Below are 922746 nucleotides of genomic sequence, written 5' to 3' on the forward strand. Positions count from 1 at the left end.
AAAGTTCACAAGGTCGGTGCTCCTGGTGATCGGATGCGTTTGACGATTTCGCCGACGCTACCGCGACTGGCTTTTTCGCCAATTTTCTTATGAATTTGCCGCACGCTGAGACTGGTAGAGGCGGCAAGCGTTTCGATCTCGACAATCAGCCGAGGCGCAAGCGGTGGTCGGCCGAGATGCTTGCCGCGCGCGGCGGCTGCCTTCATGCCGGCGGTAACGCGCTCGCTGATCAAAGAGGATTCCAGCTCAGCCATGGCTCCAATGATTGTGAACATGGCGCGCCCCATAGGACTTGCGGTGTCGATCTGATCCTGGACGCTGATGAAGCGCACGCCGAGGTGGTCGAATTCCTCGAGTGCGGTCAAAAGGTGGCGGGTGGAACGGGCGAAACGGTCGAATTTCCAGACCAGGACGCAGTCAACCTCACGGTTGCGAACACTCGCCATCAAGGCGTTGAGCCGGGGCGTCCCTCGCGGCGGCCTGACACCGCGACGTCACAGTAGTCTCCGACGATCTCCAGCCCGGCGCGCGCGGCGTAGCCGTGCAGGCCGTCATATTGGAGATCCGGCTTCTGGTCCGGCGTGGAGACGCGCAGATAGAGCGCCGTGCGGTTTTTTGGCCGGATGTGATGGCGGTTCCGTCCTAGAATGTCTTCCTTTTCGGACAAGGAATCGCTATGTCCTAACGCCTTCAATTCACGCATGTTTCGCCACGCCTCCGGCGGACCCTTTTCCGGACACCTCATGACCGCGATTGACCGCACCGCTTACCCGCGTCCAGGCGACCCTCTGACGGCTGAGGAATTGGACGCCCGCTACCACCTGAATGAAGCCGACCTTTTCTTTATTCGTGACAAGGCGCCCGGCGATATCGGCCGCCTGACACTGGCGACACTGCTGAAGGGCCGGCAGGACCTTGGCTACTTTCCAGCGCCGTCCGACGTTCACATCGATACGGTGGCCCATCTGGGGGCGCAACTGGACCTGGCCGCCGCATCTCCGCTGCTCGACGAGACCCGTCAAAAGACGATGCTCCACCGTTATCGGACGGCGGTACGCATTCATCTCGGCGTGTCGCCTTATTCTGAAGCGGCCGAGCAGCTGGTTTCGGCCGCCGTGCTTGCGGCGGCCGAAATGATGAGCGATCCGGCGGACCTGATCAATCGAGCCATTGAAGTCCTGGGTAAGGCCTCGATCGATTTGCCGGCCTTCAGCACACTGGATCGGCTGGTCAACCATCTGCGGGCCCAGGTCCACACACGCATGTATGACCAGGTCGCGGGGCGGCTGACGCCGGATGTTACCGCGGGCCTGGATGGGCTGCTGACGGTTCCGCCGGATGCCGCGACAACGGCCTTCAACCGCCTCAAGCAGACGCCGGGACCGGCGCGCCCCGAGACGATCAAACTGTGGACAGAGCGCCTCGACTGGCTGACCCGATTGATCGATCCCGATCCGCTCCTGGACGGCATTACCCATACCAAGCTCCGCCAATTCGCCGCCGAAGCCCGGGCTTTGGAGGTGAGCGAGGTTCTCGCCATTGCCCGGCCAGGACGGCGCCACATCCTGATACTGAGCTTGCTTCGACAGGTCCGAGCACAATGTCGTGACGAGCTGATCGAAATGTTGTTGCGCCGCATTCGAAAGACCCAGGCGGCCGCCAAGGAAGCGCTTAAGACGCTTCAGGAGCAGCACCGGGAGATGGAGGAGAAACTGATCGGGGTCCTGGGACAGGTGCTGGAAACCGCAAAGGACGGCGAGAGCGACACTGACACGGGACACCGCATCCGCGCCCTCCTGGCCGAGCAGGGCGGCGTCGAGGCGCTCTCGGAACAATGCGAAACGGTCAGCGCCTGGCATCGTAACAACGATCTGCCGCTGCTGTGGCCAATCCACGCCAAAACCCGCAGCCTTTTGTTCCGGCTGCTGGAACTGATGGAGATTCGCCCGGCGACACAGGACCGCAGCCTGCTCGATGCGCTGACGGTCGTCATCGAGCACCGTACCGCGCGCCGTGACGAACTGGCCGGGCAGCTTGACCTGAGATTCGCCTCGCAGCGATGGCAAAGCTTCGTGATGAAGCGCCGCAAGGGCCGTGTCGTGCTGGACCGGCGGGCGCTCGAAGTCTGCGTCTTCGTTCATCTGGCGGACGCGCTGCAGGCCGGCGACCTCTTCGTCGTCGGCGCCGAAACCTTCGATGACTACAGGACCCAACTCCTGCCTTGGTCGGACTGCGAGGCGCGGCTGGCGAATTATTGCGGTGCCCTCGGCCTTCCCGGTAGCGGCGAACAGCTTGTCGGCCAGTTGCGGCAGGAACTGACGGCTACGGCGGGGGCGGTCGATGCGGGCTTCCCCTCCAACGTCGAATTGACGATTGACGCAGACGGCGTACCCCACCTGAAGCAGCTCAAGGCCAAATGCCAGCCCGAGGGATTGTTGGCCTTCGAAACGGAAATCCATGCCCGCATGCGCGAGCGTCACCTGCTCGACATTCTCAGGGACGGCACCTTCTGGACCAACTTCACGCGCCACTTCGGCCCGCCGTCGGGGGCTGACCCGAAGCTCGGCAGAGCGGAGCAGCGCTATGTCTTCACCACTTTCGGCTACGGCTGCAATCTTGGCCCGGTCCAAGCCGCTCGGCACGCACCCGGCATCGCCAGCGCCAATACGTTGCGCCGGCTCAATGCCCAGCATATCGATACGCCCAAGCTCGAAGCCGCGATGACCGATCTGATCAACGCCTACAATCGCTTTGCCTTGCCAAAACTCTGGGGCGCGGGACGCGCCGCGATCGCCGATGGCACCCACGTCCCGCTTCGCGAAAACAACCTGCTGGGCGCCCAACACATCCGTTACGGCGCCTATGGCGGCATCGCCTACCATCATATCGCCGACAACTATATCGCGCTGTTCACGACCTTCATCCCCTGCGGCGTCTGGGAGGCCGTCCATATCCTGGATGGGCTTATGAAGAACCGATCCACGGTCCAACCGGATACCCTCCATGCCGACACCCAAGGCCAGAGCGAGCCTGTCTTTGGTCTTTCGCGCCTTCTCGGCATCATGCTGATGCCGCGCATGCGCAACTGGGGCGACGTCGCCTTTTACCGTCCCGACCAATCGGTGCGCTACCAGCATATCGACAGGCTCTTCACCCGCGAAATTGATTGGCGCCTGATCGCAACCCATTGGCAGGACATGATGCAGGTGATCCTCTCCATCCAGGCCGGTTTGGTCCTGCCCTCCATGTTGCTGCGCAAACTCGGCTCGCACAACCGCAAAAGCCGACTGTACCAAGCATTCCGCGAACTCGGTCGGGTCGAGCGCACGCTGTTCCTGCTGCGCTACATCGCCAATCCCGAGATTCGGCGCACAATCCGCGCCGAGACCACGAAAATCGAATCCTTCAACGATTTCCTCGACTGGATTACCTTCGGCGGTCCAATCATCAAGAGCGGCGATCCGGTCGAACAGGAAAAGCAGCTCAAATATGCCAGCCTGGTCGCCAACGCGATCATGCTCTCCAATGTCTCCGATTTGACGGACGTACTCTCGTCAATGACCGCAGACGGGCATCGTGTCACGCCGGAGTTCGCCGCAGCCCTCAGCCCTTACGCCCGCAAGCATATCCGCCGGTTCGGCAAATACGAGCTCGACATGGACGAGCGGCCAGCCCCGCTCATCCCGAAGCCCTTGCCGTTCGACCTGCCCTTGTGAACTTTTTACACGTACTTTCAATCTACCCGTTCAAGGCGTCGACCGGCATGGCACCGCACCAGTGGCAGACCAATGCGCGGGTTGAGAGAGCCAAGCAACTGTTGCTGAAGAACGAGGCGTCGCTGACGACGGTTGCGGCCGAGACCGGCTTCTCCGACCAGGCGCACTTCACCCGGGTCTTCCGCAAGGTCGTGGGCGCGACGCCTGCGTCTTGGAAACGCAGCCGATTGAGCTGAGCAAGTTCCATCTTGAAGGGCGGTTGTTCGCATCAAATAGCCCAGAAACGTTCAATTTCCGCTGATCGCGACAAGAGCCACCGGAATAGTTGATATAAACACTCACCTTATTAGAGGGTGTAAGCCGCGCCGCCTGTAAGGCACTGCGGTGGTTCGGGTGAGATGGCAGACAGATGATGGTAAGAGGTAAGGCAGTACGGCTGACGGAGTGGCTGGCAAGCGGGGTCGCCGCCATTGCGGTTCTGGCCACCGGCGCGGCAATGGCGCAGGATGCGCCGGCGACAAGGCTGGAAACGATCGAGGCGACCGGCGCGAGGACGGAGAACGACGCCACAGGTCCGGTCGACGGCTATGTCGCCAAGGCGACGACGACCGGCTCGAAATCCGCAACTCCGATCGCTGAGATCCCGCAGAGCGTTTCCGTCGTCGGACGCGAGGAGCTTGACGACCGCGGCGTCGTCAACAAGGTCGACGAAGCGCTGCGCTACACGCCGGGCGTGATGGCCGAGCCCTTCGGCGTCGATCCGGATACCGACTGGTTCTACATCCGCGGCTTCGACGCGACGCAGACCGGCGTGTTCCTCGACGGCCTCAACCTCTTTTCCTACGGCTTTGGCGGGTTCCAGATCGATCCCTTCATGCTGGAACGTGTCGAGGTGCTGAAAGGTCCGGCTTCGGTGCTTTATGGCGGCGCCAATCCGGGCGGGATCGTCAGCCTCATCAGCAAGCGGCCGACGGGGGAAAACTCCGCCTATGTCGAGACCGGCATCAACAACAACGGCAATGCCTTCCTCGGGATTGACGTGAACCGGCAGCTGGACGACGCAATCAACTATCGCGTCACCGGCAAGATCTCAGGTGGCGACAACTATGTGGACCATTCGGAGGATCTGCGCGGCTTCATCCTGCCGCAGATCACCTATCAGCCCGACGACGCGACCAGCTTGACCGTCTACGGCCTGCTGCAGGGCCTCGACCAGGTTCATACCGGTGGCGGCTTCCTGCCCTATGTCGGCTCGGTCGTCGATGCGCCCTTCGGCAAGATCGACCGCAAGGCCTTCTTTGGCGAGCCGGACATCGATACCGGAACTTATGTGCAGCAGATGCTCGGCTACGAATTCAAGCACGAGTTCGACAGCGGCTGGCAGTTCAGTCAGAACCTTCGCTACGGTCATCTCTACAAGCACGAGAACGGGCCTTACAGCTACGGCTACTACGATCCGAGCCTTCCTTTTCCGGTTTCGAACACGCCGGCGACCCCGGACAATCTGCTTTATCGCCTCGGCTTCGAGGCGACGTCGAAGGTCGATACGTTCGCCGTCGACAACCGGCTCGAAGGCGAGTTCGAGACGGGAGCGCTCGAGCATACGCTGCTCGTCGGCCTCGACTACAAGTTCTTCCGGCTGGACCACGTCCAGGCGTCGTCGGCGGGAACGCCGATCAGCGCTACTGATCCGGTCTATGGCGCGCCGCAACCCGCGAACGCCATCTACATCAACCAGGTGATCACACAGCAGCAGATCGGCGTCTACGCGCAGGACCAGATCCGCTTTGGCGACGGCTGGCTCGTCACGCTCAACGGCCGTTACGACTATGTCGACACCAAGACCGACAACGAGCCGACCTTCTGGGCGCCGACCCAGAATTCGAGTTTCGACTACAGCGAAGGCGCGCTTAGCGGCCGCGCCGGCCTTGCCTATGAATTCGACAACGGCCTCACCCCTTACGTCAGCGCCGCGACCTTCTTCAATCCGGTCGTGGCGGTAACGGCGACCGGCAACACGAAGCCCGAGGAGGGCGAGCAGTTCGAGGCCGGGATCAAGTACGAACCGACCTTTTTTGATGGCGTGCTGACGGCGTCCATCTATCAGCTGACCAAGCGCAACGCTCTTGTCACCGATCCGCTGACCAGCATCTCGACCCAGACCGGCGAAGTGCGTTCCCGCGGCATCGAGTTCGAGGGCAAGGTCAATCTTGACGAAAGCTGGAAGCTGATCGCGGGCCTCGATTTCATGGATATCGAGGTGACCGAGGACGCAAACCGTGCGCTGATCGGCAAATCGCCCTATCTCGTCCCCGATACGCAGGCTTCGCTGTGGCTCGACTACACGGTGCAGCAGGGCGCGCTGGAAGGCCTCAGCCTCGGCGCCGGCGTGCGCTATCGCGGCGAGAGCTGGGCGGACAAGGAAAATACCGCGAAGGTGCCGGCGTCGACCGTCGTCGACGCAGCCTTGCGCTACGAAAAGGACGGCTGGGGCGCTGCCCTCAACGTCACCAACCTGTTCGACAAGAACTATGTCAGCGGCTGCAATGGCCTGCTTGTCTGCGGATATGGCGATGCACGCACCGTCACGTTGAAGCTCAGCAAGACCTGGTGAGATCGTCCGGCTGATTGATGACCTGCTAAAGCAAACAGGGCGCTCGACCCGTGCCGGGGAGCGCCCTGTTTTTAACCCGGAGTGCCGCTATCGCACGCTAAAGGCGCCGACGGCTGAGAGCTCTCGAAACGGGTAGTGGCCTTTAAATGGAGAGGCCCGCCGCCTTTTCAAGGGCGAGAGCCCCCTCGGAGCGAATTACTTCGCGCCGATTGCAGCAAGGCCTGCTGTCGCGCAGTTTGCGTCAACGTCGCCCGACGGCGCACCGCCGACACCGATGCCGCCGACGAGCGCCTTGCCGAACTTGATCGGCACGCCGCCGGCCTGGATGACCATGCGTGCGTCCATGTCGCGGAGACCTTCATTGGCGGGCTTGGAAGCGATGAATTCGCCGAGGCCAGCCGTGTCGCGCCCCATGGCCGCCGAGGTGAAGGCCTTGCCCTGGGCGCTGTTTCCGGTGTGCGGACCGGCATTGTCGGCCTTCAGCAGCACCTTGGTCGAACCGTCCCGTGCAACGACCGCGACGCTGACATTGTGGCCTTCGGCGGCGCATGCCTTCAGCGCTGCGCCGGCCGCCTTGACGGCCATGTCGAGCGGCAGGTAGGCGGCGGTCGGAAGCTCCTGGGCGGTGGCGGCAACGGGAGCGAGAAGAGCTGCTGCAAGCACGATATTGCGGATCATCAATGGGTTCCTTTCCTGTTGATATGGAAAGGTTATTGCGGGACGCCGCCCATCGATATTCGTAGCTCTTCCATCACCATCCGTAGTTCTACGGAGTTTGCGTCCCTTCGAGCCAGATGCGGGTCAACTCCGCCTGCGAGGTGCTGCCGAGCTTGGCGCTGATCGCCGCGCGATGGCTTTCCACCGTTCGCGGCGAGAGGCCGAGCCCCTCGGCGATCTGGCGGGTGGTGAAACCTGCAGCGATGCGATCGAGAACCTCGCGCTCACGCTGCGTGAGCGCTGCCAACAGAGCAAGAGTTTCCGCCTTTTCCGCCCGTGCCTGCATCGTACGCACCAGTATTTCCTGCCCCTTGTGGATCGCGTCGATCAGGTCCTCTTCGTCTATGGGCTTGGAGAGAAAGTCGATGGCGCCGTTGCGGAAGGCGCGCCGGCAAGCTTCGATATCGCCATGGCCGGAAATGACGATTGTCGGCCAGTCCACGCCATTTTCGCGGAGCTTTTCCTGCAGCTTCAGCCCGGAGATCGCCGGCATGCGGATGTCGAGGATCAGGCAACCCGGCTCAAGGCGCGACAATTGCCCGAGAAAAGCCTGCGGATCGGCGAAGGGGATGACCTTGATGCCGACCGTCGAGAGCAGCAGGCCGAGCGCGCGGCGGACCGCATCGTCGTCGTCGACGAGATAGACGGGAACGGTCATTGTGTCTCTTCCAGACGGGCTCGCGCCTTGGGCAGTGTCACCCGGAAGGTGGCGCCCTCGTCGCCGGCCACCAATGTAATCTCGCCGCCGACGCGTTCCACCAAGCGTTGGCTGAGGGCGAGGCCAAGTCCCGTGCCGCCCGCCCGCGTCGTCATGAACGGGGTGAAAAGGCGCGGGCGCAAGGCTTCGGGAATACCTGGGCCATTGTCGACGACATCGAAAACCACCATGGAGTCTTCTTGCCTCAAGGTCACGACCACGCCGGGCTCTTCGCCTGCGTGACCGTCAAGTGCTTCCATCGCATTACGCACCAGATTGAAGGCTACCTGCTCGATTTCGACCGGGTCGCCTGTCACGATCACCGGCGTTTCCGGCAGGCGGAACTCTAGCAGGATGCTGCGGGACCGGGCGTCCTGCTCCAGCAGCGCCTCGACATTGCCGAGCGCTCGGCGCAGGTCGAATGCACTCACAGGTACCGCATTCGGCTGCGACCAGTTGCGGAACCGCTCCAGAATACCGGAAGCCCGGCGCGCCTGGCTGATGGTATCGTCGAGCACGGAGGCGAGGGCAGCGTGGTTCCCCTGGTTGAGGAGGCGACGCCCGGCTTGAGCCTGCGCGAGGATTGCGGTCAAGGGTTGGTTCAACTCGTGGGCCATGCCGCTTGCCATCTCTCCAAGCGCATTGACCCGTGAGGCATGGCTAAGCCGCGAATCGAGCGCGCTCAGCCGTGCCTGCTGTTCCGCCGCGCGGGTTCGCGCCCGTTGGCGCAAGGCCGCCAAGCCTGCGAGATAGGCGAGCGTCAGGGCGACGAACGTCAGGCCAGTCTGTAGGGGCGGAAACATATCGGAGAGACCGATATCCATACCGGTTTCGAGCAAGAGCGGTTGTGACGCGCTGCTGAGCGGCCTGGAGAAGCGGATGGCATTGGGCAGCGTGGCCGGCTGAAGCAGATTGTGCCCGTCCGGCAGCGAAAGCCGGACGGCCGTGCTCGATCGGGACCAGAAAGGCCCGCCATCGCCGATCAGCTTGCCGGCATCGATGGCGAGCATCAACCCGTAGCGCGCCTCGTTCGTGTTGGGGCTGCGCTTGACCATCATGTAATGATCGGGGCGCTGCGGATGCGGCAGAAGTGCAATCCGGCCGTCGGAAGCTTTGGCCGCCGCACGAATGCGCTTGGCCGTCGCCGCATCCAGCGGACCGGTCCCGATCGTCTCTGTCTCCGGATCAAGCGAGACAAGCTGGACTTCATCAATGCGCGGATAGAAGCGGGTAATCGTACGCGCGACATCCAGGAAGAGATCGTGCCGGCGCCCTTCGGACGCAACCGCCACGGCCGAAAGCGCCGTCAAATGGGCATCGTGCTGATCGGCGCGCTGGGAGGCCAGCCCATGGAGCACGGTACTTTCCTGCTCCAGTTCGGCAACGAGGGACTGTCGCTCACGAGCGCCGAGAGCCACGGCCCCGACAAGCAGGAGGAGACACCAAAGGGCAGCAAGAAAAAAGGGCCGCTCAAGAAACGGACGGTTGTTCGGTAACATTGATCATTCTTGTCATTTGCAGGCTTTCTTGCACAGCCTTCCATTGCTGCTGTCCGGCTGCGCGGGGCGCCTGCCGGGGAAAATACGGTCCCGACGACGCGTCGCGCGGCGCTACCCCGAACGATCGCCAAGCACGGCCGGCCGTTTCAGCCCGGCTTGCGCGCGATCACGAGCTTCGCCTTGAGGATCTGCACGACCTCGTTGCGCTGGTTGATCGTCTGGCTGACGACGACGGCGATGCCGCGGTCCGGTTTCGAGCGCGAGGGAATGATCTCGACCACCTCGCTTTCGACACGCAGGGTATCGCCGGGCCGCGTCGGGGCCGGCCAAGTGATGTCTCCGCCCGCGCCGATGAGGCCACCGGCGAAAGGCAGGCCGGTCTCCACGTTCAGCCGCATCGTGATCGCCGCCGTGTGCCACCCGCTTGCGGCCAGGCCCTTGAAGAGCGTGTCACTGGCGGCCGCCTCGTCCAGATGAAACGGCTGCGGGTCGAACTGTGCGGCAAAAGTCTTGATCTGCGCCTCGTCGACCGTATGCGTCGCGCTGGTAAAGCGTTGTCCGACGTGAAGATCCTCCAGATAGAGACGATCCGGTCTGGAACCTTGCATGGGCCTTCCTCCTTCCATCGTATCTTCGAATTAGTGTGCGCCACCCGCGCCGGCGCCGCCGAGTTGGATCTTGCGGGTGAAGAGCAGCGCGATGGCTGCAAGCGCCAGCACGATCCCGATCACCGCGAAGGTATCACTGAAACCGAGGATCAGCGCCTGCCGGCGAACCGTAGCACCGATCACGGCGATCGCCTTGTGCTGTGCGACGGCGGCATCGGTGACGCCATGGGCCATGAAATGCCGCGTCAGATCGCCGATCCGGTCGCGGACTTCGTCGCGATAGACAGTCACCGACTGGCCGATGATGTTTGAGTGAAACTGCTCACGCTTGGTCAGCACCGTCGCAAGGGTGGCCGTGCCGACGGCGCCGCCGAGATTGCGCAGCATGTTCGACAGGCCCGAGGCGGCTGCCGCGTCGTTCGGGGCGATACGGGCGGTGGTGATCACCGTGATCGGCGTCAGCACCAGCGCCTGACCGATGGCGCGTACGATATTCGGGACGAAGAACTGGTCGCCGGCACTGTCGAGCGACAGCGTCGTGTTCATGAAACAGCTGGCCGCGAAGATGCTGATGCCGACGAAACCGATGTAGCGCACGTCGAACCGCTTCATCAGCGCCGGCACGAGCGGGATGATGAGAAGCTGCGGCAGCCCGGTCCAGGCAAGCACGAGGCCAATCTGCTCGGCATTGTAGCGCTGCACCTGGCCGAGATACTGCGGCAGGATGTAGACCGTGCCGAACAGGGCGACGCCGACAAGCACGTTGACGAGAACGCCGACCCCGAAATTGCGCTGCTTGAGCAGGCGCAATTGCACCAGCGGCTTTTCGACCTTGAGCTCTATGATGATGAAGGCGATCAGGAACACGGCCGCCGTCAAAGCGAGCTTGACGATGAACGGCGATTGGAACCAGTCGTCCTTGTTGCCTTCCTCCAAAACCGTCTGTAGCGCCGAAAGGCCGATGGCCATGGTAATAATGCCGGCCCAATCGCCCTCCTTGAGCAGGGACAATTGCATCGGCTTCTTCTCAAGGGTGAAGTAGAGCGCAATTACCATCACCAGGCTCGGCGGGGCGTTGACGAAGAAGATCGACTGCCAGCCATAATTCTCGGTGAGATAGCCGCCGATCGTCGGGCCAATCGCCGGGGCGAAGGTGACCGAGAGCGCAAACAGCGCCAGGCCGAGCGGCTGCTGCGCTTTGGGCAGGCGGGTCAACACCATGGTGAAGGCCATCGGAATGAGCACGCCGCCGGCAAAACCCTGCAGACCGCGCAGCGCAATCATCGAGCCTAGATCATGGGCAAACGCACAGGCCGCCGAAAACAGCGGAAACAGGATGGCGTTCGTCAGCATATAGCGCCGGAACGAGAAGACGCGGCTCAAATAGTCGGTGAGCGGGATCACGACGATTTCGCCGATGAGATACGAGGTCGATATCCAGGCGCCGTTGTCGACGCCGGTACCGATGCCGCCTTCGATATCGAGCAGCGAGGCGTTGGTAATCTGGATGTTGAGGATCGCCATGAAGGCGCCGATCAGGCCGGCAAGAACGGAAATCCAGGCCGTCGTACTTGCCTTGTCGGGCGACGTTGCTGCGGGCTCACGCACGCCGGGCGAAACCATGGGCATCGTGGTGGTGGACATTGCATCCTCCTGCCAGCCCTTAAAGCTGGGAACGGCGCCTGAGCGTCCTTCAGTTTATGCTTGCCGACACGGCGGCCACCGCCGTTCCTGCGGTTCGGGTGTCGATCGTCGGGTAGACGGACATGCCGGGCCGCAGCACCACGTCGTGCGGACTGTCGCGATTGATCACGATCTTGACGGGGATGCGCTGCACCACCTTGGTGAAGTTTCCCGTCGCATTGTCGGGCGGCAGCAGCGCAAATTCCTGGCCGCTTGCCGGCGAGATGCTGTCGACGTGGCCCTCGAAGACCTGGCCCGGGAAGGTGTCCACCTCTATCGCCACGGTCTGGCCGGGAACGACATCGGCAAGCTGTGTTTCCTTGTAGTTGGCAACGATGTAGGCCGCGTGCGTGGGCACGACTGCCATCAGCTGTGTCCCGGCCTGCACATATTGACCGACGCGCAAGGTGCGGTTGCCGATCACGCCATCGATCGGCGCCGCGAGCGCGGTGTAGGAGAGGTTGAGCTCGGCCTGATGATCGGCCGCCTTCGCGCTGTCTAGCGCGGCCTTTGCTTGTGCGACTTCGGCTTTGATCACGTCGAGCTGCTTGACCGCGCTTGCGAGCGCTGCCGTGTCGCGCGTCACCGCGGCCCTTGCGGCGGCAATGCGTGAGGCGGCCTGTTGCGCGTTCTGTAGGGTACCGAAGCCTTGCCTTGCGAGCTCCGAATAGCGCCTGTCGTCCTGCTCGGCGAAGGTTTGGTCGGCCTTGTCGGCCTCGACCGTCGCCTTGGCCGAATCGATCACGGATTGCTGTGCGATGAGAGCCGATTGCTTGTTTGCGATATTGGCCTCGGCGGCTTCGACGCCGGCCCTGGTCTGTTCGAGGCTGACTGTGAAGTCCCGATCGTCGATGCGGGCGAGAACCTGCCCGGCCTTGACCTGCTGGTTGTCGGTGACCAGCACCTCGGCGATATGGCCCGAGACCTTTGGGGCAATGGTCGTGCTATCGGCCTTCACATAGGCGTCGTCGGTCGACACCTCGAAGCGACCCGTCGTCCAGTAGGCCCAACCGAAATCGATCGCACCGGCGACGGCGGCGATTGCAACGGATGCGAAAAGCACATTGCGAAGCCAGCGCCTGCGGGTTCCGATAGCGTTCGTGGCGATCACAGTCGGGATGACAGGCAGCGTCCGCTGTGCCTCCACGCCGGGCACGGCCTCCGTCGTTTTCATAGGCTGGGCATTTTCGATGCTGAATGACTGCTGGCTCATTTCCGGTTCCTTTCACCGGTGCGGCGCGCGTCGAAATGAACGGTTGGCCAAATAAGGAAACTTTATGCTTTCCAAAATATTCGCGCCGCCGATTGCTGTCAAACGAATTTGGAAAGTTTGGCCGTTCCATAATCTGAGCTGTCACCCAGGTAACATGATTACGAGGCGTTCGCGATCGACGGCGCCCGCGCCATCTTCAGTTGGCCGAACATGACCGCTATCTCAATGCGGCTACCGGGGCGCATATTCCGCGTGAACCTCACGACTCGGTTCTGAGGTATTTGTCACGCCGAGCCCTTAAAGCCCGGCCTGTCGCATCTCGCTTGCCAGAAACTCGGTGAAGGCCTTCACCTTCGGCAGCAACAGCCGATTGGTAGGATAGACCGCGTAGATGCCGCGTTCGGCGAGCTTGTGACCAGGCAGCACCTGGCAGAGCTTGCCCTCGGCAAGCAACGGCGTGGCGATGAAGGAGGGCAACACGCCAATGCCGATGCCCGCCTGAATCATTTCGCTGAGCATCAGGCTGTTGTCGGCGACGAAACGTGCCGGCAGGTCGATCATGACGGCGCCGTCAGGCCCTTCCAGCCTCCAGCTGCCGGGCTGGTCGGCCAGGCGATAGGTGAGGCAATGGTGGCTCTTGAGATCGGCAACGGTCGCGGGCGTGCCATTGTCTGCGAGATAGGTCGGGGCGGCGCAGATGACTTGGCCAATGTCGCCGAGCCGCCGGGCGATCAGCGATGAATCCGTCAGAGCCGCGCGCACCCGGATGGAAACGTCAAAGCCTTCTGAAACGATGTCGAGCACGTGGTCGTCGAGCGTCATGTCGACCTTCAATTGCGGATGAAGTGTCATGAAGCGCGCGAGCATCGGCGCAAGCACGGTCAATCCGAAGGAGAGGGGCGCATTGAGCCGGAGCCGGCCGTTGATTTCGCCGGCCTCGCCGGAGGTGGTGCGCTCCAGATGATCGAGCTCGTCGAGAAGCCGGCAGCATTCGGAAAAATAGGCGCGTCCGTTTTCCGACAGGCTCATGCGCCGGGTCGTGCGCACGATAAGCACGGCCCCGAGCCGTTCCTCCAGTTGCCGGACCTGCTTGCTGATCGACGCGTTCGACTGTCCGAGCTCCTCCGCCGCCTTGTTGAAGCTCTGAAGCTCGATGACGCGGCGGAACGAACGCATGGCGGCCAGCAGATCCATATTTTCTCCAGAGTAAATTATGTTTTCCGTTCATCGCTGATTATTCGCATCAACGCTAGCAATATCGTGAGCCCAGCTTCCTGATGTCGATGGAAGACCAGAAGAAGGAGTTCATCATGTTCAACACCGCAGTCCTGGAGCGTGTCTTGGTCGCTTCTCTCGTCGCCAGCCTCTTCGGCGGCACGGCCTTCGCTCAGGAGGTCGGCAAGAGCCCGTGGGGACCGAAGGACGAGATCGGGCGCCTCAACCTCATCACGCCGGATTCCCGCGCCGCCATTTTGTCGCGGATAGAGGGCAGCAAGTCCTACGACCTCGCGGTCGAGTATTTCATCGGCATGCCCAGCTGGGAGGCGGCCGGGGACCCGCCCTACCAGATGTGGATGACGCACACGCCGAATGGCACTCTGGTCTCCGATCCGATGAAGGTCGGCAAGGAGATGAACGCCCATGTCAGCTACACCGGCTCGGCGGTTTCTATGTATGCCCACATGGGCACCCACATTGACGCGCTCAATCACTTCGGCCTGAACGGCAAGATCTGGAATGGCTATGCCGCCGCCGATCACCTCGGGGACCAGGGTTGGACCATCACCGGCGCCGAAAAACTGCCGGCGATCGTTGCGCGCGGCGTGATGATCGACGTCGCGGCAGCCAAAGGCATGCAGATGCTGCCCGACAACTACCGGATCACGCGCAAGGATCTCGAAGACGCGCTGAAAAGCCAGGGCGTGACGCTAGCGGAGGGCGATGTCGCCTTGATCCGCACGGGTCGCATGCAGAACTACGAAGACAAGTCCGCCTATATGAGCAATCCCCCCGGCCTCAGCATCGACGCGGCAAAGTTCCTCGTCGAGGACGGCGGCGCCATGGTGGTGGGCGCCGATAACCTGAGCTTCGAAGCCTTCCCGGCCGATACGGAAAACAACTACATTCCCGTTCATACCTACCTGCTCGCGCAGCAAGGCGCTCCGATCATCGAGCTCATCAATCTCGAACAACTGTCCAAGGACAGGGTCTACGAGTTCGCCTTCGTTGGTGCGTCGTTGAAGTTCCGCGGCGCCGACGCAGCTCCGATCCGGCCGGTCGCCTTCCCGTTGCGATAGGCAGATGCCGTTAGGCCATAATCGGCTGACCCGTGTGCCGCGGGATTGCCCCCGCGGCACTCGCCGTTTCCGCAACAAACACCGCCCGATATCCCTGCCGCATGGCGACGTCCGTACACGAAAAATCTTGACATTGCACGAAAATGCACAAAATTGCCGGACCGCATCACAGCCATTATCAATGGAGGGCGCATGAGCATTGCACACCGAATTCAAGTGGAAGACGTCACTATTCTCTCGGATGATTGGTACGTCCTGAAGAAAACCACCTTTTCCTTTTTGCGCGGCGACGGAAGCTGGCAGCGGCAATCACGGGAAACCTACGATCGCGGCAACGGCGCGACGATCCTGCTCTACGATCCGGTCCGCCGCACCGTGATCCTGACCCGACAGTTTCGCTACCCAGCCTTTGTTAACGGCCATGACGATCTGCTCGTCGAGGCCCCGGCGGGACTGCTCGACAACGCCGAACCGGAAGCGCGCATCCGCGCGGAAACGGAGGAGGAGACGGGCTTTCGCGTGCGCGACGTGCGACAGGTGTTCGACGCCTTCATGAGCCCAGGCTCGGTGACCGAGCGCCTGCATTTCTTCGTTGGCGAGTACCAGCCCGACGACCGCACATCCCAGGGCGGCGGTAACGCAGACGAAGGCGAGGATATCGCAGTTCTCGAACTTGGCATAGACGAGGCGCTTGCCATGATCCGCTCTGGCGCCATCCGCGATGGCAAGACGATCATGCTTCTGCAGTACGCCGCCTTGAACCTGTTCTCCAGCTCAATGCCCATTGGGGTCCCGGCAGGCTGAAGCGATGGCGGTCGCCCGAACCGGCGGTCGGGACACCTCCCAGTAACCGACTACCTTGCCCTTGCCCTTGCCCTTGCCCTTGCACCAGCGTCTGCGGATATCCATGCCGCTCCTGTCTGACGGTGGTGGAAACCATTGGAAAACGGCCTGTTTGGGTAAACGCCGCCAAGATCCGCCTGTGCTTCACGTGGTGAGCATCGCCCGGCGATGACATCGTCGAAGATGCGGGCCACGGCCGCCATGTCGCAATCCTGCGGCGACAGCCGAACGCGGGAAACGCCGGCGGCGGCAAGCTCTGGCAGTTCCTGGATCAGCGCCTGGCAGGTGTGCGACATGGTCTGTACGCCGTTCAGCGCCAGAAAAGGCTGGCTGTCGAGGGTCTCGACGGTCAGGCCGTCAGGGTCTTCGCCGCAGATGAACTGGCAATTGTCCTTGATCAGCCCCTTGGAGCGGGCATGGGCGCAACGCGCCGAAATCGCCAGCGGTACGCGGCCGAACGCGAAGACCTCGAAGTCGACCCCCGGACTTTCCTCGATAATGCCGCGCACCGACGTCATCGGCAGTTCTGGCGGCAGACAGATGCTCGTCGCGCCCCTCGACCCCAAGAGCCGGGCGGTCGCGCCGTTATAGACGTTGACCAGCGGCCCGATCGAATGCGGCTTGCCGGCAAGCAGGTGGAGCGCGGATAGGTCATTGACCTCGATCGGATGGGCGCTGTCACGCACAAGCCCGCGCACCAACTGGCTTTCACGTTCCAGCGTCACCAGCGCGAGCGAGGCGAGGCTTACTTGCTTGCCGGCATTCTCCAGCCGTTCGATGACCTCGCCGACAAAGGGCTCGATGAAATGCAGCCGCTTCGAGCAGACGGCCTCGCCGATCGTGACGTGGGCGATCGGCGCTTCGTCGGCAATGCGGAAATAAAAATCGCGCCATTTGGGGCCATCCCAGAGATAGTAGACCGGGCCGAGGCTCAGGACGGGCTTGGATGGGCTTGTCGATATGGTCATGGGCCGATTACCTCCAGCGCTTTTCGTAGGCGCCTGTTGTCGTCTTCTGGCCTTCGCTGAGCGCCTTCAGCCGCGACACCAATGCGGGCCGCTCGGTGGCGCTGGCGGTCAGTGCCCGCCGCATCACTGACACGACCTCGGCGACATAGGCCTTGCCGCGCTGCCGGCCCTCGATCTTCAGCGCGCTGACGCCGGCGCTGCGCAGGGCATCGATATGGTCCATGACGTCGAGTGAAACCGGGTCCTCGAAGGCGTAGCCGCGGTCCTCCGCAATGTCGAAGCGCCCCTTGCAGAGCGTCGGATAGCCAGCGGCTTCGCCCGCCGGGAAGCGGTTGATAGTGTAATCGCCGAGCTCGGACACCAGCTCGCGTCCGTCCTGGCGATAGCGCACGTGGCTTGCGGGCGAGCAGACACCGTTCATGTTGGGCGACTTGCCCGTGGCGTAGGAAGAGAGCGAACAGCGCCCCTCGGCCATGACACAGAGGCCGCCGAAGGCAAAGACCTCGATCTCGCAATCGATCTGTTTGGCAAGGCGAGCGATGTCGGCGATCGTCAGGGTGCGCGGCAACACAACGCGTTTTGCCGCGAAGGTCTCGACGAGGAAGCGCACGGCGTCGGCATTCGAGGCCGAGGCCTGGACGGAAACGTGCAGCCGCTGCTGCGGATGGCGTTCCACCGTATAAGCCATCAGGCCGAAATCCGCGAGGATGACGGCATCGGCACCAAGTGCCACGGCGTCATCCACCGCCTGATGCCAGAGCGTCTCCTGGCCGGCGCGCATGAAGGTGTTGATCGCAACAAAGGTCATCACCCTGCGCTGCTTGGCATAGGCAATTGCCGTTCGGAGTTCGTCGCGCGAGAAGTTCAAGCCCGGAAAATTGCGGGCGTTCGTCTCATCGCGAAAGCCGCAATAGACCGCGTCGGCACCGGCATCGACGGCTTCGCGGAAGGCAGCTGGCGTGCCGGCGGGGCAGATCAGTTCCATTGGGGAGCCTCCTCCTTGAGAACGCGGCCAAGCGCACGTTCGCGGATCTTTTCTCCCGCGCGGCGCACGAGCGGGGCCAGCGGTCCGGCCATGTCAGCGAGATCGCTTGGAAGGTCGATCTCGCAGTCGTCGAGTGCGTTGCGCAGCGCCAGCATCGCCTCCATGTCGCCGCTGACGGCAAGATCGCGCGAAAAGAACACGGCGTCGCCGTCGATGCGGCCCTCGAGCAGCGCCAAGAGCAGTACGAGCTCGCCTTCCATGCAGGCATCGGAAACCGGCGTGCGCTCCTTGCGATGTACGGAGATGCGCGGCACGGCCGGTTCGACAAGGAAGCCGATCGGCAGGTCAGACGGCTGGAAGGCGTAGCGCTTGGCTGCATGATCCGCGAGACGGTCGAAGAGGCCCGGATGGCTCGCGATCACATGGGCAAAGACGCGCTGCACCACGCTTTCGATGGCGACGATGGGAACGAAGCTAAGGGGGGCGGTGATCGCGAGCGGAAGTGTCATTTGCTACCTGTGGAGCGTCGGAATCGAACGATGCGGCGCATGCTAGTCGCCTGCTGCCGGTCGTTGTTTGCGCCACGTCAAAGACAAGGGCCATTCGCCGCCACAAACAGGCTCCATGAACAGGACCTTTCGCCCGTCAAAGGGCTTTGCAACGCTTCAGGATTTTATCGACGCGCTCGAGCGCGACGGCGATTTGAAGCGGATTTCGCGACCGGTTTCGCTGGTGCATGAGGTGACCGAAATCCACCGCCGCGTGCTTGCCGCCGACGGGCCGGCGCTTCTCTTCGAGCGGCCGGTCGATGCGACAGGCGCCGCACAACCGATCCCGCTTCTGACCAATCTCTTCGGGTCGGAACGCCGGATCGAGCGTGGTTTCGGCCTGGCGCCGGGCGGGCTCGATGCGCTTGCGGGTGAACTTGCGGAGCTGCGCGATCCGAGAGCGCCGCAGTCGCTGCGCGACGCCTGGGATCGGCTGCCTCTGCTCCGATCGGCGATGTATATGCGGCCACGAAAGGTAACGCGTCCGCTGTGTCAGGAGGTCGTCTGGCGCGATCAGGAAATCGACCTTGGGCGCCTGCCGGTTCAATGGTGCTGGCCGGGAGAGCCGGCGCCGCTGATTACCTGGCCACTGGTGATCACGCGCGCGCCGGATGATCCGTTCGATGTCAATGTCGGGATCTATCGCATGCAGGTGCTAGGGCCCGATCGCGCCATCGTGCGCTGGCTCGCCCACCGCGGCGGCGCCCGCCACCATCGTCTCTGGCAACGCCTGGGTCAGGACATGCCGATCGCGGTCGTCATCGGTGCCGACCCAGCGACGATCCTTTCTGCGGTCATGCCGCTGCCGGACGGACTGAGCGAGCTGAATTTCTCAGGCCTGCTTCGGCGCGGCAGGACGCAACTCGTAAAAGCGAAGACCGTGCCACTTTCAGTGCCGGCCAATGCGGAGATCGTGATCGAAGGTACGGTGTCGGCGAGCGAGACCGCGGAGGAGGGCCCCTATGGCGACCATACCGGCTATTACAATTCGGTGGAGCCGTTCCCGATCATGCGTCTGTCGGCGATCACCATGCGTCGGAATCCGCTCTATCTTTCCACCTATACCGGCCGACCGCCGGACGAGCCTTCGCGGCTCGGAGAGGCGATGAACAGGCTGTTCGTGCCACTGGTTCGCAAGCAGTTTCCGGAGATATCCGATCTCTGGTTGCCGCCGGAGGCCTGCTCCTACAGAGCCATGGTCGTCGCGATCGACAAGCGTTATCCCGGTCAGGCCAAGCGCGTGATGATGGGGCTTTGGTCTGTCTTGCCGCAGTTCAGCTACACCAAGCTGATCATCGCCGTCGACCCGGATATCGACGTGCGCAACTGGTCCGACGTAATGTGGGCTCTTGCGACCCGCTTCGATGCCAGCCGCGACGTGACCGTGATCGAGGGCACGCCGATCGACTATCTCGACTTCGCGTCGCCACGCTCCGGCCTCGGTGGCAAGCTCGGGCTCGACGCCACCAACAAGATTGGCGCCGAGACCGACCGTGAATGGGGGCGGGTGCTCGAAATGTCGCCGGAGGTCGTGGGTCAGGTCGATGCGATCTGGGCCGGTCTCGGGCTAGGAGGGCTGACCCGATGAACCGGTTGAAGATCGTCCTCGGTGTCACCGGGGCTTCGGGTGCTGCGATTGCGGTGCGCATCGCGGAGCGGCTCAGCGAAATCGAAAGCGTCGAGCTGCATCTGGTTCTGTCGCCGGCGGCGCACCGCACGCTCGCGCATGAGGTCGGCGCAGGCGCTCTTCCATCCCTGCTGCGTCTGGCCGCGCGGACCTATGACCACGCCGATATCGGCGCGGCGATTGCGAGCGGATCGTTTTCGACGGCCGGCATGATCGTCGCGCCGTGCTCCATGCGCTCACTTGCGGCGATCTCTGCCGGCATGGCCGATAACCTCGTGGTACGGGCAGCCGACGTGCATCTGAAGGAGCGGCGCAGGCTGGTGCTGATGGCACGCGAGACACCGCTGCATCTCGGTCACCTGCGCAATATGTGCGCCGTCACGGAAATGGGGGCGATTATCATGCCGCCGGTGCCGGCCTTCTATCATCGGCCTGAGAGCGTCTCGGCCATCGTCGACCATCTGGCGGCCCGAGCGATCGACCTGCTGGCACTGCCGATCACCCCGCAGGCTATGGCCTGGCAGGGTGAGGACCAAAAATCATCGTGATCTAGGAGACGGTGGCCTGAAGCAGCGGATCGGCGCCGAACAGGACCTCGTGACCGCCAAGCAGCAGCCACACGGCAATCGCGACGGTGGCAAAGGCGGCGATGATCATCACGGGATCGGCGCGCAAACGGGTTTCGCCTCGAATGATGGCCGCAAAGGGCCAGACTGACGTGCCCTTCGAGGCCGCTTGCCAGTTGTCACCCAAATGCCGGCGGGCACGCTTTTCAAGCATGAAGAAGCCACCGGCGGAAAACAGTGCGAAACCGCCGAAAAGAACCAGCGCGCGCAAGTCGCCATTGGGCACGATGTGACCGGCGGCCCAGAGCAGGAAGCCCCAGAGCACCGGGTGACGGGTGATCGTTACGATGGCGCCGGGCCGCTCGTTTCCCTGATAGATGGAGATCGACAGCGCGTTTTCGCTGAAGAGGCCAGCCAGCACGAGAAAGATGCCGAGTGGCGCCAGCACGAAGGTTACCCAGGCCTGCCAGGCCGCCGGTTCCCAGAGCGGGATGAAATCGAGCTGAAGGGCCGCGTGAAAGACGAAGCCGAGAGCAAGCACGGAAAGAAGCGAATACACCGCGAAATAGGTCGAGCGACCGAGCCGGTCGATCAGGCCCTGGCGTAACGCCGGCCAGGCCGGCACCAGATGGAGCAGCAGGAAGACGGCGAAGGCGAGGAGAAAATAGGTCATATCGGTTGTCTCACGCATGGCGCCAGAGAAGCAGGCGCTCCGTTGCGACATGGCGGCGAACCGTTTCGAAGAAGCCCCGCAGCATGTAGCCGATCGCATCCCAGCTGAGCGATGGCCTGTTGTCGAGAACCGCCTTCAGCACACGTACCAGCTCGACGGCTGCCCGATCGTCCTGGTCATGCTCGGCGCGCAGCCGTGCGATCAAGGCGTAACGGCCGTCGTCTGCCCGCTGAATTTCGACTGCTGGAAACAAGATCATTTCCTCCAGCGCGTGGACGCGCCTGAGCTTTTCCGGCAGCTCCGTCAGGATCACGCGGCAGCTCGTCAGGTCGATGCGGCGCGGGATGGAATCGGCCAGCGTCTCGAGGCGATCACACAGGGATAAAAGCTCGCGGTAAGCCTGCCCCAGCTCGTGATGTTCTGAAAATTGCTGCTGCATCGATCTGCTCCGTTGAGTGTTGGTTCGAACTACACCCGACGGCAATGATCCTCTTTGACATTTCTCAAAGTCTGCAGATCAGCGATCGAGAAACAGAACGATGGCGATCGCAACGGAGGAGAGGATCGCCGACAGCGTCGCGCCGCGCTGAAGCACGCCCATGCGATAGAGCACGAGGGCGAAGACGATGATGATGGGGGTGGCGACGGAAAGGCCGATCTGTGCGTCTGTCATCGGAAGGCTCCTTTGTTGTCAGCCAATAGCCCCGCCCCCTGCCGGCTTCTTTGCTCAATCGCAAAGACAGGGTGCGCGCTCGCGCCTAGCTCGAACGATGTTTTTTGAACGGAGGCGCTGACATGGATGCCCGCAGTCATCCGATTGCCGCAACGGTGGAAGAGGATACGACGGACGCCTTGCTGCTCTGGGTGCTCGTCTGGAGTGAACTTGCCGCGTTCGGTATTCTGCTTGTCGGCTTCCTGATTGTGGGTCTTCTCCAGCCGGACGCGTTTGCCGCCGCCCGCTCGCATCTCGATCCGCTGCTTGCCGGTATCAACACGCTTGTTCTTTTGACAAGCGGCTGGCAGGCGGCCTTGGCGACGAGGCCGAGTGCATCGCTTAAGCAGCGTCGGCGGGCGCTGGTGAATGCAGCACTTTTCGGCTTCGCCTTCGTGGGGATCAAGCTCTTCGAATATAGCGCCGAGGCCGGCGTTGCCGGCGATCCTCAGTTCGGCTCCTTCTTCGAGCTCTATTTTCTCGTCACGGGCTTCCATCTGCTGCACGTCGTCTTCGGTGCCTTCGTGCTCATCATCGTTGCCTGGCGACCGAAACCCGGCAATGTCGAGCTGATCACCACGCTCTGGCACGTGATCGATCTGGTCTGGATCGTGATGTTCCCGCTCGTCTATCTCGTGTGAGTGCCATGACCGATCGCAATCCCAGACAATTGTTCAAGACCTGGCTGCTGCTTGCCGTAGCCGTGATGTCGGGCATGGCGCTGATGGCGGTCGCCGGGCCGGCCACCCTCGTCATCGTCGTGTTGCTCGGGCTCGCCATCGTCAAAAGCCGGTTCGTCGCGCTCGATTTCATGGGGCTCCGGCAGGCGCCGTCGGCCCTTCGTCTTGGCCTTTTGATCTGGCCCGCAGCACTCGTCCTCGTCGCTGCAGCGAAGCTGGTCCTGAGCACTGCTTTCATCAGCTGAGGCTAGCCGCGGACTTGTTTGCCGAAACGCAAAGAAGCCGCCGCCGATTTCCCTAGACATGAGGTCGCCCCGATTGTTGCCGGCTGCGCCGCACGGGGAGGGGATCAGATCAGCCGGCCGCACTCTCAGCGGCCAACTGAAATCGAAAGGACCACGTGATGGCAGAACGCCTCACCAAAACCGGGGCCCGTAACGTCTTTTACGGCGGGTCCTTCTTTTTCTTCGCAATCTTCGTCGGGCTGACCGCCCACAGCCACTACTACATGCGGACGACTTCGACGGATGAGTCGACGCTGACCGATGCGGTCGCCCGCGGCAAACACGTCTGGGAAAAGAACTCCTGTATCAACTGCCACACGCTTCTCGGCGAGGGCGCCTATTTCGCGCCCGAGCTCGGCAACGTCTGGAAGCGATTCGGCGGCGAGGCCGATCCGGATGGCGCCCGCGATACGCTTAAGGCCTGGATGGCTGCCCAGCCGACCGGCATCGAGGGACGGCGGCAGATGCCGCAGTTCAATCTCACCGAACAGGAACTCAACGACCTCGCCGACTTCCTCGAATGGACGAGCCGCATCAAGACCCAGAACTGGCCGCCGAACGAGGCAGGTTAAGCGAACCGAGTGGAGTGTGACACCATGAAATACCAAACCCAAAAGGTCGCGATGCTCTATTTCTACGGAGCGCTTGGCCTGTTTCTCGCCCAGGTGCTGTTCGGCGTGCTTGCCGGCACCATCTACGTCCTGCCCAACACGCTCTCCGAGCTCCTGCCCTTCAACATCGTGCGCATGGTCCACACCAACGCGCTGATCGTCTGGCTGCTCATGGGCTTCATGGGCGCGACCTACTACCTGCTGCCGGAAGAGGCAGAAACCGAGCTCTACAGCACGAAGATCGCCATCGCGCAGTTCTGGATCTTCCTGATCGCCGCTGCCATTGCCGTCGTCGGCTACCTCATGCACATCCACGAGGGGCGTGAGTTCCTCGAGCAGCCCTTCGCGATCAAGGTCGGTATCGTCATCGTCGCGCTGATGTTCCTCTACAACATCACGCTGACGGTGTTGAAAGGCCGCAAGACGACCGTCACCAACATCCTGATCTTCGGGCTTTGGGGTGTCGCGATCTTCTTCCTCTTCGCTTTCTACAATCCGATCAACCTGGCGCTCGACAAGATGTACTGGTGGTACGTAGTCCATCTCTGGGTCGAAGGCGTCTGGGAACTGATCATGGCATCGGTGCTCGCCTTCCTGATGATCAAGCTCAACGGCATCGACCGTGAGGTCGTCGAAAAATGGCTCTATGTCATCGTCGGCCTGGCGCTCTTCTCCGGCATCCTCGGCACGGGCCACCACTACTACTGGATCGGCGCGCCGGGCTACTGGCAGTGGATCGGTTCGCTGTTCTCGACGCTGGAAGTGGCCCCCTTCTTCACCATGGTGGTCTTCACCTTCGTGATGACCTGGAAGGCCGGCCGCAAGCATCCGAACCGCGCAGCCCTCCTCTGGTCGATCGGCTGCTCGGTCATGGCCTTCTTCGGCGCTGGCGTCTGGGGCTTCCTGCACACGCTGTCTTCGGTGAACTACTATACCCACGGCACCCAGGTGACCGCGGCCCATGGACACCTCGCCTTCTTCGGCGCCTACGTGATGCTGAACCTCGCGGTCATGGCCTATGCCATCCCGGAGATCCGCGGCCGTGCGCCGTATAACCAGTGGCTGTCGATGGTGAGCTTCTGGATCATGTGCACCGCCATGTCGGTCATGACCTTCGCGCTGACCTTTGCCGGTGTTCTCCAGGCGCATCTGCAGCGCGTGCTCGGCGAAAGCTACATGGACGTCCAGGACCAGCTGGCGCTGTTCTACTGGATCCGCCTCGGTTCCGGTGCCGTCGTCCTGATCTCGGCGCTGATGTTCATCTGGGCCGTTCTGGTGCCCGGACGCGAGCGCAGCGAGAAGCTCGCCGGTGTCGTCCAACCCGCTGAATAACCGACCAGCCGGCGCGGCTCGCCGCGCCGGCATCTCCCCAAGAATTCCCAGCATGGAGACTTGCCATGAGCCCTGTCCAATCTGCCGTCAGTCGCGCGTCGCTCGATATCCCCGCCTATAGCCCCTCCGGCAATGAATGCGCGTTGTTCGAAAGCGCCTGGGTGCGCCAGCTGCCGCTGCTCTTGAAGGGACCAACAGGATGCGGCAAGACCCGCTTCGTCAGCCACATGGCAGCGAAGCTCGGCCTGCCGCTTTCGACCGTTTCCTGCCATGACGATCTGGCCGCCGCCGACCTTACCGGTCGCTATCTGCTCAAGGGTGGCGACACCGTCTGGGTCGACGGCCCCCTGACCCGGGCCGTGCGCAACGGCGGCGTCTGCTATCTCGACGAGATCGTGGAAGCCCGGAAGGACGTGGCCGTCGTCCTGCATCCACTGACCGACGACCGCCGCATGTTACCGCTTGAACGGACCGGCGAACTGCTCGAAGCACCGTCGAGCTTCATGCTGATCGTGTCCTACAATCCCGGCTACCAGAACCTTTTGAAGAGCCTGAAGCCGAGCACCCGTCAGCGCTTCGTGGCGATCGAGTTCGATTTCCTGCCGCGCAACGCGGAGATTTCAGTCGTTTCGCAAGAGAGCGGACTGCTGGAGAGCCAGGTGGCGCCGCTCGTCAACCTCGCGCAGCGCCTGCGCGCTCTGAAAGGGCATGATCTCGAAGAAGGCGTGTCGACCCGGCTGCTCGTCTATTGCGCCTCGCTGATTGATGCCGGAATGCCGGTGAAGGATGCGGTGCGGGCCGCGATGATCGAGCCTCTGACCGACGAACCGGATGTGCGCTCAGCACTTCTCGAAGTGGCCGGTTCTCTGATCGCCTGAGGTGAGCCATGCTTGATTTCCTCGAGCTCGAAGAAACCGTCGGACGAGCCTGGCACCGTTTCGTCGGCAACACCAGAACATGGCGGCGTTATCCGGAGGAGGCGGTGAAGCTCGCCGACATGCTGCCGGTGCTCGGCGTTTGCTTTCGCGGACATGGCGGCGAGCCAGCGGTGCAGATCGTGCCCGCCCGCGGGCGCACGTCGACCCATCGCTTGCGGTGGCGGCAGCGCATGGGACTTGGCGAAGAGAAGCTCGTCCAGCCGGCGCGTGACCACGCGTCCTTGATGCTGCCGGGCGAGATCGACATTTTTCCGACGAAAGACCTGAACCAGGATCTCTATCACTGGCTCGTCGCCTATATGGCGACGATGCCGGTCGACCCCGTCAGCGAGACCGATCCGCTCCGTCGTGACCTGGCGCTGATATCGCGCGCGCTGGAAACGGTCGAGGACGTCTTCCAGCGGTTCCCAGGCCTTAGGCGGCGCTATCGGCGTCTGGCCGAGGCTACCCTTGCCGAGCGGAAGCGGGGCGCTCTGCCGTCGATCGAGCAGCATCTTGAAAACCGCATCCTGCGGCTGTTGCGCAGGGCCACAGGCGAGGCAGATACGACGCTGCCGGTGATCTTCCCGCATCGTGCGCCGCCCGGCTACCTGCCGATGCTGCCGATGCCGCTATGGCCGGACACGCTGTTGCGGGCCGAAACCACGACCGTGCGCGACGAAGATGTGGCCGCGACAGCGGGCACGCAGAGTGAGGGTGTCGAGGTTGAGCGCCACGTGGCGGTGCGCGAAAACCCGGAGAACCGCAAGGGCGAACGCAGCCCGTTCATCCTCAATCGCTTCGAGAAGATCCTGGCCATGGCCGAGATGGTCAACGTCGACCGTCCCGGCGACGACAGCGACGACCACGACAGCAAGGCTGCCGAGGAACTGGACGACATGACGCTCGGCGAGCGCAAGGGACGGCCCTCGGCGCGATTCCGCTTCGATCTCGATCTGCCGCCGGAAGCCGTCGATCCGACGCCGCTGACGGCCGAGCTGACCTATCCCGAATGGAACTACCGGACCGGGCAGTACCTCAAGGACCATTGCCGCGTGCTGGCAATGCCGGCTTCCGCCCAGGAAGAGCGGAGCGAACTGACCGAGGAAAGCCGGAGCTTGATCCGCCGGGTGCGGCGCCAGTTCGAAGTGCTGCGCCCGCGGCACGAGATGCTGCGTGCACAACTTGACGGCGCCGATCTCGATCTCGACGCGGTCGTGCGTGCCCGCACCGATCTCGCCGCCGGCGGCCAGGGCAGCGACCGCATCCATCTGATGAGTCGGCCGCAGGTGCATGACCTGGCGGTGACGATCCTCGTCGACGTGTCGCTGTCGACCGATTCCTGGTCAGACAACCGGCGGGTGCTCGACGTGGAAAAAGAAGCTTTGCTCATCCTTGCGCACGGGCTGTCGGCCTGCGGCGACAACCACTCGATCCTTACCTTCACCTCAAGGCGGCGTGACTGGGTGCGGGTGGAAACCGTGAAGGCCTTCAACGAGGCTATGGGGCCGCTGGTCGAAGCGCGCATTGCCGCACTGAAACCCGGCTACTATACCCGCATCGGTGCTGCGATCCGGCATGCCTCGGCCGAGCTTCGTCGGCAGCCGAACCGCAAGAAGCTCTTGCTTGTTCTGACCGATGGCAAGCCCAACGATATCGATCACTACGAGGGGCGTTTTGCGCTCGAGGATAGCCGTCGCGCGGTCACGGAGGCACGGCGCAGCGGCATAAACACCTTCGCTGTCACGGTCGACCGGGAGGCGAAGTCCTACGTGCCCGCCATGTTCGGCCAGAACGGCTATTCCGTAGTCGGCAACATCTCGCGGCTGCCGGCGGCACTGCCGGCGATCTACCGCAATCTGGTGGGGTAGGGCGGTCCCCAAGTCGAGAGAGAAGCAAGAGGCCCTGCAACCGCCGGGCCTCTTTGATTCAACGGAAGCCGTATGCCCGCCGCGCGTACGCCGTTTCGCGGCCATTCGGGACGGATTTGCCGATCCGCTCGCGGCTATTCTCGGGGGGAGGAGGCTGGGTCTCGATGCTCGGGAAAAGCCGGGCATGACGTGTTGGATGGGCAGTTTTGCCAAAGTGTATCGCTGAGCTGCCAGCGATAAGCTTGGAAACGGCTCGTTTTCAGGGAGCGCAGTTGCCCCAAACTTCGTCATCGTCGCCCTTGAGGCGAGGATCCAAGGCGCATCCGAACGTATTTCGTGGCACAAAATAACGAAGTGCTCGGGTCGTGCCCGAGCATGACGGAAGAGACGGATGACGCTTTGCCGGCGTGATTGCGCCGGGAAGGCTCGCAATATCAAACCTTCCCGGCGATCAGCGCACTCAAGCCGCCTTGCTGTGCACCCTCTGGGGCTCGTCGATATAGGCATCGAAGGCCGCCGCCACCGCGCGGATGACGAAGCGGTGCTCGGGATGCACAGTGATGACGCCATCAGCGATATCGATCACGCTATCCTTTCGCAGTTCGGCCAGTTTGCTATTGCTGTCGACGAACGATTGCCAGTCCCGGCCATGCGCTGCGGCGATTGCGGACATATCCGCGCTGAAATCGCACATCAGCCGCTCGATGATCGCGGCGCGCAAACGGTCCTCGTCGGTCAGTCGGTAGCCCTTGGTGGTTGCGAGCCGTCCCGATGCGATGCGGCTTGCATAGACGCCGGGGGGCACCTCGTTCTGGACATAACCGTCGCGCGAGCGGCCGATTGCCGAGGCGCCGAAACCGATCAGCGTTTCGCAAGTGTCGGTCGTATAGCCCTGGAAGTTGCGGCGGAGCTGCCCAGCCTCCTGGGCGGTGACGAGATCGTCGTCAGGAAGCGCAAAATGATCGAGGCCGATCTGGCGGTAGCCGGCTTTGACCAACGCTTCGCTGATCGCCATCGCCTGTTCGGCGCGGGCGGCACTGTCGGGCAGCGCGTTCTCGTCGATCATGCGCTGGTGCTTCTTGAAGCTCGGCACATGGGCGTAACCGAAAACCGCGAACCGTTCCGGTCGCATCGCCGCGGCCGCTTCGACCGTCTCGACGCAGGAGCGCACCGTCTGATGCGGCAGGCCGTAGATCAGGTCGAAATTGATGCCACCGATGCCCGCGCCGCGCAGATGGTCGACGGCTTCGGCCGTCTGCTTCTCGCTCTGGATGCGGTTGATCGCCTTCTGCACGACGGGATCGAAGCTCTGCACGCCGAGGCTGGCACGCCTAACGCCGCCTTCGCCGAGTGCCTCGGCCATCGCGAGCGTCAGCCGGCGCGGATCGATCTCGACGGCGACATTGGCCGATGGTGACAGCGCGAAGCGCTCGCCCATCAACGTCATCAGCGCAAGGAATTCACGTGGCTCGATGATCGTCGGCGTGCCGCCGCCAAAATGTACCTCCGAGACCGGAAGCGGCTGGCCAATGGTATCGGCGACCATGCGGATCTCGTCTCGGAGTACATCGAGATAGTCGAGGATCGGGTCGTCCTTCTTGGTGATCGTCGTGTGGCAGCCACAGTACCAGCACATGGAACGACAGAAGGGGATGTGCAGGTAGAGCGACACGTTCTGCCCCTCGGGGATCGCCTTCAGCCAGTCGCCGTAGGTGTGATCGTCGACATCAGCGGCAAAGCGCGGTGCGGTCGGGTAACTCGTGTAGCGCGGCAGGCGCATTTCACCGTATTTCAGGAGCGCGGAAGCTAACATTTCGTCCTCATCTGGGTGGCGATGGATACAGCTTTTGTAGGCCGCGCCGGCAGGCACCTCTTTGCGAAAAGTCAAGGATGGGGTTGGTCGAGGCCAAAGCGAGATTTGTTTGCGCTTCGACAAAATGTCGCGGCGGCGCTGTCGCTAGGTTGCGGAAATCCGGGGCGTGTGCGCCGGCGCTTCCCGGATCATCATCAAACCACGGCGCTCAGAAGCGGACAACCATGACCATTGCAGAGACCGACAAGCCCTTTATCGATGTGCGGACGATCCCGCCGGTAGAACGCCATCCGAAAATCTTCGGCATGTTGAACGCGCTTGCCGAGGGTGGCGCCTTCATCATCGTTAACGACCACGATCCGCGTCCACTGCACTACCAGCTGGAAACCCGCTATCCGGGCGAATTCACCTGGGAATACCTCGAGCAGGGGCCGGAGGTATGGCGAGTCGAGATCGGTCGGCAACAGTCCTCCGGCTGTGACTGCTGCTGCGGCGGGCACTGAGCCCCTGGTGTCCTTCAAGAGCGGGGTGAGAAAAAGCGTGCGTCATTTTCCGCTCTCATCCCGCTCCCACTTACGAGAATCGATCACGCTTGTTCGGCTCGACCAGAGCCATCGTGATCCAAGGGTTGAACCACCATGTTCGCAGCCACGCTATCCCGCTGGACCATGTCCTATTTCGCGGCCGCGCTGATTTTCCTCGTCCTTGGCGAGACCATGATGGTTCTCGGCTTTGGTTATCCGGTCTTAGCCCTTGAGGCGCCTGAAACGCTGGCGCTCGTCCATATTGTCGCTCTCGGTTGGCTAAGCCTGCTGATGACCGGCGCATTGCTGCAATTCGTGCCTGTTCTCGTCGGCCAGCCGCTGTCCTTGCCGAGCGTCGCCCTGCCGGCGCTCCTGTTTCTTATCGTCGGCATCGCCACCCTGACCCTCGGCTTCGTCGGTCTTTCCGGTGCGATCGATGTTCCCGTGACGCTGCTTCCTCTTGGCGCCGCTTTCTCGATTGTTGGCTTTTCGGTGCTGGGCTTTTCCTTCGCGGTCACGCTTTGGCATGCACGCCCCCTGCCACTACCGGCCCGCTTCGTCGCGGTCGGCCTTGCCGCTCTCTTCGGCACGATGCTGCTCGGCGGCGTCTATGCTGGCGTGCTCTCGGGCCTGATCGACGCGGCGGGCGCGATCGACCTCACCGTCGATGGTCTCTCGCTTCATGCCTCCCTCGGCCTCTGCGGCTGGTTGAGCTTCACCACCATGGGCGTCAGCTATCGACTTTTGACCATGTTCATGCTGTCGCCAGACAAAGAGCGGACAAGCAGCCGTGTTGTCTTCATGCTTGGTGCCTTTTGCCTCAGCGTTCTGGCGGCCGCAGTGCCCGTCATTCTCGTGGGCACCGTTGGTCGCTCGCCGCTTTTCCTCCTTGCCGTCGGTTCCGGCGCGGCCGTGGTCGCGATCTATGTCGGCGATATCCTGCGTATCTATCGGGAGCGCCGGCGCAAGGCGATCGAACTCAACAGCCGCGCCAGCATCGGCGCCTTCGTGTCACTGGTCGCCGCGGCTATACTCTTCGTCGCGCTGCTCTCGGCCGGCCGCCTTGATGAGGCTATCGGCACCGTTATTTATCTCGCCACCTTTGGATGGCTGACGGGCATGGGGCTCGCCCAGCTCTACAAGATCGTGCCGTTCATGACCTGGCTCGAATGTTACGGGCCGGCGCTGGGGCGCATGCCGACCCCGAGGGTCCAGGACCTCGTCAGCGAAACGTCCGCCCTTCGCTGGTTCCGGCTCTTTTATCTGACGGTCGCGGTTGGCTCGCTCGCCCTCCTGATCGGCAGCGCGCCTATTTTTCGTTTTGCAAGCCTCGGCCAGTTGATTGCCGTCAATGCGCTCATCCTGGAGTTCGTGCGAACACGGCGACTGATCAACGTTCCGGCCGAACTTCGATTGCCTGATGGACTTGTTCGACCAGGCCTGTTTCTGCCATCTTTTCCTCACGGAGGTTCCCATGAGCCAAGATCCTTATGAACTCGACGTCCGACCGCACTTGCGCGGCGGCAGCGACCCGTTCCAGGCCATCATGAATGCAGTCGACAGCCTGGCGCCGGGGCAGGCGCTGAAGCTGATCGCGACCTTCCGGCCCGTTCCGCTCTTCAGCGTCATGGCGGGTCGCGGCTTCACCCATCAGGACCGCCCGCTCGACAATGGCGACTGGGAGGTTCTGTTTACGCCCGAAGGCGAGGTCGAGGGGATCAGGCTTTCGGTCAGCGAAACGGATCTCGACGCCTGGCCCGACCCGAGCCGCCAGCTCGACCTGACGGAGCTCGATCCGCCGGAGCCTATGGTGCGCATTCTGGCAGCGGCCGAGAAGATGGCCGAAGGCGAGGTTCTGTTCGCCTTGCTCGCGCGCGAACCGCTGTTCCTTTATCCGGAGCTCGCCAAGCGCGGCCACAAATGGGCCGGCAATTTCGATGCGACCGGCGAGACCTACCGGATCCTCATCCGCATCGGTGGGGAGGCGCTCCCATGTCGGCGCCTGAAACCCTGGACCTCGAGGCGAGGATCCGGGATGCCTTGCGCATCATCATCGACCCCGAAATGGGTAAGAACGTCGTCGATCTCGGCCTGATCTATGACATCGACGTTCAGGAGGGCGGCATTGCCCGTGTCACCATGACGACGACGATCAAGGGCTGCCCGGCGACCGCCTTCCTCAAGGAAGCGGTGCAGAACTGCGTCTGGTATGTGCCGGGTGTCGAATATGCCGAGGTCCGGCTGACGTACGAGCCGCCGTGGACGCCTGACATGATCGCCGACGGCGCGTTGGAACTTGGCCACGGCAGCATCTTCTAGGACCAGCCTTCTAGAAAAGAAAAGGCGCCGCATCTGCGGCGCCTTTTGCGTTGGGTATCGACGTCCGGTCAGGGTGAGGCGCGCGGCGCGCGGCGCTCGCGCACCAGCATCGGTCCGTATTCGAGCGTGAACAGCACAAAGGCCGCGCTCCACAATGCACCCGAGAGCGCGATCAGGTGATGATAATGCTCCGGCAGCACCTCGGCCAGCGGTCGGATTAGCGCGGCGCCCGCGATCGCGACATAGGAGGCGCTGGTGAGTGCCGATCCCACCAGCGGCCGCCCGGTATGGCCGCGAGTGGCGCGCGTCATCACGGCGAGCATCATGAAGGCGATCACGCCGACGGTCAGCACATGCATGACCGGGTAGTCGCTGAGGAGCTCGATCGCGCCGGCCGATATGGCCAGGAAGCCGAGCGGCACGAAGGCGTAAGCCGCGTGCAGAACGAAGAGCAGCTTCTCCGGCCAGGTCGGTGATCCGTGCCAGCGCAGCAACCGTACCGTATGAAAGGCGCACGCGATCACCGCAATCGCTGCGGTGACGATGTGAACGGGCGCGAAGGTCCAGGCGGCGAGCGCTGCAACGCCAATCAGGATCGCCGCGGTGTCGAACCTGTTGTAGGGCACGGGGAAATCGGTGCGGCCAACCTTGTTCAGCCAGTTGCGCGTGAAGCTCGGCACGATGCGTCCGCCGACGATCATGATCAGCATGGTGTAGGCCCCGATCGCCAGCCGCGCCGCGGCGTCGACATCGAGATTGCCGAGGACCGAGAGGTGGAACCAGATATTGGCGGCCGACAAAATTATGAGCCCGCCGATCACCTTGAGGTCCTTCCACTTGCGACCGACGATCACCTCGCGCGCGCAGATCAGCAACAGCACCGGCAGAAACAGCGCCTCGACAGCGGCTGCGACGGGTAAGCCGATGATACCACTCGACAGGAGAGCAACCCGACCAATGACCCAGAGCCCGAAGAGGGCAGCGAGCGGTCGGCCGGAAACCGGCAGCCTTCCCGTCCAGTTCGGGATCGCCGTCAACAGAAAGCCGCCGAGAACGGCGGAGGAAAAGCCAAACAGCATCTCATGCGCGTGCCAATGGGCGGCACCGTAGTCGCCGGCTAGGTCTAGTCTGAGAATCAGTGCGGCGATCCACAGCGCCATGGCGCCGATCGCCCAGAGGGCGGCTGCGAGGAAGAACGGCCGAAAGCCATAGGAGAAGAGCACCGGGCCGGTGGTCGAGAGTCCGCGCGGAATGCCGCCGCTCGGTTTCGGTCTTATCAATCTGTCCAACATGGTCGTGGTCCTCGTCGTGCGTCCTTGCGGACTTGCGGATGAGGCTTGATCTATCAATGGGTTCGAAGGCCCTCTTTGCGAAAACGCAAGTATCGCTGCCCGGTCGGACCGCCGACGTCGCAAGGCGTAAAGAAAAGCGATCTCCTCGCAACGATTTGTTCCAAGACAAAGACGAGATTCGTCTGTGGTTCTACTTCTCTAGTGGCTGCTGGGGGACCGGTGGTCGAGACCGGAGGTGAGGCCGCCCAAGTCGGTGCCGCCCACCCTAACTCGTTGAATACAGGCGCGTTTCGCAGAAGGCCAATCCCGGCCGCTGGAACGCGCCGAAGGAGAGCAAGATGACTGAACAACTTCAGATGACCCGCCGGACGATGCTTGCCGGCGCTGCCCTGGCGGGCGCGGTTGCGCCGCTTCTCCACACCGCTCAGGCGCATGCCGCTGGCGCTGCCGCGGCAGCCGGTGCTGCCCCCGTCGATATCTCGACCCTGCCTCGCGTGAAGGTCGACCTCGTCAAGCCGCCTTTCGTGCACGCCCATGACCAGGTCGCCAAGACCGGACCGCGCGTCGTCGAGTTCACCATGACGATCGAGGAAAAGAAGCTGGTGATCGACCGCGAGGGCACCGAGATCCACGCGATGACCTTCAACGGTTCGGTGCCTGGTCCGCTGATGGTGGTGCATGAGAACGACTATGTCGAACTGCGGCTGATCAACCCTGACACCAACACGTTGCTGCACAACATCGACTTCCACGCCGCAACCGGTGCGCTCGGCGGCGGGGCGCTGACCCAGGTGAACCCGGGCGAGGAAACCACGCTTCGTTTCAAGGCGACCAAGCCCGGCGTCTTCGTCTACCATTGCGCGCCGGAGGGCATGGTGCCCTGGCACGTCACCTCGGGCATGAACGGCGCCATCATGGTGCTGCCGCGCGACGGACTGAAGGACGAGAAGGGCCAGCCGCTGACGTACGACAAGATCTACTATGTCGGCGAGCAGGACTTCTACGTGCCGAAGGACGAGGCCGGGAACTACAAGAAGTACGAAACCCCCGGCGAAGCCTATGAAGATGCTGTCAAGGCGATGCGCACGCTGACCCCGACCCACATCGTCTTCAACGGTGCGGTCGGCGCGCTGACCGGCGACCATGCTTTGACTGCGGCCGTGGGCGAGCGTGTGCTCGTCGTCCATTCGCAGGCCAACCGCGATACGCGGCCGCATCTGATCGGCGGGCATGGTGACTATGTCTGGGCGACCGGCAAGTTCCGCAACCCGCCGGATCTCGACCAGGAAACCTGGCTCATTCCGGGCGGAACCGCCGGCGCTGCCTTCTACACCTTCCGCCAGCCGGGTGTGTACGCCTACGTCAACCACAACCTGATCGAGGCGTTCGAGCTGGGTGCCGCCGGCCACTTCAAGGTGACCGGCGAATGGAACGACGACCTGATGACATCGGTCGTCAAGCCGGCGTCGATGTAGCCGAGTGACAGCGGATGATCGTGGGGCCGCGCTCACAGCGACCCCACGCGCGAACAAAGGCACGCGCTTGCCGGCGCGTGCCACTTCCCCCGGAGACCTTCCATGCCCACCACCAAGAAAACTGCGGTTTCGCTCCTCTCGCTAGCAGCACCGGTCGTCCTTTTGGCGGCAATCGGCGGCGTACTTTCGGCGAAGGTGGGGCTGTTCGACGATCTCAAGGACGGCATCGATCCGTCGATCAGGCCGCCGGTGACCGTGACGATCGCGCCGCGACAGATGAGCTATCGGGCGGAGGGACACTTCCTGAAGAACGGTTTTGCCGTCGACGCGCCGATCGTGGTGGCAGCCATCAACCAGCCGCTCGAGATCATGAAGTATCAGGTGACGCGCGACGACTACGAGCGCTGCGTCGCCGATGGTGGCTGCCAGCAGCCGGAGGGCGGCCATGGCGCCGGCCTGTCGGGTGTGCCGATGACCGGGGTCAACTACACGGACGCGACCGACTATGCGGCATGGCTGACCAAGAAGACCGGCGAGGTCTGGCGCCTTCCGACCGACCAGCAATGGGCGTTTGCCGCCGGGTCCAAATTCCCCGACGATGCGCTGGGGATCGACGGCACCAAGGACAATCCGGCGCTGCGCTGGCTTGCGGACTACGAGCGCGAATCCAGCCGCCAGAGGGCGAAGAACCCGATGCCTCTGCCCACGGGCGCCTTCGGTGAGAACGAGTATGGGGTTGCCGATCTCGACGGCAATGTCTGGGAATGGACCGAGACCTGCCACCGCCGCGTCACGATCGGCGACGACGGCGAGGTGCTGAAGGAGGCTCCCGCTTGCGGCATCTTCGTCGTCAACGGCAAGCACCGGGCGTCGATGAGCTTCTTCATCCGGGATCCGAAAAGCGGCGGCTGCGCCGTCGGCGTGCCGCCCGACAATCTCGGTTTCCGGCTCGTGCGCGACGGCCGCTGGTATTCGGGCTACCTCTATGCCTTTGAACGGCGGCTCCACGGTGCGGGCTGAGATGAGACGGCCGATGAAATTGCTGGGAAAACCGTCGCTCGGGCATAAATGCCGGGTCCTTTTGCAGGACCCGGCACTATGCTAGAGCAAAGGCAATTTCAAATCGGCAGGATATAGGGCCAACGTGGCTGCACTCGATCGCACACTCGTCAAATCGCTTCCCCTGTTTCAGAAGATGAGCGACCCGGAACTCGACACGCTGCTGACGCGCGCCACGGTGCGGCGCGTGCCGCAGAACGAAGCCGTGTTCGAACAGGGGGCGACGGCCGATTTCTTCTTCCTGCTGCTGAATGGCCGGCTGAAGGTGACCCAGGTCACCAAGGACGGGCAGCAGATCATCGTGCGGGTCGTCAATCCCGGCGATCTCTTCGGTTTTGCCCGAGCGCTCCAGCGCAGCGACTATCCGGGCACCGCAACGGCGGCGACCGAAAGCCTGGTTCTCGCCTGGCCGACGGAGCTCTGGAACATCTTCGTCGAGAAAAATCCTCACCTTGCTGTGAATGCCCTCCACACCATCGGCCAGCGGCTCGACGAGGCGCATACCCGTATCCGCGAGATGTCGACCGAAGAGGTCGAGCGCCGCGTCGCGCACACGGTGCTCCGGCTCGCCGAACAGGCTGGTAAACCCGAAAGCGGCGGCATCCGCATCGACTTTCCGATCTCACGCCAGGATATCGCCGAGATGACCGGGACAACGCTGCACACGGTTTCGCGCATCCTCAGCGCCTGGGAGGGGCAGGGTCTGGTCGTCGGCGGACGGCAGAAGCTGACGCTGAAGGACATTCCCGGGCTGCGGCGCCTGGCGGAGCGCGCCGACAACTAGCCCGACCCTTGATTGCCTCTACATGGGGCGAGGCCGTCCGTCCCAAGAACGACAGATCACCAGCCCCTCAACGACCGGTCGTTTCTCGAACCCTGGTGATGCAGGTCCATGAATGGTTGAATCGGCTCGCGTAATTCACCAGTATCGGCAATTGCATGACAATGGCCATGACACGGGGGATGGTGTGGTTCGACTTAGCATGCGTGCCGGCCGCCGGCGGTGGACGATCGGGCGCGCACTTTTATCGGTGGGGATGCTGACGGCCGCGGGGTGTGCCCGGGATCCGCTTGCCCCTTCGATCGTGGTGTTTGGGTCCTACTTTCCAGCCTGGCTGCTTTGTGCCGGGCTTGGTATCGTCACCACGGTTGTCGCAAGGCTGATCCTCGTCCACGCCGGTATCGACGAACACCTGCCCGTGCCGCTTCTCGTCTACCTTTCGCTCGCGCTCACCACCAGCATCGTCTGCTGGTTTCTGGCCTTTGGCGGAGCGCCGCATTGAGTGCCGGTGACGTCTTCCGGCGTGCAGTTGCACGCACTCTCGGCCCGCTCATCATCGCCAGTGCGGCCGTTGCGGTCTATTTCGCTTTCTGGCAGGTCGATCGCAGCCCGCGCACGGACGTCGCTGAAATCGATGCGCCGACGGTTGCGATCGCCGCGAGCGTCCCGGGCCGGATAATCTCCGTCGAGGTGCGTAACAATGCGAGCGTGAAGAAGGGCGACGTGCTCTTCCGCCTCGATCCGGAACCCTATCGCCTGCGTCTCGAACAGGCGCAGGCCGAACTGAAGGCGACGCAGTCGGAAGTGGCGCAGGGAGAGCGCAATCTCGATCTCGAGCGCGCCAATGCCGACGTTGCGGACCGGCAGATCGCCCGTGCTCAGAACAATGTCTTGCTTGCGCGCCAGACACAGGAACGGCTGGAGCCGCTCTTGCCGAAGCGCTTCGTGACGGCGCAGCAAGTTGACGAGGCGCGAACCGCCGTCAAAGACGCCGAAGTCAGCCTTGCTCAGGCGTTGCAGTCGGCCCACGGAGCCAACCGGGTGATCGGTACCCTCGACACCCGTAAAGCCCAGGCGGATGTCGCACGCGCGACGGTAGCACTTGCCGAGCGGGACCTGGAGAACACCGTCGTGCGGGCGCCCTTCGACGGCAAGATCGTCGGCTTGCGCACGACGGTCGGCAAGGTCGTGGTTCCCGCCGAAACGCTGTTCACTCTGATCAATACCGCCGAATGGGAAACCGTCGCTTTCTTCCGCGAAACAGATCTCAAGGCGATCGCCATCGGCAGCCGCGCCGATGTCTTCGTGATGGCGGATCCGGAGCGCCGTATTTCCGGCACGGTCGAGGGTGTCGGCTGGGGCGTGCGTTCGGAAGACTCCGCCACGATCCTCGGCATACCGATCGTTTCCAACTCGCTGAATTGGGTGAGGGTCGCCAAGCGCTTTCCCGTGCATGTGCGGCTTGAAAATCCGCCGGAGGACCTGATGCGCGTCGGCGCCTCCGCCGTCGTCGTCATCGGGCCCGCGCATAACGACGCCGATGCTGTTCCAGCCGCGAAGTAGCGTCCGCTACACGTCGATCCTCTGGGACGAGTTGCAACCCTATCCGGGCCGGCTGGATCTTTCCCTGCGCATGGCGCTGGTCACCACGCTGGTTGCTGTAACGGCGATGGCGCTGCAGGTCCCCGAAGCGGCGATCTCCTGTTATCTCGTCTTCTTCGCGTTCAGAGCCGATGCCGGATCCGGCATCCTGATCGCCATCGGCTTGCTTGTCGGGGCGACGATCGGAATTCTGCTGGCCATCGTCTGCCTGATGGTGGTGGCGGACGAACCGGCACTGCGCCTGGCACTTGTCGCCTTTTTTACCTTCGGCGGCATGTACCTGACGCAGGCAAGCCGTGCCGGGCCGCCGATCGGTACGGTCGCCATGGTCTTTGCCTTCGTCATGACGCTCTACGATATCGTGCCGATCCCGGAACTGCTGATCCGAGGGCTCGCTTGGATGTGGGTGGTCGTGTTCTTCCCGGTGGTCTACCTGATCGCGATCCATCTCATCACCGGCCACAGCCCGGCGCGACGGCTACGCTCGGCGATCGCCGAGCGGTTGGAGGTGGCGGGCCAGCTCCTGTCCAGTGGAGACCACGCGGCGAAACGCGTGGCTGCGACGTTGCTGGCCGAAGGCAATGGCGAGCTCAAGAAATATGCCGGGTTCTCAAAGCTTCTGGCGTTGATGGACAAGCACGACGTGCCGCGCATGCAGGCGGCGACGGACGCGTCCTATGATTTGCTGACGCTGGCACTCGCCCTATCGCTTGATGAACGAAGGCCGCGGGAAAACGCTGCGGCGCCGGAGGTTCTTCGCCGCATTGCCGAAGCGATCCGCAGGCGGAAGCCGCCGGAACAGACGCTGCTAAGCTCACCCGATTTTCGCGCCTTTGAAGCCGGTGATGCGCTCCCGGCGCATCAGGTCGAAAGGATCGTCGATATCCTATCGGAAGCAGACCCGCCCGGGCCGGTGTCAGATGCGCATAAGGAAGGGTTCTTCCTGCCGGATGCTTTCAGCAATCCGCTCTACACGCAGTTCGCGCTGAAGGCTCTGCTTGCGGTGATGATCACCTACATCACCTATACGGCCCTCGATTGGTTTGCGATCCACACCGCCCTGATCACCTGTTTCATGGTAGCGCTTGGAACGACGGGCGAGACCATGCACAAGCTGGCACTGCGGCTGACGGGCTGCCTCCTTGGCGGCGCCGTGGCGATTGGCTCGACGATCTGGCTCGTGCCGCACATGACGGATATCGGCCAGCTCGCCTTTCTTGTCGGTGCGGTCAGCCTCATTGCGGCATGGATCTCCGTCGGCTCGGAGCGCATTTCCTATATCGGCTGGCAGATGGCGCTCTGCTTTTTTCTCGTCGTGCTGCACGGCTTCGGCCCGAGTCTGGATCTCAACGAGGCGCGGGATCGCATCATCGGCATCGTCTTCGGCAACATCGTCGTTTCGGTCGTTTTCTCGACGATCTGGCCGGTCAGCATCGGGCAGGGAATACGCAAGAGCCTTGCTACGAGCGGTGCCACGCTTGCCAATCTGTTAGCGCGCCGCGGCGGCCCCACCGGCGACTATGCCGACCTGATCAGCGGTGTCGCTGGCGCATTGCGCCAGAGTGAACTGCTGCGTTTCGAGCCTGCAAACGTGCGGCGGGGAGACATCGATGCCCGGACGACGGAGCGCATTGCCCTCAGCCTGCAGGAACTGGCCGCCCCGATCGTCGAATTGCGCGAACACGACCGGGCCTTCGGTCCGTTGCGGGGCGCGCCGACGCCGCTGAAGCGCGCGGTTCTCGGCTATGAACACGCGGTGGCGCAATGGCTGAACGATCAGGCCGAGGGATTAGAGGCATGGCACCGGCCGAAGCCCAGTGCGGATCTGGCCCTGGCGCTTCGGCGGCTGAAAGCGCGTCTCGCCCGCGCCCGGAAGGCAAGCATACATGCCGGAGGTTTTCCCCGGCGAATTCGCGACGAGCTCGCCTGGAGGCTTGCACTCTACGAGAAGATCGAGACTGTGGTTCGGCGGCTGGCAGCGGGGGATGCCTTGGAATGATGGTTTCTGCGGGGGCGAGGTGGGTTTCGGTAGGGGTGATCGCCCTTTGCCGAAGCATGTGCCGTGCTGCCCGAGGCTTTCTTCTCCTTGGCGCATTGTCGATCCCGGCAGCCTGCACGTCCGCTGCACTCGATGATCTGGCGCCACCGAGCGCCGACCGGCCGGCCGTTTCGGGAACGGGCACCAAGGACGCCTCGAAGGTGAGTGCCGGCGCGCCGGATTTCTCTCTCGCGCCGAACCCTGAGATCCCGATTACGATCGCGACGCCGTCGATCGATCCGAAACACGATTACAGCTTGCCGGAACTGGTCGATATCGCCCAGCGAACCAATCCGATCACCCGTGCCGCCTGGCAGCGCGCCCGGCAGGCGGCGATTGCCGTCGGCATCACCGAAGCGGTGTACCTGCCTCTCCTGACGGCCGATGTACTCGCCGGTCTGGAGCAGACGTCGGCGACTGCGCCCGGCATCGGCGGTCCCATACCGATCGCCCCCGGCACGCTGACGACAACTGGCGCGCAGTTCATTCCATCCCTTACGGTCAAGTGGCTGCTTCTCGATTTCGGCGGGCGGGATGCGGGGAGAGAGGCGGCAACGCAATTGGCGTTTGCCGCAAACGTGACCTTCAACGGTACGCACCAGAAGCTGATCTTCGATGTTTCCAACGCCTATTTCGTCCTGACGGCGGCGCGTGTTCAGCTGAAGATCGCCCGCCAGACGGTGCAGAATGCCGAGCTTGTCCAGGCAGCCGCCAAGGCGCGCATGGGTCGCGGCATCGCCACATCGATCGAAGTCGCGCAGGCAAACCAGCAAGTGGCGCAGGCGCGCTTCAACCTGACCCAATCGCAAGGGCACGAGCGCAATGCCTATATGACGCTTCTCGAAGCGGTCGGGGTCTCGCCAACGCTCGAGATCCGCATCGCCGACGGCAGCAATCGTGCTCTGCCGAAGGCTGTGCCCGAGGACCTCAACCGGCTGATTGGGACATCGCTCCAGCGTCGCCCGGATGTGCAGGCGGCTTTTGCCCGCCTGCAGGCCGACAAGAACGGTATTGCGGCCGCCCGCGCGGAGTTCATGCCGAAGGTCGCGCTGGTGGGCAACGTGAACCGCAATATCGGCTCGCTCAGCGTCGAAGACACCCGCTTCGACCAGCGCTCGACGATCCGCGTCAACCAGCCGAACGCCAACCTGATGATCGGCCTGAGCTTCCCGATTTACGATGGCGGGCTGCGCGACGCGCGGTTGCAGTCGGCGATGGCGCAGGTCGGCGCTGCCGAGCAGGAGATGGCGCAGTTGCAAAACACTGCGGCGCGGGAAGTCGTCGTCGCCTATGATCTGCTGCGCACCAGCCTGGCCGGCTATGCGGCCGCAAGCGAGCTGACGACGGCCGCTCAGACGACCTACGATGCTGCGGTCGACTACTACAAGCAGGGCCTGGGCACGATAACCGATGTCAGCATCGCGCAGACGGCGTTGCTCCAGGCGAAAGTCGCAAAGGCGACCGCCTACAGCGACACGCTTGTCGCCGCGGCAAGCCTTGCTTTTGCAACGGGAACGTTGACGAACCGCAATGCGGTCAATCGCTTCTGACGGCCTGAGGCGACGGGTCGCCCAGTGCCGAACTCACCAGAGGTTCGACGACGCCTCGATCAACAGTCCATCGAATCCGCCGGCAAGAATGCCTGCAACGGCCGTCGTCCCGGCGTACGCGGCAAGAACGAGCAATCCCAGCATCGAGATAGCCGATCCGATCCGGATTGCCGAAGCGCTTTCGCTTTCAACGGTCAGTGAAATGGCTACCGGCGCGAACGATATCGGCCGTGGCGCACCTCGGAGGTTCTGGTTGGCAGCACGCAGGAGGCGGGGTGGCCGCGGATACTTCAGGCGGCTTTTTTCGCATATTCCGGGATAGGTTTCGCAAACTGAGCTTGGCATCTGACGTGTCCCTGATCAACTGGATTTAAAGCGATCTTAAGCGCTCCGTCCGCATTGGCCGTTCCCGGGGGAACTTCTAAGTGGAGGGCTTGTTGCCTTCGAGGAGCGGCCGATGTTTCGCGAGCGCCTCGCCAACAAACTCGGTGAAGGCGCTGACGCGGGCCGTGCGCCGCAGATCCTCGTGTGTGAGAAGCCAAAGCTCTCTCGTCATATCGGCAACCGGTGCGCCGATGCGGATGAGACCGGGCGTCGTGTCTCCGAGATAACAGGGCAGGGCCGCAAGACCGATGCCGGCCTTTGCCGCCTCGCGGGCCGTGACCAGCGAATCGCAACGCAAGACCGCGGGTGCCACGAGCGTCGCGCGCATCCATCGTGCCACGCTCGTGGACGCAAGCGCGTCGCCAAGCCCGATCCAGTGCTCCCCTGCAATGTCCAGCGTGTCGGCTGTCAGCTCCCGCACATCGAGATAGGACGGCGCCGCATAGACGGCGAAAGCGACCTTCGCGATCCGGCGACCGACCAATGCATCCGGTGAATCGACCGCGGGGCGGATGGCAACGTCCGCGTCGCGATGCGAGAGGTTTGCGAGCGCATTCGAGGTGCTGACCTCGAGCAGGACGCCGGGATGGCGTTGACGGAAATCCGCCAGGATCGACGGCAGGATGGACGCCATCAGCGTATCCGTGGTGGTAATCCGCAGGCTACCCTCGAGCCGCAGATCCTGACCCGTCAAGCGGCGCTCGAGCTCCGTGACCGTTTCAGCCATCTGCCGGGCCACGGCCAGCAGCTCCTCGCCGCCGGCGGTGAGCATGTAGCCGGACGGGAGGCGGTCAAACAGCCGGACCCCGAGCTTCTGTTCGAACGACCCGACACGCCTTAACACTGTTGTGTGATTGACGCCAAGCGCCCGGGCGGCAGCAGCAAGGGAGTTCGCCTCTGCGACTGCCAGAACGAAGCGGAGGTCTTCCCAGTCGATACGGTGATGGCTGTGCATGATTGGGCAAACCTAGGCCAGGTTGTTCATCGGATGAGCGAATTTGCACCGCTATCACCGCGTATTGTCAATCGCTTTGCGCAATCGAGCGCCACCGTCAAACGCCTTATTCGCTGTGGACCGTCATTGAAGCGGCTGTGCAAATATGCAGAGACAGTAGGCGAAACGACAGATCGTTCTGCAACGGAGCACCGTTTAAAGATGGTGTCACGATCGGATGGGCCGATCGGTGGAGCGACGCAAGATGATCCCATTCTTCAGCGATCTGGTGCCTGAGACGAGTGATCACTCGACCGTCCCGCACCTTCCTCAGGTCCGGGCGCACCAGAGCGGGTCCACCTGACCAACCCTTCCTCCATTTTCAACTCATTCTCGTCAAGGAGGTCCCTTCATGGAGACCCTGTTCGTCCCATTGGCCTTGTTTGCGGGTGGTCTGCTCGCTGTCCAGGCGGGTGCCAACGCACAACTTTCCAAAGCTGTCGGATCGCCTTTTGCGGCGACCACACTTCAGCTCGCGATTGGTACCGGTCTGCTGCTTCTTGTCACCCTCCTGACGGGAACAATCGCCGCGCTTGGTGCAATTCCCGCGGTCAAGTGGTGGCATCTCGTCGGAGGCACCGCCTCAGCCGTCTATGTCGTCTCGACCATCGTTCTCTTCCCCCGCCTTGGCGCCGTCGTTTCCGTCGGATTGTTCATCGCCGGACAGATGCTCGCCTCCCTGACGCTCGATAGTTTCGGCTTGCTGGGCGTTCCGCCGACGGGACTGCGGGTCGGGGCCGTCGTTGGCACGCTCGTCGTGCTCCTCGGGGTTGCCATGGTGGTGTTCGGGCAAGGCGGAAAAGACAATGTTAAAGCCGACCGGCTTGGCTGGATTGCCCTTGCGCTGATGGCAGGGGCCGTGCTCCCGGTCCAGGGCGCCGTCAATGCGCTCCTGCGCCATGATCTCGGGGGTGCGCCGTTCGCGGTGGGTGCGATCTCGTTTCTCGTCGCCACGCTCGCCATGGCCGCGGTGATGCTTCTGGTGCTCGCCGGGCAAAAGACATCCCGTCCCAACATCACCGGCGTGCAGACGATGCCCTGGTGGGGTTGGCTCGGTGGTTTCGCCGGAGCGACCTATGTCACCACGGTCTTTACCGCAATCCCAGCGATTGGTGCGGCCGCGGCGGTTGGTCTCACCGTGGCCGGCCAGCAGGTCGCAAGCGTCTTCGTCGATCGCTATGGCTGGTTCCGTCTGCCGCAGAGGTCCGTGTCGGGGCTACGCCTGGGCGGCGTGGTGCTGCTGTTGGCCGGTGTCGCCGTTATTAAACTCGTCTGAAGCCGCAACCGATCGCGATCTGCCGAACGCCGGAGAATTGCCATGTCATCCACATCGCTTGCCTGGATCTACCTCGTTCTATCCGGCGTTGCAGACGTCGCCTGGGCCGTCAGCACCAAGTTCTCGAACGGTTACAGCCGCCTGTCCTGGACGCTGGTCTCGATCGTTGCCTTGGTGATCTTTCTGTCCCTGCTCACTCAGGCGCTCAAGACCTTGCCGCTCGGAACAGCCTACGCGGTCTGGACCGGCATCGGCGCCGTCGGTTCCGTGCTCTGCGGTGTGCTGCTCTTCGGAGAAACCATCACAGTCTCGCGGGCAATCGCAATGCTGGTGATCGCCGGCGGCGTCATCGCGCTGAAGGTCGTGCCGGCCTGAATTCCGGACCGGTGTCGGCATTAAAACATAGTTTCTTCAATATATTGATCGATGTTCCTTAACAAAGTTCTTGAGAACGTCAGCCGGCCGACCGGCATCGTGTATGGTACGGCGCCAGCATCTCGTCACGACAGTTCGCCGCCCCACTAGATAGGCAATCGCCTTTACAGAAGCGGCCGCGCAAGGATTTCGGCGCCGAGGACGAGCAGACTGATGAGGAACCAGCGCCGGAATACGGGCGGGTCGACACGGTTGCGAACGACTTGCCCCGCCCACATGCCAGCGAGCGACGGCGCAATCGCGAGGCCGGAGAAGAGCAGATTGTCGGCCTCGAAAGCGCCCCGCCAGACGAGCCCGGCGGTGAGGGCGACTGTGGAGACGGTGAAGGAGAGGCCGAGCGCCTGCACCAGTTCGTCCCGTTCAAGACCTAGCGCCTGCAGATAGGGCACGGCCGGGATGACGAAGACGCCGGTTGCGCCCGTGACGATCCCGGTTGCCGCGCCGACCACAGGAGACAGCCACGGCTCCCACTTCGCCGGAACGCGAAGCTGGCGCGCAAAGAGCGTGAAGGCGGCGTAGAGAAGGAGGGCCGCACCAAGTGCGCCCGTCGTGAGCGCGGTGCTGCCACCGGCAAGCACCGAAGAACCGCTGAGCGTGCCAAGAACGACCGCCAGCATCATCGGCCAAAGCCGGAGCGCAAGCGCGCCGAAGCTCGGGCCCGCGAGAAGCTGCCAGACATTTGTCACGAAGGACGGGGCAATCAACAGGCTGGCGGCCGCAAGTGGAGAGATGAGCGTACCGAGCACGCCCATCGCCAGGGTCGGCAACCCCATGCCGGTGACGCCCTTGAGGATGCCGGCGGCGAAGAAAGTTGCGGCAATCGCAACGACGAGGGACGGAGCAAGATCGAGCATGCCATCGGCATAGCGTATACCCGCATGGGCACAATGCGGATCATCCGCAGTCAGACTTCGGCTGGTCCGAAGGCTGTTTTTCCGTTAGCCTCCTTTGCATGCGTTTCGATCTTATCGACCTTCGTCTGTTTCTTGCCGTGGTGGATGCCGGCAGCATGACCCATGGTGCTGCGGATGCCGGGCTTTCGTTGCCGGCGGCAAGTGAACGTCTGCGCGACCTGGAGATGATCGGCAAAGTCAAACTGCTCGAACGTGGTCGCCGCGGGGTGCGGCCGACACCGGCCGGAGAAGCGCTCGCGCATCACGCCCGGCTGATCCTGCGCCAGATGGCGCGGATGCGCGGCGAGCTTGGTGAACACGCCGATGGCCTTCGAGCAACAATCCGGCTTGCGGTGAACACGGCCGCACTCACAGAGTTTCTGCCACAGCGGCTCGGCGCCTGGATGACGGCGCATCCGCGGATCGACGTCGATCTGAAGGAACGGCAAAGCATCGAGATTGCGAGAGCCGTCGCCGCCGACCTCGTGGAGATAGGCATTCTTTCGGACGCGGTCGATACTGGCGGCCTGCAACTGCGTCCCTTTGCCGTCGACCGGCTCGTCGTCGTCATCCCACGCGATCACGTATTCGCGGCACGCAGGCGAGCACTCTTCGCCGACATTGCGGACCAGCCTTTCGTCGGCCTGTCCGATGGCGCATTGCAGAGCCATATCGATGCACAAGCTCGGAGATTGGGGCTGACGCTGAAGATGCGCTCGCGCATGCGTAGCTTCGAAGGCATGTGTCACATGGTTTCGGCGGGTGTCGGCCTTGCCATCATGCCGGAGACGGCGGCACGGCGCGGCGGCAGATCTGCCAAGACCGCGTTCGTGCGCCTTGCTGATGACTGGGCGACGCGGCGGCTGTCCGTCTGCGTGCGCGCGGAAGAGGAACTGTCCCCGCCGGCGCGAGACCTGTTCGAGCATCTGGGCTCGAGCGGTTCGCATTGACCTTAGAAACGCGCCGGTAGTCTCACGCGCTCCCTTCCATGCGTTTGGCGTCGTCGCGCGAAGGCGGCCTTTGATCGCAAAAATTGATTTTCCCTTGGAACTCTTCGCGCCTTTGGCGGTTGGGCTCCCATAGGGATATCCTTCGGCCCGATCCTTTCCGGGCCTATAGCGTGAGAAGGAGATGGAGCATGATACTTTTCCGAACAGGACAGGACACGCCCCGGACTCCCACCTTCTCTCAGACGGACCGCCCGTGCGTTCCCACGCACGAGACACCATGCCGGACCTCTTCTGCAGGCAGCGGGGCATCATCAGGATCGGAAAATCGATGCCGGCCTATGTGATCGATCTCGCCTTTGTCGAACGGATGCTAGAGATGGCGGAACGGCGTATCGCCGAGCCCACGTCGAGCGAAGCTCTCTACCGAGAGATCGCCGACGAACTTGAGCGAACCGAAGGAGATCCGAAGATGGCGCGCATCCTGCTCGTCACCTTTACCAATTCCTACGCCGCGCACGTCACAGGCGGCGATCGCCTCCGAAAGCTGAGAATTGAAGCCGAATGGGGATCTTTCTTGCGCCGCAGGTGGCTTTGAGGCCGCGAACAGAGCGCGTCCACGACAGGCGTCCTGAAACGCGGCAGTCGAGCTTAGCAGAGCAACAGGAATACGGGCATCAGCGCGACCAGATAGGCGAGACCGTCGGCCGCCAGGCGATCGCGGAGGTTATGCGCAGCGAAGGAGTTGCCCGATAGGCGTCCATTATAGTTCATTTTTATTCTTCCTGGGTCGTTGTTGTCGAGCCCGCCGGGAGGAGAGGCCGGGCTCGTCGCATATGGGAGAGAGGTCGGTCGGGATCAACGAAGAGCGCCAGGCAAAGCAGCGCCCCACTCGAAATTCCGACGTCGACCGCTTGCTGATCTTCCAACGCGGTGCTTGAGGAGCCGGGTGTTACCAGGGTTTCGACCCGATGCAATCCTTTGCCGGTCACGTCCTTGCACGTTTGCGTGAGCCCTGCGGTTTGCGTCTGGCAACCAGGTGCGCCCTAGCCGGCAAACCTGACGATTATTTGCACTTGCGCTCAGTTTGCCAGGCCGATCGGATTTGCCTTCGGACGGGAGGCATCGCACGTGGCCATCTGGCTTCCCGACATGACCGCGTGCGATGGTTATGGTTGGTTTAGGCTCGCTGTGCCAGCGACGCCCCTTCAGGGATTCGGCCTTTTTCCCGCCGGATCGCCAACTTCCGCACCAGGACATAGAACACCGGTGTCAATACGAGGCCGAACAAGGTAACGCCGAGCATGCCGGCAAAGACGGCGATGCCCATGACGTGGCGCATCTCTGCGCCAGCGCCTTTAGCAATTACCAGCGGAACGACGCCTGCGATAAAGGCAAGCGACGTCATCAGGATCGGTCTGAGCCGAAGGCGGGCCGCCTCGAGCACGGCGGACAGAGGATCGGCACCTTCATCCTCTTTCGCTCGCGCGAACTCGACGATCAGGATCGCGTTCTTGGCCGCGAGCCCCACGAGAACGACAAAGCCGATCTGCGTGAAGATGTTGTTGTCGCCGCCCGTAAACCAGACGCCTGCGATTGCGGAAAGCAGCGCCATCGGTGCGATCAGCAACACGGCGAACGGCAAAGACCAGCTGTTGTACTGGGCGGCGAGAATGAGAAACGCCAGCAGGACAGACAGAGGGAAAATGTACATCGCCGTGTTTCCGGCCTGCTTTTCCTGATAGGCGAGCTCCGTCCATTCGAAGGTCATGCCGGGTGGCAGCGTCTCTGCCGCGATCCGTTCTATGGCCGCGGTTGCTTGGCCGAACGAATAGCCGGGCGCCGGACCGCCGCTGATATCGGCCGACGGGAAGCTGTTGTAATGCATGACGCGATCCGGTCCCGAACTGTGCTTGACCGTCAACAGCGCCGACAAAGGTATCATCGCGCCCGCCGCGTTGCGCGCCTTCAGCCGGCCAATGTCTTCCGGCTGCATGCGGAATGGCGCGTCTGCCTGGACCACCACGCGATAGGTCCGGCCGAAGCGGTTGAAATCGTTGGCGTAGAGAGAACCGAGGTTGACCTGCAGCGTTTCGAAGATGGTGTTGAGCGGCACCCCTTGAGACTTGGCTTTCACCCGGTCGATGTCCACCTGCACCTGCGGCGCATTCACCTGAAAGCTTGCAAGCATTCCGGCAAGCTCCGGCGTCTGCATCGCCTTGCCCATGATCGCGCCTTGCGCTTCGGCGAGCGCCGCAAAGCCGAGACCGGCCCTGTCCTCGACCTGGAACTTGAAACCGCCGGTCGTACCGAGACCCGGGACGGGCGGCGGCGGGAAGATGCCGGCAAAACCGTCGGGTATCTGGCTGAACTTACCCATCAGGCGACCTGCGATCGCGAATGCGGACAAGGAGGGATCCTTCCGTTCGTCGAAGGGCTTCAACATCGTGAAGATGACAGCGGCATTGGGAATATTGACCATGCCGTTGACCGAAAGCCCCGGAAAAGCGACGACGCTTTCGACGCCCGGTTCCGCGAGGGCTATCTCCGACATCTTCTTGACGACCGCCTCGGTCCGGTCAAGCGAGGCTCCCGTCGGCAATTGGGCGATGCCGACCAGGTAGTATTTGTCCTGCGCCGGGACAAAGCCGTTCGGCACGGTCTGGAAGCCCAGCCATGTCGTGGCGACCAGGCCGGCGTAAACGAGAAGGACGAGTGCGCTGAACCTGACGGCGCGGCGCACGGACCAGACATAGGCGTTCGAAGCGCGCTCGAAGAACCGGTTGAAGAGCCGGAAGAACCAGCCGAACAGGCCGTCTATCACGCGCGTCAGGAGATCGCGCTTCACTTCGCCGTGGTGTGGCTTCAGAAGCACGCCTGCAAGTGCCGGGGAAAGGGTGAGGGAGTTGACCGCGGACAGGATCGTCGAGATTGCGATCGTCAAGGCGAACTGACGATAGAACTCGCCTTGCAGGCCGGATAGGAACGCTGACGGAATGAACACGGCCGAGAGCACGGACGTGATCGCTATGATCGGCCCGGTCACTTCGTCCATGGCCTTGCGCGCCGCTTCCTTCGGCGTTTCGCCAAGCGCGATGTGACGCTCGACGTTTTCTACGACGACGATCGCGTCGTCGACCACGATCCCGATCGAGAGCACCAGGCCGAACAGCGACAGCGTGTTGAGCGAAAAGCCGAACATGTACATCAGCGCGAATGTGCCGACCAAGGAGATCGGCACGGCAACCAGCGGGATGATCGACGCGCGCCAGGTCTGAAGAAAAAGCACGACCACGATGACGACCAGCACGATCGCTTCAAGTAGCGTCATCACCACGGCCTCCAGCGAGGCCTTCACGAAGACGGTGGGATCGTAGGCGATGCGATACTCTATGCCCTCAGGAAAGCCTTTCTGCAGGTCTTCCATCGTGGCGCGAATGGAGCTCGCCACGTCGAGCGCGTTGGCGCCGGGGCTTTGGATGATCTGCAGCGCCAGCGCCGGCTTGCCGTCAAGAAGACTGCGCAGCGCATAGGAGTCGGCGCCCAACTCGATGCGGGCAATGTCGCGCAGCCGGGTGACCTGGCCATCGGCGCCGGTCTTGACGACGATGGCGCCGAACTGCTCTTCGTTGGATAGCCTGCCGAGCGTGTTGACCGTGACCTGCAGCGCTGCCGAGGCATCCGGTTGCTGGCCGACGGAGCCGGCGGCCACCTGAGCGTTCTGCTCCTGGATTGCAGCAACCACGTCGGAAGCGGTCAATCCGCGCGCCGCGACCTTGGCCGGATCGAGCCAGACCCGCATGGAGTATTCGCCGGCTCCCCAGACGAGCACGTCACCCACACCCGACAGGCGCGCGAGCTGGTCGCGGACCTGCAGCGTCGCGAAGTTCGATAGGTGGAGAGGATCGTAGCGGTCATCGGGCGAAACCAGATGCACGACCATCAGGATGTCGGGCGAGGTCTTCTGCGTCACGACACCGATGCGCTGAACTTCCTGCGGCAGACGCGGAAGCGCGCGCGAAACCCGGTTCTGAACCTGGATCTGCGCCATGTCGGGATCGGTGCCCTGCTGAAAGGTCACCGTCAGCGTCATGCGCCCGTCGGTTGCGGCCTGCGAGCTCATGTAGAGCATGTTCTCGACGCCGTTGATCACCTGCTCCAGCGGAGCCGCCACCGTTTCGGCGATCACTTCGGGGCTGGCACCCGGATAGCTTGCGGTCACCTGCACGGTCGGCGGCGTCACCTGGGGATATTCGCTGAGCGGCAGCTTTAGGAGGGTCAGGCCACCGCCGATCAGCATCAATACGGAGAGAACGACCGCAAAGATGGGGCGGTCGACAAAAAAGCGTGGAATGTTCATCGACGCGCCTCCTGCGAAGCGGCGGCCGCTAAGTCACCTTCGGCCGCCTCGCCCGACACCATCGAAACCATCTGCGGGTCAACCTCCATACCAGGGCGCACGAGGCCCTTGAGAATGATCTTCTCACCCGACCTGAGACCGCTTGCGACGACACGCAAGCCGTCGATCATCGGACCGAGTTCGATCGGCCGGTACTCGGCCTTGTTCCCCGAGCTCAGCGTCAACACATAGCGGCGACCCTGGTCGGTACCGATCGCCTGATCGTCGATCAGAACGGTGCGGGCTGGCTGGGCCGTCACAAGGTTCACCCGAGCAAAGAGACCCGGGGCCAGCAGTCCATCCGGATTCCGGACGATCGCGCGGGCCCGGATCGTGCCGGTGCTGCGTTCGACCTGGTTGCTGATGAAGTCGAGCACGCCGGCATGGGGGAAACCGGCATCCGTCATGAGGCCAATCCCGACCGGCAGCTTCTCGGTTCCGCCTTCTCCCTTGTCAAGACGCGCTCGCCCGCCAAAATCGAGAAACGTCGCTTCGTCGATGTCGAAGTAGACGTAGAGCGGGTCCGTGGAGACGATGGTGGTGAGGAGCGTGGCGGCACCCGCATTGCCGCCTGAAACAAGGTTGCCCTCGGTCACCCGGACACGATCGACCCGCCCGCCAATCGGGGCTGCGACGCGCGTGAAGGAGAGATCAAGCTCTGCCGCAGCCACTGCCGCCTTGGCGATTTCGACCTCGGCCTGCCGTTGGCGCCGCACTGCCTCGGCATCGTCATAGGTCTTGCGCGACACGGTCCCGTTCGGAGCCAGGGATTTGGCGCGGCGGAACGCGATGTCGGCGTGATCGAGAAGAACGATCGCCTGTTTCAACCGCGCCTTGGCGGCGTCCAGGGCGACTTGGAACGGTCGCGGATCGATCTGGAACAGGACCTGTTCCGGTTTGACGAGAGCGCCTTCGGGAACACTCACCCTGTCGATGGCGCCGCCGACACGCGGACGCAGTTCAACGGATTTTGCCGCCTCGAAGTGGCCGGTGAACTCTACGGCTGGCGCGACCTCTCGCGTGATGACCTCGGCGACCGGAACCTTGGGCATGGGCGCACCCGTGGTTCCGGTCGCCGCGACTGCCTCCGACGCACTGGTCGAGGAGGCAAGCCCAAGAAGCCGACTGGCGAAGGTTCCCATTCCATCGCCGTCGGCAAGCGCAAGCCCTCCAACGGTTGCGATACCGGCTAGGAACAGGGCGGCGGCCTTTTTACTCATTCTCGTTCACCTTCATTTTGTTCACGCTTGCGGCCGGAGCGGCCACGGCAGCGATCAGTTCTTCGCGAAGGTGCGGTTTCCAACGATGGAAAGGTCAAGACCTCCTGAAACTTCTTTCGCTCACCCTGATACGAATGGTCAGGTTCTGCCGATAAGAGATTGGAAAATCTGGATTTTCGTCTTGTGTATTCCCCGCGGCTGGCACTCCGGCGGGGGGCGCCGACCACGACTGAGCTGTGTTCTTTGCTGGGGCGCCACGCCACCGTCATTCGTGTGGTCGCGCCGAGAGTCCCACTAGGCGATCGGTCCAGGTTCGCCGTCGCATTCCAATCTCCGAAACTGAGAACGTCGGCGGTGATCCGATACCCCTTGACCTTACCAGCGCTGGAAGCCGCAGCCTGAGGGCATTTTCGCTTGCCGCCGTCAGGAACCGGCCCGCGAGAGAATTCGAACTCTGTGAGGAAACATTTGATATGACCGTCAAACGCATAGACATACGATCGGCACGAACAAACCTCGAAGTGCACGCCGACCAGACCATTCTCGACGCTGCGCTCGCCGCCAAGCTTCCTTACCCCCATGGCTGCAGATCCGGGCGGTGCGGCGCTTGCAAGTCTCGGCTGATCGAAGGCGAGGTGGAGCTTCTCCAGCATTCGCCCTTCGCCCTCACCGACGAGGAGAAAGCCGGCGGTCTCATCCTTGCCTGCCGGGCGCTTCCGGTAACGGACACCGCCGTGGCATGGCTTGGAGGCGGCGAAGAAGATGCCGTCCAAACGCCCCAACGGCTAAGCGGCATCGTTACGCATCTGGAGGACCTCACGCACGACATCAAGCTGGTGCGCATCGATGCGGAAGATGGGGGCAGCTCTCGTTTCGTCGCTGGACAATATGCGCAGGTGAGTTTCGACGGGGTCCCCGCCCGCAGCTATTCCATGGCCAACCGGCATGGCGACGGCCGGGTGGAGTTCCACATTCGCCACGTGGTCGGCGGAGCGACCTCGCAATATGTGCACGGCGCTCTGAAGGCCGGGGACAAGGTGACGCTCGAATACCCGATGGGATCCTCCTATCTGCGGGAGAACCACTCCGGCCCGATCCTGTGCATCGCCGGCGGCTCCGGCCTCGCCCCCATCAAATCGATCGTCGAAACCGCCCTTGCCCACGGCCTGAAGCAGCCGATCCATCTCTACTTCGGCGCACGCAGCGAGCGTGATCTCTACCTCGTCGATCATTTTCGCGCGCTCGCCGAGTGGCACGCCAATCTCGTCTTCCAGGCCGTGTTGTCGGAGGCGGATTCGGCAGGATACCGCCGTGGATTCGTGACGGAGGCAGTGGCCGAGGATCTGTCTGACCTCGACGGATGGAAAGCCTATGTCGCCGGCCCGCCGCCGATGGTGGATGCGGCAATGGAGGTTGCGTTTGCGCGCGGCCTGAACCGCTCAGACATGCATGCCGACGTGTTTTTCACGCCCGAGCCGGCGGAATAGCCGCTCTCGGGCGCAAAATCGGCGGTGCAACTGCTTCATCTCAGCCTGGCGGAAGCTCAGCGAAACTGGGCGCCCGTCAGTTCCTCCATCTGCGGCCTTCGGATCCTGACCTTGTCGACGTTGCGGCCATCCAAGGCGACGACTTCATAGGTCAGGCCACCAAAGCTGACGCTTTCGCCCTGGTTCGGCAGGTGTCCGAGGCGCCAAAGAACGAGGCCCGCCAGCGTGGAGTAGCGGTCGGCCTGATCCACGAGATCGACCTCCAGCAGTTTTGAGACATGCCGGATATCGATCCACCCGTCGACGAGGAGCGCTCCGTCTTCCTCGCGCTCGACCGTCAACTGATCATCATCATCGTCGGCAAAGTCGCCGGCGATGGCTTCGAGCAGGTCTGTTGGTGTCACCAGGCCTTCCATCGAGCCATATTCGTCAAGGACGATCGCGACCTGAAGGGGAGACTGGCGCAACTGCTCAAGCAGGCGCAGCGCGCTGACGGTTTCATGCACGACCAGGGGCTGGCGAAGGGATCGGCTGAAGTCGATCTTGCCGGTCTCGAGCAGGTCTCTCAACAGGTCTTTCGCCAGCGCGACGCCCAGGAACTCATCGAGATTGCCGCGTCCGATCGGGAAGCGCGAATGACCTGTTTCGATGATTTTGCGGCGCAACTCGTCGTCACTCTCCTCGATATCCAGCCACTCGACATCAAGCCTCGGGGTCATGACCGATTTTGCCGGGCGCTCTGCAAGTGTCAGTACGCCTTCGATCATCTCGTGCTCCACCGGCGTGAACAGTTCGTCCTCCGTCGCCCGCTCCGCGATGACATCGGCCGTTTCGCCGAGCGACGTCTCGCTCTTGCGTCGACCGAGGAGGGAGAGAACGGCATTTGCCGTACGCTCGCGCAAGTCACCCGTCGTCATGAAGCGTTCGCGGTTGCGGCGTCCGATCTGGTTGAAGGCCTCGATCAGCACCGAAAAGCCGATTGCCGCATAGAGGTAGCCCTTGGGGATATGGAAACCGAACCCTTCGACGATCAAGGAGAAGCCGATCATCATCAGGAAGCCGAGGCAGAGGATGACGACGGTCGGGTGTTTCGACACGAAGGCCATCAGTGGTTTGGACGCAAGCAGCATCACGCCGACGGCGACAATGACCGCGATCATCATCACGGAGAGATGCTGAACCATCCCGACGGCGGTGATGACGCTGTCCAGCGAGAAGACGGCATCGAGGACGACGATCTGCACGAGGACCTGCCAGAAGACCGCATGCTCCACCTTGCCTTCCTTGTGACCGGCATGGCCCTCGAGGCGCTCGTGCAGCTCCATCGTCCCCTTGAACAGAAGGAACAGGCCGCCGAACAGAAGGATCAGGTCGCGGCCGGAGATCTCAGCGCCGAGCACTGTGAACAACGGAGTGGTCAGCGTCACGATCCAGGCGATCGAGGCAAGCAGGACGAGACGCATGCCCAGCGCCAGTCCGAGGCCGATCAGTCGGGCTCTTTCCCGTTGATGCTCTGGAAGCTTGTCCGCGAGGATGGCGATGAAGACGAGGTTGTCGATACCGAGCACGATCTCGAGAACGATGAGGGTGGCGAGACCCGCCCAGGCGGCCGGATCAGACATCCATTCGAACATCATTGGGTTTAAAGGCCAGCCCTCAAGGCAAGGCCAATCCTTCTATTGTTGATGGGAAAAGAAAAAACGTCGCCCGCCCGTCTGGTCGACGGTTGCGGGCGCAAAGTAGGTGACCGCGAAACCGCTTCAGCGGAGCCGCGCTTGTGGGGTCTGATGAACGTTGGTCAGGGTCGGCGTCGTCAGGCATGCCGCGTGGTCCGCCTTGTCGGATAGGCCATGGAGCGGGCGGCAAACAGCAAGCCGAACTCCGCCCATCCTGCGCGACCGACAAGGTGGCGGGTCGTCGTGACCGGATGGGGGACAGGCGGTGGGCTTGGTGCAGCTGGGATCATGAGAAAGGGTTGGCTCTGAGGGAAGGCTGGCTTCCGGGGGAGGGGGACGGTCCCCGGAAGCCAAAAGCGGCGTCAAATATCTTCGTCGCCGCCGAAATCCATGTCGTCAACGGGCGCTTCCGGCTCCGGGGCAGGGGCGGCTGGTTGAGCGGCCTGGGCCTCGTTACCACCCAACATGCCGGCAATCGCATTGCCGAGCAGGACGCCACCGGCGACGCCCATTGCGGTCTGCGCGGCGCCCGCGAGGAAGCCGCCGCCGGTGCGCTGTTGCATCGGCTGGCCGTAAGCCTGGCTCTGGTTGCCCCATGGCGAGCTCGGGGCCGCACGGCCATACCCGGCCTGTTGTGGCGCGGGGCGCTGAGGGGCAGCGTTGCTGCCGAACATCGAGGAGAAGAAGCCGCCGCGCTGCTGGCTTTGTGCGGTGTGCGCTTCCAGTTCTTCGATACGGCGTTGAGCCGCCTCCAGTGCCTGTTCCTGTACGACGATCGTCTGCGCCATGTAATAGGGCGCGCCCGGCTGCTGGCCGATCCGCTCTTGAATGAAGCGGTCGGCTTCCGCGTCGCGCGGAGCGGATTGGCGCTCCGCCTGGGCGAGCTTGGAGAACAGGCCGTCTATGGCCTGTTGATCATTGCGATCCATAAGATATGTCCTTGATATCGGCGACTGTTACTCTTCGCGCTGGCCGGTGAAATTCAGCAGCAGCTGGAAGATGTTGACGAAGTTCAGGTAGAGCGAGAGAGCGCCGAAGACCGCCAGCTTCTGCTGGGATTCCTGGTCGAAGTTGTCGGCATACTGCTCCTTGATGTTCTGCGTGTCCCAGGCGGTCAGACCGACGAAGACGACGATGCCGATCACCGAGACGGCAAACTGAAGGGCGCTGGAACCGAGGAAGATGTTGACGATCGAGGCTATCATCACGCCGATCAGACCCATGATCATGAACGAACCGAACTTCGCGAGGTCCCGTTTCGTCACATAGCCGTAGAGGCTCGTCGCTCCGAACATGGTGGCGGCGATGAAGAAGGTGCGGGCGATGCTGGCGCCGGTGAAGACCAGGAAGACGGAAGCGAGCGACAGGCCCATAACGGCGCAGAAGGCCCAGAAGGTCATCTGTGCCGAGGATGCCGACATCGAATGCATCTTAAAGGAAAAGAAGAAGACGAAGGCGAGCGGCGCCAGCATCACCACCCATTTCAGCGGCGTGGAGAAGATCGGCACGTAAAGCGCCGGCGTGGTGCCGACGATGAAGGCGACAAGGCCCGTCACGACGAGGCCGAGGCCCATATAGTTGAAGACGCGCAGCATGTGCTGGCGAAGGCCCTCGTCGAGGGCGGCGGCCGAAGCCTGACTCATGCCGCCGAAGCGGTTCTGGTTCTGATACATGAAGGTTTCCTCAGTAAAGTGAGTTCTTGAGAAGCTCGGCCTCGTCGCTGAGGCCGATGCCCGGCTTGCTTGAAACGACGGCATAGGCAACCTCGCCGACCTGCCACCAGGCAGCCTCGGCATTGGAAAGGTTGAGATCCTTCACGGGTTCGACCGCGAAACGACCGGGCCTGCCGGCGAAAAGTGAAATGACCGTGCCCGCATCGGTCTTGACGCTCATCTCGACGCTGGGTCCGAATTCCGAGGGGAACACCTGGACATCGATGACGTTCCAGCCCTTCGGGAGCTCCGGCATGACGATGGCGGTCGCGGCACGAATGTCGTCCCGGTCATAGGTCTGAACCTCAGGCTGCGACGGCATTCCAGCCCTGACGACCGAGGTCTGATGGGCGCGGATGGCGTGCTCCACGAAAGCCGGCGGATGGGCCGAGGCATTGACTTCGCTCGGGCCGACCGCCGAATGGGCAATCCACCCGACTGACACCATCAAGCCGACCGCCGCAACCTTTTGCAGCGCGTTCCAAACGCGCGCATTCGCAAGCCCAGAAGAAAGGCGCCGGGCCGCCTCGCGCGTCTCTGGACGACCGGCAACGACATCCGACGTCATCGCCAGTTTGAGCGTGGTGCGCATGCCGAGGTCGGCCATGACGCGCGCCGCCGCATCCGGATTCCTGGCAAGCCAGGTCTCGACCCGCAGCCGACCGGTTGCGTCGAGCTGATTGTCGATGTAGGCGTCGAGATCGCCATCGGTAATCGTATCGACGTCAGTCATTGTCGCCTCCGACAAGCTTCAGATGGTTAGGCTTCCTCCGTCCGCTTTCGAAATCTCTGAGCGCTGCTCGTGCACGGGAGACACGCGACATCAAGGTCCCGACGGGGATGTCGAGTATGTCGGCGGCCTCCTGGTAGGAGAGATCTTCGACAGCAACCAGATGTAGGGCTTCGCGCTGCTCCTCCGGCAGCAGCATGAACGCCTCGCGAACCTGAGCGAGCCGGACGCTGTGTTCCTGGTGGGCCGGGTAGGATGACACGGCTTCCTGCGCCGTCTGGCTGTCACGCTGGCCGCGCGACATCGCCGATCGTACGCGGTCGATATGGGCGTTGCGAACGATGGCGAAAAGCCAGTTTCGAAGGTTCGCTCCCGACCGGAACGTCGAGCGCCGCTCGTAGGCTCTCACCAAGGCATCATGAACGAGATCTTCTGCGTCAGGCGAATTGCGCGCAAGCGAACGCGCATAGCGCCGCAGCGCGGCCAGCTGCCCAATAACGTCGAAAGCGCCTTTTTTCGATTCCATACCCGCATATACGGAGCCGATGCGATTTCTCATCCATCGTCGACGAAAAAAATATCATTCAGCCGGATGCAGCAGTTTAGGAGCGCATGCTTCGCTGGCATCACCGAAGCGCGCCTGCGCTGGCTATAGGGGCGGCGAGCCGCACCCGCGCCGCGCTCTTTGCGCTCGCAGCAAACGCTTCGAGGGTCGCGGCAAGCAGCATACGGGCACCTTCGATGGAATGCGCGGGCTCGACATATTCCGCTTCGTTGTGGCTAAGCCCGTCGCGGCAAGGCACGAAGATCATGGCTGCCGGCGCGACACGACTGACGAACAAGGCATCGTGGAAGGCGCCGGAGAGCATACGCTTGGTCTTCAGTCCGAGCGATGCGGCAGCGCGATCGAGGCAGGCGAGCAGGTCGTCTGAAAAGAGGGCGGGCGGCATGTCGAAGATTTGCCGCGTTGCGCTCTGGCAACCGTTGGCTTTAGAGGCGTTGTCACATGCCTGCCGGACCCGCTCTTCCAGGTAGTCGATGGCGTTGGTCTCCGGGTGGCGCAGATCGACGGTGAACGTGACCGACCCCGGAATCGAGTTCACCGAACCTGGTTCGACTGCGAAGCGGCCGACGGTAAAGCGTGCGCGCGGGTCGCCCGGCATGGCGCTCCTATACAGTGGTTCAAGCGCGGCAACGGCCGCGGCCATCGGGTCGCGCCGGAATTCGAGCGCCGTCGTGCCCGCATGCGCTGCCTGCCCATCGATCCTGACCTCCAGCCACCGCGTGCCCTGGATGCCATAGACGATGCCAACCGGTATGTTCTCCCGTTCGAGCGACGGGCCCTGTTCGATATGAAGCTCAAGGTAGCCGGTGATTGGGAAGCCGAGCGGGCGCATTTCGGCTTCCGGCAGGGCTTTCAGTGTTGCCTCCAACTCATCGACGAACAACGCTCCGTCGCGGCCGCGAAGATCGGACCAGGCCTCGGGGATGGCACCGGCGGCAAACGCCATCGATCCCATCGTGCCGGGGGCAAAGCGGCTTCCTTCCTCGTTCGTCCAGGCAACGACCTCAAGCGGAAAATCAGTCTCAATGCCAGCATCTTCGAGACTTTCCATCACCTCAAAGGCCGCCAGGGTGCCGAGCGCTCCGTCAAAGCGCCCACCGGTCGGCTGGCTGTCGAGGTGGCTGCCGATCACGAACGGCGGCCTTTGAGGAAAAAGGCCCTCCCGCCGGATGAACAGGTTTGCCATCGGATCCTGGAAGACGCGGAAACCGCGCGCAAGCGCGAGTTCCGCTAGCAGCCGGCGGGAGCCCCGATCTTCCACCGACAAAGCCTGCCGGTTGACGCCCCCGGCCGGCGTCCCGCCGATTTTTGCGAAGTCATCAAGACGCTTGAGCAGGCGCTTGCCGTCCACTGTGGTGCGAGAGGTCATAGTCGTTCCCAAATGTCGCCTTGATCAGACGTAGGCTGCGTCATGAAAGGCGATTTCCAGTTGCTGCGCTCGCCCGAAGATAGCGCTCAGGCGTTTGCGCTCGGAAGCCTCGAGCGCGTCGCCGGCAACGTCGAGTTCTTGCTTCAGCCACTTCGCCTGAGCCGCAAACTCATCATCGGCGTGCATTTCGACCCATTCCTTCAAATGTGGATCGGCAAACGATGAACGGGCGGCCCTTTCCGACCAGGTCCAGTACATCCACTCGGCCGCAAACATGGCAGCGACGGTATCGAGGAAACCGCCGTTGCGGGCGATGTCCAGCATACCCGTTCGGAAAGCCTCGACCTCGGCAACATTGAGATCATAGGTGCCGGGATCGATATTGCGTTCGGCAAAAATCCGTTCGAAGTAAGCGATCTGCTGGTTGGCGAGCGCATCCAGAACGGCAATCAACCAGCGCTTCTGTTCGATCGTCTCGGCCTTCGCCGCCGCAAAGGCGAAGATCGAGATCGCGGTTTCGACGAAGGCCCCCTCATAGACGAGATAGCGTTCGAAAACCTGCGGGGACAGGCGCTCCATCACGATGTCCTCGACGAAGCGATGGTTCACCATGGCTTCGAAGACGGTGGCGTTTTCCCGCAGGATCTGTTCCGAAAGCGTTTCAGCCGCCATCGTCACGCCTCCAGCGCGGGTTCGGCAGCGGCGCGGAAAGCCTTAACCCGCTCGATATCGACCGGGTTCCACCAGACCCCGCCCTGCTTCAGAGACGAGGCGACGATCACGCCGTTGGTGCGCTTGAGGATTTCGACGATGTTGTCCTTGGTCACGCCCGAGCCGACCAGAAGCGGTAGGTGCGTCGCCGAGCCGATCTCCTCGATCTCCTCGATGGTTGCCGTATTGCCGGTGCGCTGACCGGTGGCGATCACACCGTCGGCGTCGAAGAAGGCGAGGTCGCGCGTCAACTCCTGGATCGATCGGTCGGCCACGATGGCGTGGGCGCCGTGCTTCACATGGCTGTCGGCAAAGACCTTGATGTGCTCGGCACGCAGCAGCGAACGGTAGCGCATCGCTTCTGCGGCCCGACCCTCCATGAAGCCTTCGTTGGCGACATAGGCATTGGCCCACTGGTTGACGCGAATGAACTTGGCGCCGCCCGCCATGGCGATGGCAAAGGCCGGGATCGGCGCATTGGCAAGGACGTTGATGCCGAGCGGCACACCTGTCGCCCGCGCGATCCGGTCGGTGACGACCGACATGAAGGCTGCCGTTTCGTGGCCGATATCTTCCGGCTTGGAGAACGGCACGTCGCCATGATTTTCGATCATCAGGCCATGCAGGCCACCCTCGACCAACGCCTCGGCGTCACGCATGCAGGCATCGTAGATAACAGACATATCGGCACCCCGATAGCGCGGCGCACCGGGGAAGGCCGGGCAATGGATCATGCCTATCAGAACCTTGTCAGTCCCAAATATTTCCCTTATGGCGCTTGTGGACTTGTCAGATATTTCCTGCATTTCTCTCCCTTTCGAAGGTATGTTCATGCACGCTTACGTAATCGGTAATGTGACGGTGGACGAGACTATCGCCGTGTCGGAAATGCCGGCCGCGGGCGCATCGATCCACGGTAGCCAGCGGTCCCGGGACCTCGGTGGCAAGGGCGCGAACCAGGCTGTTGTCATGGCCCGCACCGGCCTGCCGACGAGCCTTGTCGCAGCCTTCGGCGACGGTTTTCGCGCCGACATGATCCGCCAGCATCTGGCAAGCGAACCGGTGGTCAGCAGACTTGTGCCGGTCCTCGGCAAGTCCACCGACTTCTCGATCGTGCTGACCACGCCGGATGGAGAAAACGTCAACATCACGACCACCGACTCTGCCCAGAACCTCACGCTTGCCGACGCCGTCGCGGCGCTGGCCGACGCGGTTCCCGGCGACCTTGCTGTGCTCCAGGGAAACCTGTCGGACGAAACGACGCGCGGTGTCCTTGAAGCTGCGCGCGCCCACCACATGATCACCGCCTTCAATCCGTCTCCCTTGCGTCCCTATTTCAGCACCCTGTGGCCCTTGGTTGACATTGCTTTCCTCAACCAGGGTGAGGCGCAGGCAATGACCGGTACCAGCGGCGAAGAGGCTGCCCGCAAGCTGCTTGCGGCCGGCGTTCGCGAAGTCGTCCTGACCTTCGGCGGCGACGGAGCCATGCTCGTCACCGCCGAAAGCAGTGTCCGGATCGGCGCCGTCGAATGCGACGTCGTCGACACGACAGGCGCCGGCGACACGTTCATGGCGGTGGCGCTCGCATCCGCCGCACTTCGTGGCACTCGCCTCGATCGCACCGCGATCGAACATGCAACGCGCGCCGCCGCCATCACTGTAAGCCGTCCCGGAACCCGTTCGGCGTTTCCGTCGATCGAGCAGTTGCAAGCGATCCTGGCCGCGCGCTGAGGCTCTCCTCAGCGCGCGCTCCTCGCTGCGGTTAGCGCGCCGTTTCTGTCATCCACCCAAGGATGTTCTTCCAGAGGCGGCCGTAGCCCTCCCACTCGCAGAATGCCGGCGACAGCCAGTGGGGGCCGATATCGGACGTCCAGGCGGCGGTGCGCCCCTTGCCGAAACCGCCAAGGACGAGCAGCGGGTGTCCGCCCTGATCTTCGGGAAGCCGGGCGACGACCTCGGCTCCATCGCGAACCTCCACTTCATTGACGCCGAGAAGCAACGGCCAACTGCCCGAAAGCCCCGCCATGGTCGGATGGTCCGGCTTGACGACGTCGGCAACCGCGCCCTCGGGAATCTCGACGCGGTCGTCATAGGGAAGGCACGTCACCGGAAGCGTGTCTTCGACAGCCGTGCGGCGCCAGCGCGCCTTACCGTCGATACCCTGGAAGGAGAAGTAGCCGCCGACCATCAACAGCGCTCCGCCCTTTTCGACCCAAGCCTTGATGAGCTTCAACCGGTTCGGAACGGTGCGCGAGTGCAGCCATACGGCCGGCGGCAGCAACAGCGAGTTGGCGCCGATATCCGACAGGATGATCGCATCGTACTGGTCGAGGCCTGCCATTTCATAGGGGAACTGGTCCACGGCGTCGTGTGCGGTCATGTAGGTCAGCTCGAACTCGCTGTCCTTGAGCACCTTGACGAGCGGTTCCGCGCCCAGATGGAAGGTCACGCTGCCGAACTGGTCGAAACCCTTGTAGTGGGTGGCGGAGCTTACCCAGCTCTCGCCGACGAGAAGCACTTTCTTTGTCATGGTCTATCCGTCTGTCTTGAATAGCGTTGGGAGCCGATATCAGGCCCCGGTTTGGAATACCGAGCGGGGGTTGTCCCGCATCATTCTGTCGAGCGCGCCGTCCTCCACCCCGTGTCGTTTGAGACGCGGCAGGAAGTGGCGCAGGACGTAGGCATAGCCGTTGCCTCCGTAGTGGCTGAGCATCATCTTCAGGAACACATCGTGCGAGAGCAGGATGCGGTCCATGTGGCCGGCGTCCACCAGCCTGGCGATCGCTCGTGCTGCCTCTTCGTCGCTCGGGCACTGTACCTGTTGATCGGCATAGAAGAAGTCCATGCCGATCATGTCGTATTCGATGAACGCACCGCGTTCGGCGAGCTCGCTTTGATAGGCGAAATCGTCGTGGGACGGGTTCATGTGACAAAGCACGGTGTGGCGCAGATCCGCCCCTTCCTCGGCGACGACATCGAGCACCCGATGGCCGAGCCGGAACCAGCCCGGCAGATGCACCATCAGCGGCAAACCGGTCCGGACCTGCGCCCGGGCGGCCCCACGCAGGGACTTCTCCTCGGCCGGAGTGAAATCGGAGGAGACGCCGATCTCGCCGATCAGTCCGATTTTCACGCCCGTGCCGTCGACACCGTCGATGGCCTCGCGGACGATGCCGTCGGCGATCTGGTCGACGCTCATGTCCGCGACCTCGGCCGGATGCGAGGAGGCAAGATAATATCCGGCCCCCATCACGATATTGAGACCCGTCGCCTTGGAGATGCGCCGTAAGGCGAGCGGGTTTCGACCGATGCCATTGCAGGTAGGTTCGACGACTGTACGGCCGCCTGCGGTCGCGAAAGCCTGCAATTCGGCGATAGCCAAGGGTTCGTCGTCGAGCGTAATGTTGTGCTTGTTAACGAAGGGGTCCTGGCGCAGTTCGCCGAGGATCTCCATGCAGACGAAGCCTTCGGCGAGATACTGACGCTCCTTCGTTTGCGGTGCGTTCCACCAGCAGCGGCAATCGTTGAGGATATGCTCGTGCATCAGTGTGATGCCGAGTTGATCCGCGTTGATCGCGCCGTTCACCGTCATCACCTTGCCGGACCGCACATGTCCTTCTGACAGCTCCTTGCTCATGACGGTCATCTCTTGCCGCCGAAGCGAAAGTTGGCGGTGAAGATCCGGGTGTTGAGCCAGATCGCAACGAGAATGATCGCACCGGTAACAATCTGCGTGAAGAACGGCGAGATATGCATGAGGATCAGGCCGTTGCCGATGACCGCAATCGTCATCGTGCCGAGCACGGTCCCGAGGATCGTGCCGCGCCCCCCCATCAGCGATGTCCCGCCCAGCACTACGGCGGCGATAACCTGAAGCTCGAAGCCGACGGCCGCATTCGAAGAGCCGGAGCCGAGGCGCGCTGCGATCAATAGGCCAGCAAGGGCGCAGGCAACGCCGGCGATCATATAGACCGAGGCGATCACCCATTTCGCCGGCATGCCGACGCGGCGAGCCGCTTCCATGTTGGACCCGACGGCGACGACCTGGCGGCCGTATTTGGTCGAGGATATGACGACATAACCGGCGACCGCGACCGCAACCGCGATAAGCGCAGGCATCGGAATGCCCAGCAATTCGCCGCGGCCGAGCATGAAGAAGCCGGGAGCGTCCTTGATCGGGATCGAGTACCCTTGCGTCAGATAGAGCGCCAAGCCGCGCAGGATCGACAGGCCGGCAAGCGTGACGATGAAGGCCGGAATACCCTGATAGGCGGTGAACCATCCCTGCACGAAGCCGAGAAAGGCGCCGAAGAAGAGCATCGCGACGACGACGAGAGGCCAGGGATAGCCCATCGCCAAGACAATGGCCGCCACCGCATTGACCAGGGCGACCTGCGAACCGACAGAGAGGTCGATGCCGCCGGTTATGATTACCAGCGTCATGGCGACCGCGACGATGAGAATCGGCGCTGCCTGGCGGATGACGTTCAGAATGTTGCCGAGCGTCATGAAGGTATCGGTCGTGGCCGCGAAAAAGATGACGCAGGCCAGGAAGAAGAAGGCGATCGACAGAACCTGGGCGTTTTCCGAAAGGAAGTCTGCCGCCGGCGAGCCTTTCGCACGTTCGGTATAGGCCGTCATTGCTTGGCTCCTTCCCCGACGATCAGCTTCACGAGGTCTTCCAGGTTGGTCTTGCCGATTTCGCGCTCGGCGACCTTGGTGCCTTCGTACATCACGGCAATGCGGTCGCAGACACGGAACAGGTCCTGGAGACGGTGGGTGATCAGGATGACCGAGACGCCCTTTGCCTTGACGCGGTTGATCAGCGCGAGCACGGCTTCGACCTCCGCCACGGCGAGCGCCGAGGTGGGCTCGTCCATGATCAGGACTTTCGGATTGAACGAAGCGGCGCGCGCGATCGCGATCGCCTGACGCTGTCCGCCCGAGAGCTGAGCGACCTTGCCGGTCAGACGCGGAATGCGGATTTCCAGCGCATCGAGCATCTTGCGTGCTTCCTCGAGCATGGTCCTCGTATCGAGGAATGGCCCTTTGCTGATTTCTCGACCGAGGAAAAGATTGCCGACCACATCGATGTGGTCGCAAAGGCTCAGGTCCTGAAAGACCATTTCGATATTGCGGTTACGGGCGTCCGCAGGTCCTGAGAACCGAACCTCTTCGCCTTCCAGCGTAATGGTCCCGCCATCGGGAATGTAGGTGCCCGAGATGACCTTGGTCAGCGTCGATTTGCCGGCGGCGTTGTCGCCGACGAGGCCAAGGCACTCGCCGGGATAGATGTCGAGGTCGACGCCACGCAGCGCCTGGTGCGATCCGAACGTCTTGACGATCCCTTTGAGGGACACGCGGGGGCTGACACCGGTGCGGGAGGGCAAAGCCCCCCCGACACCAGCGACAGCGGGAGGATGCTGTCTTTCAGTCGTCATCATTTGAAGATCGCCCGATATCGCTCGACGTTGTCCTTGGTGACGATCGTTACCGGCACGGCGATGGTCTTTTCGACGCTGCCGCCGTCGGAGACCTTCTTCAAGGCGTCGACGGCAGCGGCACCCATGGCAGCCGGATCCTGCTGGATCACGGCGGTGACGTAGCCGGCGTCGATGCCGGCGATCGCCTGGGCCGTCAGGTCCCAACCGAAGACCTTCACGCTATCCTGCTTGCTCTGGCTTTCGACCGCGGCGATGGCACCCATTAGGGCCGGCTCGCCGGTCGCGTAGATTGCGGTCAGGTCGGGATTGCCGGTAATCAGGTTCTCGGCGGCAGCGAGCGCGTTGTCCTGCACGTTCTGTCCATCGACGACGCCGGCCGAGCTGATACCGTCGACATCCTTGATGGTCTTTTCAAATCCCTCCTGGCGAACGTTCTGAATGAAGGAGTTCAGCGCGCCGACGACACCGATCTTGGCTTTGCCATCGGCGTTGGCCTTGATGTAGTCGAGGAAGAACTTGCCCATGTCGGCGCCGGCCGTGGCGTTGTCGACGCCGATCTGCGCCTTCTGCGGGCCTTCCGGAAGGATCGCATCGATGGCAACGACGGGGATCCCGGCTTCGGCTGCCTGGTTGACCGCCGGCATGATGCCGTTGACGTCGATTGCGACGACGGCGATGCCATCGACCTTCTGCTGAATGTAGGTTTCGATCGCACTGTTTTGCGCGGCCGGGTCGTTGTTGGCATTGAAGATGACGAGCTTCGCGCCGGCAGCGTCAGCCGCCTTCTGCGCGCCTTCGTTCATCTGATTGAAGAAAAGCGCCTGCTGGTTGATTTGCACGAGCGCAAAGGTCTTTTCGGCGGCAAGGGCCGGCGAGAGAGCAGCGCCGAGGGTCGTCAATGCCGTGAAACCAAGCGTGGCGACTAAAGTCCTGCGTTTCAAATTCCAGTTCATGTTCTCATCCTCTGTTGGTTCTCCATTGCGTGATTTATCGTTTCGCAGGCGGAGCAACGGATTTCCGCACGACGATTTCGACTGGCAGGAGCTCTTCGACGAGAGCCTGTTTGCCCTGCCAGTTTGTTTCGAGAAGAAGGGAGAGGGCACGCCCGCCGATCGCGCGGACCGGCTGGCGAATGGCGGTCATAGGCGGACCGAAAAGATGGAGCGGGCCGACGTCGTCAAAGCCGATAACCGAAACATCGTCCGGGACCGAAACCCCCTGGTCCCGGAAGACCTCGATCATGCCGATGGCGATTTCGTCCGAGCTGGCGAAGATCGCCGTTGCCGGGCGACCTTCCTCGATGAAGCGCTTCGCCGCCTGCCGACCGAAGGCCACGGTGTAGTCACCGGCGTATTTTGAAAGACGGATATCCTCGCCGAACGCATCGCGCAGCGTCCGCTCAAGACCGTTGGAGCGCCGACGCGAACTGATCATCGCTTGCGGGCCGCCGACGAACAGCACATCCCTGTGCCCGAATTCCGCCAGATGCCGGCCTGCGAGCGCTCCGCCCAGCTCGTTATCGCAGAAGAGCTTGGGCGCCTGCGCGCCGGGAACGTCTTCGTCGGCGATCACGACTTTGCCGGTGCGGTTTATCAACGTGGCGAGTTGACCGTCGTCCGGGTGGTTGGTGACGAAGATCAGGCCATCGACGTGATTGCGTTCGATCAGCTGGAGATAGGCGACCTCGCGACCGGCCCGGTTCAGGGTGGCGTAAAGCGAGACGGCAAGCCCGCGGGTATCCGCCTCTTCTTCGACAGCTGCCACGAGCGTCGCGAAGAAGGGGTTGGCGATATCGGGAACGACAAGACCGATCGTATCGGAACGACCGCGGCTGAGCCGGCGGGCATGCGGGTTGGGCTGGTAATTGAGGTCGCGGATCGCATCCGAGATCCGCTTCTTCGTTTCGAAAGGCAGGTCGAGCGATCCGTTCAGCAGGCGCGAGACCGTTGTCACGGAAACACCGGCAGCTCGGGCTACATCCTTCAGACCTGTGACGCGTCGTGTGGTCACCTTGGCTCCATCCCCTGCCGTTGTAAACCGATTTACTAAAACGCTTTACAATAAGATTTCGACTTTCGTGTTCTGTCAAGAGACTTTCTCTGACACGAGGTCGGTGCGCCTATGGGGCCACGGATCGAGGCTCGGCCTGGGGCCGATTGGCGGCGGCGAAAAAGCCGCAAGGTCAATGCCGTTTGCACCTGAGAAAGCAGCATCTTGGCGCCGCGAGGCGGGAACAAATCAGGGGCTGATCGATTGAGAGATCATGAAAAACAAGGTTCCATTGGCGGCGCTGATGCTGCTATCCCCCGCCGCGCTGGCCAATGCCCAGACGCTTCAGCCAGACGCCATCGACGGTGCATCGATTACACCCACATTGTTGGAACGGACGACCGAGACCTCGGACAAGCCAGACCCCGCCATCGTCCGGCTCCAGGTGCTTCTCGATCGGGCGGGGGCGTCGCCCGGTGTAATCGACGGTTTCGCCGGTGAGAATGTCGCCAAGGCGATCGCCGCCTTCGAGACCATGCAAGGCCTGTCCGCTGACGGAACATTGCACGCCGACGTCATCGGGCGACTGCCGGAGCAGACGACGGTGGTCGAGCCCTACGTCATCTCCGAAGACGATGCTCAAGGATTGGTCGCTGAGATCCCCGAAGACTACTCCGAGCAGGCGAAGATGGCTCAGCTCGGATACACGAGCGTCGCCGAGAAGCTGGCGGAGCGCTTCCACATGGATATCGATCTTCTCAAGGCGCTCAATCAGACTTCGGCGTTCTCGGTCGGTGACACGGTTTCCGTTGTGAACCCAGGTCCTTCGACGCAGGGAACGGTCAAGCGCATTGAAGCGCACCGGCGCACCGGTCAAATCGTGGCACTTGGCGCCGACGATACGCTGATCGCAGCCTATCCGGCAACGATCGGCAGCCGGGAGACGCCATCTCCTTCGGGAACGCACAAGGTCAAAGGCGTCGCCCGAATGCCGCCCTATGTCTACAATCCCAAGATCAACTTCAAGCAGGGCGACAACCGAAAGATCTTGACCTTGCCGGGCGGTCCGAACGGTCCGGTCGGCACGGTCTGGATCGATCTCTCGAAGCCCACCTACGGAATTCACGGCACGCCGGAGCCGTCGATGATCGACAAGTCGGGATCGCACGGATGCGTTCGCCTGACCAACTGGGATGCGGAGGAGTTGGCGGGGATGGTCAAGCCTGGCGTGATTGTCGAGTTCGTCGACTAAGGTAGCGAAGACGTTTAGGAATTTCTGAACGGGCAAGAAGTCGAAACCGGCCACCGATCACGCGGTGACCGCTCGCGCAATTCCCATGTCGAAGCTTCAGCGGATACGCGTCTGAACGCGCACGATGTTCATCTGGAGCTCGTGGCTGGTTGCCTGTCTACCGAGCATCTTGATCAGGCGCTGCTCTTCGGTTTTGTGAATACCGGTCCGCCGGCAATAATCCGCGACGTCCCAGATATGTCTGATCTGGGCGTTGGCGACTGTTCGAACATCCGCGTGTTTCATTCCGTGCCTCCCCTAACCCAATACAACGTTTGGAGGCTGGTTTGGTTCCGCCAGGATGCGTTCCTGGCGGCTGTGGGTGCGTTCGTACCGATCCGTCGTGTATGGGCGCCAGCTACAAGGTGCAAAGCGATCGCGACGTCGGGGTCAGCCGAGAAACCTCGATCCTTCGCCAGCACTGGCTATCCATTCGAGGAAAGACCTCACTGGTCCATCTGACGTCCTTGTTCAGTTGCTCCCGATGCCGTGAAAGGCCGTCGTCGTCCTCATGCATTTCAAACCAGATAAACACCGTTTCGCCCTCACGGACGGGGAGCCTCGGGAAGGCGTTTGCGCTGCGTTCGGTAACGAACACCGCGTCGATGCGAGCACCGGCGTCTTCGAGGATCGGCAGTGCCTCGGCGATGAAGAATGCAGCGAAACGGTCCTCCGTGCCGGGCGCCAGCGAGCAGAGGTTCACGGTGACGACACCTCTGGTCGATTGTGCCTCTTGCTCCCTTGCAAGGTTGTGAGGAAACGGCTGCGTGCCAGCGACAGGCTTGACCAGCAACACATTGTCCGAGTTGAGCATCGTCTCGTTGGCGCGAGACCCATGGCCCTTCCAAACCGGGCCCGAATAAAAGGCCGCCAACGCCTCCGTTCGCGTTTGCATATCGGCAAAGGAACGTACCCAGACGAAGGCGTCGGGATCGTCGCAGTCGCGGAATTCGCCTTCAAGACGCATTCCGAGCGCTTCCTGCGGTTCAACGAATTCGCGGTCAAACAAGTCGATCAGGCGATCCCTTCCGCCGGGATGAAGTCGGTAGCGGCGAAGTTCGTAGACGGCGTGCGGTTCCATGAATCCTCCAAAACAGGTCAATTGTCCTGTTTCTAATAACAGGTTGATCGACCTGTTTTGTCAAGGCACTATGGCGAACGATTTTTCAGGCGGCGGTCATGAGCGAACACAAAAGAACCAACGATCCTCAAGCGGTGCGCCGCAGGATCGTCGATGCGGCCTACCAGGCCTTTGTCACCCAAGGATATCTCGCGACGGGAATGCAGGAATTGCGCGCGAAGGCATCCGTCTCAGGAGGCGCTATGGCCCATCACTTTCCGGCCAAACGGGAACTTGGATTGGCGGTTATCCGCGACCGCGTCGCCGAAGCGGTGCGGCAAACGTGGATCGACCCGCTGCGTATCTCGAGCGATACGCCCACAGCGATCGATCAGATCTTCACCGAGATCATCAGCGAGCTCTCCGAAAACGGCTCCGTCTCCGGCTGCCCACTGAACAATATGGCGATCGAAGTCTCCAGGCATGATGACGAGATGCAGCAGGCGCTGGGTGCAATTTTTGAGGCTTGGGAAGAAGCGCTCGCAGCGCGATTCCAGGAAGACATCCGCCTGAAGCGCGTCGCAGGCATTCAACCCGACAGCCTCGCCACCCTGATCATCGCCGCCTATTCCGGCGCGATGGCGATGGCAAAAGCCAATCAGCACACACGTCCCCTCGTGAACTGTCAGGCGGAGATCGCAGCACTTCTCGCGTCGAAATACCTCTAGGCTGGGTCCGCTCGGCTCCCTCGTGGGGAGGCCGCTGCCTCCGGATTATCCGCAAATGTTGGGGGTGTGGGCGACAGCTTGAGATGCTAGAGGTGCTCATCGGGAAGGGGCACTCCAATAAACAGGAGACTTCTCGATGAGCAGAACTGCCATGAACGCCCTCGGACAACCGCTCCATTATAGCGGAAGTTCGACCGCATGGTTTTCCGCAACCGGATCCGGGTCCACGCTCTACGGAACTCCCGGCAACGATTCGATCTGGGGCGACGGTTCCGTCGATGTGACCGTGTTCGGCGGCACGGGCGACGACGTCTACTATCTCTATTCATCGACGAACCGGGCCGAAGAGGCACCCGGCGAAGGGATAGACACGATCGATACCTGGATGAGCTACAGCTTACCGGAGAACTTCGAAAACCTGACCGTCACCGGTGACGGTCGACACGCCTTCGGCAACAGCGCCGACAACATCATCACCGGTGGCTCCGGCAGCCAGACCATCGACGGACGCGCAGGCAATGACGTGCTGGTCGGTTCCGGAGGCGCTGATACCTTCGTGTTCGAGCACGGCAACGGCAGCGACCTTGTCACCGACTTCAGCTCCAACGATACCATTCGTCTCGACGGATACGGGATTACCTCGTTCGAAGAGGTGCTGGCGAATGCAGGCCAGCAGGGAGACGATCTCCGCCTCCATCTCGGCGATGGAGAAAGCCTGGTCCTGGCCGATACGACAGCCGACCAACTGCAGGAGGGCCAATTCCAGTTGAGCCTGGACCGATCCGCCCTGACGCAGACCTTCTCAGACGATTTCGACACGCTTCAGCTCACCGACTGCACGGGCGGCATCTGGGATGCCAAATACTGGTGGGCGCCGGAAGAGGGGGCGACGCTCTCGGAAAACGGTGAGCTGCAATGGTACGTCAATCCGAGTTACGGGCCGACCGCATCGGCTAACCCGTTTTCGGTCGAGGATGGTGTACTGACGATCACCGCAGAGCGTGCACCGGACGCAATCCAGTCCGAGATCGGCGGCTATGACTACACGTCCGGGATGTTGACGACCTATTCGTCCTTTGCGCAGACCTACGGCTACTTCGAGATGCGGGCCGACATGCCGGACGATCAAGGTGCCTGGCCCGCTTTCTGGCTGCTGCCCGCCGACGGCTCCTGGCCGCCGGAGCTCGACGTCGTCGAAATGCGCGGGCAGGACACCAACACCGTCATTACCACCGCCCATTCCAACGAAAGCGGCGAGCACACGATCGTCAGAGACGGCGCGCAAGTCGCCGATACCGACGGGTTCCACGATTACGGCGTGCTTTGGACGGAAGACGAGATCGTCTGGTACTTCGACGATACCGAGATCGCCCGCGCCGATACCCCCGCGGACATGCACGAGCCGATGTACATGCTCGTCAATCTCGCGGTCGGCGGAATGGCCGGCACACCCGATGGCGATTTTGACGACGGGTCGCAAATGAAGATCGATTCCATCGAGGCCTATGCGCTGGACGCCGACTGGCTGATCTAGGCGGAGAAGCACGAAGGGGGCCGGCAGCGTCCGGGCTGCCGGTCCCGGCCTGTCGAAGCTGGAACGTTCGCCGTTCCAGCTCCGCAACAGGGCTAGTCCGCGATATGCGTGAGCCAATGGCGCGGCTTGTTGTCGGCGAGCTGAGCGACCTTATCGATCTTGTTGCTCATCACCCAAGCCATTGGCTGTTGGTGCAGCGGCAGCATGATGATCTCGTCCTTGACCATCTGCAGTGCCTTGGTCTGCAGATCGAGCCGCTTGGTCCGATCCATTTCGGTCGATGCCTGGATGATCAGCTTGTCGATATCAGGATAGCTCCAGCCGCCCCAGTTGAAGACGCCCGCCTTGTCGCTCCTCGTCTCGATCATCTGAAGCAGGATCGAGTAGCTGTCGAGCATCGGCTCGTTTGCCCAGCCGATGATGTAGACATCCGACAGACCGCCCGTGCGTTTGGGCGCCTGTGCCGCCGTCGGGCCGATGTCGAGTTGCGGCTTGAAGCCGGCGCGGCTCAGCATGTTGACGATGCTCTGGCAAAGCTCCTCTTCGTTGACATAGGCCTCGTTCGTGCAGACGAGCGTGAAGGGGAGATCGCTTGCGCCGGCCTCGGCGAGCAGCTTTTTCGACAGTTCGGGATCGTACGGCACGACCTTGTCCAGTGCTTCGACATATCCCGGGATTTCCGGCGCAACGATCGCACCCGCTGTCCTCGACTTGCCGCGCATGACCCGCTTCTGGATGAGTTCTGTGTCGAGCGCATGGGCGACGGCCTGGCGGACACGCAGGTCGTTGAACTTGTTGTCGACGCCGTCGGCCAGTTTCGGTTTGCGGTTGAAGCCCATCATGATGGTGCGAAGGTCGGTGCGCTCCATCACCTTCAGGTCCGGCTGCGCGACAAGGCGCGGAAGATCCTGCGCCGGCGCATTCTCAGTGAAGTCGATCTCGCCTGACAACAGTGCCGCCACGCGTGTCGCGGCTGAGACAATCGGCGTAAACTCGATGCGATCGATGTTGGACTTCGCCGGGTCCCACCACTCGCCGTTCTTGACCAGAACGGTCTTGCTGTCGGGCGTGCGGCTCTCGAGCTTGAACGGACCCGTGCCGTTGGTGTGGTAGGTAGCGTAGCCTTCTATCTTCTTGCCGACATCCGTCGGCTTCAGCGAATTGTTGTCGGCGAGCCACGTGGCGTCGAAAATGTGGATGTTCGTCAGGTCGTTCAAGAGCAGCGGATAGGGGCCGGTCAGTTCGATATCGACAGTGCGGTCGTCGACCTTCTTCGCCGACTTGTATGCCGGTAGGTTGCCCCGCAGCGGAGATGCCGGATCGCTGACCCGCGTTAGCGAGGCGATCACGTCATCGGCCGTGAAATCAGCGCCATTGTGGAACTTGACGTCCTCGCGCAGATGGAACCGCCAGACCGTGTCCGATACCGTTTCCCAGGAGGTCGCCAGTGCCGGTTCGATCTTCAGGTCGGCGTCAAAGCGCACGAGCCCTTCATAGACGTGATTGAGGAAAGACAGCGTGTAGCTGTCGCCATAGGAATAAGGGTCGAGCGAGTAGATATCGCGCGAAGAGCCCCATTTGAGCGTCTCCGCGTGAGCAGCCGCGGAAAGCGCCGTCGACATGGCGGCTGCGAGGATCAGTTTCTTGAGCATTCTGCTGTTCTCCTTTGTTGAGGTCACCGGCCCCCTTGAACGGGGAGCTTCTATTTAAGAGGCAAGGACGGCTCACAGGCCGTCCATCTCGCCGCCCGACAGGGGCGGCCAGTGGCGTGATCTGCTGTTGCGCGGCATGACCTTCTCGGTCGTGTCGATCACCGCAAAGACCTTCGGCGGCCTATGCGGGAATCTTGATCAACTGGCGTTCCTGGACGGCGATGCACCCAAGCGAAAGCCTCCTGGCGAGGCTTGAAGCACCAAGTCCCGTTGTCGATCGGCGGTCATTCGATGGCCAACACCAAGCATCAACTCGAACAGGGGCATATCTCTGCGCCGCTTCATGGAGGCGGTTCAGAAACCCGAGGCCAGTGTTGGACGCCGCAATGGCGATCGAACGAGGAGATGTCAGGCGAGCCGGCCCGGCGGTGCGGGCTCGTGCGTGCGGCATTGCAATACATCGTGCGAGTGCGCGGTCTTCTGGAGCCCTTGCATCAACCTGCTCCTCCCTAGCTCGTTGCTGCTAAGCGGCACCATCGCACGCCAAAAGTATTTGTCAACGTCTTTGTCGACAATCTTGAATACGATTATGGCGACAATCCAAGTGACCAATTTATCGGCCCAGGCGCGAGCAACATTGTGGGCAATGGAGAGGCCGCCTTAGGCCAAGGTACGCAACGGCCAGCTCGATAGGGAAAGCCACAAGCAGTCAACCTGTCACTTCGCCACGGAGGCCTGCTCGCTGCCGCCGCAAAGACTGTCGATGCGGGCGCGAACCCGGGCGACGCCCTCGGCAATGCTTGTGCTTGGAATGGACGAATATCCCATGCGGAAGTAGCGGCAGGGCTGGTCGCTTCTGGGGAAGAAGGGCGAGCCGGATTCGACCAGCACGCCGTCCTGCCGCAATTCGCTGACCAGCCGGTCGGCATCGAGCCCTTCCGGTCCCTCCATCCAGAAGGACGTGCCGCCGAAGGTCGAGGAGCCTGCGACTTTCAGGTTCGCCCTACGCAGTGACTCGGCCATGATCACGTGGCGCTTGTGATATTCGGTCCGCATCCGGTGGAGCACGGCGTCATAATGGCCGAGCGCCAGGAAATAGGCTGCGGTGCGCTGAAGGTGTCCGGGCGGGTGGCGCAACATCAGCGAGCGAAGCGCACGCGCCTCGCGAATGAAGGGGGCTGGCGCCACGAGGTAGCCGAGCCGAAGCCCGGGAAAAAGCGATTTCGAGAAGCTGCCGATGTAGAGCACCCGGCCTGACGGATCGAGCGCCTTCAGCGCCGGGGAAGGCGGAGCGAGGTAGCTGATCTCGAACTCGTAATCGTCCTCGACGATGACGAAATCTCTTTCTTCCGCAGCCTGCAGCAGTTGCGTTCGCCGATCCACCGGCATAGTCGCGCCGGTCGGCGAGTGGTGGCTCGGGGTCACGAAGACGGCATCGACGTTTTCCGGCAGGGCATCCGGTGACAGGCCCCCGACATCGACATCGACGGTGGTGACGTCGGCGCCGCTCAACAGCAGCGAGGCGCTGATATCGGGATGGCATGGGTTTTCGCAGACGGCGGCGGAGCCCTTCTCCAGGATCAAACGGGTCACGATCCAAAGCGCATTCTGCGCGCCGACGGTGACGAGGATTTCGTCCGGCGTGGCGTGGATGCCCCGGCGCGGCAGCGTGCGCGAGCAGATGTAGTTGACCAGCCGCACATCGTCGGCCGCGGCAAAGTCGCTCGCCATCAGCACGAAATCCTCTCGCGCCAGAGCCCGGCGGGCACAGTCGCGCCAGGCATTGAGATCGAACAGTGTCGGGTCCATCTGGCCATAGAGGAAGGGGAATGGATAGCGCCGCCAGTCCAGCGGCTTGGCGACCTGGCGCACGACGCCAAAGCTCATCTTGATCTTGCGGCTCCAGTCGATCGGATTGGAGCCGGCGGATCGGCGCTCCCCTTCCACATCCATGCCCGGCGGATTGCCGGAGATGCGATAGGAGCTGCGGTTGACCGCCTCGACATAGCCCTGGTTGATCAGTTCCTGATAGGCGAGTGTCACCGTGATGCGCGATATTCGCAGATAGTCGGCGAGCTTGCGGCTGGATGGCAGATGCGCGCGCGGCTGCACCCTTCCGGCGAGCACGGCCGAAACGACCGTCTCGCGCAACTGCGCCTGCAGGCCGATCCCACTGTCGCGATCGATGAAAAAAATGGTTTCGGAAACGTTCATCTGCACGACGCCTGCTCCCCCGACGGCGTTAAACTGGATCTATTCAACTTCCAGACTGGATATAACGCAAGCCGGATCTCGGCCTTATCGTCATCAGCAAGACCGGAGAAACGGTCAGCGAATAAACAAAGAGGAGGAAGACAAATGCTACATGGACATTTCAGACGACTGGCCGCAGCCGCCAGCATTGTCGCGAGCCTGGCCGCATCCGGCGTCGCTTATGCCGAAACGAAACTCGTCGTCGGCTATCAGCAGATCGTTGGCCCGTTCGTGGCTGCGATCGCCGATGGCCGCTTCGACGCAGCCGCCAAGGAGGCCGGCTATTCGATCGACTGGCGCCAATTCAGCTCGGCCGGCGACATCACTACGGCGCTTGCCTCCGGTGACGTGCCGATCGGCGTTCTCGGTTCGACCGGTACTGCGGCTGCCGCGACGCGCGGCGTCGAACTGCAGCTCTTCTGGATCCTCGACAATATCGGTCAGTCGGAAGCGCTGGTCGCCCGCGAGGGCTCGGGCATCGAGACGCCGGCCGATCTCAAGGGCAAGAAGGTCGCCGTGCCTTTCGTCTCGACGTCGCATTTTCACTTGCTGGTCGGTATGAACAAGGTCTGGAACGTCGATCCGCGCGAGGTGGAAATCCTCAACCTGAAGCCGCCGCAGATCGTTGCCGCCTGGCAGCGTGGCGATATCGACGCCGCCTATGTCTGGCCGCCGGCGCTCTCGGAAATCCAGAAGACCGGCAAGACGATCTCGGATTCCGAGGTGATTGGCGCGGCTAGCGTGCCGACCTTCGACGGGCTGGTGGTCGACAAGGCCTGGGCCTCGGAGAACCCGAAGTTGATGGAAGCCTTCACCAAGGTTCTGGCGGACGCTTATGCCGACTACAACGCCAACAAGGCGGCGTGGACGGAGGAGTCGCCGCAAGTGGAAGGCATCGTCAAGCTGATCGGCGGCGATGGCCCGAGCACCGTCGAAGCCTTGCGCCTGCTTTCGTTCCCGAATGCGGATGAGCAGGCCTCCGAGGTCTGGCTCGGCGGCGGCGCCACGCGTGCACTGACCGAAAGCGCCAAGTTCCTCGTCGAGCAGAAGCAGATCAGCCAGTCGCTCGACGACTACGCGCCTTATGTGAACGCCGACTTTGCCAAGGCGGCCGCACAATAGGCTAATCTGTCGATTGCCCCGGCCGTTGAGGAGCGGCCGGCGCACCACCATAGACCGTGACCGAGGTGCAGGGAGGCATTTCTCATGGAAACATTGAGCGTCAGAAACATCAGTCTGACCTACCCGGGCCTCTATTCGGACCAGGCAATCATCGCCTTGAAAGGCGTCAACCTTACCATCAACAGCGGAGACTTCGTCGTTGCGCTGGGCGCATCGGGCTGCGGAAAAACGACGCTGCTCAACCTGATGGCGGGCTTCATGGCCCCATCGGAAGGCGACATCACCCTTGGCAACCATCAGGTCAACGGACCTGGCGCCGAGCGCGGCGTCGTCTTCCAGAAGCACGCGCTTCTGCCGTGGCTGAACGTCATCGAGAACACCGAGTTCGGCCTCAAGCTGCGCGGCGTCGACAAGGCGACCCGGCGGGATCTTGCCACCAAGAACCTAGCTCTGGTCGGCCTTCAGGATTTCCACCGCCACATGATCTACCACCTCTCAGGCGGCATGCAGCAACGTGTTGGCATCGCAAGGGCGCTGACCTGCGATCCCGCGATGCTCCTGATGGACGAACCGATGGCAGCACTCGACGCGCTGACACGCGAGACCATCCAGGAGCTGTTGCTCAAGGTCTGGCAACTCACCAACAAGATGTTCTTCTTCATCACCCACAGTGTGGAAGAAGCGTTGTTCCTCGGCTCGCGGCTGATCGTCATGTCGCCGCGCCCGGGCCGCATCACCCACACCTACGAGCTCAGCTTCAACAAGCGGTTCCTCGCCGAGGGCAATGCGCGCGCAATCAAATCCAGCCCGGAATTCATCCGCATGCGCGAAGAAGTGCTCGGCATCATTTATGGCGACGAACGTGCGTCCGGCAACCCGGAGGTGGCCCATGCTTGACAGAGTGACACGCGCCAAGCCCGTAAAGGCCGGCAAGATCTTCGGCGCGCCCGGTGAAGGCAGCAGCGGCCTCATCAGCTTTTCGACGACGGTCGTCATCGTCGCTCTCTGGTTCCTCGTGACCGAAGGCGGCTGGGTCAAGCCGCTGTTCCTGCCGTCGCCGCTGGCGGTCTGGGACAAGTTCATGCTGGCGATGACCGACGGTGTTTCGAACTCGACGCTGATGCAGCACACGCTTGCCAGTATCGGCCGCGTGTTCGGCGCTTTCCTGCTGGCGCTGCTGACCGCCGTGCCGATTGGCGTGCTCATGGGCGTCAATCGCTTCGTGCGCGGCCTGTTCGATCCGATCATCGAATTCTACCGGCCGTTGCCGCCGCTCGCCTACCTGCCGCTCGTCATCATCTGGCTCGGCATCGGTGAGTTCCCGAAGGTGTTCCTGATCTATCTGGCGATCTTTGCGCCGATGGCAATTGCCGCAAGGGCAGGGGTGCGTTCGGTCTCGACGGAACAGATCCACGCTGCCTATGCGATGGGCGCCACCCGCGGGCAGGTCATCAGTCAGGTGATCATGAAGGCCGCCTTGCCGGAGATCTTCACCGGCATGCGCATCGGCATCGGCGTCGGCTGGACCACCCTGGTGGCGGCGGAAATGGTGGCGGCCAACCGAGGCCTCGGCTTCATGGTTTTGAATGCCGCCGAAAACCTCGAAAGCGACACGGTGATCATGGGCATCTTCATCATCGGCATCTTCGCCTTCGCCTTCGATCTTCTGATCCGCTACCTCGAAAAGGCGCTGATCCCCTGGAAGGGCCGCCTCTAACCGGCGGCTACCTCCGACACTTCAACTGAATACGGCCTGGCGGCCTTTTGAAGACGGCCTTTCCCGTCTCCGGCGAAGCCATGCCTTATGACCAAGCCAAAGGACTGGACCATGACACTGACGGCAACCGATCTCAAAACCTTGTTCGATGCCTTCAACCGGCATGACATCGACGGGGTCATGCACTTCTTCGCCGAAGATTGCGTATTCAACGCCGTCGGCGGCCCGGAGGTCTACGGCAACCGTTTCATCGGTACCGGTCCGATCGCAGATGCCTTCAGCGGCGTCTGGAAATCGATGCCGGACGCCGAATGGGGCAACCACAGCCACTTCGTCGAAGGCAATCGCGGCGTGTCCGAGTGGACCTTCTCAGGCACCGCTGCCGACGGCAGCCGCATCGAGGCAGAAGGCTGCGACCTCTTCACCTTCCGCAACGGCAAGATCGTGCGCAAGCAGGCGTTCCGCAAGAACCGCCCGGTCCTGCAACCCCGCTACTGATGGCCTGGAGCTAGAGCCATGCAACTGCGCGCCACACCCTTGAAGCCTGAAAGAGAGCCGTTTGACCCGGCCTATGACCCCAACCATGCCCGCAGCCCCGGCACGGGCAAGGACTATGCGCCGACCTACTGGATCGGCACTGCCGGTCCCGAACCGGAGGACGACGGTCCGATCACGGGCGATATCGATGTCGATGTTGCGATCATCGGGTCCGGCTATACCGGCCTCTCCTGCGCCATTCATCTGGCGCGCGAGCACGGCATCAAGGCAACGGTGCTGGAGGCCAATGGCGTCGCCTGGGGCTGCAGCACCCGCAACGGCGGGCAGGCACAGATTTCTGCCGGCCGCCTGAAGCGCTCGCAATGGATCGCCCGCTGGGGCGTGGACGTTGCCCGCAAGATGCATGCGGAGATTACCGAGGGATTCGACCTCTTTCGCTCTCTCGTCCGCGAGCCCGAAATCGACTGCGATCCGCAGGATGGCGGCCATCTCTATATCGCCCACCGCGACAAGATGCTGCCGGCGTTGCAAAGCGAGGTCCGTGTTCTCAACGATACGTTCGGCTATCGCGCCCGCATGGTCTCGCGCGACGAGATCCACCGCGATTTCGTTCGCGAAGAGGAAGCACGCGGGGCGATGTATGAGCCCGATGGCATGGGCATCCATGCCGCCAAGCTCGCCTTCGGTTACCTCAGGCTTGCCCGCAAGCTGGGGGCAAAGGTGCATACGTCGAGCCCGGTACTTGATTGCACCGCCAAGGGCGGCATGCATTACCTGACGACGCCTGGCGGAACGGTGCGGGCGCGTGCCGTCTGCATCGCGACGGCCGGCTACACGTCACCCGGCATGAACGCGCTCACCCGCCACCGACTGATGCCGATCCTGTCGAACTCGATCGTCACCAGGCCGCTGACGGAAAGCGAGCAGAAGGCGCTGAACTTCAGGGCGCGCATCCCGCTCACTGATACCCGGACGCTGCGTCACTACTATCGCATGCTGCCGGATGGCCGGGTGCAGATCGGCAGCCGCAGCGCCATCACCGGACGCGACGCGAGCAATCCGAAGCATCTCGAGCTTCTGCTTGCCGGTCTCTACCGCAAGTTCCCGGCACTCCGCGGCATCGACATCGACTACTCCTGGTGGGGGTGGGTGGATGTCAGCCACGACATGATGCCGCGCATCTTCCAGCCGGACCCGAGCCAGAGGCTGTTCTACGCCATGGGCTATGGCGGCAACGGCGTGATGTATTCCGCCCAGGCCGGCCGTCGCATGGCCCAGATGGTCGCCGGCAAAGGCGGCGGCCTCGACCTTCCCATCTTCACTTCGCCTCTGCCGGGCCACGGGCTTCTGACGCCGTTCCGACGGCTCGGCCAATGGGGAATGTACCGCTGGTACTACCTCCGTGACGAGATCCTCTAACTCTCTGAAATAATACCAGGAAAGGAACCACCCCATGAAAATGACCACCGAGGAAGCCTTCGTCAAAGTTCTTCAGATGCATGGCCTCGAACATGCCTTCGGCATCATCGGCTCGGCCATGATGCCGGTGTCGGACCTGTTCCCGAAGGCCGGCATCAAATTCTGGGACTGCGCCCATGAGACCAATGCCGGCATGATGGCCGACGGCTTCAGCCGCGCCACGGGCACGATGTCGGTTGCCATCGGCCAGAACGGCCCCGGCGTCACCGGCTTCATCACCGCGATCAAGACCGCCTACTGGAACCACACGCCGCTTCTGATGGTCACGCCGCAGGCGGCCAACAAGACGATCGGGCAGGGCGGTTTCCAGGAAGTGGACCAGATGGCGATGTTCGAGGAGATGGTCTGCTACCAGGAAGAAGTGCGCGATCCCTCGCGTATCCCCGAGGTGCTCAACCGCGTCATCGAAAAGGCCTGGCGCGGCTGTGCCCCAGCACAGATCAACATCCCGCGCGACTACTGGACCCAGGTGATCGACGTCGACCTGCCGGCGATCGTTCGCTTCGAGCGCCCGGCTGGTGGCCCGCAGGCGATTGCCGAAGCCGCCAAGCTTTTGTCCGAGGCAAAATTCCCGGTCATTCTCAACGGCGCCGGCGTCGTCATCGGCAATGCCATCTCCGATTCCATGAAGCTCGCCGAGCGTCTCGACGCGCCAGTCTGCTGCGGCTACCAGCACAATGACGCCTTCCCGGGGAGCCATCGCCTGTCGGTCGGCCCCCTCGGCTACAACGGCTCAAAGGCTGCGATGGAGCTGATCTCCAAGGCCGATGTTGTCTTGGCGCTCGGCACGAGGCTCAATCCGTTCTCGACGCTTCCGGGCTACGGCATCGACTACTGGCCGAAGAACGCCTCGATCATCCAGGTCGACATCAACGCCGACCGGATCGGGCTGACCAAGAAGGTGTCGGTCGGCATCTGCGGCGATGCCAAGCAGGTCGCCCGCCAGATCCTGGAGCTGCTCTCGCCGTCTGCCGGCGATGCCGGCCGCGAGGAGCGCAAGGCCACGATCTACCAGACCCGCTCGGCCTGGCAACAGCAACTCTCCTCGATGGATCACGAGGACGATGATCCGGGCACGGAATGGAACGAAAGCGCACGCTCGCGCGAGCCGAACCGCATGTCACCGCGCCAGGCCTGGCGTGCGATCCAGGCGGCCCTGCCGAAGGAAGCGATCATCTCCACCGACATTGGCAACAACTGCGCGATCGGCAATGCCTATCCGACCTTCGAAGCGGGCCGCAAATATCTGGCGCCGGGCATGTTCGGCCCCTGCGGCTACGGTTTCCCGTCGATCGTCGGCGCCAAGATCGGTTGCCCTGATGTACCAGTGGTCGGTTTTGCCGGTGACGGTGCCTTCGGCATCTCGATGAACGAGATGGGCTCGATCGGCCGCGAGGGATGGCCGGCGATAACGATGGTGATCTTCCGCAACTACCAATGGGGTGCCGAAAAGCGCAACACGACGCTCTGGTACGCCAACAACTTCGTCGGCACGGAGCTCAACCCCAACCTCTCCTACGCCAAGGTGGCGGAAGGCTGCGGCCTGAAGGGCGTGGCGGTCAACACGACCGCAGCTCTCACCGAAGCCCTGTCCACTGCGATCGCCGACCAGAAGAAGGGCGTGACAACCTTCATCGAAGTCATCCTCAACCAGGAGCTCGGCGAACCCTTCCGCCGAGACGCGATGAAGAAGCCGGTGCCCGTTGCCGGTATCGATCGCGCCGACATGCGTCCCCAGAAGCGGGCCTGATCCTCGATTACGTCAAGCCCCGCCCGGTACCCGGGCGGGGCGAAGCCTCCCGCAGATGACCGGAACAGAACCATGACCTTCGTCGCCTCCGTCCACGAACGCTTCCGAAGCGTGCCCTCCGGCTTTGCGGCCTACTGGCCTGGCTTTGCCGTTACCGCGGCGGTGGCCGTCGCTGCCCAATTCCTTTCCGACCACTACGGCGCGCCGGCCATGCTCATGGCGCTTCTGCTCGGCATCGCCTTTCACTTTCTGTCCGAGGAAGGGCGTTGCGTCGCCGGCATCGATTTCTGTGCCAAGAAGGTGCTGCGCATCGGCGTGGCGCTGCTCGGCATGCGCATCAGCGTCGACCTCCTCATCGGGCTTGGCGCAAGCACGATCCTGCTCCTCATCTCAGCCATCGCCGCGACCATCGGCTTCGGCCTGCTTGCCGCAAAGCTTCTCGGGCGTGGCTGGCGGCTGGCGCTTATCACCAGCGGTTCGGTCGCAATCTGCGGAGCGTCTGCAGCGATGGCGATCGCAGCCGTTCTTCCCAAGAACGAGTTCTCCGAGCGCAACCTGATCTTCACCGTGCTTTCGGTCACCGTGCTCTCGACACTTGCGATGATTGCCTATCCGATCCTCGCCCAGACCATGGGGCTCGACGCGCGCGCCACGGGCATCTTCTTCGGTGGCACCATCCATGACGTCGCGCAGGTCGTCGGCGCAGGCTTCTCGGTCTCGCCGGAGGCGGGCGAAACGGCTACGCTCGTCAAGCTGATCCGCGTCACCATGCTGGCGCCGGTCGTGCTCATCTTTTCGCTGTCACTGCGCAAAGTACCGCAGCCTGAGGGCGAGACCGGTAAGCGCCCGCCGCTCTTGCCCGGCTTCGTCGTCGCCTTCCTGATCTTTGCAGCGCTGAATTCCTTCGGTTTCGTGCCGGAACTGGTGGCCAAGGCCGGCATGGAAACGTCGCGCTGGGCGCTGCTTGCCGGCATCGTCGCCGTCGGCATGCGCACGTCGCTTCGCCGCGTGCTCGATGTCGGTGGCGACGCCGTCGCGCTGATCGTCGCCGAAACCGTCTTCATCGCTCTCTTCATCCTCGTCGGCATTCACTATCTGGGGCACGCCTGATGAAACCGCTCGATCGCATTATCGAGGCCGCTAAAGCCGCCCCGCGCCATATCGTGCTCGCCGAGGGCGAAGACCCACGCATCGTCGAAGGCGCCTTGCGCGCCGTGCGCGCCGGTATCGCCAAGATCACGCTCGTCGGCGACAGGAAAATCGTCGCGGAGGAGTTGCACGCCGCCGGCGGCGCACCAGACGAAATCCGCATCGAGGATCCGACTTCGTCTGCGCTGACTGAGCACCTTGCCGTTGCCTACCACGATCTCCGTCGTAGCAAGGGTGTCGACGAAGCGGCCGCGGCAGCAGCCGTACGCTCGCCTCTTGTCTTTGCGGCCATGATGGTCCGCGAGGATCAGGCAGACGGAACGGTCGGGGGCGCTGTCGCCACCACCGCCGATACCGTGCGCGCCGCACTCCAGACCATTGGCCGGGCACCGGATGTCGGACTGGTGTCGAGCTTCTTCCTGATGATGCTCTGCGCGCCGCACCACGAAAAGAAGGGCGCCTTCGTTTTCGCCGATTGCGGGTTGGTTGTGGATCCTGACGCCACCGGCCTTGCCGATATCGCCGTGACCTCGGCACGCTCCTACGAGGCGCTCTCCGGCAAACCGGCGAAGGTGGCGATGCTCTCGTTTTCGACGGCCGGCAGTGCCGCGCATGAGCGCGTTTCGAAGGTGGTGGAGGCGACGCGCCTGGCCCATGCCTCAGCGCCGGGATTGGTGATCGACGGGGAATTGCAATTCGACACCGCTTTTGTCGAGGCCGTCAGCGCGGCAAAGGCGCCGCAATCGGCGCTGCATGGCGAGGCCAATGTCTTTGTCTTCCCCAACCTCGACGCAGCAAACATCGGCTACAAGATCGCCCAGCGCATCGGCGGCGCCACCGCCATCGGCCCGATCCTGCAGGGGCTTGCGAAGCCTGCCAACGATCTCTCGCGCGGCTGCAACGCCGACGACGTCTTCCATATGATCGCCGTCACCGTCGTTCAGGCGTCGGGCGGGCAGTCGACCGGCTAAGTCGCGCAAGTGACAGCGAACCGCCTTGCCGGTTGAGCCTGGCAAAGCTATCACCTTTGGGTCGAATTGGACCATCGGCGGTCTATCGACTGCCGATCTAAAGGAGAGACCGAACAATGACTTGGGCGTCAAGGATCATCTTCTTTCTTACCATGGCCTTCGTATCGTCGGGTATGGCAACAGCAGAGGAGGCCGCGTCTACTGACGATGATCTCACGATCCTATTGAGGGCGGATAAGGGCGCGCTCACGCTCGAATACCGCAAGCCAGGCCAACGTCTCGAAGATGATCCCTCCGTCCAATGCGCCGTTGGCGCTCGGTTCACGCTTCCCGCCGGCGCGGTGGTGAACCTCGAACTCGTCTCGACGGACATCGTCTATAGCTTCGAAGTGCCGGGCTATGTCGAGCAGGTGGATCTCGTGCCCGGCCTCGTGAATTATCGGCAGATCGAGACCCCTGCCGAAACCGGCCAGGCCGACGGCGTGCTTCAAGTGCACCCGGATGGTTTGAAGAAGGCCATCGCAGTGCGCTTCAACAAAGAGCAAAGCGCTTTCGACGCCCGAATGCTGTGCGCCAACTAGGCGCACGATCTTCTCGCAGCGAATCCTTCGTGTTCGCGGCGGAGCAAAGCTCGGTTGCCGCGCAGGCTGTCGGTCACGACGTCATGATGAATGGCCGGCATGTCTCCGGCGGCAGACCATCAAGTACAAGTTTTCGGAACGCAGCGTCGACTTCCCGGGGAGCCATTTCCGGTCGCTCCTCCAGCCACCAGCGCAGAACGGCGTTGAACGTGGAGACCATGTGACGGATCACGAGGTCACGCGGAAGAGCGGCATGCATCGTTGCGGGGAGCGACTGGCGAAGGACCTCCGCAAGCACCTCGTCAACCGCATCGCGAACGATGCCACCTCCGCGTCCGCCGGCAAGTGCGACCTGGATGTCCGCGTGTTCGGCGACATGCTCGAACAAGGCGCGGCTGGGATCCCACGCCTCTTCTCGCTCCCGCTCGCGTGGCGATGAGATCGTCTTGTCTTTTGCAGTCACCAGCAGATCGCGCAGACGCTCCAGACTGCGTTTCAGAAGGTCGTCTTTCGACGTGAAGTGCGCATAGAACGTCGACCGCCCGATATTCGCCTCGGTCAGGATGTCTTCGACGGTGATCAGTTCGTAGTGCTTGCGGCGTATCAAGGCGAGAAGTGCTTCATAGAGCGCCGTGCGCGTTCGGGCCACGCGTCGATCGATCGGCAAGTTTGTTCTCCTTTTTCCGAACGAGCGCGCGTTGCAGTCCCATTCGGTACACGAGGCGCCCTTCTGTTTCGCAACTTCCGAACACCGTGTTCCGGATCGTGCTAGCCGAATGTCGTCTAGTCAACATCGAGGAACAGCCATGGTTGCGCTTTCTGCAACGTCCCCTCTCTCTTCCCCATTTCGAAAAGCGGGTGCCTGCGCGCTTTTCCTGCTCACCCTGACGAGCCTGCATCACGCCTATGGCGCCTACATCTATGAAACACCGTGGCGTCTCCATATCGTCCAGTTGGCCGTGCCGGCGGCAATAGTCATTGTGGCCGCCCTGTTCGTTGGCCGGTCGAGGAGCGGGACCACAGCTGGACGTGTCGCGACCTGGCTGGCCGCCCTTGTCGTGCTCGCCTTTCCGGTCGCAATGATCGGCATCTACGAGGGAGGCTGGAACCATGTGGTCAAGAACGCCGCCTATTTCGGCTTCGGAACAGATGCAGCACGGTCCCTGTTTCCCGAGCCCGTGTACCGGTTGCCGGATAATTTGCTCTTTGAATTGACGGGGATCGCCCAGTTCCCGCTCGCCATCATCACGGCGCTGAATACGATCGCTCTGTTGCGGCCGCCCGCCCGGTGATCGGATTTAGGTGCCGGCGGCCGCCCCTTCGTGCCGGCCGCCTGCAGGCCGTTCTACTCGCTCTTCGTCTTCTGTTCTTCAACACGCTTCTTCAGCCGGAGAAGACAAAGAGCTGGGTGGCGACGGCAGCCATCAAGAGGCCCGATCGAACAGGTCCCGGCGCTCTTCGAGAAACGCCGCGAAGGCCGCCTGAAACCGCGACTGGTCGGCCTTCCTGCCCTGCCGAGCGGCGTCGCCCTGGTTGGCCCGTTTCAGTTCCTGCTGGCGATACGCAACCGCTGGCCGAAGGCCCATCGCCACCTGGGCAGGCTGTATCTGCTTTGCGTCCTCGCCGGGAGTTGTGCCGCCATCTCGGCAACAGTGATGAGGGCGGCCGGCGTTCATGCCCAGGTGGGCTTCGGTCTGCTTGTCGTCTGCTGGCTTCTCTTGGGCTGGCAGTCCTACCGCGCCGCGCGACAACGCCGCTTTCGCGATCACCGCATCCGGTGATACGCAATTACGCCCTGACCTTCGCCGCCGTCCTGTTGAGGGTCTACCTGCTAGCAGGCATCAGGCTCACGCAATTCGTGCACTCCATCTCCTTCGGCGAACTCTACGCGGCCACCATCTGGGGCTCGATCGCCGCCTCAGTGCTGGTCGCGGCCTGGTTTATCGTCACAGGTACCGAACGAAAGATTTGATGAGCGCTCCTTGAGCCGATTCGTCTCAGTTTGACGGTCGATCCGGCTGCGCCTTCACATAGGTTCCGATGAGGTCGACGACATGCTGTCTTCGTTCGGTAACGATCGCCTCGGATGAAAGGTCGACTCCGAAGGTGACGGAAAGCGTGTAGCGACTGGAGATGTGAATGAAGCTCAGCGCCACAATCGAAATGTAGAGCTGCATGGCATTGATGCCCGGCTGGATCACGCCGGCGGCTTCGCCGCGATCTAGAAGCGTCTGGATGGTCTCGATCAAGGGCCTCGAGGACCGCGGGATGCTCTCGATCGCCCGGATAAACTCTCCCTGCAGCAGGTTTTCCGCCAGCACCATTTTGATGAATGTTGGCGTCGCCGCCATGTAGTCGTAGGTAAAGGCGGTGAGCGCCTCGATCGCTTCGACCGGCGGACGGTCCAATATGTTCAGCCCGGCTTCCTGGCTGCGCAGGTCGTTGTAAACCTCCTGCAGCGCGGCCTTGTAGAGCAGCTCCTTGCTCTGGAAGTAATGGTAGAGCATCCGGATGTTGCACCCGGCGCGCTCGACGATACGCGCCGTGCTCGCACCACTCAGTCCATGCTCACAAAACTCCGCAATCCCCGCATCGAGGATGGATTTGCGCGTCGCCTGCGCATTCCGCGAGCGGGGGCCACCTGTTTCGCCGGGCTGGTGATCACTGTTGTCTGCGTCACGCATTCTGCATCCACCTTTTGTCGTGCCAACCGCGGCAGGATCTTTCTATCGCAAATGGCCATCGAGACAATTGACAACCAAGTAAGTAATAGCATACTTACCGAAATAGAGGAGACGCTTTTTGCATGGCAGAAAGCAAAAAATGAAGACCGCCGATCGCTAAGGGGGCGGAGAACGGGAGGGAACTGTGTTCAAGGCAATCAAGAGAATCCTGCTGTTGAGCGGCGCAGCTGCCGTCATGGCCGGAGGAGTGGCGCAACAGGTGCAGGCGCAACAGGCGGATCAGATCACCGTTGCGATCACCGAGGGAATTACCGGCAACAATCCATACGCAGACTCAGTGGTCCTCATCGGCTCGATCTGGTGCCAGGTTTATGGCTGCCTCACGACCTGGGATTTCAAGGCTGGAAAGTTCGTTCCGTTCCTCGCCGAGAGCCTGGAGCCCGAGGACGATCTCAACTGGATCCTGACGCTGCGCTCCGATTGGAAGCGCCACAACGGCGATCCAGTGGTGGCTGCGGACGTGATCCATTCGATCGAACGGTCGCGCAACGATCCTGAGAGCATGTCGCAAGCGTCCGTCCAGTACATCGCTTCGGCCGAGGCGCTTGACGAACGCCGCCTGCGCATCAAGACGACCCAGAAGATGGCGACGCTGCCGAACTATCTGGCGACGATGCAGATCACATCCAAAAAGATCTACGACCAGTTCGGCGCCAAGGCGGCCGACCGCGAGCATCCTGTTGGCGCAGGCCCCTACAAGCTCGTCGAGGTCGGCATCGGCAGCCACATTGTCATCGAACGGGTGGATGGCCACCCGATGATCCAGCCAACCAATCCGAAGCGCATCATCTACCGCATGATGGTCGAGCCCGAGCAGCGCGTGACCGCACTCGCAAACGGCGAAGTGCAGATCGCCCAGGGCATCCCGCCGCAACTCGTCAGCCGTGTACAGCAACTGCCGAACGCGACCGCCGAGATGGTCGATTCCGCCGAAGCGATGTTCATCGCGATGAGCCCGAAGACCGCCCCCTGGGACAATCCGAAGGTGCGCCAGGCGGTTTGCCACGCGATCAACCGCGAGGGCATCGCTCGCGCCATCCTCGGCAACCAGGTGACGCTGCTGAACGGTCCGGTCGGCGATGGCCAGCTCGGCTTCGATCCTGATTACGCGTCGCCGATGAACTTCGACCCGGAAAAGGCAAAAAAGCTGCTCGAGGAGGCCGGTGCGGTCGGCGCCGCCATTGATCTCTACACGCCGGTCGGACGCTACACCGCCGATCGCCAAATCACCGAAGCGATCGTTCCGATGCTCGAACAGGTGGGCTTCAAGGCAACGCTGCAGACACCCGAATGGGCAACGCTTTGGACCAATGTCCAGCGCGGCGAAACGCCATTCTACTACATGGGCCGAGGCAACATGCTCGATCCGTCGCCGGCACTCGCGCAGTATTTCGAGACCGACGCCTCGCCGCGGTTGAAGTACTCCAACGCCGAGGTCGATGCTCTCCTCCAGGCCGAGCGCCAGGAGTTCGATCCGACCAAGCGCGTGGCTATGCTCTCCAAGGCCATGGCGGCCATCACCGAGGACGCGCCGGCCTGCTTCCTGTGGCTGCACAAGCTCGCCTGGGGTGTCGCCAAGGGCGTCGACTACAAGCCGAGCAAGGCTGACCGGGTCAACGGCTGGGAAATCCACCTGCGATAGCCGCCGCCATCCCTTCACGCCGGGGACGCTCGCAGCATCGCCCCGGCGCCCATTCCCTCAAGAGTTCCAAGGGTTTCCCATGCTTGGCTACACGCTGAGACGCGTGGCCGGCACCGTTCCGGTGCTGTTCATGGTCTCGCTTCTGATTTTCGCATTGGTCCAACTCGCGCCCGGCGATCCGGTCGACATGCTGGTAAGCGACGAGGCGACCGAGGAGGTTAGGCTGGCGATCCGCTCGGCCTGGGGTCTCGATCAGCCGATCTACGTGCAATACCTGACCTTCGTGAAGAACGCTGTCATGGGAGACTTCGGACAATCCTTCCGCTACCGCGAACCGGTTATGGACCTGATCCTGGCACGCCTGCCGGCAAGCCTGGAACTCGCCATTTATTCGACAATGGTTGCGGTCGCCATCGGTCTCCCGCTCGGTGTCTGGGCGGCCAGCCGACCCAACTCGCTCGTCGACACGGTCGGCTCGATCGGCGGATTCTTCGGCATTAGCCTGCCGAACTTCTGGCTTGGCATCCTGTTGATCCTACTTTTCGCAGGAACCTTCAACCTGCTGCCATCAGGCGGCCGCGAGACCTGGGGCCTGAACGTCGAACGGGTCACTGGATTCTTGACGATCGACGCCATCATCGCCGGCCGCTGGGACGCGCTCTGGGACGCGCTTCGCCACCTAACCCTCCCGGTCATCGTGCTCGGCACCAACATGACCGGCATCATCATGCAGATCACCCGCGCCTCGGTGCTGGAGAACCTGCAGGAAGACTATGTGATGACGGCCCGCGCCAAGGGCATGAGCGGACGCGTCGTCCTCTGGCGTCATGCCTTCCGCAATGCACTTATCGCCGTCATCACCATCATCGGCCTCGAATTCGGCACGCTGATCAGCGGCGCCATCATCGTGGAAACCGTCTTTGCCTGGCCCGGCATCGGCTACCTGCTGCTGCAGGGGATCTCGTTCCGCGACTTCCCGCTGATCACCGGCCTGGTGCTCGTCTACACGACGCTGTTCGTAATCATCAACCTCGCGATCGACATGATCTACACCGTCGTCGATCCGCGCATCCGTCTGGGGTGACTAGGATGGCTCGCTCCTCTAAAACTCGACAGCTCCTGCAGGCGTTGAAATCGCCAAAAGGCGCCTTCAGCCTGGTCGTCATCGCCCTCCTATTGCTGGCTGCTGCCTTCGCGCCACTGCTTGCGCCGTTCGACCCGAACCGCCAGGACCTGATGCTCGCGATGACGCCGCCGCAACTGACCGGTCCCCATTTCCTGGGCACCGATCATGTTGGACGCGACATGATGAGCCGCATCATTTATGGCTCGCGCGTCTCGTTGCTGATTGCCGTTGCCGTGGTTCTCTTCTCGGGCGTCGTCGGCGTAACGCTCGGTGTCGTCTCCGGCTATTACGGCGGACGGGTGGACTCGCTCATCCAGAAATTTCTGGAAGTCGTCTGGGCATTTCCGCCGCTGCTGCTTGCGATTTCGATCGTCGCCTTTCTCGGCCAGGGCCTTGGCATTCTCATCGTTGCGCTCGCGTCGCAACGCTGGATCCCCTATTGCCGCCTTGCCCGCGCAGAAGCACTAACTCTGCGCGAACGGGAATTCGTCTCCGCCGCGCGATCGCTCGGCGCCAGCGACAGTCGCATCCTGCGCACCCATATCCTGCCCAACCTAATCCAGTCGGCCTTGATCGTCGCGACCTTTGCCATGGCCACCGCGATTATCGCGGAATCGAGCCTCAGCTTCCTCGGCCTCGGTGTGCCGGCGTCGACCCCGACCTGGGGCGGCATGCTGTCGGATGCGCGAGCCTACATCAGCACCTCCTGGTGGATGGCTCTGTTTCCGGGGCTCTGCATCTTCGTCACCGTTCTCGCCATCAACCTCTTAGGTGATGTGCTCAGAACCCATCTCGATCCCCGCCTGAACCGCGCTTGACGGTTCGGAACACTAAGAAAAGAAGGATTATTCCATTGGTTGAACGTATCGAAACCTCGATGGCGGACGGCGCGCTCAAAAGCATGGCCGTCGTTCACAACGACATGGTCTTCCTGTCGGGCGTGCATGCCACCGACACCAGCGGTGACATCAAGGAGCAGACGCGCGAAGTCCTGCGCAGCGTCGATCGGCTGTTGGAAGCGGCCGGATCGAACCACAAGTCGATCTTCGTCGTGCACATCTGGCTGAAGGACATGCGCTACTTCGGCGCCATGAACTCCGTCTGGAACGAATGGGCCGATCCCGCTCACCCACCGGCACGCACCTGCGTCAGCGGCGAGCTTTACCGTTCGGACGTTCTCGTCGAGGCGGTCGTCATCGCCTATCGCGCCTGATGGTTGCGAAGGAGAACCCCATGGAACTCAGAGAACTCGGCAAGAAGGATGGCGCGGGCCATCAGCCACGCATCTGCCTCGGCAAGGCGTCGGACACGCTCGCCTCCGTATGCCTCACCGCACCGGACAAGACCGGCGACCTCAGGGATCAGTCGCTGCAGATCCTCAACGCCATCGAAGAGTATTTCCGAAGCGTCGGCTCGTCGCGTAAGCAGATCCTGATGGTGCAGGTCTGGTTGTTCGACATCAGCGAGTACCCGGCTTTTTGCGAACTTTGGAACGAGTGGATCGATCCGGAAGGCGTTCCGGCACTTTCCGTCGTGACCGGACATGCAGCGCGTCGCGACTGCGCGGTGGAAATCCGCGCCTACGCTGCGTGCTGACCTGCAAATAAAGCGTCGATCTGGAGGCGAACGTGACTGAAGACCTGCTCAGGATTTCCGATCTCGCGGTGAAGTTCCGCGGAACGCCCGACGGCGCGCTTGCCGTCAAGGGCATCGATCTCGCCATCGGCCGCGGCGAGGTCGTCGCGATCGTCGGTGAGTCCGGATCGGGAAAATCGGTCACGGCCAAGTCAATCATGCGGCTGGTCGAGTACATGGGTGCGGAAATCGTCGGCGGACGCGCGGTTCTCAGCGAGAAAACGGGCGGTTCGACCGATCTCCTCACCCTCGACGAGACCCGCATGCAGGGCTTGAGGGGCGACCGGATCGCGATGATCTTCCAGGAGCCGATGACCTCGCTCAATCCGGTGCTGACCATCGGCCAGCAATTGTGCGAGGTCGTCGTCAAGCATCGCAAGATCGGTCGGGCGGAGGCCGACGGGATAGCGCTGAATGCCTTGCAGCAGGTGCGTATCCCCGAGCCGGAACGCCGACTGAAACAGTATCCGCACGAACTGTCGGGCGGAATGCGCCAGAGAGTCATGATCGCCATGGCCATCCTCTGCAAGCCGGACCTGTTGATCGCGGACGAGCCGACAACGGCGTTGGACGTCACGGTGCAGGCCGAGATTCTCGAGCTGCTGAAGGTCATTCAACGCGAGACCGGCATGGCCATCCTGCTGATCACCCATGACATGGGCGTCGTGGCCGAGATCGCCGACAAGGTGGTCGTCATGTTGCGGGGCGAGGTGGTCGAGAGCGGCGAAATCCATCAGATCTTCAATGCGCCGAAGCACGAATACACCCGCCGTCTGCTCGATGCCGCGCCAAAACTCCAGTCCCGACACGAGGGCTTACCCCAAACGAAACACTTTCCCTGCACGCAGGCAAGGCAGGATAAGGCCGATCCGAATGTCGTGCTCAGTGTCCGCAACCTCGTCACGCGTTTTGCCGTGCGCCAAGGCATGTTCGAGCGCGTCGTTGCAAATGTCCATGCGGTCGAGGGCGTGTCCTTCGATCTGCGCGAGAAGGAGACGCTGTCGCTGGTGGGCGAGAGCGGTTGTGGCAAATCGACGACCGGCAAGAGCATCATGCGGCTCATTCGACCGAATGGCGGCGAAGTCTTGCTTCAGGGCCGTAACCTTGAGGGCGTCAGCGCATCCGAAATGATCGAGATGCGCAAGCGCATCCAGATGGTGTTCCAGGATCCCTACGCGTCGCTCAACCCCCGCATGTCGGTGGAGCAGATCGTGGCCGAGCCGCTGCGCATCCATCGCGTCGGCAGCCCGTCGCAGATCCGGGACAGGGTCTATAGCCTGCTCGAACGTGTCGGGCTCACCCGGGCACAGGCGAGCCTTTATCCGCATCAGTTTTCCGGCGGCCAGCGGCAACGCATCTGCATTGCCCGCGCTCTGGCGCTCAATCCCAAGGTGATCATCGCCGACGAGCCGGTTTCGGCGCTCGACGTCTCAATCCAGGGGCAGATCCTTGATCTGCTCGCGGAGATCCAGGAGGAGTTCGAGATTTCCGTCCTGTTCATTTCGCACGATATGGCCGTGGTCGAGCGCGTCAGTGACCGAATCGCGGTCATGTATCTCGGAGAAATCATCGAGATCGGACCACGCGACGCCGTGCTGGGTTCGCCGGCTCATCCCTATACCCAGCAACTGTTGTCTGCCGTGCCGATCGTGCACCCCGATCAACGTCGCAGCCGAACCCTTGGAGCGCGGGAATTGCGCAGTCCGATCCGTCCGCCCGGCTACGTCCACCAGACGCCGGCCTTGAAGGCGGTGGGTTTCGAGCACTATGCGCGGATAGCCTAAGCGGGCACTCAGCCTCGAATATCGGGCGATCCTTCCGGCCGCCCGCAAAACACGGCTTCGTACGGGATTTCCCGTTCGGGCAACAATTCGACGACAGGAAATCATATGCAGAACCAGGGCGGGTTGCGTTGGGTCTTTTTGGTCGCCGTGGCGGCCGTCGGTCTCAATCTTCGCCCGTTTATTGCAAGTATCGGGCCTTTAGCCGAGAGTATTCACGCCGGTACCGGCCTCGGATCCTATGGGCTGGCAATGCTGACATTCGTGCCGATGGTACTGATGGGTTGCGTTGCTTTCCTTGGCCCTGGTCTGCAGCGGATCGCCGGCGCACGCCCGGTGATCCTGTCTGCGCTCGCCACCATCAGCCTCGGGACGATATTGCGTCTCTTCGTTTCCAGCGGCTGGATGATGATCGCAACGGCTGCGGTGATCGGGGCAGGTGTCGCTGTCGTTCAGGCTGTCTTCCCCGGCATCATCAAACGGCAGTTTCCGGATCAGGCGGGCCCGATCGCCGGGCTCTACTCGGCGATGCTGCTGGGCGGCGGCGCCTTGGGAGCGCAGGCTTCTCCTGTCATCGCGGATTTGACCGGCAGCTGGCGCATCGGACTGGCCTCGCTGGCCGCGCTCGGCCTTGTCGCCGTCGCTGTTGCCTGGATCGCGCTTGCCAGCGACGGCCCCCGGAATCAGGAAGGCAACCTCGTCCGAAATTTGCTCGCGAAGCCTCGAGCCTGGCTGCTCATGGTATTCTTCGGTCTGGTCAATGGCGGCTATACTTCCGTGGTGGTGTGGCTCGCTCCGCACTACCAGCAGCTTGGCTGGGGCGCTTCCGCGAGCGGCAGCCTGCTCGCGATCATGGCGGTTTTCCAGGCGGCGGCAGCGCTTATCCTGCCGGTTTTGGCCTGCCGCAACGGGATGGACCGACGGCCGTGGCTATGGTTCACGCTTGGGTGCCAGTTCGCAGGCTTTGTGGGCTTTGCCTTCGCGCCGCATGCCGCACCGTTCGCTTTCGTCGCGCTGACCGGCGCCGGGCTCGGTGGCTGCTTCGCCCTGTCGATGGTGGTCGCACTCGATCATCTGGCCGACCCCGCACAGGCAACCGCGTTATCGGCCGTCATGCAAGGCGGTGGTTTCCTCCTGGCCGCGACACCGCCGATGATCGTGTCCGCACTTCACGACCTCACCGGAAGCTTTGCCGCCGGCTGGAAGTGGCACCTCGGTTCTATTCTTATCGCGGCCGCGCTCACCGCGCGCCTCGCACCGCGAGGCTATGCAGCCGCCATGCCGCTGGCAGCGGCGGCGACCAACGCCGACCGGTCGTTCGGATAAGGCAACGCTGCGAACAAGCGCCGTCAGGCGATTGTTCGTGCGCTATCCGTCATCAGCTTCAGCCCGAGTGCGCCCACCACGGCGCCGGCGGCGCGGTCGATCCAGGTCTTGGAGCGCAGGTAGACGACCCGCGGGCCGTGGGAGGAAAAGCCGAGGGCCACGATTGCGTACCACGCGAACTCGTTGATGAAGAGCAGCGGGGGCAGGGCGAGAAGCATCCAGGTAGGCGCCGGCGACGGCAACAGCGCGGCGAACATCGAGGCGTAGAAGATCGCCGTCTTCGGGTTGGAGATCTGAACGAAGAGCCCCCGCAGCAGGGATTTCCAGAGCGTGCTCGGCTGGTCGGCGGGTGTCTCGGCAATCACTATCTTCTGCGGTGCGGCCCGCCAGATGCTTATGCCGATCCAGACGAGATAGGCGCCACCGGCGAGCCTCAGGAGGATGTTGAGCCATTCAACCTGAAGAAGGATCGCCGTCAGGCCGGCGACCGCAATACAGGCGAAGAAAAAGCCGCCAATGCCCATGCCGACCGCTGCCATCAATCCATCGGCGCGGGACCGTGCGATCGCGATCCGCGACACCACGATGAAGCTCGGCCCGGGGCTCATGGCTCCAAGCAGGAAGACGCCCAGGATGGAGGCAAGAATTGCAAGTTCATGCATGTCACTACCCTCTCTTTAGAACGCTGCTGCCGCCGACGCAGGGCGAGTATGAAACGCGTTGCGTCATCCCACAATCGGGCATGTCCTCTCCCGCCCTCTCCGTCGAGAGAGCGGGAGACGTTCGTCAAGAATGACCTTCCTCGATCTTCGGGAGGAACCACGCGAGAAGCCCCGCGAGCGGAAGGAACGAGCAGATATAATAGACCGTTTCGACGCCGTAACTATCGGCCAGTATCCCGAGAATCGCTGCCGCGATGCCGCCGAGACCGAAGTTCAAGCCGTAGAACAACCCGCCGATAAGCCCGATGCGGTTCGGCAACAGCTCGATGGCGTAGATCAGGATCGATGCGAAGGCGCTTGCCATGATCAGGTTGATCATCACCGTCAGCACGCCGGTCCAGAACAGATCGGCATGTGGCAGGATCAGCGTCAGGGGAAGCGGCCCCAGAACCGAGATCCAGATGATCCGGTAGCGTCCGATGCGATCGCCGACAATCCCTCCGATCAGTGCGCCTGCGGCCGAGGCGAGCAGGAAGATGAACAACATCATCTGTGCGGAAGGGATGGAGAGGCCGAACTTCTCCATGAGGTAGAAGGTGTAGAACGAGCGGAAACTTTCGCCATAGGCGTTCTTGGTGAACATCAGCAGCGTCAGGACCACCAGAGCGGCGCCAATCGTCGCCGGCGCGTGGCGGATGCTGCCCGCCCTCTTGCTGTCCGCCCGCAGCGCCATGAATGCGGCGCTGATCTCCCGCTGCTTGCCGCCGATCCACGCGAGAAGCACCATTGCCAGCAACGCCAGGGCGGCGAACCAGGCGAGGCTCGGCTGCCCCCAGGGAACGATGATCACCGCGGCAAAAACCGGACCGAGTGCGCCGCCTGCCTGGCCGCCGACCTGAAACAGTCCCTGCGCCAATCCCTGCCGGCCGCCGGCGGCATAGCGCGCCATGCGCGTGGCTTCCGGGTGGAAAATGGACGACCCGATACCGATCAGCGCGACAGAGACAAGGATCATGGCATAGCTATCGGCAAGGGCGAGGCTGACCAGGCCCGAGAGCGTGAACATCATTCCGACGACTGGCGAATAGGGGGCGGGGTGTTTGTCCGTGACCATGCCGATCGCCGGCTGCAGCAGAGACCCGGCAATCTGGAAGGTCATGGTGATCATGCCGATCTGCACGAAGTCGAGCGCATAGGCGTCCTTCAGGATCGGATAGGCGGCCGGGATCAGCGACTGCATGAGGTCGTTGAGGAGATGGGTGACCCCGAGAACGACCAGGACGGCCAGATGCGTCTTCGGGCGTGTCACGGCAGGGATGGCGACTGTCATGGTTGATTTCTTGACTCCAGGATGCCGTGAAACGGCCTGCGGCGATGCCGCGCGGCGGGGAGCTTATGCATCCTCCGATAGGCGGGCAACCACCGGATGACGCTGCGCGCGAAAAAATGAGCTGTCGGGGCGGGAGGTTAGGCTCGCACGGGCACTTTCTTGGCCAGCATTCCTCTGAGGACGCCCCGGAGCTTGCCGGCAAGGCGCGGTTCTTGCCCCGCCGCCTCGTTCGCCCCGACTCAGGCCTTCCCCCGCGAGACAGGTCTCACGGCGCTGTCGGCTTTCGGGTGGCAAGGTCCGCGATCGCGAGGAAAACACCGATCGCGAGGAATACGGCAAGGACCAGCGCCGCTCCAGTTGCACCAGTCGCGTCGAGCTGCATCGCAGCAAGCGGCAGCACGGCCAGGATCGTCAGATTGTTGAGGCTTTCCGAAAGCGAAAGCACCTGACCTTTTTCCTCTCCCGCGAGGCTCGCAAGAATGGCGGTGCTCGTCGGTGCGGCGAGCCCCAAGGCAAAGCCCCATGCCGTCAGGAAAACGAGGTCCCCCGTGAACGACAGGGGGTTGAGCATGAAGCCGCCGACCGCCGCACTCAGGAGGAACAGCGCAACGATCAGCGTGCGATCGTCACCGCGAAACAGCCGTGCGGCTCGGGCGACGCCGAGGTTGCCAAGCAAGAGTCCCAGACCGAAAGCCGAGATGGAGACGCCGGTGGCCCCAACGCCGAAGTCATAACGAAGCCGCAGGACCTCGCCGGCAAGAAGGAAACCGGCGACAGCCGTTCCGTTCCAAAGGCCTTTCGCGGCCAGGGGGCGGATCAAATTGCCACGGCCGAGCCAAACAGGACGCCCCATCTTCGGCACTGGGGGATTTCCCGCCCGGGCGGGAATCGCACTCCGGGCTATGGCAACTGTCGTGAGGCAGCCGGCGGCAGTCACCAGGAAAGGCGCACGCCAATCGAATGCCTCCGTCAGGACGCCGGCGATGACCGGCCCCGAGACGATGCCTGATGTCATGCCGATCATCACCGCTCCCATCGCGGCGGATTGTCGGTGCGCGGGGATGATGTCTGCCACCAGGGCAAAGGCCGTCGGAATCAGAGCCGCCGACGCCAGGCCGCCGAAGACCCGCAGGACGATCGCTGCCCCGAAGCTCGGCGCGATCGTCAGCGCGAGGCCGTCAATCGAGAACAGAACCAGCGACACGAGCAGAAGTCGGCGACGGTCTATGCGATCGGAAAGGTAGCCGAAGATCGGCGCGGCCACGGCATAGGAAAGCGCGTAGCTGCTGACGAGCCATGCGGCGTGCGCCGGCGTCGTCTCGAAGGCCACGGCCAGGGGCGAAAGCACCGCCGACAGCATGAACTCGGTCGCGCCGACAAAGAAAACGGCAAGCGCGAGGGTGGGCAAAATGAAGCGTGAGGGCACGGATTATCGTCCTTGAGCTTGAGAAGCAGGAGAGAACCGGCGCGCGAAGACGTCTAGCCCGTTCGTGGCGCCGGAAGGATCGAAGCGTTTTTTTTTGGGGGGGGGGGAGAGTGTCGGCGCTGCGGACCCCGATGGTTCGGGTCATGGCGATGCGAATGAATGCTCGCCTAAGCTGAATACGACAAGGAACCTCTAGCAAAGAGGTTTAGGGAACACAACAGTTCTTCCCGATCGGTATCCGAAACGAACCGCTGGGTGGCCAGCCGCGCTATCGCGCGACCGGCCCATTCAGGCGCTCGTGGTCAAGGCAGACCCTGGCCTCACATGATCTGCGGTGGAACGCTCAGACCTGCCGGTCAATCGGCCGGTCCAGCGCCCAGCGTCCGATCCCATGGGCGCTGAGATAGGCAAAGACGCCGATCCATACCGTCGAAAGCTGAAAGCCGTGCCGCGCGGGATCATCACCACAACCAGAATGACGATCATCTGGATGAAGAGGATGAAGGCGAGGGGGCGGGTCAGAAGCCCGAGCGCAATTGCGATACCGCCGAGAAGCTCCAAGGCGATAGTCAGATAGGCGAGCGGCCGGCTCGAGGCCCCGACTCTGGAAAAGCTCGATGTCACAGGGCATGTCGCCGTTGAAGAGCTTTTCCCAGCCGAACCAGCTCATGACTTCACCCGTCGTGATCCTCAGCATCAAGTAATGCGACAAAGGCCGCGGCGAGGTTGAAGATCAGGTAATGTCCGGTGCTGCTCCCAGATCCGGCAGAACCATGGCATTCGCATGCGTGGTAGCCTGTGTCACGGGAAGTTCCTTCCATGAATGAGCATTCGTTGTGAGGAGATGCGTGCGGCTCAGCACATGCCACCGTTTGCCCGGATGACCTGGCCATTGATCCACGCGCCTTCCGGTCCGGCGAGGAACGAGACGACACGGGCGATATCCTCGGGTTCAGCGAGCCGTTCGAGGGGGTTCATCTTTGCCATGCGGTCCAGCAGTTCAGGGCTCTTTCCGCTCAGGAACAGCTCCGTCGCGACAGGCCCGGGGGCGATCGCGTTCACGCGAATTCCGCGGCCACGCATCTCTTGCGCCAGCACCTGGGTCAGTCCTTCGACCGCCGCCTTGGTGGCAATGTAGATGCCATAGGTCGGCAGGCGCATTCCAATCACGCTCGACGAGACGTTGATGATCCGACCGTCGTTGCGCAGTCGTTTCGCCGCCTCGCGGCAGACGTTGAACGTGCCCTTCAGGTTTATCGCGATGGTGTCGTCGACGACGTCGTCGGTGACGTCGGCAATCGGTGCAAGCTTCATGATGCCGGCGCTGTTGACGACGACGTCCACCCCGCCGAAGGCTTGCGTGGCCGTGTCGAACATCGCAGCAACCGCGCCGGCGTCGCTGACATCCGCTTGAATGACGCGTGCGTCGCCACCGCCGCCGATGATTTCGTCCGCGACCGCCTTGGCCGCCTCAGTGCGTCCCGCACAGTTCACGACAATCTTGAAGCCGTCACCGGCGAGGCGCCTGGCGATTTCCGCCCCAATGCCCCGCGACGCTCCGGTAACCAGCGCGACCTTGTTGCTGTTGCTCATGTGCCAAGCCTTTCAGGTGTTCCGTCTATTGATCGCGAGGAGGATACGCCTGGCATGAGAGAAGAAAAAATGCATAATTTGCAGGAGATAAATTACTAAAAGTATGAGTTGTCATGACGTTTGATGCGCGCTTGCTCAGCGGGATCGGAGTGCTTTCAGCAGTCGTCGAGGCCGGCAGCTTTGCCCGGGCCGGTGAAGCAATGGGGTTGACTCAGCCTGCGGTCAGCCGCGCAGTGGCCCGATTGGAGGAGCGCGTCGGCATACGTATTTTCAATCGAAGCGCCCGGGCAATCTCGCTGACGGACGAGGGGCGGCGCTTTTATGAACTCGTCGCGCCACTTCTTTCGGCAATCGAGGAGGCCGCGATCATGGCCGGCGGCACCAAAACGCACGTGCGTGGCAAGCTGCGGATCAATGTCGATGGGACCTTCGGGCACTTCGTGCTCGCCCCGAGGATCAATGACTTTCTCGAACGCTATCCGGAACTGTCGGTCGAGATCTTCGTGCGTGACTCGATCGGCGATTTTGTCGGCGAGGGGACGGACGTTGCCGTACGCTTCGGCGAGCCTGGCGCCCATTCGATGCATACGGAACTGCTGCTGGAAACGCGTGTGTTCACCTGTGCGTCGGCGCAATACCTAAAGAAATATGGCAGGCCGCAAGTGCCAGCCGATCTTTCGCACGGGCACCAATGCGTCCTCATCCGCGACCCGGCGACCGGGCGCCCCTTCGCCTGGGAGTTTCAGAGCCGTGGCGAAGCCATACCGTTCGCGGCGACCGGCCGGGTCATGGTCAATGACACGGGCTCGCTGATTGCCGCCTGCCGCAGCGGCGCGGGGATCGCGCAATTGCTCGAGATCTATGTCAGGGACGAATTGTCGGACGGCGATCTGATCCAGATCCTGCCGGACTGGTCAGAAGAAACCTTTCCGCTCCATGCCTATTATCGCCGCTCGGACCTGATGCCTGCAAAACTCCGCGCCTTTCTCGACTTCGTACGCGAGATCGTCGCTTAGCCGCTTCGGATCGCTCTATCCCGCGTTGGGCCGCCACCGCACATGCTCGATGAGCGCGCGCAGCTTCGGCGCAAGGTTCCGTCGATTGGGAAAGTAGAGATAAAAGCCCGCGAACGGCGGGAAATAGTCCTCGAGAAGCGGCACCAGATGTCCCGCAGAAACATAGGGTCTGAAGGTTTCCTCCATGCCGAAGGTGATGCCGCCTCCGGCGCAGGCGGTCCGGATCATCAGCGACATGTCGTTGGTGGTGATCTGCGGGTTCACCGCCACGTCGAACTCGCGCCCATCCTTGCCGAACTCCCAGCGATAAGGTGCAGTTTGAGGCGCCGGACGCCAGCCGATGCATCGGTGCTGGGCGAGGTCCGACGGTTGCATGGGCTTGCCGAAGCGTTCGATATAGGATGGCGCCGCGACAGCGGTCTGGCGTTGCTCGGCCGATACCGGGACTGCGATCATGTCCTGCTCGATGACTTCGCCGAGCCGCACCCCGGCATCATAGCCTTGGGCCACGATGTCGAACTCCTCGTCCGTGACGGTCACATCGATCTGGATCGTGGGGTAGGCCTCGGCAAAGCTTGCGAGCAGCGCCCCTGATATGAACCTTTCGGCGATCGAGGACACCGCCAGCCGCAACAGCCCGGTTGGGGCCATGTCCCGGTCGGCTGTGGCGTCCAGGGCCAGGCCGACCTCCGCGAGGGCCGGGGCAACACGCAGGTAAAGTTGCGCGCCAGCCTCCGTGAGGCTGACGCTGCGTGTCGTCCGCTGCACGAGTGCAACGCCGAGCCGATCTTCCAGCCGCCGCAGAGACTGGCTTACGGCCGATCGGGTAACGCCCAGATGCTCGGCAGCCGCGCGAAAACTCCGCGCCTCGGCGACGGCCATGAAGACGGAGATGGCATTAAGATCGACGGCCATTGGACGGCTCAACTTACCAGTGTCGGTGTGATTGGGCAGAGTGGTGATGCAATCTTGGCCCGCCGATCGACAAGCTTCAAGGCATCAAAGAATGTCACCGCGAGTTCTACCGCGCCTGTGATCGCCTCCAGAAGGCTTGCCGCGATCGCAAGAGCCCGGCAGAGCCTTCACTTCTTCCCCACCTCCCGCGCGAGAAACGGCGCAATGGACATGCGGCCGCAGAGGCGGGGCGGGAGACACGCGGCAACCATCATTGGCACCAAAGGATCGGGGCGATCCCGGTAACGACGGTCTTCACGTGCTCCCCTTCCGCAATCACCTTTCGCGGTAAAACACCATGCCGCCATGGTGCAGCACGTCATCGATGAACTCGCCATCGGCCGTGAAGCCGGTGTCATCCCAGTAGTCGATCTGGTTGCCGGTCACTTCGTAGCGCCCCTGATAGGCGCTCTTTCGGTTTCCGCGCGCCTCGTCATAACGGCCGTTCGGCAACAGTTCCTGGCGGATCCGCCCGTCCTCGGTCACCCACATGCCGACATAGGGATGATCTGCTTGCTTGCTTTGAGCCTCGCTGCTCATGACGTCCTCCGCGACGGCTTGACGGGAGATCGGCGCGTCGGCAGATGCCAGACCGGCAACAAGGGTGGCGGCGGCAAGCTTGGGGAGATTGTTCATGGCTGCTCTCCCGCAGACTTGTCCTTGCCCGCTTCGGCCCGTTCGGCAAAGAGCTGCGACAAGGATTGCGAGGCAGCAATGGCGCGGGGAAATCCGGCCGGAACGGTTACCATGTAGATGATTTCCTTGAGCTCATCCTCGGAAACACCGATGTTGAGCGCGTATCCGGCATGGACATTCATCAGCTCCGTCAGGCCCATCGCAGCGAAGGCGGCGACCGCTGCCAGTTGCCGCGTCCGGTTGTCGAGACCCGGGCGAGCCCAGACGTCGCCAAGGGCATAGGCCTCGGTCGCATCGGCAAGGAAGGGAAACTCCTGCCGCATCCGTTCCAGATTGGGCTGCGTCACGCCATTGTTGAGGGTCCGGATGACGGCGGCGCCGCGTTCGCGACGCTCCTCCAGGGATTGGGCGAAGGCGACCTCCGGCGAAAGGCCCAGGAAAACCGCCGCACCTGCTGCTGCGAATTGCGATTGAATGCGATCAAGCACGTTTCTCTCCTCGATAGATTGTCTGTTGGGACGTCAGCCGATCGCGAACGTCGCCATCCTCCGGCTGTTCGATGCCGGGGAGGGCGCGACAAGCGCGCGTCCTATCCGCGTCAGCTGAATTTGGGGGAGGCGCTGTCATTCGGAGCGTCGAAAGTCAGCGGGCCCTGTCCAGTTCCTCCTCCGTCTTGCGTTGCTGTGTCGACGCAAAAGGTAGGCGGGGAAGATTGGAACGATAAGACGCCGATTTCGATCCATACTGGTAAATCTGACTAACCAGTCGGAATATTGTTCAGTGGCACGCTCATCGCGACCATGTCAGTTATGACAGGCGAATTTGTTCTCTCGGGTACGGGCCCTTGGCGTGATTGCGGCGGCACCACCGTTTGACTTCGAAATCACTTACAAAAACGCGCCAGCCTCGCGGCTCAGCGTGTCGATCAGCAGGCAGACACCGGGCAGCATGCCGCGGCTCGCAGGATGTATCAGCGAAATATCCAGTCCGGGGCCGGCCCAGCCAGGCAATATCTGTATGGCGGTTCCCTCGGCGACCATCCTGCGGCCGATGACGGTTGGCAGGCGGCCGATGCCGATCCCGGCCTCGATAGCCTCCGAGATGCCGCGGACGCTATTGGCACACATGCGCGGCTTGAACTCAACCTTCACCGGGTCTTGCGCCGCATGGTGGAGTGTCCAGGTCTGGCTTTCGCCCGGTGCGATCTGCTCGTCGATCAACTGATAGGTTGTTAGGTCGGAAGGCAGCAGTGACATGCCCTGTGCCGCGAACAGCGCCGGTGCTGCAAAGATAGACGCTTCGGTGCGTCCGATCTTGCGGGCGTCAGGGACGAATCCTCGAGATTGCCGACCCTCGGGAACATTCCGTCGACCTCGGCATGGACAATCTCCAGATGATCCGCAACGCCCAATTCCCGCCGGCGCTATCGCCGCCGGCCGTGCAGCCACAGGAACGCTTCATCGCGGGCGGCGAGGGAAATCCGAAGCTGCGGGTCGTCGTCCTGGATCCGGCGCCGGAGCGCCCGAACAAGCCGGCAATCCAGCATCTTCACGGTGGTGGACTGGTCGTTGGCAAGCCCGAAGTCGCCGTTCCCGAACTGCAGCAATTGTCCGCGGAACTGGGCGCGCTTATCGTTTCGGTCGACTACCGCCTTGCACCCGAGCATCCGTTCCCGGCTGGGCTCGACGACGCATACGCGGCGCTCGGCTGGTTGCATCAGGCTGCGGTCGAGCTTGGCGTTGATAGGAAGCGGATCGCCGTGATGGGCGAGAGTGCCGGCGCCGGGCTTGCCGCTGCCGTCTCGCTCCGGGCACGTGACCGCGGCGAGTGGCCGATCCGCTTCCAGTTGTTGCGTTATCCAATGCTCGACGACCGCACTGTGTTGCGCTTGCCACCGGCTCACGTCGGAACCTTCATCTGGAACGCGCAGTCGAATGCTTTTGGCTGGACTTCCCTGCTCGGTCGCAAGCCGCTGATGGCGGAACCACCGGCGGAGGCGGTTCCGGCACGTGCCGTCGATCTTGCCGGCCTGCCATCCACCTGGATCGGCGTTGGCACACTCGACCTGTTCGCACAGGAATCGATACATTTCGCATCCCGTCTCGTCGTGGCCGGCGTGCCGGTCGAAATGTCCGTGGTTCCCGGCGCCTATCACGGCTTCGACACGATGGTACCGCAGGCGCGCATCTCGGCGGATTTCATCGCCGGCTGGAAATCGGCGCTGAGCCGATCTTTGGAAGTCGACTAAGGGGCAGGCGCACTGCACGGTTCGCGCCGCATGACTGCCAGGGCGCAAGAGGCTTTCCGCCCGAAGGCGGCATCTCGCTTGACGACCGCCGCCATTTCTTCCGATAGGGTCAATCTACGAGCAGGTGTGCGGGGAGGTGGCGACTGTGGCAATGCTCTTTGTTCCGGGCTTCATGCTCGACGCCGATCTCTGGCGCGATGTGGTTCCCGCACTCGGCGACGGTCCCGCGACCTATGCCGACCTGTCGCAAGACGGCTCGATCGAAGCCATGGCCCGTCGCACGCTGATGGATGCCCCGGATCGCTTCATACTCACCGGTTTCTCCATGGGAGGCTACGTCGCCCGGGAAATCGTCCGGCAGGCGCCCGACCGGGTGACCGCACTGATCCTCATTGCCACGTCCGCGCGCGGCGACAGCGACGTCGAGCGCCAGCGAAAGGCTGTCGTCGCCGGGCAGGCCGCTGGCACGGCATTCAAGGGGCTCAGCCGATCGGCTATCCTCTCGTCCCTGCACCCCGACAATGCGGGGCGGACCGATATCCTCGATCGCATCCAGGCGGCAGGCCATCGAATGGGAGGCGACGCCTTTCGCCGACAATCTCTCATCGAGCGGAGGGACGAACGGGACGCTCTGGCGTCGATCCAGTGCCCAAGCCTGGTCATTGCCGGCGAAGAGGATCGGTTGAGGTCGCGCGCCGAAACGCTGGAGCTTCACAATGGGCTCGTCGGCTCAAGCTTCGAAGTCGTCGCCGACACTGGCCACATGGTCCCGATGGAAGCGCCGCAACGCCTCGCCACCATCATTCGGGAATGGCTCGCTCAACAGAAGGCCGAAGCGTAACGCGCCCGAGCCAAACTCCACCGTTCGCCTCCCGTTGTCACCCAATTCTTGCCGTTTGCAGCCCTGGCCGTTCCAAATCCGGCGGGTGTCACGCTTGGGCTGAGGACGCTTTGGCAGTCTCGCCAAGCAGGACGTTCCACGGAGGAGAAGGATAGCAACCCGGCATTTCCGCTCACCCTCCACTTCGGTTACAGGACAGCTAGAAGAACGCTGTTGACAAAACACACCGATGACTGGCAAATGTCAGAAATGTACAGAGGACGCGGGTTGTCGGTTGGTTTCAGGGGAGACAGGAGCCTGGAGCCGAAGAACCGGGAAGCATTTCCGTCTGCACAGATGCCAGCATGGGAGGGGACATCGTGGCTTTTCAGATGGATCGGCAGCTCGGCTTTCTCGCCACTGTGAACGTTGCCGCCATTGTCGCCGGTGCGATACTCGTCGGCGCGAGTTTCGTCGAGCTCTATAACTTCCAGTCCATGGCGTCGCAGGTCCCCGAACTGGGGTTCCTCGCCCTTGGCGTCATGCTGGCCATGATGTCCGGCAACGGCGGCATCGACCTTTCCGGCATCGCGCTTGCCAATCTCTCGGGCGTTGCCGCCTACTTCTTTCTGCGCGACGTGATTTCCGCCGACGAGGCTCCGCTTCTCTTCACCTGGAGCCTGATCGGCGTAGCGCTTGGCATCGGCCTTGTCGGCGGCATGCTGAACGGTTTCCTGATCGCGAAGGTTGGATTGACGCCGATCATCGCCACGCTCGGCACGCAATTGCTCTTTACCGGCCTGGCGATCGTTCTCACCAATGGTTCGGCGCTCAGCATCGGCTATATCGAGCCGCTCGACGATTTCGGTAATGCCACGATCCTGAGCGTGCCCCAATGCTTCGCTCTGTTCCTGGTCGTCGCGCTCGCGATCGGCGCCATCCTGCGTTTCACGCCCTTCGGCCAACGTCTGCTTCTGCTCGGCAACAATGCCAAGGCCGCGCGCTACGCGGGCATCCCGGAAAAGCGCATCCTGTTCCTGACCTATACGGTTTGCGGGCTATTGGCGTCGGTTGCCGGCATCGTCATTGCCGCGCGCACCTCGAGCGTGAAGTGGGACTACGGCACCTCCTATGTCCTCATCGCTATCCTGATCGCCGTCATGGCCGGGGTTCGCCCCGAGGGCGGCTATGGGCGAGTCATCTGCGTCGTGCTTTCGGCAACGTCGCTGCAGATGCTCTCCAGCCTCTTCAACTTCATGAACATCTCGAACTTCTTCCGAGACCTCGCCTGGGGCGTTCTTCTGCTCGTTTTCATCGCCACCTCCGGCTTCGACTTCAAAGCCTGGTTCAGGGCGGCCCGCAGCTAACCCCGTTTCCGCCAGGGCCGGGCGCGAGCCTTCGCGCGCCACAGCTCTTTCCTTTCGAAGGCGCAATGGGAGGAACTATGCCTGATTTTCGTAGAATTGCCGCCTGCACCGTGGCTCTCAGCACCATCTGGAGTGCCGCGGCTGCCATGGCCGAGGAGAAGCCGAGCATCGTGACCGTCGTCAAGGTCACCGGCGAGAATTGGTTCACCCGCATGGCCGAGGGCGTCGCCGCCTATGGCAACGACAACGATACGGTTGCCACGAGCCAGATCGGCCCGGGCAAGGCGGATGCCGCCCAGCAGGCACGCCTGATTGAGGACCTTGTCGCCAAGAAGGTCAGCGCGATTGCCGTCGTGCCGATGGATGCGGCGTCGCTCGAAGGCGTGCTGAAGCGCGCCGCCCAGCGCGGCATCAAGGTGGTGACCCACGAGGCCGACAGCATGAAGAACACGCTCGTCGACATCGAAGCCTTCGAGAACAAGGCCTTCGGCGCCCGCTTCAACGAGAAGATCGCCGAGTGCATGGGCAAATCAGGAAAATGGACGTCCTTCGTCGGTTCGCTCGGCAGCCTGACGCATGTCCAGTGGGCTGACGGCGGCGCTGAGAACGCCAAGAAGTTCCCAGAAATGGAGTTGGTCTCGGAGAAGAACGAATCCTTCAACGACGCCAACCGCGCCTATGAGAAGGCCCGCGAGATCCTGCGCAAGTACCCCGACATCAAGGGCTTCCAGGGCGGCTCCGCCATCGACGTCATCGGCATCGGCCGCGCCGTCGAAGAGGCCGGCCTGCAGGACAAGACCTGCGTTTTCGGCATCGGCCTGCCGAAGGATACCGGATCCTATCTTGAATCCGGCGCCGTCGATGGCATCAGCTTCTGGGATCCGAAGGATGCCGGCTACGTCATGAACAAGGTGGCAGACATGGTCATCAAGGGCGAAGAGATCAAGGACGGCATGGATCTCGGCGTGCCCGGCTACGAAAAGGTGACGGTCAAGAAGGGTGCCGGTGACGGTATCATCGTCGTCGGCGAAGCCTGGGTCGACGTCGACAAGTCGAACTACGGCAAATACCCGTTCTGATCGGTTCTGCCGATTAATGCCGTCGCGCCATAACCCGGCGCGGCGGCGTGTCCCTCGAACGCCCTCATGCACCATCAGGACAAAGCCATGCAGCCCCAGCCCACTGGCGGTGAACCGCATCTCAAGCCCGCGACCCCTTTTCTGGAGGTGCGCAACATCGAGAAGCACTTCGGTGGCGTGCGCGCGCTCAAGGGCGTGAGCCTTTCGATCGAGGCCGGCAACATCTATCACCTGATGGGTGAGAATGGCTGCGGCAAGAGCACGCTCATCAAGATCATTTCCGGGGCTCAAGGGGCTGATGCAGGCGAACTCTTGATCGACGGCAAGACGGTCACCGGACTGACGCCGGTTGCAGCCCTCGCTGCCGGCATCGAAACGGTCTATCAGGATTTCTCGCTGCTCCCCAATCTCTCCGTCGCCGAGAACATCGGCCTGACCCAGCAGTTGGTGTCATCGTCGGGCAAGCTTGCGCGGCGGCTCGACATACCGAAGATGCGGGCGACGGCCGAGCGCGCCCTTGCGGCCGTCGGCCTGCCGGCGAGCAGGGCCTTTCTTTCAACGCGGACGGACGAGTTGCCGATGGCGACGCGGCAGCTGATCGCCATTGCCCGCGCAATCGCCTCCGACGCCCGCCTCGTCATCATGGACGAGCCGACGACCGCGCTGACCAAACACGAGGTCGACAATCTCATCGGCGTCGTCGATCGCCTGCGCGCCAAGGGCGTGGCCGTGTTGTTCGTCACCCACAAGCTCGACGAGTGCAAGTCGCTCGGCGGGCGGGCGATCATCATGCGCGATGGCCAGAAAGTCGCCGAATGCGACGTCGAGGGCCATTCGAAGACCGATTTGGCCTTCTGGATGACGGGCAAGGTGCTGGACGACACCCGCCAGCGGTCCGCCATCACGCTCGGCGAGAAGCTGCTCAATGTCGAAAAGCTCTCACGAACCGGATTTTTTGCAGACGTGTCCTTGTCGCTGCACAAGGGCGAGATCATCGGCATTACCGGCCTGCTCGATTCCGGGCGCAACGAACTGGCGCTTGCGCTCGCCGGCGTTTCGCCGGCCGACGGCGGCGGCATTTTTCTCGAAGGCAACGAGATCCGCCTTGCCAAACCCGCCGATGCGATCGCTTCCGGGATTGGCTACGTTCCCGAGGACCGGCTCTCAGAGGGATTGTTCCTTTCGCAATCGATCAAGGACAATATCGTGGTTCCGGTCCTCGACCGGCTGCGCAATGCCTTCGGCATCGTCGACGGGCGCCGCAGCCGAGCGCTCGCCGAGCGCACGGTCGACGACCTTCAGGTCGTCTCGGCCGGCGTCGACAAGCCGGTGCAGTCGTTGTCCGGCGGCAACCAGCAGCGCGTGCTCATCGGGCGCTGGCTGACGATCGAACCAAAACTGCTCATCCTGCACGGCCCGACCGTCGGCGTCGACGTCGGCTCCAAGGACACGATCTATCGGATCATCCAGCGGCTCGCCGGCGACGGCATGGGCGTCATCATCATCAGCGACGACCTGCCCGAACTGCTGCAGAACTGCGACCGCATCATGGTCATGCGCAAGGGTCGTGTCGTCAAAACCTTTGCCGCCGAGGGGCTGGCGGAAGACGTTCTCTCCCGCGCGCTGACCGACGATACCATTGCGAGGCTTCAATGAGCGAAACCACCTTCTCCCCGGCAGAACCCCGGTCTGAAAGCGCGGGCGCTGTTGCCGGCATCTGGACGTGGCTCATGCGCCACCCACCGGCCTTCACGCTGATCCTGATCGTCGCGGTTTCGCTCGTCGTCGGTGCGATCAACACGGACTTCTGGCAGGTGTCGAACCTTTTCGACATCCTGCGTGCGTCCGTCGTCCGCGGCCTCTTCGCGCTCGGCGTGCTCGTCGTCCTTGCCTCCGGTGGCATCGACGTCTCGTTCACGGCGATTGCCGCATTCGTCATGTACGCCGTCACCATGCTGGTCGTGAATGTCGTGCCCGACATGCCGATCGTCGCGATCCTCGCGCTCGGCGCAATCGGCGGCGCCTGTTTCGGCGCGCTCAACGGCGTTCTGGTTCATGCCCTGAAAGCGCCATCGCTGATCGTGACGATCGGCACGCAATATGTCATCCGCAGCTTCCTGCTCACCTTTGTCGGCACGGCGCTGTTCATGAACATTCCTGCGGCAATGGACGCGTTCGGAAAGCTTGCGCTCTTAACCCATCACAGCGCCAATGGCTCGACCTCGACGTTGCCGGCCTTCGTGCTCATCCTCGCCGTCGCCGCTGTCGTCACCTGGTGGATCCTTGAGCGAACCCTCATCGGCCGTGCAGTCTACGCCGTCGGCGGAAACGCCGGTGTGGCCGAGCGGCTCGGCTACAACCTGCGCACGGTCCGTATCTTTGTCTTTGCCTATGCGGGGCTTCTCGCCGGCGTCGCCGGGATCATTCACGTCTCCAGCAACCGGCTGGCGAACCCGTTCGATCTCGCCGGCGCCGAGCTCGAAATCATCGCCGCGGTGGTCCTCGGCGGCGCGCGTATCACCGGCGGCTCCGGCAGCGTCATCGGCACGCTTCTGGGCGTCGTGCTGATCACGCTCGTCAGTAACGTCCTCATTCTCGTCGGCATTCCGAGCACCTGGCAGCTCGTCATCGTCGGTATTTTTATCATTCTCGCCGGCGCGATCTTCTCGATCCGCGGCAGACAATCCTGACGGCTGGCCCCGGGGCCGCCAAGCGCGGTCAGGGCCGGCGTCATTCGACAACCCTGTTTCCTTGAGAAAGGTTTGAGTGCATGGCGCACGATGTTTCGGTCATCGGACTTTACATTCTCGACATCCTCGGTCGCCCGGTCGATCGCATTCCCGAGGGCGGCAATGTCGAGTTTATCGACGAGATCCGCTTGACGGTTGCCGGTACCGCCGGGGGCACCGTGGTCGACCTTGCAAAGCTCGGTCTCAACTGCCTCGCGGTTGGCGCCGTCGGTGACGACGAGAAGGCCGATTTCGTGCTTTCGACCTTGCAGCGCTTCGGCGTCGATACGGCCGAGATGCAGCGGATCCCCGGCGTTCCGACGTCTGCCACGATCCTCAACATCCGCCGCAACGGCGAAAGGCCTGCTCTTCACGTCCGCGGCGCGTCCGGTCATTTCGAGATCGCAGCCGAAGCGCTCGATCGCGTGACGGCGGCGCCGATTGTCCACCTTGGCGGCACGGGCCTGCTCGACCGCCTCGACGGTGAGCCGAGCCGCGTGCTTCTCGAAGCGGCCAAGGCCAAGGACCGGATCGTCACCTTCGATCTGCTCGGCGCCAGTGAGAAGACGCTTTCCCTCATCCGCCCGCTCTTCCCCTATATCGACTACTTCATGCCGTCGGTGGAGGAGGCCATGCTGATTTCCGGGCGGAAAACCGCCGAGGATGCGGCGCTCTTCTTCTGCGATCTCGGTGTGAAGCATTGCGTTTTCACACTCGGCGGCGACGGCGTCTATTTCATGGATCCGGACCGAAAGACCGTGAAACTGCCGGCCTTCGAGATCGACGTCGTCGATACGACCGGCTGCGGCGACGCCTTCAATGCCGGTTTCATCACCGGCCTGCACCACAAGATGGACACGGAGACATCACTGAAGTTCGCGCAGGCCTCGGCCGCGCTGGTGGCGACCGGTCTCGGTTCTGATGCCGGCATCACCTCCTTCGAGGGGACGCAGGCATTCATGCGCACCGCGCGCGTCAAGGCAAACTGACGGGCTGGCAGGGCGCTCCTGACGGAGCGCCTCAGACCCCTTCGGCCAGCAGCATCTCGGCGGTTTCGATGTCGGTGACAAGGTGAGTGGCGTAGCCGCCATTCATCGTCGCGCGGATTGCCGTTACCTTGTTCGCGCCGCCGGCGACACAGACGCGGCTCGGGATGCGCACGAGTTCGTCGAGCTCGATGCCCACCATGCGATCGTCGAGTTCGCCGCTCACCTGTCGGCCCGCCTCGTCGATGAACCGGCAGATCAGCACCGCGACTGCGCCGTGCGCCTGGTAGGAGTCGAAGTCCTCCTGGCTTGCGACATTGGCCGACCGGATCAGCGTGTCAGGACCGATATCGCCGACGCCGAAAACCAGGATGTTGGTCGAATGGATAAGCTCGAACTGCTTGACGAGCACCGGTTCGGAGAGAAGCCAGCGTTTCAGTTCCGGCGTCGACAGCAGCGCCGGCGCCAAAAGGTTGACGCAGCGCGCGTGAATGCGCTGGGACATCAGCGAGGTACAGAACTCCGGCGAGAATTCGGGATTGGCGATGGAACTACCCGAGACCTGGACGACAGTCAGCCCATCGAGTGCTTCGGCCAGCGAGATCTGATCGGCGACTGCAAGTACGGTCCGTCCCCAGGCCACACCGATCGTGTCGCCTTGCTTGATCATGTCGGCAAGCAGGCGGGCGCCCGCCTCACCGAGCCGCGTCACCAGCGACGCAGGCTCTCCCGCGGGAATGACCAGCGCTCCTTCGAGCCCGAACTTCTCCTTGAGCTTGCGAGCCACGGCGACGCGTCCGCCGACATCGGTGTTGACGCGGATGGTGACGAGGCCGCGCTCGCGGGCCTCCTGAAGGTAGTTGACGATGGTCGCGCGCGACATGCCGAGGATCTTGGCGATGTCGCTCTGGGTCAGTTGATCGACGTAGTAGAGCCAGGCGGCCCAAACGACCCCGTCATCGAACTCGGGCGGCAACGACTTGCCTTCGCCGATCATCCAACTTGCCCGCGCGCTCTCCGTCATCCGTCACTCCGCTTGATACCGTTTGCGCCACCTCAAACCGGAAAAGCGGCTGCCGTCAAACAAATTCGAACGCTCAATTGACATTTGACACACTATGTTGTCATTTGTTTATGTTCCGTTGTGACGGACGATCGAGAACGGAATCGCGCTTGAGCACGCGGTACCGCGAATGTGGCCGCATGGGCAGGCGAGACCGCGGCAGACAGGATCGGACCCGCGCCTCTTCGACGCGGCCCGCGCCAGACGCCGATCCCAAATTTCCCAAGCGGCCTTTCCCGTCAGCCTCCCGTGGCTCGGTGGGCATGGTCCCGCCATGTCATTTTTGTCCGGAGCCGTCGCAGGTGATGTCTGCCGGAAGCTGAGGAGCCTTTGCATGAAATCGAGATGGTCTGAAACCGAATATGCCAGTGTCGTCGACGCCTACGTCCGCAACGGCGTCAACCGCGACCTGGCGATCCGCACCTACACCACGCGCCTGCTCGGATCGGATCCGGAACTGGTGCTGCACGGCGGCGGAAACACGTCGGTGAAGACCACCTTTACCGATCTCGACGGTTCGGAAATTCCGGTTCTTTGCGTCAAGGGAAGCGGCTGGGACATGGGCACGATCGAACCGGCAGGACTGCCGGCCGTCCGCCTGCAGCCCCTGCAGGCGATGGTCGGTTTCCAGACGCTTAGCGACGACGACATGGTCATGCTGCAGCGCCGGTTGCTGCTCGATCCAGCGGCGCCCAATCCTTCTGTCGAAGCGATCCTGCACGCCAACCTGCCGTTCAAGCACATCGACCACACCCATGCCAACGCGATCGTATCGCTGACCAACCAGCCGCACGGGGAAGATATCGTTCGCGAACTCTTCCCCAAGGCGATCATCGTTCCCTATGTCATGCCCGGCTTCGATCTCGCAAAAGCCTGCGACGAGGCCTTCCGCGCCGATCCGACCGCCGACGGCATGATCCTCTTGAAGCACGGCATCTTCACCTGGTCGGAGGATCCGCGCGAAGCCTATGAAAAGATGATCGTGGCGATCGACATGGCCGAGCGCCGCATCGCCAAAGGCAATCCGCGCCCGTTCGTTCAGGCAAAGCAACCGGCAGCGATTGCGTCGGCCGCCGAAATCGCCCCGATCCTGCGGGGCGCCGTCGCCATCGACACCGGTGTCGAAGGCTCTCCGAAGCGCTTCGTGCTCGAACACCGCGCGAGCGAGACCGTGCTCGAGTTCTGCAACGCAGAAAACGCTGCCGATCTCGCGCGCCGCGGCAATGCGACGCCGGAACATGTCATCCACATCAAGCGCTTCGGACTGGCCCTGCCGGCGCCGGTTACCGGAGAAATGGCCACCTGGGCAGAGACGGTGCGCACGGCGGTGGCGGATTACATCGCCGAATACCGCGCCTACTTCGAGCGCAACAACGCGCGTGTTGGCGGCAACAAGAAGATGCTCGACCCGATGCCCCGCGTCTTCTACGTCGCCGGCGTCGGCCTCTTCGCAGCAGGTCCCAGCAAGAAGGCGGCACGCGTCGGCGCCGATGTCGCGGAAGCCACGATCAACGTCATCCGCAACGCCGAGGGCATCGAGAGCTTCGAGGCGCTGTCGGAACAGGATCTCTTCGACATCGAATACTGGTCGCTTGAGCAGGTGAAACTGGCGAAGCAGGTGGAAAAGCCGCTCAGCCGACAGGTCGCGGTGGTGACCGGTGGCGCCGGCGGCCTTGGCCTTGCGATTGCCGAGGCGCTGCGTGCGGAAGGCGCCGAAGTCGCCCTCGTCGATCTTGCCGAAGCGGCGGTCAAGAAGGAGGCCGCCCGGCTTGGCGGCCTTGGCGTCGCCTGCGACGTGACCAACCCCAAGGCCGTTGAAGCCGCTCTCGCCGGCGTTACCGAACATTTCGGCGGTATCGACATCGTCATTTCGAACGCCGGCGCTGCCTTCCAGGGCGCCATGATCGAGGTCTCCGACGAACTCTTCGAGAAAGCCTTCGCGCTCAATTTCTGGGGGCATCACTACATTGCCCGGACTGCGACCAGGATTATGAAGGCGCAACGCACCGGCGGCGCGCTGGTGTTCAACGTCTCCAAGCAGGCGGTCAATCCCGGCCCCAACTTCGGTCCCTATGGCACCTCGAAGGCGGCGCTGATGGCGCTGATGCGGCAATACGCCGTCGAGCATGGCGCGGACGGCATCACTTCGAACGCCGTCAACGCCGATCGCATCCGCACCGGTCTCATGACCGACCAGATGGTCGAGGAGCGCAGCCGCGCCCGCGGCATCACACCGGAAGCCTACATGCGCGGCAATCTCGTTCATCGCGAAGTCGCAGCCAAGGATGTGGCCGAAGCCTTCGTGCATCTTGCCAAGGCACGCACGAGCACAGGCGCGGTCATCACCGTCGACGGCGGCAATGTCGCGGCAATGATGCGATAGGTGGATTATGCGCGGCCGCGGTGAGCACCACCGCGGCCGTGCCCTGCGATATGAAGAACATCGGCTCGACTGCCGATTGTGTCGCCGTGGCGAAGAAAGTTCGACAACGCGACGGCCTAAGCCAACGGACAGCGAAGGGCTACCTGACGAACTGGCGCGTGGGCTCCTAGATCCCGGAGCCGTCCAATTCCTGTTCGTCCTCGCCTTCCCAGGGCAGGGGCATCGCGGCGCGATCGAGATTGGCCATGGGCATCGGCATCCAACACTTCAGCTCAGGTTCGGCATACTCGATGATGCGACCGGGCGAGGAATCGGAGGCGCGCCAGCCTTCGGACCCAAACTGATCACCCTTCGACCAATAGGCGAGATCGACTTCCGCAGCGCCCTGTTCGGACGGGCGGATCGTGACGAGGATCCGGCTCCCGTTTTTCGGCGCGCTTGCCATATGACGCCAGTGGTCCGCCTCAGCCATCATTTACCTCCTGCCTTGCTGCACCTCACAAGTGTCGCCTCGGCGCTTAAAACGGTCAACTCATTGTTTGCGTGGGCGAGGGGAGGAGGCAAGGCCAAGCGACAGACCTAGGCAAGCGCAGAACCGGGCTGGGCAATAGATGAGCGGGATGATCAGGTCTTCCTCGTCGTCCAAATGGCGAATCAGAACTCGGACGCGGAAACCTGGCCGGCGAGGCTGTCGACCGCCGGCCGGCTTCGCCCGCAGTTCCCGAAAGAGCGTCGGCGCCAGCAAACTTTACGGGATGGCGATGACCGCTTCGATCTCCACCTTCGCGCCCTTCGGCAGAGCGCTGACCTCGTAGCAGGCGCGTGCCGGGAACGGCTTGGCGAAGAAGCCCGCATAAACCTTGTTGATCTCCGCGAACTGTCCGAGGTCGGTGAGCAGAACCGTGGTCTTGACGGTGTTGGAAAGGGTCGTGCCCGCTGCGGTCGCAATAGCCCCAAGGTTCTTGAGGCACTGCTCGGCCTGCGCGATCGCGTCGTCCGAGTTGAACTCTCCGGTGGCCGGATCGATCGGAAGCTGACCGGAGACGAACAGGAGGTTGCCGACCTTGATTGCCTGTGAGAACGGACCGACGGCACCCGGCGCGTCGGTGGTGTGGATTTCCTGGATCATGATCTTCTCCGAGATTGGTGGTTGATTGGAACACGCTTATGCGTAGCGGGCGATCGCGAGATCGGTGGCGTCGATTTCCGGCTGGCGTCCGCTGACGAGATCAGCGATGACGCGGGCCGAACCGGAACTCATCGTCCAGCCGAGCGTACCGTGACCGGTGTTGAGATAGAGGCCGGCGACCTTCGTCGGGCCGATCACAGGCGTGCCATCCGGCGTCATTGGGCGAAGCCCCGACCAGAAGCTTGCCTTCGACACGTCGCCACCCGGGAAGAGATCGGTGACGGAGTGCTGGAGCGTCAGGCGGCGAGGCTCGCCGAGATCGTTGGTATAACCCGAGATTTCCGCCATGCCGCCGACGCGGATGCGATCGCCAAGCCTGGTGATGGCGATCTTGAAGGTTTCGTCCATAACGGTCGATTCCGGCGCGCGCGAAGCGTCGGTGATCGGGATCGTCAATGAGTAGCCCTTGACCGGATAGACCGGCAGACGGATGTCATGCGGCCTGACGAGGAGAGGGGAGAAGCTGCCGAGCGCCACGACGACGGCGTCGGCCTTGAGCGTGCCATGCGCCGTGACGACGCCCTTGATCCGGCCGCCTTCCACGTCGAGGCTGCGGATGATGCTGCCGTAGTTGAAGCGCACGCCGAGCGCTTCCGCCTTTTTCGCAAGTTCGTTGCTGAACTTGAAGCAGTCGCCGGTCTCGTCCTTCGGCGTCAGCAGGCCGCCGACGATCTTTTCGCGCACATGTTTTAGCGCCGGCTCGACGCGAATGCAGCCGTCGCGGTCCAGAACTTCGTAGGGAACACCGTCGGCGGCGAGCGCCTTGACGTCTTTGCCGGAGGCGTCGAGCTGGGCTTGGGTGCGGAAGAGCTGCAGCGTTCCCTGCATGCGCTCGTCATAGGCGATGCCGGTTTCGGCGCGCAGCGCAGCGAGCGAGATGCGGCTGTAGTCGGCAAGCCTGAGCATGCGGCTCTTGTTGATCGCGTAGCGCCCGGACGTGCAGTTCGAGAGCATCTTGATCATCCAGGAGATCATGGCGGCATCGACCTTCGGTCGAAGGATGAGCGGCGCGTGCTCCATGAACAGCCATTTCATCGCCTTCATCGGAATCCCGGGTGCTGCCCAGGGCGAGCAGTAGCCGAAGGAAACCTCGCCGGCATTGGCAAAGCTCGTCTCCAGCGCCGGTCCGGGCTGGCGATCGATGACGGTGACCTCATGTCCGCTCTTGGCAAGCTGGTAGGCCGAGGTGACGCCGACGATGCCGGCGCCGAGAACGATAACTTTCATGATGTCCTCAAAAGGGAAGGAAGCTCAGCGATACTGCCGTTCGTAGCGATGCCCGAGACCGGTCAGGATTTCGTAGGAGATGGTGCCGGCATCGCGTGCGATGTCTTCGAGTGTCTGGTTGGGCCCGAGGACCTCCACCAGGCTGCCGAGTTGCAGGCGCCCCTCCGGCAAGGCGGAGATGTCGATGGTGATGCTGTCCATCGACACCCGGCCGACGATCGGCAAGCGAACACCATCGCAATAGACCGCACCCCGATCGCTCAGGCTGCGCGGCAGGCCGTCGGCATAGCCGGCAGCAATGGTGGCAAGCCGGGTCGGGCTTGCGGCGACATGGCTGCCGCCATAACCGACGCGCGCTCCGGTCGGCACTTCACGCGTCTGTACCACCGCAACATCGAGCTTGATGACCGGCTCCATCGGGTTTGGATGACCATCCGTCGGAGCACCGCCATAGAGTGCAATCCCTGGCCGAACGAGCACGCCGTGATAGGCTTCGCCGAGGAAAATGCCGCCCGAGTTGGCGAAGCACAGTTCGTATTCCGGAAACTCCGTGGCGATGCGTCGGAGTTCGGCAAGCTGGTTGCCGTTCTGCTCGCTCAAGACATCGTCGGCAGAGGCCAGGTGGCTCATGACAAACTGGATGTCGATCATGCCGCAGGTCCGCAGCATCGATGCGATCGCCGGTCGTTCCTGCGGCGGGACACCGAGCCGCGACATGCCTGTGTCGAACTGCAGCGCCGCGGGAAGGCGACGGTTGAGGTTTACAGCCGCACCGGCCCATTGCCGCAATTGTTCGAGGGAATTGATGACTGGAACGATGCCATCGTCGGCGCAGGCGAGCTCATTGCCCGGCTGCAGGCCATTCAGAACGAAGATCATCGCATCGCGGGCAAGCTGAGGTCGCAGGCGCCGAGCTTCCACGAACTGGGCCACGAAGAAATGCCGGCAGCCATGGTCATAGAGGCGCGCCGCGACCCGGTCCGCGCCAAGCCCATAGGCATCCGCCTTGACGACTGCTGCGGCCCGCGCCGGCGCAATTTCAGACACAAGCCGGTCGTAGTTGCGAACCAGCGCCGCAAGATCGATCGTGAGGTAGCCTGAGGCGCCGCCCTTGATCGCTTTCTGCTGCGTATTTTCCCTGACTGCGCCGTCCATGGCCGAGCCTCCCAACTTGTCCGGAGGGTAGTGAAACGATCGCAGAATTGTCGACGAATTGTCGATTGATCGTTGCGCGGATTCGTGATCATTGAATGAAACAGCGAAGAATTGGAATAATCTGCAATGCCCGCGCTCGACACCATAGACCGCAATATCCTTCGGCTGCTGCGCCTGGACGCGCGCCGGAGCAATGCCAGCCTCGCGACCGAGGTCGGGCTCTCGCCATCCGCTTGTCTAAGGCGGATAAAATTGATGGAACAGTCCGGCGTCATCCGCGGCTATACCGCCCTGGTGGACACCTCGAACGTCGAGGCCAGCATTGCCGTTATCATCAACATCACGCTGGACCGCCAGACGGAGGACTATCTCGACCGGTTCGAGGCGGCTGTACGAAGACATCCCGAGTTGCGGGAGTGTTTTTTGATGACCGGTGGATCGGACTATCTCCTGCGCGTCGAAGTCGCCAATGCCGGCGAGTTCGAACGCATCCACAAGGAGATTCTCTCGGCTTTACCGGGGGTCTCCCGGATCCATTCGAGCTTTGCGATCCGCAACGTGCTCGCGACACGTCCCAAGGCACGTCGATAGGCTGCAGTGTCAGAACCCCGGCGGCCGCCCCTAGCAGAGCAGGAGGGCGACAGGCATCAAGGCGAGGAGGCGGGCAAGTCCATCGGCCGCAAGTCGGTCGCGCAGGCTGTGAGTGGTTGGCGATTTGTATCTCGCCCGGGGACAATTCTGCCTCCAGCGTTCATATATGAAACAGAACGAATATTCCGAAGGCGGAAATTTGCGAATTCTGCATTCTATTTTCTCTTGCAGGTTCGTTATCGTTCGTTTTTAATCAGCGCACTTTCGCTGCGAAAGTCAGGCGCGACTGATTGAGGAGGATCAACGCGACTGAGCACCGAGACTTGTCGTCTCAATATTGGGAGGAACCGCCATGAGAGTTTTGAAATGGACGCTTGCGGCCACATCTGCAATCTCGATCTTCGCCGCTTCGAACGCCTTCGCGGCAACGGAGCTTGCCTGGTGGCACGCGATGACGGGCGCCAACAACGAAACCGTTGAAAGGCTTGCCAAGGAATTCAATGAAAGCCAGTCGGAGTACAAGATTGTCCCCGTGTTCAAGGGCACCTATGGCGAGACCCTGAACGCGGGTATCGCTGCGTTCCGCTCCAAGCAGGCTCCCGCCATCCTGCAGGTGTTCGACGCCGGCAGTGGCGTGATGCTGGGCGCGGAAGGTGCCGTGGTCCCCGTGGCGGAGGTGCTTAAGAAGGGCGGCTACGAGTTCAACAAGGACCAGTATCTGCCGGGCATCGTCGCCTACTATTCCAAGGCTGACGGGACCATGTTGTCCTTCCCCTTCAACTCGTCGTCCCCGATTCTCTATTTCAACAAGGACGCCTTTACGAAGGCCGGTATCGATACGGCCAAGCCGCCGGCCACCTGGCCCGAGGTCTTCGAAGCGGCAAAGAAGATCAAGGCGAGCGGGGCGGCAAATTGCGGCTTCACCTCGACCTGGCTGACCTGGATCCAGACCGAAAACTTCTCGGCCTGGAACAATGTGCCCTACGGCACGAACGAAAACGGGCTTGCCGGGCTCGAAGTGGAACTGAAGATCGACGCGCCGCTCTTCGTCGACCACTTCCAGTCGATCGCCGACCTCGCCAAGGACGGCACCTTCCGTTACGGCGGTCGCACCTCGGAAGCCAAGCAGCTGTTCATGTCGGGCGAGTGCGCGATCCTGACGGAATCCTCCGGTGGTCTCGGCGACATCGTCAAGTCGGGCATCAACTATGGTGTCGGCGAGCTTCCCTACTATGAGGGCCATGGCCCGCAGAACACCATCCCGGGTGGCGCAAGCCTCTGGGTCTTCGCCGGCAAGAGCGATGGCGAATACAAGGGCGTGGCCGAGTTCTTCCATTTCCTCTCGAAAACGGAAACTCAGGCCCAACTTCACCAGGTCTCGGGCTACCTGCCGGTGACGCTTGCAGCCTATGAGGAAACCAAGAAGTCCGGCTTCTATGAAAAGAACCCGGGCCGCGAGACGCCGATCAAGCAGATGATGGGCAAGGCGCCGACCGAAAACTCCAAGGGCGTCCGCCTGGTCAACCTTCCGCAGGTTCGCGACATCCTCAACGAAGAGTTCGAAGCGATGCTTGCCGGCCAGAAGGATGCCAAGACGGCCCTCAGCGAAGGTGTCGTGAAGGCAAACGCAGCGATCAAGACTGCTGTCGGAAACTGACCTCCAAAACGAAATGTCCGCATCGCCGAAAGGCGGTGCGGACTGGTCTTTGATGGGGAGGGGAGTCCATGCAGTCCGTCGTGTTTCCAAACAAGGTGCTGCCGTATCTTCTGCTGGCACCTCAGATCGTCTTGACGGTCATCTTCTTTTTTTGGCCCGCCAGCCAGGCGCTCTACCAGTCGGTGCTGCGCGAAGATCCGTTCGGCCTTAAATCCGGCTTCGTCGGTCTCGCCAACTTCCGGGCAATCCTTGCAAACCCGGACTATCTGCATTCTCTAAAGGTCACCGTGGCCTTCAGCCTTGCGACTGCGCTGTTGTCGATGGCGCTCGCGCTGCTGCTCGCCACGGCGGCCGACCGGGTGGTGCGCGGGCGCAACGTCTATCGCACGCTGCTAATCTGGCCCTATGCGGTTGCCCCGGCTGTTGCCGGCATGCTGTGGCTGTTCATGTTCAACCCGGCAATGGGCACCTTCTCTTACATTCTGCGCCGCAATGGCTTCACTTGGGATCCGCTGCTCAACGGCAACCAGGCGATGTTTCTGGTGATCGTGGCGGCAGCCTGGAAGCAGATCAGCTACAACTTCCTCTTCTTCGTCGCCGGCCTGCAGGCGATCCCGAAGTCGCTGATCGAAGCGGCAGCCATCGATGGTGCCCGCGGCACCAAACGGTTCTGGACCATCGTCTTCCCGTTACTTGCGCCGACGACGTTCTTCCTGCTCGTCGTCAACACCGTCTACGCCTTCTTCGACACCTTCGGCATCATTCACGCGGTCACAGGCGGAGGCCCCGCCAAGGCCACGGAGACGCTCGTTTACAAGGTCTATAACGACGGCTTCGTCAATCTCGACCTCGGCAGTTCGGCAGCCCAGTCGGTGATCCTGATGATCATCGTCATTGCGCTGACGGCGTTCCAGTTCCGCTTCGTCGAGAAGCGGGTCCACTATTCGTGAGGCGCAGATGATCGAGAACCGTCCCATATCAACTGCGATCAGCCACTTGATACTCGTCATCGGGATCATCATCGTCGCGCTGCCGATCTACTATACCTTCGTCGCCTCGAGCCACAGTTCGATCGAAATCGTGCGGCCACCCATGTCGCTGGTGGTCGGAGATCACCTTGTCGAGAACTATCGGGAGGCGATCGGCGGCGGCGTCGAGCGTGTCGTCGGCGTCAGCCTTGAGCGGCTGTTGTTCAATTCGACGGTCGTGGCGATCGCGATCGCCGTCGGCAAGATCGTCATCTCCTTCCTGTCGGCCTTTGCGATCGTCTTCTTCCGCTTCCCGCTGAAGATGCTGTTCTTCTGGATGATCTTCATCACCCTTATGCTGCCGGTCGAGGTGCGCATCCTGCCGACCTACAAGGTGATCGTCGATCTCGGCTTGATCGACACCTATGCGGGGCTGACGCTGCCGCTGATGGCGTCGGCAACGGCGACGTTCCTCTTTCGCCAGTTCTTCCTGACGATACCAGGGGAGCTGGTGGAGGCCGCGCGCATCGACAATGCCGGCCCGTTTCGCTTCATGAAGGATATCCTGCTGCCACTCTCGGCAACGAACATCGCGGCGCTCTTCGTTATCCTCTTCATCTATGGCTGGACCCAGTATCTCTGGCCGCTGCTCGTCACCAATGACGCGAAGATGAACACGATCATCATCGGGCTCCGGCGGATGATCGATTTTACCGACGCCTCGACGCCTTGGAACTATGTGATGGTGACGGCGATCCTTGCAATCATCCCGCCGATCCTCGTGGTCGTGCTGATGCAGCGCTGGTTTGTCAAAGGTCTTGTGGAGACAGAAAAGTAATGGCTGAAATTACCCTGAATGACGTCCGCAAGACCTATGGCACGGTGGAAGCGATCAAGGGCGTTTCGCTCGAGATCAAGGACGGAGAGTTTGTCGTTCTTGTCGGGCCGTCCGGCTGCGGCAAGTCCACGCTGTTGCGCATGATCGCCGGGCTCGAGAACATCAGCGGCGGAGATATCCTGATTGGCGGGCGTCGGGTCAACGACGTCGAGCCGGCGGAGCGCGACATTGCGATGGTCTTCCAGAACTACGCGCTTTATCCGCACATGACGGTGCGCCAGAATCTTGCCTATGGGCTCAAGAACCGAAAGACACCGCCGGCCGAGATCGACCAGCGCATTGCCACGGCCGCAAGGACGCTTGAGATCGAGCCCTATCTCGACCGCAAACCACGGCAGCTTTCGGGCGGCCAGCGCCAGCGCGTTGCCATGGGGCGGGCAATCGTTCGCCAACCCGCCGCGTTTCTGTTCGACGAACCGCTCTCGAACCTCGATGCCAAGCTGCGCGGGCAGATGCGCATCGAAATCAAGCGGTTGCAGCGCTCGCTCGCAACGACGAGCGTCTATGTCACGCATGATCAGATGGAAGCGATGACGCTTGCCGACCGGCTTGTCGTCGTCAGCGCCGGCCGCATAGAGCAGGTCGGCACGCCACTGGAGCTTTACGAGAAGCCCGCGACCACCTTCGTCGCCACCTTTATCGGCTCGCCCTCGATGAACCTGCTGCACGGCAAGGACATGTCGGCGGGCTGGTCGCTTGCCGCGGATGTGACGAGGCCGACTGGCGATTACACGCTAGGCGTCCGTCCGGAAGATATTTCGCCGATGTCAGCCGATGCTCCAGCGCGAGCCTTCGAAGCGACGGTGCGCATCGACGGCATCGAGTTGGTCGGCGCCGAAAGCCTCATACACGGTCGCCTCCAAAACGGCGACGAGTTGGTCTTTCGCGTTTCCGGGCGCGCGCGCAACGAGATCGGTGACGAGGTGAAGGTCGGGGCGAGCACCGAAGCGCTCCACATGTTTGATGGCAGTGGGAACCGGCATGGATGATAGCCGGAAGGTCAGGGGAAGGGTTCCGGCGGAACTTCCTGCCCACCCTTAAAGTTCGGCGAGAGCTATCCGGCGCTGAGTAGCGGGAGCCCGATTTGCGCCAGCCTGGTCGATAGCCAGTCTTCCAGAATACGATCAACGTGATCGGCGCCGGGCCTTCGGAGTTTGATCGCAGCAGATTTAGTTTGCCGCGCCTCGGATCAAGAAGCCGAAGGTGTCATGTGAGCGGCCTCGAGTTGCCAAGCGCGGCAAGACGAGTGTGCGCCAACAGTCGGCATGTTTTCTTCGGCGAAACGGTGTTGCGGGTTTTCAAGGTCGAAGCCCCGATGCTCCAGCCCAAGAATGCAGCAGTCACCGTCCGGCTGGATTGTCCAGTGCAGCTCGAAATCAGCAAACGTGTAGACCAGCGTCTTGCCGGGATCGACCTCGATGACACGGCACGGAACCGCTAAAGCGGCCCGAATGGGTGTTTGCAAGTTAGTTCCATAATGTATGTTATGCGATTCAGAACTGTAGTGGCTATTTAGTAATGCGACAGTTGGGCCAGTTAGAGATGCGACAGTCTCGCCTCTCGACGCACTGGTCAAAGCCAACGTTGGGAGCAAGGATGACGACCTTCAGCCTGGTCGAGACCATGAGCGGTCGGAGTCGTCATGTCCTGTTTGATCACCATGTCGCAGAAAGAGTTGCATCGCCTCGAAGTCATCCAGAAGATCCGTGACGAGCGCCTGAGCGTTGTCCAGGCTGCCGAACTGCTCAACCTCAGTCGAAGTCAGATCCACAGACTGCTGCAGGCTTATGATCAAGATGGTCCGGCCGGTCTTGTTTCGAAGAAGCGATCCCAGCCGAGCAATCGGCGCCACAGCGAGGATTTCCGCAATGCGGCGCTGGATCTGATCCGCGAACGCTATCTGGATTTCGGTCCGACGCTGGCGCGCGAGAAGCTCATCGAGCTGCACCGGATTTCTGTTGCCAAGGAAACGCTGCGGCAATGGATGACCGAGGCTGGCATCTGGATCTCGCGTCGGGAACGCAAGAAACGGGTTTTCCAGCCACGTGGCCGGCGCGACTGCTTTGGCGAACTGGTGCAGATCGATGGATCGCATCACTGGTGGTTCGAGAACCGCGGCCCCAAATGCGCCCTGCTCGTCTATATTGATGACGCCACCGGCAAGCTTTTACATCTTCGCTTTGCTGGATCGGAGAATACATTCGATTATCTGCACGCGACGAAGGCCTATTTGCAGCAATGGGGCAAGCCGCTGGCCTTCTACAGCGACAAGCACGGCGTTTTCCGCTCGCTCCATGCGTCGAAGAAAGACCGGACAAGCGGCCTGACGCAGTTCGGACGGGCGCTCTATGAACTCAATATCGACATCATCTGTGCCAACACCCCGCAGGCCAAGGGTCGAGTGGAGCGTGCCAACCAGACATTGCAGGATCGGCTGGTCAAGGAGATGCGACTTCGCGGCATCGATACGATCGAAGCTGCCAATGTCTATGCGCCTGAGTTCATTGCAGATTTCAACACTCGTTTTGGCAAGCAACCACGCAATCCGAAGGACATGCACCAGCCGCTGTCCGACCATGAGAACCTCGATGGTGCCATGTGCCGCAAGGAAGTGCGCACGCTGTCGCAATCCCTGACGCTGCGTTACGACAAGGTGCTGTTCATTCTCGATCCGACCGAGATTTCCAGGCCATTGGCGGGCCAGAAGGTGATTGTCTGCGATTATCCGGACGGTCGGCTTGAGATCATGCACGAGAGCTTTGCCCTGCCCTACAGGACCTTCGATACGTTGCGCTCGGTGCATCGTGCCGAGGTCGTCGACAACAAGCGGCTGGACGACATGCTGTCAATTGTCGCCGAGATGCAGGCCGGACGCCAACAGCAGCGCAGCAAGAGTGGTCCGAGCCGAACGGGCCAAACGGATCATATGTTCGGCATTCGAGACGGTAGCACAGCCAACGGCTACCAGAAGCGTGGTCCCAAGCCTGGCCGGCGGACGGATTTCATGAACGATCCGGCGGTGATTGCGCGACGAGAGAAAGCGTTGATGAGGCGGCCAGCGGCGGAATAAAGAGCGTCAATGCACGCCGATGTCGCTCTGCGTATCCGATTCCAACTGCAGGCAAGCTGGCCAAAGTGGCGTCTTGTGGAAGGCTCCATGCTGGAGGAGCGTGAGCCCCTCTCGTGCCTCATAGAGCACACCGAGCCAGCACAAGCGCCGAAAGACGCCATATTGGAGATCGGATTTCAACTTCCAGGCTTCTATGGTCATTTCGGTGTCCGACAGAGGCGCCAAGTCTGGATAGAGGATCTTCACAACGTCTATTGGCGTGCACCCTTCCCTGGCTTTGATATTGAGAAGATTGAGGAACATGCGCCACCAGCGTAACCGCGCTCGGACCTCCTCTTCCCGCTCGGTGGTATGGACATACGAATAGAGATAATCCGTGGCGATCAGATCGAAGAAGGCTTGCGGGTTCACCAGGAACTCCCGGCCGCGTCTGGTTGGCAGCAGCACATCTTTTTTCCGACGAAGAAGCTTCAGATGACGGGTCATGTCGCGCACCACCCAAAGCGGCGGCATGTCGCTTTCATTGAGCACCTTGTTCATGCTGTAGAGGTCTTCGGCTGTGAAGCCTGGCCAAAGGAAGTGCACAGCGGCCCAATGCACGAACTTGCGGTTCATGGCGCCGGTCGCCGTCAATCCTATGCCGCCCTCACCGTCAGCATAGGCAACCGAAAGAAGCATACCGCGAAGAAGTGGGGACAGTGCGGCGACATCGACGTCACCATGCAGCTTGATTTCCGGAAGCATCGTGCGGCTGTGATCCCTACCTCGCCCTATGCAGGTGCAAGCGAGTATCAACCGGCGACAAAACAATTGCTACTGAGAAAGCTAAAGCCGAAGGGGAGTGTCATCACCCGCCCCCGCTCCGCCCTTTCAACCCGGACCAGCCGGTCGGATCGGGGGCTGACTGGCAGAGCAAGCCGGCGGGCAGTGTCGCATTTCTAAATGGCTGGCGACGTCGCAGCCCTATTCAGCTTTGACAAGAACTGTAGCCGGGTACATTCTATTTCCAAGTGCGACATGCCAATAATTTCAATGGGTTCCCCTTGGAGATTTTGGGATGTTTCGACGTTATTCGCAGCTGAATCTGGCCGATCGACGCCGCCTTCACCACTTTGTCGAACGCAAACTGCCGATCAACGAAATGGCGCGTCAACTTGGCCGTCATCGATCGACAATCTATCGCGAGATCAGACGCAACACATTCCACGATCGCGAACTCCCCGAATACAGCGGTTACTTCTCGACGGTTGCCGATGATATCAGCAAGGAGCGTCGGCGGCGCCTGAGGAAGCTCAGGCGCCATCCACAATTGCGCGAACTCGTGATCGATCGATTGAAGGCCTACTGGTCGCCTGAGCAGATAGCCGGCCGACTGTGGGCGGATGGACTTAGCCTCGTTCGGATCTGCGCCGAGACGATTTATCGCTTCGTATATGGCAAGGAAGACTACGGTCTCGGCCTCTTTCGTTACTTACCGGAGGCACGCCGCAAACGTCGCCGTCGCGGTTCCAAGAGACCGCGCGATGGCGTCTTCCCTGCAGCCTGCAGAATATCGCAACGCCCTGATTTTATTGATGATCGCTCGCAGTTCGGTCATTGGGAGGGCGACCTTCTGATCTTCCAGCGTGATCTGGGCAACGCCAACGTGACTTCATTGATCGAACGCAAAAGCCGCTACACGGTAATGATCAAAAACAACAGCCGGCACTCACGACCGATCATGGACAAGATCGTCGATACCTTTGCGCCCTTGCCGGCTTTTGCCCGACAGAGCTTCACGTTTGATCGCGGCACGGAGTTTACCGCTTTTAGGGCTTTGGAAGATGGTATCGGCGCACGCAGCTGGTTCTGCGACCCCAGTGCGCCCTGGCAGAAAGGTGCAGTCGAAAACGTGAACAAGCGTATTCGCCGCTTTATGCCCGGCGATACGGATCTTGCAGCCGTATCGCAGCGCAATCTGATCCAACTCGCGCGCCATCTCAATGACCAGCCGAGAAAGTGCCTCGACTACAGGACACCGACAGAAGTGTTCATGGCACATTTGCAAGAAGGAGGCTGAACCCCTACCCTCAAAACAGGCATGATGCACTTCGGTTAGGTTCTCCAAGCCGCAAAGTTAAAGTGTCCTGATCCTGCAAAGTTGGAATGTCACTCTCCCCGGGTTTTGATGACCTGGGAGATTGCGGATGGGATTGATTGCGATGAGCGAGCGCGATCTGCAGCGGATTGAGGTTTTGTCGAAGGTGATCGCCGGACGCATGACGTTGGCGTCGGCGGAGCACGTGCTTGAGCTAAGCACCCGCCAGGTTCGCCGGTTGCTGGAGCGGATCGACACCGGCGGTACGGCGTCGACCCGGCCCCACGCTATGACCGTGCGCACCGTATGTTCGGCATCTTCCTAAGACATGTAGTCTTCGAGCTCCCCTGAAAATCGGGTAAAGGGCGCGTGGTGGCTCGGTCGGTCGTCGAGCGCGCGCCGGAGCGGGACGTAAGCTAAAAGATGGCCCGCAAACAGGCGCTTACGATTGTCAACATCAGCTGCGCAACGGAGGCCGACGTCTCTCAAAAGGTGACCCGAAGCCTCTGATAAGGCGAGCCAATTGCAAAGCGGCATCGACTGCGGATTGACAGTCGACGGAAATGGGCGGATAGCCCGGATGCCATTTTAAGGCTTCAAAGCACCCTGCTCCCGGTTCTAGGGCTTTGGCAGTGATGCCGTTGACGGTTAGATGGGGTTGCCAAGCCGACCCCGGGCTCTCGGCCGCCCGGCAAAGCCACAAGAATTCTTCCACACGGACAATCAGAGGAAATCATGGAAACGGTAGAAATCAGCGATCGTAACGACTTTGCCCTTTGGGCCATTCAGCGCGCTCAGGAAATCGTGACGGGAGAAGGCGCAGCCTTCGCAATCGCAGCCCAGGGCGCAGACGAGGAAGCCCTGTCGCAAACCGCGGCCGCCCTCGGCCAGGCAATCAGCGATGCCATGCTCGAGGTTTTCGACGGTCTCGTCGCCTCATAAATTCTATCTGCGCCGATTGGCTCTTGCTACCGTCTCGCAGCCCGGACCAGCCAGCAGCATGGTACGGCCTCCCCATAGGATCGCGCGCCATGCTCGCGAAACTAGCCGTGACCGGTGGTACTACAGTCTCAGCGTCCTCAAGAGCTTCGACGAATTACTGAAGGAAGCCAGCGCCAGCCGGCTCCCTCCAGCAGAAGCATTAGATGACGCCGAGCGCGTCCATCGCTTCGGCGACCCTCACAAAGCCGGCGATGTTGGCCCCGAGCACATAGTCGCCGGGGTTCCCGTATTCCTCGGCGGTCTCGGCGCAACGGTCGTGGATCGACTGCATGATAATGGCAAGCCGTGTTTCGGTTTGCTCGAACGTCCAGCTGTCGCGAGAGGCATTCTGCTGCATCTCGAGAGCCGATGTCGCAACACCGCCCGCATTGGCGGCCTTGCCCGGGGCAAACATGACCCCTGCATCCTGAAAGATGCGAACCGCTTCCGGGGTCGACGGCATGTTTGCCCCCTCGCCTACTGCGATGACGCCATTCTTCACCAGAGTGCGGGCATCCTTGCCCGTGAGCTCGTTCTGGGTCGCCGAGGGCATCGCGACATCGCAAGGAACGTCCCAGACGGAGCCGCCCTCGAAATAGTGTGCCTTGGAACCTTTCAGCCTGGCATACTCGGATATCCGCTCACGGCGAACCTCCTTGATCTGCTTGACCAATTCGAGATCGATCCCGTCCTCATCGACGACATAACCGTTGGAATCGGAGCATGCGACGATCTTGCCACCGAACTCCGCGACCTTTTCCATGGTGTAGATAGCGACGTTTCCGGATCCCGATACGGTCACGCGCCTGCCTTCGAAATCGAGGCCCTTGGTGCTGAGCATCCGCTGGACGAAGTAGGTCGCACCGAAGCCCGTTGCCTCCTTGCGTGCGCGCGAACCGCCGTAAATCAGCGCCTTGCCCGTCAGCACCCCGGCCTCATACCGGTTGGTGAGCCGCTTGTACTGGCCGAACATATAGCCGATCTCCCGGCCTCCGACGCCGATATCGCCGGCAGGAACGTCCGTGTATTCGCCCAGGTGTCGGTGGAGCTCGGTCATAAACGACTGGCAAAATCGCATGATTTCCCCATCCGTTCGCCCTCTCGGGTTGAAGTCGGAGCCGCCCTTGCCGCCGCCGATCGGCATGCCTGTCAGGGCGTTCTTGAAGGTTTGCTCGAAGCCGAGGAACTTGATGATCCCGACGTTGACGGAAGGATGAAAGCGTATCCCGCCTTTATAGGGCCCAAGTGCGGAGTTGAACTGCACGCGGAAGCCGCGGTTGATCTGTACCTGCCCAGCGTCGTCGACCCAAGGCACCCTGAAGATGATCTGCCGCTCGGGTTCGCATATCCGTTCTATAAGGGCCTGTTCCGCATAGCGCGGATGCTTGGCAATGACACGCCCCAGACTTTCAAGCACTTCCCGTACGGCCTGGTGAAATTCCAGCTCGCCGGCGTTGCGCCTCAGCACTTCCGTTAGAATTGGTTCCAGCTTCTCATCGACATTCAAGATGGTTCTCCTCATGCGCGCAGCTTCTTAGGCGCAAACCCCTCGCGCATTATCGGAAGCTAGGCGGCAAGTGAAGATTTATTTCCCGCGGCCATGCAATTCTTGATTGCTTACTTGGGCGCCGTTTCGGGAAAACAGGTTACCGCGCACCTGGAATGCCGATGGCGAGCTGAAGGGCTGCAGCCCGTGGAAGCGAGGCAGCCGCCCGATAGAATGGATTGCTCGCCCCGACAGCAAACTAGCGCGCGCATCGTCACCGTTGCGGTTGCATAGGAAGGAGAGCTAACTCGCCCTTCCCGCGATCCTGACGGGCCGCGTGCGCTTGCGCGTCCAACTCGACACGTGCCGAGCCAAAACGCGGATTTGGAACCGCCCTCCTGATCTTGGCAGCAGGAGTTCCTATATTACAGTCCATCTCCCGCGCTGGCCCGCAGCCAGTGGGAGACAAAGCGAAGACGCGCTCACGAACCAGGTGGAGGATATCTGAATGACCGAGAGAGCTGTTCTGGCCGGCGGTTGCTTCTGGGGAATGCAGGATCTGATCCGCAGGCTCCCCGGCGTCACCGGCACCCGTGTGGGCTATACCGGCGGCGACGTGCCCAATGCGACCTATCGCAACCACGGAACCCATGCCGAGGGCATCGAGATATTCTACGATCCGGCGAAGACCTCCTATCGGCGGATTCTGGAGCTGTTTTTCCAGATCCACGACCCCACCACGAAAAACCGTCAGGGCAACGACATCGGCACCTCCTATCGTTCGGCGATCTACTACGTCGATGACGAACAGAAGCGCATTGCCGAGGACACCATTGCCGATGTGGAAGCCTCTGGCCTGTGGCCGGGCAAGGTGGTGACGGAACTGGAACCCGTCGGCGACTTCTGGCAGGCGGAGCCGGAGCACCAGGATTACCTGGAGCGCTATCCGAACGGCTATACCTGCCACTTCCCGCGTCCGAACTGGGTGCTGCCGCGACGGTCCGCCGCGGAGTAACAAACGCCCCGGCGAGCGTCTGGCGAACCGTGTCCGCATGCAGCCGCCAGGTTCGGCGGACATGGATGCCGGCCGCATCAATCGAATTCAGGACAGTCGTTGCGACCTTGGGATGATTGTTCTCCTTCCTGGAGCATCACATGAACTTCAATAGTCAACGACTTGAATTTACCGGCCATTCCGGCGCCACTCTTGGCGCCAGACTCGACCTTCCAAACGGCCCGGTGCGGGCCTATGCGATTTTCGCCCACTGCTTCACCTGCTCCAAGGATCTGGCGGCGGCGCGTCAGATCTCGGCCGAACTCGCGCGCGAAGGGATCGCGGTCCTGCGCTTCGATTTCACCGGCCTCGGATCAAGCGAGGGCGAGTTCGCCTCGACCAACTTTTCGTCCAACATCGCGGATCTTCGTTCGGCCGCCGACTATCTGCGGCTACACTTCGAGGCGCCGTCGCTCCTGATTGGCCATTCGCTTGGCGGTGCAGCCGTCTTTGCGGTTGCCAACGAAATTCCGGAAGTTCGCGCCGTGGCCACGATCGGCGCACCCGCGGACGTCGGCCATGTGCTCAAGAACTTCGGAGCGAGCCTCAAGGAAATAGAGGAAAGTGGTGCCGCCGAAGTCGATCTTGCCGGTCGCAAATTCCTGATCAAGAAACAGTTCGTCGACGACGCTTGCGCCCAGCGCCTTCATGAGGCTGTGGCCACGCTCAGGAAACCCGTTCTCATTCTCCACGCGCCGCTGGATCAAACGGTCGGCATCGAAAACGCCAGCGACCTCTTCCATGTGGCCAAACATCCGAAGAGCTTCGTTTCGCTGGACAAGGCCGACCATCTGCTCACCGATCCTGCCGATGCCGCCTACGCCGCCCGGGTGATTGCGGAGTGGCTGAGCCGCTATCTCGTGGCCGACAGTCCGCAGGGCACGGAGCCGGTGGAACAGGTCCAGGTGACGGAAACGGGCGAAGGCAAATTTCAGAATTCGGTTCATGCCGGCAGGCATCGCCTCTTTGCCGACGAGCCGCAAAGCGTCGGCGGGTTCGATTCCGGGCCATCGCCCTATGACTACCTGTCGATCGGGCTTGCTGCCTGTACCTCCATGACGCTGCGCCTCTACGCCGACCACAAGAAGCTGCCGCTCGGGCGCATCAAGGTGGAGGTCTCGCATTCCAAGATCCATGCGCGGGATTGCGCAGACTGCGCTGCAACGGAGCGCGCCGACAGCGGGAAGATCGACCGGTTCGAGCGGGTCATAGCGATCGAGGGCGAGGTCGCAGACGAGCTTCGCTCCAAGATCGCCGAGATTGCCGACAAGTGCCCGGTCCATCGCACTCTGGAAGGGATCGCCAAGATAACGACGGCCGTGAAATAGTCCGCGGCCCTGCCCGGAATTTTCCTTTGTAGTATTCCGCTAGTACCCGTTGCCTCAGCCGGATTGCTAAGCTCCGCCCATTGGTTTTTGGGAGGAAACAAATGGCAAACTCGAAAATTCTGATGATCACCGGTGATTTCACCGAAGACTATGAAACGATGGTTCCGTTTCAGACCTTGCTCGCCTGCGGCCACACGGTGCATGCCGTCTGCCCCGGCAAGAATGCCGGCGAGACGGTTGCGACCGCGATCCATGATTTCGAAGGCGACCAGACCTATTCCGAAAAGCGCGGCCATAATTTTGCGCTCAACGCCACCTTCTCCGCCATCCGCGCTGAAGATTACGACGCGCTGGTCATACCCGGCGGTCGCGCGCCCGAATATCTGCGTCTCAACCCGGATGTCATCAAGGCTGTCCAGCATTTCTTCGCGGCGGGAAAACCGGTGGCGGCCATCTGCCACGGCGCACAATTGCTGGCGGCGGCTGGCGTGTTGAAGGGCCGCACCTGTTCGGCCTACCCGGCGTGCCGTCCGGAGGTCGAACTTGCCGGCGGCATTTATGCGGATATCGCGATCAGCGACGCGGTCGCCGACGGCAACCTCGTGACCGCGCCGGCGTGGCCCGCCCATCCGTCGTGGCTGCGCCAGTTCATGGCTGTGCTCGACGCCTCGGCCCTGCTACAAACAGACGCCGCCTGAGAAGGCAGCCACGGGAGGGGCGAGATGTGCGAGTTGTTCATAAAGGCGGATGCGCGGCTCTGGGAGAGCACCACCCGGTCGCTGCGCATCGATGGCATGGTGACGAGCGTCCGGCTGGAGAACTTCTTCTGGTCGAAGCTTGAGGAGATCGCGCGGCGCGATCGTATGAACGTCACGCAGCTGATCACCAAGCTACACCACGAGTCCATCGATGCCGGGCATGATCTCGGGAACTTCACATCATTCCTGAGGGTCTGCTGCGCGCGCTATCTCGACCTGCAGCTGTCAGGTGACATTCCGACGGATGTCAACCAACCGATCGCCGGGCTGAACGCTCCGGCGATCCTCACGCGCGAGCAGGAAAAATATCATTGAGCTGAGGCAGGCTGCCCCTTCGCGGGGGCAGTCCCGGCTCGACGCGCCCCTCGCCTGCTGCCGCGGATCCAGGATCATCAAACCAAAGTCGTTTGGTTCAAGCCCCGGCGACAAGACTATGCTATTCAGGGGGCCAGCGATTCTGAGTTTGTAGTGCAATGAGCCCCAAGACCCGCGGTTATCTGTTTGCCTTCCTTGCCATTTGCATCTTTGCTGGCCAGGACGCCATCACCAAGTATCTTGGCGACCGCTACCCCGCTTTGTTCATCACGATGATCCGATTCTGGGCGTTTGCGCTCTTCGTGTTCGCTTTCGCCGCCTCGTCATCGGGTGGACTTCGCAAGACCGCTCAGACGCGCCACCCCTGGCTGCAAGTCGTGCGGGGCCTGCTGCTCGTCGCCGAAATCGTCGTCATCGTCATTTCCTACGTTCACGCCGGGCTCGCCATGAGCCAGTCGATCTTTCAGGCGACACCACTGATCATCACCATCCTCTCGATCCCTCTTCTCGGGGAGACCGTGGGATGGCGGCGCGGTGCGGCCGTTCTGATCGGTCTGATCGGCGTTCTGGTGATCATCAATCCCGTCAACGTGCACTTCGACATGTCGCTGCTTCTGCCGCTCGCAGCATCCGTGCTTTTCGCGCTTTACAGCATTGCCACCCGCGCCGTCAGTCGCGAGGATTCGGCCGTCACGAGCCTCTTTTATGCCGGCGTTGTCGGCGCCGTGGCGATCTCGCTGGTCGGCCCGTTCTACTGGACAGAGGTGGTGCCGTCCGATTGGTTTGCCCTTGCCGCGCTTTGCGTCTGTGGCACCCTCAGTCACTTTTTCCTCATCAAAGCCTACGGACTGCTGCCGGCAGCCGAAGTCCAGCCCGTTACCTATTTCCAGCTGGTCCTCAACGTGATCTTCGCCGTCATGCTCTTCGGCGAGACGATCACTCACAACATGATCGTCGGCGCGCTCATCGTCGTCGGCGCCGGTCTCTTCACGATCTGGCGCGAGCATCAGCTGGCGAGACGGTCGTCGGTATCGCGCGCCTAGTCCTGCCCGCTGACCGGCCGCTCAGGCGCCGCCAGCGATATGAGAGCAGCCAGCGTCTTTCGAAGGCCGAGATCAAGCCGCTTGTCCTGCCGGACGATCATGCAGAGCCGCCGGCTCAGTTTTGGCGAAAGGGCCTGACCACAAGCTCGCTCGATCCTGCCGCTTCGCCGGCTCATCGCCCACATGCGTGGCGCCTTCAGGCTTGATGATCCAGGTGCGTGGCCCGCTGAGACCCCGCAGCATCCTTCATCGCACGCTCCGCAATCGTTGAAAGCCTGAGTTCGGCAAACTCCTGCAGCAGGGTCCGCTCCGCTTTTTCGAAGGCGTCCACCAGCGCCGCATTCGCTGCGCGCTCCACCGGGCAGGTCGGATGGTCCTCGGACACGCCTGCCGCCAGAACCTGCCCATCGTCCAGCGCCCGCTGCACATCGAGCACCGTCAACTCCTCAAGCGGCCGCAGAAGCGCCCAGCCCCCTCCCCGGCCGCCTTCGGAACCGACGACACCCTTGCGCTTCAACGCCCCCATCGTCCGGCGAACAACCACCGGGTTGGTGTTCAGCATCTTGGCGATGGTCTCTGACGTCTCCCGTCCCCCGAGCAGTGCCATGTGAATGAGCACATGGATCATCCGCGCCAACCGGCTGTCTTGCTTCATTCGACTCCCCATAGCGTAACAACATAAGTTACACACTCTTGACGCGATCTGTTTCCGTAACTTATACAATTACGGTATAAGAGTGTCGAGAAGTAACGAAGATGCAGGCCCAGACAATCCAGACCCGAACCATCCGCATGGGCTTTATCGAACGGGGAAACGGCCCGGCCGTTCTGCTCTGCCATGGCTTCCCGGAGACCTCCCATGCCTGGCGGCACCAGGTAGCGGCACTTGCGGAGGCGGGCTTTCGCGCGATCGCGCCTGACATGCGCGGCTACGGCCTCTCGGAATGTCCTCCATCGGTCGACGAATACAGCGTGTTTCACATCGTCGGCGACATGATTGCTCTGCTGGATGCCCTCGACCTATCAACGGCCATCCTCGTCGGTAACGACTGGGGCGCGACCGTTGCCTGGCAGGCGGCACAGATGCGGCCCGACCGTTTCTGCGGCGTCGTCGCCATGAGCGTGCCGATGATGGGCCAGGCGCCCGTTCCGCCGACCCGGATCTTCCCGCGGACCGACGAGGCAGAATTGTACACGCTCTATTTCCAGGAGCCTGATGTCGCCGAGGCGGAGCTGGAGCGTGACATCGGCCAGACGCTGCGAAAGATCCTCTTTGCGGCTTCCGGCGACGCGGGCGCGCGACAGGCCGGAGACCAGACACCCAATCCGTTCGGCATGGTATCGCGCCGGCATGGACTGCTTGCGCCGCTGCCCGACAGCATGCCCGACTGGCTCACTGCTGCAGACCTCGACACCTACATCAGCGCCTTTGCCACGACCGGTTTTCGCGGAGGGTTGAACTACTATCGAAACCTCGATCGCAATTGGCAGCTGCAGGCCGCTTTCGCCGGCGTAAAGGTCGAAATTCCTGCCCTGTTCATGGTCGGCGAGCGCGACACGGGCATCGCCATCCCCGGGATGCGCGAAATTGTCGATGCGATGCCGACGCTCGTCCCGCAGCTCAAGGAAAGCATCATCGTGCCCGGCAGCGGCCATTGGCTGCCGCAGGAGCGCCCCGATGTCGTGAACGAGGTTCTCATTCGGTTTGCCCGGAATGTTTGAAAGTCACGTGATCAACGAGCGAAGGACACCCCCTGTCCCCCGAGACCAAAAAATGCATGATCGCACACGCAAAACGTGTGGATCCAAGGGGTGCATCTCGATGAAACGGGTGCGGCCCGGGCCCTCATGCGACTTAAATCCAAACTTAAAGTATTCCCAGGATTGCTCATGAAAACCTTTCGATATCTCTTTTTGCCCGTAATCGTTGTCGCCTTGTCGGCTTGCACCACAACCTCCGACGATTCCCGGCAGCAGGCGCTATCGATCACGGCGCGCAGCGGCGTGAAGACGCTCGTCGCCAAGAACTGGCATATCGACGATAACTGCAGCCAGATCGACTATCCGGCGATGACGATTGCGGAGAAGCCCAAGCATGGCCACCTGGAGATTGTCCACGAGGCGGTCTATCCGAAACTGGTGGGCAAGCAGTCAAAATGCGCGACAACCAAGGTGAATGGCGTCGTCGCCTACTATACGCCGAACCCCGGCTATACCGGCCGCGACCGGCTTGTCATTCGCTCCCCCTATGAAGACGGAAAGATCGAAGAAGGCGTATTGAGCGTGACTGTCGTCAAATAGACAGCCGCTTGGTCGGGCGGCGGAAGCACCCTGGAAAACGAAGTGCCATCGAACCGGTTCCGCGCTATAATCGGGTGCGGGGTGGAAAGAAGGTGAAGCCAATGAAGAGGCTAGCAATCTTTGCCTTGTCACTGGCGGCGGTGGCTACGAGTGTTCCGCCGGCCATGGCATTTCCTCCAGCCGTTACGGCGGAGATCGAGGCATCTCAAGTCCAACCGGTTCAGTACAGGCACCACGGCGGCGGCTATCACGGCGGCTACAACCACGGGCATCACCACGGCGGTGGCGATGACTGGGCATGGGCGCTCGGCGGATTGGCAACCGGCGCGATCATCGGCGGGCTGCTCGCGCAGCCTCGCTACTATGGCCCGGGCTATTATGACGAAGGCTATTACGGCCCGACCTATTCCGCCCCACGCTACTATGCGCCGCGCTACTATCGCCAAACCTATTACGGAGGCAGCGCCCACACCCGCTGGTGCTACGCTCGTTACCGGTCCTACAGGGCCTATGACGACACGTTCCAGCCGTATTACGGTCCGCGGCAGGCGTGTGTCTCCCCCTACTACTGAAGCGTTGAAGCTCAGCTGACACGGGCTTCATAACTTGTTGCAGATTCCTCGGTTCGGCACTTGCCGGATCGACGTGGCAGGCCGCCTCTCTAATGTCTGCAACTTTAGTCTTTTTGTCGAAGCCGATGAAAGGAAAGTTTTGCAACCCTAATGTACGCAATGGTAGAGTGCATTGTTTGCGCTTCCCGCGCGGCCTGATTTGTAGCGTTTAGAGCACTTTAAGAGGGCTGTGCCCCCGGGGACCGTCAGCATGCTGAACCTGCCTCGCCTGCCGCTTCTGGACAACCTTAAGGGGTATCAGGGAAGTTGGTTGCGCAGCGACATTTCCGCAGGCGTCGCCATTGCCGCGGTCGGATTGCCGAGCGCCATCGCCTATCCCGCCATCGCCGGGCTGCCGCCCGAGACGGGCCTTTATGCGAGCATCACGCCGCTTGTCGCCTACGCCCTTTTCGGTCCGTCGCGGCAACTGATCGTCGGACCGGATGCGGCGACGATGACGGTGCTGGCGGCCGTGCTGACGACGGTATTCGCCTCCTCTGCCGGTGGCGCTGACCGCGTAACGGCGGCGGCCCTGCTGGCCCTCATCGTCGGCATCCTCTGCCTGATTGCACGCCTCGTCCGTCTCGGCGTGCTCGCGACCTTTCTTTCGCGCCCGATCCTCACAGGCTTCTTTGCTGGAATTTCCCTCTCGATTCTGGTTGGACAGATCAAGCGCGTCACCGGCGTCCAGATCGAGTCGGACGGGCTGATCAGCCCTATTCTCGAACTTCTGAGGCAGGCCGGCTCCATCCACTGGCCCACTCTGGTATTTGCCTTGGCGTGTTTTGCGCTGCTGCAGGTCGCCCGCTTCTATCGCTCACCCGTTCCAGGTCCTGTTATCGTCGTCTTCGTCGCGGTGTTGTTGTCATATCTCTTCGACTTCGAAGGGCGCGGCATGACGGTCGTCGGCAACATTCCCGACGGCTTGCCGACCTTCGTCCTGCCTCGTCTCGAGGGTCTGCCGATCGATGGATTGCTGACCGGCGGCGCGGCAATCTTCCTCGTCAGTTTCGGTTCCGGTGTCATCGCAGCGCGCAGCTTTGCGGCGCTCGGCGGCTACCGCGTCGATCCGAACCGTGAACTGAGCGGCTTCGGCGCCGCCAACATCGCGGCAGGACTGTTCGGGACGTTTCCGGTGACCGCCTCGGATTCACGCACGGCCGTGAACTTCGCCGTCGGTGGGCGGTCGCAGATCGCGAGCCTCGTTGCGGCGGGGACCCTGATGGTGGTGCTGCTCTTTCTTGGTGACGTCCTTCGCATTCTGCCGGTCGCCGCGCTCGGGGCGATCCTTGCGGCAACGGCGCTCAGCCTGATCGACATCGACGGCCTCAGACGGATCTGGACCGTCAACCGCATCGAGTTCATTTTCGCGCTGATTGCCCTTTGGGGACCGATCGGCCTCGGCGTGCTGAACGGCGTGGTCATCGCCATCGCTGCAACACTGGTCTACCTCATCTTGCAGACCATGTATCCGCACGACGCCATGCTGGGCCGCATCCCCGGGCGCGACGGCTTCTACAAGCTGCATCGCGTGACCGAGGCACGCCCGGTTCCAGGCTTCGGTGCCTGCATGGTTCAAGATAGTCTGCTTTTCTACAACGCCGATTACGTCCGCGAGCGCCTCGAGGTGATCGCCGAGAACCTGCCGAAACCTACCCGCTGGCTGGTGATCGATGCGAGCGCCATCCCGCAAATCGACAGCACCGCCGCGGACATGCTTGGAGAGTTGCAGAGCGACCTGAAGAACCGCGGCGTCACGCTCGGCCTGGCGGAGTTGCATACCGATGCGCGCGCCCTGCTCGAGCGCTCCGGGGTCGTCGAGAAGATCGGCCCGGGTATGATCTTCGAGGGAATGGAAGATGCGCTCGACGCTTACGAGACCAAGTACGGGCGGAACGACGGTCAGTCGACCGGTTCTGTCGAGATCAAGCCAGATGACCATGTCCAAACGGGAGGGAAAAATGGGCAAGCATGACGGCAAGAAGAAGAAGGGCAAAGACAAGAGCGAAGGCGAAATAGCCGATGACGCGACGACTTCGGACGACTCGTCATCCGAGGGCTATGCCAAGGAGCTCGCCCGGCTGCAGCAGGAAACCGCCCATCTGCAGGCCTGGGTGAAGAAAACAGGCGCGCGCATCGTCATCGTCTTCGAAGGCCGCGATGCGGCCGGCAAGGGCGGTGTGATCAAGCGGCTAACCGAGCGTGTCAGCCCACGCGTCTTCCGCGTGACCGCGCTGCCGGCGCCGACCGACCGCGAGAAGTCGCAGATCTACATGCAGCGTTATATCCAGCACCTGCCCGCCGCCGGCGAGATCGTGATCTTCGATCGCTCCTGGTACAACCGCCCCGGCGTCGAGCGCGTTATGGGTTTCTGCTCGGATGACAGTGCCCGACGCTTTCTCGAGCTCGCGCCGCGTTTCGAAGCGGCCATGGTCGAAAGCGGCATCATCCTGCTCAAATACTTCCTCGACGTCAGCGAGAAAGAGCAGGAAAAGCGGTTCCGGCAGCGCATTGCCGATCCGCTGCGCCAATGGAAGCTCAGCCCGATGGACGTCGAATCCTATCGCCGCTGGTGGGATTATACCCGCGCCTACAACGAGATGATCCGTATGACGGACACCGATTTCGCGCCCTGGTGGATCGTACCGTCGGATGACAAGAAGCGTGCCCGCATCAACTGCATCTCGCACATTCTCTCGTCGATCCCATACGAGCGCGTGAAATTCTCGGAGCCCGATCTCGGCAAGCGCCAGAAGCGGCCGGATGACTTTGCGGCGGACGACCACGTGCGTAGAAACGTGCCCGACGTTTTATAAGACTGAAAAGCCCGCACCAAAGGTGCGGGCTTTGAACGCTTTCGATCGGGACGGGCCGCAGCGCGACAACGCGATGCGACGCCGGGACGGTCGTACTCAGGCTTTTTCGGGAGCCCAGTTCAAGAAGAACCCGACGTCACCGGGCACGCCACCCGGGAAGTTGATGATCATCGCCTTCAACTTGTAGCCACTTGGTTTGCCGAAGGCCTGATAGCGATCAAAGAACTCTTTTGCTTTCCCCTGCAGCGTGTTCGGCCAATCCCGGTCACCGCTGTTGATCGCGCGGCCGCTGTCAGTGCAAAGCTCGGACGGGAAGCTGTAGACCATCGCTTCGAACTTGCCGGCCTTCACGGCGTTCGCGACCAGCCGGCGAACGATGGCGATTTCCTCTTCCGTCACATGCTGCTTGAGAAAATCCGCGGCAAAGTCGGCGAGCTTTTGCTCTTCGATGGATTTTAGTCGCCGCTCCTTGTCCATCTCGTCCATTTCACGCTGGAGCATCTGCATTCTGAGGTCCTGTGCACTCGGAGGTGCGCCGGCATTCTTGTTGTCAGACATCACGTCGATCCACTTCAAGCAAATGGGCGCTCTGTGACGAAGCGATACACGGCTTCCGTGCATCACATGACCAGGGACGTCCCGCAGTTACATCCAAGGAAACCCAAATGGCAGTGCAATTCGGGGACGAAACATTTTCGAATGTGAGCCGCTATATCTCCGATGGCCCTCTATTCATTGGTCTTTTCACTGCAAAACGAAAGAACCGCGACTGGCTCTCCCGATGCAAGGCTATCCTAAAATACCACAACCGCAAGAGGACAGTGACAACGCGGCAAGATCAGTCGAAAATCCATGCGCATGCAAAGCACTCGCGGGCCTTACATAACGATCAGGCCACGGCTGCCGGGCGCACCCTAGAGCGCGGAATGCGCCTGCGCGCTGCCATGTGTTTCCGGCGAGCCATAGTGGGCCGGCAGGCCGCAAATGGCCTCCATCCTCGGGTCGTTCTCGCCAATACGCTCATCAATCCATGATTTCGCCCAATAATAAGCTTCGGCAAACAGTTCGGAGTGCCGGCTCCAATCCATAAAGCTTATCGCCGCCGAGACTGGTGGGGAAATCAGGATGTCCTTTTCCCCGAGAGCGATCTCCTGCGGCCGGTGCGCCAGCATGCTTGCGGCAATGACCTGGATCAGGTTGGGGATTTTCGGCAGGCCCGAGCGGCCGAAGGGGTTGAGCAACCGAACGGTCAGTTCGGACGCGCCGGGAATACTGTCATAGTCGATGTGCTGTTTTCCGGGACCACCCCCACCCAGGCTCACGACGACGTTCGGGCCTGTCTTCAGTTCCTTCATCTGTTCCAGTGGCAGATTGTTCATGATCGCCCCGTCGACCAGCATGTCACCGTCGGCCGTGAAGAAGGGCGGCAGTATGCCGGGGATCGAGCCCGACGCTCTGACGGCCTGCCATAGTCTTCCGCGGCGATGGACATGCGCTTGCCCTGTGCTGAGATTGGTCGACAGCGCGAAAAATGGCAGCCAGAGGTCTTCGATAAGAACGTCGCCATATTCCGCCTGCAGGGTGCGGTCGAGCACCTTGTGATCCAACAGCGCATATTGCGGCACGGTCAGGCGACGGAACGCGCGGCTGCGGACGAAGATCTCGTGCGTCCCACGATTGATCTCGTCGGCGTTCATGCCGCGGGCGAAGCCCGCCATCATCGCCGCTCCCGAACTGGTGCCTCCCAGATAGTCGAAGGAGGCGCCGGCCTCGATAAAAGCCTTGTGGACGCCAAGATGCGCGCATCCGAGCGAGCCCCCGCCGGCTGCGACAAAGCCCCTCGCCTCGCCGGCAATGAAGCGGACCAAACGCTCGACATCCTCAATGTCTTCGAGCGCCACGTGATGATGCTGCCGGAGTCCGGGGCGCTCGTTCAGCCAGCCGCTGGTGCCGACGACCGTTGCGGCGCGCTTGTCATGCACCAGAACGAGCCGCACGCTTGATGGCGAGTGCACTGACAGCGCCAGTTGCTCTGACGGGTTGAGTTTTGCAGAGTTGGACGGCTCGCCGACCAACAGGACACCATCGGCCTGGCGGATGCAGACACGCGTCCAGTCGCTTGGTTCGTCGTCGGTGATGTAGACGATGCCTCCGGTCTTGGCTTCCAATTGGTTGAGCCAGTCCAGCACCGGCTGATCATCGATCGGAACGCCGGGAAAGCGCTCTTCGATGTCGGCCCTCGCCAGGAATGCCGTGCGCGTGGATCCGGAAAAAGCCTTGCGCAGTAGGTCGATGAAGCGGGGAGAAACCCGGCTGTTTCCGGCAGCAACAATTGCGAGCGTCCTTATCCGGCAGGCGCCCTTGGCATGCGGCGAAGCCGGTGCCTGCTTGGCAAACCGTCGCGCCAGAAACGTGGTGACCGATTGGCGCAGGCTCGGCAGGGCACTCGCCGCCTTTTCGAACTGGTGGTCACAGATCGAAAGAACAATGGAATCGCGAGCAGCAACGACCGTAGCCATGCGCGGCAGCCCGGCGAAGAAACCGACCTCGCCAACGAGTTCGCCCTGCCCTATCTCGGCAATAGGGTCGGAGACGTCATCCCGGTGCACGGTAAAGCGGCCGGACAGGACCACGAAAAACCGGTCCGACGGTTCGCCTTGGCGGACCAGGATCTCGCCACGCCGCACGATGCCGCGATCGGAATTGGCGGCCAAGGCTTCCAACGCAGCCAATGACGTCTGGTCGAACATCAGGGTCTCCGACAACAGCTTGGCAGCAAGGGAACCGGTGGCGTCCATTGAACCTTCCTTGGAAACAGGCCGCTTACGAGCTTAGCCGTTTCGATCGGGATTGCCGAACACATTTCCTCGCCACGCCATATGGCGCAGGCGGCTTTCACCGGACCATAAACAGATGGGCTCGCCCCTGAAGACACGATAGCGACGCCGGGTCGAGGGCGCCAGCGGGACACAACCTTTCTGTGCAGAATAGCATTGCGTTGCACCTAGCCTGGGCGGCAGGGTATTACCCTAAGACTTGCAGAACCCGCCGCGAGACGGCGCTCAGGACTATCGCAAACCTATCGTTAGGCTTGCTTCTTGCCGCCCTCGTCGCTCGCCTTACCCTCCGGCTCCACGTCAGGCTTTTGGTGTCGCACGGCCTTGGCTTCGAAGTAGCCGATGATGGTGAGAACGGCGAAGGCGGAACCGACCGCCAGGCCGGCAACGATCCAATGGCCGAAGCCGACCGAAATGCCGATCGCGCCGGCAAGCCAGAGGCTGGCCCCGGTCGTCAGGCCCTGAACCTCGCCGCGAGACAAGACGATTGTGCCGGCTGCAAGAAAGGCGACACCGGCTGTGACCGCCTCCACCACGCGCAGAGGATCGATGCGGACGCGTTCGTCGAAGAAGCCGCCGAGGCGGACGCTTTCGATCGAGATGATGCCGAAGGTGCAGGCTGCGAGGCAGACGAGCATATGGGTCTTGAGGCCGGCTGGTCGTGCCTTGACCTCGCGCTCGAAGCCGATGAGCGCGCCCATCAGCAGCGCCCCAACGATGCGCGCAAAAATGACCGGATAGGAAATTTGCGATGGCGGAAACAATTCGGCAGTGATCTGATCCATGCGGAACCAACGCGAATGCTTCGCATTGGTTCCGCATGATGGCGCCCGCGCCTCACCCAGTGCGCAGACGCCAGGAGCGGCCTGTCCCCACCCCGCTCCGAAGCGCTAGAAGTCGCTTAGTTACCGAGCGCCGCGAGGGCTGCGTCCAGGCGTTCCTGAGCCTTCTTCGGGTTCTTCGCTCCCTTGACCGCTTCCAGGTTGGCCGGCGCATCGCCGACCTGAACGACGCCGACCATGCCCATGCCGTAGTGCGGCGTGCACTTTACGCCGTAGACGCCCGGCGCCGTGAAAGTCACCTTGTAGTTTTCATTGATCTTGCTTTTGAAAGCCTCGGCGCCATCGGGGATCATGCCCTTGATGGTTTCGACGTTATGTCCCTTGTCGGTCGGGATGAAGGTGACCGTGTCGCCAGGCGCAACCTTCAGCGACGCCGGCTCGAAAACCATCGCGCCGTCCTTGCCCTTGTTCAGCATGTGCACTTCGAAGTCCGCGGCGGCTGCCGGTGCGGCGACCAGCATTGCCGCGATCGCGATACCAAATCCGCTCTTGATTGCATTCAACATCGTCTTCTCCATTTGAGCGACCAGCCCGTGCTCGGGTTGTTCGAGAAGAGGATTAAGCCTGAGACGCCCCCTCCACTTTGATGCGCGTCAAATTCGCGCCGCTTTTTTGTCGGCATTGACAATACATAGGATTCCTATATTAACGACCGCATGAGCAAGGAACCTGACACGACACCGCCCCTGATCGACCGTATCGGCGACGGCCTTTCCCGCGTAGCGACGGCCATGCGCACGGAGGCCTGGTCGAGTGCGGAAGCGATCGGCCTCAATCCGACGCAATTGCAGATCCTGACCTTCCTGGTTGCCCGTAGACGCGGCGGAATGCGGGTAAAACAGATCGCCGGTTATCTCGGCGTCAGCCAGCCGACGACGACGGACTCGGTCAACGCGCTCTTGCGCAAGGGGCTGGTCGAGAAGCGGCCGGATCCGAGCGACGCGCGCGCCCTTTCGGTTGCCACCACGCCGGCCGGCGAGGACGCAGTACGACAGGCGGGGCGGCTCGCATCGGCCACGGAGGATGCCATCGCTTCGCTTTCGAGGCTGGAGCAGCAGGATCTGCTCATGCATCTCGTCAAGATCATCCGTGGTCTGCAGGCGGCTGGCGCCATCCCGGAACAGCGCATGTGCGTCAACTGTCGATACTTCCGGCCGCATGTCTATGACGACCCGAAGGCGCCGCATCACTGCGCGTTCGTCGATGCTGCGTTCGGACCGGCGGAACTGCGCGTCGATTGCGGCGAATACGAAACGGCAGAACCCGAAGCACAAAGGGCGGCCTGGCGTCTCTTCAATCGCGAGACGGTCTGATCATGCGATCCAGCCGCCGGCGCCAATGCCGGCGGTCCCGAAGGCGTCGCTCCCCCCCGGCGCCTCGCCACAAGCTTCACCATCGGAATTCGCGAGCGCTGTTTCCTGCGTCGCAAGCGGACAGACGATGATGTCGGCGCCGGTCCGACGACTGCCATCGGCGGACCGGCAATTTTCTCCCTCCAGCAAATAGAAAGAGAAAACCATGAGCAGAATTAATCTAGTCGACCCCGTTTCGGCAACTGGCCCCAGCGCCGAACTGCTTGGCGAAATCCGCTCCGCCTTCGGGGTAGCACCCAACATGTTCCGCGCCGTCGCCAATTCACCGGCGGCCCTTGCCAGCATGTGGGGCTCCTTCGGCGCGCTCGGCAAGGGACGCCTCGGCGCCAAGCTCGGCGAGCAGATCGCCGTTGCCGTCGCGGATCGCAACGATTGCCACTATTGCCTGGCGGCGCACACCGCACTTGGCCGCAAGGCCGGCGCGACCGCCGAGGAGATGACGGCAGCGCAGCACGGCAAGTCCTCCGATCCGAAGACGGCGGCGGCCCTTACCTTTGCTCAGAAGCTCGTCGAGGCGCGCGGACAGGTATCCGACGCGGATGTGCGCACCTTGCGCGACGCCGGCTTCGATGACGAGGACGTCGTCGAGATCATCGCGCATGTCGCGCTCAACCTGTTCACCAACTACATCAACGTCGCGCTTGCCGTTCCGGTCGACTTCCCCGGCGTGAAGCTCGTTCGCGAAGCCGCCTGATCCGCACATGTCGCAAAGGTCGGGCGACGAGCGTTCGCCCGGCCGTCTTGGAGATGAGAACAATGAACAGCAATCACAGGACCGCGGCTCCGGAACTCGCCGTTTCGACCTGGTTCAACACACAGGAACGTCCGAGCCTTGCGCAGCTTCGCGGCCGGGTCGTTTTCCTTCATGCGTTTCAGATGCTGTGCCCGGCCTGCGTTTCGCACGGACTGCCGCAGATGCAGCGCGTCCAGAGCATTTTTCGGGATACCGATCTTCAGGTCCTCGGCCTGCATTCGGTGTTCGAGCATCACGCGGTCATGACACCCGAGGCGCTGAAGGCTTTCATTCATGAGTATCGCCTGACCTTCCCGATCGCCGTCGACCAGCCTTCCGAGCAGGGACCGATACCGAAAACGATGGAGCGCTACGGCATGCGAGGCACGCCGACGGCAATCATCATCGGACGCGACGGTCATGTCGAACACCACCGCTTCGGCATCGAAGACGACATGGTCATCGGCGCGCGTCTTGCGACACTCCTTTCCGCCCCGATCCCCGATTTCAGCGCGGCCACCGCCACTTCAGCCGGGTGCACGAGCGAAGGATGCGTGCCCGACGCGCGGGCCGGCTAGAACCTCTGAGCATGGGAGAACAGACGATGACGACCAGAATGGCACTCGCCCTCAGACATGTGCATTTCGAAGATCTCGGCAGCTTTGCCGGACCGCTGCGGGCGGCGGGATTCGCAATCGAGTACCGCGATGTCGGCGACGAAAATTACCTCTCTTTCGATCCGTTGGAGCCCGATCTCGTCATCGTGCTCGGCGGTCCGATCGGGGTCTATGAAGACGAGGCCTATCCCTTCATCGCCGGGGAAATCGCCATGCTTCAGGCACGTCTTGCCGGCAACCGGCCGACGCTCGGAATCTGCCTCGGCGCCCAGCTGATCGCCCGCGCGCTCGGTGCCCGCGTCTACCCTTCCGGCCTGAAGGAGATCGGGTTTTCGCCGCTGAGCCTTAGCGCCGCAGGCGAGGCCTCGGCTCTCCGCCATCTCGCCGACGTCTCCGTCCTGCATTGGCACGGTGACACCTACGACCTGCCGGCCAGCACTGACCTGCTGGCCTCGACATCGCTGATCGCGCAGCAAGGCTTCGCGCGCGGCAATACAGTGCTCGCCCTTCAGTTTCACCCGGAGGCCCAAGCCGGCGCGGCCTTTGAACGCTGGCTCGTCGGTCACGCCTGCGAACTGGCGACCGCCGGGCTCAGCGTGCCGGGCCTACGCGCCGACGCCCGACGTCACGGGCCTCGCCTGGAGGCGGCGGCCGCGTCGATGATCGGCGAATGGCTGGAGAACATCGATGGTTGAGCAGGCCCCGATTGCGCTCGACGCCCTGCTCATCGGCACCCTCACGCCGATCGACGACCGCGGAACCTTAAGCGGTATCGACAAACACCCGGCTCTCGGGCCGGTACATCTCGGTACAACCGGCTTTGCCGGCGACCATCAGGGTGATCTGAAGAGGCACGGTGGCCCGGATAAGGCCGTGCATCATTACCCGCGCGACCACTACGAGGCTTGGGTCAAGGATCTCGGAAGCGTAACCAGGCTGGAGCAGCCGGGCGCCTTCGGCGAGAACATCTCGGCCTTGGGATTGACGGAAAGCGATGTCGCGGTCGGCGACCGGTTTCGCCTTGGTAAAGCCCTTCTCGAGGTGAGCCAGGGCCGGCAACCCTGCTGGAAGCTGAACCGCCGTTTCGATCTGCCGGATATGGCCCGCCGCGTCCAGCAGACCGGCCGAACGGGATGGTACTACCGGGTCATCGAAACCGGCTTGGTTTCGCCCGGTGAGCGGATGCAACTCGTCGAGCGGCGCTATCCCGAATGGACGATCGCCCGGCTGTGGCACTATCTCTATGTCGATACGCTCAACTGCGATGCCCTGTCCGAAATCGCCGATCTCGCCATCCTGCCCCCGAATTGGCGGGACTATGCAGCCAAGCGCCTGCAGACGCGGGCTGTCGAAGATTGGTCCCGCCGGCTCGACGGCGAGGCTCCGGCTTCAACGCCTGGCGGCGCCGTCGAGGGTCGTGACCAGTCGTTGCCGAACGGATGACGCCGACCTGCGGCTGGTGGCGGCCCTGTCCGGCCGCGCCAGCATCTCGGCGATCTCATCGGCAATGAAGATGGCGTGATCGTTGACCTGTGGCAGGCCCATGAGTTCGCCGAAGGTGCCGCGCGCCAGCGGCCCGGCAACGATCAGCGATCTCTCGGCCACGCCACTCGTCCCGATCGCCCGACTCGCCTCATCGCAGGCAAGCCCCAGTCCGACACTGTCTAGGCGCAGCCAGCCCTTCGACGCCAGATCCGCGAGCCAGTCCTGGCTGGAAAGAACACCCGTATGCGCCGGACCGGTCGTCACGACGCAGGCATCGAACAACAGGCGTTCCCGGATGCGCGTCTGCCGGTGACGGATATCGACCGCGATGACCTGACCGTAGCGCTCGACGCCTTCGATCGAAGCGCCGAGGACACGCAACTGTCCCGTCTCGATTGCCTGTCGGATCGCGTCATCGATCTGCGGCGCCACGCGGAACCGGTGGGCGTCCCAGAACGGTCGCAGGCGCTGCACGAGGCGGCGTCGCTCTGCAACCGGCAACGCCCGCCAGACTTGTCCGCCCTGGCTACGCAAAGCGTCGAAAACCGCATGCCAGCTGAGCCCCGCCAGAGCGGCCTGCCGCACCGCCAGGCGCACGCGTCGAAGCAGTTCTAGCGCGGTTCGCGCCGGGGTACCGACAAAATCGCCGAAGGGTTCCTGTGCCCTTCCCGCGTGGCCTCGCGAACGAAGTCCGCGGCGCGACAGGGCGACGATCGAGCCGCGGTGGTCGGCGAGCCTCAGCGACGCAATCACGTCCGCCGCCGTCAGGCCGTTTCCAAGCACCAGAACGTGATCATCGGGACGAAGGCAGGTAAGAGACCCGGCGACCGTAGTGTCGGCGACGAAACGCGGGTGGCCTTCGAGCGCCTGTGCAACGCGCTTCGGCGCACAAGGCGAGGGATGCGTCGTGGCGATCACGACGATGTCGGCCAGCAGCTCCGTCCCAGCGTCGGAGGTCAGCTTCCAGCGCGCTCCACGCCGCTCGATGCGCGCGATGCGCTCGCGCCGGTGCACGACCTTGCCGCTCCGCACGAACGGCGCGACGAACGCGCCGACGTATCGCCCGAACACCGCCCGCCGCACATAAAGATGGCCATCGGCCGCCCTTGCGTCCGGGTCGCCGCGCGGCTCGCCATGGGCCGCCAGCCAGTTCAAAAAATCGTCAGGATCATCAGGAACGAGGCTCATGCGGGCCGCAGGCACATTCGTGCGATGGGCGGGATTGCCGCTATCATAGGCAAGCCCGGCGCCGAGCCGGTCTCGCGGCTCGAAGACCACGATGGCGGCGCCGTCGCTGGCGGCATGGCGTGCAAGGTTCGCCGCGACCACTGCGCCGGTGAAGCCGCCGCCGACAATGGCAATGACCGGTCGCCGCACAGCTGTCACGACTGGGAGACCTTCAGCTTCGGGCGATGATCGCCGGCGATGGTTTCGCCGAACGGCCCGGTGTTGATCGACGTCTCGCGTGCCGGGATGGCGTGGGCCAGCGGCAGATGCGGCAGAACCAGTTCACCGAACCGATAGGCCTCTTCGAGATGCGGGTAACCGGACAGGATAAAGCTGTCGATGCCGATTTGTCGGTATTCTTCCATGCGCGCCCTGACTTGATCGGGATCGCCGACGAGCGCCGTTCCTGCCCCTCCGCGCACCAGACCGACGCCGGCCCAGAGATTGGGAGCGATTTCGAGCTTGTCACGGCGACCACCATGCAGGCGGCTCATGCGGCTCTGACCAACCGAATCCATGCGCTCGAACACCTTCTGTGCGGCAGCAATCGTGTCGTCATCCACATATTGTATCAGTTCGTCGGCGGCCTGCCACGCTTCCCTTGCGGTTTCGCGAACGATCACATGAAGGCGGATGCCGAAGGTAACGTCCCTGCCCTCGGCTTCGGCCAGGGCGCGCACTTCGGCGATCTTGCGGGCAACGTCCTCGACCGGCTCGCCCCAGGTCAGGTACTTGTCGATCGTACGCGCTGCCACCTCCTGGCCCTTGCCGGAGGAGCCGCCGAAATAAAGCGGCGGGTGGGGCTGCTGTACGCACGGAAACAGGAGCTTCCCGCCTTCGATATCGAAGTGGTTCCCCTTGAAATCGACCTCTTCTCCGCGAAGCACGGCCTTGTAGATGTTCAGGAATTCCTCGGTCACCTCGTAGCGTTCGCCATGCGCGAGATGTATGCCGTCGCCCTTGTTTTCGATCGGATCGCCGCCGGTAACGACGTTGATCAGCAGCCGTCCGCCCGAGAGACGGTCCAGCGTGGCCGTCATGCGTGCCGCGAGCGTGGGCGAAAGCAGGCCGGGCCGAACCGCGATCAGGAACCGCAACTTTTCAGTGAGCGGCGCCAGCGCCGAAGCGACCACCCAACTGTCCTCGCAACTCCGCCCCGTCGGGATGAGCACGCCATAGTAGCCGAGCGTATCGGCGGCCTGCGCGACCTGCTTGAGATAATTGAGGTCCACGTTTCGGCCGCCGCGCGTGGTTCCGAGATAGCGGCTATCGCCGTGGGTCGGCAGAAACCAGAGCACATTGATCTTTTCAGGGATCTTCTCGGGGATTTCGTCGGGCACAATTCCCATTCGCGCAAGCCTCCTCGCAGGTTCCTTCGGAGGCACGCAAGAGCGTCCCTCGATTGCCAAAAAGCATAAACTCTATAAAATTTATTGACAATAAGAATTCGGACGATCATCCTTGATGTGAGGAAAAATTTTTCCCGCATCAGCCGTGAGCGACCGGGAATTAGATTAAATTTTTCGAGGATTTGGCCATGACCATTGCGCTTGCCGCTTCTCCCGCATTCGATGCCATCGTTCCGACCGCCAATGGTTACGGGTCGATCACCACGCCGGCGCTGAAGGCGGCCATGCGCAACTTCTCAGGTGGCGTCTCCGTCATCACCGCAGGGATAGGCGAAGAGCGTACCGGCGCCACCGTGACCTCCGCAACCGCGCTCGCCGTCGATCCGCCGACCATGATCGTCAACATCAACCGCACATCCTCCACCTGGCCGGTCATCGAGCGCTATCGGCATTTCTGCGTCAACCTTCTGTCGCGCGAACAGCAAAGGGTCGCCGAGCGTTTCTCCGGTGTCGATGGCACCAAGGGCGCCGCTCGCTACGATGGCGCCGAATGGATCCGGCTTGCCAGCGGCGCGTCGGCGCTTGCCGGCGCGCTTGCCGCCATCGATTGCGAGGTCGAGGAGATCATCGAGCGCCATAGCCATGCGATCATCCTCGGTCGGGTGGTGGCGATTACCGCGGGGACCGGCGAACCGATCGTCTACCACAACGGCCGCTACGGCGGCGTGCAGTTCTGACGCTGCTTTCCATGCATGGCACAGAGCGCTGCCACGGATCTCAAATTTGGAATGGGCTCTCTGCAAAGCCACAAAAAGCGGAATAATTTATCTACATAAAATCCATGCTTTTAATCAACATAATGTCAGGACTTCCCGAGGAAGCCGCAACCGTTGAGGAGCATACGATGACGATCCGCAGACGCACCCTTCTTGCCGCCAGTGCCGCCCTCTTGGCGGCGAGCCAGCTTTCCCTTCCAGCCCATGCGGACGAAACGACGCTGACCATCGGCTACCAGCCCATCGTCGAGCCGTCGCGCGTGCCGCAGGCAGACGGGACCTATGAGAAGGTGACCGGCGCCAAGATCACCTGGCAGAAATTCGACGGTGGCGCAGACGTGATTGCGGCACTTGCATCCGGGTCGATCGACATCGGCTATGTCGGATCCTCTCCGCTGGCCGCCGCCGCGAGCCGCCAAATTCCGCTCGAAACAATCTTCGTCGTCGGCCTGATCAGCGACGCAGAGGCGCTGGCCGTCAAGGGGATCGACAAGCCGGAAAAGCTTGCCGGCAAGAAGATTGCAACGCCCTTCGTCTCGACAGCGCATTACAGCCTGCTCACCGCCTTGAAACACTGGAACATTGACCCGAAGGCGGTTGAAATCCTCAACCTCCGGCCACCGGAGATCGCAGCTGCATGGCAGCGCGGCGATATCGATGGCGCCTATGTCTGGGATCCGGTTCTCTCCGAAATCAAGAAGACCGCGACCGTGCTTGCGACATCGAGCGACGTCGCGAAATGGGGCGGACCGACCTTCGACGCCTGGATCGTCAGCAAGAAGTTTGCCGAGGAACATCCTGAAATCGTCACCGGCTTCGTCAAGGTGACCGGTGACGCCTATGCGGACTACCGCGCCAAGCCGGAGGCCTGGAGCGCGGGCTCGCCGCAGGCCGAGAAGATCGCACGGCTCACCGGCGCAAAGCCTGAGGAAGTGCCGAACCTGCTAAAGGGCTATTACTTCCCTTCGCTCGAAGAGCAGGCGAGCGCTGATCTTCTCGGCGGCGCGACCGTCAAGGCGATCGCCCAGACTTCGGCCTTCCTGCTCGAACAGGGCAAGATCCCGGCAGTCCTCCCCGACTACACGCCCTACGTTTCCGCCCGCTGGGCGCAGGAAGCGGCAAAGCTCTCGTTCTGACGTTCACTCAATTGCTGCCCGCCCGGATGAAATCTTCGGGCGGGCGCACTGCGCCATGCCAGGAGAACAGCATGTCCGTCCTCTCGCTTGAGAATGTCACATTGCGATACGCGGCCGATGCCGGCCGGAACACGCCGGTGCTTGCATCGATCGATCTGTCGATCGACCACGACGAGTTCGTTGTCGTCATCGGCCGCTCCGGCTCCGGCAAGACCAGCCTTCTCAATCTTGCTGCTGGCTTCGTGAAACCAAGCAGCGGCCGCGTTCGGCTCGATGGCGCGCCGGTCGCCGGCCCAGGGGCAGAGCGCGCCGTCGTGTTCCAGGACGATGCGCTCTATCCGTGGCTGACCGCCCTCGACAATGTCGCCTTTCCCCTGCGCCTGCGCGGTTTTTCCAAGGCGGATCGGCTTCGGCGGGCGCGAGCCCTTCTCGATCAGGTCGGGCTCAGCGATGCAGCCGAGCGGCATGTCTGGGAACTGTCGGGCGGCATGCGCCAGCGTGTCGGCATTGCCCGTGCGCTCGCCTCCAGCCCGAAGTTTCTGTTGATGGACGAGCCGCTCGGCGCGCTCGACGCGCTGACCCGCAGCCGTATGCAGGGCTTTCTTCTGGACATATGGCAACGGAATCGGGTCGGCGCCCTCCTGATAACCCACAGCATCGAAGAGGCGCTGCTGCTGGCAACGCGGGTTATCGTGCTTGCCCCCAACCCCGGCCGGGTCACCAGCGAAATCTTCACGACCTTCGGCCGCGATCACCTCGCAGGGACACCGCTTTCGGAAATCCGCAGCTCAGCCGCCTTTCGCCGGCTGCAGGACGAATTGACCGTGCTCATCCATGCCGAAGAAGAAGGAATTGCCGCATGAGCATCTCGGTTGAAGGCCTGCCGCCCATCATGCCGACGGCACGTCACCTAGACGGGCAACCGGAACAGAGCGCCGACCGACCACCATTGCCGCTTGTCTGGATTTCGCTCGCGACAATTACGGCACTGCTTTTCCTCTGGAGCCTTGCCTCCAGCTATGGTTTCGTCTCGCCGCTGTTCCTGCCGTCGCCGGTTGCCGTCTACCAGGCACTCCGGAGCCTTGCCATCACCGGATTTGTCGATGCGACGCTCGCTGAGCACGTCGGCGCCAGCCTGCTGCGGATCTTCGGCGCGCTTGCCGTCGCCCTCGTCGCCGGCATTCCCGCCGGCCTTGCCATCGGAGCGAGCCGTCTCGGCAAAGGCATCCTCGATCCGATCGTCGAATTCTTGCGACCGCTGCCGCCGCTTGCCTATCTTCCCCTGGTGATCATCTGGCTCGGCATCGGCGAAGCGTCGAAGATTGCGGTGATTGCACTGGCGATGTTACCGCCGGTCATCCTTTCGACGGCAACGGGCGTCCGTTCCGCGTCGGCCGATCACGTCAACGCGGCGCGCTCCTTCGGCGCGTCGCGGCTGCAGGTGCTGCGCCATGTCATCGTGCCGAGCGCCCTGCCCTCGATCCTCACGGGAACCCGTATCGCGCTCGGCGCCGGGTGGTCGACGCTGGTGGCGGCCGAACTCGTCGCCGCAACCCGCGGCCTCGGTTTCATGATCCAGTCCGCCGCCCAGTTCCTTGTGACCGACGTGGTCATCGCCGGCATCGTCGTGATCGCCGCTGTCGCCTTCCTGTTCGAATTGGCGGCACGCCTCATCGAGCGCTGGCTGGTGCCATGGGCAACGCGGCGTTAAGCGGCAAGCCTTAGCCAGTCTTCAGAGTGACCCGGTTCCGGGTTGCGATCAGTCGCGCCGCGGCATAGGTCTGCGTGACGATTTCCGGCACGAGATCGATGTCGGGCAGGCTGCCAACGCCGAGCGGCCCGATTGCGTAGAGATCGCGCGTCGGGGCTCCGCCCGCGAGCACTTCGCCCGCCGGGCTGACGGCAACGCCGAGATCGAGTTCGTCGGGCTCGGCAAGGCCGCCGGAAAAAAGGCTCTGCATCAACGGCGCCTGAAGGTCAGGCGCCGAACAACGACAGTCGATCACCTGGTCGGCTGACAGCAGTGTCTCCTGGCTTTCACCGGCAAAGCGCACCATCAACCCTTCCGGACGGCGCCGGCCGGCCCAACCCTTGCGTAACACGGTCCGCTCGCTGGCAAGCTCCTGCCGGAGACGCAGGTAGAGGGGTGCCGGCAGGCGATTGCGGTGGCTGTCGTAGATCGACCGCAGGTGCCGGTTAAAGCGATGTTTTTCTTCCTCAGGCAGCGCCTGCCACAAGGACCGCGCCCGTCGACGCAGGCCGTTCATGGCCGCCTGCCAGCCGAGCCCTGCTTCTTCTGCCTCGGCACAGGCCTGCCGGACGAAGCGAACGATATCGCCGAGCCGCGTCGGCATCGGCTCGACCGGAAATGTCGGCGCTGCCGAAAGACGGGTATGCGGCTGCGGCAGGAAACCATGGCGGGAGAGGATGGTGACCTCGCCGGCAAAGCCGTTATCGCGAAGCTGCAGCAGGCGGTCGACCACCCGGACTCCGCTGCCGAGCAGGACCGTGTGGCGCGGCACGACGAGACGACGGGCGCGCACCAGTGACTTTTCCTCGTCGGCAACTTCCATCTCGCCGCGGCGCAAACCAAAACCAGTCGCCAGCACAACGGCGTCGCATTCCACCGTCGCGTTCTCCTGCACCACGAGAAAGCGCCCATTAGCCTGCTTGCGAAGACCAAGCACCGCCTGACAGGAGAGCTGCATCGAAATATCCGGCCGGCGCGTCAGCGCCTCGGAGAAGCGCTGGTAAACATAGTCGCTGAAGATGCTCTTCGGCACGAAGATCTGCTGGAACCCGGGAATGGCGGCCGGCACGGCGGCGCGAAACTCGGCATTGGCCGAGAGCCAGTCGTTGAAGTCTTCGGGCTGACCGGCGGCCACCGAAAGGTCGCGAACGCGGCTGTTGAGGATTTCGCCGCTCTGGGCGGCGGCCAGAACCTGCCCGCCGCTGATCGTCGGTTGCGGGTCGAAGAGATGGACGTGAAAGGCGGCCCGCACAGACTTCATCAGGGCGATAGCCATCATTACACCGGAAAAACCGCGGCCGACGATGGCGATATGCGGCTTGCCCCTGGAACCCATTTCCGTCGGAGACGTCTTGGCAAACAATCCATGGACAGTCATGTGCACTCTCCTATGGCCGGCCCCGCCGGCAAAGTTTGAAATGCATGGCTGTTTCGGTCCTCAACGCAGACACCGACCGAATTTTGAGGGTATCGGCGACCATCTGCAGGGTCGCGAGAAGATATCGCCCGCCGCAAGGACGGTCGAGCCCGTATGTCCTATCCCGGCTGGCCTGGCACCTTGGCGGCATGCGCATCCCTAGACGGTATACTCTATAAACTTTGTGCGTTATTAGAGCGCGAAACGGCGCCGACATCAAGGGCCGACCACGCAAAGCGGTCTCCGTCGCCATGCTCTGGAGCGTTCAAGCCACGCCGTTTGGCAAGGGTAACTGCTCTGAAAATTCGCCCGGCTGCGCACGTGCAAACTCCCGACGCGAAATCCCGTTCAACACCCTCAATAGGTCATAGCCATGCGACCAGCGGCCAAAACCACTGGCAATGTTGATGTGCCCGGCATGGCCAAGATCGACGAGGCGGCTGCCCCAGCGGGTCGAAAAATGACGCAGGCGGTCGAAAGGCATATAGGGGTCGTTCAGGCTGCCGACGACGAGGCTCGAAAAAGGCAAGGGCAGATCGGGCATCGACCCGAAATCGATGGCACCCGGATGAAGCCGATCGGTCGGACCGAGATCGCACGGCCCGACGAGCAAGGCGCTGCGCACCTGCCGGGCGAGCGGGCGCCGCACGAGATTGGCGACCAGAAGGCAGCCGAGGCTGTGGGCCACGAGGTCGACTGTTCCATGCCGGAAGATCTCGTGTTCGAGCCTGTCGCGCCAAAGATCGAGCCTCGGGCGATCCCAATCGTCCTGTTCGACAAGAACCGCCTGCGGATTGTCATTGAGCCAATGGCGCTGCCAGTGGCCGCTGCCCGATCCGAACAGCCCGGGAATGATGAGCGTTGTTGCCATGACATCAGCCGCTTACAAGAATGTTTCAAAGTAACGGCCGCGCATTCTGCCGCGCCCGATTCATGGCTTGATTATGGAAGAGCGGGACACAGCGCGTAAGCAAGGAACATTCAATATCTATAAATTCTATAGCATAACTTTTCAGCTGCATCGTTTGCCTTCCATCATTTTAGATGTCAGGCATGGAACAAAGTTGGGAGCAGAGTGTTTCTTGAGACGCGGTCAGAAGCGAAAATCAGTTTCCCTTCCGGCCGCCGAAGCGTCAAAAATTTGCGTTGTTGGAGCCCATGAAATTGGTAGTTTGGCGCCGAAAGATACCGGCGCTCGAACAAGCCGGCCAACCGGCGGTTTGAAGATCGGTTTGGATGAGGGGATAGCGCAGCCGCTCGCGGCTGCGGGGCTAAGAGGTGACCGAAAGGTGACGGAGCGACGCAATGGGGACCGGTGGCGATTTCGCCAGCCGAGTGTTTTGCCTGGATTTGGATTGTCGCTCGGGATCACTCTGAGCTGGCTGGTTCTGATCGTGTTGATCCCGTTGTCGGGACTGGTGTTTCGCGCCAGCGGGCTCGGCTGGGCGCAGTTCGTGGCGCTGGCGCTTGATCCGCGCACGCTCAATGCCTTGAAGATCTCCTTCGGCACGGCCTTTATCGCTGCCGTTATCAATCTCGTCTTCGGTGTCATCCTCGCCTGGGTATTGGTGCGCTACCGTTTCCCCGGCAAGCGGGTGATCGACGCCATGGTCGACCTGCCGTTTGCGCTGCCGACCGCGGTGGCCGGCATTGCGCTGACGACGCTCTATGCCCCGAACGGCTGGATCGGCCAGTTCCTGGAACCACTTGGCCTCAAGATCGCCTTCACCCCGGCCGGCATCGTCATTGCCCTGATCTTCGTCGGCCTGCCCTTCGTGGTCAGGACCGTGCAGCCGATCATGGAGGAGATCGACAAGGAAGTGGAGGAAGCTGCAGCCACCCTTGGCGCCAGCCGCTTCCAGACGATCAGCCGGGTATTGCTGCCAGGGTTGCTGCCGGCCGGCCTCACCGGCTTTGCGCTCGCCTTTGCCCGCGGTGTCGGCGAATACGGCTCGGTGATCTTCATCGCCGGCAACCTGCCTTATGTCTCGGAGATCGCGCCGCTGCTGATCGTCATCCGGCTCGAAGAGTTCAACTATGCGGCTGCGACAGCAATTGCCGCGGTGATGCTGGCGATCTCGTTTGCCATGCTGCTCCTCATCAACTCGATCCAGGCCTGGAGCCGGCGGAGATATGTCTATGTCGCATGACCTGACCGCCGCTTCAGCACCCAGTCCCGGTCTCAGTCCGGCTTCCGGCCCTCGCGCCGCCCTGCCGGAACTGGCCGCCGCCACCTCCGAAAGCCGCTTTGCCCGACTGACGCTGACGATCACCGCGCTCGCCTTCGTCGCGCTGTTTTTGCTTTTGCCGCTCGCCGCCGTCTTCACCGAGGCGCTGCGCAAGGGCGTGACGGAATTCGTGCTGGCCCTTGGCGATGCCGAAACCTTTTCGGCCATCCGCCTGACGCTGATCGTCGCCGCCATCGCCGTGCCGCTCAACCTCGTCTTCGGCGTGGCCGCCGCCTGGGCGATCGCCAAGTTCGAGTTCAAGGGCAAGGCCTTCCTGACGACGCTGATCGACCTGCCGTTCTCGGTCTCGCCGGTGATCTCCGGCCTCGTCTTCGTGCTTCTGTTCGGCTCGCACAGTGTCCTTGGTCCCTGGCTGCAGAGCCACGGCATCCAGATCCTCTTTGCCGTGCCGGGCCTGGTGCTCGCCACCGTCTTCGTCACCTTCCCCTTCGTCGCCCGCGAGCTGATCCCGTTGATGCAGGAACAGGGCAGTAGCGACGAGGAGGCAGCCTTGTCTCTCGGGGCATCGGGCTGGCAGACCTTCTGGCATGTGACGCTGCCCAACATCAAATGGGGGCTGCTTTACGGCGTGCTTTTGTGCAACGCCCGCGCCATGGGCGAGTTCGGCGCCGTCTCGGTGGTGTCCGGCCATATCCGCGGCGAGACCAACACCATGCCGTTGCAGGTCGAAATCCTCTATAATGAATACAACTTCGTCGCCGCTTTCGCGGTGGCGGCGTTGCTGGCGCTGCTGGCGCTGATCACCCTGATTTTGAAGACGGCGCTGGAGATCCGCTACAGCGCCGAGATCGCCGCCAGCCGCAGGCACTGACCGGGAAAGCCGGCATTCGAAAGGTATTGTCATGGACGTGCGCGTTCACAACATCCGCAAGGAATTCGGCCGCTTCCCGGCGCTCGACGACGTCTCGCTCGACATCCGCTCCGGCGAGCTGATCGCGCTGCTCGGCCCCTCCGGCTCCGGCAAGACCACACTTCTGCGTCTCGTTGCCGGGCTCGAAAGCCCGACCGAAGGCACGATCTTCTTCGGCGACGAGGATGCCTCGCAAAAGACCGTGCAGCAGCGCAACATCGGCTTTGTCTTCCAGCACTATGCCCTGTTCCGCCACATGACCGTGCTCGACAACGTCGCCTTCGGGCTGAAGGTGCGGCCCTCCAATCGCCGCCCGCCGTCGGCCGAGATCCGCAAGCGCGCCCTCGATCTGCTCGACCTCGTCCAGCTCTCCGGCCTCGACAAGCGCTATCCGGCGCAGCTCTCGGGCGGCCAGCGCCAGCGTGTGGCGCTCGCCCGCGCCATGGCGGTGGAACCGAACGTGCTTCTGCTCGACGAGCCCTTCGGCGCGCTCGACGCACAGGTCCGGAAAGAACTGCGCAAGTGGCTGCGCGACATTCACGACCGCACCGGCCACACGACGATCTTCGTCACCCATGACCAGGACGAGGCGCTGGAGCTCGCCGACCGCGTCGTCGTCATGAGCAAGGGCGTGATCGAACAGGTCGGCACCCCCGACGAGATCTACGACCATCCGGTCTCGCCCTTCGTCTACGGCTTCATCGGCCAGTCGAACTGCCTCAATGTTACGCTGCAGAACGGCGAGATCTGGTTCGAGGATCGGCCGATCGGGCTGCGCGCCCCGTCCGAGCCCGACGGCCCGGCGAAACTGCACTTCCGCCCGCACGACATCGAGCTGATCGACGGCTGCGGCGGTTGCCTTGCCGGTCTTGTCGCCGCCAGCCGCCGCGTTGCCGGCACCCGCCATCTCGAACTCGACCTTGGCCGCAACCATCCGCATGTCGAGATCGAACTCTCGCCCGAACGCGCCGCTGCCGGCGACCACAGCCGCATCGCCTTCCGACCGACAAAGTGGAAGATCTTCAGGGAAGGCCGACCGGAGATGAAGATCGCTCCGGCCGGAGCCACGGAATCCCAGCGCCAGACGGCCGATGAGGCGGAATCCATGCTCGCCGCTCAGGTCTCCTGGGCGACTCCCTAAGGAAGTTTAAGCGGCCAGATTTCGACCACGCCGTGAGCAACGGCGCAGGGTGTCTGCGAAACCAGGGCGGTGGCTTCGTCGAGATCGGCCGCTTCGATCACCGCGAAACCGGCCACCGGCAACGGGGATGACAGAAACGGACCATTCTTGGTTTCGACCCGCGCCGCATCCGCATTGCGCACCTGCACGGGCGCGCCGGCAATCCCCATCAACACGCCATCGGCCTGAAGTCGCGCGTCATGCGCATGCGCCGCATCGCGCACCACCGCCGCCGTGCGATCGTAGCCGGCGCGATCGCCGTATCCGATGGTGATGAATTTCGGCATGAACCTCTTCCTTCAAGTTGCTCGATGAGAAACGCGTCTAGCTCTGACGGGCTAATTGACAGCCCGGCCTTCAGGCCGTTCCGTTGAAGGAACGCGGATGCGCCGGGAAAGTTGCGACGCCGGTGCACCGCGTCAAAAGAGGGAGGATCCGATGCCAACCATCATCGCCCATCACAACATTACCAAAGGCGCCGATCACTGGCTGAAATCGCCGAGACGCAAGGAACTCTTCGGCGCGCTCGGCATCACCAACATCCGGACCTTCGTCGATCCAAAGGACCCGACGCGCGTGGCCGTCATGATGGATGTTCCCGATATCGGCGCCCTCTCGCAGGCGATGCAAAGCCAGGCTGCGGCGGACGCCATGGCCTATGACGGGGTTGTGCCTTCGTCGCTTGTGATCCTGGTTGAATCGTAGCGCGCCTTCGCGCGGCGTGCCTCTGTACCTTGCCACGCAGGGTGAAAGACCGCGCTTCGGCCTCTCGCCATGGCGTCGAGATTGAGCCGCTACAATGCGGTACATATTGCGGCGAAGACCGACACATCCGGGATACCTCGCCTGAACAGATTGCGATCGTTGCCTCACGAACAGAAGAAGGAACGATCGCATGAGTCACCGCATCCTCCCGACCATCGCGCTTGCCTTGGCGACAAGCGTCGTCGCCTTCGCAGCGCAAGCAGCCGAGATCAAGAACATCGTCATCGTCCACGGCGCTTTCGCCGACGGTTCCGGCTGGAGAGAAGCCTCCGAAATCCTCGGGCGCCGCGGCTTCAACGTGACCGTCGTCCAGGAGCCGCTGACGTCGCTCGGCGCGGACATCGAGGCGACGAACCGCATCCTCGATCTGCAGGACGGCCCGACCCTGCTCGTCGGCCACAGCTATGGCGGCATGGTCATCACCGAGGCCGGACACCATAGCAAGGTCGAAGGCCTGATCTATGTGGCCGCCTTTCAGCCCGACAAGGGCGAAAACCTTGCAACGCTCGCCGGATCGAAACCTGCGGCCGCCATGAGCGTGCGCGAAACCCCGGACGGCAAGTATCTCTATCTCGACCCAAAGGCGTTTCCGGCCGACTTCGCCGCCGATTTGCCTGCGGCGGAGGCGGCCTTTGCGGCGAAATCGCAGGTCCTTGCCGCCAAGGTCGGCGACCCCGCCTGGCGCACCAAGAAAAGCTGGTCGATCGTCGCGACCGATGACCGCGCCATCAACCCGGACCTGGAGAGAAGCATGGCCAAGCGCGCCGGCAGCCAGGTGACCGAAATCAAGGCCAGCCACGCTGTCTTTGCTTCGCAACCGGAGAAGGTTGCGGGCGTCATCGAGGCCGCAGCCAACGAGGCCGGCAAATAGCCCGAATGCCGTCCTCCGCGACCTGAGTGTGACCTTCGGCACTCAGGTCGCTTCCTTAACGGCAACCGAGATCTGGCGCCAAAGACCTGTAACAATCCTTCGGTAGTTTGCCTCGGATCACGCCTCAGCGCGAAGCGCTTTCGCCATGTCCCGTAAAGTCGCCGCCGAAGCGCGGCTTGACAGCGTGCGGCCAACGGCGGCAAACTTTGCTGATGGGGGTGCGATCACCCCATGAGGCGCCAGCCGAAGCATCGCGTCCATAGAACCGCTCATCCGGAGGACGCGTCATGTCGTCGTATCTCGAAATATCATCGGAAAAACTCGCTCGCCTCATCGGCACGCCGAACTGTCCCGCGCTGATCGACGTTCGCGTCGACGAGGACTTCGACGCCGATCCACGTCTCGTCCCGGGATCCGTCCGGCGCGACTATCGCACTGTGCAGGACTGGACACACGACGTCGACAAAGCGTCGGCGATCGTCATCTGCCAGCAGGGCAAGAAGCTCAGCCACGGCGTTGCCGCCTGGCTGCGCAATGCCGGCATCTCCGCCGATGTGCTCGAAGGCGGGTTCGAGGCGTGGGTCGAAGGCGGCAGCCCCGCCGTGCCGTCTTCGGCTCTACCGGAACGGAACGCCCAAGGGCACACGGTCTGGGTCACCCGGGCGCGGCCGAAGATCGACCGCATCGCCTGCCCCTGGCTGATCCGGCGCTTCGTCGATCCGCATGCCGTTTTCCTTTACGTAGCGCCGTCGGAAGTGGAGATGGTCGGCGAGCGCTTCCGGGCGACACCGTTCGACATCGACGCGTCCGTGCGCTGGAGCCACCGCGGCGAGCGCTGCACCTTCGACGTCATGGTCGAGGAATTCGGGCTTGCCACGGCCCCGTTGCTGCGGCTCGCCACGATCGTGCGTGCTGCCGATACCGCCCGCCTGGAACTCGCGCCGGAGGCATCGGGCCTGCTTGCCGCCTCGCTCGGGCTCTCGCGCATGTATGCGGACGATCTGGAACAACTGGACGCCGGCATGCTGCTCTACGACGCCTTCTATCGCTGGTGCCGGGATGCTACCAACGAGACCCATAACTGGCCCTCGGCCAAGAAGGACGCCTGAGATGACCGACATTGCGGACAAGGCCGCGCCGGGACCGGCGCGGCAACGGGAAAGCCACGGCATCTCCTTCGGCGAAGCGGTCCGGGTCTGGGCGCGGATTGCGGCGCTGAGCTTCGGCGGGCCGGCTGGACAGATCGCCGTCATGCACCGCATCCTGGTCGATGAAAAGCGCTGGATCGGCGAACACCGTTTCCTGCACGCGCTCAACTACTGCATGCTTCTGCCGGGACCCGAGGCGCAACAGCTTGCCGTCTATATCGGCTGGCTCCTGCATCGCACCGCCGGCGGCCTTGTCGCCGGCATCCTCTTCGTGCTTCCGGGGTTCCTCGCGATCCTGGGCCTGAGCTACATCTACGCCGCCTTCGGCAATGTCACGGTCGTCGAGGGCCTTTTCTTCGGTCTGAAGGCCGCGGTGCTCGCGGTCGTCGTTCAGGCCGTCTTCCGCATCGGCGGGCGAGCGCTGAAGAACAAGGTGATGATCGGCATTGCCGCAGCCGCCTTCATCGCCATCTTCGTTTTCCGGGTCCCCTTCCCGCTCATCATTCTTGCAGCCGGGGTGCTTGGCTACATCGGTGCACGTTCCGGCTCGGATTTCTTTCGCATCGGCGGAGGCCACAAGGCCGGCACGGGTCCGGTACTCAAGGACGAAGACTCCGTGCTCGGCGACGAAATTCCCGCGCATGCGCGCCCGGACCTCGCCTGGTCGCTGCGGATCTCGGCGATCCTGCTTGCCCTGTGGCTGGTGCCGCTGGCGTTGCTGGTCGCCATTCTCGGCACGGGCAACGTCTTCAGCCAGATTGGCCTCTTCTTCAGCCAGATGGCGGTGGTCACCTTCGGTGGCGCCTATGCCGTACTTGCCTATGTCGCCCAAGAAGCGGTGCAGCACTACGGCTGGCTGAAGCCGGGCGAGATGCTCGACGGGCTCGGCATGGCCGAGACGACACCTGGGCCGCTGATCATGGTCGTCCAGTTCGTCGGCTTCATGGGTGCCTATCGCGATCCCGGCACGCTTTCGCCCATGGCGGCCGCGACCCTCGGAGCGATGCTGACGACCTGGGTCACCTTCGTTCCCTGCTTTCTATGGATCTTCCTGGGCGCGCCCTTCATCGAGCGGCTGCGCAACAACGTCGCGCTGACCGGCGCCATGTCGGCGATCACCGCCGCTGTCGTCGGGGTCATCCTCAACCTTGCGGTCTGGTTTGGCCTGCACACGCTGTTTGCCGAAGTCGCCCCCTGGACGCTCGGGCCGTTGGCGCTCGATATTCCGGTCCTAGGGTCGCTGGTATTGCCGTCGCTGCTGCTGACGCTCGCGGCCGGCGTGGCGATCTTCCGCTTCAATGTGTCGGTCATAACCACGCTGCTTGCCTGCGCGCTCGCCGGCATGGCCTGGACGCTGGCAACGAACTGAGGGCGGAGCCGGCGCTCAGTCGTCGTAGACAGATTGCGGCAGGTGAAATCCCTCCGGCAATTGCGATCCGTATTGGCGCTCTTCCGGTGGCGGCGGCGGAGGCTCGCTGTGCTTTATTGCGCGAGCCGCAAGCACGGCCTTCAGCTGCACGGGCCGGTAGTGTTCGACAAGGCTCGGAAGTGTCTCTTGCTTGTCCGTCTGTCGCGACATCGCGGGCTCCTTGGAAAGGTCTCTCGCCACCGAGCGACAGTGCCAGTCAACCGACTGTGTTGCAACAGTTGCCGCGCGATCGACGGTCCCGAGGGGGCCATCGCCTCCGCCATACCAGCCGCGAGCGACCCACAAGATATTCGGGTAAACTGTGGCGCCTGCCCTTGCGTCCGTAACCGCTCACCCTACCTCTGCAGCGCTGCCAGATGGCAGGCAACACGCAGCGAGGACACGACTATGCAGGGCACCCTTTCGAAACTCGGCCTGAGACATCCCCTGATCGTCGCGCCGATGGCCGGAGGTCCTTCGTCGCCGGCGCTCGTGGCAGCCTCTTCCGCCGCCGGCGCGCTCGGCTCGATCGGCGCGGCCTATTCGAGCCCGCCGGCGATCGCAGAGTTCGCCCAGGCCGTGCGTGCCCGGACAGATTGTCCCTTCGCCATAAACCTCTTCATCCAGCATCCGCAACCGAAGATCGACGCCGCGGCGCTCGAGCGCGCCCGGCGCGCGACGGCGGGATACCGCGTCGAACTCGGCCTGCCCACGCCGGAATTTGCAGCGCCCTACGAAGAGGATTTCGACGCGCAGTTCGAGGCGGTGCTGCGGGCAAAGCCTGCGGCGCTGAGCTTCGTCTTCGGCGTTCTGCCCGCCGAGCACATGCGCGCTGCTCGTGACGCAGGAATGCTGATCATCGGCACGGCAACGACGCCCGAGGAAACCCTGGCACTCGAAGAGAGCGGCGTCGATGCCATCACGCTGCAGGGATACGAGGCCGGCGGGCATCGGGGCATCTTCGACCCGTCCGCGGAAGACAGCGAAATCGGCCTTGAAGACCTGCTCGCCTGGAGCTTGGGAAAGGTCAAGGTACCGCTCATCGCCGCGGGGGGGATCATGACGGGTTCCGACATCCAAGCCGTTCTGACAAAAGGCGCCAGCGCCGTGCAGATGGGTACGGCCTTCCTCGCGACCGCCGAAGCTGGGACGTCGGCCCCCTATCGCGCGGCGCTAGAGGGCACGGAGCGGAAGACGCGAACGACGCGGGTCTTTTCCGGCCGGTTTGCGCGCGGCGTCGAAAACCGTTTCATGAACGAGGTGGATGCCGCCGCCGTAATGCCCTTTCCGGCCCAGAACAAGTTCACGCGTGACATCAGAGCGGCGTCCACGGCGAAGGGGTCGCCAGACTTTCTGTCCTTGTGGTCGGGAACCGGCAAGGGCGAGCTTTGGCAGGGCTCCGCGTCCGATTTGATCGCTCGCCTCTTTCCGGCGTAGCTCAGAAGTTACAGCACTCTCCTATGCAGTGCTGTCGGCCCTTTACTTCCGCCGTCTTGCAGACGAATTCTTGCTTATTGACGTCATCTCTTGCGAAAGTCGGCAGAATGGATCGTATCGATGCGATGAAGGTCTTCGTCACGGCGATTGACGAAGGCAGCCTTGCGGGTGCGGCCCGTCGGCTGAAGCGATCGCCAACGGCCGTCAGCCGCGCGCTGAACCTGCTCGAAGCCCATGTCGGTGTCGAACTGCTGCACCGGACGACCCGCTCGCTGAAACTCAGTGAAGCGGGCCAGCGCTATGCAGCAGCCTGCCGGCGGGTGCTGGTCGATCTCGAAGAGGCCGATATGCTCGCAGGCGGCGAGCGCGCGGCTCCGCGCGGCACGGTAACGATCTCTTCGCCGCCGATCCTCGGCGAAGAGATGCTGCGCCCGATCCTCGACGACTTCCTCAATCTCTACCCGGCGGTTTCGGCCAGGTTGCTGCTGCTCGACCGCTTCGTGAACCTTGTCGACGAAGGCGTCGATATCGCGCTGCGCATAGGGCACCTCGCGGATTCTTCGCTGATCTCAACACGCATCGGCGGCGATATCAGGCGCGTCGTCGTCGCTTCCCCACGCTATCTCGCCAGTCATCCCCGCATCGACGAGCCGGCAGACCTCGCCAAGCACCAGATCGTCGCCTTCACCAATTTCGGCCTTGATTCCTGGGCCTTTACGCCGGCCGAAGGTTCGCTGATCCCGCGCACGGTACAGTTCACGCCGCGCTACATCGTCAACAGCGTGCGCGCAGCGGTCGATTCCGCCGTTGCGGGCACCGGCCTTACCCGGCTCTACTCCTACCATGTCGCGCGCCATATCCACGACGGACAGTTGAAGATCGTGCTGGCCGATGCCGAGCATCCGCCGATGCCGGTTCATCTTCTGGCACCGCAGGGCCGCATGTCGGTTCCCAAAGTTCGCGCCTTCGCGGATTTCGCCTTGCCGCGGCTCAGGACCGAGTTCGCACGCATGGCGATGGAAGCTGGTACGCTTGACTGATTATGCCGAATTTCGGTTGATTGACCGCCTATTATCGTCAATTCTCCCACAGCTCGGATGGGTCTAAATCTGATTGCACCAACGCCGAGGGCGAAGGACGGGCTGCACGAACGCCCGTTGCAATCGAAGAAGGATCACATCCATGAGCAACGAACAGAAGGTCGCCATCATCACCGGTGCATCGCAGGGTATCGGCGCCGCCCTGGTGCAGGCCTACCGCGATCGCAACTACCGTGTCATCGCCACGTCGCGCTCGATTAGGGAGAGCGCGGACGCTGGCATCCTCGCCGTTGCAGGCGATATCGGAAATCCCGAGACCGCCGAGCGCGTCGTGCGCCAGGGCCTCGAACGGTTCGGCCGCATCGACACCCTGGTCAACAATGCCGGCGTCTTCACCGCCAAGCCGTTCACGGACTTCACCCAGGAAGACTACGAGCTGAACATGAGCGTCAATGTCGCCGGCTTCTTCCATATTACCCAGCACGCCGCCCGCGAGATGCTGAAGCAGGGCTCCGGCCACATCGTCAGCATCACTACCAGCCTCGTCAACCAGCCGATCGCCGGCGTGCCCGCCGCGCTCGCCTCCATCACCAAGGGCGGCCTGAATTCGGTAACCCAGGCGCTCGCGATCGAATTCGCGACTTCAGGAATTCGCGTCAACGCGGTTTCGCCCGGCATCATCAAGACGCCGATGCACGCGCCGGAAACGCATGCGGCGCTTTCGACACTTCACCCGGTCGGACGAATGGGCGAGATCCGCGATATCGTCGACGCCGTTCTCTACCTGGAGGGTGCCGGCTTCGTAACGGGCGAGATCCTGCATGTGGACGGCGGCCAGAACGCCGGACGCTGGTAGGCCCGTAACTCTCCAAACAAACGCGGCACCTTGGGTGCCATCAAGTTCCAGAAAGGAGACGGCAATGCCGATCGTAACAGTTCAGGTGACCCGCGAGGGCACCACGCCGGAGCGTCAAACGGTGACGGCGGAGGAAAAGGCCGAGATCATCAAAGGCGTCAGCCAAGTGCTGCTCGACGTGCTCAACAAGCCGCTGGAATCGACCTATGTGGTCATCGAGGAAGTCGACCTCGACAATTGGGGCTGGGGCGGCCTGCCCACCGCCCAGTATCGCGCGCAGATTGCTGCAAAAGCTAAAGCCTGACGCGATCAGCCACAGTTCCCACGACCCGCCGCTTGACAGCAAGCGGCGGGTTTCCTTTGTGAAATTGTGTCGAAATGTATCTGCAGGCGCTTGCATTACATTCGCATGCAAGTCTGGATGTTGCGAACACACCGACGACATATCCAGAGCGTCAACCAGACAGAGCAAGTGGCACAGCCCCCTCGCCCAGAAGCGGCGGCACCATGCGAAGACCAAACCGACTTGAGGAGTTTGCTCGATGGAGCATATCGACCATGTGCTGATTGTCGACGACGACCGAGAGATCCGGGAACTCGTGTCGAGCTACCTGAAGAAAAACGGCCTGCGCGCGACCGCGGTCGCCGACGGGCGACAGATGCGCAGCTTCCTCGAAGGCGATACCGTCGATCTGATCGTCCTCGACGTGATGATGCCGGGCGACGACGGGTTGGTGCTCAGCCGCGAGCTGCGCGCCGGCAAGCATAAAGCGATCCCGATCATCATGCTGACCGCCCGCTCGGACGAGATGGATCGCATTCTCGGGCTCGAAATGGGTGCCGACGATTATCTCTCCAAGCCATTCTCCGCGCGCGAACTGCTGGCCCGTATCAAGGCCGTGCTTCGGCGCGCGCGCATGCTGCCGCCCAACCTGCAGATTTCGGAGGCCGGGCAGTTGCTGCGCTTCGGCCGATGGAAGCTCGACACGACGGCGCGGCACCTGATCGATGCTGATGGCACCGTGATCGCGCTGAGCGGAGCGGAGTATCGGCTGCTGAAGGTGTTCATCGACCACCCCCAGCGCGTGCTCAACCGCGACCAGCTGCTCAATCTCACGCAAGGCCGCGAGGCCGATCTCTTCGACCGCTCGATCGACCTGCTCGTCAGCCGGGTCCGCCAGCGACTCGGCGACGACGCCCGCGAGCCGGCCTACATCAAGACGGTGCGCAGCGAAGGCTATGTCTTCTCGGTGCCGATCGAGATCGTGGAGGCGCGCGAATGACCGCGAACGCTGCTGAAAGAGGCTTTCGACTATGGCCGCGCACGCTCAGGGCGCGGCTCTTTGTTATTCTGCTGGCCGGCCTCGCCATCGCACATGTGATGTCGTTCACAGTTCTGTTCTTCGAGCGCTACATGTCAGCCAAGTCTGTCATGTTCAACACGCTCGAAAACGACATAGCGACCTCGATCGCAATCCTCGACCGCCTGCCCGCTAACGAGCGTGCCTCCTGGCTCAAGCGCCTCAGCCGCGACAACTACGGCTTCATTCTCGGACCGGGCGTGCCCGGCAACGCGTCGGTCGATCCGGCCACCGCGGAGCTTTCCGCCAACATCCAGCGCGCGACCGGCCCGAAATATCCGGTCACCGTCGAGACGATCCCTGGCGATCGCCGCCACGTGCAGGCGCATCTGACATTGAGCGACGGCTCGCCGCTGACGATCGACGTCTATCCCAAGGGGGTCATGCCGCTCGCCGACTGGCTGCCTTACGTGCTGCTGGCGCAACTCGCGCTTCTGCTTTTCTGCAGCTGGTTTGCCATGCGGCAGGCCGTCCGCCCGCTCGTCAACCTTGCCGCAGCGGCCGACACGCTCGACCCAAACCGCAACACGCCGCGGCTCAGTGAGACCGGCCCGACGGAGGTCGCCTATGCGGCAACCGCTTTCAATGCCATGCGCGACCGCATCGCCCAGTATCTTGAAGAACGTGTCCAGATCCTTGCAGCCATTTCCCACGACCTGCAGACGCCGATCACCCGCATGAAACTGCGCGCGGAGATGGCCGAGGATTTCGCCGATCGCGAGAAGCTGATCCAGGATCTCGGCCAGATCGAAAGCCTGGTGAAAGAAGGCGTTGCCTATGCCCGCAGCGCCCACGGCAATGTCGAGAAATCGACGCGCGTCGACCTCGCCTCATTTATTGAAAGCCTCGTCTACGATTATCAGGACACCGGCAAGTCCGTCAGCGCCAGCGATATCGATGGCGGCACGGTCACAACCCGGCCGCAGGCGCTCAGGCGCATTCTCACCAACCTCGTCGACAACGCGCTCAAATTCGCAGGCAGCGCCGAGATCGAGGCACGGCGGCTTGCTGACGATACGGTGGTTATCAGCGTGCTCGACCGCGGGCCGGGCATCCCGGATGATCAACTGGGCGCCGTTTTGAAACCCTTCGTCCGGCTGGAGGATTCCCGCAATCGCGAGACCGGCGGGACCGGACTTGGTCTCGCCATCGCCCAGCAGTTGGCAGTCTCCATCAACGCGTCTCTGACCTTGCGCAATCGTGACGGCGGCGGCCTTTTGGGCGAGCTGGTGATCCGCCCTCAGTAGAGAGGAGTTTCATAAAACGCCGTATAATGCGATATAAAACAATCGCATATATTATTTTCCTAATGTCACGATTGAGATCAAAAGCTCAAGAAGACAAAGCTTGCCGGGCTCGGCCACGCCCATGGCCGATGCAAAAGAGCGGCGACCCTGACGGTCGCCGCTCCGGAGGTGACAAGAGGTAGTGCTGATCAGACGAGATTGATCGTCACGTCAATGTTCCCCCGGGTCGCCTTGGAATAGGGGCAGGTCTGGTGCGCGGCATCGACGAGCCGACGCGCGACGTCGGCGTCGATCCCCGGTAGGCTGACATTCAGCCGTGCCTTCAGGAAGTAGCCGCCGTCGCGATTCAGCAGATCCACTTCGGCATCAACGGCGACGTCGGCGGGAAGCGCGACCTTCGACTGGCCGGCCACCAGACCGATCGCGCCGATGAAACACGCGGACCAACCGGCGGCAAAAAGTTGCTCCGGGTTCGTCCCCGGACGGGAACTGCCGGGCGTGGAAAGCTTGGTGTCCAGACGTCCATCGTCGCTGCGGGCAGCGCCGTCGCGGCCGCCGGTCGTGTGGGTCTTGCCGGTGTAGAGTACCTTTTCAGCTGCGCTCATGGTGTTTTCCTTTCGACAGGTTTGCCGTCCGGGCCCGATTGCCCTGCGACTGTCGAGACGCATCTGGCGCCCTCAAGATGTATCGAATGTTTCACCGACGCCCGAAAATGTATGGAAACCCGCCAGGCGCCGGCGCCGATACACGCTGATACGAAGCCCATCCGAAAGTGGTTGTCGCCCATTGCGCCACACCAGCATGACGCGGCGCCGCATCCGGCGGGCCCTGTCTCCAATCACCGCGCACAAAAAAAACGCGGGGCCGGCGAACCGGATCCCCGCGCCTCCACGCAATCTGCGGGAGAAAAACTAGAAACGATCGACGGCGACAATTGCCTCGGCAAAAGCGAGCGGCGCCTCCTGCGGCAGGTTATGGCCGATTCCGCCGGCAATCAGCCGATGCTCGTATCTGCCGGAAAAACGCTTGGCGTAGGCGGCGGGATCGGGATGCGGCGCGCCATTGGCGTCGCCCTCAAGCGTGATGGTCGGGACGGTAATGGTAGGGAACTGCGCCAGCCGCTTTTCGAGGTCGTCGTACTGTGCTTCCCCCTCGGCCAGGCTGAGCCGCCAACGGTAGTTGTGGATCGAGATATCGACATGATCGGGGTTTTCAAGCGCCTCGGCACTCCTGTCGAAAGTGGCGTCGTCGAAGTTCCACTTGGGCGAGGCAAGCTTCCAGATCAGCCGGGCGAATTCCTTTCGGTTCTGCTTGTAGCCCTCATAGCCCCGCTCGGTGGCGAAGTAGAACTGGTACCACCAGGCAAGTTCGCCCTGCGGCGAAAGCGGCTTCCTGTTCACCTCCTGGCTGCCGATGAGATAGCCGCTGACGGAGACCAGCGCCTTGCAGCGCTCGGGCCACAGGGCCGCGATGATGTTGGCGGTTCGCGCACCCCAGTCGCAGCCGCCGATGACCGCCTTCTCAATCTTGAGCGCGTCCATCAGGGCAATGATATCCGTTGCGATCACAGCCTGCTGGCCGTTCCTCGGAGTGTCGGCAGACAGGAACCGGGTCGTGCCATAGCCGCGCAGATAGGGAACGATGACGCGATAGCCGGCATTGGCGAGCACCGGCGCCACGTCCACATAGGTGTGAACGTCATAGGGCCAGCCGTGCAGCAGGATCACGGCAGGAGCATCGCTGGCGCCAAGTTCGGCGTAGCCGACGTTGAGCACGCCCGCATCGATCTGCTTGAGGACGGGGAAGGACTTGTTCGTGCCCGGGGCGACGGCCGGTAGGCGCGGCGCCTCACCGGCTCCCGCTTGCGCTCTGACCGCACCAGCCGATGCGAACTGCGTTGCCGCCAACGAGAGTGCGATTGCGCCGATGAAACGACGGCGCGGGTGGTTGATTTCGTCCGACATTGACTACCCTCCGGGGAACTGAACTGGCATCACGAATGGAGTGCTGGTGTATCTGGGGCGTGTGCTTGGCGGCGTCCTATTGAAAGCACGTGTAGAAACGGCAGGGGCTGGATACACGGCGATACAATCGCATTTTCAAGGCAGGTTATTGCTGTCAGGCAACGCCTTCGCGTGCATTGCGGCGGATCGTCTGGGGCGGCTGCCCGAGCGTGCGCAGGAAGGCCCGGCGCATGCGGTCGCTATCGGCAAAACCGGTCTGCTCGGCAATCACGTCCATCGAGTGACGCCCCTGCTCCATCAGGAGCCGCGCGGCTTCCACCCGCAGATGCTCGACCGCTTTTGCCGGCGACTGGCCGGTCTCCGAACGGAAGGCGCGGCTGAACTGGCGCGCACTTAAGCCTGCGGCATCCGCGAGTTCGTCTACCGAGAGGACGTTTCGCAGGTTCGCCTTGGCGTAATTGACCGACTTCTGAATGCGGTCGGACTTCGGATCGAGTTCCAGCAGGGCGGAAAACTGCGATTGGCCGCCGGCGCGCCGGTGATAGACGACGAGCTTGCGTGCCACCTGACGGGCGACATCCTCGCCATGGTCCTTCTCGATCATCGCCAGCGCGAGATCAATGCTTGCCGTCATGCCGGCCGAGGTCCACACGCTGCCATCGACGATGAAGATACGATCCTCCTCGACCTTGACCTCGGGAAATCGCTCGCGCAGTTGACGGGCGAACACCCAATGGGTCGTGGCGCGACGACCGTCGAGCAGTCCTGACTCGGCGAGCATGAAGGCGCCTGTGCAAGGGGCTGCCACCCGGCGCGAGACCTCCAAGGCATGGCGCGCGAAGGCGGCGAGTCCCGGCGTTACCGGCTCGATCACGGTGCCCGCGCCGAACATGACGGTGTCATAGACCGCGTCGTCGAAGGCCTTCGTGAGCACGCCGAAGCCGGCGGACGCCTTGACCTCGCCGCCGGCCTCCGACAGCAACTCGATCGCATAGGCTGGTTCGCCAAGCGTCAGGTTGGCGATCTCGAAGGCGGTGACCGCCGCGAACCCCATGAGCTGAAATCCCGGAAAGACGACGTAGCCGATCCTGTGCATCTCACACCACCCCTGTCCGACTCTGTCTGGAATGGCCGCTTATAGCAGATTTACGCCATGGAGGAAACGCGACGGTCATGGCCGGCGCTCATTCGGGAAGCGGCTTGCCCGCATGTTCGGCCACCATGTAGGCCGCATACCAATCCGGCCAGTTATGGTCGTGCTCACCACCGTTGCGCTTCTCGTGCTCGCCATGGGCGGCGGCAGCGCGACGCAGGGCCGCCGCAAGGTCACCGACGGAAGCAAAGTCCGTCACCTCGGTATCCACACGCCCGGGCAGACGTTCGGTCACCTCTTGCAGCAGCCAGCCGTTGCCGTCGGGGTCGCTGAAGGTGGCATAGGAGCGGTAGCTGCGGCGCGCGGGATCGCGTCCGCTGATCGCTGGCTTTCCGGGGCCCTCGCGGTGGAAGATGTCGCTGACCTCGGCGCCCCGTTCGACGAGTTCCGCACGCGCGGCTTCGATATCCGAAACGACCAGATAGAGGCCGCTCGCCGAACCGGGCGTAGCCGAGGTCAGCCCGGTGCCGAAGTGGATCGATGCCGGCGAGCCCGGGGGAGTGAACTGCACAACGCGAAACGCATCGCCGACGGGAAAGTCGGCATCGAGCCGCCAACCGAGGCGACCGTAGAAATTTTTGGCGCGATCGACATCCGCGACCGGAATGACGGCGACCTCGAACTTCAGATCGACCGATGGTGCTCTGTTGTTGCTATCTGCACCTGTCATGACACTTCTCCTTTGTTGCGACGGTGGGGCGCGCTTTCGCACGCCTCTTCCTGTCAGCTCGGTTGACGCAGTGACTTGAATGAAGCCCTCAACTCGTCGACTAGGGCTTGCGGCTGTTCCCAGGCTGCAAAGTGCCCGCCCTTGGCGAGACGATTATAATGGATGAGCTTGGGGAATGCCTTCTCCGCCCAGGATTTTGGTGCCTGATAAAGCTCGTCCGGGAAGGCGCTGACGGCCACCGGGATCTGCACGCCCTTCGGCTGGAAGAAGGCAAGCTTGTTTTCCCAATAGAGCCGTGCCGACGACACGGCGGTATTGGTCAGCCAGTAGAGCGTGACATTGTCGAGCACGTCATCGCGCGTCAGCCCTTCCGGCTTGCCATCGAAGACGCGGGCGATCAACTCGTAGCTGCGGGCATCGTGGTCGAGCATCCAGCTCGCAAGCCCGATCGGCGAATCCTCAATCGCATAAAGCGTTTGCGGACGTTTGCTCATCTCCTGCGCATAGGACAGCCCGTTCCGGTAGAAGAAGTCGAGCTGCTCATAGGCGCGGCGCTCGTCGGCCGAAAGGTTCGCTGGTGCCGGCTGGCCGGCATCGAGGCTCTTCTGGATCTCGTCAGGCACGGTCGCCGGCATGTTGGTGTGGATCCCGAGCAAGCCCGCCGGCTGCTGCAGCGCCATCTGCTCGGTAACAGCGTCGCCCCAGTCGCCACCCTGCGCGACGTAATGGGAATAGCCGAGACGCTGCATCAGCACTGCCCAGGCGCGCGCGATCCGGACAGGGTCCCAGCCGCGCTCCGTCGGTTTGCCGGAGAAGCCGTAGCCGGGAAGCGAGGGGATGACCACGTCGAAAGCATCGGCTTCCGTGCCCCCATGCGCGTTCGGATTGGTCAGGGGATCGATGATCTTCAACTGCTCGATGATCGAGCCCGGCCAGCCGTGGGTGACGATGAGTGGCATCGCGTTCTTATGCTTGGAGCGCACGTGAATGAAGTGGATGTCAACGCCGTCGATGTTGGTCACGAACTGCGGCAGGTCGTTGAGTGTCTTCTCCACGCGGCGCCAATCGTAGTTTGTTGCCCAATAGTCGGCGAGCTTCTGCATGGTGGCAAGCCGCACGCCCTGGGTGCCGTCCGCCACCAGTTCGCGATCCGGCCACTTGGTCGCCGCGATGCGCTGCTTGAGGTCGGCAAGTGCGGCATCACTGGCGTGGAATTGGAAAGGGCGGATGGATTCGTCCGTGGCCGGTTTGGCAGCCGACGTGATTTGGAAGTCGCCGCCGGCGGACACGCCCGCCGCTTGAGCGGCGAGCGGAGGAAGCAGGATCGCGATCGCGCCCGACAATGCCAAGGCGGCCAGTCGGCGGTTTTGGACAATGGGCATGGAACGTCTGAACATCATCATTCTCCTGGTTCGATTGGCGAGGCGGGGAACCGCCTCGAAAGTCCGGGTTGGGAGGTTGCCGGAAGGTGAGCGGGCGCTAGCTCCCGATACGGTAGCGAGCAGCCGGCGTTTTCCTGGAAAGGTTCGGCATCAGCTTCTGCCGTGCGGCCTCATAGTCTGCCCAGTCAGCGGCATCCGGCAGCGCTGGGATAGTGATCACTTCGCCCTGGTCGAGGCCGGCAAGTGCCGCGTCCACCATGTCCTCGGCGCGCATGACGATCTCGCTCGGCACGTGTTCGATGGGGGTGCCGGCAATGCCCCAGAAATCGGTGGCGGTCGCACCCGGCAACACGGCCTGGATGCGGATATTCTTGTCGGCAAGTTCCTTTTGCAACGACAGGGTGAAGGCCAGGACGAAGGCCTTGGTGCCACCATAGACGCCGTTCAGAACTTCCGGCGCCACGCCGACGATCGAGGCGATGTTGATGATCGTGCCAGTGCTGCGCGCCGCAAATCCGGGTGCCACCGCATAGGTCAGCCGCGTCAGCGCGCTGACGTTGAGCGTGATCATCTCGTCCATCTTGTCGACATCGGAGGCGAGCAGCGGCGCCGTCGCGCCGACCCCGGCATTGTTGATCAGCATCGTGATGCTCGCATCGCTTTCGAGGATCTTCTCGACCCGCCTGATATCATCCCTGTTGCCGAGGTCCGCAGCGACGACTTCGATGGCGCGGCCGGTTTCGTCCGCCAGCCGGCGGGCTAGATCGTCGAGGCGTACGCGGTTGCGCGCGACGAGAATGAGGTCATATCCGCGATGTGCCAGGCGGTCAGCATAGATCGCGCCGATACCGGACGAAGCACCGGTGATCAGTGCAGTGCCTTTTGATTTGCTCATTTCAAGCTCCTTTGCTTGGGTTGGAGCCTCGATGGTACGGCCGAAAGATCGCGTCTCAAATGTCATAATTCCGTCTTTTCAGGACATAACCCGCCTGGGCGGACGCGAACCAAATTTCGCCGTGACCATGCGTGTGCTGTGTATCCGCGATGTGTTCGGAAGCGGCGTCTGTGTATCGCAATGTTTGAACGGCCGCGGACGGCGGTAAACCGATACGAAATGCCCTGGGGTTTCTGCCACTGCGCCTTAGCGTCAGAAAGCGAAACGGGGCCGACATGACGTCGGCCCCGTTATCGTCTGCAAGCAACTCCCTGAAAATACAGGAGGCTCAGAGATTGTAGAGACTGCGCGCGAACGCGCCGATGCCCTTTGCGTCGAGCAGGCTGAGCGGGGCACGAAACGTTACCCGCGCCACGCCCGGATGGCGGCCGATCTCGATTGCACCTGCGATCGTTGCCCGGTTCATCACTTCGGGAACGCTGAGACCGAGCAGGTCTGCCGCCCGCTCCAGCCCGTTCGTGGTCGCATCGTTGAGGTTCGCGCCCGTGCCGATGAAGGTGACCGGGGCGTCAGCTTCCACCTCTCGGACACCGTGCTTGCGGGCAAGTGCCGCCACCCGCGTGCGTTCCGCCTCGTCGAGCGGACGTGCAAGGAACGGTACATCATCCAGCACCGGCAGAAGGATCGGCCCGTCGATCTTGAGCCCCTTGATGACATGGACCTCCAGCGTCACCGTGCCGGCGACGTCGCAGGTATGGCCGGCAATTTCGCCGTCGCCCTGCAGGGCATGCATGTCCCCCATATAGATGCCACCACCCGGCACCTTGACCGGGCAGATCAGGATCGCGCCTTCCCGCACGGTATTCACGTCCATGTGGCCGTCAGTCTTATGCTGGACGAGTTCGTCCGCGGTCAGGGAGTAAGCATGTGGTGCGTCGGTCAAAAACTGGCCGAAATCGCCGGCATTGTGCGAGTCCGGCATCGCCTTCGATGGCGTCGTGCCCAATTGGCCGAGGAATGGCCGAAGCCTTGTGGCAACACCGATGAGGTCCGCTGGCGCGAAGGTCAGGATCGGATGCTGGATCGAGCCGTCCGGCAGGGCCAGCAGCCGTTCCGCATCCGTGGCAAAGGTCTCGGCAGTCGCTTTGCCGACGGTCAGCCCCACCTGGCGCTCATCGTCGAAGGCGATCGTGTAGCCGTTGGTGAAGATGAAGGGCGTCGCGTCCGCGCCGCACTTCTCGCAGCGGATCGCAGTCTGGCCGATGCCCTCCACGCGCGTGCGCGGCCATTCCGTGCCGCAGCCCGGGCAAACGGCCGCGCAGAAGGGATCACCGTTGAAGCGACCAGCCACCACCTCGTCGTTGCCCGAGGCCGTCGCCGCGGACGTGACGATCAGCGATCGGATCCGAATGGCAACGGCGTCGCCGATTTCAGCGCCCGCGACCGCCACAGGGCGCGTCACCTCATGTCCGCCGCGGATCTCCGGCGTGATCATCGGCCCCCAACATCCCGGCGCCGTGTTCGCGATGATGACACCGCCATCGGCGACAGGCCCCAGCATCGGCTCGGCGGGGTCGAGTATCCCGTTGGTCAACTCGTTGACAAATACTGTCCGAGCCCCGGTCGTCTGGCGCTCTCTCGTTTTCTCCAGCATGTCACTTTCCTCCAGGTTGATTGGCATCAAAGGTTCGGGCCGCCCGTCTCGGCGGTACTATCGTCAGTCGAAGAACGGATCGGCAAACTCCTCGTGCGGCGCCTCTTGCAGCAATCCTGCTCCCTTCTCAGCAACCGTTGCAGATCCGGAACCGGAGACGAGTGCGGCAAGAAGCGAGGGTTCTCTCGGGTCGCTATCCCAGGCGCATGGTGCCGCCGCGAGCGCGGCGATGGCGAAAACTGTCGCGAAGATACGCATGATGGCTCCTTCCGTTATTGATGTCAGCAGCGGCGTTTCGTCGCCGAAGGCTCGAAACGTGCTCGCGGCCAGAGTGTCTCTTGGGCGTATCGCGGATGTGTGCAGCAGGCCGCGAAACTGTATCCTTTGTAAAAGGCGGATCTGGCTCGGTCCTCTGGGACGCCTCACGGCGCCTCATCAGCTAAGAAGCGCTGTCCGCCACAAGCACCGGCTTCTGCCGATAGAGGCCCGGAAACAGACGATGCAGCGCGCCGATCTTCGGTTTCTCGTAGATGACCACATAGGGCTGGCCGGGATTGTTGTAGACGTAATCCTGGTGATACGCCTCGGCCGGGTAAAAGGTCTTCCCGTCCTCGATGGTCGTCGCAATCGGGCGGTTGAAAACGCCGCTCGCATCCAGTTGCGCGATATAGTCGGTGGCAACCTTCGCCTGCTTTTCATCGCGCGGAAAAATCGCCGATCGATATTGCGGTCCGCTATCGGGTCCCTGCCCACCAAGCTGCGTCGGATCATGAGCGACGGAGAAGTAGATCTCGAGCAGCTTGCCGTAGCTCACCTGCTTCGGGTCGAACGTGATCTCCACCGCTTCGGCATGCCCTGTGGCGCCGGTCTCCGTCTTTTCGTAGGTCGCCGTCGCGGCGCTGCCGCCCGCGTATCCTGACGTGACACTCGCGACGCCGGCCACGTGCTGGAACACCGCCTGCACGCCCCAGAAGCAACCGCCGGCAAAGACCGCCGTCTGGCGGCCGTCCGTCGGCGCGATATCGTGGAGCGCCATCGGCACAGGCCTGGTCTCCTGTGCCGCCGACGGCGGCCCGTTGAGAACGAAGATCAATCCGCCACCGACCATGGTTGCGGCGACGAGAAGGCGTCGCGTGAAGGCGGACCAGGTGCGCCCGCGCCGTTTTTCATTGTCACTCATGGCAAACTCTCATCCAAAGGTGAAAACGAAGGCTTCTGCGCCGGGTGCGAGAAAGCGGATCTCGAAGGTCCGCTCCCGGGCTGCTCCGGACTGGCGGACGAGTTGATAAAGGCGGGTCGCCGTAACGGTACCTTTGCCGGCCGCATCGATATCCGCGCCATGGTCCGCGCCCGGCGCCACCCCATCGATGGTAATCTGAAACGGGACCGGCCTGCCGCCGGCGCCAGGGCCGAGCACCAGGTGCAGGTCCCGCGCGCGGAACCGGTAGGTGATGCCGCCGCCGGCCTCGTTGAGGCGTGCCTCTTCGGCGCCGACCGTCCAGTTGCCGGTCAGCCCCCATTCATTGAGCCCCGGTTTGCCGACCGTGTATCGCGCGGACGTGTTGGCCGAGACGCCGTCGGGCGAGACGAAGTTTGCGGCACGCGCATAACCGACATAGGTCTCGCCGGATCCGAGGCGTGCCAGGTCCGGCGAGGCCTCGGCACCCCTAGCATTCGGCTTCACCAGATCGTCTTCGGCCTTCTTCTTGCCGGCGGCTTCCGCCAGCAGATCCTGGATCACCCGCTCGGACCCTTCATAGTCGCCCTCGCCGAAATGGGTGTAGCGGATCTGCCCCTCGGCATCGATGAAGTAGTGGGCCGGCCAGTAGCTGTTGGAGAAGGCGCGCCAGATGGCGAAGTTGTTGTCGATCGCCACCGGATAGGTGATCTTGAAATCGCGCACCGCCTTCTCGACGTTGCCGATCTGCTTTTCGAAGGCGAATTCGGGGGCGTGCACGCCAATGACGACCAAACCTTGGTCCCGGTACTTCTCCGCCCAGGCCCGAACGTAAGGGATGGTTCGGATGCAGTTGATGCAGGAATAGGTCCAGAAATCGACGAGAACGACCTTGCCGCGGAGCTCGGCCGGCGTCAGCGGCTTCGAATTCAGCCACTGAACCGCGCCGTCGAGCGACGGAAATTGCCCTTCCACCGGAAGGTCGCTGCGATAGGCCGCCTGTCGCGTATCCTTTGCGGCAAGGGTCATGCGGGTGCTTGCGACGTCCACGGGCGAAGCACCGCTGCGCAGGCGATCGAGGATCGACTGTTCGACGCCCGACGTGCTGGCATAGGAAAGCTGCGCCAAAAGACCGGTGTCGAGCCCCAGCGCGATCGCGCCAACACCGGCGAGCACCGCGACGCCGAGACCCTGGCGGATGCGGTCGCCGAGGCCGAGGAAGCGCTTCATCGCCGCGAATACTCTGGCGCCGGCCAGGACGGCGAGCGCCAGCGAGGTCGCAGCACCGGCCGCATAGGCCACAAGCAGCAGCGTGGTCTGCGCATTCGCGCCGTTCAGCGCCGCCCCGGTCAGCACCAGACCGAGCACCGGTCCGGCGCAGGGCGCCCAGAGCAATCCGGTCGCAACGCCAAGGAGGATCGAGCCGCCGATGCTGCCCTTCTCCCCGGTCGCAGCCTTTCTCGACAATCGGTTGCCGAGTTCCACGAGCGGACCGGTCACAAAGGCGGCAGCCCGCGTCGAGAGCAGCGTCACGCCGAAGACTGCGAGCATCGCGATCGCTGCGTAGCGGCCATAGGCGTTCGCCTGCACCGCCCAGTTGCCGCCTAGGGCTGCAAGCGAGGCGATACCCGCAAAGGTCACGATCTTGGCGAGCAGCATCGGAAGAATGCTGGTGGAAAAGGGTTGGCCGGCGCGGGCAAACACGAATGGCAGCACCGGCAGGATGCATGGGCTGACGATCGTCAGCACGCCGGCAAGATAGGCTACAACAAAGAGGATCATCACCGTCTCTCCGCATGGGATCAATGCCCGAGGCACAGATCGCTTGTCACGTGCGGCAGAGGACCATCGAGACGTATCGCGGATGTTTCCGACAGGAGCGGAATTGTATCTCAGTGCATCAGGGTGGCTCCCGATCGTCGCAAATCGCGCAATCAATATATTCCATGAAATATAACGACATGCCATAGTGCGGCCTGACCGATCCCTCTCGCTATCGTGGCCTTCATGTTGAAATCTCTTGCGATAATCTTCTCAGCCGTGCTCGGCCTTGCCTCAGGCGCCGCCGAGGCGCGTACGATCACCGATGCCGCCGGGCGGACGGTTGAGGTTCCCGATACCATCACCCGCGTGCTTGCTGCCGGCCCGCCGGCCTCGGTGCTCACCTATGTTCTGGCGCCGGACAAGCTCGCCGGCTGGGTGCGCGAGCCGACGGAGGAGCAAAAGGCATATCTGCTACCGTCGGTCCGCGACCTGCCGACCTATGGCCAACTCACGGGCAAGGGCGGCAGCGCCAACGTCGAGGCGGTGCTTGCCGCCAAGCCGGACATCATCCTCGACGTTGGAACCGTCAACGACACCTACCGCTCGCTGGCCGATAAGGTGCAGGCGCAGACCGGCATTCCCTACGTGCTGATCGATGGACGCTTCGCCGATAGCGGCAAGACGCTGCGCGACGTCGGCGCGCTGCTTGGCGTGGCCGAACGCGCCGAAACGCTCGCAACCTATGCCGACCAGCGGATCAAGGATCTGAACGACAGTCTCGCCATGATACCGGCCGATCAAAGGCCGCGCGTCTATTATGGCCGCGGCCCGGAAGGGCTAGAAACGGGGCTTTCTGGCTCGATCAATGTCGAGATCCTGGAAGCCGTCGGCGCCGAAAACGTCGCGGCGGCAGCCGGCAAGGGCAGCCTGACCCAGGTGTCGCTCGAACAGATCCTCTCCTGGAACCCGGACGTCATCATCGCGGCAAGCGGAAAGTTCGCAGCCTCGGCCAAGAAGGACCCGCTCTGGGCCGACGTGAAGGCAATCACGACCGGTCGTGTCTTCACCGCGCCGTCCCTGCCTTACGGCTGGTTCGACTCGCCGCCTGCGATCAACCGAGTGATCGGCGTCGTCTGGCTGCAGAAGCTGTTTTATCCCGACCGCTTCAAGGGGGACCTGAAGGCTGAGACCCGCGATTTCTACAAGCTGTTCTACCAGGTCGACCTGGCGGACGAACAAGTGGCCACGCTCCTGAAGGGGGCGGTGCCGGCTTCGAAATGAACAGGAGGCAGGAAACATCGGGCATGCTGGCCGACGGGCGCAAGGGCAATCTCTGGCTCCTCGTCGGCCCCCTCCTCCTGCTCGCCCTGGTGTCGATGTCGGTCGGCAAATATGCCGGCCCGTCGGAGATCGCCGGGGCGCTGCACGCGGCCCTATCGGGACAGTCGAGCGACCCCGTTCTTTCAACCGTGCTCTGGAACGTGCGGCTGCCTCGGGTGGCGGGTGCGATCCTGATCGGCGCAGCACTTGCCGCAGCCGGCGCCACCTATCAGGGGCTTTTCCGCAATCCCCTCGTCTCGCCGGATATCCTTGGCGTTTCCGGCGGTGCCAGTCTCGGCGCCGTCATCGGCATCTTTCTGTCGCTGCCGGTCCCGGCAATCCAGGCGATCAGCTTCGCCGGCGGGCTGCTCGCCGTCGCCGCAGTCTATGCCGTCGGCATGGCAATCCGCGGACGCGATCCGGCCCTGACGCTCGTTCTGGCAGGGATCGCCATCGGCGCCCTCGTCGGTGCCGGCATATCGCTGATCAAGATCCTCGCCGATCCCTATGACCAGTTGCCGGCGATCACCTATTGGCTGCTCGGCAGCCTCACTGCGATCACGCGTCTCGACGTCGTTTCGATCCTGCCGTCGCTTTTGATCGGGCTGGTGCCGCTGGTGCTTTTTCGCTGGCGCATGAACCTGATGACGCTCGGCGACGAGGAAGCCCAGACCTTGGGCGTCGACACGCGTCTTACCCGCGCATTGCTGATCGCGGCGGCAACGCTGATCACTGCGGCGGCCGTCTCCGTCAGCGGCGTCATCGGCTGGATCGGCCTCGTCATCCCGCACATTGCGCGCATGCTGGTCGGCCCGGACTTCCGCCGCCTGCTGCCGGCCTCGATGATATCTGGTGCTGCCTATCTGCTTGTTGTCGACATGCTGGCGCGCAGCATCGCGCTCATCGAAGTGCCGCTCGGCATCCTGACCGCTGCCGTTGGTGCGCCCTTCTTCCTGTGGCTGCTCGCCTCCGGCCGGAGGGCCTGGCTATGACGCTGGACATCAGGGATCTCGCCTTCGGCTATGGCGGACGCACGGTAGGCGAGAATGCCTCCCTGTCGCTTGAGTCCGGCGAGGTGCTGGCCCTGCTCGGCCCCAACGGCGCCGGCAAGACGACGCTGTTCAAGACCGTCCTCGGCCTTCTGCCAGTTAAGGCTGGAGACATTATCCTGGACGGACGACCGCTTTCCGCCTGGTCGCGGCGCGAACGCGCCAGGCAGATCGCCTATGTCCCGCAGGCGCATGCGGCACTTTTCCCGTTTACAGTGCTGGAGGTGGTGTTGATGGGGCGAGCCCCTCACCTCGCGCCGTTCTCATCGCCTGGCGCTCGCGACCGTCGGATTGCCATGGAAGCGCTTGGCGGCCTCGGCATGGCCCACCTTGCCATGCGCCCCTATACCGAGATCAGCGGTGGCGAACGCCAGATGGCGTTGATCGCCCGCGCACTGACGCAGGAACCCGCCATCCTCGTCATGGACGAGCCGACCGCCAATCTCGACTATGGCAACCAGATGCGGGTGCTTTCGCATGTCCGAGCGCTGGCGGCACGCGGGCTTTCGGTCGTGCTTTCGACGCACAATCCGGATCACGCCTTCCTGGTCGCGGACCGCGTCGCCCTTCTCCACGCCTCGAAACTCAGCGCGCTCGGCTTACCCAAGGACGTGTTGACGCCCGCCTCTCTCAAACAACTCTACGACATCGATGTGGTGATCGGCTCGATCGACGGCAGCGACGCCCGTCTCTGTGCGCCGCGCCTCACCACCCCCTCTGCAAGGAAAGGAACTGACCATGGTCCGCCAGAACGAAATCCGTGAGAACGAGGTGGCCGTGGTACCGCCCGCGGCAACCGACGCCGGTCTCGTCTTTATCGGCCGCATTTCCACGCCCTGGACCTCGCGCATGGAAACCCCTTGCCAGGGTCGGCATGACGGCCCTGTCTGCCGTATCGAAATCTTCGAACCCTGGGTCCTGGCGCTGAAAGGCGTGGAGGCGTTCGAGCGGCTGGAAATCCTCTACTGGCTCGACCGTTCGCGGCGCGATCTGGTGTTGCAAAGCCCAGCCAGCAACGGCGAAGTGCACGGAACATTTTCACTGCGCTCGCCGGTTCGGCCGAACCCGATCGGCACCTCGATCGTCAAGCTCGAAGCCGTGGAAGGCTCGAGCCTTCTCGTGCGCGGCCTTGATTGCCTCGACGGTACGCCACTCATCGATCTCAAGCCCGACCGGACGCTGTTCAAGCCGATTGCGCCGCCGCAACGCGGCGACTTCGAGACCGGCGACGGCAAAGCGCATTACTGCCAGAAGGCGTGATCCGGTCGCGATTTGGCAGGGCGCGACGGTCGATCCACGCGCCCTTGCCGCAAGCGTATCAGTCGATGCCGACCATGACATCCGAGGCCTTGATGACCGCGTAGGCTTCGCCGCCGACCTTCAGGCCAAGTTCGTCGACCGACTCGTTGGTGATCGCTGCAGTCACGATCGAGCCGCCGACGTCGATCCGGACATGGGCGGTGGTTGCGCCCTTGATGACTTCGACAATCTTGCCCTTGAGGCGGTTGCGCGCGCTGATTTTCATGCGGTTCTCCTTCGTGTTGACCAGGCTGAATGTCGCGGTCACCGCATTCAGCCGCTAGGCCAGACGGGGTTTAGCCCGGATCGCGGCTGCGAATAGCGGCGTTCGAGGCGAAACAGTATCACCGTCGCGCATGGACGTGCAGTTTCCCCGCAGCATTGTCAGGTCAATCGCGGAGCGTGATCCACACCGGCGCATGATCGCTCGCACCCTCCATGCCACGAACCTCCCGGTCGATGCCGGCACCGGTAAGCTTGCGGGAAAGCTTGCGGCTGAGCAGCATATGATCGAGCCGAAGCCCCGCGTCGCGCTGCCAACGGTTCCGGCGATAGTCCCAGAAGGTGAAAAGCTGGTTCGTCGGGTGGATCTTGCGCAGCGCATCGAGCCAGCCCTGGTCGAGAAGTTCGCCGAATGCGGCGCGGCTTTCGGGCTGGACCAGCGCATTGTCGTCGTAGGAGGTTGTCGGGTAGATGTCGCGCGGCTCCGGAACTATGTTGTAGTCGCCGGCAAGCACGACCGGCAGATCGAGGGCGAAGAGTTCGGCGGCATGTTTGGCCAGACGCTCGTGCCAGGCAAGCTTGTAGACGAACTTGGGGCCTGGCTGTGGGTTGCCGTTGGGCGCGTAGATACAGGCGACCAGGATGCCGCTGACGGCAGCCTCGATATAGCGCGCCTCGGCATCCGACGGGTCGCCGTCGAGCCCGACACGGGTCAGCACCGGCTCGCTGTCTCGGGCGAGGATCGCCACACCGTTCCACGCGGATTGTCCCTGCCGCACGGTGCCGTAGCCGGCCGCTTCGATCGCCGAGCGCGGGAACTGGCGATCGGGCGCCTTCAACTCTTGCAGACAGACGATGTCCGGCTCCGCCTCGCCCAGCCAGGCGATCAGGTTGTCGAGCCGCCTGTTGATGCCGTTGATGTTGAAGGTGGCGATCTTCATTCCGGCGATCGGATCAGCGTGTCAGCCGGGCAGCCCAGGCTGCCACCGCATCGGCCAAGGTCCTTAAATGATCGGCGGTCGAAAAGCCGGAAATGCTCTTGCGCGGTTTGAGATCATGGTCTCCGTCCTCGAGCCACAGGACTTCGATCGCATCGGAAAGCACGTAGTTCTGCACTTCCTCGCGCGTGCCGAATTCGTCGCGGGCTCCCTGGCAGATCAGCGTCGGCGTCTTGAGGCCGGCCAGGTGCTTGGTGCGCAGTTGCTCGGGCTTGGCTGGCGGATGGAAGGGATAACCGAGGCAGAGCAGCCCGGTGATCCTGCCGGCCGCATGCAGCGGATCGGCGATCATGCTCGCGACGCGTCCCCCCATCGACTTGCCGCCGATGATAAGTGGGCCTTTGACGTCCAGATCCTCGATGGCGGCGAGATATTCCGGATTGAGCGTGTCGGCGCGAGGCGGCGGCTTGCGCCCCTCAACGGTGCGCCTTGCCGCCATATAGCCGAACTCGAAGCGTGCAACGCGAAAGCCTGCCGTCGCAAGCGTCCCTGCGGTCGCGGTCATCGAAGCCGAATCCATCGGCGCGCCGGCGCCATGGGCAAGAAGGATGGTGACCGCGGCATCGTCGGGTCCGTCGAAGAGAAATTTGTCGCCCATATCAGCCTGTTCTCGGGCGGCTCTGCAGGTCGACATATTGCACGCCGCGCTCCGCCGTTCGCGCCCATTCGCTATCGCTATCGAGTTCGAGATAGCGGGTCCACCAACGCTTCGCCTCCGCGAGATCGCCGGCATCGAATTCGAGTTTCGCCAGGTTGAAGACGGCGTCGGCATAGTCGCCGTCAATCTCGATCGCCTTCCCGAGATGCCTGCGCGCGGCGTCGATCCGCCCCCGTTCGTTCATCAGCCCCGCGAGGTTGAACCAGGCCTCGACGAAGGATGGATCGAGCTTGATGGCGCGGGCGTAATCATGGGCCGCATCTAGCTCCCGTCCGGCTGCCTTCAGGCAATTGGCGCGGTTGAAGGCCGCGACCGAATCCGTCCGGTCCATGGCAAGATAGCGTTGATAGAAGGCCGCAGCCTCCAGGTAGTCGCCATTGGCTTCCGCCTCCTCGGCCAGATCGAAGAGATCTTCCAGGGCGGCATCGTCGGGTGTGTCGAGATCGAAGAGCAATTGCCCATTCAGCTCGCTCAGGCCCTCGGCGCTGCGGGCATAGATCGCATCGGTGCCACCGTGGTGCAGCGAAAGCGCCGTCAACGAGGCGACCGGTCCGGAGCGATGAACGGACCGGGCGATCGCAGTCCAACTCGCGCCGCTGGCAATCAGCTCGGCATATTTCCTGGCGAGAATGAGGTCGCGGAACGAGTAGGGCTCGCTGTCATGCTCGAAAGCGTCGAACAGGGAGAGCAAGTCGAAGATGCGCGGCGAGAGCCTCGCCTGATCGATCAGCGACTGGCGACTAAGCGCGGACGCAGCTGGCACCGACATCAACCCCAAAAGGCGAAGAAAGCCGTTCTCGCTGATAAGCCACCGCCCGGACGAATGTTCGGCATCGAAACGGGCTTCGATCTCCGCCTCGCTCGATTTGGCAAGCAGGCTGCGGCCGAACACCAGATAGGTCGTCTGGCGCGTCACGCCGCGACGCACGTGGCCGTGCTGGCGCTCGACCTCGCGCGCCACAAGCCGGCGCGGGAAGGCCGACAACGCCCCGACGATACCGAATGTCTGGCCTGCAACAGCCATCAGGCTTTCTTCTTCGCGGCCGGCTTTGCCGCCGTCCGCTTGGCTGGCGCTGCCGCCTTGGTGGTTTGCTTGGCTGCCGGCTCGGCCTTGGGCTTGCTCTTTGCAGGCGGCTTCGACTGCGACAGGCTCGCCTTCAGCGCATCCATAAGGTTGATGACATTGCCGCGCTCAGGGGCTGCCGCAATGATCGGCTTATGACCTTTGAGCTTCTCGCGGATCATCTTCATCAGCGCGATCTCATAACGATCCTCATAGTTCTTCGGGTCGAAGACCGTCATCTTCTGCTGGATCAAGGCTTCGGCAAGCTGCAGCATTTCAGGGTCCGGATGACCAACGGGTACATTGCCGAAATATTCAGCGGTTCCGCGCACTTCGCTCGGGTTTCTCAGCGTACAGACGAACATTCCGGTTTCGCGCGCGCCGATGGTCACGACGCGTTCACGGCTCGAAAGCACCAGGCGCGCGATCGCCACCTTGCCGCTCTTTTTCAGCGCTTCGCGCAGGACGACGAAGGTTTCCTCGGCCATCGCGCCGTCGGGCGCGAGATAATAGGGCGCGTCCTGGTAGATCACGTCGACGGAGCCTTCATCGACGAAGGCCTCGATGTTCATCGTGTGATTGGATTCGATCCTGACGCTGTCGAGATCGCTGTCCTCGATGATGATATATTTCTTGTCCTCGTATTCGTAGCCCTTGACCAGATCCGAGCGCTCGACGAGCCCGAGTTCCGGATCGACCGGCTTCATGTTGATCCGGTTGTGGGTGTCCTTGTGCAGCTGGTTGAAGCTGATGCGCTCGCTCGAACTGGTCGCCGGATAGAGCCTGACGGGGCAACTGACGAGACTGAGTTTGAGATAACCTTTCCAACTTGCCCTGGGCGCCATTGATGTCTCCTACGCGGCCAAACGCATTACGTCCTCGTTTCGGACAGAAGCGGCAGATCCTTGGCAAAGTCGTCGATATCCGCCCAGGGATCGCCGAAAGTATCCAGAAGTCCAGGCAGCGAAGAATAGTTCAAATCCTCCGGAGCGTCGATAGTCTCCAGATCCGCCCACTGAAGCGGGGCCGAAGCCGGCAGATTGGTGCGTGCCCGCAGCGAATAGGGAGCGGCCGCCGTATGGCTGCGGGCATTGCGGTGGAAGTCGATGAAGATGCGCTTGACGCGGTTTTCCTTGCCCATGGTCGTGGTGAAGGTCTGGGGTGCGGCCGCCGCCAACCGCGTCGCTATCGCGCTCGTTGCCTGGTGTGTCTTCTTCCAGTCCAGCTTCGGCTTGACCGGCACCACGACGTGGATGCCGCTGCCGCCAGACGTCTTGACGAAAGGAACGAGGCCGATTGCTTCCAGCTCGCCGCGAATATGGACCGCTGCCTCGACCACGTCGCGCCACGAGATCCCCTCGCCGGGATCAAGATCGAAGACGACGCGATCGGGCTTCTCCAAGCGCGTGCGCCGCGAACCCCAGCTATGAAGCTCGATCACGCCGAACTGAGCGAGCGCCAGATAACCCTTCGTGCCCTCGATCGAGAGGAAGGACTTGCTCTCGCCCTCGGAATTGGTCGCGTTGAAGCTGACGATGGAGGGCGGCATGCCGGTGAAGGGATGGCGCTGGAAGAAGCAATCGGCCCGCTTCCCCGTCGGGCAGCGGAAAAGCGACACCGGTCGTCCGAGGATATGCGGCAGCATGAAATCGCCGACGAGCGCATAGTAGACGGCAATGTCGAGTTTGGTCGGTCCGGATCTTCCGAACACCCGGCGGTCGGCGTTGGTCACCTGGATCGTCGCCAGGTCGGCGTCCGTGATCAGCCGCTTGCGCGGCGCCGTCGCCGGGGCCGAAAGCTCGACATCGCGAAGCCCCTTGAACACCGCATGCCGCAAGACATTGTCGGTCGTGCGGTTGGAGTAGTGGATGCGGGCGGATAGCACCGGCCGCACCCAGAGGATTTCCTTGGGCGCACCGTCCAGCGCGGTCTCACCCCCGCGCAAGGCTTGCAGCCGGGCGAGTAATTGCTTGGCTGTCGCCGCATCGAAGCCGGTGCCGACCTTGCCGCGGTAGTGCAGCTCGCCGCCCACCCACTCCCCGAGCGCCAGTGCCGCCAGCCCCTCGGCCGCCTCGGAGACGGTGTAGCCTGCGATCACGAAGTCTTCGCTTTTGAGCGCTTTGGTCTTGGTCCAGGTCTGGGTGCGTCCGCTGCGGTAGGGTGCGGAGGCACGCTTTGATACGATCCCTTCCAGCCCCAGCTCGGCGACCTGATCGTAGAGCCCGCGCCCGTCACCTTCCACATGGTCGCTGAACTGAATGGCGGAACGGCTCGATATCTGCCCTTCAAGCAGCTGCGCCAGCAGACCCTTGCGCTTTTCCAATGGAACTTCGGCGAGATTCCAGCCGTCGAGATGGAGGATGTCGAAGGCATAGAAGACGAGCTTGCCATCGGTCCCGGATGAAAGAGCCTCCTGCAACAGCGAGAAGCGGCTAATGCCCTTGTCGTCGAGAGCGACGATCTCGCCATCGATCATCGCTTCCCGACAAGGCAACTTGCGGAATGCGTCTGGCAGATCGCCGTAGCGTTTCGTCCAGTCGAGCCCGCTGCGCGTGATTAGCCGTACGGAACCATCCGAGAGATCCGCCATCGTGCGGTAGCCATCGAACTTGATTTCGTGCAGCCAGGTCTGTTCTCCCGGTGAGGCCCCGGGCGGTTTCGGGGTCGGGCTGGCGAGCTGCGGCTCGATCCGCTGCGGCTTCGGACCTTTCACAGCGCCCGGCAACGAGCCGGGCTTGAGGACGGCCGGCTTCGCCGCTTTAGCCGGCTTCTTTGGCGGCTCGACCAATTCTTCGATGCGCCGCCCGCTTTTCACGCTCTCCGGGCGTGCCGTCAGAATGTCGACATCAGCATCGGCGGCTGGATCATGCTCTTTGAACAGCAGCCAGTTGCGCGTGTCGTCGTCTCCCGGTTTCGGCTTCAGCCGCGTCAGCATCCAGCCGCCATTGAGCTTTTCGCCGGCTAGACGGAACTTGAACGCGCCGGTTCTCAGGCTCTTTTCGATATCGTCCATCGGTGCCCAGACGCCGGTATCCCAGACGATCATCGGCCCACCGCCATATTCGCCTTCCGGGATGACGCCCTCGAAGTCGACGTAGTCGAGCGGATGATCCTCAGTCTCGACAGCCAGCCGTTTGTCGGCGGGGTTGAGCGACGGCCCCCTGGGGACCGCCCAGCTTTTCAGCACGTCGCCGACCTGTAATCTGAGATCATAGTGATCGGCAGTGGCATGGTGCTTGTGCACGACGAAACGATTGCCCTCCCCGCCACTTCTTCCGGCAGGCTCCGGCGTCCGGGAAAAGTCCCGCTTCGCACGATAGGTCGTGAGTTTCGACGTCGCCATGCAGCAAAGCTAGAACGTGTTCGCAAAGGTCGCAATATCCGCCACGGCCAGGACACGCGGCACAGAAATTTCGGAAAACAATTGCTTTCTCAACTCGGCTCACCTAAAAATTCGACGAATTTGGAAAGCCGCCATGATCGAAAAGCAGAAGACGCCACGCTCCCGCGGCCGTCCGCAGGTCCGACCGGACGACGAGACGCGCCAGGTGATCGTCCTCGCCGCCGAACGGCAATTCTGCGACTTCGGCTACGAGGCGGCGAACATCAACGTCATAGCTCAGAATGCCGGCGTTTCCACCAAGACGCTCTATCGGCTGTTTCCCACCAAGGCCGATCTCTTCGAGCGCGTCATCTCCCTCAGGATCGCCGAGTTCGTACTGGAAGCCGATGAAGAGAACCTGGAAGATCTGGGCGTAAGGGGTGGCCTGGTGCACCTGCTTGCCGCCTACGGACATCTCGTGCTCTCGCACGACACGATCGCGATCATCCGCCTGGTGCTCGCCGAGGCAGAACGCTTTCCCGAAGTTGCTGCCACCTTCTGGGAACAGGCGATCCAGCGGACAAGTGCCACCTTGGAGCGATGGCTGAGGACGCAGGTGGCCCACGGCCGGCTCGCGGTGGCAGACCCGCGTCTGACCGCAGGCATGCTGCGCGGCATGATGGCGATGGAGCCGCAACGCGCCGTCATGATGGGTTGCCTTGGCACCATCGACGAGGCGACGATCACGGCGCGAGCAGAAAGCTGCGCCGACATTTTCCTGACAGGCGCCTTGCCGAGATAGAGCCGTCGCTCTTCACGGCAAACTTTGGCGATGTCATCCAGCTGTCATCAAGCTGTAACGTGAGACAGTATAACTCTCCGCGCGGAAGCCCTTCCGCCGGACGCATGAGGCGTCGCGACCAGCCTTCGGCATGGCCTCCTCCCCTTGCACGTCCGGTGATTGTTATGCGTTTGTCCGCGAAGCTTCCTCTCGCTGCGGCGGCTCTGGCCGCCTTTTCCATTGCTGCCACCAGTCTTGCCAGCCTGACCGTCAGCGGCAATCTCTCGTCACGCGCGGCAATCGAAAAGCTGGAGGCGCTCGCCGATGCCCGCCGCAACGAGCTACGCCATTACCTCACCACCGTGGAAAACGACCTGCGCAATCTGCAAGCCCAGAAGTCCGTCGCCAAGGCGCTAACCGACCTCAATGGCGCAGCCGCCAAGTTCGGGGAAAAGACCGAAAGCGAATTGCAGCGCCGCTATCTGGCGGAAAACCCCAACGCCGAAGACAAGCGCGCCCTCTACAGCTCCGCCGGCGTCGACGACTACGACGCGCTGCATGCGCGCTATCACCCGTTCTTCCGGCGCTTCGCGGAAGCCCACGGCTATCGCGACGTGCTGCTCGCCAATCTCAGCGGCGATGTCGTATACGCCCTCAACAAGAAGCGGGATTTTGGCGTCAACCTCAAGGACGCGGCCTGGAAGGACACCGGGCTTGGCCGCGTCTTCCGGGAAACGGCCGAGGGAACGGACAAGAGCAAGCTCGCCTTTGCGTCCTACGAGGCCTATTCGCCGCTTGGCGGCAGCCCCGCTGCGTTCGTCGCCACCCCCCTGGAATCGATCGACGGCAAGATCGGCACGCTGATCCTCGAAATGCCGGATGGGCGCATCGGCGAAATCGTCGGCAACCGCACGGGCCTTGGCGAAACCGGCGAAACGATTTTGCTCGACAGTAACGGGTTCTTCCTCGCCGACAGCGCCGCCACACCCGGCAACGATATGCTGAACGCCCGGATCGTGGCCGACCAGCCGGCGGAAGACGGCATCGTCAGCAGCAGGCTTGCGGATTTCCGCGGCGAGGAAGCCCAGATGGCGGCCACCAACCTTGATGCTTTCGGCACGCGCTGGACCATTGCTGCGGTCATGACCTCGCAGGAGGCCTTTTCCGCGGTTACCGCCTTGCGCAACTGGACGCTCGCGACCGCGCTTGCCGTCCTCGCGGCTGCGCTGGCGATCTCCATCTGGTACTCGCGCCGACTGACGCACCCGATTACCGGTCTCGTCCGCGACATGAGCAGGCTCGCCGATGGCGACACGACGATCAGCGGTGTTGGCGGTACCCGCAAGGACGAGATCGGTGACATGGCCCGCTCCGTCCTTGTTTTCCGCGACGCTCTTCGCGACCGTGCCCGCCTCGAAACCGAGGCAGCGGAGACGCAAACCATGATCGAGGAGGAACGGCACGGCCGCGAGACGACCCAGGCCGAGGTATCGCGCCAGATCAACGAGGCCGTCGAAATGCTGGCCTCGGGGCTCGAACGTTTGTCCCACGGCGATCTGACGGCCCGCATCGACCGCCCCTTCGGCGCCGGCTTCGATCGCCTGCGCTCGGACTTCAACCTGTCGCTGGAGAGCCTGGCGGTCACGCTCGGTGACGTGAAGGCGAGAAGCGCCGAGATCGACGGCGAGACCGGCGAGATGCGCGACGCCATCGGCCAACTCGCCAAGCGCACCGAACATCAGGCGGCGACGCTGGAGGAAGCGACCGCGGCGCTCGGCGCAATCACCGCCACCATCGGCCGCACCGCAGAACACGCCACATCCGCAACCACGATCGCCGCCGCTGCCAAGGCGAGTTCCGATCGTTCGGGTCAGGTGGTGATGAACGCCGTCTGCGCCATGGCCCAGATCGAGAAGGGATCGGTCGCCATCTCTCAGATCATCGGCACGATCAACGATATCGCCTTCCAGACCAACCTCCTGGCGCTGAACGCAGGGGTCGAGGCGGCGCGTGCCGGCGAAGCGGGTAAGGGCTTTGCGGTCGTTGCCCATGAGGTGCGGGAACTCGCGCAGAAGTCGGCGCAGGCCGCCCGGGAGATCAAGGCGATCATCACCGCGTCGGCCGAGGAAGTGGCGAAGGGCGTTTCTCTCGTCAGGGCCGCTGGCGACGCGCTCGACGAAATCTCCGGTCAGATCCACGCGATCAACGAGCAGACGCTGCAGATCGCGGGCGACGCGCGCAACCAGGCAACCGACCTGCAGCACATCAACCAGACCATGCTGTCGCTGGACGCCGTGACCCAGCAGAACAATGCGATGGTCGAGGACAGCACCGCCATGACCCACAGGCTCTCAGGCCAGGCATCCGGCCTGTTCGATCTGGTCGAGCGCTTCCGCACGACATCCAGCGGACGTCGATCTGAAACGGCCGCGGTGGAGCGGGCTGGCCTTCGCCGCACGGCCTAGCACCGCACATCGGCGCCGCCATCCAGACGCATGGCTGCCACCGCTTTGGCGCCGCGACCACGGCCTTGACGCTTCGCCGAACGCATTTTACGCCATGGCGGGAGTGCTCATGGAGCGCGGGGAAACCATGCGGATAGCCAGCCTTGCGATGTATGTCAGCCCTCAGCCGCTCGCGGCCGCAACGGCAACGCTCTGGGCGTTCCTGCGCGACGACCTGCGGCGCGAGGGCCTGACGGATGTGCCCGACCGATTGGACGCCGTCCTCCATCATGCCGATGCCTGGCTTCATCCGGCGCTGCTGCTCGCGCAAACCTGCGGCTATCCCTACGTGCGGCATTTGCGCGGCAAGGTTCGCCTTGTCGCTACGCCGGTCTACGGGCACCCGGGCTGCGACGGGCCCGACATGTGCAGCTTCGTCATCGTGCGAGCAAACGCACCGGTCCGTTCCCTCGAAGATCTCCGGGGGACACGGGCTGCCATCAACGATCCGATCAGCAATTCCGGAACCAACCTGTTGCGCGCCGCGATCGCGCCCCGCAGCCGCAATGGCCGGTTCTTCTCCTCTGTTGCCGAAACCGGCAGCCATTTGGCAAGCATAGATGCGGTTGCATCGGGCACTGCCGACGTGGCCGCCATCGACTGCGTGACCTATGGCAACACGCAACGTTTTGATCCGGAACGCGTGGCCGGTCTGCGGGTCTTGACCGCCACCGCCAGCACGCCGGGCCTGCCTCTCGTCACCCGCGGCGACGCCTCGGACGACGAGCTTTTGCTGCTGCGCAGTTCACTCGGACGGGCGATCACGGAGCCCCATTTGGCTGAGGCCCGCGCTGTGCTTTCCCTAAAAGACTTCGCGGTTCTGTCGGATGCCGATTACGAGCCTGTGGCGGAACTGGCGCGGTTCGCGCATCGTCTCGGCTACCCCGAGATCGCCTGAAGACGCGCAGTTGAGTTCAGGTACGTCAGCCTGCCTGTGCCAGCGCCACCGCATCGTCGCCGGCCGGGAAATGGAGCTGGCCGGACAAATCGTTCGCCGCTTGCCAGACGGCCTCCGCGACGTCGGCCTCGGTCGTCACCAGAGACGGTGCTGCAAATTGGGCGAAGATCGGCGCTGCGAATTCGGCATAGGCCTCGGGGATCAGGTCCTCGACCCGCATCGTCGTGTTGTGAGCAAAGCGCGTGGTTGGCGCGTAACCTGGCTCGACCAGCTTGACACGGATATCGAAGGCGGCAAGCTCGTGGGCAAGCGAACCGGTGAAGCCAGTGATCGCCGTCTTGCTGGCGGTATAGGCGGCAGCCAGCGGCATGGAAGCAAGCGTCACGCTGGAGGTGACGTTGACGACGACGCCGGACCGGCGAGCACGGAACTGCGGGATCACCGCCTGGGTCATCGCCATCACGCCGAAGGTATTGGTGTCGAAGACCTTGCGGATATGGGACATCGGCGTTGCCTCGAAGGCACCCACCACGCCGATGCCCGCATTGTTGACGAGCGCATCGATCGGACCGCTTTCCGCGATGGCGGCTGAGACGCTGTCGGGATCGGTGACATCGAGTGCCAGCAAACGAAGCCGCTTCGAATTCGGCAGAATATCGTGTCGGGGCGAGCGCATCGTGGCAATCACGCTCCAGCCTTCGGCATGAAAGCGGCGCGCAGTCTCCAGCCCGTAGCCGGAAGAGCAGCCAGTGATCAGTACGGTCTTCATAGCGGTATCCTTCGTGGTTGCGATGGAAACGGAGTACTGCGCTGACTGCGGACGTTCTACGGCTTGAAGTCCTGATTTTATTTGCTAGCATCCTGAAATGACCGATCCCCTCTCGCAGCTCATTCAGCTTCTCCGCCCACGCACAGTGTTCACCAAAGGCATCAGCGGTGCCGGCCGCTGGGCGGTTCGCTACTCCGAATTCGGTCATCCGAGCTTTTGTACCGCCATCGAGGGATCGTGCCGGCTGGCAGTCGATGGCGCGGCGCCGGTGACGCTGCAGGCGGGCGACTTCGTGTTGTTGCCTCGCACGCCCGGCTTCACCATCTCGGGCTTCGATCCGGTTCAGCCGACCTTCATCGATCCCAAGGCGGCGCCGTCACCGGTCGGCGAAGTTCGCCATGGCAGGCAGGACGGCGAACCGGACGTGCGCCTGCTCGGCGGCTATTTCGTCCTCGAGTCGCCCGACGCCGGACTGCTCGTTTCGCTGCTGCCGGCATTGATGCATCTGCGCGGGATAGAACGGCTTTCGACGCTCATCCGCATAGTGGGCGAAGAAGCACGCGACGTACGCCCGGGCCACGACCTGGTCCTCGCACGCCTTGTGGAAGTGATGCTTGTCGAGGCGCTTCGATCAATTGAAGGGGAGAGCGCGGCACCCGGCCTGTTGCGCGGGCTGGGAGATGCGCGGCTGGCGGTGGCCATTCGCCAGATCCACGCCGATCCCGCCCATCCCTGGACCGTGACGGAGCTGGCGCACGAGGCCGCACTGTCGCGCTCCGTCTTCTTCGAGCGCTTCACGCGCGCCGTCGGCGTGCCACCGATGGAGTATCTGCTCGTCTGGCGCATGGCGATCGCCAAGGACCTGCTGCGGCAACGCGAACTGGATCTTGCCGCCGTCGCCGAACATGTCGGCTACAGCTCGGCAAGCACCTTCAGCACGGCCTTCAGCCGCCATGTCGGGCAACCGCCAGGGCGCTACGCGCGCATGGCGGCTGCCCGATAACGCCGGCACGGCTTCTCGTGAGAATTGTCTCAAATACAGAAGTCAGCCACATTTACACCCTGCTCTCTGGCCTATAGACGAGCCTTGGGGCCTGTAAACGGACCCCGGGCCAACAGAGAACCGCACCTCATGCTCCGACGCCTGTACGATTGGACAATGTCGCTCGCCACACGGGAAACCGCCATTGTCTGGCTTGGCATCATTGCCTTTGTGGAAAGCTCGATCTTCCCGGTTCCGGCCGATCTTCTCTTGATCCCGATGGCGCTGGCGCGCCCGGAACGGGCCTGGCGCTATGCGCTCGTGGCGACGGTCTGCTCGGTACTTGGCGGCATCGCCGGCTGGTATCTCGGCCATTATGCCTTCGACACCATCGCAAGGCCATTGCTCGAGTTCTACGGCAAGCTCGACACCTTCGAGCACCTGAAGGCCTCAGTCGACAGCGAGATGCTGGCATTGCTGCTCGTCACCTCGGGCCTGGCGCATCTGCCGCCGATCAAGGTCGTGACCATCCTTTCAGGCGCCGCCAACATCAATCTCGGCCTGTTCATCGTCTCGGCGATCATTGCCCGCGGCGCGCGATTCTTCCTGCTCGCCTGGCTGCTGCGCCGTTTCGGCGAAGAGATCCGGGATTTCCTCGAAAGGCGTCTTGGCGCGCTGGCGGGCGCGGCGGCGACAGTCCTGATCTGCCTCTTCGCCGCACACCGCTTTCTGTCCTGACGGACCGCGGCCGGAATTACCTGCGCGGCAGTGAGAGCGGCGCAAGTGTCTCCATCGCGCGACCCTTCGTGTCGTTCTCAGCCGCCTTGCGGCAAGCGCAGTCCTGCGCTTCCTGGAGCTTTGCGAGCGCGCCGTCATAATCGATCAAGGTCGGGCGGCCATCACTGACGACGCAAGTGCCGTCCACGTGGACACGCTCGATCGCCCGCTCCGCCGCGCAATGCAGGAGATTGCGCAAGGGGTCGTAGACCGGCTGCATGGCGTGGTGCCTGAGATCGACCACCAGGAAATCCGCCTTCGAGCCGACGGCGATCCGGCCGATGTCGTCCCGGCCAAGTGCCCGCGCGCCGGCGGTCGTCGCCGCCTCGAAGATGTCGCCGGTGGATACGTCGAAGACGGACTTGCCCGAGAGCCGCGCGCAGATCATCGCCTGGCGCATTTCTTCGAGCATGTTGAACGGATAACTGTCGGTTCCGAGCGCGACGTTGACGCCGGCGCGGCGGTAGCGGCCGACCGATTCCAGCGCCATGCCGCTGCGCGAGAAGGTGACCGGGCAATGGGCGACGGTCGTCTGGCGATCGGCGAGCAGACGCAAGTCGATCTCCGTGCGCTGTCGCGTCCAGGAATGGCTGTCGACGAAGATGCAATGACCAAGGATCAGGTCCTTGCCGAGCAGACCCAGCTTTTCGAGATATTGTACGGCCGTCAGCCCGTGCCGGCGCAAGAGTTCTTCGTGCTCGGTCATGGTCTGGGCAGCATGAATGGTGATCGGCATGCCGCGCTGACGCGCTGCCGCCACCGCATCCTGCAGCAGTTCCGGCGAGCAGGTCTCGATCTGCGACGGTGCGACGACGCCGCCAAGGCGGCCCGATGGGTGTGCATTCGCAGTATCGACGACCTCAAGCGCTCGCGCAAAGGCATCGCGCCCCCGCGCCCTGTCCCAACGGAAGTCAAGACGATGGCTGTCTTCGACGTGCCATTGCGCTTCGCGGAAACCCGGCGCGACGAAGGCGCGTGCACCACTCTTGGCAAGCGTCGGCAGCCAGCTCGCATGCGGGCCGGCAATATCGAGCAACGTGGTGACGCCACTACGCATCAGGTCGCCGACCATGACCGTCAGCGACGCCTCAATCGCATCGTCATCGATTTCCAGAAGGTTGGAGTATTCGTAGAGCGCATTGCCCCAGAGCGCTGCCGTCCCCATGTCCTCGAAGATGCCCTTGGAGATCGGCTCCTCGCCGGAATGGCAATGCACGTTGACGAAGCCCGGCAGGATCATCCGGTCGCGGCCGGAGCTTTCGCTGACGAACGGACCGTCATAGTGGCCGCCGACATGCACGAAGCCCTTCTCGTCATAGGCGACGTCGGCGTCGTTGAGATAGACATGGCCATTAAGCTTGCGGTCGAAGGCGACGAGCGTATGCGCTTTGCGGATGACGTGGATCTCTTTAGTCATGCGTGGTCCTGAAATATTGCTCGAGGAAACGGCTGTAAGCCCCCATGAGAGCGCTGAAAACGAAGTATACAACAGCCGCGAAGACATAGCCCTCCAGCACCGCGATGCCCTGCCATTGCGGGTCGCGCATGGCGGTGCGGACGGTGTCGAGGAAGTCGAGCAGACCGACGATCGTCACCAGCGTTGTATCCTGGAAGAAGCCGATGAACAGGCTGACCAAGGGCGGAATGACCTTCTTCAGCGCCTGCGGCAGCACGATTTTACGCATGATCTGCCAGTAATGCAGACCCAGCGAATGGCCGGCCTCGACCTGCCCGTTGGGAACCGCCTGCAGGCCGCCGCGCACGATCTCGGCAATATAGGCGGCGGCAAAGAGGATGATCGCCACCTGCGCCCGGACGAGCTTGTCGATGGTGATGCCATTGGGCATGAACAGGGGCAGCATGACCGTCGCCATGAACAGGATGCTGATCAGCGGCACCCCGCGCACGATCTCGATGAAGCCGACGCCGAGGACGCGGATTGCCGGAAGGCTCGATGCGCGGGCGAGCGCCAGCGCAATGCCAAGCGGGAGCGCGCAGGCAAGCCCGATGAAGGAGAGCATGAAGGAAAGCGGCAGCCCGCCCCATTGCGTCGTGGGCACGACCGTGAGGCCGAAATAGCCGCCCGCCATCAGCACATAGAGCACCGGCAGGACGATGGCGACCCAGGCGATCAGCAGTCCCCGCCCCCAGACCTTCGGCATCATCGAGACGAGGCAGGCGCCGAGAAACAGAAGCATCGCCGTCAGCGGGCGCCATTGCTCTTCAAAGGGATAAAAGCCGAAAAAGATGTAGCGCATCTTCGCCGACAGGAACGGCCAGCAGGCGCCGCTCGTCGCCTTGCATTCCGCCGGCGTGCCGACAAAGGTGGCGTCGACGAAGAGCCAGCCGATTGCGAGCTTGGCGAGCGCAAAGACCGTGCCGAGGCAGAGGATGGTGATCAGCGCATTGCCGGGCGTGCCGAAATAGGCGCTGAACCAGCGGCTGCGCGATGCCGGTGGCGCTTCGCGGCTCGGCGCAAGCGTCGCATTGCTCACGAGGGTGTCGACCTGTGTCATGGCTCAACGCTCCCTCAGCGCGACCCGCGCATTGTACCAGTTCATCACCAGCGAGATCAGGATCGACAGGCCGAGATAGACGCCCATGAAAATGGCAATGGCTTCAATCGCCTGGCCCGTCTGGTTCATAATCGTGTTTGAGACCATCACCAGATCCGGATAGCCGATGGCGATCGCGAGCGAGCTGTTCTTGAACACGGTCAGATAGGTGTTGGTGAGCGGCGGAATGATGATGCGCAGCGCCTGTGGCAGGATCACGAGCTTCAGCGTGCGTGCCCGCGACAGGCCAAGTGCCGTCGCCGCTTCCCACTGCCCCTTGCTGACTGCCTGGATGCCAGCGCGAACGATTTCCGCGACATTGGCCGACACGCTGAGCGTCAGCCCTAGCAGAAGCGCCACGAATTCGGGGCGCAAATGATAGCCGCCGCTCAGGCGGAAGCGGCCGAGTTCCGGCACATCCCAGGTGACCGAGATGTTTGCGAAGAGGATGGTTGCGGCGAGCGGCAGCAGAAACGCGATCGTCGCGAACAGGGCAATCGGCCGCTCCTTGCCGGTTGCGATGCGGCGGCGGCCGAGAATGCGCGCGGTAACGACGGCGGCAGCGACGCCGGCAACAAAGGCCGTGACCAGCGCAGCGAAACCGCTCTGCCAGTGCAACGCCGGCGTGACCAGGCCGCTGTTCGAGAGAAAGACGCCGGGAAGCATCTCGATCGCCTGCTTGACTGGCGGAAACACGGAGATGATCAGCGAATACCAGAGCAGAAGATAAAGCAGCAGCGGCACGTTGCGCAGCGCTTCCACATAGGCAAGCATCAGCCGCGACAACACCGGATTGTGCGACAGCCGCCCGATGCCGACCAACAGCCCGAGAACAGTGCCGAACAGGGCAGCGAGCAGCGAAACCTTGACCGTGTTGGTGATGCCGACGAGGATCGCGCGGCCGATCGTATCCGTCGGCTCATAGGTGATGGCAGATTCGGTAATGACAAATCCGGCCTGGCGCGCCAGGAAGCCGAAACCGGTCGCAATATCCTGCTTGGCAAGATTGGCGCTTGCGGTGCTGAACATCACCCAGGCGATGAGCAGCACGACGCCGACGGCGATCACTTGATAGAGATAGGCGCGAATGCGCGCGTCATAAAACAGGGGCATCGGCACCCGTCCCTTGGAGCACAATGATCTCGGGCCGGCGCGACCCAAGATCATAACTTGATCGATTTCTATCGTTTATAGTACGGCGGCATACCGCGCGCACTCTCCACGGGCCGATTAGGCACCATGTGGAGACGTGGACCCGAGCGAAACGCGCGGGCCCGTCGATTCTCAACGGAACGGCGGTGCGTAGAGTAGGCCACCTTCGCTCCAGCGCGTGTTCGGGCCACGCGTCAGGCCAAGCGCGGTCTTGGTGCCGAGGTTGCGCTCGAACACTTCGCCGTAGTTTCCAACCCCCTTGATGATGTTGTAGCCCCACTTGTTGTCGAGGTTCAGCATCTTGCCGAGTTCTTCGCTGACGCCGAGCATGCGCTGGATCTCCGGATCCTCGCTCTTGGTCATCTCGTCGACATTGGCCTGGGTGATCCCACGCTCTTCGGCAGCCATCAGCATCCAGGCAGACCAGGAGACGATGTCACGCCAGTTGGAATCGTTCTGGCGAACGGCCGGCGCCAGCGGCTCCTTGGAGATCGTTTCCGGCAGCACGACGTAATCGTCCGGGTTGTTGGCAACGGCGCGGATCGAGGCAAGGTCCGAACGGTCGGACGAGATCGCCTCGCAGCGGCCGGAGAAGAAGGCGTTGCGGTTTTCGTCCGGGCTTTCGAAGACGACCAACTCGAACTTGCCGCCGATCGTACGGAAGAAGTCGCTGAGGTTCTGGGCGGTCGTGGTGCCCGGCAGCGTGCAGATCGCCGCGTCGGTCAGTTCCTTGGCGCTGCTGACGCCGAGCGACTTCGGCACCATCAGACCCTGGCCGTCGTAGAACACGGTCGGGCCGAAATCGAGCCCGAGTGAGGTTTCGCGCGAAAAGGTCATGGTCGTCTGGCGCGACAGCATGTCGATCTCGCCGGACTGAAGCGCCTGGAAGCGCGTATTGATGTTGGTCAGGACGAAGTCGACCTTTTCCGGATCGCCGAATACGGCAGCCGCCACGGCGCGGCAGACATCGACGTCGAAGCCTTCCATGTGACCCTTGGCATCGGCCGTCGCAAAGCCCGGCGTGCTCATCGAGACGCCGCAGATCAGCTTGCCGCGGGCCTTGACGGTTTCGAGCGTCGTCGCGGCGTTGGCAGCGGTCGCGGCCACCAGGCCGACGGCGATGCCGGCAACTGTCGCACAGAGCTGCAGAATCCTGCTGTTCATGAATTCCCTCCCATTGGCTGTTCCCTTTCAGGCCTTCTCAGGTCGCGCGGTCCTCTCCGCACGCCTCCTCCCGAACCGGCCGGCACCGGTCTTGTTTGTCGGCGCCTGCAATTGCATACGACAAGAGAATACAAACATCAACATTATTGTATACAATATTGACGACCATTTGGACGGGCGCTATCGAAGACAAGGGACATGTTCGGCCGGTCCCCGATCGGCCCGTTGGGGAGGCACCCTTGTCTGAGAAATCTAGCCGCAGCGAAGTGGTCTACAAGCTTTTGCGCCAGGCGATCCTGGAACAGGCCCTGAGGCCCGGAACGAAACTTTCCGAAGATACGATCGCCGACCATTTCAAGGTCAGCCGTACCAGCGTTCGGGCGGCCCTGGTCCGGCTCAACGCAGAAGGCATTGTCGATTTACGCGCCAATAAGGGCGCCTGCGTGGCCGAGCCGACATTGGAGGAAGCCCGCGACATCTTCGCACTGAGACGCATGCTCGAAGCCGAGGTGATCCGACGGCTCGTCGCCGATCTCGACGCCGCCGGCGTCAAGCGGCTGCAGCAGCATGTCCGGCAGGAGGAGACGGCGCTTACAGATCACGGCCCGCTTTCGATCCGGCTCGCTGGCGAGTTTCACATCCTGCTTGCCGAGCTTACGGGCTCACAGGCGCTGACGCGGTTCGTCCGCGAGATCGTCTCACGCTGTTCGCTGATCCTTGCCCGGTTCGCGCGGCTGCATTCGCCGGAATGTGCCGTCGACGAGCATGTCCAGATCATCCGCGCCCTGCAATCGCGCGACACCGCCACGGCGGAACGGATCATGCTCGAACACCTCGACGCGGTCGAGCTTCGCGCCGAACTCGACACCGACAAGACCGAGCCGGATATCTCCGCGATCCTGCAACGCTACGCCCGCAAGGGGTGACGGCGCCTCAACTATTCGGTCGAGAATACGACTTTCTTTCGCCGATCTGCGCCACCATCTGTCGCGCGGCAACACACCAGGCGCGGCATCTGCCTCCAATATCTGCAACGATACCGGTTACACCGGGTGGGTCTTGCAAGAGAGGGAGTAAGACATGCCAATTGAACTGGAATTCATGAGCAAGCAGGTTGCCGCGGGCCGGCTGTCGCGACGGGAGTTTCTCGGACGGGCCGCGGCACTCGGGATAACCGCCGCCTCGGCGAACCTGCTGCTTGGCCAAGCGGCCCGCGCCGCAGGGCCGGTCAAGGGCGGAACACTCAAGGCGGGCCTCGTCGGCGGGGAATCGACGAACAGCCTGGACCCGGCAACCTGGGCAAGTCAGGTCCCCTACACGCTCGGGCGCTGCTGGGGCGAACAGCTCGTCGAAGTCTCGCCGACGGGCGAGATCGAGTACCGGCTTGCGGAAGCCTACGAGGCGACGCCGGACGCCAAGACCTGGCGCTTCAAGATCCGCAAGGACGTGACCTTCCACAACGGCAAGGAGCTGACCCCGGCCGACGTGGTGGCGACGTTCGAGCGTCATGGCGACGCGGACTCCAAGTCTGCGGCCCTGCCCTTCGTTCAGGACTTCGAGACGATCAAAGTCGATGGCGACAGCGTGGTCATCACGCTGCGCGCGCCCAATGCCGACCTGCCCTATATCGTCAGCGATTACCACCTGATGATCCAGCCGAACGGCGGCAAGGACGACCCGACGGCGGGCATCGGCACCGGCCCCTACAAGGTCGTGTCCAACGAGCCGGGCGTCAAACATATCGCAGAGCGGCACGAAGGTTATTGGGGCTCGGCCGAGCGCGGCCATGCCGATCAGATCGAAATCGCTGTCATCAATGACTCGACCGCTCGAACCGCGGCCCTCCAGAGCGGCCAGATCCACATGATCAACCGCATCGAGCCCAAGGTGGTCGCCCTGATCAGTCGCCTTCCCGGCGTCGTCATACGGAATGTGCCGGGCAAGGGTCACTATGTCTTCATCGCCCATTGCAACACGGCGCCCTTCGACAACAACGACCTGCGCCTGGCGCTGAAATATGCCGTCGACCGCGAGGAGATGGTGGCAAAGGTGCTCGCCGGCTATGGCACCGTCGGCAACGACACGCCGATGATCAAGGGCTATCCGCTGTTCGACAACGATATCGAGCAGCGCGTCTTCGATCCGGACAAGGCGAAGTTCCACTACAAGAAATCCGGGCACAGCGGCTCGGTTCTGCTTCGGACCTCCGATGTCGCCTTTCCCGGCGCTGTCGATGCGGCACAACTCTTCCAGATGAGCGCCACCAAATGCGGGATCACCATCGACCTGAAGCGCGAACCGGGCGACGGCTACTGGTCGGACGTCTGGAACAAGCAGCCCTTCAGCATGTCCTATTGGACCGGCCGGCCGACGCAGGACCAGGTCTATTCGATCGCCTATCTCTCCAAGGCCGAGTGGAACGATACCCGCTTCCTCCGGGAGGACTTCGACAAGCTGATATTTGCGGCGCGTGGTGAACTCGACAACGCCAAGCGCAAGGCACTCTATCATCAGGCGGCGATGATGCTGCGCGACGAAGGCGGCGTCATCGTACCGATGTTCAACAACTATATCGACGCGACCAACGACAAGGTCGGCGGTTGGATCGACGATCCGAACGGCGAACTGATGGGCGGGCACGCGCTGACGAAATGCTGGCTCAACGCCTAAACCAGCGACGCGAATGACGGGAGGTCCGCACGCGGCCTCCCGTTCTCATCGACGGGTTTTCAAGCGGTACGGCGCAGTGATACCGTGCCGTCTGTTGCGCGCTCCACCGCGATGTCGTGGTAGCGGGCAAGCGTCATGTGCGGCGTTCCCTCGGCGGCCGCATGCGCACCGGTGACGACGACGACATCGGCCCCGGCTGCGAGCCCGGCCAGAATTCCGGCCGGCGCGTCCTCGAACACCAGGCAATCCTCCGCACGCACGCCCAGCCGCTCGGCCGCCATCCGGTAGCCCTGTGGATCGGGCTTGCCGATGGAAACATCCTCACCGGTGATCATCAGTTGGGGCATCGGAATGCCGGCGGCCGCGAGACGGCGCACGGCGAGATCCAGCGGCGCGGACGTCACGATCGCCCACCTTTCCGGCGGCAGAGAATTCAGGAAATCAACCGCACCGGGGATCTCGACAATACCTTCAACGTCGGCGATCTCGGCCAGCGCCAGGTCGTAGGCTTCCTTCTCCGGATCGATGTCCGGCAGCTCGAGATTGCGGATCGTATCGACGGCGCGCACGCCATGTACGGTTTTGGTAAACTCGACTGGGTCGAGACCATTGCGCTCCGCCCATGCGCCCCAGACACGCTCGACCACGGCCATGGAGTTCAGCAACGTGCCATCCATATCGAACAGGAGGGCAGCAAAATTCTTCGTGAAAACGGATGAAGGCGCGGCGTCCAAGGCAATCCCCTGAGATGATGAGACGGGCGGCAAAGGCTTCGCCCAGCGGAGAAGCCACACCTACTACCGGAGAGCCGCCCGCACAATGCCATTTACGCCACCGATGCCAACGCTCACTCGACGCGCCAGGCAGCCTTGCTCGCCGTCAGGAAGTCGATCGGCCCACCCGCCTGATCGTCGTCGAAGATGGCGCAGGAGAGGATGCCGCTGAACACCGCGCCGGAATCGACATTGGTGCGGTTTCCGACCGTGCGCGGATTGGCCGTGCTCGGCGTGTGGCCATGACAAAGGTGCCGGCCCCAGTACTCGCCGGAATAGTCGTCGGGCGGCCGGATCCAGAGGAAAACCCCGTCGTCCTGCTGTTCCAGCGGCCGCGTGTCGTCGACGCCCGCATGAACGAAAATGCGAAAGCGCTCGACCAGGATCGTCGGCAGCTCCTTGATCCATTTCAGGTGCCGCCCGGGAACCGTGCCGTCATAGGAGATCAGGGTCTCGCGGCCACCGTTGACCAGCCACCAGTCGACATCGCTTTCACCACTGCTGGCACCCCAAAGCATTTCCTCGTGGTTGCCCTTGAGGGTCAGCCAGGTCCAGCCGGGCTTCGTCGGACCAGCCATGATCAGTTCAATGACGGCGCGGCTGTCCGGCCCCCGGTCGATCAGGTCGCCGAGAAAGATCACCCGCCCCGTTGGCGCATAGTCTTCGATTTCATCCAGCAGCGCGCGCAGCTGGTCGAGGCAGCCGTGAATATCGCCGACGGCGAACGTCAGATGCCGGACGGCCATGCATTCACTCTCCAAATTCCGATAGCGGGCGCCGGCCGGTTCGAGGCCGAAAATATCGCCAGATCAAGGCGCTATAACATGCCTTTTGCGGAAAGGATGCAAGATGCGGCGGCCGCGACGCGGACCCGTGCGACAATTAAGAATGAGGGCCGCCGTGTAAGGAGCCACGGGCGAGATGCCCGCACTTGGGAGCCACTATTGTGCCGTCCTGATGTCAGCGTCGGGAATGACCCTTGGCGATGGTCGAGCTGGCGATCGACACCGGGTCGCTTGCCGGAAAAGTATCCTCGAGTCCTTCGTCGAGTTGCTCTTCCATCGCATCGCGATCATGCGCCCGGCGCGCGTTCGGCAGGGTGCCGCGACGCCCCCCTGCCTGGTCGCCGGCGGCCGCGACCGTTTCGTCGGCCGCAATGGCCGCATGCAGAATTTCCTTTGCCTTCGCGATCGCGTTCAGCCGGTTAAGGGATCCGGCCTTGTCCTGGGGACACATCACTGTCACCACCTCATCGCCGTCGCCTATGAATTCGACGGTGAACCCTGAGCGACCGGCTCTTTCGGCAGTGACCTGCAGGCCGACGATGCGCATCGGACCTCTCCTTCCTTGGGCTGTCCCGAAGGGCCGAGGCCGCGTTGCCGTCTCGGCCGTGGCGGGAACGAAATCGGGGTGTGTTTTCAAGGAAGCGTCGAGGCCGGGTTTTGTTCCGACCGTGGGCAAATTTACGGGCCGTTAAAGGGCGCCTGGAAACCCTGAGGAACGCACGGGGCTCGCCGGCAAGTCGTTGGTCGTATCCGCGGCCTGGAACGCCGCCCCGCCGCCCGGCTTCTTCGTGCAGCTCGCAAAGGCATCAAGGCCCGGCTTGTAGACCTTGGTCTCGACATTCATCATGCCGAGCACGGTATGAAACAGGTTGTCGTGGGATTTCGGCTGCGCCGTATCCTTGGCGAGGCACGCCGTATCGACACCCATTGCCGCCTGGTAGGGCTTCGAGAACCACGCGATAACGGCACCTGCGTCTGTTCGCGCGGGGCGATGGCATAGGGCGCGCCGTGCAGATAGATGCCGTTCTCGCCGAGCGACTCGCCGTGATCGGACATATAGATCATCGCGCCGGCGATCTGGTCCTGATGCTTTTCCAGCAACCGGGCGACACTCGCCACCACGTAGTCGGTGTAGAGGATCGTGTTGTCATAGGCGTTCGTGATTTCTTCAACCGAACACTTCATCAGTTCGGGCGTGCGGCAATCGGGCGTGAAACGCCGGAACTTCTCGGGATAGCGCAGGTAATAGGACGGTCCGTGGCTGCCGAGTTGGTGGAGCACGATCACGCTGTTCTTCTTGGTCGCCGAGAGCTTCTTGTCGAGCTCGCCGAGGAAGATCTCGTCCAGGCATTCCCCGTTCTTGCAGAGCGGGCTGTTCTTCTGGTCGGTCATGCTGGCGAAGTTGATGAGGTCGGCAATGCCCTTGCTTCCGGTGTTGTTGTCCCACCAGGTGGTCGAAACGCCGGCGCGCGTCAGCACGTTCATGAGGTTTTCCGTCGAGCGCGCCTTCCAGTCGCTGTACTCATCACGCGGGTAGACGGAGAACATGCAGGGGAGCGACGTTGCCGTCGCCGTGCCGCAGCTCGTGGTGTCGGTGTAGTTGACGACGCCCAGAGCCTTGAGTTCCGGATTGGTCTCGCGCCCATAGCCGTTCAGCGAGAAGTTCATCGCGCGCGCGGTTTCGCCGGCAACGACGACGACAACGACGGGCTTGCCGGCAGCTTCAATCCGCGCACCCTGTCGGGCATCGGTTGCGAGTGGCTGCACGACGATGTTGCGCTGCTTATAGGTCGAGGATGCATATCGCACGGCAGCCGAAACCGGCCCCGTCGGGTTGAACCGCTTCATCAGGTCCTTGTGTTCGCGGATCACGTAGGCGACGTTTGCAAAGTTCGCGTAGACCAGACCCCCGCTGACGAGGAGGCAGGGAATGATCACCGCCAGGTTGACCGCAGCATTCGACAGGAAGGGCCGGTAGCGGAGCTTGAACCAGATCACCAGCAGCGACGGAAGTACCCCGTAAAGCAGCAGATGCGTCGCCAGACTGCCGGTCAGGAGGTGGCTGGCTTCGGCCTGCGTCGTCACCGCCGCGTTGCCGATCATGTCCTTGTCGATGATGACGCCGAAAGTATCGATGAAGTAGGAGGCTGCGGCCGATACCATGATCAGGAAGATCATCACCGGCTTCATCACATATTTGACGGAGGCCAGCGTCAGGCCTGCGAAGGTCAGCAGACACAGAGCCGCGCTGAAAGACAGACGCGCCGTGAGGGAATCGTCGAAATAGGCGACCGTGTGTGTCCAGAAGGATTTGTTGGTGGCAAGGAGCAGATAGGCACTGACAAGAGCGCTGAGCGCAATACTGCCGATTTCGGGGCGGCGAATACTTGAAAATCTCAAAACTGTAGTCTCCTGCGGTGACTGCAAGAGCGCCTGGGAAGGGCGTTGCAGGCACGGGCATTCAATCGAGATGGAGGCCGCGTGGCGGCCACCTGCTAGGTTGCAGCCTCCCCCTCAGCCGTTGAGATACGACGGACAAGCTGTCCAAACCCCGTCAAGATTGCTCATTGTTGCGCCGATACGCGCGCTGGTAGGTGTCGCGCAGGCAGTTGGCAGTCCCGGCGAAAGCCCATATGGTCGGCGGTGGCCCTGTAATATCGAGACGAATCAATGCGCCTGCTCCTGGTCGAAGACAGTCCGCGACTGGTTGAACTGGTCGGTGAAACCATGCGGGATGCGGGCTGGCGCCTCGATGCGGTTTCAAGCGTGGCCGATGCCGAAACGGCGATCGCGGCGCGCGAGCATGACCTGGTGCTGCTTGACCTCGGGCTGCCCGATGGCGACGGCCTGTCGCTGCTTCGCCGCGTCCGCCTGGAGTATCCCGGGCTGCCGGTGCTGATCATCACGGCCAAGGGCTCTGTCGACGAGCGCATCGCCGGGCTCGACGCCGGGGCCGACGACTATCTCGTAAAACCGTTCCACCATCGCGAACTGCTTTCGCGCTGTCGCGCGATGCTGCGGCGCAATCCCCAGGCCGTACAGCCGGTACTGGAAGCTGGGACATTGCGCTACGACCCGGCAACCGCCGACCTCACCTGCGACGGCACGGTGGTGCCCTTGCCGCCGCGCGAGCGGTCGTTGATCGAGATCCTGATGCGCGAGGTCGGTCGCGTCGTGCCGAAGCGAAAACTTGAGACGGCCCTTTCGGAATATGGCCAGGAAGTCACGCCCAATGCCCTGGAACTGGCTGTTTCAAGGGTGCGCAAACGCCTGCAGCCGCTCGATACCGGCGTTCAGATCGAGACGGTGCGCGGCATCGGCTACCTCCTCAGGCAAGCTCCATGAGGAGCCGAAACCCTTCCCTGATCGGTATCGTAGCCCGCCGCATCATCGCCTTTTCGCTGCTGGCCATGGCGATCCAGATCGGCGTCGTCTTCGCCGACTACTGGTTCGACGACGACAAGCTGAGCGTGCTCATGCTGCAGCAGGAAACCGAAAACCTGATCGAGTATGTCCAGGTGCGCGACGGCGTGGCGCGTTACGAGCCCAATCGCGACGTGCGCGAACGCTATCTCGACCGGTCCGACGACAACGGCGCGATTTTCCTGCGTATCCGCACTGCGTCCGGTGAGATGATCCATTCGAACTGCACGGCCGAATGTGCCCAACACTTCCTGCCGCTCAACGTCGACGCGCCGCAATTCTGGAAACGCCTCATCGCGCCGGGCAAACCTTTCAGCGTTGCCGGCGGCCAGACTTTCGATCGGGGCGGCCTGGTCGTCCTGGTCGAACTCGCGATCCTCAACGATCCGAACGGCTTCATGTACGGCGCCTTGCTGCACGAGATGTTCGATTCGATGATCGTGCCGATGACGCTAATGTTCTGTCTCGTGATCGGCGCGACGATCTGGTCGGTGCGCAGCGCCTTGCGGCCGGTCGCCATGGCCGCGCAGGCCGCCGACGCCCTCGACCCGCGCGACAGCAATGCGCGCCTGCCGTTGACGCGAATGCCGCAGGAAATCGCCCGTCTCGTCACCGCAGTCAATCGGATGCTGACCCGGGTTGCCGATCTCATCCAGTCGCAAAAGCTGTTCTCGTCGTCGATCGCCCATGAAATCCGCACGCCGGTGTCGATCGCCAAGATGGAACTGAGCCGCATCGACGACCCGCGGGCGCGCAATGCGGAGCGCGACCTGGACGCACTCACCCATATTCTGGAGCAGTTGACCTCGCTCGCGCGCGCCGATGCCGTCGATCCCTCCGCCTACCAGCGCACCAGCCTGTCTCAGATCGGCGCCGCCGTTGCGGAGGCGATTGCACCTTTCGTCTTCGACCACGACAAGTCCCTCGAATTCGTAGACGAAGGCACGCCACAGATAACCGCCATTCCGGCGCTCGTCGAAAACATGCTGCGCAACCTCATCGAGAACGCCGTCAAGCACAACCCGCCGGGGACCCGGATCGTCCTGACCTGTGGCCCCGGCCCGGTCGTCTGTGTCGAGGATGACGGCAAGGGGCTGATCGACCTCCCGGAGCACAACGAAGACCTTGGCTATGTAAAAAGCTCCGGGCAGCTCGGCCTCGGCCTCGGCCTGAAGATCGTGCGGCGCATCAGCGAATTGCACCAGGCAACCGTCGCGGTCGATACGACGCCTGGCCGTGGCACCCGGTTCTCGATCGATTTTTCCGCCGCCCTGTCGGGCTGACGAGCCCGACGATAGGGACAGCACGCGCCCGCGCGTGCATCGCACATTTTTTAGGCGCGATGCATATATTTCAATCCAACGCCGGTTTTTGGATGCGGATTTCATGCCCAATGCTGCGCCATGTGCTAATGGCGTGCCCAAGTCCGTACCTCCCCTCCCGAGAGGCTCCATGTCGAAGGCCCGCGCGTACATCAAGCGTTTCATCCCATCGCTCGTTCCGATCAGCCATCTGGAACGCCTGCGTGCGTCTTTGGGCGCGCTTCTTGGCATCCTGCTTACCGGCTTGATCAGCAGCTATGCCCTCGGGGCGGGCGCCAGCCTGCCGCTGCTGATCGCGCCAATGGGCGCCTCGGCCGTCCTTCTCTTTGCCGCCCCGGCTAGCCCGCTCGCCCAACCCTGGTCGATCGTCGGCGGCAACACCATCTCTTCGCTGATCGGCGTGACCGCGGCGTTGCTGATCCCGGATCCGGTCGTCGCAGCCGCAGTCGCCGTCGGGCTCGCCATCGCGATCATGCTGCTGCTCGGCTGCCTTCATCCGCCGAGCGGGGCGGTTGCGCTGACCGCCGTGCTCGGTGGCCCGGCGATCCACGAGGCGGGCTACTGGTTCGTCCTGTCGCCGGTCGCCATCAATTCGGTCGTCATCCTCTTGATCGCGCTGGCGTTCAACAACGTGACCGGTCGCCGCTACCCGCATCTTGCGCAGGCGCCGACGCTGCATGGAACGAGCGACCCCGCGCCGACGCACAGGCTCGGCATCGTCCCCGAAGACCTGCAGGCCGTTCTCGCCCAATATGGTGAAGTGGTCGACGTCAGTCCCGAAGAGCTCGACGCGTTGATCCACCAGGCGCAGATCCGCGCCTTCAACCGCCGCTCCGGCGAAATCACCTGCGCCGAGATCATGTCGCGCGACGTCGCCACGGCCACGCCCGAGACGACCTTGCGCCAGGCCTGGCAGACCCTGATCAAGCATCACATCAAGGCGCTACCGGTCGTGACTGAAAAGGACGGCCTCGTCGGTATCGTCACGCAAACCGATTTCATGAAACACGCAATGCTCACATCGCAGGGCGGCATCCGCCAGCGGCTCGGAAACGTTATCGGCTTCGGGCCGAAAACACCACGGCTCGTATCCGACATCATGACCCGTAAGGTGCAATCCGCCCTACCGGAAACCATGATCGCCAAACTCGTGCCGCCGATGTCCGACATGGGGCTGCACCATATGCCCGTGGTCGATCCGGATAACCGGCTGCTCGGCGTCGTCACCCAATCGGATCTCATCGCCGCCCTCTTTCAGCGCCGCCTCGAACGGGGCGAAGAGCGCGACGTCGCTTAGGCCAAAAGTTTCACCGGAGGTTCCTCGCCCGCAAAATAGAGTGCCACAGCAAAACCGCTGTGCACCTTTGTACGACTTGCTTTCTGCAACACGACCTCATCGATTCAAGGCATGTCGTCATCCGTCGCGTAAATTCATTCGATTGACTTATTCATTGGAATGATGTAATTTCAGTATGTCATGAAAAAAGAAACCTCGCCCCGCCCGACCAAGCAGGACCGCGGAGATGTCACCCGCGAGAAACTGCTGACCAGTTCCATCGACGTCTTTGGCCGCTACGGCTTTGACGGCGCAACCACTCGCATGCTCGCCGAAACGGCAGGCGTGAACCTCCAGGCAATCCCCTATTACTTCGGCGGCAAGGAAGGCCTCTACGTCGCCGCTGCGGAGCACCTTGCCTCGATCATCATCGACCACGTCGCAGACCTTCGAAACGCGGTTCTTGCTCGCCTTGCCCACCTCGACAGCCAAGGCCAGCCGTTGGAACCCCGGGAGGCCCGCGACATGCTCACCCAGCTGGCGCAGCACATGGTCGCCCTCTTCGTGAGCCGTCAGTCCGAAAGCTGGGCGCGCTTCATCATCCGCGAACAGATGGAGCCGACGGAAGCCTTTGAGCGCGTCTATTCCAACGTCATGGGCCCGATGATCGGCATGGCCGGCAGGCTGGTTGCCACCATCCTTGGCGAGCCTCCTCAATCGGAACAGGTCCGGCTGAAAACCCTGTCCTTCGTCGGCAGCATCCTGGTCTTCCGCATGGCGCACGCAGCCGTGCTTCGGCAGATGAAATGGCAGGCGGTCGGTCCTGACGAGCTCGACCTCTTGCGCCGACATGCTGCCGAGCTGGTCGCGGCCATTGGAAGCAAGCGGGAGGACCGGTCATGAACAAGCCGGCAGTAGCCCTTGTATTGCTTGCCGGCGCCGCGGCCAGTGCCTGGTGGTTCGACGTGCCGCAGCGGCTCGGCTGGATCGGCACGGAGCAGACCTCGGTGCTCTACGGCAATGTCGACATTCGGCAGGTTTCACTCGGCTTCCGCGTCAGCGGCCGCATCGCAAGCCTTGGCGTCGACGAAGGAGACGTGGTCAAGCCCGGGGACGTTCTGGCGACGCTGGACGCCGTCCCGTTCGAGCAGGCGGTCGCCGCGGCGCAGGCCGATCTCGGTGCGCTCAGGGCCAACCTTGCAAAGCTGAGGGCGGGGGCACGCCCGACCGAGATCGCCCAGGCGCGCGCGACCCATGAGGAACGTCTGGCCGATCTCGAAAACGCCAATCTCGCTTATGAACGCGCCCGGCAATTGCGCCCGAACGGCACCATCTCCCAGGCCAATCTCGACGAGGCGAATGCCAACAGGGCGGCAGCCGCAGCGCGCGCCACCTCCGCCCGCGAGGCCTTGGCGCTCATCGAAGAGGGAAGCCGGATCGAGGATATTGAAGCCGCCCGGGCGCAGGTGCTTGCCGCGGAAGCCAAGCTCGAAAGCGCCCGCACCTCGCTTGCCGATACCCAACTGTTCGCGCCGAGCGCCGGCACGGTCCTGTCACGGGTGCGCGAGGCTGGTGCCATCGTCGCGCCTTCCGACACCGTCTACGTCGTCTCGCTGAACGAACCCGTCTGGGTGCGCGCCTATGTGGCGGAACCGGACCTTGGCCGGGTGCATCCCGGCATGGCCGTCGAGGTCACGTCCGACAGCGCCCCGGACCACCGCTACAAGGCGACGGTCGGGTTCATTTCACCGGTCGCCGAATTCACGCCCAAGTCGGTGGAAACGCCGGAACTGCGCACCGATCTCGTTTATCGCCTGCGCATCGTTGTCGACAAGCCGGGCCCCGATCTCCGGCAGGGCATGCCCGTGACCGTGCATCTGCCGGAAAAGGCTGGAGCCGCGCAATGAGCGACGAGGTGCCGTTCGTTCGCATCGCGGATGTGGTCAAGCGCTTCGGCGATGCCCCGCCGGCGCTCGACCATATCGCTGGCGAAATCTTGGGCGGGCGGATCACCGGGCTCGTCGGCCCCGATGGCGCCGGAAAGACCACGCTGATCCGCCTGATGACCGGGCTGATGGTGCCGGACGAAGGCAAGGTCGAGGTTCTCGGTTTCGATACGGTGGCGAATGCTGCCGATATCCAGGCGGCCATCGGCTACATGCCGCAACGCTTCGGCCTCTATGAGGACCTTTCCGTTCAGGAAAACCTCAATCTCTACGCCGATCTGCGCGGCCTGCCGCTTGGCGAGCGCGCAGCGACCTTCGACGAACTGCTCGAATTTACCGACCTCAAGCGTTTCACCACCCGCCTTGCCGGCAAGCTCTCCGGCGGCATGAAGCAGAAGCTTGGCCTTGCCTGCGCCCTGCTGCGCAAGCCGAGGCTGCTTCTCCTCGACGAACCGGGCGTCGGCGTCGACCCGATCTCGCGCCGAGATCTCTGGAAGATGGTCGAAAACCTGACGAAGGAGGGCATCGGCGTCGTCTGGTCCACGGCCTATCTGGACGAGGCAGAGGCCTGCGACAGCGTTTTGCTCTTGAACGAAGGCAAGCTCCTGTTCACGGGTAGTCCCGCCGAATTGACCGCCAGGGTCGCCGAGCGCGTCTTCAAGGTATCCGGCATTACCCATGGGCGGCGCCAGAAGCTCGCAAGCTATCTCGACGACGACGATGTCGTCGACGGGGTCATCCAGGGCGAAGCGATCCGCCTGGTCATGAAGCCAGGGACCAAACCGCCATCCCCGGGCGGACATTCGTCCGCATCAGGCGTGGCGACCACCACGCCACGTTTCGAGGATGCGTTCATCGACATGTTGGGCGGCGGTCCCGGCGGCCGCTCCAAGCTCGCGGAAACCCAGACCCCCTTCCCGACCGACGGCGAACGGCCGGTCATCGAAGCGCGAGGACTGACGAAACGCTTCGGCGATTTCAGCGCCGCGGATGCGATCACCTTCGACATACCACGCGGCCAGATCTTCGGGCTCTTAGGCCCGAACGGCGCCGGCAAATCCACGACCTTCAAGATGTTGTGCGGGCTGTTGAAGCCCACGGCCGGCGAAGGCCGCGTCGCCGGTTTCGATCTACGGCGAGACGCAGCGGAAGCACGCAACCGGCTGGGCTACATGGCGCAAAAATTCTCGCTCTACGGCGATTTGAGCGTCGGCCAGAACCTCAGCTTCTTTGCGGGCGTCTACGGTCTTGCCGGCGCGCGCAAACGCGAACGCATCCAGTTGATGACGGAAATCTTCGGCTTCGCCCGCCTGCTCGACATGTCGGCGAAAGATCTGCCGCTCGGCCTCAAGCAGCGTCTGGCACTCGCCTGCGCCGTATTGCACGAACCGGAAGCGCTGTTTCTCGACGAACCGACCTCCGGCGTCGACCCCATCACCCGGCGCGAATTCTGGACCCACATCAACGGCCTTGTCGAAAAGGGCGTCACCGTACTCGTCACCACCCACTTCATGGACGAAGCCGAATATTGCGACCGCATTTCGCTGATTTATCGCGGCCGGTCGATCGCGCTCGGCTCACCGGACGAATTGAAGGCGCAGGTCGCCAGCCCCGAGCTTCCGGACCCGACGATGGAGGATGCCTTCATCGCTCTGGTTCAAGGCTCGGAGGAGAAGGAGGCCGCATGAGCGCGCGCGCCGCAACGACCGAGGGCCGGGCCACGAGAGCCAGACGCTTTGCCGCGTTGGTGCGCAAGGAAAGCTATCAGATCGTTCGCGACCCGAGCAGCATCCTGATCGCCTTCGTGCTGCCGATGATCCTGTTGTTTCTCTTCGGCTATGGTGTTTCGCTCGACACGACGCAGACCCGCATCGGCCTCGTCGTCGAAGAAGAGGCCCCGCTGACGCGCGATCTCGCTGCGGGATTTCAGGCCTCGCGTTATTTCACGGTGGCGGTCGGTCGGGACCGCCGCGAGTTCGAGGAAGACCTAGTGCTTGGCCGGGTCCGCGGCATCGTTGTAATCCCCAAGAGCTTCGTGGCCGACTATTCGGCCGGTCGGCACCCCGCCTTGCAGGTGCTCGTCGATGGCTCCGATCCCAACACCGCGAACTTCGTCCAGAACTATGCGCAGGCGACCGTAGCCAATTGGGAGCGCCAGCGGTTGAGCGACAGCGCCGGCCGGCCGCCGGCGATCTCGGCCGAGCAGCGCTTCTGGTTCAACCCGGAGCTGACCAGCCGGAACTTCCTGGTGCCGGGCTCGATCGCCATCGTCATGACGCTGGTCGGGACGCTGCTCACCTCGCTCGTCGTTGCACGTGAATGGGAGCGCGGCACGATGGAGGCGATGATGGCGACGCCGGTTTCGGCAGCCGAACTCCTTGCCGGCAAGCTGCTGCCCTATTTTATTCTCGGGCTCACCTCGATGACGCTCTGCGTCCTCCTTGCCGTCTTCCTCTTCGGCGTTCCTTTTCGCGGCTCGGTCGCAGCGCTCTACGCGCTGTCAGCGACTTTCCTGATGCCGGCGCTCGGTCAGGGCCTGTTGATTTCTGCGGCGACCAAGAACCAGTTCCTCGCCTCGCAGCTCGCGCTGATTTCGGCGTTTCTTCCGGCCTTCCTGCTTTCGGGATTTCTCTTCGAGATCAATTCGATGCCGACGGTCATCCAGTGGATCACCTTTATCGTGCCGGCGCGCTATCTGATCCCGAGCCTGCAGACGGTGTTTCTGGCTGGCGACATCTGGCCGATGTTCGGCAAGTCCATTGCCGCCATGCTCCTGATCGGCAGCGTGTTCTTCGCGCTCGCCGCCCGCAGTACCCGCAAGAGGATCGGCTGACATGTGGTGGACGAGACTGAAGGCCCTGATCGTCAAGGAGTTGCTGGCGGTGCTGCGCGACCCCAAGGGGCGCACCGTGCTGATCGTACCGCCGATCCTGCAGCTTCTGGTGTTCTCCTACGCTGCGACGCTGGAGGTCACGAATGTCGACGTGCTGGTGCTGAACCGCGACAACGGCCACTGGAGCCAGGATCTGATCGAGGGGATCGACGGCTCGCCAACCTTCCGAAGCATCCGCTTCACCGACAGTCAGCAGGAGGTGCGCCTGGCGATCGACACCCAGCAGGTCATTGCGGCGATCGAAATCGGCCCCACCTTCTCGCGCGATATCGAGGCCGGCCGGCCGGCGGAGGTGCAGGTCATCCTCGACGGCCGCCGCTCCAATGCGTCGCAGATCGTCTCCGGTTATCTCGGCCGTATCGTCGGCACGCTTGCCGCCGAGACGCCCACCGGCAAGCGCATGGCATCGGGGGCGGTCACCGTCGTTGCCCGCAACTGGTTCAATCCAAACCTTACCTACCAGTGGTTCATGGTTCCGAACCTCGTCGCCAGCATCGCATTGTTGATCGGTCTTATTGTCACGGCGCTATCGATCGCGCGCGAACGGGAGCTCGGCACTTTCGATCAACTGATGGTCTCGCCGCTTCGAACCCACGAGATCCTGATCGGCAAGCTGATCCCGCCGATGATGATCGGCCTCTTCCACATCAGCATTTACATCCTGGCGGCCGTCTTCATCTTCGGCGTGCCGCTGCGCGGCTCGCTGCTTTTGCTCTACGGCAGCGCGGTGTTCTACCTCGCCTCCGTCGTCGGCCTCGGCCTGTTCATTTCTGCCCTGTCGATGACGCAGCAGCAGGCGATCCTCGGCGCGTTCCTGTTCATGGTGCCGGCGATGCTGCTTTCGGGTTTCGCCACGCCGATCGAGAACATGCCCTCCTGGCTGCAGCCGATCACCTATGTCAATCCGCTGCGCTACTTCCTCGTGATCGTGAAGGGCGTGTTCCTCAAGGACATTCCGGCGGTCGAGGTGGCGCGACAGACGATCCCATTGTTTCTGATCGCCATCGTCACCCTCTCGGCCGCCTCCTGGCTCTTCCGTCGCCGGCTGGAGTGATCAATCCTTCAGGAAGCGCGCGATCGCCGCGATTTCATTCTGGCGGATGTCGTGCCCGCCCGAATGCCACTCGATCTCGGTTGCCGCGCCCTGCCCCTGGAAATAGTCCGCGAGCGCCTGGGTCAGCGGCGCCGGGCAGATGGGGTCACGCTCGCCGGCGGTGATCAGGACGCTACGCTCCTTCAGCCCCGCATTGTCCTTCGGGCGGAACGGGATCAAGGGATGCATCAGCACCGCCTTGTCGAAAACACCACCTTCGATCAGCACGTTGGCAAGGATGTTTGCGCCGTTGGAATAACCAAGGCCGATCACCTGAGAAGCCTGATGCTCCGTAGCCAGCGCCTTGACGAAGCGCGTCATCTTTTCGGTGGCGCGAGCAAGGTCGGCCATATCGTAGACACCCTCGCCGGTGCGCTTGAAGAAGCGTGCGGCGCCAAATTCCGAAACGTCGCCTCGTGGCGAAACGATCGTCGCGTCGGGCAGCAACTCGGATGCGAAAGTGAAGAACTGGTTCTCGTCACCGCCGGTCCCGTGGAACACGAAGAAAATCGGCTGGCCGGGCTTTCCGGCCTTCAGCTTGTGAACATAGCCATGATCTACCATTTTTGTCTCCTGGGGCAGGCCTCCGACGGGTCGAAGCCTCGTGCGAACCTGCCTGATTTCAAAGCGTTGACTTCACGGTTTCGACAAAACTGTGAACCGACCTGTGCAAGATCGGGTAGCGAAGGCTCGCCGCGGCGGCGAGCCTTCTTGGCGTCTTAGTCGATCTTCTGCAGGTGACTTTCGAGGATCGGGCGCAGGTGCTTGTGCTGCTGCGGCAGCTTCAGCGCCTCGCCGAGATGGGCGAGGTCCTCGTCCCGGTCGAAGCCAGGCTCGTTTGTCGCGATCTCGAACAGGACGCCGCCCGGCGTGCGGAAATAGATCGCCCAGAAGTAATCGCGGTCGATGACCGGCGTCACCTGATAGCCCGTGTCCATCAGTGCCTTGCGCACCTCGAGTTGCTTTTCGCGGTTATCGACCGCGAAGGCGATGTGGTGCACCGAGCCGGCCCCTTGCGAGGCGCGGCCGATATTCGGCATCGTTTCGAGGTCGATGACGCGGGCATCGTTGCCGCCGGGCACGATTAGACGAGTTACACCATCCTTGCGGTCAAGTTCTTCGTAGCCCATGAACTTCAGAAGTTCCGCCGTCGCACCTTCGTCACGCAGGCGCAGTGCTGCCGAATGGAACCCGCGGATCGCATGATCAGCGGAAATGCCGCCTTCCGTCCAGGGCGTGCGCCCATCGTCCCTGACCTCGACAAGCGCAAAGCCGTCACCATCAGGGCCGGCAAAGTTCAGGCGGTTTTCACCGAAGGTTTCTTCATCCTTGAGACCGGTGGCGCCGAGCGTCGCCAGCCGCTCTTTCCAGAAACCGAGCGAACCTTCGGGCACGGAGAAGACGGTGGTTCCGACTTCGCCAGTACCGGCGCGGCCACGCGGCATCTGCGGGAACGGGAAATAGGTCATGACGGTACCAGGCGTGCCGGCTTCGTCGCCGTAATAGAGGTGGTAGACATCCGGCGAGTCGAAGTTGACCGTCTTCTTGACACGGCGCAGGCCGAGCGACTTGGTGAAGAACAGGTTGTTCTCGCGTGCATCGTCCGCCATCGAAGTGACGTGATGCAGACCCTTGATCTGATTGAGCATTGCCGTGATCCTTTCTCTCCGGCGCCACCGGGCGCTCCGTTGGGTCTTAGATGCGCCTATCCGCTCCTCGGCGAAAGACGGCCGCAACCAAACGCATTGTCAACAGATCGTTGACGACACCTAAAACTCGTCAACAGAAGCGAGTTCCAGCGGCGACTTGTGAGCCCTCGCCCCGATGCTTAAGATCGGCGGGCGGCATTTGCTGCAACGACGCGAGGAGGGGCGCGCATATCTGTGAAACATCGCTTGGTCCTTGCGTTCCTGCTGTTGCCGCTGCTTGCAGCCATGCTGGCATGGAAAGGCTATGCGGTCACGACCGACAGCTACTTGCGCGAGGCAGGTGCTCAGGCGACCACGGCGCTGCGCCTCGCCGTCACCGCGCTCGACGGCCACCTCAACCGCTACCAGGCGTTGCCGGCACTGATCGCGGATCATGACGATGTCCGCGAGCTCGTCACCCGCCCACGGGACCGGCGACTGCGGGAGGCCGTCGACAGCTACCTCAAGGACATCAACGGCCTGTTGCAGTCCTCGGACATCTACGTGATCACGCCGGATGGCAACACCATCGCCGCCAGCAACTATGACGGGCCGACGAGCTTCGTTGGGCAGAATTTCAGCTACCGGCCCTACTTCCAGGAAGCGCTTCGCGGCGAGCAATCGCGGTTCTATGCACTCGGAACCACGTCGTTGAAACGCGGCTACTTTTTCGGCTCCCCGATCCGGGTCGGCAACGAGATCCGCGGCGTCATGGTGTTCAAGGTCGATGTCGAGCGCATCGAAGCGTCCTGGCAGGGCGGCGAGTACAAGATCTTCGTCTCCGACCCGGAAGGCATCGTCTTCATGTCCGGCGATCCGGAATGGCGCTACGCGTCGATCCTGCCGCTGACGTCGGACCGGCTTGCACGAACCGAGGCCTCCAGGCGCTACGCCGATGCGACCGTACATGCCCTTCCCGTGTCGGAGCGTGTTTCGTCCGACCGTCATTTCCTCACCGTCTCGGCCGAAAACTCGAGCCGCGAATACCTGATGCTTTCGCAGCGGATGCCCGACGCCGACTGGACGGTGAATGTGCTGGTCGACACCGCGTCGGTGCGAACACAGGCGCTGACGACTGTTATCGCCGCTCTGCTTCTGCTCTGCCTTGCCGGTCTCGGCGTCGCCATCATTCTCCAGCGGCGCGCGCGGCTCAACGAGCGCCTGTCGATGCAGGCGGAAGCACAGGCCGAGCTGGAACGCCGCGTAGACGAACGCACCGCTGACCTTGCCCGCGTCAACGGCCAGATCGAGGAAGAGATCGCCGAACGGCGGCTGACGGAGAAGCAACTGCGACGGACGCAGGCCGATCTGATCCAGGCCGGAAAACTGGCAGGGCTCGGGCAGATGTCCGCCGCCCTCTCGCACGAATTCAACCAGCCGCTCGCCGCCGCCAAGACCTATGCTGACAGCGCCGCACTGCTGATCGAGCGGGGTCGGTCCGACGAAGCGACGGACAATATCCGCCGCATCTCCGGGCTTGTCGACCGGATGGCGGCGATCAGCAAGCACCTGCGCAATTTCGCCCGCAAACCGAACGAGAAACTCGGGCCGGTCCCGGTCGAGGAAGTGGTGCGCGACACGATGGAGATCGTGTCGGCTCGGCTGAAGGCGGCGGCGGCGACCATCGACATCGATCTCGGCAACGAACCGCTCGTCGTCCGGGCCGGCTCGGTCCGCCTGCAGCAGGTGCTGGTCAACATCATTTCCAATGCCGCCGATGCCGTCGAGGGCCTTGACGACCGCACCATCCGCCTGCGTACGAAGCAGGAAGACGGCAAAGTCGTGCTGACCGTCAGCGACCGTGGCCCCGGCATTGCGCCGGCGATTGCCGAACGTATCTTCGACCCATTCTTTTCCACAAAGGGCGTCGGCAAGGGGCTGGGCCTTGGCCTTTCGATTTCCTATAACATTATCAAGGATTTCGGCGGAAGCCTTGTCGCCACTAACCTTGCGGAAGGCGGCGCCGAGTTCCGCATCGAACTCGCTGCCGAAAACAGCAATGCCCGGGAGGCCGCCGAATGATCGAGAGCCGGATCCTGCTCGTCGATGACGAAGAGGATGTGCGCCATTCGAGCGCCCAGGCGCTGGAGCTGGCCGGTTTCCGCGTCGATACCTTCTCGGCCGCCGAACACGCGCTCGAATTCATCAGCTACAGTTTTCCTGGCGTGGTGATCAGCGATATCCGCATGCCGGGCATGGACGGCATGACCCTCCTGCAGCGCATCCGCGAAATCGATGCGGAGGTACCGGTTATCCTCGTCACCGGCCATGGCGATGTGCAACTCGCGGTCCGGGCCATGCGCGAAGGCGCCTATGACTTCGTCGAGAAGCCCTTCGCAGCGCAGATGCTCGCCGGCACGATCCGCCGGGCACTGGACTGGCGCGCGCTCGTTCTTGAAAACCGCCGGCTGAAGGCGGTTGCCGGCAAGCGCGACGACATCGAACAGCGGCTGCCCGGTCGAAGCCAGGTCATGGTCGATCTGCGCTACCGCATCCGCGCGCTCGGCGCGGCCGATGCCGATACCTTGATCATCGGCGATACCGGCGTCGGCAAGGAGGTGCTGGCCCGCACGCTGCATGATCTGAGCACCCGCGCCAACAGCCCGTTCATCGCCATCAACTGCGCCGCACTGCCCGAAAACCTGATCGAAAGCGAGCTCTTCGGCCACGAGCCCGGCGCCTTTCCCGGCGCCATCCGTCCACGCTACGGCAAGTTCGAACATGGTCGCGGCGGTACGATCCTGCTCGACGAGATTGGCTCGATGCCCTTCGACCTCCAGGCAAAGTTTCTGCGGGTGCTGCAGGAACGCGTCATCACCCGGCTCGGATCGAACGAGCAGGTCCCGCTCGACGTCCGTTTCATCGCCACCAGCAAGGTCGATCTCGAAAAGGAAGTCGCCGCCGGGCGCTTCCGGGCGGACCTCCTCTATCGCCTCAACGTCGCGACGCTCCGCGTCCCCTCGCTTGCCCAGCGGCGCGCCGACATTCCGCTGCTCTTTCTGCAACTGGTCAGGGAGTCGGCCGCTCGCTACGGCCGGGATGAGGTGGAGATCTCCCAATCGATGCTGGCCGAAATCGCCGAGCGCGACTGGCCGGGCAACGTGCGCGAGTTGCGCAATGCCGCCGAGCGGCTGGTGCTCGGGCTCGATGCGGCTCCCGACGACAGCGCGCGATCGGAAAACGGCAACCGCCTCGCCGACAAGGTGGCGGCCTATGAAAAAGGCCTCATCGCCAGCGCAATCGCCGCCCATGGCGGCGCGCTGAAGCCGGTCTACGAGACCCTCGGCATCTCGCGCAAGACGCTCTACGAAAAGATGCAGAAGTTCGGGCTCGACAAGAAACTCGTCGCTTCCGATTTCTCCGCAGAGAACGAGACCTGACGTTTCCGAGCCCGAGAACGGAAACGGGGACGCGATCGCTCGCGTCCCCGCCAAATTTTGAAGGCCTGTGCCTGCTCAAACGTTGAAGGCAGCGCCGATCAGCGTCTTGGTATAGGGCTGCTTCGGCGCCTCGAAGATCGCATCGGTCTCGCCTTCCTCAACAATCTTGCCGTTCTTCATGACGATCACATAGTCCGACATCGCCTTCACCACCGAAAGGTCGTGGCTGATGAAGATGTAGGAGAGCCCGTGTGAGCGCTGCAGGTCGCGCAACAGCTCGATCACCTGCCCCTGGACCGAACGGTCGAGCGCCGACGTCGGCTCATCGAGGATGACGACCTTGGGCTTCAGGATCATGGCACGAGCAATGGCGATGCGCTGGCGCTGGCCGCCCGAGAACTCGTGCGGGTAGCGGTTGCGGGAGGCGGGATCGAGGCCCACTTCCTTCAACGCTTCCGACGCCCGGCGGTCGCGGTCGGCGCGGGTGAGCTCGGGCTCGTGCACGTGCAGGCCTTCGGTGATGATTTCGCCGACGGTGCGCCGTGGCGAAAGCGAGCCGTAAGGATCCTGGAAGACGAGCTGCAGGGTGCGCCGCAGCGGCCGCATCTGCCCGCGGTCGAAGCCGGAGATATCCGTCGTGCCGAAGCGGTAGTGGCCGCTGCTCGGCAGGAGTCGAAGAAGCGCGCGGCCGAGCGTCGACTTGCCCGAACCGGACTCGCCGACGACACCGATCGTCTGCCCTTCCTTCAAGCGCAGATTGACGCTGTCGACCGCTCGGAAGACGGACTTGCCGCCGCGGAAGAGACCGCCACCGATCTGGTAGTCGACGCAGACGTCGCGACCTTCAAGAATGATCGGCGCACTGTCGGGCGGAGACGCCTTGCGGCCGCTCGGTTCGGCGGCGAGCAGCATCTTCGTATAGTCGGCCTGCGGCCGTTCGAAGATGTCGGTCGTCGTGCCCTTTTCAACCACTTCGCCGCGACGCATCACGGCGACACGGTCGGCGAAGTGTTTGACGATGCCGAGGTCGTGGGTGATCAGCACGATCGCCATGCCGAATCGCTTCTGCAGCGATTTCAGTAGATCGAGGATCTGCGCCTGGATCGTCACGTCGAGCGCCGTCGTTGGCTCGTCCGCAATCAGCAGATCCGGGTCGTTCGCAAGTGCCATCGCGATCATCACGCGCTGGCGCTGGCCGCCCGATAGCTCGTGCGGATAGCTGTCGATGCGGCGCGCCGGTTCCGGAATGCCGACGAGCTCCAGCAGTTCGAGCACGCGCGCCCGCGCCTGCTTGAACGTGCCGCCGCGGTGGTGAACGATCGGCTCGGCGATCTGGCGACCGACCGGATAGAGCGGATCGAGCGAGGTCATTGGCTCCTGGAAGATCATGGTGACCTTCGCGCCGCGGACCTGGTTCAAGGCCTTAGCCGGCAGTCCGACGAGCTCCTGCCCGCGGTAGGTTGCCGAGCCGGTCACGGTGCCGTTCTTGGCAAGCAGGCCCATGATGCCCATCATCGTCTGACTCTTGCCGGAGCCGGACTCGCCGACGACCGCGAGCGTTTCGCCGGTGCGCACATCGAGATCGATGCCCTTGACCGCTTCGACCGTGCCGTCAGGCGTCGAGAAGTTCACCTTGAGGCCGCGAACGGCCAGGATGGTTTCCTTGGTATCTGCCATGTCAGCGATCCTTCGGGTCGAGCGCGTCGCGCAGGCCGTCGCCGACGAAGTTCAGCGAGAACAGCGTCAGGACGAAAAAGATGGCCGGGAAAATCAGAAGCCATGGCGCCGACTGGATGTTGTTTGCGCCTTCCGAGATCAGCGCCCCCCAGCTCGTCAGCGGCGCCTGAACGCCGAGGCCGAGGAAGGAGAGGAAGCTCTCGAGCAGGATCACCTTGGGCACGACGACGGTCACGAAAACGATGACCGGGCCAATCGTGTTGGGGATGATGTGCCGGCGGATGATCTGCCAGTCCGTCAGGCCGAGCGCCTGCGCGGCGCCGACGAATTCTCGACGTTTCAACGCCAATGTCTGGCCGCGCACGATACGGGCCATGTCAAGCCATTCCACCGCCCCGATCACCAGGAAGATCAGGATGAACGAGCGGCCGAAGAACACGACGAGAACGACGACCAGAAACACGAAGGGCAGAGAATACATGATCTCAACCAGACGCATCATGACGTTGTCGACGCGACCGCCGATGTAGCCCGATGTCGCGCCGTAGACGACGCCGATCCCGAGAGACACGAGGCTCGCAAGCAGGCCGACGGCGATCGAGATCTGGCCGCCGAGCATGACGCGAACCAGGAGGTCGCGGCCGTTGGAATCCGTGCCGAAGGGGAAGTATTCCCGGTCGACCTGGCCGGTCACCTTCAGCGTCTTCCCGTCGTTTTCCGTTGCCACCACCTGGGTGTCACGGAATTCGTTGGCGCGGTCGAAGTAGCGCGTGGCACGGGAATCGATCGGCTGTTCGGAGGTAATCGTCGCGGTGAAGGTTTCACCCTCGAGATTGAACTCCTTGAGCGTGACGCGTGCCCGTGTGGCGACGCCTTCCATCACGTCCTGAAGCGTCGACGTATCTGGACGCGGCTCCAGGCTCGGGCTGATCGAGACGTAGGACGGAAACACCTGATCATAGGTGTGCGGGACGAAGAACGGGCCGAGGAACGAGAACAGCGCGATAAGCGCCAGCATGAAGCAGCCGGCCATGGCGGCGCGGTTGCGCTTGAAACGCATGGCGGCGAGCTGGAAGAGGCTGCGCCCCTTTGTTTCCGGCGTCGCCGCCGGGGTCTGGGCGATATCAGTCATGGCGAACCCTCGGATCGAGCAGGCCGTAGAGAATGTCGACCAGGAGATTGAAAACGATGACGAAGATGGCAACGAGGATAACTGTGCCCATCACCAGCGTGTAGTCACGGTTGATGGCGCCAAGGACGAAGTAGCGACCGACGCCCGGGATGGTGAAGATCGTCTCAACGACGGCCGAGCCGGTCAGAAGGGCCGCAGCACAGGGCGCGAGATAGGACACGACCGGCAGCATCGCACCACGCATCGCATGGGTAACGACGACCGTTCGCGATGGCAGGCCATAGGCCTTGGCTGTTCGGATATGGTCGGTATGCAGCGCCTCGATCATCGAGCCGCGCGTGAGCCGCGCAAAAACTGCAAGCTGCGGCAATGCCAGCGCGATCATCGGCAGGATCAGGAAGCGCAGCGATCCATCCCCCCAACCACCGGCCGGCAGCCATGCGAGCACGATCGCAAAGACCAGTGTCAGCACCGGGCCGACGACGAAGTTGGGCACGGTGACCCCTATCGTCGAAAACGACATGATGGTGAAATCGAGGACGCTGTTTTGCCGAAGCGCGGCAATTGTTCCGGCGGTGACGCCGCCGATCAGCGCAATAAGCAACGCGTAGAAGCCGAGTTCCATCGAATAGGGCAGACCCTTGCCGATCAGTTCAGCGACGTTGTTGTCCTTGTAGACGTAGCTCGGGCCGAAGTCGCCGGTCACCGCATTGCTGAGATAGTGCGTGTATTGGCGCCAAAGAGGCTGGTCGAGCTGGTACGTCTTCATCAGGTTCGCCATCGTTTGTGGCGGAAGAGGACGCTCGAGGTTGAAGGGGCCACCAGGGGCGAACCGCATCAAGAAAAACGAAATGGTGACGACGATAAACAAGGTCGGCACCGCACTCGCCAATCGGCGAAGGATGAAGGAAATCATGGACGTGCTCCGGAGGCGACGCGCGACCTTATGACCGCGCGTCGTCTCTGTTCGTTATTCGGCGATGCTCAGGAACTTGCTGAGGTGCTCGTTCGGAGCATTGTCCGCCCAGCCCTTGACGCGGCTGGCAACCAGCCACAGGTCGGCCTGGGTCAGAAGCGGAGCGATCGGCTGTTCCTTCATCAGCAGCGCTTCGGCTTCATGCATCAGCTTCGAGCGAGCGGCCGGATCCTGCTCGTCGTAGGACTTCTTCATCAGGCCGTCGAACTCGGCGTTTTCGAAATGGCCGTAGTTGAAGGTCTTGTTGGAGCCGACGCTGAGCGCCAGGAAGTTCTCGGCATCCGCGTAGTCAGCCTGCCAGCCGGCGCGGGCAACGTTGAACTTGCCGCCTTCCTGCAGGTAGGCGTAGTGCGAGGACACGTCGAGGTTCACCAGCGACACCTTGGCGCCAAAGGTGTTCTTCCACATGTCGGCGACAGCCGTTGCGACGCGCTCGTGGTTCGGGTTGGTGTTGTAGCGCAGCTCGATGTCGAGCGGCTTGCCACCTTCGCCGTAGCCAGCTTCCTTCATCAGGGCGATGGCCTTGTCTTCGCGGTCGAGCTGCGACAGCGTGCCGAACTCGGCCTTGGACGGCTCACCGTAGCTCTCGATGCCCGGAGGAACCATCGAATAGGCGGGGAGCTGCGAACCGGCGTAGATTTCCTTGGCGAGGAAGTCGCGGTCGACGGCCATGGAGAGAGCCTGGCGGACGCGAACGTCGCTATAGGGCTCCTGGCGGGTGTCGAAGGCGTAGTAATAAGTCGCAAGCGACGGCGAGACATGGACCTGCTCGCCATAGGACGTGCGCAGACGGTCGATCTGGTCAGCCGAGAAGTTGTAGACGAGGTCCATTTCCTTGGCTTCGAAACGACGAACCGAAGCAGCCTGGTCGTCGATCGGGTAGAAGATGACCTTGTCGAGCTTGACGTTGGCCGCATCCCAGTAGTTGGCGTTCTTGACGACGGTCAGGCTGTCGTTCGGAACGTGGGCCTGCAGCGTGAAGGCGCCGTTCGATACCATGACGCCCGGCTTGACGAAGTCCGCGCCGTTCTTTTCGACGCTGGCCTTGCTGACCGGAAGTGCCGTCTGGTGTGCGAGCAGCTCCAGGAAGAACGGGGTCGGACGCTCGAGCGTGATTTCGACGGTCTTTTCGTCGATCGCCTTGATGCCGAGCTGATCGGTCGGCAGGTCGCCCTTGTTGACCTTTTCGGCGTTCTTGATCGGGAAGAGAATGTTGGCGTAGCCGGCAGCCGTCTTCGGATCTTCGACGCGGCGGAAGGAGAAGACGAAGTCTTCAGCCGTTACCGGCGAACCGTCCGACCACTTTGCATCGGCGCGCAGCTTGAAGGTGTAGACCGTGCCATCGTCCGAAAGCTCCCACGTCTCAGCAACACCGGGGACGATCTTGGCAGAGGCGTCATAGATCGTCAGACCTTCGTAGAGGTCCTTGAGGATGAACGCTTCAATGTTGATCGAGGTGTGGTGCTGGTCGAGCGTCTGCGGCTCACCTGCGTTGCCGCGATGCAGGACAGCTTCGGCAAGTGCCGGGCTTGCTCCGATGAGCAGCGAGCCAATCAGCGCGGCAGCGCGGAGGTTGAGTTTCAGTGATGCCATTTTGTTTCTCTCCTTCCCCTTGTTTTGGGTTTGTGATCGCAGGAGAGAAGTGCAAATCGTTCGCGAACGCAAGGCGGATTCTGCGGCTGTCTGCATCTTTATCTATAGGAGGGGAATCGACCTATCCCATAGGTTGTATTTTGTTTGCGATTCTTTTCGTCGCCTTTGCGACGGGCATATGACGTGAACAGGGCATTTTTGCGAAATCTACTGCAACGTTTTAGGTCCGCGCTTTTTGTCGGCCGGATTGGGCCTCGAATCATCCGCGATGCAAAGTTTGTGAATTTTAGCGGCAGTTTACGTAATCTGCGCAAAGAAAGAGGGGCGTTGCCGCAATCTTCTTGCGAGACGTTCACCTCCTGTCGACAGACTGTTTCCGAGAGGGCATCCACCGCGGTGGTGTAGCAGACAAAACCAGCGCCCAATGGTTGCATCCACTGCCCTCGACTCCCCCTCCTCTCAGGCACCACCAGAAAGTGAAAACACTTCACACTGAAGGTGTTGCATCCAGTCCACAGTAAAATCGATTGAAGCGAGTTTCGACCTCTGGCAACCTGCCTTTTGCCCGGTTGTCAAACCACTTCGATGAACTATTGTGCGCCTGACTTCGGTGGGCGCGACCAATTCGCGCGCGCCGTCACGCCGCACGAAAAAGCCGGCCATCGACTTTGCCATCGATGCATTTCGTGCGGTTCAACGGCCGGATTGTTTTTGTGGTGCGCCGCATAGGTTGCACCGAGTATCCAAAGGGAGATAGCGAATGGCATTGATCACATTGCGGCAACTGCTCGACCATGCGGCGGAGAACGACTACGCGCTGCCGGCGTTCAATGTGAACAATCTGGAATACATTCAGGCCGTCATGCGCGCCGCCGATGCGACCGACAGTCCGGTCATCCTTCAGGCAAGCCGTGGCGCCCGCTCCTACGCCGGTGACGCGTTCCTGCGCCACCTCATCCTTGGCGCGGCGGAAGAATACCCGCATATCCCGGTCTGTTTGCACCTCGACCACGGCGACCAGCCGTCGACCTGCATTTCGGCCATCACCAACGGCTTCACCTCCGTCATGATGGACGGCTCGCTGGAGAAGGACGGCAAGACCGTTGCCAGCTATGAATACAATGTCGCCGTCACCGCAGAAGTCGTGAAGATCGCGCATGCGGCCGGCGTTTCGGTTGAAGGCGAACTCGGCTGCCTCGGCAACCTCGAAACTGGCGCCGGCGACAAGGAAGACGGCCACGGCTTCGAAGGCAAGCTGTCGCGTGAAGAACTGCTGACCGATCCGGAGCAGGCGCTCGACTTCGTCACCAAGACCGGCGTCGACGCACTGGCCGTCGCGATCGGCACCAGCCACGGCGCCTACAAGTTCACCCGCGAGCCCGATGGCGACATCCTGTCGATCGAAACGATCGCCAAGATCAATAAGAAGCTGCCGAACACCCACCTCGTCATGCACGGCTCGTCGTCGGTGCCGAAGGATCTGCAGGATCTCTTCAACACCTATGGCGGCAAGATGAAGCCGACCTGGGGCGTTCCGGTCTCGGAAATCCAGAAGGCGATCCCGCTCGGCGTTCGCAAGGTCAACATCGACACCGACCTGCGCCTCGCCATGACCGGCACGATCCGCAAGAACTTCGCCGAGAACCCGGAAAACTTCGACCCGCGCACCTACCTGAAGCCGGCAACCGCGCTGATGACCGAAGTCTGCAAGGAGCGCTTCGAAGCCTTCCGCACCGCTGGCAAGGCCTCGAAGATCCGCACGCTGCGCCTGCCGGAAATGGCAAAGCGCTACGCGGCCAGCTGATCCGACAATCCCTCCCCGCTCCGGGTCACCGGATCGGGGAGCAGACGGCTTGCCTAGGCTCACAACACCAATCGGCGCGCGGTTCTATTCGCACCGCGCGCCGATTGCGTTTCAATTGGGAATGCCGCGTGATCGGCCGACGATTAGAACGTCGGCGGCGTGTTGACCCAGAGCAGCACGGTTTCGCCGTCATGCCGGTTCGTCCAGGCGTGCCGCCTCTTGCTCTCGAAATAGAGCGAGTCGCCGACACCGAGGTCGTAGAACTGGTCGCTGTCGAGAATGAACTCGACACGGCCGGAGAGCACATAGACAAACTCCTCGCCCTCGTGCCCGTAGGCGCCTTCGCTGGACGCGCCCGGCTCCAGCACGAAGCGGTGGCAATCCATCTGGTTGCGGCCATCGGCAAGCAGTTGCACCGTGACGCCGGGGGTCGTGCGCGGCCATGTCCGCCATTCGCCGGCCCGAACGACGGCGCGCGTATCCGCCTCCTCTTCACCAGCAAGGCTGGAAACGGTGGTTCCGAAGAATTCCGCGATGTTGTGCAGCACAGCGACCGAGACGCCCTGCGACGTGCGCTCCAGCGTCGAGAGCACCGAGGCGGCGATGCCGATCTCGCCGGCGACCTGCTCCAGCGTCTTGCCGGCGGCGTGCCTGAGGCTGCGTAGCTTGCGCCCGATCTGGTTTTCAGGCCCGTCGCTCGTCGCCGATGGGGGCTGGTCATCCGCAGCCGCTTCGGCGTCCAGCGCCTCACGGATCGCAGCCGGATTGAGACCACGCTCGGCCCGGAACCAGGAGATGCGCTTCAACCGGGCAAGATCGTTCTCGGTATACTGCCTATGCCCCGTCGGCGAGCGCTCGGGCACGACGAGACCTTGCGTCTCCCATAGCCTCAGCGTCGAGGCGGAAACCCCCGCCAGTCGCGCCGCTTCAGCGACCTTGTAGCGCACTGCGCCCATTCCAATTTCCCTTTACCGCCCAGCGGCGCTGCCCGAATCCTTGCAATTCCGGCGTGTCCGCAACCTTAGCCGCCGCGATCGAGATCTGACAAGAACGGCGCATCAGCAACCGTGGTGTCTCGATCACCAAATTTGATTTGCAATCGACAGTGAAAGGTGTACCACTTCCACAATAAACTTGCAGAAAAAATGCAATATATTAACTCCAGACGACAGGAACGCGCCATGACCAGCCTCCCCGACCGCAAGAACGCCGCCATCTCGCGCGGCGTCGGCATGACCACCCAGATCTACGCCGACCGCGCGGAAAATTCGGAAATCTGGGACAAGGAAGGCAATCGCTACATCGACTTCGCCTCGGGCATCGCGGTCGTCAATACCGGCCATCGCCACCCGAAGGTGATCGAGGCGGTCAAGGCGCAGATCGATCGCTTCACCCACACCTGCCACCAGGTCGTTCCCTACGAATCCTACGTGCATCTCGCCGAGCGCCTCAATGCACTGACGCCCGGCGACTTCGCCAAGAAGACCATCTTCGTGACCACCGGCGCCGAAGCCGTCGAAAACGCCGTCAAGATCGCCCGCGCCTCGACAGGCCGTCAGGCGGTTATCGCCTTCAGTGGCGGCTTCCACGGCCGGACCTTCATGGGCATGGCGCTCACCGGCAAGGTCGTTCCCTATAAGGTCGGCTTCGGCGCGATGCCGGGCGACGTCTTCCACGCCCCCTTCCCGATCGAATTGCACGGCGTCACCACCGAACAGTCGCTCGCTGCGCTGAAGAAGCTCTTTGCCGCCGACGTCGATCCGGGTCGCGTCGCCGCGATCATTCTCGAGCCCGTGCAGGGCGAAGGCGGCTTCTATCCGGCGCCTGCCGCCTTCATGAAGGCGCTGCGCGAAATTTGCGACCAGCACGGCATTCTCTTGATCGCCGACGAAGTTCAGACCGGCTTTGCCCGTACCGGCAAGATGTTTGCCATGGACCACCATGATGTCGCGCCCGATCTCATCACCATGGCGAAAAGCCTCGCCGGCGGCTTCCCGCTTGCCGCCGTCACCGGCCGCGCCGAAGTCATGGATGCTCCAGCGCCGGGCGGCCTTGGCGGCACCTATGGCGGCAACCCACTCGGCATCGCCGCAGCGCACGCCGTCCTTGACGTTATCGCTGAGGAGAAGCTCTGCGAGCGCGCCGAGCAGCTTGGCGGCCGGCTGAAGCAGCGGCTTGCCGCAATCCGCGAGCAGGCGCCCGAAATCGCCGACATCCGCGGCCCCGGCTTCATGAACGCCGTCGAGTTCAACGACGTGAAGACCAACCTGCCGAGCGCTGACTTTGCCAACAAGGTGCGCCTGATCGCTCTGGAAAAGGGCCTGATCCTGCTTACCTGCGGTGTGCACGGCAACGTCATCCGCTTCCTGGCGCCCATCACCATCCAGGACGAAGTCTTCGCCGAAGCGCTCGACATTCTCGAAGCGTCGATCCTCGCAGCGCGTGCTTGATCCTCGACCGGGCGACCAGCAACGCGGGTTGCCCGGTGCATAATTCCTCAATTCAGGATCGACTTGAGGGCAAAATTATGCAGCAATTCAAAGTGCTATGGCGGCCTTAGCGCATCCTGAGGGATTCGCTGCGCTGTAGGTGCTGCGCGCCAATTCAGACGCGCAATTCTCGGGTGCCGGGATTGATCGGCACCCGCAAGAACAAGCAAAAGCGGGCCTGCCGTCTCGCGGCAGGCCATCGCCGGAGGATGCCCGCCATGACCTTGACCCCCGCCTTGACCAAGCACTTGCGCGACGCCGACCTGTTCGCTTCGCTTCACTCCATCCCCGCGGCCGGCAAGAATTGGGCTGGCGCAACCTTCGACGTCTTCAATCCATCGACCGGCGAAAAGCTGGCGACGCTGCCGGATATGGGCATCGACGAAGCCCATGCGGCAATCGAAGCTGCGGCCAAGGCGCAAGTTCTCTGGGCGGCAAAGCCTGCCAAAGACCGCAGTGCCGTGCTTCGCCGCTGGTACGACCTGATCGTCGCGCATGCCGACGACCTTGCAGCCATCCTGACGGCCGAGATGGGGAAACCCATCGGCGAATCGAAGGGTGAAGTGCTGCATGCCGCGGCCTATGTCGAGTGGTATGCGGAAGAGGCGAAACGCATCTATGGCGAAACCTTCCCCGCCCCGGCCAACGACCGCCGCATGCTTGTGATCAAGCAGCCCGTCGGCGTCGTCGGCACGATCACGCCATGGAATTTCCCGGCCTCGATGGTCGCCCGCAAGATCTCGCCGGCGCTAGCCGCCGGCTGCACCATCGTGCTAAAACCCGCCGAACAGACACCGCTCGTTGCCGGCGCGATGTTCGTGCTCGCCGAAAAGGCAGGCTTCCCGACCGGTGTCGTCAACCTGCTCTATGCCGCAGAAGGCGCTGCAATTGGCCGCGAACTTTGCAGCAACCCGAAGGTGCGCAAGATCAGCTTCACCGGTTCGACCGAGGTCGGGCGGCTGTTGATGCGACAATGCTCCGACCAGATCAAGAAGGTCAGCCTGGAGCTTGGCGGCAACGCCCCCTTCATCGTGTTCGACGACGCCGACATCGACGAGGCGGTCGATGGCGCCATCCAGGCGAAGTTCCGCAATGCCGGCCAGACCTGCGTCTCGGCCAACCGCATCTATGTGCAAGCGGGCGTGCACGACGCCTTTGCCGAAAAGTTCGTCAGGCGCGTCGCCGAGCTGACTGTCGGCGACGGTTTCACGCCTGATATCACCATCGGCCCGATGATCGACAAACACGCGATCGAAAAGATCGAGGCCCATGTCGCCGACGCCGTTTCGAAGGGTGCCAAGGTGCGCGCCGGCGGCCACCGGATCGGCACGTCCGGCACCTTCTTCGAGCCGACGGTGCTAACAGGCATTTCGACAGACATGCGCGTCGCCCAGGAAGAGACCTTCGGTCCGATCGCCCCGATCATCCGCTTCGAGACCGCCGAGCAGGTGATCGCCGAAGCCAACGACACGATCTACGGTCTTGCCGCCTATTTCTACGCCGAAAATCTGAAGCGCGTCTGGCATGTGGCCGAGGCGCTCGAATACGGGATGGTCGGCATCAACACCGGCCGCATGTCCTCCGAAGCCGCGCCCTTCGGCGGCATCAAGCAATCGGGCATCGGCCGCGAAGGCTCCCGCCACGGGCTCGAAGACTATCTCGAGATGAAGTATCTCTGCATGGGCAATATCTGACCCATGCGGAGACCCGGCGGTTAGTCGATGATGTGGTAGCCGCCGTCGACATAAAGCACCTGGCCCGTGATCAGGCGGGCGGCGTCATGCGCAAGGAAGGCGGTGGCCGCGCCGACGTCGTCGATGTCAATCAGCTCGCGGCTCGGCGATTTGACCTTGGTCTTTTCGAGCAGCGCGTCAAATTCCGGAATGCCGGAAGCGGCGCGCGTCGCCAGCGCGCCAGGCGAAATGGCGTGCACGCGGATCCCCTTCGGGCCGAGTTCGGAGGCGAGGTATCGGACGGCACTTTCGAGTGCGGCCTTGGCGACACCCATGATGTTGTAGTTTTCCACCACCACCTGTGAGCCATGATAGGTCATGGTGAAGAGCGTGCCGCCGTTCTTCATCAGCGGCTCGGCGAGATGCGCCATGCGGATGAAGGACCAGCAGGAAATGTCCATAGTCTTCAGGAAGCCCTCGCGCGGGACATCGACGACGCGGCCGCCGAGCGTATCCTTCGGCGAAAAGGCGATCGAATGGACGACAAAGTCGAGTTCACCCCAGGTCTTCTCGATCTCCTCGAACACCGCTTCCATTTGCCCTGGCACGGCCACGTCGAGCGGCAGGAAGATCGGCGCTTCGATTTCACGCGCCAGGGGTTCGACGTGAGGTTTCGCCTTGTCGTTCAGATAGGTGACCGCCACCTCCGCCCCGAAGGCGCGGAAGGCACGGGCGCAGCCCCAGGCGATCGATCGATCATTGGCAATGCCGACGATCAGGCCCTTGCGGCCGTCCAGAAGTTTGGCCTTTGCGACAGGAATGGACATCAATTGTCTCCGATGGATCAGGCTGCGCGGGTTTTAAGCAGTGCAAGCGTGTGGCGGGCGATCATCAGTTCCTCGTCGGTCGGGATGACGTAAAGCGCAACGCGGCTCGAAGGCGTCGAAATCAGCGTCGCGCCGGCCTCGTTGGCGGCTGGGTCGAGTTCGGCCCCGAGCCAGGCGATGTTCTCGGCGATGCGGGCGCGGATCTGTGCGGAGTTCTCCCCGACGCCCGCCGTGAAAACCAAGGCGTCGATGCCACGGAGCGCGGCTGCAAGCATCCCGACATTGAGCCCTGCGCGATAGACGAAGTGGTCGATCGCGAGCTTGGCATGGGCGTCTGCGCTTGCGAGCAGGTCGCGCATGTCATTCGAGACGCCAGAGAGCCCCTTGAGGCCGGCCTCGTGATAGAGCAGGTCAGAAACGGCCTGAGCGCTCATGCCGCGTTGCAGGATCAGATAGAGCACGACGCCCGGATCGAGCTGACCGGGCCGCGTTCCCATCGGCAGGCCGTCGAGCGCGGTGAAGCCCATGGTGCTCTCGATGCTGTGACCATCGCGCAAGGCGCACATAGAGGCGCCGCTGCCGAGATGGGCGACGATGACGCGACCACCTGCGACCGCAGGCGCCACATCCCGCAGACGCTCTGAAATGTACTCATAGGAAAGGCCGTGGAAGCCGTAGCGCCGCACACCGTCCTCATAGAAGCTGCGCGGCATGGCGTAGCAGTTCACCTCTTCCGGGTGGCCATGATGGAAGGCGGTATCGAAACAGGCGACCTGCGGTACATCCGGATTGATCGCCATCGCCTGACGGATCGGAGCAAGATTGTTGGGCTGGTGCAGCGGTGCCAGATCCTGGTAGCTCGCGAGGCGATCAAGGACGGTCGCATCGATCAGCACCGGCGCCGCATAATCGGGGCCACCATGTACTACGCGATGGCCGACCGCCCGTAAGGTGAAGCCTTCGAGCGTCATCAACCAGTCGCGTGCCGCCGCGATCGCCGCCGGCAGATCGCCAACGACGTCGGCATCATAGCTCTTGTCGATCAGAATGGTGCCGTCGGCCGCTTTCGCCTGCAGGCGGGGACGCGTGCCGATGCCACCGATCTGGCCCTTGATCTGGCGTTCGAGCCCTTGATCCGTGATCCCGAAAACCTGGAACTTCAAGCTCGATGAGCCGGCGTTGACGACGAGAAGCGCATCCATGGTCATACCGCCGCAACTTGCGAGGTCCGCCGGCGCGCCGCATAGAGCGCGGCGACCGCGCAGGAGGCGAGGCGCGTGCGCACGGAGTCCGCCCGCGACGTCAGCACGATGGGCACGCGCGCTCCAAGCACGATGCCGGCAGCGTCGGCATGGGACAGGAACGTCAGGTTCTTGGCGAGCATGTTGCCCGCCTCAAGGTCCGGCACCACCAGAATCTGGGCGCGGCCGGCCACGGGCGACGTGATGCCCTTGATCCTTGCTGCCTCCGGGTCGATCGCGTTGTCGAAGGCAAGCGGACCATCGAGCAGGCCGCCGGTGATCTGGCCGCGTTCGGCCATCTTGCAGAGTGCTGCCGCCTCGATCGTTGACGGGATCTTCGTCGTTACCGTTTCGACCGCAGAAAGAATGGCGACGCGCGGCTCGCCGAGGCCGATCGTCACCCAGAGATCGATGGCATTCTGCACGATGTCGCGCTTGGCTTCGAGGTCGGGAAAGATGTTGATGGCGGCGTCCGTGATGAAGAGCGTCTCTGAATGCCCCGGTACGTCCATGATGAAGACGTGGCTGATCCTTCGATCGGTCCTGAGCCCGGTCGCCGACGCCGCGACCTCCTTCATCAGTTCGTCGGTATGCAGGCTGCCTTTCATCAGCAACTCGCCACGACCCTCGCGGATCATCGCCACCGCTTTCGCTGCGGCCGCATGGCTATGCGGCGCGTCGACGATCTCGCACCGACCGAGGTCGAGGCCATGTTCGGCGGCCACGCTGCGGATCTTTGCCTCTGGCCCGACGAGAACGGGCGCGATCAGCCCCATTTGCGCGGCCTCCAACGCACCGCGCAGAGAGGTCTCGTCGCAGGGATGCGCGACAATGGTGACCGCCGGCGTTTCGTCTCGCGCGGTGGCAATCAGGAGATCGTATTTGGACTGCTCAATCGGCAGTTCGGTTACCTCGGACACGTCGATACTCCCTCATCAGGTAGCGGTGCGATTGCGAATGATCTTGCCCGCCGCGATCGGAACCGGCGGCTCGCGGTCCAGGCGGAAGAGCGCGGCAACCTGCTGCAACCGCTCGGCAGCCACGCCCGTCACGGCTCCGGATGCCTCCAGTACCTCACGAAGGGCCGTAAAGGCACTGCGACGCTCCTCGACCGCCTCCGGTAGCAGCTTCGGAAGAGCGGCGAGCGCCGCCGCCTCGTCGATCAGCAGCATGAAATACTGCTCCCGCATAACGGTCTTGAAGTCGGCCAGGCTCAGTTGCTTTGCTTCCGGATGGGAAAGCCGGAGCCGGCGCACAGCCTCGAACCCGCGTTCGTCCGCGCCTCCGCGCGCCATGCCGACGAAGGTCAGGGCTCTGGCAAGACCTTCACAGGTTCCGCCCACGGCCATTCTGGCCTTGAGTTCGGCGATCCGCGCCTTGACGAGCTCGCGGTGCAAGAGGCTCTTCTCCGCTTTGCGCGGCGGCTGGTCTGAGTTCGTGTCGATGCCGAGTGCCGCTTGCAGGGTCGGAGCGCCGTAGATGGCGTGGAAGCTTTGCTCCGAAAGATATTCAGCCGTCCGTCGCCAGGTCTCTAACCCGTCCACGATCTGCTGCGACAGCGCCTCCTGCCAGGCGATGAACGGGTTGCCGGCGGCAGCAGGTTCGCGGTTTTCACGGACATAGTCCGCCAGCGCCGACGTCCAGGCCATGAAGGGGTTGTCGGGCCCGAAAAGCGCGTATTGCAGACGCAGCGGGTGCATGTTGCGCATCGCCTCCGCCACGGGCGGCGTTGCCGCTGCCTTGACCATTGGCTGCAGATAGGTGCGATAGAGTGCCAGATTGATCTCCGAAAGCTTCGCCGCGGTGGCAAAACGCCTGTCATCCTCGATGTCGTTGCCGCCAAGAGCGCGGATGTCCTCGAGGGTGCGCGGCTCGCAGCGCATCAGCCATTCTCCGGAGACGAGCGCCCTGCCCTCGGCCGCCTCGCTCGCCGGCGTCAGCACCGCCTCGTAAAGCCCAGGCGGCAGCACGTCGATCAACTCGATATTGGAGGCGAATTCGTCATGTTCCTTCCGCGCGACGCCGACGGAGACGAAAATGCCGAGATGTCCCACGGTCTCGTGGACGGTGTAGACGATCGTCTGGCCGTAGGCCCGGATTTCGTCGACGCTGTCATAGAGGTCGAGGATCCAGTCGAGCGCCTGCTGCGGCGGGGTGATGTTATCGCCCTTGGAGCAGAAGACCACGATCGGCGAGCGGATGTTGCGAAGGTCGATCGCCGTGCCGTCCGATGTTCGGATTTCGCCCGCGGCAAGCTTGTTGCCCACGAAGAGTTCGTCGACGATGAACTGCATCTCCTCGGCATTGAGCGTGACGTGGCCACCCCACCAGCGTTCGAACCCGAGGTAGCGCGCGGCTTCCGTGTCGATCTTCGAATAGAGATTGTATTGCTTGGTCCAGAGGGTGTTGGCCGGATTCTGGTTCTCGAAATTCTGTACCAGCCAGGCACCGTCGAATATGCCGCCGCCGAGGTCGCCGGTCAGCGCCGTCAGCCAGCTGCCACCGAGAAGCCCGCCGGAATAGCGCATCGGGTTCTGCCCGTGCACGCCTGCCCAATAGGACAGCGGCGCGCCGGCAATGATGATCGGGCCGAAGAGTTCGGGACGCAGCGCGGCGACGATCGTGACCGCCCAACCCGCCTGGCAGTTTCCGATCACACAGGGCTTTCCGTCCGCTTGCGGATGGCGGGCGATGACGGTTTCGAGAAAGCCGGCTTCGGCCAGTGCGATGTCCTCGATCGTCTGTCCAGGAACCGGATCCGGCAAGAAGCCGATGAAGTAGCAGGGATGGCCCGCTTTCAGCGCGACACCGATTTCACTGTCGGCCTTGAAGCCGCCAATGCCGGGGCCGTGGCCGGCCCGGGGGTCGACGACGACGAAGGGACGCTTGGTCGGATCGACCGTGACGCCCTCGGGCGGAACGATGCTGACCAGCGCATAGTTCACCGGCCGGGCGAGCGTGCGCCCATCGGTAACAAGCTGGGCCTCGAACTCCAGCACGTTCGGCGCGGTCTGCGTGCGATGTTCCTCGTATTGCGCGCCGCGCTGACGCATGACATCGAGAAAAAGGATCGAACGTTGCCAGGCATCGAGCGAAAAGGAATAGGCATCTGCGAAAGTCGGGATTGTCGGGCTCGTGGAATGCTTGGGCATGATGTCCACTCCTCGGTGCGATTGAAGGTCAGCCCCGTCGCCAAGGCCAATAGAGCAACGCAATTCGTCGCGCATTGACCTTAGTCAAATCGACTGGCGGCAGAGCGCGATATGAACTCGGCATGATGACCCAGGACCATCTGTCCGGGTCGCAGGAACATAACAGCGGAGTGTTACGGCGACTTGTCGCCCTTGCGAATTCCTCGCCTTCGACCCCGTTGAAGAAGCATCGTTTCGCTGGTGTTGAGTGATCTTTCGCAGTGCAGCATTGTCCAGAAATGGGGAGTGCGCAAGTCGGGCCTTGAAATTCAGGACACAGCTTGCCAATTGGGGCGAAACCCAAAGGAGTTGCCAGGCAATGAGCGAAACCGAAATGTCCGTAGAGAAACATGTCTTCGAAGCCGATGTGGCGCGACTGCTCCATTTGATGGTGCATTCGGTCTATTCCGACAAGAACGTCTTCCTCCGCGAACTGATTTCGAACGCGGCGGATGCCTGCGAGAAGCTGCGTTATGAGGCGATCGTCTCGCCGGAGCTTCTGGCGGGCGACCCGACCCCGCGCATCACCCTGACGCTGGACGAGGAAAACAACCGGCTCATCGTCGAGGACAACGGCATCGGCATGGGTCGCGACGAGCTTGTCGAAGCGCTCGGCACCATCGCCCGCTCGGGCACACGCGCCTTCATGGAGCGCATTGAAGCCGCCCAGGGCAAGGAGGGCGCGCAGCTCATCGGCCAGTTCGGCGTCGGCTTCTATTCCGCCTTCATGGTCGCCGACAAGGTCGATGTGGTCTCGCGCCGCGCCGGCTCGGAGCACGCCTTCCTGTGGTCGTCCGACGGCAAGGGCAGCTACACCGTTTCCGCAGCCGAACTTGCGGACGCCCCGGCGCGCGGCACACGCATCACGCTGCACCTGATGGAAGACGCCAAGACCTACACGTCGCGCTGGACCGTCGAGCGCATCGTCAAGGACCAATCCGGCCACGTGCCGGTGCCTATCTCGATTCTCGAAAAGCCCGATGCCGAGCCTGTCCAGGTCGGGGACGGCACCGCGCTCTGGACCAAGCAGAAGAGCGAGATCAGCAAGGAAGACTACGCCGATTTCTACCGCGGCGTCGCCGGCCAATATGACGACCCAGCGCTGACCGTGCATTTCCGCGCCGAAGGCCGCCATGAATATACGGCCCTTGCCTTCGTGCCCGGCTCCAAGCCATTCGATCTGTTCGACCCGGACCGCAAGGGCCGGATGAAGCTCTACGTCAAGCGCGTCTTCATCACCGACGAAGCGGAATTGCTGCCGCGTTACCTGCGTTTCGTGCGCGGCCTCGTCGACACGTCGGACCTGCCGCTCAACGTTTCGCGCGAGATGATCCAGGAAAGCCCGCTGCTCGCCAGCATCCGCAAGGGCGTCACCAATCGCGTGCTGACGGCGATCGAGAAGCTTGCGGAAAACGAGACAGAGACCTTCGACAAGCTCTGGGAAAACTTCGGCAGCGTGCTGAAGGAAGGCATCTATGAGGATTACGAGCGCCGCGAGCAGCTGGTGGCGCTGTCGCGCTTCCGCACCACTACTTCGGATGCGAGCCAGCGCAGCCTTACCGATTACGTCAAGGACATGAAGGACGGCCAGTCGGCGATCTATTACTTGACCGGTGACAACCTTGCCCAGCTCAAGGCCTCACCACAGCTCGAAGGTTTTCGCGCCCGCGGGATCGAGGTGTTGCTGTTGACCGATCCGGTCGATAGCTTCTGGGTCACATCCGCGCCCGATTTCGACGGAAAGCCGTGGAAGTCGATCACGCAGGGTGCGGCCGATCTCAGCGCCATCGCCAAGGCCGAGGGGGCCAAGGAAGAAGCGCCGCAGGCCAGCCAGCTGGTCATCGACTTCGTCGCGTTCGCCAAGGAGACGCTCGGTGCGTCCGTCTCGGACGTGCGCACCTCCGACCGCCTGACGGAAAGCGCCGTTTGCCTGGTGGCACCCGAACACGGCCCCGACCGCCAGCTCGAAAAGATGCTGCAAGGTGCTGGCCGTCTCGACGACGCCCCCAAGCCGATCCTTGAGATCAACCCGAGCCACGCTCTGATCACCGCCATGGCCGCGAGCCCCGCCGGCGATACGGCGTTCCGCACGGACGCCGTCCAACTCCTGCTCGACCAGGCGCGCGTGCTCGATGGCGACAAGCCGCAGGACCCGCGCGGCTTCGCCGAACGGCTGTCGCGCGTCTTTGATCGCGCCCTCAAGGCTTAACAAAGAAGCCCTGGAAATCTCTCCGATTTCCAGGGCTTTCGCTATTTTCTTCAGGTCCCGCCTAAACGAGACACTCAGCGTCTCACGTTGCGTTAATCGCTCTTCGACGCGTCCATCCCGATTTCGGCCAACACCTCGGCCGTATGCTCTCCAAGTCGCGGCACGCCACGCTCGAGCGCAAGCTCGGCGGCCGAAAACCGGATCGGCGTCCGGACCCCGGGCGACGTACCGGCAGCGGCCCCCGAATGCGGCGTATCCACACGCATTTGCCGATGCTCGATCTGCGGATCGGCAAAGACGTCGGCAACGGTGTTGATCGGTCCGCCGGGCACGCCTGCATCTTCCAGCAACTTCAACAGCGTGTCGCGCTCGATCTTCGCGGTTTCGGCGGCGAGTTCCGGCGTCAACGTGTCCCGGTTCTGCACGCGAAGCGCGTTGGTCAGATAACGCTCGTCGGTCGCAAGATCCGAACGCCCGAGCAGGGTGCAGAACTTCACGAACTGCCGGTCGTTACCAACAGCGACGATCAGGTGACCGTCCGAGGTCGGGAAGACCTGATAGGGCGCGATGTTCGGGTGCGCATTGCCGAGCCGGCGCGGCGCCTTGCCCGAGACGAGGAAGTTGAGCGCCTGGTTGGCAAGCACGCCCGTCATGCAGTCGAGCAGCGCCATGTCGATCTGCTGCCCCTCGCCGGTGCGCTCGCGCTGGGCAAGTGCTGCCTGCACGGCAATCACGCCGTAAAGACCGGTGAAGATATCGGCGAAGGCGACGCCGATTTTCTGTGGCTCGCGATCGGGCTCACCGGTCAGGTCCATGATGCCGCTCATGCCCTGGACGATGTAGTCGTAGCCGGCGCGGTGCGCATAGGGACCATCCTGGCCAAAGCCAGTGACCGAGCAGTAGATCAGCCGCGGATTGATCTTCTTCAGACTCTCGTAGTCGAGCCCGTATTTCGTAAGCCCGCCAACCTTGAAGTTCTCAAGCAGCACGTCCGACTGGGCGGCAAGGCGGCGCACGGCCTCCTGCCCCTCCTCGGTCGTGAAGTCGAGCACCACCGAGCGCTTGCCGCGGTTGCAGGCGTGGAAATAGGCGGCGTCGAGCTTCTCGCCTTCCTCGTCCGCAACGAAGGGCGGGCCCCAGGTGCGGGTGTCGTCGCCGGCCGGGCTTTCCACCTTGATGACGTCGGCACCGAGATCGGCCAGCGTCTGGCCGATCCATGGGCCCGCCAGAATGCGGGCCAATTCCAGGACACGAATGCCCTTCAGCGGCGTTTCCATGACGGCACCGCTCAGAAGAAGGCCTGAAAGCCGGTCTGGGCGCGACCGAGGATCAGCGCATGGACGTCATGCGTGCCCTCGTAGGTGTTGACGGTCTCGAGGTTCACCATGTGGCGCATGACCTGGTATTCCTCCGAGATGCCGTTGCCGCCGTGCATGTCGCGGGCCATGCGGGCGATGTCGAGCGCCTTGCCGCAATTGTTGCGCTTGACGATCGAGATCATTTCCGGGGCCATGCGGCCTTCGTCCATCAGGCGGCCGACGCGCAGCGACCCCTGCAGGCCGAGCGTGATCTCCGTCTGCATATCGGCAAGCTTCTTCTGGAAGAGCTGCGTCTGCGCCAGCGGCCGGTTGAACTGCTTGCGATCGAGACCGTACTGACGCGCCGCATGCCAGCAGAACTCGGCAGCGCCGAGCGCACCCCAGGAGATACCGTAGCGGGCACGGTTGAGGCAGCCGAACGGGCCCTTGAGACCCTCGACGTTCGGCAGCAGCGCTTCTTCGCCGACCTCGACATTGTCCATGACGATTTCGCCGGTGATCGACGCCCGCAGCGACAGCTTGCCGGCGATCTTCGGGGCGGACAGACCCTTCATGCCCTTTTCGAGCACGAAACCGCGGATGGCGCCTCCATGCGCTTCCGACTTTGCCCAGACAACGAAGACATCGGCGATCGGTGCGTTAGAGATCCACATCTTCGAGCCGACGAGGCGGTAGCCGCTCTCGGTCTTGATGGCGCGCGTCTTCATGCCGGCCGGGTCAGAACCGGCGTCCGGCTCGGTCAGGCCGAAGCAGCCGATCCACTCGCCGCTGATGAGCTTCGGCAGGTACTTCTGCTTCTGCTCCTCAGAACCATAGGCATAGATCGGATAGATCACCAGCGACGACTGCACGCTCATCATCGAGCGGTAGCCCGAATCGACGCGCTCGACTTCGCGGGCAACGAGGCCGTAGGCAACGTAGGAAGCGCCGACGCCGCCATAGGTTTCGGAAACGGTGACGCCGAGCAGACCGAGCTCGCCCATCTCGCGGAAGATCTCCGGATCGGTCGATTCTTCGCGGTAGGCGTCGATGACGCGCGGCTGCAGCCGGTCCTGCGCATAGGCCCGCGCGGTGTCGCGGATCATACGCTCGTCCTCGGTCAACTGATCGTCGAGGAGGAACGGATCATCCCATTGAAATTGCGTCTTGCCGGCCATGTTTCTCTCCCATCGGATTATTCGGCTCACGTTATCGCAAGGGGTGCATGCCGTTTCAAACGAAATTGAGGCACCGCCTCATGCGTCCGGGGAATGGCCCCTCCCTCGCCATCGAGCAGCCCATGTTGCAAATTCGCTGGAATATGACGACAAGAACGGACGTCCTTCGCTCCGCTTCCCTCCTTGCAGAACAAAGGGCCAGTTCAACGCCAGAGATCAGAAGCAAGCCACGACCATGGCCAATGACCGCCTCGAACGCTTTGCCCACAATCTCGACTGGAATCTGCTGCGCACCTTCGTCGTGCTCGTCGAGGAAGGCAGCATCACGGCCGCCGCCAACCGGTTGCTCCTGCAACAGCCGGCCGTCAGCATGGCGTTGAAGCGGTTGGAGCAAACCGTCGGCCAGAAACTCATCGACCGGCGTCCCGGGCGTTTCAACCTGACCGACGCCGGTGCGCGCCTGCATGCGCAGTGCCGCGATATCTTCGCAGCCGTCATCCGCCTGCCGAATGTTCTTGAAACCGCCGGCGAGGAGATCACCGGCCATCTCAACATCCACTCGGTCAGCCACGCGCATAATCCCGCCTGGGACCGCAAGCTCGAAAGCTTCTTTCGCCTGCACCCCAAGGTCACGCTGTCGGTCACGGTCGCAACTACCGTGGATGTGTTGAGCGCCGTCGAGCGCAATGTTGCGACCATGGGCCTATGCGACGGCAACATTCCCGACTGGCTGAACAGGCGGTTTCACGTGCGCGAGCGCTATGCGCTCTATTGCGGCAGAAGCCATCCGCTTTTCGGGGTCGAAGGTGTCGACTTCAACGACCTCAGGGGCAATCCCTATATCGCTTTCATCGCCGACGTTTTGGGCGGCCAGCACATGAACTCGGTAACCGCCGTGCGCGCGATCGGGTCTTTTGGCCAGCAGGTCCGCGCCGTCTCCTGCAATGTCGAGGAGGTGATGCGGCTGATCGCCTCCAATGTCGGCATCGGCATGCTGCCGGATCACTTGGCATCGCCAGCCGTCGCGGCGGGCCAACTGTGGCAGCTGCCGCCCTATAGCGATCTGCCCAGCACCGATGTCTTCCGCATCTCCAATCCGAATGCGATCCTCAATCCGGCAGAGGCCGCATTTCTTGCCCATGTGGCCGATACGGAGCCGCTGGACCACTGCCTCGACGATCGGGCCGACCATCATCAGGATTGATAGCCACCTTTCCAGTTATAAATTTGAACACAGATGACGCCTTGCCTATGGTCCGGCCGACAACTAACGGAGGCGGACATGCAAGACTACGACGTGGCGATCATTGGCGGTGGAATCGCCGGCCTGTCGCTTGCCTATTTCCTGGCACCGCATCGCTCCGTCGTGGTGATCGAGCGGGAAGAAGGGCTCGGCTATCACAGCACCGGCCGCTCGGCGGCAGAGTTCGTGCTGCGCTATAACGCGCCGGAGGTCTGTGCGCTGGCGGCGATATCCAAGGGCTTTTTCGATAATCCACCTGAGGGCTTCTCCGAAGTGGCGCTGCTCAAGCAGCGCGGTGGCGTCATGATCGCCAATGCCGAGAAAGTTGCCCGGTTCGAAGAGGTGTTTGCCGCGGAGAGCCGTGCCAACGCCGAAATTGAACGGCTGACCGTCGACGAGGCGATCGCGCGTGTGCCGATCCTGCGCCGCGACTATGTGGCTGCGGCCTATTACGATCCGCAATTCTGGGACATCGAAGTCGAGAACCTGCTGCAGGGTTACGTCCGGGGCGCGCGTCGCCATGGCGCGGTAATTATCGAGCGCTCGGACGTGCTGGCGCCGCGCCGGAACGGCGACCGCTGGGTGCTGGCGACGAGTGCCGGCGAAGTCAGTGCAAAGACGATCGTCAATGCTGCCGGCGGCTGGGCCGATCCCGTCGCACAATCGTTCGGCGTCGCCCCCATCGGCATCGTGCCGCATCGCCGCACCGCAATCACCGTCGACCTGCCCGAAGGCATCGACGCGCTGACGCTGCCCGAAATCAACGAGATCGATGAAGACTTCTACATGAAGCCCGAAGGCGGGCGGCTGCTTTCCTCGCCCGCCGACGCAACGCCGTGCGATCCGACCGACGTCCAGCCGGAGGAGATCGACGTCGCCTGGGCTGCGCACTACGTCGAGGAGGCAACGACCGTGCCGGTGCGCCGTATCTTCAAGAGTTGGGCCGGCATGCGCAGCTTCTCGCCGGACAAGCTTCCAGTGATCGGCTTTGCCCGCGAGCGACCGGATTTCTTCTGGCTCGCCGGCCAGGGCGGCTACGGCATCCTCACCTCACCGGCGCTCGGCGCATTCGCCGCAAGCCTCCTCGTCGGTGCACCAGCGCCCGAGGCCTTCGAAGCGATCGGCCTCGATGCCGTAAAGTTCAGCCCGGCTCGATTGGAACGCTAGCCCGAGCAGAGTTGGCCGCAGGCGAGGAAGGCCACGCCCAGCACGATACTGCGGGCCGCGCCGGGGTCGAAATACGACTGTGACGAGGTCTTCGGCAATGCCGCGATCGATGAAGGCCTTCGCGCGCTCAGCCGAAGATATCTACCCGGGCGCGAAGTTGCCCGCTCGCTCGCGCGCGGCCCCGTCTGGAGGGCCCGCGACGCAGCAGCCCGCGGCGAGATCAAGCGCCGTTCTCGGATTGCCAGGCAGGCCTGTCGCTGGGCTGCGGCGGCCTGGGGCTGATCCGCTGAACACGCGCCCCACTCCGGTGGCACGCTCGGTGACGCCGTCCGCACGACGAGGCGTTGATGCGGCCGGCAAAACCTGACACGAATACGCGCGGGAGGACGGTTCATGTATTACGCAATCTTGGCCTACCATACAGCAGGCGTCGTCGAATCCTGGACCGAGGAGGAGGACGCAGCGCTGATGTCCGACCTGCTTGAAGTTCATGACCGGTTCGTCCAGCAGAAGGCCTTTGGCCCGGCCGCACGGCTCGGGCCTACCGAAGGTGCTGTGACGCTGAGGGGCAAGGGCGAAGGCATTGTCACCGATGGCCCCTTCGCCGAAACCAAGGAGCAATTGCTCGGCCTCTACGTCGTCGACTTCCCGGCCATCGACGCGGCAGTTGACGCCGCGCGCGAATTGCGCCGCTCCAATCCGACCGCGATCTACGAGATCCGGCCGATTGCGCTCTATATTCCCGGCGCGACGCTGGACCCCGGTCCACAGAGCTAGCAACTGCGCCGGTCCTGCGCCGCGACGGCGGCTCCGACCACAGATATCCGCTCGATGTTGATGCGCGCCCCTTGAAGTTGACGGGGAGCGCAGGCGCCTGCGCGCAGCCATTCAAATTTTGTTAACCAAACATGCGGGGCTGTGAACTGTAACAGAACTTACAACAAACTGACATTCCGGCTTCATGAAGCGCCGATATGGCAGGGTCATACCGATGACCGGTCTCCCCGGAAGAGGACCTGCTAGACATGTTTCAGTTGAAGAATGTAACCCGCCAGTTCGGCAAGAAGACAGCCGTGAGTTCGGTTACCTTCGACATACCGCAAGGGCAGATGGTCGGCGTGATCGGCCGCTCGGGCGCCGGCAAGTCGACGCTTCTGCGTATGATCAACCGCCTCGTCGATCTGTCGTCCGGCTCGATCGTCTTCGATGGCACGGAAGTTTCGTCGCTGCGCGGTGCTGCCCTTCGCACCTGGCAGCGCGACTGCGCGATGATCTTCCAGCAGTTCAACCTGGTGCCGCGCCTCGACGTGCTCACCAACGTGCTTCTCGGGCGTCTCAACCACCGCTCGACCGTCTTGAGCATCCTCAACATGTTTACCCGTGAAGAACGCATCATGGCGATCGGCGCACTTGAGCGCCTCGGCATCGAGCAGACCGCGCTCCAGCCGGCCGGCACGCTTTCCGGTGGCCAGCAACAGCGCGTCGCGATCGCCCGCGCGCTGATGCAGCAGCCGAAGGTTCTGCTTGCCGACGAGCCGATCGCCTCGCTCGACCCGCTGAACGCCAAGATCGTCATGGATGCGCTGCGCGATATCAACGAGCGCGATGGCATCACGGTGATCACCAACCTCCACACGCTCGATACCGCCCGCAACTATTGCGAACGCATCATCGGCATGGCGCATGGCCGCGTCGTCTTCGACGGCCAACCCAAGGATCTGACCGCGGCAGCGGTTGCCGAGATCTACGGCGCCGACACAGGCATCGAGGAATCGATGACCTCCACCAGCATCAACATTCCGGCGGCAGTACCGCAGGAAGAAACGGCATCGGCCGGCCTCAAGCCGCTGGCACTGGCCGGCATCTGACGCCCGCCATGATCGAAAGCCCGCGTCAAGGGCACCTCTTTGAAACCCAATAGGATCCGGCCAAGCCGGACACGGGAGAACCTTATGCTGAAGAAAGCTCTTCTGGGCGCCGTAGCGCTCCTCGCCCTCGTCGGCCACGCCCAGGCTGAAGACCTGAAGGAATTCCGCATCGGCATCCTCGGCGGCGAAAACGAAGCCGACCGCCTGCGCAACTTCCAGTGCCTGGTCGACAAGCTGCCGGCCGCCATTGGCGTCGAGAAGGTCTCGCTGTTCCCGGCCGCCGACTATGACGGCGTCATCCAGGGCCTGCTCGGCGGCACGCTCGACTACGCCGAACTCGGCGCTTCCGGCTACGCCAAGATCTACCTCGCCAAGGCTGACGCCGTCGAGCCGATCCTGACGACCGTTCAGACCGACGGTTCGACCGGCTACCACTCGATCATGGTTGCCCGCAAGGATTCCGGCATCACCAAGATCGAAGACCTGAAGGGCAAGAAGCTCGGCTTCGCCGACCCGGACTCGACCTCGGGCTACCTCGTCCCGCTCGTCACGCTCCCGGAAGCGATCGGCGCCCCGGTCAAGGAATTCTTCGGTGAAACCGGCTTCGGCGGCGGTCACGAAAACCTCGTTCTCGAAGTCGTCAAGGGCACCTTCGATGCCGGCACGACCTTCGGCTCGGGCGTCGGCGAATTCAAGGACGGCTACACCTCGGGCAACCTGAAGAAGATGGTCGACAAGGGCATCCTCGACATGAACGACCTGGTCGAGCTCTGGAAGTCGCCGCTGATCCCGAACGGCCCGATCGTCGTGCGCAACACGATGAACGACGACATGAAGGCGAAGTTCAAGCAGTTCATGCTGGACCTGCCGAAGACCGACGCGGCCTGCTTCTCGGCCATCCAGGGCGGTGACTTCACCGGCTACACCGAAGTCAACGCCGACTTCTACAAGCCGATCATCGACGCCCGCAAGGCGACGATCGGCGGCTGATAGACCCGCACCACTCGGGAACGCTGGCCGCCCAAACGGCCAGCGTTTCACTGTTTGAAGGGGTGCTTTCGCATCCTTCGCCGCATTGTTTTCACGCATTTCCGGGGCGGAAAACCGCTTCGCACTTTACCTGGAAATGCTCAAGAGGCCGGCGAAAGCCGGAACGGTCATGGCAACTTCCCTGCTCCCGCGACATCTGAGCGACAACGGCGCCGTCATCGAGCGTCACTGGCAGGAACTCAGTTCCCGCCGCCGGCTCTATTCCTGGCTTGGCTTCGGCGTTCTCCTCCTGGCGCTATCGGGCTCGCTCTGGTTCGCCAACGATTCCAATGCCGGCAAGTTCTTCGACCGTTTGCCGCATTTCTTCGATTTCGTCGGCGATCTCGCGCCGCGCGACGGGCTAGAAATTTTCCGCGCCATGTTCGACCTGCCCTCGCCCTATGACGATGGCAGCTTCAAGTACAACTACCCCGAGGGCCGGCTGTACCTGACCGAAAGCTTCTACATCCCCGAATACGTGCACAAGATGCTGGAGACCGTGAACATCGCGATCTTTTCGACGGTGATCGGTACGGCCTTCGGCTTCGTGCTCTGCTTCCTTGCCGCGCGCAACCTGATGCCCAATCCGTGGATCCGCGGCATCGTTCGCCGCATCATGGAAGTTCTCCGGGCCTTTCCGGAGGTGGTGATCGCCGGCTTCTTCCTCGCGATCCTCTCGCTCGGCCCCATTCCGGCGATCGCCGCTGTCTCGATCCACACGATCGGCGCGCTCGGCAAGCTCTTTTATGAAGTGGTCGAAAACGCCGACATGAAGCCGGACGAGGGCCTGCGGGCTGCCGGCGGCAACTGGATCGAGCGCGTCTGGTTTGGCATGGTGCCGCAGGTGCTGCCCAATTTCACCAGCTATTTCCTGCTGCGCCTCGAGATCAACGTGCGCGCCTCGACGATCATCGGCGCCGTCGGTGGCGGCGGCATCGGCGAATTGCTGCGCCTTTCGATCGGCCAGGGACACCAGGCCAAGACCCTTGCAATCGTCCTCCTGCTGTTTGCGACCATTTTTGCCGTCGACCAGTTTTCCGCCTGGCTTCGCCGCCGCCTCATTGGCGAGCAGGCCTTCCAGCTTGCCCAGTAGGTGCGTACCATGACCACGACCACACGATTGAACCCGATGGAAATGGACGCGATCGCGAGCCGCCATCCCGACCTCCTCAAATCCTCGACCTCCAGCCGCGTGCGCACCGCAGCCATCGCCGGCGGCGTCGTCGCCTACCTCATCTTCAGCTGGTGGTTCTTCTCGATCGGCCACGTGCTCGGCAATGCCAACTGGGGCATCGCTGGCACCTACCTCGCCGACTGGGTTTCCTATGAGGTACGCCCGGAAATCCACGTCGCCCCCGACCGTACGATGCGTCTCAACTATCAGCGCAATTCGCCGCTCGGGCCCAATCCCAATCCGGATTGGGTGGAGCTCGACAGGCAGACGGTGACGCGCCAGGTCGAGATACCGGCCTCCACCGCGCAGGCGGTCAAGCCGAAGGCAAGCTCGTCGTTCAGCTTCATGGCGCCCGGCTCCGCGCTCGGTGGCACAGCCGCTGCCGAAACGCAGAACCGTATCGAAACCCGGACGGAAGACGTGCTGACGCGCGTCGTCGTAACCTACGACCGCTCGACCAGGATCGAGATCGCCGATGGCCTGGTGAAGGCTACCCATGGCGGTGACACGTTTGTGATGACCGTAGACGGCGTCGACACGGTGAGGCCGCAGGGCCAACTGCCCGCCTGGGCGACACAGAAGCGGCCAGGCGAAAAGATCGTGCTTGCCTTTGGCGCCACCGGGTGGGCTGAAGTGGAAGGCGACGAGGTTTCCGTCCGCAACCGCTTCTTCGGTTGGGCGAACTTCCTGTTCGACACCAACTCGCCCTTCTTCGGCAAAAGCTATGGCGAGGTCGTCGCGCTCATCACATCCGGCGAACAGATCGACCCGACGCGTTCGAACCTTTCGCTCGCCTGGAACAACATCCTCTATAACGCCGAATGGCAGCATCTGGACGTCTGGACGAAGCTGTTGCAGACGGTTGTCATGGCTTTCGTCGGCACGCTCTTTGCGTCGCTGATCGCCTTCCCGCTCTGCTTCCTTGCCGCCAGAAACATCACGCCGAGCTTCCTGACCAACCAGGTGGTCAAGCGCTTCTTCGACTTCCTGCGGTCGGTGGACATGTTCATCTGGGCACTGTTCTTCACCCGCGCCTTCGGCCCCGGACCGCTTGCCGGCATCTCCGCGATCTTCTTCACCGACACCGGTACGCTTGGCAAACTCTATTCCGAGGCGCTGGAAAACATCGATGACAAGCAGCGCGAGGGCGTGAAGTCGGTCGGAGCGACGCCGCTCGCCGTGCAGCGCTTCGGCGTGCTTCCGCAGGTGCTGCCGGTTTTTGCCAGCCAGGCGCTCTACTTCTGGGAATCGAACACTCGCTCGGCGACGATCATCGGCGCCGTCGGCGCCGGCGGTATCGGCCTCAAACTCTGGGAAGCGATGCGTACCAATTCCGATTGGGAAAATGTCGCCTATATGGTGCTTCTGATCTTGCTGGTTGTCTTTATTTTCGACAGCATCTCGAACGCGTGCCGTTCGCGCCTGATGGGCAGCAAGGCACATTGACGACAGCCAAGCATTTGCGTGTCCGCCATCATGATGTTGTCATGGAAATCGGCTAGCTGCGCATCGCATCCCCGCAAACAATCGACCCGCCGCCCTGGCGGGCCGGTCGCTACAAGAAAGTGAAGACCGTGCGTTATGCCATCTATTTCGCGCCGCCGGCGGACGACCGGCTGTCGCAGGTCGCGTCCCGTTGGCTGGGACGCGACGCCTTTACCGGTGAGGACCTCACGCTTCCGACGATCGCCGGGATTGACGAAGAGACGCAACGCACATTGACGGCTGACCCGCGGCGCTACGGTTTCCACGGTACGCTGAAGGCTCCCTTCGAGCTTGCCGAAGGCCGGGACGAAGACGAGCTCCTAAGTATTTTCGAGTGCTTTGCCGCCGACCTCGACCCGTTCGAGATCCCCGAAATCGTGCTGCACCAGTTGGGCCCGTTCTTCGCACTCGTGCCGTCCGCGCCTTGCGTCGACCTGCTGGATTTGGCCGAAGACGCCGTTCACCGCTTCGACCCGTTCCGCGCGCCGCTGTCGGACGCCGACTTTGCCCGCCGCAAGCCAAACAGCCTGCCGGAGCGCCAGAGGCGCTACCTCAAAGAATGGGGCTATCCCTATGTTTTCGAAGAGTTCCAGTTCCACCTGACCTTGACTGGCCCGGTGCCCACGCAAACCAGCGGCGTGATGCGTACCGCGCTCGAAACCACCTTTGCCGAGCATATCGGCAAGCCACTTCACGTCACGTCAGTCGCGCTCTTCGTCGAACCGGAGCGCGGCGCACCCTTTACTGTCCGCTCCCTGCTGCCGCTCGGCAGCGACACCCAACGAAAGATCGCATGAGATGAGCAAAGAACAGGTTTTGACCAACGCCCGCATCGTCCTCGAGGATAGCATCCTCGATGGTTCGGTGCTGATCCGCGACGGCAAGATTGCCGACATTTCCGAGGGCACGGTTGCCAGCGGCGAGGACTTTGAAGGCGACTATCTGATCCCCGGCCTCATCGAGCTGCACACCGACCACCTCGAAGCCCACTACTCGCCGCGCCCGGGCGTGCGCTGGCTGAAGATCGCGGCAATCCAGGCCCATGACGCACAGGTGGTCACCTCCGGCATCACCACGGTCTTCGACTGCCTGCGTCTCGGCTCCGACGAGGATGGCGGATTCCAGAAGGGCGAGATGCGCAGCATGGCCGACGCGCTGGCCCAGGCCAAGGAAGAGGGTCGCCTTCGCGCCGATCACCTGATCCACCTGCGCTGCGAAGTTTCAACGTCCGACGTGCTCGATCACTACGAGGACTTCCAGAACGATCCGCAGGTCAAGCTCGTCTCGCTGATGGACCATGCGCCGGGTCAGCGCCAGTTCCAGACGATGGACCAGTACACGCTCTACTACAAAGCAAAGCGCGGCTTCTCGGACGAGGAATTCGCGCGCTTCGTCGAGCGGCAGCAGGCGTTGTCGGCCAAGTATGCCGGTCCGCACCGCACCGCGCTCGCCGAGGCCTGTGCGGCCCGCGGCATCACGATCGCCAGCCATGACGACGCGACCGTCGACCACGTCGAGGAATCGATCGGCTTCGGCATCAAGCTTGCGGAGTTCCCGACGAGCTTCGAGGCCGCCGAGGCGTCGCACCGCGCGGGCCTCAGCGTTCTGATGGGCGCGCCGAACATCGTGCGCGGCAAGTCGCACTCCGGCAACATTGCCGCCCGCGATCTCGCCGAGCGCGGCGTTCTCGACGTGCTGTCGTCGGACTATGTGCCCTTCAGCCTGATCCACGCCCCCTTCGTGCTCTCCGACGAACTCGACGCCGTCGACCTGCCAAAGGCAATCGCCATGGTGACGTCGACGCCGGCGCGTACCGTCGGTCTCGATGACCGCGGCCGCATCGGCGTCGGCCTTCGCGCCGATATCGCTCGCGTCCATCGCAAGGAAGGCATCCCGGTCGTGCGCTCCGTCTGGCGCGAAGGACGGCGTGTCGCATGAGCGCGAACAACCAGGGCGGCGCGCTTGTCGTCGTCGTTGGACCAAGCGGCGCCGGCAAGGACAGCGTCATGGGCTTTGCCGCCCGGCATTTTGCGGATTGTCATGACGTGCATTTCGTCCGCCGCGTCATCACCCGTCCGTCGGATGCCGGCAGTGAGGTGCATGAAAGCGTCTCGGAAGACGAGTTCGTCGAGATGCAGAAGGACGGCGCCTTCGCCGTTTTCTGGGATGCGCATGGGCTGAAATACGGCATCCCCGCCGTCGTGCTCAGGAATGTCAGGAACGGCATGACGGCGATCGTCAATGGCAGCCGTGGTGCCCTGCCGGCGTTCCGCGAAGCCTTCGGCGAGATCGCCGTCGTCGTTGTTACAGCCGAGACGCCGGTGCTTGCAAAGCGGCTTGCCGAACGCGGCCGCGAAAGTGAAGAGGAAGTTTTGCGGCGCCTCAGCCGCCAGGCTCCTGACGTGACCTCAGGCCCGGATGTCAGCGTGATCGACAACAGCGGTCGCCTCGACATTGCCGGAAATCGCTTCGTCGAGGTGGTTGAACGGCTGCGCACTAAGGCGGATCACCCGGTTTAGCGTGATCTGTTTTCGCGGCCCGGCAGGGTTCCGGGTCGCGGGCACGCGTCGCGATCCCCATTCCAAGGACACAGACAAAGGTTCCGAACCTCAGGGCTCGGGGCCTTTTCTTTTTGCCTGCCGTGTTGACGAACCCGGGGGGAGAAATTCTGGAGAAATCAGAGTTCTACGGCCATCTCCTCAAAGCCCCCGCTCTGTTTCACTCGGCCGATCACCCTTTCCTTTTCCGCAGGCTCCATAAATTTCCCCTTGTGGAGCGGATTAATATGTATATACATTATATTCAGTGGAGGCGACCTAATGAAAGAACTCTCGACCCGCAGGCAGACATCCGGCATCTGGCGCAATGTGCGTCTCTTGACGCTTGGCGAAACCGTTGACGGTCTTGGCCCCGTCGAGAATGCGGCCGTTGCGGTCGTCGATGGGCGTATCGCCTATGCCGGGCCGGAGAACGGACTGCCTGCCGACCTCGCACGCAGCCTCGAAGCGACGGACTACGAGGGCCGCGTAGTGACGCCCGCTCTCATCGACTGCCACACCCATCTCGTTCATGGCGGCAACCGCGCCCGCGAATTCCAGATGCGCCTCGAAGGCGCCACCTATGAAGAGATTGCGCGCGCCGGTGGCGGCATCGTTTCCTCGGTCAAGGCGACCAATGCGATGACCGTCGACCAGCTTGTCGAAAGCGCCCTGCCGCGGCTCGACACGCTTCTTGCCGAAGGCGTCTCGACCGTCGAAATCAAATCCGGCTACGGACTGAACGTCACGGCCGAGCTCAACATGCTGCGGGCCGCCCGCAAACTCGAAACGCTGCGGCCAGTGCGCGTTGTGACGAGCTATCTCGCCGCACACGCAACGCCTGTGGACTACAAGGGCCGCAACGATGACTACGTCACCGATGTCGTGCTGCCCGGCCTCGACGCCGCCCATGCCGAAGGCCTGGTCGATGCGGTCGACGGTTTCTGCGAGGGCATCGCGTTTTCGACTGCCGAGATCGCCCGCGTCTTTGACCGCGCCAAGGCACTCGGCCTGCCGGTCAAGCTGCACGCAGAACAGCTCTCCAACCTTGGCGGCGCAAAGCTCGCGGCCTCCTACGGCGCGCTTTCGGCCGACCACCTCGAATATCTCGACGCCGAAGGGGCTGCGGCCCTGGCCAAATCAGGTACGGTCGCCGTGCTTTTGCCCGGCGCCTTCTATGCGCTGCGCGAAGAGCGCCTGCCGCCGGTCCAGGCTTTGCGTGATGCCGGCGCGCGTATCGCGATCGCCACCGACTGCAATCCCGGCACCTCGCCGCTGACCTCGCTGCTTCTCACCATGAACATGTCGGCGACGTTCTTCCGGCTGACGGTTGCCGAATGCCTTGCCGGTGCGACGCGCGAAGCCGCCCGCGCGCTTGGCCTACTGGCCGAAACCGGCACGATCGAAGTCGGAAAATCCGCCGATCTGGCAATCTGGAACATCGAGGATCCGGCCGAGCTCGTCTACCGCATCGGCTTCAATCCGCTTCATGAACGCATCTTTAGAGGGCAAAGGATCGGTCAATGACCATCACTCTACACCCGGGCTCCGTGCCCCTCCGCGATCTCGAAACCATTTACTGGACCGGCGAGCCGGCCCGCCTCGATCCGTCCTTTGACGCCGGCATCAACAAGGCTGCCGCCCGCATTGCCGAGATCGTCGCCGGTAACGCGCCGGTCTACGGCATCAACACCGGCTTCGGCAAACTCGCCTCGATCAAGATCGACAGCGCCGACGTTGCAACGCTGCAGCGCAACCTGATCCTGTCGCATTGCTGCGGCGTCGGCGAGCCGCTCGCCGAGAACGTCGTTCGCCTCATCCTGTCGCTGAAGCTCGTCTCGCTCGGTCGCGGCGCCTCCGGCGTCCGCCTCGAACTCGTGCGGCTGATCGAAGCTATGCTCGAAAAGGGCGTCATCCCTGTCATTCCCGAAAAGGGCTCGGTCGGCGCCTCCGGCGACCTCGCCCCGCTCGCCCATATGGCCGCAGTCATGATGGGCCACGGCGAAGCTTATTTCGAAGGCCGTCGCATGTCCGGCGGCGAAGCGCTGTCCGCCGCCGGCCTCAAACCGGTGGTGCTGGCGGCCAAGGAAGGCCTTGCGCTGATCAACGGCACCCAGACGTCGACGGCGCTGGCACTCGCCGGTCTCTTCCGCGCCCATCGTGCCGCACAGGCGGCACTCATCACCGGGGCCATGTCGACCGATGCGGCCATGGGCTCGTCAGCGCCCTTCCATCCGGATATCCATACGTTGCGCGGTCATCGCGGCCAGATCGATACGGCCGCGGCTCTCCGCGCGCTGCTTGCCGGTTCGGCAATCCGCGAAAGCCACATCGAAGGCGATGAGCGCGTGCAGGATCCCTATTGCATCCGCTGCCAGCCGCAGGTCGACGGCGCCTGCCTCGATCTGCTGCGCTCGGTCGCCCGCGTGCTTGAAACCGAAGCCAACGCCGTCACCGACAACCCGCTCGTTCTTTCTGACAACTCGGTCGTCTCCGGCGGCAACTTCCACGCCGAGCCGGTTGCCTTTGCCGCCGACCAGATCGCCCTTGCCGTCTGCGAGATCGGCGCGATCTCGCAGCGCCGCATCGCGCTGCTCGTAGACCCGGCTCTCTCCTACGGCCTGCCGGCCTTCCTCGCCAAGAAGCCGGGCCTGAACTCTGGTCTGATGATCGCGGAAGTCACCTCGGCGGCGCTGATGTCGGAGAACAAGCAGCTCTCGCATCCGGCGTCTGTCGACTCGACGCCGACGTCGGCGAACCAGGAAGACCACGTTTCCATGGCCTGCCACGGCGCGCGCCGCCTGCTGCAGATGACCGAGAACCTGTTCTCAATCGTCGGCATCGAAGCACTGACCGCCGTCCAAGGCGTCGAATTCCGCGCGCCGCTCGCCACGAGCCCTGAATTGCAGAAGGCCGCTGCCGCCCTTCGCGCCGTCTCGCCGACGATCGAAGAGGACCGCTACATGGCCAACGACCTCAAGGCCGCCGGCGACCTCATCGCCTCGGGCCGTCTGAACGCCGCCGTCTCCGCCGGCATCCTGCCAAGCCTGGAGGCCTGAAATGGCGGTCGTCGAAGTCAGACAAGGCAACTCGCCGGTCATTCTCGGCTTTCCGCATACCGGCACCGACGTGCCGGCTGCGATCTGGGATCGGCTGAACAATAACGGTCGCATCCTCGCCGATGCCGACTGGCATATCCATCAACTTTATGATGGCCTGCTGCCGGAGGTGACCGTCGTTCGCGCCACCTTCCACCGCTACGTGATCGACGCCAACCGCGATCCCGAGGGCGTCAGCCTCTATCCCGGCCAGAACACGACCGGATTGATCCCGGAAACGGATTTCGACGGCAAGCCGATCTGGAAGGACGGAGAGGCACCGACCGAAGCGGATATCGCCGAACGGCTCCGGTCATTCCATGCGCCCTATCACGCGGCCCTTGCCGCCGAGATCGAGCGGGTCAAGGCGATCCATGGCGTGGTCGTGCTTTATGACTGCCACTCGATCCGCTCGCGCATTCCGTTCCTGTTCGAAGGCAAGCTGCCGGATCTCAACATCGGCACCGACATGGGCAAGACCTGCGCGCCTGACATCGAGAAGGCGACGGCCGAAATCGCTGCCGCTGCGGAAGGTTACAGCAGCATTCTCAACGGCCGCTTCAAGGGCGGCTGGACCACCCGCCACTATGGCCGCCCGGAAACCGGCGTGCATGCCATCCAGATGGAGCTCGCGCAATCGACCCATCTCGCCGCCGAAGAGCTGCCTTTCGCGCTCGACGCCACACGATCCGCCCTGTTGCGAAAGCCGCTGGGTGCGATCCTGAACCGCATCGAAACCATCGCATTTGACCTCAAGACACTGACAGGGAGCGAGGCATGACCATCAACAATCCGCGCCACAATATTCGCGACGTGCGCGCCCCTCTGGGCACCACGCTCAATGCCAAGAGCTGGCTGACCGAAGCGCCGCTGCGCATGCTGATGAACAATCTGGACCCGAACGTCGCGGAAAACCCGCACGAGCTGGTCGTCTACGGCGGCATCGGTCGTGCCGCCCGCACGTGGGCCGATTTCGACAAGATCGTAGAGACGCTGAAGGACCTCAACGACGACGAAACCTTGATGGTGCAGTCGGGCAAGCCGGTCGGCGTGTTCCGCACCCACAAGGATGCGCCCCGCGTTCTCATCGCCAACTCCAACCTCGTGCCGCACTGGGCGACCTGGGATCACTTCAACGAGCTGGATAAGAAGGGTCTCGCCATGTACGGCCAGATGACCGCCGGCTCGTGGATCTATATCGGCACGCAAGGCATCGTTCAGGGCACCTACGAAACCTTCGTCGAAGCCGGTCGTCAGCACTATGGCGACAACCTTAAGGGCAAGTGGGTGCTGACCGGCGGCCTCGGCGGCATGGGTGGCGCCCAGCCGCTCGCCGCCGTCATGGCAGGCGCTTCGTGCCTGGCCGTCGAATGCAACCCGGACTCGATCGATTTCCGCCTGCGCACCCGCTACCTCGACGAAAAGGCCGAGACGCTGGACGAAGCGATGGAGATGATCGCCCGCTGGACGAAGAACGGCGAAGCCAAGTCCGTCGGCCTGCTCGGCAACACCGCCGAAATCCTGCCGGAGATGGTCCGTCGCGGCATCCGCCCGGACATGGTCACCGACCAGACCTCTGCGCACGACCCGGTCAACGGTTACCTGCCGAAGGGCTGGACCATGGGCCAGTGGAAGGAAAAGCGCGTCAGCGATCCGAAGGCCGTCGAAAAGGCCGCGCGCGCCTCGATGCGCGACCACGTCGAAGCGATGATCGCCTTCCAGGACATGGGCATCCCGACCTTCGACTACGGCAACAACATCCGCCAGATGGCCAAGGAAGAAGGCCTCGAAAACGCCTTTGCCTTCCCGGGCTTCGTTCCGGCCTATATCCGCCCGCTCTTTTGCCGCGGCGTTGGCCCGTTCCGCTGGGCGGCCCTGTCCGGCGATCCGGAAGACATCTACAAGACCGACGCCAAGGTCAAGGAACTGCTGCCCGACAACAAGCACCTGCACAACTGGCTGGACATGGCACGTGAGCGCATCGCCTTCCAGGGCCTGCCGGCGCGCATCTGCTGGGTCGGACTCGGCGATCGCCACCGCCTCGGCCTCGCCTTCAACGAAATGGTCAAGAACGGCGAACTGAAGGCGCCGGTCGTCATCGGCCGCGACCACCTCGATTCCGGCTCGGTCGCTTCGCCGAACCGCGAGACCGAAGCGATGAAGGACGGCTCGGACGCTGTTTCGGACTGGCCGCTGCTCAACGCCCTGCTCAACACCGCATCGGGCGCCACCTGGGTGTCGCTGCACCACGGCGGCGGCGTCGGAATGGGCTTCTCGCAGCATTCGGGCGTCGTCATCTGCGCCGATGGTACCGACGATGCGGCCAAGCGCCTCGAACGCGTGCTCTGGAACGACCCGGCAACCGGCGTCATGCGCCATGCCGATGCGGGCTACGACATTGCGCTCGATTGCGCCAAGGAAAAGGGCCTGCGCCTGCCGGGCATTCTCGGCAACTGATCCGCTCTCGACCGACATACTCACGGACGTACTGATTGGGGCGCCGAAAGGCGCCCCAATCACTTTTTGATGAGACTAGCGTCAGGACTGCGTCTTCCTCGCTCCGGCGCCTTGCAGCTGTTGATAGCAATGCTAGAAAAATCGAGATGCCATCGCATTGCTGGCGACGCGTTGCAGAACATCTCTGTTCGCTCACGCGAGCGCTGGTTTTTTATGAGAAGGCTTCATGCGCTAGGGCGGGTACGGGAGAAGAACCATTAGACATCTTATGTTTGCCACCGGGCTTCTTGCGAGCGTCTTTGTTGCCTCGTCTGCGGTCGCTCAAAACGTGAGTTTCTTCGGCCCTGTTCGCAACGGAGAACGGCACTTTACCGCCTTCCCGGAATTTATTGGCGTCGGAATGAGCCAAGGGGAGACCAAGAAGAGGGACGTGGTCTTCTCGACAATTCAAATGATCGCCATGGCCGCCGGAATTGAGACCAAGGCCCAACCGGGCCTCGGAAGAAACACCATCGGCGTGATCTTCAGAAAGGACGTCGTCAAGAATGGCCGGGTCGACGTCAGCAAAATTGAAGATTTCGGCTTCGACCCCTACTACGAGCGGTTGCTGAACGATACTGCAGCAACTGGCGTACCAAATTGCGCTTCCGCCGTGAACTATTCCGCGGAAGGGCGATTTGACCGCGCTGTCATCGTTGCAAACAGCGATGTCCCCGATCAGGAATTGGCGACCTGCGTGGCGCAGGCCCAGGCGCACGCTTTGGGGATAGCCACGTTTACCTCCAGCAAGGCCGACTTTTCGCGCTTCTTCGCGAGGATCATGATCCTCGCCGATCAAAAGAAGAGATGTCTCCAGGACAACCAGACAAAGTTCACCTGCAGTTTTGTCGATGAGCCCTGGGACTAATTCACGAGCGGCGGACTGTTTTCTTCCCTGTTTTATCGCCGTCGAGCGCGAGCAGCAGCACCAGCCCGGCAAGGCCTGCGGCGCCGCCAAGCAGCGCCGTGCCCGAATAGTCGCTGATCCGCGTGCCGAGCGCAAAAAGCCCGGCGCAAAGGCCGCCGCTCAGGAAGAGGTTCACGGCGAGCAATGAGCTTCCGAGGCCCGGGCGGTCGGCAATCAGGTCCTGGAGGTAGCTGATCGGGATCGTGATCAACGCGGCGGCACCAAAGGCACTGATCACGGTGAGCGCGTAGATCTGCCAGGTCGCCGTCGAGAAGCCGAGCAGCACCATGTAGCCGATGTAGATCGCGGTTCCGAGCGCCAGCGCCTTGAATGGAACAAGGCTCAGCTGGATGCGCGCCCAGACGAAGATGAACACGACTTCGAGGAAAGCGACGATCCCAACGATGATGCCGATATCGGTGACGCTGCCGCCGATCTCGTCGGTCATGATCAGGGGCAGCACGGCGGCGTTGACGTGCAGCGACGAGGTGATGATCGCAACGGCGATGACGCGCAGGAAAATCCCCGGCGCCAGGATCTCCCGAAAAGACGTCCAGTAAGAAAGCCGCTTGCCGAGCGATGCGTCGGCCCCATTTTCGTTGGGCAGTTTAAAATAGACGATCAGCAGATTGGCGAGGCAGCCGAGACAGGCGAGCAGATAGGCCGGCAGCATGCTGTCGCCGCCGGCGAGGGCAAAGCCGACCAGTCCTGGCACCAGAACCCAGGACACTGATATGGCCGCGCGGGCGCCCGTCGTGAGCGAGGCAGCGTCATGGCCGCTCATCCGCCGGGCGATGCTGCGCACATTGGCAAAGAGCAGCGTGTAGACCGCGCCGTAGATCGGCAACAGCAACAAGACGCTAACGACGAAGCTCATCTGATGCGGGAGCACATAGACGATGCCGTAGCCGACAACGCCGAAAAAGATCGCCGTCGACATCAGCAGCCGGTAGTTGCCGACGCGATCGGCCAGAATGCCGATCGAAACACTGACGATGACGTTCACCGTCGAGGCAAGCAGGATCAGCAGCGAATAGACGGCATCGCTGAGCCCCAGCTCGTTGATGCCGACGACGGACTGGTAGGGCGAGGTGGCCGCACCGGCAAACCCGAACAGGAAGATTGCCAGCATGCTGATCCGCATGGCCGGGTTGCGCATGGCGCTGAGAATGGTGGAGGTCATGCTAGAATGTGTCCGCGAAGCGGGTGGAGGATATCGCACAATCGCTTAAATTGTGATCGATTTAAGGACGGTGTTATGCGGAAGGCTAAGGCGTTTCAGCGCCCATGCGCGTCGAACGACGCGCGGTGCTTTGAGGGAAGCCCCTACCCGAAACTCGGGTAGGAAATGTGCGAAGCATGTCTCAGGCGCCGCTCGACCAACGCGCCGAAAAGCGGGCGACGGGTTCAAAGGAAAAGTCCTGATCGAAGGGGTAGGCCGGCCGCTGACGGCGGAGGCTCGCGAGCCCTTGGATGTCCTGATTGACGACCCCTTCGGTCAGGGCCATCAGGTTGGGGTTGGCGATCGGCGCCAGTTCGGGCGACAGGTAGCCCGATTTGACGACGAGCAGCCGCACCGCCTCAGGGTCGAGGCCCAGCCGCCGGAAGTCCTCGATGTTGTGGTAGGGCCTGCGCCGTGCCGCGATAACGACATCGATCGCGCCGACCCGCACCACCGCCTGCCGCTCTTTCGCAGGCCCGGGATCATCCAGCGTGACGACCTCGGCCAGCATCTCCGCACGGGGGCTTGCCGGATCGAGGCTGCCGCCGATCTTGAGCATCAACGTTTCGCCGACCCCAGCGGCAAAGCAGGCTTCGACCGCCGGCAGGTCCGTGATGCCGGCGATCAACGCGCCCCGCCAGCCGCGGGCGAGCAGCGCCTTCAGCACGTCTGCGCGATCACCAACGCCGCCGCCGGTCGGGTTGTCGCCGGAGTCCGCAAGAATGATCGGCGTCGTCGTCGCCCGCTCGGCGATATCCAGCATTTCGTTGAGCGGTCCGGTGACCGGACCGAAGCGGAAGTTTCGACGTTCCGACCAGTAGCCCGCGGCAATCTCTTCCGCTGCCCGTTTGGCCGCCGCCCTGTCGGTGGCCGTTACGACCGCACAGGCGGTCGCCCGCGGCTCGTCGGCCCAGACGTAGCCCACCATCAGGTTGGCATCGAGAACGCCCGGCCGCTTATCGATCTCGGGCAGTTGCACGTAGAGCGACTTTGCCGGCTCGTCCTCGGTCGAGGTGCATTCGCCGGGAAGCAGGACCGGGACCGGTGCCCAGGCGATGCCCGGGCGCGTCCCGTCTCTCAGCGCAGATACCAGCATCGACCAGGCACGGGTCATGGTCTCCGGCGTATCGATATGCGGCGCGGTGCGGTAGGCGGCAAAAATATCGAGCTGGTCGATGATCTCCTGGCTGACATTGCCATGCAGGTCGTAGCTCGCCGCCACCGGGCAATTGGGACCGACGACAGCGCGGGCGGCGGAGATCCAGTCGCCTTCGGCGTCGTCCATCCCGTCGACCTTGATGGCGCCATGCATGGCGAGATAAAGCCCGTCGATCGGCAGCGCGTCACGCAGCATTTCGAGGAACTCGGCCTTGAAGGCGTCGTAGGTTGGGCGCGACACGGGGCCGCCGGGCACGGCGCGGGCATGCAAAAGCGGCAGATGCTCGACACCCTCGGCCTTCATGAAACTGAAGTACTCGGCGTCCAGCAGCGTTTGGCCGCGCAGAACGCGAAAATCTTCCTCTGTCATCAGAACAGGCGAATAGGTGCTGCATTCGGTATGGATGCCACCAACGGCGATGCGCATGAGCGTTCCTCTCAGAGGTTCGGGCTGAGCGGCGCGATGGCCGCAAAGCGCAGCCAGTCCTTCGCCGACTTCGGTGTCCATGCCGCCTCGGCGATCGCCGGAAGCCGCGGGAAGACGAGCCGGTTGAAGTAGCCGCGCGAAAGATAATGCTCGGACCAGATGCACGCCTGCACGCCTCTGAGGCGGGCCTTCAGCTCGTCCGGGAATTCGCCCTCGGCCTCGTAGCCGTAGGTGTGGGCGGGTGTCGCCGTGCCGGCCCAGCTTGCACCTGGCTCCTGCCAGGCATCGGCCTGCGCCATGTCGAGGTAATAGGCCTGGCCGGGGGTCATCACCACGTCATAGCCTTCGCGGGCGAGCTCGATGCCGACCTCCGGCCGCTCCCAAGCCATCAGCAGCGTATCTTCGGTCGAGACACCGCCGCCATGCGCCACTTCGTTCCAGCCGGCGAGCTTGCGGCCACGCGCCGTCAACATCTGCTTCACCCGCTTCAGGAAATAGGACTGCAGCGCGAAGGTGCCGGAGATGCCCTCCTGCTCCATCAGCTTCTTGGCCAGCGGCGAAGCGAGCCAAGAACCGTTCGCCACTTCGTCGCCGCCGATATGGATGTAGGCGCTCGGGAAAAGCTCGACCATTTCGTCGAGGACCTTCTCCAGAAACTCGTAGGTAAAGGCAACGGCCGGGTTGAGCGCGTTATTGGGATAGCCCTGAACCGAATGGTAGCTCTCCGGGGCCTCCTGACCGTCTGTCAGATCCGGCAGCGCCACCAAGGTCGCCGTGCTATGGCCAGGGATATCGATCTCCGGCACGACATCGACATGCAGCGCCGTCGCCTGCGCGACGATCGCCCTCACGTCCGCTTGGCTGTAGAAGCCGCCGACAGGCTCAGCGCCATTACCAAGCTGCGGCAGAAGCGGCTCATCCGGCCCGCGCAGGACGCCAAGCGTCGTCAGCTGCGGGTAGGCCTTGATCTCCAGGCGCCAGGCCTCGTCGTCGGTCAGGTGCCAGTGGAAAACGTTGAGCTTGAACCAGGCGAGAATGTCAATCAGCCGCGCCACATCCGCCGTCGGGTAGAACTGGCGGGAGACGTCGAGATGGCAACCGCGCCAGCTGTAACGCGGCGCATCCGAAATTTTGCCGCTCGCCGGAAAGCGGAACTTTTCCGGATGGTTGCGTGCCCCATCCAGAAGCTGGGCCAGACTGGTCAAACCATATTGCCGGCCGGCGCTGCCGCCAAAGCTAAGCCGGATTTCGGTCTCAGAGAGGTCGAGCCGATAGGCCTCAGCCTTAAGACCAGCGTCGGCGGTAAAGACAATCGCCCGCCCCTGCTTCGAGGCTGCCAGGCTGAAGGGGGCGTGGCCCGCAGGGAACAGCCGATGGTACATCGCCAGAACCGTATCGATGGCAGCGACATCCTCGCCCGTCGAGCCGACCGCCGGATAGAGCACCACTGGAAAACCGTCTCCAGGACGAAGCTCAAGCTTCGCTGGCCAGGGCTGCAACGCATAGGGCTGATCGAGCTTGCCGTCCGGTAGCCGCACCGGCGGGGGTTCACTGACGGCATTTTCAAGCAACAGATCGGAGACAGCGACCGGCACGTGACCGCCATCGGCAAGCGTCAGATAGGCGGACTTGGCACCGTCGGTGCAGTGGCGCGCGTTGCGGTGCAGGCCGCTGACGGTGAAGGTCCAGCTCCCGCCGTTTTCGATCGTCAGCCCCGCAGGCGGCGCGAATTCGTGAAAATTGGCGTTACGGCGCAGGAACACGGCATTGTCGCAGGCCTTGGGATCGATCACCCGGGTGAGCGAGGTGTAGACGATCCTGAAGCCGGAAAGTGGCGCGCCGGAGAAATTGAACAGCGTGAAGGTAAACCGCCCGAACGGCCCGCCATCCGGCTGCCAGGACGCCTCGAGACGGTAGGAAACCGGGTGCATGCTCTTCCTCCAGAATGCTCTATGTCAGTAGTGGTTTGATTGCGAGAACGTGCGGGCCAACTCAGCCTGTCCGGCGGTCAGGCCGCAATCGACAGGCAGGCAGACGCCCGAAATGGCGGCCGCGAGCGGGCCTGCGAGAAAATGCACGGCATTGGCGACGTCATCCGGATTGACGATGCGCTGCAGCGGATACCAGCGGCGCGCCTCTTCGAAGACATCCGGGTTCGATGCCGCCCTCGCCTCCCAGGCCTGGGTGCGAACCGTGCCGGGTGCCACCGCATTCGAGCGGATGCCGAACTTGCCGTATTCGACCGCAATCAGCCGGGTCAGGTGCAGGAGCCCGGCCTTGGCGGCGCTATAGGCCGGATGGCCGAAGACGTTCATGCCGTTGACCGAGGCGATGTTGACGACCGAGCCGTGGGTCTCTTTCAGCATGTCCTCGACGGCGCGAAAAGTGAGGAAGGCCGCCTCGAGGTTCAGCGCATTGTCCATGCGCCAGATCTCCGGCGTCGTGTCGTGCAGGCTGACGGCACGGGCAGCACCAGCATTGTTGACGAGGGTGCGGACAGCGCCCTTCTCTGCGGCCTTCGCTGCCATCGCCGCCACGCTTTCGGCATTGGTGACGTCACAGGCGACTGCGACGAAGCGCTTGCCGTCGCCAAGCGCCCGCGCTGCCTTTTCGGCGGCCTCCGCATCGATGTCGACGAGCAGAACCACGTCATGGTCGTCGGCAAGCTTGCGGGCGATAGCACGGCCGATATCGCCGGCGGCGCCGGTGACGATCGCGAGAGATTGCGTCATGCGTTGACCTTTCGCGGCACGTCAGTCTCCGAGCAACTGGCGGTCGTCACCGTCGCGGTGGGTCACCAGCTGCTGTTTGATGCGCCGAAGTGTGGCTGTCGCCTGCGGCTGAACCCGATAAGCGACGAGACTGGAGAGGATGTCGAGCAGCGCCAGATAGGCGATGCGGGTGGAGGTGGGGCGGTAGATATTGTTGCCCTCCGGCAGATCGACCGGAACGGTGATGCTGGCAGCGGTGGCCACCGGGCTGCCGCTCTGCGTCAGCGCGATGGTCGGCACTTTCAGTTCGCGCGCAAGCGTGAAGGCGCGCACGAGTTCGGCGTTGCGGCCGGAAAAGGAGGAGCCGATCAGCACGTCCGTCGGCCGGGCCGCCGCCGTCATCATCAACTGCATGCTGTGATCCGAGCTCGATGTGATGCGCAGGCCGAAACGAAAGAGCCGGTTTTGAAGCTCGCCGGCGATCATCGACGAATTGCCGCCGGAACCAAAGGCGTAGATCATTTCCGCTGAGGCAATCCGCTCGACCGCCTGCTCGATCGCGGCGAGATCGAGCGAGCGATGCAGAAGAAACAGCGCGTTCTGCGACTTGGTGATGATGTCCTGGGCGACATCGCCGGTCTCCCGGCTCTTCGGCTCGGGCTTCAGGTAGCGCATGCCGATATAGGCGGTCCGCGCGAGCTGCACCTTGAAGTCGGAGAAGCTGTCACAACCCAACCGCCGACAGAAGCGGGTGACGGTCGGCGGCGAAACGTCCGCCTTGCTCGCGAGCTCGATGATGGAGGCGTTTACCGCGAACTCGAAATCGTTCAGGAGAATATCGGCGATGCGGTTTTCCGACTGGGAGAGCCGCCCCTTTTCTTCCTGCAATGTCGCGAAGATGTCCATCGCCCGCTTATGCCTTGCTTCGGATCACGAGTGAGAGCGGGATGCGGGCAGAAAACCGCTCCCGCTCCAGGATCAGCCTTCTTTCGGCTTATAGGCGACGCAGTCGATCTCGACCTTGCAATCGACCATCATCGACGACTGGACGCAGGCCCGCGCCGGCGGATGAGCACCGAAATACTCCTGGTAGATCTTGTTGAATGTCCAGAAATCCCTGGGATCGTCGAGCCAGACGCCGCAACGAACCACATGCTCCGGACCGTAGCCGGCTTCCGTCAGGATGGCCATCACATTGGCGATCGTCTTGTGGGTCTGGGGGATGATCCCGCCCTCGATGATCTCGCCGTTTTCCATGGCAACCTGACCAGAGACATAGAGCCAGCCGTCCGCCTCGACAGCGCGCGCGAAGGGCAAAGGTTTGCCGCCAGCGCCGACCTGTTCCGCACCATAGCGCTTGATCGTCATCATGAGCCTTCTTGCAAATTATTTTCTTTGATCGTTGACAAGTGACCATAGAAAGCCGAATTTGGCTAGCGAAAAACGCCATTCATGAAAAGAATTTCAATCCAGGGCGCGAATATGCGGGATCCTTTTCTCAATCCATTCCCCTCTTCCGATGCTGCACGCCACTCGATCTGGGAGATGCTGGTCTCCCGCGACATCACTGCCTTTCTGGCCGCCGACTGGTCGATGGTTGCAGACGATTTCGTCGGGGAGAGCTTCATCGGCATCGACGGCCGCCGCGAAACCAATCCGGACAATTGGCGGCTGACCTTCCCGTCGCTGGCCGCCTATCGCGAAGAGTGGCTGCGCCAGGCGCAGGATTTCGCGACACAGAGCTTCGCCGAAGACCCGCGCACGGCGATCTTCACCACGACGACGCTCGAGGACATCGAGATCAACGGTGACCAGGCGTTGGCGCGCAAGAAGTTCGATGGCAGCCTGAAGAAGACGGACGGCAGCGTCGACATCCTGAAATGGCAGACGGTCTATTACTGCCGTCTGCACGAAGGACGCTGGAAGATTGCCGGCTTTACCGGCTACCTGCCGAACCCGATGGGCGCGGCTTCCGCGTAGTTTCCTGGATCGCCATGCAACCGGGAAAAATCATGCGCCAGACTTAGAGCCCGCAGCGGCCTTAGCACATCCGGCCGGATGTGCGGCGCTGCAGGCGTGACGCAATAGAAAAGGCAACGGCATTGCGGATCTTCACAGCGGCGCTTGCGACCGAGACCAATACCTTCTCCCCGATCTGCATCGACCGCCGGGCCTTCGAAGCCTCGCTCTACGCCCCGCCGGGAGAACACCCGCAGACGCCGACGCTTTGCACGGCGCCGATCACCGTCGGGCGGCGCGTCTGCGCTGAGAAGGGCTGGGAACTGATCGAGGGAACCGCGACCTGGGCGGACCCGGCTGGCCTCGTCAACCGCGAGACCTATGAGGGCCTGCGCGACGAGATCCTCGGCCAGTTGCGCGCCGCCATGCCCGTCGATGCCGTGGTGCTCGGCCTGCACGGCGCCATGGTCGCCGACGGCTACGAAGACCCCGAAGGCGACCTGCTGACGCGCGTCCGTGCGATCGTCGGTCCCGATATCCTCGTCTGCGCCGAGCTTGATCCCCACAGCCACCTGACGGCCAACCGCGCCGCCGCATCGAACTTCTTCGTCTACTTCAAGGAATTCCCGCACACCGACTTCGTCGACCGCGCGGAGGACCTCTGGAAGATCGCTGTCGACACGCTCGAAGGCCGCATCACGCCCGTCATGTCGATCTTCGACTGTCGGATGATCGACGTCTACCCGACATCTCGCGATCCGATGCGCTCCTTCGTCGACAAGCTGATGCGGATCGAGAAGGAAGACGCAGACGTGCTTTCGCTCTCCGTGATCCACGGCTTCATGGCCGGCGACGTCCCGGAAATGGGAACGAAGCTGCTCGCCGTCACCGACGGCAAGCCGGAGAAAGGCGCGAGCCTCGCACGGGAATTGGGTCTGGAACTCTTCTCCCACCGCGGCACCTTCATCATGCCGCAGATCGACGAGAGGCAGGCGGTCGACGAGGCACTCGCAGCAACCAAAGGTCCCGTCGTCATCGCCGATGTCTGGGACAACCCGGGCGGTGGTACGGCCGGCGACGCGACAGTTCTGCTCGAAGAACTGCTGGCTCGCGGCGCAACCGACGTTGCGGTCGGCACGATCTGGGACCCGATGGCGGTGCAGATCTGCATGGCGGCCGGCGAAGGCGCCGACATCCCCTTGCGCTTCGGCGCCAAGTCGGCGCCGGGAACCGGCAATCCGGTCGATGGCACGGTCAAGGTGGTCAAGCTGGTGCGCGACGCCGAGATGCGCTTCGGCGAGAGCTTCGCCCCCTTCGGCGATGCGGCCCACATTCGCTTCAAAGGCATCGACATCATCCTCAACTCGACCCGCGCGCAGAGCTTCGATCCAAGCCTGTTTTCGGTGATGGGCATCGACCCGACAAGCAAGAAGATCCTGGTCATCAAGTCGACCAACCACTTCTACGCCTCGTTCTCCAAGATCGCGTCCGAAATCCTCTATTGTTCGGCCGGCACGCCTTACCCGAACAATCCCGCCAAGACCGACTACAAGCGCGCGCCGAAGAACATCTGGCCGAAGGTCGACAACCCGCACGGAACCGAGAAGGGCGCGGCCTGAGGTTTGCGGCACCGTCGCCGGGCGCAACCGACCCTTCAGCGATCGGCAGCCTCGCGAGCCATCTTGATGTATAGCGCGACTTGTTTCTCATCTATATCCGCCGGGCCCAGGAGCTTGATGTGGCGGCGAAGCTTGCCTGAACCCTCCAGGACGGCATGTGGATCGGGCAAAGCGGCGCCCCGGCTAAACTCCAGCGTCACGTGTTGGGCGTAGGAAAAGACGCCGCAGAAGCTGTCCTTGGACGAAAACAGGATGCCGCCATACTTTACCTCTTCGGTGACTGCAGGGCCCGAGGCAAGCGCGATTTCCCGTAGTCGGGTGACGATCACGAACTGATCGCCGCGATGAAGCTCGATCTCCCGCAGAAGGGTCTGGATCCGGTCATCCATCATGCCGCACCCGAAGCGATGACAAACGGCTTGAACTCCGGCGCGGGTTCGCGATTTGAGTAGATATAGAGCAGGACACCGTTCGGATCCTTTACGGCGAAGCCACGATCTCCCCATGGGTGATCCTCGATCGGCAACGCCGGGGCAAGGCCTGCTGCCCTGATCCGGTTATACTCGCCGTCGACGTCTGCGACGCAGAAATTGTAGGTGAGGCCTTCGGTGTTGCACACAGGCTGCCCCTGTTGCGGTTCCATCGACTGGAGGGACAGGCCTTGGCCGAGTTCCAGGCTGATGTACCAGCTGCAGTCAAACGTCAGCCGTGCGGCGAAATATGTCTGATAGAAGTCTCGCGACGCGGCGATCTGGGTGGTCGTGATGCAGGGCGAGGCAGTGGTCGGGCGCACAGGTGGGCTCCTCCTGAGTCATGGCATTCGTGGGTTGCGTGGTCGGGCCGGGCGGCTAGGCGGGCGTGGCGGAACAGAGTTCGACAAGGCAGCCGTTGAGATCGCGAACATAGCCGACCACTTGCCCCCACGGCTTTTCTTCCGGCGGCTTCACCGGCGATGCTCCGGCCGAAACAGCCTTTTCATAGGCCTCGTGCGGTGCAGAGCAGACCAGCGCGATTTCGAACGCGGCGGCAAGATCGCTCCTGCGGTTCGCGCGAACAGCAAGACCATTCAGCTCCGCCATGGTTTCGCTGGCAAAGGCCAGAGCCGTCACACCCGTCTCCATCTCCGCATAGAGGCTGCTTTCGTGTACGAACCTGCGCTTCAGACCAAAGGCAGCCTCATAAAACGAGACCGTTGCCGGCACATCGGGAACATAGAGGATTGTGTATCCGAAACGGACGGCCATGGTTCGTCTCCAAGGGTTGCTCGCCGCCGAAGTCGGCAACGCGCTAAGCGCGCTACCCGAAGCAGCGCGAAGGGTTGCGGGCGATCATCATTCATTGCCAGGCTCTGATCTTGAACAATTCGGACATCAGTCCGAGATCGTCACCAGTGTGACTTCGGGCAAGCGCGCCGGCGAGAACCCGCCCAGGCGCCGGAAGACGCGGGTCATGTGGGATTGGTCGGCGAAACCGGCTTCGAACGCGGCATCCGCAGGACTGAGATGGTGATCCCGCAACAGCCGCAATGCACGATGAAACTGGATGATGGCGGCAAACGCCTTCGGCGTGAGCCCAGTTGCGCGAAGGAGAATGCGCCTGGCGGTGCGCTCGGAGACACCGTGCATCGCGGCAAGCTCGGCGATGCGCAGCCGCCCGCCGGAGGCGTGCAGCGCGCTTATGATGTTGCGGCCGAGCGGCGCCACCTCAAAGTCGCTCTCGGCATCACGCTTGCGGACAAACCGCACCAGGCGGCCGGCAAGCTCCTGCTGGTCCGATGCCGGCACGCAAAGGGCGGCCATGTCGGGCCATTGACCCAGAGCCGCTGCGCCGATCAGGGCGTCACCGTGCAACCGGATCGGCTCCAGGCCCAGAATTCTCTGGAAATGGCCAGGCCGCAGGCGCACGCCGACGAAGGCGGCGCCGGGTTCCAGCGGAACATCGTAATAGCCCGTGGTTGGACCGGTCACGATCGGCGTCAGCTCGCAGAGTGGCAGGGCGTTCAGCGTAAATCGGAGGATGATGTCGCATCGCCCATCCGGCAGGACCCGGTAGCTGCCCTCGTTGCGACTGACAGACGCCCAGACGGCTTCGATCCCGGCATTGGCGTCGGCCAGATGGGGAAGTTCCGTATAACGGCCAAGCGTCATGATGCTCTATCCAAGTCCGCTTGATCGCCTTTGAATAGAGGGCGTCGGCGACGGGCAATCCTTACAGGTAGAGCTGCCGGATATCCAGCCACAACGGCCAAGCACTGGCCGCGCCCTGATTGGCCGAGACCATGATCCTGCCTTCGACGACGTCAGGCAGCCGCGGGGTCGAGCACGCCCATATCGATGTCGGTCAACTCGACGCGACGTTCGAGCGCGAGGCCAGCCTCGTCGAACAGGTGGCAATCGGCTGCCTTGATGCCTGTCTGGATGGTCTCCTCCGGTCGCACAGCTGCTGTTCCCGGCAGCATGGCACAGAAGTTCTCGCCCTCACCACCGACCGCCGCATAGGCAACCGTATGGGCGCCGAGCCGTTCGATGACCGTTGGCGTCACCTTGAGGGTCAGGTCGCCGGACCCGAGCATGATGTGCTCCGGCCGCACGCCAAGCGTCAGCGTGCGCCCGGCAAGGCCGCTTTGCGGGGTGACGGGGATGACCGCCGTCTGCCCCTTGTAGTCGACCTCGACGCCGGCATCGCTGACGCCCTTGCAGGTGACCGGCAGGAAGTTCATCTTCGGGTTGCCGATGAAGCCGGCAACGAAGGTGTTGGCAGGCTTGTGGTAGAGCTCGAGCGGCGCGCCGGTCTGGGCAATCTCACCGGCATTGAGAACGACGATCCGGTCCGCCATCGTCATCGCCTCGACCTGGTCGTGCGTGACGTAGATCATCGTTGCTTTCAGTTGCCGGTGCAGTTTCGCCAGTTCGATGCGCATGTCGGCCCGAAGGGCCGCATCGAGGTTTGAGAGCGGCTCGTCAAAGAGGAAGATCTTCGGCTCGCGCACGATCGCCCGCCCGATCGCGACACGTTGGCGCTGGCCGCCCGAAAGCATGCCCGGCTTCTGCTGCAGCCGCTGGTCCAGGTGCAGGATGCGCGCGGCATGCTCCACCTTGGCTTTCAATTTCTCCTCGGCCATCTTTTCCACGCGAAGCGGAAAGGCGATGTTCTCGAAGACCGACATGTGCGGATAGAGCGCGTAGGACTGGAAGACCATGGCGATCCCGCGCTTGACCGGCGGCAGATCGTTGACGCGCTTGTTCTCGATCAGGATGTCCCCCGAGCTGGTCTCGTCGAGACCAGCGATCATCCTGAGCAAGGTCGATTTGCCGCAACCGGAGGGCCCGACGAAAACGACGAACTCACCGTTCCTGACTTCGAGATCGATGCTTTTCAGCACCTCGAACGTCCCGTAGAATTTCTGAACCCGATTGAGATTGAGCTGTCCCAAGAAACTGTCTCCGGCCACCGGCGAGAAGCGGCTCATTTATAGCAGAGTTAGGTGGGGCCGCGAACCGATCTTGTCGGCGCGCGGCCCGGTGGCCTTACTTGTACTCTTCGAGGCTGGAAGCCGCCTTCTTCAAGGCGTCGGCCGGCTCAGCCTTTCCGGTCACGACCGACTGAACCATCTCGATGATGACGTTCTGGAAGCCCTTGTAGTCGGTAAAGAGCGGCTCGGGACCACCATAGGTGATGCCGTCGATGAACGGCTTCCAATAGGGATCCTTCTTGACGAACTCATCGACCATCGGCGACGGACGCAGCGGCGTCAGGCCAGCGCCGCCCTGAAGCTCGTATTCGCCCTGCGGTCCTGGCGAGGTGATGAACTTGGCGAATTCGATCGCCTTCTCCTCAACGCCCGAGCCCTTGAAGATCGCCAGGCTGTCGGTGATGAGCAAGGTGCCCTCGCCCTTTGCTTCCGGGCCGAGCGGCAGCGGTGCTACGCCCCAGTTGACCTTGGTTTCCTTCAGGCGCGTTGCGGCACCCGAGCCCGCCTGGATCATGCCGACCTTGCCGTCAAGGAAGATGGCGCGGATTTCGTTCTGTTCGTAGGCGGTGGCGCCTTCAACAGAGAAAGGCGTGATGTCCTTGTAGGCCTGCAGCGCTGCGAGCACCTGCGGGCTGTCGATGACGATCTTGTCGCCGTCGATGACCTTGCCGTTGTTGGTGTACACCCAGTGCATGAACTGGTGCATGGTGTTGTCGAAGGTCTTGGCCGGCAGGCCGTAACCGGCAATGCCGGTCTTTTCCTTGATCGTCTTGGCGAATTCGATCTCTTCAGCCCAGGTCTTCGGCGGCGTTTCCGGATCGAGGCCGGCCTGCTTGAACAGGTCCTTGTTCCAGTAGAGCGCCTTGGTCGAGAAGGCGATCGGAACGCCCCACTGGTTGTCGTCGAAGGTCACGGTATCGACGATGTTGGGGTAGTAGGTCTTCTTTTCGTCGTCCGTCATCGGCACCGGAACGATGAGGTCGTTCTGTGCAAATTCCTTCAGCGTGCGCGACCCGACATAGGCCATGGCGACCGGTGTGCCGGCGGCGGCAAGGGTCGTTGCCTTGTCCTGGCACTGGGCCCAGCCGACGACTTCAGGCGTTACCTTCCAGCCCGGGTTCTTCTCTTCCCACTGCTTGATGTACTTCTGGTGGACCGCATCCATGGTGTCGCCGCAGTAGATCCAGCTGATCTCCTGGTCGGCCGCCTTGGCGGTCACGGCGCCCAGCGCGGTCGAGCCGAGCAGGGCAAGGGCGAGCACCCCCGTCTTGAATTGAATAGACACGTTTTTATGCTCCCGTTCTCTGGTGGTTGACTTAAGTCTTATTGTTTCACCGCGCCCGCGGTGAGCCCGCTGACGAGATAGCGTTGCAAGAGGAAGATCACGACGACGGCCGGCGCGATGCCGACGAAGCTTGCCGCCATCAGTTCGTTCCAGACCACTTCCTGGCGTCCGAAATAGGCAAACAGCCCGACGGGAAGCGGCATGTATTCGCTCTTGGAATTGAAGGTCAGCGCGTAGATGAACTGCTGGGCATAGGCGCCGATGAAGGTGGTGATCGCCACCACGGTGATGCCGGGCATGGCGATCGGCAGGATCACCCGGCGCAGCGTATAGAAGTGGCTGGCGCCGTCGACGAAGGCGGCCTCGTCCAGTTCACGCGGGATGCGCATCATGTAGGTGCGCAACAGCCAGATCGCCGACGGGATCAGGAAGGCAACGCCCGGCACGATCATGGCCAGATAGGTGTTGAGGACGCCGAAGGTGCGCATCAGCCGGAAGAGCGGGATCAGCAGCACCGCCCCCGAAAACATGTTGACGGCAAGGAATGCCCCCAAAAGCACGCCGGCGCCACGGAAGTTGAAGCGGGCGAAGGCATAGGCAGCAGGTATGACCAGCACCAGCACGATGGCCGTGACGATGGTGGAGATGAAGAAGGAATTGAAGATGTAGCGGGCAAAGCCCGGCACGCTCTCCCACATCGTAAAGTAGGCGGCGAACGAGCCGTTTTCCGGCCAGAAGCGATAGGGTGACGAGAACAGCAGCCCGAGCGGCTTCAGCGACACCAGAAAGCCCTCGACGAAGGGCGCCAGGATAAAGCACAGGAACACGAAGATACCGGCATAGATTCCGACAAGCTCGTACCAGCGGTAGCGATTGATCAGGGCAGGCTGGCTCATTTCTGTTCCCCCTGAGAAAGGCGGCTCGTCACCCGGAAATAGGCAAAGCAGAAGATCGACAGGAAGATGCAGATCAGCACGGCGCGCGCTGCCCCTTCGCCATACTTCTTCGACCCGATCGCGGTGCGATAGGTGTCGATGATCATCGTCGTCGTCTCACCGTTGGGTCCACCCTGGGTGAGGATCCAGATGATATCGAACGAGTTGAAGGTCGCGATCAGCGACAGCATCGACATGGTGATCAGCGACGGCACGAGCAGAGGCAACGTGATGCGGCGGAAGCGATAGAAACGCCCTGCCCCATCGGTCCACGCGGCCTCATAGAGATCCTGCGGGATCGCCTGCATGGCTGCCAGCATATAGAGCGTCACTAGCGGCACGCCGATCCACACGTCCGTGATGATCGTCGCCCAGAAGGCAGTCTCTCCGCGGGCGAGGAAGGCGATCGGCCCGTTCGACAACCCCATGTTCTGCAGCACGCCGGAGATCATCCCGAACTGGCCGTTGTACATCCAGCCCCACATGAAGATGCCGATGGCCATCGGCACGATCCATGGCGGCATGGTGAGCAGGCGGAAAAGCGCCCGGCCGGGCACGGCCGCGTTCAGCATCGTTGCGCCGAAAACGCCGATGATCATCTTGATCGACACCGAAAAAAACGTCCAGATGAAGGTCCGGAAGATGACCTCGGCGAAGGTCTCGTTGAAGATCTTGTCATAGTTGGTCCAGCCGACCCAATTGGTCGTCTTCTTCAGCGACGCGTCCGTAAACGACAGGATGAAGGTGTCGACCAGCGGATAGGCGACGATCACCGTGACGTAAAGAACAGCAGGAAGAAGCAGGATCCAGGCGAAGATGACTGTGCTGCGTTGAACACTCATCCGTCGCCTCCCCTTACGCCGCGCGGGAATGCAGGGCTTCGTCGAAACGGTCCCATATGGGCCGGAGGTCTATGACGCTCTTCTTGCGCCGAGCCTCGTCCATGGAGAGCGCCAGAATGCCGGCTTCCAGCGCATCGCGCGTCGAAACCGGCAGAGGTCGGCCGTCGCGGACGTGGCCGATGATGTCGGTTGCCATCTGCTCGTCGGCACCATAGTGCTGCGACAGTTCGGTGGCCTTGTACTTGTTCTCGATGACCTTCTTGCCGGTCAGCATCTCGTGCACGTCGAAGTAACCGCGGATGAAATCGCCCTCGGCCATGCCGCGCGAGCCCATGATGCAGAAGCGGCGGAACTGATCCGGCACGTTGAGATTGGTGTGGAAGTTCATGCCGACGCCGTTGGCGTATTCGACGATCGCCACCTGGTAGTCGATGATGTCGCCGTCGCTGTCGAAGACCTTGTCGGACCCCATCCAGCCGCTCGGCTTGCGATGGAAGAGTTCGAGGTCGTTGATGCCTTCGCGGGCCGGGTCGTTGGCAGGGATGAAGCTCTTGCGGCCGCCGAAGCTTGCGACGCGTTCCGGCCGGGCTCCGACGACGCCATTGTAGAGGTCGAGGTCGTGGCAGCATTTCTCCAGCATAAAGCTGCCGGAATAGCGCTCGTAGCGGCGCCAGTCGCGCATGAAGAAGGCGCCATGGTAGGGCTCGATGTGCTCGGAAGCCTCGATCGAGACCACCTGCCCTAGCTTGCCTTCGGCAAGCGCCTGGCGGAGGTCGCGGTACATCGGCGCGTAGCGCAGCACGAGACCGACCATCAGCCGCTCATGGCCAAACTTCGCCATCAGCGCTGCGAGTTCCAGGCTTTCCTGGATCGTGGTGACGATCGGTTTTTCGCTGAAGACCTTCAGGCCGGCTTCAAGGCCGATCCGGATGTGGTCGAGGTGCATGTGGTTGGGCGAGCCGATCATCAGGAGATCGAGCTTCTCGTTGGCGATCAGTTCTTCGGGCGTCGCGTAGGCCTTGCCAGGCGAGATGCCTTTTTCGGTGAGCGTGGCCAGACCGGCCGGGTTCGGATCGACGTATCCGGCGATTTCGAAGCTCTCGTCCATGGCCTTGAAGACATAGCCGAGATAACCCAAACGGAATCCGAGTCCGATGATGCCAACTTTCATGCTCGTCCTGTTCCCCTGCCTTTTGGCGTAATTTATTTTCGCAGACTGGGACAGTTTTTTCAGGCCGTCAACTCAAATCCGCATATTTTGTAAAATTGTGAAATTCATTTTCATATCTCAGGCAAATGCCGACAAAGCAGGCATTCTACAGACAACCAAGAAGGGTGCACGCATCGCAACTCTACGGCAGGAGGAAAGCGGTCCAGACCACTGCACGTTGCGTGAGGGGTCGCTGATCCACTTAGCTCCTCCGTCGGAGACGATCGCGCAAGCGTAGCAGTGTCAGCAAGGTCCGCGCCAGAACGGGTGACGGGATCTTGGGATGATCGCCGACCGTCCCCTTGCGCGCTAACGGCGCCCGCGGATCGATCAGGAACGCGACGATCAGCGCGTTGCCGATGCCGACGAGGTCCAATGGTCCGTCCGACTGGTGGAGCCCCTGATCTCCCTCGTCAAACCGGACGCCCCCGACTTCCACCGAACCGGAGAACACATAGAAGTAAAGGTGCCTCCCCTCCTTCCGGGGAAACGCCACCTTTGCCGTCGCCTCGAGCCTGAGATCGAAGAAATCGATGGCGTTGCGGAAGTAGAATGGCGCTCCCTCCCCCTCGGCCCCAACGAGATGCCGCCAGCAATTGAGGGGCGCCGGCTCGATCGGACCGTACTGAATGTTTGGCGGGAGATCGACGCTATGGGGGCGCACGAGAATTTGCAGCATGCGCAGCGGAGGATCACCAGACAAGGTTTCCTCCGAATGCCAGAAGCTTTGCCCGGCGTTCATCACCATCAGATGCGCGCGATCGGTGACCAGTCTGCCGGTCGCCCGGTCGTCGTGGCGCATGACCCCTTCCGGCACCCATGACAGGATCTCGTCGTTCCTGTGCTCGTGCATGGCGACCAGCCTGCCAGGATCCAATATCGTTTCAGCGACCATCGCGAGCGGTCCGTAGCCATGATCGCGCGGCCATGGCAACAGCCAGCCGGGCATGTTGAGCCTGACCTTGAATCCACCCATGTCCCTGACAACAGGACTTTTGGCGCCGCGGTAGAGCATCGGCCATCCTAACACGGGTGACCGCAGTTTGCTGCGACAGCCGGCCGATTGCCCGGCCGCGCGTCGCCACCGCCTGCGCCTAGCGCCCCATCCGCGCAGCAAGCTTCCGCTCCGCCGCCTGCAACCCATCGTGCAAAAGCACCGCAAGCGTTGCGACGATCAGGCCGCCCTGGACGACGAAGGAAAGGTTGTTCGATTGCAGCCCGGCGATGATTACTTCGCCGAGTGTTTTTGCGGCGACCGTCGATCCGATCGTGGCGGTTGCCAGGCTGATGACGACCGAAAGCCGGATACCCGCCAGGATCACCGGCATCGCCAGCGGCAACTCCACCTTGAGAAGCCGCTGGCCGCTGGTCATGCCGGCGCCGCGCGCCGCCTCCATGACGGAGGAAGGCAAGGTCGTCAGCCCCGTCAGCGCATTCTCGAAAATCGGCAGCAGGCCATAGAGAAAAAGCGCGATCAGCGTCGGCTTTTCGCCGAAACCGAAGATCGGAACAGCGAGCGCAAGAACCGCGACGGGCGGAAAGGTCTGACCGATATTCACCAGGCTGCGCGACAGCGGCAGGAATTCTGCTCCGGACGTGCGCGTGACGAGAATGGCAAGCGCAAGCGCAACCAGCGCGGCCGCTGCCACCGCCAGCGCCACCGTGCGCAGATGCAAGAACGTCAGCTGCAGCAGGCTTCCCTGGTTGTAGATGACGGGGGCGTTTTCCTGCACCAGCGGCCGCAGCAGCGGCTCGAACCAATGGGGCTGCAGCAGGAACGCGACGAGAACCAGGAAAACCGCGATGCGAATGAGAGTGGCGAGCTTCGGCATCAGGCTGGACCGGCCGCGCGTTTGGCCAACCCCTCCAGGCTGACCCTGCCGATTACGGCGCCGTCGGGACCTGCCACCGGCAACGCATCTCGTCCGGACCAGAGGAGTTCGGCCAGGGCTTCCCTTTGGCTGGCATCGCTCGATATCGGCGCGCCTTCGGCGGCCCCGGGCTCAACCGCGCTCGAGACCGGCGCGATCGCGAGCAGGCGGTAGGGCCGTTCTCCCGCCCCGATCAGGCTTTCGACGAAGGGCGTGGCCGGTTTCAGCAGCATTTCGGCGGGGGTCGCGTACTGCACCACTTTGCCCTTGTCCATGACGGCAATGCGATCGGCGAGGTGAAAGGCCTCTTCCATATCGTGGGTGACGAGAATGATCGTCGTCTGGAAGTGTTTCTGGATGGCAAGCAGGTCGTCCTGCGCCTTGGCGCGGATGATCGGATCGAGCGCCCCGAAGGGCTCGTCCATCAAGAGCACCTTCGGCTCGGCGGCAAGCGCCCGGGCAACGCCCACACGCTGCTGCTGGCCGCCGGAAAGCTCGTGTGGGAAGCGTGGACCGAAATCGGCGGGATCGAGTTGGAAAAGGCGCAGGAGTTCTTCCACCTTCGCATCGATGCGCGCCCGTTCCCATCCGAGCAAGGTCGGCACGGTCGCGATGTTCTGGGCTACGGTGCGATGGGGAAACAGACCGTGCCCCTGGATTGCATAGCCGATCCGCCGGCGCAACTCATAACCGGGCAGCGAACGATTGTCCTCGCCATCGAGACGGATCGCGCCCGAGGTCGGCTCAACCAGCCGGTTGACCATGCGCAAGAGCGTGGTCTTGCCGGAGCCGGAGGTGCCGACGACGACGGTGACGGTGCGCGGCGCGATCGTCAGGCTGACGTCGTCGACAACGGTGCTTTCGCCATATCGCTTGGTGATGTTCTCGATCTCGATCATGCGGCCTCTGCCTGCCTGGTGTTGGGTGTGGCCATCTCGATCACCGCGTCGAGTACGATCGCCGCGGCGAACGCCAGCACGACCGTCGGGACGGCGCCGAGCAGCACGAGGTCCATCGCGGTCTGACCGACGCCCTGAAAGACGAAGACGCCGAAGCCGCCGCCGCCGATGAGCGCAGCGATGGTCGCAAGGCCGATATTCTGGACGAGCACGATGCGGATGCCGGTGAGGATCACCGGGAAGGCCAGCGGAAATTCGATGCCGACCAGCCGCTGCCAATCGGTCATGCCGATGCCACGCGCGGCATCATTCGCGTCCCGCGGAACGCCTGCCAGACCGACGACGGTGTTGGCGACGACAGGCAGCAGCGAATAGAGAAAGAGCGCAACAAAGGCCGGGGCAACACCGATGCCACGAATGCCGATCGCAGCCGCACCCGGCACATGGAGGGCGATCCAGCCGAGCGGCGCGATGAGAATGCCGAAGAGCGCAATCGACGGGATCGTCTGGATCGCGTTCAGGACGCCGAGCAACCCATCGCGCAGCCGCGTGACGCGGTGGCAGAGGATGCCGAGCGGGATGCCGACGAGGGTCGCAGCCACGAGCGAACCGAGCGCCAGGGTCACATGCTTGCGGCCCTCCGCCCAAAACGTGTCCACCCGGCTTGCATATTCCTTGAGAATCGACAGGCCGTCCCAGGCGCCGGCGAGAAGGATGGCCGAAGCAAAGGCCAGCACGACGGCGAGAACGACGATGCGCACGAAGGGCGCCGGGCGCAGTCGCGTCAAGGCGTCGGCGGCGAGCAACCCGAAGGCAAAGAGCATGATCCAGAAGCCCGAAGCCGGCGAGACGCGGGCATAGGTGTTGGCTTCGGGTGTCAGATGCGTGGCGGCAACGCCGATGCCGAGCGCCAGCGCGGCGAGCGCGACAAAGGCGGCAGCGAGACGTAGGTAAGCGGGCGATCGGACCAGCGCGACGATGACCGCGCAGACCACGATGCCCAACAGCACGGCACTCCACCCCGAAGGCAGGGCGTCGGCCACCGACTTGACCTCACCGGCGACGATACGGTTGGCACGAAACGTTGCAAAAGGCGCTATGAAGGCGCCGCCGAGCGCCAGGGCCGCAATGATCGCTCCGAGCTTGTCAAAGCGGAGTGCTTTCAAACCACATTCCCTCCCCGCCTGTGCCGGCGCATCTCCGGCACCTGCAGGCCTATCCCCGGAACGCCAGCCATCCGACCAGCGTCCCGGATCTCCGTCAACTTATTTCAGAAAGCCGTTCTTCTTCAGGAAGTCCTCGGCGACCGCCTTGGCCGGTTCGCCGCCGACCTGCACGCGACCGTTCAGGTCTTGCAGCGTCACCAGGTCCAGTTTCTCGAACACGGGCTTCAAGAGTTCCTCGATCTGCGGGTTTTCCTTGAGCACCGCTTCGCGAATGATCGGGGCCGGCTGATAGACGGGCTGGACGGCCTTGTCGTCTTCCAGGACCACGAGCCCGGACGGGGCGATGCCGCCGTCGGTGCCATAGACCATGGCTGCGTTCGCACCGTTGGTCTGGTTCGCCGCGGCCGCGATCGTTGCCGCGGTATCACCGCCGGAAAGCGTGATCAGTTGGTCCTGCTTCAAGGTGAAGCCGTAGGTGGTTTGGAAGGCCGGCAGTGCGGCGGCCGAATTCACGAATTCCGACGACGCCGCGAGCACGACCTTGCCGCCGCCAGCGATGTACTTGCCGAAATCGCTCAGCGTCTTCAGCTTGTTTTCGTCAGCGACTTCCTTGCGTAGGCCGATCGCCCAGGTGTTGTTGGCCGGCGATGGCGTCAGCCAGACGATCTTGTTGGCGTCATAGTCGAGCTTCTTGGCCGTCTCGTAGCCCTTGGCTGCATCCTTCCAGACCGGATCGTCGGCCTTTTCGAAGAAAAAGGCGGCATTGCCGGTATACTCCGGATAGATGTCGATCTCGCCGGCGGTGATCGCCTTGCGTACGACCGGCGTCGCCCCAAGCTGGACGCGATCGACCGTCTTTATGTTGTTGGCGTTGAGCACGGCAAGGATGATGTTGCCGAGCACGCCGCCCTCCGTGTCGATCTTCGAGGATACGACCACATCGGCGCTCGCCGCGGCGGCAGTCAAGGTCAAGGCAAGGGCAGTTCCGATAAGCAGTCTGGTCAGGCGCATAGGTTTCTCCTCGGATTTCGATGCGCAAGTTTGATCACGGAACGTCCGCTCCGTCGGGGCAAGCCATTCCATATATGTCAGCCCCCGGCAAAAAATAGGGTTGCATCCAGAGACTGTGGCAGGCGAATATTTTCCTACATTGATAAACACGATCGAAAGCATAGACTACCGTTTATGGCGGTAGCTGATTGGGCGTTGCAATCGCCGGCGTTGTCGGCCACTCTGATCGCGGCCCGCCAGAAACATCCGCTTTCACTCTTGGTTGCGATGCCGCTCGACCCGAACCGCTTGGGGGCTGGTGGCTTGGGTTCGCCCGGCGAACGTTCGGGGACACGATGTCGATCTATTTTCTGACGCTCATTATCGGCGTGGTCGCTGGCCTGCGCACCATGACCGCACCCGCCGCCGTCAGTATTGGCGCAGCCGCGGGATGGCTGCCGCTCAGCGGTACCTGGGCGGCCTTCATGGGCTTTCGCTTCACACCTTACATCTTCGGCCTTCTGGCCCTGGTGGAATTCGTCACCGACCAATTGCCGAGCACACCGAGCCGAAAGGTGCCGCAACAGTTCGGCGCCCGCATCGTCAGCGGCGCGTTCTGCGGGGCCGCGCTCGGATTGACCGGACATGCTATGCTCCAAGGATTGGTCGCCGGCATCATCGGTGCCGTCATCGGCACGCTCGGCGGCTATGAAGCCCGCAAGCGCCTCGTCGCGGCCATCGGCGGCAAGGACCTGCCGATCGCCCTTCTCGAGGATGCTGTTGCCGTTCTCCTCGCACTCTGGGTGGTGTCCTCGGTCTCATGACGAAACATTTCGACGCAATCATCATCGGTGCCGGCCAGGCCGGCCCATCGCTTGCCGGCCGGTTGACGGCAGCGGGCAAAACCGTCGCGCTGATCGAGCGCAAGCACTTCGGCGGCACCTGCGTCAACACCGGCTGCATGCCGACAAAGGCGATGGTCGCGAGCGCCTATGCCGCGCATCTGGCGCGACGGGGCGCGGACTATGGCGTGACGACCGGCCCCATCACCATCGACTTTACCCGTGTCATGGCGCGCAAGGACACGGTGCGGTTCACGTCCCGGGGAAACATCGAAAACTGGCTGAAAGGCATGGAGAACTGCACCGTCTTCGAAGGCCATGCGCGCTTCGAAAGCCCGCATGAGATCCGAGTCGGCGACGCGCTGCTCTCGGCCGACCAGATCTTTCTGAATGTCGGCGGACGCGCCGCAACCCCGGATTTCCCTGGTGTCGCCGAGGTGCCCTATCTCACCAACGTCTCGATCATGGATCTCGACACCCTGCCCCGCCACCTGATCGTCGTCGGCGGCAGCTATATCGGACTCGAGTTTGCGCAGATGTTCCGTCGCTTCGGCTCCGAGGTCACCGTAATCGAGAAGGGGCCGCGGCTGATCGGCCGGGAGGATGCGGACGTTTCCGACGCCATTCTCGCGATCCTCGAAAAAGAGGGCATCCAGTTTCGCCTCAATGCCGAATGCATCCGCTTTGCCAGGAGCGGCGACGATGTCGTCGCCGGCGTGGATTGCACGGCGGGCGCACCCGAGATCGTCGGCTCTCACCTGCTGCTGGCAACCGGCCGCCGGCCGAACACGGACGACCTCGATCTCGACCGGGGCGGCGTCAAGACCGACACCCGCGGCTATGTCGAAGTCGACGAGACGCTCAAGACCAACGTACCGCACGTCTTCGCGATGGGCGACTGCAATGGCCGCGGCGCCTTCACCCATACGGCCTATAACGACTTCGAGATTATCGCCGCCAATCTGCTCGACGGAGAGGCGCGGAAGGTCAGCGATCGCATTTCAACCTACGGCCTCTTCATCGATCCGCCGCTCGGCCGCGCCGGCATGACCGAGACCGAGGCGCGCAAGTCGGGGCGCAAGCTGCTCATCGGTACGAGGCCGATGACCCGCGTCGGCCGCGCCGTGGAAAAGGGCGAGACTGAAGGCTTCATGAAGGTGATCGTCGACGCCGACAGCAAGGAGATCCTCGGTGCATCGATCCTCGGAACGAGCGGCGACGAGGCAGTGCAGAGCATCCTCGACGTGATGTATGCGGGCAAGCCCTACACGACGATCACGCACGCAGTTCATATCCACCCAACCGTGTCGGAACTGATCCCGACGGTCTTCGGCGACCTGCACCCGGCCACCTGAGCGGCCGGGCAATTGATGCCGCGCGCTTAAACGAGCGCTGCGCGTGCGAGCTGGTAGAAATAGGTCGCGCCGCGCTCAAGGATGTCGTCGTTGAAATCGTAGCGGGTTGTGTGCAGCCCGCTGCTGTCGCCATTGCCGATCAGCACATAGGCGCCCGGCACCTTTTCCAGCAGGAAGGAGAAGTCCTCGCTGCCCATCAGCGGCTCGGGCAGTTCGACATAGGCATCCGCGCCGAATGTGTCGGCGATCACCGCACGCGCATCCTCGACAGCCTCAGCATCGTTGATCGTCGCGGGATACCCGACCTGCCAGTCAAAGACGGCTTCGGCGTTGTAGCTTTCCGCCTGCAGGCGGGCGACCTGCTCGACGCGCTCCTGCAACTGCTTGCGGACAACAGGATCCATCGCGCGCATGCTGATTTCCAGCACTGCGGTATCCGGAATGATATTCGAGGCCGAACCCGCCTGGAACGAACCGACCGTCAACACGGACGGCTGGTGCGGCGACACATTGCGCGACACCAGCGTCTGCAGCGCCATCACCACGCTGGAACCGATGACGACCGGATCGACCGTCAGTTCCGGCTGGGCGCCGTGGCCGCCCTTACCCTTGATCGTCAGCGTCAGCACGTCGATCGATGCCGCCATGGCACCGGCGCGGCTGGAGAACTGGCCGACTGGAAGACCCGGCCAGTTGTGAAGCGCATAGACCCGCTCGCAAGGGAAGCGCTCGAAAAGGCCGTCTTCGATCATCAGCTTGCCGCCGCCGAAGTTTTCCTCGGCCGGCTGGAAGATCAGATGAACCGTACCGTTGAAGCTTTCGTCCTTCGACAGCGCCCAGGCAGCCCCGAGCAACATGCTGGTATGACCGTCATGGCCGCAGGCATGCATCGCGCCCGGATGCTTGCTCTGATAGGCAAGACCGGTTTCCTCCTGCATCGGCAGCGCGTCCATGTCGGCGCGAAAGCCGATGGCGCGGTTGCTGTTGCCACGCTTCAGCGTTGCAACGATGCCGGTTGTCGCAAGACCGCGGGTGACCTCGAAGCCCCAGGACTGCAGCAGTTCCGCAACGAACTCGGAGGTCTTCACCTCGGAAAGGCCGATCTCGGGCATTTCGTGCAGCTTGTGGCGGATATCGACGAGTTCGGGCAGGAACTCGGAAAAATTGGTGTCGCGCATCGGGGTTTCCTCAAGCCATCTGCAGGAACTGGCGCAGGCGCGCCGATTGCGGGTCACGCATCATCTGCTGGGGGGCGCCGCGTTCTTCGACCAAACCCTTGTGCAGGAAGATCACTTCGCTGGAGATATCACGGGCGAGTGACATTTCGTGGGTGACCATCACCATGGTGCGGCCCTCTTCGGCAAGCTTCTTGATGACGAGCAGCACCTCGTTGACGAGTTCCGGATCGAGCGCCGAGGTCGGCTCGTCGAAGAGCATCACTTCCGGCTTCATTGCCAACGCGCGGGCGATTGCCGCGCGCTGCTGCTGACCGCCCGAGAGCTGATTGGGATAATGGTCGCGCTTGGGCGTGATGCCGACCTTCTCCATCAGCAGTTCGGCTTCGCCGATCGCATCCTTCTTGGTCATGCCGAGCACGTGGATCGGCCCTTCGATGATGTTTTCGAGAATGGTCTTGTGGGACCAGAGGTTGAAGCTCTGGAACACCATGCCGAGGCGCGTGCGGATATGTTCGAGCTGCCGCTTGTCGGCTGCATGGAACTTGCCGTCCTTGCCCTTGACGGTGCGGATCACCTCGCCCGAGACGGAGATCTCGCCCTCGTCCGGCGTCTCCAGATAGTTGATGCAGCGCAGAAGCGTGCTCTTGCCCGAGCCGCTGCTGCCGATCAGCGAGATGACGTCGCCGGACTTCGCCTCGAAGGAGGCGCCTTTCAGCACCTCGACGGACCCGAAGCTCTTGTGAATGTTCTTCACCGAAAGCGCTGATGCGACCATGTTCATTCCTCTCGCGCGCCGTGGCGCGTCTCCTCTTTATGCCTTCGCCGTGCGGTAGCGCGTGAGCCGCTTCTCGACGACGCCCATGATGCGCGTCAGGATGAACACGACGGTGAAATAGATGATGCCGGCGGCAATCAGCGGTTCGAAGATCAGCAGCGACTGGCGCTGCAGCATGCGGGCGGTGCCCATGACCTCAAGAATGGTGATGGTCGAGGCAAGCGACGTCGTCTTCAGCAGGATGATCAGGTCACCCGTCAAAACCGGCAGGCACGAGCGGAACGCCTGCGGCAGGGTGATGCGGCGCAGGACCATCGACGAGCGCATGCCGATCGATTTTGCCGCCTCGATCTGGCCGCGCGGGATCGCCTTGATCGCGCCGCGGATGACCTCGGCATTGTAGGAAGCCTGGTTGAGGCTGAGTGCAAAGATCGCATACCACAGGCCGTCACGCAGATAGGGCCAGAGGAAGCTATGGCGCACCCAGGTGCCGGGTAGGATTTGCCCGAGGCCGTAATAGATCAGGTAGATCTGCACCAGAAGCGGCGTGCCGCGGAAGGCGAAGGTGAAGACATAGGCCGGAACCGAAAGCACGCGGCGACCGGAAAGCCGGGCGAGCGCCACGAGCGTGCCGATGACGAGGCCGAAGACGCCGGCGACCGCCGTCAGAAGCAGCGTGAGCGGTGTCGCCTTGATCAGCGCCGGCAGGAAGCCGACGACGTTGGAGATCGTTTCCATCAGTTGTGCCCCCGATTGAGGCGGCGCTCGATCTGGGCGATCACCAGGACGGAAACGAGCGTAATTGCCAGAAACAGAATGGCCGTCAGCCCGTAGAAGAAGATGTACTGCTTGGTGCCTGCCGCCGCGCGATAGCCCGTGTAGAGCAGCTCGCTGAAGGAGCCGAGCACGCTGATGATGGCGCTTTCCTTGGTGATAGACAGCCAGAGATTGCCCATGCCGGGGACCGCGTGGCGCATCATCTGCGGGAAGATGATGCGGGTGAAGACCTTGCGCCTATTCATGCCGATCGAAACCGCCGCCTCGATCTGGCCCGGCGGCACGGAGAGGAAGGCCGAGCGCAGCACCTCGGTCATGAAGGCGCCGGAGACGAAGGCGAGCGCGATGATCGCCGCCCAGAACGAGCTGAACTGAAAGGTTTCGGCAACGAGCCCGAAGTGCTTCAACAGCCGTTCCGCCCCGCTCGCGACCGAGAAATAGAGAAGCAGGATGACGAGCAGCTCAGGCAGCGAGCGCACGACCGTCGTGTAGATATCGGCAAGGAAACGCGGGATCCGGTGCTTCGATAGTTTGCCGGCAGCGCCCAGGAAGCCGAAGAGAACCGCAACCGCATAGGCGACCACGGAGACCTGCAGGGTCATCACCAGGCCCCAGGCGAAATCGTCGCCCCAGCCCTCGCCGCCCCAGGCAAGCAATTGCCAGTAATAGTCCATCCGTCGTTACCTGTTCCCGATTGTCCCGTCAGCCCCTACGCCGCTGCCCGATCGGTGCGGGCAAGGTGGCTGTAGCGGTTGCTGCGATGGTGCCCCGGCGCTGCGGCCGGTTTTGGCGAATGAGGGCGGCGACGCTGGCCGCCGCCCTCCGAAATCCGGTTTACTTCTTGCCGAAGATCCACTTGTCGACGAGCTTCTGCGTCGTGCCGTCCTTTTCGAGCGCGGCAAGGCCGGCATTGACCTTGTCGAGGGTCGCAGCGTCACCCTTGCGGACGGCATAGGCGACGCCTTCGCCGAGCGTGACGTTCTTCGGCACTTCGACCTTGACCTCGTAGTCGGCGCCTTCAGGCGTCTTCAGGAAGGTCTGGATGTAGAGGTCGGGGATGAGCACGTAGTCGACGCGACCGGCGATGAGGTCGGCGACCGAGTTGTCGGCGGTGTCGTAGCTCTTGGCTTCGGCGCCGGTCAGGTACTTGGCGACATAGGCCGACTGCACGCTCGACGTCTGCACGCCGATGATCTTGCCCTCGACGCTTGCCGGGTCGATGATCTTGCCAGAACCGTCGGCGGCGTCGGCCGTCTTGATCTCGCTCGTGTCACCCTTGGAGCCAACGAAGGACGTGCCTTCGGTGTAATAGGGCGTCGAGAAATCGACGACCTGGCGGCGCTCGTCGGTGATCGAGAAGGCGCCGATGATGAAATCGACCTTGTTTTCCTTCAGCGACGGGATGAGACCGTCCCAGGCCATCTGGTTGATGTCGCACTTGACGGCCATCTTCTCGCAGAGCGCGCGGGAGAGATCGGCTTCAAGGCCCTCCCACTCGCCGCCGGCGTTCACCTGGGTGAAGGGCATGTAAGGCTCCGGCGTCATGCCGAGGCGCAGCGTCTCCTCGGCAAACGCGCTGCCGGCAGCCATGGAAAGGGCGATCCCTGCGAACAGGGCGGTCTTCAACGTCTTCATATGTTCCTCCTCGGGGATTGCGTCGGATCAGAGCGTGTTGCTGAACCAGCGTAGCGACATGCAGGAAAGACCTGCGTCGATCTTGCCGATCTCCGTCGTCTTCATCGGCACGACCTTGTAGCCGAGCTTGTCGAGCATCTCGATCGTGCGCGGGAAGTCCGAGCCGACCATGACGACGTCGTTGACGCGCAGCGCATTCGCTGCCGGCTCTTCGCCTTCGGGAATGATCACCTGCTTGAAGCGCTCGAAGGCGCCGGACTTGGCGAGGCGCGCGGTCGAAAGCACGGTCTCGTCGTCGAGCAGCGAGCAATCGGTCTTGAAGTGCAGCACGCCTTCAGGCGTGGCGACGATCTCGCTTTTGCGACCGAGCTTGGTCAGGCAGGCCTGAAGTGCTTCGGCGCCAACCTTGTTGGTACGGGCCGAAAGGCCGATCATCACGCTTTCGCGGGTGGTCAGAACGTCGCCGCCATCCGCAAAGCCGGTGCCTGGCAGATCGAGAACCGTTTCGAACATGGCGCGAAGCGTCGGCTCGATCTCCGGCGTTTCCTTGACGCGGGTTTCGGCACCCGGACGCAAGAGGATCGCGCCTTCGGTGAAGACCAGCGCCGGATCTTCGACGAAGATCGAGTCCGGGAAGGCTTCGAGCGCCGGCAGCACCGTCACCTTGACGCCCGCGTCCTTCATCGCCGCGATATAGGCATCGTGTTCTGCCTTTACACCTTCGAAGGTGGGGTTGCCGCGGTCATCGGCGCGAAGGCCGTTGACGACCGACTTCGACGGGGTGCGGACGATGATGTTGTTGAACTGGTAGACGGGGCGTGACTGCGACATTTGTAGTACCTTTGGCTTGGATGAGGTGCTTCTATCGATCGGACATGGCGGCGTAAAGCGGTTGCTTGTTCACGTTTTCCCGACGTGACAGGTGAACGCCAGCGAGCATGCAGCGCACGGAGCCGCCCGCGAGCTCGATGGTCGGAACGTCGAAGGCGAGAACACGGGCAGAGACTTCGAGCGCCTTGATCTGGTCGGCGCGGAGCGAGGCGAGCGCGCGAGCCGACATGACCACGACGCGGCCATCGGCACCGTCGAGTTCGATAGCATTGCCGGCGAAGTTCTCGATTTGCTCCAGCGTCAGATCGATGACCTGGCGACCGGTTTCCTCAAGCCGCAAGCAGATCTCCTGGCGACGGGCGAGATCCGGGATCATGCTCGTGCCGATCAGTGCAAACTCGGTGCCGATGCACATCAGCACGTTGGTGTGGTAGATCGAGTTGCCCTGGCGATCGACCGCGCCGAAGATCATCGGCTCGAAATTGAAGTGGGTGCAGAAGCGTTCTAGCGCCACTTCATTGGTGCGGTTGGAACGTGCGGCATAGGCGACGCGACCGATATGGTCGAGCACCATGGCGCCCGTGCCTTCGAGATAGACGCCGTCCTTTTCAAGGCCGGAGTAATCGATCACGTCCTGAACGCGGTACTCGTTCTTCAGCATCTCGATGATGTCGGAGCGGCGCTCGCTTTGGCGGCTTTCCGAATACATCGGATAGATCGCGACATGGCCACCCGAATGGGTCGAGAACCAGTTGTTGGGGAACACCGAGTCCGGCCGCGTCGTCGTCTCATCTTCGAAGAGATGGACTGCGACGCCGGCGTTCGAAAGCCCGTCGGCCATGCGGCTCACTTCGTCATAGGCGGCCTTGGCGATCGCAGTCGGCTGGCGCGCCGCGTCGGTCGCCTGGAAGGCATTGTCCTTGGCCGTCATCGGGTTGGGGCCGAAGTGGTGCGGGCGGATCATCACGACGCCCTTCGGCGCCTGTACGGACAGTCTCTTCATGTTATGCGGCACTCCGCTCGGCAGGGACCGCCGGCTGCTGCCGGAACAGGCCGTAGAGATCGCGCGGATGGTCCGGCTGGGTCGTCAGGTCGAGCTCGGTGTAGAATGCGGTACCCTGGATCTTGTCGCGCAGGAAGCGCAGGGCCGAGAAGTCTTCGGTAGCAAAACCGACGGAATCGAAGATGGTGATCTGGGCGCTCGAGCGACGGCCTTCGGCCTCGCCGGCAATCACCTGCCAGAGTTCGATGACCGGGAAGTCCGGCGCCATCTGCTGGATCTCGCCCTCGATGCGGGTCTGTTCCGGATATTCGACGAAGACGTCGGCGCGGCGCAGGATGTCCCCCTGCAACTCCGTCTTGCCGGGGCAGTCGCCACCGACCGCGTTGATGTGCACGCCGGCGCCGACCATGTTGTCGGAAAGGATCGTGGCATTGCGCTTATCGGCGGTAACGGTGGTGATGATGTCCGCACCGGATACGGCTTCTTCAGCCGTGGCAGCGACGACGATGTCGAAGTCCATATCCGAGAGGTTGTTGCAGAACTTGGCGGCGGCTTCCGCATCGATATCGAAGACCTGAAGGCGCTTGACGCCGAGAAGGGCGCGGAAGGCGAGCGCCTGGAATTCGGACTGGGCGCCGAGACCGATGATCGCCATCGAGCGGGCATCAGGACGGGCGAGGTACTTCGCGGCAAGCGCCGATGTCGCCGCCGTGCGCAGTCCCGTCATGATCGTCATTTCGGAAACGAGACAGGGGTAGCCGGTGCTGACGTCGGAAAGAACGCCGAAGGCGGTCACCGTCTGCAGGCCGACATTGGGGTTCTTCGGGTGGCCGTTGACGTATTTGAAGCCGTAATGCTCGCCGTCCGAGGTCGGCATCAGCTCGATGACGCCGGTCTTCGAGTGGCTCGCAAGCCGCGGGGTTTTCTCAAATGCGTTCCACCGGCGGAAATCGTCTTCGATATATTCCGCAAGACCCACAAGAAACGTCTCAATGCCGATCGATTTGACCAGCTCGATTACGTTGCCGACACCGACATACTGAACCACGTTTAAAACTCCATCGGAGAAATTCGATGAAGTCAGCCTAGGCTTGCAAGAAGTGAGTTGAAATTTTAAACCTGCGCAAAATTACAGGGCATATTGAGCAATTTGCGCAATCGCAATATACACCTTTCATGCATATCTTCGATGACCTCGACCACCAGCTCATTTCGCTCCTGCGAGAAGACGGGCGCGCGCCCTACTCCAAGATCGCTGCGGTGCTCGGCATATCGAGGGCGACCGTGCAGACTCGCATCGACCGGCTGCTCGAAAGCGGCGCGGTCCTGGGCTTCACGCTGCGCGTGCGGCAGGATTATGACGATCGCGCCATCCGTGCGATCATGATGATCGAGGTGAGCGGCCGAAACACCACCAAGGTGATCAAATACCTGCGCGGCCTGCCGGAACTTTATGCCCTGCACACCACCAACGGCGGTTGGGACCTGGTCGCCGAAATCCGCGCTAACAGTCTTAGCGATTTCGACCGCATCCTGCGCGAAGTGCGCGACGTCGAGGGCGTGTCGAACAGCGAAACGAGCATTCTGCTCAGCACCGTCTAACGCTCCTACCCATCATCTGCGCAGCTCGCGCACACCAAGACAGGCATGACCATGAGCCATATCCCCCAGATCGACTACGACACCGCCTCGGATGAAATCCGCGCCGCCCACGACGAGGAGGTGCGCGTGCGTGGCCGCATGACCAACATGAAGCGCACGCTTTTACATTCGCCGGTCGCACACCGGATCTATGCGGAATGGTTCACGCTCCGCGAGGAACTACGCCCTACCCTCGACGATAGGGCGATCTGGTTCCTCTCCCATTCCATTTCGGAGGCCATGAAATCCCCAATCGCCATGGGCTTCTTTCGACGCGCCTTCGCCAACGCCGGCCTCGACTTTCACACCGTTCAACCGACCGAGGACGAACAGCGCCTGATCGCCTTCGGCCGCGCCATCGTCGCCGACAGCAATGCCGTTCCGGAGGAAATCTGGGTTGGCCTCAAGGCACGCTACGACGCCAAGGCGCTGGTCGACCTCGTCGCTTTCTCCGGCATCATGGTGGCGACGGCGCTTTTCAACAATGTCGTCGAAGTGGAGTTCGACAAGGAACTGGAACCCTTCGTCGATTGAGACAGTGAAGAGCAGCGTGACAAACGATATGACGATCAGGCGCGCGACCGTCGCGGATGCGTCAAGCCTTGCGGCGATCAGCCTGGAAGTCTGGCTCAACACGTATATCAGGGATGGCGTCAACGCATTCTTTGCCGATTATGCGCTGGAGCAGTTTACCACCGCGCGCTTCGAAGAAATTCTGGGCGACCGCAACGAGACCGTCTGGGTTTCGCAGAACGTTGTCGGTATCGACGGCTTCTTGCGCATGTCGGCGAATTCGCCGGCACCGGTCGATATCGCCTCCAACCTGGAAATCACGACGCTCTATGTCCAGCCCCACCACCATGGTCGCGGCCTCGGGAAAGCTCTTCTGAAAACCGGCCTGCAATTCTGCCTGCACACGGGCCAGCCAAGCACCTGGCTGGCGGTGAACGCCGAAAACGAAAAAGCCACGGCCTTCTACCTCGCGAATGGCTTTGAGATGGCGGGACAAACCCATTTCACGATCGGCGACCAGGTTTACCCCAACCACGTTCTTCAGTTTCGCTTGGACAGCTGATCGCTTCGAACAGCGCCTTCACACCACGAAACGGTTGACGCCGATCGTTTGCGTGTATATACACACATTATGTCTCGTTGCTATTGTGCCCTCTTACGCAAAGCCACCCGGCGAGTGACGTCAGTCTATGACGACGCGCTGCAGCCGATTGGTCTTAACCTTGCCCAGTTCAGCCTGCTTCGGCACATCGCACGCGATGAACCGATCTCGATGACCGAACTTGGCCGCAAGATCGAACTCGAGCGATCGACGGTCAGCCGCAACGTCAAGGTGCTGGAGGGAATGGGATTGGCCGCAACTGGAAGCGGAAAGGATCAGCGGGAGGCCATTGTCGAACTTACGGAGAGCGGCCACCGAATACTGGCTGACGGCGCGCCGCTCTGGCAGGCCGCTCAGGACAAGATCGAGGCGCGGCTGGGAGCCGACGCCGCCACCCAGCTGGAGGACCTGCTGCTGGCGCTCTAGCGCCTCGTTTCCAGACCAACTTTCTGGTCGCAGTCTGCGACTTGAGGCCAGAAGAATCCGGGCAGCCTAAGCTGCCAGAAACCGGCAGAAAACTGCCAAACAACCGTTCAATCTGCGACCTGCGCTCCGAAAGCCCGCGCAGCGCTGTCGCACGCCCTAAAAACACCGACGAAAGGAAGTCGACGATGCTCGGTCCGGCGCTTGCGCGTTATCTTGCCAGACGCAATATCCACTACGGCTGGGCTGTCGCCGCCGTCACCTTCCTGGTCATGCTTTCGACAGCCGGCGCCATGGGCTCGGCCGGCGTGCTCATCAAACCGCTCGAGACCGAATTCGGCTGGACCAATGCGCAAATCTCGCTGGCGCTCGCCATCCGGCTTTGCCTTTTCGGTCTGCTCGGTCCGTTCGCAGCCTCGTTCATGAACCATTTCGGCGTGCGCCCGGTCGTGTCTGCGGCGCTGATCCTGATCATCTCCGGCATCGCCGCCTCGTTCTACATGACGGAACTCTGGCACCTGGTGGCGATCTGGGGCGTCGTGCTCGGCGTGGGTACCGGCATGACGGCGCTGGTGCTCGGCGCGACGGTCGCAACGCGCTGGTTCGATAAACGGCGCGGGCTCGTCGTCGGACTGATGACCGCCAGCAACGCCACCGGCCAGCTGGTCTTCCTGCCGTTGCTCGCTTCTCTCACCGAAACGATCGGCTGGCGCTCGGCGCTGACGCTGATCATCGTCATCCTGCTTGCGGCCTTCACCCTGGTCCTGCTTCTGATGCAGGATCGCCCTGGGGACCTTGGCCTTGCGCCCTTCGGCGGCAAGCAAATGGTGGCGGCGCCGCCGAAGGCAAAGAGCTTCGGGGCTCTGCTGATGGCACCGATCCGGGCGCTTTCCGACGCCGCCAAGACCAACACCTTCTGGGTGCTGTTTGCGACCTTCTTCGTCTGCGGCTTCAGCACCAACGGGCTGATCCAGACCCATTGGGTTTCGATCTGCGGCGATGTTGGTATTGCCCCCGTCGCAGCAGCCAGCCTGCTGGCGCTGATCGGCGTATTCGATCTGATCGGCACCATCGGTTCCGGCTGGCTCTCGGACCGTTATGACAACCGCTGGCTGCTCTTCTGGTTCTACGGCCTTCGCGGCCTGTCGCTGATGTTCCTGCCGTTCAGCGGCTTCAACATCTACACGCTGTCGATCTTTGCGATCTTCTACGGCCTGGATTGGGTCGCGACGGTACCGCCGACGGTGAAACTTTCGGCCGAACGCTTCGGTCCGGAACGCGCCGCCCTGGTCTTCGGCTGGGTCTTCACCGGTCACCAGCTGGGTGCGGCCAGTGCGACCTTCCTCGCAGGCGCCAGCCGGACGTCGCTTGAAACCTATACGCCGGCGCTGATTGCCGCCGGGATGCTCTGCATTGTCGCGGCCCTGCTGGTGCTGACGATCGGTCGGCGTCAACCGGAGGCGCTTACGCCGCAACCGGCCTGAGTCAGTTGCATCGAAAAGGGCGGGCTGCCAATGGCAGCCCGCCCTTTTGTTGGACGCTGAGACCCAATGAACGTCAGTGGGCAAACTCGGTCACGAATTCCGGATTGCCGCGGATCGTATTGCTGACGGTGCAGATCTCGTTTTCGGCGGCTTCCGCGATCGCATGGCGGACCGTGTCGTCAAAATCACCCTTGATGTCGAAGACGATGTTAAACTTCGCCACGCGGGACGGCTCGTCATGGGCTTTCTCGCCCGTCACCTTGGCACTCACTTCCGTCAGCCGGTCGAGCACGCCAAAACGGCTGGCGGCGATGCGGGCGCTCAGCACCAGGCAGCTTGCGAGCGACGCATAGAGCAGATCGAGCGGGCCGTAGCCCGCCTGCGACGGGCCGGTGACGATATCGAGTTCACCACCGGTGACCGAGGTCACATGCGGAAAGCCGGTCTTGCCGACCACAGCCGTCGCACCGGTTTCCCGCGTTCTCACCTTCACATCCGCCATGTCGTAAAACCTTCCCAGAACTTATCAAACCGATCGGTAGAAACACGTCGCCCCGGGCCGGAAGGCCCAGGGCGTTTTGATATGTGCGCCTTTTTCTCATCGGCGCAAGGGCGATCGCTGGCGGATCAGTTCTTCTTCACCAGGCGGTAGAAGACATAGTCCGAGATGGCGCCATTGACGTAGCCTTCGACCTTGTCCTTCATCGCGACCTGGGTCGCGGCCTGGAACATGATCACGATCGGCGACTTTTCCTGCACCTTGCGCTGCAGGTCGACATAAAGCGCGTCGCGCTTGGCCGGGTCGGCTTCCTTGAGGGCTGCCTTGGTCGCTTCGTTGAGTTCCGCCGGAACCGCCCAGCCGTTACGCCAGGTAGTCGTCGACTGATACTTGTCGTCGGCGTTGTCTTCGTTGTAGGCGAAGGCCTTGGCGTTCGAATGCGGGTCCATGAAGTCCGGGCCCCAATAGAGCAGCATCGCTTCGTGGGTGCGCGCGCGGTATTTGGTGATGACCTGGCTACCGGTGCCCGGGATGATCTCGAAGTTGATCCCGGCTTCGGCGAAGGACGCCTGCAGTGACTGCGCCATGTCGGTGAACGGCGTCGAGTTGATGACGTCGAGGGTCACCTTGATCGGCGTCTTGATGCCGGCATCGGCGAGAATCTTCTTCGCCTTTTCGACGTCGTAGCTGTAGGGGGTCTCGTCGAGCGAGCCCGGGAAGCCCTTCGGCCAGAAAGCCTGGTGAACTTCCATCTGGCCCTTGAGGAAGCTGTCGGTCATGCCCTTGTAGTCGACCAAGTAGCGGGCGGCTTCCCAGACTGCTTCCGGCTGCAGTGCTGCGTCCTTCTGGTTGAACGACAGGAAGTGTACGGCGGCCTGCGGATAGGATTCGACCTTCACGCCGTCCTTGCCTTCAAGACCCGAAACCTGGTCCGGGGTCAGGTTCTTCGCCATGTCGACGTCGCCGGTCTGCAGCATCAGCTGCTGGGTTGCGGCTTCGGCCACGTGACGGATGATGACGCCCTTGATAACAGGAGCGCCGCCGAAGTAGTTCGGGTTGCTCGCAAGGTTGAGCAGCTCGCCGGCGCGGAAGGCCTTGAGCACGAACGGGCCGGTGCCGGCCGAATTGGCCTTGAGCCACGCATTGCCGAAGTCGCCATCGGCCTCGTTGGCCTTGACGGTTTCCGCGTCGATCACCGAAGCCGGGCGAGCGGCGAGAACGTTGAGAACGAAGGCCGACGAGAAGTCGCCGTCATACTTGACCGTGACCTTGTTACCTTCGGCGGTCACCATCTTGTCGATGTTTTCGGGCGTCCAGCCGAGCTGCGTCAGGATGAAGGCCGGCGCCTTGTTGAGAACGACGACGCGCTTGAAGGAGTAGACGACGTCTTCGCCACGCAGCGGATTGCCGGAGGAAAAGGTAACGCCATCACGCAGCGTGAAGGTGATCGTCTTTGCCGCATCGTCGACCGTCCATTCGGAGGCAAGACCCGGCGCCAGCTTCTTCACGTCGGGCGCATCGTACTGCACCAGGCGGTCATAGGTCTGGGTGACGTATTCGCCCGAGGAGAACTCGTAGGCCTCGGCCGGGTCGATGCTGACGATGTCGTCGATATTCTGGGCAACGACCAACACATCGGCTGGCGTTTCGGCGAGTGCGGCCGGCGCCACGCTCATCATCAGGGACGCCGCGAAGACCGCGGCCTTGAACATTCTCATCATCATTCTCCTATTTTCGATGAGGCTTGGTTTTTGTCGGTGCCGGCTTCAGCGCCGATTGCGGCTGACCGGTCTCGTTGGATTGGGAAGCGCGGGGCCGGAAGAGCGGCAGAGTGCCGGTCCAGATCAACCGCACGGGTGCGTCTGTCTTGTTCCACCAGTAGTGAGGCTGGATGCCGCGGAAGTGCAGGCCGTCGCCAGGCGAAAGCATGGTGTCGTCGCCATCGAGCCCGAAGAGGATCTCGCCTTCGAGCATGTAGACGAGCTCTTCGCCCTCATGGCTGAAGACCTCGGAGCGATGCCCCGGCGGAATGGTGATGACGAAACTCGAAAGCTGATTGCCGGCGAAATCCGCGCCAATGCGCTCATAGGAAACAGGCGAGCCGCCGACCGAAAACACCATGCGCCCCTCGGCGCGCGAAAGCCCGGTGTCGATCGCCGGTGCCAGGATGAAATGGTTGAGTTCGGCGCCCAGGCCTTGCGCAATCTGGGCCAGTGTGCCGAGCGAGGGCATGGCAAGATCGCGCTCGATCTGGCTCAAATAGCCGACCGAAACGCCCGCTGCGTCGCTGAGCGTCTGCAGGGTCATATGCATCTGCCGGCGGCGCGCACGCACCAGCGCGCCCACCTTCGGCTGCCCTGCCCCGGCCGATTTGCCCGAAGCGGCCTGCGTATCCTCTGACGGATCGCTCACAGCGGTTATTCCTCCCGTTTCCGCCCCAGTAAAATTTTTTTGATTTAAGCAAACTTATTTATATACTCCAAGCAAATTTTTGCGGTATCGACAAGTGAGACCGCAAGCGAAGAGGGATGGTGACGCCACGTGGCAAACGACAGCACGACAGCAGCAGCGCCGGCGCGCCGCGCCGCCAGACCCAGTCGGGCACGGCAGCGCCTTCTTTCACTGGCAGGCTTTCTGGTAACGCTTGCGATAACCTTCCTCGGCCTGCTCGCAATCACCTTCTTCATCGGCCGCATCGTGCCGATCGATCCGGTTCTGGCCGTCGTCGGCGACCGTGCGCCGGTTGCCGTCTATGAACGCGTCCGGCAGGAAATGGGCCTTGATCAGCGGCTGATAACTCAGTTCGTGAGCTATGTCGGCGATGTCGCCACAGGCAATTTCGGAACCTCGGTTTCGACCGGAAAGCCTGTGATCGAGGACCTCGCCCGCGTCTTCCCGGCAACACTCGAAATGGCGACGCTCGGCATCATCCTCGGCGTGCTGATCGGCGTGCCGCTCGGTGTTTTTGCCGCCGCCCGCCGTGGCTCCTGGCTCGATCAGGGCATCCGCGTCATCGGTCTGCTCGGTTATTCGGTGCCTGCCTTCTGGCTCGGTCTCGTCGGCCTGGCGATTTTCTACGCGAAGCTGAAATGGGTCGGCGGCCCCGGCCGTGTCGACATCTTTTACGACGGCATGGTGTCGCCGGTCACGGGCCTGATCCTTGTCGACAGCATCATTGCTGGCGAATGGGAGATCTTCCGCAACGCCGTCTGGCACCTGATCCTGCCGGCGTCCTGCCTCGGCTTCTTCTCGCTCGCCTATATCGCCCGCATGACGCGCTCCTTCATGCTCGACCAGCTGAGCCAGGAATATGTGACGACCGCCCGGGTCAAAGGCGTGCCGGAGCGCCTGGTCATCTGGCGCCATGCCTTCCGGCCGATCCGCGTGCCGCTGATCACCGTTATCGGCCTGTCCTATGCCGGCCTGCTCGAAGGCTCCGTGATGATCGAGACGATCTTCTCCTGGCCCGGCATCGGCAACTACCTGACCGTCGCTCTGCTCAATGCCGACATGTCGGCCGTGCTCGGCTCGACCCTCGTCATCGGCGCGGTCTTCATCGGCATCAACAAGATTTCGGACGTGCTCTACCGCGTGCTCGATCCGCGTGCACGCTAAGGGAGGAGCGACCATGACCACACTTCGCGACTGGCTGATCGACGACAGCCCCGCCTCGCCGATGCAGGCGCGCCTCGGGCGCTTCTATCGCATCTTCGGCGCGCTGATGCGCAATCCGCTCGCCGTTGTCGGCGCCGTCATCATCCTCGTTCTGGTGCTGACCGCGCTCTTTGCGCCGTGGCTCGCCACCCATGATCCGCTGCGCCAGTCGCTGAGCGAACGCCTGCTGCCGCCGAGTGCTGCCCACTGGATGGGAACCGACGAACTCGGCCGCGACATCTGGTCCCGCGTTGTCTACGGTTCCCGCATCACGCTGGCCATCGTCACGCTGGTTGCAGTGCTCGCAGCCCCCGCCGGCCTGGTGATCGGCGTGGCCGCCGGTTATTTCGGTGGCTGGGTCGACCGTATCCTGATGGGCATTACCGATATCTTCCTGTCGCTGCCGAAGCTCATCCTGGCGCTTGCCTTCGTTGCAGCCCTTGGCCCCGGCATCGAGAACGCGATCATCGCCATCGCGATCACCTCCTGGCCCGGCTATGCCCGTGTCGCTCGTGCGGAGACGCTGACCTTCAAGAACTCCGAATTCATTTCGGCGGTGCGTCTGCTCGGCGCGTCGAGCCTCCGGGTCAATCTCGGCCACGTGCTCCCGCTCTGCACCTCATCGATGATTGTCCGCGTCACGCTCGACATGGCCGGCATCATCCTGACGGCTGCCGGTCTCGGCTTCATCGGACTTGGCGCTCAGCCGCCACTTCCCGAATGGGGCGCGATGATCTCGCGCGGTCGCTCCTTCATTCTCGATCAGTGGTGGGTCGCGACCATGCCCGGCTTTGCCATCATTCTCGTTAGCCTCGGCTTCTGCTTCCTCGGTGATGGCCTGCGCGACGTGCTCGATCCGAAGAGCGGGGAGCAGCGCTGATGAGCAATCTTCTCGAAGTCGAAAACCTGCGCGTCACCTTCCCGACGCCCCGCGGTGATCTCGAAGTCGTGCGCGGCATCTCCTTCACCCTCGGCCGCGAACGCCTCGGCATCGTCGGCGAGAGCGGCTCGGGCAAGTCGATGACCGGTCGCTCGATCCTGCAGCTGATCCGGGCACCGGGTCGGGTCACCGCCGACAAGCTCGTCTTCGACGGCGTCGACCTCCTGAAGCAGTCCGAGCGGCAGATGCGCGCCATCCGCGGCGCCCGCATTTCCATGGTGATGCAAGACCCGAAGTTCTCGCTGAACCCGGTCATGACCATCGGCGAGCAGATCGCCGAAGCGTTGCTGACGCACCAGAAGCTGCCGCGCCGCGAGGTCAACGCGCGCGTGCTTACGATGCTGGAATCGGTGCGCATTGCAGATCCGGAACGCGTCGCCAAGCTCTACCCGCACGAAGTCTCCGGTGGCATGGGCCAACGCGTGATGATCGCGATGATGCTGATCCCCGAGCCGGACCTTCTGATCGCCGACGAGCCGACCTCGGCGCTCGACGTTTCCGTCCAGGCCCAGGTGCTCGACATCATCGACGAACTGGTGAAACGCAAGGGCATGGGCCTGATCTTCATCAGCCACGACCTCAATCTCGTCTCCAGCTATTGCGACCGCATCCTCGTGATGAACACCGGCGAGGTGGTCGAGGAATGCAAGGCCGGCGAACTGATGGCGGCCAAGCACCCCTATACGCGCGGGCTGATCGCCTCCATTCCGCGCCTCGATGAAACACGGGACGAGCTGCCGGTGCTCGACCGCAGCGCATGGGCCAAGGCATGACCGCGCTCTCTCTGAAGAACCTCGACATCTCGTACGGCGACGTGCAGATCACCCACAACGTCAATCTCGATATCGCCGACGGCGAGAGCTTTGCCCTTGTCGGCGAAAGCGGCTCGGGAAAATCGACGGTGCTGAAGGCAATCGCAGGTCTCGCGCCGGAATGGACCGGCGAGATCACCGTGCTCGGCTCGCCCCGCGGCCACGGCATCGACCGCGCCTTTTCGCGTCAGTGCCAGATGGTGTTCCAGGATCCCTACGGCTCGCTGCACCCGCGAAAGACGGTCGACGCCACGCTCGGCGAAGCGCTGACGATCCACGGCATCGGCGACCGCAACGCCCGCATCGAAGAGGTCATGACGTCGGTCGGCCTCGATCGCAAGTTCCGCTTCCGTTTTCCGCACCAGCTCTCGGGCGGCCAGCGCCAGCGCGTGGCGATTGCCCGTGCACTGATGCTGAAGCCGAAGGTGCTCTTACTCGACGAGCCTACATCCGCGCTCGACGTTTCGGTCCAGGCCGAAATCCTCAACCTGTTGAAGCGCCTCCGGCGCGAGCAGAACCTCACCTTCCTGATGGTCACCCACAACCTGGCGGTCGTCTCCTTCCTCTGCGATCGCCTCGCTGTCATGCGCCAGGGCCGGATCGTCGAGATTGCCGATGTCGCCGACCTCAAGCGCGCTGACCTCAAGGATCCCTATTCGCGCGAGCTGATGCAGATCAGCGCCGCGCATGCCAACTAGGATGGGACAACACCGACGATTTATCGTCTGTCCCCTTCTAAGATATCGAGTAACCCCAAGGACATAGCATGAACAGTGAACAGATCGCTGCCGCGCTGGCGGAATTCGACGCGGCCATTGCCAAGACCACCGATGCCGATGCGGTATGGACCGCATTGCAGACGCTTAGCCGCCAGGTGATCGGCGCCAAGCTCTTCACCATCATGACCGTAGATATGGTCAACGAAGTCGCGCGCCGCGCCTACACCTCGCACCCCGCGGAGTACCCGACCTCGGGCACCAAGCCGATCCGCTACGACAGCTGGTTCGACATCGTGCACAAGGCGCACCAGACCTTCGTCGCCAACACCATCGCCGATATCGCCAAGGTTTTCCCGGACCACGAGACGATCTGGTCGCTCGGCTGCGGCTCGGTTGCCAACATCCCGGTCGTTGTCGGCGGCGAGCTGCTCGGCACCGTCAACTGCCTCGACGTCGAGCATCACTACACGCCGGAGCGCGTGGCACTCTCCAAGCACCTGGAGCTGCCGGCGAAGCTCGCCTTCCTCGCCGCAGCCCGCACCGAGAAGAAATAAGACAGCAGGCCGGAGGCGTCATCGCCTTCGGCCATCCATCAGCTCAGCGGCCGATCGCCCCACCGGTTTCCTTCAGGAAGAAATGCATCTTCTCCGTCTCGATCGGCACCGCGATCTGGTCATCGGGGCCGATGCGTGACGCAGCGTGAACCTGCGCCGTGAAAGCGGCGGGCCCGACCCGGCCAAGAGCCAGCGTATGTGGGCCGAGCGGTTCGATATCGCGCACGATCAGCCTGACTGTGGGCGCATTGGCGTCCGTCGCCATCGTATGTTCCGGCCGGATGCCGAGCACGACCGCTTTTCCGACGTAGGCGCCGAGTTTTTCGGCGCGGTTTTCCGGGATAGCCACGGCCACGTCCCCATCCGCTATGAACTGCATCCCTCCATCGCCGCGCTCCAGCCGGCCCTCGAGGAAATTCATGCTCGGCGCACCGATGAAGGCGGCGACGAAAAGATTGGCGGGGGCCTCATAGAGCGTGATCGGATCGGCCGCCTGCTCGATGCGGCCCTGGTTCATGACGACGACGCGGTCGGCCATGGTCATGGCTTCCACCTGATCGTGGGTCACGTAAACGGCAGTCGTCTGAAGACGCCGGTGCAAGAGCTTGATTTCGGTGCGCATTTCGATGCGAAGTTTGGCATCTAGGTTCGACAGCGGCTCGTCGAAGAGGAAGACATCCGGCTGGCGTACGATCGCCCGGCCGATCGCCACGCGCTGGCGCTGGCCGCCCGATAGTGCGCTCGGCTTGCGATTGAGATAGGCGCCGAGGTTGAGGATGCGAGCGGCATCCGTTACCGCCTTTTCGATCTCCGCCTTCGGCGTGCCGCGCACCTTCATGCCGTAGCCGATGTTCTCGGCAACCGTCATGTGCGGATAGAGCGCGTAATTCTGAAACACCATGGAGCAATTGCGCAGGCCCGGCCTGAGATCGGTCACGTCGCGATCGCCAATCCGGATCGAACCCGAAGTCGCAGTTTCGAGGCCGGCAATCATCCTGAGCGTCGTCGTCTTGCCGCAGCCGGAGGGACCGACGAGCACGACGAACTCACGATCGGCAATGTCGAGATCGAGCGGCGGAATGACGGTGACGCTCCCGAAGGACTTGGTGATCTGCTGCAATCGGACCTGTGACATGCTGTAGCCTCTGATGCTGTCTGTGCCCGGTCTCGCCGGGGACGGTGGCGCCCGCCCCGATCGTTTCGGGGCGGGCGTGGGTTCGTTACTGCTGCGGCAAGCCCATCGAGGCGCGATAGGCGGCAAGCTGCTTGTCGCGGCCGAACTCGTCGGTCAGCTTGTTCCACTGTTCCGCGACGCTATCGAGCGCCTCTTGCGGCGTCACTTCGCCGGCAAGCGCCTTGGAAAGCTCGATCTCCAGCACTTCGGTATAGGAGAAATAGCCGGGAAGGCGCATGTCGAGCGCGATGTTCTTGGCGGTCACCGCCTCCTTCTGCGCACCAAGATATTCCTTCGCCTCACGCTCGGAGAAAATCTTCGACCAGAGATCGAGTTTGGTCGTGTGCGAGATGCGATAGGGGTTCACACCGGTGCCGCCAGTAATCGCCGCCTGGCCCGAGACGGCCGGGCTCGTCAGGTACTGGATGTAGTTCCAGGCTGCTTCCTGCTTGGTCGAGGTCGCGGGAACTGCCGCCTGCCAACCGCCGAAGGCCATGAAGGAGGTCTGGACGACGTGGTCGAACTTGTCCCACTTCTTGGTCTTGTAGTTCCAGATCTCGTCCGATCCCGGCAGCGATGCCGAGCCGACATTGCCGGCCACCTTCGACTGCTTCGGGTCGGCGCCGATGACGCCGGTATCACCCCAGCCGATCGATTCCGCCACCTGGCCGCCGGCAAAAGCGGCGTTCACTTCGCCGAAGGAGAAGTTCAGCGCGTTCGGCGGCGCGAGCTTTGAGGCCCGGATGTATTCCTCGAGGCCACGAACCCAGCCGGGATTGTTGACCTGCGCATCCATCGTTTCCGGATTGAAGAACATGGCGCCCGGATTGTCCGGATGGCTGGTATAGCCGGCGACGTGGCTGAACAGGAACCAGAACTGCTGGCCGCCGCGGCGGAAGGCTTCCGCCGTGCCCCAGAGGTTGTTGGCCGGCTGGTTGAAGTATTCGGCGATGTCCAGGTACTGCTTCCAGGTCTTGGGCGGCGCCAGATCGTAGCCGTACTTTTCCTTGAAGGCCTTCTGGTTGTCGGCGTTCTCGAAGAGGTCGATGCGGTAGCTGTAGGTATGGGCGTCGCCGTCCATCGTCTGCGACAGCACCTTGCCGTTCCAGACCATCAGCTGTTCGCGGTAGACGGGCGCGATATCGTCCCAGTCGGCGCCCTTCTGCATGTCGGCCGGCATTTCCGACAGGAAGTCGGTGAAATCAGGGGCCCAGGCCGGTGCAAAGGCGATCACGTCGAAAGCGTCTTCGCCAGAGGTCAGCGAGGTCACGATCTTCGGATAGAGCTCCGACCACGGGAACTCGACGACCTTGACCTTGCCGCAGGTCTTTTCCTCCCAGCCCTTGGCCGCAAGCTGCAGCGCCGAGGCAATGTAAGGACCGGTCTGTGTGGTCGCCGTCAGCTCGACGCCGGTGTAATCCGGGTCGCAGGCGAGCGCCGTTCCCGCGCTCCCCGATGCGAGTGCGGCGAGAGATGCAGATGCCAGTAGCAATTTCCTCATTCTATCCTCCCTGTGAATGAATGCATGCCAAAGCGGTTGGTTACTTGATCGCTCCAAGAAGCAGGCCGGAGCGCATGAGCCGGCTCAAAAGCCCGGCCATGACCATCATCGGAATGATGGCAACGAGGGCGGCAGCGGAAATCGCCCACCATTCGTCGCCGCGCTGGCTGTTCTGGCCGGCAACGAGAATGGGCAGCGTCTGCCATTTGGAGTTGGTCAGGAACAGCGCGAACAGGAACTCGTTCCAGACGAAGGCGAGCGTGATCATGAAGGTGGCGATCAGACCCGGCTTCGACATCGGCAGCACAATGCCGAAGAAGATCCGCCACGACGGCACGTTGTCGACCATCGCCGCCTCCTCGACCTCCACCGGCAGCGCCTCGAAGAAGTCGCGCATCAGCCAGATGACGATCGGCAGCGAGAAAGCGATATAGGCGAAGGTGAGGCCGATATAGCTGTCGACCAGCTTGAAGCCGAGTTTGCCCATCTCGGTGTACATCAGGTAGAGCGCAAAGGCAGCGACGATCGGCGGGAACATGCGCTGGCTGACGAACCAGAAGACGATGTCGTTGTTGCCGAGTTCCGGCCCCGGAAGGCGAAAGCGGCTCGAGATCACCGCAAGCGCGAGCGCTGCGACAAAGGCATAGACCAGCGAGATGCCCTGGCCGTAGCCAAGCACATGGCGGCCGAGCAGGAAGCCGCCGAAGGCGATCACCACGAAGATCAGTGCCGAGAGCAGGCGAAAGCGGAAGGTGAAGCGCACCAGCGCATAGGCTGCCATGGCGCCGATGAAGGTCGCGGCGATCGACGCCGAAAGGCCGATGATTGTCGAGGCCAGGAAGGTGTTGAAGAACTGGCCACGCTGGCCCGACAACAGCTCGCTCCAGGCCGTCAAGCTCGGTTCGAAATCAACGAAGGGCAGATAGGTCGGCCCGCCGACGACGGCGATCGGCGTCTTGAACGAGGTGATCAGCACCCAATAGAGCGGAAAGAAGGTGATGGCGAGCCAGACGAGGCAGCCGCCGAGCGCCAGCCAGCGCCGTTTCCCTTTGAGAGTGCGCACGCTCATTTGTGCTTCTCCAGATAGGGCTTGAGGATGGCGAGATAGACGAGACCGATGACTGTGATGACAATCAGGAACAGGAACGAAAGCGCCGAGGTGTAGCCGAGGTTGAACTTCTTGAAGCCTTCCTGATAGGCAAACAGCGTCAGCGTCTCGGTCGATATCCCCGGCCCGCCGCCGGTCATGACGAAGACCGTGTCGATGATCTTGTAGCTCTCGATCAGCCGGATGAAGACGACGGCAACCGAGATCGGCAGGAGCATAGGAAAGGTGATGTCGCGGAACTGCTGCCAGGGCGTGGCATTTTCGAGCGCGGCCGCCTCGTAGACGTCGTCGGGCAAGGTCTGTAGCCCGGCAAGCAGCATGAGGATGACGAAAGGCGTCCATTGCCAGACCTCGACGGCAATGATCGAGCCGAGCGCCCAGCTGGTCTGGGTGAGGAACGGCAGGTTGGGGAACCCGATTGCCGTCATCAGCTCGTTGAGCGGGCCCATCGTCGGGTTCAGCACCTGGCGGGCGATCAGCGCGACGGCGACCGGCGCCACCAGCATCGGCAGCAGGAAGCTGACGCGGAAGATGCCCTCTCCCGGCACTCTTGAATTCAACGCCAACGCCACCGAAAGGCCGATCACATATTGCAGCCCGACGGAGATGAAGGCGATCAGCGTCGTCGTTCCCGCCACATGCCAGAACCGCGGGTTCTGCAGGAGATCGAGATAGTTGCCGAAGCCGACGAAGCGGGCCGGCGTCGGCGGCACCAGCCGCATGCTCATGAAGCTGGTCGTCAGCGAATAGACGAGCGGGAAGATCGAGATCATCAGCACGATGATCAGCGCCGGCCAGATGAAGAAGTGCTTGATCGGGTCGTTGCGCGTCATGCGGACGCCCCGCGCGCAAGCAGCGCCTCGATCTCGGCAAGCGTCGGCATGGCGGGCGCGGTGCCGCGGCGGGTGACCGCGATGCCGGCGGTGGCGCAGCCGAAGCGTACAGCGTCAACCGGTGAAAGGTCGCGGGCGAGCGCTGCGGAGAAGCCTCCGACAAAAGCGTCCCCCGCCCCGGTCGTGTCGATTACCGGCCCGCTGGCGATCGCCGGCACCAGCACCGACTGCTCGTGGTTGTGATAGAGCACGCCGCGTTCACCGAGCGTGATCAGCGCCGTTTTCGCACCCTTCTTCAGGATCGCGTCACCGGCACGACGAACGTCGTCTTCCGTGGCGAGCGCAAAACCGACGATGGCTGCGGCTTCCGTCTCGTTCGGCACAAGATAATCGCAGAGCGGATAGATCGCATCCGGGAAGGCTTCGGCCGGTGCCGGGTTGAAGACGGTGATGACGCCGGCCGCATGGGCAATTTCGAGCGCCCGCCGAGCGGCGGCCACCGGCTGCTCCAATTGGGTGACGAAGATGCGCGAACCTTCGATCGTCTCGCGCGCGGCCTCGACATCGTCGATCCCGATCGAGCCGGCGGCTCCCGGATAGACGATGATGGCGTTTTCGCCGTTCTGGTCGTTGACATAGATGAAGGCAGCCCCCGTAGGCAGATCGTCCATCTCAACGATCTTCGGCGTCACGCCGGCCTCGGCATAGGTGCGCAGCGCCATCTCGCCAAAGGTGTCGCGGCCGAGCTTGGAGATGAAGGAAACGGGACTTCCCGCCCGAGCACAGGCGACCGCCTGGTTCGAGCCCTTGCCTCCCGGCCCGACGGAAAAGCCGCTGCCGGTAATCGTTTCACCGACAACCGGCATGCGCCGCGCCAGATAGGCCGTGTCGGCCACGAAGATGCCAAGGATCGAAACACCAGTCTTCATTCAAGCCTCCCCTGCGACCGCACCGCAAGCAAAGCGGCGTGCCCAGGCAATCTCTCGCGATTTCATCTGTCGTCTCGTGCCGCGCGGCGACCGCGCGGTCCGTCAGGTCTTGGGCGGAATGACGCCCTTGGTGAAGAGGAAGCAGCCATAGAAGCGCGTCTCGCCCGTGGTGATGACGCAATAGGCCTTCTTGGCTTCCTCGTAGAACTTGAAGCGCTCGATGCCGTACATCGGCGCCGATTTACCCTCAGCGCGATCGATTACCGCCTGCACTTCCTGCTGCACGGGCAGCACTTCGTCGGGCGCACCCATCACCTCCATGCGCCCGGCCGAAGGCTGCAGCGGCGTATCGAGCGGCAGTACGGAAAGCACCGCTTCGACGGCACGCGCGGCCGAGACGTTGTCGATGCGCAACAGCGTGCCCAGCGTGGTCTTGCGTGCAATGGCGTCGGACGGGAAGTTGGTGTCGGAAATGACCAGCGTGTCGCCGTGTCCCATGGACCTGAGCGCGTGCAGCACATCGGCATTCAGCGCCGGATCGATATTCTTCAGCATACAGTCCTCCTCCTGGCGCGCTCCGGTTTCCGTGGCGCGCAATGCATTCCCCCTTGCAGGCGAACGCGTCTCCCTACTGTTCACTTGTCCCACAGCGCGGGCCGGCTCCCCCCGCCCCGCGCGTGGTGGCTCTCCTACTCGCCGTAGGGGATCCAGATATTCTTGACGTCCGTCGCGCGGCGCAGATAGGCCGGGCCTTCTGCCGCCTCGCGATCGAGCCAGTTCGTCGCCTTTCCGTAGTCGACAAAGGTGCGCTTCAGGTTGCCGACCGAGAGCCTCTCCACGAGGGTCGAAAGTTCCGCCGAGCCGAAAGCCCAGAGCGCATCCACGTCGTTGTGGCTTGCGAGCGTCTTTGCCAGTTCGATCGTCGAACCGGTGACGATGTTGACGACGCCGGCCGGGACGTCTGATGTTTCGAGCACCGTATAGAAATCGGTGGCCGCCAGCGGATGCTGTTCGCTCGGCACCACGACGACACGGTTGCCGGTGGCGATCAGCGGCGCGACCAGACTGATCATACCGAGCAGCGGCGCTTCCGGCGGGCAAACGACGCCGACGACACCGATCGCCTCGGGGATCGCAAGTGCTACGCCGCGAAGCGGCGGCTGGTGGATCGCGCCTTCGTACTTGTCGGCCCAGGCGCCATAGGTGAAGAGGCGTGCGATCGAGGCTTCGACTTCCGCCTTGGCGTTGGCCGCAGACGCGCCGGTCATGTCGGCGATCCGATCGGCGAATTCGCCCGCACGGCCACTCAGGTTTTCGGCGATGTAGTAGAGGATTTGCGCGCGGTTGTGCGTCGTTGCCGACGACCAGCCGGATGCGGCTTGCGCTGCGACGACTGCGTTGCGGATGTCCTTGCGGTTGCCCTCGCCGACCTCGCCAAGCACCTTGCCCTTGGGCGAGAGCACGTTGCGGTTATAGTTGCCATCCGGCCGTGCCTGCTTGCCGCCGATGAAAAGCTTGGCGGTACGGTCGACGTCAGGCATGGCGAAATCGCCAGCCACGGGCTTCAATGCCGGTTCGACGGCGGCGGGACGCGGCTTGCGGCCGGCCCAAGCCTTCGGCTTCAGATATTCGTAGCAGCCCTCGCGACCACCCTCGCGGCCGAAGCCGGATTCGCGCTTGCCGCCGAAACCGGCAGACGCATCGAAGAGGTTAGTCGCATTGACCCAAACCACACCGGCGGCGAGCTTGGCCGCGACATGCAATGCCAGGCCGATGGTCTCGCTCCAGACGCTGGCGGCAAGGCCGTAGCGCGTATGGTTGGCAAGCTGGATCGCCTCTTCCGGGGTGCGGAAGGTCATGGAGACGGCGACGGGGCCGAAGATCTCTTCCGTCGCAACGATCGAGGTCGGCTGCACGCCGGTGAGCAGGGTCGGCGGATAGAAGCTGCCGCCCTGCGGCAGTTCGATCTTCGGCTGATGCAGCGCTGCTCCTTCGGAGACGCCCTTGGCGACCAGGTCTTCGATCCGCTGCAACTGCACCGGCGCGACGATCGCTGCCATGTCGATCGCCTTGTCGAGCGGATGGCCGACGCGCAGCGTCTGCATGCGGCGCTTCAGGCGCTCGTAGAACAGCGGTGCCACGCCTTCCTGCACGAGGATGCGCGAGCCGGCGCAGCAGACCTGGCCCTGGTTGAACCAGATGGCGTCAACCACGCCTTCGACGGCGCCGTCGATATCAGCGTCGTCAAAGACGATGAAGGGTGACTTGCCGCCGAGTTCGAGCGTCAGCGACTTGCCGGTGCCGGCGGTGCGCTCACGGATGAGGCGGCCGACTTCGGTCGAGCCGGTAAAAGCGATCTTGTCGATGTCCGCATGCTCGACAATCAGCGCGCCGGTTTCACCTTCGCCGGTAACGACGTTGAGCACGCCGGCCGGAAGACCTGCTGCAGCGGCCAGTTCGGCAAAGAGCAGCGCCGTCAGCGGCGTGAATTCCGCCGGTTTCAGGATCACCGTGTTACCGAGCGCCAGAGCGGGCGCGACCTTCCAGGCGAGCATCAGGAACGGGAAATTCCAGGGAATGACCTGGCCGACGACGCCGACCGGGACCTGATCGGCAAATTCGGTTTCCTGCAGCTGCGCCCAGCCGGCATGGTGATAGAAGTGGCGGGCGGCCAGCGGCACGTCGATGTCGCGGGTTTCGCGGATCGGCTTGCCGTTGTCGATCGCCTCGACCACGGCGATCAGGCGCGCGTGGCGCTGGATCATGCGGGCGAGCGCATAGAGATGGCGGGCGCGGGCATGGCCCGGCAGCTTCGCCCAGGCGGCTTGCGCCTTGCGGGCAGCGGCGACGGCATCGTCAACATCCTTGGCACCGCCGAGCGCGATCTTTGCGAGCAGCTTGCCGGTTGCCGGCTCGTTCGTCTCGAAGGTCTTGCCGGACGCGGAGGCGACGAAGGCGCCGTTGATGAAGTGGCCGAATTCGCCCTTGTGGCGCGCCAGCCACTGGCGGGCTTCCGTGTCGGCTTCCGGTGCTGGACCATAGGACATTTCGTCAAAATACCTTGCGACAGTCATCGGGATCATCCAATCGGGTGACGGTTGAGGGCCGAGTAGGCGCCGGTAACGTGGTGTTCGAGCTGGCGCTCGATATCAGCAAGCAGGCTCGATGCGCCGATGCGGAAGAGATCCGGCTCGAGCCATTCGCGCCCGAGCTCGTCCTTCATCAGGAACTGGTAGTTCAGGATGTCCTTTGCCGCAGAAATGCCGCCCGCCGGCTTGTAGCCGACCTTGAGGCCGGTCTGCTCCTGATAGGCCCTAATCATGCGCAGCATGATGAGCGTCACCAGCAGCGTGGCGTTGACGCCTTCCTTGCCGGTCGATGTCTTGATGAAGTCGGCACCGGCCATCATGCAAACGAGCGAGGCGCGCGCGACGTTGCGCAGCGTCTTCAGGTCGCCGGTCGCAAGGATCGCCTTCACATGGGCATCGCCGCAGGCGGCACGGAAATCGCGCATCTCGTCGTAGAGCGCCTGCCAGTTGCCGGTCAGCACATGCTCGCGGGTAATGACGATATCGATTTCCTTGGCGCCATCGGCGACAGATGCTTCGATTTCCCGCAGCTTCACATCATGCGGGATGAGGCCGGCCGGAAATCCGGTGGAGACGGCAGCAACGGGGATACCGGACCCTTCGAGCGCCTCGACGGCGGTCGAGACGAAGCGATGATAGACGCAGACAGCGCCCGTCGTGATGCCGCGACCGCCCATGCCGAGCGCGTCGAGAAGATCCTGGCGCACCGGTTGGCGCGCCTTGGCGCAGAGCCGCTTGACGCGCTCCGTCGTGTCGTCGCCATTGAGCGTCGTGAGGTCGATGCAGGTAACGGCTTTCAAGAGCCAGGCGGCCTGCGCGTCCTTCTTCACCGTGCGGCGACCGGGCAGCGTCGCAACGCGACGCTCGGCGGCCGACAGATTGACGCGCTGGTCCAGCACCCAGCCAAGATCGAGATCGATGCCGTTGTTGCGCGGCCAGTTATGGCCCGCCGCCGGCGAATGCGCGGCCTTCGGCGCGCCAGTTTTCACAGCAAGGTCTTCCAAGCGATGGCTCCTTGAACTCCCTGTCACGACCAGCCGCACTCGAGCACAGCCGCCGAGAACTCATTTTTGTTATTTTTCTATCGAATTTTTGTGACTATTCCACCAAGAACAGAGAGTGTCAAGCGAGACACCGCCGTTTTGACGATTTCGTAATATTTTTGCGGATGCCGCCTTCACAGGCCCGGCAGCTGCGTTTCGCCCTCTTCGGTGATGATAGAGCGAAAAACGCCGATTGGCGCGAAAAAAGCCGGCTTCAGCTTGCCGATCTTGCTGAGGTCGACGACCAGATGGCTCTCGCGCGCCAGCGAGATGACCTTCTGCTTCACCGACACCTCGTGGAAATGCACGCAGGTCGCACCACGCGCCGGATCGATGCCGGCGGCCGACAGGAAGGCGACGTTGATGCCGAGCGAATCGAGAGTCTCCAGACCGGAGTTGCCGGAAAAAGACGCAGACGAAGGGTGATAGACTCCACCAAGCATGACGATCCGGACATTCGGCTTATGGGTCAGCTTCTCCGCCACGTTCAGAGAATAACACACTGCTGTTATTGAATAATTCTCGGGAACGAGGTCGACGAGATATTCGAGTGTGGTGCCGCAATCGATGAAGATCGTCTCGTCCGGGCGGATATGGCGCGCCGCGTGGACACAGGCCTCGCGCTTGGCGGCAGCGTGGCTGTCGGCCTCGCGTGCCAGCTCGTAGGGCGCATCGCCTTCGATCTCCGACGCCGGCACGATATGTCCGCCGAGAAAAGCAAACTGGCCGGGATTGTCGGCAACGTCACGACGGATCGTCATTTCAGAGACGCCGAGCAGGGCCGCGGCGTCGCGCAAGTGCAGGACTCTCCGTCCTGAAAGGGCATCGGCGAGCTGGATGATGCGGGCTGTCTTGCGGCTGACCATGATTTCTTCCGTGTCCGACGAGTTCTGCAGCCGTTCATGGCATGAACAGGTTTTGTGAAAAATATCACAAACCATCTCCCCCAAGCAAGAGGAGTCACATTGATTGAAAGCGACCTGATCGCGGGCGGGGAGCCCATCGCCAAGAAATGACAACGGCGGACCAACCGGCCCGCCGCTCCACTGTCGTCATATCAATCGGCGTGAAGAAGCGGACGAGGCGCTATCGCGCGCTGATCGGAGCCGTCCGGTCGGAAAGCCAGCCCACCGTCTCCGGTTCAAGCAAGCCGTCCAGTTCCTGCGCGACGCGACGGTGATAGGCATCGATCCAGGTCCGCTCGGCCGCCGTCAGCAAGCCGAAATCGGCCAGCCGCAGATCGATCGGCACCAGCGTCAGGCTGCGGAAGCTCAGGAAACCGTCGCCGTCGTCGACCACCTCCACCTGGTTTTCGATGCGGATGCCGTAGGCGCCGGCCTTGTAGTAGCCCGGCTCGATCGTCGTCACCATGCCCGGCTTCAGCTCGATCTCGTTGACGCGGCGATCGAAGCGCTGCGGCTGTTCGTGGACCGAGAGAAAGTGACCGACCCCATGGCCGGTGCCGTGGTCATAGTCGAGACCAAGATCCCAGAGCGGGCGGCGGGCAAAGGCGTCGAGCTGGTGGCCGAAGCTTCCCCTGGGGAATTTCAGCGATGCCATGGAGATCAACCCCTTAAGGACGGCCGTGTAGGCCCGCCGGATCTCGTCGCTGACCGGACCGATCGCCGTCGTGCGCGTGGCATCGGTGGTGCCGGTCAGATACTGCCCGCCAGAATCGAGCAGATAGACACCGTCCTTGCGGATCAGCCCGTTGCTCGCCTCGGTGGCTGCGTAGTGACACATGGCGGCATGACCGCCGGCTGCCGAAATCGAGCGGAAGCTCGGCTCGACGAAACTTTCGGCCATCTGGCGATAGCCGAGGATACGCTCTTCCGCTTCCAGTTCGGTCACCGGTTTGCCGCTCGCCTCCCGTTCGGCGGTGTGCCGCTCGAGCCAGGCAAAGAAGCGAACCCAGGCGGCGCCGTCCAGACGGTGACAATCGCGGAAGCCCGAGAGCTCGGTCGCGTTCTTGTGCATCTTGGCGAGCGTGATCGGGCTCTTCGCGAGCTGCACGGTGCCGCCTGCGGCGCGTGTGGCATGGGCCGTGGCCGACGGGGCAAATCCGGGATCGATCAGCGCCGTGCGTCCGGCCGCCATCGCCCTGACGCGGTCGAGCAACTTGCCAGGCTCGGCAATGGCAACATCGTCAAGCTCGAAGTCCGAGAGGTCGTTCGGAAGCTTGCGATGATCGACCAGCCATTCCGTTTGCCCGGCGCGGTCGAAGATCAGGAAGGACTGCGGCATCGGGTTGAAGGCGACGTCGCGGCCGCGGACATTGAGGAACCACGCGATATTGTCCGGCTGCGCCTCGATCAAAAGATCGGCCCCCTGCTCCGCCAGCATGGCGGCGATGCGGCGCTTCTTCTCGGCAACGCTTTCGCCGGCATTGGCGACCGGGAAGGCGGTGATCTTGCCGAGCGGTTTTTCCGGCTGGTCGGTCCAGATCGCGTCGACAAGATCCCCGTCGACGGGCGTCCAGACACCACCCGCCAGCTCGACCGAGCGGCTGCAATCCGCATCCCATGTGGACGGCAGCAGCATTGCATTGAAGCCGACGCGTTCGCCGTTGCGCAGATTGTTCTTCAGCCAATCCTTGAGCGGTGCATCATAGAAATGCTCAATCGCGAAGGTGCCGAGCTCCACTTCGTCGCGCACCTGCACCTGATAGCGACCATCGACGAAGATCGCTGCGCGGTCGCGCATGACGATCGCCACGCCGGCCGAGCCGGTGAAGCCGGTGACAAAGGCCAGTCGATGGTCGTGTGGCGCGCAGTATTCGCCCTGATGTTCGTCGAAGCGCGGCACGACGTAGCCGTCGAGCCCCGCTTCCGCAAGTTTGCGCCGCAGCGCGCCGATGCGGCCGGAGATATCCGGCCTTGCTCTCGTATCCATGATGTCTTTCCTATCGAGTGGAGTTTGAGGCGCCGCCGATCGTCTCGGCGAAATGGCAGGCGGTCATGCCTGATCCGACTGGGCGCAACGCCGGCTTTTCGCGGCGGCAGCGTTCGGTCGCGTGCGGGCAGCGCACGTGGAAGGGGCAGCCGGGCGGGATGGCGAGCGGACTCGGCAGCTCACCCGACAGTGCCGGCGTGCGACGCCTGGCGCCCGGGTCAAGCGACGGCGCGGCAGCAAGCAGTCCCTTGGAATAGGGATGCATCGGCTTCGAAAACAGCGCCTCCGACGGGCCGATTTCGACGATGGCGCCGAGATAGATGACGGCGACGCGGTGCGAGACATGGCGTACGAGACGAAGGTCGTGGGCAACGAACAGCACTGTCAGCCCCAACTCGTCCTGAAGCTCGATCAGGAGATTGACGACCTGCGCCTGCACCGAAACGTCGAGCGCGGAAACGAGTTCGTCGGCGACCAGGCAAGTCGGTTCCAGCGACAGCGCCCGCGCAATGCCGATGCGCTGGCGCTGGCCGCCGGAGAACTCGTGCGGGAACTTATCCGCGGCCCCTTCGGGCAGCCGCACCAGATCAAGCAGCTCGTCGACGCGACGATCGATCGCCGCTCCATCGCGCATGCGATGCACCGTGATCGCCTCTCGCAAGGTATCGCGCACGGTCATGCGGGGGTTAAGCGAGGTATAGGGGTCCTGAAACATCATCTGGACGCGCCGGTTATAGGCGCGCCGCCGTGCCCCCTTGAGGCCGACGACGCTCTCGCCCTCGAACAAGATATCGCCTGATGTCGGCCGGTGCAGGCCGGCGATCAGGCGCGCAAGCGTGGACTTGCCGCAGCCGGATTCGCCGACGATCCCGAGCGTCTCGCCGGGCATCACTTCTAGGTCGATGCCGTTGACCGCCGAGACGACCTGCTGCGGACGGCGGGCGAGCGTGTCGGACAGCGAGCGCCGTTTCTCGAACTGGATCGACAGCGCACGCAGCGAAAGCAAAGGCGTTGTGCTTGCTGAAGTGGGCATGATCATTGCGCCGCCTCCCGCGGTCCGAAATGCGCTTGGGCATCTTCAAGATGATGGCAGGCAACGAGCCGCGACGAACCGATCGCTTCGAGCGCTGGCCGAATGTCAGGACATTCGCGTCCTGCGACCGGGCAGCGGGCGCTGAAGGCGCAGCCGCCTGGAAGCGCGTTCAACGCCGGCGGCGCGCCGGGGATCGAATAGAGCGGCGTTCGCGGCGCAACGTCGCGCGGGATCGAGCGCAACAACCCCAAGGAATAGGGATGGCGCGCGTCGGCGATCACATCCGTCGTCGTACCGACTTCGCAAAGCCTGCCACCATACATGACGGCCACGCGATCGCAGGTCTCGGCGACGACACCCATGTCATGGGTGACGAGGATCACCGCCATGCCGAGATCGCGGCTCAGCGACTGGATGAGCCTGAGGATCTGGTCCTGGATGGTGACATCGAGCGCCGTCGTCGGCTCGTCGGCCAACAGCAGCTTCGGATTGGAGGCAAGCGCAATGGCGATCATCACCCGCTGGCGCATACCGCCGGAGAACTCGTGCGGGAAATCGTCGAGACGATTGCGGGCGCCGGGGATGCCGACGAGATCGAGCAGTTCGATCGCGCGTGCCTTCCGCGCTTTTGCGTCGAGGTTCGTATGCGCCACGAGGTTTTCCTGGATCTGCAGGCCGACCGTCAGCAGTGGATTGAGCGACGACATCGGCTCCTGGAAGATCATCGCGATCTCGCGGCCGCGGATGCGCCGGAGACGCGCCTCGTCGAGCGGAACGAGGTCGCGGCCGTTCCAGAGGATTTCGCCGGCGACCCGGCCGCGCGGCCGGATGATGCCGAGGATCGAGCGCAGCGTGATGCTCTTGCCCGAGCCGGATTCGCCGACCAGCCCAAGGATCTCGCCCTGCCCCACCTGGAACGAGACGTCGTCCACCGCGACCAGTGGGCGATCTTGCGGGCCGAACTCGGTTCGAAGGTGCCTGACGTCGAGCACGACCGGTTTTTCTGTGCTTTTCATCTCAGCGCCCCTTCGGCCGAAGCAGATCGGCCAGCGCGTCGCCGACGAGGCTGAAGCCGAGCCCGGTCAGAACGATGGCGATGCCGGGCATCAGGCTCATCCACCAGGCCGTCATCAGGAAGTTGCGGCCCTCGGCGATCAAGACGCCCCATTCGGCAGCCGGCGGCTGTGCGCCGAGGCCGAGATAGCCGAGCGACGAGCCGAGCAGGATCGCGAGCGCCATATCGGTCATCCAATAGACGAGGATTGGCGAGATCGCGTTCGGCAGCAGATGGCGAAAGATGATGCGGCGATCGGAGTAGCCGAGAACTTGGCCGGCCGCGGCATAGTCGTTGGCCTTCTGCGCCATGATTTCGGCGCGCGTCAGCCGGGCGTAATAGACCCAGTTCACCGCGGTGATCGCCACATACATGTTGACGAGGCCAGGCCCCAGCACCGCGACGATCGCGATCACCAGCACCAGGAAGGGAAAGGTGATGATCGCGTCGACGCAACGGCCGAAGATCACGTCGGCAATGCCGCCGTAGTAACCGACGAAGGCGCCAACGGTGAGGCCGATCAAAAGCGCGAAGATCGTCGCGAAGAAGGCCATCTGCATGTCGACGCGATAGGCCCAGATGACGCGCGAGAGCACATCGCGGCCGAAATTGTCGGTGCCGAAGGGATGCGCAAGGCTCGGCCCCTGCTGGATCGCCTGGAGGTCGAAGGCAAGCGGGTCATAAGGAGCAAAGAGCTGAGGGAACACCGCAAGCGCCAGCGAAAGGCCGAGAATGACAATGCCGATCACGAAAGAAGGACGGGCGAAGGCGCGTGCCAGAAAGGCGGCGAGCCGTCCCCGCGTCCGCGAATGGGTTTGAGTGAGGACCGTCATGATTGGCGAAGCCTCGGATCGAGCCAGGATTGCACGACATCCGTCAGCAGAAAGACGACGGAGACGAGCACGGCGAAGGTGAGCGTCAGGCCCTGGATCAGCGGATAGTCGCGGGCAAAGATCGCCTCCAGCATCAGCCGGCCGACACCAGGAATGGCAAAAACCGTCTCGGTCACCAGCGTGCCGCTCATCAGGTTGCCGATCGACAAACCCAGCAGAGTGACCGTCGAAACGAGCGCATTGCGCAACACGTGCCGGGTCATGATGATGCGCGGCGAAAGCCCCTTGGCCCGCGCGAACTGCACATAGTCGGCGTCGAGCACCTCGATCAGCGAGGCGCGTAGATTGCGCAGGATGATCGCCGACGTATAGAGCGCGACGCTGAGTGCGGGCAGGATCAGGTGATAGAGATTGGCGAAAAAGGTCTTGCCGTAGCCGCCGACCGGAAACCAGCGCAACTGCGCCGCAAGCACGGTGAGCAGCAGGAGCCCGATGTAAAAGACGGGCATGGAAAGACCGACCTGAAAGACGCTGCGGATGGCGACATCGACAGGGCTGTTGACGCGCGCTGCCGCAAGGAAGGCGAGCGGCCCGGCGAGGAACACAGCGAGCACGACCGCATAGAGCGCCAGGAAGATCGTCGTCGGCAACCGGCTGAGAATGACCTCGATCACCGGCGCCTTCAACATGATCGAGCGGCCGAGATCGCCGGTCAGCGTGTTCTTGACGAAAACGAGGAACTGCACCGGCAACGGCTCATCGAGACCGAGATTGTGCCGGATCTGTTCAAGCTGCGCATCGGTCGCCTTGGCCTCGGCCATGGCGATGGCCGGATCTCCCGGCAAAAGGCGCACGAGCAGGAAGATGAAGATCATCACCAACAGGAACGTCGGGATGATCTGCAGCAGCCGTGCCACGAGATAGGAAAGTGAGGGCATGGTTCCAACCTTCAACGGAGAACCGAGCGGCTTGCCGCCCGGCTCTCGCAGATCGTTCCGCTATCAGTCGGCGCGCCAGGCTTCAGAGAAGTCATTGGCCCCGAGCGGCGTCTGGACGTAGCCTTCGATCGACTTCGAGACGGCGACGGCAAACGGCGTTTCGAACAGGAAGAGCAACGGTGCCTCGGCCGCGTAGATCTCCTGCATGCGCTTGTATTCGTCCTTGCGCTTGGCCGGATCGGTCTCGACGTTGGAGGCCTCGAACAGCGTGTTGAATTCCTGGTTGTTCCAGCCGGTGCCGACCGCCTGACGCTGCTTGTAATAGCCGAGCCAGCCGGTCACCTGCGCCGGGTCGTTGACGTCGTTCGCCCAGCCATACGTATGGATGTCGAAATCGCCGGACCGGTTCTTCTCGCCGCGGGTCGGGTTGTCGACCTGCTCGACCTTGAGGTTGACGCCGAGTGGCGCCCACATCTGCTGAAGTGCGGTAAACAATGTTGCATCGTCGGCGCTGCCGGCAAGCGTGGTGAGCTTAACCTCGAAGCCGCCGCTGAGGCCGGCTTCCGACAGCAACTGCTTGGCCTTTTCCGGATCGTAGGGGTAAAGCGGCGCCGGACCGTAATGCAGCTGCGTCGCAGCCGACATCAGCGAGGTCATCGGCTTGCCGGTATCGAAGGTCACGAGCTTGATCAGCACGCTCTTGTCGGTCGCATAGTTCAGCGCCTGGCGCACCTTGACGTCGGCAAGCGGGTTCTTCGCGCCGTCCTTCTTCGCCTCGCGCGTATTGATCGGCGCGTAGACGATGCGGGTCGAGGGGAAGAGCTCCATCTTCAGGTTCGGATCGGCGCCGAGCTCGCCGACGCGGGCAAACGGAATGAACTCGGCGGCGTCGACTTCGCCGGCCTGAAGCTTGAGGATGCGGGTCGCGTCATCCGGAATGACGAGGAATTCCACCCGGTCGAGATAGGGCAGCGGCTTGCCGTCTTCGCCCTGGCGCCAGTAGTTCGGGTTGCGCTCGAAGCTCATGCTCGAGCCCTGCACATGGCTCTTCATGACGAAGGGCCCCGATGTCACCGGACCGGCCGAGAAGAAGGCGCGCGCCTTTTCCTGGTCGGTCGCGCCGGCCGCCTTTTCGAAGGCCGCCTTTGGCATGATGCCGGTGTTGAAAGTCGCGAGGATCGAGATGATCGTCGGGTCGGGATTTTTCAGCGACACAGTGATCTTGTTGCCATCGGCCGTGACCGCGTCGACGGCGCCGAGCAGCCCCGCCCAGGGGCCGAGTTCGGCATTGCGTGCCCGATCCAGCGAGAAGACGACATCGGCGCCGGTAAGGTCGGAGCCGTCGGAAAACTTGAGGCCGCTTCGAAGCGTCAGGGTGATAGTCTTGCCATCTGCCGAAACCTCGTGAGCCTCGGCGAGACCCGGCACGATCGAACCATCAGGACCGTTGCGGAGCAGCGTTTCGTAGAGACCGTTCACCATCCAGAGATCGGGATTGCGGTCGGCGTAAACGGGATCGATGACGGTCGAGTCGTCGTAGCGGGCGAATGTCATCGCGCCACCGCGTTCGATCGCAAACGCCGAGGTGGCCGCAAGCAGACCCAGCGTCGTGCCGAGCAGAATAGGCAATATAGGTTTCATCTCACTCCTCCTTTTGACCGCAGCCGACATCGATCGCGCGCTGAACACGTTTATTGGATATTGGATCCAATTTTTCTTAGTGTTTTTTGCCGCCGACGGATTGCCGCGAAGACGTTCTTGTAGTTCCCCTTTTCAAGAAGGCTGGCATACGATCTGATCGGCTTGCCGAACCAACTTTAGCTGGACTAAAGTACATCGATAGACGTGAGTCAAGCGGAAAGAAAGTCATGCCCCTGAAGATCGAAGAGGCGCCCGGAGCCCATGAAGGCGCCTCCCTCCCCGAAGCCTCGACACCCGCCTCGCTCGGGCAAATGCTCAGAGCCCGCCGCAAGGAAATCGGCAAGACAATGAAGGACGTGGCGCGCGAGGCCGGGCTTACGGAAGGCTTCATCAGCCAGATCGAGCGCGGCATTTCTACCCCGTCGCTAATCTCGCTGTACAACGTCGCCAATGCGCTCGGCACCAGCGTCGACACCTTCCTGTCGCAGCCGCCGCAGCATTCGCATTCGATGGTCTCGCACGCAGGGGAACGCCCCGGCTACAATGTCGAGACCAAGGAGCGCGTCTACGAACTGATCGAACGCGGCTTTCCGGGCGCGGCGCTCAACGGCTGCATCACCCATATGCCGCCGGGCTATGCGTCGGAACTGACCAGCCACGAGGGCGAGGACTTCCTTTACCTGATCGAGGGCGAGATGCTCTACCAGATCGATGGCAAGGACTATCTGCTGAAGGCCGGCGACACGCTGCACTTCCCCGCCTCGCTGCCGCACCGCGCCCGCAATGTCGGCGCGGGACCGGCCCGCGAACTCTGGGTCGGCACCACCCGGATCATCAAGGAAGACTGAACCGGCAGAACAATCCAAAGGCCTGGGCCGAAAGGTACGGGCCGCAACGAGGCGGCCCGCAAAGGCAGACCTTACTGCTTGCGCGGCCAGGTGTCGGCAAGGCGGTAGCCGGCTGGCCACGGATCGGCCGGGTCGAGCATCACCTGGTGCGTGCCGGTAATCCAGGCACGTCCGGAGATCTCAGGCACGATCGCTGGGCGTCCGCCGACCGTCGTTTCGCCGACGATGCGGCAATTGAAGGTCGAGTCGATGATGGAGTGGCCGCTGAAGCGCTGGCCGACCTTCATCAGCCCACGCGCGTGCAGCACCGCCATGCGCGCCGAGCAGCCGGTGCCGGTCGGCGAGCGGTCGAGCTTGGCCGGCTGGATGACCACCGTGTTGCGGCCATGCAGAATGCCGTCCTTTTCTTCGACCGGCATCGTCAGCTGGCAGAAGGAGATATGATCCCATTCCGGATTTTCCGGATGGGTGAAGCCGAGCTGTTCGTTGGCCGCGCGGGTGATCTTGATACCGGTTTCGGCAAGCTCGCGCGCCTCGTCTGGCGTCACCGAGAAACCAAGAGCGCGAGCGTCGGTGATGACGAAGCTGTCGCCGCCATAGGCGGTATCGACCGTCAGCGTGCCCAGACCCTCGACTTCGAGCTTGGCGTCGAGCTTGTCGGCAAAGGACGGCACGTTGGTGACGGTGATGCGCTCGGCCTTGCCGTTGCGGCACTCGGCAACGACGTTGACCAGTCCACCGGGCGCTTCCAGCACCATGCGCGTTTCCGGCTCCTGCATCGGTACGATGCCGCTGTCGAGCAGAACGGTGGAGACGCAGATCGAATTCGAACCGGACATCGGCGGCGTATCTTCGGGCTCCATGATGATGAAGCCCATGGTCGCGCGCGGGTCCTTCGGCGGCACAAGCAGATTGATGTGGCGGAAGACGCCACCGCGCGGCTCGTTGAGCACGAAATTGCGCAGCGTCTGGTCTTCGGCGATGAAGCGGCGCTGTTCCCAGAGCGTGTTTCCAGGCGGCGGCGCGACGCCGCCGACGATGACGTCGCCGACTTCCCCTTCCGCGTGGCAGGAAACGATATGAACGACCTTGTTGCTGCGCATGCGCTTTCTCCTTCCGTGACGGTGGACGGACGCCACCCGGGCGCGCCCTTCACTTGCGGCCGCTCCCCCATTTCACTGGGTGACGCGATGGCGTCGCCCGTCGACGAAACGACTCTTAGAAAAATTGGATCCAATATACAATCTGAAAATACTCATAATCCAAATCCGGCCAGAGGCCTGCAAACGTACGCCGTGACAGTCCGCCGACCGGCTTGTCGGCAACGACGTCGAAATAGCTGCGCTTTGAGTTCGATCAGCGACATGGAAGCGCCTCGAGCACACCTCAAGAGCTCACATGAAACTCGGATTGCGGGGCAGATAGCGCGTCCAGTCGCCATAACCGGGAGACGCCATCAGCAGCATTGGAAACGTGATCCGCATCCCCTGATTGACCGCAAGGCTCAAAGCGCCGTCGCATGCCCCGGGCAAGAAGGCCGAAATCCTCTCAGACGTGCCCGCGGCGGCCAATCGCAACGCGGCCGCGAAGGCATCTTGAACATGGTCGGGCCGCAGGACGGCGAGTGGGCCGATGTGCCCGTTGGCGCCGATATAGCCGTATCCGGCAGGATCGCTGCCGGCGTAAAACAGAAACCCTCGGGTTGCCAGATCGCCAAGCAGGTAGCGATGGTGCTTGTCCCGCGATACGCCGATGGCGCAGCGATCGACCGTCGCCAGCGTCTCCATGGTCGCTGCATCGGGTTCGATCGGCACGGCGCGCAGGACCGCCTCCGGCAACATCCGCACTGCCTCCCGCCTGGCATCGAAAAAATAGATCGGCGTGCGCGGAAAGAAACCGTGTCGCATGTAGAGCCCCTGCGACACCCGATTGAAGGTGAAGGTGATCAGCGCCTTGTGGGCTGCGCCTGACTTGCGCGCATGTTCCAGAGTTCGTTCCAGCAGCGAATTTCCGATGCCCCGGCCCTGTTGAGCGGGATCGACGAACAACTGGGCGAGAAACCAGAGATCCCCGCAAGTCCAACTCCAGGCGCATCCGACGATGCCCCCGCCCTCTTCGGCCACCCAGAGGCCGTCCGGATCGTCCCTAAGGCAAAAAAGCTGAAAATTGGGAGGGCTTGTCGCCGCCATCGGGCCGAAGCCGTGCCGAATGGTAAGATCGTTGATGCTTGAGACGGCCAGTGCATCGGTCGCAGCCAATTCGTCGGCTCGAGCGGGCCTGTAAACGAGCGGCATTGGTAACACCACGAGAGGTTTCCAAGACAAGGCTGGCTTCGCAGGCTCGACCATATCACGCTCTGCCGCTCCGCTTCATCAGAGAGCTTTCCTCCGTCAGCCAATTTCCGGCTCCGGCGACGAGATCGTCGCGCCTACTTTCCAAAGCTCTGTTGCCCGGCGCCCGGATTGGACCTATGACCGTTGACCAACAGCGCGAAAACGCTTCCGAATTCGCCGTGCCGAGAGGCTTGGCCAGCGGGGTTTGAACAGGATGAAACTCGACGCCGTCGATGTCAGGCAAGCCGCCTCAGCGGCCGATATCGTCTATGAGGCCTTGCGCAAGGCGATCATCGAAGGCGACCTTGCCGAAGGCGAGAACCTGCGCCAGGACCACATCGCCCAGATGTTCAACACCAGCCGCATTCCGGTGCGCGAGGCGCTTTCGCGGCTGGAGCAGCATGGGCTGATTACCACCGAGCGCTATAAGGGCGCCGTTGTCGCCGGCCTCTCGATTGAGGAAATCGAGGAGATTTTCGAGTTTCGCGCACTGATCGAGGCTGAGGTCATTCGGCTTGCCGTACCCAGTCTCGACCGCCGTACTCTGGACCTTGCACGCCAGCATTGCGAGGAATTCGAGCAGGAGGAAAATTCCGACCGCTGGGGCGAAATCAACCGCAACTTCCACTACAGCCTCTACGAGGCAGCACGTCGCCCCTATTACCTGCAGATCGTTCGCGCCTCTCTCGATCGCATCGACCGTTACCTGCGGGCGCAGCTGACGCTAACCTCGGGCGTCGCGCGTGCGCGCCGCGAACACAAGGCCATCCTCGACGCCTGTGTGGCGCGCGACGCCGAGCGGGCCAGCGCCTTGACGCGCGATCATATCCTCGATGCCGGTCGCTCGCTGACCGTCTTCCTGAGAGAACAAAGAGGCTAGCGGCGCGGTTTCTCCCGCGGCTTTGGCCGACCGTCATAATAGTTTGATTTACATATCGTTTTATCGTGTTTCATTCCGGATCGATGCTCGATCCTTCACAGCAGTGCTCCCGCTGAAATTGCGCCGCACGTCGACTGCTCTCCGGTTGACAAGCGGGGCGGAAGCCTGAAAAGTGAAGCCTCTATCGAGACCGGCAGCGTTGGGAGGACTTGATGTCTGTGCGCGCGTTTTTCGGCCTTTCCACCCTCTTCCTATCGCTTTTGACCGCCGGCATCCCCGCCGTTGCCCAGGAGAGTGGACGGCAGATCGAGATCACTCAGGACGGCGATTATTTCGGTTTCGACCTCAGGACCGAACAGAACGTCTCGCTCGACGAATGCCAGCAGACATGCATCGCGGACCAGGCCTGCCGCGCCTTCACCTACAATCCCAAGGTGAAGTGGTGTTTCCTCAAGTCCGACTATAACCAGCTCAACACCTTCCCCGGCGCCATCGCCGGCAAGGTCGTGCAGCCGCAGGTCACACAAGCCGACATCGGGGCGCCGCCGCGCCTGAAATTCCTGTCGGATCAGTTGCTGCAGGACGCCCGCAACACCAAGGCCAATCTTACCCTTGCCGACGATCAGCAGGGCATGGGCGTCAATACGCTCATCGACATGGCACGCGGCCAGGCCGGCATGGGCAATATCGAAAATGCGCTGAAGGCCTTCCAGGGCGCGTTGGCGATCAATCCTGATGACGCCGAACTCTGGCTGGAGGCGGCGCGAACCGCGAACCGCATCACCAACAATTCAAGCGTATCGATCCAGGCGGCGATCGCCGCGATCAACGGCTACGAGCTGACCCGCACCACCGAGAGCCGGGCGCATGCGCTTGCCGTCATGGCCAAATCGCTGGAAGGCGCCGAGAATTTCCGCGCCGCACTGAACGCCTACAAGGCGAGCCTGGAACTGGTGAAGGCAAAATCGGTCGAGGCAGCCTATCTCGACCTTAAGCAGCGCAAGGGCTTCCGCGTCGTCGAACATACGATCGATTCCGACGCTGCGACGCCGCGCGCCTGCGTGCAGTTCTCCGAGCAGCTTTTGAAGAGCGGCGCCGACTATGCCTCCTTCGTCACCGTCAATGGTGCTGCGCCAAAGGCGCTTGAGGCGAAGGGCGACCAGATCTGCATCGAAGGCCTATCGCATGGCGAGCGCTACAAGCTGACCCTTCGCGCCGGCCTGCCGTCCACCGTCGACGAAATGCTCGAAGCGCCCGTCACCCTCGATATCTATGTCGCGGACCGCGCCCAAATGGTGCGCTTCACCGGCGACAGCTTCGTGCTGCCGTCGACCGCGCGCCGCGGCATCCCGCTCGTTTCCGTCAACACCGACAGCGCCAAGCTGAAACTCTACCGCGTCGGCGACCGCAGCATCGCCCAGGTGCTGCAGAGCTCGCAGTTCCTGACCCAGCTCGACGGCTACAGCGCCCAGCGCATCGAGGATGAGATCGGCGAACTCGTCTGGCAGGGCTCGATCGACATCGAGCGCGACGTCAACAAAGAGGTCGTCACAAGCTTCCCGGTCGACGAGGCACTGCCTCAACGCAAGCCCGGCGTCTACGTCCTGACCGCCGCACCGACCACCGGTATCAGCCAGGAATGGGATGCGCGCGCGACGCAATGGTTCGTCGTTTCCGATATCGGTATCTCCACCTATGCCGGCACAGACGGGCTGAACGTCTTCGTGCGCTCGCTTGCGACTGCCGAGCCGATCGAAGGCGTCGAACTGCAGCTCGTCGCCAAAAACAACGAGATCCTCGGCACGGCGGTGAGCGATGATGACGGCCGCGTGACCTTCACTGCTGGACTGATCCGTGGCACGGCCGGGCTCACGCCCGCCGTCATCACCGCCAAGAAGGGCGAGGACGACTATGTCTTCCTCGACATGAGCCGCGCCGGCTTCGACCTTTCGGATCGTGGCGTCACCGGGCGCGCGGCTCCTGGCGCCATCGACATTCTCGCCTGGACCGAGCGCGGCATCTATCGTGCCGGCGAAACCGTGCATGCGGCAGCGCTTGCCCGTGACGTTGACGGCATGGCGATCGAGAACCTGCCGCTGACCTTCGTCTTCCTCCGCCCGGATGGTGTCGAATATCGCCGCATGACCAGTGCCGGCGGCAAGCTCGGCGGCCATACGCTCGACCTCGACACCCAGGCAAACGCCATGCGCGGCACCTGGACGATGCAGATCTTCACTGACCCGAAGTCGCCTGCGATCGGCGAGAAGCAGTTCCTGATCGATGACTTCGTGCCGGATCGCACCGAATTCGATCTCACCAGCGACGCCAAGGAAATCGCCGTCGGTGAGACGGCAAGCGTGGCAGTCGACGGGCGCTATCTCTATGGCGCACCGGCTGCCGGCCTCGAACTTGAAGGCGAAGTGACGATCAAGCCGACGCGCGAAAACGCCGCCTTCAAGGGCTATTCCTTCGGTCTTGCCGACGAAGAGGCGAGCGAAGACACGCGCCTGCCGCTCGAAGAGCTTTCGTCGCTCGACGAAGAAGGCAAATCCAGCTTCGACGTCCTCATCGACGAAGTGCCCTCGACCACGCAGCTGCTAAATGCCACCGTGACCGTTCGCATGCGTGAAGCCGGCGGCCGCGCCGTCGAGCGCTCGCTAAAACTGCCGGTGCGCGCCGAGGGCCCGATGCTCGGCATCAAGCCGGAATTCGAGGGTGAGCTCGCCGAAAACTCCGTCGGCAAGTTCCGCGTCATCGCCGTCGATCCGGCCGGCAGCAAGATCGCCATGCAGGGGCTCCTCTGGAAGCTGATCAGCGTCGAACGGAACTATCACTGGTATCGCGACGGCAGCGCCTGGAAATACGAGCCCGTCGTTACCACCAAACAGGTGGCCAACGGCAGCGTCGACCTGACGGAAGACGGCGGCGATATCTCCGTGCCCGTCGGCTGGGGCCGCTATCGCCTGGAAGTCGAGACGGCCGCGGTCGATGGCCCGACTTCGAGCGTCGAATTCGACGCCGGCTGGTATGTCGCGGCCACCTCGACGGAAACGCCTGACGGCCTTGAGATCGGGCTCGACAAGGAGAAGTATGCGGTCGGCGACACGGCCAAGCTGAAGGTCTCGCCGCGTTTTGCCGGCGAACTGCTGGTCACCGTCGGCACAGAGAACCTGATCACGACCGAGACGGCATCGATTGCGGCTGAAGGCGGCGAAGTCGAATTGCCGGTCACCGACGCCTGGGGCGCCGGCGCCTATGTCACCGCCACGCTCTACCGGCCGGGCGATGCCCAGGAAAGCCGCATGCCGATGCGCGCCATCGGCATCAAATGGCTCACCGTCGATCCCGCCGAGCGCAAGCTCGCCGTCACGCTTAACGCGCCCGAAAAGATGGAGCCGCGCCAGCCGCTCGACATCAGCCTCCAGGTCGCCGGTGCCGGTGCCAATGAGGAAGCCTATGTGACGATCGCCGCCGTCGATGTCGGCATTCTCAATCTCACCCGCTACGAGCCGCCGAACCCGGAAGCCTGGTATTTCGGCCAGAGACAGCTCGGCCTTGAAATCCGCGACCTTTACGGTCGCCTGATCGACGGCTCGCTCGGCGCGAACGGAAAACTGCGCACCGGCGGCGATGGCGGCCAGGTCGCGCTTCAGGGCAGCCCGCCCACGGAAAAGCTGGTCGCCTTCTTCGAAGGACCGGTACAGCTCGACGGCGACGGCAAGGCAACCGTCAGCTTCGACATCCCGCAGTTCAACGGAACGGCGCGACTGATGGCCGTTGCCTGGACGAAATCCGGTGTCGGCCACGCCACGCGCGACGTGGTGATCCGCGACCCCGTCGTCGTTACCGCCAGCCTGCCGCGGTTCCTGGCGCCCGGAGACCGGTCGGACCTGAGGCTCGATATCGCCAATACCGACGCACCGGCCGGCGATTACCAGATCCATGTGACGACCAGTGGCCAGGCCACCGTCGAGCAACCGGGGACGGGCAGCACGGTCACCCTGGACCAGGGCGGTCGCTCCTCCATCACCTTGCCGGTGGTCGGGCAATATCCCGGCAACGGCGTCGTCACCGTGGCGCTGACCGGCGCCAACGGCCTTTCGCTCGAGCAGTCGCTCGACCTGCTTGTGCGTCCGGCAACCCTGCCGGTGACACAGCGGCAAGTGGTTTCGATCGCGCCAGGAAGCAGCCTGACGGTCGACGGGCAGTTGCTTGCCGACAGCATCCTGCAGGGCGCTTCCGTCAACCTCAGCGTCACCCGCTCTGCCGCCTTCGATATGCCGGCACTGCTGATGACCCTCGATCGCTATCCCTATGGCTGCACGGAGCAAACGACCAGCCGCGCGCTGCCGCTGCTCTACCTGAGCGAACTCGCCAAGCAGTCCGGCCTTGCCGATGACGAGGGCGTGACGAAACGGGTGCAGGAGGCGATCTACCGCGTGCTCTCCAACCAGTCCTCGTCGGGCAGCTTCGGTCTTTGGGGGCCGGGCTACGGCGACCTCTGGCTCGATGCCTATGTCACCGACTTCCTGACCCGCGCCCGCGAGCAGAAATATGACGTGCCCGAGGCCGCAATGGTTCAGGCGCTGGAAAACCTGCAGAACGGCGTCAGCTACGACACCAACGCCAAGGATCGCGGCAACGAGATCGCCTATGCGCTCTACGTGCTTGCCCGCAATCGCAAGGCGGCGATCAACGACCTGCGTTATTACGCAAACACGCTGATCAACGATTTCCCGACGCCGCTCGCCAAGGCTCATATCGCCGCAGCGCTTTCGCTGTATGGCGATGCTCAAGGGGCGCAGGACACGTTTGCCAACGCGGCGAACATGTCGACGGGCCTCGTCAATGTCAGCCTGTCGCGCTCCGACTACGGCTCGTCGCTGCGTGACGGCGCGGCGGTGCTGGCGCTTGCGGCCGAAAGCCGACCGGTCCCGCCGATCGTTCCAGAGCTATCGAAAATGGTCGCCCGCGAATGGGAACAGAAGACCTATACCAGCACCCAGGAACAGGCCTGGATGCTGCTTGCCGCCCGCGCCATCCAGAATGGCGACGAGGACATGGCGCTCGATGTCAACGGCGCATCGAAGTCCGGCAGCTATGCCGCCCAGATGACCGGCGACGCGCTCATCACCCACCCGGTGGTGATCCGCAACCAGGGTGCTGATCCGGTTTCGGCCGTGGTCACCACGGTCGCCGCCCCCGCCCAGCCGCTTTCGGCCGGCGGCGACGGCTTCACCATCGAGCGCACCTACTACACGCTCGACGGAGCCGAGGCGAACGTCATGGAAGCGCGGCAGAACGAACGCTACGTCGTCGTGCTGAAAGTCACGGAGGCCAACGACTGGCCGTCGCGCGTGCTGGTCACTGACCTGCTGCCGGCCGGTTTCCAGATCGACAATCCGAGCCTCGTCGACAGTGCCCAGCTCAGCAATTTCGAGTGGCTCGGCGAAATCACCGCGACCCATACGGAGTTCCGCAACGACCGCTTCGTCGCAGCACTCGACCGCAGCATCGGCGCCGGCCGCGAGGTCACGCTGGCCTATGTCGTGCGCGCGGTAACGCCGGGCACCTATGACCATCCGGCCGCAACTGTCGAGGACATGTACCGGCCGCAGCTTTCGGCCCGCACCGCGACCGGGCGCATGGAGGTGCTGGCCGCGCAATAGGCAAGATCATGTCGATTGGGCGCAAACTGCTGATCGCCTTGCCCGTCTGCCTGCTGGTGACGGGGCTGACGGGCTTTGCGATCGAAAAGGCTGACGAGGCCTTCCCGCCGCCGCTTGCGGAGGCGGACGTCGTCTCGCGCGAGGTGGACGACGCCAACGGACAGCTCTTGCGCGCCTTCGCAACGCCGGATGGCCTCTGGCGACTGAAGACCACGGTCGACGATGTCGATCCGCAGTTCCTGAAGATGCTGATCGCCTACGAAGACCAGCGTTTTGAGGAGCATTCCGGCGTCGATATCCTGGCGCTTGGCCGCGCCGCGCTTCAATTCGTCAGCAATGGCCGCATCGTCTCGGGCGCCTCGACGCTTTCCATGCAGGTCGCCCGGCTGATCGAGCCGCGGCAGCAGCGCTCGATAACCGCCAAGCTGTTGCAAATCGCACGCGCGATCCAGATCGAGCGACGGCTATCGAAGGACCAGATCCTCAATCTCTATCTCACCCATGCGCCTTATGGCGGCAATATCGAGGGTGTGCGCGCCGCGAGCCTCTCCTGGCTCGGCAAGGAGCCGAAACGGCTGACGGCCGGCGAAGCGGCCCTGCTCGTGGCACTACCGCAATTGCCGGAGAAGCGCCGCCCGGACCGCAACCATGCCGCCGCTGTCGCCGCCCGCGAACGGGTGCTGACGCGTCTCGCCGTTGCTGACGTGATTGGCGACGGCGAAGCGGAACGCGCGATCGCCACGTCCGTTCCGTCGCGCAGGCTGCAACTCCCGGCCTATGCCGCGCACCTCGCCGAACGGGCGTTGCGCAAGGACCCGCGGGCGGTTCGGCATGAGACGAGCTTGCGCCTTGCCGTCCAGCGCAGCCTCGAAGCCGTGGCAAGGGAAGGGGCAACCAAGCTCGGACCGAAGGTTTCGGTCGCCATGGTGATGGCCGATGCGAAGACCGGAGAGATCGTCGCTTCGGTCGGATCGGCCGACTATTTCGATGCGAGCCGCTCCGGCTGGATCGACATGACGCGCATCACGCGTTCGCCGGGCTCCACCCTCAAGCCCTTCATCTATGGCCTTGCCTTCGAAGAAGGACTCGTCAGCCAGGAAACGATCATCGAGGACCGGCCGGCGGACTTCTTCGGCTACCGCCCACGCAACTTCGACATGAGCTACCAGGGCGATGTCAGCGTGCGCGAGGCGCTGCAGTTGTCTCTGAACGTTCCGGCGATCCGCCTGCTCGACGCGGTCGGCCCGGCCGAGCTGATGATGCGCTTTCGCCGCGGCGAGGTGAAGCCGGCACTTCCTGCCGGCGAAGCACCCGGCCTTGCGATCGGTCTTGGCGGCGTCGGACTTTCCCTGCGCGATCTCGTGCAGCTCTATGCGGCGCTTGCCAATCGCGGCTTCCCGCTCCGGCTCGGCGACGGCGTTGAGGGCAAGGCGGGCCTGATCGAAGCGGAACCGGTGCTTTCGCCGGTCGCCGTCTGGAATGTCTCCGACGCGCTCTCCGGCGTGTTGCCGCCCGCTGGCAGTCGCCAGCGCGGCATCGCCTATAAGACCGGCACCAGCTATGGCTACCGTGATGCCTGGTCGGTCGGCTATGACGGCCGCCATGTGCTCGGGGTCTGGGTCGGACGGCCCGACAATGGGGCGGTTCCCGGCCTCACCGGCTATGGCAGCGCCGCCCCCATTCTCTTCGAAGGCTTCGCCAAATCCGGCTTCGGCATCACACCGCTGCCCGATGCGCCGGCCGGCGCGATCCGCATTTCTCAAGCCGAACTGCCGATCAGCCAGCGCCGCTTCTCGCTGACGGCAAGCGGCCTCGTCAACGCTTCGGCCCGCGAGCCGGCACCGCAGATCGTGTTTCCGCCCGAGGGCGCACGCGTCGAGCTCAGTGCGAACCATCAGGCGCTTTCGCCGCTGACACTCAAGCTCCAGGGCGGACGCGCGCCGTTCCGCTGGCTTGCCAATGGCAAGCCTCTGCCGGAGCTCACCCGCCGGCGGGTCACGCAGTGGCAACCGGATGGTGCCGGCTATTCGACGCTGACGGTGATCGATTCCGTCGGCCGCGCCGCCAGCGTGCGCGTCTTCATCGAGTAACAGTGCGGATCTCGCGTGCCGCATCTTCAGGCCGCTCGGCGAGGAGCGCTTCGATCTCCTCCTCCAACCGCACCGCATCGAGCGGCTTGTGGAGAAGACGGTGGCCGCTTGCGGTCACTTCCTTCAGCCGTGTCGGCGACGTATCGCCGGAAAGGATCAGCGCCGGCACCTCCCGCCCGAGATGGGCCCTGATCTCCCGGATCGCATCGATCCCGGTCTTGCCGGCCTCGAGACGGTAATCGGTGATGACAAGATCGACCGGCGCCTCTCCCAGGCGCGCAGCCTTCGCAAGCTCCTTTCGGGCCCCGGCAGCCGAACGCCCGGCATAGACCGCATAGCCGAGCGTGCGGAGCAACAGCGCCGTTGCATCCAGCGCGTCGCGCTCGTCGTCGATGACGACGATACCCCCTTGCTGCGTCGCAGCGGTCGGATGGGCGCGTCCGGGCTTTGCCAGCGAAGGCGGCGCGACCACCGGCAAAGTGATGGAAAACATCGAACCGCGACCCTCCGTCGAGACTACCTTGATCGGGTGGCCGAGCAGAGCGGCGGTACGCTGCACGATGGCAAGGCCGAGCCCGAGCCCCTGCGCCCGGTTGCGTGCAGGATTTTGCAGTTGCACGAACTCCTCGAAGATCGCTTCCTGCTCTGAATCGGGGATGCCGACACCGGTGTCCCAGACCTGCACCTCCACCGCCGCACCGCGGCGTCGGCAACCGATCAGCACCTTGCCGGTCCGTGTGTAACGGAACGCATTGGAAATGAGGTTGTCGAGGACACGCTTCAGCATCATCGGGTCGGTATCGACCCAGACATCCGTCATCACCACGCGCCATCCGAGGCCCTGGTCCTTCGCAATGCCGGAGAACTCCGCCTTGAGGTCGTGGAACAGTCGCCGTAGGGACACCGGTTCTCGCGCGACGGTCACGATTCCCGCGTCAAGCTTGGAAATGTCGAGCAACGCGTCGAGCAGACCGCCGAGATTGCCGATAACCGAGCGCGCGCGATCGGCGAGGTCGCGGGCGTTCTTGGCCGGAACGTCACCGTTGCGACCGAGTGCTGCGAGCGTCGAGGTGAAAAGGCTGAGGGCGTGGATCGGCTGACGCAGGTCGTGGCTTGCGGCAGCGAGGAACCGCGACTTGGAGCGATCGGCGCTCTGCGCCTTGTCGCGCTCTGCCTCAAGGCTGGTGATCAGCGACAGATTCTCGAAACGCAGCCGCACCGTTTCGGCAAGCGTCCTGTGGGTGACGCGGCTGTAGTAGAGGTCGACGCCGAAGAGGCAGATGGTGAAAATCAGATAGGTGTCGTAGATCCGCCCTTCGCCAAGGAAGCAGCGGATCGCGAAGGGCAGGAGGATCGCAACCAGCGAGCCGGCATAGGCGAGCGGAAAGGCAGACAGCGACGGCACCGCACCGCTGGCAATGCCTGTGATCACGATGCAGACGAAGGCAAGCGTCTGCGGCTCGTCCGGATGGAAGGCAAACCAGCCAAGCGCGCCCCAGAGACCGCTGGAAACCCACGAAAGCAGCGTGAAGCGCCAGGCCCATCGCCGCCAGTCCCGCGTCCGCCCTTCATCCGTCTGCCGCCGATATCGCCAGTCGAGAAGAATGCGGGCGAACGTCAGCAGATAGAGTGCGGCGCCCCATGAAAACAGCAGGTCCCACGACACAAGATCGCGCAGGACATAAGCAACCGGCAGTGGAATTGCGAAATTGGCAAAAAGCACCGCGTAAGATTGACGAAATAATAAGCCTATCAGGAGAGGTTGCAGGTGTTCGCGAGTCTCCATTGCCGCTCCTGTCTCGATGCAACGCCATGTCCGCGGAGAATTGCCGATTTCGATGAAGGATTGCTTACATGCGCAAACTGCTGACGATCGTGGTGGCAGACGATCACGCCATCGTTCGCGAGGGCCTGAAGCTGCTGCTCTCCACCATGGACCACGTATCGGTGGTTGCGGAAGCGGCCGACGGCGAGACGCTGACGACCATCGTTCGCGCCAGCAGTCCTGATCTGGTGATCCTCGACCTCGGCATGCCGGGGGTTGCCGGCGTGCAGTTCATCAACGAACTCCGGGCGGTCGCGCCGCGCATGAAGATCCTGGCGCTGACCGCAAACATCGAGCCGCGAACCGTGCGGGCCGTGATCGCCGCCGGGGCCAGCGGTTACCTGACGAAGACCGGCGACCCGGCCGAACTGAATGCAGCACTCGACGCAATGCTGCGAAACGAAATTTATCTCAGCCAATCGGTTCGTTTCGCCATCGACGATCCCCGCAGCCACCAGCCGCCGCCGACAACCGATACGGCGCTCTCCCCCATCCCCCTCACCCGCCGCGAAATGCAGATCCTCTCTCTCGCCGCCCAGGGGCTGACCGCGCGCGAGACCGCCGATCGCCTCGGTATCAGCCCGCTCACGGCCCGCAAGCATCGCGAGAACCTGATGCGCAAGCTCAGTCTGCACAACACGGCAGAGATCGCGGCCTATGCGCTGCGCATCGGCCTGCCGATCGGTTGATATCGCAGTCCTCGCCGGTCTTTCCGGAAATCACCTTCCCTTAACCACGGCAAAACAGGCGATCCTGCCACAACGCCGAAATACGGCACCTGCCGTATGTCAATCGGATACAACCAAGCGTAGTTCTCCCGCTCTATCGCGCCACCGAGATGGTTCGACGCCAAGACGTCGGCCCGGGGCGTTCCGGCTACTTCGGGAGGAGCCCCCATGCCGTCGCTGGAGCATTGGATTTCGTTCGCACTGGCAACGGCGATTTTCGCCTTCATGCCGGGTCCTGCCATTCTCTATATGACGGCGCAGACGTTGGCGCATGGCCGCAAGGCCGGCCTCCTGGCGGCGCTCGGCATCCATATCGGCTGCTACGTCCACATCGCCGCCGCGACGCTCGGGCTTGCCGCCCTGCTTCACCATGCACCGCTTCTCTATGGGGCGATCAGGCTTGCCGGCGCCGTCTATCTGGTCTGGCTCGGCGCGACCATGCTGCTCGGGGTCGGCAAACATGCCGCCCACGCCGAGGCTGCGAAACCCGGCGTCCTGCGCGACAGCATCGTGGTGGAAGTCCTCAATCCCAAGACCGCCTTGTTCTTCGTGACCTTCCTGCCGCAGTTCGTGGATCCGGCCGCGGCGATGCCGATGTCGCTGCAGTTCCTGATGTTCGGCCTGCTGGTGAACCTTGCCCTGTCGGTCGCCGATATCGCAGCCGTCTTCCTCGCCTCCTTCACGCTCGGTCGGCTGGTTGGTGGCGCCGGCAATCTTGTTCCGCGCGCCTGCGGTTCGATCCTCATCGGCCTCGGCCTGATGCTGGCAAGTCAGCCGATCTGATCGCCCAAAGACGGTGCGCGCGCCGGGTCCGACCTTGGTGTATCCTTAAGGACGCTGAAGTCGGGGGGCGCCATGCTGAATGCAACCGAGATCGCCAAGGCCGCCGAAAGCCTGCATCAGGCCGAACGCGATCGAAAACAGATCGGGCTCCTCTCGCTCAAGCATCCCGAAATGACGGTCGACGACGCCTATGCGATCCAGGCGGCTCTGGTCCGGCGCAAACGCGACGACGGCCACCGCATCATCGGCTGGAAGATCGGGCTGACGTCCAATGCCATGCAGCAGGCGCTCGGCATCGACACGCCCGATTCCGGCGTGCTCTTCGACAACATGCTGTTCGACGACGGCGCAAGCATACCCGCCGATCGCTTCATCCAGCCACGGGTCGAAGCGGAGATCGCGTTCATCATGAAAACCGGGCTCAAAGGCCCGCGGGTCAACATCGTCCAGGTCCTGAACGCCACGGATTATGTCATGCCGGCGCTGGAAATTCTCGACAGCCGGATCGTCCGCACGGATCCGAAAACAAAGAAGGCGCGCATCCTCGTCGATGCGATCGCCGACAATGCCGCCAATGGCGGCCTCATCCTCGGCGGCCGCGCCGTGCGCCCCGATACGGTCGACATGCGCTGGATGGGGGCGATCGTCTCGCGCAACGCGGTGATCGAGGAAACGGGACTTGCGGCCGGCGTGCTCAACCACCCGGCGCGCGGCATCGCCTGGCTCGCCAATCGTCTGGCGCAATGCGGCGACGCGATCGAGCCCGGCCAGATCGTTCTCTCAGGCTCTTTCATCCGCACGCTCGAAGCCAGGAACGGCGACACGATCGTCGCCGATTTCGGCGCTTACGGCTCGGTCAGTTGCCACTTCGCGTGAGGCGGGTGGTAACGGCAGACCACGCGCCCAGCAGGCCGACATCATTGCACCAGGATGGCGCGGAAGTCGTTGACGTTGGTGCCCGTTGGCCCCGGCTTGAAGAGATCGCCGAGCGCATCGAACGCCGACCAGCTGTCGTTCTTTTGCAGGAATGCCGCGGCATCCAGCCGTTGCGCCGCGAGACGGGCGATGGTGGTGTCGTCGGCGAAAGCGCCGGCGTTGTCCTCGGAGCCGTCGATGCCGTCGGTGTCTGCGGCCAGCGCCGAGACCCCTTTGGCACCGTCGATGCCGAGCGCCAGCGCCAGCAGGAATTCGCTGTTGCGTCCGCCCTTGCCCTTACCGCGGATGGTGACGGTCGTCTCGCCGCCCGAGAGAACGACGACCGGTTTGGTGAACGGTCGACCGCGGCCGGCGACTTCCCGGGCGATCGCCGCATGCACACCGCCAACGTCGCGCGCCTCGCCCTCGATCGCATCGGAAAGAATGATCGCGTCGATGCCGGCGGCGCGCGCCTCTGCAGCCGCGGCCTCGAGCGATACGGATGCGGATGCGATCAGCCGGACTTCGTTGCGGGCAAAACGCGGGTCATCAGGAGATGGCGCGGCGCTATCTGGGCTATTGATCCACGCCATAACCTTTGCCGGCAGGTCCAGACTGTAGCGCTCGATCAGCGTCAGCGCATCCTCGCGCGTGCTGGCGTCCGCCAGTGTCGGGCCGGAGGCGACCAGCGCCGGATCGTCGCCCGGAATATCGGAAACGATCAGCGAAACGACCTTGGCCGGATAGGCCGCGGCAGCCAGCCGACCGCCCTTGATCATCGAGACGTGCTTGCGCGCGGCGTTCATGGCGCTGATCGGCGCGCCGGAGGCAAGCAACGCCCGGTTGACGGCGATCTCGTCTTCCAGCGTCAAGCCGGGTGGTGGCGAGGGCAAAAGCGCCGAGCCACCGCCGCAGACGAGCGCGACGACAAGATCATCCGCCGTCAGGCCGCAGACTTCGGCGAGCAAGCGCTTCGAGGCCAGCAAACCGTTTTCATCAGGCAGGGGGTGCGACGCTTCCAGCACCTCGATCGTCTCGCATGGGGCTGCATAGCCATAGCGGGTGACGATCACGCCCGAGAGCGGACCATGCCAATGGCGTTCGAAGGCGGCTGCCATCTGGGCCGCACCCTTGCCGGCCCCAACCACCACCGTCCGCCCCTTCGGTCGCGCCGGCAGGTTGGCCGCGATCACTTTCTCCGGATCAGCCGCCGCAACGGCCGAGGTGAACAGCGCTTCGAGGAAACGGCGTGGATCGGTGATGGCTGGCATTGGTCTCCCCCTGGAGGATGTCGCGTCGCTCCATCCTTATATGTCATCCCCGCGCAAATCGCGGTTGGAACTGCGTGAAAGTCTCGGGCGGCGGTTCCTCCAACCGCCGCCCGGACGCATGACCGGTCCGGTACAATGGGACGCCGGACGAGTCATGCGCATTTAAGGTCGTCGCCTGATCTTTTCAAAGCGGCGCAATTCCTAACGGAAAACCGCTTCGCACGTTTCCTGGAATTGCTTAGGCAACCTGGTGGTTCGCCATGCGCTCCAGCGCCCGGACGAGGCCGGAGTGGTCTAGGCCGCTGTCGCCGTTGGCGGCGCAGTTGTTGAAGAGTTCCTGCGTTGCCGCCGTGTTCGGCAGCGAGATGCCGAGCGACTTGGCACCCTGGAGAGCCAGGTTGAGGTCCTTCTGATGCAGCGAGATGCGGAAGCCCGGATCGAAGGTGCGCTTGATCATGCGCTCGCCGTGAACTTCGAGAATGCGCGAGGAGGCAAAGCCGCCCATCAGCGCTTCGCGGACGCGCGCCGGATCAGCACCCGCCTTGGAGGCGAAGACAAGCGCTTCCGAGACCGCTTCGATCGTCAGCGCAACGATGATCTGGTTGGCGACCTTGGTGACCTGGCCGTCGCCGCAATCACCGACGAGCGTGATGTTCTTGCCCATCAACTTCAAGAGCGGCAGGGCGCGGTCGAAGCTCTCCTGGGCGCCGCCCGCCATGATCGAGAGCGAAGCATTCTTTGCGCCGACTTCGCCGCCGGAAACCGGGGCGTCGATGTATTCGGCACCGGTCTCGCGAACTCTCTTGGCCAATTCCTTCGTCTCGATCGGCGAGATCGAGCTCATGTCGATGACGAGCTTGCCCTTGGAAAGACCGTAGGCGACGCCGTTTTCGCCGAAGAGAACATCCTTGACCTCAGGGGTATCCGGCAGCATCAGGATGATGGTGTCGACGGTTTCGGCCAACGCCTTCGGCGAGTCAACGAACTTGAGGCCGTTGTCGAGCAGCTCCTGGCGCGGCGGGATGACGAACTTCGAGGTGACGATGGTGTGGCCGGCATCCTGCAGGTGGCGCGCCATCGGCGTGCCCATGATACCCAGTCCAATGAAACCGATTGTTGCCATGGTGTTTAGCTCCTGATCTTGATGATGTCTGCGGATTGGGTGCGCTGGCGCTCGGCGCCGAGCCAGCCGAGGCCGTCGGCCGTCGTGGTGCGCGGCTTATATTCGCAACCGATCCAGCCGTCGTAGCCGGCCGCTTCCAGCGCGTCGAAGACGAAGGGATAGTTGATCTCGCCGGTGCCCGGCTCGTTGCGGCCCGGATTGTCGGCAAGCTGGACATGAACGATGCGATCGGCAAAGCGCTTGTAGGTGCCGATCAACTCGCCCTGCGTGCGCTGCTGGTGGTAGAGGTCGTACTGGATGAACAGGTTGTCGCTGCCGACCTCCTCAATGATCGAAGCCGCCTGCTCGACCGTGTTGAGATAGAAGCCCGGAATATCGAAGTCGTTGATCGGTTCGATGAGCAGGCGAATGCCCTGCTTGCCGAGTTCGCTTGCAGCAAGCTTGAGATTGGCGACCAGCGTGTCGCGCAGCACCTGTTCAGAGACACCGTGAGGCGCGATGCCAACCAGGCAGTTGACCTGCTTGCAGTCGAGCGCCGTCGCGTAGTCGATGGCGCTCGCCACGCCTTTGCGGAACTCGTCGACCCGGTTAGGCAGGATGGCGATGCCGCGTTCGCCGCTCGCCCAGTTGCCTGCCGGCAGGTTGTGCAGAACTTGGGTCAGGCCATGGCGCTGAAGCTCTGCGCGCAGGCTCACCTTTTCGAATTCGTAGGGAAACAGATATTCCACACCCTCGAAGCCGGCCTTGGCAGCAAGGGCGAAACGATCGAGGAACGGCACCTCGTTGAACAGCATTGTCAGGTTCGCAGCGAACTTCGCCATGCGATGTTTCCTCCTTGTGTTTGTCTTGTGAGCGATGCGGGCGGCGGAGCGCCCGCATCTCCTCAGTCATTCAAGGCTCAGTCGAGCAGGGCCGTGATCGCGGTCGGCACGTCCTCGCCGCGCAGCGCCAGTTCCTCGAACTCGACGACCGCATTGATGTCGGCGCCCATGGAGATGTTGGTGACGCGCTCGAGGATGAACTCGATGACGACGGGAACCTGGTGCTCGTCCATCAGCGCGCGCGCCCGGTCGAAGGCTTCCTGGAACTCGTTCGGGCTGCGCACACGGATCGCCTTGCAGCCGAGACCTTCGGCAACCGCGACGTGGTCGACGCCGTAACCCTTCTCCGCATCGCCCGACGCGTTGATGTTGTCGAAGGCGAGGCTGACTTCGAAGTCCATGTTGAGACCGCGCTGCGCCTGGCGGATGAGGCCGAGATAGGAATTGTTCACGACCACATGCAGGTAAGGCAGCTTGTGCTGGGCGCCGACAGCCAGCTCCTCGATCAGGAACTGGAAGTCGTAGTCGCCTGAGAGTGCCACGATCGTCCGGTCCGGATCGGCGGCGCGAACACCGAGTGCCGCAGGCAGGGTCCAGCCGAGCGGTCCGGCCTGGCCGCAATTGATCCAGTTGCGCGGCTTATAGACGTGCAGGAACTGGGCGCCGGCGATCTGGCTGAGGCCGATGGTCGAAACGTAGCAGGTGTCGCGGCCGAAGGCCTTGTTCATCTCTTCATAGACGCGCTGCGGTTTCAGCGGCGTCTGGTCGAAGTGGGTCTTGCGTAGCATGGTGCGCTTGCGCTCGCGGCACTCTTCCGCCCAGGCGGACCAGTCACGCAGCTTGCCCGCCGTCTTCCATTCCGTCGCGACATCGAGGAAGAGCTTCAGCGCAGCGCCGGCATCCGAGACGATACCGAAATCGGGCGCGAAGACGCGGCCGATCTGCGTCGGCTCAATGTCGACGTGAACGAACTTGCGGCCTTCCGTGTAGGTCGGAACGTTGCCGGTGTGGCGGTTTGCCCAGCGGTTGCCGACGCCGAGCACGAAGTCGGAGGCGAGCATGTTGGCATTGCCGTAGCGATGCGAGGTCTGCAGGCCGCACATGCCGGCCATCAGCGGATGGTCATCCGGGATCGTGCCCCAGCCCATCAGAGTCGGAATAACCGGAATTCCGGTGATTTCGGCAAATTCTGTCAGAAGGTCCGATGCATCGGCGTTGATGATGCCGCCGCCGGCAACGATCAGCGGGCGTTCCGCTTCGTTCAGCATCGCGATCGCCTTCTCGGCCTGGGCCCGCGTCGCCTTCGGCTTGTAGGCTTCAAGCGGCTGGTAGGTGTCCGGATCGAATTCGATCTCGGCAAGCTGGACGTCGACCGGCAGGTCGATCAGCACCGGGCCGGGACGGCCGGAGCGCATGATGTGAAACGCCTTCTGGAAGACGAAGGGAACGAGCGCCGGCTCCATGACGGTAACCGCCCACTTGGTGACCGGTGCTGCGATCTTGGCGATATCGACAGCCTGGAAATCTTCCTTGTCGAGACGGGCGCGCGGCGCCTGGCCAGTGATGCAGAGGATCGGGATCGAATCCGCCGAGGCCGAATAGAGGCCGGTGATCATGTCGGTGCCGGCCGGGCCCGACGTGCCGATGCAGACTCCGATATTGCCGTGCTTGGCGCGCGTATAGCCTTCGGCCATGTGGGAAGCGCCTTCGACGTGGCGCGCCAGGATATGACGAACCGAGCCGCGCGCCTTCAGCGCCGAGTAGAACGGATTAATGGCGGCACCCGGTACGCCGAAGGCACAGTCGATGCCTTCCTTTTCCAGAACAATAACAGCCGCGTCAACGGCACGCATCTTAGCCATGGGAACTCCTCCAATTTCCTGAAACAATAATCCATTATCGTCGATACGCAACACGCAAATGGAATTCATTTCCATCATGTGGAAATAAAGATTTTCAATAATTCGGAGAAAATCGCGGCATGGCCTGATAGAGGATGATGGGCGAGACACGTGATTTGCAGAGAGGCTTTTATGGACGGCAACGGCAGGGGAAAACGCGGACGCAAGGCGGGCGAGAACGCCGCCCCTTCATCCGTCCAGGTGCTTGATCGCAGTCTCGCCCTTTTGACGGTCGTGGCCGAAGGCGACGGCTCAACCCTCACCCAGCTCGCCGACGAGACCGGCATGGCGCCGTCGACCGTGCACCGGCTGCTGGCAACGCTTGCCGGCCACGGCATGGTGATGCACGACCCGGACACGGGCGCCTGGACAGTCGGCTTGAAGGCGTTCGAGATCGGCAACGCCTATCTGCGCTTCCGCAAGCTCGGCACCATCAGTCGGCCGTTTCTAAAAGGACTGATGGAGGAAAGCGGCGAGACGGCGAATATCGGCATCGAGGAAGGCGGCGACGTCGTCTTCATTTCGCAGGTCGAAAGCCACGCGCCGATGCGCGCTTTCTTCCGTCCCGGCCGCCGCGGTCCGGTTCATGCCTCCGGCATCGGCAAGGCCATCCTGTCCACCTGGTCCGACAAGGAGATCGCCCAGCTGCTCCACGGTCGCGAACTCGCGCATTTCACCGACAAGACGCGCGATACGCTGCCGGCGCTGTTGAAGGATATACAGGAGATCCGCCACCGCGGCTGGTCGGTCGACGACGAGGAGCACACGCTCGGCATGCGCTGCGTCGCCGCTCCGATCTTCAACGAATATGGCGAAACGATCGCCGGCATATCCATCTCGGGCCCGTCGGTCCGCGTCAGCGATCAGAAGCTCTCGACCTTCGGCCCCATCGTGCGCGAACGCGCGGATGCGCTGACCAAGGCGATGGGCGGCAAGCGACCGGAAGAGCTTTAAATCCCGACCAACAGAAACGCCGCGCGTCCGATCCGGACACGCGGCGTTATAATAGGCAATGCTGGCGAGCCAGCAGGGGCGGACGCGCCTTAGGCCGTTTCGAGGCTCTTTACTGCCGAGGTGACTGCGTCCTTCGCAGCGCGTGCAGCTCCCTTCATCGGCTTGCCGGCGACATAGGTCTCGGCCACGCATCGATCGTCACCCATCGTCTGCAGGATGAAGAGTTCCTCGACAAGCGAACCGGCAACCCGCATGCGCAAGTCCATCGACGGCTTGGCGCGGCTATCAAGCACCACGATATCGGCGTCGGCGCCGGCATGCAGCGAGCCGATACGGTCGTCGAGATCGAGCGCCCGGGCGTTGCCGAGTGTCATGCGGTAGAAGGAGTTGAATGGCGTCAGCCGCTGGCCCTGCAGGTGCAGAACCTTGTAGGCCTCGTCCATCGTCTCCAGCATCGAGAAGCTGGTGCCGGCGCCGACATCGGTCGCGACCGACCAGCGGGCGCCGAGCTTGTCGAAGCGATCGCGATCGAAGAGACCCGAGCCGAGGAACAGGTTCGAGGTCGGGCAGAAATTGCCGACGGCACCGGTTTCGGCGAGTACCGAAATCTCGCGGTCGCTCAGATAGATGCAGTGGCCGAGCAAGGTCTTGCGCGTCAGCAGATCGTAGCGCGCGTAAATGTCGGTATAGTCCTTCGCTTCCGGATAGAGCGACGTGGCGAAGGCGATTTCGTCCCTGTTTTCAGAGAGATGCGTCTGGACGTAGCACTCCGGATGCTCGGCGACGAGCACGCGGCTCGCCTCCATCTGCTCCGGCGTCGACGTGATGGCAAAGCGCGGACTGATGGCGTAGTGCGCGCGGCCACGGCCGTGCCACTTGGCAATCAGCGCCTTCGTCTCGTCATAGCCCTGCTGCGCCGTGTCGCGCAGCGCATCGGGCGCATTGCGGTCCATCATCACCTTGCCGCCAATCATCAGCATGCCGCGCGCTTCGGCCGCCCCAAAATAGGCGTCGACGCTCTCCGGATGCACCGAGCAATAGGCGGCCGCCGTGGTCGTGCCGTTCGCCAGAAGCTCATCCAGGAAACGGCCGGCGATGAAGTCGGCGTGCTCCGGTTTGCGGAACTTCTGCTCCTCGACGAAAATGTAGGTGTTCAGCCATTCGAGAAGCTGGGCGCCGTAGGAGGCGATCGCCTGCGTCTGCGGGAAATGCAGATGCGTATCGATCAGGCCTGGCAACACCAGATGAGGGCGATGGTCGGCGACCTTGACGCCGGCACCGGCACGACGGGCGACATCGACATGATCGCCGATATCGGCGACCTTGCCGCCGCGCACGAGCACGGCGCCGTCTTCGAAGTAGCGATAGGAGGTGGTGTCGTCGATGCCCTTCGGTTCCTCGACAAAGGTCAGCACACGGCCGCGGATCAGCAGATCGGTCATTGGGTCTTTCCTCCATTCACGACGGATTCGTACCAGGCGACGAGCAACTGCCGCTCCTCGTCCGATACGCCGGTGACATTGGCGGGCGGCATCGCGTGGCTGCGGCCGGCCTGCAGGTAGATTTCACGCGCGTGATTGGCGATCTCAGTGTCGGTCTCGAGCATCACGCCCTTCGGCGGGACGACGATGCCCTCCCAGCCCGGCTCCTTGGCATGGCACATGGAACAGCGGCCAAGCACCGTGTCGCGAACCTTCGGAAAGGCTTCCGCCGTCACGAACGGCTGTTGCGCGGCGGAAATCTTCGCCTCCTCGCCGCCAGCAAGAATCTTCGGCACGGTCGACAGCCACATGATGACGACGAAGAGCAGCGCAGTGACCAGCCAGGTCCAGGTCGGGTTGCCCTTGTTCGCGTGACGGGTGTTGAAATAGTGGCGGATGGTCACGCCCATCAGGAAGACCAGCGAGGCGATGATCCAGTTGTACTGGGTACCGAACGCCAGCGGATAGTGGTTCGACAGCATCAGGAAGAGAACCGGCAGCGTCAGGTAGTTGTTGTGGGTCGAGCGCTGCTTGGCGATCACGCCGTACTTGGCGTCGGGCGTGCGGCCAGCGATCAGGTCGCCGACGACCACCTTCTGGTTCGGAATGATGATGAAGAAGACGTTGGCCGACATGATCGTCGCGGTAAACGCACCGAGATGCAGGAAGGCTGCGCGGCCGGTGAAGAGCTGCGTGTAGCCCCAGGCCATGCCGACCAGAATGAAGTAGAGCAGCACCATCAGTCGGGTGTTGTCGCGACCGAAGGGCGACTTGCAGATCGTATCATAGGCGAGCCAGCCGAAGGCAATCGAGCCGAGCGAGATGGCGATCGCCACCGGCTTCGAGACGTCGAGCACGTTCGGGTCGATCAGGTAGAGGTCGGCGCCGGCGTAGTAGACCAGGCAGAGCATGCCGAAGCCGGAGAGCCAGGTGACGTAGGACTCCCATTTGAACCAGATCAGGTGCTCCGGCATGTTGGCCGGCGCAACCAGGTATTTCTGGATGTGGTAGAAGCCACCACCGTGCACCTGCCATTCTTCGCCATAGGCGCCGACCGGCAGGCCGGGATGTTTCTTCAGACCGAGGTCGAGGGCGACGAAGTAAAAGGACGAACCGATCCATGCAATGGCGGTGATGACGTGCAGCCATCTCACGGCAAAGGTCAGCCAATCCCAGGCGATGGCATAGTCGTACATGAAATTCTCCCATTTCTCCTCGGACCATTATGTGTCATTGCTGGAGGTCGCGGGAACGTCGCTGCTTCACCAACACTTTCAAAAAAATCTATAAAATAGCGACGGAATGGATAGGCTAGAGAGAGCCTGAAGGAGTGGGACGGAGGCATGTCTTATCTGGACAATGTGCGCGTCTTCGTACGCGTCGTAGAGCTTGGAACCCTGTCGGCAGCGGGTCGCGACCAGCGCGTGACGCCGGCGGTTGCAAGCAATAGAATCAAAGAGTTGGAACGCCATATGGGCGTTCGCCTGTTCAATCGGACGACGCGCAAGCTGACCCCGACGGAGCACGGTCGCGTCTTTTACGACGGCGCGGTGAAGATCCTCGAGGCTGTCAACGAAGCAGAAAATGCGATCGCCGATCTCTCGCGCAATCCGAAGGGCGCGCTGAAGATTACCGCTCCTTTGGGGATAGGTCGGCGGCTGATTGCATCGGGCATTCCGGAGTTTCACGACAAGTATCCCGACATCGAAGTGCGGCTTCGCCTGTCGGACCACAATGTCGATATCCTGTCGGAAGGCGTCGACGTCGCCTTCAAGCTCGGCATCCTCGAAGATTCGAACCTGCGCATGCGCGGCATCATGAATTGCGAGCGCGTTGTCTGCGGTGCGCCTGCCTATTTCGAGAAGCGGGGTATCCCTCAGACGCCCGACGCACTCATCGCCGACAAGCACGACTGTCTGCTGCTCAGGTATCCCGGTTCGAAAGAGTATTTCTGGACGCTCCAGACCATGGAAGGCGTGCGCAAGCTCGAAGTCACCGGACCCTATGATTCCGACGACGGCGACGTGCTGACGCAGTGGGCGCTCGACGGCCGCGGCATTATCAACAAGCCGCTGTTCGAGGTGAAGGCGCACATCAATTCCGGCGCACTCGTCCCGATCCTCGTCGACACGCCGCCGCTCAGCGTGCAGCTTGCGGCGATCTATCCACACAAGCGGTTCCAGGACCCCAAGGTGCGACTGATGATCGATTACATGGCCGAGCGCTGTCAGCGCCTGATCAACGGAATGCTGGCCTGACCGTTCGTCTTCCGGCCGCTTCGGTGTGGGCCAAGGAGCAAGACTGCACGCCCTAGGCATCGCCGGGGGCTGCCGGCGGCTCCTATCGACGGAGAGCTGGTTCTTTCGCCCGGCACGGGGCGATCTCAACGTAGTTTGCAAAAGAAAGAAGGCGCGCCGATGCGGCGCGCCCTCAACATTTTTCAGAGATCAGCGTTTCACGTCGCTGTGCTTCGACTTGCCGGGAACGCCGTCACCGCCGCCGTTGCCGAAGCCGTTGTTGGCGTGCTTGGGCTTGCCGCCACCGCCGCCGTCACCGCCGGTGCCGCCGCCATCGCCACCGGTGCCGCCACCATCACCACCCGTGCCGCCGCCATCGCCGCCGGTACCACCGCCGTCGCCACCGGTGCCGCCGCCATCGCCGCCCGTACCACCACCGTCACCGCCGGTGCCGCCGCCATCGCCACCGGTGCCACCACCGTCACCACCGGTGCCACCGCCATCGCCGCCGGTGCCACCACCATCGCCGCCCGTGCCGCCATCACCACCGGTTCCTCCGGCGCCGCCAGTCCCGCCGTCGCCACCGGTGCCGCCCGTGCTGCCTTCACCACTGGTAGTACCCCCATCGGCGTGGGCAACGCCGATCATGAACGGCGCGCTATAGTGCGTCAGCACCGCGAATGCCGTGGACAAGAGCAGAGCACGCGTCAGTTTCTTCATAGTCGTCTTCCGATCTGATGCGTCCCCGTCTCTGTGCAATTGCGTAAAACGCGATTTGTCTGAAAAGCACTAAAGAAAATCCTGGACGCGTTACTTCCGCTAAGGTCGACCTCAGCGTCAACCTTATTTTAGAAACTACTGATGATAGACAGATCCGGAAGCAAAGGGTAAGCGACACATTTGTGGTATGGCTTACGGCGCACGGGTCATGCGACCGATCCATTCGGGTTAGGGATCACGCTGTCGCAGCTGGCGGACGGCCGAGGCCGCTAGGCTCTGGACCTCTCGATCCCCGGAAGGTTGCCGATCGCCTCGACCAGGAAATCAACCAACAGACGAACACGGGCGATGCCAGAGCGTTCCGGCACGATCAGCAGGCTGAGCGGCACCGCAGGCAATGAATAGTCCGGAAGCAGCGGTACCAACACGCCGGCCTCGATCAGATCGTCGACGAGCCATCGGTGGGCAGGCGCGATGCCCTGGCCGGCGACGAGGGCCTCACGTGCAGCAAGCCCATGATCGATGCGAAGGCGTCCACCGAAGGGCACGGACAGATGCCGCCCGTCTGTGGCTTCGAAGTTGAGCCTGTCACTGCCGGCAATGTTCGACATGCGGATCCCCTCATGCGCCGAGAGGTCACTTGGGGCGCGCGGAAATCCGCGCGCGGCCAGGTAGGCCGGAGCAGCCACCAGAAGACGCCGGCTCTGCCCAAGCGGCCTAAGCTTCATGGAGCTGTCGCTAAGCGGCCCGAGCCGCAACGCGACGTCGATGCCTTCCCGCACGAGGTCGATGCGCTCGTCGGTCAGGCTCAGATCGACGCCGATGTCGGGATGCCTGTCCTGGAAAGCAAAGATCAGCCGGGTAACGTGCAGCACTCCGAATGCGGACGTGCAGGACACACGAATGGTACCGGCAGCAGCCCCACGCGCACCGCGCGCTTCGTCGCCGGCCTGTTCTACCAGTCGCAGGATCTGGACGCTATCGGCGTAGTAACGGCTGCCTTCGTCGGTCACCGTGACGCGACGGGTGGTGCGGCTAAGCAGCGGCACGCCGATCGCTTCCTCGAGCTCTCGCAGCTGCCGCGTCACCGTCGACTGGCCGATGCCGAACTCACGCGCAACAGCCGAAAGACTGCCCCGCTCGGCGACGCGCACGAAGGTGCGCATGCGTTCAAGCGTAACATCAGACTTATCCATTTTTCGGCATGATCCTATGCATTTCGAATATCTACCGCATAGGGATGGGGCGGTCTACCTAGAGTCTCAGTTGATGGCACCGAGGATATCGACCATGAAAGTTCTGCTTGTTTATGCCCACCCCGAACCGCGTTCACTGAACGGCGCGCTGCGCGATATCGCCGTCAAGACGCTTGAAGCCGAAGGCCACGAGGTTCGTGTCACCGATCTCTATGCCGAGGGATGGAAGTCCGAGATCGGTCGTTCCGATTTTCCGGCCCTTGCCCCCGATGCCCGGTTCAAGCCAAGCCGCGCGTCGAAGGAGGCCTTTGCCACCGATACGCTGACCGCCGACGTCAAGACCGAGCAGGAAAAGCTGCTCTGGGCCGACGCGCTGATTCTGCAGTTTCCGCTGTGGTGGTATTCAATGCCGGCAATCCTGAAAGGCTGGGTCGATCGCGTCTATGCCTATGGTTTTGCCTATGGCGTCGGCGAGCACAGCGACAAATATTGGGGCAGGCGCTTCGGCGAGGGAACGCTGGCCGGCAAACGCGCCATGCTTGTCGTGACGACGGGCGGCTGGGAGGAGCACTATTCGCCGCGGGGCGTGAACGGGCCGATCGACGACCTGCTCTTCCCGATCAACCACGGGATCCTCTTCTATCCCGGTTACGACGTGCTCCCGCCGTTCGTCGCCTACCGCGTCGACAGCCTTGACGACGCTGGTTTTCAAGCCACAGCGGATCAACTGAAAGAAAGAATGCACACGCTCGCGACAACTGCGCCCATTCCCTATCGCCGGCAGAACGGCGGGGACTATGCGATCCCGACGCTTGAACTCCGACCGGAGGTCGGTGACCCGCGCATCAACGGCTTTGCGCTCCACCTCAACGGTGCGCACCGGGGCGAAACGGCGCTCCGCTGACGGGCGGATTTGCTAACGAACAAGCTTGGCGGCAGCCGGCCGACGCGAGATGTCCGCTTGCACCGGCTGGCGAAAATTGAGCGCAGCCGCCATGACTTCGGCGGCGGCAAGCGCAGCGATCACCGCTGGCCGCTTGTCCTTCACCGTCGTGCCGCCGATCGGGCAGACCAGTCGGTCGAAGAGGTCCGGTCGACCGATCTCGCGCGACAGCCAGTTCTTGAAAGTGGAGCGCTTGGTCTTCGACCCGATCATACCGACATAGGAGGCATCGTCGCGGCGAAGCGCTTCTGCCGCGATCAGGAAGTCGAGCGCGTGGTCGTGGGTGAGGATGACGAAGGCGCTGCCGGGGGGCGCGTCGCGCACCACTGCCTCCGGCATCGCCGTCAGGCAGGTCTCGATGCCGGGAATGTCGGCAACGGCCGAAAGCTCATTCTCGCGGGTATCTACGAGAACGGTGCGCACCGGCACCAGGGAGAGCGCCATCGCCAGTGCATCGCCGACATGGCCCGCGCCGAAGACATAGACATGCGGCCGGCTGGCGATTTCCAGGTCGCTGCGTTCAATCAGCATGGCGGCTTTCTCCCGATCGATTCGTGTGAAGGCAAGCGCCACGCGCCCGCCGCAACACTGGCCGATCTCCGGTCCGAGCGGGATCGTCATCGCCTCCGGCGCGTCGCCGCGCTTCAGCGCCCTCCGGCCATGGTCGATCGCCATGTATTCGAGTTGCCCGCCGCCGATCGTGCCGAACAGGCTATCGGCGGCGACGAGCATCCAGGCGTCGGTATCGCGTGGCGTCGAACCGGCGGCACCGGTCACCTCCACAAGCACGCAGTCGCGCTCGCGTCGGAGAAAGTCCCTGATATCCTCGCGGCTCGCCACCATGACAATCAGCCCCTGTTACCCTTTCTGCCGTGCGGCCGCCCGCAGCCGCTCGATCGCCATCAGCACCCTTTCCGGCGTTGCCGGCGCATCGAGGCGCGGTGCTATACGATACTCCGCAACGCTCGCGGCCGCCATCGACAAGGCTTCCAGCACGGAGATGCCGAGCATGAAAGGCGGTTCGCCGACAGCCTTCGAGCGGCGAATCGTTTCTTCGCGGTTGACCGACCACTCGGCAAGCCGGGTGTTGAAGACGCGCGGGCGATCGGATGCCAGCGGGATCTTGTAGGTCGAGGGCGCGTGCGTGCGCAGCCGGCCCTTGGCATCCCACCAGAGCTCTTCCGTCGTCAGCCAGCCCATGCCCTGAACGAAGGCGCCTTCGACCTGACCAAGATCGAGCGCCGGGTTCAGCGAGCGGCCGACATCGTGCAGGATGTCGGTGCGGTCGACCTGATATTCACCGGTCAGCGTATCGACGCTGACCTCGGAGCACGAGGCGCCATAGGCGTAGTAGAAGAACGGCCGGCCCCGGCCTTCGGCGCGGTTCCAGTGGATCTTCGGCGTCTTGTAGAAACCGGCGGCCGAAAGCTGGATGCGGGCGCCATAGGCGATCTTGATGAACTCGTTGAAGCTCAAGCGTTCCGCTCCGATCCGCACCACGTTCGGTTCAAAGGCGACATCGGCCTCGGCGACGTTCCAGCGCTCGGCAGCAAACTTGACCAGCCGTTCCTTGATCTGTTGGGCGGCATTGGCAGCGGCCATGCCGTTGAGATCGGAGCCGGAGGACGCCGCGGTTGCAGACGTGTTCGGCACCTTGCCGGTCGTCGTCGCCGTCACCTTGATCCGGTCGAGATCAACCTGGAACTCGTCGGCCACCACTTGGGCGACCTTGGTATAGAGCCCCTGCCCCATCTCGGTGCCGCCATGGTTCAGATGGATCGAACCATCCGTATAGACATGCACGAGCGCGCCGGCCTGGTTGTACTCGGTCTTGGTGAAGGAGATGCCGAACTTTACCGGCGTCAGCGCGATGCCGCGCTTCACCACATTGTTCTCGCGGTTAAACGCGATCACCGCTTCGCGACGCTTGGCATAATCCGCCGAGGTTTCCAGTTCCTCGATAATGCGGCCGATGATGTTGTCTTCCACGGTCTGGTGATAGGGCGTGAGGTTTCGTCCCTCGCCGCCGTAGAAGTTCAGCTTGCGGATTTCCAGCGGATCCTTGCCGACGGCATAGGCGATGTCCTCGATCATTCGTTCGCCACCGACCATCCCTTGAGGGCCGCCAAAACCGCGGAACGCGGTGTTGGAAACGGTGTTGGTCTTCAGCGGACGCGAACGCAGGCGCACGTTCGGATAGAAATAGCAGTTGTCGGCATGGAAGAGCGCGCGGTCGGTGACCGGACCCGAGAGATCAGCCGAGTAACCGCAGCGTGCCGAAAAGACAGCGTCCACCGCCTCGATGCGCCCCTCGTCGTCGAAGCCGAGCTTGTAGTCCACGTGGAAGTCGTGACGCTTGCCGGTGGCGCTCATGTCGTCGTCGCGGTCCGGCCGGACCTTGACCGGGCAGCGGTATTTCTTGGCCGCGACGGCCGCAACGGCGGCGAAAATGTTGGCCTGGGTTTCCTTGCCGCCGAAACCGCCGCCCATGCGGCGCACATTCACGGTGACCGCGTTCGACGGAACGCCAAGCACGGTCGCGACCATGTGCTGCGTCTCGGCCGGGTGCTGGGTCGAGGAATAGACGAGCACCTCGTCGTCCTCACCGGGAATGGCAAACGAGATCTGGCCTTCCAGATAGAAGTGGTCCTGGCCGCCGATGCGCATCTCGCCTTCGAGAATATTCTTCGCCTTGGCAAAGCCGGCGTCGATGTCGCCACGCTCGAGCTTCAAGGGATCGATGACCAGCGGATAGTTGGCGGCAGCCGCTTCGAGCACGTCGGTCACATGCGGCAGATCGCGATACTCGATCTTGACCTTGGCGGCCGCGCGCCGCGCCGCTTCGCGCGACGTGGCGACAACCGCGAAGATCGGCTGGCCGTGGAACTCCACCTTGTCGGTGACGAAGATCGGTTCGTCGTGCTTGTGCGCCGGGCTGATGTCGTTTTCACCGGGAATGTCGGCGGCCGTCAGAACGCCGATCACGCCTTCGCTGGCGTTCACGGCCTCAAAGTCAATCGACAGGATGTCGGCGTGCGCCCGCTGCGAGAGGCCGAGATAGCCGTGCAGGGTGCCCTGGGGCTCAGGAATATCGTCGATATATTCGGCCGTTCCGGACACATGCTTGTGGCCGGACTCGTGCCGTTCGTTTTCGTGTACGCCGCCGCGGATGCGGTCGATGGGCTGCATCACGTTCATGGCTTCCTCCCTTAAACCGCGACAGCAATGGTGCGATCGAGACGGAGCTGGCCGCCACTCGACTGCGTTTCGAGATAGAAGCGGCGAAGCAGGTTCTTCGCCACCAGTTGGCGGTACTCCGCCGAGGCGCGCCAGTCCGTCAGCGGCGTGAAGTCCTGATCGAAGGCAGCGACAGCGCGCTCGATCGTCTCCTCGTTCCACTCGGCGCCTTTTAGCACCGCCTCCACATGAGCGGCTCGCTTCGGCGTAGCGGCCATGCCGCCGAAGGCGATGATGGCGTCGCTGACCCGACCTGCCTCGAAGGCGATGTTGAAGCCGCCGCAGACGGCGGTAATGTCCTCATCCAGACGCTTCGTCACCTTGTAGACGGCCACACGCGCGTTATCGGAAACGAAAGGAATGCGCACGCTTTCCACGAACTCGCCCGGCTCGCGGTCCTGCTTGCCGTAGGCGATGAAGAAGTCCTCGAGCACCACCGTGCGGCGGCGATCGCCCTTGCGCAGCGTGATCGCGGCGCCAAGCGCAATCAGCGCCGGCGGCGTGTCGCCGATCGGCGAGCCGTTGGCAATGTTGCCGCCGACGGTGCCCATGTTGCGGACCTGCTGGCCGCCGATGCGATCCCAAAGCTCGGTCAGTTCAGGGAAGTGCGCGACGATAACGGGGTAGGCTTCGGCGTAGCTGACGCCGGCGCCGAGCGTCACGCCGTCGGCATCGACCGTGATGCGGCGCAGTTCTTCAAGATGGGTCAGGTGAATGACCGGTGAGATGTCGCGCATGAATTTGGTGACCCAGAGGCCGACATCGGTCGAACCGGCAACGATCGTCGCCTTCGGGTTGGCTTCGAGCACGGCGGCGAAATCATCGACCGAGCCCGGCAGGATGAAGCGCTCGGTCTCGGAGCCGATTTCCACGCGACGGCCGTCCTGAAGTGCTGCCAGTTCGCCTGCGATCCGGTCGCGTTCGGCCACCAGCGGATCCTTGCCGATATCGCCGATTGTCGAGATCGCCTCGGCGGCGCGAATGATCGCGGCATAGCCGGTGCAGCGACAAAGATTGCCCTGCAGCGCCTTTTCGATTTCGGCGATCGACGGCTTCGAGTTCTCCATCCAGAGGCCATAGAGCGACATCACGAAGCCCGGCGTGCAGAAACCGCACTGCGAGGCATGCGTGTCGACCATTGCCTGCTGCACCGGATGCAACGGGCCAGCCGGCTGCGCCAAACTATCCACCGTCACGATATGACAGCCGTCGAGCGAGCCGACGAAACGGATGCAGGCATTGACGGATTCATACTTGAGCTTGCCGTCGAGCAGGCGGCCGACAAGCACGGTGCAGGCACCGCAGTCGCCCTCGGCGCAGCCTTCTTTCGTGCCCTTCAGATTGCGGTCGATGCGCAGAAAATCGAGCAGAGTCTGAACCGGCGAAACATCGGCAAGTTCGACGAGGCGGTGGTTCAGGATGAAGCGGATGGTGTTGCGGATCTGGATCGTCATTGCTCAGCTCCCGCGATAGGTGGAGTAGCCATAGGGCGAAAGCAGCAGCGGCACGTGATAGTGCGCGCCCTGGTTATCGATGCCGAAGCGGATTGGGATCACGTCGAGGAACGGGTTGTCACCGCGCTTGGCTGCGCCGCCGAGATAATCGCCCGCATGGAACTGCAGCTCGTAGGTGCCGGTCTGCATGCGCTCGCCGCTCAAAAGCGGCTCGTCACAGCGGCCGTCGTCATTGGTCTTGACGGACTTGATATGCGTCTGGCGATCGCCATCGACCCGGTAGAGCTCGATGCGCAGCCCTTCGGCCGGTTTGCCGCTGGCCGTATCCAGCACGTGCGTCGTCAAACGGCCGGCGTTTCCACCCTGAGATTGCATAGTTTTCGCTCCTCCCGAAGTCAGCTTTCCACCTCGCAGTATTCCGGCATTCCCACCCGCTTGGTAGCGACCGGATCATTCGAGACTTTCAAATTTTTTGGGGGGAATGGCTCGAAACAAATGCCGCTAGAAATTGGATGCAGAGACGAAAATGTCTGGAGGAGCTGCTTAGATGAGATACCCCCGCGATCTTCACGGCCACGGCCCGAACTTCAAGATCACATGGCCCGACGGCGCGCGGATCGCCGTGCAATTCGTCATCAATTACGAGGAAGGCGGCGAGAACTGCGTGCTGCATGGCGACCCAGCCTCCGAAGCATTCCTGTCGGAAATCGTCGGTGCGCAGGCCTGGCAGGGCCAGCGCCACTGGAACATGGAATCGATCTACGAATATGGCGCACGCGCCGGCTTCTGGCGGCTGCATCGCATGTTCACCGAGCGCGGCGTGCCGGCGACCGTTTATGGCGTCGCAACCGCGCTGAAGCGCTCGCCGGAACAGGTCGCCGCCATGCAGGACGCCGGCTGGGAAATCGCCTCGCACGGCCTGAAATGGATCGAACACAAGGACTTTTCGCCGGAGCGCGAGCGCCAGGAGATCGCCGAAGCGGTCCGGCTGCACACCATCGTCACCGGAGAGCGCCCGCGCGGCTGGTACACGGGGCGCTGTTCCGACAACACGCTCGATCTCGTGACGGAAGCCGGCGGCTTCGACTACGTATCGGACGCCTATGCCGACGACCTGCCCTATTGGCATGAGCATGCGGGGCGCCATCAGCTGGTCATCCCCTACACGCTCGACAGCAACGACATGCGTTTTGCCACGCCGCAGGGTTTCAACAGCGGCGACCAGTTCTTCAGCTACCTCAAGGACAGCTTCGACGTGCTCTACGCCGAAGGTACGGCCGGTGCGCCGAAGATGCTGAGCATCGGGCTGCACTGCCGCCTCGTCGGCCGGCCCGGCCGCGCCGCGGCACTCGCCCGCTTCCTCGATTATGTGCAGGGCCACGAGAAGGTGTGGCTCGCAAAACGCGTCGATATCGCCCGCCATTGGGCCGAAAACTACCCGTACAAGGCCTGGGACGATCGTCCGTCGCGGCTTGGCGAAGAGGCGTTCGTCGCCAGGTTCGGCGGCGTCTTCGAACATTCGAAGTGGATCGCGAAGCGCGCCTTCCAGGGCGAACTTTCGCCGGCCAACGACACCGCGATCGGCCTTGCCGCCGCCCTTTCCGCAGTCTTCCGCGAAGCTTCGGCCGAGGAGCGGCTTGCTGTGCTGATCGCCCACCCCGATCTAGCCGGCAAGCTGGCACAGGCCAAGCGCCTGACCGAAAGCTCGACCAACGAGCAGGCCGGTGCCGGCCTCGATGCGCTGACCGATGCCGAGCGTGAACGCTTCACCACGCTCAACGCCGCCTATGTCGAGAAGTTCAAGTTCCCGTTCATCATGGCGGTCAAGGGCCGCAGCAAGGACGAGATCCTCGCCGCCTTCGAAAGCCGGATCGGCAACGATCGCGATACGGAGTTCGAGACCGCGTGCCGGCAGGTGGAGCGGATCGCCTATCTGCGCCTCAAGGACATGCTGCCGAGCTGAGGGTCTCGCGATGACGATCGACGGCGTGAACCCGCCCGAATTCGCGCTGAACGCGATCAACCTTGCCTCCGCCGGTCTCGGCGCGCGGCCGGTCTTTGCAACCGACGAGTTCTTCGCGCCGCTCGAACGCATGCTGCAGGACGCGCCGCCGGTCTATCATCCCGGTGTCTATGACGAGAACGGCAAGTGGATGGACGGCTGGGAGACGCGGCGACGCCGCGGCCCCGGCAACGACCACGCCATCGTGGCACTCGCGACGAACGGCCTCATCCGGGGCTTCGAGGTTGATACCGCTCATTTCACCGGCAACTACCCGAGCGCTTGCGCCATCGACGCCTGCCTGGCACCGGATGGCCCGGACGATCGGACGGTCTGGACGGAGCTGGTCTGCCCTCGGCCGCTTGGCCCGAGCGCGCTGCATCACTTCGAAGCGCGGTCGGATTCTGTCTGGAGCCATGTGCGCTTGCGCATCTATCCCGACGGCGGCGTCGCCCGCCTTCGGGTTTACGGCGCGCCTGCGCTAGACCGGGCAGCGATCGGCGACACGGTGGTCGATCTGGCCTCATCATTGCTCGGCGGGCGCATCATCGCCTATTCCAACGGACACTACGGCCACCAGCGGCTGCTTGCGCCCGGACGCGGCATCAACATGGGCGACGGTTGAGAGCTGGCTCGGGAAATTTGAACAGCGGGGATAAGTGGAATTTCTGCCTGACTTTGGCATAGATGCCGGAAACAGGAGAGACCATGACGAGACGACCGCGCCGGAACCACAGCCCGGCTTTCAAGGCGAAAGTGGCGCTTGCCGCGATCAGAGGCGAACAGACGCTGGTGGAACTGTCCCAGCAGTTCGACGTGCACGCCAATCAGATCAAGCAGTGGAAAGACCAGCTCCTTGAGGGGGCGACGGGCGTTTTCGGCGATGAAGCCAAGACAGAACCGACGACACCCACAGTCGATGTCAAAACACTACACGCCAAGATCGGCGAGCTGACGCTGGAGAACGATTTTTTGTCCGGTGCGCTCGGCAAGGCGGGATTGCTGGGCGGAAAGAAATGATCGACCGCACGCACAGACTGTCGGTCGTGCGCCAGGCGAAGCTTCTCGGCTTCAGTCGTGGCAGCGTCTATTATTCTCCGCGTCCAGTGTCGGACGGCGATCTGGCGTTGATGCGCCGGATCGACGAACTACATCTCGACTACCCGTTTGCCGGGAGCCGGATGTTGCAAGGGCTTTTGAAGGCGGAAGGACTGCAAGCGGGACGGTTGCACGTCGCCACGCTGATGAAGAAGATGGGCATCGAGGCGATCTACCGTCGCCCGAACACCTCGAAACCGGCACCAGGTCACAAGGTCTATCCCTATCTCCTGCGAAAGCTGGCGGTCACCAGGCCCAATCAGGTCTGGGCGATGGACCTGACCTATATTCCGATGGCGCGCGGCTTTGTCTATCTCTGCGCTGTCGTGGACTGGTTCAGCCGGAGGGTTCTGTCGTGGCGGCTGTCGATCACGATGGAGACGGCCTTTTGCATCGAAGCGGTCGAGGAAGCACTTGCTCGGTATGGAAAGCCCGACATCTTCAATACGGATCAGGGCTCGCAGTTCACCTCCGTCGACTTCACTGCCGTGCTGAAGAAGGCTGAGATCGCCATCTCGATGGACGGCAAGGGCGCGTGGCGGGACAATGTCTTCGTCGAGCGGCTCTGGCGGTCGATCAAATACGAGGAGGTCTACCTCCACGCCTACAAAACCGTGTCCGAGGCCCGCGTTGGCATCGCTCGATATCTGTCCTTTTACAACACCCGACGCCCACATTCATCCCTTGACCGGCAGACGCCGGATCAGGCTTACTTCAACGCGCTGACACCGATGATGGCGGCAGCATAATCGAGGCGGAAATCCACTTAGCAAAACGCCCGAAACTGTTCAGACAAACCGAGCCAGCTCTGTTGGGAGACCCGCCGACGGCGCGAGCCCGGCAACGACTGGATCGTGGTGAAACTCGCCGCGCGCGGCGAGATCGACCGGATCGTGGTCGATACCGCCCACTTCAAGGGCAACTACCCGGACGCCTGTTCGCTGCAGGCGGCAGACCTTGGAGCGAACGCTTGCGAAGTAGCCGCATCCATTACGGCATCGTCGATGTTCTGGCGCGAGGTCCTGCCGCCGCAGAAACTCGCCGCCGACAGCATCCACACCTATGAAGCAAGCGCACTCGCGATCGCGGGTCCGGTAACCCACGTACGCTTCAACATCTTCCCCGACGGCGGCGTCAGCCGGCTGCGTGTCTTCGGGCGTATTGCGAAAGCCGGCATCTAGATCGTTTCGCCGAGGAGGCGAAGCGATCAAACTTCCAGGCAACCCATCAACATTGGACGGAGGAGCGTCACATGAAGGAGATCGTCATACAGCCGTTGACCCGGGAGGCCTTTGCGCCTTTCGGCGACGTGATCGAAACGGAGAATGCCAACAACTTCCCCATCAACGGGGGCAATGCAACCCGCTACCACGACCTCGCCAAGATCGATACAACAGGCGAAAAGGCCCGGCCCATGATCAGCCTGGTGCGCGGCGTACCCTATCCTCTGCCGCTGAAACTCACCATGGTCGAGCGTCATCCGCTCGGCAGCCAGGCCTTCATCCCCTTGAGCGACAATCCGTTTCTGATCGTCGTCTCCCGGGAAACCGACGAAGGCCCGAGTGAACCGATCGCCTTCAAGACCACCCCGGGCCAGGGCGTCAACATCGCCCGCAATGTCTGGCACGGCATCCTGACGCCGCTCGATGACGTCTCGGATTTCGCGGTGGTCGATCGCGGCGGCGAAGGCGTCAATCTGGAGGAACATTTCTTCAAGGAGCCGTTCCTGATCGTGTGAATGAATGCATGACCCGGTCGTCCGGTCGGGTTATCGGTGCGCCAGGGCCTCGCTGGCCGCCGAAATCGGACGAAGACTGCGACCTCAATAGCCGCCATCCCGCCGGAATTTTGTCGGCGTGTATCCGGTCACGCGGCGGAAATCGCGCGAGAAATGATAGGGATCCGGATAGCCGCAGACGGCGGCCACCGCCGAGACCTTGGCATCGGGTCCAACCAGCAGGCGTTTCGCCTGGTTGATCCGCTCGTGGCGCAGCCAGTCCATCGGCGTCGTTCCCACCATGTCGCGAAAGCGACGAAAGAGTTGCGACGGGCTCAGCCGCGCAAGCGCCGCAAGATCGTCGATCGTCCAGGGCCTGGCGAGATCGCCGCGCATCACCGACAGCACCTGAAGCAAACGGTCTTCACCGGACCTGTCCTCGGCCGGTTCGGCTCCGATCAGCCGTGGCGCGATCATGTCCGCCATCAGCCCCGCGATCGTGGCGCTCGACAGGGCGTCCGTCGCCGGCGAGCGTTCGGCAAGAAATCCGCTCACACTTTCGAACGCCGCCTGTGCCCTCCGCGGGTCTCTCGGCACGAACAATGGCGACTGCTGCACGCCGAGAAACTGGTAGAGCGCATCAAGCCCGTGTCCCTCGATCCCCATCCAGAGATAACGCCAGCTTTCGCTGTCGGCAGCGCAGCTATGCGCATAGGCCTGAGAGGTATCGAGCCAGGCAACACTGCCGGTTTCGGTCGGGAAACGTTGACCGTGCACCTCGATCAACCCGCGTCCGCCTGTTGTGTAGACGAAGACGTGCTGGTGGAACCGTTTGCGGATCGGCGCCTCGTCAGGGCGCGCCGTCCGGCTTCCGGCCACCAGCGCCAGATAGGGAAACGCACCTGCGAATTTTGCCGGGGTGTGGAAATGGATCTCTTCGCTTTCGGTCAGCATGCCATTTTCTGGCATCCGACGCGAGTTTTGTCCATCATCTTGCGACAGGGCGCCATTCACAGAGCTACGGCAGTGACGTTATCATGCAGCTTTATGCACGGAGAATTGCCCATGACCGAAGCCGCGCCGAATGGCGATGCCGCGAATTTCACCTTCGCGCCGCTGTCCCCGGATTTTGCTCGCGATCCCTATCCGACCTATCGCGCGCTGCGCGAAAAAGAGGGGCTGCACTACTTTGCGGATTTCGACATCTGGCTTGCCTCGCGCTTCGAGGACGTCTCGGCGATCGTCATGGACAAGCGCATGGTGCGCTCGCTCGAAGACCTCGCGACCAAGGAAGAGCTCTCAAAACTGCAGCGCGCCGCCAATTGGCACGACATGCCACACCACGAGCGTTTCGTGCAGTTCAGCCTGCTCGACAGCGATGGTGCCGTGCACGACCGCTTGCGCAAGCAGGTCTTCAAACTATTCACACCGGCTATGATTGCGAAGCTCCGCGACCAGATCCAGGCCTATGTCGACCGGCTGATCGATAGCCTCGCCGATCGCGGCGAGATCGACTTTGTCGATGATCTGGCCGCCCATGTTCCCGGCCATATCATCGGCCGCCTGCTCGGCGTGCCGGACGAGGACTGTCCGCAGCTGCGGATCTGGTCGGAAAACATCGTGCAGTTCTTCGACGTCGACCGATCCGACGCGCGCAAGGAGCTCGCCGAGCGCAATACGACCGAGTTCTACGAATACCTGACAGCGTTGAAGGCCGAACGTGAGCGGGCGCCGAAGGATGACCTCATCTCGGTGCTGATCGAGGCGGAGCGCTCCGGCGCCATGAACTTCGACGAATTCATCTCCACCTGCATGCTGATCCTGATGGCCGGCCACGGTTCCACGATCGATGTGCTTGGCAGCGGCATGCACGCACTCTTGCGCTTCCCCGAGCAGATGGCGCGGCTGCGGAGCGAACCCGGCCTGATCCAGACCGGCGTGCAGGAGATGTTCCGCTACGAGTCGCCGCTTCCGTTCTTCCACCGCCATTGCGTCGAGGACATCGAGATCTTCGGCCGTCGCTTCGAGCGCGGCACCAAGTTCGGCCTGCTCTATGGCGCCGCCAACCGCGACCCCAAGCAGTTCGAGAATGCCGACACGTTCGACATCGGCCGGACGCCCAACCGTCATCTCGCCTTTGGCGGCGGCGTGCATTTCTGTCTCGGCAACCACCTCGCGCGCCTCGACATGGATATCATCTTCAGCACCCTGCTTCGCCGTTTCCCAACCATCGAACTCGTCGACCGGGAGCCGGAATACAAGCGCGGTCTTTCTGTCCGTGGACCCAAGCGGCTGAAGATCGCCATCCGGCCGGCCTGATCCCATATCCTCGACACCAACAAACGCAATCGGAGAATACCCATGCCCAAGATCGTCTTCATCGACGCGGACGGCACGACGAAAGAAATTCAGGCGGAGATCGGCCAATCGCTGATGTCAGCCGCCGTGCAGAACGGCATCGACGCCATTGCTGCCGAATGCGGCGGCTCCTGCGCCTGCGGCACCTGTCACTGTTACATCGACGGCGAATGGAGCGACCGCCTGCCGGCGCCCGAGTTCCAGGAACAGGACATGATCGAGTGCGTCGTCAATCCGAACGAGCGCAGCCGCCTGAGTTGTCAAATCACGGTGTCGGCTGAACTCGACGGCCTTGTGGTGCATCTGCCCGCCGGGCAATACTGAGCAAATCCAGGAAAAGTGTGAAGCGGCTTTCCGTTCGGATTTGCGCTCTTTAAGCCAGATCGAGGCAAAAAGGCCGAAGCAACATTTCGTTGCTCCGGCCAGCACTTACGGGGAAATTCTGATCGGCCGAGGCGGCATGCCCCGGCCGATTTTCGTTATTCGGCGAAGAACGCGAAGCGCACGATGAAGAGCGCTGCCACGAGCTGGGTTGCCGGGTGGATGACGCTCCACTTACCGGTGAAGACCTTCAAGACGACATAGCTGACGAAGCCGAAGGCGAGGCCGTTGGCGATCGAGTAGGTGAAGGGCATGGCGAGTGCTGTAAGCGCTGCCGGAGCCGCTTCCGTCAGGTCGTCCCACTCGACTTCCGTCAGTTCGCGCATCATCAGGCCGGCAACGTAGAGCAGAGCCGGGGCCGTCGCATAGGACGGAACGGCAGCTGCCAGCGGCGAGAAGAACAGCGCGGCCAGGAAGAGCACGCAGACGGTGAGCGCGGTCAGACCCGTGCGGCCGCCGGCCTGGACGCCCGAGGCGCTTTCGACATAGGCGGTCGTGCTGCTGGTACCGATCAGCGAGCCGGCGACGATCGCGGTGCTGTCGGCGAGAAGCGCGCGGCCCAGACGGTTCGGCTTGCCTTCTTCCACCAGTTTGGCGCGCTTGGCGACGCCGATCAGCGTGCCAGTGGCGTCGAAGACTTCGACGAGCACGAAGACGAGGATGACATGCAGCAGGCCGCCGTGCAGGGCGCCCATGATGTCGAGCTGCAGGAAGGTCGGCGCGATGCTCGGCGGTGCCGAGACGATGCCCTTGAACTCGCTGACGCCGAGGATCATCGACAGGACGGTGACGACCAGGATGCCGATCAGGATCGAGCCGCGAACTTTTAGCGAGTCCAGAACGGCAATCACGAAGAAGCCGAGGATCGCGAGCAGCGGGCCAGTCTGCTTGAGGTCGCCGAGACCGACAAGCGTTGCCGGATTGTCGACGACGATGCCGGCGTTCTTCAGGGCGATGATGCCAAGGAAGAGGCCGATACCGGTGGCGATCGCGCTTCGAAGCGAATGCGGAATGCCGGCGATCAGCCAGCTTCGCACGCCCGTCACGGTCAGGATCAGGAAGATCACGCCCGAGATGAAGACAGCACCCAGCGCCTGCTGCCAGGTGAAGCCAAGCGCCGCAACGACGGTGAAGGCGAAGAAGGCGTTGAGGCCCATGCCCGGCGCCATGCCGATTGGCCAGTTGGCGACGAGCGCCATGACCGCAGAGCCGAGTGCCGCGGCAATACAGGTTGCGACGAAGACGGCATCCCTATCCATGCCCGTGCTCGACAGGATGTCGGGGTTGACGAAGATGATGTAGGACATCGTCAGGAATGTCGTGATACCGGCGATCACCTCGGTGCGCGCCGTCGTCTGATGCTCTTTCAGCTTGAATAGTCGTTCAAACATCTTTCCTCCCTTGGCGGCGTCACCACGACGCAGCCGAACGACAGTGAGCGGGAAACCGTCTCCTCCAGTTCCCGACCAGTGCATTTCGAACGCCCGGATGTTCCCGGAACGATCGCTTCGCTTTAGGCTTCGTGCCGGCTGGCGATCGTCCGCCCTCTTTCGGACGACGCGAATGCCTCTTGCACAGCCTTTGGATTGTGCGACTTCCGGACGCAGACCGCTAGCCGTCCATTCCCGGGATCGATGATGAAAGACTTTCAAATTTTTCGGAGAATTTGAGGGGCTGCTGGCCTACACTTGCGGGGGTATTTTCCACCATTCGCGCGACTGGAAATGCCGCAAACAAATATCTTGAAGGCCTATTGACCTTCCAACGGTGGGAGACGCCATGTTTGTCTCACAACCGAACCAAGGAGACAAGCATGCAGAACTACAAGATCGACAACATGACCTGTGGCCACTGCGCCGGCGTCGTCCAGAAGGCGATCCTGAGCGTTGACCCGCAGGCAACGATCAAGGTCGATCTCGGCAATCGGGAAGTCAGCGTCGAGACCGCCGCAGCGGCAGGGCCGATCGCAGACGCCCTGAAGGCGGCCGGATACGAGAGCCGCGCGCTCTGAGCGCACGCTCCCTCCGACACCTCCCGTCACAAAACGCCCCGGCTTTCCGGGGCGTTTTGTTGTCAGGGCAATGTTTCGGTCACCGTCAGCCGGCGACGGCTGCGGCCCCCTCCGGCTGGCGCCCGAGCATATCCGGATGCCGTGCCAGGTGCTCGAACAGGCGAGCGACCGCTTCGGCGCCGGGATCGATGTGCCCTTCGAGTTGCTTGGCATTGATGTAAGCGGCACGCCCTGCCCTTGCCCGCACCAGCGTCGCGGTCAGATTGGCGCCGTCGCGCGCCGCCTTGGAGGCCGCGCCGATGCTCGCGTCGAGCGCGTCCAGTGCCGGAGAAAGCGCGTCGACCATGGTGCGGTCGCCGATCTGCGCCCCGCCGATTTCCTGCATGCGCGCCAACCCGGCTTTCAGCGCTTCGCGGATCGAAAGCCCGCTCGAGGCGCCATCCCCGGCGGCGGCAAAGAAGATCGCCAGAAGCACGCCCGAAGAGCCGCCCATCGTCTGGCTCAACTCCTGCCCGATGGCGCGGAAGAGCTGCGTGTGGTCGGATAGCGGCAGGCGATCGAGGGCCTGAATGAGTGCCCGTGCGGCGCCGGCGAGTGTCGAGCCGGTGTCTCCGTCTCCGGACTTGGCATCGAGTGCATTCAGGTCCTTTTCCGCATCGATCAGCAGGTTGCAGCAGGCAAGCAGGAACTGCCGCGTCGCATCGTGCCGCGAAGGCAGAGGCGAAATCGGCGTCAGGCCATCAGGCAGGGCGCGTACATTCACCGGCCTGACGGCGGTCACGCCTGGCCAGGCCGGAAGCGCCACGGGCCGGGACAACAGCTCCAGCTCGGCCTTGTCGGCTGGGTAGACGGAGACGGAAAAGCCGCGCATGTCCAGCGACGTCATCATCGGCGCAGGTCCGACCAGATGCACGATCCGATCGGCGATCGCCGACTGGGCGAGTTCGTGCATGAGAATAGACATTTCCAGGATAGACGTTCCGCCGAGATTGTTGACGAGCACCACGTGCGGCTTGTCCTCCATCGCCGCCTGCAGGCGCTCGACCATGGCGGCAACAGCGCTTCTCGCATCGGAATGCACAATCTGTTCGACGCCAGCTTCGCCATGGATGCCGAGGCCGAGTTCCGCATGGCCTTCGGGGATGCGATGTTCCTTCGGCGAGCCCGGAACGGTGCAGGTATCGAGCGACATGCCGATGGTGCTCGTGCCCGATATGACCTTGCGCGCCGCATTGGCGATCGTATCGAGGTCCGCCCCGCTTTCTGCGAGCGCTCCGGCGATCTTGTGGACGAACAGGGTACCGGCGACACCGCGTGCCTGCGGAAGGTACGGCAGCGCGATGTCGTCATCGACGATGACCATGCTCACATTGAGGCCGTAGGCGCGGGCGCGTTCGGCCGCGAGGCCGAAGTTCAGCCGGTCACCGGTGTAGTTCTTGACGATCAGCAGGCAGCCGGCAGGTCCCGTCACCGCCAGGATACCGGCGAGGATCGCGTCCACGCTCGGCGATGCGAAGACGTCGCCGCAGACGGCGGCCGTCAGCATGCCCTTGCCGACGAAGCCGATATGCGCGGGCTCGTGTCCCGAGCCGCCACCGGAGACGAGCGCGACCTTGCCCTTGTCCCAGTCAGAGCGCAGGACGACGCGAATGTGCGGATATCCGTCGAGGCGGCTGAGCGCGCCGCCGGATGCGGCAAGAACCCCGTCGATCGCTTCCGTAACCGCATTTTCCTTGCGGTTGATAAACTGATTCATGTTCGCCTCCTAAGCGATGCGCATTCCGGCCGCGTCGAAGAAGAGCGGCTTGTCTGGCTGGATCTTGATAGTCTCGCCGCCGCGGAACCCGGTATGGGGGTCCGTGACCGTCACGAGGTTGTGCTGCTTGAACGTGAGATGCAGGCGCGTCTGGTCGCCCAGATGTTCGACACGGGTCAGAAGTGCATCTTCTCCGGCGCCCTGGACGATATTTTCGGGGCGAAGGCCGATCGACTGCGCCTTGTCCGGCGCGCCCGCAAAAAGCTTGGCAGGCAGGACGTTGATGCGCGGCTGGCCGAGGCGGGTCGCGGCGTAAACGCTAACCGGCGCTTCGTAGACCTCTCTTGGTGATCCGAACTGAACAAGCCTGCCCTCTTCGAGCACACCGATATGCGTTGCCATGGTCATCGCTTCGATCTGGTCGTGGGTGACGTAAAGAAGCGTCGCCCCGGACTTTGCCTGAATGTTCTTCAGTTCGACGCGCAGATCGGCTCGAAGCTTCGCGTCGAGCGAACTCAAGGGCTCGTCCATCAGGTATATCTGCGGGTTTCTGACAAGCGCACGCCCGATCGAAACGCGCTGCATTTCGCCACCGGACAAGGCGGTCGCCTTGTTGTCGAGCTTGTGCGAAATCTGCAAGACCTCGGCGATGGCGTTCACCTTTTCGTCGATCGTCTTCTGCGGCGTTTTCAAGAGCGGGGATTTCAGCGGAAATTCCAGGTTCTGCCGGACGGACAGATGCGGGTAGAGCGAATATTGCTGGAATACCATCGCCACGTTGCGCTGCGCCGGCGTCAGTCCTTGCACGGACATCCCGCCGATAAAGATCTCGCCGCTATTAGGCGTGTCGAGCCCCGAGACCATGCGCAACGTCGTCGTCTTTCCGGCGCCTGTCGGGCCCAGGAGAACCACGAACGACCCGTCCGGGATCGTCATCGAGACATCGTCCAGCGCTGTGTGGGTGCCGAATGTCTTCGTCACGTTTCTTAGGATGACTTCAGCCACGGCGCAGCACTCCCTCGTTGGCTTCGGAGACAAGAGCACGACCCGTCTCCGCATTGAAGAGCGTCAAGGTCCGCGCGTTGAAATCGAGACCGAGAAGCTCGTCGGTACGGGCTGCCTGACTGGAGGGCGTGCGCGCCTTGATCTCGCCATTGGGCGTTTCGATCGTGACGATCTGTGTCGTGCCGAGATACTCGACGGCGATCACGCGGCCTCTGTAGCTGGAGTCGTCGACGAAACGGACATGCTCGGGACGCACACCGAGCGACAGCGTGCCGGCCCTGCCCTCACGCGACGCCGGCACCGCCACCTTTTTCCCACCGAGATCGATGCTGTCGCCGCCGATACCGATCATGCCCTCGAACTCCAGAAAGTTCATGGACGGGGAGCCGATGAACTTGGCGACGAACTTCGTCGCCGGCCAGTCGTAGATCTGCTGCGGCCGGCCGAATTGCTCGATGACGCCGTGGTTCATGACGACGATCTTGTCACCCATCTGCATCGCTTCCAGCTGGTCGTGGGTCACATAGACGGTGGTGGCGCCCATGCGATCGTGCAGCGCCCGCAGTTCCCCCGCCATATGTTCGCGGAACTCCGCGTCGAGCGCGCCCAGCGGCTCGTCCATGAAGAAGGCCTTCGGGTTGCGGACAATCGCCCGGCCGAGCGCAACACGCTGGCGGTCACCGCCCGAGAGCCCGCCGACCGGCTTGTCGAGAATGCCTTCAATTCTGAGGATCTTTGCCACCTCGGCGACACGCGCCGCGACATCCGCCTTTTTCATCCCCTGGCTGACGAGCGGATAGGAGATGTTCTTGCGTACGTTCATGTGGGGATAGAGGGCGAACATCTGGAAGACGAAGGCGATATCGCGCTCCCTCGCCCGCTTCATGCCGACCTCTTCGCCGCCGATATAGATCTGGCCGCTCGTCGGCAGCTCCAGTCCCGCCATCATCCGAAGCGTCGTCGTCTTGCCGCATCCCGATGGGCCGAGCAGCATGAAGAACTCGCCGTCTTCCACCGTGAAGCTCGAAGACTGGACAGCCGTGAACGCTCCGAACTCCTTGCGCACATTTTCAATTCTGATCTGTGCCATGGGTCACTCCGGAAAATGGCTGACGATGATGAACATGACTGTTCCAAGCAGCGTCACGAGGAAGGAGAAGGAGTAGAGCGCGAGCGACACTGGCTGCATGAGCATGACCACGCCCAGCGCGATGAGCACCGATGCCACCATTTCCCATGCGCCACGGCGAAGGCGGAGCAACTGGTTGAGGAAAGCTGTCATTTTCTTACCGCTCCGAAGGTGATGCCGCGCAGCAGGTGTTTGCGAAGCAGGATCGTGAACACCATCACGGGGACGAGGAAGAGGGTCGCACCGGCCGCCACCGCCGGCCAGTCCTGCCCACCGACGCCGATGATCGTCGGGATGAAGGGCGGTGCGGTCTGCGCGGTGCCCGACGTGAGCAACACGGCGAAGGCGTATTCGTTCCAGGCGAAGATCAGGCAGAAGATAGCCGTCGACGCGATGCCGGTCGCCGCCTGGGGCAGCACGACCTTGTAGAAAGCCTGGAAGCGAGTGTAGCCGTCGATCAGAGCTGCCTCTTCATACTCGATCGGGATCTCGTCGATGAAGCCCTTGAGCAGCCAGACCGAGAGCGACAGGTTGACTGCCGTATACAGCAGGATCATGCCGGCATGGGTGTCGTTCAGCCCGAGCGAGCGGAACATCAGGAAGATCGGAATGGCGACCGCGATCGGCGGCATCATGCGCGTGGAAAGGATGAAGAACAGCAGGTCGTCCTTGAGCGGCACCTTGAAGCGCGAGAAGGCATAGGCCGCGGCCGTTCCGAGCACGATGCACAGGACCGTCGAGCCGAACCCGATGATGACGGAATTGTAGAAGCGCTCCGGGAACCGCGACGGGCCGGCGATGATCAGCCCATCCTTGCGAACGAGACGCTCGTACCAGGTCTTCGGTTCGCCCATTTCCTTCAGTTGTTCTTCCGAAACGCGGGTGCGCGTCGTGAAGAGGTTCACATAGCCTTCGAGCGTCGGCTCGAAGAAGGTCTTCGGCGGATAGGCGATCGCGTCAGAGGGCGATTTGAAACCAGTTCCGATGATCCAGAGCAACGGGAGAATGGTGATCACCGCATAAAGCACGACCAGGGCGCCTGCGAACCACTTCTGCCGTGCGGATGGCTCCGTTACAGAAAAGCTGCTCATCTCTGCTTCACCTTGTTGAGTGCTTTGACATAGATCGACGCAAGGCCGAAGACGGTCACGAAGAGGATGACGGCATAGGCGGACGCGTATCCGGTGCGCCATTTCTCGAAGGCTTCACGCTTCAGGTTGATCGACGTCAGCTCCGTGATCGAGCCCGGGCCACCGCCCGTCAGCTGCACGACCAGGTCGAACATCTTGAAGTTCTCGATGCCGCGGAAAAGGATGGCCAGCATCAGGAACGGCAGCACCATCGGGATGGTGATGGTCCAGAACTGGCGCCAGCTGCTGGCCCGGTCGCATTCCGCCGCCTCATAAATGCTGCTCGGAATGGAGCGCAGCCCGGCAAGGCAGATGAGCATGACGAACGGCGTCCACATCCAGGTGTCGACGATGATGATCGCCCAGGGCGCCAGCGACGTGTCGCCGATCATCGAGAAACTGGACGGGTCTGCTCCGGTCAGGAACCCGATCGCGTAATTGAACAGGCCGATCTGCGGCTGGTAGAGAAAGGTCCAGAAGTTTCCGACGACGGCCGGGCTCAGCATCATCGGGAGTACGATGATGGTCGTCCACAGGTCGTTGCCGCGGAACTTCTTGTTGATGAGATAGGCGAGAGCAAAGCCGATCAGCACCTGCAGGACGATCGTCCAGATCAGGAAATGGGCCGTCGCCTGCATCGTCAGCCAGATGTCCTTGTCGGTCAGGATGTTCAGGTAGTTGCGCAGACCGACGAACTGAACAGGTTCGTTCGGGCGGTTTACGCGAAAATTGGTGAAGCTCAGCCGGACGGTCCAGATCAGCGGAAAGATGTTGATCGCAAGCAACAGCACAATGGACGGTGCGACGAAGATCCAGGCGATCGCGCGGTCCGACAAGCCTCTGATGCGCCGTGCAAGCACGGGCGGCGTCGCGTGCGCAGCGCGATCGATCGAAGAATGGAGCATGGTATTCCCCTAAGGCATTGACGAATTGGCATGCGGGGCCGGCGCGAGAGATCGGCCGGCCGGCCCCGCATGGACGCTTCCGCCGGGAGGCGGCGGGTGTTTGCGTCAATACTTGCCTTCGTCTTCGAAGATGTCCTTCCAGTCCTCAGAGAGACCGTCGAGCGCATCCTTCGCCGTGCCCTGGTTGGCAACGACGTAATCGTGGAAGCGCTTCTGCGAGGCCTGCAGCAGCGAGGCGTAGGACGGCTCGGCCCAGAAGTCCTTCACGATTGCCATCGAATCGAGGAACGTCTGCGCATAGGGCTGGCTCGTGGCGAAGCTCGGATCCTCGACCACGGAGCGCAGCGCGGAATAGCCGCCGAGTGACCACCACTTTTTCTGGATTTCAGGCTGCGCGAACCACTTGATGTAATCCAGTGCTTCCTTCTGCTTGTCGGACGCTGCGACGACCGAGATGCCCTGGCCGCCGAGCTGGGCGAACTGTACACCGGTCGGACCAGCAGGATTGGGGAAGTAGCCGGACTTGTCGCCGCCGACATTGGCGTCGGCATGGATGCCGGGCCAGGTGAAGGCAAAGTTCATCTGCAGGGCGACCTGGCCGGACTTGTAGGCGTCGATATCCTCCGACATGTAGGCGTCGGAATGGCCGGGCGGTGTGCAGCAATCGTAGAGCGCCTTGTAGAATTCCAGGCCCTTGACCGCGTCCGCCGAGTTGACGAAGCCGTCGAGCTCATAGGCTTTCTTCGGATTTCCGTACTCGAAGCCGTAGCTGTAGAGCACGTCCATCACGCCCATGGTAATGCCTTCTGAGCCGCGCTCCGTATAGATGGCAGCGCCATAGACGGTCTTGCCGTCGACCTGGCGCTTCTGGAAGAATTCGGCGATGTCCTTGAGTTCGGCGAAGGTCTTCGGCACGGCGAGATCCCGGCCGTATTTCTGCTTGAACTCCGCCTGGAGTTCGGGACGCGAGAACCAGTCCTTGCGATAGGTCCAACCGACCACGTCACCGAACGCCGGCAGAGCCCAGTAGTTCGGCGAATTCTTCGGCCATTCCGCGTAACCGATGACGGTTGCGGGAATGAAGTCGTCCATCTTGATCCCTTCCTTGTCGAAGAAATCATTGAGCTTGATGTACTGGCCATTCTCGGCGGCGCCGCCAATCCACTGGCTGTCGCCGATCATCAGATCGCAGAGCTTGCCGCCGGAATTCAGCTCGTTCAGCATCCGGTCGGCGAAGTTCGGCCACGGCACGAATTCGAACTTCATCGTGTTGCCGCTCTTTGCTTCGAAATCCTTGCTGAGCTCGACGAGCGCATTGGCCGGATCCCAGGCGGCCCAGCAAAGGGTCAGTTCGGCTGCGGAAGCGTGCGTACCGGACGCACCCGCAATGGCAAAATACGCTCCGACCATGACTGTCGAGCTCAACAGAATCCGTTTCATCATTGGGTTCCTCCCCCTTGTACCTTCTGACCTCCATCAGAAGGAAAGCGCCCTGACCGGGCGGTTGGCGTACCTAAATCCTCTTGGCACTAGCGGTGGGCGCGGCCGCATTCAGGGCCTGCGTTCTTCGCTGAAGGATTCATAACTGAGGTGCGCACCTCAACGCAAGCGATTTTTGAGGTGCGCACATCAATTCTTGATTTCGCGGCGATTTTGGTGGAGTAGATTGGGAACGATACACACTGGGAGTTCCGCATGCGGCCAACAGCCAAAGATCTTGCTGAGGCAGCGGGCTTGAGCCTCGCAACCGTCGACCGCGTGCTGAACGACAGGCCGAATGTCAGCCCGAAGGCCGTTCGCAGTGTTAACGAAGCCATTGAGCGCATTGGATTTATTCGAAACCCGGCAGCCGTCAGCCTTGCCCGCAACAAGAGCTACCGGTTCCGGTTCGTGCTGCCGACGAGCGGCGATCTCTATCTGGCGGAACTCATCCACCGGGTGGAAGAGGCGCGGGTGTCGATGAAGGGGGATCTCATCGACCTTGACGTCGTCCAGATCCCGATCGACGACCCGCACAAGGTTGCCAAATACCTCGCAGATATAGACGAGAACGAATTCGACGGGATCGCGATGATGGCGCCGGAATCGCCGCAAGTGCGCGACGCGATCGGCCGTCTGATCGAACGCGGCGTCAAGTTCGTGCAGTTTCTGTCCGGCCAGGAAAAGCTCCCGACCGCCGATTTCGTCGGCGTCGACAACTACGCCGCCGGCGCGACGGCGGCCAAGATCATCGGCCGGTTTGTCGGCAAGAGGGCGGGAAAGGTCCTGATCGTGGCCGAGACGATGCAGTCGCTCGACAGCATCCAGCGACGCTTCGGCTTCGACGATATCGTCAACTCACAGTTCCCTCACCTGCAATGTCTGCCCTCGGTCGAAACCCACGGCGACGAGCGCAGGGCCACCCAGATCCTCCAGCGAGTCCTTGAAAACAATCAAGAGGTTGCGGCGATCTACGTGTTGAGTTCCGAGGCCCGGATCCCGCTCGAGGGCGCCGCATCTTTCACCGATCTGCAAAAGATCACGGTGGTCGTCCACGAACGCACCCCCTTCAGCGAACGTGGCCTGCGCGACGCCAGCGTTGACGCCGTCATCGCCCAGGACCCGGGACACGCGGTGCGCAGTGCCATCCGCATCATGCGCGCGCGAACGGATTTTCGCGAACCGCACGCCGCACAGGACAAGATCAGAATAGAGGTCCTCCTCAAGGAGAACCTCTGACCCTCGGAGAGTGCATCTTTGACGTGCGCACCCCAAGCAGATGGGGCAACGCCTGATCGCGACGGCGCCGCCGACAGGCGCGTGAGGAGGCCCGCCCCACGCACCCGACTATGACCAGGCGCCTTCGTTCAAGGCGATCGAGGACAGGCGCGGACCGCTAAATGACGTGGGTGGATGCGGAGATCAGGCGCGCGCTTTGGCGCGCACCTTCTGCGGCTGCGCGGACGGTTGCTGGCTGGCGCTGCCGCCATAATTCACCAGCATCTGCATGGCTTTCTCTATTCCCGCGGGACTGTTCGGGTCGGTGTCGTTCGCGCGACACCAATCCTCGTGCTGCTGTTTGATCACGTCCATGTCGGCGGTAGAGAATGTGCCGGGCATTCTTCGCCCTCCCTTTAAAAAATCACACCAAAGAGAAAACTATCACAACGGCGGAAAGAGGCTCCCCGCACAACTAGGGGGTTTGCGCCCTCGAACAGCAAATTCCTTTGCGCAGCCGCCTTTGCGCAGAGCTATGACGGGCACCTGAACATTGCTCGCGCCGAGGCAAACTTGACACGATCGGCGGCATCGCGGCAGCATGAGGGGTAACTCAAAGCCGTGACTTGGCGAGACCTGCAGTTCGGCGGAAGACCGAGCAAACGCGTTCTGGCCCGGTCGGGAGGGAGGGAAGTGATGGGGTATGATTGGAGCGGCTCGCGCGAACGGCGGATGAAGGTCGCACGGTTCAGTGCGGCGCTGACACTGGCCGCAATGTTCGTAACCGTAGCGGCGCAGGTCGTGACGAGAGCAATTTGAGCCCGTCCTCTTCGTTATGATGCGGACGAAGACGCCTTCATCCGGGCGTCGACCTCCCGCGCCACACCATGGGGTGCCGGAAGAACGGAACCCAGGCTCCCCATGGACAGCGAAAGGCAAGTCTCGGCCGCCAGCGGCTACCTCTCCTGATATGTCCGAGCATGCTCGATAGGCAACGGGAGGTCTTGGCGGCACGAGCATGAAGGGCACATGACGACGACCATCAAATCCAACGAGACACAGCCCGAACGTCTCAAGATCGGCTTCGTTCTGGCGCGGTCCTTCACCCTTTCGGCATTCGCGCTCTTCATCGACACGCTGCGACTTGCGAGCGACGAGCTCGACAAGTCCGGCCGCATCCGTGCCGACTGGCAGGTGCTGGGCAACACGCGGCATCTCATCGCCTCCAGTTGCGGCGTGCAGGTGGCGCCGACATCCGACCTCGTTGATCCAGCGGGGTTCAACTACATCGTCGTGGTCGGCGGCCTGCTCAACAGCAAACAGCCGATCGACGACGACACCGTCCGCTTCCTCCAGAAGGCGGCGGCGCGCAAGGTGCCTCTGATCGGTCTCTGTACTGGGACATTCGTCCTTGCCGAAGCGGGCCTGATGACGGGGCACACCGTCTGCGTGAGCTGGCTTCATTATCAGGCGTTCCGCGAGCGGTTCCCCGATCTCAAGGTTCGTTCGGACCGTCTCTTCAATCTCGATCGCACCCGTGGATCCTGCGCTGGCGGCAGCAGTGCCGCCGACATGGCGGCCCATATCGTGCGCCTGCATATCAGCAAGGAAGCCGAGCGAAATGCGCTCGAAGTGCTGCAGATCGACAAGGCCCGCTCGCATCTTCATGTCCAGCCGAGAAAACCGCTGGCGATCGAGAGCAACGACCCACGCCTGAATGCCGCTCTCATCATCATGGAGCAGCACACGGACAACACGCTGTCGATCCCGGAGCTGGCCGCATCCGTCGGCTTGTCCCGACGGCAGCTCGAACGCCTGTTCATGGACAAGGCGAAAATGTCGCCGGCGCTCGTCTATCGGAAGTTTCGGCTGGAACGCGCCAAGCATCTGCTGACGCAGACGAAGGCGCCGTTGATCGACATCGCGCTCGAAGTCGGGTTCGAGAACGCCGGCCACTTCTCGCGGATTTTTGCAAAAACCTACGGTCAATCGCCGAGCAAGTTCAGGGCCACGCTTTCGGCGTGACCCGTCACAGGCGATCCTGCCGACAGCGCACTGGCCATAGCCGCCGCCGTCGGCTCATCAGTTTCCTCAGGCCTGACCGCTGCCCGCCGATACTGCTTCCTTGACGGCGAGCTCGGCCATGGCCAGTGCTGCCTCCCGCGTCGCTGCCGCCGCGATGAAGCGGCCGTTGTGGCAGAACCGCGCGCCAGCCACGCCGCAAGCCGCCTCCAGCTCGCCGTTCGTCAGGCCGGCCCAGGCAGCCGGCAGATCGGCGCGCAGCTCAAACCCTTCATCGGCCTTGCGAATGCCCGTCAGGCACCAGTCATTCTCGCGCGGATGAACGACGAACAACAGGTGGTCGGCGCCAGCTTTCACGATCGCCGGGCGGAACGGCATGCCCCGCGGCAGTTCGAGCACTCGGCTCTCACCGGCAAGGGCGATCTGCTGCAGCACGAGCGCCTCGGCCCGAAGCTTGGCGGCGCGTTGCGACACGCCAGCCTCGACGAAGGCGCGCGCGATCGAAAGGGCCTGATGGAAGCTGCGGTCCTCGGCCTCCTGGCCGGATTCGTCGAAGACAGGCTTCAAGGTTTCCAGCAGCGCCGACAGCGTCAGCCCCGCCAAGGGGCCGGCCACGGAGGGGTCGAGCGCGCCGTTATCGACCAGATCCACCGGCAGCACGAAGCGCGCATCGAAGGCCGCATGGACCGCCTCCACATGGGCCTCGGGAACGCCGAACGCTGCCAGATAGGCGCGACCGTAATGCTTCCAGATCAAGCCGAACGAACTGTAGGGCTGGCCATCCTCTCTAACCGGCGCCCCGCGCTGATGATGATCGAACAGCCCGGCTGCGGCATCATACTGGCCACCAACATCATAAATGATGCGGTCCGCCCCGGGCTTCAACCATTCCGACGCCCGGCTGCGAACGAGGCGAGCCTCAGGGAAAAGCCGCGTAAGGATGACGCTGGAAAGCAGCTCGTCGGCGTGGAAACCACCGGAATGGGTAACGAGAAAGTCTGGGATCATTCCGAATGGCCTTATGGTTCGTGACGCGTGTGTGCGGCACGACATAGCCATTGCCCGCGGTGACCTCAACCCGTCATCGCGCCTTCGTCGCAGTGTTCTGCCCTCAAGCTATCCAAAATCCGGCGCTAGATGTCGTGCCAGTCCTGATGCTGCCCCACGCGTTCGCAAGCCGACGACATCACTGTCATCAGGTCCGCGACCTTAGCAGCCAAGGCCGACCTCCCCGTCAACCAACCGACGGAGCTGTTGCCGTCACGCCTTGCGCAGCATATTGCTCTAACGCGCCATTTCGAAGATCGCCTCGCCGGAAATCGGGTCCGTGACCCCGAGATCCTGGCTGAGTTCCAGGAGCGTATCGCGGAACGTGTCGAGGTTCGCCTTCATCATGGGCCGTGCCGCGGCGATCGCCTCAAGGCTTTCCCATTGGGCAATTGAGAAATACGATCCATCCGCTGACTTGCTGAGCGCCATCTTTCTCAAGCCTTCAAAGTCGCGACCAGCGCTGCGAAAAAGCTGCTCAAACCGTTCCTCTTGACCGGGTCTAACGCGGAAACGGACACAATTATAAGCCGTCATCCTAACCTCCCTATGGGACGCAACTTCTACAGGATGGATCCGATGCAGTTCACTCGCAAGAGGCACGCGAAGCACGGTCGCAGCCTTGCGATCGCCGGCAAACCGGGAGCCATTCGAACTGCGCTTTGACAAACCTGCCGGGCATCGCGGCTGAACTTGGGTCGAGGCGGCTTCATCGTGCATCGCGGGCCATTATCGCTGCGGTGGCAGACCTCTCCCAGCCGCTCTGAAGATGGCGTGCAGAAATCTCTTTTGCGCCCTTGACCTTCCCATCGTTGGAAGCCCCATGTTGTGACAAAAGACAGAGAAAGGAGCACGATCATGGGATCTGTGACCCCCATTAGAACAAACGACCTCGAAGCGATGTCCGCCGCCGCATTGAGCGCCAGCATTCCCGTCGAGGGCATGACCTGCGCATCCTGCGTGGCGCGCGTCGAAAAGGCTATTCGCGCTGTGCCTGGTGTGACCGAAGCCTCGGTCAACCTTGCAACGGAACGCGCCGACGTCCGCTTCGATGCCAGCACCAAGTCGGCCGACATCGTCAAGGCGATCGAGAATGCCGGATATGGTGCGGCCGAAGACACGGTCGAGCTCACCATCGAAGGCATGACCTGCGCGTCCTGCGTCGCCCGCATTGAAAAGGCGCTGAAGACCGTTCCGGGCGTCACCGAAGCCAACGTCAACCTGGCGACCGAGCGCGCTTCGGTGCGCATAACCAGGGGCATCGCCACCGCCGCCGCACTCGAAGAGGCGGTTCGCGTTGCCGGTTATGCCGCCAAGCGCATCACCGGCGACGAAAGCGTCGACCGCGAAGGCGAGAAGCGCGAACAGGAGACGCGAAAGCTTGCGCGCGCGTTGCTGATTGCCGGCGTCCTGACGCTGCCGATCTTCGTGCTTGAAATGGGCTCGCACTTCATCCCGGGCGTGCACGAATTCGTCATGAACAATATCGGCATGCAGGAAAGCTGGTATCTGCAGTTCGCGCTGACGACGCTGGTGCTCTTCGGCCCGGGCCTGCGTTTCTACCAGAAGGGTGTCCCCGCCCTCTTCCGCCTGGCGCCGGACATGAACTCGCTGGTCGCGATCGGCACGTCCGCCGCCTGGATCTACTCGGTCGTTGCCACATTCGCGCCGGACCTTCTGCCCGACGGTACCGCCAACGTCTACTATGAAGCTGCAGCCGTCATCGTCACCTTGATCCTGCTCGGCCGGTTCCTCGAGGCGCGCGCCAAGGGCCGGACCTCCGAGGCGATCAAGCATCTGATGGGCCTGCAGGCAAAGACCGCCCGCGTCATCCGCAACGGCGAGACGGTCGAGGTGCCGCTGTCCGACGTGCAGACTGGCGACACCGTCGTCGTGCGCCCGGGCGACCGGGTTCCTGTCGACGGCAGCGTCCTCGACGGAACCTCCTATGTCGACGAATCGATGATCACCGGCGAGCCGGTTCCGGTCGAAAAGGTGGCCGGCAGCGAAGTCGTCGGCGGCACGATCAACAAAACCGGCTCCTTCACCTTCCGGGCCACCAAGGTCGGCGCCGATACGGTGCTGGCGCAGATCATCAAGATGGTCGAGCAGGCCCAGGGCGCCAAGCTGCCGATCCAGTCGCTGGTCGACCGCGTCACCGCCTGGTTCGTGCCAGCCGTCATCGCGATTGCGCTTTTGACCTTCGGCGTCTGGCTGGTCTTCGGTCCGGATCCGGCGCTCACCTTCGCGCTCGTCAACGGCGTCGCCGTGCTGATCATCGCCTGCCCTTGCGCCATGGGCCTTGCCACCCCGACCTCGATCATGGTCGGCACCGGCCGCGCCGCCGAAATGGGTGTGCTCTTCCGCAAGGGCGAGGCACTGCAGACGCTGCGGAACGCCGCCGTCATCGCCGTCGACAAGACTGGTACGCTGACCAAGGGCCGCCCAGAACTGACCGACCTCGAAACCGCCGAAGGCTTCGATCGTGATACCGTGCTGACGCTGGTCGCCGCCGTGGAGACCCGCTCCGAGCACCCGATCGCCGAAGCAATCGTCGACGCAGCCAAAGCAAAGGGACTGGCGATCGCTGAACCGGCCAGGTTCGAGGCAATCCCCGGGTTCGGCGCCAGCGCCGAGGTCTCGGGCCGCACGGTCCATGTCGGTGCCGACCGCCTGATGACGCAGCTGAAGCTCGACGTGTCGGCCTTCGCCGACCAGGCGGCCCGCCTTGGCTCGGAAGGCAAGAGCCCGCTCTATGCCGCGATCGACGGCAAGCTGGCGGCGATCATCGCCGTTGCCGACCCGATCAAGGAGACGACGCATCAGGCGATCCGCATGCTGCACGATCTCGGCCTGAAGGTCGCGATGATCACCGGCGACAACCGCCGCACCGCAGAGGCGATCGCGGCCAAGCTCGGCATCGACGAGGTAATCGCCGAAGTGCTTCCGGATGGTAAGGTCGCGGCTCTGAAGAAGCTGAAGCAAGGCGGACGCGCGGTCGCCTTCGTCGGCGACGGGATCAACGATGCGCCGGCGCTCGCCGAAGCCGATGTCGGCCTGGCGATCGGCACCGGTACGGACGTCGCCATCGAGAGCGCCGACGTGGTGCTGATGTCCGGCGATCTCCTGGGTGTGCCGAATGCGATCGCGCTGTCCAAGGCGACGATCCGCAACATCAAGGAGAACCTGTTCTGGGCCTTTGCCTATAACGCGGTACTGATCCCGGTTGCCGCCGGCGCGCTCTACCCGGTCTACGGCCTCTTGCTGTCGCCGATCTTTGCGGCCGGTGCCATGGCGCTGTCGAGCGTCTTCGTGCTGGGCAATGCCCTGCGGCTTCGGGCCTTTCGCCCGGTTGCCGCAGCACAGGCGGCCTAGGTTCGATCGTCTCCCCGGCTCTCGCCAGCATGGCGGAAGCCGGGGAGAGCCCTTATATTCTCAAGGGAATGGCCGCACGGCGGTAAAAAGGATGACATCATGAATATCGGCGAAGCTTCCCGCGCCTCCGGCGTCTCGACAAAAATGATCCGCTACTACGAGACAATCGGCCTCATCCCGCAGGCCGACCGCAGCGAAGCCGGCTATCGCAACTATGGCGACAACGACGTCCATACGCTGCGCTTCATCCGCCGCTCGCGCGATCTCGGTTTCACTGTCGAGCAGATGGCGGGCCTCTTGGCGCTCTGGCGCGACCGCGAGCGCGCCAGCGGCGAGGTCAAGAAGATCGCGCTCGAACATGTCGAGATCCTGGAGCGCAAGGCCGAGGAGCTGAAGGCGATGAGCCGGACGCTGAAACATCTCGCCGCCCATTGCCATGGCGACGGCCGCCCGGACTGTCCCATTCTCGAAGATCTCGCAGACGCCACGAACGCGCCGACGAAGGCAACCGAGCCCGCCCGCTTCGGTACGGCCGGCATCGATCCGGTCCGCAACCGGCGGCACGGGTGACGACGAGTGCGCATCCTGGAGCCTCACGCATTCGTGACGGCGCCAGGCGCAAGCATCATTGACAGGAATCAAAGGCGTTTCTACGGATCGATCATGGAGAAGGTGCGAACCACATATCTGCGTTTGCTGATAGTGCTGAAGCTGGCGATCGCTTTGTCGCTGGCCGTGCTGCCTTTTTCCACCGCCTCCGGCATGATGCATGCGGCCGCGCACGGCTCGATGCAGATCGAGGCAGCCGCCAATCCGATGCAAGCTGCGACCGAGCATTGCCCGAGCCTCGACAAGGGCAAGGTGAAGCCGGCACAAGAAAACGGCAAGTCGGACAAGAAGGATTGCTGCAAGACCTTCTGCGCCGCCGTGGCGGTGCTCGGCGATGTCGACGGAAGCCATCCGGCTTTCCCGCGCTCCATCCGCAATTTCGGCCCGCACCCGCAGCTCACCCCCGGTGAGCTCGACGGCCTTCATCGTCCCCCAAGAGCCTGATTTCGTTAATCCGTGACCGCTGCTGCGGGTCTCCGTTGGTCTTGGTCGACGGAAGGATCTGCAGTGGTGCGAAGCGTTGCCGTGGTTTCCGCGTGTCCGATGTGACGCTCGACCACCTCTAGCGCCGTCCGCGACAAGGCCCGCCCGGTTTCATCCGGTCGATCGCCGGCCTCTGCCATTCACATTTCAGGTTTGACCATGAAACGTTTGTTTTCCATGGCGCTCCTGCCCATCATCCTGGGCGGATGCGCTGCCACATTGCCTGCCGGGGTCTCAAGCCTTGGCGATCCCGCCAACAGCACGAGCGGCATTCGAAGCACGCAATATCGCAGCCCCATTTCGGGCTACACCCACCGCGAACCCACCGGCCCCAAGGCCTGGGGACCCCTCAACGACGCACAGTCGACCGCCAAGGGAGACGCGTCATGAGGCTTCGCAAGCTCAACCTCGCTGCCGCCATCGGTCTGCCCCTCGTGCTCGCCGGCTGCGTGACCGAATACTCGGCCAAGAACGCGGGCTTCACCACCGTGGATGCCAAGGTCTCGACGGCCGCGACCAAGAAAAGCGTCTGGATCCAGAACCGCGTACAGGCAGACAAGGTCAATGCCGAGGTCAAGGCGCTCCTGAAGCGCAAGACAATCGACGCCGACACCGCCGTTCAGGTCGCACTCCTCAACAACAAGGGCCTGCAGGCCGCCTATGCCGATCTCGGCGACGCGTCGGCGGATGCCTGGCAGGCGACGTTGTTTCTCAACCCGACTGTCTCGATCGGCACGACCGGGATCGGCACACCGGAACTGCAGGCCTACAAGGCGATCGAGGGGCTGGTCACCACCAACATCCTGGCGCTCCTGACCCGCGACAAGACCATCGCGGTCGCCGACGCGCGTTTCCGCCAGGCGCAGCTCAACGCCGCGCTCAGCACGCTGCAGCTGGCCGCCGAAACCCGCCGCGCCTGGATCGAAGCGGTTGCCGCATGGGAAACCGTCGCGCAACTGAACCAGGCCCAGGCGGCTGCGGACGCCTCCTCGGAACTCGCCGCAAAACTCGGTGAGACCGGCGCCATGGGCAAGGGCAACCAGGCGCGAGAGCACGTCTTCAACGCTGAACTCGCCGGCCAGGCAGCCGAAGCCCGGCTTGCAGCCCGTCTTGCCAAGGAAAACCTGACAAGGCTGATGGGTCTCTGGGGCAGCGATGTCGACTACCAGGTGCCCAACCGCCTGCCGAACCTGCCGAAGACGCTGGCCCGCAAGGACAGCATCGAGGCGGAAGCGCTGAAGCGCCGCGTCGACCTGCAGATCGCCCGCCTCGATCTCGAAGCCGTGGCCAAGTCCTACAAGCTCACCGAGGCGACCCGCTACGTGACCGACCTGGAACTCGTCGCCGGTGCGGAGGCGGAACGGGAGAAGGAGGATCATGGCACCAAGGTCGAGACGACCGGCCAGTTCGAGCTCGAATTCGTGATCCCGATCTTCGACAGCGGCAATGCGCGCATGCGCAAGGCCGAGCTTGCCCATATGCGCTCGGCGAACCTGCTGGCGGAAAAGGCGGTCAACATCCGCTCGGAAGCACGCTCCGCCTACGAGGCCTATCGCTCGCGCTACGACATCGCCCGGCACTACCGCAACAACGTCGTGCCGCTGCGCACCAAGATCGAGGAAGAAGCGACGCTCAGCTACAACGGCATGATCACCAGCACCTTCGAGCTGCTTGCCGACGTCAGGGCCAAGGTCAATTCGACCGTGCTCTCCGTCAACGCGAAGCGCGATTTCTGGCTGGCCGATGCCGATCTGATGACCGCAATCCACGGCGGCGGATCGGGCGGATCGGCTGGAGGCGCGGCAGCGCCCGCGGCAGCGGAAGCCGGCGCCGGACACTAGGGCGGGAGCAGGAAAAGTGTGTGCGGTTTTCCGTACGCATCCCGCCCTAACTCAAAAAAGGATCAGATATGTTCAACAGAAGAAACTTCATCGGCGCCGGTGCTGCTCTCGTTTCGACCGCCGCCTGGGCCCAAACCTCAAACTCCGGCCTGCCCGAAGCGGCAAGCATGGACAATGCCGCGACCCAGAAGCCGCTCGTGCCGACGAGCGGACCGGACTACAACCCGGTCGTCACCCTCAACGGCTGGACATTGCCGCACCGTGTGAACAACGGCGTCAAGGAATTCCACCTTGTCGCGGAGCCGGTCGAACGCGAGATGGCCGACGGCATGACCGCCTATCTCTGGGGCTATAACGGCCAGTCGCCAGGCCCGACAATCGAGGCGGTCGAAGGCGACCGCGTGCGGATCTTCGTCACCAACAAGCTGCCGGAACACACCACCATTCACTGGCACGGCATGATCCTGCCTTCGGGCATGGATGGCGTCGGCGGCCTGTCGCAGCCGCATATTCCGGCCGGCAAGACCTACGTCTACGAGTTCGACCTCGTGAAATCCGGCACCTTCATGTACCACCCCCATGCCGACGAAATGGTACAGATGGCCATGGGCATGATGGGCTTCTTCGTGGTGCACCCGAAGGATCCAAACTTCATGCGTGTCGATCGGGATTTCGTGTTCCTGCTCAATGCCTATGACATCGATCCCGGCACCTATGTGCCGCGCATCATGGAAATGACCGACTTCAACATGTGGTGCTGGAACAGCCGGATCTTCCCGGACATCGACCCGCTGGTCGTGTCCAAGAACGACCGCGTGCGGGTCAGGGTCGGCAACCTCACCATGACCAACCATCCGATCCACATGCACGGCTACGACTTCGAGGTGACCTGCACCGATGGCGGCTGGGTGCGGCCGGAGGCACGCTGGCCGGAAGTGTCGATCGACATTCCCGTCGGCGCCATGCGCGCCTACGAATTCGACGCCAAGTACGAGGGCGACTGGGCGATCCATTGCCACAAGTCGCACCACACGATGAACGCGATGGGCCACGATATCCCGACCTTCATCGGCGCCGACAAGAAATCGGTCGCGGAAAAGATCCGCAAGGTGAAGCCCGACTACATGCCCATGGGTACGGCCGGTATGGCCGACATGGGCGAAATGGAAATGCCGCTCCCCGACAACACGATCCCGATGATGACCGGCTGGGGTCCGCACGGCGCGTTGGAGATGGGCGGCATGTTCTCGGTGGTGAAGGTGCGCGAAGGCATCTCCGCCGGCGATTACAGCGATCCCGGTTGGTACGAAAACCCGCCGGGAACACAGGCCTGGGAATGGACCGGCGCATTGCCGGAACCGACGCGGGCCAAGGATGCCAAGACCGTGCTCACGCCCAAACCGTGAGAGGGCGGCCGACTGCAATGACCTCTTTCAAATCCATCAGGAACATTACGATGAAGAAATCAGCACTCGCTCTGGCGCTCGTTATCGCCTCCGCCCTTTCCTCCCAGGCGCTCGCCAGCGGCAGCCACGCCGGCGGCCACGACAAGGTGTCGATCGGCGAGCCCGGCGACAGCAAGAAGTCGACGCAGACGATCCGCGTCACCATGAAGGAAACCGACGACGGCAAGATGATCTTTACCCCGGCAACCATCAAGGTTCGCCAGGGCCAGACGGTCCATTTCGCCATCAAGAACGCCGGCGAACTCGCCCACGAATTCGTGCTCGACGACAAGGCGACGATCCAGGAACACAAGATCACCATGGAGAAATTCCCCGACATGGAGCACGACGACCCGAACGCCATCCGGCTCGAGCCGGGCAAGTCCGGCGACATCTACTGGACCTTCACCAACGACGGCACCTTCGAATTCGCCTGCCTGGTGCCAGGCCATTACGACGCCGGCATGCACGGCCCACTCGACGTCGTGAAGAAGTAACCCGAGAAAACAGGAAAGGATGAAACCATGAAAACCGTAGGCAAACTCCTCGCAGCGCTCGCATTGGCTGTTTCCACCGCCACCTTCTCCCTACCCGCCCAGGCCGCGGAGTTCACCAAGGGCGTGGTCAAGAAGATCGACACCAAGGCCAAGAAGGTGACGATCGACCATGAGGATCTGAAGAACCTCGACATGCCGGCCATGACCATGGTGTTCCGCGCCGATGACGCGGTGCTTGCCAAGCTCAAGGAAGGCGCGTCGATCGAATTCGTCGCCGACCGTGTCAACGGCAAGCTGACCGTGACCGAGATCAAGTAGCAGCGACAAACTGCCCGGGTCGACTTTGCGCGGCCCGGGCGCCACAATCCTGAGATCAGGCAAGAATGGAAAGGAATGTTCGATGAACGTATTACGCAGGCATTTCGTGGCGGGCACGATCGCGGGCATCACCCTCTTTGCGACGGGCGCCGTCGCGGCAACCGGCACCATGGCCGTCTACAAGGATCCGCAATGCGGCTGCTGCGAACAATGGGCCGACGCAATGGAAGCGGCCGGCTACAAGGTCGAGGTGCGCGATGAGGCCGACATGTCGGTGATCAAGACGCGCTTTGCGGTTCCGGCCGACATGGAGGGCTGCCATACCGCCGTCATCGACGGCTATGTCATCGAGGGCCATGTACCGCTCGAAGCGGTAAAGAAGCTGCTGGCCGAAAAGCCGGATGTCGCCGGCATCGCGGTTCCCGGCATGCCTTCAGGCTCGCTCGGCATGGGCAACGATCCGCAGGCCTCGTACGATGTCTACACCATCGCCAAGGCGGGCGGCGCGAAGTCGACGGTTTATTATCAGGTCCGGCCGGCGAACTAAGCCGCGCTTCGCCCTCTAAGAGAGAGCACACAATCCAAGACGCCTTCGCGACGGCGAGGGCGCCTTGGCTTTCAATGAAGCCAGCGCCTGAATAAGTTAGGGGTTCTCCGGGCCGATTGGCGATTCCAGCACCTGCGGCTCTCCGATCTCAACCGCATGCCCGTCAAGGTCACTGAAGCGGAACACACGCTGGCCCCATGCCTGACGCTCGACCGGATGGATCAGGTCCACATGCGGCGCAATGCGCGCGAAGGCCGCATCGACATCCTCGTGCTCGAAATAAAGCAGCAGATTTCGCCGCCCGTAAGGCTCATCCGAACCAAACTCTGTTCGCCAGACGGTCCGCTCCAGCGAACGTCCTTCATGGATCGCGAAGCCGCCTTCGAAGAGGACGAAGTTTCCGAAATCCTCGCGAACCGTCAGGCCAACAATCTTCTCGTAGAATTCCCGGGAGTGATCGATGTCGCGGACGAAAGGGATCGGATTGATGAACCGCATGCAAGTCCTTTCGTAACGTGCCGAGCAGATAGACAAATCTATCTTCGCTGCCGCGCGGAAGCCAAGAAATTCAGGCGGCGCGCCAGCTGTCGTCTTCACCCCGCTGAAGCAAGGGCGTTTGAAACACTCCGACGACACGCTCCGGCCAATGCGGTGCACGGTCCGCAAGCGGCTGGTGCCAGCGCTCGGTCTGCAGCATGGCCGCGCCGATCGCGACCGGCTCGATGCCGCAGGCTTCCATCAGCGTCAGCCCGGCAAGGATCGACGTACCGCTGGAAATGACGTCATCGATCAGAGCCACGCGCTTACCCTCAAGCAACGGCAACATGCGCGGATCGACGTAGAGACGCTTCTTCTGGTCGGGCGTGGTGATCGAGGAGAGCGGCACGGAGAGATCGTCGACATACCAGAACTTCTTGGACGTCCCGAGTGGCACGTAGCGGCTGTGGCCGAGCTTGCGGGCAACGGCAGACGCAAGCGTGAGGCCGAGCGTCGGCAGACCGGCGACGACTTCGGGCTCATAGGGTGCGAGCTTCGCCGCAAGTTCCGTTGCCAGTGCGTCCTCAACAGCAAAGCTCGCCTGGTTGACGATCAGCGAGGCCAGCGCATGTTTGCCGTCGGCGAGTTGACGGATCGGCAGGAGAATCTGCCTGGCATCGCCGAGGGACGCCGGGAAGAAATCGCGATAACCTGCCTGAATATCGAAGCTTTTCGGCGGGTAGATTTCCTGCCAGAAGTCGTGGGGCTGCATCGGTCCGGTCCTCGTCTGCGCGCTTTCGCCCGAAATGAAAGGCGATCAAAAAGGCCGGCTTGGTGTTCTGGTTCCGGCCGTTTTCGTCTATACCGTTTGCGACTTCGATCAAACCGAAAGGGCGCTGCGGCTCAAGCAAAGCACGCGGAATTCACAAGCCCTTCGCGCAATGAAACATGGGAATGCCTGACGATGCGCCTGCCAGACGGAATAGCCGACGACCTCACCTTCCTCACCGACTTCCGTCGCGACCTGCATGCCCATCCGGAACTCGGCTTCGAGGAGGTACGCACCAGCGATCTCGTTGCCAAGTGGCTTGAGGAAGCGGGTCTAAAGGTCCACCGAGGCTTGGGAAAAACCGGCGTCGTCGGCACGCTGCAGGTCAGCAACGGCACACGCTCGATCGGCCTTCGCGCCGATATGGACGCGCTCGCCATGCCGGAGATCGCCGACCGTCCCTACAAATCCCGCGAGGCCGGAAAGATGCATGCCTGCGGTCATGATGGTCACACCACCATGTTGCTCGGCGCCGCCCGCCATCTGGCTAAGACCCGTAATTTCTCCGGCACGGTGCACTTCATCTTCCAGCCGGCCGAGGAAGGGCGTGGCGGTGCGAAACGCATGGTCGAAGACGGCCTCTTTGAACTTTTCCCCTGCGACGCCGTCTATGGCCTGCACAACATGCCGGGCCTTGACCCGGACGAAATGGCCGTCGTCGCCGGTCCGCAGCTTGCCTCTTCGGATAGCTGGCGGCTCACCTTTCGCGGCGTCGGCACCCATGGCGCCAAGCCGCATCTCGGCCGCGATCCGGTGACGGCCGCCGGCACCTTCCTTGCCTCGCTGCAGTCGATCGTCGGCCGCGTCGTCGATCCCTTACAGCCAGCCGTCGTCAGCGCCTGTTCCGTGCGCGCCGGCGACCCGAAGGCGCTCAACGTCATCCCCGATATGGTGGAAATCGGCGGCACGGCCCGCGCCTATACGCCCGAAGTGCGCGATCAGCTCGAAACGGAGATCGGCCGGCTCGCGCGTGGTACCGCCGAGATGTATGGGATTTCCGTTGACTACGAATTCGAACGCCGCATTCCGCCCGTCGTCAACGACGCCGATGCCACTGCTCGGGCGTTGAGCGCCGCTCAGGCGGTGTTCGGCAAGAAGACCCGGACGTCATTTCCACCGTCGACCGCCGGCGACGATTTCGCCTTCTTCGGGCTGGAAGCGCCCGGCTGTTACGTCTGGCTCGGCAACGGCCCCGCCGTCGACGGCGCGCTGCACCACAACACTGCCTATGATTTCAACGACGACGCGATCGGTCCGGGCGCCACCTTCTGGTCGACCCTCGTGGAGCAGGAACTGGCACGCGCCGAGTAACGCTTGCATCGCGAAGAAGCAGGCGGGAGCGTGCGATCTCAAGGATTTAGAACCTGCGCTTGAAGGGCGAGGCAAGCTGTCATACGGAAATGACGTCGGACTTCAACGGCCGCCCTGCCTGGGCGGCCGTTGAATGTCAGGCTTCAAGGATCTCCAGGATCGGGCTTTCCATGACCTTGCCCGTCGCCACGTCGGCGATGCCGCGATCGGTCTGGTGCGGTCCGGCATTGCAGGCGAGCGTCGCGCCGAAGCAGGCCTTGAAGACCAGGTAAGGCGGCTGCCAATCGACGATGCGGCCGACTGCTTCGCGGAGTGCGGCAAAGCTATCCGCCACCTCTTCCAGCGGCTCCTCGGAGACCAGCCCCGCGAGCGGCAGAGGCAGGAGTGCATCGACCTTGCCGCCGGACACAGCGGCCATGCCGCCACCGGCAGCAATCACCGCGTTGGCGGCGACCGCCATATCCTGCGCATTGCCGCCGAAAACCGTGAGGTTGTGGCTGTCATGCGATACCGTGGTTGCAAAGGCGCCGCGCCAGGCACCCCAACTCGACAACAGTCCAACAGACGGTCGGCTGTCGGCGCGCCCGTGACGATGCGCCACGGCGATCAGAGTCGTCCCCTCGGGCGGAATGACGAAGCCGCCCTCGACCGCGGCAACGGCATCGCCCCATTGGGTAAAACGCGGCCGGTCGATGGTCGCGACGCGGACCTTCGTGCCATCTGCTGGAATGCGGAAATCGTTCTCCGACAGCGGCGCGATCTTCATCGTTCCGTGCAGGGTCTCGGCGGCGATGCCGCAGAGCGGCTCGATCATCCGTCCGGCGTCTGCAATCGTCTTGCCGTCGACGATGACCGTGCTCGCACAGAAATCAGCGAGATCTTCGAAGATCACGATGTCCGCCCGACGCCCTGGCGCCACAAGTCCAAGATCATGCCGGCCCAGGCGGACCGCGCCGTTCAGCGTTGCCGCCCGAAGCGCCCATTCGGCGGGCAGGCCATAGCGCACCAGCCGGCGAACGACGTCGTCGAGGCCGCCGGAATGGGCAAGATCGTCCGGGAAAACGTCGTCGGTGCAGAGCGTTACCGTCTGAGGAAGATGGCCCAGAGCCTTGATCGTTTTGACGAATTCCGGCAGCAGGTGATCGTGCGAGCCGCGCAGTTCGATCGAAAGCCCTGCCCTGAGTTTTGCCAGCAGATCGTCGCCGGAAACGAGCTCATGGTCGGAGCTGACGCCGGCGGTCACGAAGGCCTGGAGATCAGACCCCGCAAGGCTGCGCGCATGGCCATTGACTGGCTTGCCGGCGGCAAGCCCCGCCTGAACGATCCCGGTGATGCGCGCCTCACCGTCGATGACGCCGCGCATGTTCATCATTTCGGCGATGCCGCCGATTTCCGGCCAGCTCAAAATGCCGGCGATCACATCAGCGTCGAAATCGGCACCGGCCAGCTCCAGGCCGGGTGCTGACGGCACGCTCGACGGTGCCAGCAGCACCGTGCGCAGCGGCAGATCGCGACTGGCATTTGCGGCCCAGCGCACGCCGGCCACACCGTTGACATTACCAAACTCATGCGGATCCCAGACGACGGTCGTCACGCCACGCGGCAGCACCGCATTGGCATAGGTCGCCGGCGTCACCATCGAGCTTTCGACGTGCATATGGGTGTCGATCAGACCGGGCGAAACGTAAGCGCCCGTCGCATCGATCATGGTTGCCGCATCGGAGCGCGTGCCCGGTTCGTGGACACTTGCGATCAACGATCCAACAAGGCCGATATCGGCCGGGCGAAGCTCGCCCGTCACCACGTCGACGAGCGTACCGCCCGAAATCAGAACGTCGAACGGTTCAGCACCACGCGCTGCCGCCACTGCCCGGCTGCGGAGCGCCGCATCCATCAAGTCCTGAGGCTGCTCTATGGAACTCACTTCTGCGCTTCCTTCATCAAAGCGCCCAGGATCTGAGCCCTGGTCGTCTCGACATGGGCATCGACGGCATATTCGGCATTGAAGATCGCGTGGCTTTCGCGCGTTTCGACGACGGTGCGCCCGCGGGCCAGCGTCCCTCCGAGTTCGACATCGATGCGCGCCTTGCGAAACGAGATTGCGCCCGGATTGACGAAGGCAACGGCAGCGCAAGGGTCGTAGATCGCCATGCCCGGCCGGCCGCGACTGGTGCCGATCGAAATGAAGCCGGCAAGCAGATCGGCGATGAGGGCGGCATGGACGCCACCCGCCGAGCGGATCGGCGCGACGTCATCGGGGTAGGCAAAGACCTTGCGGCAGAGATCGAGATCGACCATGCGCAGCGGCAGGCCATGCGCGATCACGATCGCCAGCGCTTCCGGATCGGCGAAGGCGTTGAATTCGGCAGATGCCGTATGGTTGCCGCTGGTGACGCCGCCCCCCATCCAGGTGAGGTCGGTGATCCGGCTCGCCAAGTCCGGACGGGCAAGGCAAAGGGCAGCGAGATTGGTGAGCGGCCCGAGCGCCAGAATCCGCTTCGGCCCCTCCTGCTCCAGCCAGGCGCAAAGTGCCGCAAAGGCGTCGCTTACCGGCAAGGCGTCGGCCTCCGGCAGCGTCAATCCCGCTGTCGGCATGCCGGCTTCGCCAAGGATGCGTTCGGCAGTTTCGAGCTTGCCGAGCACCGGCAGGGCGCGCCCCTCATGGATGGGGAAAGCCCAGCCGAAAGCGCGCGCGGCGCCGGCAGCGTTGCGCTTCACCTGGTCAAGCGGCGTGTTACCGAAAACCAGCGAAACGCCGTCGATCTCTTCACCGGCATGAAGGACGACAAGCACTGCGGCAATGTCGTCGAACCCCATGTCCGTATCGATCCAGACACCCATCGGACCTTACCCGAACTTCTTGAGGCGTGCGGCCTTCTCGACCGGCAGGTCGAAGGCAATGGCAGAACCGGTTTCACGGGCTGCAAGTGCTGCATCCTCTTCCGCCTTGATGGCGCCGAGCGGCGTATCGAGCAGGTACTCGCGCGTGCTGCCGGAGAAAGAGGCTCCGCGCACGGTGCCTTGGAAAGGACCTGAACCAAGGGTCACCATGCGCGGACGCCACGCAAGCCCTGCCGTGTCAGGCGGCAGGGATCCGGAAAGATCGATCGGGCCGTTCTCGGCCTTCAGCTTGCCGCCCTCGACGGCAAAGATGTTTTCGAAACCGACGAAGTCGGCGACGAAGCGCGAGATCGGGCGGTTGTAGATATCCTCGGGCGTGCCGATCTGCTCGATCGCGCCGTTCAGCATGACGACGATGCGGTCCGCCAGCGACAGGGCCTCGCCCTGGTCGTGGGTGACGAAGATCATCGTGACGCCGGTTTCCTTCTGCACCCGCTGCAGTTCCGTGCGCATTTCGAGGCGCAGACGAGCGTCGAGGTTCGACAGCGGCTCGTCGAGCAGCAGCACCTTCGGCTCCATGACCATGGAACGCGCCAGCGCGACACGCTGCTGCTGGCCACCGGAGAGTTCGCCCGGCTTGCGGGCGGAAAACTTCGAAAGCCCGACCGACTTGAGACCGGCGGTCACCTTGCTCTCGATCTCGTTGGCCGGCAGCTTCTTCAGCCGCAGGCCGAAGGCGACGTTTTCGAACACGGTCAGGTGCGGAAACAGCGCATAGGACTGGAAGACCAGGCCGACCGAGCGCTTGTTGGCGGACACGCGGGTGATGTCGGCACCATCGAGCTTGATCGCGCCGGACGCGGGCGACAGCAGGCCGGCGATCGAGCGCATCGTCGTCGTCTTGCCGCAACCGGAGGGCCCAAGGAAGGCCACCAGTTCGCCCTTGCGGATCGAAAGGTCGAGGTCCTTCACCGCAACGGTATCGCCATAGGCGAGCGTCAGTTTTTCAAGGCTGAGGAAGGGGGCGTCAGACATAGCGAGAGAATCCCAGGAAGCGTTCGGCAAGGAAGACGATGCCGATGGACATGAAGGCGAGCAGCGCGGAGAGGGCGGCGACCGACGGATCGTAGGTGATCTCCATGTAGGAGAGCATGTCGATCGGCAGGGTGCGCACACCCGGACCGGAGAGGAAGAGCGATACCGGCACCTGGTTGAAGCTCGTGACGAAGCCGAGGATGAAGGCGGCGAGGATGCCGCTGCGGATGTTCGGCATCACCACGCGGAAGAAGGCGCCGGCGCGCGAGGAGCCGAGCAGCACAGCTGCCTCCTCGATATCGGAGCGCAGGTTGTTGAGGCTCGCCGAGACGACCCGGACCGCATAGGGCAGAACCAGCGCGGTGTGGGCGAGGAACAGCGTCAGCGTGATGTTGAGGCCAAAGGGCACGACGATGTAACGCAAGAGCGCCAGGCCGACGATGATACCGGGCACGATGATTGGCAGCGACACGATCGTGCGGATAGTTTCGCCAAAAGGCAGCTTGTAGCGCGAGAGGGCGTAGGAGGCGGGAACGCCGAGCACGAGAGCGGCCGCCGTTCCGCCGATCGCCAGCAGCATCGAGATCGCGAAACTTTCCTGGAAGCTCTCGACCGTGAACACCTTGGCGACCCACTTGAGCGAGAAGCCCTGTGGCGGGAAGGCCAGCGTCTCGCCGCCGGAGAGCGACGCGGCGACGATGATGAAGAACGGCCCGATCAGGAAGCCGATCACCAGGAAGAGGACGAGCGGAGTAAAGATACGAGGTGTCATCGCTTGTTCCTCGCGGTGGCAAGCCGTTTCAAAAGAAGATTGGCGGCAAAGCTCATGACGATCAGGATGAAGGCGATGACGCTGGCCGCGACGAAATCGTTGGCGACGGTGACGCGCTGATAGAGCAGCGTTTCGAGCATCAGCACCTTGGAGCCACCGAGGATCGCCGGTGTGATGTAGGCCGTGAGCGAGCCGGTGAAGACCAGCGTGCCGCCGATCACCAGGCCTTCCTTGGTCAGCGGCAGGATCACCTTGAAAAACACCTGGAACCAGTTGGCGCCGAGTACGCGGGCAGCCGGGATCGCATCCTTCGGCATGTTTTCAAGCGCGCTGATCAGCGACAGGATCATCAGCGGCAGGAAAAGCTGCAAGAGACCGATGAACACGGCGGTCTCGGTAAAGAGGAAGCGGATCGGCTCATCCGAGAGGCCGACAAGCTGGAGCGCCTGGTTGACGATGCCGGTGCGGCCGAGAATGACGATCCAGGCATAGGTGCGGGCAACCGACGAGATCATCAGCGGCAGCACGACAAGGCCGATCATCTGTCCCTTGTTGCGCGGCGTCAGATTGACGATCGCAAAGGCGGCGGCATAGCCGATGACCGCCGAAACGACGGTAACCATCAGGCCGAGCCGGAAGGTGCGCAGGAAGACGGTGCGGTTCAGCGGATCGGAAAAGAAGGTCGTATAGGCCGACAGCGACCAGCTGTCGGCGCTGCGAAAGCCTTCCGCCAGCAGGATCACCACCGGCGCCAGAAAGACGATCGCCGCAAAGACCGCTGCGGGCAGAGCGAGCGCCAGGGCTTCGGCGCGGTTCTGGAACATCCTTCTTCCTTTCAAGGCATTCCGGGGCGCGTCTCATCGCGCCCGTCGCATCAGGTCTCCACCGGCGATCACGATCCGCCGGTGGAGGTCGCAATGGCTTGGTCTTACTGGCCGACCTGGGCGTTCCACTCCGACAGCCACGCTTCGCGGTTGTCGAGGGCAACGGCCGACGGGATCAGCTTCAGATTCTTCACGGTCTCTTCGCCGTAGGTGAGGTTTTCGGCGATCTCAGGCGAAACCTTCACGTCCTTGTTGGCCGGGCTGTCGACCAGCTTTTCGGCAAGCGCGGTCTGGATTTCGGTCGAGAGCCAGAAGTCCATGAACTGAAGCGCCAGATCCTGGTTCTTGCTGCCCTTGGTCAGCACCATGACGTTCATGCCGCCGGTCTGGCCTTCCTTGGGCGTTGCCCACTTGATCGGCAGGCCGAGCTTGGTGAAACCTTCCCAGGAGAAGCGACCGATCGGAGCGGCCCAGATTTCTTCCTGCTGCATCAGCTGAACGAGCTGGGAGGACTTGACGTAGAAGGTGACGATATCGTCCTTCTTGGCGCCGACGGCGGCAATCGCTTCCTTGAGGTCAGGCGTGTTCTTGCCGATGGCTTCGCCGACCATGTAGAGCGCCGGCGGGCCCTGGTTGGTGGTGACGTTCGGGAAGGCGACGTGGCTGGCGTTCTTGTCGCTCAGAAGATCGGCCCAGGAGTTCACTTCCATCTTGTCCGAGCGATAGACGATCGAAGTGGCATAGAAGGTGTAGCCGACGCTCATGCCGTCGCCGTTCGGGTCCTTGGCAAGGTCGTAGAGCTTGTTGAAGTTCTGGAGCTTCGAGGTGTCGATCTTTTCGATGAGATCGGCGCGGGTGGCCGAAAGCGCGTCGGCCATCGAGACGACGGCCATGTCGACGACCGGGCTCGCCTTGTTGGCTTCCATCTTGGCGAGGCGCTCGACGCTGTTGCCGGTTTCGACGACGAGCTTGCAGCCGCACTTCTGTTCGAACGGGGTGTAGACCAGTTCCTTGAATGCGTCCTGGGCAAAGCCGTACACGGAAATGGTGAGCGTCTTTTCCTGAGCGGATGCGACAGGGGCGGTAACGAGCAAGAGCGCGCTCGAGGCAAGCAAGAACTTCTTCATGGCTGGTGTCCTCCTTCGGTGACGGATGTAGCTGCGGTGGCAGTGGTAAGAACGGGTTGAGACGCGGGCGGTGCCGCGGCCGATTGCCGGACGACCAGATGCATCGGCACCTTGGAGGTCGCCGCCGTAACCGGTGCGCCGATCGCCGGATCGGACGGGTCGCGCTCGCTGATCGCCTTCACGAGCGCTGCGACGGCGATCGCCGCGATCTCGGTCATGTCCATGCGCGCGGTCGTCAGCGCCGGCGTGATGACCGGCGACCAGATCAGGTCGTCGAAACCGGTGACGCTCGCCTTTTCCGGCACGTTGATGCCGGCGCGCTGCAATTCCGTGAGCGCCCGCAGCGCATGGAGATCGGAGATGCAAGCAAAGGCCGTGTAGCCTTCCGCCACCTTGTCGGCGAGGCCGAGCGGACAGCCCTTGCCGGCCGCCTTTTCCAACGGCTCGATCCAGAGCGTATCGGCATGGGTGCCCTCGCCGAAGACCGAGCGAATACCGCCGGCGCGGTCGTTCTGCACGTTCGAGGCGGGATTGTTGCCGATGATCATCACGCGGCGGTGGCCGAGAGCCTTAAGGTGTTCGCCAATCTGCCGGCCGCCACCCCAATGGTCGGCGGCGACCGTGTTGCCCGGCGTCGAGGGCGTATCGATGACGGCGACCGGACAGCCGACATCGGCAATGCGCGTGCCGCGCCTGGGCACGATCACCAGGCCATCAACGTCGCGATCGATCAGGCGCTCGATCGCCTTGGTCTGGGTCGAGACGTCGCCGCGCGAGTCGGCGATCAGCACGCCATAGCCCGAGGACGAAGCCGCAAGCTCGATTGCCTGGGCGATCTGCGGGAAGAGCGGATTGGCGATATCGGGAAGCACGAGGCCGAGAACACCGGTGCGGCCGGTGCGCAGCGCCCTGCCCGCCTGGCTCGGCACATAGCCGAGCTCGGCAGCGGTCGCGCGGATCTTTTCCACCATCTCGGCGGAGACGCGCCCCTTGCCCGAGAGCGCGTTTGAAACCGTCGCCGCGGAGACGCCCAGCGTTCTGGCAATCCTCGTCAGTTTTGGTCCGGAACGCGCCAAATCAGTGGTTTCCGCTATCGCGTGATTAAACGATTAATCAGCCGATATATCAGAATCTTCCGACTGTCGAATCCTTTTGTCGACTCGTTGCATTTTGCAATTTTCGAGGGAAAAGATTTGCGAACAACAATCGATTTCCGCTTGGCGCCTGGCGTTCACAATCAGCGGAAGGAGTTCACGTCAATTCCTCAAGCGCCAACGGGCCGTCCAAAGTCTGCCTGATATATCTCCGCCGACACCGAGCGATGAAAAGCGAAACACGCATCTGCCCAACCGCCGCAATCGCGGGTACAAATTTCAACTTCGCCTGACAAAAGAAATCAATTTTCCCACTAAATTACTAGGGAATAAGTATGATGCACGGCAATCGTCCGATGGCTAGAATTCGGGCGGCGGTGCGATCCGCACAACAGGCATAAGCAGGAGTTTGGGACATGACTGGCACTATCATCGGCTTTGGCAAGACCGCGGGGCAAACCCGCCGGGCGCGCGGCGCAACCTTGGCAGCCACCACGCTGGCGCTGGCTCTTTCGTCGAGCACGGCCGTTCTTGCCGAGGACGCGAAATTCGATCCCAATGCCTCGATCACCATCGGCTCGCTCTATGAGCCGCAGAACCTCGACAACACCGCCGGCGCCGGCCAGGGCATCAACGAAGCCTTCAACGGCAATGTCTATGAAGCGCTGTTCACGCTGACCGATGCCGGCGACGTTCAGCCGGGTCTCGTGGCCGAGCAGAGCGTCAGCGACGATGGCCTCACCTACACTTTCAAGCTTCGCCCCGGCGTCACCTTCCACTCCGGCGATCCGCTGACGGCGACAGACGTCAAGTACAGCATCGAACGCGTGACGGCAGAGCAATCCAAGAGCTCGCGCAAGAAGAGCCTTGCAACCATCAGCGCCATCGAGGCGCCCGATGACCAGACGGTGGTGGTCAAGCTGTCTGCCCGCTCGATCTCGCTGCCCTACAATCTGAGCTATGTCTGGATCGTCAACGATGCGGCCAAGGACCTGAACGCCAGCGAAGATGGCACGGGCCCCTACCGCCTCGACGAATGGCGCCGCGGCTCGTCGCTGGCCCTGATCCGCAACGACAAATACTGGGGGACCGCGCCGACCAATGGCGAAGTCGTCTTCCAGTACTTCACCGACGCGACCGCGCTCAACAATGCGCTCCTGACCGGCGCCGTCGACATCATCACCAGCGTCCAGAGCCCGGACTCGATCGCCCAGTTCAAGGACAATCCTGACTTCACCGTCACCGCCGGCCAGTCGACGACCAAGGAACTGCTCGCCTTCAACGACCGCGTCGCCCCCTTCGACAACGTCAAGGTCCGCAAAGCGATCGCCCGCGTCATCGACGACAAGAAGCTGCTGACGTCGATCTGGGGCGAATACGGCACGCTGATCGGCTCCTTCGTTCCGCCGACGGACCCCTGGTACGTGGACCTCACCGCCGTCGATGCCTATGACGTCGAGAGCGCCAAGGCGCTGCTGAAGGAAGCGGGCTTTGCCGATGGCTTCACCTTCAAGCTCGACACGCCGAACTACGACCCTCATCCGATCGTCGCCCAGTTCATCCAGAGCGAACTCGCCAAGGTCAACATCAAGGTCGAGATCAACGTGATCACCGCCAACGAGTGGTACACGAAGGTCTACAAAGCACATGACTTCCAGGCGACTTTGCAGGAGCACGTCAATCACCGCGACATCGTCTTCTACGGCAATCCAGACTTCTACTGGGGCTACAACAATCCCAAAGTCGTCGACCTGATCAAAGCGTCGGAGGCAGCGGCCAACACCGACGAGCAGACCGCCAAGCTCAAGGAAGCCAACACGATCATCGCCGAGGATGCCGCCAGCAACTGGCTCTACCTCTACCCGCAGATCGTCGTCTCGAGCTCGGCCGTCACCGGTTATCCCGTGAACGGCCTGAACTCGCAGTTCTTCGCCTTCGGCATCAAGAAGAGCGAGCAGTAAGCGGCATCGCCATCCGGCGCGCATCCGCGCCGGATGCGTAAACGACAGCCCCTGGATCCGTTCCGGGGGCTGATTGCGTTTCGCGCCGATTCGTCCGGGCACCTCTCAGGCCTTCCACAGGCACTCCCAAAGACGAGAGACGCTCTAGCCTCCCTCTTCTTTTTGGTGCAAAAGCCAGCTCTCTGATCACGGATCCCGTGAGAAGAAAGGAATGCAGCCATTCTCACCTATCTCGTCCGCCGCTTTGCCATTCTGCTTCTGTCGCTGCTGATCGCAGCGGTGGTGCTGTTCGTGCTGTTGCGCCTTTTGCCGGGCGACCCCGCCAATGCGCTTCTCTCGGTCGGCGCCGATGCCGTGCAGATCGAGAAGGCCCGTGAACAGGTCGGCTCGAACCTGCCGCTCTGGCAGCAGTTTCTGCGCTTTGCCGGCAGCCTCGCCCGCTTCGATCTCGGCACGTCCTTCGTCAGCGGCAAGCCGGTGATCGAGGAGATCGCCGCGCGGTTGACGGTCACCGTGCCGTTGGCGCTGATGGGTTTTGTGCTCGCTATCCTGATCGCCGTTCCGCTCGGCATCCTCTCGGCCGTCAAGGCCGATCGCTGGTATGGCGGACTGATCTCGACAGTTTCGCAGCTCGGCATCGCCATCCCCGTCTTCTGGGTCGGCATTCTGCTGGTCACGCTGTTCGCCGTCACCTTCCGGCTGTTCCCTTCGGGCGGCTTTCCCCGCCGCGGCTGGCAGAATGAGGGGCAGGTGCTCTATGCGCTCGCCCTGCCCGTCATGACGATCGGCCTCGTCATGGGCGCGTCACTGCTGCGCTATGTGCGCTCGGCGACGCAGGACGTTCTCGGTAGCGATTACTTGCGAACGGCGCGCGCCCTCGGCGCCAGCTTCCCCGAAGCGCTCATTCGCCACGGCATCCGCAATGGCGCCGTGCCGATCGTTTCCATCCTCGGCATCGAGCTTGCGACGACCTTGCTCGGCGCGGTCGTCGTCGAGCGCGTCTTCGCGCTGCCAGGCCTTGGCTCGATGCTGCTGCTTGCGATCGAGCAGCGCGACTATCCGAACGTTCAGGGCGTGCTGTTCATCTCCACCCTGCTGGTGCTGCTGATCGGCTTTGCCGCCGACCTCACCCAACGGCTGATCGATCCACGCCTGCGCGAACGGGCCGTCGGAGGCAACGCATGACCTCGATCGGTACATCCGTTTCTGCGCCGAAACGCCGGCGCTCGCTGGCGCTTACCGTCGGCCTTGCGCTCGTCGGCCTCAACGTCGCCGTTGCGGTACTGACGCTCTTCTGGACGCCCTATGATCCATTGAACGCCTCAGGCGGACGACTGGAAGCGCCGTCGCTTTTGCACTGGCTCGGCACTGACCGCTTGGGCCGCGACCTGCTTACCCAGCTGATGATCGGCGCCCGCACAGCGCTGCTGGTCGGCACGGGTGCGGTTGTGATCGGGGCTGCGATCGGCGTCAGCCTCGGCGTTCTCGCAGCCTTCGCCACGCGCCTTGCCGACGACGTGATGGCCGCGACGCTCGATATCCTGATCGCCTTTCCGACCCTGCTGCTTGCCATGCTGGTGGTGGCGGCAAGCGACAGCGCCAGTCTCTGGTCGGCGATCCTGGCACTCGGGCTTGCCATCTCGGCGATCGTCGCGCGGCTGACCCGCATCCTTGCCAAGCGGGTGCTGCGGCAGGATTACATCGTCGCCTCGCGCACATCGGGAACCTCCTGGGCCGGAGTCGTCTTCCGCCATGTGCTTCCCAACATCTGGCCGACACTCTCGGTCAACTTCGCCCTGCAGTTCGGCCTGGCCGTTATCGCCGAGGCGTCGCTCTCCTATCTCGGGCTCGGTGCGCCGCCCCCGAACGCCTCCTGGGGACGGCTACTGCAGGAAGCGCAAGGGACCGTCTATACGGCGCCGATCGGCGCGATCGCGCCGGGCATCGCCCTCGTCGCACTCGTCATCGGCATGAACCTCCTAGCCGACGGCCTGCGCGATATCGCCGATCCGACACGGGGGAGATCGCGATGACGCTTCTCGACATCAAGGGTCTCGACATCCGCGCCGGCGACAAGCCGCTGGTCTCTGACCTTTCCCTCTCAATCCGGCCCGGCGAACGCATCGGCCTGATCGGTGAGTCCGGTTCCGGCAAATCGATGACGGCAATGGCAGCGACCGGCCTGCTGCCGCCGTCGATCACTGTCGCCGGCTCGATCACGCTCGACGGGCAACAGGTGGTCGGCGCCACAGATCGGGTGATGAACCGGCTGCGCGGCGTGGCCGCAGCGGTCGTCTTCCAGGAGCCGCTGACCGCGCTCGATCCGCTGATGAAGATTGGCCGACAGATCGCCGAGCCCGTTCGCCGGCGTCTGGAACGGGACGGCGGCAAGGCAACGAAGGAGGCGGTCCAACGCGAAGTCCGCGACCTCATCGACAAGGTGGCGTTGCCGCAGCCCGACCGCATCATCAATTCCTACCCGCACGAAGTGTCCGGCGGCCAGCGCCAGCGCGTCGCCATCGCCATGGCGCTCGCCTGCCGCCCGAAGCTCCTGATTGCCGACGAGCCGACGACCGCGCTCGACGTCACGACGCAGGCGGAGATCCTGAAGCTGCTGGACCAGCTGGTGCGCGAGACCGGCATGGCGCTTCTGTTCATCAGCCACGACCTGCCCGTGGTTGCCCAGGTGGTGGAGCGCGTCCTCGTGCTGAAGAACGGTATCGCTGTCGAGGAGGGACTGGTCGGCTCGGTCTTCGGCAAGCCGCAGCACGACTATACCAGGACGCTGGTCGAGGCCGCCCGTCTCTTCGACGAAGCGCTGGGAGCAACCGGATCATGATGCTCGATCTTCAAAACGTCAGCTTCGGCTATTCCCGCCAGCAGACCACCCTCGACAACGTCTCGATATCGGTGCGACCGGGAGTGAGCGTCGGTCTCGTCGGCGAATCCGGATCGGGCAAGACGACGCTGCTGCGACTGATGCTCGGGCTCATTCGCCCGACCAGCGGTAGCATTCGCTTCGGCGAGGAGATCCTCGACACCGGCAGCAGCGCCTTGATGCAGCGCTATCGTCGTGCCGTGCAGCCGGTTTTCCAGGACCCCTATTCCTCTCTCGACCCGCGCCAGCGAGTGATCGACATTATCGGCGAGCCGCTGCGGTCGCTGCGGATCCCGGGTGACCGGACGCAGGCGGTCACCGCGGCGCTCGAAGCGGTCGGGCTTCCTGCCGATGCACTCCACCGCTACCCGCACGAGTTTTCCGGCGGCCAGCGCCAGCGCATTGCCATTGCCCGCGCCATCGTCGCGCGACCGCAGATCGTACTCGCCGACGAGGCGGTCAGCGCGCTCGACCTTTCCACCCGCATCCGCATCGTCGAGCTGTTCAAGACACTCGCCGAGAAGCTGACGCTGGTTTTCGTCTCGCACGATCTCGGCGTCGTCGCGGCCCTCTGCGAGGAGATGGTCATTCTGGAGCGCGGCAAGGTGGTCGAGAGCGGCAAGACCCGCGACATTTTGGCCGCCCCGAAGCACCCATACACACAGCGTCTTCTTGCCAGCATTCCGCGCATGCCCGCCTGACAGGGGATTGGCGCGGATATCGCATCTTCAGCCGAATCCACCTTTATCCCCAAAGGCTTGGTGATTCGCGCGCGCATTGATCCAAGACAACCGCTGAGACGCCCCGTTGAGCATAGTGCCGTCGGCCGCAGAATCCCTGCCGCCAACGCCCTGACCGGCGATGTTCAACTTCTTCTGGGGGTCCGGAAAATCATGCCTACTCGCGCCATTCTGCCATCTGCCGTCCTTTTCGCCGCGCTTGCGGCGCCGCTCGCGCTCGCGACGGCGGCAGATCTCTCCGAGTCGGGCGCGGTCGCGGCACCGGAAATGCCTCTCGCAAGCGAGCCAGGCCCGTGGATGATCCGCGGCCGCGCACTGGCTGTCCTGCCTGACGACAAGGGCACGCTCTATCTCAACGGCAGCGCGCTCGACGGCGAAAAGGTCGGCGTCAGCAATTCCGTGGTGCCGGAACTCGACATCACCTATTTCTTCACCGACAACATCGCCGCCGAACTGATCCTCGGCACGACGCCACACACGGCACGCGGCAGCGGCTCGATCGCCGGCCTCGGCGAGATCGGCAAGGCCTGGCTGCTGCCACCGACGCTCACGCTACAGTACCACTTCAACGTCACCGACGAGATCAAGCCCTATGTCGGCGCAGGCGTGAACTACACGATGTTCTACAACGAGAGGCCCCGCGGCGATTTCTCCAGCTTCAACCTGAAGAACACCTTTGGCGTGGCGCTGCAGGCGGGCGTCGACATCAAGCTCGACGACCACTGGGGCCTGAACTTCGACGTGAAGAAGCTGTTCCTGGAACCGGAGGTCAACGCCACCCTGCCCGGCGCCGGTGCTGTCAGCGGCAAGGTCAAGCTCGATCCGTGGCTGATCGGCACCGGTATCAGCTACCGGTTCTGATGGCCCCAAACGAAACGGCTTGCGGCGCCCTCTTAAAGGCGCCGCACCCTGTAGAGCCCGACCTTAGACGTGGTGGGCCGTGACGGCTCTGGCGAGTTCGCCCGACAATTGCTGGCTGCCCGCATGGGAGACGTCCCCCAGCGACAGCATACCGACCATGCGCTTGTCCTGGTCGATCACCGGCAGACGCCGCACCTGCTTGGCCTCCATCAGATGAACGGCATGTTCGATCGTCTCGTCCGTGCGGCAATAGACGATATCCCTCGTCATCACGTCCCGCGCCGTCATCGACGCCGGGTCCCGCCCGTTGGCAAAGGCGCGCAAGGCAATGTCGCGGTCCGTGACCATGCCGATCAGGCGGTCGTTTTCGCCGACCGGCAGCGCACCGATGTCCTCGTCGCGCATGATACGCGCGATTGTCTTCAGATCGGTTTCGGGAGAGATCCAGCGAGCGCCGGGATGCATGGCTTCCGATATTCTCATCTCAACCTCCTGTACGTGAAAGGGGCGGAGCATAGACTGACATCGTGGCCATTCATTGATCCAGCGATGTGCCGCGCCACTCCTTACCGCAATTCGAGGAGGAAATAGGTGGTTGGGCCGAAGGGCCCATTGTTGGAGAGCCGGAAGGCGACGTCGCCCGTGCCTTGCGCTACCGGCGCATGCACCTTGCCGTCGAGGCCCACGGGCGAAACGCTCCAGTTCTTTGCGGTTCGCGCCAACGTCAGATCGACATAGCCTTCACGCAGCCGAACCGGCAGCCGCCCAAAGTCCTCGATCACCTTCTCCTCGGTGTCGCGAAACGCCATGCCGGTGTTTTGTGCATCGGTCGCAAAGATCAGCAGTAGGTGCCGGCCCCTTGCGAGCCCTCCATCCGCATCGAGCGCCGAGAGCGCAACGAGCCCATTGCCATCGGCCCGCTCGACCCTGAGCAGGCCGAGATCGATCGGCTCTCGCAGCGTCGAGAAGGCGGCTGCCTCCGTTTTGTCGGTGACGACGCGCAATTGTCCGGCAAAGCGGTTCAACAGGATCTCGCCGGTGCTGCTCTGGTAAATGCCGGTATCGATGCTGGTACCGTTTTCATCAGAAAGCGCGCCGCTTTGGCGCAGGCTGCCGAGTATCCCTTCGCTGTCTTGCTGGCGCGGTTGCTTCACCGCCGGCACATCGCCGAGCCGGTTCAGTTCAAGACCGATCCGCCCGACCAACGCCAGGTCCGTCAGGCGTTCCGGTTCGCGGGCCTGCATGTCGTCGGAAAGATCCTCCTCACCACGTACCGCAAACGGGACGGTGACGGCTGAGGTCGCCACGTCGCCGCGCCGGTAGAGAAGCGCCGACAGCGTCTCGCCGGCGCGCGCGACGGGATCGAGCGCGATGGCATAAGGCAGCATCGCCTTCTTGTGCGGGAACGGCTCGCCGTAGGAAAGAACGATCGGGCCATGGCCATGTCGGCAAAGCGCGTCCCAGCCTTGCAGCGCCGCATAGGCCGGCATCGCCAGCCCGGCCTCGTAGCGGTAGCGGTTCCAGAACAGATGATCATATTCGCTGACGAGGAACGGCCGGTCGAGCCAGCGCGTTGCCGCGATCATGCGGATATAATTAACACCGTCGGCGATCGAGCTGACCTGCGTCGTCTTGCTTCCCGGGGCGTAGCCGCTGACCCAGTCGTGATATGTATTCATGGTTACGGCTTCGAGGCCGCGGCGGCTGAGCGACGCCTGCACCGTCGGCCAGTTGTTGTAGTTGCTGATCAAGCCGCGGTAGCCGAGCCTGCGGAGCACCTCGCTCATGCGCGCGGTCGTGGCCTCTTCCGTCTCGGTGAAGAAGGCCTGCAGGTCGCGCAGCCGCGGAGCAGGGACGTAGCGGTCCGCCGGCAGCGCCACGGATCTCGCCTCGATCGTCTCGTCCGGGCGGAGGTCAGGCCACGCCTTGGCAAGCGCCTCGGTCGATCCGTAGCGTTTGGCGAGCCACACGTTGAACGGCTTGGCAAGCTGCGGATCATAGGGCGGCTTGCCCGGCCGATCGTGCACGACGGTGTCGAACTCCATGCCGTTCTCGTTGGCGAGAATGACGACCGCGAGCGCATCGTCGCGGATTGGCGCCACGCCCGTGTAGGGGTTCACGCGCCCGAGGATCATCTCCTGCATGCGCTTCCAGTGGTCGAACGCCCGCTCGTCGACAAACAGCTCGAGCTTGAGGTTACCGCCATCGTCCCAGCGATCGTCAAAACCGCCATAAACGCCGCGCAGCGACGAGAGGCCGTCCATCATCCAGTAGATGCCGTTCTTCTTCAGCGCCGCCAGCAGGTAGTGGACACGGTCGAGCGTCTCGGGGTCGAAATCGAAGTCGCGGTCCCGGCCGAACATCAGGCTGCCATCAACGAAATGCAGCCGGGCGAGATTGTAGCCGCGCATCGCCAGCTGTCGGGCGTAGCGGTCAGCCGTTTCGTGATCTGGAAACCCGCCGGAGGCTGGGCTCCAGGCAAGCGATGCGCAGAGCATGCGCTCCGGCTTGTCCGGCGACTTCGCGAAGGCAAGCCGCCCGCCGGCACCGGCGACCAGGCGGTGATCCGCATCGATCGTGCCGTTCGGCAGGAAAGACGAAAAATCGAGAGGGCTGCCAGCCTCGAACTCGAGGGAAATTTCCCGCACGGCAAGCCACTGGTCCGATGCCTGCGCCGGCGAGCAGACAGCAGCAAGCGCTGCCGCGGCTACCAGCAATGGCCGCCGCATCATGCCGGGGCCCCGAGCAGCTTGCTTTCGATCGGCGCGTCAGGCTTTCGGCGCGCCCGGAAGAAGCCGACCGGCAGCGCCGCTGCATGGAAGAACCAGGCGACGACGGTATAAAGCCCCATGCTGAAACCGCCTTTGCGCAGGCTCATCAGCCCGACCACGCCGGCAAGGATCGCAAGAACGATGCCGAGCGCAAGGAGTTTATCGGGCACGAACAGCAGGATCGCAAGCGACGACGCCCACCAGAGATAGACCAGCGCCCAAAGCTTGAGCTCCGGCAGCTCTCTGACGAGCTGGAGGAAATAGGGCTGGCCGAGCGAGGCGCGCAGCAGTTCTCCGATGCCGAACAGATACTTGCTCTTCCAGCGGCGCACGAGCAGGCGATAGGAATTGTCAGTGTGGCCGAAATGCTGGACGAAGCGTCGGTCGAGGCGATGCAGCTTAAAGCCGGCACTTCTGAGCCGGATGCCGAGGTCGAACTCCTCATAGCCGTGCAGATTACGGTCCGACAGGTAACCGACCGCCTCGATCGCCGCCCGGCGATAGAGGCCGCCCCCATTCATGCGGTCGATCGCGCCGATCCGGTTTTCTGGTGAATTGCGTGTGACCCGGCGGGAGAATTCGAGGTTTGAGGTCAGCATCTCCTGGACATGGCCGGTGACACCAGCCACTTCGGGGTCTTCGGCGAGGAACGCTTCCGCCACTTCGAGGAAATCGTCGTCCAGCAACATGTCGCCGTCGAGCAGGCAGATATGCGCGTGGCGCGAGTATTGGAAGCCGAGTTGCGGGCCGATGCCGCAGCTCGGAAGTGCCGGCGGGCTGATCTGTGCGATCACGACCGGATAGCGCGAGGCGATCTCCACCGTCCTGTCCCTGGAGCCGCTATCGGCGACGATGACCTCGCCGCCAACGGTTTCGAGCGCCTTCAGCGCGCTTTCAATGGTCGCGGCGATGTGCTTTTCTTCGTTCAGCGTCTTGATGATGACGGATACTGCCACGCGATCCCCCAGTCTCGACGGAGCGCAGGCCTGCTCCGGTTGCCGCCGATCTTATCGGCGATATTTTGCGTTTTGGTTTACCGCCCCAGCAGTCGCAGCAGCGGCAAGCGAAAGCGATGAAGGAACCAGCCGCCAAAGACGCCGCAGGCGCCGCCAAGAAGCTTGACCATCACATCCGTCACGCGTGCGTGGCGATCGGCCGAGACCATCTGCAGCAGCTCGAAGCCGATGGCCGTCGCAAAGACCAGAACCAGCACGAGCCCCAGCCGCCTCGGATAGGCGATCGCGAACAGCAGGCCCAGCAGGCCGAAGGCACCGAACCGTTCGAGATGGACCAGGTGCCCGATGCGGGGCCGCAGGTCGAGCGGCGACATCGTCGAATAGGCGATCACGGCAAAGAGGATCCATGCGAAGAGGCTGGCGGCGCGTTTGATAGTCATTGTCGGCTTGTCTTCCAGGAGGCGTGCGAGGCACGGCAATCATCGAACGATCGGCGACGGCGCCTGCGCGTTCATCGCGTTGCGGGGGCGCGGCCGCATTTTTGAGGTGAGCGGTGCGTGGTGAACGCACGGGGCAAGCTCCGGCCGGCGACACGGCGGACGCGAACGTCCGGCTACTTCGCCAGCAACGCGCTATACACCGCCGCGGTCCTTTGTGCCACATTTGTCCAGCTATAGGCGGCTTCCGCGTGCGCCGCACGCTCGCGCACCTCCTCGTCGCTGAGCGGGGCTGCGAGTTTTTCCACGATACCGGACGCCAACGCGTCGATGTCGCCCAACGGGAAATATTCGTCGGGCGCCAGTTCCATCTCCTGATTGGCGACGATATCGCTTGCAAGCACCGGCAGCCCGTAGGCCATCGCCTCAAGCAGCGCAATGGGCATGCCTTCGTGGCTGGACGGCAGAACGAAAAGGGCGGCATTGTCGAAGAGTTCCGCCAGCCTGTCGCCTGTCTGAAAGCCGGTGAGCACGACGCCCGGCACGTCGCGCGCAAGCGCCCTCACCTCCTTGACGTAGGGCGTTTCGAATTCAGCGCCGCCGGCAAGAACGAGCTTCATATCGGCCAAGTCGCACTTGGCAAAAGCGCGGATGAGATCAAGCTGTCGCTTTTCCGGAACCAGCCGGGCAGCGAGCAGGATATAGCGCCGCCGTTCCAGGCCGAACTCCGCGAGAATGCCGGCCTCGCCGGTCGGCGGAGTGACCTGGACGCCGTTCGGGACCAGCGTCATGGAGACATGGTGCCGGGCATGCATCGTCTCGGCGATGTCCTTCGAGATCGCCACGCGTCCGTTCGAGAACCGCATGCCGAGGCGCTCTCCGAGCTTCAGCGTGCGCCTGGCGAAACCGCCCCATTTCTGCCGGTCATAGTCGTAGCCATGGTGGGTCACCACGACCTTGAGCCCAAGCATGCGCGCAAGCGGCGTCATCAGCGCGGGGCCGATGGCATGAATGTGCAGGACATCCGGGCGCCGCCAGGCGGCGAGCCAGACACCGAGGAAGGTATGTACAATGGCTTCCAACGCCATCCGGCGCGGTGCCCAGAGAGGGACGACGTCGACGCCGTTCCAGGCGTAGGCGTTACGATCCTCCAGATAGCGACGACGTCCGACCACCTCGACGTCCCAGCCGTATCCGAGCAGCTTGCTCGCCAGCATTTCGACGTGTTTCTCGACGCCGCCCTGAACGTTGGGGATGCCGCGCAAGCCCAGCATCATCACGCGCTTGCGCTCGCCGCGCGCGGCCAGCGCGCCGCTCTGAACGGGGTGGCCATGCTGCCGGCCTGCGAGCGCCGCGCTATGCCGAGGCAACCGGCCGGCTCCGTCCGACAGTCCGGTCTGCACCATCTCCTGCGCAATCACCGGCTGTTGCTGGCGATGACTTCGCGAAACATCAGGCTTTCTGCTCATGTGTCGCCTCGAAGGTTGCCCGTTCCGTTTACTAGGGCGATATACTTAATCATCGCCAAGATATTTCATTCACCCCTTATATAAATGACCGAAAACCATAGGGCGAGCCCAGGTTACTACAAATTGTATCGTAACGTTAATGCCGGACGAGATCAGACCGCTCCCAGCCTGGAGTAGAGGTCGACCGTTCTTTCACGATAGGCGGCCGCGGAGAACTCACTGGCGATCCAGTGTCGGCCCGAAGCACCCATCGCAGCGCGTTCGGCAACTGGCAGACCGGCCATCGTCGAGAGCACGCGGGCGAGATCATCGGCGTCGCCCGAAATCGCGGTCATGCCCGTCTCACCCTCGCGGATCATTTCAGGAATGCCGCCGATCGAGGCGCCGATTACCGGTCGCCCCAAAGCATAGGCTTCAAGCACGCTGATCGGCGCGTTCTCGTACCATTCGGAAGGCAGAACCAGCGCCCAGGATTCTCCGATCAGACGATGCAGGGACTGGCCTGAGAGATAGCCGGCAAAGGTCACGTCGGCGCCGGTTTGCGCAACCAACTGGCGCAGCATCGCTTCCTCGGGGCCGGTTCCGGCGATCACCAGCCGTTGGCCTGATGTGGCCGCCGCGCGGATCAGCGTCGCCAACCCCTTCTCCGGGGCCAGGCGTCCGGCAAAGACGAAATAGTCGCCCTCGACCCAGTCGGCCGAATAGACGCCGACATCGACGAAGTTCGGGATATGGACCATCTGTTCGCGCGGCCAGCCCCACTCGACCAGCTTCTCGACATAGAATTTGCTCGGCACGACGATGCGGTCCACCTTGTTGCGGTAGAGACCGAGCGCACGGTGGACCATGGTTTCAGCGAGCACGACCGCGCTCAGCGTCGTCTCCCCCTTGATGCAGCGATGACGCAAGACGTTGTAGATATGCCCGCCGCGACAGTCCTCGCAGACGGCACCGTCACGCAGCATCTTGTAGGAGGGACATGCGAGCTTCAGATCGTGGGCGGTCATGACGACCGGAATGCCGGCCGCCTTCAGCGTCGAGAAGATCGCGGGCGAAAGATGATGGTAGACGTTGTGCGCATGGGCGACGGAGGGCCGCGCGCGCTCGATCAGCCGGCTGACGTTCTTCTGCGCTTCGCGCGAGTAGATGACGCTCGCCGCCTGCACCACCTTGCGCAGGAGGTTGGTACGCCGACCATACTCGATCTCGGAGACGAAATACTCGGACCATGGCGAGGCTTCGTTATCCTCGTGCTGCATGGCGAAGGGCACCACGTCCCAGCCGATGTCCGAGAACATCTTCATGTGGTCGAAAAAGACCGCCTCCGCGCCGCCACGGCGATAGAAGTAATTGTTGATGGCGAGCAGCCTGTTGCCGCCGTTTCCCTGCCGCGACATGCGTCCTCCTACCAGCCGAGCCTGTCGAGCGCCTGCTCGACCGGCAACACGACACAGCCCTTCTCAACCGCGTAGCGAACCAGGTTCTCGAAGGTCTCGGGCGTGCAGCCATAGGGCGTCGGGCGCGGGGCGATGTCGTGGGTGAAAAACACGAGCCAGCCAGGCCGATCGACGACATCTTCGATCCAGCCCGTGAGCGCCTGCGCGTCCGTCTCCGGCTGCCGGATCTCGACGGCCTTCAGCATCAGCGGATCGACGGCCGTGCGGTTGATGCCCTCGCCGGCCGCGCGGCAGGTGCGGTAGCGGCGCGCCAACTCCCGGCGCGCCAGCGGCCAGGCGGCGTTGTAGGGAAAGGCAAAGTTGGTCGCGGCCGGGCCGACGCCGCTTTGCCTGAGATAGGCGGCATTGCGGTCGAGATCCCGGGCAAGCCCACTTCCGCCCAAACGCCTGATCTTGCTATGGGAAAAGGTGTGGCAGCCGACCTCGTGACCCCGGTGGGCGAGATCCGCGCAGCCCTCGGGCGAGATCAGGGTACGATCGGTTTCGACGCGCCCCGCAAGCCCCCCGGCGATGTAGAACGTGCCGCGCACGCCGTGACGTTCGAGAATAGCGGCGCCATTGTGAAGTGCTGTGTCCGGCACGTCGTCGAAGGTGAAGGACACGAGCGGCGCGTCGGTTATGACATCACGGGGTTTCGACGCGAGACGCCAGATAAGCCGGTTGGCGACGCGGTCGACAAGGCCGTCGACCCTCGACAGAGCCTGTGAAAAACTAGGCATGCGCCACCATCCTTTGTGCAAGCGGGCGTGGTTCGGTTGCAAGCGCTGCCGAGGACTGCAGGCGCAAACCGCAAATCGCGAAAAGCAAGGTAAACCACAGCACATTCGGACCATCGAAGAAGAAGGCCTCAAGGCTGGCGCTGTAGATCGAATAGAGCCAGATCCGCAGGAACAGCCGCGTGAGGTCGCTGTGCTGCCGGGCCGGCGGAATGCGCGAGATATGATAGAGCGGGAGCACCACCAGCCAAAGCAGCGTGAGGATCAACCCCGGAATGCCGATGACGAGAAGCGTCTCGAGATACGAATTGTGCGCATGGGCCGCACGAACCGCCCAGGTCTCGATGCCACCGCCGCTGAACACCACTTCCTCGGTCTGCCAGAAGGCCTTGAAGCCTCGCCCGATAAACGGCTGTTCGGCGATCACCGAAAAGGCGAAGCGCCAGACATCGGCCCGGTTCGTGAAGGTCGCGTCGATGCCGAGCGACGAGACGAATTCGCCGAGCGGTCGGAAGACGGCCGACCCGACGGCGAAAAGGTTGAACAGGGCCACGCCGCCGATCGCGATCGGGATGCGCAGCAAGCGCACATGTTCGAAGAGCCACGCCAGAAGCAGAATGCCCGGCAACATCGCCGTCGAGGTCTTTCCTCCCGTATGGATGAGGAAGAAGAAGGCCAGACTAACGATGGTCAGGCCGACAAGCTTCGACCACCGGCGCAGGACGTACAGGCCGAGAAACGAGGCAAGCACCATGGCGACCGCCGCTTCGTTCTTGTGACGGAAATGGCCGCGCCACAGCCCTGCATGCATCGGCTCCAGCACTTCGTTGGCCTGGTGAATGGACAGAAGCGGTTTGAACAGGACGCCGTAATAGGCAACCGCGAGCATGACGAGCGTCGAGACCGCCAGCATCTTGGCGAAGTGCCGCTCGTTGGCCGGCAGCAGCAGATAGACGTTGGCGTTGACCGCAACCATCGTCGTCAGGATGATCGCCTTGATGCCGTTGGCCGGATGAGCGGAGACCAGGCAGGCAAAGAGCACCCACAAAAGCAGGATCGCAAGCAGCACCCGCGGCTGCATAAGCCCACGCCGCATCGGATGCAGCACACCGTAGCAGGAGGCGCCCGCAAACAGCAGCAGTGCCACGATCTGGTTCAGCCGGCTGGAATTGTCGCCGCCCGGTTCCAGCAGACTTTCCTTGGTCAGGTCGACGAAGGAATGAAAGGGGATCCAGTAGTAGATGGAAATGGCCAGGAACAGGAAGGTCCCGACGCGGACCCTCAAGGTTTCTGCAGAATTGGCCGGGCTGCCGCTGAGATCGGGCACGATGGCCGCCCTCTCACGGCGCCAGGGGCTGCGGACGACGGATGTATCTCCACAGACCGAGGGCAAGCGCGAGGGATATGCCGAGAATAGTCCCCAGGAAACCGCCGCCGGCGACCAGAACCACGGTGCGCGGCGGCCAGCTGCGCGCATTCGGCGGCAAGGCGCGCGAGATCACGCGAACATTAGTCGTGTCGATCTGCTGGCGTTCGGTGATCTGCTGGGCGCGCGCCAGGTGGGTCTCATAGATGGCAGCCTTGGCGCGCGCGTCCCTTTCGAGGTCTCGCAGCTGCACCTGGGCTTCGTTGTCGGAGAACACGTTCGACTTCTCGTCGCTCGCCTTGGCGCGCAAGGCCGAAAAGGCCTGCTGCTCCCGGTCCATGTCCGCCTTGGCGCGATCGAGGATGCGGCGCGCCTCGTCGGCCATGGCCGATTCCAGGTTCGCACGCTCCGAGCGCGCATTGACGAGGCGGGGATGGCGCTCCCCATAGGTGCGCTGCATGGAGGCGATCTGCTGCTGCAGCACGTTATACTGCTCTCGCAGGTTCGTCATGTTGACGGATTCAAACTCGGATGCACTTGCGGTCCGCCCCTGTGTTATCGCGTCGTTCATCTGCCGGTAGCGGGTATCGGCCTGGATGAAGCGCTGTTGGGCGTCGAGAACCTGGGTGTTGAGTTCGTTCGAAAGCTGATTGCTCACGAGCTGACCGTCATTGGTCGACTGCAGCCCGTTCTTGCGGCGGAAATCCTCGACCGCGCGTTCGGATTCGGTGACGTTGTGGCGCAACTCGTCGAGCCGGGCGTTGAGGCTCTGCGCGACGCGACCGGCGCTCTCGGCGGCGGACTGAAACAGCTCCTGCTCGAAAGCCGCGACGATCGCATCCGACAGCGTCACCGCTTTCGCAGGCTCTTCGCTCCAGACCTTCATCACCACCACGAAGGACCGCTCTTCGCGCCGGGCTTCCACCCGCTCCGACAAGGCCCGCATGGCAGCAAGCTCGTTTCCGGCCTGCTGCTCCGCCTTCGTCGAGAAGAGGTTCTTCAGCGAACTGAAGGCCGAGGGCTTCACGAATTCCGGGTCCTCGGTGAGGCGCATCTGGGTGATCACCCGCGACAGCACATTGCGCGACGTCAGGATACGCAGCTTGCTTTCCACTTCCAGCAACTGCGCATCGCGCTGCGGATTGGTGGTGAAGACGTCATCGCTGACGACATTGAGGTTGGACGGATCGACGACGATATCGGTGTAGACCGTATAGCGGGGCGTCGCCGTCATCGCATAGGCGAGCGCGGCCCCCACGCACAGGACGAGCGCCAGCACTATCCAGATGAGCCCGTCGCGCAACCAGCCGATGATATCGTCGACGCCGATCCGGCTGAGGCCGCTCAACCCGGGAAAATAGCTGTCGCGACGCGCGCCGGCCGCACTGGACACGGGCGGTACCAAGTCAGCCGGATGGGGCGAGGCTTTCGGAACATCTCTGGATTGATGCTGGACTTCGGCAGGCCGGTCTGTTGCCGAACCGTCAGCGCCAGACTTCGCTTCGTGAAGGTCTGACGAGAGCAGATCGAGCAGCGAGCCTCTTTCGACCGGTGCACGCTGCTCGCGTGCCGGTTGGCTGGCCCCCTGTTTTCCGGCCTCGTCCGGCCTATACATAAGCATCCCTCACGCACGCCCATCAAGACGCGAAGATCGTGACCCCGCGAGCCGCCTTCTAGCGCAGAATTAAGGTTGTACGGTGAATATTCCGTTAAACGGCAGGATTGCCGCTTAACCCGTCGCTTCAGAAGTCGGTCAACAACCGGCTCCAGCTCTCCGATGCCAGACCGCCCACATAGATATCGTTGCGCTGGGCCGCGTCTTTCAGATCCGCATGCCGCGTCACCATGCAGAAATAGCCGCGATGGTGGAAGGACAGCCATCTCTGGCGCGAGATCGCATTCATGAGGAACGGCTGCGAGCTGCCGACGGCGAGCGCGTAACCCTCGGCGTCAAGCGCATGGAACATCTGTGCGGTGACGGCGAACTCACGGCCGGCCTCGCAGACGACGTTGAGCACCGTTGCCCGCTCGCCGGCCTTGCCGAAGTAGAGATAAGCGCCGATGACGCGCCCGCTTTCATCCCGGACCTCGCGGCAGAGAAGCTCGCCGAGCGGCGTGTTCAGTCGCGCGACCGTCACCAGCCAGTCGAATTCGCTGCGCGACCAGACCGGCCTGACGGAAAATCGCTGCAGCATGGGTTCTGCGAGATCGACGAAGGCAGCAGGATCAATGGCGTGCGTCGTGCAGCCGGCCACCGGATCGGGTTTCGTGCGCGGGCGGCGGCGGCGCAAAAGCCGGTCCGCAAGCGCAAGCGGCTTGGAAAGTATCGGGGATCTGAGCAGGCGCACTTGCCTGCCAACCGTTAGCCCCCAGGCTCTGAACGGACGGAAGGAGCGGCGCCAGTCGAGGCTCTGGATCGGCAGCACGACGCCACCGCCAGCGACCCAGTGATCGGCGCTGACCGGAGACGAGTTGTCGGAAAAACACATGTCTTGCCGTGTCGCCCGCATGGCGCGCGCCAGGCAGGCGGCGCCGACCGCACCGGCCTTGCCCTCGGACATGAAGGCGCAGAGAAGTTTCGCCACCGTTCGGCGGCCGTTGACCGTGAACTCCATGGGAATCGCTAGAATGGCGCTGCCGATGCCGCCGGTCCCGTCGTCGTAGACGATGCTGCCGTGTTCCGGCGCATAAAGCGGGCTGCCGAAGAAGATGGTCTCGACATAGTTCTGAAGCTCCGCGCTCGCCTCTTGCTCCCGCTTGCGAAAGATCCGGGTGAACATGCTGCTGACGGCTGGGATATCCCGGGGTTCCATGGCGCGCACGTTGCCCATCCGGGGCATTTCCCGTCCGGACGACCGTGCGGCCTGGATCTTCCCGAGCTCAACCTCCATGCACCACCCCCGTCGACAGGGAGGCCGCGCCGGCCTGTTCCCGATCGCGCCGCACGAAGCGCAGGAAGACCGCCCATGAGACGATCACCATCGCGGTCTCGATCACGTAGAAGGAAATGAACGTGCCTGTCGGCGGTGCGTACCAGGTCGCCCAGGCGGTGAGTGCCGCACCAAGCACGCTGCCAAGGCCCATGACCGAAGCGCGCGCCGGATGGTGGCCGGACGCACCAAGGGCCTCCATCGCCACCGACCACATGGCGAGCGGCACCACAACCCAGCACAGGATGCGAACGAAGGAAACGAGGGAGACGTAGTCCTTGCCGAAGAGATAGGGCAGCACCGGCGCCAGCACGAAAACGGCAACGGCCGCGGCAATGCTGATCGAGGTGGCCGCGAACAGCACTTTGCGCACGCGCTCGAAGGCGTGGTGCAGGCCGGCTGCCGTTGCCTTTGCCGAACCCGGATAGATCAGCCGGTTCAAGGCCTCAACCGACAGATAGCTGCTCTCCAGCATGCGCCGCGCGACGCTGTAGCTGGACATGACCTCGGCGCTCGCCACGAGGCTCAGGACCAGAAGGTCGGCGTTCTGCCGGACGGCGCGCAGGATGAACGGGATGCTGAAATAGAGACCGAGCGGCAGCTCTTCCCGCACGATGCCATAGGTCGGGCGTCCCAACCCCTTGACCGCCCGCCAGCAGCCGAGGGCCACGATTACATGGCATACGAACTGCCATACAGCCCAGGAGGCCACCGTCGCGACCCCGAAGGCGATGCAGGCGAGCGCTGCAGCTATGGTGCGCGCCAGGGCGAAACCGACGACCACCTTGTTGGCCGAGGCAAAATTCGAATGCGCAAGAAAGATCTGCTCCGCCAGCACGATGACCCGCACGAAGATGATGTTGGTCACGAGCATCAAGGTGATCACCGCGACATTGGCCGCGGGATCGGGCGAAAGCGTGAAGAAGAACGGCAACACCGCTGCGCCGAGCAACACCAGCAGCACGCCACTGATCGAGGTCAGAATGATGTTGTGGCCGAGCATCTGCGGGTACATGCCCCGGTCGCGCGCGACACGGCGCACCAGGCACTCCATCGCGCCGAGACCACAAAGGTGAACCGCGATGTTGGCAACGGCCGTGATTGCGACGAAGACACTGAATTCATGCACGCCGAGAAAGCGCGCGAGGATCGCAAAGGTCAGAAGCTGCGCAGCCGAGCCAATGACAAGGCTGCCGCCGGATGCAGCATAGGATATGATCATCGAGAGGAACGGTTTGTGCGCGCGTTCCTTCACACCTTCCGAAGCCATTCCGATCTGCCCTTGATCTCAACCCGTCATTGTTGCGCGCAAAAAGCGTTCAATGACAGCGAGCACCCGCCTCTGATCACGCGCAAGGTAACAGGCAGAAATGATTGCGCGGTTAACGTGCTCGCGGCAATTGTATTTCAGCTTCCGTTTACTCAATTGCACTAGGCTGCGGTCCGCACGTCTACAGAGTTTTCCAGCGACATGAGGAGTGGCTGTGGCGCAAAACGACAGCAATCAGACCGACCGACCGACCGAAGACCGGGCCGCAACACTGCACCGCTTCATGGGTGTCGAACTGGAACTTGCGCCCGACGTCCTAGTTCCACGGGAAGAAACAGAGCTTCTTGGAAAAAGAGCCGTCTCAATCCTTGAAGGCGCCCCCCTCGACGTCACCATCATCGACATGTGCTGCGGTTCCGGCAACCTCGCCGTTGGTATCGCCAGAGAGATCCCGTCGGCGCGTGTCTGGGGCGCTGACCTGACGGACAGCACCGTGGCGCTTGCCCGCCGCAACGTCGATCGGCTCGGCCTCGGGTCGCGCGTCTTTGTCCGGCAGGGCGATCTTTTTGCGGCGCTCGAAAGCGACGATCTCCAGGGCAAGATCGACATGGTGGTCTGCAATCCACCCTATATCTCGAGCGGCCGGCTGGAGGGGGACCGCGCGCATCTGCTCGACAACGAGCCGCGCGAGGCATTCGACGGAGGCCCCTACGGCATTTCCATACACCAGCGCCTGATCCGGGACGCCCTTGCCTTCCTGAAACCGGGAGGCTGGCTGTTGTTCGAGTTCGGCGAGGGCCAGGAGCGGCAGGCGGCTGCACTTCTCTCACGGGCGAAAGCCTATGCACCGGTCACCTTCGCATCCGACCGTGACGGCAAGCCGCGCGTCGCCATCGTCCAGAAAATCGCCGGCCCGGCAGAGGCCGGCGCCGGAGAGCAGGCCCGATGAGCGAAATCCGTTCGCTAGACCACGCGGACGTTCCAGCGGTCGCCGGAATGTTCCAGCGGGTGTTCCGTGACGAGCGGACCGCTTCGCCCGCGCTCGCCGACTATATGCGGCAACTCTATCTCGACGGGCCAGGCTGCGATCCGGAAATCAGACCTCTCGTGCATGTGAACGACGAGGGTCGGATTACCGGCTTCGTCGGCGTCAATGCGCTGCCGATGACACTGAACGGCCGGCACTTGCGCGCCGCGATCTGCGGATCGCTGATGGCGGAAGACCGGGAAAGCGACCCCTTGGCCGGAGCGCGCCTCATGAAGGCCTTCCTCGCCGGTCCGCAGGATCTATCCTTCAGTGAGACAGCAAGCGAAGTCTCTGTGCAGATGTGGACGCGGCTTCGCGGCGTGGTCCTGCCGCAATACAGCCTCGACTGGGTGCGCGTCATCCGTCCGGCGACCTTTAGCCTGAGCGTCGCCTCGAACCGCATCAAGCCCGCCCGGCTCGCCGCCCCCTTCGCGCGCGCACTCGACAGGTTCTATCGCAAGCGCATGGGCCAGGGCGAGCAGCGCTGGTCCGCCCTGCCCGAGGCGGGGGCGGCACCGGCCGGCTTCACCGCGACCGAGACGGACCGCAGCGGCTTTGCCGCCGTCGTCGACCAGTTCACCGCGCCGTTTCCGCTTCGCCCCGAATGGAGCGACGGGCAGCTCGACCACATCCTTGCCGATGCCGAAAAGAAGCCCGAGCAGGGCGAACTCGCCTACGCGCTGGTGACGGCGCGCACGGGCGCCGTGGTCGGTGCATTCGCCTACTACGTCAAAGCCGGTGAAATCGGTCGGGTACTGCAGATCCTGGCGCGGCCAGGGCAGGCCGGGCCGGTCATTGACTGCCTGGTCGACGAGGCGTCGAGACGTGGGCTTGCGGGTTTGCGCGGGCGCACGCAACCGGCGCTGATGGAAGCCATGCTCGGCCGACGCATCGCCTTCGTGCACGTCGCCTCGACCGTTGTGCATTCGCGCGACCAGACCGTCGTCGAAGCCTGCCGCGACGGACAGGGCTTCTTCAACGGCATTTCCGGCGAATACTGGAGCCGGCTGATCGGCGGCAGCTTCGATTGACGATGGGCGGCGGTGCGGCCAGGCCTCAATAGCCGGCAATTTCCTCCACGGGCTGCACCAGTTGCGGCCCGAGATGCAGGTAGCGCGTCGCCTTGCGCTTGGCGGCGATATCCGCCCAGACCCTTTCGACCTGGACCACGGTCAAGCCGGCCGCCTTGGCGACGGCCTCGATCTCGATCCCGTGATTGAGGCCATAAAGGCAGAGGTCCATGCGGTCGTAAGGCAGGGAGAAATAGAACTCCTCCTGCGTCTGTTCCAGCGAATAGGTGTCGGTCGTCGGCGGGCGACGGCAAACTTCCGCGGGAACGCCGAGATGGGCGGCAAGCGCATAGACCTGCGACTTATAGAGATGGGCGATCGGCTTTACGTCGGCGGCGCCGTCGCCGTTCTTGACGAAGAAGCCCTGGTCGTATTCCAGCCGGTTGGGCGTGCCGAGTACGGCAAAGTTCAACCGGTCGGCATGGTAGTACTCGACCTGCTTGCGAGTGCGTTGCTTCATGTTGGTGGCCGCAACGACGCCGAGATAGACCGAGGGCGGCATGCGATGTTTCGATTGCACGCCTTCCGGGCTCTGAACGACCAGCGAGGAGATGTTGTAGCCTTCTCCCTCAAGCGCATTGGCGATGACGACCTTCGAGGCCCATCCGTCGCCATAGTCCGGAACCAGTTCCCGGATGAAGGCGTCGCGGCGCTCGTAGCAGCCCATGGCCTTGAGGGTCGGCCCGATGTCTTCGACGATCGCCGCGACGCCGAAGGTTTCAGCGACCAGCCGGCCGAAGCGCAGGCTTTCCGGATCGGAGTCGTTTTCCGGCATGAACAGGCAGAAGACGTTCTTGGCGCCGACCGCGCGCACCGCAAGCGCCACGGAAACGCTGGAGTCGATGCCGCCCGAAAGCCCGAGCACCAGACCGCGCTTCTTCATGGAGCGCAACTGTCCGCGCAAGGCGGAAACGATGCGATCGGTCTCGGCCGCGCGGTCGATCGTCAGGGTTTCGGCCGAAAACGGGCCATTGCCCCCGGTTGTTCTGATGTTCATTGTGCAGGCTCCATCGTCTCGGCGGCAAGTCGGCGGCTGACCTTGCCGGTATCCGTCTTCGGCAGTTCGGTGCGGAATTCGATGATCTTCGGCACCATGAAATCTTCGAGGTGGCGGGTGCAGTGGCGGATGATGTCCTTGTCGGTCAAGTCAGGATCCGTGCGCACCACAAGGGCAGCGATCGCGTGGCCGAGAACCGGATCCGGCATGCCGATGACGACGGCCTCGGCAATGCCGGGATGGGCATGGAGCACGGTCTCGACTTCCTTGGGCGCGACCTTCTCGCCGCGGGTCTTGATGATATCGTCCTTGCGGCCGACGAAATAGAGAAAGCCCTCTTCGTCCGTCTGGAAAAGGTCGCCCGTATAGAGCACCTTCTCCCAAGGGTTCGGCCCGGGCCGCAGCATGCGCTCGGTCGCCACGTCGTTGCGCCAGTAGCCCTGCATTACATGCGGCCCGCGGATGACGAGTTCGCCGGGAACGCCCGGCGGCACGCGGCTGCCCTCGTCGTCGACGACGAAGGCTTCCGTGTTGGGGATGGCAATGCCGACGGAGCCCGGACGGCGATCCAGTTCCTCCGGCGGCAGGTAGGTACAGCGCTTGCACTCTGTCAGCCCGTACATCGAATAGAGTCGTGCGCCCGGGAAAAGCTCGCGCAGGCGGGCGATATGCGGCGGCGGCAGGGCGGCGGCGGTGTTGGAGAGGTAGCGCAGGCTCGGCAGGAAACCCGGCTCAAGGTCGCGCATCTGCAGGATCATCGCCGCCATTGTCGGCACCAGCGGGAAGCCGGTGACGCCCTCCTCGCGAATACGCTCGAAGATCGCATGCGGGAACGCGAAGGACTTTTCGAGCACCAGCGTCGCCCCGAGCCTGATCGCCATCAGCAACTGGTAGAGCCCATAGTCGAAGGCGAGCGGCAGCACGTTGAGGATGATATCGTCGTGCTCGTTGCGCAGATAGGTGGTGATCGATTCCGACGCCGCATCGATGTTGCGGTGGGTCATCATCACGCCCTTCGGGCGGCCGGTCGAGCCCGATGTGTAGATGAGCATCGCCAGATCGACGTCAATGCCGCCATGCGGCACCGGCGTCGCCTCCGCCGACAGGCAGCCCTCGAAGGGCACCGCGCCGGCAGGCGACTGGCCATTGGGCGCCGCGGTCGATGCGACGAAGATATCCGCCTTGCCGCTGCTCTGCGCCCGGGCGTCAGCCACCACCGGCATCAACTTGGCCTGCGTCAGGATCGCAGCCGCCTCGCAGTCGTCGATGATGTAGGCGAGCTTGTCGGCCTTGGTCGAGGCGTTGATCGGACTGAAGGTCGCGCCCGCCTTCAGGATCGCAAAGATCGAAACGGCCGCCTCCCAGCAATTGTCCATGAACACGAGGACGCGGTCGTTGCGCTTGACGCCTGCCTTTGCCAGCGCGGCCGCCAGCCGGCTCGACAGATCGTCGAACTCGCCGTAGCTGAGGCGCTTGCGATCGGTGACCAGCGCCGTCTTGGCCGCATGCCTTGCCGCATTGCCGATGAGAAACTGCTCGAACCGCATGGAACGCCCTCGGGTCTTGGTTAGGCCGTGGCCGGCACTCCGGCCTTTGCCTCGATGAAGGCCGAGATGCGCGCGAGCGAATCGAGGTTCGCCGGCACGATGTCTGCGTCGGCCATGGCGATGCCGAACTGGTCCTCGATGAAGGCGACGAGTTCCAGAACGCCGGTCGAGTCGATGATATCGTTCTCGATCAGAGAGGCACCGTCGGCGAGATCGTACGAGGTATCGCCAAACAGGAAGTTCTCGATGACAAAGGCCCTGACCTTGTCCTTGATGGTTTCCGTCATTTCATTTCCTTTCCCAATGGGTTTCAGGCCGCTTGAGCGGCGCCGATGCTGGTGCCGGTAAAGGTCTGGAGCCAGAGCTGCGTCGACAGGATGCCGACGAAGGCGGCATTGTCCCTAAAGCCGGTAGTCGGTTGCGACTGGCATTTCTCGTAGAGCTTGCTCACGGCCTTGGCATTGAACAGACCGCTGTCGCCGATGCGTGTCTCGCTCATGGCATCGCGAACGTATTCCAGTTCGCCGGCGCCGGTGAAGGAATGGCTGTCGGGCGCGCGGTAGGGCTGCTTGGTGCGCTGACCGATGGTCGGCGGAAGCAGGTCCTTCGTCGCTTCGCGCAGGATGTGTTTTTCCACCAGCCCCTTCAGTTTCATTTCCGGCGGCAGGCGCGTCGCGAACTCGACGAGGCGGTGGTCCAGGAACGGGAAGCGTCCTTCGATCCCGTGCGCCATGGCCATGCGGTCGCCCTGGCTGGAGAGAATGTAGCCGGGCAGAAGGAAACGGCTTTCGAGATACTGTGCCTGGTGCAGCGGATGCCAGCGACCGAAGGCAGCGGGAAGCCGGCTCGCCAGATCTTCGGCCGCGTCGTAGTCCTTCAGCGTGGCGCGCAGGTCAGGAGAAAAGAAGATCTTGGTCGCGGCCGTGCTTTTGAACCGCGGGCGGTGCGAGAACAGCGGGTCGTCGAGCGGCACGTCGCCGGCGCCGAAGAAGGCGGCGAGATATTCCGCCGATTGCTGCTGCAGGCCCGGCAGATAGGGGTAGAGCTTGCGGAACAGGTGCGGCCGGATTCGCGAGCCGGGCTGGCGGCCGCAGAAGCGGCGCACCCGCGCCTCCTTGAAGATATCGTATCCGGCGAAGACCTCGTCGGCGCCCTCGCCCGTCAGCACGACCTTCAATCCCTGCTCGCGCACGAGACCCGAGAGCTGGTAAAGCGGGGCGGGTGCCGTGCGGATAATCGGACGTTCGGCGAAACGGACGACCTGCGGAAAGACCTTCGCGATGTCGCCGGCACGACAGGCGACCGCGCTATGATGCGTGCCGAGCGCCTTTGCCATTTCCATCTGGAAGGCGCTCTCGTCGTGTTCGACGCTATCAAACGTCACGGAAAACGTGCGCAGACCCTGCGGCGCCATTCCGGCCGCAAGCGCCGAGACGATGGAGCTGTCGAGCCCGCCCGAGAGATAGGATCCGACGGTCACGTCGGCCCGCATGCGGATCCGGGTCGCATCGGTAAGAAGGGCGCGTAGTTCCTCGGCCGCGCTACGCTCATTGGCAAACAGCGGCGGCGCGTCGTGGTCCGGATAGTCGAGTTGCCAATAGGGGCGGATCGACGTCTTGCCCTTCTCGACGATCATCAGGTGAGCCGGCTCGAGCTCGTGAATGCCACGAAAGCCGGTCCGCGGCGCGATCGGCGCCCAAAGGGTAAAAATCTGGTCGAGCGCAACGGGATCGAGTTCGGCGGAAATGCCGGGAACCTGGAGCAGCGCCTTGATTTCGGAGGCGAAATAGAATGTCCCGGCATGGGTCGTGTAAAACAACGGGCGCACGCCCATGCGGTCGCGCGCCAACACCATGCGCTGACGGCGTCTATCCCAGATCGCGAAGGAGAAATCGCCGTTGAGGACGGACAGGCAGTCCTCACCCATCACGGCGTAGAGATGCAGGATGACCTCGGTGTCGCTCGCGGTGCGGAACCGCCGCCCCTTGGCGCGCAGTTCCTCGCGCAATTCGACGTAGTTGAAGATCTCGCCGTTGAAGGCGATCGAAAGGTCGCCGGTTTCGTCGGACATCGGCTGCTGGCCGTCGCCGAGACCGACGATCGACAGCCGTACATGGGCGAGCCCGGCCTCCGGTGCGGCAAGAACGCCGTTTTCGTCCGGGCCACGATGCGCGATCGCAGAGGCCATCCTTTTGAGAAGGATTTCCGCATCCGGGACCGACCCGAAATAGCCACCGTAACCGCACATGCCGAGATACTTTCACACCGTTCGATCACTGCCGGACCATAAACCGCATGACGGAATCATGGGTTAATCTCCGGCATTTTCTAGTTGTATGGTAAATACCGCCGTTCAGGCGCCGCGTTGAGGATAAGCGCCGCTGGCCCTTGCCGTCAGCGCTCCGGAATTCGTCTTTTCGATGCCATCCTGAGCATCAGATACACAAACAGAATCGGCCAGAAAACGCAGACCAGAAGCCCGGCCACGCGGTACATGTTCCAAGGTGCATGCGCCTGCAATCCTTCAAGGTAGGTCATCCCCACGAGAAAAAACGCCGTCAGGCCATAGGCGACACCGGCAACGTATAACCAGGACATGCAACCGCCCTCCGCGACGCGCCACAACCAAAACCAGGAAATAGCAGCAGCGAACCTATACCACCGGAAGTAACATTTTGAAACGAAGAGTTAACTTTAAGCGGGGGCATGGTTAACCGAACCGAGGATCGTTTCGGTTCTCGGCGGATGCCCGGACATTACCGTCCTTGTCCTCATGCATGAAAGGACTTGAGCCGCCAAAGGCTCCTTAGCGGCTACCCTCGCGCGCCACGAACAGCAGGTCGAAACCGCGAAACTCCCGGCGCGCGATCGATTTGCGTAGCGCCGTCCAGATTGCCGAGGGATTGTCGAGGCGGAAGCCCTTCAGGCTACGGATCAATCCGATAGTGGCGGTCATGGTGCGAAGGACGCGCGACAGCCTGGAGCCCGTCAGCGACGCAAACAGGATCTGCGGATGAACCGCCAGCAGCACGCCGGCCGTCCGCATCCGATCGATCGTGCGGAACTGGTCCAGCGCGCGATACTCGTAACCTTCGATGTCGATCTTGAAACAGAGCCTTTCTGTCCGCGCCATGTCCTGAAGGGCTGCGATCGTCACGGTGCGCGCACGGATCGCCTCGCCGTCGTCGTCGGCGATCAGGGCCGATGTTTCGGAGCTTCCGAAACCGCCACCGACGGAATGCAGCACGAGAACGTCATCCTCCGATAGCGCGGCATTGATGACCCGCACTTCGCCGCAATTCTCCGGCTGCATTTCCTTGAGGATGCCGAAACAGACAGGGTCGGGCTCGACCGTGATGACGTTGTCGGCAATCTGCGCCGCCCAATAGGGCGTCACGCCGATCCAGCCGCCGATGTCGATGAAAGTCGTCTTGGCGTCGACCAGGCGCGCGATGTTCTGGAACGTGCAAGGCTCCCAGTCGCCGTTCTGCAGCCGCGCGAAAAAGCGCTTCTTTTCCGGCTTGTCGGGAAACTGAACGGTCTTGTGGAAATAGGTGATCGAACGCATGGCGTTTCTCTAACCCATATCCGGACGAAGCGGAATGGATTTTGCGAAGGGCTCATATGACCGAGGCGAATGGCTGCCCCGGCACATCGCCGCCTGCATTTTCGGGAAGGTTCGCCCGTACAAAGGAGGTGCCGCCGTCAGGCGTCCACCGGCTCCATCGAACCGCGGGCCTCGCTGAGCTCCGCCGTCGTTTGCGCGAGGCGGTCGGCGAGAACGCGCATGATTTCCACCGCCATCTCGGGGAAGTCGGCCAGAAGCTTGAGGAAATCGTCCTTGCGGATGCGCAGGGCCTCGAGCGGCGTGCTGGTGCGCACCGTCGCGGTGCGTGGCGTGTTGCAGAGAATGGCGATTTCGCCGACGATCGAATTCTGCTCGACTTCGGCGATCTTGAAAGGCCCACCCGCCGTATTGATGAGCACCTCCGCCTTGCCGGAAAGAATGACATAGGCCGCGTCGCCGATGTCACCCTGATAGAACAGCGCTTCGCCGGCGCTGTACATGACCCTGTCGGACGTGAAGGCCAGAAGTTTCAGCTTTGCCGGCGGCAATCCCGAGAACAGGGTTATTCGGCGCAGCATTTCGACTTCATCTTTGAGCAACATCACAATCCGTGTCTCCGAGTTCCCGTCGGGGGCAACTTGCCTCCCGCATCGCGGCGGGACCATATGCTCGTGCCCTGACATTAATATTACATCAAGATGCCATTTCCTTGTAGTCAGGTCGTTCATCCACATTGGCGTCGTGCAGCAGGCGCCCGTTTTCGAACCGGGCGACGCGATCGAAGAGGTCCGCCAGCGCCGGATTGGCGAGAACCCAGATGACCGCCGGATCACGCCCGCCCTGATCGAGCATCGCAAAGACGTTGCGGACGACCTGTTCCTGGACGCGCTGGTCGAGCGCCAGGAGCGGTTGATTGAAGATGTAGTAATCGCAATTGCGGATCAGCGCGCGCGCAAGGTCGAGCTTCTGCCGCTGCGCGGCCGTCAGCCGCTTGCCGCCGGCGCCGACATTGAAGTCGAAGCCGAAAGCAAGCACTTCGTTGTAGAGACCGCCCGCCTCGAAGAGATCCCGGACGATCGCGCGGATTTTCTCCGAGCCGTCGGCGTGTTTGTGACCGATACGTCCAAAGAGCACGTTGTCGATAATGCTGCCGGACGCGATGAATCGGTTCGGGCGGTAGTGCTCGATCATCCCGGCGAGATCGGCCGGCAGGCCTTCGTCGAACTCGCGCCGGGCGGCGACGATCTTCGCCATGACCTCGTCGGTCAAAAGACCGAAACGGTGCCGCGGCTCGATGTAATCGAAGCACAGCCTGATCACCTTGATCTGGTCGTCCTCGGAAACCTCGCCCTTGCCCTTGGTGCGTACCTTCTGGAGGATGGCCTCATAGACCGGGATTTCCTCGGCGGTCATGAAGGTCAACTGCTGGAAGAACGGGTGATCCGGCGGCAGGTCGCGGAACAGTTCGACGACGTTCTCGGCGATCTCGATGCCCATCTCATAAAAGGTGTCGCGCAGGCCGACCCGCTGCAGGATCGTCTTGAAGAACGGATGGTTCTCCAGCGCATCTGCCCACATCACCTGATCGGTGATGGTGCCGAAGAGCATGTTTTCGCCGATCGTCGCCTCGACATTGTAGGTCCCGGGCTCGAAGAACACGACGAGGTCGCTGAGCTTTTCCTTTTCGAGACGCTGCCGGAGCGCACTGCGCATCTCGACGATGCCGGCGGCGAACTCCGCATGCTCGTGGGGATCGATGGTCGAGCGCACGGCCAGCGCCATGACGTCGTTGGTCAAGAGCACCGCGTCGAGAACCGGCCGGATCTGCACGAGCAGATCGTCCGGTCCGTTCGCCCCGGCGGATCCATAGTCGATCCAGTCGCTGTTGACGTCGAGATACGGGTTTCCGGCCAGCCGGGCTTCGGTCACCTCCCACTTGCGGTGCGTCGCACGCTCGCCCTCATAGATCTCGTCCGTGAGCGGCGCATGCTTCAGCCCGTAAAGGATGTTGTCACCGAGGCTGCCCTGGAAGACGTAGACGTCGGACGAGGCGTAGGCGATCCGTCGGCCGGTCACCGATTCCGGCAGTTCCAAGATGTCCTGGCCCCCGACGAGCACCTTGCCGCTTGCCGGCCAGACGAGCCGGCCGAAGGCCTCGGCGAGCACTTCGCCACCGCCCATCAGCGCCACCTTCTCGCCGGGCTGGACCTGCAGCGAGACGTGGTCAAGCAGCGTCGAGCCGCCATCGTCGATCACCGTCAGATTGACGGCGGCAAGCGGGCCTGCGAGCGGCACGGCAGCGGTGGTTGCTACCGCCTGGACCTTGGGATCGAGCAGCGTGTCGACGCTGAACTGCTCGACCACCTGCGCATATTTCACCTGGACGTCCTGACGGGCCTGGTCCCAGTCGATCAGTTCCTTCAGCGGACCCGGCAGGTCCTTGTAGGCGCCGATGACAGCGACGAGCTGGCCGATGTCGAGGCGACCCTGCAGGGCGAAATAGCCGCCGATCGCGTAAAACAGGAAGGGCGTGACCTGTGCGAGGAAGTTGTTGATGAACTTGACGAGGAATTTCCACTGGTAGAGGTCGTAGCGGATCTTGAAGATCCGGCCGAGCCGCGCCGCGATGTCGGCGCGCTCGTAGTTCGACGTATCGTGGCCACGGATCGCGCCGATACCGTCGACGATTTCGCTGACGCGGCCGGAAAGCTCGCGCGCCGTCAACTGCCGCTCGCGCCCAAGCACGAGAAGCCGCTTGCGCATGCGCGGAATGATGACCGCCTGAACCGCGACGATCAGCGTTGCGATCAGCCCGAGCCAGAAGCTCTGCAGCAGGATGAACACGAGCGCCGTCAACGCCTGGCCGCCGAGCAAGGCGGGCGAGACGAAGGCATCACCGGTGAAACCACCGAGCGGCTCGACCTCGTCCTTGATCATCGTCGCGATTTCGGCGGGCTTCACCCGCTTGAAATGGCTGGGCGGAAAACGCAGGACCCGGTCGACGAGTTCGAAACGGATGCGGCGCAAGAGCCGCTCGCCGAGCCGGCCCTTGAACGTGTTGATGTAGAATTTGAAGAGGCCGTTGACCACCACCAGCGCCAGGAACACCAGGCTGAGGGCGAGCAGCATGCCTTCGCGGCCGAGCTGGAAGCCGTCAAAGACGTTGAACGTGCCCAAATACGGCAGGTCGAAGGATATCGGCAGGAAGGCCTGAGTGGCCTCCGGACTGTCGAAGCCATCGCCCTGGATCGGCCCGTTGACGATCTGCTTCGGCAGATCGAACGACAGGAAGTAAGGGATCATCGACAGCGCGACGACAACCAGGATCCAAAGCTGGTCCTTGCGCGTGTGGGTCCAGATATAGCGGGAAAGGCGTGGTTCCATGTTACTGGCGATAGGACCTTATTGAACACGACTGCTGCTGGCGGGCCGGGTTGCCATATGTCCCCAGCACGCATCACTCTTCGGCGACACCTCCGGACGGGTACCCTAAGGCACGCTCCTGAAGGGACGCCTGCATATTCCGCCCGGCGCCGAATCCGGTTGATCGATTATGCAGGTGCGAGGGAAATCTGCAATGGACGCGGTTTCCAACAGGCGGCCTTGAAGTCAACCGGCAGAGGTCGACGCTCCCGAAAGCACACGCCGTTATTGCACTCGCTCGATGCGCAGCTTACAACGACCGCATGAAACAAACCAGCCATCCCCCCTGCCAAACCAACGATTGGTACGAGCATGCCTTCGATCTCGCGCGTGGCATCGCCGCCTATACGCGCAGTCCGCTGATCGAAGGGATCGGCCGGGTGATCGCCAAACATCCAGACGCCCACATCGCCAATGCCTTCAACCACAAGCAGGTTGCCTGCAAGGTCTGGGCGCGCGATACGCTCTTTGAGGTGGCCGGCCCCTCCTACGGCAAGATCGCCATCCTCGGCGGCTGGTACGGCATTCTCGGCGCCATGCTGCTGGAAGACCAGCGCTTCGATGTGGCGGCAGTCGACAGCTTCGACATCGATCCGGACGTCGAAGCGGTGGCGCGGACGCTGAACGCGGCCTTTCCGGACAAGTTTCATGCCGTGACGGCGGACATGTATGCGATCGACTACGCGGCGCTCGCGGCAGACGTGGTGATCAATACGAGCTGCGAGCATATCGCAGACCTCAAGGCATGGCTCGATCGCATTCCGGCCGGTACGCGGGTGCTGCTCCAGTCCAACGACTATTTCAGCGAGCCGACGCATATCAACTGCGTGGCCTCGGTCGAGGAATTCGCCAAGCAGGCGGCACTGACGACCGTGGAGTTCGCCGGCGCGCTGCCGACTAAAAAATACACCCGCTTCATGCTGATCGGCACGGTCTGAACCGATCGAGATCGCACTTGTTTGCCGGGACAGCACCCGTGCGCTCCGGCACCGTTGTCTGTCTTCGGCCTCCACGGGTACCGCCGCCCCCCCGACGTTCAGTTATGCGTCTCGGCGACCCTTGTTTTCATCTCGTTCCAGAGCGACGACGCGGTTCCCGCGAACGCCTTGTAGCCTGCCTCAAACGGATGTCCGTCGTTATCAGGATAAAAGCGCTGCCCGGCCAGGATCGCATCCCGCAAGGCGTCGGTCGTTGCATCCACCGCACTACGATACGGCAGATCAAGCCGGCCGGCGACCTCCCGAATTTTGTCCTCGAGTGCGATCTGACGCTCGACACTGCGGATGAAGGCGGGATCGGCAACCGCCAGCTGGCCACCGCGCCGAAGGTGTTCGAAAACCACACGCTCCTTGGACGGAATCAGCAACAGTCCTACCCGTCCCCGTCCCTGCGCGGCCCAATCGGCCGCAAAGCGTTCAAAGTCCGCAAACATCGCCGCTGTCTCGGACGAGGCCAAATCGCTCATGCGACCGGCATCATCCACATAGCGCCTCGACACGGGTGTGATCCCGTCCGGGAACCGGTAATATTCGGACGCTTCATCGCTGCCCGTGCCAAGGAAGCGCGCATACAAGCTCGTCACACGGTCCTTTATCGCATATTGATAAGCGCTCAGAAGCGCGACGTTCTCGAACAGCTTCGTCTTGATGCTCGCCGATCGCGCCTTGGTGCATTGCGTATGGCTTCCGGTCGGACTGAAGAGAGCCTGCAGGTGAAGCCGTGCCTGCTCTGCAAGCCAGAAGTCGGAACGCGCGTTCATGATATCGCATGCCGAAAAAACGATCGCGAAGTCGTTGCCTGGGAAAATGGCGACGATCGCGCCTTTGGCTCCATTTGCCAGCGCGTCGTGGACGATCGCGTGGTAGGTGTAGATGCCGTAACTTCCGACACCAAAATTGTAGGTGTGTTCGCCGGTGATGGCCTGGAAGACGGCCGGCCAGGTCTGACCGCTTTCGACGTTGTTGCCATAGGTCATCGAGTCGCCGATTGCGGCGACTTGAAAGCCCTGCCGTGCGCCTGCCGGGTCGCGGAAGCCGTCCTCGTCAACGCCGGAAAGGGTAGGATCGAGACGATAGCCATACTTTTCGTCGATGCTTCGGTGCGACTGCGTTCCGATCGGAAACGGCGTGAACATGCGCAGCATTACCTCCCCGGCCCCCAATGCCAAGGTCACTGAGATCAACAGCGCGATCAGATTTCTCAACTGCCCCTCCTGCCTTACGCGCTCGACGCGCCGAAATCCCCTTGCATTGCTCTGCGGCCGCCGTTCACCGCGGGTGCCCCGCTGCCTCCACGCTCGCCAGCCGGCGCCGCTGCAGCGCACCGGCGAAGCCGTGCGCGAGAGGCCGGCGGATGCTGGGGAGGTAGACAAGGCAGGAAAGCCGTGCGGGAAACTCTTCGCCAAGAGTATGACCCAGTCCTGGCAAGACCTTGAGTTTAGTGCAAACAGGAACCCAGGTTATCGTTCGGTGGAAATGCACTGCGTATATTCAGAATCAGTATTATTGATTTCACTAACATGACATTCCGGAGACAACCAGCCGGGACACGCAGAACGCGAGGAAAATATCCAGGCTCCGTACATACTGGCAGATAGACGAATGGTCGTCCGACCATTGGTTTGCCGAGCGACTTTTCTATTTCGGTGGTTCCGCTCAAGGGCGGCCTTCAGCGGAGACCGATGGGCACCACCGACTACGGCTAGCGGACCGCCTGAAGCCCCAGTATCTCCGCCGTTCTAGCGGCGCCGTTCAGGTCGAGCGGTGGGATCTCCGGCCTTGGCCGCGCCAGCATCGTCTCGACGTCGCGGGCCAGCCTCTCCGGTGTTACGTCCGCTTCTGGCAGAACGCCGGCAAGGCCGAGCTTTTCGAGCCTTTCGGCGCGCGTCGACTGCTCGGTCTCGCCGCCGGCGACGAAGGGAATGAGCAGCGACGCACAGCCGGCACGGAAGATATCGCAGACGGTGTTGTAACCGGCCTGGGAAACCGAGAGCCGCGCACCCGACAGAAGGCTCGCGAAATCCTTGCGGAAGCGGAACAGATGCACGTTTTCGGGCGCTGCGGCGGCAAAGCCATCATAGTCGTCCTGCGGCAGGTTCGGCCCGGTGATCAGGCACCATTTCAGGTCGCCCGCAAGCAGCCCGGCCGCCTGTAGTGCCGCGCCGATCAGTTCCTTGCCGACCGCGCCACCGCCAGCCGAAACAAGGACGTCGAACCTTTCAGCCGGAGGTTCAGGGGCATGGCCGGCGACAAGACCGGTATAGACGATCTTGTCTTCGATCTCCGCCGTATACGGATAGGTCTCCTCGAGCCGCGCAAAGGCGGGATCGCCATGCACGAGCACGAGGTCGAAATGCGCCCTGACAACGTCGAGGGTTTCTTCGGCGCGCCCGGGCTTCGTCCGCTCCTGCAGGATATCGCGCAGCGATGCGGCAACGAGGGGCCGCGGCTCCTGCTTCTCGATCACCTCCAGCAGCGGCATCAACTCGAAACGCATCTGGCGGCGGCCAAAGGGGAAGGCTTCGAAGATGACGATGTCAGGCTTGCAGGCAAGAAATGCCTCAATCAGCAGGTCCCGGCGCTCTTGCTTGAAAGCCTCGCTGACCGGGTTTCCCTCGCCATCGGCAAGTCCGCTAAACCCCTTGTCGCCAGCCAGCACCGGCGGCAGGGCCACGTGTTTCACATCGTTTGCCGGGAACCCCGGCACCGGGCTGCCGCCCGTCACGACGGTCACGTCATAGCCTTTGGCCGCCAAGGCGCTCGCGATCCGGCTTGCCCGCGCCAGGTGACCGATGCCGAGCAGGTGCTGTACGTAGAAGAAGACGCGACGTGCGGGCATCAGGCGGCTCTCCATTCGCTGGCGAACAGGCCGGCGAGCTGTTCGATGCTGGTGTGGTGGTCGAACTGGCCGCGAACCTTCCGCTCGGCCGCATCGCCGAACCTGTGGCGAAGTGCCGGATTGCGGATCAGTTCCTCAAGCGCGACCGCAAGTGCCTGCGGATCCTCCGACGGAACGACACGGCCGTTTTCGCCGTCCTCAAGGAGTTCCGGAACGCCGGATATCGCCGTCGAGACGCAGGCCAGCCGCTGGCTCGATGCTTCGACAAGCACGTTCGGCAACCCGTCCCGATCGCCGTCCGCGGTGATCCGGCAGGCGAGCGCAAAGATGTCGCTTGCCCGATAGTGCGCAAGCACATCGGTCTGGTCGAGCGCGCCCTTCCAGACAATACGGTCGGAGACGCCGAGCTCCGTGGCGAGCGTCTTCAATTGGCCGGTCAGTTCGCCGGCGCCGATATGCTCGAACCGCCAATGAAGCTCTGCCGGCAGCTTGGCCAGCGCCTTCAGCAACACGTCGTAGCCCTTTTTTCCAACGGCACGGCCGACGCTGACGATGCGGACGGGATCGGCCGGATCGGAACCGGTGCGATTGGAATGCGTGCCGTCGAAATGCGGGAAGCGGTCGAGGTCGAGGCCATGATAGCTCAGATGTACTCTCGATTTGTCGCTGGCAAGGCTGCGGAGATGCTCGTACCCCATGCGTGTGCAGGTTACCGTCCAGCGCGCAAGGCCGAGCTTTTCGGACAGTTCCCAGTCGGGCGAGGTCCAGATGTCCTTTGCATGCGCCGAACAGGTCCAGGGCGTGCCAGCGATCACGCTGGCATAGGCCGTCACCGAAGCAGGGGTATGGATGAAGTGCGCGTGCAGCCAGCGCGGCTGTCCAGGCCATTCGGAGGCGAGCACCAGCGCCTGGCCGAGCCGGCGAAAGCGGTTGCGGCTGAAATCGCGCGGCAGGTCCTTGAGGAACAGACCCAGGACGCGCCAGAATCCGGGTTTCGGCAGACAGCGCACGAGCCCGCGCAGAACCCTTAGCGGCTCCTCATGCAGATATTCCGGCAGATAGTGGACGTCGGCGCGGATTTCGTCATGCACCGGGTGGCGCTTGCCGTCCGTCGGACGCCGAAGCGAGATCAGGACAAGTTCGATCCCGGCGCGCTCGAGGCCAAGCAGTTCCTGGGCGATGAATGTTTCCGAAAGACGCGGGTAGCCCTTCAGCACGACTGCAATTTTGCGGTCTGTCGGCAATGCTTCAGCTCGATTTCTTCACGATGTTCAGGTGGTCGCTCGACGGCCGGTCGAGCCATCTGCCGACGATTTCGGAGATGTGCACGAGGCCTTCCAGCCGCAGGCCGTTGGCGCTGCTTTTCGACGGTGGCTCACGATAGGGCAGCGCCCTCAGCGCCGCCGCCAGCCGTAACGGATCCTCCGCCTCGTCCGGCAGGAGCATCTCGATCAGCCCCAGCTCGGCAGCCCGGCGCGCGCGGATCAGTTGCTCTTCGCGCGGCTGGATGCGCGGCACGATCAGCGCCGGCTTGTCGAAGGAGAGGATTTCGCAATAGGTGTTGTAGCCGCCCATGGCGACGACGCCCTTGGCACCGGCAATGAGCTCTTCCATGCGATTGTCGAACTCGATGATCTTGATATAGGGGATCTTGCTGCCCTTGCGGATCAGCTTTTCCCGCTTCTTGACCGGCATGTAGGGTCCGAGCACGATCAGGGCCTTGTGCGTGAGCTCCGGATCCTGCTGATAGGCATGGATGACGTCGTGGATCAGGTCCGCCCCATCTCCGCCGCCGCCAGTGGTGACGAGGATGTAGTCGCCCTGAGGCTTATGACCCGGCAATTCCTCGCGCGGGACGCTGCGCTGCAGAAAACCGACGAAGTTCATGCGCTCGCGCACCGCGGGCGGCACGTCGAGTTCGGTCAGGGGGTCGTAGAAATCAGGCGGGCCGTAGACCCAAATCGTGTCGTAGTACTGCTCGATCTTGCGCATGGTATCGCGCCGCTTCCACTCTGCCTCGAGCAGGTGCGGCGCATCCATGACCTCACGCAGGCCGAGGACGAGCGTCGTGCCGTGCGCTTTCAGATAGGTCAGCGTTTCCTCGACCTCGCCGCGCAGGCCCATCGGCTCCTTGTCGACGATGAAGATGTCCGGCTTGAAGGTCTCTGCCGTATGGCGAATGATCGCCTGGCGCATCTTCAGCGTTTCATCGAGTTCAATATGGCGGTCGAGCGAGGTGTAGTCGCCATTATGCAGCTTGATCACGCTCGGGATCTTCACGAAATCCACGCGCGCGCGATAGTCGAACGCGCCGGCAATCGTCGCCCCGGAAATGATCAGGATGTTCAAGCCGCGATAGTCTTCCACCAGCGAATGCGCGATCGTGCGGCAGCGCCTGAGGTGTCCGAGCCCGAACGTGTCATGGCTATACATGAGGATCCGGGCATCTTCAAAACGCCGCATCATGCAAGAAACCTTTCACTCAGGGTACGATGAACCGTTTCACGCGGGCCGTGTGGCTGCGTCAAACCGGGCTTCATTTGTAGGGATCCGCCGCGTCACGCAACCCATCTCCCAAGAAGTTGAACGCCAAAATCACAAGAATGACCGGAATTGTGGGAAATAGGAGCCAGGGATAGAAGGCAATGACGCTGACGCTTTTCGCCTCCGTCAGCAGAATGCCCCAGCTGGTGATCGGCGGCCTGAGACCGAGGCCAAGGAAGCTGAGCGCCGTTTCCCCGAGGATCATGCCGGGAATAGAGATGGTCGCGGTGGCGATCAGATGCGACATGAAACCGGGCACGAGGTGCCGGCCGATGATGCGGCTGCTCCTTGCGCCCATAAGCTGGGCCGCAAGCACATAGTCTTCCTCGCGCAAGGCCAGCAGCTTCGAGCGGACAGCGCGCGCAAGCCCGGTCCAATCGAGCAGGCCGAGGATGATCGTGATCGCCAGATAGATGAAGATTGGACTCCAGGTCGCCGGCATGATCGCCGCCAGCGACAGCCAGAGCGGTATGCTCGGGATCGATTGCAACACCTCGATGACACGCTGGACGATGAGATCGAAGACGCCGCCGTGGTAGCCGGCAAGACCGCCGATGACGATGCCGAGCACGAAGCTGACGGTAATGCCGAGAAGGCCGATCGTCAGCGAAATCCGCGCGCCATAGATGATGCGCGACAGCACGTCGCGCCCGAGGCGGTCCGTTCCGAGGAAGAAGGCCTCGCCGCCCGTTGCCGGGCAGACGAAATGCACGTTGCTTTCAAACAGCCCCCAGAAGCGATAGCCGTCGCCGCGGCAGAAGAAGCGAAGCGGCTGCACATCGTTGGTATCGTCGGCGTAGTTGCGCTTCAGCGTATCCATGTCCAGCGTCATCGTGCGGCCGTAGACGAAGGGACCGACGAACTTGCCCTCATGGAAGAGATGCACCGCCTGCGGCGGCGCATAGATATAGTCCATATTCCGGGTATGCAGGTTATAGGGCGCCAGAAACTCGCAGACGACGATCATCAGGTAGAGCACGACGAGAAAAACGCCGGACGCAAGCGCCAGCTTGTGACGGCGGAATTTCCACCACATCAGCCGCAGCTGCGAAGCCTGGTTGACGCGCACCTGCTCGTCCGTCATCGCCTCGACGGAATAGGGGTCGAACGGAGCCGTAGATACGTAGTGCGGCATGGGCTCGCCGGGCGCCGGAAGAAATGACGTCACTTGGTGCTCCTGCCTTGCAGCCGAATTCGAGGATCAAGAATGGCGAGCGCGATGTCGGAGATCAACACGCCGATCACCGTCAGGAAGGCCAGGAACATCAAGAAAGACCCGGCAAGATACATGTCCTGGCTCTGCAACGCCTTGATCAACATCGGGCCGGTGGTCTCGAGCGAAAGCACGATCGCGGTGATTTCCGCGCCGGAGATGATCGCCGGCAGGATCGAACCGATATCCGAGATGAAGAAGTTCAGCGCCATGCGCAGCGGATATTTCACCAGCGTGCGCATCGGCGAAAGGCCCTTGGCGCGTGCCGTCACCACATACTGCTTCTGCAACTCGTCAAGCAGGTTGGCCCTCAGGCGCCGGATCATGCCGGCGGTTCCCGCCGCGCCAACGATGATGACCGGTATCCAGATGTGTTCGAGGATCGATTTCGCCTTTTCCCAACTCATAGGTTCAGCGAGATACTTCTGGTCCATCAAATGGCCGATCGAAATCCCGAACCAGATATTGGCGAAATACATCAGGATCAGCGCCAGCATGAAGTTGGGGATGGCGATGCCGATCAGGCCCATCAGCGACAGGCCGTAGTCTCCCCAGCTATACTGATGGGTCGCCGAGTAGATACCGATCGGAAAGGCGATCAGCCAGGTGAAGATGATGGTGACGAAGGAGACGAGGATCGTCAGCCAAAGGCGGTCGCCGACGACCGCGCTCACCGGAAGCTCGTACTCGAACGAATAGCCGAAATCGCCCTGCAGCATGCCGCCGAGCCAATAGACGTAGCGCAGGACCGGCGGCTGATCGAAGCCGTACTCCTTCCTGAGCGCCTCGATCTGCTCCATGTCCACGCCTTCGCCCTGCGCCTTGATCTCGGCGACATAGCTTTCGAAGTAATCTCCTGGCGGCAGTTCGATGATGGTGAAGACAAGAGCGGAAATGATGAGGAGGGTCGGAGCCATCGCCGCGATACGCCAGAGAATATATCGCAGCATGTCAGGCTTCCTGTTCGATCCAGAAGGTGTCGGGTTTGTAGACACCGAAATAGCACGTGGGGTCGAAGCCGTAGAGCGCAGTGTCGGGCACGTTCCTCAGCTTCTTTGCCACGAGGATCGGCTGGAGCGAGGCGTTGACGATGCCGATCGAGAACACCTGGTCGGTGTAGATCGAGAGCATCCGGCTCCAAATCTCCGTCCGCTCGGCGTCTTCGGCCGAATGCCGCCAGCGCTGCAGCAGTTCCGTCAGTTCCACGGCTGCCGGAAGGTCCGGGGCCTGGCCCATTTCGCCGTGGGAAAGATAATTCAGCCCCCAGACCGGCCATTGCAGCTGGTCGTCCGCGGTCGGCGCAAGCTGGCCGGGGTTCATGCTGGCCGTCGGCACGCCGTTGTCTATGCCGAACCACATCGACATGATGATCTCGCCACCGACGGCGCGGCTGCGGAACGTGTCGCGTTGCGAGGTCCGGATGAAGAGCGATATCCCGACCTTCTGCCAGTAGTCGGTGATGAGCTGCAGCACGTCCGTCTCGAGTGTGCTTTCCCCGGCCGTTTCCACGACGATCTGCGCCGCGCGGCCGTCGGAGAGAATGCGGATGCCGTCGCTGTCCTTCTTGGTCAGGCCCGCTTCGTCGAGCAGCGCATTGGCCTGTTCCGGATCGTGGGCGACCCAGGCATTGGCGAACTCGGGCCGGAAGAGCGGGCTCTCGGGCAGCACCGTGTCGGCGCTCTCCTTCGTCAGCCCGTAGAACACCGCCTTGTTGATTTCGGTGCGGTCGATGGCAAGCGACAGGGCGCGGCGAACGCGCACATCCTGCAGCAGTGCCCGCCAGACCGCATCCGAGCAGTTGAGGTTGGGAAGCAGCGCCAGGCGCGAGCCCTGCGTCTTCTTCCACAGCAGCACTTTCGCCGGATAGCGCTTCTCGGAATCCTTGAGGAAGGTGTAGTCGACGAAGTCTATACCGGTCGCCTGCAGGTCGCTTTCGCCGGTGCCGGTCTTGGCCGGGATTAGCGCAGACGAGCTGACGCTGAGCACGAACTTGTCGATATAGGGTAACTGCAGGCCGTTCTCGTCGACGCGATGATAGTAGGGATTGCGCTCGAAGACGAATTGTTCGGCCGGAAGCGGCGTCGTGTTGCGCCAGGGGTCCAGCGTCGGCAGGTCCGGGTTTTCCGGGCGGTAGGAACGGGCCATGCGCATGTGCAGCTGGCTCCATTTCTTGACCCGCTCCTCCTTCATCAGGGCCTTGAGCTTGTCTTCTTCCTGATATTTCTCATGGAACTGTTTCAGGTAGGTCGACGGCATCACCACCACCATCGGCTGGGCGCCGGCGAGCTTCTGCAGGAAGTCAGGATTGGGTGTCGACCAGGAATAGCGCACCGTGCGTTCGTCGATGATCTCGAACTTGGCGGCCTCGCCATCCATGACCAGCGCCGTCGGCAGCCCGGCCGGGCTCAGCTTCTCGTTATTGAGAACGTCGTCCCAGCAATAGCGGAAATCCTCCGACGTCAGCGGCGTGCCGTCGGACCACTTGTGGCCTTCACGGATGTGGAAGGTGAAGATGCGGTCCTCGACCGTTTCGAAGCTTTCGAGAACGTCCGCTTCGATCTTCAACGCTTCGTCGAAGCCGACCAGACGGGCATAGCCGTAGATCGTCATCAGGCGGATGTCCTTGGCGCTGCCGATCAGCATCCGCACCTCGCCGCCGTACTTGCCGGGCTGGCGCCCCATGGCCGCGACGTTGATGACACGCGGCGTCTTCGGCAGGCGCTCGGCAAGCGGCGGCAGCTTGCCGTCGGCAATCTGCTTTTCCCAGAATGCGGGCTCGCCTGCAGCTGCAAAGAGCCGCGTCGGCAGAGCCACGGTCGCAAGCAATGCCAGTACAGTTCGGCGGGTGATCATGGCCGCAACTCCCTTGCATCCACGGATCGGCGCGCCAGCACGATGTGGTCACCACCGAGATCCGCGGGGATCAGCGCGTCGCCGGCATCATCGTCCCGGAACTGCGGTCCCCAGCGCCGCATGTCCGAACCTTCGCTGTCCTTCAGCAGTTCGAAATCCAGCGGCCGGTCGAGATCCGGATAAGGAACCGCCGCCAGCAGCGACTTGGTATAAGGATGAACTGGATTGCGCATCAGCACCTCGCGCGGTGCCAGCTCGACGATACGCCCGGCGCACATCACGGCGATGCGGTCGGCCATATAGTCGACGACAGCCAGATTGTGCGAGATGAACAGGCAGGTCAGTCCCAGTTCCTTCTGCAGGTCCTTCAGCAGGTTGAGGATCTGCGCCTGGACGGAGACGTCGAGCGCGGAAACCGGCTCGTCGCAGATCAGCAGCTCCGGCACCAGCGCGAGAGCCCGCGCGATCCCGATGCGCTGGCGTTGACCACCGGAGAAGCTGTGCGGGTACCGATTAATGAAGCGCTGGTCGAGACCGACGGCCTGCAGCAGCGAACGCACCGTTTCTTCGCGCGATTTGCCCGTTCCGCGCCCGTGGATCTCGAGTGGCTCGCTGAGGATGTTCTTGACCGTCATGCGCGGCGAGAGGGAGGAGACCGGATCCTGGAAGACCATCTGGATCTTGGACCGCATGGCCTTAAGGTCGTCGCCCTGCACTTTCAGCACATCGACCGACCCCTCGCCATTGTCGAAGATCACCGAGCCCTGGTCGGGCGTGACGGCCCGCATCAGGATCTTGCTGACGGTGGTCTTGCCGCAGCCGCTTTCCCCGACGAGGCCGAGGCACTCGCCACGGCGGATGTCGAAGCTGACATCGTCGACGGCGCGATGCAGCGTATCTTCGCCACCACCGAACCAGGACGATTTGCGCGTTCCATAGGTCTTCGAGACATTGCGGACGGACAAAAGCACGTCGGGACCGGTGCGCCGGTCGGCGGCCGAAGTCCCGAGCAGCGTTCCAGCCTTGACCGGCACTTCGCGCAGTGCCTTCAGCCGCTCGCCGGGCTTCATGTCGAAATGCGGAACCGCGGCCATCAGGCCCTTGAGATAGGGATGCTGCGGGTTGCGGAAGATCGCCTCGACCGGACCCGCCTCGACGATCTGGCCGTGATAGATCACCACAACCTCGTCGGCCATGTTGGCGACGACGCCAAGGTCATGGGTGATCAGAAGCATGGCCATGTTGAGCTTGACCTGAAGCTCGCGCAGGAGTTTCAGGATCTGCGCCTGAACGGTCACGTCGAGCGCTGTCGTCGGCTCGTCGGCGATCAACAGCGCCGGCCGGCAGATCAATGCCATGGCAATCATCGCGCGTTGCCGCATGCCGCCGGAAAGCTCGAACGGATACATGTCGTAGGCGCGCTTCGGATTGGCAAAGCCCACATAGCCGAGCAGCTCTTCCGTTCGCGCCCGACGTTCCGCCTTTTCCGCGTCGGTGTGGATCTTCAGCACTTCGGAAATCTGGTTTCCGATCGTGTGGAGCGGCGACAGCGATGTCATCGGCTCCTGGAAGATCTTGCTGATGCGCGTGCCGCGCAGGCTGCGGATCTCCTCCCCTTCCCGCTCCAGCGAGAGCAGGTCGATCGGCTTTGCAGCCGTCGTCGGGTCGTTGAACAAAATTTTGCCACCAACCTTGGCGACGTTGGGCAAGATGCCCATCACCGCCTGGCTGATTGCGGATTTCCCCGATCCGGACTCGCCGACGAGCGCCGTCACCTTGCCGGGCAAAATTCTGAAATTCGCGTTGTTGACGGCTTGAACTTCGCCGCCGAGCACCGAGAATGTGATCCGCAGACCTTCAACTCGAAGCAGGTCCGCCCCAGATGTCATAGCAGCACGCTTCCCTCATTGCTTTTTATCCGCCGCCTCTAAAAAAAGACTAGCGCAGCTTCCAAGGGCTGTCCAGCACACCCGGTTGCAGACGAGGCTATACCCACCTGCATCTTCAGATGGTTAGAACGAAGGGCAGGCACCGCCCTTCAACACGTCGGCGCAATTGGCCGAGCGTCTGAAGTCGTCGTAAAACAGTGTCCAGTCGGTGGTATCGGCCGCCCGGTAGGGGCCGAACTTGAAGTACTGGTTCTTGCCGAGCCCCTTGTCGTCGTGACCGATATGGCCAGTCACCGTGATGATCGGCTTGTCGTTGGCGAAAAGTTCGATGCGACCCGTGCCATTGGCTCCCGGCAGCGTGTAGATCGCGAAATCGATCCAGCCGGACTTCGGGTCGGGCAACGGATTGCCGTGGTTCGTCACCTTGATCGCATCGGTGCATGCATTGAAGAGACTGCCGTCGATCAGCTCCCAGTTGCTGTCTGCGGCGACGAGCATGCGCATCTGGTTGACGCCCGGCCGCCCCCATACGGGGATCTCGCCCGGTTTGCAGCTCGCCGGCTTCCCCTCAGGACCGGCCCAGAGCGGCGCGATATAGTTCGTTTCCACAGTGGCGAAAAGTTTGCCGGCCTCGAGCCTCAAGGCAAGGAACGGGCTGAAATCGCCCTCGGCACCCGGATCGATCTCGCGCTTCCACTGGGCGATCAGATAACGATGGTCCTCATTCGGGATCGGGTCGGCAAACTTGACCGCGAAACCATACCAGACGCCCTGGTCGTATGGCACGCGCAGCGCCGTCTTTTCCCAGATCTCGGCCCGCTCGCTGCAACCGTCGAGCGAATCGGGACAGGTCGGAACGACGCTCAGCTTGAGCGCGCCATTACCGTTATGCTTGACCTCGTTCTGAAACTCCACCGTGCCGGCGGTCTGCTCGAAGTTCTCGCGATAGTAGAGCCCGCCCTCAGGCGCAAAATCCCGCCCCTCGAAGTCGTCGGAAAGCTTGGTTTCCCATGGCTGCGCCATCGCGCTCCCGGCCATGACGATGGAAGCGACGAAAAGGACGGTGCGAAACATTCTTCCCCCTATTGAAGCATCTTGTCGATAAGGCCGCGCGGCGGCTGGAGCGGACGCGTATTGCGATGAAGCAGCATGACATGCTCCGCCTCGGAAAGTCCATCCTGCAACACGTCGTCGAAGCGTTCATCGGCCCTTGCGAGCAAGGCAGCGTCGTTGGGGTAGAGGATCGTAAATTTCTGCCGCACGCCGCGGAGCTTTTCCTGGCCGAGGGCCGTCCAGTCGCCGCCGCAATAATTGACGAAGGCTTCGCTCGCGACGACGCTGTGGGCGTATTTCTTGGTCAGGTTCTGCAACCTCTGGACTTCGTTGACGGCCGAGCCGAAGGCCGAGAACGTCAGCCGGTCGCGCAGGCCCACATTGCCGAACATCACGTTGCCCACATGCAGACCGATGCCGTAGCCGATCGGATCGCGTGCCTGCTTGCGCCGCTCGCCGTTCAGCATGTCCATGCGTGCGGTTGCCGCGCGCACGGCGGCAAAGGCCTCGCGGGCGGCAAATTCCGAGGGCTCCTTGTGGCGCCCACAGGGATAGACGGCGATGAAGCCGTCACCGACGAAGCTCAGAATATGGCCACCGTTGCGATTGAAGGGGGCTGCGATTGCATCGAAATAGGTGTTCAGGGTCTCGATATAGGACTGACGCCCTTCCTTTTCCGCCAGCATCGTCGAGCGGCGCATGTCGCCCATGACGAGGACGGCGCGCACGGTCTCGCCGTCGCCGCGGCGAACCTGGCCGCTCATCACACGCCGGCCAGCGCTGGAGCCGAGATAGGTGGTCAGCATGTTGTCGGCGAGCTTGCCGAGCACCGCCATCTTCGCCGCGACTGCCAGATGGTATTGCAGCTTCAAAAGCGCGCCAATGACATCGTCCGTGAAGCCGCCGTGCCGATCCGTCGTCCAGGACCCGACCATGCCATGGCCGGAATCGGCGCCGAGCGACTGCATGAAGGCCAGATAGTCCGTCGCCCCCATTTCCTTGAGGTCGTCGAAGATCGGGAACTCGGACGGCGTATCCTGGTAGATGCGCCGGCGGACATGCTCGAGATTGTTGTTGAGCAGGTAATAGTAAGGGCTCTGCAGGAACCGCTCGGGATTAAGCGCCAGTTCCTCGTGCCGAAGGCCGCTGACCTCCACGCCCTTGCCGCGCACCCAGGTGAAACCCAGAGCATCGTAAAGCGGGTGCAGCATCGAGAAGGAAAGATGGACGCGCATCAGCGGCAGGCCGGCGGCCGCCAGCCGCTCGCAGAAGCCTTTGACGATCGTCTCCAGCGGCGCGTCGCTCAGCGATGTGCGCATCAGCCAGTCGGCGACCTTGTCGATGAGGATTTCGGATACGTTGTCGTTCGTCGGGCCCATTTCGCGTCCTCGCATGACAGACCGTCCCGCGTCAGCATCCGGAGACGGCGAACGCCCCGGCAATTTGCCGGTTCATGTTCGCGGTGGATGATGATGAGCCGTGCCCGTTAAGAAAATGCTCCAACCGATTCCGGCGTCGATGACGTGCAGGCACCCGGAATGCGGCACTTATATGTTGCAGATATTCACGCGCGCAGCCAATTTCCAGAGGCGAACGAAGATTTTTCCGACCTGTTGCAGCACGAAGATTTGATAGCCGGCTCAACGGCGTGCCAGCAGCACTGGTACCGGGCCTCGCTTGACTTGGGGCTTGTTTCTCTCCAACAAACCACGACATGTTCGCGCGCCGCGCCTGTCTGTCCACGAGATCCGGAACCGAAACTTGACCTCACCTCATTTCGAAAGCCTGCTGTCGTCCATCTCCGACCGGAGCGCCAAGGTCGGCGTCATCGGGCTCGGCTATGTCGGCCTGCCATTGGCGATTGCGGCAGCGCGCGCGGGCTATTCCGTCATCGGTTTCGACATCGATCCCGGCAAGATCGTCGCGCTCGATGCGGGCAAGTCCTACATCGGGGCGGTCTCGGACGCTGTCCTTGCCCGGGAGAGCGGTGCTGGCCGTTTCCGTTCCACGACGGATTTCCTCGAACTGTCCGGCTGCGACGTCATCATCATCTGCGTGCCGACGCCCCTGACCAAATATCGCGACCCGGACCTTTCCTTTGTCGAAAAGACGTCGCGCGCGATCGCCGCAACCCTGCGTCCCGCGCAGCTCATCGTCCTGGAATCGACCACCTACCCCGGTACGACCGATGGCATCGTGCGCAGCATCCTCGAGGAAACCGGGTTCAAGTCCGCCGCCGAATTTTTCGTCGGCTTTTCACCCGAGCGCGAAGACCCGGGCAACCCGGTCTATGAGACCGTGAGCATTCCGAAGGTCGTCGCCGGCGACGGCCCCGAGGCGGCAAAGCTGATGGAGGCGTTCTACGCTTCCGTGGTTAAGACGGTCGTTCCGGTCTCGTCCAACGCCACGGCGGAAGCCGTGAAACTCACCGAAAACATCTTCCGCTCGGTCAACATCGCGCTCGTCAACGAATTGAAGATTGTCTACGAGGCGATGGGCATCGACGTCTGGGAAGTGATCGAGGCCGCCAAAACCAAGCCGTTCGGCTATATGCCGTTCTATCCCGGCCCCGGCCTCGGCGGCCACTGTATTCCGATCGACCCTTTTTACCTCACCTGGAAGTCGCGCGAATACGAACTGCCGACGCGTTTCATCGAGCTTGCCGGCGAGATCAACTCGGCCATGCCGCGCCACGTCGTCAGCCGACTGGCCGAGGCGCTGGACCGGCACGCCGGCAAGGCGCTCAGCCGCTCCACCGTTCTCGTCATCGGCCTCGCCTACAAGAAGAACGTTCCCGATATTCGCGAGAGCCCATCGTTGCGCCTGATCGAACTGATCGAGGAGCGCGGCGGCCACACCGCCTATCACGACCCCTACGTTACCGAGATCCCGCCGACGCGCGAATATGCCGCTCTGAAGGGCCGGAGTTCAGTGACGCTCGACGAGCCCACGGTGGCGGCGTTCGACGCCGTGCTGATCGCCACCGACCACGACCAGGTGGACTACGCAGCCCTCGCCAAGTGGGCGCCGCTCGTCGTCGATACCCGCAACGTCTTCCATCGAAACGGCCTGACGGGCAGCCACATTATCAAGGCATAGCGCAACGGTCGTGCGCATCCCTGTGGCCACAACAGCTAGCCGGCGCCACCCGCAAAGGGTTGAGTAGCCTTGTTGCGCGCCAGCGCGGCCTTGAGATTGCTCGCCGCCACCGCATAGCCTCCAGAGGCGCCGTCGACGAAGTGTATGTGGTCGCGGGTCATCGGCGTCGGCACGATGCAGGTCATCAGCGCCGAATCCTGCCGGTGCAGGCCATAGTGTCCGACGCCCTCTGCCTCTGCCCGCTGCAGCCGCGCCTCGATCCGTTCGAGGCACGGGGCACTGATATCGATCGTCATTTTCAGGCCGTCGTCGAATTTACGGAAGTCGGTGTTGTCGGCAAGGTCGCGGCGATACCGGTTCGTATCGAAAGGACCGAAGTTCCAGCCCATGCGAAGGCAGACGAAAAGTGCCAGCGTCTGCACGGTGATGATGCAACGTTTCAGGAAACGTCGCCCTCGCGGAGCGGCCGCACGCGTCTCGATGTCGATCCCCTGGAACGAGAGCCGCGCGGTCGGCCCAAGCTCGGGAACGGGGTGCCCGCCGCGATCTTCCTCGTCGGCAAGCGCGACGATGTCGGCGATCAGCGCCTGGAACTCCGGTCCGTTGCCCTTCGCCCCCGGCACCGCGATGATCGAGGCGATCGTGCCGTGGCAGGACTCGATCGAGTTCCAGCGACATGAAAGGCCGGTCAGGTCCGGCCGGCTGCCGGCAGGCGCCGCCGCGACGTGATAGCGCCCGGCCTTCATTGCCGCCTCGGCCCAGCTTGCCCCGCCGCCCGCAAACATCGCGTAGGAAACCTCGTCGCTGGCCTTGAAGCGGGCGACACGCATGTCGAGCCCGTGCTGGCGGATGTCGCTGACCGGAACGAGCGCAGTCCGCAACTCAAGGTCAAGTTCCTCCGCCACCCAGGTTTTCACTGCAGCCAGCGCGTCGCGGGCCCTGTCGGCCATCGATGCCGGCAGCGCCGCCAAGGCGCCATCCCCCCCGAATACGAAGGGCATTGTCTTTTCTTCGAGCACGTTCATCAGGGCGGATATGACACTCGCGCCAGCCATGTTGACTGTCTTGTAGCGGCCGTCGGCAATCGCACCGGTCGAGTTGACGATATCGGCCACGGCAAGCAGCCAGCCGTCCGGCAACGGCCGGTAATTCGCTTCGTCCGCGACGCCTTCGAAGGCGGCGAACAGCGGCACGCTATCGTAAAATCGCCCTTCCATTGCCTCAGCCATCAGCGCCTCGATCTCGCTCTCCCTTAACGTTCGTCAGATAATTCACGCAGGAGCGCAACAAAAAGTTTCGTTGGCTGTTACCAGGGGGACACCTCTGTCCGTTTCGGCGGCCTAGTGGTTGTGCGAGAAGCGGATCGGGCCGGAGCGGAACTTGGCGACGCGAAGGTTAGTTTCCAAATAATGACCCACGGCATTGCAGGGGTGTGGCCATCTGTGCTTGTTTAACAGTCATACAAGGATCAAAATGATCCAAGTGTGCGTAGTGAAGCCGAAACTGAATGCGTGACGACAACTTTCGAGTGCGGTTCTGGGGCGTAAGAGGAAGTTTGCCGGTCTCCGGCCAACAGTACGTCGCCTATGGGGGAAATACATCCTGCATCGAGATTCGATGCGGTAAGGACGTATTGCTGTTCGATGCCGGTTCTGGCCTGCGCGAGGCGGGATATGCGTTGATCGCCGAAGGTGTCGAAGAGTTCGATCTATTCTTCACTCACAGCCACTACGACCACATTATCGGTCTTCCCTATTTCAAACCCATCTACAAATGTCGCAATTCGGTGCGCTTCTGGTCAGGCCATCTGCACGGCACCATGACCACGCGGGAGATGATCCGCGATTTCATGCGCCCGCCGTGGTTCCCGGTCGATCCCGACATCTGTCAGGCGAGCCTCGACGGCATGGACTTCAAACCCGGTGACGTGCTGACCCCGCGTGCCGGCGTCACCATCCGCACGATGAGCCTCAATCATCCCGGTGGCTGCGTCGGCTACCGGATCGAATGGAATGGCCGCGCCGTCGCGCTCGTCTATGATACCGAGCACGAGCCGGGCGTTCTCGATCCCGGCGTGCTCGAACTGATCGCCGGGGCCGACCTGTTCGTCTACGACTGCACCTATCTCGAAAGCGAGATGGAGCATTTTCAGGGTTACGGACACTCGACCGGCATGCATGGCGCACGACTGGCGATGGCCGCCGGCGTCAAGCAGCTCGCCATGTTCCACCACGATCCGTCGCGCACCGATGAGGCGTTGGCCGCCATGGAACGCGATGTCAAGGCGACATTCCCCGGCGCCTTTGCCGCCCGCGACGGACAGATCGTCGAGCTCGATTGAGCATCTGAAATCGCGTCGGGATGTCCTTTACCCGAAATTCGGGCCGGAACTATTTCACGCCTCGTGGATTCCTTCTTTCCAAAGAAGGAGCGCCGCATGAGCAAGGACAAGAAGGCCCAGCAGGCGATCGAGGAAACCGGCAAGGATCCGTCGGGTGGGCAGCATCTTCCAACCGCAGGTCCTCATGCAAAGGATCGACTGACCGACAAGACCAAGACCCCCGGCTCAGGGTTGCTGCCGGACAACGATGACGACACTGTCGTACCCGGTAGCGGCTGAGGTGGTGTTCCAGCAAAACATGGGCCGTCGCATCCGACGGCCGCGCCTCCCTGACATGGCGGCAAGCGTCCCTACTGTTTGTCGCGGCAGCTGGCCAAACTACGCTTCCGCCAGCGAAAGGATCATTAAGCTATGAGATCGGCTCCGGTCCGCCAGCGACAGGCCGGATGCGCGGCCGTAAGCGTGAAGAGCTCCTCCATGAAGGACCAAACGCCGGCGTCGTGAACCAGATGATGGGTGAGCACTCCGATGGTTCGCCCGGCCTGATCCCGCCTCTTTTCATCGTCACCGCAGATCTGCCTTAGCCTGGCGATGATGTCTGCTACAATCGCCGCGTGCTCGCGGCAGCCGCGTGTTCCCTGCCAATCCATCACATCGGCATGGGTGTTGACGAGCTTGAAGAGCGAGGGTTTTTCCGGACCGAAGACCGACAGCGCCGCAAAACCGACCCCGGGCAGGTCATCCAGAAGCGCGCCGTCGATCCGGTTCCACGGCGGCACCAGCATCGGCACGAAGCTGCGCGGAAACAGCGCCTGGAGACGCGCGTAACCCTCCGTGAGTTCATCGAGAACCGTTGAGCGTGGCCGGTGCGCGCCGAGTTCCTGTTTCTTTTCCTCGGGCGGAGCATGGTTGCGGTGCGCCCAGCCGTGCACCGCGACGCTGACGCCGGCATGTCCATCGAGGCGGCGCGCAAGCGCCTCGCCCGTCAGCGCGGGCGGCACGGCGATGACCACCGGAACCAGGTGCTTGTCAACCAGCGACAACAGGCGGTCGAGTGCTGCCGTCGGCTCGGCGGCGTCGTCGTCCCGCAGCCAGAAATCAACCTGTCGACCGGACGCGGCCACGCGGTCGAGCGCGACGGCAAGCTGCTGCCAATGGGGTCGTCTCATGCCGTCGCCTCCAGATGCTCGTCAAATATCGTGCGCAGCCGCCGCGCCGCGGCAGGGAAGGAACGTTCGTCGTGGACGAACCGTCCGGCAGCCGTACCCAATCTCCGCCGAAGGACCGGATCCTCTATCAGCGCGCGCATCGCCGCCGCAAAGGCGGTGGCATCGCCATCGGGCGTAAGGATCCCGGTCTCGCCGTCCCTGACCACTTCCGGCACGCCGGCGGTATTCTGCGCAACGACTGGCAGGCCCGCCGCCTGAGCTTCGAGATAGGCAAGCCCATAGGCCTCGCCGCAGCCCGGCCAAACGTAGAGGTCGCTGCCGGCAAGGATAGCCGGCAGATCGGCAGCGCTCCTTTCGCCGAGCCAGTCCAGCCGGTCGGACGGCAAGGCCGAGAAGGCCTGTTGCACCTCGTCGCGGCACGGACCGTCGCCGACGATCGTCAGGGTCCAGCGGCTATCGGCGATGTGTGTCAGCGATTGCGCCAGCATGCGGTAGCTGTCCAGCTTGTCGCCGCTGCGCATCATGGCGACAGCGACCATGCGGCAGAGGTCATCCGTGCTTCCGCCGCCCGGCACGAAAGGGGCGGCATCGATGAAGGGGGCAAGCATCGCGTGGCGGCAGTCGGGCGCGGCCTCCAGCAGGCCATCCCGGTCCCGGCGCGTCAGGCAGATGTTGACTGCCGCCTGCTCGATGGCCTGGAGCACGTGGCGTTGGGCGATCGCGCGCACGCCCTCGTTTCGCCGCGCCGAGTAGGAGGCCTCTGCCGTCACGTAGGGGATGGTGAATTCGGCGGCAAGCGAAGGACCGAGCAGGTCCGGCGCCTTGTAGTAGGGATGGTAGCAGAACCATAGATCGGGGGCGCCGTCGCGCATCCACCCCTGCCGGAGGCGGATGATCTCGCCTGCCGCCGCTTGCTCCAGTTCACGAAAATCTACGTCCGACGCGGCCGCCATGAAGCTGCGCAGGTCCGAGACGACCGCGACCTCGTGCCCTCCCGCACGGAGTGCTGCAACCAGCATGCGCGCCATCAGGCGATCACCCGAAGGAACGGGATGGTCTGGGGATTTCAGCGGTGCGTAAAAGGCGATCTTCATCCGCAGCGAGCTATCGTTTCTCCGCGGCGGCCTGTCAACCGACCGCGCCGGGAGCTTGCCGCTTTCCGGTGGGACCGCGGGAGAGGAAAGCATGCGTCCGCGCCGCCGTCTGCAGCCAAGGGGATACCAGGCCCGACCGCCAGCGGTTCATCGGTCGATCGGCAAATCGTAGTAGTCCCGGCGGATCAGTTTCAGCGAACGGTCCGGCTCGATGACATAGGTTTCCTGAACGAAGCTGTTGCCGCTCGTGAAGCGGTGCGGGACGATGCTGCCGACGGGCGCCTTCGTCAGCTTCGTGCGCGGCTGCCCGCCATAGGTGATGCTGCCGGGGATCGGCTCCAGGTCCGGCGTCGTGCAGCCCGCAAGCGTCACCGCGGACAGAGCAAGCAGACCAAACAGCCCGCCAAGGCTGCGGATGTTTTTCACCATGATCACCTGGCAGCCCCATCGCCGTCCGTGGACCGCTCCGTGCCTGCCACTCCTTGTTTCGTTTCTCTTCTTCCAGCGCGGCCAGATCGCGCCGCCGCGTTCGCTAAGGCGTTGCAGCCACCCCTGTGCTGCCGGCCTTCTCGACCGTGGTTTCCGTATCATGCTCCGAGAGCAGGCTATAGGCGACATAGTATTTTTAGATATTGCTGACGTATTGCACCGTCTCGCGCCCGACGATCGCCGCCGCCGCATTCTCGACATTGCCGAACCAGAGGTTCGGGTCGAGCCCCATATCCTTGGCCTTGGCCCTGAACTTGCGCAGGTTTCCCGGTCCGGCATTGTAGGCCGCGAAGGCAAACAGCATCTGGTTTTTCGGCGTGACGGCCGGGTCGTCGATGCAGGTATCGACAAGGTAGCGCAGATATTTCGAGCCCGCTTCGACGTTGAGGTTCTCGTCCTTATCGATGCCGCGAATGTTGACGGCCTTGTCCGCAGCGGTCGATGGCAGCAACTGCATGATGCCGACCGCGCCCCTGTGGCTGCGGCGGGACTGATCGAGCTGCGATTCCTGGTAGCCCTGCGCCATCAGCATCAGGTGGTCGAAGGAATAGGTCTTCCCGTGCGTGCGGAAGATTTCCACGAGTTGCTTGAAACGTTCGACATCGGCTGGCGCATAGGCGCGCTTCAGCATCTTGTCGCCCTTGTAATAGGTGCTCCTCAGGATGTTGCCGAAGGTCGTCCCGACCTTGTGGGTCTTGACGAAGTTGTCGAGCACACCTTTAAGCTTGGGGCTGTCCTTGCGGATCGCCCAGGCGATCTCCCCGTGGTCGGAAACGACGATGTCGTCGCGCACCTTGAGGTCGGTGAACACCTTCACCCAGATGTCCGCCTTGTATTTGTCGACGACCGTCCAGGGCAGCAGGCCGGCATTGATCATCTCCAGGACGTCTTCGTCCTCGAGGTTCTCATCCATGTCCTTCAGCGTGATCGGCGCGCGACCGGCCTCTTCGAAGCCGGCGCTGAGCGCCGCCAGGTGCTCGTAATAACTGCTCGATCGGCGCACATGCAGTTCCTGCCCGCTCAAATCGTCGACGCTTGTGATCGCCGGCGCCGAAGGGCCGGTGACCAGCACCTCCTTGGCTTCGTCGAACAGCGGCGCGGTGAAATCGACCTTTGCAAGCCGCGTCTCGGTTATCGTCAGATTGGCCATGACGATATCGCCAAGCCCTTCTTCGAGCGCCGAGAGCAGACGCGCCCGCGGCATCGGCAGGAACCCGACGCGGATCTTGTCGATCTGCTTCTTCTTCCCCTTGTTGAGTTCGTGTTCGAGCGCCGTTCCGAAGTCGACGGCCGTGCCCAATTGCTGGCCGCGATCGAGGAAATAGATGGTCTTGCTGAAAGGCACGATAATGCGGATCACGCGCCGCTTTTCCATTCCGTCGAAGTCGTCCTTGTGTGGGACGAACATCGAGCGAAGGAATTGCTCATTCGACTGTGCCAAGGCGCCGCTTCCCGTGAAGAACACGAGAAGCAGCAGCCCCAAGAGAACGCGTTTCATGTCAGCCCCCAGCCCGAGAACCCTGTTGCCGAAATGCTATTCCTGCGGCGGACCGCCTTCGCCAAGCGCGGCGGCCGCATTCTTCTTGGCGATGGCGTCGCGGGTCGCGGCGGCCGCGGCGACGGATTGCTGCTGCTCGTCGCCCGCCACCTGCACGGTCGGCGAGGCGAAGTTGATGCCGTTTTCCTTGAAGGATTCCTTGATCATCACCTGCGCCCGGCGCCGGACCTGGGTCTGTGCCCCGGGCTTCGTCTTCATGGCGAAACTCAAGGTCATGCCGTAGTCGCCAAAGTTCTCGACACCCTTCATCTTGACCGTTTCCAGGATCAGCGGCCCGATATCCGGATCTTCGAGCAGCTTGGCGCCGATGCCCTTCACCAGTTTCTTCACCTTGGCGACGTCGGCATCGAAGGAAACGTTGATCAGGAACTTGTCGATCACCCAGTCGCGGCTCATGTTCTGCACCGCGCCGAGCGAGCCGAAAGGCACCGTGAACACGGGACCGCGATGATGCCGGAGCTTGACCGAGCGAATGCTGAAGGATTCGACCGTGCCCTTGTAGCTGCCGCTCTGGATGTATTCGCCGATCCGGAAGGCATCGTCCATCATATAGAAGATGCCGCTGATGACGTCCTTGACCAGCGTCTGCGAGCCGAAGCCGATCGCCACGCCGAAGACACCGGCGCCGGCAATCAGCGGGCCGATTTCCACCCCAAGGCCGGAGAGCACCATCAGCACGGCTACGATCGCGATGAAGGCTGCCAGAAAGTTACGCAGGATCGGCAGCAACGTCATCAGGCGGGTGTTGCGGGCGCGCTCGGCCGGATCCTCGGTCGCGTGATTGGCCTGCTTGACGCGCAGGTTGATGAAACCCTTGACGAGCTGCCAGACCAGATCTGCAGCCAGCAGGATGACGATACCCGCCAGGACGCCGCGGAACACCCGATTGAAGGCGTCGTCCTGCATCATAGACGTGGCGCTGACCTTGAAGACGAGCGCCAGCCAGCCGGCGGCAAGCGCGATGACCAGCAGCCGTGCCCCGCGCTCGATGAAGATGTTGCGCACCACGCGCGCATCGTCCTCTGCCGAGCTATCCAGCATCGTCTTGGTAAAGGCGCTCGTGAAACGCAGCAGCGGCGGCAAGCCGATCACGTAAAGGCCGATCCAGAACAGCACGTCCATGCCGGCGACCCAAAGCAGCCAAAGCACGATCAGGAACGCAACCAGGAACACGTTGCCGACGATACGGCGCGAACCGACAACGGCCCCCACCGGACGCCGCACGACTGTGAGGATCCCGAGCGCGAGGACCACGAGCCCAAGAAGCGCGGTGATGAGATTGCGCACGTCCGCGGAAATCGACAACGCGCTCATCGCGTCGCCGACCCCCCAGACGAGCGCCCCGCCACCGATCAGCCATAGGGCATGCCGGTGCCAGAAGCTGGCCTCATCGGGCGTGAGCGAGAGGTAACCGCCTCGCCCGTCCGCATTCCCCTCGTTGACCGGTCCCCCCGTCAGGACCGCCGAGGCGATGATCATCAAAAGGCGTGCTCCGATCCAGGCGCCGAGCAGCGGCGCGATCGTCGTTTCCAGCCGCGTCGGCCAGTCGGCGATCGCCAGCACCGACATGCTGGCAGCCGCAAAAACGATAAGCGGCAGAAGCCGTGTGAGCATGGTGCGGGCCGGCCCCGTCAGCACCGCCCCCTTCAGGCTGCGTCCGAGCAGCCAGCGCAGGAGATATTCGGCGCCGTAGCCGATCGCCAGGATCAGGAAAAACCCTTTGAGGATGGGAGCGGCGCCATGGCTCTCCATGTCGCCGGAAAGGCGCTGGCGCGCCGCCTGCATCTCCGGAAGGACACGCGGCACGGCGTTGCCGATGCCGGTCAGATGACGCCTGATTTCGGCGGTCCAACGCGCCACGACACCGGTTGCGGGCGTTCCGGCCGGAGCTTCGGCCGCAGTGGCGGGCGGGGCCTGTTTCGTCGACAGCCACTGTTTCACTTCCGGATCATCGAGAAGCTGGATCAGCTGCTGGACCTTTGCGGGCGGAGCCGCCGGCGCGGCTTGCTGCGCCAGCCCTGGCGAAACCAGCCCGAAAACAGCGGAAAGAAAAGCCACGAGACCGAAGACCGGCCCCATAAGCAAGCGACCCGACGACCCGACACAGCCCATTCTCATCACCCCCGACGAACATGCCCGTCCCCCGACCGGCACGACTCCCAATCTTTACAAAGGCTAACATACCACCGGGCTGTTGCGTCAACGCCAAATGCGACGCGGTCAGCGGCGACGGAAGCCACCGCCACCGTGGAACCCACCGCCTCCGTGGAAACCGCCTCCACCATGGAAGCCACCCCCACCGCCAAATCCACCACCACCCTGGAAACCGCCGCCGTCAAAGCCGCCGCCCCCGAAGCCGCCCGGGCGGTCAAAGCCGCCACCGCCACCGGTCGGGAAATTCAGCGGCCGCTGACCGAACGACTGCCGCTCGAAGCTGCGCTGGTTGCCGAGCTGCCGGCCGATATTGTCGATCGCCAGATGGTCGGGGGCACGCTCGCGGGCAGCCTGCGCCACACCTTGGCCGGCCTGCTGCCGCGTCTCGATCCTCTGGTTGATGTTCTCCGCTGCATCCGGATGATTGGCGGAGAATTGCTCGCCCGCCTTGGTCCTATCCTGGATCAAAGGCTTCTGGACTGGCTGCCAACCGTCGGGCGTACGCTTTTGCCATTGTCCGTCGTCACGACGATACACGTTTCCGTCACGGCCGGCATAGACGTCGCCGCCCTTGCCGCCGGCGACAAAGCCATGGTTCCCGTCCGACGTGCGCCAATTGACGCCGGCGCCATTGGCGGTCGAGCCGCCGCTGATGCGGGCAAAATCGGACCCGTGCTTGACGGCCGCGGTGCCCCAGCTTCCGTAGACGTTATGTCCGCCGCGAGCCATCGCCGCGTTGCCGGTGCGCGGATTGTAGGCGGCGACGAAGCCGCGGTCTCCGTTCGGTCCGTAGCCGGCCGCGCCGCGAACATAGGTGCCCGTGCGCGGATTGTAGGCCGCACCGGCAGCAATGCCGCGATAGGGCCCGTAGGCATATCCATAGCGGCCGAACGTACCGATGGCCGGATTATAGAAGGCGCCGACCCCATAGGTTACCGGGCGTGGATAATAGGGCCAGTAACCGCCACCGGCCCAGCCGTAATCCCAATAGTCGTCATAGTACCAGCCGGTGCCGTAGACGAAGGTGTCCCAGGCGAGATAGGCACCCAGGTAACCCATCGTATAGCCGAACCAGACCGCGTCGGGCTCGGTATCGTAGATGCGCACATAGGTGGCATTGTAGATCGGCGACGACGGCGGGATGGTATAGATCTCGTCCGGCACCGCCTTTGCCACAGCGAACGGCCCGGTCGGTGCATCGCCGACGAACCAGACCCCGTCCTTGAGCACGAAATACTTGTCGCCGACCTTGATGACGGTCTCGTTGGTGTTGACCGCGTAGGTCAGGGACGTCCCGTCGATCGTTTCGAACTTCGGGTCGCCGCTATAGGCGACGTCCACCGTGACGGAGCCATCGAGCGAGACACGCGCCTTTTCGGGAATGCTCGCCTTCAGCCGCGCCTCTGCGTTTTCGGAGGTACCGGGAACGGACGCGCGCACCGTGTAATAGGCGGCATCCTGCGGAATGTTCTGGAAGTCCTGCGGCAGCTTGGGCGTCGCGAAGGTCCAGGGGCCGTCGAGCGCGGTGCTCGCGAACCAGCGACCGGATACGAGGATGTACCAGCTTGAGTCAGCGTCACGGTAAAAGGCGTCGCTCTCGGTGTTGGTCGCAACCTTGAGACCGGTGCCCGGCACCTGTTCGAGTTTCGGCTCACCGTCGAAGGCGAGCAGTTCCGACGGCTTGTCCGAATAGATCACGTCGGGCACGATCACCTTGTCCGCCTGCGGCGGGATCGCCGCCTTGGCATCCTTCCAGTTGTCGTCGTCCGGCAGTTTGCTGAGTATGTCGGGAAGCGACGAGGCGGACTGCCATCCCGAGGCGAGATCCTTCGATTGCAGCCATGACTTGTCGTTGCGCAGGTAATAAGTGGCGTCAGCCTCGACCTTGAACAGATCCCAATTGGTGTTGACCGTGAAGGAGAGCCCCTCGACGCCCTTGACCGGGGCAAACACGGCCTTGCCGTCGGTCTGCACCAGGATCGCCGGCTTCTTGCTGATAAAGATCGGCGGCGCGTCGGCCTTCAACCCCTCGACATTGCCGAGCCGCTGGTAGTCGGCGAGGCTCGCCGTCAGCTTGTCCTCCGAAATGGTGATCGTCCCGACCGGCATCAGCTTGCCGACCTCGAGCGTCAGATCCGCCAGTTCCTTCCGGTCGAGGACGGAGAAGTTGATCTCGGTCATCTTGATATCAGAAACGACGACCTGGCCGGAGGCGCTGTCGGCATCGGTCTTGCCGGTAACGCCAACCACGCCGAAGATCGGCTTGGCGTCGTCGGACTGCTTGTATTCGGCGGCGATCAGCGCATCGAGTTCGGTGAAATCCTTCCAGGCGTTGATCTGCGGCTGATAGAGCGTGATGGTCGCGCCACTATCGGTCTTGTAGGCGCGCGGCCAACCGAGCCCCTTGGGATCGGCATCGTTCAGGTACTTGCCGCTCACGAAGCCGTTCTGGCCATTGAAGCTTACCGCGCACCAGGTGCCCGCATCGTCGCATTCCTTGACATCGACCTCGGTTCCCTCGGCGATCGTCCCCAGACTGTTGAAGCCGGTTCCCGGTCCTTCCCGGAAATTGACTGAGGCGCTCGTCGTTGCCGGCCCGGCCTGCGCCGGAACCGCGGCAATCGCGAGGAGGGTGAAGGCGAGTGTCAGTCTGCGCATTACGGTTCTCCGAGATCCCGGGCGGCCGACCCGCGCCCGCAACGACTGAAGCCGAAGCTGGCACCGGAACTGATTGAGCCATAGACATCTTTGCCCATCACCAAAGCGCAAGTACGTAACAGTAACGGCGACCGTAACGGGTCACCGAGAAGTTAGACACAACGGAGCGGAACGTGCCGCAGCAAATGCCGGATACCGGAACGATTCGGAGCGCCGCAGGGGCGCATGCCGTTTCACCGCCCCTCCCCGGTCCTTCAGGTTGCCCGCTTCTGTCCCGATCGCGACGGTCGCTATCCCGTCTCCCCGGGCAAATTCATTAAAGCGTCGCAAATCTTTGTGTTTTAGCCCGTAGTGATTGCATAGAGTCATTTATTCAAGCAAACTCATATGTATGATTTGCCCACTCCTACGTGCGGAGGAAATACAAGTGAACACGAAAGCCCCCAGCCAGATCGATGTCTTTGTCGGTTCCCGCGTCAGGATGCGTCGGTTGATGGCCGGACTGAGCCAGGAGAAGCTGGCCGACGGTCTCGGGATAACATTCCAGCAGGTACAGAAGTACGAAAAAGGCACCAACCGCATCGGCGCGAGCCGTCTGCAGGCGATCGCCGATATCCTCGGCGTGCACCCGAGCTTCTTCTTCCAGGAGGGTGAAGACCCTGCCGGCGCACGCAACGGCGACACAACACGCGAGCCGAGCGAAATCTCGTCCTTCGTTTCGTCGAAGGAAGGGATCGCGCTCAACCGCGCTTTCCTGAAGATCACGGACCCGGTGCTGCGCAAGAAGATCATCTCGCTGGTCGCCGCCGTTGCCCAGACGCCGGAGACCGAGACCGTCCGCTCAAGCACGAGCCACGCTCAGGACCTGCACGGCTAAGCACCCGCGCCCGACAGGAATGACCGGATGACATTCAGACTGCAGACCCTCGGGCGCTTGCGGCTCGTCGATAACGGCGGGCGTGAGGTAGCGTTTCCCGAAAAGGGTCTGCTGATCCTGTGTCATCTCATCGTCGGCGGCCATAGCGAGAAGTCCAGAAACGATGTCGCCAAGCTCCTTTGGGACGAGATCGTCCCGAGCCAGGCCTTCGTCAATCTGCGCAAGACGATCTCCCGCATCAGCGCGCGCCAGGAAGAACTCGGCTGTCACTTCCTGTGTTTCTCGCCGTCGGACCGTGCGCCTCGACGCCAGCCGGCTCAAGAGCGACCTCGATACCATCGGGCGTGAGGCGGGCGATCCACTTTCCCGTCTCCAGTGGGCCGTCGAAACCTTCCAGGAAGACTTCCTCAAGGACTTGAAGTCCCAGGGGCAGGCGCTGCATGGCTGGATCGAGCGGCAGCGTGGCGAGCATATGGCGCTGCTGCGCGAAAGCCTGCTTCTCGCGGCAGCGGAGGCGACGAACAACCATCGCAAGCTGGTCAAGGCGGCAGCGACCCGGCTGCTCGAGCGCAACCCGCTCGACGAGGACGTGCGCAAGATCCTGACCCAGGCGTTTCAGCTTGAGGGCTACCATCTGGAAGCGCGGGCTGTCTCGAATGGCGGCGGCGCGATCGCGATCAGCAGGCCGGAATTGCGGTCGATCTCGACGATAATCGCGCCGACGTCGGAGCCGGCAGCCGACTCGCGCCCGCCGCGCGTCGTCCTTCTGCCGCCGAACAACGGCGCGGTCGACAGTCCGGCAACACAATTTGCAAGCGCCCTGATCGAGGACGTGACGATCGGGCTTTGCGCGCTTCGCTCGGTTTCGGTGATCGCGCCCTACACGGCCGCACAGATCAGCCTGCAGGCAGACAAGGCCAGCACCTACCAGAAGCACGCCATCAGCTACATTCTCGACACGCGCCTGACCGACGAAGGCAGCCGGCTGACGCTCTTCACGCAACTGATCTTCTTTGCCAATGACGAAGTGATCTGGGCAGACCGTTTCAATCTCGATGGCGACGGGCTGATGGCCTCACGGCGGGAAATTGCCCGCCAGATCGCACTGGCGATCGCCAACCAGGTGGAGCGCAACGAGACCCATCGCCAGACCTACGAGACCAATGTCGGCTCCTACCGCAGCTTCCTGCTCGGACAGCGCTATCTCAAGCAGCTCAACCTTCCGGAACTGCGGCGCGCGCGCAAGAGTTTCCGCCAGTCGCTCTATGAGAACTCCGGCTTTGCGCCGGCGATGAGCGGGCTCGCCCGCAGCTATTTTTTCGAGTGGCTGCTGACAGCCCGCGGCGACGCAGAGCTGCTGGCGCTTGCGGAACGGCATGCGCGCGATGCGGTGGTGGCCGACGACACGCTGGCAACGGGCTATCGCGAGCTTGGCGTCGTCAAGCTCTACTTGAGACAGTTCGACGAGAGCATGGAATACCATGACAAGGCGGAGGCGCTGAGCCCTCAGCACGCCAACGTGATTGCGAGCTACGCCGACACGCTGGTGCAAGCTTCGCGCCCCGAGGGTGGCCTGCGCAAGATCCAGGCAGCAATCGATCTCAACCCGATTGCGCCGGACGAATATTTCTGGACCGCGGCCGGCGCCAGCTACTCGCTTGGCCAGTATGAGCAGGCGATCGCCTATATCGAGCGCATGCGCGATCCGACCCCTGCCGACCGGCTGTCGGCGGCAAGTTGGGGCATGCTCGGCAACCGGAAAAAAGCGCGCCAGTTCGTCCGTAAGACTTTCGACGTGCATCCGGACTTTGATCTCGACAAGTGGATGACCATCGTTCCCTTTAGGGAAGAATGGCAGCGCGTTCATTATTGCGAGGGCCTGCGCAAGGCGGGCTTCTGATTTCTCACATCAGCAACGGCCAGGAGGGGAAAATGGCAAAAGTAGTGGTGATCGGTTTGGCGGGTGACAACCGGCTTTGGGTTGCGGATCTGGATGCGGGCACGGTCTCGCAGATCGCAACGCCGACGCAGGGGCCGCTGGCTGCGGCCAACGACCTGCGTAACAACAGCGGGGCAATGGTGCACAAGGGCGTCAATCTCGCCGTGGTTGCGGCCTCGTCCGGCTCCGTTTCCGGCGGGTTCATGGACGGCTAGTCCACGCGTGGCACAAGCCGCTGAAACTGGCCGGCCGTCGGACGAGCATTCCAGCCGTCCGGCGGCCGAGCCGCTTTCCTACAGCGATCGCGCCTGCCCGCCAGAAGAAACGTTCCGGCGGATCGAGGCATTCCTGCCGGCGCTCGGCGTCACCCGGCTTGCGCGGCTGACCGGCCTCGACCGGCTCGGCATTCCCGTGTGGAGCGCCGTGTCGCCCAACGCCCGATCGATCGTCATCAACCAGGGAAAAGGCATCACCGACGTTGACGCCAAGGTTTCGGCGGCCATGGAGGCGATCGAGCGGGCAGTGGCCTGCGCGCCGTCGGCCCCGACAAGAACGGCCACCAGCCGGGCTCTTTCCGAAACGGGCGATCGAACGCTGCATCTGCCGGGGCTCATCTCGGCGGGGCAAGCGGACCTTCAGGACGACGAAACGATCGACTGGCTCCGTGGCTTCGACCTCTTTGACGGCGCAACCACCTGGGTTCCGCGCGAAGCGACAATCCTCGACCGGACGATCGTCGGTTATCGTTACTGGCAGTCCTCCGATGGCCTGGCCTCGGGCAACACCGAGGTCGAGGCGACCCTGCACGGCTTGCTCGAGCGCATCGAGCGCGACGCCGAAACGCTGTGGCGAATGCTGCCGCTGAACGGCAAGCACCGAAGCTGCATCGATCCGGGAAGTTTCGAGGATCCTGTCCTCGATGCCCTTACGGAACGGATCGCCTCTTCAGGTCTGGAGTTGCGCCTGTTCGACATGACCAGCGACATCGGCATCCCCTGTTATGCCGCAACCCTCGCCGAAGCGGGCATTCTCTCGGCCAGGCAGCCGCGTTATCACGACGTCACGATCGGCCACGGTGCCCACCCCGTGGCGCGGCGCGCCGCCATCCGTGCCGTGACCGAGGCCACCCAGTCGCGGCTTACCTATATCAGCGGCGCCCGCGACGATGTGTTTCCGGAAACCTTCACCCGCGACCTTCCCGAGGAAACGCGAGGCCTGTTTGCCGCCGTGCCGCTCCGGACAAGCGTGGCGGCCCCCGATGCCCCGGCCGGGCCTCAGGCGCTGCTCGATTACGTACTGCTGCGGCTTGAAGCGGCTGGCATCCGGACGGTTGTCGTCGTTCCGCTGATGGAAGGCGTTGCACCTTTCTCGGTGGTCAAGGTCATCGTTCCGGCCCTCGAGAATCCCGACGGCCTGCGCAAGCGTCGCTTCGGAGAACGCGCGCTCGCCCGTGCTCTGGAGGCCGGATGAACGTTGTCTTTGTTGGCCCGACGCTGCCGGACGCACGAAACGCGGCGGACAAGAGCGTCCTAATCCTCCCGCCTGCCGTTCAGGGCGACGTCCTGCGCGCAGTTGAGGGCGGTGCAACCGCGATCGGGCTTATCGACGGCAACTTCGAGAATGTTGCGCCCGTCTGGCACAAGGAAATCCTTTATGCGCTGTCGCTGGGCGTGCAGGTCTTCGGCGCGGCCAGCATGGGCGCGCTGCGCGCGGTGGAATGCGCGCCCTTCGGCATGGTCGGCATTGGCGAGATCTACCGGCAATACGCCGAAGGAGCCCGCGTGGACGACGCCGACGTTGCGCTGATCCACGGCCCGGCCGAACTCGGCTATCTGCCGCTGACACTCCCGCTGGTCAACGTCGATGCGACGCTCAAGCGCCTCTCGCAGACCCAAGCCCTTGACCCAGCGCTCATCGCATCGATGGGCGCGACGGCGTCCGCCATGTTCTACAAGGAGCGCAACTGGGCGGGCATCGTCGCGCGCGTTGCACTGCCGGCGGGGACGGACCCCGCCCGTCTCACCGCGCTGCTCGCGAGCGAATATGTCGACCAGAAGGGCATCGACGCGCGACATTTACTGGACGCACTGCGACACGCGCCAACCCAACGGACGGTTGCATCGCAAGGCTGGAAATTCAATTCTACCAGCATGTGGAAGAGGTTGTTCGGTCAACCTGACGCTTCATCTTAAGGATGTGGTTTTCACATACAACGTGTGTCACGCTCATGTCACGCGCAATGCCGCGAAGTCACGCTATGATTGGCCACGGTGGGCTGGATCTGCGGATCCAAAGGAAGCTGGGGAAAATTATGCTATCTTCATTTGCTGTGCCGGTAGAACCGGAAGACAAGGAAAAGGAGCTCTTGGCACTGGCTCGTCTTGTCACCTATGCGCGCGACTCCGCCAAGACCCTCAACGTCGAAGGCGTGCAATACTGTCTCGAACTCGCGCTCGCATCGCTGCTCAAGGAGGCCGAGGACTGCGGCAGCCAGAGAGCGCATCTGACCAACGAGTTGCTGACGCGCCCGAGCCTCGGCCGCTGCTGAGTTCCACGCCGCTTTTGGGATTGCCGTCATCCCGCGATTGGTCCGCCTGCGCGGACCGGTGGCTTTGCGATTGAGCGATGACACGAAAATAGCCCCGTTTGGCCGAAGGCGAAGCGGGGTTTTGGTCGTTGTTAGGCCTAGCGTCTGCCGCTCCCCGCGCTTCGCCGCAAGCGGATTTCGTCGCCGAACGATCATTGCTCTCGCACGCATGAGACAGCTCAGGGAATCCGTAAAACAGACGGCCGGGACGGATATTCCCCGCAAACCAGTTCCGTTCGAAAGCCCGCTTCGCGCTTTCGGTGAAATTTAGTCCATAATTTCCATAGACAATATTGAGTGAGCGAGCCACCTCCGGTTAGGCTTCTCCCATCATGTGCGAACCGGCGCAGGGCCTTATCGACTGGCCCACCGCCTGAACGACAAAGGGAGACCGGCTTGAGCAAGACAAATCCAACCCTGCTCGTCCTTGACCTTTCGCGCTTTGCGGCGGGCCACCCCGAGCGGGCCGCAGCGCTCGACGAGTTGCGCAGCGTTGCCCGCTCGGTGGGCTTCTTTTATCTCGAGGGCCACGGGATCCCGCAGGACGAAATCGACGGCATTCTCTCGCTTTCGCGCCGCTTCTTCGCGCTGCCGGAGGACGACAAGCGGGCGATCGAGATGCGCAAGTCGCCGCACTTCCGCGGCTACAATCGCGCCGGCCTCGAATACACGCGCGGCACGCAGGACTGGCGCGAACAGGTCGACTTTGGTCCCGAGCGCCAGAGCCTCAATATCGCGTCCGGCGATGCGCCGTGGAAGCGGCTTGTCGGCCCGAACCAGTTTCCGGACGCCTTGCCGGAACTGAAGCCTGCGATCCTTGGCTATATCGAAGCCGTCACCGGGCTCGGTATCCGGCTGATCGAGATTTTCTCCGAAGCGCTCGGGCAGAAGCCCGATGTCTTCGGGCCGATCTATCGTGATGGCCCCAACCAGTTGCTCAAGATCATCCGCTATCCCGGCCGCGACAAGACCGAAAGCGATCAGGGCGTCGGCGCCCACAAGGACGGCGGCTTCGTCACCATCCTGTTGCAGGACGTGGTCGGCGGACTGCAGGTCGACGACGGCAAGGGCGGCTGGATCGACGCACCGCCGAAGCGCGGCACCTTCGTCATCAATGTCGGCGAACTCCTGGAACTGGCATCGAACGGCTATCTGCTCGCCAACATCCACCGGGTGGTAACGCCGCCAGCTGGCGGCGATCGGCTCTCGGTCGCCTTCTTCCTCGGCGCCAATCTCGCTTCGACCATCCCGGTGCTCGATCTCCCGCCACAGCTTGCAGCCGAGGTCCGCGGCGTCACCCAGGATCCGCAGAACCCGCTCTTCCACGAGGTCGGCCGCAACGTGCTGAAATCCCGGCTGCGCTCGCACCCCGATGTCGCCGCCGCGCACCACGCAGACCTGCTGGAGCAGCCAAAGGCGGCTGTGCCCGCCTGATCAACCGGACAGCGCCGATCAACCTGAGAGCCAAGGAGAAATGGCATGACGATCCATCAGAAGCCGGAAGAACCGGCAGTCGAGATCAAGACGCCGAACGGCCTGCGCGAAGCCGGCGGGCGATTGCATCCCGAAACGCTGGCGCTCCACGGCGGCAGCTATCGCTTCGATCCGGCAAGCGGCGCCGTCGCCGTGCCGATCTACCAGACGACCTCCTATCAACTGCCCGGCACCGACGGCGCCGACAAGCTCTTTGCGCTGGAGGCGCCGGGGCATCTCTACACCCGCGTTTCCAACCCGACGCAAGACGCGTTTGAGCAGCGGCTGGCGGAGATCGAAGGGGGAGCAGCCGCGCTGGCACTTGGCTCAGGCCAGGCGGCATCGGCCTTCGCGCTCCTGAACCTTGCGCGCTCCGGCGACAACGTCGTCAGCGCCGCCGGCCTTTATGGCGGCACCTGGGCGCTGTTTGCCGCCACGCTGAAAAGTTTCGGCATCGAGGTTCGTTTCGTCGATGCGGCTGATCCCGAGGCGTTTGCCCGGGCGACGGACGACCGGACACGTGCCTACTATGCCGAGTCCCTGCCGAATCCGAAGCTCGAAGTCTTTCCGATCGCCGAGGTCGCCGAGATCGGCAAGCGCTTCGGCATTCCGCTGATCGTCGACAACACGGCGGCCCCGCTGACGATCCGGCCCTTCGACCACGGCGCTGCGGTAGTCGTCTATTCGACGACAAAATACATCGGCGGGCACGGTACCTCGATCGGCGGCGCGATCATCGACAGCGGCCAGTTTCCCTGGCACGAGCATGAGGCGCGCCATCCGAACCTGCACGAGCCTGACCCGAGCTACCAGGGCAAGACCTGGCTCGAAAAAGCGGCCGCGATCGCGTTTCATCCCTATATCCTGCGCGCCCGCGCGGTGCTGTTGCGCGACCTCGGCGCCGCGATCAGCCCGCTAAACGCATTCCAGTTCATCCAGGGTCTGGAAACGCTGCCGCTCCGGATCCGGCAGCACAACGAGAATGCCATCAAGGTGGCCGAGTTCCTCCGCACCCACCCGAAGGTGGCGCGGGTGATCTTCCCGAAGTTCCAGGATGGCGAGGCAAAAGCGCGCGGCGGGAAATATCTGCTGAACGGCCACTATGGCGCGCTCGTGGGCTTCGAGCTGAAGGACGGTCGCGAGGCGGGACGGCGTTTCATCGACGGGCTGAAACTGCTCTACCATGTCGCCAATATCGGCGACGCGCGCTCACTGGCCATTCATCCAGCCACGACGACGCACTCGCAGCTGTCGGAGATCGACCAGCTAAAGACCGGGGTGACGCCCGGCTATGTCAGGCTTTCGATCGGCATCGAACATTCGGACGACATCATCGCCGATCTCAGACAAGCGATCGACGCCGCCTGAGCGTAAGACGCTTTCGCATTTTCCGCGGGCTCGTCCGCAGGGGCGAGCCCGCGGAGCCGTTTGTGGCTCAAAACTCGTCTGTAGGCCTTTGTTTCGTTTCATGCGAAAAGAGCTTCTCGTCGCGCGTCAGCCGCCGCGGGGCATCGGGACACGCACAGGAGGAAAAGACTATGAGCAAGAATACCCAGGTCCTGCTTGCCGCGCGGCCATCCGAAAAACCGGTGCCGAGCGATTTCCGCGTCGTCGAAACGGCTATCCCGGAGCCGGCGGAAGGCGAGGTTCTCCTGAAGATCCTCTACCTTTCCCTCGACCCCTATATGCGCGGCCGCATGAATGCCGGCCGCTCCTATGCCAAGCCGGTGGAGATCGGCGCTGTCATGGAGGGCGGCACGGTCGCCCGCGTCCTCCGCTCGCGTCACCCGGATTTCAGCGACGGCGATTTCGTTCTTTCCCACTCCGGCTGGCAAAGCTATGCGCTGTCGCGTGGTACTGACTTGCGCAAGCTCGATCCGGCGGCCGCACCTCTTTCGACGGCACTCGGCATTCTCGGCATGCCCGGTTTCACCGCCTATGCGGGGCTGCTGACGATCGGCAAACCGCTGCCGGGCGAAACGGTCGTCGTGGCGGCTGCAAGCGGCGCCGTCGGCTCGGCGGTCGGGCAGATTGCCCGCATCAAGGGTGCGCGCGCAGTCGGGATCGCCGGCGGTGCGGACAAATGCGCCTTCGTTCGCGACACGCTCGGCTTCGACGCGGTGATCGATCATCGCGCGCCTGATTTCGCCGAACAGCTCGCCGCCGCCTGCCCCAAAGGCGTCGACGTGTATTTCGAGAATGTCGGCGGTCATGTCTGGGATGCGGTGTTCCCGCTGTTGAACGACTTCGCTCGCGTGCCCGTCTGCGGCCTGATTGCGCACTACAACCAGCCCGCAGGCGCGCAAGCCGGGAGCGACCGGTTGCCCGGCGTCATGCGCGAAGTGCTCAGCCGGAGCCTGCTCATCCGGGGTTTCATCCAACGCGAGTTTGCCGATCAGAGGCCGCTCTTCTATCAGGAGATGGCCGGCTGGATCAAAAGCGGCGAAGTCCGCTACCGCGAAGACATCGTCGACGGGCTCGAGAATGCGCCGGAAGCCTTCATCGGTCTGCTGGACGGCCGCAATTTCGGCAAGCTGGTGATCCGGGTCGCCGCCGAAAACTAAAAGGGGCTCGGGCCCGGCCTTACTGCTGGGCGAAGCCGGCCTTGGCGAGACCGTCATCAAGCAACGCGATCAGGTCCGGCGCGTAGCCTCGAGCGACCAGTTCCGTATCGTACGACTGCGACGCGCGCGTTTCGTTCAGGCGCAATCCGTCCAAAGCGCTGGTCGCTTCCCGCGTCAGGCCGAGTTGGCCTGCCGCTGCCACGCGTAGGAGATTGACCGCCATGTCCGCCGGATTGGCAAGCTCGCGTGCGCGCCTCAGCGCTTCGCGGTAGCGGCCGCTGCGGTAGTCTTCGAGCGCCAGGGTCAGCGCGGCATCGTGGTGAAGATACTCGCTGCCGGCATCCGCCACACGGGCCAGATTCACCCCTTGCGAATAGGCGCCGCTGACGAAAAGCAGCAGACTCAGCCGCGCCGGAATGGCGTCGTCGAGCGGATTGAGTGCCGCCGCGCGCCGACCGGAAATGAACGCCGCTTCCCTGTCGCCGGCTGCAAAGCGCGCTTGCATCTGGGCGACGTAGCTCTGGCTCGATTGCGGTGCCAGCGCAACGGCCTTGTCGGCGAGCTTCAGCGCACGCTCAGCCACCGTCGGCGCGGCGCTCGCTTCACCGGTTGCCACCAACACCATCGCCAAGCTCGCCAAAACATCGGCGTCGGCGGCCTGGTAGGCGACGGATTTTTCAAGGCAGCCGTGGGCCGAAACCAGTCCCTCAGGGTCGATCCGCGCCAGTGCCACATCCGCCTGAAGCACGCAGCCGAAGCCGATCGACGGCGTCACCAGTTGCCGCGCAGCCTCCAGACTGACAATGACGCCCTCTTCGCCGGCAAGCGAAAGGGCCAGACGAGAAAGCAGCTTTTCCTGTATTTCCTGCGCGTCGCCGCTGTCGAGCGCCACCTTCGAGTTGCCGGACCTCAACGCCTCGTTGCTTTGCACATCGATCACCTGCCAGGAGACCTCATGCCGGCGCTCGTCGGTGCTGTAGGCGATGGAAAGCCTGTATTCCTTGCTGCCCTGCAGCTTGACCGGCGGCGCGGACGAAACCCACCCGGTTATCGACGCCACGTCGACACCCGCGGGCGAGACCGGCGCAAGGGTGCGGACGGCGGAAAACTGCGAGAGTGCGTGGACCAGATAGTCACCCGCCTTCTTCTGCACGTCGTCGTCGGCACCCTGCCGCGTCGGCACGTCAACGACGATCGTCGGCTTGGCCGAGAAAACCGGCTGCCAGGGAAGGTGGTCGGCAATGGACACGTAGAAGGCCCCGGCCATGACCGCCACGCCGGTTCCAAGTGCCGCGAAGCCCGCAAGCGGGCGCCATTTGCGGGCAAGAACGGCAGGCGCAATCGCGAGCTCGATGGGCTGCTCGGCTGCCGCCTCAGCAACCGGCGTCGTGCTCTCGAGCACCCCTCTCAAAGGCTCACCGCTGATCACGAATTGCGGAACGTAATTGCCTTTCGGCAGCTCGATGCGAAGCTCCGCTCTTTCGCCGAGCGCCTCGTAATATTGCGCCAGGGCCGCGCGCAGGCGCGACGCTTCCACACGCACGATCGGATCGGTCGCAGGATCGAAGGAGGCGGGCCGTCCGAAGACGTCAATGGCGATCGTGTAGGCTTTCACCTGGCCCGAACGGCCAGCGAAAAACTCGTCAACCACGTACCGCAACAGCTTGCGATGACGCTCGGTCGCGTGAAACTGGCTGTCGGCAAGAATGCGCTCAAGGGCGGCTCGCGCCTCGCATTCTGCAACGGCAATGCAGTTCGTTTGACCCGCATTTCTGCTGGCTTCCATGATGCGCTCCCAACTGCCACAACCCCAAAGAGAGTGCAACGCGAGGCGAACTCTAGACGAGAGCTTCTGTGGCGGAAAGAAGAATATCGCACCGTCACAAAATATTTTCATCGAAGAATTGAATCATTTTAAGTTGGAACAGGAACGCCCGATCATTCCCATAGAATTCTTGTGGGGTTTTCGTCGCTCTGACAAGCTCAAGCGAGCTATTTGTTAATCACAACGGACTACGCTCACGTCCCCGTATCGGCGATACAGACGGAAATGACCTCTTCTTCGATCTCGCGACAGATCAATTCATACTCCGAGATCATCGAATGATCCAGAGGGGCGAGACGCCTTTGCCGGTCAAGCATAGAGCTCGCTTCCTCATAGGCTTCGCAGAGGCTTTCCAGGGACTGGTTCTTGGCACAGAGCAATTGCAACTGGCCGCGCAGAGCCGGCAGCCTGAGCATAAGCTTCAGTAGTCCCCGTTGAGAGGCTGCGCTGGGCATGGTTTACCATCCGTTTGAACGACAATCGATGCTCATGCCTTTGCATTCCCCAAGGTGTCAGCGACGACCAGACACCGTTGCGGGCGGGGGGCCGGCTCGCCGGTCGGTGCTTGTGGCCAATCCGCCCCTCGCTTACCTCTCCCCTGAGCGAAAAGTGGCACGAACGCCGATTTTCGGAAGTACGTAACAGTAACATTGGTCCGGATTGCCGGCACCTTGGCAATCTTCGCCTCGAATCCCATGATTCGGGCCGTCAGCAGCCGCACAGGCGGCACACGCGATATCGCGATCGGTGTTGAGAGATGTTCCGCGGCGGGAAAGACGAGCAAGAGCACCATCGTCCGCGCGACGATAGTCGACCACGGCCCCGCGCTAAAGTCGCGCTTAGCACTCGGCCCTCGCCCCAACATCGATCGCTGAGGCGCACGGCGCCAGCCGTGCAGCCACCTATTTGTCGAAGGCGTAGATCTTGCGCCAGTCGTTCTTCATATCGACCAGAAGCCAGTTCCGCTGCTCGGCCTCGGTCATCGCCTTGTCCAGCTTGCCGACAGGCGATTGCCGATCATAGGCCCATTCGCGCTCCCCGTCCGTATGGTGAACGATCATGCCGAAACGCGGGCCGGACCCCGCCGTTACCCAACGCAGCATCTCATAGTCGCCATCGGAATTACCGGCAGCGAAGATCGGGCGGCGGCCGATAAAGGTGTTGATCCCGACCGGCTTGCCGGCACCGTCGTCGATGAAGTCGATCTTGGGCTCCCGCATCAGCACCGGCGCGTCGCCGTCGAGTTCGTACTTCGTCGTGATGCTGCTGCCGACCACCTGCTCGGGTGGGATCCCATACATCTGTTCGGTCATCGGCCGCATGAATTCGATGCCGCCGCCCGAGACGATATAGGTCTTGAAGCCGCTTGCCCTGAGATAATCGAGCAACTCGCGCATCGGCAGAAAGGTGATCTCGTTATAGGGGCGATCGAAGCGCGGATGCCGGGCGGTCGCGAACCAATCCGTGACCGTTTTCGTGAACGCGTCCGTCGTCATGCCGGCATGGGTCGCCATGACCAACTCGACGATGCCTTTTTCGCCGGCGGCGGCAACGCCTGCCATGTCCCCCTTCAGCAGCGATGCGAAAGGCTCCTTGTCCTTCCATTCGGGGTGCTCGGGCGCCATCGCCTTGACGCGGTCGATGGCGAACATGCCCTGGAAATAGTTCGGCTGCTCGGTCCACAGCGTGCCGTCATTGTCGAAGACGGCGATCCGCTCTGCCGGCGCCACGAAATCGGCGCTGCCCTCGCTGGTGACCCGTGTGACGAAATCGACGATCTCGTTTTTCGCCTCGCCATCGTTCCACGAGGGCAGAATGTCGGCCGGCGCATCGGCCGCCACAAGGGCAACAGGTGAGGCGAAGGCCGCAACGAACGCGAGCAACAGGCCAGCGAGCCTTGCGCGAAGCCGCGGTTTGCAAGCCCTTTCGTCCATCACGAACCCCAAACGCATCGCTGTTGCCGTCATCATCCATCCTCCTGGCGGAACGGTTTTCAAGTCCTCCGGCCGGATCAGGGCCGCCGAATGCAACGGAACCCAATATGGGTCGTCGCCGCGTTTTCCTCGTGCGCGTGACGCGCCGCCGGACGATACCGACGGCAATAGTTAGGCGCGCAGAGATGGGATCCGCCCTTCACGACGCGACGGGCGATATGGATCGTCGGCTGCCGCGGATCGAAACTCGCTTCCCGGTCCCCGCCCCGCGGATTGGCGGGTATGCAGCAGCTCTTTTGCGCCGGCGCAGGGTGGCGGGTGGACCAGTAGTCGCTGGTCCATTCCCAGGTATTGCCGATCATGTCGTAGAGGCCGTAGCCATTGGCGGGAAAGCTCGCGACCGGCGAGGTCCGCTCGAAGCCGTCGGGCTTCAGGTTTTCCGTCGGAAACATGCCGTGCCAGGTGTTTGCCATGAAACGTCCCTCGGGCACCAGTTCGTCCCCCCAGGCAAATTCCGCGCCTTCGAGCCCGCCTTTCGCGGCGAACTCCCATTCGGCCTCCGTCGGCAGGTCCTTTCCCGCCCAGGCGGCATAGGCCTTGGCGTCGAGGTAGGAGACCTGCACTACCGGATGGTCGAGTTTGCCGCGGATGTTGCTCTGCCGCCCATAGGGCCGCCGCCAGTCGGCGCCGAACTTGAAGTTCCACCATTGCGAAGGACTGTTGCTGGTCACCCGCTTCGGCGGGTCGAAGATCACTGAACCCGCCCGCATCATTTCCGGAAGCGCGCCCGGATAGTCCTTCGGATCGGGCGTCTTCTCCGCCTCGGTCACGTAGCCGGTCGCCTCGACGAAGGCGGCGAACTGCCGGTTGGTAACGGGCGTGACGTCGATCCAGAAGCCGTCAACTTTCACCGGATGGGCCGGCGCTTCCTCCGGATAGTGCTTGTCCGAACCCATGAGAAAGGCCCCGCCCTCGATCCAGATTTGCTCGCGGGCGCTGATCGCCGCCGGCGTTTCGTCGACAAGGGGCATTTTCGGGGACATTTGCATGTGGCTCTGATCTCCCTTGGCACCGTCGGCTAGCACGCGCGCGGACGGTCTGCACACGTTAGCGCCAAATGCCCGCTGCCCAAAGTACGTAACCGTTACGCAATCGCCCAAAGCCCTCGGGGCGCAGGCCGCGTGCCACAAGAGGTATCCGCCATCGCCGCTCAGGCCTTCGTTACTGTTACGTTCTTTCCAATTGGCCTGATTTAACAATAAGCTCTCGCGAAAGTTCATGACGACTGATGTTGCCGGCGGGGCAAGGGAGCAGGACTTCATGGGTGCACGCGACGATATCCAACAACTCGGCAAGCGCATCGGCGAAGCGATCATCGGCCAGGAGGGCATGATCGAGCGCTTGCTGCTAGGGCTGCTCAGCAACGGCCATCTGCTGGTCGAGGGCCTGCCCGGACTTGCGAAAACCCGAGCGATCAAGAGCATGGCCAAAAACCTCGATGCGGAGCTTTCGCGCATCCAGTTCACACCCGACCTCTTGCCCGCCGACATCACGGGGTCCGAGATCTATTTTTCCGAGGGCGGCAAGGGCGCGTTCCAGTTCCAGGAAGGGCCGATCTTCGCCAATCTCATCCTCGCCGACGAGGTGAACCGGGCGCCGGCCAAGGTGCAATCGGCGCTGCTCGAGGCGATGGAGGAACGCCAGGTCACGATCGGCGGCAAGAGCCATGTGCTGCCCGATCTGTTCCTGGTCATGGCGACCCAGAACCCGATCGAGCAGGAAGGCACCTATCCGCTGCCCGAAGCGCAACTGGACCGCTTCCTCATGCACATCCAGGTGGATTATCCGGACGCAGCCTCAGAGGCAGACATCATGCGGCTCGTGCGCTCGGAGGAAACCAACGCCAAATCCAACAATCATGCGACGGAAAAGCTTGCCCAGGACGCGGTCTTTGCCGCACGCAAGGAAATATCGGCGATCACCGTTTCCGAAGCGATCGAGAACTACATCGTCGCGCTGGTGATGGCGACGCGCTATCCCGACAAGGTCGACAAGGATCTGGCCAAGTGGCTTCAGGTCGGCGTGAGCCCGCGCGGCGTCATCGGCCTCGATAAGGTTTCGCGGGCGCACGCCTGGTTGAACGGCCGCGATTTCGTCACGCCCGACGATGTGCAGGCGACCGTGCACGATGTCTTTCGCCATCGCCTGGTCCTCTCTTACGAAGCGCATGCCGGCGGCACCACCGCCAACCAGGTGATCGACCGCATCGTCGAGCTCGTCGCGGTCGCCTGAGGATGGAGGTTCGCCGATGGCCATATCCCTGCCGGCCCTCGCCCGCTCACGCGGCATCATAAAGCCCCGCACCGCCGACGCCACCGGCGTCTACACCTCAGTGGACGCACTTGTCGGCCTCGAAGCCATGGCCCGCGACCTGACGTTCCTGCGCAAGGCTCCGGTGCGCCGCCTGCTTGCCGGCCGTCACGAATCACGCATGCGCGGCCGCGGACTTTCCTTCGAGGAACTACGCAACTACCTGCCCGGCGACGACATCCGCGCCATCGACTGGCGCGTGACGGCGCGCACCGGCAAGCCGGTCGTCCGCGTTTATGACGAAGAGAAGGACCGGCCGGCCCTCATCCTCGTCGACCAGCGCATCAACATGTTCTTCGGCAGCCGCCGCGCGATGAAGTCGGTCGCCGCGGCGGAAGTGGCAGCGCTCTCCGCCTGGCGCGTGCTGGCCCTTGGCGACCGTGTCGGCGGCTTCGTCTTCGGCGACGAGGAGGTGACCGAAACGCGCCCATACCGCAGCCGCGAAGCGGTGATCCGGCTCGCCGACAGCATCGTTCGCCACAATACCGCACTGCAGGCCGGTTCGCAGGCGCCGCATGGAGCCGAGCAGCTCGACGTCGTGCTGACGACCGTCGCCAACATCGCCCGGCACGATCACCTGATCATCGTCGTCAGCGACTTCGACGGCTACAGCCTCGAAACCCGCGACATGCTTTTGAAGCTTTCGGCCCACAACGATGTGATCTGCGTTCTGATCTACGATCCCTTCCTCCTCGAACTGCCGCGCAAGGGCGATATCGTCTTTAGCGGCGGGCTGCTTCAGGCCGAAGTGCAGTTCGGCCATGGCAATGTGCGCGAGGCGATCGACAGCTTTGCCCGCAAGCGCGGGCGAGCGCTGCGCGCCTGGCAGGAGGAGCTCGGCCTGCCCATGCTGCCGATCTCTGCGGCGGAAGAGGTGGCGCCGCAGCTGCGCACCATGCTCGGCCAACTCGCCAGCCGGCAGCGGAGGCGATGATGGCGACGGCGGCACCTGCGAAAGATCCGATGCTCGACGCCGCCCTTCGGCAGCTCGCGGATATCGCCTTGCCGCAGCCTGTCTCGATGATGCCCCAGACCAAGGCGTGGGCGGTGCTCGGCTGCATTATCCTTCTCATGGCGGCCTTTGCCTGCTGGCGCTGGTACCGGCGCTGGGAGGCCAACAGCTACCGCCGCGAGGCGCTCGCCGACCTCAGGAAGATAGAAGCCGGATTGGCCGCCACCGGATCGCGTGGCGAGGCGCTCGCGGCCCTGCCTGTCCTTTTGAAGCGGACCGCGCTCTCGATCTGGCCACGCGAAGCCATTGCCGGCCTGCACGGCACCGGCTGGACAAAGTATCTCGACGCTCATTCCGGCGGCCCTGTCTTTCCTATCGCCTCTGCGCGTTTTTTCGAGGAAGCCGAGTATCGTGGCAGCCAGGCGCTCGCCGCGGTTCCGGAGGCTGAGGCAAAGGCCTACATCGCGGCAGCGCGGCACTGGATCGAGGCGCATCATGTACGTGCTTGACCACGCCTGGGCACTGATCCTTCTGCCGTTGCCCTTCCTTGTCTGGTGGCTGCTTCCGCCATACCGCGAGCAGTCGGCCGCCGTCAGGGTGCCGTTCTTCAAGGACATCACCGCGGCGGCCAATCTCGGTCCGACCGAAGGCTCCGTCGTTCCGAGAACCAATCTCGGCCAGAAGGTGATCGCACCCATCTGCTGGACGCTGATCGTGCTGGCGCTGGCGCGGCCGCAATATGTCGAGCCGCCGATCGAAAAGGTCGAACCGCAGCGCGACCTGATGTTGGCGATCGATCTGTCACAGTCGATGGACACGCGCGACTTTCGCGATCCCGCCGGCAACCTGCAGACCCGCGCCGAAGCGGTGCACGCGGTGGTCGCCGACTTCATCGACCGGCGGCCCAATGACCGGTTGGGCCTGATCGCCTTTGGCGATGCGCCCTATCCGCTGGTACCGTTCACGCTCGACCACAAGACCGTCAAGCTGATGCTGGCCGACAGCCTGCCGGGCATGGCCGGTCCCCGCACCGCCGTCGGCGATGCGATCGGGCTGGCGATCAAGATGTTCGACGCCAGCACCGCGCCGGACAAGGTGATGATCCTCTTGACCGACGGCAACGACACCGCCAGTAAGATGCCGCCCGACAAGGCCGCCGGCATCGCCGCCGAGCGAAAGGTGGTGATCCACACGGTCGGCATCGGCGATCCCAATGCTCAAGGAGAACAGAAGCTCGACACGGCGGCACTCCAGCAGATCGCCGAAGCGACGAAGGGGCGCTACTTCTTCGGCCAGGATCAGGCCGGTCTGCAGAACATCTACCAATTGCTCGACCAGTTGACGCCGGCAAACCAGAAGACGCTCTCCTGGCGGCCGCGCATCGAGCTGTTCTACTATCCGCTGGGTGCGGCACTCCTGCTGGTGCTCGCCTATCACGCCGTCATGTGGCTCCTATCCTCGCTCGGCGACCGGCGTCAGCGCCGGGAGGCAGCGCCATGATCGCGGATTTTCACTTTCTGCGGCCGCTGTGGCTGCTGGCGCTCGCCGCCGTCCCGCTGCTGATCTACCTCGTTACCCGGCGCGGCGATGTCCGCTCGCAGTGGCAGGACATGATCGCACCGCACCTGCTCGATCACCTGCTGATCGACAAGGGCGGGAAACGGCGTTTCCAGCCGGTGCACGTCACCGCCGCACTGATCGCCGTTGCGGCGATCGCAGCCGCTGGCCCGACCTGGCAGCGTGAACGGCCGCCCTTCGTCGAGGACACCGCACCTCTGGCAATCGCCATTGACCTCAACCCGACGATGAACGCGACCGATGTTTCGCCGACGCGGCTCGAACGCGCCAAATTGAAGATTCAAGACATTCTCGACAGGAGGAAAGGCTCGCGCACCGCCTTGTTCGCCTATGCCGGCTCCGCCCACATGGTCCTGCCGCTCAGCGACGATGCCGCGCTGGTCAAATCCTACCTCGCCGCGCTGTCGCCGCAGATCATGCCCGTCGAGGGAAAGGACACAGCCAAGGCCCTGCAGGAGGTCGAAAAAGCGCTCGCCAACGAAACGGTGCCCGGCACCATCCTGTTCATGACCGACGGCGTCGAGCGTTCCGCCTTCCCGGCCTTCGGTGGGTATCAGGGGCGCAACTCGCTGATGGTGCTCGGCATCGGCACGGCAGAAGGCGGTCCGGTCAAGACGGCGGACGGCGGGTTCCTGACCGATGCGACCGGCGCGTATGTCAGGGCGAAGCTCGATGTCGACGGCCTCAAGGCGCTGCAGTCGGCCTCCAAGGTCGAGGTCGCGTCGGTGACATCCGACGACGCCGACGTCAGCTGGATCATCAGACGCATCCAGACGAATTTTGCAGCGAAGACGGCCGAAGGGCTGACGCGCTGGCACGATCTCGGCTGGTGGCTGACGATTCCGATCGCCGTCTTCGGCCTCTTCTGGTTCCGACGCGGCTGGACCATACGCTGGGCGGTCTATCTGCTCGCGGCCACTTCGCTCATGGGCAGCGAACGGGTGGAGGCGGCGGACAATCGCTTTATCGACCTCTGGCTCACTCCGGACCAGCAGGGCCGTCGCGCCTTCGAACAGGGCGATTTCCAGGGGGCCTCTGAAACGTTCGCGGATCCCGCCTGGCGCGGCGCAGCGCTCTACCGCGCCGGCCGTTTCCAGGATGCGATCGACGCCTTTGCCGAGAGCGATACGGCGGAAAGCTACTACAATCAGGGCAATACCCTCCTGCACCTCGACAAGGCCGACGAAGCGATCGCCGTCTACGAGCAGGCGCTAAAGCGCCGCCCCGACTGGACCGACGCCCAAAAGAACCTCGAGATCGCCAAAAAGCGCAAGGCCGACAAGGACAAGCAGGAACAGGACGCACAGCAGGAACAGGCGGGCATTGACCCGGACCAGGTCCAGTTCGACGACAAGGGCAAGAAGGGAACGGAAGCCACCACGCAAGGGGGACCGCAGACGGCCGACATGTGGATGCGCAACATCCAGGTGTCGCCGGCCGAACTGCTGGCACGAAAATTTGCGATCGAAGCAAAGGAGGCGGCCCCGTGACAGCCTTCGCCGCCCTGCCGCGGCAGATCATCTGGCTCCTCGGCCTGTCGCTTTGGCTTGCAGGCACGGCCTTCGCCGCCAATCCCTTTGCCCGCGCGACGCTCACGACCAAGGCGCCGATTTATGCCGGCCAGCAGATCGAGGTCGACGTCGACGTCTTCGTGCCGAACTACTTCCTTTCGCCGCCGCAGTTTCCTCTGTTCGATCTTCCCGGCACTGTCGTCACCATGCCCGACGAACGCGGCATGAACCTCAACGAGACCGTCAACGGCGAGGCCTTCTCAGGCATCCGCAAAACCTACGCGATCACCCCGCAGGCGGCAGGCGACTACGTACTGCCGCCCGCCGTCATTCCGTTCGGCTATGCCGCCGTACCCGGCCAGATGAGCAAGGGTCAGGTGACGTTGCCTTCGCTCAAGTTCACGGTCGAAGCCGTTCCGCAAGGCGCAGGCGGAGAGGCCGGCGTCACCGCCGGAGAAATCACCCTCACCCAGTCTTTCGACCGGGATCCCGCGGGGCTAAAGGCAGGCGATGCCCTGGTGCGGACCATCACCATTCGCGCGGCCGGCCTCGCACCGATGATGATACCCGAACCGACCTTCGACGCCCCGGCGGACGTGCAATTGTACCGGCACGATCCGGTGCTTTCGGAGGAACGCACGTCACGCGGGGATATCACGGCGGGACTGCGCAAGGACGTGGCAACCTACGTCTTTGCAAAGCCCGGCACCTACGCGCTTCCTGCGATCAGCCTGCCCTGGTTCGACCCGGCGAGCGGATCGACGCAGACGGCCGAGGCGGCCGGCGTGACCGTCAACGTCAACGCTGCCCCAGCGGCTGCGCCCGCACTCGCCCCACCTGCGCCGCCGCCCGCTGAGGAACCTTTCGACTGGCTGTGGTGGCTCGGCATCGCGGCATCGATCGCCGCACTCGCGACGCTTATCCAGCTGGCCGCCAATCTGTTCGGTCGCCTCGAAACCCGGCTGGAAACCGCGCTCGAGCAGAGGGCGCAATCCGAGGCGACGGCATTTTGCCACGTGCTCGACGCGTGTCGGGATCACGACCCCATGCGGCTGGAGACGGCGCTCGACCATTGGTCACGCCGGACCGGCAACACGCCGCTCTCGCGCTGGCTCGACAGGTTCGCCGACCCGGCGACGGCAAACGCTTTTGCCGATTATCGCCGCAGCCGCTACGGCAGCGGCGGCTCCCATCAGGACGGGCCTGATCTCCTCCGGTTGCGCGGCGGATTGAAGGTGGCAAGACAGCGCTGGCTTTCGGAAACCTCCGCCGATGGCGGCGGCCCGACATCGGACTTGCCCGACCTCAATCCCGGCCTGGAGGCCGCGCCGCCAAGGCGCTTCGGAGCCGTGGGCCGGACCTGATTTACCCGCCGTCGCCGACCTTCGTAACTGTTACGTACTTACCCGCGGACACCCGCCGGTAGAAGTTGAATCGCTAACGTAGCGTCGCCGCGAAGGGCGGCAGGCTCTATGCTGCCAATACGCTCGGCGTGATCGCCGGGTGCCTGGCTGTTTCTTTCGTTCTCATTCCCGCCCTTGGCGTTCAGGCGGCTGGAGGGCTCGGCCTTGTCGCCGCAGCGATCGCGCTTTCCCTGAACGTGCCTATCGCCCGGGAACCTGTTCAAGGGGCGCTGCCTGGGGAAACGCGTAGCGCTAATGGTTCCCGGCTGGCACCCCTGCCGCTCATGATCCGTCGGCAGGCTCGCGATTGCTTCCTGCACAACGACGGAATGGCGCAAAGTATTTGCGCCTGAAGGAATCTTTCCGGCACGGATTTGCAACACAGCAGCATGCCCGGCGTAGTATCCTGTTCCCTGTTGATCTGCCCCGAGGCAGACAGGGAGGCATTGCATGGACAAGACGGACAACCAAAACACCGATTCGCGCGTCGCGATGGATGGCGAGATCGGAATTCTCGCGCGCCGCCGCATCGAGGCCGGCATCATCGCGCCGATCTATGAGGCGATGCGCGAGGAGATCGGCGAGGAGCGCGCCCAGGCGATCCTCGATAAGGCAATCACCAAGGCCGCGATCGAGGCGGGCCGGACCTTTGCCGCAAAGACACCCGGCGGAACCAACCTGCGCACCTTCCAGGAACTTCAGGATCTCTGGACCCAGGACGACGCGCTCGTCATCGAGGTGACGAAGGCGACGGACGAGGAATTCCACTACAACGTCAAGCGCTGTCGCTACGCCGAGACCTATCGCGAGATGGGGCTTGGTCACATCGGACACCTGCTGTCCTGCAACCGCGACGGCGTCTTCTGCACCGGCTACGACCCGCGCATTACGCTGGAGCGCACCCAGACGGTAATGCAGGGCGCCTCCCATTGCGATTTCCGCTACCGGCTCAACAAGGACGCGCCGGAGCAGCAGAAATGAGCACCGAAGCCATGCGCAGCGAAACGACCCGCATCAACACGCCGGCGACGAACGGTGACCGGCTGTGGGCCGACATCATCTCGACCGCGCGTTTCGGCGCTGCGGACAAGGGCGGCGTCACGCGCCTGACTTTGACCGAGGAGGACCGGCAGGTCCGCGACTGGTTCGTTTCCGAATGCCGCACGCTCGGCTGCACGGTCGAGGTCGACGCAATTGGCAACATCTTTGCGACCTATGCCGGCGAGGACATGTCGCTGCCGGCCATCGCCGTCGGCAGCCATCTCGATACCCAGCCGCAAGGCGGCCGCTTCGACGGCATTCTCGGCGTGCTTGCCGGGGTCGAAATCCTGCGCACCCTCAGGGAAAGCGCCACCCGGCTCCGCCATCCGCTCGTGGTCGTCAACTGGACGAACGAGGAAGGCTCGCGCTTCTCGCCGGCAATGTTGGGCTCCGGCGTCTTTGCCGGCGCGCTGTCGATCGATGACGCCCGGGCGCGCAGCGACCGCGAAGGTGTCACGGTCGGCTCGGCGCTCGATGCGATCGGCTATCGCGGCGAGGCCAAGGTCGATCCGGCTTCCTTTGCCGCCTATGTCGAGCTCCATATCGAGCAGGGACCGCTGCTCGAAGCGTCGGCGACGGAGGTCGGTGTCGTCACCGGCATCCAAGGGCTGCGCTGGTTCGATGTCGTCATCACCGGCACTGAGGCGCATGCGGGCAGCACGCCGATGGCGCAGCGCGACGATGCACTTGTAGCGGCGGCCGAGGTCGTCCTTGCCGTCCGCGACATCGCCCGTCAAAACCCGCCGGGTGTCGGCACCGTCGGCTTCGTCGAGGTGGGTCCGAATTCGCGCAATGTCGTGCCCGGTTCCGTTCGACTCCAGATCGACATGCGCCATCCGTCCGAGACCGGGCTCAATCAGATGCAAGCGGCCCTTGAAGACGCTGTCCGCAAGGCTGGGCCAGGCGTCGCCTTGAATCACATCTGGTCGAAGGCACCGGTCGTTTTCGATCCGGCGATCGTGAACGCCGTGCGCGCCAGCACGGAAGCGCTCGGCTATTCGGCGACCGACATGGTCTCCGGTGCCGGGCATGATGCCGCCCATATGGCGACGATCACCCCGACCGCCATGATCTTCGTGCCATCCAAGGACGGGCTCTCGCACAACGAGGCGGAATACACCGCGCCCGAGGAGTGTGCCCGCGGCGCCGAGGTCCTGTTCCAGACCATTCTGGAAATCGACCGCCGCTGACTGCCAAGACAAAACACCCACGGCAGAATATCTGCCGTGGGTGCTTCATTCGCTTGCCCGACGCGGGCCTTAGCCGCGCTGCGAGTCCAGCTGTTCCTGATCCTTCTCGACCTGCTGGGCCTTGAGGTAGCTTTCGATCAGCAGCTGATATTCCGGGAAGACCTTGGTGTAGATCTCGGCCCACTGCTGGGCGTCGTCGCGATGCCAGGTGCGCTGCAGTTCGGAGGCGACGGCGTAATGCCGCCACCGTCGCGGCCGAAGGTGCAGGTCGTGCTCGAAAGCACCAATCGCCGCGTCGACGTTCTGCGTGAAGGCATCGATGTCGCCATCCGCGTGCGCTTCCCGCCGCTCGAGGAAAGCGATCTCGTCGTAAAGCGGTTCGCCGAGAGCAAACAAAGGCTGGTCGCCAGCCCCAGGCTGCTTGCCGGTTTGAGCAACCCGCCGGCACCGGCGGATCTCGGCGGCCTGCCGAGCCTTGCCTGGAACCCCGACCGCCAAAGCCACGACTGGCGGCTCGACGGTCCCAACGGCGCGACCGCGATCGTCCGACATCGGCCACGCCTCGTAACCGAAGACATGGTGGCCCTGCGGCTCGCCGCGCTCAACGGCGTCGGCATCTGCCAGCTGCCGACCATGGTCGTGCGGCAGGACCTGAAAGACGGCACGCTTGTGGACGTTCTGCCCGATTGGGCGCCGAAGGCCGGCATCATTCATGCTGCCTTCCCGTCGCGGCGCGGCCTGCTTCCCTCCGTCCGCGCCCTGCTCGATTTTGTCGGCACCGAGTTTGCGGAACTCGCCCGTCTGGACGAACCCCGGACCTGATCGTCGAAAGCCGGCGGTCAGATGGCGGCGCCAGCCCGGGTCTTGAGGATCGCGGAAAAGCGCGGATCGAAGGTCCGGCTGATCGGCTCGGCGGCAGCGCCGATCGCCACCGCCCAAGGATCGGTGAAGCCGACCTGCAGCCGAGGAAGTGTACGGTCTCGCCGTTCGGCTATCGACGGAAGCAGCGGCATCATCGCGTCCGCCAGCAGGCGCGCAAGGCCCGGCGGCAGGCCACCGCAGAGGATCACCGTTTGCGGGTCGAAGATCGTTTCCAGCGTCTGGACGGCCGCGCACATTTCAAAGGCGGCGGCATCGATCCACCGCAGCAGCCTTTGGTCCGGGCTCTCTGCCACAGCATCGATGCGTGCATAGAGGTCCGGATCGGCGGGGTCGAGGTCCAGAAGCTTGCACAGCGAAGCGATCGAGGCGCGGTGTTCGAGCGGCATGCGCTCGTCCGAGCTGGCGCCGCGCGGCAGGCTGAGGATCATGCCGATCTCGCCGGCATTGCCGTTCGCACCGCGATAAAGTTCGCCGTTGAGGATCAGGCCCGCGCCGAGGCCATAGCCGAAGTAAATGCAGATCGCATGATCGACGCCATGCGCCGCGCCGACCATACGCTCGGCGGTGGCGGCTGCGGCGGCGTCGTTCTGCAGACCGACATCGAGCCCGGTGCCGGCAGCAAGGGTTTCGAGCAGCGGAAAGTTCTGCCAGGCCGCCATCATCCAGGGGTCGTCGGCATCGGCCTCCACGCCGAAGGGACCGGGCATGGCCGCGCCAAGCCCAACGAGGCGATCTTCCGAATGCGGCGCAAGCGCCGTCAGGTCGCGGCGGGTCTTTTCGATCAGCTCAAGGATGGTCCTGACCCCGGTCGCCGGTCCGCCGGCCGGTAGGTTGGCCTCGCCGCGGGCGAGCACCCGGCCGACGAGATCGACCGCGATCGTACGCGTCACGTGCCGGTCGATCTGCAGCCCAATCGCGAACGCACCCTCCGGCACCAGCCGGTAGGGCGTCGAAGGCTGCCCACGGCCGTTGCGTACGGCTTCCAGCGACTCGACCAGCCCGTCGCGCTCCAGATCCTCGATGATGTTGGAAACGGTCTGCTTCGTCAGTGCCGTTGCGCGGGCGAGGTCAGCGCGGGACAATTGCCCGTTCAGCCGCAACGCGTCGATCATGACGCGGCGGTTATGCGCGCTCGTCCCCTCCTGATTGGTGCCGCTCTTCGCCCGGATCAGGCGCATATCGTTCATCCAAAAACCCCTCTTGACACTGTTAGAATATTGAACAAAAAATAAGTCAAGACAATTGACTTAATAGAAGCCGAAAAGAGCTTCGGGGGAACGAAAGCGGCGGCAGGACCGACCGCGAGCGCTCCAATTGTTATGTCGACAGCCGCTTTGTGAAGAGCGGACTTCTCGCATGCGGCGTGCCGCATAAGGCATGCCGGGAAATCTGAAACGCTTATGTCATTGGGAGGTAGGAATGTTGAAATCCATAAGAACGACGCTGCTTTGCGCGACCCTTGCCGGCGTCTCATTCGCTGGCCACGCGCATGCTGAAACGACGCTCAACGCACTGTTCATGGCGCAGGCCGCCTATAGCGAGGCGGATGTACGCGCCATGACCGAGGCCTTCACCAAGGCCAACCCGGATGTGAAGGTCAATCTCGAATTCGTTCCCTATGAAGGCCTGCACGACAAGACCGTGCTGGCACAGGGCTCCGGCGGCGGCTACGACGTCGTGCTCTTCGACGTGATCTGGCCGGCCGAATATGCCGCCAACAAGGTGCTCGTCGACGTCACCGACCGCATCACCGACGAGATGAAGTCCGGCGTGCTGCCCGGCGCCTGGACGACGGTCGAATATGACGGCAAGCGCTACGGCATGCCCTGGATCCTCGACACCAAGTACCTGTTCTACAACAAGGAAATCCTGGAGAAGGCCGGCATCAAGGCACCGCCGAAGACCTGGGACGAGCTTGCCGAACAGGCCAAGGTCATCAAGGACAAGGGTCTGCTCGCAACCCCGATCGCCTGGAGCTGGTCGCAGGCCGAAGCCGCGATCTGCGACTACACCACGCTTGTCAGCGCCTATGGCGGCAAGTTCATCGATGGCGGCAAGCCGGCCTTCACCTCTGGCGGCGGTCTCGACGCGCTCAACTACATGGTGACGAGCTACACCTCGGGCCTGACCAACCCGAACTCCAAGGAATTCCTGGAGGAGGACGTGCGCAAGGTGTTCCAGAACGGCGAAGCCGCCTTCGCTCTCAACTGGACCTACATGTACAACCTCGCCAACGATCCGAAGGAAAGCAAGGTCGCGGGCAAGGTCGGCGTCGTGCCGGCACCGGGCGTGGCCGGCAAGAGCGAAGTCTCGGCCGTCAACGGCTCGATGGGCCTCGGCGTCACCTCGACCAGCAAGAACCCGGACGATGCCTGGAAGTACATCGTCTACATGACCTCGCAGCAGACGCAGAACACCTACGCCAAGCTCAGCCTGCCGATCTGGGCCTCCTCCTATGAGGACGCCAGCGTCACCAAGGGCCAGGAAGAGCTGATCGGTGCTGCCAAGCTTGGCCTCGCGGCCATGTATCCGCGTCCGACGACCCCCAAGTACCAGGAACTTTCGACCGCCCTTCAACAGGCGATCCAGGAAGCGCTTCTCGGCCAAGCCTCGGCCGAAGACGCCCTGAAGACGGCGGCCGAAAACAGCGGCCTTTGAGCCGCCCTCCCAAGCCCCGGGCGGGAAACCGCCCGGGGACCGCGGGAATTGGCGGCGCCGCCGCAACGCTTTAACACTTTGATTTGGCGCATCATTCGCTTGGGTCGATTACGGTCCGGGGCAATATGCGATAGCATGACGGGGCTCCCTAGGCCCGAGAAGGTTTCCATCCTATGTCCGGCACCTGGATAACAACGCGCGCATGGCTGCTCATGCTGCCACTGCTGGCGGTGATGATCGCCGTCATCGGCTGGCCGTTGATCGACACGATCAGGCTTTCCTTCACCGACGCCAAGCTCGTCGGCACCGAAGGCACGTTCGTCGGCTTCGACAATTATGCCAAGATGCTTGGCGGCTCGAATTTCCAGCGTGCGTTCATCACGACGACCTGGTTCGCGGTCGTCTCCGTTACCGCGGAAATGGTGCTGGGCGTGCTCGCAGCCCTGCTGCTCAACCAGCAATTCCGCGGCCGCACGGCGCTCAGAGCCCTGATGATCCTGCCCTGGGCGCTGCCGACCGTGGTCAATGCCACGCTGTGGCGGCTGATCTACAACCCGGAATACGGCGCGCTGAACGCCGCCCTGTTGCAGTTCGGAGTGATCGACAGCTACCGCTCCTGGCTCGGCGAACCCGGCTCGGCGCTGGCGGCATTGATCGTCGCCGATTGCTGGAAGAACTTTCCGCTGGTCGCGCTGATCGCGCTTGCCGCCCTCCAGGCCGTGCCGCGAGATATCACCGCCGCCTCGCTCGTCGATGGTGCGGGCCCCTTCAACCGTTTCCGCTACGTGATCATGCCCTATCTCGCAGGCCCGCTGCTGGTTGCGCTGGTGCTGCGCACCATCGAGGCCTTCAAGGTCTTCGACCTCATCTGGGTGATGACGCGCGGTGGTCCGGCCAACAGCACCCGAACCCTGTCGATCCTGGTCTATCAAGAAGCCTTCTCCTTCCAGCGGGCGGGATCCGGCGCGTCGCTGGCGCTGATCGTCACCCTGCTCGTCACCGTGCTCGCCGTTGCCTACGCGGCCATGGTGCGCAAAGCCGCGGGAGCCTCGTGATGGAACGCCAAAGCCCACTCTTTACCGTTTTCGTCTATGCGGCAGCACTGCTCTTGGCGGCAATCATTCTCGCCCCCATCCTCTGGCTCTTCGTCATGAGCATCTCGTCGGCCGCCGACCTCTCGGCGAAGCCGCTCAACTGGTGGCCGGAGGAAATCGACCTCTCGCGCTACCGGCTGCTTCTCTCGACGATCGAGAACAGCGCGGGTGCGGCCTTTACCGCTTCGCTGTTCAACAGCCTGAAGGTCGCCGGCATGGCGACGCTGGCAGCGATCGCGGTCGCCATTCCGGCCGCCTGGGCGGTGTCGCGCACGTCAAATGTCTCCTGGTCGCTCTATGCGGTGATCGCCACCTACATGCTGCCGCCGGTGGCGCTCGCAGTGCCGCTCTACATGGGGCTTGCCTATCTCGGGCTTCTGAATTCGGTGTTCGGCCTGGCCCTCGTCTACCTCACCATTCTGGCGCCCTTCACCACCTGGCTGCTGAAATCCGGCTTTGATTCCATTCCCAAGGAGATCGAGAGTGCCGCGATGATCGACGGCGCCCGCCTCGACCAGATCCTGAGGCTCATCACCCTGCCGCTCGCAGCACCCGTCATGGCGACATCGGCACTCTTTGCCTTCCTGCTTGCCTGGGACGAATTCTTCTACGCGCTGCTCTTCACGTCGGACCTGCGCGCGAAGACGCTTACGGTCGCCATTTCCGATCTCGCCGGCGGCCGTGTCTCCGATTACGGGCTGATCGCCACAGCCGGGGTGCTGGCCGCCCTGCCCCCGGTACTGATCGGCCTCGTCATGCAACGTGCCCTGATCTCCGGGCTTACCAGCGGCGGTGTGAAGGGATGACGGCCATGACCACTTCGGAACGCCCCGCAGGGCTCGCCGCAATCGATCGTGAAATGGCGTGCCAGGCCGCCGATGCGGTCGCCTCCGTCCGCGGCGCAGCGCCGCGCGCCGCAGAGATCGCCCGCTCGCTGAAAGCGACCGGCAAACTCTTGCTGCTCGGCATGGGCGGCTCGCATGCGGTCGGCCGCGCTGTCGAACCGCTCTACCGCGCTCATGGCATCGACGCCGTCGCCCTGCCGCTTTCAGAGCAGCTCGGCCAGCCGCTGTCGATCGAGGACAAGACGATCCTCATCACTTCGCAGTCCGGCGAAAGCGCCGAAGTGCTGCGCTGGTTCGCCGAGACCGATGGCGGAACGCCGCACACGTTCGGGTTGACGCTGGAAGGTGGCTCCTTCCTCGCAAGCAACGCGCCTTCGCTGGTCGGCGTCGGCGGCACCGAAAAGGCCTTTGCTGCTACCCGCAGCCTGACAATCAGCTTCGCCCTGCACCTCTCCGTCCTCGCAGCCCTCGGCGATGACACCGGCGAAGCGCTTTCCGCGTTGGAAAACCCGCAATCGCCGGATACGTCCGCAGCGCTTGCGGCCCTGAGCAACGTCCGCTCCGTCGTCACCTCAGGCCGTCGCCTGCAGGGCCTCGCAGAGGCGATCGGTCTCGGCTTGACCGAACTCTCGCGCCTGCCCTGTTTCTCGCTCGAAGGCGGTCAGCTCCGGCATGGGCCTATGGAAATGCTCGGCCCTTCGGTTGGCGTCGTTCTCTTCCGTGGAGCGGATGCAACCGCCGGGCTCGTTCGCGCTATGGCGATCTCGGCCGCCGAAGCCGGTTCGCCGGTCATCGTCTTCGACGCTTCCGGCGAGGCGGCGAGCGATGGTGTCACCACCATTCCCTTTGCGCCGGCCACTGGCCTCGCGGCAATCTTCGCCATGCTGCCGGTCGCGCAGTCCTTCATGATCGCCTTTGCGGCGGCCCGCGTCGAGAATGCCGGCACTCCGGTGCGCTCGACCAAGATTACCCGGAGCGAATAACGATGCGTCCTCTTGCCGTGGTCGGCAACGCCAATGTCGACCTCATCCTCGGGCCGGCGGCCCCCTGGCCGAAAGCCGGAACCGAAATCATCGTCGACCATGACGAGTTGCGCGTCGGCGGCTGCGCCGGCAACAGCGCGCTCGCCTGGGATTCGCTCGGCGTCGACTACGCAATCGCAGCCAATGTCGGCAACGACCAGTTCGGCACCTGGCTGAGGCAGGCCTTTCCCGAGCGGTCCGTGTCCTGGCCGGTCGAAAGCGTCGGCACCACGCTCTCCGTCGGCATTACCCATCCCGACGGCGAGCGCACATTCTTCACCACGCGCGGACATCTGCCGCTCCTCACCTTCGAGGAAGTCTGGGCGATGCTCGACGGCAAGAAGCTGCGCGGCGGCTACGCGCTTCTGACCGGCTCGTTCCTGACGGACGCATTGACGGCCGAATACGATCGTTTCTTCGACTGGGCCGATGCGCACGACATTGCGGTGGCACTCGACACTGGCTGGCCGCTCGACGGCTGGACGGAGGCGAACTGCGCCGCGACCATCGGCTGGATGAAGCGCTGCCGGCTCGCGCTGTTCAACGAGGTCGAAACGACGACGCTGACAGGTGTCACCGACCCGGCCGAGGCGGCACGCGAACTCCGAAAACATATGCCCGAAGGCGCGATCGTCGTCGTCAAGCGCGGACCACACGGCGCGATCGCCATTGACGCGGAAGGCCGCCTTTCATCGTCGCCAGCACCCGTCGTCACCGTGGTCGATACGATCGGCGCCGGCGACGTCTTCAATGCAGGCTTCCTCGCGGCACTTGCCGCCGAGATGCCGCTCGAAGCCTGTCTGCGCACCGGCGTCGCCATCGCTTCCGAGGCGATCTCCACCCTGCCGCGCAGCTACGGCCAACCGCTTTCGTCCTACCTTCAGGAGACCGGCGCATGAGCGCACTTGCGATTGAGAACATTCACAAGCGCTATGGCGAAGTCGAGACGCTGAAGGGCATCGACATCGCGCTCGAAAGCGGCGAGTTCCTGGTCCTTCTCGGCTCATCCGGCTGCGGCAAGTCCACGCTTCTCAACATCATCGCCGGACTGGCGGAGCCAAGCGGCGGCGACATCCGCATCGGCGAGCGCTCAATTCTTGGCGCGCATCCGAAGGATCGCGACATCGCCATGGTGTTCCAGTCCTATGCGCTCTACCCGAACATGAGCGTTGCGCGGAACATCGGCTTCGGCCTGGAGATGCGCAAGGTTCCGGTCGCCGAACGCGAGAAGGCGGTAAAAGAAACCGCCAAGCTGTTGCAAATCGAGAACCTGCTCGAGCGCAAGCCAAGCCAGCTCTCCGGCGGCCAGCGCCAACGCGTCGCGATCGGCCGCGCACTGGTGCGCAATCCGCAGGTCTTCCTCTTCGACGAGCCGCTCTCCAACCTCGACGCCAAGCTGCGCATGGAAATGCGCACCGAGCTCAAGCGCCTGCACCAGATGCTGAAGACGACTGTCGTCTACGTCACCCACGACCAGATCGAGGCGATGACGCTTGCGACCCGTATCGCCGTCATGCGCGACGGGAGGATCGAGCAACTGGGCACGCCGGAACAGATCTACGACCGGCCCGCCACGCTCTATGTCGCCGGCTTCGTCGGCTCGCCGCCGATGAACATCTTGGATGCGACTGTTGCTCAGGGTCAGGTGACGATCGCCGGCGGTGATCAGGCAATCGCCCTGCCGTCCCATTTTCGCGGTGTGGTCTCCGATGGTCAGCGCGTCAAGATCGGCATCCGCCCGGAAGCGCTGCGGCTGGCCTCCAGCGACGAGACTGCGCCGCAATTCAAGGCGCGCGTCGAAGTGGTCGAACTGACAGGCCCGGAACTTGTCACCACGGCACGGATCGGTGAGCAGCGCATCACCGCCTGCCTGCCACCGCGCAGCTCGCTTCTGGCCGGTGACGAGCGCGCCTTTAGCATCGAGGCGGATGCGCTGCATCTCTTTGATCCGCAAAGCGGCCGGTCGCTGGCGAAAGGCTGAGCCTTTCGCGACGAACAACAGCCGACCGTCGCTGCCGCGGCGGCCGGCCCGATCATAGCCCCCACATCAATTGAACGACGAGCTTTTCAGGAACTCCGCCAGGCGCTCGGTCTGCGGCTTCACGAACATTTCCTTCGGGTTGCCCTCTTCGCCGATGCGGCCCTGGTTCATGAAGATCACGCGCGTCGAGACCTCATAGGCAAAGCGCATTTCGTGGGTGACGAGCAGCATGCTCATGCCGTCTTCGGCAAGCCCCTTGATCACCTGCAGCACCTCGTTGACGAGTTCGGGATCGAGCGCCGAGGTCACTTCATCGAACAGCATCAGCTTCGGGTTCATTGCGATCGCCCGGGCGATCGCCACGCGCTGCTGCTGGCCGCCGGAGAGCTGGCCGGGATAATGATCCATGCGTGAGAGCAGCCCGACACGGTCCAGCCATTTCTCGGCAACCGCCCGCGCCTCATCGCGTCCCATACCGCGGACCTTCATCAGGCCGAGCATGATGTTTCTGGCCGCGGTCATATGCGGGAAGAGGTTGAACTGCTGGAAGGCCATGCCGGTCATCGCCCGCTGGCGGGCGATTTCCTTTTCCTTCTTGCGGCGGCGTTGGCCGCCCACGGTCTCGTAGCCGATCTCCTGGCCGTCGATGCGGATCGAGCCGCCCTGAAACTCCTCCAGCATGTTGATACAGCGCAGCATCGTCGTCTTGCCCGAGCCGCTGGAGCCGATGATGGAGATGACCTCCCCTTGCGCCATGGTGCAGTCGACGCCCTTCAGCACTTCGACGGCGCCGTAGCGTTTGTGGAGGTCACGGATTTCAAGCAGTGTCTGGGTCATCGGAGCCGAAGCCTCAGGATGGGACAGCGGTCTTGCGTTCGACGTAACGGCCGAAGCGCTCGATGCTGTAGTTGATGACGAAATAGAGGAAGCCGGCGAAGAAATAGAACTCCAGGCTCATGAAGCTGCGGGAGATCTGCTCCTGGGTGCGAAGCAAAAGCTCGGCGACGCCGATGATCGACAGAAGCGTCGAGGCCTTGACCATCTCGGCCGCCGTATTGACCCAGGCCGGCAGCGCCTGCCGCAACGCCTGCGGCCCGAGCACGTAGACGAAGGTCTGCGAGAATGTCAGGCCGATGGCTTTCGCCGCCTCCGTCTGCCCCTTCGGGATCGCCTGCAGGGCGCCGCGGACGAGTTCGCCGACATGCGAACTGCAGAAGACCGAGAGCGCCAGGATGCCGGCCTGGAAGGGCCCGAGATCGATACCGACGGTGCTAAGCACATAGTAGCTCGCCAGAACGAGCACCAGCACCGGCGTGCCACGGATGAAATCCGTATAGCCGCGCACGACCCATTGCACCGGGCGATAGCCATAGGTGAGCGCCAGGCCGACGAAGACGCCGAGCACCGTTCCGACGACGATCGACAGGAAGGAGATCGAGATCGAGACACCAAGCCCCTTCAGCAAGGGAATGCGGGCGAGCCAGAGCTGGTCGAGAAATGCTGGAAAATCCATGGCGATCACCTCGGCACGGAGAGACGGCGCTCGACCGCGCGCATCAAGGCGGCCAATACCGAGCAGGTGGCGACATAGAGGCAGCTCGCAACGATCCAAGTTTCGATCACCCGAAAGGTCTCGACATTGATCTTGCGCGCCTCGAAGGTCAGTTCGGGTACTGCGATCGCGGCTGCAAGCGAAGTGTCCTTGAACAGCGAGATCATCGTGCTGCTCAAGGATGGCAGGACGTTGCGCAGCATCAAGGGAAGGATGATCGAGGTGCGTATCTGCATTTCCGTGAGCCCGATCGCCAGCCCCGCCTCGCGCTGCCCCGGCGGAACTGAAAGCAGCCCACCGCGGAAGACTTCGGCGAGATAGGCGCCGGAATAGATCGCCAGCGTCAGCACGAAGCTCTCGATCTTGCCGAGCCTGACGCCGAGCTGCGGCAAGGCGAAGTAGCTGAACAGTACCAGCACCAGGATCGGCGTGTTGCGGATGACGGTCACATAGAGACCGGCCGGCTTGCGCAGGAACAGGTTTTTCGACACCAGCCCGAAAGCGGTGACGAGACCGATCAGGCAACCCGCAAGGATTGCCGCGAAGGCGAGGCCGAGACTGAGCGCCAGCCCTTCGAGCAGAAGATCGAAAGAGCGCCAGACGGCGGCAAAATTCAGAGTATAGCCCATGTTTCAGCCACCCATGCCGAAGGACGCAGGACGACCCCGCAGGCGGCGGGATCGCCCCGGAGAGGCTTACTTGTACTCGACCGGGAATCCGATCTGCGGCGGAGCAAGGTCCTTGCCGAACCAGGTCTTGAACGACTTCGCATAGAAATCGAACTCGACGCCGGTCATCGCCTCGTGCAGTGCGGTGTTGACGAAGTTCAGCCAGTCCTGGTCGCCGCGCTTGACGCCGCAGGCATAGGTCTGCGGGTTCCAGCCGTAGCCGGCATCCTTATAGCGGTTGGGGTTCTGCGTCATGTACCAGGCGAGCGACGACTGGTCGGTGGCGACCGTGTCGGCACGACCGGATTCCAGCGCCTGATAGATAAGGTCGACGGACTCGTACTGGTCGACCGTCGCTTCCGGCAAGGCGGCATGCACCATGGCCTCGGCATAGACGTTCTGCAGGACGGATACGGTGACGGACGAGCCGCCGGCCTTGAGCGCAGCGTAATCGGCATATTTGCCGTCGGCCTTCAGCATCAGGCCCACGCCCTCGCGATAGTAGGGAATGGTGAAGGCGATCTGCTGCGCGCGCTCACCGGTCACCGTCATGAACTGGCAGGTGATGTCCACCTTGTTGGTGGTGATGTTCGGAATGCGGGCGTCGGACGACTGGTTGACGAACTCGATCTTCTCCGGATCGCCGAAGAGGGCCTTGGCGATGATGCGCCCCATGTCGACATCGAAGCCCTGCAGCTTGTCGTCGGCGCTTTTGAAATGCCACGGCGCATTGGTGCTGCCGGTGCCCATGACCAGATGGCCGCGGGCGATAACTTCGTCCAGCTTGCTCGCCGGCTCCTGGGCCAAGGCCGAGCCGGCCATAGCCATGACTGCGACGGCAGCCGCTGCAAAAACGGTCTTGCTCATTTCATTCCTCCCTTTTTTAGCCTCCCCACCATTATTCTATTACTATGCATCATAATCTTGAATAATGGATTGACGTATCAAAGGCCCGCGGTCATATCTTGTCAAGGGCAGTTGAGGTAGTTTCGCCCCGATCCTGCGCCGCCCAAGAGGAGTTGAGTCGCGATGCCCCTGCCGATCGAAACCCCGGCCGTTCTCGTCGATCTTGAAATTGCCAAGCGCAACATCGAGCGCTTTCAGGCCTATGCGGATGAGCACGGCATTCGCGTGCGCCCCCACATCAAGACGCACAAGCTGCCGCAGATGGCCGAGCTTCAACTTCAAGCCGGCGCCATCGGCATCACCTGCCAGAAGGTCACCGAGGCGGAGGCGATGGTTGACGGCAGCGACCGGATCAAGGACGTGCTGATCACCTACAACATTCTCGGCGACGCCAAGATGGCGCGGCTGGAGCGGCTCAATGACCGCGTTTCGCTCTCGGTCGTCGCCGACAGCGAAACGGTCATCGACGGGCTCGCCGGCTATTTCGCCGACAAGGACAAGCCGCTGCACGTGCTTGTCGAATGCAACACCGGCGCCGATCGCTGCGGTGTCGGCTCCCCGGCAGAGGCCGCCAAGCTCGCCCGCCGGATCGAAGAGGCAAAGGGGCTCGTGTTCGGCGGCCTGATGACCTATCCGCCCGTCAACGGCCAGGCGAAGGTCCAGGCCTTCATGAGCGAGGCGAAGCAGTTGATCGAGGCCGACGGCATCACTGTCCCCGCTATCACCTCAGGCGGCACGCCGAGCATGATGCATGCCGACGGCGCGCCTGTTGCCAGCGAATACCGCCCCGGAACCTATATCTACAACGACCGCTCGCTGGTTTCGCGCGGCGTCGCCGGCTGGAACGAGTGCGCGCTGACGGTGCTTGCGACCGTCGTCTCGGTCCCCTCCGAGAACCGCGCCATCATCGATGCCGGCAGCAAGGTGCTGACCTCGGATCTACTCGGCCTCAGCGGCTACGGCCACGTGCTCGGCCGCGACGACATCCGCATCGACCAGCTCTCTGAGGAACACGGCCGCCTCGTCACCGACGGGCCAATCGGGCTCAAGGTCGGCGAGCAGCTGAGGATCGTGCCGAACCACGCCTGCGTCGTGACCAACATGTTCGACGCCGTCCATATCGTCGAAGGCGACAGGCTGAAGGATATCTGGCCGGTAGTGGCGCGCGGCCACGTGCTTTAGCCGGTCGCCATAGTTGAGCGGCGCGTTTGCCGCGCCGCCACTCTTGACGCTCCGCGCTCAGCGGACCCGGTCATAAACGAGCGCGATCTTGCCCCGCTCACCCGTCTCCTGGTGCGCAACGCGCCACGTCGTGCCCGGCAGGCCGTCCTCGAAGAGCCGCGCGCCACCTCCTGCAATGTCCAGGCAGATCAGCAGATAGGGCCTGTCGATCATGTCGGCCGAAAGGAGCGACTTGATGAGGCTGGCGCTGCTGTTGACGAGAATGTCACCTTCGCCGGACGCCTTGAGGTCTGAAACGACGTCCATCACCGATCCATTCGCGATCCGCGTGCGCTCCCAGGGAGCTTCGGTCAGCATCCTCGAAAACACCACCTTTTCCGCCACGACCAGCCCGTCCGCATAGCCGCGGTCGCGAGAGCAGGCCGCTTCGTCCCCGGCAACCGCCGACCAGTAACCGAGGAAGTCTTCGGCGTTCAGCCGGCCGAGCACGGCCGTCGTCGCCTCCTCGCAGATGCGCGCCAAATATTTCCGCCGCCGCGCATTTTTTCTGGACAGCCGCTTCGCGCTCTCCATGTATTCTGTCGTTGGTTTGGCGCGGTCGCGGAGGCGGTTGCAGGCAAACCGTTCCCGAAAAGCCCGACAAAACGATAGGACATTTCCCCATAGCTGCTTCTGGCGTCATCGGTTTACGTTGTAGCAGTCGACAAAATTGATAGTTTTATCTGGTAACCAATGGAGGTCGAAATGGTCTTTGGACGAATTACCGGAATGGTGGGACTGGCAATCGTGCTCGGAGGCCTGCAGCTGGGAGCTGCAAGTGTTGCGTTTGCCGACACGACGATCCTGAACGTGTCTTATGATCCGACACGAGAACTCTACAAGGACTTCAATGCTGCCTTTGCCGAGAAGTGGAAGGCGGACACCGGTGAGACCGTGACGATCCAGACGTCGCACGGCGGTTCGGGCAAGCAGGCCCGCTCGGTCATCGACGGCCTGCAGGCCGACGTCGTGACGCTGGCGCTCGAAGCGGACATCGACGCGATCGCCAAGGAAACCGGCAAGATCCCGGCAGACTGGAAGACGAAGTTCGAAAACAACAGCGCGCCCTACACGTCGACGATCGTGTTCCTGGTGCGCAAGGGCAACCCCAAGGGCATCAAGGACTGGGGCGATCTGGTCAAGCCCGATATCCAGGTGATCACGCCAAACCCGAAGACCTCGGGCGGCGCGCGCTGGAACTTCCTCGCTGCCTGGGCCTATGGCCGCTCCGCCGATGGCGGTGACGACGCCAAGGCGCAGGAATATGTGACCGAGCTCTTCAAGCACGTGCCGGTGCTCGATACCGGCGCCCGTGGCGCGACGACGACCTTCGTGCAGCGCGGCCTCGGCGACGTGCTGCTCGCCTGGGAAAACGAAGCCTACCTGTCGCTCGAGGAACTCGGCCCCGACAAGTTCGAGATCGTCACGCCGTCGATCTCGATCAAGGCGGAGCCGCCCGTAGCGCTCGTCGACGGCAACGTCGACACCAAGGGTACACGCAAGGTGGCGGAAGCCTATCTCGGCTACCTCTACAGCGATGCCGGCCAGAAGATCGCGGCCAAGCACTACTACCGGCCGTTCAAGCCGGCAGCGGCAGACCCGGCCGATATCAAGCGGTTCGGCGAACTGAAGCTCGTCACCATCGAAGACTTCGGCGGCTGGAAAGAAGCCCAGCCGAAATTCTTCGGCGACGGCGGTGTCTTCGACACGCTCTACAAGCCGGGCCAATAAAACCTGAACAGCGCGCGCAGCCGGCGAGCCCGGCTGCGCGCGCTGCTTCGCGTCGCGCCGGGCCGAGCCCTCGAGCGAAGCGCGTTTCATCGTGCCGCGTAAAGACTGCAAAGGTAGTGCCATTGACGGATGCGACGAAGACTGCACCCTGGCGATTTCGCCAGCCGAGTGTTTTGCCTGGATTTGGATTGTCGCTCGGGATCACGCTGAGCTGGCTGGTTCTGATCGTGTTGATCCCGCTGTCGGGTCTGGTGTTTCGCGCCAGCGGGCTCGGCTGGGCGCAGTTCGTGGCGCTGGCGCTTGATCCGCGCACGCTCAATGCCTTGAAGATCTCCTTCGGCACGGCCTTTATCGCTGCCGTTATCAATCTCGTCTTCGGCGTCATCCTCGCCTGGGTATTGGTGCGCTACCGGTTCCCCGGCAAGCGGGTGATCGACGCCATGGTCGACCTGCCCTTTGCGCTGCCGACCGCGGTGGCCGGCATTGCGCTGACGACGCTCTATGCCCCGAACGGCTGGATCGGCCAGTTCCTGGAACCACTTGGCCTCAAGATCGCCTTCACCCCGGCCGGCATCGTCATTGCCCTGATCTTCGTCGGCCTGCCCTTCGTGGTCAGGACCGTGCAGCCGATCATGGAGGAGATCGACAAGGAGGTGGAGGAAGCTGCAGCCACCCTTGGCGCCAGCCGCTTCCAGACAATCAGCCGGGTATTGCTGCCAGGGTTGCTGCCAGCCGGCCTCACCGGCTTTGCGCTCGCCTTTGCCCGTGGTGTCGGCGAATACGGCTCGGTGATCTTCATCGCCGGCAACCTTCCTTATGTCTCCGAGATCGCGCCGCTGCTGATCGTCATCCGGCTCGAAGAGTTCAACTATGCGGCTGCGACAGCAATTGCCGCGGTGATGCTGGCGATCTCGTTTGCCATGCTGCTCCTCATCAACTCGATCCAGGCCTGGAGCCGGCGGAGATATGTCTATGTCGCATGACCTGACCGCCGCTTCAGCACCCAGTCCCGGTCTCAGTCCGGCTTCCGGCCCTCGCGCCGCCCTGCCGGAACTGGCCGCCGCCACCTCCGAAAGCCGCTTTGCCCGACTGACGCTGACGATCACCGCGCTCGCCTTCGTCGCGCTGTTTTTGCTTTTGCCGCTCGCCGCCGTCTTCACCGAGGCGCTGCGCAAGGGCGTGACGGAATTCGTGCTGGCCCTTGGCGATGCCGAAACCTTTTCGGCCATCCGCCTGACGCTGATCGTCGCCGCCATCGCCGTGCCGCTCAACCTCGTCTTCGGCGTGGCCGCCGCCTGGGCGATCGCCAAGTTCGAGTTCAAGGGCAAGGCCTTCCTGACGACGCTGATCGACCTGCCGTTCTCGGTCTCGCCGGTGATCTCCGGCCTCGTCTTCGTGCTTCTGTTCGGCTCGCACAGTGTCCTTGGTCCCTGGCTGCAGAGCCACGGCATCCAGATCCTCTTTGCCGTGCCGGGCCTGGTGCTCGCCACCGTCTTCGTCACCTTCCCCTTCGTCGCCCGCGAGCTGATCCCGTTGATGCAGGAACAGGGCAGTAGCGACGAGGAGGCAGCCTTGTCTCTCGGGGCATCGGGCTGGCAGACCTTCTGGCATGTGACGCTGCCCAACATCAAATGGGGGCTGCTTTACGGCGTGCTTTTGTGCAACGCCCGCGCCATGGGCGAGTTCGGCGCCGTCTCGGTGGTGTCCGGCCATATCCGCGGCGAGACCAACACCATGCCGTTGCAGGTCGAAATCCTCTATAATGAATACAACTTCGTCGCCGCTTTCGCGGTGGCGGCGTTGCTGGCGCTGCTGGCGCTGATCACCCTGATTTTGAAGACGGCGCTGGAGATCCGCTACAGCGCCGAGATCGCCGCCAGCCGCAGGCACTGACCGGGAAAGCCGGCATTCGAAAGGTATTGTCATGGACGTGCGCGTTCACAACATCCGCAAGGAATTCGGCCGCTTCCCGGCGCTCGACGACGTCTCGCTCGACATCCGCTCCGGCGAGCTGATCGCGCTGCTCGGCCCCTCCGGCTCCGGCAAGACCACACTTCTGCGTCTCGTTGCCGGGCTCGAAAGCCCGACCGAAGGCACGATCTTCTTCGGCGACGAGGATGCCTCGCAAAAGACCGTGCAGCAGCGCAACATCGGCTTTGTCTTCCAGCACTATGCCCTGTTCCGCCACATGACCGTGCTCGACAACGTCGCCTTCGGGCTGAAGGTGCGGCCCTCCAATCGCCGCCCGCCGTCGGCCGAGATCCGCAAGCGCGCCCTCGATCTGCTCGACCTCGTCCAGCTCTCCGGCCTCGACAAGCGCTATCCGGCGCAGCTCTCGGGCGGCCAGCGCCAGCGTGTGGCGCTCGCCCGCGCCATGGCGGTGGAACCGAACGTGCTTCTGCTCGACGAGCCCTTCGGCGCGCTCGACGCACAGGTCCGGAAAGAACTGCGCAAGTGGCTGCGCGACATTCACGACCGCACCGGCCACACGACGATCTTCGTCACCCATGACCAGGACGAGGCGCTGGAGCTCGCCGACCGCGTCGTCGTCATGAGCAAGGGCGTGATCGAACAGGTCGGCACCCCCGACGAGATCTACGACCATCCGGTCTCGCCCTTCGTCTACGGCTTCATCGGCCAGTCGAACTGCCTCAATGTTACGCTGCAGAACGGCGAGATCTGGTTCGAGGATCGGCCGATCGGGCTGCGCGCCCCGTCCGAGCCCGACGGCCCGGCGAAACTGCACTTCCGCCCGCACGACATCGAGCTGATCGACGGCTGCGGCGGTTGCCTTGCCGGTCTTGTCGCCGCCAGCCGCCGCGTTGCCGGCACCCGCCATCTCGAACTCGACCTTGGCCGCAACCATCCGCATGTCGAGATCGAACTCTCACCCGAACGCGCCGCTGCCGGCGACCACAGCCGCATCGCCTTCCGACCGACAAAGTGGAAACTGTTCAGGGAGGAGCAGCCGAATGCGGCCGCAACGCTGGAGGCGCCGGCCGAAGTGGAAACGGCCGAGCCCTTCGAGCTGGCGCGCACCGGCAGTTGATCGGGCGCGCTCGGTAGCGCAGTTTCACCTGTCTCGTCGTGCCGTGTGCAATCGTGCCGGCAACGACGGGCTGAGAGTCGCCGTGCGGATATCGGTTTGCTTCGCGATGCGCTAAGCAGGGACGCCCGCTGCCGACAATGGCTGCGGAACCGGGAGAAGCGCATGACGATCGTCGACGACCTGAAACAAGCCCTCGGCGACATCGTGCTCACCGGCACGCAAATCGGCGAACGCCACCGGAGCGACGCCAGCCTGACCGGCCGGGAGCTGCCCAGAGCCGTGATCCGCCCGACAAGCAGTGGCGAGATCGCCGCGGCCCTCCGGCTCTGCAACGAGAACGGCCAAGCGGTTGTCGTCCAGGGCGGCCTGACCGGGCTTGCCGGCGGCGCCAATGCCGGCAGCGACGCGGTGGTGATCTCGCTCGAGCGTTACACCGGCATCGAAGAGATCGACCCACAGGCAGGCACCATGACTGTGCGGGCCGGAACGCCGCTCGAAGTGGCGCAGCGCGCCGCCGAAGACGCCGGTTTCCTGCTGCCAATCGATCTCGGCGCCCGTGGTTCCTGCCAGATCGGCGGCAACCTCGCCACCAATGCCGGCGGCATCCGGGTGCTTCGCTACGGCGTGACCCGCGACAACGTGCTCGGTCTCGAAGCGGTGCTCGCCGACGGCACGATCATCTCGTCGCTCAACAAGATGATCAAGAACAACACCGGCTACGACCTCCGGCAATTCTTCATCGGCTCCGAAGGAACGCTCGGCGTGATCACCCGCGCGGTCCTGCGCCTGCGGCCCTTGCCCGCCGGCCGGCTGACGGCGCTCTGCGCTCTCGAAAGCTACGACGATGTGGTCGCCTTCCTCACGCGCTGCCAACGCCGCCTGCCCGGCCTCTCGGCCTTCGAGGCGATGTGGGAAAACTACTTCCGCTTCAACGCCGAGGCGGAGAAGCTGAAGCTCTTTGATGAAATCCCGCCCTTCGCGGTGATCGTCGAGCAGGATCTGCTCGGTGATGCCAGCGAGCGTGACGGTTTCGAGGCCTTTCTCGGTGAGGCGCTTGAAGATGGGATCATTGCCGATGCGCTGATCGCCCAGTCGGAGAAAGAAAGCCGTTCGTTCTGGAGCGTGCGCGAAGGCCACGCGATGGACAGCCAGCTGCCGGCACTCGTCAACCTCGACGTCAGCCTGCCGATCGGCGATATCGGCCGCTTCGCCACGGAATGTGGTGCGGCTCTATCTCAACGGTTCCCGGCCGCCCATGTCTCCTTCTTCGGCCACGTCGCCGACAGCAACCTGCATATCGCCTTTTCGGAGCCTGACAGCGACGCGGACACGCCGCATATCGTCGACGGCATCGTCTACGAAATCGTGCGGCGCTACAAAGGCTCGATCTCGGCCGAACATGGCGTCGGCACGCTGAAGCGGGATTTCCTCGACCATTCGCGCAGCCCGGCCGAACTCGAACTCATGCACCGGATCAAACGGGCGCTCGACCCGAACGGCATCCTCAATCCGGGCAAGGTGATCTGAGGCAGCCTCATCGCCACGCAAACGGCTCAAATTCAGAGCCAGGACGCCGGCGTTTTCGGCAGGCGCCCTTCGGGATCGATAACCTTCAGTTCGGAACCCTCGCCCGTATTCCAGTGCCACAGCGCGACGCAGGTGCCGCCGGGCGACATGAAGGACGGATAGATCAGGCCATCGAAGCCTCGGTCGCTCAACGCCAGTTGCAGGCGGTGCGTCTCCGGCACCAGACCACGATCGAGCGCATCGCGCCATTCGCATCGGTGGATTTCTTCGGTGAGACCAAGGTCGGAAAGGATCTCCGGCGCCGTCAGATCGGCAAGACGGGCAAAGCGGAGTTCAAGCTGGGCGATCAGCGCCGGGTGTTGGACGAAACCCTGATTGTATTCGGCCCAGGCGGTCGAGAGCTCGCGGGCGGCATAGACCGTCGGCGTTCCAACGGGATTCCACCTCCCACCGTACCGCCCTGCCCCTTCGCCCGAGAGCGGCGCATGCGCCCAGCGCGGCACATAGGCGCGCCAGAGGCGCACCGGCTCACCAACCGCCATCAGGCGTAGACACCGGAACGCACGGCTTCGAGATAGGCGAGCACCTTGTCGGCCTTGCCTTCACCGACGAGGTCATAGGCGGTCTTGCCGGCCCAGCCGGGGATCGGCTGGTGCTTGAACCAGATGACGGCGCGGCTATCGTCGCCCGCCATTTCGCCGGCCATGGCAAGGATACGGACGACGCTGCTCAAGGCCGCATCGACCTTTCGGGCATTGGACTTCGCCGTCAGCGTGTTGCGCGCGACACCGATCAGCTTCGCGAGTTCGGCAAGCGTCACGCCAAGGCGTTCGGCGACCAGCCGAGCGGACAGGAAGGACGACTGGCTCTCGCCGTAGTGGGCGGTGGAGATGTTGAGACCGACAGCAGCCATGATAGGATCCGCACTTGTTTTGATCATTGTGTTATCAAAATAAGATCAAAACATGCCCAAATCAAGGACGCCTATCGCCGCCAGGCGGGCTCGCGCTTGTCGAAGAACGCGCCGACACCCTCACGCGCCTCATCGGATTCCCAGCAATCGGCAAGCTGTTCGATGGTCGCGGCAATGGTCTCTTCGGTGATTGGAGCCCCAAGCGAGCGAGCCAGTCGCTTGGCCCGGCCGGTGGCCTCCGGCGCGACCGCCAGATAGGGCTCGATCTCTGCTTCGATCGCCGCATCCAGCGCGTCGGTGGTGACAACGGTGGTGGCGAGCCCCAAGGCGCGCGCCTCCTCCGCACCGAACAGGCGGGCGGACATGAACAGCGGCCGCGCCTTACCCTCGCCGATGCGGGCGACGACATAGGGGCTGATGGTCGCCGGGATCAGGCCGAGGCGTGTTTCGGTCAGGCCGAACTTGGCGTCGGTCGAGGCAACCGCCGCGTCACAGATGCTCATGAGGCCAACGCCGCCGCCAAAGGCATTGCCATGCAGGCGGCCGATCACGGGCTTCGAGATCTCGTTCAGCGCCTTGAACATCATCGCCAATCGCGTCGCCTCAGCAATGCGAGTCGCCCTGTCTGCATCGAACTGCTCGCGCATCCAGCCGAGGTCGCCGCCGGCGCAGAAGCTGCGGCCCTCGCCCTCAAGGATAACGACGCGGACAGAACGGCCGGCCGAAAGCTGCTCTGCCGCCTCGGTCAGTTCGCCGATCATCCGCGCCGAAAGCGCGTTGTGCTTCTGCGGCAGTGCCAAGGTCAGCCGCGCGACACCGCGCGCATCGGTTTCGATCCGGATCGTTTCGAAGGTCATGATCCCGTCCTTAAGGTCCGCGCGAAAGCGGCGGCCTGTTCGAGCTTCGCTAGGTCGAGCCCCGTCGAAAAACCCTTGGCCGTTACGAAGGCGTTGACGGCGAGCGTGTCGACATTGCCGGCAGCACCCGGCGCATAGGGGCAGCCACCGAGACCGCCGGCCGAAGCGTCGAAGACCCTGAGGCCGCGGTCGAGCGAAACGGCAATATTGTCGAGCGCGCGGCCGGAGGTGTCGTGGAAATGCCCGGCGAGCCTGTTGGCCGGAATGCGCTCCAGCACCGCGGCCAGCATCGCGTCCACCGCCTCTGGCGTGCCGCGGCCGATCGTGTCGCCGAGACTGATCTCGTAGCAACCGAGATCATCGAGCAGGCCGGCGACGCGGGCAGGGCTCGCTGCGGCGATCGCACCCTCATAAGGGCATTCGACAACGCAACTCACATAGCCGCGCAGCAGAATTCCTTTTTCCCGGCACAGTTCGGCAACCGGTAGGAACCGCTCGATGCTTTCGGCGATCGAACAATTGATGTTCTTTTGCGAGAAGGTTTCGGAAGCCGAGGCGAAGATCGCCACCTCGTCGGCGCCGGCTTCGAGCGCGGCTTCAAGACCGCGCATGTTGGGCGTCAGCACCGCGTAGCGCGTCCCGGGCCGCCTCCGGATGCCGGCCATCACTTCGGCGGCGTCGGCCATCTGCGGCACCCATTTCGGGCTGACGAAGCTCGTCACCTCGATCCGCTCGTAGCCGCAATCCGAGAGCATATCGACGAGACGTATCTTCTCAGTCGTTGGGACGAGCGCGCTTTCATTCTGCAGCCCGTCGCGCGGCGCCATCTCGACGATCGTCACATGCCCAGGCGCCGCTCCGCTCATTCCGCGCTCTCCGGCTGGAGCATCACCAGCACGGCGCCGGCTGTCACCTGCTCGCCTTCGCTGACCTGCACGCTCTCGACCACGCCGGCGCGCGAGGCCGACAAGGTGAGTTCCATCTTCATCGCTTCCATGACCGCAAGCGCCTGGCCCTTCTCGACCGCATCACCGGGGCGGACCCGGATGAGCTTGACGATGCCGGGCATCGGCGCCGAGACCGCGTCGTCGGCGACCTCGCTTGAGTGACCGGCACCAAGCGCGTCCGGCAAGCGAAGTCCGTAGGTCTCACCATTCAGGAACAGCGTGATCTGCTCGCCTTCGCGCAGGAAACGGAACTCCTGCTGCGCGCCGGCGATTTCCGCCCGGGCGCCATCGGCAGAGCGATTGAGAATAACGACCGGCAGCGCCGCCGTCCCGGTGTGGACGGCGAACTGATCCCGGCCACGGGCCGCCAGCGCCACGGTCGTCCGTCCACCCAGGTGCTCGATCGCGATGTTGCGGTTTGCGTCACCCCAAATCTGCCAATGGCCGAGCGAAGACCAGGGATCGGCCGATCCGTCCGGCTGCAAGGCTCCGGTCGAAATGATGGCCGCAAGCGCGAGGGCCGCATCGTTCGGCGCCGGCGACGCCGATAGCCGATCGATCGAACGATCGATCAGGCCGGTATCGGGGTGCCCGCCGCGAAAATCCGGTTCGGCCGCAAGGCGGGCCAGAAAATCGAGATTGGTGACAGTTCCGCCGATGCGGCAGGCCCTGAGCGCGATCTCGAGCCTGGCCAGCGCCGTCGACCGGTTGGGCCCATGGACGATCAGCTTGGCAATCAACGGATCGTAGAACGGTGTGATCCTGTCTCCCTGCCGGACACCGGCATCGACACGGACGCCCTCCTCCGGAAAGCTCAAGGTCGTGAGTTGCCCGGTCGCCGGCAGGAAGCCGCGCGACGGGTCTTCCGCATAGATGCGGGCCTCGAAGGCCCAGCCGTCGATGGCGATCTCGCTCTGGCGTTTCGGCAGCGCTTCACCGGCTGCAGCCCGCAGCTGCCACTCGACGAGATCGATGCCGGTGATCGCCTCGGTGACCGGATGCTCGACCTGCAGCCGGGTGTTCATTTCCATGAAATAGAACTGATCCGGCCAGAGTCCGTCGGTCACGTCGGCGATGAACTCGACAGTGCCCGCGCCGACATAGCCGATCGCCTGCGCCGCGCGAACGGCGGCTTCGCCCATGGCGCGCCGCACTTCCGCGGTCATGCCCGGCGCCGGCGCTTCCTCGATCACCTTCTGGTGGCGTCGTTGCAGCGAGCAGTCGCGCTCGTAAAGATGCAGGATGTTGCCGTGCCGGTCACCGAAGACCTGCACCTCGATATGCCGCGGCTTCGTCAGATATTTCTCGATCAGGACCGCGCCGTCGCCGAAGGCCGCTTCCGCCTCGCGGCGCGCCGCCTCCAGCGCAGCCGGAAAGTCGGCGGCGCTGTCGACCCGCCGCATGCCCTTGCCGCCGCCGCCGGCGCGCGCCTTGATCAGCACGGGATAGCCGATGTTCACCGCTTCCCCGGCAAGGAAGTCCGGCTCCTGTGTCTCGCCGTGATAGCCCGGAACCACCGGCACGCCGGATTGCTCCATCAGCGCCTTGGCGGCATCCTTCAGCCCCATGGCGCGAATGGCCGACGCCGACGGTCCGACGAAGGTGATGCCGGCCGCCTCGACAGCTTCGGCAAAGTCGGCATTCTCCGACAGGAAGCCGTAGCCGGGATGAATGGCGTCTGCGCCGACGGAGTGCGCCGCCGCGATGATGCGTTCGGCCACAAGGTAGCTGTCGAGCGCCGGCGCCGGGCCGATGCGGATCGCCTCGTCGGCCAGCGCCACATGCAGCGCGCCGACATCGGCATCGGAGTAGACGGCGACCGTGCGGATGCCGAGGCGCTTGGCTGTGCGGATCACCCGGCAGGCGATCTCACCGCGATTGGCAATCAGGAGTTTGGAAAACATCGGCATCTCCTGGCCCTATTGCGCTGCGATCACATCGATTTCGAGCAACCATCCGGCATCGAAGATGCCGGCGATCGCGACCGTCATGGCGGGTGCTAGCGCGCCGAGATATTCGGCGCGGGCCGCGCGGTTGGCCATGGCGTGTTGCCGATCGGCAAGCAGCACCGTCACCTTGACGATATCGACCTTGGTCATGCCCGCCGCGGTCAATTGCGCGTCGATGTTGGCCCAGACCTGGCGCGCCTGCGCCTCGAAACCCTTCGGCAGCGCGTCTTCAGGCGTCAGCGGCACCTGCCCGCTGACGAAGAGCAGACGCTCGAAGTTCTCCAGGCGAACGGCCTGCGAGTAGCCTCCACGCGGCTGCGGTGCGTTCGGGGCATTGATGTTTTCGCGTTTCATGGCGGTGTCCCTACATCCTGAAGAGGCCGAAGCGCGTGTCTTCGATCGGCGCATTGAGCGCCGCCGACAGCGACAGGCCGAGCACGTCGCGCGTCTTGCGCGGATCGACGACGCCGTCGTCCCAAAGTCTGGCCGAGGCATAGAGCGGATGGCTCTGGCGTTCGAAGAGATCAAGGATGGGCTGGCGGAAACGCGCCTCCTCCTCCTCGCTCCAGGGCGTTCCCGCCCGCTTCAGGGCCTCGCTGCGCACGGTCGTCAGGACGCCGGCCGCCTGCTCACCACCCATGACGGAGATGCGGCTGTTCGGCCAGGTCCACAGGAACCGCGGCGAAAACGCCCGACCGCACATGCCGTAGTTGCCAGCGCCGAAGGAACCGCCGACCAGCATCGTCACCTTCGGCACACGTGCCGTCGCCACCGCCGTCACCAGTTTGGCGCCGTGCTTGGCGATGCCTTCCGTCTCATATTTCCGCCCGACCATGAAGCCGGTGATGTTCTGCAGGAAGACGAGCGGGATCTTGCGCTGGGCGCAGAGCTCGACGAAATGCGCGCCCTTCAGGGCGGATTCCGAAAACAGCACGCCGTTGTTGGCGATGATGCCGACCGGGATGCCGTGCACATGGGCAAAGCCGCAGACGAGCGTGGTGCCGTAGCGCGCCTTGAATTCGTCGAAACGGGAACCGTCCACGGTGCGGGCGATGACCTCGCGGATGTCGTAGGGCGTGCGCAGATCCGAGGGCACGATGCCGGCGATCTCGTGCGGGTCGTAGAGCGGCGGCTCAGGCGTCACCAGCTCGACCGTCAACGGCTTCAGCCGATTGAGTGCCGAAACGGCCCGGCGGGCGAGCGCCAGTGCATGAGCGTCATCGCGCGCCAGATGGTCGGCCACGCCGGAGAGCCGCGTGTGCACATCGGCGCCGCCGAGATCCTCCGCCGAGACGACCTCGCCGGTCGCGGCGCGCACGAGCGGGGGGCCGGCGAGAAAGATCGTGCCCTGGCCTTCGACGATGATCGTCTCGTCGGACATGGCCGGCACATAGGCGCCACCCGCGGTGCAGGAACCCATCACCACGGCGATCTGCGGGATGCCGGCGGCCGACATATTGGCCTGGTTATAGAAGATCCGACCGAAGTGATCGCGGTCCGGAAAAACCTCGTCCTGGTTCGGCAGGTTGGCGCCGCCGGAATCGACCAGATAGATGCAGGGCAGATTGTTTTCCGCGGCGATCTCCTGCGCGCGCAGGTGCTTCTTGACCGTCAGCGGATAGTAGGTGCCGCCTTTGACCGTCGGGTCGTTGCAAACGATCATGCACTCACGGCCAGACACCCGGCCGATGCCGGTGATCAGCCCGGCCGCCGGCGCATCGCCGTTGTACATGCCGTGCGCCGCCGTCATGCCGACTTCGAGGAAGGGTGTTGCCGGATCGATGAGGTTGGCCACCCGGTCGCGCGGCAAGAGTTTGCCGCGGCTGACATGGCGTTCGCGCGCGGTATCACCGCCGCCGGCGGCCGCCACCTTCACCGCGTCTTCGACAGTCGCGATCGCCTCCGCCATGGCCGCCTGGTTTGCCTTGAACGTATCGGAGGACGGAGAAATGTGAGATTTCAGAACGGTCATCAAGTCCTCTTTCGATCGAGTTCGGCCGTTTCAGTTGCCGGCGGCTACCGCGTCTCGGTAAACAGCTCCCGCCCGATCAACATGCGGCGGATCTCGCTGGTGCCGGCGCCGATCTCGTAAAGCTTGGCGTCGCGCAGCAGGCGACCCGCCGGGTAGTCGTTGGTGTAGCCGTTGCCGCCGAGCGCCTGGATCGCCTCGAGCGCCAGCGCCGTCGCCTTCTCAGCCGCATAGAGGATGCAACCGGCCGCATCCTTGCGCGTGGTCTCGCCGCGATCGCAGGCCGCCGCCACGGCATAGACATAGGCGCGCGCCGCATTCGCCGTCACATACATGTCGGCGAGCTTACCCTGCATCAGCTGGAACTCGCCGATCGCCTGGCCGAACTGCTTGCGCTCATGCAGATAGGGGACGACCACATCGAGGCAAGCGGCCATGATGCCGAGCGGCCCGGCCGAAAGCACGACACGCTCATAGTCGAGCCCCGACATCAGCACGCGCACGCCACCGCCGATGGTGCCGAGCACGTTTTCTTCCGGCACTTCGCAGTCCTTGAAGATCAGCTCGCAGGTGTTGGAGCCGCGCATGCCGAGCTTGTCGAGCTTCTGGCCGGTCGAAAAGCCGGCATAGCCCTTCTCGACGAGGAAGGCGGTGATGCCGCGCGGGCCGGCGGTCGGATCGGTCTTGGCATAGACGACGAGCACGTCGGCGTCCGGACCGTTGGTGATCCACATCTTGTTGCCGTTGAGCACATAACGGTCGCCGCGCTTGTCGGCTCTGAGCGTCATCGAAACGACGTCGGAACCGGCGCCGGGCTCCGACATCGCCAGCGCACCGACATTCTCGCCGGAAATCAGCTTCGGCAGGTAACGCGCCTTCTGGTCGTCGTTGCCGTTGCGGTTGATCTGGTTGACGCAGAGATTGGAATGGGCGCCGTAGCTAAGGCCGATCGAGGCCGATGCGCGGCTGATCTCCTCCATCGCCACGCAATGGGCGAGATAGCCCATAGCGGCCCCGCCATGCTCCTCGCCGGCGGTAATCCCGAGCAAACCAAGCTCGCCCATCTCGCGCCAGAGCGGCATCGGAAATGCGTTGCTGCGATCGGTCTCGTCCGCCAAAGGCGCGATACGGTCCGTTGCGAAGCGCCGCACACTCTCGCGCAACGCGTCGATGTCCTCGCCAAGCGCGAAGCTCAATCCGCCCTGAAACATGTCTATCCTCCCATCGTGCCGCCCAGTGCGGTCTCCTCCCACAGCGGCCGGACGATAACGCTCCATCCTCTACGCGGATCGCAGCGAATGCAATGAGATCAACGCCGCGACATGGCCGGACGATAGCACCGCGTTTCGCTAATTTCCTTCCAAAGAGGGGCAAAGCCAAGCACGATATGCAAATCCGGAACCGCCTGCCGATTGCATCCTGTGCGCGAACGAGTTGGCGGGCCCTCGCGCCGAGTCCGGCGGCAAGCGTTCCACTCCTGGTACGGCAACAGGTGTCGCCGTGACATCGCGGGATCGACGATCAGTTCTTGTTCGGCCAGATTTCCTGGCTGGCCTCGACGGCCGCAAGGCCCTGCATCGCGTCTCTATTGCCGGTGGCGGCAAGCGCCTCGAAGATGCGTCGCGCTTCCGCGTGGTACTTGAGGTTCATGTAGGCGTAGCCGCGCAGCACCATCAGGTCCTGGCGGCGGGTCGAGATCTGCCCGAGCTGATCGAGAAAAAGGATGGCCTCGCGGTAGCGATTGGCATTGAAGGCGGCAATGGCACGGTCTGCGAGGATCGCCGTCTGCAGCTCGTCGACCCGCCCCCGGCTCTGCGTCGACTTGGTCGCCGACACCGCCGCCTTGTTGGTGAGGCCGGCGCGCAGGTAGGCCAGGCTCTGGCCATAGGCCGCGTCTTCGCGCATCTGCGACGCAGGCGCCTGCAAGGCCACCTCGAATGCTTCGGCGGCCTCCAGCGGCCGGTTGAGGTCCATCAGGCACCAGCCGCGCGCGAGCGCCGCCTGCGGCGCCATGCCGGCGGGATTGATGGTGGTTCGGCAGCCGGCCCCGCTGCGCACCGATTTCTGCACGACGCCGCCCGTGCGCGGCCTCTGAGCGGCAGGTTGCTCGACCACCTCTGTGACGACGGTGGTACGGGCCGTCGGCTGCGGTTGCGTCCGTTGCACCTCGGCCGTCGGAAGCGGCGCGCGGCTGACTTCGTCGAGCTTCTCCTTGACTTCGCCAAGCCGGGCGATGCGTTCGGAACGGCCCGACCACAAACGCTGGACTTCGACGACGCCATCCTTGTCGTTCAGCTGGTCACGGCTGAGCGCGAGGCCATAGGCCGACGGCTCGTCGTCCGGCTTCCAGCGCAGCGCCGTTGCAAACCATTGTGCGGCGGTTGCCGGCTGGTTGAGGGCGCGCGCATACCAGCCGAACTGCTGGGCCGTGGCCGGTTCGCGGGCCTTGGTCGTTTCCTGAGCGATCCGCGCCAGCACGGCGGCATCGAGGGCGACCGGCGGATCGATTGCCAGCAGATTGGCAGTCGCCGCGAAATAGGTCGCAAGGGCATCGGGCGAGCTATCGCGCCACGGGTAGAGTACGGCCTCGGCCTCGAGCGGTGCCTTGCGCGCGATCAGCGTCAGCGCCAGCCCCTGCGCGGCGGAGGCGCTGTCTTCCTTGTCATGGGCACGGCGGAACCATTGCTCGGCGGCGCTCATGTTGTCGCGGCGCAGCTGATACCAGCCGAGCAGCAGAGCGTCGCTTGCCGTGCCACCGGTCTCGGCCAGTTTTTCGACGCGCTGGACGTACTTGGGATCAACCGCAAGCGCTTTGTCTCCGTCACCTTCGGCAACGAAGCGCCGGGCGAGATCATCACGGATGCTTTCGAACTCCGGCACGCCCTCCGGCGTGGTGCGCTCGAGCGCGAGCAGATCCTGCAGCGTCGCGTAGGACAGCACAGCGGCAGCCTTCTGCACGGTGGCGAGCCGTTCCGGCGCGTTGTCGCAGCTCTTCAGCACATAGAGATAGGCATCGCGGGCCCGGTCCGGCCGCTTGGTCTCGGCAAAGGCCTGCGCCACATGCCAGAGCACATCCACTTCCGAGCAGGTCAGAAGGCTCGGCGTGCTCGCAGCAATCGAAATCACGGTTTCATACTGCTTGAGCTCGGAGGCGTTCACCAGCCGGGCGCGAGCCTCGGCGACGTTGAGGCGCTCGAGCAGGTCCGATGGCGGCTGCCAGGCGGCTTCCTTCGCCTGACGCTCGGCGATCGCCTTGCGCACTTCGGCGTAGCGGCCTTCAGAGTAGAGCCGCCACATGGTTTCGAGCGCGACGTCGTTGTTGCGCGGCACAGCCAGCGGATCGGCGGGCGGGACCCAGTCGGGATAAAGCGAGCGCAGGCGCGAGATTTCCGCCTGCAGCCGTGCGGTATCGCCCTTGGCGGCAAAGTAGCGAAGCGCCGATTCGTCGACCACCGACTGCGGCTTGCTTGTGCTTTGTGCTTCCTCCGACGGCCTGTCGGCCTGGGCCACCTCGGTGAATTGCGGCGGCGCGCCGCGCGCGCCCTGGCCGGCGCTGCCGCCGACGGCCGGCGCCTCCTGGCTCTCGCCAGTCAAGCTGCCGAGTTTCTTGTTGTCCTGGCGCAAGAAGCCGCCATCGGTCAGTCCGGCAACCCCGATCGCCGTAGTCATCACAGCGGCAATGGCAACGATTGAGGACTTCATAGACACTCCGGACGCTTCTCCCTCACGTAAGACAGCCCCAACAGGTGCAGCGTGGAAGGGTAATATTGCGTCGGGCTGAACACCTTGACGCTGTCGGGTATCGGAACCCTGTCCAAGACACAGGCCAGAATATGGTTAACAAATCGATAACCGGGGTCCGTGAGGCTGGTTTGAACGGCCCCCGTAGAGGCGTCGCTGAGGACCAATGCGTCGTTGTCGCCGGCCATTCCCGCCCGCAGCCGCGCCATCAGATCGCGGCCACCCATGTCCGCCCGGGCGAGGTAGAGCGGGATCCGCAAAGCGTTATAGCCGAACTCGGCGGGAAAGCCCTGGGCTGGCTTCGGCATCGCACGCAGGCTGACCCAGTCGGCCGGCAGTTTTCTCGGGCCTGATTGCAGGGCATTGAGCAAGGCCAGGCCGTCGTCCGAGAGCGCCTTCCAGCGCGGCGACGGCGCTACCCGATCAAGCGCGGGAAAAGCCTCGAAGATCCAGTAGGACGGATTGACCACCGGGCCATCCGGGCGATCGGTCGTACCGAAGCCCGTAACGCCGGGCAACAGCAGCGTTCGCCCGCCATGATCGAGCAGGGTGTTGTCGAGGATAGCCTTGGCGATCCGCGAGGCGGCCTGCAGGTAATCCTGCCGCTTCCAGCGTTCACCGGCGAGCACCAGCGCATAGGCGATCAGGATGTCGCCGTCGGTGGCATTGTTGATGTCGATAATGTGCGGCGTTTCGGTGGCACTCCACTTCCACGCCGCCAGCCCATCGTCGCGCAGCAGCAGCTCACGGCGCGTGAACGACCAGATCAGCGCGAAGTCGGCCGGGTTGTCGGCCAGCACGGCGAGAAGCAGGCCATAACCCTGTCCCTCGCTATGGCTGACATTGCCATTGGCGTCGTCGATGATCCGGCCGCCGGAATCGAGGAACCGCGCCTTGTACTGGTCCCATTCCCCAGCCTTCACCGAGCCCGCCTGTTCGTCGGCTCCGGCCGCCATCGGCAAAAGGAGCGCAAGCAATCCGGCGAGAAGCGCGGTCCGCCACTTCATTGGCGCCGCCCCAGGCGAGTGAGCATCGAGGATGTTGCCAGCCCCAGAAGCACCGACAGCACGATCAGCAGCAGGGCATAGACCATGATGTTGCTGGACAGCCAGTTGGCAAAGATCAGGCGATAGTTGGTGAGCGACGGCGGCTGCGTCTGGACGAAATCGAATCCGGCGACCGGCGTCGCCTCGATCTTGTCTGTCGCCGGCTCATAGGCCGAGACCCGCCCGGCAAGCTGTTGCCAGCGCGTGACGTCGGCGATCGCCGCCGTGCCCTCACGCAGACGCTTTCCGGTTGGCGCCGTCAGCAGCGTCCAGGTCGCGTCGTCGCTCGGATTGGCGCCTTGCGCAATCACAAGCCCGGCACTTTCCGGCGGAATATAGGCGGCTTGCGCTTCGGGCAGGATACGCAGCGAGCTCAGTGAAATGTCGAACTCCTGCTTCACCCAGGTCTGAAACCCCGTGACCTGGTTGCGCCAGGCGCCGCCGCTCAGGCGCGTGCGCCATTCGTCGATGGCTTTCTGGGTGTCGTCAGGACGGCCGGTGTCCTCCGCATTGCCCCAGGACATCTGCCTGGCGGGGTCGATACCGACCTGTGTCAGCACCGTCTTCGGCAACTGCGGCATGGCGCCGATGAAGATCGCGTTGCGGCTGCCGGCTGCAAGCGGCGATGTGATCACCTCCACCAGCATCGGCCTGCCGCCGGCAACCGCCAGGCGGGCAAGGAAGGTCGCGGCCGCCGACAGCGTGTCCTCGTCTGCACGGTCGAGGAAAAGGGGAACGGCGGCGCTATCACTGCGATAGGGGGCGGCGGCACCGGAAATCGCGGCGATATTCGGTACCGGCGACCGATGCGCGCGAAGTCCGGCATTCGCAGTTCGGACGTATCGAAGAGCGCGAAGCGCGGATCGTTGGAGGCCGGCGTTCCCGGCGCGCAGACCTTGTCCGGCTCGGCGGAAAGCACCGCCTCGATCTCGATCAGGTTCGGACCGGGCTTGAAATGGCGCATCGTTACTTTGATCGGCAGGTGGCGCAGGATGTCGCCTGTGGCCGAGTTCAAAGGGATCGTCGATGCGATGTTGCCGTTGATATAGATGTCGATGTGGCTGCCTGGAAGCACGGCATCCGTATAGGCAGCGTCGAGCAGAAGCGTCGCGTCGCCATAGGCGTCGGCATAGAAATCCGACGGCACGGCTACGGAGAAACGCGTGCGAAAGCGCCGGCCGGTAAATTCGCTGGTTTCCACCCCGAGCTCGGAGAAGCGCAGGCGCGCATTCGTCACGACCAGCGGCGTCTCCGGCAACTGCCAACGCCCGGTGGCGATGACGTCGCGCGGCACGTTGCTCGGGCGGTCCATCGGCTGCGTGATCCCCTCGATCGCCTCCTGAACGGCGGACCAGTCTGGACCGCTGATCACCAGCACCGACGACTTCGTCTTGCCGTCGCGCACGAACATGGCGACAGGGCCGCTCGACGCACCTTCCGGCAGTCGCTCGAGGAACGGCGCCACTTCCTCCGCGGTGCCGACGAGCGCAGTCATCTGCCCGGGTTTCGCGAGTTCAGGCATGGTCTCGCTGAGGGCGAATTCCTGGGCGGGCATCTGGCCGCGCAACGCCATGCCTTGCGCAAGCCGCATCAGAGCTGCCGTTCGGCTCGGCTGCTGGAGGCCGGGTACGACCAGGTTGAACTGCGTCCGGCCGCGCGCATCGAGCCCGACTGCGCGTACGTCGTCGAGACTGGAAAGCGTCGCGCTGTCGCCGGAGGAAAACCGGATGAAGGCCGATTCCGGTGCGATCTCAGTCCACAGTTCATAGGTCGATTCGACCGTGCAGTCCGTGCGGTGGCGTTGGCGAACCTTGACGCGAATATCGTTGGATCCGGCGCGCAGCAACCCGGGCTTCAGGTCGTAGCTCAGCGGCGTGGCGGCCTCCGCCGAGCCGATCGGCTTCTCGCCGGCCAGTTCGCCATTGACGAAGATCGAAAGCGTCGACGCTTCCGGCGCAACGACGATCGCGTTCTGATAGGCGAAATTAAGCGAGGCGGCAGATTGCGCCTGCGCCGGCGTCAGATAGACGGACCAGGTGCGTTCATCGACCTCTCCGGTCAGCGACAGTGCGCTGAACGGGATGATGAAGCGCTTGAAGTCGTCCGGCGGCTTGAGCGTGACGATGGGTTCTGCCGGCCCGGCGTTGCTTCCGGTGTCTGCCGGCGGCTGCAGGATCGGAGCATCCGCCGGGCGCTCGCCGGACATGTCGAAAGGCGACGGCTGCGCCGACACGCCGGTTGCAAGGCTCGCAAGCAAGAGGGCTGGGAGAACGAGGCGCCTGAGCATCAAGCGCCCTCCTTCTGCGCCTCGGAGCCACGCAGGCTGCGAAGGAAGTAGATCATGCCGCGGCTCGTCTGATAGAGCGCCAGCCAGAGGAACCAGAACGTTCCGCGCACCAGTCCCGGATTACCGCGCCGGGCGCTTTGAAACTCGCTCCATTGCCGCGAATTGGCAAAGATCAGGTCGGCGACCAGGCTGTGATGGCGGGCGACCTGCGGCAGGTAGCGGCAGCCCATGATGGTGATATCGCCGGCAACCTCCTTGTTGCGGATCGCGACTGGCAGCGTCTCGGCCACGCCGCTGCCGCTGTAGGGCTCGAAGCGGATCCCGCCCTCGGTGTCGGTCGGCAGCGTCGATGCGTCGATGCCGTAGACCTGGACGCGCGCGCCGTGCGCCGAGACATCCTCGATCGTTGCCGGATACCATTTGTCGGCGACCCCGAATTCGCAGCGGCGGCTGACCTTGACGCGCCGGGAGGCTGCCCGCTCGCCGCGCTCCGACACGACGCCGAGCACGCAGCCGGCCATGATCAGATTCAAGAGGTTCCAGCCGCCGACGACGAGCGTCACGTCTGCCTTGTACGGCTCGGTGTAGACCCGGTAGACCGTCATGAGCAGGGCGACGAAAAGCACCGCGAAGATGACGAAGAACGGCCGGGCAATCTCGGAGAGCCGGCTTTCCAGGATCGATTCATCCTTTGCCGTCACCTTGAAGGTCGGCCGGCTCGGCCGCAGCAGCACCGAGATGACCGCCGGCAGCAGATGCACCGTCTGGGCGAACTCGTAGAGTTCAGAGATCCAGGGCCAGCGGAACGAGCCGTAGAGATAGTTCTGCATCATCAGGTTCACGACCATGTAGGCCAGCGTATAGGCGAGGAACTCGCCGCCAGACGCCGTGAAGATCTCAAGGTCGAAGAACAGATAGAAGAGCGGCGCAAAAAGGAAAATCGTCCGCGGGATCGGAAACAGCCAGAACAGCGTCGACGACATGTAGCAAAGCCGTTGCGGGATCGACAGTCCGCCCTTGAACAGCGGAAAGCGGAATATGAGGATCTGCATCATCCCTTGCGCCCAGCGGCTGCGCTGGCCGATGAAGCTGGCGAAGGTTGCCGGTTGCAGGCCGGCGATCAGCGGGCGGTCGACATAGATGCTGTTCCAGCCGCGTCCGTGCAGCGCCAATGCCGTTTCGCAATCCTCGGTGATGCTCATGCCGCTGAAGCCCTCGGTATCCTCCAGCGCCTTGCGGCGAAGAACGGCGGCCGAGCCGCAGAAGAAGGCGGCATTCCACTTGTCGAGACCGCGCTGGATGATGCCGTAGAACATCTCGTTCTCGCTCGGCATTTTCTCGAAAGTGCGCAGGTTGCGCTCAAGCGGATCCGGGTTGAGGAAGAAGTGCGGCGTCTGCACCAGGAACAGCTTCGGGTCCTGCTCGAAATAGCCGACGGTCTCTAAAAGGAAGTCGCGCGCCGGCGCGTGGTCGGCATCGAAGACCGCAATCAACTCGCCGTCGGAGTGCAGCATGCCGTTGTTGAGGTTGCCGGCCTTGGCGTGCTCGTTGCGCTCGCGCGTGAGGTAGCGCACGCCGAGATCGTCGCAAAGCGCCTGCAGTTCGGCATTGCGGGCGGATGCGCGCTGCGCTTCGACAAGGTTTGCCGAGTTGCGCTTCTGCAGGGTGCCGCCGTCGTCGAGCAGCCACACCGTCAGCTTGTCGGCCGGATAATCCATCGCCTTGGCGGCGGCAAGCGTATTGGCGAGCAGGCCTGCGTCCTCGTTGTAGGACGGCACGAAGACGTCGACCTTCGGAAACTTGCCGGGAGAGATCGAACTCGCCTTTCGCGGCGGCAACGGCATCGCCACTACGAACAGGCTGAGCGACAACATCATCACGCTGTACATTTCAGCAAGGTAGAGCAGGAAGCCCGGGATGAAGTTTTCAAGCTGGTTGAGCGGCGGCAGCGTGCTTGTCGTGCGCCAATAGACATAACGCAGCACGATCGCCGTACCGAAGGCGAGCGCGATCAGCCGCCAGCGGCCGCCGGCATTGGCAAGCTTGAGCACGGCCATGAAGGTAACGATGAGAACGCTGACGATGAGCTGCGTCTGGAGGTTCACCGGCAGCGTGATGACCGCCATTACACAAAGCGAGAAAAACGCCCAAGCGGCAACCGATCCGATCCTGCTCATACATTTGCCTTCCAGCGTTCGGCATCATGCCACTGGTATTGCCCGACCCATATTCGACCGAGTCTCCCCTACCGACACCAGCCCATAACAAAGGATGGTTAGCGGTCGATTAAGGGCAGGCTCCTCCGGTCTGCTGCCCTGCGCACGCGGGAGCCGGCACGATCACGTTCGGCAAGGTTTTCGCCGTGGTTTCCGCCTGCGCCTGCGGCATTGAGACGGTCCCGTCCGGCTGCGGAACCGGGATCGACGTTACCGCGGCGGGCGCAACGACCTGCTGTTCGACGCGTGCCGGAACGCTGCTGACTTCACGCCGTGCCACGGGCTGCACCTGGCGCCGCGGAACCGCCACCGGAGCGCTCGTGGTCACCGCCTCTTCCTGGCGGTAGATCGGGCTGCCGGTTCGGCCGAGACCCGCCTCCAGCGGCGGCGGCGCGCCATAGGGGTTCCAGGCAGGATCGCCGAAGGTGCCGGTGATCGTGTAGCCGTAGACCGGGGCCAGAAGCTCGGTCTCGCTGGCGCCTGCCGCGCAATAGCGCAGCCGCACCTGGATCGTGCCGTAGCCCTTGAGCGGCGAGCGATGGTTCTCCGCCTGGCGGATCTGCTGCCAGGCAAAGATGCAGGCGTCGTTCGCCCGGCCCTGACCGAAGGCATAGCCGAACGGCCCGTAATTATTCTGCAGGAAATAAGGGTTGAGCGACAGCGAAACGCCGGGCAGCGCCCGGCGCGCCTCAGCCATCATTTTGTTGTCGCGCACAGCGGCATAGTTCGAGCGGGATTGCTGGTCGAACTTGGCGTTCATCGGGCCGAAGAACTTGGCCCGCAGCAGGTTCTGACCTGGGGTCGCCGCCGAGGTGTAAAGATAGATATCCTGCTCGATCGCGTTGGTGCTGCGCCGTTCGACGACGTTCAGAACCGCAGGCCCGCCGGGCGGCGGCAGGATCAACGCGTTTTCCGAGGGAACCATGATGCTGCCGGTCGGCGTGCCGACGTCCTGGCGCGTGTTGCAGCCCGACAGCACGGTCGCGGCCACCAGCGACACCGCAGCCACGCGCCAGCCGTCCGCAGGGCGCAGCCGTCTCTCCGACGTGCCGAATCTCCGACTCAGATATCGTTGCATCATGGCTGAGCATTAGTTGATTCACCCCATTTCGCAAACCCGCGAAGAATGGGGGCAGAGATGCGACCGGGCGACGACGCACGGCTTTGTCCCCTCAAAATCGATTGTTTCAGGGCGGGCCGGCGCGCTTCGGCGGCGCCGCGACCAGTCGCCTCAAACCGCTTCTCTGGGACGGGCAAGATCGTTGACACCCTCATCATCCGGGGCCTGCCCGTAGCTCATGCGGCGCATCTGCGCGATGACGCGCTCCATCTCGTCGTCGGGCAGAACCGGCGGCTCGCCAAGCGTCAGCGCCTGAACATACATGCGCGACAGGGTCTCGATCTCGATCGCCAGCCACAGGGCGGACTCGAGCGTCCTGCCGAGCGAGATCTGGCCGTGCTGGCCAAGCAGGCAGGCCGTACGGTCCTTGAGCGCCACAAGCGCATTGTCGGACAATGCCTGCGTGCCGAAGGTCGCATATTCTGCACAGCGGATCGTCGTGCCGCCGGCAATGCCGGTCATGTAGTGAAAACTCGGGATGGTCTTGTGGTGGCAGGCAAGCGTGGTCGCATAGACCGAATGGCAGTGCAGTACGACGTTGATATCCGTGCGTTCCCTCAGGATATCGCGGTGGAAACGCCATTCCGACGACGGACGAAGACCGACATAGGTACCGTCGAAATCCATCTCGACCAGATCCTCAGGCTGCATCGTCTCATAGGGCAGCGACGACGGCGTGATCAGGAAACCGGTCTCGGTACGAACAGAAATGTTGCCCGCAGTCCCCTGGTTGATACCGTTCGAATTCATGCGGCGGCAGATGTCCACCATCTCGCGGCGGAGCGACAGAATGTCGGCCTTGCTCATCGATATGTCCTTTCGAAGTCGCGACTGAAACCATTGTTGCGCCCAGCCCGGGCGCGGGCTCGCCATTGCGACGCATAGACGGCGACAGCAGGCGAGAGGTGAGACACGTCGCCGGGATCGGCGAGCGAAAGCGGCGCCGGGCGCCGGCGCCGGCCCTCGCTTGCAAGCAGTGCGGCGCCGGAGGCCACGCCATAGGCATCGAGATTGAAACGCACACGCCGGTTCGGCATCAGTGCGGCGACGAGGCGGGCATAGAGCGGGTCGCGCAGGAAGCTTCCGTCGAGTACGACCAGCGGCCCCGGCCCCAGCGCCTCCACGCACTCCGCCGTTAGAAGCGCGCAATAGAGCAACGCCAGCGCCTTGCGTTCGATCGGCGTTTCCGGCGGTGGCCCGCTGATGCGACCGCGACCGGCACTTCCCGGAAAGAGGCCGTCATCGTCGCCGAACGACGGCAGCGCCATGGTGCGTCTGGCGATCAAGCCGAGAACGACGTCGTCAGGCACCGCGGCGTCCGGCGGTTCGCGGCCCGCCACATGGGAGAACTCGCGGCCGCCCATCGTGAGCACGCCGCCGAGCGGGCGCCCGAAGACGTCGCTGTTCAGCGTCATGCCGCGGTGTTCGTCGAGCCGGTCGAGCGCCGTGCGGCCGGAAAAGCCGACGATCCAGGTTCCGGTCGAAACGACGATGAAATCGTTGAGCCCGCCGGCGTGATAACGATAGTGGTTGAGGCTGCTGTCGTGGCCGCCTGTAAGCACGCGCAAGCCTTCCGGCAACCCGTGGCGCCGGACAAGCTCGGGACGAGCGGAGCCGAGGACCTGCCAGGCATCGGCAAAATCCGGCATCAGGCTCCGCCAGCCGCGTGTCCCGACAATGGGCGCGAAGCAGCGTTCGGCGACATTCCAGAGATGCGATTGCGCGCCGAGCAGGCTCGCCTCGGATGCAGCAACGCCCGACAGCCGCCACGCCCAATATTGCGGCAGGCCGAGATACCAGCGCGCGGCGGCGACGGCATCGGGCGCATGCTCCTGCATCCAGTAGAGCTGGCGCGCCTGATGGGTGGCGCTGTGCATCGTCGCGCTGCCGCGGTCGAAAAACGAGCCGGAGAGCGGCGCATAGCCGAGCCGGATTTTCTCCGGCACCGGCTGCTCGTAATCGATCATCGGTAGAGCCGCGCCAGCGGCCATATCCGGGTCATCGCCGACGAGTACGCCGCCGGACCCGTGACCGGCGGCGACGAAGGTTTGCAGCGGATGGCGGCGACCAAGATCTGCGAGACTGGCGAAGACCCATTCGCCGAGGCTTTCGAGATCGTGATGCCGCCAGGGCGGGCCCGGCAGCACTGGGTTGGCGACGCTCAGCGTTTCCAGGACGAAACCGTCTGATGTGACCGCGTTCAGCTTCACATTGGTCTTGCCGACGTCAAGGACGGCGACCGTCCCCGTGTCCGCATCCGCTGAAACTGCCATACCGAGACCCTCCGTCCTGATAGAGGCGGCCCTTAAAGCGCGCGCACCTAGATCAATCCGTATTGCCGGGCCTTGTTCCTAAGGAACGGCAGGCCGTTGCCCATCACTTCCTCTTCGTCCCTGGCGACCGGCCGCCAGACCGCAAGGCCATAGGCCACTTCCGGCGGCATGTTGATGAAGCTTTCCATCGCCAGTCCACCCTTGAAACCGATCGCAGCCAGCGTCGCGAAGATCTCGTCCCAGGCGCAGTTGCCATAGCCGGGCGTGCCGCGGTCGCTTTCGGACAGGTGGATGTATTTGATGAAGTCGCGTGCATCGAGGATGCCGGTGCCGATGCCCTTTTCCTCGATGTTCATGTGGTAGGTATCGAGATGCACGAAGACGTTGTCGGCGCCCACCCGCTTGATCATGTCGACCGCTTGCCAACCGGTGTTGATCAGGTGGTTCTCGTAGCGGTTGACCGCCTCGACGCCCAGTTCGATGCCACGGGTTTTGGCGTGCTTGGCGGCGGCCTGCAGCACACGGGCGATGTTGTCGTACTCGGCTTCAGTCGGCGGCACGCCGGTGCGCTCGCCGATGCCGCCGTAGATGACGCCGGACAGCGCCTCGCCGCCGAGATCGGCCGTCTTGTCGATCGCCACCTTCAGATGCTCGATCGCGGCATCGGGTCGGACGGATGCCCAGGCGCGCTCCGGCAGGCCGAGCGAGCAGACCGCGCGCAGCTTGTTTTTCTCCAGCAGCGCCTTGGTATGGGCAGTATCAACCGCCGGCGGATTGAGCATCGGGATCTCGATGAAGTCGACGGCGTATTTCACCGCCGCCGCAACGGCGCGCTCCGCACCGGGGCGATCCCAATTCATGGTCCACATGCTCGTATGGACGCCAAAACCCTGCATGGTCATGTTTCCTTTCTGACAAATGAAATCTTGAATTTCGTCGCGACGAAGCGCAGCACCATGACGCCGGCGAGCAGCAAACCCCAGACGGCGGTCGCCAGATGCTGGTTGGCGCCGACGAGGTTGAGACCCGAAGAGAGAAGCTGCAGCACCACCAGCGCGACAAAGACAGGGATGACCCGACCGAAGCCGCCGAACGGATTGACGCCACCCAAGAAGCAGGCGAGCACCGTGATCAGCAGGTAGCTTTCACCGTGGCCGATGCGCACGGAATTGAAGCGCGCCAGCATGATGATGCCGGCAATCGCGCACATGGCGCCGGAGAGCGCATAGACGAGCACGATCACCTTGCGGGTGTTGATGCCGGAATAGCGGGTCGCCTCGAGGTTGGAGCCGATCATGTACGTGTTGAAGCCGAGCTTCGTGCGGGTCAGCAGCACGTTCCAGGCGAGCACGCAGACGATAAAGACGATCAGCGGGATCGGCACGCCGAGAAACGAGCCGTGACCGAGCGGACCGAGGAAGGCCGGAAAGCCGGATACGTCGCCGCCGCGCGTCAGGAACTCGCCGAGGCCGCGCAGGAAGATCATCATCGACAACGAAACGAGGATCGGATGCGCGCGGGTAAAGGCGATCACCAGTCCCATGATCACGCCGCTCGCCGCCCCAACGAGAATGGCGAGCACCGAACCGAGCAGGAAAGCGCCGGGGCCGGCCTCCACCCCGCCATTGGCCTGCAACACCCAGGCGAGCGTCAGCCCGGCGATGTTGGCCGTGAAGGTGATCGCGAGATTGAGCCCGCCCGTCAGGATCGGCAGCAACATCGCGAGCGTCAGAAGGCCGAGCTCCGGCAGCTGGAAGGCGACCGAACCGAAGGTGGCCGCGCTGAGGAACTGCGGCGAGGCGATGCCGAACACCAACACCACGGCGAGAAACGCCAGCCCCGGCCCGGCTATTTCCGGACCGATGAGGGTCTTCACGCGTTCGACGATCGCACTCATCGTCCGGCTCCTTTCTGGCTGACGAAGGGCAGAAGCCTTTCGATGCGGGTATTGGAGAGCGTGATCGCCACGAGGATGATGGCGCCGATGATCATCTTGAAAGCGAAGGGCGAGACGCCCATCAGGTTGAGGCCGTTCTGGGTGATCGAGATCAGGAGCACGCCGAGCACGCAGCCGAACACCGAGCCCTTGCCGCCGCCAAGCCGCGCGCCGCCAAGGACGACCGCCGCAAGCACGTCGAGTTCGCGACCATAGAGCGCGTTCGGCACCACCTCCTGCGCATAGTGCGCCTGGATGAGCCCACCGATGCCGGCCATCAGACCGAGCCAGCCGAAGGCGATGAACTGCATGGCGCCGATGTTGATGCCGAAGCGGCGCGCGCCTTCCGGATTGTCGCCGAACGCATAGAGCTGGCGGCCGGTCGTGGTGCGGGTGATCAGCACCCAGGTGGCGATGACGCAGAGCACCATCACCAGCACGGGAAGCGTGATCTCGATCCAGGTTCCGTCCGGCATCTCGTGTTCGAACAGGATGACGCGGTCCGTCAGCCAATCCGGCAGGTCGTAGATCGACACGCCCTTGGTGAAAAACATCAGGAGGCCGAAGTAGATGTTGAAGGTCGAGATCGTCGCGACGATCGAGATGACGCGGAAACGGTGGATCAGGAAGGCGTTGATGGCGCCGAGCAGGATGCCGAGCGAGCCGGCAATCAAAAGGCCTGAGATCCAACCTCCCCCGACAATCCAACCAAGAGCAATGGCCGTACCGTATTGCACGACAGAGGCGGCAACAGCGAAGGAGATATCGATGCCACCGGCGATCAGCACGACGAGCAGCCCGACGGCGAAGATGATGTTGACCGAGCTGATGTTCAGCAGGTCAAAGGCGTTGCCGAGCGAGAAGAAGTTGGCGGTCGAGACCGACAGCACGGCGCTGATCGCGATGATGACGGCAAGCAGCGACACTTCCGTCGCGTGGGTGCGGACGAAGCTACGCATAGACCGCTCCTTCGATCTCGGCGAGCGAAGCGCTGCGCGGATCATAGCTGCCGACGATGCGGCCTTGTGCCATGTGCAGCACACGGTCGGCGTTGAAATAGACCTCCGGCACCTCATCGGAGATCAGAATGATCGCAAGGCCGGTCTCGGCAAGCCGCGCGACGATGTCGAAGATGCCAGCACGCGCACCAACGTCGACGCCGACAGTCGGGGCGTCGAGGATCAGGAGCTTCGGATCGGTCGCCAGCCACTTGGCGATCGCCACGCGCTGCTGGTTGCCGCCGGAAAGCGTGGAGATCGCATCCTGCTGCAGCCCGATCTTGACGCCGAGATCGGCGATCCAGCGCGCGACAAGGCTGCGCTTGCGATCCTCGGAGAGCAGTCCGCCTGAAAGGATCTTGTCGAGCGAACTAATCACGAGATTGTCGGCGATCGACTGCGGTTGGATGAGGCCAAGCGATAGCCGGTCCTCGGAGAGATAGGCGACGCCCGCCGCAATCGCATCGCGGTTGGACGAAAAGCGGACCGGCTTGCCTTCAAGCGCAATGGTACCGGATGCCGGCTTCAGCATGCCGAAAAGCGTCAGCGCCAGTTCGGTGCGCCCGGCGCCGAGCAGGCCGGTAATCCCAAGTGTTTCGCCGCGCCTGACCGAGAGCGAGATATCCTCGAATTGGCCCGGGCGGGACAGGCCCTTCACATCGAGCACGACGGGCTGACCGTCGCGGAATTTCGCGCGCACCTGCTGGTCGAAGGTCTTGCCGGTCATCAGTTCGGTGATGCGCGACTGGGTCATGCCGGCGGCGGGGTAGACGCCCACCAGCGCACCATCGCGCAAGACCGTGATGCGGCTCGAAATCTCCAACACCTCGGCGAGCCTATGGCTGACGAAGACGACGGCGACGCCGGAGGCGGAGAGCCCGCGAACGATATCGAGCAGATGGTCGGTTTCCGATTGCGTCAGCGACGCGGTCGGCTCGTCCATGAAGACGAGCCTCGCTTCACCCACAAGCGCCCGGGCGATCGCCACGATCTGGCGCTGGGCAATCGCATATTCCTTGAGCGGCAGGTCGACGTCGAGCGTCACGCCAAGACGGGCGAGCGCATCGGTCGCGATCTGGCGCATTCGGCCATAATCGACCAGTTTCGGCCAGCGGCCGAGCACCGTCTGGAAGGCGATGTTTTCGGCGACGCTCATTTCGGGAAACAGCGCCAGGTCCTGCCAGATCACCTGGATGCCGCGATCCTGCGCGGTCACCGGTGACATGTGGGAATAGGTTTCGCCATCGAACTCGATCGAGGCGCCATCGGCGGGGCGGTAAACGCCGGTGATGATCTTGATCAGCGTGCTCTTGCCGCAGCCGTTTTCGCCGGCAAGGCAATGAACCTCGCCCGGGCGGACGTCGAAGCTCACATTCTTGAGCGCACGAACCCCACCAAACGTCATGTTGATATCGCGCAGGGCCAGAAGCGGCTTCTCGCCTCCTCCCGCGGTCGCAAGCTGGTGCATGGACTGCCCCTAAATCACGTTAAGTCCGAGCAAGATGCGGGCAGAAACCGCAAACACCTTTCCTCATCCGGCTCCGGTACGGTTGAGGGACTTGCCAGGCCGGCCGAAGCCGGCCCAGCAGCCGGGAGAACCCTTGAGGATCAGAGACCCATGGCCGCGAGATCCGCGACCGTGTCCTTGTTGATCGGCACGAGCTGATCGACGATGATGTTGCGGTTTTCGAAGTCCGGCTTGACCTTGCCGAGACCTTCGATCTCGTCACCGTCCTTGACCTCCTCGCCCTTCATCAGCTTGTCGGCGAGTGTGACGAAGACTTCGCCGGCCTGCTTCGGATTCCACATGAAGCCGCCGGAGATCGCGTCGGACTTCACCAGCTTCTGGCCTTGGCCGGGAGAGAAGGGACCGAGCACGAAGATCTCGCCGACCTTGCGGCGCTCTTCGACGGCGCGGCCGGCGCCGATCGGGCCCTGGCTGCCGAAGGCAAGGAAGCCTTTCAGGTTCGGATGGGCAGAGATCAGGTCGAGTGCAGTCGACCGGCTCTTGTCGACGTCTTCGGCAACACCGTAGCGATCGCCGACCAGCGTCATGTCCGGATGGTTCTTCTTGATGTAGGCGATTGCCGCATCGGCCCAGGCATTGTGCAGCGGCACGGTCAGCGAGCCGACGAAGACGGCATATTCGCCCTTGCCGCCCATCTTCTCGGCCAGCAGCTTGCCATGCGCCTCACCGAAACCGGTCGAGGATGCGAGCTCGAAGTCCCAGTCGGCACCCTTCTGGCCCGGGGATTCGTGGGTGATGACGATGATGCCCTTTTCCTTGGCCTTGGTCAGCACCGGCTCAAGCACCTTGGCGTCGTTCGGCACCACGCCGATGACCTTCACGCCTTGGGCGATGAGATCCTCGATGGCGCGCACCTGCAGCGCCGGGTCGGCGCTGGTCGGGCCGACCATGAAGGCGTCGATACCGAGCTTCTGGCCGCGTTCCTTGATGCCGGCTTCCATGGCGTTGAACCACGGAATGCCGCCGATCTTGACGACGACGCCGACCTTACCGGCATCCTGCGCAAAGGCGGCCGCCGAACTCGCAAGCGCCAGCGATGTCGCCAGGGCGGCGACGAGAATTTTCCTGATCATGTTCTCTCCTCCACTCGTTCCCATAGGGGGAACGCGCCCGGTCGCCTCAGCGCCGGCCTCCAGTTTCAAATCATCACTGGCGAAGTGTTCCTCGCCTCCCTGAAACGCCGCCTCCTCAGACGACACCATCAAATGTGCACAATCGATATTTCTTGTTTGCACAATCGATGGTGCAAGAACTATTGTGCAGACTTAATCTTTCGTCAAGGGGAAATCGGCACTAAAACCACCAGGGGGAGAAACCGTTGGCCAGCAGCAGCAAGAAGAAAGCGACGATCTACGACCTGTCGGTGTTGTCAGGAAGCTCGCCTTCAACCGTAAGTGCGGTCCTGAACGGCACCTGGCAGAAGCGCCGGATCAAGGAGAGCACGGCGGAACTGATCCGCAACCTCGCCGAGACGCACCAATATACGGCCAATCGCCAGGCGCGCGGACTGCGCAGTTCGCGCTCCGGCCTGATCGGGCTGCTCCTGCCGATCCATGACAACCGCTACTTCTCGTCGATGGCGCAGACCTTCGAGGCGCATGTCCGAAGCAAGGGGCAATGCCCGATCGTCGTCAGTGCCAGCCGCGATCCGGAGGAAGAGCGCAAGACCGCCGAAACGCTGATCTCCTATTCGATCGACGAGCTGTTCATCTGCGGCGCGACCGACCCCGACGGCGTGCACGAGGTCTGCGAGGCGGCCGGCCTCAAACACATCAACATCGACCTGCCCGGCACCAAGGTGCCCTCCGTCATCAGCGACAACTACGAGGGCGGGCGAATGCTGACGGAGGCGATCATCCGCCACTTCCAGGCATCAGGCCCGCTTGCGCCGCACGATCTCTACCTTTTCGGCGGCCGCAACGACCATGCCAGCCGCGAGCGCATCCGCGGCTTCCGTGCCGTCAAAAGCGAACTGCTCGGCGCCGATCCGGACGAATGCATCCAGCCGACGGGCTATGCGCCGAACAATGCCCGCCTCGCCTTCGAGGCCTTCTACGAAAAGCACGGCAAGCTGCCGCGCGGTCTCTTCGTCAACTCGTCGATCAACTTCGAGGGGCTGCTGCGTTTCATGGCAGGGCATCCGCACGAAAACTTCGCCGACCTCGTGGTCGGCTGCTACGATTACGATCCCTTCGCGTCCTTCCTGCCCTTCCCCGTCATCATGATCCGCCAGGACGTCGAGGGCATGATCACCAAGGCCTTCGACGTCATCGAGGAAGCCCGGCCGCAGCCGCGCATTCACCTGATCCAGCCCGAACTGGTGCAGCCGCGCACGGCACTGACCGGCCCGCTCGACGCCTTGAAAGACATCGAATAGCCCCGGCGACCAACGTTTCCGCGGAAACTGCGGTTTCATACAGAAAAATCATCTGTACATTCCATTAGAAACAGCGTATTCATTGGAAATGGATGACGTTGACAGAAAAATCGTTGAAATTCTTGCTGACGATGCGAGGCGATCGCTGACCGATATCGGTGCTGCGGTGGAGTTGTCGCCGTCGGCCGTCAACGAACGCATTCGCCGGCTCGTCGCCAATGGCGTGATCCGAAATTTCACCGTCGAGGTCGATCATCGCGCGCTCGGCCTCGACGTACTCGCCTTCGTCTGGGTCGGCCTTGCGCCGGACGCGGACGAGGAAGCGTTCCGCAGCTTCATGGCCGGTCACCCTGCCGTAGCGGAATGCCACCATGTCACCGGCGCCTGGTCCTATTGCGTCAAGGTCCGGATGCCATCGCTCGGCGACCTCGAGCCGTTCCTTGCCGAAATGAAGCAACGGCGGTTCCTGGCGCGAAGCGAAACGGTGATCGCGCTGTCGACCGTGCGGGAAAGCCTGGCAACGACCGCGCCGCGCGCCTGACCGGACGCGCAAACTGCTGCAACATTTTTTGTTTGCCGGGCATGTACCGTCCTCGAAGCGAACGGCGCAACCATGCCCCGGCCGGAGCCCTATGCCATGTCCACATTGTTGTTTGGAAAAAGCCTCCTCGTCGGCCTCGCGGTCGCAGCCCCTCTAGGCCCGATCGGGGCGCTCTGCATCAACCGCACGCTGGAGCGCGGCTTCTGGGCGGGCGTGGCCGGCGGCCTCGGAACAGCCGCCGCCGATGCCACCTATGCGGCACTGGCTGCGATCGGCTTCGCGGCCTTCGCAGCGGTCCTTGCCATCATCGCCACGCCGCTTAGCTTGGCCGGCGGACTGTTCATGATCTGGCTCGGGTGGAGCGGATTACGGCCAAGGGCGGTGACGGCAGCCGCCGATGTCGGCGGACGCGATCTCATTCGCACGACCATCGCCACCTTTTTCCTGACGATGACGAGCCCGGCGACGATCCTCTCCTTTGCCGCGATCTTCGCCGGCCTCGGCCTTGCCGAAGCGGGCGACGCGCTCAGCGCTGCCGTCGTGGTCATGGGCGTCTTCCTGGGATCGCTCGGCTGGTGGTTTTTCCTAAGCGGCGGCGTTGCGATCGCCCGGACGCGACTGCCCGACAGCTTCGTCGTCTGGGTATCGCGCATTTCGGGGCTGGTTCTGATCGCTTTCGGCATCATTGCCATCGGAGCCGCCGTGAAGGGGCTGCTCTAGCCCCTGTCGACGCTGCCTCTACCGGCTGCGTCAATCACTTTCGACCCCTGCTCGTCAGGTCGTGGGCTTCACCGCCTCCACGTGCCACCACTTGGGTCGGGCAGTGCGATAGCTGTGGCTCTTCGGGATCAGATCGACGGCACTCGTCTTGTCGAAGACGCCGAGCAGAAGGGCAACCACCGGCGCATCGTCGATCGCACCGAGACTGCTGCCGCAGGCCGGGCAGAAGGCGCGGCTGGAATAGTCCGAGGAGCGATAGACCGATGGCGCGCCGCCCGGTCCGGTCCAGGTTACGGCTTCGCTCGGGAATTCGACCCACGCCAGGGTCAAGGCGCCCGAATGGCGCTGGCACATCTTGCACGAACACGTATGCGGCTTTCCGGCCGTCCCCAGCGCCTCAAACCGGATTGCTCCGCAGAGGCATCCGCCCGTGTGCGGCTTAAGCCTCTTGGCAATGGCCCGCGTCATACTTACTTCCAGTTGTGGTTCGAATCGGCGCCAGTATAAACAACCGCGACAAAATTGGAGGCATCCATGCGTGCAATTCGGGTGATATCTGCCCCTTTTGGTTGTCGGCGGCATCGCAGGCGAGGCGATGACTGAGTGTGCGCCCGTCTGCAGCCGGGCCAACGCCGAAGGGCCGGATCGTCTCCGGCGCCTTCGAGATGGACTTCACGAAGATCCCGTAATCGCGGCAGCTTACATGCCGGTACCGGCTCAGTAGAACCAGGCGCCGATGTCGCGAAACGCGCGTTTGCTCTGATCGCGCCTGTTGCCGTCCCGCGCCGCCGGGTCGTCGCCGATCGGCAGACTGAAGCCGAAAGGCTCGGCCGGCACGCCGCCGCGATCGCACCAATAGGCATCGAGGTCGGCCCTCATCATGCGGCGCCGCTTCAAGCGGCGGCGGTTGATGACGTGCTTGTCGTTCGAGACCGCAAAGACGTGGCCCGCGTGGCCTTCCGTCACCAGGCCATTGAGGACGAGCAGCGCCGCATCCTTCGGCCGGAGCCCGCCGAGATCGCGAGTTGCCGTGATCAGAGATCGCTTGGCCTCTTCGCCCTTCGGCCCCTGCATCCCGCCGATGGCGAGACTATAGGTGTCGCCTTCGCAACGCACGAAGATGAAGCCGACAGTGCAGAGCGCATAGCCATCGCTCTGCCGGCGCAGCCGGATCGCAAATGCCCCCTCATGGCGGGCGCCGCCATGGTCGGCCAGTTGCAGCTGGATGCGATAGTTCTCGCTGCGGCCGGAAACCGTGCCCATTTCCAGCGTGCTGCCGCGCCAAAGGGCCATCAGTGAACGGCGCGACAGGACCTCGCTTGCGACATCGAAGTGATTGAGCAGCAGGTCGAGCCTTGCTGTCGACGACGCGCCGTGCAGGAAGAATGTCGGGATCGACTTGCGCACGAGATCATCGTGCGGCAGACCCAGCCGGTAGCGTTCGGCGAATTCGCCTAGAAAGCCGATCCAGCGCGATGTCAGGAACGGATGGCGCGCAAACCGCATGGAAAATACGACGGCGCGCTTCAAGCTCACCCTCAGGCCGAGCTTGAGCACATGGCTGGTGATCGACGTCTCTCCCGAGCCTTCACCGACGACGGGCGCAGAAACCGGCCGGCCCGAAGGCGTCAGCTGTTCGCCGACGAATGCCTTGCCATCGACCGGCAACCGCAGATCCGCGCTGTATTCCTGACTGAATTCCAGGGACATGGTGCTATCCTTGAGAGCAAACGCTGTTGGCCGAAGGACTCGGCCGAGCTCAGGTTTGCCCGGGCACTGTCAAGGATTTGCGGAGAACCGGTGGGCAATTGCGCGCCGATTCTAAGCGGGCGCGACGGCGGCGAAGCCGCCGATGTTCCGATCGGGAAAAGCGGAAAATTGCTTGGCGCAACGGCTGTTGCGCCAATCGTTCACAGGACGATTTCCCGCGGCAGGACGAGCGTGATCACGGCGCCGCCGCCGGCACGCGCGGAAAATTCCAGCCGTCCGCCATGCGCCTTGGCGATCGCCTGGACGACGGAAAGCCCAAGGCCCGTGCCGCCCGTCGCGCGCGACCGCGAGGCGTCGCCGCGCCAGAACAGGTCGATCGAATGGATCGAAACGTCGTCCGGAAGACCGGGACCACGGTCCAGCATCCGGATAAAAGCCTCGTCGGCACCCCGCCGCCCGGTCTCGCAGCGCAGGACACGGCCGTCTGCGGCGTAGCGTGTAGCGTTTTCGATCAGCGCCAGCAGCGCCTGGCGCAGACGCTGCGAATCGCCGGAGACCCGCACCGGCTCAAGCGCGACCTCCACCGACATGCCAACAGAGCCAAGCAGGGTGTTTGACGCACCAAGCACCTGGGTCGCCTCCACGGCGAGGTCCACCGTCTGACGCTGGGTGACCAGCTTCTGGCCGGCGGCGAGCGAAAGCGTACGCAGATCTTCAACCAGGGCGGAAAGCCCCTCCACCTGCAGCAGCAACTGCCGCACCCTTTCCGGCTCGAGAGGAAAAACACCGTCGGCCATTCCCTGAAGGTTGCCCTGCAGGATCGTCAGCGGCGTACGCAGTTCGTGCGCCACCGCCATCGTATTGAAGCGCAGCCGGTTCTCCATGTTTTCCAGTTCGGCTGCCAACTCATCGAAGGTCTTCACGAGCGTCGCCACCTCCTTGGCACCCTTGCGAAACGATCCGACGCGCACCGCGAAGTCACCCGTCCTGAGGTCCTGCGTCGCCTGCGCCAGCACTTCCAGTGGCCGGCTGATCTTGCGCGCCAGCCAGTAGCCCACGAGCCCGCAGAAAGTGACTGCCGTCGCTCCGAAACCGAGGATGATCTTGTCCACCTCCCAGTTCGCCCAGTCTTCGAGTTCCGGCATCGTCGAAAGTAGCTTTTGCAGCGACTCCTGGCGCGGCAACTTGCCGGCATTGATGTCCTTGTAAGCCTGGGCCGCCTCCGCAGGCATCCGCTCCAGCAGTCTCGCCTCCAGCCGCGGCTCCATAAATTCGACGCCGGCATAGATGATGAACACGCTGATGATGAGCAGCGCGATCGTCACGAGCGCGGTGAGAATGCCGAGCGGCAGGCGCGAGAGACCGATCTTCATCTGGGCTCCACGAAACGGTAGCCGACGCCGCGCACGGCACTGAAGAAGCCGCAGGCACCGAGATCTTCCAGCTTGCGCCTGAGATTGGCGATATGGGTATCGACCGTGCGGGCGAGCGCATCGCTGTCCGGCAGGCAGGCGTCGAGGATATCGGCGCGATCGAAGGCATGCGTCGGGCGGCGGATCATGTGGGCAAGGATGCGGAATTCGCTGAGCGTCAGCGGCACCGACTGGCGATTGCCGGCCTTTTCGACGAAGGCGACATGGGCATCGAGATCGACCTCGACACTCTCGAAGCGAAGCACGGTGGCGCCGGCGCCGTTGCGGGTACGGCGCAGCACCGCGTTGACGCGCGCCACCACCTCCTGCGGGTTGAACGGCTTGATCACGTAGTCATCCGCGCCGAGCCTCAGCCCGGTCAGCCGGTCGAGATCTTCTGCCAGTGCCGTGACCATGATAACCGGCGTGTTCCCCTCGCGGCGAAGGCGGGCGAGAACCTCGAACCCATCGAGCTTCGGCATGCGAACGTCCAGCAGCACCAGGTCCGGCGACAGCACCGCATGGTGGGTCAGCGCCGTCTCGCCGTCGGCGGCACGCACCGTCCGGAAACCGTCGCGCACGAGATAGGCATCTAGGATCTGCGCAATCTCCGGCTCGTCCTCCGCCAGAAGGATGAGACCCTTATCGACCATGAACTAACTCCCTGGGTCTGATGTTGTGATCAGCAGCTTATGTGACGAATAAGCCCGCGTTGCAATTCGTCCGCGCGGCCCAATGGTCGCTTGATCGGCCCTCCGGATAGAGCTCCGAACAAATCTTCGCCGTTTCTTGACAATTGGCGGCGGACGCGCCGTACAACCGACAAAACGGGCCTCTCCCCGCGGCCGAAATGCGGGGCAGAGTGCCGGAGACCTCCTTCCCGCATGTCGGTCGCGCTCGACCAGAAGCTGTATCAGCCAACCGTTCGGTCTTGCGCATCAAGCGCTCCCAGTTCCTCGACGCAGCCTTGACAGAGCGGCGCAAGTGTCCGGCCCACACACAGACAACTTGCGAGCGACCGCATGCCCAGCCATTATTCATCCACGGCGACCTCTTCAGACAGCGGCCGATGGCCGCGCGCCAATCCTCGTCTCTGGCCGGGGCAGGCGCGCGCGCGCCTGGAACACCAGCCAATCGCGGCCGCCGGCGCACTGACCATTTGCGCGGCCTTCGTCTTCATGGCCTTTCCCGGCATCGATCTTGCCGTCTCGCGCTGGGCCGCCTTCGCCACCGGCGACTTTCCGCTCTCGCGGGAGCCGGAGCTGCGGGCCCTTCGCGACTTCAACCGTATCTTGCCGGTTTTCATTCTGCCTTGCGTTCTGGCGCTTCTGGTTGCGCAGGCCATCGCACCCCGCCCATGGCTGCCCCGCCCGCACAAGGCACTGTTCTTCCTGACCTTCTTTGCGCTCGGGCCGGGGCTCCTTATTCAGGCGCTGAAGCGGCTGATCGGACGGGCGCGCCCCCATGAGATCACCGATTTCGGCGGCAGCCTGCCGTTTACGCCGGCCTGGCAAGTGTCCGGCGCCTGCTCGCGCAGTTGCTCTTTTGCGTCGGGCGAATCCGCCACCGCGATCGCGCTCGTGGCGCTCGCACTGCTGTTACCGGTTCAATGGCGACGGGCGACAATCATCGCCCTCGTCCCCCTTGTCCTCGCCTTCTCGCTGAACCGGATCGTGTTCGGCGCGCATTACTTGTCCGATGTCGTTCTGGCGTGGTGCCTGATGCTGTGGCTGATGGCGTGGCTGTGGTCCGTCTTTGCCGACAACGGCGAACGGATCGATGCCGCCGTGATGCGCCTTTCGCGCCGAAGCGCGCCATAGAGCGCCCGAGAAACCGGTATCGCTTCAGCGCGGAAAGACGAGTTCCACCGTCGTTCCGCGCCCAGGCTGCGAGAGAATGCGGGCATCGCCGCCGCTTTGCCGAACGAAGCCGTAGACAACGGCGAGGCCAAGGCCGGCACCGCCCTCCTGGTCACGGGTGGTGAAGTAGGGCTCGAACGCCTTGTCCACCGCCTCCGGCGACATGCCGATCCCCGCATCGGTCACCGAGACGACGACATCACTCTCGACGCAGCCCGCGCGGACGAGGATCGTGCCGCCGAGCGGCATCGCCGCGGCGGCATTGAGGCAAAGGTTGAGGATCGCCTGCTCGAAGAGCGCTGCATCGAGATGCACGTTGGGCAAGCCGTCCGCAATCTCGAAGGCGAGCCGGCATTTTTCGCCGACGGCGATTTCAAGCACGTCGGCCATGCCGCGCAGCACCGCGCCGATTTCGAGCGCGCCCGGCTGGAGTGGATGCTGGCTGCCGACAGACAGCATGCTCGAGGCCAGCGAACGCCCCCGGTCGGCCGCCTTGCGAATGCGGGCGATATGACGTTTCTGCCGGTCGCTGAAGCCTGTCTCGCGCTCCAGCAGCCCCAGGCTGCCGGTGATGATACCGATCATGTTGCCGACCTCATGGCTCACCTGGTGGGTCATCCTCATGATCCCGTCCAGCCGCTGCGCCTTCGCCGCCTCGGCCTCCTGCCGGTCGATCTCCGTCACGTCCCGCGCCAGCAGCACGATGCCCCGGTCCGGCTGCCGCGACAGGGAGACTTCGGTCACCCGGCCCATGTCGGAGCGATGGCGCAGCACCAACCGGTCGTCGAGCGATCCCGCGTCGCGATCGGCGGGCAAGAGGGTTGGATCGATCTCCGGCATTGGGCTCACGAACCGGCGCAGCGGAAGCTTCCGCGCCGAGCCTGGCCAGCCGACGAGCTCCATGACGCGACGATTCATCGTGATCGGTTTGCCGCCGGGATCGAAAAGCGCGATCCCTTCGTTCATGTTGCGGAAGGTCGAGCGAATGGTGCGCGCCGCCGCCTCGGCCGTCCGACGAAGCCGCGACACGCGCTCGACGCTTTCGCGGAAGGCGCTGAAGGCTTCAAGCAGCCGCAGGAACTCGGTCTCAGTCCCCTTGTAGCTCGGTGTATCGACGTCACGGCGCCCCTGGGCAAGCGCGTTCATGCCCTTGGAGAGCGACACGATCCCGCGCGACACCCGCATGACGGAGCGGATCGAGAAGATCGCCATGACGAGCACCAGCAGGGCGGAGACCGCGACGATGACGAGCAGTCGGCTCAGCGCATCAGAGGTCGAGGCGAGATCCTCGTTGAGCCCCCGGGCAACGGCCTCGCTTTGTGTTTCCGTGGCGTGCGAAAGATCGCGCGAGACCGTGTGCAGCCGCGCCACCGCGGCGCGGATGGCGAACATTTCCAGAAGATAGTGGGTCTGCGCCTCGAACACCCGTTCATAGGGCGTCAGCTTGGCTGCCGAAATCCGGCTATCCGGCCCGGCGGGCGCCAGCCGGGGCGTCGTTACGGCAACGTAGCGGCGGCGCAGTTCGCCAAGCTGGAACAGGCTGTCGGAATTGGATGCCGATTGCACGATCGCGTTGAGGCTCTGGCGAACCTCTGCGTCGGCTATGCCGTTGCCGGTGGCGATCTCTCCGAGCGCTGCTGCCGCATCGGCCTTGTACTGCTGGGCCGAATCCGCGTCGGCGGCGAGTGTCACCGTCTGTGTGCGGATCGCATCCAGCAACTCGACGATGTGGGCGCTGGCAAAGCCCTCGACCGCTGTCTTGCCGGTCTCCGGCGCCATGGTCTGAAGCAGGACGTCGACCTGCGCGACGACCGACCGGCTTTCGCTCGACACCCGATAGGGCGAGGTTGCGTTCATCAGGAACGGCGCGCTGGACACGAGATCGGAAACCTGGCGCGAAACCAGCGAGGCCTTGGCAAGGCTGGAAAAGGCCTGCAGCCCGTAGGCCGCCATCTCGTCACGCGCCCGTTGCAGGCCGAACACGGCGACCGTTGCCAGGCTGAAAACGAGCACGCAGATGAAGACGATCGCAAACGGCAGGCGGAAGGCGATCGACGAAAGGAACGGGCGGCTGATCACGGCCGGGCCTCGTCGTCGTCGGTGTCCAGCACATAACCCTTGCCGCGCCGCGTCTTGATGTGGCGCGGAAGGTCCGGATTGCGCTCGATCTTGCGCCGGAGCCGAAGCACGAGCACATCGACGTTGCGGTCGATGTAGCGATCGCTTTCGGCGCCCAGCCGATCGAGGATATGGGCGCGGGTGACCGGCGTGTTCGGCGTTTCCGCGAGAATTTCCAGCAGAGCGAACTCGGCGCTGGTGAGCGAGCGGGTCGCATCGGAAAGGCAGACCGCGCGCCGGCTCTTGAGGTCGATCGACCAGTCGCCGAGTTTCAGCGCCGCGGGCTCGTGCTCGCGCTCGGTCTCCCGCTCCGACTTCAGCGACGGGTAAGTCCGTCGAAGCACGGCCTTGATCCGGGCCGTCAGTTCGATCGGCTCGAACGGCTTGACGACATAATCGTCGGCGGCCGTCTCCAGTCCAAGCACCCGATCCGCGGCGCTGCCTGCCGCCGTTACCATGACGATGCCGATATTGGTGCGCGCCCGCAGCCGCTGGGCAAAGGTTCGGCCCGAGGCTCCAGGCAGGTTGTGGTCGACGAGCACAAGGTGCACCGTTTCCCGCTCGAGGACGACAGCGGCGGCCTCCGCCGATGGCGCCGTCAGCGGCATCCAGCCTTCGGCCTCCACCAGATCGGAAACAAGCTCCGCCATGTCCGGATCGTCTTCGACGATCAGAATCCGTATTCTCTCACTCAGCATGCACGTCCTCCCGCCGCCATCATAGGCGGGGCTGCCCCAATGATCAAAGCGGCTCGCGTTATCCGCATTGTCACATTTGTAATCTTTGTAATCTTGAAACGGCAAAGCCGCATCCGTGTTGTAAGAACGGTAACCATTCTGCGGGTTGCGACCCGCAGGGAATACCGACATCCTGATTGCGGAGATTGGGGCGGCAACGCTCCAAATGGGAGGACATCGTGAAAGGCATTACCGCTATCGGCGCGGGCGTGGCCCTATGGCTGTGCGCCGCCACGTCAGGCATGACGGCACCGGCGCTCACCGTGCTTTGCGGTGTCGACGAAGCGTGGTGCGCGACGATGAAGGCCGCTTTCGAGGCGAAGTCGGGCATCGAGGTCGCTATGACCCGAAAGAGCAACGGCGACATCCTCACCCAGATCCGGGCCGAAAAGGACACCCCTACCGTCGATGTGTGGTGGGGCGGGACAGGCGACACCCATCTGCAGGCGGGATCGGAGAACTTGCTCGAACCCTATCAGCCGGCGCATGAGCGCGACATGCTGCCCTGGGCGCAGAATTTCTTCGCCATCTCCGGCGGACGTTCGGCGGGCATTTATGCCGGAGCGCTTGGCTTTGCCTACAATGCCGACCTGCTGCATACGCTGAAATTGCCGGCCCCGACCTGCTGGAAGGATCTCGCCGACAACGCCTATCGCGGCCGTATCCGCAGCGGCAATCCGAACTCGTCGGGCACCGCCTTCACCACGCTTGCAACGCTGGTGCAGCTCTTCGGCGAGGATGAGGCCTTCCGGTTCATGGGCGCACTCAACCGCAACATAGACCAGTACACCACGGCCGGCTCGGCACCCGTCAAGGCGGCAGCACGCGGGGAAACCCTGATCGGCATCTCCTTCATGCATGACGCGGTCACGCAGAAGCAGGCGGGCTTCCCACTCGTCATCGTCGCGCCGTGCGAAGGGACCGGCTACGAAATCGGCGCCGTCAGCATCGTCAAGGGCGCGCGCCATCTCGAAAACGCGAAAAGCTTCGTCGATTTCGCGCTCACCCCGGAAGGCCAGGGTACGGGTGCAGCTGCCGGCCAGAACCAGGTCCCATCCAACGCCCGCGCGGAGTTGCCGCCTGGCGCACCGGACATATCGCTGATCAAGATGGTCGATTTCGACTTCGCCACCTTCGGCTCGCCGGAGGAACGAAGTCGATTGCTCAAACGGTTTGACGCGGAGATCGCCGCGACGAACTGAGCGCTTCGCAGAAGCGTAGCAAAATCCACAGCAGCGAAATCGTGAACGTGCCGCCCGGCGGGCAGGCCGATGGCCGCGCCATGCCCGTTCGCGCCCAAGTTTCAAACAGGCAACAGGAGGATGCCCCAATGAAAACAACGACGCTTTCCCTCATGCTCTTTGCAGGCACGGCGCTTGCCGCCCTGCCCGCCCAGGCTGCCGGCAGCCTCAACCTCATCTGCTCCGCAGACGTGGTCATCTGCGAACAGATGACCGGCGATTTCCAGAAGGAAACCGGCATCAAGGTCAACATGGTTCGCCTGTCTTCGGGCGAAACCTACGCCAAGATCCGCGCCGAGGCGCGCAATCCGAAGACCGACATCTGGTGGGCAGGCACCGGCGACCCGCACCTGCAGGCAGCCTCCGACGGCCTGACGCTCGAATACAAGTCGCCGATGCTGGACCAGCTCCAAGATTGGGCGAAGAAGCAGGCTGAAGGCTCCGGCTATCGCACCGTCGGCGTTTATGCCGGCGCGCTCGGCTGGGGCTACAACACCGAGATCTTCCAGAAGAAGGGCCTGAAAGAGCCGAAGTGCTGGGCCGACCTGCTCGACGCCTCGCTGAAGGGCGAGATCCAGATGGCCAACCCGAACTCTTCCGGTACGGCCTATACCGCGCTTGCCTCACTGGTGCAGATCATGGGCGAGGACCAGGCATTCGACTATTTGAAGAAGCTCAACGGCAACATCGCGCAGTACACCAAGTCCGGCTCGGCACCGGTGAAAGCAGCCGCACGCGGCGAAGCCGGCCTCGGCATCGTTTTCATGCACGACGCGGTGGCACAGACTGCCGAAGGCTTCCCGATCAAGTCGATCGCGCCTTGCGAGGGCACCGGCTACGAGATCGGCTCGATGTCGATCATCCGCGGCGCCAAGAACCTGGACAATGCCAAGGCCTGGTACGACTGGGCGTTGAAGCCCGAGGTCCAGTCGCGCATGAAGGACGCCAAGTCCTTCCAGCTGCCGTCCAACAAGTCGGCCGAAGTGCCGAAGGAAGCACCGAAGTTCGAGGACATCAAGCTGATCGACTACGATTTCGCCACCTTCGGCGATGCCGAGAAACGCAAAGCCCTGCTCGAGCGCTGGGACCGCGAGGTCGGCGCGAGCGCCAACTGATCGCGGCCTGAACGGTTCGGCCGGGTGATTGATCCGGCCGGCACCGCCCAACGGTCCCAACCGTCGTTCATCGCTTCCGGCATGCGTCGCGGCGATGCGATGTCACATCATCTTTCATTCCAAATTGCGCGAGGACCGTCATGGAACATCGCAACCGCAGGCTCGACCTCACGCTCGGGCTCGGACTGGCCGCATTCTTGGCTGTCCCCTGGTATCGCATCGAAGGCGGCTTCTTCGGGCTCGGCTGGCTTGCCGATTTCCCCGGGGATCCAGCCGTTGCCCCCGGCCTGATGCAGATTTTCGCCCATGGTAAGCCGTGGCTGATCGTGGCGCTGGCGCTGCTCGGCATCTGCGTGGCAGCGCGTTTCGTCCGCGATCCCGCGCGTCGAGGGCTTCTGCTTGCCGTCGCCGGCGCAGCGGGGGTTCTCTATCTCGCTCTCCAGGGGCTGGCGATCGGCTTTTCCGGCTGGACCTGGACGATCAGCGAGACCCTGTTCGGCACGCTTTCCGACGGTCAGCCGTCAATGGGCGCCGGCGCCGTGCTTATGGCACTCACCTTCGTTCTTCTGTTCGCCTTCGGGCTGGCCGAGCGCGGCGTGCTCAAGGGCGACGCCTTCATCGTCGCGGCGATTTCCCTGCTCGTCACCCTCGTCATCGTCTTCGTCTTCTATCCGGTCGGCAGCATGTTCGCGGCGTCGGTTCAGGATTTCGACGGCTCGTTCAAACCGGATGGTTTCATCCGCAATATCCAGGACGCCTCGATCTGGAGCCTGAGCTGTGTCGTCGGCGAAGGCCGCTGCGGCGTCGCCTGGCGCACCCTATGGCTGGCGCTGATGACGGCGTCCGGTTCGACGCTGCTTGGCCTTGCCTTCGCGCTTGTCGCCACCCGCACCCGCTTCCCCTTCAAGAAGGGCATGCGGCTCTTGACGGTGTTGCCGATCATCACGCCGCCCTTCGTCATCGGCCTGGCGCTGACGCTGCTCTTCGGCCGCGCCGGGGTCGTTACCGAATTTCTCTCGGATGCCTTCGGCGTCGAACCGGGGCGCTGGCTCTATGGCCTTACCGGCATCTGGATCGCGCAGGTCCTCTCCTTCACCCCGATCTCGTTCCTCGTGCTGATCGGCGTCGTCGAAGGGGTCAGCCCTTCGATGGAAGAGGCGTCGCAGACGCTGCGCGCCGACCGCTGGCGCACCTTCTGGACCGTCTCTCTGCCGCTGATGAAGCCGGGCCTGGCGAACGCCTTCCTCATCGGCTTCATCGAAAGCATGGCCGACTTCGGCAATCCGCTGGTGCTCGGCGGCAGCCATGGCGTGCTCTCGACCGAAATCTTCTTCGCCGTCGTCGGCGCGCAAAACGATCCGTCCCGTGCGGCCGTGCTCGCCATCATCCTTCTCTGCTTCACGCTCACGGCCTTCGTGGCGCAACGCTACTGGCTCGCCGGCAAGAACTATTCGACCGTGACCGGCAAGGGCGATTCCGGTGCCCACAGTGCACTGCCACGCTCGATCTCGATCGGCGTTCACGCCATCGTCATTCCCTGGATGATCTTCACCGTCGTCGTTTACAGCATGATCCTCTTCGGCGGCTTCGTGAAGACCTGGGGTCTCGACAACTCGCTGACGCTCGACCACTACGCCAAGGCCTTCTCAATCTCGTTTGCCGACGGCGCAATCGCCTGGACGGGTGTTGCCTGGAACTCCTTCTGGACGACCATGGAGATCTCGCTGATCGCAGCACCACTGACGGCTATGGTCGGGTTGCTGACGGCCTATCTGATCGTGCGCCAGCGTTTCGCCGGCCGTGATGTCTTCGAGTTCGCGCTGATGCTGAGCTTTGCTATCCCCGGCACCGTCATCGGCATCAGCTACATCATCGCCTTCAACCTGCCGCCGCTCGAAATGACCGGCACGGCGCTGATCCTCGTCGCCTGCTTCGTCTTCCGCAACATGCCGGTCGGCGTGCGCGGCGGCATTGCAGCGATGAGCCAGCTCGACAAGAGCCTCGACGAGGCGTCGCTGACGCTTCGGGCAACGAGCTTCCGCACGTTGCGCAAGGTCATCCTGCCCTTGCTGCGTCCGGCGATCGTCGCGGCACTCGTCTATTCCTTCGTCCGGGCGATCACCTCGATCAGCGCCGTCGTCTTCCTCGTCAGCGCCGAGTACAACATGGCCACCGCCTACATCGTCGGCCTTGTCGAAAACGGCGAGTTCGGCGTGGCGATCGCCTACTCCTCGGCCCTCATCCTGGTGATGATCACCGTCATCACCGGCCTGCAACTCCTCGTCGGCGAACGCAAGCTGAGGCGCGAGAACCGCCTCCTCGGCGCCGCTCCGGTCCGTTCGTCCAACACCATCTCCCAGGAGAAAACCGCATGAGCACCTCCATGAGCACCCCGCGCACCGGCTCGGTCGTCTTCCAGAACGTGCGCAAGCAGTTCGGCAGCTTCACCGCCATCCACGACCTGTCGCTCACCATCGAGCCGGGCACGCTGGTGACCCTGCTTGGCCCCTCCGGCTGCGGCAAGACGACGACGCTGCGTATGCTGGCCGGCCTCGAACACCCTTCCGCCGGCCGGATCCTGATCGGCGGCAAGGACGTGACCATGCTGCCGGCCAACGAGCGCGACGTGTCGATGGTCTTCCAGTCCTATGCGCTCTTCCCGCACATGTCGGCGCTCGACAATGTCGCCTACGGCCTCGAATCCTCGGGAATCAAGAAGAAGGAAGCGCGTGAGCGCGCCGAAGAAGGCCTGCAGCTCGTTGGCCTCGGCGGCCTCGGCCAGCGGCTTCCGGCCGAACTTTCGGGCGGCCAGCAGCAACGCGTCGCCGTTGCCCGCGCGCTCGTGCTCGAACCGCAGGTGTTGCTGCTCGACGAACCGCTGTCCAACCTCGACGCGCGACTGCGCCGCAAGGTGCGCACAGAAATCCGCGAGTTGCAGCAGCGCCTCGGGTTCACCGCCGTCTACGTCACCCACGACCAGGACGAGGCGCTTGCCGTTTCCGACCGCATCATCGTCATGAAAGATGGCGCGATCGCGCAGCAAGGTGCGCCGCGCGATCTCTATGAAGCACCGGCCTCCACCTTCATCGCCGACTTCATGGGCGAGGCCAATGTGCTGCCCTGCGAGGTGACCGCGACCGACGCCGGCCTGGCGACGATCCGCATCGGCGGATTTGAGCACCGCCTGCCCTCCAAGGGCGCCCGGACGGGTCCGTCAAAACTCGCCGTAAGGCCCAACGCGGTGACGCTGACGCCGGCCAAGGGTGCCGCCCTTTCAGGCACGATCAGCAGCGCCGCCTATCTCGGCGGCCACGTCGAATACGAGGTCGAAACGCCGGCGGGTCTCCTCTTTGTTGTCGATCAGGCGGTGGAGGAAATGCTATCTCCGGCAACGGAGGTCGCGATCGGGTTCCGCAGCCGCGGCCTCGCTTTGATTGACGCATGACTTTTCACAACTGGATACGAGAAGGACACTTGCATGACTGCTGAAATTGCCGGCCTCGATGCCCGGTTCGCGCTTGCCAAATCCATGGCCGAGGAGGCCGGCCGGCTCGCCTACGATTACTTCCTGAAGCGGGAAACACTCGTCATCGAAACCAAGCGTGACGCCCACGACGTCGTCTCGATCGCCGACCGCAACGTCGAGACGTTGATCCGCGACAAGATCGCCGCCGCGTTTCCGGACGATGGCGTGCTCGGAGAGGAGCATGGACTTCTCGACGGCACATCCGGCTTCACCTGGGTGCTCGATCCGATCGACGGCACCACGCCCTTCGTCAACGGCATGCCAAACTGGTGCGTCTCGATTGCGGTGGTCTATGCGGAGAAACCCGTTATCGGCGTGATCCACTCGCCCTGCCACCAGGAAATCTATGCCGCTGCAACCGGCCGGGGCGCGACGCTGAACGGCAAGCCGCTTCGTCTCGACGGCACGCGCACGATCCGCAACGCCGTCACCGGGCTTGGCGCCAACGATCAGGTGAAACCTGGCGAGATGGGTGCCATCGTCGAGCGCCTGCTCTCGAATGGCGGCAACTTCATGCGCAACGGTTCCGGCGCACTGATGATCGCCTATGTGGCGGCAGGTCGCCTCGTCGGTTATTACGAACCCTACATGCATGCCTGGGACTGCCTTGGCGGCTATTGCCTGGTGACCGAAGCCGGCGGCTGGACGCTGCCTTTCCCCGCGCGGGGCGAGGCGCTGACGCATTGGGCGCCGGTGTTGGCCGCAGCCCCCAGCGCCGTCGATGACCTGCTGAAGGTCGCCCAGCTTGACCGGGCAGCAGCTTGATCACTCTTGCGCCGAGCCGGTGGGTTTGTCGGGCTTGAATCCCAGCAGACCACCGAGTTCCATCGGGAACGGGAAGATCACGGTCGAGTTCTTCTCGCCGGCAATGACGTTCAAGGTGCTCAGATAGCGCAACTGCATGGCCTGAGGCTGCCGGGCGAGGATCTCGGCGGCCTCGAGCAACTTGGCCGCGGCCTGCTGCTCACCCTCGGCATTGATCACCTTGGCGCGCCGCTCGCGTTCGGCCTCCGCCTGACGGGCAATCGCCCGAACCATGCTCTCGTTGATGTCGACATGCTTGATCTCGACGGTCGCCACCTTGATGCCCCAGGCATCCGTCTGGCTGTCGAGGATCTTCTGGATATCGTCGTTCAGCCGATCACGCTCGGCCAGCATCTCGTCGAGATCATGTTTGCCAAGCACGGACCGCAGGGTCGTCTGCGCCAGCTGGCTCGTCGCCATCATGAAGTCCTCGACCTGGATCGTCGATTTCTCGGCGTCGATCACCCGGAAATAGATCACGGCGCTGACCCGAACGGAAACGTTGTCATGAGAGATGACGTCCTGGCTCGGCACGTCCAGCACCCGGGTTCGGAGATCGACCCGCACCATCTGCTGCACATAGGGCACAAGCAGGATCAGCCCCGGCCCCTTGACGCCGGTGAACCGGCCGAGGGTAAAGATCACGCCCCGTTCATATTCACGCAGGATCCGGATCGAATAGGCGATGACGAGAATGACGAGCACCAGCAACGCAGCAAAAGGAGCAAGGCTCCCGAACATGTCCATGACCATTCCTCCATTCCGGGCGCTTTCACCGCGCCCTCACCCGATCCGCGGGCGCTATGTCTTTGGTCCGTCGCGGATCACTTCGAGCGTCAGTCCGTTCCGCCCGATGACCTTCACGTTCTCGCCCCTCGACAGCGTCTCCGTGCTGACGGCCTGCCAGCGCTCGCCATGGGCGATGACGTAACCGGCCGCGCCGGTCCAATTTTCGACCGTGCCGGCAAGGCCGATCATCTGTTCGCTGCCGGTCACCACCGCGTGGCGGCTCGAACTGAAGGCGAGCCGAGCGACCAGAAGGCTAAAACCGAGGCTTGCAACCGCAAGCGCCGCCAGCACGGACCAGGAAACCCCAAAACCCGGCGTATCCGTATCGAAGAGAATGGCCGCGCCCAGAACCAGTGCAAAACTGCCGCCGGCGCCGAGCACGCCGAAGGATGGCGAATGCGCCTCGGCGACCATCAATCCGATCCCGAGCATGATCAGCCCTATGCCGGCATAACTGACGGGCAGCACCGAAAGCGCATAGAGCCCGAGCAACAGGCAGATGCCGCCGATCGTTCCCGGCGCCACCGACCCCGGCGACAGGAACTCGAAGATCAAGCCGTAGATGCCGATCATCATCAGGATGACCGCGATATTGGGATCAGTGACCACTGAAAGCAGCCGGGTGCGCCAGTCGGGCACGAAGTCCTCGGTCGTAAGACCTGCGGTATCGAGCACGATCTCTCGCTGCCCCACGCGCACCGTCCGCCCGTTCGCCTGCTTCAGGAGATCGGTAACGTCGGTCGCGGTGAAATCGACGGCCTTTTCCCGGACGGCCGCCTCGGCCGAGAGGCTTGCAGCCTCGCGCACCGCCTTTTCGGCCCAGTCGGCATTGCGCCCGCGCAACTCCGCCAGCCCGCGGATATAGGCCACGGCATCGTTGACCATTTTTGCCTCGGCAGGGCTCTGCGCCGCCGGCTGTTTGTCGCCGTCCTTACCCTCACCGAACATGTCGCCACCGATCGCAATCGGCGTCGCGGCGCCGAGGTTCGTTCCCGGCGCCATCGCCGCAATGTGGCTGGCATAAAGGATGTAAGTGCCGGCGCTCGCCGCCCGCGCGCCGCTCGGCGCAACGTAGGTTGCGACGGGTACGGGCGAGCCAAGGATCGCGCGGATAATCTCGCGCATCGAGGTGTCGAGGCCGCCGGGCGTATCCACCTGCAGGACCACCAGCGGCAGGCGGCGCTCTTGCGCCTTCGTCAGGCCACGCCTGACATATTCGGCGGTCGCCGGACCGATGGCGCCGTTGACATGCAGCACCAAGGCGACCCGATCGTTTTCGGCCCGCGACGAAGCTGGAAACGCGAAGGACAAGATCAACAAAAACAACAGCGTGAGGGTTCGCAACATCCGTCGTCAGAACCTCGCATGCTCGACACCTGCGAAGAGGGCCACGCGCCGCATGATAGCACAACACAAGGTTAGCACGAAGCGAAGGCCTCTACTGCGCCCGCGGGCTCGCACGTCAGAGCACGGGACGCCGGCGGCCTCTCGGCTGCGACGGGATGACAACGGCGGCGATCGGCGGTATCTGCTAGATGTTCATTTGAGCGGCAACGCTTCGCCGCCAATTCGAGGCCGCCTTTGGCGCCTTCCAGTTTCAGCAGAACAGGATTTTGGGTTTGGAGACGACCCTCTACCAGCCGATCAAGAGCTTCCTCGAAACCCGCGGCTATAGCGTCAAGGGCGAGATCGGCGGATGTGATATCGTCGCGCTCAGCGACGACGAACCGCCGCTGGTGGTCGTTTGCGAACTGAAGCTGAGCTTCAATCTCGAACTGATCCTGCAGGCGGTCGATCGCGCCACCGCCGGCGACGAGGTGTGGGTCGCCGCCCGTGTTTCGGCCAAGGGCAAGGGGCGGGAGAGTGACCGGCGTTTCCGCGATCTCTGCCGCCGGCTCGGCTTCGGGATGCTGGCGGTCGCCGACAATGGCATGGTCGATGTTATTCTCGCGGCTTCCGCGGTGATGCCGCGCAAGAACAACAGGAAAAGAGCGCGCCTGATCAGCGAGCATCGCCGCCGCAAGGGCGATCCGACCGCGGGTGGCGCCACGCGCACACCGATCATGACCGCGTATCGGCAGCAGGCGCTCGCCTGCGCTGCCGCCCTGCAAGTCGGCCAGCAGCGCCCGCGCGATCTGCGCCCGGTAGCACCCGATGCCGCCAAAATCCTGCTCAGCAACGTCTATGGCTGGTTCGAGCGGGTCGACCGCGGCATCTACGCGCTGTCGGAACAGGGCGCCGAAGCACTTCGCCGCTGGCCTCCGCTCGAGACCGCAACGGTCGTGATCGCCGAGGCATCCGAAGCATGACACAGCCTGGAGCCCTCCGGTGAACCCCGCGCTTCGCCTTCTCTATCTTTGCCTCGCATGGCTGATGGTCGGCCTCGGCGTCATCGGCGCCTTTCTTCCGATCCTGCCGACGACGCCGTTCCTGTTGCTGGCAGCCGGGCTCTTTGCCCGCGCCTCGCCCCGGCTGGAGCAATGGCTGCTCAACCACCGGGTCTTCGGGGCCCCACTTCGGCTGTGGCGCGAAAAGGGGGCGATATCCCGGCGGGCCAAGACCGGTGCGGTCAGCCTGATGGCCGCCAGCTTCGGCCTCTTCCTTTTCTTCGGCAATCCGAGCCTCTCGCTCGCCGCTATCGTCGCAGCCGCAATGGCGCTTCCCGCGCTTTTCATCCTGACGCGTCCAGCGGAGTAGCCGGTCGGCACGGCCAACGAACCAGGCCGGTGCAAACGGGAAACGATACTTTTCCTCTCAAGAAATACTTGATTGCGCGCGAAAAGGTCGAAATATTCTCCGGGCGCACACGCTATAAGCGTATACATCCATACTTAGTGTTTTTGTAAATCAATATATACTTCGAACAACTCAAGAACAAAGTTGTACAAATGTGCAATTTCCGCGGCCGCGCAGCGGCTCGCTCTCTTGCTCGACCGTTGTTCCGCATCCACGCAATGCACGATCGCGTGAATTTATGCATCGCGAACGGCCGTGGAAACGTTTCATCGGCTCACATAGGCACCTGCTGAACGCAGATAGACCCCCAAAACTGACGATTCGCGATTGACAAGCCGGTCCGGTTGGCTCCATCTATTGCATTACAAAGGCAGCAATTCCTTAATAACGGAATATGTGGAGGAGCATATGCCTGACATGCTGGTGAGCTTGTATTCGCCGATCCTCGGTGAACTCAAGCGCAGAACAAAAACTGACAAGGTGACGATCCGTCCCGCATTGCCGCCGGAAATGGGCCTGGTCGTCGGCTGGGTTCGGGAGAATTTCAGCGAGAACTGGGCGAGCGAGGTGACTGTCGCCTTCACGCGCAGGCCCGTCGCCTGTCTTATCGCGGTTGACGACGGCAAGCTCGTCGGCTTCGCCTGCTACGACACGACCGCTCCCGGCTTCTTCGGCCCGACTGGCGTCGATCCCGTCGCCCGCGGCAAGGGCATCGGCGTCGCCCTGCTTTCCGATTGCCTCGACACCATGAAGACGCTTGGCCACGCCTATGCCTTCATCGGCGACGCCGGCCCGGTCGATTTCTACGCAAAGACCGTAGGCGCCGTGCCGATCCCCGCCCCCGACAAGGGGATCTACCAGGGCATGCTGCGCCGCCCCTCCAAATAATTCCAATCTCGGAGCCTCTGAATGTCCTCGACACCCCTAGCCCTTTTTGTCGGTCTTCCGAACCCTACGCTTTCGGACGACGAGTTCGCCCTGTTTCGCGAAACCAACCCGCTCGGTCTCTTCGTTGGCCGCCGTAACCTGCGTGATCCGCAGCAGGCAAAGGCTCTGATCGAACGCTTCCGCGAAGCCGTCGGCCGCGAAGACGCTCCCGTCTTCACCGACCAGGAAGGCGGACGCGTTCAGCATCTCGACGCCGGCCCCTGGCCGCTGTTCCGCTCCTTCGGCGAATTCGCCGAACTCGCCCGCCGTGACTTTGCCCTCGGCAAGAAGGCCCTGCGCCTGTCAAGCCAGGCCATGGGCACGATGATGACCGATCTTGGCCTGACGAGCGGCTGCTCGCCGGTGCTCGACCTCGTCTTCTCGACGACGAGCTCCGTCATTGGCGCCCGCGCCTTCGGCGCCGACCCGGACTTCATCGCCGCACTCGGCCGCGAAGTGGTCGACGGCCTGCTCGAGACCGGCAACATGCCGATCATGAAGCACATTCCCGGCCATGGCCGCGCGACGCTCGATTCGCACAAGGAGCGCCCGGTCGTCGACGCCTCGCGTGAATTGCTGACGTCCACCGATTTCAAGCCCTTCGTCGCCCTGCGCGACACGCCCTGGGCCATGGTCGCCCACGTCGTTTACTCGGCCTTCGACAAGGAACTGCCGGCGTCCATCTCGCCGATCATGCACGACGTCATCCGCAACAACATGGGCTATGACGGCGTCCTCATCTCCGACTGCATCTTCATGGAATCGCTGCGCGGCACCCTGCCGGAGCGCGTTCGCCAGGTGCTCGATGCCGGCTTCGACATCGCGCTCCACAGCCATGGTGATCTCGCCGAAAGCGAAGCGGCAGCCAAGGCGGCAAGCCCGCTGACCGCCGCCGCGCAGAAACGCATCGACGCCGCCAACGCCCGGCTCGGCACGCTCAAGGTCGACGTGCGCGCCGTGCATGCGGAAGTCGAGGACATGTTCAACAGCGCCCTCGTTGCCTGACCGAAACAAGAAATCCTAGCGATCTAAAAGGGGAACTACCGTGAAAAAATCGCTTCTCGGCGCAGCCACCGCGCTCGCCCTCATCGCCGGCCCGGCGGCGGCACAGACCGTGCTGACGGCCAATATCGAGCCGGCGACCACCTGGGTTCGCAACTTCAACCCGTTCAACCAGACCTCGGCGCGTCAGAGCACGCTCGACTTCATCTACGAGCCGCTGGTCGTCTTCAACCGCTTCGACGGCAACAAGCCGGTCTTCCGGCTGGCCGAAAGCTTCAAGCTCTCGGACGACCTGAAGTCGATCGAGTTCAAGCTTCGTCCGAACCTCAAGTGGTCCGACGGCAAGCCGCTGACGGCGACCGACGTCAAGTTCACCTACGACTACCTGAAGAAGTTCCCGGCGCTCGACTTCGTCAGCATCTGGACCTTCATCACCGGTGTCGAGGCCGTGGACGCTGAGACCGTGCGCTTCACGCTCGCCAATCCGAGCTCGCTTGCAGCCGAACAGCTGGCGCAGCTGCCGATCGTGCCCGAGCACGTCTGGAAGGACATTGCCGAGCCGGTCACCTTCGCCAACGAGGCGCCCGTCGGCAGCGGTCCGCTGACCGAAATCCCGCGCTTCACCGGCCAGACCTACGACCAGTGCCGCAACCCGCACTACTGGGACGCAGCAACGCTCAAGGTCGACTGCGTGCGCTTCCCGCAGCTTGCCGACAACAACCAGATCCTGACGGCGACCGCGTCGGGCACGCTCGACTGGGGCGTCTCCTTCATCCCGGATATCGAGAACGTCTATGTCGCCAAGGATCCGGAACACTTCCACTTCTGGTATTCGCCAAGCAGCATGGTCGCCTTCCTGTTCAACCAGGAAACGGCGAACGAGAACAACCGCAAGGCCTTCAACGACGTGAAGTTCCGCCGTGCCGCCTCGATGGCGCTCGACCGCGGCACCATGGTCGACGTCGCCGGCTACGGCTACCCGACGCTCAACGAAGACCCGGCAGGAATGGGCGAGCTCTACAAGAGCTGGGCCGACCCGTCGGTCGCGGCCGATTTCGGCAAGTACGGCAAGTACGATGCGGATGCCGCCAAGGCGCTGCTCGACGAGGCCGGCTACGCCGACAAGGACGGCGACGGCTTCCGCGACAACCCGGATGGCAGCAAGATCTCGTTCTCGATCATCGTTCCGAGCTCCTGGACCGACTGGATCGACACGGTGACGATCGCCGTCGAGGGCCTGCAGGCCGTCGGCCTCGACGCCAAGATCGAGACGCCCGAGGAAGCGGTCTGGACCGGCAACCTCATCAACGGCACCTTCGATGCGGCGATCAACAGCCTGCCGGCATCGGCCTCGCCCTACTACCCCTACAAGCGCGCCTTCAGCGCGTCGGACAAGGGCAAGACCCGCTTTACCTCGCAACGCTGGTTCAATCCGGATGTCGAAGCGCTTCTGACCGAGTTCACCCAGACCGCCGACCCGGCCAAGCAGAAGGAAGCGATGAACAAGGCACAGCGCATCGTCGCCGAAAACATGCCGATGATCCCGGTGTTCAACAACCCGAACTGGTACCAGTACAACACCAAGCGCTTCAAGGGCTGGGCGACGGCGGAAAACCCCTTCGTCAACCCGTCGATCACCCGCAACAACCCGGCGCGTCTTCTGCACCTGCTGGCGCTTGAACCGGTGAAGTGATCCCTGATCGAAGGCGCGGCGCCCTTTCGGACGACGATCCGGGAGGGCGCCGCATCTCGATCGGCAACGGTGGCGGGCGCTTTTCGTCCGCCACGCAATCGTCCTTGGGGTCAGTCTCCACGGGCGGTTCGATAAGAAGACAGCCCTGCCGCCTGACGCGCTCTTGCGGCAGCCGCAGTCGATGGAGTTCCCGATGGCCTTTTTGCTTCGCCGCCTCTGCTTCTATCTGGCGGCCTTCGTCGCAGCGGCGACGATCAACTTTTTCCTGCCGCGGCTGATGCCCGGTGATCCGGTGCAGATCATGTTTTCGAGCGCCGGCGCTGAACTGCCGCCCGAAAGCCTGCAGGCCCTGAAACTCACCTTCGGCTTCGTCGATGGCCCGCTTTGGCAGCAGTACCTCACCTATCTCGGCAGCATCTTCAGCGGCGACCTCGGCCGTTCCATCAAGTATTTCCCGCTGCCGGTGACCACCGTGCTCGGCAACGCACTCGTCTGGACCGTCGGCCTGATGGGAACTGCCACCATCGTCAGCTTCGTGCTCGGCACCTTCCTCGGCATTCTCGCGGCTTGGCGCCGCGGCAGCCTGTTTGACGTCATCGTTTCCGTCGGCGCGATCTTCGCGACCTCGGTTCCCGCCGTCGTCACCTCGCTGATCGTCGTCTTCACCTTCGGCTTCACGCTTGGCTGGTTCCCGACCGGCTATGCCGCCGATCCGGCGCTCGATCCCGCCTTCACGTTCGAATATTTCGGCAGCATCCTCTACCACGGCATCCTGCCGATGCTGACGCTCTGCGCCGTTCTGACCGGCGGCTTCGCCGTGACCATGCGCAACAACATGATCAACCTGCTCGGCGAAGACTACATCGTCATGGCCCGCGCCAAGGGGCTTTCCGACACCCGCGTGATGATCTGGTATGCGGCGCGCAACGCCCTGCTGCCGACCGTCTCGAGCCTTGCCATCGCCATCGGCACGGTGCTCGGCGGCTCGCTGGTGACCGAGGTGGTGTTCAACTATCCGGGCCTCGGCAACATTCTCTACCAGGCGATCCTCGCCCGCGATTACCCCGTCATCCAGGGACAGCTCTTGATCATGACCGCCACCATGCTCATTGCCAATTTCATCGTCGACGTCAGCTACGTGCTGCTCGACCCGCGACTGAAGAGGGCGTGATATGAAGACCTCCTCCTTTCCGCTCACTCACAACCGCAAGGCCATGGTCGGCGCGCTGATCGTCGCCTTCATCCTGGCTGTCGCGATCGCAGCCCCCTTGCTGACCTCCTATGACCCGGGCGCGCGCGTCGGACGGCCGCATCAGTCACCGTCGCTCGAGCACTGGCTCGGTACCACCCGTATCGGCCAGGACGTCTTCGCCCGCCTCATCTACGGCGCACGCACGTCGCTCGCCGTCGGCTTCGGCGCCGGGCTTCTCATCACCATTGTTGGCACAGCACTCGGCATCATCGCCGGCTATCGCGGCGGCAAGATCGACGAGGTCATCAGCTTCTTCACCAACATGGTGCTGGTCGTGCCGAACCTGCCGCTGCTGCTCGTGCTTGCCGCCTTCATCGGCCAGGCAAGCCCGTGGGTCATCGCGCTCATTCTCGGCTGCACATCCTGGGCCTGGGGCGCCCGTGTCACCCGCGCAGAGACGCTGTCGGTCAAACAGAAGGACTATGTGAAGTCCGCCGAAATGATGGGCGAGCCACGCTGGCGCATCATGACCTTCGAAATCTTCCCCAACCTCATCTCGATCGTCGGCATCAACTTCATCGGCAGTGTGATTTTCGCGATCATCACCCAGGCGACGCTCGAGTTCCTGGGCCTCGGCGATCCCAAGGTCGTTTCCTGGGGCACGATGCTCTATGCGGCGCAGAAGGCCTCCGCCCTTTCGGTCGGCGCCTGGTGGGACATCCTGACGCCCTGCTTCGCGCTCGCCTTCCTCGGCATTGGCCTGTCGCTGCTCAACTTCGCCGTCGACGAAATCGCCAATCCGCGGCTTCGCACCGGCAACCGGCTCGGCCGCTGGTCCGCGCTCATCCGTTCCGGGGAGGGCCGCCTGTGACCGCACCTTTGCTTTCGGTCAAGAACCTGACCATCGATTACATTGGCGAGACCAACGATTTCCGCGCCGTCGACAATGTCAGCTTCGACGTTGCCCCCGGTGAGGTCTTCGGCCTTGCCGGCGAATCCGGCTGCGGCAAGAGCACGATCGCCTTTGCCATCAGCCGGCTGCACAAGCCGCCGGCGCTGATCCGCAAGGAAAGCGCCATCCTGCTCGACGGCCGCGACGTGCTCGACCTCGACCAGAAGGATCTCGCCGACTTCCGCTGGCGCGAAGTGGCGATGGTGTTCCAGAGCGCAATGAACTCACTGAACCCGGTGTTGCGCATCGAACAGCAGTTCTACGACGTCTTGAAGACGCACAAGCGCATCACCCGCGCACAGGCGCGTGATCGCACCGCCGAGATGCTCAAGCTCGTCGATATCTCGCCGGACCGGATGCGCGATTATCCGCACCAGTTTTCCGGCGGCATGCGCCAGCGCATCGTCATCGCCATCTGCCTTGCGCTCGATCCGCGGCTGATCGTCATGGACGAGCCGACGACGGCGCTCGACGTGGTGGTGCAGCGCGAAATCCTGCAGCGGATCAACGAACTCCGGCGCAAGCTCGGTTTTGCCGTGCTCTTCATTACCCACGACCTCGGGCTGATGGTGCAGTTCTGCGACCGCATCGGCATCATGCTCGGCGGCAAGCTGGTCGAACAGGGCACCGCCGACGCCATCTACCGGACAGCGGAGCACGACTATACCAAGAAGCTCTGGGCCTCCTTCCCCTCGCTGCACGGAGGCGTTCTTCGATGACCGGCATGTCCGCACCCATTCTTACCCTGGACAAGGTCAGCAAGACCTTCGGCAATGGCCCCGCCGCCGTGCGCGCGGCGAGGGCTATCTCGTTCTCATTGCATGCGGGCCGGGCGCTTGCCGTCGTTGGCGAATCCGGCAGCGGCAAGACCACCTGCGCCCGCATCGCCATGCGCGAATACGAGCCGAGCGAAGGACGGCTGCTCTATAAGGGCAAGCCCGTCGACGCGGCCGGATCCAAGGAAATCGCCGACTATCGCCGCTCGGTGCAGATGATCTTCCAGGATCCCTTCGCTTCGCTCAATCCGGCCCACACCATCGCCTACCACCTGAAGCGGCCGCTGATGCTGCATCGTGCTGACATCAGGGGTGCGGCGGTCGACGAAGAGATCAAGGCCCTGCTTCGGCAGGTGAAGCTCGATCCTGAGATCGTCGCGCCGAAGTACCCCCACGAACTTTCCGGTGGCCAGCGCCAGCGCGTCAACATCGCCCGGGCGCTCGCGGCCAAGCCCGAAGTCATCGTCGCCGACGAGCCGACCTCGATGCTCGACGTTTCCGTGCGGCTCGGCGTGCTCAATCTCTTGAGCGAAATGAAGCGCGAGATGAATCTCGGCCTGCTTTACATCACCCACGACATCGCGACGGCCCGCTACGTCGCCGAGGATATCGCGGTGATGTATGCAGGCCAGATCGTCGAATGGGGCAATACCAGTAAGGTCATCGACAACCCGGCCCATCCCTATACCAAGCTGCTGCTCTCGGCTGTGCCGGATCCGGACATCCGCTTCGACGATCCGAACGCGCAGGTGAGCTCAGCCGAAGCCGATGAAACGCGCCGGCGTTCGGCGGCGACCCAGGAGACAATCCGCGAGGTCGAGCCCGATCATTTCGTGCGCGCGGCCTGAGCCGCCCACCGACTGGCTAAAACAAAAACGCCCCGCTTACCGCGGGGCGTTTTTGTTTGGTCGCGAAAAGCGCAACCCCGTCGATTTTTGGCCCGGCGCCCTCGTGCGCCGGGCCATAAAATCAGGCGGCTTCGCGCTTTTCGACGTCGGTCGGAACGGTGGAGATCGTCTTCAGGATCTGCGAAGCGATCTGGTAGGGGTCGCCCTTGGAGTTCGGGCGGCGATCTTCGAGATAGCCCTTGTAGTCGTTGTTGACGAAGCTGTGCGGAACGCGGATCGACGCACCACGGTCAGCAACACCGTAGCTGAACTGGTGGATCGAAGCGGTTTCGTGCTTGCCGGTCAGGCGCATGTGGTTGTCCGGGCCGTAGACGGCGATGTGGTCGGCACGAGCTTCGGCGAAAGCAGCCATCAGCTCTTCGAAGTATTCCTTGCCACCGACTTCGCGCATGTAGGCGGTCGAGAAGTTGGCGTGCATGCCCGAGCCGTTCCAGTCGGTGTCGCCGAGCGGCTTGCAGTGGTATTCGACGTCGATGCCGTACTTTTCGGTCAGGCGCTGCAGCAGGTAGCGGGCAAGCCAGATTTCGTCGGCAGCCTTGCGCGAGCCCTTGCCGAACACCTGGAATTCCCACTGGCCCTTGGCGACTTCCGCATTGATGCCTTCATGGTTGATACCGGCAGCCAGGCAGATGTCGAGATGCTCTTCGACGATCTTGCGGGCCACGTCACCAACGTTGCTGAAGCCGACGCCGCAGTAGTAGGGGCCCTGCGGCGCGGGGTAACCGGCATCCGGGAAGCCGAGCGGGCGGCCGTTCTGATAGAAGAAGTATTCCTGCTCGAAACCGAACCAGGCGCCGTCGTCATCCAGAACCGTAGCGCGGGTGTTGGACGGATGCGGCGTCTTGGCATCCGGCATCATGACTTCGCAAAGGACGAGAACGCCGTTCTTGCGCTCCGGATCCGGATAGACGGCGACCGGCTTCAGCACGCAGTCCGAGCTGCTGCCTTCGGCCTGCATCGTCGACGAACCGTCGAAGCCCCAGAAGGGCAGCTGTTCCAGCGTCGGGAAAGCATCGAATTCCTTGATCAGGGTCTTGCCGCGCAGGTTCGGGGTGGGCTTGTAACCGTCGAGCCAGATGTATTCGAGCTTAAACTTTGTCATTTCGTTCTCTCACATGACGCCAGGAATGGCTTGGTTCCGAAGCGGTTGGGCAATCCAGACTGGCTGCCCGACGACCGATGAGCGTTAAGAAGCATTAATCGTGCCAACTCGAATTAAGCGTCGAGAATCCAGAAAAAAGGGTCACTAGGGGCAGGTGCGAGCGCGGCCGAACCGATGGCACAGCGCAAGGAAGCAGCGATTCGCACAAAAAATAGGCAAAACCTGCCCGACTCCGCGGCAAAGCAGGGCGGCAAGTCTGCGGTCAAAGATCCAGCGTCAGTAGATGCCGGCGATTGCCTGCAAAACGTGCAGTGGCGCAATGAACCGGACAGGTCAACTTCAGCGCCCGACGACGCATTGGCGCATGATCGCGGGCAGGACCTTGAACAGCCGCGCGTCCTCGCACTGGGAAACATTGAAGCGCATGAAGCCGTTGGCGGTTCCGGCGTGAGAAAAGACGTTGCCGGGCGCCAGCACGATTTCCTGCTGCAGTGATTTCTGCGCCACCTCGGCCGCGTCGATGCCATCGGGCAAACGGCACCAGAGAAACATGCCGGCCTGCGGCTCGATCCATGGCGTGATGCCGATCTCCCCGAGCCGCGCCGCCGTCTCGTTCATCGACCGTGCCAGGCGCTCGCGCAGTGCCTCCATGTGCTTGCGGTAGCTGCCGTCCTTGAGCATCGCAAAAACCAGCTCCGCCGCAAGGCTCGGCCCACCGAACGTGGTGGCGATCTTCAGGTCGACCAGCCCCTCGATCCACCCCCGCGGCGCGGCGATGAAGCCGCAGCGGATGGAGGCCGAGAGAGTCTTGGAGAAGCTGCCGATCTGCACGACACGCTCGAGCCCGTCGAAGGCGGCAAGCCGCGGCGCCGGCGTATGCTCGAAATCGGCGAAGATATCGTCCTCGACGATCGTCAGCCCGGCCTGTTCGACAAGCTTCAGCAGACGATGGGCGACGACCGGCGAGAGCGTGGCGCTTGTCGGATTGTGAAGCCCGGAATTGGTGATGTAGAGCCGCGGCCGGTGGGTTGCGAGAACCTCAGCGAATTTTTCGAGATCGGGCCCCGAAGGCGTATAGGGCACGCTTACGACCTCTGCCCGATGGGCACGCAGCAGAGCATGGAAATTGAAATAGCAGGGGTCGTCGACCACGACCGTATCGCCTGGCTCAATCAGGAAGCGGCAGAGCAGATCGATCGCCTGCGTCCCGGATTCCGTCAGGATGATCTGGTCGGGCGATGCCTCGACGCCGTGCTCGCCTAGACGCCGCGCCAGAAGCTGGCGTAAGGGCCGATGGCCAAGCGGCGTTCCGTAGTCCGTCAGCCCGCTCGCCTCCAGCTTGGATGCCGATTTAAGAGCACGGCGGATTGCAGTTTCCGGCATCCAGCTCGGCGGCAGCCAGCCGCAGCCGGGCTTCAGCACGCTATCGCCCGTTTCCAGCGCCTGGCGCGACACCCACAGCGGATCGACGGCCCGGTCGAGCCGCGGACCGATCTCGGCCAAAGACAGAGGCGCCAGCGGCGCCGCCACGAAGAAGCCGGCGCCGGGCTTCGAGCGAATGACACCTTCGGCCACCAGCCGTTCATAGGCTTCGACGACGGTGGATTTCGAAACGCGCATGGTGTTGGCGAAGGCGCGGATCGACGGAAGCTTCGCCCCCGGCGTTAGGACACGCCCGGCGATCCGCTGCCGGATCGTCGACATCACGCCTTCGAGCAGCGTTTCGCTGCCGAGCTCCAACTCCTGAACCGTCATCCGTACTGCTCATACATCCAATACAGTTTTGCAAAACTGTACCGCATTGTCTCTGGCAGAGCCAGTCCGTTCGACGGATACAGACGAAAAAGGAGAATGCTATGGACAAGACGGCAGACGGTTGGATGAGCGGTTTTCTCGGGGTGCTGATCTTCAGCGGATCATTGCCAGCGACCCGCGTCGCAGTGATGGACTTTGATCCGGTGTTTCTGACAGTCGCGCGCGCGGTGATCGCCGGCCTGCTCGGCCTCTTGCTGCTTCTCATCTTCCGCCAGCCGCGACCGGCGAAGGCCGATCTCGTTTCGCTGGCAATCGTCGCCTTCGGCGTCGTGCTCGGCTTTCCGCTGCTAACCGCGCTGGCCTTGCAGCACGTCACCTCGGCGCATCTGATCGTCTTCGTCGGACTTCTGCCATTGGCAACCGCGATCTTCGGCGTGCTTCGTGCCGGCGAGCGGCCGCGCCCAGCCTTCTGGTTCTTTTCCTCGCTCGGCAGCGCCGCGGTCGTCGGTTTCGCGCTGGTGCAGGGCTTTGCCGCATCGCCCGTCGGCGACCTCCTGATGCTCGGCGCCATCATTGTCTGCGGCCTTGGCTATGCCGAAGGCGCCAGCCTTTCGCGCAAGCTTGGCGGCTGGCAGGTGATCTGCTGGGCGCTGGTCCTGTCATTGCCGATCATGCTGGCGCTGACGCTCTTCACGCTGCCGGCCTCCTTCGCAGCCGTCACCAACGGCGCCTGGGCGGGCCTTGCCTATGTCTCGCTCTTCAGCATGCTCGTCGGCTTTGTCTTCTGGTATCGCGGCCTTGCGCTCGGCGGCGTCGCCGGCGTCGGACAGTTGCAGTTGCTGCAGCCCTTCTTCGGCCTGGCACTCGCTGCAACACTTCTCGGCGAGCCGGTCAGCTGGAGCATGCTGGCCGCGACCGGCGCGATCGTGCTCTGCGTTGCCGGCGCCAAGAAATTCGCGAAATAGGCGGCTTTTCACGGGGCGGCGCAGCCCAAGCCCTTCAGAGGCGGTCGAGCTTCAACCGCGCGCCGAGCAGATCGAGAAAGCGGCGGATCTTTGCAGATGGGGTCCGCCCTTCCAACCACAGCGCATGGATCGGCACCGGGGCCGGCTCGAAGTCTTCAAGCACGGTTTCGACCTTGTCGGCATCGATCAGATGTTTGATCTGCCAGAGCGGCGAAAAGCCAAGGCCGAGGCCCTGTTCCACCGCCGCATAGATCGAATTCATCGAGTTGGTGCGAAACCCGCCGCTCACCTTGACGGCGCGAGCCCGCCCGTCGATGGTGAACATCCAGACGCCGGGTCGCTCGTCGCCCGTGCGCGTGACGCAACGATGCGCAGCGAGTTCCTGCGGATGAGACGGCCGGCCGAAGCTCGCAAAATAGGCGGGCGAGCCGAAGACGACGCGGCGAAGCGCGCCCAGGCGCTTGCCGGTCAGGCCAGAATCCTGCAGATCGCCGATCCGCAAGACCAGATCGAGTCCGCTCGCTGCCAGATCGACGAAGGCATCGGAGAGGTCGAGATCGACCTCGACTTCCGGATATTTCGCCATGTACTCGGCGATCACAGGCATCAGGAAACGCGGCGCAAACAGATTCGGCGCCCCAAGGCGCAGCACGCCTGACGGCTCGGAGCGCCGCTGTGCGGCCTCCTCGCGCGCGTCGTGTATCTCCTCCACCGCAGGCTTGATGCGCAGATAGAAGCTCTCGCCCGCCTCGCTTGGCATTGAGCGGCGGGTCGTGCGATGCACCAGCTCGACACCGACATCGGCTTCGAGCATGGCGAGCGACCGACTGACCGTCTGTAACGGTCTGCCCAGGCGTTTCGCTGCGGCCGTCAGGCTCCCCTGCTCGACGATGGCCAGAAAGGCCTCCAGATCTTCGATGCGGCTCATTCGATAATCCCGTTTTGCTGGAGAATAAATCACATTTTGCGTCGATTGTCCGCATTGTTGTGCAGCACTAGCTTGAGATCGTCACATCACGACGGCTCGAAAGGCGGACCCCATGAACCAGCGCTCCAACACGATCCTTGTCGTCGGTGCCACCGGCCGCTTCGCCGGCCTTGTCCTTCCCGAACTGGCGCGGCGCGGCGCCAGGGTCCGCGCCCTCATCCGCGACGAAGCGCAGGGCGCGATTGCGAAATCGCTCGGTGCATCGGAGATCGCGATCGGCGATCTGCGCGAGCGCACCAGCCTTGACCGGGCACTTGAGGGCGCTGACGGCGTCTTCCACATCGGCCCGGCCTTTGCGCCGGACGAGACGGCGATGGGCGTATCGATGGTCGAAGCCGCCGTTCGCGCCGGCGTCCGGAAGTTCGTTTTCTCCTCGGTCATCCAGCCAACCCATGTGCGGCTGAAGAACCATGCAGCAAAGATCCCGGTGGAGGACGCGCTCTATTCCTCGCCGCTCGAATACACCATTTTGCATCCGGCAAACTTCATGCAGAACCTGCGGTCGGCCTGGGCGAGCGTGCTTGCCACCGGCAGCTTCGCCGAGCCGTTTCCGACAGCGACGCGCATCGCCCGTGTCGACTACCGTGATGTCGCCGAAGTCGCGGCCATTGCCCTCACGGAGGACCGGCTCGCCCATGCGACGCTGGAACTTAGTGCCGAGGGCCGGCACAACCGCGAGGAAATCGCCCGAATGATGAGCGCCGCGCTCGGTCGGCCGATCGTTGCGGCAACCATCGGCTTTCACGAATGGGCAAAACCGATCGCCGCGAAATACACCGACCACCAGCTGGAGCTGCTGTCCAAGGTTCACGCCTACTATGCCGAAGTCGGACTTGGCGGAAACAGCCTGACGCTGCGCGCCGCTCTTCAGCGCGAACCGCGCAATCTCGAGAGTTTCATTCGCGAGCTGGCGCAGGCCTAACGGTCGGCGGCCACACCTATTCCCTTCACCCCCGGAGTTCACCTCATGTCAAAAAAGCTTCCGCATCGATACCAGGCCATCGTCATGCCGCTTGTTCTTTCCGTCCTGATGTCGGGCATCGTCTCCTTCGTCTCGACGGCCATCGGCAACGGCATCCATCCCGATATTCTCGCACTATGGATCAAGGCCTGGGCTTTCTCCTGGCTGGTCGCCTTTCCGAGCCTGCTCGTGGTTCTTCCGCTCGTGCGCCGCATCGTGGCGGCGACCGTCGAACAGCCGCGCAGCAACTGACCGATCTCGCGCTATTCACCCCGAGCCGACCTTTCGGGCGCAACCGATATTTTTAGGATATCTAAAAACGATTGACAGGAAATCGGGCCGCGCCCTAGCTTGAGGAGAGACGAGAAGGGGACAGACAGTGACGACGGACCATGCCAGCGGCGCTTCGACCGGCGAGGCAGAAACGCCGCCGCTCGGCGATCGCCTGCGCCAACGGCGAAAGGCCCTGAAGATGACGCTTCAAGAGGTCGCCGACGAGGCCGGTTTTTCCGTCGGCTTCATCTCGCAGATCGAGCGCGGCATCACCGTCCCGTCGCTGACCTCGCTGATCGCCGTCTGCCGGACCTTGAAAGTCGAGGCCGGCAGCTTCCTCAATCCGCCGAAGGTGGCGACGCCATTTACCCGGCGCGAACACCGTCCGGTCTATGGGCTCGGCGGAGAAAGCGGCAAGGCCGTCTCCTATGAGCGGCTCTCCGCCTCCTTTCCCGGCAACGTGCTCAGAAGCACTATTATCCACGAGCCGCCCGGCCATCGCAGCGAGCCAATGTCGCATGAGGGAGAGGAAATCTTCTTCATCCTGAAGGGAGCGTTGACGCTGGAGGTGGACGGCGAAGCGATGGTTCTCGAAGCGGGCGATTCCGCTCATTTCCCGTCGCTGCGCACCCATACGATGTGGAACCACACCAGTGAGCCGACCACGATCCTGCACACCTGCACCATGGACGTCTTCGGCGACGGAGCGCCCTCAGGAAGCCCCACCGACAGCCTCGCCGTGACCCGGGCCGAGAACCGGCTCGAGGGGATCGCCGAAGGCAAGTGACGGGCGCCACAGCCAGCGCCGCCACGAGTTCTTAGAACATATCGCCCCATCGCTGGCCTTACGGCAGGAGCACCAAGGCGCCTGTCGTCTGGCGTCCTTCGAGCCGGCGATGCGCCTCGGCTGCCTCGGCCAATGGCAGACGCGCGTGCACGCGGATATTGACCGCGCCGCGCGCGACAACGTCGAAGAGATCCTTGCTCATCGCCAGCACGTCCTCGCGCCGCGATAGATGCGCCGGTAACAGCGGCCAGGTGGCATAAAGCGATCCCTTCTGCGCCAGCGTCGTGATGTCGAAGGGCGGGATCGGGCCGGAAGCGGCGCCGAAACTGACGAAGTGACCGAAGGGGCGCAGGCTGTCGAGCGAACCTTCGAACGTCGCCTTGCCGATGCTGTCGTAGACGACGTCGACCCCCTCGCCTTCGGTGATTTCGAGCACGCGCGTTGCAAAGTTCTCCTTGCCGTAGTCGATCACGTAGTCCGCACCATTGGCCCGCGCCAATTCGGCCTTCTCCGGCGAACCGACGGTGCCAATGACCTTTGCTCCAAGATGTTTCGCCCATTGCGTCAGGATCAGGCCGACACCGCCCGCGGCCGCATGAACGAGGAGGGTGTGGCCGGCCCCGACCCGGAAGGTGCGACGCAACAGATATTGCGCCGTCAGCCCTTTCAGCATCATCGCCGCACCCGTCTCGAAGTCGATATCCTCAGGCAGATGCACGAGGACACGGGCCGGCACATTGTGTTCCTCGGCATAGGCTCCGAGCGCCTCGGCATAGGCAACGCGGTCACCCGGCTTGAAGCCCTCGACATCGGGCCCGACAGAGACCACCTCTCCGGCTCCCTCCTTACCTGGGATGAATGGAAGCTGCGGCGGCGGGTAGGCGCCGCTGCGTAAATAGATGTCGACGAAGTTGACGCCGATCGCCCGGTTGCGCACGCGCACTTCCCCCGGGCCGGGTTCGCCGAGTTCGAAATTTTCGTAGGCGAGCACATCGGGCCCGCCGTGCTGATGCACGCGGATAGCTTTCATGGATCTGGTCCTCTGGTTGAGTTGGCTGGTCCTGGCAGCCTCCAGGCGGCGGCCGATGCCGATCTGCCTGATGCTGCCTCGCCTTCCTCGCTGATCACATCTGACAGATAGCCATGCGTGAGTTACCCGTGTAGACTGATATCAATGACAACAGAGTTCAAACTTCATGATATCTGACCAGATCGGCATCGACCTCCTGCGCAGCTTCGTCGCGGTCTGCCGGCAGGGCAGCCTGAACCGCGTCGCCACCCAGACCGGCCGCACGCAATCGGCGCTGAGCATGCAGATGCGCCGGCTCGAAGATCTGCTCGGCCGACAGCTCTTCACCCGCACCGGTCGCGGCGTCGTGCCGACACCCGAAGGCGAATTGTTCCTCGGATACGCCACGCGCATGCTGGCGCTCGGCGACGAAGCGGCGGCGCGGCTGCGGCAGGCCGACCTGAGCGGTGGCGTGCGGGTCGGTCTGGCCGAGGAAGTGGCAACGACGGCACTGCCCGAAGCGCTCGGTCGACTGCGGCGCGGCTACCAGGAGATCCGGCTCGACGTGGTGGTCGAGCAATGCGTGGCGCTTGGAAAGACCTGGCCCGAAGGCGACCTCGATATCATGGTCGTGCCGACCTCCGTGGTCACCGCCGACGCCCTCACCACCTGGAATGTGGAGCTGCAATGGGTCTGCGGGACGGACTACGCCTTCGACGAGACCCGACCGATCGACCTTGTTGCCTTCGCCGCACCCTGCCTCTGGCGCCGCCGCATGATCGAGACCTTGGCCGACCAGGGCCGGGAACACCGGATCACTTTTACCAGCCAGAGCATCACGGCGCTGCAGGCCGCGATCGAGAACGGGCTCGGCATTGGTTTGCTTCCGCCGGACGCGATACGCGCGGGCACGATGCGGGCGCTGCCCGCCTCGTCAGCCGTACCGAAGCCGTTTGCCGTCCAGTATGGGCTTTTTGCCAGGGATCGGCGATCGGCCGTCGTCGATTGCGCGATCAGCGTGCTGCTCGAAGGCTTGCCGATCGCTTCAAGGACCTAACGTCCTTCGCGGCTGAGCGCGGCGCTCACCCGCCCCAGGTTGTCTCCAGCACGCGGATCCAGTTGCCGTGGCAGATCTTTGCGAGTGCCGCATCGTCATAGCCGCGGGTGCGCAGCAGGTCGACGAGCAGCGGCAGATCGGCCGCGCTGCGCATCGCAGCAGGGATGGCCGTACCGTCGAAGTCAGAGCCGAGCGCCACATGATCGATACCGATACGCTCGACGATATAGTCGATGTGGTCGACAAGGAGCGAGAGCGGCGTATCCGTGTTCCTGGTCCCGTCCGCGCGCAGGAAAAGGACGCCGAAGTTGATGCCGGCCAAACCGCCGGTGTCCCTGATCGCGTCGAGCTGACGGTCCGTCAGGTTGCGGCTATGCGGGCAGAGCGCGTGCACGTTGGAATGGGAGGCGACGAGCGGCGCCTGCGACAGCGCGGCGATGTCCCAGAAGCCCTGCTCGTTCATGTGCGAGAGATCAAGCATGATCTTCAGCTCGTTGCAGGCGCGCACGAGATCCTTGCCGGCCTCGCTGAGGCCTGGACCGATATCGGGTGAAGAGGGAAAGCGGAAGGGAACGCCATAGGCAAAGAGGTTCGGCCGGCTCCAGACGGGGCCGAGCGTGCGCAGACCCGCGGCGTGAAGCACATAGAGCGCGTCGAGATCGGCGCCGACCGCCTCGATACCCTCGATGTGCAGCACCGAGGCAAAGGCATCCTTGTCCATGGCGGCGCGGATATCGGCAGCACTGCGGCAAATCTTCAGCCGGCCCTCCGACTGGCGTTCGATCCGCATCAGCAGGCTCGTCATGCCGAGCGTGGCTTCGAGTGCGCTTTGTTGATCGGGCGTTGCAAACTCGCCGCTGCCATCCTTGGCAAGGCCGGGCGAGGCGACGTAGACGGCGCAGAGGCCGCCGGCAAGGCCACCCGCCGCGGCCTTGTCGAGATCGATATGCCCGGTATCGACGCCTTCGAGGAAGCGCCGCTCGGCAGCGCCGCCCGGCGAACGCCAGAGCCGCGACAGCACGTCGTTATGTCCGTCAAAGACCGGGATTTTCGCTTGCGTCGCCAATTCTGGATCGCCTTCTCAACCTGTTGTCCTCAAGTGCGACTCATGGATAGTCGCCGACGGACCATAGACATTGGGTGCGGGAACCGCACCCTTTTTCCCCGCCGGCCTAACGCAATGCAGGCGGACCGGGCAAATGCAAACCGTGCATAGGCCCTGCCGGAATCGGAATTGGCGGCACGAGGTTCTGTCGTGCTTAGTCGGAGATACGCGTGGGAAACCACTGCGACCAGAATTGGAGAATGGACATGACGATGCCGGCACCGCTGGATTGGCAAGCCGCCGAAGCGGCTGCGAGACGCCTGACCGCACAATGGGTGGCAGACGAACCGGGCGGCGCGGTCATCGGCTTCGATGAATCCGGACCGCGCTTCTCGCATGCGGCCGGCGTCGAGAGCCTCGCGACATCCGCGCCGTTCACGCTCGACAGCGTCGTGCGCTATGCGTCCCTCACCAAGCACGTCTTCTCAGTGATGGTGCTCGCGCATGCCGACCTTATCGGTCTAGACGATCCGCTCGGCCAGCATCTTCCGGAACTGCGGGCGCCACTTGCGGACGTGACGGTCGGGCAGGCGCTCGACATGAGTGGCGGCCTGCCGGATACCCGCGAATGCCTGTCGTTGCTCGGCCTTTCCGTCTACACGGAGACCAGGGCCGGACCGCTGCTGGAGTACCTCTCACGCCTGGAGCGGCTGAACTTTGACGCCGGCACCGAGGTCTCATACTCCAACACCGGCTATCGCCTCATCGAAGCGGCTTTGGAGCGCAAGGGCTTCCGCTTCGACGATTTCGTCCAACGGGAAATCGCGGCCCCGCTTGGCATCGCGCTGAAGGCGCCGGATGTCTGGAACGATCCGGTGAGGGACCTCGTTCCCGGCTACTGGCACTCGGGCGAAACCTGGCAGCTATCTGCCGCTGGCCTGCACATTTCCGCATCGGGCAGCCTCACCGGCAGCGCCGGGGCGCTTGCCACCTGGCTGCAGGCGCTGCTCGGTGGCGAAGGCCGCTTCGCCGGTCTTCTGCAGAAGTTGCAGGCGCCCCGATATCTCGCCGACGGGCGACCAACAGGATACGGGCTCGGCCTGCGCAACTCGTCGCTCGGCGGCCGCGAATTCGTTGGCCATGGCGGTTCACATCCCGGCTACAAGACCTATTTCCTCCTCGATCCCGATACGCGCGCCGGCTTCGTCGTGGTCTCCAACCGCGAGGACACCAACGGTTACAAGATCGCGCTCGAAAGCATGGCAGCGCTCACCGGCATTCCTCTGCCGACCCCGGCAGCCGATCTCGGCGACGGTCTCTACGTGACGGAGGCCGGTCCGTGGTGGGTCGAGGTCAAGGGCAGCACCTGCACCTATCTCGATGCGGATGAGACGCTCTATGACGACGGCGACGGCTGGGCCTCGTCGCGCTCGGCCTCATCCCCTGTCCGGCTGCGCCGCGACGGCTCCGCCCTTGTCGGCGAGGTCGGCCATGCCGCGCGACGCTTCCTTCCAGCGGCGACGCATGAGCCGCTGCCGGCGTCGCTCTCCGGGGTCTGGCGCTCCGACGAAGGGGCGGAATTCACGGTCGAGAACGGCGCGGTCCTGATGGGCGTCGGCCCCGTTCGTCAGACGATGGCGCTCACTCCGCTCGGCAATGGTCGCTTCCTGTTCACGCTGAGCGATGGGCCCTGGGTCAAGCGCATCTGCCTGCATCTCCTCGGGCCCGATCACCTCGAACTGGTGACGAGCCGAGCCCGGATGATCGAATATCGCCGCCGCGCCTGATTTTTCTTGATGACGCGCGGGCGCTGCCACAAAAGAAGCCCGGTCGCCGGCGAATGACGGACCGGACTTCAGGAGTGCATGCCCGTGGAAATCAAATGGCTTGAGGACTTTCTGGCGCTCGCCAGTACGCTGAACTTCTCAAAGGCGGCGGACGAGCGCCATGTCACCCAATCCGCCTTCAGCCGCCGCATCCGGCAGTTGGAGGCCTGGCTCGGCGCCACGCTCGTCGACCGCGCGACCTATCCTTCGCGCCTGACGGAGGCGGGGTCGAAATTCGTGCCGGTGGCGCAGGAGACTCTGAAACAGCTCTACCAGGCAAGGCGCAATCTGCAGCAGGAGGAAGGCTCCGACGCCCGCACCATCAAGCTGACAGCGCTGCACACGCTCTCCTTCACCTTCTTTCCCGCATGGATGACACGGGTCAACGCCCGGAGCGGGCCGCTCTTCTCCCGACTTCGCCCCGATTCCGGCAGCATGGAGGAAAACCTCAATTCGCTTGTCGACGGCGAATGCGACTTCCTGCTGACCTACGCCCATACCCAGGTCCCGCACCTGCTCGACCCGCAGGCCTTCGAACATCGCGTGCTCGGCCACGAACGCATCATCCCCGTTTCGGCGGCGAATGAAGCGGGGGAGCCCCTGCACCGGCTGGAAGGCGGCACGAAACCGTTCCCGCATTTGAGCTACGAAAAATCGTCGTTCTTCGGCCAGCTTCTGGATGATCTGATCGGGCGCGAGCTGCCGCCGGCGCAAAGGGTGCACGAAGGCAGCATGTCGGTGGGGCTGAAAGCCATGGCCGAATCCGGATGGGGCATCGCCTGGGTGCCCGAAAGCCTGATGACGGATGAGCTGGCGAACGGCTCGCTGGTCAGGGCCGCCGACCCACGCTGGGACGTCAGTGTCGAGATCCGGCTCTATCGCGCCAAGGAAAACCGCCGCCCGATCGTCGGCCGCGTCTGGCAGAGCCTGGAAGCTGTCGCCTAAGCGACAGCCCTGGCCCGCACGGGCGAGCTAGATCGCCGTCTGCCGTGCACGTTCCAGATAGAGTTCGCGCAGGCGCTTGACCACCGGGCCCGGTTCACCGCTACCGACAGGCTTGCCGTCGATGCGGGTGATCGGCGCAACGAAGTTCGAAGCGCTGGTGAGGCACGCTTCGCGGGCGTTGAGCGCCTCTTCGAGCGTGAAGGGGCGTTCTTCCAGCGTCATTCCCTGTTCGGCGGCGAGCGCGAGAGCGGCGAGCCGGGTGCAGCCGGGCAGCGTCTTGTGGCTGTTGCCGCGCGTGACGATGCGGTTGTCCGCCGTGACGATGTAGGCGGTGGAGGAAGCACCTTCCGTCACGAACCCGTCCTCGATCATCCACGCCTCATCGCAGCCTTCAGCCTTGGCGATGCGCTTCGCGATCACCTGCGGCAGCAGGCACACGCTCTTGATGTCGCGGCGCGCCCAGCGCTGGTCGGGCACGGTCTTGACCGACAGCCCCTTGGTGGTGGCCGTCACCAGCGTCTTTGCCTGGGTGAAGAGCACCAGCGTCGGCTTGATATCCTCGGAGAACAGAAAGTTCCGGTCCTCGGCGCCCCGGGTGAGCTGCAGATAGACCATGCCTTCGACAAGGCCGTTCTCTTCGATCAGCCGCTTTTCGATCGCGACGATCTCGTCGGTCGATACCGGCAAAGGCACATCGATTTCACGCGCGCAGCGCTCCAGGCGCGCCATATGCGATGCGCTGTCGATCAGCCTGCCCTCAAGCACGGCGGTGACCTCGTAGATGCCATCACCGAAGAGGAAGCCGCGATCGAAGATCGAGAGGCGCGCCTCGTTCTCGGGCAAAAACTCGCCGTTGAGATAGACGGTGCGGATGGACGGCTGGGACATGTAGGCTCCGTAAAAATTGGTTTGGCAGAAGCGCATGGACCGCAACACCGAACGCGATCCAGGGGCACAAATCAGTGTTCGCTGAGCGCGCGAAGCCGTTCGAGCGAGATCGCCTCGACCGTGCTCGGCTTGCCGTTCGCGGCATTGAAGCCATGCGTCGTGCGGGCCATGGTCAGCGAATTGAGGATGGCCTCCTCCGTCGCCTCGATGGCCGCTTCGAAGAGCGGCGATATCAGGTCGTTTGGAAGATCGGGATAGTCGGCAATCACGGCCCCGCGCGCCTTGGTGCGACGAACGGCGGCAGCCGTCGAGAAGGCGAGCGCATAATCGCCGGAACCATTGCTGAGCGCAGCGCCGGTGCGGGCCAGGCCGCCGAAGGCGCGTTCGGCCAGACGCTTGAGGTTGCGGGAAGAGAGCGGCGCATCGGTCGCGATCACGATGACGATCGAACCGTCGCGGTCGTGTGCCGCCGGCGCCTCGTAGGCACGACCGCAGACGGTGAGCCGGCCGCCATAATTGGATTGGACGAGCACGCCGAGCGTAAAGACCTCGCCTGCCGCCTTCACAAGTCGCGAGCTCGTACCGATGCCGCCCTTCAGCCCGAAGGCCACCGTGCCGGTTCCGGCACCGACAGCCCCCTCCTCGACGGCACCGGTCTTCGCGGCGGCAAGGGCAGCGCCGATCTCGTCGATCGTCGGGCGACCGGCGCGGATGTCGTTGAGGCGGGAGTCGTTGGTCTCGCCGACGACCGCGTTCAGCGACACGACCTTCTCGTTGCCCGGCTGCGCCAGCGTCCAGCGATTGACGGCCTCGATGGCGCGTCCCGTCGCCAGCGTGTTGGTGAGAACGACGGGCGTTTCCAGCTCGCCGAGCTCCTCGACCTGGGTGGAGCCCGCAAACTTGCCGAAGCCGTTGAGCACAGCGAAGCCGGCCGGCACCTTGTCCTGAAAGAGGTTGCCGTCATGAGGCAGGATGGCGGTCGCGCCGGTGCGGATGCGGTCAGCCTCGACAACGGTGGCATGGCCGACCGCGACACCCATCACATCGGTGATCGCATTGAGCGGTCCGGGTTCGTAAGCACCCGGGCGGAAACCGCTGTCGCGAAGCCGTAAACGCTTGATATTTGTCATTTTTCGCCGTTTTCCTCACCCATCGCCGCGGTCGCGAAGCAGTCATTTCGTCGCAGGCGACCCTACCTGTATCGGCGGCAAAACGGCATCGCAAAAATGGAATAGTTTCATGAGAAGCCTGCAACGCCGCCCTTCGCGGTCGGTCGTGGAGCTATGAGCCGAATGCGACTTTTCCGCATGGGCCCATGGATCAGCGCGGCGACTGATAGTCGAGTGAAATAAAGCAGTTGCAACCATAAGAAACAGTTCATAAGTTCGCCTCGTCTTTGGCAAGGGAGCCTCCCATCCATGACGAAGCCGCTTGATGCAACCTCAGGCAGGTCTCAGCAGACGACGCCCGAAATGGCGACACGGCCGAGCCTCGGCATCTGGGCTTGCTCCGCGCTCGTCGTCGGCAACATCATCGGCTCCGGCTTCTATCTCTCTCCCGCCGCACTCGCGCCCTACGGCGCCGCAGCCCTCGTCGGCTGGGTCTGCATGGCGGTTGCCGCCATGTGCCTCGGCCTTGTGTTTGCGCGGCTCGCAGGCGTCAGGCCCGCGACCGGCGGCCCCTACGCCTACAGTCGCATGGCTTTCGGTCCGTTTGCCGGCTTTCTGGTCGCCTGGGCCTACTGGATCTCGATCTGGGCGTCGCTGCCGGCGATCGCCATGGCCTTCACCGGTTATCTCGGCGTGTTCGTCCCGAACCTTCAGCATATGCCGGGCGGCTTCACGGCGGTTTCGCTCGCCGCCATGTGGCTGGTTGCCGCCATCAACATGTTCGGCGTAAGGAGCGCCGGGCGTTTCCAGATCGTGACCGTCGGATTGAAACTCCTTCCCTTCATCGCGATTGCGCTTCTCGGCCTCTTCTGGATCGAGCCGCAGAACCTGACACCCATCAACCCGAGCGGGCTGTCCATGCTCGGTCTGATCTCCGCGACCGCACCGTTGACGATGTTCGCCTTTCTCGGCATCGAGTCTGCCACCGTTCCGGCCGGCGATGTCGACGATCCGAAACGCACGATCCCGCGGGCGACCGTGCTCGGCACGCTCTGCTGCGGCCTCATCTTCATCCTAGGCACGCTCGTGGTCATGGGCACGGTCCCGCGCGAAACGCTTACGCGTTCCGCCGCTCCCTTCTCCGATGCGGCCTTCATGATGTGGGGCTGGTGGGGGAGCACGCTGGTTGCGGCCGCCGTCGTTCTTTCGTCGATCGGCGCGCTCAACGGCTGGACGCTGCTGATGGCTCAGGTGCCGATGGCAGCGGCCCGCGATGGGCTGTTCCCTCCAGTTTTCGGGCGCCTTTCCAGCCGTGGCGTGCCGCAGTGGGGTATCGTCCTCTCGATGCTGCTTGCTTCGGCCCTTCTCGTTCTGCAGACCTCGGGCGTGTCGGGACTGATGGCCGTCTATAGGTTCGCCGTCGACCTTTCGACCACCGCAGCCATGGTGCCTTACGTCTTCTGCAGCCTCGTCGAGGGCGCGCTGTTCCTGGCACTTACACGTCCGCGCGACGAGGAATGGGGCGGCTTCCGCCTTGGCCCCTACAAGCCCTATGCCCTGGTCGCTTTCATCTTTTCGCTTTGGACGGTCTACGGCAGCGGACCTCAGGCGGGCCTCTGGTGCCTGCTGCTGCTGCTCGTGGCACTGCCCGTCTACCTGTCAGTCGAAAGGAAGGAGCCGTCCACTGGCTGACGTCAAAAAGAATACCCCCACCTGCACCTAGCACCGAACTAGAGAGAGGATTGGATATGAGTACGTTAAACAGGGGTCACCGCCGTCTCGGCATGAAAGCACTCGTTCTTGACGACGAGATCAGCGAGGAAAGTGCGGCCGGCCGCGCCGTCCGGTCGCTGATCGCGGAACTGGAGCGCCGCCAGATCGAGGTGGTGACCGCAGAAAGCGCCGATGACGGTATTGCGGTGATCCGGTCGGACCCCGCTCTCCAATGCGTATTGGTCGACTGGGATCTCGGGTCGGACGGCCACGAACAATCGATCGGCGTCGTCGAGGCGCTGCGCAAGCGCAACGGCACCGTTCCGCTGCTGCTGCTCGCCGACCGCAGCGTCGCCTCGTCGGTTCCGGCCGATATCATGGCGAAGGTCGACGATTTTGTCTGGATGCTCGAAGACACGATGGACTTCGTCGGCGGCCGTATCCAGGCGGCAATCGAGCGCTATCGTTCGACCGTGCTGCCGCCGATGTTCAAGGCGCTCGCCCAGTTCTCCCAGGTGCACGAATACTCCTGGCACACGCCCGGACACACCGGCGGCACGGGTTTCCTGAAGTCGCCGCCCGGCCGCGCCTTCTTCGAGTTCTTCGGCGAACCGCTGCTGCGCTCGGATCTCTCGATCTCGGTCGGTGAACTCGGATCTCTGCTCGACCATTCCGGCCCGATCGGCGCCAGTGAAAAATACGCTGCCCGCGTCTTCGGCTCGCACCGCAGCTATCACGTCACCAACGGCTCCTCGACCTCCAACCGCGTCATCCTGATGGCGAGCGTCAGCCGCGACCAGATCGCGCTGTGCGACCGCAATTGCCACAAGTCGGCCGAACACGCGATGACCATGTCGGGCGCCGTGCCGACCTATCTGGTGCCGACCCGGAACCACTACGGCATCATCGGGCCGATCCCGCCGGAACGGCTGACCGCGGTCGCGATCCGCAAGGCGATCGACCAGAACCCGCTTGCCGCGGACCTTTCGGACAAGGAGCCAAAGCACGCCATCATCACCAACTCGACCTATGACGGTCTTTGCTACAACGTGACCCGCGTCGAGGAACTGCTCGGAGCCAGCGTCGACCGCCTGCATTTCGACGAGGCCTGGTACGGCTACGCCCGCTTCAACCCGATCTATCGCGACCGCCACGCAATGCACGGTGATCCGAAGGCGCATACGGCCGACAAGCCGACGGTATTTGCCACCCAGTCGACGCACAAGCTGCTGGCGGCCCTTTCTCAGGCGTCCTTCATTCACGTACGCGACGGCCGCAAGCCGATCCCGCATGGCATTTTCAACGAGACGTTCATGATGCACGCCTCGACCTCGCCGAACTACGCGATCATTGCCTCGAACGACGTCTCGGCGGCGATGATGGACGGGCCCGGCGGCGCGGCGCTCACCAACGAGTCGATCGAGGAAGCCGTGGTGTTCCGCCTGATGATGTCGCGGCTGGCCAACGACGCGGCAGAGCGCGGCGACTGGTTCTTCGATTGCTGGCAGCCGGATACGGTACGCGACCCGAAAACCGGCCGCACAAGCCCCTTCCATGAAGCCTCGCCGGAATCCCTCGCGACCGATCCGTCCTGCTGGGTGCTGAAGCCCGGGGCAGCGTGGCACGGCTTCGGCGAGATCGAGGACGGCTATTGCATGCTCGATCCGATCAAGGTCTCGATCGTCACACCGGGTGTTGCGCCCGGCGGCGGGCTGATGCCGGTCGGCATACCCGCAAGCCTCGTCACCGCCTATCTCGATGCCCGCGGCATCGTTGTCGAGAAGACGACCGACTTCACCATCCTCTTCCTCTTCTCGCTCGGCATCACCAAGGGCAAATGGGGCTCGCTTGTCAGCGCGCTTTGCGACTTCAAGCGCGACTACGACGCCAACCTCACGCTCGAAGTGGCCATCCCGTCGCTGATCGAGGACCACCCGGAACGCTACGCCGGCATGGGTCTCAAGGATCTCGCCGACACAATGTTCCAGGCGATGGACCAACTGAAGACCACCGCCTCCATGGCCGCCGGCTTCTCTGTCCTGCCACATCCGGACCTGAGCCCGGTGCGCGCCTACGAGCGGCTGGTGCGCGGCGAGGTGGAACAGGTGACGCTCGACCATCTGGCCGGCCGCACGGTCGCAACGGGCGTCGTGCCCTATCCGCCCGGCATCCCGCTTCTAATGCCGGGCGAAAACGCTGGGCCCGCCGATGGTCCAGTCCTCGGCTACCTCAAGGCGCTGGAGGCCTATGATCTCCGGTTCCCGGGCTTCACCCATGACACGCACGGGGTGGAGGTCGAGGACGGCCTCTATCGCGTCTATGTGTTGACCCGCTGACCCGGCTTCAGGAGCGAGAACAATGGCTGCTGTCGATACGGCTTCCAAAACCACATCCGCGGGCGTCGCGGAATCCGCCAAGATCGGCCTCGTGCCCGCGACCCTGATGGTCGCGGGCAACATGATGGGCTCGGGCGTCTTCATGCTGCCGGCGAACCTCGCCGCGGTCGGGTCCATCGCCGTCTTCGGATGGCTGATCACCATTGCCGGCGCGATCGCGCTGGCGCTGACCTTCGCCAAGCTCGCGGCGATCGATCCCGCCGCCGGCGGGCCTTACGCCTACACGCGCAAGGCCTTCGGCGACTACATGGGTTACCAGACCAACCTGATCTACTGGCTCGCCAATGTGGTTGGTAACGTCGGCCTTGCGGTCGCCGGTCTCGGCTACCTCACGGCCTTCTTCCCGATGTTGCGCGACCCGCTGGTCTCGGCGCTGGCGCAGGTGGCGCTGATCTGGTTCTTCACCTACGCCAACATCCTCGGCCCGAACGTTGTCGGACGGCTGCAATCCTTCACCACCTCCTTCGCGCTGGTGCCGATCCTCGGCATGGCGATCTTCGGCTGGTTCTGGTTCTCGCCGGCGACCTTCTCCGAAGGCTGGAACGTGTCGGGCAAGGACAGCTGGGCGGCGATCATGGCGACGCTCAACTTCACCCTCTGGGCCTTCATCGGGGTGGAAAGCGCGTCAGTTTCGGCCGGAGTCGTTCGCGACCCGCAGCGCAACGTCCCGATCGCCACCGTCGGCGGCGTCATCCTCGCCGCCGTCGCCTATATCCTGTCTTCGACGGTGATCATGGGCATGATCCCGAACAAGGAGCTGATCGCGTCTTCGGCACCTTTCGCAGACGCCGCGCGGTTGGCGCTCGGCGATACCGCGGGTGCGGTGGTCGCCATCTGCGCAGCACTCGGTTGCCTCGGCTCGCTTGCCGGCTGGACGCTGCTCGTCGGGCAGACCGCGAAAGCTGCGGCCGACGACGGCCTCTTCGGCTCGATCTTCGCCAAGGTCAATTCCAAGGGCGTGCCCTCGGCCGGCCTTGCGATCGTCGCCGTCATCATGACCGTGCAGGTCTTCGCCACGATGTCGCCGACCGCCAGCGAGCAGTTCGGCAAGATCGCCTCGATCGCAGTGATCATGACGCTGCTGCCCTATATCTACTCGGCGATCTCCATCAAGGTGCTCGGCTACAAGAAGATGCCGGCAAGCACCTACAATTGGTACGTCATCATCGGCCTTGCGGCGGCGATCTACAGCCTGGTGGCGCTCATCGGCTCCGACGGCGAGCAGACGCGCTGGTCGCTGATCTTCGTGATCTCGACGATCGTGTTCTACTCGGCAGCGATCACCCGCAAGCGCGAGATCGACGAGAAGCACATCGATCCGGGTGGGCACGCCCCGACCTGGATCCGCTACGTTACCGTCACCGTGACCATTGCCGCGCTCGTCGCGCTCTTCTGGGTCTCGGTCGGCCGTCACCGCGCCGAAACGCTGCGCACCCGCTCGCCGGTTCCGCCTGTCGAAAGCACCGTCCAGCCCGCGGCCGGTTCGCCGGCGGCCGTGCTTCCGGCCGAGAGCCAGCCGGCGCAATAGCCAAAAGGAGGGGTGGTGGATGCAGCCACCGCCCCTTCTTGCATCGATGTCGTCGAGAACGCGCGACCTCGGCCGCGCGTGTTTCAGGTGCCCTCATCGCTGTCGCCGCGGCTTCTTCGACGAACCGCCTGTTGCCTGCCGCGATCCACCAACACAAATATCGGTTTCGGGCGACGAAATACGTCACCTGCCGTATTTTCCAAAGCAGCGTGCGCGACTAGCTTTCGCGCGCCCGCCTTGTGAATTTCCGTTTTTCTTCAATACCCTGCGCCACGGATGCGCCGCGATGCCGGGCATTGGGGAACTGCCTTGCAAAAGAACCGCCGAACCGCCGCTCACATCGCCACGCTCGTCGTGTCGACCGCGCTGTCATCCTCCGGGTTCGCACAGGATGCGGGCGACCCCGGCGATCCGGCAACGTGGCGTACACCAGAGTTCAACGCCCAGTGGGGACTGGCAACTATCCACGCTGAATATGCCTACATGCTGGGCTACGACGGCAGCGGCATCAAGGTCGGCGTGGTCGACAGCGGCCTCGACATTACCCACCCGGAGTTTGCCGGACGCTATGTAGAGGGTATCACCTATGATCCGGAGAAGCCTTGGACGTTCGTAGGGGAGGGTCACGGCACAACGGTCGCCTCGGTCATCGCCGCCAATCGCGATGGGGTCGGCATGCACGGTGTTGCCCCGCGCGTGACCATCGTTCAGGCAGGGGCATCCGACATACCGGGCTACATCAACAATGCTGCCGCCAACTACGGAATCCGTACACTCGTCGACCGCGGCGTGAAGATCATCAACAACAGTTATGGCGACGGCTTCATTACAGAAATGACGGCCGACCGGGCCGAAGCGACGCTCTCAAACAATCTGTCCGCCTATCGCTACGCGGTTTCGCGTGGTGCACTTCTCGTCTTCGCAGCGATGAACGACGGCGCGGCACAGCCGTCCATCGATGCGGGTCTCCCCTATCTTTTCCCGGAGCTGGAACAGGGCTGGCTCGCCGTGGTGGCGACCAGTCCTACACACATGCCCGATTGGTCGAACAGGTGTGGCGTTGCATTAAATTGGTGTCTTGCCGCACCTGGTGGAGACGACGCCACGCGCTGGGACCCGGAAAGAGGCGAATGGGTCTGGGCCAATCCTCAGGACAACATCATGGTCGCCGTCCCCGGTGGAGGATACAGCAGGGAAAACGGCACATCCCTGGCTGCACCGTTCGTGGCCGGAACGGCCGCGCTGGTCGCGCAGGCATTCCCGTACATGACGATGAACCAGGTCCGCCAAGTCCTGTTGGGAACGGCCATCGACTATGGCGACCGGGGCGTCGATCCCGTGTTTGGCTATGGCATGGTCAACGCCGGGCGGGCAGTGCGAGGTCCGGGCAAGTTCGACTGGGGTGATTTCCACGCCGTGATCGAGGACGGCGAAAGCGCATGGTCCAATAACATCACCGGCGCGGGAGGGCTGATCAAGTCGGGCGACGGCATATTGATCTTGGCCGGTGACAGCACCTATCACGGCTCCACACGCGTCGATGGTGGCTTCCTGGCGATTGCCGGCAGCATTGCCTCCGAGACCTTTGCTGACGGAAACGGCATACTCTCCGGCAACGGTACCATCTACGGCAATGTCGACAACAACGGCGCCGTCAATCCGGGCTGGGGCCGCAGGGGCGGCACGCTGACCGTGGCCGGCAACTATCGCCAGTCGGGCGACGGCTGGTTCCTCGTCAATCTCGACGCACCCGATGGCACGAGCCGGCTCGACGTCACCGGCACGGCCGAAATCGCCGGTGCAGTCGACGTCAGGGTCCGGCCCGAAAATTACAAGGGCGACGGCCGCCACACCATTCTCTCCGCGGTCGGCGGCGTGACCGGGCGGTTCGAGGACGACTGCGGCTGCTACGCCTTCCTCGACCTCTCGCTCGCCTACGAGCCGAGCGCGGTCTACCTCGACGTCGCCCGCAACGGCGTTGCCTTCGCGGACTTTGCCGAGACCCGCAACGCCGCCGCGGCTGCCTTTGCCGTCGAGCGGCTCGGTATCGGCGGGACGCTCCACGATCTCGCCGTCACCCTCGACGGACAAACCGCAGCCGACCTCTTCGGACAGCTGCCGGGCGACGTTCACAGCTCGACCGTCACGGGCCTCATCGAAAACAGCCAGCTCATCGGCAACCGGATGAACGACCGGCTGCGTGCAGCCTTTGAAACTGTCGGCGCCACGGCGCGGCCGATCGTTAACACCGACGAGATCACCACGGCATCGATTTCTTCGCCAGAAACCATGGGCGCGTGGGGCTCGGCGTTCGGGTCCTGGGGGGATACCGACGGCGACGGCAATGCAGCCGACCTGTCGCGGTCCATAGGCGGCTTCGTCGCCGGTCTCGATGGCGACATCGGTAGCGACTGGCGGCTCGGCTTCCTCGGCGGCTACAGCCATTCCAGCTTCAAGGTCGACGACCGCCGCTCGCGGGCCTCGAGCGACAACTACCACCTCGGGGTCTATGGCGGTGGGACCTGGGGCGGTTTGTCGTTCCGATCCGGCCTTGCCTACACCTTTAGCGAGATCGACAGCAGCCGGCTCGTCGTTTCGCCAGCGCTCGTCGACAGCCTGACTGCGGATTACCGCGCCGGCACCACGCAGGTGTTTGGCGAACTCGGATATGATTTCAGGGCCGGCGATTTCGCGTTCGAGCCCTTCGCCAACCTCGCCTATGTCAACGTGCACACCAATGGGTTCAAGGAGAAGGGCGGTGCGGCAGCGCTCTCCGTCCATGGCGGTTCCAGCGACATGGCCTTCACCACATCAGGGCTTCGCGCGTCAGCCGATTTCGAACTCGGCGCGGCAAAGGCAACGGCGCGCGGTCTCATCGGCTGGCGGCATGCCTATGGCGACGTTACCCCTGCTCTCGCCCAGGCGTTCTCCGGCAGCGAGGCCTTCTCGGTCGCCGGTGCCCCGATCGCGCGGGATAGCGTCATTCTCGAGGCCGGTATCGATTTCGCGCTGACACCGGCATCGACGCTCGGCGTTTCCTACCAGGGGCAGATCGCCTCGACGGCGCGGGAACACGGGGTCCGGGCCGATCTCAACGTCAAGTTCTGAGGGTTCGCGACCGAAAGCGGATCACGATGCCAGCTGATCCGCTGACATCGTCAGGCTGCGCGAATGGCTTGGCGGCGCGCCCATGATCTTGCGGAAGGCGCGGCTGAACGACGCTTCCGAATCGTAGCCGAGGCGGTTTGCGACATGGGCGACCCGTTTGCCCTCGCGCAGCCACTGATGCGCCTGGTGCATACGCATGCGCGCCACGTAGCGGGCCGGTGTCTCGCCGACCGTATCGGCGAACCGCTGGGCGAAACCGGAGCGCGACGCACCCATGAGCTTGGCCAGTTCCGGTACGGTCCAGTCCTTGGTCGGATCGAGGTGAATGGCGGCAAGCACGCGGCCGACCTCCGGGTGACGTACGGCCGCCAGCCAGCCGGTCGACGTGCCGCAGCCATGCTCCACCCAGGCGCGGATGATCGTGGCCGTCAACACGTCGGCAAGCCGTGCCAGGATGCCACCCGCACCGACGCGCTGCATCGCAGCCTCCCGCGTCATGGTATCGAGAAGCGACGGGATCGACGGCTCGCTCTTGGCAAGGTCGCTGGTACGCATGACCGACGGCATCAGCTGCAAGAGCGGATGCAGGCGGTCGACGTTGAATTGCATCACCGCGAAAAACAGAAGGTTCTGGCTGTCCGAGTTTGGGCATTGCACGTCGACGATCCCGTCGCAAAGCTGCCGTTTCGGCAGGTCGCGGATCGAGATCGTCGGCAGGCCGGGCTTGCTCGCGAGCACATGTGCGTCGCCCCGCGGCAACAGCACGGCATCTCCAGGCGTCAACTCCATCCACGACCCGTCAGGCGATTGCAGATGGGCGGAACCGGAGGCGAGAAAATGAAATCGTGCCGGTTCCTGCTCGGGATAGGCGGTCGCCCATGGCGCACAGGGCTGGCAGCGCCCATATTCGACACCGTCGAGCCTGAGGCCGCGCAGGATCTCGGTCAGCGCATCGCTCATCTTACATCTCACCTTTGGACAAACGGCACAGTGTTTTGGATTTTCTAGCATAGAAACTCCAATTGGCCATGCATATCTTCATCACCACATGCAATGGAGATGAAAATTATGGATGGTATTGTCGCCAAGCCCACGGGACAGGCGGATGAACGGGACAAGCCGCTTTGGGCGGCGGTCGTTTCCCTGTCGCTCGGGGTCTTCGGCCTGGTCACGGCAGAGTTTCTGCCGGCAAGCCTGCTGACGCCGATGTCCGCCGATCTCGGCGTCACCGTCGGCGCCGCCGGCCAGTCGGTCACCACGACGGCCGTGGTCGCGGCCATCGCCGGCCCGGCGATCGTCGTTTACACCGGCCGCTTTGACCGGCGGAACGTTCTTCTCACCTTGACCGCCCTTCTCATCGTTTCAAGCCTGATCGCCGGCTTTGCAACCAGCCTGCCGATGCTGCTTGCCGCCCGTTTCCTCCTCGGCATCGGCCTTGGCGGTTTCTGGGCGCTGTCTTTGGCGCTCGCCATGCGGCTCGTTCCCGGCCGGCTGATGCCGCGGGCGATGGCAATCGTGATGTCCGGCGTCTCGATCGCAACCGTCTGCGCCGCGCCTGTCGGCGCCTGGATCGGCGCGACGCTCGGGTGGCGCTACGCCTTCCTGCTTGCTGCCGCCGTCGGGATCGTCACCTTCATCGTCCAGGCTTTGACGGTTCCGCGGCTTCCGCCGGTCGGGACGACCGGCCTCGACACGATCCTCAACGTCCTGAAACGCCCGGCCATCCGGCTCGGCCTTGCGACCATCCTCTTGGTCGTCACCGGTCACTTTGCCGGCTTCACCTATGTCCGCCCGTTCCTTGAACAGGTGCCGCAGTTCGGCGTCGAGGCGATAACCGCGATCCTGCTCGCCTTCGGCATCGGTGGCTTCTTCGGTAACATTGCCGGCGGCTTCCTCGCCGAACGCAGCACGCGGCTCTCGATGATGTCGGCGGCCGCCGGCGTCGCTGCCACCACGCTGGTCCTGGCCCTGGCGGGCGCGCTGCCGACCGTCGCCATCGTCGCGACCGCCGCCTGGGGCTTCGCCTTCGGCGCCCTGCCGGTCAGCGTCCAGTCGTTCTTGAGCCGTGCGGCCGGTGATGAGGCCGAAGGTGCTGGAGCGGCGACGCTCACCACTTTCCAGATCGCCATTTCCACCGGGGCGATCCTCGGCGGCCTCCTTGTCGAACTGCAGGGCCCGGCCGGCGTCTTCCTCTTTGCGGCGGTTGCCGCGATGCTCGGCACCTCACTGGTTTCGGTCTATCGCGAGCGGGCTCTTCAACCGGCGGAGTAACAACATCCGCGCCAGCTTGGTGCGAGAGTGGCAACTCGCACTCGCGCCTGCCGGACTCGGAAGAGTCCGGCAGGCAAGAATGTTCTAGGTGCAGCGCGGCGATCCGTGACGTCTGGCAACAGGCGCTGCACGCAGTGGGGCGCTGTTGCGGGATGGGGTTTGGTCAGGACAACGACATGCCCCCATCCGTGTCGGAAGGATCAATTCCCCGGAAGCCGCCGCTCCTTCCAGGCAGCTTTCGGCACTTCGCCACCGATGGCAATGCTGAAGGAGGTCACTTCGGTCGCATCTTCATTGACGACGCAATTGAAGTCGACGTCGTACCAGTTCGATTTGTTCTGGTAGGCCCCACCGCTGGCGTCCATACGGTTTTTGGCGATAAAGCCACCCCGCGGCCCGAAGGGCACCAGTCCTTCGGGCGGGGTATCCGGCCGCTGGCTGCGGATCTGCTCCAGCGCCTCGAGATTGCACAGTTGCAGGATCCGCCTCTTGACCGGCAGGTTGATCAGGGCCTGTTTCACCCGCGGATCGGCAATCGACTTTGCAGAATAAAGTTCTTTTGCTTTCGTCAATTTGCTTGGAACGGGCTTGAGTTCGACCTTTGCCGCAGCATCGGCCGGCTTTGCCTTTGCCGTCCCGTCTTCCGATTTGACCGTCTGCGGCTTGGCGTCAGGCGTTTCTTTTGCTTCAGGCTTGGCTTCTGCCACCGTCGCCGCTGCCTTTTCATCCGCCTTCTGTGTGGCGCTGTCAGTGGCTCTCGCAGGCACGGCAAGCGTTGACGGGGGTTTCGGTTCCTTGACCGGTTCTTTTTTCTCGGTCGAGGACACGGTTGCCGGCTTATCCGCCGGCTTTGCCTTGTCATCCACCGCCTTTGCCGGGTCGGACGCCTCCGTCTTTTTCTCCGTCTCGCGCGCAGCCGGCGGAAGCTCTGCCTCCTTGTTGTCCTGCTTGGTCTTGGCCATGGCCGAGGCGAAGGATTGCGGCAGTTGCTGCGCCGGCTTGGGTTGCGTCTTCGGGTCTGCCTTCGGCTGGGGCTTGGGTTTGGGCTGCGGCTTTGGCTGTTCAGCCTTCTTCTCTTCGCCCTTTTTCGGCCCCGCCTTCTTCTGCTCTGCCTGTTTCTGCTCGGCCTTCTTCGGCTCCTTCGCCTCTGCTGGCGGCGGAACGAGCTCGACGTTGACGGTCTGCTCCTTCGGCGGCGTCGGCAGCTCGAAGGGCAGGTCGTACAAAAGAAAAAGGGCTACGACGAGGTGCAGGGCGACCGACACCGGCGCGCCCCATCCCATCCGTTCCCGCCAATTTCCCGCAAAAAGCTGCATCGCCAAGGAGATAAACCAATCGACGGGCGGAACCTAGGAGCTTCCGCCGATCTCAACAAGAGGCATAGGCCTGCATATGCAGCCGGAGGTTCGCGCTGCAGCTTGCGGGCCATCGATCGTGGGCGAATGAAATTAACGCCTTCGGGGGTCGCCGCCATCAACCGCTGGCTTCTTGTCAAAAACGTTCCCGGCAAAAACGAGGCGGCGAAATCTGTTTCGGGCCACGCGCCAATTTCGCACAAAAATACCTATTATATAATTTCTATAGATTTAATTTTTACGTACGCCCGAACGGCTTCGCCCGGTGGCGCAATGACATTTTTTTGGCTTTGGGGACCCTCATGCAGCAAACTTCCACTCACCGAAAACTTTTCACAAAAGCCTTAGCCGCGACGGCAGCGCTGGCGGCGGGCCTCATCGCAACCTCGGCGCTTGCCGGCGAAACGCTCGACAAGATCAAGGCGCGCGGCGTCATCAAGGTCGGCGTCGGCACCACGCCGGGCTTCTTCTCACCCGACAGCAACGGCCGCTGGCAGGGCTTCTTCGTCGATTTCGGCCGCGCCATCGCCATCACCGTCTTCAACGATGCCGAGAAGGTCGAGTTCACCAACTCGTCGCCGCAGCAGCGTCTGCCGGCGCTGCAATCGGGCGAGTTCGACATCCTGTTGTCCGGCGTCACCCAGACGGTGAGCCGCGCCTTCAAGCTCGGCTTCCATTTCGGCCCCGTCGTCTTCTACGACGGCCAGGGACTGCTGGTGCGCAAGGACCTTGGCGTAGCCAAGGGCGAGGAACTCGACGGCGCGACGATCGGCGTCCAGAGCGGCACGACCGGCGAACTCAACATCGCCGACTTCTTCCGCAAGACCGGCAAGGCTTTCACGCCGGTCACGATCGAGGAAACCGGCGAGTTCCTGAAGGCACTCGACTCGGGCCGCGTCGACGCCCTGACCCAGGACGCGACCGACCTTGCGGCCAAGCGCACGCAGCTTTCCAAGCCCGACGATTACGTGCTTCTGCCCGAGCGCCTGTCGAAGGAGCCCTTGGCGCCGGCGATCCGCGCCGGTGACGACCAGTGGCTCGAAATCGTCAACTGGACCTTTTACGCGACGATCCAGGCCGAAGAGTTTGGCATCACCAAGGAGAACGTCGACACGTTCCTTGCGAGCGAGGATCCGGCGATCAAGCGCTTCCTCGGCGTCGATCCGTCGCTCGGCGAAGCGATCGGCCTTGATCCGAAATTCGCCTACAACATCGTCAAGACCGTCGGCAACTACGGCGAGATTTTCGAGCGCAACGTCGGCAAGGGCACGCCGCTCAACTTCGAGCGCGGCTACAACCAGCCCTGGACCGCGGGCGGTCTACTCTATTCGCCGCCGTTCCGTTGAGCCGGTTCATGGTCCTTCCCATGACACGCCAACTCCAACCGGGCCCTTCGGGGCCCGGACCCGTCTCGCGCCTCCTGTCCTGGATCGGACCGCTGCCTTTGCAGCAAGGCCTGCTCTTTGTCGGCGTGCTGCTGCTCTTTGCCTTTCTCGGCCAGAACACCGCCGAGAGCATGCACCGCATGGGACTGACGCCGGGCTTTGCCTTCCTCTCCCATCAGGCCAATTTCGAGATCGGCGAAAGCGTTCTTCCTTACGCGGCCGGCGACAGCTACGCCCGGGCGCTTGCCGCCGGCATCGCCAATACCGTCAAGGTCGCGCTCGTCGGATGTCTGCTTGCAACCATGCTCGGTGTCGCACTCGGCATCTTCAGGCTGTCCGGCAATCTGCTGCTAGCGACCTTCGCCCATGGCTATGTCGAGCTTCTGCGCAACACGCCTTTGTTGCTGCAACTGTTCCTGTGGAGTGCGATCATCCGCGCGCTTCCGCCGCCGCGCGGCGCCTATACGTTTCTGGGCAGCGTCTACCTCAGCAATCGCGGCGTCTTTCTGCCCTCGCTTTCGGTCGACGGTCTGCCGGCCTCCGTATGGCTGCCCGCGGTGCTCCTGACCGTCTTCGCGGCACTCGTCATTTCCAGACGCCTGCTGGCGGGCGCGACGTTCTATCTGCCGAAAACCGCCGGCACCGTACTCGGCGCGTTGGCAATCTTCTATTTCGCTCTCGTATCCCTCGGCTTCAGCGCATCGGTCGAAGTGCCTGCCAAGGGCGGCTTCAACATTCGCGGCGGCCTATCGCTGACCCCGGAATTCGCCGCGCTGCTGATCGGCCTCGTCGTCAATGCCTCCGCTTCGATTTCCGAGATCGTGCGCAGCGGCATCCAGTCGGTGGCGTCGGGTCAATGGGAAGCCGCTCGCGCACTCGGGCTGAAGCCCGCGCAGATCATGCGCCTCGTCGTACTGCCGCAGGCGCTTCGGGTGATCACGCCGCTGATGATTTCGAGCTTTCTCGATCTGACCAAGAATTCGAGCCTCGCGGTCGCAATTGGTTACCCCGATCTCGTCAGCGTCGCCAACACGACGGCCAACACCACCGGTCAGGCTCTAGAAGCGATCATCATCATCGGCGCCGTCTACCTGACGATCAGCCTTGCGGTTTCGGCCCTCATGAACCTCTACAACCGGCGCGTCGTTCTGCGCGGAGAAGGAAAACGATGAGCCAGATCGAACTTGCGCCGCCGGTCGCGCCCGACTGGCACCGCTGGCGTGAAGGCCTCTTCAACGATTGGGCCAATGGCCTCGTCACGCTGGCGACGCTCGCCGCAATCCTCTGGATTGCACTTCCCTTTGTCCGCTGGGCCGTCATCGATGCCGTCTGGACCGGCACCGCGGCCGATTGCGCCACGGAAACGGCGGGCGCCTGCTGGGCGTTTGTCGGCGCCAAGTTTCGTTTCATGCTCTTCGCCTTCTTCCCGCCGCCGCTGCAATGGCGCCCGGCGCTGGTGATCGCTCTCATTGCTGCGCTCCTGACCGTCTCCGCCATTCCCCGTTTCTGGAGCTTCCGCCTGGTGCCGGTCTGGTTGCTGGCGCTCGTCGGCATCTGGCTGCTGATGGCGGGGACGTCGGGCTTGGAACCGGTCTCGACCAATCATTGGGGCGGGCTGCCGATCACGCTCACAGTCTCGATCGCTGGCCTTGCCTTCGCCTTTCCGATCGCGCTGCTGCTGGCGCTTGCCCGCCAGTCGGACATGGGGCTCGTGCGCTCCCTGGCCATTGCCTTCATCGAAGTGCTGCGCGGAGTGCCGATGATCGCCGTGCTCTATGTCGCCATGCTGATCGTGCCGATGGCGCTACCGAGCGGCGCGGCCATCGACAAGCTGCTTCGGGCGCAGATCGGCGTCACCCTGTTCTTCTCGGCCTACCTCGCCGAGATCATCCGCGCCGGATTGCAGGTGATCCCGGCGGGTCAGAAGGAGGCGGCGCTGTCGCTTGGCCTCAGCCGGATCCAAATGCTCCGGCTGGTGGTGCTGCCGCAGGCGCTGCGAGCCGTCATCCCGGCCATCGTCAACCTGTCGATCGGCATCGTGCTCAACACCTCGCTGCTTGCGGTCATCGGCATCTACGATCTGCTCAATGCCGCCAAGACCTCGGCCACCGATCCTGCCTGGCTCGGCTTTTACAGCGAGGCCTATATCTTCGCGGCATTGGTCTATTTCGCCATCTGCTTTTCCGGTTCGCGCTACAGCCTGTGGCTGGAGAAGAAGCTCAACGGCGCCCATCGCCGATAGCGGCATCTGACGGGGGTTGCGTGCCACGCGCCGCCGGGCCAAGAGTGCGCCGAAGCGAAATCTGTGACCGGGCAAAGCGCATGGGACAAAAGAACATCGCCGTCATTGGCGGCGGACCGAGCGGCTTGATGGCCGCCGAGGTGCTGTCCGAGCGCGGCCACGCGGTCACCGTCTATGACAGCATGCCGACGGTCGCGCGCAAATTTCTGCTGGCCGGCAAGTCGGGCCTGAACATCACCCATTCGGAGCCCTATACGGCCTTTGCGCAGCGCTTCGGCAATGCCTCGCCGCGATTGCGTGCGGCGCTGGACGCCTTCACGCCCGATGACATCAGGCAATGGGCGGCAGACCTCGGAACCAGGACCTTCGTCGGCTCCTCGGGCCGTGTCTTCCCGGAGGTGATGAAGGCGTCGCCGCTCCTGCGCGCCTGGCTCAAGTCGCTGGAAAGCCGAGGCGTTCGTATCCTGACGCGGCACCACTGGACTGGCTTTGAAGGCAAAGCACCCGCGTTCGATACCCCGGACGGCAAGACGCTTGTCAGCGCAGATGCGACTCTGCTCGCCCTCGGCGGCGCCAGCTATCCGCGTCTCGGGTCGGATGCCGCCTGGGTTTCCTGGCTGGAACAGAGGGACGTGTCTGTCGCCAAATTCCAGCCCGCCAATTGCGGCTTCGACGTCGACTGGAGCGAGACCTTCCGCGATCGCTTTGCTGGCGCCGCGCTGAAGGGCGTCACCGCAACGTCGGAAGCCGGCACCGTCCCGGGCGAATTCGTCATCAGCAGGACCGGCATCGAAGGCAGCCTCGTCTACGCCCATACGAGCGCGCTCAGGGACCGGCTGTCGCGCGGCGAACTGGCCTACCTGGTGGTCGACCTCACCCCGGGACGTGGCGTCGGGAAATTGGCAAAAGAGCTTGGCCGCCTCGACACCAAGACCAGCTTTTCCAACCGCCTGCGCAAGGGGGCCGGGCTCGAAGGGGTGAAAGCGGCGCTGCTGCGTGAGGTTTCGCCTGATGCCGCGCGCTTGCCGCCTCCAGAACTTGCGGCCTTGATCAAGGCGTTGCCAATCCCGCTCATCCGCCCACGCCCGATCGCCGAGGCCATCTCCTCCGCCGGCGGCATCGCCTGGTCCGCGATCGATGACGAATACATGTTAAGAGCGCTGCCCGGCACCTTCGTCGCCGGCGAAATGATCGATTGGGAAGCGCCGACCGGGGGCTATCTGCTGACCGCCTGCTTTGCCACAGGCCGTGCGGCGGCTCGCGGCCTCGATCGTTGGCTTAACCGGCCAGCATAAAAGATCGCCGCGCCTTTGGCAGGCGCGGCGATGGTTTCAGGTGGCGTCAAAGCCTTACTGGTCGTTCAGCACCAACCCCTTGGTCAGCTCCAGCGCCTGGCGCTCGAAGAGACCGCGGTAGATGCCACCGTCGAGGCGGATCAGCGCGTCGTGCGTGCCCTCCTCGGTAATCCGGCCGTGGTCGAAGACCAGCAGCCGGTCGAGCGCCCGCACCGTCGAGAGCCGGTGCGCGATGACGAGCGTCGTGCGCCCCAGCATCAGCCGCTCCATCGCCTGCTGGATCAGCACTTCCGATTCCGAATCGAGGCTCGATGTCGCCTCGTCGAGGATCAGGATCGGTGCGTCCGCGAGGAACGCGCGGGCAATTGCGATGCGCTGGCGCTCGCCGCCCGAGAGCTTGACCCCGCGTTCGCCCACCAGCGTGCCGTAACCTTTCGGCAGAGCCGTGATGAAGTCGTGGGCGCTCGCAAGCCTTGCCGCCTTCTCGATCTCGCTCTGCGTGGCGTCCGGCCGCGCATAGGCGATGTTCTCCGACAGAGAGCGATGGAACAGGATCGGCTCCTGCTGGACGATCGCGATCTGCTGGCGCAACGACGTCTGCGTCACCGATGCGATGTCCTGACCATCGATCCGGATCTCGCCGGCCTTCAGGTCATGCAGACGCTGGATCAGCTTGACGAAGGTCGTCTTGCCCGAACCTGAGTGCCCGACAAGACCGACGCGTTCGCCCTCCCGGATCGTCACCGAGAAGCGGTCGTAGAGCGGCTTGCGGTGCGCACCGTAGTGGAACGTCACATCCTTGAACTCGATGCGGCCGTCGGTGATGCGGATCGGCTTGGCATCCGCCTTGTCGTCGATGCCGAGCGACTGGCCATGGATGTCGACAAGCTCTTCCATGTCGTTGATCGAGCGCTGCAGGTTGCGGATGTGCTGCCCGACTTCACGCAGGTAACCCTGCAGGATGAAGAACGAGGTAAGCACGAAGGTGATGTCGCCGGCCGTCGCCTGGCCTTTCGACCAGAGGAACAGCGCAAAGCCGATCACCGCCGCGCGCAGGATGAGCAGCATGGCGCCCTGCGACGTGCCGTTGGTCGTGCCGCGGATCCAGGTGCGGCGCGTACGGTCACGCCATTTGGCGAGCACCTTGGCAAGGCGTGCGTCCTCGCGGCTTTCGCCGCCAAAACCCTTGACGACGATGTTGCAGCTCACGGCATCGGCGAGCGCCCCGCCGAGCTTGGTGTCCCACCGGTTGGCAAGGCTTGCCATCGGCGCGACGTAACCGAGCGACAGCACGATCGTCATCAGGATGAAGACGATCGACCCGATACCGATGATGACGCCCATCATCGGCCAGTAGAACGACATCAGGATTGTCGATCCGACCAGCATCACGACGGACGGAAACAGGGCGACGAGCAAGGTGTCGTTCAAGAGATCGAGCGCCCACATGCCGCGGGTCACCTTGCGAACCGTCGATCCGGCAAAGCTGTTGGCATGCCAGTCGGTCGAGAAGCGCTGGATGCGGTAGAAGGCAGCCGACGCGATGTCGGTCATCATCTTGAGGGTCAGATCGGTGACCCCCAGGAAGGTGAGGTGCCTGAGAATGATCGCGCCGAGCGACAGCGCCATCAGCATCCAGAAGGCGGCAAGCGCCGCATCCCAGGCAAGCTGATCGGTCGCCACACCGGAAACGACGGCATCGACGAGCCGGCCCGAATAGAGCGGCGTCAGGACGTCAGCGAGCGTCGACAAGAGAACCATGCCGAGAATGACGCTGATGCGCAGCGGCTGCGCTTTCCAGTGAGACCAGGTGAATCCAAGAACGCTGCGGAACGCACCGCCGCGCAGGTCAATACGAGTAAAAGCCATAACAATCGCCCGATGCGCGACGCATCGGCCTCAAACAAGATCAGAATGGAATATGCCGTTAAAAGGAACCCAGCTTCCGATGCGGCATCATTGGAGTGACCGAATCCTCCGGAGAGGAAGGGCCAAGGTCAGCGAAACGAAATCCGACCTGGAAAAGACGAAAAGGCGAAAATGCCCTTCCCGGCCCAGTTCAAGACTGCACGCCGCCCCGTAGGGAGAAAGAAAAAGCTGGCATCTTTTGAAACCTCCCTGATTGGTTGCCGGAAGACGACCTATAGGCGAATCGCGCGCCCCGCCAAGTGCAGAAATCTTGCCATGGCGCCAATCGTCGCGGCTGCGACCTGTTTGCAACAGTCTCCGACACGCCTCCCGGGGTTTACGGCGGTGGGCTCTTCGTAGCAGAGTACGCCGCGATCGCCGACCGTGCATGCACGAAACGGCGGCATCTTGGGGAGGGTCCGCGACAACCGGCACCGGCAATGACCGGACGGCGATGCGCGGTGGGAGTGAATTGACAAGGTTCCGGTTCGATATCGTCGCGGCACTGCTGCCGCTGATCACACTTGGCTTCATAGCGTTTGCAGGGCCCGCGCGTGCTGTCGAGAAGCAGGAACTCGTGGTGGTCACCTCCTACCCGCCCTCCTTCTTCGAGCCCTTTCGCGCCGCTTTCGAACGCGCCAATGCCGACATGCGGGTGACGATCGTGCAGCGCAACACGGCGAGCGCCAGCCGCTTCGTCATTGAGAAGGCGGACGTGCCGGCCGACATCTTCTGGGCCTCGGCGGCCGATGCCTTCGAGCTCTTGAAACGCAACGGAAGCCTGCGCCCGATCGCGCCACGCAACACCGGCGCACCGGATCATGTCTTCGGTTATCCCGTGAACGACCCACAGGGCTACTATCTGGGCTTCGCGCTGTCGGGCTACGGCTTCGTCTACAATCCCGCCCATCTCGCCCGGAGCAAACTGCCCGTGCCGGAGGACTGGCAGGATCTGCTGAACCCCGTCTATTCCGGCCAGATCGGCATCACCACGCCTTCCCGCTCGGGCACGACGCACCTGATCGTCGAAGCCTTGCTGCAAACCTACGGCTGGGAGAAAGGCTGGGCGATGCTGTCGCAGCTCGGCGGCAATCTCTCAACGGTTACCGCCCGCAGCTTCGGGGTTGCTTCGGGCGTGGCGCAGCGGCGCTTCAGCATCGGCATCACCATCGATTTCCTCGCCACCTCGCCGGATTTCGCCGGCGCCGGCAATGTCTTCGTCCTGCCGCCCGACACCGTGTTCGTGCCGGCAAGCATCGGCATTCTGTCCCGGGCGCGCAACGTGCCGGGAGCCGAACGCTTCGTCGATTTCGTGCTTTCGGAGGCTGGCCAGAAACTCCTGCTGTCGCCGGCAATCGCCCGTATTCCCGTCAATCCAGCGCTCAACAGCGGCCTGCTGCCGCAGGAAGACGGCGAGCGCCTGCTGAAATCCGGCGGCTTCGACGCCGCCCTGTCGGCGCGCAGATATGGCCTCGTCAATCTGATTTTCGACGACTATATCGTGCGCCGCCGGGCAACCCTTGCCCGCCTGTGGAAGAGGGCTGCGGATCTGGAGGCGATGAACATCGAAGACGCGCAACGGCTGAGCATGCTGGCTCGGGCGCGGCGGCTATTGGGTCAGCCTCCGCTTTCGGCAAGCGAAGTCGCCAATGTTGCTGAGGCCCTGCAAGGCGAATGGCCCCGCGGCGTCGCCCGCTCCCCTGCCCACGCAGAACTCGCGAGCCGCCTGCGCGCACTGATCGAACAGAACCTCAACGAGGCGGAGCAGCTGCTCTCCTCGGCGGCGCGATCTGGCGGTCCCGTCAATCTCCATCCGTGGCGGCAGTGACGATGGCGGTTCTCGAAACGACCGCACAGCAGCCGCGCTGGCGCTTCGGTATCGGCGCCCGCCTCGTGCTGGCCTTTGTCGCGATCGTCGGGCTCGCTGTCGGCGCCTGCCTGGTCGGTTGGCTTTCCTACGAGCGGCTGTCGGGCGAACTGTCGCGCATGGCGGATGAGCAGATGCCGCAGCTCGCCTTCGCGTCGCGACTCTCCAAGGCCGGGGCCGACATCGGCTCCGTGACGTCGGTACTTGCCGGCGCCGAAAGCCGCGCCGAGTACAACGAGATCCGCGCCGTCTACGCGACGCGCCTCCAGACCCTTCGCGCCCTGCTCGAAGAAAACACGGCGCAGTCGAGCACGGCGGCGCTGCTGCCGCTCGCCGAGGCCATCGGCACCAATCTGAAAAAGATCGACCTTGCCGCGGGCAAGCGCTTCACGCTGCGCGAGGCGATGCGGTCGGACATCGACGAGTTGCGCTGGGTCCAGGCCGATCTTCTGGAAGAGGCCGATCCGTTGGTCGACGATATCCGCTTCAACATCGAAGCGGAGACCCGCAAGGGTCAGGGTGCGGCCGCACTCGCCGAACAGCACAAGAGCGAAGCGCTGCTGACCGTCGTCTCCCAGGCGAACCTTGCGACAGGCCTGATCGGTCGGCTGGTCAACGCCACGACCGAAGAGGAAATGCAGGAGACCAACGCCTTTCTCGGCGACAGCGCCGACGAACTGGCAAGCCGCATCCGCTCGCTCGACAGCTGGCCCGACAGCATCACCGTTCGGCAGCTTGCCGGGCGCATTCTCGACCAGTCCAACGCCTCGACGGGCATACCCAATCGCAAGCGCTCGGAAATGCTGCAGGCCAGCACACTTGCCGAACTTGCCGGCGAAAACGGCCGGCTCGTCGAGGAGCTTGGCCGCAAGATCGAAACGGAAGTGATCGCGATCGAGGCAAGCGCCGGGGACGCCGCCCGGCGCGCGGCTGCGGCAATCGAGACCGGGCGAAGCCTGCTGGTCGCGATCGCCATTCTCTCGGTGCTTGTCGCAAGCGCGATCGGCTACTTCTACGTCCACCGCAACCTCATTGCCCGTATCCGCCTGCTGGCGACGGCCGCCGGCGCGATCAGCGGGGGCCGGCACTCCACGGCGATCCCGCCGCCCGAGGCCGACGAACTCGGCGACCTCTCGCGTGCGCTCACCCTCTTTCGCCAGACCCGCGACGAGCTGATCCAGTCGGCAAAGCTTGCGGCCCTCGGCCAGATGGCGGCCGGCATCGGCCACGAACTCAATCAGCCTCTAGCCGCCCTTCGCGCCCATATTCACAGCGCCGCCACTCTAATCGGCCGCGGCAAGGGCGAGCAGGCCGTCAAAAACCTCGACAAGATGAAGGGGCTGACGGGACGCATGGCAGACCAGATCAGCCATATCCGCCGCTTTGCCCGGCGGCCGGACGCGCAGCTGCGGCCGGTCGATCTCACCGCGGCGGTGCGGGACGCCCTCAGCCTGCTCGAACACCGTTTCGAGGAGGAGAACGTCGCCCTCGATCTTTCGTTGCCGCAGGACAGTTCGGCAATGGTCATGGCCGAACCGGTCCGGCTCGAGCAAGTCGCCGTCAATCTCGTCGGCAACGCGCTCGACGCCGTCGCTGGCCAGCCACTTCGGCGCGTGAGCGTCAGCGTTGAAGTCACCGGCGGCGTCGCCCGGCTGATCGTCGGCGATACCGGGCACGGCATCGCCGCGGAAAACCTGCCAGCCGTGTTCGATCCCTTCTTCACCACCAAGCCGGCAGGCTCGGGGCTCGGTCTCGGCCTGTCGATCTCCTACAACATCGTCAAGGATTTTGGCGGCGACATCACGATCCTCGACACCGGCCCGGCCGGCACACGATTCCTCGTATCCCTGAAAGGCCCGGAATGAGACCGGAAGCGGACATCATCCTGATAGACGACGACGCCAGCGTGCTTGAGGCCTGCTGCCAGGTGTTGGAACTGGAGGACTTCACAGTCTCCCCGCACGGTTCCGTCGTCGCGGCGTTCGCCGGCCTTCGCGCCGACAGCGACACCGTCATCGTCTCGGATGTGCGCATGCCCGATCATGACGGCTTCGACCTGGTCGCCGCCGTGCGCAAGGTCGATCCCGATATCCCGATCGTGCTGATGTCCGGACATGGCGATATCCCGATGGCGCTGCGTGCGATGCGCGAAGGCGCCTGGGATTTCCTGGAGAAGCCAGCCGATCCGGTGCACCTGATCGAAACCGTGCGCCGGGCCCGCGATCACCGTCGCCTGCTGCTGGAAAATCGGCGGCTGCGCCTCTCCGTCGACAAGGACGGCTGGGAGACGCGGCTGATCGGCCATTCGGCGCCGATGGTGGCGCTGCGCGAAAAGCTGCAGCGCATCGCTGCCGCCTCCGCCGACGTGCTGATCATCGGCGATACCGGCACCGGCAAGGAAGTGACCGCAAGGGCGCTGCACGATTTCAGCGGCCGCAAGGGCCGTTTCGTCGCCGTCAACTGCGGCGCCATCCCCGAGACCATGCTCGAATCCGAGCTTTTCGGCCATGAGGCCGGCGCCTTTACCGGCGCGCGCGAAAAGCGCATCGGCAAGATCGAATATGCCGATGGCGGCACGCTGTTTCTCGACGAGATCGAGTCCATGCCGATCGCAGCCCAGGTGCGGCTGCTACGCGTCCTGCAGGAGCGCGTCATCGAACGGCTCGGATCGAACGTCGAACTGCCAGTTAACATCTGTGTGGTGGCGGCAACGAAAGCCGACCTGCACGATGCCGCGCGGCGGGGAGAATTCCGCGAAGACCTCGCCTACCGCCTCGACATCGCCCGGGTCGAACTGCCGCCGCTCGCGCGCCGCAAGGGCGATGTCGGCCTCCTGTTCCAGCACTTCCTCAGCCTTGCCGCAAAGCGCCAGGGGCGCACTGCGCCGCCGGTCGGCGTCGATCTGCTGGCCGATCTCAACGCCCGGCCCTGGCCCGGCAACGTGCGTGAACTGCGCAATGTCGCGGAACGCTTCGTGCTCGGGCTCGAAGAGCGCCCGGACAGCGAAGCCACGACCGCAGGCGGCGAGACGCTGGAAGCGCAGATGGACCGGCTGGAGCGGACCATCATCATCAACAGTCTCGCCAGACATGAGGGCCGCGTGGGTGCGACCGCCGATGCGCTCGGCATTTCCCGCAAGACGCTCTATCTGAAGATGCGCAAGTTCGACATCGACGCCCGGGCCGATGGCGACGACGGGTAATGTTACCCTTTTGACCCCGCCTCGCCCGCCCCGATGTTACCCTTCTTACCCATTCCGACGTGAAACTGGCTGGTTTTGCGGGGTTTTTCGATCTGGCACGGGCCTTGCTCTCAATAGGACAGCCGCCAAGCACTGGCGGTCTATTGGGAGGAGATACCTATGTTGAAAACCATCGCAGCAGCGATGCTGATGTCGGCTGCCTTTATCGTGACGGCCCACGCCCAGGACGGCGGCAAGGTGACGATCGTCACTTCGTTCTCCAAGGACGTGACCGATCCGTTCAAGGCGGGCTTCGAGGCCGCCAATCCCGGCTTTACCCTCGACGTCCAGAACAAGAGCACCAGCTCGGGCGTGAAATACATCGACGAGACCAAGGTCAACAACCAGGTCGACCTGTTCTGGGCGTCGGCGCCTGACGCCTTCGACAGCCTGAAGAGCAAGGAACTCCTGGCGAAGTTCACCCCGTCGGTGACGGGCCTGCCCGAAAAAGTCGGCTCCTATCCGGTCAACGATCCGGACGGCTTCTATTTCGGCTTTGCCGCGTCGGGGTACGGCATCATGTCGAACGACCGCTACCTGGAAGCCAACAACCTGCCGAAGCCCGCCGAATGGGGCGACCTCGCCAAGCCGGAATACTTTGACCACGTCGCCATCGCCGCCCCGTCGCGCTCCGGCACCACGCACCTGACGATCGAGACGATCCTGCAGGGCGAAGGCTGGGACAAGGGCTGGGGCACGCTCAAGGGCATCGGCGGCAACCTGCAGCAGGTCACCGAGCGCTCCTTCGGCGTTCCGGACGCCGTCAACTCCGGCCAGACCGGCATCGGCATAGTCATCGACTTCTTCGCCTTCTCGGCCCAGGCGAGCGGCTTCCCGGTGAGCTTCGCCTATCCGTCGGTCACGACGGTCGTGCCGGCCAATATCGGCATTGTCGCCAATGCCCCGAACCAGGCCGGCGCCGAGGCCTTCGTCAACTACATCCTGTCGGAGAAGGGCCAGGAAGTCCTGCTCGAGCCGGCGATCCGTCGCCTGCCGATCAACCCGGCGCTCTACGCCAAGGCGCCCGAAGGCTTCCCGAACCCGTTCAAGGATCCGCGCTTCCAGTCGATGATCACCTTTGACAGCGACGTCTCGAAGAAGCGCACGGATGTCGTCGACACGCTGTTCGACCAGCTCATCTCCTTCCAGCTCGAAAACCTGAAGGGCGCCACCCAGGCGATCCATGCGGCCGAAAAGGCGCTCGCTGCCAACGAACAGCCGGCGGCCCGCGCGCTTCTTGACGAAGCCAAGGCCCTGGCTGCCGCCATGCCGATCACGGCGGAGGAGGCAGCCAGCAAAGAAACGCGCGACGCCTTTACCGGCGGCGAAGAGAAGACCGCACGCCAGGCGGAACTGGAGCAGAAGTGGGCCGCGTTCGCGACGGAGAAATATGCCGCCGCCAAGGCCAAGGCTGAAGAAGCCCTGAACCTCGTCTACTAACGTGCGACAGCGACCGCCTGCCCGACTGGCGGGCGGTCATGCTCCCAAAACATCATAGCTTCGCCGACCTTGGCGCGCCTTGCGCGCGCCCGGTTGGCCGAACTCACTCCGGAGTCTGCCCCATGGCGCTCGTCGCTTCCGTTCCCATCAGGCCCGCCGCGGCCAAACCAGGCCAGATCCTGGCGGTCTCGGTGATCGCCCTGTTCCTGGCGATCTTCCTGGTCATCCCCGCCGGCACTGTCATCTACACCGCCTTCACCGAGAAGGGCACCGGTGCGCTGACCATCGTCAACTTCATCGACTTCTTCAACACCGACCTCTTCCGCCGGTCCTTCTTCAATTCGGTCTATGTGTCCGGCATGTCGGTCGTCTGGGCGAGCGCCATTGCGCTGCCGCTCGCGGTGCTCACGACCCGCTTCGACTTCCGCGGCTCGCTCATCATCCAGACGCTCGGCTTCGTGCCCCTGATCATGCCGCCCTTCGTCGGCGCGGTGGCGATGCAGCTTCTCTTCGGCCGCAACGGCACGGTGAACCTGCTTCTCAACGACTGGTTCGGCATCCGCATCCCCTTCATGGAGGGGCTGAACGGCGTCATCTTCGTGCAGTCGCTGCACTATTTCCCCTTCATCCTGATCAACCTGTCGACCAGCCTGCGCAATATCGACCGGTCGATGGAGGAAGCTGCCCAGAACCTCGGCTCCTCCGGCTTCCGGCTCTTCCGTCGCATCGTCTTTCCGCTTGCCATGCCCGGCTATCTCGCCGGCGCGTCGCTCGTCTTCGTCAAGGTCTTCGACGATCTGGCGACACCGCTGCTCCTCAACGTCAAGGACATGCTGGCGCCGCAGGCCTATCTCCGCGTCACCTCGGTCGGCCTCACCGACCCGATGGGCTACGTCATCTCGGTCATCCTCATCGCGGTCTCGATCTTCGCCATGTGGCTTTCGGCGGTCGCCATGCGCGGCAAGGACTATTCGACCGTGCAGCGAGGCGGCGGCGGCCTTTCCAGGCGCAAGCTCAGCTGCGGCGAAAGCGTCATCGCCTATGGCGTCGTTGCTCTGATCCTTCTCCTGGTGCTCTCGCCACACATCGGCCTGCTGCTGCTGTCCTTCGCAACCGTCTGGTCGTTCAGCCCGCTGCCGGACGCCTATACCGTTGCGCATTACGGCCGCGTCTTCGGCGAAAGCTCGCTCTACATCAAGAACACGCTGATCTACGCCAGCCTTGCCGGCCTGATCGACGTGGTGATCGGCGGCGCCATCGCCTATCTGGTGCTGCGCACCAAGGTCGTCGGCCGTCGCTGGCTCGATTGGGCGGCCACTGCAGCGCTCGCGATCCCCGGCGTCGTGCTCGGCATCGGCTATCTCCGGACCTTCTACGGCATCACGCTGCCCGACGGCACACCGCTTGCAACGCTCTGGGTCATGGTGGTTTTGGCGCTTGCCATCCGCCGCCTGCCTTATGCGCTGAGGGCCTGCTACGCCGCCCTGCAACAGGTGTCGGAATCGCTCGAAGAAGCCGCCGAAAACCTCGGCGCGACCAAGCAGCGGACCATCCGCCGCATCGTCTTGCCGCTGATGACCGGCGGCCTGCTTGCCGGTTTCGTCACCAGCTTCTCGACGGCCGCCGTCGAGCTCTCGGCGACGCTGATGCTGATCCAGAGCAATTCGGACGCGCCGATCGCCTACGGGCTCTACGTCTTCATGCAATCGCCGGCCGGTCGCGGTCCGGGTGCGGCCCTCGGCGTCATCGCCGTGATCATGGTCGCGCTCTGCACGCTCCTGTCCCACTACGTCATCGAGCGCCGCCAGAAGGCGCTCGGGACGGCAAAATAATTCGGGAGGAAACAATGACAGTGAACATCAACAGCGCCGCACTCGCCGCCGGCCCCGCCAAGGCGATCAGCATCAGTGACGTCAATCTCTACTACGGCGCGCTGCACGTCCTGAAGAACATCAATCTCGAAATACAGCCGGGGGAATTCTTCGCCTTTCTCGGCCCGTCCGGCTGCGGCAAGACCACGCTTTTGCGGCTGATCGCCGGCTTCAACAACGCCCGTCAGGGCAAGGTCGTGATCGGCGGACAGGACGTGCTCGACATGCCCGCATGGAAGCGCGACATCGGCATGGTCTTCCAGTCCTACGCGCTCTGGCCGCACATGACCGTCGCCGCCAATGTCGCCTTCGGCCTTGAAGAACGGCGCCTGCCACGCGCCGAGGTCGACCGTCGGGTCAAGGCGGCGCTGGACCTCGTCGGCCTCAAGCACCTCGCTGATCGCCGCCCGTCGCAACTTTCCGGCGGCCAGCAGCAGCGCGTGGCGCTCGCCCGCACCATCGCGATCGAACCGAAGGTGCTGTTGCTCGACGAGCCGCTGTCCAACCTCGACGCCAAGATGCGTGTCGAAGTCAGGCGCGAGCTGCGCGAGTTGCAGCAGCGGCTGCAACTGACGACGATCTTCGTCACCCACGACCAGGAAGAGGCCAACACCGTCTGCGACCGGATCGCCGTCTTCAACGAGGGCAGCATCCAGCAGGTGGGAACGCCGATGGGGCTCTACGAGAAGCCGACCAACCTCTTCGTCGCCAACTTCCTCGGCACGGCCAACATTCTCGACGGCAAGGTGGCCGGCAGCGGCGCTACCAGAAGCTTCGAGGTCGTGGGCGGCGGCTCCATCCCGATCCCTGCGGGGACCGAGGTCCCCGCAGGCGCCAAGCTCATCTTCCGGCCGCAATATGCGACGATTGGCAGCCTCGAGCCCGGCGCTGTCGCGCTCGAGGGCATCATCGCGCATCGCGAGTTCCTGGGCGCGACCGTGCGCTATGGTGTCAGGATTGGGGCGGCGACGGTGCTGATCGACGCGCCGTTCCATTCCGGCGACGCGCTTCTCGAACCCGGCGCGACGACGACGCTCGGCCTCAAGCCGTCGTCGGCGCAATGGCTCGCCCACTAGAGCATACGACGCGCGTCCGCCGGTCTCGCCGGCGGGCGCCAGCTTCCCCATTTCAAGCAGCGCCAGATCGCTGACACCCGAGTTCCGCATGAAAAGAGATCTTCCAAGCCTCATCCTCATCCGCCACGGCGAAACCCAATGGAACGTCGCCGGCCGCCTGCAGGGCCGCAAGGACACGCCGCTGACCGCCAATGGCGTGCGCCAGGCACTCGCCGTCGGCCTGCGCCTTGCCGAACGGATCGCCGACGAGGAAAAGAACCTGACCTTCTGGGTGAGCCCGCTCAGCCGCGCCCGCCAGACCGCATCGATCCTCGCCGACACCTGGTCGATCCCCTTCGATCGTTTTGCCGAGGCGGCTGCCCTTGCCGAACGCTCCTATGGCGCCTGGGAAGGGCTGGCCCATGACGAGATCGAGCGCGATCTTGCCGATCAGTACGATGCGCACAGCGCCGACCCGTTCGACTATTCGATGCCGGGCGGCGAAAGCCGGACGGCGCTTTCAGCGCGCCTTCAGGCCTGGCTCGACACGCTCGACCGCGGCCGCCGCCATGTCGTCGTCACCCATAGCGGTTGCCTCAGGGCCCTGCGCGGCATCTACACCGCCGCCTCGCGCGACGAGATTCTTGCCTATCGCGAGCCGCAGACCGCCTCGTTCCTTCTGACCCAGGGTCGCGAGACCATGCTCGACGTGCCCCTCAACATCCTGCGCGCCCTTGGCTGCGATGGCGCAGGAAGGACCGTCTGGATCTGATCGACAAGGCCGCCGCAACCAACCCGAAGGAACGCCGCGCATGGAAACCATGCGCGGCGTTCGATGTTCAGAGCGATGTGTTGCCGCCTCAGAAACTCACCTTCAGCTTGGCGTTGACGCCGTGGTCGGAAACGCCTGAGGCGATCTGGCCGGTGTAGTTGACGCCGAAGGTCGCGGCCGGAGCGATCTGGAAGTCGATGCCCGCTTCGACGAGTGCCGCATCCCGGGCAATCGGCGCACCGCCGACGGTAAAGCCCTGGCCGCCGGCAAAGGCAAGCGTGGAGGTCGGCACGACATCGCCGAAGGCATGGCGCCAGCCGACGGTGCCGCTCAGAACCGCCGCCGTTTCGCCGAAAGAAACGTCGGTCGAGGTGCGCACGCCAATCGTCGTGAAGGTCGTGTCGTTGTTGTTCGAGCGGCCGGAGAGCGCCGCTGCCCCGCCCTTTTCACGGAAACCGTCCGTGTCGAGGTTGAGATAGGCGAGATTGGCGAAGCCTTCGAAATCGAAGCGACCGGCACTCGCGGCATAGCTCGCCTCGCCGAAGATCTGGGCGGTGCGGGCGTCATAGGCCGCCGACAGGCTGTCGTCGAAACCGCCGAAGGACACGCTGCGCGTCGTTTCGATGCGATGCCAGCTGTAGGTCGCACCCGCCGTCAGCGACAGCGCGCCAAGCCCGGTCCCGGCATAGGCACCGATGTGGTAGTTGTCGCTGTCCCCGGAGGAATGACGGTCGACCACATCGAAGGACGAGCGGCTGTAGCCGCCGAAGAGACCGGCGCGCCAGTTGTCGCCGACGAGGCCATCGGCGCCCATGAGAAAGCCGCCGACGTTACGCTGGAAGCCCGCCGCATTGCCGTTGCCATCCGTATCGCCCCAGGTGCCGAAGGCCTGGCTCCAGAAGGCGAAGCGGTCCGTATCGGCCGCAACGCTTTCGATGCCGCCTTCGCCATAGGCAAGCACTGGCGTCGCCTTGGTGCTGTCATCGCCGAAAGCCGCGCGGATGCGGTTGGTGGCTGCAGCGTTCAGGAGCAGGCCGTCCTGCAGCAGCATACCCTTGGTCGAGGCATGGATTTCACCCGAGAGCTGGTCGAAGGCAAAACGCGCCTGCGCGCGGTCGAGGTTGGTGAGCGCCGAATAGGCTGCATTGGAGAAGCCGAGGCTTTCTGCGGCGATCGCCGTTGCCCGCTGGTTGGCGGTTTCCGTGACATCCGCGAAGCGGATGTCGTTGCGGCTGAGTGTCAGCGTCACGTTGTTGGCGTCGTAGCCGAGCGTCGGATCGAGGAAGACGAGGCTCGATGCGACGTCGGCAAAGGTACCGGTCACGCCGCCGGCCGCCGTCAGGATCGTGTAGTTGGTCTGCGGCGCATAGCTGCCATTGGCTGCGAGCGCCAGGACAGAGCCGCCGTTGAGCGTCGCCTTGCCTGACGCGACGATCTTGTCGCTCTCGCCCTTGTCGTTGGCCTCGACCTCATAGGTCGAGCCCGCTGCAAAAATAATATCTCCGGCAACGTTGAGCGTGCCGATCGAATTGCCGGGGGCAATCACGCCGCCGTCGGCAATCGTGATGCTGCCGAACGTCCCGATGCCGCCGATGGTGCCGTCCTTTTCGATGGTGAGCCCTGAAGACGAGGCGATCGACCCTTGCACCGAAAGCAGGCCGGACTTGACCACGGTCGCGCCGGTATAGGTGTTCTGGCCGTTAAGCACGAGCGCGCCGGGGCCGAGCTTGGTGAGACCGCCGCTGCCGCTGATCGCCTTGTTGACGGCAACCACGTTGGCGGCGTCCGCCACGTCGAGCGCGCCACCGGCACCTTCGAGAACGATATCGCGGTCGATCTGATGCATGTCGCGACCGGCGATCCTGAGGGCCCCGCCATCGAGCCTCAGCTTCGCTGCTGCGCTGCCAAGCGCAGCGTCCTCTTCGACGACAACGGTACCTCCGTCGGTCACCAGCGTTTCGTCGATGAACGAATGATCGTCGATGCAATAGTCGCGGATCGCCTGCTGGAAGCGCGGATCGCTGCTCTTGCAATCAAGCAGCGTCTTCTTCTCCTGGTCGGTCAGACCGGCCAGAATTGGCAGGCCGTTCTCGTCGGCGATCTGGCCGAGATAGACGTCGTTGCGCATGTTGTTGCGGCTAAGGTTGAAGACCTTGCCCTTCTCGGCGAAGGTCGATGCTTCATCGCCCCAGACGATCCGGGTCCTGGCCGTCGCTGTCGCCGGATCCGTGTAGTTCTGCAGCACCGGACCGACCCAGCGCACCGTGTGCGCAACCGGCTCGTGGTCCGAAAGCGGCGTCTTCGATCCATCCGGATTGGTCACGTAGCTGACGTCGGTGATGACGCCCGAATAGGGATCCTTCGGATCGTCGGCGAGCGTCCACCACTTGCCGAAAGGACGAGACGCCAGGAAGTGATCGATCTTGACCCGGTGCCAGCTTGCCCAGGTGTTGGTGGCGTCTTCGCCGTGCGACGGCCAGGTGACACTGCCGTCGTTCAAGCCATGCGGCGAGAACTGCTCGCGCTCGTTTGGAAGCTGCAAGATCTGGAACTGCTTCTTCAGGATGTTCATCGTCTGCGGCAGGTTGCCGGCAACCGGGTACATCTCGTCGGCAAAGAGGCCAGAGGGAACGGTCGAGCCGTTGATCGCCGAAGCACTCTTGCCCTTCCACTCAGCGATATAGGCGTCGAGCTTCTGCTGATCCTTGGCATAGTCGCGCAAGAGGCTCAGATAGAAGCTGTTGCTCGGGCTCTTGACGTAGGTCTTCAGCAGCAATTCCTGCTGGCTGATCGAATGCAGGCCGCGTTCCGAGACATCGCCGGCATTGAAATCACCGGTGAGGATGATCGGCCGCGTCTCGGACTTCGCCCATTGATTAATGCCCTTGGCCTCGCTGATGCGGGTCGTCGGCGGGTCGTAATAGTTGAGGTGCGTGGTGCCGACGATCACCTGCGGCTTGCTGACGGTCGGATCGACCACCGTATAGGTCACGATGTCGCCGAGTGTGCTGGCGCCGAAGGTGCCGGGGAGACGCGAGAACACGCCGGTATCGCTGTCCTGGCGCGTCGCATAGGTGCCAAGGCCCGCATTCTTCAGGATGCCGGGAATGTCGCGTGCGTAGGTGCTGTTGGCGCGGAACTCCTGGAAGGTCAGGATGTCGTAGTTCCCCTTGACGAAGAAGTCCGACATCACGCTCGGGTTGGCCTTGAAGCGGTCCAGCCAGGTGTTGAGCGTCAGGATCTTCATGCTGTCGTCGGCGGCGCGCGCCTCGGCCGCCGAGTGCGTCAGGCTCGTTCCGCACAGAAGGATCGCCGTCGCCAGGCGCAACGGTTGCGCAAGGCGCGCAAAAGCCCGCACCCCGCGGAGGTGGTGTCCACGTTGTCTCATATCTTGCTCCAATGTCGCGATGCGAACACGCTCCGTCACAAGACCTTCATGGCGATGGTATTGATGTGCGGAAGAGTTCACTGAAATGTACGATTACGGACATTAAGCGAGTCAAATGTCAGTTTTACAACATTTCATGGGGCGCCATAAAATTTCGCGCGGCCCATAGGTGCTGCGCTGATTTCCTTGGAGATCGGCGTCGGCCCTATGGTAGCAAAGCGTGCTGAGGGGCAATCAGGATGAGGGTGATGGACGATCGGGATATTTCGGATGGGGACAAGAAGACGCGCCGGCAGGCGCAGCTTCTCAGCCACCTCGAGAAGAACCACTATATCTCGATCGAGGAGATCACCGGCCTGTTCGGCGTCACCACCCAGACGGCACGGCGCGATATCATGGCGCTCGAACAGGAGGGCAAGGTGCGGCGCCTGCACGGCGGCGCGACCATTGCGACTCCGGTTGATCCCAACATCTACCGCCAGCGGCGCATCGACAACGCGGAGGTGAAGGAACGCATCGGGCAACTGACCGCCGAGCTTGTTGCCGACGGCGCTGCCGTCTTCCTCGACACCGGCACGACCTGCGAAGCGGTGGCGCGCGGACTGCTCAAGCGCCGCGATCTTCGTGTCGTCACCTACAGTCTGCGCGTCGCAACCACGCTCAGTGAAAGCAGCAGCTTTGCCGTCGCGGTGCCCGGCGGCTTCGTGCGGCAAGTGGATGCCGGCGTGTTTCGCGAGGAGACCGCCGACTATATCCGCAAGTTCAAATTCGACGTCGCCATCATCTCGGTCAGCGGCATCGATCAGGACGGCGATATCGGCGACGACGACCATGCCGAAGTCGCCGCCGTCTCGGCCGCGATGCGCCAGGCCGAGCAGGTGATCCTCGCCGTCGACAGCAGCAAGTTTGGCCGGCGTGCGCTGGTGCGTCTGGCTTCGCTTGCCGATATCGATGCGCTCGTAACCAATGAATTGCCGGATGAGCGTCTCGTTTCCCTGCTACGCGAACACGGCGTGAGCATTCATTGCTAGGGTCAGGACCTATTAATTTCGTTTGAGATGTGATTCAGAGTCTCCGTTGAAGGAGGTTCTGATGGGTGATTTGTTTCTGCTAAGCGAGCGCCAAATGGCTCGCATCTCTCCACATTTTCCTCTTTCACACGGGGTTGCGCGTGTCGATGACCAGCGCGTTGTCAGTGGTATCGTCTATGTGATCCGCAATGGTCTGCAGTGGAAGGATGCACCTTCGCAGTACGGGCCACATAAGACGCTCTACAACCGCTTCATTCGCTGGAGCCGGCTCGGCGTGTTCGACAGGATTTTCGCCGCTTTGGCCGGCGAAGGTCCTCAGCCTGAGCGCATCATGATCGACGCGACACATCTGAAGGCCCACCGCACCGCGGCAAGCCTTCTAAAAAAGGGGATGTTCCCCGCCGTATCGGGCGAACCAAGGGCGGACTGAACTCGAAGCTCCATGCCGTTTGCGATGATGACGGCCGACCGATCATCATGCTGCTCTCCGAGGGTCAGATGAGCGACCACAGGGGCGCCCGGATGGTGCTCGACGCGTTACCCAAGGCCGATTGCCTCATCGCCGATAAGGGCTACGACAGCACCTGGTTCCGCGAAGAGCTCCTCGCCAGGGGCATCGAGCCCTGCATTCCGTCCTCTAAAAGCCGGACGAAACCGTACGCCTACGACAAAGCTCTCTATCGCCGCAGACACAAGGTCGAGAACCTATTCGCCAAACTCAAGGATTGGAGACGCATCGCAACTCGCTACGACCGATGCGCCCACACCTTCTTTTCAGCAATCTGCATCGCAGCTTCCGTCATCTTCTGGCTGTAATTAACGAGTCCTGACCCTAGTGCAGGGGCCGAGGCGAACACTTGCCTCGGGCTTGAAACCTCTGGCACGGCACCACACATAGGTATCAACGAATTGCCCGTGGAGCCCGACGGACATGATCAACCGAAGGCTCCGGGCGTAGTTCGCGCGCAAACGCTGACCACGGATGTACTGGCAGTGTGACGCAGCGAGCGGGAAAAGGTCGGCATTGCCGACCTTTTTTGTTTTAAACGCCGGCGAAGGCTCATATGGCCGGCCCTACCAGCGAAGCGCCCAACGGCCGCCCAACGCCCCAAGCACCGTCAGCATGAGGACCGCGATCGTGTACCAGGTCGCGACGAAAAGCGGTGAATCGTCCGGGCAGTGGGCCGCGTAGAAGGTCGCGGCGATGCCGCCGGCCGCGAGCCCTGCCAGGGCGCCTGCAAGCCCGGGACGCGACGGGGCGCCATGGCGCAGTGCGAGAAGGAACAGCGCCAAGGGCGCAAGGCCGATCAGCGGAATGAAGGTCATGCAGACCAAATAGTTGGTTCCAACGAGTTTCGTCACCCAGCTACCGGATGGCACTGCAAGAAGCTCGAGCAACACACCGCCGACAACGAGCGCCGGCGCGACGGCAAGGTAGGGCACCAGCTTGCGCGGATCCGCGTCGGGCCATGCGGCAACGCGCATGGCCGCAAAAGCGGCCGTGGCGAGCGCGATAGTCACCACGAATTTGAACAGGAACCGCACCGTCTCGGCGGCAGCGGCGATATCCGGCCGCGGCCCGAGCAGGATCGAGAACACGACACCGGCAAGGACGAGTGCGCCGATGGCGACGCCGGACCATACGGTGTTCATCGGCAGGCCGGGTCGCCGATTGTCCGCTGCGAGAGCCTTGATGAGGTCGTTCGTGTCCATGGTTAGTTTCGTCCAAATCGGCGGGCGATTGCAGCAAGGCCTCGGTGAAGCGCCACCCGAACCGCCGTTTCATTCATGTCCAGTTTCTGCGCCGTCTCAGCCACCGTGAAACCCTCGATCGAAATCGCGTTGACCACTGAGCGCTGCCCAGGTGCCAGCCCTTCCAGCGCCCGGCCGATTTCCCAATCCCTGGCCTTCTCCGTCTCGACGCTTGCCAGCGTGTCTTCAAGCCCCTCAATGCCGACCGTCGGGCGGCGAGCCTGACGACGCACGGCATCGACGTATTTGTGCCTGGCAATGGCATGCAGCCACGGGATGACCGGCGCATCCTCCCGCCAGGTGTGGCGCTTGACGTGCACTGCCAGCAGCGCCTCCTGCACGACGTCCTCAGCATCGACGCCTCCGCCGATGGTCCAACGTCGGGCCCAACCACGGATCGCCTGCGCTGCGTCCCGCAGGAAGTCGGCATAGGCTTTTTCGTCGCCGGCCACGGCCGCGCGGAGAAGTCTTGCGAGATGTTCGTCGTCCGCGCCGCTCACCCGCCTCTTTCCTTCCCATTCGCCGATTCCCGGCGTTTGTTACACGGCTATCTCAAATTCGCGGCCGCTGTCTGCTCAGACCGACCTCGCGAGCCCATCACGAAAGCGTGTTGCCAACGTTATGTAACGCCCGGTGTCGCCGCGGCGAAAGACCCGATGTGCGCCTCAGACAGGACGCACGGGAACAGTTCAACACGGAGATAATTTGATGTCCATGAAGTCCACGATCAGCAGCGCAATGCTGGCAAGCGCGGTCGCCGCCGCCCTGTCGTCGCTCGCCGTTGCGAGCCCACTGACTGAAGCGCAGGTCAAGTCCGCCATGGATGCCGGCAAGGAGAAATGCTTCGGCGTCGCGCTCAAGGGCCAGAACGATTGCGCCGCCGGCCCGGGCACGACGTGCCAGGCAACATCCACCGTCGACTATCAGGGCAATGCCTGGAAATTCGTCGACGGCGGCACCTGCACGACGATGAAGCTGCCCGACGGCCGCATGGGTTCGCCCGAGGCGCTTTCGCGCGACATGCCGTCCTGATCGATCGCAATTCAGGAACGGGACGCGGGGCGATCGCGTCCCGTTCCGCCTCGGTTTTCAAGGGGTAGCGGTCCAGGGACGTTCCCACCCGCCATCCAGGGTCTCAGGATTATGACGGGATTGGCAATGCGCACATCAACGGACGACGGCAGCAGACTTGCCCCGGTAGGTCCTCACCTGCCGAAACACGAAATCGCCGGGCTCGCCGGAACGAGCTTCAAGCATCAGCACCTCCAGGCGATCCTTGCCGATGATGCCTGCGGCGGCTTCTTCGAAATTCATGCGGAGAACTACATGGGTGCCGGCGGACCGCCGCATGCGGCTCTCGCCCGCATTCGCCAGGATTTTCCGGTGTCTCTGCATGGTGTCTGCATGTCGATCGGCGGCCCACAGCCGCTCGACAAGGCGCACTTGGGGCGGTTCAAGGCACTGGTCGACCGCTATGAACCGGCCCTCGTCTCCGAGCATCTCGCCTGGTCGACCCACGAGACCACCTTCTACAACGATCTCTTGCCGCTGCCCTACACCGAGGCGACCGTTGCCCGCGTATCCGATCATATCGACGAGGTCCAGGACGCGATCGGCCGCCGGCTGCTGCTCGAAAACCCGTCGACCTACGTCACCTTCCAGGATTCGACGATGAGCGAAACGGTATTCATCCGAGAACTGGTGAAGCGCACCGGCTGCGGGCTGCTGCTCGACATCAACAATGTCTTCGTTTCCGCCACCAACCAGGGCTATTCGGCGCTTGCCTATCTCGATGACTTCCCACTTGAACATGTCGGAGAAATTCACCTTGCCGGGCATGCGGAGCAGCAAGACGACGAGGGCGACCTGCTCCTGATCGACAGCCATGACGGGCCGGTTGCCGACGCCGTCTGGAAACTCTACGACATCGTCATCGCCCGCGTCGGCGCCATCCCGACGCTGATCGAGTGGGACGGCGCCATTCCGGACTGGCCGGTCTTGAAACGCGAGGCCACGGCGGCGCAGACGATCCTCGATGCCTACGGGCAGCGGATATCGCGGGAGAAGATCCGTGTCCGCGCCTGACGGGTTGCTCCCCATGCCTCTCAACCGCATCGGCAATTATGCCGCCGGTTTCGTGCCGCCGCTGCTCGCACCTGACCGGCCGACGCCGGCTCTGGTCGCCGGCCCGAACGGCAAGGCGGCGGTGAAGCGCTTCAACGTCTACCGCAACAACGTCACCGTCAGCCTGATCGAAGCGCTGGCGGCGACCTTCCCGGCGACTGAGCGCATTACCGGCGAGGCCTTCTTTCGCGCCATGGCCCGCTTTCACGTGCGCGAAACACCGCCAGTCTCGCCGCTGCTCTTCGAATATGGCCGCGACTTTCCGGGTTTCATTGCCCGCTACGAGTATGCCCAATCCATGCCATGGCTTGCCGATGTAGCAAGGATCGAACGGGCCTGGCTCGACGCCTATCACGCCGCCGACGCCCCGGCGCTTCCGCCTTCTGCACTTTCCCTGATTGCGCCCGAGCAGCTCGGCGGCGTCGTCTTCGATCCGCATCCGGCGACCAGGCTTGTCCGTTCCGATTATCCGGCCGTCACGATCTTTGCCGTCAATCGCGAGAGCGGGCCGGTGGGGCGTGTCGAAACGGCTGATGCGGAGAGCGCGCTGATCACCCGCCCCGACCTGGAGGTCATCGTTCGCCGTCTCGCGCCCGGCGCCGATCTTCTGCTTTCGCGGCTGCTGGCAGGCATCCCCCTCGCCGCGGCTGCCGCGGATGCTGCCACGCAATGCCCCACGCTTGATCTCGCAGCCGCAATCGCCACCGCGCTCGAAGCGGGGGCCTTTACGGCAACTCATCACGGAGGATGAAACCATGATGTCCGCATCCAGATTTTCGCAAAACGGCCATACAGCCGATCTGTCGCAATGGACCCAGCGGGCGAACCGAGCCGTCGGCGCGCTCGCGCCGCTCTGGCTCTCCCAGCTTGTCCTGCGCTTCGGCCTTGCCGTTCCCTTCTTTCGGTCAGGCATGAGCAAGTGGGACGGGTTCCTGCAATTGAACGACGTGGCGGTCCTGCTGTTCAGCTCGGAATTCCGGCTGCATCTACCCGGCGGCCCCTATCCCTATCCGGCGCCCGCCTTGACGGCCTTTGCCGCCGGTTCGGCGGAAATCATTCTTCCCATATTGCTTGTCTTCGGCCTGGGAACGCGTTTTGCCGCCCTCGGGCTGCTGGTCATGACGATTGTTGTGCAGCTGACCGTACCGGACGGCTGGCCGATCCACATCACCTGGGCTGCCATGGCGCTCGCGCTGATGGCCTCCGGTCCCGGCAGGCTGTCGCTCGACCACGCATTGTGCGCCTGGCGCAAGGGCGAGCGATAGGCCGCGCGCGATCCCGGCGCCTGCTTTGACCGCAGGCAGCGCCCTTCAATTCGGGCGCAGCCGAACCGGGGTATCGACGATCAGCTTGGTCCAGTCGTCAATGAACCGGGAGCGCTGCAGCCGGTCCTGCGCGGCAAGCAAGGCCGGGCCGATCCGGATCGGCCGGCCGATCCCGGACTCCACCAGTTTTTCGGGTCCGTCGACCTCGGCCGGCAGTGCGCCGCTCCGCGAGAAGAAAAACGCTTTCTCCCGTGCCACGTCCTGTCCTCGTTCGGACAGCAGATAATCGAGGAAGCGACCGGCGAGCTCGGGGTGCTTGGCGCCCGTCGGAACCAGGGCGCCGCGGCTGAGGATCAGCGTGTAGTCGCGCGGCAGCACGATCCTGAGCTTGCCGTTACGTCGCGCCGCGGCATAGGCGTAGGAGCCGAGGATGTTGTAGCCGATATAGACGTTACCGCTGTCGAGTTCAGACAACACCGCATTGTTGCAGCAGCGCAGCACGGCTTCGGCGCGGCTGAGGCTTTCGAGCAGGCGGCCGTAGGTCGTCGAGGCCTGCTGGGCATCGAGGAAGGCGAGCAGATAGCCGATACCGGACTGGCGCAGGTCGTAGGTGCCGATGCGGCCGCGATAATAATCCGGCTTGAAGCGCAGCAGGTCGGTGAGCTCTCCATGGGTGTGCGGCACATCCTCCGGCGGCACGAAATCCTTGTGGTAGACCATTACGGAGGGCTCGAAGGTAAAGCCGAAGACCTCGTCACGCCAGTTCGCCCAGGCCGGCACGTCGCGGGTTTCCGGCGAGACATGCGCGAGCGCACAGCCGTCGTTTGCAAGCTTCACCAACTGATCGACGGACGAAGACAGCAGGAGATCACCGAAAGGCTGCTTCAATCGGCAGGCGATGTCGGCGTCCCGATAGAGATCGTTGGTCACGTAGTCCGTATAATCGATGGCGACATCGCGCGCCGTCTCCTGAAAATCGCGGATCAGCGGCTCCATCGCCTCGATGTCGGTCGCGCCGTTGATGACAAGCCGGCCGCGCTCGGCTTCGAGCGCCGGAAAGAACGCCCGCGTGCCCTCGACCGCGCCGGCCGGGCTGGCAAAGCCAAGGACCGCAACAAGTGCGATCGGTCGAAGTTGCCGCCACATCCTCATGTTCCCTCCCGATAAAGGGGAACATCGAGAATGACGGTGAAGTCGCGCGCGCCTTTCTCCAGAAACCGAACTGTGCCGCGATGCGCCAGCGCCACCTCCGCCGCGATTGCAAAGCCGAGCCCCATGCTTCCCTCTCCCGTCTTGGAACTGACGAACCGCGTCGTGACCGCCGCCCATTCTGCTGGCGGAATGCCGGGACCGTCGTCGGCGACCTCCACCAGGGCCCGGTCATCCTCGCGCCTCACGCGCACGGCCAGCCGTTGCTCGACACCATGCTGCAGCGCGTTGTCGATGATATTGGCTATCGCCTCACGCAGGCTCACCGCATCGCCGCGCACGAAGACCGGCTCGGCACTGTCCTCGAAGGAAACGACGACGTCCGGGTCGACTGTAATCGGCACCGTCGAGCGGAAAGCCTTCCGGGCGATATCGCCAAGGTCGACGGGCTTGAAGCGCACGGAATCGGACCGGTGGATGACCATGGCATGGCTGAGCAACTGGTTAGTGAGGCGCGCCAGCTGGCTGACGCGGTCCCGCACGCGCCCGAGATGCCGCTTGCGGTTGACGTCGAGGTCGTCGTCTTCGAGCATGTCGACCTGTGCCGAAAGGGCCGTCAGCGGCGTGCGTATCTGATGCGCCGCATCGGCGATGAAGCGCTGAAGCAAGGTGACGCGCTCGTCGAGGCGGCCCATGAAGTGATTGATCGACCCGACGAAAGGCTTGAGCTCCCTGGGCATGTCGGCCTCGACGGGGGTCAGATCCTGCGGATCGCGGGCACGCAGCGTCGCGGCAAGGGCATCGACGGGCAGCAGCGAATAGCGGATGGCAAGCACGGTGCCGGCAAGCGCAAGCAGGCTCATGATGCCGACGAGGATCATTGCGCGGGTCGTCAATTCCCCGGCAAGCCCGCGCCGCGCTTCGGTCGTCTGCGCCATGACCACATAGGCCCAGCCAGAAAAAGACGGATCCGAAAGCGCCCGCGAGACCACGGCCACGCGGACCGGCACGTTGCGATATTCCGTCGTCAGGAACACCGGGCCGGCCCGCGCCGCGGTGACGTTTATGCCGATGTCGAGATCGTCGTAGCCGGTCAAGGTTCGGCCGTCGGGGCCAACCACGCGATAGAAAATGCGGTCGCGCTCGGCAAGGCCAAGCAACTCGAAGGCCGACGACGGAAGCGTTACACCCAGATTGCCCGCATCCACAGTCATGTTCGCGGTGATCTGGATCGCCGCCCCGAGGAGCAGCCGGTCATAGGCATCGTCGGCGGCCGCGCGGGCATAGTACCAGGCGGCGGCGGAAAGCAGCGTCGCACCACCACAAAGCACCAGCGCCACGCGCAGCACGAGCCGCCAGAAGAGCGAGGTTTCACGCCGCTTCATCGGCCACCAGTTGATAGCCGAGACCGCGGATGGTGACGATGCGCACCGACGAGCCCTCGATCTTCTTGCGCAGCCTTCCGACATAGAGTTCGACGGCGTTGGGGTTGACGTTTTCGTCGAAACCGAAGAGCCGATCGAGCAGTTCGTCCTTGCTGAAAACCCGGCCCGGCCGGGCGGCCAGCACTTCGAGAAGCGTGATCTCGCGCCGCTTGAGCTGGACCTCGCGGTTGCCGACCCGCACGGAGCGGCTGTTGCGGTCGAGCACCAGATCGCCGCACTCGATGAGGTTGGTCGGGTCGCCCTGGCGGCGGCGCAGGAGCACGCGCGTGCGCGCTTCGAGCTCGCGGAAATCGAACGGCTTGACGAGATAGTCGTCGGCGCCAAGGTCCAGCGCGCCGACCCGGTCCTCGATTTCAGAACGCGCCGTCAGCACCAGCACCGGCGTCGTCTTTTTCCGGGCGCGCAGATGGCGCAGGATCTCAAACCCGTCGAGCCCCGGCAACATGACGTCGAGGATCACGAGATCATAGTCGGTAAATTCGAGTATGTCGGCGGCGGCTTGACCGTCCGTCTGCCAATCGACGGTGTGCCCGACCTTTTCCAGTCGCCGGCTGATTACCTCCCCGACATCCCTCGTGTCCTCCACCAGAAAGATGCGCATGGGCAAGCAGTGACACGGAAGATTTCACCGATCAACCCGACGGATCTGACCGCTTTCGTGACAGCGTGGTGACAGGTTCGCGGAGGAAAGAGGACTGCCTGATCGCGACAACGGGAGATGCGGCCAGGGTCTGGAGGACAATCATCGCCGAGGCATTTTCAGGCGGCCGCCACGCGGTCCGTCGATGCGGGTCGATGCCGTCCGGATCCTGGATGTCACGATGGAGGCAGGCGCGCGATAGCGCCTTTGAAAGAAGAACTCATGGATGGGAGAGAGACCATGACCCGAGCCTTTGTGAAGACCCTTCTGGCGGCCGGCTTTTTCGCCGCCGTGGCATCGCCCGCCGGTGCGGAGCCGTCGAAGCCCGAGTGCCTGGCCGGCGCCAAGCCTGGCGGTGGCTTCGACCTTACCTGCCGGCTTGCCGCCAATGCGCTGCTCGAAGCCAAGATCATCGGCAAGCCGATGGCCGTTACCTATATGGAAGGCGGCGTCGGTGCGGTTGCCTACAACCATGTCATCGGCAAGCGCGGCGCCGACGGCAACCTGATCACCGCTGCTTCCTCCGGCTCGGCGCTCCTGATCGCCCAGGGCAAGTTCGGGCAATATGACGAAAACGCCGTGCGCTGGCTCGGCGCGCTCGGCGCCGACTACGGCGTGCTCGTGGTCGCCGCGGATTCCCCCTACAAGAGCCTCGGCGAGCTGATCGCCGCCTACAAGGCAAGCCCGACCGACTTCTCAGTCGCCGGCGGCGGCGCTGTCGGCTCGCAGGACTGGATGAAGGGCTCGCTCTTGGCAAAAGCTGCGGGACAGGAGCCGAAGCAGATGCGCTACGTCGCGCTTGAAGGCGGCGGCGCAGTACTGACGGCGCTCGAAGGCGGCCACGTCAAGGTCGGTGCCGGCGATGCTGCGGAAATGTCCAAGCACCATGCAGCCGGCAAGGTCCGCGTGCTCGCGGTCATGGCGCCCGATCGCCTGCCGGGCGAACTCGCCGAAGTGCCGACCGCCAGGGAACAGGGCGTCGACATCGAATGGCCGGTCTGGCGCGGCTACTACGTCGGCAAGGACGTCTCCGACGCCGACTACAAATGGTGGGCCGATGCTTTCACCAAGCTCGCCGCAACGCCGGAATTCGTGAAGGAGCGCGAGGCGCGCGGCCTCTACGAATACACCCAGGTGGGCGACGCCTTCGACCAGCAGGTCAAGGCGGACGTGGCACGCTTCAAGATCATCGCCAAGGAAGCCGGCATGTAAGCCGGACGGTGGAGCGGGACAGTCTCCCGCTCCGCTTGTTTGCCACCACTTTACGGGCTCCCTGCCGATCGTCTCATCCGGCCGGATTGAAGACCCGTTCCCTGGCGTAAACATCGGGAACAGAACCATGTCAGACACCACTTCCTCATCCTCCCGCATCGGCAGGGTCGGCGGGCTCTTGATGCTCGCGCTGGCGATTGCCTATGGCATCGGCGGCAGCCAGATCGAATATGCCTTCGCCTCGGACCCGCTCGGTCCACGCGTCGTGCCGGTGCTGCTCGCCATCACCCTCGCGGTGCTTTGCCTCTTCTACTTGAAAAGCCCCGGAACGACCGAAGCCTTTCCGCAGGGGCAGCTTCTCGTGAAGATCATTGCAGTACCGCTCCTGCTTCTTGCATCGGCACTGCTTCTGGAGCCCGCCGGCTTCGCCGCCTCGATCTTCCTGCTGACCTTCGGCGTCGGCTGGATCTTCGGCGCGCCGCTGCGTCTCGCGCTGATTGGCGGCGTCGGGCAAGCCGCCCTCTGGTGGTTCGTTTTTTCCTACCTGCTCGACGTCTATCTGCCCGCCGGCCGGCTGTTTGGCTGATCCGCCGGTTATGGAGTGATCTCAATGAATCTCGATTATCTCTGGAACGGTTTTACCGTCGCCCTGACCCTGCAGAACCTGCTCATCGGTCTTGCAGGCTGCTTCATCGGCACTTTGGTCGGCGCCCTGCCGGCGATCGGGCCGATCAACGGCATCGCGCTGCTGATCCCGATTGCCTATACGATGGGCCTGCCGGCCGAAAGCACGATGATCCTGCTCGCCGCCGTCTATTGCGGGGCCGAATATGGCGGCCGCATTTCCTCGATCCTTCTGAACGTGCCGGGCGATGCCGGCGCCGTCATGACGGCGCTCGACGGCAACCCGATGGCCCGCCAGGGCCGCGCCGGCGAAGCGTTGATGCTCTCCGGCCTCTCCTCCTTCGTCGGCGGGGTCTTCGGCGCCGTCGGGCTGGCGCTGTTCGCGCCGCTGCTTGCGGGCCTCGCCATCGGCTTCGGCCCGGCCGAATACTTCGTGCTGATGGTGTTCGCCTTCGCGACCCTCGGTTCCATGGTCGGTAGCCAGCCGGTAAAGACGCTGATCGGCTGCACGCTCGGCCTGATGCTTGCGACCGTCGGGCTCGACGCCACCTCCGGCGCCTATCGCTTCACCTTCAACGAGCCGGAACTCGGCGACGGCATCGAATTCGTCGTGCTGGTCATCGGTCTCTTCTCGGTATCCGAGGCGCTGCTGATCCTCGAACACCAGGCAAGCGGCGTCACGGTCATCCGCGAACTCGGCCGCATGACCGCCCGCCTCGACGATATCCGCAAATCGATCGGTGCCACGCTGCGTGGTTCGGTCATCGGCTTCATCGTTGGCGTGTTGCCGGGCACCGGCGCATCGGTTTCGAGCGCCGTTTCCTACACCACGGAGAAGCGCATCTCCGACAGCGAAGGCACCTTCGGCAAGGGCGACGTACGAGGTCTCACGGCCCCTGAGGCTGCCAACAACGCCACCGCCTGCGGCGCCTTCGTACCGATGCTGACGCTCGGCGTGCCCGGCTCCGGCACGACCGCCGTCATGCTCGGCGCATTGATGCTCTACAACATCCAGCCGGGCCCGATGCTGATCACCGAGCGGCCGGAAGTGGTCGGCGGTCTCGTCGCATCGCTCTTCATCGGCAACGTGCTCTTGCTTCTCCTCAACCTGCCGCTCGTCAACATCTTCGCCCGCGTCTTGACGGTACCGAACTGGCTGCTGGTTCCGGGCATCCTCGTGCTGTCGGTTGTCGGCGTCTATTCCACCCACGCCTCGGTGTTCTCGATCCTCCTGATGCTCGGCATCGGCATCATCGGCTGGCTGCTTCGAAAGGCCGGCTTCGACATGGCGCCGATCATCCTCGGTTTCGTGCTCGGCCATGTGATGGAGGTGAACCTGCGCAATGCGCTGGCGATCAGCGGCGGCGATATCTCGATCCTGTTCCAGAGCAAGATCTCGATCATTCTCTGGATCCTGGCGGGCGCCATGGCCGTGATGCCACTCGTCGCCGGCTGGAGGCGGAAGAAGGTCGTCAAGACCGCCACCAGCTAGCTGATCCCTCTCTCTGTCGGCTGCTTGGACAGCGGCGCGCGAGCCCAGGGCGGCGCGCCGCTGTCGTCGTTTTGAGCGGCATTCAGACTATAAATCCAATATAGACTTTTACGTCTACGCATGATTTGTGGACTGCTATCGAGGAAGAGGAACGCCGTGACCCCAGAACTCCGCCCCTATTGCCTGGTCTGCGACGCGATCGCCTTGCTGTTCCAGCCCTATGCCGAGGTCGTGCTGCACGATCTGGCGACTGAAACCGTCGTCCATATCGCTGGCAACTTCTCCAAGCGCGAGATCGGCGAAGCTTCGCTGCTGAGCGAAATCGGGTTCAGCCAAGGCGAAGCGATCATCGGCCCCTACGAGAAGGTCAATTGGGACGGACGCTCGATCAAGGCGATCAGCGCCGTGCTGCGAAACGCGGACGGCAAGGCGATCGGCGTGCTCTGCATCAATGCCGATGTCTCCGACTTTCATGCGGCGCTCAGGACGCTCAACGCGCTCGTCCGCGTTCCCGTCGACGCGGACAAGCCCGAAAGCCTGTTCAAGGAAGACTGGCACGAGCGCGTCAACGAGTATGTGCAGCAATGGACCGCGGCGCGCGGGCTGACAGTCTCGAGCCTGAGCCGCAACGACAAGCAGGCGCTGGTGATCGCCCTTTCCGCTGATGGCGCCTTCGGCGGCAAGAATGCCGCCTCCTACATCTCGCGCATCCTCGGCATGGGCCGGGCGACCGTCTACAAATATCTGAGCCAGGGGAGCGCGCCATGATCGTCATCGATCGAGAAAGACTGGCCGAGCTGCCGTTGCTGACGCTCGCGGCACCGGCCATCCGCGACGCCTATATCGCCGTCACCGACGGTCGCGCCAATCTGCCGCCGGTCGGCTATCTGCCGCTTCCCGGTCGGAATGCGGATTGCCACATCAAATACGGCTACATCGAAGGCGATCCGATCTTCGTCGTGAAGATCGCCTCCGGCTTCTACGACAATCCGGCCAAGGGACTGCCGTCGAGCACCGGCATGATGGTCGCGGTATCCTCGGAGACCGGCGACGTGGTGGCCGTGCTCGACGACAAGGGTCTCCTCACCGATCTTCGCACCGGTCTCGGCGGTGCGATCGCGACCACGGCGCTCTGGCGCAAGGACGCCGGCTCGATCGGGATCGTCGGCGCCGGCACGCAGGCGCGCATCCAGATCCGGGCGCTTGCCTCCCTGTCGGATCGTCCATTGCGGTTCACGGTCTGGGGGCGATCAATGGAACGGGCGAACGCCGTGCTTGCCGACCTCGCGGACCTCGGCCTTCCCATCGCTGCGACAACCGATCTCGAAGCGCTCTGCCGCCAGTCCGATGCGATCGTAACCACGACGCCATCGAAGGAGCCGCTGATCCGATCGGAATGGATCGGGCCTGGCACCCATATCACCGCCATGGGCGCGGACGCACCCGGCAAGCAGGAGCTCGAAACTGCCCTCGTTGCCCGCGCCGACCGCCTCTTTGTCGATCTCGCCGAGCAATGCCTGGACCACGGTGAATTTTCTGCAGCGGCTCGGGCCGTGGTGATCCGGGAGGAACGCTGTGTCGCCCTCGGCGCGGTCCTTTCCGGTGCGGCCGAAGGTCGACGTTCGGACAACGACATCACCATCGCCGACCTGACAGGGATCGCGACGCAGGACATCGCCATTGCCCGCACGGTGCTCGATGAACTCGGCTTGCTCGGCCGCTCGCAAGGAACAACCGCATGACCAAAGACGTCTTCGAAACGGCCGCGCGCGCTGTCCGCGCACGCCAGCGCATCCGCCCCTTCATCTACGAGACGCCACTGATCCCGTCGCGCGCGATCGGGCAGCACACAGCCTCGACGGTACTGTTAAAGGCGGAAAACCTGCAGCTGACCGGCTCCTTCAAGATCCGGGGGGCTGCGAGCAAGATGACCTCGCTGCCAAGGGACCAGCAGGTGATCACTGCCTCCTCCGGCAATCACGGCATCGGTGCTGCCCATGCGGCAAGCGCGATCGGCCAGAAGCTGACGGTGGTGCTACCCGAGATTGTCAAGCCGGCGAAGCTGGAGCGCATCCGCGCCTACGGCGTCGAGGTCGTCCTTCACGGTTCCGAAACCGGGCTTGCCGAACAGCATGCGCAGCAGCTGGCCGCGACCGAAAAGCTCGGCTACGTCTCGCCCTACAACGACCCGGAAATCATCGCCGGCCAGGGCACGATCGCACTTGAACTCCTGGAGCAAGCCGAACGCATTGACAATGTCTTCATCGCCATGGGCGGCGGCGGACTGATCAGCGGCATCGGCTCGGTGCTGAAGAGTTTCCGCCCGCATACTCGCGTCATCGGCGTGTCCGCTGCAAATTCGGCAGCGCTTGCGGCCTCGATAAGGGCCGGCCGGGTGGTCGAAACCGAACACCTCGAAACGCTCGCCGATGCCGTTGCCGGCGGTCTCGACGAAGACAGCGTGACCCTCCCATTGTCGATGGCCGTGCTCGATGAGGTCGTGACCTGTTCGGAAGCAGAGATCGCGGCCGCAATGCGGGACCTGCTGCTCGACGAGCATATGCTGGTAGAGGGGGCGGCAGCTCTCGCACTTGCCGGCTTCCGGCAGATCGCGGCGAGGTGCGCCGGCCAGACCAACGTCATCCTGCTTTGTGGCGGCAATGTCGACGGCGCCAGCGCGCTGCCTTCGTTGCTGGGCTAGAGACGCCGCTGCATGGCGCTGCCCCGCCTCGCCTCGCCTCTAGAGGCTGACGCGCTCCACGTAGTAGCGCGGGATCTTCACCCGGTCCCGGTCGCGGTAGAAGTCGATGCAGAAGTCGACGAAGGCCTTGAACCGCTTCGAGACGTGCCGGCGGCGCGAATAGATGAGGTTGATCGCCGTCTGCGGCGAGCGCCAGTCCGATAGCACCGGCTCCAGCAGGCCGGCTTGCCGCTCGGTCTCGACGAAAAAGTCGGGCAGATAGGCGATGCCCTCACCGGCGACGGCGAAATACTTGATCGTCCAGTAGTCGTTGGTTGTGCAGGTCGCCGTCGGCAGCAGGTCCACCTCGTCTTCGCCTGACTGTGTCAGATACCAGGACTGCAGCCGCGTCGGCTGGCGGAAGACGAGGCCGCGGTGGCCGGCAAGCGCATCCGGATTATCCGGCTGGCCATGGCGGGCGATGTATTGCGGGCTGGCGAAGAGGCCGTAAGACGAGACCGAAAGTCTGCGGCTGATGTAGTCGACATCGGACGGCTCGCCCCAATGGAAGATACCGTCGAGCGCCTGTTCGGTGACGTCGGAGAATGGCTGGCGCGAGGACAGGAACACAACGTCGAGATTGACCTGCGGATATTGCTGGCGAAAGGCATAGAGCAGTTCCGAGGTGATCGTCGTGCCGAACTCGCCGGTCGAGCCCACGCGCAGGGTGCCCGCCACCTCCTGGCGCATCTCCGCCATCGCGGTTGCCGCATCGTCGCAATTCGACTGAATGAGCCGGGCGTAGCGCAGGAACTCCGCGCCCGCGTCGGTCACATGCAACTGATGACCCTCGCGCACGAAGAGCTCGATGCCGAACTCATCCTCCAATTGCCGGATCTTGTGGCTGAGTGTTGATTTCGGCAGGCGATAGCGCCTGGAAGCCGCAGAAATCGAGCGGGAATCCGCAACTTTCACGAAACAGTCTATGAGCGAGAGATCCATATTTCGTCCAAAATCTTGCACGATATGTCCAGAGAATAGCCTATTTCGGCCCATTGTGTAAACGACTGGGAATTGGGAATATTCACTGGAGCTAAGGGAGAAGAGGTTCCAGTGAGCGATATCAGAGAATTCATTCGCGCCGCATCGGGCACCGGCGGCAAGGCAACGTTGGCGATCCGCGGCGGTCGCCTCGTCAACGTCGTCTCCGAAGAGATCTATCAGGCCGACGTCGCGATCTATGGCGAACGCATCATCGCCGTCGGCGACATCTCCGACTATATCGGGCCAGAGACCAGGATCGTCGATGCCACCGGCAAATACCTGGCACCCGGCATGATCGACGGGCATCTGCATGTCGAATGCTCGAAGATGTCGTTGACGAGCTTTGCCAAGGCCGTCGTGCCGCTCGGCACCACCTCGATCGTCACCGGCCTCGACCAGATCATCGTCGTCGGCGGCCCGGCCGCGGCGCGCGAGTTCCTCGACGAGGCAAAACAGACGCCACTCAAGGTCTTCTGGGGCGCGCCGTGCAAGACGCCCTACACCATGCCGCGCTCGACCGTCGGCCACTATTTCAGCCCGGCCGACCACCAGGCGACGCACCACTGGCCGGAATGCGTCGGCATATGGGAGACCGTGCGCGAATTCATCCAGGAGGAAGACCCCGACGTGCTCGCGGCGCTCGAACTCGCTGAAAGGAGCCGCCTGCCGGTTCTCGGCTGCTGCCCGATGACCCGTGGCGCGCGGCTCAACGGCTACCAGCAGTCCGGCGTTCGCGCCGACCACGAGAGCTACACGCCGGAAGAAATGCTCGAAAAGCTGCGCGCCGGCATGCATGTCGTTGTACGGGAATCCTCGATCTCGCACTTCCTCGCCGACAACCTGCGTATCGTCACGGAAATGGGCGTTAAGGCACTGCGCCGCATCAGCTTCTGCACCGATGACGTGGTAGCAAGCGACATCCTCAAGCGCGGCCATCTCGACAACATGGTGCGCATGGCGATCGCCATGGGCATTTCGCCGATGGCGGCGATCCAGATGGCGACGATCAACGGCGCCGATGCGCTCCGCATCGACGACAAGGTCGGCTCGATCTCGCCCGGCCGCGCGGCCGACATCCTGCTCGTCGACGACCTGCGCAACTTCACCATCGAAACCGTCGTCGCCAAGGGTGAAGTCGTCGCCCGCAACGGCAAGATGGCGATCGAACTGATCCGGCCGCAGCGCAGCGTCGCACTTCTGAACTCGGTGAAGGTCGCGCCGCTTCAGCCCGGCGATCTCAAGGTCGCCTATCACGGCGCCGGCGAGACGGCAGACGCCATGGCGATCGCCGTCACCCCGGAAAAGATCTTCGTGCGCACTCGCCGCGACGTGACGCTTGCGGTCAAGGACGGCCAGGTGCTCGCAGATCCCGCACGGGACGTGCAATACGTCACCGTCGTCGAACGCTACGGCAAGACGAGCAACCGTCCGGTCGCCTTTGCGTCGGGCTTCGGCCTCAAGCAAGGCGCGATCGCCAGCTCCACTGCGCCCGATGACAACAACATCATCTGCATCGGCGCCGATCTCGAGGATATGCGTATCGCCATCAACCACCTGATCGCCAACCATGGTGGCCAGGTCGTGGTCAGGAACGGCAAGGTCGAGGCCTTCCTGCACCTGCCGATCGGCGGCATCGTTTCCGACATCGAGCCGGCCGAGATGGCAGCGCTGGAAGACCAGCTCGACGACGCGGCCCGCGCGCTCGGCTGCCCGCTGCCCTGGCCCTTCATGTACATGTTCGTGTTGCAGATCACGGCGATCCCGGAATATGCGATCACCGATCTCGGTGTCGTCGACTGCGTCGGGCTGAAGGTGATCTCGCCGTTTTCGCCCGCCGGCGGGGACGAGCGCGCCGTCGCTGCGGAATGATGCCTTGGAAGGGGGCCGGTCATGCCGGCCCCCTTCTTCGTTCAAAAAAAGGGGAACAAGATGAACTATCAGAACAAGTCCGTGGAGGCGGCACCAAGCCCGGAGACATCCTGGCTCGCAGCGCTGCTCGACCGCTACTTCCAGATTTCGCGGCTCGGCTCGACCGTCCGCACCGAGATCCTCGCAGGCCTCACCACCTTCCTCGCCGCCTCCTACGTCATCGTCGTCAATCCCTCGATCCTGGCGCATGCCGGCATTCCATTTTCGGCCGGCGTGACGGCGACGGTGCTCGTCAGCTTCATCGGCAGCTGCGCCATGGGGCTCTATGCGCGTAGCCCCATTCTGGTGGCGCCGGGCATGGGCATCAACGCGCTCTTTGCCTACACCATGGTGGTCGGCGCCAAGGTGCCGCTCGAGGTCGCGCTTGGCTGCGTCTTCTGGGCCGGCGTGCTCTTTACCGTCATGGCGTTCTTCAATCTGCGCCAGACGATCATCGAGGCGATCCCTGTCGATCTGCGCTATGGCATCGCCTGCGGTATCGGCCTCTTCATCGCGCTGATCGGCCTGGAAAACGCCAAGTTCATCGTCGCCAACCCCGACACGATCGTTGGTCTCACGCAGTTCAACCCGGTCACCCTCACCTTCATCGCCGGCTTCGTGCTCACGGTGGCGCTGGTGGTGCGGCGGGTTCCGGGCGCGATGATGGCCGGCATGATCCTCACCACTATTCTCTCGATCCCGATCGGTCGCTGGTGGGGCGACGGCAGCGCGTTTTGGCCGGAGACGCCGGATGTGCACACACTGGTCAACTGGAGCGGTTTCTCCGCTGCACCGGATTTCAGCTTCGTCGGCCAGATCGATCTCCTGGGCGCGCTGAACCTGATCTACCTGCCCTTCATCTTTGTCTTCCTGTTCACCAACTTCATCGAGGCGCTCTCGACCTTCCTTGGCCTCGCGGAAGCGGCAGACCTCAAGGATGAAAACGGCATGCCCCGCAACATCCGGGAATCGATGCATGTCGACGCCATCGCGGCACTGATTTCCGCACCGCTCGGCACCAGCCCGGCGACCGTCTATCTCGAATCCGGCGCCGGCATCCAGCAGGGTGGACGCACCGGTCTCGTCGCGCTGGTCGCGGGTCTGCTCTTCGTGCCCTTCCTGTTTTTGTCGCCGCTGCTTTCTCTGGTGCCGGCGGTTGCAACCGCACCGGTGCTGATCCTCACCGGCCTCTTCATGTCCGAGCCTATCAGCAACATGCGCTGGAGCGCGCTCGACGAGGCGATCCCCGCCTTCCTTGCGATCGTATTGATCCCGCTCACCTTCTCGATCACGCTCGGCCTGTCGCTTGCGATCATCGCCTATGTGCTGATCAAGCTGGTCTGCGGCCGGGCTGGCGATGTAAGACCGGTCATGTGGTTCGTGGCACTGCTCGCCGCAGCGCTCGTCGCCCAGACCCAGTAACCGCCAGAAAATCCGACGGCGCCCTTAATGCAAGTGCGCCGACATCGCCCATCCGAAGGAAACAGTCATGCTTCAATCCTGGTCGAAGACCGCACCCGAACTGGTCGACGTCGCCATGGGCCGCAAGCCCGCCGATCTCGTGATCCGCAACGGCAAATGGGTCAACGTCTACTCCGGCGAAATCATCCCCGGCACCGATATCGCCGTCAAAGCCGGCCGCTTCGCCTATGTCGGTCCGGATGCCAGCCACACGATCGGCGAAGGCACCAAGGTCGTCGACGCCGCCGGGCGCTATCTTGTTCCCGGCCTCTGCGACGCGCATATGCATGTGGAGAGCGGCCTCGTCACCGTCACCGAATTTGCCCGCGCGGTCATTCCGCACGGCACCACCACCATGTTCATCGACCCGCACGAAATCGCCAATGTGCTCGGCCTCGACGGCGTCCGGCTGATGAACGAGGAAGCCCAGAGCCTGCCGATCAACGTGCTGGTCCAGGTACCAAGCTGCGTGCCGAGCGCCCCGGGTCTTGAAACTGCCGGCGCCGAGCTTTCAGCACAGGATGTCGCCGAGGCGCTTGCCTGGCCGAACGTCATCGGTCTCGGCGAGATGATGAATTTCCCCGGCGTTGCCGGAAACGATCCGAAGATGATGGCCGAGATCGCCGCCACCCAGGATGCGCGGCTGACCGTCGGCGGGCACTATGCCTCGCCGCATCTCGGCCGCGAGTTCCACGCCTATGCCGCCGGCGGACCGGCCGACGACCATGAAGGCACGACGGTCGACGACGCAATCGCCCGTGTGCGCCAGGGCATGCGCGCCATGTTGCGCCTCGGCTCCGCCTGGTACGACGTTGCCGCGCAGATCAAGGCCGTCACCGAATCCGGCCTCGACCCGCGCAACTTCCTGCTCTGCACCGACGACAGCCACTCCGGCACGCTGGTTCACGACGGACACATGAATCGCGTCGTGCGCCATGCCATCGCTCAAGGTCTGAAACCCGTGACCGCGATCCAGATGGCGACGCTCAACACCGCCCAGCATTTCGGCCTGGAGCGCGAAATCGGCTCGATCGCACCGGGTCGCCGGGCAGACCTGATCGTCACCTCGGACCTCGCCGCGCTGCCGATCGAAATGGTGTTTGCCCGCGGCGAGCTGATGGCCGAGAACGGCACACTCGCGCGCGATATCCCGGCCTATGTCTACCCGGAAAGCGCCCGCAACACCGTCCACCTTGGCCGGTTACTGGCCGCCGCGGATTTCGACATCCCATCCAACGCACGGGCGACGCGCGCGCGGGTCAACGTCATCGGCGTCGTCGAGAACCAGGCGCCGACGCGGGCGCTTCAGGCCGAGGTGGCGATCGAGAACGGCCTCGTGCAGATGGACCGGGCCAACGACGTCTGCCAGATCGCGCTCGTCGAGCGCCACCGCGGCACCGGCGACGTGGTCAACGCCTTCGTCTCCGGCTTCGGCTATGACAGCGATTGCGCCATGGCGAGCACGGTCGCCCATGACAGCCACCATATGATCGTGGTCGGCACGAACAAGGCGGACATGGCCAAGGCCGCCAACCGCCTGCACGAGGTCGGCGGCGGCATCGTCGTCATCAAGGAAGGCCGCGAACTGGCCCTGGTCGAGCTGCCCGTCGCCGGCCTGATGTCGGATCAGCGAGCGGAGATCGTCGCCGAGAAAGCGGCCGCCATCGTCGAGGCCATGCGCGCCTGTGGCTGCCGGCTGAACAACGCCTATATGCAGCACTCGCTGCTTGCGCTCGTCGTCATTCCGGAACTGCGCATTTCCGACAAGGGCCTGATCGACGTCCGGACCTTCCAGAAGACCGACGTGATTCTGAGCACGCACTGAGCTTAATAACGATTGGCCATCGGCAACCCGGTGGCCAACTCGCCCGTGGTTCTTAATTCCGGGTGATCGCGGGATGGGTCAAGCCACATAATCCCCTGAAAACTTCCTTTATGGTTAACCGAAACTTAAACGGAGCCCAACGGCCCCGTTGCGCGGGCGTATCTGCCGTTTGCTTAACCGCGACCGGCCGCAGTAGACGCCCGAAACCCTTGTTGATATGGCGTCCCACAATGGGACATGCGTATAGACGGAGCTGAAACGCCCACAGCTGTTCCGCCCCAAATTGCATGCAATGATGGCAAATGATACAAGAGGAAGCTTATATACAACCGTGTGGGGCAAAGGATATCGAGCAGCGCTCGCCATGCTCCGAAGCGAGGTTTCCACAGGTAAGATCGCAGGCAGCCTATTGGCATTGACCCGGGCGGGCGACGCGGTAGCTTTGCAGAAGGACGAGCCGAACCGGAGCGCCGCTGGAGCGGGCTTTTATATTCTTCCGGCGCGTTCGAAACAGAGAGGGAAAGGCAAGCATGCCGGACACTGATGCAACCTTGTCTGCTTCAGCTTCAGTGCAGGATCCCGTTGCGGCTCATATGGACGAAGTTCTCTCGTTCTATGACGAGGCCTTTCATCTGACCAGCGCCTCGCCGGCGCTGCAGGAAACCTACGAAGTCGGCACGCTCGTCGATGCCACCCTGTGGCATCTCTATCCCGAATTGCTTGCGCCCGTTTCCAAGGCGGCCGTGGAATCCGTCATCGCTTACGGCGTGCCGCGCAGCGTCGAGGTGGTCGACGCCGCCACCAAGTCGCGGCGCACGCTGCTCGTCTTTCGCGCCATGCGTGGCATCGGCGTGCTCGAAACGAGCGGCCGCGCGACCCGCCGCGAGATCGGCAGCCATGGCGAAAGCGAACGCGCGCTGCTGTTGCACCAGGCGACCCACGACGTGCTGACGGGCCTGCCCAACCGGCGGCAGTTCAGCGACGACCTGCAGAGCATCCTGCCGACATCCGGCGAGAAGCTTGCGCTGATGCAGATCGACCTCGACGATTTCAAGCCGGTCAACGACACGCTGGGCCACGGCGCCGGCGACGCCGTCCTCAAGATGGCGGCCGAGCGCATTCGCGGCGCCCTTCGCGACGGCGAAGTCGCCTATCGCCTGGCCGGCGACGAATTCGCCGTCATCCAGCGTCAAAGCGACCAGCCGGCGGACGCCGAGTATCTCGCCGAGGCACTGATCGAGGCGTTCAGCGAACCTTTCACGATCGACGGCATCTCCGTCTTCGTCGGCGCCAGCATCGGCATTGCCATTGCGCCGAACGACGGAAACGACATCGAGCAACTGATGAAGGCGGCGGACATTGCGCTCTATGCCGCCAAGAAGGATGGACGAGGCCGGGCAAAGACCTTCAGCCGTTCCATGCTGATCGTTCTGGAACAGCGCGAGATGCTGCGCCGCAGTCTGCGCACCGCGCTGCAGGACAAGCAGTTTTCAATCGAATACCAGCCGCTCGTCGAGCCGCCATTTTCGATCGTCGGCTTCGAGGCGCTGGTGCGCTGGCATCATCCGCTGGTCGGCACGATCCCGCCCAACGTCTTCATCCCGATGGCGGAAGCCGACGGCCTGATGAACGAGATCGGCCAATGGGTGCTGGAGGAGGCCTGCCGGCAGGCTGCCACCTGGCCGTCGCATTTCACCGTCGCCGTCAACCTGTCGCCGGCGGAGTTCCTGCGCGAGGGCCTGACGGACCGGATCGCCCAGGCGCTCGACATGGCGGGCCTGAGGGCCGACCGGCTGGAGCTGGAAGTTACCGAATCGGTGCTGCTTGAACGCACGACCAACAATCTGGACACGCTGAACACCCTCAACGTGCTCGGCATCCAGATCTCGCTCGACGATTTCGGCACCTTCTATTCGTCGCTCAGCTACCTCAAGAACTTCCCCTTCGATACGATCAAGATCGACCGCTATTTCATCAAGGATCTGGAGAGCGACGAAAAGAGCCAGACGATCGTCCGGTCGATCATCGCCCTTGCCCACGGTCTCGGCATGCGCGTGACCGCCGAGGGCGTCGAGACGATCGGGCAGGCCGTCTGGCTTCGAAAAGAGGGTTGCGACCGTCTGCAGGGTTATTTCCTGGGCATGCCCATGCCGGCGGACGCGATCGGCGCCTATCTTCGCCGCTCATCGGCAATGGCGACGCTGTAGCCCCCCGCATCTGTGCGTTGCGCCCGATATGGCGCGAGGCAATACCTGGGTTGTCTTCATGCAAGATCCCGGGGTTGCGTGGTTAGAAATCATTATAGAAAGTGGCGTATGGCCGTGGCAGAGTTCGGGGTGCGGAGGACATTGCTGCATGGGTGCTAGTGTCAATAAGACCACGGAAACGGCTTTCGAGCCGCTGCTTCAGTTCGATATGGAGATGGAAGATTTCCTTTCGGACTGGCACCATTGCGATCATGTCTCGAGCTACCTCGCCCGGATGATCAGCCACAACAGGACCGATCCGGTACGGCATTCCAACTTCTTTTCCTCCGCCCTCAACGAGCTTCTGGAGGTTTCGTTTCGCGGCGGCACCACCGACGGAAAGATCGGCCTGTCGATCTATCGCCAAGGCGCCACGGAACGGGTTCAACTGAGCTTTCCATGCCCACCTGGTCAGGCGCGCTTCTATCGCGAGGCTGTCTCGAAAACCCGTGAGAGCGATGCCCAGGCCCGCTATCTCGACGCCATTTCCAACGACCTTGCCCCCAGCCGGGAATCGGTGCTTCTGGACCTGGCGGTCAATTATGACGCCCGCCTCCGGCTTGACGAGGATGCGGCTCCGGCCATCACCCTGATCGTGGATCTTCCTCTTGAAGGAATGGTGAGTTGATGGCGGCGAGCCTTCCTCAGCGTTTCAAGGTCGACTTCGATCCGAACAGCCAGATCTTCTCGCTTGCCGGAACGATTCGGCCGCGTTCGATCGATGAAATCGCCGAGAGTATCCATGCGCTGAGGGAAGCCATCGATACGGTGCGCGGCGTTCTCTATATCGATGTGAAGCGCCTCATCCAGATGAACAACACGGCCTTCCAGGCCTTCATCCGGGTCGCCCTCGACGCCTGCCGGGAGCGGTCGGACCTGCGCCTGATCGTCATCACGTCAAGCGTCGTCAGCTGGACGACGCGCATGTTCCGGCACCTGAGCACGATCGAGCCGCAGATCTCCGTCGAGGTCTATGATTCGATGTTCTATCCTGGCCAGGACTACTTCGAGGATACGAGCTTCATCCCAATCCTGCGCGCGCAGACGAAATTGACCTGGCGCCACGAGCGCACCATCCTGCCGCGCCACGGCATGCGGCCCGGCATCGCCGTGGCCGACATCTGCTGCGGCATCGGCGATTTCGCCGTGCTCGCGCAGAAGGAGTTCCAGCCGTCGCGGATCGTCGCGCTCGACCACTCGAAGCCGAGCCTCGCCTATGCCCGAAAGGTGGCCGCCGAGTTCGACGTGACGGGTATCGAATACACCTACGGCGACGCGTCGGAGATGCTGCTTGAGGACAACCAGTTCGACTTCGTGAGTTGCCGCCACTCGCTGCAGGTCTTCAATCAGCCGGAGCTGCTTCTCAAGGAACTCTATCGGATCGTGAAGCCGGGCGGCCGCGTCTACATCACCAACGAGAAGAACTCGCACTGCCTCGGCGAGCCGCGGGCGCAAAGCATCCAATGGACCTACAATGAGCTCGCGCGGCTTTTGAGCAATTTCGAGATAGATGTGGAGTTCGGGCCGAAGAGCCGGCGCTATCTTGCCGACACGGGCTTCGACGACATCCTGGTCGAATCCTTCATGGTCACCAATCTGGACGGTGACCCACAGGATTTCGCCGATATCATCGCCGGCTGGGAGAAGATGTTTGCGGACATGGCGGTGAGGCACGGCGAAACACCCGAATTCATCGAGCGGTTCCGCCAGGGCTTCCGGGATCACATCTTCGCTGCACTGCATCCGAAGGGCTATGCGGGCTGGCCGATCTGGGCAGCGTCCGGGCGCAAACCACTATGAGCGCGAGCAATATCAAACGTCCCCGGTTCGGTTTGAGATCCTTTCGCGCCAAGTTCGTGCTGGTCGTCGGCAGCGCCGTGCTCTTCGACCTCCTGCTGACAGGCGGGCTGGCGCTCTGGAACGTTCAAAGACTGTCGCGCGACGCGACGACGGAAGTCGGACAGGGCCTGCAAAACGCCAACGAAGACTACATGCTCACCTACGCGGAATCGACGGCCGCGCGGGTTAATCTTCTGCTCGGCCAGGTTCACGCCGACGTCGCCACGCTCGCGGGCGTAATCCAGGCGCAGATCGACCGCCCGGTGCGCCGGTCCGACGTCGGTGAGGCCCTTGCGCGGCACGCACCGGAGTCCGTTACCGTCACTTACGATGCCAAAGGTGGGTGGGCGCAGAACCTTCCGGGTCCGCTCTCGAGCGTAAGCGTCTGGAGCTATCTCCTTGGCCCCGACCATCGGCCACTACCCGAGGTACAGGCCGATATCGAGAACAGCGCCGTTCTTGATCTGGTTGCGCCCGCCCTGCTTGCGCACGGCCGCTCCAAACTGCAGATGTACTACGTCGGACCAAAAGAACGGCCGATCTTGCGGATGGCGCCCTATGCGGATCAGGCACAGACGTTCGACCGTCTCTACCCCGGCCATAACGAAGCCAACTTCTGGAACTTCTTCTTCCCCGGCCTCTATGAGTCCTGGGAGGAATGGGCGAAGCAACCGAGCCTCAGGCCCGTTGCAGCCGACACCACGCAAACGGCACCTTACACCGATGCCGCCTCGGGCAAACTGATCGTCAGCTTCTTCCAGCCACTCTGGACGCCCGACCGCAAAGGTGTCGCCGGAGCAACCGGAACCGATATCACGCTCGACCAGCTGGCCGAGGTTGTCGAAAGCGTCAAGGTCGGCGACAGCGGCTTCGGATTTCTGGTGATGTCCGACGGCAACGTGCTTGCCATCAATCCGGTCGGCGAAAAGGTGATCGGCCTGCGGCGGTCCAGCGACACGGGTGGACAAGGCGTCACCGGGTTGGAGCGCTCGCTGCGCCGCAGCGCCCAGCCCGCGATCGCAGAGCTGCCGCTTGGCACCGATGGCGCCATTCAGCGGGTACTGCTCGATGAGGGTGGTGAGAAGGTCCCCTATCTCATTCTCCTCAAGCAGCTCGAGCCGGAGAACCTCTGGGTTTCCGGCCCGGTGCGCCGCGAGACCATGTCGATCGGCATCGTCGTGCCGGAGCGCGAAATCTATGCCTCGCTGTTTGCGGCACAGGCGAGTATCTCTGAAGCGACGAACCGCATCCTCATCTATCAGATCCTGGCCCTGCTCGCTTCGCTGCTGTTCGTCACGCTCGCCGTGTTCGGCATCTCCAAGCGGGTCACCCGCGGCATCAGCGCGCTCGCCGGAGCGGCAACCAGCATCGAGGCGAAGGACTACTCCGTCCGTGTGCCCATCACGACGCGCGACGAAGTCGGTGAAGCCGCTATCGCGTTCAATAGAATGGCTGAGGAGATCAGCTACCATACCGAGAACCTCGAAAACCTGGTGACCGAACGCACCAAGCAGCTCGAGGACGCCAACCATCAGATTTCGACGCTGAATACCCAACTGCGCAGCGAGAACCTGCGCCTTGGCGCCGAACTCGCCGTCGCCAAGCAGATCCAGATGATGGTGCTGCCGAAGGCCGGCGAGCTCGCGGAAATCGCCGATCTCGAAATCGCCGCCTATATGCGCCCGGCCGACGAGGTGGGCGGCGACTACTACGATGTGCTGCGCGACGGTGAGCGGCTGAAGATCGGCATCGGCGACGTGACCGGTCATGGCCTTGAAAGCGGCGTGCTGATGCTGATGGTGCAGTCGGTCGCAAGGGCCCTGCAGGAAGCCGGCGACATGGACCCGGAGCAGTTTCTCAACCGCCTCAACCGCGCCATCTACAAGAACATCGTGCGCACCAACACTGACAAGCATCTGTCGTTGGCCTTCCTCGACTACGACCACGGCCGCCTGACGCTGTCGGGGCAGCACGAGGAACTGATCGTCGTGCGCAAGGGTGCGGAAATCGAGCGGATCGACACGCTCGACCTCGGCCTGCCGATTGGCCTGGAATCGGACATTTCGCGCTTTGTTGCCACCCGCGAGATCTCGTTCGGCCGCGGCGACATGATCGTGCTGCATACGGACGGCGTGACCGAGGCAGCGAACGCCAAGGGCGAACTGTTTGGCATCGAGCGACTGTGCGAGAGTGCCGGAAAGTTTTACGGACAGAGCGCCGAGGACGTCAAATCGGGTATCATCAACGACCTGATGGCGCATATCGGCAAGCAGAAGATCTACGACGACATCACGCTCGTCGTCATGAGACACAGGTGATCAGATGACCACGCTCTACGGACTGGCGGACCTGACGATCGGCGCCCACCAGAAGATGACCCGGCTGCGTCTTTACGACGGGCCGCTGGATCTCAGCTGGAAGCATTGCGCCATGGCTTCGGATTTCGTCGCCGAACTGGCGGCGCTGCGCTATCGCGCGTCGCGCAACACCTATCGGGAAGTGCGCCACAACATCGGCTACCTCACCAACGAACTGGTCGAGAATGCCGTGAAGTTCCGCGCTTCCGGTTCCGTGGTCGTCGAGGCCGCCCTCGAGGGCCACAGCTTCCGCACGAAAGTGTCGAACGTGATCGACAACGAAGCGGCTGCGCGCTTCCAGGATCTTTTGTCCGAGATCGCCGACGGCGACCCGGGCGACCTGCTCATCGAGCGCATCGAAGCCAACGCAACCGGGCTCGGCAAGAGCGGCTCGGGGCTTGGTCTTTTGACGCTGATGAGTGATTATGGCGTTCGTTTCGCTTGGGTTTTTGGCGCCCAGGGTGACGACGGCGAAACCTCATTGGAGACTTATGCCTCCATTGCGGTCCCAGACCTCTCGAACTGATGAGCCGGTGAACATGGAAAACAAGGACGAAGAAGAGTATCGCGTTTGGTCCGAAGGCAACGATATTCATTTTGAAGGCACGATGCGGCTGCCGGGAACGGAGGCCTATGCCCCGATCTTCTCGACGGTGATGGGCGTTCTGGAGACCGAGCCTGAGCACATCACGATCGACCTCACCGAACTGCAGTTCCTGAACTCGTCCGGGATCAACCTGCTCGCCAAGCTGACGATCGAGGCACGCAACCGCCCGAACGTGCAATTGACGGTGCGCGGAACCTCTGAGATCCCGTGGCAGTCGAAATCGCTGCCGAACCTCAAGAAGCTGCATCCCGGCCTCGATCTCAGGCTCAACTGAGATCACGCGGTGCCGGGACTGGATTCCCGTAGCTAAAGCCTGAGTATCGCGCGCCGACCGGCGCGCGACCGCGATTCCGCGCGCCAGCCACCGACAAATCCTGTCGCCGAAACCGGCCTCACGACGCTTCGACGCCTTCTTCATTCCCCGTCGTCACGCTTGACTCTGCGAACGCCTCACCGTATTGATCAAATCATCTGATGACTTGATGAGCAGACAATGCAACCGATCAATCGTACCAACCTTGCCGAGAGCGCTGCCGAAAGCCTGCGGGCGGAAATCCTCAGCGGCCGCTGGGCTATCGGCGAACGCATTCCCAACGAGACGGCGCTGACCGAACTTCTGGCGGTGAGCCGCGGAACCGTGCGGGAGGCCGTTCGGGTCCTGATCTCGAAGGGGCTGCTCGACGCCCGCCAGGGCTCCGGCACCTATGTCCGCTCGACGGTCGATAGCTCGGGCGCGCTTGACCGCGTCAAGCGGGCGAGCCTGCGCGACCAATGGGAGGCGCGCGCGGCCATCGACGTGGAAGCCGCACGCCTGGCGGCGCTGCGACATACGCCCAAGGATCTGGAACATATGAAGCGCCTTCTTCTCGCCCGCGGCACGGTTTCCGATGGCGGGCGTGAGGCCTTCGGACGGCGCGACATCGCCTTTCATCGGTCGATCGTCGAGGCCTCCGGCAACAGGGCCATCGTCGAGCTCTATGACTTTTTCACTTCGGCCATTCTCGAAACCATTCACTCGACGCTGTCGGGCGACCTGCCGGAGCCGGACGACCGGGCGCATGCGGCGATCGTCGAGGCAATTGCGGCCAGTGATCCGGACAAGGCCGCGGCCGCCGTTCGGGCGTTCATGGCCCCCGTCCTCGCTGAACTTGATCGGCTACTTTCCCAATGAACCAGACTTTTCGTGATCCCAACAAAGCCGAAGCCGCCGAACCGCTGGACATCGAAGACCAGCTTATCGATGCCGAGGCCGACAGCCTGCCGGCACCGCAACCACCGGTGCTGAGCCGCAGCGCCCGCATCCTGCTGGGCGCCAGCCTCGTGCTCATCGCCTTCAACCTCAGGCCGCTGTTTTCAAGTCTCTCGGTGCTGCTGCCCGAGGTGATGCAGGCGACCGGCCTTTCCACCGCCAGCGCCAGCGTGCTCACCACCCTGCCGGTGCTCTGCCTCGGCCTTTTCGCGCCGCTTGCGCCGAAGCTCGCCCAACGCTTCGGTGCCGAACGCACGCTTCTCGGGGTGCTCGTCCTGCTGACGCTCGGCACGGGTTTGCGCGGCGTTCAGTCCGTGCCGCTTCTTTTCCTTTCGACATTTGCGGCAGGTGCGGCGATCGCGATCGGCAACGTGCTGCTTCCCGGCCTCGTCAAGCGTGACTTTCCCGACCGCGCCGCGATGATGACGGGCCTCTATACCATGGCGCTCTGCGCTGGTGCTGCCAGCGCCGCCGGCCTGACGCTGACGATCGAACACCATGTGGTCGGCTCCTGGTCCGGCGCGCTCGCGGCCTGGGCGGTACCCGCCCTCATCGTGCTGATGATCTGGGCACCGCAGGCGCTGCGTGGCAAGGCGCAAGCCCGCCACAGCGGCTTCCGCGTCGTAGGCCTCTGGCGCGATCGGCTCGCCTGGCAGGTGACGCTCTTCATGGGTCTGCAATCCGCACTCGCCTATTGCGTCTTCGGCTGGATGGCGCCGATCCTGCGTGAGCGTGGCCTCGATGCCGCAACTGCCGGTGCGGTCGTCTCCGCCTCGATCATGATGCAGGTCGTCACCTGCCTGCTCGTGCCATCCTTCGCCGTAAGGCGCCGCGACCAGCGCGCCGTCTGCGTGGCGCTCGCCGCCGCCGCCGTCATCGCGTTGATCGGCATCCTTTTCGCGCCGCTCTCGACGGTGCTCGTCTGGGCTGTTCTGCAAGGGATCGGACAGGGCGGCCTGATTGCTGCGGCGATGACCCTCATTGTGCTGCGCTCGCCCGATTCGCACGTGGCGGCCCATCTCTCCGGCATGGCCCAGGGCGTCGGCTACGTGCTTGCCGCCATCGGCCCCCTGCTTGTCGGCTTCATCCGCAGCTGGACCGGCAGCTTCGCCGCCAGCGCCGTTCTCTTCATCGCGCTCGGCATCGGCGTGGCGATCATGGGTCTCGGCGCCGGCCGGGCGCTGCATGTCGGCGCACGAACGGTCCGGATAGACGACCGCTAAGACGGACGCGGATCAGCGCCTGCAATGATCCAAAGGGCTCCCCTTCCCAGGCGGAGCCCTTTCTCTCGCTGTCAGCACGCTCGCATCAGGCCGCGGCCACCGCCGCCTGGTAGCGCGGCGCCGGCCGGAAGGTGAGCGCGATCAGGAACGCGCCGAGGCCGATGCCCCAGGAACCGATGTAAAGCCAGGTGTAGCTTGCCAGCGCATCATAGATCAGGCCCCCGGCAATCGGTCCCGTCGCCATGCCAAGGCTGCCAGCCATGGCCGTCCCCCCGATCACCGTCCCCATCATCCGCAAGGGGAAATTCTCGCGGGCAAGCACCGCATAGAGCGGCATGACGCCCGCATAGATGAAGCCGAACAGGGCGGCGACCGCATAGAACGAGCCGAGCCCGGCGGCAAAGACATAGGCAAGCGCGCCGAAGGCCTGGGCCAGAAGTCCAAGAACGAGCACACGTTTGGCCCCGAAACGGTCGCCGAGCAGACCGAAGACGACGCGGCCGCCCATGCCGGCAAGACCCTCGACGCTGTAGATCGACACGGCCGCCATGACCGGAATGCCGCAGGTGATCGCGTAGCTCACCGTGTGGAAGATCGGGCCGGAATGGGTGGCGCAGCAGAAGAAGTTGGTCAGGAGCAGGATGATGAAGAGCGGCGATTTCAGCACCTGGCTGGTCGTCATCGACGAATGGGGCTCTTCCTCGGGCGAGGCCGCGGCAGCACCGTCGGCAAGTGCCGGCGCCTGGCGAACGAGAAACGAGACCGGGATCATGATGACGGCAACGACCAGCGCGATGATCTGCAGAGCGGTTCTCCAGTCGTAGGCGGATACCAGCCAGGCGGCAAAGGGCGACATCGTCATCGGCGCCATGCCCATGCCGGCCGAGACGAGCGAGACCGCGAGGCTGCGATGCGTATCGAACCAGCCGGTAACGCAAGCCATCATCGGCGCGAAGATCGCCGCCGTCGCGGTGCCGACCACGACACCGAAAAGGATCTGGAAGGCGATCAGCGAGGTCGTCCAGCTCGCTGCCATGAGGCTGACGGCCAAGAGCACCGAGCCGATGAGCACGATCGGACGCGCGCCCCATCGGTCGGAAAGGCTGCCCCAGGCGATGCTGGCAAAAGCCATGGCCAGGAAGCCGATGGTCATGGCGCTCGAAACGCCTGTCACCGACCAGCCGGTTTCGCGCGAAATCGGCAGCAGGAACACCGGAAGCGAAAACATGGCGCCGATCGCCAGGCAGCCGAGCAGCCCGCCGGCCGCCACGATGACCCAACGGTAATGCAAATTAGTCATTGCAAATCTCCTTAAAGCCGCCCGGCCGGACGTCCGGCCACGCCGAAAAATTGTGCAACCTGATCGCGCGACGGACCGTGCCTGGGACATCCCCTCGCCCGCCCGATTGAAAGACGCTCACGCCGACGCCAAGCCGACAGAAGCTTCGAAAGAATTTCATAATAGTTGCAGATTCACATTCGATGCAGCCTTGAAGGCATGCGCCCGACTGTTTCCGCTTGATTGTGCGACGAAGCTTCTTTCTGTTGTCCGTTGCCACCTGAGAGATAGATAAAGGCTGGAACACGGCTTGCGGGAGTGACAAGTGTGACGGGATTTCGATGGATTCGCTGATCACCGCCGCGGCGCGAGCACTGGCGTCGGGCGACCCGCTCGGCGCGCTGAAGCGGGTGGCGCTACGCGACGATCCGCCGGCACTGGCGCTGCGCGGCATCGCCATGGCCCAGCTTGGAGACTTCACCCGCGCAAAGGTCCTGCTGAAGAACGCCGCGCGCGCCTTCGGCCCGAAGGAAGCGGTGGCGCGGGCGCGGTGCATCGTCGCCGAGGCGGAGATCGCCATCGTCTCCCGTGATCTTTCCTGGCCGATGCGGGCGCTCGACGCCGCCCGCTCGACGCTCGAAACCCATGGCGACCACCTCAATGCCGCCCACGCCCGCAATCTCGGGGCACGGCGCCTGCTCTTGATCGGCCGTCTGGACGAGGCCGAGAACTTGCTTGCCGATATCGATACGGCGCGGCTGACACCGCTGTCGAAAGCCGCCCACGACCTGGCGCTCGCCGGCATCGCCGTGCGCCGGTTGCGAACCGAGGCCGCCACCGCCGCCTTCGGGCGAGCGGGCGAAGCGGCTCGGACGACCGGCATTCCGGCCCTGATCTTGGAAGTTGAAAACGCGGCCGCCGTGCTTAAAGCGCCGGCTGCCCGCCTCATGGCGGATGGGGAAGAGCGCTCGCTGCTGCTTGGCGAGGTCGAAGAGCTGCTTGCTTCCGGCGCCCTCGTCATCGACGCCTGCCGGAACCTCGTCCGAAGACAAGCGACCTTGTGCACGCTTGCCACTCGGCCGGTGCTCTTTGCGCTGGCGCGCGCGCTGGGCGAAGCCTGGCCGGGAGACGTCTCAAGGCGAACCTTGCTCGCCCGGGCCTTCGGCGCACGACATGTCGACGAATCCCACCGGGCAAGGCTGCGTGTCGAAATCGGCCGGCTGCGCGAGGAACTGCGCCCGCTTGCGGATATCAAGGCGACGAGCGATGGCTTCCGGCTGGTGCCGCACGGCAAGCACACGGTCGTCGTCCTTGCCCCGCCGGTCGACGAGCGACATGCGACGATGCGGGCGCTGCTGGCGGACGGCGAGGCCTGGTCAAGTTCGGCGCTCGCAATCGCGCTCGACGCCAGCGCGCGCACCGTGCAGCGGGCGCTCGAAGAGCTCGCCTCGCAAGGCAAGGTTATGCCGATCGGGCGCGGGCGGGCACGGCGCTGGGTCGTGCCGCCGATTGCCGCATTCCCGACAGTGTTGTTACTCCCCGGCCCTTTGCCAAACGAATAGGATCAGACCCATGAAAAGATCCGAAGCCGAAATCATCCAGATATATGGCCCGTTCCCCGGGGCAGACCAGGTCCACGGCGTCACCTTCGACGGCCGGAACGTATGGTTCGCCGCCGGTGACACGATCAACGCCTTCGACCCGGAAAACGGTGCGCCCGTCCGCTCGATCGACGTCGCCGCGCATGCGGGTACGGCGTTTGACGGCAAGCACCTCTTCCAGATCGCCGAAGATCGCATCCAGAAGATCGATCCGGAAACCGGGAAAATTCTCGCAACAATCCCGGCCCCGGGCGGTGGCGGCGATTCCGGCCTTGCCTGGGCCGAGGGCACGCTTTGGGTCGGGCAGCATCGGGGCCGCAAAATTCATCAGATCGATCCCGAGAACGGCGCAATCCTGCGCACGATCGAATCCAAGCGCGTCGTGACCGGGGTGACCTGGGTCGACGGCGAACTCTGGCACGGCACCTGGGAGGGTGACGAAAGCGATATCAGGCGCATCGATCCGCAAACGGGAGCCGTGCTCGAAACGGTCGCCATGCCGACCGGAATGGGCGTATCGGGCCTCGAGTCCGATGGCGGCGAGCGCTTCTTCTGTGGCGGCGGGCCGAGCGGCGTCGTCCGGGCTGTTCGCCGGCCGAAGCGGGCGCGCTGAAACTCGCGATAAGATCCAGGATCGGCGCCGCTGCGCGCCGCTGTCGGTGCGGCGCCGGCACTACAGCGCCGCGCGCCTTTGACGCGCATAGAGGGCGCTGTAGCGCTTCGAAGCGCTGCATGTTCCGTCCGCAAAACCGGCGATGAATAGGGAACCATGCAGTAGCGTTGTCCCGGCACGGTCCGCAATACCCGGACACCGCGGACCGTGCCCGAGCTTTAGGCCTTAATGAAGGCGAGCAGGTCGGGATTGATGACATCGGCATGGGTTGTCAACATGCCATGTGGATAACCCTCATAGACCTTGAGCGTGCCGTTCTTCAGCAGCTTCACCGCCAGTCGCGCGCTGTCGTCGATCGGTACGATCTGGTCGTCGTCGCCGTGCATGACCAGCGTCGGCACGTCGATCGCCTTCAAGTCTTCGGTGAAGTCGGTTTCGGAGAAGGCCTTGATGCCTTCGTAATGGGCCTTGGCGCTGCCCATCATGCCCTGACGCCACCAGTTGCGGACGACGCCTTCCGATACTTCGGCACCCGGGCGGTTGTAGCCGTAGAACGGGCCGGCCGGAACGTCGAGGAAGAACTGGGCGCGGTTGGCAGCAAGCGCCGCCCGGAAACCGTCGAACACCTCGATCGGCAGGCCGCCCGGATTGTTTTCGGTCTTGACCATGATCGGCGGCACGGCGCCGACGATGATCAGCTTGGAAACCCGGCCGCCGCCGTGGCGTGCCACGTAAGCCACCGCTTCGCCGCCTCCGGTGGAGTGACCAATGTGGATTGCATCGCTGAGGCCGAGCTTGGTGGTCAGCGCCGCAACATCCTTCGCGTAGTGTGCAATGTCGTGTCCCTCGCTCACCTGCGTTGAACGGCCATGGCCGCGGCGGTCATGGGCGATGACCCGGTAGCCCTTGCTGACAAAATAGAGCATCTGCGCATCCCAATCGTCCGCCGACAGGGGCCAGCCATGGTGAAAGACGATGGGCTGGCCCGAGCCCCAATCCTTGTAGAAGATATCGACGCCGTCTTCAGTCCTGACGAAGTTCTCGGTCATGGGAACGGTTCCTTTGTTTGGGTTGGGTGTATGTCTTCGAGATGTGGCCCCGGCGCGAGATCCGCGCCGGGACGTGCGGTCCGCGTCAACCGAGATGGGGGTGGTTGATCGCGAGAAAGTGGTTGACGACCGGCGCGGCCGGCCCCTTGTGGTAGCGGCGGACATCGTCCTGAATGTCGGCATCGGCCTTCGACACGCGCTTGTGCTGGCGCAGATGCTCTGCCCAGGATTCGACCATAAACCATTCGACCAGCCGTCCGGGATCGGCCGCGTCCTCGGTCACGCCCCAGCCATAGGCGCCGTCGCGCCGCCGCTCGTGCGACAGGCGGGCGAGCGCCTTCAGGAACTCGGACCGATCCGCCTTGTCGATCGTATATTCGATCAGGACGAGAACCGGTCCGCGGTCGTGTTCGACCGGCTCGCTGGTCAGCGGCTCCGGCCAATGATTGGAAGGTATGAGATCCGCCTCACCTTTCGGCAGCTTCATGGCGTGGAAGGCGAAGCCGACTGAGAGAAGGCCGATGGCCGCCACGGCGAGCGTGAAGGGCACGCCGATCGCCGAGGCGGTCGCGCCCCAAGCAAGGCTCCCGCCGGTCATCGCGCCGTTGAAGACGGTCAGATAGACGGCGAGCGTGCGTCCGCGCACCCAGTTGGGCAGGATCGCTTGCGCAGTGCTGTTCAGCGTCGTCAACGCCGTGATCCAGGCCGCACCACAGACGAGCAGCGCCGCCACCGCCACCCATTGCGCCGGCGCGAAGGAAAGCACGCCCATGACGGCGGCGGTCAGGACCGCGGACAAAAGCAGCAATCCGTCGGCATCCATCCGGGCCCGCAAGCGCGGCATCACCAGCGCGCCGCCGATCGCGCCGGCGCCGACGGCGCCGAGCAGGATGCCGTAGAAGCTGGCGCCGCCGCCGAGAAGCTGGCGGGCGACCAGCGGCAGCAGCGCCCAGATCGCACTTGAAAAAGCGAAAAACACGGCTGCACGCAAAAGCACCACATGCAGCTCGCGGCTGGCGCGCGCATAGCGCAGGCCGGCCCGGAAGGCGCCGAGGAAGCGCTCGGCGAGCGCGTCGTCCTCCGGCACCTGCCGCCGCCACCAGACCAATGCGGCAATGACGAAGACATAGCTGATGACATCGACGCCATAGGTGACGGCCGCGCCAAACCAGGCAAGCAGCAGACCGCCAAGCGCCGGGCCGATCGCGCGGGAGATGTTGATGCCGAGCGAGTTCAGTGCGACCGCGCCCTTGACGTCCGGTCGCGACACGAGCTCCGGCACGATCGCCTGCCAGGTGGGGGCAACCAGCGCTGCGCCGATGCCACCGACAAAGGTAAGCGCAATCAGCGAGGTCACCGACTGCAGCCCGCTTGCAGAGAGGAACAACAGGCAGAGGCTCGCGGATGCGAGCAGGAACTGCACGACGATCAGGAATTTGCGTCGGTCGAGAATATCGGAGAGCACGCCGGCGGGAATGGCGAGCAGGAAGATCGGCAGCGTCGCGGCCGCCTGGATCATCGAGACGGCGGCGGGCGTTGCCGACAGGTCGGTGACGAGCCAGGAGCTCGCGACATCGCGGATGAAGCTGCCGGTGTTGCCGATGATCGTCGCCACCCAGAGCACGGCGAAGACCTTCTGGCGCAAGGGCGCGAAAGTGCCGGCGTTGTTGGTCGCTGCCTGCGTCATTGGCCGCCCCTCTCCGTGGATGCACGTTCGCGCAGATCATAGACTGCAACGAGCACGAATGCGCCGGCAAGGCCGATATGTTCGAAGAAACCGTTTGTCGCCATCGCGCGCTCCATGCCGGGCGGCAGTTCCCAGAAGCGGAATGCGAGCAAGGTGGCGGCGAGGGTGAAGGCCGCAAGCGCGCCTGCCGCCGCCCAGCGGTAGAAGCCTGAGAGAACGAGAGCCGACATCGCAAGCTCAAAAACGATGATGCCGACAGCAAAGAGCGGTGCCGGATAGAGGCCGAAATGCTCCATCTCGGCAAGCGCGCCCGGGAAGTCGAAAATTTTCGTCAAGGGTCCCTGGATATAGGCCGAGCAGAGCGCCAGCAACCCGACGAATATGACACGGTTGCCGGAAAGGCCCGGCCGGAGGCGAACGGCGAGACGGTTTTCGAGGGAAGAGGGGCTCAATCTTTCGTTTCCTTGTCAGGCGGTCTTCGGCTTGATGGGCGGCAAAGCCGCCCTCATCGATTTTTCGGCCATTTCAAAGCGGTGATCGCGCTCTGGGATATGCCTTGGTAGTAGGCTCCATGCTTCGCCGGCGGATGGTTCACCACGACTTTCGCCGAGAGGTGCCGGGCGCCCTCAGTCGGCGAGGCCGAGGCCTGCTCCGGTCCGAGCGATGCGTTGAGCAAGATTGAGACCGCGGCCATCGCGACGGCGCCAGCTTTCGTGCGCATTCTGCGTCTCCCTTCCGCTATCGTCACACCGCCCAGCAGGAGCATCCAAGCGCGCCGAAGAAACCCTTAAGGTCGGCGATCGGCAGTTTCGACGTCCAGGCGCCGGCATGATCGTGGCCATGGACGCCGCAATCGCTGGCGCAGCCGCACGACGTGATCGCGGTGCGCCGGAGCGAGCGCTTTCCGGCGCCCTCGGGCTCACCCCAGGCGGCATAACCGCCGAAGGTGCGGACCGGCGACCAGTCGGGCATTGCCGGCGGCACCTTGTTCTCGTCGTGAGAGGCAAGTTCGCCGGCCGCATAGACGATCTTGCCGCCGACCATCGTGAGCTCTGACGTGAGGAAGGAAATCTCGTCCTCGGCGCAGTTGAAAAAGTCCTTGTTCGGCACGATGAGGTCGGCGAACTGCCCTTTCTCAATCCGGCCTTTCTTGCCTTCCTCGTTTGAAAACCACTGCACCTTCTCGGTCCACATCCGAAGCGCCGTCTCGCGATCGAGGCAGTTGGCGCGCGGGTAGAGCTGCAGGCCGCCGACAGTCTTGCCGGTCACCATCCACGACAGCGAAACCCAGGGGTTGTAGGATGCGACGCGGGTCGCATCGGTGCCGGCGGAAACGTTGACGCCCTTTGCCAGCATCTTGGCCACCGGCGGCGTCGCTTCAGCGACACCATGGCCGTAGCGCTCGACGAAGTACTCGCCCTGATAGGCCATGCGGTGCTGCACGGCGATGCCGCCGCCAAGGGCGGCGATCCGGTCGATCGAGCGGTCAGAGATCGTCTCCGCATGGTCGAAGAACCAGTTGATGCCCTCAAGCGGGATATCCTGGTTGACCTTCTCGAAGACGTCGAGCGCACGGGTGATCGTCTCGTCATAGGTGGCATGCAGTCGCCAGGGCCAGCGGTTCTCCGCAAGAATGCGCACGACCTCTTCGAGTTCGCCCTCCATCTCCGGCGGCATGTCCGGGCGCGGCTCGCGGAAGTCCTCGAAGTCGGCGGCGGAAAACACCAGCATCTCGCCGGCACCGTTGTGGCGGAAATAGTCGTTACCCTGCTTGTACTTGACCGACGACGTCCATTTCAGGAAGTCGTCCTTCTCCTGCTTCGGCTTCTGGGTGAAGAGGTTGTAGGCAAGGCGGACCGTCATCTGGCCCTCGTCCGAGAGCTTCTGGATGACGGCATAGTCATCCGGGTAGTTCTGGAAGCCGCCGCCGGCGTCGATGACGCTGGTGACGCCGAGCCGGTTGAGCTCGCGCATGAAATGACGGGTCGAGTTGACCTGGTAATCGAAGGGCAGCTTCGGCCCCTTGGCGAGCGTCGAATAGAGGATGCCGGCATTGGGCTTGGCCAAGAGCAGCCCCGTCGGGTTGCCGCTGGCATCGCGAGTGATCTCGCCGCCCGGCGGGTTCGGCGTGTCCCTGGTGTAGCCGACGGCGCGGAGCGCCGCGGCATTGAGCAGCGCCCGGTCATAGAGATGCAGCAGGAACACCGGCGTATCGGGCGCGACCGCGTTGATCTCATCGATCGTCGGCAACCGCTTTTCGGCGAACTGGTGCTCGGTGAAGCCGCCGACGACCCGCACCCATTGCGGCGCCGGCGTGATCGCCACCTGCCGCTTCAGCATGTCCATCGCATCGGCAAGCGAGCGCACGCCGTCCCAGCGCAGCTCCATGTTGAAGTTGAGGCCGCCACGCACGACATGGGTATGATTGTCGTTCAGGCCCGGCAGGACGCGCTTGCCCTTGAGGTCGATGGTCTTTGTGCCTGAGCCTGCCAGCGCCATGATCGTCCTGTCGTCACCGACAGCGAGGATCAGGCCATCCTTGACGGCAACGGCAGTGGCAGTCGGATTGGCGCGGTCGAGCGTCGTCACGAGGCCGCTGTGAAGGATCAGGTCGGGCGTCATCGAAGTATCTCCGGTCTGTTGGGCGCCGGCGGTGCGGGCCGACGGGAAGAGAGCGGGCAGCGCCAGCGACGAGGCGGCACCGAGGAACGAGCGTCTAGTCGGCATCGTCAGGCCCTTTCGTCGGCGCCGGCAGCATCCTTCGCCGTGCCGGTTGCGATCTGCCCGCCGGGCAGATGGCCGAACACGTGCGGCATGCACTGCCGATTGAACCAGGAGAGGTTGACCGGCTCACCCGACAGGGCGCGCTTGACCAGTGGGACGGATTGCTCCCCGATGAGAATGCCAAGCAGACCGATCAGCGCGATGACCGGCGGCGCCGGCGAGCGGACGTTGAGCAGCGCATAGATGACGCCGACGACCAGCCCGGCTCCAAGCGAGAGAAGGTACATCTTCATCGCCAACTCCTTTACGGGATAAAGGTGGCGCTCCGGCCGCAGCGAGGCGGCCAGAGCGTTAATCTAGAGCGCGGAAGCGTTCTGTCAGTGGCCTTCGGACGCGCCGAACATCGACTTGGCGTAGATGATGCCGAGGCCATACGAACCGCCGAACTTCTTGGCGATACCGGTGGTCATGTCGTAGGTCTCGGTGCGCGCCCAGTCGCGCTGCAGCTCGAGCATGTATTGCAGCGAGGTCATCGGCCGGACGCCGGCCTGCACCATGCGGTCCATCGCCCGCTCATGCGCCTCATCCGAAACGTCGCCGCAGGCGTCGGCGATGGCATAGACCTCGAAGCCCTGATCGAGCGCCGAGAGGGTCGGGCCGACGATGCAGACCGAGGTCCACAGCCCGCACATGACAAGGCGCTTCTTGCCGATGCGGTTGACCTCTTCGATCACCGCGGCGTCTTCCCAGGTGTTCATCGAGGTGCGGTCCAGCAGTTTCTGGCCGGGGAAGGCATCGGTGATCTCGGAGAACATCGGGCCGGAGAAGGTCTTTTCGGCAACGGTCGTGAGGATGGTCGAAACGCCGAAACCTGCCGCCGCATTGGCGACAAGTGCTGCGTTGTTGCGCAGGAGCACCGCGTCGATCGACTTGGTCGCAAAGGACATCTGCGACTGGAAGTCGATCATGATCAGAGTGTGGTCTTTGGGCGAGACGAGGAGTTTGCCGGGGGTCGCTGTCGCAGACATGGTCGTGACCTCTTACTGTTGAAACTGAACTCCGATTGGAGAGGCCCAACTATGCCGCCGACCGGCGACCCGTTCTTGTCGCCAAAGGTGGATTTTTGAAAATTTCGCTCGCCTTCAGCCGGCAGGGCGCGTGTACTTTCAGAGGGTTACGACTGTCGGCTGCGCCGCCACTGGCGCGGCGTTGCACCTGCGGCCTGCGCAAAGGCCCGGGTAAAATGGCTCTGATCCGAAAAGCCGCAGACGACGGCAATTTCACTCAGGGACGTGGGCGAGAACTGCAGCAGATCCTTGGCCTTTTCGATCCTCTGCTGCAGCAGCCAGCGGTAGGGCGTGCTGCCCATCGTCTCGCGAAAGGCACGCAAAAAAGCCGCCTGCGACAGATTGCAGGTCGCAGCCATGTCCTCGACGGTGAGCTCGCCATCCAGACGGGCTTGCACCAGATCGCGGATCTTTGCCTGGCAGCGCTGCGAAAGCCTGCGTCCTCCGGCAAGGCTCTCGCCACGGCCGTTACCGTACTGCCGGACCATATGCACGCCGATTGCCACCGAGAGCTGGTCGACAAACAGCGCGCTTCGATCCGTGTATCCGTCCACCGACGCAAACAAAGCGCCGAGCATGCCGCCGAGAACGGGGTCGGGCGAGCCGGAAACGGGCCGCAGCTCGCTCACGCCAGAAGCATTTGCCGCGTCTGCGATGCGTTCGAGCGCACCGTGGCCGATTTCAAGCAAGGTGAAATCGAAGGATCCTTTGAGATCGGCTTTATAATCGTCGGCAAAGTTCCTGACGTAGATCGAGTTTTGGCCGAACTCCTGGGTCGCAGAGTGGTGCGCTCCGAAAACCCGGCGGCGATGACCGCCCACAAGCGATAGGCCGATCAGATAGCCTCGCCCGTTGCCAGGTGTCGTGACCTGGCCCGGCGGTCCCGCTGTCGACCGCTTGCGGTGGAAGACCATGTCGCGGCCTTCGATCGTCCTGTCGTCATCCAGCTGGTCGAGCGAGCATCCGAGACTGTCGCGCGGTCGCGCTCCGGCCGAGGCAGCGGAAACATTCGTCATCGTCTTCGCTCCTATGTGTCGAGACTGCCCGCCAAACCCACCTGCCGTGACGACGAAAACGAAAGACGTAAGTCGCCGTGCGCAGGGTAAACGTGCGCGCAACTCATTCTCGGTTTCACCAAATCATTTGCAGGAGCGGCCCTATGATTGCCCCGGTCGCCGCATCATTCTTGCACGTTTTTCACCTGTTTTGAAAATTTTGCACGAGGGCGCGCCCTCTTTCCACCCTATTGCGGAGATCGATCCACAGCGACGACGACCGACCGGTTCTTTTTCCGGAAGCGTGCCGGCGTTTCCCCCGTCTGGCTGGTGAATCCCCGGGTCATGTGGCTCTGGTCGGCAAAGCCGCAGTGGATAGCAATTTCAGCAAGGGGTGTGTCCTGAAGCAGACACTCCTTGACCCGCGCGATCCGATATTCGGACAGCCACCTGGACGGTGTGCGCCCGAAGCTTTCCTTGAAAGCCTTGTTGAAATAGCTGCGCGAGAGCTCGCACTGGGCCGCAAGATCGCCGATCGAGAACGGCGTGTTGAAATGGGCGACCAGAAACTCCGTCGCCAGCCTCTCCTGCCATGGCGCCAGCGTCCCCTTCTTGTCGACGGGGAAATGCAGACCGCCATAGGCCTGGCTGAGATGGGCCAATGCGGCAAGATTGATCTGTTCGACGAAGAGCAGATTGGCCCGGTCCGGCTCATCGAGCGAGGGCAGCAGCGCCTGGGCAAGGCCGAACATGACCGGATCCACGCGTCCCTGCACGGGAGACAGCGACACATACTCGCCGCGCCCGGCCCTTTCGGTAAAGCTCCGCATTGAGGCAAAGGGAATTTGGAAGCGGACATTGTCGAAGGGCGACAGATGGTGGCACTGCCATTGGTCGCGAAGATCGGTGATCGCGAGCGAGGCCTTGGGATGCCCTCCCTCATAGACGAGTTCGCCACGCCGCCACAGGCGATGCGCCTCGAAGTCACGCATCTGCACGATGACGTTGAAGGCATCGGCGACCGGAATCAGCGGCCCGACTTCCAGATCGAAGCGATCCGAGAAGGTTCTCGTGACGGTGATGTCACCGACGCTGATCCGCTTGACGATAGGGCGCGGTGTGCGTTCGTCTGCGCTCAGTCCTTCTTGCAAGGCCATCGGTCAGGGTCTCCCGATTTCCAGCTCAGCCGCCCGCTTCAGCGGCCGGGCGGATGCTACAACGGTTGGCTGTCGCAATACAGAGGCAAATCCAGCGATGCATCGCCGAGCGTCAAAGGTCAGCATGGTACCCTCACTGCAGCCAGCGCGCGCGCCAGACGGCGGGTGTCACGCCCGTCACCTCACGAAAGGCCTCGACGAACCGGGCTTCGTCGGCATAGCCGCAACTGGCGGCGGTTTTGCTCAGCGACCATCCCTCCTCGATCAGATAGAGCTTGGCGCGACCGATCCGGTACCGCATCAACCACTCTTGCGGCGTCTGGCCGGTCACGGATGCAAAAGCCGCGGCAAAACCCTCCTCCGAAAGATTTGCGGCCGCTGCTGCTGCCGCAAACGAAAAGTCCTTGGCCCAATGGTCGATCATGAAGTCCTTGGCCGCCTTCTCCTGCCACACAGACAGATCGGGGCCGCCGGATGCGATGGCGCGATCCGGGTAGGAATGCAGAAGATGCGCGCAGATGGCGACGGCGATGTGCTGCAGTACCGCACCCGGTTCACCCTCGCTCTCGTCAAGAAGCGGCGACAGCGCCAAGGCGAGATTGTGCATGACGTCGTCGACCTCGCCGCGACGGCATCTAAGACTGGTGGCGGCGGGAGCATGCGAAAACTCGCAGACTTCATGAAACAAGGCCCGTGGCAGATGGAAAGCGAGTGAATCGAGATCGCTGACAAGCCGGATACTGGCGCCCTCAGCGAGATCGACGAGACAGATCGACCCCTGCCGGTAGCGGCGAATTTCACTTTCGCTTTCGCCCGGCACCAGGTCGCAGTGCATGACATCCTTGAAGTAGAACATCAGGAAATAGGCGTCGTCGGCCGGCAGCGATACGATGCGGCTCAGTTCTCCGTTCAGCCGGCACCGCAGGCGCGTCACCGAAAACCGGGCGTCCCGCACGGGCCGCACCATGAGAAACGGCGCCTTCGGCTCGCCAAAATACGCTCCAATACCGCTTGGCTCTGTCATCATCCGTCCAGCCCCGCCTGGCGATGGAGTTCACTCCTCGCGTGCAATCCGCTTCGATGCGCGAAAGGCCCGACGCAAGGGGGCATCTCGCGATTGCCGCTCATATCCGAGAAAACATGGGGGGTGCTGCCAGTAATTTCTTGTATCCTTTGCTCACATTTAGCCGCAAACGGCTCTGTATTGACTTCATGCCGCATGATCCCGCCGCTTCAAAGCGGCCGCGTCTCGGTGACGTAGCTCTCGAAGAAATCGGAGAACTTGGCAACCCTGAGCGGCAGCCGTTGACGGGCTGTGCGACATCCGGGCATTCGCGACCTCCGTGGAAGACCTGGCGAACTCCATCGGCGACAGGCGGCGTGTGTACCCGGGCCAAGCCGTCTATGGCATCGGCTACGCCACAGGCGCGACGCTGCTCGCCGCACTCCTGGTCAAATATCCTGGTCTGTTCGAGCGAACAGTCCTGCTGCATCCCCTCGTGTCTTGGGTGCCACCCGGCAACGCCGGACTTCAGGGCAAACCGATCCTGGCCACCGGCGGCCAAGACGATCCTACCGGTCCATTGGCGCTCGCCGAACAACTGGTCGATTATCTTGCGGGGCAGAAAGCTGATGTCCGACCCCTCTACAATCGGGCCGCACACGAGATCGAGCAGGATGAATTGATAGCGCTTCGGGATTTCCTTCAGGCGGCCATCGACTGAAGCAATGCGGGCCGCATCTGATGACGCGGCCCGCGATAGATTTTACTGCGCCTTGGCTTCGATATCGACTTGCTCGAGCAGAAGCGCCGGGTTTTCGGCAGCTCCCATCAGTTCGAGCGCGCCGACACCGGCTTCATCCTTGGCCTTGACCTTCAGCGTGAAGGTGCCGGGCTTGCTGATGAACTGGGTAAACGCCGTCGCCGCGTCCTGCAGTTTCGGCTGCGTGGCGGCAAAATGCTGCACACCGGCGCTCGTCATCAACACGAGCAGGCCGCGAACGCTGTCCTCGGTCATGTGGTTATCCTCGGCATAGAGCTTGATGCCCTTGGCCATGATGCCCTTGTCCTCGAGCTTGAGCGTGACTTCCCTCGCCGTAAGACCGAACATCGCGATCTGCGCGGCATTGAGGTCGCCGGAGAAGAAGTCCTCCGAAGCGCCGCCCATGACGCCGGAGAAGGAGAGGCTGCCCATGTCCTTGCCATCCAGCGAAATCTGCTTGATGACGAAGTTCTCGTTGGGCTCATCCCACGACAGTTCGACGTTGGACGAGAAGACCAGCTTGTCGAGGCCGATCTTGCGCAGCGTCTTGAAGCCCTCTTCCTGCGTGTCCGCAGGGATCGGAACGCTGAGGTCGCGGTAGCTGACGCGGACATCCGTCGGAATGCCGTTGCGCGGCTTCGTCAGCGCGATTTCATAGGTATCGAGCGTGAAACGAACGCGTTCCGGAACGGACGGCACGGCCGACTGTTCTACCGGCGCCTCGGCCATCGGGTCTTCCGGCACTTCACCGGCGATCTCCGCGCCGCTGGCGGCTTCGCCGTCGGTCGCTTCATCCGCCGACGGCTCTGCAGGCGCCTCGGCCATCGGCTCTTCTGCTGCATCGCCGGGGACCGCCGCGTCGCTGGCGGCTTCGCCGTTTGTCGTTTCGTCCGGCACCTGCTCGGCTTCCGGCGCCTGTTCGGCACTGATCGACGGATCGACCTCGGTTTCGGTCGCGCTCTCGTCCTCGGCGGTTTCACTGTCCGTCACGGTTGCCGGGTCGCTGCCGGGCATGTCCACGTCGAGCCCGGCGATCCGGATCGTGCCGAATTCGGGCATCAGCGTGGTGTAGGGGAAGGTCTCGAATTCCTCCTCCTTCAGGCCCGCAAGCTTCGTCAGTGCCTCCATGGTCGGAGCCCAGGAGAAACCGTTGATGCTGGCTTCGGCAAACTTGAAGTAGTCGGTCCCCTCGCCCGCCGTGACACCGTTCATCGTGCCATCGAAACTGCGGCCGTTGAGCTGGAACGCCATCTTGTCGACGGCGAGCTTCACGAGCTTGCCTTCGGCGCTTTCCTGCTCCGGCACTTCCATCTTCAGGCCGAGCAATTCCATGTCGCCCTTTGCCAGCATGTCGACCAGCGAAAGAATGCGTTTGAAGAATGCCTGGCGCTCCGCCGGTGGCAGGGCTTCCGGATCGCTGACCGCCTGGAGTTGCTCGAGCGTTTCGAGAAGCGGCTCGGTCGGCATGCGGACGCTGAGGCCGCTGCTGCGCACTTCGTCGTAGCCGAAACGCGACTTGCTATCGGAGAAGGCAAGGTTCTTTACGGAGATCGGGCCGTAGAGCAGCTTCGGTTCCTTGTCCTCAGGACCGGCTTTTTGCGTGTAGATGCGGGCCATGTAGGCCACATCGAAGCTCTCTCCGGTGACGGCGCCCATGGTGCCGTCCATCTTTTCCCGCTTCGTTGCCCCTTCGCCGTCAGGAATATCCATGGCAAAGGCGAACGTGGCGCCGCTCGCCGAATAGCGCGCAACGCGGCCGCTGGCGATATCCTCGAGCCGGACATCCTTGTAGACCGTCTTCTGCTCGGAGCTTGCAACGTTCTGGACGATGGTCACTTCCGGCGCGGAGACCTGCTTTGCCGCGAAACGCTCGATGCGCTTCAAAAGGTCAGCCTTTTCCCCGCTTGCCGTCAGGCCGGCTGCGAAAAAGTCGGGATCTTCCAGCGTTGCCGCAGGCACGGAAAGCTTGGCGGCCTTCAGGTCGAGCTCCAGGCCCTTCACGTCGAGCTTGCCGCTCAGCGAAAAGATCTTCGGACGTCCGTCGATTGCCGCGATGCGCGCGCTGACGCCATCGGCGAAAGGCAGCGTGACGTCGCGCAGATGAACGCGGCCGAAGAAGTCCGCCTCAACCGAGCCGGCCTTCCCGCCGCGCTCGGCGATGAAGGTCCCGACCGCCTTTTCGAGCATGAACTTGCCGCCGACGACACCCGCGGCTGCGATCGCGATGACCGCGACAGCAGCCCAAAGTGCTTTGCGACGGCCCTTGCCGGCACCAATTTCTGTCTCAGCCACGATTTCTGTCCTTTCGTCACACGAAAAATGGAAAGCTCTTGAGTCGTTGCGGTGTGACTAACCATTGGCGCTACCTTCCGCAAGTTTGGCGGGAGTGCAGTGCAACAATTTTCTTGTATCGGCTGCAATCGGCAACGCTCGAACGTCATCAAAAATGCATGGAGGGCTGCAAGCATGCGCCCATGGGACCCACGTCCATTAGCGATAGGATCCGCTTATCGCCACAATCAGGAAATCCAACTTAAATTAATGGAACCACTTTGATAGAGTCCGCGCACAATGAGGGAGACGCAGCCAGTGGCGACACCGCTTCGCGGAACGACAACCACCGACGGCACCAGACCTGCCGGGCCGCGGGCTCGGCTGGGCGCCTGTCCACGCCTGGCGCTTTTCCTCTGACCCATCCAATATTCACGTCATCTTGAAGGGAGATAAAAATGGACGCGAAAGCCGACAAAACGGGCAAATGTCCCGTCATGCACGGAGCCCAGACGAGCGCACAGTCGCCCGGCACCTCGAACCGCGACTGGTGGCCGAACCAGCTCAACCTGAAGATCCTGCACCAGAACTCTTCGCTGTCCGATCCGATGGGCGAAGCCTTCGACTACGCCGAGGAATTCAAGAAACTCGACCTGCCGGCGGTGAAGAGCGACCTCTTCGCGCTGATGACCGATTCGCAGGATTGGTGGCCGGCCGACTTCGGTCACTATGGCCCGCTCTTCATCCGCATGGCCTGGCACAGCGCCGGCACCTACCGTACCGGTGACGGCCGCGGCGGCGCGGGCGCCGGACAGCAGCGCTTTGCGCCACTCAACAGCTGGCCGGACAACGCCAACCTCGACAAGGCACGCCGGCTGCTGTGGCCGATCAAGCAGAAATACGGCAACAGCATCTCCTGGGCCGACCTGATGATCCTCGCCGGCAACTGTGCGCTCGAGTCTATGGGCTTCAAGACCTTCGGCTTTGCCGGTGGCCGCCCCGACGTCTGGGAACCGGAGGAAGACATCTACTGGGGCACGGAAAAGACCTGGCTCGACGACAAGCGCTACTCGGGCGACCGCGACCTCGAAAACCCGCTCGCCGCCGTTCAGATGGGCCTGATCTACGTCAATCCGGAAGGCCCGAACGGCACTCCGGACCCGCTCGCCGCCGCGCGTGACATCCGCGAAACCTTCGCGCGCATGGCGATGAACGACGAGGAAACCGTGGCGCTGATCGCCGGCGGCCACACCTTCGGCAAGACCCATGGCGCCGGCGATGCGGCCAATGTCGGCCGCGAGCCGGAAGCTGCCGGTATCGAGGAACAGGGCCTCGGCTGGGCAAGCACCTACGCCAGCGGCCGTGGTGGCGACACCATCACGAGCGGCCTCGAAGTCACCTGGACGACGACGCCGACCAAATGGAGCAACAACTTCTTCTGGAACCTCTTCGGCTACGAATGGGAACTGACGAAGAGCCCGGCCGGCGCACACCAGTGGACGCCGAAGCATGGCATGGGTGCCAACACCGTGCCGGACGCGCACGACAAATCCAAGCGCCACGCGCCGTCGATGTTGACGACCGACCTTGCCCTGCGCGTCGACCCGGCCTACGAGAAGGTCGCACGGCATTTCTACGAGAACCCGGATGCCTTCGCCGACGCCTTCGCCCGCGCCTGGTACAAGCTGACGCACCGCGACATGGGTCCGCGCGCCCGCTATCTCGGCCCGGAAGTGCCGGCCGAAGAGTTGATCTGGCAGGATCCGATCCCGGTCGTCGATCATCCGCTCGTCGACGCCAAGGATATCGCCGATCTCAAGGCCAGGGTCCTCGCTTCGGGCCTTTCGGTCTCCGAACTGGTTTCGACCGCCTGGGCGTCGGCCTCGACCTTCCGCGGCTCGGACAAGCGCGGCGGCGCCAATGGCGCGCGCATCCGCCTTTCCCCGCAGAAGGACTGGCAGGTCAACCAGCCGGCGCAGCTGGCGAAGGTTCTCGAGGTCCTCGAAGGCATCCAGCGTAGCTTCAACGACGCCCAGTCCGGCGGCAAGAAGGTGTCGCTCGCCGACTTGATCGTGCTCGGCGGCGCCGCAGCGGTCGAGAAGGCAGCCAAAGCCGCCGGCCACGACATCGAGGTCGCCTTTGCGCCTGGCCGCATGGATGCGACGCAAGAGCAGACCGATGTCGAGTCCTTCGCGGTTCTCGAACCGATCGCCGACGGCTTCCGCAACTACCAGCGGGCCCAGTACGCGGTTTCGCCGGAAGAGCTGCTGATCGACAGGGCGCAGTTGCTGACGCTGACCGCGCCGGAGATGACCGTGCTCGTCGGGGGCTTGCGCGTTCTCGGCGCGAACCACGGCCAGACCGCCCACGGCGTCTTCACCGATCGCCCGGAAACGCTCAGCAACGACTTCTTCGTCAACCTGCTCGACATGGGCATGGCCTGGACGGCGACGTCCGACGCGAAGGATGTCTTCGAAGGGCGTGACCGCAGAACCGGCGACGTCAAGCGGACGGCCACACGCATCGATCTCGTCTTCGGTTCGAACTCGCAGCTGCGGGCCATCGCCGAAGTCTACGGCCAGGCGGATGCAAAGGCGAAGTTCGTACGCGACTTCGTCGCGGCCTGGAACAAGGTGATGAACGCCGACCGTTTCGACCTCGTCTGACGGCTCGATCCGGCAACAGTACTAAGCCTGGTCCCGGCATCGCGCCGGGACCTGCCTACTCGACGGTTCCGCGGAACTGTCACCGGAGGTTGCAGGCCGGTCTCGTCAATTGTGACGATGTGGCACACGTAAAACGTTCGCCTCCACGCACTTCCCTCAACCGAAATCCGCCAAAATCAGCCTGTCGCCTCCCTCTGCCGTGAACGCACGATGGTCCGGCAAATCATTGCTTTTGTGACAAGTTCTCTCTGAACCCGACTTTCGCGGGTATTTGCATCATCTTTGCAAGCCTCCGCTTAAATCAACCCATGATTGCGTGACTTGGCGCGGAGAACATGTTCTGATTTCAATGCACTGCCAAGGACTGATCTTATCTCCAGCTGTTTCGTTCAGGGGGAACGTTGCATGCGTCGTTCGAGAATTCCTGCCCTTTCACTATCATCAGCACTGCTTGTCGCGATCGGGTTTTCCGCGCAAACGGCATTGGCGCAGCAGGCGCCGGCCGTGGTCGTGGCGCCGGCCACCATCATGGACCTGCGCGAGAGCGTGGATCTGACGGGCAAGGTTACGGCGATCCAGAAGGTCGATATTCGCGCCCGCGTTTCGGGTTTCCTCGAGGCGGTCAACTTCACCGAAGGGCAGAAGGTGACGGCGGGCACGGAGCTCTACCGGGTGGAAGACGGCGCCTACCGCGCCGCCGTGCAGGAGATCGAAGGGCAGATCGAGGCGGCCGAAGCCGCCAAGGAATTCGCGATCCTCGAGCGCGACCGCGCCGAGCAGCTCCTCACCAGCAAGACGATCAGCCAAGCCAAGGTCGACGAAGCGCACGCGCAAGTCAGGAAAGCCGAAGGCGACCTGATCCGGCTCAAGGGCAGCAAGGACAACGCCGACCTCAACCTCTCCTATACGAAGATCACGGCGCCTTTCGACGGCATCGTCGGCCTGACGGCGGCCGATGTCGGCGCCCTCGTCGGCCCGGACAGCGGCCCGCTCGTGACGCTGACCCGGCTCGACCCGATCTATGTCCAGTTTCCGGTGGCGACCGCACTTTACCTCACCTATCGCGAACGGGTGCTGAAGGGCGAGATCAGCGGCGGCGCCAATGTCGGGCTCGGCCTTCCGAACGGCACCGAGTACAAGCAAAAAGGCACGATCAACTTTATCGCCAGCAACGTCTCGCAAGGGACGGACACCGTGACCGTGCGCGCCGAGTTCCCCAATCCGGACAGCATCCTGCTCGACGGTGCGCTGGTGCGGGTGATGCTCGAACAATCCGACAAGCAGGACGTGCTTGCCGTGCCGCAACAGGCGGTCCAGCGCGACCAGCAGGGCGCCTTCGTTCTGGTGGTCGACGCCAGCTCCAAGGTCGAGCTTCGCCGCATCGACGTGTCACGCAACGCCCGTGGCCAGGCGGTCATCAGCAAGGGCCTCAAGGAAGGCGAGAACGTCATCACCGAAGGCGCCGGCAAGGTTCGCCCGGGCATCACCGTCGATGCGGCCACGGCAGCAGGTGGCTAAGCGATGATTTCAGAGATCTTTATCGATCGCCCGCGCTTCGCCACGGTCATTTCCATCGTGCTGACGCTGGCGGGTCTGCTTGCGCTCACCCGTCTGCCGATCGCCCAGTTCCCCGATATCGTGCCGCCGCAGGTGAGCGTCACCGCCAGTTATCCCGGCGCCGGCGCCGACGTGGTCGAAACCACCGTCGCCCAGCCGATCGAAAGCAAGGTCGTCGGCGTCGACGACATGCTCTACATGAAGTCGACGAGCGGAGCCGACGGCTCTTATACGCTGACCGTAACCTTCGCCGTCGGCACCGATCCTGATATCGCCACCGTCAACGTGCAGAACCGCGTGTCGCTCGCCGAGGCCGGCCTTCCCTCCGAGGTCAAGCAGAGCGGCGTCAGCGTGCGCAAGAAGTCCTCCGCGCTGATGCAGGTCGTCACGATCTTTGCAGCGGACGAGAAGCAGAACTTCGACAGCCTGTTCCTGTCCAACTACGCCACGATCAACGTGCTTGATACGGTCAAGCGCGTGCCCGGCGTCGGCGATGCCCAGCTCTTCGGCGCCCAGGACTACTCGATGCGCGTCGTGCTCGACATCGACCGCATGACCAGCCTCGACCTGACGCCGACCGATGTGATCAATGCGCTGAAGGCCCAGAACGTCCAGGCCGCGATCGGCCGCATCGGCGCCCAGCCGATGACCGACGACCCGCTGTTTCAATTGAATCTCCAGACGCAAGGGCGCCTGACCGATCCCAAGCAATTCGAGGATGTGGTGCTGCGCGCACGACCCGACGGCTCCTATGTGCGCATCCGCGACGTCGCGCGCGTCGAGCTCGGCGCCGCCAGCTCCGATTCCAACGCCCGGATCAACGGCAAGCCGGTCGCCATGATCGGCACCTACCAGGCGCCGGGCGCCAACGCGCTTGCTGCCGCCAGGGGCGTGCAGGACGCGATGGAACGATTGTCGAAATCCTTCCCGCCGGGCCTCACCTATTCGGTCTCCTACGACACAGCGCAGTTTGTCGAAGCCAGCGTCGACAACGTCGAGGAGACGCTGTTTGAGGCCTTCATCCTCGTCATCATCATCGTCTTCCTGTTCCTCGGAAACTGGCGGGCGACCCTGATCCCGCTTGTTGCCGTTCCGGTCGCGCTCATCGGCACCTTCGCCGTGCTGCTCGCCATGGGCTTCTCGCTCAATACCGTGTCGCTGCTTGCCATGGTGCTGGCGATCGGCATCGTCGTTGACGACGCGATCGTGGTCGTCGAAAACGTCGAGCGGGTGATGGAGGAAAATCCAGGCCTGTCGGCTGCGGAAGCGGCAAGGCGTGCGATGGGCGAAATCACCGGCGCCATTGTCGCCATCACCCTCGTGCTGCTCTCCGTCTTCGTGCCCGTCGCCTTCATTCCTGGCCTCAGCGGCCAGCTGTTCCAGCAGTTCGCCGTCGCCGTTTCGGTGTCGATGGTGATCTCGGCGATCAACGCGTTGACGCTCAGCCCGGCGCTCTGCGCGGTGCTCTTGAAACCCCATCACGGGCCGAAGCGCGGCATCCTCGGTTACATCTCGCGGACCATCGACAAGGGGCGTGACGGCTATGCATTCGTCGCCGGACACATCGCCCGGCGCGCCATCATCGGCCTGGCACTGCTCGCGGTCGCCTTCGTCGCCACGGGCTTCCTCTTCAAGGTCGTGCCGACCGGCTTCCTGCCGGCGGAAGACCAGGGCGCGTTCTTCACGGAAATCCGTCTGCCGGAAGGCGCCTCCTACAACCGCACCGACGAAGTCGTGAAACAGGTCGAGACGATGCTCGGCGGCATCGAGGGCGTTGCCAACGTCATCACCGTCACCGGCTACTCCTTCCTCGACGGTTTGTCGAAGTCCAACTCGGCCTTCGCGATCGTCACGATGAAACCCTTTGCGGAACGCCTGAGCGATGCGGCCGGCGTCGAGGCGGCGATCCGCACGACCATGGTCAAGGGCCAGGCGATCCGCGGCGCGCAGATCTTCGCCTTCAACCTGCCGCCGATCATGGGCCTCGGCACCGGCTCGGGCTTCGAGTATCAGTTGCTCGACCTGCAGGGCCGTTCCGTCGCCGATCTTTCGGCAACGGCGGGCGGCTTGATTATCGCCGCCAACCAGAACCCGGCGCTCGGGCCGACCTTCACCACCTATTCGGCAAGCTCGCCGCAGCTCTATCTCGATATCGACCGCGACCGCCTGCAGGCCCTCGGCGTTTCGGTGAGCGACCTCTTCACCACGCTGCAGGGCACGCTCGGCAGCTACTACGTCAACGACTTCAACCTCTTCGGCCGCACCTGGAAGGTGACGATGCAGGCGGCGCAAGCCGACCGCAACGCCGTCGACGACATCCAGCGCCTACACGTGCGCAATACGAGCGGCGACATGGTGCCGGTCGCCTCGGTCGCCAAGGTCGACTATATCGTCGGTCCCCAGTCGATCGTGCGCTACAACAATTATCGCTCGATCACGCTGAACGGCCAGCCGTCCGCCGGCCACTCCTCGGGCGAGGCGCTTGCCGCCATGGAAGCGTTGTCGGCCTCGACCCTGCCGCCCGGCTACAGCTACGAATGGACCGGAACGGCGTTGCAGGAGCTGGAGGCGGCGGGCAAGACCACCGCCATCCTGGCAATGGCCGTGCTGTTCGCCTACCTCTTCCTCGTCGCGCTCTACGAAAGCTGGACGATCCCCGTGCCGGTGCTCCTGTCGGTTGCCTTCGGCGTCTCAGGCGCGCTCTTGTCCGTGCTCGTCGCGGGTCTGTCCTTCGACATCTACGCCCAGATCGGCCTCGTCGTGCTGATCGCGCTCGCCTCGAAGAACGCGATCCTGATCGTCGAGTTTGCCAAGGCGCACCGCGAGGCTGGAGCAAGCATCGTCGATGCGGCGATCGAAGGCGCCCGCGCCCGCTTCCGCGCCGTGATGATGACCAGCTTCGCCTTCATCGTTGGCCTGGTGCCGCTGGTGGTCGCCAAGGGCGCCGGCGAACTCAGTCGGCGCGCGGTCGGCACCGGTGTCGCTGGCGGCATGCTTGCCGCAGCGCTCGTCGGCATCTTCGTCATTCCGGCGCTCTACGTCGCTTTCCAGTGGCTGCGTGAGCGCGGCCACAAGCTCGTGGGCATTTCCCGGCATCCGGCCGTTGAAGGCGAAGCAGCGGAACGCAAGGCCGAGACGCCGGCCGGGCACTGACCGCCGGTCGAGTTCAAGCCGACAAGGGATCTCTCGTCTCAGCTTGACGCTCCTTGCGACCAAGCATCGGCGGCGCACCGCGCCGCCGTCTCGAGAAATCTCAAGCCGGCGCCGACAGGCGGATCCCCTGGTCGGCGAAGTAGGCTTCGAGGGCTTCCGGCATCGCTCGGTCCGCAACCACCGCCACATAGCTGTCCGGACGCAACAGATAGGCAGCATCCCGCACCAGGCCGCCGGCAGCCTGTTGCTCGCCCCATGGGAAGACGTGAAGCGGCATGTGCTTGGCCGCGCACCAAGCTCTTATGTCGTTTTGCGCCTCGCCATAGACATGCACCTGCCAGGCGATGGCCGCCAGCGAAGCGTAATTGTCGAGGCCATTGATGCCTAGCCAGGGCAGCCGATCGCCACCCTGCACCCGGCCGCGCGCACTCCGGCTCAAGGGGCCGCCGCGATAGTTGAGCTGCGTCTGCGACAGGATGCGAAACAGGAATTCTCTGACACCGCCGACGCGGTAGGCGACACCAGCCAAGGCTGGGGCGACGTGGATGCGCAGGAAATCCGCGACGCTGCCTTCGGCCGTCACGAAGGTGAACAGCCGGTCGGTCGTTTCGACGAGCTGGCGGGCAAATGCGATCCGTTCGCCTTCATAGCTGGCGAGCAGGCGGTCCGGCGCCTGTCCCTTCAGCACCGCTGCAAGCTTCCAGGCCAGATTGATGGCGTCGCCGATGCCGGTGTTCATGCCCTGGCCGCCGACCGGACTATGCACATGCGCAGCGTCGCCGAGCAGAAACACGCGCCCGCGCCCGAAGCGATCGGCGACACGATGATGCACACGGTAGGTGGAGAACCAGTTGACCTTGTCGACGGTGAGGCGAAGGCTTTCGATGGCGCAATGGCTCACATCGGCGAAGGTGAGTGCGTCTGCATCCTCCCGCTTCTCCCGCACCAGACCGATGAGGCGGCCCCGCCCCTCGGCATAGGCGAGCAAGGCGACGAAATCACCGGTTTCGAGCGATATATGGGCTTCTCCATTCGCAGTCGCCCCACTCACTTCAACGTCAGCGACGTAAAAGGTCTGGTCGTAGGTTCCGCCGGCAAAATCGACCTCCAGTCCGTGCCGGACCGGCGAGCGCGCGCCGTCGCACCCGGCAAGATACTGCGCCGTGCAAACGTCCGAGCCACCATCGGGCAACTGCAAGCGAGCGCTCACCCCGGCGGCGTCATGCTCGAACTCGACAAGCTCGGTCTGCCGCTCGACCTTGACGCCCAAGGCCGCCAGTCGGGCCTCCAGCAGCCGCTCGTGATGATCCTGCGGATAGACAAGAACGAAGGGATAGGGCGTCATTTTCCCGCCGGTCGGACTGAAGGATATCCGCGCCTTGACCTTGCCCTTCGCCCAGAGGTTGACCGAAGGGTTGCGGTGACCCGCCTCGAGCACGGCATCGGCCAGATCGAGCTGCCGGTAAAGCTCAAGTGTTCGCGCATGCACGACCATCGCCCGCGATGTCGGGCCGGGACCAACGTTCTTGTCGATGATGCGGACCTTGACACCCTGGGCGGTCAGCCAGAGAGCCAGCACCAGGCCGGTCGGTCCCGCGCCGGCGATCAGCACATCCTGTTTCACCCTGCTCTCCCCGCTCGCTCTGTCGGCGGCCCGGTCGCATCGGGATTTGGGTTTCTCCGCCCACAACGGCAGCCTACGCGCAGGTGCCGGCAAATGCCAAGCAGCGCGGCGAATTCCGCCTTGTGTCTTGCCGACGGACACGGCTGCGGATCAGCCGCGTGCCCTCAAATTGGCGATCAACTGCTGCTGGCCGACGCGGATCACCTGCTCCATCGCAACCCGTGCACCTTCCTCGTTGCGCAGGCGGATCTGCTCGACGATGCGGATATGCGCGACCGCGACGCGGTCGATCTCGGCGCCATCGGCGGCCGTGTTGCTCAATTGAAAGACACCCATCAGCGCCGCCTCGATCAGGCTGCCGACGGTCTGCATGAACGGATTGAGCGACGCTTCAAGCAGACGGAGATGGAATTCGAGATCGGCGCGCGCCAGCGTCTGCGCGCTATGGCCGGCATCGCCCATGGCAACGGCCAGCCGCATCATCTGGGAAATATCCGCGTCCGTGGCGCGGCGTGCCGCCAGTCCGGCCGCATAGGGCTCGAGCGCCAGACGGACCTCGCTGACATGGCGGAGAAACGCCTCGTCGACACCGGCCCGGAAATGCCAGGAAAGCACGTCGCCATCGAACAGGTTCCAGTTTGCCTGCGGCATCACGCGCGTGCCGATGCGGGCGCGGGCGACAATCAGCCCCTTGGCGGCAAGTGTCTTCATCGCCTCGCGCAGGACCGTGCGCGAAACGTTGAAGCGTGCCGCCAGCTCCACATCACCCGGCAGGATATCCCCGACAGCGAATTCCCCTCCGACCACCGCCTGGCCGAGTTCCTCGACGACGAGCCGGTGGCTCGTGCGTTTGCGCGGCTGATGGGGGGACGGCCACATCGCGCGACCCTTGCCTCACGCCCGCTGCTGGCGCTGGCGCGAAACGAAGATGATACCCTTCTGCAGCAGGATAAAAGCAAAGAGCAGAAGGCCGATCAGGATCTTCGTCCACCAGCTCGACAGCGATCCGTCAAAGGTGATGTAGGTCTGGATCAACCCTTGAATGAGGATGCCCACCAGCGTGCCGGCAACAAAGCCCGAACCACCGGTCAAAAGCGTGCCCCCGATGACGACCGCGGTGATGGCGTCGAGCTCGACGCCGACGGCGGCAAGGGAATAGCCGGCCGAGGTGTAGAGCGAAAAGACGATGCCGGACAATCCCGCAAGCAGGCCCGAGAGCGCATAGATGCGGATCGTCGTCGCCGCAACCGGCACGCCCATCAGTCGCGCCGTCGCCGTGCCGCCGCCGAGCGCATAGACATTGGTGCCGAAGCGTGTGCGGTGCGCGATCAGGATACCGATCGCGAAGACGAGCAACATCAGGCCGCCAATCAGGGTGATGCGCCCGCCGCCCGGCAGCTTGAAGTAGAGCGCCTTCAAGGTCGCGTAGAAGGGATGCTTGATCGGAATGCTGTCGATCGACAACACGAAGGCCATGCCCCGCGCCAAGAACATGCCCGCCAGCGTGACGATGAAGGGCGGCATTTCCAGATAGTGGATGATCGCCCCCATCGCGGCGCCGAAGAGCGTCGCGATCGCCAGAACCATCGCGAAGGCAATGAGCGGGTGGATGCTCGTGTGTTCCAGCACGACGGCGAGAAACACGCCGGTAAAGGCGATCACCGAGCCGATCGAAAGATCGATGCCGCCGGAGATGATGACGAAGGTCATGCCGACAGCGGCAATGCCGAGGAAGGCGTTGTCCGTCAGAAGGTTGCCGATGACACGCGTCGACAGCATGTTCGGATATTGCGCCACGCAAAGCGCGTAGCCGAGCAGGAAGATCACGAGCGTTGCCGTGAGCGGAAGATATTTCGGCTTCATTTTGCGGCTCGCTCGCTCGGGTTTCTCGCACCGCGCGCCGGCACGAGGAAGGCAAAGGCCGTGCGGAAGCGCGGCGACTGAAGCACCAGGATGAAGACGATGATCGCGGCCTTGATGATCAGGTTGAACTCTGGCGGGAAGCCGGAGAGAAGAATGCCGGTGTTGATCGCCTGGATGATGATCGCGCCGAGCACCGATGCGGCGATGCTGAAGCGGCCGCCGAGCAGCGACGTGCCGCCGACGACGACCGCAAGGATGGCATCGAGCTCCAGCCACAGACCGGCATTGTTGGCATCCGCACCGCGGATGTCAGCGGCGGCGATAATGCCGGCGATGGCAGCGCAGAGACCGGAAAGCACATAGGCGGCGATCAACAGCACAGGCGTCAGCACCCCGGACAGCGTGCTCGCCTGGCGATTGACACCGATCGCCTCGATCAGCATGCCGAGCGCCGTCCGCCTTACGAGCAGCGCAGTCAATATGCCGAATATCAACCAGATCACCACCGGCATCGGTAGGCCGGCAAAGGAACCGCTGCCGATGAAGACGAGGCCGGGGTCGTTGAAGGTCAGGATCGCCCCCTCGGTGATGAGCTGGGCGACGCCGCGGCCGGCGACCATCAACACCAGCGTCGCGATGATCGGCTGGATGTCGAGCACCGCGACCAGCACCCCATTCCAGAGACCGCAAAGGATACCGACGCCAAGCGTGATCAGCAGCGTCGCGGCGAGCGAGTGTCCCGACGTGATCGCCGCGGCGGCCGTTGCGCCGCAGATCGCCATGACCGCGCCAACCGAGAGGTCGATGCCCTTGGTGGCGATGACGACCGTCATGCCGATTGCCAAAAGCACCACCGGCGCGCCGCGATTGAGGATATCGATGAGGCTGCCATAGAGGCGGCCATTCTGGATCTGCAGGTTGAGGAAGCCGGGAAACACCAGTGATACCGCCGCGACGATAATGCCGAGCGCAATCAGCTGCGGCAGCAACCGGTTGAAATAGAGCCTGAGGAACGACGTCACGACGTCCTCCTTTCATTGGTTGCGGCGATCGCTTCGACGATCTCACTGGCAGTGATGCGGCTGCCGTCGAGTTCGGCGACATGGGCGCGGTCGCGAAGCACGATGACCCGGGTGCTGTAAGCGACCAGTTCCTCGATCTCCGAGGAGACGACGATCAGAGACAGGCCCTTCTCGCGCAGCGCCTCGATCAGCTTGACGATTTCCGCATGGGCGCCGACATCGATGCCGCGCGTCGGCTCGTCGAGGATCAGGAATTCGGGCTCGGTCGCGAGCCAGCGCGCGAGGATCGCTTTCTGCTGGTTGCCGCCGGACAGAAGCTTGATCGGCTTCTCCCGATCGGCCGTGCGGATATCGAGCGCGCGGATATAGTGGTCCGCCAGCCGGTTCTGCTCCGCCCGCGAGATCGGCCGCGTCCAGCCTCGGCGGGCCTGCAGCGCCAGCACGATGTTTTCGCGCACCGAGAGATCGCCGATAATGCCCGAAGTCTTGCGATCCTCCGGGCAGAAGCCGAAGCGATGGCGAATGGCAGCGCGCGGCGACGCAAGGTCGACCGCACGACCATCGATCTCGGCCCCGCCGCTGTCAGCGCGATGGGCGCCGAAGAGAAGCTCGGCGGTCTCCGTCCGTCCGGAGCCGAGCAGGCCGGCCATGCCGACCACTTCGCCGGCCCGGACATCGAGGTCGAAGGGTCGGACGCGCCCCTTGCGGCCGTAGTTTCGGAAGCGGTAGCGCAACGGCCCTTGCTGGGCCTCGGCGCGCGGCGCGTGGATTTCCGCCGCCAGCTCACGCCCGATCATCATCGCGATCAGCTCGCGGCGATCGAGATCGGCGGTTTCACGCGTTCCGACGAGCTGCCCGTTCCTAAGCACGGTAATCCGGTCGGAAATCTCATAGACCTGTTCGAGGAAGTGGGTGACGAATACGATGCCGAGCCCGCGTGCCTTGAGGCGCCGGATAATGCGGAACAGCATCGCCACCTCATGCGCATCGAGGCTCGCCGTCGGCTCGTCGAGGATCAGCACCTTGCCGGAGAGATCGACGGCGCGGGCAATGGCGACCACCTGCTGGATCGCCACCGAATAGCTGGCGAGATCGCGGGTGACGTCGATGTCGAGTTCATAATCGGCAAGCAGATCCCGAGCCCGCCGATTCATGGCACGGGCGTCGACCATGCCGAAGCGGCGCGGCTGGCGCCCGAGGAAGAGGTTCTCGGCAACCGTCAGGTTCGGCAGCAGGTTGACCTCCTGATAGACCGTGCCGATGCCGAGCGCCTGGGCTTCGAAGGTGTCGCGCGGATCAACCTCGGCATCGTCGAGCAGGATGGCGCCGCCGTCGCGACGATAGGCGCCGGTCAGGCATTTGATCAGGGTCGACTTGCCGGCACCGTTTTCGCCAAGCAGCGCATGAACCTCTCCGCGCCTGAGGTGAAAATCGACCTTGTCGAGGGCTCTGGTCCCCGGAAAAGTCTTTTCGATCCGGATCGCCTGGAGAATGTGGTCATTGGTCTGCATCGATACCGTCTCCGCGATGCTGGTATCTACTGACGAGAAGCACAGCGCCTAGCTGCGGCAAGCTGTGCTCTTCAGACGGAAACTCGGGAAAGAACGTGGCCCGCGCGAGAAGCAGCGCGGGCCACGGCCGACGTCAGTAGCCGAGGCCCTTCTTTTCCTCGTAGACCTTCAGCGGCTCGTCGGCTTGCGTGTAGAGCTTCGATTCCGTCTGGATCCACTTCGGCGGCGCGGTGCCGTCCTTCTGGAAGGCGGCAAGCGCATCGAAAGCGGGACCGGCCATGTTCGGCGTCAGCTCGACCGTGGCATTGGCTTCGCCGGCGGCCATCGCCTGGAAGATGTCAGGAACGGCATCGATCGACACGACAAGGATGTCCTTGCCCGGCTTCAGGCCGGCTTCCTTGATCGCCTGGATGGCGCCGACGGCCATGTCGTCGTTGTGGGCATAGAGCGCGCAGATGTTCTTGCCGCCGTCCTCAGCCTTGAGGAAGCTTTCCATGACTTCCTTGCCCTTGGTGCGGGTGAAGTCACCGGTCTGGCTGCGGATGATCTTCAGGTTGTCGTGGCCGGATAGCGCCTGTTCAAATCCCTTCTTGCGGTCGATCGCCGGCGAGGAGCCGGTCGTGCCCTGAAGCTCGACGACGTTGCAGGGCTTGCCCGCGGTCGTGTCGACCAACCATTTGCCGGCAACATTGCCCTCATGCACGAGGTCGGACGTGACGGCCGTCAGGTAAAGCTCATTCGACGAATCGACCGTGCGGTCGAGCAGGATGACCGGAATTTCCGCGTCCTTGGCTTCCTGCAGCACTTCGTCCCAGCCGGTTGCAACCACTGGCGCCACGAGGATGGCATTCACCCCTTGCGCGATGAAGGAGCGGATCGCCTTGATCTGGTTTTCCTGCTTCTGCTGTGCGTCAGCAAATTTGAGGTCGATGCCGCGCTGTTCGGCCTGCTGCTTGGTCAGTGTCGTCTCGGCGGCGCGCCAGCCGGACTCCGAGCCGATCTGCGAAAAGCCGACGACCAGATCGGCCGCGGATGCGCTGCCAAACGTGCAGGCAGCAAGGATCGTTGCACTCGCAAGTGCCTTGGCGATTTTCATGATTTCCTCCCAAAGAAAGCTGCCTCCACGCAGCCATCGAGAAAAAATCATATAATATTACTTTTGTAAACGGGCACATCTCGCCTGTCGTGCGCAACGTGCCTATTTTTTTGGAGAGGTTGGCGCGGCGGGCTGAAGCGCCAGCCCCCCCAACTGCGAGTTTCAGAAAGCCGATGTCAGGCAAAACAGCCTGGCTGCTGCGCTCTAGGCTTTCGCCAGCAAGGTTCCGGCGGCGCTCGCGAGCATGACGAGGGCCACGCCGAAGATCTGGTTGAGGGAAAGCGCCTGACCCAGCACGATGAAGCCGGCAACCGCGCCGATCGCCGGCTCCAGGCTCATCAGGATGCCGAAGGCCGATGGCTGCATGCGCCGCAGCGCCATGAATTCGAGCGCATAAGGCAGCAGCGGCACCAGGATGGCAAGCCCGGCCGTCATCAAGAGCATGTCGAAGGAGAAGCCGGACTGCGCCTGAGACAGGCCGAACGGAGTCGCAAAGAGCGCGGCAAACAGCAGCGAAACGGCGAGCCCTTCCAGTCCCTTGAAGCGTTGGCCAGCCTGCTTCATCAGGATGATGTAGCCGGCCCAGCCGATCGCCGCACCGAAGGCGAACAGAAGCCCGCGCGTATCTGCGACCCAGGAGGAACCGTCCCAGGAGAGGCAGAGCACGCCGGCCGCAGCGATAACGGGACAAAGCAGGCGCCAGCCACGACCGCCGAAAACGGCAGCGACCGTCAGAGGACCGAGAAACTCGATCGCCACGGCAAGGCCGAGGGGAATGCGGGCGATCGCCGCGAAGAAGCAGAGCGTCATCACCGCCATCGTCGCGCCGAGCGAAAGCGCGGAAATCCATTGCGCTCGGGTGTAGCGGAGAAAAGGCGGGCGGACGAGGATGAGCAGGAAGGCGGCCGCCCAGGATAGCCGCAGCCAGGTGGCGCCAAAGGCTCCGACGCTTTCCATGGCGGGCTTCGAAAGGGCTGCGCCAAACTGCACGCTCGACATCGAGAGAAGGCAGAAGACGATGGCAAGCGTGACGCGCCCGTTGGTGTCATCCGTCGCACCCGGTTCGCTCCACGCGCTATCCGCTGTCGTCTCTGTTTCCGCCATGTCCGTTCTCCCCTTGGGCTTGAACAGACATAACAATCTCGGCACAATAAGGAACGCTAATAATTGTGATACCTTCATAAGGGATCGTTATATGCATGATCTGGATATCGCCCTTTTGCGCGCCTTCGTCGTGACCGCCGAATGCGGCAGCGTCAGCGGCGCTGCGCAGCGGCTGGCCAGGACGCAAGCGGCCGTCAGCATGCAGTTGCGCCGACTGGAGGACGATCTCGGCGCCAAGCTCCTGAACCGCAATGCAAGGGGCATGGACCTGACCGAAGCCGGGCATGTGCTGCTGCCCTATGCCCAGAAGATGTTGGGCCTGAGCGCCGGCGCCCGGCGGGCGCTTGCCGGGCAGGCCGTCCAGGGACCGATCCGCTTCGGCATGATCGAGGATATCGCGGTCGGCTCGCTACCAAAAGCGTTGCAACGGTTTGCCGAATGCCATCCGAATGTCGCGCTCGAACTGACGGTGACCGAAAGCACCGTGTTGTCGGAGAAGCTGTCGCAGGGCCGGCTCGATGTCGCGATCGGCGACCCGGCGCTGATCCACGGCGAGGCGATCCTTACCTGGCGACTGCCGCTCCGATGGGTTGCGGCGCGCGGTTTCGAGGTGCCGGCGGAAGGGCCTCTGCCACTCATCACCTTCGACGGCGTCTGCACCTGGCGGCAGAAGATGATCGAGGCGCTGAAGGGCGGGGATCGCCCCTGGCGCACGGTGCTGACGAGCGCCAGCCTGTCTTCCATCCAGTCGATGATCGAGGCGGGCCTCGGCATAGCCGTTCTCCTCGATCTCAACATCCGTACCAACACGATGCGGGTTCTCGGCGGTGAAGAGGGTCTGCCCCCTGCCCCGGTGATCGAGCTTGGGCTTTTCACCGCCGACGATCAGGGTCTGGCGTCCCGCCCGGTCTCGGCTCTTTGGGCGTTTCTTTCCGACGAACTGCAAGCGCAGGCCTTGGCAATCGGCCGCGCGGCGTGACCACGCGCGGTTGCGCCCCATTCCATGAACGAAATAAGACGCCCAGCGATTGAAAAACCCCAGGCAAAATTTTACTAAATAAAAATTGCGCCGCGCCCGAAAGGAGGGCCGCGGCGGCGGGCAGGACGTTGGACATGGTAACAATCAAGGAAATCGCTTCGGCTGTCGGGGTCTCTTCGGCGACTGTTTCTCGGGTGCTGAATTACGATCCGACCCTCTCGATCTCCACCAAGAAGCGACAGGCGATCATCGAAACGGCCGAGGCGCTGAATTATGCGACGCCACGCAACCGCGGCCGCGGCGCCGGGGCAATGCAGGGCCTGAAATTCGCGCTGGTGCACTTCCTTCAACCCGCCCAGGAACTGATCGACCCCTATTATGTCGGCGTCCGGCTCGGCATCGAAAACCGCTGTCAGGCGCTGAAGATCGAGGTGGTCAAGGTCTTCCACAACGGCAACCTGCCGGAGGCCGCGATCCTGCAGGGCGCCAGCGGCGTCGTCGCCGTCGGCCACCACTATGGCGAAGAGGTCCATTGGCTGCGCCGGCACAGCCGCCATCTGGTCTTTGCGGACTTTGCCCCCGACGATGACGTCGACGACAGCGTGATGAGCGACGTCTCGATCGCGATGAACCGCCTGCTCGACGGCGTTTACGGCATGGGCTACCGCCGCATCGGCTTTCTCGGCTGGATCGACGCTTTCAGAGACAAGGACGACATCCATTCGGAGCGTCGCTGCCGCGCCTTCATACAATGGATGACGAAGGCCGGCCTCTACGATCCCGAACTCTGCATGGTCGAAAAGCTGACGCCCGATAGCGGCTATACGCTCGCCAAGGCGATGCTGTCGAAGCCCAACCCGCCCAAGATCCTCGTCACCTGCAACGACAATATGGCGATCGGCGCTTACCGCGCGATTCACGAAATGGGCCTGCGGATCCCGGACGATGTTGCCGTGGCGAGTTTCAACGACATTCCTGTCGCCCAGTTTCTCGGGCCGCCGCTTTCGACGGTGAAGATCCCCGCCGAAGTGATCGGCGAGACCGCCGTTGACCTCCTGGTCGAGCGGCTGACCGGGCGAGACGTGGCGAAGAAGGTGATCCTCGGAACCGAGATGGTCTGGCGCGGCAGCACGATGGCGGGAGCCGCCGTTCCGGGTGTGTAAAACGGTCAGTAAAAAACGCGTGGTAAAAATTTACTGAAATATTGCCTTCTCCAGAAATTTGCGAAATACTCCGCGCCGAGACCAGGAGGAACGTCTCGGGGAACGAATTTCGAGGGAGGAGAAACTATGGACACGCGTACCTATCTGCCGCGCTTTGCCGCCATCGCGCTTGCAGGCGCCAGCTTCTTGGCCGTCACGGCCGCCGAGGCCAAGGAAATCACCATCTGGTGCTGGGATCCGAACTTCAACGTCGCGATCATGAAGGAGGCCGGCGCGCGCTACACCAAGACGCACCCGGACGTGACCTTCAACATCGTCGATTTCGCCAAGGCCGACGTCGAGCAGAAACTGCAGACCGGCCTCTCGTCCGGCACCGCAGACGCCCTGCCCGATATCGTTCTCATCGAGGACTACGGCGCGCAGAAATATCTGCAGTCCTTCCCCGGCGCCTTCGCGCCGCTCTCCGGCACCGTCGATTACTCCGGCTTCGCTCCCTACAAGGTCGAGCTGATGACGCTGGATGGCCAGGTCTACGGCATGCCGTTCGATTCCGGCGTCACCGGTCTCTACTACCGCAAGGACTATCTGGAGCAGGCCGGCTTCAAGCCGGAGGACATGCAAGGCATCACCTGGGATCGCTTCATCGAGATCGGAAAGCAGGTCGAAGCCAAGACCGGCAAGAAGATGATGGGTCTCGACCCGACCGACGCCGGGCTCGTGCGCATCATCATGCAATCGGCCGGGCAATGGTATTTCGACAAGGAAGGCAAGACGAACATCACCGGCAACGCGGCGCTGAAGGCGTCGCTTGAGACGGTCGGCAAGATCATGGCCGCCAACATCTACAAGCCCGCCGCCGGCTGGGCCGACTGGGTCGGCACCTTCACGTCCGGCGATGTCGCCACCGTCATCACCGGCGTCTGGATCACCGGCACCGTCAAGGCGCAGCCGGACCAGTCGGGCAAATGGGGCGTGGCGCCGATCCCGGCGCTTTCGATCGACGGCGCGACGCACGCCTCGAACCTCGGCGGCTCGAGCTGGTACGTGCTTGAAAGCTCAGCCGAGAAGGCCGAAGCGATCGACTTCCTGAACGAGGTCTACGCCAAGGACGTCGACTTCTACCAGACGATCCTTACGGACCGCGGCGCCGTCGGCTCACTGCTCGCTGCCCGCGGCGGTGCCGCCTATGGCGAGGCCGATGCCTTCTTCGGTGGCGAAAAGGTCTGGCAGAACTTCTCCGACTGGCTCGCGAAGGTCCCCTCGGTCAACTACGGCGTCTTCACCAACGAGGCGGACACGGCCGTTACCGCACAGCTTCCGGCACTGCAGCAGGGAACGCCCGTCGACGACATCCTGAAGGCGATCGACGCCGAGGTCAGCGCACAGGTCCAGTAATCGCCGCGGCGATTATCTGCATTGCTCCTGGCCGCGGTAAACACGCCGCGGCCAACGGCTCCTGCTATCCATGGGGATGATGATGGCTCTCGCGCGTCGCGGCGGCATCGGCCGATATTACAACGTCAATGGCTGGCTCTTCGTCGCGCCGGCACTCGGGCTGATCGCCCTTTTCATGATCTATCCGATCGTCTGGTCGCTGTGGATGTCGTTCCAGTCCGGCCGCGGCATGATGCTGAAATTCGCCGGCTTTTCGAACATCATCCGCCTCTGGAACGATCCGGTCTTCATCAAGGCACTGACGAACACGCTGACCTATTTCGTCGTGCAGGTGCCGATCATGATCCTGCTGGCGCTGATCCTGGCGTCGCTGCTCAACAATCCGAAACTCGTCGGCCGCGGCTTCTTCCGCACCGCCATCTTCCTGCCCTGCGTCACCTCGCTGGTTGCTTATTCGGTGCTGTTCAAGGGCATGTTCGCGCTCGACGGGATCGTCAACTCGACGCTCGAGGCGATCGGCCTCATCGCCTCGCCGATCCCGTGGCTGACCCATCCCTTCTGGGCGAAGGTGCTCGTCATCCTCGCCATCACCTGGCGCTGGACCGGCTACAACATGATCTTCTATCTCGCGGCGATGCAGAACATCGACAAGTCGATCTACGAGGTCGCGCGGATAGACGGCGTGCCCGCCTGGGCGCGTTTCACCCACATCACTATCCCGCTGTTGAAGCCCGTCATTCTGTTCACGACGATCATCTCGACGATCGGCACGATCCAGCTCTTCGACGAGGTCTATAACCTCACCGAAGGCAAGGGCGGACCGTCCAACGCCACGCTGACCCTGTCGCTCTATATCTACAACCTGACCTTCCGCTTCATGCCGAATTTCGGCTACGCGGCGACGGTCTCCTATGTGATCGTGGTGCTCGTCGCCCTGCTCGCCTGCCTGCAATTCTTCGCGGCACGGGAGCGCGACCGATGAACAACGGAACCACACGTATCGTCGGCACCATCGTCACCTACGGCTTCGTCGGGCTGATGGCCTTTCTCTCGATCTTTCCCTTCGTCTGGATGCTGCTCGGCGCGACCAATTCTTCGATCGACATCATCAAGGGCAGGATGATGCCGGGCAGCGCGCTTGCCACCAACATCGCCACTTTCTTCACCCAGGTGAACGCACCGCTGGTCTTCTGGAATTCGGCCAAGATCGCCATTCTCGCGACGGTGCTGACGCTCGCCGTGTCGTCGCTGGCTGGCTACGGCTTCGAGATGTTCCGCTCGCGCCACCGCGATAGGATCTACAGCGCCCTTCTGTTGACGATGATGATCCCGTTTGCCGCGCTGATGATTCCGCTGTTCATCATGATGGGCAAGGCGGGGCTGATCAACACGCACCTCGCTGTCGTGCTGCCGACCATCGGCTCTGCCTTCGTCGTCTTCTATTTCCGCCAGACCACCAAGGCCTTCCCGTCGGAACTGCGGGACGCCGCCAAGGTCGACGGGCTCAAGGAATGGCAGATCTTCCTGTTCATCTATGTGCCGGTCATGCGCTCGACCTATGCGGCGGCCTTCATCATCGTCTTCATGACGGCGTGGAACAACTATCTCTGGCCGCTGATCGTGCTGCAGTCGAACGAGCAGAAGACGATCACGCTGGTCATCTCCTCGCTCGCGTCTGCCTACTACCCCGACTACGGCGTCGTCATGGTCGGCACCATTCTCGCGACACTTCCCACCCTCGCCGTCTTCTTCTTCATGCAACGCCAATTCGTCCAGGGAATGCTGGGCTCAGTCAAATAGGAATGATCATGCGTTCTGTTACCTCTTTCAACGATACCTGGATTTTCTCCGAAGGCTTCGATGCGGCGAGCGCTGGCCGCCTGCAGGCAGGCAAATCGGTCAGCCTGCCGCACAATGCGGTGGAATTGCCGTTCAACTATTTCGACGAGGCATCCTATCAGCGCGCCTTCACCTATCAGAAGGTGCTTACCTGGCGTCGCGAGTTCCACGGCCGCGAGGTCTCGCTCGTGTTCGACGCCGCCATGGCCGACGCCGTCGTCTATCTCAACGGCGAGGAGATCATCGCCCACAAGGACGGTTACACGCCCTTTGAAGCAAGACTGACGGATAAGCTGCGGGAAGGCGACAACCTGATCACGGTCAAGATCGACGGCAGCGAAAACCCTGAGATCCCGCCCTTCGGCGGCCGCATCGACTATCTCACCTATGCCGGCATCTATCGCGACGTCTGGTTGAAGGTCACCGATGCCGTTTCGATCGCCAATCTCAAGATCGAAACCCGCGATGCGCTCAGCGATGCCAAGTCCGTCTCGATCCGCTGCGATCTCGGCAATCCGCAAGGCGTCAACTTTGCCGGCACGGTCACGGCACTCCTCAAGGACGCGAACGGCAAGGTGCTGGCGGAAGCAGCCGGTGAAAGCCGCGGCGAGAGCGTCACCCTTGAGATCACGGGCCTGAAGGGCCTCTTGCTCTGGGATATCGACAGCCCCGTTCTCTATGAAGTGGAAGCGCAGCTGCGCAGCGATCGCGGCAGCGACCGGCTGTCGTCACGCTTCGGCTTCCGCACCGCCGAGTTCACCACGGATGGTTTCAAGCTCAACGGACGGCCGCTGAAAATCCGCGGCCTCAACCGCCATCAGGCTTTCCCCTATGTCGGCTACGCCATGGGCCGCACGGCGCAGGAGCGCGATGCCGAGATCCTGAAGAACACGCTGCATTGCAACCTCGTGCGCACCTCGCATTATCCGCAATCCAAGTGGTTCCTCGACCATTGCGACCGCATCGGCCTGCTCGTCTTCGAGGAAATCCCCGGCTGGCAGCATATCGGCGGCGAGGGCTGGAAACAGGAGGCGATCCAAAACGTCCGCCGCATGATCGAGCGCGACTGGAACCACCCGTCGATCATCATCTGGGGCGTACGCATCAACGAATCCCAGGACTCGCATGATTTCTACGTCGAGACCAACCGGCTCGCACGCGAACTCGACCCCACGCGCCAGACCGGCGGCGTGCGCTACATTACCGACAGCGAATACCTCGAAGACGTCTACACCATGAACGACTTTATCCTCGGCAACGAGGAACTGCCGGGCGCAAACCGCCCGCGCACGGCGCTACGTCCGCAGCAGGAATGCACCGGGCTCACCCGCAAGGTGCCCTATCTCATCACCGAATTCGGCGGCCACATGTTTCCGACGAAGATCTACGACCAGGAGCAACGGCAGGCAGAGCATGTGCGCCGGCACCTGGAAGTGCTGAACGCGGCCTATGGCGACCCAAGCATTTCAGGCGCCGTCGGCTGGTGCATGTTCGACTACAACACCCACAAGGACTTCGGCTCCGGCGACCGGATCTGCTATCACGGTGTCATGGACATGTTCCGCCAGCCGAAATTCGCGGCTTATGTCTATGCCAGCCAATGCGAACCGTCGGAGGGCGTGGTGATGAAGCCGGTCACCTTCTGGGCACGCGGCGAGCGCAACATCGGCGGCGTGCTGCCCTTGATCGTGCTCACCAACTGCGACGAGGTCGAGCTGAAATACGGATCGCTCGTCAAGCGCGTCGGCCCCGACCGCGAGAACTTCCCGCATCTGCCGCACCCGCCCGTCGTCATCGACCATCGCCACTTCACCAAGGACGAACTCGGCGTCTGGGGCATGAAGTGGGATGACGCAGCCTTCACCGGCTTTATCGACGGCGAGCCCGTCGCCAACCTGCGCATGGTCGCCGATCCGGTGCCGACGGCGCTAGAAGTCGTCCCCGACAGCACGGCGCTTCGGGCCGAAGGGCGCGACAGCGTGCGGGTGATCGTGCGCGCGCTCGATCAGGCCGGCAACATCCTGCCCTTCCTCAATGACGCGGTCGACGTGACAGTCACCGGCCCTGCCCGCCTGCTCGGCCCCGATCGCCTGATCTTCCAGGGCGGTTCGACCGGCTTCTGGCTGGAAACGACGGGTGCTGCCGGCGGCATCGCCGTCGCGGTGACCTCGACGCGGCTTGGAACCGTGAGGCTGGAGCTTTCGGCAGTGTCGGACGAGGCGGCGGCTGCATGAGCGAACTCCAACTTAAGCACGTCAGAAAGTCCTATGGCAACTTCGAGGTCATCAAGGGTGTAGACCTCGACATCAAGACCGGTGAGTTCGTCGTCTTCGTCGGGCCATCCGGCTGCGGCAAGTCGACCCTGCTTCGGATGATCGCCGGACTGGAGGAGATCACGTCAGGTGATCTCACGATCGGCGGCGAGCGCATGAACGATGTCGACCCCTCCAAGCGCGGCATTGCCATGGTGTTCCAGTCCTATGCGCTCTATCCGCATATGACAGTACGGGAGAACATGGGTTTCGCGCTGCGATTTGCCGGCGTGCCGAAGACCGAGATCGCACAACGCGTCGGCGAAGCCGCGAACATCCTGGAACTCGGGCCGCTGCTCGACCGCAAGCCGAAACAGCTTTCGGGCGGCCAGCGCCAGCGCGTGGCGATCGGCCGGGCGATCGTGCGGCACCCGAAGATCTTTCTCTTCGACGAGCCGCTGTCGAACCTCGATGCGGAATTGCGCGTGCACATGCGTATCGAGATCGCCAGGCTGCACAAGAAGCTTGCGACGACAATCATCTACGTCACCCACGATCAGGTCGAGGCGATGACGCTTGCCGACAAGATCGTCGTCATGCGCGGCGGCGTGGTCGAGCAGGTCGGCTCGCCGCTCGACCTCTACGACGATCCGGCCAATCTCTTCGTCGCCGGTTTCATTGGTTCGCCGAAGATGAACTTTTTGAAGGGGATCGTCGAAACAAACGCGGGCGGGGAGAAACATGTCCGCCTGGCGGATTTCGGCAATGCGACGCTGCCGATTGCGGTCAAGGGCGTAACGCCCGGCAGCACCGTGACCATTGGCATTCGCCCCGAGCATTTCGGCGACAGCGGCTCGGCGAGCCTCGATTTGACGATCGACATGCTGGAGCATCTGGGCGGCGAGACCTTTGCATATGCCCGGCACGGCGACGGCGAACTGATCATCATCGAAACAAAAAACGGCCGCGGCCTGAAGTCCGGCGACAGCATCGCCGCCCGTTTCGAACCCACAGCCGCTCTGGTGTTCGACGCAGACGGCAGGCGCCTGCGCTAGAAGCTATCCACCATAGGAGGGCGGCGCCACCTGCGAAGATGGCGCCGTTCGTTGTTGTCACGGGAACATGCCCTTCGGTGTCTCACCCTTCAGAAAGGGCTCGATGAAAGCCTCCAACAGTTCCGTCTGGTTGATGACGGCGGTGTGCGACGTCGCCGGCAGGATCGCGAGCCGCGAAGGCGACAGCGGCTTTCCCATGTCGCCCATGGCGCCGCCACCAAGCAGGCGGAACAGTGCCACCGTGTGCTCCAACGTCGCCACATCGGCATCGCCGGCGATGACGAGAACCGGGGTCTTCAGTGCCTTGACATCCGGCTCCCAGGCCATCGGTTCTTTTTCGAGCTGGATCAGCTTCTTGACCAGATCGGGAAACCCATCCGGATTGGCAGCAAGCTTGCGGTAGTCTTCGGCAAAGGGCATGCCGACGAACATCTCGACAGTCATCTGCGGGATGAATGCTTTGAATTCCGGCTGCCAGCCCTCGGCATCGTAGCCGACGGACGCGGCGGCTAGCTTGTTCACCTTGTCCGGATGGCGGATCGCCAGCTGCAGGCCGGCAGCCGCACCCATCGAGTAGCCGAAGACATCGGCCTTCTCCAGCTTCACCGCATCCATGAAGGCGGCGACGTCGTCGGCGAGGTTCGGATAGGTGATCGGGCGATCGATATCGGTGGTGCGGCCATGGCCCTGGAACTCGATTGCATAGACCTTGTGGGTCTCGGCCAGCTTCGGGATGATCGCACCCATCGAGGGAATGTTCATGTAGGCGCCGTGCAGCACGACGAGCGGCTCGCCCTCGCCCGAGACTTCGTAATACATCTTCATGCCGTTGACTTCGACGGTCTCAGCCTCGGCAAAGGCAGTGCCGGACATGAGCAGGGCGCCAGCGATCAAAGCGGTACGAAACATTCTCAATCTCCTTGTTGTCAGCGCGGTTGAGCACCGCCTTCGAGATTAAGACGCATGACGTCGTCATCTCCCGACATCGACAGCCAAGAAAATTTCGCGCATTCGTTGCGGTGCCCAGCAAACGCGTCGCGCCTTGGTCCGCCGGCGCTTCAGCCTGACGGGTTGAGGCTCACCCGCAGGGGCGCGAACTGCGATACGGCAAAATCCATGAGCTTTCGCACCCGCGGCAATTCACGTAATTCCGGGTGAACACCGAGCTTCAGCGGCAGAACCGGCGCGGCAACGCCGAGGTCAAGGGCCACAAGGCCATTCCGGCCGGCGGCGATAAAGTGCGGCAGCGTGGCAAGTGCCTGTCCGGTCTCAACCGCGCTCAATTGTGAACGAATCGAATTCGTGCGCAGCAGCACTCTCGCCTCCGGCAAAAGGTCTTTCAGCCAGGTCGAGAGCGATACCCGCACAGGCGTCTCCATCAGCTCGACAATCGTCTGGTTCCTGCCTTCGCCCGCAACATCCGGGTGGCCAAAACGATCAAGGTAGGCTTCCGTTGCAAACAGGCCGTAGGCGACATCGGCAACCTTGCGCTCGACGATATCGTTTTGGTCGAAACTGCCGAAACGCAAGGCGATGTCTGCGTCCCGCCTGGACAGGTTGAAGCGCCGGCCATCGTTCAAAAGGTGAATGCTGACGCCGGGATGCATTGCTGCAAACTTGGTCAGGATCGGCGCCAGGAGGTAGTCTCCGATCCAGTCGAGGCTGGTCACGGTGATGGTGCCTTCTAGTGCGTCGTCCTGCACCGCAAGGCGCCGCTCCACCGCAAGCGCGTTCGCCTCCATGTGCTCGAGCGCAGAAAGGATGGAGAGGCACACGGCGGTCGGCACGAGGCCGCCCGGTTGCCGCTCGAACAGTGTTTTGCGCGTCTTCTGCTCAAAAGCCTCGAGGCGACGGCTGAGCGTCGGTTGCGTGGTGCCCATCGCACGGGCGGCTGCACTCAGCGAGCCGTGGCGGACCAAGTGCTGAACAAGATGGAGTTCTTCCCAGTCCACAGGCACCTCAGGGTTCAGCCGGCCGAGGCGGCTCGCCTCGACGGTAATTCATAGGCACTTTCGTGCCCGCCGTCATGCCCCCGTCGATCGGCAGTACCACGCCGGTGATGTAACTCGCCGCATCGGAACAGAGCCAGAGGACACTTGCGGCCACCTCCTCCATCCGGCCAAGCCGGCGCATCGGCGTTGAAAGTGCTGCGTGCCGCTGGATGTCCGCGCCGGCGGCCTCGAGATGGTGGGTGAGGATCGGCCCGGGCGCAACGACATTGATCCGGATGCCCTGGTCGGCATAGTCCAGCGCCGCCGCCTTGGTCAGCCCGATGATCCCGGCCTTCGCACCGACATAGGCGGAAAGCCCGGAGGTGCCGTTGATGCCGGCGACGGAGGCCATGTTGACGATCGCGCCGCCACCAGCCCTCGCCATCGCCTCGATCTGGTAACGCATGCCGAGAAAGGTGCCGCGAATGTTGGTGCGGATGCCGCGATCGAACCCTTCGATATCGAGATCGGCAAGCGGGGCCGGCATGGTTCCATCCGTCGCATTGTTGAAGGCGGCGTCGAGCCGGCCATAGTGCTGCATCACACTTGCAAGCGCCTGCTTCATAGCACTCTCGTCGCCGACATCGGCAGCGATCGCCAGTGCGTCGCCGCCCGCCTGGCGGATGGAAACCGCCAACGCCTCGACCGCCGGCTGCGAGCGGGAAAGAAGGACAACGGATGCGCCGGCCTGCGCAAAGGCGCGGGCGGTGGCCGCGCCGATACCCTTGCTGGCGCCTGCGACTAAGGCGACTTTGCCTGCAAATCCCAGATTGTTTGTGTTCATCAACCCGACTCCATCTGACGTTGTCGCACCGTTTTTAGCGCCGGACGACGACGGCTGCCTCGTGCAGGCGCGTATGCCTCCCATACGGGAACAGACGATCGACTTTCGCTGCGAACGGGCTTTGCCTTTGTCCGGGAGCCCGAATTTCGCCCTGAAGCGTCGACCGGGCCGCAGTTTCGAGAAGCACAGGAGACGATCATGGATGCGACAAGACAAGGAAGATCGCAGCGCAGAACGCGGCTGAAGGCCGAACTCGACCGGGTGATTGCGGAAGCCCTGGATGAACAGCGCATCGTCGGCACAGTCGTCGAGATCCTTATCGACGGCGAGCCCGGCTACCGACATGCCGCCGGGCTTGCGGACCGCGAGGCCGACCGGCCGATGACCGAGGACAGCATCTTCCTGCTCTCCTCGGTCGCAAAGCCGATCGTCACGGTCGCCGCTCTCAACCTGGTGCAAAGGGGCACCATCGGTCTCGACGATATCGTGTCGGAATGGCTGCCCGCGTTCAGGCCGCAGCTGCCGGACGGCAGCGAGCCTCGGATAACCATCCGCCAACTCCTGACGCACAGTGCCGGTTTGAGCTACGTGTTCATGGAGCAGGGCGACGGCCCTTATCGCCGGCACGCCATCAGCAGCGGCCTCGACGACACCGACGATGATCTCACCGCCCTCATCGGCAAGCTCACCGCCATTCCGCTCTCCTATCCGCCCGGACATGGCTGGGGCTACTCGATGAGCCTCGACGTGCTTGGCGCCGTTATCGAAGAGGCGACGGGATCAAAGCTGCCGGAGGCGATTGCTACGCTCGTCACACGCCCGATGGGGATGAACGACACCGACTTTTCCGTGACCGATACACGCAGGCTCGTGGTCCACTATGGCGATGCCTCGCCGCGGCCACGGCGGCTCGTTGGCGACGATGCGGTTCCCTTCTTCGGCAATCCCGTGCGCCTGTCGCCCGGCCGGATCCTGAACCCGCGGGCCTTTCCCTCCGGCGGTGCCGGCATGGCAGGCACGGCCGGCGACGTGATCCGCCTTCTCGAAAGCCTCAGGACCGGACACTCGCCGGTGCTCGACGCCGCCAGCACCCGCTCGATGTTCGACATTCAGGCAAGGACGGGCGGATTGGCCGCCGGCGCCGGGTGGGAGTTCGGTTTCGGCGGCGCCGTGCTTGTCGAACCCGAGATGGCGGGAACACCGCAGTCGCGCGGCACACTGCAATGGGACGGCGCCTACGGGCACAGGTGGTTCATCGACCCGGCCCGCGGCCTGACAGTCGTTGCGCTCACCAACACCGCTTTTGAGGGCATGAACGGACGCTTTCCGGACGATCTTCGCGACGCCATCTATCGGAGCCTCTAGCCATGCGGAACGCCCCATTTCCCGTCGACCTCGGCCGCTACTTCGCCCGCATCGGTCATGTCGGGCCGCTCTCGCCCGATCTCACAACGCTTGGCAGGATCGTCGCCCGCCATGCCGCGTCGATCCCCTTCGAGGCCATCGACGTGCTTCTCGGCCGTCGGATCGACCTTTCGCCGGCGGCGGTCGACGCCAAGCTCATCGACCGCCGGCGTGGCGGCTATTGCTTCGAGCAGAACGGCCTGTTGCAGCGCGTGCTCACGTCGCTCGGCTACCGGGTGGATCCCTTGATCGCCCGCGTCCTGTGGATGCGCGCCCCGGGCGCGCCGCCGCCGGCCTGGTCGCACATGGCGCTCCGCGTCTTCGTGAACGATGTCGGCTATCTGGTCGATGTCGGCTTCGGCAGTTGCGTGCCGACCGCGCCGCTGCGTTTCGACCGAACCACGCCGCAACCGACGCAGCATGAGCCGTTCCGTCTCAGCCGAACGCTCGATGGCTACGTGCTGGAGGCATTACTTGTTCGTGACTGGGTACCGGTCTACGAGGTATCGCCGAGCATTTGTGGAGAGGACGCGTATAGGATCGCAAACATCGCGACATACACGGATCCGCATTCGCTTTTCCGACAGACCCTGCTGGTGACGTTGACCACCGAGGAGACACGTAACATCCTGCTCGGAAACCGGCTGACGATCCGTGACAGGAACGGCACCGTGACGCGCCAAGAATTCGATGCACCGGCAATCGAATCTGCCCTTATCAACGTCTTCGGATTACCCCTCGACGGCGACTGGCGCCGGATCGCTGCGCGCGCCGGCGGCGCATTCGAGGCATCCATTCCAACGACATGACGTGAACCCGGCGCCTCGTCTATCGATGGGTGAGGATGTAGCCTTTGAGGATCTCCGCATGATTGCGGGCCTCATCCTTCACGCTGTAAAGCAAAGTCACCGGGCCCTCAGCAATGCGCTGTCGCAACAGATCAACTGCCACCGGATTGCCGTCGAGCTCGGCAAGGTAGCGCTCGCGAAACTCTTCCCACGTGCCTTCATCCGCATGGAACCAGCGGCGCAGCTCCGTGGTCGGCGCTATGTCCTTCAGCCAGAGATCGACCGCGGCTTCCGCCTTGGTCAAACCGCGCGGCCAGAGGCGATCGACGAGGACGCGCATCCCGTCGCCATCGGCCTTCGGCTCATAGACACGTTTCGTCTTCAGCTGCATGAACGCCCCTCATTGGTCTTGATTTGAGGACCATAGCTGCCGCCGATTGGCGATCCAAGCGCGAAGGCGCTTGCCGGCAAGCGGTAAGGGGGCGCCTGCCGCCTACACCCCGCGCCTGTTGCCCCAGAGCAGGACGTGCAGCTGCGGCAGGACGCGGGCCTCGAACCAACGATCTTCCGTCACCTTGCCGACAAGCCAGAGCATGCGATCGATGATGCCGTCGATGTCGACTTTGGCGTCGTCGTCGTCAGGGGGTGGAGGCGTATGGTTGCCAGGCTGCAGGTAGACCGGCAGATGGGGGTACCGGGCCGCCGTATCCCGGGCATAGGCATAGTCGCGCTCGTCGAAAACGACGATCTTCAGCGCCACCTGCGGCCCATCCGCTGCCATTCGAAGACAGTCGTCGAAGGCCTGCCAGTCCGTTTCCATGCCGCTCGACGGCGGCTTCGGGCTCAGCACCAGCACGTCGAGATCCGCAAACCAGTCCTTGGCGATGCTGCCCTGCGTTTCCAGCGCGAAGCGATAGCCATCGGCTTTCCCGCGGGCGATCAGGGGCGCCAGCGGCTGGATCGCCGGATTGCCGCCGGAAAGCGAGACCGTCAGCGGCTTGCCACCGGAGAGCGTGACGACCTCGCTCCAGATCTCTTCGACGCCCATCGGCAGCCATTGGTCGCGATACTCGCTGTCGACCGCGTGCAGCGTGTCGCACCAACTGCAGCGATAGTCGCAGCCGCCGGTGCGCACGAACACGGTCGGAAGCCCGATCAGGATGCCCTCGCCCTGGATCGTCGGCCCGAAGATTTCGCTGACACGGATGCGCGTTTCGCCGGGCCCGCTCATGGCCGGTATTCCGCCCAAGTCTTCGGCGTCTCGCTGACACGCACGGCGGAGGTTTCCGGCAGCCTCGCCTTGCACCAGTCGTAAAAGTGCTTCGCCAGACATTCGGCCGTCACCCGGTCGTGGCCGAGAACGTCGTTCAGATGGCGGTGATCGAAACTCTCGTCGATGTAGCGCTTCAGTGGCGAAAGCTCGTGATAGTCGCGCACGAAGCCGTGCTCGTTGAGCTCCGCGCCGGCAAGCTCGACCTCGACGATGTAGTTGTGGCCGTGCAGCCGCGCACATTGATGGTCTGCCGGCAGGCTCTTCAACTGATGCGAGGCGGAGAAATGGAATTCCTTGGTGATCCGGAACATCACTTCACCTCCCCGGCCGCAAAGGCCGACGTCGCCGCCACCCAGAAATCCGGATCTTCGTAGTTGGTCGGATCCGCAACGCCGGCCAGATGGAAGGCCTCGCGCCGCTCGACGCAGGTGCCGCAGCGCCCGCAATGGCGCGCGCCGCCCTTGTAGCAGGACCAGGTCGCTTCGAAGGGCGTCTGATGGCTCGCGCCGTCGGTGACGATATCCGCCTTCGAAATCGTCACATAGGGCGCGTAGAGCGTGATGTCGGCGTAGCCGTCGAGCGCGTGGTTCTGCATCGCCTGAAACGCGTCGATGAAGCCGGGACGGCAGTCGGGATAGATGAAATGGTCGCCGCCATGCACGGCGACGGCCACCGCATCCGCCTTCTGCGCCGCTGCCAACCCGAAGCCGATGGAGAGCATGATGGCGTTGCGGTTCGGAACCACCGTCGCTTTCATCGTTTCCTCGGCGTAGTGGCCGTCGGGCACGTCGACATCGTCCGTCAATGCCGATCCGGTGAGATGGGCGCCGATCGCGCTGATGTCGATGACCTGATGCGGAACGCCGAGCCGCTTGGCACAGGCGGCGGCAAAGTCCAGCTCCTTACGGTGTCGCTGGCCGTAATCGAAGGAGAGCAGGCCAATGAGTTCGTGTTCGGCTGCGACCTTGTGGGCAAGCGATACCGAGTCCAATCCGCCGGAGCAGATGACGATTGTCTTCATGATAGGTGTCCTTGTTTTGACCGGGTAGGCTGCGACCGGATTACGGCGCGCCTTCTAGGGCAAAGCAGGACGGATGGGAAGCATTATGTTGAAGTGCGGGAGAACGCAGCCTCTTCCTGCGTGCCATACACGCGACCGGCGCATTCTCAAACCGAGTCAGAAACGCACGCGTCCCACCCTTAAGTGCAAGGGTGGGACGCGCAAGCATCAGGCGCTTTCGGGGATGTTCCGATGACTACTGCTGCAGCCCCGGATAGGCCCATACGCCCGAAACACGCATCAGATCACGGTAAATGACCAACCGCTCGTCGGCCCCGATCTTTGCCGCTTCATCCTGGGTTGGCGCGTCCAGTGCATTCAGCGGCACCACTGCCGATGGCAGGTCGCGCTGCTTCAAGGCATCCTCCATGACCGTGCGCGCGCGGCGCATGTGGCTCGAACTGGTCACCAGGATTACCGTGTCGGCCTGATGCCGCACCAGGAGATTGGCGGCATTGATCACATTGCCGATCGTATCTTTCGACTTGTCCTCAATCATGATGCGATCGCGACTGATACCCTTGTCGACCAGCCACTTGGACATGACGTCACCTTCCGTAACGCCATTTTTCGGCACGCCGCCACTCACCATGACGAGCGCTGTCGGGTTGGCCTCGGCGACCTTCAACGTCACCTCGAGACGATCGAGCAAGGTTTGCTGCGCCTTGCCGTCATCGGCGAGCGCGTAGCCCAGCGCGACGATCACGACCTTCCCTGGCACAGTCGGGACGTCGAAGTTCGGCTTTTCAGCCATGATCTGTTCTGCGCGAACAAACCGCTTGCGATACTCTTCCGCTTTCTCGCGATCGAGACCGGCCAGAGCCTGGTGGGCAAGCGCCGCGCCGGTCTCATCGCCACGGATGCGGGCAATTGCCTCAAGCCAGCTTTGCGCATCAAAAGCGGTCGGGTCCTTGCTGAGGATGCTCTGGAAGGTCGCCTGCGCGTCGTCGAGCTTCTTTTGGATGATCTGGGTCGCAGCAACGGCATATTGGAAATCCAACCGCTCAGGCGCGAGCGTCGACGCTTCCTTGAAGGCTTCCTCCACGACATCATATTTGCCATGCAGCGTAATGCCCTTGAAGACTTCGGCTTCCGCCTTTTTGACGTCGCCGCCCGACCAGTAATACTGCATGCCGGTGTCGACCAGCTGTTTTATACGGGCAGCGTTTGCCTGGTCGAAGGCGCCGGCTGGAACCGCTGAAATGAGACACGCTGTCGCTGTCAACAGTCCAAGGAGGCGGCGCCGTGCGCTACCCGCCTTCACCGAACGCGGGGTGCCCGATGCTGTCACGGTCGACCCCAACGGGGCAAAAATGGAACTCGGCTTCATTTAAATCTCCCAGTTTTCCGGTTGCCCGCCGGCTTGCTCGCCCTCGGGCCGATAGCGTTCCGTATTCACTTCCGATTTGGCCCATCTCCTTGCGGCCAGTATTAGAAATACCAAAACATGACCACCTGTCCAGATCGCGGCGGCGCAACTATCCGTAATGGCGACTGAAGCCGGAATAATTCGTGTTACATTTCTTACAGATAGCGCATACAAGTTGCGTTCACGTTCCGAAACAGTCGCTGATTGGCGTTATATTGGTATTATCCAATTGCACGCCATCGCCCGCGCAGCGTGCGTGCGCAATCGCTGAATGACCAGGATGTCATGAACATTGGCTTGCCGGCAGTGATTTCCATGGTTCGGCAAGAGCAAAGCCTGCTTCAACGATCTCGCTGCCGATGGGTAGCCGAAAACCTACTCCGGAGCTCGGGAGTTCGTGGCGGTCGTTGCGCGCCGCGCTGTCGAAGACACCGTAAGGTGAATCGATGCGCTGGCCCGTTTGGATTGTTCGAAGGGATCTGACCTTTGAACTCACGCAAATCCGAAGAGGACGGTTCCGCACGGTTTTTCAGATTTCGCTCTCGATCCGGCCAGCCGCAAACGCAAAATTGCAACGAATGATGCAAACTGATTGCGGCCCGGCGCTGCGGCGCCGGGCCGCAATCTTCTCTACTCATCGTCATGCATGTGCATGCGGATGCTGCCGTTCGTCCCAGACGGCCCAGATCGCGAGCGCGGTCACCAACACCCCAAGGACGACATGCGTCCACATGGGGTTGGGACTGGTCGAGAAACCGAGCAGCCAGGGTGAAGCGATCAGCCAGAGCCCGACGATGAGGCTTGCCCATTCTTCCCATTCCGCAAACATGGCAAGCGTCGCGATAGCCAGAACGCCGAGCACGACGCCGGCGCCCCAAGCGTTCCAGGCCGGAACGCTTTCGACAACGAAACCCATGATCCAGGGAGAGACGAACAGGCAGACGGCAAGAACCAGATTGATCCAGTCCTGTGCTTTCTTTCCTTCCATCAGTGCCATGACAACCTCCACGAATGAAGCTTGGCCAAAGCGTACGATCGCGTGCGGTCGCACGCTCTGAAAACATAATAAATTCAACCGGAACCGCTTTCAAATCTTTTTCGCGTGAGCACGCGGTGGTCGCATGCGCGAAATCAGGCGGCGAACCGACGATCCGCCGCTCTGAATGGGTGTCGAGGGCGCAGCTTTGCGCCGCTTCGCGTGCGTCTAGTAACCGCGCGCAGCACCCGCGCCGATGCGGCTGTCGACTGCGCCATTGTAGCGGGCGCCGCCGCCGGCCTCGATGTCCGAAAGGCTCTCGCCGCCGACGAGGATGCCGGTCGCCTGTCCCCAGATCGTCCAGCTTTCATCGATCTGGACATTGTGGCCCATGGCCGACAGCAGCTTGCGGGTATCTGGCGAGAGCGCATAGGGCTCCATGAACACCTTGTCCGGCAGCCACTGGTGATGGACGCGCGGCGCGTCGACCGCTTCCTGGATGTTCATGCCGTGGTCGATGACGTTGAGTATCGCTTCGAGCGTGATGGTGATGATGCGTGCACCGCCGGGGCTGCCGATCACCATGAAGGGCTTGCCGTCCTTGGAGATGATCGTCGGGCTCATCGATGACAGCGGCGTCTTTCCGGGCGCGATCGCATTGGCCTCGCCCTGCACCAGACCGTAGAGATTGGGCACGCCTGGCTTGGCGGTGAAATCATCCATCTCGTTGTTGAGCAGGATGCCGGTTCCGGGCGCCACGACGCCGGCGCCGAAGGAGCCGTTCAGCGTATAGGTGACGGCAACCGCATTGCCCTCGTCGTCGATGATCGAATAGTGCGTCGTCTCCTTGCTTTCGCCGAAACCCTTGGGGATCAGCGTGGCGGAAACGCCGGCGCGGAACGGATCGATCTTGTCGCGGATGTCCTTGGCATAGGCCTTGTCGGTGAGCTTGGCGACGGGGTTCTCGACGAAATCAGGATCGCCGAGCGACGTGTTGCGGTCGACATAGGCGTGGCGCATGGCCTCGATCATCACATGCACGGTGTCGGCGGCGCCATAGCCCATGTAGGAAATGGGGTAGCCTTCGAGAACGTTGAGGATTTCGCAGATGATCACGCCACCGGAGGATGGCGGCGGCGAGGAGACGATGTCATAGCCGCGGTAGTTGCACTTGACCGGCTCCAGTTCGCGCACGGCGTAGCGCTCGAAATCTGCCTTGACGAGCACGCCGCCTTTCTCCGCGCTCGCCTTGACGATCTGGTCGGCGATCGCGCCCTTGTAGAAGGCGTCGGTGCCCTTCTCGGCGATGCTCGAAAGCGATGCGGCAAGATCGGCCTGGATCAGCTTCTCGCCGGCGACGAACGGCTTGCCGTCCTTCAGGAAGATCGCGGCCGCGGCCGGGTCCTTGGCGAGCCTGTCCGTTTCGCCCTCGAAGGAATCGATATCGCCCTGCTCCAGCACGAAGCCGTCTTTGGCAAGCGCGATCGCCGGAGCGATCAATTCGGCAAGCGGCTTGGTGCCATAGCGGCTGCGCGCCATTTCGAAGCCCAGGACCGGACCGGGAACGCCGACGGCGAGATAGCCCTCGGTACTCAGGCCGTCAACGACATTGCCCTTGGCGTCGAGATACATGGTCTTGGTCGCGGCTTGAGGCGCCCGCTCGCGGAAATCGAGGAACGTCGTCTTGCCGTCCTTGAAGCGGATGGTCATGAAACCGCCGCCGCCGATATTGCCGGCGGTCGGATAGGTGACGGCAAGCGCATAGCCGACGGCAACGGCTGCATCCACGGCATTGCCACCGCTTTTCAGCACGGCAACACCGATATCGGATGCCAGGTGTTGGGCCGTGACCACCATGCCGTGCTCCGCCTTCACGGGCTCGGGTGAAGCCGCCTGCACCGCCCAGGGCGTCAGGCTCGATGCAAAGAGCAACGTAATCGACAGCGTCTTCAAGCGGAAACTCGGCATGCGTCTCTCCCTCGCAGGCTCGCGGCGCATTGCCAGATTTCAATGACCGTGGTCTCGCCGCGTCGAGCGCGGTGGCAACGATCGTTCGGTAGGGGCAAGCACCTGATATGGACGGCTATGAAGTGCGGGAAGTATAGTCACGCTCAATCGACGATGGCAAATCACGCCTGACGTTCAACGACACCCCTACGCCTGACCGGCCACTGCGTCGGGTCCCCCAGTCGACAGAAAAGCCGTGCCGCTCAGGCGGCATCGGCAAGGATCAGATCGGCACCTTTCTCCGCAACCATCATCGTCGGCGCGTTGATGTTGCCCGCGGTGATGTTGGGGAAGATCGAGGCGTCGACGACGCGGAGACCGGGCACGCCGTGAACCTTCAGGCGGCTGTCGACCACCGAACTCTCCTGCTCCGGCCCCATCGCGCAGGTGCCGCAAAGATGGTAGATCGAGCCGGAGTTTTCGCGGAAATAGTCCATCAGCGCTTCGTCGCTTTCCACGCGCGGCGCCGGCGAAATCTCTTCCGCCGTCAACGATGAGAGTGCCGAGGCCGACGCGATCCGGCGGACAAGCCGGCTTCCCTGCAGCACTTCGTCGATGTCGCGATCGGTCGTCAGGTAGTTCGGCCGGATCAGCGGTTTCACCGAGGGGTCGCCGGACGCAATCGAGATGCTGCCGCGGCTCGTCGGCCGGCAGGAATTGAAGCAGATCAGGTAGCCGGGATAGGGCTCCGGCTTCAGCCCGGCCTTCGGATCCGTCGGGATGCGGTAGGAGAGCGGGTTGAAATAGAGCTGGATGTTCGGCACGCTCTTCGTCGGGCCGGCCGCGGAAGAAACCGCCCGCCTGGTTGACGCTCATCGAGAACGGTCCTTTGCCGGTCAAGAGATACTGCAGACCGAGACGCATCTGGCCGAACAGACTGCCGAACTCGTCGTTGAGCGTCGGGATCGTCGCGCGATAATAGAAGCTGGCGCAGAGATGATCCTGCAGGTTCAGGCCGACCGACGGCAGATGCCGGCGCGTTTCGACCCCGAGCAACGACAGCGCCTTGCCGTCGCCAATGCCCGAGACCTGCAGCAGCTGCGGGCTACCGACCGCACCGGCGGCCAGGATGACCTCGCGCCCCGCCGTGAAGCGGCGCCGCGTCCCATTCTGGATGACATCGACACCGGTCACGCGTCCGTCTTCGCCGAAGACCAGCTTTTCTGCCTGCGCGTAGCGTTCGATCGTGAGATTGGGACGCTTGAGGGCGGGCCTCAGATACTCCGCGCTCGAATGCGAGCGGCGGCCGTTGTTGGTGTTGACGTCGTAGACGCCGGCGCCCTCGATCGAGGCGCCGTTGAAATCCTCGTTCAGCGGCAGCTGCAACGATCCGCAGCTTTCGAGGAAAGCGTCGGTGATCGGGTGCGTCATGCCGCGCATCGGGGTGATGTGGATCGGGCCTTCGCCGCCGTGCCATTCGGACGATCCGCGCGCATGGGTTTCGAGCCGGCGGAAATAGGGCAGGACATCGTCATAGCCCCAGCCCGTATTGCCGGCGTTTTTCCAGTCGTCGAAGTCGTCGCGCGCGCCGCGCACATAGATCATCGCATTGATCGAGCCGGATCCGCCCTGGACCTTGCCACGCGGCACGTAGATGCTGCGATCCTGAAGCTCGGCCTCCGGCTCGCTCGAATACATCCAGTTGACCTGGGGATTGTAGTAGCTGCGGGCGTAGCCGACCGGGATCTTGAACCAGAAGGAATTGTCGTTGCCGCCAGCCTCGATCAAAAGCACCCTGTGGCGACCATTTTCGCTGAGCCGGCTCGCAAGAATGCAGCCGGCCGACCCGGCGCCGACGATGATGTAGTCGTAGATCATCTGCATGTCCTATAGTCGGAGTTATCCGCGTGCCGGCGCGAAGGCCTTCACGTCCGCCGGCCGGCTGTCCATCTGCAGGTGCAGGCGCTCGCCGGTGTACGGCGTGTGCTTTTCGACGACGTCCATGTTGAGCTCGATGCCAAGGCCAGGCTCGCGCGACGGGATGATGTAGCCATCCTCGACGGCGAGCTTGGTCTTCAGCACATCCGCATGAAATCCGCTGAAATCGAGGATCGCCTCATGGATGAGGAAGTTCGGCGACGCAGCTGACAGCTGGATACTGGCCGCAGCCCCGACCGGGCCGTTATAGAGATGCGGGGCGATCTGGGCGTAATAGGCTTCTGCCATGCCGGCGATCTTCTTCGCTTCGAGAAGCCCTCCGACGCGTGCGACGTTCATCTGCAGGATCGAGGCAGCCTTCAGTTCGAGGACGCGCTGGAACTCGTACTTGGTCGTCAGGCGCTCGCCGGTCGAAATCGGGATCGAGGTCGCGCGCGCCACCTCTGCCATCGCCGCTTCCTGTCCGGGAGGAACCGGTTCTTCGAACCAGAGCGGGTCGTATTTTTCGAGACGCCGCGCCAGCCGGATCGCCGAGGACGGCACCATCTGGCCGTGCGTGCCGAAGAGCAGATCGGCGCTGCTTCCAACGGCGTCACGGATCTTGCGGCAGAATTCCTCCGAGCGGTCCATCACGCCGAGCGAAAGCTGGTGGCCGGAATAGTTGGTGTAGGGACCGGCCGGGTCGAACTTGACGGCGGTGAAGCCCATCTCGACCATTTCGACGGCGCATCCGGCGGCGAGATCCGGATCGTTGAAGTCGAACTCTCCAGCCGCGTTCTTCGGGTAGAGATAGGTGTAGGCGCGGAGCTTCTCGTGCACGGTGCCGCCGAGCAGGTCCGCGACGGGCCGGCCGGCGGCCTTGCCGATGATATCCCAGCAGGCGATTTCGAGACCCGAGACGATGCCCATCATCGTCGGGTCGGGGCGCTGGGTGAAGCCGCTCGAATAGGCCGAGCGCCAGAAGCGCTCGATCTGGTGCGGATCATGGCCGAGCAGATGCCGCTCGAAGACGTCTTCGATCAGCGGCGTCAGCGCCTTTGGATGGAACGAGGTCGCGTAGATCTCGCCGATGCCCTCGATGCCGCAGGCGGTCGTGAGGCGCACGAAGATCCAGTACATTCCGCCCACATGCGGCGGCGGGACGGCGACGGCATAGGTCTTGAGAGACGCGATCTTCATTTGTGTCATCCCTTTTTCTTGAGGCGGGCCATCAGCACCAGGGTGGCGATGGCGCCGAGGACGCAGATGGCGGCGATGTAGCCGAAATAGAACTGGTAGCCGGCGATGCCCGGATAACGGTCTGAGAGGTATCCGTTGACGAGCGGCAGGTAGGTGTCGGGCGCGTAGCCGACGAGCGAGATGATGCCGATCGCAAGGCCGGTGATGTTGGCCGGCACGTGGCAATCGTCGAGGATCGCCCAGTAGAGGCCACGGATCGTATAGGTGATGAGGCCGACGAGCAGCACCAGTCCGACGAAGAGGACCGTGGAGCCGATGCCCGGCAGGGCGATCATCGCCACGAGGCTGGCGGCTGCCACGATGAAACTCAGGAGCAGGATCGCGGTCTTGCCGTAGCGGTCGCCGAGCAGGCCGCCGCCGATACCGCCGACCGGGCGCAGCCACAGCTTGATCGTGACGATCACGCCGGCCATGGCGGCGGAAATGCCGAAGCCGCCTTCCTGCAGATAGGCCGAGAAGCTGTAGGTCGCGAGGAACACGTGATAGCCGCAGAAGATGATGGCGGCGACGAGCCAGACCTCGGGGATACGGAGCAGCGTCTTGATGTCGGCAAGCAGGTTGCCTTCGCGCTTGCGCGCGCCTTTCTCGACAGCGACGGGCTGCGACACGGCGAAATAGGCGATGCCGACGACGATGCAGAAAACGGCATAGAGCAGCACGACATCACGGAAACCCATGGCAAGCCCGGCACCGCGCGTTTCCGTCGTGAAGACGAAGAGCGCGATGGCGACGCTGGCAAGCAGCGCCTCGACCAGGCCACGGCCGCCGTCGAGAATGCCGAAGAAGCGTCCCTGCTCATTGGCGCCGGCGATCAGGTTCACCTGCTTCAGCGTGGCGGCCCAGAACGTCAGGCCCGTCGTGACGCCGAAGCCGCAATAGATGACGAGAAGCGATGAGTAGCCGGGCAGCGTCGCATACCAGAGGCCGAGCAGTCCCGTGCCGACCATGGAAACGAGGATCAGGATGCGCGGCTGGACGCGGTCGGCGAGCCAGCCGCTCGGCAGGTAGCCGACCAGGAAGCTGGTGCCGAGAATGGAATAGAGAACGCCAAGCTCGGTGTTGGTGAGCTTAAGTACCTCCAGCATCGTCGTCTGGTAGGACTGGCGCAGGTAGAGGATCGGATAGATCGCGCCGGCGGCGATCACGATCAGCGCCAGTTGCAGGTAACGGCTGCGGGCCGACACGGACGGCGCAGCGATTTCTGTTTCGGAAATTGAGCTCAAGGGTAGTCTCCTCCCCGACCGATGGCGGGAGCATGCCATCGGCCCGGTCTTGATGTTGATGTCCGAACAATTCCGGTTCCCGTCCGGAATTGCGTCATTTCAAATGATCAGTGTTTCAGGACGACGAGGCGCGTCTGGGTGAATTCCAGCATCCCGTGCTTGCCGTCGTCGCCGCCGAGGCCCGAGCGTTTCCAGCCGGCGTGGAAGCCCTGATAGGGATCCGCCGGGAAACGGTTGACGTAGAGTTCGCCGGCCTCGATGGCGTCGCTGGCCCGCATGACGGTGCGATAGTTCTCGGTGAAGAGTACCGAGCTCAGGCCGAACTGATGGTCGCTCGCCAGCGCCAGCGCTTCCTCGAAGGTCGAGTAGCGGATCACCGCGAGAACAGGCCCGAAGACCTCCTCGCGCACGATCTCCATCTCCTGGCGGCAGCCGGAAATCAGCGTCGGCGGATAGAAGTAGCCCGGTCCTTCCGGCAGGTAACCGCCGGTCTCGACCGTTCCGCCTTCCGCCCGCGCCTGCTCGACCATTTCATGCACGCGTTTCTGCGCGGCGGCGTTGGCGAGCGGGCCCATGCGGGTCGCATCCTCGGCGCGGTCGCCGAAGGCGCGGGCAGCGAAACCTTCGCGCAGCTTGGCGAGCAGCGTGTCATGCACGCTTTCGTGTACATAGAGCCGCTCGGCACTGGTGCAGACCTGGCCGCAATGGGCGGTCTTGGAGGCGATGATCGCCTGTGCCACAGCATCGAGATCCGCATCCGGCTCGACGATGACGGGGGTCTTGCCGCCGAGTTCGAGAGAGGGCTTGGCGATGTTTTCCTTGCAGTAGTCGAGCACGATGCGGCCGGCCGAAACGCTGCCGGTCAGCGTGATCATGCCGACGCCGGGATGGGTGCAGAGCGTTTTCGCGACGTCATGCGACATCGTCAGGATGTTGACGAGACCTTCCGGCAGGCCGGCCTCGACGATCGCTTCGGCAAAAACGAAGGCGGATGTCGGCGTGTTGTTGCTCGGCCGTACGACAACGGCGTTTCCTGCAATCAGCGCCGGGGCGATTTTGCGCACCAGTGTGTAGATCGGATAGTTGAATGGGATCAGCCCGGCAACGACGCCGATCGGAACACGCTTCAAGAGCAACGTTTCACCGGGATTGTCGCTCTCGATCACTTCGCCCTCGATGCGGCGCGCCCATTCGGCGTGGTAGCGCATCAGTTCGGCGCCATAGATGACTTCCGCGGTCGCGTCGGCGAGGCTCTTGCCCGACTCTTTCGCCAGGGCAGCGCCGATGGTCTCAGCCCGGTTTTCCAGCACGGTCGCCAGTCGACGCAGCGCATCGCCACGCTGGATGGCCGGCAGTGCCGCCCAGGCGCGCTGCGCCTTCATTGCTGCCTCGACCGCCGCTGTTGCCTCCTCATCCGTTGCTGCCGGCACCGATGTGAAGACCTGGCCGGTCGCCGGATTACGGACGTCGATCGTCACCGCAGACGTGCTTTCGATGAAACGACCGCCGGAAAAATTGCGATAGTGGCTCATGGCATCTCGGATGTGTTGGCCGCGGCTCCGGGCGCCAAAGGCGCGCAGGACAAGCGGACTGCGCGGGAGAGAGCACAACGAGCGACGGCCCGTCTCTCTCCCGACCGAGACCGTCACGAAACTGTTGCGACGATAGGGCCGGAGGCACAAGCGAGTAATTTTCAGCGAGAGCATTCCAAAATGGAATGCTTGGCTCAGGCAGCCCGGTCGGTCGAAACTTCCGTAAGCAGCCAGGCGCGAAACGCGTCGACCTTGCGGTCGTTTCCGGCCTGGGGCCGCGTGACGAACCAGTAGGATTCATGCCCTTCGACTTCGACGTCGAAAAGCTGCACAAGCTGCCCGGTCTCAAGCTGATTGCGAACCATCGAACGATCGGCGACCGTGACGCCGAGGCCCGCACAGGTCGCTTCGATCGCAAGATCGAGCAGGTCGAACTCTAGCCCGCCGCGGGTATCGACATCCTGGAACCCCGCCGCGTCGAGCCAATGCCGCCAGGTCAGATAGCGCCGGTCGGGCGAGGCAAGCACGTGCAGGAAGGTAAAGCGCTGAAGGTCGGTCGGACCCTCGACTTTCACCCCTTCGAGCAGTGATGGCGCACAGACGACCACATGCCGCTCCGTCATCAGGATGCTGGCATCCAGCATCGGCCACTCGCCATCGCCGAAGCGGATGGCGCAGTCGAGAAGACCGCGCTCGGCAAGCGTGTCCGTGGCTTCGGTGCTGAGGCTGATATCGACGTCGGGCAGGGCCACGCGCAGCCGCGGCAGACGCGGCAGCAGCCAGCGCTTGGCGAAGGTCGGCGGAACGTTGATCCGCAAGCGGTTCTGGTTGCTCTTCTCGGTGATGCTGCGCAGCGAAACCTCGATGCTATGGAACGCTTCCTGGATCGTCGCCAGCAGTTCGGCACCGGCCGGCGTCAGCTCGAGATGGTGGTGGCGACGGATGAGCAGGTCTTCGCCAAGCTCATCCTCGAGGTTGCGAACCTGGCGGCTGACCGCACTTTGCGTGAGGTTGAGCCGCTCGGCCGCCCGCGTGAAGCTGCGGGTCTGCCCGACCACTTCGAAGACCTTCATCGCCGACAATCCAGGAAGTCTTCGCATCGATAACTTGGCCTCAGGAAACGCTGCATCCCGCGGGTCGTCGCGGGATCGATGCGCACCTTTGCGTGTCACGCTCCGGCGCACAAGCACGAAAATCCAAATCGTATCCAGCAAAGCGGAAGCGCACGCCTGGCTAGCTCCGAACGACGAACGGCGGCTCTCGCCGCCGTTTGCCTATCCAATCCATCGCCTGGCCAAGCCCAGACGAAAACTGGAAACTTAACCGCGCCTACTCCGCAGCATAAAAGCCGTAGAGCACGGGCATCAGCCCGACCAGCGCCTCGAAGCGCTTGAAGGACTTACGTTCGGGTCGCGTCCATCCGGTTTCGGCGAGCGCCGAAAGCCGCGGGAAGACGAGCCGGTCGAAGACGGCGCGGTCGGTCATCGGTTCGGACCAGATGCAGCACTGCACGCCGAGCAGGTGCTTTTTCTGTGCGTCGGTCCAGCCTTCGACCGGGTCAAAGGTGTAGAGCTTTTCCGGGTCTGACCAGCCGGCCCAGCTGCCCCCGGGCTCCGACCAAGCCGGGCTGTTGGCCATGTCGAGATAGTAGACTTGGCCCGGGCAGACGACGATGTCGTAACCTTCCTCGGCAAGCGCGGCCGACGCCTCGACCGTGCGCCAACCGAAGAGCAACGACTTCGCCTTGTCGATGACGTTGCCGTGGGCCGCCTCCTGCCAACCGCCGGTAACGCAATTTCGGCTCGCCAGGAACGCCTGGACGCGCGCCAGGAACTCGCCCTGCAGCACCGCCGCACCCGAACCGTCGATCTCGTCGGCGCCATGGGTGTTGGTGACGACGTTCAGGCGCTTGGCGTGGGTTTCGGCGACCTCGTCGCCGGCAAGTGCACGAAGCCGCGTGAGCGCTTCCGGCGAGCCGGACCAGGCACCAAGCGGCACCTCGTCGGCGCCGACATGAATCGCCCGCATCGGGAAGAGTTCGATCAACTCGTCGAAGATGACTTCCAGCACGCGATAGGTCTCTTCGCGCGCCGGGTTCAGGCAGTTGTCCGGGAAACCCTGGACTGAATGATAGCTTCCCTTTTCCTCGGGATCGCGCAGTTCTGGGATTGCCTGCAGCATCGCATAGGAATGGCCGGGGATGTCGATTTCCGGCATCACCTCGATGCCGAGGCTGGCGGCAAGCGCTACGACCTGACGAACCGCCGCCTTGGTGTAGTAGCCGCCGGTCGGTTCAGGACCCGAGCCGAGCAGCGGCGGGATCTTGCGGCCATGGCCGCGCCAGGCGCCGATTTCGGTGAGCGCCGGATAGGCGTCAATCTCCACGCGCCAGGCCTCGTCGTCGGTCAGGTGCCAGTGGAAACGGTTGAGTTTGTTCCAGGCCATCAGTTGCAGGAAGCGCTCGACCTCCGCGGTGCTATAAAACTGCCGGGCGACGTCGAGATGGGTGCCGCGCCAGGCGAGCGCCGGCTCGTCCTTGATCTCCCCGCCCGTCGGAAACACGAAGGTGCCCGGATGCGACCGCGCCCCGCGCAGGACCTGGCCGAGCGTGATCAGGCCGTAGAGAATACCCGTCTGGCTACCGCCCGAAATGGCGACGCCGGCAGGCGAGAAACGGATCGTGTAGGCCTCCGGACCAAGGTGCGACGCCTTTGACAATTCGACCGGGAAACCGCCCTCCGCCGCCGGCCGGACAATGCCCTCGACCGGAAACAGGCTGGCCGTGAGATCGGCAAACGCCTTCGCCGCGGCGGACGCTTCACTGCCTTCGGCCTTCAGATCGAGGCCCGGAGGCGCCAATAGCTGACCGGAGACCGCAACCGCTTGCGGCCACGGCACGATCGAGACTGGCACCGGGGCCACCTTCGGCACAGGATAGACGGCGGCGCCACGCTTCAGCTCGGCATTGTCACCGTGCGCCCGCGAGGCAAGCACGGCAACCGGCGCATTCGTGCCATCGGACAGGACGAGGAAGGCGGCGTTGGCGCCATCGGTCCAGTGGCGCGGCTCGAAGCTCATGCCGTGAGCCTTGAGCGTCCAGGTCGCGCCGGGCTTCAGCTCAAAACCTTCCGGCGGCGCGAATTCCGCATAGTTGGAGAGCCGGACCAGAAGCTGCCCGCCCTCGACCTCAGCGGCAGGATCGATGCGCGCCGGGCCCGAGACGCCGAGGCGAAAGCCCTTGATCGGCCGGTCCGAATTGTTGGTGAGCGTCAGCGCATAGACCGACCTGTCGGCGGTGCCGACGGGCACCCAGAGCGTTTCCAGAAGATAGTCAGATTTGGCGGCAAACGTCATCAAATGGCTCCATGAGTGATTGGTCTCTGCGGCCGCCCCGGGGGCCAGCGCGTTTCTTGGGGAATGCGGGTCCTCGGTTCACATAGCTCACGTCGGCATTTGGCCAAGGGCACGGACGAAGTGATTCACGGTAACTTCTTCCACGTTGTCGGAGGCCGGACGGCTCTTTCGCCGCACGTCGTCGGCATGGGCAAGGAAGCGGGCGCTTTGCCCTGGCACAAAGGGGCGATCGGGGTCGGGGACCGCGGAAAGAAGCAGTTGCGTATAGGGATGGCGGGGATTGCCGATGACGGCGCTGGTCTCGCCCCACTCGACCATCTGCCCGGCAAACATCACCACGACCTCCTCGGCGATGTGGGCGGCCGTGGCTATATCGTGGGTGATGTAGAGCATGGCGAGGTTCCGCTCGCGCTTGATGCGCGCGAGCAGTTCCAGGATGTCGAGGCGGATCGACACGTCGAGCATCGATGTCGGCTCGTCGGCAACGAGCACATCCGGCCCGACGGCAAGCGCCCGGGCAATGTTGACGCGCTGGCGCTGGCCACCGGACAGTTCGTGCGGAAACTTTCGTGCCGTCACATCGGCGTCCAGACCGACATCGGCGAGCAGACGCGCGACGGCAGCTTTCGCCTCGCCCCCGTTCTTGGCGTGACCATGCAAAAGCAGTGGCCGCGCGAGGTGATGGTAGACGGAGAACACCGGGTTGAGTGAGGCGAAGGGATCCTGAAACACCATCTGGATCGCCCGCCGACGCATCTTTTCGTCGGCCCTTCCTCCGGCCTGGGTAACGTCGGCGCCGCGAAACGCCATCGTCCCCGATGTCGGCGCATCGAGCCGCGCGACGATGCGGGCGCAGGTGGTCTTGCCGCAACCGGATTCGCCGACGAGCGCCAGCGCCCGGCCGGGCTTTAAGGCAAGCGAAATGCCGCGCAAAGCCTCGACGGTACCGAAGCTGCGCCTGATGTCCTTGAGGCGCACGATCGCGTCGTCTTCGTCAGCCATGGTCGTCGTTAGCGGCATCACGTTCATTCGACGACCCCCAGGCTGCGGACGGATGAGGGCAGTTGCGGGATCGCGCCCCAGAGTTTCCGCGTGTAGTCGTGTTCCGGCGCACGGCTGATCTGCTGCGTGTCGCCGACCTCGACCAGTTGCCCTTTGAGCATAACACCAATGCGATGGCAGAGCTGCGCCATCAGGTGCAGGTCGTGGGTGATGAACAGCACCGAAAAACCGAGGTTGCGCTGCAGGTCGACGAGTTGCTCCAGGATTTCCCGCTGCACGACGACGTCGAGCGCCGTCGTCGGCTCGTCCATGATGATCAGTTCCGGCTTCAGCGCCAGGCAGATTGCGATAACGATGCGCTGGCGCATGCCGCCGCTGAACTGGTGCGGATAGTCGTCGAGGCGGTTGATCGGGATTCCAACGAGCCGGAACATCTCCTCGGCCCGTGCACGGGCCTGCGGCCTGGTCGCGCCGGTGTGCTTGCGCAAGACGTCGAAAAACTGCGCCTCAACCCGCATCAGCGGGTTGAGCGAGTTCATTGCGCTCTGGAACACCATGCCGATCCGCCGCCAGCGGACGTTTTGAAGCGACGCTTCCGGCATCTTCAGGAGGTTTTGACCATCGAGCAGGATCTCGCCGCCGGCGACCCAGGCCGGCGGTTTTGACAGCCGCGTGATCGCATAGGCGATCGTGCTCTTGCCGCAGCCGGATTCGCCGGCAAGGCCGAAGAGTTCGCCGCGGCGCACCTCGAAGGAGACATCGTTAACCGCGCGGAAAGCGCCGTCGTCAAGCAGGTAATCGACGTTCAGGTTGCGGATTTCCAGGAGTGCATCGCTCATCGGGCCGCCTCCAGTTCGCGACGGCGCAGCCGCGTGAGACGCAGCCAGCGGCTGAGCGCCGGACCGGAGCGAAGCTGCGGATTGGCGATCTCGTCGAAGGTGAAGTTGATGAGCGCGAGACCAAGACCGACGAGCGCGATGCCCGCGGCCGGAACGGCGATGTCCCACCACGCGCCGACGATGATCGCCGAGGAGTTTTGCGCATTGTAGAGCATGGTGCCCCAGGTCACCCGGAGCGGATCGCCGAAGCCGAGATATTCGAGCGTCGTCTGCGCGACGATCGCATAGATGATGCTGCCGACCACGTTGATGCCGATCAGCGGCACCAGATTGGGCAGGATCTCGACGAAGATCACCCGCCAATGCGGCTCGCCGACCATGCGCGCCGCCACCACGAATTCACGCTGCCGGAGCGCCATGGTCTGCGACCGCGTCATGCGCGCGCCCCAGGGCCACGAGGTGAGCGCGATGATCGCCATGATCGCCATCGGCCCGACCGTGCCGGCAAAAGACGCAAGCAGGATCAGCAGCGGAATATTCGGTATGACAAGGACGGCATTGGTGGCGAGATCAAGCGTCGCATCCGTGCGGCCGCCGAAGTAACCGGCGACGAGGCCGACGATGGTGCCGAGCGCGGTAATCGCAAGGCCGGTGGCAAAGCCGACGGCAAGCGACGGCCTGGCACCCCAGACGAATTGCGAGAAGACGTCGCGGCCCATCTTCGTGGTGCCGAAGACATGCTCGACGGTTGGTGGCTGATGCGAACGACCGACACGCTCGCTCGGATCACCCGGTGCTAGAACCGGCGCGAACAGCGCCATCAGGCAGAGCGTGAGAATGATGACAAGGCCGGCGACGGCTTTCTTCTGCCGCCAGAACAAGGAGACGCCCGCATTCATGCCCTGCCCTCCCTTATGCGCGGATCGACCACGCCATAGATGATGTCGACCAGAAGATTGGCGCCGAGCGTGGCGATCGTCATCAGCAGCAGTTGCCCCTGGATCACGGGATAGTCGCGGGCAACGCTTGCCGTATAGAGCGTCAGTCCGAGACCCGGATAGTTGAAGACGATCTCGGTCACGATCGAGCCGCCAAAGACCGCCCCCAGCATCAGCGCCAGGTTGGTGAGCACCGGCAGCATGGCGTTGCGCGCCGCGTAGCCGAACATGACGGCTGCTTCCGAGAGGCCCTTGGCTCGCCCCATGGTGACGTAGTCCTCACCGAGCACCGAGATCATGCTGGAGCGCATCGTCGTCTGAAACTCGCCAATCAGATAGGGCGAGAGCGTCAGCACCGGCATGATCGCATGCAGGAAGACGCTGCCGAAGAAGGTGAAGTTGAGCCCCGGGTCGAGGCTCGGATCATAGGCGTAGCCGACCGGCAGCAGCCGGAGCGTCACGCCGAAAGTGAAAAGCGTCGCAAGCGCGATGATGACGGGCGGAACGGCAATCAGCACCACCGAGAACGGCGAGACGAAACTGTCGAAACGCCCGCCACGGCGCCAGGCGGCGACGGCGCCGAGCAGCACACCGATGCAAAGAGAGAAGGTTATGGCGGTGACCACGAGAAACGCCGTCCACCCGGCCGAGCGGCCGAGAACTTCAAGCACCGTCTGCGGATAATACTTGACCGAGACGCCGAGATCGAAATGGGCGAGCCCGACGACATAGTCGACGAACTGCTGCCAGATCGGTTGCTCGATCGCACCGAAACGCGCCTTGATCGCCTCGATGGCCGCGGGCGTTGCCCGCGGTCCGAGTTGGGCGATCATGCTGTCGACGGGGGACCCCGGCATCAGCCGGGGAACCGCGAAGTTCATGACGATCGCGAAGAGGAACGCCACGCAGTAGACGGTAAGCCGTCGACGGGAAAGTCGCATCGCTGGAACCCGCTGCCACTTATTGTACGGGCTTCAGGCGGAGCAGATGCACCAGCCGCATCCGGTTGTTGTCGTGATCCTCGGGGTTCATGACAGGCTCGTCCTTCGTCACCCAGCCGGTAAAGCGCTTGGTCGAGAACTGATACCAGGTCGGACCGTTGAAGACGGGAACGACGGGCAGGTTGTCGGCGACGATCACCTGCACCTGATCGAACAGCTTCTTGCGGTCGTCGTCCGTCGCCGCCCGGCGGTAATCATCGAAGACCTTGTCGAGTTCGGGGTTGGAATAGCGTGACGGCGCGCTGGTGATACGCCCACCGAAGCCGGTCGACAGCGACTGGAAGTAGCCGCGGAAAGGCGTCGGGCCGTCGGCACGCGAATTCATCACCGCCTCGAAGCTGCCGTCGAGGATCTGTTTCTGCCACTGCTCGTATTCGGGCGTTGCGACAGAGGCGTTGATGCCAATCTTGCGCAAGCCTTCGGCCGCGATCTGCACCGCGTCGATCCAGTCGGTCCAGCCGTTCGGCACGATGATCGGAAAGGCGATCGGTTTGCCGCTCGGCGTGGTGCGGAAGCCCTCGCCGTCCTTCTTGTAGCCGGCATCGTCAAGCAGCTTGTTGGCCTTGTCGATGTCATAGGCGAGCCACTCGTCCTGAGCACCCTCGGCGGCCTTGTTGCGCCAGCTGTCGAAGCGCGGCGGCAGACCGCTCGCATGGGTGTTGACGACGGGATAGCCGAAACCGGCGATATCGACCATCGCGGTGCGATCCATGGAAAGGCTGAAGGCGCGCCGGAACGTCATATCGTTGAAGGCCTCGGCGTTGCCCGGATTCGACGACTTGAAGTTCATCTGGAACGAAACGGTTTCGGCCGGAGGCTGCCAGTAGCCATTATGGTCAGGGTCGAGGCCGACATAGGTCTTGTCGATCTGCGGCAGGAACGAGCCGAACCAGTCGATCGAGCCCTCCGGCAGGAGCGCCAGCATCTGGTCGTTGCCGGAAATCTGCGGCAGCTTCAGGCAATCGACCTTCAGCGTCGCCGCGTCCCAATAGTTGGGGTTGCGGCACTGCTCGTAGACCTGGGGCGTGAAGCGGCGGATCTCGGTCATCGGGCCGGAGCCGACGGGCGTCTCGTTCTTGAAGGCCAGCGGATCCTTCACGTCCTTCCAGATGTGCTCGGGCACCACCGGGAAATCGGCAAGCGACTCCGGAAAATGCGTGTCGACATCCTTGAGGTTGATCTTCACCTCGGTCGGCGACGGTGCCTCCACCGAAGCGACGGTTTCGCCAACGCCGACGGTATCGACCGCCGGGTTCTTCAGCATCAGCTCGAGCGTGAATTTCATATCTGCCGAGGTCAGCGGCTTGCCGTCCGACCATTTCACGCCGTCGCGCAATGTATAGGTGATCGACTTCAGGTCGTCGGCAAATTTGTAGGCAGTCGCAAGCCGAAAGACCGGCTTGCCGCCGTCGTAATCATTGAAGATCACCAGCGGCTCGTAGACGAAATCCATGGTGCTCTGCCGCCGACCGCCGAGGTCGAACGGGTTGAAATTCTGCACCCAGCTCGTCTGCTCCTCGATGTGCATGGTGAGCACGGATTCGGCGCGGGCCTCAGCGGCGCCGATCATCATCAGCACGGTCGCGACGCCAACAAAACGCCGTGTCGTACCGCTCCTCCCGACCCCCGGCGCGTTGCGCAAAGGCCGCATTTCCTCGACTGCCGTCATGACGAATTCCCCCTCAGGTTTCGTTGATCGAACTATTAAGTCAAGTAATTTGACTTAACGATAAGTCCGTCAAAGTCGCGCTGTCAATCGGGGTATTTTCGCCGAGACTAAAGTTATGGTCCGAACCGCCAAGTGGTATTTCGAACGAGAATACCACTTCCGAAATCTTGCGATTTGGCGGCTCTTTCAGGCGGCGGAATTTGGTCGGAAAACGACTTGGCCAAGCATCGCGAGCAGAATCACCGCGCAGCCCAGGATCTGGGAAAGGCTCAAGGGTGACCCCAGAAACGCCAGCGCGAAGACGAGAACCCATACCGGTTCGCAGCACATGATTACCGATGCCCGCGCCGCAAAGATCATCTGCTGGCCGCGAAACTGCAGGACGAAGCGCAGGCAGGTCGAGATCAGGATGCTTGCCAGAAACCAGCCCCAGATCGCGATCGAAGGGACTGCCGCGGGCATCTGTTCGACAGGCAGCGAGACCGCGAGGATGACCACTCCTGCGACCACCAGCTGGATCGCGGCTGTGGCCACCGCGCCTATTTCGGTGGAATTGCGTTTGACCAACGCAATGCTCGCCGCCCAAAGTAGGGCCGAGACCACCTCGACGCGAGCGCCGGGGCCAAGAAACAGCAAGCCCATCCCGGCAAGTGCGACGGAGATCGAGATCCAGAGCGCTCGCCCGACCGGCCAGCCGAAGAACAGCAGACCGAAAACCGGCACCAGCAGGTTGCCGGTCGAGGTGATGAAGGCCGCAACGCCCGGGTTCGTCGTCTGTTTCAGGCCGAAAATCCAGGCCATCATGGCGACCGCAAGGGCGAGCGCGGCGGGAAGCAGCAGGCGCACCGCCCTGCCGAGTTCGGCAAAGGATGCGAACCTCGCCAAGAGACCGATCAGCAGACCGGCGATGACAAAACGGCTGCCGAGGAAGAGCAGCGGCGGAAACTCGGCAAGAGCGTGGATCGAAAACAGCCATCCGGCGCCCGCCACAAAGGCCGCGATCGCGATCTACAGATCGGCAAACGGCTGGGAAAGGGGCTGGGCGGAACGATCAGGGGTCATCTGTTGGACACCAGAGAAGCCGAAAGGCCGTAGCGACCGGCCTGCCGGCTTCTCTATCGGTTAAAACCGAGATCTACCAGTGATTGTTCGGATTGTGACAAGAACGGCCGTCTACTGGTTCGCCTTGGCGTAGTCCTTCATGTTCTCAGGTGTCACCAGTTCGAACGGAACCCAGATCTGCCGTTCGGTCTTTTCCTCGCGCGCCAGGGCGACGGCGGCATCCATCGCGGTCGCGCCCTGCGCGATTGCGTTCTGGAAGACGGTGACGTCGAGATCGCCTGCGGCCATGGCGGCAAGCCCGTCCGGCGTCGCATCGATGCCACCGACCACCACCTTCGACATGTCGGTGCCCGCCGCTTTCATCGCCTGGATCGCGCCGATCGCCATCTCATCATTGTTGGCGATGACGGCATCGAATTCCCGTCCTGTCGAGAGCCAGTTGGTCATGATGTTGCTCGCCTCGAGGCGATCCCAGTTGGCGCTCTGTTCCTCGATCACGCTCATGCCCTTGCAGTCATCGGTGGCGATGACGTCGTGAACATCCTTCGTCCGGGTCAGCGACGAATGATTGTTGAGCGGTCCCATCAGCACATAAACGGAACCCTTGCCGCCAAGCAGCCGGCACACTTCCTTCGTTTCCAGCGTGCCGGAATCGATCTCGTTCGAACCGACGAAGGCGGCAGTCGCCGGGAGCGCATCGGCATCGGCCGGCGGGTGGTTGGCGTAGACGATCGGAATACCGGCGGCACTCGCCATTTTCGTCAGCGCCGGCGTGCCGTCGCCATCGACGGCAACCACCACGATCGCGTCGACGCCGGAGGATATGAAGTTCTGTACCTGGTCCAGCTGCTTGCTCGGATCGTTCTGGGCGTCCTCGACCTGAACCGAAACGCCATCGAGCTTGGCGGCGCGGTCTTCCATGCCCTGACGCAGGATCGTCAGGAACGCGCTATCGGAACGGGCAATGGTGATGCCGATGTTTTCGGCGTGAGCGGTACCAGCCAGCAGAACCGACGTGGCGGCAAACAGCAACTTCCTCATTCGAAACCTCCCAAAGGAACAGATGACCTGCGAGTCATAAACGGAATACATCATCCATCGAAAGTCAATAATGAAACATACATTTCAATTTTGTGCGGCGATCGAATGATCGAAACCCCGCGAAACTCGGGATTTTCGGCATGCAAAATCCTGATAATATCTACCTATGAGTGCATCATTTTGATACGAGCACCGCGTATCCGGGGAGATTTCGACTGCGCCTTCGGGAAACGAGGGAGCCGCTTTCGGCTGTGTCTCACCGGAAACGCCGGCGGCGCGCGACGCGCGACGCCTGTGACATCACGCCTTTAACCCACGCAACCCTCGCTGTCGGCAGGAGATCCCGATGACCGTACAGGAAGCAATCCTCAACTTCGGCTATGATCCCACGATCAAGGAAGATGGCCCGACGCTCCGGCCGCCGATACCCGCATCACTGCCGAGCGCGGCAACCGTGAACGCGCTCTACCTGCCGCCGCCCAAGGCGCAGGGCACACCGAGCCATGTCGGCAGCCCCGGCAGTTGCGCCGCATGGGCCACGACCTACGGGCTTGCCACCTATTGGGCGGCCGTTTCGACCGCCGAGGCGCCGTTGCAACCCGTGCGGCAGGCAAGTCCGGCCCATATCTACATCGAAGTGATGAAGAGCTACGGGAAAACGGGTTGCGCGGGATCACAGCTGGCCTCCTATCTCAATCTGCTCAAGCAGGGCGGCACCCCGAACTGGGAGACGGCTCCCTATTTTCCGAATTGTCCCGAGCTGTGGTCGCGCTACGATCCCGGCGCCCTTCCCGACGCCAGCTTCCAGATACCCGGCTGGGCGACGGTCGAGACCAGCGATCTCGACGCGATCAAGGCCGTCATCGTCGCGGGCGGAGCGCTCTGCTACGGCACGTCACTGAACAAGGCCTTCATGCAATATGAAGGGCCGGGCGCATTGAGAGGGCCTCTGGAAAAGTTGCCGAACACCGGCCATTGCATGTTGATCATCGGCTATGACGACGAGCAGCAGGCCATTCTCATCCAGAACAGCTTCGGTGAGAATTGGGGCTGCGAATGGAACGGGCGTCGCGGCTACATCTGGATGGGTTACGAGCTGTTCCAATGCCTCGCCCAGGGCCAGGCGATGTACATCACCGGCTGACGTCGGGCGGCTTGCCCGCCGCCCGATCTACCATCCCTGAACGGAGCCGTGGCCCTACTCCGCCGCCACGGCAGCGGGATAGGCTACGGTCTTCGTGTCCTCGGCCTCAAGGCTTGCCGGCGTCTCAGGCTCGACGGAGCTCTTCTTCGGTTCGCGACCGAAGAAGAGCGCATAGCCCGCCGGCAGAACCAGGATGGTCAGCACGGTCGCGACCAGGATGCCACCCATCATGGCGTAGGCGAGCGGCCCCCAGAAGACACCGCGCGAGATCGGGATCAGCGCCAGCACGGCCGTCAAGGCGGTAAGCGTGATCGGCCGGAAACGCCTGACGGCGGAGCCGATGATTGCCTCGGCGCGGTCCATGCCCGCGGCGATATCCTGGTCGATCTGGTCGACGAGGATGATCGAGTTGCGCATGATGATGCCGAGCAGCGCAATGACGCCCAGGATCGCAACGAAGCCGAAAGGCGCACCGCTGATCAGAAGGGCAGCAGCCGCACCAATGATGCCGAGCGGACCGGTCGCGAGAACCAGCATCGCCTTGCCGAAATGCTGCAGCTGGATCATCAGCAGGATGACGATGACGCCGAGCATGATCGGCGCCTTGGCGGCGATCGAGGCCTGGCTTTCGGCAGAGTCCTCCGCGCCCCCTTGGATGGCGATCGAGTAGCCGGCGGGCAGGCTGTCGCGCAGCGGCTGCATTTCGCCAAACATCTTCATCGCCACGTCGTTCGGCTGCACACCATCCGGCAGGGTGCCGCGCACGGTGATCGTCGGCAGGCGGTCGCGGCGCCATTCGATGCCCTGCTCGAGCACCGGCACGACCTTGGCAACCTGCGAAAGCGGTACGAAGCCGCCGAAGTCGGTCGGGATGTATATGGAGTCGACCGAACTCAACAGCTTGCGGCTTTCCGCGGGCTCGCGGGCAACGATCGCCACCGTCTCCTCGCCATCGCGGAAATTGTCGAGCGGCGCACCCGTGACGCTTGCCTGCAGTATCTGGCGAATGCGCTGCGAGGTGACCCCGAGCGCGCGGGCGCGGTCCTGGTCGATCACCAGCTTCATGCCCGGCACCGGCTCCAGCCAGTCGTCGTGCACGGCGCCGAGCAGCGGGTTCTCGTGGAACTTCGCCTTGACGCGATCGGCAATACGCCTGACTTCGTCGCGATCCGGCCCCATGATGCGCATCTGCACCGGCCAGCCGGTTGGCGGGCCCAGGAACAGGCGATCGACCTTGGCGCGGATCGAGGGGAAGTCGGCAGCTAGAATTCCGCGCATCTTGGCGATCAACCGTTCGCGCGCCGGCTCGTCCTTGGCCATCACGAGAAGCTGGGCAAAGTTCGGATTGCGAAGCTGCTGGTCGAGCGGCAGGAAGAAGCGCGGCGCGCCCTCGCCAATATAGGTGGCGATGAAGCGCTTGTCCTCGTCGTCCATCATGCGGGCTTCGAGTGCCTTGGCCTGCTTCTCGACTTCCTTGATGCTGGTGCCCTCGGGCAGCCAGAGATCGACGAGGATCTCCGGCCGCGACGACTGCGGGAAGAAGTTCTTCGGAATGAACTGGAAGGCCCAGAGGCTGACGAAGAAGAGGGCGAGCGTCGTCGACAGCACGATGATGCGATGGCGTACGGCCCAGGTGACCGTCGTGCGCAGGCGACGATAGAAACGCGTGTCGAAGACGTCGTGATGATTGCCGGCGTGGCTGCGCTGCTTCAGGAGCATATTGCCGAGCCAGGGGGTGAAATAGACGGCAACGAACCACGAGACGACGAGCGCGATGCCGACCACGTAGAACAGCGAGCGCACATACTCCCCGGCGGTCGAAGCGGCAAAACCGACGGGAATGAAGCCGGCCGTGGTGATCAGCGTTCCGGTCAGCATCGGGAAGGCAGTGGAGGTATAGGCGAAGCTCGCAGCCTCGACCTTCACCAAGCCCTCTTCCAGCTTTCGTTCCATCATCTCGACCACGATCATGGCGTCGTCGACCAGAAGGCCGAGCGCAATGATCAGTGCGCCGAGCGAGATGCGCTGCAGGTCGATGCCGAGCTCGTACATGATGGCGAAGGTTGCAGCCAGCACCAGCGGAATGGTGATCGCGATCACCAGGCCCGAGCGCCAGCCGATCGACAGGAACGACACGACGAGCACGATCGCCAGCGCCTCGCCGAGCGCCTTCATGAATTCGCCGACGGCTTCCTTGACCACTTCAGGCTGGTTGGAGACCTGGTCGACCTTGACGCCATAGGGCAGCGACGCTTCGAAGTGCTGATAGGTCGCCTCCACCGCGTTGCCGACATCGGTCACCTTGAAGCCCTTGGCCATGACGACGCCGATCTGGACGCTGTCTTCACCGTTGAAACGGAATTTGCGCGAATAGGGATCTTCGAGACCGGAGCTGACCGTGGCGATATCGCCAAGTCGGGTGATCTGGCCGCCGGCGCGAAGCCTCAGGTTCTTCAGGTCCTCCACCTTGTCAAGACTGCCTTCGACCGAGATGCGCACCGAGCGCGTGCCGGTATCGACCGCGCCGGCCGGGTCGATGTTGTTCTGGCCGGCAATCGTGCTGCGCAGGTCGTTGAGCGTCAGCCCGCGCTCGGCCAGCGCATTGGATGAGACGTCGATATAGATCTTCTCCGGCTGGTCGCCGATGATGACGGCCTTCTCGACGCCGGGCGTCGTCAAAAGCATGTCACGCGCCTGGATCGCGAACTTCTTCAGCTCCGGATAGCTGTAGCCTTCGCCGCTCAGCGAATGCAGTGTGATGAAGGTGTCGCCGAACTCGTCGTTGAAATAGGGACCGAGCAAACCTTCGGGCAGTTCGTTGGAGATGTCACCGACCTTCTTGCGGACCTGGTAGAAGGCATCCGCCACCTGTTCGGCATTGGTGTCGCCTTCGACCTGCAACGTGATGATCGCGCTGCCGGCACGCGTATAGGAGCGCACGAAATCGAGATGCGGCGTTTCCTGCAGCTTGCGCTCGATCTTGTTGACGACCTGGTCCTGCATCTCCTCGATCGAGGCCCCCGGCCAGAAGGCCTGCACGACCATCACGCGGAAGGTGAAGTCCGGGTCTTCCTTCTGCCCCATGCGCATCAGGCCGAAGACGCCGGCAAGGATGATGAGGCCGAACAGGAAGCGCGCCATGCTCGGGTGCGCGATCGCCCAGCGCGAAAGGTTGAAGGGCCGTTTTTCGTCGGAAGAGGAGGTGGTCATCGGCTCGGTTCCGCGGTTTTCGAGTGTCAGCGCAGGAGCGGGACTTCGGCCTGGGCCGAAGCGGAGTGCTGCGTCGTCGCGTTCGAGATCGTCACCTTGAGATCGTCGGCCATGAACTGCGTCCCGGCAGCAACGACAAGGTCGCCGACCTCAAGCCCATCGGTGACGCGCACGCCGTCAGCGGTGAAGTCGGAAAGCGTGACGGGACGGCTGCTGACGGTTTCGGTGCCGCGATCGACAACCCAGACGATAGTGTAGCCGTCCTTCTGTGCAAGCGCGCTCAAAGGGACCGAGACGTAAGGCTTGCCGTTGCCGGCCGACGCCTCGACGGTCGCGGTCATGCCGAGCAGAACCCGCGGATCGTTCGGCAGGCTTACCCGCACGGAAAAGGTCCGCGACTGCGGGTCGGCGCTGCCCGCCACCTCGCGTACCGTGCCGTCAAGCGACAACCCGGTGTCGGACCAGAGCCCGACCTTGACCGGCAAGCCGGTCTTGAAATTGGCGATCTCCGTCTCGGGCACGGCGACCTGCACTTCCTTTTCGCCTTCGACGGCGACAGTCGCGACAGGCGTGCCCGAACCGACGACCTGGCCGACATCGGCATTGATCGTGGTGACGATGCCCGGCCGGTCGGAGACGAGGTTCGTATAGGTCACCTGGTTCTCCGCCTGCGACAGCGCCGACTTCGCAGCGTCGCGCGTCGCCACGGCCTGATTGTAGCTCAGCACCGACTGATCGAACTGGGCCTGCGAGGCAAATTTTCGGGCGAGCAGTTGTTCGGCGCGATCGCGCACCAGCTTGACTGTCTCGACCTGACGCTCGGCCGCTTCCAGATTGGCCGAAGCGCTGCGCACGGCGAGCTCATAATCGGTGGCGTCGACGCGGGCGAGCAGATCGCCGACCTTTACGCGGTCGCCGACATTGACGACCCGCTCGACGATCTTGCCGCTGACGCGGAAGCCGAGGTTCATTTCGGTCCGCGCCCGCACGGAGCCGGAATAGCTGAGCTGGCGGGCCGTGTCGGCCTCAGCAATCTCGACGACCTTGACCGGGCGCACCACCGCAGTGGCTTCGGTCTTTTCCTGCGAGCAGCCGGCCAGTGTCGCCGCGAGCATCGAGAGGAGTGCAGCAGTGGCAAAAAATGAAATACGGCGGCGAAATTCTATGAGCTTAAACATGTTCGCACTCCCAAAACAGGCTGGCGCAGGCCGAAGCCGCGCCGGAAATATTTCTGCTAAATTTTCAATGCGTTGATCGCGAACTCGACCAGCTCTTCCGGGCTTGCGCGGTTCGTCTTGCTCAGACACTGGGCGACCATTTGCGGGTGGCAAAGCGTGACGGTCGCCGCCCCAAAGCAACGGGACGCGGCATCGGCGTCCTGGTCGCGAAACTCGCCCGCGGCAATCCCCTCGCGGATGACGTCGGCGAGGAGCGCGTCGATCCTGTCGATGTGCTTGTCGATGACGTGCCACTCGCGTTCGATGGCAACGATCACCATCTCGTGCACCTTCGTGTCGTCGAGCATCAGTTCGACCGTCATTTTGTGCTGTGCGTGGACGTAGCGGTGCAGGCGCTCGCTCGCGCTCAGCGGCAACTGGCAGATCTCCTGCGCCATCTGGTAGCTGGCCGCGAGCATGCGCGCGCAAAGCGCCTGGTGGATCTCGGTCTTCGAGGCAAAGAAACGATAGATGTTTGCCGGCGACATGCCGAGCTCGCGGGCGATGTCGGCAACATTGGTCTTGCTGTAGCCGAAGTGCCGGAACAGCCCCTCCGCTGCATCGAGGATGCGCGTGATGTTGTCCTGCCGTGTCTGGTCGACGACGATATCGTTGCTCACCGGCATCGCTGGCCTTTCGATTTACGACTGACGAATTTCGTATTTCGTCAGTCGTAAATCGAAACGAGGTGTGCGTCAATGCACAGTCGGGCGTGGTTGATCACGTTTTGAAGAACGAGCGAGACGCCCTCCTCTGACACACGAGGGCCTCCGCGACGCAGACTGCGTGACCGAGTGCAACCGCGGCGCCGTTGACTCGACACGCTATGGTGGTTACTGGCGACTTAACTGCCGTGTTTTCGGATTTCTCTCAAAGGGTTCAGCCATCGATGGCCACAGGTCTCATCGCCCTCCTCGACGACATCACTGCGATCGCCAAGATGGCTGCGGCCTCGCTTGACGACGTTGCCGCCCAGACGGTGAAGGCCAGCACCAAGGCCGCTGGCGTCGTGATCGACGATGCGGCCGTGACGCCACGCTACGTCGTTGGCCTGACGCCGGAACGGGAACTGCCGATCATCGCGCGGATCGCCTTCGGCTCGCTCAAGAACAAGCTGCTCTTCCTTCTGCCGGGAGCCCTTCTGCTCGGCTACTTCGCACCCTGGGCGATAACGCCGCTGCTCATGCTCGGCGGCATCTATCTCTGCTACGAGGGCGCCGAGAAGCTCTATGGTGCCCTCTTCCCCCATGCCGCCCACGCACATGAGGAAGCCGTGCTCGGCGCAACGAGCGATCCGGCAGCGCTCGAAAACGAGAAGGTTGCGGGCGCCATCCGAACCGACTTCATTCTTTCCGCCGAGATCATGGCGCTGACGCTCTCGACCGTTGCCGACGCCAGCATCTACACACAGGCAGCAGTTCTGGCCGGGGTCGGCATCCTCATCACGCTTGCCGTCTACGGAGCGGTCGGCTTGATCGTGAAGGCCGACGACGCCGGCGTCGCGCTTGCCAAAAACCCCGTCGCGCTCCTGCGGCCGCTCGGCCGCGGACTGGTGCTCGGCATGCCCGTGTTCCTCAAGGCTCTCGCCGCCATCGGCACCGCCGCCATGCTGTGGGTCGGGGGCAGCATTCTCGTGCACGGCATGGCGCAACTTGGCGAGGCCAGGCCGGAACATTTCATCCACGACATCTCCGAGCATGTCGCGCAGGCGCTGCAGTTCGCGCCCGGGCTCGTTGGCTGGTTTGCGACCTCGGCACAGCAGGCACTGCTCGCCCTCGTCGTCGGTGCCGTCACGATCGTCGTCTTGGGTAATGTCGTCGCGCCGATCTGGGGGCGTCTGCGCCCGGCAAAGCGCTAAAGGCGTTCGAAAGGTTTTCGGAAAGGAGGCCGCCTCCGGCCTCCTGCCAGTCCGCAATCAAGCTTGCCGGAGCCGTTACCGCTTGTACTTCACCCGCGGCAGCACGCAGAGCATTTCATAAAGCAAGTTCGCCGCGGTGATCGCGGTCGTTCCAGTCGTGTCGAAGGGCGGGCTCACCTCGACGAGATCGGCGCCGACCAGGTTGAGACCGCGGCAGCCGCGGATGATCTCGAGTGCCTGGATGACGGTAAGGCCCCCGATCTCGGGCGTGCCGGTGCCCGGCGCATAGGCCGGATCAAGGCTATCGATGTCGAAGGTCAGGTAGGCCTTGTGGTTGCCGATCTTCGCGCGGATGCCTTCGATCAGCGGCACCAGCGACTTGTGCCAGCATTCCTCGGCCGGGACGACGGTGAAGCCCCTGTCGCGCGACCAGTCGAAATCGTCGGAAGCATAGCCGGTGCCGCGCAGGCCGATCTGGAAGACGAGATTGGGATTGAGGCAGCCGTCCTCATAGGCGCGACGGAACGGCGTGCCGTGCGCGATCTTCTCGCCGAACATCGTGTCGTTGATATCCGCATGCGCATCGACATGGATGAGGGCGACCGGCCCGTGTTTTTCGGCAATCGCCTTCAGGATCGGGTAGCTGATCGTGTGATCGCCGCCGAGGGTCAGCGGGATACAGTCATGCTTAAGGATCTCGCGGATGCCGCGGGTGATGATCTCCATATTGGCCGGCAGGTTGAAGGTGTTGATGGCGATGTCGCCGATATCGGCGACCTGCAGGCTTTCGAACGGGGCGGCGCCGGTCGCCATGTTGTAGGGACGGATCATCACGGATTCCGCGCGGATCTGGCGCGGTCCGTAGCGCGTACCAGACCGGTTGGACGCGCCGATATCCATGGGGATGCCAACGAAGCAGGCGTCGAGGCCTTCAGCCGAGGTCGCGGTGGGAAGACGCATCATCGTGCCGGGGCCGCCGAAGCGGGGCATATCGTTGCCGCCCAGCGGCTGGTTGAATTTTTCGTCCATGGAAGTTCTCCCTTTCTGTCGCCGGAACCCTAGCAGCCATTGCCATCCGAGAAATGCCCTTCGATCGAACGTTACTTCGATCGCGGTCAAACAAACATGCCCGATGCGGCAAAGGCCAGCGTCGATTGCCGTTTACGACGCCGCCGCGTCTCCCACACCTAGCCAAAGGGAGTGTTGCCCTCCAAGGACCGGCCAATCACTTTGGCGAAAACAAAAATACGCTGTTCTTGGGAGGAACCATGCAAAACCTAACCCGCACCGCCCTGCGCTCCATGTTCGCCGCGTCGCTCGCCGCCATCGCGGCCTCAACGACCGCCCAGGCGCAGGACAAGCTGTTCATCTACAATTTCTCCGACTACTTCGCCGAAGACACCGTTTCGAACTTCCAGGCGAAGACCGGCGTTGAAACTCGGGTGGACTTCTACGATTCCCTTGAAGTGCTTGAAACCCGGCTGCTTGCCGGCGGCAGCGGTTTCGACGTCGCCTTCCCGAGCGCCACGGTCGGCGAGCGCCTGATCCAGTCCGGCGCACTGAAGCCGATCGATGTCACAGCGCTCAAGAACTACGGCAATCTCGACAAGGACCTGTTGAAGCTTGTCGCCGAGCACGATCCGGAGAACAAGTATCTCGTTCCCTACATGTGGCTGACGACGGGCGTTGCCTACAACGCCAAGCTGGTCAACGAGCGCCTGCCCGAGGCACCGGTCAATAGCCTCGACATGTTCTTCAAGCCCGAGATCGCCCAGAAATTCCAGGACTGCGGCATCGGCATCGTCGATGCGCCGAACGAGGTGATCCCGATCGCGCTCAACTATCTCGGCCTCGATCCCTATTCCACACAGGCGGAGGATCTCGACAAAGCCAAGGAACTGCTGCTGAAGCTGCGCCCCTTTATCCGGCACATGCAAAGCGGCCAGCTCGTGGCCGACATGGCCTCCGGCCAGCTCTGCCTGGCGCTGATGTGGAGCGGCGACGCCGGCATTGCAGCGGCCCGCGCCGAAGAGGCGGAGACCGGTGTTGCGGTCGCCTACTCGATCCCGAAGGAAGGCACGATCATTTCCTTCGACACGATGGCGATCCCGGCCGACGCACCGGATCCGGAACAGGCGCTGGCTTTCATCGACTATATCCTCGAGCCGAAGACAGTCGCCGCGATCAGCAATCACGTCTTTTACGCCAACGCCAATGCCGCGGCGACGGCAGAGGTCGACGCCGGCATCCGAGACAACCCGAACATCTATCCGCCTGCCGAGGTCCGTTCCAAGCTCTTCGTCGACAAGTCGCTGCCACCGCGCCAGACGCGCGAGCGCACCCGCGTCTGGTCAGCATTCCGGGCCGGCCAATAGGCCAACCGTCAACAGCAGGACCAGATCCCGTGCCATCCTATATTTCGATCGAGAACCTGGCGAAGTCCTATGGCGTCGTCACGGCCGTCAACAACATCAACCTCGGCATCGAGAGGGGCGAATTCTTCTCGCTCCTTGGGCCCTCCGGCTGCGGAAAGTCGACGCTGCTGCGGATGATCGCCGGCTTCGAGACGCCGACCTCGGGCGCGATCAGGCTGGAAGGCGCCGACGTCACCGACGTTCCGGCGCATCGGCGTCCGACCAACATGATGTTTCAGTCCTATGCGCTCTTTCCGCATCTGACCGTCGGCAAGAACATCGCCTTCGGATTGCAGCAGGACGGTCTCGACAAGAGCGAGATCAGGAAGCGGATCGATGAGGTCTCGGAAAAGCTGCAGCTGACCGCACTGCTCGACCGCAAGCCGGCGCAGCTTTCCGGCGGCCAGCGCCAGCGCGTGGCGCTCGCCCGCGCGCTGGTCAAGCGGCCGAAGGTACTGCTGCTTGACGAGCCCTTGGGCGCGCTCGACAAGAACCTGCGCACCGAAACCCAACTCGAACTCGTCCGCCTGCAACGCGAACTCGGCCTCACCTTCATCATCGTCACCCATGATCAGCACGAGGCGATGACCGTTTCCACCCGCATCGCCATAATGAAACAGGGACAGGTGCTGCAGGTCGGCTCACCGTCAGATGTCTACGAGGCGCCGCGGTCCCGCTACGTCGCGAAATTCCTTGGCGAAACCAATGTCTTTGCCGGCGGACGATCGGAACGCGATGGCGAAGAACTGCGGATCGAAAGCGATGAGGCCGGCGGCGGTGTCCGCGCCGCCTTCACCGACCGGGTGGCGCTCGACCGGCCGTTCTGGGTTTCGGTCCGTCCTGAACGGGTAGAGCTTGCAGCTTCGGGCAGCGGCCTCGAAGGCAACGTGGAACAGCTCACCTATACCGGTGTCGAGAGACACTACCGCGTGCGGCTGAAGTCGGGCGCGACGCTCGACGCGCGCCGGGTCAATCTCGGCACCGAGAGCGATCTTCGCGTCGGCGACCGCGTGTTCGCAAGCTGGCCGCCGCAGGCAAGCCGGCTGCTGGCCGAATAGGAGGGCGACCCTTGTCTTCCATCGCCCATTCTTCCGCAGCCGCCCCCTCCGCAAAGGCGAACTGGGGCAAGCGCCTGCTGATCGCCATCCCCTATGCCTGGCTGCTGGTGTTGTTCCTCGCGCCCTTCGCGCTGGTTGCCGGTATCAGCCTTTCGACCGTCCGCCTCGGCATGCCGCCATTCGAGCCGCTGACCGCCTGGGACGGCTCGATGCTGAACCTCAGGCTGAATTTCGAGAATTTCCTCTATGTGCTGACCGACGACACCTATCTTCTGGCGTATCTGACGAGCCTCAAGATCGCGGCGATCTCCACGGCTGCCATGCTCTTCATCGCCTATCCCCTCGCCTATGGCATCGCGTCCTGCTCGCCCTCCTCCAGGTCCCTGCTGGTCTTTCTGGTGATCGTGCCGTTCTGGAGCTCGATGCTGATCCGCGTCTATTCATGGATGAGCATTCTCAGGAACGACGGTCTTTTGAACGCGCTGCTTTTAAAGATCGGGCTGATCAGCGAGCCGCTGCGAATCCTCAACACCGAGACGGCGATCTATATCGGCATCGTCTACACCTACCTGCCCTTCATGGTGCTGCCGATCTATTCGACCTTGAGCAGCGCCGATCGGACTTTGATCGAGGCGGCGCGCGATCTCGGCTGCTCGCGCATCTCCGCCTTCTGGCGGATCACCTTCCCGTTGAGCCTGCCCGGCGTGCTCGCGGGCGGCGCGCTGGTCTTCATCCCGGTCGTCGGTGAATTCGTGATCCCGGATCTCTTGGGTGGCGCCGACACGCAGATGATCGGCCGCGCCATCTGGCTCGAATTCTTCAACAACCGCGACTGGCCGATGGCCGCTGCCGTAACGATCGTCTTGCTCGCTCTGCTGGTCGTACCGATCGTCTATTTCCAGTCGCGCCAATCGCGTGAACAAGGCTGAGGAGCAAGCCATGACAAAACCAAGCTGGTTCAATCGGCTGTCGATCCTGTTCGGTCTTGCCTTCCTCTATCTGCCGATCGTCGTGCTCGTCGTCTACAGCTTCAACGGCTCGAAGCTCGTGACGGTCTGGGGCGGCTTCTCCACCCAATGGTATGCGACTGTTCTCAACAATCCCTCGATCATCGAGGGCGCGAAAGTCAGCTTCCTGGTCGCGGCGGTCTCGGCCACCGCCGCCACCCTCATCGGCACGCTTGCCGCCGTCGTCATGGTGCGGCTGCGTCGCTTCCGTGGCCGGGCACTGCTGAACGGTATGCTGCTCGCCCCGATGGTGATGCCCGAGGTGGTGATGGCCGTGTCGATGCTTCTGATGTTCGTGACGCTCGGGATCGACCGCGGGCCGCTCACCATCACGCTGGCGCACACCACCTTCACGCTCTGTTTTGCGACTGTCGTGCTGCAATCGCGGCTGGTCGAACTCGACCCCTCATTGGAGGAGGCGGCGCGCGATCTCGGCTGCCCTCCGGCAACGGCGTTCGTCAGCGTCGCCTTACCGAACATGATCCCGGCGCTCGTCTCCGCCTGGCTGCTGTCCTTCACCCTGTCGCTGGACGACCTGGTCATCTCGAGCTTCACCACCGGGCCGGGTGCATCGACCCTGCCGATGAAGATCTATTCACAGATCAAGTTCGGCGTGACGCCGGAGATCAACGCGATCTCGACGATTATCCTCGGCATCGTCGTGTTTGGATTGGTGGCCGCTCAACTGGTCTCGCGGCGCTCCGAACAACGGGTGAGCGCCGCTTAACACAAGTCCCAGGAAGGGCGTGAGCCGTTTTTCCTGGCTTGCCACCGCAATGCGCCGGGTCAGTGCGGCCTCAGCGCGCCAGCCGGCGAAAGATACGTGGCCAGCGGATCCTCGAAGGCATTGCTTGCCGAAGATACGGCATCGATAAACAGCGAGAACAATGCCGTCTGCGAAGTGATGTCGAGCTTGGCGTAGAGGTTGCGGCGATGCAGCTTGACGGTCGCCGGCGAGATGCCGAGCTTTTCGGCAGCACCCTTGACCGAGTAACCGCGCAGGATCATCTGCGCCACCTGGCATTCGCGATCGGTCAGCAGGCTGCGGCCAAAGTTGCGCACCGCCTGCGCCAGGGCGCTTTGAAGCGGCGAGCCGTCGTCGCCCAGGCCTTCGGGTCTGAGGTCGCGATAATGCCGAAGCACGGCCATGCTGATGAGCGGCGCCGCATTCTGCAGGAAATCCTGATCTTCGCCGCTGAAGGCCGCGTGCGCATGGCGCCGCGCCAGAGAGATTGCGATCTTCGTGTCGGCATCGATGCCGATGAAGACGTTGAATTCGTCGTGCAGGCCCGAATGCCGGTAGTAGTCGCGGTAGTACTGCGACCGGTCGAAGGACGGATCGATTTGCCGCAGGCGATAAAGCCCGTCGTCGCCATTGTCGAGCGCCAGCCGGTAGAACGGATCCATCCGGTACGGCCCCTGCAGATAGGCGCGAATATCCGACAGCCCCCTGTCCGTGCGCCAGTCGTTAAACAGGATCTTCGGCGCGGCGTCGCGTCGATAGAGGAGCATCAGACCGGCATCGATCGCAATGTGCCGCTTGAGCGAATGTGTCAGCCGGTCCTGGAAATCCGAACGGCCCACCCCCTCCATCAGCGACAGCGCCAGATCGCCTACACCGGACACCTTCTGCGCCGGCGCGCAGACTTTGATGATCGTATCGTCGTTCATATTGTTCTCCTCCAAGCGCAGACTAGGCGAAGGTTGGGTTGGTCGCAAGTAACGGAATTTCACTACGGGATTTCCAAAACTATCTTTTGGCGAACCAAAACAACGGCATAGGTGGCCGACATCCGGCGGGGCAAGGCCTTGCGGCGCGGCACGGATGGCCCGCCTCGGAGCGAACCTAGCCCTTTGGCGTATTCCGAGCAGCGATACCGACGCCTAGAAAAATGATGCAAGCCGCACAGTAGATCCGCGGCAGGCAAGGCGGCACGTGATTGTCGAGACGGCATATTGATCTCGGACATCCTATCGTTCCGTAGAAGAATGAAACAACGAAACCCTGGCGCGCGGCCGATCGACTTGGCGCTCGTCTTTCTGAACTGGAGTGAACATGTCGAAGGTCATCAAACTCGGGCGCGATGGTGTCGGCCTCAACGCGCTTGAAAAATGCAGCGTCGTGCCGCCGGAGGCGATCCTTTCGGGCTTTGCGGACGAGCTCGGCGACGTTCATTTCGAAAGCCCCGACAAGGCCGTCATCATCGGCACGTGGCAGTCGACGCCCTATGCGGAAATGCTCTCCTATCCCGATGGCAATGAATACAGCGTCATCCTCTCTGGCAAGGTCGCGATCACCAACCCGGATGGCTCGGTCGAGACCTTTTCGGCGGGCGAAAGCTACGTGCTTCCAGCCGGCGTCGAAGTGCGTTTCGAAGTGCTGGAGACGATGCGCAAGGTCTACGTCCTCTACACCGCCCCTGCCGCGAAGTGATGTGAGCCGTCCCCATGACCCAGGTAAGAAGCAAAGCCCTTGCAGACGTGACGATGACGCCCTTCTGGCTCGACCGGCCGGATGCGCCCGAGCCGCGAGAGCGACTGACGCGTCATCTGAAGGCCGACCTGCTCGTTGTGGGTGGCGGCTTTACCGGGTTGTGGGGCGCCATCCAGGCAAAGCAGCGCCAGCCCGAGATCGACGTCATTCTGATCGAGAAAGGCTCGGTCGCCAACGGCGCCTCGGGTCGGCCGGGCGGTGTCGTCTCGACCTCGGTCATGCACGGGCTGTCGAACGCCGTGCGCATTTTCCCGAAAGACATCGCAACGCTCGAGAAGCTCGGCCAGGAGAACATGCACGGCTTCCTCAAGACGCTTGAGGAGCATGCGATCGACTGTCATGCCGAGTGGGGCGGGGAGCTAACGGTCGCGGTCGACGACGCCCATATCGAAGCGCTGCACGAGGAGCACGAGCTTCACCTGAAGTACGGCCACCAGGCGGTCTTCCTTGATCAGGGCGCCGTCCGCGCCGAGATCAATTCGCCGCGCTACAAGGCCGGCGTCTGGTCGAAGCATATCTGCGGCACCGTCCACCCTGCCCTGCTCGCCTTCGGACTGAAGCGGGTAGCCCTGACACTCGGCGTACGGATCTTCGAGAACACCGAGCTGACAGGCCTTGAAGACCTCGGCGACCGGATGAAGGCACACGCGGCTTCCGGCAGCGTGACCGCGCCGAAGGTGCTGCTCGCCACCAATGCCTTTGCCGCCGGCCACAGGAAGATCAAAAACAGGGTTGTCGCCGTGCGCGATCGGGTGCTGGCGACAGAGCCCCTGTCAGCGGAGCAGATGGCAGCGATCGGCTGGAGCCATCGTCAGGGTGTTTACGACACTCGCACCCAGATGAACTACATGCGGCTCACCAAGGACAACCGGATCATCTTCGGCGGCCGCCTCGCCTATGCCTTCGCCGGCGATCCGTTTCCGTCGATCGACCGGGAACTCGATACCTATGAGCCCCTTGCCGCCGCTTTCTTCGACACCTTTCCACAGCTCGAAGGCCTGCGCTTCAGCCATGCCTGGAGCGGGCCGATCGACCTCAGCACCCGCATGGCCGTACACTTCCAGCGTTACCATGACGAAAAGGTCGTTTATGCCGGCGGCTATTCTGGCTTCGGCGTCTCGGCCTCACGTTTCGGCGCGCGCATAGCGCTCGATATCCTCGACGGCTCGAAGACCCCGGAGAGCCGGCTGGATTTCGCCACCAGCCTTCCGAATACGATCCCACCCGAGCCGTTCCGCTGGCTCGGCGCCCAGATCACCATGTATGCGCTCGACACCGCCGACAAGTCCGGTGGCTGGCGCAAGCCCTGGCTCAAGATGGTCTCGGCCATGGGCTTCCCGCTCAGTTGAGCATGCGTTTCCCGGCGGCTTCAAAGGGCAAGCGGGGCCGAAACTTTCGGCTCTGCCACCGGGCGATGGCGGTGGCCCATCCAGCCCGGGAGCAACGGTGGTAGTAAATCGTTAACCATGATTAGATAGCCAAAGCTACCCATTCCGCTGGCTGATTCGCGAGCGTTCGTAGCACCGGCGGCACCCATGCGACAAACACCGCTCGCGGTCCTTTCCAAACGCCTCGGCCTTTTCACGGCACTAGCCTCTCTTGCCCTCTCGACGCCGGCGCTTGCCCAGTCCGTTTGGGACGGGGGAGCCGACAACGAATTCGGCAACGGCGCGAACTGGGCGCCGGTCCTGCCCGGCGCGAGCGACGCAGCGGAGGTCAACACCGGCTCTCCGCAGGTCAACGACGGCCGTACGATCCGCCAGCTTGGCGTCGACGGCGGCAATGTCACCATCTCCAACACCGGCGCGCTGACCGTCACCAACGGCAGCACGATCAATTCCGGGAGCGTCAGCATCAACGCGGGCGGCGCACTCACCTCCAATGTCGAGCTGAACGGCGGCAGCCTGTCGATCGATGGGAACCTCAACGGAAGGCTGACGCTGAACAACGGCAACGTGTCGGTGAACGGAACGCTGGACAGCGCCAGCGTCGGCAGCGCCACGTCGCTTTCCAACAACGGCCAAGTTGGTGACGTCAACGTCTCGGCTGGGGGCACTTTCGTGAACAACACCGGCGCCGTCGCCGGCGCGACGGTGAATGCCGGCACCGCCTCCAACGCCGGAACCATGGGCTCGCTGACGAACACCCAGGGGAACTTCACCAACAATACCGGCGGCACGATCACCGGGAAAACGACGGTGGCGGGCGGAACCGTCACCAACAACTTCGTCGTCACCGACGCGGATGTCGCGGCCGCGGCCGCCTTCGTCAACAACGATGGCGCAACGGCGGGCGCGATTACCAATGCGGGCACGGTCTCGAACGCTGGCACCATCGCATCGGTGCGCAACGACGCCGGAAGCTTCACCAACAATTTCGGCGGCGAAGTGACCGGCGAAACCACGGTCTCTGGCGGCGCCGTCACCAACAACGGGACCCTTGGTACGGTCACCGTCGGCGCGGGCGGCACCTTCACGAACACGTCGGGGGCAAGCGCCGGCGCGGTCACCAACAGCGGCGCCGCGTCCAATGCCGGCACGATCGCCGGACTTAACAACACAGCCGGAAACTTCGCCAACAATGCCGGTGGCACAGTCACCGGCAAGACGACGGTTACAGGCGGCACCGTGACGAACAATTTCGTCGTCACCGACGCCGACGTCGCGGCCGCGGCCACCTTCGTCAACAACAGCGGCGCCGTGGCCGCCAACGTCACCAACGCCGGCACCCTGTCCAATGCCGGAACCATCGCTTCCGTGCGCAACGATGGCGGATCCTTCACCAACAACGGCAACGGCACGGTGACCGGAAAGACAACCGTCGCCGGCGGCAGCGTCGTCAACAATGCGGCGCTCGCCGACGTCGAGATCGGTGCCAACGGCACTTTCACCAATAACAGCGGCGCGACTGCCGGGGCAGTTTCCAACGCCGGCACCGGGTCGAACGACGGAACCATCGCTTCGCTCGCAAACAGCGGCGGCCTCTTCCAAAACACCGGCACGATCAGCGGCGCGGCGAACATCACGGGCGGCGCTCTCGTCAACCAGGGCACAGTCGCCGGGACAGTCGAAATCTTCGACGGCGGTCTCTTGTCCGGCAGCGGCATCGTCGGCAGCCTGACGGTCAATGCCGGCGGCGTGGTCTCTCCCGGCCCGGGCATCGCGGTTGCCACCGTCAACGGCGACCTGACGTTCCGTTCGGGCTCGATCTATCAGGTGGATGTGGATGCGGCGGGGCAATCCGACCGCCTGGCCGTTTCGGGCACGCTTTCGCTTGAGGGCGGCAGGCTAGCGGTCCTCGCCGGCAGCGGCGTCTATGACCCGTCGACGAGCTACACGATCGCTTCCGCCGGCACTGTCAGCGGCCGGTTCGATGCGGTGACAAGCAATCTTGCGTTCCTGTCGCCGACGCTGACCTATGGCGCCACCGGCATCGATCTGAGGCTCGACCGGAACGACGTTGCCTTCGCGGACCTCGCAGAAACCGCCAATGGGCGCGCCGCAGCAAGCGCTGTCGAAGCGCTGAGCGTCACGAGCCCGCTCACGCTGGCCGTGCTCTCGCTGGATGATGCAACGGCCGCAAGCGCCTTTTCCCAGCTGAGCGGCGAGGTACACGCCTCAGTCAAGAGCGCGCTGATGTGGGACAGCCGTTTTCCGCGGGACGCCATTCTGGAGCGCGCGGGCTCGACCGTCTCGACCCTTCAGGAAACCGAGGACGCCGTCTTCTGGACGTCGGGTTTTGCAGGCGCGGGCCATTTGTCCGGTGACGGCAACGCAGCCGCTATCGATAACCGCACGGCGGGTATCCTCGTCGGCGCTGATGCGGCGGTTTCCGACGATTGGCGCCTCGGCGGGATCCTCGGCTACAGCCATCTCACCGTTCAGCCGCAGGCGCGTGTCGATGCTTACCATGCGGGCCTCTACGGATATGGGAACATCGGGGCGCTGAACCTTGCAGGCGGCGCGATCTATAGCAACAACGAGGTTTCGTCGGAGCGTGACCTCGCCTTCGGCTCGTTCACAGACCGCCTGACCGCCGACTACGACAGCACTGTTGCCCAGGTGTTCGCCGACCTTTCCTTCACGCTCAGCGCAGACGACATCAGGCTTCAGCCGTTCGCAAACCTGGCCTATGTCTATCTCGATACCGATGCGTTCAAGGAAAACGGTGGTTCGGCGGCGCTCTCGGCAGAAGGTGCCACTGACGACGCCATGCTTACGACCATCGGCGTGCGCTGGTGGGCGAATCTGCCGATAGACCAAATGCCGATCTCAGCCTCCGGCATGCTCGGCTGGCGCCATGCGGAAGGCGACCTTTCGCCGTCCGCGCGCCTTGCCTTTGCCGGTGCCAGCCCCTTCACCATCGCAGGCGTGCCCATCGCGCGCGATGCGCTGGTGGTGGAAGCGGGCATTTCCGCCCGGCTCTCCAAATCCGCGCGGCTGGCAATCACCTATCTCGGCGAATTCGGCGACGGCGCGCGGTCGAGTGCCGGCCGCGCAAACCTGATCGTCGATTTTTGACGCGCATGTCTCCGACCAGGACGTTCAGCAGCCGGTCGCGCTAGCCTCACGGCTGGACCTTGGCGACCGATCCGGCTCCGGCGAAGAGGTCCGGATAGGAGCGTTCCAGCGTTCCGGCGATCGCGGCGGCGAAGCGCTCGTTGGCGATCCGGTTCGGGTGCGCATCCGATGGCGATACCCACAGCGTTTCGGGAACGAGATCCTCGACCGAGGGGCGAAGATCGAGGAAGGGAACCCCCTCGCTTTCGGCGATCTTCTCGACCGCGCCGGTGACTTCCGGGAACGGATACTGCTTGACTTCATGCAGTTCGGGATAGTTGACGAGCACGAGCTTGATGCCACGTTCGCGGCAGAAGCTGATCAGCCGCCGCATGGCATCCTGCCCTTCCGTCCAGCCGGGCTGGTCGTCTTCATAGAGGCCCCGGTAATAGGCCTTCCAGTCCGCCCGGCCGAGGAAGATGCGCGAGATTTTATCGACCGCCGAGGCAAGCACGACATAGGCCTGCGAATACTCGCCCCAGCCGACCTCGTGACGGCGCGGCGTCGGCTCGGCATCGTTGATGAAATAGTTGAGGACGACCACGTCCGGCTTGAGCTCGACGCCCTTGGTCATGAAATAGGCGACGTCCATCTGCGTGTTGTAGTTGCCGACACCGGTGTTGATCACCTCGTATTTCGGCGCCCCCTGGCTGCCGCCGTTGAGGACCGTTTCCAGCAACCTGGAGGGGGTATCTTCCTCTTTCACGCCCCATCCGAAGGTCAGCGAATCCCCGAGCATCATCACCCGCGTCGTCCCGGCGGCAACCGGGCCGATTTCGCGGTTGCGCAGGCCGATCGAGTTGATGCTGACCGGCACACCCATGAAGACGCCGCTCGAATTGGGAATATGCTCGTGGCCGATCGCCGGCTCGGCGCTGACCCGTTTCAGGTCGCGGGCGTATTTCCACATCTCGAGGTCGAAATCCATGCCGTTGTCGAAGACGGTGCGCGCCATGCCTTCAATCATGAGGCCGCAAAGGGCGAGGCTGAAAGCCGTCGCGAGAACCGCAAGCAGGGCTCGCTTGAGAATGGAGGATTTCCGGACGCTGTTTTGTTCCATTTGAACGACACGTGTTGCATTGGAATTCATCGGATCTTCCTTTCAGGTCCGTCGATTACTGTCCGACCTGAGAAAACTTCAGGCAATCTGGCTCCACCGGAGCGGTTTTTGCGAACTGGTGCTCGCCGACCGTCAGGCCCTTGCCGCCGCTCCAATCATTGACCAGCCACTGGTCGATCGCCTCGGCCACAAGAAAATGTCCGAGCGGAGAAAGGTGCTTGTCGCCGATGCCATAGGTTTTCATCGGATCGTTGGCGGAGAGCTTTTCGGTCGGATCGACCACGTACACTCCGGGCGTCGCAGCGGCGAGCGCCTTGATCATTTCGCGCTGCTTTTCCGGCTGCAGGCCGTCGTCGCGACCAACCAGTTCCGCCCAGCCCGGGAGGATGACGACGAGCAGCTCGGCGCCGTTGGCGCGGGCATCGTCGGCAAGCCCGACGAACAGGCGCCGCGTCAGCTCGATCGCATGGCCGATGTCACGCCGGGACGCCCGGTCGCCGACATAGGGTCTGAGCAGGGTCGAATAGAACCAGTTGTAGAGCTTGCTGTTCTGCCACAGGTACAGATGTGCCTGCAAAGCGAGGCTGGGCTTCTTGGTTCCGCTACCGGCCGGCTCGACCGTGATATCGACGGACGAGGGCGTCAGAACCGCACGCTCGGCATTGTCCTCAAGGTCGGTGCTGAGCGAGAGCCCGACGACGACGAGGTTATGAGGGATGCTGTGGCCCTTGTCCTCATAGACCCGGATCTCGTTCGGCTGGCCGTAGCCGCCGGTGCCGTAGTTCTTGAGCAGCAGTTGCGGGTGCCATGCGTTCAGGAGCGAGCTGAAGGTTTCGCTTTCCTTGACGAGCGAGCCGCGCACCATGGAATCGCCGAGGACGAACACCGGCGAACCCGTGCCCGTCGCATTGTCGCGGAAACCGTCGCGGTTGATCTGGACGCGGTTCCAAGGATCGAGCGGGCTGAAACGCTCGAAGTAGCTGTTGCCCGGTATTTCCGTATAGCCGTAGAGCGCGTGCGACTGATGCCGCCCCCGCGGCACGCCGCAATAGACATATTCGCCCTCGCCGACCGGAAGCTGCAGGCTCGGCACCAGACGCAGCAGCAGTTCGCACAGCAGAATGGCGACAAGTCCCGAAACGAGAATTATCAGCCCATCCATGACACCGCCGAAATTGCGCGAACGGCGCATGCGCTGCAGGATTCCGCTCGATTGAGGCTTGTTCTGATCGCTGAAATCCGCAGGCGTCGCCGTCGGATTGTTGTTGTTGAGCGCATCCTGACGTTCGGCTTTTCGGGGCATGTCAGCTGACACCTTGATTGTGCGATCTGTATTGAAGCATTTCGGATGATTGCCGCATCGCCCGGTTCAGGCGCTTCCGGCCTCGCGCCAATAGGACCGTGCCAGGCTGGCGAGATAGGTGGTCGTGCGCCTCGATGTCTTTGCGACGGAGGGACGCTTCGGTTCGTCGGAGCCTGCGTGTTCGCCAGTATCTGCGAGCCGGATGCGCTTGGAGGAATCCGGCCGCAGGAGCTCGATCGGTCGAAGCAGCCCGGGCAAAGTCCCGTAGCCGGTCAACTGATCGCGAAACAGGCTGGTCGCGGCATAGACGACATCCGCCGTCTCGACCGCTTCCCGCACGCGGGCATCATCCGAAATCTTGACGTAAAGCACGCCGGGAATGAAAAGAGGCAACGTCGGCACCACGGGATCCAGGATCCGGTTGACCGCGGCCGGCGTCACCTCGTTTAAAACGAAGACGGTAAGCCGCTTCTGGCTCAAACGATAACCCTTTATGATTATCTCGACCGGAAGCCGACCGTCTGTTTCAGCTATTTCAATAACACTTTGAACATGCATAGTGGCTCTCCGGAACAGAGAAGAACACCGTCAATATCTTCAGAATACGAAAACATGAACTTATTCGTTATATAGCGACATGAGCTTCGGAGGTTTCACTTCTCTGCCGGAGACGCCTTACAATTCCGAACTCTATCCTAGGATTTTCGTTCTGAATATATCCAGATGGATATACTCCGGCCCTGTTTCTTACAGTTCGCTTGCGGCAGAAAGCGCCGGTCGCGGCCTCTCGTCGCTGGCTGGATGTTTTCGAAAGGGGAGGCTCAGGCCAGAAGCAGGGGGCCTGCAAGCGCGGGCGACGCCGTCATAGTGGGCTATTCGGGAGCCGGTTCGCCAGATTGGCCAGCTCGACGCGCGTCGAGATTCCGAGCTTGCTGTAGATGCTGTGGAGATGCAGCTTGACCGTGCCCGGCGATATGCCGAGCCGGGCACCGATCTCCTTGCTGCGGATCCCCGAGGCCGCCAGCCGCGAGACCTCGATCTCGCGCTGTGTCAGGAGGTCGACGCCCCGGGTCTCAACGGCCTCCTGCGCGCGTATCCGCTCGATCGCGGACTTCAGCGCCTGATCCTGGAAATAGGTCTTGCCGCTGGCCACGACATTCATGCAGTCGAGCAGGGTGTCCGGGGCCTGTTCCTTGAGGACGATGCCGTTCACTCCGAGCCGGATCGCTTCGGCAACCTGATCGTCACCGATATCAGCCGTCAGGATGACGATCGCGATCTGCTGTCGGTGGGCGCTGCGCACCCGGCGTATGAATTCGAGCCCGTCCATATGCGGCATGCGAAGATCTGCGACGACGATATCGGCGCCCCGCTCGGACAGAACCTGCAGCGCATCGGTCGCACGCTCGCAGGTCGCCACCACCTCCCAGCCAGGCACGGTCTCGATCAGCCGGCGCAGCCCGTCGAGCACGATCAGATGATCGTCGACGACGACCGCGCGCAACGCTATTGCGGCATTGGCAGCATGACGACCACTCGAGTCCATTCCGCTATCCTTTCGATCGCAAGTTTTCCGCCACGCGCTGCCGCCCGTTCACGCAGGCTCCGCGGTCCGATTTTTTCTCGTTCAAGCTCGGCATGGTCAAGACGCTCACCATAACCGAAGCCGACCCCGTCGTCGTCGATCGTCAGCACGATCGATCCGTTGTCGATGCTGAGCGTGATCCTGACCTTCTGCGCGCCGCCGTGCCTGACCGCGTTGGCGGTCGCTTCGGACGTCATGCGCGCAAGCTCGTAGGTCAGCCCCAGCGGCAGGTCGATGCCGGACGGCGGGTCGAAGGCGATCGAGACGTCGATCTGCCATTGCTGCCGCAGCCGTGCGGCCACCGCTTCCAGTTGACGCTCGAGCTGCATTTCGCCGGTAGCCTGGAGATTGCCACCCGGCTCGAGCGCGCGGATGAAGCCGCGAAGCTCCCGCTGTTCTTCGAGCAGCATCGCCTGGATGGCCTCGAGGCGTTCAGCAAGCACATCCGGCCCCGCATCCTTGAGCTTGCGCAGCGACTGAAGCTGCAGTGCTGTGCCCGCAAGCGCCTGAAGCACCCCGTCGTGAAGGTCGCGGCCGATGCGGATGCGCTCGTCGACGGCCGCCTCGTCACTCAGGCGTCTAACCAGGATCGCCTGTTCGAACAGCGCCTTGATCCTGTCGGCGATGATCTCCGCGATCGCCACGTCATCGAGCGTGAGCGCAGGCGGCTCCAGAACGAAGAGGCGCGCCTGCAGATCGTCGACCTGGAAAAAGGTCGAGACCGCGGCGTTGATGTTGAAAGCTTCCACAAGCGCTGGCGAGATCGGGGGATCGGGATCCGACCATTGATGAAACCGCCCCTCGCCGATATGCACGAGAACGCGACCACGCGCGGCCTCGGTGACAAGCAGGCTGCTGCGCAGCAATTTTTCGTCCGTCCAGGTACCGAAGGCATCGGGCGGCATCTGCATGACCTCGAGTTCGCCTTCGTTCCACAGGGCCGCATAGGTCCAGGGCTCCTCCGCATCGGTCCACAACAAGAGGGCCCGCGGAACCAGCATGACATGGGCGGCATAATCGAGGGCCGCGCGCGCCGGCCACTCGCGTCCCCGCGGCTGGCTCGGTGTTCGCTGCACCAGCCGAAGAAGCTCGGCCCGGACCGCCTCCTGGTGTGCGCCCAGCCAGACGAGCAGCGCAGCCGCAACGAAGATGAAGAGGATCCGCGAGGCGTTCGTCGTCGTATCGGCATCCGGATCGAGCATATCGCCGGCATCGAAGTAACCGAGGTAGAGCAGGGCCGCCAGGCAGACGAGACCGGTGTAGAGCGCCCCGCGCCAGCGCCAGTGCAGCGTCGCGGACAGCAAAGTGAACGGCATCAGCATGAAGAACGGGCTTGCCGGGCCGTCGGTCATCGACATGAAGATCGCAAACGCCGCGACATCGATGATGTGACGCACCAGCGTGCCGCGCACGCGCGAAATCTCCGTGCGCCAGACGAGGAAGGCGGCCGCGATGGCATAGAAGAGATAGCCGATCAGCAGGAAGTAGATGGGCTCTGGCGGCAGCGGCACGTGAACGGAATCGAGCCAGGCGATCCAGACGCTGCCGAGCGCCAGCAGAATGCGCCCGACGGCGATCACCTTGTCGGAACGAGCTCGGAAGGTGTTCGTCCAGACCTTGCGGCCGGACGCCTGGTCCAGATCCATCGGCGCGCCGGCACCGTGTGGTGGAGCGGCCGCCGTCGGGCTCACGCGGCGGGCGCTGAAACGGTTTGACGGCTCTAGCTTCATGCCAAGTCTCCGCTCTGCGCCGCCCCTTTGAAAACAACCCTGCGCGTGACGAGCGAGAATAAATCAAATCGCGGCCACCGACCGTCGCCGACCGCATCTTCGACGACGAGGACGGCACGGCCCTGGCAGCCGCTGCAATCAGCATATTCAAGTGTCGTCAGCATACGCTCGTCTCTTCCAGCGCTCAAATGCATTCGCCACCAGTATAGCCAAGGTTACGCGCGCGCGCCCGGACCACACGAACCTTGCACTGCTGCAGGCAAGCCCTGGAACAGGGCCGACCGGCGGACATCAACCCGAGTATCAGAAGATCGCGCCAAGAATCGTAAGCCGGATATGACCCTCTATATCCATTGGCATATTGACCTACCCCAGTATTTGCCGCTCATATTCTCCCAATATAAATGACTAAAGAGTTTTTCATTCGTCGGCACAATGAAAATTGTGCGTTTTTTAGCTAACCGCTTTGAGGTGGATAGCAATGAGCATTTCTCACGGACCACTGAACGAGAAGCCCCCGGAAGGACCGTCGAACAGAAGTTTCGGCTACACCGTCGGTGGCATCCTTACCCTGATCGCGCTCGTGAAATGGTGGCGGGCTTCCGAGATTACGACCGTAACGGCTGTGCTCGCCCTGATCGGCGTGGTTCTGGTCGTGCTGGCCCTGATCGCGCCTTCGACCCTGACACGCGCCAACCATCTCTGGATGCGGCTCGGCCTTGTGCTGTTCAAGATCGTCAATCCGGTCGTGATGTTCCTGATCTACGTCACGACCTTCGTGCCGATCGGCATTTATCTCAGGCTTCGCGGCAATGACGCGCTGACCGAACAGTTCGACAAGAACGCCAAGACCTACTGGATCGACAAGCCACAGGGCGAAGCAGCCCAGGCAACGATGAAAAACCAGTTCTGAAATTTGAAGAACCTATCCCTTATTGTATCGGACAGAGGACACGAAAATGGACCTTGCTAGGGAACTCCTGTCTTACATGGGCAACCGGAAGAAATACTGGTTGCTGCCGATCCTGGTCATGACGACCATCTTCGGAACCCTGGTGGTACTGACGCAGGGAACGGCCGTCGCCCCCTTCATCTATACGCTGTTCTAGGCGGCACCATCGTGCGTATCCTCGGTATCTCGGCCTTTTACCACGATAGCGCGGCCGCGCTCGTCGAAGACGGGCGCATCGTAGCCGCTGCACAGGAAGAGCGCTTTACGCGCCGGAAACACGACCCCGATTTTCCGGCGCGGGCAATAGAGTACTGCTTGTCGGAAGCAGGCTGCACCATGAACGACATCGACCATGTCGTCTTCTACGAAAAGCCGTTCCTGAAGTTCGAGCGGCTTGTCGAGACCTATCTTGCGACAGTGCCGCACGGCTTCAGTTCGTTTCGCGTGGCGATGCCGGTCTGGATCAAGGAAAAGCTCTTCCAGAAGAAGATGCTGCGCAAGGATCTCGGCAAGCTTGTCGGCAAGAAGGAATGGGATGGCTCGCTGCTTTTCACCGAGCACCACCAGTCCCATGCAGCGAGCGCCTTCTTTCCCTCGCCCTTCGCCTCAGCCGCAGTCCTCACCATGGACGGCGTCGGCGAGTGGTGCACCACATCGCTTGCCCATGGCCATGACAATCGCCTCGACTTCCTGAAGGAGCTGCATTTCCCGCACTCCCTTGGCCTGCTTTATTCGGCCTTTACCTATTACACGGGCTTCAAGGTCAATTCGGGCGAGTACAAGGTGATGGGGCTTGCGCCCTACGGGCGGCCGCGTTTTGCGCAGACGATCCTCGACAACCTGATCGATCTCAAGGACGACGGCTCCTTCCGTCTGGACCAGCACTATTTCGGTTATTGCACGGGCCTGAAGATGACCTCGCCGGCCTTTCACGACCTCTTCGGAGGCGAACCCCGCAAGCCGGAATCGCCGCTGACCCAACGCGAGATGGACCTTGCGGCCTCCGTGCAGGTCGTGACCGAAGAGGCGGTCATGCGGCTCGCCCGCTATGCCCGGCGCCAGACAGGCGAAAAGAACCTCTGCCTTGCCGGTGGCGTCGCGCTCAACTGCGTGGCGAACGGCAAGTTGCTGAAGGCCGGGATCTTCGACGATATCTGGATCCAGCCCGCCGCAGGCGATGCGGGCGGCGCCCTCGGGGCGGCCCTCTCGGTCTGGCACGAATATCTTGGAAGCGCGCGTGTCGTGAAGGACAGCGATTCCATGTCGGGCGGCTATCTGGGACCGGCCTTCGCGCAAGGTGAAGTCGAGCAGCGGCTTGCCAACGCCGGGGCGAACTTCGAGGTCCTCTCGGACGAGGAGATCACCTCCTCCACCGTCTCGGCGCTGACCGAGGAAAAAGCGGTCGGCTGGATGCAGGGGCGGATGGAATTCGGACCGCGGGCTCTCGGCGGACGGTCGATCCTCGGCGACGCCCGTTCGCCGACGATGCAGAAGATGCTCAATCTCAAGGTCAAGTATCGCGAGAGCTTCCGTCCCTTCGCTCCGTCGATCCGGCGTGAAGACCTGTCGGACTGGTTCGATATCGACACCGACAGCCCTTACATGCTGCTTGTCGGCGACGTCCTGGAAAGCCGCCGCCTGCACGCCAATCACCCGCAGGAAAATCTGTTCGGCATCGATCTGCTCAACGTGCCGCGCTCGGAAATACCGGCGGTGACCCATGTCGATTACTCCGCCCGTATCCAGACGGTGCACCGCGAGACCAACCCGCGTTACTGGGAGCTGTTGACCCGGTTCAAGGCGCGCACCGGCTGCCCGGTGCTCGTCAACACCAGCTTCAACGTGCGTGGCGAGCCGATCGTCTGCAATCCCGAAGACGCCTATCGCTGCTTCATGGGAACGGAGATCGAGCGCCTCGTCGTCGGCAATTGCATGCTGAAGAAGGAAAACCAGCCGGAGCACCTGAAGCAGGACTACAAAGAGAACTTCGAGCTCGACTAGAACCGGCCACGTAATCTGTTCCTTCAGAACGCCGGGCCGCAGCAGCGACCCGGCGTTCTAACGTCCGGCACGCAGCCGCGAGGCGCTTCGGCCGGAGGGCGCGACGCCGAACTCGCTCGTCAGCAGCTTGACGAAAAACGGCACCAGCCCCGATTTCGCCCGCGATTTGTCGAAGGCTGCCTGGAATGGCGCCCTGTAGCTGAAGAGGTCCGGGCGGATCGGCCGCAGCAACCCTTCGCTGACATAACGGCTGGCGAAGTGATCGGGCAGATAGCCGAGATAGCGCCCGGAAAGGATCAGCCGCGCCTCCGCTTCCATGTCGCTGACCGTCGCGCGCGGATTGGCGATAGAGAAGATCTTGAGGTCGCGCGCATTCCAGTAGGAGCGACCGATCAGATTGTAGGACCGGATGTCGTCGATTTCGATCGTGCTGTCATCGCGGGAAAACAGCGGGTGCTCGGCCCCGCAATAGAAGCGCTGCGTCTCCTCGTAAAGATCGACATATTCGAGCCCCAGCGTCGTGCGCGGGAAGCTCGCGATCGCGATGTGGAGCTCGCCCGTTATCACGTCGCGCAACAGTTCATGCGGCGGTCGGGTGACGATCGAAAGCGCCACCTCGGGCGCTTCATCCGTCATCCGCGCAAAGACGCGGGTCAGACGGGAGGCCGGGTCGGACAGGGTGTTGTCGATCAGACCAACGGAAAGCGTGCCGTTCAGCCGGTGTTGCAGCCCCTTCATGCGGATATCGAACTGGTCGATCGTGCCGAACAGGCGCTTGGCCTCCTCGTAGACTGCACGCCCCTCCTCGGTAAGACGGAAACCGGACCGGCCCCGCTGGCAGAGGATCAGACCCAGGCGACTTTCCAGCGCCGAGATATGGTTGGAGATCGTCGAGAGCGACAGGTTGAGCTCGCCCTGTGCAGCCGCGAAACCACCCGCCTCCACGATCGTCACGAAGATCCGCAGCAGCCGCACGTCCAACGAGTCCAACGCCATTCCATCGCGTCCTTAGCTTGATAAGCTCCAAAGTGAAGCGCAATTATTATGAATTTTCAGGCACTAAGCCAGTGCACCATGGCCCTGAACGGCAAATCGGCCGGCGCTGGTAGCGCCGGCCGAGCGTGATCTGGATCGGTGGGAAGGCTGCCGATCGACGTGTCCTCGCACGGCGACCGGCAAGAGAAGGACGCTGCCGCCCCCGATCAGGGCCGGCGATAGACCTCGTTTCCGGCGAGATAGGTCGCCTCCACCTTGCGCTCGCGGATCGAACGGTCGAGTGGATCGGACAGAGTGCCGTCGATCACGACGAAATCCGCCCACTTGCCGACGCTGATCGAGCCGATCTCACCGCCCCAAGGCGTCATGTCGGCACCCGCCTGGGTGAGACCATGCAGGGCCTGGTCGAAGGTGACCGCTTGCTCGGGGTGCCAGGGACCGTCACCCAAGCCAAAGGGGCTCTCGCGGAAGACGGCATCGTTGATCTGAGTCAGCGGGCTCAGCGGCGATGTCGGCCAGTCCGAACCGAACACCAGCGGTACGCCGGCGTCGAGCATCGAATGCCAGACATAGGCCCGCGGCTCGCGATCGGTACCGATGCGTTCGGTGATGTACTTACCGATCGTGCCGGTCGCATGGTTCGGCTGCATCGAGGCGACGACACCGAGATCCTTGAAGCGCTGGATGTCCTTGGTCTCGACCACCTCGATATGCTCGATACGGTTCGGCTGCGGCCGGGGCACGGAGGCTTCGGCGAAAGCGTCGAGAACGAGGCTGACGCCGCCATCGCCGATCGCATGCACCGCCGTCGGGAAGCCGTTTTCGTTGGAGGCCTTGATTGCCGCCGCCAGCTGCTCCTTGGTCTCGAAGGGCTTGCCCTTCCAGCCGTGCTGGTCGGAATAGTCCTCATGCATATAGGCGGTGCGGGTCGAGAGCACCCCGTCGATCACCGACTTGGTGTAGCCGAGCTTGAGCATCGGCCCCTTTACCTCCTGCTCGCCGGAATCGGCGGCCGCTTTGTCGACCTCGTCGCGATCCTTGACCGCTGCGGCAATCTTCTTCGGATCTCCTTCGAAGAAGCCGTACCAGACGCGAAGCGGCATCTTCTTTTCCGAAAGGATCGCGGCATAGTCGTGCACGGCGGCGAGATCCGACATGTCGTTGACGCCGGTGATCCCCAGGCTGTTGGCAAACTTCATCGTCTCAAGCAGCGCTGCCCGCCGCTCGCTGTCGGTCGCCACCGGACGATGCTTCTCGACGAGGTCGCCGGCCTTTTCGAGCAGGATGCCGCTCGGCTCGCCCTTGTCGTTCAAGAGCACCTGCCCGCCCTCTTCGACTTCCGACTTCGCGGTAACGCCGCCCACTTCGAGCGCCTTGGAATTGACCCAGACGGAATGGAAATCGATATCTCGCAGGACCACCACGCGATCCGGCACCACGGCGTCGAGGTCTTCCTTTGTCGGCAGCTTGCCCTCGCCGAGCGTGTAGTCCCAGCCGCCGCCCATCAGCCAGACGCCCTTCGGCAGGCGCTGATCGGCTTCCTTGATCTTTTCGAGCCAGGTCTTCTTGTCCGGGATGTAGGAGAGGTCGACGCCGGTCACCATGTCCATACCAGATGTGAGGTGCGTATGCCCGTCGATGAAGCCAGGGGTCACGGTCTTGCCGCCGGCGTCGATCACCTTGGTCTCGGCATCGGCCAGTGCCTTGATCTCGTCGTTGCTGCCGACTGCGGTGAACTTGCCGTTCTCGATTGCGAAGGCCTGTGCCTTCGGCTTGCCCTGGTCCACCGTGCGCACGTCGCCGTTGAGCACGATCAGATCGGGTGCGGCCCAAACCGGCTGCGCCGTGCCGACCAGGATCGCCAGCGCGGACGTTGCACCCAGAGCCCGGGTTACTGCTGCCAATGTCATGAAATCCTCCTCCCGCGGCTACATCCCTCCACCCCCGGCGAGCCGCGCGGCACCGGCGTTGAGGGGATGATGCTGCAAGAGGGGAGGATCGCGATATACTCCCTCGGGCTAGGTTTGCGCCATGCCGCGCGACGACCACACTGTGTCCGTTGCAACGCGGTGCGCATCGGCTCGGGCTGACCAAAACCAGGTTTGCCACCCAGTCGGGCGCAATATCCTTACCGGGCGCGAAAGCGAGGCCGCGCCGCTTACGAGAAACAGGAGGTTAGGGAAGCTTCCGGCTGGCGCCCTGGCTTCCCCCGAGGCTGGCCGATGGGCTCAGCCCTCAGCTAAAGAGCGCCTTCAGACGCGGCCAGAGACCAATGGCCGCGCGAACCCGACGGGCGGCATAGGCAGCCCGCACCGAACTACCGAAATTGCAGTCGCAGACGATGTCGTGCAGCTGATGATCCGATATTTCGAAAAAGCGTTTTGCTTCGCCGTAGCTGTCGTCTGCGAGCCCCGCGAGGCGCAATTGCGTATCCTCGAAGGCGACGGTCATGGGCGAACCGTTGACCTGCATGGCCTGACGCACGGCAGCAGTCGCACGTTCAGTACCGGAAAGCGTGCCAAGCCGGCGATCGGGATTGCTTTCCAAGAGTTCGGCCCAACGCTGAAGCCGTTCCGTTCTCGTCATGACGGGATCGGGACGAATTTCGGCGAGCGCCTGCAACTGTTCTATTGTTTGATGCTTCATCGTCGTCTCTCCTAGTGCGAAGATGCGACCGCGATACGCGCCCCTGCACACCGGGGTCGCCGATCCTCAAACTCGCCAGAGGGAACCACAGTTCCCTGGCCAGAGAAAAAAAGAGGGCTTGCCAATACCGCTGCGCGAACGGCGCGCCAAGGCCCAACTTCCGCTGGCGAAAACACGCGAAAATGCCGCCTCGAAGAACTGGAAGCACGCCCCTGTCCCTATTTCGGTTGCCGCTATCGCGGCGTATGTTTTCTCGGGAACGTTTTTGCCCGATCCGCATCAAACGGTGGTTTGGAGGTGGATGATGAAGGATGCCGTGCAGACAAAACCCGCCACGGCGGAAGCGGACCATTTGACGGACGAGACTCTCGTCGAGCGTGCGCTTGCGAGGGATCCGGAAGCCTTCCGGATCATCATGACAAGGCACAACCAGCGGCTTTTTCGCATCGCGCGCGCCGTCGTGCGCAACGACGGCATCGCCGAGGATGTGGTGCAGGAAGCCTACCTGCGCGCGTTCGAACACCTCGAAACGTTTCGTGGCGATGCCAGCCTCGCCACCTGGCTGCATCGGGTCGTGTTGAACGAGGCGCTCGGACGCCTGCGCCGGTCGGCGACGCGACGGGAGGTTCCGCTTGCGACGGACAACGCCGGCGCCGAGATCGTACCCTTTCCCAATGCTGCGAACGCCGACGATCCGGAACGCAGCCTCGCGCAGCGTCAGATCCTGCGGCTGGTGGAAGAGGCCGCCGACGCTTTGCCGGAAGCCTTCCGCCTGGTCTTTACCGCCCGCGTCATCGAAGCGATGAGCGTCGAAGAAACCGCTGCCCTCCTCGGCATCAACCCAAAGACGGTCAGGAGCCGCCTCTACCGGGCTCGTCAGCTCGTCCGTCAGCAGATCGATCGCCAGGTCGGGCCGGTGCTCATGAATGCCTTTCCCTTCGCCGGACGTCGCTGCGCGCGATTGACGGAGGCGGTCATGCACCGGCTCGGGCTATCAGGCTGACATTTTCGGGAACCTTTGACTGCGGCGCGCATCCAACGGGTGTCATCCATCAAGACCGGTGCCACTTGCGGCCGGAAAAGGAGTTCCCGATGTATGCCCGTTTCACTTCAGCCCTCGCCGTCGCCTGTCTCATCGGTGGCGCTACCCATGCAGCCGACACGAAGGTCACAGATCCGCAAATCGCCCATATCGCCTATACCGCCGGCGTCATCGATATCGAGGCCGCCAAGCAGGCCCTGAAAGTCTCGAAGGACAAGGAGGTCATCGGGTTTGCCAACGACATGCTGCGCGACCACGAGGTCGTGAACAAGCAGGCCCTCGATCTCGTCAAGAAGCTCAAGGTGACGCCCGAAGACAACGACACCAGCCGCGCGCTGACGAAAGCGGCCACGCAAGAGCGCGAAAAGCTGGCGAAGCTGAGCGGCGCCGACTTCGACAAGGCCTATGTCGCCAACGAGGTGGCCTACCACAAGCAGGTCAATGGCGCGCTTGAAACCCTGCTTATTCCCTCCGCGAAGAATGCCGAGCTCAAGGACCTGCTGGAGACCGGGCTCAAGCTGTTCCAGGGGCACCAGCAACATGCCGAGCATGTCGCCGGGATGATGAAGTAGGCCGCGCCATGATCCGGAAGCGAAGCCTTGGCGCCCTTTTCGGCCTGGCTCTGATGCTGGCTGCGCCATCGGCGTGGGCGGAGACCATCCGGGTGACGATCGAAAAGCTCGTGTTTTCGCCCGCTGAAATCAGCGCCGCCGTCGGCGACGTGATCGAGTGGGACAACAAGGACGTCATGGCGCACACGGCAACGGCCAAGGGTGATTTCGACGTGGTGATACCACCGAAAAAGATGGCGACACTCACCGTCACCAAGGCCGGAACCTTCGACTATACCTGCCGCTTTCACCCGAATATGAAAGCGCGCCTGCAGGTGCGATGAAAGACTTGAGGACGGCGGTGCGAGCGCATCCCCACGCGCCGCCGTTCACGGCGAAGTCACCGGACACCGGCTGTATCCGGAAACCGAATTATGCCATGGAAGCGTCTGGTTCCATCGAGGAGGCGGCACGGCCATGAAGAAGATCGGTTTTCTTTCCTTCGGACACTGGACGCCCTCGCCGCAGTCGCAGACGCGATCGGCGGGCGACGCCCTGCTGCAATCGATCGATCTCGCCGTTGCGGCCGAAGAACTCGGCGCAGACGGCGCCTATTTCCGCGTTCATCACTTCGCCCGCCAGCTCGCCTCGCCGTTTCCGCTTCTGGCGGCGGTCGGTGCAAAGACGAGCCGGATCGAGATCGGCACCGCCGTCATCGACATGCGCTACGAGAACCCGCTCTACATGGCCGAGGATGCGGGTGCGGCCGACCTCATCGCCGGTGGTCGGCTGCAGCTCGGCATCAGCCGCGGCTCGCCGGAACAGGTGATCGATGGCTGGCGCCACTTCGGCTACCAGCCGTCCGAGGGCGAGACTGAGAGCGACATGGCAAGAAGGCACGCGGAAGTGCTGCTCGACGTCCTGCGCGGCGACGGCTTCGCCGAACCCAATCCGCGGCCGATGTTCCCCAATCCTCCCGGCCTGCTGCGCCTCGAGCCGCATTCCGCGGGCCTCAGAGAACGCATCTGGTGGGGCGCAAGCTCGAACGCCACAGCCGTCTGGGCCGCCAAGCTCGGCATGAACTTGCAGAGCTCGACGCTGAAGGATGACGAAACCGGGCTGCCGTTCCATGTCCAGCAGGCCGACCAGATCCGCGCCTACCGGGAAGCCTGGAAGGCGGCGGGGCACATGCGCGAGCCGCGCGTCTCGGTCAGCCGCAGCATCTTTGCGTTGGTGGACGATCGCGACCGCATGTATTTCGGTGGCGGAAACAAACAGGAAGACCAGATCGGTTTCATCGACGACAAGACGCGGGCGATTTTCGGGCGCAGCTACGCCGCACCACCCGACGTGCTGGTCGAGCAACTGGCAAAGGACGGGGCGATTGCCGAGGCCGACACGCTGCTCCTGACGGTCCCGAACCAGCTTGGCGTCGAGTACAACGCCCATGTGATCGAGGCGATCCTCAAGCATGTCGCGCCGGCACTTGGTTGGCGCTAGCGACAGGCGACGCCTCAAACTCCAGGCATCTGAAATAGGCATCTGAATTCAGGCACCCGGCCGAATCAGGGAGCGCGGCGGTACTGCCGCGCCCCTTCGCTTAGCCGGTTCTTCAGGGAACCTGCGGCGGATGCGCGACGCCCAGATAGTAGTCGCCCTGTCCGCCGCTCTGATACTCGCCCGTATAGCGCTGGCGGGCATCACCCAGCGTGCGGGCCGGCGGGCGGTAGGCATAACCCGGCGCCGGATCGACATACGGATCGACATAGATGCTGCCAGTCGGCATCGGATCGACATAGACTTGCGGCTCTACAGGCTCGACATAGACCGGGCCGGGCGCGGGTTCGACATAGTAGGGTTGCCCGTAGAGCACCCGGTTCTGGGTGCCCGGCGGATTGTGCGGATCGATGCCGGTGTAGAAGCCGTTGGCGAGCGCCGGTGTTGCCGTGCCAAGGGCAAAAACGATTGCGGCGAATGACATTCCGTTCGAAAGCTTCATGGCGTTGCTCCTGTCTCGGCTGAGCATCCGACCATCTGGCAGCATCGCCCCCGGTGGATGCGAACGTCGAGAGAGAATAACGCGTAATCGCTGCAACCGTTCCGCACGCGACCTTAGTGCAGTCCGAAGATGCCGAGCAGTTCCTCGCGCTGGCGCACGAAGGCGCTGGCGCTGCGGTCGCGCGGCCGCGGCAGGTCGATCTCGATCAGCCGAGGTTCGCCGCCCTTTTCGCGCGGCAGGATGAGGATACGGTCGGCGAGATAGATCGCCTCCTCGAGATCATGGGTGACGAGCACGGTCGTCACGTCCTCGTCGCGCCAGATCCGCGCCAACTCCTGCTGCATGCTGATCTTGGTCATTGGCGTCCAGCGCGCCCAGCGGCTCGTCGAGCAGCAGGATTTCCGGCTGAACCGCAAGCGCCCGGGCAATGCCGACGCGTTGCGCCATACCGCCCGACAATTGCCGCGGATAGGCGTCTTCGAACTGTTGCAGGCCGACCAGTTGCACGTAGCGCCGCGCCCGGTCTCGCGCCTGCCCACGGGAAAGACCACGCGTCTCCAGCCCGAAGCCGACATTGTCGAGCACCGTCAGCCAGGGCAGGAGCCGCGGCTCCTGGAAGATCACGGCACGGTCGGTGCCGACACCTCTCGTCAGCTTTCCGTCGATCAGCACCTCTCCGGCATCCGGATCCTCAAGACCCGCCAGCACCCGAAGCAGGGTCGTCTTGCCCGAACCGCTGGCGCCGACGATAGCGAGCGTCTCGCCGGAGCGGATATTAAGGTTGATATCCCGAAGCACAGGCAAGGGCGTGCCGTTCAGGCGGTAGGACTTGGAGAGGTGACGGATCGTCACCTCTCCCCGGCGAGGGTTCTGGGTAACGCTCATGGAACGTCCTCAGTTGCTGGCCGTTGCGCCGTCGACGGCCAAGAGAACGTCCTTTGGCGCCAGTTGGCCCTGCTTGAGCTTGCCTTCGCGCACCAGCACGTCGATCCAGAATTGGAGGTCACGCTCGACCGGCAGGCCACCGGCCCGCACCCCATAGCCGCGGAAGTACTGGGCGATCTCAGGATTTTCCCCGCGGGCCTTCAGGGCCTTGGCAAGGATGTCCTTTGTTTCCTGCGGATGTTCGCGGGCATAGTCGAGCGCGCGGGCCGACTGCAGCACGAAGGTCTTTGCCGCCTCCGGATGCTCCTTCACGAAGTCGCGTCTGAGCACGACGAAGCCGCCGGCGATCTCGCCGAGCACGTCGGTGTCGTCGAAGATCGCGCGCAGACCACCGTTCTTACGAGCCGCGCCCTCGAAGGTCGTCTGCCAATAGCCGAAGGCCGAGATATCCACCTGGCCGGAGCGCAGGACCTGTTCCAGTTGCGGACCGGGCACGACCACCTGGTTGGCGGCATCTGTCGGCAGGCCGACAGAGTGCAAGGCCTCGCGGATCGTATAGTCGAGGTGCGCACCGAGCGTGTTCACCGCTATGCTCTTGCCGGCGATGTCCTTGATGCTTTTGATCGGGCTGTCTTCCAGCACGTAGAAAATCGACTGCACTTCGTCATTGATGCCGTTGGAGGGATAGGCGGCCACGAAATCGTTGCCGCTGATAATCGAGTTCAGCACGGCCGATGTCGCCGCGCTGCCGATCTCGACGTCGCCGGAGGCCAGCGCGATCAGTGATGCCGGGCCGCCGGTGGCGTAGCCGACGCTCTCGATCGTGATGCCGGTTCCATCAAAATAGCCGAGTTCCTGCGCGAGTTCATGTGCCGACAGACCGCCTTGGCTGGCGAGATAGCGAAGCGTGACCGCGTCGGCAGCGGCCGCCGGTGAAACAAGGCCTAGTGTGACGGCTGCCGAGAGAAGAAGATTGCGGGGGTGGAAGGTCATCTCGATATCCTTTCGAAGGGGAACTGGTAAGGCGGTCAGGCGTTCGGCGCAGACCAGCGGCAGAGATTGCGTTGGATGAGAACGAGCAGCGCATTGGCGGCGAGACCGAGCAGGGCAAGCAGCAGGATCGATGCAAACATCAGCGGGATCTGGAAGTTGTATTGGGCGTTCATCACCTGGAAGCCGATGCCCTTGTTCGCTCCGATCATTTCGGCAGCGATCAGAAGCAGCAACGCGGTCGTGGCCGAGAGCCTGAGGCCGACGAAGATCGCAGGCACGGAGGCCGGCAGAACCACGCGGCGGAAGACGGCGAGCGAGCCGGCGCCGTAGGTGCGAGCCATCTCGATCAGCTTCCTGTCGACCTCCTTGACCCCACCGATCGTCGACAGGAGGATCGGAAAGAGCGTCGCCCAGAAGATCACGAAGACCTTCGACGTTTCGCCGAGACCGAGCAGCAGAATGAAGACCGGGTAGAGCGCCAGGGCCGAGGTCTGGCGGAAAAGCTGCAGGACGGGGTCGAGTGCCTGTTCGACAAGCCGGACCTGGCCCATGAACAGCCCGAGCGGGATTCCCACCGCGACGGCGGCTGCAAAGGCAATGCCCGACCGCTGCAGGCTGATGGCGATGTCGTCGAGCAGCGCGCCGCCGGCGATACCGTCCCAAAGGGCCGACAGGATCACGTCGAGCGGCGGAAACACCGCCGCGTTGACCCAGCCCACGGTGCTTGCAACCTGCCAGAAGGCCAGAAACGCAAGCACGAGGCCGTAGCGGGCGACGATTGCGCCGAGCAGGCGGCGCCAGCGCGGCACGGAGTTCGGCCGGGAATGCGCGGCGGGCGAAGTGGAACTCTTGGCCAGAGCCTCACGGCGCGCCGTTGCAAAGCCTGCCGCAAGCGAGGGGTTGATGGTTTCATAGGACATGGCAACACCTCACTCCGCTGCTTGAACGGCCGACCGGGCGGCAGTCCAGCGGTTGACGGGAACGGGCAGGCCGAGGTTTTCGCGTAGCGTCCTGCCCTCGTAGGCGGTGCGGAACAGGCCGCGACGCTGCAATTCCGGGATCACCAGCTCGACGAAGTCGTCGAGCGCCGTCGGGAACCATGGCGGCAGGATGTTGAAGCCATCGGCGGCTTCGTTCTCGAACCATTCCTGCAGGGTATCGGCGATCTGCCCCGCCGTACCGACAATCGTGTAGTGGCCACGCGCCGACGCGATCCATTGGTAGAGCTGGCGAATGGTGAAGTTGTTCTCGTCGGCGATCTGGCGGATCAGCGCCTGGCGGCTCTTCATGCCCTCGGTCGGCGGCGCCGGCGGCAGCGGCCCGTCGAGGTCGTAGCCACGGAGATCGAGCGTTCCGCCGGTCAGGCCGTTGAGCAGGCCGATGCCGTCCTCCTCGACGATGAGCGAGGTCAGCCGTTCGTATTTCTCCCGCGCCTCGGCTTCCGTACGGCCGACGAAGGGCGAGACACCGGGCATGACCAGGATGTGGTCCGGGTTGCGGCCCAGGCCTCGGGCGCGGGCCTTGATATCGTGATAGAATTCCTGCGCCGTTTCGATGTGCTGGTGCGCCGTGAAGATCACCTCCGCAGTGGCGGCGGCAAGGCCCCTGCCATCATCGGACTGGCCGGCCTGCACGATGACGGGATGCCCCTGCGGCGAGCGCGAAATGTTGAGCGGGCCGCGGACCTTGAAATGCTCGCCGCGGTGATCCGTGTCGTGCAGCTTCGCCGGATCGAAAAAGACGCCCGTTTGCTTGTCGCGGATGAAGGTATCGTCCTCGAAACTGTCCCAGAGCTTCTTGACCACATCGACATGCTCGGCGGCGCGCCGGTAACGCTCGGCATGCGGAAGCTGCGTGTCGCGGTTGAAATTCTGGGCGGTCGGATCACCCGTGGTCGTCACCACGTTCCATCCGGCGCGACCGCCGGAAATGAGGTCGAGCGACGCGAACTTGCGCGCTGTCGTATAGGGTTCCTCATAGGTCGTCGACGAGGTGGCTATGAAACCGAGATGGGTGGTGAGTGGCGCCAGCGCCGAAAACAGGGTCACCGGTTCGAAGCCGGCAACACGGGCATTGCCGCCCTCTCGCGCGCCACCGAAGCCGATCGCCAGCCCGTCGGCAAGAAAGTAGGCATCGAACAGACCACGTTCGGCGGTCAGCGCCAGCTGCTTGTGAAACTCGAAACTGGTCGCCCCGTCGGCTGGCTGGTCGGGGTGGCGCCAGGCGGCAATATGCTGCCCGCCGCCGGGAAGAAAGGCTCCAAGCCGGATCTTGCGTGTCATCTCAATCCTCTCCTGTTCTCGCTTTAAACTCGAGGAGATCACCCTGCCGAGGGCGAAGCGCACAAGGCGCTCCGCAACACGCGGCGAACTCCGGCCACGACAGACAGGTTACATTATATATTAATTTTATAGAGAAAGAGGATTTCAACGAGACGTGCCGGGATTGAAATGTTTTTCGTCAGTTCGCCCGGTTTAGAGATCGATGACCGCTTCGCCGCCCTCAGGCGCAATCCGGCCGGAGCGAGAGTGCGCGGTTGATCCGGGAAAATATTCCACTTGGAATAGTTTTCGAGCCAAAGGTTTTCTTATCTCGACCAGAATACTCTATTTTTCGGGCACTTGCGGCGGCCATTGCCTAAAAATGTGGCCGCCGCCATACAATGAGAGTGAAAGACGTGTCCCAAGCAACCACCCAATCCTCACCAAAGCCGATCTATGCTTCCTTCGGGTTCCAAGTCCTGGCGGCCATGGTCATCGGCCTGCTGTTCGGCCTCATCGCCCGCAATATGGGCGTCGATGCCAGCGGCAATGCCAACTGGCTGACGGTCACCCTGCAGACGATCGGCTCGATCTTCGTCCAGCTTCTGCGTGCGCTCGTGCCGCCGCTCGTCTTTACCGCCATCGTCGCCTCGATCGCCAACCTGGCGACGCTGCAGAATGCCGCCAAGCTCGTGTGGCAGACGCTGCTCTGGTTCGCGATCACCTCTCTCATCGCCGTCGTCATCGCCATCGCACTCGGCCTGATCATTCAGCCGGGCATCGGTTCGGCCGTTTCGCAGGAAGCTGCCAAGGCTCCCTCCTATTCCGGCTCGTGGCTCGATTTCCTGAAGGGCCTCGTGCCCGCCAACATGCTCGGCCTTGAAGCCAGCACCAAGGTCACCGACACGGGTGCCACCACCGCGCTCAATTTCAACGTGCTGCAGATCCTCGTCGTTTCGATCGCCGTCGGCGCCGCGGCGCTGAAGGTGGGCGATGCTGCCAAGCCGTTCCTCGCCTTCAACCAGTCGCTTCTCGCGATCGTGCGCAAGGTCCTCTGGTGGGTTATCCGGCTGACGCCGATCGGCACGATCGGCCTGCTCGGTCGCGCCGTTGCCCAGTACGGCTGGGAAACGCTGGCGCAGCTCGGCTGGTACACCGCTGCCGTCTATATCGGCCTTGCGATCGTGCTCTTCGTCGTCTACCCGGCGCTGCTCGTCGGCCACGGCCTGAGGCCCTCGCGCTTCTTTGCCGGCGCCTGGCCGGCGATCCAGCTCGCCTTCGTTTCACGCTCCTCCGTCGGCACCCTGCCCGTTACCGAAACAGTGACCGAAAAGAGCCTCGGCGTGCCGCGCGAATATGCCGCCTTCGCCGTGCCGCTCGGCGCCACCACCAAGATGGACGGCTGCGCCGCGATCTACCCGGCCATCTCGGCGATCTTCATCGCGCAGTTCTTCGGCCTGCCGCTCGGCATCCAGGAATATGTGCTGATCGTCTTCGTCTCGGTGCTCGGCTCTGCCGCAACCGCCGGCCTCACCGGCGCGACTGTCATGCTGACGCTGACGCTTTCGACGCTCGGCCTGCCGCTCGAAGGCGTCGGCCTGCTGCTCGCCATCGACCCGATCCTCGACATGGGCCGCACGGCGGTTAACGTCGCCGGTCAGGCGCTCGTGCCGACGATCGTCGCCAAGCGCGAAGGCATTCTCGACGAGACCGTCTACAACGGCGACAAGGTGCTCGACGACCTGGAACCGCTTGGCGCCGCTGCCCGCGCTGCCTGACGGCGTGAAACGACGCATGCGGGCCGCAAGGTCCGCATGCCGTGTTATACTTCAGGCGTTCCGCCTGTTGAGGGATCGGCGATGTCGTCGACCAACTTTCATCTCGTCACCGAATGGACGATCGCCTCCCAGCTTGAAGACGTGTGGCGTGAACTCAGCACGCCGGAACGCTGGCCCGAGTGGTGGCCATCGGTGAAGCAGGTTACGCTGCTGAACGAGGGGGACGAACATGGTGTCGGCGCCGTCAGGCGCATGCGCTGGTCGACGGCACTCCCCTACGAACTGGTCTTCGACATGGAGACCACCAAAGTCGAGCCGCCTCTCTTCATCGAAGGCCGGGCCTTGGGCGAACTCGACGGCATCGGCCGCTGGACCCTGCAAGGCGAAGGCAGCGCTTGCCGCGTTCGCTATGACTGGATCGTGACAGTCACGAAGCCCTGGATGGTCCGTCTTTCCTTTATCCTCAGACCCGTCTTTCGCTGGAACCACGGGGTGGTGATGGAGCGCGGCCGCCGCGGTTCGAAGAGGCTGGCCTAAAGCAACGGCGGGCACATTCCGGAACGACGCGCAGACGGACGACTATTGCGCCAGGCGCGTGCCTCGTGCCTGATGATTTCGCCCAGGCGCTGGGCGCCCGGTCCCGCCGCATCTGGATCCGGATAAACCAGATACATGGCGCCCCAACGCCCGCCTTCGGACACCGCAGCAACCATCTAAAATCACTCCCTTGAACTATCCTATCCAGGGGGATAGGATATTGAGATGAGCGAGCACAGACACGACACCCATCCCGAGATCGTCAAGCGGCTGAAACGCGCGGAGGGGCACCTGAAGAGCGTCATCACCATGATCGAAGGCGGCCGCTCCTGCCTCGACATCGCCCAGCAACTCCACGCAGTGGAGAAGGCGATCAGCCAGGCGAAGCGAACCCTGATCCAGGATCACCTGGACCATTGCCTTGAAGACACGATCGGGGCGCTTCCGCACGAGCAGCGCCACTCCATCGACGAGTTCAAGGCGATCACGAAATACCTCTGAGCAGCAAATCCGCTGCCGCAAACCGCCACCGAGCGAGGCCCAATCATCATGCTGCAGATCCTCGCAAACCGCACCTATCGCCACCTGTTCCTGGCGCAGGTGATCGCGCTGATCGGAACCGGCCTCGCAACCGTCGCGCTTGGCCTTCTCGCCTATGATCTGGCCGGCGCCGAAGCGGGCGCGGTGCTCGGGACGGCGCTCGCGATCAAGATGATCGCCTATGTCGGCGTGGCGCCGATCGCCGCCGCCTTCGCCGAACGGCTTCCACGCCGTGCCATGCTCGTCAGCCTCGATCTGGTGCGCGCCGCCGTCGCGCTGTTCCTGCCGTTCGTGACCGAGATCTGGCAGGTCTATGGGCTGATCTTCGTGCTGCAGTCGGCCTCGGCCGCCTTTACCCCCACCTTCCAGGCGACCATTCCCGACGTGCTGCCGGATGAAAAGGAATACACGCGCGCCCTGTCGCTCTCGCGGCTTGCCTATGATCTCGAAAGCGTCGCAAGCCCGATGCTCGCCGCGGCACTGCTTACCGTCGTCAGTTTCCACGACCTGTTTGCCGGCACGGTGATCGGCTTCCTCGCCTCGGCCGCCTTCGTCGTGTCCGTCGCGCTGCCAAGCCCGAAGGCTGCGGAACGGCGCGGTATCTACGACCGCACGACACGGGGTCTGCGCATTTATCTCTCGACGCCACGGCTGCGCGGCCTGCTCGCGCTCAATCTCGCGGTCTCGGCGGCGGGTTCGATGGTCATCGTCAACACGGTGGTGCTGGTTCAGGCCGGCTTCGACCTTACCCAGACCGACACGGCGATCGCGCTTGCCGCCTTTGGCTGCGGCTCGATGATTGCCGCGCTGATGCTGCCGCGCCTGCTCGACAGGACGCCCGACCGTTTCGCAATGTTTTCCGGGGCGACGATCCTCGTCGCCGGCCTGTTCATCGGGCCCCTCGTTCCAAATTTCGCTTCTCTGCTGCCGCTGTGGCTCGCCATCGGTCTCGGCTACTCGCTGACCCAGACGCCGTCCGGCCGGTTGCTGCGCCGCTCCGCCCAGCCCGAAGACCGGCCGGCGCTCTTTGCAGCGCAGTTCGCCCTTTCGCATGCCTGCTGGCTGATCACCTATCCGCTGGCCGGCTGGCTCGGCGCTACCGCCGGGCTCGGCACGACCTTCATCGCGCTTGGCCTCATCGCCATCGGCGCCGTCGCCGCGGCCGCCCGGCTCTGGCCCGCGCCCGACCCGGACGAAATCGAACACACCCATCATGCGCTGGCGGGCGATCACCCCCATCTTGCCGGTGCGACGCGCGTCGGCAGCGGCCACCGCCACACCCATGTGTTCGTGATCGACAGCCATCACCCGGACTGGCCAGCCCAGCGGTAGGCAACGGCCGCTACTTGGAAGCGGTGCTGTTGCCGGTAAAAGACAGGATCGCCGCATCGGCGATCTCGGCGAAACGAGCACTTGGCCCTTCGGCGCCGCTGCTCTGCTGCGCGGCGCGCGCGCCATCGATCAGCAGCAGCAGCGTGTCGCCGAGCAGCTCTGCGTCGGCGATGCCGGCCCGGCGGCACAGCTCGACGACCCGGTCGCGCTGCGCATCCTTGAAGAGGCGGATCACCTCGCGGCCGGGGTGATCCTCATCGGTCAGCTGCACGGCGGCGCTCATCATTTCGCATTGGCACTTGTCCTCGCCGAGGTGCTCGGCGATACGCCGGACCCAGGCCCTGAGCTGACCGAGACCGTCGCCCGGGTGCTGGTCTTCCAGTTCGCGCCAGAAGCCATCCATCTCCATTCCCGCATGGCGCAGGCATTCGACGATCAGCTCGTCCTTCGAACTGAAGTGGCGGTAGAGCGTCATCTTGTTGCTCTCGGCAGCATCGGCAATCGCATCGACGCCGGTTCCGCGAATGCCGCGGCGGCGAAAGAGATCACGCGCCGCCTCGACGATGCGATCGCGCGGCGAACGACGGGATGGTTTGCAGAAATCCGTTGTCATCGCAGTGGCCCGGCGTGAACGGCGCGGAAAATCTTGACCCTTGACGCCCTGTCATTGGTCGATAACATGCGACGATGTTACCGACCAGTAACATTTTCGCCACCGTGGCAAATCGAGGAGCATCCGCTTGCGGCAAAGACCTCTTCCGGAAACGGCGGCGGTAACTGCAGAAAAATTTCATGCGCAGTGTCGGTGAGCGCGGTCGCCAGGCGTCTTTTAGCCAGAGCGCACACCGCAGAGACTTTTTAGATTCGATAACGCTCGTGATTTGGTCGTCGTGATTAGGACCGGATCGGCCCGTCATGATCTCGTGCTGGAGCCTTATGATGCGCATGCTGGATGGGCTGAAGGCTGGGGAGACCGTCGCTGACCGCAAGGTCCGCGCGGCGGGCGTGCCGGTGCCGAGTTTCCGCCACGCCGCCTGCTGCGATGGTGGCGCTCCCAAAGGATCGGCCCCATGATCGACTTCTTCATCCACCGGCCGATCTTCGCATCGGCGATCGCCATCATCATGACGCTCGCCGGCGGCATCTGCTATTTCCTGCTGCCGATTTCGCAATTTCCCGACGTCACGCCGCCGCAGATCGTCGTTGCCGCCAACTATCCGGGCGCCAGCGCCCAGGTGGTCGCCGACACGGTGACGACGCCGCTCGAACAGCAGATCAACGGCGTGCCCGGCATGCTCTACATGACCTCGACCAGCTCGAACGACGGCTCGTCGCGCATCATCATTTCCTTCGAGGTCGGCTATCCGATCGACGTCGCCGCGCTCGACGTGCAGAACCGCGTCTCGCAGGCCGCCTCCTCGCTTCCGGCCCTCGTCAACCAGACCGGCGTGACCATCGCCAAGCAGATCCCGAACTTCACCGTGCTCGTCAGCCTGGATTCGCCCGACAATTCGGTCGATTTCGCCGCGGTCAGCAACTACGCCTACCTGCAGATCCTCGATCCACTCAAACGCCTGCCGGGCGTTGGCGACGTCCAGCTTTTCGGCGAGCGCCGCTATTCGATGCGCGTCTGGCTCGATCCGGATCGCATGGCCAATCTCGGCATTACCGCCGTCGACGTCCAGAACGTCATTGCCGAGCAGAACATCCAGGTCGCCGGCGGCAAGATCGGGCAATCGCCGGCACCGGCCGGCACGCCCTTCGAGATGCAGATCAACGCGCTCGGACGCTTGAGCGACCCGTCCCAGTTCGGCGACATCGTGCTGCGCGCCGACCAGACGACGGGGGCAACGACGCGGCTGCGCGATGTGGCGCGCATCGAGCTCGGCGCGCTGCTCTATTCCTCGTCGGTCACCTTCAACGGCAAGGAAAGCGTCGTGCTTGCCGTCTTCCAGGCACCGGGCTCCAACGCGCTCGACCTGCAGGCCCGCGTGCAGGCGAAGATGGACGAGCTGTCGCAGCGCTTCCCCGCGGGCATCGCCTACCACATGTTCTACGACACCACGCGTTTCGTCTCGGCGGCGATGAAGGATGTCGTGTTCACGCTGCTCGAGGCGCTCGCCCTCGTCGTCTTCGTCGTCTTCATCTTCCTGCAAAACCTGCGCACGACGATCATCCCTACGATCGCCATTCCGGTTTCGTTGATCGCGACGCTGGTCGTCATGTATCTCTTCGGCTTCTCGCTCAACATGCTGAGCCTGCTCGGCATGGTGCTTGCCATCGGGCTTGTGGTCGACGACGCGATCGTCGTCGTCGAGAACGTCGAACGCCAGCTGGAGGCCGGGCTGCCGCCGCTCGAGGCCACCAAAAAGGCGATGCAGGAGGTGACCGGCCCGATCATCGCGACGACCGCGGTGCTGCTGGCCGTCTTCATCCCCGTCGCCTTCATTCCGGGCGTCGCCGGCAGCCTCTACAACCAGTTTGCGCTGACGGTCGCGATTTCCGTCGCTTTTTCCGCCTTCAACTCGCTGACCCTCAGTCCGGCGCTGAGCGCCGCGTTCCTACGCTATCGCGGCGAGCCGCGTTTTGCCCTCTTCCGCTGGTTCAACAGCGGTTTTCACGCCCTGTCGCACGGTTATGCGCGCAGCGTCGCCGGGCTCGTGCGCTGGCGCTGGGCGCTGTTTGCCGTCTTCCTCGCCGCGATCGCCTCGACATATGCGCTATGGCAGCGGATCCCCTCGACCTTCCTGCCGGTCGAGGACCAGGGCTATTTCTTCGTCGTCATCCAGTTGCCCGATGGTGCCTCGCTCGAACGCACCGAGGCGGTCGCGCGGCGATCCGAAGAGATCCTGCGCGGCACCGCCGGCGTCGATTTCGTCGGTTCGGTCGTCGGCTTCAACTTCCTGTCCTTCGCCGCCCAGTCAAACTCGGCCGTGCAATTCGCCGTATTGAAGCCATGGGACGAGCGGCCGCCCGAACAAGGCGCCTCGGCGCTGCGTGAAGCGGTGATGCCGCAACTGCTGCAGATCCCGGACGCGCTGGTGCTCGCCTTCGACCCGCCGTCGATCCAGGGGCTAGGTGCTACCGGTGGCTTCGAGTTCCAGGTGGAGGACCTTGCCGGCCGCAGCGCCGAGGCGCTGAACGACGCGACGCAGGCGCTGATCGCTGAGGCGCGCAAGCAGCCGGAAATCAATCCCTACCAGCTGTTCACCACCTTCAGCACCTCGAGCCCACAGTTCAACTATGACCTCGACCGCGACAAGGCGAAGCTGCTGGGCCTGAGCCTGCCGGATATCTTCAGCACACTGCAGATCTATTTCGGCTCGCTCTATGTCAACGACTTCAACATCTTCGGCCGCACCTTCCGCGTGACGCTGCAGGCCGATCAGGGCGCACGCGCCTCGGCCACCGATCTCTCTCGTCTCTACGTGCGCAACACTGAGGGGGAAATGGTGCCGCTCAATACGCTAGGAACCTTCAAGCCGACGGTCGGCCCGGAGACCATCACCCACTACAACAATTACCCCTCGGCGCTGATCAACGGTGCGGCAGCACCCGGCTTCAGCTCGAGCCAGGCGGTGGCGGCGATGGAGCGGGTGGCAAAAACGACGCTGCCCAGGGACTACACATTCGAGTGGACCGGCATTACTTATCAGGAGATCCGGGCAGGCTCGATCGCCGCGCTCGTCTTTGCGCTCGCCCTCGTCTTCTGCTTCCTGATCCTGGCCGCCCAGTATGAAAGCTGGTCGATGCCTTTCATGGTGCTGCTTTCAGTGCCGCTCGCGCTTTTGGGCGCGCTTTCGGCGCTCTGGCTGCGCGGTATGCAGATCGACGTCTATTCGCAGATCGGTTTCGTGATGCTGGTCGGACTTGCCGCCAAGAACGCCATCCTGATCGTCGAGTTCGCAAGACGCCGACGCGAGGAAGGGCTCGACGTCGTCGCAGCCGCCGCGGAAGCGGCGCGGCTCCGACTGCGGCCGATCCTGATGACGGCCTTTGCCTTCATTCTCGGCGTGCTGCCGCTGATGTATGCCAGGGGCGCAGGTGCTGCCAGCCGCCAGTCAATCGGCACCACCGTCTTCGGCGGCATGCTGGCGGCGACGATCCTCACACTCATTTTCGTCCCGGTCTTCTACGCGGTCATCGAAAAATGGCGCGAAGGCACGTCCTCGCAGCCGATCGGCCAGCGTCACGAGCCGGAGGCGGCGGAATAGGAATTGGAGCCTGACATGCGTGGTTCGAGACTGGTCCTTGCCGCAGCGGTCGTGGTCGCCGCCCTTGCTGCGGCCTATCACTACAAGAACGGCGGCTTCGAGCTGAAGGGCGGCGACGCCGGCGCGGCGGTGGGTCCGCCGCAACAGGCCATGCCCGTGCCGGTCGCCTCGGTCGTCAAGAAAACCATTCCGATCTATCTCGACTATTCGGCACGCACCGAAGCGATCCGCAACGTGACGCTCCGTGCCAAGATCACGGGCTATATCGAGTCGCAGGCGGTGCCCGACGGTTCGGATGTGAAGGAAGGTGATCTGCTCTATCGGATCGACCCGCGCGATTATCGGGCAGCGCTCGATCAGGCAAAGGCCCAGGTCGAGCGCGACCAGGCGTCGCTCGCCTATCTCCGCTCCAATCTCAACCGCGGCAACGAACTGGCCACGACGGGTTACCTCGACAAGGACAGCTTCGATCAGCGCCAGAGTGCTGTGCACCAGGCCGAAGCGGCACTGGAGATGTCGCGGGCGGCGGTGCGCACCGCCGAGATCAATTTCGACTACACCGAAATCCACGCGCCCTTTGCCGGCCGGCTCGGCCGCGACCAGGCGCCGGAGGGAACGCTTGTCAGCAACACCGCCGGGACACCGCTCAACAACCTCGTGCAGCTTTCGCCGATCTATGTCTCCTTCAACCCGAGCGAAACAGAACTCGCCGACATCCAGAAGGCCCGGGCGAAGGGGAAAGTGCAGGCGGAAGTGCTTCTGCCTGGCGACAAGGAACCGCGCTATCGCGGCGACCTCACCTTCATCAACAACACGGTCGAGGGAAATACCGGAACGGTGGTGGCGCGCGTGACGATCGACAATACTGATCTTTCCCTGCTGCCCGGCCAATATGTCCGCGTCCGGCTGAAGATCCGCGACGAGCCGAACGTGCTGATGGTGCCGGAAACGGCGCTGGGCTCGAGCCAGCTCGGCAAATACATCTATGTCGTCGGCAAGGGGGAAACGGTCGAGCAGCGGCTCGTCACCCTCGGGCCGACGAGCGGTGATCTCATCGGCCTGACCTCAGGCGTTGCGGAAGGCGACCAGGTGATCGCGGGAAACCTGCAGAAGATTTTCCCGGGCGCACCGGTCAAACCGATGCCGGCCGAGCAGGCGCAGAAATAGGCCGGTCGCCGGCCCGGCCTACGTCCTTTTCAGGATCGGGAAGACCATGCCGAACGTGATGACGGCAATGGCAACGACCTGAAGCAGCGTCGGAACTTCACCGAGAACGACGACCCCTGCCGCGGTCGTCGTTACCGGAACGCACGGCATGAACAGCGACGCAGGCTGCGGACCCAATTGACGGATGACATAGGTGTAGAGAACGCTCGCGAGCGCCCCGGCGAGAAAGCCTTGGATGACGAATTGCGTGGCAATTTCGGTGAAAGAGGCGGCAGCGAGCCCGCTGGGCGCCAGAATGTGCAGCAAGGGCAACGGAAGACAGGAGAAGAACACCACTGCGATCGTCGCCGTCACGGCATCGACGGACCATAGCCGCACCAGCACCGCAAAGGTGGCAAACATCAACCCCGAAACGGCGAACAACAGATCACCGCGCAATGTCCCGGCGTCGGCGACGCCCGATTGGAGCACGAACAGCAAAAGGCCGGCAATGACCGTGGCAACGCCAGCAAGACGCGTGCCGGAGGCCTTGTCCTTGAAGACGAGACGGGAAAACAGGAACGAGAAGAAGACGATTACGGCGGGAGAGAGTGCTGCCGCATGGGCGACCGGTGCCAGCGAAAGTCCCTGGTTGATGATGAGCGGATAGGGCAGCCCCGTCAGCAGCGCCAGCACGGTTGCCTTGCGCCAGCCAAGCTGCATCAACTTCGGCAAGCCGACGCTGAGGAACACCGGCAGGAAGGCCAGGGCGGCGCCAGAGAACCGCAAGGTGACGATGTCGGCGGCGGTCAGATGCTCGCGCAGACTGAACCGGGCGGCCACGAACTGTAAGGTGGTGATTGCGACGACCGCCACCCCTGCCCATATCGCCAGCCGCCGGCTGCGGTCGCCCTCCCCCATCGTGACACTTTGCACGCCCGTCTCTCCACATTGCGGAAGCCTTATCCGGCGGCTTCGACAGAAGCACCGTATTGCGCGAACGGCCGCGTCAAAATACACTGATTTCAATGAATCTAAGCGATTATCACTCTTTCATGGACCAAATAGCGTGAAGAACGAAATTGCAGGCCTCGACACCATCGATCGCACCTTGTTGAGATTGCTGCAGGAAGATGGCCGGCGGACCACACTGGAGCTGGCCGAGCGTGTCGGCCTGTCGCCAACGGGCACGAGCCAGCGCGTGAAGCGCCTCTTCCGCGAGGGTTACGTGAAGGCCGTGCGAGCGATCCTCGATCCGAAGAAGATCGGCCGGGGCACCGTCGTCTTCATCCAGGTGCGCCTCGACCATACCGCCCCGCATATCTTCGAGCGCTTCTCTGACGCGGTTGCAAAGGCGCCGGAAGTTCTGGAATGCCACATGGTGATCGGCGGCTTCGACTATCTGGTGAAGGCGCGCATTGCCGACATGTCGCTGTTCCAGGATTTTCTCGAACGGGTGATTTTGCCCCTGCCCGGCGTCAGGGAGACGCACACCTACGCCTCGGTCGGCGACGTCAAGCCGGACGCGCTGCTGCCGATCTGATGCTCAGGCGGGCTCCGGCCACGGCCAGGTTCGCCCCCGGCAAAGCGGCGCAACCTCAAATCGGACGTGAAGTAGCAGGCCGCGGCGAGTCATTGGGGTGCCGGGCGTTATTATTCCTCGAGCGACTGGCGACCTAACGCGCACGGGCCGCCAATCCCTTCGTCACAGGGTGCAATCTTCGCCCGGCAACGCTGCCCGGAAACCCAGGAGCACGCCGAGCGTCGAGCGTTTTTCGACGAGATCCGCGAGCGTGTACTTGTCGAAGACCGCGGCGAAGGCGGCCGTCGCTTCCGAAAGGACGGACGGCAGGCTGCAGGCCGGAGCGATGCGGCAACCTCGGCAATCGATCAGATCGGACAACTCCTCCGTGTGCCGGAGGAGAGCGCCGAGATTGATTTCGTTCGCAGCCCTAGCGAGCCTGATACCGCCGTTCCGGCCGCGTACAGCCTCCAGAAACCCCGCATTCGCGAGGTCTTGAACCACTTTCATCATATGGTTCTGCGAGACCGAGAAGGTATCGGATATCTCCCGGATGGAGCTGAGCCCAGTGGGCTGGGAGCCCAGATAGATCATCAGGCGCATCGCATAGTCGGTGTATTTCGTGAGCCTCATCGCGGCATCTGCGTCAAAAAGTCCGTTCAAAAAACATGCATTTGATTAGCATCTTTGATCGCAAGCGAATAGATGCATTTCAGATACATCTTTAAGGGTCATTTGCGATGAACGCGCGAACGGTAGCCGGAGCCGAGATCAGGATGATCGTCGAATGCTTCCAGGGCGAAGTCCGCATTAACAGGATTTTGAGCGCGGGATTCGCGGCCGCGAGAGATTGGGACACAGTTCCCGATCACCGGGCCCGGTGAATTGCCGGCTGCATTTCCAGGATCACCAACCTGCCCCCACTGATACGTCCCACCGAAAGGAAAAATCATGCCGAAACCACTCTCCCCCGAGACTGTCCAGATCGTGAAAGCCAGCGCTCCGGCGCTCGCGGCCCACGGAACGGAAATCACGAAGAGCATGTATGCCCGCCTCTTCCGTGACGATCATATCCGCGCGCTGTTCAACCACGCCAATCAGGGCGAAGGCGGTTCACAGGTCAACGCGCTTGCCGCCGCCATTCTCGCCTATGCGCAGAACATCGATAATCTCGGCGTGCTTGGCCCGGTGGTCGAACGGATCGCCCACAAGCACATCGGCTACCATATCCTTCCGGAGCACTATCCCTTTGTAGCCAAGGCTCTTCTCGCCGCCGTCGAGGATGTGCTCGGAAGTGCTGCAACCCCTGAGCTCCTGAACGCATGGGGCGAGGCCTATTGGTTCCTGGCCGATATTCTCAAGGAGCGCGAAACCGCCATACGCGGCGAACTGATGGAGCGCTCGGGCGGTTGGAACGGCTGGAGAGATTTCGTCATCGCCTCAAAAGTTCGCGAGAGCGACGTCGTCACCTCGTTTATCCTGAAACCCAAGGACGGCGGTCGCGTTGTTCGCCACAGACCCGGCCAATATCTGACGTTTCGCTTCCAACTGGACAATGGCCTGGAGATGAAGCGCAACTACTCGATCTCCAGCGGCCCAAACGACAGCTTCTACCGCATCTCGGTAAAGCGCGAGGCGCAGGGGCAAGGCGGATCGCGATATCTCCACGATCAGGCGACCGTCGGCACGGTCTTGAGCGCGACCCCGCCGGCCGGCGACTTCTTCCTCCCCGAAGCGCCGGAAGCACCTGTTGTATTGCTGTCGGGTGGCGTCGGCCTGACCCCCATGGTCAGCATTCTCGAGACGATCGCCGAGGAACATCCGAACCTCGAGGCGCACTTCGTCCACGGCGCGCTGAACAGCGGCACGCATGCCATGGATCGGCATGTTCGCGAACTCGCCGACGCGCATGGCAAGATCACGATCAGCAGCTTCTATAGCGCGCCGGCAAACGGGGATGCCGTGGGGCTGTCGCACGACTTCGATGGCTTCATTACGGCGGAATGGCTTCGCGAGCACACGCCCATCGCCAATGCCGAATTCTATCTCTGTGGTCCCAAACCGTTCCTTCGTGCGCTCGTCCCGGCTCTTGCCAGGGAAGGCGTTTCCAGCGAGCGGGTCCACTATGAGTTCTTCGGCCCAGCCGACGAACTCATTGCAGCCTGAAACGCCTTCAGTCGGCACTTTCACGGACCGTGGAAGAGCTTGATCTCCTCATTGCCGCGGCGCTGCCTTCGCGCCGCGGCAAGCCGACCTGAGCCGAGGATTGCGGCAGTCCCGCCTGTGCGTAAACGCCATCCGAAAGATCGCCCTTGCTTTCGGACCCGCCATGCTGCATTGCAAAAAGAGCCGACACGGCAGGTCAAGCTTGGTCAGAATGCGGTCGTGGCATGCAGCACAGCAGACTAAACGTCCTGGTCATCGACGAGAATCGCATCCGCGCCGCCATCATCGAGGACGGGCTGCGCGACGCGGGCTATGACCATGTCACCGTCATCGACAATATGCACGGCCTGGCGCGACGCATCGCGGACCTCAATCCCGACGTCATCGTGATTGATCTCGAAAACCCGAACCGCGACATGCTGGAAAGCATCTTCCAGCTTTCGCGCGCGGTGAAGCGCCCGATCGCGATGTTCGTCGACAAGTCCGACGAGGCCTCCATCGAGGCGGCTGTCGAGGCCGGGGTCTCGGCCTATATCGTCGACGGTCTGAAGCAGGAACGGGTGCGCCCCATCCTGAAGATGGCGATCAGCCGCTTCAACGCATTCTCCCGCCTCAACCGCGAGCTGGAAGAAACCCGCGGCGAGTTGGAAAACCGCAAGGTGATCGACCGCGCCAAGGGCCTCCTGATGCGCTCGCGCGGGCTCTCCGAGGAAGAGGCCTATGCGCTGCTGCGCCGCACGGCGATGAACCAGAACCGCAAGATCGTCGACATCGCCCAAAGCCTCGTCACGGCGGCAAGCCTGCTCGATCCGGGAGGAAAGGAATGACGACGCGCCACGCCATCACCGCCGGTTTTGTGCCGCTCCTCGACAGCGCCTTGCTCGTTGTCGCCCGCGAGATGGGCTTTGCTGAAGAACAGGGGATCGACCTGACCCTGCTGCGTGAGCGCTCCTGGGCGAGCATCCGCGATCGGCTTGCGGTTCGCCATGTCGATGTGGCGCATATTCTCGGTCCCATGCCGATCGCCGGCAATCTCGGCCTCAATGTGCCTGCCCCTGAAATGATCGTGCCGATGTCGCTGGGTCTCGGCGGCAATGCGGTGACGGTGTCTCCGGCGCTCTGGCAAAGGATGGCGGAAAACGGCGCGACCACGGATCTCGATGCGCGCGCGAACGGTGCAGCCCTGCGCAAGGCGATCGATGCGCAGGCGGGCGCTCCGCTGCGTTTTGCCGTCGTGCATCCCTATTCCGGGCACAATTACGAACTGCGCTACTGGCTGGCGGCGAGCGGCATCGATCCGGACCGTGATATCGAGATCGTCGTGCTGCCGCCACCCGATATGGGCGATGCGCTCGCCGAAGGCGTGATCGACGGCTATTGCGCCGGCGAGCCCTGGAACACCTTCGGCGTGCTTCGCCGCGGCGCACATCTCGCCACCGTCAAGGCGGCGATCTGGCGGTCGAGCCCCGAGAAGGTGCTTGGCGTCAACGCACAGTGGGGGGAGGCCAACCCGGAGGCGATGGCCGCCCTGCTCGTGGCGCTTCATCAGGCGTCAATTTGGTGCGCCCGCCCGGATAACCACGAGGCACTCGCGACCCTTCTGGCAAAGCCTGCCTATGTGGGGCGCGACGCCGAACTGCTTCTTCCCGCCCTCAAAGGCACGCTGCCGGTCGGCGGCGGTGAGGTCCGGGTGGTCAGAGATTTCTTCGTTCCGAATGCCAAGGCGGCGACCTTCCCCTGGAAGAGCCATGCCCTCTGGTTCTACACCCAGATGGTGCGCTGGCGGCAGATCGAGCATACGGCAGAGCGCCAGCGTATCGCCGCGGAAACCTACCGGCCGGACATCTACCGCGCCGCATTGAAGCACCTTGGTATCGCCATGCCGTCGGCAAGCGCCAAGGTGGAAGGCGCCTTGACCGTCGAAACCCCAGTCGGCTCATCGGGCGCGCTGACGCTCGGGCCGGATGGTTTCTTCGATGGCGGACGCTTCGATCCCGACGACCTCGATGCCTACATCGCTGCCCAGTCTGCAGGCTGAATGCGCGACGCCTAATTTATGCGCATTGCACAAAAAATGGCTTCGCACTGCACCAAGGAATGTCACCCACCGGGATGACGCCAGGCCGACGATTTCACTTTTTCTTTTAGATCAATAGCTTGCCAAAACTGGCACGCTGATTGCTTTTATATTCTCAGGCCCTCGGGCCAAGAGATCGGTGTCCAACGACGGGCGCCCTACCAGCAAAGCCGCTGATCAGGACTGCGCACACGGGGCGAACCGTGTCGGGCATACCTGGCCAGCGGCTTTTTGTTTTTCACCCCCAAGATGGAGCGGCACGACCTTGTCGGGCCTCGGAGAAGCCATGTCTGAGAACAAGCAGCCATTATCCGCCAGCGAACCCGCCACGGCTTTGTGGATGTCCACTTTTGCCTTCACGATCTGTTTCGCCGTCTGGACGATCTTCGCCATCATCGGCATCCGCATCAAGCAGGACCTCGCGCTCACCGAAGCGCAGTTCGGCCTGCTGGTCGGCACGCCCATCCTCACCGGTTCACTGGTGCGCATCCTGCTCGGCGTCTGGACCGGGCGCTACGGCGGGCGCCTCGTCTATACGCTGACGATGCTGGCCGCAGCCCTTGCGACCTTTCTGCTCACCTACGCCACCACCTATCCGCAGATGCTGCTGGCCGGCCTCGGCATCGGTCTTGCCGGCGGCTCTTTCGCGGTCGGCGTCGCCTATGTCTCGCCCTTCTTTCCGCCGGAAAAGCAGGGGACGGCGCTTGGCATCTTCGGCGCTGGCAATGTCGGCGCGGCGGTGACGAAATTTCTGGCGCCCTTCGTCCTCATTGCCTGGGGCTGGCAGACGGTTGCCGAGATCTGGGCGGCCGCACTCGTCGTCACGGCACTCGTCTTCTGGTTCACGACAAGCGACGATCCGGCCTTCCGCAGCCGCCGCGAGCGCCAGCTGCCAAAGCGCAGCCTGCTCCAGGAGTTCGCACCGCTGAAGAACGCCCAGGTCTGGCGTTTCTCGCTCTACTATTTCTTCGCCTTCGGCGGTTTCGTCGCCCTCTCGCTCTGGCTGCCGCGTTATCTCGTCGGCGTCTACGGCTTCGATATCGCCGTGGCGGGCATGGTCGCAGCCGCCTACTCCATCCCCGGCAGCGTCTTCCGTGCCTTCGGCGGCGTGCTTTCCGACCGCAAGGGCGCGCGTAGCGTCATGTACTGGATGCTCGGCATCTCGGCGGTGGCAACACTGATCCTGTCGCTGCCGGCCGCCGGCGAGGGCCACGGCTTCGGCATTACGCCTGCCGTCTTCATCGTCACGGTCTTCGTGCTCGGCTTCGTCATGAGCCTTGGCAAGGCCGCCGTCTACAAGCACATCCCGGCCTATTACCCGGAAAACGTCGGGGCGGTCGGCGGCATCGTCGGCATGGTCGGCGGGCTCGGGGGCTTCGTGCTGCCGATCGCCTTCGGCCTGCTCAAGGATGCGACCGGCCTGTGGTCGAGCTGCTTCCTTCTTCTCTTTGCCGTCGTCGTCGCATCGCTCCTGTGGATGCATCTTTCGATCCGCCAGATGGAACGCCGCGCGCTCACCCTGCCGACGGCTGCTGCCGCGTAAACAGACAAGGACAGACCATGACCGAGAAACTCGTCATCATCGGCAATGGCATGGCGCCGGGGCGCATGCTGGAGCACCTGCTGGAAAAGGCGCCCGGGCGCTACGACGTGACCATTTTCAACGCCGAACCACGCGTCAACTACGACCGCATCATGCTGTCGCCGGTGCTGTCGGGCGAAAAGGAATACGAAGAGATCATCATCCACGGCGACGGCTGGTACATCAAACACGGCATCACGCTTTACAAGGGTCATCGCATCGTCGCGATCGACCGCGATGCCCAAACCGTGACCTCCGACCATGGCGTGACCGAGAGCTATGACAAGCTGGTGATCGCGACCGGTTCGGTGCCCTTCATCCTGCCGGTGCCCGGCAAAGACCTGCCCGGCGTCATCACCTATCGCGATCTCGATGACGTGCAGGCCATGCTGCTCGCCGCCCAGTCGCGCGAAAAGGCCGTCGTCATCGGCGGCGGCCTGCTCGGCCTTGAAGCGGCCGCCGGCCTTGCCGGTCGCGGCATGGACGTCACCGTTCTTCACGTGATGCCGACGCTGATGGACCGCCAGCTCGACCCGGCCGCCGGCTATCTCCTTGAGAAGGAGCTGGAAGGCCGCGGTATCAAGATTATCTGCAAGGCCAACACCAAGGCGATCGTCGGCAACGGCAGGGTCGAAGGCATCGAGCTCGACGACGGCCGCATCATTCCGGCGACGCTCGTCGTCATGGCCGTCGGCATTCGGCCGAGTGTCGGCCTTGCGAAGGAGGCCGGCCTTGCGATCAACCGCGGCATCGTCGTCGACCAGGGCATGCAGACCTCCGATGGCCGCATCTGGGCGCTCGGCGAATGTGCGGAAGTGGGCGGCATGGTCTATGGCCTCGTCGCGCCGCTTTACGAGATGGCCCGTGTCGCCGCCTCGCATCTGGCTGGCGACCGCTCCGCCGCCTTTGTCCATTCCGACACGCCGACCAAGCTCAAGGTCACCGGCATCGAACTTTTCTCGCTCGGCGACTTTGCCGATGGCGACGACCGCGAGGAGATCGTCCTGCGCGACGCCACGGCCGGCGTCTACAAGCGGCTGGTGCTGAAGGGCAACCGCATCATCGGCACCGTGCTCTATGGCGAAACATCCGACGGCGCCTGGTTCAACGATCTGAAGAAGAAGGAGACCGACGTCTCCGAGATGCGCCAGACCCTGATCTTCGGCCAAGCCTTCCAGGGAGGCGCTCCGCTGGACCCTATGGCGGCCGTTGCAGCCTTGCCGGATGATGCGGAAATCTGCGGCTGCAACGGCGTTTGCAAGGGTAAGATCGTTTCCACGATTGCCGACAAGGGCCTGACGTCGCTCGACGAGGTGCGCGCCCATACCAAGGCATCGGCCTCCTGCGGCTCCTGTACCGGCCTTGTCGAACAGCTGATGACGCTGACGCTCGGCGAGAGCTACAGTCCGGCCGCCGTCCAGCCGATGTGCGGCTGCACCGATCTCGGCCACGACGACGTACGTCGCCTGATCAAGGCCAAGGGCCTGAAGACCATTCCCGCGGTCATGCAAGAGCTGGAATGGAAGACCTCCTGCGGCTGCGCCAAGTGCCGCCCGGCGCTCAACTACTACCTCGTCTGCGATTTCCCGGACGAATATGCCGACGACTACCAGTCGCGCTTCATCAACGAGCGCGTTCACGCCAACATCCAGAAGGACGGCACCTATTCCGTCGTGCCGCGCATGTGGGGTGGGGTCACCAATTCCGGCGAGCTGCGGGCCATCGCCGACGTGGTCGACAAGTTCGAAATCCCGCTCGTGAAGGTGACCGGCGGCCAGCGCATCGACCTGCTCGGTATCGAAAAGGAAGATCTACCGGCCGTTTGGGCCGATCTCGGCAAGGCCGGTTTCATCTCGGGCCAGGCCTATGCCAAGGGTCTGCGCACGGTGAAGACCTGCGTCGGCTCGGACTGGTGCCGCTTCGGCACGCAGGATTCCACCGGGCTTGGCATCCGCATCGAAAAGTTCATGTGGGGTTCCTGGACGCCCGCCAAGCTGAAGATGGCGGTCTCCGGCTGTCCGCGCAATTGCGCGGAGGCCACCTGCAAGGACATCGGCGTCATCTGCGTCGACTCGGGCTTTGAGATCCATTTCGCCGGTGCTGCCGGGCTCGACATCAAGGGCACCGAGGTCCTGGGCCTGGTGAAAAGCGAGGACGAGGCGCTGGAACACATCGTGGCGCTGACGCAAATGTACCGCGAGCAGGCCCGCTATCTCGAGCGCATCTACAAGTGGGCGAAACGCGTCGGGCTGGACGAGATCCGCCGCCAGATCATGGACGATACGGACAAGCGCAAGGCCTACTACGACCGCTTCGTCTTCAGCCAGAAATTCGCCCAGGTCGACCCCTGGTCAGAGCGCGTCTCCGGCAAGGACAAACACGAGTTCCGGCCGATGGCGACGGTCGGCTTCCCCCAAGCTGCGGAGTGAGATGATGAACATGACCTGGCACCCGATCGGCGACATCTCGGACATTCCGCTGCGAGGCGCGCGCTGCGTGAAGACGCCTCAGGGCAAGATCGCCGTCTTCCGCACAGCCGAAAACGAAGTCTTCGCCATCGAGGACCATTGCCCGCACAAGGGCGGGCCGCTGTCACAAGGCATCGTCCACGCGAAGGCGGTCACCTGCCCCTTGCACAATTGGGCGATCTCGCTCGAAACCGGCAAGGCGCTCGGGGCCGACGAAGGCGCGGTGCGCACCATTCCGGTGCGTATTGACGGCGGCGCGCTGTTCATTGCGCTCGAAAGCCTGCTGATTGCGGCGGAATGACCATGGAAAAGGAGGTCAAGACCACCTGTCCCTATTGCGGCGTCGGCTGCGGGGTCATCGCGACGGTCGATGACAACGGCGCCGTCGCCGTGCGCGGCGATGCCGACCATCCCGCCAATTTCGGCAGGCTGTGCTCCAAGGGGTCCGCACTCGCCGAGACCCTCGACCTCGACGGTCGGCTGCTGCATCCGGAGATCGACGGATGCCAGGCTGGCTGGGACGAAGCGCTCGACCTCGTCGCCGCACGCTTTGCGGAAACGATTGCCGAACACGGCCCGGATTCGGTCGCCTTCTACGTCTCCGGCCAGTTGCTCACCGAAGACTACTACGTCGCCAACAAGCTGATGAAGGGTTTTGTCGGTTCCGCCAACATCGATACCAATTCACGTCTCTGCATGTCCTCGTCGGTTGCCGGTCATCGCCGTGCCTTCGGTTCGGATACGGTACCCGGGACCTATGAGGATCTGGAGCTGGCCGATCTGGTCGTACTCACCGGATCGAACCTTGCCTGGTGCCACCCCGTCCTCTACCAGCGCCTTGCCGCCGCCAAGGCGAAACGGCCGGGCCTCAAAATCGTTCTCATCGATCCGCGCCGCACCATGACGGCCGATATCGCAGACCTGCATCTCGCGATCCGGCCCGACGCCGATGTGGCGCTCTTCGTCGGGCTGTTCTCACATCTGGTTTCCAGCAATGCCGTCGACCAGAACTATGTCGCGGCGCATACGGCCGGCTTCGGTGATACCTTGCTCGCAGCGGGCGGTGTTTCGTTCGACGACGTGCTCGAGCGGACCGGTCTTCCGGCGATGCAGTTGCGCGAATTCTACCGGCTGTTTTCGACAACCGAGAAGGTCGTGACCTGCTACAGCCAAGGCGTCAACCAGTCGTCTTCGGGCACCGACAAGGTCAACGCGATCCTCAACTGTCACCTTGCGACCGGCCGCATCGGCCGGCCGGGCATGGGGCCGTTCTCGCTGACGGGGCAGCCGAATGCGATGGGCGGCCGCGAGGTCGGCGGGCTTGCGAACATGCTCGCCGCACACATGGCGATCGAAGATGCCGGTGATCGCGATCGCGTCCAGCGCTTCTGGCGTTCGCCAAAGATTGCCGAAAAGCCGGGGCTCAAGGCCGTCGATCTCTTTCGGGCGGTGGCAGACGGTCGCGTCAAGGCGCTCTGGATCATGGCAACGAACCCCGTCGTCTCGATGCCGGATGCCGACGCCGTCGAGGCCGCGATCAGGGCCTGTCCCTTCGTCGTGGTTTCCGACATCCTGAAAGAAACTGATACCGCCCGCCACGCGCATGTGCTGCTGCCGTCGCTCGGTTGGGGGGAAAAGAGCGGCACGGTCACCAATTCCGAACGCCGCATCTCGCGCCAGCGGGCGTTCCTCGCCGCACCGGGAGAAGCCCGGGCGGACTGGTGGCAACTGGCCGAGGTCGGTCGCCGCCTGGGCCATACCGATGCTTTCGCCTACGAAGCGCCCGCCGCGATCTTCCGCGAACATGCCGCGCTCTCGGCCTTCGAAAATGCCGGCAGCCGCGATTTCGACATTGGCGCCTATGCCGATCTTGCGCTTGAGGACTACGACGGGCTGACGCCCTTCCAGTGGCCCCAACGGGAAGGCCAGAAGCGCGCCGAAAGCCGTTTCTTTGCGGCGGGCAACTTCTATCACGCTGACGGCAGAGGCCGGTTCGTGGCCGTTCGCCCGGCAGAGACCGACCGCACCAATGCCGATTACCCGTTCACGCTCAACACCGGCCGCATTCGCGACCAGTGGCACACGATGACCCGCACAGGCAAAAGCGCGCGCCTCTCGGCCCATATCGCCGAACCGTTTGCGGAACTGCACCCGCGTGATGCGATGGAGATCGGCGTCGGCAACGCCGACCTTATCGAGATCGAAAGCCCTGAGGGCAAGGCGTTCGTACGTGCCCTCATCACCGACCGCCAGGCGCGCGGCAGCATCTTCGCGCCGATGCACTGGAACGACCAGTTTGCGGCGAAGGCACGCATCGATGTCCTCGTGCCGCCGATCACCGATCGTCTTTCCGGCCAGCCGGCATCGAAGAACATTGCGGTCGCCGCGCGAAAGTTCAAGGCGACGCACTACGCCTTCGCTGTCTCGCTGGCAAAGCCGGTCGATCCGGATGCTGCCTATTGGGCGCTGGCGAAGGCGGCTGGCGGCTGGCGATTGGAACTGGCTTTTGCCGAGCCGGTGGACGACTGGGCCGGCTGGTGCCGCCGCGTTCTTGCGATCCCGCAAGGGGTAGAGCCGCTCGGCTATGCGGATGCACAGACCGGCGACATCAGGCTCGCCTTCTTCGATGGTCCGCAGCTTCTCGCGGCCTTCTTCCTCGCGCGCGAACCGGTCGCCGTCGCGCGCAACTGGGCGATCGCACAACTCGGCGCTGACCACGCCAATCTGCGCAAGCGCTTCGCGCTCGTCGCGGGCCGTCCGGGGGCGGACAAGCCGGATCCCGGCGCCACCGTCTGCTCCTGCTTCGGTGTTGGCGTCAACCAGATCGTCGCGGCCGTACGCGGCGGTTGCCACAGCGTCGAGACCGTCGGCGTGGCGCTCAATGCCGGAACCAATTGCGGCTCCTGCCGCGCCGAAATCAGGGGGATCATCGATGGATGTCTTGCAGCAGCCGCAGAGTGACGGACCCGCCCGCATGGAGGCGCTCGCCAAGCTGCCCGTCTTCTGGGCGCTGGAGGGGCGGCGCGTCGTGGTGGCCGGTGCAACGGACGGAGCGATGTGGAAGGCCGAGCTTCTGGCCGCCTGCGGCGCTCGCGTCGACCTTTACGCTGAAGGGAACGACGAGGCGCTCGCGGCATTTGCCGGCCGTACCCCGCAACACCCCACCGCCAGCGTCACGCTAAACCGCCGGCACTGGGCGCCCGCCGATCTTGACGGTGCCGCGCTCGCCGTCGGCGATTGCGAGGACCAGGCGGAGGCGCGGGCATTCTTCGCCGCCGCCCGCGCGGCGGGCGTTCCGGTCAACGTCATCGACCAGCCGGACTTCTGCGAGTTCCAGTTCGGCTCGATCGTCAACCGCTCGCCCGTCATCGTTGCAATCTCGACCGATGGCGCCGCCCCGATCCTCGCCCAGACGATCCGCCGCAAGATCGAGACGCTGCTGCCGAAAAGCCTGAAGGCCTGGGCAGCGCTGGCCCAGTCTCTTCGTGGAGCGGTGAACCGCCGGATCGAACCCGGTCCCCGGCGCCGCCTCTTCTGGGAACGTTTTGCCGATCGCGTCTTTTCGACCATGGATACGCCGGAGGAGGGCGTAGGCGGGGTGCTTTTTGCTGATGCCGAAAGGCTCGCGGGAGCCCCCGCCATCGGTCACGTGACTTTGGTCGGCGCGGGACCGGGCGATGCCGAACTCCTGACGCTGAAGGCCGTGCGCGCGCTGCAAGCGGCCGATGTCATCCTTTTCGACGACCTCGTTTCTTCAGACGTGCTCGAACTCGCCCGGCGGGAGGCAAAGCGCATGCTGGTCGGAAAGCGCGGCGGCCGCGAAAGCTGCCGGCAGGAAGACATCAACGCCATGATGGTCAAGCTCGCCAAGGCTGGGAAACGCGTGGTGCGGCTGAAATCCGGCGACCCCATGGTTTTCGGCCGGGCCGGCGAGGAAATCGCCCATCTCGACCGCGAGAACATTCCCGTCTACGTTATCCCCGGCATCACTGCCGCAAGCGCCATGGCCTCCCGTCTCGGTCTGTCGCTGACCCATCGCGACTATGCCCAGTCGCTTCGGCTGGTGACCGGTCATTCCCGCCACGGCGGCCTGCCCGATGATGTCGACTGGACAGGCCTTGCCGATCCGCGCAGCACGGCGGTCTTTTACATGGGTGGCCGAACGGCGGGGCTGATTGCCGAAAAGCTTATCGGCGAAGGCCGTTCACCTGAAACACCGGCCGTGATTATGAGCGATGTCAGCCGTCCGACGGAACGCAGCTGGCGAGGCATGCTCGCCACAATCCCGGAGGGCATAGGGGAGATCGGCTACGACAACCCGGTCCTCATCGCTGTCGGCGACGTGTTTTCGGCCCGAGACAAGCAGGCCGTATCGATCGAGCGCACTCTCGCCGGAGCATGCTGATGGGCATGTCCCTGGTGTTCATCGTTCTCGCCATCGGCCTCAGCTGGCCGCGTTTCAGGCTCATCTTCCTGGCTCAATCGAACGCTGCGCTGGCCGCAGCGCCCCTCACCATGGTTGCGAGTGCCGTGAACCTCTGCGCCATCGGCCTCGCTGTTGCAGAGCACGGTCTGCTTTTCGGCGGATTGCTCATCGCCGGCGGTATGTTCTTCGCGAAAATAATGCAAGCCGTGCCTTCAACGCCGGGCATCTTGGCTTCAGCCCTGTGCCTTGCCGCCTACATCGAAATGACGATGACGGTCGTAGCGTGACAAGCTCAATGCTGCCCCCGTACGAAAAGGCAGCGGCTCGCTGACGCACCAAGGGATATTCGAGGGCATCGCCTCGTATCGACGTCCCGAATATCCCAAGGTCGCCACCGTAGGCTGGTTCTAAGCGCGCAGGCAGATCACGGCCATCCCCCAATTGAGGAATGAATGCCTGTACCGAACAAGTAAAGCCGCTGCGCCGCGGCCGACATCAGTCGACTGCCGTTTCCGATCCATCGCCGCTTTCGTCGAGTACGACCGTCTCGCCGAGCGGGGTCGCTGCAATTGACCTGATCTCTTGGGCGAGCGACGCCAGCTTGCGCGCAATCTCCTGCAATTCGGCGGTCGAGCCGGTGGCCTCGCAGGTATTTTCAACGCTCCGTTCGTCCATGTGCTCTTCCTCTTTCGAGTGGACGCAGGAGCGGAGCATATTTCTAATCTACTATATAAGGCCACAAGCCGTCGCGCGTTCTTCGTGCGGCGCACAGCCAGAGGTATAGGCCGATCGATAAGCCGGCGATCACCCGCGACAGATCTCGATCCAGGGCCGATTGGCCTTACCTGCAGCAATCAAGCCCATCGGCGATCTCGCAGGTCATCAAAACCTTGGAAGAGTGACATTCCGACGTTGCAGGAGGGAAAACTCGGCGACGTCAGGGTTTCCATCTGGATGCTAAATTGCTAGTTCTTTCTTTGTTCCTGCCCGTCTCTTGGATGCAAATCGATGCGGGCAGTGACTGAGTGCGACGAAAACGAACGGGAACGCATGAGCGCCGCCTATCTCGAAAAACTCAATGACCGCCAGCGTGAGGCGGTCGAGCACGGTATCGGCTTGCCGGAAGGACAGGTCGGCGGCCCGCTTCTCATCATCGCCGGTGCCGGCTCCGGCAAGACGAATACGCTCGCCCACCGCGTCGCGCATCTCATCGTCAACGGTGCCGATCCGCGCCGCATTCTGCTGATGACCTTTTCTCGACGCGCAGCAGCCGAGATGACCCGCCGGGTCGCGCGCATCTGCCGCCAGGTCCTTGGCGACAACGCTGCAGTCATGACGGACGCGCTCTCCTGGGCCGGCACCTTCCATGGCATCGGCGCCCGGATCCTGCGCATCTACGCCGAACAAATCGGTCTCGGCCCGGATTTTACGATCCACGACCGGGAGGACAGTGCCGACCTGATGAACCTCGTGCGCCACGAGCTCGGCTTCTCGAAGACGGAAAGCCGCTTCCCGACGAAAGGAACGTGCCTTTCGATCTATTCACGCGTCGTGAACTCCGAAAGCTCGATTGCCGACGTATTGAAGTCGGCCTATCCCTGGGTCACCGGCTGGGACGAACAGCTCAAGGCGCTGTTTGCGGCCTACGTCGATGCCAAACAGGCGCAGAACGTGCTCGATTATGACGATCTCCTGCTCTACTGGGCGCAGATGGTTTCCGATCCGGAGCTTGCCGAAGATATCGGCGGACGCTTCGATCATGTTCTTGTCGACGAGTATCAGGACACCAACAGGCTGCAGGCGTCGATCCTGATGTCGCTCAGACCCGGCGGCCACGGATTGACGGTCGTTGGCGACGACGCCCAGTCGATCTATTCCTTCAGGGCTGCGACGGTTCGCAATATTCTCGATTTCCCGAACGCCTTTTCGCCCGAGCCTGCCGACGTCATCACCCTCGACCGGAACTACCGCTCGACGCAGCCGATCCTCGCCGCTGCGAACGGCGTGATCGGCCTGGCGCGGGAGCGATTTACCAAGAACCTCTGGACGGACAGGCAATCGGAGCAGCGCCCGTTGCTCGTCGCCGTCAAGGACGAAGCGGATCAGGCCGCCTACATCGTGGAGCAGGTTCTCGCTGGCCGCGAGATCGGTATCGCCTTGAAGCAGCAGGCGGTGCTTTTTCGCTCGTCCAATCACAGCGGAACGCTCGAAGTCGAACTCACCCGCCGCAACATTCCGTTCGTGAAATTCGGTGGCCTGAAGTTTCTCGACAGCGCCCATGTGAAGGACCTGCTCGCAGTCCTGCGCTTCGCGCAGAACCCGCGTGATCGCGTCGCAGGTTTCCGGTTGCTGCAGATGCTGCCCGGTATTGGCCCGCAGACCGCTGGAAAGATCCTCGATGCGATCGCCGCCGATCCGGAACCGCTCGCGGCTCTTGCTGAGATCCCGCCTCCCGCCAAGACCGGCGAGAACTGGACCGGCTTCGTCGACCTGGTGTCCGGTCTGCGACGGGCCGAGCCCGGATGGCCGCAGGAGATTGGCGCTGCGCGCGCCTGGTATGAGCCCCATCTTGACCGGATCCATGAAGACGCCGACACGCGCAAGGCCGACCTGCTGCAGCTCGAGCAGATTGCCGGCGGCTACCAGAACCGCGAACGTTTCCTGACCGAGCTGACCCTTGACCCGCCCGATGCCACGAGCGACCAGGCGGGCGTGCCGCTGCTCGACGAGGACTATCTGATCCTGTCGACCATCCATTCGGCGAAGGGCCAGGAATGGCGCTCGGTCTTCATGCTCAACGTCGTCGACGGCTGCATTCCGTCCGATCTCGGCGTGGGCACAACTGCCGAACTCGAAGAGGAGCGGCGGCTGCTCTATGTCGGCATGACACGGGCACGCGATCATCTCTCCCTGGTGACGCCGCAGCGCTTCTTCACCCACGGCCAGAACGCCCAGGGCGACCGGCATGTCTACGCCTCGCGAACCCGCTTCATCCCGGCGACATTGCTTCAGTTTTTCGAGACGACGAGCTGGCCGAAGATCTCGGCAAGCGCCAGCGAGCGAAGCGCCAAGCAGATCCGCATCGACGTCGGCGCCCGCATGCGCTCCATGTGGAAGTGAGCGAAGGCGGTGGCGAGCTCGCGAATTGTGCGCTTGTGTCTGCAGACAGACCAAGCGAGGAGCGCGTGCCGCTCGCCAACCGCCGGTCTGTAGCGTTGTTAGCCTGGCAAGCTCGGCGGCGCGATAAACTGATAGTACGACCACACCGCAACCAAGGCGGCTATCAGTGCCAGCCAAATCAACGCCTTCCGCGGCACAGGGTTGGCCGGCTTCGCCTCCTTTTTCGGCTTTGGTCGTTCAAATTTGATGATGTTGTTGTCGTCCATTCGCTCCCATCCCGACTAAACTCATACATGTCCCGGTGCGTTCAGCCAGCGCACCGCAATGACATATGCCGCCTAACGTCCTGATTTGGCATCAATAAGATGTGAACGCAGGTTCGCGCCAATCCCAAGCAACATGGCATTCCAGCGCCGTCGTCAAGCCTTCAGGCCCAGTCGTGGCAAGCAAGGGACGTCTGCATCAAGCCGCGCCGTCGCGGCCGAGCCAGGGATCGGGGCCTGGATCGCGGCCCGACGCAACCTGGCCCAGCCGCTCCAGATAATGCGCCCAGCCTTCCGCATGGCCGGCGCATTGTTCGGCGCTGGGCAGACCCGTTTGCGTAAGGCGCAGCAATGTTCCGGGCGGCTGCTCGATCAGGTCGCTCTCGATCAGGCTCGAGCCGGGCGGGACAATGTCGCTGCCTTCCCAGCCGAAGCTATAGGCGAGCCGATGCACCGGCACGACCTCGCGGAAAGACCCGCGGGCAAAACGGGCCCCGGTCACGTTGACGAGATAGAGACCGCCGGGCTCCGCCTTGGTGTCGGCCTCCGTTCCCATCCAGCGCAGGATCTTTTCCGGGTCGGTCAAAAGAGCGAACACTGCGGCGGGTGGCCCCGGAATATGCGCTTCGCGGCGGACGACGAGGGCTTCTGGCATCGGTCTTCCCTTTGCTGATTGGCCTGCCTGCGGCTTGAGAGTCCTTCTGCAGGCTGCCGCAATCATAGACCGCAGGGGCGGACGGCGCCACCGTCCGCCCCTGACTTGCGCGCAGCGCGGCGGCGGGAAAGGGCTTGTCCATAGGGCGCTCGACCCTATCCTCTTCGGCATGGATTTGTCCGCCCCCCTTGCCTGGCTCGTGGACGAGGCAAGCGCCTCGCAGGAGCCGGACCGATTCCTGTCCGACCTTGGCCGCCAGCTCGTCGCCGACGGTCTGCCGCTCTCGGGCGGCGCGCTTACGCTCGCCGTGCCGCATCCGATCATCGCCCGCCGCACCTGGCTTTGGCGAGCCGAGACCGGCGTGGTGATCGAGAGCCTAGGCTTTGCCGGCGCCGTCTCCGACCGGGCGGGAGAGGAGTGGCTGGCCGGGCTCGGGCCACTGCTGCAACAATCGACCGGTTCGGGGAATGAACGCGCGTCGCTCGGCTGGGCCGGGACGCGCCCGTTCGGCCCGGAAGAGACGGCGCGGCTTGGTGATGTCGCGCGCTTTGCCGTCGCGCCCTTGGCGGTTCTTGCCGAGCGGGCCGCGGCACCGGCGAAACCATTCGCGCGGCCCTACTCTATGCCGATTTGCGCAACTTCACGGCGCTGTCCGAAACATCGGAACCCGCCGTGGTGATCGCGGCCCTCGACGCCTGGTTCGATCGCCTCGCCGGCGCGATCCATGCCTTTGGCGGCGAGGTGCTGAAATTCATCGGCGACGGCGTTCTGGCGATCTTTCCGGTGAGCGGCTCGCCGAGCGAAGCCTGCGACGCAGCCTTGCGCGCGGTCACCGCCGCGCGCGCCGGCATGGCGCATCTCGACCAGGCCCGGCAGGCCGAGGGGCTACCGCCGCTCTCCTTCGGCGTCGCCCTGCACCTCGGCGACATTCTCTGGGGCAATATAGGTGCCGCCGATAGGCTCGACTTCACAGCCATCGGCCCGGCGGTCAATCTCGTCAGCCGCCTGGAGGGTGGCCTGTGCCGGCAGTGCTCGACAAGCCCTACATGACGATGCCGGTTGACGAGATCGATACCATCCGATCGGTATTGACCCTGCTTGGCGGCAAGGTCGTGTACGATGCCGGCGCGCTCCGGTCTGCCGAGCAATAGCCGGGGTAAGAAGCGCACCCCAACCGTCACGGCGTGGAGAGATCGTGCCTCCGCATCCATCTTGTTGCGGCCGACACAGCCCGGCCGCAATACAACGATCATCGCCGGGACCAACCCGTCCCGACGAAAGACGTTGCGACCACTCTGGTCGACGCGAGATTTGGCTTAGAGAGACGCAGCCAAGCTCGGCAGGGCCGGGTAAGCGCCAAAGGCTACGCGATCACCAATCCCGCCGGCCCGGCCACAGTTTCCCCGATCACCGCCGCGCCGAAACCGTGCTTGTCGAACAGGTCGAGCACCGCCTGCGCGGACGACCGGTCACAGGCGACGAGCAAGCCGCCGCTCGTTTGTGGATCGCAAAGCAGCGCCTTGTCGATCGCGCCCATCTCGCGGGCAAAGGCCACGTCCTGCCCATAGCTTGCCCAGTTCCGCCCGGAGGCGCCGGTGACAAAACCGGCGGCAGCCAGATCGAAAGCACCTTCCAGAAGGGGAACGGCGGACCAGTCGACCCGGACCTGGCAGTTCGACCCGCGCGCCATTTCGAGCGCGTGGCCGGCAAGGCCAAAACCCGTCACGTCCGTCATGGCATGCACGCCGGAAAGCCGCGCGAGATCGGGTCCGGCCGTGTTGAGGCGCGTGGTGCTTTCGATCATCCTGATATAGCCGGCTTCATCGAGCGCGCCCTTTTTCAACGCCGCGGAAAAGATGCCGACGCCGAGCGGCTTGCCGAGGATCAGCACGTCACCCGGCTCGGCTCCGCTGTTGCGCTTGAGATGGGCCGGATCGACGAGCCCGATCGCGACGAGACCGTAGATCGGCTCGACGGAATCGATCGTGTGGCCGCCGGCGATCGGAATGCCGGCCGCCCGACAGGCCACCGCCCCGCCGTCGAGGATGGCGCCAATGGTTTCCGTCGAGAGCACGTTGACCGGCATGCCGACCAGCGCCAGTGCGAAGATCGGCGTTCCGCCCATGGCGTAGATGTCGCTGATGGCATTCGTCGCGGCGATCCGGCCGAAATCGTGGGGTTCGTCGACAACAGGCATGAAGAAGTCCGTGGTGGCGACCACCGCCTGGTGATCGTTTAGGCGATAGACCGCTGCATCGTCCGAGGTCTCAATGCCGACCAGAAGTTCCGGCGGGACCGGCAGTTGTACCCGTCCGCGCAAAATGTCCTGAAGCACGCCCGGGGCGATCTTGCAGCCGCAGCCGCCGCCATGGGCAAGCGAGGTCAGGCGCGGTTCGGCAGAAGCGGAAATACTGCTCACGGTTGGAACTCCCTTCATACGGTTGCGTCAAAGGCGGCCCTGTCGCAGCTCGCGATCATGACCGATGATCCCGGGCAAGACCATGACTTTTCGGGGCAAATGCCATTCAATTCCTTCTTGACACCAGGGCCTTGAGGTTCGACCATCCCGGTAAGACCGATACGCATGGAAGAGGATGACCTCCAATGAACATCGATCTTTCCCGCCGCAGTTTCCTGAAGCTCGCTGGCGCAGGAGCCGCGGCCACCACGATCGGCGCCATGGGCTTCGGAGCGGCCGAGGCCGCAACAGCCGCCCATGTGCGTGCCTTCAAACTCGCAAGCACCACCGAGACCCGCAACGTCTGCACTTACTGTTCGGTCGCCTGCGGCATCCTGATGTATTCGAAGGGTGATCTTTCCGCCGGCGAGAAGGCGGAGCTCATCCATATCGAGGGCGATGCCGATCATCCGACCAACCGCGGGACGCTCTGTCCCAAGGGCGCGGCGCTCAAGGACTTCGTGAAGTCTGAGACCCGCGCCACGAAGCCGCGTCACCGCGCTCCGGGCGCCGACACCTGGCAGGACATCTCCTGGGAAGATGCCTTCGACAAGATCGCCCGAGCGATCAAGGACGACCGCGACAAGAACTTCATCGAGAAGAACGCGGCCGGCGTGACCGTCAACCGCTGGACGACGATGGGCTTCCTTGCGGCGTCGGGCGGCACCAACGAGACGGGATGGCTGACCTACAAGACCGTCCGGTCTATGGGAGTCGTCGGCTTCGACAACCAGGCACGCGTCTGACACGGCCCCACGGTAGCCAGTTTGGCTCCAACATTTGGCCGCGGCGCAATGACGAACGCCTGGACCGACATCAAGAACACCGACCTCGTCATCGTCATGGGTGGCAACGCGGCCGAAGCTCATCCCTGCGGCTTCAAATGGGTGACGGAAGCCAAGCATCATCGCGGCGCCCGGCTGATCGTGGTCGATCCGCGCTTCAACCGCACGGCCTCGGTCGCCGATGTCTATGCGCCGATCCGCCCCGGCTCCGACATCGCCTTCCTGATGGGCGCGATCCGCTACTGCATCGAGAACGACAAGGTGCAGTGGGACTACGTCAAGAACTATACCAACGCCACCTATCTGGTGAACCCGGAGTTCGGCTGGGCCGATGGTCTCTTCACCGGCTATGACGAGGAGAAGCGCGACTACGATCGTACCGCCTGGGACTACCAGCTCAACGAGGACGGAACGGTCAAAACCGATCCGACTCTCACCGACCCGCGCTGTGTCTGGAACCTCCTGAAAGAGCATGTCGCAGTCTACACACCGGAATTCGTGGAAAATATCTGCGGCACGCCCAAGGATCGCTATCTGAAGATCTGCGAGATGATCGGCGCGACGTCGGCGCGCGACAAGGTGATGACCTCGCTCTATGCGCTCGGCTGGACGCAGCATTCGAAAGGCGCCCAGAACATCCGCGGCATGGCGATGCTGCAGCTCATCCTCGGCAATGTCGGCCTGCCGGGCGGTGGCGTCAACGCGCTGCGCGGTCACTCCAACATCCAAGGATTGACCGACATCGGCCTGCTTTCCAACTCCCTGCCGGGTTACATGAACCTCGCGACGGAAAAGGAGACGGACTACACCACCTACATGTCGACGCGCGGCAACAAGCCGCTCGTTCCCGGCCAGACAAGCTATTGGCAGAACACCCCCAAATTCATGGTCAGTTTCCTGAAGGCCATGTGGGGCAGCGCTGCCACGAAGGAAAACGACTGGGGCTTCGACTGGTTGCCGAAGCTCGATGTCCCCTACTACGACATCCTCAGGATGTTCGACATGATGAGCCGCGGCGAAGTGAACCTCTACTTCTGCCAGGGCTTCAACCCGCTTCTGTCCTTCCCCAATCGGGCGAAGCTGACCGAGGGTCTGTCGAAGCTGAAACTGCTCGTGACAATCGACCCGCTGCAGACCGAGACGGCGCATTTCTGGGAAAACCACGGTATCTACAACCAGGTGGACTCCGCCAAGATCATGACGGAGGTCTTGCAACTCCCGGCGACCTGCTTTGCCGAGGACGAGGGCGCCACTGTCAATTCGGGCCGCTGGCTGCAATGGCACTGGCCGGGGGCGACACCGCCTGGTGACGCCAAGCACGACACCTGGATCATGGCCAACATCTTCCTGCGGGTGCGTGAACTCTACCGCAAGGAAGGCGGGGTCTGTCCCGAGCCGATCCTGAACCTTGCCTGGGATTACAAGGACCCTTACGAGCCGGAACCGGCCGAGCTTGCCCAGGAGATGAACGGACGGGCGCTGCAGACGCTCTATGACCCGACCGATCCGACGAAGGTGCTGGTCGAGGCGGGCAAGCTCCTGCCGAACTTCGGCGTGATGCGTGACGACGGATCCACCATGTCGGGCTGCTGGATTTACGCCGGCTCCTGGACGGAAGAAGGCAACATGATGGCCCGGCGCGACAACAGCGATCCGGGCGATGTCGGCACCTTCCTCAAATGGACCTTCGCCTGGCCGGCCAATCGCCGCATCCTCTACAATCGCGCGTCCTGCGATCTCCAGGGCAAACCCTGGGATCCGGCGCGTAAACTGATCGAATGGAACGGCGAGCGTTGGGCCGGCTTCGACGTTCCCGACATAGCGGTGACGGCAAAGCCCGAGGCGGTGATGCCGTTCATCATGACGCCGGAGGGCACCGCCCGCCTCTTTGCCCGCAAGCTGATGCGGGACGGGCCGTTCCCAACACATATGGAGCCGTTCGAAAGCCCGGTCGAAAATCCGTTCAACGCCAAACTTCGCGGCAATCCCGTCGCGCGCATCTTCCCCGGCGACCTGCAGCAGCTGGGCACGAGCACCGACTTCCCCTTCGTTGCCACATCTTACCGCCTCACCGAGCATTTCCACTTCTGGACCAAGCACAGCCGGGTCAACGCCGTGCTGCAGCCGGAATTCTTCGTGGAGATCAGCGAGGAGCTGGCGGCTGAACGCGGCATCACCAAGGGCGGGCGGGTGCGCGTGTGGAGCGCACGTGGCGAGGTCTGGGCGAAGGCAGTGGTGACGAAGCGAATTCGTCCGCTGATCTGCAACGGCAAGCCGGTCCATGTGGTCGGCATTCCCTTGCACTGGGGCTTCATGGGTGCGGCCCGCAAGGGCTTCGGCCCGAACAGCCTCACTCCCTTCGTCGGCGACGCCAATATCGACACGCCGGAGTTCAAGGCCTTCCTGGTCAACATCGAACCGGCGGCGGAAGAAGGAGCTTCGGCATGAGCGAACGCGCACCGGAACCGGTAACGGCCGCCGCCAACCCGCCGCTGCAACCGCTGGCGTCGAACCTGTTGCCGAGCGACGTCGTCAAGGCTTCGGCAACAAGCAACGTGCCGGCACCCGAACGACAGCTGACCCCGGTCGCCAAGCTGATCGACGTGTCGAAATGCATCGGCTGCAAGGCCTGCCAGTCCGCCTGCATCGAATGGAACGACACCCATCCGGACCTGGAGGAAAATGTCGGCGTCTACGAGAACCCGCATGACCTGACAGCTGATATGTTCACGCTGATGCGGTTCACTGAATACGAGAACCCGGTTACCAACGAGTTCGAGTGGTTGATCCGCAAGGACGGCTGCATGCACTGCGCCGATCCCGGCTGTCTCAAGGCTTGCCCGGCACCGGGCGCCATCGTGCAATATTCCAACGGCATCGTCGATTTCATCTCCGACAACTGCATCGGCTGCGGCTATTGCATCGCCGGCTGTCCCTTCAACATTCCGCGTATCTCGAAGACCGCGCATGTGTCGAAGAAATGCACGCTTTGCTCGGACCGCGTGGCGGTTGGACAAGGACCGGCCTGCGCCAAGGCCTGCCCGACCAAGGCGATTTCCTTCGGCACGAAGGAAGACATGGTCACGCTTGCCAACGAGCGTGTCGAGGACCTGAAGTCGCGCGGCTACGATCATGCCGGCCTCTATGACCCGCAAGGCGTCGGCGGAACGCATGTGATGTATGTGCTGCACCATGCCGATCAACCGTCGCTCTATTCCGGGCTGCCGGAGGATCCGCAGATTTCGCCGGTGGTGCGCGGCTGGAAGGGTCCGGCCAAAACCGTTGGTCTCGCCGTTGCCGGACTTGCCGCCGCCGGCGCCGTGCTGCACGGCATCTTCGCCCGGCCGAACGAGGTGACCGCCCATGAGGAAGGCGAGGCGGAGGAACTCGTCGAGGATCGCAACCGCCCGCAAGGCGGCAGGGAGGCGTGATGGCTGACAAACGTATCTATTCGGCCCCCGGCGACAGGATCGAGACGAAGCATCCGGTCACCGTCAATCGCTATCGTGGTTATACCCGTCTCAACCATTGGGTCACCGCCGCCTGCATGATCGTGCTTCTGATCTCCGGACTTTCCTTCTTCCACCCGTCGCTGTTTTTCCTGACCGGCCTCTTCGGCGGCGGCCAGACCACGCGATGGCTGCATCCGATCGTCGGACTTATCCTCGTCGCAAGCTTCCTCCTCCTGTTTGCGCAGATGTGGAAGCTCAATCTGCCGCGGCGCGAGGATGTGGAATGGAGCCGCAAGTTCGGTGATCTACTCCAGGGCAACGAAGAGAGCTTGCCCGAACTCGGAAAATACAATGCCGGCCAGAAGATGGTCTTCTGGGGCATGTCCGGTCTGATCGTCGTGCTCGTGACGACCGGCATCATGATCTGGGAGCAGTACTTCCCGGACCTCGTTTCCATCCCCGTTCGCCGCATCGCGGTCGCGGTGCATTCGCTGGCGGCGCTTTTCACGATCCTGATCTTCATCGTCCATGTCTATGCGGCAATCTGGACGCGCGGCACGATAAGGGCCATGACCCGCGGCACCGTCACCGGCGGCTGGGCCTTTCGGCATCATCGCAAATGGCTGCGCGAACTGGCTGGACGCCAGGGCTCCGACCCGTCAAAATGAAGGTCTCCTACAGCGCCGCGCGTCCTGTCAGGCGCGCAAAGGTCGCTGTAGCACCGTGAATGCTGCTTGATCCGGCGTCTCTGTCGGATCGCCGGAGATGCGATGGCAGAAGACGTACAACCCGATCCCTCCCTCATTGGCGGCGTGCCGAAACCGCCGCTGGCTTTCCTGCCCGAGCCGGTCAAACTATTCCAGACACGCGCGCGCCGCTTCGCGTTTCTCGCCGAAAGCAACGCGCTTGCGCCGTATCTCACCTTCCTCGCGGCGCTCTCCAAACTTCAGGCTCGCTTGGTCGTGACCCTTCCGCCCGTCGCGGCGCCCACATCGGCGCGCCTCGCCGAGGCCGCACGCGCCGCCATGCCGCCGTTCGACCGAATGGCGCTTGTCGATGACCCCGGCCTTTCCGCAACCCTCGACGCGCTTCTCGAAGGCGCTGCCGATCTCGCCATGCCCGACCCCGCCCGCCTGGCGCTCGATGCGGTACGCGCAGCAGAGGACGGCGACCGGCACTGGTTGCTCGCCAACATCCTATCGGATCGGGTTCCGGAAGACAGCGCCGCTCCCCATCTCTTCGTCGCGGCCGCGGTGCAGGTGCACATGGCGCGGCTCGCCGCGACGCTCGATGCGGAAGCGCTCGTCCCTGTCAGCCTCGGCGTCTGTCCCGCCTGCGGCGGCCGGCCGGCGACGTCGTCGGTCGTGGGTACGCAGGGCGTCGAGAACGTGCGCTATGCCGCCTGCGCCTGCTGCGCCACGCAATGGAACGAGGTGCGGGTGAAGTGCCTCTGTTGCGGTTCGACCAAGGGCATCAGCTATCGTTCGGTCGAGACCTCGGAGGCGACGGTAAAGGCTGAGACCTGTCGGGAATGCCATGCCTGGGTCAAGATCTTCTACCAGGTGAAAAACCCGAGCCTGGAGCCGATCGCCGACGACGTCGGCAGCCTTGGCCTCGATATCCTGATGAAGGAGACCGAGTTTCGCCGCGGTGGCTTCAACCCCTATCTCGCGGGGTATTGATGCAGGATTTTCGCGTGCTTCCCTCGGTCGACCAGATGCTGACCTCGCCAGAGGGACTGGCGCTGACGGAAGAACATGGCCGTCTCGCCGTCGTCACCGCCGTCCGCGCCGGGCTTGAGATCGCGCGGGAAAAAATCCGTGCGGGCGACGATGGGGCAACGCTTGCGGCCGACCTACCGCGCCGCGTCGCCGAGGAGCTGGCGGCCGCCGCCCGCTCCGCCCTTCGCCCGCTCATCAACCTCACGGGCACCGTGCTGCACACCAATCTCGGCCGCGCCATCCTGGCCGAAGAAGCCGTCAGCGCCGCAACCGCCGCGATGGCCAACCCGCTGGCGCTGGAGTTCGACCTTGACGGCGGCGGGCGTGGTCAGCGCGACGATCATCTGCGTGGCCTGCTCTGCGAACTGACCGGCGCCGAGGACGCCACAATCGTCAACAACAATGCCGCCGCCGTGCTGATTGCGCTCAATACCCTGGCCGACGGACGCGAGGCGATCGTCTCGCGCGGCGAACTGATCGAAATCGGCGGCGCCTTCCGCATGCCCGACATCATGGCCCGCGCCGGCGCCAGGCTGGTGGAGGTCGGCACCACCAACCGCACCCATCCGCGTGACTATGAGGGCGCGATCGGGCCTGAGACCGGCGTCATCCTCAAGGTCCATACCTCCAACTACCGGATCGAAGGGTTTACCGCCGAGGTGCCGGCGCCAAGACTGGCCGAGATTGCCCGCAAGGCCGGTGTGCCGCTCTTGAACGACCTCGGCTCGGGCTCACTCATCGATCTCTCCATCTTCGGATTGCGACGCGAGCCCACGGTGGCGGAAGCCGTCGCCGAAGGCGCGGATCTCGTCACGTTTTCGGGCGACAAGCTGCTCGGCGGGCCCCAGGCGGGCTTCGTGGTCGGTCGGCGCGATCTCATCGCCGCCATCAACCGCAATCCGCTCAAACGCGCCGTTCGTCTCGACAAGATCCGCATTGCCGCGCTCGAAGCGACACTGAAGCTCTATCGCGATCCCGATCGGCTTAAGGAGCGGCTGCCGACGCTGCGCTTTCTTTCCCGACCGGAGGCCGACATCGGCGCACAGGCGGCCCGTCTCGCTCCGGCAATCGATGCGCTGCTCAAGCCGCACGGCTATTCGGCAGCAGCTTGCACGTGCCAGAGCCAGGTCGGCTCCGGCGCCTTGCCGGTCGATACGATCCCGAGCGCCGGCCTGCGGCTGACAGGCAGCGGCGGCGACGCGCCGGAACGGCTTTCCGCACGGCTTCGCGCCCTGCCGATCCCGGTCGTCGGCCATATCCGTGATGGCGCGCTGGTCCTCGATCTGCGTTGCCTGGAAAGCGACGAGATGCTCATCGCGGCCCTGGCAGCACTATGATCGTCGGGACGGCAGGGCATATCGACCACGGCAAGACGGCGTTGGTGAAGGCCCTGACCGGCACGGACGCCGACCGCCTTGCCGAGGAAAAAGCCCGCGGCATCACCATCGACCTCGGTTTTGCCTATGCCGACCTCGGCGGCGGGACGGTCACCGGCTTCGTTGACGTGCCGGGTCATGAGCGGCTGATCCATACGATGCTTGCCGGCGCTGGCGGTATCGATTTCGCGCTGCTGGTGGTCGCAGCCGACGACGGCGTCATGCCGCAGACGCGCGAGCATCTCGCGATCCTCGACCTGCTCGGCATCACCAGAGGTTTCGTCGCGCTCACCAAGGCCGATCTGGCCGGGCCTGAGCGGCGCGCGGAGGTAACCGCGGAGATCCAGACCGCCCTCGCCGGCACCGGTCTGGAAAAGGCGCCCATCCTTGCCGTCTCCGCCCTTACCGGCGAAGGCATCGAGGTCCTGCGCGCGGGGCTCGCCGCCGCCGAAGCGGAAACCGCCGCACGCAACGATGCCGGCCTGCTGCGCTTTGCCGTCGATCGCAGTTTCACGCTTGCGGGCGCCGGCACGGTCGTGACCGGCATGGTGCTCGGCGGCCGTGCGAAGCTCGACGATAGCGTCACGGTCAGTCCGTCCGGCCTGACCGCCCGTATACGCGGGATCCATGCGCAGAACCGGAAAGCAGCGGAGGGGCTTGCCGGCCAACGCTGCGCGCTGAATATCGCCGGCGAACGGGTGACGAAGGACGCGATCCGGCGCGGCGACGTGGTCCTCGCCCCGGCACTGCATGCACCGACGGACCGGATCGACGCGGAGGTCCGCGTGCTTGCCTCGGAGGCCAAGCCGATCGGCATCTGGTTTCCCGCACGCTTGTACACCCATGCGACAGAGGTCGGTGCGCGGATCGTGCCTCTTGCCGGCCCGCTCGATCCCGAGACACAAGGCCTCGTGCAACTGGTCCTCGACCGCCCCATCGCCGCGACCATCGGCGACCGCTTCATCCTGCGCGACACCTCGGCCATCCGGACCATCGGCGGTGGCCGTTTTCTCGATCTGCGCCCGCCGGCGCGAAAGCGTGGCACGCCGGAGCGCCTGGCCTTGCTTACCGCTTCTGGCAACGAGGACCCGGCAGCGACCCTTTCCGCCCTATCCGACCTAGCACCGATCGAGCTTGCGGCCTTCCTGCGCGACCGTGGCCTGGGCGAGGACACGCTTTCCGGGCTGCTGATTGCCGCCGGGGCGAGGACCATCGGCGACCACGCGCTCTCGTCCGCAGCAGCGGACGGGTTGCGGGCGAACCTGACTGACACACTCACAGCCTTCCACGCAGAAAACCCGGAGCTTGCCGGCATCGGTCGCGAACGGTTGCGGCTCCTGCTCAAACCGCGCCTGCCGACGACAAGCTTCCTCGCGTTCCTCCGAGACGAAGCCGCGGCAGGTCGAATCGTGCTTGACGGCGCCTTCCTGCGCCTGCCGGGCCACGAGGTTCGGCTGTCGCCGCCGGACGAGGACCTGTGGCAGCGGATCCATCCGCACCTCGTCGACGATAGCCGCTTCCGGCCACCGAGGGTGCGCGATTTCGCGGCCCTTCTCAATGCCGACGAGCGCGACATACGGCGCGTGCTGAAGCTCGCCCAGAGGCTCGGGCAGACCCACGAGATCGCGCACGACCATTTTTTCGCCCGCGCGGTCGTTGAGGAGATGGCGGCCATCGTGCTCGATGTGGCGGCACAGGCGGAAGACGGCTGGTTCACCGCGCCCAGCTTTCGCGACCGGGTCCACAACGGCCGCAAGGTCGCCATCGAGGTCCTCGATTTCTATGACCGGCTCGGCCTGACCTTGCGCAGGGGAGATCTGCGTCGCATAAATCCCCATCGCAGCGACCTGTTTCAGCGCTGAGGAAGGGAATCGTCTCCGGTGGGACGGCCGGACTTCAAATCCGGTTGGGGCAGCGAGCCTGTCCCGGGTGGGTTCGACCCCCACTCCCCTCCGCCAGCGCTCACGCATTGGAGCTCAGGCTGCGGGATGCGCGGACGTTCAGGGATCGCTTCGCCTTCAATGCGCGATTGCACGCCCCGTCCCCGCCGTACAGCGACTGTCCCCCGATGTGAGAAGCGCAAGCGCGGCTGGGCTAGTTGCCCAGCCCCTGGATGGAAAGATCGACCTGCTCAGCTGTTGGAAGAGCCACGTCGACGACGACGCCATCCTCGTCCGGACCGAGCGGCTCGAGGGTCGCAAGCTGAGTGTCGAGCAGGGAAGCAGGGAAGAAGTGTCCCGCCCGATGCGAGAGCCGGTCGGCCAGCACGGTGCGGTCGCCGTGCACATGCACGAAGCAGACGCGCGGCGCGCCCGTGCGCAGGATGTCGCGATAGGACCGTTTCAGGGCCGAGCACCCGACCACCGAAGGGCTGCCAGCCGCCTCGTCCTTGGCAATTTCTGCGGCCAGCGCCCGCAGCCAGGGTTCACGGTCATTGTCGTCGAGCGGAATGCCCGCGGACATCTTGGCGACGTTCTCCGGCGGGTGAAAGCTGTCGCCCTCGACAAAACGCCAGCCGAGCCTTGCGGCCAGCGCCTCGCCGACAGTGGTCTTCCCGCTGCCGGATACGCCCATCACCACGATATGCTGAAGGTCCTCACTCATAGCAGCCACCATCCCACAAGCGCGAAGGCGAAACCAATCACCCCGAGCAGGGTTTCCATCACCGTCCAGGTCTTGAGCGTCGTCCGCTCATCCATCTGAAGGAAGCGGCCGACGAGCCAGAAGCCGGAATCGTTCACATGGCTCAGCACCGTCGCGCCGCAAGCGATGGCGATCACGAGGAAGCACAGGTCGAAGGGGCTAAGCCCCGTCGTTGCCGCGACCGTTGGAGCGAGAAGGCCCGCCGTCGTCGTCAGTGCCACGGTCGCCGACCCCTGCGCCACACGCAGGGCCGTGGAGATGAGGAAGGCGGCGACGATCAGCGGCATGCCGATCGCCTCGAGGCTGCCGGCGAGCGCCTGGCCGATGCCGCTTGCTCGCAGCACGCCGCCGAACATGCCGCCGGCTCCGGTAACGAGAATGATGCCGCAGATCGGGCCTAGCGCCCCGTCCATCAGCTTTTCCATGTCCTTGAGCGTACGCTCGCCGCTGAGGACCCACATGCCGACGAGCACAGTGATCAGCAGGGCGACGGGCGTCTGCCCGGCCATGCGCAGGATGCTGACCCACAATGCGCCGCCGTCGATCATCTTGGCGGCGGCCAGCGTCGATAGGCCGGTATTGAGGAAGATCAGCACGAGCGGCAGCAGCAGCACCAGCATCACCGTGCCGAAAGACGGGGGCACTTCGTCGTGCGCCGCCTCGTTCGGCGACCCGAGAAGGGTTGGCACCGGCAGTTCGAAGCGTTTGCCTGCCCATAGGCCGAAGAGATAGCCGCCGAGATACCAAGTGGGCAGCGCCACGACGAGGCCGACGAGCACGAGCAGGCCGATATCCGCCCCCAGCAATTCGCTGGCGGCCACCGGGCCTGGATGGGGCGGGAGGAATGCGTGCATGACCGCAAAGGCGCCTGCCGAAGGCAGCGCATAAAGCAGAACCGAGCCGCCGAAGCGGCTTGCGACGCTGAAAATGATCGGCAGCATGACCACGAGGCCGGCGTCGAAGAAGATCGGAAAGCCAAACAGCAGCGAGGCGACTCCGAGCGCGAGAGGCGCGCGCTCAGGCCCGAACTGGCCGATCAGCCGATCCGCGAGCACCTGCGCGCCACCGGAGACCTCCAGCATCCGCCCGATCATCGCGCCAAAACCGACGAGCAGCGCCACCGAGGCAAGCGTCGAGCCAAAGCCCTGCAGCAGGGTCGGGACCACGTCCGTGAAGGAGATGCCGGTCACCAGCGCCGTCAAGAGGCTGACCAAAACCAGAGCGACGAAGGCATGCAGGCGCAACCGGAGGATAAGAAAAAGAAGCAGGCCAACGGCTGCCGCCGCGATCAGCAGGAGCGTCGCGGTTCCGTAGGCGGGTTCGATCGAAGTCATGTGTCCTCCTTGTTCCGGAAGTGAGGTCAAGGGCCATATAGTCTATGGCCCTTCACAGCAACCTACCTGAAAGAGGTGGGCACAGGAGATACGGCCGTATGAAGAAGGGCTTGTGGCCTGGCGCTAACGATCGCCTTCGACAGGCGATCGCGCGCTTGAGGCGCGGCGCATTGCCATAGGCACACATCGCCACACGCGCTCGATCATACTCCACCGGGCGTGTTAGGTATGGCAGCAACTCGGCAGCCTCTGTCGTGATCATTCAACTGAAAGGTAGAATAAATGCGCGCTACAATCCTGTTGGCAATGGTTCTCGCCCTCGCCGGATGCTCCCAGACCGGCGGCGGCGGCGGTGGCGGTGGCGGCTACGCCGCCGATTATGAAGCTGGTGACGGCGACTACTATCACGGGATCGTAGCGCCGAGATAAGGCCCGACCTTCTGCACGAAAGACCACCTTTCGTGTTCCAGCGGGATGGACGCTCGTTCAAGTCCATCCCGGCAATACCCCCTAGGCACACGCGCAGCCGCCTCGGCTATGATCAATCGAGGGCCTGCCGACTCATCCACCCGAAATCGCGAGTGCTGCGACGCGACGTCCGGACCCGTTTCATCGCCGCGGAGCATGCCGATTTGTGCAATCAGAGCCAGCGCCTGACGCGCGCCTTGTAGACCCGATAGACGTCGCCGAACTTGCGCTCAAGATAGGCCTCCTCGCGCGCCACGACGCCATAGCGGATGACGAAGTAGAAGGGCACCAGCAGGATCAGCAGCCACAGGCTGTCGAAGATGATGGAAAAGCCGATCAGGCCGAGAAACATGCCAGTATAGATCGGGTTGCGGGTGAAGCGGTAGGGACCGGCTTCGACAATCGCCGATGTCGGGCGATGGATCTGGATTTCGGTTCCCGCACGCCTGAAGCTCACCGCCGCCCAGATCAAAAGCGCGAGACCGGCGAGAAAAATGATGCCGCCGACGAGGGCGTCCGGCACGGTCGCGGGCACGAACGGCAACGGGTAGAGCCGGTCGAGCACGAGGCCACCGCCCACCGACATCACCCAGGCGATCGGCGGATGGATCACGGCGCCGGAACGGTCAGGCGCATTTCCCGTCGTCTCGTTCATCAAAACACCTTTGGTCTGGTTTCCGCGCCGTCCGTCCCCGCACCGATGGCGCTGGCTGCCATTTTAGAGGATGCGGGCCATTTGCGAAAACCCTCCAAGACGCTATGTGAACGGAGGATCATCGGCTCTGTCTGGGTCCGTGATCATGCCATGGCTACAACAGGACGAGACACATGAAAGCACGCGTCAAATGGGTGGAAGACCGGACCTTCGTCGGAGAGTCTGGTAGCGGCCACAAAGTCGTATTGGGAACCGCCTTCGGCGAAGAGGGGCGCACCCCGGGACCGAGCCCGATGGAACTGGTGCTGATCGGCACCGGTGGCTGCTCGGCCTATGACGTCGTGCACATTCTGGAGAAGGGCCGCGAGCCGGTGGAAGACTGCGTCGTCGAACTCGACGCCGACCGCGCCGAGACGGAACCGCGCGTCTTCACCCGCATCCACATGCACTTCATCGTCAAGGGACGCGGACTTGCGGTCAACAAGGTCGAGCGCGCCGTTTCGCTCTCGATCGAGAAATACTGCTCGGCCTCGGCCATGCTCGCCAAGACCGCGACGATCACCCACGATTTCGAAGTGGTCGACACCAGCGCTGGCTGAGAGCCCGACCTGGCGCTCGCATCCCCAGCGGTGCGAGCGCATCGACGACCCGCGGGCGCGCGGGTCGCTATCGTCGCGCGGGCTGAAACAGTTCGACAACATTTCCGGAGGGATCGATCAAAAGGATCTGCGCCCCTCCGGGACCGGTGACAATGTCATTGCGGAACATGACGCCGGCACGGCGCAGCCGCTCCACTTCGGCGTTGAGGTCATCGACGAGGAGATGGACGCGGTTCCAGCCGCCCGGCCCCGGCTTCTCGCCGTCCGGCATCGGCCGGCCGGCCGAACTCGTCGGTCCGCTCAGCAGCAGCCGCAGCGCACCGCGCTGCACATCTGCGAAAGCCGGTGCATAGCTCGACAGAAGCGAAAAGCCGAGGTGGGTCGTGTACCAGGCGATCGCCGCCTCGACGTCGTCGACCATGTAGCGGACATTGACTGTTTCCGACATTGCTTTTCCTCCAAGTAAACCCGGCCGGCCGATGCGGCTCCCTCACGCCGTTCCGAACTCACTCCGGCAGTCCGGCCAGCCGCAATCCTTCAACGTAACGCGCAAGCAAGGCCTTATCCCGGTAGGGTGCACGGGAACCGTATCGCTCGATCGAGAATTCCGGATTGAGTTTCAGGAGCTCCGCCGCGGCGCGACGTGCATCCTCAAGGCGCCCGAGTTGCGCGTAGGTCGCCGCCAGCAAACGGTAGGCCGAACCAAGATCGGCCATCTTCTCCAGCAGAGCCAACGCTTCGGTGTACTGGCCGGAGAGATACCTGGCAGCCGCGATGTTCCAGAAATACCAGTCCGGACGACTGGGGTTCAGCCGCAAGGCCAGTTCCCCGATCCTGATCGCGTCCTCCAACAGACCGAGATACCCCAGGGCATCGCAATATTCCGCAAGAAGATCGCAATTGTTCGGCGCCAGTTCGCGCCCACGCTCGTAACAACCGATGGCGCGTTCTGCCTCTCCCCTCCACAAATGGACGACGCCGAGCGCCCAGTGAACATCGGCGTCACAGGGACTGAGCTCCAAAGCCTTGCTTGCCGATGCGAAGGCACTGGCAAGCGTCGCTTCCATGTCGGCACGCTCGTTCCATTTCAGTTTGCGTATATCCAGCCAGGCCAGCCCGAGATATCCGCGGGCGTAGGCTGGATCAGCGTCGACCGCGGCCAGGAACATCTCCTTTGCCCGCCTGACCTCATCCGGTTTCAGGCTTTTTTCAATGTGCCGGCCACGCAGATAGAAATCGTAGGCGCTTGATCCTTTGAGCGGCTCGGCGAGAATCCGGTATCGTTCGGCCTCTTCGATTTTGACATTCAAGGCAGCCGGAATGGAACGGGACAACTCGTCCTGGACATCGAACATGTCGACAAGGTCGAAATCGTATTTCTCCGCCCAGATGTGTTCGCCAGTGGCATTGGTCAGACTGGCATTGACCCTGACCCGGTCGGCAGCGCGCCTGACGCTGCCTTCGAGCGTGTAGTAGGTTGTGCGTGCCTGAGGTTGCGGCTCGGGACGCGGCAACCGAACGATCACGTTCAAACCGGAGAACCGCGACAATGCCGCGACGACGTCCTGCGTGATGCCGGCCGCGAAATAATCCTCATCGGGATTGCCGCTCAAATTCGCAAAGCGCGACACATAGAGATGCGTCCGGCTCGACTTGACGGGGGGATTTTCCCGTATCTCCTGTGTCGGTGGCGCCATCAGCGCCGCCCCCTCCGATCCGCCGTCGTCGATGACGATATTGTAGATGTGGACGGGGCGGCCGATGTTCTTCAACGCCTGCGCGCCCGTGTCTTCGAAGCGGATGTCCAGGCGACCGCCCAGCGTGTCGTGAACCGAGGCGGAGACGGATATGCCACCCGGCTTGGCGAGGCTCTCGATGCGCGCCGCCACGTTGACGCCGTCACCGTAAACGTCACCGTCTTCAAACAGGATATCGCCGAGATTGATCCCAATGCGAAATTCGATCCGGCGATCCCGCTGCGTACCCGCGTTCCTCGTCTGCATTCCCCGCTGGATCTCGACCGCGCAGAGAACTGCGTCTTCCACGGCACGGAACTCCATCAGCATGCCGTCACCGATGAGCTTGACGATGCGCCCGTGATGCGCGGCGACCGCGACGTCCCACAGCTCCTGCCGATGAGCCATGAGGGTCGCAAGCGTGCCCTTCTCGTCGAGCTCCATCAGCCGACTATAGCCGACCACGTCCGCGGCCATGATGACGGAGAGCTTTTGTTCCATCGGCGCCCCCAGGCTCCAGCACCCCTATGGATAGCATATCCGGACGGGCGAGGCACTGAAGACGCGGCCACGCAGCCGACAGATCCCTGGGAGCGTCGATGACAGGCGGCGAAACGGCGGCTTCAATCCCGATAGAAGTTGCGCCGCCAGCGGTGGGCGGTCAGTTTCGCCCGCTGCGCATCCGGCAGGCCGGCACCGTCGCCGATGGCGCAGTTGCGCTCGACGTTGCGCACCGAACGCATGCCGGGAATGACCGTCGATACGGCCGGGTGGCTGAGAACGAAGCGCAGCGCCGTCTCGGCCAGTGCGTCGGGCTTGATTTCCAGATCCTCGACGATCTTCTGCGTTCGTTCCTCGACCTCGCGCTTGCGCTCGCCCCGGAAGTAGGTTTCCCGGAAGTCACCCTCGGGAAAGACGGTATCGGCGCGGATCTGGCCGGTCAGACCACCTTCGTCGAGCGCCACGCGGACGATGACGCCGACATTGTGCTTCAGGCACGCGGGCAGCAGTTTTTCTTCCGGCGCCTGCTCGAAGATGTTGTAGATCACCTGCACGCTGTCGACGACGCCGGTCTCGATCAGCCGGAGCGCATTGTCCGGCTCGTAGTCGTTGATCGAAACGCCGAAGAAGCGGATCTTGCCGTCGCGCTTCAGCCGCTCGACAGCCTCCAGCCAGTCGCCGCGGCCTACCCACTCGTCCGACCACACATGGAACTGCTGCACGTCGATCGTCTCGACACCGAGATTGCGCAGGCTCGTCTCGGTGCAGGCGATCACGTGGTCGGCCGGGAAGGTCTGCTCGGCCGGGGTGCCGGCGTGCGCCGGCCATTGCATGTTCTTAGGTGGGATCTTGGTGGCGACATGGATCGTCTCCGACCGCTCGCGCAGCAAGGCGCCGATCAGCTTCTCGCTGTGGCCCTGGCCGTAGCCGAGTGCGGTGTCGATGAAATTGAGGCCGAGGTCGACTGCGCGGTTGAGGGCGCGGGCGGACTCGTCGTCGCGCGCGCCCTGCCAATGGCTCTTGCCGATGCCCCAGGCACCGTAACCGATTTCGGAAATGCGCAGGCCCGTACGGCCGAAGGTTCTGTAGTGCATGGCGCTCTCGCTGGCATTGGGGAAGGAGGACGGGATACCGCCGGTTATCTAGGCTTCAGCGATCGACCGTCAACCGGGAAAATGTCACGGCCACGGCGGCTTTGTTGCCTCATACGTCCTAGGCAAGAAACCAGAAGAAAACGGCCGACAGGAAGATGAAGGCGAGCACGAGCCCCATGAACTGCCGCATGCCCTCGCTCGTATTGTCGCCGAGCAAGGCGACCCAGATCGGCCCGCCGCTGCAGTCTTCGTCGCGCATGTCGCGGATGGAAGCCAGCGCATCGCGACCGACCGCCGGACGGCTGTAGTCGTGCGGCGGCGGCTGCCGGTTGCGATGAGGGGCGAGAGATCCCGAAAGATCCGGCGCCACCAGGCCGCCGTCGCCGGCGTCGACCACGGGAGGCAACCGTTCCTGCGTCGTCGACCCGTCGCGGGTCGCGTCTCCTGCCCGCAGGCGCCCTGCGCCATGGTGAAACGCCCAGCGCTGTGGTTTCGACTGCGGATCGGATTTCACGTGCCGGATAGACATCACGCACCTCCACAGGCGTAACCGCTAACCGGGCACTTTGGTTCCGTGCGCGGGCATGCATTGTTGATCACGGGGGCGTGGCGTCGACGAATTCGACACTTGAAGGACGCAATTGCCGGCAGCGTCTGCCGAAAAACAAAAGAGCCCGCCGCGGGAGGAGCGGCAGGCTCTCTAAAAATCGATCAGCAGCCTGGGAGGAGGAGTGGCGCTGATCTCGTGAACGATCCATGGGAGGAGGAGATCGTTCACCGCATCGAAGCTCTGCGGGAGGAGATGCATTGCTTCGATGAGGTGAATATACAGGGTTTCTGCCCAAATCGTAGGCGGATTTTGCGCAAGCCAGCTATGCGCTATGCGCGCAGCGCAATACCGGCGCATCGGTCCAGAGCCGCCGTAAATGCGATCGAACGGCCGGTGATGCCGGCGAAACGCGGGCAGGCGGAAACGGGTTTCACGCCGCCCGTATTCCGACGTCGTAGGCGCTTCTGCCGCGCGAAACCGTCAGTTTTCCATGAAGGCGCGCGCCATGCTGTCGCGGATCGGCTTGGTGAGATAGTCGAAAAAGGTCCGCTCCGCCGTCTGGATCAGAATTTCCGCCGGCATGCCGGGGGTCACGACGAAATTGTGAACTCTTGCAAGCTCGCTTGCCGGAAGGCTGACGCGCGCCAGGTAGACCTCGCGCGTGCCCTCATGCGTCTGCACCGGCAGGGCGTCCGCCGACACGTAGAAGACCTGCCCATTGAGGACCGGCGTCGTGCGCTGGTTCAGCGCGGTCAGCCGCACCGTCGCCTTCTCGCCGACCCGGATATTGTCGACGTCGGTGCGCAGCACCTGCGCCTCGATGATGAGCGGTACATCGGCCGGCAGGATTTCCATGATCGGCTTGCCGCTCTCGATGACGCCGCCGGACGTATGAAAATGCATCCTGATGACCGTGCCGGTCACCGGCGCGTTGATCGTCGCGCGGCGGAGCACATTGGTGGCGCCGCGCAATTGTTCACGCACTGTGTCCAGTTCACCCTCGGCCTTCTGCAATTCGTCGAGCGCAGCCTCTTGGTAGCTCTGTTCGGTCTGGTTGACCTGCTGCTGCTGCTTGAGGATCTGGGACCCGGTCTCCGAGACTTCGGACATCAGACGGCCAATCTGGCCCTCTGCATCGGCGATCGCGCGCTGGATGGTCTTGATCTCCGTCTTGCGGATCAGGTCCTTGGCCAAAAGCGTCTTCTTGCCGATGTATTCCTCCTCGAGCAGGACTCGTTGCTCGCGCACCGATTTCAGCTGCTCCTGAAAACCTTGCGAGCGGAACTCCAGGCTCTCGATATTCCGCTTCAACAGTCCGATATCGCTGTCGAGCTTGCTCCTCCAGGTCTGAAAATTGAGCTCCTGGCTCTGCACGATCGGGACAATCTCAGGATCTTTCTTGACGTGCTCCGTGAGAACCGCGGGCAGCACGATCTGCTTCAAACCGTGCGCCTGCGCGGTCAGCCGGGCGACGATCGCCTCCAGCCGCGCCCAGCGCAGAAAATACTGCCTCTCATTCGCTTGTGCGGCCGTTTCGTCCAGCCGCACCAACGGCTGATCCACGGTTACGCGGTCGCCCTCGCTCACCAGAATATCCTTGATGATCCCGCCTTCGAAGTGCTGGACCACCTTGTTCTGCCCGGTTGCGACAAAGCTGCCCTGGGCGATGATGGCAGCCGCCAGAGGCGCGGTGAAGGCCCAAAGGCCAAAGCCGCCGAAGGTCACGACGATCAGCACCAGGCCGATCATCGTATGCTGCCAGATTGAACGCGGAACCTCTGCGTACCAGGTCAGATCCTGTACTTTGGCCATGTCGCTCATGATCGCCTACGGAAGCTGGTTTTGTTCGAGCGGGTTGCCTTCGGTATTCACCCCACGCGAAGCGAGTGCCTTGAGAACGTCCTGGCGCATGCCGAAGAGCGCCACCGTGCCGTTGACGAGCAGCAGAACCTTGTCGACGCTGTTCAAAAGCGCCGGTCGCTGAGTGATGGTGACAACCGTGATCTTCTCACGCTTGGCATGCGTCAGCGCCCGCGTCAGCGCCGCCTCGCCGGCGGTATCGAGATTGGAGTTGGGCTCGTCGAGCACAACCATGCGCGGGTTGCCGAAGAAGGCGCGGGCAAGGGCGACGCGCTGCTTCTGGCCGCCCGATAGAGGCGAGCCGTCGGCGGCCACCACGGTCTCGTATCCGTGCGGCAGCATGGCGATCATGTCGTGAACATCGGCAAGCTTGGCAGCGGCGTAGATGTCGGCGTCGGTGGCATCCTCGCGCATGCGGGCGATGTTGGCCTTGATCGTGCCGGGAAACAGCTGCACGTCCTGCGGCAGGTAGCCGATGCTTTCGCCGAACTGCCGCTGGTCCCAGTTCCTCAGGTCCATGAGATCCAGCCGGACGTTGCCCGACGTCGGCAGGATGGATCCAACCAGCATCTTGCCGAGCGTCGTCTTGCCGGCACCGGAACTGCCGATCACGGCAAGCGAATCGCCGGGCTCCAGCGCAAAGGTAATTCCGTTGAGCACCACGCGCTTGGTGCCCTGCGGAACGAAAAGCAGGCGCTCGACATCAAGGCGCCCTTCGGGCCGCGGCAGCTTCAACCGTTCGAAATTGAGCGGTGACGTCTTCAGCAGCGCGGAAATGCGCCCATAGGCAGCACGCGACTGGATGACCTGGCTCCATCCCTCGATCGCGCCCTCGATAGGTCCAAGCGCGCGGCCCGCGATGATGGAGGCCGCAATCACCATGCCACCGGTGAGCGAGCCATTGAGGGCGAGATGGGCGCCCCAACCGAGCATCGTCACCTGCGTCAGGAGGCGCACCGCCTTGGACAGCGACGCAAAGGCGATGTTGCGGTCCTGCGCCATCACCTGGGCCTTGAGCGAACCGGCCATGTCCTTGCCCCAGATGTGCACGGCCTCCGGGATCATCGCCAGTGCGTTGATGATCTGGGAGTTGCGCGACATCGAATCGAGGTGAAGGTTGGCCTTGGTCTGGAAATTGGTCGCTTCGCCGAACGCCGCAGCCGTCGCTTTCTGGTTCAACAGCGTAACGATGAGGAGGAGAACGGCTGAGGTGACGACGATTATCCCGAGATGCGGATGGATGAGGAAGACCGCCACCAGAAAGAGCGGCGCGATCGGCGCATCGAGAAACGAAAGCAGCGTGCCGGAGACGAGGAAGGAGCGAAGCTGCTGCAGGTCGCCAAGCGTCTGGTACTCGCGCCCGTTGCTATGCAGGGCGGCTCTCGCTGCCGCGCTCAGGATCGGCGCGCCGAGTTGCGCGGCCACCTCCACGGCGGTGCGCATCAGGATCATGCGGCGAATGGCGTCGAAAACCGACTGCAGCAGCACCGCGCCGACGATGATCGCCGTCAGCATCACCAGCGTGTCGACCGAGCGGCTGGTCAGCACCCGGTCCGAAATCTGGAACAGATAGACAGGGATCGAAAGCACGAGGATGTTGGTGACGATCGTAAACAGCATGACGATCATCAGGTTCTGCCGGATCGCCTTGAGACCAGCGCTGAGGCTCGCCGAAAAATCGACCGGGCCAAGGCGCTTGTGGAACACGCCCCCTCCACCGCCTCCGCCGCCGCCCTTGTCGGACGATCCGCCACCCTTGTCGGGCGACCGCGGCTCGGCCTTGATCGGCCCACGGTCGGCTTCGATCACCACCATGCCCGAAGGCGAATATCTCTCCTTCATCTCCGCGGTCGGCCAGGCAACCGGTTTTCCGACCGGCTTTTCGATGCAGGGTTCCGGCTTTGGTTCCTCCTGCAACGGGCGGCGCTCGACCGTCGCCTCGCCGCGCAGAGCCGGCTCGGGTCTGGCCACGGGCTCGGTCTTTGGAGGCCACGGCCGCGACGTGACGTTGACCGTCTCAGCGGCATCCGCCCGTGGCGTTCCCATCTGTGCGCGTGACGCCTGCGCGACCCCGATCGGTGCGGCCGGTGCAGCAGCGCGCGCCGGTGCGAGGCCGGGTGTCGGACCGGTGATCTGTACCGGCCTTGCGGCAACGCCCGATCCGGGAAGAGGCGAAACGGGTGAAGGGGTCCAGTTGCCATCCTCGCCGGCGCCGTTTGCCGCCACTCTTCTTATTTGGTCCGCCACCCCGTCGATCTCCCTAACAGCACGGTCCAGAACGTGTTCCTGATGATTGAGCTTGCGCAGAAACTGCCGTCGCGCGGCGTCGGCGCCGGATGCTTCCGGCCGTGTTCCGTTTTCCTCCGCACGCGAAGCGGCATCGGCGCCGGTTTCGGCAGACACTGGCCGAGACGGATTGGTGCGGTCGGTCATGACTATCCTCCCGCACTCCCATCAGGCGACCATGCTGTGCATGGGGTCGGCACTGGCCGTATCGATGCCGTGCCCATGGCTCGGCGAGATCTGATCCTGCGGCTGGTGGCCGAAATCCGGAGTGAGCATGTCGTCGCCGAGAAAGACGACCGCTTCGCTGACCAGCGCATCCGGGTTCTGACTACCGAGATAGGGATCGTTCTTGACCAGCTCCGCCTGGATGAGCACCTCGTCCGAATAGGCGCCGCCGCCGGCATAGATCGTCTTGCCGGTATCGACATCGACGATCCCGGCATAGTTCAGCAGAGCATTCGAGCCCGTGGAAATGGTCCAGTCCGCGTCCGGGCGCGCCTCGAGCGCGTTCATCGCCAGCGTCACCTGATCGCTGTCGCCGAGAATGTTGGTCTGCTGGATGTAGTTGAGGCTGATGAGGTCGCCGGAAATGTAGAGCACCCTCAGGCCATTCAGCCCGGCAAAGGCGGGATCATGCAGAAAGTCGTCGCCCGACGGCTTCTTGCCTTCCGACAGATCCTGCAGCGCGGACAGGTAACCGTCCGACATCGGATTGACCGGGCCTGCACTGCCAGCTTCGACGATTCCGGCATAGTTCCAAAGCAGGTTTCCGCCGGTCGAGACCGAACCGGCGCCGCTGGTGTGAAAGCCGCCGACGGCACCGATCAGATCGTTGTCGAGCAGGATGTTCGTCTGCTGGATGATGTTGGCGTCGAAGACGCTGCCGCCGACGAAGATCAGGTCAAAGCGGTATCCGAGCTCCAGCAGCGATATCTGGTTGGCCGCCGTGTTGTCGCCACCGACGATCGAAAGCTTCGAGCCCGAAGCCGCGAGGATCGCCGTGTCCTGGTCCGACATGAAAGTGAACTGCTGGAGCCAGTTGACCATCATCAGGTCGCCCTTGACCTCGGTGATGGCCCAGACCTTGGGGAAGTCGGCGGTGTCGGCATGCGTCGTCTGCGCCGGCTCGACATGTTTGAACATGGCGATGTTGAACGCCTGGGTAGCATGCTGCTCAATATTGTTGCCGCTCAGCGCGGAACTGACGAGGTCGCTGTCATAGTGGGTGTTGACCTGAACGATCGCGTTGAGTTCGACGTGGTCGCCGGCCACCGCCAGCACTTCGGCCTGCAGCCAGTCGCTGGTGATGACGACGGAGTTGACCAGCGTGTTGCTGCCCGCTTCCAGCTCGACCGAAGTGTCGACCGCGACGGCACCCTCGCCATAGGCGATGCCGCCCTCGACTTCGACCCCGTCGTTCGACAGTTCGGGCTCGTCCGGCGCATCGGAAGCCTCGTCCGGGTCCGGCAGGTGATCCTTGAGAACCGGCGCTTCCTCAACGATCACGCCGTTCACATAGATGCCTTCGAGCGTGCTGGCCCTGGCTGAAAAATGGGTGACGCTCAGCCCCCCGGCCTCCGCTTCGCCGCCGGTGGAGAATGCCTCAAGCCTCTCGGCCGTGCCGACAACGAGGCTGGCGATCGCGTCACTGGAGCCGGCGACATCCGTCTCGCCGAGCAGCGAAATACTCTGCGTCGCGTCGATGAGCTCGGCCATCGTCGCGCTGTTGTCGATCTGCAGGCCGGACTTCAGGCCATGCCCGCCGACACTGACGAAATCATTGTCCGAAAGCTCGGCGGTCTGGTTGCTGTAGACCACCACCGAGCCCGGCGGGTTGATGTGCGGCTCGACCACCTGCGAGGCCGATCTCGGCGATGCGCCCTGCAGGGAGGCTTCCGAGCTGGCGCGGCCAAGGGAGCCGCCAAAAATCGGGTATTCGGGGAAGGACACCCCAGCATAGCCGTCCGGTATCGGCATGAAGATGTCCGGTCCGACCGGCTTGTACGGGACGTCGGGGTTGAAGTCGTCGAGATCGTAAGGTGCGTGCACCTTGACCGGCGCAGAAACGAGCTCCTTCGGATCCTTGTGGACGTCGCGATCCGGGTCGAACTTCTCATGGATTTCACGCAGACGCGCCTCTTCGGTAGAGAGTTCGAAGAGACCGATGAAATGGGCAATGGCCTCGGTGATCTTTGCGGAATACAAGGTCAGGCCCTCCTCTTGTCGTCGGCAGTCCCCGCCGGCTTGGCGGGTCGTGCCTGACTGCGCGAGAGCTTCCCGCGCAGTCATTCTCGGGTCGATCCCGCGAGACGCGGATCGACGCCCCCTCATCGATCAGGTGTTGTCGTCGTCGCCGACGGCAGTGGTCGTGTAATCACCACCGACGACCGTCATGTCGATCGTGTTGCCCTGCAGGTTCGCGCCGAGCACGATCTGCTGGTTGAAGGCGTTGGTGTCGATAACTGCGTCTGCCGAAGCCGAGGAGAGCCCTTCGACGAAGCTGTCGTCACCATTGTACGAGCCCCACATGCCGGCGCTGCCACCCGCACCGCCATCACCGTTCGTCGCGAAGCCACCCGCGCCGCCGGCACCGCCGGCACCACCGAGTGCATGGCCACCGTAGGCATCGCCACCGTCGCCGCCGGCTGCCCACGAACCCGTGAGCGCGAGGCCGCCGAGGCCGTGACCACCGGTCGCTGCACCACCGGTACCGTCACCACCGGTCGAGTCACCCGTAGAGCCGCCACCGGCATAGGCATCGCCACCACCGCCGCCGGCACCGCCGACGCCTGCACCGGCGCCGAAGCCAGCACCCGCGCCAAGACCAGCACCCAAAGCGCCGCCGCCGTCGCCGGCATCGCCGGCATCACCACCGTCAGCACTGCCGGTATCGCCAACCGCTACGCTGTTGCCACCGTTGCTGTCGCCACCGTCGCCACCGAGGTTCAGGATTGGAAGGATGAAGCCGCCGGCATCGCCGCCGTCACCTGCATCCGAAGATCCTGCCGGGCCGCTCGTGACGTCGCCACTTGTGCCACCGTTGCCGGCACCATTGCTGCCGCCGTCGCCGCCGGCTGCCGCGCCGACACCAAGGCCGACACCGAGACCGAGGCCGACGCCGAGGCCGGCACCACCGGCACCACCGGCACCGGCTGTCGCCGTACCGCCATTTGCGTCACCGCTGGAGCTGCCGCCGCCAACGCCAACACTGGCTGCAATGCCGCCAAGGCCGGCACCGCCGATCGCATCGGCATTGTTGTCTGCGTCGCCGCCATCGCCGTCGCCAGCGCCCGCGAAGCCACCAACGCTATGGCCGCCATCGCCGCCGTCGCCACCGTTGGCATAGGCCTTGCTTCCGCCTTCACCACCGTCTGCGCCGGCCTGAATGCCGTCGCCCGAGCGGGCGTCGCCGGCATTGGCGTTGCCGTTCTGGTTAAGCGTGCCGCTGTTGTTGATGTCAGAGGCGCTGTCGTCATCCGACATGATGGCGTTCTGGCTGAACACGTTGGCAACGTTGCTGTTGCCGTTCATCGAGCCGTTCAGGATGTCCTTGAAGCTCGTGTTCGCCATGCCGTGGATCGAGGAGTTGTCGATATCGGCAAAGTCGTCGTCGGACGGCTTGTAGCCGCTCAGGTCGAGATCGACGTCCACGTCGACGGTCGTCTTGCTGTCGACGTCGACATGGGTGCTGTTTTCGTTGAGGTTGGCATTGAGGTTGGCGTTGCCATTGCCGTTCAGGTTGGCGTTGCCATTGCCGTTCAGGTTGGCATTGCCGTTGCCGTTCAGGTTGCCGTTCCCGTTGGCATTGGCGTTGCCGTTACCATTGAGGTTGCCGTTGCCGTTGAGATTGCCGTTGTAGGACTCGCTGTACTGCGATTGTCCCTGATCCTGGCCCTGACCTTGGTCCTGGCCCTGTCCCTGGTCTTGCCCCTGGCCCTGGCCTTGTCCCTGTCCCTGAAGCTGGCCTTGCAGCTCCGCCTGCAATTGTCCCTGACCCTGGCCCTGTCCTTGTCCCTGGTCTTGATCTTGAGACTGGCTGTCATCCCATGGCCACAGGATATTCTTGTCCTTACTCATGACGATTACCTCGAGTTGAGGCCGCGACAGCCGAGCCGCATTCTTCTCTTACGCGGATTTGGGCCATGCGCGGGCTACGTGTTGGACTTGTTGAACTCAGTAACGGTGTTTTCCTCCGGGCGCCTAGTCGCCCATCTGTCGATACTTTGATCGCTTTTGTTGCCTCTCCCCTTACTTGGTCGAGAGGACCGGAACAGGTTCCCAACTGGGTATTCCATTCGATGCAGAGCTTGCCCAAAGGGGGCCTGAGTGCGTCCTGCTCGCCGGTTGCAGAGGAGACTCTGTCTAAAACCGACACGCATTGTAAGTTGTCAGTTCGGGCTAACCTTCGCGGGCTAGCGACGAGACGCAGAAACCTTCACCCGTGGGCTAGGCAAAATATGGCCGTCACCCGACGGCTGGCCACGCGCCGGAGAGGGCCCGAGCGCCGCATTTCCGGGCCTGCGCGACCATCGTCAGAACGAATTTACTGGACGCAGGAATGCAGTATTCTGACGAGCAGTGGTGTGGCATTTGGCAACCGGCGAGCACTGGAAGGCCCATGGCAAGATTTCACGAAATCCTCCTCTTAATCGGACAACTCAACTACACGTGGACGAATACGGAGAGTTTGCTCATCTACCTCATCGCCGGCCTCGCCCGGGTCGACAAGGAAACCGCGATCGTCATCTTCCTGACGCTGAACACGACGCGGGCCCGCATCGAACTCGTCGAGCGGCTGACCAAGATGGGAAAGACGCCTGCCGCGCAGCGGCAGGAAATTCTTTCGATTACCCAACAGCTTGGCCGGCAGGCAAAACTCCGCAACAAATACAGCCACTGCATCTATTCCTTCGACGAAACCGGCGACCAGGCGAGCACGCAACTGATGGCGATCTTCGACAGCAAGGACACGATCAAGTACGGCAAGATCGAGCAGATCAACGAGGCGGAGATCGCGCGGATCAACGAGGTGATCGAGCAGCTGCAGGAGGTCAACCGGGAAATCTGGGCGATCGTCGACCGCTACGCCTTCCCGCGCTGATCACCCGCCACGAGCGCAGACGACGGCATGCCGCAATCCTGCTGCCGCCGCTGGTGGCGGATGCGCGGCAGCCACCTCCACACGGCCCGGTTTCCAGCCATCCACAATTCAACCGCATTGTCAGGCCATCGCAGCAGCGACGGCAGCAGGAGGCGATGCGGATGGTTGGACAACCCGAGGAGAGGCGGTTTACGAGCCTTGAGGTGCGCATCGACGCTGCGGCGCATGGCGTGCTCGACCGGCTTCCGGCAAGCGGCTTCCTTGGCGGCCTGACCGAATTTCTGGTGTTCGGCATCAAGCAGGCCTTCGCCTGCCTCTTCGGCGGCGCGATGCTGGCCCTGATGCTGGCAACGAAATTCTACTGGCCCGAAGGCAGTGGTCTCGCCCGCTACGACTTCCTGTTCCTGAGCGCCATCGCCATCCAGATCTCACTGCTCGTCTTCAAGCTCGAGACCATCGCCGAGGCCAAGGTCATCCTGATCTTCCACGTCGTCGGCACGCTGATGGAAATCTTCAAGACCTCCGTCGGCTCGTGGATCTATCCGGAGCCAAGCTTCTTCCGCATCGGCGGCGTGCCTTTGTTTTCGGGTTTCATGTATGCCGCCGTCGGCTCCTATCTGGCGCGCGTGACCCGCATTCTCGACATGCGCTACAGCAACTATCCGCCGCTCATCGCGACCCTGCTTTTGGCCCTTGCCATTTATGTCAACTTCTTCAGCCACCACTACATCATCGACCTTCGCTACGCGCTGTTCGGATTGACCGCGATCCTCTTCCTTCGCACCACGGTGCATTATCGCGTCTTCCGCTTTCGCCACCGCATGCCGCTGCTCGTGGGCTTCCTGCTGGTCGCCCTCTTCATCTGGTTCGCCGAAAACATCGGCACCTGGTCGCGGGCCTGGATCTATCCCTCGCAGCATGCCGGCTGGACGCTGGTCTCCGTGCAAAAGCTCGGCGCCTGGTATCTGCTGATGATCCTGTCGTTCGTGCTGGTCACGCTCGTGCATCGTCCGCGCGCGGTTGCCGCTCCGGCAGCCGTGGCCGAGAGTACAGCCGTCGAGATGGGCGATGCAGCCGTCGCCGGAAAGGGTGTCGGCGCGCGATAGCGCAACCGTACGACGAGAAGGCAGATCGCCCCAGGAGTTGCAAAACGGCGCGCGCTGGAAAACCATACCGAATCAATCGCTTTCGCAACGAGGGGAAACATGCGGCGTTTCTTTCTTTGCCTGCTGGCGCTCGGCGTCCTCGCTGTCGTTTCAGTCATGATCCTGCCCAGCTTCGTTTCGAGCGACTGGATGCGCGCCGAACTGGGACGGCAACTCTCGAACGCGACCGGCAGCGCGATCGCGCTCAACGGCCCGGTCAGACTTTCCGTCGTCCCGCATCTGGCGGTGGTGGCCGAAAACGTCTCGCTCGATGCCGACGGCATGACCGCCGAGATCGGCGAAGTCGCGGGCTCCGTGACGCTCTCCTCGCTATGGTCCGACCGCCTGCACGTGAGGGAAGTAAGGCTTGTACGCCCTGTCGTGGCGCTGCGGCCGAAGGCAGAGGCCGCAGCGGTTGCGCAAGACGGGGGGGCTGAGGCGGGACAGGCGAGCACGGGCGAAACGCGCGATCCGCTCGCCGCCCTCGTCGCCTTCCTCGAGAAAAGCGCCATCGACAAGATCTCGATCAGCGAGGGAACGCTGCGGCAGGAGGGCGCCGGCGGTTCGGTCGACGTCGTCAGCGATCTCGATCTTACGCTCGCCGTTCCGGATATCGATGGCGAATTGTCGCTCTCGGCCGGCGCCGGCGTCGATGGCCGGCGCTACGATGTCACGCTTGCCGTTTCGCCTTTGCGTCCGCTGCTCGAGCACAAGCCTGCCGAACTCAGCCTTTCCCTGGAGGCCGAGCCCCAGCTTGCGGCCGGGCTCACCGAACTGACTGCCCGCGGCCAGGTGGCGCTGAATGCCAATGGCGGTTACCAGATCCGCGGCGGCAAGCTTACGATCGGCGACGAAGCGCTCGGACTCGACGCGCTGTTCGTGCCGGGCAGCCGCCCGCGGTTCCTCGCCGACCTCAACGCCGAGCGGCTGGATCTGAGCGCATTTCTCGATGACGGCGAGACGGCCGCATCCTCCTCCCAGCCCGAGGAACCGGCAGGCCGGACGGACAGGGCCAAGGCAGCTGCAGGCCTGCAGGCGCTGGCCGGTTTTGACGCCGATATCAGCGTCAATGTCGGCGCCCTTGCCGTTGGTGACATTTCCGCATCCGACGTCGCGCTGACGGCGACCCTCAAGGACGGGCAGTTGACCGGGCGGCTCGAGCATCTCGGCATCGACGCCGGCAGTGTTGCCGCCGATCTCGCCGCCGACGTCGGCGCCGCCGAGCCGATTTTCCAGGGCCGCGTCGTCAGCAACGGGCTCGACGTTTCCAAACTCGCGGCTCTGGTCGGCCAATCGGTACCGCTGTCGGGAACCGTGACGATGGACACGGCCTTCGCGTTTCGCGGACTGAGCGCGAACTCTGTGCGCAAGACGATCAACGTGACCGGCGGCGCAAGCCTGCGTGACGCGACCATCGTCATTCCCGGCATCGCCGATCCGGCCATGGCCGAGGTGAAGGCAAAGAAACTCGCCCTCAAGATCGAGGGCCTGGCCAAGCCAATGCGTCTTGCGGGCAGCCTCGTGTGGCGGGGCAAACCGGCCGAGATCGATCTTACCCTACCGGTCCGCGACCTGCTCATGGACGCCAATGCCCGTGCGGGCGACATCCCGCTGAAGCTCGACCTGCGCACGAAGGAAGCGACGCTTGCGCTGGATGGCAAGGCGGCGCTTGCGGGCAGCTACGCCGGCAAGCTGAACTTCGCGGCCGCAGACCTGCGAGCGCTTCTTGCCTGGATCGGTCAGGCCGACGCGGGCGGCATCACGCAATTCGCCTTCAATGGCGACGTGAAGGCAAGCGCTGCGGGCGTCGCATTCCAGAAGGCCACGCTCTCGGTCAACGGGGTCGAAGGAAGCGGCAATGGCGCGGTCGAACTCGGGACACCGCTCAAAATTTCGAGCGCGCTCCATTTCAAGGAACTAGACCTCGCGCGGTTGGCCGGCGCGCCTTCGGCCGCGCCGCAGGCGAAGGCCAAAAGCAAAGCGAGTGGTGGCCCTGCCCCGGATGGTCCGCTGGATCTGTCCGCACTTCGCTCCATCGATGCCTCCATCAAGGTCGATGCCGAAAAACTCGCCTACGGCCGCGTCGTCGTCGGGCCGGTCGCAACTTCCCTGAAGATCTCCGAGGGCATCGCGAACCTCGACATTCCGGATAGCCCCTTCTATGGCGGCCAGGTGGCCGCGAGCCTGACCGCCGACGGATCCGGCACGGAGCCGTCTATCGCCGTGAAGGCCTCGATATCGGGCGCCTCGGCCGCACCACTGCTCACCGACCTTGCAAACTTCAAGCATCTCGAAGGCGCGCTGCAGACGACGTTCGACATTGCAGGCGCCGGCGGCACGACCAGCACGCTCAAGCGATCGCTCAAGGGCACGGCTGAGGTCCGTTTCTCCGACGGCGCCATTCGCGGGATCGACGTTGCCGACGTCTACAACAATCTCGTCGGCCTGATGTCCTCCGGCTTCAAGCAGAACGACAACAAGGCGACCGGCTTTACCGAACTCGGGGCATCCTTTGCCATCGAGAACGGCGTTGCGCGCACCGACGACATCAAGCTCGTCGGCCCCCTCGTGCGGATGAGCGGCAAAGGCGAGGCAAACCTGCCGGAGGACCAGTTGAACTTCCGCCTCGATCCCCGCGTGGTCGCATCCTTGCAGGGCCAGGGTGCCGACATCGCCACCGAAGGCATCGGCGTGCCCGTCGTCATCGAAGGGTCGTTTGCCGCTCCGCGCATCTATCCCGACCTTTCGGGCCTTCTGAAAAACCCCGATGCCGCGCTTTCGACCTTGAAGAAGCTCGGATTGCCGACCGGCAAGCTGGGGCTCGATGAGCTTCTGTCCGGGGACGGCAAGGGAGGAAAGCTTCGCGACATCCTCAGCGGTGCGATCGGCAAGCAGCCGAAGGACGAAGGCAGCGAGCTCTCCATCGAGCAGATCATCGGCGGTGGCGGCACCGAGCCCGAGGCGGCACCGCCCGTCGATGGGCAAGCTCCGCCCGACACGGCTGCCGAACAGCCGGCGCCGGAAACGCCGCAGCCGGAGCAGCAACCCGCTGCAGAAGCCGAGCAACCGGCACAGGACAGCGGCACTTTGGGAAAGCTGTTCAAGCTTCTTCAATGAGCGAGCGTCTCAGATGATGCAGCCCAAAACCTGAGGCATGTCCACAAGACCACACGTGCCGGCTTCCAACCACGGCCGGCAATGCTAAAGCTGTCGGCGATTGCTTCGAGGACAGAAAGACCATGAGACACGACCCGTTGTTCGAGCGTCTGTGGGACGGCACGGCTCAGATGGAAGAATGGACCGCCGCGGTCTCGCACGGCGCCATCACCCATGTCGCCGACAACATCATCACCGTCCACACGACCTACTTCTGCGGCAGCGTGACGGCCATCCGTACCAGCGAAGGTCTGGTCCTGATCGACACCGCGAAGCCGGAAACGGCAAAGCAGACCCTCGACGTCATACGCTCCTGGGACGACAGCCCCATACACACCGTCATCTTCACGCATGGCCATATCGACCATACCAGCGGGATCACGGTCATCGACCAGGAAGCGGATGCGCGTGGGCTAGCGCGCCCGCGGATCGTCGCCCACCGCAACGTGAAGCGGCGGATGGAGCGCTACGAGGCTTCGCATGGCTACAACAGCATCGCGCAGAGCCAGCAGTTCAACAAACCGGGCTACATCTACCCAATCGGTCAGCGGCGACCGGACGCGGTCTATGACGATACCCTGTCACTGTCCGTCGGTGGCGAGCGGATCGAACTTTTTCACGGCAGAGGCGAAACCGACGATGCCACGTTCGTCTGGCTACCGGAACGACGTGTCCTTGCGAGCGGCGATTTCGTCATCTGGGTGTTTCCGAACGCCGGCAATCCGCGCAAGGTGCAGCGTTATGCAGCCGATTGGGCGACGGCACTTCGGCGGATGGAGGCGCTCGCTCCGGCGGTCCTCATTGCCGGTCACGGTCCGGTCGTCTTTGGCGAAGAGCGCGCGGCCGAGATGCTGCGCCACGGGGCAGAGGCGCTCGAGCATCTCGTGCGTGAAACGCTCGCGCTCCTCAACAGGGGCGCCAGCCTCGACGCGGTTCTGCATGCGGTGAAGGTGCCCGAGGCATATCTGGGCAAGCCCTATCTGGCAGCGAAGTACGACGACCCGGAATTCCTCGTCCGCGGCATCTATCACTTCTATGCCGGCTGGTTCGATGGTGACGCGGCCCATCTCATGCCGCCGAGGACTGCCGATCTCGCATCGGAACTGGCCGCTCTTGCCGGCGGCGCCGAAAAACTTGCGGAGCGGGCCACGCAGCTATCGGAGGCTGGGAATTTCCGCCTCGCGGTGCAACTCGTGGAATTCGCCAGCATGGCCGCACCCGACGACCGGGCCATTCAGGCAATTCGGGCCGCGGTCCTGCGAAAGAGCATCGAGAACGAGAATTCGCTGATGGGGAAGGCCTTCCTCGCGGTTTACGCACGCGAGGCCGAGCAGCGCTCCAAAGGCTAATGCATGTCGCGCAAAACTGTGCATCGGTCTTGCGGCAACGAGACGCATAAAAACAAGAGCTTACAGTCTGGCGTGTGAATCCTTTGTCACGCAACAGGCTTTAGGCGCCACGCGCTGGAGCAGCCTCACCTCAGAAGCCGAAAGACTGCTGTGCGGGCTTGGCCTGTTGCTCCTCCAAATGGACGCCTTCCAGTTCGAGCATGCGCGTCTTGGTGGTCGAACCGCCCGGCGCTGAAAACCCGCCGATCTTGCCGCCGGCGGCCAGCACCCTGTGGCAGGGGATGATCAGCGATACCGGGTTCTTCGCCATGGCCTGGCCAACATCGCGTGCTGCTTCCGGCCCGACGCCCAATTCCTTGGCAAGCGCGCCATAGGTCGTGGTCTGGCCCCAGCGCAACGCCCGCGCGGCCGCATAGATGCGCAGGAAAAATTCATCCTGGCCTTGCAGATCCACCGCGAAGCCGGAGAAATCAACCTCCCTGCCCTCGAAGTAGTGCCGCACGGCTTCCACCGCCGCACGGATTACGGGCGTCGGCTCCGACGCCTCGCCGGAAGGCAGCCGCCGCAGCAACAGCCGCTCGGTCGCCTCCAGCGTGCCGGTCGGCAGTTGAAAGCGCGTGATGCCGACATCGTTCCAGGCGATGCCGCAGAAACCGGCCGCAGTCTCAAAGATGAAATAACGATGCATCGCCTGACCCATCGGCCTCGCCTCCACTTGTACGTCTACCCTCAAAAATCGTGCAGGACGCCGCCGAATTCAACCCGTTTCCTGCCTACGCGACCGCCGTTTTGGCGCAGATTGCCCGGTGCCGGACAGGCCGCCGAATGCCGTCATTTGCGAAAGCTTTACGCTTGTCGGGCATGGTTTCGCGCGAACATCAGGAGACGATGGTGGACATCCTGCATACCCCGACGATCATGCTCAGTTCGTTCGTAACGCTGGTGATCTTCGCCGCTTTCTTCGGTTTTGCCTGGCGGCAGGAGCGCAAAAGCCTCGAACTGCTTCTGTGGTCCTTGGCCTTCGCCATCGGCGCAGTCGGCTTCGTCCTGTTGACGCTGCGCGGCGACGGCTACAACTTCATCACCATCTCGCTCGGCAACGCGCTCGCGGTGCTGGGGCTCGCGATGATCTGGCTGGGCTTGCGCGCCTTTGACAATCAGCCGCTCAAGATCGCCTCCGCGCTCATCGGGCCACTCCTGTGGATCGTCGTCACCTATTCTTCAGACTATGTTCGCGAGAGCGTCACAAGCCGGATCGTGCTCTACTCGATCCTGATCTTCGCCTATTCGGCGCTGATCGCGCACGAGATCTTCCGCTCGGAGAATTTCGGCAAGCTCCCGAGCTCCTACATCGTCGCCTTCGTGTTCGCCACCCATGGCCTGCTCTACCTCGCCCGCATCCCGCTGATCCTGATCTGGCCGCTCGCCGGCAACACGGCCGCGGGAACTTCGCAGCCGCTCTGGTACCAGTTGCTGACCTTCGAGCTGTTTTTTCACAGCCTCGCCGGTGGTTTCGCCTTCTTCGCCATGGTCAAGGAGCGAACCCAGCAACGCTACAAGCTCGCCTCGGAGACCGACGCGCTGACGGGTGTGCCGAACCGCCGTTCGTTCCTTGCGCAGCTCGAGACCCATCTCGCCACGCAACCGGCCAAGGGAGCACTGCTCTATCTCGACATAGACCACTTCAAGGTGATCAACGATCGCTACGGCCATGCGGTGGGCGACCAGGTGCTCGTGGAATTTGCCGGGATCCTCTCGAAGGCCGTGCCGCGTGACGCCCTGATCGCGCGCATGGGCGGGGAAGAATTCGCCGCCTGCCTCCCGCAGGCGGATCGCGCCGACGCGATCGCCATTGCCGACAGCATTCGCACCGCGCTCGAAGCGCGCCGGCTGAGCACGACCAAGGGGGCGCTGTCGGCAACGGTCAGCATCGGCATTGCCTTTGCCTACCGGCAAAAGGATGTGCACGCGATCATTTCCGCCGCCGACGCCGCGCTTTATGCCGCGAAGGCCGCCGGCAGAAACAGCGTTTGGTCGGATGATCCGTCGGGCGTGCCGCAGTTTGCAGCGGGCTCGATCGCACCCGCCGGAACGGCGGCGACGCTTCTATCATTAAGCCCTGCCAGAAGCAGTGCTGCGACACGGCGGCCCACCGGCTCCTGAACCTTCCGCATCCCGAAAACGAACGATCGGCCGGGCACCCCCGTTATCGCGACCCGCCGCCTATCCGTTGACGCGCTTTACCAGCGCGAGCGAGGCAGCCGAGACAAGCAAGGCGCCGCCGCAGCCTCGTTCCATCCAGCGCCGCATCGACGAGGCGGCAAATTGCGTCGTCTTGAAGCCGACAAGGGCGTAACCGAACATGACGGCAAACTCGACGACGGTGAACACGGCGGTAAGCGCCAGGAACTGCGGCAGTTGCGGCGCGGCCGGGTTGATGAACTGCGGCAGCAGTGCGGAGAAGAACAGGTAGGCCTTGGGGTTGGTGATGGCCACGATCATGCTGTGGCGGCAGATCGCAAGCGCGGATTCCGTGCGAACGAGATCGCCGTTTTCGGCGCCTTGCGTTTCCGCTTTCTCGGCTCTACCGGGCCGAAGCATCTTGTAGCCGAGCCAGGCGAGATAGCCGGCACCCGCATATTTGACGACCGAGAACCAGAACTCCGACGCGGCAAGGATGGCGCCGAGGCCCGCTGCCACGGCGGCGATCAGGAAGAAGTCGGAAAGGAGCACGCCGATCATCCCGGCGACCGCCTTTTTCATGCCGAAACGAGAGCCATTGGCCATCGCCAGGATCACGTCCGGGCCGGGCGTGACCACCGCGATGAAGGTGACGGCCGCAAAGGCAGCCATGGTGCTGATGTCCATGAACGAGCTCCTCCCGTGAGCGGCCTATCTTTGGCCGTTCAGATCGAACGTGTAAAGCACCGCCCGCTCAACCACGCATCGGTTCTCACCTGGCGAATTGCGCGTTGCGTGAAGGAACACGCCCGTCGAAGGACAGTTGAACAGCCTTTCCGGATCCGGCATCGACGGCATGAATGTGCAGATGCGGCTCCGTGCTGTTGCCGGAGTTGCCGACGGCGCCGATCGGATCGCCGGCGAGAACCCGTGCCCCGATTAAGGCGGTCACGCTCCCCTTGCGCAGATGCGCCAGTTCCACCCGCATGCCGTCGCAGGCAACGATCACGTGGTTTCCAGCCGGGTTGCCCCAATCCGCCTCGGGCGGGGGCAGGTCGGGCAGCCCATCCACTGCCGCGACGATCTCTCCCTCGCACGGGCTGACGACGGTCTTGCCGAAGATGGCGTAGTCGGCGGGATCCCTAGGTAGCAGTCCGAACGCCCGGAAGCCGGCGTCGCCGATCGCCGTGATATCGAGGGCATGCCGTTGCGCCGGGTGATCGCTGTGATGATTGAGCACGCCGATGCCGCCGCCCTGAGCGACGACGAAGCGACCACCGGCCAGCGGAAACGATAGCCCGCGCGGATCGTGCCGCGCGCCGATGCCCCAGGCGACATAGGCGAGTGCTGCACCGAAGACGAAAAGAGAGGCTACAGTCGGCATCAGGCTGCGCGCCAATGCTCCGCGATCCAGCGACAGCCAGGGCCGGCGCCAATGTCGGGGCAACGAAACCAAAGACGCCGCGACCGCGAGCGCGGCCAGCGCCGCCCGGGTCCAGAAGCCGGCGATGTCCCAGCGGTTGAGAAGCCCGATCAGGGTGAGCAGCACGACGGTCTCTGCAAGCGCCAGCAGCCAGCCAAGCCGCGTCGGTTCATTCAGCCGCCATAGTCGCCAGATGAAGGCAAGCGGCAGCAGGATGCTGAAACAAGCAGAAATCCGACGACAACGACCATGATCCCTCCTGTTGCACATGACGGCGCTGTTTACACAGGGAAAAAATAGGGATATTTTTTGTCCTTAATAGATGCGGGCGGCATCTGCCGGACGAAAAAGATCGTTAGAGCGTATGATCCTTAAGAGCCAAGTCGAATGGGCGTTGCATTGTTGCGCCATTCTCGCCGGCCTGCCCGAGGGCCGCTACCTATCGACCAAGGCGCTGGCCGAATTCCACGGACTTCCGAAGGAGTATCTGTCGAAGGCGCTGCAGAGCCTGTCACAGGCGGGCCTCGTCCACACGACCCTCGGTCCTTCGGGAGGCTACCGGCTGGCGAAAGCGCCGGCGGAACTGACTTTCCTCGATATCGTCGAGGCGGTCGAAGGCCGGTCGCGCACCTTCGTCTGCACCAATATCCGGGCTAACAATCCCTGCCGGGCGCCCGGTTACTGCGACGAGACCCCCTGTGCGGTGGCGCGCATCATGTGGGAGGCGGACGAAGCCTGGCGCGACAAGCTGCGAAGCGTGCGCCTTTCCGACCTGATGGAAATCCTCTCGAAGGAAATTCCCGCCGATCTCTCGAAGCGAAGCTTTGCGTGGGTTCTAGAACGCGCCGGATGAGCGGCGCTGGCCGCGGTTTCAGCAGGCGAAGCGTAAAGATAGGCCTGCGCCGGCAGATGCTCGGCAAACTTGGCTGGCCCCAACGGTTGGGCCGAAAGAAGGGCCGGCTGCGCGATCGGCAGTCGGCCCTTGGCTGGCGTCACTTCGTCATCGGAAAGGTCAGTTCCTTTTCGGCGGTGTCGACGACGAAGACCGCCAGCAGCTTGGCGGGCGCGGTCTTGCTGCCGTTGGCGCTGACGCCGTGACGGTCGCCCGGCATCTCGGAGAAGCTCTCGCCGGCCTTGTATTCCTTGACTGGACCATCATTGACCTGGCTGAGGATCGAGCCTTCGAGCACCGTCGCATAGATGAAGGCCGTGCTCGCATGGGTGTGCGCATCGGACGAGCCGCCAGGCCCGTATTCCACCAGAACGCCCTTAATGCTCTTGCCCGGAACGTTCGGCAATTCATGCTCATAGACGAGCGTCACCTTGGCAGCGTCACCGGCGACGGCGGTCCCGAACAGGGTTGCGGTAACGGCGAGGGTGGTGAGGAGAGACTTGATCATGTCGAAAATCCTTTCAGATGAGGGAGATGCGCGACGCGCGCGCCTCCGGTTCGGTTACTTGCGGGGTGCCGTTGCGAACCACTCTTCGAAGGTGATGCGGCCGAGGCGGGGATTGTTGTCGGAAACAAGCGAGCCATCCTCGAGCAGACCGCCGAAATAGCGCGCCTCCCGGTCCGGCTCGACCTTGCGATTGTCGCCCATCGCCCTGAGATAGCGGGCGACGAGATCGCTGAGGCGCGAGCGCTCCGGACCCGCAATCTCGATCGTGCCGTTGACGGGATCGGCAAGCGCCACGTCGGTCATGGCATCGGCAACATCGTCTGACGCGATCGGCTGCACATAGGCCGGCGACAGGCGCACGAGGTCGCCGACGGTTCCCGATTGCGCGATCCCGCTCAGGAACTCCATGAACTGGGTCGAGTGCACGATCGTGTAGGGGATGCCACCGGCCTCGATCAGCTTTTCCTGCGCAAGCTTGCCGCGGAAGTAGCCGCTTTCCTGCAGCCGCTCGGTTCCGACCACGGAAAGCGCGATATGGTGTTTGACGCCGGCAGCCTTTTCGGCGGCAAGCAGATTGCGGCCCGACGTCTCGAAGAATTCGAGCACCGCCCTGTCCTCGAACGAGGGGGAGTTGGCGAGGTCGACGACGACGTCGCAGCCGCTGAGCGCTTCGGCGAGCCCCTCTTCCGTGATCGTATTGACGCCGGTGTTCGGGGAGGCGGCAATCACCTCGTGTCCGCGCTTGCGCAGGCGTTCGACCGTCTTCGAACCGATGAGGCCGGTTCCGCCGATGATGACGATTTTCATGGGATCCTCCATCGGCGGCGCCCATCGCGCCGCCGTGCATGACGGTTGCTGCGGGCTCAGTTGAGCCCGGCCTTGTCGAGCCCATAGAGCTTGTCGGCCGAACCGGGCACGGACTTGAACGCGACGCTGACGCGGTTCCAGGCGTTGATGGCCATGATGGAAAAGGTCAGATCGGAGATCTCCTTTTCCGAAAGCTGGCCGCGCACGCGCTCATAGAGTTCGTCCGGAACGCCGCCCTCGGGCAATTTCGTCAGCACCTCGGTCCAGGCAAGTGCTGCGCGTTCGCGCGGCGCAAACAGGTTCGATTCCCGCCAGATTGCCACGTGGTAGAGGCGCAATTCGCTCTCGCCGTGGATCTTCGCCTCCTTCACATGCATGTCGACGCAGAACGCGCAGCCGTTGATCTGCGAAGCCCGCAGATTAACGAGATCGCGGATTGTCTGCTCGATGACGCTGTCCTTCAGGCTGAGGCTGAAGTCGGAGATTTTCTTGAAGAACTCGGGTGACTGCTGGGCGTAGTTGAGGCGCTGGGTCATGGCTTTGCTCCTAATTAAGGACATCTATTATCCTTATGGATACAAGATATCCTTAATCGATGGACAGTAAAGCGCGCCGGGGGTAAACTCGGCGCATAAGGCTTATGTCGAAACGTTTGGGGGAAGCCGGATGGACATCGTTTCTGCGCTCAGAGCCTTCCTGCGGGTGGCGGAGACCGGCTCGTTTTCCGCGGCTGCCAACGATCTCGGCCTGACCCAGCCGGCGGTATCACGCCAGGTCTCGGCACTCGAGGAGCACCTGAGCATGCGTCTTCTGCACCGGACGACGAATGCGCTGGCGCTGACCGCCGAGGGGGAACACATGATCCCGATGGCGCTCAAAGTTGTCGAGGCGGTCGATGCTCTGAACGAGGCTTCCTGCGGCGAGGCCGGCCTCGTGGCGGGCCGCGTGCGGCTCACCGTGCCCGCGCCGCTCGGCCTCTATCTGAGCGATCGCCTGGCCGCCCTGCTCGCCCGTCATCCGGGGCTTTCCGTAGAGATGTTGTTTCGCGAGGAACCATCGGAACTGATTGGAGAGGGCATCGATCTGGAGGTTCGCTTGGGTCCGGTGTCGGAGGCAGGCCTGATCTGCCGGCGGATCGGCTGGACGACCGCGTTTCTGGTGGCGGCACCCGACTATCTGAACCGGCGCCCCGCGCCAAAGATTCCCGACGACGTCGGGAAGCATGAATGCATCTGCTACAGCCGCGCCGGCGACGGCCGCCAGTGGACGTTCTCCGACGGGTCCGGCGACGTTTTCGTGCGCATCGCGCCCCGGCTCGTCGCCAACAGTGCCGTGGCCGTGCATCGCGCGGTGCTCGCCGGCAACGGCCTTGCGATCCTCTCCCATATCCTGGCCTGCCCGGACATCGAGGCTGGCCGCTTGGTCAACGTGATGCCGGCATTCCCGCCGGCGCGCCTGCCGATCAGCGTCGTCTATCCCTCGCGCAGAAACGTGCCGCTACGCGTGCGCACCGTTCTCGATTTCCTTGTCCAGGTGGTCCGGGAAGACCCGCTGATGGCCTCCGCCTCCTGACCGTCGTTTGGGTCAGCGCTGGCCGGCCGAGGCGCGCAGGGGCAGCCCGCCATAGGCCTTGATCTCCTTCAGCACGAAGGTCGTCTGCATCTCCTTGATGCACGGCAGGCGCCGCACGACCTTCATGGCAAAATCCGAATAGGAATCGAGATCGGCAGAGACGACCTGGAGGAGAAAATCCGCATCGCCGGCAATGCTGTAGCAGGCAACGACGCTGTCGAGTTTCATCACCTCCTCGGCGAAGGCGTCCGCCTCCGCCTCCGTATGGCTGTCGATCTTTACCCGGATGAAGGCGAGCACCCCAAGGCCGATTTCCCGGCGATTGAGTACCGCCATGTAGCCCTGGATGACACCGTCGTCCTCCAGTTGCCGTACCCGCCGCCAGCAGGGCGAGGTCGACATGCCAACCTCCTCCGAAAGCGCCTGGTTGCTCAGGCGCCCGTCACTTTGCAGCGCGGTCAGGATCTTTACATCGGCGGGTGTCAGGGTGGCGGGCATCTTCTATCTCATTTTCTGCTCTATCGGGATGAATCTACCCCATCTTGGCAATTTCTCGCAACATCAGAAAGATACTGCCTCGCCACACGGTCTATTCTCCCGGCCGACCCAGCCTTTGAGAAACAGAGAGGAAACAGACCACGTGCTCCAGGACACCCGCCTCGCCATCATCGTCAATCCCGAACTGACACCCGGTCATCTCGCCAACACGATCGCCGCGATCTGCATCGGCATCGGCTCGGCGATGCCCGGTCTCGGTAACCAGCGGCTGACGGACAGCAGGCAGAACACCATCGACATCAGCTCCAACCGGCCCGTGCCGATCCTCCAGGCCGATGGCGCGACGATCCGTGCACTGCTCCTGAAGGCACTGCCGAAAGAAGACCATCGTGTCGTCGTGCCGTTTCCAGCCTTCGCGCGTTCGCTGCACAGCTATGCCGACTACGAGACGCAATTTCCGGAACGGGATCTCGCGCAGGAGACGATCGACGGCATCGGTCTTGCCGGCGACCTGAAGTGGGTCAGATCGCTGACGGGATCGCTGAAATTGCTGCGATAGGACAAAAGCACGCGCAACGGCACGGCGGGTCGGAGCCCGCCGCTTCCGGTATGTACATTTTTTTCACCGGAACCAGACCAATGCCAGGATTGGTGGCGACACATTCGCAACACCAACAGCCATTCGCTCGGAAAGGCCGCGCTTTCCGACTTGACGGCCTCTTCTCGCCTTGACGGGACCCGCCCCGCGCGACAAGCTCTGAAAACAATTTTCAGAATATCAGAATTCCTTCACATACCGCATCGGCTCGACGGCTCCCGCCCGCTGCCGAGGGTGCATCGCGCGACACGCTATCCGGGGAACAATGCGCATGACCAACCAACGGCTCATCATGCTGATCTTCTTCCTGCAACCGATCGCCTTCGGCGCCTGGCTGCCGCGTATTCCCGACGTGCAGCAAAGGCTCGGCCTCGGCCCGGCGGAACTGGCGATCGCGCTGCTCGGCATGCCCGTCGGCATTCTGCTGACCCTGCCGTTTGCCGGCCGTTTTGTCGCCTGGATCGGCGGCCGTGCGACCATCCTCTACGGCTTCGTCGTCTTTCTGGCGCTCGTCTGGCTACCGACATGGGCCCCGAACATCGAGGTGCTCTTCGTGGCGCTCGCCATCGTCGGCGCAGCGTTGACGACGCTCGAACTCGGCCTCAATGTCGAGGCCGACGCGATCGAGAAGCACTCCGGGCAGCTGATCATGAGCACCTGCCACGGCTTCTGGAGCCTCGGCATCATGACCGGCAGCCTGGTTGGCGTCGGCTTCGCGGCGCTGCACGTGGCACCGGAATGGGCGGTGCCGCTGACGGCGGCAGGCATGTTGCCGATCAGCGTCTACTTCGCCCGGAAGCTGCCGCTCCTGAAGACCGGCGAGGCCGCGGCTGCCGAAGCGGCGCCCTCCAGACGCAAGCTGCCGGGCTGGGCATTGCTTGGCGTCTGCTTCTTCGTCTTTGGCATCACCATGACCGAAGGCGCCGTCGCCGACTGGTCGGCGGTCTTCCTGCGCGACATCTTCGGGCTTTCCAGCGCCAGCGCCGGTTTCGGCTACTCGATCTTCGCCTTCATGGTGGCTGCCGGGCGCTTTGCCGGCGACCGGCTGAAGGCGAGCTACGGCCCGGTTGCGGTGGCACGTGCCTGCGGTATCGCCAGCATTAGCGGGCTCATTCTCGTGGTGGTAAGCCCCGCCGCCTGGGCAGCGCTTCTCGGCTTTTCTGCCATGGGCTTCGGCGTATCCGTCGGCTTTCCCTTCGCCGTCACCGCCGCTGCCGACCAGAAGGACCGGCCGGCGGCCGCGAGTGTCGCCATTCTGTCCTTCATCGCGCTGCTCGGCTTCCTGCTCGGGCCGCCGCTGATCGGCCTGATCGCCGAATACAGCGACATGCGCTTCGGTCTTGGCGTGCTCGTGCCCTTCCTCGCCGTCAGCCTGCTCTTGACCGGCCGGCTCAAGCCCGCGGCCCGTCTGGACGTGCAAGACGACGCCCAGCAGGCCGCCAGCCGCGCATAAAGGCCACGGCAACAGACAACACGAAAAGCCCCGGCCATCCCAGGCCGGGGCTTTCGTCGTTCATCGTCTGGCGTGTCTTACTTGCGCGCCGCCATGGTGTTGTAGCTGGTGATGAGGTTGCGGTAGTCCGGGATGTGGTTCGAAAATAGCGTGCCGAGACCCTCGATGTCGTTGCGCCAGTCGCGATGCAGCTCACAGGCAACGCCGAACCAGGTCATCAGCTGAACGCCGGCGGCGGTCATGCGCGACCAGGCGGAATCGCGGGTCACCTCGTTGAAGGTGCCGGAAGCATCCGTCACCACGAAGACCTCGAAGCCTTCCTCGATCGCCGAAAGCGCCGGAAACGCCACGCAGACCTCGGTCACGACGCCGGCGATCAGCAGCTGCTTCTTGCCGGTGGCCTTCACCGCCTTGACGAAGTCCTCATTGTCCCAGGCGTTGATCTGGCCCGGACGGGGAATGAAGGGCGCATCGGGAAACTGTTCCTTCAGCTCCGGAACCAGCGGGCCGTTCGGGCCATCCTCGAAGCTGGTTGTGAGAACCGTCGGCAGCTTGAAGTACTTGGCGAGATCACCGAGCGCCAGGACATTGTTCTTGAACTTGTCCGGGTCGAAGTCGCGCACCAGCGACAACAGGCCGGTCTGATGGTCGACGAGCAGGACGGCAACATCATCCTTGTTGAGGCGTACGTAGGGCTTGGTCATCGGAAGTCCTTTCCTTCGTTTTGTTTTCATCACCGCCAGCGGCCTTCGTTGCCGATCTGCTGTGATTGAACGTAAGCTACTGCAGGACCGTTGCCGCCAAAAGATTGTGAATTTCGACGCAGCGTCCTATGAATAGAACGATGCAGGACCTGAACGACCTCTATTATTTTGTCCAAGTCGTGGATCATGGCGGCTTTGCGGCTGCGGCACGGGCAACCGGTACGCAGAAATCCCGGCTGAGCCGGCGCATTGCGATGCTGGAAGACCGGATCGGGGTTCGGCTGATCCAGCGTTCGCCGCGCCGGTTCTTCGTTACCGATGTCGGCCGCGAATATTACCAGCGCTGCGTCGCGGTGTTAATCGAGGCGGAAGCGGCCGATGCCTTCATCGCGCGGCATCAGGGAGAGCCGCAGGGCATCATCCGGGTGAGCTGCCCGACCGCATTGATCTCGTTCCAGTTCGGCCGGCTCTTTGCCCGGTTCATGACCGCCCATCCGCGGATCGGCCTGCAGCTGGAAAGCACCAACCGGCGCGTGGATGTGATCGCCGAAGGTTTCGACGTTTCGATCCGTGTCCGGTTCCCGCCGCTCGAAAAAAGCGAGCTGGTGATGCGCAAGCTCGACGACAGTTCGCAATATCTCGTCGCCAGGCCCGGATTTCTGAAGGCGCCGATCGCCGAGCCCGCGCAACTGACGGGATTGCCGAGTCTTGCCTGGACTTCGGCCACGCACACCTATGAATGGCGGCTGGAAAGCGCCGATGGAGAACGGGCCGTCATCCGCCACGAGCCACGTTTCCTGACCGACGATATGGCGGCGCTACGCGAAGCGGCGCTCGACGGCGCCGGCATCGTGCAACTGCCGACGATGATGATCTGGAAGGACCTGGCAGCCGGCACGCTGGTGCCCGTGCTGCCGCAATGGCGCCCGGCGTCCGGCGTCGTGCACGCCGTCTTTCCTTCGCGGCGCGGGCTACTGCCCTCCGTTCGCACCTTCATCGACTTTCTTGCCCAGGAATGCGCCGCCGATCGCCTGGCGATCGACGAAAGCCTGGCATGGCCGGCAAGGCCACCCCATATCACGGCCTAACGCATCCGGCGGTCAACGGGCTCCCTTGACGTGCTACCCCGGCGGCCGCCCTCCGCGGACCCATGCGCTGGCCGCATAGTAGCCATTCCTTGCATATCGCGCCGCAACGCACGATCTTATTGGAGAAGCCGCGTTCGACGCCGGCTCCCCTCCTGGACTCACCCCAGTCGTAGACTTTTCCCCCGGCTTCGGCCGGCGCGGCCATTTCGGCTTGAACAATAGGGAAGGTAATCATGCAGACAACTGCCAAAACTCCCGACGCCAAGACACTGGATGCCATGACGCTGGATGAACGCTCGAACATGATGGCGCTGGTAGCGGAAGCGCTCGAGGCAACGGCCGAGAAGGCCTACGAGATCGGCGACGACCGGTTCGCCGAGAACTCGATCAGCCTCGCCAACATCATCATCGGCTGTGCGGACGACCTGGTGGTCGGCGACTTGCCAGCCGCCGAACTGCTTTTGCAGCAGGGCATAGCACTTCTCAGCCTGTTTCCGGGCGAACCCCGGGAATTCACCTTGCACTAGCCCTTGCAACCACGGCCGACGGCCAGTCGGCCGTGGTCAGGCGTCCCCGAGCGCGAGGTCGACCGCAGCAAGCGCGTGGATCTCGGTCGTATCGAACACCGGGACCGGGCTATCAGCCTGTGAAATCAAAAGCATGATCTCGGTGCAGCCCATGATGATCGCTTCCGCGCCCGCATCGACAAGCCGCGCGATGATGGCGCGATAGGCGTCGCGCGAGCTGTCTTTGACGATACCGGCAACGAGTTCGCGGTAGATGATCTCGTGCACCTTCGCCCGGTCTTCCGCCTCCGGCACCAGCACATCGAGACCGAATTTTTCCGCCAAGCGACCTTTGTAGAAGTCCTGTTCCATGGTGAAGGCCGTTCCGAGCAGGCCGACTTTGCGAAGGCCCGCCGCCTTGATCTTCTCCGCCGTCGGGTCGGCGATATGCAGCAGCGGAATGGAGACGGCTGCCGAAACGTCCGCCGCCATCTTGTGCATGGTGTTGGTGCAGATCATCAGGAAATCGGCGCCGCCTGCCTCGAGACGTCGCGCTGCGGCGATCATCTCTCCCGTCAGGGCCGGCCAGTCGCCGTGATGCTGCAGGCGCTCGATCTCGCCGAAGTCCATCGACCACATCAGCGATTTCGCCGAGTGCACGCCGCCGAGGCGCGCGCGAACCGTCTCGTTGATGATGCGGTAATACTCCGCCGAGCTCTCCCAGCTCATGCCGCCGATCAGGCCGATGACCTTCATTCTCTTCTCCCTTTTCAATCCGGACTCCGGGCTAACAAATCCCGCGCCTTCGCGATAGCTCCCGCCCACTTATGCACCCTCCAGGACAAGGGTTCCGGCCCGCCGCTGCCGGCGGTTGTGACAAGACGACGACAGCCGGTTGACATTTCCGGCTTCGTGCCTTTTTATATTCCAAAATAAAGAACGACATAGCATAACTATGGAATATGAGGAGGAGCAAATATGAAATCGACTAAACTCGCATTGCTTATTGGAACCGCATTGGTGGCATCGGCAACTCTCGCCTTTGCGCAGGAAAAGGGCGGCGTGATCAACGTCGCGACGGTCGGTGAGCCGCCGACCCTCGACCCGATGGCATCGACGGCCGACCTGGTCGGCATAGTCTCGCAACACATCTTCGAGACGCTCTACACCTTCGACAAGGACTGGAAGCCGACCCCGCTTCTGGCGGCAGCACTTCCGGAGATCAGCGCCGACGGCAAGACCTACACGATCAAGCTGCGCTCGGGCGTCAAGTTCCACGACGGCACCGATCTCGACTCGAAGGACGTCGTCGCCTCGCTCGAGCGCTGGACCAAGGTCGCCTCGCGCGGCAAGCAGACGGCAACGACGATTTCCGGCATCGAAGCGATCGACCCGCTGACGGTGAAGATCTCGCTCACCACCCCTTACGCGCCGCTCGTTTCGCTGCTCGCCTTCAACAACTCCGCGGCGATCGTGCTTCCTTCCGAAAAGCAGGCCGAGCCGATGACTGATTTCGTCGGCACCGGCCCCTACCAGCTGAAGGAACGCAAGGCGGACCAGTACATCCAGCTCACCCGCTACGATGCCTACAAATCGCCGGAAGGCGAAGCCAACGGCTATGGCGGCGTCCGCCACCAATATGCCGACGAAATCCGCTTCGTGCCGGTTCCGGACCCGAACACCCGCGTCGAAGCGGCCGTTTCCGGCCAGTATGACTATGTCGATTCTCTGCCGGTCGAATCCTTCGAACGCGTCAAGGGTTCGAGCGCTTCCGAACCCGTCATGCTGCAGCCCTTCGGCTGGCCTGTCTTCGTCTTGAACTCCGGCAACGGCATGACCAAGAACCTCGACCTGCGCAAGGCGATCCGCGCTTCGCTCAGCATGGAAGACATGATGGCGGCAGCCTTCGGCACCACAGACTTCTATGCGCTCGACGCCGCTCTCTACCCGTCGCAGTTTACCTGGCGGACCGATGCCGGCACCGAAGGCGCCTACAACATCGCCGATGCGGAAAAGGCTGGCGAACTCCTGAAGGCCGCCGGCTACAAGGGTGAGCCGCTGCGCATCCTGACGAGCCGCCAGTATGAGTTCCATTACAAGATGGCGCAGGTCGCGGCCGAGTATCTGAAGCTCGCCGGCTTTACCGTCGATCTGCAGGTGGTCGACTGGGCGACGCTGACCCAGCGCCGTGCCGACCCGACGCTCTGGGACATCTACATCACCCACAGCCCCTTCCTGCCGGAACCGGCCCTCATCGGCATGATGTCGACCAAGGCGCCCGGCAACTGGGATACGCCGGCGCGCGCCAAGGCGGTCGATGCCTTCAACGCCGAATCCGACTCGGCCAAGCGCGTGGCGCTGTGGGCAGACGTGCAGAAGGTGATCTTCGAGGAAGTGCCATTCATCAAGATCGGCGACTTCAACGCGCTTTCGGCGAAGTCGAAGTCGCTCGACGGCGTCTCGCCGGCCCCGTGGCCGTACTTCTGGAACGCTTCGATCAAGAAGTAAGCTCCCCCTCCCAAGGGACTTCGGCGGGCAGCCGGGCCATGCGCCTGGCGCCCGCTCGAAGGGGCGCGTCACTCCACCCTTGCGGCGGAGCGCACAGGAAAGGTTCGAGGCCACCATGTTACGCTACATCTTCCAACGGCTGATGGGCATGATCGTCGTCATGGCGATTGTCGTCACGATCGTCTTCGTCATCGTCCGCGTGACGCCCGGCGATCCCGCCGCCGTCATGCTCGGTCCGGAAGCAACCCAGGAAGACATTACGGCGCTGCGCAGCCGGCTTGGCCTCGACCAGTCGCTCGGCCTGCAATATGTTTACTATATCGGACAACTGCTGCAGGGCGATCTCGGCCAGTCGATCTTCCTCAACCAGCCGGTCACGTCAGCACTGGCGGAGCGTGCCGAGCCGACCTTCTTCCTGACCCTGTTCTCAATCGTCATCGCCTGCGCCATCGCGCTGCCGATCGGCATCTATGCCGCCTACAGGCGCGGCTCCTTCGTCGACCAGGCGGCAACAACGCTTGCCATGCTCGCCGCCAGCATACCGAGTTTCTGGCTTGGCCTGATCCTGATCCAGGTCTTTGCCGTGCGTTTCGGCTGGTTCCCGGTCTCCGGCTATGGCGGCCCCGGATCCTCCTTCACCGAGCGCATGTATCACCTGACCTTGCCGGCGATCGCGCTCGGCGTCGTCTCCTCGGCGCTGATCCTGCGCTTTACCCGTGCATCGATGCTCGACGTGCTCGGCGACGATTTCATCCGCACCGCCCGCGCCAAAGGCCTCGGCGAACGCAAGGTGGTGATGAAGCACGCACTGAAAAACGCGCTGATCCCGATCCTGACGATCATTGGCCTCACCGCCGCCGTGCTGATCTCGGGTGCGGTTGTCACGGAAACCGTCTTTGGCCTGCCCGGCGTCGGCAATCTCGTCGTCTCCGCCGTGCTTCGCCGCGACTATCCCGTCATCCAGGGCGCGCTGCTCGTCATTGCCGCGCTCTACGTGCTGATCAATTTCGTGATCGACATGCTCTATCTCCTCGTTGATCCAAGGGTGCGCTACTGATGTCTATCACCGTATCTGCCCCCACCGAGAGCGAAGGCCGCAAGTTCGTCCGCCGGCTGTTGAAGCGCAAAACCGTTGCCTTCGGCCTGATCGTGCTCACCGTCTTCGTGCTGCTTGCCGTCTTCGCGCCGCTGATCGCACCCTATGCGCCCGGCAAGCTGTCGATCGTCAACCGGCTGCAGCCGCCGAGCCTGCAATGGTTCTTCGGCACCGACGAGTTCGGCCGCGATGTCTTCTCCCGCACCATCTATGCCGGCCGATTGTCGCTGCTTGTCGGTGCGGCGGTCGTCACGCTTGCAACCGTGATCGGCGTCGTGCTCGGTCTGCTCGCCGGCTTCTTTCCGAAGCTCGACACGCCGATCGCCCGCGTCATCGACGCGATGATGGCCTTCCCGGACATCCTGCTTGCGATCGCGCTGGTCGCGGCCTTGGGCCCCTCGCTGACGACCGTCATCATCGCGCTCAGCATCGTCTATGCGCCGCGGCTCGCCCGCGTGGTGCGCGCCTCGACACTGGTCATCCGCGAGCTTCCTTATGTCGAGGCGGCCCGCGCGCTCGGGATCTCGACGCCACACATCATGACGCGTCACGTGCTGCGCAATCTGCTTTCGCCCGTCCTCGTGCAGGGCACCTTCCTCTTCGCCCATGCGATGCTTGCCGAAGCCGGGCTTTCCTTCCTCGGCGTCGGCGTCAGCCCGGAAATCCCGACCTGGGGCACGATGATCGCCTCGGGGCGTCAATATATCGGCCAGGCCGACTGGGTAACGCTCTTCCCCGGCATCGCCATCGTGCTTTCGGTCTTGTCGCTGCAGATGGTCGGTGACGGCCTGCGCGATATGCTCGATCCCCGCCTCAGAAAGGACCTGTAAGTCATGACGACCGCAACATCGAACGCCGGTCCGGTGCTGATCCGGCAGGTGAAGCCCGTCGCCTTCGGCATGGCCGCGCCGGCTGAAACCACCGACATCCTCGTCGACGACGAAGGCCGCATCGCAGCCCTCGGCCCGAACCTGGAGGCATCAGGCGACGTGCGTCGCATAGAGGGCAAGGGCGCCTGGATCTCGCCCGGCTGGATCGACCTGCACGCCCACGTCTGGCACGGCGGCACCGACATTTCTGTGCGCCCGCAGCTTTGCGGCATGGAGCGCGGCGTCACCACGATCGTCGACGCGGGTTCGGCCGGTGAAGCCAATTTCCACGGCTTTCGCGAATACATCATCGAGCCGTCGCGCGAGCGCATCAAGGCGTTCCTCAATCTCGGCTCGATCGGGCTTGTCGCCTGCAACCGCGTCAGCGAACTCTCCGACATCCGCTCGATCGACATCGACCGTATCATCGCCTGCTACCAGGAAAACCGCGAGCACATCGTCGGCCTGAAGGTGCGCGCCAGCCACGTCATCACCGGTTCCTGGGGCGTGACGCCGGTGAAGCTCGGCAAGAAGATCGCCAAAATCCTGAAGATCCCTGTCATGGTGCATGTCGGCGAGCCGCCGGCGCTCTATGACGAGGTTCTGGAAATCCTCGGGCCCGGCGACATCGTCACCCATTGCTTCAACGGCAAGGCCGGTTCCAGCATCATCGAGGACGAGGACCTGTTTGAGCTTGCCGAACGCTGCGCCGGCGAAGGCATCCGCCTCGACATCGGCCACGGCGGCGCCTCGTTCTCCTTCCGCGTGGCGGAAGTGGCGATCGCCCGCGGTCTGCTCCCCTTCTCGATCTCCACCGACGTGCACCTGCGCAGCATGAACCAGTCCGTCTGGGACCTGGGCACCACCATGTCGAAGCTCTTGAGCGTCGGCATGCCTTTCGAAAAGGTGGTCGAGGCCGTGACCCAAGCGCCCGCCTCGGTCATCCGCCTGCCGATGGACAATCTGCTTACCGTCGGCGCCCGCGCCGAATTCACCCTCTTCGACCTCGTCGATAGCGAGCTTCGGGTCTTCGATTCACTCGGCGCCGAAGCGCACCTCAACCGCCTCTTCGAGCCGCGCTACGCGGTCATGGGCACCCACGTGGTTGCCGCCAATCGTTACCAGCCGCAGCATATCGAGTGCCCGGACCACAGCCACGGCTTCAGCTACCGCTAAGCCAGGGCGACAGAATACAGAAATGACAGGACAACGCGTGAACAGTATGGACCCGAAAAACGACAGCCCCGTCGATGTCTCACCTTACGAACGCCTTCAGGCCCTCGGCATCAACCTGCCGCCGGCGCCACCGCCGATCGCCAATTTCGTGACGCATGTGCGCGAAGGCAACATCCTGTATCTCTCCGGCCAGGGCCCACGCGAGCCCGACGGTCATCTCTACGCCGGCAAGGTCGGCGGCGATGTCGACATCGACAGCGCCTATGACCACGCACGGTTAACCGGCATCAACCTGCTTGCGGTCATGCATGATGCGCTCGGAGACCTCGGAAAGGTCAAGCGCATCGTCAAGATCCTGGGCATGGTCAATGCCGTTCCGGATTTTGCCGAACATCCGCGCGTCATCAACGGCTGCTCGGACCTGATGATGGACGTTTTTGGAGCGGCCGGCAGCCATGCGCGCTCGGCGGTGGGTTTCGGGTCGTTACCCGGCAACATCACCGTCGAGATCGAGGCGATCGTCGCTCTGCACGAGTGACGACGGGAGGTCGGATCAGTGGCTGCGCCAGCCCATCATTTTTTCGATCCGCTCGGCGGAAACCCTGACGTGATCGGCGTAGAACGCCCGGTCGTCGAGGATTTTCTGCTCGGGCAGGACGATCGAGATCGTGGCAGCGCAATTGCCCTTATCGTCGAGGATCGGGGCTGCGACGCAGGCGACGGCATAGTCGGATTCGCCCGCCTGGATCGACAGCCTTGCGGAAAGCGCGCTTTCAGCCTGGGCGGAGAGCGCGGCCGGATCGATATCGGCGCGGCCGGTCGGCGAGGTTCGTGCGCAGCGGCGGAACAGCTCCAGCCGTTCGTCGGCGGGCAGATGCCCCACCAGAAGACGGCCCGACGCCGTCCAGTTGAGCGGCACGCGGGTACCGACGCGCGAGGTCACCTGGAAATGGCCGGGACCATCGGCCATGGCGAGCACCTGCATGTAGTCGCCGTCGCGGCCGCAAAGCTGGATCGTCTCGGCAACTTCACGGCCGAGGTCGTGCATCTCGCGGGTGGCGACGCCGAGGAAATCGAGCGAGCGGGCATAGGCAAGGCCATAGTGATAGAGCCGGTCGCCGAGCCAGACGAGCCCATCGGCATCGCGGCTAAGCAGGTTCTTTTCGACCATGTCGTCGACGATGACATAAGCGGTCGACAGCGGCGCGCCGACAGCCTTGGCAATCGCGTAGACGCCACTCGGGGAACCCGTCTCATAAAGGAAATCGAGCACCTGCAAGGCGCGATCCATGCCGCTCACGCGCGAGCGGCGCGGCTTGCCGGTCGTTTCCATATCGTCGGTCGGCTCGACGCCGGTCATCGTCTTGTCCACTGCTTCACTCCTGCACCGCTCGAAGGGCGTGCTGCCGGTAAAATCTCGGCTTCCGCTGCCGCCGCGCCGCCGATGGCGGCCGCGTCAGATAGCGCAAAGCCTCACTCATACTTCATTACTATGGTAGATATTCCGCGAAGACGGAATAGTCTACCCGCTTCGACCGCCAGAAAATCATATGGAGACCACTATGCCTGACCGTGACATTCGCGAAGCTCTCGGACTTCGTCCCGTTATCAACGTCTCCGGCACGATGACCAGCCTCGGCGCATCGATCGTGGTCCCGGAAGCGATCGCGGCCATGACAGGCATACTGCCGCAGTTCGTCGAGATCAACGACCTGCAGCGCAAGGTGAGCCCGGTGATTGCTCGGCTGACGGGTGCCGAGGCCGGCTTCATCACGGCGTCCTGCTCCGCCGGCATCAGCCTCGCCATTGCCGGCACCATGACCGGAAGCGACCTTGCCGCCATCGAGCGCCTGCCGGATACGACCGGCCTCAAGAATGAAGTCATTCTGCAGATGGGCCATGTGGTCAGCTACGGCGCGCCCGTCGACCAGGCGATCCGCCTTGCCGGCGCCAAGCCGGTGATCGTCGGCCAGGCGACGTCGGCCTATCGCTACCATATCGAAGGCGCGATCAACGAGCGCACCGCTTGCGCCGTCTACGTCGTCTCGCATCACGTGGTGCAATACGGTCTCGTCGGCCTCAGGGAATTTGCCGAGGTCTGCCATTCGAAGGGTGTGCCGGTCATCGTCGACGCCGCTTCCGAATACGACCTGCGCATCTTCCTCGATGAGGGCGCCGACATCGTGCTCTATTCCGGCCACAAGTTTCTGGGCGGCCCGACCTCCGGCATCGTCGCCGGCAAAAAGGAAATGGTGCGCAACACCTTCCTGCAGAACCTCGGCATCGGCCGCGGCATGAAGGTGGGCAAGGAAAGCATGCTCGGCGTGATGGCGGCACTTCAAGCCTGGGAAACCCGCGACCATGCCGGCATCCGCGAGCGCGAAACCGGTTACCTGAACCTCTGGCGCGAGACGCTCGACGGTACCGTCCCGGCATCAAGCCGGTGATCGAGGCCGACCCGACCAACAACCCGCTCGACCGGCTGCGCGTCAACATCGACCCGCAGGAAGCCCATATCACCGCCTGGGATCTCGCCGATGCGCTGGCCCGCGGCGCGCCGCCGATCATCGTGCGAGACCACGAGGCCGAGCACAATTACTTCTACCTCGACCCCTGTAACCTGCATCCGGGCCAGGAGAAGATCGTCGCCAGCCGCCTCGCCGAGGAGCTCGACAAGGCGAGAGCCTCGAACGAGATCATCGCCACGTCGCTCGCCGAACGCAACGCACGCCGCTTCGCCGGCCTGCTGCGCTGGCCCGACTGACCCGACGACCAACTAAGATGCGCGCAGCATCTGACGGAGGAAACGAGATGACCGAGACCAAAGCCCAGCCGGACCGTTCGACGGCGCCCGTTCTCTCCGTCGAGAACCTGACGACCTCTTTCCTGGTCGACGGCGCCTGGAAGCCTGTCGTCCGGGACATATCGTTTACCGTCGCGCCCGGCGAAACCGTGGCGATCGTCGGCGAATCCGGCTCGGGCAAGAGCGTCACTTCGCTCTCGATCATGCGGCTCCTGCAGAAGGAGACGAGCCGCGTCGAAGGGCGGGTGATGATGGGCGGGCGCAACATCCTCGACTTGCCGGAATCTGAGATGCGCCGCGTGCGCGGCAACGATGTCGCGATGATCTTCCAGGAGCCGATGACCAGCCTCAATCCGCTGTTCACCATCGGTGACCAGATCTCCGAGGCCCTTCTCTGCCACAGGCCAATGTCGAAGGCCGACGCCCGGGCGGAAACCATCCGATTGCTCGAAAAGGTCCGCATTCCCTCCGCCGCCTCGCGCTTCGACGAATACCCGCACCGCTTCTCCGGCGGCATGCGCCAGCGCGTGATGATCGCCATGGCGCTCGCGAGCCGGCCGAAGCTCCTGATCGCCGACGAGCCGACGACGGCGCTCGACGTCACCATCCAGGGCCAGATCCTCGACCTGATCAAGGTGTTGCAGGAGGAGGAAGGCACCTCGGTGCTCTTCATTACCCACGACATGGGCGTGGTCGCCGAAATCGCCGACCGCACGGTGGTGATGTTCCGCGGTGACGCGGTCGAGACCGGCAACACCGAGGACATCTTCCTTCGGTCGAAACACCCCTATACCCGCGCACTGCTCTCGGCCGTGCCGATGCTCGGCTCGATGAAGGGCGAAAGCCAGCCGATGCGTTTTCCCGTCATCGACGCCGCGACCGGGCTGCCTTCGGCGACGGCGGAAGCCACCGATACGGTCCAGGCCGGCCGCAAGCCGATCCTCGAGGTCAAGAACCTCGTCAAGCGCTTCGACATCCACGCCGGCTTGCTCGGCAAGCTCAAAGGCCGCGTCCACGCCATCGAGAACGTCTCCTTCAGTCTGCAGCCGGGCGAGACGCTGTCGCTCGTCGGCGAATCCGGCTGCGGCAAGTCGACGACCGGCCGGGCCATCATGCGGCTGATCGAGCCGGAAAGCGGCTCCGTGACGCTCGACGGCCAGAACGTCCTCAAAATGGATCGCAGGCAGCTGCGCGAAATGCGCCGCACCATGCAGATGATCTTTCAGGATCCTTTCGCGAGCCTCAATCCGCGCATGACGGTGGGCGCTGCGATCGCCGAACCCTATCTCGAACACAAGCTCGGCACGGCACGGCAGGCGCGTGAGAAGGTCGCCGACCTGCTCGAACGCGTCGGCCTGCAGGCCGACATGGCCGCCCGCTACCCGCACGAGTTCTCCGGCGGCCAGCGCCAGCGCGTCTGCATCGCACGCGCCTTGGCGCTCGACCCGAAGCTGATCGTCGCCGACGAGTCTGTCTCGGCACTCGACGTCTCGATCAAGGCACAGGTCATCAACCTCTTGCTCGACCTGCAGGCGAGCCTCGGCCTTGCCTATCTTTTCATCTCGCACGACATGGCCGTCGTCGAGCGCGTCAGCCACCGGGTCGCCGTGATGCATCTCGGCGAGATCGTCGAAATCGGCTCGCGTGCGCAGGTTTTCGAGAATCCGCAGCATCCCTATACGAAGAAGCTGATGGCCGCCGTCCCAATCGCCGATCCGACCCGTCGCCATGCGCGCCGCAATGTCGCGAGCGACGAGCTGAAGAGCCCCTTGCGCGCGCCCAACTACGTTCCGGAAACGCGGCGCTTTCAGCAGGTCGCAGACGATCACTTCGTCCAGGTCTGACCGGGTTGCACCTATCGGGCCGCATCCGGCACGCTGAAGACGTACCGGGTCTCGCGTGCCCTTCGATGCGAAAGGCCAATCGTTCGACGACCGTCAGAACGGCAGCCGGGCGTTCTCCTTGACTTCCTTCATCACAAAGAAGGTGCGCGTCTGGCGTACCCCCGGTAGCGCAATCAGCTTCTGACCGTGCAGTTTGTTGAAGTCCGCCATGTCTCGGACCCGGATTTTCAAAAGATAGTCGAAGTCGCCAGCAACGAGATTGCAGTCGAGCACTTCCTTCATCTCCAGCACCGCGCCCTCGAAGGCCGCAAAGCTCTCGGGCGTCGAACGATCGAGCACAACGCCGACCATCACCAACGCTCCGAGACCGACCGCTGCCGGCGCGACCTCCGCCCTCACACCGGTGATATGACCCTCTTCGAACAACCTCTGTGTTCGCCGATGACAGGTCGCCGGACTGACGTTTACCCGCTCGGCAAGGTCGGCGTTGGTCAGCCGTCCTTCGGATTGCAGGGCACGCAGGATCTTGAGATCGATCCGGTCAAAATCATCATCGGAAGAATCTTTCATTATCTATCCCGTTTATTGAAGAAAATCAAAACTTGATCGGAACTGTATTCTATCCAGCGAAATTTTGACAGCAATTTAGAGAGCACCTTTCACGAGACTTCGCCTATCCTTCTCCTACAATTTTCACACGGAGGCCTGGATCATGTCACTGCTTGAGAAGTTCGAACGCTACCCCCTCACCTTCGGCCCGACGCCGATCGAGCATCTCCCGCGACTGACGGCGGCGCTCGGCGGAAAGGTCGCGATTTACGCCAAACGCGACGACTGCAATTCCGGCCTCGCCACGGGCGGCAACAAGCTCCGGAAGCTTGAGTATATCGTGCCCGACGCAATCGCTTCGGGCGCCGATACGCTGGTCTCGATCGGCGGCGTGCAGTCGAACCACACCCGCATGGTCGCCGCCACTGCTGCAAAGATCGGCATGAAATGCGTCGTCATCCAGGAAAAATGGGTGCCGCACTATGATGCGGTCTATGACCGCGTCGGCAACATCCTGATGACACGGCTGATGGGGGCGGACAGTCGACTCGTCGACGACGGTTTCGACATCGGTATTCGGAAGAGCTGGGAAGATGCGATCCAGTCGGTTAAGGATGCCGGCGGCAAGCCCTACCCGATCCCGGCCGGCGCCTCGGTGCACAAGTATGGCGCACTCGGCTACGTCGGCTTTGCCGAAGAGGTGGCGGCACAGGAAAAGGAGCTCGGCTTCACCTTCGACTACATCGTCGTCTGCGTCGTCACCGGCTCCACCCAGGGCGGCATGATCGTCGGCTTTGCCGCACAGGACCGCGCCAATCGGGTGATCGGCATCGACGCATCGGGCACGCTCGAGCAGACCCGCTCCCAGGTTCGAAAGATCGTCGACTCGACGGCCGAACTGGTTCGCCTCGGCAGGGCGATCCGCGAAGACGAGATCGTGATCAATCCCGATTACGCCTATCCCGCCTATGGCGTACCATCAGAGGAAACCAACGAGGCGATCCGGCTCGCGGCTCGCACCGAAGCGATGATTACCGACCCTGTCTATGAGGGCAAATCCATGCAGGGGATGATCGACCTTACCCGCAAGGGATTCTTCCCGGAGGGGTCTCGCGTTCTCTACGCCCACCTCGGCGGCGCACCGGCGCTCAACGGCTACAGCTACTACTACAAGGACGGCTGAGTCCTTGGCCTAGACTGTCACCTTACGTCCTTCTCCATCGGAACCTGGCGATGACCGACACGACCCATCTGAAGACCATTGAAAAGCGCCTGCTCTGGCTCTCCCACTGGATGATCCATCACGCCAACCACATCCGGCCGAAGGTCGACGGCATCAAGACTGGGGGGCATCAGGCCAGTTGCGCCTCGGTCGTCTCGATCATGACCGCGCTCTATTTCTCGGCGCTCAGGCCGGAGGATCGTGTTGCCGTCAAGCCGCATGCGGCGCCGGTCTTCCACGCGATGCACTATCTGATGGGCCGACAGACGCGCGAGAAACTTGAGAACTTCCGCGGCTTTGGCGGGGCGCAGAGCTATCCGAGCCGGACCAAGGATGTCGACGATGTCGATTTTTCGACCGGCTCCGTCGGTCTCGGCGTCGGCATCACCGCGCTCGCCTCGATCGTCCAGGATTTCGTCCGTGCCAAACAATGGGGCGAGGGCAAGATCGGCCGCATGGTCGCGCTCGTCGGCGATGCCGAGCTTGACGAAGGCAACGTCTACGAGACGCTGCAGGAGGGCTGGAAGAACGCCCTCAGGAACTGCTGGTGGATCATCGACTATAACAGGCAGTCGCTCGACGGGATCGTGCGCGAGGGCCTGTTCGAGCGCGTCGAGAAAATCTTCGACGCCTTCGGCTGGGACGTGGTGCGGGTGAAATATGGCGTGCTACAGCGCGCGGCCTTTGCCGAACCGGGCGGCCAGAAGCTGCGCGACTGGATCGACGGTTGCTCCAATCAGGACTATGCGGCGCTGACTTTCATGGGCGGTGCCGTCTGGCGCAAACGGCTTGCCGACGATCTTGGCGACCAGGGTGACGTCTCGGCGCTCATCGACCGGCGCAGCGATGCCGAGCTTTCAGCGCTGATGGAGAACCTCGGTGGCAACTGCGTCGAGACGATGGCCGAAACCTTCGCAGCGATCGACCATGATCGGCCGACCTGCTTCCTTGCCTATACCATCAAGGGCTGGAGCACGCCGATTGCCGGCCACAAGGACAATCACGGTGGCCTGATGACGACGACCCAGTTCGCCGAATGGCAGGCGCATATGGGTGTCGGGCGCGGCGAGGAATGGGAGCCTTTCGCCGGAGTGGCGGATCGTCAAGCGCTCCAGGCGTTCCTCGCCGCGGTCCCTTTCTTTGCCGAAGGCATACGCCGCCACGCCGAGCACCGACTCGAGGTGCCGCCGATCGCGTTTGAGACCCAGCGCGAGGTGTCGACGCAGATGGCCTTCGGCAAGATCCTCGACGATCTCGCCAAGGGCAAGTCGGACCTGGCCGAACGCATCCTCACGACGTCGCCCGATGTCACCGGCACCACCAGTCTTGGCGCCTGGGTCAACCGGCGCAAGCTCTTTGCCCGCCAGCCGCTCGCCGACGCCTTCATCGAGCACCGCATTCCATCGACGGCAAAGTGGGAGTTCACGCCGGAGGGCCAGCATGTGGAACTCGGCATCGCCGAGATGAATCTGTTCCTATTGCTCGGCGCCGCCGGCCTCAGCCATTCGCTCTTCGGGAAAAGGCTGATCCCGATCGGCACTGTCTATGACCCCTTCGTCTGCCGCGGCCTCGATGCGCTCAACTATGCCTGCTACCAGGACGCCCGCTTCATGATCGTCGGCACGCCCTCGGGCGTGACGCTGGCGCCCGAAGGCGGCGCGCACCAGTCGATCGGCACGCCGCTGATCGGGATCAGCCAGGACGGACTGGCAGCGTTCGAACCAGCCTTTGCAGACGAACTCGCCGTCATCATGGAATGGGCCTTCGACTACATGCAGCGCGATGGCGACAACGATCCGGACGAGCGCACCTGGCTGCGCGACGAGACCGGCGGCTCCGTCTATCTGAGGCTCACCACCAAGCCGCTCGAACAGCCGCTGAAGCGCGTCGACGATGATTTTGGCCAGGGTTCAATCGACGGCGCCTATTGGCTGCGCAAGCCAGGGCCAAACTGCGATGTCGTCATTGCCTACCAGGGTGCGGTGGCCGACGAGGCGATTGCCGCTGCCGGACTTATAGGCGAGGTCCGCCGCGACATTGGCGTGCTCGCCGTCACCTCGGCTGACCGTCTCAATGCCGGTTGGACGGCCGCCCAGCGCGAACGCGCCCGTGGCAACCCCCGTGCGAAAAGCCATATCGAGCGGCTGCTCGATCCGCTGCCCGGCCACTGCGCGATCGTCACCGTGCTCGATGGTCATCCGGCAGCGCTCTCGTGGCTCGGTGCCGTCGCCGGCCACCGCACCATCGCGCACGGCGTGGAACATTTCGGCCAGACCGGCACGATCGGCGATCTCTACCGCCACTTCTGGCTTGACCGCAACGCGCTCGCGGCATCCGCAATGGCGCTGACGGCAGGCCGGCGAACCGCTGCCGGACAAGCGGCTCTCCTCTTCCCATAGTTCAGCAATAGCCGTCCGAACTATCGAAGACGCACCATCATGCGCCGCGGACCCCGCGGCCAGAGCATGCGTGCGCCTCTCAAAATCCAGAAGCGTCACCCGAAGAAGGCGCCGCTTGTCGGGGAACAATCACTCCGCTCTCAAGGAAAGGAAACCTAAGAATGCGAAAGATGAGAATCCTGGCTGCCACACTCCTGGCTTTGGCGGCGGCCCCGCTTGGGCATGCCCTGGCCGAACCCGTCAAGAATGTCGTCATCGTGCACGGCGCACTCGCCGACGGCTCGAGCTGGCGCAAGGTCTTCGACCTTTTGACCACCAAAGGCTTCACCGTCACGGTCGTCCAACCGCCGATGACCTCGCTTGGCGACGATGTCGCGGCAACCAAACGCATCCTCGACCTGCAGGACGGCCCATCGGTCCTCGTTGGCCACAGCTATGGCGGCATGATCGTCACCGAAGCCGGGACTTCCGAAAACGTCGCCGGCCTCGTCTATGTCGCAGCCTTTCAGCCGGATGCTGGCGAAACTCTGCTTGACCTGGCAGCCAGGAAGCCGGCTGCAACCAAGGGCATCGCGGCAACGGACGACGGATATCTCTATCTCGATCCGGAAATCTTCGCCGCGGACTTCGCCGCCGACGTTCCCGAGGTAGAAGCCCGTTTCATGGCTCATTCCCAGGTCTTCCCGGCAAAATCTGCCTTCGAGACGAAGATCACGGCACCGGCCTGGAAGGGCAAGAAGAGCTGGGCGCTGATTGCGACCGAAGACCGGGCCATTCATCCGGACTTGATGCGGACGATGGCCAAGCGTGCCGGCAGCGATACGGTCGAGGTCAAGGCAAGTCATGCGGTCTTTCTGTCCCAGCCGGCCGCCGTCGCCGAACTGATTGAGAAGGCGGCGACAGCGCTTTCCGACTGATCGCGAAGATATCCAGGCAAGCGGGCCTCGCAGCGGATCACTGATCCGCTGCGAGGCCTTTTTCTCGCGAAGAACGAAACCGCTAGGCATCAGTCACCGCCAATGGGTTTCGCAAACTCGCTTTGAACCCTGACGCTGTTCCCCAGGGAACTTCAGCGAAACGATCCGCCGGTAGGTTGGCCGCGCCAAACCAAGAGCCGCGAAGGCCAAGAACTCCAGAAGGACCGACCGAATGCGCCTGATTGCCTCCGCCCTCCTCGCTTGCAGCCTTGCGGGCTCCGCCAGTGCCGCCGATCTCATCACCTTCTGGGATAAGCCGCAGCATGGCGGCAACAGCTTCAACCGGCTGCCCCCGGACGACGCCTATTTCAGGGCCTTGGCCGGCTACGGCGCCACCTGGGTGCGCCTGTCCTACGACAAGTGGGAGCCGGCCAAGCGCGACTATCTGATCGGCGACGCCGACAAATACGAAGGCATACCGGCGGCAGACCTCAAGACGCTGAAGGAGACCCTCGACCGGGCCGACAAGGCGGGCCTCAAGGTCGTCATCGCGCCGCTGTCGCTGCCCGGCATGCGCTGGGCGCAGAACAACGGCAACCGGTTCGACGGCCGTCTCTGGCAGGACAAGATCTGGTGGGGCCAGGCAGCAGCCTTCTGGCAGGATCTGGCCCGCGCGCTGAAGGATCATCCCGCGGTCGCCGCCTACAACATCGTCAACGAGCCGGCGCCTGAAAAGAGGAACGGCCTTGCCGAACATGCCGACCGAAAGACGATGCAAGCCTGGTACGGCGACCAGGCGGGCAGCGCCTCGGACCTCAGGGCCTTCTACAAGACGGTAATCGCCGCCATCCGGGCGGTCGACCCGGCAACGCCCATCATGGCGGATGCCGGCTGGTATGCGGCTGCCGACGCCTTTTCCTATTGGCCGGCAGCGCTCACCGACCAGAAGGTGCTCTACAGCTTCCACATGTATGAGCCCTATGCCGCGACCAGCGCACCGAACATGAAGCGCGACAAGCCCTACGCCTACCCCGGCAAGGTGCCCTTCGGCGACGGCGAGGAGACGTGGGACAGGGCCCGGGTCGAAGCCTATCTTGCAGAGCCGGTGCGATGGGCAAAAGACAAGGGCGTGCCGCTCAATCGGCTGGTTGCCGGCGAGTTCGGCTGCATGCGCCTCTGGTCCGGCTGCAAGACCTATCTCGAGGACGTGTTGACCGCGCTCGACAGGGACGATCTGCACTGGGCCTTCTACAGTTTCCGCGAGGATGCCTGGGACGGCATGGACTACGAGCTCGGCGCGAAAAAGGTCGGCTGGAAATACTGGCAGCAGATGGAGGCCAACGAGCGCGACACGACGCCGCGCAAGGCGACCCCGGAGTTCGAGCCGATCAGCCGGCGGCTGCAAGGGACAGATTGACGCAGAACGGGAAAGGCCGGCGCACGCTTGGAAAAAAGCCCAAAACAGCTAGAAGAGGGTGCATTCCTTGCGGGGCCGCGCGAATGGCGAGCACCTGCTGCAACATGAGGCATGCTGGTGCAGACGACCAAGGCGACTAACGCCGAAACACCCAACCGAACCATCTCCCTGTCGCGCACCCTGGCGATCGTGATGGCAGCCCTGGTCGCCCTGACCGCAGCCGTTATCCTCTCGGTCGTCTGGTTCATGTCAGCGGGCACGACCCGCGACCTGCTCGTGCAATCGGCGCATCTCGGCCTGGAGGCGGTGCAGACGCAAATCGGCAGCCGCTTCTCGCCTGTGGAGGATCAGCTCGCCTTTCTGGCGCGAGAGGTCGGTGCCGGCCGCCTCGACCCGAAGGATTCGCCGAAGTTCGAACGCGTGATGACGGGCGCTCTGGCGGCAACGCCGCAAGTTCGAGTACTCTCTTTCGTGAAGCCCAACGGCGATATCATCGGCGTTACGCAGGGTCCAAAGGGTGTCTTTTCCTATACCGACCAGGTCACGAGCGACAACGAGCGCGCGGAGATCGAGGAAGCGCGGCGCAGCGGCACGCCTCACTGGGGGCCCGTCTATTTCGTACCCGATCCGGCGATACGCACGTCAGTCACGAATTTGCAGCAACCGGCAAACCACAACGGTGAATTTGCCGGCGTTTTCCGTGCCACGATAACGGTCGACACCATGTCCGACTTCCTGCGCCAGATTGCCGTCTCGAACCCGGGGGCGACGCCCTTCGTCCTCTACGGCCGCGACCAGGTTCTCGCCCATCCGCTGATGGCCGCGGGACATCCGCTCCTTTCGGCGGAGCATCGGTTGCCGAAGCTCGACGAACTGGGCGACCCTTTTCTCGCCGCACTGTGGAAAGAACCGGCCGAGACCTTCGACGATTCGGACATGGAGATACGCGCGGTCAAGCTCGGGGACGACGGACGGGTCGTCCTGACGCGCGAGATCCGCGGCTACGCTCCCTCTCCGCTCATTATCGGTGTCGAGGTTCCGATCGAAGCGGTCGAGAAGCCGGTGTGGGACCTGCTGCGGGCCGGCATTGCCGGCCTCGCGGTGCTGTTCGTCGCGATCGTCATCGCGTGGGTTGTCGGTCGCCTGATCGTTCGCCCGGTCACCAGCATGGCGCGTGAGGTCCGTGCCGTCGGCATGCTCGATTTTGCCGCTCTGCGGCCGCTTCCCGGCAGCCTCTTCACCGAACTCGACGAGCAGGCTAAGGCCTACAACACGATGCTGACTGGGCTGCGCTGGCTTGAGACCTATGTGCCGAAGAAGCTCGTGCGCCACCTGATCGGTCGTGAGGACCTGGCATCCACCCAGCGCACCGTCACCATCATGTTCACCGATGTGGTCGATTTCACCGCGACGGCAGAAAAGACCAGCGCCGGCGACGTGGCGGCACTGCTCAACAGCCACTTCGATCTGCTCGGCCACTGCATCGAAAGCGAAGGCGGCACCATCGACAAGTTCATCGGTGATTGCGTCATGGCCTTCTGGGGCGCACCCGACGCGCAAATGGACCATGCAGATCGGGCAATCCGGGCAGCGCGGGCGATCGCCAAATCGATCGCCAGCGACAACGCCGAGCGACGCCTAAAGGGCCTGCCGCCCCTCAGGGTGCGCATCGGTATCCATTCCGGGTCGGTCGTTGCCGGCAATATCGGCATGACCGGTCGGTCGGCCTATACGATCGTCGGCGACACGGTGAACGCCTGCAACCGGCTGGAGCAGCTCGGCAAATCGATCGCGCCAAGTGAAGAGGTAATGATCCTCCTGAGCGGCGAAACCTTCGGTCTGGTGGCTGATGACGATCGCTCCGATCTCGCCCAGCTCGGCAAACATTGTCTGGCCGGCCGAAGCGAAGAGACCGAGATCTACAGGCTTCAGACACAATAGGCCCCGCGCCGACACGAGCCGGCGCGCAGACCTCCGGGCCATCATGATGCGTAACGCCTATTGGCCGGCGGCCCGGCGGTTCGGCTCGGTCCCGTCAACCGCCTCGCGGACCTGCCTGCGATCGCGACGCAGGGTCTCGAAACAATCGTTGCCGAACCATTCAAGCGACGCGTCGACCGACGGCTCATCGGCGATCTCCGTCAGGAACCGTTCGTAGTCCACAACCCCTTCGAAGAGCGGCGTCATCCCGCGCCGGCTGCCGGCCGCGGCATAGACATTGGCCGGCTCGAAGACGGAAAGTTCTGCCCGGCCGACGATGTTCTTCAGGTGGTAGTGGCGAATGTGCGGTTTCATCGCACGGTGCACGGCGACCGGGTCGTCGCCGCCTTCCCAAACATGCAGCGTGTCGAAATTGATGGCGAAGGAGGGATGGTCCACCTCTTCGATGAGCCGCATCGTCGAGGCCGCCGTGTCGGCGAGCGTCTTCGGATGCGTTTCGACAAGCAGCTGGATGCCGTAGCTTGCGGTAATGGTGCAGATCTCCTTCAGGCGCTCGACAATCTCCCGCCGCTCGTCAGCGCTGACGTCAAGGCTGCCACGGCTTCCCGCGAAGGTGCGGATCTTGCGGGTGCGCCACCGGCGCGCCAGTCGGCAAAGCTCGACCGCCTTGTGCCGCAGCGCTTCCACGTCGCCGTCGAGCGGCAGGTAATCGCTGATCATCGGCACCGAGAGGCCGTAGCCGTCGAGCCATTCGGCGTTGCGATCCGCGCGCGGCGAGAGGTTGCGCGCATGCGCGCCCCAGAGTTCGATACCCTGGAAGTCGTTGGCCTCGGCCCAGGCGGCGATCTCGTCGAGCGAGATCAGATGGTGGCGGAAAGTGATGGTGCAGAGCGAAACTCTCATCGCGCAATTCTCTTCAAGGGACGGATTTCCTGGGGGATGGCAAGATCGCACCAGAGATCGAAGACCTCTGCGAGCTTGACCTTCAGCTTCGTCTCCAGCCGGTCGGCTTCGTCGAGACGCTCGATGACGGCGCCCAACAGCGAGCGATCGCCTGTCTGGGCGAGCTTCATGCAGGCGTAGTGCAGCGTCTTCAGCGACTGAACCAGCGCCTCGATCTCCCCGCACCAGCCCTCGAACTCGGCGGCCGGCAACTTCAGCGCCCGCCAGTAGAAGGCAAAGCCGTGCTCATAGGCGTATTTTCGGATGGTGATAACAGGCAGTTCCCGCACCGCGGCGCCGAGATCAGTGAGTGCGACACCGTTCGTCCCGTCGAGATGCGCGGCGACTATCGCTCTGACGGCATCGACCAGCGGATTGCGGTCCCGGACGAAGCAGGCCTCGAAATAGGCCCTCAGATCTTCGGCAAACGGCGCGCGCGCCTCGGCATTGTCGAAGACATAACCGCCGCCGACAGTCGGCTGCATGATGGCGTGAACGACCTTCTCGCGGGCAATCTCGCCCTCCCAGCGATAGTCGGGATCGTGCACGAACCATGTGTCGGGATCGGCCGTTTCCTGCAGCATCAGATAGTGCGGGAAGGGGTTCTGGTTGAACTTGTTCTCCCGCTCCGGCAGGTGGAACATGTCGAGCATGACCATGACCGAGCCGGTTTCGCCGCGCTGTTTCATCAGCCCGAGCAGCACTGCGAGGTTGTCGAGCTTGGTGCGCTGCGGATCGTACCACTCGACGACGGAAACGCCGTAAAGCCGCTCGAACCAGCCACGGAAGAATTCCTGGGTGATATCGGGCGCATGATAGAGAAGCTCGAAACGCTCGCTGACCGCGAACTTCGCGTCCCAGACACCGAAATAGAACGGCCGCTGATCGAGCCCGTTTCGCTTCAGGCCGTCCGAGACGCAACTGACGAAGCAATGGACCTTGATGTCGTAATAGGCCTCGCCGTGCACCCCCTCGTCGGTCGGCCCGCCGGTGAGCGGAAAGGCGGGCACGATGGCGGCGGTCGGCTTCGGCACATAGAGCGCGACGAGATCGGCGACCGTTTCGATCTCCCGTTTTGCGATCGCCTCTTCCGGCACCGACAACCCGTATTCGAGCTCGAGATTGAGGAAGATTTCGAGGATCAGCACGGAGTCGAGATAGAGATCTTCGTTGAGACGGGCATCGAGGCCGAAGCCGTCCATATGTCCATGCGCCATTTTGTCGGTCAGGACGGCCTCGATCGCCGCCAGAACTTCGCTTTCGGTCATGATGCGGCTCCCGCAATCGGTTTGTTGAATTCGCCTGCCAGATGACGGGCCGCGACATCGCGGCGGCTGATTTTGCCGTTCGCCTGGCGCGGAACTGCATCGATCTGCAGGATTTCCATCGGCAACTGGTGAGATGCGAGGTGTCGGCTGCACCATTCGCGCACGGCCTGCGGCGCCACCGGCGCCTCGGCGCTAAAGAGCAGCGCCACGCGCTCGCCGGCAAAACGATCGGCCTTGCGGAAGGCCACGGCGTCGGTGACCGCCGGCATCGCCATGACGGCATCCTCCACGTCCTTCGGATAGACGTTGAGGCCGGAGACGTTGATCATGTCGTCCAGGCGGGAAACGAAGACCAGCATGCCGTCGGCGCGCCGGTAGCCGAGGTCACGCGTGTGGATCGGCGCGCCGTCGCCGTTGCTAACGACGATCTCAGCCGCGTCCTCGGCGCTGTTGCCGGTGGCGGCGATCAGATGCGGCAGGACGAAGCCCATGTCACCGGCGGAAGTCACATCCGGATTGATGGCGATGCAGCCGGATTCCGAGCAGCCATATTGCTGGAACATGAACCGGCTCTTGGTGCGAATGTCGGCAAACCACGGATCGGGAAGCAGCGTGCCCGACGTCATCGTCGCGTGGATCTGTTCGCCCGCGGGCGTCAGCCGCGCCAGCGTGTGCAGGATCGCCGGCGAGGAATAGAGCAGCGGCCGTTCGATCTCGCGCAGCACCTTCAGGAGATATTTCGGGTTCGCGGTGTTGACGATGACCGGCGTCTGCCCACGCTTCAGCGCCACCAGGATGCCGCAGATCAGCCCGTAGGAATGGGTGGTCGGGCAGGCGACGACCGGCGTCATGTCCTCCGGTTCGCGGAAGGTGGCGACATAGCTTTCGATCTCGGCATCGATTTCCGTCCAATTGCGCGCCACGCATTTCGGCGCGCCCGTCGTTCCGGAGCTCATCTGCAACAGCGTGCCCTCAGCCGAAAGCAGGTCGGATGGTTCGAGAACTTCGGCCGTCAGGCTGTTGTAGAACAGCCGGTCGCAGCCGGCGCCGATCGCGAGCTTGCGCGCGGCCGGATAGGGTGTGCCCGGATGGATCGGCAGCACGCTCGCGCCCGCCTTGCGGATGGCAAAGAACAGAGCCAGCCAATCGACCGTCTCCGAGAAGCAGACGGCGTAGCGGCCGGTGTCCTGTGCGCCAAAGCCGATCTCGGCTGCGAGTTCGGCCGATCTGGCGCTGAAATAGGCCTCGTCATAGAGCCTGTCATCGATACGGATCATGGCTTTCTCCAATGAAAGAACGCAAGGGGCAGAACGCCTTGAGTTGGCGGCTTTCCTTGGGTTCGGTTTTGTTCTGACCGGCCTTTTTGCCGATCGGCTCAATGGCCTTCGTTCCGCTGGACAGGGCCGTCCTTCGGTTCTGAACCATTCTCCAATGCGTGACCTGATGCCTTGGCTTCGGTCACAGAGTGGCGTTCGGTTCCCGGCTTCCCATTCTCCTTGAGGAGCGCAGCCCGGCACTGCTAGGCTCGCTAGAAAGTCATCAGGACAGTCGGGATTTCATTGACGCGCCTTCCGTGATGATGCTTTCGCCGCGCGGCTCGTAAGCGCGCTGGTCGCGCAGGATCTGGAAGGCGATCGTCAAAAGCTTGCGCGCCATCGCCACACGCGCCTTGTTGGTTCCTCTGATCTTCAGGTGCTCATATTGGGCGCGAAGCTGTGGATCGCTGGCGATCGCCGGTGTCACTGCCTCGACGAAAGCCCAGCGCAGCCACTTGTTGCCCTGCTTGATGATCTTGCCGTGATAGGTCTTGCCGCCGCTCGAATAGGTCGAGGGCACCAGCCCGGCATAGGCGGCCAGCTTCTTCGGGTTGCGGAACCGCGCTATGTCATCGATCTCCGCGTCGATCAGACGGGCGAAGAACTCGCCGATGCCGGGGATCGTCTTCAACAGCCTCACGTTGGGATTGGCCTTGGTCATCGCCCGGATCGTCGCTTCCGACTGCTTGATCCGCTCATTGATGGCGCCAATGAAAGCGAGGCCACGGTCGATCTGGATGCGGTCGATCTCAGAGACGTTGACCTGCGAAAGCTGAATGCGGCCGGCCTTACCAAACAGATCGCCGAGCGTCTTCAGTTGCGCCGTCTGCTCCGGATAGCGATCAAACACCGTGACGATGCGGTTCTTCGTCATCGTGCGCAGCCGCACGTAGAACATCCGCTCCCGCAGGGCGACACGCAGGTCCCGCGACCGCTCGCTTGGCGCCCAGGCTTCCGGCACCAGGTCGGCGCGCAGCAAATGCGCCAGCACGGTCGCATCGATCTTGTCGGTCTTGATCTTGGCGTCGGCGATCGCCTTGACCTTCAACGGGTGGGCGAGAACGACATCATCACAAATGTCGTCGAGCCAGTCGTAGATAACCATCCAGTTGCGCGTCGCCTCGACAACCGCATGGCTGTTTTCGCGGTACCGCTCGAGAAAGCTGCCGAGCGACTGGCGATCGTTCTTCACCCGGCCGGAGCGCAGCGTCTTGCCGCTGCTGTCCTGCACCACCAGATGGCTATAGGATTTGTGGTAATCAACGCCGATATGGTAATCATAGGACGCAGTCATGCTTCCAACTCCCGTGTTGAGATCTCCAAAACCCCAACAGGATAAGCCGAAAGGCTGGAAGCGTGGCTGTCCCTCAATCATCACCTGCATCTCAGTGATCCGTTCTCTCAGCGGACGCGGTCTCTTTCATGCCAAGGCGTTTGCCACCTCGTGGTGGTATTCCGGCTTGAGCGCGAGCAGCTTCCTCGTCATCAGGGATTCGGTCAGGATGCGGGGCTGGTCGCAGCCGAGCTGCGCCAGCCGCTCCGTCGCGCCGTGCTCCGCCTCGTAGGCGGCAAGCACGGTTTGAACGCGCTGCCAGAAGAGCGTTTCCGGCAGGTTGTAGCAGTGGTCGAGAAGGTGGGAGATCTCACTCAAATTGTAGACGAACAGCGTGTCCATCACCAATTCGCGCAGCGAATCCAGGTTGTCCGTCCAATAGAACTGGTCGGGCTCCGCCTCCCGGTAGATCGGCTCGAGCGACAGGAAATCCGGCGCCTTTTCCGGCGCGCGCAGAAAGCCCGGCGAAAACTCGATGCTCTCGTGAAAATCGCGCAGGATCAGCCGGGCCGGCCAGCCATCGCGATGGGCGAGCAGCATGTTCTGCCCGTGCGCTTCTACCGCAAGCCCATGGTGCACCAGCAGGTGCCAGACAGGCAGGACCGCGACTTCAATCAGGCGGTTGATCCAGGGCATCAAGCCGAAGCGCTGGATCCAGTCGTCGGCGAAGGCACGCCCGTCCGCTTCGACCATCATCAGCGCGTTGAAGGGAATGACGGCCTCGCCGGAGCCAAGCGTCGCTTCCGCGTTCTCGCGCCAGATGGCTGCGACCTGTCCGGCCAAAGGGCCGTCGCTGTCGGCTATGATGCCGGCATATTCCTGCAGGACGGTGAGCGGATAGCGGTCGCGAAAGGCCGGATCTCCGGCAACCATCTCGGCGATCCAGCGCGAGATCACCGGCGCCGTGCAGACCGAATGCGGCTCAAGGGTACGGCGCGACGAGGTGTTGACGATGTTGAGCGGCAGCTTGACGCTCGCGGCCAACGGTCGGTCCCGGTTCAACAGGGATCGGACCGACTGCGTCGCCGTGTATCGGTCCCCCGCCGGGCCGAGGCAAAGGGCTTCGCCCGCGGCGATCCAGCCAGAAAGCTGTCTCTCACGGAGTTCGCGCCATTGCCAGGGATGCAGCGGTACGAGACCGAACGCATCAGGCGAAACACCGCGCTCTTGCCGCTTCGCCCGGAGTTCGGACCAGGTTTCCTCCCCCAGTTCCGCTTCCCAGAAGGCATCCTCGTCACCGGGGATCGCGCAGCGAAGATGCTTGCGCGCCACGAGAAGCCAGACGAGCTGGAACGCTCCTCCCATTTCGGGCCCATAGGCTGCATGGTCGGCGACGGAAAAGCCGGTACGCGCCTTGTAGCAGGGATGATAGGGATGGCCCTCCTCAAGCGCTCCCTCCAACTCCGCAAATGACAAAGCGCGGCGCAGCCGCGCCGGTACCTGACGCTCGTTCCAGGCGCTGAAGGCGATCGTCTGCGTGAGTTCGTTGAGCAGCTTTCCGCGCGTCGGTCCGCTGCCCGGCAGGACGGATACCAGCTGCGCCAGCGGCGGCACGACCCAGCCGTCCGCATCATCGCGCATCTCTACCGATCCGGCAGCCAGCCGGAGCCGGCCAAAGGGGCCGATGGCGCCGTGGCAGCGGAACTGCCGGCCGCCGATCGACCAGTGGAAGGTGGTGACATCCCCGTCCGTGTGCTCGCTGGCCTCAACGATACCTTCGAACAGCAGCGCGGCAACGAGCTGGCGAAGCACCCGCTCGTCCGGGCGGCCATTGAGATCAAGAGGCAATGGCATGGTCGGTCCTCGGCGCAGTCAGAACAGCCGGCGCCCTCAGCGGGTTCGGCACGGGGCGATAAAGGGACGGCGCGTTGCTGGATTGCAGTTCGTCGACGTCGTAGAGACGCGTCGTCAGGTTGGCCTTGGAGACGATCGTCGGCATGTCGAGCACGTGACGGGCAAAGTCACGCCCGGCGCCACTCATTCGGGTGGCATAGCGCTCGAGATGCGCGCGCAGTTCGCGCAGGAGCAGGCTCTCGTCGCAGAGCCCGTCATGGCCCATGCGGCTGATCACCGAGAAGACCTGATTGACGATCAGGTAATAGGCGAAGCGATCCCGAATTTCGCTCTCGGCAAAATAGAGGGACGCGATCGTTTGCGTCTCGGGCACATGGCCGGCAATCAGGCTGCGGTACCGCTCCGAGAGATAGAAGCCCTGATTGTCCCGATAGTAGCTGACGGACGGATAGCCGGTGCCGACGTCCAGCAGGCTGTTTTGCTGGTGGGCTTCGAGCGCTATACCGTAGTCGTCATAGAGGCGGATCAGCGGCTCGACGGCGCAATCGAGATACCGGCGAAACCAGAGGTGCGTCGCATCGAGCAGGCTCTCGCCCGTGCGGGCGGCGACCGTCCGAACCAGCCGTTCGAGGCGCGAAACCAGCCCCGGTAGCGGATCGGCCGTCAGGGCCGCGACGGTGACGACGCCCCGCCCGCCGCCGTCCGCAAATGGGTTCTCCCGCAGGATGACTTCAAAGCCGCTCTCGCTGCGTCCCGGCAGCTCGAGCGTGATATAGGCGGGGTCTTGAATGATGCGGAAGTTTCGCGAGCGTTCGGCAAAACCGATCCGGTCAATCAGCTTCGCCATTGCGACACCCGCTTCGAGCTCCTGACGACGATTGAGACGCACGGAGTTGGTGATGCGCACGGGCAGGGAAAATTTAAGCATCCAGCCGGCATCGGCGCCGTAAACCGTGCGCACCGACGAGGTCGCGGTAAAGGCCGGGCCGGCGGGGCCGAGATGCCGCAGCCGCCCCTCCCCCAGCATGCCGCGGATATCGGGATCAAGCAGCAGGGCTTCAGCCTGAAGCGGATGCATTGGCAACAGATAATCGTCGTCGCCGAGCGCGATCCCGTTGGCATCCGGCCCGACGAGGGACCGCACGATCTCGGGCGCTGCAACCGCGCGCGCGCAATCGTGCCTGATATCGCCGCGTTTTGCCGCGAAGTAGTGCAGTTTGAACTGGCCGCCCAGTTCCGGCGCGTAGCTTTCCTGCTGCCAATAGGTCATGCCCTGGCGGCTCTTCGGCGTCGGGTGCTGCCAATGGCCAAAGACGAGTGACTGCTCCGCTTCGATGAAATGGTCGCCGTCCGCCGGCTCCGGCGCGGCCCTGTCGATGTAGAGCGCCGTCTGCTGGTAGCTTTCGAGCACGCGCATCAAGAGTTCGAGCTCGAAGCCGCGCAAAACGTCGGCCTTGGCCTCGTCGACCTGGCGGTAGCATTCGTGCACCAGGATATGGAGGGCCGATATCAGTTCAATCTGGCGCCAGGTGGCGTCGGACACGCCCCTGCCCCAGACCCTGCCGAAATGGTGTGGGCCGCAGAGCGACGGCGACGTCACCTCGGCGCGCAGGATCATCTGCTGCCTGGGAAGAGACCATTCCACGCAATCGACGGCGCCGCCTGCGGCGCGATGCATGGCCCGGATGCCCGGATTGACTTCGCGCAGGTAGCAGTTTGCGAAGCTTTGAAAGGTGGCGATTTCTGCGATTTGCCTAGACGATTGCATCCTGATCCTCGGCACGCGACACGCATAGCCGCGCAATTGCGTTGGGCGCTTTCGACCAACACATTGAATTTTCTTGTCGGAACTAGCTTGCGAGCGGTTCGCTTAGCCGGCGGGCTGCCAGGCAAGCGGATCGGGCTCTTCCCGGAACGCGAAGCGCAGAAGATGGCTTTCGATCACCGATTTCGTGTCCGCAAGGTTGGCGTCATCGGGTGAGCGGGCGCGGATGCTCAAGCCTTCTGATGTGGCATGGAGGTAGCCGGTGCCGCAGGAAAACCTGAGCTCGGCGCGCGGGCCCTCCTGTTCGACGTCGACCTTGTGGGCGAAATGCTTGCAGAGCTGCGTCAGGTATTTCTGGCCGTCTTCCGTCGCAAAATGGGTGGTGGCTTCTTGCATCTGGAACTCCTGTTTCGGCTTTCGCTTGCGTGGGCGGCGCTTGGGTGGCCGCCTCCGCTTGTTGAGGCAACGGCCACCTGGAGGCGGCGGCCGTTGCGGTCGCGGACGCCCTAGAAAGTCGCCTTGGCGGTCAGGATGAAGGAACGGCCCGGCTCGTAGAGCGGCGTCACCGTTCCGAACTCCTGACCGTAGGTCGCCCGGTCCGAATAGGTTTCGTCGAAAATGTTCTTCAGTTCGGCGCGCAGCAACAGGTTCGGTCGCTCCGGCGGCACGTATTCGACAAAGGCGTTGAAGACCTGGTAGCCCTCGAAGGGCTTGCTGCCGTCGGCAACGTCGTCGTAGTCGAGCGCAATTTCCGCGTCGGCCCCGAAAGTGACGCCCCAGTCCGTCAGCGTGTGGACCGCTTGCAGCGTGATGATCTGGCCGGCCGGCGCGGCCAGATAGGTGCCGAGATCAGAATCGGCAGGCTTGCCGTCGATCTCGACGTCGATATTGGCGTATTTCACCTTGAAAAAGCCATCGCCCCAGCTGTAGCCGGCGCCGATCTCGAAGCCGCGCGAGCGGACGTCATGCGCTTCGATCCCGCGCGTGACCGCATAACGCGGCGTGCGCGCGTCATCGATATCGGTCTGGAAGACGCTGCCCTCGACGGTGAAGTCGTTGTAGTTCGCCTCCAGGCCCAGGATATAGTTGTCCGCCGTCACCGGCTTCGGACCGCTGCCATAGTTCCAGTTGGGATTCATGATGAAGTTTTCGGCGAGCGGAATGCCTGCCCAGACGTGCGAATAGCCCGCCTTGGCGGTCAGCAGGTCCTCGATGAGGTCGTACTCGCCCGAGACGTTGCCGCTGAGGCCCGAATTGTTCCACTCTTCTCCCGTCGTCCCGGTAAACTGCTGCGTGTCGCCGCGCGCACCGAAGGAGAGCCGCGTTCTCTCCCAGGGCTCGAGCCGGGCCTGGGCATAGATGCCGACATTGCGCGCCTTCTCGGTGCTGGCATCGAACATGTCGTCGAGGTCAGCCTTGTCGTCATAAAAGTCAACGCCGGCAATGACGCTACCCATGTCGAACGAGAACTTGTTCTCGAACTTGCCGTTGAAGCTGCTCGTGGTGCCGGTGGCGGGATAGGGCGGAATGTTGAGGCGCGGCGGCAGGATGATCGGAATTTCGACCTCCGTCCTGGAGTAGGCGAGCATCAGCGTTGGATCCCACCAGCCCTCCGGCGTGCTGTCGGTATAGGTAAACACCGTGTTCTGCCGGTCGAGCGTGTAGTCGCGCACGCGCGGCTCCCATGGTGGGCGTCCGTCGATAAAGCCGATATTAGCGCGAAACGGACGCGGCGCGTCGTCGCGAATGCGGTCGTGGCTGATCTCGAAACGGTCGCCGCTGTCGAACTCGTAGGCAAGCTTGCCAAGCCCGCTCAACACGTCTGTCGAGGTGCCTTCCACGTCCTGCCCGTTGCCGGCGGTGAAATCGTTGCCGTTGCCGAAATTGAAGTAGCCGAGAAACTCGAGCCCGTCGCGCATGCCGTATGCGGAGATCCCGGTCGTCACCGTGTCGCTGTTGAAATTGTAGCTCGACGTGACAAAGCCGCCGAAGCCGTCGCCATCGAGCAGATCGCGCGCGTCGATCGTCTCGTAAGCAATCGCGCCGGCAAGCGCCCCGGGACCGGCATCGGCCGGCGCAACGCCGGCATCGACGTTGACGGCCTTCAGCAGGCCGGGGTCAATGAGGTTGGTGCCGTTGTGGTGGAAGACCTTGTTGTTCTGTCGGCCGCCGTCCATCGTCACGGCGAGGCTGGTTTCCTCGATGCCGTGGACGTAGACCTTCTGCGACATCGGCAACGAGCTGCCGACCGAAATGCCGGGCTCGCCGGAAAACACGTCGGCAATGTTGGCGGGGTTCTTGCGCTTCAGGTCTTCCGACGAGATGACGATCTCGCCGGCGCCGAGCGGCCCGGCACCGAAGGCCGAAATCGGATCGAGCACCGTTGCTCCGTCCGCAGCGACAGCAGCGCTGCCACCCGCCGACACGGCCGAGCCGACCAGCGCGGTGCCGCCCGATATCCTGTAGGAAATGCCGGTGCCCGACAAAAGCCGGGCAAGCGCCTGGTCCGCCGTCATCGTTCCGCTGACCGTCGCCGAGCGAAGCCCCTGCGAGGTGGAAGCCGCCAGGGTCACCTGCAGGCCGGACTGCCGCCCGAAGGCGTTGAGCGCGGTGGAAAGCGGCTGCGACGGGATGTCGAAGCTGCGGGCGTTGCTGACGCGCGACGTGGCCTGCTGGGCGGAGGCCGTGGAAACGGGCATCAGCGCGAGGGAGGAAAACGCGGCGATCGCCGTCGTCGTCAGCAGGCGCCGTCTTTCACGGCGACGTCCCGTATCGAATTTCAGATGTCCCTTGCGGCATTTCGGCGAACGCATTTTACCCCCGTCTCGGCATTCCACGCGGCCTTGCGGGCGCGCGTTTCCAACCAAAGACGACCGGCCCCGGATTTTTTTTCACCGGCGCGCGATTTTTTCCTGATTTTTTTACTCCAATTAAAACCGCGTCAGGATGCGGCCATAGGGGGTCACCTCGCGTACCTTGCCGCCGAAAGGCTGCACCAGCGCCTGGAGCGCCCGATCCGGATCCTTCAGATCGTAGACGCCGGTTACACGCCGCCCTGCCAGATCCGGCTGCGGAATGGAAATCCAGGCGGAATGGTAGCGCTGCAGCCGCTCGGCGGCAGCGGCGACCGTGACATCATTGACGAACATCCTGCCGCTTCGCCAGGCGCCGATATCATCCGCCGCGATCGCGCTTCGCAAGACTGCGCCGGTCGCATGGCTCACCGTCGCCATTTCTCCCGGGGCCAGTTCGAAATTCTGCTTGTGCGCGTTTGCACTATAGGAGACGGCCACCGTGCCGTGCGCCAGCTCGACGGTCGTCTCCGTGCTCGCCAGCTGCACATCAAACGCAGTCCCCAGCACGGACACCTCGACGCCACCCGCCTCAACGACAAAGGGACGCGAGGGATCGCGGGCGACGTTGAAATAGGCTTCGCCCTTCAGCAGCCTGACATGGCGGGTGCCGGCGCTGATGTCGGTGGCGATGGCGCTGCCGCCGCCCATTTCGATGATCGTCCCGTCCGCAAGCGTAATCGTCCTGTTTTGCGCCGTCTCGGTCACGTGATCGGCCTGCCACCACACGAGAAGCGACGGCAGGGAGACGAAGAGGACGAGGCAGGCAGCAAGCGCCAGCGCCACGCCGGCGACCAAGCCGCCCGTTCCCATCCGGCGACGTTGGCGGACCGGTGGCTCGACGAAAACGGACGGCCTTGCCCCACGCCATAGATGCTCGTGCACCGGCGGCACCTCACCGAGCAGCTGCCAGGTCCGCAACGCCGTCTGCCAGGCTTGGCCATGCAATTCCGACTGGCCCAGCCAGGCGCGGAACCGGGCTTGCGTGTCGCGACAGTTCGGGCGCGCCTTCAGCTCGAGGAACCAATCCATGGCCTCTTCGAGCAGCGCCTCCGATATGTGGTTGTCCTTGGTCAAAGCCCTGCCTGCCGCTTGGATGTTCGACGCCCTAGCACTTTGTTTCTGTAGCCCCCAACCCCGTCAAGCGGCGTCACCGGGAAGCGGGACGCTTCCGTGGTACTTTCGCTCTGTCATAAAGACGACCAGCACCCGATTTTTTTTCACACGGGGACCCCTGAAATTCTAGGAGGCCCCACCCGCAAGCGTTGTCGCAACCCGCATCATGGCGGCGCGCACGTGGCGGTGCGCCGTCGCGACGGAGATGTCGAGATGGGCGGCGATCTCTTCGAGGGTGTAGCCGCCGAAACGGTGCATCTCGAGCGCGACCCGCACTTCCTCGGGAAGGTCTTCGAGAATGCCGGAGATGCGTCTGATTTCGTCGCTGACGAGAATGATGTCCTCGGGCGTCGGCACCTCGATCGGCATCGACCAGAACGGCGGCTCGCTCTGCTCTTCCCGCGCTTCGATCTTGCGGCGCTTCAAGAGGTCGAGGGACAGGTTGCGGACGATCTTGTAGAGATACGCGAGCGAAAGCCCGGACGGTCCGGCAGAAGGCGGATTGCCGGTGTTTGCCGGCGCAAATCGAATGAAGGCCTCCTGCACGATATCTTCGGCCGTTTCCCGCGATCCGACGATCCGCGTGGCATAGGCGACCAGGGCAGTACGGTTGGCGAAATAGACCTGATGGCGCGTATCGATGTCGACCACTGTGTCTGATCCGATCATATAATTTCGATTTGGCGCGGCGTGCGCACCCCTGCCGAGAGGCGATCTATGGCCAAGGGACCAATCGAGCGCCGTGTCTCTTAGCACGCAGAAATAAACTTGTCTGTAATACTCATGTTAAAATTTCAAGGCTGGCGAATGCGGGGTGTGAGCGGGCGCGCGGGGGCCGCCGGAACGCAGTTCCCGGACCAGATCGATCAGGGCACGCAATTTCGCCGGTACGTGCCGGCGGCCAGGAAAATAGAGACATAGCCCATCGTAGGGCGGCGTCCACTCTTCCAGCACCGGAACCAGACGCCCGGCCTCGACGTCGTCGCGGACGTGATGATCGGAGAGATAGGCCAGTCCCACCCCGCCGAGAGCCGCCTGAAGCATGAGTTCGCTGTCGTCGAGGATGAGCGGTCCCGGCGCATCGATTTCGACGCTTTCCCCGCGCCGGCAAAACTCCCAGTGATAGATCCTGCCGCTTGCCATGCGCGCCCGGATGCAGGCGTGCTGCCTCAGATCGCCCGGCAGCAGCGGCACCGCTCTTTCGCGAAAATAGTCCGGCGAACCCACGACGATCATGCGCGACTGAGGCACGACCGGAACGGCGACCATATCCGGAGGAACCGCCTCGGCGAGACGAAACCCGGCGTCGAAACCGAGCGCTACGATATCCACCAGCGCATTGTCGGTCGCAACCTCCAGCGCCATCTCTGGATATCGCCTCAGATACTCGATCAGTAGCGGCCGCAAAACCATCTTCGCCGCTCCCGGGGAGGTGTTGAGCCGCAGCATGCCGCTCGGTCGCGCCTGAGACTCCGTCGCCCGCTCGACGGCGCCGTCGATGGCGGCAAGAGCCGGCAGGATCTCGGCAACGAAAGCCTCGCCTGCCGTCGTCAGCGCCACCGATCGCGTCGTGCGGTTGAACAGGCGCACATTGAGGCGCGCCTCCAGCGCCAGGACCGCATGGCTCAACGACGAGGACGAAACCCCGAGTTCCCGGGCAGCGGCCCGAAAGCCGCCGAGCCGCGCGATTGCTGCCACCGCCTCCAGTTCGGACAGGCTCGCCTTCATTGCGCTATTTTCCTCATCAGAGTGTCTGTGATTGATGATCTTATCCTGACGATCGTTCCGATGCATATCCTTTTCATCGCAACAGGAAATCGGACGATGAAGATCATTGAGCAGATATATGTCGATGGCGCTTTCGTTGCGCCTCACGGCGACGAGCGCTTCGCGCTTTTCAATCCCGCCACGGAGGAAAAGATCGGCGAGGTCCGGCTGGGCGACAATCGGGATGCGCACGCGGCCATTGCTGCCGCGAAACGGGCCTTCCCGGCCATGCGGCAAACGACACCGGCCGAACGCATCGCCATGCTGCAAACGCTGGCGAAGGCTGTCGCCGCCAACGCCGATGCGCTTCGTGCGGCCATGACCATCGAATACGGCGCGCCGCAGTCGTTCCTCGCATTCTCCGTGCCGCACGCCGCGAACGTGTTCGACGTCGCGGCAAGGACCGTGGCCGACTACGCCTTTACCCGTCGTATCGGCAATGCGGAGGTGGTGATGGAACCCGTGGGCGTGGCCGCGGCAATCACACCCTGGAACAGCAACATCGGCTTCATCTGCACCAAACTCGCCACGGCGATCGCGGCCGGCACGACCATCGTGATCAAGCCGTCGGAGATGAGCGCTATCCAGACCCAGGTGCTGCTCGAAGTCTTGCACGAAGCGCGACTGCCCGATGGCGTCCTCAATGTCGTCAACGGCTACGGCCACGTGGTCGGCGCGGAACTCAGCCGGCATCCCGACATCGCCAAGATCACCTTCACTGGCTCCACCACGACCGGTCGGGAGATCCTGCGCAATGCAGCGGAAAGCTTCAAGCGCGTGACGCTCGAACTGGGCGGAAAAGGGCCGCAGATCCTGCTCGATGACGCGGACCTCGACCGGGCGATCCCGCATGTTCTGGCATCGGCCTTCCGCAACAGCGGGCAGGCCTGCATCGCCGGAACCCGGCTTCTTGTTCCGAAGCGAAGACATACGGAGGTGATATCGCGCCTTGCGCAAGCCGTTTCCGCGCTGCGGCCCGGACCTTCGAGCGATCCGGCCTCCGACATCGGCCCGATGGTGAGCGCCCGGCAGTGGGAGCGTGTCCAGGCCTATATCCGCCTGGGGCAGGAAGAGGGTGCGACGCTTCTTGTCGGCGGCGAAGGCCGGCCGGAAGGGCTGCAACGGGGATGGTTCGTCCGCCCGACCGTCTTTTCCGGTGTGACCAACGATATGCGGATTGCGCGCGAGGAAGTCTTCGGCCCCGTGCTCAGCGTTCTTTCCTACGAAACGGAAGCGGAAGCGATCGCGATTGCCAACGACACGGAATACGGATTGCAGTCCTACGTTCTTGGCACCGACGCCGAACGTATGCGCAGCATCGCCCGACAATTGGAGGCGGGGCGCGTGGTGATCAACGAAACCCCGGCCGACGCTCAAGCGCCCTTCGGCGGGTTCAAGCAATCCGGCATCGGCCGGGAATTCGGTCCCTTCGGCCTCGACGCCTTCCTCGAACCGAAGGCGATCATCGGGTGATGCCTCGCCCGGACGGCTCGACCCGACGGGTCGTCCGGGCGAGGGTCAACCCCACGCTCGGCAAGGCCAAAAAGATCGCGGCGGCCCCCTTTCGAAGGCCGCCGCGTTTCTCGTCACGGTCGGATGAGCCCGGGCGTTATGCCGGCAGTTGCTCTTCCTTGGTCTTGACCAGGCTCCAGACAACACCCGAAGCGATGATCGCGAAGGTGACACCGAGCGACAGGGCCGCGGGGAACTTCTCTAGCCCCAGGAGATCGGCGACGAAGATCTTCGAACCGATGAAGATCAGGACGACGGCCAGCGCCGGCTTCAGGTAGCGGAAGCGATGGATCATGGCAGCGAGCGCGAAGTAGAGGGCGCGCAGGCCGAGGATAGCGAAGATGTTCGAGGTGTAGACGATGAACGGGTCCGTGGTGATCGCGAAGATCGCGGGAACCGAGTCGACGGCGAAGATCACGTCGGCCACCTCGACCATGACGAGCGCCATGAAAAGAGGCGTGATGAACCAGGTCATCTTGCCGGTCTTCGGGTTGACGAGCTTCACGAAGAAGCGCTCGCCGTGATGTTCCTCGGTGACGTTGAAACGGCTGCGCATGAAGCGCACGAGCGCGTTGTCCGAAACGTTGGGCTCGGCCTCCTTCATCACCAGCATCTTGATGCCGGTAAAGACCAGGAACGCAGCGAAAATATAGAGAACCCAGGAGAATTCGGCGACGAGCGTCGCGCCGACGCCGATCATGATCGCGCGCAGCACGATAACGCCAAGGATACCCCAGAAGAGAACGCGGTGCTGGTAGATGCGCGGGACGGCGAAGAAGGAGAAGATGAGGGCGATGACGAAGACGTTGTCGAGCGCCAGGGTCTTTTCGACGACGAAGCCGGTCATATAGGCAAGGCCGGACTCGGCACCGAGATACCACCAGACGAAGCCGCCGAAGCTCAGGCCGAGGGCGATATAGAAGGCGGAAAGCTTGACGCTTTCGGCAACGTTGATCTCCTTGTTCTCCTTATGGAGAATACCAAGGTCGAACGACAGGATAGCGATCACGAGGGCGAAAAAGCTCGCCCACAGCCACAGTGGCGTTCCCAGCCACACTACAGACATGAAGGAAAAGTCCACAGACGGGTCCCCAATCGGCACATGTTGTCGGAATAAGGTCCGACATCGCAAGAGTGCCGAAGCTCTCGCCAGAGGGGCCCGGACCAGCGGGTTAGGCGGCAGATAGGAGCTCGGTTTTCCGGTATCAAGGGAGGCCTATGATTTTTTTCAAGAACTCGGCCGCGCTTGCTGGCAGCCGAGCCCTGGTGGTCAAAATCGATCCCGGCAAACTCTGAGGTTGAACCGTGACGGCAGAGAATCCGACTGAAGTACCCGCGTTCGCCTGGCGCGGCGCATTTGAAAACAAGGAACTGAATACCCTGCACGCCGAATGCTTCGAGCACGCCTTGACCGATGACGACTGGTGGAGCCAGGTCAACCGCTTCAGCCTCGGCTGGGTCACCATGCGGATCTCGGGCGCACTGACAGGCTTCGTTAATGTCGCCTGGGACGGTGGCGTGCATGCTTTCCTGCTCGATACGATGGTGACGCTACCGTTGAGGCGTAAGGGTTACGCCACGCTGCTCGTCGAAGAGGCCGTAACGCACGCCAAGGCCTCGGGCTGCGAATGGCTGCATGTGGACTTCGACCCGCATCTGCGCGAATTCTACGTCGACCGGTGCGGTTTCGTGCCGACGGATGCCGGTCTCATCCAACTTCGATAAAAAAATTCTCCAGCGTCTGGCCTTTGAGCATGGTCGTCCTCGCAGCCAAGTCGATGTGGTGGCTTGATAAACTTCCTATATAAGCGAACACGACGTTCGAGGTTTCCGCCAAGACAAGGACAGATTTGATGACCGAAAAATCCCCCGCTGACAATTTCCCCGCCGGCTATGACGTTCCCAAGGTCTGGACCTGGGACAAGGGCAATGGCGGCGCGTTTGCCAGCATTAACCGTCCGACCGCCGGCGCGACGCGCGATCAGGATCTGCCCGTCGGCAAGCATCCGTTGCAGCTTTACTCGCTGGCGACGCCGAACGGCGTGAAAGTCACGATCATGCTCGAAGAGCTGCTGGCGGCCGGCCATAAGGACGCCGAATACGATGCCTGGCCGATCCGGATCGGAGACGGCGACCAGTTCGGTTCTGGCTTCGTCGACGTCAACCCGAACTCCAAGATCCCGGCGCTGATGGACCATGCGCCCAAGGGCGGCGGCGCGCCGGTGCGCGTGTTCGAATCGGCCTCGATCCTCACCTATCTCGCCGAGAAATTCGGCGCCTTCCTGCCGAGCGAGCTTCGCGCCCGCACAGAGACCTTGAACTGGCTGTTCTGGCAGATGGGCTCGGCACCGTTCCTCGGCGGCGGCTTCGGCCATTTCTATGCCTATGCGCCGATGAAGATCAAATACGCCATCGACCGCTACGCGATGGAGGTGAAGCGCCAGCTCGACGTGCTCGATCGCCATCTCGCGGAGAACCGCTTCCTCGCCGGCTCGGAATACACCATTGCCGACATGGCCACCTGGCCCTGGTATGGCAATCTGGCGCTCGGGCAGGTATATGGCGATGCCGGTACTTTCCTCGAGGTTCAGAGCTACGAGCACGTCCAGCGCTGGACGGCCGAGATCGCCGCCCGGCCGGCCGTCAAGCGTGGCCGCATGGTCAACCGCTTGAGCGGCAACCCGTCCGAACAATTGCATGAGCGTCACGACGCTTCCGACTTCGATACGAAGACTGAGGACAAGATCGTCGAGAAGCAGACCGCCTAAGGAGAATAGAATGGCCAAGCTGGCTGATATGACGAAACACCGGGGTTTTCCCTACGCCATGCCGGGCACGGGCATCCAGTTCGTCATCCGTCGGGCCAACCCCAAGGGAGCAACGCCGATCAAGGCGTTGCCCCGCCATGCCCGGCCCGGCTCCGGGGCGCACCGCATCGATGCGGCCTTCCTCCACGCCCTCTGGCATCATTTCGGCGCGGAACCATTCGAGCGCGGCAATCTCGATGCCGCCCGGCTGAACCTCCTGTTCGGACGCGAGGTGCTGCCGGTCGACAAGGATTTCGATCCCGTGTCCTACGAAGCATTGCTCGTCATCAACGAGAAGGTTGCCCGGCAAAGCTTCCCGGAATCGTTCGTCGACGTATTCGAGGTGTGATGTCGGCGGCGGCTGGCCGCTCCAACTGTTTGAGGTGGCGCACCGCCTGCCGGTGCGCCACCTCACTTTCTTAAATCACGCGCGGAGTGCGCCCGTCATCCGCAACACATCCTCGAGCGGGACGAGGCCCTTCATCGCACCGCTGCCGGTAACAGGCTCGCCATCCTCGATCGCCACTGCGAAGCGGAAGGCCGGATCGGCCTCGATGCGCTGGCGCAGCGCGTGGATGCGCGGATAGTTGCGCGCATAGTCCTTCGGATCGATCGCCTCATGGAAATCGACCCAGCGGGCCACGCCGGCAAAGACCGCATCGGCAAGCGTCGGGCGGTCGCCGATGAGGTAATCGCTGTCGCCCATCATCGCTTCGAGCTGCTTGTGACGCTTGGCGACGAATTCGCGGCCGAAGGCGCGCAAGGTTTCGCGGTATTCCTCCGTGGCGTCTTCGGATTCCAGCGCCACCCACATCGAGAAGAACGCGCCGGTAAAGCCGGTGTTGAGGAAGGCGATGAACTGGTGCATGCGGTCCGCCTCGAAAGTGCCCGGGGCGAAGCTGATGCGACGCTCCTGATCGCGCCCCTCCAGCCATAAGGCGATCGCCATGGTCTCGGTCAGCACGTCGCCCTTGTCGGTCACGAGAGCGGGCGTTTCGACCCGACCGTTGAAGCGCTCATAGGCGTCGGTGCGCATTTCCCCGAGCATGTCGACGCGGGTGAGGCGATAGGGCTGGCCGAGCCATTCCAAGGCGGTGACCAGGCCGGCGGAACTTCCGAGTGGAAAGCCTGAGGTGAAGATCGGTTCAGAGACACTGTGCATGATGTCGTTTTCCATTGTTGATGTCATGGATATATCGACGTGGACGGCGCCTCTGTAGTCCGCCTAAATTGGACTTATCGTCTGCATATGTGGACGATCGAGATTGAAGGATCTCGGCGAACGATGCCTGATTTTCGCCGAACGCCATTGGGGCGTTCGGCAATGTATCGGATCGGTCTCTGACAGGGCCCCGCCGCTAGGCGGAGCGAGCCGGAGACGGATAGAGGCCGCCTTCGTCGGCATCGACGGTGATCGACAAGGTTACATGCCGCGGCCGCGTCAGCGCGAACAGCACTGCCTCGGCGATGTCCCGGTTCGTCGCCGCCTCGCCCTTCCGTCGACTGCCGGCCGCCTCCCATGCGCCATCAAGCGGCGAGATGTCCTCAATGTATGGCGGGTGGACGACGATCGAACGGACGGGGGTACCTGCAAGCTTCTGGCGCAGGCCATCGGCCAGGGCGGCCTGCGCCCGCTTGGCAGCATAAAAGGGCACGGACACGGTCTGGAGTGCGGCATTAGGCAGGCCGCTGATCGAGCCGATCGTGACGATATCCGGCCGGGGCGAGTGAGCGAACAAAGGCAGCAGCCCCTGGGTGAACAGGAAGGTCCCGGTAACCGCCGCGTTGACGACGCCGAGCACCGCGTCATCAGGATGATCCTCGTCACTGTCCTCGAGCCACATGGCGCCGTTGTTCACGAGGATATCGATGCGTCCGTTCTCGGCCTTGATGCCCTCGACTGCCGCAGCCACGCTTTTCGCATCCGCAAGATCGAGCGCAACGGTTTGTACCCGTCGCCCGAAAGCACGGACAATCGGTTCGGCCACGTCCGTGAGCGCGCTCTGGCTGCGCCCGCACAACACGAGAGCGCAGCCCGCTTCGGCCAATGCATAGGCCAGGGCCGCTCCGAGGCCGCGACCAGCACCTGTTACCACCGCAACAGTTCCATTCAGTTGTATCATCCGCATCCCCTAGGAGCGCGCGAAGAGAAGCCTCGCGCGCGTATCGAGGCTGCACAATTAGGTATCAGCGGTTGAATTTCCAACGGGAAAGCGCCGGATGCGACGACCCGGCGCACATGCCTTCGACGCGCGTTCCGTCGGGCAAAGGCAAGTGCGGGAAGATTTCAGGGTGGAGAAACGGGGGCGCCGACCTATCTCGCAGAGCAGGTGGCGAAGGAAACGGCCCCTCCGGCTTCAAAACGAAAGGACGCGTCATGGCCAAGAACACGATCTGCCTCTGGTACGACAAGGAGGCCGAGACGGCCGCTCGCTTCTACGCCGAGATCTTTCCCGATAGCCGGGTCAGCGCCATGCATCGCGCGCCCGGCGACTTTCCGTCCGGCAAGGCGGGAGACGTGCTGACGGTGGAGTTTACGGTCGCCGGAATTCCCTGCCTCGGCCTCAACGGCGGGCCGATGTTCAAGCACAACGAGGCCTTTTCGTTCCAGATCGCCACCGACGACCAGGAGGAGACCGACCGCTACTGGAACGCCATTGTCGGCAATGGCGGACAGGAGAGCGCCTGCGGCTGGTGCAAGGACAAGTGGGGCATTTCCTGGCAGATCACGCCAAGGGTCCTGACCGATGCCCTGGCGGCCGGCGGCGCCGAAGCAAAGCGCGCCTTCGAGGCGATGATGACCATGGGCAAGATCGACGTCGCTGCGATCGAGGCGGCGCGGCGCGGCTGAAGCCTTCGCTCCGACGGAACTTTCCGGCCCGAGACGGCTTACCCAATGGTGTGCGGGCAGTGTCAACCGGACGCGACAGGGATGGTGAACATGGCGGTTTTTCCGGTTTCCCGCCATGGCCAACGCAATGGCAGTCGAGCGCCCCACCTGTCCGGTTCGCCTCACGCTGTCGGCGACGCATCGCCGGCAGCACGATCGGGACAGACTTGCCGAACCTTTCCAAGTGCCCGGCTACGCGGGATCAGGCACTCAGGATATCGCGAAGCGCCTCGCCGACCCCAGTCGCCGACTGCGGGTTCTGGCCGGTGATCAGCCTGCCATCGACAACCACCTTCGATGTCCAGTCCGCGGCCGGATGGTGCGTCGCACCGCGCTCGACAAGCGTGCTTGCGAGCAGGAACGGGACCGTCTTGTCGAGGCCGACGGCGCGCTCTTCGGAATCGGTGAAGGCGCTGACGTTGCGGCCAGCAACCAGATAGCGGCCGTCGGAAAGCTTGACGTTTACGAGGGCTGCCGGTCCGTGGCAGACCGCCGCGACAGCACCGCCGGCCTCGAACACCGAACGCGTCACCCGGTCGACGGCGCGGCTTTGTGGCAGGTCCCACATGGCGCCATGACCGCCGGCGAAGAAAATGGCCGCGTAGCGGTCGGGATCGATATCATCGAGCCGAACCGTCGTGCGGATTGCGGCACGGAACCCTTCGTCGTTCCAGTAGCGGGCATTGGTCCCGTCATTGAGGTCGAGCCCGTCGACCGGCGGCTCGCCGCCCTTGATCGAAGCAAACTCGACGGCAATGCCGGCCGCCTCGAGCACGGCAAGCGGGTGGGTGACCTCTCCAAGATAGAAGCCGGTGGGTTGGCCGCCCTCCCCCTTGATGCCATGGCTGGTGAGCACAAAGAGCACAGGCTTTTTCGGAACGGATGTCGTCTCTGGCATCATTTTCTCCTGGTTGAAGCGAGCCTGACATTGCGGCTCTAAATTGATGCTGCTTATTTATTGCTTCCATCTGCGGCGATAAATGCGCCGCCCAGGAAATGATCTGGTCTTCAGAGGCAAAAATGCGTCGCTTCGATCACCTCGCCGATGTCGAGGCTTTCATCACCGTCATGGACAAGGGGTCGATGACCGCAGGAGCCGTCGCGCTGGCCACGACGCCTTCCGTGCTGAGCCGCGCCATCACCAGGCTCGAGACGAAGCTCGGCACGCAGCTGGTGCGGCGGACGACGCGGCGCATCAGCCTCACCGACGCCGGGCGGGTCTACCTCGATCAGGTGCGGGCGGCCTTCGAGACAATCGATCAGGCCGAACGCGCCATTCAAGGCGACGGCGTTGTTGCCGGACGCGTTCGGCTCAGTGCGCCCACGACCTATGGCCATTTCCAGCTGCCGGAAAAGCTGACCCGCTTCGCGACGAGGCATCCATCCGTCACCGTCGAGCTGTCGATTGCCAACCGCAATGTCGATCTGGTCGCCGAGGGCTACGACCTTGCCATACGCCTCGGCCAGCTCCCCGACAGCGGCATGATCGGCAGAAGGCTCGAAGACGCGCCGTTGAGGCTGGTCGCCTCGCCCGGTTACGTCGCGCGGCGTGGCATGCCGCGTTCTGTCGACGAGCTCGCAGCACATACCTGCCTGCCCTTCATCATGCCGAGCAGAGGGCGTCCGGCCCCATGGCTGTTGCGCGTCGCCGGAGCCGACCTCGACTGGATACCCCATGGCCCGATCCAGGTGGAGGACGACGTGCTCGGCACCGTCTCGTTGACGGAGGCAGGCCTCGGGATCTGCCAAACCTATGATTTCATCGCGCGCGACCGCCTGGCGCGCGGCAGCCTGGTCGAGCTTCTGCCGGAATTCGGTGGCCGGTCGCGCCCCTTCTCCCTCATTTATCCGCCGCACAGAAACCTACCGGCTGCGACCCGAGCATTGATCGACTGCCTCGTGGAGCAGGACTGAGGGAAGCGCTCGTCAGTTCGCGCCGTGGCCGTGGTGCCACCGCGCGCAATCAGCGGATCCGCAGTATGACAATGAGCAGCGATTTTGCGCCCTATCTGCTTCGCTGGTCGCTTGTGCCCGATGGTGCGCCGATCGTCGCGCGGTTGAGCCGGCTTCTGCCGGTCCTTCGAAGAGGAGAAGCGGCCATGTTGAAGATCGCGAGCGAACCGGAAGAGAAATGGGAGGTCGCCGCCCGCTGCGGCTTTGCCGATGCCGATACGCTCCGGCGCGCCTTCATGCGACATGTCGGCGTCACGCCGGCCGAATATCGCAAGCGCTTTGCCAGCCCGGCTCTGTCCGCGGATTGAGCCGGGCTGGCGCTATTCCCTACTCCGCCGCCTGCATCCTGCCCTCGGGCTTGCCCAGATAGGGCAGCACGAAAAGGTAAATGCCGGTCGGCAGCAGCACCGCCAACGGCGGCAGGGGCAGGTAGTAGACCCATTCGGGGAGCGTGATTACTGGCATGCCGGCAAAGATGGCGGCAACGGCCAGGGAGAAGAGCAGCGACGTCCAGCGATGGATTTTCCGGATCAGGGCGGTCATTCTGGCACCTTGGGTTTGAGCAACGGTCGTGAAGGCTGCGATCAGTCGAGTTTCGCGACGACGTCTTCCAGCTGGGTGAAGAAGCGTGGCCATCCGACCGTCGCGCCCTGGAAATAGGCCTTCTGATCGGCTCTGAAGCCGCGCTGTTCCATGCGCAGGCTCGTGCCGCCCCTGGCGGGCGCGAGCGTCCAGGTGACGACACTGGTCAAGTCCTTGGTGTCCCAGCGATAGGCGAGCGAGCGGTTCGCCTCGATCGTCTGAACCTCGCAATCGACCTGGCCCCAATCGGCCGAAAGGGTGAAGCGACGGCCGACTTCGGGTATGAAATCGTTGCGCATCAGCCATTCGGCAATCAGATGCGGCTGCGTCAGCGCGCGCCAGATCTTCTCCGGCGGATAGGGAAAGTCGCGTTCGACGACGACAGAGCGGGTGGTTTCCGTTGTTTCGATCATTGGTCCATTCTCTTCAGGAGATCATCGAGATCGTCGAAGCGGTCCTGCCAGAAGCCGGCCATCTCCGTCGTCCAGTCAACCAGCGTCGCGAGCGCTTCGCGCCGGGCGCTGTAATAGGTGTAGCGGCCCTCATGCCGGTCGTGCACGAGCCCTGCAGCCTTCAGGATCTTGAGATGCTTGGACACGACCGGCTGCGAAACCCCGGCATCGGCCAACAAGCCGACGACCGTGGTATCCCCCTGGCGGCAAAGGTGTTCGAAGAGCCCACGGCGTGTGGGATCGGCGAGCGCCCGAAAAACCGCGTCCTGTAACTCAGTCATATCTCATACCCGTTTGGCTATGAGATGACGTATAGCCAATCGGGTATGTGTTTGTCAAATGCTTATGTTTCGTCGGCCCGCATCCCTTTCAAGTGCCATAGCCGCTGCCGTACCGCCCCTCCGGCACCGCGAAAGCTTGCGCTTGTTGGCGAAATGCAGCGCCCCTATAGAGAGGCATGATCGGTCAATGTCCGCCAATGGCGGTGAGGTAGTCTGATGGTTTCGCATATTCGTGCCGTTCCTCTCGAAAAGGCATACCGGCTGCTGAACCATGGCCCGACAGTCCTGGTTTCCGCCCGCCATGGCGGCGTTCAGGATGTGATGGCGGCAGCCTGGGCCTGCGCGCTCGATTACGATCCGCCCAAGCTGACGGTCGTGCTCGACAGCGCCACCCGTACCCGCAGCCTCGCGGAGGAAGCGAGCGTGTTCGTCATCCAGGTGCCGACCGCCGCCCAGGCGGTGCTGACCCATGCGGTGGGCACCACGAGCCTTCACGACGATCCCGACAAACTTCGCAACGCCGGCGTCGAACTGTTCGACATGCCGGACTTTGATCTTCCGCTTGTTACCGGCTGCTCCGCCTGGCTCGCCTGCCGGCTGATCAGCGAGCCGTCGATCGAGAGCCGCTACGACCTGTTCATCGGCGAAGTCTTCGCGGCCTGGGCCGACGATCGCGTGTTTCGCGACGGGCATTGGATGTTCGAGACGGCCGATCCGGCCTTGCGCAGCCTGCACTATGTGGCGGGCGGGCATTTCTACGCCATCGGCGATGCGATCGACGTGTCCTCCCGATAGGCCGAAAGCGCCCACCAACGGTGGCGCGTCCGGATGGCGACGCTCGGTTCCCCCATGGAGAAGACCCGGGAGGCTACGCACCTTAAAAAAGCCGGCCGAAAGCCTGGCGGTGAAGCGAAGGCCGTGACGTTGCCTCAGCTCTTTCCGGACAGGGCGATCACCCGGTCGAGTGCTGCAGCGAAGCCCTTGAGCGAGACAGCGAACGCCACGTCCTTTTGGCTGTCGCTGGCGAACGCGCCGATCTTCAATGCCGTGCCGCTACGAAGCAGCGCAACCGTCGCTTCGGTGAAGGTCAAAGGCACGATGCAGCCGAGCGGCAAGCAGGTGCGGAAGCGGGTCGGCTTGCCGCCGGTCGCGTCGTCGACGCCAAGCGTCACGCCCTTGTCCAGATAAAGACCGAAGGGGAGCGCGAGGCTCCCCTCAAGCCCGGCTTCGGCCGCCGTGCGAAGCTCGATCGTCAGCACATGCTGACCGCTCTTGTGGAACTGGCGCTGCGAGAGGAGGCAATTTTTCTTTCCCTCGATCTCGGCGCAGGCGACGCTCCAGTCCTCGTAGGTCTCCGAAAGCTGGGAGGGCGCCGCGGGTTTGCCGGCGGCGTCTTCCCCATGAAGCGGCGTGATGGCGACGAACGTCGCCATCAGCATTGTCGACAGCCAGACGAACCTTCGCATCAGAAGCGCACGTCGAGCTTGGCGTCGACCGCGTTCTGCGTCGTGCCCGAACCGAACTGGCCGGTATAGGTGATGCCGAGGCTCGCAGTGCCGGTCAGCGCGAAGTCGATGCCGGCTTCGATGATCGCCGCATCCTCGGCGATCGGCGTACCGGCGACCGAGAAGGCGCTGCCCGTGCCGAACGCCATCGACGAGAACGGGGTCGTATCGCCGAAGGCATGCTGCCAGCCGAGCATGCCGCGCAGCTTCGCTTCGGTTGTGCCAAGGCTGAGCGGAGCCGAAGCGCGAAGACCGAGCGTCGTGAAGGTCGTATCCGTCGTGTTGCTCCGGGTCGACAGAGCCGCCGCACCACCGCGCTCGGTGAATCCGTCGGTGTGCAGGCTGACATAGGCGAGGTTGGCGAACGGCTCGAGCGCGACACTCGGCAGGTCGATGCGGTAGCCGACTTCACCGAAGGCCTGGAAGGTGCCGGCGTCATAATCGGCCTTCAACTGATCGCTGAAGCCCGGAAAGGCGACATTGCGCGACGTGTTGATCGAATGCCAGGTGTAGGCAAGCCCCGAGCGCAGTGCGACGTCGCCCCACCGGCTGCCGCTATAGACACCAAGGTGGTAATTGTCGCTGTTGCCGCTCGCCGAGCGGCTGTCGACGTCGAAGTTGGTCCGGCTGTAGCCGGCCATGATACCGACGAGCGCATTGTCCGAGATAGCCGCGTCGAAACCGGTAACGAAACCGCCGGTCGACTGATCGAGCGCACCGGCGTTGCCGTTGCCGTCGGTGTTGGTCCAGGAACCGAACACCTGGCCCCAGCCGACCATTGCCGGCGGCGCGACGGGTACAGCGTTGACGGCGGCAACAGCACCCGTCGTGATCTTGTCCTCTGGACCGTAAGCGAGAACCGGAACGTTTGCCGCACCCACGTCGCCAAATGCATCGCGAATGCGGTTGTTGGCGGCGTTGCGCAAGAGACTGCTGTCGTTGATCAGTGCCGTCTGCGCCGAGGCGTGAACCTCACCGGACAGTTGATCGAAGGCGCTGCGCGCGGCATCTCCATCCTGAAGGATCAAGGCGTTGTAGAGCCCGAGCGACGGACCGCTCTGGGCAAGCGTGTTGAGGGCAAGCGCCGTCTGCCGCTGGTTACCGGTGGCCGCTTCACCTTCAAAGACACCGGGTTCGGGCTCACCCGGCTTCGGTTCGCCTGGCTTCGGCTCCTCGCCCGGCTTGGGTTCTTCTCCCGGCTTCGTACCGCCGTTCTTGACCTTGATCTTGAGATCGACCTGCTTTTCCTGCTGGTCGAGCGACACTTCCAGGAAGGCGGACTTGGAGATCGCCTCGGCGAATTTTCCTTCGATTGCCCGATCGGCGGTCAGGATCGTATAGGTCTGGCCGGTCTTATAGCTGGTATTGGCATCGAGTGCCGTGACCTGCACGTTCGTGCCGCTGCCGATCTTCGCGATGCCGGTGTTGTCGTTGGTGCCGATGCTCTTGACGACGATGCGGTCGGAGCGGCCGTCGCCGGCGATGTCGGCCTCGTAGATCGAGCCGGTCGCCATATCCAGCCGACCCATGATCGTCAGCGTGCCAGTGGAATTGTTGCCGGGCGAAATGATCGCCTTCTTGTCGATATAGGTGTTGCCCACCGTGCCCGAGCCGCCAAGCCGGCCGAAGGCCGAACTGCTCCTCGATTCACCCCAGACGTTCACTTCACCGGTATAGAAACGGTCGCCCTCGATGCGTCCCGTCGCACCGTCGACGATCAGCGAGCCGTTGGTGACCTCGAAGTTGGTCTCACTATAGTCCAAGGGGCCGTTATCCGAGTCATTGTCGATCGTGTCGACGTTGCCCTTCACCACCAGCTTGCCGCCGGAAACGTTCACCTTGCCATAGAACTTCGACAGGTCACCGGTAAGGATGGTCTCGCCGGAGAAATTCGAGATCATGCCCTTGCCGACCATGACATTGCCGAACTCGTAGCCGGTGTTCGTATGGTTGAAGTTGACGTAGCCCCGGCGCGGCCCGAAATCGATCTTCGAGGACGAGTTGACCGTGCCGGCGCCCTGCGCCTGCCGTGCAACGGGTTCGGCGATATTGTTCAGATCGACGGCACCGCCGATCGTCAGATTGCCCATGCCCTCATTGTTGATACCGCCGACGCCCGAAAGCACGATGTCGCCACCAACCGAAAGCTTAGCGCCGTTGGCGACCGAAAGATTGGCGCGACCAGCCTCGCCGATCGTCAGCTTGTCGGCCACCTTGAGTTCGCTGCCGGCGCCGTCGATAACGGCCTGGATGGTGTCGGTGCTCTCGTCCTCACGCAGGATCGCGGTGTTGGTGGAAACGACAGCGCCCTTTTCGACGGTAAAGCTGTCGCCGATCGTGAATTCACCGGTGTTGACCCAGCGCGTATTGTCGCCGGTGACGAGCACCGTGCCATTTTCGAAGTAGGTCTTGTTGGTGTTGACGAGGCCGCCGTCCTCGATCCGAACTGTAGCGGTGTTGAGCGTCAGTGCACCGTAAGCGACCCCCAGGAACTCGGTGTTTAGCATGGAACCCGCGCCGCGCACCACGAGCGTTCCGTCGCCCTCCTGCAGGGCGCCGACATAGGTCTCCTTAGCCGAAACCTTGCCGCCGTTCTCGACGATCAGCGTGCCCTTGCCGCCATAGATACCGCCTTCGAAGCCGCCAACAAAGAGCATGCGGTCGCCGTTGGGATTGGCATCGACGATGTCCCAGGTCGAGCCCGGCCCGGAGACGACGACCGTGCCGACGCTGCCGCGACTGTCTGCGATGTAACCATCGGTACTCTCAACCTTGGCACCATTGTTGATCGTCAGTGTCGCGCCGCCCGGCCCGCCGCGGATAACGAGATTGCCGTTGATCGTATGGTCGCTGGACCACGTTGTGTCGTTTGGAACCAGCAATCCGGCCGCCTTTGCCGGCGACGGCACGAGTGGCACGGCGGCCAGAGCCAGTGAGAGCAGGCCGGCGCGACCGAGCGCCGTCGAACTCAGAAGGTTGATCCTCAAAACGTCCGCCTTCGCACAGGTATTCAATGTCTGCCCCTTTTCCTTTTCATTCGTGGGCGCACAAATCCCAGGCGAACGGATTCGCCGGGAAAGCACGGGTCATGGGGCGGCTATAGCAAGCCCGCAAAAAGCGAGAATTCGGCTTTCTGCAAACGGCAGATTGCGGCGTCGAAGGGCTGTGGGTTTCTGCAAACGGCTTGTTTTCGGCGACGAACGGCGGTCGACAACCATATGGACTTGAAGGATAAAACCTCGCATGGCGCGAGGACATGAGACGGTTTTGCCTGACGAGGCTGGATATGCCGCAAGCGTTCGGCGGGCGACGCTCTTCCTCGGGCTCCTCTACCAGTTCATGCAGTTCGTCATCAGCAGTACGCTCTGGGCTTTCCTTGGATATAACCCGATTGCGATCGCGCCGATCACCCTGATCCTGATGCTGAACGGGACACTCATGTCCTATGCGATGGCAGTGGCACTCTTTCGCTTCCGGGGCAGGTCCATCCTCTTCAAGCTTCTGCTCGGCTCCGCCCTGGCGCTCGTCGCCGCAGCGATCAATGCCAGCATCGATCTCCTCAGTCACGGCCTGATCGAGCATGGCGATCCGGGCCCAATCAACTGGACCAATGTCGGCTACACCCTCATCTATTGCATGGCGCTGTTTCACGGATGGGCGTTTCTCTACATCGCCCTTCTCGCCAATTACGAACTGCGCGAGCGGGAACGCCGGCTTGCCGTGACACGGGAGGAAGCGCTGACGGCGCAGATGCGGGCGCTGCGCTACCAGGTCAATCCGCACTTCCTGTTCAACACCTTGAACTCGATTGCCGGGCTGATCGAAGAGGGCGCATCGACGACCGCCCGCCGCATGGTGCTCTCGCTCTCCTCCTTCCTGCGCACGACGCTCGAGCTGGATCCGATGCAGGACGTTTGCCTTGCCGACGAGCTGGCCTTGCAGCTCGGCTATCTCAACATCGAGGGCGAACGCTTCTCCGACCGCATGCGGGTCAAGCTCGACATTGCACCGGGCCTGGAGCAGGCGCTGGTCCCGAGCCTCATCCTTCAGCCATTGATCGAAAATGCGATCAAGCACGGCGTCGGCGGTTCGATCGGCGTGGTCGAGATCGTGATCCGGGCGGCAAGGCAAGGCGAGACGCTGGAGCTTTCCGTAGAAAACGACATGGCGAACGAGCCGCCCCGCCCGGCGAATAAACCTGCCGGGACCGGCACCGGACTGAGGAATGTCGCCGACCGCATCAAGGCCCGGTTCCCCGAGGTCGGAGCCTTCATATCCGGCCTCGTGGCACCACACCGTTTTCGGGCAGCGATCACCATGCCGCTGCGGCTGGTCTGATCGCCGCTCTCCGGCCAACGACGGCCGGCAAAGGTCGAAAGTCCGGGCCTTTCTGCAAACCGCTCGATTTGGCCGACGAACGGCAATCGACATCGGTGGCCGGTTGAAGGATAAAAATGGCCATGAAACCTGAGGACGACGCAAGATCGGTGGACGAGAGCGCTTACATCGCCAGCGTGCGGCGCGCGACGCTCTGGCTCGGTTTTCTCTACTGGTTCGTGGAATTCCTCATCAGCAGCATTCTTTGGGCGATCCTCGGGATCGACCCGATCATGTCCGCGCCAGGCAAGCTCCTGTTGATGTCCTGCGGCATGGTCTTTTCCTATGGCATCGCCGCTGCGATGTTCGGCGTCCGCCATCAACACATCGCGCTGAAGATCGTCGTCGGCTTTACGACCGCTCTGATGGCTGCGATCGCCAACACCGGCGCCGACTTTCTTCTCTATCTTTTCATCGTGCGTCCCGACCCGATCACGCCCGATTGGACCAGCATCGGCTACACGCTGGTCTACAGCATGGCGACCTTCGTCGGCTGGTCCTTCTTCTTCGTGGCATTGCTCTACAGCTTCGAACTGCGCGAGCGCGAGCGACGCCTGGCGATCACGCGCGAGGAGGCACTCGCCGCACAGATGCGGGCGCTGCGCTACCAGGTCAACCCGCATTTCCTGTTCAACACACTGAACTCCATCACCGGCCTGATCGAGGAGGGGCAGCCCCTTGCCGCGACGCGCATGGTGATGTCGCTGTCCAACTTTCTGCGCACGACGCTGGAGCTTGACCCGCTGCACGACGTGCGGCTTGCCGACGAACTCGCGCTCCAGGCCGGTTACCTGCATATCGAGGGCGAGCGCTATTGCGACCGCATGAGGCTCCGAATGGACATCGACACCGGTCTCGAGGATGCCTTGGTGCCAAGCCTCATCCTGCAGCCGCTGATCGAAAATGCCGTCAAGCACGGGGTCAGCCGCTCGCCGGATCAGGTGGAAATCGTCATCAGCGCCGCCAAAGTGGGCCATGCGCTGGAAATCTCCGTCGAAAACGATATTGCGGCAGCACCCGAAACCGAGCGGAGGCCGGGCACGGGGATCGGACTCAAGAATGTAGCCGATCGCGTCCAGGCTCGTTTTCCCGGCGTCGGCGCCTGCGTTTCGGGTCTCGTCACGCCCGGTCGTTTCAGAGCTGCAATCACAATGCCGCTGAGGCTTGCATGAATGAAATCCAGACTGTTCCGCTTTCGATCCTCGTCATCGACGACGAGCCGCTGGCGCGGCGGCGCCTTCTGCGCCTGCTCGGCGCCATGCCCGCCGTTGAGGTGGTGGGAACGGCCGGCAACGTGCAGCAAGCCTGCTCCATGGTTGCCGAGCTTTCGCCGGACGCGATCCTGCTCGACATCCAGATGCCGGGCGGCACCGGCTTCGATGTCCTGGAACGGCTGGGCGACCACGCACCCGCAGTCGTTTTCGTGACCGCCTTCGACCACTATGCGCTGCGCGCCTTCGAAGCCGCCGCGGTCGACTATGTCACCAAGCCGATCGAATCCAGCCGCCTGCGCACCGCGATCGAGCGAGCCCGCCTCGCAATCGCCGCACGCACGAGCGCCGAGCGGGTGCTCGAACTCAACGAAACCGTGACGGCGCTGCGCCAGGCGCTGCGCAAGCACGAAACCCAGACCGGCGACCTTTGGATCAAGGCCCGGGGAGAATTCGTGCGGATCGCGCTCGACCGGGTCGTGCGCTTTCAGGCGGAACGCGACTATGTCCGCATTCACGTCGAGGGCCGGTCCTATCTGCACCACGAAAGCCTCGCCTCGCTCGAGCGTCGCCTCGATCCCGCAGAATTCCTCAGGCTGCATCGCAGCTCGATCGTGCGCCGGGACTGTATCGTGGGGCTGAAGCAGGCCCCCTTCGCCGCGCTCATCGCCCTTCTCTCCGACGGCAGCGAGATTCGCGTCGGCCGAACCTACGCCCGACACATCCGCCCGACGACCGGCGAACGCAGCCAGCCGGACTAGCCGCCGCCCACTATCGCAGGACCGCGCGCAGCCGCGGGGCGGCGAAGTCGACGAAGGCCCGGAGCTTCATCGGCACCAGCCCCTGCGGAAGATAGACGAGCTGGACCGGCAGCGCCGGGTGCTCAAAGTCTTCCAGCAGCGGCACGAGCAGGCCGTCCGCCACTTGGCGCGCCACCTGATAGGAAAGCACCCGCGTCAATCCAAGACCGGATATCGCCGCGTCGACGGCGGATTCCGCGGTATTGACGATAAGCCGCGACCGGATCGGCGCGGCCAGCTCGCGCCCGCCGTCGAGGAAACGCCAGACATGGGCGGCCGTGACGTTTTCGAAGGTGATGCAATCGTGATCGGCAAGTTCGCTCGGGTGCCGGAGCACGCCATGCCGCGCGACATAATCGGGGCTTGCATAGACCACCCGGCGCACCGTGCCGATCTTCGTCGCCACGAGATTGCTGTCGGGCAGGTTGCCGATCCTCAGCGCCACGTCGATGTGATCGTCGACGAGATTGGCGAACCGGTCGCCCAAGGCGAGCCGCATATCGACCTCGGGATGGGCCTTGAGGAAATCGACCACGACGGGAAGCACATGCAGGCGTCCGAAGACGATGGGCGCAGAGACCGTCAGATCGCCCTTGATCGTGCTGTATTCGCCGGCTGCCACCCGTTCCGCCTCTTCGACGCGGGCAAGGATCTCCTTGGCAGCCTCGACATAGACGCGGCCCGCCTCGGTCAACTGGATCCAACGGTTGGTCCTGGTGATGAGTTGCGCGCCCAGATGCGCTTCAAGCTCGGAAACCTTCCGGCTGATCGTGGCCAGCGGCACCTTGAGGTGCCGGGAGGCGGCCGACAGGCTGCCGTTTTCGATGACGGCGATCAGAACCCCCATGGCGTCGAGACGGTCCACTTTTATCCTTCCATAATTCGGAAATCAGACTATCGAAATCGCATTCTACTGCCAAAAATTGGAAAGTCATAGATTGATCTCGGAGGCGGTTCATTCCGAACCGCCGGAGGGCCGTGACGGTTCTCAAGCTCTTCGAGGACATCTCCCATGAAACTCTACCGCCATCCGCTCTCCGGCCACTCGCACAGGGCGCAGCTTTTCCTGTCGCTGCTCGGCGTGCCGCACGAGCTGATCGACGTCGACCTCAAGGCGCGCGCACACAAGGCGCCGGAATTCCTGGCGCTCAATCCCTTCGGTCAGGTTCCGGTGCTCGACGACGAAGGCACGGTCATCGCCGACAGCAACGCCATCCTCGTCTACCTCGCCAAGAAGCTCGGCCGCATCGACTGGCTGCCGGAAGATCCGGCCGCGGCGGCGAAGGTGCAGAAATGGCTCTCGGTTGCCTCCGGCGACATCGCCTTCGGTCCGGCAGCCGCGCGTCTCGTCACGGTCTTCGGCGCCAATCTGGATGCAGAAGGGGCGATCTCCAGGGCCCACCGGGTGCTTGCACAGATCGATGCGGAGCTTGCCGGCCACGACTTCCTCGTAGGCGCAAGGCCGACCATCGCCGACGTCGCACTCTACAGCTACGTGTCGGCAGCACCGGAAGGCAATGTCGACCTTTCCGACTACGCCCATGTTCGTGCCTGGCTTTCGCGCATCGAGCGCCTGCCCGGCTTCGTCGGCTTTGAGAAGACCGCCGTCGGCCTCGCCGCCTGATCCAAGCTCCCCGGGGCGGCAACGCTGCCCCGGCCCCCTTCCAACCGGGACACCCGACCATGCCGGACAACGCACAGCAGAAAAAGCCGGATTCGCCGTGGCACGAAGGCGAACTCGCCATCCAGCGCAGCCTCGGCGTCGCCGAGCGCATGGATGCGACCGGGCGCAATTTCGTGCGCAGCTTCATGCCGGAGCAGCACCAGCAATTCTTCCCGATGCTGCCCTTCGCCATGTTCGGGGCCGTCGACGCGAGCGGCGATGTCTGGGCCACGATGCGCGCGGCAGCCCCCGGCTTCATGCAGGCGCCGGACGCCTGGAATCTCGATATACGGTTGCCGCGTGACAGGGATGATCCGGCCGATGCCGGCATGGAGGACGCGCACTCCATCGGCATGCTCGGCATCCAGCTCGAAACCCGGCGCAGGAACCGGTTGAACGGCGCGATCCGGCGCGATGCCGACGACGGCTTCACGCTCCGCGTCCGGCAGAGCTTCGGCAACTGCCCGCAATATATCCAGCTTCGCCAGTTCGCCTTCGTTCGCGACCCGCACCAGCCGGCCTCGGTGCGCCCGGTGCATGGTCGCGTGCTCGACGCCCGCGCCCGGGCCATCATCGCCAAGGCCGACACCTTCTTCGTCGCGTCCTACGTCGATCGCGACAGCGGCGAGCGCCAGGTCGACGTCTCGCATCGCGGCGGCAAGGCGGGTTTCGTACAGATCGGCGAGGACGGCGTGCTGACGATTCCGGACTTCTCCGGAAACCTGTTCTTCAACACGCTCGGCAATTTCATGGTCAACCCGCGCGCAGGACTGCTGTTCGTCGATTTTGCGGCCGGCGACATGCTGCAGATGACCGGCAGCGCCGAGGTGATCCTGTCTTCTCCGGAGGTCGCGGCATTTCAGGGCGCCGAACGCCTGTGGCGCTTCCGGCCGGAGAAGGTCATTTATCGCGAGGACGGCCTGCCGCTTCGCTGGGCCTTCGAGGAGGGCGGCTGGTCTCCCAGTCTCAATTCCACCGGCGACTGGGATCAGGCGAAGGTCCGGCTTGAGGCCGCGGCCCTTGCCGATGCGTGGCGCCCGTTCCGGATTGCCCGCGTTGAGGACGAGAGCACGACGATCCGCTCGCTCTACCTCGCGCCGGACGATGGCGTCGGGCTCATGGCCCATCAGGCCGGCCAGCACCTGCCGATCCGCATCAACGTCGGAGACGGCGAAAGACCGCTCGTCAGGAGCTATACGCTGTCCTCGGCACCGACGGATGGTCTCTACCGCATCAGCGTCAAGAAGGACGGCGTGGCTTCCCGGCACTTGCACGGACTGAAGCCTGGAGACCGGATCGAGGCGCGGGCGCCTGCCGGCAGCTTCACGATCGATGGAACCGAGCGGCGGCCCGCCGTGCTGATCGGCGCCGGCGTCGGCATCACGCCGATCCTTGCCATGCTCAAGCACATTGTCGCCGAAAGCCGCCGCAAGCGGCGCACGCGCCCGACCTGGATCTTTCAGGCCGCCCGCTCGCCGGAAGAGCGCGCCTTCGATCGGGAGATCGCCGACCTGGTCGCGGAAGGCGAGGGCAATATTCGTCTGGTGCGGGCGCTGAGCCAGCCGGCAACGGCCATCGAAAGCCAGGACTATGACATTGCCGGTCGCATCGACCTCACCCATCTCAAGGCCACCCTGCCCTTCGACGACTACGATTTCTATCTCTGCGGCCCGGCCGCCTTCACCCAGTCGCTCTATGACGGCTTGCGGGCGCTCAACATCGCCGATGCCCGCATCCATGCGGAGGCCTTCGGGCTGTCGTCGCTGACCCGGCGACCGGACGGCGGTTCTGGCCCGGTGATGGTACCGGCGGCGAACGCCCCGGTTCACGTCGTCTTTGCCAAGTCGAGCAAGGAGGCGCGCTGGCAACCGGGCGAAGGCACGCTGCTTGATCTGGCGGAGGCGCGTGGCCTGAAGCCGGAATACGGCTGCCGCAACGGCAGTTGCGGCACCTGTCGGACGCCAGTGCTGGAGGGCAGGGTGACCTACCCCTCGCAGCCCTCCTTCCCGGTCGGCGAAGGCGAAGCGCTGATCTGTTGCGCCGTGCCGGCGGAGAGCGAAACGGGCAAACTGCATCTTTCGCTCTGAGCCCTGGTTCGGCTATGGATGATGCACCACATCATCAGGCAGTCGACCTCGGCCGAGCGGGATGCGCCATGAACGACCAACAGCTACGCGATATCGTGCTCTGGCTTTCAGAACAGGGCCTGAAGGGACTGGACGAGCCGGAGCTGTTTGCCGGCTTCTGCGAGCAATGTCGGGCAGCCGGTCTCGACCTTGCCCGCGCGCTCGGGTTGATCGACACGTTGCATCCCGAATTCGAGGGGCGCGCGTTCCAGTGGAACGACGAAAGCGAGATCACGCCGGAGGTCATCCAATACGGCTCGACGACCACGGGCGAGGCGCTGCTGAACTGGCAGAATTCGATCTTCTACCACATGCTTTGCGACCGAACCGCGGAGCGCCGCATCCGGCTTTCCTCCGACGAGGGCACCACCTACAACATATTGGACAAGCTGAAAGACGAAGGCCACACCGACTGCGTCAGCATGATCCACCACTTCACCGACCAGGGCCGCGTCGGTGAGATGGACTGTTTCTATTCCTATTGGACGACGCGGAGCGACGGCGGCTTCAGCGACGATGACATCGCAGCTCTCCGTATCCTGCTGCCAACGCTTGCGCTGGCGGTGAAGGCAGGCTCATGCGTGCGGATCATCAGCACGCTTGCGGACGTTTATCTCGGCGCCGATGCCGGCCAGCGCGTCGTCAAGGGCAGCATTGCCCGCGGTTCGGCCGAACGCATCGAAACGGTCATGTGGTTTTCCGACCTGCGCGGCTATACGCGCATCTCCGACACCGCAGCACCCGACGAGATCATCCCGCTTCTCAACGATTATTCAGGAACCGTGATCACCGCCATTCACGACCATGGCGGCAGCGTGCTGAAGCTGATCGGCGACGGTGTTCTGGCGATCTTCAATGCCGACGATCCGGGGACCGCCTGCGCCAACGCAATCGCCGCCGAACGGCAGCTGCGCCGCATGCTTGCGGAACTCGACACCCGCCGGCAGGCCGAAGGCAAGCCGACCACCGAGGTCTATCTCGGGCTCCATATCGGCGAAGTTTTCTATGGCAATATCGGCAGCCAGACCCGCCTCGATTTCACCGTGGTCGGCCCGGCGGTCAATGAGGTGAGCCGCATTTCCTCGATGTGCCGTTCCGTCGAGCGGCACATGATCATGTCGTCTGATTTCGTCGAAGCCTGCCCGCCGGATGAACGGGTCCACGCAGTCTCGCTCGGCCGCTTTGCGCTGCGCGGCATCGCGAGGGCCAAGGAGCTGTTTACCTGGGATCCGGAATTGCCGGTGGCTTGAGACGCAGCGGCTACTGGCTCATCGCGCCTGCAGAAAGACGCGAGAGGTGGCGATGCTGCAGCTCGATCTGCACCTCGTCCTGAAAAACCAGAACCTGATGGCGCACTTCGTCTTCCGAACATCCGCAGGCAAAGAGCTCATCCGCTAGAGCGCGGCAGCGGCGGCGCCAGAATTGCAGCGCCTCGGCACCGTGCAGATCTTCAAGCTCGGCGGCAGCACTGCGAATGGCATGCAATCTCCTGACCACCGGAAACGGAACAATGGTGTTGGTTTCCGTGGCTTCCACTGATTGATTGATTGCCATCGTCTCGTTTGCCCCCTGGACTTCGTGCGTTGACGCGAACGCACAAAGACGCCCTACGCGTAGTGATATCGAGCAATGGCTCCGCTTCCGGTGTCCCCAACCGAAGGCGATTTGCTCTGCTGATTCCATTTCTACGAAGCCTATGGTTAACGTTTCCTTCCCACCGGTGCCGAAGTGAACCGATTGCGTCTCGCAGGTGCACGAGACATCGGTCGCGTCACGTGGCCGACACGCTTTCACGCTTTTCTGGGTTGGTTTCGATCCAAAAACATGACATTAAAAATCATCTTTCTATCAGCGCCCATGGCGCCCCCGCCCCCAGTGAGTGCACGTGCATGCTGAAGCGTTTCTTCGCGTTCTACCGCCCCTATCGCGGCCTGTTCATTCTCGACTTTTCCTGCGCCGTACTATCAGGCCTGCTCGAACTCGGCTTCCCGATTGCGGTGAAGCTGTTTGTCGACCAGCTCTTGCCGAGCCAGGAATGGACACTGATCCTGCTGTCCTCCGTGGGGCTGCTGATCGTCTACCTGCTCAACACCGGCCTGATGGCAACCGTCACCTATTGGGGCCACATGCTCGGCATCAATATCGAGACGGACATGCGGCGCATGGCCTTCGATCATCTGCAGAAGCTCTCTTTCTCGTTCTTCGACAACCAGAAGACCGGCCATCTCGTCGGTCGCCTCACCAAGGATCTGGAAGAAATCGGCGAGGTCGCGCATCACGGTCCGGAGGATCTGTTCATTGCCGTCATGACCTTCATCGGTGCGCTGATCCTGATGCTGATGGTGCATTGGCAGCTGGCGCTGATTACCGCCGCCGTCGTGCCACTGACCGCCTGGGTAACCAGCCGCTACGGCGGGCGCATGACCCGGAATTTTCGCAGTCTCTACGGCCGTATCGGAGACTTCAACGCCCGTATCGAGGAGAATGTCGGCGGCATGCGCGTGGTCCAGGCCTTCGCCAACGAGGCGCACGAGCGCAGCCTGTTCGAGACTGAGAACCAGAACTATCGCCGCACCAAGCTCGAGGCCTACCGCATCATGGCGGCCAGCACGTCACTGAGCTACATGAGCATGCGGCTGACGCAGCTGATCGTGATGATCACCGGCTGCTATTTCGTGCTGACGGGCGAGCTGACCAATGGCGGCTTCGTCAGCTTCCTGCTTCTGGTCGGCGTCTTCTTCCGGCCGGTCGAGAAGATCAATTCGGTGATCGAGACCTATCCGAAGGGCATCGCCGGCTTCAAGCGCTTCCTCGAACTGATGGAAACCGAGCCCGATATCGAGGATCGTACCGGTGCGACCGGCGTCGCTGACCTCAAGGGCGACATCACCTACCGCAACGTCTCGTTCGGCTACAGCGCCGAAAAGCCGATCATCCAGAATATCGACCTCGCGATCCGCGCCGGCGAGACGATCGCCTTCGTCGGCCCGTCGGGCGCCGGCAAGACGACGATCTGCTCGCTTCTGCCGCGCTTCTACGAAGTGATGGAAGGCGCAATCACTGTCGACGGCACCGATATCCGCGACATCACCCTGTCGTCGCTGCGCGGCCAGATCGGTATCGTGCAGCAGGATGTCTTCCTCTTTGCCGGCACCATTCGCGACAACATCGCCTATGGCCGGCTCGGAGCAAACGAAGCCGACATCCTGGAAGCGGCGCGGCGCGCCCGGCTCGACGGCATGATCGCCGCCCTGCCCGACGGCATGGACACGGTGATCGGCGAACGCGGCGTCAAGCTTTCCGGCGGACAGAAACAGCGACTGGCGATCGCCCGCATGTTCCTGAAAAACCCGGCGATCCTCATTCTCGACGAGGCCACCTCGGCGCTCGACACGGAAACCGAGAGAGCAATCCAGCAGTCGCTCGCCGAGCTTTCCAAGGGGCGCACGACGCTGATCATCGCGCACCGGCTGGCAACGATCCGCGATGCCGACCGCATCGTCGTGGTCGACGGCAGCGGCATTCGCGAGCAGGGACCGCATGCAACGCTGCTGGCCGCCAAGGGCGCCTACAGCCGCCTCTATCACGCCCAGGCAGGCGCCGGCTGAGGAGAGCTGTCGGCGCGGCATTGCAAGTGCCGGGAGGGGACGGTACGAACGAAGGCAGACACCGCCCTGCCCTTCGTCGGACCGATCCTTCAGCGCCATGACCACTTCCGAACTTTCCGCTCTCGAACGCGCCCTAAAAGCCCTGCCCCAACACTATCCCGGTCCCGGCGGCGTCGCCGGTGTGGTCCGGGATGGTCAGGTGATCCTCGGCTACAGCTGGGGCTATGCCGACCTGACCGCCCGCAGGCCGATGACGGCGACAACCCGCGTACCGATCTGCTCGATCACCAAGCAGATGACCTGCGCCGTGCTTCTGGACGTCGTCGGCGATCCGGCAAAGCTCGACCGCGCGCTCGACGCCTACCTGCCTCTGCTCGAAGGCAAGCGCCCGACCGTGGCCCATCTCTGTCACAACCAGTCGGGGCTGCGCGACTACTGGGCGCTGACCGTGCTGCAAGGCGCCAGGCACGACGGCGTCTTCCGCCGCGAGGACGCACGGTCCCTGCTCTCCTCCGCGCGGTCGACCCATTTCGAGCCGGGCACGCGCTACTCCTATTCGAACGGCAATTTCCGCATTCTCGCCGACCTCATCGAAGCGCATACCGGGCGCTCGATGGCCGAGCTCTATCAGCGTTCCGTGTTCGGCCCGGCCGACATGCAGACCGCTGCCCTCACCGCCGATACGAGCCTGCCCCCCGACGGTATCGTCGGCTACGAGGGCAATGAGACGGCTGGCTATTTCGAGGCGGCCAACAACATCTACTGGGCCGGCGATGCCGGTGTTTCCGCTTCGCTCAACGATATGCTCGCCTGGGAATGCTTCATCGACCGGACGTGGAATGACGAAAACAGTCTCTATCGCCGCCTGTCCGTACCGCAGACCTATGCCGATGGCCGCCCGGCCCATTATGGGTTCGGCCTTGCGCATGAAAAGATCGGCGACGTCGCCATCACCGGCCATGGCGGCGCGCTGCGCGGCTTCCGCAGCCGCAGGCTCTACGCGCCCGCTGAGCGCCTTTCGGTCGTGGTGATGTTCAACCATGAAGCCGACGCCCATGCGGCGGCGACCGCATTGATGAAGGTCGCCCTTGGCCACAGCGATGCAGAGCCCGCGACAGGCAACTGGGATGCCGACGGCACCGGCAGCTATCTGGATCCGGAAACGGGCCTCGCACTCGTTACCAGGCCCGCCGGCAAATCCCGCGTCGCGCTGAACTTCGCCACGGGTGCCGAAACGCTTGCGGTCGGTCCGGATGGCAGCGCGCAGTCAGCGGCCGTTACCCTTCGCGTGGAAGGCGCCTCGCTGCACATGGAGCGCCCGCGTGAGAACCTGACGGTTCACGCCGCGCGCATCTCTGGCGCCGCCAAGCCTGATATCGCCGGCCGCTACCATGCGGCAGAACTCGATGCCGATCTCGACATCGTCTCCACCAACGGCGTCTTCTATGGTGGTTTCGACGGATCGCTTGGCAGAGGCGCCATGCACGCCCTGCGGCCACTCGCCGAAGATGTCTGGCTGCTGCGCTGCAAACGCTCGATGGACGCGCCGGCACCGGGAGACTGGACCGTAGTCGTTTCGCGTGACGCAGAAGGCAAGGTGACGGGGCTGACGATCGGCTGCTGGCTCGCCCGGCGGATCGACTATAGCAAGATCGGCTGATGTCGAGATCGTGCCGCCGGCGATGCTCGCAGGCGGGACCATGCTGCACAAGATGACCAGCAACCGGAAGACCAGAACGTGAAACAGAAGCGACCGACAGCCGCCCGAGATACCGGCCGCCGCCCCGCGGCCGATACGGGAAAACGCGTGACGGTCGCCCGCGCCCTTTCCAAGCTTGGTTACTGCTCGCGCACGCAGGCCGAGAAACTGGTGCTTGAAGGCCGCGTCAGCATCAACGGGCGCAAGGCAACTGACCTCACCGCATGGGTCGATGTCGACAAGGACCGTCTCGCCGTCGACGGTAAGGCCGTGCTTGCCGAAGAGAAGGTCTACCTGATGCTGAACAAGCCGCGCGGGCTGGTGACGACCAGGCATGACCCGGAGGGCCGGCCGACGGTCTTCGATTGCCTGAAGAACATCGACTCCACCCATCTGTCGCCGGTCGGACGCCTCGACAAGGCGAGCGAGGGCCTTCTGCTGTTCACCAACGACACGGTGCTTGCGCAGCGGCTGCTCGATCCGGAAACCCATGTCGGCAAGGTCTATCACGTGCAACTGACCGGGCAGATCGACGACGCGCAGCTTGCGCAAATGGTCGCCGGCATCGACGAAGGCGGCGAGATGTTGCGGGCCGCCAGGGCCGAACGCTTAAGGGTGGGCGGCCGCAACATGTGGATCGAGGTGGAACTCGAAGAGGGTCGAAACCGCCAGATTCGCCGCATGCTCGATGCGCTCGGCTTCGAAGTGCTGCGGCTGCTGCGGGTTTCGATCGGGACGATCGCTCTCGGTGATTTGCCGAAGGGTGCTGCGCGTAACCTCACCGCCGACGAAATCGCCGATCTGAAGCGGCGCACCGGCCTCTAAGGCCGTTCCCGCGGCGCGCAGCCAAGCGCGCGATGGGTGGAAATCCACCCACGCGAGCACCGCCATGTTTCCGAATCCACCCAAAGCCGATCCAGGCTCCTGACAAATGCGTCGGATCGTGCGGACAGCCCGTTGTCTGTGCTAAGATTGCGTCCGCAAATGGGGGCATCCAGCACCGGCGTGGGAGGAAACCTTGCCGGCTGGCCATATTTCATCCGGGAGGAAGAAGATGAAAACCCTCAACGCATTGCTCGGCGCCGTTGCCGCCCTTTCCATTTTTGCCGTTTCCGCCAACGCACAGACCTACCCCGAACGTTCGATCACCATGGTCGTGCCCTTCTCCGCCGGTGGCCCGACGGACACGGTTGCGCGCCTGGTTGCTGAATCCATGTCGAAGGACCTCGGCCAGCAGATCATCGTCGAGAACGTCGGCGGCGCCGGCGGTACGCTTGGCGCCGGTCGCGTCGCCCAGGCCGATCCGGACGGCTACACCGTGCTGCTCCATCACATCGGCATGGCAACCAGCGCGACGCTCTACCGCAAACTCGCCTATGACACGCTGAACGCCTTCGAATATGTCGGCCTCGTCACCGAAGTGCCGATGACCATCGTCGCGCGCAAGGACCTCGAACCGACCGACCTCAAGGGTCTCGTCGAATATGTGAAGGCGAACAAGGACACGGTCACCGTCGCCAACGCCGGCATCGGCGCCGCCTCGCACCTCTGCGGCATGATGTTCATGAGCGCCATCGAAACGCCGCTGACCACCGTTCCCTACAAGGGCACCGGTCCGGCGATGACCGATCTCCTCGGCGGTCAGGTCGACATCATGTGCGACCAGACGACCAACACCACCAAGCAGATTCAGGGCGGCACGATCAAGGCTTACGCCGTCACCTCGCCCGAACGCCTGAAGGTCTTCCCGGACTTGCCGACGACCACCGAAGGCGGTCTGCCGAACCTGCAGGTTGGCATCTGGCACGGCGTCTACGCGCCGAAGGGTACGCCGGCTGAAGTGACCGAACGCCTGTCGAAGTCGCTGCAGGTGGCGCTCAAGGATCCGAACGTGGTTGCCCGCTTCGGCGAACTCGGCACCGAGCCGTCTTCGGACGCCGACGCCACCCCGGCCGCGCTGAAGACCAAGCTCGAAGGCGAGATCGCCCGCTGGAAGCCGGTGATCGAAGCGGCCGGCCAGTACGCCGACTAATCCACCGCTCATCGCGCCGCGCTCTCGAGCCATCTCGGGGCGCGGCGGTTCTGACATGGGCATGTTCCCGACGGTGTCCGGACAGGCGCCGTCAACAGCGGTTGACAGCTGTCAACGCGACGTTGCCCAATGTGCGAACCCGGCGCGAGCCGGCAATGCCAATGCGGGAGGCCGTCGACGCCTCGGCCCGGCTACCCCGCGAAAACAAATGGGGACACGATGAAATCACTCTCCTTCGATAGCACCAATGCGCTCTGCGGCGGGATCCTGACCGCGGTCGGCCTGTTCTTCGCCTGGCAGGCCTTCAACCTCGAGCTCGGCACAGCCTTCCGCATGGGGCCTGGCTATTTCCCCCTCGTGCTCGCGATCATCCTGACGCTCCTCGGCATCGTGATCCTCGTACAGTCCACCCGCGTCCAGGGGGAGCCGATCGGCGCGATTGCGCTGCGTGGCATGCTCTTCATTTTGCCGGCGCCGGTTTTCTTCGGCCTCACGGTCCGCGGTCTCGGCTTCGTCCCGGCACTGTTTTTCACGGCACTCATCGCCTGCTTTGCCTCCGGCCGCATGACGCCGCTTATGGCTTTGGCGCTCTCCGCAGCGCTGACGGCCTTCTCCGTCGCCGTGTTCAGCTATGGTCTCGGCCTGCCCTTCCAGCGCTTCGGCCCCTGGGTCCAATTCTAGGAGACGCGCAATGGAACTTTTCAACAATCTCGCGCTCGGCTTTGTAACCGCCGGTTCCCCCGCCAACCTGCTCTTCTGCCTCATCGGCGTGCTTCTCGGCACCCTGATCGGGGTCCTTCCGGGCATCGGCGCAACGGCGACCATCGCCATGCTGCTGCCGATCACCTTCCAACTTGAGCCGGTCTCCTCGCTGATCATGCTCGCCGGCATCTATTACGGCGCGCAGTATGGCGGCTCGACCACGGCGATCCTGATCAACATGCCGGGCGAATCGTCGTCAGCCGTCACCGCGATCGACGGATACCAGATGGCCCGTAAAGGTCGGGCCGGCGCCGCCCTGGCAATCGCTGCCCTCGGCTCATTCTTTGCCGGCACCGTCTCGACCTTCCTCGTCGCGGTCTTCGCGCCGCCCCTGACCGAAATCGCCCTGAAGTTCGGCGCTGCCGAGTACTTCTCGTTGATGATCGTCGGCCTCGTCTCCTCGATCGCACTCGCGCACGGGTCGATCGTCAAGGCGCTGGCCATGGTCGCCCTCGGCCTCCTGCTCGGCCTCGTCGGCACCGATATCTATTCCGGAACACCGCGCTTTACCCTCGGCATCCGGGAATATGCCGACGGCCTGAACTTCGTAGCGCTCGCCGTCGGTGTCTTCGGCATCGCCGAGATCCTGCGCAACCTTGAAAACGAACGCACCCGCGAGGTGCTGATGGCCAAGGTCACCGACCTGATGCCGACCAGGGACGACTTCAAGCGCATGTTCGCGCCGGTCGTGCGCGGCACCATCATCGGTTCGGCGCTCGGCATTCTGCCCGGTGGCGGCGCAATCCTTGCGGCCTTCGCTTCCTACACCGTGGAGAAGCGCGTCTCGGACCATCCCGAAGAGTTCGGCCACGGTGCGATTGCCGGCGTCGCCGGTCCGGAAAGCGCCAACAATGCGGGCGCGCAGACCTCGTTCATTCCGCTGCTCACCCTCGGCATTCCCGCCAATCCGGTGATGGCGCTGATGATCGGCGCGATGATCATCCAGGGCATCGTGCCCGGTCCGAACGTCGCAAGCGAACAGCCCGCCCTCTTCTGGGGCATCATCGCCTCGATGTGGATCGGCAATCTGATGCTCGTGGTCCTGAATCTGCCGTTGATCGGGCTCTGGGTGAAGCTGCTGAAGATCCCCTATTACGTGCTCTTCCCGATCATCATGGCGTTCTGCTCGATCGGGGTCTACAGCGTCAACTCCAATGTCTACGACCTCTATGCCGTCGCCTTCTTCGGCCTCGTCGGCTACCTGCTGTTGAAGCTGCGCTGCGAACCCGCTCCGCTGCTGCTCGGCTTCGTGCTCGGACCGCTGCTCGAAGAAAACCTCCGCCGCGCCATGATCCTGTCGCGCGGAGACCCGACGACATTCGTCACTCGACCGATCAGCGCCATCCTGCTTCTGATCGCAGCCCTGGTGCTCGTCGTCGTGTTCCTGCCGAGTGTGAAGGCCAAGCGCCACGAGGTTTTTGTCGAGGAGGATTGATCCCTGCCCGCCAATTTCGCAACAATAACAATATAATTCAATAGGTTAATCGCCGCGCCCCAATCGGAGGCGCGGTGTTCTTCTGGCTGCGGCATTCTGCCCCTGCGCGGTTTGCCACATTGAGCTTTATCAAGCCGGTCGCCAATCTCTGCCCCATCGAAACAGGAACGAGCCGGGGCGATGACACGTCGCGAGAAGATCAGATGGAACAATGCCGTGCGCATGCTTTGCGCCGCGGCCCTGTTCCTGCTTGGTTTTGCCCATCTCGGCCCTGCCCTGGCCACTCGCCTGCCGGCGGCCGAACTGGCGCTCTATGCCCTGCCCGACGGTTCCCTGCCCGATTTTTGCCAGACCGGTTTGGGTGAAGACGGCAAAGACCAGCCCGGCCATAAACATGTTTGCAGCGCCTGTCGGTTCTTCTGGACGCTGCTGACGCCGCCGGACGGTTCTCTCAGCGAGCGCCTGGAGGCAAACCGCACACCTGCGATCCGGGTTGCGGCAGTTCGACCGGTGCCACAAGTTCACGCACCCAATGCCCGTCCGCGAGGCCCGCCACAGGTCGTCATCCGGCTTTGACCTCCGTTGACAGCTGTCAACATCCTCCTTCGACGCCCGTCGGCATCGGGGCATCACGCCTCCTTGCGTCGGTCATGCGGACGTTTTTCATGCCAGAAACCCTGATCACCACTGCCGCGCCAGCGGCTCCCCCTCGCGCGTCCTCGATAAGGCCGCCTCGCCCGGCCTCGCGTAGTCGTGTCGTCGGCGAAAACCTGACCCTGCTCTATGAGGGCGGACGCAACCGCGCGCTCTACCGTGTCGTTGACGGCTGCGTCGTGCTTTCGCAACTTCTCAACGACGGTCGCCGCCAGATCACCGACGTGCTCGGACCGGGCCGGCTCTTCGGCTTCACTATCGACGGCCGCAACATCGCCACCGCCGAAACGCTGAGTATCGCGCGCATCGAGCCTCTGGGTGACGCGGATCTCAACGCCACCAATCCGGCCGTCGCCAGCGAGTTGAAGACGACGCTTCACCGCATGCAGATCCATGCCACGCTGCTCGGTCGCAAGACCGCCAGCGAGAAAGTCGCCAGTGCGCTGGTGGAACTATCGCGCCTGTTCAATCGGACCGGCCGTAACGGCGCCCCTGCCCGGTTGAGCTTTCATCTCCATCTCACCCGCGCCGACCTTGCGGATTGGCTTGGCCTTACCGTCGAAACGGTCAGCCGCTGTCTCAACCGTTTCAAGCGCGAGGGCCTGATCGACTTCAGCCACCCGAAGACAATGCGTGTCCTCGATCCCGAACGCCTCGAAGCGACCGCCGGCTTCACCCGACAACAGACCGGCGAGACGACACGCCCTTGAATAAAACCCGCGCCGCCTGTCCCCCCAATGCGGCCACCCACGCAAAGGAAAAACCATGATTGCGAGACTTGTCTACCACGTGCCGGTGTTCGGCTGGATGCTCAAGGAGGCCGTGCAAGGTTCACAGACGGCCAAGGTGCTGTTTCTGATCAACTGCGCGCTGCTCTGGCTGCTCGCCATCGTCGCCTTCGGCTACCCGGCGATCATCATTCCGGCATTGACGCTGGTGCCGGTGATCTTCGTTCTGTTGATCGTGATCACGATGGGCTGACGCCTATACGGTCCGGCGGCAAGCTTTCCGCGCTGCCGCCGGTTCAAAGCACGCCCCAGCCGCGGTAACGCCCGCGGCCGGTCATCTCGCGGATGCCAAGCTCTCGAACGAGGTTCAGCGCGCCGCGCGGCGTCACCCCGACATGCTTGGCGACCAAAGCTGCCGATACGATCGGCCGCGACAGAACCAGGTCGATCAGGGCCGGCAGACTGCTGTTGGAACGACGATCGCGAATGCGCATGTCCATCTGGGTCTTCGCAAGCGACAAACGGTCGAGTTCCTTGAGACCGAGATCCGCCGTCACCGTCATCGCCTCCAGAAAGGCGCTCCAGCGGGTCAGTGCGTCCTGGGACCTCCGTCGCTCATAGCGGATGGTCTTTAGCCCGGTGTTGAACGACAGCAGGTGCGAGGTGACCTTGCCTCTGGAGCGCAGGTAAGCGCCGACCAACAATGACCCCAGCCAATGCTGACGGCGCAGAGGCTCCCTCCGCTCCCAGGCATCGAAGAGCAAGGCGGCTCCAAGACAGGGCGGCAGCTGATCAGCCGCTGCCACCATCTGGCGCCATTCGTCAAGACGCACTTCCTCATCCCACTCTTCGTCGAAGAGCAGGCCGAGCTGTCCCATCGGCTCGCGGGCTGTCGCTAACGCCGTCCGTTCCGCGACTTCCAGCGTGTCCTGGTCATGCGCATCGAGCAGGCGCTGCGAGCGAGCGATGGCGGCGTCGATGGCCGCGAATTCGGCCGCCATCGGATTGCTGTCGCCGTCGTCCTCCGGCTCGCCCCGCTCCGGCTCACGATCGACACCCGCCGCCTGACGTGTTTCGGCCGGCGCAAGTGAAGGGATATCGAGCTCCGGGACCGGGCTCTGTTCGCCGCTGAGTGCTGCAAGCCCCTGGGCAGAAAGGGCCCAACCAGGCTCGCCGAGCCAGATGCGGCGGCGGACTTTCAGGACCGAATGGGCGATGGTCAACTCGTGGGTCGGCGCTCGCGCGTCCATGTGCGCATCGTGCAGCACGAGATCCTCGACATGAACGAGTTCGCCGGCCACCCAAAGTGCTGCAGTCGCGTCGAAGAAATGCCCGCGCTCGCGGTACCCGTCTTCGACGACATGACGGTTCGTGCGCTCATCGAGGCGCGCCAAGGCGTCTTCCGCCGAAATCATCAGCGGGATCAGCGTTGGATGGTAGGGATCGGGAGACTGGTATCGCATTTTGAAAATAAACGGTTCCTGCGGATGTGGAACGTAACATGAGAATCACTTCCCCCACAGGCAGGAGACGCTTTCTCCACCGCTTGAAGACCAGCAAGCTGCGCCGCCTGATTTCGCAAGCGACGACGGGGCGAATATTTCTATTCAAACAGGACTTGCATGGTGTCTCGGCGCACGCCAATGTGTTGACAGCTGTCAACCGTGTTGATCTCTCGTCTATCAACGCCAAACCCGGTCAGTGAGTTGAGTACCATACTCGCTGTTTCCCCCAGCCATACCGTGTTCGCAATCACGCGGCAGTGAGATCCAACTATGCTTGGTGCTTTGTCGCTTTAGTTTACCCTTTCGCGACCCAGCTTTTTGGGGGGAGGGCGCTCGGCTTTAAACCAGCAACCTGTTGACAGCTGGCAACAGCCCGCGAGTTCGCCACCTGAACGGATTCTGCCGCTAGAACGGGCTCTAACAAGGGAGGACGCTCAATCATTCGGCTCGAGATCGAGAAATTCGAAGTCTTGTACGCTGAGTCCGCGCAACGGAACTGAACCGCCCCTTCCTTTCCAAAAGAAGGAGAAACAGCAATGTTTTCTGATGGGTGGCGAGGGTCTGAAAACAATCTCAGACGTAAGAATAACGTAGAGATGTCAACGAATCCCTGCACTTACAGTGTCCCGCATTTCAACGTCACAGACAAGCCAAAGCGTTTCCGCGAGAGGCGACGCTCATGCCCCCTGTCGCTGTTCATCCGCTCACGGCGACCACTCCAGCCTGGGCTCGCAAGCGCGCCGACAGCATCGCCGACACGGTGAATGTCTGGTTTCTCGCGCGGCGCGTCAGGGCCCGCAGATAGCCCCCGGCCGAATGAATGTGCTCGGATCGTTCAAGAAGGCAGGCGAGTACCGTTGCCGTCGTTTCGGGACCAAGCACCGTGCACGCCTCGTCGTAGGCCTCCGGGCTGACGCCGAGCATCGTCCTGACAACGGTTGCGGCTAGGAACATGTCCCGCCAGTTGCCAATTCGCCCCGCTGGTCCATAGTCACGGATCTGCGGGCAGGCTTTCAGCACCACCGGCAGCGCGCCGATATGATCGTGAAGGCGAGAAAGGCCGGGCGACTTTGCACTGCCTGCAACGGTATCATCATCCGCGGTGCATGACGTCTTGGTGCCAGCCAGATCCGAAAATGCCGCTTCAGGTCTTTCACAAGCGTTTTCAGATTCAGATTGATAATCGGATTCTGAACTCTGTATGTGCCGCTCATACTGGCGTTCATTGGCAGCCGTATTCTGCGTTTTCAGCAAGTTTTCCAGGTAATTAGTCAGATTGTCGCGGAGTGCCGACAAAACGGCGAGGGCGCGCTCCACTTCGGTGATCAGCGGCTTGCGCGACAGTGCCGTGTAGACCGCCTGGCACTGCGTTTCCGCTTCTTCCGCTTGGAGGACATCGGACTGGCGCAGGAGCTCGACGAGCTTGACGACGTCGCGCCGGCAAAGGCTCAGACGTTCGCGCATCACCTGCAGGTAGCGACGATCCGCTTCCAGCCGTGCCGCTTCCGCTGCGAACTCGGACGCCCGTGCAAGCATCGGTGCGAGATCGAAGCCAAAGGCCTGGCCGATCGCGCCCTTGCGGTCACGTCGGGCGTAACGCTTGCCATTGGGACTGTCGCGCCTGAGGATGAGCCCAGCCTCGACAAGCGCCGTCAGATGCCGCCTCAGCGTCGTCTCGGCCATGCCGTGCGTACGGAGCGAAAGCTGCGCATTCGACGGAAACACGACGAGGCCGGCGGCCGGGTCGAGTTCGGCCTTTGGGTAAAAGGACAGCAGTGCGTTCAGCACCGCAAGCGAACGGTCGGAAACCCCAAGGCTGGTCTTGGCGGCACATACCGTTCGAAACAATTTCCACTTGTCGACGCTCCCGTCGTCGACGGCCGACGCGCTGGAAAGTTGGTGTGCCAACATCCCAAGCGTCATCGACCGCCGCCCGAAGGGCGTCGTGACAATCCCACGATCCATTCTTCTTCACCTTTTCCAAGGCAAAAGAAATCCGTTCGCCGAAACGACGTTGAAAACTCTTGACACCGATTCGCGGAAATGGGATTCTCTAGTTGCTACACGAGAGAAGGGTTTCCGCAGCGCTAGTCGTTCGGGAGCCTTTTTCTTTTGCTCAGTTAGTCTCCTGTTTCCTCTTGATATTCGAGGTACAGAGATTTGAGCCTCTGCCTCACGAAATCTGCAAAGCCTGGTGCCGTCTTGCTGTTGAAGGCAAGCGTCGTCTCGACGTCCGTTTCACGGATACGCACCGGGGTTGTGTTGTCTGGCGCCAGCCATGGGATAGGCCGGGCACGCGCCCTGGAGGCGCTTAAGAAAGTGCACAAGGCGTCGAAACGCTGATCGCTGCCGGCCTTCTGGAATTCGCGGCTTTGCGTGAAGGCGGCTGCGGCCTCCGGCTTGCCATCTTGTGCGAGAAGCTCAGCGAGTTCAAACCAACGGCGCCGTCCGATCGATGGTGCCGGTCCGATGGCCTCGATCAGCGCAATCGGTAGCCGGCGAACAACAGAAATCATCTTCGACAGGGCGGCTTTGTCGACACCCAGCGCCGACATGATGATCTCACGCGAAAACCCGCGATCCTCAAGGCGGCTGCCAAAGAGCGAGCGCTCGATGAAGGAGAGGTCGGAACGGGTGTTGTTTTCCTGTCCCTGCGAGACGACCAATTGCTCGTCATTGAGATTGCGAACGACCGCACGAACACTGCTACCGATGTCGCGGGCAGCAGCCAGGCGGCGATGGCCGTAGGCGACCTGGTATCGCCCCTCGATGGTTGGATGCGGCCGGACCAGGATGGGCACCTGTTGTCCGTGCTCTCGCATCTGTTCAGCGAGGCTCAGTTGCGCGTCGGCCGCAATCCCGAGGCGATCGACGATGAAGGATGCGTCGATGAGCGCCGGATCGAGTTCGACGACCGCTCGCCCTTCGGCAAGTTGCCGCTCGAGCTCCTGGGCGCGTTCGACCTTCTGCGTGATGTTCGACAGCGACCGGGTGATGCCACCGACAGCAGTCGGGGGGCGGGCACCGGCCATCAGCCCGGCGATCGGCCGGTCGTTGCCAGGTACGCCGTTGGCATCGTCGACGCGTTCCTCCGATATCCCGATCAGGTTCTTACGGGCCATGGATTACCTCCTCCCCCAGACCTTGCGGACCAGGTCCTCGATCTCGCCATTGACGAGGTTGAGAGAGTCCATTGCGCGGTCGTAGGTGCCGCGGACAAACTGCGAGCGCTCGACTTCATAGAGCGTTTGCTTCGTTACGCCGGCGTCGGAGATAGCTGTCGATTTCACCATGGCGTTCTGCAGCATGCGATTGCCGAAAATGGCGCGCATAAAACCGGTCATCTGGCTTTGAGGGCCGTCGTTCGGCTCAAACCGTGTTCCGAGATAGCGCATCCAGTCATAGCTGGTGCGGCCACCGGCTTTTTCGACGACGCTCATCAACTCACTCGTCATCGACAGGAACTGCGACATCGACATGACGTCGAGCATCTGCGGATGCACGGTGATCAGGACGGACGTTGCGGCACAGAGCGCCGACATGGTGAGGAAGCCGAGCTGCGGGGGGCAATCGATGACGACGATGTCGTAGAAGCTCTCGATATCGGCGAGCACGTCGCCGATGCGGGCGAAGAAAAGGGTTTCTGCAGCCCCGCCCGTCATCATCGCCTTCGGCGTTTCGTGCTCGAATTCCATGAGTTCGAGATTGCCGGGAATGAGATGCAGATTGGCGGTGTAGGTCGACCGCACGATATCGGCGATCGACCGCGGGGCGTCATAGCGGATCGCGCCGTAAAGCGTCTCGCCTTCTCCGACATCCAACTCCGGTTGATGGCCGAAGAGGGCGGAAAGCGAAGCCTGCGGATCGAGATCGATCGCGAGCGTGCGGTAGCCGCGAAGTGCCAGATATTGGGCGAGGTGGGCTGAGGTCGTCGTCTTAGCCGACCCGCCCTTGAAGTTCATCACAGACAGGACCTGCAGCTTTTCATCGCCGCGCCGGTGCGGGACATATTTGCCCGACTTGCCGCCATCGTCGAGAACGCGGCGAATGCGTTCGATGTCGGAAACGGCATACATGCGCCGACCGTTTGACAAGGGCGCTGGGCCGTGGCCCTCTGAGGCCACCTGCCTCAGATAGCCTTCGCCGATTCCGATGAAGGCTGCCGCTTCGGCAGGGCTGAAGAGACGCATCTGCTTTTGCGCTTGCGGGGGGAAGATTTTCTTTTGGTGCTGCTGCAGCTGATGGGCAAGTTCCAAAGCATCGGCAGCCAGAAGCGTCGGCAGATGCTCCTGTGCGTCCTGGCTTTGAATTTTTTGCTGCAACATTGATATCCCCGAAAACTGCGCAAAAATCGTCATATCCGGACAATATGCGCAGATGCACTATGCTCCGATTCGGCGCGGTTTTACAAATGCATAGCGTTTTGGCGGAGGTGCTGCCCTTGCGGTGGAAAGTGAGCTTGTGAAGCGGTCGAGTTGTCCGCGGACAACTTCCCTTCGGGCACGTTTGCGCATCTCCAATTAGAGCATAGATTTAATAGACTATTGACAGCAGGTCTGATTGTGTCAGGATTGTGTTCGGTTGGCGATTGGATGCATGGAGCTTCCTGATGTTCTATCTCGGTGGAATGACCCTTGGCTATCTTGAGCCGCCCCCGCCTTTGCCGAAGGCGATGAAGGCAAAGCGGCAGGCGGAAGTGGATGTCGCCTCGACGACGCTCGACAAGGCGGCGTGCGAAGAGTCCGATCGTAATCAGGAATGGGCGCGCGCGTTCCTGACGCCGTGGCACCTCCTTTACTGAGGAGTGAGGCGTGGCGCCGAACTGCGCCGCCCAAGCGTTGACAGCTGTCAACGGCGAGAGCCGTTTCAGCCGCCGTGGAAAAGCGCAAATCGGCGAGGGAAGGGCTGTTTCGCGGCTGCGAATTGATTAAGTTCGCTGTCATGGACACCAAGCAAGATCGATCCGTTTCAAGTGACCCGCCTGGCGATGCGGCCGACAATCAGGGGCAGGTGCTATCGCTGCACCAGCGCATCCTCGGTGACGTCGAAGGGCGCATTCTTTCCGGGGAGTGGCCACCCGGACACCGCATCCCGTTCGAGCACGAACTGACCGAGCAATACGACTGCTCGCGCATGACGGTGAACAAGGCCCTGACCGAACTCGTCAAGCGCGGGCTGATCGAGCGGCGGCGCAAGTCGGGAAGCTACGTTACCTTTCCGCAGGTCCAGTCCGCCGTCATGGAGATCCACGACGTTAAACTCGAAGTCCAGTCGCTGGGGCTCGATTACAGCTTCCGCGTGGATGAGCGAAAAGTGCGCAAGGTCGAAAGCCGGGATCGTGAACGCCTGGATCTCCCGAGCTCGGGCAAGCTGCTGGACGTAACGTGCCGGCATTTTGCCGGCTCGCGTCCCTTTTGCTTCGAGGAGAGGTTGATCAGCCTTTCTGCGGTTCCGGAGGCCGAAGAGGAAACATTCGAGACCGCGGCGCCCGGTTCGTGGCTGCTCGGCAAGGTACCGTGGAGCACGGCCGAACACCGCATTCGTGCCGTGGCGGCCAGCAAGTCGGCAGCGCAGGCGCTCGGTATCGCCACCGGCACAGCCTGCCTCGTCATCGAGCGGCGGACCTGGAGCGGACGGGCGCCGGTCACGCATGTGCGGCTCACCTATCCCGGCGACCGCCACGAACTCGTTGCGCAGTTCGCGCCCAGCCCCATCGGCTAGTCGAAGGATCGGTTGTCCGCGGACAACCGATGAAGCAGGCCCTCGATCGGCGTTTCCGCGCCGATTATCCTGCGGCGAGGCGCAGCTTCGGTGCCGGTTCGTTGCCGGAAAAAGCGAAGACCTCGATGGGTTCACCGATGCCCCTGACCGGGTAGGCGCCGAGATGCTCCATGCTCGAGGCGCAGCCGGCCAGCTCGACGAAGGCGCGCGACAACAGCACCGGGCGTTTGGTTTCCTTGGTCAGGCTCTCAAGCCTTGAGGCGATGTTGACGGCGGGGCCGATGACGGTGAAGTCGAGCCGGCGGCGCGAGCCGATATTGCCATACATCACGTCGCCGACATGCACGCCGATGCCGTAGCCGAGCGGCTCGCGACCTTTCGAGAGGTTGTCCTGGTTCAGGACGGCGATGGCTGCCTCCGCCTCCCGGATCGCCTGGAGCAGATTCTCCGCGGCGTCGGGGTTGCTTAGCGGAAAGATCGCCAGCAGCCCGTCACCCATGAATTTGAGGATCTCGCCTCCATGGCGCTCGATCGGTTCCGACATGGCGTCGAAATAGGCGTTCAGCAGTTCGATCACGTCGTCGCGCGGCCAGAGATCGGAAAGCTTTGTGAAATTGCGCAGGTCGCAGATCAGGATGGCGGCACCGACGGTGACGCCGCTGCCCCGTGTGGTGGCGCCGGCAAGGATCTGTTCGCTCGCGTGCGGGCCGACATAGGTTTCGAGCAGCGTTCGGACGAAACGGTTCTTCAGCCTGATTTCACTGACCAGCGCCAGCGCCGGCACGATCTTCGCGAGAAAGGCCAGATGTTCGTCTTCGAAGCCGCCCTTCCGGTCGCTGGCAAAGGTGACGATGTGGCGTTTGCCGAGCGTGTGCTCAAGCGGCCAGGCGATGTATTCGGTCAGGCCCTCGGCCCTGAGGTCAACATAGAGCGAGCTCTGTTCCTGCTCTTCCGTCAAGTCCTCGAGGTTGGTTCGAACCTCGGTGCCACCGTTATTGATCACGTAGAGCGGGCTGTTGAGGTAGAGAGCGGTGTTCTGGGTGCCATAGTCGTAGAGATCGATTTCGCCCTCGGCCAGCCCCTTGCGCCACAGGATGCGAGCGCCGAGCCATTGCGGATGGTTGATGCGGAAGTGCAACGTGGCGCGCGCAACCGGAATACCGGCGGCCTGCAGCCGTTCGCCCAACTCGACAAGGATATTGTCGATGAAGCGCTCGTTGCGCGTTTCGATGATCAGCCAGTCGAGCACGCCTTGGCGTCGAGCCGGAAAGCTGCCATCCTCGGGTGAAGGCGAGGGGGCCTCAGATGGGGTCTGCATTGCTGTTCTCCATGGCGCTCAAGCGGGTGAAGCCGCTTAAGCCGAACGATGTATCGCAGCAAATGTGGAGCATCGGCACCGCCTTGATAAGGGGCAACCTGAAAAGCTTTTGAGAAATCTGGGGCGGCATGCCGCCGCTTCTGTCAGACGATCGGGCGTGCCGGCGCGGCCGCAGGTCGGCTTCCGTCGATCAGCGGCAAGTGCAGGCGCACCCGCGTGCCACGCCATGGACCGGTGAGAATGTCGATACGGCCGTCGTGGAGCCGGGCGATCTCGCGCGCGAGATTGAGCCCCAGCCCGGCGCCGGTGGAGCGCGGACGCAAGCGATAGAAAGGTTCGAAGACGCGATCGCGCTCCTCTACCGGAATGCCGGGGCCTTCGTCGTGGATTTCGAGCCCGCCGGCGGCATCGACCAGAACGGTGATCGTGCCGGCACCGCCGCCATGTTCGATGGCGTTGCGCAGAAGGTTGGCGACAGCCTGCTCGATCTGCCGCGGCCGCGCGCTGACCAGGGCGCCCGGCGCTTCGGCTTCGAATGCCAGCTCGTAGCCGGCTTCGAACGCAAGCGGTGCGAAGTCCGCTGCCATGACCCTCCCGAGAGAAACGAGGTCGACCACCTCGAGCGGACCGCCGGCATGTTCGAGGACTTGCCGGTCGAGAAGCTGCTGGGCGAGATGCGACAGGCGCTCGATATCGAGCCTCAGGCGGGTGGTTTCGGGGTCTTCCTGCAGAAGCTCGGCGCGGGTCCGCAGGATCGCGATCGGGGTGCGCAATTCATGGGCCGCATCGGTCAGGAAGCGGTTGCGCTGGTCGTATCCCTCTCCCAGTCGCGCCAGGGCCCGGTTGAAGGCCCGCACCAAAGGGGCGATTTCGGTCGGCACTTCCTCGGTTTCGAGCTGCACCGCGCGGTTGTCGATGTCGATGCGCCCCGCCTGGTCGGCGGTCGAGACGAGGCTCGCGAGCGAACGGCGCACGACGGCCGGCGTCGTCAGCAGAGTGGAGACGCCCATGACCAAGACGATCGGCAAAAGGAAGCAAAGGACAACAAGCACGAGCGTCGGCATGACCTCCATCCACGCCGTCCTGCCGTCGAGGTCGCGCGCCATATCGACATTGATGCTGATCTGCACGTCCAACGGCTCATTGTCGCGGCGGGAGGAAACTGTCGCCGCGAGGATCTGGACCCGGCCGGCTTCGGTCTCGACATTGTGGAGGACAGCGTCCGGAAGCGTACCGCCTTCTTCGAAAAGCAATTTCGCCCCCTCCACCCGTTGCAGCAGGTCGCCACCGGCTTCTTCATAGGGGGCAGGGACGTTTCCGTAGCGCACGACCTGGCCGGCGGCGTCGCGGACGATGTACCAGAGATTGGGATAGGACTGGCGAAGCTCGCGCAGGTCCTCGGTCTCGTGCACGGCCAGCACGCCGTTCGCGTCGCGCCCGACGGCGCGGTCGAGCACATCCAAGGCGGCTTCGTTGTCGACGAGCAACCGTGGCTGGGCGATGAACACGCCCAGGAAAAGCAGGCCGATGAAGACGAACAACGTGGCCGCCTGCAGGAGGATCAGCCGACGGACGAGGACCCATTGCAGCGAGCGCGGACGAACCTTGATCATGTCGTCGCGCGCAGGAGATAGCCGAGATTGCGGATCGCCCGGATTTCGACGCCGGCGCCGACGTCGTCGAGCTTGCGGCGCAGGCGCGAAAGATGGGAGTCGAGCGCGTTGGATTCGATCTCGTCTTCCATGGCGTAGACCGATTCTTCCAACGTCGCCCTGAGCACGGTTCGGCCGGGCCGCCGCATCAGCGCTTCGAGCGCAAGCCGTTCCCGGCGCAGAAGGTCGAGAGGCTTGTCGTCCACGGCGGCCTCCCGGTGGCGGAAGTCGTAGATGAGCCGCCCGACCTTGGTCTGCTCCGATTTGAGCGTGACCGGACGGCGGGCAAGCGCGCGCAGCCGCGCCATCAGTTCCTCGACGGCAAAAGGCTTGGAAAGATAATCGTCGGCACCGGCATCGAGCCCGCTGACCCGGTCGTTGATCGATCCCAATGCCGTCAGCATCAGGATCGGCGCCTCGACGCCAAGGCTTCTGAGCTTCGGGATAAGATCCAGCCCCTCGCCATCCGGCACCCGGCGGTCAAGCACGACCACGTCATAGGGCCAGAGTTCGGCAACGGCCTCGGCGTCGGCGAGCGTCGAGACATGATCGACGATCACCTGGCGCCGCGCCAGGGCAGCCTTGAGGGCCGAGGCCATCTCCGGCTCGTCTTCCAGCAGCAAGATGCGCATGCCACTTTCCCTTCTGTGCCCGCATCTATGCGGGTCGCTGATCCGTCACGTCGACTGCCCGAGGCGTCACTCGCATTCCAGCTTCGGCTGGCGGAAGTTGGTGATGTACCAGCGGCCGTGCTGCATCCGGGCGTAGAAGCTATAGAAGCACTCCTGTTCCTCGACATAGCCCGGCGTCGAATACTCCTCGTAGCGCATTCCGCGCCGGGTGTCCCTGATTTCGCCGCTGGATGTGCCGGAGACGACATTCGTTGAGATCTTGCGCCATTGATAGGCGCGCTCGTTCCAGCCGAGATCGAGAACATTGGTGGGCGGACCATAGTCGATGATGACGGATTCGACCGGCTGGCCGATATAGGTCTTCATCGTATCGGATGCACAGCCGGCCAGCAGGGCGGCGGTGGCGGCGAAGCAGGCGAGGGTGCAAAACCCCTTAATGGAGAGCATGACGGATCCCGGTTTTCCTGCAGCGCCAGTCGTCCACGGGACGCGCGAAGCCAGCAGTTGTCGTTGACGTGCCGCCCGTCCGGAACGACTGCGATCCGGAGCGATGCGACGGCTGACCGGGAGCTAAAGGGCCAAGATTACAGGGGCATTGCAGGGCCGGCGCGAAGCTGGCGAAAGCTGCGCCGACGAAGCCGGTGGCGGGGGCAACGGATGTCGTTACTGCCGAAGAAGCGCTGCATACTTCCTAGGCAGCGCGGTCTGTGTCACGTGTTTGCGCTACCTTGGGATCAGCCGCGTAAACCAGGCCCGGCTTGACGATCCACTCGCCCGTGCGAAGTGCCAGTACATCAAAGCCGCCGCTCACCAGGCGCGGTGCCACGCCGACGAAACGATAGACAAGGCCCTCTCCGTCGCGCACGGATTCCCGTATCGGACAACTGCCCAGAGAGCCGATAACGTCGCCCTCGAACGCGACATCCACCAGCATGAAATATTCCGTCGGCAGACGGCGGCTGGCTCTGGAGGAGAGTTTGAACCCGTTTGTGAATTTCATAGTCTTGCTCGTCTGTGACGCCTTCGGAACCGGACATGCCGGTACTGGCAAGCGTCTGCGCTGTTCTGTTGCTTTCGCGTCCGAAGCCGGGTGGGTTGCCGCCAACGCAAATCCGGCCGATCACAGGAAAGGTGAATGCTTCGGCACCGGGTGTTGCGGCGCGGCACGTCTCAAGCCATCCAAAAGCGGCACCAGCATGGCAGCATGCCTGAGGCAAAACGACCTACAGGCACATTGCCGCCCGCTCCTTCTATCGCGCAGATCGGCATAGGATTTCGCCTGGGAAGGTGGGATGGAAAGATCAGGAAAGCATAAGGGGAGGGAGTGCAGTGCGCTTGAATGATTGCGCGCGACGCTAGCAGAGCATCGCGGTTTGAGCTGGACGCAACTCGCCGCCAAATAGTGGGCTGAGGGTCGGTTCGGAGAGCAGGAACCCTTGCACGTGCGTTGCGCCGGCGCCTTGCGCGGCCTCAAATTGTGCATAAGTTTCAACACCTTCGACCACAACGACGGGAGCGACGCAGGACGCCAGACCCACCATGTGCAGAAGGAACCGCTCCGCGTCGGGACGTCCGAGCCGCAGGAAGAAGCCGTCGATCTTCACGATGTCGACGGGCAGGGACAAAAGTGCCTCCGGCGTCGAAAATCCCGTTCCGAAGTCATCGACGGCGACCCGATATCCAAGCTCGCGTACGCTTCGAACGAAACACCCGGCCGTCGGGAGCGCTGAGATCGGTAGGCTTTCGGCGAGTTCGAGCACGAGGCGCGGTGCCAGCCCCCGATGGGTCGACAGCAGATCCAGGAGCAGCGTCCGGTTACGTTCATCGCAGATGCTTTCGACCGAGATGTTGCAGCCGAGGTCGCCGGTTGGATGATGCGCCAACCAGTCGAAGGCGAGCGTGAGCATGTGCCTGTCCAGCGCAGCAATGCGGCCGGCCGCCTCCAGATAGCGTATGAACTCGCTGGCGGTCATGACCTCGCCGTCGGGTCGGATGATCCTTCCCAGACACTCCGAATAGAGCACGGTGCCGACATCGGCGACGGCATTGACGTGTTGAAGTGAAAACCCGACGCGCCCTTCTTTTGCTGCGTGGTCGAAGATTTCCACAACACGGTCAAACATTTAAACTCCATTGGCTTGGACGCGGGTCCGGATGCAGCCACCGGCTCACCAAGTGAGCCGGTGGCCAGTTCCTCGTTATTGGGCGGTCTCCGGCTCCGGTTCGACAACAACCACCGTCTGCGGCGGCAGCGTGCCGCGGATTTCGTCGATCTTGCCAACGGCGGGGCCGACCCCGAGAATCCCCTTGGCTTCGTCGACCATGTCGTCGGTCACCACGCCATCCTTGGTGAAGCCCGCTAGCGCCTCGCGCAGCGCTTCGTCGCTCAGCGCAGGATCGGCTGGGATGGCGTCGACGCCATTTTCCGCCTCGAACTGCGCATAGGCGATTGCGTAAGCGGAAACGGCCGCCATCTTCGGATCGTTTGAATTGAGATAGGCGTGGTAGTTGCGGTTGAGCGAGTTGAACCCTCGCTTAGACCCGGGCGCCACAACGGGATCGACTACCGGATCGACCACCGGGTCCGATGCAACCACGACCGATTTGGCGGGTTTCTCGGCTTTTGCCGATTTGGCTGCCTTGGTCGCCTTGGTCTTGCTGCCGGAGGTCCCGGATTTGTGCTGCGATTTTCCACTGGACTTGCCAGTGCTCGTTTCCTTGCTTCCGCGGGAAGTGTCGGATTTGCTGTGGCCGGAACCGCCACCGTGGCTCCCGCCATTGCCACCACCGTTGCCCCCGCCGTTACCGCCGCCGCCACCATTGCCACCACCGCCGCCATTGCCGCCTTTGGCGTAGGCGGAATCGATCAGGCTCAGGGAACCGGCAGCCATTGGCGCGACTGCCAGCGTCAGCGCCATGATGCTCCGGGCGATCAGCTTCGTCACAGGCATAGATATCTCCTCATTTCCAACTGGTCGTTCTCATTTGCTTACGGATCGAGACACGACGTTCGATGTGAAGACGATATCTGCGCCTCCGAGACGGCGCCATCGGCCCCCGACCATTGCCTTTTCGCCTAGGACCTAGGTCCTATTCCGCAGCATCAAAGGTCCGAACAGTTCGGTCGCGATGGCTGCGCCATTGACCCTGTCATGAGAGTGGTTACGTTGGCGCGGCCTTGCTACAATCGTCGCGCCGCACGAGCCGGCGGCCCGATCCGAGAGACCTGGTGCGCGTCCAACAGCTTATCACCCGCTGGAATTCTCAATCTCTAGCCACCCAGTTTCTGCTGATCGGAGGAGCGGTCGCCGCTTGTGCGATGGTTCTGGTCGGCGCCTTCGTATCGAACAGGATCGAAGACGCAGTCACCCGGAATTCCGCCGCAACGACGGCGCTTTACGTCGACAGCGTGATCGCGCCGTTGCTGCCCGATATGCAGACGAATGAAGTGCTCGATGAAACGGTTGCCCGTGCGCTGGACGAGACCCTTGGCCAGGGCGCGCTCGGCGAACGCCTCCTCTCGTTCCGCCTTTGGCGTGCGGATGGCACGCTTCTCTATTCGAGTGACCAGGCGGCCGTCGGCACCAAGGTGGAGCCAAGCGAGGAACTTCAGACGGCATTTTCAGGCAAAATGGTCGCCCGCTTCGACCAGGCCGGGGATGGGACGGCGGACAGGGCCGCGGCCGAGCCGGCGCTTGCCATCTACAATCCGGTGCTCCAGCCCTGGTCCGGCCAGGTGGTGGCCGTGTCGGAATTTCATGAGGTGGCCAATGATTTCGAACAAAGCCTCAATCAGGCGCGCGCACACACCTGGTTGGCGGTCGCAGCCTTCACGCTTGCCTTCTTCGTCGTGCTGTCGGCGATCGTGCTTCGGGGCAGCAAGACGATCGAGAGCCAGCGGCATGCGCTCGCCCAGCGCGTCGACGAGCTTTCGGCATCGCTGGCGCAGAACGAAACGTTGCGCGGCCGGCTGCAGCGCGCATCGCAGCGCGCCACCGCGTTGAACGAAAGCTATCTGAGGCGCATCGGCGCGGACCTGCATGATGGCCCCGCCCAACTCGTCGCCTATGCTTCGCTAAGACTGGGCAGCGAGACCTTGAAGCGCGACGCGACGCCGGCGGCCACCCGTGCGCGCGAGATCGGCGCGATCAAGGCGAGCCTCGACGAGGCGATGCAGGAGATCCGCACAATCTGCGGCGGCCTGGTCCTGCCGCAGATCGAGACGGCCGGATTGGCAGAGATCCTGCAGCGTTGCGTGAAGGCCCATCAGCAGCGCACAGGGGCGGCGGTCGAGCTCGCCCTGGCCGATCCGCCGGACCGTCTGTCGCAGGCGGCAAAGATCTGCATCTACCGCTTCGTGCAGGAAACCCTCAACAACGGCTACCGGCATGCCGGCGGCGTGAGGCAGCAGGTATCGCAACGAACAGTCGGCGACCGTGTCACCATCGAGGTCGCCGATGGCGGACCCGGATTTGATCCGGACAAAGTTCCGCCCACAAGTCTTGGTCTTGCCGGCCTGCGCGAACGGATCGAAAGTCTCGGCGGAACGTTTGAGCTCATCATCGAGCCGACCGGCACCACCGTTCGCATGACGACCAGCGTCAAGGAGATCTGACAATCATGACGTCAAGGATACGCGTTGCCGTGGTCGACGACCACCCTCTGTTTCGCGAAGGCGTGACCCGGAGCCTGTCGGAGATCGAGGGGTTTGAGATCGTCGCCGAGGGCAGTTCGAAGGACGACGCGACCGGGATCGCGCAAAGCCTCGGACCGGATGTGATGCTCATGGATATCTCCATGCCGGGCGGCGGGCTGGAGGCGATACCGGCGATCCTGGAGGTCGCTCCGTCGCAGAAGATCATCATGCTCACGGTTTCCGAAGACGGAGATGACGTGACCACGGCGCTCGACCGGGGTGCCACCGGCTATGTGCTGAAGGGGGTCGGCGCCTCGGCGCTCGCCGAGGTCATTCGCACTGTCGCTTCGGGCGAGCGTTACGTGGCGCCGACCCTTTCGGCCAAGCTTTTGTCGACGAAGGGCCCGGCCCAGCCTGGAAAATCCGGTCTGGTCGCAACCCTGACGCCCCGCGAGAAAGAGGTTCTGCACCTGGTGGCCGCCGGCATGAGCAACAAGCATGTCGCCATCGAGCTGGACCTGCAGGAAAAGACCGTGAAGCATCACATGACGCAGATCATGACGAAGCTGGGGGTCGCAAACCGCACCGAAGCGGCAATGGTTCTGCGCGACGCGCGCGAGCTTTAGTCTCTAAGACCGACCGATACCGTCGCACCGCCGACGCCGATCGGCGGCGCGTGCTAATGCGCCAGGGTCTCCATGCGCTGCTTGTCGGCTGATGTCGCGCGGCGGTTGATGATCGTCCGTCCGCGGGCATCCTTCATGATGTAGCGCCCCTTCCTGACTTGCTCGGTTATGCCGCCCTTGTGACGGATACCGGTTTCGCCATCGTCGGTGGCGTCTTCATTGGCACGGGAGGCCTTGGAGTTTCCGCCGGAACGGGTTTCGTTGGAATTCCCGTTTCCATTGCCGTTGCCACCGCCATTGCCGTTATTGCCGCCACCGCCGTTCCCGTTCCCTCCGCCATTACCACCACCATTCCCACCGCCGTTGCCGCCGCCATTATTGCCGTTCTTGGCGAGGGCGACCGTCTCGGTCATCGACAGACCTGCGCGGGTCAGATCGAGCTTGTAGGGAAGGGTCGTCACCAACAGGATCGCGGGCCAGAAGAATGCAGCAAGAAAAATCCGGCGATTGGGCATTTCAGTCCTCTGGCGATGTCGCGGCACAGGGTGGGCACGCTCCGGCGGATACCGGCAAGTTCGACTTTGCTCATGGCCGGCATGGCCAGTCAACGCGCGTCTGCGCCGGTTACGCTTTCCCAGACCTTTCCCCGGCGACGGCCGGACAATCGTCGGATTCCCTTAGGACCAAAGTCGGGTTCCATGCGTCGTCGTTTGGCGGCTGTGGCCTGCGCTCTTGCCGAGCAGCGACCGTGGCGTGACGGGTAGTCAGGCGATGGCGCGATTGAAATTGTCATGCACGCCGTTGCATCGTTTCATTTGGCCATATTCTCGACATCGAGATCGTTGACGTCTCCGGCAGGCTGGGACCACCCGGCGCTCATCGAGCGCCCGCTCCTGCGCCTCTTCGGAGGCCCGGGGACGGGCGTTTTGCGCCTTTTGAAAGATCAACACTTGTCACACGACAAATCGACCGGGCACGTCAAGAAACGCATCGTGCTGCATTTTCCGGGCTTCGAGCCGCTGGATGCCGTCAAGCATCAGGCGCGCTACAAGCGATCGGCGGTCAAGACGGCGAGACTTCAGGATTTCGATGTTCAGGTCGGGCAGGTGGAGAGCGAGGGACCCGGCCGCTATTTCGACGTGGATAGCCAGGGCGCCGACTGGCAGACGGCCAGCCGCGTCTACATCTTCGATCACGACGAGATCGTCCGACGCCTGAATGGCCGGGGCACGCTGCATCGAATGGTCGCGGGCTACCTGAGCGCCCTGCGCGTCGTCTGGGAAGGCGGCGCATTCGGCTACTTCCGGCATGCCTGGCGGTTCGGCCTGTTCTTTCTCTTTCCGTTCCTGCTGGTGGCAATTGGCGTCGCGGGGAGCGTGTTGATCGGCACCGCCCCCTACTGGCTTGCGCTTGAATCATCGCTTCTCGTCCTGAGCGCGATCGTCGCCTACCTGGTCTTTTTCAAGCTGTTTCTCCCCTGGTCGGAGCGGTGGCATACCCTGCATCTCTTTTCCGACTGGGAGCTGGCGGTTGCCGTTGCGCGTCTGGAAAAACCATATTTAAAGCAATGGGTTGAAGACAGCCTGGCATCCGTGCGGGCCGCGCTCAACGAACCGGCGGACGAGTACGTCATCAGCTCTCACAGCATGGGCTCCAGCATCGCCACCCAGGTGATCGGCGCCCTGGTGGAGCGGGAGCCAGGCCTCTTTGCCGGAAAACGCATCGTCTTCGTCACGCTCGGCGGCGCGATCCTGCAATGTGCGCTGCTGCGCTCAGCCGAAGTGTTGCGCGCGCGCGTCGGCGCCATCGCCCGGGTGAAGGATATCTTCTGGTTCGACGTCCAGTGCCTGACCGACGCGATCAATTTCTACAGATGCCAGGTGGTGGCGCTTGCCGGACACGGCGATGCGCCCCAGCCGCCCATCGTTTTCATCCGGCTCAAGCATATGCTGTCACCGGAGCGCTATGGCCGGATCAAGCGCGACTTCCTGCGTGTGCACCGCCAATACGTGCTCGATGCCGACGTTCGCGCGCCCTTCGATTTTACGATGATGACGGCCGGGCCGCTCCCGGCCGCCTCATTCGCCAACGCGGCCTGAAGGCAAACAGTCCTGTCGGGGCAGGGCTGTTGCTTGCCGCTCACGTACTCAGCACCGAGAGACCGCTCTCCCGGTCGAACAGGTGCAAGCCGTTTGGCTCGATTGTGAAGGATACGGCTTCCCCCGGCCTGGGGCAGCCGCTGGCCTTGACCAGTGCGCCAATTTCCTTGCCGGCAAACAGAAAGGTCACGAGCGCGTCGTTACCATGAAACTCGACCAGGTCGGCGATGCCCTCGATACGATTGAGCCCGCTTTCCGCCGGCGCCAGGTCGGCGGGACGTATGCCCAGCACTAGCGTCTGGCCATGGCGAAGCGTGAACCTGTCGTCCGAGATCGCGAAGCTGCCGCCCGCACTGCGCAACAGCCAGCCGCCTTCGGTCTTTTCGGCCGTCACGTCGATGAAATTCATGTTGGGTGTGCCGATAAAGCCGGCGACGAAGAGCGTGCGCGGGCGTTCGTATATCTCGGCGGGCGTTCCGACCTGCTCGATCGCGCCACCCTTCATCAGGACGATCCGGTCGGCAAGTGTCATCGCCTCCAACTGGTCGTGGGTCACATAGATCGTCGTGGTCTTTAGCTTCTGGTGCAGCCGGGCGATCTCGACCCGCATGTGATTGCGCAGCTTCGCGTCGAGATTGGAGAGCGGCTCGTCGAAGAGGAAGACCCGCGGCGTCTTGATCATCGCGCGGGCGATAGCGACGCGCTGTTGCTGCCCGCCGGACAGCTCGGTCGGCTTGCGGGCGAGATAGGGCTCGAGGCCGAGCGTTGCCGAAACAGCGCGAATCCGCGTATCGATCTCCGCCTTCGGCACCTTCATGCGCTTCAGTCCGAAAGCGATGTTGTCGTAGATCGTCATGTGTGGGTAGAGCGCATAGTTCTGGAAGACCATGGCGACGCCGCGGTCGCGAGGCGGCAGGTCGTTGACCGCCCGCCCGCCGATCGAGACGATGCCGCCGGATATGTCTTCGAGACCGGCAATCATGCGCAGCAGCGTGGACTTGCCGCAGCCGGATGGACCGAGAAACACGATGAATTCATGATCGGCGACATCGAGGTTGAAATCCTTGATGACATCAACGGCGCCGTATTGCTTGTCGACGTTGGAGCAGACGATGTTCGCCATGGCTCAATCCTTCCCACTGTCCATGCGGATCTGTAGTTTGATATCAGTCGGTCGGGCGGATGCGGCCCGCTCGAATGCCCTGATGCTGTCTTTGAAGCGGAAGGTTTCAGTGATCAGCGGCTTCAGATCGACCTTGCCGGACGCGATCAATTGCAGGGCGCGGTCGAAGATGTTGGCGTAACGAAACACCGTTTCGATCCGGACTTCCTTGGAGATGGCACCCGGAACGTCGAACTGTACCGGTTCGACCGGCAGGCCCACCAGAACCACGGCACCGCCCGGGCGGACCAGATCGAATATCCCGGAAAAGGCCTTGGCGCTGCCGCTCGCCTCGAAGACGAGATCGGCGCCCCAGCCGCCGGTTTCCGCGGCGATGACATCGGCAAAAGGCCGCTCGGTGATGTTGACCGGGATGATGCCCGGATATTGCGCCGCGATCGCCAGCTTCTCCGCGCTGAAATCGGAGATGAAGACACGGCTGCAGCCACCGGCAAGGGCTGCGAGCGCCACCATGATGCCGATCGGCCCGCAGCCGATCACCGCGGCGACATCGCCCGGTGCAATCCGCGCGCGGGCGGCTGCCTGCATGCCGATGGCGAACGGTTCGACCATCGCGCCTTCGGCAAAGGAGATGTTATCGGGAAGCTTGTAGGTGAAGGCGGCGGGATGGACTGCGAAGGGAGCGAGCACGCCATGAACCGGTGGCGTTGCCCAGAACCGCACCTTGGGATCGACATTATAGATGCCGAGCTTGGAAGCGCGGGAGGTCAGTTCCGGAACACCCGGCTCCATGCAGACCCGGTCGCCGACGTCGAGCGTTTCGACATTGCTTCCGACCGCGACGACGGTGCCGGCCGCCTCATGACCGAGCACCATCGGTTCGCGCACCACATAGGGGCCGATGGCGCCGTGGGTGTAGTAGTGCACGTCGCTGCCGCAGACCCCGACCGTGTCGATAGCGATCTTGACGTCATCGGGACCAAGTTCCAGCGGGAGATCGATCTCCCGGATTGCGAGCTTGCCTTTTTGCTCGAGGACCAACGCTTGCATGAAGGATTTCCTTGTTTTTCCAGTCTTGGGATTCATTGGGTCTTGCGCTTGAAGGCGCTGTTGAGCATGCCACTTAGAACCCCGATGAAGAGCAGCGGCGGGATGGAGAGCAGCACAACGGAGGCGTTGAGGATGCCCCAGGGCACGTCGCGACCGAGCTGCGTCAGCTCCGAGGCGACGATCGGCAACGTCTTGGCGTCGGACGTCGTCAGCATCAGCGCAATCAGGAATTCGTTCCAGACGAGCACGAAGGCAAAGGCGACAGCTCCGATCAGCGACCGAAGGGCAATCGGCAGCGCGATAAGGAAGAAGATCGCATAAGGACCGTAGCCATCGACGCGGGCAGCCTCCTCGACTTCCTTCGGCACTCGCGCAAAGGCCGGGACGCTCAGCCAGATGATGGTCGCGAGCGTCAGCAGCGAATAGGTGACGATCATCGACAGGCGGGTGTCATAGAGGCCGAAATCGAGCCAGATCACCATCAGCGGAATGGCGATTGCGACCGGCGGCAGGAAGCGCAGCGACAGAACGAAGAACTGAATGTCGCGGGACCAGCGGTTGGGATAGCGCGCGATCGCATAGGCGGCGGGCAGGCCGAGGGCGGCACCGATCAGCACCGCAGCGCCCGATATCAGCAGCGAATTGACGAGGCCGGCAAAGACGCTTTCGCGGCCGAGCACATAGGCGAAGTTGTCGAGCGTCGGCTCGAAGAAGAAGAGCGGGGTCGGTGTCACGATGTCGACCCGGTTCTTGAAGGCATTGAGCGCGGTCCAGAACATTGGAAACACGGCAGAGAAGGCGGCGACGGCAAGGATGAGCCGGCCAAAGAAGCGGCCAAGGGCGTGGGCGGTCATCACTGAACCCTCTTCCAGATGAAGGTGAAGGCGATCGAGGTGGCGATCATCATCAGAACCGCCATGCTGGAGGCGTAGGAAATCCGGCCGGACTCGATGAAGCCTTGCGAGAAGGCGTACATGTCGAGCGTTTCGGTCGCGATGCCGGGACCGCCGCGGGTCATGACGTAGATCAGGTCGAAGGCGCGCAGCGACTCGATCATCTTGACGAAGGCAAGCGAGATCAGCGGCGCCTTCAGCATCGGCAGCGCGATGAAGGCGTAAATCTCCCAGGTGCGGGCGTGGTCCAGCCGTGCCGCTTCGAATGGCTGGGGCGGCAGCGTTTCCAGGAGCTTCAGCACGATGACGGCGAAGAACAGGCCCCATTGCCAGACATCGACCAATGCGACTGTCGCAAGTGCAGTCGCCGGATTGGACAGGAGATCGAGTGGCTGACCGATGATTGCCTTGTAGGGATAGGTGGCGATGCCATAGAGCGGATGGAAGGCGAACTTCCAGACGAAGGCGGCCGAAACGCGTGGCAGGATCACCGGTACCAGAAACAGGAGCGCCAGCAGGTTGCGCGTTCGCGGCGAGACGCATTCGAACAGCAGAATGCCAAGGCCGACGGCGATGGCGAGCGTCATGCCGACGGTCACGGCTTCCCAGGTCAGGGAGACGCCGATCGCATTGATGAAGCGGCGGTCCGAGAAAAGGTCGATATAGTTGGCGAAACCGACGAAGCTGCCGTCCGGACGGCTGAGTTCCCGGTTTTGGAACGATATGTAGATCGCATAGGCCGTCGGCACGAGGGCGAGAACGGCAAGGATGCCCATGGCCGGGGTGAGGAACACCGCCGGCAGGCTGTTTTTCTGCTTCATGTGATCAGTCCTACGGCTGGGCTTTGAACGCCCCCGATGGTGCGGGCCACCGGCGGCTTTGCCGGCCGATGGCCCTTGGGAGGAACCGGCTTACTGGCTGCGGGCAACCAGGTCTTTGGCGAAGCCGTCGAGTTCGTCGAGGCCTTCCTTGATGTCGGTGCGCGTTCCGGTGATCAGCTCCTCGAGGATGATGCCCCAGCGGTCGCCAAGATCAGGCCATTGCGGGTTCTGCCAGAAGTTGACGGCGGTGACCTTGCCGGTATCAGCAAGCGCCTGGCCGAGATCGGGGCCGTAGAGCTCGGCGAATTTCGGGCTGGTCATGATGCTGGTGCGATTGAGTTCGCTGAACTGTCCGGCTTCGAGCCGCCGGGCCTCGTTTTCCTTCGAGGTCGCCCAAGCTACGAACAGACCGGCGCAGGCCTTGGAGGCCTCATCCTTGTTGGCCTTCATGCCGATTGCCAGACCATGGCCGTAGCCGCCGCCCGTCAACGGTGCCGGAGGCGGCAGGTAGCCGACCTTGCCGGCCACCTTCGAGGACTTCGGATCGATCGCCATGCCGACGAGCGGGGTGGATTCGATCAGCATCGCCACCTGGCCGGAGGTAAAAGCACCAACCGCCTCGTCCCAGCCGCCGGTCTGGCTGCCCGGTGCCGAGTACTTGAAGAGTTCGAGATAGGTCTCGGTCGCCTTGACCGCCTGTTCGCCGTCAAAGACCGGCGTCTTGCCGTCGAACCAGTTGCCGCCAAAGCCCTTGAAGAATGGCATCCAGCGCCAGACATTGGCGCCCGAGCCGCGCTGGCCGCGAAGGGCTGTGCCGTAGATACCCTGGTCGGGCTGATTGAGCTTCTTCACTGCGGCAACATATTCGTCGAGCGTCTTCGGCGGCGTAATGCCGGCCGCCTCAAGCAGGTCCTTGCGGTAGACCATGAGGTCCCCGCCGCCAGTGACCGGCGCAAACCAGACCTTGCCGTCATAGGTCGCGACCTTCTGGCGGCCCGGATCGAAATCGGCGTAGTCGTAGTCATCAGGATAATAGTCCATCAGCGGCGCGACCCAGCCGGCCGACGCAAATAGCGCCACATTTGCCTCGTCGATGTAATAGACGTTGTACTTGCCGATGGTCGAGGCGTCCGCCTTGGTCTTGGCGCGGCGGTCGTTTTCGTTGAGATAGTCGATCTCAAAGGATGCGCCGCCCGAGAGCTTCTCGAATTCGGACTTGTAGTCTTCGAGCAGCGTCAGGCCGTCGCGCGGCTGGGCGAGCACCTTGATCGTGCCGGAGCATTCGGCAGCGACCGCAACAGTCGTCAGGCCGGTGGAAAGAAGGCATGCGAAGGCGATGCTCGAAACGAGCGTTTTGGCTTTTTTCATTGTGAAAAGACCTCCCCAGGTCTGCGATGCGCGCCGGATACTCCTCAGATCCAGTGCGTTTTCCTCATAGCGAACCGTTTCGCTGGGTTCGATGATAGGCCTTACGCTCTGCCGAACTAGCGTGCGCGATGCGGCAATTCTGTACTTTCTTGCAGAAAATTGCCAGATGCCAGCCGTTTGCAGCGCAGCAAACGCAAGGATTCATTGCCTGGGTGGGTGAAACGCGCCTAAGAACGGGAAGTACGACGCTGGCCCGTCAGCCGCCTGTAGGCCGAAGGCGTCATCTTGTGCTGGCGCAGGAAGGTGCGATTGAAATTGGAGATGTTGAGGTAGCCGACCTCGAAGCAGATGTCGGTGATCGGCACGTCGGTTTCGGCAAGCAGCTTGCACGCCTGCCAGATGCGCAGCTTGTTGACGTGGTCGGTAAAGGTGTTGCCGGTATTCTTCTTGAAGAAACGGGAAAAGGCCGTTTCGCTCATGCCGGCCTGCCGGGCAAGATCGGCAAGATGAATGTCGGTGGCGATGTTCTCGTAGATGAAGGCCAGAGCGCCGCGCAGCACGTCAAGCGATTGTTGGTCGAGTTCTGGCGCGAATTCCGGCGAGGAGAGCAACTCGTATTCTTCGGTGTTGACCAGCAGATCGAGCAGCTGGATGAACAGCGAGAAGCGCGAGAGCCCTTTCAGGCTGCCCATACGTTCGATCAGATCGGCGCCCTTGGCGCGGGCTTCGCCATGAAACACCAGGCCGCGCTCGGCGCGGGCGAAGAAGGCCTCGAGCTCGGCAAATTCCGGTAGGGCGTCGGTGATCTCGCGCATGCGATCCGGGTGGAACTGCATGACGATGTCACGGCCTTCGATAATCTCATCGGGTTCGGTAACCGTTACCCAGTCATGCGGCAGGTTGCTGCCGATGACGGTGAGATAACCCGGACCGAACTGGCCGATATGATCACCGACGAAGGCAAGGCCCGAGGCCTTGCGGATGAGATGGATTTCGATCTCCGGATGGAAGTTCCAGACGTTCCGTTCCCAGGGATAGTTGTCGAGACGCCATAGGAACGTCTCGTTGACGCCGGTGACGATGTGCTCGAAGGTCGGCGGGTTGGTTGCGAGCGAAGCGGGCTTTGCCGGCGCGCGTTTTGAGCCTCGCGCCGTACTCATCGCCTGACCCTCCTTCGCGCCGTGTCGATCGGTCGTCTCCTTTGGAGAAGGAGCGGCTGCCTATTGCACCCAAGCCGCCCCGTTTTCCGGACTATGTCAGGCGCGTTCGGCCCAGATCTTGGCGAGCTCGACCAGCGTCTTGACGCTGCGCTCCATGTCCTGGCGGCTGACCCATTCGAGCGGCGAATGGAAGGCGTGGCCGCCGGCGAAGAGGTTGGCCGAAGGCAGACCCATGAAGGAGAGCCGCGAACCGTCGGTGCCGCCGCGGATGCTGCCGCGCACCGGCTGCATGCCGGCCCGGCGGATCGCCTCGATGGCGTTTTCGACGATCTCCGGATGGCGGTCGAGGATGGCCTTCATGTTGCGGTACTGCTGCTTGACCTCGAAACTGTAGGTGGAGCCCGGATAGGCCTTCATCACGTCCTTGACGATGCCTTCGAGCATGGCTTCCTTCGAGGCAAGGCCCGCCTCGTCGAAGTCGCGCACGATGAGGCCGAGCTGCGCCCTGTCCATCGAGCCGGTCACGCCGGTCGGATGCACGAAGCCGTCGCGGCCCTCGGTGCCCTCGGGCGAAACCTCCCGCGGCAGCCGGCTAATGATGTTGCCGGCGATCTTGATGGCGTTCTCCATCTTGTCCTTGGCAAAGCCCGGGTGGATGGCGACGCCATGAATGACGATCTCGACGCCATCGGCGGAAAAGGTCTCGTCCTCGATATGGCCGGCGGTTTCGCCATCGACCGTATAGCAGAATTGGGCCCCAAGCTTCTTCAAGTCGACCTTGTCGACGCCGCGGCCGATCTCTTCGTCGGTGGTGAAGAGCAGCTTGATCGTGCCGTGCTTGATTTCGGGATTGTCGACGAGAACTTGAGCGGCCGCGACGATCTCGGCAAGCCCGGCCTTGTCGTCGGCGCCGAGCAGCGTCGTGCCGTCGGTCGTGACGATGTCATTGCCGATCTGGTCGTTGAGAACCGGGTGGTCGGCGACGCGGATTACCTGCTGCGGATCTCCCGTGAGCCTGATATCGCCGCCCTGGTAGTTGCTGACGATCTGCGGCTTGACGTTCGTGCCGGTGAAATCCGGCGCCGTGTCCATGTGCGAGCACCAGCAGATGACCGGCACCGGCTTGTCCACGTTCGAAGGAATGGTGGCATAGACGTAGCCGTTTTCATCGAGATGGGCGTCGGCAAGGCCGATCGTCAGCAGTTCCTCGACGAGCACGCGACCGAGGTTCTTCTGCTTTGCCGTCGACGGCTGCGTCTTCGACCTCGCGTCGGACTGGGTGTCGATGACGACATAACGAAGGAAGCGGTCGAGAACGGTATCGGTCATGGCGGGAATCCAATGCTGGTGGGCGTCAGACCGCTATACCCCCAGACCGAGACGAGGGAAAGTCGTGACCGCCCAACGCATGCGGTTGGTCGTGGCCCGACTGGCTCCTCCGGTCGCGGCGCAGACGATGCCGATCAGTAGATTTTTCCAGCCGTCGTCTCGGTCTCGCCTCTGGTACCCTTGAACTCCGCTGCCAGCTTCGACGTGGCGCCGACCAGCAGGCCGACATCGTTGCCGACCGCCACAAAGGTCGCGCCGAGTTCTAGGTAGCGGCGGGCAAGGGCCTGATCGGAGGTCAGGATACCGGCCGCCTTGCCGTGCGACTGGATGCGAAGGAGCGCCGCCTCGACTGCTTGCTGTACCTCCGGCGCACCGGGCTTGCCGAGAAAGCCCATGTCTGCGGCAAGATCGGCCGGGCCGATGAAGACACCGTCGACGCCGTCGGTGGTCGTGATCTCGTCGAGGGCGGCAAGGCCGGCGCGGCTTTCGATCTGCACGAGCAGGCAGACCTCGTCATTGGCGGTCTGCAGATAGTCGGGAATACGGTTGAAGGCCGATGCCCGGGCAAGGGCGGCACCGACTCCACGCACGCCATGGGGCGGATAACGCACGGCGCGCACCAGGGCGCGGGCCTGTTCGTCGCTTTCGACCATCGGCACCAGCAGCGTCTGCGCGCCGATGTCGAGGATCTGCTTGATCATCCAGGTCTCGCCGATCGGCGGCCGGACGATGGCGTGGCTTGGCGATGCGGCGAGTGCCTGGAGCTGTGCTGCCAGAAGCGGTATGTCGTTCGGCGCATGCTCGGCGTCAAGCAGCAGCCAGTCGAACCCGGCGCCGCCGCAGATCTCGGCCGTATAGGGATTGGCGAGCGCCAGCCAGAGACCGATCTGCGGGCGCTTGTCAGTGAGGGCCTGTTTGAACGGATTGCGCGGAGCGGGCATGGGCGTTCCTATTCGAAGAAGCAGCTGACGGTGCCGGACGGGCCGAAGTCGGCGACGATGGTGTCGCCATGGCGGGCCTCGACCGGGCGGATGAAGGAGCCGGCAAGCACGATCTGGCCGGCCTCGATACGGTCGCCGTAGAGCGCCAGGCGATTGGCGAGCCAGGCGATGCCGCGGGCCGGGTGGTTGAGCACGCCGGCGCCCAGTCCTGTCTCTTCGACCTCGGCATTGCGCGAGACGATCGCGCCCATCCAGCGCATGTCGATCGCATCGGGCCGCATCTGTCTTCCGCCAAGCACGATGCCGGCATTGGCGGCGTTGTCGGAGATGGTATCGACGATCGTGCGCGCCTTCTTCGTTTCCGGATCGACGCGCAGGATCCGCGTATCGAGGATTTCGAGCGCCGGCGTCACGTAATCGGTGGCGTTCAACACGTCGAAGACGGTGACATTGGGGCCGGAAAGCGGCGCCTTCATCACGAAGGCGATCTCGGCCTCGATGCGCGGCTGAATGAAACGATTGCCCGGAATGCGCGCGCCGTCCTCAAACAGCATGTCATCGAAGAGCACGCCGGAATCGGGGATGTCGATGTTGAGCGCATATTGCATCGCCTTCGAGGTCAAGCCGATCTTCCAGCCGATCACCCGGAGTCCAGCGGCGATCTTCTTCTTCACCCAGGCGGCCTGCACCGCATAGGCGTCGTCCATGGTCATGTCGGGATGCTGCAGCGACAGCAGTCCGGTCTGGACGCGCTCGCGTTCGGCGATGTCGAGTGCCGTCGCGGCTGACTCGATCTGGTTCTTGTCGAGCATGGGTCAGGCCTCGTCGGCAACTGGGTTGATGAGCGTGCCGATGCCTTGGGCCTCGACCTCGACAATGTCGCCAGGCTTCAGCCAGATTGGCGGATCGAAACGGGCACCGGCGCCAGTCGGCGTGCCGGTGACGATGACGTCGCCGGGCACCAGCGTCGTGAAGGTAGAGACGTAATTGATGATCTTGCGGAAGGAGAAGATCATCCGGCTGGTGCGGTCTTGCTGGCGAACCTCGCCGTTCACGCGGGTTTCCAGCTTGATGTCGGCAAGCTGGGCCTCGTCGGTGAATGGCACCAGCCAAGGACCGATCGAGCCGGTGCGGTCGAAGTTCTTGCCCTGGGTGACGTTGAACTTGGCATGGCGCACCCAGTCGCGGATCGTGCCTTCGTTTGAGAGCGAAAGCGCGGCGACGTGGTCGAGCGCCGTCGCCTCGGGGATACGACGACCGCCCTTGCCGATGACGATGACGATCTCGCCTTCATAATCGAGCTGTGCGCTTTCCGGCGGGCGGATCAGCGGTTGACTGTGGCCGGTAAACGAGCGCGGGAAACGGATGAACAGCGACGGGTTGGAGGGTGCCACCTGCCCGTCCTTGTATTCCTCATTGCGGTCCGGAAAATTGACGCCGACGCAAATGATCTTTTCCGGTGCCGGTATAGGGATCTCGTAGCGGATATCGTCGAGCGAAATGTCCGCCGGCAGTCCGGCCGCTTCGTCGGCAAGCCGGGTAAGGGCACCGGCTTCGATCACCTCGCGCAGCGTCGGAAAGGTCGATCCATATCGTGTGCTAAGGTCGATCAATCCATTGCCGGAAACGAGGCCGTAGCCCCGCCTGTTTCCGGCCGAAAAGGTGACGAAACGGGGAGGTGTCATCGGGAAGCCTTCGTTTTTTCGTGTTGTCCGTCGAGCGCGGCGGCGACCTCGACAATGACCTCGAACGCCGTCTCGGCATCCTCTTGCGTCATGTCGAACTGGCCCGCCTGGAAACGGATCGCCACGCGACCATCGACGCGCGTCTGGGTCAGGTAGATACGGCCGTCATCATTGATCGCGTTGACCAAAGCGATGGTGTGGGCGTCCGGATCCCCTTCGCTCAGATGGCGGAACGAAAACAGCGACAGCATCGGTGCGGTCACGATCTCGAATTCCCGGTGCTCGGCCAGCCGCTCCGCCAGTTGCCGGGACCAGCGCACGTGGTTGCGGACCATCGTCTGCAGGCCTTCGAGACCATGGAAGCGCAGCAGGAACCAAAGTTTCAGAGCCCGGAAACGCCGGCCGAGCGGGATCGTCCATTCGGAATAATTGATGATACCGTCGCGCCCGTGTGTCTTCAGATATTCCGGCTGGATCGCCAACGTCTTCACCAGATCATCGGGACTGCGGATGAAATGCGCCGAGCAGTCGAACTGCGCGCCCAGCCACTTGTGCGGATTGAAGACGACGGAGTCAGCGTTTTCGACGCCGGCCCAGAGTTCGCGAAACTCCTCGCAGATCATCGCGGCACCGGCCCAGGCGGCATCGACATGGACGTAGAGACCGTGCGCATGGGCGACCCGCACGACCTCGGCGATGTCGTCGCAGGCACCCGTGCTTGTGCCTCCGGTGCAGGCGATCACGCCCGCCGGCACGAGGCCTGCTGCCTTGTCGCGGAGGATCGCCGCTTCGAGCGCCTGGCAGTCCATCGCCCGCCGCGGCCCGTTCGCCGGGATACGCACGAGGTTCTCCTCGCCGATCCCCGAGACCCAGATCGCCCGGTCGATCGAGGTGTGAACCTGATCGGAGGAATAGATGCGAAGCTGCTGCTGGCTGGCGAGGCCCTTCTTGTTGCCGTTCCACCCGAGCGCCTTCTCGCGCATGACAAGCACGGCCGAGAGTGTCGCCGAGGACGCCGAATCCTGGATCACACCGGAGAAGCCCTCGGGCAGTCCGATGGCTTGGCGCAGCCAGTCGAGGACCTTGGTCTCGAGCTCGGTCGCCGCCGGCGAGGTCTGCCAGAGCATGCACTGCGCCGCCATGGCGGTGACGAGGTATTCGGCGACGACGGAGACGGGTGCCGCGTTCGCCGGGAAATAGGCGAAGAAACGCGGATGCTGCCAATGGGTCATGCCAGGCAGGATAATCTTTTCGAAGTCCTCGAAGATCGCCTGCATGTCCTCGCCGGTCCGCGGCGGCTGCGCCGGGATCTGGGCGGCAATTGCCCCCGGTGCCGTCTGCGCCCGCACGGGGCGGTCACGCAGCGAGGCGCGATAGTCCGCACCCCATTTCGCCGCCTTCAGCGACCATTCGGTGAAACTCTTTTCGTCCATTTTCTACTCCCGTTCGATGCGAGGCCCTTACCCGATCCACTCGCCAAACGTCACGGCGCGACGATCGGTTGGGCTTTCAGGATCGAGTCCCTCGCCTCGGCACCGGCAAAGGCGCTGCCTTCCTCAAACCAGGATTTCGGTGCCGGCGCGCCCCAGAGCGTCTGGCGCTGCGGGTCCTTCAGGTCCCACTTGATCGGTTCCAGATCCGGATCGACGGTCTGGTAGTCGGAGCAGTAGATCTCGATGCGGTGTCCATCAGGGTCGCGGACATAGAGGAAGAAGGCGTTGGAAATGCCGTGGCGGCCGGGGCCACGTTCGATATTGGCGAGCCAACCGGAGGTCGACATCAGGTCGAGCAGGTCGATGATGTTGAGCGGCGTCGGTACCCAGAAGGCGGTGTGGTGCAGGCGCGGGCCGCGGCCGTTGGTAAAGGCGATGTCGTGCACGCCGCCCTTGCGATGGGTCCAGGCGGCCCAGAGACGTCCCGTCTCCTCATCGGCCGTGTATTCCGTTACCCGGAAGCCGATCTCGTTGTAGAAGGCGACCGCTTCGTCGACATTGGGCGAGAAGCAGTTGAAGTGGTCGATGCGCAGCGGTTTGACGCCGCGGTAGAGCGCGTATTTCTGGTGGATTGGCGGCAGACGGTCCATCTTCGAATAGAATTCGAGCGGGATGCCCTGCGGGTCACGGGTGCGAAAGGTGCGTGACTGGTAGGGGCGTTCGATCCACTCGACAGGCAATTCTTTCGCTTTGAAGAAATGCGCGGCCTTTTCGAGATCCTCGTCGCCAAAGACCTTGAAGCCGAGGTCGCGAGCCTCTGCGCTCGACGCCTTCTTCAGAATGATGCAGTGGTGGCCGCGTTCCTCCATGGCCCTCAGATAGATCGTGTCCGCCGTCTCGTCGGTGACCTGCAGGCCCAGCACGTCGACATAGAAGGCGCGCGATTTGGCGAGATCGGTGACGGCGAGCTCCACATGGCTCAGCCGCACGATGTTGAAGGGCGGGTAGAGGTTCGGTTTCGGCAAGGGCATTGATGTCTCCTCCAGTTTTTTTTGCCAGCGCGCTCAGCCGCCGAGCTTGGCGATCGCGTGCGCCGAGCTGGCAAAGGCGATGTTCTTGGTTTCCATGTAAAAATCGAACGACCAGTCGCCGCCGTCGCGGCCAATGCCCGAGCTCTTGACGCCGCCGAACGGCGTCGGCAGGTGGCGCACATTCTCCGAGTTCACCCAGATCATCCCGGCCTCCAGATGATCGGTGAAGCGGAACGCGCGGGTGACGTCGGAGGTCCAGAGATAGCCGGTCAGGCCGTATTGCGTGTCGTTGGCAAGCGCCAGCGCCTCCGCCTCGTTCTTGAACGGGATCGCCGTCAGCACCGGCCCGAAGATTTCTTCCTGGGCAATGCGCATGCCGTTATTGGCGCCGGTAAAGAGCGTCGGGGTCACATAGCAGCCACCGCCCGGACCGTCGAATTTCTCGCCGCCGGCAGCAATGGTTGCACCCTCCTCGCGGCCGATTCGGATATAGTCGAGCACCTTCTTCTCATGCACGGGGTGAATGAGCGGGCCGACGACGGTCTCGGGGTCAAGCGGATGACCGACCTTGATGCGCTTGGCCTTCTCGGCGACGAGCGCGGTGAACCGGTCATAGATGCTGTCTTCGACCAAAAGGCGCGAGGACGAGGTGCAGCGTTCGCCGTTCAGCGAATAGATCATGAAGACGGCGGCGTCGGCCGCGCGTTCGAGATCGGCATCGGCAAAGACGATCACCGGGTTCTTGCCGCCGAGTTCGAAATGGACGCGCTTCAGTGTCTCGGCACCCTGCTTCATGATCATCGAGCCGGTGCGGCTTTCACCGACGAAGCCGATCGCCTTGATATCGGGGTGTTCGGTCAGCGCCCGGCCGGCGTCTTCGCCGAAACCGTTGACCAGGTTCCAGACACCTTTCGGCAGCCCGGCCTCCTCGGCGATCTCCACCAGCAGCCGTGCGGTCAGCGGCGAGAACTCCGCCGGCTTGTGGACGACCGTGCAGCCGGCGGCGAGCGCCGGGGCGATCTTCCAGGTCGACAGCATGAAGGGCGTGTTCCAGGGCGTGATGATGCCGACTGGGCCGATCGGCACGCGCGTCGTCATGTTGATCTGGTTGCCGCCGCGCAGCATCTTGCCGTCGCGTGCCTCCGGCGCCCGGTCGGCAAAGAAGCGGAAGTTTTCCGCACCGCGCAGCGCCGCCTTGGCCATGAACTTCAGCGATTGTCCGGTATCCACGCACTCGACGAAGGCGATCTCCTCGGAGCGCGCGACGATCGCATCGGCAACTTTATGCAGGAGCTTCTTGCGCGTATCGCCGGGCATGGACGCCCATTCGGCGAAGGCTGCTTTCGCGGCCTTGGCGGCGCGGTCGATATCGGCTGCCTTGCCGCGCGCGATCTTCGCCAGCGGTTTCAGGTCGATGGGCGAGATGGTCTCGAAAGTCTCGCCATCAAGCGAGGGAAGGGCTTCACCGTTGATGTAGTTGAGCACGCCTTCGCGTCTGAAGCGGGCAAGAAAGCGTTCCGCCTTGGCGAGGTTTTCGGCGAGCTTGGACATGATGGTCTCCGATGCTGGCGCAGACTTCGCCGCGCACTGCTGTGTTTTTGTGGGAGGGCCGCGCTCAGCCGTTGGAGGCGCGCAGCCTGGGGTGAATGGCGTTCTTCTTCCAGCTCAGCTCCGGATCGATCTCGCGGATCTCCAGGCTGAGGGCGAAATGCGGCGTCGAGAAGAGCGTCGAGAGTTCTTCGCTGACGGCCTTGAAAATCGCGTCGCCGGTCGCCTTCTTCTCCGCTTCCGTGCGGCCGCGGCCGATGCGGAAGGACAGGTCGATGAAGCCGTTTTCCGGCAGGAGGTCGGCGATCGCATAGTCGCGGCTCTGGATCGTGCGCACCCTGATGGCGCCAAGCTCGAAGAGGCCGGTGCCGAGGATGGTCGCGTGCACCGTGCGGCACAGCTTGGCAAAGTCGACGCGAGTGTCGAGGTTACCGGAATATTCGATTGTCAGATGCGGCATCTTTCCTCCCGATGCGCTCTCATATATTTAACACGTTAACGAAATTGCCGACAGTGTCAAGCAGCCCGTTTCCCGCAGCTGCGCCTGCCGATTGCAGAACGAAAGAAAATGTCCGATAGAACGCCTATGAGCCGCGAAAAGCCTCCCACCGACCTGGGCCACGACGCCCTTTTGCCGCACAACACGCGCCGTTCGCTGCCGATCGCGCTTCTGCGCGCACGCGAAGCCGTCATGGCGCATTTTCGACCGATGCTGGCGCGTCACGATATTACCGAGCAACAATGGCGGGTGATCCGCATTCTCGCCGAAGCCGGCCGGGTCGATGCGTCCGAGATGGCCGACAAGGCCTTCATCCTGGCGCCAAGCCTGACGCGCATCATCCGCTCGCTCGAGGAGCGCGGCCTGATCACCAAGCATAAGGACGCCGACGACGGCCGGCGCGTTCTGCTCGAGATCGCGCCCGAGGGCATGCGGGTGATCGCCGACGTCAGCCCGGAAAGCCGCGCGATCTACGAGGAGCTCGAAGCTCGCTACGGCCACGAGCGCGTCGAAGTCCTGCTCGATATGCTGGACGAACTCGCCAGTCTCAACGACTGAGTGCTTCGACGGCGCCCTGATCATCGAACCCCCAGTTCTTCCGCAAGCGCCAGCGTCTCGTCGGCATATCGCAGGACGCGGTCGCGCGCCGCGGGCAACTCCGGCCGCGAGGCAAACCAGCCGATATAGGTGAGGCTGCGAAGCACGAGGAACAGCGGCAGGCAGGAAAACGCTTCGTCCGGCAGGGCGCGGCGGCTTCGATAGCCTGAGATCAGCACAGCCTCGATCGTCTCATATGCCGGCTCGCGCCGGTTTTTCAGGAGTGCGGTCGCGATGTCGAAGAGGCGAAAGCCGTAGCCGGCATCGTCGAAATCGATGACGGTCACGCCGTTCTCGGCAACGAGCACGTTCTCCCGAACGAGATCGGCATGGATCAGCCCAAAATCCTGCGCCGGAGTCGGCATCGTTGCCAGGCGCCGCCGGAGATCATGGCGCAACGCCGAAAGTGCTCTTGTCTGCGCCGAAGACAAGCCGTCGCAGTCCCAGAACCGTCCCCAGAGCGGCCGCTCGCCGAGCAGTCCTTCCGCATCCCGGGCGGGGCGCCAGAATCCCTCCGGCGACGTCCAGCGGTCGGCGAGATTGTGCATCTCGGCCATGGTGGCGCCGAGTGCCGAGAAGATCGCGCCGAGCTTTTCGGGTGTGTGGGACAGCGGCTTTCCGCTTTCGCCGAGCGTCTGTCCGTCCATCCAGCCGATGATATCGGCGTGCTGCGCGGCAAACGCTTCATCTTCCGGCAGGGCAACAAGCAGGCATCCGTCCGCCGTTGCGATCGGCCGCGGCACCGCGAGACCGGCATCGCCGAGTGCTGCCATCCATTGCAACTCCGAGCGAAGGGCCGCTTCGCCGTGATAGCCGGCGCGGTGCAGCCGCAGCGCCGCCGACCGACCATCGGGGAGGCATACGCGAAACACCGCGTTTTCCCGGTATTTCAGGAGTTCCGGCCGTTGGTCGGCGACGCCCCAGTGCGAGAGCGCCTGGCAGGCCCGCCTGTCGAGCGCGGCGCGAAATTGCGGAGGCAGGTCGGCGATCATCGTCGGCTCACAGACCCGAGAGCACGTCGTCGAGCGTCGACAGCATGACGTCGGCATTCTCGCGGGTAAACGGCATCGGCGGCCGGATTTTCGTCGTGCATTGGTGGACGCCAAGCTTGCCCATCAGCACGCCTCGCCCTCGCATGCCGTTGATCACCTTTGTCGCGAGACCGCTCGCCGGTGTTTTCTCGCTGCGATCGGTGACGAGTTCCGCACCGAAGAACAGGCCGCTGCCCCTGATGTCGCCGATCACGTCATGTTTGTCCGCAAGCCGCGCGAGACCCGCCTTGGCGTAAGCGCCCACGGCAGCGGCGTTCTCGATGAGCTTCTCACTTTCGATCACATCGAGCACCGCCATGGCGGCAGCGCAGGATACGGGGTTGCCGCCGAAGGTGTTGAAGTAGCGAAACGCCTTGCGGAAGGCGTTGAGCGTGTCGGCGCCGGCAACCACGCCGCCGATCGGATGGCCATTGCCCATCGGTTTTCCGAGCGTGACGATATCGGGCACGATGCCGGCCTTCTGGTGTCCCCACATATGGCCGCCGGTACGGCCGAAGCCCGGCTGGACCTCGTCGGCAATGACGAGGCCGCCGGCTTTTCTGACCGCGGCGACAGCCCCGTCGAGAAATTCCCATGGCAACTCCGGAAAGCCCTCATTGGCGAAGAAGGGGTCGATGATCAGCGCCGAGAAGCCGTGCGGGCTCTGCTCAAGCGAGGCGATCGCTTCTTCGACCTTGGCGGTGAAAGCCGCAGCGAATGCGTCACCCGGCTCGCCGCCGAGCGGTCGGTAGCTGTCGGGTGCTGGCACGTGGCGCACGTGGCCGCCGAAGCCGCCGACTGGCGGCATTCGGGTCGAAAGCTGCGACACGGCCGCGGTGTTGCCGTGATAGGTGTGGTCGGTGGCAATCACCCCGGTTTTGCCGGTCACGGCTTGAGCCATGCGCAGCGCCACGTCATTCGCCTCGCTGCCGGTGCAGGTGAGGATCGCCGCGTCGAGGCTCTTGTCGAAGGTCGCGGTCAGCCGCTCGACATAGTCGAGAATGCCTTCGTGCAGATAGCGGGTGTGGGTGTTGAGGGTTGAGGCCTGCCGGGCGATCGCCTCGGTCACCCGCGGATGGCAATGGCCGACATGCGGCACGTTGTTGTAGCAGTCGAGATAGCGGCGGCCATCGGCGTCGAAGAGCCAGACGCCTTCGCCGCGCACCAGATGGACCGGCTCCTCGTAGAACAGCGACATGTTGCGCCCGAGCAGCCGCTCGCGGCGCGCGATCAGATCCGCGTTGCCTGTCATGGTTTATCCCCGTGCGGCGGTGAGGCCGGCGTCCAGCGCCGTCAGAATACGGGCGACATCGCCGGCGGTGATGACGAGTGGCGGCGAGAGGATGACATTGGCGCCCGAGGTTCGCACCATGACGCCGGCGTCATAGGTCACGTCCTGGACCTTCTGCACCACATCCTTCGCCGCAGCGCTCTTCTTCTCGCGGTCCGAGACCAGTTCGAGCGCGCACATCAGACCCTTGCCACGCACGTCGCCGATCAGTTCGTGCCGCTCCTTCAGCGCTTCGAGACCGGCGATGAGTTCCTCGCCGCGGGCACCGGCATTCGCCGCCACGTTCTGCTTGCGCGTCTCCTTCAGCGTTGCGAGTGCTGCCGCAGCACCGACCGGATGGCCGGAGTAGGTGTAACCATGGCCGATCGATCCGGCAGCCGTCTTGTTGCTTTCGAAAGCCTCGGCCACCTTGTCGGCGATCATCACTGCGCCGAAGGGATAGTAGCCATTGGTGATCGCCTTCGCGGTCGACATGAAGTCTGGCTTCACGCCCCAGAGACGTGAGCCGGTCCAGGCGCCGGTGCGGCCGAAGGCGGTGATCACCTCGTCGGCAATCAGCAGAATGCCGTGGCGGTCGCAGATCTCGCGCATCAGCGGCATGAAGGTCTCGTGCGGCACGATCACGCCGCCGGCGCCAAGCACCGGCTCCATGATCAGCGCCGCGATGGTGTCGGCGCCCTGAAAGGCGATCTCGTCCTCGAAGAGTCGCGCGATCGACTTGGCGATGACAGCGCCGTCGGTCGTGTCGAACGGGTTGCGATAGGTATAGGGCGCCGGCAGATGATAGACGCCGGGCAGCAGCGGCTCGTAGTTGCGACGGAAATTGGCATTGCCGTTGACCGAGGCGCCGCCGAAATGGGTGCCGTGATAGCCCTTCTTCAAGGCGACGAACTTGGTGCGCTCCGGCTGGCCGTTGAGCTTGTGGTATTGGCGGGCGAGACGCAGGCAGGTCTCGACCGAATCCGAGCCCCCCGAGGTTAAGAACGAGCGCGTCAGCCCGTCCTCGCGGAACCATTCAGCGAGCTCGTAGGACAGCTCGATCAGCGGCGAATTGGTGGTGCCGCGAAAGGTCGAATAATAGGGCAGGTCGTCGAGCTGGCGGCGGATCGCCTCCTTCACCGGTTCACAGGAATAGCCGAGATTGACGTTCCAGAGACCGCCGACCGCGTCGAGCACCTTCTTGCCGTGAATGTCGACGATCTCGACGCCCTCGCCGGCATTGATGATGCGCGGCGGCGTCGCCTGCATCTCGGCCGGATGCGCCATCGGATGCCAGAGGTGGCGGGCGTTGTTCTCGATGAGGAAGTTGGTTTCGCGCATGCTCATGCTCCTGTCAGTTCGAGGCCGAGCATCTGAAGCGCTCTGGCATAGCTTTCTGCGGGGCGGGTGACGTCGAAATGGACGTGAGGCAGGCCGACGGCCCGCGCACCCTCGATGTTCTTCAACTGGTCATCCACGAAGACGCAGGCTTCGCGCGACAAACTGAGCTGGCTCAGCACCAGTTCGTAAGCGCGCGGATCGGGCTTCAGGATGTTGGTGTAGGTGGCGTCGACGATAATCTCGAAGAGCTCGATCAGCGGGAAACGCTCGCGGAACGCGACGCCATAGAAGAGGTCGAGTTCGTTGGAGAGGATCGCGAGGCGGATGCCGGCCCTGTGAGCGGCAAGGATCGCGTCGCGTGCCTCGGGCCTGAGCACCAGCTCCGGTTCGGCCCCGCGCGCCCGCTGCACGAAGGTCTTCATGTCGCTCCAGTCTTCGTCGAGCAACTGTCCAACCTCGCGCGTGCGTGTCGTCCAGTAGTCCCGTTCGGTGATCTCGCGCCGCTGCATGGCGGCCCAGAGCGGGTCGGTCGCCGGATCGAAGGGGCCGCGCCACGTGAGCGTGCCCGGCGCAAGGCCAAGTGCGCGCTCGGTGACGTCGTGGGTCTCGAATAGCGTTCGGGTGACGACGCCGCCGAAGTCGAGGATCAATGCCTTGTCGGTCATGTTCTTCGTCATGGCCGACCCTCGGGCACGATGCCGCGCGACACCCAGTCGTCGAAGATCGCAAGTGCTGCTTTCGAGAATTCCGGGGCGTTGATGTGGCTGTCGACCTCAAGCAGCGCGACGCCTGACGGGATCGACCGGCGCATCTCGTCGATGAAGGCGTCGAGCGCCTCCGGTTCGAAGAGCGGCTCGTCGGGCTGATCCCACTCCTGAATCCCCTTGAGCGGCAGGATGAAGGCGACTTCGGCGCCGGTGCCGGCCAGTTTGCCGCCGATGACGCGAGCGATCTCGCGCCGCCCTTGGACTGACGTGGTGACCGAGCCGAGCAGCCGGTTGTGGGCGTGATAGGGGCGGTCGGCGAAGGCTTGCGGAACGGGCTGCCAGGCGGGCAGGTCGACCATGTCGACGGCGCCGGGCGCGACGATCTGGGGGATGCCGGCTCGCCCGGCATTTTCAAGCCGGTCCGGCCCTGAGGTGACGACCGTTCCGTGATGGTGGTTGCTGACCTCCTGGATGCAGAAGTCGAAGACGGCCGTGAAACCCTTCTCGGCCGCGATCGCCTCGAAAGCGCGCCCGCCCATGCCGGTCGAATGGAAGACGGCGACGTCGTAGCCGCGGCGCTCGAGTTCGGGTTTCAGGTATTTCATGTATTTGAGGCAGCTCGATCCCAGCGAGGTCATGCCGATCAGCGGCCGCGATCCATCCGGCTTTGTACCGAACCGCGCAGCACCGACGACCGCGCCGCAGGCCTGGGAGAGCACCGAGCGGCAGATGCCGTTGAGACCATAGAGCCCGCCAGCCCAGAGGATCATCATCAGATCAGGCGCGATGCGCTCGGGCGGCAAGAGGTGCGAATAGGCAATCGTCGAGACGATGAATTTCGGCACGCCAAGTGGTAGCGCCGCGGCGACGTCGAGCGCCAGATCGGTGCCCATGGAGCCGCCGAGAATGATGACGCCATCGGCCTGGCCGGCCTCGTAGAGCGAACGGGTAAGGGCGGCGGCACCTGTTGCCATCAGCGCCATGGCGCTGTGTTCGTCGCCGCTGGATGCGATGGCCGCGATCGAGACGCCGGCTGCTTCGGCAATGTCGTGGCGCGAGTACTCAGGCTGATAGGGCGGGTCGCCGAGAATGCTGACATCCATCATCACAGGCAGTCCGCCGGCTTCGCGGATGACGGACGCCATGAACTGGAGTTCGTCGCATTTGGTGTCTCCCGTACCCACGACCAGGATATTGGGGAGACGGTTCATTGCATTCATCAGCCGGCCCTCCTTGCCAGCGGATCGGCAGCAACCTGCTCCAACCCGAAAAGTCTTTCGGAAATGCGTCTTGCCGCAGCCATAGCGGCGCGCCCCATCTGTTCCACCGTCTCCTTGTCGGCACGCGTTGCAGGTGCGGCGATAGCGATGGCGCCGACCGGCGTTGTGCCGGGCGCACGGATCGGGGCGGCGACGCTGACGACGCCGGTCTCAAGCCCGTGATGGCAGATCGAGTAGCCACGCCGGAGCGTCTCGCCGAGCGTCTGGCGGAGTGCGGCCGGATCCGTCAGCGTGTGGTCGGTGAAGGCCTGGAGCGGCGCCGACAGGGCCGCGTCGATCTCCTTCTGCGGGCAGAAGGCGAGAAAGCCGAGGCCGGATGCGGTCGCGTGGAAGGGCAGGATGCTGCCGACGTCGACGATGACACGATGCGCCCGTTGCGAGTCCTCCACATGAATGGTCGAGAGGCGGCCGGCGGCGTATTCGGAGAGGTGGACGGTCTCGCCCGCAAGGCTTGCGAGTTCCCGCGCAAAAGGGGTCGCCACGCTCAGATAGGGAAAGCGCGCCTCGCGGATACGGGCGAGCCGCACCGGTGCACCGCCCAGCCGATAACGGCGCGTTTCCACGTCCTGCTCGACGAAGCCGTGTTTTTCCAGTTCGACGAGGAAGCGCCTGGCCGTCGCCTTGTCGAGCCCGCAGTGGCGGGCGATGTCGCTCAACCCCGCCTCTTTCTCAAGGCGCGAGATCGCGTCGAGCAAAGTCAGGGCCTTACCGATGGTGCTCATCCATTCCTCCGTTGTCGAGCGCCCCGTCAGTCCTCTTGCCTGTTCCCTCCTAAGGAGCGGTAGACCCGCTCTCCCGGTCGTTCTGGGTCGAGATACTTAACATGCGAAATAACTTGACGGGGCCAGATGCAATTTGCAAGTCTATATTTGAAGCTAAGGTTCAAATATTGAACCGAAAGACTTGCGCGGCAAAGACAAAAAGCAAGCCCCGCGCCTCAAGTCCGCTTCAGGGAGCAGCCGCCGGAGAGAAGGACCGGAGGCGAAAAGGCGTTCGCGCCAGCAAGGGGAGCCAAGACCATGACCAATTCGCCTGCGCCCGTGACCGGGGCGAACCAATTGCGCAAGAACGCCCTCGGCGTCGGCGCCGTCACCTTTCTCGTCGTTTCCGCCGCTGCACCGCTAACCGCGGTTGCCGGCGGCGTTCCATTGTCGATGATGCTCGGAAACGGTGCGGGCATTCCCGGCACCTTTCTGATCGTCACCGCGATCCTGCTTCTGTTCTCGGTCGGCTATGTCGCCATGGCGAGGCATATCCGCAATGCCGGCGCCTTCTATGCCTATACGGCACAGGGCCTCGGCGGGCTGATGGGCGGTGCCGCAGCGATGATCGCGATCCTTGCCTATAACGCCATGCAGATCGGCGTCTTCGGCCTCTTCGGCGCGGCAACGGCGGGGCTTTTCGCCGGCTTGGGGATCGATCTGCCCTGGTGGGTCTGGACCTTTATCGGCATCGCTGCGGTCGGCATTCTCGGCTATCGCCGCGTCGATCTCTCCGCCAAGGTGCTGACTGTCCTCGTCATCCTTGAATATCTGGTCGTGCTCGTCATCGACGTCGCGATCCTCGCCAAGGGCGGCGACGGCGGATTGACGACGGTTTCGTTCACGCCCTCGGCGATCCTCTCCGGTTCGCCGTCGATCGGCATTCTCTTCTGCTTCGCCGCCTTCATCGGTTTCGAAGCGACGACGATCTACAGCGAGGAAGCCCGCGATCCGGAGAAGACCGTGCCGCGTGCGACCTATATCTCGGTGCTGATCATCGGCATCTTCTACATGTTCACCTCGTGGCTGATGGTGAACGCCGCCGGCGCGGACAAGCTGGTGCCCGAACTGCAGGGCCTTGCCGATCCGACCACTTTTCTCTTCGGCCTCGCCGAACGCTATGCCGGCGGCTGGCTGCCGCCGTTGATGAACGTGCTCTTCGTCACGAGCCTCTTTGCCGGCGTGCTGGCGTTCCACAACGGTGTCGCCCGCTATCTCTACGTCGCCGGCCGCGAGCGCCTGCTGCCCGCCTCGATCGGCGTCACACATCCTGTCTACCACAGCCCGCATGTCGGCTCGCTGATCCAGACGGTTATTGCCGTGCTAATCGTCGCGCTCTTTGCGGCAACGGGCCAGGACCCGGTGCTGGCGCTGTTCTCCTGGCTGACCAACGTCGGCACGCTTGCGGTGATGACGCTGATGGCCTTTACCGCCTTTGCGATCGTCGCCTTCTTCAACCGCAATCCTGGGCTTGAAACGAACCCGCTGGTCACCAAGGTCATTCCCGTCGTCACCGGTCTGATCCTCGTTGCCGTCATCATCGCGATCGCGGCCAATTTCGGCGATCTCGCCGGCGCTACCGGCATGCTCGCGGTGTTCTTGCCGGGGCTCGTCGTGATCTTTGGGGTCATCGGGCTGTTCCTGGCGGCCTCGCTGAAATCGGGCAATCCGATTGAGTTCGCCCGCCTGGGTGCCGGCCAGGAGATCTGATCTCTCGGGAATATCGCTTTTGGGGATGGCGGCTTGCCGCCATCCCTGCAAACCAAACGGGACAGGACACGATGCAGGACAAGATCGATCAATTGCGCAACCTGCCCGTTGCGGCCCAAAAATTGTTCATCGGGGGGCGTTGGCAGGAGAGCCTCTCCGGTCAAAGCCTCGATGTCGCCTCGCCGATCGACGGCAGGCACCTGACGACGATCGCCGACGCGGCAGCCGGTGATGTCGACGCCGCGGTCCGGGCCGCCCGCGCCGCTTTCGAGAAGGGAAGCTGGTCGAGGGTTGCCCCGGCCCAGCGCAAAAAGGTTCTCACGCGCATTGCCGAGATCATCGAGGCGCAGGCACTCGAGCTGGCCGTTCTCGGCGTACGCGACAATGGCACGGAAATCTCTATGGCGCTGAAGGCCGAGCCCGGCAGCGCCGCCGGCACCTTCCGCTACTATGCCGAGGCGCTCGACAAGGTCTATGGCGAGATCGCTCCGTCGGCCGACAATATTCTCGGTCTCGTGCATCGCGAACCGATTGGCGTGGTCGCCGCGATCGTGCCCTGGAATTTCCCGCTGATGATCGGCGCCTGGAAGATCGCGCCGGCGCTCGCCGCCGGCAACTCGGTGGTGCTGAAACCGGCCGAGGGCGCCTCGCTCAGCCTGCTCAGGCTCGCTGAGATCTGCGCCGAGGCCGGTCTGCCAGAGGGTGTCTTGAATGTCGTCACTGGTCGCGGCGCGACCACGGGCGAGGCGATCGGCCTTCATGGCGATATCGATGTTCTCGCCTTTACCGGATCCGGCGGCGTCGGTCGTCGGCTGCTCGAATATTCCGCGCGCTCGAACCTCAAGCGCGTCTATCTCGAACTCGGCGGCAAGTCGCCGAACGTCGTCTTTGCCGACGCACCCGACCTCGACCAGGCCGCGCGCATTTCCGCCTATGGCATCTTCCGCAACTCCGGCCAGGTCTGCGTTGCCGGTTCGCGGCTGCTTGTCGAGCGCTCCATTCACGAAGCCTTCGCCGAGAAGGTGGCAGCGATCGCAGGATCCGTGAAGGTCGGCGACCCGCTGCGTCTTGCGACCGAGGCCGGTGCGATTTCGAGCGAGGTTCAACTCAAGAAGAACCTCGATTTCGTCAGAGAGGCCGAGGCTGAAGGTGCAAGGCTGCGCTCCGGCGGCAAGCGCATCCTCGAAGAAACCGGTGGCTCCTACATGCAGCCGACTGTCTTCGACGTTCAGCCGGATATGAAGCTGGCGAAGGAGGAGGTCTTCGGCCCCGTGCTTGCGGTCATACCGTTTGATGACGAGGTCGACGCACTCCGGATCGCCAACGCGACCGACTACGGTCTGGCGTCGGCCGTCTGGACTGCGA

The 922746-nt window shown here is 63.3% G+C and carries 825 protein-coding genes, 1 tRNA gene and 10 pseudogenes (1 of these 836 only partly in view); 411 read left to right on the forward strand and 425 right to left on the reverse strand.

The window, feature by feature from the left end:
- Positions 1-5 precede the first annotated feature (5 nt).
- Positions 6-745: pseudogene (locus OVA00_RS39905) on the reverse strand (recombinase family protein).
- On the opposite strand from OVA00_RS39905, the gene OVA00_RS00015 reads away from it, so the two are divergent.
- From OVA00_RS00015 to OVA00_RS00025, 3 genes and pseudogenes are all read left to right on the forward strand, one after another.
- A complete protein-coding gene (locus OVA00_RS00015) occupies positions 744-3716 on the forward strand; it encodes a Tn3 family transposase (RefSeq protein WP_268087624.1) in 2973 nt (990 codons plus the stop codon). The pseudogene OVA00_RS39905 and the gene OVA00_RS00015 sit on opposite strands and share 2 nt — an antisense overlap.
- A 23-nt stretch (positions 3717-3739) precedes the next feature.
- Positions 3740-3952 (forward strand): annotated as a pseudogene (locus OVA00_RS00020) (helix-turn-helix domain-containing protein); the annotation flags it as partial.
- Positions 3953-4125: 173 nt separating this feature from the next.
- Positions 4126-6330 (forward strand): TonB-dependent siderophore receptor, encoded by a 2205-nt coding sequence (locus OVA00_RS00025; protein ID WP_268087626.1) that lies wholly within the window; start codon positions 4126-4128, stop codon positions 6328-6330.
- Between the two features lie 195 nt (positions 6331-6525).
- On the opposite strand, the gene OVA00_RS00030 is transcribed toward OVA00_RS00025, so the two are convergent.
- The 3 genes from OVA00_RS00030 to OVA00_RS00040 all read right to left on the reverse strand — a co-directional run bounded on the left by OVA00_RS00030 (position 6526) and on the right by OVA00_RS00040 (position 9054).
- Positions 6526-7008, reverse strand: a complete 483-nt coding sequence (locus OVA00_RS00030) for a GlcG/HbpS family heme-binding protein (RefSeq protein WP_112772407.1) — start codon at positions 7006-7008, stop codon at positions 6526-6528.
- 88 nt (positions 7009-7096) lie between these two features.
- Positions 7097-7705, reverse strand: coding sequence for a response regulator transcription factor (locus OVA00_RS00035; RefSeq protein WP_112772406.1), 609 nt, complete (start codon positions 7703-7705; stop codon positions 7097-7099).
- Complete coding sequence (locus OVA00_RS00040; RefSeq protein ID WP_268087628.1) at positions 7702-9054, reverse strand: sensor histidine kinase; 1353 nt, start codon at positions 9052-9054, stop codon at positions 7702-7704. Before OVA00_RS00040 ends, OVA00_RS00035 begins: the two co-directional genes overlap by 4 nt.
- On the opposite strand from OVA00_RS00040, the gene OVA00_RS00045 reads away from it, so the two are divergent.
- Positions 9055-9240, forward strand: coding sequence for a hypothetical protein (locus tag OVA00_RS00045; RefSeq protein ID WP_234852771.1), 186 nt, complete (start codon positions 9055-9057; stop codon positions 9238-9240).
- Between the two features lie 149 nt (positions 9241-9389).
- Here the strand turns inward: OVA00_RS00045 and OVA00_RS00050 are convergent, their stop codons facing one another.
- From OVA00_RS00050 to OVA00_RS00065, 4 genes are all read right to left on the reverse strand, one after another.
- A complete protein-coding gene (locus OVA00_RS00050) occupies positions 9390-9851 on the reverse strand; it encodes a MaoC family dehydratase (protein WP_034790629.1) in 462 nt (153 codons plus the stop codon).
- Between the two features lie 30 nt (positions 9852-9881).
- Positions 9882-11474, reverse strand: coding sequence for a DHA2 family efflux MFS transporter permease subunit (locus tag OVA00_RS00055; protein ID WP_034790820.1), 1593 nt, complete (start codon positions 11472-11474; stop codon positions 9882-9884).
- Positions 11475-11544: 70 nt separating this feature from the next.
- A complete protein-coding gene (locus tag OVA00_RS00060) occupies positions 11545-12708 on the reverse strand; it encodes an HlyD family secretion protein (protein ID WP_180316558.1) in 1164 nt (387 codons plus the stop codon).
- A 336-nt stretch (positions 12709-13044) separates the two neighbouring features.
- Positions 13045-13941 (reverse strand): LysR family transcriptional regulator, encoded by an 897-nt coding sequence (locus OVA00_RS00065; protein ID WP_112772402.1) that lies wholly within the window; start codon positions 13939-13941, stop codon positions 13045-13047.
- Between the two features lie 83 nt (positions 13942-14024).
- On the opposite strand from OVA00_RS00065, the gene OVA00_RS00070 reads away from it, so the two are divergent.
- A complete protein-coding gene (locus OVA00_RS00070; protein ID WP_268087630.1) occupies positions 14025-15044 on the forward strand; it encodes a cyclase family protein in 1020 nt (339 codons plus the stop codon).
- A gap of 192 nt (positions 15045-15236) precedes the next feature.
- Complete coding sequence (locus tag OVA00_RS00075) at positions 15237-15848, forward strand: NUDIX domain-containing protein (protein ID WP_268088483.1); 612 nt, start codon at positions 15237-15239, stop codon at positions 15846-15848.
- A 50-nt stretch (positions 15849-15898) separates the two neighbouring features.
- Here the strand turns inward: OVA00_RS00075 and ubiV are convergent, their stop codons facing one another.
- Genes ubiV through ubiT form a run of 3 tightly spaced genes read right to left on the reverse strand, consistent with a single transcriptional unit; the run spans position 15899 to position 18349 of the window.
- Positions 15899-16855, reverse strand: coding sequence for a ubiquinone anaerobic biosynthesis protein UbiV (gene ubiV, locus OVA00_RS00080; protein WP_268087632.1), 957 nt, complete (start codon positions 16853-16855; stop codon positions 15899-15901).
- Between the two features lie 7 nt (positions 16856-16862).
- Positions 16863-17840, reverse strand: a complete 978-nt coding sequence (ubiU, locus tag OVA00_RS00085) for a ubiquinone anaerobic biosynthesis protein UbiU (RefSeq protein ID WP_034790618.1) — start codon at positions 17838-17840, stop codon at positions 16863-16865.
- Positions 17831-18349, reverse strand: coding sequence for a ubiquinone anaerobic biosynthesis accessory factor UbiT (gene ubiT / locus OVA00_RS00090; protein ID WP_034790616.1), 519 nt, complete (start codon positions 18347-18349; stop codon positions 17831-17833). Before ubiT ends, ubiU begins: the two co-directional genes overlap by 10 nt.
- 115 nt (positions 18350-18464) lie before the next feature.
- Here ubiT and OVA00_RS00095 point away from each other — a divergent pair, with 115 nt between their 5' ends.
- A complete protein-coding gene (locus OVA00_RS00095) occupies positions 18465-19976 on the forward strand; it encodes a UbiD family decarboxylase (protein WP_268087634.1) in 1512 nt (503 codons plus the stop codon).
- On the forward strand, positions 19973-20563 hold the full coding sequence (locus OVA00_RS00100) for a UbiX family flavin prenyltransferase (RefSeq protein ID WP_034790605.1): 591 nt from the start codon (positions 19973-19975) through the stop codon (positions 20561-20563). Before OVA00_RS00095 ends, OVA00_RS00100 begins: the two co-directional genes overlap by 4 nt.
- Before the next feature lies 1 nt (position 20564).
- On the opposite strand, the gene OVA00_RS00105 is transcribed toward OVA00_RS00100, so the two are convergent.
- The 3 genes from OVA00_RS00105 to OVA00_RS00115 form a co-directional block, all read right to left on the reverse strand.
- Positions 20565-21254 carry an NnrU family protein gene (locus OVA00_RS00105; protein WP_268087635.1) on the reverse strand — a complete coding sequence of 230 codons (690 nt, stop codon included), beginning with the start codon at positions 21252-21254 and terminating at the stop codon, positions 20565-20567.
- 10 nt (positions 21255-21264) lie between these two features.
- Complete coding sequence (locus OVA00_RS00110) at positions 21265-21693, reverse strand: hemerythrin domain-containing protein (RefSeq protein WP_051659203.1); 429 nt, start codon at positions 21691-21693, stop codon at positions 21265-21267.
- A gap of 78 nt (positions 21694-21771) precedes the next feature.
- Entirely contained in the window at positions 21772-21927 is a 156-nt protein-coding gene (locus OVA00_RS00115; RefSeq protein ID WP_089044838.1) for a hypothetical protein, read from the reverse strand.
- 122 nt (positions 21928-22049) lie between these two features.
- Between OVA00_RS00115 and OVA00_RS00120 the strand changes: the two genes are divergently transcribed.
- From OVA00_RS00120 to OVA00_RS00145, 6 genes are all read left to right on the forward strand, one after another.
- The gene (locus OVA00_RS00120; protein WP_089044839.1) at positions 22050-22607 is read left to right on the forward strand and encodes a cytochrome c oxidase subunit 3; all 558 of its coding nucleotides are present in this window, start codon (positions 22050-22052) and stop codon (positions 22605-22607) included.
- Positions 22608-22612: 5 nt separating this feature from the next.
- Positions 22613-22891, forward strand: a complete 279-nt coding sequence (locus tag OVA00_RS00125; RefSeq protein ID WP_034790601.1) for a cytochrome C oxidase subunit IV family protein — start codon at positions 22613-22615, stop codon at positions 22889-22891.
- A gap of 158 nt (positions 22892-23049) precedes the next feature.
- Entirely contained in the window at positions 23050-23502 is a 453-nt protein-coding gene (locus OVA00_RS00130; protein WP_060521133.1) for a c-type cytochrome, read from the forward strand.
- Positions 23503-23526: 24 nt separating this feature from the next.
- On the forward strand, positions 23527-24873 hold the full coding sequence (locus OVA00_RS00135; RefSeq protein ID WP_034790597.1) for a nitric-oxide reductase large subunit: 1347 nt from the start codon (positions 23527-23529) through the stop codon (positions 24871-24873).
- A 65-nt stretch (positions 24874-24938) separates the two neighbouring features.
- Complete coding sequence (locus tag OVA00_RS00140; RefSeq protein WP_034790595.1) at positions 24939-25751, forward strand: CbbQ/NirQ/NorQ/GpvN family protein; 813 nt, start codon at positions 24939-24941, stop codon at positions 25749-25751.
- 8 nt (positions 25752-25759) lie between these two features.
- Positions 25760-27661, forward strand: a complete 1902-nt coding sequence (locus OVA00_RS00145) for a nitric oxide reductase activation protein NorD (protein ID WP_034790593.1) — start codon at positions 25760-25762, stop codon at positions 27659-27661.
- Positions 27662-28121: 460 nt separating this feature from the next.
- Here the strand turns inward: OVA00_RS00145 and hemN are convergent, their stop codons facing one another.
- Positions 28122-29474 (reverse strand): oxygen-independent coproporphyrinogen III oxidase, encoded by a 1353-nt coding sequence (gene hemN, locus OVA00_RS00150; RefSeq protein WP_268087637.1) that lies wholly within the window; start codon positions 29472-29474, stop codon positions 28122-28124.
- Between the two features lie 224 nt (positions 29475-29698).
- Here hemN and OVA00_RS00155 point away from each other — a divergent pair, with 224 nt between their 5' ends.
- The 4 genes and pseudogenes from OVA00_RS00155 to OVA00_RS00170 all read left to right on the forward strand — a co-directional run bounded on the left by OVA00_RS00155 (position 29699) and on the right by OVA00_RS00170 (position 32317).
- Entirely contained in the window at positions 29699-29977 is a 279-nt protein-coding gene (locus OVA00_RS00155; protein WP_034790571.1) for a DUF2249 domain-containing protein, read from the forward strand.
- A 135-nt stretch (positions 29978-30112) separates the two neighbouring features.
- Positions 30113-31492 carry a hypothetical protein gene (locus OVA00_RS00160; protein ID WP_268087639.1) on the forward strand — a complete coding sequence of 460 codons (1380 nt, stop codon included), beginning with the start codon at positions 30113-30115 and terminating at the stop codon, positions 31490-31492.
- Positions 31473-31979: pseudogene (locus OVA00_RS00165) on the forward strand (DUF2249 domain-containing protein); the annotation flags it as partial. The gene OVA00_RS00160 and the pseudogene OVA00_RS00165, both read left to right, overlap by 20 nt.
- A gap of 11 nt (positions 31980-31990) precedes the next feature.
- A complete protein-coding gene (locus OVA00_RS00170) occupies positions 31991-32317 on the forward strand; it encodes a metal-sulfur cluster assembly factor (protein WP_034790566.1) in 327 nt (108 codons plus the stop codon).
- A 68-nt stretch (positions 32318-32385) separates the two neighbouring features.
- Here the strand turns inward: OVA00_RS00170 and OVA00_RS00175 are convergent, their stop codons facing one another.
- Positions 32386-33609, reverse strand: a complete 1224-nt coding sequence (locus tag OVA00_RS00175; protein ID WP_268087641.1) for an NnrS family protein — start codon at positions 33607-33609, stop codon at positions 32386-32388.
- Positions 33610-33947: 338 nt separating this feature from the next.
- On the opposite strand from OVA00_RS00175, the gene nirK reads away from it, so the two are divergent.
- The 7 genes from nirK to OVA00_RS00210 all read left to right on the forward strand — a co-directional run bounded on the left by nirK (position 33948) and on the right by OVA00_RS00210 (position 42114).
- On the forward strand, positions 33948-35084 hold the full coding sequence (gene nirK, locus OVA00_RS00180; RefSeq protein ID WP_034790564.1) for a copper-containing nitrite reductase: 1137 nt from the start codon (positions 33948-33950) through the stop codon (positions 35082-35084).
- A gap of 102 nt (positions 35085-35186) precedes the next feature.
- Positions 35187-36104, forward strand: a complete 918-nt coding sequence (locus OVA00_RS00185) for a formylglycine-generating enzyme family protein (protein WP_268087643.1) — start codon at positions 35187-35189, stop codon at positions 36102-36104.
- Between the two features lie 175 nt (positions 36105-36279).
- The gene (locus OVA00_RS00190; protein ID WP_082566519.1) at positions 36280-36927 is read left to right on the forward strand and encodes a Crp/Fnr family transcriptional regulator; all 648 of its coding nucleotides are present in this window, start codon (positions 36280-36282) and stop codon (positions 36925-36927) included.
- Between the two features lie 184 nt (positions 36928-37111).
- Positions 37112-37426 carry a YtcA family lipoprotein gene (locus tag OVA00_RS00195; protein ID WP_268087645.1) on the forward strand — a complete coding sequence of 105 codons (315 nt, stop codon included), beginning with the start codon at positions 37112-37114 and terminating at the stop codon, positions 37424-37426.
- Positions 37423-38487, forward strand: a complete 1065-nt coding sequence (gene mdtN, locus OVA00_RS00200; RefSeq protein ID WP_268087647.1) for a multidrug transporter subunit MdtN — start codon at positions 37423-37425, stop codon at positions 38485-38487. The genes OVA00_RS00195 and mdtN overlap by 4 nt, the downstream gene beginning before the upstream one ends.
- Positions 38465-40525: an FUSC family protein gene (locus OVA00_RS00205; RefSeq protein WP_268087648.1), complete on the forward strand. Its 2061-nt coding sequence runs from the start codon at positions 38465-38467 to the stop codon at positions 40523-40525. Before mdtN ends, OVA00_RS00205 begins: the two co-directional genes overlap by 23 nt.
- 56 nt (positions 40526-40581) lie before the next feature.
- The gene (locus tag OVA00_RS00210) at positions 40582-42114 is read left to right on the forward strand and encodes a TolC family protein (RefSeq protein ID WP_268087649.1); all 1533 of its coding nucleotides are present in this window, start codon (positions 40582-40584) and stop codon (positions 42112-42114) included.
- 421 nt (positions 42115-42535) lie between these two features.
- On the opposite strand, the gene OVA00_RS00215 is transcribed toward OVA00_RS00210, so the two are convergent.
- Entirely contained in the window at positions 42536-43453 is a 918-nt protein-coding gene (locus tag OVA00_RS00215) for a LysR family transcriptional regulator (RefSeq protein WP_159415985.1), read from the reverse strand.
- Between the two features lie 391 nt (positions 43454-43844).
- Between OVA00_RS00215 and OVA00_RS00220 the strand changes: the two genes are divergently transcribed.
- Together OVA00_RS00220 and OVA00_RS00225 are read left to right on the forward strand one after the other, a co-directional pair.
- Complete coding sequence (locus OVA00_RS00220) at positions 43845-44768, forward strand: DMT family transporter (protein WP_159415986.1); 924 nt, start codon at positions 43845-43847, stop codon at positions 44766-44768.
- A 42-nt stretch (positions 44769-44810) separates the two neighbouring features.
- Positions 44811-45143: a DMT family transporter gene (locus OVA00_RS00225; protein ID WP_159415987.1), complete on the forward strand. Its 333-nt coding sequence runs from the start codon at positions 44811-44813 to the stop codon at positions 45141-45143.
- Positions 45144-45307: 164 nt separating this feature from the next.
- On the opposite strand, the gene OVA00_RS00230 is transcribed toward OVA00_RS00225, so the two are convergent.
- Positions 45308-46057, reverse strand: a complete 750-nt coding sequence (locus tag OVA00_RS00230) for a sulfite exporter TauE/SafE family protein (protein ID WP_268087650.1) — start codon at positions 46055-46057, stop codon at positions 45308-45310.
- 98 nt (positions 46058-46155) lie between these two features.
- On the opposite strand from OVA00_RS00230, the gene OVA00_RS00235 reads away from it, so the two are divergent.
- Together OVA00_RS00235 and OVA00_RS00240 are read left to right on the forward strand one after the other, a co-directional pair.
- A complete protein-coding gene (locus OVA00_RS00235; protein ID WP_268087651.1) occupies positions 46156-47046 on the forward strand; it encodes a LysR family transcriptional regulator in 891 nt (296 codons plus the stop codon).
- Between the two features lie 328 nt (positions 47047-47374).
- The gene (locus OVA00_RS00240) at positions 47375-47641 is read left to right on the forward strand and encodes a hypothetical protein (RefSeq protein WP_268087652.1); all 267 of its coding nucleotides are present in this window, start codon (positions 47375-47377) and stop codon (positions 47639-47641) included.
- A gap of 53 nt (positions 47642-47694) precedes the next feature.
- Here OVA00_RS00240 and OVA00_RS00245 read toward each other — a convergent pair whose 3' ends face one another.
- The 3 genes from OVA00_RS00245 to OVA00_RS00255 form a co-directional block, all read right to left on the reverse strand.
- On the reverse strand, positions 47695-47817 hold the full coding sequence (locus OVA00_RS00245; RefSeq protein ID WP_268087653.1) for a hypothetical protein: 123 nt from the start codon (positions 47815-47817) through the stop codon (positions 47695-47697).
- Positions 47818-48223: 406 nt separating this feature from the next.
- Entirely contained in the window at positions 48224-51403 is a 3180-nt protein-coding gene (locus OVA00_RS00250) for an efflux RND transporter permease subunit (RefSeq protein WP_268087654.1), read from the reverse strand.
- Positions 51400-52662, reverse strand: coding sequence for an efflux RND transporter periplasmic adaptor subunit (locus tag OVA00_RS00255; protein ID WP_268087655.1), 1263 nt, complete (start codon positions 52660-52662; stop codon positions 51400-51402). The genes OVA00_RS00250 and OVA00_RS00255 overlap by 4 nt, the downstream gene beginning before the upstream one ends.
- Before the next feature lie 473 nt (positions 52663-53135).
- On the opposite strand from OVA00_RS00255, the gene OVA00_RS00260 reads away from it, so the two are divergent.
- The gene (locus OVA00_RS00260; RefSeq protein WP_060521146.1) at positions 53136-54149 is read left to right on the forward strand and encodes a 2Fe-2S iron-sulfur cluster-binding protein; all 1014 of its coding nucleotides are present in this window, start codon (positions 53136-53138) and stop codon (positions 54147-54149) included.
- Between the two features lie 56 nt (positions 54150-54205).
- On the opposite strand, the gene OVA00_RS00265 is transcribed toward OVA00_RS00260, so the two are convergent.
- The 8 genes from OVA00_RS00265 to OVA00_RS00300 all read right to left on the reverse strand — a co-directional run bounded on the left by OVA00_RS00265 (position 54206) and on the right by OVA00_RS00300 (position 61718).
- The gene (locus tag OVA00_RS00265; protein WP_268087656.1) at positions 54206-55786 is read right to left on the reverse strand and encodes a TerC family protein; all 1581 of its coding nucleotides are present in this window, start codon (positions 55784-55786) and stop codon (positions 54206-54208) included.
- 401 nt (positions 55787-56187) lie between these two features.
- Positions 56188-56754 carry a DUF2076 domain-containing protein gene (locus tag OVA00_RS00270; RefSeq protein ID WP_034790482.1) on the reverse strand — a complete coding sequence of 189 codons (567 nt, stop codon included), beginning with the start codon at positions 56752-56754 and terminating at the stop codon, positions 56188-56190.
- 27 nt (positions 56755-56781) lie between these two features.
- On the reverse strand, positions 56782-57498 hold the full coding sequence (locus OVA00_RS00275; protein ID WP_034790478.1) for a Bax inhibitor-1/YccA family protein: 717 nt from the start codon (positions 57496-57498) through the stop codon (positions 56782-56784).
- A 10-nt stretch (positions 57499-57508) separates the two neighbouring features.
- A complete protein-coding gene (locus tag OVA00_RS00280; RefSeq protein ID WP_268087657.1) occupies positions 57509-58270 on the reverse strand; it encodes an anti-sigma factor family protein in 762 nt (253 codons plus the stop codon).
- Entirely contained in the window at positions 58263-58793 is a 531-nt protein-coding gene (locus OVA00_RS00285) for a sigma-70 family RNA polymerase sigma factor (protein ID WP_060529059.1), read from the reverse strand. The genes OVA00_RS00280 and OVA00_RS00285 overlap by 8 nt, the downstream gene beginning before the upstream one ends.
- Positions 58794-58893: 100 nt before the next feature.
- Positions 58894-60201: a Zn-dependent hydrolase gene (locus OVA00_RS00290; RefSeq protein ID WP_268087658.1), complete on the reverse strand. Its 1308-nt coding sequence runs from the start codon at positions 60199-60201 to the stop codon at positions 58894-58896.
- Positions 60202-60225: 24 nt separating this feature from the next.
- A complete protein-coding gene (locus tag OVA00_RS00295; protein WP_268087659.1) occupies positions 60226-60873 on the reverse strand; it encodes a TenA family protein in 648 nt (215 codons plus the stop codon).
- Positions 60874-60875: 2 nt separating this feature from the next.
- Positions 60876-61718, reverse strand: a complete 843-nt coding sequence (locus OVA00_RS00300; protein ID WP_112772383.1) for a BtpA/SgcQ family protein — start codon at positions 61716-61718, stop codon at positions 60876-60878.
- Positions 61719-61743: 25 nt separating this feature from the next.
- On the opposite strand from OVA00_RS00300, the gene OVA00_RS00305 reads away from it, so the two are divergent.
- Complete coding sequence (locus OVA00_RS00305) at positions 61744-62643, forward strand: ribokinase (protein ID WP_268087660.1); 900 nt, start codon at positions 61744-61746, stop codon at positions 62641-62643.
- Positions 62644-62674: 31 nt separating this feature from the next.
- On the opposite strand, the gene OVA00_RS00310 is transcribed toward OVA00_RS00305, so the two are convergent.
- The 6 genes from OVA00_RS00310 to OVA00_RS00335 are packed head-to-tail and all read right to left on the reverse strand — an operon-like array spanning position 62675 to position 68366.
- Positions 62675-63442 carry a glutamine amidotransferase gene (locus OVA00_RS00310; protein ID WP_090297339.1) on the reverse strand — a complete coding sequence of 256 codons (768 nt, stop codon included), beginning with the start codon at positions 63440-63442 and terminating at the stop codon, positions 62675-62677.
- 39 nt (positions 63443-63481) lie between these two features.
- Complete coding sequence (locus OVA00_RS00315) at positions 63482-64549, reverse strand: phosphotriesterase family protein (RefSeq protein ID WP_268087661.1); 1068 nt, start codon at positions 64547-64549, stop codon at positions 63482-63484.
- A 5-nt stretch (positions 64550-64554) separates the two neighbouring features.
- A complete protein-coding gene (locus OVA00_RS00320; RefSeq protein WP_060521155.1) occupies positions 64555-65553 on the reverse strand; it encodes an ABC transporter permease in 999 nt (332 codons plus the stop codon).
- Positions 65550-66353 carry an ATP-binding cassette domain-containing protein gene (locus OVA00_RS00325; protein WP_034790756.1) on the reverse strand — a complete coding sequence of 268 codons (804 nt, stop codon included), beginning with the start codon at positions 66351-66353 and terminating at the stop codon, positions 65550-65552. Before OVA00_RS00325 ends, OVA00_RS00320 begins: the two co-directional genes overlap by 4 nt.
- On the reverse strand, positions 66353-67309 hold the full coding sequence (locus OVA00_RS00330) for a substrate-binding domain-containing protein (protein WP_268087662.1): 957 nt from the start codon (positions 67307-67309) through the stop codon (positions 66353-66355). Before OVA00_RS00330 ends, OVA00_RS00325 begins: the two co-directional genes overlap by 1 nt.
- A gap of 34 nt (positions 67310-67343) precedes the next feature.
- Complete coding sequence (locus OVA00_RS00335) at positions 67344-68366, reverse strand: LacI family DNA-binding transcriptional regulator (RefSeq protein WP_268087663.1); 1023 nt, start codon at positions 68364-68366, stop codon at positions 67344-67346.
- A 253-nt stretch (positions 68367-68619) separates the two neighbouring features.
- Between OVA00_RS00335 and OVA00_RS00340 the strand changes: the two genes are divergently transcribed.
- Complete coding sequence (locus OVA00_RS00340; RefSeq protein ID WP_268087664.1) at positions 68620-69597, forward strand: L,D-transpeptidase family protein; 978 nt, start codon at positions 68620-68622, stop codon at positions 69595-69597.
- 96 nt (positions 69598-69693) lie between these two features.
- On the opposite strand, the gene OVA00_RS00345 is transcribed toward OVA00_RS00340, so the two are convergent.
- Positions 69694-69882, reverse strand: a complete 189-nt coding sequence (locus OVA00_RS00345; protein ID WP_268087665.1) for a hypothetical protein — start codon at positions 69880-69882, stop codon at positions 69694-69696.
- Between the two features lie 112 nt (positions 69883-69994).
- Positions 69995-70717 (reverse strand): NIPSNAP family protein, encoded by a 723-nt coding sequence (locus OVA00_RS00350; RefSeq protein WP_268087666.1) that lies wholly within the window; start codon positions 70715-70717, stop codon positions 69995-69997.
- Between the two features lie 98 nt (positions 70718-70815).
- Between OVA00_RS00350 and OVA00_RS00355 the strand changes: the two genes are divergently transcribed.
- On the forward strand, positions 70816-71424 hold the full coding sequence (locus OVA00_RS00355) for a TetR/AcrR family transcriptional regulator (protein WP_268087667.1): 609 nt from the start codon (positions 70816-70818) through the stop codon (positions 71422-71424).
- Between the two features lie 136 nt (positions 71425-71560).
- On the forward strand, positions 71561-72958 hold the full coding sequence (locus tag OVA00_RS00360) for a family 16 glycosylhydrolase (RefSeq protein WP_268087668.1): 1398 nt from the start codon (positions 71561-71563) through the stop codon (positions 72956-72958).
- Between the two features lie 92 nt (positions 72959-73050).
- Here the strand turns inward: OVA00_RS00360 and OVA00_RS00365 are convergent, their stop codons facing one another.
- Together OVA00_RS00365 and pdxR are read right to left on the reverse strand one after the other, a co-directional pair.
- Positions 73051-74610 (reverse strand): ABC transporter substrate-binding protein, encoded by a 1560-nt coding sequence (locus OVA00_RS00365; RefSeq protein ID WP_034790432.1) that lies wholly within the window; start codon positions 74608-74610, stop codon positions 73051-73053.
- A gap of 717 nt (positions 74611-75327) precedes the next feature.
- Positions 75328-76824, reverse strand: a complete 1497-nt coding sequence (gene pdxR / locus OVA00_RS00370) for a MocR-like pyridoxine biosynthesis transcription factor PdxR (protein WP_268087669.1) — start codon at positions 76822-76824, stop codon at positions 75328-75330.
- 144 nt (positions 76825-76968) lie between these two features.
- On the opposite strand from pdxR, the gene tauA (OVA00_RS00375) reads away from it, so the two are divergent.
- The 9 genes from tauA (OVA00_RS00375) to OVA00_RS00415 all read left to right on the forward strand — a co-directional run bounded on the left by tauA (OVA00_RS00375) (position 76969) and on the right by OVA00_RS00415 (position 86130).
- Entirely contained in the window at positions 76969-77985 is a 1017-nt protein-coding gene (gene tauA / locus OVA00_RS00375) for a taurine ABC transporter substrate-binding protein (protein ID WP_034790430.1), read from the forward strand.
- A gap of 84 nt (positions 77986-78069) precedes the next feature.
- Positions 78070-78882, forward strand: coding sequence for a taurine ABC transporter ATP-binding protein (locus OVA00_RS00380; protein ID WP_134887212.1), 813 nt, complete (start codon positions 78070-78072; stop codon positions 78880-78882).
- A complete protein-coding gene (locus OVA00_RS00385) occupies positions 78875-79702 on the forward strand; it encodes an ABC transporter permease subunit (RefSeq protein WP_034790428.1) in 828 nt (275 codons plus the stop codon). Before OVA00_RS00380 ends, OVA00_RS00385 begins: the two co-directional genes overlap by 8 nt.
- A 117-nt stretch (positions 79703-79819) precedes the next feature.
- Positions 79820-80200 carry a nuclear transport factor 2 family protein gene (locus OVA00_RS00390; protein ID WP_268088484.1) on the forward strand — a complete coding sequence of 127 codons (381 nt, stop codon included), beginning with the start codon at positions 79820-79822 and terminating at the stop codon, positions 80198-80200.
- Between the two features lie 18 nt (positions 80201-80218).
- Positions 80219-81619, forward strand: coding sequence for an NAD(P)/FAD-dependent oxidoreductase (locus OVA00_RS00395; protein WP_268087670.1), 1401 nt, complete (start codon positions 80219-80221; stop codon positions 81617-81619).
- Between the two features lie 34 nt (positions 81620-81653).
- Positions 81654-83429, forward strand: coding sequence for a sulfoacetaldehyde acetyltransferase (gene xsc, locus OVA00_RS00400; protein ID WP_268087671.1), 1776 nt, complete (start codon positions 81654-81656; stop codon positions 83427-83429).
- A 72-nt stretch (positions 83430-83501) separates the two neighbouring features.
- A complete protein-coding gene (locus OVA00_RS00405; protein WP_034790424.1) occupies positions 83502-84539 on the forward strand; it encodes a YeiH family protein in 1038 nt (345 codons plus the stop codon).
- Positions 84539-85549 (forward strand): phosphate acetyltransferase, encoded by a 1011-nt coding sequence (gene pta / locus OVA00_RS00410; RefSeq protein WP_034790423.1) that lies wholly within the window; start codon positions 84539-84541, stop codon positions 85547-85549. The genes OVA00_RS00405 and pta overlap by 1 nt, the downstream gene beginning before the upstream one ends.
- Positions 85550-85665: 116 nt before the next feature.
- The gene (locus OVA00_RS00415; RefSeq protein WP_060582260.1) at positions 85666-86130 is read left to right on the forward strand and encodes a hypothetical protein; all 465 of its coding nucleotides are present in this window, start codon (positions 85666-85668) and stop codon (positions 86128-86130) included.
- 73 nt (positions 86131-86203) lie between these two features.
- Here the strand turns inward: OVA00_RS00415 and OVA00_RS00420 are convergent, their stop codons facing one another.
- Complete coding sequence (locus OVA00_RS00420) at positions 86204-86797, reverse strand: TetR/AcrR family transcriptional regulator (RefSeq protein ID WP_192357483.1); 594 nt, start codon at positions 86795-86797, stop codon at positions 86204-86206.
- 139 nt (positions 86798-86936) lie between these two features.
- Here OVA00_RS00420 and OVA00_RS00425 point away from each other — a divergent pair, with 139 nt between their 5' ends.
- The 3 genes from OVA00_RS00425 to OVA00_RS00435 are packed head-to-tail and all read left to right on the forward strand — an operon-like array spanning position 86937 to position 88102.
- Complete coding sequence (locus OVA00_RS00425) at positions 86937-87422, forward strand: hypothetical protein (RefSeq protein ID WP_060582258.1); 486 nt, start codon at positions 86937-86939, stop codon at positions 87420-87422.
- 30 nt (positions 87423-87452) lie between these two features.
- Positions 87453-87911, forward strand: a complete 459-nt coding sequence (locus OVA00_RS39910) for a DUF2306 domain-containing protein (protein WP_113187752.1) — start codon at positions 87453-87455, stop codon at positions 87909-87911.
- On the forward strand, positions 87908-88102 hold the full coding sequence (locus OVA00_RS00435; RefSeq protein WP_060582256.1) for a hypothetical protein: 195 nt from the start codon (positions 87908-87910) through the stop codon (positions 88100-88102). Before OVA00_RS39910 ends, OVA00_RS00435 begins: the two co-directional genes overlap by 4 nt.
- A 25-nt stretch (positions 88103-88127) precedes the next feature.
- On the opposite strand, the gene OVA00_RS00440 is transcribed toward OVA00_RS00435, so the two are convergent.
- Complete coding sequence (locus OVA00_RS00440; protein ID WP_060610685.1) at positions 88128-88814, reverse strand: TetR family transcriptional regulator; 687 nt, start codon at positions 88812-88814, stop codon at positions 88128-88130.
- Positions 88815-88998: 184 nt separating this feature from the next.
- Between OVA00_RS00440 and OVA00_RS00445 the strand changes: the two genes are divergently transcribed.
- The 7 genes from OVA00_RS00445 (at position 88999) to OVA00_RS00475 (ending at position 96384) form a co-directional block, all read left to right on the forward strand.
- Positions 88999-90516: an ABC transporter substrate-binding protein gene (locus tag OVA00_RS00445; protein WP_060582254.1), complete on the forward strand. Its 1518-nt coding sequence runs from the start codon at positions 88999-89001 to the stop codon at positions 90514-90516.
- 79 nt (positions 90517-90595) lie between these two features.
- Positions 90596-91600 carry an ABC transporter permease gene (locus OVA00_RS00450; RefSeq protein ID WP_060582253.1) on the forward strand — a complete coding sequence of 335 codons (1005 nt, stop codon included), beginning with the start codon at positions 90596-90598 and terminating at the stop codon, positions 91598-91600.
- Between the two features lie 5 nt (positions 91601-91605).
- On the forward strand, positions 91606-92460 hold the full coding sequence (locus OVA00_RS00455; protein ID WP_052201733.1) for an ABC transporter permease: 855 nt from the start codon (positions 91606-91608) through the stop codon (positions 92458-92460).
- Positions 92461-92495: 35 nt separating this feature from the next.
- A complete protein-coding gene (locus OVA00_RS00460; RefSeq protein WP_060582252.1) occupies positions 92496-92855 on the forward strand; it encodes a RidA family protein in 360 nt (119 codons plus the stop codon).
- A gap of 20 nt (positions 92856-92875) precedes the next feature.
- Entirely contained in the window at positions 92876-93238 is a 363-nt protein-coding gene (locus tag OVA00_RS00465) for a Rid family hydrolase (protein WP_043615130.1), read from the forward strand.
- 32 nt (positions 93239-93270) lie between these two features.
- The gene (locus tag OVA00_RS00470) at positions 93271-95061 is read left to right on the forward strand and encodes an ABC transporter ATP-binding protein (RefSeq protein WP_268087672.1); all 1791 of its coding nucleotides are present in this window, start codon (positions 93271-93273) and stop codon (positions 95059-95061) included.
- Positions 95062-95166: 105 nt separating this feature from the next.
- The gene (locus OVA00_RS00475) at positions 95167-96384 is read left to right on the forward strand and encodes an MFS transporter (RefSeq protein ID WP_268087673.1); all 1218 of its coding nucleotides are present in this window, start codon (positions 95167-95169) and stop codon (positions 96382-96384) included.
- Between the two features lie 23 nt (positions 96385-96407).
- Here OVA00_RS00475 and OVA00_RS00480 read toward each other — a convergent pair whose 3' ends face one another.
- From OVA00_RS00480 to OVA00_RS00500, 5 genes are all read right to left on the reverse strand, one after another.
- Positions 96408-97046: a LysE family translocator gene (locus tag OVA00_RS00480; protein WP_060582249.1), complete on the reverse strand. Its 639-nt coding sequence runs from the start codon at positions 97044-97046 to the stop codon at positions 96408-96410.
- Positions 97047-97170: 124 nt separating this feature from the next.
- Positions 97171-98376: an MFS transporter gene (locus tag OVA00_RS00485; RefSeq protein ID WP_192357477.1), complete on the reverse strand. Its 1206-nt coding sequence runs from the start codon at positions 98374-98376 to the stop codon at positions 97171-97173.
- Between the two features lie 265 nt (positions 98377-98641).
- Positions 98642-99802, reverse strand: a complete 1161-nt coding sequence (locus tag OVA00_RS00490) for an MFS transporter (protein ID WP_268087674.1) — start codon at positions 99800-99802, stop codon at positions 98642-98644.
- Positions 99803-100090: 288 nt separating this feature from the next.
- Positions 100091-100426 carry a DoxX family protein gene (locus OVA00_RS00495; RefSeq protein ID WP_442780419.1) on the reverse strand — a complete coding sequence of 112 codons (336 nt, stop codon included), beginning with the start codon at positions 100424-100426 and terminating at the stop codon, positions 100091-100093.
- Positions 100427-100657: 231 nt separating this feature from the next.
- The gene (locus OVA00_RS00500; RefSeq protein ID WP_192445169.1) at positions 100658-101395 is read right to left on the reverse strand and encodes an SDR family oxidoreductase; all 738 of its coding nucleotides are present in this window, start codon (positions 101393-101395) and stop codon (positions 100658-100660) included.
- Positions 101396-101508: 113 nt separating this feature from the next.
- Here OVA00_RS00500 and OVA00_RS00505 point away from each other — a divergent pair, with 113 nt between their 5' ends.
- Positions 101509-102411, forward strand: coding sequence for a LysR family transcriptional regulator (locus OVA00_RS00505; RefSeq protein ID WP_034790410.1), 903 nt, complete (start codon positions 101509-101511; stop codon positions 102409-102411).
- 15 nt (positions 102412-102426) lie between these two features.
- On the opposite strand, the gene OVA00_RS00510 is transcribed toward OVA00_RS00505, so the two are convergent.
- From OVA00_RS00510 to OVA00_RS00525, 4 genes are all read right to left on the reverse strand, one after another.
- Positions 102427-103326 carry a LysR family transcriptional regulator gene (locus OVA00_RS00510; protein ID WP_268087676.1) on the reverse strand — a complete coding sequence of 300 codons (900 nt, stop codon included), beginning with the start codon at positions 103324-103326 and terminating at the stop codon, positions 102427-102429.
- A gap of 315 nt (positions 103327-103641) precedes the next feature.
- A complete protein-coding gene (locus OVA00_RS00515) occupies positions 103642-104001 on the reverse strand; it encodes an Atu4866 domain-containing protein (RefSeq protein ID WP_060529075.1) in 360 nt (119 codons plus the stop codon).
- A complete protein-coding gene (locus OVA00_RS00520) occupies positions 103998-104489 on the reverse strand; it encodes a carboxymuconolactone decarboxylase family protein (protein ID WP_089044874.1) in 492 nt (163 codons plus the stop codon). Before OVA00_RS00520 ends, OVA00_RS00515 begins: the two co-directional genes overlap by 4 nt.
- A 399-nt stretch (positions 104490-104888) precedes the next feature.
- Entirely contained in the window at positions 104889-105449 is a 561-nt protein-coding gene (locus OVA00_RS00525) for a LysR substrate-binding domain-containing protein (protein WP_268087677.1), read from the reverse strand.
- Here OVA00_RS00525 and OVA00_RS00530 point away from each other — a divergent pair.
- The 7 genes from OVA00_RS00530 (at position 105380) to OVA00_RS00560 (ending at position 113233) form a co-directional block, all read left to right on the forward strand.
- On the forward strand, positions 105380-106249 hold the full coding sequence (locus tag OVA00_RS00530) for an alpha/beta hydrolase (RefSeq protein WP_268087678.1): 870 nt from the start codon (positions 105380-105382) through the stop codon (positions 106247-106249). The two genes, OVA00_RS00525 and OVA00_RS00530, sit on opposite strands and share 70 nt — an antisense overlap.
- A 151-nt stretch (positions 106250-106400) precedes the next feature.
- Positions 106401-107090: an alpha/beta fold hydrolase gene (locus OVA00_RS00535; protein ID WP_210339496.1), complete on the forward strand. Its 690-nt coding sequence runs from the start codon at positions 106401-106403 to the stop codon at positions 107088-107090.
- 371 nt (positions 107091-107461) lie between these two features.
- Positions 107462-108436, forward strand: a complete 975-nt coding sequence (locus OVA00_RS00540) for an ABC transporter permease (protein WP_442780456.1) — start codon at positions 107462-107464, stop codon at positions 108434-108436.
- A 77-nt stretch (positions 108437-108513) separates the two neighbouring features.
- Positions 108514-109515 (forward strand): substrate-binding domain-containing protein, encoded by a 1002-nt coding sequence (locus tag OVA00_RS00545; protein WP_192445178.1) that lies wholly within the window; start codon positions 108514-108516, stop codon positions 109513-109515.
- 87 nt (positions 109516-109602) lie between these two features.
- The gene (locus tag OVA00_RS00550; RefSeq protein ID WP_268087679.1) at positions 109603-111171 is read left to right on the forward strand and encodes a sugar ABC transporter ATP-binding protein; all 1569 of its coding nucleotides are present in this window, start codon (positions 109603-109605) and stop codon (positions 111169-111171) included.
- A 74-nt stretch (positions 111172-111245) separates the two neighbouring features.
- Positions 111246-112205, forward strand: coding sequence for an ABC transporter permease (locus OVA00_RS00555; protein WP_371273831.1), 960 nt, complete (start codon positions 111246-111248; stop codon positions 112203-112205).
- A gap of 80 nt (positions 112206-112285) precedes the next feature.
- Positions 112286-113233, forward strand: a complete 948-nt coding sequence (locus OVA00_RS00560; protein WP_034790386.1) for a carbohydrate kinase family protein — start codon at positions 112286-112288, stop codon at positions 113231-113233.
- Positions 113234-113264: 31 nt separating this feature from the next.
- On the opposite strand, the gene OVA00_RS00565 is transcribed toward OVA00_RS00560, so the two are convergent.
- Entirely contained in the window at positions 113265-114254 is a 990-nt protein-coding gene (locus OVA00_RS00565) for a sugar-binding transcriptional regulator (RefSeq protein ID WP_226020752.1), read from the reverse strand.
- Between the two features lie 373 nt (positions 114255-114627).
- On the opposite strand from OVA00_RS00565, the gene OVA00_RS00570 reads away from it, so the two are divergent.
- Positions 114628-116676 carry a bifunctional aldolase/short-chain dehydrogenase gene (locus OVA00_RS00570; RefSeq protein ID WP_268087680.1) on the forward strand — a complete coding sequence of 683 codons (2049 nt, stop codon included), beginning with the start codon at positions 114628-114630 and terminating at the stop codon, positions 116674-116676.
- A 166-nt stretch (positions 116677-116842) separates the two neighbouring features.
- Here OVA00_RS00570 and OVA00_RS00575 read toward each other — a convergent pair whose 3' ends face one another.
- The 4 genes from OVA00_RS00575 to alr form a co-directional block, all read right to left on the reverse strand.
- Entirely contained in the window at positions 116843-117148 is a 306-nt protein-coding gene (locus tag OVA00_RS00575; RefSeq protein WP_034790383.1) for a hypothetical protein, read from the reverse strand.
- Positions 117149-117424: 276 nt separating this feature from the next.
- Entirely contained in the window at positions 117425-117805 is a 381-nt protein-coding gene (locus tag OVA00_RS00580; protein WP_060610740.1) for a RidA family protein, read from the reverse strand.
- Positions 117806-117841: 36 nt separating this feature from the next.
- A complete protein-coding gene (locus OVA00_RS00585) occupies positions 117842-119092 on the reverse strand; it encodes a D-amino acid dehydrogenase (protein ID WP_090427698.1) in 1251 nt (416 codons plus the stop codon).
- Positions 119093-119116: 24 nt separating this feature from the next.
- Positions 119117-120247 (reverse strand): alanine racemase, encoded by a 1131-nt coding sequence (alr, locus tag OVA00_RS00590; protein ID WP_060529082.1) that lies wholly within the window; start codon positions 120245-120247, stop codon positions 119117-119119.
- 126 nt (positions 120248-120373) lie between these two features.
- On the opposite strand from alr, the gene OVA00_RS00595 reads away from it, so the two are divergent.
- The 7 genes from OVA00_RS00595 to OVA00_RS00625 all read left to right on the forward strand — a co-directional run bounded on the left by OVA00_RS00595 (position 120374) and on the right by OVA00_RS00625 (position 127431).
- Entirely contained in the window at positions 120374-120838 is a 465-nt protein-coding gene (locus OVA00_RS00595; protein WP_034790372.1) for an Lrp/AsnC family transcriptional regulator, read from the forward strand.
- A gap of 352 nt (positions 120839-121190) precedes the next feature.
- Positions 121191-122495 (forward strand): sn-glycerol-3-phosphate ABC transporter substrate-binding protein UgpB, encoded by a 1305-nt coding sequence (ugpB, locus tag OVA00_RS00600; protein WP_060521180.1) that lies wholly within the window; start codon positions 121191-121193, stop codon positions 122493-122495.
- 68 nt (positions 122496-122563) lie between these two features.
- Positions 122564-123445, forward strand: a complete 882-nt coding sequence (ugpA, locus tag OVA00_RS00605) for a sn-glycerol-3-phosphate ABC transporter permease UgpA (RefSeq protein ID WP_268087681.1) — start codon at positions 122564-122566, stop codon at positions 123443-123445.
- A gap of 7 nt (positions 123446-123452) precedes the next feature.
- Complete coding sequence (ugpE, locus tag OVA00_RS00610) at positions 123453-124301, forward strand: sn-glycerol-3-phosphate ABC transporter permease UgpE (RefSeq protein WP_060521181.1); 849 nt, start codon at positions 123453-123455, stop codon at positions 124299-124301.
- The gene (locus OVA00_RS00615) at positions 124301-125350 is read left to right on the forward strand and encodes a sn-glycerol-3-phosphate import ATP-binding protein UgpC (protein WP_034790367.1); all 1050 of its coding nucleotides are present in this window, start codon (positions 124301-124303) and stop codon (positions 125348-125350) included. Before ugpE ends, OVA00_RS00615 begins: the two co-directional genes overlap by 1 nt.
- Before the next feature lie 221 nt (positions 125351-125571).
- The gene (locus OVA00_RS00620; protein WP_268087682.1) at positions 125572-125802 is read left to right on the forward strand and encodes a hypothetical protein; all 231 of its coding nucleotides are present in this window, start codon (positions 125572-125574) and stop codon (positions 125800-125802) included.
- 201 nt (positions 125803-126003) lie between these two features.
- A complete protein-coding gene (locus tag OVA00_RS00625) occupies positions 126004-127431 on the forward strand; it encodes an ISNCY family transposase (protein ID WP_268087683.1) in 1428 nt (475 codons plus the stop codon).
- Positions 127432-127437: 6 nt separating this feature from the next.
- Here the strand turns inward: OVA00_RS00625 and OVA00_RS00630 are convergent, their stop codons facing one another.
- Entirely contained in the window at positions 127438-128175 is a 738-nt protein-coding gene (locus OVA00_RS00630; RefSeq protein WP_268087684.1) for a hypothetical protein, read from the reverse strand.
- A gap of 313 nt (positions 128176-128488) precedes the next feature.
- On the opposite strand from OVA00_RS00630, the gene OVA00_RS00635 reads away from it, so the two are divergent.
- The 3 genes and pseudogenes from OVA00_RS00635 (at position 128489) to OVA00_RS00645 (ending at position 130450) form a co-directional block, all read left to right on the forward strand.
- The gene (locus tag OVA00_RS00635; protein WP_268087685.1) at positions 128489-129490 is read left to right on the forward strand and encodes an IS30 family transposase; all 1002 of its coding nucleotides are present in this window, start codon (positions 128489-128491) and stop codon (positions 129488-129490) included.
- A gap of 127 nt (positions 129491-129617) precedes the next feature.
- Positions 129618-129800: pseudogene (locus OVA00_RS00640) on the forward strand (ISNCY family transposase); the annotation flags it as partial.
- 443 nt (positions 129801-130243) lie between these two features.
- Complete coding sequence (locus OVA00_RS00645) at positions 130244-130450, forward strand: hypothetical protein (RefSeq protein WP_060520539.1); 207 nt, start codon at positions 130244-130246, stop codon at positions 130448-130450.
- A 199-nt stretch (positions 130451-130649) separates the two neighbouring features.
- Here OVA00_RS00645 and gdhA read toward each other — a convergent pair whose 3' ends face one another.
- A complete protein-coding gene (gene gdhA, locus OVA00_RS00650; protein ID WP_112773186.1) occupies positions 130650-131996 on the reverse strand; it encodes an NADP-specific glutamate dehydrogenase in 1347 nt (448 codons plus the stop codon).
- A gap of 487 nt (positions 131997-132483) precedes the next feature.
- Here gdhA and msrA (OVA00_RS00655) point away from each other — a divergent pair, with 487 nt between their 5' ends.
- The 5 genes from msrA (OVA00_RS00655) to OVA00_RS00675 all read left to right on the forward strand — a co-directional run bounded on the left by msrA (OVA00_RS00655) (position 132484) and on the right by OVA00_RS00675 (position 136473).
- Complete coding sequence (gene msrA / locus OVA00_RS00655) at positions 132484-132990, forward strand: peptide-methionine (S)-S-oxide reductase MsrA (RefSeq protein WP_060520547.1); 507 nt, start codon at positions 132484-132486, stop codon at positions 132988-132990.
- A 140-nt stretch (positions 132991-133130) separates the two neighbouring features.
- Positions 133131-134357: a bifunctional alpha/beta hydrolase/OsmC family protein gene (locus OVA00_RS00660; RefSeq protein ID WP_268087686.1), complete on the forward strand. Its 1227-nt coding sequence runs from the start codon at positions 133131-133133 to the stop codon at positions 134355-134357.
- A 101-nt stretch (positions 134358-134458) separates the two neighbouring features.
- A complete protein-coding gene (locus OVA00_RS00665; protein ID WP_034802015.1) occupies positions 134459-135055 on the forward strand; it encodes a DJ-1/PfpI family protein in 597 nt (198 codons plus the stop codon).
- A gap of 24 nt (positions 135056-135079) precedes the next feature.
- Entirely contained in the window at positions 135080-135430 is a 351-nt protein-coding gene (locus OVA00_RS00670) for a ribbon-helix-helix domain-containing protein (RefSeq protein ID WP_060520550.1), read from the forward strand.
- 158 nt (positions 135431-135588) lie between these two features.
- Positions 135589-136473 carry a DMT family transporter gene (locus OVA00_RS00675; protein ID WP_268087687.1) on the forward strand — a complete coding sequence of 295 codons (885 nt, stop codon included), beginning with the start codon at positions 135589-135591 and terminating at the stop codon, positions 136471-136473.
- 196 nt (positions 136474-136669) lie between these two features.
- Here the strand turns inward: OVA00_RS00675 and OVA00_RS00680 are convergent, their stop codons facing one another.
- Complete coding sequence (locus tag OVA00_RS00680; protein WP_060520551.1) at positions 136670-137128, reverse strand: Rrf2 family transcriptional regulator; 459 nt, start codon at positions 137126-137128, stop codon at positions 136670-136672.
- A gap of 101 nt (positions 137129-137229) precedes the next feature.
- Here OVA00_RS00680 and OVA00_RS00685 point away from each other — a divergent pair, with 101 nt between their 5' ends.
- The 5 genes from OVA00_RS00685 to ppk2 all read left to right on the forward strand — a co-directional run bounded on the left by OVA00_RS00685 (position 137230) and on the right by ppk2 (position 142201).
- The gene (locus tag OVA00_RS00685) at positions 137230-138195 is read left to right on the forward strand and encodes an alpha/beta fold hydrolase (RefSeq protein ID WP_268087688.1); all 966 of its coding nucleotides are present in this window, start codon (positions 137230-137232) and stop codon (positions 138193-138195) included.
- A 168-nt stretch (positions 138196-138363) separates the two neighbouring features.
- Positions 138364-138774 (forward strand): hypothetical protein, encoded by a 411-nt coding sequence (locus OVA00_RS00690; protein WP_060610776.1) that lies wholly within the window; start codon positions 138364-138366, stop codon positions 138772-138774.
- A gap of 101 nt (positions 138775-138875) precedes the next feature.
- The gene (locus OVA00_RS00695) at positions 138876-139346 is read left to right on the forward strand and encodes a BA14K family protein (RefSeq protein ID WP_034802004.1); all 471 of its coding nucleotides are present in this window, start codon (positions 138876-138878) and stop codon (positions 139344-139346) included.
- A 250-nt stretch (positions 139347-139596) separates the two neighbouring features.
- The gene (locus OVA00_RS00700; protein WP_112773180.1) at positions 139597-141360 is read left to right on the forward strand and encodes a SulP family inorganic anion transporter; all 1764 of its coding nucleotides are present in this window, start codon (positions 139597-139599) and stop codon (positions 141358-141360) included.
- Positions 141347-142201 (forward strand): polyphosphate kinase 2, encoded by an 855-nt coding sequence (ppk2, locus tag OVA00_RS00705; protein WP_034802000.1) that lies wholly within the window; start codon positions 141347-141349, stop codon positions 142199-142201. The genes OVA00_RS00700 and ppk2 overlap by 14 nt, the downstream gene beginning before the upstream one ends.
- Before the next feature lie 96 nt (positions 142202-142297).
- On the opposite strand, the gene OVA00_RS00710 is transcribed toward ppk2, so the two are convergent.
- The 4 genes from OVA00_RS00710 to OVA00_RS00725 form a co-directional block, all read right to left on the reverse strand.
- On the reverse strand, positions 142298-142759 hold the full coding sequence (locus OVA00_RS00710; RefSeq protein ID WP_112773188.1) for a histidine kinase: 462 nt from the start codon (positions 142757-142759) through the stop codon (positions 142298-142300).
- Between the two features lie 356 nt (positions 142760-143115).
- Complete coding sequence (locus OVA00_RS00715; RefSeq protein WP_268087689.1) at positions 143116-144999, reverse strand: patatin-like phospholipase family protein; 1884 nt, start codon at positions 144997-144999, stop codon at positions 143116-143118.
- Positions 145000-145286: 287 nt separating this feature from the next.
- Positions 145287-145823, reverse strand: coding sequence for an MgtC/SapB family protein (locus tag OVA00_RS00720; protein ID WP_090301739.1), 537 nt, complete (start codon positions 145821-145823; stop codon positions 145287-145289).
- A gap of 116 nt (positions 145824-145939) precedes the next feature.
- The gene (locus OVA00_RS00725; RefSeq protein WP_082005895.1) at positions 145940-146386 is read right to left on the reverse strand and encodes a pseudoazurin; all 447 of its coding nucleotides are present in this window, start codon (positions 146384-146386) and stop codon (positions 145940-145942) included.
- 150 nt (positions 146387-146536) lie between these two features.
- Here OVA00_RS00725 and OVA00_RS00730 point away from each other — a divergent pair, with 150 nt between their 5' ends.
- From OVA00_RS00730 to OVA00_RS00750, 5 genes are all read left to right on the forward strand, one after another.
- The gene (locus OVA00_RS00730; RefSeq protein WP_060520557.1) at positions 146537-147193 is read left to right on the forward strand and encodes a MarR family winged helix-turn-helix transcriptional regulator; all 657 of its coding nucleotides are present in this window, start codon (positions 146537-146539) and stop codon (positions 147191-147193) included.
- Between the two features lie 205 nt (positions 147194-147398).
- Positions 147399-147947, forward strand: coding sequence for a carboxymuconolactone decarboxylase family protein (locus OVA00_RS00735; protein WP_089046055.1), 549 nt, complete (start codon positions 147399-147401; stop codon positions 147945-147947).
- A gap of 62 nt (positions 147948-148009) precedes the next feature.
- Positions 148010-148564 (forward strand): peroxiredoxin family protein, encoded by a 555-nt coding sequence (locus OVA00_RS00740; RefSeq protein WP_210187492.1) that lies wholly within the window; start codon positions 148010-148012, stop codon positions 148562-148564.
- A 26-nt stretch (positions 148565-148590) separates the two neighbouring features.
- Entirely contained in the window at positions 148591-149298 is a 708-nt protein-coding gene (locus OVA00_RS00745) for a glutamine amidotransferase (protein WP_268087690.1), read from the forward strand.
- Positions 149291-150046 carry an MOSC domain-containing protein gene (locus tag OVA00_RS00750; RefSeq protein WP_090301751.1) on the forward strand — a complete coding sequence of 252 codons (756 nt, stop codon included), beginning with the start codon at positions 149291-149293 and terminating at the stop codon, positions 150044-150046. The genes OVA00_RS00745 and OVA00_RS00750 overlap by 8 nt, the downstream gene beginning before the upstream one ends.
- Here the strand turns inward: OVA00_RS00750 and OVA00_RS00755 are convergent.
- Positions 149993-151474 (reverse strand): FAD/NAD(P)-binding protein, encoded by a 1482-nt coding sequence (locus OVA00_RS00755; RefSeq protein WP_268087691.1) that lies wholly within the window; start codon positions 151472-151474, stop codon positions 149993-149995. The two genes, OVA00_RS00750 and OVA00_RS00755, sit on opposite strands and share 54 nt — an antisense overlap.
- Positions 151471-152664, reverse strand: a complete 1194-nt coding sequence (gene ssuD, locus OVA00_RS00760) for an FMNH2-dependent alkanesulfonate monooxygenase (protein ID WP_210187493.1) — start codon at positions 152662-152664, stop codon at positions 151471-151473. The genes OVA00_RS00755 and ssuD overlap by 4 nt, the downstream gene beginning before the upstream one ends.
- 188 nt (positions 152665-152852) lie before the next feature.
- Here ssuD and OVA00_RS00765 point away from each other — a divergent pair, with 188 nt between their 5' ends.
- From OVA00_RS00765 to OVA00_RS00780, 4 genes are all read left to right on the forward strand, one after another.
- Positions 152853-153401 (forward strand): flavin reductase family protein, encoded by a 549-nt coding sequence (locus tag OVA00_RS00765; protein ID WP_082566455.1) that lies wholly within the window; start codon positions 152853-152855, stop codon positions 153399-153401.
- A 167-nt stretch (positions 153402-153568) separates the two neighbouring features.
- On the forward strand, positions 153569-154576 hold the full coding sequence (gene tauA, locus OVA00_RS00770; protein ID WP_268087692.1) for a taurine ABC transporter substrate-binding protein: 1008 nt from the start codon (positions 153569-153571) through the stop codon (positions 154574-154576).
- Between the two features lie 71 nt (positions 154577-154647).
- The gene (locus OVA00_RS00775) at positions 154648-155439 is read left to right on the forward strand and encodes a taurine ABC transporter ATP-binding protein (protein WP_268087693.1); all 792 of its coding nucleotides are present in this window, start codon (positions 154648-154650) and stop codon (positions 155437-155439) included.
- Positions 155436-156287, forward strand: a complete 852-nt coding sequence (locus tag OVA00_RS00780; RefSeq protein WP_442780420.1) for an ABC transporter permease subunit — start codon at positions 155436-155438, stop codon at positions 156285-156287. The genes OVA00_RS00775 and OVA00_RS00780 overlap by 4 nt, the downstream gene beginning before the upstream one ends.
- A 10-nt stretch (positions 156288-156297) precedes the next feature.
- Here the strand turns inward: OVA00_RS00780 and OVA00_RS00785 are convergent, their stop codons facing one another.
- Both OVA00_RS00785 and OVA00_RS00790 read right to left on the reverse strand, forming a co-directional pair.
- Positions 156298-157704 carry an FAD/NAD(P)-binding protein gene (locus OVA00_RS00785; protein ID WP_268087694.1) on the reverse strand — a complete coding sequence of 469 codons (1407 nt, stop codon included), beginning with the start codon at positions 157702-157704 and terminating at the stop codon, positions 156298-156300.
- Positions 157705-158008: 304 nt separating this feature from the next.
- Complete coding sequence (locus OVA00_RS00790; protein WP_268087695.1) at positions 158009-158614, reverse strand: RBBP9/YdeN family alpha/beta hydrolase; 606 nt, start codon at positions 158612-158614, stop codon at positions 158009-158011.
- A gap of 418 nt (positions 158615-159032) precedes the next feature.
- Between OVA00_RS00790 and cysT (OVA00_RS00795) the strand changes: the two genes are divergently transcribed.
- From cysT (OVA00_RS00795) to OVA00_RS00805, 3 genes are read left to right on the forward strand one after another with little or no spacing between them, the layout of a single operon-like run.
- The gene (cysT, locus tag OVA00_RS00795; RefSeq protein WP_192358718.1) at positions 159033-159893 is read left to right on the forward strand and encodes a sulfate ABC transporter permease subunit CysT; all 861 of its coding nucleotides are present in this window, start codon (positions 159033-159035) and stop codon (positions 159891-159893) included.
- Positions 159883-160803 carry a sulfate ABC transporter permease subunit CysW gene (gene cysW, locus OVA00_RS00800; protein WP_112773461.1) on the forward strand — a complete coding sequence of 307 codons (921 nt, stop codon included), beginning with the start codon at positions 159883-159885 and terminating at the stop codon, positions 160801-160803. The genes cysT (OVA00_RS00795) and cysW (OVA00_RS00800) overlap by 11 nt, the downstream gene beginning before the upstream one ends.
- A 31-nt stretch (positions 160804-160834) precedes the next feature.
- Positions 160835-161983: a sulfate/molybdate ABC transporter ATP-binding protein gene (locus OVA00_RS00805; protein ID WP_252160874.1), complete on the forward strand. Its 1149-nt coding sequence runs from the start codon at positions 160835-160837 to the stop codon at positions 161981-161983.
- Here the strand turns inward: OVA00_RS00805 and OVA00_RS00810 are convergent.
- Positions 161980-162309, reverse strand: coding sequence for a YciI family protein (locus OVA00_RS00810; RefSeq protein ID WP_060586299.1), 330 nt, complete (start codon positions 162307-162309; stop codon positions 161980-161982). The two genes, OVA00_RS00805 and OVA00_RS00810, sit on opposite strands and share 4 nt — an antisense overlap.
- A 151-nt stretch (positions 162310-162460) precedes the next feature.
- On the opposite strand from OVA00_RS00810, the gene OVA00_RS00815 reads away from it, so the two are divergent.
- From OVA00_RS00815 to chrA, 4 genes are all read left to right on the forward strand, one after another.
- Positions 162461-162727 carry a hypothetical protein gene (locus tag OVA00_RS00815; protein WP_060530360.1) on the forward strand — a complete coding sequence of 89 codons (267 nt, stop codon included), beginning with the start codon at positions 162461-162463 and terminating at the stop codon, positions 162725-162727.
- A gap of 190 nt (positions 162728-162917) precedes the next feature.
- Positions 162918-163658, forward strand: a complete 741-nt coding sequence (locus tag OVA00_RS00820; protein WP_268087696.1) for an alpha/beta hydrolase — start codon at positions 162918-162920, stop codon at positions 163656-163658.
- Positions 163659-163945: 287 nt separating this feature from the next.
- Positions 163946-164767, forward strand: a complete 822-nt coding sequence (locus OVA00_RS00825) for a chromate resistance protein ChrB domain-containing protein (protein WP_060530358.1) — start codon at positions 163946-163948, stop codon at positions 164765-164767.
- 1 nt (position 164768) lies between these two features.
- Positions 164769-166175, forward strand: coding sequence for a chromate efflux transporter (gene chrA, locus OVA00_RS00830; RefSeq protein WP_252160872.1), 1407 nt, complete (start codon positions 164769-164771; stop codon positions 166173-166175).
- 15 nt (positions 166176-166190) lie between these two features.
- Here chrA and OVA00_RS00835 read toward each other — a convergent pair whose 3' ends face one another.
- Complete coding sequence (locus tag OVA00_RS00835) at positions 166191-166385, reverse strand: hypothetical protein (RefSeq protein WP_268087697.1); 195 nt, start codon at positions 166383-166385, stop codon at positions 166191-166193.
- Between the two features lie 237 nt (positions 166386-166622).
- Here OVA00_RS00835 and OVA00_RS00840 point away from each other — a divergent pair, with 237 nt between their 5' ends.
- The 6 genes from OVA00_RS00840 to OVA00_RS00865 all read left to right on the forward strand — a co-directional run bounded on the left by OVA00_RS00840 (position 166623) and on the right by OVA00_RS00865 (position 172155).
- The gene (locus tag OVA00_RS00840; RefSeq protein ID WP_112772196.1) at positions 166623-167651 is read left to right on the forward strand and encodes an NAD(P)H-dependent flavin oxidoreductase; all 1029 of its coding nucleotides are present in this window, start codon (positions 166623-166625) and stop codon (positions 167649-167651) included.
- A gap of 107 nt (positions 167652-167758) precedes the next feature.
- Entirely contained in the window at positions 167759-168691 is a 933-nt protein-coding gene (locus OVA00_RS00845; protein ID WP_060530355.1) for a LysR family transcriptional regulator, read from the forward strand.
- Positions 168692-168833: 142 nt separating this feature from the next.
- A complete protein-coding gene (locus OVA00_RS00850; RefSeq protein WP_112772195.1) occupies positions 168834-169547 on the forward strand; it encodes an SDR family NAD(P)-dependent oxidoreductase in 714 nt (237 codons plus the stop codon).
- A 64-nt stretch (positions 169548-169611) separates the two neighbouring features.
- Positions 169612-169851 (forward strand): tautomerase family protein, encoded by a 240-nt coding sequence (locus OVA00_RS00855; RefSeq protein ID WP_060530353.1) that lies wholly within the window; start codon positions 169612-169614, stop codon positions 169849-169851.
- Positions 169852-170089: 238 nt separating this feature from the next.
- On the forward strand, positions 170090-170830 hold the full coding sequence (locus OVA00_RS00860) for a response regulator (protein ID WP_034799675.1): 741 nt from the start codon (positions 170090-170092) through the stop codon (positions 170828-170830).
- The gene (locus tag OVA00_RS00865; RefSeq protein WP_268087698.1) at positions 170827-172155 is read left to right on the forward strand and encodes a sensor histidine kinase; all 1329 of its coding nucleotides are present in this window, start codon (positions 170827-170829) and stop codon (positions 172153-172155) included. Before OVA00_RS00860 ends, OVA00_RS00865 begins: the two co-directional genes overlap by 4 nt.
- 188 nt (positions 172156-172343) lie before the next feature.
- On the opposite strand, the gene OVA00_RS00870 is transcribed toward OVA00_RS00865, so the two are convergent.
- From OVA00_RS00870 to OVA00_RS00915, 10 genes are all read right to left on the reverse strand, one after another.
- A complete protein-coding gene (locus tag OVA00_RS00870) occupies positions 172344-172760 on the reverse strand; it encodes an organic hydroperoxide resistance protein (protein ID WP_268087699.1) in 417 nt (138 codons plus the stop codon).
- 306 nt (positions 172761-173066) lie between these two features.
- Complete coding sequence (locus OVA00_RS00875; RefSeq protein WP_112772192.1) at positions 173067-174119, reverse strand: alpha/beta fold hydrolase; 1053 nt, start codon at positions 174117-174119, stop codon at positions 173067-173069.
- 154 nt (positions 174120-174273) lie between these two features.
- Positions 174274-175215, reverse strand: a complete 942-nt coding sequence (locus tag OVA00_RS00880; protein ID WP_192445861.1) for a GlxA family transcriptional regulator — start codon at positions 175213-175215, stop codon at positions 174274-174276.
- 88 nt (positions 175216-175303) lie between these two features.
- On the reverse strand, positions 175304-175942 hold the full coding sequence (locus OVA00_RS00885) for a VOC family protein (RefSeq protein ID WP_060530350.1): 639 nt from the start codon (positions 175940-175942) through the stop codon (positions 175304-175306).
- A 53-nt stretch (positions 175943-175995) separates the two neighbouring features.
- Entirely contained in the window at positions 175996-177339 is a 1344-nt protein-coding gene (locus tag OVA00_RS00890) for an epoxide hydrolase family protein (RefSeq protein ID WP_268087700.1), read from the reverse strand.
- Between the two features lie 82 nt (positions 177340-177421).
- Positions 177422-178219 carry an SDR family NAD(P)-dependent oxidoreductase gene (locus OVA00_RS00895; protein WP_268087701.1) on the reverse strand — a complete coding sequence of 266 codons (798 nt, stop codon included), beginning with the start codon at positions 178217-178219 and terminating at the stop codon, positions 177422-177424.
- 328 nt (positions 178220-178547) lie between these two features.
- The gene (locus OVA00_RS00900) at positions 178548-179873 is read right to left on the reverse strand and encodes an acetamidase/formamidase family protein (RefSeq protein WP_246810390.1); all 1326 of its coding nucleotides are present in this window, start codon (positions 179871-179873) and stop codon (positions 178548-178550) included.
- 63 nt (positions 179874-179936) lie between these two features.
- Positions 179937-180131, reverse strand: coding sequence for a hypothetical protein (locus OVA00_RS00905; protein WP_060530346.1), 195 nt, complete (start codon positions 180129-180131; stop codon positions 179937-179939).
- 181 nt (positions 180132-180312) lie between these two features.
- The gene (gene msrA, locus OVA00_RS00910; RefSeq protein ID WP_268087702.1) at positions 180313-181053 is read right to left on the reverse strand and encodes a peptide-methionine (S)-S-oxide reductase MsrA; all 741 of its coding nucleotides are present in this window, start codon (positions 181051-181053) and stop codon (positions 180313-180315) included.
- A 9-nt stretch (positions 181054-181062) separates the two neighbouring features.
- Positions 181063-182832, reverse strand: coding sequence for a cytochrome c biogenesis protein DipZ (locus tag OVA00_RS00915; RefSeq protein ID WP_268087703.1), 1770 nt, complete (start codon positions 182830-182832; stop codon positions 181063-181065).
- A 225-nt stretch (positions 182833-183057) separates the two neighbouring features.
- On the opposite strand from OVA00_RS00915, the gene OVA00_RS00920 reads away from it, so the two are divergent.
- The 4 genes from OVA00_RS00920 to tsaA are packed head-to-tail and all read left to right on the forward strand — an operon-like array spanning position 183058 to position 186443.
- Positions 183058-184095 (forward strand): iron ABC transporter substrate-binding protein, encoded by a 1038-nt coding sequence (locus OVA00_RS00920; protein WP_060601338.1) that lies wholly within the window; start codon positions 183058-183060, stop codon positions 184093-184095.
- A gap of 23 nt (positions 184096-184118) precedes the next feature.
- A complete protein-coding gene (locus tag OVA00_RS00925; RefSeq protein WP_268087704.1) occupies positions 184119-185126 on the forward strand; it encodes a FecCD family ABC transporter permease in 1008 nt (335 codons plus the stop codon).
- Entirely contained in the window at positions 185123-185947 is an 825-nt protein-coding gene (locus tag OVA00_RS00930) for an ABC transporter ATP-binding protein (protein WP_268087705.1), read from the forward strand. The genes OVA00_RS00925 and OVA00_RS00930 overlap by 4 nt, the downstream gene beginning before the upstream one ends.
- Positions 185922-186443: a tRNA (N6-threonylcarbamoyladenosine(37)-N6)-methyltransferase TrmO gene (tsaA, locus tag OVA00_RS00935; RefSeq protein ID WP_192444862.1), complete on the forward strand. Its 522-nt coding sequence runs from the start codon at positions 185922-185924 to the stop codon at positions 186441-186443. Before OVA00_RS00930 ends, tsaA begins: the two co-directional genes overlap by 26 nt.
- Positions 186444-186501: 58 nt before the next feature.
- Here tsaA and OVA00_RS00940 read toward each other — a convergent pair whose 3' ends face one another.
- The 6 genes from OVA00_RS00940 to ligD all read right to left on the reverse strand — a co-directional run bounded on the left by OVA00_RS00940 (position 186502) and on the right by ligD (position 192766).
- Complete coding sequence (locus OVA00_RS00940; RefSeq protein ID WP_034799649.1) at positions 186502-186708, reverse strand: TOBE domain-containing protein; 207 nt, start codon at positions 186706-186708, stop codon at positions 186502-186504.
- Between the two features lie 163 nt (positions 186709-186871).
- Complete coding sequence (gene xth / locus OVA00_RS00945; RefSeq protein WP_268087706.1) at positions 186872-187645, reverse strand: exodeoxyribonuclease III; 774 nt, start codon at positions 187643-187645, stop codon at positions 186872-186874.
- A 13-nt stretch (positions 187646-187658) separates the two neighbouring features.
- Positions 187659-188300, reverse strand: a complete 642-nt coding sequence (locus OVA00_RS00950) for an alpha/beta hydrolase family protein (protein WP_268087707.1) — start codon at positions 188298-188300, stop codon at positions 187659-187661.
- A gap of 1 nt (position 188301) precedes the next feature.
- On the reverse strand, positions 188302-189384 hold the full coding sequence (locus OVA00_RS00955) for a tetratricopeptide repeat protein (protein WP_112772181.1): 1083 nt from the start codon (positions 189382-189384) through the stop codon (positions 188302-188304).
- Positions 189384-190268 carry a non-homologous end joining protein Ku gene (gene ku, locus OVA00_RS00960; RefSeq protein WP_034799645.1) on the reverse strand — a complete coding sequence of 295 codons (885 nt, stop codon included), beginning with the start codon at positions 190266-190268 and terminating at the stop codon, positions 189384-189386. Before ku ends, OVA00_RS00955 begins: the two co-directional genes overlap by 1 nt.
- A 26-nt stretch (positions 190269-190294) precedes the next feature.
- Positions 190295-192766 carry a DNA ligase D gene (ligD, locus tag OVA00_RS00965; protein WP_268087708.1) on the reverse strand — a complete coding sequence of 824 codons (2472 nt, stop codon included), beginning with the start codon at positions 192764-192766 and terminating at the stop codon, positions 190295-190297.
- A gap of 133 nt (positions 192767-192899) precedes the next feature.
- Between ligD and OVA00_RS00970 the strand changes: the two genes are divergently transcribed.
- The 3 genes from OVA00_RS00970 to OVA00_RS00980 all read left to right on the forward strand — a co-directional run bounded on the left by OVA00_RS00970 (position 192900) and on the right by OVA00_RS00980 (position 196928).
- A complete protein-coding gene (locus tag OVA00_RS00970) occupies positions 192900-193547 on the forward strand; it encodes a TetR/AcrR family transcriptional regulator (RefSeq protein ID WP_112985875.1) in 648 nt (215 codons plus the stop codon).
- A 164-nt stretch (positions 193548-193711) separates the two neighbouring features.
- Positions 193712-195991: a methyl-accepting chemotaxis protein gene (locus tag OVA00_RS00975; protein ID WP_112985874.1), complete on the forward strand. Its 2280-nt coding sequence runs from the start codon at positions 193712-193714 to the stop codon at positions 195989-195991.
- A 127-nt stretch (positions 195992-196118) separates the two neighbouring features.
- Positions 196119-196928, forward strand: a complete 810-nt coding sequence (locus tag OVA00_RS00980; RefSeq protein WP_060518324.1) for a phosphate/phosphite/phosphonate ABC transporter substrate-binding protein — start codon at positions 196119-196121, stop codon at positions 196926-196928.
- Between the two features lie 25 nt (positions 196929-196953).
- Here OVA00_RS00980 and OVA00_RS00985 read toward each other — a convergent pair whose 3' ends face one another.
- A complete protein-coding gene (locus OVA00_RS00985) occupies positions 196954-197697 on the reverse strand; it encodes an SDR family oxidoreductase (RefSeq protein WP_034799642.1) in 744 nt (247 codons plus the stop codon).
- A 97-nt stretch (positions 197698-197794) separates the two neighbouring features.
- On the opposite strand from OVA00_RS00985, the gene OVA00_RS00990 reads away from it, so the two are divergent.
- On the forward strand, positions 197795-198700 hold the full coding sequence (locus OVA00_RS00990) for an AraC family transcriptional regulator (RefSeq protein ID WP_192444851.1): 906 nt from the start codon (positions 197795-197797) through the stop codon (positions 198698-198700).
- Positions 198701-198829: 129 nt separating this feature from the next.
- Complete coding sequence (locus OVA00_RS00995) at positions 198830-199417, forward strand: YqaA family protein (RefSeq protein WP_034799640.1); 588 nt, start codon at positions 198830-198832, stop codon at positions 199415-199417.
- Between the two features lie 16 nt (positions 199418-199433).
- On the opposite strand, the gene OVA00_RS01000 is transcribed toward OVA00_RS00995, so the two are convergent.
- The 4 genes from OVA00_RS01000 to OVA00_RS01015 all read right to left on the reverse strand — a co-directional run bounded on the left by OVA00_RS01000 (position 199434) and on the right by OVA00_RS01015 (position 204327).
- Positions 199434-200873 (reverse strand): amidohydrolase family protein, encoded by a 1440-nt coding sequence (locus OVA00_RS01000; RefSeq protein ID WP_192444849.1) that lies wholly within the window; start codon positions 200871-200873, stop codon positions 199434-199436.
- Positions 200866-201972, reverse strand: a complete 1107-nt coding sequence (locus tag OVA00_RS01005) for an amino acid ABC transporter permease (protein WP_192444847.1) — start codon at positions 201970-201972, stop codon at positions 200866-200868. The genes OVA00_RS01000 and OVA00_RS01005 overlap by 8 nt, the downstream gene beginning before the upstream one ends.
- A gap of 3 nt (positions 201973-201975) precedes the next feature.
- Entirely contained in the window at positions 201976-203124 is a 1149-nt protein-coding gene (locus OVA00_RS01010) for an amino acid ABC transporter permease (RefSeq protein WP_060601369.1), read from the reverse strand.
- Positions 203125-203295: 171 nt separating this feature from the next.
- Positions 203296-204327, reverse strand: a complete 1032-nt coding sequence (locus OVA00_RS01015; RefSeq protein ID WP_051659497.1) for an amino acid ABC transporter substrate-binding protein — start codon at positions 204325-204327, stop codon at positions 203296-203298.
- Between the two features lie 239 nt (positions 204328-204566).
- On the opposite strand from OVA00_RS01015, the gene OVA00_RS01020 reads away from it, so the two are divergent.
- Both OVA00_RS01020 and OVA00_RS01025 read left to right on the forward strand, forming a co-directional pair.
- Complete coding sequence (locus tag OVA00_RS01020; RefSeq protein ID WP_034799636.1) at positions 204567-205253, forward strand: GntR family transcriptional regulator; 687 nt, start codon at positions 204567-204569, stop codon at positions 205251-205253.
- A 154-nt stretch (positions 205254-205407) separates the two neighbouring features.
- Complete coding sequence (locus OVA00_RS01025; RefSeq protein ID WP_268087709.1) at positions 205408-206997, forward strand: ABC transporter substrate-binding protein; 1590 nt, start codon at positions 205408-205410, stop codon at positions 206995-206997.
- A gap of 59 nt (positions 206998-207056) precedes the next feature.
- On the opposite strand, the gene OVA00_RS01030 is transcribed toward OVA00_RS01025, so the two are convergent.
- The 4 genes and pseudogenes from OVA00_RS01030 to OVA00_RS01045 all read right to left on the reverse strand — a co-directional run.
- Positions 207057-207731 carry an HAD family hydrolase gene (locus OVA00_RS01030; RefSeq protein ID WP_034799634.1) on the reverse strand — a complete coding sequence of 225 codons (675 nt, stop codon included), beginning with the start codon at positions 207729-207731 and terminating at the stop codon, positions 207057-207059.
- A 113-nt stretch (positions 207732-207844) separates the two neighbouring features.
- Positions 207845-208516 carry a metallophosphoesterase family protein gene (locus tag OVA00_RS01035; protein ID WP_034799633.1) on the reverse strand — a complete coding sequence of 224 codons (672 nt, stop codon included), beginning with the start codon at positions 208514-208516 and terminating at the stop codon, positions 207845-207847.
- Positions 208517-208730: 214 nt separating this feature from the next.
- Positions 208731-209102 (reverse strand): hypothetical protein, encoded by a 372-nt coding sequence (locus OVA00_RS01040; protein ID WP_192372808.1) that lies wholly within the window; start codon positions 209100-209102, stop codon positions 208731-208733.
- A gap of 175 nt (positions 209103-209277) precedes the next feature.
- Positions 209278-210955 (reverse strand): annotated as a pseudogene (locus OVA00_RS01045) (phosphoethanolamine transferase); the annotation flags it as partial.
- 270 nt (positions 210956-211225) lie between these two features.
- Here OVA00_RS01045 and OVA00_RS01050 point away from each other — a divergent pair.
- From OVA00_RS01050 to OVA00_RS01085, 8 genes are all read left to right on the forward strand, one after another.
- On the forward strand, positions 211226-211900 hold the full coding sequence (locus tag OVA00_RS01050) for a response regulator transcription factor (protein WP_112772167.1): 675 nt from the start codon (positions 211226-211228) through the stop codon (positions 211898-211900).
- Positions 211897-213261 carry a sensor histidine kinase gene (locus OVA00_RS01055; RefSeq protein ID WP_268087710.1) on the forward strand — a complete coding sequence of 455 codons (1365 nt, stop codon included), beginning with the start codon at positions 211897-211899 and terminating at the stop codon, positions 213259-213261. The genes OVA00_RS01050 and OVA00_RS01055 overlap by 4 nt, the downstream gene beginning before the upstream one ends.
- Before the next feature lie 169 nt (positions 213262-213430).
- Entirely contained in the window at positions 213431-214597 is a 1167-nt protein-coding gene (locus tag OVA00_RS01060; protein WP_192372806.1) for an HPP family protein, read from the forward strand.
- A gap of 180 nt (positions 214598-214777) precedes the next feature.
- Entirely contained in the window at positions 214778-215479 is a 702-nt protein-coding gene (locus OVA00_RS01065; RefSeq protein WP_192372804.1) for a CerR family C-terminal domain-containing protein, read from the forward strand.
- Entirely contained in the window at positions 215476-216483 is a 1008-nt protein-coding gene (gene hlyD / locus OVA00_RS01070; RefSeq protein ID WP_268087711.1) for a secretion protein HlyD, read from the forward strand. Before OVA00_RS01065 ends, hlyD begins: the two co-directional genes overlap by 4 nt.
- A complete protein-coding gene (locus tag OVA00_RS01075; protein ID WP_268087712.1) occupies positions 216480-218210 on the forward strand; it encodes an ATP-binding cassette domain-containing protein in 1731 nt (576 codons plus the stop codon). The genes hlyD and OVA00_RS01075 overlap by 4 nt, the downstream gene beginning before the upstream one ends.
- On the forward strand, positions 218207-219355 hold the full coding sequence (locus OVA00_RS01080; protein ID WP_034799624.1) for an ABC transporter permease: 1149 nt from the start codon (positions 218207-218209) through the stop codon (positions 219353-219355). Before OVA00_RS01075 ends, OVA00_RS01080 begins: the two co-directional genes overlap by 4 nt.
- 1 nt (position 219356) lies before the next feature.
- Entirely contained in the window at positions 219357-220469 is a 1113-nt protein-coding gene (locus OVA00_RS01085) for an ABC transporter permease (RefSeq protein WP_192372798.1), read from the forward strand.
- Here the strand turns inward: OVA00_RS01085 and OVA00_RS01090 are convergent, their stop codons facing one another.
- Together OVA00_RS01090 and OVA00_RS01095 are read right to left on the reverse strand one after the other, a co-directional pair.
- Positions 220470-221072: an alpha/beta hydrolase gene (locus OVA00_RS01090; protein WP_192372796.1), complete on the reverse strand. Its 603-nt coding sequence runs from the start codon at positions 221070-221072 to the stop codon at positions 220470-220472.
- Positions 221073-221227: 155 nt separating this feature from the next.
- Complete coding sequence (locus tag OVA00_RS01095) at positions 221228-222157, reverse strand: VOC family protein (protein WP_090295852.1); 930 nt, start codon at positions 222155-222157, stop codon at positions 221228-221230.
- A gap of 234 nt (positions 222158-222391) precedes the next feature.
- Between OVA00_RS01095 and OVA00_RS01100 the strand changes: the two genes are divergently transcribed.
- Positions 222392-224218 carry a sensor histidine kinase gene (locus tag OVA00_RS01100; RefSeq protein ID WP_268087713.1) on the forward strand — a complete coding sequence of 609 codons (1827 nt, stop codon included), beginning with the start codon at positions 222392-222394 and terminating at the stop codon, positions 224216-224218.
- On the forward strand, positions 224215-225576 hold the full coding sequence (locus OVA00_RS01105) for a sigma-54-dependent transcriptional regulator (RefSeq protein WP_060586231.1): 1362 nt from the start codon (positions 224215-224217) through the stop codon (positions 225574-225576). Before OVA00_RS01100 ends, OVA00_RS01105 begins: the two co-directional genes overlap by 4 nt.
- A 75-nt stretch (positions 225577-225651) precedes the next feature.
- On the opposite strand, the gene OVA00_RS01110 is transcribed toward OVA00_RS01105, so the two are convergent.
- The 4 genes from OVA00_RS01110 to OVA00_RS01125 are packed head-to-tail and all read right to left on the reverse strand — an operon-like array spanning position 225652 to position 230954.
- On the reverse strand, positions 225652-227253 hold the full coding sequence (locus OVA00_RS01110) for an ABC transporter ATP-binding protein (RefSeq protein WP_060518193.1): 1602 nt from the start codon (positions 227251-227253) through the stop codon (positions 225652-225654).
- 1 nt (position 227254) lies between these two features.
- Positions 227255-228385: an ABC transporter permease gene (locus OVA00_RS01115; protein ID WP_034799617.1), complete on the reverse strand. Its 1131-nt coding sequence runs from the start codon at positions 228383-228385 to the stop codon at positions 227255-227257.
- Positions 228378-229301: an oligopeptide ABC transporter permease OppB gene (oppB, locus tag OVA00_RS01120; protein WP_034799616.1), complete on the reverse strand. Its 924-nt coding sequence runs from the start codon at positions 229299-229301 to the stop codon at positions 228378-228380. The genes OVA00_RS01115 and oppB overlap by 8 nt, the downstream gene beginning before the upstream one ends.
- Positions 229302-229355: 54 nt before the next feature.
- Positions 229356-230954 (reverse strand): peptide ABC transporter substrate-binding protein, encoded by a 1599-nt coding sequence (locus OVA00_RS01125; RefSeq protein ID WP_034799615.1) that lies wholly within the window; start codon positions 230952-230954, stop codon positions 229356-229358.
- A 760-nt stretch (positions 230955-231714) separates the two neighbouring features.
- Here OVA00_RS01125 and fba point away from each other — a divergent pair.
- Positions 231715-232758, forward strand: coding sequence for a class II fructose-bisphosphate aldolase (fba, locus tag OVA00_RS01130; protein WP_113293611.1), 1044 nt, complete (start codon positions 231715-231717; stop codon positions 232756-232758).
- Between the two features lie 143 nt (positions 232759-232901).
- Here fba and OVA00_RS01135 read toward each other — a convergent pair whose 3' ends face one another.
- Positions 232902-233714 (reverse strand): MerR family transcriptional regulator, encoded by an 813-nt coding sequence (locus tag OVA00_RS01135; RefSeq protein ID WP_034799613.1) that lies wholly within the window; start codon positions 233712-233714, stop codon positions 232902-232904.
- A 225-nt stretch (positions 233715-233939) separates the two neighbouring features.
- Here OVA00_RS01135 and OVA00_RS01140 point away from each other — a divergent pair, with 225 nt between their 5' ends.
- A complete protein-coding gene (locus OVA00_RS01140) occupies positions 233940-235208 on the forward strand; it encodes a 4-aminobutyrate--2-oxoglutarate transaminase (RefSeq protein WP_034799611.1) in 1269 nt (422 codons plus the stop codon).
- Positions 235209-235465: 257 nt separating this feature from the next.
- Positions 235466-236941 carry an NAD-dependent succinate-semialdehyde dehydrogenase gene (locus OVA00_RS01145; protein WP_034799609.1) on the forward strand — a complete coding sequence of 492 codons (1476 nt, stop codon included), beginning with the start codon at positions 235466-235468 and terminating at the stop codon, positions 236939-236941.
- A gap of 20 nt (positions 236942-236961) precedes the next feature.
- Here OVA00_RS01145 and fabI read toward each other — a convergent pair whose 3' ends face one another.
- From fabI to OVA00_RS01165, 4 genes are read right to left on the reverse strand one after another with little or no spacing between them, the layout of a single operon-like run.
- A complete protein-coding gene (fabI, locus tag OVA00_RS01150) occupies positions 236962-237747 on the reverse strand; it encodes an enoyl-ACP reductase FabI (protein WP_034799607.1) in 786 nt (261 codons plus the stop codon).
- 17 nt (positions 237748-237764) lie between these two features.
- A complete protein-coding gene (locus OVA00_RS01155; protein WP_034799605.1) occupies positions 237765-238949 on the reverse strand; it encodes an acetate/propionate family kinase in 1185 nt (394 codons plus the stop codon).
- A 2-nt stretch (positions 238950-238951) separates the two neighbouring features.
- The gene (locus OVA00_RS01160; protein ID WP_060586225.1) at positions 238952-239908 is read right to left on the reverse strand and encodes a phosphate acetyltransferase; all 957 of its coding nucleotides are present in this window, start codon (positions 239906-239908) and stop codon (positions 238952-238954) included.
- Between the two features lie 15 nt (positions 239909-239923).
- A complete protein-coding gene (locus OVA00_RS01165) occupies positions 239924-242140 on the reverse strand; it encodes a DUF3141 domain-containing protein (protein WP_268087714.1) in 2217 nt (738 codons plus the stop codon).
- Between the two features lie 358 nt (positions 242141-242498).
- Between OVA00_RS01165 and htpG the strand changes: the two genes are divergently transcribed.
- Positions 242499-244388: a molecular chaperone HtpG gene (gene htpG, locus OVA00_RS01170; protein ID WP_060586224.1), complete on the forward strand. Its 1890-nt coding sequence runs from the start codon at positions 242499-242501 to the stop codon at positions 244386-244388.
- A gap of 92 nt (positions 244389-244480) precedes the next feature.
- Here htpG and OVA00_RS01175 read toward each other — a convergent pair whose 3' ends face one another.
- Together OVA00_RS01175 and OVA00_RS01180 are read right to left on the reverse strand one after the other, a co-directional pair.
- Positions 244481-245665 (reverse strand): CaiB/BaiF CoA transferase family protein, encoded by a 1185-nt coding sequence (locus OVA00_RS01175; RefSeq protein ID WP_034799598.1) that lies wholly within the window; start codon positions 245663-245665, stop codon positions 244481-244483.
- 11 nt (positions 245666-245676) lie between these two features.
- Positions 245677-246864 carry an acyl-CoA dehydrogenase gene (locus OVA00_RS01180; RefSeq protein WP_268087715.1) on the reverse strand — a complete coding sequence of 396 codons (1188 nt, stop codon included), beginning with the start codon at positions 246862-246864 and terminating at the stop codon, positions 245677-245679.
- A gap of 235 nt (positions 246865-247099) precedes the next feature.
- On the opposite strand from OVA00_RS01180, the gene OVA00_RS01185 reads away from it, so the two are divergent.
- From OVA00_RS01185 to OVA00_RS01255, 15 genes are all read left to right on the forward strand, one after another.
- Positions 247100-248068, forward strand: a complete 969-nt coding sequence (locus tag OVA00_RS01185) for a LysR family transcriptional regulator (RefSeq protein ID WP_060530317.1) — start codon at positions 247100-247102, stop codon at positions 248066-248068.
- A gap of 78 nt (positions 248069-248146) precedes the next feature.
- Positions 248147-249274, forward strand: a complete 1128-nt coding sequence (locus OVA00_RS01190) for an NAD(P)/FAD-dependent oxidoreductase (protein WP_034799591.1) — start codon at positions 248147-248149, stop codon at positions 249272-249274.
- 393 nt (positions 249275-249667) lie between these two features.
- Complete coding sequence (locus OVA00_RS01195) at positions 249668-250051, forward strand: YciI family protein (RefSeq protein WP_034799590.1); 384 nt, start codon at positions 249668-249670, stop codon at positions 250049-250051.
- Between the two features lie 248 nt (positions 250052-250299).
- Entirely contained in the window at positions 250300-251142 is an 843-nt protein-coding gene (gene phnC / locus OVA00_RS01200) for a phosphonate ABC transporter ATP-binding protein (protein WP_034799588.1), read from the forward strand.
- Between the two features lie 84 nt (positions 251143-251226).
- Positions 251227-252132 (forward strand): phosphonate ABC transporter substrate-binding protein, encoded by a 906-nt coding sequence (phnD, locus tag OVA00_RS01205; protein WP_034799586.1) that lies wholly within the window; start codon positions 251227-251229, stop codon positions 252130-252132.
- A 169-nt stretch (positions 252133-252301) separates the two neighbouring features.
- Complete coding sequence (phnE, locus tag OVA00_RS01210; RefSeq protein ID WP_268087716.1) at positions 252302-253264, forward strand: phosphonate ABC transporter, permease protein PhnE; 963 nt, start codon at positions 252302-252304, stop codon at positions 253262-253264.
- A 9-nt stretch (positions 253265-253273) separates the two neighbouring features.
- Entirely contained in the window at positions 253274-254791 is a 1518-nt protein-coding gene (gene phnE / locus OVA00_RS01215; RefSeq protein WP_192444820.1) for a phosphonate ABC transporter, permease protein PhnE, read from the forward strand.
- Positions 254792-254919: 128 nt separating this feature from the next.
- Entirely contained in the window at positions 254920-255627 is a 708-nt protein-coding gene (locus tag OVA00_RS01220) for a DUF1045 domain-containing protein (RefSeq protein ID WP_090295874.1), read from the forward strand.
- Between the two features lies 1 nt (position 255628).
- Positions 255629-256768, forward strand: a complete 1140-nt coding sequence (locus OVA00_RS01225; RefSeq protein ID WP_060530314.1) for an alpha-D-ribose 1-methylphosphonate 5-triphosphate diphosphatase — start codon at positions 255629-255631, stop codon at positions 256766-256768.
- Positions 256765-257349 carry a phosphonate metabolism protein/1,5-bisphosphokinase (PRPP-forming) PhnN gene (phnN, locus tag OVA00_RS01230; protein ID WP_268087717.1) on the forward strand — a complete coding sequence of 195 codons (585 nt, stop codon included), beginning with the start codon at positions 256765-256767 and terminating at the stop codon, positions 257347-257349. Before OVA00_RS01225 ends, phnN begins: the two co-directional genes overlap by 4 nt.
- A 300-nt stretch (positions 257350-257649) precedes the next feature.
- The gene (hutI, locus tag OVA00_RS01235; RefSeq protein ID WP_192444816.1) at positions 257650-258894 is read left to right on the forward strand and encodes an imidazolonepropionase; all 1245 of its coding nucleotides are present in this window, start codon (positions 257650-257652) and stop codon (positions 258892-258894) included.
- Entirely contained in the window at positions 258891-260426 is a 1536-nt protein-coding gene (gene hutH / locus OVA00_RS01240) for a histidine ammonia-lyase (RefSeq protein ID WP_060530312.1), read from the forward strand. The genes hutI and hutH overlap by 4 nt, the downstream gene beginning before the upstream one ends.
- 1 nt (position 260427) lies before the next feature.
- Positions 260428-261246: an N-formylglutamate deformylase gene (hutG, locus tag OVA00_RS01245; protein WP_192444814.1), complete on the forward strand. Its 819-nt coding sequence runs from the start codon at positions 260428-260430 to the stop codon at positions 261244-261246.
- A 2-nt stretch (positions 261247-261248) separates the two neighbouring features.
- Positions 261249-262922: a urocanate hydratase gene (gene hutU, locus OVA00_RS01250; RefSeq protein ID WP_192444890.1), complete on the forward strand. Its 1674-nt coding sequence runs from the start codon at positions 261249-261251 to the stop codon at positions 262920-262922.
- A gap of 268 nt (positions 262923-263190) precedes the next feature.
- Positions 263191-263829 carry a hypothetical protein gene (locus tag OVA00_RS01255; protein WP_034799569.1) on the forward strand — a complete coding sequence of 213 codons (639 nt, stop codon included), beginning with the start codon at positions 263191-263193 and terminating at the stop codon, positions 263827-263829.
- Position 263830: 1 nt separating this feature from the next.
- Here the strand turns inward: OVA00_RS01255 and OVA00_RS01260 are convergent, their stop codons facing one another.
- The 6 genes from OVA00_RS01260 to OVA00_RS01285 form a co-directional block, all read right to left on the reverse strand.
- A complete protein-coding gene (locus OVA00_RS01260; protein ID WP_127889967.1) occupies positions 263831-265051 on the reverse strand; it encodes an MFS transporter in 1221 nt (406 codons plus the stop codon).
- 181 nt (positions 265052-265232) lie between these two features.
- A complete protein-coding gene (locus OVA00_RS01265) occupies positions 265233-266675 on the reverse strand; it encodes a M81 family metallopeptidase (RefSeq protein ID WP_034799565.1) in 1443 nt (480 codons plus the stop codon).
- Between the two features lie 11 nt (positions 266676-266686).
- Complete coding sequence (locus OVA00_RS01270; protein WP_034799563.1) at positions 266687-268606, reverse strand: beta-N-acetylhexosaminidase; 1920 nt, start codon at positions 268604-268606, stop codon at positions 266687-266689.
- Between the two features lie 24 nt (positions 268607-268630).
- Entirely contained in the window at positions 268631-269407 is a 777-nt protein-coding gene (locus tag OVA00_RS01275) for an SDR family oxidoreductase (protein ID WP_034799561.1), read from the reverse strand.
- Positions 269408-269428: 21 nt separating this feature from the next.
- Positions 269429-270292, reverse strand: coding sequence for a MurR/RpiR family transcriptional regulator (locus OVA00_RS01280; RefSeq protein ID WP_034799558.1), 864 nt, complete (start codon positions 270290-270292; stop codon positions 269429-269431).
- Between the two features lie 72 nt (positions 270293-270364).
- A complete protein-coding gene (locus tag OVA00_RS01285) occupies positions 270365-270754 on the reverse strand; it encodes a RidA family protein (protein WP_034799761.1) in 390 nt (129 codons plus the stop codon).
- A gap of 114 nt (positions 270755-270868) precedes the next feature.
- Here OVA00_RS01285 and OVA00_RS01290 point away from each other — a divergent pair, with 114 nt between their 5' ends.
- Both OVA00_RS01290 and OVA00_RS01295 read left to right on the forward strand, forming a co-directional pair.
- Positions 270869-271366, forward strand: a complete 498-nt coding sequence (locus OVA00_RS01290) for a hypothetical protein (protein ID WP_034799555.1) — start codon at positions 270869-270871, stop codon at positions 271364-271366.
- Between the two features lie 122 nt (positions 271367-271488).
- Positions 271489-272964, forward strand: a complete 1476-nt coding sequence (locus OVA00_RS01295; RefSeq protein WP_268087718.1) for a M81 family metallopeptidase — start codon at positions 271489-271491, stop codon at positions 272962-272964.
- Positions 272965-272999: 35 nt separating this feature from the next.
- Here OVA00_RS01295 and OVA00_RS01300 read toward each other — a convergent pair whose 3' ends face one another.
- The 14 genes from OVA00_RS01300 to osmF form a co-directional block, all read right to left on the reverse strand.
- Positions 273000-273353 (reverse strand): DUF1801 domain-containing protein, encoded by a 354-nt coding sequence (locus OVA00_RS01300; RefSeq protein WP_200949900.1) that lies wholly within the window; start codon positions 273351-273353, stop codon positions 273000-273002.
- The gene (locus OVA00_RS01305; protein WP_268087719.1) at positions 273353-273757 is read right to left on the reverse strand and encodes a VOC family protein; all 405 of its coding nucleotides are present in this window, start codon (positions 273755-273757) and stop codon (positions 273353-273355) included. The genes OVA00_RS01300 and OVA00_RS01305 overlap by 1 nt, the downstream gene beginning before the upstream one ends.
- Before the next feature lie 55 nt (positions 273758-273812).
- Positions 273813-274208 carry a VOC family protein gene (locus OVA00_RS01310; RefSeq protein WP_060601431.1) on the reverse strand — a complete coding sequence of 132 codons (396 nt, stop codon included), beginning with the start codon at positions 274206-274208 and terminating at the stop codon, positions 273813-273815.
- A gap of 126 nt (positions 274209-274334) precedes the next feature.
- Complete coding sequence (locus OVA00_RS01315; RefSeq protein ID WP_192444803.1) at positions 274335-275111, reverse strand: helix-turn-helix transcriptional regulator; 777 nt, start codon at positions 275109-275111, stop codon at positions 274335-274337.
- 152 nt (positions 275112-275263) lie between these two features.
- Positions 275264-276397, reverse strand: a complete 1134-nt coding sequence (locus OVA00_RS01320; protein WP_192372788.1) for an ABC transporter ATP-binding protein — start codon at positions 276395-276397, stop codon at positions 275264-275266.
- A 94-nt stretch (positions 276398-276491) separates the two neighbouring features.
- A complete protein-coding gene (locus OVA00_RS01325; RefSeq protein WP_034799533.1) occupies positions 276492-277721 on the reverse strand; it encodes an ABC transporter substrate-binding protein in 1230 nt (409 codons plus the stop codon).
- A 38-nt stretch (positions 277722-277759) separates the two neighbouring features.
- Positions 277760-278617: a carbohydrate ABC transporter permease gene (locus OVA00_RS01330; RefSeq protein ID WP_034799530.1), complete on the reverse strand. Its 858-nt coding sequence runs from the start codon at positions 278615-278617 to the stop codon at positions 277760-277762.
- Positions 278614-279498 (reverse strand): carbohydrate ABC transporter permease, encoded by an 885-nt coding sequence (locus OVA00_RS01335; protein ID WP_034799524.1) that lies wholly within the window; start codon positions 279496-279498, stop codon positions 278614-278616. Before OVA00_RS01335 ends, OVA00_RS01330 begins: the two co-directional genes overlap by 4 nt.
- 13 nt (positions 279499-279511) lie before the next feature.
- Positions 279512-280669 carry a Gfo/Idh/MocA family protein gene (locus OVA00_RS01340; RefSeq protein WP_034799520.1) on the reverse strand — a complete coding sequence of 386 codons (1158 nt, stop codon included), beginning with the start codon at positions 280667-280669 and terminating at the stop codon, positions 279512-279514.
- 241 nt (positions 280670-280910) lie between these two features.
- The gene (locus OVA00_RS01345) at positions 280911-281723 is read right to left on the reverse strand and encodes a pirin family protein (protein WP_090295900.1); all 813 of its coding nucleotides are present in this window, start codon (positions 281721-281723) and stop codon (positions 280911-280913) included.
- Positions 281724-281802: 79 nt separating this feature from the next.
- Complete coding sequence (locus OVA00_RS01350) at positions 281803-282540, reverse strand: ABC transporter permease (RefSeq protein WP_268087720.1); 738 nt, start codon at positions 282538-282540, stop codon at positions 281803-281805.
- Positions 282540-283478 carry an ABC transporter ATP-binding protein gene (locus tag OVA00_RS01355; RefSeq protein WP_034799514.1) on the reverse strand — a complete coding sequence of 313 codons (939 nt, stop codon included), beginning with the start codon at positions 283476-283478 and terminating at the stop codon, positions 282540-282542. Before OVA00_RS01355 ends, OVA00_RS01350 begins: the two co-directional genes overlap by 1 nt.
- Entirely contained in the window at positions 283475-284644 is a 1170-nt protein-coding gene (locus tag OVA00_RS01360; RefSeq protein ID WP_060601441.1) for an ABC transporter permease, read from the reverse strand. Before OVA00_RS01360 ends, OVA00_RS01355 begins: the two co-directional genes overlap by 4 nt.
- Before the next feature lie 99 nt (positions 284645-284743).
- Positions 284744-285655 (reverse strand): glycine betaine ABC transporter substrate-binding protein OsmF, encoded by a 912-nt coding sequence (gene osmF / locus OVA00_RS01365; RefSeq protein WP_134887177.1) that lies wholly within the window; start codon positions 285653-285655, stop codon positions 284744-284746.
- A 335-nt stretch (positions 285656-285990) separates the two neighbouring features.
- Between osmF and OVA00_RS01370 the strand changes: the two genes are divergently transcribed.
- Together OVA00_RS01370 and OVA00_RS01375 are read left to right on the forward strand one after the other, a co-directional pair.
- Positions 285991-286458 carry a hypothetical protein gene (locus OVA00_RS01370; RefSeq protein WP_060518257.1) on the forward strand — a complete coding sequence of 156 codons (468 nt, stop codon included), beginning with the start codon at positions 285991-285993 and terminating at the stop codon, positions 286456-286458.
- Positions 286455-287831, forward strand: a complete 1377-nt coding sequence (locus OVA00_RS01375; protein WP_192372786.1) for an FAD-containing oxidoreductase — start codon at positions 286455-286457, stop codon at positions 287829-287831. The genes OVA00_RS01370 and OVA00_RS01375 overlap by 4 nt, the downstream gene beginning before the upstream one ends.
- Positions 287832-287857: 26 nt before the next feature.
- On the opposite strand, the gene OVA00_RS01380 is transcribed toward OVA00_RS01375, so the two are convergent.
- From OVA00_RS01380 to OVA00_RS01415, 8 genes are all read right to left on the reverse strand, one after another.
- On the reverse strand, positions 287858-289009 hold the full coding sequence (locus OVA00_RS01380) for a M20 aminoacylase family protein (RefSeq protein ID WP_060586197.1): 1152 nt from the start codon (positions 289007-289009) through the stop codon (positions 287858-287860).
- 10 nt (positions 289010-289019) lie between these two features.
- Positions 289020-289784 carry an ABC transporter ATP-binding protein gene (locus OVA00_RS01385; protein WP_268087721.1) on the reverse strand — a complete coding sequence of 255 codons (765 nt, stop codon included), beginning with the start codon at positions 289782-289784 and terminating at the stop codon, positions 289020-289022.
- 36 nt (positions 289785-289820) lie between these two features.
- Entirely contained in the window at positions 289821-290522 is a 702-nt protein-coding gene (locus OVA00_RS01390) for an ABC transporter permease (RefSeq protein ID WP_060586196.1), read from the reverse strand.
- Positions 290522-291235, reverse strand: coding sequence for an ABC transporter permease (locus OVA00_RS01395; protein WP_034799489.1), 714 nt, complete (start codon positions 291233-291235; stop codon positions 290522-290524). Before OVA00_RS01395 ends, OVA00_RS01390 begins: the two co-directional genes overlap by 1 nt.
- A 160-nt stretch (positions 291236-291395) precedes the next feature.
- Positions 291396-292196 carry a transporter substrate-binding domain-containing protein gene (locus tag OVA00_RS01400; protein WP_034799485.1) on the reverse strand — a complete coding sequence of 267 codons (801 nt, stop codon included), beginning with the start codon at positions 292194-292196 and terminating at the stop codon, positions 291396-291398.
- 27 nt (positions 292197-292223) lie between these two features.
- A complete protein-coding gene (locus tag OVA00_RS01405) occupies positions 292224-293027 on the reverse strand; it encodes a dimethylarginine dimethylaminohydrolase family protein (RefSeq protein ID WP_034799482.1) in 804 nt (267 codons plus the stop codon).
- Positions 293028-293058: 31 nt separating this feature from the next.
- Positions 293059-294030: a citrulline utilization hydrolase CtlX gene (gene ctlX / locus OVA00_RS01410; RefSeq protein ID WP_034799479.1), complete on the reverse strand. Its 972-nt coding sequence runs from the start codon at positions 294028-294030 to the stop codon at positions 293059-293061.
- Position 294031: 1 nt separating this feature from the next.
- A complete protein-coding gene (locus OVA00_RS01415; protein WP_060644340.1) occupies positions 294032-295114 on the reverse strand; it encodes an ornithine cyclodeaminase in 1083 nt (360 codons plus the stop codon).
- A gap of 92 nt (positions 295115-295206) precedes the next feature.
- Between OVA00_RS01415 and OVA00_RS01420 the strand changes: the two genes are divergently transcribed.
- From OVA00_RS01420 to OVA00_RS01440, 5 genes are all read left to right on the forward strand, one after another.
- Positions 295207-295632: an Lrp/AsnC family transcriptional regulator gene (locus OVA00_RS01420; protein WP_034799473.1), complete on the forward strand. Its 426-nt coding sequence runs from the start codon at positions 295207-295209 to the stop codon at positions 295630-295632.
- A 51-nt stretch (positions 295633-295683) separates the two neighbouring features.
- A complete protein-coding gene (locus tag OVA00_RS01425) occupies positions 295684-296205 on the forward strand; it encodes a hypothetical protein (RefSeq protein ID WP_060644423.1) in 522 nt (173 codons plus the stop codon).
- 16 nt (positions 296206-296221) lie between these two features.
- Positions 296222-296746, forward strand: a complete 525-nt coding sequence (locus OVA00_RS01430) for a GNAT family N-acetyltransferase (protein WP_268087722.1) — start codon at positions 296222-296224, stop codon at positions 296744-296746.
- Between the two features lie 69 nt (positions 296747-296815).
- The gene (locus OVA00_RS01435) at positions 296816-297211 is read left to right on the forward strand and encodes a MarR family winged helix-turn-helix transcriptional regulator (RefSeq protein ID WP_192444792.1); all 396 of its coding nucleotides are present in this window, start codon (positions 296816-296818) and stop codon (positions 297209-297211) included.
- Between the two features lie 185 nt (positions 297212-297396).
- A complete protein-coding gene (locus tag OVA00_RS01440; RefSeq protein WP_060644421.1) occupies positions 297397-298692 on the forward strand; it encodes an MFS transporter in 1296 nt (431 codons plus the stop codon).
- Between the two features lie 73 nt (positions 298693-298765).
- On the opposite strand, the gene OVA00_RS01445 is transcribed toward OVA00_RS01440, so the two are convergent.
- The 3 genes from OVA00_RS01445 to OVA00_RS01455 form a co-directional block, all read right to left on the reverse strand.
- A complete protein-coding gene (locus tag OVA00_RS01445) occupies positions 298766-299194 on the reverse strand; it encodes an OsmC family protein (RefSeq protein ID WP_060518277.1) in 429 nt (142 codons plus the stop codon).
- Between the two features lie 125 nt (positions 299195-299319).
- Positions 299320-300909 (reverse strand): ABC transporter substrate-binding protein, encoded by a 1590-nt coding sequence (locus tag OVA00_RS01450; RefSeq protein ID WP_060518279.1) that lies wholly within the window; start codon positions 300907-300909, stop codon positions 299320-299322.
- A 10-nt stretch (positions 300910-300919) separates the two neighbouring features.
- Positions 300920-301603 (reverse strand): helix-turn-helix domain-containing protein, encoded by a 684-nt coding sequence (locus OVA00_RS01455; RefSeq protein WP_034799462.1) that lies wholly within the window; start codon positions 301601-301603, stop codon positions 300920-300922.
- Positions 301604-301813: 210 nt separating this feature from the next.
- On the opposite strand from OVA00_RS01455, the gene OVA00_RS01460 reads away from it, so the two are divergent.
- The 5 genes from OVA00_RS01460 (at position 301814) to OVA00_RS01480 (ending at position 305870) form a co-directional block, all read left to right on the forward strand.
- Positions 301814-302806 carry an ABC transporter permease gene (locus OVA00_RS01460; RefSeq protein WP_268088487.1) on the forward strand — a complete coding sequence of 331 codons (993 nt, stop codon included), beginning with the start codon at positions 301814-301816 and terminating at the stop codon, positions 302804-302806.
- Between the two features lie 13 nt (positions 302807-302819).
- Positions 302820-303725, forward strand: coding sequence for an ABC transporter permease (locus OVA00_RS01465; protein WP_034799460.1), 906 nt, complete (start codon positions 302820-302822; stop codon positions 303723-303725).
- Entirely contained in the window at positions 303725-304558 is an 834-nt protein-coding gene (locus OVA00_RS01470) for an ABC transporter ATP-binding protein (RefSeq protein ID WP_034799458.1), read from the forward strand. The genes OVA00_RS01465 and OVA00_RS01470 overlap by 1 nt, the downstream gene beginning before the upstream one ends.
- Positions 304555-305295, forward strand: coding sequence for an ABC transporter ATP-binding protein (locus OVA00_RS01475; RefSeq protein ID WP_268087723.1), 741 nt, complete (start codon positions 304555-304557; stop codon positions 305293-305295). Before OVA00_RS01470 ends, OVA00_RS01475 begins: the two co-directional genes overlap by 4 nt.
- Positions 305296-305363: 68 nt before the next feature.
- Positions 305364-305870, forward strand: a complete 507-nt coding sequence (locus OVA00_RS01480; protein ID WP_268087724.1) for a GAF domain-containing protein — start codon at positions 305364-305366, stop codon at positions 305868-305870.
- Between the two features lie 43 nt (positions 305871-305913).
- Here OVA00_RS01480 and OVA00_RS01485 read toward each other — a convergent pair whose 3' ends face one another.
- The 15 genes from OVA00_RS01485 to OVA00_RS01555 all read right to left on the reverse strand — a co-directional run bounded on the left by OVA00_RS01485 (position 305914) and on the right by OVA00_RS01555 (position 323938).
- Positions 305914-307005, reverse strand: coding sequence for an ABC transporter ATP-binding protein (locus OVA00_RS01485; protein WP_034799453.1), 1092 nt, complete (start codon positions 307003-307005; stop codon positions 305914-305916).
- A gap of 85 nt (positions 307006-307090) precedes the next feature.
- Positions 307091-308545: an extracellular solute-binding protein gene (locus tag OVA00_RS01490; protein ID WP_268087725.1), complete on the reverse strand. Its 1455-nt coding sequence runs from the start codon at positions 308543-308545 to the stop codon at positions 307091-307093.
- A gap of 40 nt (positions 308546-308585) precedes the next feature.
- Entirely contained in the window at positions 308586-309614 is a 1029-nt protein-coding gene (locus tag OVA00_RS01495; protein WP_034799447.1) for a carbohydrate ABC transporter permease, read from the reverse strand.
- Positions 309611-310486 carry a carbohydrate ABC transporter permease gene (locus tag OVA00_RS01500; protein WP_034799444.1) on the reverse strand — a complete coding sequence of 292 codons (876 nt, stop codon included), beginning with the start codon at positions 310484-310486 and terminating at the stop codon, positions 309611-309613. The genes OVA00_RS01495 and OVA00_RS01500 overlap by 4 nt, the downstream gene beginning before the upstream one ends.
- Positions 310483-311415 (reverse strand): ribokinase, encoded by a 933-nt coding sequence (rbsK, locus tag OVA00_RS01505; RefSeq protein ID WP_060586191.1) that lies wholly within the window; start codon positions 311413-311415, stop codon positions 310483-310485. The genes OVA00_RS01500 and rbsK overlap by 4 nt, the downstream gene beginning before the upstream one ends.
- 102 nt (positions 311416-311517) lie before the next feature.
- Positions 311518-311970: an RbsD/FucU family protein gene (locus tag OVA00_RS01510; RefSeq protein WP_060518285.1), complete on the reverse strand. Its 453-nt coding sequence runs from the start codon at positions 311968-311970 to the stop codon at positions 311518-311520.
- A gap of 134 nt (positions 311971-312104) precedes the next feature.
- Entirely contained in the window at positions 312105-314489 is a 2385-nt protein-coding gene (locus OVA00_RS01515) for an aldehyde dehydrogenase family protein (protein WP_268087726.1), read from the reverse strand.
- Positions 314490-314494: 5 nt separating this feature from the next.
- A complete protein-coding gene (gene deoC, locus OVA00_RS01520; RefSeq protein ID WP_043613541.1) occupies positions 314495-315508 on the reverse strand; it encodes a deoxyribose-phosphate aldolase in 1014 nt (337 codons plus the stop codon).
- 173 nt (positions 315509-315681) lie between these two features.
- The gene (locus OVA00_RS01525) at positions 315682-316413 is read right to left on the reverse strand and encodes a DeoR family transcriptional regulator (protein ID WP_034799429.1); all 732 of its coding nucleotides are present in this window, start codon (positions 316411-316413) and stop codon (positions 315682-315684) included.
- Positions 316414-316633: 220 nt separating this feature from the next.
- The gene (locus OVA00_RS01530; protein ID WP_268087727.1) at positions 316634-318439 is read right to left on the reverse strand and encodes an aminopeptidase P family protein; all 1806 of its coding nucleotides are present in this window, start codon (positions 318437-318439) and stop codon (positions 316634-316636) included.
- Between the two features lie 10 nt (positions 318440-318449).
- A complete protein-coding gene (locus tag OVA00_RS01535; RefSeq protein ID WP_064817047.1) occupies positions 318450-319472 on the reverse strand; it encodes an ABC transporter ATP-binding protein in 1023 nt (340 codons plus the stop codon).
- A gap of 2 nt (positions 319473-319474) precedes the next feature.
- Complete coding sequence (locus tag OVA00_RS01540; RefSeq protein WP_034799420.1) at positions 319475-320488, reverse strand: ABC transporter ATP-binding protein; 1014 nt, start codon at positions 320486-320488, stop codon at positions 319475-319477.
- A 1-nt stretch (position 320489) separates the two neighbouring features.
- Positions 320490-321359, reverse strand: a complete 870-nt coding sequence (locus OVA00_RS01545; RefSeq protein ID WP_268087728.1) for an ABC transporter permease — start codon at positions 321357-321359, stop codon at positions 320490-320492.
- Positions 321356-322297 carry an ABC transporter permease gene (locus OVA00_RS01550; protein ID WP_268087729.1) on the reverse strand — a complete coding sequence of 314 codons (942 nt, stop codon included), beginning with the start codon at positions 322295-322297 and terminating at the stop codon, positions 321356-321358. The genes OVA00_RS01545 and OVA00_RS01550 overlap by 4 nt, the downstream gene beginning before the upstream one ends.
- Positions 322298-322360: 63 nt before the next feature.
- Positions 322361-323938 (reverse strand): ABC transporter substrate-binding protein, encoded by a 1578-nt coding sequence (locus OVA00_RS01555; RefSeq protein ID WP_060586177.1) that lies wholly within the window; start codon positions 323936-323938, stop codon positions 322361-322363.
- 227 nt (positions 323939-324165) lie between these two features.
- Here OVA00_RS01555 and OVA00_RS01560 point away from each other — a divergent pair, with 227 nt between their 5' ends.
- Positions 324166-324786 (forward strand): helix-turn-helix domain-containing protein, encoded by a 621-nt coding sequence (locus OVA00_RS01560; protein ID WP_082566307.1) that lies wholly within the window; start codon positions 324166-324168, stop codon positions 324784-324786.
- Positions 324787-324857: 71 nt separating this feature from the next.
- On the opposite strand, the gene OVA00_RS01565 is transcribed toward OVA00_RS01560, so the two are convergent.
- The gene (locus OVA00_RS01565; RefSeq protein WP_060586175.1) at positions 324858-325889 is read right to left on the reverse strand and encodes a trans-3-hydroxy-L-proline dehydratase; all 1032 of its coding nucleotides are present in this window, start codon (positions 325887-325889) and stop codon (positions 324858-324860) included.
- 291 nt (positions 325890-326180) lie between these two features.
- On the reverse strand, positions 326181-327134 hold the full coding sequence (locus OVA00_RS01570; protein ID WP_326494111.1) for a GNAT family N-acetyltransferase: 954 nt from the start codon (positions 327132-327134) through the stop codon (positions 326181-326183).
- A 199-nt stretch (positions 327135-327333) separates the two neighbouring features.
- On the opposite strand from OVA00_RS01570, the gene OVA00_RS01575 reads away from it, so the two are divergent.
- The 3 genes from OVA00_RS01575 (at position 327334) to pbpC (ending at position 335758) form a co-directional block, all read left to right on the forward strand.
- The gene (locus OVA00_RS01575; RefSeq protein ID WP_051659493.1) at positions 327334-327999 is read left to right on the forward strand and encodes a GntR family transcriptional regulator; all 666 of its coding nucleotides are present in this window, start codon (positions 327334-327336) and stop codon (positions 327997-327999) included.
- Positions 328000-328217: 218 nt separating this feature from the next.
- Positions 328218-333668, forward strand: coding sequence for an alpha-2-macroglobulin family protein (locus tag OVA00_RS01580; RefSeq protein ID WP_268088490.1), 5451 nt, complete (start codon positions 328218-328220; stop codon positions 333666-333668).
- An 8-nt stretch (positions 333669-333676) separates the two neighbouring features.
- Entirely contained in the window at positions 333677-335758 is a 2082-nt protein-coding gene (gene pbpC, locus OVA00_RS01585; protein ID WP_060530286.1) for a penicillin-binding protein 1C, read from the forward strand.
- Here pbpC and OVA00_RS01590 read toward each other — a convergent pair.
- A complete protein-coding gene (locus OVA00_RS01590; RefSeq protein ID WP_268087730.1) occupies positions 335748-337544 on the reverse strand; it encodes an ATP-binding protein in 1797 nt (598 codons plus the stop codon). The two genes, pbpC and OVA00_RS01590, sit on opposite strands and share 11 nt — an antisense overlap.
- Before the next feature lie 68 nt (positions 337545-337612).
- Between OVA00_RS01590 and OVA00_RS01595 the strand changes: the two genes are divergently transcribed.
- From OVA00_RS01595 to hpaH (OVA00_RS01605), 3 genes are all read left to right on the forward strand, one after another.
- On the forward strand, positions 337613-338272 hold the full coding sequence (locus tag OVA00_RS01595; RefSeq protein WP_034799397.1) for a response regulator: 660 nt from the start codon (positions 337613-337615) through the stop codon (positions 338270-338272).
- Positions 338273-338479: 207 nt separating this feature from the next.
- The gene (locus OVA00_RS01600) at positions 338480-339094 is read left to right on the forward strand and encodes a LysE family translocator (RefSeq protein ID WP_268087731.1); all 615 of its coding nucleotides are present in this window, start codon (positions 338480-338482) and stop codon (positions 339092-339094) included.
- Positions 339095-339166: 72 nt separating this feature from the next.
- Positions 339167-339970, forward strand: coding sequence for a 2-oxo-hept-4-ene-1,7-dioate hydratase (gene hpaH, locus OVA00_RS01605; RefSeq protein ID WP_034799390.1), 804 nt, complete (start codon positions 339167-339169; stop codon positions 339968-339970).
- Between the two features lie 41 nt (positions 339971-340011).
- On the opposite strand, the gene OVA00_RS01610 is transcribed toward hpaH (OVA00_RS01605), so the two are convergent.
- From OVA00_RS01610 to gcl, 4 genes are all read right to left on the reverse strand, one after another.
- Entirely contained in the window at positions 340012-341280 is a 1269-nt protein-coding gene (locus OVA00_RS01610) for a glycerate kinase type-2 family protein (RefSeq protein ID WP_268087732.1), read from the reverse strand.
- A gap of 238 nt (positions 341281-341518) precedes the next feature.
- Positions 341519-342403, reverse strand: coding sequence for a 2-hydroxy-3-oxopropionate reductase (locus OVA00_RS01615; RefSeq protein ID WP_268087733.1), 885 nt, complete (start codon positions 342401-342403; stop codon positions 341519-341521).
- Between the two features lie 5 nt (positions 342404-342408).
- Complete coding sequence (gene hyi, locus OVA00_RS01620; RefSeq protein WP_060521690.1) at positions 342409-343224, reverse strand: hydroxypyruvate isomerase; 816 nt, start codon at positions 343222-343224, stop codon at positions 342409-342411.
- Between the two features lie 77 nt (positions 343225-343301).
- The gene (gcl, locus tag OVA00_RS01625; RefSeq protein ID WP_034799378.1) at positions 343302-345086 is read right to left on the reverse strand and encodes a glyoxylate carboligase; all 1785 of its coding nucleotides are present in this window, start codon (positions 345084-345086) and stop codon (positions 343302-343304) included.
- 171 nt (positions 345087-345257) lie between these two features.
- Here gcl and OVA00_RS01630 point away from each other — a divergent pair, with 171 nt between their 5' ends.
- Positions 345258-346079, forward strand: a complete 822-nt coding sequence (locus OVA00_RS01630; protein ID WP_034799375.1) for an IclR family transcriptional regulator — start codon at positions 345258-345260, stop codon at positions 346077-346079.
- Between the two features lie 89 nt (positions 346080-346168).
- On the opposite strand, the gene guaD is transcribed toward OVA00_RS01630, so the two are convergent.
- Positions 346169-347521, reverse strand: a complete 1353-nt coding sequence (gene guaD / locus OVA00_RS01635) for a guanine deaminase (RefSeq protein WP_268087735.1) — start codon at positions 347519-347521, stop codon at positions 346169-346171.
- A complete protein-coding gene (locus tag OVA00_RS01640) occupies positions 347518-348756 on the reverse strand; it encodes a urate hydroxylase PuuD (RefSeq protein ID WP_034799370.1) in 1239 nt (412 codons plus the stop codon). The genes guaD and OVA00_RS01640 overlap by 4 nt, the downstream gene beginning before the upstream one ends.
- A gap of 147 nt (positions 348757-348903) precedes the next feature.
- Between OVA00_RS01640 and OVA00_RS01645 the strand changes: the two genes are divergently transcribed.
- Positions 348904-349818, forward strand: a complete 915-nt coding sequence (locus tag OVA00_RS01645) for a LysR family transcriptional regulator (protein WP_034799367.1) — start codon at positions 348904-348906, stop codon at positions 349816-349818.
- Positions 349819-350007: 189 nt separating this feature from the next.
- On the opposite strand, the gene OVA00_RS01650 is transcribed toward OVA00_RS01645, so the two are convergent.
- Together OVA00_RS01650 and OVA00_RS01655 are read right to left on the reverse strand one after the other, a co-directional pair.
- Complete coding sequence (locus tag OVA00_RS01650; RefSeq protein ID WP_268087737.1) at positions 350008-350517, reverse strand: hypothetical protein; 510 nt, start codon at positions 350515-350517, stop codon at positions 350008-350010.
- A 269-nt stretch (positions 350518-350786) separates the two neighbouring features.
- On the reverse strand, positions 350787-351713 hold the full coding sequence (locus tag OVA00_RS01655) for a LysR family transcriptional regulator (protein WP_268087738.1): 927 nt from the start codon (positions 351711-351713) through the stop codon (positions 350787-350789).
- Positions 351714-351807: 94 nt separating this feature from the next.
- Between OVA00_RS01655 and OVA00_RS01660 the strand changes: the two genes are divergently transcribed.
- Positions 351808-352617 (forward strand): NAD(P)H-dependent oxidoreductase, encoded by an 810-nt coding sequence (locus OVA00_RS01660; RefSeq protein ID WP_060644327.1) that lies wholly within the window; start codon positions 351808-351810, stop codon positions 352615-352617.
- Positions 352618-352629: 12 nt separating this feature from the next.
- On the opposite strand, the gene xdhC is transcribed toward OVA00_RS01660, so the two are convergent.
- The 4 genes from xdhC to uraH are packed head-to-tail and all read right to left on the reverse strand — an operon-like array spanning position 352630 to position 357722.
- Entirely contained in the window at positions 352630-353496 is an 867-nt protein-coding gene (gene xdhC, locus OVA00_RS01665; RefSeq protein WP_112772135.1) for a xanthine dehydrogenase accessory protein XdhC, read from the reverse strand.
- Positions 353497-353514: 18 nt separating this feature from the next.
- Positions 353515-355854 carry a xanthine dehydrogenase molybdopterin binding subunit gene (xdhB, locus tag OVA00_RS01670; RefSeq protein WP_060521699.1) on the reverse strand — a complete coding sequence of 780 codons (2340 nt, stop codon included), beginning with the start codon at positions 355852-355854 and terminating at the stop codon, positions 353515-353517.
- An 11-nt stretch (positions 355855-355865) separates the two neighbouring features.
- Entirely contained in the window at positions 355866-357347 is a 1482-nt protein-coding gene (gene xdhA / locus OVA00_RS01675; RefSeq protein WP_090295951.1) for a xanthine dehydrogenase small subunit, read from the reverse strand.
- Positions 357348-357350: 3 nt separating this feature from the next.
- Complete coding sequence (uraH, locus tag OVA00_RS01680) at positions 357351-357722, reverse strand: hydroxyisourate hydrolase (RefSeq protein ID WP_034799357.1); 372 nt, start codon at positions 357720-357722, stop codon at positions 357351-357353.
- A 172-nt stretch (positions 357723-357894) separates the two neighbouring features.
- Between uraH and puuE the strand changes: the two genes are divergently transcribed.
- From puuE to OVA00_RS01705, 5 genes and pseudogenes are all read left to right on the forward strand, one after another.
- Entirely contained in the window at positions 357895-359310 is a 1416-nt protein-coding gene (gene puuE / locus OVA00_RS01685) for an allantoinase PuuE (RefSeq protein WP_268087741.1), read from the forward strand.
- Between the two features lie 10 nt (positions 359311-359320).
- Positions 359321-359974 carry a hypothetical protein gene (locus OVA00_RS01690; RefSeq protein ID WP_268087743.1) on the forward strand — a complete coding sequence of 218 codons (654 nt, stop codon included), beginning with the start codon at positions 359321-359323 and terminating at the stop codon, positions 359972-359974.
- 83 nt (positions 359975-360057) lie between these two features.
- A protein-coding gene (locus tag OVA00_RS01695; protein WP_192445889.1) for an IS3 family transposase occupies positions 360058-361196 on the forward strand; the annotation gives its coding sequence in 2 pieces (ribosomal slippage) (positions 360058-360316 and positions 360316-361196; 1140 coding nt in all).
- Positions 361197-361271: 75 nt separating this feature from the next.
- A pseudogene (locus OVA00_RS01700) lies at positions 361272-361628 on the forward strand (allantoicase); the annotation flags it as partial.
- A 71-nt stretch (positions 361629-361699) separates the two neighbouring features.
- Positions 361700-362185: an ureidoglycolate lyase gene (locus OVA00_RS01705; protein WP_034799348.1), complete on the forward strand. Its 486-nt coding sequence runs from the start codon at positions 361700-361702 to the stop codon at positions 362183-362185.
- 84 nt (positions 362186-362269) lie between these two features.
- On the opposite strand, the gene OVA00_RS01710 is transcribed toward OVA00_RS01705, so the two are convergent.
- The gene (locus OVA00_RS01710) at positions 362270-363118 is read right to left on the reverse strand and encodes a helix-turn-helix transcriptional regulator (RefSeq protein ID WP_268087746.1); all 849 of its coding nucleotides are present in this window, start codon (positions 363116-363118) and stop codon (positions 362270-362272) included.
- A gap of 111 nt (positions 363119-363229) precedes the next feature.
- On the opposite strand from OVA00_RS01710, the gene OVA00_RS01715 reads away from it, so the two are divergent.
- Together OVA00_RS01715 and OVA00_RS01720 are read left to right on the forward strand one after the other, a co-directional pair.
- Complete coding sequence (locus OVA00_RS01715) at positions 363230-364483, forward strand: cytochrome P450 (protein ID WP_090295961.1); 1254 nt, start codon at positions 363230-363232, stop codon at positions 364481-364483.
- 42 nt (positions 364484-364525) lie between these two features.
- Positions 364526-364846, forward strand: coding sequence for a 2Fe-2S iron-sulfur cluster-binding protein (locus OVA00_RS01720; protein WP_043613820.1), 321 nt, complete (start codon positions 364526-364528; stop codon positions 364844-364846).
- A 155-nt stretch (positions 364847-365001) separates the two neighbouring features.
- Here the strand turns inward: OVA00_RS01720 and OVA00_RS01725 are convergent, their stop codons facing one another.
- Positions 365002-366294 carry an NCS2 family permease gene (locus OVA00_RS01725; protein WP_034799339.1) on the reverse strand — a complete coding sequence of 431 codons (1293 nt, stop codon included), beginning with the start codon at positions 366292-366294 and terminating at the stop codon, positions 365002-365004.
- Between the two features lie 422 nt (positions 366295-366716).
- Between OVA00_RS01725 and OVA00_RS01730 the strand changes: the two genes are divergently transcribed.
- Positions 366717-366914: a heavy-metal-associated domain-containing protein gene (locus OVA00_RS01730; protein WP_034799336.1), complete on the forward strand. Its 198-nt coding sequence runs from the start codon at positions 366717-366719 to the stop codon at positions 366912-366914.
- A gap of 85 nt (positions 366915-366999) precedes the next feature.
- Here OVA00_RS01730 and OVA00_RS01735 read toward each other — a convergent pair whose 3' ends face one another.
- From OVA00_RS01735 to OVA00_RS01765, 7 genes are all read right to left on the reverse strand, one after another.
- A complete protein-coding gene (locus tag OVA00_RS01735; RefSeq protein ID WP_268087748.1) occupies positions 367000-368670 on the reverse strand; it encodes a dihydroxyacetone kinase subunit DhaK in 1671 nt (556 codons plus the stop codon).
- A 9-nt stretch (positions 368671-368679) separates the two neighbouring features.
- Positions 368680-369675, reverse strand: a complete 996-nt coding sequence (locus OVA00_RS01740) for an ABC transporter ATP-binding protein (RefSeq protein WP_268087750.1) — start codon at positions 369673-369675, stop codon at positions 368680-368682.
- Positions 369668-370765: an ABC transporter ATP-binding protein gene (locus OVA00_RS01745; protein ID WP_060601486.1), complete on the reverse strand. Its 1098-nt coding sequence runs from the start codon at positions 370763-370765 to the stop codon at positions 369668-369670. Before OVA00_RS01745 ends, OVA00_RS01740 begins: the two co-directional genes overlap by 8 nt.
- A 3-nt stretch (positions 370766-370768) precedes the next feature.
- Positions 370769-370957, reverse strand: coding sequence for a hypothetical protein (locus OVA00_RS01750; protein WP_268087752.1), 189 nt, complete (start codon positions 370955-370957; stop codon positions 370769-370771).
- On the reverse strand, positions 370954-371895 hold the full coding sequence (locus tag OVA00_RS01755) for a carbohydrate ABC transporter permease (protein ID WP_043613810.1): 942 nt from the start codon (positions 371893-371895) through the stop codon (positions 370954-370956). Before OVA00_RS01755 ends, OVA00_RS01750 begins: the two co-directional genes overlap by 4 nt.
- Positions 371892-372839, reverse strand: coding sequence for a carbohydrate ABC transporter permease (locus tag OVA00_RS01760; RefSeq protein WP_043613808.1), 948 nt, complete (start codon positions 372837-372839; stop codon positions 371892-371894). Before OVA00_RS01760 ends, OVA00_RS01755 begins: the two co-directional genes overlap by 4 nt.
- 105 nt (positions 372840-372944) lie before the next feature.
- On the reverse strand, positions 372945-374279 hold the full coding sequence (locus tag OVA00_RS01765) for an ABC transporter substrate-binding protein (RefSeq protein WP_442780460.1): 1335 nt from the start codon (positions 374277-374279) through the stop codon (positions 372945-372947).
- Positions 374280-374534: 255 nt separating this feature from the next.
- Here OVA00_RS01765 and OVA00_RS01770 point away from each other — a divergent pair, with 255 nt between their 5' ends.
- A complete protein-coding gene (locus tag OVA00_RS01770) occupies positions 374535-375557 on the forward strand; it encodes a LacI family DNA-binding transcriptional regulator (protein ID WP_060644319.1) in 1023 nt (340 codons plus the stop codon).
- Between the two features lie 183 nt (positions 375558-375740).
- Here OVA00_RS01770 and OVA00_RS01775 read toward each other — a convergent pair whose 3' ends face one another.
- Positions 375741-375938, reverse strand: coding sequence for a hypothetical protein (locus OVA00_RS01775; protein ID WP_034799295.1), 198 nt, complete (start codon positions 375936-375938; stop codon positions 375741-375743).
- A gap of 627 nt (positions 375939-376565) precedes the next feature.
- On the opposite strand from OVA00_RS01775, the gene OVA00_RS01780 reads away from it, so the two are divergent.
- Positions 376566-377561 (forward strand): GlxA family transcriptional regulator, encoded by a 996-nt coding sequence (locus tag OVA00_RS01780; protein ID WP_089043737.1) that lies wholly within the window; start codon positions 376566-376568, stop codon positions 377559-377561.
- 66 nt (positions 377562-377627) lie between these two features.
- Here the strand turns inward: OVA00_RS01780 and OVA00_RS01785 are convergent, their stop codons facing one another.
- Both OVA00_RS01785 and OVA00_RS39755 read right to left on the reverse strand, forming a co-directional pair.
- Entirely contained in the window at positions 377628-378566 is a 939-nt protein-coding gene (locus OVA00_RS01785; protein WP_112772104.1) for an MYG1 family protein, read from the reverse strand.
- A 276-nt stretch (positions 378567-378842) separates the two neighbouring features.
- Positions 378843-379325 carry an antibiotic biosynthesis monooxygenase family protein gene (locus OVA00_RS39755; RefSeq protein ID WP_326494112.1) on the reverse strand — a complete coding sequence of 161 codons (483 nt, stop codon included), beginning with the start codon at positions 379323-379325 and terminating at the stop codon, positions 378843-378845.
- Positions 379326-379505: 180 nt separating this feature from the next.
- On the opposite strand from OVA00_RS39755, the gene OVA00_RS01795 reads away from it, so the two are divergent.
- From OVA00_RS01795 to OVA00_RS01835, 9 genes are all read left to right on the forward strand, one after another.
- Positions 379506-381980: a heavy metal translocating P-type ATPase gene (locus tag OVA00_RS01795; protein ID WP_268088492.1), complete on the forward strand. Its 2475-nt coding sequence runs from the start codon at positions 379506-379508 to the stop codon at positions 381978-381980.
- A 99-nt stretch (positions 381981-382079) separates the two neighbouring features.
- The gene (cueR, locus tag OVA00_RS01800; protein WP_268087756.1) at positions 382080-382550 is read left to right on the forward strand and encodes a Cu(I)-responsive transcriptional regulator; all 471 of its coding nucleotides are present in this window, start codon (positions 382080-382082) and stop codon (positions 382548-382550) included.
- A gap of 93 nt (positions 382551-382643) precedes the next feature.
- A complete protein-coding gene (locus tag OVA00_RS01805; RefSeq protein ID WP_268087758.1) occupies positions 382644-383033 on the forward strand; it encodes a hypothetical protein in 390 nt (129 codons plus the stop codon).
- A gap of 198 nt (positions 383034-383231) precedes the next feature.
- The gene (locus tag OVA00_RS01810) at positions 383232-383462 is read left to right on the forward strand and encodes a hypothetical protein (RefSeq protein WP_112772102.1); all 231 of its coding nucleotides are present in this window, start codon (positions 383232-383234) and stop codon (positions 383460-383462) included.
- On the forward strand, positions 383459-384913 hold the full coding sequence (locus OVA00_RS01815) for a TolC family protein (protein WP_268087759.1): 1455 nt from the start codon (positions 383459-383461) through the stop codon (positions 384911-384913). The genes OVA00_RS01810 and OVA00_RS01815 overlap by 4 nt, the downstream gene beginning before the upstream one ends.
- Positions 384914-384981: 68 nt before the next feature.
- On the forward strand, positions 384982-386319 hold the full coding sequence (locus OVA00_RS01820; RefSeq protein WP_250806901.1) for a multicopper oxidase family protein: 1338 nt from the start codon (positions 384982-384984) through the stop codon (positions 386317-386319).
- Between the two features lie 50 nt (positions 386320-386369).
- Positions 386370-386855 carry a cupredoxin domain-containing protein gene (locus tag OVA00_RS01825; RefSeq protein WP_060530269.1) on the forward strand — a complete coding sequence of 162 codons (486 nt, stop codon included), beginning with the start codon at positions 386370-386372 and terminating at the stop codon, positions 386853-386855.
- A 27-nt stretch (positions 386856-386882) separates the two neighbouring features.
- The gene (locus OVA00_RS01830; protein ID WP_060521726.1) at positions 386883-387173 is read left to right on the forward strand and encodes a copper-binding protein; all 291 of its coding nucleotides are present in this window, start codon (positions 386883-386885) and stop codon (positions 387171-387173) included.
- Positions 387174-387255: 82 nt separating this feature from the next.
- Positions 387256-387720, forward strand: a complete 465-nt coding sequence (locus OVA00_RS01835; RefSeq protein WP_034799270.1) for a DUF411 domain-containing protein — start codon at positions 387256-387258, stop codon at positions 387718-387720.
- Between the two features lie 96 nt (positions 387721-387816).
- Here OVA00_RS01835 and OVA00_RS01840 read toward each other — a convergent pair whose 3' ends face one another.
- Positions 387817-388218, reverse strand: a complete 402-nt coding sequence (locus OVA00_RS01840; protein WP_192445326.1) for a VOC family protein — start codon at positions 388216-388218, stop codon at positions 387817-387819.
- A 70-nt stretch (positions 388219-388288) separates the two neighbouring features.
- Positions 388289-389005, reverse strand: a complete 717-nt coding sequence (locus OVA00_RS01845) for a phosphoribosyltransferase (RefSeq protein WP_268088493.1) — start codon at positions 389003-389005, stop codon at positions 388289-388291.
- A 156-nt stretch (positions 389006-389161) separates the two neighbouring features.
- On the opposite strand from OVA00_RS01845, the gene OVA00_RS01850 reads away from it, so the two are divergent.
- Positions 389162-390337: a M20 aminoacylase family protein gene (locus tag OVA00_RS01850; protein WP_268087761.1), complete on the forward strand. Its 1176-nt coding sequence runs from the start codon at positions 389162-389164 to the stop codon at positions 390335-390337.
- Positions 390338-390473: 136 nt separating this feature from the next.
- Here the strand turns inward: OVA00_RS01850 and OVA00_RS01855 are convergent, their stop codons facing one another.
- The 7 genes from OVA00_RS01855 to OVA00_RS01885 all read right to left on the reverse strand — a co-directional run bounded on the left by OVA00_RS01855 (position 390474) and on the right by OVA00_RS01885 (position 398012).
- On the reverse strand, positions 390474-392231 hold the full coding sequence (locus OVA00_RS01855; protein ID WP_442780461.1) for an adenine deaminase: 1758 nt from the start codon (positions 392229-392231) through the stop codon (positions 390474-390476).
- A 26-nt stretch (positions 392232-392257) separates the two neighbouring features.
- Entirely contained in the window at positions 392258-393178 is a 921-nt protein-coding gene (locus OVA00_RS01860; protein WP_034799255.1) for a nucleoside hydrolase, read from the reverse strand.
- Positions 393179-393184: 6 nt separating this feature from the next.
- Entirely contained in the window at positions 393185-394213 is a 1029-nt protein-coding gene (locus OVA00_RS01865; RefSeq protein WP_060521736.1) for an ABC transporter ATP-binding protein, read from the reverse strand.
- The gene (locus OVA00_RS01870; protein ID WP_060586135.1) at positions 394206-394985 is read right to left on the reverse strand and encodes an ABC transporter permease; all 780 of its coding nucleotides are present in this window, start codon (positions 394983-394985) and stop codon (positions 394206-394208) included. The genes OVA00_RS01865 and OVA00_RS01870 overlap by 8 nt, the downstream gene beginning before the upstream one ends.
- On the reverse strand, positions 394982-395809 hold the full coding sequence (locus OVA00_RS01875) for an ABC transporter permease (RefSeq protein ID WP_060586133.1): 828 nt from the start codon (positions 395807-395809) through the stop codon (positions 394982-394984). Before OVA00_RS01875 ends, OVA00_RS01870 begins: the two co-directional genes overlap by 4 nt.
- Before the next feature lie 104 nt (positions 395810-395913).
- Positions 395914-396936, reverse strand: a complete 1023-nt coding sequence (locus OVA00_RS01880; RefSeq protein ID WP_060586131.1) for an ABC transporter substrate-binding protein — start codon at positions 396934-396936, stop codon at positions 395914-395916.
- Positions 396933-398012, reverse strand: a complete 1080-nt coding sequence (locus tag OVA00_RS01885) for a LacI family DNA-binding transcriptional regulator (protein ID WP_060601508.1) — start codon at positions 398010-398012, stop codon at positions 396933-396935. The genes OVA00_RS01880 and OVA00_RS01885 overlap by 4 nt, the downstream gene beginning before the upstream one ends.
- Before the next feature lie 434 nt (positions 398013-398446).
- Between OVA00_RS01885 and OVA00_RS01890 the strand changes: the two genes are divergently transcribed.
- From OVA00_RS01890 to OVA00_RS01915, 6 genes are all read left to right on the forward strand, one after another.
- Positions 398447-399991, forward strand: a complete 1545-nt coding sequence (locus tag OVA00_RS01890) for an ABC transporter substrate-binding protein (RefSeq protein WP_268087764.1) — start codon at positions 398447-398449, stop codon at positions 399989-399991.
- A gap of 219 nt (positions 399992-400210) precedes the next feature.
- Positions 400211-401176: an ABC transporter permease gene (locus OVA00_RS01895; protein ID WP_090295980.1), complete on the forward strand. Its 966-nt coding sequence runs from the start codon at positions 400211-400213 to the stop codon at positions 401174-401176.
- A complete protein-coding gene (locus OVA00_RS01900; protein WP_060521747.1) occupies positions 401173-402024 on the forward strand; it encodes an ABC transporter permease in 852 nt (283 codons plus the stop codon). Before OVA00_RS01895 ends, OVA00_RS01900 begins: the two co-directional genes overlap by 4 nt.
- Positions 402021-402830 carry an ATP-binding cassette domain-containing protein gene (locus OVA00_RS01905; protein ID WP_268087766.1) on the forward strand — a complete coding sequence of 270 codons (810 nt, stop codon included), beginning with the start codon at positions 402021-402023 and terminating at the stop codon, positions 402828-402830. Before OVA00_RS01900 ends, OVA00_RS01905 begins: the two co-directional genes overlap by 4 nt.
- Positions 402824-403570 carry an ABC transporter ATP-binding protein gene (locus OVA00_RS01910; RefSeq protein ID WP_268088495.1) on the forward strand — a complete coding sequence of 249 codons (747 nt, stop codon included), beginning with the start codon at positions 402824-402826 and terminating at the stop codon, positions 403568-403570. The genes OVA00_RS01905 and OVA00_RS01910 overlap by 7 nt, the downstream gene beginning before the upstream one ends.
- A gap of 192 nt (positions 403571-403762) precedes the next feature.
- Positions 403763-404470, forward strand: coding sequence for an OmpW/AlkL family protein (locus OVA00_RS01915; protein ID WP_268087768.1), 708 nt, complete (start codon positions 403763-403765; stop codon positions 404468-404470).
- A gap of 63 nt (positions 404471-404533) precedes the next feature.
- Here the strand turns inward: OVA00_RS01915 and OVA00_RS01920 are convergent, their stop codons facing one another.
- The 11 genes from OVA00_RS01920 to OVA00_RS01970 all read right to left on the reverse strand — a co-directional run bounded on the left by OVA00_RS01920 (position 404534) and on the right by OVA00_RS01970 (position 417842).
- Positions 404534-404953 (reverse strand): CBS domain-containing protein, encoded by a 420-nt coding sequence (locus OVA00_RS01920; protein ID WP_034799235.1) that lies wholly within the window; start codon positions 404951-404953, stop codon positions 404534-404536.
- An 83-nt stretch (positions 404954-405036) separates the two neighbouring features.
- Positions 405037-407199, reverse strand: a complete 2163-nt coding sequence (locus tag OVA00_RS01925; RefSeq protein ID WP_192445403.1) for a glycoside hydrolase — start codon at positions 407197-407199, stop codon at positions 405037-405039.
- Positions 407199-408197, reverse strand: a complete 999-nt coding sequence (locus OVA00_RS01930; protein ID WP_268087769.1) for a glycosyltransferase — start codon at positions 408195-408197, stop codon at positions 407199-407201. The genes OVA00_RS01925 and OVA00_RS01930 overlap by 1 nt, the downstream gene beginning before the upstream one ends.
- Before the next feature lie 77 nt (positions 408198-408274).
- Positions 408275-408637, reverse strand: a complete 363-nt coding sequence (locus OVA00_RS01935; protein ID WP_034799228.1) for a VanZ family protein — start codon at positions 408635-408637, stop codon at positions 408275-408277.
- Between the two features lie 173 nt (positions 408638-408810).
- Complete coding sequence (locus OVA00_RS01940) at positions 408811-409911, reverse strand: glycosyltransferase family 4 protein (RefSeq protein ID WP_244497290.1); 1101 nt, start codon at positions 409909-409911, stop codon at positions 408811-408813.
- Between the two features lie 344 nt (positions 409912-410255).
- Positions 410256-411500: a glycosyltransferase family 4 protein gene (locus tag OVA00_RS01945; RefSeq protein ID WP_268087771.1), complete on the reverse strand. Its 1245-nt coding sequence runs from the start codon at positions 411498-411500 to the stop codon at positions 410256-410258.
- Positions 411501-411508: 8 nt separating this feature from the next.
- On the reverse strand, positions 411509-412279 hold the full coding sequence (locus tag OVA00_RS01950; protein WP_268087773.1) for a polysaccharide deacetylase family protein: 771 nt from the start codon (positions 412277-412279) through the stop codon (positions 411509-411511).
- Complete coding sequence (locus OVA00_RS01955; protein WP_034799223.1) at positions 412272-413603, reverse strand: O-antigen ligase family protein; 1332 nt, start codon at positions 413601-413603, stop codon at positions 412272-412274. Before OVA00_RS01955 ends, OVA00_RS01950 begins: the two co-directional genes overlap by 8 nt.
- Positions 413604-413616: 13 nt before the next feature.
- Positions 413617-415257 carry a GumC family protein gene (locus tag OVA00_RS01960; RefSeq protein WP_060530256.1) on the reverse strand — a complete coding sequence of 547 codons (1641 nt, stop codon included), beginning with the start codon at positions 415255-415257 and terminating at the stop codon, positions 413617-413619.
- 127 nt (positions 415258-415384) lie between these two features.
- On the reverse strand, positions 415385-416482 hold the full coding sequence (locus tag OVA00_RS01965) for a GNAT family N-acetyltransferase (protein WP_246812741.1): 1098 nt from the start codon (positions 416480-416482) through the stop codon (positions 415385-415387).
- A 40-nt stretch (positions 416483-416522) separates the two neighbouring features.
- On the reverse strand, positions 416523-417842 hold the full coding sequence (locus OVA00_RS01970) for a lipopolysaccharide biosynthesis protein (RefSeq protein ID WP_089043724.1): 1320 nt from the start codon (positions 417840-417842) through the stop codon (positions 416523-416525).
- 283 nt (positions 417843-418125) lie between these two features.
- Between OVA00_RS01970 and OVA00_RS01975 the strand changes: the two genes are divergently transcribed.
- Together OVA00_RS01975 and OVA00_RS01980 are read left to right on the forward strand one after the other, a co-directional pair.
- A complete protein-coding gene (locus OVA00_RS01975; protein ID WP_268088496.1) occupies positions 418126-418791 on the forward strand; it encodes a N5-glutamine methyltransferase family protein in 666 nt (221 codons plus the stop codon).
- Complete coding sequence (locus OVA00_RS01980; RefSeq protein ID WP_268087775.1) at positions 418788-419900, forward strand: hypothetical protein; 1113 nt, start codon at positions 418788-418790, stop codon at positions 419898-419900. The genes OVA00_RS01975 and OVA00_RS01980 overlap by 4 nt, the downstream gene beginning before the upstream one ends.
- A gap of 25 nt (positions 419901-419925) precedes the next feature.
- Here OVA00_RS01980 and nadE read toward each other — a convergent pair whose 3' ends face one another.
- From nadE to OVA00_RS02020, 8 genes are all read right to left on the reverse strand, one after another.
- Entirely contained in the window at positions 419926-420936 is a 1011-nt protein-coding gene (nadE, locus tag OVA00_RS01985) for an NAD(+) synthase (RefSeq protein WP_268087776.1), read from the reverse strand.
- The gene (locus tag OVA00_RS01990) at positions 420933-422483 is read right to left on the reverse strand and encodes a class I adenylate-forming enzyme family protein (RefSeq protein ID WP_192439256.1); all 1551 of its coding nucleotides are present in this window, start codon (positions 422481-422483) and stop codon (positions 420933-420935) included. Before OVA00_RS01990 ends, nadE begins: the two co-directional genes overlap by 4 nt.
- 20 nt (positions 422484-422503) lie before the next feature.
- Complete coding sequence (locus OVA00_RS01995) at positions 422504-422770, reverse strand: acyl carrier protein (RefSeq protein WP_034799210.1); 267 nt, start codon at positions 422768-422770, stop codon at positions 422504-422506.
- 23 nt (positions 422771-422793) lie between these two features.
- Positions 422794-424731, reverse strand: a complete 1938-nt coding sequence (asnB, locus tag OVA00_RS02000; RefSeq protein ID WP_060586113.1) for an asparagine synthase (glutamine-hydrolyzing) — start codon at positions 424729-424731, stop codon at positions 422794-422796.
- A gap of 146 nt (positions 424732-424877) precedes the next feature.
- Positions 424878-425081: a hypothetical protein gene (locus OVA00_RS02005; RefSeq protein ID WP_268087780.1), complete on the reverse strand. Its 204-nt coding sequence runs from the start codon at positions 425079-425081 to the stop codon at positions 424878-424880.
- Positions 425082-425289: 208 nt separating this feature from the next.
- Positions 425290-426051, reverse strand: a complete 762-nt coding sequence (locus OVA00_RS02010; protein WP_034799205.1) for an FkbM family methyltransferase — start codon at positions 426049-426051, stop codon at positions 425290-425292.
- A 137-nt stretch (positions 426052-426188) separates the two neighbouring features.
- On the reverse strand, positions 426189-426653 hold the full coding sequence (locus OVA00_RS02015; protein WP_034799203.1) for a cyclic nucleotide-binding domain-containing protein: 465 nt from the start codon (positions 426651-426653) through the stop codon (positions 426189-426191).
- A 91-nt stretch (positions 426654-426744) separates the two neighbouring features.
- Positions 426745-429435: an ABC transporter transmembrane domain-containing protein gene (locus OVA00_RS02020; protein WP_034799202.1), complete on the reverse strand. Its 2691-nt coding sequence runs from the start codon at positions 429433-429435 to the stop codon at positions 426745-426747.
- Between the two features lie 302 nt (positions 429436-429737).
- Between OVA00_RS02020 and OVA00_RS02025 the strand changes: the two genes are divergently transcribed.
- Complete coding sequence (locus OVA00_RS02025) at positions 429738-430412, forward strand: class I SAM-dependent methyltransferase (RefSeq protein WP_090426417.1); 675 nt, start codon at positions 429738-429740, stop codon at positions 430410-430412.
- A gap of 98 nt (positions 430413-430510) precedes the next feature.
- On the opposite strand, the gene OVA00_RS02030 is transcribed toward OVA00_RS02025, so the two are convergent.
- From OVA00_RS02030 to OVA00_RS02075, 10 genes are all read right to left on the reverse strand, one after another.
- The gene (locus tag OVA00_RS02030) at positions 430511-431677 is read right to left on the reverse strand and encodes a hypothetical protein (RefSeq protein ID WP_192445300.1); all 1167 of its coding nucleotides are present in this window, start codon (positions 431675-431677) and stop codon (positions 430511-430513) included.
- Positions 431678-432174: 497 nt separating this feature from the next.
- The gene (locus OVA00_RS02035) at positions 432175-433311 is read right to left on the reverse strand and encodes a glycosyltransferase family protein (protein WP_268087782.1); all 1137 of its coding nucleotides are present in this window, start codon (positions 433309-433311) and stop codon (positions 432175-432177) included.
- Positions 433311-434555: a glycosyltransferase family 4 protein gene (locus OVA00_RS02040; protein ID WP_192441152.1), complete on the reverse strand. Its 1245-nt coding sequence runs from the start codon at positions 434553-434555 to the stop codon at positions 433311-433313. The genes OVA00_RS02035 and OVA00_RS02040 overlap by 1 nt, the downstream gene beginning before the upstream one ends.
- A gap of 4 nt (positions 434556-434559) precedes the next feature.
- Positions 434560-435777, reverse strand: coding sequence for a glycosyltransferase family protein (locus OVA00_RS02045; protein ID WP_060521778.1), 1218 nt, complete (start codon positions 435775-435777; stop codon positions 434560-434562).
- Between the two features lie 70 nt (positions 435778-435847).
- Positions 435848-437023, reverse strand: coding sequence for an ABC transporter permease (locus tag OVA00_RS02050; RefSeq protein WP_090426408.1), 1176 nt, complete (start codon positions 437021-437023; stop codon positions 435848-435850).
- Positions 437020-438018 carry an ABC transporter permease gene (locus OVA00_RS02055; protein ID WP_034799190.1) on the reverse strand — a complete coding sequence of 333 codons (999 nt, stop codon included), beginning with the start codon at positions 438016-438018 and terminating at the stop codon, positions 437020-437022. Before OVA00_RS02055 ends, OVA00_RS02050 begins: the two co-directional genes overlap by 4 nt.
- A gap of 1 nt (position 438019) precedes the next feature.
- Positions 438020-439921, reverse strand: coding sequence for an ABC transporter substrate-binding protein (locus OVA00_RS02060; protein ID WP_034799188.1), 1902 nt, complete (start codon positions 439919-439921; stop codon positions 438020-438022).
- The gene (locus OVA00_RS02065) at positions 439918-441810 is read right to left on the reverse strand and encodes an ABC transporter ATP-binding protein (protein ID WP_034799185.1); all 1893 of its coding nucleotides are present in this window, start codon (positions 441808-441810) and stop codon (positions 439918-439920) included. Before OVA00_RS02065 ends, OVA00_RS02060 begins: the two co-directional genes overlap by 4 nt.
- A 123-nt stretch (positions 441811-441933) precedes the next feature.
- Positions 441934-442884: a polysaccharide lyase gene (locus tag OVA00_RS02070; protein ID WP_268087786.1), complete on the reverse strand. Its 951-nt coding sequence runs from the start codon at positions 442882-442884 to the stop codon at positions 441934-441936.
- Positions 442885-442892: 8 nt separating this feature from the next.
- A complete protein-coding gene (locus tag OVA00_RS02075) occupies positions 442893-444242 on the reverse strand; it encodes an adenylate/guanylate cyclase domain-containing protein (protein ID WP_034799181.1) in 1350 nt (449 codons plus the stop codon).
- A 382-nt stretch (positions 444243-444624) separates the two neighbouring features.
- Between OVA00_RS02075 and OVA00_RS02080 the strand changes: the two genes are divergently transcribed.
- Positions 444625-445962, forward strand: a complete 1338-nt coding sequence (locus OVA00_RS02080; protein ID WP_192445296.1) for a nucleotide sugar dehydrogenase — start codon at positions 444625-444627, stop codon at positions 445960-445962.
- Positions 445963-445997: 35 nt separating this feature from the next.
- On the opposite strand, the gene OVA00_RS02085 is transcribed toward OVA00_RS02080, so the two are convergent.
- Positions 445998-447191, reverse strand: coding sequence for a DUF3095 domain-containing protein (locus OVA00_RS02085; RefSeq protein WP_089043712.1), 1194 nt, complete (start codon positions 447189-447191; stop codon positions 445998-446000).
- 278 nt (positions 447192-447469) lie between these two features.
- Between OVA00_RS02085 and OVA00_RS02090 the strand changes: the two genes are divergently transcribed.
- Together OVA00_RS02090 and OVA00_RS02095 are read left to right on the forward strand one after the other, a co-directional pair.
- Positions 447470-448303, forward strand: coding sequence for an MBL fold metallo-hydrolase (locus OVA00_RS02090; RefSeq protein ID WP_268087787.1), 834 nt, complete (start codon positions 447470-447472; stop codon positions 448301-448303).
- A gap of 96 nt (positions 448304-448399) precedes the next feature.
- Positions 448400-448582 carry a hypothetical protein gene (locus OVA00_RS02095; RefSeq protein WP_034799175.1) on the forward strand — a complete coding sequence of 61 codons (183 nt, stop codon included), beginning with the start codon at positions 448400-448402 and terminating at the stop codon, positions 448580-448582.
- Between the two features lie 125 nt (positions 448583-448707).
- Here the strand turns inward: OVA00_RS02095 and OVA00_RS02100 are convergent, their stop codons facing one another.
- From OVA00_RS02100 to OVA00_RS02125, 6 genes are all read right to left on the reverse strand, one after another.
- Entirely contained in the window at positions 448708-449472 is a 765-nt protein-coding gene (locus OVA00_RS02100; protein ID WP_060586100.1) for a polysaccharide deacetylase family protein, read from the reverse strand.
- Positions 449469-450566, reverse strand: a complete 1098-nt coding sequence (locus OVA00_RS02105) for a glycosyltransferase family 4 protein (protein WP_060586098.1) — start codon at positions 450564-450566, stop codon at positions 449469-449471. The genes OVA00_RS02100 and OVA00_RS02105 overlap by 4 nt, the downstream gene beginning before the upstream one ends.
- 147 nt (positions 450567-450713) lie before the next feature.
- Positions 450714-450995: a hypothetical protein gene (locus OVA00_RS02110; RefSeq protein ID WP_034799172.1), complete on the reverse strand. Its 282-nt coding sequence runs from the start codon at positions 450993-450995 to the stop codon at positions 450714-450716.
- Positions 450996-451191: 196 nt separating this feature from the next.
- Positions 451192-452553 carry a lytic transglycosylase F gene (locus tag OVA00_RS02115; RefSeq protein WP_268087791.1) on the reverse strand — a complete coding sequence of 454 codons (1362 nt, stop codon included), beginning with the start codon at positions 452551-452553 and terminating at the stop codon, positions 451192-451194.
- A 36-nt stretch (positions 452554-452589) separates the two neighbouring features.
- Positions 452590-454725 (reverse strand): mechanosensitive ion channel family protein, encoded by a 2136-nt coding sequence (locus OVA00_RS02120; protein WP_440657534.1) that lies wholly within the window; start codon positions 454723-454725, stop codon positions 452590-452592.
- A gap of 108 nt (positions 454726-454833) precedes the next feature.
- A complete protein-coding gene (locus tag OVA00_RS02125; RefSeq protein WP_268087792.1) occupies positions 454834-457425 on the reverse strand; it encodes an SH3 domain-containing protein in 2592 nt (863 codons plus the stop codon).
- A 427-nt stretch (positions 457426-457852) separates the two neighbouring features.
- On the opposite strand from OVA00_RS02125, the gene OVA00_RS02130 reads away from it, so the two are divergent.
- The 10 genes from OVA00_RS02130 to OVA00_RS02175 all read left to right on the forward strand — a co-directional run bounded on the left by OVA00_RS02130 (position 457853) and on the right by OVA00_RS02175 (position 466865).
- Entirely contained in the window at positions 457853-458302 is a 450-nt protein-coding gene (locus tag OVA00_RS02130; RefSeq protein ID WP_034799168.1) for a helix-turn-helix domain-containing protein, read from the forward strand.
- Between the two features lie 27 nt (positions 458303-458329).
- A complete protein-coding gene (locus OVA00_RS02135; protein ID WP_268087793.1) occupies positions 458330-458650 on the forward strand; it encodes a hypothetical protein in 321 nt (106 codons plus the stop codon).
- On the forward strand, positions 458598-460202 hold the full coding sequence (locus OVA00_RS02140; RefSeq protein ID WP_268087795.1) for an SARP family transcriptional regulator: 1605 nt from the start codon (positions 458598-458600) through the stop codon (positions 460200-460202). Before OVA00_RS02135 ends, OVA00_RS02140 begins: the two co-directional genes overlap by 53 nt.
- A 32-nt stretch (positions 460203-460234) precedes the next feature.
- On the forward strand, positions 460235-460456 hold the full coding sequence (locus OVA00_RS02145; protein ID WP_034799164.1) for a hypothetical protein: 222 nt from the start codon (positions 460235-460237) through the stop codon (positions 460454-460456).
- A 7-nt stretch (positions 460457-460463) separates the two neighbouring features.
- The gene (locus tag OVA00_RS02150) at positions 460464-461711 is read left to right on the forward strand and encodes a YcaO-like family protein (RefSeq protein WP_268087796.1); all 1248 of its coding nucleotides are present in this window, start codon (positions 460464-460466) and stop codon (positions 461709-461711) included.
- The gene (locus OVA00_RS02155; protein WP_034799163.1) at positions 461708-462433 is read left to right on the forward strand and encodes a TfuA-like protein; all 726 of its coding nucleotides are present in this window, start codon (positions 461708-461710) and stop codon (positions 462431-462433) included. The genes OVA00_RS02150 and OVA00_RS02155 overlap by 4 nt, the downstream gene beginning before the upstream one ends.
- 119 nt (positions 462434-462552) lie before the next feature.
- Positions 462553-462789 (forward strand): hypothetical protein, encoded by a 237-nt coding sequence (locus OVA00_RS02160; protein WP_034799160.1) that lies wholly within the window; start codon positions 462553-462555, stop codon positions 462787-462789.
- A gap of 435 nt (positions 462790-463224) precedes the next feature.
- Entirely contained in the window at positions 463225-464262 is a 1038-nt protein-coding gene (locus OVA00_RS02165; protein WP_268087797.1) for an isopenicillin N synthase family dioxygenase, read from the forward strand.
- 45 nt (positions 464263-464307) lie between these two features.
- Positions 464308-465669: an O-acetylhomoserine aminocarboxypropyltransferase/cysteine synthase family protein gene (locus OVA00_RS02170; RefSeq protein WP_090296025.1), complete on the forward strand. Its 1362-nt coding sequence runs from the start codon at positions 464308-464310 to the stop codon at positions 465667-465669.
- A gap of 170 nt (positions 465670-465839) precedes the next feature.
- Positions 465840-466865, forward strand: coding sequence for an NADP-dependent oxidoreductase (locus OVA00_RS02175; RefSeq protein WP_268087798.1), 1026 nt, complete (start codon positions 465840-465842; stop codon positions 466863-466865).
- Positions 466866-466884: 19 nt separating this feature from the next.
- Here OVA00_RS02175 and OVA00_RS02180 read toward each other — a convergent pair whose 3' ends face one another.
- The 4 genes from OVA00_RS02180 to OVA00_RS02195 form a co-directional block, all read right to left on the reverse strand.
- Positions 466885-468651 (reverse strand): tetratricopeptide repeat protein, encoded by a 1767-nt coding sequence (locus OVA00_RS02180; protein ID WP_268087800.1) that lies wholly within the window; start codon positions 468649-468651, stop codon positions 466885-466887.
- Between the two features lie 233 nt (positions 468652-468884).
- Positions 468885-469145, reverse strand: a complete 261-nt coding sequence (locus OVA00_RS02185) for a hypothetical protein (protein WP_060586085.1) — start codon at positions 469143-469145, stop codon at positions 468885-468887.
- Between the two features lie 447 nt (positions 469146-469592).
- Positions 469593-470624 carry an HAD family hydrolase gene (locus OVA00_RS02190; protein ID WP_034799720.1) on the reverse strand — a complete coding sequence of 344 codons (1032 nt, stop codon included), beginning with the start codon at positions 470622-470624 and terminating at the stop codon, positions 469593-469595.
- Positions 470625-470701: 77 nt separating this feature from the next.
- Complete coding sequence (locus OVA00_RS02195) at positions 470702-471667, reverse strand: formylglycine-generating enzyme family protein (protein WP_268087804.1); 966 nt, start codon at positions 471665-471667, stop codon at positions 470702-470704.
- A 277-nt stretch (positions 471668-471944) separates the two neighbouring features.
- Here OVA00_RS02195 and OVA00_RS02200 point away from each other — a divergent pair, with 277 nt between their 5' ends.
- From OVA00_RS02200 to OVA00_RS02240, 9 genes are all read left to right on the forward strand, one after another.
- Positions 471945-472916 carry an AAA family ATPase gene (locus OVA00_RS02200; protein WP_060521798.1) on the forward strand — a complete coding sequence of 324 codons (972 nt, stop codon included), beginning with the start codon at positions 471945-471947 and terminating at the stop codon, positions 472914-472916.
- A gap of 16 nt (positions 472917-472932) precedes the next feature.
- A complete protein-coding gene (locus OVA00_RS02205) occupies positions 472933-473928 on the forward strand; it encodes a DUF58 domain-containing protein (RefSeq protein WP_082573022.1) in 996 nt (331 codons plus the stop codon).
- Positions 473928-474455, forward strand: coding sequence for a DUF4381 domain-containing protein (locus tag OVA00_RS02210; RefSeq protein ID WP_112772060.1), 528 nt, complete (start codon positions 473928-473930; stop codon positions 474453-474455). Before OVA00_RS02205 ends, OVA00_RS02210 begins: the two co-directional genes overlap by 1 nt.
- Positions 474442-475446: a vWA domain-containing protein gene (locus OVA00_RS02215; RefSeq protein ID WP_034799141.1), complete on the forward strand. Its 1005-nt coding sequence runs from the start codon at positions 474442-474444 to the stop codon at positions 475444-475446. Before OVA00_RS02210 ends, OVA00_RS02215 begins: the two co-directional genes overlap by 14 nt.
- The gene (locus tag OVA00_RS02220) at positions 475443-477014 is read left to right on the forward strand and encodes a vWA domain-containing protein (RefSeq protein WP_112974717.1); all 1572 of its coding nucleotides are present in this window, start codon (positions 475443-475445) and stop codon (positions 477012-477014) included. Before OVA00_RS02215 ends, OVA00_RS02220 begins: the two co-directional genes overlap by 4 nt.
- Positions 477011-478399 (forward strand): BatD family protein, encoded by a 1389-nt coding sequence (locus tag OVA00_RS02225; protein WP_268087807.1) that lies wholly within the window; start codon positions 477011-477013, stop codon positions 478397-478399. Before OVA00_RS02220 ends, OVA00_RS02225 begins: the two co-directional genes overlap by 4 nt.
- A 489-nt stretch (positions 478400-478888) precedes the next feature.
- Positions 478889-479419 carry an L-2-amino-thiazoline-4-carboxylic acid hydrolase gene (locus tag OVA00_RS02230; protein ID WP_060586073.1) on the forward strand — a complete coding sequence of 177 codons (531 nt, stop codon included), beginning with the start codon at positions 478889-478891 and terminating at the stop codon, positions 479417-479419.
- Positions 479416-480669 carry a Zn-dependent hydrolase gene (locus OVA00_RS02235; protein ID WP_246812599.1) on the forward strand — a complete coding sequence of 418 codons (1254 nt, stop codon included), beginning with the start codon at positions 479416-479418 and terminating at the stop codon, positions 480667-480669. Before OVA00_RS02230 ends, OVA00_RS02235 begins: the two co-directional genes overlap by 4 nt.
- A gap of 36 nt (positions 480670-480705) precedes the next feature.
- The gene (locus OVA00_RS02240; RefSeq protein ID WP_268087809.1) at positions 480706-481491 is read left to right on the forward strand and encodes a LysR substrate-binding domain-containing protein; all 786 of its coding nucleotides are present in this window, start codon (positions 480706-480708) and stop codon (positions 481489-481491) included.
- Positions 481492-481508: 17 nt separating this feature from the next.
- Here OVA00_RS02240 and OVA00_RS02245 read toward each other — a convergent pair whose 3' ends face one another.
- A complete protein-coding gene (locus OVA00_RS02245) occupies positions 481509-482738 on the reverse strand; it encodes an ROK family transcriptional regulator (protein WP_112974714.1) in 1230 nt (409 codons plus the stop codon).
- 232 nt (positions 482739-482970) lie between these two features.
- On the opposite strand from OVA00_RS02245, the gene OVA00_RS02250 reads away from it, so the two are divergent.
- The 6 genes from OVA00_RS02250 (at position 482971) to OVA00_RS02275 (ending at position 489151) form a co-directional block, all read left to right on the forward strand.
- Positions 482971-484209, forward strand: a complete 1239-nt coding sequence (locus tag OVA00_RS02250; protein ID WP_034799124.1) for an extracellular solute-binding protein — start codon at positions 482971-482973, stop codon at positions 484207-484209.
- Between the two features lie 173 nt (positions 484210-484382).
- Entirely contained in the window at positions 484383-485264 is an 882-nt protein-coding gene (locus OVA00_RS02255; RefSeq protein ID WP_034799121.1) for a carbohydrate ABC transporter permease, read from the forward strand.
- Positions 485264-486109 carry a carbohydrate ABC transporter permease gene (locus OVA00_RS02260; protein ID WP_034799119.1) on the forward strand — a complete coding sequence of 282 codons (846 nt, stop codon included), beginning with the start codon at positions 485264-485266 and terminating at the stop codon, positions 486107-486109. The genes OVA00_RS02255 and OVA00_RS02260 overlap by 1 nt, the downstream gene beginning before the upstream one ends.
- Before the next feature lie 5 nt (positions 486110-486114).
- Positions 486115-487131, forward strand: a complete 1017-nt coding sequence (locus OVA00_RS02265) for an SIS domain-containing protein (RefSeq protein ID WP_442780421.1) — start codon at positions 486115-486117, stop codon at positions 487129-487131.
- 2 nt (positions 487132-487133) lie between these two features.
- Entirely contained in the window at positions 487134-488069 is a 936-nt protein-coding gene (locus OVA00_RS02270; RefSeq protein WP_034799113.1) for a carbohydrate kinase family protein, read from the forward strand.
- On the forward strand, positions 488066-489151 hold the full coding sequence (locus tag OVA00_RS02275; protein WP_268087814.1) for an ABC transporter ATP-binding protein: 1086 nt from the start codon (positions 488066-488068) through the stop codon (positions 489149-489151). The genes OVA00_RS02270 and OVA00_RS02275 overlap by 4 nt, the downstream gene beginning before the upstream one ends.
- Positions 489152-489217: 66 nt before the next feature.
- On the opposite strand, the gene OVA00_RS02280 is transcribed toward OVA00_RS02275, so the two are convergent.
- The 4 genes from OVA00_RS02280 to OVA00_RS02295 form a co-directional block, all read right to left on the reverse strand.
- Positions 489218-489988 (reverse strand): amino acid ABC transporter ATP-binding protein, encoded by a 771-nt coding sequence (locus OVA00_RS02280; RefSeq protein WP_060586059.1) that lies wholly within the window; start codon positions 489986-489988, stop codon positions 489218-489220.
- 13 nt (positions 489989-490001) lie between these two features.
- The gene (locus OVA00_RS02285; protein WP_034799100.1) at positions 490002-490664 is read right to left on the reverse strand and encodes an amino acid ABC transporter permease; all 663 of its coding nucleotides are present in this window, start codon (positions 490662-490664) and stop codon (positions 490002-490004) included.
- Positions 490665-490669: 5 nt separating this feature from the next.
- Entirely contained in the window at positions 490670-491332 is a 663-nt protein-coding gene (locus OVA00_RS02290; RefSeq protein ID WP_060521811.1) for an amino acid ABC transporter permease, read from the reverse strand.
- A gap of 66 nt (positions 491333-491398) precedes the next feature.
- A complete protein-coding gene (locus OVA00_RS02295) occupies positions 491399-492238 on the reverse strand; it encodes a transporter substrate-binding domain-containing protein (protein ID WP_060521812.1) in 840 nt (279 codons plus the stop codon).
- Between the two features lie 162 nt (positions 492239-492400).
- On the opposite strand from OVA00_RS02295, the gene OVA00_RS02300 reads away from it, so the two are divergent.
- Positions 492401-493459, forward strand: a complete 1059-nt coding sequence (locus OVA00_RS02300) for a D-TA family PLP-dependent enzyme (protein ID WP_268087816.1) — start codon at positions 492401-492403, stop codon at positions 493457-493459.
- Positions 493460-493516: 57 nt separating this feature from the next.
- Here the strand turns inward: OVA00_RS02300 and OVA00_RS02305 are convergent, their stop codons facing one another.
- Positions 493517-494032, reverse strand: a complete 516-nt coding sequence (locus tag OVA00_RS02305) for a dihydrofolate reductase family protein (RefSeq protein ID WP_268087818.1) — start codon at positions 494030-494032, stop codon at positions 493517-493519.
- Between the two features lie 195 nt (positions 494033-494227).
- Here OVA00_RS02305 and OVA00_RS02310 point away from each other — a divergent pair, with 195 nt between their 5' ends.
- The 5 genes from OVA00_RS02310 (at position 494228) to OVA00_RS02330 (ending at position 499805) form a co-directional block, all read left to right on the forward strand.
- The gene (locus tag OVA00_RS02310) at positions 494228-495229 is read left to right on the forward strand and encodes a sulfate ABC transporter substrate-binding protein (protein ID WP_442780422.1); all 1002 of its coding nucleotides are present in this window, start codon (positions 494228-494230) and stop codon (positions 495227-495229) included.
- Positions 495230-495351: 122 nt separating this feature from the next.
- A complete protein-coding gene (cysT, locus tag OVA00_RS02315) occupies positions 495352-496212 on the forward strand; it encodes a sulfate ABC transporter permease subunit CysT (protein ID WP_064817027.1) in 861 nt (286 codons plus the stop codon).
- Positions 496202-497122, forward strand: coding sequence for a sulfate ABC transporter permease subunit CysW (gene cysW, locus OVA00_RS02320; RefSeq protein WP_112773461.1), 921 nt, complete (start codon positions 496202-496204; stop codon positions 497120-497122). The genes cysT (OVA00_RS02315) and cysW (OVA00_RS02320) overlap by 11 nt, the downstream gene beginning before the upstream one ends.
- A gap of 31 nt (positions 497123-497153) precedes the next feature.
- Positions 497154-498278, forward strand: a complete 1125-nt coding sequence (locus tag OVA00_RS02325; RefSeq protein ID WP_268087822.1) for a sulfate/molybdate ABC transporter ATP-binding protein — start codon at positions 497154-497156, stop codon at positions 498276-498278.
- Positions 498279-498440: 162 nt separating this feature from the next.
- Entirely contained in the window at positions 498441-499805 is a 1365-nt protein-coding gene (locus OVA00_RS02330) for an FAD-binding oxidoreductase (protein WP_268087824.1), read from the forward strand.
- A 32-nt stretch (positions 499806-499837) separates the two neighbouring features.
- Here the strand turns inward: OVA00_RS02330 and OVA00_RS02335 are convergent, their stop codons facing one another.
- The 21 genes from OVA00_RS02335 to OVA00_RS02430 all read right to left on the reverse strand — a co-directional run bounded on the left by OVA00_RS02335 (position 499838) and on the right by OVA00_RS02430 (position 524658).
- Positions 499838-500347, reverse strand: a complete 510-nt coding sequence (locus tag OVA00_RS02335; protein ID WP_181529578.1) for an RES family NAD+ phosphorylase — start codon at positions 500345-500347, stop codon at positions 499838-499840.
- The gene (locus OVA00_RS02340) at positions 500347-500718 is read right to left on the reverse strand and encodes an antitoxin Xre/MbcA/ParS toxin-binding domain-containing protein (RefSeq protein ID WP_268087826.1); all 372 of its coding nucleotides are present in this window, start codon (positions 500716-500718) and stop codon (positions 500347-500349) included. Before OVA00_RS02340 ends, OVA00_RS02335 begins: the two co-directional genes overlap by 1 nt.
- Positions 500719-500789: 71 nt before the next feature.
- Entirely contained in the window at positions 500790-501575 is a 786-nt protein-coding gene (locus tag OVA00_RS02345; RefSeq protein ID WP_112772353.1) for a crotonase/enoyl-CoA hydratase family protein, read from the reverse strand.
- Complete coding sequence (locus OVA00_RS02350; RefSeq protein WP_112772352.1) at positions 501572-502441, reverse strand: hydroxymethylglutaryl-CoA lyase; 870 nt, start codon at positions 502439-502441, stop codon at positions 501572-501574. Before OVA00_RS02350 ends, OVA00_RS02345 begins: the two co-directional genes overlap by 4 nt.
- Complete coding sequence (locus OVA00_RS02355; RefSeq protein WP_268087829.1) at positions 502438-504426, reverse strand: acetyl/propionyl/methylcrotonyl-CoA carboxylase subunit alpha; 1989 nt, start codon at positions 504424-504426, stop codon at positions 502438-502440. The genes OVA00_RS02350 and OVA00_RS02355 overlap by 4 nt, the downstream gene beginning before the upstream one ends.
- 15 nt (positions 504427-504441) lie before the next feature.
- A complete protein-coding gene (locus tag OVA00_RS02360) occupies positions 504442-504825 on the reverse strand; it encodes a RidA family protein (RefSeq protein ID WP_034789939.1) in 384 nt (127 codons plus the stop codon).
- A gap of 10 nt (positions 504826-504835) precedes the next feature.
- Positions 504836-506443, reverse strand: coding sequence for a carboxyl transferase domain-containing protein (locus OVA00_RS02365; protein ID WP_060529108.1), 1608 nt, complete (start codon positions 506441-506443; stop codon positions 504836-504838).
- A gap of 44 nt (positions 506444-506487) precedes the next feature.
- On the reverse strand, positions 506488-507651 hold the full coding sequence (locus tag OVA00_RS02370) for an isovaleryl-CoA dehydrogenase (RefSeq protein ID WP_060529109.1): 1164 nt from the start codon (positions 507649-507651) through the stop codon (positions 506488-506490).
- 310 nt (positions 507652-507961) lie between these two features.
- The gene (locus OVA00_RS02375; RefSeq protein WP_060529110.1) at positions 507962-510142 is read right to left on the reverse strand and encodes a cellulose synthase; all 2181 of its coding nucleotides are present in this window, start codon (positions 510140-510142) and stop codon (positions 507962-507964) included.
- Positions 510139-511188: a glycosyl hydrolase family 8 gene (locus tag OVA00_RS02380; protein ID WP_089043686.1), complete on the reverse strand. Its 1050-nt coding sequence runs from the start codon at positions 511186-511188 to the stop codon at positions 510139-510141. Before OVA00_RS02380 ends, OVA00_RS02375 begins: the two co-directional genes overlap by 4 nt.
- A complete protein-coding gene (locus tag OVA00_RS39760) occupies positions 511185-511868 on the reverse strand; it encodes a hypothetical protein (RefSeq protein WP_326494113.1) in 684 nt (227 codons plus the stop codon). The genes OVA00_RS02380 and OVA00_RS39760 overlap by 4 nt, the downstream gene beginning before the upstream one ends.
- Positions 511859-513514, reverse strand: a complete 1656-nt coding sequence (locus OVA00_RS02385) for a cellulose biosynthesis cyclic di-GMP-binding regulatory protein BcsB (RefSeq protein ID WP_326494114.1) — start codon at positions 513512-513514, stop codon at positions 511859-511861. The genes OVA00_RS39760 and OVA00_RS02385 overlap by 10 nt, the downstream gene beginning before the upstream one ends.
- Positions 513514-515691, reverse strand: a complete 2178-nt coding sequence (gene bcsA / locus OVA00_RS02390; RefSeq protein ID WP_034789955.1) for a UDP-forming cellulose synthase catalytic subunit — start codon at positions 515689-515691, stop codon at positions 513514-513516. The genes OVA00_RS02385 and bcsA overlap by 1 nt, the downstream gene beginning before the upstream one ends.
- Positions 515692-515800: 109 nt before the next feature.
- Positions 515801-516739, reverse strand: a complete 939-nt coding sequence (bcsN, locus tag OVA00_RS02395) for a cellulose biosynthesis protein BcsN (RefSeq protein ID WP_063894939.1) — start codon at positions 516737-516739, stop codon at positions 515801-515803.
- 222 nt (positions 516740-516961) lie between these two features.
- Complete coding sequence (locus OVA00_RS02400) at positions 516962-517657, reverse strand: class II aldolase/adducin family protein (RefSeq protein ID WP_060529113.1); 696 nt, start codon at positions 517655-517657, stop codon at positions 516962-516964.
- A complete protein-coding gene (locus OVA00_RS02405; RefSeq protein WP_268087833.1) occupies positions 517654-519123 on the reverse strand; it encodes an FGGY family carbohydrate kinase in 1470 nt (489 codons plus the stop codon). Before OVA00_RS02405 ends, OVA00_RS02400 begins: the two co-directional genes overlap by 4 nt.
- 47 nt (positions 519124-519170) lie before the next feature.
- A complete protein-coding gene (locus tag OVA00_RS02410) occupies positions 519171-520019 on the reverse strand; it encodes a sugar phosphate isomerase/epimerase family protein (protein ID WP_034789974.1) in 849 nt (282 codons plus the stop codon).
- Between the two features lie 2 nt (positions 520020-520021).
- Positions 520022-521020, reverse strand: coding sequence for an ABC transporter permease (locus OVA00_RS02415; RefSeq protein WP_060643947.1), 999 nt, complete (start codon positions 521018-521020; stop codon positions 520022-520024).
- Complete coding sequence (locus tag OVA00_RS02420; protein ID WP_268087834.1) at positions 521017-522018, reverse strand: ABC transporter permease; 1002 nt, start codon at positions 522016-522018, stop codon at positions 521017-521019. The genes OVA00_RS02415 and OVA00_RS02420 overlap by 4 nt, the downstream gene beginning before the upstream one ends.
- Positions 522011-523525 (reverse strand): sugar ABC transporter ATP-binding protein, encoded by a 1515-nt coding sequence (locus tag OVA00_RS02425; RefSeq protein WP_034789992.1) that lies wholly within the window; start codon positions 523523-523525, stop codon positions 522011-522013. Before OVA00_RS02425 ends, OVA00_RS02420 begins: the two co-directional genes overlap by 8 nt.
- A 140-nt stretch (positions 523526-523665) precedes the next feature.
- Positions 523666-524658 carry an autoinducer 2 ABC transporter substrate-binding protein gene (locus OVA00_RS02430; protein WP_089043683.1) on the reverse strand — a complete coding sequence of 331 codons (993 nt, stop codon included), beginning with the start codon at positions 524656-524658 and terminating at the stop codon, positions 523666-523668.
- A gap of 245 nt (positions 524659-524903) precedes the next feature.
- On the opposite strand from OVA00_RS02430, the gene OVA00_RS02435 reads away from it, so the two are divergent.
- From OVA00_RS02435 to OVA00_RS02445, 3 genes are all read left to right on the forward strand, one after another.
- A complete protein-coding gene (locus OVA00_RS02435; RefSeq protein ID WP_034789995.1) occupies positions 524904-525962 on the forward strand; it encodes a LacI family DNA-binding transcriptional regulator in 1059 nt (352 codons plus the stop codon).
- 88 nt (positions 525963-526050) lie between these two features.
- Positions 526051-526503, forward strand: a complete 453-nt coding sequence (locus tag OVA00_RS02440; RefSeq protein ID WP_089043682.1) for an Lrp/AsnC family transcriptional regulator — start codon at positions 526051-526053, stop codon at positions 526501-526503.
- A 96-nt stretch (positions 526504-526599) separates the two neighbouring features.
- Entirely contained in the window at positions 526600-527223 is a 624-nt protein-coding gene (locus OVA00_RS02445; RefSeq protein WP_034790024.1) for a LysE family translocator, read from the forward strand.
- Between the two features lie 54 nt (positions 527224-527277).
- On the opposite strand, the gene OVA00_RS02450 is transcribed toward OVA00_RS02445, so the two are convergent.
- The 4 genes from OVA00_RS02450 to OVA00_RS02465 all read right to left on the reverse strand — a co-directional run bounded on the left by OVA00_RS02450 (position 527278) and on the right by OVA00_RS02465 (position 530998).
- A complete protein-coding gene (locus tag OVA00_RS02450; RefSeq protein ID WP_440657464.1) occupies positions 527278-527805 on the reverse strand; it encodes a GFA family protein in 528 nt (175 codons plus the stop codon).
- Between the two features lie 135 nt (positions 527806-527940).
- Positions 527941-528933, reverse strand: a complete 993-nt coding sequence (locus OVA00_RS02455; RefSeq protein ID WP_089043680.1) for a DUF535 family protein — start codon at positions 528931-528933, stop codon at positions 527941-527943.
- A gap of 200 nt (positions 528934-529133) precedes the next feature.
- A complete protein-coding gene (locus OVA00_RS02460; RefSeq protein WP_060585783.1) occupies positions 529134-530306 on the reverse strand; it encodes an ATP-binding protein in 1173 nt (390 codons plus the stop codon).
- Positions 530303-530998 carry a response regulator gene (locus OVA00_RS02465; RefSeq protein ID WP_034790028.1) on the reverse strand — a complete coding sequence of 232 codons (696 nt, stop codon included), beginning with the start codon at positions 530996-530998 and terminating at the stop codon, positions 530303-530305. Before OVA00_RS02465 ends, OVA00_RS02460 begins: the two co-directional genes overlap by 4 nt.
- 369 nt (positions 530999-531367) lie before the next feature.
- Between OVA00_RS02465 and OVA00_RS02470 the strand changes: the two genes are divergently transcribed.
- A complete protein-coding gene (locus OVA00_RS02470; RefSeq protein WP_060585781.1) occupies positions 531368-532165 on the forward strand; it encodes a phosphatase PAP2 family protein in 798 nt (265 codons plus the stop codon).
- Positions 532166-532189: 24 nt separating this feature from the next.
- On the opposite strand, the gene OVA00_RS02475 is transcribed toward OVA00_RS02470, so the two are convergent.
- Together OVA00_RS02475 and OVA00_RS02480 are read right to left on the reverse strand one after the other, a co-directional pair.
- Positions 532190-534283, reverse strand: a complete 2094-nt coding sequence (locus OVA00_RS02475) for a two-component system sensor histidine kinase NtrB (protein WP_060585777.1) — start codon at positions 534281-534283, stop codon at positions 532190-532192.
- A complete protein-coding gene (locus tag OVA00_RS02480; protein ID WP_268087843.1) occupies positions 534280-535020 on the reverse strand; it encodes a response regulator transcription factor in 741 nt (246 codons plus the stop codon). Before OVA00_RS02480 ends, OVA00_RS02475 begins: the two co-directional genes overlap by 4 nt.
- A gap of 218 nt (positions 535021-535238) precedes the next feature.
- On the opposite strand from OVA00_RS02480, the gene OVA00_RS02485 reads away from it, so the two are divergent.
- The 5 genes from OVA00_RS02485 to OVA00_RS02505 all read left to right on the forward strand — a co-directional run bounded on the left by OVA00_RS02485 (position 535239) and on the right by OVA00_RS02505 (position 541706).
- On the forward strand, positions 535239-536261 hold the full coding sequence (locus OVA00_RS02485) for an ABC transporter substrate-binding protein (protein ID WP_192357853.1): 1023 nt from the start codon (positions 535239-535241) through the stop codon (positions 536259-536261).
- A gap of 128 nt (positions 536262-536389) precedes the next feature.
- On the forward strand, positions 536390-537415 hold the full coding sequence (locus OVA00_RS02490) for an ABC transporter substrate-binding protein (RefSeq protein ID WP_034790034.1): 1026 nt from the start codon (positions 536390-536392) through the stop codon (positions 537413-537415).
- A gap of 140 nt (positions 537416-537555) precedes the next feature.
- Entirely contained in the window at positions 537556-539790 is a 2235-nt protein-coding gene (locus tag OVA00_RS02495) for an ABC transporter permease (protein ID WP_060585773.1), read from the forward strand.
- A gap of 8 nt (positions 539791-539798) precedes the next feature.
- Entirely contained in the window at positions 539799-540860 is a 1062-nt protein-coding gene (locus tag OVA00_RS02500) for an ABC transporter ATP-binding protein (protein ID WP_060529166.1), read from the forward strand.
- A 33-nt stretch (positions 540861-540893) separates the two neighbouring features.
- Positions 540894-541706, forward strand: a complete 813-nt coding sequence (locus OVA00_RS02505) for an inositol monophosphatase family protein (protein WP_060585772.1) — start codon at positions 540894-540896, stop codon at positions 541704-541706.
- Here the strand turns inward: OVA00_RS02505 and OVA00_RS02510 are convergent, their stop codons facing one another.
- Complete coding sequence (locus OVA00_RS02510; RefSeq protein ID WP_060519915.1) at positions 541707-542492, reverse strand: slipin family protein; 786 nt, start codon at positions 542490-542492, stop codon at positions 541707-541709.
- 54 nt (positions 542493-542546) lie between these two features.
- Entirely contained in the window at positions 542547-543881 is a 1335-nt protein-coding gene (locus OVA00_RS02515) for an NfeD family protein (RefSeq protein WP_113135509.1), read from the reverse strand.
- A gap of 272 nt (positions 543882-544153) precedes the next feature.
- On the opposite strand from OVA00_RS02515, the gene OVA00_RS02520 reads away from it, so the two are divergent.
- The 9 genes from OVA00_RS02520 (at position 544154) to OVA00_RS02560 (ending at position 552660) form a co-directional block, all read left to right on the forward strand.
- Positions 544154-544843: a DUF2161 domain-containing phosphodiesterase gene (locus tag OVA00_RS02520; RefSeq protein WP_060519920.1), complete on the forward strand. Its 690-nt coding sequence runs from the start codon at positions 544154-544156 to the stop codon at positions 544841-544843.
- A 19-nt stretch (positions 544844-544862) separates the two neighbouring features.
- On the forward strand, positions 544863-545231 hold the full coding sequence (locus OVA00_RS02525; RefSeq protein WP_082572828.1) for a YbaN family protein: 369 nt from the start codon (positions 544863-544865) through the stop codon (positions 545229-545231).
- 447 nt (positions 545232-545678) lie between these two features.
- Positions 545679-546158, forward strand: coding sequence for a GNAT family N-acetyltransferase (locus OVA00_RS02530; protein WP_034790046.1), 480 nt, complete (start codon positions 545679-545681; stop codon positions 546156-546158).
- A 21-nt stretch (positions 546159-546179) separates the two neighbouring features.
- On the forward strand, positions 546180-547202 hold the full coding sequence (locus OVA00_RS02535; protein ID WP_089043675.1) for a glycoside hydrolase family 3 N-terminal domain-containing protein: 1023 nt from the start codon (positions 546180-546182) through the stop codon (positions 547200-547202).
- 40 nt (positions 547203-547242) lie between these two features.
- The gene (locus tag OVA00_RS02540) at positions 547243-548892 is read left to right on the forward strand and encodes an ABC transporter substrate-binding protein (protein ID WP_060606271.1); all 1650 of its coding nucleotides are present in this window, start codon (positions 547243-547245) and stop codon (positions 548890-548892) included.
- Positions 548893-549085: 193 nt separating this feature from the next.
- Complete coding sequence (locus tag OVA00_RS02545; protein WP_268087849.1) at positions 549086-550063, forward strand: ABC transporter permease; 978 nt, start codon at positions 549086-549088, stop codon at positions 550061-550063.
- A gap of 1 nt (position 550064) precedes the next feature.
- Positions 550065-550955: an ABC transporter permease gene (locus OVA00_RS02550; RefSeq protein WP_268087850.1), complete on the forward strand. Its 891-nt coding sequence runs from the start codon at positions 550065-550067 to the stop codon at positions 550953-550955.
- Complete coding sequence (locus OVA00_RS02555) at positions 550952-551755, forward strand: ABC transporter ATP-binding protein (RefSeq protein ID WP_268087851.1); 804 nt, start codon at positions 550952-550954, stop codon at positions 551753-551755. Before OVA00_RS02550 ends, OVA00_RS02555 begins: the two co-directional genes overlap by 4 nt.
- 5 nt (positions 551756-551760) lie before the next feature.
- Positions 551761-552660, forward strand: a complete 900-nt coding sequence (locus tag OVA00_RS02560; RefSeq protein ID WP_090299244.1) for an ABC transporter ATP-binding protein — start codon at positions 551761-551763, stop codon at positions 552658-552660.
- A 121-nt stretch (positions 552661-552781) separates the two neighbouring features.
- On the opposite strand, the gene OVA00_RS02565 is transcribed toward OVA00_RS02560, so the two are convergent.
- Together OVA00_RS02565 and OVA00_RS02570 are read right to left on the reverse strand one after the other, a co-directional pair.
- Positions 552782-553822: a glutamine synthetase beta-grasp domain-containing protein gene (locus OVA00_RS02565; RefSeq protein WP_034790086.1), complete on the reverse strand. Its 1041-nt coding sequence runs from the start codon at positions 553820-553822 to the stop codon at positions 552782-552784.
- 339 nt (positions 553823-554161) lie between these two features.
- Positions 554162-555577 (reverse strand): aminotransferase-like domain-containing protein, encoded by a 1416-nt coding sequence (locus tag OVA00_RS02570; protein WP_268087853.1) that lies wholly within the window; start codon positions 555575-555577, stop codon positions 554162-554164.
- 101 nt (positions 555578-555678) lie between these two features.
- On the opposite strand from OVA00_RS02570, the gene OVA00_RS02575 reads away from it, so the two are divergent.
- Positions 555679-556542 carry a DMT family transporter gene (locus OVA00_RS02575; RefSeq protein WP_268087855.1) on the forward strand — a complete coding sequence of 288 codons (864 nt, stop codon included), beginning with the start codon at positions 555679-555681 and terminating at the stop codon, positions 556540-556542.
- 34 nt (positions 556543-556576) lie between these two features.
- Here the strand turns inward: OVA00_RS02575 and OVA00_RS02580 are convergent, their stop codons facing one another.
- Complete coding sequence (locus OVA00_RS02580) at positions 556577-557470, reverse strand: LysR family transcriptional regulator (protein ID WP_268087856.1); 894 nt, start codon at positions 557468-557470, stop codon at positions 556577-556579.
- 112 nt (positions 557471-557582) lie between these two features.
- Between OVA00_RS02580 and OVA00_RS02585 the strand changes: the two genes are divergently transcribed.
- The 3 genes from OVA00_RS02585 (at position 557583) to OVA00_RS02595 (ending at position 559551) form a co-directional block, all read left to right on the forward strand.
- A complete protein-coding gene (locus OVA00_RS02585) occupies positions 557583-558452 on the forward strand; it encodes an NmrA family NAD(P)-binding protein (protein WP_268087858.1) in 870 nt (289 codons plus the stop codon).
- Between the two features lie 45 nt (positions 558453-558497).
- The gene (locus tag OVA00_RS02590; RefSeq protein ID WP_034790124.1) at positions 558498-558743 is read left to right on the forward strand and encodes a DUF2798 domain-containing protein; all 246 of its coding nucleotides are present in this window, start codon (positions 558498-558500) and stop codon (positions 558741-558743) included.
- Positions 558744-558870: 127 nt separating this feature from the next.
- Positions 558871-559551, forward strand: coding sequence for a helix-turn-helix domain-containing protein (locus OVA00_RS02595; RefSeq protein ID WP_063891316.1), 681 nt, complete (start codon positions 558871-558873; stop codon positions 559549-559551).
- A gap of 58 nt (positions 559552-559609) precedes the next feature.
- Here the strand turns inward: OVA00_RS02595 and OVA00_RS02600 are convergent, their stop codons facing one another.
- Entirely contained in the window at positions 559610-560581 is a 972-nt protein-coding gene (locus OVA00_RS02600; RefSeq protein ID WP_268087859.1) for a quinone oxidoreductase family protein, read from the reverse strand.
- Between the two features lie 166 nt (positions 560582-560747).
- Between OVA00_RS02600 and OVA00_RS02605 the strand changes: the two genes are divergently transcribed.
- Positions 560748-561617, forward strand: coding sequence for a LysR family transcriptional regulator (locus OVA00_RS02605; RefSeq protein WP_192439433.1), 870 nt, complete (start codon positions 560748-560750; stop codon positions 561615-561617).
- A 25-nt stretch (positions 561618-561642) separates the two neighbouring features.
- Here the strand turns inward: OVA00_RS02605 and OVA00_RS02610 are convergent, their stop codons facing one another.
- A complete protein-coding gene (locus OVA00_RS02610; RefSeq protein WP_268087860.1) occupies positions 561643-562683 on the reverse strand; it encodes a dipeptidase in 1041 nt (346 codons plus the stop codon).
- Positions 562684-562934: 251 nt separating this feature from the next.
- Between OVA00_RS02610 and OVA00_RS02615 the strand changes: the two genes are divergently transcribed.
- Both OVA00_RS02615 and OVA00_RS02620 read left to right on the forward strand, forming a co-directional pair.
- Positions 562935-564449, forward strand: a complete 1515-nt coding sequence (locus OVA00_RS02615; RefSeq protein ID WP_268088498.1) for a serine hydrolase domain-containing protein — start codon at positions 562935-562937, stop codon at positions 564447-564449.
- An 84-nt stretch (positions 564450-564533) separates the two neighbouring features.
- Positions 564534-565433 carry a LysR substrate-binding domain-containing protein gene (locus OVA00_RS02620; RefSeq protein ID WP_034790308.1) on the forward strand — a complete coding sequence of 300 codons (900 nt, stop codon included), beginning with the start codon at positions 564534-564536 and terminating at the stop codon, positions 565431-565433.
- A gap of 27 nt (positions 565434-565460) precedes the next feature.
- On the opposite strand, the gene OVA00_RS02625 is transcribed toward OVA00_RS02620, so the two are convergent.
- Positions 565461-566321, reverse strand: coding sequence for a D-amino-acid transaminase (locus OVA00_RS02625; RefSeq protein ID WP_090299175.1), 861 nt, complete (start codon positions 566319-566321; stop codon positions 565461-565463).
- A 71-nt stretch (positions 566322-566392) separates the two neighbouring features.
- The gene (locus OVA00_RS02630) at positions 566393-567451 is read right to left on the reverse strand and encodes a P1 family peptidase (RefSeq protein ID WP_268087863.1); all 1059 of its coding nucleotides are present in this window, start codon (positions 567449-567451) and stop codon (positions 566393-566395) included.
- A gap of 288 nt (positions 567452-567739) precedes the next feature.
- Here OVA00_RS02630 and OVA00_RS02635 point away from each other — a divergent pair, with 288 nt between their 5' ends.
- The 4 genes from OVA00_RS02635 to OVA00_RS02650 all read left to right on the forward strand — a co-directional run bounded on the left by OVA00_RS02635 (position 567740) and on the right by OVA00_RS02650 (position 576175).
- Complete coding sequence (locus OVA00_RS02635; protein ID WP_234824512.1) at positions 567740-569122, forward strand: amino acid permease; 1383 nt, start codon at positions 567740-567742, stop codon at positions 569120-569122.
- A gap of 92 nt (positions 569123-569214) precedes the next feature.
- Positions 569215-571479 (forward strand): Orn/Lys/Arg decarboxylase N-terminal domain-containing protein, encoded by a 2265-nt coding sequence (locus OVA00_RS02640; protein WP_268087865.1) that lies wholly within the window; start codon positions 569215-569217, stop codon positions 571477-571479.
- A 22-nt stretch (positions 571480-571501) separates the two neighbouring features.
- Complete coding sequence (gene adiC / locus OVA00_RS02645) at positions 571502-573067, forward strand: arginine/agmatine antiporter (protein WP_060519942.1); 1566 nt, start codon at positions 571502-571504, stop codon at positions 573065-573067.
- Between the two features lie 309 nt (positions 573068-573376).
- On the forward strand, positions 573377-576175 hold the full coding sequence (locus OVA00_RS02650) for an autotransporter serine protease (RefSeq protein ID WP_268087866.1): 2799 nt from the start codon (positions 573377-573379) through the stop codon (positions 576173-576175).
- A gap of 21 nt (positions 576176-576196) precedes the next feature.
- Here OVA00_RS02650 and OVA00_RS02655 read toward each other — a convergent pair whose 3' ends face one another.
- A complete protein-coding gene (locus OVA00_RS02655; protein ID WP_060585756.1) occupies positions 576197-577135 on the reverse strand; it encodes an AraC family transcriptional regulator in 939 nt (312 codons plus the stop codon).
- Positions 577136-577243: 108 nt separating this feature from the next.
- Between OVA00_RS02655 and OVA00_RS02660 the strand changes: the two genes are divergently transcribed.
- Positions 577244-578446 (forward strand): MFS transporter, encoded by a 1203-nt coding sequence (locus OVA00_RS02660; RefSeq protein ID WP_268087868.1) that lies wholly within the window; start codon positions 577244-577246, stop codon positions 578444-578446.
- Positions 578447-578646: 200 nt separating this feature from the next.
- Here OVA00_RS02660 and OVA00_RS02665 read toward each other — a convergent pair whose 3' ends face one another.
- Positions 578647-579711, reverse strand: a complete 1065-nt coding sequence (locus tag OVA00_RS02665) for a DUF930 domain-containing protein (protein WP_268087870.1) — start codon at positions 579709-579711, stop codon at positions 578647-578649.
- Between the two features lie 392 nt (positions 579712-580103).
- Between OVA00_RS02665 and OVA00_RS02670 the strand changes: the two genes are divergently transcribed.
- From OVA00_RS02670 to OVA00_RS02685, 4 genes are all read left to right on the forward strand, one after another.
- Complete coding sequence (locus tag OVA00_RS02670) at positions 580104-581147, forward strand: amino acid ABC transporter substrate-binding protein (RefSeq protein ID WP_268087872.1); 1044 nt, start codon at positions 580104-580106, stop codon at positions 581145-581147.
- A 20-nt stretch (positions 581148-581167) separates the two neighbouring features.
- Complete coding sequence (locus tag OVA00_RS02675; protein WP_268087873.1) at positions 581168-582358, forward strand: amino acid ABC transporter permease; 1191 nt, start codon at positions 581168-581170, stop codon at positions 582356-582358.
- Positions 582355-583428 carry an amino acid ABC transporter permease gene (locus OVA00_RS02680; RefSeq protein ID WP_268087874.1) on the forward strand — a complete coding sequence of 358 codons (1074 nt, stop codon included), beginning with the start codon at positions 582355-582357 and terminating at the stop codon, positions 583426-583428. Before OVA00_RS02675 ends, OVA00_RS02680 begins: the two co-directional genes overlap by 4 nt.
- Positions 583429-583508: 80 nt before the next feature.
- Positions 583509-584723: a TIGR03862 family flavoprotein gene (locus tag OVA00_RS02685; RefSeq protein WP_268087875.1), complete on the forward strand. Its 1215-nt coding sequence runs from the start codon at positions 583509-583511 to the stop codon at positions 584721-584723.
- A gap of 54 nt (positions 584724-584777) precedes the next feature.
- On the opposite strand, the gene OVA00_RS02690 is transcribed toward OVA00_RS02685, so the two are convergent.
- Positions 584778-586592 carry an ABC transporter ATP-binding protein gene (locus tag OVA00_RS02690; protein WP_268087877.1) on the reverse strand — a complete coding sequence of 605 codons (1815 nt, stop codon included), beginning with the start codon at positions 586590-586592 and terminating at the stop codon, positions 584778-584780.
- Positions 586593-587103: 511 nt separating this feature from the next.
- Here OVA00_RS02690 and OVA00_RS02695 point away from each other — a divergent pair.
- The 7 genes from OVA00_RS02695 (at position 587104) to OVA00_RS02725 (ending at position 596877) form a co-directional block, all read left to right on the forward strand.
- Positions 587104-588459, forward strand: coding sequence for an ABC transporter substrate-binding protein (locus OVA00_RS02695; protein ID WP_162731941.1), 1356 nt, complete (start codon positions 587104-587106; stop codon positions 588457-588459).
- A 2-nt stretch (positions 588460-588461) separates the two neighbouring features.
- A complete protein-coding gene (locus tag OVA00_RS02700; RefSeq protein WP_268087879.1) occupies positions 588462-590363 on the forward strand; it encodes an ATP-binding protein in 1902 nt (633 codons plus the stop codon).
- Positions 590360-591700 carry a sigma-54-dependent transcriptional regulator gene (locus OVA00_RS02705; protein ID WP_268087881.1) on the forward strand — a complete coding sequence of 447 codons (1341 nt, stop codon included), beginning with the start codon at positions 590360-590362 and terminating at the stop codon, positions 591698-591700. Before OVA00_RS02700 ends, OVA00_RS02705 begins: the two co-directional genes overlap by 4 nt.
- 159 nt (positions 591701-591859) lie before the next feature.
- Positions 591860-593179 carry an ABC transporter substrate-binding protein gene (locus OVA00_RS02710; protein WP_268087883.1) on the forward strand — a complete coding sequence of 440 codons (1320 nt, stop codon included), beginning with the start codon at positions 591860-591862 and terminating at the stop codon, positions 593177-593179.
- Between the two features lie 122 nt (positions 593180-593301).
- Entirely contained in the window at positions 593302-595011 is a 1710-nt protein-coding gene (locus OVA00_RS02715; protein WP_268087884.1) for an ABC transporter permease, read from the forward strand.
- A 14-nt stretch (positions 595012-595025) separates the two neighbouring features.
- Complete coding sequence (locus tag OVA00_RS02720; protein WP_268087885.1) at positions 595026-596126, forward strand: ABC transporter ATP-binding protein; 1101 nt, start codon at positions 595026-595028, stop codon at positions 596124-596126.
- A gap of 88 nt (positions 596127-596214) precedes the next feature.
- The gene (locus tag OVA00_RS02725) at positions 596215-596877 is read left to right on the forward strand and encodes a histidine phosphatase family protein (RefSeq protein WP_268087886.1); all 663 of its coding nucleotides are present in this window, start codon (positions 596215-596217) and stop codon (positions 596875-596877) included.
- A gap of 88 nt (positions 596878-596965) precedes the next feature.
- Here the strand turns inward: OVA00_RS02725 and OVA00_RS02730 are convergent, their stop codons facing one another.
- Positions 596966-600265: an autotransporter domain-containing protein gene (locus OVA00_RS02730; protein WP_268087887.1), complete on the reverse strand. Its 3300-nt coding sequence runs from the start codon at positions 600263-600265 to the stop codon at positions 596966-596968.
- Positions 600266-600513: 248 nt separating this feature from the next.
- On the opposite strand from OVA00_RS02730, the gene OVA00_RS02735 reads away from it, so the two are divergent.
- Complete coding sequence (locus tag OVA00_RS02735) at positions 600514-601296, forward strand: DeoR/GlpR family DNA-binding transcription regulator (protein WP_442780426.1); 783 nt, start codon at positions 600514-600516, stop codon at positions 601294-601296.
- Positions 601297-601357: 61 nt separating this feature from the next.
- A protein-coding gene (locus OVA00_RS02740; protein WP_090429178.1) for an IS5 family transposase occupies positions 601358-602112 on the forward strand; the annotation gives its coding sequence in 2 pieces (ribosomal slippage) (positions 601358-601691 and positions 601691-602112; 756 coding nt in all).
- Positions 602113-602370: 258 nt separating this feature from the next.
- Here OVA00_RS02740 and OVA00_RS02745 read toward each other — a convergent pair.
- Positions 602371-603009, reverse strand: coding sequence for an NrsF family protein (locus OVA00_RS02745; RefSeq protein ID WP_034790211.1), 639 nt, complete (start codon positions 603007-603009; stop codon positions 602371-602373).
- Between the two features lie 2 nt (positions 603010-603011).
- Positions 603012-603548: a sigma-70 family RNA polymerase sigma factor gene (locus OVA00_RS02750; RefSeq protein WP_034790212.1), complete on the reverse strand. Its 537-nt coding sequence runs from the start codon at positions 603546-603548 to the stop codon at positions 603012-603014.
- A gap of 208 nt (positions 603549-603756) precedes the next feature.
- On the opposite strand from OVA00_RS02750, the gene OVA00_RS02755 reads away from it, so the two are divergent.
- The 4 genes from OVA00_RS02755 (at position 603757) to OVA00_RS02770 (ending at position 606437) form a co-directional block, all read left to right on the forward strand.
- Entirely contained in the window at positions 603757-604080 is a 324-nt protein-coding gene (locus tag OVA00_RS02755) for a BufA1 family periplasmic bufferin-type metallophore (protein ID WP_034790329.1), read from the forward strand.
- Positions 604081-604206: 126 nt separating this feature from the next.
- Positions 604207-605133 (forward strand): MNIO family bufferin maturase, encoded by a 927-nt coding sequence (bufB, locus tag OVA00_RS02760; protein ID WP_090427667.1) that lies wholly within the window; start codon positions 604207-604209, stop codon positions 605131-605133.
- Positions 605134-605146: 13 nt separating this feature from the next.
- Positions 605147-605923, forward strand: coding sequence for an HvfC/BufC N-terminal domain-containing protein (locus OVA00_RS02765; protein ID WP_060643982.1), 777 nt, complete (start codon positions 605147-605149; stop codon positions 605921-605923).
- 4 nt (positions 605924-605927) lie between these two features.
- Positions 605928-606437 (forward strand): DoxX family protein, encoded by a 510-nt coding sequence (locus OVA00_RS02770; RefSeq protein WP_060643983.1) that lies wholly within the window; start codon positions 605928-605930, stop codon positions 606435-606437.
- Positions 606438-606482: 45 nt separating this feature from the next.
- Here OVA00_RS02770 and OVA00_RS02775 read toward each other — a convergent pair whose 3' ends face one another.
- The 3 genes from OVA00_RS02775 to OVA00_RS02785 are packed head-to-tail and all read right to left on the reverse strand — an operon-like array spanning position 606483 to position 609632.
- Entirely contained in the window at positions 606483-607583 is a 1101-nt protein-coding gene (locus OVA00_RS02775) for an ABC transporter substrate-binding protein (RefSeq protein WP_113504345.1), read from the reverse strand.
- A gap of 2 nt (positions 607584-607585) precedes the next feature.
- Positions 607586-608971, reverse strand: coding sequence for a sensor histidine kinase (locus OVA00_RS02780; RefSeq protein ID WP_090299122.1), 1386 nt, complete (start codon positions 608969-608971; stop codon positions 607586-607588).
- The gene (locus OVA00_RS02785; RefSeq protein WP_268087897.1) at positions 608958-609632 is read right to left on the reverse strand and encodes a response regulator transcription factor; all 675 of its coding nucleotides are present in this window, start codon (positions 609630-609632) and stop codon (positions 608958-608960) included. The genes OVA00_RS02780 and OVA00_RS02785 overlap by 14 nt, the downstream gene beginning before the upstream one ends.
- Positions 609633-609911: 279 nt before the next feature.
- On the opposite strand from OVA00_RS02785, the gene OVA00_RS02790 reads away from it, so the two are divergent.
- The 6 genes from OVA00_RS02790 (at position 609912) to OVA00_RS02815 (ending at position 615700) form a co-directional block, all read left to right on the forward strand.
- Positions 609912-610883: a Bug family tripartite tricarboxylate transporter substrate binding protein gene (locus tag OVA00_RS02790; protein ID WP_060585733.1), complete on the forward strand. Its 972-nt coding sequence runs from the start codon at positions 609912-609914 to the stop codon at positions 610881-610883.
- A 127-nt stretch (positions 610884-611010) separates the two neighbouring features.
- The gene (locus OVA00_RS02795) at positions 611011-611469 is read left to right on the forward strand and encodes a tripartite tricarboxylate transporter TctB family protein (RefSeq protein WP_060519980.1); all 459 of its coding nucleotides are present in this window, start codon (positions 611011-611013) and stop codon (positions 611467-611469) included.
- A 24-nt stretch (positions 611470-611493) separates the two neighbouring features.
- Positions 611494-612999 carry a tripartite tricarboxylate transporter permease gene (locus OVA00_RS02800; RefSeq protein WP_268087899.1) on the forward strand — a complete coding sequence of 502 codons (1506 nt, stop codon included), beginning with the start codon at positions 611494-611496 and terminating at the stop codon, positions 612997-612999.
- Between the two features lie 156 nt (positions 613000-613155).
- Positions 613156-613767: a helix-turn-helix transcriptional regulator gene (locus tag OVA00_RS02805; RefSeq protein ID WP_268087900.1), complete on the forward strand. Its 612-nt coding sequence runs from the start codon at positions 613156-613158 to the stop codon at positions 613765-613767.
- Complete coding sequence (locus OVA00_RS02810; protein ID WP_268087902.1) at positions 613764-614741, forward strand: ornithine cyclodeaminase family protein; 978 nt, start codon at positions 613764-613766, stop codon at positions 614739-614741. Before OVA00_RS02805 ends, OVA00_RS02810 begins: the two co-directional genes overlap by 4 nt.
- Positions 614738-615700 (forward strand): pyridoxal-phosphate dependent enzyme, encoded by a 963-nt coding sequence (locus OVA00_RS02815; RefSeq protein ID WP_268087903.1) that lies wholly within the window; start codon positions 614738-614740, stop codon positions 615698-615700. The genes OVA00_RS02810 and OVA00_RS02815 overlap by 4 nt, the downstream gene beginning before the upstream one ends.
- A gap of 39 nt (positions 615701-615739) precedes the next feature.
- On the opposite strand, the gene OVA00_RS02820 is transcribed toward OVA00_RS02815, so the two are convergent.
- Entirely contained in the window at positions 615740-616681 is a 942-nt protein-coding gene (locus OVA00_RS02820; RefSeq protein WP_060519989.1) for a LysR family transcriptional regulator, read from the reverse strand.
- Positions 616682-616792: 111 nt separating this feature from the next.
- Between OVA00_RS02820 and OVA00_RS02825 the strand changes: the two genes are divergently transcribed.
- From OVA00_RS02825 to OVA00_RS02875, 11 genes are all read left to right on the forward strand, one after another.
- Positions 616793-618592, forward strand: coding sequence for an adenine deaminase (locus tag OVA00_RS02825; RefSeq protein WP_268087905.1), 1800 nt, complete (start codon positions 616793-616795; stop codon positions 618590-618592).
- Positions 618593-618652: 60 nt separating this feature from the next.
- Positions 618653-620053 carry an NCS2 family permease gene (locus OVA00_RS02830; RefSeq protein ID WP_268087906.1) on the forward strand — a complete coding sequence of 467 codons (1401 nt, stop codon included), beginning with the start codon at positions 618653-618655 and terminating at the stop codon, positions 620051-620053.
- Positions 620054-620120: 67 nt separating this feature from the next.
- Positions 620121-621917 (forward strand): adenine deaminase, encoded by a 1797-nt coding sequence (gene ade / locus OVA00_RS02835; RefSeq protein ID WP_060519993.1) that lies wholly within the window; start codon positions 620121-620123, stop codon positions 621915-621917.
- 530 nt (positions 621918-622447) lie between these two features.
- Complete coding sequence (locus OVA00_RS02840; RefSeq protein WP_060606168.1) at positions 622448-624124, forward strand: putative bifunctional diguanylate cyclase/phosphodiesterase; 1677 nt, start codon at positions 622448-622450, stop codon at positions 624122-624124.
- Between the two features lie 148 nt (positions 624125-624272).
- A complete protein-coding gene (locus OVA00_RS02845) occupies positions 624273-624791 on the forward strand; it encodes a hypothetical protein (protein WP_034790260.1) in 519 nt (172 codons plus the stop codon).
- Positions 624791-625963 carry a class I SAM-dependent methyltransferase gene (locus OVA00_RS02850; RefSeq protein ID WP_268087907.1) on the forward strand — a complete coding sequence of 391 codons (1173 nt, stop codon included), beginning with the start codon at positions 624791-624793 and terminating at the stop codon, positions 625961-625963. The genes OVA00_RS02845 and OVA00_RS02850 overlap by 1 nt, the downstream gene beginning before the upstream one ends.
- Positions 625960-628320: a SpoIIE family protein phosphatase gene (locus OVA00_RS02855; RefSeq protein WP_034790264.1), complete on the forward strand. Its 2361-nt coding sequence runs from the start codon at positions 625960-625962 to the stop codon at positions 628318-628320. Before OVA00_RS02850 ends, OVA00_RS02855 begins: the two co-directional genes overlap by 4 nt.
- Before the next feature lie 4 nt (positions 628321-628324).
- On the forward strand, positions 628325-628885 hold the full coding sequence (locus tag OVA00_RS02860) for a slr1658 superfamily regulator (RefSeq protein WP_034790266.1): 561 nt from the start codon (positions 628325-628327) through the stop codon (positions 628883-628885).
- Between the two features lie 13 nt (positions 628886-628898).
- Positions 628899-629240 carry a slr1659 superfamily regulator gene (locus OVA00_RS02865; RefSeq protein WP_034790268.1) on the forward strand — a complete coding sequence of 114 codons (342 nt, stop codon included), beginning with the start codon at positions 628899-628901 and terminating at the stop codon, positions 629238-629240.
- Positions 629241-629459: 219 nt separating this feature from the next.
- Positions 629460-630137: a FadR/GntR family transcriptional regulator gene (locus OVA00_RS02870; RefSeq protein ID WP_268087908.1), complete on the forward strand. Its 678-nt coding sequence runs from the start codon at positions 629460-629462 to the stop codon at positions 630135-630137.
- Positions 630134-631438 (forward strand): CynX/NimT family MFS transporter, encoded by a 1305-nt coding sequence (locus OVA00_RS02875; RefSeq protein WP_268087909.1) that lies wholly within the window; start codon positions 630134-630136, stop codon positions 631436-631438. Before OVA00_RS02870 ends, OVA00_RS02875 begins: the two co-directional genes overlap by 4 nt.
- 85 nt (positions 631439-631523) lie before the next feature.
- Here the strand turns inward: OVA00_RS02875 and OVA00_RS02880 are convergent, their stop codons facing one another.
- A complete protein-coding gene (locus tag OVA00_RS02880; protein ID WP_268087910.1) occupies positions 631524-632738 on the reverse strand; it encodes an MFS transporter in 1215 nt (404 codons plus the stop codon).
- 320 nt (positions 632739-633058) lie between these two features.
- Between OVA00_RS02880 and OVA00_RS02885 the strand changes: the two genes are divergently transcribed.
- Positions 633059-634279 carry a helix-turn-helix domain-containing protein gene (locus OVA00_RS02885; protein WP_218686202.1) on the forward strand — a complete coding sequence of 407 codons (1221 nt, stop codon included), beginning with the start codon at positions 633059-633061 and terminating at the stop codon, positions 634277-634279.
- A gap of 10 nt (positions 634280-634289) precedes the next feature.
- Positions 634290-634931, forward strand: coding sequence for a Vgb family protein (locus OVA00_RS02890; RefSeq protein ID WP_034790276.1), 642 nt, complete (start codon positions 634290-634292; stop codon positions 634929-634931).
- A gap of 218 nt (positions 634932-635149) precedes the next feature.
- On the opposite strand, the gene OVA00_RS02895 is transcribed toward OVA00_RS02890, so the two are convergent.
- From OVA00_RS02895 to OVA00_RS02940, 10 genes are all read right to left on the reverse strand, one after another.
- Positions 635150-635980, reverse strand: coding sequence for an alpha/beta fold hydrolase (locus OVA00_RS02895; RefSeq protein WP_060520010.1), 831 nt, complete (start codon positions 635978-635980; stop codon positions 635150-635152).
- An 85-nt stretch (positions 635981-636065) separates the two neighbouring features.
- Positions 636066-637667: an MFS transporter gene (locus OVA00_RS02900; RefSeq protein WP_060529159.1), complete on the reverse strand. Its 1602-nt coding sequence runs from the start codon at positions 637665-637667 to the stop codon at positions 636066-636068.
- Positions 637664-638119, reverse strand: a complete 456-nt coding sequence (locus tag OVA00_RS02905) for a DoxX family protein (protein WP_268087911.1) — start codon at positions 638117-638119, stop codon at positions 637664-637666. The genes OVA00_RS02900 and OVA00_RS02905 overlap by 4 nt, the downstream gene beginning before the upstream one ends.
- Positions 638120-638172: 53 nt before the next feature.
- Positions 638173-638388 (reverse strand): hypothetical protein, encoded by a 216-nt coding sequence (locus tag OVA00_RS02910; RefSeq protein WP_268087912.1) that lies wholly within the window; start codon positions 638386-638388, stop codon positions 638173-638175.
- A gap of 23 nt (positions 638389-638411) precedes the next feature.
- Positions 638412-640394 (reverse strand): amidohydrolase, encoded by a 1983-nt coding sequence (locus OVA00_RS02915; RefSeq protein ID WP_268087913.1) that lies wholly within the window; start codon positions 640392-640394, stop codon positions 638412-638414.
- Positions 640395-640396: 2 nt separating this feature from the next.
- Positions 640397-640684, reverse strand: coding sequence for a XapX domain-containing protein (locus tag OVA00_RS02920; RefSeq protein ID WP_252160802.1), 288 nt, complete (start codon positions 640682-640684; stop codon positions 640397-640399).
- A gap of 84 nt (positions 640685-640768) precedes the next feature.
- A complete protein-coding gene (locus tag OVA00_RS02925; RefSeq protein WP_060519364.1) occupies positions 640769-641419 on the reverse strand; it encodes a hydrolase in 651 nt (216 codons plus the stop codon).
- 146 nt (positions 641420-641565) lie between these two features.
- Positions 641566-642474, reverse strand: coding sequence for a helix-turn-helix domain-containing protein (locus OVA00_RS02930; protein WP_060585703.1), 909 nt, complete (start codon positions 642472-642474; stop codon positions 641566-641568).
- 227 nt (positions 642475-642701) lie between these two features.
- Positions 642702-643610: a helix-turn-helix domain-containing protein gene (locus tag OVA00_RS02935; protein WP_252160800.1), complete on the reverse strand. Its 909-nt coding sequence runs from the start codon at positions 643608-643610 to the stop codon at positions 642702-642704.
- A 133-nt stretch (positions 643611-643743) separates the two neighbouring features.
- Complete coding sequence (locus OVA00_RS02940; RefSeq protein WP_060606145.1) at positions 643744-644634, reverse strand: helix-turn-helix domain-containing protein; 891 nt, start codon at positions 644632-644634, stop codon at positions 643744-643746.
- A 319-nt stretch (positions 644635-644953) separates the two neighbouring features.
- On the opposite strand from OVA00_RS02940, the gene OVA00_RS02945 reads away from it, so the two are divergent.
- Positions 644954-645334 (forward strand): alpha/beta hydrolase, encoded by a 381-nt coding sequence (locus OVA00_RS02945; RefSeq protein ID WP_218686196.1) that lies wholly within the window; start codon positions 644954-644956, stop codon positions 645332-645334.
- A 42-nt stretch (positions 645335-645376) separates the two neighbouring features.
- On the opposite strand, the gene OVA00_RS02950 is transcribed toward OVA00_RS02945, so the two are convergent.
- Positions 645377-647665: a hypothetical protein gene (locus tag OVA00_RS02950; RefSeq protein WP_268087919.1), complete on the reverse strand. Its 2289-nt coding sequence runs from the start codon at positions 647663-647665 to the stop codon at positions 645377-645379.
- A 437-nt stretch (positions 647666-648102) separates the two neighbouring features.
- Between OVA00_RS02950 and katG the strand changes: the two genes are divergently transcribed.
- From katG to OVA00_RS02965, 3 genes are all read left to right on the forward strand, one after another.
- On the forward strand, positions 648103-650310 hold the full coding sequence (katG, locus tag OVA00_RS02955; protein WP_060519356.1) for a catalase/peroxidase HPI: 2208 nt from the start codon (positions 648103-648105) through the stop codon (positions 650308-650310).
- 405 nt (positions 650311-650715) lie between these two features.
- Positions 650716-651828 carry an efflux RND transporter periplasmic adaptor subunit gene (locus OVA00_RS02960; RefSeq protein ID WP_060519355.1) on the forward strand — a complete coding sequence of 371 codons (1113 nt, stop codon included), beginning with the start codon at positions 650716-650718 and terminating at the stop codon, positions 651826-651828.
- 3 nt (positions 651829-651831) lie between these two features.
- The gene (locus tag OVA00_RS02965; protein WP_110818736.1) at positions 651832-655020 is read left to right on the forward strand and encodes an efflux RND transporter permease subunit; all 3189 of its coding nucleotides are present in this window, start codon (positions 651832-651834) and stop codon (positions 655018-655020) included.
- A gap of 100 nt (positions 655021-655120) precedes the next feature.
- Here OVA00_RS02965 and OVA00_RS02970 read toward each other — a convergent pair whose 3' ends face one another.
- From OVA00_RS02970 to OVA00_RS03000, 7 genes are all read right to left on the reverse strand, one after another.
- A complete protein-coding gene (locus OVA00_RS02970) occupies positions 655121-656644 on the reverse strand; it encodes an FAD-dependent monooxygenase (RefSeq protein WP_268087924.1) in 1524 nt (507 codons plus the stop codon).
- A gap of 150 nt (positions 656645-656794) precedes the next feature.
- The gene (locus OVA00_RS02975) at positions 656795-657523 is read right to left on the reverse strand and encodes a FadR/GntR family transcriptional regulator (RefSeq protein WP_060528942.1); all 729 of its coding nucleotides are present in this window, start codon (positions 657521-657523) and stop codon (positions 656795-656797) included.
- Between the two features lie 15 nt (positions 657524-657538).
- Positions 657539-658507 (reverse strand): galactofuranose ABC transporter, permease protein YjfF, encoded by a 969-nt coding sequence (yjfF, locus tag OVA00_RS02980; protein ID WP_034789588.1) that lies wholly within the window; start codon positions 658505-658507, stop codon positions 657539-657541.
- Positions 658504-659529, reverse strand: coding sequence for an ABC transporter permease (locus tag OVA00_RS02985; protein WP_060519347.1), 1026 nt, complete (start codon positions 659527-659529; stop codon positions 658504-658506). Before OVA00_RS02985 ends, yjfF begins: the two co-directional genes overlap by 4 nt.
- Positions 659526-661040 (reverse strand): galactofuranose ABC transporter, ATP-binding protein YtfR, encoded by a 1515-nt coding sequence (gene ytfR, locus OVA00_RS02990; protein WP_268087929.1) that lies wholly within the window; start codon positions 661038-661040, stop codon positions 659526-659528. Before ytfR ends, OVA00_RS02985 begins: the two co-directional genes overlap by 4 nt.
- A gap of 133 nt (positions 661041-661173) precedes the next feature.
- Complete coding sequence (gene ytfQ, locus OVA00_RS02995) at positions 661174-662136, reverse strand: galactofuranose ABC transporter, galactofuranose-binding protein YtfQ (RefSeq protein WP_034789595.1); 963 nt, start codon at positions 662134-662136, stop codon at positions 661174-661176.
- Positions 662137-662340: 204 nt separating this feature from the next.
- A complete protein-coding gene (locus OVA00_RS03000; protein ID WP_034789599.1) occupies positions 662341-663240 on the reverse strand; it encodes an EamA family transporter in 900 nt (299 codons plus the stop codon).
- A 91-nt stretch (positions 663241-663331) separates the two neighbouring features.
- On the opposite strand from OVA00_RS03000, the gene OVA00_RS03005 reads away from it, so the two are divergent.
- The 7 genes from OVA00_RS03005 (at position 663332) to OVA00_RS03035 (ending at position 671923) form a co-directional block, all read left to right on the forward strand.
- Positions 663332-664219 (forward strand): LysR family transcriptional regulator, encoded by an 888-nt coding sequence (locus tag OVA00_RS03005; protein ID WP_268087930.1) that lies wholly within the window; start codon positions 663332-663334, stop codon positions 664217-664219.
- A gap of 134 nt (positions 664220-664353) precedes the next feature.
- Entirely contained in the window at positions 664354-665382 is a 1029-nt protein-coding gene (locus OVA00_RS03010; protein WP_060606019.1) for a LacI family DNA-binding transcriptional regulator, read from the forward strand.
- A gap of 126 nt (positions 665383-665508) precedes the next feature.
- Positions 665509-666777, forward strand: coding sequence for an ABC transporter substrate-binding protein (locus tag OVA00_RS03015; protein ID WP_060585687.1), 1269 nt, complete (start codon positions 665509-665511; stop codon positions 666775-666777).
- Positions 666778-666859: 82 nt separating this feature from the next.
- Positions 666860-667759, forward strand: a complete 900-nt coding sequence (locus OVA00_RS03020) for a carbohydrate ABC transporter permease (RefSeq protein WP_034789839.1) — start codon at positions 666860-666862, stop codon at positions 667757-667759.
- Positions 667756-668577, forward strand: a complete 822-nt coding sequence (locus OVA00_RS03025) for a carbohydrate ABC transporter permease (protein WP_051659165.1) — start codon at positions 667756-667758, stop codon at positions 668575-668577. Before OVA00_RS03020 ends, OVA00_RS03025 begins: the two co-directional genes overlap by 4 nt.
- An 8-nt stretch (positions 668578-668585) precedes the next feature.
- Positions 668586-670850 (forward strand): glycoside hydrolase family 2 protein, encoded by a 2265-nt coding sequence (locus OVA00_RS03030; protein ID WP_268087934.1) that lies wholly within the window; start codon positions 668586-668588, stop codon positions 670848-670850.
- Positions 670847-671923 (forward strand): ABC transporter ATP-binding protein, encoded by a 1077-nt coding sequence (locus OVA00_RS03035; RefSeq protein ID WP_112771437.1) that lies wholly within the window; start codon positions 670847-670849, stop codon positions 671921-671923. The genes OVA00_RS03030 and OVA00_RS03035 overlap by 4 nt, the downstream gene beginning before the upstream one ends.
- A 57-nt stretch (positions 671924-671980) precedes the next feature.
- Here OVA00_RS03035 and OVA00_RS03040 read toward each other — a convergent pair whose 3' ends face one another.
- From OVA00_RS03040 to OVA00_RS03050, 3 genes are all read right to left on the reverse strand, one after another.
- Positions 671981-672832: an alpha/beta fold hydrolase gene (locus OVA00_RS03040; RefSeq protein WP_060519334.1), complete on the reverse strand. Its 852-nt coding sequence runs from the start codon at positions 672830-672832 to the stop codon at positions 671981-671983.
- Between the two features lie 149 nt (positions 672833-672981).
- Positions 672982-673881 carry a LysR family transcriptional regulator gene (locus tag OVA00_RS03045; protein ID WP_112771438.1) on the reverse strand — a complete coding sequence of 300 codons (900 nt, stop codon included), beginning with the start codon at positions 673879-673881 and terminating at the stop codon, positions 672982-672984.
- Position 673882: 1 nt separating this feature from the next.
- Complete coding sequence (locus tag OVA00_RS03050) at positions 673883-674698, reverse strand: SDR family NAD(P)-dependent oxidoreductase (protein WP_112771439.1); 816 nt, start codon at positions 674696-674698, stop codon at positions 673883-673885.
- 198 nt (positions 674699-674896) lie between these two features.
- Between OVA00_RS03050 and OVA00_RS03055 the strand changes: the two genes are divergently transcribed.
- Together OVA00_RS03055 and OVA00_RS03060 are read left to right on the forward strand one after the other, a co-directional pair.
- Positions 674897-676063, forward strand: coding sequence for a serine hydrolase domain-containing protein (locus OVA00_RS03055; protein WP_268087938.1), 1167 nt, complete (start codon positions 674897-674899; stop codon positions 676061-676063).
- Positions 676064-676065: 2 nt separating this feature from the next.
- Positions 676066-676911 carry an arylamine N-acetyltransferase family protein gene (locus OVA00_RS03060; RefSeq protein ID WP_268087940.1) on the forward strand — a complete coding sequence of 282 codons (846 nt, stop codon included), beginning with the start codon at positions 676066-676068 and terminating at the stop codon, positions 676909-676911.
- Positions 676912-676930: 19 nt separating this feature from the next.
- On the opposite strand, the gene OVA00_RS03065 is transcribed toward OVA00_RS03060, so the two are convergent.
- The 21 genes and pseudogenes from OVA00_RS03065 to OVA00_RS03165 form a co-directional block, all read right to left on the reverse strand.
- Positions 676931-677281, reverse strand: a complete 351-nt coding sequence (locus OVA00_RS03065) for a DUF488 domain-containing protein (protein WP_060528950.1) — start codon at positions 677279-677281, stop codon at positions 676931-676933.
- Between the two features lie 102 nt (positions 677282-677383).
- Positions 677384-678121, reverse strand: a complete 738-nt coding sequence (gene queE / locus OVA00_RS03070) for a 7-carboxy-7-deazaguanine synthase QueE (protein ID WP_268087941.1) — start codon at positions 678119-678121, stop codon at positions 677384-677386.
- The gene (gene queD / locus OVA00_RS03075; protein ID WP_060519321.1) at positions 678118-678474 is read right to left on the reverse strand and encodes a 6-carboxytetrahydropterin synthase QueD; all 357 of its coding nucleotides are present in this window, start codon (positions 678472-678474) and stop codon (positions 678118-678120) included. The genes queE and queD overlap by 4 nt, the downstream gene beginning before the upstream one ends.
- Positions 678474-679184 (reverse strand): 7-cyano-7-deazaguanine synthase QueC, encoded by a 711-nt coding sequence (queC, locus tag OVA00_RS03080; RefSeq protein ID WP_268087943.1) that lies wholly within the window; start codon positions 679182-679184, stop codon positions 678474-678476. Before queC ends, queD begins: the two co-directional genes overlap by 1 nt.
- Positions 679185-679419: 235 nt before the next feature.
- A complete protein-coding gene (locus OVA00_RS03085; RefSeq protein ID WP_268087944.1) occupies positions 679420-680448 on the reverse strand; it encodes a YdcF family protein in 1029 nt (342 codons plus the stop codon).
- 784 nt (positions 680449-681232) lie between these two features.
- Positions 681233-681589, reverse strand: coding sequence for an SPW repeat protein (locus OVA00_RS03090; RefSeq protein ID WP_034789629.1), 357 nt, complete (start codon positions 681587-681589; stop codon positions 681233-681235).
- A gap of 207 nt (positions 681590-681796) precedes the next feature.
- Positions 681797-683536: a gamma-glutamyltransferase gene (ggt, locus tag OVA00_RS03095; RefSeq protein WP_060519315.1), complete on the reverse strand. Its 1740-nt coding sequence runs from the start codon at positions 683534-683536 to the stop codon at positions 681797-681799.
- Between the two features lie 242 nt (positions 683537-683778).
- Entirely contained in the window at positions 683779-684339 is a 561-nt protein-coding gene (locus OVA00_RS03100) for a GMC family oxidoreductase (protein ID WP_268087948.1), read from the reverse strand.
- A gap of 226 nt (positions 684340-684565) precedes the next feature.
- A pseudogene (locus tag OVA00_RS03105) lies at positions 684566-685399 on the reverse strand (GMC family oxidoreductase); the annotation flags it as partial.
- 15 nt (positions 685400-685414) lie between these two features.
- Positions 685415-686632, reverse strand: coding sequence for a mandelate racemase/muconate lactonizing enzyme family protein (locus tag OVA00_RS03110; RefSeq protein ID WP_034789633.1), 1218 nt, complete (start codon positions 686630-686632; stop codon positions 685415-685417).
- 5 nt (positions 686633-686637) lie between these two features.
- Positions 686638-687915, reverse strand: a complete 1278-nt coding sequence (locus OVA00_RS03115; protein WP_268087949.1) for an MFS transporter — start codon at positions 687913-687915, stop codon at positions 686638-686640.
- Positions 687916-688022: 107 nt separating this feature from the next.
- Positions 688023-689447, reverse strand: a complete 1425-nt coding sequence (gene aldA / locus OVA00_RS03120) for an aldehyde dehydrogenase (protein ID WP_268087950.1) — start codon at positions 689445-689447, stop codon at positions 688023-688025.
- 194 nt (positions 689448-689641) lie between these two features.
- Complete coding sequence (locus OVA00_RS03125) at positions 689642-690520, reverse strand: LysR substrate-binding domain-containing protein (RefSeq protein WP_268087951.1); 879 nt, start codon at positions 690518-690520, stop codon at positions 689642-689644.
- A gap of 256 nt (positions 690521-690776) precedes the next feature.
- Positions 690777-692801 carry a beta-N-acetylhexosaminidase gene (locus tag OVA00_RS03130; RefSeq protein WP_268087952.1) on the reverse strand — a complete coding sequence of 675 codons (2025 nt, stop codon included), beginning with the start codon at positions 692799-692801 and terminating at the stop codon, positions 690777-690779.
- A gap of 87 nt (positions 692802-692888) precedes the next feature.
- On the reverse strand, positions 692889-693803 hold the full coding sequence (locus tag OVA00_RS03135; protein WP_268087953.1) for an ABC transporter ATP-binding protein: 915 nt from the start codon (positions 693801-693803) through the stop codon (positions 692889-692891).
- 23 nt (positions 693804-693826) lie between these two features.
- Positions 693827-694642 (reverse strand): ABC transporter ATP-binding protein, encoded by an 816-nt coding sequence (locus OVA00_RS03140; protein ID WP_060519302.1) that lies wholly within the window; start codon positions 694640-694642, stop codon positions 693827-693829.
- Entirely contained in the window at positions 694639-695541 is a 903-nt protein-coding gene (locus OVA00_RS03145) for an ABC transporter permease (RefSeq protein ID WP_034789645.1), read from the reverse strand. The genes OVA00_RS03140 and OVA00_RS03145 overlap by 4 nt, the downstream gene beginning before the upstream one ends.
- On the reverse strand, positions 695538-696521 hold the full coding sequence (locus tag OVA00_RS03150) for an ABC transporter permease (protein ID WP_034789647.1): 984 nt from the start codon (positions 696519-696521) through the stop codon (positions 695538-695540). The genes OVA00_RS03145 and OVA00_RS03150 overlap by 4 nt, the downstream gene beginning before the upstream one ends.
- Before the next feature lie 19 nt (positions 696522-696540).
- Positions 696541-698154 (reverse strand): ABC transporter substrate-binding protein, encoded by a 1614-nt coding sequence (locus tag OVA00_RS03155; RefSeq protein ID WP_244496833.1) that lies wholly within the window; start codon positions 698152-698154, stop codon positions 696541-696543.
- A gap of 282 nt (positions 698155-698436) precedes the next feature.
- Complete coding sequence (locus OVA00_RS03160) at positions 698437-699258, reverse strand: DMT family transporter (RefSeq protein ID WP_326494118.1); 822 nt, start codon at positions 699256-699258, stop codon at positions 698437-698439.
- A gap of 165 nt (positions 699259-699423) precedes the next feature.
- A complete protein-coding gene (locus tag OVA00_RS03165) occupies positions 699424-700353 on the reverse strand; it encodes a sugar ABC transporter substrate-binding protein (protein ID WP_113080229.1) in 930 nt (309 codons plus the stop codon).
- A gap of 346 nt (positions 700354-700699) precedes the next feature.
- Here OVA00_RS03165 and OVA00_RS03170 point away from each other — a divergent pair, with 346 nt between their 5' ends.
- A complete protein-coding gene (locus OVA00_RS03170) occupies positions 700700-701497 on the forward strand; it encodes a C1 family peptidase (RefSeq protein WP_268087955.1) in 798 nt (265 codons plus the stop codon).
- Between the two features lie 54 nt (positions 701498-701551).
- Here OVA00_RS03170 and OVA00_RS03175 read toward each other — a convergent pair whose 3' ends face one another.
- From OVA00_RS03175 to OVA00_RS03185, 3 genes are read right to left on the reverse strand one after another with little or no spacing between them, the layout of a single operon-like run.
- Positions 701552-704707, reverse strand: coding sequence for an efflux RND transporter permease subunit (locus OVA00_RS03175; RefSeq protein WP_127890078.1), 3156 nt, complete (start codon positions 704705-704707; stop codon positions 701552-701554).
- Positions 704708-704733: 26 nt separating this feature from the next.
- Positions 704734-705885, reverse strand: coding sequence for an efflux RND transporter periplasmic adaptor subunit (locus OVA00_RS03180; RefSeq protein WP_192356912.1), 1152 nt, complete (start codon positions 705883-705885; stop codon positions 704734-704736).
- 56 nt (positions 705886-705941) lie between these two features.
- Positions 705942-706550, reverse strand: a complete 609-nt coding sequence (locus OVA00_RS03185; protein ID WP_034789660.1) for a TetR family transcriptional regulator — start codon at positions 706548-706550, stop codon at positions 705942-705944.
- Positions 706551-706813: 263 nt separating this feature from the next.
- Here OVA00_RS03185 and OVA00_RS03190 point away from each other — a divergent pair, with 263 nt between their 5' ends.
- Complete coding sequence (locus tag OVA00_RS03190) at positions 706814-707782, forward strand: DUF808 domain-containing protein (RefSeq protein WP_268087956.1); 969 nt, start codon at positions 706814-706816, stop codon at positions 707780-707782.
- A gap of 75 nt (positions 707783-707857) precedes the next feature.
- Here the strand turns inward: OVA00_RS03190 and speB are convergent, their stop codons facing one another.
- Positions 707858-708811 (reverse strand): agmatinase, encoded by a 954-nt coding sequence (gene speB / locus OVA00_RS03195; RefSeq protein WP_268087957.1) that lies wholly within the window; start codon positions 708809-708811, stop codon positions 707858-707860.
- Positions 708812-709050: 239 nt separating this feature from the next.
- On the opposite strand from speB, the gene OVA00_RS03200 reads away from it, so the two are divergent.
- The 4 genes from OVA00_RS03200 to OVA00_RS03215 are packed head-to-tail and all read left to right on the forward strand — an operon-like array spanning position 709051 to position 712988.
- Complete coding sequence (locus OVA00_RS03200) at positions 709051-710157, forward strand: extracellular solute-binding protein (protein WP_060585636.1); 1107 nt, start codon at positions 709051-709053, stop codon at positions 710155-710157.
- Positions 710158-710186: 29 nt separating this feature from the next.
- Entirely contained in the window at positions 710187-711254 is a 1068-nt protein-coding gene (locus OVA00_RS03205) for an ABC transporter ATP-binding protein (protein WP_268087958.1), read from the forward strand.
- Positions 711255-711265: 11 nt separating this feature from the next.
- A complete protein-coding gene (locus OVA00_RS03210; protein ID WP_210333181.1) occupies positions 711266-712183 on the forward strand; it encodes an ABC transporter permease subunit in 918 nt (305 codons plus the stop codon).
- 10 nt (positions 712184-712193) lie between these two features.
- Complete coding sequence (locus OVA00_RS03215; RefSeq protein ID WP_268087961.1) at positions 712194-712988, forward strand: ABC transporter permease; 795 nt, start codon at positions 712194-712196, stop codon at positions 712986-712988.
- A gap of 59 nt (positions 712989-713047) precedes the next feature.
- Here the strand turns inward: OVA00_RS03215 and OVA00_RS03220 are convergent, their stop codons facing one another.
- Positions 713048-713932, reverse strand: coding sequence for a helix-turn-helix transcriptional regulator (locus OVA00_RS03220; protein WP_268087962.1), 885 nt, complete (start codon positions 713930-713932; stop codon positions 713048-713050).
- A 385-nt stretch (positions 713933-714317) separates the two neighbouring features.
- Between OVA00_RS03220 and OVA00_RS03225 the strand changes: the two genes are divergently transcribed.
- From OVA00_RS03225 to OVA00_RS03235, 3 genes are all read left to right on the forward strand, one after another.
- The gene (locus tag OVA00_RS03225; protein ID WP_192356918.1) at positions 714318-714695 is read left to right on the forward strand and encodes a cupin domain-containing protein; all 378 of its coding nucleotides are present in this window, start codon (positions 714318-714320) and stop codon (positions 714693-714695) included.
- Positions 714696-714709: 14 nt separating this feature from the next.
- Entirely contained in the window at positions 714710-716104 is a 1395-nt protein-coding gene (locus OVA00_RS03230) for an NAD(P)/FAD-dependent oxidoreductase (protein ID WP_268087965.1), read from the forward strand.
- Between the two features lie 186 nt (positions 716105-716290).
- Entirely contained in the window at positions 716291-719275 is a 2985-nt protein-coding gene (locus OVA00_RS03235) for an autotransporter outer membrane beta-barrel domain-containing protein (protein WP_268087967.1), read from the forward strand.
- Between the two features lie 46 nt (positions 719276-719321).
- Here the strand turns inward: OVA00_RS03235 and OVA00_RS03240 are convergent, their stop codons facing one another.
- The 6 genes from OVA00_RS03240 to OVA00_RS03265 form a co-directional block, all read right to left on the reverse strand.
- On the reverse strand, positions 719322-720404 hold the full coding sequence (locus OVA00_RS03240; RefSeq protein WP_268087969.1) for an SGNH/GDSL hydrolase family protein: 1083 nt from the start codon (positions 720402-720404) through the stop codon (positions 719322-719324).
- Positions 720405-720429: 25 nt separating this feature from the next.
- Entirely contained in the window at positions 720430-721677 is a 1248-nt protein-coding gene (locus tag OVA00_RS03245; protein WP_268087970.1) for a hypothetical protein, read from the reverse strand.
- A gap of 66 nt (positions 721678-721743) precedes the next feature.
- Positions 721744-722157 carry a hypothetical protein gene (locus tag OVA00_RS03250; RefSeq protein ID WP_060519282.1) on the reverse strand — a complete coding sequence of 138 codons (414 nt, stop codon included), beginning with the start codon at positions 722155-722157 and terminating at the stop codon, positions 721744-721746.
- Between the two features lie 382 nt (positions 722158-722539).
- On the reverse strand, positions 722540-723223 hold the full coding sequence (locus OVA00_RS03255) for a response regulator (RefSeq protein ID WP_268087972.1): 684 nt from the start codon (positions 723221-723223) through the stop codon (positions 722540-722542).
- Positions 723184-724992: a sensor histidine kinase gene (locus OVA00_RS03260; RefSeq protein WP_268087974.1), complete on the reverse strand. Its 1809-nt coding sequence runs from the start codon at positions 724990-724992 to the stop codon at positions 723184-723186. The genes OVA00_RS03255 and OVA00_RS03260 overlap by 40 nt, the downstream gene beginning before the upstream one ends.
- Positions 724989-725156 carry a hypothetical protein gene (locus OVA00_RS03265; RefSeq protein ID WP_156400694.1) on the reverse strand — a complete coding sequence of 56 codons (168 nt, stop codon included), beginning with the start codon at positions 725154-725156 and terminating at the stop codon, positions 724989-724991. Before OVA00_RS03265 ends, OVA00_RS03260 begins: the two co-directional genes overlap by 4 nt.
- A 317-nt stretch (positions 725157-725473) precedes the next feature.
- Here OVA00_RS03265 and OVA00_RS03270 point away from each other — a divergent pair, with 317 nt between their 5' ends.
- From OVA00_RS03270 to OVA00_RS03280, 3 genes are read left to right on the forward strand one after another with little or no spacing between them, the layout of a single operon-like run.
- On the forward strand, positions 725474-725905 hold the full coding sequence (locus OVA00_RS03270; RefSeq protein WP_034789693.1) for an SxtJ family membrane protein: 432 nt from the start codon (positions 725474-725476) through the stop codon (positions 725903-725905).
- A gap of 46 nt (positions 725906-725951) precedes the next feature.
- Complete coding sequence (locus OVA00_RS03275) at positions 725952-726101, forward strand: DUF5989 family protein (RefSeq protein ID WP_089043047.1); 150 nt, start codon at positions 725952-725954, stop codon at positions 726099-726101.
- Positions 726102-726112: 11 nt separating this feature from the next.
- Positions 726113-727945, forward strand: a complete 1833-nt coding sequence (locus tag OVA00_RS03280) for a carbamoyltransferase family protein (RefSeq protein WP_060528964.1) — start codon at positions 726113-726115, stop codon at positions 727943-727945.
- Between the two features lie 57 nt (positions 727946-728002).
- On the opposite strand, the gene OVA00_RS03285 is transcribed toward OVA00_RS03280, so the two are convergent.
- From OVA00_RS03285 to OVA00_RS03295, 3 genes are all read right to left on the reverse strand, one after another.
- Positions 728003-728941, reverse strand: coding sequence for a LysR family transcriptional regulator (locus tag OVA00_RS03285; RefSeq protein ID WP_060519278.1), 939 nt, complete (start codon positions 728939-728941; stop codon positions 728003-728005).
- A gap of 206 nt (positions 728942-729147) precedes the next feature.
- Positions 729148-730851, reverse strand: coding sequence for an amidohydrolase (locus OVA00_RS03290; protein WP_192356926.1), 1704 nt, complete (start codon positions 730849-730851; stop codon positions 729148-729150).
- Positions 730852-731176: 325 nt separating this feature from the next.
- A complete protein-coding gene (locus OVA00_RS03295) occupies positions 731177-731587 on the reverse strand; it encodes a hypothetical protein (protein ID WP_034789708.1) in 411 nt (136 codons plus the stop codon).
- A 304-nt stretch (positions 731588-731891) separates the two neighbouring features.
- On the opposite strand from OVA00_RS03295, the gene OVA00_RS03300 reads away from it, so the two are divergent.
- The 4 genes from OVA00_RS03300 to OVA00_RS03315 all read left to right on the forward strand — a co-directional run bounded on the left by OVA00_RS03300 (position 731892) and on the right by OVA00_RS03315 (position 734680).
- Positions 731892-732590, forward strand: coding sequence for an RNA polymerase sigma factor (locus OVA00_RS03300; RefSeq protein ID WP_442780433.1), 699 nt, complete (start codon positions 731892-731894; stop codon positions 732588-732590).
- An 89-nt stretch (positions 732591-732679) separates the two neighbouring features.
- Positions 732680-733201, forward strand: a complete 522-nt coding sequence (locus tag OVA00_RS03305; RefSeq protein ID WP_268087977.1) for a DUF4142 domain-containing protein — start codon at positions 732680-732682, stop codon at positions 733199-733201.
- Between the two features lie 8 nt (positions 733202-733209).
- A complete protein-coding gene (locus OVA00_RS03310) occupies positions 733210-733524 on the forward strand; it encodes a cupredoxin domain-containing protein (protein WP_060585612.1) in 315 nt (104 codons plus the stop codon).
- 133 nt (positions 733525-733657) lie between these two features.
- On the forward strand, positions 733658-734680 hold the full coding sequence (locus tag OVA00_RS03315) for an LLM class flavin-dependent oxidoreductase (protein WP_268087979.1): 1023 nt from the start codon (positions 733658-733660) through the stop codon (positions 734678-734680).
- 112 nt (positions 734681-734792) lie between these two features.
- Here the strand turns inward: OVA00_RS03315 and OVA00_RS03320 are convergent, their stop codons facing one another.
- The 5 genes and pseudogenes from OVA00_RS03320 to OVA00_RS03340 form a co-directional block, all read right to left on the reverse strand.
- The gene (locus tag OVA00_RS03320) at positions 734793-735179 is read right to left on the reverse strand and encodes a hypothetical protein (RefSeq protein ID WP_268087980.1); all 387 of its coding nucleotides are present in this window, start codon (positions 735177-735179) and stop codon (positions 734793-734795) included.
- A 113-nt stretch (positions 735180-735292) separates the two neighbouring features.
- Positions 735293-736064: pseudogene (locus OVA00_RS03325) on the reverse strand (ABC transporter ATP-binding protein).
- A 9-nt stretch (positions 736065-736073) separates the two neighbouring features.
- Positions 736074-737057: an ABC transporter substrate-binding protein gene (locus tag OVA00_RS03330; RefSeq protein ID WP_192356930.1), complete on the reverse strand. Its 984-nt coding sequence runs from the start codon at positions 737055-737057 to the stop codon at positions 736074-736076.
- A 35-nt stretch (positions 737058-737092) separates the two neighbouring features.
- Complete coding sequence (locus OVA00_RS03335) at positions 737093-737977, reverse strand: ABC transporter permease (RefSeq protein ID WP_060528972.1); 885 nt, start codon at positions 737975-737977, stop codon at positions 737093-737095.
- A gap of 9 nt (positions 737978-737986) precedes the next feature.
- Positions 737987-739339 carry an LLM class flavin-dependent oxidoreductase gene (locus OVA00_RS03340; protein ID WP_268087983.1) on the reverse strand — a complete coding sequence of 451 codons (1353 nt, stop codon included), beginning with the start codon at positions 739337-739339 and terminating at the stop codon, positions 737987-737989.
- Between the two features lie 395 nt (positions 739340-739734).
- On the opposite strand from OVA00_RS03340, the gene OVA00_RS03345 reads away from it, so the two are divergent.
- The 4 genes from OVA00_RS03345 to OVA00_RS03360 all read left to right on the forward strand — a co-directional run bounded on the left by OVA00_RS03345 (position 739735) and on the right by OVA00_RS03360 (position 743505).
- Positions 739735-741096: a dicarboxylate/amino acid:cation symporter gene (locus OVA00_RS03345; RefSeq protein ID WP_268087985.1), complete on the forward strand. Its 1362-nt coding sequence runs from the start codon at positions 739735-739737 to the stop codon at positions 741094-741096.
- An 81-nt stretch (positions 741097-741177) separates the two neighbouring features.
- Positions 741178-741633: an SRPBCC family protein gene (locus OVA00_RS03350; RefSeq protein WP_268087987.1), complete on the forward strand. Its 456-nt coding sequence runs from the start codon at positions 741178-741180 to the stop codon at positions 741631-741633.
- 225 nt (positions 741634-741858) lie between these two features.
- On the forward strand, positions 741859-742134 hold the full coding sequence (locus OVA00_RS03355) for a metal-sensing transcriptional repressor (RefSeq protein ID WP_089042985.1): 276 nt from the start codon (positions 741859-741861) through the stop codon (positions 742132-742134).
- Positions 742135-742182: 48 nt separating this feature from the next.
- Positions 742183-743505: an MFS transporter gene (locus tag OVA00_RS03360; protein ID WP_268087988.1), complete on the forward strand. Its 1323-nt coding sequence runs from the start codon at positions 742183-742185 to the stop codon at positions 743503-743505.
- A gap of 10 nt (positions 743506-743515) precedes the next feature.
- On the opposite strand, the gene OVA00_RS03365 is transcribed toward OVA00_RS03360, so the two are convergent.
- Positions 743516-744118: a TetR/AcrR family transcriptional regulator gene (locus OVA00_RS03365; protein ID WP_060528976.1), complete on the reverse strand. Its 603-nt coding sequence runs from the start codon at positions 744116-744118 to the stop codon at positions 743516-743518.
- Positions 744119-744444: 326 nt separating this feature from the next.
- Here OVA00_RS03365 and OVA00_RS03370 point away from each other — a divergent pair, with 326 nt between their 5' ends.
- From OVA00_RS03370 to OVA00_RS03380, 3 genes are read left to right on the forward strand one after another with little or no spacing between them, the layout of a single operon-like run.
- Positions 744445-744579: a hypothetical protein gene (locus OVA00_RS03370; protein ID WP_255381203.1), complete on the forward strand. Its 135-nt coding sequence runs from the start codon at positions 744445-744447 to the stop codon at positions 744577-744579.
- Positions 744576-747719, forward strand: coding sequence for an efflux RND transporter permease subunit (locus OVA00_RS03375; RefSeq protein ID WP_192356939.1), 3144 nt, complete (start codon positions 744576-744578; stop codon positions 747717-747719). Before OVA00_RS03370 ends, OVA00_RS03375 begins: the two co-directional genes overlap by 4 nt.
- A gap of 15 nt (positions 747720-747734) precedes the next feature.
- On the forward strand, positions 747735-748886 hold the full coding sequence (locus OVA00_RS03380; protein ID WP_034789769.1) for an efflux RND transporter periplasmic adaptor subunit: 1152 nt from the start codon (positions 747735-747737) through the stop codon (positions 748884-748886).
- Between the two features lie 18 nt (positions 748887-748904).
- On the opposite strand, the gene OVA00_RS03385 is transcribed toward OVA00_RS03380, so the two are convergent.
- Positions 748905-749801 carry a DMT family transporter gene (locus OVA00_RS03385; protein WP_268087990.1) on the reverse strand — a complete coding sequence of 299 codons (897 nt, stop codon included), beginning with the start codon at positions 749799-749801 and terminating at the stop codon, positions 748905-748907.
- Positions 749802-749946: 145 nt separating this feature from the next.
- Here OVA00_RS03385 and OVA00_RS03390 point away from each other — a divergent pair, with 145 nt between their 5' ends.
- Positions 749947-750408, forward strand: a complete 462-nt coding sequence (locus OVA00_RS03390) for an Lrp/AsnC family transcriptional regulator (RefSeq protein ID WP_089043044.1) — start codon at positions 749947-749949, stop codon at positions 750406-750408.
- Positions 750409-750570: 162 nt separating this feature from the next.
- Here OVA00_RS03390 and OVA00_RS03395 read toward each other — a convergent pair whose 3' ends face one another.
- On the reverse strand, positions 750571-751020 hold the full coding sequence (locus OVA00_RS03395) for an Rrf2 family transcriptional regulator (protein ID WP_192445436.1): 450 nt from the start codon (positions 751018-751020) through the stop codon (positions 750571-750573).
- A gap of 318 nt (positions 751021-751338) precedes the next feature.
- Between OVA00_RS03395 and hmpA the strand changes: the two genes are divergently transcribed.
- The 9 genes from hmpA to OVA00_RS03440 all read left to right on the forward strand — a co-directional run bounded on the left by hmpA (position 751339) and on the right by OVA00_RS03440 (position 763393).
- Positions 751339-752553: an NO-inducible flavohemoprotein gene (gene hmpA, locus OVA00_RS03400; RefSeq protein ID WP_268087992.1), complete on the forward strand. Its 1215-nt coding sequence runs from the start codon at positions 751339-751341 to the stop codon at positions 752551-752553.
- 224 nt (positions 752554-752777) lie between these two features.
- On the forward strand, positions 752778-753380 hold the full coding sequence (locus OVA00_RS03405) for an ANTAR domain-containing response regulator (protein ID WP_034789780.1): 603 nt from the start codon (positions 752778-752780) through the stop codon (positions 753378-753380).
- Positions 753377-754591 (forward strand): CmpA/NrtA family ABC transporter substrate-binding protein, encoded by a 1215-nt coding sequence (locus OVA00_RS03410; RefSeq protein WP_113080253.1) that lies wholly within the window; start codon positions 753377-753379, stop codon positions 754589-754591. Before OVA00_RS03405 ends, OVA00_RS03410 begins: the two co-directional genes overlap by 4 nt.
- A gap of 325 nt (positions 754592-754916) precedes the next feature.
- Positions 754917-756173: an MFS transporter gene (locus tag OVA00_RS03415; protein WP_034789792.1), complete on the forward strand. Its 1257-nt coding sequence runs from the start codon at positions 754917-754919 to the stop codon at positions 756171-756173.
- A gap of 17 nt (positions 756174-756190) precedes the next feature.
- A complete protein-coding gene (nirB, locus tag OVA00_RS03420) occupies positions 756191-758641 on the forward strand; it encodes a nitrite reductase large subunit NirB (protein ID WP_112975235.1) in 2451 nt (816 codons plus the stop codon).
- Positions 758642-758645: 4 nt separating this feature from the next.
- Positions 758646-758981 carry a nitrite reductase small subunit NirD gene (nirD, locus tag OVA00_RS03425; RefSeq protein WP_370689609.1) on the forward strand — a complete coding sequence of 112 codons (336 nt, stop codon included), beginning with the start codon at positions 758646-758648 and terminating at the stop codon, positions 758979-758981.
- A gap of 2 nt (positions 758982-758983) precedes the next feature.
- On the forward strand, positions 758984-761641 hold the full coding sequence (locus tag OVA00_RS03430) for a nitrate reductase (RefSeq protein ID WP_268088499.1): 2658 nt from the start codon (positions 758984-758986) through the stop codon (positions 761639-761641).
- Complete coding sequence (gene cysG, locus OVA00_RS03435; RefSeq protein ID WP_268087995.1) at positions 761613-763085, forward strand: siroheme synthase CysG; 1473 nt, start codon at positions 761613-761615, stop codon at positions 763083-763085. The genes OVA00_RS03430 and cysG overlap by 29 nt, the downstream gene beginning before the upstream one ends.
- A complete protein-coding gene (locus tag OVA00_RS03440) occupies positions 763079-763393 on the forward strand; it encodes a hypothetical protein (protein ID WP_113080255.1) in 315 nt (104 codons plus the stop codon). The genes cysG and OVA00_RS03440 overlap by 7 nt, the downstream gene beginning before the upstream one ends.
- A gap of 208 nt (positions 763394-763601) precedes the next feature.
- Here the strand turns inward: OVA00_RS03440 and OVA00_RS03445 are convergent, their stop codons facing one another.
- Positions 763602-763781: a hypothetical protein gene (locus OVA00_RS03445; RefSeq protein WP_034789801.1), complete on the reverse strand. Its 180-nt coding sequence runs from the start codon at positions 763779-763781 to the stop codon at positions 763602-763604.
- 375 nt (positions 763782-764156) lie between these two features.
- On the opposite strand from OVA00_RS03445, the gene OVA00_RS03450 reads away from it, so the two are divergent.
- Entirely contained in the window at positions 764157-766226 is a 2070-nt protein-coding gene (locus tag OVA00_RS03450; RefSeq protein WP_192445450.1) for an ATP-dependent helicase, read from the forward strand.
- 98 nt (positions 766227-766324) lie between these two features.
- Here the strand turns inward: OVA00_RS03450 and OVA00_RS03455 are convergent, their stop codons facing one another.
- Entirely contained in the window at positions 766325-766492 is a 168-nt protein-coding gene (locus tag OVA00_RS03455; RefSeq protein WP_146749529.1) for an intracellular growth attenuator family protein, read from the reverse strand.
- A gap of 196 nt (positions 766493-766688) precedes the next feature.
- Positions 766689-767144, reverse strand: coding sequence for an SRPBCC family protein (locus OVA00_RS03460; RefSeq protein ID WP_112771489.1), 456 nt, complete (start codon positions 767142-767144; stop codon positions 766689-766691).
- A gap of 169 nt (positions 767145-767313) precedes the next feature.
- Between OVA00_RS03460 and OVA00_RS03465 the strand changes: the two are divergent.
- Positions 767314-768185: pseudogene (locus tag OVA00_RS03465) on the forward strand (adenylate/guanylate cyclase domain-containing protein); the annotation flags it as partial.
- Positions 768164-768295, forward strand: a complete 132-nt coding sequence (locus OVA00_RS03470) for a hypothetical protein (RefSeq protein ID WP_256436337.1) — start codon at positions 768164-768166, stop codon at positions 768293-768295. The pseudogene OVA00_RS03465 and the gene OVA00_RS03470, both read left to right, overlap by 22 nt.
- Before the next feature lie 212 nt (positions 768296-768507).
- Here OVA00_RS03470 and selD read toward each other — a convergent pair whose 3' ends face one another.
- A complete protein-coding gene (gene selD, locus OVA00_RS03475; RefSeq protein ID WP_326494119.1) occupies positions 768508-769554 on the reverse strand; it encodes a selenide, water dikinase SelD in 1047 nt (348 codons plus the stop codon).
- Positions 769555-769748: 194 nt separating this feature from the next.
- Between selD and fdnG the strand changes: the two genes are divergently transcribed.
- The 7 genes from fdnG (at position 769749) to OVA00_RS03510 (ending at position 778894) form a co-directional block, all read left to right on the forward strand.
- A complete protein-coding gene (gene fdnG, locus OVA00_RS03480) occupies positions 769749-772835 on the forward strand; it encodes a formate dehydrogenase-N subunit alpha (protein ID WP_082620423.1) in 3087 nt (1028 codons plus the stop codon).
- Positions 772832-773818 carry a formate dehydrogenase subunit beta gene (gene fdxH, locus OVA00_RS03485; protein WP_060517666.1) on the forward strand — a complete coding sequence of 329 codons (987 nt, stop codon included), beginning with the start codon at positions 772832-772834 and terminating at the stop codon, positions 773816-773818. Before fdnG ends, fdxH begins: the two co-directional genes overlap by 4 nt.
- The gene (locus OVA00_RS03490; RefSeq protein WP_060604524.1) at positions 773818-774507 is read left to right on the forward strand and encodes a formate dehydrogenase subunit gamma; all 690 of its coding nucleotides are present in this window, start codon (positions 773818-773820) and stop codon (positions 774505-774507) included. Before fdxH ends, OVA00_RS03490 begins: the two co-directional genes overlap by 1 nt.
- A 102-nt stretch (positions 774508-774609) precedes the next feature.
- On the forward strand, positions 774610-775521 hold the full coding sequence (gene fdhE / locus OVA00_RS03495) for a formate dehydrogenase accessory protein FdhE (protein ID WP_060585583.1): 912 nt from the start codon (positions 774610-774612) through the stop codon (positions 775519-775521).
- On the forward strand, positions 775521-776897 hold the full coding sequence (selA, locus tag OVA00_RS03500) for an L-seryl-tRNA(Sec) selenium transferase (protein ID WP_113080260.1): 1377 nt from the start codon (positions 775521-775523) through the stop codon (positions 776895-776897). The genes fdhE and selA overlap by 1 nt, the downstream gene beginning before the upstream one ends.
- Positions 776894-778798, forward strand: a complete 1905-nt coding sequence (selB, locus tag OVA00_RS03505; protein ID WP_112771493.1) for a selenocysteine-specific translation elongation factor — start codon at positions 776894-776896, stop codon at positions 778796-778798. Before selA ends, selB begins: the two co-directional genes overlap by 4 nt.
- Positions 778799-778894 (forward strand) — tRNA-Sec (locus tag OVA00_RS03510).
- Positions 778895-779030: 136 nt separating this feature from the next.
- Here the strand turns inward: OVA00_RS03510 and OVA00_RS03515 are convergent.
- Together OVA00_RS03515 and OVA00_RS03520 are read right to left on the reverse strand one after the other, a co-directional pair.
- The gene (locus tag OVA00_RS03515; RefSeq protein ID WP_268088006.1) at positions 779031-779540 is read right to left on the reverse strand and encodes a gluconokinase; all 510 of its coding nucleotides are present in this window, start codon (positions 779538-779540) and stop codon (positions 779031-779033) included.
- Positions 779537-780913: a GntP family permease gene (locus OVA00_RS03520; protein WP_268088007.1), complete on the reverse strand. Its 1377-nt coding sequence runs from the start codon at positions 780911-780913 to the stop codon at positions 779537-779539. Before OVA00_RS03520 ends, OVA00_RS03515 begins: the two co-directional genes overlap by 4 nt.
- A 282-nt stretch (positions 780914-781195) precedes the next feature.
- Between OVA00_RS03520 and OVA00_RS03525 the strand changes: the two genes are divergently transcribed.
- Entirely contained in the window at positions 781196-781342 is a 147-nt protein-coding gene (locus OVA00_RS03525) for a hypothetical protein (RefSeq protein ID WP_156400696.1), read from the forward strand.
- Positions 781343-781553: 211 nt separating this feature from the next.
- Here the strand turns inward: OVA00_RS03525 and OVA00_RS03530 are convergent, their stop codons facing one another.
- Positions 781554-782036 (reverse strand): methyltransferase family protein, encoded by a 483-nt coding sequence (locus OVA00_RS03530; RefSeq protein ID WP_060604515.1) that lies wholly within the window; start codon positions 782034-782036, stop codon positions 781554-781556.
- 173 nt (positions 782037-782209) lie between these two features.
- Here OVA00_RS03530 and OVA00_RS03535 point away from each other — a divergent pair, with 173 nt between their 5' ends.
- The gene (locus OVA00_RS03535) at positions 782210-782635 is read left to right on the forward strand and encodes an OsmC family protein (RefSeq protein ID WP_060604512.1); all 426 of its coding nucleotides are present in this window, start codon (positions 782210-782212) and stop codon (positions 782633-782635) included.
- Positions 782636-782702: 67 nt separating this feature from the next.
- On the opposite strand, the gene OVA00_RS03540 is transcribed toward OVA00_RS03535, so the two are convergent.
- The 8 genes from OVA00_RS03540 to OVA00_RS03575 form a co-directional block, all read right to left on the reverse strand.
- A complete protein-coding gene (locus OVA00_RS03540) occupies positions 782703-783083 on the reverse strand; it encodes a VOC family protein (protein ID WP_112771494.1) in 381 nt (126 codons plus the stop codon).
- 58 nt (positions 783084-783141) lie between these two features.
- Positions 783142-784872, reverse strand: a complete 1731-nt coding sequence (locus OVA00_RS03545) for an adenylate/guanylate cyclase domain-containing protein (RefSeq protein ID WP_090297105.1) — start codon at positions 784870-784872, stop codon at positions 783142-783144.
- Between the two features lie 122 nt (positions 784873-784994).
- Positions 784995-785966 carry an aldo/keto reductase gene (locus OVA00_RS03550; RefSeq protein ID WP_060604505.1) on the reverse strand — a complete coding sequence of 324 codons (972 nt, stop codon included), beginning with the start codon at positions 785964-785966 and terminating at the stop codon, positions 784995-784997.
- Between the two features lie 118 nt (positions 785967-786084).
- On the reverse strand, positions 786085-786495 hold the full coding sequence (locus OVA00_RS03555) for a hypothetical protein (protein WP_268088015.1): 411 nt from the start codon (positions 786493-786495) through the stop codon (positions 786085-786087).
- A gap of 501 nt (positions 786496-786996) precedes the next feature.
- The gene (locus OVA00_RS03560) at positions 786997-788337 is read right to left on the reverse strand and encodes an HlyD family type I secretion periplasmic adaptor subunit (RefSeq protein WP_034787518.1); all 1341 of its coding nucleotides are present in this window, start codon (positions 788335-788337) and stop codon (positions 786997-786999) included.
- Positions 788338-788343: 6 nt separating this feature from the next.
- Complete coding sequence (locus tag OVA00_RS03565; protein ID WP_060517687.1) at positions 788344-790809, reverse strand: type I secretion system permease/ATPase; 2466 nt, start codon at positions 790807-790809, stop codon at positions 788344-788346.
- Between the two features lie 21 nt (positions 790810-790830).
- Positions 790831-792867 (reverse strand): type I secretion protein, encoded by a 2037-nt coding sequence (locus OVA00_RS03570; protein WP_268088016.1) that lies wholly within the window; start codon positions 792865-792867, stop codon positions 790831-790833.
- Positions 792868-792996: 129 nt separating this feature from the next.
- Positions 792997-794739, reverse strand: a complete 1743-nt coding sequence (locus OVA00_RS03575) for a hypothetical protein (protein ID WP_268088018.1) — start codon at positions 794737-794739, stop codon at positions 792997-792999.
- 541 nt (positions 794740-795280) lie between these two features.
- On the opposite strand from OVA00_RS03575, the gene OVA00_RS03580 reads away from it, so the two are divergent.
- From OVA00_RS03580 to OVA00_RS03595, 4 genes are all read left to right on the forward strand, one after another.
- Positions 795281-795763: a hypothetical protein gene (locus tag OVA00_RS03580; protein WP_051659098.1), complete on the forward strand. Its 483-nt coding sequence runs from the start codon at positions 795281-795283 to the stop codon at positions 795761-795763.
- Between the two features lie 161 nt (positions 795764-795924).
- Positions 795925-796869, forward strand: a complete 945-nt coding sequence (locus OVA00_RS03585; protein WP_268088021.1) for a DUF817 domain-containing protein — start codon at positions 795925-795927, stop codon at positions 796867-796869.
- 99 nt (positions 796870-796968) lie between these two features.
- A complete protein-coding gene (locus OVA00_RS03590) occupies positions 796969-800025 on the forward strand; it encodes an AsmA family protein (RefSeq protein WP_268088023.1) in 3057 nt (1018 codons plus the stop codon).
- Positions 800026-800147: 122 nt separating this feature from the next.
- Entirely contained in the window at positions 800148-801413 is a 1266-nt protein-coding gene (locus OVA00_RS03595) for an alkyl sulfatase dimerization domain-containing protein (protein WP_268088025.1), read from the forward strand.
- A 130-nt stretch (positions 801414-801543) separates the two neighbouring features.
- Here the strand turns inward: OVA00_RS03595 and OVA00_RS03600 are convergent, their stop codons facing one another.
- Complete coding sequence (locus OVA00_RS03600) at positions 801544-802101, reverse strand: methylated-DNA--[protein]-cysteine S-methyltransferase (protein WP_371813661.1); 558 nt, start codon at positions 802099-802101, stop codon at positions 801544-801546.
- A 203-nt stretch (positions 802102-802304) separates the two neighbouring features.
- Here OVA00_RS03600 and OVA00_RS03605 point away from each other — a divergent pair, with 203 nt between their 5' ends.
- On the forward strand, positions 802305-803576 hold the full coding sequence (locus OVA00_RS03605; RefSeq protein ID WP_268088026.1) for a GGDEF domain-containing protein: 1272 nt from the start codon (positions 802305-802307) through the stop codon (positions 803574-803576).
- A gap of 60 nt (positions 803577-803636) precedes the next feature.
- Here the strand turns inward: OVA00_RS03605 and OVA00_RS03610 are convergent, their stop codons facing one another.
- On the reverse strand, positions 803637-804281 hold the full coding sequence (locus tag OVA00_RS03610) for a LysE family translocator (RefSeq protein ID WP_060517700.1): 645 nt from the start codon (positions 804279-804281) through the stop codon (positions 803637-803639).
- An 85-nt stretch (positions 804282-804366) separates the two neighbouring features.
- Positions 804367-805143 (reverse strand): M23 family metallopeptidase, encoded by a 777-nt coding sequence (locus OVA00_RS03615; RefSeq protein WP_268088028.1) that lies wholly within the window; start codon positions 805141-805143, stop codon positions 804367-804369.
- A gap of 238 nt (positions 805144-805381) precedes the next feature.
- Here OVA00_RS03615 and OVA00_RS03620 point away from each other — a divergent pair, with 238 nt between their 5' ends.
- A complete protein-coding gene (locus tag OVA00_RS03620; protein ID WP_034787539.1) occupies positions 805382-805870 on the forward strand; it encodes an RrF2 family transcriptional regulator in 489 nt (162 codons plus the stop codon).
- Between the two features lie 139 nt (positions 805871-806009).
- On the opposite strand, the gene OVA00_RS03625 is transcribed toward OVA00_RS03620, so the two are convergent.
- Genes OVA00_RS03625 through OVA00_RS03635 form a run of 3 tightly spaced genes read right to left on the reverse strand, consistent with a single transcriptional unit; the run spans position 806010 to position 807760 of the window.
- A complete protein-coding gene (locus OVA00_RS03625; protein WP_060517704.1) occupies positions 806010-806417 on the reverse strand; it encodes a cupin domain-containing protein in 408 nt (135 codons plus the stop codon).
- Between the two features lie 54 nt (positions 806418-806471).
- Complete coding sequence (locus OVA00_RS03630; RefSeq protein ID WP_268088030.1) at positions 806472-807224, reverse strand: SDR family oxidoreductase; 753 nt, start codon at positions 807222-807224, stop codon at positions 806472-806474.
- A 56-nt stretch (positions 807225-807280) separates the two neighbouring features.
- Positions 807281-807760: a carboxymuconolactone decarboxylase family protein gene (locus tag OVA00_RS03635; RefSeq protein WP_034787548.1), complete on the reverse strand. Its 480-nt coding sequence runs from the start codon at positions 807758-807760 to the stop codon at positions 807281-807283.
- 130 nt (positions 807761-807890) lie between these two features.
- On the opposite strand from OVA00_RS03635, the gene OVA00_RS03640 reads away from it, so the two are divergent.
- Entirely contained in the window at positions 807891-808796 is a 906-nt protein-coding gene (locus OVA00_RS03640) for a LysR family transcriptional regulator (protein ID WP_060604473.1), read from the forward strand.
- A gap of 12 nt (positions 808797-808808) precedes the next feature.
- Here the strand turns inward: OVA00_RS03640 and OVA00_RS03645 are convergent, their stop codons facing one another.
- Entirely contained in the window at positions 808809-809294 is a 486-nt protein-coding gene (locus OVA00_RS03645) for an Lrp/AsnC family transcriptional regulator (protein ID WP_034787553.1), read from the reverse strand.
- Between the two features lie 142 nt (positions 809295-809436).
- Between OVA00_RS03645 and OVA00_RS03650 the strand changes: the two genes are divergently transcribed.
- Together OVA00_RS03650 and OVA00_RS03655 are read left to right on the forward strand one after the other, a co-directional pair.
- Complete coding sequence (locus OVA00_RS03650; protein ID WP_250806830.1) at positions 809437-809853, forward strand: DUF2000 domain-containing protein; 417 nt, start codon at positions 809437-809439, stop codon at positions 809851-809853.
- 310 nt (positions 809854-810163) lie between these two features.
- Positions 810164-811345: an MFS transporter gene (locus OVA00_RS03655; RefSeq protein WP_060585557.1), complete on the forward strand. Its 1182-nt coding sequence runs from the start codon at positions 810164-810166 to the stop codon at positions 811343-811345.
- Positions 811346-811422: 77 nt separating this feature from the next.
- On the opposite strand, the gene ycaC is transcribed toward OVA00_RS03655, so the two are convergent.
- Entirely contained in the window at positions 811423-812049 is a 627-nt protein-coding gene (ycaC, locus tag OVA00_RS03660) for an isochorismate family cysteine hydrolase YcaC (protein WP_034787558.1), read from the reverse strand.
- Between the two features lie 140 nt (positions 812050-812189).
- Here ycaC and OVA00_RS03665 point away from each other — a divergent pair, with 140 nt between their 5' ends.
- Together OVA00_RS03665 and OVA00_RS03670 are read left to right on the forward strand one after the other, a co-directional pair.
- Positions 812190-813137: a LysR substrate-binding domain-containing protein gene (locus OVA00_RS03665; RefSeq protein ID WP_268088032.1), complete on the forward strand. Its 948-nt coding sequence runs from the start codon at positions 812190-812192 to the stop codon at positions 813135-813137.
- A 233-nt stretch (positions 813138-813370) separates the two neighbouring features.
- Complete coding sequence (locus OVA00_RS03670) at positions 813371-813664, forward strand: hypothetical protein (protein ID WP_034787562.1); 294 nt, start codon at positions 813371-813373, stop codon at positions 813662-813664.
- 36 nt (positions 813665-813700) lie between these two features.
- Here the strand turns inward: OVA00_RS03670 and OVA00_RS03675 are convergent, their stop codons facing one another.
- Positions 813701-814399 (reverse strand): aspartate/glutamate racemase family protein, encoded by a 699-nt coding sequence (locus tag OVA00_RS03675; RefSeq protein ID WP_034787565.1) that lies wholly within the window; start codon positions 814397-814399, stop codon positions 813701-813703.
- A gap of 222 nt (positions 814400-814621) precedes the next feature.
- Between OVA00_RS03675 and OVA00_RS03680 the strand changes: the two genes are divergently transcribed.
- The 5 genes from OVA00_RS03680 to OVA00_RS03700 all read left to right on the forward strand — a co-directional run bounded on the left by OVA00_RS03680 (position 814622) and on the right by OVA00_RS03700 (position 819830).
- A complete protein-coding gene (locus OVA00_RS03680; RefSeq protein WP_034787567.1) occupies positions 814622-816151 on the forward strand; it encodes an ABC transporter substrate-binding protein in 1530 nt (509 codons plus the stop codon).
- Between the two features lie 115 nt (positions 816152-816266).
- Positions 816267-817208 (forward strand): ABC transporter permease, encoded by a 942-nt coding sequence (locus tag OVA00_RS03685; RefSeq protein ID WP_034787569.1) that lies wholly within the window; start codon positions 816267-816269, stop codon positions 817206-817208.
- The gene (locus tag OVA00_RS03690) at positions 817208-818077 is read left to right on the forward strand and encodes an ABC transporter permease (protein ID WP_034787571.1); all 870 of its coding nucleotides are present in this window, start codon (positions 817208-817210) and stop codon (positions 818075-818077) included. Before OVA00_RS03685 ends, OVA00_RS03690 begins: the two co-directional genes overlap by 1 nt.
- Positions 818078-818080: 3 nt before the next feature.
- Positions 818081-819292, forward strand: coding sequence for an amidohydrolase/deacetylase family metallohydrolase (locus OVA00_RS03695; RefSeq protein WP_034787575.1), 1212 nt, complete (start codon positions 818081-818083; stop codon positions 819290-819292).
- Positions 819293-819314: 22 nt separating this feature from the next.
- Complete coding sequence (locus OVA00_RS03700; RefSeq protein WP_371589961.1) at positions 819315-819830, forward strand: RidA family protein; 516 nt, start codon at positions 819315-819317, stop codon at positions 819828-819830.
- 15 nt (positions 819831-819845) lie between these two features.
- Here the strand turns inward: OVA00_RS03700 and OVA00_RS03705 are convergent, their stop codons facing one another.
- Positions 819846-820652 carry an IclR family transcriptional regulator gene (locus OVA00_RS03705; RefSeq protein WP_034787939.1) on the reverse strand — a complete coding sequence of 269 codons (807 nt, stop codon included), beginning with the start codon at positions 820650-820652 and terminating at the stop codon, positions 819846-819848.
- Between the two features lie 202 nt (positions 820653-820854).
- Here OVA00_RS03705 and OVA00_RS03710 point away from each other — a divergent pair.
- A pseudogene (locus tag OVA00_RS03710) lies at positions 820855-822056 on the forward strand (aminotransferase class V-fold PLP-dependent enzyme).
- A 47-nt stretch (positions 822057-822103) separates the two neighbouring features.
- Positions 822104-823939: an ABC transporter ATP-binding protein gene (locus tag OVA00_RS03715; RefSeq protein WP_268088034.1), complete on the forward strand. Its 1836-nt coding sequence runs from the start codon at positions 822104-822106 to the stop codon at positions 823937-823939.
- A 93-nt stretch (positions 823940-824032) separates the two neighbouring features.
- Here OVA00_RS03715 and OVA00_RS03720 read toward each other — a convergent pair whose 3' ends face one another.
- The gene (locus OVA00_RS03720; protein WP_034787587.1) at positions 824033-824509 is read right to left on the reverse strand and encodes an Lrp/AsnC family transcriptional regulator; all 477 of its coding nucleotides are present in this window, start codon (positions 824507-824509) and stop codon (positions 824033-824035) included.
- Positions 824510-824651: 142 nt separating this feature from the next.
- Between OVA00_RS03720 and OVA00_RS03725 the strand changes: the two genes are divergently transcribed.
- From OVA00_RS03725 to OVA00_RS03745, 5 genes are all read left to right on the forward strand, one after another.
- Positions 824652-825671, forward strand: coding sequence for a 1-aminocyclopropane-1-carboxylate deaminase (locus OVA00_RS03725; protein WP_034787590.1), 1020 nt, complete (start codon positions 824652-824654; stop codon positions 825669-825671).
- A 50-nt stretch (positions 825672-825721) separates the two neighbouring features.
- Complete coding sequence (locus OVA00_RS03730; protein WP_268088036.1) at positions 825722-828109, forward strand: 1-deoxy-D-xylulose-5-phosphate synthase N-terminal domain-containing protein; 2388 nt, start codon at positions 825722-825724, stop codon at positions 828107-828109.
- A gap of 161 nt (positions 828110-828270) precedes the next feature.
- A complete protein-coding gene (locus OVA00_RS03735) occupies positions 828271-829026 on the forward strand; it encodes an alpha/beta fold hydrolase (protein ID WP_268088037.1) in 756 nt (251 codons plus the stop codon).
- Positions 829027-829258: 232 nt separating this feature from the next.
- Positions 829259-830443, forward strand: coding sequence for a glycoside hydrolase family 5 protein (locus tag OVA00_RS03740; protein ID WP_034787610.1), 1185 nt, complete (start codon positions 829259-829261; stop codon positions 830441-830443).
- A 117-nt stretch (positions 830444-830560) separates the two neighbouring features.
- Positions 830561-832384: an adenylate/guanylate cyclase domain-containing protein gene (locus OVA00_RS03745; protein WP_159415697.1), complete on the forward strand. Its 1824-nt coding sequence runs from the start codon at positions 830561-830563 to the stop codon at positions 832382-832384.
- A gap of 57 nt (positions 832385-832441) precedes the next feature.
- On the opposite strand, the gene OVA00_RS03750 is transcribed toward OVA00_RS03745, so the two are convergent.
- The 11 genes from OVA00_RS03750 to OVA00_RS03800 form a co-directional block, all read right to left on the reverse strand.
- Positions 832442-833287: a sugar phosphate isomerase/epimerase family protein gene (locus tag OVA00_RS03750; RefSeq protein ID WP_060529013.1), complete on the reverse strand. Its 846-nt coding sequence runs from the start codon at positions 833285-833287 to the stop codon at positions 832442-832444.
- The gene (locus OVA00_RS03755) at positions 833284-834594 is read right to left on the reverse strand and encodes a DUF6005 family protein (RefSeq protein WP_060585547.1); all 1311 of its coding nucleotides are present in this window, start codon (positions 834592-834594) and stop codon (positions 833284-833286) included. The genes OVA00_RS03750 and OVA00_RS03755 overlap by 4 nt, the downstream gene beginning before the upstream one ends.
- Positions 834591-835871 carry an AMP-binding protein gene (locus OVA00_RS03760; RefSeq protein ID WP_268088040.1) on the reverse strand — a complete coding sequence of 427 codons (1281 nt, stop codon included), beginning with the start codon at positions 835869-835871 and terminating at the stop codon, positions 834591-834593. The genes OVA00_RS03755 and OVA00_RS03760 overlap by 4 nt, the downstream gene beginning before the upstream one ends.
- Positions 835872-836133: 262 nt before the next feature.
- Positions 836134-837204 (reverse strand): IS110 family transposase, encoded by a 1071-nt coding sequence (locus tag OVA00_RS03765; RefSeq protein WP_268088041.1) that lies wholly within the window; start codon positions 837202-837204, stop codon positions 836134-836136.
- Positions 837205-837330: 126 nt separating this feature from the next.
- Complete coding sequence (locus tag OVA00_RS03770; RefSeq protein ID WP_268088042.1) at positions 837331-839037, reverse strand: IucA/IucC family protein; 1707 nt, start codon at positions 839035-839037, stop codon at positions 837331-837333.
- Positions 839021-840805 carry an IucA/IucC family protein gene (locus tag OVA00_RS03775; protein ID WP_060582313.1) on the reverse strand — a complete coding sequence of 595 codons (1785 nt, stop codon included), beginning with the start codon at positions 840803-840805 and terminating at the stop codon, positions 839021-839023. Before OVA00_RS03775 ends, OVA00_RS03770 begins: the two co-directional genes overlap by 17 nt.
- A gap of 102 nt (positions 840806-840907) precedes the next feature.
- Positions 840908-841198: a DUF2218 domain-containing protein gene (locus OVA00_RS03780; RefSeq protein WP_034787636.1), complete on the reverse strand. Its 291-nt coding sequence runs from the start codon at positions 841196-841198 to the stop codon at positions 840908-840910.
- A 110-nt stretch (positions 841199-841308) separates the two neighbouring features.
- Positions 841309-843615 (reverse strand): TonB-dependent receptor, encoded by a 2307-nt coding sequence (locus OVA00_RS03785; protein ID WP_268088043.1) that lies wholly within the window; start codon positions 843613-843615, stop codon positions 841309-841311.
- 117 nt (positions 843616-843732) lie between these two features.
- Positions 843733-844731 carry a FecR family protein gene (locus OVA00_RS03790; RefSeq protein WP_051659105.1) on the reverse strand — a complete coding sequence of 333 codons (999 nt, stop codon included), beginning with the start codon at positions 844729-844731 and terminating at the stop codon, positions 843733-843735.
- Positions 844732-844896: 165 nt separating this feature from the next.
- A complete protein-coding gene (locus tag OVA00_RS03795) occupies positions 844897-845439 on the reverse strand; it encodes an RNA polymerase sigma factor (RefSeq protein ID WP_034787638.1) in 543 nt (180 codons plus the stop codon).
- A 117-nt stretch (positions 845440-845556) separates the two neighbouring features.
- Entirely contained in the window at positions 845557-846498 is a 942-nt protein-coding gene (locus OVA00_RS03800) for a LysR family transcriptional regulator (protein WP_268088044.1), read from the reverse strand.
- Between the two features lie 96 nt (positions 846499-846594).
- On the opposite strand from OVA00_RS03800, the gene OVA00_RS03805 reads away from it, so the two are divergent.
- Positions 846595-848010, forward strand: a complete 1416-nt coding sequence (locus tag OVA00_RS03805; protein ID WP_268088045.1) for an aldehyde dehydrogenase family protein — start codon at positions 846595-846597, stop codon at positions 848008-848010.
- Between the two features lie 136 nt (positions 848011-848146).
- On the opposite strand, the gene OVA00_RS03810 is transcribed toward OVA00_RS03805, so the two are convergent.
- Positions 848147-849115, reverse strand: coding sequence for a TerC family protein (locus OVA00_RS03810; RefSeq protein WP_210333184.1), 969 nt, complete (start codon positions 849113-849115; stop codon positions 848147-848149).
- Between the two features lie 239 nt (positions 849116-849354).
- On the opposite strand from OVA00_RS03810, the gene OVA00_RS03815 reads away from it, so the two are divergent.
- The 3 genes from OVA00_RS03815 to OVA00_RS03825 all read left to right on the forward strand — a co-directional run bounded on the left by OVA00_RS03815 (position 849355) and on the right by OVA00_RS03825 (position 851205).
- On the forward strand, positions 849355-849774 hold the full coding sequence (locus tag OVA00_RS03815) for a GNAT family N-acetyltransferase (protein ID WP_250807160.1): 420 nt from the start codon (positions 849355-849357) through the stop codon (positions 849772-849774).
- A gap of 128 nt (positions 849775-849902) precedes the next feature.
- On the forward strand, positions 849903-850817 hold the full coding sequence (gene yghU / locus OVA00_RS03820) for a glutathione-dependent disulfide-bond oxidoreductase (protein ID WP_034787644.1): 915 nt from the start codon (positions 849903-849905) through the stop codon (positions 850815-850817).
- A 10-nt stretch (positions 850818-850827) separates the two neighbouring features.
- Complete coding sequence (locus OVA00_RS03825) at positions 850828-851205, forward strand: hypothetical protein (protein WP_034787648.1); 378 nt, start codon at positions 850828-850830, stop codon at positions 851203-851205.
- Between the two features lie 75 nt (positions 851206-851280).
- Here OVA00_RS03825 and OVA00_RS03830 read toward each other — a convergent pair whose 3' ends face one another.
- Positions 851281-852018, reverse strand: a complete 738-nt coding sequence (locus OVA00_RS03830; RefSeq protein WP_060582312.1) for a glutathione S-transferase family protein — start codon at positions 852016-852018, stop codon at positions 851281-851283.
- Positions 852019-852214: 196 nt separating this feature from the next.
- Positions 852215-852979 carry an SDR family oxidoreductase gene (locus tag OVA00_RS03835; RefSeq protein ID WP_034787952.1) on the reverse strand — a complete coding sequence of 255 codons (765 nt, stop codon included), beginning with the start codon at positions 852977-852979 and terminating at the stop codon, positions 852215-852217.
- A gap of 254 nt (positions 852980-853233) precedes the next feature.
- Here OVA00_RS03835 and OVA00_RS03840 point away from each other — a divergent pair, with 254 nt between their 5' ends.
- Positions 853234-853707: a VOC family protein gene (locus OVA00_RS03840; protein ID WP_089042951.1), complete on the forward strand. Its 474-nt coding sequence runs from the start codon at positions 853234-853236 to the stop codon at positions 853705-853707.
- A gap of 241 nt (positions 853708-853948) precedes the next feature.
- On the opposite strand, the gene OVA00_RS03845 is transcribed toward OVA00_RS03840, so the two are convergent.
- Complete coding sequence (locus tag OVA00_RS03845; protein WP_089042950.1) at positions 853949-854644, reverse strand: type 1 glutamine amidotransferase domain-containing protein; 696 nt, start codon at positions 854642-854644, stop codon at positions 853949-853951.
- A gap of 122 nt (positions 854645-854766) precedes the next feature.
- On the opposite strand from OVA00_RS03845, the gene OVA00_RS03850 reads away from it, so the two are divergent.
- Both OVA00_RS03850 and OVA00_RS39915 read left to right on the forward strand, forming a co-directional pair.
- Positions 854767-855660, forward strand: coding sequence for a LysR family transcriptional regulator (locus OVA00_RS03850; RefSeq protein ID WP_268088050.1), 894 nt, complete (start codon positions 854767-854769; stop codon positions 855658-855660).
- Between the two features lie 71 nt (positions 855661-855731).
- Positions 855732-856007 (forward strand): helix-turn-helix domain-containing protein, encoded by a 276-nt coding sequence (locus tag OVA00_RS39915; protein ID WP_089042948.1) that lies wholly within the window; start codon positions 855732-855734, stop codon positions 856005-856007.
- Between the two features lie 19 nt (positions 856008-856026).
- Here OVA00_RS39915 and OVA00_RS03860 read toward each other — a convergent pair whose 3' ends face one another.
- From OVA00_RS03860 to OVA00_RS03870, 3 genes are read right to left on the reverse strand one after another with little or no spacing between them, the layout of a single operon-like run.
- Positions 856027-856242, reverse strand: a complete 216-nt coding sequence (locus OVA00_RS03860) for a hypothetical protein (RefSeq protein WP_250807164.1) — start codon at positions 856240-856242, stop codon at positions 856027-856029.
- Positions 856243-856283: 41 nt separating this feature from the next.
- Positions 856284-856694, reverse strand: a complete 411-nt coding sequence (locus OVA00_RS03865; RefSeq protein WP_034787666.1) for an SRPBCC family protein — start codon at positions 856692-856694, stop codon at positions 856284-856286.
- Positions 856691-857014 (reverse strand): ArsR/SmtB family transcription factor, encoded by a 324-nt coding sequence (locus tag OVA00_RS03870; RefSeq protein ID WP_034787670.1) that lies wholly within the window; start codon positions 857012-857014, stop codon positions 856691-856693. Before OVA00_RS03870 ends, OVA00_RS03865 begins: the two co-directional genes overlap by 4 nt.
- A gap of 216 nt (positions 857015-857230) precedes the next feature.
- Here OVA00_RS03870 and OVA00_RS03875 point away from each other — a divergent pair, with 216 nt between their 5' ends.
- Complete coding sequence (locus tag OVA00_RS03875; RefSeq protein WP_268088053.1) at positions 857231-857809, forward strand: flavin reductase family protein; 579 nt, start codon at positions 857231-857233, stop codon at positions 857807-857809.
- A 134-nt stretch (positions 857810-857943) separates the two neighbouring features.
- Here OVA00_RS03875 and OVA00_RS03880 read toward each other — a convergent pair whose 3' ends face one another.
- Entirely contained in the window at positions 857944-858480 is a 537-nt protein-coding gene (locus tag OVA00_RS03880) for an invasion associated locus B family protein (protein ID WP_089042946.1), read from the reverse strand.
- Entirely contained in the window at positions 858480-861533 is a 3054-nt protein-coding gene (locus OVA00_RS03885) for an autotransporter family protein (protein WP_268088055.1), read from the reverse strand. The genes OVA00_RS03880 and OVA00_RS03885 overlap by 1 nt, the downstream gene beginning before the upstream one ends.
- A gap of 229 nt (positions 861534-861762) precedes the next feature.
- Here OVA00_RS03885 and OVA00_RS03890 point away from each other — a divergent pair, with 229 nt between their 5' ends.
- From OVA00_RS03890 to OVA00_RS03900, 3 genes are all read left to right on the forward strand, one after another.
- On the forward strand, positions 861763-862857 hold the full coding sequence (locus OVA00_RS03890; RefSeq protein ID WP_268088057.1) for a sensor histidine kinase: 1095 nt from the start codon (positions 861763-861765) through the stop codon (positions 862855-862857).
- Positions 862858-862979: 122 nt separating this feature from the next.
- A complete protein-coding gene (locus tag OVA00_RS03895; RefSeq protein WP_268088059.1) occupies positions 862980-864068 on the forward strand; it encodes a sensor histidine kinase in 1089 nt (362 codons plus the stop codon).
- Positions 864065-864868 carry a LytR/AlgR family response regulator transcription factor gene (locus tag OVA00_RS03900; protein ID WP_034787682.1) on the forward strand — a complete coding sequence of 268 codons (804 nt, stop codon included), beginning with the start codon at positions 864065-864067 and terminating at the stop codon, positions 864866-864868. Before OVA00_RS03895 ends, OVA00_RS03900 begins: the two co-directional genes overlap by 4 nt.
- Before the next feature lie 10 nt (positions 864869-864878).
- On the opposite strand, the gene OVA00_RS03905 is transcribed toward OVA00_RS03900, so the two are convergent.
- Positions 864879-865772 (reverse strand): LysR family transcriptional regulator, encoded by an 894-nt coding sequence (locus OVA00_RS03905; RefSeq protein WP_060529296.1) that lies wholly within the window; start codon positions 865770-865772, stop codon positions 864879-864881.
- A gap of 147 nt (positions 865773-865919) precedes the next feature.
- Between OVA00_RS03905 and OVA00_RS03910 the strand changes: the two genes are divergently transcribed.
- The 3 genes from OVA00_RS03910 (at position 865920) to OVA00_RS03920 (ending at position 869946) form a co-directional block, all read left to right on the forward strand.
- Positions 865920-866531, forward strand: coding sequence for a glutathione S-transferase family protein (locus OVA00_RS03910; RefSeq protein ID WP_268088061.1), 612 nt, complete (start codon positions 865920-865922; stop codon positions 866529-866531).
- Positions 866532-866590: 59 nt separating this feature from the next.
- Complete coding sequence (locus OVA00_RS03915; RefSeq protein ID WP_268088063.1) at positions 866591-868657, forward strand: 2Fe-2S iron-sulfur cluster-binding protein; 2067 nt, start codon at positions 866591-866593, stop codon at positions 868655-868657.
- A gap of 68 nt (positions 868658-868725) precedes the next feature.
- Positions 868726-869946 (forward strand): adenylate/guanylate cyclase domain-containing protein, encoded by a 1221-nt coding sequence (locus OVA00_RS03920; protein WP_268088065.1) that lies wholly within the window; start codon positions 868726-868728, stop codon positions 869944-869946.
- Positions 869947-869956: 10 nt separating this feature from the next.
- Here the strand turns inward: OVA00_RS03920 and OVA00_RS03925 are convergent, their stop codons facing one another.
- A complete protein-coding gene (locus OVA00_RS03925) occupies positions 869957-870250 on the reverse strand; it encodes a DUF6074 family protein (protein WP_060529299.1) in 294 nt (97 codons plus the stop codon).
- Between the two features lie 335 nt (positions 870251-870585).
- Here OVA00_RS03925 and OVA00_RS03930 point away from each other — a divergent pair, with 335 nt between their 5' ends.
- The 9 genes from OVA00_RS03930 (at position 870586) to OVA00_RS03970 (ending at position 879867) form a co-directional block, all read left to right on the forward strand.
- A complete protein-coding gene (locus tag OVA00_RS03930; protein WP_268088067.1) occupies positions 870586-872304 on the forward strand; it encodes an ABC transporter ATP-binding protein in 1719 nt (572 codons plus the stop codon).
- Positions 872305-872401: 97 nt separating this feature from the next.
- A complete protein-coding gene (locus OVA00_RS03935; RefSeq protein ID WP_268088068.1) occupies positions 872402-873964 on the forward strand; it encodes a D-aminopeptidase in 1563 nt (520 codons plus the stop codon).
- Positions 873965-874042: 78 nt separating this feature from the next.
- Positions 874043-874828 carry a pseudouridine synthase gene (locus tag OVA00_RS03940; RefSeq protein ID WP_060517761.1) on the forward strand — a complete coding sequence of 262 codons (786 nt, stop codon included), beginning with the start codon at positions 874043-874045 and terminating at the stop codon, positions 874826-874828.
- A 229-nt stretch (positions 874829-875057) separates the two neighbouring features.
- On the forward strand, positions 875058-876035 hold the full coding sequence (locus OVA00_RS03945; RefSeq protein WP_034787709.1) for a tripartite tricarboxylate transporter substrate-binding protein: 978 nt from the start codon (positions 875058-875060) through the stop codon (positions 876033-876035).
- A 219-nt stretch (positions 876036-876254) separates the two neighbouring features.
- A complete protein-coding gene (locus OVA00_RS03950; RefSeq protein ID WP_034787711.1) occupies positions 876255-876716 on the forward strand; it encodes a tripartite tricarboxylate transporter TctB family protein in 462 nt (153 codons plus the stop codon).
- A 10-nt stretch (positions 876717-876726) separates the two neighbouring features.
- On the forward strand, positions 876727-878232 hold the full coding sequence (locus OVA00_RS03955) for a tripartite tricarboxylate transporter permease (protein WP_089042940.1): 1506 nt from the start codon (positions 876727-876729) through the stop codon (positions 878230-878232).
- Between the two features lie 180 nt (positions 878233-878412).
- Positions 878413-878808: a hypothetical protein gene (locus OVA00_RS03960; protein WP_268088069.1), complete on the forward strand. Its 396-nt coding sequence runs from the start codon at positions 878413-878415 to the stop codon at positions 878806-878808.
- 89 nt (positions 878809-878897) lie between these two features.
- Positions 878898-879596, forward strand: a complete 699-nt coding sequence (locus tag OVA00_RS03965; protein ID WP_162727332.1) for a helix-turn-helix domain-containing protein — start codon at positions 878898-878900, stop codon at positions 879594-879596.
- A gap of 55 nt (positions 879597-879651) precedes the next feature.
- Positions 879652-879867, forward strand: a complete 216-nt coding sequence (locus OVA00_RS03970) for a hypothetical protein (protein WP_034787730.1) — start codon at positions 879652-879654, stop codon at positions 879865-879867.
- 43 nt (positions 879868-879910) lie between these two features.
- Here the strand turns inward: OVA00_RS03970 and OVA00_RS03975 are convergent, their stop codons facing one another.
- Positions 879911-881077, reverse strand: coding sequence for an RHE_PE00001 family protein (locus OVA00_RS03975; RefSeq protein ID WP_060582304.1), 1167 nt, complete (start codon positions 881075-881077; stop codon positions 879911-879913).
- Between the two features lie 83 nt (positions 881078-881160).
- Between OVA00_RS03975 and OVA00_RS03980 the strand changes: the two genes are divergently transcribed.
- Complete coding sequence (locus OVA00_RS03980) at positions 881161-881319, forward strand: hypothetical protein (protein ID WP_268088071.1); 159 nt, start codon at positions 881161-881163, stop codon at positions 881317-881319.
- Between the two features lie 496 nt (positions 881320-881815).
- Here the strand turns inward: OVA00_RS03980 and repC are convergent, their stop codons facing one another.
- The 3 genes from repC to repA form a co-directional block, all read right to left on the reverse strand.
- Positions 881816-883084 (reverse strand): plasmid replication protein RepC, encoded by a 1269-nt coding sequence (gene repC, locus OVA00_RS03985; protein WP_268088072.1) that lies wholly within the window; start codon positions 883082-883084, stop codon positions 881816-881818.
- Positions 883085-883239: 155 nt separating this feature from the next.
- Positions 883240-884241, reverse strand: a complete 1002-nt coding sequence (repB, locus tag OVA00_RS03990; protein ID WP_255381177.1) for a plasmid partitioning protein RepB — start codon at positions 884239-884241, stop codon at positions 883240-883242.
- 3 nt (positions 884242-884244) lie between these two features.
- A complete protein-coding gene (gene repA / locus OVA00_RS03995) occupies positions 884245-885441 on the reverse strand; it encodes a plasmid partitioning protein RepA (RefSeq protein ID WP_420844956.1) in 1197 nt (398 codons plus the stop codon).
- A 287-nt stretch (positions 885442-885728) separates the two neighbouring features.
- Here repA and OVA00_RS04000 point away from each other — a divergent pair, with 287 nt between their 5' ends.
- A complete protein-coding gene (locus tag OVA00_RS04000; protein ID WP_087510694.1) occupies positions 885729-885920 on the forward strand; it encodes a hypothetical protein in 192 nt (63 codons plus the stop codon).
- A gap of 140 nt (positions 885921-886060) precedes the next feature.
- Complete coding sequence (hutC, locus tag OVA00_RS04005; protein ID WP_113079977.1) at positions 886061-886840, forward strand: histidine utilization repressor; 780 nt, start codon at positions 886061-886063, stop codon at positions 886838-886840.
- Between the two features lie 64 nt (positions 886841-886904).
- Here the strand turns inward: hutC and OVA00_RS04010 are convergent, their stop codons facing one another.
- The gene (locus OVA00_RS04010) at positions 886905-888158 is read right to left on the reverse strand and encodes an adenylate/guanylate cyclase domain-containing protein (RefSeq protein WP_034787751.1); all 1254 of its coding nucleotides are present in this window, start codon (positions 888156-888158) and stop codon (positions 886905-886907) included.
- Between OVA00_RS04010 and OVA00_RS04015 the strand changes: the two genes are divergently transcribed.
- On the forward strand, positions 888146-888271 hold the full coding sequence (locus tag OVA00_RS04015; RefSeq protein ID WP_256385286.1) for a hypothetical protein: 126 nt from the start codon (positions 888146-888148) through the stop codon (positions 888269-888271). The genes OVA00_RS04010 and OVA00_RS04015 overlap by 13 nt on opposite strands.
- A 30-nt stretch (positions 888272-888301) precedes the next feature.
- Here the strand turns inward: OVA00_RS04015 and OVA00_RS04020 are convergent, their stop codons facing one another.
- The 6 genes from OVA00_RS04020 to OVA00_RS04045 all read right to left on the reverse strand — a co-directional run bounded on the left by OVA00_RS04020 (position 888302) and on the right by OVA00_RS04045 (position 893393).
- The gene (locus tag OVA00_RS04020; RefSeq protein ID WP_034787754.1) at positions 888302-889771 is read right to left on the reverse strand and encodes a sensor histidine kinase; all 1470 of its coding nucleotides are present in this window, start codon (positions 889769-889771) and stop codon (positions 888302-888304) included.
- On the reverse strand, positions 889768-890442 hold the full coding sequence (locus OVA00_RS04025; RefSeq protein WP_034787757.1) for a response regulator transcription factor: 675 nt from the start codon (positions 890440-890442) through the stop codon (positions 889768-889770). Before OVA00_RS04025 ends, OVA00_RS04020 begins: the two co-directional genes overlap by 4 nt.
- A gap of 66 nt (positions 890443-890508) precedes the next feature.
- Positions 890509-890889 (reverse strand): hypothetical protein, encoded by a 381-nt coding sequence (locus tag OVA00_RS04030; RefSeq protein WP_060517777.1) that lies wholly within the window; start codon positions 890887-890889, stop codon positions 890509-890511.
- Positions 890890-891133: 244 nt separating this feature from the next.
- A complete protein-coding gene (locus OVA00_RS04035; protein ID WP_051659110.1) occupies positions 891134-891442 on the reverse strand; it encodes a hypothetical protein in 309 nt (102 codons plus the stop codon).
- Between the two features lie 355 nt (positions 891443-891797).
- Positions 891798-892565, reverse strand: coding sequence for an EAL domain-containing protein (locus tag OVA00_RS04040; RefSeq protein WP_034787760.1), 768 nt, complete (start codon positions 892563-892565; stop codon positions 891798-891800).
- A gap of 75 nt (positions 892566-892640) precedes the next feature.
- Positions 892641-893393, reverse strand: coding sequence for a hypothetical protein (locus tag OVA00_RS04045; protein ID WP_168711252.1), 753 nt, complete (start codon positions 893391-893393; stop codon positions 892641-892643).
- A gap of 278 nt (positions 893394-893671) precedes the next feature.
- Between OVA00_RS04045 and OVA00_RS04050 the strand changes: the two genes are divergently transcribed.
- Positions 893672-895057: a sensor histidine kinase gene (locus OVA00_RS04050; protein WP_234824459.1), complete on the forward strand. Its 1386-nt coding sequence runs from the start codon at positions 893672-893674 to the stop codon at positions 895055-895057.
- Positions 895058-895062: 5 nt separating this feature from the next.
- Positions 895063-895704, forward strand: coding sequence for a response regulator (locus OVA00_RS04055; RefSeq protein WP_034787767.1), 642 nt, complete (start codon positions 895063-895065; stop codon positions 895702-895704).
- A 53-nt stretch (positions 895705-895757) separates the two neighbouring features.
- Here the strand turns inward: OVA00_RS04055 and OVA00_RS04060 are convergent, their stop codons facing one another.
- Positions 895758-896219 (reverse strand): hypothetical protein, encoded by a 462-nt coding sequence (locus tag OVA00_RS04060; RefSeq protein ID WP_060517781.1) that lies wholly within the window; start codon positions 896217-896219, stop codon positions 895758-895760.
- Positions 896220-896654: 435 nt separating this feature from the next.
- Here OVA00_RS04060 and OVA00_RS04065 point away from each other — a divergent pair, with 435 nt between their 5' ends.
- The gene (locus tag OVA00_RS04065) at positions 896655-897803 is read left to right on the forward strand and encodes a hypothetical protein (protein WP_034787970.1); all 1149 of its coding nucleotides are present in this window, start codon (positions 896655-896657) and stop codon (positions 897801-897803) included.
- 40 nt (positions 897804-897843) lie between these two features.
- Here OVA00_RS04065 and OVA00_RS04070 read toward each other — a convergent pair whose 3' ends face one another.
- The 14 genes from OVA00_RS04070 to OVA00_RS04135 form a co-directional block, all read right to left on the reverse strand.
- Positions 897844-898926: an ABC transporter ATP-binding protein gene (locus tag OVA00_RS04070; RefSeq protein WP_060582299.1), complete on the reverse strand. Its 1083-nt coding sequence runs from the start codon at positions 898924-898926 to the stop codon at positions 897844-897846.
- 3 nt (positions 898927-898929) lie between these two features.
- Complete coding sequence (locus OVA00_RS04075; RefSeq protein WP_060582298.1) at positions 898930-899976, reverse strand: NAD(P)-dependent alcohol dehydrogenase; 1047 nt, start codon at positions 899974-899976, stop codon at positions 898930-898932.
- 32 nt (positions 899977-900008) lie between these two features.
- Positions 900009-900830 carry a carbohydrate ABC transporter permease gene (locus OVA00_RS04080; RefSeq protein WP_060582297.1) on the reverse strand — a complete coding sequence of 274 codons (822 nt, stop codon included), beginning with the start codon at positions 900828-900830 and terminating at the stop codon, positions 900009-900011.
- A complete protein-coding gene (locus tag OVA00_RS04085; protein ID WP_268088079.1) occupies positions 900830-901690 on the reverse strand; it encodes a carbohydrate ABC transporter permease in 861 nt (286 codons plus the stop codon). The genes OVA00_RS04080 and OVA00_RS04085 overlap by 1 nt, the downstream gene beginning before the upstream one ends.
- A 90-nt stretch (positions 901691-901780) precedes the next feature.
- Positions 901781-903058, reverse strand: coding sequence for an ABC transporter substrate-binding protein (locus OVA00_RS04090; protein WP_082566294.1), 1278 nt, complete (start codon positions 903056-903058; stop codon positions 901781-901783).
- A 227-nt stretch (positions 903059-903285) separates the two neighbouring features.
- A complete protein-coding gene (locus OVA00_RS04095; protein ID WP_051659111.1) occupies positions 903286-904218 on the reverse strand; it encodes a helix-turn-helix domain-containing protein in 933 nt (310 codons plus the stop codon).
- Positions 904219-904314: 96 nt separating this feature from the next.
- On the reverse strand, positions 904315-905547 hold the full coding sequence (pepT, locus tag OVA00_RS04100) for a peptidase T (protein ID WP_268088080.1): 1233 nt from the start codon (positions 905545-905547) through the stop codon (positions 904315-904317).
- 134 nt (positions 905548-905681) lie between these two features.
- Positions 905682-906488, reverse strand: a complete 807-nt coding sequence (gene hpaI, locus OVA00_RS04105) for a 4-hydroxy-2-oxoheptanedioate aldolase (protein WP_060582294.1) — start codon at positions 906486-906488, stop codon at positions 905682-905684.
- Positions 906489-906496: 8 nt separating this feature from the next.
- The gene (hpaH, locus tag OVA00_RS04110) at positions 906497-907300 is read right to left on the reverse strand and encodes a 2-oxo-hept-4-ene-1,7-dioate hydratase (RefSeq protein WP_060517797.1); all 804 of its coding nucleotides are present in this window, start codon (positions 907298-907300) and stop codon (positions 906497-906499) included.
- A 3-nt stretch (positions 907301-907303) separates the two neighbouring features.
- Positions 907304-908173 carry a fumarylacetoacetate hydrolase family protein gene (locus OVA00_RS04115; protein WP_060582293.1) on the reverse strand — a complete coding sequence of 290 codons (870 nt, stop codon included), beginning with the start codon at positions 908171-908173 and terminating at the stop codon, positions 907304-907306.
- Positions 908170-909606 (reverse strand): pyridoxal phosphate-dependent decarboxylase family protein, encoded by a 1437-nt coding sequence (locus tag OVA00_RS04120; RefSeq protein WP_268088082.1) that lies wholly within the window; start codon positions 909604-909606, stop codon positions 908170-908172. Before OVA00_RS04120 ends, OVA00_RS04115 begins: the two co-directional genes overlap by 4 nt.
- A 50-nt stretch (positions 909607-909656) precedes the next feature.
- A complete protein-coding gene (gene hpaD / locus OVA00_RS04125) occupies positions 909657-910637 on the reverse strand; it encodes a 3,4-dihydroxyphenylacetate 2,3-dioxygenase (RefSeq protein ID WP_060517803.1) in 981 nt (326 codons plus the stop codon).
- A 33-nt stretch (positions 910638-910670) separates the two neighbouring features.
- Complete coding sequence (gene hpaE / locus OVA00_RS04130; RefSeq protein WP_268088084.1) at positions 910671-912188, reverse strand: 5-carboxymethyl-2-hydroxymuconate semialdehyde dehydrogenase; 1518 nt, start codon at positions 912186-912188, stop codon at positions 910671-910673.
- Between the two features lie 64 nt (positions 912189-912252).
- Positions 912253-912645, reverse strand: coding sequence for a 5-carboxymethyl-2-hydroxymuconate Delta-isomerase (locus tag OVA00_RS04135; RefSeq protein ID WP_034787798.1), 393 nt, complete (start codon positions 912643-912645; stop codon positions 912253-912255).
- 108 nt (positions 912646-912753) lie between these two features.
- Here OVA00_RS04135 and hpaR point away from each other — a divergent pair, with 108 nt between their 5' ends.
- Entirely contained in the window at positions 912754-913242 is a 489-nt protein-coding gene (gene hpaR, locus OVA00_RS04140; RefSeq protein ID WP_034787802.1) for a homoprotocatechuate degradation operon regulator HpaR, read from the forward strand.
- Positions 913243-913262: 20 nt separating this feature from the next.
- Here hpaR and OVA00_RS04145 read toward each other — a convergent pair whose 3' ends face one another.
- The 6 genes from OVA00_RS04145 to OVA00_RS04170 are packed head-to-tail and all read right to left on the reverse strand — an operon-like array spanning position 913263 to position 919632.
- On the reverse strand, positions 913263-914273 hold the full coding sequence (locus OVA00_RS04145; protein ID WP_089042921.1) for a phosphotransferase: 1011 nt from the start codon (positions 914271-914273) through the stop codon (positions 913263-913265).
- Positions 914274-914280: 7 nt separating this feature from the next.
- On the reverse strand, positions 914281-915564 hold the full coding sequence (locus OVA00_RS04150) for an aspartate aminotransferase family protein (RefSeq protein WP_060517809.1): 1284 nt from the start codon (positions 915562-915564) through the stop codon (positions 914281-914283).
- Between the two features lie 3 nt (positions 915565-915567).
- Positions 915568-916923: an aspartate aminotransferase family protein gene (locus OVA00_RS04155; RefSeq protein WP_134886302.1), complete on the reverse strand. Its 1356-nt coding sequence runs from the start codon at positions 916921-916923 to the stop codon at positions 915568-915570.
- A gap of 2 nt (positions 916924-916925) precedes the next feature.
- The gene (locus OVA00_RS04160; RefSeq protein WP_404524621.1) at positions 916926-917600 is read right to left on the reverse strand and encodes an HAD family hydrolase; all 675 of its coding nucleotides are present in this window, start codon (positions 917598-917600) and stop codon (positions 916926-916928) included.
- Positions 917597-918850, reverse strand: a complete 1254-nt coding sequence (locus OVA00_RS04165) for a Tm-1-like ATP-binding domain-containing protein (RefSeq protein WP_112771538.1) — start codon at positions 918848-918850, stop codon at positions 917597-917599. The genes OVA00_RS04160 and OVA00_RS04165 overlap by 4 nt, the downstream gene beginning before the upstream one ends.
- Complete coding sequence (locus OVA00_RS04170) at positions 918850-919632, reverse strand: IclR family transcriptional regulator (protein ID WP_060517815.1); 783 nt, start codon at positions 919630-919632, stop codon at positions 918850-918852. The genes OVA00_RS04165 and OVA00_RS04170 overlap by 1 nt, the downstream gene beginning before the upstream one ends.
- Positions 919633-919929: 297 nt before the next feature.
- On the opposite strand from OVA00_RS04170, the gene OVA00_RS04175 reads away from it, so the two are divergent.
- Positions 919930-921381 carry an APC family permease gene (locus OVA00_RS04175; protein ID WP_060582288.1) on the forward strand — a complete coding sequence of 484 codons (1452 nt, stop codon included), beginning with the start codon at positions 919930-919932 and terminating at the stop codon, positions 921379-921381.
- A 71-nt stretch (positions 921382-921452) separates the two neighbouring features.
- Positions 921453-922746 carry the 5' portion of an aldehyde dehydrogenase gene (locus OVA00_RS04180; protein WP_060604387.1) on the forward strand. Its footprint extends 185 nt past the window's final position, so the window shows 1294 of its 1479 coding nt (coding positions 1-1294); it begins with the start codon at positions 921453-921455; its stop codon lies off the right edge, out of view.

It is taken from the genome of Ensifer sp. SL37 (genome assembly GCF_026672675.1).
Lineage (GTDB): Bacteria > Pseudomonadota > Alphaproteobacteria > Rhizobiales > Rhizobiaceae > Ensifer > Ensifer adhaerens.

Excerpts from the sequence above, each read along its gene's own strand:
- OVA00_RS04170 (WP_060517815.1), bottom strand. The coding sequence starts at position 919,632 with ATGAGCACCATCGGTAAGGCCCTGACTTTGCTCGACGCGATCTCGCGC.
- OVA00_RS01330 (WP_034799530.1), bottom strand. The coding sequence starts at position 278,617 with ATGAGCCAGCCTGCCCTGATCAATCGCTACCGCTGGTACGAGCTTGTC.
- OVA00_RS01890 (WP_268087764.1), top strand. The coding sequence starts at position 398,447 with ATGACTGGCACTATCATCGGCTTTGGCAAGACCGCGGGGCAAACCCGC.
- OVA00_RS00425 (WP_060582258.1), top strand. The coding sequence starts at position 86,937 with ATGGTTGCGCTTTCTGCAACGTCCCCTCTCTCTTCCCCATTTCGAAAA.
- adiC (WP_060519942.1), top strand. The coding sequence starts at position 571,502 with ATGGCTGCTGTCGATACGGCTTCCAAAACCACATCCGCGGGCGTCGCG.
- OVA00_RS01540 (WP_034799420.1), bottom strand. The coding sequence starts at position 320,488 with ATGAAAAGCACAGAAAAACCGGTCGTGCTCGACGTCAGGCACCTTCGA.
- OVA00_RS01425 (WP_060644423.1), top strand. The coding sequence starts at position 295,684 with ATGAGCCATATCCCCCAGATCGACTACGACACCGCCTCGGATGAAATC.
- pta (WP_034790423.1), top strand. The coding sequence starts at position 84,539 with ATGAAACCGCTCGATCGCATTATCGAGGCCGCTAAAGCCGCCCCGCGC.
- OVA00_RS03780 (WP_034787636.1), bottom strand. The coding sequence starts at position 841,198 with ATGCAAGAAGCCACCACCCATTTTGCGACGGAAGACGGCCAGAAATAC.
- OVA00_RS01000 (WP_192444849.1), bottom strand. The coding sequence starts at position 200,873 with ATGACTAAAGAGATCCACGTCATCCGCAAAGCGCATACGCTCGTCGCC.
- OVA00_RS01760 (WP_043613808.1), bottom strand. The coding sequence starts at position 372,839 with ATGCTCCATTCTTCGATCGATCGCGCTGCGCACGCGACGCCGCCCGTG.
- OVA00_RS01080 (WP_034799624.1), top strand. The coding sequence starts at position 218,207 with ATGAGCGCGCGCGCCGCAACGACCGAGGGCCGGGCCACGAGAGCCAGA.
- OVA00_RS02295 (WP_060521812.1), bottom strand. The coding sequence starts at position 492,238 with ATGAGCAAGACCGTTTTTGCAGCGGCTGCCGTCGCAGTCATGGCTATG.
- OVA00_RS00265 (WP_268087656.1), bottom strand. The coding sequence starts at position 55,786 with ATGATGTTCGAATGGATGTCTGATCCGGCCGCCTGGGCGGGTCTCGCC.
- OVA00_RS03975 (WP_060582304.1), bottom strand. The coding sequence starts at position 881,077 with ATGCGATACCAGTCTCCCGATCCCTACCATCCAACGCTGATCCCGCTG.
- OVA00_RS03880 (WP_089042946.1), bottom strand. The coding sequence starts at position 858,480 with ATGCGAAGGTTCGTCTGGCTGTCGACAATGCTGATGGCGACGTTCGTC.
- OVA00_RS02275 (WP_268087814.1), top strand. The coding sequence starts at position 488,066 with ATGAGCGCACTTGCGATTGAGAACATTCACAAGCGCTATGGCGAAGTC.
- OVA00_RS02510 (WP_060519915.1), bottom strand. The coding sequence starts at position 542,492 with ATGGACATGTTCGGGAGCCTTGCTCCTTTTGCTGCGTTGCTGGTGCTC.
- OVA00_RS02305 (WP_268087818.1), bottom strand. The coding sequence starts at position 494,032 with ATGGAGAGCGCGAAGCGGCTGTCCAGAAAAAATGCGCGGCGGCGGAAA.
- OVA00_RS01640 (WP_034799370.1), bottom strand. The coding sequence starts at position 348,756 with ATGTACGACTATGCCATCGCCTGGGATTGGCTGACCTTTGCCGTGAGA.
- OVA00_RS02045 (WP_060521778.1), bottom strand. The coding sequence starts at position 435,777 with ATGATGCGGCGTTTTGAAGATGCCCGGATCCTCATGTATAGCCATGAC.
- OVA00_RS01450 (WP_060518279.1), bottom strand. The coding sequence starts at position 300,909 with ATGAGAATGTTCAAGGCCGCGGTCTTCGCGGCGTCCCTGATGATGAGC.
- OVA00_RS04115 (WP_060582293.1), bottom strand. The coding sequence starts at position 908,173 with ATGACACCTCCCCGTTTCGTCACCTTTTCGGCCGGAAACAGGCGGGGC.
- OVA00_RS02765 (WP_060643982.1), top strand. The coding sequence starts at position 605,147 with ATGCCTCTCAACCGCATCGGCAATTATGCCGCCGGTTTCGTGCCGCCG.
- OVA00_RS02110 (WP_034799172.1), bottom strand. The coding sequence starts at position 450,995 with ATGGTGAAAAACATCCGCAGCCTTGGCGGGCTGTTTGGTCTGCTTGCT.
- OVA00_RS00635 (WP_268087685.1), top strand. The coding sequence starts at position 128,489 with ATGTTTCGACGTTATTCGCAGCTGAATCTGGCCGATCGACGCCGCCTT.
- OVA00_RS00675 (WP_268087687.1), top strand. The coding sequence starts at position 135,589 with ATGAGCCCCAAGACCCGCGGTTATCTGTTTGCCTTCCTTGCCATTTGC.
- OVA00_RS02135 (WP_268087793.1), top strand. The coding sequence starts at position 458,330 with ATGACATTCAGACTGCAGACCCTCGGGCGCTTGCGGCTCGTCGATAAC.
- OVA00_RS02810 (WP_268087902.1), top strand. The coding sequence starts at position 613,764 with ATGATCGTCATCGATCGAGAAAGACTGGCCGAGCTGCCGTTGCTGACG.
- OVA00_RS00595 (WP_034790372.1), top strand. The coding sequence starts at position 120,374 with ATGCCCGCGCTCGACACCATAGACCGCAATATCCTTCGGCTGCTGCGC.
- OVA00_RS01405 (WP_034799482.1), bottom strand. The coding sequence starts at position 293,027 with ATGTCGCAGTCACGCCCCGTCTACCAGTTCAACAACATCATCGTCCGC.
- OVA00_RS00825 (WP_060530358.1), top strand. The coding sequence starts at position 163,946 with ATGTCGTCGTATCTCGAAATATCATCGGAAAAACTCGCTCGCCTCATC.
- OVA00_RS02205 (WP_082573022.1), top strand. The coding sequence starts at position 472,933 with ATGGCCATATCCCTGCCGGCCCTCGCCCGCTCACGCGGCATCATAAAG.
- OVA00_RS01560 (WP_082566307.1), top strand. The coding sequence starts at position 324,166 with ATGCCCCTGAAGATCGAAGAGGCGCCCGGAGCCCATGAAGGCGCCTCC.
- guaD (WP_268087735.1), bottom strand. The coding sequence starts at position 347,521 with ATGACCGATCTGCTGATCCGCGGCCGTGTGCTGACCTTTGTCGAGGAA.
- hmpA (WP_268087992.1), top strand. The coding sequence starts at position 751,339 with ATGCCGAAACCACTCTCCCCCGAGACTGTCCAGATCGTGAAAGCCAGC.
- OVA00_RS01115 (WP_034799617.1), bottom strand. The coding sequence starts at position 228,385 with ATGACTGATATCGCCCAGACCCCGGCGGCGACGCCGGAAACAAAGGGG.
- OVA00_RS01255 (WP_034799569.1), top strand. The coding sequence starts at position 263,191 with ATGTTTGCCACCGGGCTTCTTGCGAGCGTCTTTGTTGCCTCGTCTGCG.
- OVA00_RS02635 (WP_234824512.1), top strand. The coding sequence starts at position 567,740 with ATGACGAAGCCGCTTGATGCAACCTCAGGCAGGTCTCAGCAGACGACG.
- OVA00_RS00550 (WP_268087679.1), top strand. The coding sequence starts at position 109,603 with ATGCAGCCCCAGCCCACTGGCGGTGAACCGCATCTCAAGCCCGCGACC.
- OVA00_RS01380 (WP_060586197.1), bottom strand. The coding sequence starts at position 289,009 with ATGCGCGACACCAATTTTTCCGAGTTCCTGCCCGAACTCGTCGATATC.
- OVA00_RS00350 (WP_268087666.1), bottom strand. The coding sequence starts at position 70,717 with ATGGAACCGCACGCCGTCTACGAACTTCGCCGCTACCGACTTCATCCC.
- OVA00_RS03395 (WP_192445436.1), bottom strand. The coding sequence starts at position 751,020 with ATGAGGCTCACGAAATACACCGACTATGCGATGCGCCTGATGATCTAT.
- OVA00_RS00300 (WP_112772383.1), bottom strand. The coding sequence starts at position 61,718 with ATGCAGGAAATATCTGACAAGTCCACAAGCGCCATAAGGGAAATATTT.
- OVA00_RS01595 (WP_034799397.1), top strand. The coding sequence starts at position 337,613 with ATGCGCAAACTGCTGACGATCGTGGTGGCAGACGATCACGCCATCGTT.
- OVA00_RS03910 (WP_268088061.1), top strand. The coding sequence starts at position 865,920 with ATGAAACTCTACCGCCATCCGCTCTCCGGCCACTCGCACAGGGCGCAG.
- hpaR (WP_034787802.1), top strand. The coding sequence starts at position 912,754 with ATGTCCGATAGAACGCCTATGAGCCGCGAAAAGCCTCCCACCGACCTG.
- OVA00_RS01490 (WP_268087725.1), bottom strand. The coding sequence starts at position 308,545 with ATGAGGAAATTGCTACTGGCATCTGCATCTCTCGCCGCACTCGCATCG.
- OVA00_RS00060 (WP_180316558.1), bottom strand. The coding sequence starts at position 12,708 with ATGAAAACGACGGAGGCCGTGCCCGGCGTGGAGGCACAGCGGACGCTG.
- OVA00_RS02300 (WP_268087816.1), top strand. The coding sequence starts at position 492,401 with ATGCCCCTGCCGATCGAAACCCCGGCCGTTCTCGTCGATCTTGAAATT.
- OVA00_RS03640 (WP_060604473.1), top strand. The coding sequence starts at position 807,891 with ATGGACATCGTTTCTGCGCTCAGAGCCTTCCTGCGGGTGGCGGAGACC.
- OVA00_RS03840 (WP_089042951.1), top strand. The coding sequence starts at position 853,234 with ATGGCCAAGAACACGATCTGCCTCTGGTACGACAAGGAGGCCGAGACG.
- OVA00_RS00230 (WP_268087650.1), bottom strand. The coding sequence starts at position 46,057 with ATGCTCGATCTTGCTCCGTCCCTCGTCGTTGCGATTGCCGCAACTTTC.
- OVA00_RS00485 (WP_192357477.1), bottom strand. The coding sequence starts at position 98,376 with ATGACAGTCGCCATCCCTGCCGTGACACGCCCGAAGACGCATCTGGCC.
- OVA00_RS01350 (WP_268087720.1), bottom strand. The coding sequence starts at position 282,540 with ATGCCGAAGCTCGCCACTCTCATTCGCATCGCGGTTTTCCTGGTTCTC.
- OVA00_RS00735 (WP_089046055.1), top strand. The coding sequence starts at position 147,399 with ATGAGCAGAATTAATCTAGTCGACCCCGTTTCGGCAACTGGCCCCAGC.
- OVA00_RS02790 (WP_060585733.1), top strand. The coding sequence starts at position 609,912 with ATGACCCGAGCCTTTGTGAAGACCCTTCTGGCGGCCGGCTTTTTCGCC.
- OVA00_RS03555 (WP_268088015.1), bottom strand. The coding sequence starts at position 786,495 with ATGTCTATCCGGCACGTGAAATCCGATCCGCAGTCGAAACCACAGCGC.
- OVA00_RS00790 (WP_268087695.1), bottom strand. The coding sequence starts at position 158,614 with ATGGCAACAACGCTCATCATTCCCGGGCTGTTCGGATCGGGCAGCGGC.
- queD (WP_060519321.1), bottom strand. The coding sequence starts at position 678,474 with ATGTTCCGGATCACCAAGGAATTCCATTTCTCCGCCTCGCATCAGTTG.
- pdxR (WP_268087669.1), bottom strand. The coding sequence starts at position 76,824 with ATGAACGTTTCCGAAACCATTTTTTTCATCGATCGCGACAGTGGGATC.
- OVA00_RS00915 (WP_268087703.1), bottom strand. The coding sequence starts at position 182,832 with ATGATCCTCTTTGTTGTAGCCTATCTTGCCGGCGTGCTGACGATCGTC.
- OVA00_RS02700 (WP_268087879.1), top strand. The coding sequence starts at position 588,462 with ATGGCGGTTCTCGAAACGACCGCACAGCAGCCGCGCTGGCGCTTCGGT.
- OVA00_RS02385 (WP_326494114.1), bottom strand. The coding sequence starts at position 513,514 with ATGCTCAGGCGCCTCGTTCTCCCAGCCCTCTTGCTTGCGAGCCTTGCA.
- OVA00_RS01065 (WP_192372804.1), top strand. The coding sequence starts at position 214,778 with ATGAAAAAAGAAACCTCGCCCCGCCCGACCAAGCAGGACCGCGGAGAT.
- OVA00_RS00850 (WP_112772195.1), top strand. The coding sequence starts at position 168,834 with ATGAGCAACGAACAGAAGGTCGCCATCATCACCGGTGCATCGCAGGGT.
- OVA00_RS03850 (WP_268088050.1), top strand. The coding sequence starts at position 854,767 with ATGCGTCGCTTCGATCACCTCGCCGATGTCGAGGCTTTCATCACCGTC.
- OVA00_RS00695 (WP_034802004.1), top strand. The coding sequence starts at position 138,876 with ATGAAGAGGCTAGCAATCTTTGCCTTGTCACTGGCGGCGGTGGCTACG.
- OVA00_RS01025 (WP_268087709.1), top strand. The coding sequence starts at position 205,408 with ATGCCAATTGAACTGGAATTCATGAGCAAGCAGGTTGCCGCGGGCCGG.
- OVA00_RS00055 (WP_034790820.1), bottom strand. The coding sequence starts at position 11,474 with ATGGTTTCGCCCGGCGTGCGTGAGCCCGCAGCAACGTCGCCCGACAAG.
- OVA00_RS01090 (WP_192372796.1), bottom strand. The coding sequence starts at position 221,072 with ATGGTAGATCATGGCTATGTTCACAAGCTGAAGGCCGGAAAGCCCGGC.
- OVA00_RS02270 (WP_034799113.1), top strand. The coding sequence starts at position 487,134 with ATGCGTCCTCTTGCCGTGGTCGGCAACGCCAATGTCGACCTCATCCTC.
- OVA00_RS02795 (WP_060519980.1), top strand. The coding sequence starts at position 611,011 with ATGTCAGACACCACTTCCTCATCCTCCCGCATCGGCAGGGTCGGCGGG.
- OVA00_RS04040 (WP_034787760.1), bottom strand. The coding sequence starts at position 892,565 with ATGTTTGACCGTGTTGTGGAAATCTTCGACCACGCAGCAAAAGAAGGG.
- OVA00_RS01770 (WP_060644319.1), top strand. The coding sequence starts at position 374,535 with ATGCGGCCAACAGCCAAAGATCTTGCTGAGGCAGCGGGCTTGAGCCTC.
- OVA00_RS02125 (WP_268087792.1), bottom strand. The coding sequence starts at position 457,425 with ATGCGCAGACTGACACTCGCCTTCACCCTCCTCGCGATTGCCGCGGTT.
- OVA00_RS03025 (WP_051659165.1), top strand. The coding sequence starts at position 667,756 with ATGAACAACGGAACCACACGTATCGTCGGCACCATCGTCACCTACGGC.
- OVA00_RS01085 (WP_192372798.1), top strand. The coding sequence starts at position 219,357 with ATGTGGTGGACGAGACTGAAGGCCCTGATCGTCAAGGAGTTGCTGGCG.
- OVA00_RS01485 (WP_034799453.1), bottom strand. The coding sequence starts at position 307,005 with ATGTCACAGGTCCGATTGCAGCAGATCACCAAGTCCTTCGGGAGCGTC.
- OVA00_RS03130 (WP_268087952.1), bottom strand. The coding sequence starts at position 692,801 with ATGACGTTTGCCGCCAAATCTGACTATCTTCTGGAAACGCTCTGGGTG.
- OVA00_RS03530 (WP_060604515.1), bottom strand. The coding sequence starts at position 782,036 with ATGAACGAGACGACGGGAAATGCGCCTGACCGTTCCGGCGCCGTGATC.
- OVA00_RS02830 (WP_268087906.1), top strand. The coding sequence starts at position 618,653 with ATGAACTATCAGAACAAGTCCGTGGAGGCGGCACCAAGCCCGGAGACA.
- OVA00_RS03000 (WP_034789599.1), bottom strand. The coding sequence starts at position 663,240 with ATGGCGGAAACAGAGACGACAGCGGATAGCGCGTGGAGCGAACCGGGT.
- oppB (WP_034799616.1), bottom strand. The coding sequence starts at position 229,301 with ATGATTTCCTTCATCCTTCGCCGATTGGCGAGTGCGGTGCCGACCTTG.
- uraH (WP_034799357.1), bottom strand. The coding sequence starts at position 357,722 with ATGCAATCTCAGGGTGGAAACGCCGGCCGTTTGACGACGCACGTGCTG.
- OVA00_RS03140 (WP_060519302.1), bottom strand. The coding sequence starts at position 694,642 with ATGAGCGATGCACTCCTGGAAATCCGCAACCTGAACGTCGATTACCTG.
- OVA00_RS00045 (WP_234852771.1), top strand. The coding sequence starts at position 9,055 with ATGGGCATCGTGCTGATCGGCGCGCTGGGAGGCCAGCCCATGGAGCAC.
- OVA00_RS00310 (WP_090297339.1), bottom strand. The coding sequence starts at position 63,442 with ATGACAAAGAAAGTGCTTCTCGTCGGCGAGAGCTGGGTAAGCTCCGCC.
- OVA00_RS03585 (WP_268088021.1), top strand. The coding sequence starts at position 795,925 with ATGGTTGGACAACCCGAGGAGAGGCGGTTTACGAGCCTTGAGGTGCGC.
- OVA00_RS02020 (WP_034799202.1), bottom strand. The coding sequence starts at position 429,435 with ATGGAACCACGCCTTTCCCGCTATATCTGGACCCACACGCGCAAGGAC.
- OVA00_RS00330 (WP_268087662.1), bottom strand. The coding sequence starts at position 67,309 with ATGAACTGGAATTTGAAACGCAGGACTTTAGTCGCCACGCTTGGTTTC.
- OVA00_RS03770 (WP_268088042.1), bottom strand. The coding sequence starts at position 839,037 with ATGCCATTGCCTCTTGATCTCAATGGCCGCCCGGACGAGCGGGTGCTT.
- OVA00_RS01785 (WP_112772104.1), bottom strand. The coding sequence starts at position 378,566 with ATGATCCCAGACTTTCTCGTTACCCATTCCGGTGGTTTCCACGCCGAC.
- OVA00_RS03285 (WP_060519278.1), bottom strand. The coding sequence starts at position 728,941 with ATGGCGTTGGACTCGTTGGACGTGCGGCTGCTGCGGATCTTCGTGACG.
- OVA00_RS04120 (WP_268088082.1), bottom strand. The coding sequence starts at position 909,606 with ATGGACGAAAAGAGTTTCACCGAATGGTCGCTGAAGGCGGCGAAATGG.
- OVA00_RS02590 (WP_034790124.1), top strand. The coding sequence starts at position 558,498 with ATGTCAAAAAAGCTTCCGCATCGATACCAGGCCATCGTCATGCCGCTT.
- OVA00_RS01565 (WP_060586175.1), bottom strand. The coding sequence starts at position 325,889 with ATGCGCAGCAACAAGGTCGTTCATATCGTTTCCTGCCACGCGGAAGGG.
- OVA00_RS00845 (WP_060530355.1), top strand. The coding sequence starts at position 167,759 with ATGGATCGTATCGATGCGATGAAGGTCTTCGTCACGGCGATTGACGAA.
- OVA00_RS02975 (WP_060528942.1), bottom strand. The coding sequence starts at position 657,523 with ATGTGGCCGTCCCCCCATCAGCCGCGCAAACGCACGAGCCACCGGCTC.
- pbpC (WP_060530286.1), top strand. The coding sequence starts at position 333,677 with ATGTCGATTGGGCGCAAACTGCTGATCGCCTTGCCCGTCTGCCTGCTG.
- ctlX (WP_034799479.1), bottom strand. The coding sequence starts at position 294,030 with ATGAAGAGACTGTCCGTACAGGCGCCGAAGGGCGTCGTGATGATCCGC.
- OVA00_RS01775 (WP_034799295.1), bottom strand. The coding sequence starts at position 375,938 with ATGCCCGGCACATTCTCTACCGCCGACATGGACGTGATCAAACAGCAG.
- OVA00_RS03835 (WP_034787952.1), bottom strand. The coding sequence starts at position 852,979 with ATGATACAACTGAATGGAACTGTTGCGGTGGTAACAGGTGCTGGTCGC.
- OVA00_RS01135 (WP_034799613.1), bottom strand. The coding sequence starts at position 233,714 with ATGGGCGCAGTGCGCTACAAGGTCGCTGAAGCGGCGCGACTGGCGGGG.
- OVA00_RS03360 (WP_268087988.1), top strand. The coding sequence starts at position 742,183 with ATGCTGCAGATCCTCGCAAACCGCACCTATCGCCACCTGTTCCTGGCG.
- OVA00_RS03235 (WP_268087967.1), top strand. The coding sequence starts at position 716,291 with ATGCGACAAACACCGCTCGCGGTCCTTTCCAAACGCCTCGGCCTTTTC.
- OVA00_RS00660 (WP_268087686.1), top strand. The coding sequence starts at position 133,131 with ATGAACTTCAATAGTCAACGACTTGAATTTACCGGCCATTCCGGCGCC.
- OVA00_RS00340 (WP_268087664.1), top strand. The coding sequence starts at position 68,620 with ATGAAAAACAAGGTTCCATTGGCGGCGCTGATGCTGCTATCCCCCGCC.
- fdxH (WP_060517666.1), top strand. The coding sequence starts at position 772,832 with ATGAGCGAACGCGCACCGGAACCGGTAACGGCCGCCGCCAACCCGCCG.
- OVA00_RS01465 (WP_034799460.1), top strand. The coding sequence starts at position 302,820 with ATGACCACACTTCGCGACTGGCTGATCGACGACAGCCCCGCCTCGCCG.
- OVA00_RS00530 (WP_268087678.1), top strand. The coding sequence starts at position 105,380 with ATGGACAATCTCCAGATGATCCGCAACGCCCAATTCCCGCCGGCGCTA.
- OVA00_RS00565 (WP_226020752.1), bottom strand. The coding sequence starts at position 114,254 with ATGACGGAGAGCGCGCGGGCAAGTTGGATGATCGGCGAAGGCAAGTCG.
- OVA00_RS01965 (WP_246812741.1), bottom strand. The coding sequence starts at position 416,482 with ATGCCCCGGATGGGCAACGTGCGCGCCATGGAACCCCGGGATATCCCA.
- OVA00_RS03750 (WP_060529013.1), bottom strand. The coding sequence starts at position 833,287 with ATGAGAGTTTCGCTCTGCACCATCACTTTCCGCCACCATCTGATCTCG.
- OVA00_RS03520 (WP_268088007.1), bottom strand. The coding sequence starts at position 780,913 with ATGACTTCGATCGAACCCGCCTACGGAACCGCGACGCTCCTGCTGATC.
- OVA00_RS02680 (WP_268087874.1), top strand. The coding sequence starts at position 582,355 with ATGAGCCAGATCGAACTTGCGCCGCCGGTCGCGCCCGACTGGCACCGC.
- OVA00_RS01975 (WP_268088496.1), top strand. The coding sequence starts at position 418,126 with ATGGGTGTCGAACTGGAACTTGCGCCCGACGTCCTAGTTCCACGGGAA.
- OVA00_RS01725 (WP_034799339.1), bottom strand. The coding sequence starts at position 366,294 with ATGTTTGAACGACTATTCAAGCTGAAAGAGCATCAGACGACGGCGCGC.
- OVA00_RS02285 (WP_034799100.1), bottom strand. The coding sequence starts at position 490,664 with ATGGATTTTCCAGCATTTCTCGACCAGCTCTGGCTCGCCCGCATTCCC.
- OVA00_RS03865 (WP_034787666.1), bottom strand. The coding sequence starts at position 856,694 with ATGATCGAAACAACGGAAACCACCCGCTCTGTCGTCGTCGAACGCGAC.
- OVA00_RS03125 (WP_268087951.1), bottom strand. The coding sequence starts at position 690,520 with ATGAAGGTCTTCGAAGTGGTCGGGCAGACCCGCAGCTTCACGCGGGCG.
- OVA00_RS01830 (WP_060521726.1), top strand. The coding sequence starts at position 386,883 with ATGAAAACCGTAGGCAAACTCCTCGCAGCGCTCGCATTGGCTGTTTCC.
- OVA00_RS01105 (WP_060586231.1), top strand. The coding sequence starts at position 224,215 with ATGATCGAGAGCCGGATCCTGCTCGTCGATGACGAAGAGGATGTGCGC.
- OVA00_RS01950 (WP_268087773.1), bottom strand. The coding sequence starts at position 412,279 with ATGCCTAGTTTTTCACAGGCTCTGTCGAGGGTCGACGGCCTTGTCGAC.
- OVA00_RS00105 (WP_268087635.1), bottom strand. The coding sequence starts at position 21,254 with ATGACCTATTTTCTCCTCGCCTTCGCCGTCTTCCTGCTGCTCCATCTG.
- OVA00_RS01855 (WP_442780461.1), bottom strand. The coding sequence starts at position 392,231 with ATGGATGCGGCGCTCCGCAGCCGGGCAGTGGCGGCAGCGCGTGGTGCT.
- OVA00_RS01140 (WP_034799611.1), top strand. The coding sequence starts at position 233,940 with ATGACCAGCCTCCCCGACCGCAAGAACGCCGCCATCTCGCGCGGCGTC.
- OVA00_RS03670 (WP_034787562.1), top strand. The coding sequence starts at position 813,371 with ATGCAGACAACTGCCAAAACTCCCGACGCCAAGACACTGGATGCCATG.
- OVA00_RS01945 (WP_268087771.1), bottom strand. The coding sequence starts at position 411,500 with ATGTCGCGGCAGGGAAACGGCGGCAACAGGCTGCTCGCCATCAACAAT.
- asnB (WP_060586113.1), bottom strand. The coding sequence starts at position 424,731 with ATGTGCGGTTACGGTGGCTATTTCGGGTCGGTCCCGGATGCGGAAATC.
- OVA00_RS04155 (WP_134886302.1), bottom strand. The coding sequence starts at position 916,923 with ATGCGCGAAACCAACTTCCTCATCGAGAACAACGCCCGCCACCTCTGG.
- OVA00_RS03090 (WP_034789629.1), bottom strand. The coding sequence starts at position 681,589 with ATGGCACTGATGGAAGGAAAGAAAGCACAGGACTGGATCAATCTGGTT.
- OVA00_RS02745 (WP_034790211.1), bottom strand. The coding sequence starts at position 603,009 with ATGGACACGAACGACCTCATCAAGGCTCTCGCAGCGGACAATCGGCGA.
- osmF (WP_134887177.1), bottom strand. The coding sequence starts at position 285,655 with ATGCGCCTGACCAGACTGCTTATCGGAACTGCCCTTGCCTTGACCTTG.
- OVA00_RS03550 (WP_060604505.1), bottom strand. The coding sequence starts at position 785,966 with ATGCACTACAGAACCTTCGGCCGTACGGGCCTGCGCATTTCCGAAATC.
- OVA00_RS01835 (WP_034799270.1), top strand. The coding sequence starts at position 387,256 with ATGAACGTATTACGCAGGCATTTCGTGGCGGGCACGATCGCGGGCATC.
- OVA00_RS01905 (WP_268087766.1), top strand. The coding sequence starts at position 402,021 with ATGACGCTTCTCGACATCAAGGGTCTCGACATCCGCGCCGGCGACAAG.
- OVA00_RS01385 (WP_268087721.1), bottom strand. The coding sequence starts at position 289,784 with ATGGTCGCATCAGCGCTTTCGGTGAAGAACATTCACAAGAGCTTCGGG.
- aldA (WP_268087950.1), bottom strand. The coding sequence starts at position 689,447 with ATGAGCCACTATCGCAATTTTTCCGGCGGTCGTTTCATCGAAAGCACG.
- gcl (WP_034799378.1), bottom strand. The coding sequence starts at position 345,086 with ATGGCTAAGATGCGTGCCGTTGACGCGGCTGTTATTGTTCTGGAAAAG.
- OVA00_RS03175 (WP_127890078.1), bottom strand. The coding sequence starts at position 704,707 with ATGACCACCTCCTCTTCCGACGAAAAACGGCCCTTCAACCTTTCGCGC.
- OVA00_RS03255 (WP_268087972.1), bottom strand. The coding sequence starts at position 723,223 with ATGGACTCGAGTGGTCGTCATGCTGCCAATGCCGCAATAGCGTTGCGC.
- OVA00_RS03315 (WP_268087979.1), top strand. The coding sequence starts at position 733,658 with ATGAAGAAGATCGGTTTTCTTTCCTTCGGACACTGGACGCCCTCGCCG.
- OVA00_RS02565 (WP_034790086.1), bottom strand. The coding sequence starts at position 553,822 with ATGACAAAGTTTAAGCTCGAATACATCTGGCTCGACGGTTACAAGCCC.
- OVA00_RS00630 (WP_268087684.1), bottom strand. The coding sequence starts at position 128,175 with ATGCTTCCGGAAATCAAGCTGCATGGTGACGTCGATGTCGCCGCACTG.
- OVA00_RS01290 (WP_034799555.1), top strand. The coding sequence starts at position 270,869 with ATGCGGGATCCTTTTCTCAATCCATTCCCCTCTTCCGATGCTGCACGC.
- hpaH (WP_060517797.1), bottom strand. The coding sequence starts at position 907,300 with ATGCTCGACAAGAACCAGATCGAGTCAGCCGCGACGGCACTCGACATC.
- OVA00_RS03600 (WP_371813661.1), bottom strand. The coding sequence starts at position 802,101 with ATGCATCGTTATTTCATCTTTGAGACTGCGGCCGGTTTCTGCGGCATC.
- OVA00_RS01870 (WP_060586135.1), bottom strand. The coding sequence starts at position 394,985 with ATGACACCTCGTATCTTTACTCCGCTCGTCCTCTTCCTGGTGATCGGC.
- OVA00_RS00100 (WP_034790605.1), top strand. The coding sequence starts at position 19,973 with ATGAACCGGTTGAAGATCGTCCTCGGTGTCACCGGGGCTTCGGGTGCT.
- OVA00_RS03730 (WP_268088036.1), top strand. The coding sequence starts at position 825,722 with ATGACCGACACGACCCATCTGAAGACCATTGAAAAGCGCCTGCTCTGG.
- OVA00_RS02260 (WP_034799119.1), top strand. The coding sequence starts at position 485,264 with ATGGAACGCCAAAGCCCACTCTTTACCGTTTTCGTCTATGCGGCAGCA.
- OVA00_RS02560 (WP_090299244.1), top strand. The coding sequence starts at position 551,761 with ATGTCCGCACCCATTCTTACCCTGGACAAGGTCAGCAAGACCTTCGGC.
- OVA00_RS03960 (WP_268088069.1), top strand. The coding sequence starts at position 878,413 with ATGACACGTCGCGAGAAGATCAGATGGAACAATGCCGTGCGCATGCTT.
- OVA00_RS02465 (WP_034790028.1), bottom strand. The coding sequence starts at position 530,998 with ATGGTCGATAAGGGTCTCATCCTTCTGGCGGAGGACGAGCCGGAGATT.
- OVA00_RS03300 (WP_442780433.1), top strand. The coding sequence starts at position 731,892 with ATGAAGGATGCCGTGCAGACAAAACCCGCCACGGCGGAAGCGGACCAT.
- OVA00_RS00765 (WP_082566455.1), top strand. The coding sequence starts at position 152,853 with ATGACCATTGCGCTTGCCGCTTCTCCCGCATTCGATGCCATCGTTCCG.
- OVA00_RS01715 (WP_090295961.1), top strand. The coding sequence starts at position 363,230 with ATGACCGAAGCCGCGCCGAATGGCGATGCCGCGAATTTCACCTTCGCG.
- OVA00_RS04090 (WP_082566294.1), bottom strand. The coding sequence starts at position 903,058 with ATGAAAAAAGCCAAAACGCTCGTTTCGAGCATCGCCTTCGCATGCCTT.
- OVA00_RS01710 (WP_268087746.1), bottom strand. The coding sequence starts at position 363,118 with ATGCTGACCGAAAGCGAAGAGATCCATTTCCACACCCCGGCAAAATTC.
- OVA00_RS04175 (WP_060582288.1), top strand. The coding sequence starts at position 919,930 with ATGACCAATTCGCCTGCGCCCGTGACCGGGGCGAACCAATTGCGCAAG.
- tauA (WP_034790430.1), top strand. The coding sequence starts at position 76,969 with ATGCTACATGGACATTTCAGACGACTGGCCGCAGCCGCCAGCATTGTC.
- OVA00_RS00270 (WP_034790482.1), bottom strand. The coding sequence starts at position 56,754 with ATGGATCGCAATGATCAACAGGCCATAGACGGCCTGTTCTCCAAGCTC.
- OVA00_RS02195 (WP_268087804.1), bottom strand. The coding sequence starts at position 471,667 with ATGTCCCCGAAAATGCCCCTTGTCGACGAAACGCCGGCGGCGATCAGC.
- OVA00_RS02660 (WP_268087868.1), top strand. The coding sequence starts at position 577,244 with ATGGATGGTATTGTCGCCAAGCCCACGGGACAGGCGGATGAACGGGAC.
- repC (WP_268088072.1), bottom strand. The coding sequence starts at position 883,084 with ATGGATCGTGGGATTGTCACGACGCCCTTCGGGCGGCGGTCGATGACG.
- OVA00_RS01475 (WP_268087723.1), top strand. The coding sequence starts at position 304,555 with ATGACCGCGCTCTCTCTGAAGAACCTCGACATCTCGTACGGCGACGTG.
- OVA00_RS01445 (WP_060518277.1), bottom strand. The coding sequence starts at position 299,194 with ATGGCGGATGTGAAGGTGAGAACGCGGGAAACCGGTGCGACGGCTGTG.
- OVA00_RS02055 (WP_034799190.1), bottom strand. The coding sequence starts at position 438,018 with ATGCTGCGATATATTCTCTGGCGTATCGCGGCGATGGCTCCGACCCTC.
- OVA00_RS00545 (WP_192445178.1), top strand. The coding sequence starts at position 108,514 with ATGCCTGATTTTCGTAGAATTGCCGCCTGCACCGTGGCTCTCAGCACC.
- ku (WP_034799645.1), bottom strand. The coding sequence starts at position 190,268 with ATGGCGCCCAGGGCAAGTTGGAAAGGTTATCTCAAACTCAGTCTCGTC.
- OVA00_RS02850 (WP_268087907.1), top strand. The coding sequence starts at position 624,791 with ATGGCGGCGAGCCTTCCTCAGCGTTTCAAGGTCGACTTCGATCCGAAC.
- OVA00_RS03180 (WP_192356912.1), bottom strand. The coding sequence starts at position 705,885 with ATGTTTAAGCTCATAGAATTTCGCCGCCGTATTTCATTTTTTGCCACT.
- OVA00_RS02340 (WP_268087826.1), bottom strand. The coding sequence starts at position 500,718 with ATGGCTGCTGTCGGTCTCAACATCTCCACCGCCCACTACGGCGAGAGC.
- OVA00_RS00275 (WP_034790478.1), bottom strand. The coding sequence starts at position 57,498 with ATGTATCAGAACCAGAACCGCTTCGGCGGCATGAGTCAGGCTTCGGCC.
- tsaA (WP_192444862.1), top strand. The coding sequence starts at position 185,922 with ATGGTCCGCCAGAACGAAATCCGTGAGAACGAGGTGGCCGTGGTACCG.
- OVA00_RS02570 (WP_268087853.1), bottom strand. The coding sequence starts at position 555,577 with ATGACGGTTCAGGAGTTGGAGCTCGGCAGCGAAACGCTGCTCGAAGGC.
- OVA00_RS01825 (WP_060530269.1), top strand. The coding sequence starts at position 386,370 with ATGAAGAAATCAGCACTCGCTCTGGCGCTCGTTATCGCCTCCGCCCTT.
- OVA00_RS00500 (WP_192445169.1), bottom strand. The coding sequence starts at position 101,395 with ATGAGCAACAGCAACAAGGTCGCGCTGGTTACCGGAGCGTCGCGGGGC.
- OVA00_RS00160 (WP_268087639.1), top strand. The coding sequence starts at position 30,113 with ATGTTCGCAGCCACGCTATCCCGCTGGACCATGTCCTATTTCGCGGCC.
- OVA00_RS00255 (WP_268087655.1), bottom strand. The coding sequence starts at position 52,662 with ATGAGTAAAAAGGCCGCCGCCCTGTTCCTAGCCGGTATCGCAACCGTT.
- nadE (WP_268087776.1), bottom strand. The coding sequence starts at position 420,936 with ATGAACATCAGAACAACCGGGGGCAATGGCCCGTTTTCGGCCGAAACC.
- OVA00_RS00905 (WP_060530346.1), bottom strand. The coding sequence starts at position 180,131 with ATGCGTATCTTCGCGACAGTTTTCGCCATCGCCGCGCTCGCGGCGGCA.
- OVA00_RS02480 (WP_268087843.1), bottom strand. The coding sequence starts at position 535,020 with ATGCTGAGTGAGAGAATACGGATTCTGATCGTCGAAGACGATCCGGAC.
- OVA00_RS02455 (WP_089043680.1), bottom strand. The coding sequence starts at position 528,933 with ATGTCCCTGGAATTCAGTCAGGAATACAGCGCGGATCTGCGGTTGCCG.
- OVA00_RS02235 (WP_246812599.1), top strand. The coding sequence starts at position 479,416 with ATGAGCACCGAAGCCATGCGCAGCGAAACGACCCGCATCAACACGCCG.
- OVA00_RS03915 (WP_268088063.1), top strand. The coding sequence starts at position 866,591 with ATGCCGGACAACGCACAGCAGAAAAAGCCGGATTCGCCGTGGCACGAA.
- OVA00_RS03665 (WP_268088032.1), top strand. The coding sequence starts at position 812,190 with ATGCAGGACCTGAACGACCTCTATTATTTTGTCCAAGTCGTGGATCAT.
- OVA00_RS01730 (WP_034799336.1), top strand. The coding sequence starts at position 366,717 with ATGCAGAACTACAAGATCGACAACATGACCTGTGGCCACTGCGCCGGC.
- OVA00_RS00250 (WP_268087654.1), bottom strand. The coding sequence starts at position 51,403 with ATGAACATTCCACGCTTTTTTGTCGACCGCCCCATCTTTGCGGTCGTT.
- OVA00_RS03830 (WP_060582312.1), bottom strand. The coding sequence starts at position 852,018 with ATGCACAGTGTCTCTGAACCGATCTTCACCTCAGGCTTTCCACTCGGA.
- OVA00_RS00535 (WP_210339496.1), top strand. The coding sequence starts at position 106,401 with ATGCTCTTTGTTCCGGGCTTCATGCTCGACGCCGATCTCTGGCGCGAT.
- OVA00_RS00320 (WP_060521155.1), bottom strand. The coding sequence starts at position 65,553 with ATGACGGCCTATACCGAACGTGCGAAAGGCTCGCCGGCGGCAGACTTC.
- OVA00_RS00385 (WP_034790428.1), top strand. The coding sequence starts at position 78,875 with ATGCTTGACAGAGTGACACGCGCCAAGCCCGTAAAGGCCGGCAAGATC.
- OVA00_RS03955 (WP_089042940.1), top strand. The coding sequence starts at position 876,727 with ATGGAACTTTTCAACAATCTCGCGCTCGGCTTTGTAACCGCCGGTTCC.
- OVA00_RS04000 (WP_087510694.1), top strand. The coding sequence starts at position 885,729 with ATGTTCTATCTCGGTGGAATGACCCTTGGCTATCTTGAGCCGCCCCCG.
- OVA00_RS04085 (WP_268088079.1), bottom strand. The coding sequence starts at position 901,690 with ATGAAGCAGAAAAACAGCCTGCCGGCGGTGTTCCTCACCCCGGCCATG.
- OVA00_RS01660 (WP_060644327.1), top strand. The coding sequence starts at position 351,808 with ATGAAAGTTCTGCTTGTTTATGCCCACCCCGAACCGCGTTCACTGAAC.
- OVA00_RS03965 (WP_162727332.1), top strand. The coding sequence starts at position 878,898 with ATGCCAGAAACCCTGATCACCACTGCCGCGCCAGCGGCTCCCCCTCGC.
- OVA00_RS01125 (WP_034799615.1), bottom strand. The coding sequence starts at position 230,954 with ATGGCATCACTGAAACTCAACCTCCGCGCTGCCGCGCTGATTGGCTCG.
- OVA00_RS03825 (WP_034787648.1), top strand. The coding sequence starts at position 850,828 with ATGGCCAAGCTGGCTGATATGACGAAACACCGGGGTTTTCCCTACGCC.
- ssuD (WP_210187493.1), bottom strand. The coding sequence starts at position 152,664 with ATGGGAATTGTGCCCGACGAAATCCCCGAGAAGATCCCTGAAAAGATC.
- OVA00_RS03565 (WP_060517687.1), bottom strand. The coding sequence starts at position 790,809 with ATGACCGACCGCACCAATCCGTCTCGGCCAGTGTCTGCCGAAACCGGC.
- OVA00_RS01925 (WP_192445403.1), bottom strand. The coding sequence starts at position 407,199 with ATGCGGCGGCCATTGCTGGTAGCCGCGGCAGCGCTTGCTGCTGTCTGC.
- OVA00_RS00815 (WP_060530360.1), top strand. The coding sequence starts at position 162,461 with ATGCCAACCATCATCGCCCATCACAACATTACCAAAGGCGCCGATCAC.
- OVA00_RS03540 (WP_112771494.1), bottom strand. The coding sequence starts at position 783,083 with ATGTCGGAAACAGTCAATGTCCGCTACATGGTCGACGACGTCGAGGCG.
- OVA00_RS00745 (WP_268087690.1), top strand. The coding sequence starts at position 148,591 with ATGACGACCAGAATGGCACTCGCCCTCAGACATGTGCATTTCGAAGAT.
- OVA00_RS01570 (WP_326494111.1), bottom strand. The coding sequence starts at position 327,134 with ATGGTCGAGCCTGCGAAGCCAGCCTTGTCTTGGAAACCTCTCGTGGTG.
- OVA00_RS02325 (WP_268087822.1), top strand. The coding sequence starts at position 497,154 with ATGGACGTGCGCGTTCACAACATCCGCAAGGAATTCGGCCGCTTCCCG.
- OVA00_RS03535 (WP_060604512.1), top strand. The coding sequence starts at position 782,210 with ATGAAAGCACGCGTCAAATGGGTGGAAGACCGGACCTTCGTCGGAGAG.
- OVA00_RS00125 (WP_034790601.1), top strand. The coding sequence starts at position 22,613 with ATGACCGATCGCAATCCCAGACAATTGTTCAAGACCTGGCTGCTGCTT.
- OVA00_RS02175 (WP_268087798.1), top strand. The coding sequence starts at position 465,840 with ATGAGCAAGAATACCCAGGTCCTGCTTGCCGCGCGGCCATCCGAAAAA.
- OVA00_RS00415 (WP_060582260.1), top strand. The coding sequence starts at position 85,666 with ATGACTTGGGCGTCAAGGATCATCTTCTTTCTTACCATGGCCTTCGTA.
- OVA00_RS02280 (WP_060586059.1), bottom strand. The coding sequence starts at position 489,988 with ATGACCCAGACACTGCTTGAAATCCGTGACCTCCACAAACGCTACGGC.
- OVA00_RS00115 (WP_089044838.1), bottom strand. The coding sequence starts at position 21,927 with ATGACAGACGCACAGATCGGCCTTTCCGTCGCCACCCCCATCATCATC.
- OVA00_RS02770 (WP_060643983.1), top strand. The coding sequence starts at position 605,928 with ATGATGTCCGCATCCAGATTTTCGCAAAACGGCCATACAGCCGATCTG.
- OVA00_RS01335 (WP_034799524.1), bottom strand. The coding sequence starts at position 279,498 with ATGAGTGTTCAACGCAGCACAGTCATCTTCGCCTGGATCCTGCTTCTT.
- OVA00_RS01655 (WP_268087738.1), bottom strand. The coding sequence starts at position 351,713 with ATGGATAAGTCTGATGTTACGCTTGAACGCATGCGCACCTTCGTGCGC.
- OVA00_RS02145 (WP_034799164.1), top strand. The coding sequence starts at position 460,235 with ATGGCAAAAGTAGTGGTGATCGGTTTGGCGGGTGACAACCGGCTTTGG.
- OVA00_RS01310 (WP_060601431.1), bottom strand. The coding sequence starts at position 274,208 with ATGGCCGTCCGTTTCGGATACACAATCCTCTATGTTCCCGATGTGCCG.
- OVA00_RS00245 (WP_268087653.1), bottom strand. The coding sequence starts at position 47,817 with ATGAACTATAATGGACGCCTATCGGGCAACTCCTTCGCTGCGCATAAC.
- OVA00_RS00710 (WP_112773188.1), bottom strand. The coding sequence starts at position 142,759 with ATGTCTGACAACAAGAATGCCGGCGCACCTCCGAGTGCACAGGACCTC.
- xth (WP_268087706.1), bottom strand. The coding sequence starts at position 187,645 with ATGAAGATCGCCACCTTCAACATCAACGGCATCAACAGGCGGCTCGAC.
- OVA00_RS01515 (WP_268087726.1), bottom strand. The coding sequence starts at position 314,489 with ATGACTGTCGCAAGGTATTTTGACGAAATGTCCTATGGTCCAGCACCG.
- OVA00_RS02220 (WP_112974717.1), top strand. The coding sequence starts at position 475,443 with ATGATCGCGGATTTTCACTTTCTGCGGCCGCTGTGGCTGCTGGCGCTC.
- OVA00_RS02630 (WP_268087863.1), bottom strand. The coding sequence starts at position 567,451 with ATGACAAATATCAAGCGTTTACGGCTTCGCGACAGCGGTTTCCGCCCG.
- OVA00_RS02885 (WP_218686202.1), top strand. The coding sequence starts at position 633,059 with ATGGATTCGCTGATCACCGCCGCGGCGCGAGCACTGGCGTCGGGCGAC.
- OVA00_RS03355 (WP_089042985.1), top strand. The coding sequence starts at position 741,859 with ATGAGCGAGCACAGACACGACACCCATCCCGAGATCGTCAAGCGGCTG.
- OVA00_RS00315 (WP_268087661.1), bottom strand. The coding sequence starts at position 64,549 with ATGAGCAAGGAGCTGTCAGAAGGACATGTGCGGTCCGGCAAGGTGATG.
- OVA00_RS03430 (WP_268088499.1), top strand. The coding sequence starts at position 758,984 with ATGGAAAAGGAGGTCAAGACCACCTGTCCCTATTGCGGCGTCGGCTGC.
- OVA00_RS00110 (WP_051659203.1), bottom strand. The coding sequence starts at position 21,693 with ATGCAGCAGCAATTTTCAGAACATCACGAGCTGGGGCAGGCTTACCGC.
- OVA00_RS00940 (WP_034799649.1), bottom strand. The coding sequence starts at position 186,708 with ATGAAAATCAGCGCGCGCAACCGCCTCAAGGGCAAGATTGTCGAAGTC.
- phnE (WP_192444820.1), top strand. The coding sequence starts at position 253,274 with ATGACCACGACCACACGATTGAACCCGATGGAAATGGACGCGATCGCG.
- OVA00_RS02290 (WP_060521811.1), bottom strand. The coding sequence starts at position 491,332 with ATGGGCTATACTCTGAATTTTGCCGCCGTCTGGCGCTCTTTCGATCTT.
- OVA00_RS00885 (WP_060530350.1), bottom strand. The coding sequence starts at position 175,942 with ATGACAGGTGCAGATAGCAACAACAGAGCACCATCGGTCGATCTGAAG.
- hutH (WP_060530312.1), top strand. The coding sequence starts at position 258,891 with ATGACCATCACTCTACACCCGGGCTCCGTGCCCCTCCGCGATCTCGAA.
- OVA00_RS00210 (WP_268087649.1), top strand. The coding sequence starts at position 40,582 with ATGTGCCGTGCTGCCCGAGGCTTTCTTCTCCTTGGCGCATTGTCGATC.
- OVA00_RS03185 (WP_034789660.1), bottom strand. The coding sequence starts at position 706,550 with ATGCCGGTGAGCAACGATATCGTCGTCGACCAGACACGGCAGGACAAC.
- OVA00_RS01370 (WP_060518257.1), top strand. The coding sequence starts at position 285,991 with ATGTCGATCTATTTTCTGACGCTCATTATCGGCGTGGTCGCTGGCCTG.
- OVA00_RS00715 (WP_268087689.1), bottom strand. The coding sequence starts at position 144,999 with ATGGACGCCACCGGTTCCCTTGCTGCCAAGCTGTTGTCGGAGACCCTG.
- OVA00_RS01050 (WP_112772167.1), top strand. The coding sequence starts at position 211,226 with ATGCGCCTGCTCCTGGTCGAAGACAGTCCGCGACTGGTTGAACTGGTC.
- OVA00_RS01810 (WP_112772102.1), top strand. The coding sequence starts at position 383,232 with ATGAAACGTTTGTTTTCCATGGCGCTCCTGCCCATCATCCTGGGCGGA.
- OVA00_RS02895 (WP_060520010.1), bottom strand. The coding sequence starts at position 635,980 with ATGACCGAGAACTTCGTCAGGACTGAAGACGGCGTCGATATCTTCTAC.
- OVA00_RS03190 (WP_268087956.1), top strand. The coding sequence starts at position 706,814 with ATGGCCACAGGTCTCATCGCCCTCCTCGACGACATCACTGCGATCGCC.
- OVA00_RS03685 (WP_034787569.1), top strand. The coding sequence starts at position 816,267 with ATGTTACGCTACATCTTCCAACGGCTGATGGGCATGATCGTCGTCATG.
- OVA00_RS00035 (WP_112772406.1), bottom strand. The coding sequence starts at position 7,705 with ATGACCGTTCCCGTCTATCTCGTCGACGACGACGATGCGGTCCGCCGC.
- OVA00_RS00670 (WP_060520550.1), top strand. The coding sequence starts at position 135,080 with ATGTGCGAGTTGTTCATAAAGGCGGATGCGCGGCTCTGGGAGAGCACC.
- OVA00_RS02120 (WP_440657534.1), bottom strand. The coding sequence starts at position 454,725 with ATGGGCTGTGTCGGGTCGTCGGGTCGCTTGCTTATGGGGCCGGTCTTC.
- OVA00_RS03805 (WP_268088045.1), top strand. The coding sequence starts at position 846,595 with ATGAAGATCATTGAGCAGATATATGTCGATGGCGCTTTCGTTGCGCCT.
- OVA00_RS02400 (WP_060529113.1), bottom strand. The coding sequence starts at position 517,657 with ATGAGCAAGGCCGACATTCTGTCGCTCCGCCGCGAGATGGTGGACATC.
- OVA00_RS00325 (WP_034790756.1), bottom strand. The coding sequence starts at position 66,353 with ATGACGACTGAAAGACAGCATCCTCCCGCTGTCGCTGGTGTCGGGGGG.
- OVA00_RS02380 (WP_089043686.1), bottom strand. The coding sequence starts at position 511,188 with ATGAAGTGGCGGACCGCGCTTCTCGCCGGATTGCTTGCGCTCCTTTTG.
- ytfR (WP_268087929.1), bottom strand. The coding sequence starts at position 661,040 with ATGCAGACCAATGACCACATTCTCCAGGCGATCCGGATCGAAAAGACT.
- OVA00_RS02155 (WP_034799163.1), top strand. The coding sequence starts at position 461,708 with ATGAACGTTGTCTTTGTTGGCCCGACGCTGCCGGACGCACGAAACGCG.
- OVA00_RS02180 (WP_268087800.1), bottom strand. The coding sequence starts at position 468,651 with ATGGAAGCCAGCAGAAATGCGGGTCAAACGAACTGCATTGCCGTTGCA.
- OVA00_RS01535 (WP_064817047.1), bottom strand. The coding sequence starts at position 319,472 with ATGCCCACTTCAGCAAGCACAACGCCTTTGCTTTCGCTGCGTGCGCTG.
- OVA00_RS03410 (WP_113080253.1), top strand. The coding sequence starts at position 753,377 with ATGACGACGCGCCACGCCATCACCGCCGGTTTTGTGCCGCTCCTCGAC.
- chrA (WP_252160872.1), top strand. The coding sequence starts at position 164,769 with ATGACCGACATTGCGGACAAGGCCGCGCCGGGACCGGCGCGGCAACGG.
- OVA00_RS03310 (WP_060585612.1), top strand. The coding sequence starts at position 733,210 with ATGATCCGGAAGCGAAGCCTTGGCGCCCTTTTCGGCCTGGCTCTGATG.
- OVA00_RS03370 (WP_255381203.1), top strand. The coding sequence starts at position 744,445 with ATGCGCATGCTGGATGGGCTGAAGGCTGGGGAGACCGTCGCTGACCGC.
- OVA00_RS00155 (WP_034790571.1), top strand. The coding sequence starts at position 29,699 with ATGACCATTGCAGAGACCGACAAGCCCTTTATCGATGTGCGGACGATC.
- OVA00_RS01015 (WP_051659497.1), bottom strand. The coding sequence starts at position 204,327 with ATGAACAGCAGGATTCTGCAGCTCTGTGCGACAGTTGCCGGCATCGCC.
- OVA00_RS03930 (WP_268088067.1), top strand. The coding sequence starts at position 870,586 with ATGCTGAAGCGTTTCTTCGCGTTCTACCGCCCCTATCGCGGCCTGTTC.
- OVA00_RS01915 (WP_268087768.1), top strand. The coding sequence starts at position 403,763 with ATGCCTACTCGCGCCATTCTGCCATCTGCCGTCCTTTTCGCCGCGCTT.
- OVA00_RS03920 (WP_268088065.1), top strand. The coding sequence starts at position 868,726 with ATGAACGACCAACAGCTACGCGATATCGTGCTCTGGCTTTCAGAACAG.
- msrA (WP_268087702.1), bottom strand. The coding sequence starts at position 181,053 with ATGAGTGACAATGAAAAACGGCGCGGGCGCACCTGGTCCGCCTTCACG.
- OVA00_RS02870 (WP_268087908.1), top strand. The coding sequence starts at position 629,460 with ATGCAACCGATCAATCGTACCAACCTTGCCGAGAGCGCTGCCGAAAGC.
- OVA00_RS01470 (WP_034799458.1), top strand. The coding sequence starts at position 303,725 with ATGAGCAATCTTCTCGAAGTCGAAAACCTGCGCGTCACCTTCCCGACG.
- OVA00_RS03935 (WP_268088068.1), top strand. The coding sequence starts at position 872,402 with ATGACCACTTCCGAACTTTCCGCTCTCGAACGCGCCCTAAAAGCCCTG.
- OVA00_RS03725 (WP_034787590.1), top strand. The coding sequence starts at position 824,652 with ATGTCACTGCTTGAGAAGTTCGAACGCTACCCCCTCACCTTCGGCCCG.
- OVA00_RS01400 (WP_034799485.1), bottom strand. The coding sequence starts at position 292,196 with ATGAAGACGTTGAAGACCGCCCTGTTCGCAGGGATCGCCCTTTCCATG.
- OVA00_RS01185 (WP_060530317.1), top strand. The coding sequence starts at position 247,100 with ATGGCCAATGACCGCCTCGAACGCTTTGCCCACAATCTCGACTGGAAT.
- OVA00_RS03230 (WP_268087965.1), top strand. The coding sequence starts at position 714,710 with ATGACCCAGGTAAGAAGCAAAGCCCTTGCAGACGTGACGATGACGCCC.
- hpaD (WP_060517803.1), bottom strand. The coding sequence starts at position 910,637 with ATGCCCTTGCCGAAACCGAACCTCTACCCGCCCTTCAACATCGTGCGG.
- OVA00_RS02335 (WP_181529578.1), bottom strand. The coding sequence starts at position 500,347 with ATGGCGGTTGGTGAGCCGGTGCGCCTCTGGCGCGCCTATGTGCCGCGC.
- OVA00_RS01440 (WP_060644421.1), top strand. The coding sequence starts at position 297,397 with ATGCTCGGTCCGGCGCTTGCGCGTTATCTTGCCAGACGCAATATCCAC.
- OVA00_RS01545 (WP_268087728.1), bottom strand. The coding sequence starts at position 321,359 with ATGACGGTCCTCACTCAAACCCATTCGCGGACGCGGGGACGGCTCGCC.
- hpaE (WP_268088084.1), bottom strand. The coding sequence starts at position 912,188 with ATGTCCAAGCTCGCCGAAAACCTCGCCAAGGCGGAACGCTTTCTTGCC.
- OVA00_RS00880 (WP_192445861.1), bottom strand. The coding sequence starts at position 175,215 with ATGCACAGGATCGGCTACGTCGTCTTTCCGGGATTTCAGCTCATGGGG.
- selA (WP_113080260.1), top strand. The coding sequence starts at position 775,521 with ATGCAGGATTTTCGCGTGCTTCCCTCGGTCGACCAGATGCTGACCTCG.
- OVA00_RS01960 (WP_060530256.1), bottom strand. The coding sequence starts at position 415,257 with ATGTATAGGCCGGACGAGGCCGGAAAACAGGGGGCCAGCCAACCGGCA.
- OVA00_RS03270 (WP_034789693.1), top strand. The coding sequence starts at position 725,474 with ATGAGCATTTCTCACGGACCACTGAACGAGAAGCCCCCGGAAGGACCG.
- OVA00_RS00065 (WP_112772402.1), bottom strand. The coding sequence starts at position 13,941 with ATGGATCTGCTGGCCGCCATGCGTTCGTTCCGCCGCGTCATCGAGCTT.
- OVA00_RS01590 (WP_268087730.1), bottom strand. The coding sequence starts at position 337,544 with ATGGAGACTCGCGAACACCTGCAACCTCTCCTGATAGGCTTATTATTT.
- OVA00_RS00995 (WP_034799640.1), top strand. The coding sequence starts at position 198,830 with ATGCTCCGACGCCTGTACGATTGGACAATGTCGCTCGCCACACGGGAA.
- OVA00_RS00720 (WP_090301739.1), bottom strand. The coding sequence starts at position 145,823 with ATGGATCAGATCACTGCCGAATTGTTTCCGCCATCGCAAATTTCCTAT.
- OVA00_RS02355 (WP_268087829.1), bottom strand. The coding sequence starts at position 504,426 with ATGTTTTCCAAACTCCTGATTGCCAATCGCGGTGAGATCGCCTGCCGG.
- ggt (WP_060519315.1), bottom strand. The coding sequence starts at position 683,536 with ATGCCGAGTTTCCGCTTGAAGACGCTGTCGATTACGTTGCTCTTTGCA.
- OVA00_RS00955 (WP_112772181.1), bottom strand. The coding sequence starts at position 189,384 with ATGGCTGTTGCAGGCCAGACATTCGGTATCGTCGGGGCGTTGTCGGCC.
- OVA00_RS04095 (WP_051659111.1), bottom strand. The coding sequence starts at position 904,218 with ATGAGTACGGCGCGAGGCTCAAAACGCGCGCCGGCAAAGCCCGCTTCG.
- OVA00_RS00585 (WP_090427698.1), bottom strand. The coding sequence starts at position 119,092 with ATGAAAGTTATCGTTCTCGGCGCCGGCATCGTCGGCGTCACCTCGGCC.
- OVA00_RS02900 (WP_060529159.1), bottom strand. The coding sequence starts at position 637,667 with ATGACGCAGGCAGCGACCAACAACGCCGGCACTTTCGCGCCCTTGCGC.
- OVA00_RS03490 (WP_060604524.1), top strand. The coding sequence starts at position 773,818 with ATGGCTGACAAACGTATCTATTCGGCCCCCGGCGACAGGATCGAGACG.
- OVA00_RS03295 (WP_034789708.1), bottom strand. The coding sequence starts at position 731,587 with ATGAAGCATCAAACAATAGAACAGTTGCAGGCGCTCGCCGAAATTCGT.
- OVA00_RS01735 (WP_268087748.1), bottom strand. The coding sequence starts at position 368,670 with ATGAATCAGTTTATCAACCGCAAGGAAAATGCGGTTACGGAAGCGATC.
- OVA00_RS03740 (WP_034787610.1), top strand. The coding sequence starts at position 829,259 with ATGCGCCTGATTGCCTCCGCCCTCCTCGCTTGCAGCCTTGCGGGCTCC.
- OVA00_RS02935 (WP_252160800.1), bottom strand. The coding sequence starts at position 643,610 with ATGGCCTTGCAAGAAGGACTGAGCGCAGACGAACGCACACCGCGCCCT.
- xdhB (WP_060521699.1), bottom strand. The coding sequence starts at position 355,854 with ATGAACGTGATGCAGCCCATCGACCGCATCCGCGGCGGCGTACACGAA.
- OVA00_RS01765 (WP_442780460.1), bottom strand. The coding sequence starts at position 374,279 with ATGAAACGGATTCTGTTGAGCTCGACAGTCATGGTCGGAGCGTATTTT.
- OVA00_RS01900 (WP_060521747.1), top strand. The coding sequence starts at position 401,173 with ATGACCTCGATCGGTACATCCGTTTCTGCGCCGAAACGCCGGCGCTCG.
- OVA00_RS02065 (WP_034799185.1), bottom strand. The coding sequence starts at position 441,810 with ATGACATCTGGGGCGGACCTGCTTCGAGTTGAAGGTCTGCGGATCACA.
- OVA00_RS01920 (WP_034799235.1), bottom strand. The coding sequence starts at position 404,953 with ATGAGAATATCGGAAGCCATGCATCCCGGCGCTCGCTGGATCTCTCCC.
- OVA00_RS01055 (WP_268087710.1), top strand. The coding sequence starts at position 211,897 with ATGAGGAGCCGAAACCCTTCCCTGATCGGTATCGTAGCCCGCCGCATC.
- OVA00_RS03515 (WP_268088006.1), bottom strand. The coding sequence starts at position 779,540 with ATGAGTGAGGACCTTCAGCATATCGTGGTGATGGGCGTATCCGGCAGC.
- OVA00_RS00560 (WP_034790386.1), top strand. The coding sequence starts at position 112,286 with ATGGCGCACGATGTTTCGGTCATCGGACTTTACATTCTCGACATCCTC.
- OVA00_RS02505 (WP_060585772.1), top strand. The coding sequence starts at position 540,894 with ATGACTGCTGAAATTGCCGGCCTCGATGCCCGGTTCGCGCTTGCCAAA.
- OVA00_RS02575 (WP_268087855.1), top strand. The coding sequence starts at position 555,679 with ATGGACAAGACGGCAGACGGTTGGATGAGCGGTTTTCTCGGGGTGCTG.
- OVA00_RS00455 (WP_052201733.1), top strand. The coding sequence starts at position 91,606 with ATGGCTCGCTCCTCTAAAACTCGACAGCTCCTGCAGGCGTTGAAATCG.
- OVA00_RS03810 (WP_210333184.1), bottom strand. The coding sequence starts at position 849,115 with ATGTCTGTAGTGTGGCTGGGAACGCCACTGTGGCTGTGGGCGAGCTTT.
- phnC (WP_034799588.1), top strand. The coding sequence starts at position 250,300 with ATGTTTCAGTTGAAGAATGTAACCCGCCAGTTCGGCAAGAAGACAGCC.
- OVA00_RS02890 (WP_034790276.1), top strand. The coding sequence starts at position 634,290 with ATGAAAAGATCCGAAGCCGAAATCATCCAGATATATGGCCCGTTCCCC.
- OVA00_RS00990 (WP_192444851.1), top strand. The coding sequence starts at position 197,795 with ATGACCGATCCCCTCTCGCAGCTCATTCAGCTTCTCCGCCCACGCACA.
- hyi (WP_060521690.1), bottom strand. The coding sequence starts at position 343,224 with ATGGCGAAGTTCGCTGCGAACCTGACAATGCTGTTCAACGAGGTGCCG.
- OVA00_RS00680 (WP_060520551.1), bottom strand. The coding sequence starts at position 137,128 with ATGAAGCAAGACAGCCGGTTGGCGCGGATGATCCATGTGCTCATTCAC.
- OVA00_RS03715 (WP_268088034.1), top strand. The coding sequence starts at position 822,104 with ATGACCGAGACCAAAGCCCAGCCGGACCGTTCGACGGCGCCCGTTCTC.
- OVA00_RS02615 (WP_268088498.1), top strand. The coding sequence starts at position 562,935 with ATGCCGGCACCGCTGGATTGGCAAGCCGCCGAAGCGGCTGCGAGACGC.
- OVA00_RS00900 (WP_246810390.1), bottom strand. The coding sequence starts at position 179,873 with ATGCTGGAGAAAACGAGAGAGCGCCAGACGACCGGGGCTCGGACAGTA.
- OVA00_RS02190 (WP_034799720.1), bottom strand. The coding sequence starts at position 470,624 with ATGGACGAAAGGGCTTGCAAACCGCGGCTTCGCGCAAGGCTCGCTGGC.
- OVA00_RS01375 (WP_192372786.1), top strand. The coding sequence starts at position 286,455 with ATGACGAAACATTTCGACGCAATCATCATCGGTGCCGGCCAGGCCGGC.
- ubiT (WP_034790616.1), bottom strand. The coding sequence starts at position 18,349 with ATGACACTTCCGCTCGCGATCACCGCCCCCCTTAGCTTCGTTCCCATC.
- OVA00_RS01555 (WP_060586177.1), bottom strand. The coding sequence starts at position 323,938 with ATGAAACCTATATTGCCTATTCTGCTCGGCACGACGCTGGGTCTGCTT.
- OVA00_RS01745 (WP_060601486.1), bottom strand. The coding sequence starts at position 370,765 with ATGGCACAGATCAGAATTGAAAATGTGCGCAAGGAGTTCGGAGCGTTC.
- OVA00_RS02535 (WP_089043675.1), top strand. The coding sequence starts at position 546,180 with ATGTCCTCGACACCCCTAGCCCTTTTTGTCGGTCTTCCGAACCCTACG.
- OVA00_RS02500 (WP_060529166.1), top strand. The coding sequence starts at position 539,799 with ATGAGCACCCCGCGCACCGGCTCGGTCGTCTTCCAGAACGTGCGCAAG.
- OVA00_RS02655 (WP_060585756.1), bottom strand. The coding sequence starts at position 577,135 with ATGAGCGATGCGCTGACCGAGATCCTGCGCGGCCTCAGGCTCGACGGT.
- OVA00_RS01970 (WP_089043724.1), bottom strand. The coding sequence starts at position 417,842 with ATGGCTTCGGAAGGTGTGAAGGAACGCGCGCACAAACCGTTCCTCTCG.
- OVA00_RS02430 (WP_089043683.1), bottom strand. The coding sequence starts at position 524,658 with ATGATCAGGAAAATTCTCGTCGCCGCCCTGGCGACATCGCTGGCGCTT.
- OVA00_RS03245 (WP_268087970.1), bottom strand. The coding sequence starts at position 721,677 with ATGCCCCGAAAAGCCGAACGTCAGGATGCGCTCAACAACAACAATCCG.
- OVA00_RS02360 (WP_034789939.1), bottom strand. The coding sequence starts at position 504,825 with ATGAAACGCGAAAACATCAATGCCCCGAACGCACCGCAGCCGCGTGGA.
- OVA00_RS00865 (WP_268087698.1), top strand. The coding sequence starts at position 170,827 with ATGACCGCGAACGCTGCTGAAAGAGGCTTTCGACTATGGCCGCGCACG.
- OVA00_RS00170 (WP_034790566.1), top strand. The coding sequence starts at position 31,991 with ATGTCGGCGCCTGAAACCCTGGACCTCGAGGCGAGGATCCGGGATGCC.
- OVA00_RS01820 (WP_250806901.1), top strand. The coding sequence starts at position 384,982 with ATGTTCAACAGAAGAAACTTCATCGGCGCCGGTGCTGCTCTCGTTTCG.
- OVA00_RS03525 (WP_156400696.1), top strand. The coding sequence starts at position 781,196 with ATGCGCGCTACAATCCTGTTGGCAATGGTTCTCGCCCTCGCCGGATGC.
- OVA00_RS02330 (WP_268087824.1), top strand. The coding sequence starts at position 498,441 with ATGACGATCGTCGACGACCTGAAACAAGCCCTCGGCGACATCGTGCTC.
- OVA00_RS01940 (WP_244497290.1), bottom strand. The coding sequence starts at position 409,911 with ATGATGCTGGGCTTGCGCGGCATCCCCAACGTTCAGGGCGGCGTCGAG.
- OVA00_RS00405 (WP_034790424.1), top strand. The coding sequence starts at position 83,502 with ATGACCTTCGTCGCCTCCGTCCACGAACGCTTCCGAAGCGTGCCCTCC.
- OVA00_RS03415 (WP_034789792.1), top strand. The coding sequence starts at position 754,917 with ATGTCTGAGAACAAGCAGCCATTATCCGCCAGCGAACCCGCCACGGCT.
- OVA00_RS03645 (WP_034787553.1), bottom strand. The coding sequence starts at position 809,294 with ATGCCCGCCACCCTGACACCCGCCGATGTAAAGATCCTGACCGCGCTG.
- OVA00_RS00145 (WP_034790593.1), top strand. The coding sequence starts at position 25,760 with ATGCTTGATTTCCTCGAGCTCGAAGAAACCGTCGGACGAGCCTGGCAC.
- OVA00_RS02245 (WP_112974714.1), bottom strand. The coding sequence starts at position 482,738 with ATGAACGATATGCGCCTGATCCGGGCGAAGAGCGGCACCAATCAGGAG.
- OVA00_RS01850 (WP_268087761.1), top strand. The coding sequence starts at position 389,162 with ATGCGCCTGCCAGACGGAATAGCCGACGACCTCACCTTCCTCACCGAC.
- OVA00_RS00725 (WP_082005895.1), bottom strand. The coding sequence starts at position 146,386 with ATGTTGAATGCAATCAAGAGCGGATTTGGTATCGCGATCGCGGCAATG.
- cysG (WP_268087995.1), top strand. The coding sequence starts at position 761,613 with ATGGATGTCTTGCAGCAGCCGCAGAGTGACGGACCCGCCCGCATGGAG.
- OVA00_RS02580 (WP_268087856.1), bottom strand. The coding sequence starts at position 557,470 with ATGAGCCGCATCGAAGATCTGGAGGCCTTTCTGGCCATCGTCGAGCAG.
- OVA00_RS03765 (WP_268088041.1), bottom strand. The coding sequence starts at position 837,204 with ATGACTGCGTCCTATGATTACCATATCGGCGTTGATTACCACAAATCC.
- OVA00_RS03800 (WP_268088044.1), bottom strand. The coding sequence starts at position 846,498 with ATGAAGGCGAGCCTGTCCGAACTGGAGGCGGTGGCAGCAATCGCGCGG.
- OVA00_RS00505 (WP_034790410.1), top strand. The coding sequence starts at position 101,509 with ATGACGTTTGATGCGCGCTTGCTCAGCGGGATCGGAGTGCTTTCAGCA.
- OVA00_RS02515 (WP_113135509.1), bottom strand. The coding sequence starts at position 543,881 with ATGTTGCGAACCCTCACGCTGTTGTTTTTGTTGATCTTGTCCTTCGCG.
- OVA00_RS03380 (WP_034789769.1), top strand. The coding sequence starts at position 747,735 with ATGCGTGGTTCGAGACTGGTCCTTGCCGCAGCGGTCGTGGTCGCCGCC.
- OVA00_RS04080 (WP_060582297.1), bottom strand. The coding sequence starts at position 900,830 with ATGACCGCCCACGCCCTTGGCCGCTTCTTTGGCCGGCTCATCCTTGCC.
- OVA00_RS02690 (WP_268087877.1), bottom strand. The coding sequence starts at position 586,592 with ATGGCTTTTACTCGTATTGACCTGCGCGGCGGTGCGTTCCGCAGCGTT.
- ugpE (WP_060521181.1), top strand. The coding sequence starts at position 123,453 with ATGATCGAGAACCGTCCCATATCAACTGCGATCAGCCACTTGATACTC.
- OVA00_RS02215 (WP_034799141.1), top strand. The coding sequence starts at position 474,442 with ATGTACGTGCTTGACCACGCCTGGGCACTGATCCTTCTGCCGTTGCCC.
- OVA00_RS03845 (WP_089042950.1), bottom strand. The coding sequence starts at position 854,644 with ATGCCAGAGACGACATCCGTTCCGAAAAAGCCTGTGCTCTTTGTGCTC.
- OVA00_RS03795 (WP_034787638.1), bottom strand. The coding sequence starts at position 845,439 with ATGATCGGATCAGACACAGTGGTCGACATCGATACGCGCCATCAGGTC.
- hutI (WP_192444816.1), top strand. The coding sequence starts at position 257,650 with ATGAAAGAACTCTCGACCCGCAGGCAGACATCCGGCATCTGGCGCAAT.
- OVA00_RS02815 (WP_268087903.1), top strand. The coding sequence starts at position 614,738 with ATGACCAAAGACGTCTTCGAAACGGCCGCGCGCGCTGTCCGCGCACGC.
- OVA00_RS00345 (WP_268087665.1), bottom strand. The coding sequence starts at position 69,882 with ATGAAACACGCGGATGTTCGAACAGTCGCCAACGCCCAGATCAGACAT.
- OVA00_RS02470 (WP_060585781.1), top strand. The coding sequence starts at position 531,368 with ATGCCCAGCCATTATTCATCCACGGCGACCTCTTCAGACAGCGGCCGA.
- OVA00_RS00860 (WP_034799675.1), top strand. The coding sequence starts at position 170,090 with ATGGAGCATATCGACCATGTGCTGATTGTCGACGACGACCGAGAGATC.
- OVA00_RS00835 (WP_268087697.1), bottom strand. The coding sequence starts at position 166,385 with ATGTCGCGACAGACGGACAAGCAAGAGACACTTCCGAGCCTTGTCGAA.
- OVA00_RS03200 (WP_060585636.1), top strand. The coding sequence starts at position 709,051 with ATGCAAAACCTAACCCGCACCGCCCTGCGCTCCATGTTCGCCGCGTCG.
- OVA00_RS03365 (WP_060528976.1), bottom strand. The coding sequence starts at position 744,118 with ATGACAACGGATTTCTGCAAACCATCCCGTCGTTCGCCGCGCGATCGC.
- OVA00_RS01190 (WP_034799591.1), top strand. The coding sequence starts at position 248,147 with ATGCAAGACTACGACGTGGCGATCATTGGCGGTGGAATCGCCGGCCTG.
- OVA00_RS03870 (WP_034787670.1), bottom strand. The coding sequence starts at position 857,014 with ATGACTGAGTTACAGGACGCGGTTTTTCGGGCGCTCGCCGATCCCACA.
- phnD (WP_034799586.1), top strand. The coding sequence starts at position 251,227 with ATGCTGAAGAAAGCTCTTCTGGGCGCCGTAGCGCTCCTCGCCCTCGTC.
- OVA00_RS00135 (WP_034790597.1), top strand. The coding sequence starts at position 23,527 with ATGAAATACCAAACCCAAAAGGTCGCGATGCTCTATTTCTACGGAGCG.
- OVA00_RS02170 (WP_090296025.1), top strand. The coding sequence starts at position 464,308 with ATGACGATCCATCAGAAGCCGGAAGAACCGGCAGTCGAGATCAAGACG.
- OVA00_RS03620 (WP_034787539.1), top strand. The coding sequence starts at position 805,382 with ATGATCCTTAAGAGCCAAGTCGAATGGGCGTTGCATTGTTGCGCCATT.
- hemN (WP_268087637.1), bottom strand. The coding sequence starts at position 29,474 with ATGTTAGCTTCCGCGCTCCTGAAATACGGTGAAATGCGCCTGCCGCGC.
- ycaC (WP_034787558.1), bottom strand. The coding sequence starts at position 812,049 with ATGACCAAGCCCTACGTACGCCTCAACAAGGATGATGTTGCCGTCCTG.
- OVA00_RS02865 (WP_034790268.1), top strand. The coding sequence starts at position 628,899 with ATGGAAAACAAGGACGAAGAAGAGTATCGCGTTTGGTCCGAAGGCAAC.
- OVA00_RS00615 (WP_034790367.1), top strand. The coding sequence starts at position 124,301 with ATGGCTGAAATTACCCTGAATGACGTCCGCAAGACCTATGGCACGGTG.
- OVA00_RS01840 (WP_192445326.1), bottom strand. The coding sequence starts at position 388,218 with ATGCGGTTCATCAATCCGATCCCTTTCGTCCGCGACATCGATCACTCC.
- OVA00_RS02675 (WP_268087873.1), top strand. The coding sequence starts at position 581,168 with ATGACACGCCAACTCCAACCGGGCCCTTCGGGGCCCGGACCCGTCTCG.
- OVA00_RS02115 (WP_268087791.1), bottom strand. The coding sequence starts at position 452,553 with ATGAAACGCGTTCTCTTGGGGCTGCTGCTTCTCGTGTTCTTCACGGGA.
- OVA00_RS03460 (WP_112771489.1), bottom strand. The coding sequence starts at position 767,144 with ATGCCAGAAGCCCTCGTCGTCCGCCGCGAAGCGCATATTCCGGGGCCA.
- OVA00_RS00930 (WP_268087705.1), top strand. The coding sequence starts at position 185,123 with ATGACGCTGGACATCAGGGATCTCGCCTTCGGCTATGGCGGACGCACG.
- OVA00_RS02100 (WP_060586100.1), bottom strand. The coding sequence starts at position 449,472 with ATGAGACGACCCCATTGGCAGCAGCTTGCCGTCGCGCTCGACCGCGTG.
- OVA00_RS03055 (WP_268087938.1), top strand. The coding sequence starts at position 674,897 with ATGGATGCGACAAGACAAGGAAGATCGCAGCGCAGAACGCGGCTGAAG.
- katG (WP_060519356.1), top strand. The coding sequence starts at position 648,103 with ATGGACGCGAAAGCCGACAAAACGGGCAAATGTCCCGTCATGCACGGA.
- OVA00_RS03170 (WP_268087955.1), top strand. The coding sequence starts at position 700,700 with ATGACCGTACAGGAAGCAATCCTCAACTTCGGCTATGATCCCACGATC.
- fabI (WP_034799607.1), bottom strand. The coding sequence starts at position 237,747 with ATGTCCATTCCTGTCGCAAAGGCCAAACTTCTGGACGGCCGCAAGGGC.
- nirK (WP_034790564.1), top strand. The coding sequence starts at position 33,948 with ATGACTGAACAACTTCAGATGACCCGCCGGACGATGCTTGCCGGCGCT.
- OVA00_RS00980 (WP_060518324.1), top strand. The coding sequence starts at position 196,119 with ATGCGGATAGCCAGCCTTGCGATGTATGTCAGCCCTCAGCCGCTCGCG.
- OVA00_RS02490 (WP_034790034.1), top strand. The coding sequence starts at position 536,390 with ATGAAAACAACGACGCTTTCCCTCATGCTCTTTGCAGGCACGGCGCTT.
- OVA00_RS02855 (WP_034790264.1), top strand. The coding sequence starts at position 625,960 with ATGAGCGCGAGCAATATCAAACGTCCCCGGTTCGGTTTGAGATCCTTT.
- OVA00_RS01390 (WP_060586196.1), bottom strand. The coding sequence starts at position 290,522 with ATGGAAACGATCTCCAACGTCGTCGGCTTCCTGCCGGCGCTGATCAAG.
- OVA00_RS00190 (WP_082566519.1), top strand. The coding sequence starts at position 36,280 with ATGAGCGACCCGGAACTCGACACGCTGCTGACGCGCGCCACGGTGCGG.
- queE (WP_268087941.1), bottom strand. The coding sequence starts at position 678,121 with ATGAGCGGGCCCGGCGAAACGCGCATCCGTGTCAGCGAAATCTTCGGG.
- pepT (WP_268088080.1), bottom strand. The coding sequence starts at position 905,547 with ATGACCGATACCGTTCTCGACCGCTTCCTTCGTTATGTCGTCATCGAC.
- OVA00_RS02840 (WP_060606168.1), top strand. The coding sequence starts at position 622,448 with ATGCCGGACACTGATGCAACCTTGTCTGCTTCAGCTTCAGTGCAGGAT.
- OVA00_RS03560 (WP_034787518.1), bottom strand. The coding sequence starts at position 788,337 with ATGAGCGACATGGCCAAAGTACAGGATCTGACCTGGTACGCAGAGGTT.
- OVA00_RS01815 (WP_268087759.1), top strand. The coding sequence starts at position 383,459 with ATGAGGCTTCGCAAGCTCAACCTCGCTGCCGCCATCGGTCTGCCCCTC.
- OVA00_RS01355 (WP_034799514.1), bottom strand. The coding sequence starts at position 283,478 with ATGATCGAGATCGAGAACATCACCAAGCGATATGGCGAAAGCACCGTT.
- OVA00_RS01750 (WP_268087752.1), bottom strand. The coding sequence starts at position 370,957 with ATGACAGCTTTCCTCAACCAGTTGCTCCGCCTTCGCCGTGGCGCATGG.
- OVA00_RS00175 (WP_268087641.1), bottom strand. The coding sequence starts at position 33,609 with ATGTTGGACAGATTGATAAGACCGAAACCGAGCGGCGGCATTCCGCGC.
- OVA00_RS02425 (WP_034789992.1), bottom strand. The coding sequence starts at position 523,525 with ATGCACCAGCTTGCGACCGCGGGAGGAGGCGAGAAGCCGCTTCTGGCC.
- OVA00_RS02550 (WP_268087850.1), top strand. The coding sequence starts at position 550,065 with ATGAAGACCTCCTCCTTTCCGCTCACTCACAACCGCAAGGCCATGGTC.
- OVA00_RS02350 (WP_112772352.1), bottom strand. The coding sequence starts at position 502,441 with ATGAGCGGAGCGGCGCCTGGGCATGTGACGATCGTCGAGATGGCGCCG.
- OVA00_RS00095 (WP_268087634.1), top strand. The coding sequence starts at position 18,465 with ATGAACAGGACCTTTCGCCCGTCAAAGGGCTTTGCAACGCTTCAGGAT.
- OVA00_RS04025 (WP_034787757.1), bottom strand. The coding sequence starts at position 890,442 with ATGCGCATCTTGCTGCTGGAAGACGAGCCGGAGATGGCCTCGGCCCTC.
- ade (WP_060519993.1), top strand. The coding sequence starts at position 620,121 with ATGCTTCAATCCTGGTCGAAGACCGCACCCGAACTGGTCGACGTCGCC.
- OVA00_RS02775 (WP_113504345.1), bottom strand. The coding sequence starts at position 607,583 with ATGTGGCGGCAACTTCGACCGATCGCACTTGTTGCGGTCCTTGGCTTT.
- OVA00_RS03240 (WP_268087969.1), bottom strand. The coding sequence starts at position 720,404 with ATGAATTCCAATGCAACACGTGTCGTTCAAATGGAACAAAACAGCGTC.
- OVA00_RS02025 (WP_090426417.1), top strand. The coding sequence starts at position 429,738 with ATGAAACAAACCAGCCATCCCCCCTGCCAAACCAACGATTGGTACGAG.
- hutG (WP_192444814.1), top strand. The coding sequence starts at position 260,428 with ATGGCGGTCGTCGAAGTCAGACAAGGCAACTCGCCGGTCATTCTCGGC.
- OVA00_RS02375 (WP_060529110.1), bottom strand. The coding sequence starts at position 510,142 with ATGAAGTCCTCAATCGTTGCCATTGCCGCTGTGATGACTACGGCGATC.
- OVA00_RS01995 (WP_034799210.1), bottom strand. The coding sequence starts at position 422,770 with ATGACGGAAACCATCAAGGACAAGGTCAGGGCCTTTGTCATCGAGAAC.
- repB (WP_255381177.1), bottom strand. The coding sequence starts at position 884,241 with ATGGCCCGTAAGAACCTGATCGGGATATCGGAGGAACGCGTCGACGAT.
- OVA00_RS02255 (WP_034799121.1), top strand. The coding sequence starts at position 484,383 with ATGTCCGGCACCTGGATAACAACGCGCGCATGGCTGCTCATGCTGCCA.
- OVA00_RS01225 (WP_060530314.1), top strand. The coding sequence starts at position 255,629 with ATGAGCAAAGAACAGGTTTTGACCAACGCCCGCATCGTCCTCGAGGAT.
- OVA00_RS03635 (WP_034787548.1), bottom strand. The coding sequence starts at position 807,760 with ATGACCCAGCGCCTCAACTACGCCCAGCAGTCACCCGAGTTCTTCAAG.
- OVA00_RS01260 (WP_127889967.1), bottom strand. The coding sequence starts at position 265,051 with ATGACCTCCACCATTCTCAGCGCCATGCGCAACCCGGCCATGCGGATC.
- OVA00_RS00290 (WP_268087658.1), bottom strand. The coding sequence starts at position 60,201 with ATGACCTCTCGCACCACAGTGGACGGCAAGCGCCTGCTCAAGCGTCTT.
- OVA00_RS03060 (WP_268087940.1), top strand. The coding sequence starts at position 676,066 with ATGCGGAACGCCCCATTTCCCGTCGACCTCGGCCGCTACTTCGCCCGC.
- OVA00_RS01615 (WP_268087733.1), bottom strand. The coding sequence starts at position 342,403 with ATGGCAACAATCGGTTTCATTGGACTGGGTATCATGGGCACGCCGATG.
- OVA00_RS01340 (WP_034799520.1), bottom strand. The coding sequence starts at position 280,669 with ATGAAAGTTGGCATCATCGGACTCGGATTCCGTTTGGGTTATCTCGGC.
- OVA00_RS02785 (WP_268087897.1), bottom strand. The coding sequence starts at position 609,632 with ATGCGCATCTTTCTGGTGGAGGACACGAGGGATGTCGGGGAGGTAATC.
- OVA00_RS04075 (WP_060582298.1), bottom strand. The coding sequence starts at position 899,976 with ATGCAAGCGTTGGTCCTCGAGCAAAAAGGCAAGCTCGCAATCCGGGAG.
- OVA00_RS03110 (WP_034789633.1), bottom strand. The coding sequence starts at position 686,632 with ATGAAGATCGCGTCTCTCAAGACCTATGCCGTCGCCGTCCCGCCGCCG.
- OVA00_RS00450 (WP_060582253.1), top strand. The coding sequence starts at position 90,596 with ATGCTTGGCTACACGCTGAGACGCGTGGCCGGCACCGTTCCGGTGCTG.
- OVA00_RS02250 (WP_034799124.1), top strand. The coding sequence starts at position 482,971 with ATGTTGAAATCCATAAGAACGACGCTGCTTTGCGCGACCCTTGCCGGC.
- OVA00_RS03695 (WP_034787575.1), top strand. The coding sequence starts at position 818,081 with ATGACGACCGCAACATCGAACGCCGGTCCGGTGCTGATCCGGCAGGTG.
- OVA00_RS00260 (WP_060521146.1), top strand. The coding sequence starts at position 53,136 with ATGACCGTCAAACGCATAGACATACGATCGGCACGAACAAACCTCGAA.
- OVA00_RS03035 (WP_112771437.1), top strand. The coding sequence starts at position 670,847 with ATGAGCGAACTCCAACTTAAGCACGTCAGAAAGTCCTATGGCAACTTC.
- OVA00_RS03690 (WP_034787571.1), top strand. The coding sequence starts at position 817,208 with ATGTCTATCACCGTATCTGCCCCCACCGAGAGCGAAGGCCGCAAGTTC.
- OVA00_RS00840 (WP_112772196.1), top strand. The coding sequence starts at position 166,623 with ATGCAGGGCACCCTTTCGAAACTCGGCCTGAGACATCCCCTGATCGTC.
- OVA00_RS01155 (WP_034799605.1), bottom strand. The coding sequence starts at position 238,949 with ATGGATGCGCTTCTCGTCGTCAACGCCGGCTCATCGAGCTTGAAGTTC.
- OVA00_RS03945 (WP_034787709.1), top strand. The coding sequence starts at position 875,058 with ATGAAAACCCTCAACGCATTGCTCGGCGCCGTTGCCGCCCTTTCCATT.
- OVA00_RS01180 (WP_268087715.1), bottom strand. The coding sequence starts at position 246,864 with ATGGCCGGCAAGACGCAATTTCAATGGGATGATCCGTTCCTCCTCGAC.
- OVA00_RS04020 (WP_034787754.1), bottom strand. The coding sequence starts at position 889,771 with ATGATCAAGGTTCGTCCGCGCTCGCTGCAATGGGTCCTCGTCCGTCGG.
- OVA00_RS01265 (WP_034799565.1), bottom strand. The coding sequence starts at position 266,675 with ATGCGCATCGCCGTTGGTGGCATCCATACCGAATGCAGCACCTATTCG.
- OVA00_RS03860 (WP_250807164.1), bottom strand. The coding sequence starts at position 856,242 with ATGACCGCCCTGATCCGGAAAATCCATCGCTGGACGTCGCTGCTCTTC.
- OVA00_RS02230 (WP_060586073.1), top strand. The coding sequence starts at position 478,889 with ATGGACAAGACGGACAACCAAAACACCGATTCGCGCGTCGCGATGGAT.
- OVA00_RS03040 (WP_060519334.1), bottom strand. The coding sequence starts at position 672,832 with ATGTTTCGTACCGCTTTGATCGCTGGCGCCCTGCTCATGTCCGGCACT.
- OVA00_RS02930 (WP_060585703.1), bottom strand. The coding sequence starts at position 642,474 with ATGACGAATGTTTCCGCTGCCTCGGCCGGAGCGCGACCGCGCGACAGT.
- OVA00_RS02875 (WP_268087909.1), top strand. The coding sequence starts at position 630,134 with ATGAACCAGACTTTTCGTGATCCCAACAAAGCCGAAGCCGCCGAACCG.
- OVA00_RS03655 (WP_060585557.1), top strand. The coding sequence starts at position 810,164 with ATGACCAACCAACGGCTCATCATGCTGATCTTCTTCCTGCAACCGATC.
- OVA00_RS02090 (WP_268087787.1), top strand. The coding sequence starts at position 447,470 with ATGCGTGACGACAACTTTCGAGTGCGGTTCTGGGGCGTAAGAGGAAGT.
- OVA00_RS00475 (WP_268087673.1), top strand. The coding sequence starts at position 95,167 with ATGCAGAACCAGGGCGGGTTGCGTTGGGTCTTTTTGGTCGCCGTGGCG.
- OVA00_RS03950 (WP_034787711.1), top strand. The coding sequence starts at position 876,255 with ATGAAATCACTCTCCTTCGATAGCACCAATGCGCTCTGCGGCGGGATC.
- OVA00_RS01610 (WP_268087732.1), bottom strand. The coding sequence starts at position 341,280 with ATGCCAGCCATCACCGATCCACGCCGTTTCCTCGAAGCGCTGTTCACC.
- fba (WP_113293611.1), top strand. The coding sequence starts at position 231,715 with ATGGCATTGATCACATTGCGGCAACTGCTCGACCATGCGGCGGAGAAC.
- OVA00_RS03050 (WP_112771439.1), bottom strand. The coding sequence starts at position 674,698 with ATGAACACAAACAATCTGGGATTTGCAGGCAAAGTCGCCTTAGTCGCA.
- OVA00_RS00805 (WP_252160874.1), top strand. The coding sequence starts at position 160,835 with ATGGACGTGCGCGTTCACAACATCCGCAAGGAATTCGGCCGCTTCCCG.
- OVA00_RS02730 (WP_268087887.1), bottom strand. The coding sequence starts at position 600,265 with ATGAGACAACGTGGACACCACCTCCGCGGGGTGCGGGCTTTTGCGCGC.
- OVA00_RS01145 (WP_034799609.1), top strand. The coding sequence starts at position 235,466 with ATGACCTTGACCCCCGCCTTGACCAAGCACTTGCGCGACGCCGACCTG.
- OVA00_RS03225 (WP_192356918.1), top strand. The coding sequence starts at position 714,318 with ATGTCGAAGGTCATCAAACTCGGGCGCGATGGTGTCGGCCTCAACGCG.
- OVA00_RS01280 (WP_034799558.1), bottom strand. The coding sequence starts at position 270,292 with ATGGACATCTTCGCGACATTGCAGGAAGAAAAGGGGCGGCTCTCCCAG.
- OVA00_RS02200 (WP_060521798.1), top strand. The coding sequence starts at position 471,945 with ATGGGTGCACGCGACGATATCCAACAACTCGGCAAGCGCATCGGCGAA.
- OVA00_RS02705 (WP_268087881.1), top strand. The coding sequence starts at position 590,360 with ATGAGACCGGAAGCGGACATCATCCTGATAGACGACGACGCCAGCGTG.
- OVA00_RS02710 (WP_268087883.1), top strand. The coding sequence starts at position 591,860 with ATGTTGAAAACCATCGCAGCAGCGATGCTGATGTCGGCTGCCTTTATC.
- nirB (WP_112975235.1), top strand. The coding sequence starts at position 756,191 with ATGACCGAGAAACTCGTCATCATCGGCAATGGCATGGCGCCGGGGCGC.
- OVA00_RS04035 (WP_051659110.1), bottom strand. The coding sequence starts at position 891,442 with ATGAAATTCACAAACGGGTTCAAACTCTCCTCCAGAGCCAGCCGCCGT.
- OVA00_RS03445 (WP_034789801.1), bottom strand. The coding sequence starts at position 763,781 with ATGGACGAACGGAGCGTTGAAAATACCTGCGAGGCCACCGGCTCGACC.
- OVA00_RS02495 (WP_060585773.1), top strand. The coding sequence starts at position 537,556 with ATGGAACATCGCAACCGCAGGCTCGACCTCACGCTCGGGCTCGGACTG.
- cysW (WP_112773461.1), top strand. The coding sequence starts at position 496,202 with ATGTCGCATGACCTGACCGCCGCTTCAGCACCCAGTCCCGGTCTCAGT.
- OVA00_RS02460 (WP_060585783.1), bottom strand. The coding sequence starts at position 530,306 with ATGAAGATCGGTCTCTCGCGCCTGCCGCTCGGCATTCTCACCGCGCTC.
- msrA (WP_060520547.1), top strand. The coding sequence starts at position 132,484 with ATGACCGAGAGAGCTGTTCTGGCCGGCGGTTGCTTCTGGGGAATGCAG.
- OVA00_RS03580 (WP_051659098.1), top strand. The coding sequence starts at position 795,281 with ATGGCAAGATTTCACGAAATCCTCCTCTTAATCGGACAACTCAACTAC.
- OVA00_RS00690 (WP_060610776.1), top strand. The coding sequence starts at position 138,364 with ATGAAAACCTTTCGATATCTCTTTTTGCCCGTAATCGTTGTCGCCTTG.
- OVA00_RS02915 (WP_268087913.1), bottom strand. The coding sequence starts at position 640,394 with ATGCCGACTAGACGCTCGTTCCTCGGTGCCGCCTCGTCGCTGGCGCTG.
- phnN (WP_268087717.1), top strand. The coding sequence starts at position 256,765 with ATGAGCGCGAACAACCAGGGCGGCGCGCTTGTCGTCGTCGTTGGACCA.
- fdhE (WP_060585583.1), top strand. The coding sequence starts at position 774,610 with ATGGCAGAAGACGTACAACCCGATCCCTCCCTCATTGGCGGCGTGCCG.
- OVA00_RS03925 (WP_060529299.1), bottom strand. The coding sequence starts at position 870,250 with ATGGCAATCAATCAATCAGTGGAAGCCACGGAAACCAACACCATTGTT.
- OVA00_RS00985 (WP_034799642.1), bottom strand. The coding sequence starts at position 197,697 with ATGAAGACCGTACTGATCACTGGCTGCTCTTCCGGCTACGGGCTGGAG.
- OVA00_RS01480 (WP_268087724.1), top strand. The coding sequence starts at position 305,364 with ATGAACAGTGAACAGATCGCTGCCGCGCTGGCGGAATTCGACGCGGCC.
- OVA00_RS39755 (WP_326494112.1), bottom strand. The coding sequence starts at position 379,325 with ATGCACGATGAAGCCGCCTCGACCCAAGTTCAGCCGCGATGCCCGGCA.
- OVA00_RS00685 (WP_268087688.1), top strand. The coding sequence starts at position 137,230 with ATGCAGGCCCAGACAATCCAGACCCGAACCATCCGCATGGGCTTTATC.
- OVA00_RS03020 (WP_034789839.1), top strand. The coding sequence starts at position 666,860 with ATGGCTCTCGCGCGTCGCGGCGGCATCGGCCGATATTACAACGTCAAT.
- OVA00_RS03150 (WP_034789647.1), bottom strand. The coding sequence starts at position 696,521 with ATGCGACTTTCCCGTCGACGGCTTACCGTCTACTGCGTGGCGTTCCTC.
- OVA00_RS00280 (WP_268087657.1), bottom strand. The coding sequence starts at position 58,270 with ATGACTGACGTCGATACGATTACCGATGGCGATCTCGACGCCTACATC.
- OVA00_RS04055 (WP_034787767.1), top strand. The coding sequence starts at position 895,063 with ATGACGTCAAGGATACGCGTTGCCGTGGTCGACGACCACCCTCTGTTT.
- OVA00_RS01345 (WP_090295900.1), bottom strand. The coding sequence starts at position 281,723 with ATGCTCTACCGCGGCGCCAAAAGTCCTGTTGTCAGGGACATGGGTGGA.
- OVA00_RS03595 (WP_268088025.1), top strand. The coding sequence starts at position 800,148 with ATGAGACACGACCCGTTGTTCGAGCGTCTGTGGGACGGCACGGCTCAG.
- OVA00_RS02265 (WP_442780421.1), top strand. The coding sequence starts at position 486,115 with ATGACCACTTCGGAACGCCCCGCAGGGCTCGCCGCAATCGATCGTGAA.
- OVA00_RS03065 (WP_060528950.1), bottom strand. The coding sequence starts at position 677,281 with ATGCAGCTGAAGACGAAACGTGTCTATGAGCCGAAGGCCGATGGCGAC.
- OVA00_RS03545 (WP_090297105.1), bottom strand. The coding sequence starts at position 784,872 with ATGGAACAAAAGCTCTCCGTCATCATGGCCGCGGACGTGGTCGGCTAT.
- OVA00_RS00810 (WP_060586299.1), bottom strand. The coding sequence starts at position 162,309 with ATGCCGAAATTCATCACCATCGGATACGGCGATCGCGCCGGCTACGAT.
- OVA00_RS01420 (WP_034799473.1), top strand. The coding sequence starts at position 295,207 with ATGCATATCTTCGATGACCTCGACCACCAGCTCATTTCGCTCCTGCGA.
- OVA00_RS03575 (WP_268088018.1), bottom strand. The coding sequence starts at position 794,739 with ATGAGTAAGGACAAGAATATCCTGTGGCCATGGGATGACAGCCAGTCT.
- selB (WP_112771493.1), top strand. The coding sequence starts at position 776,894 with ATGATCGTCGGGACGGCAGGGCATATCGACCACGGCAAGACGGCGTTG.
- hutC (WP_113079977.1), top strand. The coding sequence starts at position 886,061 with ATGGACACCAAGCAAGATCGATCCGTTTCAAGTGACCCGCCTGGCGAT.
- OVA00_RS02860 (WP_034790266.1), top strand. The coding sequence starts at position 628,325 with ATGACCACGCTCTACGGACTGGCGGACCTGACGATCGGCGCCCACCAG.
- OVA00_RS01530 (WP_268087727.1), bottom strand. The coding sequence starts at position 318,439 with ATGGATACGAGAGCAAGGCCGGATATCTCCGGCCGCATCGGCGCGCTG.
- OVA00_RS02185 (WP_060586085.1), bottom strand. The coding sequence starts at position 469,145 with ATGCCCAGCGCAGCCTCTCAACGGGGACTACTGAAGCTTATGCTCAGG.
- OVA00_RS02440 (WP_089043682.1), top strand. The coding sequence starts at position 526,051 with ATGGATGACGTTGACAGAAAAATCGTTGAAATTCTTGCTGACGATGCG.
- OVA00_RS03590 (WP_268088023.1), top strand. The coding sequence starts at position 796,969 with ATGCGGCGTTTCTTTCTTTGCCTGCTGGCGCTCGGCGTCCTCGCTGTC.
- OVA00_RS01705 (WP_034799348.1), top strand. The coding sequence starts at position 361,700 with ATGAAGGAGATCGTCATACAGCCGTTGACCCGGGAGGCCTTTGCGCCT.
- yjfF (WP_034789588.1), bottom strand. The coding sequence starts at position 658,507 with ATGAAGCCGAAATATCTTCCGCTCACGGCAACGCTCGTGATCTTCCTG.
- bcsA (WP_034789955.1), bottom strand. The coding sequence starts at position 515,691 with ATGAGCAGGATCGGATCGGTTGCCGCTTGGGCGTTTTTCTCGCTTTGT.
- OVA00_RS01040 (WP_192372808.1), bottom strand. The coding sequence starts at position 209,102 with ATGCGCATCGTCGGCCTGCAGGTCACTGCCGAAAGAGCCGGTCGCTCA.
- OVA00_RS01935 (WP_034799228.1), bottom strand. The coding sequence starts at position 408,637 with ATGACTATCAAACGCGCCGCCAGCCTCTTCGCATGGATCCTCTTTGCC.
- OVA00_RS02450 (WP_440657464.1), bottom strand. The coding sequence starts at position 527,805 with ATGCCGCCGACAACCAAAAGGGGCAGATATCACCCGAATTGCACGCAT.
- OVA00_RS03320 (WP_268087980.1), bottom strand. The coding sequence starts at position 735,179 with ATGAAGCTTTCGAACGGAATGTCATTCGCCGCAATCGTTTTTGCCCTT.
- OVA00_RS02545 (WP_268087849.1), top strand. The coding sequence starts at position 549,086 with ATGGCCTTTTTGCTTCGCCGCCTCTGCTTCTATCTGGCGGCCTTCGTC.
- OVA00_RS01095 (WP_090295852.1), bottom strand. The coding sequence starts at position 222,157 with ATGCTCAATCAGATCAAGGGTCTGCATCACGTCACTTCGATGGCGGAC.
- OVA00_RS03135 (WP_268087953.1), bottom strand. The coding sequence starts at position 693,803 with ATGGCTGACGAAGACGACGCGATCGTGCGCCTCAAGGACATCAGGCGC.
- OVA00_RS04150 (WP_060517809.1), bottom strand. The coding sequence starts at position 915,564 with ATGACAGGCAACGCGGATCTGATCGCGCGCCGCGAGCGGCTGCTCGGG.
- OVA00_RS03010 (WP_060606019.1), top strand. The coding sequence starts at position 664,354 with ATGGTAACAATCAAGGAAATCGCTTCGGCTGTCGGGGTCTCTTCGGCG.
- OVA00_RS03450 (WP_192445450.1), top strand. The coding sequence starts at position 764,157 with ATGAGCGCCGCCTATCTCGAAAAACTCAATGACCGCCAGCGTGAGGCG.
- OVA00_RS01300 (WP_200949900.1), bottom strand. The coding sequence starts at position 273,353 with ATGGATGACCGGATCCAGACCCTTCTGCGGGAGATCGAGCTTCATCGC.
- OVA00_RS03260 (WP_268087974.1), bottom strand. The coding sequence starts at position 724,992 with ATGAAGCTAGAGCCGTCAAACCGTTTCAGCGCCCGCCGCGTGAGCCCG.
- OVA00_RS00365 (WP_034790432.1), bottom strand. The coding sequence starts at position 74,610 with ATGCTCAAGAAACTGATCCTCGCAGCCGCCATGTCGACGGCGCTTTCC.
- OVA00_RS03375 (WP_192356939.1), top strand. The coding sequence starts at position 744,576 with ATGATCGACTTCTTCATCCACCGGCCGATCTTCGCATCGGCGATCGCC.
- hlyD (WP_268087711.1), top strand. The coding sequence starts at position 215,476 with ATGAACAAGCCGGCAGTAGCCCTTGTATTGCTTGCCGGCGCCGCGGCC.
- OVA00_RS01195 (WP_034799590.1), top strand. The coding sequence starts at position 249,668 with ATGTATTACGCAATCTTGGCCTACCATACAGCAGGCGTCGTCGAATCC.
- OVA00_RS00205 (WP_268087648.1), top strand. The coding sequence starts at position 38,465 with ATGCTGTTCCAGCCGCGAAGTAGCGTCCGCTACACGTCGATCCTCTGG.
- OVA00_RS02410 (WP_034789974.1), bottom strand. The coding sequence starts at position 520,019 with ATGCAGGGTTTTGGCGTCCATACGAGCATGTGGACCATGAATTGGGAT.
- OVA00_RS03405 (WP_034789780.1), top strand. The coding sequence starts at position 752,778 with ATGCAGCACAGCAGACTAAACGTCCTGGTCATCGACGAGAATCGCATC.
- OVA00_RS01980 (WP_268087775.1), top strand. The coding sequence starts at position 418,788 with ATGAGCGAAATCCGTTCGCTAGACCACGCGGACGTTCCAGCGGTCGCC.
- hpaI (WP_060582294.1), bottom strand. The coding sequence starts at position 906,488 with ATGCCCGCTCCGCGCAATCCGTTCAAACAGGCCCTCACTGACAAGCGC.
- phnE (WP_268087716.1), top strand. The coding sequence starts at position 252,302 with ATGGCAACTTCCCTGCTCCCGCGACATCTGAGCGACAACGGCGCCGTC.
- OVA00_RS03720 (WP_034787587.1), bottom strand. The coding sequence starts at position 824,509 with ATGAAAGATTCTTCCGATGATGATTTTGACCGGATCGATCTCAAGATC.
- OVA00_RS01875 (WP_060586133.1), bottom strand. The coding sequence starts at position 395,809 with ATGTTCCAGAACCGCGCCGAAGCCCTGGCGCTCGCTCTGCCCGCAGCG.
- OVA00_RS01495 (WP_034799447.1), bottom strand. The coding sequence starts at position 309,614 with ATGAGCGTGCGCACTCTCAAAGGGAAACGGCGCTGGCTGGCGCTCGGC.
- OVA00_RS00465 (WP_043615130.1), top strand. The coding sequence starts at position 92,876 with ATGGAACTCAGAGAACTCGGCAAGAAGGATGGCGCGGGCCATCAGCCA.
- OVA00_RS00750 (WP_090301751.1), top strand. The coding sequence starts at position 149,291 with ATGGTTGAGCAGGCCCCGATTGCGCTCGACGCCCTGCTCATCGGCACC.
- OVA00_RS02015 (WP_034799203.1), bottom strand. The coding sequence starts at position 426,653 with ATGTTGCTCAAAGATGAAGTCGAAATGCTGCGCCGAATAACCCTGTTC.
- OVA00_RS00555 (WP_371273831.1), top strand. The coding sequence starts at position 111,246 with ATGCGCCACCCACCGGCCTTCACGCTGATCCTGATCGTCGCGGTTTCG.
- OVA00_RS01990 (WP_192439256.1), bottom strand. The coding sequence starts at position 422,483 with ATGCGGTTCGAGCAGTTTCTCATCGGCAATGCGGCAAGGCATGCGGCC.
- OVA00_RS02345 (WP_112772353.1), bottom strand. The coding sequence starts at position 501,575 with ATGACCTTCGAAACGATCCGGATCGAAACCGATGCGCGCGGTGTCGCG.
- OVA00_RS03290 (WP_192356926.1), bottom strand. The coding sequence starts at position 730,851 with ATGACATTGGCAGCAGTAACCCGGGCTCTGGGTGCAACGTCCGCGCTG.
- OVA00_RS00130 (WP_060521133.1), top strand. The coding sequence starts at position 23,050 with ATGGCAGAACGCCTCACCAAAACCGGGGCCCGTAACGTCTTTTACGGC.
- OVA00_RS02210 (WP_112772060.1), top strand. The coding sequence starts at position 473,928 with ATGGCGACGGCGGCACCTGCGAAAGATCCGATGCTCGACGCCGCCCTT.
- OVA00_RS03630 (WP_268088030.1), bottom strand. The coding sequence starts at position 807,224 with ATGAAAATCGTCATCATCGGCGGAACCGGCCTCATCGGTTCGAAGACG.
- hpaH (WP_034799390.1), top strand. The coding sequence starts at position 339,167 with ATGCTGAATGCAACCGAGATCGCCAAGGCCGCCGAAAGCCTGCATCAG.
- OVA00_RS00515 (WP_060529075.1), bottom strand. The coding sequence starts at position 104,001 with ATGAACAATCTCCCCAAGCTTGCCGCCGCCACCCTTGTTGCCGGTCTG.
- OVA00_RS03775 (WP_060582313.1), bottom strand. The coding sequence starts at position 840,805 with ATGCAATCGTCTAGGCAAATCGCAGAAATCGCCACCTTTCAAAGCTTC.
- OVA00_RS02965 (WP_110818736.1), top strand. The coding sequence starts at position 651,832 with ATGATTTCAGAGATCTTTATCGATCGCCCGCGCTTCGCCACGGTCATT.
- OVA00_RS01860 (WP_034799255.1), bottom strand. The coding sequence starts at position 393,178 with ATGGGTGTCTGGATCGATACGGACATGGGGTTCGACGACATTGCCGCA.
- OVA00_RS02070 (WP_268087786.1), bottom strand. The coding sequence starts at position 442,884 with ATGTTTCGCACCGTCCTTTTCGTCGCTTCCATCGTCATGGCCGGGAGC.
- OVA00_RS03330 (WP_192356930.1), bottom strand. The coding sequence starts at position 737,057 with ATGACCTTCCACCCCCGCAATCTTCTTCTCTCGGCAGCCGTCACACTA.
- OVA00_RS02715 (WP_268087884.1), top strand. The coding sequence starts at position 593,302 with ATGGCGCTCGTCGCTTCCGTTCCCATCAGGCCCGCCGCGGCCAAACCA.
- OVA00_RS04030 (WP_060517777.1), bottom strand. The coding sequence starts at position 890,889 with ATGCTCTCCATTAAGGGGTTTTGCACCCTCGCCTGCTTCGCCGCCACC.
- OVA00_RS00380 (WP_134887212.1), top strand. The coding sequence starts at position 78,070 with ATGGAAACATTGAGCGTCAGAAACATCAGTCTGACCTACCCGGGCCTC.
- OVA00_RS03335 (WP_060528972.1), bottom strand. The coding sequence starts at position 737,977 with ATGTCCTATGAAACCATCAACCCCTCGCTTGCGGCAGGCTTTGCAACG.
- OVA00_RS02095 (WP_034799175.1), top strand. The coding sequence starts at position 448,400 with ATGAGCAAGGACAAGAAGGCCCAGCAGGCGATCGAGGAAACCGGCAAG.
- OVA00_RS04165 (WP_112771538.1), bottom strand. The coding sequence starts at position 918,850 with ATGAATGCAATGAACCGTCTCCCCAATATCCTGGTCGTGGGTACGGGA.
- OVA00_RS00570 (WP_268087680.1), top strand. The coding sequence starts at position 114,628 with ATGAAATCGAGATGGTCTGAAACCGAATATGCCAGTGTCGTCGACGCC.
- OVA00_RS00580 (WP_060610740.1), bottom strand. The coding sequence starts at position 117,805 with ATGATCCAGGAAATCCACACCACCGACGCGCCGGGTGCCGTCGGTCCG.
- ugpB (WP_060521180.1), top strand. The coding sequence starts at position 121,191 with ATGAGAGTTTTGAAATGGACGCTTGCGGCCACATCTGCAATCTCGATC.
- ubiU (WP_034790618.1), bottom strand. The coding sequence starts at position 17,840 with ATGGAACTGATCTGCCCCGCCGGCACGCCAGCTGCCTTCCGCGAAGCC.
- OVA00_RS01650 (WP_268087737.1), bottom strand. The coding sequence starts at position 350,517 with ATGAAGAAACTGACGCGTGCTCTGCTCTTGTCCACGGCATTCGCGGTG.
- OVA00_RS02585 (WP_268087858.1), top strand. The coding sequence starts at position 557,583 with ATGAACCAGCGCTCCAACACGATCCTTGTCGTCGGTGCCACCGGCCGC.
- OVA00_RS03015 (WP_060585687.1), top strand. The coding sequence starts at position 665,509 with ATGGACACGCGTACCTATCTGCCGCGCTTTGCCGCCATCGCGCTTGCA.
- OVA00_RS03165 (WP_113080229.1), bottom strand. The coding sequence starts at position 700,353 with ATGAGGAAGTTGCTGTTTGCCGCCACGTCGGTTCTGCTGGCTGGTACC.
- OVA00_RS04010 (WP_034787751.1), bottom strand. The coding sequence starts at position 888,158 with ATGCAGACCCCATCTGAGGCCCCCTCGCCTTCACCCGAGGATGGCAGC.
- OVA00_RS01075 (WP_268087712.1), top strand. The coding sequence starts at position 216,480 with ATGAGCGACGAGGTGCCGTTCGTTCGCATCGCGGATGTGGTCAAGCGC.
- OVA00_RS00395 (WP_268087670.1), top strand. The coding sequence starts at position 80,219 with ATGCAACTGCGCGCCACACCCTTGAAGCCTGAAAGAGAGCCGTTTGAC.
- OVA00_RS03900 (WP_034787682.1), top strand. The coding sequence starts at position 864,065 with ATGAATGAAATCCAGACTGTTCCGCTTTCGATCCTCGTCATCGACGAC.
- OVA00_RS02640 (WP_268087865.1), top strand. The coding sequence starts at position 569,215 with ATGAAAGCACTCGTTCTTGACGACGAGATCAGCGAGGAAAGTGCGGCC.
- OVA00_RS39915 (WP_089042948.1), top strand. The coding sequence starts at position 855,732 with ATGAGCAGCGATTTTGCGCCCTATCTGCTTCGCTGGTCGCTTGTGCCC.
- OVA00_RS00235 (WP_268087651.1), top strand. The coding sequence starts at position 46,156 with ATGCGTTTCGATCTTATCGACCTTCGTCTGTTTCTTGCCGTGGTGGAT.
- OVA00_RS01435 (WP_192444792.1), top strand. The coding sequence starts at position 296,816 with ATGTCTCGTTGCTATTGTGCCCTCTTACGCAAAGCCACCCGGCGAGTG.
- OVA00_RS00480 (WP_060582249.1), bottom strand. The coding sequence starts at position 97,046 with ATGCATGAACTTGCAATTCTTGCCTCCATCCTGGGCGTCTTCCTGCTT.
- OVA00_RS03220 (WP_268087962.1), bottom strand. The coding sequence starts at position 713,932 with ATGAACGACGATACGATCATCAAAGTCTGCGCGCCGGCGCAGAAGGTG.
- OVA00_RS03735 (WP_268088037.1), top strand. The coding sequence starts at position 828,271 with ATGCGAAAGATGAGAATCCTGGCTGCCACACTCCTGGCTTTGGCGGCG.
- OVA00_RS02035 (WP_268087782.1), bottom strand. The coding sequence starts at position 433,311 with ATGCCCGCACGTCGCGTCTTCTTCTACGTACAGCACCTGCTCGGCATC.
- OVA00_RS02800 (WP_268087899.1), top strand. The coding sequence starts at position 611,494 with ATGAATCTCGATTATCTCTGGAACGGTTTTACCGTCGCCCTGACCCTG.
- OVA00_RS01720 (WP_043613820.1), top strand. The coding sequence starts at position 364,526 with ATGCCCAAGATCGTCTTCATCGACGCGGACGGCACGACGAAAGAAATT.
- OVA00_RS04045 (WP_168711252.1), bottom strand. The coding sequence starts at position 893,393 with ATGCCTGTGACGAAGCTGATCGCCCGGAGCATCATGGCGCTGACGCTG.
- OVA00_RS03455 (WP_146749529.1), bottom strand. The coding sequence starts at position 766,492 with ATGGACGACAACAACATCATCAAATTTGAACGACCAAAGCCGAAAAAG.
- OVA00_RS01755 (WP_043613810.1), bottom strand. The coding sequence starts at position 371,895 with ATGAGCAGCTTTTCTGTAACGGAGCCATCCGCACGGCAGAAGTGGTTC.
- OVA00_RS01060 (WP_192372806.1), top strand. The coding sequence starts at position 213,431 with ATGTCGAAGGCCCGCGCGTACATCAAGCGTTTCATCCCATCGCTCGTT.
- OVA00_RS01275 (WP_034799561.1), bottom strand. The coding sequence starts at position 269,407 with ATGACGCAATCTCTCGCGATCGTCACCGGCGCCGCCGGCGATATCGGC.
- OVA00_RS01780 (WP_089043737.1), top strand. The coding sequence starts at position 376,566 with ATGACGACGACCATCAAATCCAACGAGACACAGCCCGAACGTCTCAAG.
- OVA00_RS00875 (WP_112772192.1), bottom strand. The coding sequence starts at position 174,119 with ATGTCGGACGAAATCAACCACCCGCGCCGTCGTTTCATCGGCGCAATC.
- alr (WP_060529082.1), bottom strand. The coding sequence starts at position 120,247 with ATGGACGGCGCAGTCAGGGAAAATACGCAGCAGAAAGCGATCAAGGGC.
- OVA00_RS01550 (WP_268087729.1), bottom strand. The coding sequence starts at position 322,297 with ATGCCCTCACTTTCCTATCTCGTGGCACGGCTGCTGCAGATCATCCCG.
- OVA00_RS01285 (WP_034799761.1), bottom strand. The coding sequence starts at position 270,754 with ATGACGATCAAGCGCTATGGTGCGGAACAGGTCGGCGCTGGCGGCAAA.
- OVA00_RS02420 (WP_268087834.1), bottom strand. The coding sequence starts at position 522,018 with ATGCGTAGCTTCGTCCGCACCCACGCGACGGAAGTGTCGCTGCTTGCC.
- OVA00_RS00780 (WP_442780420.1), top strand. The coding sequence starts at position 155,436 with ATGAGCATCTCGGTTGAAGGCCTGCCGCCCATCATGCCGACGGCACGT.
- OVA00_RS02010 (WP_034799205.1), bottom strand. The coding sequence starts at position 426,051 with ATGCGTTCGATCACCTATTTCCACAAGACCGTTCAGTTTCCCGACAAG.
- OVA00_RS00950 (WP_268087707.1), bottom strand. The coding sequence starts at position 188,300 with ATGGGCGACAAATTTCTCTTCGACGGACCCGACGATGCCGCGGTCACC.
- OVA00_RS00975 (WP_112985874.1), top strand. The coding sequence starts at position 193,712 with ATGCGTTTGTCCGCGAAGCTTCCTCTCGCTGCGGCGGCTCTGGCCGCC.
- OVA00_RS02605 (WP_192439433.1), top strand. The coding sequence starts at position 560,748 with ATGATATCTGACCAGATCGGCATCGACCTCCTGCGCAGCTTCGTCGCG.
- htpG (WP_060586224.1), top strand. The coding sequence starts at position 242,499 with ATGAGCGAAACCGAAATGTCCGTAGAGAAACATGTCTTCGAAGCCGAT.
- OVA00_RS03145 (WP_034789645.1), bottom strand. The coding sequence starts at position 695,541 with ATGAATGCGGGCGTCTCCTTGTTCTGGCGGCAGAAGAAAGCCGTCGCC.
- OVA00_RS01005 (WP_192444847.1), bottom strand. The coding sequence starts at position 201,972 with ATGACACAGGTCGACACCCTCGTGAGCAATGCGACGCTTGCGCCGAGC.
- OVA00_RS03895 (WP_268088059.1), top strand. The coding sequence starts at position 862,980 with ATGAAACCTGAGGACGACGCAAGATCGGTGGACGAGAGCGCTTACATC.
- OVA00_RS02755 (WP_034790329.1), top strand. The coding sequence starts at position 603,757 with ATGTCCATGAAGTCCACGATCAGCAGCGCAATGCTGGCAAGCGCGGTC.
- OVA00_RS00925 (WP_268087704.1), top strand. The coding sequence starts at position 184,119 with ATGCTGGCCGACGGGCGCAAGGGCAATCTCTGGCTCCTCGTCGGCCCC.
- OVA00_RS00870 (WP_268087699.1), bottom strand. The coding sequence starts at position 172,760 with ATGAGCGCAGCTGAAAAGGTACTCTACACCGGCAAGACCCACACGACC.
- OVA00_RS00665 (WP_034802015.1), top strand. The coding sequence starts at position 134,459 with ATGGCAAACTCGAAAATTCTGATGATCACCGGTGATTTCACCGAAGAC.
- OVA00_RS03305 (WP_268087977.1), top strand. The coding sequence starts at position 732,680 with ATGTATGCCCGTTTCACTTCAGCCCTCGCCGTCGCCTGTCTCATCGGT.
- OVA00_RS02780 (WP_090299122.1), bottom strand. The coding sequence starts at position 608,971 with ATGAAGCGGCGTGAAACCTCGCTCTTCTGGCGGCTCGTGCTGCGCGTG.
- OVA00_RS00510 (WP_268087676.1), bottom strand. The coding sequence starts at position 103,326 with ATGGCCGTCGATCTTAATGCCATCTCCGTCTTCATGGCCGTCGCCGAG.
- OVA00_RS02670 (WP_268087872.1), top strand. The coding sequence starts at position 580,104 with ATGCAGCAAACTTCCACTCACCGAAAACTTTTCACAAAAGCCTTAGCC.
- OVA00_RS02600 (WP_268087859.1), bottom strand. The coding sequence starts at position 560,581 with ATGAAAGCTATCCGCGTGCATCAGCACGGCGGGCCCGATGTGCTCGCC.
- OVA00_RS03610 (WP_060517700.1), bottom strand. The coding sequence starts at position 804,281 with ATGGACATCAGCACCATGGCTGCCTTTGCGGCCGTCACCTTCATCGCG.
- OVA00_RS00730 (WP_060520557.1), top strand. The coding sequence starts at position 146,537 with ATGAGCAAGGAACCTGACACGACACCGCCCCTGATCGACCGTATCGGC.
- OVA00_RS01865 (WP_060521736.1), bottom strand. The coding sequence starts at position 394,213 with ATGTCTGACGCCCCCTTCCTCAGCCTTGAAAAACTGACGCTCGCCTAT.
- OVA00_RS00215 (WP_159415985.1), bottom strand. The coding sequence starts at position 43,453 with ATGCACAGCCATCACCGTATCGACTGGGAAGACCTCCGCTTCGTTCTG.
- OVA00_RS00220 (WP_159415986.1), top strand. The coding sequence starts at position 43,845 with ATGGAGACCCTGTTCGTCCCATTGGCCTTGTTTGCGGGTGGTCTGCTC.
- yghU (WP_034787644.1), top strand. The coding sequence starts at position 849,903 with ATGACCGAAAAATCCCCCGCTGACAATTTCCCCGCCGGCTATGACGTT.
- ugpA (WP_268087681.1), top strand. The coding sequence starts at position 122,564 with ATGCAGTCCGTCGTGTTTCCAAACAAGGTGCTGCCGTATCTTCTGCTG.
- OVA00_RS02105 (WP_060586098.1), bottom strand. The coding sequence starts at position 450,566 with ATGAAGATCGCCTTTTACGCACCGCTGAAATCCCCAGACCATCCCGTT.
- OVA00_RS02720 (WP_268087885.1), top strand. The coding sequence starts at position 595,026 with ATGACAGTGAACATCAACAGCGCCGCACTCGCCGCCGGCCCCGCCAAG.
- OVA00_RS02530 (WP_034790046.1), top strand. The coding sequence starts at position 545,679 with ATGCCTGACATGCTGGTGAGCTTGTATTCGCCGATCCTCGGTGAACTC.
- OVA00_RS03705 (WP_034787939.1), bottom strand. The coding sequence starts at position 820,652 with ATGACCGGCGTCGAGCCGACCGACGATATGGAAACGACCGGCAAGCCG.
- OVA00_RS01880 (WP_060586131.1), bottom strand. The coding sequence starts at position 396,936 with ATGAAGAAGTTCTTGCTTGCCTCGAGCGCGCTCTTGCTCGTTACCGCC.
- OVA00_RS00645 (WP_060520539.1), top strand. The coding sequence starts at position 130,244 with ATGGAAACGGTAGAAATCAGCGATCGTAACGACTTTGCCCTTTGGGCC.
- tauA (WP_268087692.1), top strand. The coding sequence starts at position 153,569 with ATGACGATCCGCAGACGCACCCTTCTTGCCGCCAGTGCCGCCCTCTTG.
- OVA00_RS00700 (WP_112773180.1), top strand. The coding sequence starts at position 139,597 with ATGCTGAACCTGCCTCGCCTGCCGCTTCTGGACAACCTTAAGGGGTAT.
- OVA00_RS01575 (WP_051659493.1), top strand. The coding sequence starts at position 327,334 with ATGAAACTCGACGCCGTCGATGTCAGGCAAGCCGCCTCAGCGGCCGAT.
- OVA00_RS01395 (WP_034799489.1), bottom strand. The coding sequence starts at position 291,235 with ATGGACTATTACTGGCAATTGCTTGCCTGGGGCGGCGAGGGCTGGGGC.
- OVA00_RS02940 (WP_060606145.1), bottom strand. The coding sequence starts at position 644,634 with ATGACAGAGCCAAGCGGTATTGGAGCGTATTTTGGCGAGCCGAAGGCG.
- OVA00_RS00740 (WP_210187492.1), top strand. The coding sequence starts at position 148,010 with ATGAACAGCAATCACAGGACCGCGGCTCCGGAACTCGCCGTTTCGACC.
- OVA00_RS02405 (WP_268087833.1), bottom strand. The coding sequence starts at position 519,123 with ATGGCAGTTTCAGCGGATGCGGACACGGGGACGGTCGCCGTCCTTGAC.
- OVA00_RS00440 (WP_060610685.1), bottom strand. The coding sequence starts at position 88,814 with ATGCGTGACGCAGACAACAGTGATCACCAGCCCGGCGAAACAGGTGGC.
- OVA00_RS02820 (WP_060519989.1), bottom strand. The coding sequence starts at position 616,681 with ATGGATCTCTCGCTCATAGACTGTTTCGTGAAAGTTGCGGATTCCCGC.
- OVA00_RS00775 (WP_268087693.1), top strand. The coding sequence starts at position 154,648 with ATGTCCGTCCTCTCGCTTGAGAATGTCACATTGCGATACGCGGCCGAT.
- cysW (WP_112773461.1), top strand. The coding sequence starts at position 159,883 with ATGTCGCATGACCTGACCGCCGCTTCAGCACCCAGTCCCGGTCTCAGT.
- cueR (WP_268087756.1), top strand. The coding sequence starts at position 382,080 with ATGAATATCGGCGAAGCTTCCCGCGCCTCCGGCGTCTCGACAAAAATG.
- OVA00_RS00360 (WP_268087668.1), top strand. The coding sequence starts at position 71,561 with ATGAGCAGAACTGCCATGAACGCCCTCGGACAACCGCTCCATTATAGC.
- OVA00_RS03680 (WP_034787567.1), top strand. The coding sequence starts at position 814,622 with ATGAAATCGACTAAACTCGCATTGCTTATTGGAACCGCATTGGTGGCA.
- OVA00_RS00575 (WP_034790383.1), bottom strand. The coding sequence starts at position 117,148 with ATGGCTGAGGCGGACCACTGGCGTCATATGGCAAGCGCGCCGAAAAAC.
- OVA00_RS04070 (WP_060582299.1), bottom strand. The coding sequence starts at position 898,926 with ATGGCGAACATCGTCTGCTCCAACGTCGACAAGCAATACGGCGCCGTT.
- OVA00_RS00240 (WP_268087652.1), top strand. The coding sequence starts at position 47,375 with ATGCCGGCCTATGTGATCGATCTCGCCTTTGTCGAACGGATGCTAGAG.
- OVA00_RS02370 (WP_060529109.1), bottom strand. The coding sequence starts at position 507,651 with ATGTTTCAGGGCGGATTGAGCTTCGCGCTTGGCGAGGACATCGACGCG.
- bufB (WP_090427667.1), top strand. The coding sequence starts at position 604,207 with ATGCGCACATCAACGGACGACGGCAGCAGACTTGCCCCGGTAGGTCCT.
- OVA00_RS02925 (WP_060519364.1), bottom strand. The coding sequence starts at position 641,419 with ATGTCTGCGACAGCGACCCCCGGCAAACTCCTCGTCTCGCCCAAAGAC.
- OVA00_RS00920 (WP_060601338.1), top strand. The coding sequence starts at position 183,058 with ATGTTGAAATCTCTTGCGATAATCTTCTCAGCCGTGCTCGGCCTTGCC.
- OVA00_RS00890 (WP_268087700.1), bottom strand. The coding sequence starts at position 177,339 with ATGTTCAGACGTTCCATGCCCATTGTCCAAAACCGCCGACTGGCCGCC.
- OVA00_RS03785 (WP_268088043.1), bottom strand. The coding sequence starts at position 843,615 with ATGCGTTCGCCGAAATGCCGCAAGGGACATCTGAAATTCGATACGGGA.
- OVA00_RS03030 (WP_268087934.1), top strand. The coding sequence starts at position 668,586 with ATGCGTTCTGTTACCTCTTTCAACGATACCTGGATTTTCTCCGAAGGC.
- OVA00_RS02445 (WP_034790024.1), top strand. The coding sequence starts at position 526,600 with ATGTCCACATTGTTGTTTGGAAAAAGCCTCCTCGTCGGCCTCGCGGTC.
- OVA00_RS00050 (WP_034790629.1), bottom strand. The coding sequence starts at position 9,851 with ATGCAAGGTTCCAGACCGGATCGTCTCTATCTGGAGGATCTTCACGTC.
- OVA00_RS00625 (WP_268087683.1), top strand. The coding sequence starts at position 126,004 with ATGTCCTGTTTGATCACCATGTCGCAGAAAGAGTTGCATCGCCTCGAA.
- OVA00_RS00820 (WP_268087696.1), top strand. The coding sequence starts at position 162,918 with ATGAGTCACCGCATCCTCCCGACCATCGCGCTTGCCTTGGCGACAAGC.
- OVA00_RS00140 (WP_034790595.1), top strand. The coding sequence starts at position 24,939 with ATGAGCCCTGTCCAATCTGCCGTCAGTCGCGCGTCGCTCGATATCCCC.
- OVA00_RS02310 (WP_442780422.1), top strand. The coding sequence starts at position 494,228 with ATGGTGGGACTGGCAATCGTGCTCGGAGGCCTGCAGCTGGGAGCTGCA.
- OVA00_RS01500 (WP_034799444.1), bottom strand. The coding sequence starts at position 310,486 with ATGACGCGCAACGACCCGATCAAGCACTTCTTCATCTGGCCGGCGCTG.
- OVA00_RS01690 (WP_268087743.1), top strand. The coding sequence starts at position 359,321 with ATGACGATCGACGGCGTGAACCCGCCCGAATTCGCGCTGAACGCGATC.
- OVA00_RS03275 (WP_089043047.1), top strand. The coding sequence starts at position 725,952 with ATGGACCTTGCTAGGGAACTCCTGTCTTACATGGGCAACCGGAAGAAA.
- OVA00_RS02005 (WP_268087780.1), bottom strand. The coding sequence starts at position 425,081 with ATGTCCTGGTTATACGTTGCCGGTGTCGCCTATGGCCTGACGGCGTTT.
- OVA00_RS01805 (WP_268087758.1), top strand. The coding sequence starts at position 382,644 with ATGGAGAAGGTGCGAACCACATATCTGCGTTTGCTGATAGTGCTGAAG.
- OVA00_RS03875 (WP_268088053.1), top strand. The coding sequence starts at position 857,231 with ATGGTTTCGCATATTCGTGCCGTTCCTCTCGAAAAGGCATACCGGCTG.
- OVA00_RS02960 (WP_060519355.1), top strand. The coding sequence starts at position 650,716 with ATGCGTCGTTCGAGAATTCCTGCCCTTTCACTATCATCAGCACTGCTT.
- OVA00_RS02920 (WP_252160802.1), bottom strand. The coding sequence starts at position 640,684 with ATGAAGATGTACCTTCTCTCGCTTGGAGCCGGGCTGGTCGTCGGCGTC.
- OVA00_RS00895 (WP_268087701.1), bottom strand. The coding sequence starts at position 178,219 with ATGAGCAAATCAAAAGGCACTGCACTGATCACCGGTGCTTCGTCCGGT.
- OVA00_RS03215 (WP_268087961.1), top strand. The coding sequence starts at position 712,194 with ATGACAAAACCAAGCTGGTTCAATCGGCTGTCGATCCTGTTCGGTCTT.
- OVA00_RS03625 (WP_060517704.1), bottom strand. The coding sequence starts at position 806,417 with ATGATCAAGTCTCTCCTCACCACCCTCGCCGTTACCGCAACCCTGTTC.
- OVA00_RS00285 (WP_060529059.1), bottom strand. The coding sequence starts at position 58,793 with ATGGAATCGAAAAAAGGCGCTTTCGACGTTATTGGGCAGCTGGCCGCG.
- OVA00_RS03890 (WP_268088057.1), top strand. The coding sequence starts at position 861,763 with ATGGCGCGAGGACATGAGACGGTTTTGCCTGACGAGGCTGGATATGCC.
- OVA00_RS04015 (WP_256385286.1), top strand. The coding sequence starts at position 888,146 with ATGGGGTCTGCATTGCTGTTCTCCATGGCGCTCAAGCGGGTGAAGCCG.
- OVA00_RS00295 (WP_268087659.1), bottom strand. The coding sequence starts at position 60,873 with ATGGCGGCTGAAACGCTTTCGGAACAGATCCTGCGGGAAAACGCCACC.
- ytfQ (WP_034789595.1), bottom strand. The coding sequence starts at position 662,136 with ATGAAAATCGCCAAGGCACTTGCGAGTGCAACGATCCTTGCTGCCTGC.
- OVA00_RS00355 (WP_268087667.1), top strand. The coding sequence starts at position 70,816 with ATGAGCGAACACAAAAGAACCAACGATCCTCAAGCGGTGCGCCGCAGG.
- OVA00_RS01315 (WP_192444803.1), bottom strand. The coding sequence starts at position 275,111 with ATGACGCTTGGCCGTTATACGGAACTTCCCCATCTGGCCGACGCCAAT.
- OVA00_RS03760 (WP_268088040.1), bottom strand. The coding sequence starts at position 835,871 with ATGATCCGTATCGATGACAGGCTCTATGACGAGGCCTATTTCAGCGCC.
- rbsK (WP_060586191.1), bottom strand. The coding sequence starts at position 311,415 with ATGAAGACTGGTGTTTCGATCCTTGGCATCTTCGTGGCCGACACGGCC.
- speB (WP_268087957.1), bottom strand. The coding sequence starts at position 708,811 with ATGGACGAAAAATTCAACCAGCCGCTGGGCGGCAACGATATGCCCCGC.
- OVA00_RS01525 (WP_034799429.1), bottom strand. The coding sequence starts at position 316,413 with ATGGTCAGCCGCAAGACAGCCCGCATCATCCAGCTCGCCGATGCCCTT.
- puuE (WP_268087741.1), top strand. The coding sequence starts at position 357,895 with ATGAGATACCCCCGCGATCTTCACGGCCACGGCCCGAACTTCAAGATC.
- OVA00_RS03970 (WP_034787730.1), top strand. The coding sequence starts at position 879,652 with ATGATTGCGAGACTTGTCTACCACGTGCCGGTGTTCGGCTGGATGCTC.
- OVA00_RS01010 (WP_060601369.1), bottom strand. The coding sequence starts at position 203,124 with ATGCCCCTGTTTTATGACGCGCGCATTCGCGCCTATCTCTATCAAGTG.
- OVA00_RS01035 (WP_034799633.1), bottom strand. The coding sequence starts at position 208,516 with ATGGCCGTCCGGCATCTGACGTTCGCCGTCGGCGATATTCACGGCTGC.
- OVA00_RS01175 (WP_034799598.1), bottom strand. The coding sequence starts at position 245,665 with ATGGAAACGCCGCTGAAGGGCATTCGTGTCCTGGAATTGGCCCGCATT.
- OVA00_RS03265 (WP_156400694.1), bottom strand. The coding sequence starts at position 725,156 with ATGCTGACGACACTTGAATATGCTGATTGCAGCGGCTGCCAGGGCCGT.
- OVA00_RS02365 (WP_060529108.1), bottom strand. The coding sequence starts at position 506,443 with ATGACCGTTCTGAAATCTCACATTTCTCCGTCCTCCGATACGTTCAAG.
- ligD (WP_268087708.1), bottom strand. The coding sequence starts at position 192,766 with ATGGCGACGTCGAAACTCACGACCTATCGTGCGAAGCGGGACTTTTCC.
- xdhA (WP_090295951.1), bottom strand. The coding sequence starts at position 357,347 with ATGACGATCCAGATCCGCAACACCATCCGCTTCATCCTGAACCACCGC.
- OVA00_RS04160 (WP_404524621.1), bottom strand. The coding sequence starts at position 917,600 with ATGACGAAGAACATGACCGACAAGGCATTGATCCTCGACTTCGGCGGC.
- OVA00_RS04145 (WP_089042921.1), bottom strand. The coding sequence starts at position 914,273 with ATGATCGCCGACCTGCCTCCGCAATTTCGCGCCGCGCTCGACAGGCGG.
- OVA00_RS01645 (WP_034799367.1), top strand. The coding sequence starts at position 348,904 with ATGTCTTATCTGGACAATGTGCGCGTCTTCGTACGCGTCGTAGAGCTT.
- OVA00_RS02160 (WP_034799160.1), top strand. The coding sequence starts at position 462,553 with ATGCTATCTTCATTTGCTGTGCCGGTAGAACCGGAAGACAAGGAAAAG.
- queC (WP_268087943.1), bottom strand. The coding sequence starts at position 679,184 with ATGAAGACAATCGTCATCTGCTCCGGCGGATTGGACTCGGTATCGCTT.
- OVA00_RS02725 (WP_268087886.1), top strand. The coding sequence starts at position 596,215 with ATGAAAAGAGATCTTCCAAGCCTCATCCTCATCCGCCACGGCGAAACC.
- OVA00_RS02415 (WP_060643947.1), bottom strand. The coding sequence starts at position 521,020 with ATGAGTGCGATCGTCGAACGCGTGAAGACCCTCATCGGTCCGGAAATA.
- OVA00_RS00120 (WP_089044839.1), top strand. The coding sequence starts at position 22,050 with ATGGATGCCCGCAGTCATCCGATTGCCGCAACGGTGGAAGAGGATACG.
- ppk2 (WP_034802000.1), top strand. The coding sequence starts at position 141,347 with ATGGGCAAGCATGACGGCAAGAAGAAGAAGGGCAAAGACAAGAGCGAA.
- OVA00_RS03155 (WP_244496833.1), bottom strand. The coding sequence starts at position 698,154 with ATGATGATCGGCGCCGCTGAGGCCCGCGCCGAATCCGTGCTCACCATG.
- OVA00_RS02060 (WP_034799188.1), bottom strand. The coding sequence starts at position 439,921 with ATGATCACCCGCCGAACTGTACTGGCATTGCTTGCGACCGTGGCTCTG.
- OVA00_RS01630 (WP_034799375.1), top strand. The coding sequence starts at position 345,258 with ATGGACGGCAACGGCAGGGGAAAACGCGGACGCAAGGCGGGCGAGAAC.
- OVA00_RS01110 (WP_060518193.1), bottom strand. The coding sequence starts at position 227,253 with ATGGCAGATACCAAGGAAACCATCCTGGCCGTTCGCGGCCTCAAGGTG.
- OVA00_RS01510 (WP_060518285.1), bottom strand. The coding sequence starts at position 311,970 with ATGCTGAAGAATATCGATCCGGCGCTGAATGCCGATGTGCTGCACGCG.
- OVA00_RS02880 (WP_268087910.1), bottom strand. The coding sequence starts at position 632,738 with ATGACTAATTTGCATTACCGTTGGGTCATCGTGGCGGCCGGCGGGCTG.
- OVA00_RS03700 (WP_371589961.1), top strand. The coding sequence starts at position 819,315 with ATGACAGGACAACGCGTGAACAGTATGGACCCGAAAAACGACAGCCCC.
- OVA00_RS02085 (WP_089043712.1), bottom strand. The coding sequence starts at position 447,191 with ATGGCTGAGGCAATGGAAGGGCGATTTTACGATAGCGTGCCGCTGTTC.
- OVA00_RS00540 (WP_442780456.1), top strand. The coding sequence starts at position 107,462 with ATGGATCGGCAGCTCGGCTTTCTCGCCACTGTGAACGTTGCCGCCATT.
- OVA00_RS00025 (WP_268087626.1), top strand. The coding sequence starts at position 4,126 with ATGATGGTAAGAGGTAAGGCAGTACGGCTGACGGAGTGGCTGGCAAGC.
- OVA00_RS02075 (WP_034799181.1), bottom strand. The coding sequence starts at position 444,242 with ATGGGCCCGACGAACGACAACGTATCCGAAATCCTCATCGACAAGGTC.
- OVA00_RS02685 (WP_268087875.1), top strand. The coding sequence starts at position 583,509 with ATGGGACAAAAGAACATCGCCGTCATTGGCGGCGGACCGAGCGGCTTG.
- OVA00_RS02845 (WP_034790260.1), top strand. The coding sequence starts at position 624,273 with ATGGGTGCTAGTGTCAATAAGACCACGGAAACGGCTTTCGAGCCGCTG.
- OVA00_RS00185 (WP_268087643.1), top strand. The coding sequence starts at position 35,187 with ATGCCCACCACCAAGAAAACTGCGGTTTCGCTCCTCTCGCTAGCAGCA.
- OVA00_RS00855 (WP_060530353.1), top strand. The coding sequence starts at position 169,612 with ATGCCGATCGTAACAGTTCAGGTGACCCGCGAGGGCACCACGCCGGAG.
- OVA00_RS00225 (WP_159415987.1), top strand. The coding sequence starts at position 44,811 with ATGTCATCCACATCGCTTGCCTGGATCTACCTCGTTCTATCCGGCGTT.
- OVA00_RS00075 (WP_268088483.1), top strand. The coding sequence starts at position 15,237 with ATGAGCATTGCACACCGAATTCAAGTGGAAGACGTCACTATTCTCTCG.
- xsc (WP_268087671.1), top strand. The coding sequence starts at position 81,654 with ATGAAAATGACCACCGAGGAAGCCTTCGTCAAAGTTCTTCAGATGCAT.
- OVA00_RS00305 (WP_268087660.1), top strand. The coding sequence starts at position 61,744 with ATGCACGCTTACGTAATCGGTAATGTGACGGTGGACGAGACTATCGCC.
- OVA00_RS03340 (WP_268087983.1), bottom strand. The coding sequence starts at position 739,339 with ATGACACGCAAGATCCGGCTTGGAGCCTTTCTTCCCGGCGGCGGGCAG.
- OVA00_RS03675 (WP_034787565.1), bottom strand. The coding sequence starts at position 814,399 with ATGAAGGTCATCGGCCTGATCGGCGGCATGAGCTGGGAGAGCTCGGCG.
- OVA00_RS03350 (WP_268087987.1), top strand. The coding sequence starts at position 741,178 with ATGTCGTCGACCAACTTTCATCTCGTCACCGAATGGACGATCGCCTCC.
- OVA00_RS01270 (WP_034799563.1), bottom strand. The coding sequence starts at position 268,606 with ATGCACCCGGTTTCCTACCGTCTCGAGGCGTCCTGGCAGCCGGATGGC.
- OVA00_RS03440 (WP_113080255.1), top strand. The coding sequence starts at position 763,079 with ATGCTGATGGGCATGTCCCTGGTGTTCATCGTTCTCGCCATCGGCCTC.
- OVA00_RS02735 (WP_442780426.1), top strand. The coding sequence starts at position 600,514 with ATGGACGATCGGGATATTTCGGATGGGGACAAGAAGACGCGCCGGCAG.
- OVA00_RS02910 (WP_268087912.1), bottom strand. The coding sequence starts at position 638,388 with ATGCGCACGAAAGCTGGCGCCGTCGCGATGGCCGCGGTCTCAATCTTG.
- OVA00_RS02625 (WP_090299175.1), bottom strand. The coding sequence starts at position 566,321 with ATGTCCCAGCCGTCCATCCGCACCGTCTATCTCAACGGCGAGTTTTTG.
- OVA00_RS00030 (WP_112772407.1), bottom strand. The coding sequence starts at position 7,008 with ATGATCCGCAATATCGTGCTTGCAGCAGCTCTTCTCGCTCCCGTTGCC.
- OVA00_RS03005 (WP_268087930.1), top strand. The coding sequence starts at position 663,332 with ATGCATGATCTGGATATCGCCCTTTTGCGCGCCTTCGTCGTGACCGCC.
- OVA00_RS01795 (WP_268088492.1), top strand. The coding sequence starts at position 379,506 with ATGTCCGCCGCCGCATTGAGCGCCAGCATTCCCGTCGAGGGCATGACC.
- OVA00_RS00070 (WP_268087630.1), top strand. The coding sequence starts at position 14,025 with ATGTCGATGGAAGACCAGAAGAAGGAGTTCATCATGTTCAACACCGCA.
- OVA00_RS00785 (WP_268087694.1), bottom strand. The coding sequence starts at position 157,704 with ATGACTGTCCATGGATTGTTTGCCAAGACGTCTCCGACGGAAATGGGT.
- OVA00_RS04060 (WP_060517781.1), bottom strand. The coding sequence starts at position 896,219 with ATGCCCAATCGCCGGATTTTTCTTGCTGCATTCTTCTGGCCCGCGATC.
- OVA00_RS01165 (WP_268087714.1), bottom strand. The coding sequence starts at position 242,140 with ATGCCCAAGCATTCCACGAGCCCGACAATCCCGACTTTCGCAGATGCC.
- OVA00_RS01600 (WP_268087731.1), top strand. The coding sequence starts at position 338,480 with ATGCCGTCGCTGGAGCATTGGATTTCGTTCGCACTGGCAACGGCGATT.
- OVA00_RS00970 (WP_112985875.1), top strand. The coding sequence starts at position 192,900 with ATGATCGAAAAGCAGAAGACGCCACGCTCCCGCGGCCGTCCGCAGGTC.
- OVA00_RS04135 (WP_034787798.1), bottom strand. The coding sequence starts at position 912,645 with ATGCCGCATCTGACAATCGAATATTCCGGTAACCTCGACACTCGCGTC.
- nirD (WP_370689609.1), top strand. The coding sequence starts at position 758,646 with ATGAACATGACCTGGCACCCGATCGGCGACATCTCGGACATTCCGCTG.
- OVA00_RS00015 (WP_268087624.1), top strand. The coding sequence starts at position 744 with ATGACCGCGATTGACCGCACCGCTTACCCGCGTCCAGGCGACCCTCTG.
- OVA00_RS03755 (WP_060585547.1), bottom strand. The coding sequence starts at position 834,594 with ATGACCGAAAGCGAAGTTCTGGCGGCGATCGAGGCCGTCCTGACCGAC.
- ubiV (WP_268087632.1), bottom strand. The coding sequence starts at position 16,855 with ATGACCATATCGACAAGCCCATCCAAGCCCGTCCTGAGCCTCGGCCCG.